623 protein-coding genes, 2 pseudogenes and 2 riboswitches (1 of these 627 only partly in view) are annotated in these 712,899 nt (G+C 67.5%); of the genes and pseudogenes, 317 read left to right on the top strand and 308 right to left on the bottom strand.

The annotated features are described in order from the left end of the window. The 4 genes from pgaA to HWX87_RS00290 all read right to left on the bottom strand — a co-directional run. Nucleotides 1-1,426 carry the 5' portion of a poly-beta-1,6 N-acetyl-D-glucosamine export porin PgaA gene (pgaA, locus tag HWX87_RS00275; protein ID WP_176045108.1) on the bottom strand. 1,334 nt of this gene lie to the left of the window's left edge, so 1,426 of the gene's 2,760 nt are visible here — the first part of the coding sequence; its start codon is at nt 1,424-1,426; its stop codon lies beyond the left edge, outside the window. Between the two features lie 104 nt (nt 1,427-1,530). Then, nucleotides 1,531-2,340 (bottom strand): hypothetical protein, encoded by an 810-nt coding sequence (locus HWX87_RS00280; protein ID WP_176045109.1) that lies wholly within the window; start codon nt 2,338-2,340, stop codon nt 1,531-1,533. Between the two features lie 63 nt (nt 2,341-2,403). After that, on the bottom strand, nt 2,404-2,814 hold the full coding sequence (locus HWX87_RS00285; RefSeq protein WP_176045700.1) for a hypothetical protein: 411 nt from the start codon (nt 2,812-2,814) through the stop codon (nt 2,404-2,406). A 646-nt stretch (nt 2,815-3,460) separates the two neighbouring features. Next, nucleotides 3,461-4,456 (bottom strand): LysR substrate-binding domain-containing protein, encoded by a 996-nt coding sequence (locus HWX87_RS00290; protein ID WP_176045110.1) that lies wholly within the window; start codon nt 4,454-4,456, stop codon nt 3,461-3,463. A gap of 589 nt (nt 4,457-5,045) precedes the next feature. Here HWX87_RS00290 and HWX87_RS00295 point away from each other — a divergent pair. The 7 genes from HWX87_RS00295 (at nt 5,046) to HWX87_RS00325 (ending at nt 16,272) form a co-directional block, all read left to right on the top strand. After that, complete coding sequence (locus HWX87_RS00295; RefSeq protein WP_176045111.1) at nt 5,046-6,461, top strand: circularly permuted type 2 ATP-grasp protein; 1,416 nt, start codon at nt 5,046-5,048, stop codon at nt 6,459-6,461. 64 nt (nt 6,462-6,525) lie between these two features. After that, on the top strand, nt 6,526-7,467 hold the full coding sequence (locus tag HWX87_RS00300; RefSeq protein WP_176045112.1) for an alpha-E domain-containing protein: 942 nt from the start codon (nt 6,526-6,528) through the stop codon (nt 7,465-7,467). Between the two features lie 8 nt (nt 7,468-7,475). Beyond that, the gene (locus HWX87_RS00305; RefSeq protein WP_176045113.1) at nt 7,476-8,453 is read left to right on the top strand and encodes a transglutaminase family protein; all 978 of its coding nucleotides are present in this window, start codon (nt 7,476-7,478) and stop codon (nt 8,451-8,453) included. Nucleotides 8,454-8,546: 93 nt separating this feature from the next. Next, the gene (locus HWX87_RS00310; protein WP_176045114.1) at nt 8,547-11,975 is read left to right on the top strand and encodes a transglutaminase family protein; all 3,429 of its coding nucleotides are present in this window, start codon (nt 8,547-8,549) and stop codon (nt 11,973-11,975) included. 202 nt (nt 11,976-12,177) lie between these two features. Beyond that, on the top strand, nt 12,178-14,784 hold the full coding sequence (locus HWX87_RS00315) for a circularly permuted type 2 ATP-grasp protein (RefSeq protein WP_176045701.1): 2,607 nt from the start codon (nt 12,178-12,180) through the stop codon (nt 14,782-14,784). Beyond that, entirely contained in the window at nt 14,778-15,821 is a 1,044-nt protein-coding gene (locus tag HWX87_RS00320; RefSeq protein ID WP_176045115.1) for a transglutaminase family protein, read from the top strand. The genes HWX87_RS00315 and HWX87_RS00320 overlap by 7 nt, the downstream gene beginning before the upstream one ends. Nucleotides 15,822-15,999: 178 nt before the next feature. Next, a complete protein-coding gene (locus HWX87_RS00325; protein WP_176045116.1) occupies nt 16,000-16,272 on the top strand; it encodes a hypothetical protein in 273 nt (90 codons plus the stop codon). A 57-nt stretch (nt 16,273-16,329) separates the two neighbouring features. Here the strand turns inward: HWX87_RS00325 and pip are convergent, their stop codons facing one another. Then, nucleotides 16,330-17,262, bottom strand: coding sequence for a prolyl aminopeptidase (gene pip, locus HWX87_RS00330; protein ID WP_176045117.1), 933 nt, complete (start codon nt 17,260-17,262; stop codon nt 16,330-16,332). A gap of 321 nt (nt 17,263-17,583) precedes the next feature. Between pip and HWX87_RS00335 the strand changes: the two genes are divergently transcribed. Then, the gene (locus HWX87_RS00335; RefSeq protein WP_176045118.1) at nt 17,584-18,735 is read left to right on the top strand and encodes an acyltransferase; all 1,152 of its coding nucleotides are present in this window, start codon (nt 17,584-17,586) and stop codon (nt 18,733-18,735) included. Between the two features lie 18 nt (nt 18,736-18,753). On the opposite strand, the gene HWX87_RS00340 is transcribed toward HWX87_RS00335, so the two are convergent. The 9 genes from HWX87_RS00340 to HWX87_RS00380 form a co-directional block, all read right to left on the bottom strand. Beyond that, nucleotides 18,754-19,572 carry a multidrug ABC transporter ATPase gene (locus HWX87_RS00340; RefSeq protein WP_176045119.1) on the bottom strand — a complete coding sequence of 273 codons (819 nt, stop codon included), beginning with the start codon at nt 19,570-19,572 and terminating at the stop codon, nt 18,754-18,756. Nucleotides 19,573-21,276: 1,704 nt separating this feature from the next. Beyond that, entirely contained in the window at nt 21,277-22,488 is a 1,212-nt protein-coding gene (locus HWX87_RS00345; protein WP_176045120.1) for a hypothetical protein, read from the bottom strand. 330 nt (nt 22,489-22,818) lie between these two features. Beyond that, a complete protein-coding gene (locus HWX87_RS00350) occupies nt 22,819-23,883 on the bottom strand; it encodes a 2-aminoethylphosphonate aminotransferase (protein ID WP_176045121.1) in 1,065 nt (354 codons plus the stop codon). After that, nucleotides 23,883-25,064 carry a phosphonopyruvate decarboxylase gene (gene aepY, locus HWX87_RS00355; protein WP_176045122.1) on the bottom strand — a complete coding sequence of 394 codons (1,182 nt, stop codon included), beginning with the start codon at nt 25,062-25,064 and terminating at the stop codon, nt 23,883-23,885. Before aepY ends, HWX87_RS00350 begins: the two co-directional genes overlap by 1 nt. After that, nucleotides 25,061-26,746 (bottom strand): phosphoenolpyruvate mutase, encoded by a 1,686-nt coding sequence (gene aepX, locus HWX87_RS00360; protein WP_176045123.1) that lies wholly within the window; start codon nt 26,744-26,746, stop codon nt 25,061-25,063. The genes aepY and aepX overlap by 4 nt, the downstream gene beginning before the upstream one ends. After that, nucleotides 26,743-27,510 carry a phosphocholine cytidylyltransferase family protein gene (locus HWX87_RS00365; RefSeq protein WP_176045124.1) on the bottom strand — a complete coding sequence of 256 codons (768 nt, stop codon included), beginning with the start codon at nt 27,508-27,510 and terminating at the stop codon, nt 26,743-26,745. The genes aepX and HWX87_RS00365 overlap by 4 nt, the downstream gene beginning before the upstream one ends. A 35-nt stretch (nt 27,511-27,545) precedes the next feature. Next, a complete protein-coding gene (locus HWX87_RS00370) occupies nt 27,546-28,547 on the bottom strand; it encodes an HpnL family protein (protein WP_175842100.1) in 1,002 nt (333 codons plus the stop codon). Then, nucleotides 28,544-29,353: a 2OG-Fe(II) oxygenase gene (locus HWX87_RS00375; RefSeq protein ID WP_176045125.1), complete on the bottom strand. Its 810-nt coding sequence runs from the start codon at nt 29,351-29,353 to the stop codon at nt 28,544-28,546. Before HWX87_RS00375 ends, HWX87_RS00370 begins: the two co-directional genes overlap by 4 nt. After that, the gene (locus HWX87_RS00380) at nt 29,350-30,030 is read right to left on the bottom strand and encodes a CDP-alcohol phosphatidyltransferase family protein (protein WP_176045126.1); all 681 of its coding nucleotides are present in this window, start codon (nt 30,028-30,030) and stop codon (nt 29,350-29,352) included. The genes HWX87_RS00375 and HWX87_RS00380 overlap by 4 nt, the downstream gene beginning before the upstream one ends. Nucleotides 30,031-30,695: 665 nt before the next feature. Between HWX87_RS00380 and HWX87_RS00385 the strand changes: the two genes are divergently transcribed. Next, nucleotides 30,696-32,210: an acetyl-CoA hydrolase/transferase family protein gene (locus HWX87_RS00385; protein WP_176045127.1), complete on the top strand. Its 1,515-nt coding sequence runs from the start codon at nt 30,696-30,698 to the stop codon at nt 32,208-32,210. A 37-nt stretch (nt 32,211-32,247) separates the two neighbouring features. Here the strand turns inward: HWX87_RS00385 and HWX87_RS00390 are convergent, their stop codons facing one another. Further along, nucleotides 32,248-33,777, bottom strand: coding sequence for a DHA2 family efflux MFS transporter permease subunit (locus tag HWX87_RS00390; protein ID WP_176045128.1), 1,530 nt, complete (start codon nt 33,775-33,777; stop codon nt 32,248-32,250). A 135-nt stretch (nt 33,778-33,912) separates the two neighbouring features. Between HWX87_RS00390 and HWX87_RS00395 the strand changes: the two genes are divergently transcribed. Both HWX87_RS00395 and HWX87_RS00400 read left to right on the top strand, forming a co-directional pair. Further along, entirely contained in the window at nt 33,913-34,353 is a 441-nt protein-coding gene (locus HWX87_RS00395; RefSeq protein ID WP_176045129.1) for a MarR family transcriptional regulator, read from the top strand. 56 nt (nt 34,354-34,409) lie between these two features. Next, nucleotides 34,410-35,480 carry a tetratricopeptide repeat protein gene (locus HWX87_RS00400; protein ID WP_176045130.1) on the top strand — a complete coding sequence of 357 codons (1,071 nt, stop codon included), beginning with the start codon at nt 34,410-34,412 and terminating at the stop codon, nt 35,478-35,480. A 6-nt stretch (nt 35,481-35,486) separates the two neighbouring features. Here HWX87_RS00400 and HWX87_RS00405 read toward each other — a convergent pair whose 3' ends face one another. Next, nucleotides 35,487-35,984 carry a DUF2938 domain-containing protein gene (locus HWX87_RS00405; protein WP_176045131.1) on the bottom strand — a complete coding sequence of 166 codons (498 nt, stop codon included), beginning with the start codon at nt 35,982-35,984 and terminating at the stop codon, nt 35,487-35,489. A 137-nt stretch (nt 35,985-36,121) separates the two neighbouring features. Here HWX87_RS00405 and HWX87_RS00410 point away from each other — a divergent pair, with 137 nt between their 5' ends. Together HWX87_RS00410 and HWX87_RS00415 are read left to right on the top strand one after the other, a co-directional pair. Continuing rightward, entirely contained in the window at nt 36,122-36,547 is a 426-nt protein-coding gene (locus tag HWX87_RS00410) for a helix-turn-helix domain-containing protein (RefSeq protein ID WP_176045132.1), read from the top strand. Nucleotides 36,548-36,639: 92 nt separating this feature from the next. Then, on the top strand, nt 36,640-37,449 hold the full coding sequence (locus HWX87_RS00415) for a hypothetical protein (protein ID WP_176045133.1): 810 nt from the start codon (nt 36,640-36,642) through the stop codon (nt 37,447-37,449). Nucleotide 37,450: 1 nt separating this feature from the next. Here HWX87_RS00415 and HWX87_RS00420 read toward each other — a convergent pair whose 3' ends face one another. Together HWX87_RS00420 and HWX87_RS00425 are read right to left on the bottom strand one after the other, a co-directional pair. Continuing rightward, nucleotides 37,451-38,335 (bottom strand): helix-hairpin-helix domain-containing protein, encoded by an 885-nt coding sequence (locus tag HWX87_RS00420; RefSeq protein WP_176045134.1) that lies wholly within the window; start codon nt 38,333-38,335, stop codon nt 37,451-37,453. Nucleotides 38,336-38,515: 180 nt separating this feature from the next. Next, the gene (locus tag HWX87_RS00425; protein ID WP_176045135.1) at nt 38,516-40,051 is read right to left on the bottom strand and encodes a sigma-70 family RNA polymerase sigma factor; all 1,536 of its coding nucleotides are present in this window, start codon (nt 40,049-40,051) and stop codon (nt 38,516-38,518) included. 298 nt (nt 40,052-40,349) lie between these two features. Between HWX87_RS00425 and HWX87_RS00430 the strand changes: the two genes are divergently transcribed. Next, nucleotides 40,350-40,772: a hypothetical protein gene (locus HWX87_RS00430; protein ID WP_176045136.1), complete on the top strand. Its 423-nt coding sequence runs from the start codon at nt 40,350-40,352 to the stop codon at nt 40,770-40,772. A gap of 53 nt (nt 40,773-40,825) precedes the next feature. Continuing rightward, complete coding sequence (locus HWX87_RS00435; protein ID WP_176045137.1) at nt 40,826-41,629, top strand: peptide-binding protein; 804 nt, start codon at nt 40,826-40,828, stop codon at nt 41,627-41,629. Between the two features lie 125 nt (nt 41,630-41,754). Here HWX87_RS00435 and ilvD read toward each other — a convergent pair whose 3' ends face one another. The 5 genes from ilvD to HWX87_RS00460 form a co-directional block, all read right to left on the bottom strand. Further along, on the bottom strand, nt 41,755-43,614 hold the full coding sequence (ilvD, locus tag HWX87_RS00440) for a dihydroxy-acid dehydratase (protein WP_176045138.1): 1,860 nt from the start codon (nt 43,612-43,614) through the stop codon (nt 41,755-41,757). A 271-nt stretch (nt 43,615-43,885) separates the two neighbouring features. After that, on the bottom strand, nt 43,886-44,908 hold the full coding sequence (locus tag HWX87_RS00445) for an Ldh family oxidoreductase (RefSeq protein ID WP_176045139.1): 1,023 nt from the start codon (nt 44,906-44,908) through the stop codon (nt 43,886-43,888). Continuing rightward, nucleotides 44,901-46,493 (bottom strand): aldehyde dehydrogenase (NADP(+)), encoded by a 1,593-nt coding sequence (locus HWX87_RS00450; RefSeq protein WP_176045140.1) that lies wholly within the window; start codon nt 46,491-46,493, stop codon nt 44,901-44,903. The genes HWX87_RS00445 and HWX87_RS00450 overlap by 8 nt, the downstream gene beginning before the upstream one ends. Before the next feature lie 76 nt (nt 46,494-46,569). Then, on the bottom strand, nt 46,570-48,195 hold the full coding sequence (locus HWX87_RS00455) for an APC family permease (RefSeq protein WP_176045141.1): 1,626 nt from the start codon (nt 48,193-48,195) through the stop codon (nt 46,570-46,572). A 227-nt stretch (nt 48,196-48,422) separates the two neighbouring features. Next, the gene (locus HWX87_RS00460) at nt 48,423-49,343 is read right to left on the bottom strand and encodes a dihydrodipicolinate synthase family protein (RefSeq protein ID WP_011547925.1); all 921 of its coding nucleotides are present in this window, start codon (nt 49,341-49,343) and stop codon (nt 48,423-48,425) included. 251 nt (nt 49,344-49,594) lie between these two features. Here HWX87_RS00460 and HWX87_RS00465 point away from each other — a divergent pair, with 251 nt between their 5' ends. From HWX87_RS00465 to HWX87_RS00480, 4 genes are read left to right on the top strand one after another with little or no spacing between them, the layout of a single operon-like run. Further along, the gene (locus HWX87_RS00465; RefSeq protein ID WP_176045702.1) at nt 49,595-50,527 is read left to right on the top strand and encodes a 4-hydroxyproline epimerase; all 933 of its coding nucleotides are present in this window, start codon (nt 49,595-49,597) and stop codon (nt 50,525-50,527) included. Next, on the top strand, nt 50,524-51,651 hold the full coding sequence (locus HWX87_RS00470; RefSeq protein WP_176045142.1) for an FAD-dependent oxidoreductase: 1,128 nt from the start codon (nt 50,524-50,526) through the stop codon (nt 51,649-51,651). The genes HWX87_RS00465 and HWX87_RS00470 overlap by 4 nt, the downstream gene beginning before the upstream one ends. Next, nucleotides 51,648-51,881, top strand: coding sequence for a 2Fe-2S iron-sulfur cluster-binding protein (locus HWX87_RS00475; protein WP_040139619.1), 234 nt, complete (start codon nt 51,648-51,650; stop codon nt 51,879-51,881). The genes HWX87_RS00470 and HWX87_RS00475 overlap by 4 nt, the downstream gene beginning before the upstream one ends. Next, nucleotides 51,878-53,146, top strand: a complete 1,269-nt coding sequence (locus tag HWX87_RS00480) for an FAD/NAD(P)-binding oxidoreductase (RefSeq protein WP_176045143.1) — start codon at nt 51,878-51,880, stop codon at nt 53,144-53,146. Before HWX87_RS00475 ends, HWX87_RS00480 begins: the two co-directional genes overlap by 4 nt. Before the next feature lie 43 nt (nt 53,147-53,189). On the opposite strand, the gene HWX87_RS00485 is transcribed toward HWX87_RS00480, so the two are convergent. Further along, the gene (locus HWX87_RS00485; RefSeq protein WP_176045144.1) at nt 53,190-54,134 is read right to left on the bottom strand and encodes a LysR substrate-binding domain-containing protein; all 945 of its coding nucleotides are present in this window, start codon (nt 54,132-54,134) and stop codon (nt 53,190-53,192) included. Between the two features lie 168 nt (nt 54,135-54,302). On the opposite strand from HWX87_RS00485, the gene gtdA reads away from it, so the two are divergent. From gtdA to HWX87_RS00525, 8 genes are all read left to right on the top strand, one after another. Then, the gene (gtdA, locus tag HWX87_RS00490; protein ID WP_176045145.1) at nt 54,303-55,346 is read left to right on the top strand and encodes a gentisate 1,2-dioxygenase; all 1,044 of its coding nucleotides are present in this window, start codon (nt 54,303-54,305) and stop codon (nt 55,344-55,346) included. A gap of 81 nt (nt 55,347-55,427) precedes the next feature. Further along, nucleotides 55,428-56,126, top strand: a complete 699-nt coding sequence (locus HWX87_RS00495) for a fumarylacetoacetate hydrolase family protein (protein WP_176045146.1) — start codon at nt 55,428-55,430, stop codon at nt 56,124-56,126. A 24-nt stretch (nt 56,127-56,150) separates the two neighbouring features. After that, nucleotides 56,151-56,792 (top strand): maleylacetoacetate isomerase, encoded by a 642-nt coding sequence (gene maiA / locus HWX87_RS00500; protein ID WP_176045147.1) that lies wholly within the window; start codon nt 56,151-56,153, stop codon nt 56,790-56,792. A gap of 21 nt (nt 56,793-56,813) precedes the next feature. After that, nucleotides 56,814-58,022, top strand: a complete 1,209-nt coding sequence (locus HWX87_RS00505) for a 3-hydroxybenzoate 6-monooxygenase (RefSeq protein ID WP_176045148.1) — start codon at nt 56,814-56,816, stop codon at nt 58,020-58,022. A gap of 81 nt (nt 58,023-58,103) precedes the next feature. Beyond that, nucleotides 58,104-59,465 (top strand): aromatic acid/H+ symport family MFS transporter, encoded by a 1,362-nt coding sequence (locus HWX87_RS00510; protein ID WP_176045149.1) that lies wholly within the window; start codon nt 58,104-58,106, stop codon nt 59,463-59,465. A gap of 97 nt (nt 59,466-59,562) precedes the next feature. Next, nucleotides 59,563-59,913 (top strand): metalloregulator ArsR/SmtB family transcription factor, encoded by a 351-nt coding sequence (locus tag HWX87_RS00515; protein ID WP_176045150.1) that lies wholly within the window; start codon nt 59,563-59,565, stop codon nt 59,911-59,913. Next, entirely contained in the window at nt 59,903-60,337 is a 435-nt protein-coding gene (locus HWX87_RS00520) for a YeeE/YedE family protein (protein WP_176045151.1), read from the top strand. The genes HWX87_RS00515 and HWX87_RS00520 overlap by 11 nt, the downstream gene beginning before the upstream one ends. 1 nt (nt 60,338) lies before the next feature. Further along, nucleotides 60,339-60,761 carry a DUF6691 family protein gene (locus tag HWX87_RS00525; RefSeq protein WP_176045152.1) on the top strand — a complete coding sequence of 141 codons (423 nt, stop codon included), beginning with the start codon at nt 60,339-60,341 and terminating at the stop codon, nt 60,759-60,761. Nucleotides 60,762-60,890: 129 nt separating this feature from the next. Here the strand turns inward: HWX87_RS00525 and HWX87_RS00530 are convergent, their stop codons facing one another. Beyond that, the gene (locus HWX87_RS00530; protein ID WP_176045153.1) at nt 60,891-61,241 is read right to left on the bottom strand and encodes a hypothetical protein; all 351 of its coding nucleotides are present in this window, start codon (nt 61,239-61,241) and stop codon (nt 60,891-60,893) included. A 202-nt stretch (nt 61,242-61,443) separates the two neighbouring features. Between HWX87_RS00530 and HWX87_RS00535 the strand changes: the two genes are divergently transcribed. Next, entirely contained in the window at nt 61,444-62,928 is a 1,485-nt protein-coding gene (locus HWX87_RS00535; protein WP_176045154.1) for a PLP-dependent aminotransferase family protein, read from the top strand. 81 nt (nt 62,929-63,009) lie between these two features. Here the strand turns inward: HWX87_RS00535 and HWX87_RS00540 are convergent, their stop codons facing one another. The 3 genes from HWX87_RS00540 to HWX87_RS00550 all read right to left on the bottom strand — a co-directional run bounded on the left by HWX87_RS00540 (nt 63,010) and on the right by HWX87_RS00550 (nt 66,237). Further along, nucleotides 63,010-63,285, bottom strand: coding sequence for a hypothetical protein (locus tag HWX87_RS00540; RefSeq protein WP_176045155.1), 276 nt, complete (start codon nt 63,283-63,285; stop codon nt 63,010-63,012). A 97-nt stretch (nt 63,286-63,382) separates the two neighbouring features. Beyond that, nucleotides 63,383-64,777, bottom strand: coding sequence for a cytochrome c peroxidase (locus tag HWX87_RS00545; RefSeq protein WP_176045156.1), 1,395 nt, complete (start codon nt 64,775-64,777; stop codon nt 63,383-63,385). Continuing rightward, nucleotides 64,774-66,237 carry a metallophosphoesterase gene (locus tag HWX87_RS00550; protein WP_176045157.1) on the bottom strand — a complete coding sequence of 488 codons (1,464 nt, stop codon included), beginning with the start codon at nt 66,235-66,237 and terminating at the stop codon, nt 64,774-64,776. The genes HWX87_RS00545 and HWX87_RS00550 overlap by 4 nt, the downstream gene beginning before the upstream one ends. A 173-nt stretch (nt 66,238-66,410) precedes the next feature. Here HWX87_RS00550 and HWX87_RS00555 point away from each other — a divergent pair, with 173 nt between their 5' ends. Then, complete coding sequence (locus tag HWX87_RS00555) at nt 66,411-67,259, top strand: class I SAM-dependent methyltransferase (protein ID WP_176045158.1); 849 nt, start codon at nt 66,411-66,413, stop codon at nt 67,257-67,259. 95 nt (nt 67,260-67,354) lie between these two features. Here the strand turns inward: HWX87_RS00555 and HWX87_RS00560 are convergent, their stop codons facing one another. From HWX87_RS00560 to HWX87_RS00580, 5 genes are all read right to left on the bottom strand, one after another. Beyond that, nucleotides 67,355-67,666, bottom strand: coding sequence for a hypothetical protein (locus tag HWX87_RS00560; protein ID WP_176045159.1), 312 nt, complete (start codon nt 67,664-67,666; stop codon nt 67,355-67,357). 61 nt (nt 67,667-67,727) lie between these two features. Next, entirely contained in the window at nt 67,728-69,749 is a 2,022-nt protein-coding gene (locus HWX87_RS00565; protein WP_176045160.1) for a BCCT family transporter, read from the bottom strand. Nucleotides 69,750-70,057: 308 nt separating this feature from the next. Continuing rightward, on the bottom strand, nt 70,058-71,245 hold the full coding sequence (locus HWX87_RS00570; protein ID WP_176045161.1) for a porin: 1,188 nt from the start codon (nt 71,243-71,245) through the stop codon (nt 70,058-70,060). A gap of 107 nt (nt 71,246-71,352) precedes the next feature. Beyond that, nucleotides 71,353-73,773, bottom strand: a complete 2,421-nt coding sequence (locus tag HWX87_RS00575) for a glycoside hydrolase family 31 protein (RefSeq protein WP_176045162.1) — start codon at nt 73,771-73,773, stop codon at nt 71,353-71,355. Nucleotides 73,774-73,800: 27 nt separating this feature from the next. Continuing rightward, entirely contained in the window at nt 73,801-75,072 is a 1,272-nt protein-coding gene (locus HWX87_RS00580; RefSeq protein WP_176045163.1) for an MFS transporter, read from the bottom strand. Nucleotides 75,073-75,541: 469 nt separating this feature from the next. Here HWX87_RS00580 and HWX87_RS00585 point away from each other — a divergent pair, with 469 nt between their 5' ends. The 8 genes from HWX87_RS00585 (at nt 75,542) to HWX87_RS00620 (ending at nt 84,891) form a co-directional block, all read left to right on the top strand. After that, nucleotides 75,542-76,486: a MurR/RpiR family transcriptional regulator gene (locus tag HWX87_RS00585; protein WP_176045164.1), complete on the top strand. Its 945-nt coding sequence runs from the start codon at nt 75,542-75,544 to the stop codon at nt 76,484-76,486. Further along, nucleotides 76,483-77,469, top strand: coding sequence for an isoaspartyl peptidase/L-asparaginase (locus tag HWX87_RS00590; protein ID WP_176045165.1), 987 nt, complete (start codon nt 76,483-76,485; stop codon nt 77,467-77,469). Before HWX87_RS00585 ends, HWX87_RS00590 begins: the two co-directional genes overlap by 4 nt. Before the next feature lie 27 nt (nt 77,470-77,496). Beyond that, complete coding sequence (locus HWX87_RS00595; protein WP_176045166.1) at nt 77,497-79,404, top strand: dipeptide ABC transporter ATP-binding protein; 1,908 nt, start codon at nt 77,497-77,499, stop codon at nt 79,402-79,404. Between the two features lie 129 nt (nt 79,405-79,533). Then, nucleotides 79,534-81,096 carry a glutathione ABC transporter substrate-binding protein GsiB gene (gene gsiB / locus HWX87_RS00600; protein ID WP_176045167.1) on the top strand — a complete coding sequence of 521 codons (1,563 nt, stop codon included), beginning with the start codon at nt 79,534-79,536 and terminating at the stop codon, nt 81,094-81,096. Nucleotides 81,097-81,163: 67 nt separating this feature from the next. Further along, complete coding sequence (gene gsiC / locus HWX87_RS00605; RefSeq protein WP_176045168.1) at nt 81,164-82,084, top strand: glutathione ABC transporter permease GsiC; 921 nt, start codon at nt 81,164-81,166, stop codon at nt 82,082-82,084. Between the two features lie 7 nt (nt 82,085-82,091). Further along, the gene (gsiD, locus tag HWX87_RS00610; protein ID WP_124448022.1) at nt 82,092-82,985 is read left to right on the top strand and encodes a glutathione ABC transporter permease GsiD; all 894 of its coding nucleotides are present in this window, start codon (nt 82,092-82,094) and stop codon (nt 82,983-82,985) included. Then, entirely contained in the window at nt 82,985-84,067 is a 1,083-nt protein-coding gene (locus HWX87_RS00615) for a P1 family peptidase (protein ID WP_176045169.1), read from the top strand. Before gsiD ends, HWX87_RS00615 begins: the two co-directional genes overlap by 1 nt. Beyond that, nucleotides 84,064-84,891, top strand: coding sequence for a M55 family metallopeptidase (locus HWX87_RS00620; RefSeq protein WP_176045170.1), 828 nt, complete (start codon nt 84,064-84,066; stop codon nt 84,889-84,891). Before HWX87_RS00615 ends, HWX87_RS00620 begins: the two co-directional genes overlap by 4 nt. A gap of 35 nt (nt 84,892-84,926) precedes the next feature. Here HWX87_RS00620 and HWX87_RS00625 read toward each other — a convergent pair whose 3' ends face one another. After that, the gene (locus tag HWX87_RS00625) at nt 84,927-85,706 is read right to left on the bottom strand and encodes an alpha/beta hydrolase (protein ID WP_176045171.1); all 780 of its coding nucleotides are present in this window, start codon (nt 85,704-85,706) and stop codon (nt 84,927-84,929) included. Between the two features lie 142 nt (nt 85,707-85,848). Between HWX87_RS00625 and HWX87_RS00630 the strand changes: the two genes are divergently transcribed. Continuing rightward, the gene (locus HWX87_RS00630; RefSeq protein WP_176045172.1) at nt 85,849-86,628 is read left to right on the top strand and encodes a helix-turn-helix transcriptional regulator; all 780 of its coding nucleotides are present in this window, start codon (nt 85,849-85,851) and stop codon (nt 86,626-86,628) included. Between the two features lie 428 nt (nt 86,629-87,056). On the opposite strand, the gene pcaG is transcribed toward HWX87_RS00630, so the two are convergent. From pcaG to HWX87_RS00645, 3 genes are all read right to left on the bottom strand, one after another. Next, nucleotides 87,057-87,650: a protocatechuate 3,4-dioxygenase subunit alpha gene (gene pcaG, locus HWX87_RS00635; RefSeq protein ID WP_176045173.1), complete on the bottom strand. Its 594-nt coding sequence runs from the start codon at nt 87,648-87,650 to the stop codon at nt 87,057-87,059. A gap of 3 nt (nt 87,651-87,653) precedes the next feature. Next, nucleotides 87,654-88,361, bottom strand: coding sequence for a protocatechuate 3,4-dioxygenase subunit beta (pcaH, locus tag HWX87_RS00640; RefSeq protein WP_175015586.1), 708 nt, complete (start codon nt 88,359-88,361; stop codon nt 87,654-87,656). Nucleotides 88,362-88,638: 277 nt separating this feature from the next. After that, entirely contained in the window at nt 88,639-89,205 is a 567-nt protein-coding gene (locus tag HWX87_RS00645; RefSeq protein ID WP_176045174.1) for a YiiX/YebB-like N1pC/P60 family cysteine hydrolase, read from the bottom strand. Nucleotides 89,206-89,325: 120 nt separating this feature from the next. On the opposite strand from HWX87_RS00645, the gene HWX87_RS00650 reads away from it, so the two are divergent. From HWX87_RS00650 to HWX87_RS00665, 4 genes are all read left to right on the top strand, one after another. Then, nucleotides 89,326-90,063, top strand: coding sequence for a helix-turn-helix transcriptional regulator (locus HWX87_RS00650; protein WP_176045175.1), 738 nt, complete (start codon nt 89,326-89,328; stop codon nt 90,061-90,063). Nucleotides 90,064-90,140: 77 nt separating this feature from the next. Next, nucleotides 90,141-91,127, top strand: a complete 987-nt coding sequence (gene pcaQ / locus HWX87_RS00655; protein WP_176045176.1) for a pca operon transcription factor PcaQ — start codon at nt 90,141-90,143, stop codon at nt 91,125-91,127. Nucleotides 91,128-91,254: 127 nt separating this feature from the next. After that, a complete protein-coding gene (locus HWX87_RS00660; RefSeq protein ID WP_176045177.1) occupies nt 91,255-91,614 on the top strand; it encodes a type II toxin-antitoxin system RelE/ParE family toxin in 360 nt (119 codons plus the stop codon). A gap of 72 nt (nt 91,615-91,686) precedes the next feature. Continuing rightward, on the top strand, nt 91,687-91,983 hold the full coding sequence (locus tag HWX87_RS00665; RefSeq protein ID WP_176045178.1) for an XRE family transcriptional regulator: 297 nt from the start codon (nt 91,687-91,689) through the stop codon (nt 91,981-91,983). A 132-nt stretch (nt 91,984-92,115) separates the two neighbouring features. Here HWX87_RS00665 and HWX87_RS00670 read toward each other — a convergent pair whose 3' ends face one another. From HWX87_RS00670 to HWX87_RS00680, 3 genes are all read right to left on the bottom strand, one after another. After that, nucleotides 92,116-93,390 (bottom strand): amino acid permease, encoded by a 1,275-nt coding sequence (locus HWX87_RS00670; RefSeq protein WP_176045179.1) that lies wholly within the window; start codon nt 93,388-93,390, stop codon nt 92,116-92,118. A gap of 139 nt (nt 93,391-93,529) precedes the next feature. Continuing rightward, nucleotides 93,530-98,056 carry a DEAD/DEAH box helicase gene (locus tag HWX87_RS00675; RefSeq protein ID WP_176045180.1) on the bottom strand — a complete coding sequence of 1,509 codons (4,527 nt, stop codon included), beginning with the start codon at nt 98,054-98,056 and terminating at the stop codon, nt 93,530-93,532. A 201-nt stretch (nt 98,057-98,257) separates the two neighbouring features. Further along, nucleotides 98,258-98,782, bottom strand: a complete 525-nt coding sequence (locus HWX87_RS00680) for a metal-dependent hydrolase (protein ID WP_176045181.1) — start codon at nt 98,780-98,782, stop codon at nt 98,258-98,260. Nucleotides 98,783-99,181: 399 nt separating this feature from the next. Here HWX87_RS00680 and ggt point away from each other — a divergent pair, with 399 nt between their 5' ends. After that, nucleotides 99,182-100,903 carry a gamma-glutamyltransferase gene (ggt, locus tag HWX87_RS00685; protein WP_176045182.1) on the top strand — a complete coding sequence of 574 codons (1,722 nt, stop codon included), beginning with the start codon at nt 99,182-99,184 and terminating at the stop codon, nt 100,901-100,903. 83 nt (nt 100,904-100,986) lie between these two features. Here ggt and HWX87_RS00690 read toward each other — a convergent pair whose 3' ends face one another. Then, nucleotides 100,987-101,910, bottom strand: a complete 924-nt coding sequence (locus tag HWX87_RS00690; RefSeq protein WP_176045183.1) for an alpha/beta fold hydrolase — start codon at nt 101,908-101,910, stop codon at nt 100,987-100,989. Between the two features lie 358 nt (nt 101,911-102,268). Between HWX87_RS00690 and HWX87_RS00695 the strand changes: the two genes are divergently transcribed. Beyond that, nucleotides 102,269-102,718, top strand: coding sequence for a helix-turn-helix domain-containing protein (locus tag HWX87_RS00695; protein ID WP_176045184.1), 450 nt, complete (start codon nt 102,269-102,271; stop codon nt 102,716-102,718). A 21-nt stretch (nt 102,719-102,739) separates the two neighbouring features. Here HWX87_RS00695 and HWX87_RS00700 read toward each other — a convergent pair whose 3' ends face one another. The 7 genes from HWX87_RS00700 to HWX87_RS00730 form a co-directional block, all read right to left on the bottom strand. Continuing rightward, nucleotides 102,740-103,351, bottom strand: a complete 612-nt coding sequence (locus HWX87_RS00700; protein ID WP_174991845.1) for an ANTAR domain-containing protein — start codon at nt 103,349-103,351, stop codon at nt 102,740-102,742. Between the two features lie 6 nt (nt 103,352-103,357). After that, nucleotides 103,358-104,500 (bottom strand): transporter substrate-binding domain-containing protein, encoded by a 1,143-nt coding sequence (locus tag HWX87_RS00705; RefSeq protein ID WP_176045185.1) that lies wholly within the window; start codon nt 104,498-104,500, stop codon nt 103,358-103,360. Between the two features lie 31 nt (nt 104,501-104,531). Further along, nucleotides 104,532-106,088, bottom strand: a complete 1,557-nt coding sequence (locus HWX87_RS00710) for a nitric oxide reductase activation protein (RefSeq protein ID WP_176045186.1) — start codon at nt 106,086-106,088, stop codon at nt 104,532-104,534. Continuing rightward, complete coding sequence (locus HWX87_RS00715; RefSeq protein ID WP_176045187.1) at nt 106,085-106,924, bottom strand: CbbQ/NirQ/NorQ/GpvN family protein; 840 nt, start codon at nt 106,922-106,924, stop codon at nt 106,085-106,087. The genes HWX87_RS00710 and HWX87_RS00715 overlap by 4 nt, the downstream gene beginning before the upstream one ends. Beyond that, on the bottom strand, nt 106,924-107,406 hold the full coding sequence (locus HWX87_RS00720; protein WP_176045188.1) for an AmiS/UreI family transporter: 483 nt from the start codon (nt 107,404-107,406) through the stop codon (nt 106,924-106,926). Before HWX87_RS00720 ends, HWX87_RS00715 begins: the two co-directional genes overlap by 1 nt. Before the next feature lie 68 nt (nt 107,407-107,474). Next, the gene (locus HWX87_RS00725; protein WP_059236988.1) at nt 107,475-108,512 is read right to left on the bottom strand and encodes an aliphatic amidase; all 1,038 of its coding nucleotides are present in this window, start codon (nt 108,510-108,512) and stop codon (nt 107,475-107,477) included. Between the two features lie 455 nt (nt 108,513-108,967). After that, a complete protein-coding gene (locus tag HWX87_RS00730) occupies nt 108,968-110,383 on the bottom strand; it encodes a TolC family protein (RefSeq protein ID WP_176045189.1) in 1,416 nt (471 codons plus the stop codon). Nucleotides 110,384-110,661: 278 nt separating this feature from the next. On the opposite strand from HWX87_RS00730, the gene HWX87_RS00735 reads away from it, so the two are divergent. From HWX87_RS00735 to ppk2, 7 genes are all read left to right on the top strand, one after another. Continuing rightward, entirely contained in the window at nt 110,662-110,838 is a 177-nt protein-coding gene (locus HWX87_RS00735) for a hypothetical protein (RefSeq protein WP_006479216.1), read from the top strand. Nucleotides 110,839-111,063: 225 nt separating this feature from the next. Beyond that, complete coding sequence (locus HWX87_RS00740; RefSeq protein ID WP_166953149.1) at nt 111,064-111,249, top strand: hypothetical protein; 186 nt, start codon at nt 111,064-111,066, stop codon at nt 111,247-111,249. A gap of 144 nt (nt 111,250-111,393) precedes the next feature. Beyond that, nucleotides 111,394-113,514 carry a peptidase domain-containing ABC transporter gene (locus tag HWX87_RS00745; protein ID WP_176045190.1) on the top strand — a complete coding sequence of 707 codons (2,121 nt, stop codon included), beginning with the start codon at nt 111,394-111,396 and terminating at the stop codon, nt 113,512-113,514. Further along, nucleotides 113,511-114,515 carry a hypothetical protein gene (locus HWX87_RS00750; protein ID WP_176045704.1) on the top strand — a complete coding sequence of 335 codons (1,005 nt, stop codon included), beginning with the start codon at nt 113,511-113,513 and terminating at the stop codon, nt 114,513-114,515. The genes HWX87_RS00745 and HWX87_RS00750 overlap by 4 nt, the downstream gene beginning before the upstream one ends. 11 nt (nt 114,516-114,526) lie before the next feature. Further along, the gene (locus HWX87_RS00755) at nt 114,527-115,822 is read left to right on the top strand and encodes an HlyD family efflux transporter periplasmic adaptor subunit (RefSeq protein ID WP_176045191.1); all 1,296 of its coding nucleotides are present in this window, start codon (nt 114,527-114,529) and stop codon (nt 115,820-115,822) included. 4 nt (nt 115,823-115,826) lie between these two features. Beyond that, the gene (locus tag HWX87_RS00760) at nt 115,827-117,221 is read left to right on the top strand and encodes an OmpW family protein (protein WP_176045192.1); all 1,395 of its coding nucleotides are present in this window, start codon (nt 115,827-115,829) and stop codon (nt 117,219-117,221) included. A gap of 87 nt (nt 117,222-117,308) precedes the next feature. Beyond that, the gene (gene ppk2, locus HWX87_RS00765) at nt 117,309-118,259 is read left to right on the top strand and encodes a polyphosphate kinase 2 (protein WP_176045193.1); all 951 of its coding nucleotides are present in this window, start codon (nt 117,309-117,311) and stop codon (nt 118,257-118,259) included. Between the two features lie 278 nt (nt 118,260-118,537). Here ppk2 and HWX87_RS00770 read toward each other — a convergent pair whose 3' ends face one another. The 3 genes from HWX87_RS00770 to HWX87_RS00780 form a co-directional block, all read right to left on the bottom strand. Next, nucleotides 118,538-119,125, bottom strand: coding sequence for a YigZ family protein (locus tag HWX87_RS00770; protein ID WP_176045194.1), 588 nt, complete (start codon nt 119,123-119,125; stop codon nt 118,538-118,540). Nucleotides 119,126-119,323: 198 nt separating this feature from the next. Then, nucleotides 119,324-119,974 carry a DUF2625 family protein gene (locus HWX87_RS00775; RefSeq protein ID WP_176045195.1) on the bottom strand — a complete coding sequence of 217 codons (651 nt, stop codon included), beginning with the start codon at nt 119,972-119,974 and terminating at the stop codon, nt 119,324-119,326. A 75-nt stretch (nt 119,975-120,049) separates the two neighbouring features. After that, nucleotides 120,050-120,907, bottom strand: a complete 858-nt coding sequence (locus HWX87_RS00780) for a LysR family transcriptional regulator (RefSeq protein WP_176045196.1) — start codon at nt 120,905-120,907, stop codon at nt 120,050-120,052. Nucleotides 120,908-121,036: 129 nt separating this feature from the next. Between HWX87_RS00780 and HWX87_RS00785 the strand changes: the two genes are divergently transcribed. Then, nucleotides 121,037-121,615, top strand: a complete 579-nt coding sequence (locus tag HWX87_RS00785) for a DUF4865 family protein (protein WP_176045197.1) — start codon at nt 121,037-121,039, stop codon at nt 121,613-121,615. Continuing rightward, nucleotides 121,615-121,737: a hypothetical protein gene (locus HWX87_RS38205; RefSeq protein ID WP_279612946.1), complete on the top strand. Its 123-nt coding sequence runs from the start codon at nt 121,615-121,617 to the stop codon at nt 121,735-121,737. The genes HWX87_RS00785 and HWX87_RS38205 overlap by 1 nt, the downstream gene beginning before the upstream one ends. A 66-nt stretch (nt 121,738-121,803) precedes the next feature. Here the strand turns inward: HWX87_RS38205 and HWX87_RS00790 are convergent, their stop codons facing one another. Further along, nucleotides 121,804-124,005 carry a glycoside hydrolase family 3 C-terminal domain-containing protein gene (locus HWX87_RS00790; RefSeq protein ID WP_176045198.1) on the bottom strand — a complete coding sequence of 734 codons (2,202 nt, stop codon included), beginning with the start codon at nt 124,003-124,005 and terminating at the stop codon, nt 121,804-121,806. Nucleotides 124,006-124,591: 586 nt separating this feature from the next. Here HWX87_RS00790 and HWX87_RS00795 point away from each other — a divergent pair. The 4 genes from HWX87_RS00795 to HWX87_RS00810 all read left to right on the top strand — a co-directional run bounded on the left by HWX87_RS00795 (nt 124,592) and on the right by HWX87_RS00810 (nt 132,801). Further along, complete coding sequence (locus tag HWX87_RS00795) at nt 124,592-127,021, top strand: right-handed parallel beta-helix repeat-containing protein (RefSeq protein WP_176045199.1); 2,430 nt, start codon at nt 124,592-124,594, stop codon at nt 127,019-127,021. 1,159 nt (nt 127,022-128,180) lie between these two features. After that, nucleotides 128,181-129,956 carry an alpha/beta hydrolase gene (locus HWX87_RS00800; protein ID WP_176045200.1) on the top strand — a complete coding sequence of 592 codons (1,776 nt, stop codon included), beginning with the start codon at nt 128,181-128,183 and terminating at the stop codon, nt 129,954-129,956. Between the two features lie 362 nt (nt 129,957-130,318). Continuing rightward, a complete protein-coding gene (locus tag HWX87_RS00805; RefSeq protein ID WP_176045706.1) occupies nt 130,319-131,509 on the top strand; it encodes a glycosyltransferase in 1,191 nt (396 codons plus the stop codon). 38 nt (nt 131,510-131,547) lie between these two features. Then, a complete protein-coding gene (locus HWX87_RS00810; protein WP_176045201.1) occupies nt 131,548-132,801 on the top strand; it encodes an oligosaccharide flippase family protein in 1,254 nt (417 codons plus the stop codon). Nucleotides 132,802-132,931: 130 nt separating this feature from the next. On the opposite strand, the gene HWX87_RS00815 is transcribed toward HWX87_RS00810, so the two are convergent. Further along, entirely contained in the window at nt 132,932-134,113 is a 1,182-nt protein-coding gene (locus HWX87_RS00815; RefSeq protein ID WP_176045202.1) for a polysaccharide biosynthesis/export family protein, read from the bottom strand. Between the two features lie 467 nt (nt 134,114-134,580). Here HWX87_RS00815 and HWX87_RS00820 point away from each other — a divergent pair, with 467 nt between their 5' ends. The 4 genes from HWX87_RS00820 (at nt 134,581) to HWX87_RS00835 (ending at nt 141,051) form a co-directional block, all read left to right on the top strand. Next, the gene (locus HWX87_RS00820) at nt 134,581-136,896 is read left to right on the top strand and encodes a GNVR domain-containing protein (protein WP_176045203.1); all 2,316 of its coding nucleotides are present in this window, start codon (nt 134,581-134,583) and stop codon (nt 136,894-136,896) included. Between the two features lie 218 nt (nt 136,897-137,114). Beyond that, nucleotides 137,115-138,539: a DUF6418 domain-containing protein gene (locus HWX87_RS00825; RefSeq protein ID WP_176045708.1), complete on the top strand. Its 1,425-nt coding sequence runs from the start codon at nt 137,115-137,117 to the stop codon at nt 138,537-138,539. A 21-nt stretch (nt 138,540-138,560) separates the two neighbouring features. Beyond that, nucleotides 138,561-139,706 carry an acyltransferase gene (locus HWX87_RS00830; RefSeq protein ID WP_176045204.1) on the top strand — a complete coding sequence of 382 codons (1,146 nt, stop codon included), beginning with the start codon at nt 138,561-138,563 and terminating at the stop codon, nt 139,704-139,706. Nucleotides 139,707-139,788: 82 nt separating this feature from the next. Further along, complete coding sequence (locus HWX87_RS00835; RefSeq protein ID WP_176045205.1) at nt 139,789-141,051, top strand: right-handed parallel beta-helix repeat-containing protein; 1,263 nt, start codon at nt 139,789-139,791, stop codon at nt 141,049-141,051. A gap of 36 nt (nt 141,052-141,087) precedes the next feature. On the opposite strand, the gene HWX87_RS00840 is transcribed toward HWX87_RS00835, so the two are convergent. Both HWX87_RS00840 and HWX87_RS00845 read right to left on the bottom strand, forming a co-directional pair. Beyond that, nucleotides 141,088-142,668: a mannose-1-phosphate guanylyltransferase/mannose-6-phosphate isomerase gene (locus tag HWX87_RS00840; RefSeq protein WP_176045206.1), complete on the bottom strand. Its 1,581-nt coding sequence runs from the start codon at nt 142,666-142,668 to the stop codon at nt 141,088-141,090. Beyond that, nucleotides 142,665-143,330 (bottom strand): drug:proton antiporter, encoded by a 666-nt coding sequence (locus HWX87_RS00845; protein ID WP_176045207.1) that lies wholly within the window; start codon nt 143,328-143,330, stop codon nt 142,665-142,667. The genes HWX87_RS00840 and HWX87_RS00845 overlap by 4 nt, the downstream gene beginning before the upstream one ends. A 213-nt stretch (nt 143,331-143,543) precedes the next feature. On the opposite strand from HWX87_RS00845, the gene HWX87_RS00850 reads away from it, so the two are divergent. Beyond that, the gene (locus tag HWX87_RS00850; RefSeq protein WP_176045208.1) at nt 143,544-144,767 is read left to right on the top strand and encodes a glycosyltransferase family 4 protein; all 1,224 of its coding nucleotides are present in this window, start codon (nt 143,544-143,546) and stop codon (nt 144,765-144,767) included. Nucleotides 144,768-145,457: 690 nt separating this feature from the next. Next, nucleotides 145,458-146,849 carry a sigma-54 dependent transcriptional regulator gene (locus HWX87_RS00855; RefSeq protein ID WP_034191559.1) on the top strand — a complete coding sequence of 464 codons (1,392 nt, stop codon included), beginning with the start codon at nt 145,458-145,460 and terminating at the stop codon, nt 146,847-146,849. A 60-nt stretch (nt 146,850-146,909) separates the two neighbouring features. Here the strand turns inward: HWX87_RS00855 and HWX87_RS00860 are convergent, their stop codons facing one another. From HWX87_RS00860 to HWX87_RS00885, 6 genes are all read right to left on the bottom strand, one after another. After that, nucleotides 146,910-149,396 (bottom strand): glycoside hydrolase family 2 protein, encoded by a 2,487-nt coding sequence (locus HWX87_RS00860; protein ID WP_176045209.1) that lies wholly within the window; start codon nt 149,394-149,396, stop codon nt 146,910-146,912. Continuing rightward, nucleotides 149,393-150,448, bottom strand: a complete 1,056-nt coding sequence (locus HWX87_RS00865) for a DUF1839 family protein (RefSeq protein WP_176045210.1) — start codon at nt 150,446-150,448, stop codon at nt 149,393-149,395. Before HWX87_RS00865 ends, HWX87_RS00860 begins: the two co-directional genes overlap by 4 nt. Beyond that, entirely contained in the window at nt 150,445-151,419 is a 975-nt protein-coding gene (locus HWX87_RS00870) for an amino acid--[acyl-carrier-protein] ligase (RefSeq protein ID WP_176045211.1), read from the bottom strand. The genes HWX87_RS00865 and HWX87_RS00870 overlap by 4 nt, the downstream gene beginning before the upstream one ends. Further along, complete coding sequence (locus HWX87_RS00875; protein WP_176045212.1) at nt 151,416-152,612, bottom strand: acyl-CoA dehydrogenase family protein; 1,197 nt, start codon at nt 152,610-152,612, stop codon at nt 151,416-151,418. Before HWX87_RS00875 ends, HWX87_RS00870 begins: the two co-directional genes overlap by 4 nt. Then, the gene (locus HWX87_RS00880; RefSeq protein WP_006490451.1) at nt 152,609-152,860 is read right to left on the bottom strand and encodes an acyl carrier protein; all 252 of its coding nucleotides are present in this window, start codon (nt 152,858-152,860) and stop codon (nt 152,609-152,611) included. The genes HWX87_RS00875 and HWX87_RS00880 overlap by 4 nt, the downstream gene beginning before the upstream one ends. Nucleotides 152,861-153,040: 180 nt before the next feature. Continuing rightward, the gene (locus HWX87_RS00885) at nt 153,041-153,823 is read right to left on the bottom strand and encodes a Crp/Fnr family transcriptional regulator (RefSeq protein WP_176045213.1); all 783 of its coding nucleotides are present in this window, start codon (nt 153,821-153,823) and stop codon (nt 153,041-153,043) included. A 919-nt stretch (nt 153,824-154,742) separates the two neighbouring features. Between HWX87_RS00885 and HWX87_RS00890 the strand changes: the two genes are divergently transcribed. From HWX87_RS00890 to polX, 5 genes are all read left to right on the top strand, one after another. Further along, complete coding sequence (locus HWX87_RS00890; protein WP_176045214.1) at nt 154,743-155,525, top strand: Crp/Fnr family transcriptional regulator; 783 nt, start codon at nt 154,743-154,745, stop codon at nt 155,523-155,525. Between the two features lie 11 nt (nt 155,526-155,536). Continuing rightward, nucleotides 155,537-156,943, top strand: coding sequence for an undecaprenyl-phosphate glucose phosphotransferase (locus tag HWX87_RS00895; RefSeq protein ID WP_176045215.1), 1,407 nt, complete (start codon nt 155,537-155,539; stop codon nt 156,941-156,943). 153 nt (nt 156,944-157,096) lie between these two features. Then, the gene (locus HWX87_RS00900) at nt 157,097-158,269 is read left to right on the top strand and encodes a glycosyltransferase family 1 protein (protein ID WP_176045216.1); all 1,173 of its coding nucleotides are present in this window, start codon (nt 157,097-157,099) and stop codon (nt 158,267-158,269) included. Between the two features lie 301 nt (nt 158,270-158,570). After that, a complete protein-coding gene (locus HWX87_RS00905; RefSeq protein WP_176045217.1) occupies nt 158,571-158,963 on the top strand; it encodes a TraR/DksA family transcriptional regulator in 393 nt (130 codons plus the stop codon). Nucleotides 158,964-159,112: 149 nt separating this feature from the next. Further along, nucleotides 159,113-160,879, top strand: coding sequence for a DNA polymerase/3'-5' exonuclease PolX (gene polX, locus HWX87_RS00910; protein WP_176045218.1), 1,767 nt, complete (start codon nt 159,113-159,115; stop codon nt 160,877-160,879). Nucleotides 160,880-160,932: 53 nt separating this feature from the next. On the opposite strand, the gene ald is transcribed toward polX, so the two are convergent. After that, complete coding sequence (gene ald / locus HWX87_RS00915) at nt 160,933-162,048, bottom strand: alanine dehydrogenase (RefSeq protein WP_176045219.1); 1,116 nt, start codon at nt 162,046-162,048, stop codon at nt 160,933-160,935. Nucleotides 162,049-162,335: 287 nt separating this feature from the next. On the opposite strand from ald, the gene HWX87_RS00920 reads away from it, so the two are divergent. Beyond that, entirely contained in the window at nt 162,336-162,752 is a 417-nt protein-coding gene (locus tag HWX87_RS00920) for a DUF3995 domain-containing protein (protein WP_176045220.1), read from the top strand. 46 nt (nt 162,753-162,798) lie between these two features. Here HWX87_RS00920 and HWX87_RS00925 read toward each other — a convergent pair whose 3' ends face one another. Continuing rightward, nucleotides 162,799-163,083 carry a hypothetical protein gene (locus tag HWX87_RS00925; protein WP_176045221.1) on the bottom strand — a complete coding sequence of 95 codons (285 nt, stop codon included), beginning with the start codon at nt 163,081-163,083 and terminating at the stop codon, nt 162,799-162,801. A 401-nt stretch (nt 163,084-163,484) separates the two neighbouring features. On the opposite strand from HWX87_RS00925, the gene HWX87_RS00930 reads away from it, so the two are divergent. The 4 genes from HWX87_RS00930 to HWX87_RS00945 all read left to right on the top strand — a co-directional run bounded on the left by HWX87_RS00930 (nt 163,485) and on the right by HWX87_RS00945 (nt 169,336). Continuing rightward, the gene (locus HWX87_RS00930; protein ID WP_176045222.1) at nt 163,485-164,225 is read left to right on the top strand and encodes a gluconate 2-dehydrogenase subunit 3 family protein; all 741 of its coding nucleotides are present in this window, start codon (nt 163,485-163,487) and stop codon (nt 164,223-164,225) included. Further along, the gene (locus HWX87_RS00935) at nt 164,225-166,003 is read left to right on the top strand and encodes a GMC family oxidoreductase (protein ID WP_039356901.1); all 1,779 of its coding nucleotides are present in this window, start codon (nt 164,225-164,227) and stop codon (nt 166,001-166,003) included. Before HWX87_RS00930 ends, HWX87_RS00935 begins: the two co-directional genes overlap by 1 nt. After that, nucleotides 166,000-167,412, top strand: a complete 1,413-nt coding sequence (locus HWX87_RS00940; RefSeq protein ID WP_176045223.1) for a cytochrome c — start codon at nt 166,000-166,002, stop codon at nt 167,410-167,412. Before HWX87_RS00935 ends, HWX87_RS00940 begins: the two co-directional genes overlap by 4 nt. A 208-nt stretch (nt 167,413-167,620) precedes the next feature. After that, nucleotides 167,621-169,336, top strand: a complete 1,716-nt coding sequence (locus HWX87_RS00945) for a cation:proton antiporter (RefSeq protein ID WP_176045224.1) — start codon at nt 167,621-167,623, stop codon at nt 169,334-169,336. An 82-nt stretch (nt 169,337-169,418) separates the two neighbouring features. On the opposite strand, the gene HWX87_RS00950 is transcribed toward HWX87_RS00945, so the two are convergent. From HWX87_RS00950 to HWX87_RS00965, 4 genes are all read right to left on the bottom strand, one after another. Continuing rightward, nucleotides 169,419-170,183 (bottom strand): SDR family oxidoreductase, encoded by a 765-nt coding sequence (locus HWX87_RS00950; RefSeq protein ID WP_176045225.1) that lies wholly within the window; start codon nt 170,181-170,183, stop codon nt 169,419-169,421. A gap of 19 nt (nt 170,184-170,202) precedes the next feature. Next, on the bottom strand, nt 170,203-171,198 hold the full coding sequence (locus tag HWX87_RS00955) for an arabinose ABC transporter substrate-binding protein (protein WP_176045226.1): 996 nt from the start codon (nt 171,196-171,198) through the stop codon (nt 170,203-170,205). 169 nt (nt 171,199-171,367) lie between these two features. Next, a complete protein-coding gene (locus HWX87_RS00960) occupies nt 171,368-173,263 on the bottom strand; it encodes a penicillin-binding protein 2 (protein ID WP_176045227.1) in 1,896 nt (631 codons plus the stop codon). Nucleotides 173,264-173,665: 402 nt separating this feature from the next. Further along, complete coding sequence (locus HWX87_RS00965; RefSeq protein WP_176045228.1) at nt 173,666-174,010, bottom strand: DUF3564 family protein; 345 nt, start codon at nt 174,008-174,010, stop codon at nt 173,666-173,668. A gap of 651 nt (nt 174,011-174,661) precedes the next feature. Here HWX87_RS00965 and HWX87_RS00970 point away from each other — a divergent pair. Beyond that, the gene (locus HWX87_RS00970) at nt 174,662-175,873 is read left to right on the top strand and encodes an SDR family oxidoreductase (RefSeq protein WP_176045229.1); all 1,212 of its coding nucleotides are present in this window, start codon (nt 174,662-174,664) and stop codon (nt 175,871-175,873) included. 55 nt (nt 175,874-175,928) lie between these two features. Here the strand turns inward: HWX87_RS00970 and hpaR are convergent, their stop codons facing one another. Continuing rightward, nucleotides 175,929-176,369: a homoprotocatechuate degradation operon regulator HpaR gene (gene hpaR / locus HWX87_RS00975; protein WP_048245409.1), complete on the bottom strand. Its 441-nt coding sequence runs from the start codon at nt 176,367-176,369 to the stop codon at nt 175,929-175,931. Between the two features lie 152 nt (nt 176,370-176,521). Here hpaR and HWX87_RS00980 point away from each other — a divergent pair, with 152 nt between their 5' ends. From HWX87_RS00980 to HWX87_RS01015, 8 genes are all read left to right on the top strand, one after another. Beyond that, nucleotides 176,522-177,211 carry a fumarylacetoacetate hydrolase family protein gene (locus HWX87_RS00980; protein ID WP_176045230.1) on the top strand — a complete coding sequence of 230 codons (690 nt, stop codon included), beginning with the start codon at nt 176,522-176,524 and terminating at the stop codon, nt 177,209-177,211. Beyond that, nucleotides 177,208-177,972, top strand: coding sequence for a fumarylacetoacetate hydrolase family protein (locus tag HWX87_RS00985; RefSeq protein WP_176045231.1), 765 nt, complete (start codon nt 177,208-177,210; stop codon nt 177,970-177,972). Before HWX87_RS00980 ends, HWX87_RS00985 begins: the two co-directional genes overlap by 4 nt. 22 nt (nt 177,973-177,994) lie before the next feature. After that, the gene (gene hpaE, locus HWX87_RS00990; protein WP_176045232.1) at nt 177,995-179,458 is read left to right on the top strand and encodes a 5-carboxymethyl-2-hydroxymuconate semialdehyde dehydrogenase; all 1,464 of its coding nucleotides are present in this window, start codon (nt 177,995-177,997) and stop codon (nt 179,456-179,458) included. Nucleotides 179,459-179,505: 47 nt separating this feature from the next. Next, nucleotides 179,506-180,354 (top strand): 3,4-dihydroxyphenylacetate 2,3-dioxygenase, encoded by an 849-nt coding sequence (gene hpaD, locus HWX87_RS00995; RefSeq protein WP_176045233.1) that lies wholly within the window; start codon nt 179,506-179,508, stop codon nt 180,352-180,354. A gap of 93 nt (nt 180,355-180,447) precedes the next feature. Continuing rightward, the gene (locus HWX87_RS01000; RefSeq protein WP_176045234.1) at nt 180,448-180,840 is read left to right on the top strand and encodes a 5-carboxymethyl-2-hydroxymuconate Delta-isomerase; all 393 of its coding nucleotides are present in this window, start codon (nt 180,448-180,450) and stop codon (nt 180,838-180,840) included. A gap of 20 nt (nt 180,841-180,860) precedes the next feature. Then, on the top strand, nt 180,861-181,664 hold the full coding sequence (gene hpaH, locus HWX87_RS01005; RefSeq protein WP_176045235.1) for a 2-oxo-hept-4-ene-1,7-dioate hydratase: 804 nt from the start codon (nt 180,861-180,863) through the stop codon (nt 181,662-181,664). Nucleotides 181,665-181,676: 12 nt separating this feature from the next. Then, nucleotides 181,677-182,483: a 4-hydroxy-2-oxoheptanedioate aldolase gene (gene hpaI, locus HWX87_RS01010; protein WP_176045236.1), complete on the top strand. Its 807-nt coding sequence runs from the start codon at nt 181,677-181,679 to the stop codon at nt 182,481-182,483. Next, complete coding sequence (locus HWX87_RS01015; RefSeq protein WP_176045237.1) at nt 182,464-182,658, top strand: hypothetical protein; 195 nt, start codon at nt 182,464-182,466, stop codon at nt 182,656-182,658. Before hpaI ends, HWX87_RS01015 begins: the two co-directional genes overlap by 20 nt. Here HWX87_RS01015 and HWX87_RS01020 read toward each other — a convergent pair. Then, nucleotides 182,649-183,458, bottom strand: a complete 810-nt coding sequence (locus tag HWX87_RS01020; protein ID WP_176045238.1) for a helix-turn-helix transcriptional regulator — start codon at nt 183,456-183,458, stop codon at nt 182,649-182,651. The two genes, HWX87_RS01015 and HWX87_RS01020, sit on opposite strands and share 10 nt — an antisense overlap. Before the next feature lie 95 nt (nt 183,459-183,553). Here HWX87_RS01020 and HWX87_RS01025 point away from each other — a divergent pair, with 95 nt between their 5' ends. Together HWX87_RS01025 and HWX87_RS01030 are read left to right on the top strand one after the other, a co-directional pair. Continuing rightward, nucleotides 183,554-183,805: a hypothetical protein gene (locus HWX87_RS01025; protein ID WP_176045239.1), complete on the top strand. Its 252-nt coding sequence runs from the start codon at nt 183,554-183,556 to the stop codon at nt 183,803-183,805. 46 nt (nt 183,806-183,851) lie between these two features. Further along, nucleotides 183,852-184,814, top strand: a complete 963-nt coding sequence (locus HWX87_RS01030) for a zinc-binding alcohol dehydrogenase family protein (RefSeq protein ID WP_176045240.1) — start codon at nt 183,852-183,854, stop codon at nt 184,812-184,814. A gap of 145 nt (nt 184,815-184,959) precedes the next feature. Here HWX87_RS01030 and HWX87_RS01035 read toward each other — a convergent pair whose 3' ends face one another. The 5 genes from HWX87_RS01035 to HWX87_RS01055 all read right to left on the bottom strand — a co-directional run bounded on the left by HWX87_RS01035 (nt 184,960) and on the right by HWX87_RS01055 (nt 191,943). Further along, the gene (locus HWX87_RS01035) at nt 184,960-186,051 is read right to left on the bottom strand and encodes a porin (RefSeq protein WP_176045241.1); all 1,092 of its coding nucleotides are present in this window, start codon (nt 186,049-186,051) and stop codon (nt 184,960-184,962) included. A 159-nt stretch (nt 186,052-186,210) separates the two neighbouring features. Further along, nucleotides 186,211-187,278 (bottom strand): ABC transporter ATP-binding protein, encoded by a 1,068-nt coding sequence (locus HWX87_RS01040; protein ID WP_176045242.1) that lies wholly within the window; start codon nt 187,276-187,278, stop codon nt 186,211-186,213. Then, the gene (locus tag HWX87_RS01045) at nt 187,271-189,043 is read right to left on the bottom strand and encodes an iron ABC transporter permease (protein WP_176045243.1); all 1,773 of its coding nucleotides are present in this window, start codon (nt 189,041-189,043) and stop codon (nt 187,271-187,273) included. The genes HWX87_RS01040 and HWX87_RS01045 overlap by 8 nt, the downstream gene beginning before the upstream one ends. A gap of 108 nt (nt 189,044-189,151) precedes the next feature. Then, nucleotides 189,152-190,252 (bottom strand): ABC transporter substrate-binding protein, encoded by a 1,101-nt coding sequence (locus tag HWX87_RS01050; RefSeq protein WP_176045244.1) that lies wholly within the window; start codon nt 190,250-190,252, stop codon nt 189,152-189,154. A gap of 218 nt (nt 190,253-190,470) precedes the next feature. Continuing rightward, a complete protein-coding gene (locus HWX87_RS01055; RefSeq protein WP_176045245.1) occupies nt 190,471-191,943 on the bottom strand; it encodes a PLP-dependent aminotransferase family protein in 1,473 nt (490 codons plus the stop codon). A 103-nt stretch (nt 191,944-192,046) separates the two neighbouring features. Here HWX87_RS01055 and HWX87_RS01060 point away from each other — a divergent pair, with 103 nt between their 5' ends. From HWX87_RS01060 to HWX87_RS01070, 3 genes are all read left to right on the top strand, one after another. Continuing rightward, on the top strand, nt 192,047-193,282 hold the full coding sequence (locus tag HWX87_RS01060; protein WP_176045246.1) for a multidrug effflux MFS transporter: 1,236 nt from the start codon (nt 192,047-192,049) through the stop codon (nt 193,280-193,282). Between the two features lie 146 nt (nt 193,283-193,428). Next, entirely contained in the window at nt 193,429-194,109 is a 681-nt protein-coding gene (locus HWX87_RS01065; RefSeq protein WP_176045247.1) for a response regulator, read from the top strand. 151 nt (nt 194,110-194,260) lie between these two features. Continuing rightward, complete coding sequence (locus tag HWX87_RS01070) at nt 194,261-195,682, top strand: sensor histidine kinase (protein WP_176045248.1); 1,422 nt, start codon at nt 194,261-194,263, stop codon at nt 195,680-195,682. A gap of 58 nt (nt 195,683-195,740) precedes the next feature. On the opposite strand, the gene HWX87_RS01075 is transcribed toward HWX87_RS01070, so the two are convergent. The 8 genes from HWX87_RS01075 to HWX87_RS01110 all read right to left on the bottom strand — a co-directional run bounded on the left by HWX87_RS01075 (nt 195,741) and on the right by HWX87_RS01110 (nt 203,842). Next, entirely contained in the window at nt 195,741-196,607 is an 867-nt protein-coding gene (locus tag HWX87_RS01075) for an MOSC N-terminal beta barrel domain-containing protein (RefSeq protein WP_176045249.1), read from the bottom strand. 89 nt (nt 196,608-196,696) lie between these two features. Beyond that, on the bottom strand, nt 196,697-197,650 hold the full coding sequence (locus tag HWX87_RS01080; RefSeq protein WP_176045250.1) for an ABC transporter substrate-binding protein: 954 nt from the start codon (nt 197,648-197,650) through the stop codon (nt 196,697-196,699). A gap of 33 nt (nt 197,651-197,683) precedes the next feature. After that, on the bottom strand, nt 197,684-198,865 hold the full coding sequence (locus HWX87_RS01085; RefSeq protein WP_176045251.1) for a cytochrome c: 1,182 nt from the start codon (nt 198,863-198,865) through the stop codon (nt 197,684-197,686). A 50-nt stretch (nt 198,866-198,915) separates the two neighbouring features. Continuing rightward, nucleotides 198,916-199,743: an ABC transporter ATP-binding protein gene (locus HWX87_RS01090; protein WP_176045252.1), complete on the bottom strand. Its 828-nt coding sequence runs from the start codon at nt 199,741-199,743 to the stop codon at nt 198,916-198,918. After that, nucleotides 199,737-200,828 carry an ABC transporter permease gene (locus HWX87_RS01095; protein ID WP_176045253.1) on the bottom strand — a complete coding sequence of 364 codons (1,092 nt, stop codon included), beginning with the start codon at nt 200,826-200,828 and terminating at the stop codon, nt 199,737-199,739. Before HWX87_RS01095 ends, HWX87_RS01090 begins: the two co-directional genes overlap by 7 nt. Before the next feature lie 4 nt (nt 200,829-200,832). Next, nucleotides 200,833-201,861, bottom strand: a complete 1,029-nt coding sequence (locus tag HWX87_RS01100; protein ID WP_176045254.1) for an ABC transporter substrate-binding protein — start codon at nt 201,859-201,861, stop codon at nt 200,833-200,835. A gap of 32 nt (nt 201,862-201,893) precedes the next feature. Beyond that, entirely contained in the window at nt 201,894-202,733 is an 840-nt protein-coding gene (locus tag HWX87_RS01105; protein WP_176045255.1) for a class II aldolase/adducin family protein, read from the bottom strand. A 23-nt stretch (nt 202,734-202,756) separates the two neighbouring features. Continuing rightward, nucleotides 202,757-203,842 (bottom strand): LLM class flavin-dependent oxidoreductase, encoded by a 1,086-nt coding sequence (locus tag HWX87_RS01110; RefSeq protein WP_176045256.1) that lies wholly within the window; start codon nt 203,840-203,842, stop codon nt 202,757-202,759. 309 nt (nt 203,843-204,151) lie between these two features. Between HWX87_RS01110 and HWX87_RS01115 the strand changes: the two genes are divergently transcribed. After that, nucleotides 204,152-205,486: an acyl-CoA dehydrogenase family protein gene (locus HWX87_RS01115; protein WP_176045257.1), complete on the top strand. Its 1,335-nt coding sequence runs from the start codon at nt 204,152-204,154 to the stop codon at nt 205,484-205,486. Nucleotides 205,487-205,547: 61 nt separating this feature from the next. Here the strand turns inward: HWX87_RS01115 and HWX87_RS01120 are convergent, their stop codons facing one another. After that, the gene (locus tag HWX87_RS01120) at nt 205,548-206,522 is read right to left on the bottom strand and encodes a LysR family transcriptional regulator (RefSeq protein WP_176045258.1); all 975 of its coding nucleotides are present in this window, start codon (nt 206,520-206,522) and stop codon (nt 205,548-205,550) included. Between the two features lie 17 nt (nt 206,523-206,539). Here HWX87_RS01120 and HWX87_RS01125 point away from each other — a divergent pair, with 17 nt between their 5' ends. Both HWX87_RS01125 and HWX87_RS01130 read left to right on the top strand, forming a co-directional pair. Further along, on the top strand, nt 206,540-207,106 hold the full coding sequence (locus HWX87_RS01125) for a cysteine dioxygenase (protein WP_176045259.1): 567 nt from the start codon (nt 206,540-206,542) through the stop codon (nt 207,104-207,106). Between the two features lie 105 nt (nt 207,107-207,211). After that, on the top strand, nt 207,212-208,837 hold the full coding sequence (locus HWX87_RS01130) for a rhodanese-related sulfurtransferase (RefSeq protein ID WP_176045260.1): 1,626 nt from the start codon (nt 207,212-207,214) through the stop codon (nt 208,835-208,837). A 59-nt stretch (nt 208,838-208,896) separates the two neighbouring features. Here HWX87_RS01130 and HWX87_RS01135 read toward each other — a convergent pair whose 3' ends face one another. After that, nucleotides 208,897-210,039, bottom strand: coding sequence for a glycerophosphodiester phosphodiesterase (locus HWX87_RS01135; RefSeq protein WP_176045261.1), 1,143 nt, complete (start codon nt 210,037-210,039; stop codon nt 208,897-208,899). A 374-nt stretch (nt 210,040-210,413) separates the two neighbouring features. Between HWX87_RS01135 and HWX87_RS01140 the strand changes: the two genes are divergently transcribed. Together HWX87_RS01140 and HWX87_RS01145 are read left to right on the top strand one after the other, a co-directional pair. Continuing rightward, nucleotides 210,414-211,478, top strand: coding sequence for a phytoene/squalene synthase family protein (locus HWX87_RS01140; RefSeq protein ID WP_176045262.1), 1,065 nt, complete (start codon nt 210,414-210,416; stop codon nt 211,476-211,478). Nucleotides 211,479-211,954: 476 nt separating this feature from the next. Beyond that, nucleotides 211,955-213,175: a porin gene (locus tag HWX87_RS01145; RefSeq protein ID WP_176045263.1), complete on the top strand. Its 1,221-nt coding sequence runs from the start codon at nt 211,955-211,957 to the stop codon at nt 213,173-213,175. 217 nt (nt 213,176-213,392) lie between these two features. On the opposite strand, the gene HWX87_RS01150 is transcribed toward HWX87_RS01145, so the two are convergent. The 8 genes from HWX87_RS01150 to HWX87_RS01185 all read right to left on the bottom strand — a co-directional run bounded on the left by HWX87_RS01150 (nt 213,393) and on the right by HWX87_RS01185 (nt 221,367). Beyond that, nucleotides 213,393-214,883 (bottom strand): efflux transporter outer membrane subunit, encoded by a 1,491-nt coding sequence (locus HWX87_RS01150; RefSeq protein WP_176045264.1) that lies wholly within the window; start codon nt 214,881-214,883, stop codon nt 213,393-213,395. Between the two features lie 10 nt (nt 214,884-214,893). Beyond that, nucleotides 214,894-216,048, bottom strand: a complete 1,155-nt coding sequence (locus HWX87_RS01155) for an ABC transporter permease (RefSeq protein WP_176045265.1) — start codon at nt 216,046-216,048, stop codon at nt 214,894-214,896. Then, nucleotides 216,045-216,992, bottom strand: a complete 948-nt coding sequence (locus HWX87_RS01160; protein WP_176045266.1) for an ABC transporter ATP-binding protein — start codon at nt 216,990-216,992, stop codon at nt 216,045-216,047. The genes HWX87_RS01155 and HWX87_RS01160 overlap by 4 nt, the downstream gene beginning before the upstream one ends. After that, the gene (locus HWX87_RS01165) at nt 216,989-217,954 is read right to left on the bottom strand and encodes an HlyD family efflux transporter periplasmic adaptor subunit (RefSeq protein WP_176045267.1); all 966 of its coding nucleotides are present in this window, start codon (nt 217,952-217,954) and stop codon (nt 216,989-216,991) included. The genes HWX87_RS01160 and HWX87_RS01165 overlap by 4 nt, the downstream gene beginning before the upstream one ends. Beyond that, nucleotides 217,951-218,643, bottom strand: coding sequence for a TetR/AcrR family transcriptional regulator (locus HWX87_RS01170; RefSeq protein WP_176045268.1), 693 nt, complete (start codon nt 218,641-218,643; stop codon nt 217,951-217,953). The genes HWX87_RS01165 and HWX87_RS01170 overlap by 4 nt, the downstream gene beginning before the upstream one ends. Nucleotides 218,644-218,919: 276 nt before the next feature. Continuing rightward, on the bottom strand, nt 218,920-219,339 hold the full coding sequence (locus HWX87_RS01175) for a cupin domain-containing protein (protein ID WP_176045269.1): 420 nt from the start codon (nt 219,337-219,339) through the stop codon (nt 218,920-218,922). Nucleotides 219,340-219,349: 10 nt separating this feature from the next. Then, complete coding sequence (locus HWX87_RS01180) at nt 219,350-219,787, bottom strand: carboxymuconolactone decarboxylase family protein (protein ID WP_176045270.1); 438 nt, start codon at nt 219,785-219,787, stop codon at nt 219,350-219,352. Between the two features lie 95 nt (nt 219,788-219,882). Further along, nucleotides 219,883-221,367: a PLP-dependent aminotransferase family protein gene (locus tag HWX87_RS01185; RefSeq protein WP_176045710.1), complete on the bottom strand. Its 1,485-nt coding sequence runs from the start codon at nt 221,365-221,367 to the stop codon at nt 219,883-219,885. A gap of 163 nt (nt 221,368-221,530) precedes the next feature. Between HWX87_RS01185 and HWX87_RS01190 the strand changes: the two genes are divergently transcribed. Together HWX87_RS01190 and HWX87_RS01195 are read left to right on the top strand one after the other, a co-directional pair. Beyond that, nucleotides 221,531-222,448, top strand: coding sequence for a LysR family transcriptional regulator (locus HWX87_RS01190; RefSeq protein ID WP_176045271.1), 918 nt, complete (start codon nt 221,531-221,533; stop codon nt 222,446-222,448). A gap of 122 nt (nt 222,449-222,570) precedes the next feature. After that, nucleotides 222,571-223,320: an SDR family oxidoreductase gene (locus HWX87_RS01195; protein ID WP_176045272.1), complete on the top strand. Its 750-nt coding sequence runs from the start codon at nt 222,571-222,573 to the stop codon at nt 223,318-223,320. Nucleotides 223,321-223,406: 86 nt separating this feature from the next. On the opposite strand, the gene HWX87_RS01200 is transcribed toward HWX87_RS01195, so the two are convergent. Both HWX87_RS01200 and HWX87_RS01205 read right to left on the bottom strand, forming a co-directional pair. Further along, the gene (locus HWX87_RS01200) at nt 223,407-225,029 is read right to left on the bottom strand and encodes a glycoside hydrolase family 32 protein (RefSeq protein ID WP_176045273.1); all 1,623 of its coding nucleotides are present in this window, start codon (nt 225,027-225,029) and stop codon (nt 223,407-223,409) included. A gap of 152 nt (nt 225,030-225,181) precedes the next feature. Continuing rightward, complete coding sequence (locus HWX87_RS01205) at nt 225,182-226,780, bottom strand: glycoside hydrolase family 68 protein (protein WP_176045274.1); 1,599 nt, start codon at nt 226,778-226,780, stop codon at nt 225,182-225,184. A 172-nt stretch (nt 226,781-226,952) separates the two neighbouring features. On the opposite strand from HWX87_RS01205, the gene HWX87_RS01210 reads away from it, so the two are divergent. The 5 genes from HWX87_RS01210 (at nt 226,953) to HWX87_RS01230 (ending at nt 232,128) form a co-directional block, all read left to right on the top strand. Further along, nucleotides 226,953-227,981: a substrate-binding domain-containing protein gene (locus tag HWX87_RS01210; RefSeq protein ID WP_176045275.1), complete on the top strand. Its 1,029-nt coding sequence runs from the start codon at nt 226,953-226,955 to the stop codon at nt 227,979-227,981. A 418-nt stretch (nt 227,982-228,399) separates the two neighbouring features. Beyond that, nucleotides 228,400-229,086: a type 1 glutamine amidotransferase domain-containing protein gene (locus HWX87_RS01215; protein WP_176045276.1), complete on the top strand. Its 687-nt coding sequence runs from the start codon at nt 228,400-228,402 to the stop codon at nt 229,084-229,086. Between the two features lie 137 nt (nt 229,087-229,223). Beyond that, a complete protein-coding gene (locus HWX87_RS01220) occupies nt 229,224-230,333 on the top strand; it encodes an NADH:flavin oxidoreductase/NADH oxidase (protein ID WP_176045277.1) in 1,110 nt (369 codons plus the stop codon). Nucleotides 230,334-230,471: 138 nt separating this feature from the next. Beyond that, nucleotides 230,472-231,542 carry an AI-2E family transporter gene (locus HWX87_RS01225; protein ID WP_176045278.1) on the top strand — a complete coding sequence of 357 codons (1,071 nt, stop codon included), beginning with the start codon at nt 230,472-230,474 and terminating at the stop codon, nt 231,540-231,542. A 211-nt stretch (nt 231,543-231,753) separates the two neighbouring features. Further along, nucleotides 231,754-232,128 (top strand): hypothetical protein, encoded by a 375-nt coding sequence (locus HWX87_RS01230; RefSeq protein WP_176045279.1) that lies wholly within the window; start codon nt 231,754-231,756, stop codon nt 232,126-232,128. A gap of 24 nt (nt 232,129-232,152) precedes the next feature. On the opposite strand, the gene HWX87_RS01235 is transcribed toward HWX87_RS01230, so the two are convergent. After that, on the bottom strand, nt 232,153-232,947 hold the full coding sequence (locus tag HWX87_RS01235; RefSeq protein ID WP_176045280.1) for an SDR family NAD(P)-dependent oxidoreductase: 795 nt from the start codon (nt 232,945-232,947) through the stop codon (nt 232,153-232,155). A 170-nt stretch (nt 232,948-233,117) separates the two neighbouring features. Between HWX87_RS01235 and HWX87_RS01240 the strand changes: the two genes are divergently transcribed. Further along, nucleotides 233,118-233,963, top strand: coding sequence for an AraC family transcriptional regulator (locus tag HWX87_RS01240; RefSeq protein ID WP_176045281.1), 846 nt, complete (start codon nt 233,118-233,120; stop codon nt 233,961-233,963). 12 nt (nt 233,964-233,975) lie between these two features. Here HWX87_RS01240 and HWX87_RS01245 read toward each other — a convergent pair whose 3' ends face one another. From HWX87_RS01245 to HWX87_RS01275, 7 genes are all read right to left on the bottom strand, one after another. Then, nucleotides 233,976-234,563: a LysE family translocator gene (locus tag HWX87_RS01245; RefSeq protein ID WP_176045282.1), complete on the bottom strand. Its 588-nt coding sequence runs from the start codon at nt 234,561-234,563 to the stop codon at nt 233,976-233,978. A gap of 99 nt (nt 234,564-234,662) precedes the next feature. After that, nucleotides 234,663-236,111 (bottom strand): heavy metal sensor histidine kinase, encoded by a 1,449-nt coding sequence (locus HWX87_RS01250; RefSeq protein ID WP_176045283.1) that lies wholly within the window; start codon nt 236,109-236,111, stop codon nt 234,663-234,665. Continuing rightward, nucleotides 236,108-236,803 carry a heavy metal response regulator transcription factor gene (locus HWX87_RS01255; protein ID WP_176045284.1) on the bottom strand — a complete coding sequence of 232 codons (696 nt, stop codon included), beginning with the start codon at nt 236,801-236,803 and terminating at the stop codon, nt 236,108-236,110. Before HWX87_RS01255 ends, HWX87_RS01250 begins: the two co-directional genes overlap by 4 nt. Nucleotides 236,804-236,825: 22 nt before the next feature. Continuing rightward, on the bottom strand, nt 236,826-238,328 hold the full coding sequence (locus HWX87_RS01260) for an efflux transporter outer membrane subunit (RefSeq protein WP_176045712.1): 1,503 nt from the start codon (nt 238,326-238,328) through the stop codon (nt 236,826-236,828). A 5-nt stretch (nt 238,329-238,333) separates the two neighbouring features. Beyond that, nucleotides 238,334-239,572, bottom strand: coding sequence for an efflux RND transporter periplasmic adaptor subunit (locus HWX87_RS01265; protein WP_176045285.1), 1,239 nt, complete (start codon nt 239,570-239,572; stop codon nt 238,334-238,336). A gap of 36 nt (nt 239,573-239,608) precedes the next feature. After that, nucleotides 239,609-242,776: an efflux RND transporter permease subunit gene (locus tag HWX87_RS01270; protein ID WP_176045286.1), complete on the bottom strand. Its 3,168-nt coding sequence runs from the start codon at nt 242,774-242,776 to the stop codon at nt 239,609-239,611. A gap of 186 nt (nt 242,777-242,962) precedes the next feature. Then, a complete protein-coding gene (locus HWX87_RS01275; protein ID WP_176045287.1) occupies nt 242,963-243,718 on the bottom strand; it encodes a Crp/Fnr family transcriptional regulator in 756 nt (251 codons plus the stop codon). A gap of 168 nt (nt 243,719-243,886) precedes the next feature. On the opposite strand from HWX87_RS01275, the gene HWX87_RS01280 reads away from it, so the two are divergent. Further along, nucleotides 243,887-245,539: an acyl-CoA synthetase gene (locus tag HWX87_RS01280; RefSeq protein WP_176045288.1), complete on the top strand. Its 1,653-nt coding sequence runs from the start codon at nt 243,887-243,889 to the stop codon at nt 245,537-245,539. A gap of 37 nt (nt 245,540-245,576) precedes the next feature. Here the strand turns inward: HWX87_RS01280 and HWX87_RS01285 are convergent, their stop codons facing one another. The 4 genes from HWX87_RS01285 to HWX87_RS01300 form a co-directional block, all read right to left on the bottom strand. Then, nucleotides 245,577-247,559: a methyl-accepting chemotaxis protein gene (locus HWX87_RS01285; protein WP_176045289.1), complete on the bottom strand. Its 1,983-nt coding sequence runs from the start codon at nt 247,557-247,559 to the stop codon at nt 245,577-245,579. Between the two features lie 161 nt (nt 247,560-247,720). Further along, nucleotides 247,721-248,152 (bottom strand): YqaA family protein, encoded by a 432-nt coding sequence (locus tag HWX87_RS01290; protein ID WP_176045290.1) that lies wholly within the window; start codon nt 248,150-248,152, stop codon nt 247,721-247,723. Between the two features lie 61 nt (nt 248,153-248,213). Continuing rightward, on the bottom strand, nt 248,214-249,407 hold the full coding sequence (kch, locus tag HWX87_RS01295; protein ID WP_176045291.1) for a voltage-gated potassium channel protein: 1,194 nt from the start codon (nt 249,405-249,407) through the stop codon (nt 248,214-248,216). Between the two features lie 120 nt (nt 249,408-249,527). Continuing rightward, complete coding sequence (locus HWX87_RS01300; protein WP_176045292.1) at nt 249,528-250,178, bottom strand: LysE family translocator; 651 nt, start codon at nt 250,176-250,178, stop codon at nt 249,528-249,530. 285 nt (nt 250,179-250,463) lie between these two features. Between HWX87_RS01300 and HWX87_RS01305 the strand changes: the two genes are divergently transcribed. Beyond that, nucleotides 250,464-250,946 (top strand): Lrp/AsnC family transcriptional regulator, encoded by a 483-nt coding sequence (locus HWX87_RS01305; RefSeq protein WP_059240672.1) that lies wholly within the window; start codon nt 250,464-250,466, stop codon nt 250,944-250,946. Between the two features lie 383 nt (nt 250,947-251,329). Here the strand turns inward: HWX87_RS01305 and HWX87_RS01310 are convergent, their stop codons facing one another. Continuing rightward, nucleotides 251,330-251,473 carry a hypothetical protein gene (locus HWX87_RS01310; protein WP_176045293.1) on the bottom strand — a complete coding sequence of 48 codons (144 nt, stop codon included), beginning with the start codon at nt 251,471-251,473 and terminating at the stop codon, nt 251,330-251,332. 231 nt (nt 251,474-251,704) lie between these two features. Next, nucleotides 251,705-253,363, bottom strand: a complete 1,659-nt coding sequence (locus HWX87_RS01315) for an IclR family transcriptional regulator C-terminal domain-containing protein (RefSeq protein WP_176045294.1) — start codon at nt 253,361-253,363, stop codon at nt 251,705-251,707. Nucleotides 253,364-253,540: 177 nt separating this feature from the next. Between HWX87_RS01315 and HWX87_RS01320 the strand changes: the two genes are divergently transcribed. From HWX87_RS01320 to HWX87_RS01330, 3 genes are all read left to right on the top strand, one after another. After that, a complete protein-coding gene (locus HWX87_RS01320) occupies nt 253,541-254,500 on the top strand; it encodes an MBL fold metallo-hydrolase (protein ID WP_048245347.1) in 960 nt (319 codons plus the stop codon). A 182-nt stretch (nt 254,501-254,682) separates the two neighbouring features. Further along, nucleotides 254,683-256,035, top strand: coding sequence for an MFS transporter (locus HWX87_RS01325; RefSeq protein WP_176045295.1), 1,353 nt, complete (start codon nt 254,683-254,685; stop codon nt 256,033-256,035). Between the two features lie 86 nt (nt 256,036-256,121). Further along, entirely contained in the window at nt 256,122-257,483 is a 1,362-nt protein-coding gene (locus HWX87_RS01330) for an MFS transporter (RefSeq protein ID WP_176045296.1), read from the top strand. A gap of 70 nt (nt 257,484-257,553) precedes the next feature. Here HWX87_RS01330 and HWX87_RS01335 read toward each other — a convergent pair whose 3' ends face one another. Together HWX87_RS01335 and HWX87_RS01340 are read right to left on the bottom strand one after the other, a co-directional pair. Next, a complete protein-coding gene (locus HWX87_RS01335; RefSeq protein ID WP_244137578.1) occupies nt 257,554-259,350 on the bottom strand; it encodes a sensor domain-containing diguanylate cyclase in 1,797 nt (598 codons plus the stop codon). Nucleotides 259,351-259,683: 333 nt separating this feature from the next. Next, nucleotides 259,684-260,478, bottom strand: coding sequence for an SDR family oxidoreductase (locus HWX87_RS01340; protein WP_176045297.1), 795 nt, complete (start codon nt 260,476-260,478; stop codon nt 259,684-259,686). A 136-nt stretch (nt 260,479-260,614) separates the two neighbouring features. Here HWX87_RS01340 and HWX87_RS01345 point away from each other — a divergent pair, with 136 nt between their 5' ends. Then, complete coding sequence (locus tag HWX87_RS01345; protein WP_176045298.1) at nt 260,615-261,562, top strand: GlxA family transcriptional regulator; 948 nt, start codon at nt 260,615-260,617, stop codon at nt 261,560-261,562. A 76-nt stretch (nt 261,563-261,638) separates the two neighbouring features. Next, a complete protein-coding gene (locus HWX87_RS01350) occupies nt 261,639-262,787 on the top strand; it encodes an epoxide hydrolase family protein (protein ID WP_176045299.1) in 1,149 nt (382 codons plus the stop codon). A gap of 99 nt (nt 262,788-262,886) precedes the next feature. Here HWX87_RS01350 and HWX87_RS01355 read toward each other — a convergent pair whose 3' ends face one another. Continuing rightward, entirely contained in the window at nt 262,887-263,378 is a 492-nt protein-coding gene (locus HWX87_RS01355) for a 2,4'-dihydroxyacetophenone dioxygenase family protein (protein WP_176045300.1), read from the bottom strand. A 167-nt stretch (nt 263,379-263,545) separates the two neighbouring features. On the opposite strand from HWX87_RS01355, the gene HWX87_RS01360 reads away from it, so the two are divergent. Genes HWX87_RS01360 through HWX87_RS01370 form a run of 3 tightly spaced genes read left to right on the top strand, consistent with a single transcriptional unit; the run spans nt 263,546 to nt 265,642 of the window. After that, nucleotides 263,546-264,016 carry a MarR family transcriptional regulator gene (locus HWX87_RS01360; RefSeq protein ID WP_176045301.1) on the top strand — a complete coding sequence of 157 codons (471 nt, stop codon included), beginning with the start codon at nt 263,546-263,548 and terminating at the stop codon, nt 264,014-264,016. Between the two features lie 37 nt (nt 264,017-264,053). Then, the gene (locus HWX87_RS01365) at nt 264,054-264,389 is read left to right on the top strand and encodes a hypothetical protein (RefSeq protein WP_176045302.1); all 336 of its coding nucleotides are present in this window, start codon (nt 264,054-264,056) and stop codon (nt 264,387-264,389) included. Next, nucleotides 264,386-265,642, top strand: coding sequence for an MFS transporter (locus HWX87_RS01370; RefSeq protein WP_176045303.1), 1,257 nt, complete (start codon nt 264,386-264,388; stop codon nt 265,640-265,642). The genes HWX87_RS01365 and HWX87_RS01370 overlap by 4 nt, the downstream gene beginning before the upstream one ends. Before the next feature lie 178 nt (nt 265,643-265,820). On the opposite strand, the gene HWX87_RS01375 is transcribed toward HWX87_RS01370, so the two are convergent. Continuing rightward, entirely contained in the window at nt 265,821-266,774 is a 954-nt protein-coding gene (locus tag HWX87_RS01375; RefSeq protein ID WP_176045304.1) for a LysR family transcriptional regulator, read from the bottom strand. A gap of 105 nt (nt 266,775-266,879) precedes the next feature. Between HWX87_RS01375 and HWX87_RS01380 the strand changes: the two genes are divergently transcribed. After that, a complete protein-coding gene (locus HWX87_RS01380) occupies nt 266,880-268,235 on the top strand; it encodes an aspartate aminotransferase family protein (protein WP_176045305.1) in 1,356 nt (451 codons plus the stop codon). Between the two features lie 48 nt (nt 268,236-268,283). Further along, complete coding sequence (locus HWX87_RS01385; protein WP_176045306.1) at nt 268,284-269,801, top strand: CoA-acylating methylmalonate-semialdehyde dehydrogenase; 1,518 nt, start codon at nt 268,284-268,286, stop codon at nt 269,799-269,801. A 146-nt stretch (nt 269,802-269,947) separates the two neighbouring features. Here the strand turns inward: HWX87_RS01385 and HWX87_RS01390 are convergent, their stop codons facing one another. The 4 genes from HWX87_RS01390 to HWX87_RS01405 form a co-directional block, all read right to left on the bottom strand. After that, nucleotides 269,948-270,322, bottom strand: coding sequence for a hypothetical protein (locus tag HWX87_RS01390; protein ID WP_176045307.1), 375 nt, complete (start codon nt 270,320-270,322; stop codon nt 269,948-269,950). Nucleotides 270,323-270,613: 291 nt separating this feature from the next. Continuing rightward, entirely contained in the window at nt 270,614-271,549 is a 936-nt protein-coding gene (locus HWX87_RS01395; protein WP_176045308.1) for a DMT family transporter, read from the bottom strand. Nucleotides 271,550-271,678: 129 nt separating this feature from the next. Then, entirely contained in the window at nt 271,679-272,611 is a 933-nt protein-coding gene (locus HWX87_RS01400; RefSeq protein WP_176045309.1) for an AEC family transporter, read from the bottom strand. A 152-nt stretch (nt 272,612-272,763) separates the two neighbouring features. Further along, nucleotides 272,764-273,648 carry a LysR family transcriptional regulator gene (locus HWX87_RS01405; protein ID WP_176045310.1) on the bottom strand — a complete coding sequence of 295 codons (885 nt, stop codon included), beginning with the start codon at nt 273,646-273,648 and terminating at the stop codon, nt 272,764-272,766. Nucleotides 273,649-273,940: 292 nt separating this feature from the next. Between HWX87_RS01405 and HWX87_RS01410 the strand changes: the two genes are divergently transcribed. Beyond that, the gene (locus HWX87_RS01410) at nt 273,941-274,318 is read left to right on the top strand and encodes a nuclear transport factor 2 family protein (protein WP_176045311.1); all 378 of its coding nucleotides are present in this window, start codon (nt 273,941-273,943) and stop codon (nt 274,316-274,318) included. Nucleotides 274,319-274,325: 7 nt separating this feature from the next. Here HWX87_RS01410 and HWX87_RS01415 read toward each other — a convergent pair whose 3' ends face one another. Beyond that, nucleotides 274,326-275,261: an AraC family transcriptional regulator gene (locus HWX87_RS01415; protein ID WP_176045312.1), complete on the bottom strand. Its 936-nt coding sequence runs from the start codon at nt 275,259-275,261 to the stop codon at nt 274,326-274,328. Nucleotides 275,262-275,348: 87 nt separating this feature from the next. On the opposite strand from HWX87_RS01415, the gene HWX87_RS01420 reads away from it, so the two are divergent. Continuing rightward, nucleotides 275,349-276,788, top strand: coding sequence for a cytochrome P450 (locus tag HWX87_RS01420; protein WP_176045313.1), 1,440 nt, complete (start codon nt 275,349-275,351; stop codon nt 276,786-276,788). 188 nt (nt 276,789-276,976) lie between these two features. Next, the gene (locus HWX87_RS01425; protein ID WP_176045314.1) at nt 276,977-277,282 is read left to right on the top strand and encodes a panthothenate synthetase; all 306 of its coding nucleotides are present in this window, start codon (nt 276,977-276,979) and stop codon (nt 277,280-277,282) included. Nucleotides 277,283-277,354: 72 nt separating this feature from the next. Here HWX87_RS01425 and HWX87_RS01430 read toward each other — a convergent pair whose 3' ends face one another. Both HWX87_RS01430 and HWX87_RS01435 read right to left on the bottom strand, forming a co-directional pair. Further along, on the bottom strand, nt 277,355-277,738 hold the full coding sequence (locus HWX87_RS01430; RefSeq protein WP_176045315.1) for a hypothetical protein: 384 nt from the start codon (nt 277,736-277,738) through the stop codon (nt 277,355-277,357). Between the two features lie 138 nt (nt 277,739-277,876). Next, nucleotides 277,877-278,677 carry a helix-turn-helix transcriptional regulator gene (locus HWX87_RS01435; RefSeq protein ID WP_176045316.1) on the bottom strand — a complete coding sequence of 267 codons (801 nt, stop codon included), beginning with the start codon at nt 278,675-278,677 and terminating at the stop codon, nt 277,877-277,879. Between the two features lie 132 nt (nt 278,678-278,809). Between HWX87_RS01435 and HWX87_RS01440 the strand changes: the two genes are divergently transcribed. Together HWX87_RS01440 and HWX87_RS01445 are read left to right on the top strand one after the other, a co-directional pair. Next, a complete protein-coding gene (locus tag HWX87_RS01440; RefSeq protein ID WP_176045317.1) occupies nt 278,810-280,216 on the top strand; it encodes an APC family permease in 1,407 nt (468 codons plus the stop codon). A gap of 64 nt (nt 280,217-280,280) precedes the next feature. Beyond that, entirely contained in the window at nt 280,281-281,390 is a 1,110-nt protein-coding gene (locus tag HWX87_RS01445) for a P1 family peptidase (protein ID WP_176045318.1), read from the top strand. A 168-nt stretch (nt 281,391-281,558) separates the two neighbouring features. On the opposite strand, the gene HWX87_RS01450 is transcribed toward HWX87_RS01445, so the two are convergent. Together HWX87_RS01450 and HWX87_RS01455 are read right to left on the bottom strand one after the other, a co-directional pair. Then, nucleotides 281,559-281,771, bottom strand: a complete 213-nt coding sequence (locus tag HWX87_RS01450; protein ID WP_034191451.1) for a hypothetical protein — start codon at nt 281,769-281,771, stop codon at nt 281,559-281,561. Nucleotides 281,772-281,908: 137 nt separating this feature from the next. Continuing rightward, entirely contained in the window at nt 281,909-284,092 is a 2,184-nt protein-coding gene (locus tag HWX87_RS01455; protein ID WP_176045319.1) for an FUSC family protein, read from the bottom strand. Nucleotides 284,093-284,293: 201 nt separating this feature from the next. Here HWX87_RS01455 and HWX87_RS01460 point away from each other — a divergent pair, with 201 nt between their 5' ends. After that, a complete protein-coding gene (locus tag HWX87_RS01460) occupies nt 284,294-285,241 on the top strand; it encodes a LysR family transcriptional regulator (RefSeq protein WP_176045320.1) in 948 nt (315 codons plus the stop codon). A 100-nt stretch (nt 285,242-285,341) separates the two neighbouring features. On the opposite strand, the gene HWX87_RS01465 is transcribed toward HWX87_RS01460, so the two are convergent. Both HWX87_RS01465 and HWX87_RS01470 read right to left on the bottom strand, forming a co-directional pair. After that, the gene (locus HWX87_RS01465; RefSeq protein WP_176045321.1) at nt 285,342-285,644 is read right to left on the bottom strand and encodes a DUF4148 domain-containing protein; all 303 of its coding nucleotides are present in this window, start codon (nt 285,642-285,644) and stop codon (nt 285,342-285,344) included. A 213-nt stretch (nt 285,645-285,857) separates the two neighbouring features. Next, nucleotides 285,858-287,000: a porin gene (locus HWX87_RS01470; protein ID WP_176045322.1), complete on the bottom strand. Its 1,143-nt coding sequence runs from the start codon at nt 286,998-287,000 to the stop codon at nt 285,858-285,860. A 338-nt stretch (nt 287,001-287,338) separates the two neighbouring features. On the opposite strand from HWX87_RS01470, the gene codA reads away from it, so the two are divergent. The 5 genes from codA (at nt 287,339) to HWX87_RS01495 (ending at nt 292,819) form a co-directional block, all read left to right on the top strand. After that, complete coding sequence (gene codA, locus HWX87_RS01475) at nt 287,339-288,580, top strand: cytosine deaminase (RefSeq protein WP_176045323.1); 1,242 nt, start codon at nt 287,339-287,341, stop codon at nt 288,578-288,580. A 167-nt stretch (nt 288,581-288,747) separates the two neighbouring features. Then, nucleotides 288,748-290,082, top strand: a complete 1,335-nt coding sequence (locus HWX87_RS01480; RefSeq protein WP_176045324.1) for a chloride channel protein — start codon at nt 288,748-288,750, stop codon at nt 290,080-290,082. 298 nt (nt 290,083-290,380) lie between these two features. Continuing rightward, nucleotides 290,381-290,818, top strand: coding sequence for an STM2901 family protein (locus HWX87_RS01485; protein ID WP_176045325.1), 438 nt, complete (start codon nt 290,381-290,383; stop codon nt 290,816-290,818). Next, nucleotides 290,811-291,158, top strand: coding sequence for a DUF1493 family protein (locus HWX87_RS01490; protein WP_176045326.1), 348 nt, complete (start codon nt 290,811-290,813; stop codon nt 291,156-291,158). The genes HWX87_RS01485 and HWX87_RS01490 overlap by 8 nt, the downstream gene beginning before the upstream one ends. A 338-nt stretch (nt 291,159-291,496) precedes the next feature. After that, nucleotides 291,497-292,819 carry a TIGR00366 family protein gene (locus HWX87_RS01495; protein ID WP_176045327.1) on the top strand — a complete coding sequence of 441 codons (1,323 nt, stop codon included), beginning with the start codon at nt 291,497-291,499 and terminating at the stop codon, nt 292,817-292,819. A gap of 65 nt (nt 292,820-292,884) precedes the next feature. Here HWX87_RS01495 and HWX87_RS01500 read toward each other — a convergent pair whose 3' ends face one another. The 4 genes from HWX87_RS01500 to HWX87_RS01515 form a co-directional block, all read right to left on the bottom strand. Next, complete coding sequence (locus HWX87_RS01500) at nt 292,885-294,213, bottom strand: MFS transporter (protein ID WP_176045328.1); 1,329 nt, start codon at nt 294,211-294,213, stop codon at nt 292,885-292,887. A gap of 223 nt (nt 294,214-294,436) precedes the next feature. Next, nucleotides 294,437-295,369, bottom strand: a complete 933-nt coding sequence (locus tag HWX87_RS01505) for a 3-keto-5-aminohexanoate cleavage protein (protein ID WP_048251972.1) — start codon at nt 295,367-295,369, stop codon at nt 294,437-294,439. A gap of 35 nt (nt 295,370-295,404) precedes the next feature. Continuing rightward, the gene (locus HWX87_RS01510) at nt 295,405-296,211 is read right to left on the bottom strand and encodes an SDR family oxidoreductase (protein ID WP_176045329.1); all 807 of its coding nucleotides are present in this window, start codon (nt 296,209-296,211) and stop codon (nt 295,405-295,407) included. Between the two features lie 72 nt (nt 296,212-296,283). Beyond that, nucleotides 296,284-296,994, bottom strand: a complete 711-nt coding sequence (locus tag HWX87_RS01515; RefSeq protein WP_176045330.1) for a GntR family transcriptional regulator — start codon at nt 296,992-296,994, stop codon at nt 296,284-296,286. Nucleotides 296,995-297,289: 295 nt separating this feature from the next. Between HWX87_RS01515 and HWX87_RS01520 the strand changes: the two genes are divergently transcribed. The 3 genes from HWX87_RS01520 (at nt 297,290) to HWX87_RS01530 (ending at nt 299,212) form a co-directional block, all read left to right on the top strand. Then, entirely contained in the window at nt 297,290-297,790 is a 501-nt protein-coding gene (locus HWX87_RS01520) for a type VI secretion system amidase effector protein Tae4 (RefSeq protein WP_176045331.1), read from the top strand. Beyond that, the gene (locus HWX87_RS01525; RefSeq protein WP_176045332.1) at nt 297,787-298,239 is read left to right on the top strand and encodes a type VI secretion system amidase immunity protein Tai4; all 453 of its coding nucleotides are present in this window, start codon (nt 297,787-297,789) and stop codon (nt 298,237-298,239) included. Before HWX87_RS01520 ends, HWX87_RS01525 begins: the two co-directional genes overlap by 4 nt. 241 nt (nt 298,240-298,480) lie before the next feature. Then, entirely contained in the window at nt 298,481-299,212 is a 732-nt protein-coding gene (locus HWX87_RS01530) for a class I SAM-dependent methyltransferase (RefSeq protein WP_176045333.1), read from the top strand. 24 nt (nt 299,213-299,236) lie between these two features. Here the strand turns inward: HWX87_RS01530 and HWX87_RS01535 are convergent, their stop codons facing one another. Together HWX87_RS01535 and HWX87_RS01540 are read right to left on the bottom strand one after the other, a co-directional pair. Further along, nucleotides 299,237-300,658: a cytochrome c peroxidase gene (locus HWX87_RS01535; protein ID WP_176045334.1), complete on the bottom strand. Its 1,422-nt coding sequence runs from the start codon at nt 300,656-300,658 to the stop codon at nt 299,237-299,239. 95 nt (nt 300,659-300,753) lie between these two features. Beyond that, the gene (locus HWX87_RS01540) at nt 300,754-302,427 is read right to left on the bottom strand and encodes an alkaline phosphatase family protein (protein WP_176045335.1); all 1,674 of its coding nucleotides are present in this window, start codon (nt 302,425-302,427) and stop codon (nt 300,754-300,756) included. Nucleotides 302,428-302,828: 401 nt separating this feature from the next. Between HWX87_RS01540 and HWX87_RS01545 the strand changes: the two genes are divergently transcribed. Further along, nucleotides 302,829-303,686: an EamA family transporter gene (locus HWX87_RS01545; RefSeq protein WP_176045336.1), complete on the top strand. Its 858-nt coding sequence runs from the start codon at nt 302,829-302,831 to the stop codon at nt 303,684-303,686. A gap of 39 nt (nt 303,687-303,725) precedes the next feature. Here the strand turns inward: HWX87_RS01545 and HWX87_RS01550 are convergent, their stop codons facing one another. Next, nucleotides 303,726-304,199 carry an Lrp/AsnC family transcriptional regulator gene (locus tag HWX87_RS01550; protein WP_059853705.1) on the bottom strand — a complete coding sequence of 158 codons (474 nt, stop codon included), beginning with the start codon at nt 304,197-304,199 and terminating at the stop codon, nt 303,726-303,728. 320 nt (nt 304,200-304,519) lie between these two features. On the opposite strand from HWX87_RS01550, the gene HWX87_RS01555 reads away from it, so the two are divergent. From HWX87_RS01555 to HWX87_RS01580, 6 genes are all read left to right on the top strand, one after another. Then, nucleotides 304,520-305,905 carry an amino acid permease gene (locus HWX87_RS01555; protein WP_176045337.1) on the top strand — a complete coding sequence of 462 codons (1,386 nt, stop codon included), beginning with the start codon at nt 304,520-304,522 and terminating at the stop codon, nt 305,903-305,905. Nucleotides 305,906-305,950: 45 nt separating this feature from the next. Next, nucleotides 305,951-307,153, top strand: a complete 1,203-nt coding sequence (locus HWX87_RS01560) for an amino acid aminotransferase (RefSeq protein ID WP_176045338.1) — start codon at nt 305,951-305,953, stop codon at nt 307,151-307,153. Nucleotides 307,154-307,321: 168 nt separating this feature from the next. Further along, the gene (locus tag HWX87_RS01565) at nt 307,322-307,720 is read left to right on the top strand and encodes a DUF488 family protein (protein ID WP_176045339.1); all 399 of its coding nucleotides are present in this window, start codon (nt 307,322-307,324) and stop codon (nt 307,718-307,720) included. A gap of 111 nt (nt 307,721-307,831) precedes the next feature. Further along, nucleotides 307,832-308,122, top strand: coding sequence for a DUF1488 domain-containing protein (locus HWX87_RS01570; protein WP_176045340.1), 291 nt, complete (start codon nt 307,832-307,834; stop codon nt 308,120-308,122). A gap of 16 nt (nt 308,123-308,138) precedes the next feature. After that, complete coding sequence (locus HWX87_RS01575) at nt 308,139-308,378, top strand: hypothetical protein (RefSeq protein WP_034191426.1); 240 nt, start codon at nt 308,139-308,141, stop codon at nt 308,376-308,378. 155 nt (nt 308,379-308,533) lie between these two features. Continuing rightward, complete coding sequence (locus tag HWX87_RS01580) at nt 308,534-308,860, top strand: metal ABC transporter ATPase (RefSeq protein WP_176045722.1); 327 nt, start codon at nt 308,534-308,536, stop codon at nt 308,858-308,860. A gap of 14 nt (nt 308,861-308,874) precedes the next feature. On the opposite strand, the gene HWX87_RS01585 is transcribed toward HWX87_RS01580, so the two are convergent. The 3 genes from HWX87_RS01585 to lhpI all read right to left on the bottom strand — a co-directional run bounded on the left by HWX87_RS01585 (nt 308,875) and on the right by lhpI (nt 311,179). After that, nucleotides 308,875-309,654, bottom strand: a complete 780-nt coding sequence (locus tag HWX87_RS01585) for a helix-turn-helix domain-containing protein (RefSeq protein WP_176045341.1) — start codon at nt 309,652-309,654, stop codon at nt 308,875-308,877. Nucleotides 309,655-309,670: 16 nt separating this feature from the next. Continuing rightward, nucleotides 309,671-310,075, bottom strand: coding sequence for a response regulator transcription factor (locus HWX87_RS01590; protein WP_176045342.1), 405 nt, complete (start codon nt 310,073-310,075; stop codon nt 309,671-309,673). A gap of 168 nt (nt 310,076-310,243) precedes the next feature. Next, on the bottom strand, nt 310,244-311,179 hold the full coding sequence (gene lhpI / locus HWX87_RS01595) for a bifunctional Delta(1)-pyrroline-2-carboxylate/Delta(1)-piperideine-2-carboxylate reductase (RefSeq protein WP_176045343.1): 936 nt from the start codon (nt 311,177-311,179) through the stop codon (nt 310,244-310,246). Nucleotides 311,180-311,441: 262 nt separating this feature from the next. Between lhpI and HWX87_RS01600 the strand changes: the two genes are divergently transcribed. The 6 genes from HWX87_RS01600 to HWX87_RS01625 all read left to right on the top strand — a co-directional run bounded on the left by HWX87_RS01600 (nt 311,442) and on the right by HWX87_RS01625 (nt 318,748). Beyond that, the gene (locus tag HWX87_RS01600) at nt 311,442-312,179 is read left to right on the top strand and encodes a GntR family transcriptional regulator (RefSeq protein WP_176045344.1); all 738 of its coding nucleotides are present in this window, start codon (nt 311,442-311,444) and stop codon (nt 312,177-312,179) included. 121 nt (nt 312,180-312,300) lie between these two features. Further along, nucleotides 312,301-313,422, top strand: a complete 1,122-nt coding sequence (locus HWX87_RS01605) for a branched-chain amino acid ABC transporter substrate-binding protein (RefSeq protein WP_176045345.1) — start codon at nt 312,301-312,303, stop codon at nt 313,420-313,422. A gap of 69 nt (nt 313,423-313,491) precedes the next feature. Further along, nucleotides 313,492-314,499, top strand: a complete 1,008-nt coding sequence (lhpH, locus tag HWX87_RS01610; RefSeq protein ID WP_176045346.1) for a trans-3-hydroxy-L-proline dehydratase — start codon at nt 313,492-313,494, stop codon at nt 314,497-314,499. Between the two features lie 174 nt (nt 314,500-314,673). After that, a complete protein-coding gene (locus HWX87_RS01615) occupies nt 314,674-317,250 on the top strand; it encodes a transglycosylase domain-containing protein (protein WP_176045347.1) in 2,577 nt (858 codons plus the stop codon). 79 nt (nt 317,251-317,329) lie between these two features. Then, the gene (locus HWX87_RS01620; RefSeq protein ID WP_176045348.1) at nt 317,330-318,205 is read left to right on the top strand and encodes a PilZ domain-containing protein; all 876 of its coding nucleotides are present in this window, start codon (nt 317,330-317,332) and stop codon (nt 318,203-318,205) included. A 213-nt stretch (nt 318,206-318,418) separates the two neighbouring features. Further along, nucleotides 318,419-318,748, top strand: coding sequence for a DUF4148 domain-containing protein (locus tag HWX87_RS01625; RefSeq protein ID WP_176045349.1), 330 nt, complete (start codon nt 318,419-318,421; stop codon nt 318,746-318,748). Nucleotides 318,749-318,848: 100 nt separating this feature from the next. On the opposite strand, the gene HWX87_RS01630 is transcribed toward HWX87_RS01625, so the two are convergent. From HWX87_RS01630 to HWX87_RS01640, 3 genes are read right to left on the bottom strand one after another with little or no spacing between them, the layout of a single operon-like run. Then, the gene (locus HWX87_RS01630; protein ID WP_176045350.1) at nt 318,849-319,742 is read right to left on the bottom strand and encodes a DMT family transporter; all 894 of its coding nucleotides are present in this window, start codon (nt 319,740-319,742) and stop codon (nt 318,849-318,851) included. An 8-nt stretch (nt 319,743-319,750) separates the two neighbouring features. Further along, nucleotides 319,751-320,539: a DUF2182 domain-containing protein gene (locus tag HWX87_RS01635; RefSeq protein ID WP_176045351.1), complete on the bottom strand. Its 789-nt coding sequence runs from the start codon at nt 320,537-320,539 to the stop codon at nt 319,751-319,753. A gap of 23 nt (nt 320,540-320,562) precedes the next feature. Further along, the gene (locus HWX87_RS01640; RefSeq protein ID WP_176045352.1) at nt 320,563-321,165 is read right to left on the bottom strand and encodes a DUF1326 domain-containing protein; all 603 of its coding nucleotides are present in this window, start codon (nt 321,163-321,165) and stop codon (nt 320,563-320,565) included. Nucleotides 321,166-321,490: 325 nt separating this feature from the next. Here HWX87_RS01640 and HWX87_RS01645 point away from each other — a divergent pair, with 325 nt between their 5' ends. Beyond that, the gene (locus tag HWX87_RS01645) at nt 321,491-321,895 is read left to right on the top strand and encodes a lysozyme inhibitor LprI family protein (RefSeq protein ID WP_176045353.1); all 405 of its coding nucleotides are present in this window, start codon (nt 321,491-321,493) and stop codon (nt 321,893-321,895) included. Nucleotides 321,896-321,956: 61 nt separating this feature from the next. Here the strand turns inward: HWX87_RS01645 and HWX87_RS01650 are convergent, their stop codons facing one another. Beyond that, nucleotides 321,957-322,604 (bottom strand): response regulator transcription factor, encoded by a 648-nt coding sequence (locus HWX87_RS01650; RefSeq protein ID WP_176045354.1) that lies wholly within the window; start codon nt 322,602-322,604, stop codon nt 321,957-321,959. Continuing rightward, the gene (locus HWX87_RS01655) at nt 322,601-324,715 is read right to left on the bottom strand and encodes a PAS domain S-box protein (RefSeq protein WP_176045355.1); all 2,115 of its coding nucleotides are present in this window, start codon (nt 324,713-324,715) and stop codon (nt 322,601-322,603) included. Before HWX87_RS01655 ends, HWX87_RS01650 begins: the two co-directional genes overlap by 4 nt. A gap of 320 nt (nt 324,716-325,035) precedes the next feature. On the opposite strand from HWX87_RS01655, the gene HWX87_RS01660 reads away from it, so the two are divergent. The 5 genes from HWX87_RS01660 to HWX87_RS01680 all read left to right on the top strand — a co-directional run bounded on the left by HWX87_RS01660 (nt 325,036) and on the right by HWX87_RS01680 (nt 330,572). Further along, nucleotides 325,036-325,506 (top strand): universal stress protein, encoded by a 471-nt coding sequence (locus HWX87_RS01660; protein WP_176045356.1) that lies wholly within the window; start codon nt 325,036-325,038, stop codon nt 325,504-325,506. Between the two features lie 375 nt (nt 325,507-325,881). Further along, entirely contained in the window at nt 325,882-326,388 is a 507-nt protein-coding gene (locus HWX87_RS01665; protein ID WP_176045357.1) for a cupin domain-containing protein, read from the top strand. A gap of 187 nt (nt 326,389-326,575) precedes the next feature. Next, on the top strand, nt 326,576-327,601 hold the full coding sequence (locus HWX87_RS01670) for a DedA family protein/thiosulfate sulfurtransferase GlpE (protein ID WP_059240600.1): 1,026 nt from the start codon (nt 326,576-326,578) through the stop codon (nt 327,599-327,601). A gap of 442 nt (nt 327,602-328,043) precedes the next feature. Then, nucleotides 328,044-329,426, top strand: a complete 1,383-nt coding sequence (locus tag HWX87_RS01675; RefSeq protein WP_176045358.1) for an amino acid permease — start codon at nt 328,044-328,046, stop codon at nt 329,424-329,426. Nucleotides 329,427-329,636: 210 nt separating this feature from the next. Beyond that, nucleotides 329,637-330,572 (top strand): universal stress protein, encoded by a 936-nt coding sequence (locus HWX87_RS01680; RefSeq protein WP_176045359.1) that lies wholly within the window; start codon nt 329,637-329,639, stop codon nt 330,570-330,572. Between the two features lie 544 nt (nt 330,573-331,116). On the opposite strand, the gene HWX87_RS01685 is transcribed toward HWX87_RS01680, so the two are convergent. Both HWX87_RS01685 and HWX87_RS01690 read right to left on the bottom strand, forming a co-directional pair. After that, entirely contained in the window at nt 331,117-331,551 is a 435-nt protein-coding gene (locus HWX87_RS01685; RefSeq protein ID WP_176045360.1) for a hypothetical protein, read from the bottom strand. A 406-nt stretch (nt 331,552-331,957) separates the two neighbouring features. Further along, nucleotides 331,958-332,125: a hypothetical protein gene (locus tag HWX87_RS01690; RefSeq protein WP_176045361.1), complete on the bottom strand. Its 168-nt coding sequence runs from the start codon at nt 332,123-332,125 to the stop codon at nt 331,958-331,960. Between HWX87_RS01690 and HWX87_RS01695 the strand changes: the two genes are divergently transcribed. Both HWX87_RS01695 and HWX87_RS01700 read left to right on the top strand, forming a co-directional pair. Continuing rightward, complete coding sequence (locus HWX87_RS01695) at nt 332,118-332,372, top strand: DUF3562 domain-containing protein (RefSeq protein WP_176045362.1); 255 nt, start codon at nt 332,118-332,120, stop codon at nt 332,370-332,372. The two genes, HWX87_RS01690 and HWX87_RS01695, sit on opposite strands and share 8 nt — an antisense overlap. 246 nt (nt 332,373-332,618) lie before the next feature. After that, a complete protein-coding gene (locus HWX87_RS01700; RefSeq protein WP_176045363.1) occupies nt 332,619-334,418 on the top strand; it encodes a methyl-accepting chemotaxis protein in 1,800 nt (599 codons plus the stop codon). Nucleotides 334,419-334,447: 29 nt separating this feature from the next. On the opposite strand, the gene HWX87_RS01705 is transcribed toward HWX87_RS01700, so the two are convergent. Next, nucleotides 334,448-335,485: a sigma-54 dependent transcriptional regulator gene (locus HWX87_RS01705; protein WP_176045364.1), complete on the bottom strand. Its 1,038-nt coding sequence runs from the start codon at nt 335,483-335,485 to the stop codon at nt 334,448-334,450. 403 nt (nt 335,486-335,888) lie between these two features. Between HWX87_RS01705 and HWX87_RS01710 the strand changes: the two genes are divergently transcribed. Further along, on the top strand, nt 335,889-337,877 hold the full coding sequence (locus HWX87_RS01710; RefSeq protein ID WP_176045365.1) for an ATP-binding protein: 1,989 nt from the start codon (nt 335,889-335,891) through the stop codon (nt 337,875-337,877). Nucleotides 337,878-337,967: 90 nt separating this feature from the next. Here the strand turns inward: HWX87_RS01710 and HWX87_RS01715 are convergent, their stop codons facing one another. Next, the gene (locus HWX87_RS01715) at nt 337,968-338,216 is read right to left on the bottom strand and encodes a hypothetical protein (protein ID WP_176045366.1); all 249 of its coding nucleotides are present in this window, start codon (nt 338,214-338,216) and stop codon (nt 337,968-337,970) included. A 143-nt stretch (nt 338,217-338,359) separates the two neighbouring features. Between HWX87_RS01715 and HWX87_RS01720 the strand changes: the two genes are divergently transcribed. From HWX87_RS01720 to HWX87_RS01745, 6 genes are all read left to right on the top strand, one after another. Next, nucleotides 338,360-338,683, top strand: coding sequence for a hypothetical protein (locus tag HWX87_RS01720; RefSeq protein WP_176045367.1), 324 nt, complete (start codon nt 338,360-338,362; stop codon nt 338,681-338,683). Between the two features lie 96 nt (nt 338,684-338,779). Next, complete coding sequence (locus HWX87_RS01725) at nt 338,780-338,977, top strand: hypothetical protein (RefSeq protein WP_176045368.1); 198 nt, start codon at nt 338,780-338,782, stop codon at nt 338,975-338,977. 14 nt (nt 338,978-338,991) lie between these two features. Beyond that, the gene (locus tag HWX87_RS01730) at nt 338,992-339,303 is read left to right on the top strand and encodes a hypothetical protein (protein ID WP_176045369.1); all 312 of its coding nucleotides are present in this window, start codon (nt 338,992-338,994) and stop codon (nt 339,301-339,303) included. Nucleotides 339,304-339,508: 205 nt separating this feature from the next. Next, nucleotides 339,509-340,387 (top strand): MipA/OmpV family protein, encoded by an 879-nt coding sequence (locus HWX87_RS01735; protein WP_176045370.1) that lies wholly within the window; start codon nt 339,509-339,511, stop codon nt 340,385-340,387. Nucleotides 340,388-340,483: 96 nt separating this feature from the next. Then, on the top strand, nt 340,484-342,178 hold the full coding sequence (locus tag HWX87_RS01740) for a VRR-NUC domain-containing protein (RefSeq protein ID WP_176045371.1): 1,695 nt from the start codon (nt 340,484-340,486) through the stop codon (nt 342,176-342,178). Then, entirely contained in the window at nt 342,175-344,475 is a 2,301-nt protein-coding gene (locus HWX87_RS01745) for an ATP-dependent DNA helicase (protein WP_176045372.1), read from the top strand. The genes HWX87_RS01740 and HWX87_RS01745 overlap by 4 nt, the downstream gene beginning before the upstream one ends. Before the next feature lie 18 nt (nt 344,476-344,493). Here HWX87_RS01745 and HWX87_RS01750 read toward each other — a convergent pair whose 3' ends face one another. Then, nucleotides 344,494-345,264 (bottom strand): IclR family transcriptional regulator C-terminal domain-containing protein, encoded by a 771-nt coding sequence (locus HWX87_RS01750; protein WP_176045373.1) that lies wholly within the window; start codon nt 345,262-345,264, stop codon nt 344,494-344,496. Nucleotides 345,265-345,385: 121 nt separating this feature from the next. Here HWX87_RS01750 and HWX87_RS01755 point away from each other — a divergent pair, with 121 nt between their 5' ends. Continuing rightward, nucleotides 345,386-346,003: a hypothetical protein gene (locus HWX87_RS01755; RefSeq protein WP_176045374.1), complete on the top strand. Its 618-nt coding sequence runs from the start codon at nt 345,386-345,388 to the stop codon at nt 346,001-346,003. Nucleotides 346,004-346,099: 96 nt separating this feature from the next. Here the strand turns inward: HWX87_RS01755 and HWX87_RS01760 are convergent, their stop codons facing one another. Both HWX87_RS01760 and shiA read right to left on the bottom strand, forming a co-directional pair. Then, nucleotides 346,100-347,401, bottom strand: coding sequence for a UDP-N-acetylglucosamine 1-carboxyvinyltransferase (locus tag HWX87_RS01760; RefSeq protein ID WP_175842561.1), 1,302 nt, complete (start codon nt 347,399-347,401; stop codon nt 346,100-346,102). A gap of 203 nt (nt 347,402-347,604) precedes the next feature. Beyond that, on the bottom strand, nt 347,605-348,912 hold the full coding sequence (gene shiA / locus HWX87_RS01765; protein ID WP_176045375.1) for a shikimate transporter: 1,308 nt from the start codon (nt 348,910-348,912) through the stop codon (nt 347,605-347,607). 357 nt (nt 348,913-349,269) lie between these two features. Between shiA and HWX87_RS01770 the strand changes: the two genes are divergently transcribed. Continuing rightward, complete coding sequence (locus tag HWX87_RS01770; protein WP_176045376.1) at nt 349,270-350,397, top strand: VOC family protein; 1,128 nt, start codon at nt 349,270-349,272, stop codon at nt 350,395-350,397. A gap of 39 nt (nt 350,398-350,436) precedes the next feature. Here the strand turns inward: HWX87_RS01770 and HWX87_RS01775 are convergent, their stop codons facing one another. The 5 genes from HWX87_RS01775 to HWX87_RS01795 form a co-directional block, all read right to left on the bottom strand. Continuing rightward, the gene (locus HWX87_RS01775) at nt 350,437-351,672 is read right to left on the bottom strand and encodes an NADH:flavin oxidoreductase (protein ID WP_176045377.1); all 1,236 of its coding nucleotides are present in this window, start codon (nt 351,670-351,672) and stop codon (nt 350,437-350,439) included. A gap of 165 nt (nt 351,673-351,837) precedes the next feature. Beyond that, on the bottom strand, nt 351,838-353,169 hold the full coding sequence (locus HWX87_RS01780) for a type II toxin-antitoxin system HipA family toxin (RefSeq protein ID WP_176045378.1): 1,332 nt from the start codon (nt 353,167-353,169) through the stop codon (nt 351,838-351,840). 2 nt (nt 353,170-353,171) lie between these two features. Next, nucleotides 353,172-353,600, bottom strand: coding sequence for a helix-turn-helix transcriptional regulator (locus HWX87_RS01785; protein WP_176045379.1), 429 nt, complete (start codon nt 353,598-353,600; stop codon nt 353,172-353,174). A gap of 171 nt (nt 353,601-353,771) precedes the next feature. Beyond that, nucleotides 353,772-354,896 carry a bifunctional 3,4-dihydroxy-2-butanone-4-phosphate synthase/GTP cyclohydrolase II gene (ribBA, locus tag HWX87_RS01790; protein ID WP_176045380.1) on the bottom strand — a complete coding sequence of 375 codons (1,125 nt, stop codon included), beginning with the start codon at nt 354,894-354,896 and terminating at the stop codon, nt 353,772-353,774. Beyond that, nucleotides 354,893-355,831: an alpha/beta hydrolase gene (locus HWX87_RS01795; RefSeq protein WP_176045381.1), complete on the bottom strand. Its 939-nt coding sequence runs from the start codon at nt 355,829-355,831 to the stop codon at nt 354,893-354,895. The genes ribBA and HWX87_RS01795 overlap by 4 nt, the downstream gene beginning before the upstream one ends. A gap of 280 nt (nt 355,832-356,111) precedes the next feature. Between HWX87_RS01795 and HWX87_RS01800 the strand changes: the two genes are divergently transcribed. Continuing rightward, a complete protein-coding gene (locus HWX87_RS01800; RefSeq protein ID WP_176045382.1) occupies nt 356,112-357,302 on the top strand; it encodes a helix-turn-helix transcriptional regulator in 1,191 nt (396 codons plus the stop codon). A 182-nt stretch (nt 357,303-357,484) separates the two neighbouring features. On the opposite strand, the gene HWX87_RS01805 is transcribed toward HWX87_RS01800, so the two are convergent. Together HWX87_RS01805 and HWX87_RS01810 are read right to left on the bottom strand one after the other, a co-directional pair. Then, nucleotides 357,485-358,150, bottom strand: coding sequence for a cation diffusion facilitator family transporter (locus tag HWX87_RS01805; protein WP_176045383.1), 666 nt, complete (start codon nt 358,148-358,150; stop codon nt 357,485-357,487). Between the two features lie 328 nt (nt 358,151-358,478). Continuing rightward, nucleotides 358,479-359,132: a hypothetical protein gene (locus tag HWX87_RS01810; RefSeq protein ID WP_176045384.1), complete on the bottom strand. Its 654-nt coding sequence runs from the start codon at nt 359,130-359,132 to the stop codon at nt 358,479-358,481. On the opposite strand from HWX87_RS01810, the gene HWX87_RS01815 reads away from it, so the two are divergent. The 6 genes from HWX87_RS01815 to bamE all read left to right on the top strand — a co-directional run bounded on the left by HWX87_RS01815 (nt 359,131) and on the right by bamE (nt 366,354). Continuing rightward, complete coding sequence (locus HWX87_RS01815; protein WP_176045385.1) at nt 359,131-361,257, top strand: hypothetical protein; 2,127 nt, start codon at nt 359,131-359,133, stop codon at nt 361,255-361,257. The two genes, HWX87_RS01810 and HWX87_RS01815, sit on opposite strands and share 2 nt — an antisense overlap. 237 nt (nt 361,258-361,494) lie before the next feature. Beyond that, nucleotides 361,495-362,592 (top strand): hypothetical protein, encoded by a 1,098-nt coding sequence (locus HWX87_RS01820; RefSeq protein ID WP_176045386.1) that lies wholly within the window; start codon nt 361,495-361,497, stop codon nt 362,590-362,592. A 102-nt stretch (nt 362,593-362,694) separates the two neighbouring features. Further along, a complete protein-coding gene (locus HWX87_RS01825; RefSeq protein WP_176045387.1) occupies nt 362,695-363,168 on the top strand; it encodes a GNAT family protein in 474 nt (157 codons plus the stop codon). Nucleotides 363,169-363,679: 511 nt separating this feature from the next. Further along, entirely contained in the window at nt 363,680-364,477 is a 798-nt protein-coding gene (locus HWX87_RS01830; protein ID WP_176045388.1) for a response regulator transcription factor, read from the top strand. Nucleotides 364,478-364,583: 106 nt separating this feature from the next. Further along, a complete protein-coding gene (locus HWX87_RS01835; protein WP_176045389.1) occupies nt 364,584-365,864 on the top strand; it encodes a hypothetical protein in 1,281 nt (426 codons plus the stop codon). Between the two features lie 49 nt (nt 365,865-365,913). After that, nucleotides 365,914-366,354 carry an outer membrane protein assembly factor BamE gene (bamE, locus tag HWX87_RS01840; protein WP_176045390.1) on the top strand — a complete coding sequence of 147 codons (441 nt, stop codon included), beginning with the start codon at nt 365,914-365,916 and terminating at the stop codon, nt 366,352-366,354. Between the two features lie 37 nt (nt 366,355-366,391). Here the strand turns inward: bamE and HWX87_RS01845 are convergent, their stop codons facing one another. After that, the gene (locus HWX87_RS01845) at nt 366,392-367,021 is read right to left on the bottom strand and encodes a GNAT family N-acetyltransferase (RefSeq protein WP_176045391.1); all 630 of its coding nucleotides are present in this window, start codon (nt 367,019-367,021) and stop codon (nt 366,392-366,394) included. 232 nt (nt 367,022-367,253) lie between these two features. Here HWX87_RS01845 and HWX87_RS01850 point away from each other — a divergent pair, with 232 nt between their 5' ends. Beyond that, complete coding sequence (locus HWX87_RS01850; protein WP_176045392.1) at nt 367,254-368,108, top strand: formyltransferase family protein; 855 nt, start codon at nt 367,254-367,256, stop codon at nt 368,106-368,108. Between the two features lie 49 nt (nt 368,109-368,157). Here the strand turns inward: HWX87_RS01850 and HWX87_RS01855 are convergent, their stop codons facing one another. The 11 genes from HWX87_RS01855 to sctU form a co-directional block, all read right to left on the bottom strand. Continuing rightward, nucleotides 368,158-368,613, bottom strand: a complete 456-nt coding sequence (locus HWX87_RS01855) for a CesT family type III secretion system chaperone (RefSeq protein ID WP_046547806.1) — start codon at nt 368,611-368,613, stop codon at nt 368,158-368,160. Between the two features lie 135 nt (nt 368,614-368,748). Continuing rightward, on the bottom strand, nt 368,749-368,952 hold the full coding sequence (locus HWX87_RS01860; protein WP_176045393.1) for a hypothetical protein: 204 nt from the start codon (nt 368,950-368,952) through the stop codon (nt 368,749-368,751). A 93-nt stretch (nt 368,953-369,045) separates the two neighbouring features. After that, nucleotides 369,046-369,276, bottom strand: coding sequence for a type III secretion protein (locus HWX87_RS01865; protein WP_176045394.1), 231 nt, complete (start codon nt 369,274-369,276; stop codon nt 369,046-369,048). 30 nt (nt 369,277-369,306) lie between these two features. Further along, complete coding sequence (locus tag HWX87_RS01870; RefSeq protein WP_176045395.1) at nt 369,307-370,416, bottom strand: secretion protein; 1,110 nt, start codon at nt 370,414-370,416, stop codon at nt 369,307-369,309. A gap of 168 nt (nt 370,417-370,584) precedes the next feature. Beyond that, the gene (locus tag HWX87_RS01875) at nt 370,585-371,415 is read right to left on the bottom strand and encodes a hypothetical protein (protein WP_176045396.1); all 831 of its coding nucleotides are present in this window, start codon (nt 371,413-371,415) and stop codon (nt 370,585-370,587) included. A 12-nt stretch (nt 371,416-371,427) separates the two neighbouring features. Continuing rightward, the gene (gene sctS, locus HWX87_RS01880; RefSeq protein WP_046547810.1) at nt 371,428-371,691 is read right to left on the bottom strand and encodes a type III secretion system export apparatus subunit SctS; all 264 of its coding nucleotides are present in this window, start codon (nt 371,689-371,691) and stop codon (nt 371,428-371,430) included. A gap of 11 nt (nt 371,692-371,702) precedes the next feature. Beyond that, nucleotides 371,703-372,353, bottom strand: coding sequence for a type III secretion system export apparatus subunit SctR (sctR, locus tag HWX87_RS01885; RefSeq protein WP_176045397.1), 651 nt, complete (start codon nt 372,351-372,353; stop codon nt 371,703-371,705). After that, on the bottom strand, nt 372,337-373,503 hold the full coding sequence (gene sctQ / locus HWX87_RS01890) for a type III secretion system cytoplasmic ring protein SctQ (protein ID WP_176045398.1): 1,167 nt from the start codon (nt 373,501-373,503) through the stop codon (nt 372,337-372,339). The genes sctR and sctQ overlap by 17 nt, the downstream gene beginning before the upstream one ends. 80 nt (nt 373,504-373,583) lie before the next feature. Further along, nucleotides 373,584-374,234 carry a type III secretion system protein SctP gene (gene sctP, locus HWX87_RS01895; protein ID WP_176045399.1) on the bottom strand — a complete coding sequence of 217 codons (651 nt, stop codon included), beginning with the start codon at nt 374,232-374,234 and terminating at the stop codon, nt 373,584-373,586. Between the two features lie 9 nt (nt 374,235-374,243). Next, complete coding sequence (gene sctV / locus HWX87_RS01900; RefSeq protein ID WP_176045400.1) at nt 374,244-376,337, bottom strand: type III secretion system export apparatus subunit SctV; 2,094 nt, start codon at nt 376,335-376,337, stop codon at nt 374,244-374,246. Between the two features lie 8 nt (nt 376,338-376,345). Continuing rightward, entirely contained in the window at nt 376,346-377,407 is a 1,062-nt protein-coding gene (gene sctU / locus HWX87_RS01905) for a type III secretion system export apparatus subunit SctU (RefSeq protein ID WP_176045401.1), read from the bottom strand. A gap of 312 nt (nt 377,408-377,719) precedes the next feature. On the opposite strand from sctU, the gene HWX87_RS01910 reads away from it, so the two are divergent. The 10 genes from HWX87_RS01910 to sctC all read left to right on the top strand — a co-directional run bounded on the left by HWX87_RS01910 (nt 377,720) and on the right by sctC (nt 387,230). Then, nucleotides 377,720-378,292, top strand: a complete 573-nt coding sequence (locus tag HWX87_RS01910) for an HrpB1 family type III secretion system apparatus protein (protein ID WP_176045402.1) — start codon at nt 377,720-377,722, stop codon at nt 378,290-378,292. A gap of 15 nt (nt 378,293-378,307) precedes the next feature. Continuing rightward, nucleotides 378,308-378,700 (top strand): type III secretion protein HrpB2, encoded by a 393-nt coding sequence (locus tag HWX87_RS01915; RefSeq protein ID WP_176045403.1) that lies wholly within the window; start codon nt 378,308-378,310, stop codon nt 378,698-378,700. A 71-nt stretch (nt 378,701-378,771) separates the two neighbouring features. Beyond that, entirely contained in the window at nt 378,772-379,554 is a 783-nt protein-coding gene (gene sctJ, locus HWX87_RS01920; protein ID WP_176045404.1) for a type III secretion inner membrane ring lipoprotein SctJ, read from the top strand. A 3-nt stretch (nt 379,555-379,557) separates the two neighbouring features. Then, the gene (locus HWX87_RS01925; protein ID WP_176045405.1) at nt 379,558-380,328 is read left to right on the top strand and encodes a type III secretion protein HrpB4; all 771 of its coding nucleotides are present in this window, start codon (nt 379,558-379,560) and stop codon (nt 380,326-380,328) included. Beyond that, nucleotides 380,313-381,116 carry a type III secretion system stator protein SctL gene (gene sctL, locus HWX87_RS01930; RefSeq protein ID WP_176045406.1) on the top strand — a complete coding sequence of 268 codons (804 nt, stop codon included), beginning with the start codon at nt 380,313-380,315 and terminating at the stop codon, nt 381,114-381,116. The genes HWX87_RS01925 and sctL overlap by 16 nt, the downstream gene beginning before the upstream one ends. Then, a complete protein-coding gene (gene sctN / locus HWX87_RS01935) occupies nt 381,113-382,459 on the top strand; it encodes a type III secretion system ATPase SctN (protein ID WP_176045407.1) in 1,347 nt (448 codons plus the stop codon). Before sctL ends, sctN begins: the two co-directional genes overlap by 4 nt. After that, nucleotides 382,459-382,974 (top strand): type III secretion protein SctO, encoded by a 516-nt coding sequence (locus HWX87_RS01940; RefSeq protein WP_176045408.1) that lies wholly within the window; start codon nt 382,459-382,461, stop codon nt 382,972-382,974. Before sctN ends, HWX87_RS01940 begins: the two co-directional genes overlap by 1 nt. A 6-nt stretch (nt 382,975-382,980) precedes the next feature. Beyond that, entirely contained in the window at nt 382,981-383,808 is an 828-nt protein-coding gene (sctT, locus tag HWX87_RS01945; protein WP_176045409.1) for a type III secretion system export apparatus subunit SctT, read from the top strand. A 134-nt stretch (nt 383,809-383,942) separates the two neighbouring features. Next, nucleotides 383,943-385,406 carry a helix-turn-helix transcriptional regulator gene (locus HWX87_RS01950; RefSeq protein WP_176045410.1) on the top strand — a complete coding sequence of 488 codons (1,464 nt, stop codon included), beginning with the start codon at nt 383,943-383,945 and terminating at the stop codon, nt 385,404-385,406. A gap of 39 nt (nt 385,407-385,445) precedes the next feature. Beyond that, entirely contained in the window at nt 385,446-387,230 is a 1,785-nt protein-coding gene (gene sctC, locus HWX87_RS01955) for a type III secretion system outer membrane ring subunit SctC (protein WP_176045411.1), read from the top strand. Nucleotides 387,231-387,294: 64 nt separating this feature from the next. Here sctC and HWX87_RS01960 read toward each other — a convergent pair whose 3' ends face one another. Beyond that, nucleotides 387,295-388,200 carry a hypothetical protein gene (locus HWX87_RS01960; protein ID WP_176045412.1) on the bottom strand — a complete coding sequence of 302 codons (906 nt, stop codon included), beginning with the start codon at nt 388,198-388,200 and terminating at the stop codon, nt 387,295-387,297. A 357-nt stretch (nt 388,201-388,557) separates the two neighbouring features. Here HWX87_RS01960 and HWX87_RS01965 point away from each other — a divergent pair, with 357 nt between their 5' ends. Both HWX87_RS01965 and HWX87_RS01970 read left to right on the top strand, forming a co-directional pair. After that, nucleotides 388,558-389,391 (top strand): phage tail tip lysozyme, encoded by an 834-nt coding sequence (locus HWX87_RS01965; protein WP_176045413.1) that lies wholly within the window; start codon nt 388,558-388,560, stop codon nt 389,389-389,391. 614 nt (nt 389,392-390,005) lie between these two features. After that, nucleotides 390,006-391,025, top strand: coding sequence for a DNA-binding protein (locus HWX87_RS01970; RefSeq protein ID WP_176045414.1), 1,020 nt, complete (start codon nt 390,006-390,008; stop codon nt 391,023-391,025). Between the two features lie 68 nt (nt 391,026-391,093). Here the strand turns inward: HWX87_RS01970 and HWX87_RS01975 are convergent, their stop codons facing one another. Beyond that, nucleotides 391,094-392,665: a hypothetical protein gene (locus HWX87_RS01975; protein WP_176045415.1), complete on the bottom strand. Its 1,572-nt coding sequence runs from the start codon at nt 392,663-392,665 to the stop codon at nt 391,094-391,096. Between the two features lie 297 nt (nt 392,666-392,962). On the opposite strand from HWX87_RS01975, the gene HWX87_RS01980 reads away from it, so the two are divergent. The 7 genes from HWX87_RS01980 to HWX87_RS02010 all read left to right on the top strand — a co-directional run bounded on the left by HWX87_RS01980 (nt 392,963) and on the right by HWX87_RS02010 (nt 400,990). Then, nucleotides 392,963-393,583 (top strand): TetR/AcrR family transcriptional regulator, encoded by a 621-nt coding sequence (locus HWX87_RS01980; protein WP_176045416.1) that lies wholly within the window; start codon nt 392,963-392,965, stop codon nt 393,581-393,583. A gap of 234 nt (nt 393,584-393,817) precedes the next feature. Next, a complete protein-coding gene (locus HWX87_RS01985) occupies nt 393,818-394,876 on the top strand; it encodes an NADP-dependent oxidoreductase (protein ID WP_176045417.1) in 1,059 nt (352 codons plus the stop codon). 93 nt (nt 394,877-394,969) lie between these two features. Beyond that, nucleotides 394,970-395,269 (top strand): putative quinol monooxygenase, encoded by a 300-nt coding sequence (locus HWX87_RS01990; RefSeq protein WP_176045418.1) that lies wholly within the window; start codon nt 394,970-394,972, stop codon nt 395,267-395,269. A 133-nt stretch (nt 395,270-395,402) separates the two neighbouring features. Continuing rightward, a complete protein-coding gene (locus HWX87_RS01995) occupies nt 395,403-395,858 on the top strand; it encodes a (2Fe-2S)-binding protein (protein ID WP_021162722.1) in 456 nt (151 codons plus the stop codon). A gap of 1 nt (nt 395,859) precedes the next feature. Beyond that, nucleotides 395,860-398,079 carry a xanthine dehydrogenase family protein molybdopterin-binding subunit gene (locus tag HWX87_RS02000; RefSeq protein ID WP_176045419.1) on the top strand — a complete coding sequence of 740 codons (2,220 nt, stop codon included), beginning with the start codon at nt 395,860-395,862 and terminating at the stop codon, nt 398,077-398,079. A 13-nt stretch (nt 398,080-398,092) separates the two neighbouring features. Continuing rightward, complete coding sequence (locus tag HWX87_RS02005; protein WP_176045420.1) at nt 398,093-399,391, top strand: cytochrome c; 1,299 nt, start codon at nt 398,093-398,095, stop codon at nt 399,389-399,391. Between the two features lie 153 nt (nt 399,392-399,544). Continuing rightward, nucleotides 399,545-400,990: an NAD-dependent succinate-semialdehyde dehydrogenase gene (locus HWX87_RS02010; protein ID WP_176045421.1), complete on the top strand. Its 1,446-nt coding sequence runs from the start codon at nt 399,545-399,547 to the stop codon at nt 400,988-400,990. 129 nt (nt 400,991-401,119) lie between these two features. Here HWX87_RS02010 and HWX87_RS02015 read toward each other — a convergent pair whose 3' ends face one another. The 3 genes from HWX87_RS02015 to HWX87_RS02025 all read right to left on the bottom strand — a co-directional run bounded on the left by HWX87_RS02015 (nt 401,120) and on the right by HWX87_RS02025 (nt 404,299). Further along, nucleotides 401,120-402,349 carry an aminoglycoside phosphotransferase family protein gene (locus HWX87_RS02015; protein ID WP_176045422.1) on the bottom strand — a complete coding sequence of 410 codons (1,230 nt, stop codon included), beginning with the start codon at nt 402,347-402,349 and terminating at the stop codon, nt 401,120-401,122. A gap of 87 nt (nt 402,350-402,436) precedes the next feature. Beyond that, nucleotides 402,437-403,861 (bottom strand): type VI secretion system-associated FHA domain protein TagH, encoded by a 1,425-nt coding sequence (tagH, locus tag HWX87_RS02020; protein ID WP_176045423.1) that lies wholly within the window; start codon nt 403,859-403,861, stop codon nt 402,437-402,439. A 48-nt stretch (nt 403,862-403,909) separates the two neighbouring features. After that, nucleotides 403,910-404,299, bottom strand: a complete 390-nt coding sequence (locus tag HWX87_RS02025) for a TssQ family T6SS-associated lipoprotein (protein ID WP_176045424.1) — start codon at nt 404,297-404,299, stop codon at nt 403,910-403,912. Between the two features lie 629 nt (nt 404,300-404,928). Here HWX87_RS02025 and tssJ point away from each other — a divergent pair. The 18 genes from tssJ to HWX87_RS02115 all read left to right on the top strand — a co-directional run bounded on the left by tssJ (nt 404,929) and on the right by HWX87_RS02115 (nt 433,385). Continuing rightward, nucleotides 404,929-405,444 carry a type VI secretion system lipoprotein TssJ gene (gene tssJ, locus HWX87_RS02030; protein WP_176045425.1) on the top strand — a complete coding sequence of 172 codons (516 nt, stop codon included), beginning with the start codon at nt 404,929-404,931 and terminating at the stop codon, nt 405,442-405,444. Beyond that, nucleotides 405,441-406,835 (top strand): type VI secretion system baseplate subunit TssK, encoded by a 1,395-nt coding sequence (gene tssK / locus HWX87_RS02035; protein WP_176045426.1) that lies wholly within the window; start codon nt 405,441-405,443, stop codon nt 406,833-406,835. Before tssJ ends, tssK begins: the two co-directional genes overlap by 4 nt. 15 nt (nt 406,836-406,850) lie before the next feature. After that, complete coding sequence (locus HWX87_RS02040) at nt 406,851-408,170, top strand: DotU family type VI secretion system protein (protein WP_176045427.1); 1,320 nt, start codon at nt 406,851-406,853, stop codon at nt 408,168-408,170. A gap of 1 nt (nt 408,171) precedes the next feature. After that, nucleotides 408,172-411,798 carry a type VI secretion system membrane subunit TssM gene (tssM, locus tag HWX87_RS02045; protein ID WP_176045428.1) on the top strand — a complete coding sequence of 1,209 codons (3,627 nt, stop codon included), beginning with the start codon at nt 408,172-408,174 and terminating at the stop codon, nt 411,796-411,798. Further along, nucleotides 411,780-412,478 carry a type VI secretion system-associated protein TagF gene (tagF, locus tag HWX87_RS02050; RefSeq protein WP_176045429.1) on the top strand — a complete coding sequence of 233 codons (699 nt, stop codon included), beginning with the start codon at nt 411,780-411,782 and terminating at the stop codon, nt 412,476-412,478. Before tssM ends, tagF begins: the two co-directional genes overlap by 19 nt. Nucleotides 412,479-412,550: 72 nt before the next feature. Continuing rightward, nucleotides 412,551-414,884, top strand: a complete 2,334-nt coding sequence (locus HWX87_RS02055) for a serine/threonine-protein kinase (protein ID WP_176045430.1) — start codon at nt 412,551-412,553, stop codon at nt 414,882-414,884. Next, complete coding sequence (tssA, locus tag HWX87_RS02060) at nt 414,871-415,983, top strand: type VI secretion system protein TssA (protein WP_176045431.1); 1,113 nt, start codon at nt 414,871-414,873, stop codon at nt 415,981-415,983. Before HWX87_RS02055 ends, tssA begins: the two co-directional genes overlap by 14 nt. Before the next feature lie 73 nt (nt 415,984-416,056). Next, nucleotides 416,057-416,611 carry a type VI secretion system contractile sheath small subunit gene (tssB, locus tag HWX87_RS02065; RefSeq protein WP_176045432.1) on the top strand — a complete coding sequence of 185 codons (555 nt, stop codon included), beginning with the start codon at nt 416,057-416,059 and terminating at the stop codon, nt 416,609-416,611. Then, nucleotides 416,604-418,112: a type VI secretion system contractile sheath large subunit gene (tssC, locus tag HWX87_RS02070; RefSeq protein ID WP_176045433.1), complete on the top strand. Its 1,509-nt coding sequence runs from the start codon at nt 416,604-416,606 to the stop codon at nt 418,110-418,112. Before tssB ends, tssC begins: the two co-directional genes overlap by 8 nt. A 71-nt stretch (nt 418,113-418,183) precedes the next feature. Next, nucleotides 418,184-418,675, top strand: a complete 492-nt coding sequence (locus HWX87_RS02075; protein WP_027791618.1) for a type VI secretion system tube protein Hcp — start codon at nt 418,184-418,186, stop codon at nt 418,673-418,675. A gap of 28 nt (nt 418,676-418,703) precedes the next feature. Next, the gene (gene tssE / locus HWX87_RS02080; protein WP_176045434.1) at nt 418,704-419,252 is read left to right on the top strand and encodes a type VI secretion system baseplate subunit TssE; all 549 of its coding nucleotides are present in this window, start codon (nt 418,704-418,706) and stop codon (nt 419,250-419,252) included. 4 nt (nt 419,253-419,256) lie between these two features. Beyond that, entirely contained in the window at nt 419,257-421,128 is a 1,872-nt protein-coding gene (gene tssF / locus HWX87_RS02085) for a type VI secretion system baseplate subunit TssF (RefSeq protein ID WP_176045435.1), read from the top strand. Further along, on the top strand, nt 421,125-422,216 hold the full coding sequence (gene tssG, locus HWX87_RS02090) for a type VI secretion system baseplate subunit TssG (protein ID WP_176045436.1): 1,092 nt from the start codon (nt 421,125-421,127) through the stop codon (nt 422,214-422,216). The genes tssF and tssG overlap by 4 nt, the downstream gene beginning before the upstream one ends. Before the next feature lie 12 nt (nt 422,217-422,228). After that, entirely contained in the window at nt 422,229-424,889 is a 2,661-nt protein-coding gene (gene tssH, locus HWX87_RS02095) for a type VI secretion system ATPase TssH (protein ID WP_176045437.1), read from the top strand. After that, nucleotides 424,886-427,090 carry a type VI secretion system tip protein VgrG gene (tssI, locus tag HWX87_RS02100; protein ID WP_176045438.1) on the top strand — a complete coding sequence of 735 codons (2,205 nt, stop codon included), beginning with the start codon at nt 424,886-424,888 and terminating at the stop codon, nt 427,088-427,090. Before tssH ends, tssI begins: the two co-directional genes overlap by 4 nt. A gap of 15 nt (nt 427,091-427,105) precedes the next feature. After that, on the top strand, nt 427,106-428,371 hold the full coding sequence (locus HWX87_RS02105; RefSeq protein ID WP_176045439.1) for a hypothetical protein: 1,266 nt from the start codon (nt 427,106-427,108) through the stop codon (nt 428,369-428,371). A 15-nt stretch (nt 428,372-428,386) separates the two neighbouring features. Beyond that, on the top strand, nt 428,387-433,057 hold the full coding sequence (locus tag HWX87_RS02110; protein WP_244137579.1) for an RHS repeat-associated core domain-containing protein: 4,671 nt from the start codon (nt 428,387-428,389) through the stop codon (nt 433,055-433,057). Nucleotides 433,058-433,061: 4 nt separating this feature from the next. Beyond that, the gene (locus tag HWX87_RS02115; RefSeq protein ID WP_176045440.1) at nt 433,062-433,385 is read left to right on the top strand and encodes a hypothetical protein; all 324 of its coding nucleotides are present in this window, start codon (nt 433,062-433,064) and stop codon (nt 433,383-433,385) included. Between the two features lie 306 nt (nt 433,386-433,691). Here the strand turns inward: HWX87_RS02115 and HWX87_RS02120 are convergent, their stop codons facing one another. Next, nucleotides 433,692-434,489 (bottom strand): hypothetical protein, encoded by a 798-nt coding sequence (locus tag HWX87_RS02120; protein WP_176045441.1) that lies wholly within the window; start codon nt 434,487-434,489, stop codon nt 433,692-433,694. 174 nt (nt 434,490-434,663) lie between these two features. Continuing rightward, complete coding sequence (locus HWX87_RS02125; protein WP_176045442.1) at nt 434,664-435,065, bottom strand: LWXIA domain-containing protein; 402 nt, start codon at nt 435,063-435,065, stop codon at nt 434,664-434,666. Here HWX87_RS02125 and HWX87_RS02130 point away from each other — a divergent pair. From HWX87_RS02130 to HWX87_RS02155, 5 genes are all read left to right on the top strand, one after another. Then, the gene (locus HWX87_RS02130; RefSeq protein WP_176045443.1) at nt 435,064-435,510 is read left to right on the top strand and encodes a VOC family protein; all 447 of its coding nucleotides are present in this window, start codon (nt 435,064-435,066) and stop codon (nt 435,508-435,510) included. The genes HWX87_RS02125 and HWX87_RS02130 overlap by 2 nt on opposite strands. Before the next feature lie 38 nt (nt 435,511-435,548). Continuing rightward, on the top strand, nt 435,549-436,127 hold the full coding sequence (locus tag HWX87_RS02135) for a hypothetical protein (RefSeq protein ID WP_176045444.1): 579 nt from the start codon (nt 435,549-435,551) through the stop codon (nt 436,125-436,127). A 240-nt stretch (nt 436,128-436,367) separates the two neighbouring features. Continuing rightward, nucleotides 436,368-437,579 (top strand): porin, encoded by a 1,212-nt coding sequence (locus HWX87_RS02140; protein ID WP_176045445.1) that lies wholly within the window; start codon nt 436,368-436,370, stop codon nt 437,577-437,579. 356 nt (nt 437,580-437,935) lie between these two features. After that, nucleotides 437,936-438,427: a peptidoglycan-associated lipoprotein Pal gene (gene pal / locus HWX87_RS02145; RefSeq protein WP_176045446.1), complete on the top strand. Its 492-nt coding sequence runs from the start codon at nt 437,936-437,938 to the stop codon at nt 438,425-438,427. A 445-nt stretch (nt 438,428-438,872) separates the two neighbouring features. Continuing rightward, nucleotides 438,873-439,040 (top strand): hypothetical protein, encoded by a 168-nt coding sequence (locus HWX87_RS02155; RefSeq protein ID WP_176045447.1) that lies wholly within the window; start codon nt 438,873-438,875, stop codon nt 439,038-439,040. Between the two features lie 89 nt (nt 439,041-439,129). Here HWX87_RS02155 and HWX87_RS02160 read toward each other — a convergent pair whose 3' ends face one another. From HWX87_RS02160 to HWX87_RS02170, 3 genes are read right to left on the bottom strand one after another with little or no spacing between them, the layout of a single operon-like run. After that, nucleotides 439,130-440,389, bottom strand: a complete 1,260-nt coding sequence (locus HWX87_RS02160; RefSeq protein ID WP_176045448.1) for a cytochrome c — start codon at nt 440,387-440,389, stop codon at nt 439,130-439,132. Continuing rightward, entirely contained in the window at nt 440,386-441,090 is a 705-nt protein-coding gene (locus tag HWX87_RS02165; protein ID WP_176045449.1) for a (2Fe-2S)-binding protein, read from the bottom strand. Before HWX87_RS02165 ends, HWX87_RS02160 begins: the two co-directional genes overlap by 4 nt. After that, a complete protein-coding gene (locus tag HWX87_RS02170; protein WP_176045450.1) occupies nt 441,087-443,966 on the bottom strand; it encodes a molybdopterin cofactor-binding domain-containing protein in 2,880 nt (959 codons plus the stop codon). Before HWX87_RS02170 ends, HWX87_RS02165 begins: the two co-directional genes overlap by 4 nt. 500 nt (nt 443,967-444,466) lie before the next feature. Here HWX87_RS02170 and HWX87_RS02175 point away from each other — a divergent pair, with 500 nt between their 5' ends. From HWX87_RS02175 to HWX87_RS02195, 5 genes and pseudogenes are all read left to right on the top strand, one after another. Further along, on the top strand, nt 444,467-446,014 hold the full coding sequence (locus tag HWX87_RS02175; RefSeq protein ID WP_176045451.1) for a sensor domain-containing diguanylate cyclase: 1,548 nt from the start codon (nt 444,467-444,469) through the stop codon (nt 446,012-446,014). Nucleotides 446,015-446,277: 263 nt separating this feature from the next. Continuing rightward, nucleotides 446,278-446,553, top strand: a complete 276-nt coding sequence (locus HWX87_RS02180) for a hypothetical protein (RefSeq protein ID WP_176045452.1) — start codon at nt 446,278-446,280, stop codon at nt 446,551-446,553. A gap of 283 nt (nt 446,554-446,836) precedes the next feature. Next, nucleotides 446,837-446,941, top strand: a pseudogene (locus HWX87_RS02185) (LysR family transcriptional regulator); the annotation flags it as partial. A 95-nt stretch (nt 446,942-447,036) separates the two neighbouring features. Beyond that, a complete protein-coding gene (locus tag HWX87_RS02190; protein ID WP_176045453.1) occupies nt 447,037-448,071 on the top strand; it encodes a succinylglutamate desuccinylase/aspartoacylase family protein in 1,035 nt (344 codons plus the stop codon). A gap of 149 nt (nt 448,072-448,220) precedes the next feature. Then, nucleotides 448,221-449,144, top strand: a complete 924-nt coding sequence (locus tag HWX87_RS02195; RefSeq protein WP_176045454.1) for a recombination-associated protein RdgC — start codon at nt 448,221-448,223, stop codon at nt 449,142-449,144. A gap of 138 nt (nt 449,145-449,282) precedes the next feature. Here HWX87_RS02195 and HWX87_RS02200 read toward each other — a convergent pair whose 3' ends face one another. After that, on the bottom strand, nt 449,283-450,350 hold the full coding sequence (locus HWX87_RS02200) for a hypothetical protein (RefSeq protein ID WP_176045725.1): 1,068 nt from the start codon (nt 450,348-450,350) through the stop codon (nt 449,283-449,285). Between the two features lie 534 nt (nt 450,351-450,884). On the opposite strand from HWX87_RS02200, the gene HWX87_RS02205 reads away from it, so the two are divergent. From HWX87_RS02205 to HWX87_RS02230, 6 genes are all read left to right on the top strand, one after another. After that, nucleotides 450,885-451,445 (top strand): GNAT family N-acetyltransferase, encoded by a 561-nt coding sequence (locus tag HWX87_RS02205; RefSeq protein WP_176045455.1) that lies wholly within the window; start codon nt 450,885-450,887, stop codon nt 451,443-451,445. Between the two features lie 58 nt (nt 451,446-451,503). Continuing rightward, a complete protein-coding gene (locus HWX87_RS02210; RefSeq protein WP_176045456.1) occupies nt 451,504-452,451 on the top strand; it encodes an ABC transporter substrate-binding protein in 948 nt (315 codons plus the stop codon). A gap of 63 nt (nt 452,452-452,514) precedes the next feature. After that, nucleotides 452,515-453,564, top strand: coding sequence for an LLM class flavin-dependent oxidoreductase (locus HWX87_RS02215; RefSeq protein WP_176045457.1), 1,050 nt, complete (start codon nt 452,515-452,517; stop codon nt 453,562-453,564). A 7-nt stretch (nt 453,565-453,571) separates the two neighbouring features. Next, nucleotides 453,572-454,924: an LLM class flavin-dependent oxidoreductase gene (locus HWX87_RS02220; RefSeq protein WP_176045458.1), complete on the top strand. Its 1,353-nt coding sequence runs from the start codon at nt 453,572-453,574 to the stop codon at nt 454,922-454,924. Nucleotides 454,925-454,984: 60 nt separating this feature from the next. Continuing rightward, nucleotides 454,985-456,781: an amino acid ABC transporter permease/ATP-binding protein gene (locus tag HWX87_RS02225; RefSeq protein ID WP_176045459.1), complete on the top strand. Its 1,797-nt coding sequence runs from the start codon at nt 454,985-454,987 to the stop codon at nt 456,779-456,781. Nucleotides 456,782-456,815: 34 nt separating this feature from the next. Beyond that, nucleotides 456,816-457,748, top strand: coding sequence for an ABC transporter substrate-binding protein (locus tag HWX87_RS02230; protein ID WP_176045460.1), 933 nt, complete (start codon nt 456,816-456,818; stop codon nt 457,746-457,748). 70 nt (nt 457,749-457,818) lie between these two features. Here HWX87_RS02230 and HWX87_RS02235 read toward each other — a convergent pair whose 3' ends face one another. Together HWX87_RS02235 and HWX87_RS02240 are read right to left on the bottom strand one after the other, a co-directional pair. Beyond that, nucleotides 457,819-458,913, bottom strand: a complete 1,095-nt coding sequence (locus tag HWX87_RS02235; RefSeq protein ID WP_176045461.1) for an LLM class flavin-dependent oxidoreductase — start codon at nt 458,911-458,913, stop codon at nt 457,819-457,821. A gap of 61 nt (nt 458,914-458,974) precedes the next feature. Continuing rightward, a complete protein-coding gene (locus tag HWX87_RS02240) occupies nt 458,975-459,943 on the bottom strand; it encodes an ABC transporter substrate-binding protein (RefSeq protein ID WP_176045462.1) in 969 nt (322 codons plus the stop codon). 297 nt (nt 459,944-460,240) lie between these two features. Here HWX87_RS02240 and HWX87_RS02245 point away from each other — a divergent pair, with 297 nt between their 5' ends. The 3 genes from HWX87_RS02245 (at nt 460,241) to HWX87_RS02255 (ending at nt 463,487) form a co-directional block, all read left to right on the top strand. After that, nucleotides 460,241-461,158 carry an alpha/beta hydrolase gene (locus tag HWX87_RS02245; RefSeq protein ID WP_176045463.1) on the top strand — a complete coding sequence of 306 codons (918 nt, stop codon included), beginning with the start codon at nt 460,241-460,243 and terminating at the stop codon, nt 461,156-461,158. Beyond that, complete coding sequence (locus tag HWX87_RS02250) at nt 461,155-461,586, top strand: MarR family transcriptional regulator (RefSeq protein WP_176045464.1); 432 nt, start codon at nt 461,155-461,157, stop codon at nt 461,584-461,586. Before HWX87_RS02245 ends, HWX87_RS02250 begins: the two co-directional genes overlap by 4 nt. Before the next feature lie 455 nt (nt 461,587-462,041). Next, entirely contained in the window at nt 462,042-463,487 is a 1,446-nt protein-coding gene (locus tag HWX87_RS02255) for a sialidase family protein (RefSeq protein WP_176045465.1), read from the top strand. Between the two features lie 68 nt (nt 463,488-463,555). Here HWX87_RS02255 and HWX87_RS02260 read toward each other — a convergent pair whose 3' ends face one another. After that, entirely contained in the window at nt 463,556-464,062 is a 507-nt protein-coding gene (locus HWX87_RS02260) for a 6,7-dimethyl-8-ribityllumazine synthase (protein WP_176045466.1), read from the bottom strand. Between the two features lie 66 nt (nt 464,063-464,128). After that, a riboswitch (FMN riboswitch) is annotated at nt 464,129-464,285 on the bottom strand. Nucleotides 464,286-464,702: 417 nt separating this feature from the next. On the opposite strand from HWX87_RS02260, the gene HWX87_RS02265 reads away from it, so the two are divergent. The 3 genes from HWX87_RS02265 (at nt 464,703) to otsA (ending at nt 470,749) form a co-directional block, all read left to right on the top strand. Then, nucleotides 464,703-466,733, top strand: coding sequence for a TonB-dependent receptor (locus tag HWX87_RS02265; protein ID WP_176045467.1), 2,031 nt, complete (start codon nt 464,703-464,705; stop codon nt 466,731-466,733). A 466-nt stretch (nt 466,734-467,199) separates the two neighbouring features. Then, nucleotides 467,200-468,819 (top strand): methyl-accepting chemotaxis protein, encoded by a 1,620-nt coding sequence (locus HWX87_RS02270; protein ID WP_176045468.1) that lies wholly within the window; start codon nt 467,200-467,202, stop codon nt 468,817-468,819. Between the two features lie 523 nt (nt 468,820-469,342). Further along, complete coding sequence (otsA, locus tag HWX87_RS02275) at nt 469,343-470,749, top strand: alpha,alpha-trehalose-phosphate synthase (UDP-forming) (protein WP_176045469.1); 1,407 nt, start codon at nt 469,343-469,345, stop codon at nt 470,747-470,749. Nucleotides 470,750-470,971: 222 nt separating this feature from the next. Here otsA and ftsH read toward each other — a convergent pair whose 3' ends face one another. Continuing rightward, complete coding sequence (gene ftsH / locus HWX87_RS02280; protein WP_176045470.1) at nt 470,972-472,951, bottom strand: ATP-dependent zinc metalloprotease FtsH; 1,980 nt, start codon at nt 472,949-472,951, stop codon at nt 470,972-470,974. Nucleotides 472,952-473,422: 471 nt separating this feature from the next. On the opposite strand from ftsH, the gene HWX87_RS02285 reads away from it, so the two are divergent. Next, on the top strand, nt 473,423-475,087 hold the full coding sequence (locus tag HWX87_RS02285) for an acid phosphatase (RefSeq protein ID WP_176045471.1): 1,665 nt from the start codon (nt 473,423-473,425) through the stop codon (nt 475,085-475,087). A 77-nt stretch (nt 475,088-475,164) separates the two neighbouring features. Here the strand turns inward: HWX87_RS02285 and HWX87_RS02290 are convergent, their stop codons facing one another. Both HWX87_RS02290 and HWX87_RS02295 read right to left on the bottom strand, forming a co-directional pair. After that, nucleotides 475,165-476,676, bottom strand: coding sequence for an FAD-dependent oxidoreductase (locus HWX87_RS02290; protein WP_176045472.1), 1,512 nt, complete (start codon nt 476,674-476,676; stop codon nt 475,165-475,167). Between the two features lie 222 nt (nt 476,677-476,898). Further along, nucleotides 476,899-477,108 carry a hypothetical protein gene (locus tag HWX87_RS02295; protein WP_176045473.1) on the bottom strand — a complete coding sequence of 70 codons (210 nt, stop codon included), beginning with the start codon at nt 477,106-477,108 and terminating at the stop codon, nt 476,899-476,901. 460 nt (nt 477,109-477,568) lie between these two features. Here HWX87_RS02295 and HWX87_RS02300 point away from each other — a divergent pair, with 460 nt between their 5' ends. From HWX87_RS02300 to HWX87_RS02320, 5 genes are all read left to right on the top strand, one after another. Further along, the gene (locus HWX87_RS02300) at nt 477,569-477,985 is read left to right on the top strand and encodes a nuclear transport factor 2 family protein (protein ID WP_176045474.1); all 417 of its coding nucleotides are present in this window, start codon (nt 477,569-477,571) and stop codon (nt 477,983-477,985) included. Between the two features lie 3 nt (nt 477,986-477,988). After that, entirely contained in the window at nt 477,989-478,846 is an 858-nt protein-coding gene (locus HWX87_RS02305; RefSeq protein ID WP_176045475.1) for an SDR family oxidoreductase, read from the top strand. A 40-nt stretch (nt 478,847-478,886) separates the two neighbouring features. Then, entirely contained in the window at nt 478,887-479,645 is a 759-nt protein-coding gene (locus tag HWX87_RS02310; RefSeq protein WP_047903207.1) for an SDR family oxidoreductase, read from the top strand. Nucleotides 479,646-479,685: 40 nt separating this feature from the next. Further along, a complete protein-coding gene (locus HWX87_RS02315) occupies nt 479,686-480,519 on the top strand; it encodes an SDR family NAD(P)-dependent oxidoreductase (protein ID WP_208456515.1) in 834 nt (277 codons plus the stop codon). Between the two features lie 74 nt (nt 480,520-480,593). Next, nucleotides 480,594-481,502, top strand: coding sequence for an NAD(P)-dependent oxidoreductase (locus HWX87_RS02320; protein ID WP_176045477.1), 909 nt, complete (start codon nt 480,594-480,596; stop codon nt 481,500-481,502). 82 nt (nt 481,503-481,584) lie between these two features. Here the strand turns inward: HWX87_RS02320 and HWX87_RS02325 are convergent, their stop codons facing one another. The 5 genes from HWX87_RS02325 to HWX87_RS02345 all read right to left on the bottom strand — a co-directional run bounded on the left by HWX87_RS02325 (nt 481,585) and on the right by HWX87_RS02345 (nt 487,027). Further along, nucleotides 481,585-483,450 carry a phosphoenolpyruvate carboxykinase (GTP) gene (locus tag HWX87_RS02325; RefSeq protein ID WP_176045478.1) on the bottom strand — a complete coding sequence of 622 codons (1,866 nt, stop codon included), beginning with the start codon at nt 483,448-483,450 and terminating at the stop codon, nt 481,585-481,587. A gap of 526 nt (nt 483,451-483,976) precedes the next feature. Beyond that, a complete protein-coding gene (locus HWX87_RS02330; RefSeq protein ID WP_176045479.1) occupies nt 483,977-484,753 on the bottom strand; it encodes a glucose 1-dehydrogenase in 777 nt (258 codons plus the stop codon). A gap of 90 nt (nt 484,754-484,843) precedes the next feature. Next, nucleotides 484,844-485,599 carry an SDR family oxidoreductase gene (locus HWX87_RS02335; RefSeq protein ID WP_176045480.1) on the bottom strand — a complete coding sequence of 252 codons (756 nt, stop codon included), beginning with the start codon at nt 485,597-485,599 and terminating at the stop codon, nt 484,844-484,846. Nucleotides 485,600-485,608: 9 nt separating this feature from the next. Further along, nucleotides 485,609-486,475, bottom strand: a complete 867-nt coding sequence (locus HWX87_RS02340; protein WP_176045481.1) for an SDR family NAD(P)-dependent oxidoreductase — start codon at nt 486,473-486,475, stop codon at nt 485,609-485,611. Nucleotides 486,476-486,526: 51 nt separating this feature from the next. Continuing rightward, a complete protein-coding gene (locus HWX87_RS02345) occupies nt 486,527-487,027 on the bottom strand; it encodes a nuclear transport factor 2 family protein (RefSeq protein ID WP_176045482.1) in 501 nt (166 codons plus the stop codon). Nucleotides 487,028-487,216: 189 nt separating this feature from the next. Here HWX87_RS02345 and HWX87_RS02350 point away from each other — a divergent pair, with 189 nt between their 5' ends. Beyond that, nucleotides 487,217-487,729 (top strand): nuclear transport factor 2 family protein, encoded by a 513-nt coding sequence (locus HWX87_RS02350; protein WP_176045483.1) that lies wholly within the window; start codon nt 487,217-487,219, stop codon nt 487,727-487,729. Between the two features lie 51 nt (nt 487,730-487,780). Further along, the gene (locus HWX87_RS02355) at nt 487,781-488,497 is read left to right on the top strand and encodes an EthD domain-containing protein (RefSeq protein ID WP_176045484.1); all 717 of its coding nucleotides are present in this window, start codon (nt 487,781-487,783) and stop codon (nt 488,495-488,497) included. A 73-nt stretch (nt 488,498-488,570) separates the two neighbouring features. Here HWX87_RS02355 and HWX87_RS02360 read toward each other — a convergent pair whose 3' ends face one another. After that, nucleotides 488,571-490,154, bottom strand: a complete 1,584-nt coding sequence (locus HWX87_RS02360; RefSeq protein WP_176045485.1) for an isocitrate lyase — start codon at nt 490,152-490,154, stop codon at nt 488,571-488,573. Between the two features lie 404 nt (nt 490,155-490,558). Here HWX87_RS02360 and HWX87_RS02365 point away from each other — a divergent pair, with 404 nt between their 5' ends. The 4 genes from HWX87_RS02365 to HWX87_RS02380 all read left to right on the top strand — a co-directional run bounded on the left by HWX87_RS02365 (nt 490,559) and on the right by HWX87_RS02380 (nt 493,107). Further along, nucleotides 490,559-491,080, top strand: a complete 522-nt coding sequence (locus HWX87_RS02365; RefSeq protein ID WP_176045486.1) for a YbaK/prolyl-tRNA synthetase associated domain-containing protein — start codon at nt 490,559-490,561, stop codon at nt 491,078-491,080. Next, nucleotides 491,077-491,715 (top strand): helix-turn-helix transcriptional regulator, encoded by a 639-nt coding sequence (locus HWX87_RS02370; protein WP_176045487.1) that lies wholly within the window; start codon nt 491,077-491,079, stop codon nt 491,713-491,715. Before HWX87_RS02365 ends, HWX87_RS02370 begins: the two co-directional genes overlap by 4 nt. Before the next feature lie 51 nt (nt 491,716-491,766). Then, a complete protein-coding gene (locus HWX87_RS02375; RefSeq protein ID WP_176045488.1) occupies nt 491,767-492,741 on the top strand; it encodes a threo-3-hydroxy-L-aspartate ammonia-lyase in 975 nt (324 codons plus the stop codon). Between the two features lie 117 nt (nt 492,742-492,858). Further along, complete coding sequence (locus HWX87_RS02380) at nt 492,859-493,107, top strand: hypothetical protein (protein WP_176045489.1); 249 nt, start codon at nt 492,859-492,861, stop codon at nt 493,105-493,107. A 44-nt stretch (nt 493,108-493,151) separates the two neighbouring features. On the opposite strand, the gene HWX87_RS02385 is transcribed toward HWX87_RS02380, so the two are convergent. From HWX87_RS02385 to HWX87_RS02405, 5 genes are read right to left on the bottom strand one after another with little or no spacing between them, the layout of a single operon-like run. After that, nucleotides 493,152-493,976 (bottom strand): SDR family NAD(P)-dependent oxidoreductase, encoded by an 825-nt coding sequence (locus HWX87_RS02385; protein ID WP_176045490.1) that lies wholly within the window; start codon nt 493,974-493,976, stop codon nt 493,152-493,154. A 5-nt stretch (nt 493,977-493,981) separates the two neighbouring features. Next, nucleotides 493,982-494,857, bottom strand: a complete 876-nt coding sequence (locus HWX87_RS02390; protein ID WP_176045491.1) for an SDR family NAD(P)-dependent oxidoreductase — start codon at nt 494,855-494,857, stop codon at nt 493,982-493,984. A gap of 30 nt (nt 494,858-494,887) precedes the next feature. After that, on the bottom strand, nt 494,888-495,880 hold the full coding sequence (locus HWX87_RS02395) for an NADP-dependent oxidoreductase (RefSeq protein WP_176045492.1): 993 nt from the start codon (nt 495,878-495,880) through the stop codon (nt 494,888-494,890). A 44-nt stretch (nt 495,881-495,924) separates the two neighbouring features. Further along, the gene (locus HWX87_RS02400; RefSeq protein ID WP_176045493.1) at nt 495,925-496,557 is read right to left on the bottom strand and encodes a Dabb family protein; all 633 of its coding nucleotides are present in this window, start codon (nt 496,555-496,557) and stop codon (nt 495,925-495,927) included. After that, entirely contained in the window at nt 496,547-496,891 is a 345-nt protein-coding gene (locus tag HWX87_RS02405) for a hypothetical protein (protein ID WP_176045494.1), read from the bottom strand. Before HWX87_RS02405 ends, HWX87_RS02400 begins: the two co-directional genes overlap by 11 nt. Before the next feature lie 166 nt (nt 496,892-497,057). Between HWX87_RS02405 and HWX87_RS02410 the strand changes: the two genes are divergently transcribed. The 4 genes from HWX87_RS02410 (at nt 497,058) to HWX87_RS02425 (ending at nt 502,300) form a co-directional block, all read left to right on the top strand. Then, nucleotides 497,058-498,116 carry an AraC family transcriptional regulator gene (locus HWX87_RS02410; protein WP_176045495.1) on the top strand — a complete coding sequence of 353 codons (1,059 nt, stop codon included), beginning with the start codon at nt 497,058-497,060 and terminating at the stop codon, nt 498,114-498,116. A gap of 88 nt (nt 498,117-498,204) precedes the next feature. Continuing rightward, nucleotides 498,205-498,398: riboswitch (cobalamin riboswitch) on the top strand. Between the two features lie 214 nt (nt 498,399-498,612). Continuing rightward, on the top strand, nt 498,613-500,538 hold the full coding sequence (locus HWX87_RS02415) for a TonB-dependent receptor (protein ID WP_176045496.1): 1,926 nt from the start codon (nt 498,613-498,615) through the stop codon (nt 500,536-500,538). 129 nt (nt 500,539-500,667) lie between these two features. Continuing rightward, the gene (locus HWX87_RS02420) at nt 500,668-501,240 is read left to right on the top strand and encodes a TetR-like C-terminal domain-containing protein (protein ID WP_176045497.1); all 573 of its coding nucleotides are present in this window, start codon (nt 500,668-500,670) and stop codon (nt 501,238-501,240) included. A gap of 22 nt (nt 501,241-501,262) precedes the next feature. Further along, nucleotides 501,263-502,300, top strand: coding sequence for an alpha/beta hydrolase (locus HWX87_RS02425; protein WP_176045498.1), 1,038 nt, complete (start codon nt 501,263-501,265; stop codon nt 502,298-502,300). Between the two features lie 14 nt (nt 502,301-502,314). On the opposite strand, the gene HWX87_RS02430 is transcribed toward HWX87_RS02425, so the two are convergent. Further along, a complete protein-coding gene (locus HWX87_RS02430; RefSeq protein ID WP_176045499.1) occupies nt 502,315-502,947 on the bottom strand; it encodes a LysE family transporter in 633 nt (210 codons plus the stop codon). Nucleotides 502,948-503,063: 116 nt separating this feature from the next. Between HWX87_RS02430 and HWX87_RS02435 the strand changes: the two genes are divergently transcribed. Next, the gene (locus HWX87_RS02435; protein ID WP_176045500.1) at nt 503,064-503,513 is read left to right on the top strand and encodes an Lrp/AsnC family transcriptional regulator; all 450 of its coding nucleotides are present in this window, start codon (nt 503,064-503,066) and stop codon (nt 503,511-503,513) included. 90 nt (nt 503,514-503,603) lie between these two features. Here HWX87_RS02435 and HWX87_RS38290 read toward each other — a convergent pair whose 3' ends face one another. Further along, nucleotides 503,604-504,422, bottom strand: coding sequence for a collagen-like triple helix repeat-containing protein (locus HWX87_RS38290; RefSeq protein WP_347880170.1), 819 nt, complete (start codon nt 504,420-504,422; stop codon nt 503,604-503,606). Nucleotides 504,423-504,447: 25 nt separating this feature from the next. Here HWX87_RS38290 and HWX87_RS38295 point away from each other — a divergent pair, with 25 nt between their 5' ends. Both HWX87_RS38295 and HWX87_RS02445 read left to right on the top strand, forming a co-directional pair. Next, nucleotides 504,448-504,945, top strand: a complete 498-nt coding sequence (locus tag HWX87_RS38295; protein WP_347880171.1) for a hypothetical protein — start codon at nt 504,448-504,450, stop codon at nt 504,943-504,945. A gap of 354 nt (nt 504,946-505,299) precedes the next feature. Then, nucleotides 505,300-505,755 (top strand): cupin domain-containing protein, encoded by a 456-nt coding sequence (locus HWX87_RS02445; protein WP_176045502.1) that lies wholly within the window; start codon nt 505,300-505,302, stop codon nt 505,753-505,755. A 9-nt stretch (nt 505,756-505,764) separates the two neighbouring features. On the opposite strand, the gene HWX87_RS02450 is transcribed toward HWX87_RS02445, so the two are convergent. From HWX87_RS02450 to HWX87_RS02495, 10 genes are all read right to left on the bottom strand, one after another. After that, nucleotides 505,765-506,112 carry a copper-binding protein gene (locus HWX87_RS02450; protein ID WP_176045503.1) on the bottom strand — a complete coding sequence of 116 codons (348 nt, stop codon included), beginning with the start codon at nt 506,110-506,112 and terminating at the stop codon, nt 505,765-505,767. 53 nt (nt 506,113-506,165) lie between these two features. Further along, entirely contained in the window at nt 506,166-506,957 is a 792-nt protein-coding gene (locus HWX87_RS02455; protein WP_176045504.1) for a DUF2182 domain-containing protein, read from the bottom strand. Then, nucleotides 506,954-507,598: a DUF1326 domain-containing protein gene (locus tag HWX87_RS02460; RefSeq protein WP_176045505.1), complete on the bottom strand. Its 645-nt coding sequence runs from the start codon at nt 507,596-507,598 to the stop codon at nt 506,954-506,956. The genes HWX87_RS02455 and HWX87_RS02460 overlap by 4 nt, the downstream gene beginning before the upstream one ends. Before the next feature lie 168 nt (nt 507,599-507,766). Further along, nucleotides 507,767-508,066 (bottom strand): hypothetical protein, encoded by a 300-nt coding sequence (locus HWX87_RS02465; protein ID WP_176045506.1) that lies wholly within the window; start codon nt 508,064-508,066, stop codon nt 507,767-507,769. A gap of 217 nt (nt 508,067-508,283) precedes the next feature. Beyond that, nucleotides 508,284-508,532: a hypothetical protein gene (locus HWX87_RS02470; RefSeq protein ID WP_176045507.1), complete on the bottom strand. Its 249-nt coding sequence runs from the start codon at nt 508,530-508,532 to the stop codon at nt 508,284-508,286. A gap of 115 nt (nt 508,533-508,647) precedes the next feature. Continuing rightward, nucleotides 508,648-509,175 (bottom strand): transferase hexapeptide repeat family protein, encoded by a 528-nt coding sequence (locus tag HWX87_RS02475; protein WP_176045508.1) that lies wholly within the window; start codon nt 509,173-509,175, stop codon nt 508,648-508,650. Between the two features lie 2 nt (nt 509,176-509,177). Continuing rightward, nucleotides 509,178-510,122, bottom strand: a complete 945-nt coding sequence (locus tag HWX87_RS02480; RefSeq protein ID WP_176045509.1) for an FAD-binding protein — start codon at nt 510,120-510,122, stop codon at nt 509,178-509,180. A 16-nt stretch (nt 510,123-510,138) separates the two neighbouring features. After that, a complete protein-coding gene (locus HWX87_RS02485) occupies nt 510,139-510,888 on the bottom strand; it encodes an electron transfer flavoprotein subunit beta/FixA family protein (RefSeq protein ID WP_176045510.1) in 750 nt (249 codons plus the stop codon). 32 nt (nt 510,889-510,920) lie between these two features. Next, a complete protein-coding gene (locus HWX87_RS02490; RefSeq protein ID WP_176045511.1) occupies nt 510,921-511,709 on the bottom strand; it encodes a glucose 1-dehydrogenase in 789 nt (262 codons plus the stop codon). Between the two features lie 62 nt (nt 511,710-511,771). After that, complete coding sequence (locus HWX87_RS02495) at nt 511,772-512,608, bottom strand: alpha/beta hydrolase (RefSeq protein ID WP_176045512.1); 837 nt, start codon at nt 512,606-512,608, stop codon at nt 511,772-511,774. Between the two features lie 137 nt (nt 512,609-512,745). Here HWX87_RS02495 and HWX87_RS02500 point away from each other — a divergent pair, with 137 nt between their 5' ends. From HWX87_RS02500 to dmpG, 6 genes are all read left to right on the top strand, one after another. Beyond that, a complete protein-coding gene (locus tag HWX87_RS02500) occupies nt 512,746-513,525 on the top strand; it encodes an SDR family oxidoreductase (RefSeq protein WP_176045513.1) in 780 nt (259 codons plus the stop codon). A gap of 155 nt (nt 513,526-513,680) precedes the next feature. Continuing rightward, nucleotides 513,681-515,246 carry a DUF1302 family protein gene (locus tag HWX87_RS02505; protein WP_176045514.1) on the top strand — a complete coding sequence of 522 codons (1,566 nt, stop codon included), beginning with the start codon at nt 513,681-513,683 and terminating at the stop codon, nt 515,244-515,246. Between the two features lie 40 nt (nt 515,247-515,286). Further along, nucleotides 515,287-516,669 (top strand): DUF1329 domain-containing protein, encoded by a 1,383-nt coding sequence (locus HWX87_RS02510; protein ID WP_176045515.1) that lies wholly within the window; start codon nt 515,287-515,289, stop codon nt 516,667-516,669. 102 nt (nt 516,670-516,771) lie between these two features. After that, the gene (dmpE, locus tag HWX87_RS02515; protein WP_176045516.1) at nt 516,772-517,554 is read left to right on the top strand and encodes a 2-oxopent-4-enoate hydratase; all 783 of its coding nucleotides are present in this window, start codon (nt 516,772-516,774) and stop codon (nt 517,552-517,554) included. Nucleotides 517,555-517,567: 13 nt separating this feature from the next. Further along, nucleotides 517,568-518,467, top strand: a complete 900-nt coding sequence (locus HWX87_RS02520; protein ID WP_176045517.1) for an acetaldehyde dehydrogenase (acetylating) — start codon at nt 517,568-517,570, stop codon at nt 518,465-518,467. Nucleotides 518,468-518,483: 16 nt separating this feature from the next. Then, the gene (gene dmpG, locus HWX87_RS02525) at nt 518,484-519,515 is read left to right on the top strand and encodes a 4-hydroxy-2-oxovalerate aldolase (protein WP_175032380.1); all 1,032 of its coding nucleotides are present in this window, start codon (nt 518,484-518,486) and stop codon (nt 519,513-519,515) included. Nucleotides 519,516-519,581: 66 nt separating this feature from the next. On the opposite strand, the gene HWX87_RS02530 is transcribed toward dmpG, so the two are convergent. Both HWX87_RS02530 and HWX87_RS02535 read right to left on the bottom strand, forming a co-directional pair. Then, on the bottom strand, nt 519,582-521,027 hold the full coding sequence (locus HWX87_RS02530; RefSeq protein ID WP_176045518.1) for a DUF1254 domain-containing protein: 1,446 nt from the start codon (nt 521,025-521,027) through the stop codon (nt 519,582-519,584). Nucleotides 521,028-521,192: 165 nt separating this feature from the next. Then, a complete protein-coding gene (locus tag HWX87_RS02535) occupies nt 521,193-521,492 on the bottom strand; it encodes an HU family DNA-binding protein (RefSeq protein ID WP_279612948.1) in 300 nt (99 codons plus the stop codon). A gap of 648 nt (nt 521,493-522,140) precedes the next feature. On the opposite strand from HWX87_RS02535, the gene HWX87_RS02540 reads away from it, so the two are divergent. Further along, nucleotides 522,141-523,217 carry a porin gene (locus HWX87_RS02540; RefSeq protein WP_176045520.1) on the top strand — a complete coding sequence of 359 codons (1,077 nt, stop codon included), beginning with the start codon at nt 522,141-522,143 and terminating at the stop codon, nt 523,215-523,217. Between the two features lie 72 nt (nt 523,218-523,289). Next, entirely contained in the window at nt 523,290-523,463 is a 174-nt protein-coding gene (locus tag HWX87_RS02545) for a hypothetical protein (RefSeq protein ID WP_244137580.1), read from the top strand. A gap of 43 nt (nt 523,464-523,506) precedes the next feature. Here the strand turns inward: HWX87_RS02545 and HWX87_RS02550 are convergent, their stop codons facing one another. From HWX87_RS02550 to HWX87_RS02560, 3 genes are all read right to left on the bottom strand, one after another. Beyond that, nucleotides 523,507-523,749: a hypothetical protein gene (locus tag HWX87_RS02550; protein ID WP_059240443.1), complete on the bottom strand. Its 243-nt coding sequence runs from the start codon at nt 523,747-523,749 to the stop codon at nt 523,507-523,509. Next, entirely contained in the window at nt 523,746-524,993 is a 1,248-nt protein-coding gene (locus HWX87_RS02555; RefSeq protein ID WP_176045521.1) for an alkaline phosphatase family protein, read from the bottom strand. The genes HWX87_RS02550 and HWX87_RS02555 overlap by 4 nt, the downstream gene beginning before the upstream one ends. Nucleotides 524,994-525,161: 168 nt before the next feature. After that, nucleotides 525,162-526,061, bottom strand: coding sequence for an AraC family transcriptional regulator (locus HWX87_RS02560; protein ID WP_176045522.1), 900 nt, complete (start codon nt 526,059-526,061; stop codon nt 525,162-525,164). Between the two features lie 167 nt (nt 526,062-526,228). On the opposite strand from HWX87_RS02560, the gene HWX87_RS02565 reads away from it, so the two are divergent. Next, nucleotides 526,229-527,008: an SDR family oxidoreductase gene (locus tag HWX87_RS02565; protein WP_176045523.1), complete on the top strand. Its 780-nt coding sequence runs from the start codon at nt 526,229-526,231 to the stop codon at nt 527,006-527,008. Nucleotides 527,009-527,121: 113 nt separating this feature from the next. Further along, nucleotides 527,122-527,931, top strand: coding sequence for an alpha/beta hydrolase (locus HWX87_RS02570; RefSeq protein ID WP_176045524.1), 810 nt, complete (start codon nt 527,122-527,124; stop codon nt 527,929-527,931). Nucleotides 527,932-528,102: 171 nt separating this feature from the next. Here HWX87_RS02570 and infA read toward each other — a convergent pair whose 3' ends face one another. The 23 genes from infA to HWX87_RS02685 all read right to left on the bottom strand — a co-directional run bounded on the left by infA (nt 528,103) and on the right by HWX87_RS02685 (nt 550,787). Beyond that, entirely contained in the window at nt 528,103-528,366 is a 264-nt protein-coding gene (gene infA / locus HWX87_RS02575; protein WP_048251091.1) for a translation initiation factor IF-1, read from the bottom strand. 458 nt (nt 528,367-528,824) lie between these two features. Next, nucleotides 528,825-529,028: a cold-shock protein gene (locus tag HWX87_RS02580; RefSeq protein WP_006483056.1), complete on the bottom strand. Its 204-nt coding sequence runs from the start codon at nt 529,026-529,028 to the stop codon at nt 528,825-528,827. A 281-nt stretch (nt 529,029-529,309) separates the two neighbouring features. Continuing rightward, a complete protein-coding gene (locus HWX87_RS02585; protein WP_176045525.1) occupies nt 529,310-530,389 on the bottom strand; it encodes a Rieske 2Fe-2S domain-containing protein in 1,080 nt (359 codons plus the stop codon). A gap of 69 nt (nt 530,390-530,458) precedes the next feature. Continuing rightward, nucleotides 530,459-532,921 (bottom strand): MMPL family transporter, encoded by a 2,463-nt coding sequence (locus HWX87_RS02590; protein WP_176045526.1) that lies wholly within the window; start codon nt 532,919-532,921, stop codon nt 530,459-530,461. Between the two features lie 94 nt (nt 532,922-533,015). After that, on the bottom strand, nt 533,016-533,978 hold the full coding sequence (locus tag HWX87_RS02595) for a YCF48-related protein (RefSeq protein ID WP_176045527.1): 963 nt from the start codon (nt 533,976-533,978) through the stop codon (nt 533,016-533,018). A gap of 150 nt (nt 533,979-534,128) precedes the next feature. Then, nucleotides 534,129-535,334 carry an acetyl-CoA C-acyltransferase gene (locus HWX87_RS02600; RefSeq protein ID WP_176045528.1) on the bottom strand — a complete coding sequence of 402 codons (1,206 nt, stop codon included), beginning with the start codon at nt 535,332-535,334 and terminating at the stop codon, nt 534,129-534,131. 12 nt (nt 535,335-535,346) lie between these two features. Beyond that, complete coding sequence (locus tag HWX87_RS02605; protein WP_176045727.1) at nt 535,347-535,832, bottom strand: MaoC family dehydratase; 486 nt, start codon at nt 535,830-535,832, stop codon at nt 535,347-535,349. Next, nucleotides 535,832-536,632, bottom strand: coding sequence for an SDR family oxidoreductase (locus HWX87_RS02610; RefSeq protein WP_176045529.1), 801 nt, complete (start codon nt 536,630-536,632; stop codon nt 535,832-535,834). Before HWX87_RS02610 ends, HWX87_RS02605 begins: the two co-directional genes overlap by 1 nt. After that, a complete protein-coding gene (locus tag HWX87_RS02615) occupies nt 536,629-537,825 on the bottom strand; it encodes an acyl-CoA dehydrogenase family protein (RefSeq protein WP_176045530.1) in 1,197 nt (398 codons plus the stop codon). The genes HWX87_RS02610 and HWX87_RS02615 overlap by 4 nt, the downstream gene beginning before the upstream one ends. Beyond that, the gene (locus HWX87_RS02620; RefSeq protein WP_176045531.1) at nt 537,822-539,054 is read right to left on the bottom strand and encodes an acyl-CoA dehydrogenase family protein; all 1,233 of its coding nucleotides are present in this window, start codon (nt 539,052-539,054) and stop codon (nt 537,822-537,824) included. The genes HWX87_RS02615 and HWX87_RS02620 overlap by 4 nt, the downstream gene beginning before the upstream one ends. Nucleotides 539,055-539,057: 3 nt before the next feature. Next, a complete protein-coding gene (locus HWX87_RS02625) occupies nt 539,058-539,948 on the bottom strand; it encodes an SDR family oxidoreductase (protein ID WP_176045532.1) in 891 nt (296 codons plus the stop codon). A 33-nt stretch (nt 539,949-539,981) separates the two neighbouring features. Next, nucleotides 539,982-541,133: an acetyl-CoA C-acetyltransferase gene (locus HWX87_RS02630; RefSeq protein ID WP_176045533.1), complete on the bottom strand. Its 1,152-nt coding sequence runs from the start codon at nt 541,131-541,133 to the stop codon at nt 539,982-539,984. Beyond that, nucleotides 541,133-542,200 carry an acyl-CoA dehydrogenase family protein gene (locus HWX87_RS02635; RefSeq protein ID WP_176045534.1) on the bottom strand — a complete coding sequence of 356 codons (1,068 nt, stop codon included), beginning with the start codon at nt 542,198-542,200 and terminating at the stop codon, nt 541,133-541,135. The genes HWX87_RS02630 and HWX87_RS02635 overlap by 1 nt, the downstream gene beginning before the upstream one ends. A 35-nt stretch (nt 542,201-542,235) precedes the next feature. Further along, on the bottom strand, nt 542,236-543,405 hold the full coding sequence (locus tag HWX87_RS02640; RefSeq protein ID WP_176045535.1) for an acyl-CoA dehydrogenase family protein: 1,170 nt from the start codon (nt 543,403-543,405) through the stop codon (nt 542,236-542,238). Continuing rightward, complete coding sequence (locus tag HWX87_RS02645) at nt 543,402-544,217, bottom strand: enoyl-CoA hydratase family protein (RefSeq protein ID WP_176045536.1); 816 nt, start codon at nt 544,215-544,217, stop codon at nt 543,402-543,404. The genes HWX87_RS02640 and HWX87_RS02645 overlap by 4 nt, the downstream gene beginning before the upstream one ends. 19 nt (nt 544,218-544,236) lie before the next feature. Further along, nucleotides 544,237-545,337, bottom strand: coding sequence for a nitronate monooxygenase (locus tag HWX87_RS02650; RefSeq protein ID WP_176045537.1), 1,101 nt, complete (start codon nt 545,335-545,337; stop codon nt 544,237-544,239). Further along, a complete protein-coding gene (locus HWX87_RS02655) occupies nt 545,334-546,260 on the bottom strand; it encodes an enoyl-CoA hydratase (protein WP_176045538.1) in 927 nt (308 codons plus the stop codon). Before HWX87_RS02655 ends, HWX87_RS02650 begins: the two co-directional genes overlap by 4 nt. Before the next feature lie 8 nt (nt 546,261-546,268). After that, complete coding sequence (locus tag HWX87_RS02660) at nt 546,269-547,066, bottom strand: ketoacid CoA transferase (RefSeq protein WP_124577100.1); 798 nt, start codon at nt 547,064-547,066, stop codon at nt 546,269-546,271. Between the two features lie 10 nt (nt 547,067-547,076). Continuing rightward, a complete protein-coding gene (locus HWX87_RS02665) occupies nt 547,077-547,970 on the bottom strand; it encodes a CoA transferase subunit A (RefSeq protein ID WP_176045539.1) in 894 nt (297 codons plus the stop codon). A 9-nt stretch (nt 547,971-547,979) separates the two neighbouring features. Next, nucleotides 547,980-548,876, bottom strand: coding sequence for a VOC family protein (locus tag HWX87_RS02670; RefSeq protein WP_124577104.1), 897 nt, complete (start codon nt 548,874-548,876; stop codon nt 547,980-547,982). 199 nt (nt 548,877-549,075) lie between these two features. Continuing rightward, a complete protein-coding gene (locus tag HWX87_RS02675) occupies nt 549,076-549,492 on the bottom strand; it encodes a type II toxin-antitoxin system VapC family toxin (RefSeq protein ID WP_176045540.1) in 417 nt (138 codons plus the stop codon). Further along, complete coding sequence (locus tag HWX87_RS02680; RefSeq protein WP_176045541.1) at nt 549,479-549,715, bottom strand: DNA-binding protein; 237 nt, start codon at nt 549,713-549,715, stop codon at nt 549,479-549,481. Before HWX87_RS02680 ends, HWX87_RS02675 begins: the two co-directional genes overlap by 14 nt. 394 nt (nt 549,716-550,109) lie before the next feature. Next, nucleotides 550,110-550,787 carry a hypothetical protein gene (locus tag HWX87_RS02685; RefSeq protein WP_176045542.1) on the bottom strand — a complete coding sequence of 226 codons (678 nt, stop codon included), beginning with the start codon at nt 550,785-550,787 and terminating at the stop codon, nt 550,110-550,112. Nucleotides 550,788-550,908: 121 nt separating this feature from the next. On the opposite strand from HWX87_RS02685, the gene HWX87_RS02690 reads away from it, so the two are divergent. After that, on the top strand, nt 550,909-551,331 hold the full coding sequence (locus tag HWX87_RS02690; protein WP_176045543.1) for a hypothetical protein: 423 nt from the start codon (nt 550,909-550,911) through the stop codon (nt 551,329-551,331). 232 nt (nt 551,332-551,563) lie between these two features. Here the strand turns inward: HWX87_RS02690 and HWX87_RS02695 are convergent, their stop codons facing one another. The 7 genes from HWX87_RS02695 to HWX87_RS02725 form a co-directional block, all read right to left on the bottom strand. Beyond that, nucleotides 551,564-552,337 carry an SDR family oxidoreductase gene (locus tag HWX87_RS02695; protein WP_176045544.1) on the bottom strand — a complete coding sequence of 258 codons (774 nt, stop codon included), beginning with the start codon at nt 552,335-552,337 and terminating at the stop codon, nt 551,564-551,566. Between the two features lie 32 nt (nt 552,338-552,369). Then, nucleotides 552,370-553,956 (bottom strand): FadD3 family acyl-CoA ligase, encoded by a 1,587-nt coding sequence (locus HWX87_RS02700; protein ID WP_279612947.1) that lies wholly within the window; start codon nt 553,954-553,956, stop codon nt 552,370-552,372. A gap of 39 nt (nt 553,957-553,995) precedes the next feature. Then, nucleotides 553,996-555,039 carry a ferredoxin--NADP reductase gene (locus tag HWX87_RS02705; protein ID WP_176045546.1) on the bottom strand — a complete coding sequence of 348 codons (1,044 nt, stop codon included), beginning with the start codon at nt 555,037-555,039 and terminating at the stop codon, nt 553,996-553,998. Between the two features lie 15 nt (nt 555,040-555,054). Continuing rightward, nucleotides 555,055-555,573: a flavin reductase family protein gene (locus HWX87_RS02710; protein ID WP_176045547.1), complete on the bottom strand. Its 519-nt coding sequence runs from the start codon at nt 555,571-555,573 to the stop codon at nt 555,055-555,057. Further along, nucleotides 555,570-557,330 (bottom strand): FAD-dependent oxidoreductase, encoded by a 1,761-nt coding sequence (locus HWX87_RS02715; RefSeq protein WP_176045548.1) that lies wholly within the window; start codon nt 557,328-557,330, stop codon nt 555,570-555,572. The genes HWX87_RS02710 and HWX87_RS02715 overlap by 4 nt, the downstream gene beginning before the upstream one ends. 10 nt (nt 557,331-557,340) lie before the next feature. Next, on the bottom strand, nt 557,341-558,534 hold the full coding sequence (locus HWX87_RS02720; protein ID WP_176045549.1) for an acyl-CoA dehydrogenase family protein: 1,194 nt from the start codon (nt 558,532-558,534) through the stop codon (nt 557,341-557,343). A gap of 168 nt (nt 558,535-558,702) precedes the next feature. Continuing rightward, on the bottom strand, nt 558,703-559,842 hold the full coding sequence (locus HWX87_RS02725) for an LLM class flavin-dependent oxidoreductase (protein WP_011355016.1): 1,140 nt from the start codon (nt 559,840-559,842) through the stop codon (nt 558,703-558,705). Nucleotides 559,843-560,102: 260 nt separating this feature from the next. On the opposite strand from HWX87_RS02725, the gene HWX87_RS02730 reads away from it, so the two are divergent. Continuing rightward, a complete protein-coding gene (locus HWX87_RS02730) occupies nt 560,103-560,453 on the top strand; it encodes a VOC family protein (protein ID WP_176045550.1) in 351 nt (116 codons plus the stop codon). 66 nt (nt 560,454-560,519) lie between these two features. Here HWX87_RS02730 and HWX87_RS02735 read toward each other — a convergent pair whose 3' ends face one another. Beyond that, nucleotides 560,520-561,380: a LysR family transcriptional regulator gene (locus HWX87_RS02735; RefSeq protein WP_176045551.1), complete on the bottom strand. Its 861-nt coding sequence runs from the start codon at nt 561,378-561,380 to the stop codon at nt 560,520-560,522. Between the two features lie 158 nt (nt 561,381-561,538). On the opposite strand from HWX87_RS02735, the gene HWX87_RS02740 reads away from it, so the two are divergent. Beyond that, nucleotides 561,539-562,927, top strand: coding sequence for a DHA2 family efflux MFS transporter permease subunit (locus tag HWX87_RS02740; RefSeq protein WP_176045552.1), 1,389 nt, complete (start codon nt 561,539-561,541; stop codon nt 562,925-562,927). A 9-nt stretch (nt 562,928-562,936) separates the two neighbouring features. On the opposite strand, the gene HWX87_RS02745 is transcribed toward HWX87_RS02740, so the two are convergent. Then, complete coding sequence (locus tag HWX87_RS02745; RefSeq protein ID WP_176045553.1) at nt 562,937-563,317, bottom strand: DUF4377 domain-containing protein; 381 nt, start codon at nt 563,315-563,317, stop codon at nt 562,937-562,939. Between the two features lie 224 nt (nt 563,318-563,541). On the opposite strand from HWX87_RS02745, the gene HWX87_RS02750 reads away from it, so the two are divergent. The 3 genes from HWX87_RS02750 to HWX87_RS02760 all read left to right on the top strand — a co-directional run bounded on the left by HWX87_RS02750 (nt 563,542) and on the right by HWX87_RS02760 (nt 566,758). Continuing rightward, nucleotides 563,542-564,717, top strand: coding sequence for a LuxR C-terminal-related transcriptional regulator (locus tag HWX87_RS02750; protein WP_176045554.1), 1,176 nt, complete (start codon nt 563,542-563,544; stop codon nt 564,715-564,717). A 194-nt stretch (nt 564,718-564,911) separates the two neighbouring features. Continuing rightward, the gene (locus HWX87_RS02755) at nt 564,912-565,382 is read left to right on the top strand and encodes a hypothetical protein (protein ID WP_176045555.1); all 471 of its coding nucleotides are present in this window, start codon (nt 564,912-564,914) and stop codon (nt 565,380-565,382) included. Nucleotides 565,383-565,564: 182 nt separating this feature from the next. Continuing rightward, a complete protein-coding gene (locus HWX87_RS02760; protein WP_176045556.1) occupies nt 565,565-566,758 on the top strand; it encodes a tyrosine-type recombinase/integrase in 1,194 nt (397 codons plus the stop codon). Nucleotides 566,759-566,853: 95 nt separating this feature from the next. Here the strand turns inward: HWX87_RS02760 and HWX87_RS02765 are convergent, their stop codons facing one another. The 8 genes from HWX87_RS02765 to HWX87_RS02800 all read right to left on the bottom strand — a co-directional run bounded on the left by HWX87_RS02765 (nt 566,854) and on the right by HWX87_RS02800 (nt 572,743). Then, nucleotides 566,854-567,252: a lysozyme inhibitor LprI family protein gene (locus tag HWX87_RS02765; RefSeq protein WP_176045557.1), complete on the bottom strand. Its 399-nt coding sequence runs from the start codon at nt 567,250-567,252 to the stop codon at nt 566,854-566,856. A gap of 183 nt (nt 567,253-567,435) precedes the next feature. After that, complete coding sequence (locus HWX87_RS02770) at nt 567,436-567,654, bottom strand: YXWGXW repeat-containing protein (RefSeq protein ID WP_176045729.1); 219 nt, start codon at nt 567,652-567,654, stop codon at nt 567,436-567,438. Between the two features lie 60 nt (nt 567,655-567,714). Then, entirely contained in the window at nt 567,715-568,878 is a 1,164-nt protein-coding gene (locus tag HWX87_RS02775; protein WP_176045558.1) for a DUF1501 domain-containing protein, read from the bottom strand. Then, a complete protein-coding gene (locus tag HWX87_RS02780) occupies nt 568,875-570,269 on the bottom strand; it encodes a DUF1800 domain-containing protein (RefSeq protein ID WP_176045559.1) in 1,395 nt (464 codons plus the stop codon). Before HWX87_RS02780 ends, HWX87_RS02775 begins: the two co-directional genes overlap by 4 nt. A gap of 246 nt (nt 570,270-570,515) precedes the next feature. Beyond that, nucleotides 570,516-571,019 carry a periplasmic heavy metal sensor gene (locus HWX87_RS02785; protein ID WP_176045560.1) on the bottom strand — a complete coding sequence of 168 codons (504 nt, stop codon included), beginning with the start codon at nt 571,017-571,019 and terminating at the stop codon, nt 570,516-570,518. Next, nucleotides 571,016-571,435 (bottom strand): hypothetical protein, encoded by a 420-nt coding sequence (locus HWX87_RS02790; RefSeq protein ID WP_176045561.1) that lies wholly within the window; start codon nt 571,433-571,435, stop codon nt 571,016-571,018. The genes HWX87_RS02785 and HWX87_RS02790 overlap by 4 nt, the downstream gene beginning before the upstream one ends. Then, nucleotides 571,432-572,217: an RNA polymerase sigma factor gene (locus tag HWX87_RS02795; protein WP_176045562.1), complete on the bottom strand. Its 786-nt coding sequence runs from the start codon at nt 572,215-572,217 to the stop codon at nt 571,432-571,434. The genes HWX87_RS02790 and HWX87_RS02795 overlap by 4 nt, the downstream gene beginning before the upstream one ends. Nucleotides 572,218-572,443: 226 nt before the next feature. Beyond that, nucleotides 572,444-572,743, bottom strand: a complete 300-nt coding sequence (locus tag HWX87_RS02800; RefSeq protein ID WP_176045563.1) for a YXWGXW repeat-containing protein — start codon at nt 572,741-572,743, stop codon at nt 572,444-572,446. Between the two features lie 323 nt (nt 572,744-573,066). On the opposite strand from HWX87_RS02800, the gene HWX87_RS02805 reads away from it, so the two are divergent. The 8 genes from HWX87_RS02805 to yddG all read left to right on the top strand — a co-directional run bounded on the left by HWX87_RS02805 (nt 573,067) and on the right by yddG (nt 582,553). Further along, nucleotides 573,067-574,752 (top strand): metallophosphoesterase family protein, encoded by a 1,686-nt coding sequence (locus HWX87_RS02805; RefSeq protein WP_176045564.1) that lies wholly within the window; start codon nt 573,067-573,069, stop codon nt 574,750-574,752. Between the two features lie 103 nt (nt 574,753-574,855). Beyond that, nucleotides 574,856-575,137 carry a hypothetical protein gene (locus HWX87_RS02810; RefSeq protein WP_176045565.1) on the top strand — a complete coding sequence of 94 codons (282 nt, stop codon included), beginning with the start codon at nt 574,856-574,858 and terminating at the stop codon, nt 575,135-575,137. Between the two features lie 234 nt (nt 575,138-575,371). Beyond that, on the top strand, nt 575,372-576,103 hold the full coding sequence (locus HWX87_RS02815) for a GntR family transcriptional regulator (RefSeq protein ID WP_176045731.1): 732 nt from the start codon (nt 575,372-575,374) through the stop codon (nt 576,101-576,103). An 85-nt stretch (nt 576,104-576,188) separates the two neighbouring features. Beyond that, entirely contained in the window at nt 576,189-577,508 is a 1,320-nt protein-coding gene (locus tag HWX87_RS02820; protein ID WP_176045566.1) for an FAD-binding oxidoreductase, read from the top strand. 135 nt (nt 577,509-577,643) lie between these two features. Beyond that, complete coding sequence (locus tag HWX87_RS02825) at nt 577,644-578,975, top strand: MFS transporter (protein ID WP_176045567.1); 1,332 nt, start codon at nt 577,644-577,646, stop codon at nt 578,973-578,975. Nucleotides 578,976-579,057: 82 nt separating this feature from the next. Beyond that, nucleotides 579,058-579,966: a dihydrodipicolinate synthase family protein gene (locus HWX87_RS02830; protein WP_176045568.1), complete on the top strand. Its 909-nt coding sequence runs from the start codon at nt 579,058-579,060 to the stop codon at nt 579,964-579,966. Then, on the top strand, nt 579,966-581,468 hold the full coding sequence (locus tag HWX87_RS02835; RefSeq protein ID WP_176045569.1) for an aldehyde dehydrogenase: 1,503 nt from the start codon (nt 579,966-579,968) through the stop codon (nt 581,466-581,468). The genes HWX87_RS02830 and HWX87_RS02835 overlap by 1 nt, the downstream gene beginning before the upstream one ends. Before the next feature lie 140 nt (nt 581,469-581,608). Continuing rightward, nucleotides 581,609-582,553 carry an aromatic amino acid DMT transporter YddG gene (gene yddG / locus HWX87_RS02840; protein WP_176045570.1) on the top strand — a complete coding sequence of 315 codons (945 nt, stop codon included), beginning with the start codon at nt 581,609-581,611 and terminating at the stop codon, nt 582,551-582,553. A gap of 70 nt (nt 582,554-582,623) precedes the next feature. Here the strand turns inward: yddG and HWX87_RS02845 are convergent, their stop codons facing one another. Then, entirely contained in the window at nt 582,624-583,256 is a 633-nt protein-coding gene (locus HWX87_RS02845) for a LysE family translocator (RefSeq protein WP_176045571.1), read from the bottom strand. Between the two features lie 117 nt (nt 583,257-583,373). Then, nucleotides 583,374-584,270, bottom strand: coding sequence for a LysR family transcriptional regulator (locus tag HWX87_RS02850; RefSeq protein WP_176045572.1), 897 nt, complete (start codon nt 584,268-584,270; stop codon nt 583,374-583,376). 414 nt (nt 584,271-584,684) lie between these two features. Between HWX87_RS02850 and HWX87_RS02855 the strand changes: the two genes are divergently transcribed. Then, nucleotides 584,685-585,569: a sulfite exporter TauE/SafE family protein gene (locus tag HWX87_RS02855; RefSeq protein WP_176045573.1), complete on the top strand. Its 885-nt coding sequence runs from the start codon at nt 584,685-584,687 to the stop codon at nt 585,567-585,569. A 330-nt stretch (nt 585,570-585,899) separates the two neighbouring features. Here HWX87_RS02855 and HWX87_RS02860 read toward each other — a convergent pair whose 3' ends face one another. Next, nucleotides 585,900-586,790, bottom strand: coding sequence for a LysR substrate-binding domain-containing protein (locus HWX87_RS02860; RefSeq protein WP_244137582.1), 891 nt, complete (start codon nt 586,788-586,790; stop codon nt 585,900-585,902). Nucleotides 586,791-586,959: 169 nt separating this feature from the next. Between HWX87_RS02860 and HWX87_RS02865 the strand changes: the two genes are divergently transcribed. The 3 genes from HWX87_RS02865 (at nt 586,960) to HWX87_RS02875 (ending at nt 589,166) form a co-directional block, all read left to right on the top strand. Further along, nucleotides 586,960-588,279 (top strand): D-serine ammonia-lyase, encoded by a 1,320-nt coding sequence (locus HWX87_RS02865; RefSeq protein WP_176045732.1) that lies wholly within the window; start codon nt 586,960-586,962, stop codon nt 588,277-588,279. A 52-nt stretch (nt 588,280-588,331) separates the two neighbouring features. Beyond that, nucleotides 588,332-588,586 (top strand): hypothetical protein, encoded by a 255-nt coding sequence (locus HWX87_RS02870; protein WP_027791787.1) that lies wholly within the window; start codon nt 588,332-588,334, stop codon nt 588,584-588,586. Nucleotides 588,587-588,866: 280 nt separating this feature from the next. Beyond that, nucleotides 588,867-589,166 (top strand): DUF4148 domain-containing protein, encoded by a 300-nt coding sequence (locus HWX87_RS02875; protein WP_175903883.1) that lies wholly within the window; start codon nt 588,867-588,869, stop codon nt 589,164-589,166. 97 nt (nt 589,167-589,263) lie between these two features. Here HWX87_RS02875 and HWX87_RS02880 read toward each other — a convergent pair whose 3' ends face one another. From HWX87_RS02880 to HWX87_RS02890, 3 genes are all read right to left on the bottom strand, one after another. Further along, a complete protein-coding gene (locus tag HWX87_RS02880; protein ID WP_176045575.1) occupies nt 589,264-591,039 on the bottom strand; it encodes a GGDEF domain-containing protein in 1,776 nt (591 codons plus the stop codon). Further along, entirely contained in the window at nt 591,036-592,166 is a 1,131-nt protein-coding gene (locus HWX87_RS02885) for an extracellular solute-binding protein (RefSeq protein ID WP_176045576.1), read from the bottom strand. Before HWX87_RS02885 ends, HWX87_RS02880 begins: the two co-directional genes overlap by 4 nt. 161 nt (nt 592,167-592,327) lie before the next feature. Further along, the gene (locus tag HWX87_RS02890) at nt 592,328-593,050 is read right to left on the bottom strand and encodes a FadR/GntR family transcriptional regulator (protein WP_176045577.1); all 723 of its coding nucleotides are present in this window, start codon (nt 593,048-593,050) and stop codon (nt 592,328-592,330) included. Between the two features lie 267 nt (nt 593,051-593,317). Between HWX87_RS02890 and uxuA the strand changes: the two genes are divergently transcribed. The 6 genes from uxuA (at nt 593,318) to HWX87_RS02920 (ending at nt 600,243) form a co-directional block, all read left to right on the top strand. Next, on the top strand, nt 593,318-594,379 hold the full coding sequence (gene uxuA, locus HWX87_RS02895; protein WP_176045578.1) for a mannonate dehydratase: 1,062 nt from the start codon (nt 593,318-593,320) through the stop codon (nt 594,377-594,379). A 71-nt stretch (nt 594,380-594,450) separates the two neighbouring features. Next, on the top strand, nt 594,451-595,761 hold the full coding sequence (locus HWX87_RS02900; RefSeq protein WP_176045579.1) for an MFS transporter: 1,311 nt from the start codon (nt 594,451-594,453) through the stop codon (nt 595,759-595,761). Between the two features lie 127 nt (nt 595,762-595,888). Further along, complete coding sequence (locus HWX87_RS02905) at nt 595,889-597,322, top strand: PLP-dependent aminotransferase family protein (RefSeq protein WP_176045580.1); 1,434 nt, start codon at nt 595,889-595,891, stop codon at nt 597,320-597,322. A gap of 101 nt (nt 597,323-597,423) precedes the next feature. Continuing rightward, nucleotides 597,424-597,819, top strand: coding sequence for a hypothetical protein (locus HWX87_RS02910; RefSeq protein ID WP_176045581.1), 396 nt, complete (start codon nt 597,424-597,426; stop codon nt 597,817-597,819). A 205-nt stretch (nt 597,820-598,024) separates the two neighbouring features. Next, the gene (locus HWX87_RS02915; protein ID WP_176045582.1) at nt 598,025-599,809 is read left to right on the top strand and encodes a nitrite/sulfite reductase; all 1,785 of its coding nucleotides are present in this window, start codon (nt 598,025-598,027) and stop codon (nt 599,807-599,809) included. Further along, on the top strand, nt 599,806-600,243 hold the full coding sequence (locus tag HWX87_RS02920) for a DUF934 domain-containing protein (RefSeq protein WP_176045583.1): 438 nt from the start codon (nt 599,806-599,808) through the stop codon (nt 600,241-600,243). Before HWX87_RS02915 ends, HWX87_RS02920 begins: the two co-directional genes overlap by 4 nt. Before the next feature lie 79 nt (nt 600,244-600,322). Here HWX87_RS02920 and HWX87_RS02925 read toward each other — a convergent pair whose 3' ends face one another. The 4 genes from HWX87_RS02925 to HWX87_RS02940 form a co-directional block, all read right to left on the bottom strand. Next, nucleotides 600,323-601,603 (bottom strand): virulence factor family protein, encoded by a 1,281-nt coding sequence (locus HWX87_RS02925; RefSeq protein ID WP_176045584.1) that lies wholly within the window; start codon nt 601,601-601,603, stop codon nt 600,323-600,325. Beyond that, nucleotides 601,600-604,194: a bifunctional lysylphosphatidylglycerol flippase/synthetase MprF gene (gene mprF, locus HWX87_RS02930; RefSeq protein ID WP_176045585.1), complete on the bottom strand. Its 2,595-nt coding sequence runs from the start codon at nt 604,192-604,194 to the stop codon at nt 601,600-601,602. Before mprF ends, HWX87_RS02925 begins: the two co-directional genes overlap by 4 nt. Before the next feature lie 429 nt (nt 604,195-604,623). After that, nucleotides 604,624-605,058, bottom strand: a complete 435-nt coding sequence (locus HWX87_RS02935) for a hypothetical protein (RefSeq protein ID WP_176045586.1) — start codon at nt 605,056-605,058, stop codon at nt 604,624-604,626. 80 nt (nt 605,059-605,138) lie between these two features. Continuing rightward, nucleotides 605,139-606,053, bottom strand: coding sequence for a LysR substrate-binding domain-containing protein (locus tag HWX87_RS02940; RefSeq protein ID WP_176045734.1), 915 nt, complete (start codon nt 606,051-606,053; stop codon nt 605,139-605,141). A gap of 96 nt (nt 606,054-606,149) precedes the next feature. On the opposite strand from HWX87_RS02940, the gene HWX87_RS02945 reads away from it, so the two are divergent. After that, the gene (locus HWX87_RS02945) at nt 606,150-606,593 is read left to right on the top strand and encodes a heme-binding protein (RefSeq protein WP_176045587.1); all 444 of its coding nucleotides are present in this window, start codon (nt 606,150-606,152) and stop codon (nt 606,591-606,593) included. Between the two features lie 4 nt (nt 606,594-606,597). After that, on the top strand, nt 606,598-607,374 hold the full coding sequence (locus HWX87_RS02950; protein ID WP_176045588.1) for an SDR family oxidoreductase: 777 nt from the start codon (nt 606,598-606,600) through the stop codon (nt 607,372-607,374). Nucleotides 607,375-607,549: 175 nt separating this feature from the next. Here HWX87_RS02950 and HWX87_RS02955 read toward each other — a convergent pair whose 3' ends face one another. Genes HWX87_RS02955 through HWX87_RS02970 form a run of 4 tightly spaced genes read right to left on the bottom strand, consistent with a single transcriptional unit; the run spans nt 607,550 to nt 616,084 of the window. Beyond that, a complete protein-coding gene (locus HWX87_RS02955; protein ID WP_176045589.1) occupies nt 607,550-611,737 on the bottom strand; it encodes a bifunctional nitrate reductase/sulfite reductase flavoprotein subunit alpha in 4,188 nt (1,395 codons plus the stop codon). A 16-nt stretch (nt 611,738-611,753) separates the two neighbouring features. Next, nucleotides 611,754-612,101, bottom strand: coding sequence for a nitrite reductase small subunit NirD (nirD, locus tag HWX87_RS02960; RefSeq protein WP_176045590.1), 348 nt, complete (start codon nt 612,099-612,101; stop codon nt 611,754-611,756). Between the two features lie 38 nt (nt 612,102-612,139). Further along, nucleotides 612,140-614,737 (bottom strand): nitrite reductase large subunit NirB, encoded by a 2,598-nt coding sequence (gene nirB / locus HWX87_RS02965; protein WP_176045591.1) that lies wholly within the window; start codon nt 614,735-614,737, stop codon nt 612,140-612,142. A 21-nt stretch (nt 614,738-614,758) separates the two neighbouring features. Further along, the gene (locus HWX87_RS02970) at nt 614,759-616,084 is read right to left on the bottom strand and encodes an MFS transporter (RefSeq protein WP_176045592.1); all 1,326 of its coding nucleotides are present in this window, start codon (nt 616,082-616,084) and stop codon (nt 614,759-614,761) included. A 669-nt stretch (nt 616,085-616,753) separates the two neighbouring features. Here HWX87_RS02970 and cobA point away from each other — a divergent pair. The 7 genes from cobA (at nt 616,754) to HWX87_RS03005 (ending at nt 622,786) form a co-directional block, all read left to right on the top strand. Next, complete coding sequence (gene cobA / locus HWX87_RS02975) at nt 616,754-617,533, top strand: uroporphyrinogen-III C-methyltransferase (protein WP_176045593.1); 780 nt, start codon at nt 616,754-616,756, stop codon at nt 617,531-617,533. A 165-nt stretch (nt 617,534-617,698) separates the two neighbouring features. Next, entirely contained in the window at nt 617,699-618,295 is a 597-nt protein-coding gene (locus HWX87_RS02980; RefSeq protein WP_176045594.1) for an ANTAR domain-containing protein, read from the top strand. A 5-nt stretch (nt 618,296-618,300) separates the two neighbouring features. Further along, nucleotides 618,301-619,353: a CmpA/NrtA family ABC transporter substrate-binding protein gene (locus HWX87_RS02985; protein WP_176045736.1), complete on the top strand. Its 1,053-nt coding sequence runs from the start codon at nt 618,301-618,303 to the stop codon at nt 619,351-619,353. Between the two features lie 125 nt (nt 619,354-619,478). Continuing rightward, complete coding sequence (locus HWX87_RS02990) at nt 619,479-620,078, top strand: uracil-DNA glycosylase family protein (RefSeq protein ID WP_176045595.1); 600 nt, start codon at nt 619,479-619,481, stop codon at nt 620,076-620,078. Nucleotides 620,079-620,139: 61 nt separating this feature from the next. Continuing rightward, nucleotides 620,140-620,928 (top strand): YkgJ family cysteine cluster protein, encoded by a 789-nt coding sequence (locus HWX87_RS02995; protein ID WP_176045596.1) that lies wholly within the window; start codon nt 620,140-620,142, stop codon nt 620,926-620,928. A gap of 91 nt (nt 620,929-621,019) precedes the next feature. Beyond that, a complete protein-coding gene (locus HWX87_RS03000) occupies nt 621,020-621,961 on the top strand; it encodes a helix-turn-helix transcriptional regulator (RefSeq protein ID WP_176045597.1) in 942 nt (313 codons plus the stop codon). Between the two features lie 126 nt (nt 621,962-622,087). Further along, nucleotides 622,088-622,786 carry a fumarylacetoacetate hydrolase family protein gene (locus HWX87_RS03005; protein WP_034191239.1) on the top strand — a complete coding sequence of 233 codons (699 nt, stop codon included), beginning with the start codon at nt 622,088-622,090 and terminating at the stop codon, nt 622,784-622,786. 55 nt (nt 622,787-622,841) lie between these two features. Here the strand turns inward: HWX87_RS03005 and HWX87_RS03010 are convergent, their stop codons facing one another. The 18 genes and pseudogenes from HWX87_RS03010 to HWX87_RS03095 form a co-directional block, all read right to left on the bottom strand. Next, a complete protein-coding gene (locus HWX87_RS03010; RefSeq protein WP_176045598.1) occupies nt 622,842-623,387 on the bottom strand; it encodes a DUF4303 domain-containing protein in 546 nt (181 codons plus the stop codon). Between the two features lie 126 nt (nt 623,388-623,513). Continuing rightward, nucleotides 623,514-624,725 (bottom strand): MFS transporter, encoded by a 1,212-nt coding sequence (locus tag HWX87_RS03015; RefSeq protein ID WP_176045599.1) that lies wholly within the window; start codon nt 624,723-624,725, stop codon nt 623,514-623,516. A 227-nt stretch (nt 624,726-624,952) separates the two neighbouring features. Further along, complete coding sequence (locus tag HWX87_RS03020; RefSeq protein WP_176045737.1) at nt 624,953-626,545, bottom strand: trypsin-like peptidase domain-containing protein; 1,593 nt, start codon at nt 626,543-626,545, stop codon at nt 624,953-624,955. A gap of 314 nt (nt 626,546-626,859) precedes the next feature. Continuing rightward, nucleotides 626,860-627,061: pseudogene (locus HWX87_RS38300) on the bottom strand (hypothetical protein); the annotation flags it as partial. Between the two features lie 21 nt (nt 627,062-627,082). Continuing rightward, nucleotides 627,083-627,682 carry a LysE family translocator gene (locus HWX87_RS03030; RefSeq protein ID WP_176045601.1) on the bottom strand — a complete coding sequence of 200 codons (600 nt, stop codon included), beginning with the start codon at nt 627,680-627,682 and terminating at the stop codon, nt 627,083-627,085. Nucleotides 627,683-627,709: 27 nt separating this feature from the next. After that, a complete protein-coding gene (gene ilvA / locus HWX87_RS03035) occupies nt 627,710-629,248 on the bottom strand; it encodes a threonine ammonia-lyase, biosynthetic (RefSeq protein WP_244137583.1) in 1,539 nt (512 codons plus the stop codon). Between the two features lie 19 nt (nt 629,249-629,267). Next, on the bottom strand, nt 629,268-630,842 hold the full coding sequence (locus tag HWX87_RS03040) for a gamma-glutamyltransferase (protein ID WP_176045602.1): 1,575 nt from the start codon (nt 630,840-630,842) through the stop codon (nt 629,268-629,270). Continuing rightward, nucleotides 630,839-631,666 (bottom strand): alpha/beta fold hydrolase, encoded by an 828-nt coding sequence (locus HWX87_RS03045; protein ID WP_176045603.1) that lies wholly within the window; start codon nt 631,664-631,666, stop codon nt 630,839-630,841. Before HWX87_RS03045 ends, HWX87_RS03040 begins: the two co-directional genes overlap by 4 nt. Nucleotides 631,667-631,687: 21 nt before the next feature. Next, nucleotides 631,688-632,311: a LysE family translocator gene (locus HWX87_RS03050; RefSeq protein WP_176045604.1), complete on the bottom strand. Its 624-nt coding sequence runs from the start codon at nt 632,309-632,311 to the stop codon at nt 631,688-631,690. A 65-nt stretch (nt 632,312-632,376) separates the two neighbouring features. Continuing rightward, nucleotides 632,377-632,955, bottom strand: a complete 579-nt coding sequence (locus tag HWX87_RS03055; protein WP_176045605.1) for a GNAT family protein — start codon at nt 632,953-632,955, stop codon at nt 632,377-632,379. Next, nucleotides 632,952-633,857: an alpha/beta hydrolase gene (locus HWX87_RS03060; protein ID WP_176045606.1), complete on the bottom strand. Its 906-nt coding sequence runs from the start codon at nt 633,855-633,857 to the stop codon at nt 632,952-632,954. Before HWX87_RS03060 ends, HWX87_RS03055 begins: the two co-directional genes overlap by 4 nt. Then, nucleotides 633,854-634,090, bottom strand: coding sequence for a phosphopantetheine-binding protein (locus tag HWX87_RS03065; RefSeq protein WP_176045741.1), 237 nt, complete (start codon nt 634,088-634,090; stop codon nt 633,854-633,856). The genes HWX87_RS03060 and HWX87_RS03065 overlap by 4 nt, the downstream gene beginning before the upstream one ends. An 83-nt stretch (nt 634,091-634,173) precedes the next feature. Then, entirely contained in the window at nt 634,174-635,097 is a 924-nt protein-coding gene (locus tag HWX87_RS03070; protein ID WP_176045607.1) for a chlorinating enzyme, read from the bottom strand. Nucleotides 635,098-635,126: 29 nt separating this feature from the next. Then, a complete protein-coding gene (locus HWX87_RS03075; RefSeq protein ID WP_176045608.1) occupies nt 635,127-635,384 on the bottom strand; it encodes an acyl carrier protein in 258 nt (85 codons plus the stop codon). Then, entirely contained in the window at nt 635,326-636,918 is a 1,593-nt protein-coding gene (locus HWX87_RS03080) for an amino acid adenylation domain-containing protein (protein ID WP_176045609.1), read from the bottom strand. The genes HWX87_RS03075 and HWX87_RS03080 overlap by 59 nt, the downstream gene beginning before the upstream one ends. Before the next feature lie 82 nt (nt 636,919-637,000). After that, complete coding sequence (locus tag HWX87_RS03085) at nt 637,001-637,837, bottom strand: alpha/beta hydrolase (protein WP_176045610.1); 837 nt, start codon at nt 637,835-637,837, stop codon at nt 637,001-637,003. 71 nt (nt 637,838-637,908) lie between these two features. Next, nucleotides 637,909-638,718, bottom strand: coding sequence for a hypothetical protein (locus HWX87_RS03090; protein ID WP_176045611.1), 810 nt, complete (start codon nt 638,716-638,718; stop codon nt 637,909-637,911). After that, nucleotides 638,681-639,082 carry a hypothetical protein gene (locus tag HWX87_RS03095; protein WP_208456514.1) on the bottom strand — a complete coding sequence of 134 codons (402 nt, stop codon included), beginning with the start codon at nt 639,080-639,082 and terminating at the stop codon, nt 638,681-638,683. The genes HWX87_RS03090 and HWX87_RS03095 overlap by 38 nt, the downstream gene beginning before the upstream one ends. A gap of 248 nt (nt 639,083-639,330) precedes the next feature. Between HWX87_RS03095 and HWX87_RS03100 the strand changes: the two genes are divergently transcribed. Genes HWX87_RS03100 through HWX87_RS03125 form a run of 6 tightly spaced genes read left to right on the top strand, consistent with a single transcriptional unit; the run spans nt 639,331 to nt 646,232 of the window. Beyond that, a complete protein-coding gene (locus HWX87_RS03100) occupies nt 639,331-640,233 on the top strand; it encodes a GHMP kinase (protein WP_176045613.1) in 903 nt (300 codons plus the stop codon). 9 nt (nt 640,234-640,242) lie between these two features. After that, on the top strand, nt 640,243-641,247 hold the full coding sequence (locus HWX87_RS03105) for a pyridoxal-phosphate dependent enzyme (RefSeq protein WP_176045614.1): 1,005 nt from the start codon (nt 640,243-640,245) through the stop codon (nt 641,245-641,247). Between the two features lie 3 nt (nt 641,248-641,250). Then, nucleotides 641,251-643,821 (top strand): lyase family protein, encoded by a 2,571-nt coding sequence (locus tag HWX87_RS03110; protein ID WP_176045615.1) that lies wholly within the window; start codon nt 641,251-641,253, stop codon nt 643,819-643,821. Further along, nucleotides 643,818-644,636 carry a formyl transferase gene (locus tag HWX87_RS03115; protein WP_176045616.1) on the top strand — a complete coding sequence of 273 codons (819 nt, stop codon included), beginning with the start codon at nt 643,818-643,820 and terminating at the stop codon, nt 644,634-644,636. The genes HWX87_RS03110 and HWX87_RS03115 overlap by 4 nt, the downstream gene beginning before the upstream one ends. Next, entirely contained in the window at nt 644,633-645,235 is a 603-nt protein-coding gene (locus HWX87_RS03120; protein WP_176045617.1) for a LysE family translocator, read from the top strand. The genes HWX87_RS03115 and HWX87_RS03120 overlap by 4 nt, the downstream gene beginning before the upstream one ends. Nucleotides 645,236-645,275: 40 nt before the next feature. Continuing rightward, entirely contained in the window at nt 645,276-646,232 is a 957-nt protein-coding gene (locus HWX87_RS03125) for a D-aminoacyl-tRNA deacylase (RefSeq protein WP_176045618.1), read from the top strand. On the opposite strand, the gene HWX87_RS03130 is transcribed toward HWX87_RS03125, so the two are convergent. From HWX87_RS03130 to HWX87_RS03140, 3 genes are all read right to left on the bottom strand, one after another. Further along, entirely contained in the window at nt 646,185-647,084 is a 900-nt protein-coding gene (locus tag HWX87_RS03130; RefSeq protein WP_244137584.1) for a helix-turn-helix transcriptional regulator, read from the bottom strand. The two genes, HWX87_RS03125 and HWX87_RS03130, sit on opposite strands and share 48 nt — an antisense overlap. Nucleotides 647,085-648,164: 1,080 nt before the next feature. Further along, complete coding sequence (locus HWX87_RS03135; RefSeq protein WP_176045061.1) at nt 648,165-648,341, bottom strand: hypothetical protein; 177 nt, start codon at nt 648,339-648,341, stop codon at nt 648,165-648,167. A gap of 4 nt (nt 648,342-648,345) precedes the next feature. After that, a complete protein-coding gene (locus HWX87_RS03140; protein ID WP_176045620.1) occupies nt 648,346-649,824 on the bottom strand; it encodes a PLP-dependent aminotransferase family protein in 1,479 nt (492 codons plus the stop codon). A 188-nt stretch (nt 649,825-650,012) separates the two neighbouring features. On the opposite strand from HWX87_RS03140, the gene HWX87_RS03145 reads away from it, so the two are divergent. After that, nucleotides 650,013-651,215, top strand: coding sequence for a GNAT family N-acetyltransferase (locus HWX87_RS03145; protein ID WP_244137585.1), 1,203 nt, complete (start codon nt 650,013-650,015; stop codon nt 651,213-651,215). 28 nt (nt 651,216-651,243) lie between these two features. On the opposite strand, the gene HWX87_RS03150 is transcribed toward HWX87_RS03145, so the two are convergent. Further along, a complete protein-coding gene (locus tag HWX87_RS03150) occupies nt 651,244-651,726 on the bottom strand; it encodes a DUF3331 domain-containing protein (RefSeq protein ID WP_176045622.1) in 483 nt (160 codons plus the stop codon). Between the two features lie 41 nt (nt 651,727-651,767). After that, a complete protein-coding gene (locus tag HWX87_RS03155) occupies nt 651,768-652,979 on the bottom strand; it encodes an MFS transporter (RefSeq protein WP_176045623.1) in 1,212 nt (403 codons plus the stop codon). A 212-nt stretch (nt 652,980-653,191) separates the two neighbouring features. Between HWX87_RS03155 and HWX87_RS03160 the strand changes: the two genes are divergently transcribed. From HWX87_RS03160 to HWX87_RS03180, 5 genes are all read left to right on the top strand, one after another. Further along, nucleotides 653,192-653,932, top strand: coding sequence for a GNAT family N-acetyltransferase (locus HWX87_RS03160; RefSeq protein ID WP_176045624.1), 741 nt, complete (start codon nt 653,192-653,194; stop codon nt 653,930-653,932). Between the two features lie 347 nt (nt 653,933-654,279). Further along, nucleotides 654,280-655,347, top strand: coding sequence for a 2,3-butanediol dehydrogenase (locus HWX87_RS03165; RefSeq protein ID WP_176045743.1), 1,068 nt, complete (start codon nt 654,280-654,282; stop codon nt 655,345-655,347). Nucleotides 655,348-655,737: 390 nt separating this feature from the next. After that, on the top strand, nt 655,738-657,669 hold the full coding sequence (locus HWX87_RS03170) for a HAMP domain-containing sensor histidine kinase (RefSeq protein WP_176045625.1): 1,932 nt from the start codon (nt 655,738-655,740) through the stop codon (nt 657,667-657,669). A 142-nt stretch (nt 657,670-657,811) separates the two neighbouring features. Further along, nucleotides 657,812-658,468, top strand: a complete 657-nt coding sequence (locus HWX87_RS03175) for a VC0807 family protein (protein ID WP_176045626.1) — start codon at nt 657,812-657,814, stop codon at nt 658,466-658,468. A 104-nt stretch (nt 658,469-658,572) separates the two neighbouring features. Further along, nucleotides 658,573-659,439 (top strand): CPBP family intramembrane glutamic endopeptidase, encoded by an 867-nt coding sequence (locus HWX87_RS03180; protein WP_176045628.1) that lies wholly within the window; start codon nt 658,573-658,575, stop codon nt 659,437-659,439. A 31-nt stretch (nt 659,440-659,470) separates the two neighbouring features. Here HWX87_RS03180 and HWX87_RS03185 read toward each other — a convergent pair whose 3' ends face one another. The 5 genes from HWX87_RS03185 to HWX87_RS03205 form a co-directional block, all read right to left on the bottom strand. Further along, on the bottom strand, nt 659,471-660,451 hold the full coding sequence (locus tag HWX87_RS03185) for an aldo/keto reductase (RefSeq protein WP_176045630.1): 981 nt from the start codon (nt 660,449-660,451) through the stop codon (nt 659,471-659,473). A gap of 145 nt (nt 660,452-660,596) precedes the next feature. After that, nucleotides 660,597-661,268, bottom strand: coding sequence for a MarC family protein (locus HWX87_RS03190; protein ID WP_059240354.1), 672 nt, complete (start codon nt 661,266-661,268; stop codon nt 660,597-660,599). A 121-nt stretch (nt 661,269-661,389) separates the two neighbouring features. Continuing rightward, complete coding sequence (locus HWX87_RS03195) at nt 661,390-662,190, bottom strand: enoyl-CoA hydratase-related protein (protein ID WP_176045632.1); 801 nt, start codon at nt 662,188-662,190, stop codon at nt 661,390-661,392. 38 nt (nt 662,191-662,228) lie between these two features. Further along, nucleotides 662,229-663,551 carry a phenylacetate--CoA ligase PaaK gene (gene paaK, locus HWX87_RS03200; RefSeq protein WP_176045634.1) on the bottom strand — a complete coding sequence of 441 codons (1,323 nt, stop codon included), beginning with the start codon at nt 663,549-663,551 and terminating at the stop codon, nt 662,229-662,231. Nucleotides 663,552-663,618: 67 nt separating this feature from the next. Next, on the bottom strand, nt 663,619-665,175 hold the full coding sequence (locus HWX87_RS03205) for a 3-hydroxyacyl-CoA dehydrogenase (protein WP_176045636.1): 1,557 nt from the start codon (nt 665,173-665,175) through the stop codon (nt 663,619-663,621). Nucleotides 665,176-665,726: 551 nt separating this feature from the next. Here HWX87_RS03205 and HWX87_RS03210 point away from each other — a divergent pair. Further along, nucleotides 665,727-666,815 (top strand): ionic transporter y4hA, encoded by a 1,089-nt coding sequence (locus HWX87_RS03210; RefSeq protein ID WP_176045638.1) that lies wholly within the window; start codon nt 665,727-665,729, stop codon nt 666,813-666,815. 94 nt (nt 666,816-666,909) lie between these two features. Here HWX87_RS03210 and HWX87_RS03215 read toward each other — a convergent pair whose 3' ends face one another. The 3 genes from HWX87_RS03215 to HWX87_RS03225 all read right to left on the bottom strand — a co-directional run bounded on the left by HWX87_RS03215 (nt 666,910) and on the right by HWX87_RS03225 (nt 670,432). After that, nucleotides 666,910-668,043 (bottom strand): transporter substrate-binding domain-containing protein, encoded by a 1,134-nt coding sequence (locus tag HWX87_RS03215; RefSeq protein ID WP_176045640.1) that lies wholly within the window; start codon nt 668,041-668,043, stop codon nt 666,910-666,912. 20 nt (nt 668,044-668,063) lie between these two features. Beyond that, complete coding sequence (locus HWX87_RS03220; RefSeq protein WP_176045642.1) at nt 668,064-668,834, bottom strand: hypothetical protein; 771 nt, start codon at nt 668,832-668,834, stop codon at nt 668,064-668,066. 689 nt (nt 668,835-669,523) lie between these two features. Beyond that, nucleotides 669,524-670,432, bottom strand: a complete 909-nt coding sequence (locus HWX87_RS03225) for a LysR substrate-binding domain-containing protein (RefSeq protein WP_176045644.1) — start codon at nt 670,430-670,432, stop codon at nt 669,524-669,526. 113 nt (nt 670,433-670,545) lie between these two features. Here HWX87_RS03225 and HWX87_RS03230 point away from each other — a divergent pair, with 113 nt between their 5' ends. Continuing rightward, the gene (locus HWX87_RS03230; RefSeq protein WP_176045646.1) at nt 670,546-671,484 is read left to right on the top strand and encodes a 2-hydroxyacid dehydrogenase; all 939 of its coding nucleotides are present in this window, start codon (nt 670,546-670,548) and stop codon (nt 671,482-671,484) included. Between the two features lie 72 nt (nt 671,485-671,556). After that, nucleotides 671,557-672,921, top strand: a complete 1,365-nt coding sequence (locus HWX87_RS03235) for an MFS transporter (protein WP_176045648.1) — start codon at nt 671,557-671,559, stop codon at nt 672,919-672,921. 27 nt (nt 672,922-672,948) lie between these two features. Here HWX87_RS03235 and HWX87_RS03240 read toward each other — a convergent pair whose 3' ends face one another. Next, entirely contained in the window at nt 672,949-673,917 is a 969-nt protein-coding gene (locus HWX87_RS03240; RefSeq protein WP_176045650.1) for a LysR family transcriptional regulator, read from the bottom strand. A gap of 365 nt (nt 673,918-674,282) precedes the next feature. Between HWX87_RS03240 and HWX87_RS03245 the strand changes: the two genes are divergently transcribed. The 4 genes from HWX87_RS03245 to HWX87_RS03260 all read left to right on the top strand — a co-directional run bounded on the left by HWX87_RS03245 (nt 674,283) and on the right by HWX87_RS03260 (nt 678,637). Beyond that, a complete protein-coding gene (locus tag HWX87_RS03245) occupies nt 674,283-675,458 on the top strand; it encodes an HPP family protein (RefSeq protein WP_176045651.1) in 1,176 nt (391 codons plus the stop codon). A gap of 134 nt (nt 675,459-675,592) precedes the next feature. Then, entirely contained in the window at nt 675,593-676,006 is a 414-nt protein-coding gene (locus tag HWX87_RS03250; RefSeq protein WP_085037382.1) for a helix-turn-helix domain-containing protein, read from the top strand. 20 nt (nt 676,007-676,026) lie between these two features. Next, nucleotides 676,027-677,814: a chloride channel protein gene (locus HWX87_RS03255; RefSeq protein WP_176045653.1), complete on the top strand. Its 1,788-nt coding sequence runs from the start codon at nt 676,027-676,029 to the stop codon at nt 677,812-677,814. Nucleotides 677,815-678,301: 487 nt separating this feature from the next. Then, nucleotides 678,302-678,637 carry a hypothetical protein gene (locus HWX87_RS03260; RefSeq protein WP_059240325.1) on the top strand — a complete coding sequence of 112 codons (336 nt, stop codon included), beginning with the start codon at nt 678,302-678,304 and terminating at the stop codon, nt 678,635-678,637. 88 nt (nt 678,638-678,725) lie between these two features. Here HWX87_RS03260 and HWX87_RS03265 read toward each other — a convergent pair whose 3' ends face one another. Beyond that, a complete protein-coding gene (locus HWX87_RS03265; protein WP_006478890.1) occupies nt 678,726-679,046 on the bottom strand; it encodes a pyrimidine/purine nucleoside phosphorylase in 321 nt (106 codons plus the stop codon). A gap of 174 nt (nt 679,047-679,220) precedes the next feature. Further along, on the bottom strand, nt 679,221-680,123 hold the full coding sequence (locus HWX87_RS03270; protein WP_176045655.1) for a LysR substrate-binding domain-containing protein: 903 nt from the start codon (nt 680,121-680,123) through the stop codon (nt 679,221-679,223). A gap of 182 nt (nt 680,124-680,305) precedes the next feature. Between HWX87_RS03270 and HWX87_RS03275 the strand changes: the two genes are divergently transcribed. Next, nucleotides 680,306-681,490, top strand: coding sequence for a M20 aminoacylase family protein (locus HWX87_RS03275; RefSeq protein WP_176045656.1), 1,185 nt, complete (start codon nt 680,306-680,308; stop codon nt 681,488-681,490). A gap of 42 nt (nt 681,491-681,532) precedes the next feature. Further along, nucleotides 681,533-682,852 (top strand): MFS transporter, encoded by a 1,320-nt coding sequence (locus HWX87_RS03280; RefSeq protein ID WP_176045658.1) that lies wholly within the window; start codon nt 681,533-681,535, stop codon nt 682,850-682,852. Nucleotides 682,853-682,939: 87 nt separating this feature from the next. On the opposite strand, the gene HWX87_RS03285 is transcribed toward HWX87_RS03280, so the two are convergent. From HWX87_RS03285 to HWX87_RS03305, 5 genes are all read right to left on the bottom strand, one after another. Then, nucleotides 682,940-684,043, bottom strand: coding sequence for a porin (locus tag HWX87_RS03285; protein ID WP_176045659.1), 1,104 nt, complete (start codon nt 684,041-684,043; stop codon nt 682,940-682,942). Nucleotides 684,044-684,106: 63 nt separating this feature from the next. Then, nucleotides 684,107-684,526, bottom strand: a complete 420-nt coding sequence (locus tag HWX87_RS03290; protein ID WP_176045660.1) for a DoxX family protein — start codon at nt 684,524-684,526, stop codon at nt 684,107-684,109. 172 nt (nt 684,527-684,698) lie between these two features. Then, complete coding sequence (locus HWX87_RS03295) at nt 684,699-685,976, bottom strand: cytochrome c (protein ID WP_176045662.1); 1,278 nt, start codon at nt 685,974-685,976, stop codon at nt 684,699-684,701. A gap of 2 nt (nt 685,977-685,978) precedes the next feature. Beyond that, nucleotides 685,979-687,598 carry a GMC family oxidoreductase gene (locus HWX87_RS03300; protein ID WP_059240313.1) on the bottom strand — a complete coding sequence of 540 codons (1,620 nt, stop codon included), beginning with the start codon at nt 687,596-687,598 and terminating at the stop codon, nt 685,979-685,981. Then, complete coding sequence (locus HWX87_RS03305) at nt 687,598-688,104, bottom strand: sugar dehydrogenase complex small subunit (RefSeq protein ID WP_049028374.1); 507 nt, start codon at nt 688,102-688,104, stop codon at nt 687,598-687,600. The genes HWX87_RS03300 and HWX87_RS03305 overlap by 1 nt, the downstream gene beginning before the upstream one ends. A 304-nt stretch (nt 688,105-688,408) precedes the next feature. Between HWX87_RS03305 and HWX87_RS03310 the strand changes: the two genes are divergently transcribed. The 3 genes from HWX87_RS03310 (at nt 688,409) to HWX87_RS03320 (ending at nt 697,571) form a co-directional block, all read left to right on the top strand. Next, a complete protein-coding gene (locus HWX87_RS03310; protein ID WP_176045664.1) occupies nt 688,409-694,450 on the top strand; it encodes an MG2 domain-containing protein in 6,042 nt (2,013 codons plus the stop codon). A gap of 10 nt (nt 694,451-694,460) precedes the next feature. Beyond that, on the top strand, nt 694,461-696,722 hold the full coding sequence (gene pbpC / locus HWX87_RS03315) for a penicillin-binding protein 1C (protein ID WP_176045666.1): 2,262 nt from the start codon (nt 694,461-694,463) through the stop codon (nt 696,720-696,722). A gap of 159 nt (nt 696,723-696,881) precedes the next feature. Further along, complete coding sequence (locus HWX87_RS03320; protein WP_176045668.1) at nt 696,882-697,571, top strand: hypothetical protein; 690 nt, start codon at nt 696,882-696,884, stop codon at nt 697,569-697,571. A 27-nt stretch (nt 697,572-697,598) separates the two neighbouring features. Here HWX87_RS03320 and HWX87_RS03325 read toward each other — a convergent pair whose 3' ends face one another. The 3 genes from HWX87_RS03325 to HWX87_RS03335 form a co-directional block, all read right to left on the bottom strand. Continuing rightward, nucleotides 697,599-698,120, bottom strand: coding sequence for a GNAT family protein (locus HWX87_RS03325; protein ID WP_176045670.1), 522 nt, complete (start codon nt 698,118-698,120; stop codon nt 697,599-697,601). Nucleotides 698,121-698,141: 21 nt separating this feature from the next. Next, complete coding sequence (locus HWX87_RS03330; protein ID WP_176045672.1) at nt 698,142-699,389, bottom strand: multidrug effflux MFS transporter; 1,248 nt, start codon at nt 699,387-699,389, stop codon at nt 698,142-698,144. Nucleotides 699,390-699,689: 300 nt separating this feature from the next. Further along, nucleotides 699,690-700,586 (bottom strand): glutamate/aspartate ABC transporter substrate-binding protein, encoded by an 897-nt coding sequence (locus tag HWX87_RS03335; RefSeq protein WP_176045673.1) that lies wholly within the window; start codon nt 700,584-700,586, stop codon nt 699,690-699,692. Between the two features lie 423 nt (nt 700,587-701,009). Between HWX87_RS03335 and HWX87_RS03340 the strand changes: the two genes are divergently transcribed. Beyond that, nucleotides 701,010-702,656: a S8 family peptidase gene (locus HWX87_RS03340; protein ID WP_176045675.1), complete on the top strand. Its 1,647-nt coding sequence runs from the start codon at nt 701,010-701,012 to the stop codon at nt 702,654-702,656. Nucleotides 702,657-703,371: 715 nt separating this feature from the next. Next, entirely contained in the window at nt 703,372-706,137 is a 2,766-nt protein-coding gene (gene mgtA, locus HWX87_RS03345; RefSeq protein WP_176045676.1) for a magnesium-translocating P-type ATPase, read from the top strand. Nucleotides 706,138-706,332: 195 nt separating this feature from the next. On the opposite strand, the gene HWX87_RS03350 is transcribed toward mgtA, so the two are convergent. Further along, a complete protein-coding gene (locus HWX87_RS03350) occupies nt 706,333-706,614 on the bottom strand; it encodes a transcriptional regulator (protein ID WP_176045678.1) in 282 nt (93 codons plus the stop codon). 73 nt (nt 706,615-706,687) lie between these two features. Next, a complete protein-coding gene (locus tag HWX87_RS03355; RefSeq protein WP_176045680.1) occupies nt 706,688-707,563 on the bottom strand; it encodes a LysR substrate-binding domain-containing protein in 876 nt (291 codons plus the stop codon). Between the two features lie 51 nt (nt 707,564-707,614). On the opposite strand from HWX87_RS03355, the gene HWX87_RS03360 reads away from it, so the two are divergent. The 6 genes from HWX87_RS03360 to HWX87_RS03385 all read left to right on the top strand — a co-directional run bounded on the left by HWX87_RS03360 (nt 707,615) and on the right by HWX87_RS03385 (nt 712,061). Continuing rightward, nucleotides 707,615-707,893 (top strand): hypothetical protein, encoded by a 279-nt coding sequence (locus HWX87_RS03360; protein WP_176045682.1) that lies wholly within the window; start codon nt 707,615-707,617, stop codon nt 707,891-707,893. 197 nt (nt 707,894-708,090) lie between these two features. Further along, nucleotides 708,091-709,173, top strand: coding sequence for a serine hydrolase (locus HWX87_RS03365; RefSeq protein ID WP_176045684.1), 1,083 nt, complete (start codon nt 708,091-708,093; stop codon nt 709,171-709,173). Between the two features lie 42 nt (nt 709,174-709,215). Further along, nucleotides 709,216-709,449, top strand: a complete 234-nt coding sequence (locus tag HWX87_RS03370; RefSeq protein ID WP_176045686.1) for a hypothetical protein — start codon at nt 709,216-709,218, stop codon at nt 709,447-709,449. Between the two features lie 73 nt (nt 709,450-709,522). Continuing rightward, nucleotides 709,523-709,978, top strand: a complete 456-nt coding sequence (locus tag HWX87_RS03375) for a MarR family transcriptional regulator (RefSeq protein ID WP_176045688.1) — start codon at nt 709,523-709,525, stop codon at nt 709,976-709,978. A 68-nt stretch (nt 709,979-710,046) separates the two neighbouring features. Then, nucleotides 710,047-710,610 carry an isochorismatase family protein gene (locus HWX87_RS03380; protein ID WP_176045690.1) on the top strand — a complete coding sequence of 188 codons (564 nt, stop codon included), beginning with the start codon at nt 710,047-710,049 and terminating at the stop codon, nt 710,608-710,610. Further along, the gene (locus tag HWX87_RS03385; protein WP_176045692.1) at nt 710,607-712,061 is read left to right on the top strand and encodes a DHA2 family efflux MFS transporter permease subunit; all 1,455 of its coding nucleotides are present in this window, start codon (nt 710,607-710,609) and stop codon (nt 712,059-712,061) included. The genes HWX87_RS03380 and HWX87_RS03385 overlap by 4 nt, the downstream gene beginning before the upstream one ends. 30 nt (nt 712,062-712,091) lie before the next feature. On the opposite strand, the gene HWX87_RS03390 is transcribed toward HWX87_RS03385, so the two are convergent. Next, nucleotides 712,092-712,691 (bottom strand): LysE family transporter, encoded by a 600-nt coding sequence (locus HWX87_RS03390; RefSeq protein ID WP_176045694.1) that lies wholly within the window; start codon nt 712,689-712,691, stop codon nt 712,092-712,094. Nucleotides 712,692-712,899 lie beyond the last annotated feature (208 nt).

The raw sequence follows: 712,899 nt of genomic DNA on the forward strand, positions 1-712,899 counted from the left end.
ACAGCCCCTCGCGCAGTTCGATCGGCCGCGTGCGGGCGCCGTACTGGAAGCCTCGGGTCGCGCGGTCGGTCGGCGACGCGGTGGCCTGTTGCAGCGCGCGCTGGTACACGGCGTTTGCCTTCGCCGGTTCGCTGAGGTACAGGTAGGCGTCGCCGACGGCCGCGAGCGCGTCGATCGAGATTTCCGCGTTGGAGGGAATCGTCTCGAATGTCGTGACGGCCGTCTTCATGTCGCCGCGCGCCGCGTAGGCGACCGTGCGGTCGCCCGCGAGCGCCGTCCTGACCGGCGTGTACTCCGGCGTGGCCGGCATCCGCTTGTCGAGGTCGTCGGCCGCGCGTAGCGCGGTGTCGAGACCGTCGAAGCGGTCCGAACTCGTCATTGATCGCGACTTGTCGCGGCCGCCGCGCACTTGCTGGCGAATCGACAGTTCTTCCAGTTGCGCGATGTCGACCGCGGAGAATGCATCGGGCCGGGCCTTCGCTTCGTCGAGCGCCTTGATGGCGCCGCCGCTCGCCGCGAGGCCGAACACGTCGTTGCGCACCGTCGCGACATCGGCGGTACGGAGATTCGGCGCTTGCGGATTCAGCGTTTCGACGTCCGGTCCTTGCGATCGCTGGATCGGTTCGCCGGGGAGCTGGGCGCCGGGCGTCTCCGAATTTGGCGCCTGGGGCGACGGCGGTTGCGAGCCGGGCGTTTGCGCGACGGCGGCCGGCGAGTTCGGCATCGGGGTGCCGGATGCCTGCGCGGTCAGCGTCGCTGTGGCGGGCGGTGCGGCTTGCGGCGGGGTGCCCGACGTGTGCGCGACCGGTGCTGGCGTATTCGGCTGCGCAGTACCGGATGCTTGCGCAAGCTGCATCGGGGCATTCGACGTGCGCGCGTGCGATGCCGACGGATTCAGAGGCGCGGTGTCGAATGCCTGGGCAAGCTGCATCGTGGCATTCGAAGTGCGCGCGTGCGATGCCGACGGATTCGGAGGCGCGGTGTCGAATGCCTGGGCAAGCTGTATCGGCGCGTTCGACGCCTGCGCGACCGGGGCCGGCGTAGTCGGCGATGTCGCGCTGGGCCCCGGATCACCCGGCGGCGGGGCGTCCGGGTCCACCACGACCGTGGTCGGCATGGCCGGGTTCGGTGCCTGCGCGATCTGCATCGACGCATCCGATGCCTGTGCGATCGGCGTCGGCGCATGAGGCGGCAGCGTGCCCGAATCCTCGGCGATCTGTATCGACGTCACGCTCGCTTGCCGGGCGGGCGCAAGCGCATCCGGTGCGGATCCGGCGATTTCGCTCGCGCCACGCGGTTTCGCGTCGCCTTCGGCGGAGAAGCAGGGGCCCGACGCGACGAGCAGCAACACCAGCGGCGCATGCAGGAGGATCCGCCGGTTGGACGGAGCGACGGTCGTGCATGGTTGTTTCCGATTGTTGTCCACGGTGACTCCTCACTCTGAAGCAATCACATCGGTTGCACGCCCAACGACGCGCGTCGCCGGCCGCCGCGCCACCGGGCGGCGAGGCCCGGCGGCGTCCGACCGGTTCACAGGTGATTGCGGATCGCTTGCCCGAGCAGCGCACGCGATTCACGGTTCGTCGGGTCGATCGCGAGCGCGCGGCTCGCGTTTTGCTCCACACAGTTCCATTCGTCGATCACCGCGCACGAGCGCGCCTTCGCCAGCGCACGTGCGCCTTCCAGTTCCGCATGCGTGACGCTTGCCGTCTGCATGCGCGCCGTGTCGGTGCCGTACGAGCGCGGCTTCGGCGCGTAGTCCAGGCGTTTTCTCGTACCCGCCAGCGTTTCGGTTCGCGGCGGGTGATGCACGACGCCGTGCCGTGCGACGGCGCGACCGGAGGCCGGCGCGACATGTGTATTGGCTGCCAGTGCCATGGGCGCTGCATGGGACGGTGGCCGGCGTTTTGCAACGGCGCCTGATGTCGTTTGCGGGGCGGCTTCCGGGTCGACCGCGGCCGTGACGGACGGCACCGTCGACACCTGGCGTGCCGTCGTAGCCGGCGGCTGCGGAATCGGTGCGGACGGCGTGACTTGTCGTGCAATCGTCGATGCGGGTGCGGTCACGGCGGCGACCGCGACCGTCGTGCCGGAAGCCCCGGTTGCGCGGGAAGTCGCGGCGACGATCGCCTTGCGGTATTTCCCGACGGCGGTGGTGATCACGCGGGAGATGTCGTGCGCGATGCTCGCGTGGCCGACCACCGAGTCCCGTTCGGCATACGCGAAGAGGCCGAAGATCGCGGCGAACGCGACGAAGCTGAGTGCCGCGTTCTTTCCAGGGCCCCACGAGGGCTTCGGCTGGCTGGCGGGTGAGTCGTCCGGTCGTTCTGCACGAGTCATTCAATGCTCCTCGATTCGATACGCTGCGGTGAATGTCGCGGTCGGGGCGGATTCAGGCGGCGTTCACCATCGCAACTGCGTGGTGAGCGCGCCCGTTTCGACGATCGCGAACTGTGTGGCGCCTTGATAGGTCCCTTCGACCCGGTAGCTGGCATCCGGCACGCTGAACAGGCAGCGCGACCCCGATGCGTTGAATTCGACGAGCACGCGGCCATGTCGCCGCAGGCGCACCTGCACGTTGGCCAGCGGCTGCCCGGTACTGGCGGAGGCAAACGACACGCCCAGGTTGTAGGGCCGGCCGTCCGGGGGAAGCGGTGCGGTCCCGTCGATCCGTGCGTCGCCGCAGATATACGAAATCACGTAGCGATTCGCGCCGAGACCGGACGCGGGGGCCTGGGCCATCGCATTCATGCAGAGCGCGGAGATGAAGGCGCTCAGGAAAGGGCGAGCATGCTGTCGAAACGAGGAAGACATTGCAACCTCCCGTCCGGAATCAATGACAGGCATTTATTCCGAGTCAGATTTGCCAGCGTTCTTTTTGCGACACGCTATTGATACACGATGGTTTTTGAACCAACAACCGCATGTGGGCGGAATCTGACGGGGCGAAATATCTTATTTAAATAGGATAACGACGGATTCGTCTGACTCACTTGGCGCTGAAGAAAGTCGATATTGCCGAATATGATTATTGCTCGTCGGTAGCGATGATCGAGCACGCATTGAATCACGTCGGAGGTATCGACGTTCGTGCCGAACAGTAACGACTGATAAAAGAAGTTTTTGCGGCTGTGTTCGAGACGAATCAATGAAGGTTCGGATACAGGTTGCGCATCATGAAAAGAGGGTGCGACGTTTTTGTTATTTTGGATTGTTACAGGTAAACAGAAACTTTTAATTTGTTCTGTAACAGGGTATTTCTGCCCGAAAAATCAGGCTGAATATTCGGACGTAATACCGCAACCGTAAAAAATGCGATATCGAAACGCAAACGTTTGCGTTTCGTCTGATGTCGATTGCGGGCCCGGCACAGGGATTTCACGGACTGCGGCGGGATTGCAGATTGCTGTTTCGAGAAAGGGCATTCACGCCGTGAACCTGCACGACGCGAATGCAAGGATCAGCGGCTGCCGCCGGCGATTCGCCGCGTGGTGCGTATCGGCGGCGCGGCGGCCTGCTCCGCAGCGGCCGAACCTTCGACCGCCGTGCGCGGCCGGTTCATGATGTAGGTCCACAGCTGCTCGGCCGCGAGCCCGCGCTTGCGTGCCGATCGATACAGGCGGATTTCGAGTTCGGTGATCCAGTCCCCGGTGCCCGCGCACACGAGCGTGCCGTCCGCGAGCTCCTTCGCGACGCAGCTCTCCGGCAGCCAGCCGATCCCGTGCCCGGCCACGACCATGCCTTTCAATGCCTCGGACATGTGCGTCTCGAAGCAGCGGTGCAGTACATACGGCTCCGTCGCATTCAGCAGCAGCATCTCGACGATGTTGCCGAGGAACGCGCCCGACGAATACGCGAGCAGCGGCAGCGGGGCGTCGGGCGTGCCCGGCAGCTGGAACACCGGCTTGCCGCGCGCATCGGGTGTCGACACAGGCAGGATCCGCTCGACGCCGAGGCTGACGAACGGGAAGTGATTCGGGTCGAGCACGATCGGCAGTTGCGGATGGTGATAGCCGAGCAGCAGGTCGCATTCGCCTTCGACGAGCTGCTGCACGCCTTCCGGCACGTTCACCGCGTTCACGCGCGCGGTCACGTGGCCGACCTCGCCGTTGAGCTGCTTGAGCCATTCGGGAAACAGCGTGAAGACGAGCGTATGCGCGACGGCGAAACGCACGACCTGGTCGCTGGCCGCGAACTGGTCGTAGCCGTTCACGAGATTGCGCGCCGCATACATGCTGCGCAGGATGTCCGCGGCGAGCCCGCGGAACATCTGGCCGGCGGGCGTCAGCGTGATCGGGTTGATGCTCCGGTCGACCAGCTTCGCATCCATCCAGGTTTCGAGCGCGGCAATTCGTCTGCTGAATGCCGACTGCGTGAGGTGCCGGTTACGTGCTGCCCGGGAGAAGCTCTTGGTATCCGCAAGGCTCAGGAAATCTTCCAGCCACTTTGCTTCCATTTCGATCGTCGCTTTTTATAGTCGGGCGCCTGAGGGCGGCGGCACCGTGTGCTGCACCAATTTTCTAGCGTACCGCGCCTCGCGTGGATCGGCCCGATGTTTTTTTTCGATCGGTGTCAGTCGAAATATGCATGGGCGTTGTCGGCGGGATTACGGCTACATAGCGTTGAGGTGCCGGACCCGGCTAACCGGACAGTTCACAGCGTCGAACTGCCGGCGCGCCGCAGACGGTACTTCCCCCAGGGCCGGTTGCGCCGTGCGCGTGCCGGCCCGCCTCCATTGCGGCTGCCCGGTGCCCGGTCGCGCCGCTTTTTTTGTGCAGTGCAGATTGCACAATCGTGACACGCGGGGGAACTATGTTCGAAAGACGCGGCGCAGCATCGACCGTGCGCACTCGCGGCGCACGCGGACGCACGTTGCGTCGGGCGCTGCACCGTTGTGGTGCGCAATGCCGCGCGGGCGTGCCTGGCGTGGCGCAAAAACGGGGGGATATCGAGGAGATTGCACAAGGCACGTTCCTTGCACAGCATTGATTACGCCGGTCCGGCATGCGCAATGCCGGGGAAAACGATCGATGGAGAAAAGATCGATGAAGCCATTCGATGAAATGCTGCAATCCGGCGACATGGTAAGGGCGCCTTACGCGCGCCTGAAGCGGTGGCTCGACACGCAGAATCCCGCGAGCCTCGCCCAGAAAGCCCACGACGCGGAAGGTGTGTTCCGCAAGACGGGCATCACGTTCGCCGTTTACGGCGACGCAGAGGCCGCCGAGCGGTTGATCCCGTTCGATATCGTCCCGCGCATCATCTCGGGCGCGGAATGGAGCCGGCTATCGCTCGGGATCGAGCAGCGCGTGATGGCGCTCAATGCGTTCCTCGACGACATTTATCACCGGCAGGAGATCGTGCGCGCGGGCATCGTGCCGAAGCACCTGATCGCGCACAACGAAGCATTCGTGCCGGAGATGATCGACTTCCGGCCGCCCGGAAACGTTTACACGCACATCATCGGCGTCGACATCGTCCGTACCGGCGAGAACGAGTTCTACGTGCTGGAGGACAACGCGCGTACGCCGTCCGGCGTGTCGTACATGCTGGAAAACCGCGAGACGATGATGCAGCTCTTCCCCGAGCTGTTCCAGCAGGTGAAGGTGCGCCCGGTCGAAACCTATCCGCAGTTGCTGCGCCAGTCGCTCGCGGCCGTGTGCCCGCCGGGCGGCAACGCCGACAACCCGACCATCGCCGTGCTCACGCCCGGCATCCACAATTCCGCGTACTACGAACATTCGTTCCTCGCCGACCAGATGGGCGTGCACCTCGTCGAGGGCAGCGACCTGCAGGTGATCGACGGTCGCGTCGCGATGCGCACGACCGAAGGGTTCCGCCCGATCGACGTGCTGTACCGCCGCGTCGACGACGCGTTCCTCGACCCGCTCACGTTCCGCCCCGATTCGGTGCTCGGCGTCGCGGGGATCATGGACGTGTACCGCGCCGGCAACATCACGATCGCGAATGCGCCCGGCACGGGCATCGCCGACGACAAGGCGATCTACTCGTACATGCCGGAGATCGTCGAGTTCTACACGGGCCGCAAGGCGCTGCTGGAGAACGTGCCGACCTGGCGCTGCGGCGAGGCCGACAGCCTGAAGTACGTGCTCGAGCATCTCGACGAACTGGTCGTGAAGGAGGTGCACGGCTCGGGCGGCTACGGGATGCTGGTCGGGCCGTGCGCGTCGAAGGCCGAGCTGGAGGCGTTTTCCGCGAAGCTGCGCGCGCGCCCCGCGAACTACATCGCGCAACCGACGCTCGCGCTGTCCACGACGCCGATCCTGACCGACGCCGGCCTCGCGCCGCGCCACGTCGACCTGCGGCCGTTCGTGCTGGTGTCGGACCGGATCCGCATCACGCCGGGCGGGCTCACGCGCGTCGCGCTGAAGGAGGGATCGCTCGTCGTCAACTCGAGCCAGGGCGGCGGCACCAAGGACACCTGGGTGCTGGCCGACTGAGCCGGACGCGACCGCGCGCGCCGCGACCGGCGCGCCAACCGAATGAAGACGGAGTGGACACGAGATGCTTCTGGGACGTACTGCAAGCGGTCTCTACTGGATGTACCGCTATATCGAGCGCGCGGAGAACATCGCGCGCATCGTCGATGCCGGGCTGCGGATGGCGCTCACGCGCACGTCCGACGCGCCGGCCGAATGGTCGTCGGTGCTCGTCAGCTCGGGCACGGACGACGGCTACCGGCAGAAATACGATGCGTATGCGGCCGATACCGTGACCGACTACCTGCTGCGCGACCGCGACAACCCGTCGAGCGTGCTGGCGTGCATCGAGGCCGCGCGCTCGAACGCGCGGATGGTGCGCACGGCGCTGACGCGCGAAGCGTGGGAGAGCGTGAACGGCGCGTGGCTCTCGTTGCGCCGCGCGCTTGCGGAGCCGGTGCCGGAGAGCGAGCTGCCGGCCGTGCTCGACCAGGTGAAGCGCGAAACCGCGCTGATCCTCGGCAGCTTCTACAGCACGATGCTGCGCAACGAGATCTTCGATTTCGCGCAAATCGGCGCATTCATCGAGCGCGCGGACAACACCGCACGGATCATCGACGTGAAGTACCACCTGCTGCTGCCGTCCGTGTCGCACGTCGGCACGATCCTCGACAACTACCAGTGGGAGACGATCCTGCGCTGCGTCGCCGCGCACCGTTCGTACCGCTGGGTGTACGACGTGCAGTACAAGCCGATGAACATCGCCGACTACCTGATCCTGAACGGCCGCATGCCGCGTTCGCTGCGTTATTGCTACGGGCGCGTCGTGTCGAGCCTGAACCTGCTCGCGAAGGATTACGGCGTGACACACCCGTGTCACGACACGGCCACGAAGATTCTGCAGATGCTGTCCGATACCTCGGTCGAGCGGATCTTCAAGAGCGGCCTGCACGAGTTCCTGACCGACTTCATCGGCCGCAACAACAGCCTCGGGATCGAAATCGCCCAGGCTTACAACTTCGACTGAGACTTGCCATGCGACTCGCCATTCGACACATCTCGCGTTATCGGTTCGACGATCAAGCCACCCATGCGTTGCAACGGCTGCGGCTGCGCCCGCAGTCGGGCCCCGGGCAGACGGTGCGCGCGTGGCAGGTCACGATCGACGGCGTCGAGCCGTCGCTGTCGTACGCCGACGGCCTCGGCAACCGGATCGACCTCGTGCGTCACGACCGCGGCGCGAAGGCCGAGATCGTCGTCATCGCGGCCGGCGTCGTCGAGACGCAGGACCGCGCGGGCATTCTCGGGAATCCCGAGGGTTATGCGCCGCCGTGGATCTTCGAGCGCGAGACCGCGCTCACGAAGGCCGGCGACACCGTGCGCGAGCTCACGGAAGCGCTGCCCATCGATCCGCGCGGCCTCGACGCATTGCACTGGCTGATGACGGAAGTGCACGGCCGCATCGCGTATGCGCCGAACCTGGCCGCCGACGCGCCCGTCGACGCGGAAACCGCGCTGCAAAGCGGCGAGGGCACGAGCCGCGACCATGCGCATGCGTTCATCGCGGCCGCGCGCGTCCTGAAGATTCCCGCGCGCTATATCTCGGGCTACGTGCTCGCCGACAGCGCGATGCAACGCATCGCCGATGCGAAGCAGAACGCCGGCGACGCCGAAGAGGAGGAAGCGCTCGCGCTGCAGAGCGGCGAGGGCATGCAGCAGGTGCTCGGCGCGTCGCACGCCGCGCAATCGCAGGGGCTGCCGCAACCGGCGCTCGGCGCACAGCCGCTGGCCGCCGCGTTGATGCAGCAGCCGGCCGGCCATGCATGGGCCGAAGCCTATGTGGAAGGGCTCGGCTGGGTCGGGTTCGATCCGTTCATGAACCGCTGCCCGGACGAGCGCTACGTGCGCATCGCGGTCGGCCTCGACTATCGCGACGCGCAGCCGGTGACGGGGCTCGGCGCGACGGCCGTCGGCGTCGAGATCAGCGTCGTGCAGACGCCCGAGCTCGTCTGAGCCGACGCACGCTTTCGCCGAATCCGCCATGCCGGGCCGCCGCGTCGAGTGCGACGCGGCGTGCGCGGCCGGCCCAACCCGAACCGAGCTCCCATGTCCATCCACGTCGCGCTGCATCACACCACCCGCTATCGCTACGACCAGCTCGTCAACCTCGGCCCGCAGGTCGTGCGGCTGCGTCCCGCGCCGCATTGCCGGACGCCGATCCTCGCGTATTCGATGACGGTCGAGCCCGCGCAGCACTTCATCAACTGGCAGCAGGATCCGTTCTCGAACTATCTCGCGCGGCTCGTGTTTCCGGAGCGCACCGAGCATTTCGAGATCACGATCGATCTCGTCGCCGAGATGTCGGTGTACAACCCGTTCGACTTCTTCCTCGAAGCGAGCGCCGAACAATACCCGTTCAGCTACGACGACGCGCTGAAGACCGAGCTTGCACCGTACCTCGTGTGCGACCCGCGGACGAGCGCTTCGCCGCTGTTCCGCACGTATCTCGACGGCGTCGATCTCACGCCGGCCGGCACCGTGAACTTCCTCGTCGCGCTGAACCAGCAGCTTCAGCGCGACATCGGCTATCTCGTGCGGATGGAGCCCGGTGTGCAGACGCCCGAGCAGACGCTCGAACTCGCGTCCGGCTCGTGCCGCGACAGCGCGTGGCTGCTCGTGCAGCTGTGCCGTCATCTCGGCATCGCCGCGCGTTTCGTATCGGGCTACCTGATCCAGCTCACACCCGACGTGAAATCGCTCGACGGCCCGAGCGGCACGTCGGTCGACTTCACCGACCTGCACGCGTGGTGCGAGGTCTACCTGCCGGGCGCCGGGTGGATCGGCTTCGACCCGACGTCGGGCCTGCTCGCCGGCGAAGGGCATATCCCGCTCGCATGCACGCCGCAGCCGACGAGCGCCGCGCCGGTCGAAGGGCTGATCGACGAGTGCGAGGTGTCGTTCGAGCACGAGATGACCGTGACGCGCGTGTACGAATCGCCGCGCGTGACGAAACCGTATACGGAATCGCAATGGGACGCCGTGCTGGCGCTCGGTACGCAGGTCGACGGCGCGCTGGCGGCCGGCGACGTGCGGCTCACGCAGGGCGGCGAGCCGACTTTCGTGTCGATCGACGATCGCGACGGCGCCGAATGGAACACCGACGCGCTCGGCCCGACCAAGCGCGGCTATGCGACCGAACTCGTGCAGCGGCTGCGCGCCGAATATGGCGACGGCGGCTTCCTGCACTTCGGGCAGGGCAAGTGGTATCCGGGCGAGCAATTGCCGCGCTGGGCGCTGTCGATCTTCTGGCGTGCCGACGGCCAGCCCGTGTGGCACGATCCGTCGCTGTTCGCCGACGAGCGCGAGCCGTCCGCGTATACGACCGACGACGCGAAGCGCTTCATCGATGCGCTCGCCGCGCGGCTGAACCTGACCGACGAATTCATCCGGCCCGGTTATGAGGACGTCTGGTACTACCTGTGGCGCGAGCGCCGGCTGCCGGTCAACGTCGATCCGTTCGACTCGCGACTCGACGACGAGCTCGAGCGTGCGCGGCTGCGCAAGGTGTTCGATCAGCAGCTCGACAGCGTGGTCGGCTACGTGCTGCCGGTCAAGCGCACGGACGATCAGCCGGGCCGCGATCGGTCGGGCCTCGACGGGCCGCGCTGGCAGACGGGCCCGTGGTTCTTCCGCGACGAGCGGATGTACCTCGTGCCCGGCGATTCGCCGATGGGTTATCGGCTGCCGCTCGATTCGCTGCCGTGGGCCAGCCGCGCCGACCATCCGTATCTCGTCGAGCGCGATCCGTTCGCGCCGCGCGCCGCGCTGCCGGAAGCCGCCGCGATCCGCGCGCGCTACGCGGGCCCGGCCGATGCGCCGCGCTACCTGTCCGGCGTGCATCGCGAAGCGTCCGCGCAGACGGTCATGCAGTGGCGCAACGACGGCACGGCCGCGGACGGACGCACCGCGGCGCACGATCCGCAGCGCCGGCCCGAGCGCTTCGAATCGGCCGCGTGGATCACGCGCACCGCGCTGTGCGTCGAAGTGCGCAAAGGCATCCTGTACCTGTTCATGCCGCCGCTCGCCGCGCTCGAGGATTATCTCGAACTGCTCGGCGCGATCGAGCTGACCGCGCACGCGCTTGGTGTAAAGCTCGTGCTCGAGGGCTACCCGCCGCCGCGCGATGCGCGGCTGAAGATGCTGCAAGTGACGCCCGATCCCGGCGTGATCGAAGTGAACATCCATCCGGCCGCGAGCTTCGACGAGCTCGTCGACCACACCGAATTCCTGTACGACGCCGCATGGCAGTCGCGGATGTGCAGCGAGAAGTTCATGGTCGACGGCCGCCACGTCGGCACGGGCGGCGGCAACCACTTCGTGCTCGGCGGCGCGACGCCGGCCGACAGCCCGTTCCTGCGCCGTCCGGACCTGCTCGCGAGCCTGATTGCGTACTGGCACAACCACCCGTCGCTGTCGTACCTGTTCTCCGGGCTCTTCATCGGGCCGACGAGCCAGGCGCCGCGTGTCGACGAGGCGCGCAACGACCAGCTCTACGAACTCGACATCGCGTTCGCCGAGATCCAGCGCAACAAGCTGTTGTTCGGGCAGGACATGCCGCCGTGGCTCGTCGACCGCGTGCTGCGCAACCTGCTGATCGACGTGACGGGCAATACGCACCGCAGCGAGTTCTGTATCGACAAGCTGTATTCGCCCGATTCGTCGACCGGCCGGCTCGGCCTGCTCGAACTGCGCGCGTTCGAGATGCCGCCGCATGCGCGGATGAGCATCGTGCAGCAACTGCTGCTGCGCGCGCTGGTCGCGCGTTTCTGGGCCGCGCCGTACACGACGCCGCTCACGCGCTGGGGCACCGCGCTGCACGACCGCTTCATGCTGCCCGGGTTTCTTCAGATGGATTTCGACGATGTGCTGGCCGAACTTCGCGATGCCGGTTTCGCGTTCGATCCGGCGTGGTTCGCGCCGCACTTCGAATTCCGCTTCCCGCTGTTCGGCCAGATCGCGGTGAATGGCATGCAGCTGTCGCTGCGCGGCGCGCTGGAGCCGTGGCACGTGATGGGCGAGGAGGGGGCGCCCGGCGGCACGGTGCGCTACGTCGATTCGTCGGTCGAGCGGCTCGAAGTGCGCGTGACGGGGCTGAACGACAACCGGCACGTCGTAACCGTCAACGGCCGCGCGTTGCCGCTGCAGCCGACCGGCACCGTCGGCGAGTACGTCGCGGGCGTCCGGTACAAGGCATGGGCGCCGCCGTCCGCGCTGCATCCGACCATCGGCGTGCACGCGCCGCTCACGTTCGACATCGTCGATACGTGGCTGCACCGCTCGCTGGGCGGCTGCCGCTATCACGTCGCGCATCCGGGCGGCCGAAACTACGCGACGTTCCCGGTCAATGCATACGAAGCCGAGAGCCGCCGGCTCGCACGCTTCGTCGAGATGGGGCATACGCCGGGGCGGATGGAGGTCGCGGCTGCCGCGCCGAGCCGCGAATTCCCGTTCACGCTCGACTTGCGGCGGCCGTGATCCAGCGATGACGGGGCGGATGACGATACGCGGCTCGCGACCTCCCGGCGGGCTCGCCGGAATGCTAGGATGCGGGCAGATTGCGGCCGCGCGCCGCCGCAGCTTGCCGCTGGTGCGGCGGCGCGCACGCGCGGTTGCACCCTGAAGACGGAACGACATCGTGCCGCCCATTGACACCGATCATCTCGCCGCCCCCGACGCGATGCCCACGCTTTTTGATTCCGGCGCGCAGCCGGATGCCGCCGAACTGGCCGCCGCGCTCGCGGCGCCCGCGGCGGCCGGCCGTTACGACGAACTGCGCGGCAGCGCGGCCGGCCTGAACGCGCCTGCGCTCGCGCCCGCGTGGCGCAGTTTCTTCACATCGATCGGCAGCGACGGCGTGGCCGACCTCGATCGTCGCGCCGACGCACTGCACCGGCGCATGTGCGAGAACGGCCTGTTCTACCAACTGCACGAGCAGCGCGCCGGCGACGGCGCGGTCGGCCCGTGGTCGCTCGACCTGCTGCCGCTGATCGTCACGCCCGAGGACTGGGTCGCGATCGAGCGCGGCGTGCTGCAGCGCGTGCGGCTGCTCAACGCGACGCTGGCCGACCTGTACGGCCCTCAGATGATCCTGCAGCGCGGGTTGCTGCCGCCGGCGCTCGTCACCGGCCATCCCGGCTATCTGCGCGCGATGCGCGGCGCACGCGTGCCGGGCGACACCTGGCTGCATGTCGTCGCGTTCGATCTCGCGCGCGGCCCCGACGGGCAGTGGCGGATCGTCGCGCAGCACACGCAGGGCGCGGCCGGACTCGGCTACCTGCTCGAAAACCGCCTGATCGTGTCGCGGCTCTTTCCGCGCGGGTTTCGCGGGCTGCGCGTGCAGCGGCTCGCGTCCGCGTACCGCGCATTGCTGCAGAGCATGCAGTCGCTCAGCCCGGCCCGCAAGAACTCGCGGATCGTGTTGCTGACGCCGGGGCCGCACAGCGCGACATATTTCGAGCACGCGTATCTTGCGCGCTACCTCGGCCTCACGCTCGTCGAAGGCGGCGACCTGACCGCCCGCGACAACCGCGTATTCCTGAAGACGCTACGCGGGCTCGAGCCGGTGCACGGCATCCTGCGCCGCGTCGACGACGCGTGGCTCGATCCGCTCGAACTGCGCCCCGATTCGATGCTCGGCGTGCCGGGGCTGTTGCAGGCCGTGCGCGCGGGCAACGTGCTGCTCGCGAACGCGCCGGGCTCGGGCTTCCTCGAATCGCCGGCGATGCTCGGCTTCATGCCGCGCCTCGCCGAAGGGCTGCTCGGCGAAACGCTGACGCTGCCGGCCGTGCATTCGTGGTGGTGCGGCGAGGAGGCTGCCTGTGCCGACGCGCTGCCGCATCTCGCGCGCAGTATCGTCAAGGCATCCTATCCACCCGAGGGGCAGGCCGGCGGCGCGTTCGAACCGGTGATCGGCGCGCGGCTCACGCAGGCGCAGCTGGCCGAATGGCGCGCACGAATCCTCGCGCAGCCCGAACACTACACGGTGCAGGCCGACCTGCCGCTGTCGCAGGCGCCGACCTGGCCGCGGCCCGACGCGCCCGACGGCAACGGCAGCGCACGCATCGTGCCGAAGCCGCTGCTGATGCGCGTCTTCGCGCTCGCCGACGGCGCGCAGCGCTGGCGGCTCCTGCCGGGCGGGTTGTCGCGGGTCGGCACGCGCGACACGCTGTTCAATGCGCCGATGCCGCGCGGCGGCAGCACCGTCGATACGTGGGTGATGACCGAAGGCATCGTCGATTCGACGACGCTGCTGCAGACGCACCTCGGTCCTGACGACCTCGTCGAACGGCCGCGCGCGATCGCGAGCCGGGCGGCCGAGAACCTGTTCTGGCTCGGCCGTTACACCGAGCGGGCGACCAACCTGATGCGACTGGCGCGCGCCGCGCTCGAAAGGCTGCGCGGCGAAGACGACGTCGACAGTCCCGCGCATCTGGAGCTGATCGACACGCTGTGCCGCGATACGGGCCTGATCGCGGCCGACGCGCCGAATGCCGTCGATGCGCCGCGCGCGTTCCAGCATGCGCTCGCGACCTCGCTGACGCGCGGCGCGGATCGCACGTCGGGCATCGCGTCGTGCCTGTTCGGGATGCGCGGCGCGGCCGCCGCGATCCGCGAACGGCTGTCGAGCGATCAATGGCGCCTGATCGACGACGCGACACAATTGTTCGCGGACAGTGCCGGCCTGCCCGAGGCCGAAGAACAGATCGGCAACGAAGCGCTGCTGCTGCTGGAGCGCCTCGGCCTGCTGCTCGGCGCGATCACCGGCGCGCAGACCGACAACATGACGCGCGACGACGGCTGGCGCCTGCTGTCGATCGGCCGGCAGATCGACCGGCTGGACTTCCTGTGCAGCGTGCTGAAGTTCGCGTTCGACGAAGGCGCGGTGCATCGGCAGGACGGTTTCGAACTCGTGCTGGAGCTGTTCGACAGCACGATCACGTTCCGCTCGCGGTTCCAGCGCGGCTTTGATGTCGCGCCGCTGCTGTCGCTCGTGCTGCTCGATACCGACAACCCGCGCTCGCTCGGCTGGGTCGTGCAGGCGCTGCGCGGCCGGTTGACGAAAGTCGAGCGCAGCGAAGGTTATGCACTGTCCGAGCTGGCCGAGACGATTCCGGACGTGCCCGCGTGGTCGCTGCACGAGCTTTGCGAAACCGCCGAGGGCGGCCGGCACGACAAGCTGCTCGCCGCGCTCGACACGACGGTGAAGGCGGTGTGGGAACTGTCGAACCGGATCGGCGAACGCTATTTCAGCCACGTGCGCGAGGCGGGCAGGACGCTATGGTGACGACGAAAGGCGCGGTAAAGGCGCCGTCTGGCGCGGGCAATGCACGACCCGCAGCGACACCGAGCGCACCGGTCGCACCGGCCGCCGTTGCACCGGGCCGGTTGCTGCGCGTCACGCACGATACCGAATACCGGTATGCGGCGCGTGTCGAATCCGCGCAGCACCAGGCGCGCCTGCAACCGCTCGTGACGCCGCGCCAGCAAGTGCTGTCGTTCTCGCTCGACATCGAGCCCGCTCCGGAATCCGTCGGCACGGAGATCGACGCATTCGGCAATGCGCGCGCGTCGTTCGCGCTGAACCAGCCGCACGACGCGCTGCTCGTGCGCAGCCGCAGCACGGTGCGCGTGACGCCGCCCGTGTGGTCGCTCGGCGCGCGCGGCGAGCCGCCGCCTGCGATCGCAAATCCCGATGCAAAACGTGCGACCGCGTGGGAAGCCGTGCGTGACCGCTTGCGGTTCCGCGCGGGGCAGCCGTACGACGCGGCGAGCGAATTCGTGTTCGCGTCGCCGCACGTCGCGTGCGATCCCGAACTCGCCGCGTATGCGGCCGCGAGCTTCACGCCGCAACGTCCGCTCGTGCAGGCCGCCTGGGACCTGATGCGGCGCGTGCACGCCGATTTCGCGTACACGCCGAACAGCACCGACATCACGACGTCGGCGCTCGATGCGCTGCGGTTGCGCAAGGGTGTCTGCCAGGATTTCGCGCACGTGATGATCGGCGCGTTGCGCTCGCTCGGGCTGGCCGCGCGTTACGTGAGCGGCTATCTGCTCACGCAGCCGCCGCCCGGTCAGCCGCGGCTGATCGGCGCCGATGCGTCGCATGCGTGGGTCGAGGTGTACGACCCGGCATGGCCCGAGGACAACGGCTGGCTGCAGCTCGATCCGACCAACGATCGCGCGCCGGGCGACGACTACGTGATGCTGTCGATCGGCCGCGACTATGCCGATGTGACGCCGCTGCGCGGCGTGATCCGCGGCGGCGGCGCGGATCAGGAGCTGAAGGTCGGGGTGACGGTCGAGCCGCTCGACGTGCCGTAACGCGTGACGCCCATGCGGGCGATTTCCCGTTTAAGTCTTCGTTAATACTGCACGCCTAGCATGGTGATGCCGGCGAATGGTCCGGACCATTGTCCGGCGCCGGCGGCACGCGCGGGTGCGTCGACGTTACGGCGCCGCGCCGTCACGCGTCGCCATTCCCCTGCAACGGCGACAGATCATGATCAAGAACTTCGACTACACGCTCGGCAGCGAGACGATTGCGCTCTGCGCGAGCTTCGGCGCGGGGCCGGCGTGGCGCCGTGTGCTCGTGAGCCGCGCGGATTCGATGGAGACGCTGGTGGTGCTCGACGCGCGCGGGCTGTCGGGCTTGCTGAAGGTGGCGACCGAAGAGCCGGAAGGGCTGCTCGACGACGCGATCCGCAAGGTCGGCGACGAGCAGCTCGTCGAGCGGGCGATCAGCGGCAGGACGATCGTCGAAACCGCGCTTTGATCGGGCGGCGCGTGTGCGTGCCGGCAGCACGCGCCGCGTTGCATTGCACTGCGTGGACTACGCAGCGAACCGGTCCGTCGCCGCGATCAACGCTTCCAGGATCCCCGGCTCGTTATAAGCGTGCCCGGCGCCGGGCGCGATCTCGAACGTCGCCTCCGGCCACGCCTTCGACAGTTCCCACGCGGTGCGTGCGGGCGTCGCGACGTCATAGCGGCCTTGCACGATCACGCCCGGAATGCCGGCGAGGCGATGGGCGTCGCGCAGCAGCTGGCCTTCCTCGACGAAACCCTTGTTTACGAAGTAGTGGTTCTCGATCCGCGCGAACGCGAGCGCGTAGTGGCCGTCGGCGAAATGCGCGGCGAGCGCGGGATCGGGCAGCAGCGTGATCGTGCGGCCTTCCCAGATGCTCCATGCGCGCGCGGCTTCGAGCCTCGCGGCTTCGTCGTTGCCGGTCAGCCGGCGATGGTAGGCGGCCATCAGGTCACCGCGCTCGGCTTCCGGAATCGGCGCGAGGAAGTCTTCCCACAGGTCGGGGAACAGCCACGAAGCACCTTCCTGGTAGTACCACAGCAGTTCCGCGCGGCGCATCGTGAAGATGCCGCGCACGATCAACGCGCTCACGCGTTCGGGGTGGGTCTCCGCATAGGCAATCGACAGCGCGCTGCCCCACGATCCGCCGAATACGAGCCATTGCTCGGCGCCGACCATCTCGCGCAGGCGTTCGATATCGGCGACCAGATGCCAGGTCGTGTTGTTCTCGAGGCTCGCATGCGGCGTCGAGCGCCCGCAGCCGCGCTGGTCGAACAGCAGGATGTCGTAGCGCTCCGGGTCGAACAGGCGACGATGGTCGGGGCTGCAGCCGGCACCGGGGCCGCCGTGCAGGAACACGGCGGGTTTGCCGGCCGGGTTGCCGCAGCGCTCCCAGTAGATGCGATGGCCGTCGCCGGTGTCGAGGTGGCCGTGGGCGTAGGGTTCGATCGGTGGGTACACAGACAGGCTCCGGGTGAAGGTCGACAGGAGGCGGACGAGGCGCGGGCCGGTGTGCGGGCGGGGTACTCGGGTGTTGCTGCGCCGCAAAAATCGTTGCGTGGGCATCGGACCGGCCGCCGCCGGACAAGGCTTGTCATTATGCCCATTCGCCGCGCTCGACGTCGGCTCGCTGGGGCGTGTGCGACCGCCACTGTCGGCCCGGGGATTTTTGAAGCAATTTCATTCCGATATTTTTCATACAAAATCCCGGCGGCATATCGGCGTGCCAGTCGGGGCGCCGGCCATCTCCTGCTCCTTTACCGTGCCAACGGGAACCAGCCGATGAACCAACGCGTCACGCAGTTGACCGGGTTGCGCGCCGTCGCGGTCGCGATGGTGGTGGTCGGACACGCCGAACATGTGCTGCCGGGCGGCTACACGGGCTGGTACGCGCCGTTGCGGCTGATCGCCGACGGCCGGCTCGGCGTGCTGATCTTCTTCGTCCTGAGCGGCTTCCTGATCACCAACGTGCTGCGCGCCGAGTTCGCGCGCACCGGCGGCATCGCGCTGACGTCGTTCTACGTGCGCCGCGCGCTGCGGATCTGGCCGGCCTGCTATGTCTATCTCGCGGCCGTTGCGATCGCCGCGTTCGCCGGCTGGTTCGACGTCGACCGCCGGCAGTGGCTGTATGCCGCGCTGCATCTGTGGAATTACTCGGCGTGGTTCGGGCTGACCGCCGACAACACGCTGCATCCGGACGGCGCGTGGTACCTCGGCCATTTCTGGTCGCTCGCGCTCGAGGAACAGTTCTACTGGTTCTGGCCGCTGCTGTTCGTATTCGGCATGCGGCGCGCCGGTACGCGCTGGCTGGCCGCGCTGATCCTGATCGTGCCGCTGGTGCGCGCCGTCACGTATTTCGTCGCGCCAGCGCTGCGCGGACAGCTCGGGATGATGCTACACACCGGTGTCGACCCGATCCTGATCGGCTGCTATGCATCGCTCAACCGTGAACGGCTCGAAGCGTGGATCGGTTCGTGGCGCGGTGAGGCGCGTATCGTGACGGCAATCGTCTTCGTCGTGCTGCTCGGCATGCCGCTCGCCGAACACCGGCTCGGCGGCTTCTGGAATGCGACGTACGGCGTGACGCTCGAAGCCGCGCTGATCGCGATCGTGATCGTCGTGCTGAATTTCCGCGACGAGTTCTGGTGCGCGCGCTGGCTGCGCGCGCGGCCGGTCGTGTTCATCGGCACGATCTCGTTCAGCCTGTATCTGTGGCAGCAGCCGTTCGCGAACCCGGATCTGCCGGTTGCGCACGCGTTTCCGCTTGGGATCGTGTGGGCGCTGATGGCCGCGACGGCCAGTTACTTCCTCGTCGAGAAACCGTTCCTGAGATTGAAGGATCGGTATACGGCGCGTGAGGCGCGACGCATGCGGGACGATGCGTTGCGGATGCCCGCGTCGAGCGATGCGATCGGGGCGAAGGTGGTGGAGTAGGGGCGTTACGCCCCGGCCTTACTTGAAGCGCTTCATCGAAGCGGGGGAATACCAGAAGTTTCGGAACATATCGATGCCGTATGACTTGCCGTCGTAGCGGACGATCATGCGTGCGGTGCGCTTGCCCGTATCCGAGTATTCGTTGTCCTTGCGTTGGTTTTTCGTGATGCGTGCAGTGATCGACAGGTCTGCGAAGCCGTGGCTGGAGGTCTTTTCGACGGCGATCGTCATGTGGGCGTCTTCGCTGGTCGCGTCACCCAAGCTGGCGCCGCAGGCCTCACCTTCAACACTGACCCAGCCGTAGAGATTGGTGCCGAACACCGGACGGATACGGTTGCCTTCGCGCACCCACAGCGTCAATTCTTCGCTTGCGTCGGCATCGGGACAACTCGGTCCCCGCGCGCTGCTCGTGAACACGACGCCGAATGCGCGCACTTCGGGCGACAGCCGGTAGGGTGCGGTGTCGATCCGGTAACTGTTCTCGCCGATCTCCGTCGCCGCATCTTCCTGAATCACCGACCGGTCGGCGGCCACGACCTTGCCGCCTTCGACGAGCGCGACGACCTGCAGCTTTTTGCTTTCGTCCGGGTTCTTGCTTTTCGGCAGCGAATCGAACGCGACAGCCGCGATCGTCGTTGCTGGCGCGTTCGGCATGATCTTGCATGACGATGCGACGACGAGCCGGTCCGCATCGCGCGTGGCGATGCGTGCGCTGGCGATGCCGGCCCAGCGGGCGACGGCGGTGACGGTTTCTTCGCCGCAAGGCTGGCTGTCTGCGGCGTGCACGGCGGGAGCAGCGGCAAGCGCCAGTAAAGGAACGAAGCGACGGGTTTTCATGGTCTCGATGGGAAAAGGGAGGGCTTTGCAGATTTGCTGCGAACGCGGGGTAGAGCGTCGGCGTTTGGCTGCGGACTCACTCCATCGATGCAACACACTTGACGCTGCGTGAGCAGTGGAGGTGTTGCAAATGAAACAAAGACGGCAGATTTACTACACAGACTGCCAGAAGGCGTTGATGTGGGAAGGGTGGCGCTAAGCGGCCTCGCCACCAGGTCAGGAGCAGTAGCCTAAGGCGATCGACTCTCTGGCGAAGCCACACTGAGTCCGCCAACGCTGTCGCGAACTACGTACACATGGTGCGGGTCAGGTAAATCGGGAAGTAAGACGGGATTGTCGTTCCAGTAATCGTCTTTCGAAAATGTCGGAGACGAGAAGTCAAAGCGAAAATTTCTGGAAATATCAAATCTTGCTTCTCCAAGGCCCGGGGTTATGGATATGCCCCACACATCCAGGCGCGCCCCTTCTCGTTGAGACATATCATGCTTGCTCCAGAACTCGGGGATCTTGGTTCGAGAGTAATCCTCGGCAATCGCGACAGCGCGGGGCATGGCGACCCATATGCCGGACAACATCTTATCGACCTGGCCAACGCACGCCAGGCATCCGCGACAATGCCGGCATCTTACCCAGACCAGTCTGGTGCCGATTTGATATTCAGACCTGAAAGAGCCGTCACGGTCGGCATAGATGCCCAGTGGCTTGTCTTCGTTTAGCGATGGGTACATGTGCCGGTCGATCGCGTGGAGTCTTTAAGGCCATACTACCAGCGACGATAGCCGTGCTCACTGTTGGGTGATGGTCTTTGACAATTCCGAAGGTTGGTTCAGGGGCCGGTGGAGTCCATCGCTGATGGTCTCCACGCGACCAGGAGGGGGACTCGACATGCGGGACGGGATTGCTGACAATTCCACCAAGCTCGAGGGAACCACCAATCTGGAGATCATGAGTGTCTTTGCATCACGTTGTGTCGCTTCCATTCACGTTAATGAGTCACGGTCAGCTTGGCGCCGCGTGCGTGCTTTTCTTCTTCTCCGCGGTCATCCGCATCTGTATCGCCAGAGCATTGTTCGAGATTGCCAACTTTGCCGGAGTGAAGACACAGACCGGGAGTGCTCAGATCATAGCAAAGCGATTTGTGCCCGCTCATTGGGAGTGGCAAACCCGTGGACGCTATTTTTACGCGCGCATATGTGGAGGAGTACGAGGTACTGGAATTAATTATCAATGGCCGAGAGATGACGTATCGACCGATTCCGTGGATTATGGGGCGAACGACAGCAAATACGACGGAACCAGTCCAGTTCAAAGCTGCACGATTTAACAGCAAAGTACAGATCACAAAGTTCAAGTACCTTTAGCTGGGTAGAACATCCCATCAAGATGGCGGCCGCCCCGCATACTTACTTACTTACTTACTTACTTACGAGTTTAGACACATCTCCCAACGAGCGCCCTCGAGAACACTGAAGTTCGGCTCCGGGGCGATCGGCGCCGGTCGCGCGTCACAGGGCGGTGGCCGGCTGCGTTCGGCCACGAAGGGACCTTCGCCCATCTCGTCACTCGGACACTCAAAAGGCCACTTCATCTTGCAAACGGTCAATCGATCGCTAGGAGCCGGTGTCGTGTCGTCGTTAGCACTATCGAGTGCAACGAGACACGCCCAAGCTCTAGCTCAACGTGCATGGAGGATCCCACTCTAGATTAATCGTTAGTGGTTTGCATGCTGACCGTAATGCCATCACGCTGCATTGAGTCATTGGCCCCTCGTTCATTAGACCGCTCCAAATACGAGTCCTCAAGCTCTCTCGACAAGGCGTGTACGCGGACCATATCGATCGAATCGACCGCATATGTTTTCTGTACCAGTCCCAAAAGATCCAAGGTCGCAGCTTCTACGGTGACGGTCGCATTTGTTACTCCTCGTCGGTCGCGGCGTTCAGGTAATTTAACTCTCATTGGGGGGCGTTGGTTTTGGTAATCTGGACGCCGCGTATAGATCTCCATTCTCGAATAAAGCTCTTCGGCTGCTTCGTCGCGTAGTATCGTAAAAATGTCGGCCGCTGTCGTTTGACTCGGGCCAGTTCTCAGGCGTGTAGCAAGTGCTATGGCGTCCGCGTTCTTATAGAGGCCAAGGTTCTGGCAGAAGCCATGCAAATGTGCTGCAATAACTTCGAACTCCACCGTGTTCGTGTCTCGATTAAGAACTGTCTTCTCGGAATTCCATGCGCGAATCTGCAGACGCCGCGTTGTGTCACGAGATGCATTCGGCGAAACCCGTGTTGCGATAACGATGTGGCGTGATATATGGACTGGAGTCGCTGCAGTAGCGCCGGACGTTACCATCGAGACTTTCGCGTTACGCACTTGATCGGACCACGGACGCGGTGCGGTAGTCATTGATTTTAAAGATCGGTTGGTACCCTTGGCTTCGGCCAATGCCCAATTGAAGCTACCACCTGAGGTCGCTGGGCGCAGTGCAATATAGTCAGGCCGCAATTTTGATGTATTTCTCGGGTCAGTCGCGACACGTAGGCGGCTCGAAGGATAGCTGGGATGCCAGCCATGGGTACTCACCGGCACAACTTTGTTCGGGTAAAAGGCGCTCACGGGCGCGATCCACTGGTATCCCTCTTCGTCAAGAATTTTTCTAGCCGAAGCCACGCCTAGCATCCATGATACGAATCCTTTCCACTGTCGCTCACAATTGCGCAGCTCGGGAACCAAGGTCAGTTCGTTGGTCAATCCTGCTACGGTTAGCAGGTACTGTGGCCACCCCATTAAGTCTGTGGCGGTAACAGATGGAATATTGGACACCCAATCTGACACAAGGTATCCCGCGAGTTCAGATGCCGTCAAAGCAAGTGGGGATGATGTGGACTGTCCTACAGCCCAGTATTGACCGACTGTGGTCATGTTCTTTCCTTTCCTTGGGAAATTCGTGATCCAAAAGGGGATATTGCTGTATTTTTTATCTTGTCAGTTACTTTGACGAAAGTATTTAGGTAGCGAACAACTGTTTCCGTTGTCATTCCGGTAATTCATCGTCATCACATCGACTATTCGTATAGGCCGATGAATTACCATTCGTTGTCGAGAATCAAATGGCCACTGCACCTTGGAAACTGCCGCCCACGCCGCGCCGAGCCGACGGGCCCAAATGGGTCGACAAGCGACACCCACAGAAATCCGCGAAGAACAAAAAAGGCCCTTGCGGGCCTTAGGTCGACGAGAGAGGGCAGCCGCTTACCGCGTCAACGCCGTAAACCCTTCCAGCAACCGCTCAACATCAGCCGCCTGAATCGCGCCCATCGTCGAAATCCGGAACAGTTCCTTCGACAACCCGCCTTGCCCCGCGTAGATCACAAAGCCGCGGGCCTTCAGCCCGTCGTGCAGCGTTTCGTACGTAACGCCTTGCGGCAACCGATACGCACGCAGCACGACCGACGATTCACCTTCCGGCAGCACCAGCGGCATCCCACGCGCCGCAAGCCCCGCCTGCGCCTGATCCGCGAGCGCCTTGTAATGCGCATGCCGCGCACGCCAGCCGCCAGCCTCATCAAACTCGCGCAGCGCTTCGACGAGCGCATAGTACGCATGCACAGAAGGCGTAAACGGCGTATTCCGCTGATCCTGCAGCTTCGCGAGACGACCGAGATCGAGGTAGTAAGTACGGCTCGCAGCCTTCACGAGTGCGCTGCGACGCACGATCACGAACGCCGCGCCCGGCACGCCATGCAGGCACTTGTTCGCCGTCGCGGCCACCGCATCGATATCACCGCCAGCAAAATCGATCGCTTCCGCGCCGAAGCTGCTGACACCGTCGACGAGCATCTTCACGCCACGCGAACGGCAGACTTCGGCGATCGCGCCGAGATCATTCAGCCGGCCCGTCGTCGTTTCGTGATGAATCACCGCGACGTGCGTGTACCCACCCGCATCAAGACGCGCAGCGATCTGCGCGAGATCGGGCGCCTGCATCCACTCATGCTTGAGCACATCATGCGCGATTCCGTACTGCGTCGCGATCTGCGTGATCCGCTCGCCGTACACGCCGTTCTCGATCACGAGCAGCTTGCCGTCCTGCGGCACGAGCGCGGCGATCATGCTTTCAACGGCAGCGGTACCCGAGCCCGTCATCAGCACGGCCGTCCACTCAGCCGGATCGAGCTCGTACGCGGCGACGAGGCGCGCACGCGCCTCATCCTGCAGGTCGAAGAATTCGCTTTCGCGATGGCACAGATCAGGTTGCAGCAGGCTGCGGCGCACGCGTTCCGTGAGCGTGACCGGGCCGGGGTTCAGCAGCAGCATCAATGGGCTCCTTCAACGTAGGCTTCGGTCTGCGCGGCGCCGATGTGCCGCATCAGACGGGTCTTGACCTCGACCGGCGTGACGGTCGGGCGGGGCAGGCCATCGGGCACGCCCGTGCGGATCGCGATGCGCACGAACTGCGCACCATCGCCCGGCGCGGCAAGCGTCGCATCGAGCACGTCGAGCGTATCGCCTTCGACGGCCGACGCGTACCCGCACGCGGCAGCGACACCCGCGAACGACACATGCTGCGACACCGTTGCCTGGCCGCCGGTCGATTCGTGCGCGCCGTTGTCGAGCAGCACGTGCGTGAGGTTGGCCGGGCCGTAGGTGCCGAGCGTCGCGAACACGCCCATGCGCATCAGCGCGGCGCCGTCGCCGTCGACGGCCACCACGCGCAGGTCGGGCCGCGCGAGCGCGAGGCCGAGCGCGAGCGGCGTCACGCAGCCCATCGAGCCGACCATGTACAGCTGGTTCGGGCGATCGTCGAGCGCGTAGAGTTCGCGGCCGCAGAAGCCGGTCGACGCGAGCACGACGGTCGAGTCGACCGGCGTGTGCGCGATCACGCGCTGCAGCGCGTCATGGCGGGTCGGCCACGCATCGGCCGATGCGGCACGCGACGACGCTTGCGCGGCGACGTGCGCGCGCGGCTGCGCGGCCGGGTTGGCCTTCAGCTCATACGGTGCGACGCTGCCTTTCTGCATCACGAGCGCATACGGGCGGCCCGTCGCGTCCATGTGCGCGATCGCGCGGTCGAGTGCCGGGCCGACCTGTTCGGGGTCGGTCGGGAACGTCTCCCACGGGATCTCCATCGTGTCGAGCATCGCGGGCGTGATCGGGCCCATCAGCGCGTGCTGCGGCTCGTCGGATACGCCCGGCTGGCCGCGCCACGTGACGATCAGCAGTTGCGGCAGGCGGAACGTCCAAGTCAGCGACGTGAGCGGGCTCACCGCGTTGCCGAGCCCCGAGTTCTGCATCATCGCGATCCCGCGCTTGCCGCCGAGCGTTGCGCCCGCGATCAGCGCGACCGCGTCGCCTTCGTTCGCGGCCGACACGTAGTTCAGCGTCGGGTCCTGCAGCACGTAGTTGATGAACGGCGTCAGGTACGAGCAGGGCACGCCCGCGTACCAGTCGAAGCCGCGTTCGCGCGCGGCCTCGACGAACTGGGCCGCTTCGATCATTGCGCGCCCCCGTTGCCGGCGCCCGGTTCGGACAGCGGCGTCTGGCCGTGCGCGAAGTCGCCCGCGCGGCGGAAGTCCTCGAGATCGTTCACACCGCGCCAGTGGCCGTGCACGTACTGCACCTCGATCTTCTCGCCGGCGGCGATCAGTTCGTTGAGGAGCATGGGGATGTCGAGCGTGTCGAAATCGTCACGTGCCTGCAGCGTCGCGAGCATCGCCTTCAGGCGCTCGACACCGGCGCCGCGCACGTTCAGCAGGCCGATCCAGCGGCCGTGCGGCGTGCCTGCGGCGACGTCGCTCGACACGCGTTGCAGGTAGGTCTTCTGGCCGAACAGGCCGCGATCGTCGGCAGCCGAGCAGAGCGCGAAATCGCGCACGCTCTGGTTGGTTTCCGTCAGCGACGAATCGACCACCACGCTGAACTCGGCCTCGCTCTCCGCGAGGTCGCGCACGATGTAGCTGCGGAACAGCAGGTCGCCGTACGAGATCACGGTGTCGCCGGTCAGGCGTTCGGCCGCGCAAGCGAGCGACGCGAGTTCGCCCGTCTGCGCATGGCGTTCGTTGACCACGAGCTTGATGCCCGACGTGTCGATCGCGTCGGCGCGATAGCCGCCGACCACGGTGATGTCGTTCACGCCGTGCGTCTTGAAGCCGTCGACGAGCCAGCGCAGCAGCGGCTTGCCGGCGACCGGCAGCATGACCTTGGGCTTGTCTTCGGTGACGGCTTCGAGGCCCTTGCCGCGGCTCGCGGCGAGCACGATCGCGGCGTTCGACGCGCGCGACGACGACGACAGGTAGATACGCTCGGCGGCCGAGTACTCGTCGGCATCCTGCAGGCGGAAGATCTCGTTGACCGATGCAACGCGGTCCTCGACGTTGATCAGCGTTTCGCTCTCGTGGATCTCGCGCGCGGTCGCCTGCATCGCGGAGGCCGACGCACGGATCAGGTGGTTCGCCCAGATCACGGTGCTGATGCCGGCCTGGCGGAACACGTCGGTCGGCGTGCTGTAGTACTTGGTCGGCACGATCACGAGCGGCGCCTTGCCGCTCCATTCGCGCGCGAACTGCAGGATCTCGTCCGGGCGCGACAGCTTGCTGTGGATCAGGATCGCATCGGCGCCGGCTTCCGCATACGCGTTCGCGCGGCGCAGCGCCTCGTCCATCCCCCAGCCCGCGATCAGCGCTTCGACGCGCGCGACGATCGAGAAGTCGGGATCCGTCTGCGAATCCTTGCCGGCCTTGATTTTGCCGCAGAACTCGTCGATTTCCGCGAGCGGCTGGCGCTCGCCGCCGATGAAGCTGTTGGTCTTCGGAAACTGCTTGTCCTCGATACAGACGCCCGCGATGCCGCGCTGTTCGAGCTTCTTCACGAGGCGGCGCACGTTGTTGAAGTTGCCGTAGCCGGTGTCGCCGTCGAGCAGGATCGGCAGGTCGCTCGCGTCGGCCATGAATTCGAGCACGTCGACGACCTGCGTCCAGCTCGCTTCGTTGTTGTCGCGCACGCCGAACTGCGCGGAGATCGCGAGGCCCGATGCCCAGATGCCCTTGAAGCCGGCTTCGCGGACGATCCGTGCGGACAGGCCGTTGTGCGCTTCCATCAGGAATTCGAGGTCGCTGCTGACGAGCATGCGGCGCAGGCGTGCGCTGCGCGATTCGGTGAAGTTGGGTTCGCGTGCGTTCATCGTGCGGCTCCTGCGGTGGTGCGTTGAATCAGGGGGAGGATCTCTTGCGTGGCGCGAGCGACGTCGTTCGGGAAGTCGATCTCGATCCACGGCGAGCCGGTGACGTCGGCCACGTCGAACGAGTGACCGCCTTCGAGCAGCAGGTCGCGCACGGCTTCCTCGTGCGGCATGTTCGCGCGGCCGCTGTCGACGTAACCCGCGACGATCGTCGCGAGGCGGCGCGCGGTGCCTTCGGTGAAGCGGAAGAAGCCGACCGATTCGCCGATCGTGTCGTAGTCGAGATCGACCGCGAGCTGCTTGCGCAGTTCGACCGGTACGCCGTTCTTCAGGCACAGCTTGACGGGCTCGTCGCCGGCCTCGAAGTCGCGGTCGATCAGCAGGCGGTCGACTGCCTTGTCGGAATCGGCCACCAGCGCGTGCAGGATGTTCTCGTCGTACAGCACGTCCGCGTCCATCAGCAGCACGTCGCCGCCGCGCGTCATCGCATCGGCGACGGTATGCACGGTCAGCACGCTGCCGAGGTCGTAGCGGTCGTTGATCACGATCTCGGCCTGGCGGCCGAGGCGCTTCAGTTCCTGCTCGACCGTCTCGTGCTGAAAGCCGAGCCCGAGCACGATCTCGTCGACGCCGGCGGCGTCGAGTACGCGCAGATGGCGCTCGAGCAGCGAAACGTCGTCAAAGCGCAGCAGGCACTTCGGGAACTGCGCTTCGGGCGGTTGTTGCAGGCGCAAGCCGAGGCCTGCCGCAAGAATGATGGCTCGCATGGGTTCTCCAACCAAAAAGCCGGCGATCTGAACGATCAGTCGGCGAGCGGCTGCGGCGCACGGCGCCGCTGCCAGTTTCTTTCACTGAAATGCAGATAGAGCAGGCCGGGCAGGCCGAGCGCGAGTTCGCGCGCACGCTTCGCGAGCGACAGCGCGAGCGCCGCGTCGGGCGGCAGTCCGACCAGCGGGGCGAGCAGCAGGTAGCCGCCTTCCTGCGCGCCGAGCGAGCCCGGAATCGCGAAGGCCGCGCCGCGGATCGCTTGACCGACGCTTTCCAGCAGGAGCGCATCGAGCCAGCTCACCGGGTGCCCGAGGAAGTGCAGCGCGAGCCACACTTCCGCGGTGCCGACGATCCAGCCGACGAGGCTCAACGCGAATGTTTTCGCGACCTTCGCGCGATCGCGGTACAGCGCGCCGACCGCGTCGTCGATCGCATCGGCACGCGTCGCCAGCGACGACCAGTCGCGCGGGCCGAGCAGCTTCGACGCGAGGCGCAGGCCGCGGCCGAACAGCCCGCGCCGCTGCGCGGCATAGAACAGCAACGCAAGCGCGCCGAGCACGCCGGTCGCGATCAGCGCGGGCGTGCGCAGGTGCGCGACCGACTCGTGCGTCGCGTACAGGCTGAATGCGGCGATGCCGATCAACGCGAACGCCATCTGCGCGAGCGCCTGCATCGTCGTGCTGACGGTCACGGCGGCGGCCGCGTCGGCCATCCGCGTGCCGCGCTGCGCGAGGTGGCGCACCATCAGCACGGGGCCGCCGATCTGCCCGGCGGGCAGCAGGCTGTTCACCGATTCGCCGACCCAGCGCGCGCGCAGCGCGTTGCCGAGCTCGGCGCCCGGCTGGCCGCGGCGGAACATCACGGAGATCGCGATGGCGTCGATCACGAGCGGCACGACGTGGAACGCCGCGACGAGCGCGAGGCCCCAGCCGGCCGCGAGGAACGTGGACGCGACCGCGCCGACGCCCTGCCAGGCAAGGAGTGCGATGAAGAGTGCCGTCCCGAGGGACAGCAGGATGAGGCCCGCGCGCGTCATGACCCGGTCGTGCGCCGCGTGGCCAGTTGCTTGAACACCTGGCGGAAACCGAAATACGCGATCGCGTCCTTCATGTTCGAGATGAAGCGCTTCCACGGCCGCATGCCGGGGTTCGTCACGTATTCGAAAGTGAGCGACACGCGCATCTCGTTCTGGCCGAGCGGCGTGATGCGGTGACGCAGCTTGTCGCCGTCGAACAGCACGATGCCGCCGTCGGCGATCTGCACCGAGCCCGGTTCGTCGGCCACGTCCGGGTTGCGCGTGTGCAGCTCGTAGTCGAGCCGGCACGACGATTCGTCGATCACGCCGATCAGCAGCGTATAGCGGCGGCCGTCGTAGTAGGACGTGTCGTAATGCCAGCCGATGTGGTCGCCGGGCTTCGTGTAGTAATACAGCGCGTAGGCGTGCGGATCGTCGTCCGGCGACAGCATCAGCTTGTCGCCCGTGACTTTCTCGAGGAAGGAGATGAGTGCCTTCGAGCGATACAGTTCGGCGATGTACGGCGCCTGCTCGTCGATCGTATGGCGGCTCACGCTGCCGCCCTGCTTGTGGCCGGGCAGGTAATTGCGGTTCAGGCCGGCCTGCATCGCGCGGGCCGCCGCCGCGAGCTTCGCGTGCGCGTCGGCCGGCAGGAATGCGTCGAGGTACAGGAACGAGCCCTGGCGCGTGTAGTCGCCGCGCAGGCGGTCGAGGTCGAGCTGGCCGACGCTGTCGGCCACGGTGCGATCGGGGTCGGCCGCGGCCGCGCGCACGGGCGCGGGGCGTGCCGGGCTCAGCACGGAGTCGTCGCGCGTGCTAGGAGTCATTTGGAAGCCTGGATTTCAGTAGGGTTCTGCGGGGTGTTGCCACGGCGGACGATACGCCACCAGTCGATCACGACCCATGCGGCGAACAGCGGGGCGCCGATGGACGCCGCGAGCAGGAACGGCTCGACGCCGTCGACGAGCGTCACGATCGGCAGCAGGTACAGCACGTCTTCGGTTTCGAAGCCGCCGGCGAACGCCTGCTTGGTGCCGGCCTTGCCGGCGATCGATTCGATCCGCATGCGCAGGAAGAAGATCAGCGCGACGGCCGCGCCGGCCACCGCGCCGAGCAGCACCGGCGACGCGGCCATCTGGCCGCCCTGGGCGACGATGCCGAGGCCCATGCTGACGAACAGCGCGACCGTCACGAGCGCATCGGCCGCGAGGTCGTAAAAATGCCCGATCTTGCTGGACTTGCCGCTGATGCGCGCGAGTTCGCCGTCGGTGTGGTCGACGAAGTTCGACAGCACGATCAGGAACGCGCCCGCATTGCTCCAGCCGAAGCCGCCGTGCGCAAGGCACCAGGCGCCGGCGAGGCCGATCAGCAGACGAAGGGTGGTGAGGTGATTCGGGGTGACCGGCGTATCGACGAGCGGTCGGACAAGCGAGCGCGCGAGCCGCGCATCCCAGGTGCGTGGCAGGGGGGGCTCGGCGCGTGTGGCGGTTTTTCTTTGGTCCATCGGCGAAATATATACGGAATTGTAATTTGTTGCTTTTTATTCGATCAATGTCCTGACATACGGGAGTGTTACCGCGTCTTGCGCATATCGGCCGGTCGAAACCGGATGCGCGAAAAGGCGGGCGATCGGGACGGCAAACGGCGCGGCCGGGCCCGTCTTCCAGTGTGGTTCGCGTCACGCGGCTGTCAAGGACGGACGGGCCTCGCAGGCCGATGCGGCGAAGATTTTCGAGCGACGCGGCGGGCCGTGCGCAGCGCATGCGACGTTGATGTCGGTCAGGTCCGGCAAAGCCGCATCGGGCGACAATTGGCCGCGTCGCACCGTGATCGACCATTGCCGATCGCCGAGCGGCAAATTTCAATGAAAATCCGCCGATTGATTCGCGAGGGTTGGCGATCCGGGGCCGGTCAATCGTTCCGATGCTTTCGTGCACCTTTCGTGTGCAACCGGGCGCGTGCGGATCGCCTGTCACAGAACGGTCGTTCGATACCCGGCATATTCGGTAAGGATCTTTTGCATCCAGCGGACATTTCGCGGCGATGGCCTCTGCGATACTCCGACCATGCCTGTGGTGCCGGCCGCCCCGCGCGGCCCCAAGGGCTTCATGTCGCTCAGGAGACACCCCCCGCGACGTCAACGACCGACCCAAGCGTCAGAAACCAGCCATGTCTTCATCACGCATCCTCGCTCCCGCCCTGCGTTCGCTCGTCCGCACCGCCGACGAAGCCGCCGCGCTGATCCGTCCCGGCATGACCGTCGCCATGAGCGGCTTCACCGGTTCGGGCTATCCGAAGGCCGTACCGGCCGCGCTTGCCACCCATATCGACGCGGCGCACGCGCGCGGCGAGGACTTCCGGATCAACGTGCTGACCGGCGCGTCGACCGCGCCGGAACTCGACGGCGCGCTCGCCCGCACCAACGGCATCTCGATGCGGCTGCCGTACCAGTCCGACCCGACGCTGCGCGACAAGATCAACAGCGGCGAAGTCGATTACCAGGACGTCCACCTGAGCCACGTCGCGCAGTACGCGTGGTTCGGGCTGTACGGCGATCTCGACGTCGCGATCGTCGAAGTCGCGGGCATCCGCGAGGACGGGCTGCTGATCCCGTCCGCGTCGATCGGCAACAACAAGACCTGGCTCGAACGCGCGAAGCACGTGATCCTCGAAGTGAATGCGCGCCAGCCGCTCGGCCTCGACGGGATGCACGACATCTATTACGGCACCGCGCTGCCGCCGCACCGCAAGCCGATTCCGCTGACGAAGAGCGACGACCGGATCGGCGAGCCGTACCTGCGCTGCCCGGCCGACAAGATCGTCGCGATCGTCGAGACCGACGCGCCGGACCGCAGCAACGCGTTCTCCGCGCCGGACGAGACGTCGAAGCAGATCGCGCTGCAGCTGATCGACTTCCTGCGCCACGAAGTGAAGCGCGGCCGCCTGCCGGAAAACCTGCTGCCGTTGCAGTCGGGCGTCGGCAACATCACGAACGCGGTGCTCGCGGAACTCAGCTCGGCCGGCTTCTCGAACCTGACGGCCTACACCGAAGTGATCCAGGACGCCATGCTCGACCTGCTCGACGACGGCACGCTGAGCTTCGCGTCGGCCACCGCGCTGTCGCTGAGCCCGGCCGCCGTGCAGCGCTTCGCCGACGAAATCGCGACGTTCCGCGAGAAGATCGTGCTGCGCCCGCAGGAGATCAGTAACCATCCGGAGCTCGTGCGCCGCCTCGGCTGCATCGCGATGAACGGCATGATCGAGGCCGACATCTACGGCAACGTGAACTCGACGCACGTGATGGGCACGAAGATCCAGAACGGCATCGGCGGCTCGGGCGACTTCGCGCGCAACGGCTACCTGTCGTGCTTCATGTCGGCGAGCACCGCGAAGGGCGGCGCGATCTCGCGGATCGTGCCGATGGCGAGCCACGTCGACCATACCGAGCACGACGTCGCGGTCGTCGTCACCGAGCAGGGCCTGGCCGACCTGCGCGGCCTGTCGCCGAAGCAGCGCGCACGCAAGGTCATCGCGACCTGCGCGCATCCCGACTACCGGCCGATGCTCGAGGACTACTTCGAGCGCGCGTCGCACGAGAGCTTCGGCAAGCACACGCCGCACCTGCTCGCCGAAGCGCTGTCGTGGCACGAGCGCTACGTGCGGACCGGCACGATGAAGGTCTGACGTTTCGGCTTGCGACGGGCGTGCGCCCGTCGCGTCGTCAATCCATCGCCGCGTGCGCGACGTCGACGCTCGCCGCTTTCTGCGGCGGGCGGATCAGCAGCAACAGCGGAATCATCAGCAGCGTCGCGACGAACATCAGCTTGAAGTCGTTCAGGTACGCGATCATCGTCGCCTGCTGGTTGATCGTGCGGTCGAGCAGCGCGATGTCGAGGCGGCTGCCGGCCATCGCCTGCACGGCCGGGTTGAACGGCGTGATGTGGGTCGCTAGATCGGCGTGCGCGACCTGCGTATTGCGCGTCATCAGCGTCTGCACGATCGAGATGCCGATACTGCTGCCGATGTTGCGCATCAGGCTGTAGGTGGCCGTGCCGTCCGCGCGCAGGTCGGGCGGCAGCGTCGAGAACGACAGTGCGCTCAACGGCACGAACACGAGCCCCAGCCCGAAGCCCTGGACCACGCCCGGCCACACGATGTCCGATTCCGACAGCACGACCGTGTACTGCATCATCTGCCACAGCGCCAGCGCGGAAATCGACAGCCCGGCGAGCAGCAGCATCCGCGCATCGACGTATTTCAGCAGCCTGCCGACGAACAGCATCGCGATCATCGTGCCGGCGCCGCTCGGCGCGGTGACGAGGCCCGTCGTCGCGACCGGGTAGCCCATCAGGTTCTGCAGCATCGGCGGCAGCAGCGCGCGTGTCGCGTACAGCACCGCGCCGACGACGAAGATGAACAGCGTGCCCGTCGCGAAGTTCGGGTCGCGCAGCAGTTCCGACTTGAAGAACGACGCCTTGCCGACGGTCGCCGTATGCACGAGGAAGAACGCGAAGCTGAGCGCTGCGAGAAGCGCTTCGATACGGATTTCGTACGACCCGAACCAGTCGAGCTGTTCGCCGCGGTCGAGCATCGCCTGGAACGCGCCGATCGCGAGCGCCAGCGTCGCGAAGCCGAACGCATCGAATTTCACGTGCGGGCGCGGCGCGCGCGCCGGCAGGAAGGTCATCACGCCCGCGAGCGCGAACGCGCCGATCGGCACGTTGATGAAGAACACCCAGCGCCAGTTGTAGCTGTCGGTGAGCCAGCCGCCGAGCGTCGGGCCGAGGATCGGGCCGACCATCACGCCCATCCCCCAGATCGCCATCGCCTGGCCTTGTTTCTCGCGCGGGTTGATGTCGAGCAGGATCGACTGCGACAGCGGCACCAGCGCGGCGCCGAATACGCCCTGCAGCAGCCGCGCGCCGACGATCTGCACGAGCGTCTCGGACAGCCCGCACAGCGCCGACGCGACCGTGAAGCCCGCGATCGACACGATCAGCAGCCGCTTGACGCTCAGCCGGTCGGACAGCCAGCCGGTGAGCGGCGTCGCGATCGCCGCGGCGACGATATAGGAGGTCAGCACCCACGTGATTTCGTCCTGCGACGCGGACAGCGTGCCCTGCATGTGGGGCAGTGCGACGTTCGCGATCGTGCTGTCGAGGGTCTGGATCAGCGTGGCGAGCATGATCGACAGGGTCAGCATCGGCCGGTTCAGGGCGGGCGAGGCGGGGGCGTCGGCGGCGGGGTTCAAGCAGGTGTCTCCGTGGGGCGGTCGCCGTGGGCGGCGATCCGGTATGGCTCAAATTATAAGCACGCTTATTATATAGCCGCTTATCGCCGGGGCGCGAGCCGCGGCCCGCTGGCGGCTTGACCCTATAATCGGCTGATGGACAAGACCTACGAGAACCGGATCGGCTACCTGATCGCCGACGTGGCCCGCCTGAACGGACGCCTGTTCGACCGGCGCGCGAAGCGCATCGGGCTGACGCGGGCGCAAAGCCGCGTGCTCGCGTACCTGACGTGGAAGGGCGAGATGAACCAGGCGCGCCTGGCCGAATGGCTCGAGATCACGCCGATCTCGCTGACGCGCCTGCTCGACCGGATGGAAGGCTATGGCTGGATCGAACGCATCGCGAACGACGACGACCGGCGCGCGTTCGTGATCCGCCTGACCGACAAGGCGCGCGAGATCTTTCCGCAGATGCTGGAAGTGGGCGATACCGTCGCCGACGACGGGCTGCGCGGCTTCACGCCCGACGAGCGCGATACGCTGGTGCGGCTGCTCGGGCGGGTGCGCCACAACCTGATCGACTGCGGCGGCGAGTGACGCGGGCGACCGTTCGGGCGCACCGTTTGCAACCATAAAAAAGAGAACGCTGAGAGATGACCCAGGCACGACGAATCGGCCGGAAGACCCGCATTGCGATCCTCATCGCGCTCGCACTGATACTGATCCTCGGGAGCGGCGTTGTCTGGCTCGCGCACGACGATGCACCCGAGACGTTCGACGCAGCGATGGCAAAGGCGCAGCGCGGCGACGTGGACGGCGAATTCAACGTGGGGCTCAGGTACGAGCACGGCGACGGCGTCGAGCGGAATCCCGTCGAAGCCGCGAAGTGGTACAGGCGGGCCGCCGATCACGGCGATGCATCTTCGCAGAACAATCTCGGCACGCTTTACGAAACCGGCGTCGGCGTGACGCAAAGCCGTTCGGAGGCCTTGAACTGGTACCGGCGCGCGGCCGCGCAAGGCAATGCGAATGCATGGTGCAATCTCGGCCGCGCGTACGAGGACGGCGAAGGCGTGCCGCGGGATCGTACGGAAGCGGTGCGGCTCTACCGGCTTGCGGCCGACCAGGGGCTGGCCAGGGGGCAGCTGTACCTGGCGATGATGTACGACGCCGGCACCGGCGTGCCGCAGGATTTCGCGGAAGCCGCCAAATGGTACCGGCGCTCGGCGGACCAGGGCGATCCGCAGGCGCAGAACAGCCTCGGCTACCTGTACGACACCGGGCATGGCGTGAAGCAGAGCGACACCGAGGCGTTCAAGTGGTATCGGCTCGCCGCGGAACAGGGCAACGCGAACGCGCAGAACAATCTCGGCCTGATGTATGAAAACGGGCAGGGTGTGCACGAGGACGACGCCGAAGCGGCGAGCTGGTACCGGCTCGCGGCGGCGGGGGGCGTCGGGAGCTCGCTGTTCCGGCTGGGCATGCTGTACTACGTGGGCAGCGGCGTCGACCGCGATCCGATCGCCGCGAATGCGCTTTTCGGTCTGGCTGTCGCAGCCGGCAACACGCGCGCACAGGCCTATCTCGATCAGGGCGCGAAGCTTACGGCGCCGGCCGATATCGAGAAAGCCGCGCGGCTGCGGGCCGCGATGAGCCAGCCGGGCAAACTGCTCGACGCGCTCGACCATTACGAGGCAACCGCGCAACGAAGCGATGACGGCTGATGCCCGTCAACGGCCCAGCGCCGCAAGCGTGAACGCGGCGAGATAGAGCCCCACGCCATACGACAGATGCGTGACGAGACTGCGCCGGCGCGCGACGCCCGGATGCGGCGTGCGCGACGCGGCGATGCCGAAGCCGAACGCCGGCTGCATCACGAAGAACGGGGCGACCACGCTGGCAAGGCCGGCGACGAGGGCAGGAAGCGGCGTCGGCGTGGCGATCCATGCGGTGCCCGCGATCATGACCGGCAGCGCCGCGAACGCGATGCCGATTGCGTAGTGTGCGATCCAGCCGACAGGACGCTCGCCCGGCACGGGCGGCGCGGCGACGATCGACGCGTGCCGGAACCGGCCTTGCAGCATGTGGCCGAGCCAGCGGCCGACCAGTGCGTAGTCGAGCGACGGCGTGCCGAACGCACGCCGCCGGAACAGCGTCCACAGGTCCAGCAAGAGCGTGGCGCCCGTGCCGATCAGCAGCACGTCGAGCACGATAGCGGGCATGTTCATCGCACACCTCCGAAGCGGACGGCGGCTGCGCGGTGCGGCGCAATACGGGATGGTTTCAGCGGTTTCATGGCGTTTCAGGCTTGTGTTCGTGAAGTCGAGCGACTATCTTGCAACTTCAAGTTCACTTGAGGTCAAGCATGAGCCGTCTGGACATTGCGGACGTGGCGCGGCGCTCGGGATTGCCCGCGTCGACGCTGCGCTACTACGAGGAAAAGGGGCTGATCGTCGCGAATGGCCGGCACGGGTTGCGGCGGCAATACGACGAGTCGGTGCTGGAGCGGCTGGCGCTGATCGCGCTTGGCCGCGAGGCCGGTTTTTCGCTCGACGACATCCTCGCGATGGTCGGCGCGGACGGCCAGCCCGCGATCGATCGCGCGAAGCTCGACGGCAAGGCCGACGAACTCGACCGCACGATCCGCCGGCTCGGCGCCGTGCGCGATATGCTGCGGCACGCGGCCGTGTGCCCGGCGCCAAGCCATCTCGAATGTCCGTCGTTCCAGAAGCTGCTGCGCATCGCCGCGCATCGTCGTCCGGCGCGTCGCACGAAGGCGGACGGTGCGTAGGCCACCCGCGCGATGCGCGTGCGGCACGGTGGCGGTGCGGCCGGCCCCGGCCGGAAGTCGAAAACGAAAACGGAAAACAACGGGGTTGCCGCGTGTCGATATTGCTTGCGCCATTGCTGGTGCTTTATGTGCTTCCGGCCGCGTATGCGGCATCGAAGGTCGGGCCGCATTACGGGTTTCTCGCGGGGTGCGCGACGATGGCCGCCGTGCTGGCGGCGCAGACCACCCTGCTGACGTGGGGAACCGCATGGGTAAAGCGGCGGCGTGGCGGCGCCGGGCAGGCCGGTACGGCCGCGCCGGCCGTACCGGCAGATAGTCCGGACGACGAACCGGATGACGACGCCGGCGACGCGCCCGATGTGCCGCTTCGATACGGCGAGCATGCAAGATTCAAGCAACTGGTTCTGATTGCCGATAACGCGCAGCCCGACGTCGCACGCTATTTCTACGACAACGCGAAGCGGACGATCGAAGCGTTCGTGGACGTCGAAACCGGGCGCGACGATTCGGGCGCGTTGATGGTGTCGATGGCCGAACTTGCCGCCGAAGGTGGGGTGCCGGCCGCGCCACCTGACCAAACGCTGACCGTGTTCGTGTCGAACGACGGCGCATGGTCGGGGTTCCGCGTCGGCGGCGACAGCTTCCGGTTTCGCCACGGCGCGATCACGAAATTGCGGCTCACGCAGGTGATACCGATACGCTGGAAGGGCGGCTACACGGTGTCGTTGTGGTTCGACGTGCCGAAACGGAAAAGCGCCGCCGATTATGTGTCGTATTCGACCTGGTTCGATCTCGCGGTGGAATATTCAGGTCGCCGCTCACGCGCGCTCACCCATGCATGTCGCGAAATCGCGTCCGTGCTCGATGTGGCGTTCGATGTCGACGAAACCTCCGACGACTGACTCATCCCGCGTAATACACGCGGCATTCCATCTCGCGTCCGCGCACGATGCGCTTGCCGACGAGCGAGCCGTACGTTTCGGTGAAAACGGTGCGCTGGTTTTCGCACTGTACGGCGTCGTAGAAATAGAGCGAGACCCAGTCCGTCGGACGGCCGGCTTCCGGCGTGCGCATCGCGGCATGCAGGCTCAGTGCCGTGAAATGCCAGCCGCCTTTGGTCATGTGCATCACCACGGGCGGCGGCACATAGCCGTCCGCGTTCAGGCGCCGTTGCGCGAGCGTCGGCAGCACGCCGGCGGCCGCCTTGTTGCGGTACTGGCGGTCGATGTAGAGCAGCAGCTCGACGGGCGGCTCCGTGCCGGGCCCGGCGTGTTGCACGTGACCCTGCCAGCGCCGGCGGCGGCTCAGCACGTCGTCGAGCGCGGTGCGGATGCCCGCGGCGCGGCGCGGGCCGACGCCCGAGATCGTTTCGAGCTGGCCGTTGCGGGCCGCGCGTTCGAGTTCCTCGAGCGAATCGATGTGCAGCAGGTCGTGAATGCGCAGCGCGAGCGCGTGGCCGATGCCCGGCACGGCTTCGAACGCGGACGTGCGTTGGGCGTCGCCGCACAGCCGGTCGAGCTGGCGCCAGCGGCCCGTCACCAGCAACTCGGCAATCGCCTGCGCGACGCCCGTGCCGATCTCGGGCAGCGCACCGAGCGCGTCGATGCCGCCGGATTCGAACACGGTGCGGAGATCACGGTCGAGCGCATCGACCGTCTCGGCCGACGCGCGGTAGGCGGCGACCCGGTAAGGATTCGCGCCCTGGTCGGCCAGCCGCTGCGCGGCCTCGCGCAGGCAGGTCGCGATGTGCCGGTTTTCCTCGAACGTTTGGCTGGCGGTCGTCTGCATGGCGAGGGACCTGGGGAAGCTCAAACGGAATGGACACGGCGAACGATGCGCCGGTCGGCGTTTCACCATTGTCGCGACACGCGACGAAGAAAACTTGATGCACGTCAATGGCAAACGTAGCACATGCGCGAAGCGCACGGTCGTGCCGGTTGGCGGCACGACCGTGCGTCGCGTGTGCGCTTACGCGTCGAGGAACGACTGGGCGTTCTCGGCCTCGGCAGCCGTGCGCAGTGCGGCGAGCGCCCGTTTCTCGATCTGCCGCACGCGTTCGCGTGACATGCCCGCGTCCAGTGCGATGGCGTCGTACGTATCGGGCTCGGCGCCGCCAAGGCCGAACCGCCGGCTCAGCACGTCGGCCTCGGCCGGCGTGACCGACCGGAGCAGTGACCGCACACAGTCGCGCATGCGCGTGTCGGCCAGTTGCTCGAACGGACTGGCCGAGGCGTGATCCTCGATCAGTTCCACGAGCCCGGTGTCCGCATCGGGCAGCGGCGTGTCGAGCGAGAGGGGCTCGGCCGGCAGCGCGAGCACCGCGCGCACCTTGTCCTCGGCGAGGCCGGTTTCGGCCGCGAGCTCGGCCGGCGTCGCCCGGCGGCCCGTGCGCTGGCGAAAGCGCAGCGCATGCCGCTGTACGCGCTGGTACTGGTCGCCGACGTGCACGGGCACGCGGATCGTGCGAGCGCGATCGGCGACCGCACGCGTGATCGCCTGACGGATCCACCAGGTCGCATAGGTCGAGAACTTGAACCCGCGCCGGTATTCGAACTTCTCGATCGCGCGCATCAGGCCGAGGCAACCGTCCTGCACGAGATCGGACAGGTCGACGCCGCGGTTCATGTACTTGCGCGCGATCGACAGCACGAGCCGCAGGTTCGCCTCGAGCATCGCGCGCGTCGCGTCGCGCACTTTCTGCTGGCCATCACTCAGCGCAGCCGCGAGAGCCCGCCGCGCGACCGCGTCGAAACGGGCGGCTTCGCCCGTCGCAGCGTCATGCGGTGCGGTTGCGAGCGCGCGCACGATGCGGCTGGCGTCGTCGACGGCCGGTGCAACCCACGCAAGCGAACCGAGCAGGGCGGCCACGGCGTTGCGCGCGTCGCGGTATGCGTCCGAGCGGACGCCGTGCGCATGCAATGCGTCGCGCAGCGTCGACACAGCGGCCTGCAGATCGTCGTAGCGGGCGGGGGCGCGCGTGTCGCCTTGGTCTTCATCGGCCGTGCCGGTTGCGCCGGTCGCACCCGTTGCACCGTGACGCGCAAGCAGCGCGTCGACGGCCGCCGGATACCCGGCGAGCGCGTGCAGCACCTGATGGCGACCCGTCTCGATTTCGCGGGCGAGCACGATTTCGCCTTCGCGCGTAAGCAGTGGCACGGCCTGGATGCGGCGCATGTAGAGCGCGAGCGGATCGGTCGATGCACTCGTGCCGCGTGCGAGGTCGCCGAGCATGGCCCGGCCCTCGTCGAGCGTGTCGCGATCGACGTCGACCGGCGCCGCGCCGGCGAACGGCGCAGGCACGGCCGGCTCGTCGAGCACGGCAATGCCGATGTCGGCGAGCGCGGCGCGTACGACGTCGAGCGCATCGGGGCTGTCGCTTTCGGGCGGCAGCGCGTCGACGAGGTCGGCGTGTGTCAGATAACCCTGTTCGCCGGCAAGCGCCAGCAACTGGATGATCGGATCGAGCGGTGTGTCCGCCCGGGGAGTGGGGCGTGGCGTAGTCATGTCGATGGCGGCGCGAGCCGCGTTCCTGTCTGGGCGGGCCGAAGTCCGCCGGTGGGCGGCCGCCGGTCGTTCGCGAACACCTGTCCGCGCCGGTCAGCCTGACATCGTTCAAGTTGAGGGCATTTGCGCCAACTTCAACGCGGGCGCCGCGGACGGGCGAGCACACCGCATGCCCGCCTGCACCGTCAGGGGCAGGAAACAAAAAGTAACCGATCATACGCGCGGAAATCTGCAGGGGACGTAAGCTAGAGTCAGGCGCGCGCCCGGCGGCGGCGCGCGGATTCTGCCGGAGCACGAGATGAACCCGATTTCCGCCGCGAGGCCCGCCGTCATCGCGCTGGCCGCGCTGACGCTCGGCGGCTGCTACTACACGAGCCCGTATGGTTATGCACCTTATTACGCACCGGTGCCCGCCACGGTGACGCAGCGCGAAGTTCCGGTTGCACCGGCCACGCGCGGTCCGGCCCCTTCCACGGCGCCTGCCACGCCGGACTACGTCGATGCGCCGGCGCCGGTGTATGTCGCACCGGCCTATGTGCCGCCGCCGTATCCGTACTACTACCCCGCGTATTACTCGGGCTGGTACGGGCCGCCCGTCACGATCGGCTTCTGGGGCCGTTGGGGCGGCGGATACTGGGGCGGGCGAGGCGGCTACTGGCATCGTCCGTGGGGCGGCGGGCATTGGGGTGGCGGCCACTGGGGCGGCGGCCATCGGCACTGATAGGCACTGATCGGCATTGACCGGCGCGCGGCGGCACCGCGCGGGAGAGCATCATGAGCAACACGTTTGTCCGAAGTCTGTGCGTCGTCCTGGCCGGCCTCGCGGCCGCGCCGGGCATTGCCGACGCGCAGAGCAGCGCTTACACGAACTCGCCGGCCGAGCTGTTTGCCGGGCCGGCGCCCGATTATCCGGTGGTGGCGCAGATCCCGCCCGATACCGCGCTGGACGTATTCGGCTGCCTGAGCGACTACTCGTGGTGCGACGTCGCGCTGCCGGGCGTGCGCGGCTGGATTGACGCGCAGTTGCTCGAGTATCCGTACCAGGGCAGCTACGTGCCGTTGCTCGAATACGGCGCGATCATCGGGGTCCCGGTGACGGGATTCGCGATCGCCGCGTACTGGGATCGTTATTACCGGCACCGCCCGTGGTACCACGACCGCGATCGCTGGGCGCATCGCCCGGAACCGAGGCTCGGCCCCGGAGGCATGCCGCCGGGACAAGGCCGTCCGCAACCGGGCGGGCCGATGCAGGTTGCACCGGGCGGCCCGCCCGTGCACGACGCGCGGCCGTCGGCTGCACGCGGCGGCTGGAACGGCGCGATCCGCACACCGCCGCCGGCAGCACCGGCGCCTTCACCGATGCCGGGCGGGGCGGGCAACGCGCGTCCGGCAGGCCCGCCGCCGGCCGTGATGCGCCCGGCGCCCGCGCAAGGCGGCGAAGCGCGTCCGATGCCACCGCCGGTGCGCCAGGGCGGCGGGGGCGGTTATGCGCGGCCGCAAGGTGGCGGAAATGGTGGCGGCAACCACGGAGGTGGTGGAGGCGGGGGAGGTGGAGGCCCCGAAGATTTCCGTCACTGATGCCGCCGGCGCCGTGGATTCCCCTGGCGCCGGACGAAAAAAAGCCGCTCCGGAGAGCGGCTTTTGAATCGGGCGAGCGGTCGGCTGCGTGGCCCGCAACTGACCGCCGGCAGTAGCCCGTTGCGTCAGTCGTCCAGCAGCGACAGGTCGCGCACGGCGCCCTTGTCGGCCGACATGACCAGCTTCGCGTAGGCCTTCAGCGCGGCCGACACCTTGCGCGGACGCGGCAGCGCCGGCTTCCAGCCCTTCGCGTTCTGCTCTTCGCGGCGGCGCGCCAGTTCCTCGTCCGACACCAGCACGTCGATCGTGCGGTTCGGGATGTCGATGCGGATCTTGTCGCCGTCGCGCACGAGGCCGATCGCGCCGCCTGCTGCCGCTTCCGGCGAGCAGTGACCGATCGACAGGCCCGACGTACCGCCCGAGAAGCGGCCGTCCGTCAGCAGCGCGCAGGCCTTGCCGAGCCCCTTCGACTTGATGTAGCTGGTCGGGTAGAGCATTTCCTGCATGCCGGGGCCGCCCTTCGGGCCTTCGTAGCGAACGATCACCACGTCGCCGGCCTTGACCTTGTCGTTCAGGATGTTTTCAACGGCTTCATCCTGCGATTCGGTCACATGCGCCGAGCCTTCGAACACGAGGATGCTTTCGTCGACGCCGGCCGTCTTCACCACGCAGCCGTCGAGCGCGATGTTGCCCGTCAGCACCGCGAGGCCGCCTTCCTTCGAGAACGCATGCTCGTACGAGCGGATGCAGCCTTCGGCGCGATCGAGGTCGAGGCTCGGCCAGCGCGTGTCCTGGCTGAACGCAACCTGCGTCGGGATGCCGGCCGGGCCGGCCATGTAGAACGTGCGGACCGCTTCGTCCTGCGTGCGGACGATGTCCCACTGGTCCAGCGCATCCTTCAGCGTCGGTGCGTGGATGGTCGGCACGTCGGTATGCAGCTTGCCGGCGCGCTCGAGCTCACCGAGGATCGCCATGATGCCGCCTGCGCGGTGTACGTCCTCGATGTGGTACTTGTTCGTGTTCGGCGCGACCTTGCACAGCTGCGGCACCGAGCGCGACAGGCGGTCGATGTCCTTCATCGTGAAGTCGATGCCGGCTTCCTGCGCGATCGCCAGCAGGTGCAGGATCGTGTTGGTCGAGCCACCCATCGCGATGTCGAGCGTTATCGCGTTCTCGAACGCGGCGAAGCCGACCGAGCGCGGCAGCACGCGTTCGTCGTCCTGCTCGTAGTGCTGGCGCGTCAGTTCGACGATGCGGCGGCCGGCGCGCTTGAACAGCTGTTCGCGATCGGCGTGCGTGGCGACCACCGTGCCGTTGCCGGGCAGCGACAGGCCGAGCGCTTCGGTCAGGCAGTTCATCGAGTTCGCGGTGAACATGCCCGAGCACGAACCGCAGGTCGGGCAGGCCGAGCGTTCGACTTCGGCGACTTCGGCGTCCGAATACGACGGATCGACCGCGATCACCATCGCGTCGACGAGGTCGAGCTTCTTCACTTCGATGGCCTTGGTGACCGGGTTCGCGAGGCGCGTCTTGCCGGCCTCCATCGGGCCGCCCGACACGAAGATCACCGGGATGTTGAGGCGCATCGCGGCCATCAGCATCCCCGGCGTGATCTTGTCGCAGTTCGAGATGCAGACCATCGCGTCCGCGCAGTGCGCGTTCACCATGTATTCGACCGAGTCGGCGATGATGTCGCGGCTCGGCAGCGAATACAGCATGCCGTCATGGCCCATCGCGATGCCGTCGTCGACCGCGATCGTGTTGAATTCCTTCGCGACGCCGCCGGCGGCTTCGATCTCGCGCGCGACGAGCTGGCCGAGATCCTTCAGGTGCACGTGCCCGGGCACGAACTGCGTGAACGAGTTGACGACCGCGATGATCGGCTTCGAGAAATCGTCGTCTTTCATGCCGGTGGCGCGCCACAGCGAGCGCGCACCTGCCATGTTGCGGCCGGCGGTGGAGGTTTTGGAACGGTAAGTGGGCATTGTGATTGCTGAAGAAAGATCGCGGAAAAGGGTGGAGGCACGGGGAATAAAGGCCTCTCTCGCGCCCGTGCGAACAACCTCTTGAGCTGCGCCCAGGGCAAACCGGGCGATTATCCCACAGCCGCCGCGGGCGTGGCGCCCATGGGGCCGGCGACGGGCATGGGCCGCGTGACGGGCGTGGCGGCTGCGAGCTGCCGGCCCGGCCGGTTCGGGCGGCGGCGGAGTCGCCTTCTCGTCGATGACGAAGGCGCGCCGCCCCCGCGCCCGGGCGTCAGTCGAGCAGCGTCAGGATTTCGTCGTACAGCGCCTTCGGAACCCGCACGCCGTTCGCGATGCTGCGCGCGCGGGCGTCGAAGCGCCGTTGCGACGGCAGCCGCGCACCCTGCGCGACGATCGATTCGAACATCCGTTCGCCGCGCGCGAGGCCCGCGTCGAGATCGTCGCCGAGGAACACCTTCGGATCGAACGCGATCACGAGCTCGCCGTGGCACGGCGTCGCGCCGACGCCTTCGTCGAAGTCCATCGATTCGCGGCTCGTCATGTCGCCGATCAGCGCGCCGCCGAGCAATTCGACCATCGCCGCGAGCGCCGAGCCCTTGTGGCCGCCGAACGTACGCATTGCGCCCTGCAGCGCGGCCTTCGGGTCGGTGGTCGGCTGGCCGTGGGCATCGATCGCCCAGTGCGATGGAATCGCCTTGCCTTGCTTCGCGTGCAGCTCGATGTCGCCGCGCGCGATCGCGCTCGTCGCGAAATCGAACACGAACGGCTCGCCGCCGGGGCGCGGCCATGCGAACGCGATCGGGTTCGTGCCGAACACGGGCTCGCGGCCGCCTTCCGGTGCGACCCAGCTATGGCTCGGGTTCATCGCGATGCCGACCAGCCCTTCGGCGGCAATCGCCTCGACCTCGGGCCACAGCGCCGAGAAGTGGTAGCAGTGATTGATCGTCATCGCGGCGATGCCGTGCTGCTTCGCCATCTCGACGAGCACGGGCAGCCCGGTTTCGAAGCTCAGCAGCGAAAAGCCGCGATGCGCATCGACCGCGACGATCGACGACGACAGCTTGCGTAGCGTCGGCACTGCTTGCGGATCGACCTTGCCCTTCTTCAGCGAACGCACGCAGACGAGCAGCCGGTACACGCCGTGCGAATGGCATTCATCGCGCTGGCCCTGCGTGATCACGTGGGCGATGGCCCGTGCATGCGCGTCGGACATCCCGTGGTGCGTCAGCACGCGCAGCGCGAGCGCGTGGACTTCATCGAGCGACAGGACGACTTCGGCGGTTTGCTCAGTCATGATTCACCTCGCGCGGCGCGGGCACGCCGTCGATGCGTTGCGGCACGTGCAGCGGATTGCCGTTGCGGATCGCGTCCGGCAGCAGCGCATCCGGCAGGTCCTGATATGACACGGGGCGCAGGAAGCGCTCGATCGCGCGTGCGCCGACGGACGTCGTGCGCGTGTCGGAAGTCGCCGGGAACGGGCCGCCGTGCACCATCGCGTGACCGACCTCGACACCCGTGCCGAAGCCGTTGACGAGAATGCGGCCGGCCTTGCGTTCGAGCGTCGGGCGCAGCGCGGCGAACAGCGCCGCGTCGCCGTCGGCGAGATGCGCGGCGATCGTCAACTGGCCTTCGAGCGATTTCAGCACGCGATGCAGCGTATCGGTATCCGGGCAGCGGACGATCAGCGATGCGGGGCCGAATACTTCGTCGCGCAGCTCCGGGCGCGCGATGAACGCGTCGGCCGAGGTCGCGAACAGCGCCGCGCGGGCCTGATGGCGGCCGCCTTCCGCGCCTTGCGCCAGCAGCTCGACCGCATCGTGACCGCGCAGTGCCGCGACGCCTTGCGCATAGCTCGCGTGGATATGCGGCGTCAGCATCGTCTGCGCGGCCGCCGCGCGCACCGCATCGGCCGACGCGGCTTCGAACGCGCGCAGCGCCGGGCCGTCGACGGCGAGCACCAGGCCGGGGTTCGTGCAGAACTGGCCGGCGCCGAGCGTGAGCGACGCGACGAACTGCGGCGCGATGGTGTCGTGGCGGGAATCGAGCGCGGCGGGAAACAGCAGCACGGGATTGATCGAGCTCATTTCCGCATAGACGGGAATCGGCTCGGGGCGCGCGGCCGCAATATGCATCAGCGCGACGCCGCCGCGACGCGACCCGGTGAAGCCGACGGCCTTGATGCGCGGATCGGCGACGAGCGCCTGGCCGATCTCGCGCGACGCGTCGAACAGCAGCGAGAACACGCCGGCCGGCATCCCGCATTCGCGCGCGGCCTGCTGGATCGCGCGGCCGACGAGTTCCGACGTGCCCGGGTGCGCGGAATGCGCCTTGACGATCACCGGGCAGCCGGCTGCCAGCGCCGATGCCGTGTCGCCGCCGGCGACCGAGAACGCGAGCGGGAAATTCGACGCGCCGAACACGGCGACGGGCCCGACCGCGACGTTGCGCAGGCGCAGGTCGACGCGCGGCAGCGGCTTGCGCTCGGGGCGCGCCGGATCGATCCGTGCGTCGAGAAAGCCGCCGTCGCGCACGAGCGAAGCGAACAGCGCGAGCTGGCCGACCGTGCGGCCGCGTTCGCCTTCGATGCGTGCGCGCGGCAGCCCCGTTTCGATCACGCAGCGCTCGATCAGGTCGTCGCCGAGCGCCATGATGTGGCGGCCGATCGCGTCGAGAAACGCGGCGCGCGCTTCGAGCGGCGTTTCGCGATAGAGGTCGAACGCGTCGTCGGCGAGCGCGCAGGCCGTCTCCAGGTCGTGCAGGCTCGCGCCGCCGAAAGCGGGTTCGATCGGTTCGCCGGTGGCGGCGGCGATCGCGTGGAGGGTGCCGTTCTGTCCGGCGACGGCGGACTGGCCGATCAGCAGTTGACCTGTGAGTTGCATGGTTTTCCTCGGAAAAAAGCAGGGGCCGGGCGTGGTGCGCCCGGCCGCAGGGATCATGGGAAATGGCGGGAGGGCGTCAGTCCTCGTCGTCGTCGAGCTGCAGCTTGTCGGCGCGCACGCCGGTGTTGGCGCCCCAGTAGTAGATGGCGAGTGCGACGGCCGCGACGACGACCGTGTCGTACGGATGCGCGAGCTGGCCCGTGCCGCCGAAGCCGCCGAGATACGACAGCACGATCATCGCGGCATAGAACGCGATCAGCCACGCGGACGAGCGCACCTGTTCGGCGAGGCTCAGGTGCGCGGTCGGCACCCAGCGGCGGCATGCGAGATAGATGACGAACATCACGATCTGCAGGCCCAGCAGCCAGGACACGGTGCTCCAGCCCGACCAGTAGACGATCAGCGCGGCGATCACGAACGATGCAGGGCCGGTGATGCCGAATGCCACCGCACGGAACGGCCGCGGCAGGTCGGGAGCGGTGCGGCGCAGCGCGGCGACCGAGACCGGCGCGACCGCATAGCTCAGCACGAGCGCGGCCGACACGATGTTGATCAGCGCTTCCCACGACGGGAACGGCAGCGTCCAGAAGATTGCGAGGCCGAACGTGAGCCACAGGCCCGCGCGCGGGATGCCCGATGCTTCGTCGACACGCGTGAACACCTTGAAGAACGTGCCCGTCTTCGCCCAGCCGTAGACGACGCGCGGCGTCGCGTTCATGTAGATGTTGCCGCAGCCGCTCGGCGAGATCATCGCGTCGGCGACGACCATCACCGCGAGCCAGCCGACGCCGAGCGCGAGCGCGATGTCGCGGTACGGCAGCGAGAACGCCTTGCTGACGTCGTGCCAGCCGGCGGCGAGCATGGCGGTCGGGATGCTGCCGATGAACGCGAGCTGCAGCAGCACGTAGATCAGCGTCGACAGCAGGATCGACAGGATTAGCGCGATCGGGATCGTGCGCTGCGGATTGCGCACTTCGCTCGCGACCGACACGATCGGCGTGAGCCCGAGATACGCGAAGATGATGCCGCCCGCGGACACGGCCATCTCGATGCCCGGCATGCCGAACGGTGCGAAGCCGTGGACGGTCAGGTTCGCGGGCTTGAAGAACGTGAACAGCACGCCGATCACGGCGAGCGGCACGATGAACTTGAAGATGCTGATGATGTTGTTCGCTTTCGCGAACGTCTTCACGCTCGAATAGTTCAGGTAAAAGAAGAAGCAAAGCAACGCGGCCTGCACGAGCCAGCCGAGCGTCGTCGGGTCGCTCGATCCTTCGGCCGTCAGGCCAGGAAACCACGCGGCCGCGTACTGGCGCGCGGCGACGACTTCGATCGCGATCAGGCTCGAAAAGGCGATCAGCGTGATGAAGCCCATCAGGTAGCCGAGCAGCGGGCCGTGCGAGAACACCGGATAGCGCACGACGCCACCGGCACGCGGCAGCGCGGCGCCGAGTTCGCAGTAGACGATGCCGAGCAGCAGCACCGCGAAGCCGCCGAGCAGCCACGAGAAGATGCCGGCCGGGCCCGCGATCGTCGACACGTGACTCGCGGCGAACAGCCACCCCGAACCGAAGATGGCACCGAGACCGATGAACGTGAGATCGGTCAGCGACAGCTGTTTCTTGAACTTGCCGTGACCCGCGTCGGGGTGCGCGGAACGGGAAAGCGGGACAGACGGTTGAGCGTTGCCTTGGCCTGGCATGGGCTTGTCTCCTGGGGAATGGCGGTACAGGCGTGAGCTGCGCGCGCTCCGACGGAGCAGCGCGCGCGCCTGCCGGCCGGCGTCGCCCGGTTCGAACGACCGGGGCGGGACGCGGCCCGTTCACGCGCGGCGCGGGCTGGCGCCGGTGGAAACGGGCCCGCGGGCCAATGCCGGACCGGAGACGGCGGCGAGCAGGGGAAGCCTGCGCGCCGCCGCAGGGGAGTCGATCAGAGACCGACGTCGGGCAGTGCCGGGCGCGTTTCGAGCGCCTTCGCGACGATCGCCTTCACTTCCGCGAGCGTGTCGCCCTGCAGCGCGAGGCGCGGCGGACGCGTGATCGCGCTGCCGCGGCCGACCAGCTCTTCGCACAGCTTGATGCACTGCACGAGGTCGGGGCGGGCATCGAGGTGCAGCAGCGGCATGAACCAGCGGTACAGCGCGAGCGCTTCGTCGAAGCGCTTCTGCTTCGCGAGGCGGAACAGCGTCTCGCCTTCCTTCGGGAACGCGTTCGACATGCCCGACACCCAGCCTTCGGCGCCGACCGCGATGCTCTCGACCACGACGTCGTCGAGGCCCGCGAACAGCACGAAACGATCGCCGACCGCGTTGCGCAGGTCGATGAAGCGGCGCGTATCGCCCGACGAATCCTTGAAGCAGACGATGTTCTCGCAATCCTGCAGCGCGATCAGCACGTCGGGCGTCACGTCGTTCTTGTAGATCGGCGGGTTGTTGTAGACCATCACCGGCAGGTCGGTGCTCGTCGCGACCGCGCGGAAGTGCGCAGCGGTTTCATGCGGCTTCGCCGAGTACACGAGCGCGGGCATCACCATCACGCCGTCGACACCGACGCGCTGCGCTTCACGCACCGTGTTGCGCGCGAATTCGGTCGTGAATTCGGCGATGCCGGCGATCACCGGAATCTTGCCGCCGGCCGCGTCGCGCGCGGCTTCGATCACCTGGAGTTTCTCGCTCGTCGACAGCGACGTGTTTTCGCCGACCGTGCCGCAGACCACGAGGCCCGACACGCCGTCGTTCACCAGGTTCTTCACTACGCGGTGCGTGGCGTCGATGTCGAGGGAAAAGTCCGGCTTGAACTGGGTGCTGACGGCCGGGAAAACCCCGGTCCATTGAATGGCTTTGCGGCTCACTGAAATCTCCTACGTTCGTATCGGTCGGCCGACAGGTGTGTCGGTGTGGCAACCAGTATCGCCGCGCAAATGCCCATCACGCTTGAGTCGTATCGCGGAGCAAAATGACGAAATCGGCACAGCGGCCGGCAGGGGCGCGACGGGCGCGTCGCACTATGCCGATTTCGTCGTCGTCCTCATCGAAAAGCCACAAGCGGACGGACGCGCGACGGAGGAAGCTATGCTCCTTTCCCCACTTCGGACGGCTCATGATGAAGCGCATCCAGATCATCGATTCGCACACGGGCGGCGAACCCACTCGGCTCGTCGTGTCCGGATTTCCGTCGCTCGGCAGCGGCACGATGGCCGAGCGCCGCGACGTGCTCGCGCGCGAGCACGACCGTTACCGCACCGCGTGCATCCTCGAGCCGCGCGGCAGCGACGTGCTGGTCGGCGCGCTGCTGTGCGAACCCGTATCGCCCGACGCGGCGGCCGGCGTGATCTTCTTCAACAATAGCGGTTATCTCGGGATGTGCGGGCACGGCACGATCGGCGTCGTGCGCACGCTGCATCACATGGGCCGCATCGCACCCGGCGTGCACCGGATCGAAACGCCCGTCGGCACCGTCGAGGCGACGCTGCACGACGACCTGTCGGTCAGCGTGCGCAACGTGCCCGCGTATCGCCATGCGCAGGGCGTCGCCGTCGACGTGCCGGGATACGGCCCCGTGAAGGGCGACATCGCGTGGGGCGGCAACTGGTTCTTCCTGATCAGCGACCACGGGCAGCGCGTGACCGGCGACAACGTCGCGGCGCTCACCGCGTATGCGTCGGCCGTGCGCGAAGGGCTCGAACGCGCGGGCATCACCGGCGCGAACGGCGGCGAGATCGACCACATCGAGCTGTTCGCCGACGACACCGAACACGACAGCCGCAGCTTCGTGCTGTGCCCGGGCCTCGCGTACGACCGTTCGCCGTGCGGCACCGGCACGAGCGCGAAGCTCGCGTGTCTCGCGGCCGACGGCAAGCTTGCACCGGGCGTCGTGTGGCGGCAGGCGAGCGTGATCGGCAGCGTGTTCCAGGCGAGCTACGAGCAGGCCGACGGCGGCATCGTGCCGACGATCCGCGGCAGCGCGCACCTGAGCGCGGAAGCGACGCTGCTGATCGAGGAAGACGATCCCTTCGGCTGGGGCATCGGGTCGTGAGCGAAACGAAGACCGACGTCGTCGTGATCGGCGCCGGCATCGTCGGCGCGGCGTGCGCGCACGAACTCGCGCAGCGCGGGCTGCGTGTGCTCGTCGTCGACGACGCGAGCGGCGGCGCGACCGGCGCGGGGATGGGCCACCTCGTCGCGATGGACGACAACGCGGCCGAGCTGGCACTCAGCCATTACTCGATTGAACTGTGGCGCGCGCTGAGCGGCGAAATGCCGGAAGGCTGCGCGTACCGCAACTGCGGCACGCTGTGGCTCGCGGCCGATGCGCACGAGATGGATCTGGCGCGCGCCAAGCAGGCGACGCTTGCCGCGCACGGCGTGGCCGGCGAGCTGATCGACGCGGCGGCGCTTGCACGACTGGAGCCGATGCTGCGAACGGGGCTCGGCGGGGCGCTGAAGATTCCCGGCGACGCGATTCTCTATGCGCCCGTCACCGCGAACTGGCTGCTGCAGCGCGTACCGCGCATCACGTTGCGCCGCGACCGGGCCGTCGCTGTCGATGGACCGGGCGTGACGCTCGCAAGCGGCGACACGCTGCGCGCGGAGCGCGTCGTCGTCGCGAATGGCGTTGCAGCGCGCACGCTGCTGCCCGAATTGCCGCTGCGCCCGAAAAAGGGTCACCTGCTGATCACGGATCGTTATCCGGGTCAGGTGTCGCACCAGCTCGTCGAGCTGGGGTATGCGGCGAGCGCGCATGCGAGCGACGGCACGTCGGTCGCGTTCAACGTGCAGCCGCGGCCGACCGGCCAGTTGCTGATCGGCTCGTCGCGCCAGTTCGACACCGAGGATGCGCGTGTCGAGCCGCCCGTGCTGGCCCGCATGCTGCGCCGCGCGGTGGGCTACCTGCCGGATCTGGCCGACCTGAACGGCATCCGCTCATGGACCGGATTCCGCTCCGCGAGCCCCGACGGCCTGCCGCTGCTCGGCGAGCACCCGGCGCGGCCGGGCGTGTGGCTCGCGGTCGGGCACGAAGGGCTCGGCGTGACGACGGCGCCGGGCAGCGCGCGGCTCGTCGCCGCACTGATGGCCGGCGAGCGCCCGCCGATCGATATCGAACCGTATTTGCCGGGACGCTTCCTGACCGCGTCCCCCGTAGCCGGAGCGCTGACATGATCATTCATCTGGACGGCCGCGCGCTGACGGTGGCCGACGGCGCGACCGTCGCGGCCGCCATTGCGGCGAGCGGCGACGACACGACGCGGGTGTCGTGCACGGGCGCGGCGCGTGCGCCGTTTTGCGGGATGGGCGTCTGCCAGGAATGCCGGATGACGATCGACGGCCGGCGCCGGCTGGCGTGCCAGACGCTGTGCCGCGACGGGATGCAGGTGGAGCGTACGCGATGAAACAGGAACGATTGAGCGTCGACGTCGCGATCGTCGGCGCGGGTCCGGCCGGGCTGTCGGCCGCGCGGGCAGCAGTGAAGGGCGGCGCGACGGTCGCGATCATTGACGACAACCCGCGTGCGGGCGGGCAGATCTGGCGGCAAGGCGCGGCGGCCAAGCCCGCGCCGGTCGCCGCCGAACGCCTCGCCGTGCTGCGTCAGCCGAACGTCACGCATCTCGCGGCGACGCGCATCGTCGCCGAAACGCAGCCGGGTACGCTGCTGCTCGAGGATGACGAACGCGGGCTGCTGCTCGATTTCCGGACGCTGATTCTCTGCTGCGGCGCCCGTGAGTTGCTGCTGCCGTTTCCGGGCTGGACGCTGCCGGGCGTCACCGGGGCGGGCGGCCTGCAGGCGCTGATCAAGTATGGCCTCGACGTGCACGGGCAACGCACGGTGATCGCCGGCAGCGGGCCGCTGCTGCTGGCGAGCGCAGCGACGGCCCGTCAGGCCGGCGCGCGCGTGTCGCATGTGCTCGAACAGGCCGCATGGGGCGACGTCGCCGGTTTCGGCGCGGGATTGTGGCGCTGGCCGTCGAAGCTCGCGCAGGCCGCGAAGCTCGCCACGGCCGCTTACCGGCCCGATGCGCATGTCGTCGAGGCATTCGGTGACAAGCGACTCGAACGCGTTCGGATCCGCCAGGGCGATCGCGAGTTCGATGTCGATTGCGACCGGCTCGCGTGCGGCTTCGGCCTCGTGCCGAACACCGTGCTGCCGAGCCATCTCGGCTGCCGGATCGAGAACGGCGCGGTGGCGGTCGACGCGCACCAGCGTACGAGCCGCGAAGGGGTGTTGGCGGCCGGCGAGTGTACGGGCGTCGGCGGCAGCGAGCTGGCGATGGTCGAAGGCGAGATCGCCGGTCATGTGGCGACCGGGCAGACGGCGCAGTTGGCCGCGCTGATTGCGCAGCGCGCGCACTGGCAGGCGTTTGCGGATGCCGTGCGTGGGCGTTTCGCGATCCGCGAGCCGATCCGCCGGCTTGCGCGGCCCGATACGCTGCTATGCCGCTGCGAAGACGTGCGTTTCGATGCAGTCGCGCAAGCGCCGGGCTGGACGGCCGCGAAACTGCAGTCTCGTTGCGGGATGGGCGCATGCCAGGGCCGCGTATGCGGCGCGGCCGCGCAGGCATTGTTCGGCTGGACGCCGCCGGTGCCGCGCACACCGCTCGTGCCCGCGCGGGTCGGCACGCTGATGCTGGACGGCGCGGCATCCTGCGACGGCGCGTGACGCGTCGCGTCCAAGCGGCCCGGTTGACGCCGGGCCGCGCCATTCATTCCACCTTCACTTTCTCCCATCCGCCGACCTGCGGCGCCGCGCAGGCGCGCAGGCACTCGATCGTCGCGGCCACCGCCGCGCGGTTCGCGCTGTCGGGGTGCCAGTACATCGACACCGCGCCCTGGCCTTCGAGCTGCATCGGCAGGATCCGGATCGCGTTCAACTGCGCAAAGCGCTGCGCAGCACGATGCGACGCGACGCCGAGCAGGTCGGTGTTGTTCAGCAGCGTGAGGTTGAGGATCGACGAATTCGATTCGACGCAGTGCGGCGGCCGCACGCGGCCGGCGGCCGTCAGCGCGGCCTCCAGCGCGTTGTGCACGGGCGTGCCCGACGGCCACACGATCCACGAATAGGCGAGCACGTCGTCCCAGCCGACCGACGCCGCACCGGCCAGCGCGTGGCCGGGCCGCGCGACGAACACGACCGGATCGACATACAACGCTTCGGCGCGCAGCAGCGGATCGACGGAGGTCGAGCCCGAACGGCCGACGACGATATCGAGTTCGCTGCGTGCGAGCTGCGGCATCAGCTGGTTCATCGTGCTTTCGGTGAGCCGTACCTGCGCGCGCGGCATCTGCTTCAGCAGCTGCGACACCGCGAGCGGCACCGTATCGGCCGCCGCGACGCCCGATGTGCCGATCGTCACGAGGCCGCTGCCGCCTTCGCGCAGCGCGGCCATGTCGTCGCGCGCGACGTCGAGCTGCGCTTCCACGCGGCGCGCGTGCTCGATCAGCGCTTCGCCGTAGGGCGTCGGCCGCAGGCCGCGCGCATGCCGTTCGAACAGCGGCAGCCCGACATCTTCTTCCAGCTCCTTCAGCCATTTCGACAGCGCGGGCTGCGTGGTCGCGAGCGCGACCGCCGACTGGCTCAGGTTGCCGGTGCCGGCGAGGCTCAGCAGTACCTGCAGATGCCGCAGTCGCAGCCGGTGGGTCCAGTCCATCGCATGCCTCGTCGCAAGAAGGTATATCCAGAAATACATGGATCAGATGTTTTGATCATTTTACCGGGTATGGCTGCGTCGAATATAAATCCACTCACGGACTGCTGCACGGTCCCCGACCAGACAGACCTGGCGCCGACGCCGATCGGCCGCCTTCAAGGAGACATCATGACGACCCAACCGGACGCGTCGCGCGCCGCCTACTACGCACGGATCGCCGAGCAGCGCCTGGCGCCGCTGTGGGAATCGCTGCACAACCTCGTGCCGAAATCCCCGCAGCCGGCCGCGCAAGCCGCGATCTGGAAATATGCGCAGGTGCGCGACCTCGTGATGCAGGCCGGCAGCGTGATCAGCGCGGAAGAAGCCGTGCGCCGTGTGCTGGTGCTGGAGAACCCGGGGCTGCCCGGCAAGTCGAGCATGACGCCGAGCCTGTATGCGGGGCTGCAGTTGATCCTGCCGGGCGAGATCGCGCCGAGCCATCGGCATACGCAGTCGGCGCTGCGCTTCATCGTCGAAGGGCGCGGCGCATGGACGGCCGTGAACGGCGAGCGCACGACGATGCATCCGGGTGACTTCATCATCACGCCGTCGTGGGCGTGGCATGACCACGGCAATCCGTCGGTGGACGAGGGCGGCGAGCCGGTCGTATGGCTCGACGGGCTCGACATTCCGCTCGTCGCGAACCTCGACGCGGGCTTCGCGGAGAACTACCCGGAAGCCGTGCAGCCCGTGAATCGCGCGGAAGGCGACAGCCTCGCGCGCTTCGGTCACAACATGGTGCCGGTGCGGCATCGCGTGAGCGATCCGACGTCGCCGGTGTTCAGCTATCCGTATGCCCGCACCCGCGAGGCGCTCGACGCGCTGTACCGGAACGGCGAGCTCGATGCGTGGGACGGCGTGAAGCTGCGCTACGTGAACCCCGCGACGGGCGGCTGGCCGATGCCCACCATCGCGACCTTCATGCAGTTCCTGCCTGCCGGCTTCGACGGCCGCACGTATCGCAGCACCGACGCGACGATCTACTGCGTCGTCGAAGGTTCCGGCACCGCATTTGTCGGCGGCAACGCATTCGCGTTCGAGCCGCACGACATCTTCGTCGCGCCGTCGTGGGCGCCGGTGCGGCTGTCGGCGTCGTCCGACAGCGTGCTGTTCAGCTATTCCGACCGGCCCGTGCTGTCCGCGCTGAACCTGCTGCGCGAAGCGCGCGACTGACGCCGGCGCGTTCAACGATCCGTTTTCCGTGCGCCGCCGTGGCGGCGCACCCCTTCATTCATGCCTACGCTGGAGCCGTTCATGACTTTCGTTTTCCTGCCCGAAGCGCCCGTGGCGCTGCCCGTCGCCGGCAGCGACGCCCGATTTGCAGTCCGCCGCGTCTATTGCGTCGGCCGCAACTACGCGGCCCATGCACGCGAAATGGGCTTCGATCCCGATCGCGAGCCGCCGTTCTTCTTCTGTAAGCCGGCCGATTCGATCGTGCCGGTCGCGTACGGCGAAACGCTCGATCTCGCGTATCCGTCGCAGACGCAGAACTATCACTACGAAGCCGAACTCGTCGCGGTGATCGGCAAGGGTGGGTCGGACATTCCGCTCGAGCACGCACTCGACCATGTGTGGGGCTATGCAGTCGGCCTCGACATGACGCGCCGCGACCTGCAGATGAAGATGCGCGAAATGGGCCGGCCGTGGGAGATCGGCAAGGCGTTCGACCGCTCGGCGCCGATCGGGCCCGTGCATCCGGCAAGCGACGCCGGTCATTTCGAGCAGGGCGGCCTGTGGCTGACCGTCAACGGCGCGACGAAGCAGAAGAGCGACGTGTCGCACCTGATCTGGTCGGTTGCGGAAACGGTGGCCGACCTGTCGAAGTTCTTCCGCCTCGAACCGGGCGACGTGATCTTCACGGGTACGCCGGAGGGCGTTGGCGCGGTGGTGGCGGGCGACGTGATGAAGGTCGGCGTCGAGCGTCTCGGCGAACTGACCGTGCGCGTGGTCTGACGCATTTTCCCGAAAGGTTACATCGTGCAACTGCATAGCTTCTTCAACAGTTCGACATCCTACCGGGTGCGTATCGCGCTCGCGCTGAAAGGGCTGCCGTACGACACGCTGCCCGTGAACATCCGCACCGGCGAGCATCGCGACGCCGCTTACGTCGCGCAGGTGAACCCGTCGGCGGCGGTGCCGGCGCTGGTCGACGGCGATTTCCGTCTCGGCCAGTCGCTCGCGATCCTCGATTACCTCGACCAGATTCATCCGGAACCGCGGCTGATTCCGCTCGAGCCGCGCCGTCGGGCGCGCGTACTGGAACTGGCCGCGTTGGTCGCGTGCGACATCCATCCGGTCAACAACCTGCGCGTGCTGCGCTATCTCGACAGCGAGCTGAAGGTCACGCCGCAGCAGAAGACCGCGTGGTACCGGCACTGGATCGCGGAAGGGATGGCCGGCGTCGAGCGGCTGCTCGCCCGTGCGGACGCGGGCCCGTGGTGCTTCGGCGACACGCCGACGCTCGCCGACGTGTGCCTCGTGCCGCAGGTCGCGAACGCGTTGCGGATGGGGTGTGACCTGAGCGCGTATCCGCGCAGCCTCGCGGTGGCCGAACACGCACGGCACGAGCCGGCTTTCGAGACCGCGCAACCGCATCGGCAACCGGATTACGTCGCGTAACACGAAGCAGGAGACAGAGAGATGAGCGAGACACACAACAACGGCCGACGCGTACTCGTGATCGGCGGCGGTATCGGCGGGCTCGCGGCGGCGCTGGCGCTCGCGCGCCAGGGCATCCGCGTGAAGCTGCTCGAACAGGCCGAGCAGATCGGCGAGATCGGTGCGGGAATCCAGCTCGCGGCGAACGCATTCAACGCGCTCGACGCGCTGGGTGTCGGCGAGGCGGCACGCGGCCGCGCAGTATTCACCGACTGGCTGCAACTGATGGATGCGATCGATGCGCGTGCGGTTGCGCGCATCGATACGGGTGCCGCGTACCGCGAGCGCTTCGGCAATCCGTATGCGGTGATCCATCGCGCGGACATCCATCTTTCGATCTACGAGGCGGTCAAGGATCATCCGCTGATCGAGTTCCGGACGAGCACGCAGGTGTGCGGTTTCGAGCAGGACGGCAACGGCGTAACCGTGATCGACCAGCATGGCGAACGCTATCGCGCCGATGCGGTGATCGGCTGCGACGGCGTGAAGTCCGCGATCCGTCACGCGCTGATCGGCGATGCGCATCGCGTGACAGGCCACGTCGTGTATCGCGCGGTGGTCGACGTCGACAACATGCCGAAGGATCTGCAGATCAATGCGCCCGTCGTGTGGGCCGGCCCGCATTGCCATCTCGTTCACTATCCGCTGCGCGGCGGGCGGCAGTACAACCTCGTCGTCACGTTCCACAGCCGCGAGCAGGAGACGTGGGGCGTGCGCGAGGGCAGCAAGGAAGAAGTGCTGTCGTACTTCGACGGCATTCATCCGCTGCCGAAGCAGATGCTCGACCGGCCGACGTCGTGGAAGCGCTGGGCGACCGCCGACCGCGATCCGGTCGAACGCTGGAGCGCGGGTCGTGCGACGGTGCTCGGCGACGCCGCGCATCCGATGACGCAATACATCGCGCAGGGCGCATGCCAGGCGCTCGAGGACGCGGTGACGCTCGGCGCTGCCGTCGCACAGGCCGACGGCGATTTCGAGGCCGCGTTCGCGCTCTACGAGCGCGTGCGGATTCCGCGTACTGCGCGGGTGCTGTATTCGGCGCGGGAAATGGGGCGGATCTATCACGCGAAAGGCGTCGAGCGGCAGGTGCGCAACGGGCTCTGGGTCGGCCGCACGCAGGCGCAGTTCTACGACGCGCTCGACTGGCTGCACGGCTGGCGCGCGGAGGATTGCCTGAAGACGGTCGCATAACGCATCCGTTCAGCCCGAATCCGGCGGCGCGCATTTCAACGACAGACGACGCGCGACCGCCTTCCTGGAGGAGACACCATCATGGCCGATACGCTGTCCATCGACGTCAGCGAATGGATCGACCGGCATTGCGTGGCGCCGTTTCAGGCCGCGATCGTCGTTCTGTGCTTTCTGATCGTCGCGATCGACGGGTTCGATACCGCATCGATCGGTTTCGTCGCACCCGTCATCCGCGCGGAATGGGGCTTGTCACCGGTGCAGCTGGCGCCGGTGTTCGGCGCGGGGCTTGCCGGGCTGATGGCCGGCGCGCTCGTGTTCGGGCCGTTCGGCGACCGGTTCGGCCGCAAGCGCCTGCTGCTCGCGTGCGTGGCGTGCTTCGGCATCGCGAGCGCCGCGTCGGCGAGCGCGGGCGGCCCGACCGCGCTGATCGTGTGGCGCTTCGTGACCGGGCTCGGGCTCGGCGGCGCGATGCCGAACGCGATCACGCTGACGTCCGAGTACTGTCCGGCGCGCCGCCGCTCGCTGCTGGTGACGACGATGTTCTGCGGCTTCACGATCGGTTCCGCGCTCGGCGGGCTCGCCGCCGCGTCGCTGATCGAGCATCACGGCTGGCGCTCGGTGCTCGTGGTCGGCGGCGCCGCGCCGCTGCTGCTCCTGCCGGTGCTCGCGTGGCGGCTGCCGGAATCGGTGCGCTATCTCGTCAGCCGGAACGCGCCTTCCGCGCGGATCGCGGCGATGCTCGGCCGCATTGCACCGGATCCGCACCTCGCGCACGCGTCGTTCGTCGCGCAGGGCGGCAAACCGGCCGGGTCGCCGCTCGGCCGGCTGTTCGATGCCGACCTGCTGCGCGGCACGCTGCTGCTGTGGCTGACGTTCTTCATGAGCCTGCTCGTCATCTACCTGCTGTCGAGCTGGCTGCCGACGCTGTTGCGCACGACCGGCGCGACGCTGCAGACGGCCGCGCGCGTGACCGCGATGTTCCAGGTCGGCGGCACGCTCGGCGCGATTGTCCTCGGCTGGCTGATGGACCGCTTCGACCCGCATCGCGTACTGGCCTGCAGCTACGCGGCGGCCGGCATCTTCGTCGCGGCGATCGGCGTGTTGGCCACGTCGCCGTGGGGCGCCGCGCTTGCCGTGTTCGCGGCCGGTTTCTGCGTATCGGGTTCGCAGGTTGGCGCGAATGCGCTGTCGGCCGCGTTCTATCCGACCGCATGCCGGACCACGGGCGTGAGTTGGGCGAACGGGATCGGCCGTGGCGGTTCGGTCGTCGGATCGATGGCAGGCGGCGCGATGCTGGCGATGGGCGTGCCGCTGTCGACCGCGTTTGCCGTCGTGGCGGCGCCATGCGTGATTGCGGCGATCGCGGTGCTGGTGCTCGGCATGGTGCGCGCCGAAGCGGCGCGGGTGTCGGGCGTCGACGGGGTTGCGGGCGAGCAGGCCTGAGCGAAGGCGGGCGGCAAGGGCGTCGGTGCGCGCGCGACGGGATGCAACATTATATTCATTGATATAATATTGTTTCTTTAATCGAAGCCATGCCCTGATGAACGACGCTCTTCCCGCCGGGCTACCCGAGCCCGATCAGATGCGCGCCGCCGTCGAATCGGCTTGCGCGCTCCTCAAGGTGTTGTCGAATCCCGACCGGCTGCTGCTGCTGTGCGAACTGTCGCAGGGCGAGCGCTGCGTCAGCGATCTCGAAACACGGCTGGACATCCGCCAGCCGACACTGTCGCAGCAGCTCGGCGTGTTGCGGGACAACGCGCTGGTCCGCACGCGTCGCGACGGCAAGAACATCCACTATTCGCTCGACAGCCCGGCCGCGATCGCGGTGATGGGTGTGCTGTATGAACAGTTCTGCGGCCCGGCCGCGAAGGGGAAGCGCGATGCAGCTTGATGCGCTTCATTTCACGCCGTGGCTGTCGCTGGCCGGCGGCGTGCTGATCGGGCTCGCGGCCGCGTGGCTCGTCGCGTTCAACGGCCGGATTGCCGGCATCAGCGGCATCGTCGGCGGGCTGTTGACGGCAGGGGCGGGCGAGCGCGACTGGCGCATCGCGTTCGTCGGCGGAATGATCGCTGCGCCGGTCGTGATGCGCGTCGCCGGAACCGGTCTGACGCCGCAGGTCGACGCGAGCTGGCTCGAATTGCTGGCGGCCGGCCTGCTGGTCGGGATCGGCACGCGGTACGCGGGCGGCTGCACAAGCGGCCACGGCGTGTGCGGGATGTCGCGCGGTGCGCTGCGTTCGGTGGTCGCGACGGCGACCTTCATGGTCGCGGGCTTCGTGACCGTCTTCGTCCGGTTGCACGTGCTGGGAGGCTGACATGCAGGCAGGATTCGCGTTTCTGGCCGGGCTGCTGTTCGGCGTCGGCCTCATCGTGTCCGGCATGGCCGATCCGCAGAAGGTGCTCGGCTTTCTCGACCTGGCCGGCCGCTGGGATCCGTCGCTCGCATTCGTGATGGCCGGCGCGACGGGCGTGGCCGCGTTCGCGTTCGCGTGGGCGAAGCGCCGGACGCGGTCGTGGCTCGGCCTGCCGATCCGGTTGCCGGCGTTGCGGGCGATCACCGTGCGCCTGGTCGCAGGCAGTGCGGTGTTCGGCATCGGCTGGGGGATTGCCGGGTTCTGTCCGGGGCCCGCGATCGTGTCGATCGGCTTCGGGTCGGTCAAGGGGATCGCGTTCGTCGTCGCGATGCTGGCCGGGATGGCGATTTTCGAATGGGTCGAGCGTCGCCGGAACGCGCCGTGATGTGGCGGCCGCCGCATGCCCGGCAGGTTGCGGCGGTCGTAAGGATGCCCGGAGCCGAGCGCGTCCGTCAGCCGGCTGCGATGATGGGCGGCCTGCCAGGCGCGTGTCGCGACGTGGCAAGTTGCGATATCAGGAGTGCTCGCGCACGTGACGGCCACCGCGCACCCGCCCGGACAGCCGGCGCAGGATTCCACGCCACGCCGCGAGCAGACCTCGCCGGCTCGAAGGCTCCACGACCGTCGTACTGACCGCGCCAGCCCCGTCGGCCGACAACGCCACGTGGCCGGCCGTGTCGAACGTCAGACACTCGCCTTCGTCGAGCACGCGACGAATGTATTGCGGTGCATCGGGCAGCCAGTCGAGCCCGCCGTGACGCAACGTGACCGCGAGCGCACCGTCCAGCACGATCACCTGGCAGCCCTTGTCGAACCACGCAAAGTGACTTTGCCCGGCGTCGAGCCGGATGTGTTGCGTCCGCATGGCGATTCCTTTTCCCGGTTGCGCGGCCTCGCGATGGCGAGGCGATTACGTGCAGTCAGGTTAGGGAAACAGGTGCGGGCACGACAGATTCAGGGGACGGGAATCTGTTGCGATGCAGGCGACGATTTCGGATTGCTGTATCGGTGGGTTTTCCCCGGATCTGTATCTGGCGTGCGCTGGGCCGCGCGGGCACGATCGTCCGATGACGCCTTTCATCGACGGACCCCGCACGCCATTGCCGCTGGACGGCGAGCCGCTTTACGAGCGGCTCGCCGAGCATTACCGCCGCATCATCGCGGCCGGCACGCTGTCGCCCGGCGACCGGATGCCGTCGGTGCGTGCGTTCATGGCGCAGCACGGTGTGAGCCTGTCGACCGCAACGCAGACGTTCCGGCGGCTCGAGGATACGGGCTGGTGCGAGGCGAAGCCGCGTTCGGGCTACTTCGTGCGGCGCCGTGCGGCGGCCGCGCTCGCCACGCTGCCGGAAAGCGACGGGCCGCCGTTGCGCGTCGAGCCGCCGTTCGCGGGCCTGCATGAACGCGTGTCGCGCGTGATCGATCGCGCGAACGCAGTGATTGACGCGTTGAATCTCGGCGGCGCGTCTGCACTCGCCACGCTGTACCCGGCCGAGCGCCTGCAGGCGCTGGCGATCCGGCTGCTGCGGCGCAAGCCCACTTTGCTGACCGATGCGGGGCCTGTCGGCGGTTCGCCTGAATTCCGGCAGACGATGGCCAAACGCGCGCTGTCATATGGCGTGACGGTGACGCCGGACGACGTGATGTCGACGAGCGGCGGCGTCGATGCCGTGAATCTCGCATTGCGCGCGGTGGCGCGCCCCGGCGACACGATCGCGATCGAATCGCCGGCTTTCTTCGGCCTGATCCAGTTGCTCGAAAGCCTTGGCCTGCGTGCGCTCGAAATCCCGGCGAGCCCGACGACCGGGCTATCGATCGAGGCGCTCGAAGTGGCGCTGACCGCGTATCCGGACATTCGGGCCGTGGTCGTCGTGCCGAACCTGCAGAACCCGCTCGGCTGCGTGATGCCCGACGATCGCAAGGCCGCGCTCGTCGCGCTGTGCTCGCGCCACGGCGTGGCCGTGATCGAGGACGAGCCGTATCGCGAGCTCGTCGAAGGGCCGCTGACGGTCAAGCCGGTCAAGGCGTGGGACCGCGACGGCACGGTGATCTACTGTCCGTCGTTCAACAAGGTGCTGGCTCCCGGAATGCGGCTCGGCTGGATGAGTGCGGGGCGCTGGCATGCGCGCGTGAGGATGCTGAAGTTCGCGCACAGCCGACACAACGCCGCGCTGTTGCAGGCCGTGGCGGCCGAATTCGTCGGCTCGGGTGCGTTCGACCGTCATCTGCATCGGTTTCGTGAGCAATTGCGCGTGCAGCGTGACGTGACGATCGACGCGATCGCGCGACATTTCCCGGCCGGCACGCGGATGAACCAGCCATCGGGCGGAATGCTGCTGTGGATCGCGTTGCCGGATGGCGTGCGCTCCGAAGCGCTGTTCGATGCCGCGCTGGCGCAGCGGATCAGGATCGCGCCCGGTTCGATCTTCTCGAATACCGACCGCTTCGACGGCTATATCCGGCTGGCCTGCACGCGCGTGTTCGATGCGGCGCACGAAGCGGCGTTCGAAACGCTCGGCCGCCTCGTACGGGAAGCCACGGCGGCAGCGTAAGCGCAGCGGCAGCTGGCCGGACTGGCGAATACGCGAGCGCGCCGGCTTGCCCAGACGCCGCAGTGGCAAGCCGCCGCCATTTCATCGGCTGGCCGAGCACGTGGCGAGGTGCTGGCGGATCAGCGACAGGTAACGATCACCCACCGAGAAATCGCGTGCGGCGCGCGGCCGGTCGGCCTGGCGCAGCGTGGCCGGTGCGCTCATGCCCAGGTACCGGCATACGGCGGACGGGAAGGGCTTGCGCGTATGCCCGAGCTGGCGAGCCGCACGCTCGACGCGGGCATCGCCGACCTGGGCGCGAAGCCACGCCAGCACTTGGCGATCGGCTTCGTTGACGATACGGACCAGATGTTCCATCGCGCACCTCACTGTTCATAAATACAGTACTGTAAATATAACCAGTGTTTGCGGCGACCGCAAGCGGGTGCGCGTGCGATTGGCCATCCGGCCAGGGTCAAGGCGCCGGCGCGGCGGTTCGCGTGATCCGGGCAGCGGGGGCAACGGGCGCCGCGGGCGCTGCGACCCCCGTATAGCGCGCGTCGGTCAGCGTGCCGAGGAACGCGACGATGTCGTCGATTTCCGCGTCGGTCAGCGCGGGCGGCGTACCGGGCCGGCGATTCATCGGCGTCGAGTTGACGTTGATGTTGCCGCGGTAGGCGGCCGGCACGTCGTCGAACGTCTTCGCGCCGTGATACCAGAAGCCGGGATCGGTCGAGCGCGTGTTGTAGAACGCGACCGCGTCGCGCAGCGTCGAGAACACGCCGTTGTGCATGAACGTCTGCTTGAGCGCGACGTTGCGCAGCCCCGGCGTGCGCAGGTAGCCGCACCATTGCGTCGGCTCGGGCCAGCGCAGCCGACGCGCGGTGTCGCACAACCCGTTGTCGAAATGGCGCGGATCGCGGTTCGCCGGCAGCGCGCGGTTGCGCGGCACCGCGATCGCGTCGTAGCCGAAATCGGTGAACAGCGAGCGCTCCGGACGGCTCGATGTGTCCGACAGCGTATGGCAGGTCATGCAGTTGCCCTTGTCCGGATTCCGGAACAGCGCGAGGCCGCGCATCTCGGCCGGCGCCAGCGGCTTGCGTGTACGCAGGAACGCGTCGAAGCGCGACGTGAACGGCGCCATCTCGTCGCTTTGCAGATAGGCCTCGACGGCCGAACCCAGCGCGCGCACCAGTTGCTCCGGATCGCGCCGCACCGGCGCGCCGAAGCGCGCGGCGAGATCGGGCGCGAGTTCGGTCGCGTTGACCTTGCGCAGCAGTGCGGCCGGCGACCGGTTGTTCATCTCGTTCGGATCGAACAGCGGCCCGCGAATCTGCTCTGCGAGCGTATCCGCGCGGCCGTCGCTGAACAGACCGCCGAACGGCGACGGCGCCGGCGCGTCGTCGTCCTGGTAGAAATGGCGGCGAGGCACGTAGCGCACATAGAGCAGCGACGGTGCGTTGCGCTGGCTGAAGCGCCCGGGCCGGCTGCCCTCCGGCACGCCGGGGCCGGCGAGCGAGGCGGCCGACAACGTCGGCGCGAATGCGCGGCCCGGATCGTGGCAGCCCGCGCACGACATGCCGCGCGGCTCGGACAGCCGCGGGTCGAAGAAGATCCGGCGGCCGAGCGCGACGAGCGTCGGATCGGGCGCGAAGCGTGCGGTGGCCGCATCGATCTTGCCCGTCACTTGCGGCGTGCCGTTGCCGATCGAGTCGACGACGCGCGACGGCGGCGCACCGGGGAGCAGCACCGTTTCGGCCGGCGCGGCGTGGGCCGCGAGCGTCACGCCGGCAAGCAGGGTGACGGCAAGCGTGTGCAGCGTTTGCCGGCCGCGCAACCCGCGGCCGTCACATCGGACTTCTTCACTCACGGCGCGATGAACCCCGTCTTGTCGCAGGCGAGCGTCGTGCCCGACTGGTCACACGACGCGAGCAGCTTGCCTGCCGCCGAATACGCATGGAACACCCAGCCCGTCGCGGGTGCTGCGCGGCGCTCCATGATCAGGAAACCGAAGCTGTTGTTGTGCGACAGCCGCTCGATCACGGCGCCCGGCGCGGGCGTCAGGCCGGCCGGGAACGGGTCGGGCAGCGCGACGTCGAGGTTGTCGCCGCCGTTGCCGGACACGATCGTCGCCGGGTGTCCGGACGAGAAGTTGATCGCCTGGAAGTCGTGGACGTGGCCGTGCAGCGCGACGTGCACGCCCGGCGGGTAGTACGCCTGCGCGTTGAGGCTCGACATCACCGACTGCAGCGCGAGGTTGCCGGGCGCGGGCGTGCTGCCGGCGATCGGCGCGAACGCGAGGATCGGGTGGTGGTTCGTGAAGATCGTCGTCGTCATGCCGGCCTTCGACGCGAGCGATGCGACCGTCTGGAACTGCTTCTGGTAGATGCCGAATTGCGCGTCGGTCGTCTTGAGCGGCGTACGGCCGACCTTCGCGGTATCGAACACGATCACCTGCGAGCCGCCGCCGAGCGACACCGCATAGGGTTCCGAATAGTTCGCGTTGTTGTCGTTGGCCGGATCGTCGCACGAGCGCGCCGCCGAATACGGACGCGGATCGAGGAAGCGGAACCAGCCCTGGCCCGCGCGCGCGCATTCCTCGTGGTTGCCGCGCACGACGACCCACGGCGCCTTCGCGAGCAACGGCGCGGCCGGGCGGAACAGGTCGGCCTGCCACGTGTCCCAGCCGTAGCCCCACGGGCTGTCCTTGCAGCCGGCGATGTCGGGCGGGCACGCGTTCTCGCGATAGTGGTAGTCGCCGATGTGCAGCACCAGATCGGGCGACAGTTTCGCGACGCTGGCCGCGATCGTGTCGAGCGGCCAGACCGTCGCGTCGTTGCACGCCTGCCACGCGTTGTCGGCCTTTTTCATCCGGCAACCGGTGTCGGCGATGATCGCGATGCGCTGCGGCTGCGCTTTCGGCAGCGGCAGCGTGCGGCCTGCGACGCTCGCGGCCTGCGCGCCCGCCGGCAGCGTCGTTTCGCAGACGGAGACCGGAAAGCTCGACGGTTTCGAATCGGCCGGATCGCTGGCGGTCGGCCGCTGGGCCAGCGTCGCGGCGCCCGCGCGCAGCGCCATGCGCGACACCTTGCCGTCGACGGTCAGCTGCGGGCACAGCGGGTCGCTGGCCGACGCGGGCGTGTAGTTCGTGATCACGCGCGCGATCGCCTGGTTCGTATCGCCGATCTCGACCCATGCGGCCTGGACGTTGACCGACGCGCTGGCCGGATCGTCCGGCGTATCGATGTGATTCGAGCACGCGGACAACGCGGCGAGGGCAAGCAAGGGGGCGCAGCGTACGAGCAGGGCGCGCGTGAGGAGTCGTCGCATGGGAGGCACCGTAGGAAAGTCGTCAACGATACGCAGCGCGAATGTAAGAAATGTGAAAAAAACGGGGCGCGACGAGGTGCTCGCTTGTCGGCGGGCGCCGGAGGGCTTGACCTCAAGCCGGCTTGAAGCGGCACAGTCCGGTTCATCATCCATGAATCAGAAGGGGATCGCCAATGGAAACCAACCGGCCCAACGAAGCGCAGTCCGCGCTGTGGAATGGTCCGTCGGGGCGCGCGTGGGTCGATGCGCAGGCGCCGATGGACCGGATGTTCGAACCGTTCGAGACGCTGCTCGCCGACGCGGCGGCCGAGTCGTCCGCGCGCAGCGTGCTCGACGTCGGCTGCGGCACCGGCGCGGTCACGCTCGCGATCGCGCGGCGGCTCGGCGCGAACGGGCACTGCACGGGCATCGATATTTCGGCGCGCATGATCGACGCCGCGCGGGCACGTGCCGAACGCAGTGGCGTGCAGGCCGGATTCGTGCGCGCGGACGTACAGACGCATGCGTTCGAGCCCGCGAGCGTCGACCTGATCGTGTCGCGTCTCGGCGTGATGTTTTTCGACGATCCGGTCCGGGCGTTCACGAACCTGCGGCGTGCGGCGCGGCCGGACGCGCAGATGCGGTTCGTCGCGTGGCGCAGTGCGGCCGACAACCCGTTCATGACGACGGCCGAGCGGGCTGTCGCGCCATTGCTGCCGAACTTGCCCGCCCGGCAGCCCGGCGCGCCGGGCCAGTTCGCGTTCGGCGACCGGCAGCGGATCGTGTCGGTGTTGTCTGGCAGCGGCTGGGCCGACATTGCGATCGAGCCGGTCGACAAACCGTGCGTGCTGCCCGAGCCCGCGCTGGAGGACTACATCGCGCGGCTGGGCCCGGTCGGGCTTGCGCTGCTGGAGACGGATGACGCGACGCGGCGGCGCGTGGTCGACACGGCGCGTGCCGCGTTCGAGCGTTACGTGCACGGCGCCGAGGTGCGCTTCGATGCAGCGTGCTGGCTCGTGACGGCGCGCGCGCCGTCCGTGTAATAGGGTGACGATAAAACGGCGCATCGGCGCCGGCGTGGTCCGCTTGCGCGGCGTTGTTCACACCCGGGGAAACCGCGCCGCGTGATGCAAGCGCGTCAGTGTTTCCTCGCGCGCAGCATCAGCCACGCGCAACCGCCGGCCACCAGGGCGAGGCCGAGCAGGACGGCCTCGACGCCAAGCGCGAAACCGGGCGGCATTTCACCGGTGTCCGGCACGGGCGACAGGTTGCCGCCCATTGCGATTGCGCCGCCCGACAGCAGCGCCATGCAGACGATCCAGTAGATCTTGCCGCGCGGCGCCGCGGCGCGGATCCGCCACAGCGCGATGCCGGCGCCGCCGAGATACAGCAGCGCGAGTGTGCCGAGCGCGACGAGATCGGCGGAGCGGCTTTGCAGGAGCGCATTCATCGCGACGCTCCGTCAGGCGTGGCGGACGGGTGTGGTGCAACGACGCGTGCCGCGTACGTGCTCATTCGGCCTCCGTTGCATGTCCCGGTGCGCGGCTCAGCAGATGGGTCCGTTTGTCGGCCGCGAGCGACACGTAGCGTTCGTACTGGCGCAGCACGTCGGCGATTACCTCGTCGCCGCGCAGGTATTCGACGTCGTAGCCGAGCCGGCCGTCTTCGAAGAACGTGACGATCCCGTACACGTGCTCGCGCGCCGCATCGGGCTCGGCCGCCTCGCGCACGAGGAACGCAGCCGCGGATTTCGCCGTCACGCGCACGCCGTACACGAAATCGCGATGCTCGGCGGTCGGCACGGTGAGCCGCACCGCATCGTCGCTGTCGCGCTGCACGAGCGCATCGACACCGCTCGCGCGCAATTCGCCGCTAACCTTGCGCAGCGCCGGCTCGACGGTCTCCGCAACGAACTGGCGCGCCTCGGCCTCGGTCGTCTGCCGCAGGATGTGCGTCAGGCGGTGGCGCCAGTGCTGGCCGGTCCAGAAGCTCGTCGCGGGTGCGACGTCCTGCGAATAGTGCGCGCGGTCGGCCGCCAGTCCGCGCCATAGCCCGTAGCACAGCGCGAGCATGATGATCGCGACCGGCAGCGCGGCGATCAGCGTCATCGCCTGCAGCGCGCCGAGCCCGCCTGCGACGAGCAGCACCGCGGCCGTCACGCCGAGCAGCGCGGCCCAGAACAGCCGCTGCCACACGGGCGAGTGCGCGTTGCCGCGCGTCGCGATCTGGTCGATCACGAACGCGCCCGAATCGGCGGACGTGACGAAGAACACCGCGATCAGCACGATCGCGACGATCGACAGCAGTTGCGAAAACGGCAGGAAATCGAAGAAGCGGAACAGCAGCGCGTCGACATTGGTGGCGGTCTGCGCGAGCGCGCCGGCCGCGCCATGCGTATCGAGCCAGATCGCGCTGTTGCCGAATACGGTCATCCACACGAGGTTGAACGCGGTCGGCACGAGCAGCACGCCGATCACGAACTGTCGGATCGTGCGGCCGCGCGAAATGCGCGCGATGAACATGCCGACGAACGGCGACCACGATACCCACCACGCCCAGTAAAGGATCGTCCAGCCGCCGAACCAGCCTTCCTCGCGCGGCGGCGCATACGCATAGGTGCGGAACGACAGCTCGACGAGATGCGACAGATACTGGCCGATGTTGTCGCCGAGCGCGCGGAACAGGAACAGCGTCGGGCCGGCGACGACCACGAAGGCGAGCAGCAGGAACGCGAGCAGCAGGTTCAGCTCGGACAGCCGGCGCACGCCCTTGTCGAGGCCGGTCGCGGCCGACACGCCCGCGAGGATCACGACGACCGCGACGAGCCCGATGCGGAACACGTTGCTGCCGGTGTCCCAGCCGCCGACCGTATGCAGGCCCGCGCTCAGCTGCATCACGCCGTAGCCGAGCGTCGTCGCGATGCCGGCGACCGTGCCGACCAGCGCGAACGCGTCGACGGTGTGGCCGATCCAGCCGTTGATGCGCTCGCGCAGCACCGGATACAGCCCCGAGCGCAGTGTCAGCGGCAGGTTGTAGCGAAAGCCGAAGTACGCGAGCACGAGCCCCATCAGCCCGTAGATCGCCCACGCATGGAAGCCCCAGTGGAAGAAGGTCATCAGCATCGCTTCGCGCGCGGCGGCGGGCGTGCCGGGGTCGACGGTCGGCGGCTTCAGGAAATGCTGCATCGGCTCGCCGACGCCGAAGTACATGAGGCCGATGCCCATGCCGGCCGCGAACAGCATGGCCGTCCACGATACGAAGCTGAATTCGGGTTCGGCGTCGTCGGGGCCGAGGCGGATGTTGCCGAAGTCGCTGGCGGCGATCAGCACGAGAAACACGAGGAAGCCGGTGACGGCGAGCACGTAGAACCAGTCGAAGCGTGCGATGACCCATTGCTGGCCGGCGGAGAACAGCGCGCCGGCTTCGCTCGGGCGCAGCGCGCACACGACGAGCAGCGCGCCGATCACGGCGAGCGCCGGCAGGACGACCTGCGGCTTGAACGTCGTGCGGGGCGAGGGACGGGAATCTGGCATGGCGGGCATCCAGTTGTGGGCGCAACGAGGCGCAACGCCGCCCGGCGCGCACGTCGCGCGTCGGACCCTGATACGGCGTGCGTCGAGTGTACCGCGGTGTCAGGACTGCAAGAAGGGGCATGCAGAAGGGATGAACCTGACGAATTGTAAGGTATCGGAGCGATCGGGCAAACCCGCGCGGTTCGCGCGGCAGGCGGACGGGACAGAGAGAACGGCGCGGCGACAGCCCATCGGGCGCCCGGACGGCGCATGCGGAACGCGCATCGTCCGGGGCGGCGGCAGCGCGCCGAAGGCGCTGCCGGGGAGGTTCAGAACGTGACGGCGATGCCGGCCATGCCGACGAACTGGCCGTGCGTGGTCGACGGCGTGAGCTGCTGCGAATCGCCGACGATCGGCGCCGCGTCGACGATGTGGCCGGCGCCTTGCGCGCCGAGCGTCTGGCCGCTCGAATGCGTGTAGGCCTGCAGCGCATAGAGCGTCGTCCGTTTCGACAGGCTGTACGACTCTTTCAGCGAGTACTGCTGGTAGCGGGCCGCGTTCGCGACGCCGTTCGCCTTCGACGCGAGCGTGTACGCGAACGCGCCGGCCACCGAGAACGTCGGCGTGAAGCGGTACGCGGCGAGTGCGCCGTAGGTATTGAACACGGCCGTATCGGTGAACGCGGAGCCGTTGCCGGGCAGGTACTTCACGTTCGAGTAGTTGACGCCCATCGTCAGGTCGCCGAGCGTGTAGTTGCCGGCCGCCGCGACCTGCTCGACGGCCTTCGCGGTCAGGTAGCCCTGGTTCAGCACGGACACCGCGAAGCTGCCCGACGATGCGGTGGCCGGGTTCAGGAAGCCGGCGGACGAACCCGAGCTGTTGATCCGCAGGTAGCCGGCCGCGATCCCGATCGGCCCGTTCGCGTAGCGCAGCGCGGCGCTGAACGTGTTGCCCTTGCCGGTCGCGCCGGCGATGCCGCCGAATGCGTACATCGCGCTCGCGGTCAGCCCCGCGAAGGTCGGCGACGTATAGGTGACCGAGTTGTTCACGCGGATCGTCGTGTCGAGGCCGTCGATGTCGCCCGGATGCGCGCCGGTCGCGCCGGTCAGCCAACTGCTCGATGCATACGGGCCGACGAACAGGAAGTAGGGCGTGTACTGGCGGCCGGCCGTCAACGTGCCGTAGTGATCGTTGCGCAGGCCGACGAACGCCTGGCGGTTGAAGATCGTGCCGGCGGCGGCCTGCGCGCCGGTATTCAGGTTGAAGCCGGACTGCAGGTCGAAGATCGCGTGCGTGCCGCCGCCGAGATCCTCGTCGCCGCGCAGCCCGAATTTCGACGCATACAGGTTGCCGTCGCGCATGTAGATGTTCGAGTGACCCTGCTGGTTGTTCACGTACGCGATCGAATCGTCGACGACGCCGTACAGCGTCACGCTGCTCTGCGCGTGGGCGGCGGTCGAGCCGAGCGAGGCGGCCGATAAAATCAGGATTGCATAACGGTTGACGGGTGCTTTCATTGTCGATCTCCAGATCTCTTCATCTTTTCAACGGGGGCGGGAGGCTGGGGCGCCTCCTCTGTGGCGGGCGGCGGGCCGCGCGAACGGCCCGCCCGATCGGGCTTGCTTCAGTGGTCGAGCGCGACGACGATGCGGCGCCATGCACCGTCCGGCGCGTCCTGCTCGATGCGCGCGCCGCGCACGGCGACCGCGCCTTGCAGCGATGCGGGCAGCAGGATCTCGACGCGCTCGGCCGGGCGGCCCGGGCGGCCGTCCCAGCGGACCGACACGCCGAGCACGCCCGACGCCTCGCGGCTGGTTTCGATGCGCCACAGTCCGTATTCGCCGTCGCGCCACGCTTCCGTTTCGCCGTCGTCCTCGACGCATTCGCCGTACGCGACGCCGTCCTCGATGCGCGGCGCGACGAGGAAGCCGCGCGTGTCGGCGCGCGCGCCGAAATGCTGTGCCGCGACGTTCAGCGGCAGCACGCGACCTTCGCGCAGCAGCATCACCGGCGTGTCGAGCGGTGCGGGCAGCGTCACGCTTGCGCCGCCGGCGAACGCCTGCGCGCTCGCGCAGCACATCCAGCGCGCGCCCGCGGGCAGATAGACCGGGCGCTCCGTCTGGCCGGGATCGACGACCGGCGCGACCAGCAGCGCGTCGCCGAGCATCATGTCGTCGCATGCGTCGTAGCAGCGCGCATCGCCGGGGAAATCGGCGAAGGTCGGCCGCAGCACGGGCTCGTAGCGCGTCGTCGACAGCCACAGCAGGTGGTAGAGGTAAGGCAGCAGCCGGTAGCGCTGCTTGATCAGCGACGCGATCTGCGCGGTGATCTCCGGATACATCCACGGCTCGTTGACGGTGCCGTCGTCGTTCCACGAATGGATGCTGAAGCGCGGCATGAAGATGCCGAACTGCACCCAGCGCAGCAGCAGCTCGGGCGACGGCGCGGGGCCGGAGAAGCCGCCGATGTCGTGGCCGATGTTCGACACGCCCGACAGCGCGAGCCCGAGCCCCATCTTCAGGTTGTAGCGCAGCGTTTCCCACGACGTATAGTTGTCGCCGGACCAGGTCTGCACGTAACGCTGCATGCCGGCGCCGCCGGAGCGCGACACGAGGAACGGCCGCTGCGCCGGCGCATGCGCGCGCTGCGCTTCGCGCGACGCGCGCATCATTAGCATCGTCTGCAGCACCTTCGCCTCGCGCGCCGGGAACGGCTGGCCGAAGCCGTGTGCGATCGCGTCGGGCGACCAGATCTCGTATTCGTTGTTGTCGTTCCAGGTCGATTCGATTCCGTAGTCGAGCAGCGCCGACGTGACCTGCTCGCGCCACCAGCGGTACGCGTCCGGCTGCGTGAAGTCGAGGTACGCGCCGACCTCGTCCCAGAACTGTACCCACGCGGGTTCGCCGGACGCCGAGCGGATCAGCAGGCCGCGCTGCGCGGCATCGTCGAACGCGGGATGATCGCGCAGCAGGCACGGCTTGATGTTCGCGCACAGGCGGATGCCGTGATCGCGGTAGTGCCGCGCGAAGCCCTTCGCGTCGGGGAACTTGTCGCGGTTCCAGTTGAACACGTAGCGCTTCGCGCCGATCGACGTATAGCCCGACGACAGGTGGAACGAATCGCACAGGATGTCGTGCGCGTCGCACTGCTCGACGAACCGGTTCATCTGCTGCTGTGCGTCCGGCGCGTCGGTATAGCTCATCGTCGAGCCCGAATAGCCGAGCCCCCATTTCGGCGTGCGCGCGGGGCGCCCGGTGAGCCACGTGAAGCGCCGCGCGGCCGCGAGCGGCGTGTCGGGCGATGCGATGAAGTAGTAGTCGAGATCGCCGTGCTCGGCGACGAAATAGCGATACGGGCCGTGATAGTTGTCGAGTTCGCGGCCCATGTCGAACGAGCAGTCCGACAGCGTGTCGTAGAACAGCCCGAAGCCCTGGCACGTGTCGGGCGACCACGTGATGTAGAACGGGATGTGCTTGTACAGCGGGTCGGTATGTTTCGCGCTGTAGCCCATCGCGTCGATATTGCGCATCTCGAAGCGCGCGCCCGTGCGGTCGAGTTCGCCCGCGCGTTCGCCGAGGCCGAACACCTTGTCGCCGCGCTCGCGGGCAACGTAGTGATAGGCGCGGTCATCCCACCAGCCGAAGTTGTATGCCTGCGTCGAGCGGTCGGCGAGCGCGACGCGCCACGCACCGTTCGCGCCGCGCATCGACCACGTGCAATGGCCGCCTTGCCAGCGCACGGCGAGCCGGATCTGCCCGGTTTCGATGTGCAGGCCGTCGTCGTCTTCGGCGAGTGAAAAGGCGGGCAGCGCGAAGCCGTCGAGGTCGAGGCGGTCGCGCCCGTCGAGCGGCACGTCGTCGAGGCCCGGCGCGATCGTCCACGTGCGCGGGTTGCGCGCCGTCGCGTCGGGCAGCACGCGAACGCGCACGATGTCGTCCTCGAGCACGAAGATCTCGATGGTGGCGCCGGCATCGGACGCGAGCAGCACGCGGTTCGCGTGCTTGCCGGCAACGTGGAACACGGGCGGATGAAGAAGCGAAGTCATGGATGCGATTCCTGGTGAAGGCAGTTGTCAGGCGTGCCGTGCGAGCAGGCGTTCCTGCTTCGACTGCCCGCGGATCAGCACCGCGAGCAGCGTGACGCCGATGATGTCGAACAGGCCGAGGCACGCGAACAGCGGCGCATAGCCGATCTTGTCGGCGAGTGCGCCGACCAGCAGCGAGAAACCGAGGCCGCCGATCCACGCGGCCATCCCGGCGAAGCCGCTCGCCGTGCCGACTTCCTCGGGATCGAACACGTCGGCCGACAGCGTGTTGACGAGCGCGGAGATCATCTGGTGCGCGAAGCCGCCGACGCAGAACAGCGCGATGGCCGTGTACGGCGACGACACGAGGCCGATCATCGCGGGCCCGAGCATCAGCACCGCGCCGAGCGCGACGCCGGCGACGCGCGACCACACCAGCGGCAGCTTGTAGCGTTTCGCGAGATACGGCGACAGGTAGCCGCCCGCGATGCCGCCGGCATCGGCCGCCAGAAACGGCATCCACGCGAAGATCGCGATCTGCGTGAGCGGCATGTGCCGCTCGGTCGCGAGGTACAGCGGAATCCAGAAGCTGAAGGTTTGCCACGCGGGCTCCGCGAAGAAGCGCGGCAGCGCGATGGCCCAGAAGCGCCGCGCGGTGACGACGTCGCGGATGCGGCGCTTCGACACGGGCGGCATCGTGGCCTGGCCGTCGCGGATCAGCGCGCGCTCCTGCGGCGTGATGCGCGGATGATCGGCCGGCGACCGGTATTGCGTGTACCAGAGCGCGGCCCACACGAAGCCGAGTGCGCCGGTGGCCATGAACGCGGCCTGCCAGCCGAACCGCATCGACAGGAACACGACGAGCGGCGGCGCGATTGCGGCACCGAGCGACGTGCCTGCGTTGAAGTAGCCGACCGCGACGGACTTCTCGCGATCGGGGAACCATTCGGCGACGGCCTTCATCCCCGACGGAATCGCGGCGGCCTCGAACAGCCCGAGAAAACCGCGCAGGACGCCGAGCGACAGCCAGCCCGACGCGAAGCCGTGCGCGACGCCGACCACCGACCACAGCATCGCGAACAGCGCGAACCCGAGCCGCAGCCCGATCAGGTCGACGACGAACCCGCACACCGGCTGCATGATCGTGTAGCCGATCTGGAACGCGCCGACGATGTACGAATACTGCTGCGTCGAGATCGAGAACACCTGCTTCAGCTCGGGCGCGAGCACCGCGAGGGAATTCCGTGCGAGGTAGTTGAGGATCGTGCCGAGACACACGAGCACGATGATCCACCAGCGCAACGCCTTGACTGTCTTCACTGCTGTCTCCTGTCAGGCAGGGCAGGCGTGCGGCGCCTGCCCGATCCATGAGGGCCATCCGTCGGGATGGCTCGTTTGGTTGTATTCGTACGATGTCCGATCTTGATGTGCGCCGGTTTTCCCGGTTTATATCGAAATCACGGCGTTCGAGCGAACATTCCGTCGTCATTAAATCGCTATGTTATCTGACGACTGATCATTTTCGAACATCCTATGTTCGAATTCGAATCCGGTCAACGTGAATCTGCATTCGAACGAACTTGCTCGGGGTTTTCCCGATGGGCGGGTGATGGGGTATCGGCGGCGAGCGCCGGCGGTCGCGTGCCAAAGGCCCGTGCGGCGGGCCTGAGCGATCGTTGCGCGGCGCCCGGACCCGGAAGAGGGCGTGACAACCCTGATGAAAATTTATTTCTTTCCGGGATACAGATTGTGTAAATTGATTTTCATCATCCTTGCAACGACCCTTCGCATGACGCCTCTCGTTCCGTACGACGCCAGTCACGACGAACCCGCGATCGCCGAGCGGATTGCGTCGGCGATGCCGTTGATGACGCCGATCCACCGGCGCATGGGCGAATTCGTGCTCGCCAATCCGTTTCGCGCGGCGACGATGCGGATCGACGAACTCGCGCAGGCCGTGAATGCGTCGATCGCGACCGCGAACCGCTTCGCGAAGGCGCTCGGCTTCGACGGCTATCCGGCGATGCGCGCGGCGCTCGTGCGCGGCTTCGAGGCGACGCTCGGGCCGGTCGAACGGCTGCGCTCCGCGCAGGAGCTGGAGCCCGGCGTGCGCGGCGCGGCCTGGATCGACGCGGTATTCGACCAGGCTGCCGCCAACATCGCGAGCACGCGCGCGCAACTGGATGCGGCCGATGTCGAGGCCGCGGTCGAGGCGATCGTCGGCGCGCGGCGCGTGCTGATCCTCGGCGCGGGATCGAGCGCGTTTCTGACCGGACTGATGGAGCACGGGCTGTCGGTGTGCCACGACAACGTGCAGTCGCTCGCGCTGCTCGGCGGCCCGTCGCATGCGGCGCGGCGCCTGTATACGGCCGATTCGCGCGATCTCGTGATCGCGCTCGCGTTTCCGCGCTACGTGAAGGACACGATCGAGCTGGCCCGCCGGGCGGCGGCGCGCGGCGCGCGTGTGCTCGGCATCTCCGACGGCCCGCAGTCGCCGCTGGCGCCGATCGCGTCGCTGAACCTGTACGTCAAGGCCGAACGGCGTTTCGCGGCCACCTCGGAAGCCGCCGTGCTCACGATGATCGAGGCGCTGATCGACGCGGTCGCGCTGCGCACGCACCGGTCCGCGAAGTCCGCGGCCGAGATGACCGAATTCCTGTTGCCGTGGCTCGTGCAGCCGCAGGCGGCGTTGCCGGCCACCAACCCTTCTTCCTCACGTCCGAAAAAATCATGACTTCAACCGCGATCGTTGCGATTCACGGCGGCGCAGGCACGATCCTGCGCGATGCGATGGATACCGACACCGAACATCGGTACCGTGCCGAACTGACCGCGATCCTGCAGGCCGCGCAGCAGGTGCTGGCCGATGGCGGCAGCGCGCTCGACGCCGTTACCGTCGCGGTGCGGATGCTCGAGGACTGTCCGCTGTTCAACGCCGGGCGCGGCGCGGTCTACACGGCCGAGGGCAAGCACGAACTCGACGCGGCGGTCATGGACGGCGCGACGCTCGGCGCCGGCGCGATCTGCTGCGCGACGCGTGTGCGCAATCCCGTGCTCGCCGCGCGGCGCGTGATGGAGGCGAGCGAACACGTGCTGTTCGCCGGCGCGGGCGCCGATGCGTTCGCGGCCGCACAGGGGCTCGAGCTCGCGGAACCCGGCTACTTCGACACCGACGCGCGGCATGCGCAGTGGCTCAAGGCGCGCGCGGCGGCCGGCACGATGCTCGATCACGATGCGGCGGCGTTCGCGTTCGGCAAGTCGCAGCCGGCCGAGCCGCTCGATCCGGACCGCAAGCTCGGCACGGTCGGCGCGGTCGCGTGCGACCTGCACGGTCACATCGCGGCGGCGACGTCGACGGGCGGCATCACGAACAAGCAGCCGGGGCGGGTGGGCGATTCGCCGATCATCGGCGCGGGCTGCTACGCGGACGACGCGACCTGCGCGGTCTCGACGACGGGCACCGGCGAAATGTTCATCCGCCTCGCGACCGCGCATGACCTCGCCGCGCAGATCGCGTATCGCGGCGCGTCGCTCGCCGACGCCGCGCACGACGTCGTGATGAACAAGCTGGCGCGCCTCGCCGGCCGCGGCGGGCTCGTCGCGGTCGATGCGCACGGCAACGTCGCGATGCCGTTCAACACCGAAGGGATGTACCGCGGCTACGCGCGCGTCGGTGAAGCGCCGGTCGTCGGCATCTACCGCGACGATGCGGCCTGAATCCGGATCGCACGAGGAGAACCCCGCATGACTTCGAGCCGAACCCCATCCGGCCTCGTGCTGCCCGAACAGCGCGTGGTGGCCGTCGACGACCTGTCGGTCACGTTCCGCCGCGAAGGCGCGACGTTCGACGCGGTGCGCAACGTGTCGTTTCACGTCGACCGCGGCGAGACGCTCGCGATCGTCGGCGAATCGGGCTCCGGCAAGTCGGTCACGTCGCTCGCGCTGATGCGGCTCGTCGAGCACGGCGGCGGCGCGATCACGGGCGGCCGGATCGCGTTCCGGCGCCGCGGCGGCGCGCTGGTCGATCTGGCGCAGGCGAGCGCCGCGACGATGCGCGGCATCCGCGGCGCGGACATCGCGATGATCTTCCAGGAACCGATGACGTCGCTGAACCCGGTGTTCACGGTCGGCGACCAGATCAGCGAGGCGATCGCGCTGCACCAGTCGAAGGGCGCGGTCGAGGCGCGCGCGGAAACGCTGCGGCTGCTCGATCTCGTGCGGATCCCGGAAGCGCGCCGCGTGTTCGCGCGCTATCCGCATCAGCTGTCGGGCGGGATGCGGCAGCGCGTGATGATCGCGATGGCGCTGTCGTGCCGGCCCGCGCTGCTGATCGCCGACGAGCCGACGACCGCGCTCGACGTGACGATCCAGGCGCAGATCCTGCAACTCGTGCGCGGGCTGCAGGACGATATGAACATGGGCGTGATCTTCATCACGCACGACATGGGCGTGGTGGCCGAGGTGGCCGACCGCGTGCTCGTGATGTATCGCGGCGAGAAGGTCGAGGAGGGCGAGTCGGACCGCATCTTCGCGGCGCCCGCGCATCGCTACACGCGCGCGCTGCTTGCGGCCGTGCCGCGGCTCGGCTCGATGGAAGGCACCGACACGCCCGAGAAATTCCCGCTGCTGAAAGTGGACGACGCGACGGCGCCGAACGCGGCTCCGGCCGCCGCGTCTGCCGCGCACGACGAGGGTCAGCCGCCCGTCGATCACGCTGCGCCGCCGATCCTGCGCGTGAGCGATCTCGTCACGCGCTTTCCGGTGAAAAGCGGCGTGTTCGGCCGCGTGTCGCAGTACGTGCATGCGGTCGAGCGCGTGAGCTTCGAGCTGCGCGCGGGCGAGACGCTTGCGCTCGTCGGCGAATCGGGCTGCGGCAAGTCGACCACCGGCCGTTCGCTGCTGCGCCTCGTCGAATCGCAGAGCGGGTCGATCGAGTTCGACGGCCGCGACATCAGCGCGATGAAGGGGCATGACCTGCAGGCGCTGCGCCGCAACATCCAGTTCATCTTCCAGGATCCGTTCGCGTCGCTGAATCCGCGCCTGACCGTCGGCTTCTCGATCATGGAGCCGCTGCTCGTGCACGGCGTCGCGAGCGGCAGCGCGGCGCAGGCGCGCGTCGACTGGCTGCTCGACAAGGTCGGCCTGCCGCCCGAGGCCGCGCGACGCTATCCGCACGAATTCTCGGGCGGCCAGCGCCAGCGGATCGCGATCGCGCGTGCGCTCGCACTGAACCCGAAGGTCGTGATCGCCGACGAATCGGTGTCGGCGCTCGATGTGTCGGTGCAGGCGCAGATCGTCAACCTGATGCTCGACCTGCAGCGCGAGCTCGGCGTCGCGTACCTGTTCATCTCGCACGACATGGCCGTGGTCGAGCGCATCAGCCATCGCGTCGCGGTGATGTATCTCGGCCAGATCGTCGAGATCGGCCCGCGCCGCGCGGTGTTCGAGGCGCCGCAGCATCCGTACACGAAGAAGCTGATGAGCGCGGTGCCGGTGGCCGACCCCGCGCGCCGGCACGCGCCGCGCCAGCTCGCCGCGGACGAAATCCCGAGCCCGATCCGCGCGATCGGCGACGAGCCGGTCGTCGCGCCGCTCGTCGCGGTCGGCCCCGATCATTACGTCGCGACGCATCGCGTCGGCGGCGCGTATTGAGTGCGTGACGGTGCGCATATGGACCGCAGCTGCGCACGCGCCAGGCAACGGCGTCTTTATCCCGAGCGGGGGCAGTCACGCCGCGATTTCCACCACGCGTTACCGAATCATCCACAGGAGCCCAACAAGATGAACAAGCCGTATTCGTTCCCGATGTTCCGTCCGCGCGCGCTGTTCGCGGCGGGGGCAGGCGCGCTCGCGCTGTCGGTCGCGGCGCCCGCGTTCGCGCAGCAGAACGTCGTGGTCGCCGTGTACTCGACGTTCACGACGATGGACCCGTACGACGCGAACGACACGGTGTCGCAGGCCGTCGTCAAGTCGTTCTACGAGGGGCTGTTCGGTTTCGACAAGAACATGAAGCTCGTCAACGTCCTGGCGACCAGCTACACGGCGTCGCCGGACGCGAAGGTGTACACGGTCAAGCTGCGTGAGGGCGTGAAATTCCACGACGGCACCGATTTCAACGCGGCTGCGGTGAAGGCGAACTTCGACCGCGTGACCGATCCCGCGAACAAGCTGAAGCGTTACGGCCTGTTCCGCGTGATCGAGAAGACCGAAGTGGTCGATCCGAACACGGTGCGGTTCACGTTGCGCGAGCCGTTCTCGGCGTTCATCAATACGCTCGCGCACCCGTCGGCGGTGATGATCTCGCCGGCCTCGCTGAAGAAGTGGGGGCGTGACGTGTCGCTGCATCCGGTCGGCACCGGGCCGTTCGAATTCGTCGAATGGAAGCAGACCGACGACATGAAGGTGAAGAAGTTCGCCGGCTACTGGAAGAAGGGTTATCCGAAGGTCGACACCATCGACTGGAAACCGGTGGTCGACAACAACACGCGCGCGGCGCTGATCAAGACGGGCGAGGCGGATTTCGCGTTCACGATTCCGTTCGAGCAGGCGAACGACCTCAAGAGCAACCCGAAGGTCGAACTGATCGAGTCGCCGTCGATCATCCAGCGCTACATTTCGCTGAACACGCAGCAAAAGCCGTTCGACAACCCGAAGGTGCGTGAAGCGCTGAACTACGCGGTCAACAAGGAAGCGCTCGCGAAGGTCGTGTTCGCCGGTTACGCGACACCCCAGACCGGGGTTGCGCCGATGGGCGTCGACTATGCGACGAAGCTCGGGCCCTGGCCGTACGACCCGGCGAAGGCGCGTGCGCTGCTGAAGGAAGCCGGCTATCCGAACGGATTCGAATCGACGCTCTGGTCCGCGTACAACCATTCGACGGCGCAGAAGCTGATCCAGTTCGTCCAGCAGCAGCTCGCGCAGGTCGGCGTGAAGGTGAAGGTGCAGGCGCTCGAGGCCGGCGAGCGGGTCGCGAAGGTCGAGAGCGCCCAGGATCCGGCAACGGCGCCGGTGCGGATGTACTACAGCGGCTGGTCGGCCTCGACGGGCGAAGCGAACTGGGCGCTGACGCCGCTGCTCGCGTCGGCTTCGGCGCCGCCGAAGCTCTACAACACGGCGTACTACAAGAGCGCTGCCGTCGACGACGATCTCGCGAAGGCGCTCGAGACGACCGATCGTGCGAAGAAGGCCACGCTTTACGCCGACGCGCAGAAGCAGGTGTGGACCGACGCGCCGTGGATTTTCCTGGTGCAGGAGAAGATCGTCTACGCGCGCAACAAGCGACTGCACGGCATGTACGTGATGCCGGACGGCTCGTTCAACTTCGACGAAATCTCGGTGAAATGACGGCGGCTTGCCTGCCTCGCGGTGCCGGCGGTGCAGGCCGCCGGCACGCTGATTCGATCGGTGCCCCATGCTGAATTTTCTCGTCAAACGCCTGTTCGGCCTGCTGCCCACGCTCGCGATCGTCGCAGTGCTGGTGTTCCTGTTCGTGCACCTGCTGCCGGGCGACCCGGCGCGGCTCGCGGCAGGGCCCGAAGCCGACGATGCGACGGTCGCGCTCGTGCGTGCCGATCTCGGGCTCGACCGGCCGCTGCCCGCGCAGTTCGTGAATTTCTTCACGAAGATCGCGCACGGCGATTTCGGCATGTCGACGCGCAGCAAGCGGCCGGTTTCGACCGAAATCGGCGAGCGATTCATGCCGACGCTGCTGCTGACGCTCGTCAGCATGGTGTGGGCGACGGCCTTCGGCATGGCGATCGGGATCGCGTCGGCGGTGTGGCGCAATCGCTGGCCCGACCGTCTCGGCATGACGATCGCGGTGTCGGGCATCTCGTTTCCCGCGTTCGCGCTCGGCATGCTGCTGATGGAGATTTTCTCGGTGAAGCTCGGCTGGCTGCCGGTCGTGCCGGACGGTTCGTGGCGGAGCTACGTGCTGCCGTCGCTGACGCTGGGCGCCGCGGTCGCGGCCGTGATGGCGCGCTTCACGCGAGCGTCGTTCGTCGAGGTGCTGAACGAGGATTTCGTGCGCACCGCGCGTGCAAAGGGCGTGCACGAGCCGATGGTCGTGCTCAAGCATTGCCTGCGCAACGCGATGATCCCGGTCGTCACGATGATGGGGCTGCAGTTCGGCTTCCTGCTCGGCGGCTCGATCGTCGTCGAGGTCGTGTTCAACTGGCCGGGGCTCGGGCGCCTGCTGGTCGACGCGGTGACGATGCGCGACTACCCCGTGATCCAGGCGATCGTGCTGCTGTTCTCGCTCGAATTCATCCTGATCAACCTGACCGTCGACGTGCTGTACGCGGTCATCAACCCGACCATCCGGTTCAAGTGAGGTGCGCATGAACGCGACTGTCCAGCCCGCGGCGCCGGCCGCACCGACCGCGATCCGCACGCCGTGGCGCGAATTCTGGCGCAAGTTCCGCAAGCAGACCGTCGCGCTCGTCGCGGGCGGCTTCGTGCTGGCGCTCGTCGTGCTGGCCTTCGTCGGCCCGCACATCGTGCCGTTCGATCCGGAGAACTACTTCGACTACGATGCGCTGAACGCGGGGCCGTCGGCCGTGCACTGGTTCGGCGTCGATTCGCTCGGCCGCGACATCTTCAGCCGGATCGTCGTCGGCACGCGCATCTCGCTCGCGGCCGGTTTCTTCTCGGTCGCGCTCGGCGCGGTGATCGGCACGTTCTTCGGGCTGCTCGCCGGCTACTACGAAGGCTGGTGGGACCGCATCACGATGCGCATCGCCGACGTGCTGTTCGCGTTTCCCGGCATCCTGCTCGCGATCGGCGTGGTCGCGATCCTCGGCAACGGGATGATCAACGTGATCTGCGCGGTCGCGATCTTCAGCATCCCGGCGTTCGCGCGGCTCGTGCGCGGCAACACGCTGATGCTCAAGCACATGACCTACGTCGAGGCTGCGCGCAGCATCGGCGCGTCGGACTGGACGATCATCATGCGGCACATCCTGCCGGGCACCGTGTCGTCGGTCGTCGTCTACTTCACGATGCGGATCGGCACGTCGATCATCACGGCCGCGAGCCTGTCGTTCCTCGGGCTCGGCGCGCAGCCGCCCACGCCGGAGTGGGGCGCGATGCTCAACGAGGCGCGCGCGGACATGGTGACGGCGCCGCACATCGCCATCTTCCCGAGCCTTGCGATCTTCCTGACCGTGCTCGCGTTCAACCTGCTCGGCGACGGGCTGCGCGACGCGCTCGATCCGAAGCTGGAGCGCCGCTGATGGGGGGTGCACCGATGTGGGCCGCGACGCTGCCGGCCGGAGCGCGCGGCACGATCGCCGACGTGCCGGGCGTGACGGTCGGTCATTGCACGCTCGATGCCGGCGGCGTGCAGACGGGGGTGACCGTCGTGAAGCCGCACGCGGGCGACGTGTACCGCAGCAAGGTGCCGGCGGGCGTCGCCGTGATCAACGGCTTCGGCAAGAGCGTCGGGCTCGTGCAGGTCGACGAGCTCGGCATGCTCGACACGCCGATCGCGCTGACCAATACGTTCGGCGTCGGCGCGGTCGCCCAGGCGCAGATTCGCGCGGCGATCGCGGCGAATCCGCAGATCGGCCGCGACTGGCCGACCGTCAACCCGCTCGTATTCGAGTGCAACGACGGTTATCTGAACGATATCCAGGCGTTCGCGGTCACGGCCGCGCATTACGACGAAGCGTGCCGCATCGCGTCGCGCGACATCGAACGCGGCGCGGTGGGCGCCGGGCGCGGGATGTCGTGTTTCGACCTGAAGGGCGGGATCGGCTCCGCATCGCGCGTCGCCGTCGCGGCCGGCCGGCCTTATACGGTCGGCGCGCTCGTGCTCGCGAATTTCGGCCGGCTGCCGATGCTGACGCTCGGCGGCGTGCCGCTCGGGCGCATCGTCGCGCAGCGGCGCGCGGCCGAAGCCGCGCATGCGGCACCGCCCGAGCAGGGCTCGATCATCCTGTTGCTCGCCACCGATGCACCGCTCGACGCGCGGCAGTTGTCGCGGCTCGCGCGCCGCGCGGGCGCGGGGCTGGCGCGCACGGGGTCCGTCTACGGGCACGGCAGCGGCGACATCGCGCTTGCGTTCTCGACCGCCTACACGATCGCGCACGATGCATCGACGATCGCGCTGCCGGCTCTCGTGGCCGATGCGGCGCTCGATCCGCTGTTCATGGCCGCGGCCGAAAGCGTCGAGCACGCGATCGCCGACGCGTTGCTGCGGGCCGTGACGGTCGCCGGGCGCGACGGCCACGTGCGGCAATCGCTGCGCGACGCGGTGCCCGATCTCGACCGGTTGTTCAACGAAGATAACGAAGGGCATTCGACCCAGTCATGAAGATCCTGATCTCGACCGACATCGAGGGTGTCGCCGGCGTATTCGCCACCGAGCAGACGCGCGCCGGCAATCCGGAGTACGAACGGGCGCGCCGCTGGATGACCGCCGAGGCGAACGCGGCGATCGAAGGTGCGTTCGCGGGCGGCGCGCAGGCCGTGTGGGTCAACGATTCGCACGGCGGCTTTCGCAACCTGTTGCCCGACGGGCTCGATGCGCGCGCGCGCGTCGTGCTCGGCAAGCCGCGCATGCTCGGGATGATGGCGGGCCTTGAACAGCAGCCCGATCTCGTGTTCATGATCGGCTATCACGCGAAATCGCAGACGCGCGGCGTGCTCGCGCACACGATCAACAGCTTCGCGTTCACGCAGGTGTGGCTGAACGGCGTCGAGCTGGGCGAAGCCGGACTGTACGGCGCGCTGGCGCACGAATATGGCGCGCAAGTCGCGCTTGCCACGGGCGACGACGTGTTCGCCGAGGAAACGCAGCCGCTGTTTCCGGACGCACGTTTCGAGACGATCAAGACCGCCGGTGGCACATCGAGCGGCGACACGCTCACGCCAGCCGCGTCGTGTGCGCGAATCGCAACCGCCGCGCGCGATACGGTGGCGCAGGCGCTGTCGGCTGGCGTGCGTGCCGGTGCTCACCGGCCCGCGCCGGCGGCCTGCACGCTACGCGTGCAGACGGCCGCGCTGGCCGACTTGTTCTGCGTGCTGCCGTCGCTCGAGCGTGTCGATGCGGTGACGCTGCGCTTCGACGGGCCGTCGGTCGAGCACGTGGTGCGCACGCTGAACAGCCTGTCGGCGATGTCGTTCATGCTGCGGTGATGCGCGCCGCAACGAAGTCGCAGGCGTGCGACCGGTCAATTCGCGGCGGCAGGGCGCGCCGTCACGGCGAGCAGGAACGCTTCCATCGCCGCGACCAGCGCGAGCGGCGTCTCGTTCATCGGGTAGTGGCCCGCATTGCGCAGCACGTCGACGGTGGCGAACGGATAGCGCCGCAGGTAGGTTCGGGCCATCAGCGCCGCGTCGAATGCAGGATCGTGTTCGCCGATCAGCACTTTGACCGGGTGCGTACCGGCGATCTCGTCACTGAAATCCGTATCGGCCCACGCGCGGAAGTACGCGCCGAATGCCTGCGCCGACGAACAGGCTGCCGAATACGCGGCTTTCCACTCGATCCAGGCGGCCGGCAGTCGGCCGCCGGTGCTGCGGTCGATGATGGTCCGGCGATCGGCGGGATGGTCGGCGGCGCGTTCGAATAGCGTGCGTCGCGCGGCGTCGAACGGCAGGCCGCCGCATGGTACGGGCGCGATCGGCACCAGCGCGCGCACGCGGTCGGGCGCGAGGGCGGCGACCTTCTCGATCGCCATGCCGCCCATTGAATGGCCGACGAGGCTGAAGGTCGGGAAGCCGAGCGCGTCGGCGAGCGCGAGCGTGTCGGCGGCGATCTCGTCGATCGTGTAGTCGCCGCGTGCGTCGCGCATGCGGCCGTAACCGCGGTAGTCCATGAATACATAGCTGAAGCGCTCGCGCGACAGCCACGCTTCGACGGGTTCGAACGCGCGGGCGTCGCCGAACCAGCCGTGCAGCACGAGAACAGGGTGGGGGCCGTCCCCCACGCGATGAAACGTATTCGGCATGTCCGCTCCGATGAGGTTGCAATCCGGCCGATCAGGCCGGCGGGTCTTGCGACCGTGAGGTCGCGCAACGGTGGAGCGGATCGTAGATCGATCGAGGGCGACCCGCCTTCGATATCGGGTCATTAATGATGGAATTCGGGCCGTGAGAAATACGCTGCTAGATCCCTACGAACACATTCCGCGGAACGTGGTCGTGACCGCCAACGACTATTCGGCCGGCACGACGTTTCCGGAGCACGCGCACGGGCGCGGGCAATTCGCGTTCGCGTCGCGCGGTACGATCAGCGTGTCGACGCCGCACGGGCGCTGGCTGGTGCCGCCGCAGCGCGCGTGCTGGGTGCCGGCCGGCGTGCGGCACGAAATGACGATGACCGGGCCGGTCACGATGCTCAATACGTTCGTGTCCGGCGACGCCGCGCAGGCGGCCGGCCTGCCCGGGCAGTGCGGCGTGTATGGCGTGTCGCCGCTGCTGCGGCAACTGATCGACGATGCGATCGGCCTGCCGGCCATGTACGACGTCGACGGGCGTGCGGGCAAGCTGATGGATCTGCTGGTCGCGGAAATCGCGACGATGCCGCGCCTCTCGCTGCATGCGCCGCTGCCGGCCGATGCACGGCTGGCGAAGGTGTGCCGGCACCTGTTCGCGTCGCCGTCGATCGCGGCCGATCTCGACCAGGTCGCGGCCGATGCGGGCGTGAGCCGGCGGACGTTCACGCGGCAGTTCCGCGCGCAGACGGGCGTGAGTTTTGCCGCGTGGCGCCAGCAGGTGTGCATGCTCGCGGCGATTGCCCGCCTGACCGACGGGCAGCCGGTGACGCGCGTCGCGCTCGATCTCGGGTACGCGAGCGCAAGCGCGTTCACGTCGGCGTTTCGCCGAATCCTGGGCGACACGCCGAGCCGGTATCTGGAGATCCGGCGCTAGCCGGCCGCAGCTGCAAAAAAATACGCGCCCGCCAAATTCGGTCGGACGCGTTTAAAGGCACTCGGTCAGAAAAAATGCGCGAACAGCCTGCCGGGCGGTGTCGCGCATTACATGCGTAATTATTTTCGATGCTGATTTAATCTCGCTTGGGCGTTGCGGATAACGAAGGATACGCCGCATAACGCGCAAACGATATCCCGCTGGCCCGACGTTTCATGTGCGCTCGCAGCATGCGTTTCAATCGAACGTTTGATATCTGGGCGGGAAGCCTCGGATAACAGGCATCAGCAGCCTCAACTCGCCACGATGCGACGCATCATCGAATGATGGCGACGGCCCACGAAAAACGCCGCGTGGTGCGATGCCTGTCGGTATCGCGCCACGCGGCGTGCGGTTGCGTGCGAAGCCGGCGTGCGCCGGCGCATGCGTCAAACGTCGAAGAACACCGTTTCGTCCGGCCCCTGCATGCGGATGTCGAAGCGGTAGACGACCGGGCGGCCCGGCTGCGCGTCGCGTTTCGCGACGAGCGTCGCGCGGCGCTCGGCCGGTACCGCATTCAGCACGGGGTCGGTCGCGTTCGCCGCGGCTTCGTCGTCGAAGTACACGCGCGTGAACGCATGGGTGAGGATCCCGCGCATCATCACGGTCACGTTGATGTGCGGCGCCTCGTCGGCGGCGATGCGGCCGGGCTTCACCGTCTCGACGACGAAGCGCTGCTGCGCGTCGGTGCCCGTGCCGACCCGTGCGAAGCCCGTGAAGCCGGATTTCGCGATGTCGTCGCGCGAGGCCGGGTAGCGGCCCGCGCCGTCCACCTGCGTGAATTCGAGCACCGCGTCGCCGACCACGTTGCCGTCGCCGTCGAACACCTGGCCGACCAGCAGCACGTGCTCGCCTTCGGCGTGCGCTGCGGCGATCGTCGGCGTGAACAGGCTTTTCAGGTCGTAGTCGTATTGCTGCGGGCAGAGGCCGTACGCGAAGTACGGGCCGACCGTCTGCGAAGGGGTTTGCTTCAGCGTCGTCATGATTCAGCGCTCCATCGGGGTAGCGTCGCGGCCGCGCAGCACGATGTCGAATTCGTAGCCGAGCGCATAGCCTTCTTCGGTGATGTCCATCGAGAAGCGCGAGATCAGGCGATCGCGCGCGGCTTCGGGCGTGCCCTGGAAGATCGGGTCGTACGCGAGCAGCGGGTCGCCGGGGAAGTACATCTGCGTGACGAGACGCGAGCCGAAGTAATCGCCGAACAGCGAGAAGTGGATGTGATTCGGGCGCCACGCGTTCGGATGGTTGCCCCACGGATACGCGCCGGGCTTGATCGTCAGGAAGCGGTAGCGGCCTTCGTCGTCGGTCAGGCAGCGGCCCGCGCCGAGGAAGTTCGGGTCGAGCGGCGCGTCGTGCTGGTCGATCTTGTGCACGTAGCGGCCGGCCGCGTTCGCCTGCCACACCTCGACCAGCGTGTTGCGCACGGGCTTGCCGCCTTCGTCGAGCACGCGGCCCGTGACGACCATGCGCTCGCCGAGCGGCTCGCCGTTCTTCACGGCGTTCTTCGTCAGGTCGTGGTCGAGCGCGCCGAGATCTTCCGCGCCGTAGACGGGCGCGTACTGGTCGCGCAGCTTCTCTTTCAGCGGGATCAGCGGGCGGGTCGGGCCGCGCTTCACGGACGAGCGGTACTCGGGGTGGACATAGGCCGGATGCGACGGCCAGTCGCGCGGCGTGAGGATCGTGGGGGAATCCATCGGGCGTCTCCTGATAGGTATTTCGCGTAGGGGATGGCAGGACTTTAGCCAATCCGGAAAGTTATGCAAAATGACCTTTTTTCGCGAGACGCATAACCGTTCGTTATGTTCGGTGCGCCAATGAAAAATCCGCCGGACAGGATGCCTGTCCGGCGGATGAAAGCGATCGGGCTTCGCGTCGTCGGTGACGACCCCGTGCACGGCCCTCCAGCCAGCCCGTCGCTATTTTTTGTCTTTTGTTCTTGTTGTTATCCGGCCTCCCTGGGCGCGCCCGTTGTCATTGGCAGCCGGGATCGAACACGATCCCGTCGAATTCGACCGACAGCGTGCTGCTGCGCAGCAGTGCGGCCGGCGTCGGCGCCTGGTCGGCACCGATCACGTCGCTCACGTACTGCGCGCAGAACCCGCGCCGCACCCGCAGGTTGAAGCGGTTGCCGAGCAATGCGTCGATCCGCTGTTCGGCCGTTGCATGCAACCGGCGCTGTTCGTTGGCGGTCGATGCCGCAATGCGGCGTGCCAGCGCGATGCGTCCGCCGTCGGTATGGGCGACGAAGCGCGACAGCGGCGTGAGCTTCGTCCATGCCAGCGCGGCGGATTCGGCGATCACCGGTTCGTCGCCCGACGTATCGACCACGATGCCGAAGCGGTTGGCCCATGCGCCCGTCGTGCCTGCCGCGTCGCGCGGCGAGCCGGCCGGCACGCGGATGAACACGAGATCGCCGACATGCGCGCTGGCGGCCAGCGTGCGGACCGTGGCGAGCGGCATCGTGCGATCCGTGTCGCGTGCATCGCGCGGTGCGGTGTGCTGCGGTTCGTAAGCGGCGGTTTCGGTGCGAGTGGCCATTTCGGCTCCGTCGTTGAGTGACAGGACGGAGCCGATTATGCAGACAAGTATCCAAAAGTGTTCATCTGTACGCGCAGGTAGCCTAATATCCGACCTGGAGCATCATTTTTCGATACTAAAATGACCGAAACCGCCCAACTCATCGAAACGCTGAAGCGCCAGTTGAAGGCGCAGGGAATGACCTACCGCGATGTCGCGCGCGCACTCGACGTCTCCGAGACGAGCGTGAAGCGGCTGTTCGCGAGCGGCCGCTTCACGCTGGAGCGCGTTGCGGAGATCGCGCAGTTGCTCGGCTATACGCTGGCCGAGCTCGTGCAGGAGGCATCGGCGTCGGCGCCGAGGCTGCACATGCTGACCGAGCAGCAGGAGGCGCTGCTCGTGTCGGACGAGAAACTGCTGCTCGTCGCCGTGTGCGCGATCAATTACTGGACCGTGGAGGACATCGTGTCGGCCTATCGCGTAACGAAGGCCGAATGCGTGAAATACCTGTTGATGCTCGACCGGATGAACGTCGTCGCGCTGTTGCCGGGCGACCGGATTCGCGTGCGCGTCGCGCGCGATTTCGACTGGCTGCCGGGCGGGCCGATCCGCCGTTATTTCCATGCACACGCCCTTGGCGATTTCCTCGACAGCCGCTTCGACGGCGCGGGCGAGACGATGACGTTTTCGCAAGGGATGCTGACGGAGGCGGCCGCCGCGGAGCTCGAACTGGAATTGCGCCGGCTGCGCAGCAAGGCGGCCGCGCTGCATGCGGAGTCGGCGTCCGCGCCGCTCGGGCAGAAGCACGGCACGGGCCTGCTGATCGCGACGCGGATCTGGGAGCCGACCGGCTTCCACGCGCTGCGGCGTGACGCGTGACGTTTCACCTAGCGCTTGGGCTTATCCGGAAAGTTATGCAAAATGGCATTTCATTGCCATTCGCATAACCACCCGTTATGAATAACCGTATCGCCGACGGCCGCGTCAAGTTCCGGCACCTGCAGTGTTTTCTTGCGGTCGCGCAGTTGGGCGGCGTGCAGAAGGCGGCCGAAAGCCTGTCGATCACGCAGCCTGCCGTGTCGAAGACGATCGCTGAACTGGAGGCGATCCTCGGTGTGAAGCTGTTCGAGCGCGGCCGGCAGGGTGCGCAGCCGACCCGCGAAGCGCAGTTGTTCATGCCGCATGCGAACGCGTGCGTGCTGGCGCTGCGGCAGGGCGTCGGACTGCTCGCGCGCGAGGGCGGGGCCGCCGCCGCGACGCTGGAAATCGGCATGCTGCCGACCGTCGCGGCATCGCTTGCGCCCGCGTTGATGAAGGCGCTGGCCGAGCGCTGGCCGCGCATCGTCGTGCGGATCGCGACGGCCGCGAACGCCGATCTGTTGGAGCGGCTGAAGTCCGGTGCGATCGAATGCGCGATTGGGCGACTGTCGGAGCCGGAGCGGATGATCGGGCTCGCGTTCGAGCAGTTGTACAACGAGCCGCTCGTCGCGGTCGTGCGCGCCGGGCATCCGCTGCTGTCGAGCGGGGCGCCCGCCACCGAGCTCGCGCGCTATCCGGTCGTGCTGCCGCCGTTCGGCACGCTGATTCGCCAGTCGGCCGAACAACTGCTTGGCGCATGCGGCGCGCCGCCGCTGGATTCGTTCATCGAGGTGCTGTCGGTATCGGTCGCTCGCGCGCTGGCGCTCGAGAACGACGCGGTCTGGTTCGTGCCGCTCTATGCGGCCGAATACGATCTGTCGGCCGGTGCGCTGGCGCGCCTGCCGCTACCGTCCGCGGGTACCGACGAGCCGGTCGGGCTCATTTTGCGCACCGATGCGCAGCCGACGCCGGTCGCACGGACGCTGATCGATGCCGTGCGCGACATCGCACGGTCGCGGTTCGGCGACAAGCATTCGCACCGGCCGCCACGCGCCACGCGCAAGCCGGCTCGCGGCGATCGCTGATCCTTCGGGCCGCGCGGCAAGCGCGGCTCAGTCCCTTTCTCCGTTGCCGGATTGGCTATCCGGCCAGTAGCCGTCGTCGTGGCGCTTGGCATATCGTATCGTTTTTGATACGATTGGTGACAAGACGATGGCGAGACAGCAGATCCAGGTCACGCTCGGCGTGCGGTTCTTTTGCACGGCCCGAGGCAACGAGCCGGTGCGCGAATGGCTCAAGGCGCTCGGGCAAGAGGAGCGAAGGGCGATCGGCGAAGAGATCAAGACCGTTCAACTCGGCTGGCCGCTCGGCATGCCGCTGGTCCGGAAGATGGCGAAGGATCTGTGGGAGATCCGCGTGATGCTGCCGGGGCGGAACGCCCGCGTGCTGTTCACGGTCGTCGGCGACACGATGGTCTTGCTGCACGGCTTCTTCAAGCAATCACGGGCCACGCCGTCGGACGAGCCAGACGTCACCGTCGCGCGCCTGAAGGCGCTGACGCACGCCATCTGAATTCCCGGTTGCGCCGGAACCCGCCGTCTCCGACGGCCGGGCAGCCGGCAATGCCATGCATTGGAGTACGACATGACGACCACGAACAACCCGCATATCGGCAGCGACTTCGATACCTTCCTCGAAGAGGACGGTAATCTCGAAGCGGCCACCGCCACCGCGATCAAGCGCGTGATCGCGTGGCAGATCGGGCAGGAAATGAAGGCGCAGCACATCACGAAAACCGCGATGGCCGCGCGGATGAAAACCAGCCGTGCCGCGCTCAACCGGCTGCTCGACGAAACCGACACGAGCCTCACGCTGGCGACGCTCGCGAGCGCGGCCGCCGCGCTCGGCAAGCGGCTCAGCTTCGAGCTGGTATCGGCCTGACAGGCGCGATGCGCGCGGCAATCCGGCCGACGATCCGGGTGGCGGTCCGGGTGGCGGTCCGGGTGGCGGTCCGGCTGGCGATTCGCCGGCGCGCCGCCTCAGGCGGGCGGGCGTCAGCGCGCGCACCGCGCATCATTTGCGCGATCCGGTCACCTGCAGATAAAGCAGCGCGCCGCCCGCGAGCAGCAGCGGGCACAGGAAATACCAGCCGGTCGTCAGGAACAGCCCGGCAACCGCAACCAGCGATATCCACGCGCAGCGGTAAGCGATGCCGCCGCGCGGCAGCAACTTCAGCGCGGCGGCCGCACCGAGTCCGTACACCATGACGAAACACCCGGACGTCACGAGTACGAGCGGTTTCGGCCCGACGTCCGAGATCGTCGTCGCGGCCAGCGCCACGGCCGCGAGCACAGCGATCACACCGAGGCTGCGGCGCGGGACGCCGCCGACCTGGCTGCCTTGCGCGAGCCACGCGGGTAACGCGCCGTCACGCCCGAGCGCCGCGCCGAGCTTGGCCGCGCCCGCGAAATACGCGTTCATCGTGCCGAGCGTGAGCAGCAGCGCGGCCGCGGCCGCGAGCACCTGCGCATGGCCGCCGATGCCGCCCGCGATGAGTTCTGCGAGCGGCGCGCCCGATGCGCCGGCCGATGGCCCGAGCACCATCACGCTCGCGGCGGCGACCGACAGATACAGGAACCCGACGACCACGACCGCGATGCCGGCCGAGCGCGGCATGTCGTGCGCGGGCCGGCGGAATTCGGCCGCGAGATGCGTGATCGCTTCCCAGCCGGCGAAGCTCCACACGAGAAGCGCGGCGGCCTGGCCGACCGCGAGCCAGCCGTGAGGTGCGAACGGCTGCAGGTTCGCGGTGCGCGCATGTGGCGCGGACGCCAGCACCGCGGCGAGCAGCAGCGTGACGAGCAGCGCCGACAACACGAGCTGCATGCGGCCCGATACGGTGACGCCGAATGCATTTGCGGCCGACACGGTCGCGATCAGCGCGGCAGCCGTGACGATGACGGTCGTGTGCCCGCCGCCCGTGACGGCCGCGACGTACGCGCCGCCGAACATCGCGGCGGCCGGTGCGCCGGCCGGCACGGCAAAGTAAAAGCACCAGCCGACGATGGCTGCGGCCTTCGGTCCGAATGCACGCCGTGCGTAGGTCGAGACACCGCCCGAGTCGGGATAGCGTGCGCCGAGTGCGGCGAAGGTGGCCGCGAGCGGCCCGGACAGCACGACGAGCGCAGCCCACGCGAGCAGCGACGCCGGGCCGGCGACCTCGGCGGCCAGCGCAGGCAACGCGATCACGCCGGTGCCGAGCACCGCGCCGATATACAACGCGGCACCCTGGAAAATCGTCAACGAGCCCGCGTGATGAGCGGCGGGCGAGTCGGCATGCGAAGTCATGAGCGGCAGTCTCCGGAAGTCTTGTTTTGTCTGGGCGACGCGCGGGAGCCCGCGCGGGCAATCGTTCGATGCTACCCGAACGATTGCGGCAGCGCGGCCCGGCGATCAGTAGTCCGTGCCGCGCGCGGGTCAGCCGATGTCAGCAGTAACGCGCGAGGCGCAGACGCGCATCCTCGCGTGCGGCAGGCGACAGTTCAGGCGCGTAGTGGAATGTGCCCGACACCAGCGACGCGACGGGTACACCGTCACGGAACAGCACGCGATTGCCGGCAAGCGCCGGCACCTTGTCGCCGGGCAGCAGCGTGCCGGCGAGGTTCAGCGGGTCGGCGCCCGTCACGCACACATACTGTCCGTCGCCCGGTTGCCGCCGGAGTTCGCGCAGGATCGGGATGGCCTCGGGCAGCGCGAACTGCTCGCCCGCGAGCCCGGCAACGAAGCGTCCGCCGCGAATCTCTCCACGTGCTTCGAGCCGTTGCAGCACGCGCACGAGTTCACGCCAGCTTGGCAGCCAGTCGGCCTCGCGTTCGAGCAGCCGCCAGAACACGACGCCGTAGCGGCGCAGCAGCGTCCAAACGATGTGTTCGAGCGCGTCGGGATCGGTCGCGGCCAGGCCGCGTTTCGGCGCGGCCGCATCGCCTGGCGGCGCGTGACGCTGCACGAGCGCCCAGCGGCCCGCGTCGTCCATTCCGCCGATCAACGCGCCGCCGCGTCGCGTGCGCGGCGCATAGGTCGCGCTGCGCTTGACGACCGGTTTCAGCAGCGCGCGCAGGCCAGCGTAGCTGTCCGCGTTCACGAGGCCGGCCGACACGAGTTCGCCAAGCGCCTGCTCGAGTTCGACGGGCAACATGTGCAGGTCGTCGAGCAGCGCATCGAAGAACATCGCGCCGTGCGCGGCGAGCGCATCGCGTACCTGCGTGGCGCGCGCGGAAAGCGCCGGTTGCGCATCGGGATCGCGCAGCGCCTGCCATGCGGAAAGATGGCGGCGCGGCAGCAGCACGATCGGCGTCGTTTTCACGGGCGTGCCGGCCGCACGCGCGGGCGCGCCGATGCGCGCCCAGACCAGCTTGCCCGAGCGGCACAGCTCGTCGAGGCCGCCGGCCATGTAGTCGGTGAGCCGCGCGGGCAGCAGCGCGTCTTCCCATGCACTCGCCGCGGCCTCGTAGCCTTCGAGCTGTTCGACCACGGCCGCGAGTGCGTCGCGGCCGGTGCCGCGCGTGTCGGGTGTCAGGTGCTGCCAGTGGAACAGGAAGCGCATGAAATCGGCGCGCTCGACCGGTTCGATCTCGCGGCGCAGCCGCTTCACCGTATAGCGATGAATGCGCGCGAGCAGGTGGCGTTCGCACCATTCGTCGGTCGCCGCGCCCGGTGTGAAGCGGCCGCGCATCACGTAGCCTTCGCGCTCCAGTGCCGCGAGGGCCGTCGCGATCGACGTCGGCGGCAGGCCGAGCGGTGTCGCGATCGCGTCGAGCGTGAGCGGCCCGAAGCCGGTGAGCCGCGCGCGGATCACGTCGACGAGCGCGGCATCCGCCTCCCACGGCTGAGCGCACGCGGCCGGCACCTTGAGCGCGGGTGTCACGCGTGCGTCGGGGTGGAGGGCGCGTAGGCAAACGAGCCGTTCGACCGGCACCCACAGCGCGGCGCCGCCCGGCGCGACGAGTTTCGTGGCGCGGCGGCGGTCCGCGAGTTCCGCGAGCTGCTCGGGCCAACCTGCGTGCGCCCGGGCTTCGCTGTCGGCGATGCAGGCGAGCGTGAGCAGCGCGTCGTGCATTTCGTCGGCGTCGCGCACGAGCGGCCAGGCTTCGTCGCGCACGGCGTCGATCGCATCGGCGTCGAGCGCGCCGAGATCGTCGGCCGATTCGGGGTCGCTCCAGCGGCGCGACTGCACGGCCTGCGTGCGACGCTCTTCAAGCGGCGCATCGTCGAGGAACGCGTAGGGTTTCGCGTTCAGGATCTCGGCCGCGAGCGGCGATGGCGCGGGCAGGTCGCGCGCGACGAGTTCGATCGCGCCGCTTTCGATCCGGCGCAGCAGCGCGAGCCAGCCGTCGGTATCCATCGCGTCGTGCAGGCAATCGTCGAGCGTCTGGTCGACGAGCGGATGGTGCGGGATCTCGCGTTCGCCGACGATGTTCTCGAGGCACGCGACCTGATCCGGAAACACGGTCGCGAGCAGATCCTCGCTCTTCATCCGCTGCAGTTGCGGCGCGGTGCGCTTGCCGCCGGTGAAGCGCGGCAGCGCGAGCGCGGTCGTCGCGTTCCAGCGCCAGCGCACGCCGAACATCGGTGCGTCGAGCAGTGCCTGGACCAGCACGTGCTCGGCGCTGGCCGAACGCAGGTAGCGCCACACTTCGTCGAGCGCGAAGCTGTGCGCGAGCGACAGCGACAGGATGATCGCGTCGTCGGTCGCGGCGGCCTGCAGCTCGAAGTTGAAATTGCGGCAGAAGCGCTTGCGCAGCGCGAGCCCCCATGCGCGATTGATGCGGCTGCCGAACGGCGAATGGATCACGAGCTGCGTGCCGCCCGATTCGTCGAAGAACCGCTCCATCACGAGCGTGTCCTGCGTCGGCAGCGCACCGAGCGCGGCGCGCGTGCGGGCGAGGTAGTCGGCGATCTGGCGCGCGGCGTCCGGCGACAGGCGGAGCTCGTCGACGAGCCAGCGCAATGCGGGCGCGAGGCGGCTTTCGGCGGTGCCGGCGGCAACGGTATCGTGTCGCAAGTCGATCGACGCGTCGGTATCGCCGTTGGTCCCGGTCCTTGATTTCGCATTCGCGCGGGCTTTGACGTCGGTCCGGCGCGTGGACTTCCCGCCAGTCCCTTCATCTATGCGCTCGCGGCTCCCGCCCTGTGCCGCCTGCCGGTCGCCGTCGGCGAACAGCCCGTCGAGCCGCGCGCGCAGCCGGCCGACCGCCGCCGACAGCTCGTCGCTGCGCCCCGGTGCCTCGCCGAGCCAGAACGGGATGTTCGGCGACTGGCCTTGCGCATCCTCGACGCGCACGCGGCCCGTTTCCACGCGAATGATCCGGTATGACTGGTTGCCGAGCTGGAACACGTCGCCGGCCAGGCTCTCGATCGCGAAATCCTCGTTGACGGTACCGACCTGGATGCCCTGCGGTTCGAGCAGCACCGCGTAGTCGGCCATGTCGGGGATCGTGCCGCCCGAGGTGGTCGCGGTCATCATCGCGTTGCGGCGCCCGCGCACGGTGCCGCCGACCACGTCGCGATGCAGGTATGCGCCGCGCACGCCGCGCCGGCTCGTGAAGCCATCGGCGAGCATCTTCATCACTTCGTCGAAGCGTTCGCGTGTGAGCCGCGCGTACGGCGCCGCGTGCGTGAAGCGCGCATACAGCGCGTCTTCCTGCCATTCCGTGCACGCGACTTCGGCGACGATCTGCTGCGCGAGCACGTCGAGCGGCGCTTCGGGAATCCGCAGCGCGTCGAGCTCGCCGCGTTGCACGCAATCGAGCAGCGCCGCGCATTCGACGAGTTCGTCGCGCGACAGCGGGAAGAGGCGCCCCTTCGGCACGCCGCCGACATGGTGCCCCGAGCGGCCGACGCGCTGCAGGAACGGCGCGATGCCGCGCGGCGAGCCGACCTGGCAGACGAGATCGACATCGCCGATGTCGATGCCGAGTTCGAGCGATGCGGTGGCGACGAGCAGCTTCAGTTCGCCGCGCTTCAGGCGCTGCTCGGCGTCGAAGCGGTGTTCTTTCGCGAGACTGCCGTGATGCGCGGCGATCGCTTCCTTGCCGAGCCGGTCGGCGAGATGGCGCGCCATGCGCTCGGCGGTGCGCCGCGTGTTGACGAACACGAGCGTCGTGCGATGCGCGGCCGCGAGCCCCGCGATGCGGTCGTACACCTGTTCCCACACGTCGGTGGCCATCACGGGTTCGAGCGGCACGTTCGGCAGTTCGAGCGCAAGGTCGCGCTCGCGAGTGTGGCCGGTGTCGACGATCGTGCAGTCGCGCGGCGCATCGGCCGGGCCGCCGACCAGGAAGCGCGCGACCGCGTCGATCGGCTTTTGCGTGGCCGACAGCCCGATGCGCGGCAATGCGTGGCCGGCCAGCGCGTCGAGGCGTTCGAGCGACAGCGCGAGATGACTGCCGCGCTTGGACGACGCGAGCGCATGGATTTCGTCGACGATGACCGAGCGCACGTTCGACAGCATCTGCCGCCCCGACGTGGACGACAGCAGCACGTACAGCGACTCGGGCGTCGTGACGAGGATGTGCGGCGCGCGTTTGCGCAGCGCGGCGCGCTCCGCTTGCGTGGTGTCGCCGGTGCGCACGGCCGTGCGGATCGCCGGTACCGGCAGGCCGAGTTGCGCGAGCGATTCGGCGATGCCGGCGAGCGGCGCGTCGAGGTTCACGTGGATGTCGTTCGACAGCGCCTTCAGCGGCGACACGTAGACGACCAGCGTCGCGTCGGGCAGCGTGCCGTCGTGCGCCAGCGCATCGCGCACCAGATCGTCGAGCGCGCACAGGAACGCGGTGAGCGTCTTGCCGGAGCCGGTCGGCGCGGCGACGAGCGTCGACCGGCCGGCCTTGATGTGCGGCCACGCGAGCGCCTGCGCGCCGGTCGGCGCGGCGAACGTGCGGCGGAACCACGCGGCGACGGCCGGGTGGAACACGTCGAGCGCACTGGCTGCAGGGCGGGTAGCGGTGACGTCCATCGGAGCGTTGAAATGGGGTGCGAGTGCGCGGATGAACCGCGCATGAATCGAAGCGTCAGTGTGCCAGACGTCGCGTGTGCGTGCCGGGCAGGGATGTCGACGAATCCGATTCAGATGGGGGTTCGCGCCGCACTTTCAATGAACCGAAAGTTGCGTGCAATTCGGCGTGACGACATCGCGCCAAATTGCGCCGAATTGCAACTAGACGCGATGCAGCCAGCCGAGCCAGTGTTCGAGCAGCGGCGCGCGCGACCACAGCGACTGCGCGAGCCACAGCGTGCCGCCCCATGCGGCCGCCACGACGATCAGGTCGCAATGCCCGCTGTTCCACAGGTTGAGCGAATGGCGCCGCCAGATCCACGGCACGCCGAGCGGGTTCGGCCAGTCGGCCAGCAGGTGCATCACGCCGCCGCAGGCGAAGCCGAACAGCGGCGCGGCCCATAGCGGATGCGGATGATGGATGAGCCCGTGCCACCCGAGCGCGAGCAAGGCGATCCAGCCGATGCCCCAGTGCGTGACGGTGCGATGCGTGATCCACAGGCGGCGCTTGCGGCTCCACCAGGCGACTTCGAGCCAGTCGGGCGCGGTGCCGCCCGCGACGCCTGCCGCGAACGCGGCGAGCATGCCGATGTGCCACGGGCCGGTTGCACCGGTTTGAGCGACGAGGACGGCGGCGGCGACGCCGGCTGCGAAGCCGGACGCGTGATGCGCATTGTGTGATGCCATACGGAGCGAGACGAAGAAACGTGAAGCGGCACGTGAACGAAACAGCGATGCCGTGCGAAAGCGGGGCGCTATCTTCTCAGATCGACCTGCGCAGCGGGAGGGGCGTTTGCAGATTTTTTTGCGCGTGCTGCGCGGCATGCCGCGAGGTTCGCAACTTTCGGTTTTTGTGCGTTGCGTGATGACGCGCATCGCATGCCATTTCGGTCGATTCGCTTGCACGTCGCGGCGCTGCAACGTGACCGGGCGCACACAATCGATATGCTTTCGTTGCATGCCACGTGTTCGACCCTTTTTGTCCCCCTATACTACGAAGCCGGCATATGGCCGTCGGCGCGCCAGCGGCCATCCACGGATCAGGTGCTTGTCGTGCCTGAAGGAGATCCACATGGGGGACATGCAATGACTACGCTGAATCGCTTCAAATCATCCGCTGTCGTGCTTGCGACGGTGGCCGGCATCGGGTTCCTGCCAAATGCGCCCGCGTATGCGAAAGGGCCGCAACCGGCGGTCCTGACGAGCTCGGCAGTGGCGGTGGCCGACAAGTACAGCGCGGATGCCGCGGAGCGGATCTTCAAGGAAGGCGGCAACGCGATCGACGCGGCCGTCGCGATCGCGTTCACGCTTGCCGTCACGTATCCGGAAGCCGGCAACATCGGCGGCGGCGGCTTCATGACGATCTACAAGGACGGCAAGCCGTACTTCATCGACTACCGCGAGCGCGCGCCGCTCGCCGCGACGAAGGACATGTACCTCGACAAGGACGGCAACGTCGTCAAGGGCATGAGCCTGTACGGCCCGCGCGCGGTCGGCGTGCCGGGCACGGTCGCGGGCATGTGGGAAGCGCAGAAGCGCTTCGGCAAGCTGAAGTGGAAGCAGGTGCTGGCGCCGGCGATCCACTATGCGCGCGACGGCTTCGTCGTCGACGAACAGCTCGCGCAGCGCGGCGTCGACGCATCGAAGGAGTTCGGCGGCAAGACCAATTTCGACAAGTACTTCTCCGGGCTGAAGGCCGGCGCGAACTTCAAGCAGCCGGATCTCGCCGACGTGCTCACGCGGATCGCGAACGACGGCGCGGAGGGGTTCTACAAGGGCAAGACGGCCGAGCTGATCGCCGCGTCGATGAAGACCGGCGACGGCAACGGGTTGATTACGACCGAGGATCTCGCGCAGTACCGTGCGGTGTGGCGCCAGCCGGTGCAGGCGAAGTGGAACGGCTATGACGTGATCACCGCGCCGCCTCCGAGCTCGGGCGGCATCGGCCTCGTGCAACTGCTGAAGATGAAGGCCGACCTCAAGCAGGACTTCGAGGGCGTGAAGCTCAATTCGCCGCAGTACGTCCACCTCGTCGCGGAGATCGAGAAGCGCGTGTTTGCGGACCGTGCGCAGTATCTCGGCGACCCGGACTTCTACAAGGTGCCGATCGCGCAGTTGACCAACGACGCGTACATCGCGAAGCGCGCGGCCGAGGTCAACCCGAAGGAGCCGTCGGACACGAAGAGCGTGCAGCCGGGTCTCGGCACGACGATGCCGGAGAAGGCCGAAACGACGCACTTCTCGGTGGTCGACAAGTGGGGCAACGCGGTGTCGAACACGTACACGATCAACGGCTATTTCGGCTCGGGCGTGATCGCCGACGGCACGGGCATCGTGCTGAACGACGAGATGGACGACTTCTCCGCGAAGCCGGGCGTCGCGAACATGTTCGGCGTGGTCGGCAGCGACGCGAACGCGATCGAACCGAAGAAGCGCCCGCTGTCGTCGATGTCGCCGACGATCATGACGAAGGACGGCAAGGTGTCGCTCGTGATCGGCACGCCGGGCGGCTCGCGCATCTTCACGTCGATCTTCCAGGTGATCAACAACATCTACGACTTCAAGATGCCGTTGAAGGAAGCCGTCGGCGCGATGCGCTTCCATCACCAGCTGCTGCCGCCGAACACGATCTTCTGGGAGCCGTACCACCCGATCGAAGGCGAACTCGCGAAGCAGATCGAGGCGCGCGGCTACACGCTGAAGGGGCAGGATTTCAGCGGCGACATCCAGGTCATCAAGATCGACGGCAAGACGCCGGAAGCGATGGCCGATCCGCGCGGGCGCGGCGTGACGCGGGTGATTCACTGACGTGAAGCGATGCGTGCGCGCTTGCGAAAGCGGTGCGCACGTCGGTCGGCAGCCGGGAGTATCGATCCGGCTGCCGATTTTTTTTAGCCGGTCGTCCGGATGAAGCCGGCGATCCGTTCCGCGATGACATCGGGCGCATCCTCGAAGCAGTAGTGCCCGACGCCCGCCAGCCGCTCGACGGGCGCGGACGGGAACAGCGCGGTAAAGAGCGGCAGGAGGTGTTCGGCGCCGAGCGTTCGGTCGGCGTCTCCCCAGAGCGCGAGCGCGGGTGTGTCGCGGATCGCGCGCAGTGCCGCCGCATCGGGTGCCTCGAACCGATGCGCATCGGCCGCAAAGCCGCGTGCCCATCCGATCGCGCCGAGACAGTCGGCCGGTTGCGCGAACGGCGCGCCATACGCGTCGATCCACGTGTCGGTGATGACTGCGTGGTTCTCGAAACCGTTCAGCTTCAGCGTGCTCAGGATGTTGAAGCCGAGCTGGCCGAGTACCGTTTCGAGCGTGCCGTCGGCCGCTGCGCGCATGATCCACTGGAACCAGGGCGAATCGCGGCCGTTCGCGGTCAGCCGCTCGACCAGGTCGGGCTGGCCGAATGCCGTCGGCCCGTTCGCCGATACGATGCGCCGGATCCGGTCCGGATGCCGTGCGGCGAGCCCCATGCCGACCGGGCCGCCGAAATCGTGCATCACGAGCGTGATGCGATCGAGGCCGCGCGCGAGCACGAAACGCTCGAGGTTGTCGATGTGATCCTGCAGCCAGTAGCTGCGGTCCTGCGGCGTCGCGCTTTTGCCGAATCCCATGTGATCGGGCACGACGACGCGGTGCATCGGACTCAGCGCCGTCACCAGGTGGCGGAACAGGTAACCCCAGGTGGGCTCGCCGTGCAGGCACAGGACGGTTTCGCCGTCGCGCGGACCTTCGTCCACGTAGTGCATCCGGAAGCCGGATGCGTCGTCGAAATGCGGGGCGAAGGGAAAGGTGCCGTCGAACGTGGCATCGGACCGGATCATCGAACGCTCCTTCAGGTAGTCGGATAGTTTGGTTTCAAGTTGAAACCGAATGGAAGCGTAGGACATGAGGTTTCAAGTTGCAACCGGAAAATTGATCCGGCCGATTGCGAGCGGGCGGCGTGACTCATGCGTGCGAAGCGGTTGAAAGGACTGATGGCGCAATTTATCGTCAAAACTGGACGAATGAAAGGCTAATCCGGGCTGAAACATCCGCGCAGTTCGTCGACCGCGAACAGTCGGGCGCTCATCATTGATCTTTTGTCAGTCAGGTTTTATATTGCAACCATTCATTTCAACGGAAACGACGGCCGTTCAGCCTGCGCACCGGGCACGGGGAACGGCATCGCCGTATGCATCGATGAACCGACGAACCACGCACGAAGATTCCCCCTGCGGCGTCGCCCGCCCGCTGGACGCGATCGGCGACTGGTGGTCGCTGCTGATCGTGCGCGACGCGTTCGACGGGCTGCGCCGCTTCGGCGAATTCCAGAAGAGCCTCGGCCTCGCGAAGAACATCCTGGCCGCCCGCCTGCGCAACCTGGTCGCGCACGGGATCATGGACATCGTGCCGGCCGCCGACGGCGGCGCGCATCACGAATACGTGCTGACCGAGAAGGGGCGCGGGCTGTTTCCGCTGCTGGTCGCGCTGCGGCAGTGGGGCGAGGATTTCTTCTTCGAACCGGAAGAGGCGCACGTGCTGCTCGTCGACCGGAAGACCGGGTTGCCGGTCAGGAAGCTCGAGCTGCGTTCGCAGGACGGGCGCGTGCTCGGGCCGGAAGACACGGTCGTGCTGCCGCCGCCCGACTGACGCGCGGCGGGCGGGCCGGCGTCACCGCTTCAGCAGCGCATGCGCCTGCACGATCTGCTCGGCGAGCTGGTTGATCGAGATGCGCCGCTCCATCGCCTGCGAACGGATCTGCTGGTAGGCCTCTTCCTCGCTGATTGCGTTGTGCTGCATCAGCAGCGCCTTCGCTTCCTGCAGCGTGCGCACGGACATCGCGCGCTGTTCGAGCTGCGCGATGCGGCGCCGGTATTCGTCGTGCCGGCGGCTCTGGTGGCACGCGAGCGCCATCGCGCTCAGCAAGCCGAACGAGCGCACGGGTGTCGTCACTGCGCTCTGCGCATCGATGCGCAGCATCAGTTCGAGAATGGTCGGGCTTTCGTAGGTCGTGACGGCGATCAGCGGCGGCCGCGCGTCGTCCTCGAGCCACGGGATCGACAGGTGCAGCAGGTCGGGCCGGACCGCGAGAATCACGAGATCGACGCTCTCCGGCAACGCAGCAGGCGGCGGCCAGCGCTGTTCGGTCGGGCAGCCGATGCGCGACAGCTGCTCGACGAGCAGCAGGCCGTTGTCGTCGTCCGGGTAGTACACCATCACGCGGAGCGAACGCAGTTCGGCGAGCAGGCGCGGCGTCGAGCGGATCGGGGTGCGGGCGCGCATCGTCGGTTACGCCTTCAGCTCGTCGGGCGTGTGCACGCGGTCGCCGAGCGAGTGCGTGACGAGGTACGGATCGGGATGCACGCGGCGCGTCGCTTCGCGCACGATCGTGAAATTGCCGTCGGCCGTCGCGCAGCCGATGCGCGGATACAGGCACGTATGCTGCGTGAGCCGGTCGATCTTCACGCGTCCCTGCGGCGCGTCGAATTCCGCATCCGCGAGATGTTCGACGAGCCGGTCGCGCTGGTCGGTGCCGGCGCGCGCGAGCGCATTGGCGAACAGGTGGACCTGGAAATACGCGGCTTCCCACGGCGCGGACGCGCTTGCGTCGTCGCCGAAGCGCGCCTTGAGCTGCGCGATGCAGCGCCGGTTCACGTCGGAATCGATGGTCTGGAAATAGGGCGACGACGTGTAGTGGCCGGCCGCGGCTGCACCCATCTGGCCGAGTTCGATCTCGGACGTCGTCAGGCTCGCGATCGGCATCTTGCGCGCATCGAGGCCGGCTTGCGCGTAGGCGCGGTAGAACGCGGCCGTGCTGTCGCCGACCAGCGTGCTGAACACGAAGTCGGGCGCCTTCGCGCGGATATCCTCGACGACCGCCGCGAAATCCTGCTCGGACGCGACGAGCGGCATGTACACCTCGCCGAGGATCTGGCCGTCCGGATGCTGCGTGACGAGGTCGATCATGATGCGGTTCGACTCGTACGGATAAATGTAGTCGGACCCGACCAGGTACACGCGCGCGCCGAACTGCGCGGTCATGAACGCGGCGAGCTGCACGCTGTTCTGGTTCGGCGCGGCGCCCGTGTAGATCACGTTCGGCGAGAACTCGAAGCCTTCGTAGAGGGTCGGGTAGAACAGCAGCTTGTCCCACTTCTCGACGATCGGAATCAGCGCCTTGCGGCTGCTCGACATGTATCCGCCGAACAGCACGTTCACGCGCTCGGTGGCGATCAGCTCCTCGGCGAGCCGCGCGTAGACGGCCGGGTCCGAGCACGCGTCGCGCACGACGGGCACGATCTCAGAGCCGTTCGCGCCGCCCGCTTCGTTGATTTCGGCGATCGCCTGCAGCGTGCCGCGCAACTGGCTTTGGCCGAGGTGCGACGTGCATCCGCTCTGCGAGAACAACACGCCAACCTTCACACTGTTCATTCGTCCGTCCTGATTCTTGCGGGTAGGACCGTCACGCGGTCAGCCGCCCGGCCGCGTGCGCGACGACGGCGGGCAGGGCGTCGCCGTTCGCCGCATGCAGGCAGCTCGGGCCGACGCCAAGTATTGTAGACAACCCGGGCGGCGCGCCGAACGACAAGCCGGCGATCGCGACGCCGCGCTGCCGGCCCTGGCGTGCCGCGTGACGGGCATCCTCGACGAGGTAGCGCGGGTCGAACACGTCGATGTCGGCGGCTTCGCCGTCGCCGATCATCAGCACGGCGGCGCGCGTGCAGGACGCTTCGCGCCGCAGCAACGTCAGCGCATGGCGCAGCGCCGCACCGGTGCGCGTGCTCATCCCGGCGTCGGCCGCGAGTAGCGCCGCGCGGCGGCCGGGGTCGAACGCCTCGCCGAAATTCTTGAAGCGCGCGTAGTACACGCGATGGCGGCCGTCCGACGTGTAGCCGTGAACGGCCCAGCGCCGTCGCTGCCGGTCGAACAGGTCGCCGAGCACGAAGGCGGCGCGTTTCTCGAGTGCGGCGACTTGCGCGGCCGTCGACGCCGACAGGTCGAGCAGGATCAGCACGGGCCCGCGCGCATCGTGGGGCACGCGGCGGCGGAACACGCGCGGATCGGGCGCATGCCCGGTGCGGCGCGAGATTCGTGCGGCGATCGCCGCATCGAGGTCGAGCGCATCGCCGTCGAGCTGGCGGCCGATGCGACGCATCGGTTCCGTCGCACGCGCGGATGGCATCCGCTTCGCCGCGCGCCGATCGGCGTCGATCAGTGCGGCAAGCGCTGGCGACGGCGCCGACGTGACGGGCGCGCGTTCGATGACGGTCGTCCAGTCGCGGCGCTCGCGCTGGGTGTGGCAATTCCATTCGGGGTAGCGCGGCGCATCGGGTGCCGGTGGCGGTTCGTCGTCGGGCTCGTCGCTTTGGCCGCCGGTCGCGGCCGACGTCTCGACGCCTTCGTTGCCGGCCTGTTCCGACGCAGCGGCGGGGTGCGCCCACAGCCACGCGTTGTCATCGCGATAAGGCAGCCATGCGCCGTCGTCGGGTGCGAAGCGCACGCGCATCTGGCCGAGATCGTTCGCGAGCCGCGACGCGATCGTGCGGAACGCGCGGTAGTCGTCGAGCGTGTCGCGTTTTTCGTTGAACAGCTGCGCGCCCTTGTCGACCCACGGGTTGCCGTCGCGATACGTCGGATCGAACAGCGCCTTCGCGAGCCGTGCGCACAGGTGGCCGAACGCAAGCCCTTCGCGGTCGATCGGTGCGAACGCCGGTGCCCAGAAGGTCGCCAGCCCGGGCCAGGCGCGTGCGAGCAGCGTTTCGACGCGCGCATCCTCGATCAGGCCGGCAACGGCGATGCCGATCGGCGTCAGTGTGTCGGCCGGTTCGCCGGACGGCGAATGCAGCCAGTGCGCGAGTGCGTGCGCGGCCGCCGCGACGCGCGCGGCGGGCGACAATGCGCCCGGCACGCGCAACGCGGCGTGACCGAGCGTCGCGCGCAGCGCCGCATCGTCGAGCCGCACGTCGGTCTCGTGCGCGGTCATCCCTTGCAGGAAGCGGGCGAGGTGCAGTGCACTCATGTCGCGAAGTGCGCGGCGGCCATCGTCTGCAACGCGGCGCGCGTGTCGTCGTCGTCGGTCGCCGCGTCGCTGATCGCGATCCGGCACGCGTCGAGCGGCGCGAGACCCGCGACGATCAGCCGGGCCGCATGCACGAGCAGGCGCGTCGACGCACCTTCGTCGAGCCCGTTGCCGGCCTGTGCGAGCGCACGCGTGCGCTGTGCGAGATCGACGAGCCGGCGCGCCATGTCGCGGTCGGCGCCGCTTTCGCGCACGACGACGTCGGCTTCGTGCGCGGCATCCGGATAGCCGAAGTCGATCGCGACGAAGCGCTGCCGCGTCGACGGCTTCAGCCGCCGGTGTTCGCCGTGATAGCCGGGGTTGTACGAGATCACCAGATGGAAATCCGGATGCGCATGCACGACCTCGCCGAGCCGGTCGAGCGGCAGCACGCGCCGCGAGTCGGTCAGCGGGTGGATCACGACCGTTGCGTCGGGGCGCGCTTCGACGATCTCGTCGAGATAGCAGATCGCGCCATGCCGCGCCGCGAGCGTGAGCGGCCCGTCGGCCCAATAGGTGCCGTCGGCGTCGAGCAGGTGGCGGCCCGTCAGGTCGGCCGCCGACGTGTCGTCGTTGCACGCGACCTGGATCAGCGGCAGGCCCATGCGCCACGCCATGTATTCGACGAAGCGCGTCTTGCCGCAGCCGGTCGGCCCTTTCAGCAGGACCGGCAGGTGATGGCGGCAGGCCGTCTCGAACCAGTCGGCCTCGGCGCCGGCCGGCTGGTAGAACGGCGCATCGGCGATGCGGTGCCCGGCGAGCGGATCGGTGGCCAGCGGCGTATCGCGTGCGCTCATTACCACCTCCCCGTCATCATCAGCATGCCGGGCAACCAGCAGGTGCCGACGCCGATCGCGATCGTGTAGCCGGGCAGGAAGCGCACGGTCCGCTTCAGCCCGAGCGCGACGAAGAACAGGAACCACAGGCTCGACCACAGCAGCCACATCGCTCCGAAACGCACGTCGTTCGACGTACCGGCATAGACGAGCGCGCTGATCGCGACGAACAGGCAGTACCAGCCGAGGCCGGCGCCTTGCAGCCCGCGCCACTGGACGGCGGCGAGGTAGAGGTACGTGAACGCGAACAGCAGCCCGCCCGCGCTCGAAAAAAACTGCGGCGGCGCCGATGCCTGCACGAGGCCGGCGAGGTTGATCAGCAGTGCGAGCAGCCCGACGAGCAGGTTCAGGCCGGCCGCGTCGCGCGGTTCGATGCGGCCGGTGAGCGCGACGCCGTTGACGACCAGCACCGCGCCGATGAAGAAGAGAGCGACACCGAGCATGATGAAGGCTCCAGAGTGAGACGGCGCCGTTCGCGCGGGCAGCGCGAACGGCCGGGCGGGGCGCGGGTTCAGCGATGCGCGGGCGCTTCGGACGGAATGCCTTCGATCGGGCATTCGGGCGTGCCGGGTGTCGCGCGCGTCAGGCGCTCGACGGCCTGGCGCGTGCCGTCCGGATCGTTTACCCAGTTCGCGTAGAACTCGAACGGGCATTGCGCGACGCCGTTCGGCGATTCGCCGGAACCGATCTTGCCCGTGTAGCCGCGGTGCAGCAGCTTGTACAGGTGGTTCTGCGACTGCATGTTGCGTCGCGCGTCGCGGATCAGGCTCACCGACAGCTCCGCATACTGCACGCCGTTTTCTTCCTCGCCGCATTCTCCGAGCGTGCGGCCGTCGAAGCCGACGATCGCCGAGTGGCCGAAATACGAATACACGCCGTCGAACCCGGCCGCGTTCGCGACCGCGACGTAGCAGTTGTTCATGAACGCCATCGCCTTCGACACGAGCACCTGCTGATCCTTCGCCGGGTACATGTAGCCCTGGCAGCGCACGACGAGCTCGGCGCCGCGCATCACGCAGTCGCGCCAGATCTCCGGATAGTTGCCGTCGTCGCAGATGATCAGGCTGATCTTGAGCCCCTTCGGCCCGTCGGCCACATACGTGCAGTCGCCCGGATACCAGCCTTCGACGGGCACCCACGGCATGATCTTGCGGTACTTCTGCACGATCTCGCCCTGGTTGTTGATCAGCACGAGCGTGTTGTACGGCGCCTTGTCCGGGTGTTCCTCGTGGCGCTCGCCGGTCAGCGAGAACACGCCCCACACGTTCGCCTTGCGGCATGCGGCGGCGAAGATGTCGGTCTCCTCGCCGGGGATCGTCGATGCCGTGTCGTACATCTCCTTCGCGTCGTACATGATCCCGTGCGTCGAGTATTCGGGAAACACGATGAGATCCATGCCGGGCAGGCCGCGCTTGATGCCGACCACGCGCTCCGCGATTTCGCGGGCGTTCGCGATCACGTCGGCGCGCGTGTGCAGGCGCGGCATCTTGTACTGGACGACGGCGACGCCGACGGCGTCGTTGCTGCTGGAAATATCGCCATGACGCATGGTGTGCTCCTGGTTCAGGTGAAGACGTGCGTTTTCGAAAGGCAAAAAAAAGCCCTTGCCTCGACGAGCGAGGCAAGGGCTTCTTTGCCGGTCCGTTCATCCGACAACGCTGTCGGATAACGGGAATGCGGATGGGTGGCCGGATATGCGGCCGGCGAAACGCGGGCTATCGGGCTCGCGCTGCGCACGATCGTGGGACGTCTTTGTCCGCCGGATCGATGGGAAGCACTCTATGCAAAGTTTTTTTCTGATGCAACATCGCGTATACCCCTGCACGTCGTGAAGGGGCAGCGGCCGATGTCTTGTGCGGCCGGAACCGGACATTGCGCGGCACGAACGTGCAGGGTCGGACGCACGTTTGCGGGAAGCGGCGAGATGGCATCGCGATGCGCCGGCACATCGGCACGCGGAATAATGTTGCGCGTACAACCTTTTATTCGAGTGCCGGTGCGCGCTCAGCCCCGGTCGTTCGCCGCGTTGCTTTCAAGGAAGCTGTCCACCGCCACCAGCGATTGTTCGTCGAGCGTGCCGAGCACGCTTTTCAGCTTCAGCTGCAGCTTCAGCGCATCGAGATAGCTGTCGAACAGCTTCTGCCGGATACCCGAGATGTCGCGCCGCAGGTTCAGCGTTTCGTACGTCGTGCTGTAGCCGACCTGATGCGCCTTCATCGACGAGTCGTACGCGAGCCGCGCGGCCTGGAGCGACTGCTGCAGCGCGCGGATGCGCTTGCCGACCGATTCGAGCGCGGACAGCGCCTCGCGGTGATCGGTGCCCAGCTGCTCCTCGACCTCGCGCAGCCGGTTGCGGTATTGCTCGGTCACGTGCTCGGCTTCCACCTGCCGGTAGTACACGCTGCCGCCGGAGAAGATCGGGATCGTCACCTGCACGCCGAACGCGCTTTGATGGAAGTCCGAGCGATCGGTGAGCCCGCGCAGGTTCGGGTTGAGCCCGCGCGAATACGACGCGAACAGGTCGACGGTCGGCAAGTGCTCGGCGCTGACGCGTTTCGCCGCGAGCCGCGCGACCTGGACGTCGCGATACGCCTGACGGTACGCGGGGTTGTCCTGCGGCGCGTAGTCGCCGGACGGAATGCGCGGCGACGTGCCGCGCATCGCGAGCCGGGGCCAGCGCGAGAAATCGATCGTCGAGCCGAGCAGCGTCTCGTAGCGCGCGCGACGCGCATCGACGTCGGTCTGTGCAAGTGCCTCGTCGGATTCCGCGAGGCTGCGGCGCGCCTCGATCTCGGCCGTGTCGCCGATCGTCTTCATCCCGAGCTGGGCCATGCGTCGCGTGTCGCTTTCGAGCCGCGTGAGCGCGCTCACTTCGTCGTCGGCCGACTGCAGTTTCTCGCGCGCGCTCAGCAGGTCGAAGCACGCGTTCGCGACGCGCAGGATCAGGTCCTGCTTCGCGACCTCGAGCTTTTGCTTCGCCGATTCCTCGTATTCGGTCGCGCGCCGCATGTCGTACAGATAGGGCACGTTGAACAGCGCTTGAGTGACTTGCGCGGAACCGTATGCGGCATTGCTCGACCCGCTGACGTCGATGCCGAACAGGTTCGCGTGCGTGCCGTAGCGCCCCCATTCGAGTTGCGCGGCGGCCTGCGGCAGCATCTGCGCGCGTGCTTCGGGGAATTTCTGGCGGGCCGCATCGTATTCGCTGCGCGCCTGGAGGTAGCGCGGATCGTGCACGGACGCGTACTGGTAGGCCGTGTCGAGGCAGAACGCATGCGCGTTTGCCGATACGCCGACCACTGTTACAGCGAACGCTGTCACGGTTGCAAGTCGGGGATTCCACCTAGTCGAAAATCTTGATAGGGAAATACCCGCATTCCGCGTCGCCGATCCTCGATTCGCGTGCCTCGTTTCAAACATGGCCGTCTCCGTCTCCTGCCCGTGCCGCAATGCGTTGCGGCGGGATTTAAACGTTTTGAAATTGAAATTCAAACAGCATGAATGCCTGCTACCCGTCACACATCGGAAAATGCACCTGTAAGAGTGTGTCCTCCATTGAATTCCGATGCGACCGCATGATAGCCTGATTTCGGCTCGTAATCGCAGTGATTATTAGATTAACAAGTCGCTCGGGATTAAAAGCCGTTTGTCTTTCAATGATGGTTCTTTGCATCATCTTTATTTTTTACGAGGAGAGAATGATGAAGGTCATGACGACGGAACAGGTCAGGAATGTGCATGGCGGCGGTGCGATCAGCTCGCTGGGTAGCCTCGCCGTTGACGCCGCGCCGGTGGTGACCGCGCTCGGCCAGTTCCTGCCGAGCCTCGGCAATTACCTGCAGAACCCGAAGACGTTCAATAACACCGGCAAGTAACCGCCGTGCGCGGGGAGGCGCCCCCCGCGCGAAATGCTGCGAAACAGAAGGAAAAGAATCGATCGCCGCAGTGGCAATAAAGCGACTCCGGAATGCATTATTTCGGATTCGGGCGATTATCAGGAGGCAGGAGTGCCGGATTATCCCCGTAATAAAGTTAACGGCCATTGATATTTCAATTGGCTGACGGTGGCGGGCATTCCGACAATATAAAGGCCACAACAAATGCGAGACATCACGGAAGAACAGGCCCGCCAGATTCGCGGCGGCGCGTCGCTTTACTCCAATTCAGCCGCCTATACGGTCGATCTCGTCAATCAGTCGATCGGGACCACGATCCAGGGCCTGATGACCCAGTACCAGACCCACGCCGTCGAACAGTTCCGGATGTCGCTCGGCTCGTCGCGCTGAGCGGCCCGCCGGGCGGCCGGTAACACCGATCTTCCGTCGTAGCCGGCAGCGTGCCGGCTACGCCCATGCGTATCGCGCACGACCCGCCACGGGCCCGCACCGGCAGGCCCGGGCGGCGCGTCGTCGCGCCCCGGATGTCCGACCATGCTCTTCAATACGCGTAAAGTCCGTCCGGTCCTGCAGGACGAGGTGACGGAGTGCGGCCTGGCCTGCCTCGCGATGATCGCCTCGTGGCACGGGCGCGAGACGACGTTGCGGACGCTGCGCAACCGCTATCCGGTCCGGATCGATTCCGGGCTGTCGTTTTTCGACCTGATGGAGATCTCGAACGATCTCGGCCTGCGTGCACGCGGGCTGCAGTTCGACGCGGGCGAGCTCGACGCGCTCAAGACGCCGTGCATCCTGCACTGGGGGATGAACCACTATGTCGTGCTGACGAAGGTCGGCTACGGCAGCGTGCACATCGTCGATCCCGCGCTCGGCGAGACGAAGCTGCCGCTCGCGCAGGCGCTCACGCACATCACCGGCTATGCGCTCGAACTGAATCCGGACATCGGCTTCACGCGGGCGGGGCAGGCCGACCGGATCCGGCTGCGCGACTACCTCGAAGGTCTGACGGGCATCCGCAAGAGCCTCGCGATCGGCATCGCGGGCGGTGTCGCGGCGCAGCTCCTGCTGCTGCTCGGCCCGTCGTACGTGCAACTGACGATCGACGAGGCGCTGAAGAAGACCGACGTCGACATCCTGTACCTGCTGACGATCCTGTTCGCGATCGTGTTCCTGTTCGACACGCTGTACGCGAACCTCGTCGGCAACATCAAGAGCTACCTGCGCAACATCGTGTCGCAGCAGCTGTCGGCGAACATGGTCGGGCATCTCGCGCGGCTGCCGATCGGCTATTTCCTGTTCCACAACACCGGCGATTCGATCTCGCGCGTGTCGTCGGTGTCGGAGGTCGGGCGGTTTCTCGTCGACGGGCTGGTCGGCGGGCTGCTGAATATCGTGACCTGCACGCTGACGCTCGTGCTGATGCTGTACTACAGCCCCGTGCTGGCCGGCATCAGCCTGGCCGGGATGGTGCTGTTCGCGCTGAGCCGGCTCGCGATCCAGCCGCAGTTGCAGGACGCGATGTCGCAGATCCTCACGCGCGGCGCCGAGGCCGATGCGCTGCTGATCGAGAACATCCGCTCCGCGCATTCGATCAAGCTGCTGTCGGCCGAGACCGCGCGCAGCAGCCTGTGGGTCAACGCGTTCACGCAGAAGCTGCAGGCGATGCGCCAGCAGGAGCGGCTGCAGTTGCTGTTCGATGCCATCTCGAAGGGGATCGTGCATGTCGAGCAGCTGGTGATCGTCACGTACGGCGCGTGGCTCGTGATGCACGGCCAGAGCACGATCGGCGTGATCTACGCGTTCATCCAGTACAAGAACCTGTTCGCGGACAAGTTCATCGATTCGATCCAGCTCTATGTGCGCCGCAAGGTGCTGCAGGTTCACATGGACCGCGTCGCCGACGTGCTGCAGACCGAGACCGAGGAGCCCGCGCCGGACGCGGTCGTGCGGCCGGTCGACGGATTCGACGGCGCGCTGTCGATCCGTGCGCTGTCGTACACGCCGAAGGGCGGCAACCGCCCGATCCTGCGCGACATCGCGCTCGACGTGCCGGCCGGCGGCAAGATCGCGATCGTCGGCCGCACCGGCAGCGGCAAGACGACGCTGCTGAACCTGATCTGCGGGCTCGTGCGGCCGGACCCCGGCACGCTGTTCGTCGGCGGCGTCGATCTCGCGGAAGTGAACCTGCGGCAGTACCGCAAGCATCTCGCGGCCGTCACGCAGTCCGACCAGCTGTTTCGCGGGACGATCCGCGACAACATCACGAACTTCGCGCCCGCGCCGCGGATCGGCGCGATGTTCGACGCGGCGAAGCTCGCGTGCATCCACGACGAGATCGAGCGGCTCGACCATCGCTACGACACGCCGCTCGGCGATACGCAGAAATTCCTGTCGGCCGGCCAGATGCAGCGGCTGCTGATCGCGCGGGCGCTGTATTGCGAGCCGCGCCTGCTGATCCTCGACGAGTTTTCGTCGAACCTCGACCAGGCGACGACGCACGAGATCTGCCGCAACGTGCTGACGCTGCCGTGCACGATCGTGCTCGTCACGCACGACGCGTCGATCCTGTCGATGGTCGACCGCATCTACCAGATGCACGACGGCGTACTGATCGACGCGACCGACGCATGGCGCACGAACGAGGAGGCACGGTGATGCTCGGGCGCCTCTTTCTGCTGAATCCGTTCTCGTATGCGTTCCTGGTGCGCCGCGCGGTGCGTGCGGTCGCGCTGCGCACGTCGCCCGCGCGTGGGCTGCGGCTGATGCGCTGGTGCTCGGGCGCATGCCTGCGCTGTTTTCCGTGCATTCGCGAATCGATCGAGCGCGCGGTGGCGTACATGCTGAGCGCGCACCTGAACGACGATCCGCGGCGCGTGCGGGAAGTGTCGGCCGCGATCGTGCGCGAGCTGTTCGAGGCCGAGTTTGCTGGGCTCAAGCTGCGCACGCACAGCCTCGAATCGATGAAGTCGATGGTCGACGGGATGGCGTGCGAAGGCGAGGACCAACTGCGCACGGCGCTCGCGCGCGGCGGCCCGCTGATGCTCGCGGGGCTGCACTTCGGCAACCTGATGCTGTTCGTCACGAAGCTGCGCTTCATGATTCCCGACGATCGCAAGCTGATGGTGATCCTGCATCGCGATGCGCCCGGCGCGTTCTTCGACGACGCGCTGCGGCTCGTCGCCGAATACGGCGCCGGCGAAGTCGAGTTCATCGACATCGACGAGCGCGTGCACCTGCGGCGGCTGATCACGAGCCTGCGGCGCGAGGCGCCGGTGTTCCTGCTGTTCTCCGACCTGCACGGCAAGTTCGGCAAGACCAACCGCTGCCGGCTCGGCGGGCGCTGGGTGCGGATGGCCGGCGGCGGCGTGAAGCTCGCGGTCGAGCAGGGGATCCCGCTGCTCGTCGCGTATGCGACGGGCGTGCCGTTCCGCGATCGCTGCGCGGTGCATTTCACCGAGCTCGCGGCCAGCCCGCTCGCGCCGATGCTCGGCGCGGACGACGATGCGTCGCCGGTGCGCGCGACGCACCAGCGCATCGTCGACCGGCTCGAGCAGGCACTCGTGCGCCAGCCCGAGCAATGGCATTTCTGGGAACACTTCACGCCTTACCTGATGCCGACGCCGCTGCTCGATGCGGCCGCGCGGCGTCGCTCCTGACGAGCCTGCCCATGCCGAACTGGAACGCTGCCCTCCGAGAACAGAAACCGTCGCGCAAGCTCGCGCGCGGCACGACCTTCGGCACCGTGATCCACGGCGTCGTCGACGTGCCGGTGTCGATGCGGTTCTTCTGCTACCTGTCGCTGGCGATGTTCGCGATGTTCGTGACGGCGCTCGTCGAACTGAGCTACGCGAATACAGAGAGCGTGTCGGGGATGCTGACGCCGCGCTCGGGGCTGATCGGCGTCAGCGCGCCGCCGGGCTGGGCCGTGCGCGACGTCTACGTCGGCAAGGACCAGCAGGTGAAGGCCGGCCAGCGGCTGCTGGCGGTGACGCGCGACACGAGCTTCGTGAGCCAGGCGAACAACGTGCAGGGGATGCGCGCGGCGCTCGACCGGCAGCGTGTCGAGGTCACGCAGCAGATCGATGCGGCGCGGCTCGAATACAAGTCGTCGGTGCAGCAGATCAACCAGCAGATCGCCGCGCAGGGCGAGAGCCGCGGGCTGATCGACCGGCAGATCCAGGACCAGAAGCGCATTGTCGACGAGTACGGCGAACGGCGCGCACGCGTGAAGCAACTGCTCGACGAACAGGTCGTGACGCTCGAACAGTACAACCAGGTCAACACGCAGTACCTGCAGGCCGGGCAGGCATACCAGGACCTGCTGCTGCGCCGCGCCGAGCTCGCGAAGAACGCGATGAAGCTGCGCGGCGATCTCGACACGATGCAGAGCAAGTACGACGGCGCGAACGCGGAACTGAAGATCAAGCAGGAGGAGCTGAACGCGAAGGAATACAACATCGACGAGAACGTGAACCAGGTGCTGTACGCGCCGGCCGACGGGCAGATCGTGCGGCTCGACGTCGTGCAGGGCGGCGTGATCGACCCGCCGGGCACGCGCGTCGTCGAGATCCTGCCCGCGAAGGCCGACGGGCTGATCGCCGAGGTCTACATTCCGTCGTCGAAGGCCGGCTTCGTGAAGAAGGGGCAGGAAGTGAAGGTTGCGTACGCAAGCTATCCGGTCGAGAAGTTCGGCACCTATCGCGGCAAGGTGCTGTCGATCTCGCCCGTTGCGTTCTCGGCGAAGGAGCTGAACCTGCCGGGCGATGCGGCCGCGCCGCAGACCTACTTCAAGACCTGGGTCGAACTGGCTGATCGTACGCCGTCGTTCGAAGGGCGGCCGCTGTCGCTACGGGCCGGGATGATGCTGAAGGCCGACGTCGTGCTGGAGCGGCGCAGCCTGCTCGAATGGCTGTTCGAGCCGCTGTACCGGATCCGCCAGCGCCTGTTCGGCGTGCCGGCCTGAGCCGATGACGAATCGCGAGACAACCCGCCGCCGCGCGCGGCCGGGCGCCGCGCGTCCGCTGTCGCGCTGGCTCGGCGCGACGCTGTTCGCGTGCGCGGCCGCCGCGCACGGCGCGCCGCAGCCGGACGGCGATGCGGAGCCGCGCTGGCAGGCCGGCGCCGACGGGATCGGCTTCTGGCCGGGCGGCGATGCGGACGGGTTCGATGCGCGCGCGTGGGCGACCGATACAGGGCCGGTGCGTGGCGGGCGCGAGGGTGTGTCGGTCGACATGCCGCCACCCGACGCCGTTCCGCTGACCGCACGCAAGATCACGCTCGGGCAGCGAACCGGCGGAGCGGGGCGCGTGTGCGCGGCGGCGCGCGACGATGGCACGGACGGTATCGGCTTCGACGGCAACGGTGCGGCCGGCGGCTGCGATCCGGCCGCGACGCACGATGCAACGGCGGATGACGCACCGGCCGGCGGCGTCGTCCACGCGGACCGGATGCCGTACGAGCTGCATCCGGTCGATCCGTCGAGCCTGCCCGATCTGCCGGCCGCACAGGCGCCGCCGTTGCTCGAGCAGCTGATGGGCGACGACCGCAACATGGTCGGCCTCGGCTGGCACTTCATCGCGACCACCGGCCGGTCGACGCCCGTGACGACGCACACCGACGCGCTCGGGCTGAACAGCTTCCAGAACCAGGGTTCGAGCCTGTCGCTGAGCAATACGAACACGCTGGCGTTCACCTTCACGCACTTTTTCTCGGAGAACTGGGCGGCCGAACTCGGGGCCGGCATTCCGCCGGTGCTGACGTTGCGCGGTCGCGGCAGCATCGCGTTGCCGCTCGATCGTATTTTTGCCGGCGTCCCGGGGCGCTTTCCGCTGATCGATCTCGCGAACACGCAAAGCAACCCGCTCGCGACCACGCGCGCGTGGCTCGGGTCCGTCGTGTTCAAGTACTACCTCGGCGAGCGCGACGATCGCTTTCGCCCGTTTGCGGGCATCGGCCTCAGCTATACGCGCTTCACGAACACGAACCTGAACCCCGTGTTCCAGCGCAAGCTGGCGTCGCTCGGCGGGCTGCTCGCGGCGGGCGCTGACATCGGCAGCCTGCAGTCGCTGCTGCTCGATCCGGCGTTGTTCCAGCGGATCTGGGATGCCGGCGGCGACCTGCTGCTGTCGGGCCGGACCAACGTGTCGGCGAAGGTGAAGAGCGTGTGGGAACCGGTGTTTACCGTCGGCGCGAGCTACCAGATCACGCGCCAGCTCTGGATCACCGGAATGGTCACCTACATCCCGTTGCGGACGAAGATCACGCTCGACATCAGCCAGCCGAACCGGACGCTTGCATCGAACACGTTCGACATTTCGGCGAACCCGGTGCTGGCCAGTGTGCTGCTGAACTTCCGCTTCTGACGGGTGTGGCGCCAATTTTCATGAATTTGACGCGCGACACTGGGATAATGGCGGCGTTTGGCTGCGTCAATGATGGAAGGAGGCCCCATGGGCGACAACGATACCCGCACCGAGACCGACAACCTCGCCGATACGAACTCGATGGAAGCGCGCCAGCGTCGTTTCGAGGAGGATCTGGTCGACGCGTACGACGAAGAACTCGAGATGGAACTCGACGACCGGCGCTTCGACGACGGCGAAGAGTTGCTGTTTTCGCAAGAGCGTCGCGAGGCGCGCAAGGAATATTTCCGCGAGCTGTTCCGGCTGCAGGGCGAGCTCGTGAAGCTGCAGGACTGGGTCGTGAGCACGGGGCACCGGCTCGTCGTCATTTTCGAAGGGCGCGACGCGGCCGGCAAGGGCGGCGCGATCAAGCGCATCACGCAGCGCCTGAACCCGCGTGTGTGTCGCGTCGCCGCGCTGCCCGCACCGAGCAACCGCGAGCGCACGCAATGGTACTTCCAGCGCTACGTCGCGCATCTGCCGGCCGGCGGCGAGATCGTGCTGTTCGACCGCAGCTGGTACAACCGCGCGGGCGTCGAGCGCGTGATGAATTTCTGTACGGACGAAGAGTACGAGGAGTTCTTCCGGTCGGTGCCCGAGTTCGAGAAGATGCTCGTGCGCAGCGGGATCCAGATCGTCAAGTACTGGTTCTCGATCACCGATCACGAGCAGGAAGTGCGCTTCCAGGCCCGGATCGAGGATCCGCTGAAGCAGTGGAAGCTGAGCCCGATGGACCTCGAAAGCCGCCGCCGCTGGGAGGCCTACACGGCCGCGAAGGAAGAGATGCTGCAGCGCACGCATATTCCCGAAGCGCCGTGGTGGGTCGTGCAGGCCGTCGACAAGAAGCGCGCGCGGCTGAACTGCATCCACCACCTGCTGACCCAGGTGCCGTATCACGAGGTGCCGCACGCGTCGATCGACCTGCCGCCGCGCGAGCATCACGAGGATTACATCCGCCGGCCGACGCCGGACAACATGATCGTGCCGGATACTTACTGACCTGGTTCATCCAGGCCGGTTTTGACGGGAAGAAGCGCACCGCGTCATGCGGTGCGCTTTTTTTCGTCTTCGCCGGGACGGGTTTTACAGTCTTTCATGATGTCGAATTGACAGCGTCGAAAGCGTGCCGTAATGTGCGCATCGATGAGCGTCGTCAACGTCGAATCGAGCCGTTCAGACGCGCCAAGCATACGACCGCGCCGAGAGCCCATGCGGCAGCCAGAACCTGAGAGCCTGAATAAAAATGAATCCAACCGAGCGTGGCCGAGTGTCGACGCTCAAAGCACCGGGAAACCCGCGCGTCCCTGCGTCAGGTCGAACAGTTCGGCTCGCGCGGCGGCCTCGGCGGTTTCCGGCAGCTTGATCACGAGCTTCACCGTCATCCCGTACGCGCTGTCCACCAGTTCATAGCCGGCCTGTTCGATCCAGCGGCGCACGCGCGCCTCCTCGGGGTAGCCGATCTCGATCGCGAGCCGCGTGTGGCGAACGCGCTCGATGCGCTCGGCATCGAGCAGCGCCGACGCGATTGCGTCCGTGTATGCGCGTACCAGTCCGCCCGCGCCGAGCTTCACGCCGCCGTAGTAACGCACGACTGCGCCGAGCACACCGTCGAGATCGTGATGGCGCAGCACTTCGAGAATGGGCCGGCCCGCAGTGCCCGACGGCTCGCCGTCGTCCGACATGCCCGACTGGCCGCCCGCCAGCAGCGCCCAGCACACATGAGTGGCCGTTGGATGCTCGTCGCGCAGGCGCTGCAGCGCCTGCATCGCGGCGTCGCGGTCCTCGACGGGGATCGCGAGCCCGATGAAGCGGCTCTTGCGGATCTCGAGTTCGCGGGTGTAGGTGGTGGCGAGCGAGTAACTCATGCGCCGCGAGATGAAAAGTGCAAGGAAATCAACGCGATGATGGTTTTGATGTTGACCCGGGCAGGCATGGGTGGCCTGCATGGGCGGGTGACATGAACGGGGAATTTTACCGTGGCGTGGATCGAAGCACGTCGCTGCGGTCAAAACGCGACCCGGCGGCGGCGACATCGCCGCGGATCGCGGCGTCCGGATACCCGGTCAGGGTTGCCCTGATGCCACGGGCCCGGCGCCGATCTGGAGCGCGTACAGCTCGGAAACGTCGACCGTCCGACGGCTGCTGTGTTCGACCGATCCTTCTTTCGTCCACAGGAACGGATAGAAGCTGAAGCATTGGTCCGTCGCCAGGCCCTGAACCTCGGCTTGCCAGCCGGGCCAGCGCATGCTCGCGTAGAAGTCGTGCAGATTGTCGCCGAGGGACCATCGCACGAAGTCGCCGTACCTGATCTCAAGGGGCTCCCATCTCAGCGTGTCCGGCGCAAAGTAGTACATCGAACCCGTGTCTTCCCCGAGTGCGCCCCCGTTCAGCGCGAAGAATCCGCCGACGGCATCGTCCGCGACCAGCAGAAAGCCGGAAGACCGTCCGTCATTCCAGTCGACGATGTCCCGGCGCATCTTGTAATGGCCCGAGCCGAGCAGGCGGAGGTAGCCGCCGTCCACGAGCACGCCGCCCGTCGAATAGGCGATGACCCCCAAGGTCGAGCGCGTGGTGACCTGAAGGGCGGAGAGAATCGCGCCATTGCGATCCGAGGGCGGCAGTATTTCGCAACGATGGCCCGCTGCTGCCGCCCACTCGATCAGTGACGGCAGGGCGGACTCGCGTTCGTCGACCAGTTCTTCCAGCGGACGCATGTTGGTTCTCTCCGGGAGGGGCGGTTCGGAATCGGCCAGACGTGAGCGATACGACCCACACCCGCGCGTGCGACCTCAACGCATGCCGACCGACGACCTGAGCGCCGCGCCCAGCGTGCGCAATGCCTGCCGCGCACGCGCATCGGTCAGGTTCGAATGAAGCACCACGTCGCGCGTCGGCAACGGCGGCAGCCCGTATCGCGTGCCCACGTCGACCGTGCCGGCAGGCGCCACGCGATGCCCGAGCGCCGCGACGGCCAGCCCCGCCGACACCGCCGCGCCGATCGTTGCGACACCGCCGCCGACAAAGACTTCCGTCCAGGCGACACCGGCTTCGTCGAGCGCGCCGACCGCCATGCGGCGCACGCTGCACGGCTCGGCCTGGGTGGCCAGCCGCAGCGGTTGCGGCGGATGGTACTCGAAATCCGGTGCCGCCATCCAGCCGAACGACTCCGACAGGATGGTTTCGCCGTCGAGCCGCCGGCTGTCGTGCTGCAGCGCGACGGCCGCGTCGAGCTGGCCGCGATCGAACGCATCGAGCACGTCGCGTGACGCCGCGACACGGATCTCGAGCACGAGCGCCGGTTCCGCTTCGCTCATGCGCCGCAGCAGCATCGGCAGATCGGCGCCGACGACATGATGGCTGACACCGATCACCAGCCGCCGCTGCCCGGTGCCGAATGCGCCGACCGCGCCGTGGTGCGCGGCCACCAGTTCGCGCGCGGGCTCCAGGAACGCCATGCCGTCGGCCGACAGGCGCACCTGCCGCGGCGTGCGCTCCAGCAGGCGGCGGCCGAGACCGTCCTCGAGCCGCTTGATCTTCAGGCTCACCGCCGACTGCGTCGTGTCCATGGCCTCGGCGGCCCGTGTGAAGCTCTTGAGGTCGGCAGTCAGCACGAACGCCTGCACGGCTTCGATGTCGAGTGTTTTCATCGCGCACTCATCCATTTGAAAAGCGAATCATTGAAATATTCTGCCATCGCCTTTTCAAATAACTCAAGCTCTTCTACGCTGTTTCCAGGCCGTCGCGAATTCCCCCATTTCTTTCGTCAGGAGTCGATCATGCTGACCGCGTACTACGTGCACCGCCTGCCGGCGGACTACGACCTCGACATCATCCGCAATCGTGTCCGCGAGCGGGGCAGGCTGTGGGACGACACGCCGGAACTGCTGTTCAAGGGATTCCTGCTCCGCGAGGCCGGCCGCTTCGGTGCGACGGAAAACGGCTATGCGTCGTTCTATCTGTGGCGCAACGAACAGGCGTTCGCCGGATTCGTGACCGACGGTCGCTATCGGGTCGTGACGGACAGCTTCGGGCGCGCGCCGATCGACACGCAGGTTGCGCTCGACGCGCGCAAGGGCAGTGCGTCGACGGGGCGCTTTGCCCGTCTGGAAACCATCGATATTCCGGCGGATGCCGACCTCGGCACGACGCTTGCACGGGAGGTCGCACGCAATCGCGAAGTGGCGGCACGGCAGGGTGTGGTTGCGGCGGCCGTGAGTCTCGACCCGCTACGCTGGCGGCTGACGCGCGCGCTCGTCACCGAACACGAGCCGGACGAAGGCGGGGCCGGCACGGTGTACCAGGTTCTGCATCTGGCGCGGCCGCTGCTCGACACGCTGGAAGCGGGCGGTGCGTGATGGCCGGCATCGCGTCGCGCTTGCCGGCCGGCCTGGTGATAGCCGCGCATCTGGCCGGCATGGTGGCGGCAATCGTCGCGATGGCCGCGCTCGCGACGGTGCTCGCGCTGTTGCTCAGGTAACGCCTTTCGGATGATCGGCAAACACCGGGGAGCCGGGCGAGCGGCTCCCCGTTGGTTCAGCGGCGATCAGTTGCCTTGAAGCCGGATATCGCGCGACGACGCACCGACATACACCGTCCCGCCCGATACGACCCGCCAGCCGTTACGCGACGTATCCCACACGCTTTGCATGCGCGGCGATACGGTCACGCGCACATGCCGCGCCTCGCCCGGATTCAGACGGATCTTCTCCCAGCCGACCAGCCGCTTCGGCGGTTCGTCCTTGTACGGCACGCCGAGATAGACCTGCGGCGTTTCCGCGCCGGCGACACGCCCGTCGTTGCGCACGGTGAAGGCGACGCTCAGCGAGCCGTCCCATTGCTTCGACACCGACAGCCCCGAATACGCGAAGTGCGTATAGGACAGCCCGTAGCCGAACTCGAACATCGGCTTGATGTTGCGCGCGTCATACCAGCGATAGCCCATGTTCAGCTTTTCGGCGTAGACGGGATCGTTGTCGAACGTGCCGTTTTGCCCCCAGGTCGGCGAATCCTGGTCGCGCGCCGGGAACGTGACGGGCAGCTTGCCGGACGGATTGACCGCGCCGAACAGCACGTTCGCGATCGCCTTGCCGCCGGCTTCGCCCGGATACCACGCCTCGACGATGGCGGACACGTTGTTTTTCCACGGCATCAGCACCGGATTGCCGCTCTGGACGACGACGATCGTGTGCGGATTCGCACGCGCGACGGCTTCGACGAGCGCATCCTGGTTCGACGGGTTCGCGAGGCTCAGGCTCTGCAGGTCGCCGAAATCCTCGCCGGCCGGCTGCGCGACCACGACGATCGCGACGTCCGAGCGGCCTGCGAGCGCCGCGGCCTGGTCGATTTCCTGTTGCGTGTACGCGCGGAACGGCGACTGCTGGTCGCTGTTGCCCGCGTACGTGACCTGCGCGGCCGGCGCGAGCGCGCGGATCGCCGCGACGATCGGCACGTCGACCTTCAGCCACGGATTGCGCCACCAGCTGCAGCCCGTCGACGACCCGAACGTCAGGCCGCCGCAGCCCGCGAACGAACCCGAGACCGGATCGCGCGTGTTGCCGGAGCCGCCGCCGGACAGCACGGCCGCGTCCGCATGGCCGCCGATCACGGCGATGCGCGACAGCGCCGCTGCGGCCAGCGGCAACTCGTTGCCGTCGTTCTTCAGCAGCACGATCGATTGCTCGGAGGCCGACTGCGCGAACCGGTTCGCGGCCGCGAAATCGATCGTGCCGCCGCCCTTGGCCGGATCGTCCATCACACCGACGCGTATCATCACGGCGAGCTTGCGGCGCACCATGTCGTCGAGGCGCGCGGTCGACACCGAGCCGTTCGCGATCGCCTGCTTGACGGCTGCCGGCGTCAGGTACACGGTCGTCCCGACGTCTTCTTCCTCGTCGAGCCCCGCGTTGATCGCGGCCGCGGTGCTGTGCGTGGCGCCCCAGTCGGACTGCACCTGGCCCTGGAAGCCCCATTCATTCTTCAGCACGTCGTTCAGCAGGTGATTGTTTTCGCACGCATACGCGCCGTTCAAGCGGTTGTAGCTGCACATCACGCTGCCGGGGCGACCGCGCTTCGCGGCGATCTCGAACGGCAGCAGGTAAAGCTCGCGCAGCGTGCGTTCGTCGATCTGCGTGTTGCCGCCCATCCGGCCGTGCTCCTGTTCGTTGCCGGCGTAGTGCTTGATCGTCGCGATGACTTTCTGCCGCTGCGTGGCGAGCGTGCGTTCGGCGAGCAGGTCGCCGGCGAGCAGCGGATCTTCGCCGAGATACTCGAACAGGCGGCCGCCGCGCGGCTCGCGCGCGAGATTGGTGCCGCCGCCGAGACCCATGCCGAACCCTTGCGCGCGCAACTGGATCGCGACCTGCTTGCCGTAGTCGTAGGACAGCCGTCGATCCCAGCTCGCGGCGACGGCGATCGTTGCCGGGAACGTCGTGCTGGCCTGCGACGTGCTGCCGGAACCGGTCGACGAATCGGCCATGTTGAGATCGGGAATGCCGAGCCGCGGCACGCCCTGGATGTAACCGGCACCGCCGCCCGGCACCTTGGACATTTCGTATTGCGAATGAATGAACTGAAGCTTCTCGTCGAGCGTCATCTTGCGCACGAGCAGGTCGGCGCGTCGTTGCGCGGCGGCCGACGCGAATGCATCGGTCGCCGCGCCCTGCGAATTGAAATCGGCGTCGCCTGCGTAGGCGGTGGTGCAGAGGGTCGCTGCCAGCACGACGGCCGGCCAGAGTTTGTCCCGCATGTTGTTCTCCATGATCGAATTGCCGTTTTTTCGGATGATGTCTGGAGCTGCGCACGTCCGGTGGATTCACACAGGACGCATTCGGCTGGCGATGCGGGGTGGTTGCGCGTCGGCATGCCAGGCCAGGCGGGGAATCGTTACGGCCGGTTGGGCCCGATCGAACATCGAGGACGGCGACGCGGACCGTCGGACACTGTCGAATCGGATGTAGCGATTCTCTGCAGCGACCAATCGTACGAATGTAGTTTGACTACAGCATCGGTGTTTCTACCGATATGTACGATCTTTTTTCGACGCCGTGGATCGGCAGGGTGAAAAGGTGGTCAACGTTCCCGATGGCGGGGGAGCGGTTGGGTAAGAAGTACCTGGGTGCAAGCGCTTTTGCGGGGCAATACGACGATGCATGCGTTCGGGTTCGTTGTGTGCGCATCGAACCGGTTGGGTCATTTCACGCACTGTTTGCCGGGAATGCCGCTTCTATTCTGGAATGGGCGCGTACGAACGATCGCGCTCATCCATTCCCATCGGATTCCCCATTTTTACTTCTTTGCGTTGCGATTGAATCGCGACAATGCGGAGCGCTTGAATGACAGCAGAATTCCCGGCTACATACGTTGTGGGTAACGCGACGGGCCTGACGGCCCGCCCGCTACTGCAGGAACTGGTCGATCTCCCGATGAGCGTGAGGCGGTTCGGGGTAAAGGGGGACGGCGTGACCGACGATACGGCGGCACTCCAGGTGGCGCTCAACGCAGGGATCCCGCTGTATTTTCCACCGGGCACTTATCTATATGGCGCGACGCTGACTGCAACGGCGTCGATCATCGGCGCCGGGTGGGATTCGATCCTGCAGTGCACGACATCGCAGGGCCAGAATTCGGTGATTTACTGGAATACCGTCAGTAATTTCAAAATCCGGGATCTGCAGTTCTTTTCGAAGAATGCGACCGCCTATTATCCGGACGAGAACGCAGGTTCGATCAACCTGCTGGATTGCAGCCAGTTCGAGATTTCGGGATGCAAGTTCAACAACTCGGCCGGCGGCGGCGCGTTGATGCGCAGTTGCGTCAACGGCAAGGTGTTCGGCAATACCCTGCTCGATGTCTGGCATGACGGCATTCATGTTACGAAGGCAAGCTCGGACATCACCATCACGAACAACGAAGTGATCAACGGCGGCGATGACGCGTTTGCGGTGGTGGGTTATTTCAACGAGGGCGTCCGGCCACGCCGTGTCACGATCGCGAACAACCGCGTCGTCGGAACCAAATATGCGCGTGGCATAGCGATAGTCGGGGCGCAAGACATCACGGTGACCGACAATCAGATCTACAACCCGATGGCGGCCGGCATTTATGTCGCGTCGGAGTTGACGAGCGTGTACCAGTCGTACGGCAACGACAATGTGACGGTCGCCAACAACGTTCTGGATACGTGCGGGGTTCAATCCAGCATCGGTGCAATCGTCAATTCGCCAAATGGCCCGATCGGCTATGGGGCATTGGTCGTGACCGCGACGGCCGGATTCAACAACTCGCACATCACGATCGTCAACAACACGATCAAGAACGCCGCGGGAACGCCGATCGGACTGTGGCAACCGGCCGGAAGCAACATCCACGTCAACATTTCGCAGAACACGATCAGCAATGCATGGGATCCCAACAACAAGAACGGATTCCCGTTGACGACGATCGCTGCGGCGTCGGCATCGATGACGCTGAGCTTCGCCAATACGCCGGGCGTCGCGGTCGGCATGACCGCATGGTATTTCAACGGCTCGACGAGCATCCAGATCGGCACGGTCGTATCTGCGGACACGTCGACGGTCACGTTGGACCGGACGGCGACCGTTCCTGGTGGCGGGACCGTGATCTTTTCGGGCGTCGGCCTGTTCGGCGCGACGATCCCGACGACGGCTTCGGCCGCGAGCGGCGCCACCGCGCTCACGTTTGCCACGACGACGGGCGTGACCTGCAACGATCTCTACGGTTTCGGATCGCCGGGCGACGAGACGACCGGCGTGTCGATCGGGCAGACCGTCAGTGGTCCAAACATCGCGGCCGGAACCTTCGTGACCGGTGTGGCGGCGAAGTCGGTGACGCTCAGCAAGGGCGTGACGGGCACCGTCTCGAATGGTGCCGCCATCGTTTTCACACCGATGGTCTGCATGACGTCGCAGACCATCGTGACCTCGGCTGCGTCGGCGGCAGGGACCAACACGCTGACGTTTACGCCTTATCCGTCGGCGCGCGGCTGTGCAGTCGGTCAGGGGGTGTCCGGAACGAACATCCCGACCGGCACGTACGTAACCGCGGTGTCGGGCAATGGTAACGGTCCGACGGTCACGCTGTCGAACAACATCGCCGGCACCGGAATTGCAAACGGCGCGTCCATCACATTCACGGGGACGGGGGGATTGAGTGCGGTGTCCGGAATCGCGCTGTACAACACCCGCAATTGCATCGTTTCGAAAAACCAGCTGTCAGGCATATCGAAAGACGGGATCTACGTGGATGGCTCCTGCGCGAATGTCACGGAGCTCAGCGACAACGTGGGAGAAAACATCGGCTGCTGCAACGGACTCGCCCGTTTCATCACGATCGGTACGCTTGCCGCCGGCGCATCACTCAAGGTTCGCGGCAATTACATGGCCCAGCCCGTCAATTATCCGCGGGCGATCGACGCGCTGATTTCCTCGAGTTCGTGGAGTGCCACGGCGTGGGGCGAGGACAACATCGCTCAAAACGGGTTTGTCGGTCTTGGGGTGCAACTGAACCCGGTCGCGCAGACGGTCGGTTCTTCGCCATGGACCTTCACGAACCGCAACCTCAGCGGTGTCAGCCTGTCCGTTGCCGGCGGTACCGTCTCGTCGATCGCCGTGTCGCGAAACGGGCAGACGGCCTATGGCGCCGGCTTGACGAATGGCCTTGTCGATCTGAAGCCTGGTGATGCGATGACGGTCACCTATAGCGTGGCCCCAACGGTCACGATGATTCCGAGATTGGGGCAATAGCGGTTGTGCGGCGTACGGCGCGGCGGGCCTCGCTTTGCATGACGAGTTGAGTGAGGTCGCTCACATACGTACCGTGCCGGACGGTGTTCAATCGTGTCATGACGTACACGTTGTCCCGCCGGAGCACGACCGGCTCGGCGGCGCAACGGCGACCGTGCCGGCCGGCACGGCCCGGTCGGTCGTTCCGCTCGACGGGTGTCAGCCAGTCTGAAGTGCCAGGGCGGGCGCGGCCGGAGAGGCGATCAGCACGCACGACGCGCGCTGGCCACCCACCGAACAGTCATGCGCGGTAGTGACGATATCGCGTGCCGATGACGCTGCGATGGGCAATCGATCGGGCAGGCTCGCGACCGAGGCGCTGGAGCGTGTCCATGCGCCACGCGAGGTGAAGGTGATCGTGCCCGGCGACGTGCCCCGTCCGGCGACGCGTACCTTGACCGTCGGGCGGTGAATCCTGGCGAAGCGCGTGGACACATGGGCGGCATCGGACGCACGGCGGATCGGCGCGCCGCGCCGCGGGCCCGGCAGCCGGACGCAGGCGCGCCCGTCGGCGGACGGGCGTCGGCATCGTTTGTCCCTGCGGAACGGTCGGTGGGGCGACCGTGCGCGCATCGGCGATGCGAACCTTGCGTGGACGTGGCGCCGAAAGTCCGGGAACGCATGTTGTGAAAATGTAATGTGGCGCACGGAATGTGTCGGGATTCAGTGGCCTAATCGTCAGCATTCGAGCGGGCCGCCGTGTCCGGCCCGTCAAGCCGATCCGGGGGTACAGAACGGAAATGTAACGTTATCCGAACTAAAAAATCACCAAGACCAATCTCAATCCAGAGGCGCTTGCAGGTCAGGCGATCCTCGACAGGCACTCGCCGGACCCGTCGGGCACGCGGGTGTTTTCACATACAGGCATTTCCGTGGGAACCCAAATCGATACGCAAGGACGGAGCCGGTTACGGGGAGCCGGCTCGCATCGTCGCCATGTCAGTCGTTCCCGATTCGGTTTGTTCGGCCAGGCGTACATGCAGTCTCGTTCCGGCCGCGAGTCGACGCTCACCCGGACGCAAGTGCAGTCGTTTCCGGTACCCGGATGCCTGCTTCCGGGCATCCGGCAGACATCCAGCGGAGCGGCGGACCATCAGGCGTACAGCGCAAGGACCGGATCATGACACCCATTCAGTTCAACGGATGTGTCGGCTGGTTTCACGGGGGCCATCGCCCGCATGGCATCGTGATTTGCGAGCCGCTCGGTCACGAGGCGCTCTGGCTTCACAAACTCGTGCGCGCGCTCGCCGAGCATCTCGCCGAGCGCGGCTTTCCGGTGCTGCGATTCCACTATCCAGCGAGTGGTGACTCGCTGGGCGACGAACACGATGCCGACCGCTTCGACCACATGCTCGCGAGCGTTCGACATGCTGTCGATGCGTTGCGGGAACGTGTCGCATCGGACACGCTGACGCTCGTCGGCGTACGCGCGGGTGCCGCATTGGCGCTTCTCGCCGCGGACGGCATCCCCGGATTCAAGCGCTTCGTCGCGCTGGCGCCGGTGGTGCGCGGCCGCGGCTACCTGCGCGAGCTTTCTCTCGTCGCGCAACGCTGGCTCGACAACGTGCCGCCGGCCGTCCGGGAGGCGGTTCGGGACGAGCGGCCTCTCCATGTGCTCGGGCACGCGTATCCCGATGATCTCGTCGCGGCGCTCCGGAGCATCAACCTGGGCGAGTCCATCGGACAGCTCCAGGCTTTGCCGGCGCGTGCGTTGCTCGTCGATACGCCGTACGGCGACGGTCCCGCGCTGTCGGACGCGCTCCAGGCGCGCGGTGTTTCGGTCGATCTGCAGGCCTGCCCGGATTGGGGCAGCCTCATGCGGGAACCGGTCTGGTCGCGGCTACCCGACGGATTGCTCGACACGATCGCGAACTGGATCGACGACGGTTCCGATGCGGCCGTTCGCGTTTCCGTGCGGGGCACCGAGTCTGCCGTGTCGCTGGCGGGAGAGGGCAGTATCGAACGTATGGTCTCCGTGGGACCAGGGCGCTTGGTCGGCGTACTGTGCGAACCGGCCGGCAGCATCCGGCGCGCTGCCGCACCGACCCTGCTGATCACCAATACGGCGGCCAATCCGCATGTCGCCGACGGCCGGTTTGCCGTTCGACTCGCTCGGTCGCTCGCGGCATCGGGCATCAGCAGCCTGCGTATCGATTCGAGCGGCATCGGCGACAGCGGCTTGCGTGCGAGAGACGATCAGTCGGACATTCCGTATTCGGACCAGGTGATCGACGATATCGCATCCGCAGCCGAGTGGCTGAAGGAGCAGGGGCATCGCGAGATCGTCGCGTTCGGGATTTGCTCCGGGGCGTACGCATCGCTTCATGCCGCCGCGCGCGAGCATTTCGCCGGCGTGATCGCGGTCAACCTTCCGGTTTTCATCTGGCCGCGCGGAGAAACGCTTGCGAACGCCGTCAGCAACCAGACCAATTCGATGCGCGGCTATTGGGCGTCGCTGCGCAGCCGCCACAAGCTGCGCAGGCTGATGCACGAAGGGCGCGATCCGCGGCCGGTCCTGCGTGCCCTGTTCCGTTTCGTCACGGGCGTCATGACGGTGCCCGTCAAGCGTGTCGGCGAGCATTTAGGCTGGCGTCCGGGTAACGAGACACCTCGGGGATTGCTGCGTGACATGTCGGCTCGTGGCATCCGGACCCATCTCGTCTACGGTACGTTCGACGCGGGCGTCGACGCGCTCGTCCGGCATTTCGGTCCCGCATCCGGCGCGTTCGCGCATTTGCCGAACGTATCCGTCGACCTGCAGGATGCGCTCGACCATTCGCTGCACGGCAACGCCGCTGCGCAGTACGTCGCCGCCCGTTGCGCCGCGTTGCTTGCCGGCTGGTACGCGCCGGCCGAATTCCCGGTATCCGCGCAACCGGAGCATGCGCCTTCATGACGTTCGTACCGATGTCCCGCTCCGGGGAACGGGACATCGGCGGTTTGGCCAAAGTCTCCCGCTAACGTAACCGGACGAACAGATCCGCCGCTTCTATCGCCTTATCCTGACCGTGTCGAATTTTCATGGGGTTGCCTTTTCGCAAGCGCCATCGCGACCCGTTCAGGAATGACAATGAAGCAAGAGTGCCGGGAATATCGGAAGTGGAATCTGCGTCACCTCGAACGGGCAACGCACGATCTGGTGCATGCGACACGGGACGACACCGGTTCGCGAAACGCGCGCGCAACAATCGGGCCCGGTCGCGCCGGCGATGAGGCGGTATCGCGCTCGCGACATTGCGTTCACCGAGGCCGACCGTGATGCGTGTGCTGGTGATCAACGACTTCGCTCGCAAGGGCGGTGCCGAGGAAGTGTACCGGGTGTCCGTCGACGTACTGCGTGCCCAGGACGGCGTTGTAGTCGAAACCTTCGACGAGCGTGCACTCAACGATGTCGAGGGCGGCGGGCGTGCACGCGCATGGTCGCCTGCCGCCGCACGTGCGCTCGTTGCGCTGCTCGATCGGTTTCGGCCGCAACGAATCCTCGTACACAACTATCACAACCGGCTGTCGAGCGCGATCCTGCCCGTGCTCGCGCGCTACAAGCGACACTCGGGATGCGGTTTGTTCATGACCGCGCACGATTACCATCTGTTGTTCTACAACCCGAGCCTGCTTGTTTATCCTCGCGGACGCGCGCAACCGGTGTCGATCGACCAGCTGTATCGCAGCCGGCGCGTCGCGCTGAGGGCGAGCCCGCGCGGCATGCTTCACGACGTCGCGAAGAAGTTGCATTGGCATGCGGTCAATACGCTTTTCGATCCGCTTGGCCTGTTCGACGAAATTCTCTGTCCGAGCCCATTCATGCGGGACCTCATGGCACGGAGCGGTCGGGCCACCGCCACACTTTTGCCGAACCCGATCGACTCGACGCTGGTTCCCAGTCCGCCAAAACCCGTCCGGGGCGATCGCCTCGATCTGGCGTTCGTCGGACGTGTGGATGCGGACAAGGGGCTCGGCCGGTTTCTCGCGCTCATGAGCGAACCGGCCGGCGATGCGATTGCGTCGCTTACCGTCTACGGCGACGGGGCGGAGCGGGCCGACCTGGCGAAACATTACGCGACGCTGGTCGAGTCGGGGAGGCTGCGCTTTGCCGGGCGCCTCGATCATGCCGCGTTGTTCGCCGCGCTTCCAACGCACGATGCGCTCGTGTTGCCGTCGATCTGGGTGGAAAACGCTCCCCTCGTGATCGTCGAGGCGGCAATGCTCGGCCTGCCGGCGCTCGTGCACGACATCGGAAGCCTGTCTACCTTTGGTGACGAGATCGGCAACAAGATCCTCTACCGGAGCACGTCCGAAGGCTTCGCGCACGCACTCACCGAACTGCGCGCGCATCTCGATAGCGAAAATCGTCACTACGACTGGTCGCGTTACTCGGTCGAATGCTACGCGTCGTCGCTGTGTGCCGTACTTGGCATTGGCACGGATGTACCGCGAACGTGGGCACATTGACAGTCGGCACACTGTTTACCCTCAGCCCATAAAGCACGATGACCGCTGTCCGAAAAAATTTTGCCTTGTTGTTCGCGTTGCAAATCTCGACGTACGTCGTTCCGCTCGTCACGTTGCCTCTGCTGACGCGCGTGCTCGGCCCCCTGCAATACGGGCGGTTGTCGTTCGTGCTGGCGGTGACGACGTATTTCATCAATCTGGCCAATTACAGCTTCGACCTGACGGCGACACCGCGTGTCGCGCTGGCGGACGGCAGGGTGGAGCGATCGCGGATTTTCTGGGCAACGGTGAGCGCCCAATGGGCGATCACGGCTGCCGGATTCGTCGTACTTGTCGCGCTGACTCTGCTCATTCCGCATTTCGCGGCGGAACGCACGGCCCTGCTGATCGGGTTCGGGATGGCGGTCGGTGCCGCGCTGACGCCAGGCTGGTATTTTCAGGGAATCCAGAAGTTGAGCGTCTACAGCGTCACGGTGGTCGTATACCGTGCATGCAGTGTCGTTGCCTTCTTCATGTGGGTGCGCACGCCGGACGATCTCCTGCACGCGGTGGCCATCAATGCAGCGGTGCCGTTGCTTTGCGGCGTGACGTTGCTGGCCTACCTGTTCTTCCGTCGCGAGATAGAAGGCGTTCGCGTGCGGTTCGCGGACATCGCCGCCGCCCTGAAAGGCGGCTCGCAGGTCTTTCTCGCATCGACGTCGATCTCGTTCTACGCATCGACCAATACCATCCTGCTCAGTATCGTCTCGGGGAGCGTCGCCGCCGGCTATTTCGCCGCGGGTGACAAGTTGATCCGGGCCGCGGTCGGTCTGCTGCAACCGCTGAGAGCCGCGACCTATCCGCACGTCACGTATCTGATGCATCACGCGCGCGACGACGCGTTTGCGTTCCTGCGAAAGCTGATCGTGCTGCAGGGCGCGTTGGTGCTTGGCATGTCGGCAACGATCTACGTATGCGCGCCGTTCGTCGTCCAGATCCTATACGGCAGCTCGTTTGCGCCGACGGTCGGCGTGCTGCGTTGCCTGGCGCTGGTGCCGTTCATGGCCTGCATGACGGATCTGTTCGGCGTTCAAACCATGTTGCCGATGGGCATGAAGCGCGCGTTCAGCATCATCCTGATCTCGTCCGGCGTGTTGAACGTGACACTGCTGCCGCCGCTTGCCATGCTGTTCGCGGAGCGCGGAGCGGCTATCGCGGTGCTGATCGCCGAGACGGCCGTCGCCGTCGCGCTCGCGTATGTGCTCTGTCGTGAACGGGTCGGTCTGATCAGTCTGTCGGCGCGTTCGGGGTAACGCGAGTCGCGCGCCGGCGGCTCGGCGGCGGTGGCAGCGTGACGCGTCGGATTCGTCATCCCTCCACACCGCCGCCATCGTGCGACGCGAGTCGACACGCGTCGCCGTTGTCGCCGGTCCCGCCGGCCGATTACTTGGTGATGAGCGCGCCGGTCAACCCCGCGCTGATCGCCGGCAGCAGCAGGTTCAGCACGCGGCTCGCGCGGACCAGCCCGGTATTGTCGACGTACACGATGTCCTTCGACGCGAGCGGGAATTGATTCGCGAGCAGCATCGAGACAGGAGACTCCATGTCAAGGTGATAGATGACCGGCTCGCTGTCGGCGGCCTTGCGCAGCACGAAAACCTGTTTGGCGTTCGACGTCTGCTGGTTGAGCTGGCCGGCCTCCGAAAGCGCCGCACTCAACGTGAGCGAGCCATCGCGCAGGGGCGGCACGGCCGCCGGCTTGTTCACTTCGCCCATGACATAGACGGGATTGTCGTCGCGAGCACTCACGTGCAACAGGTCGCCTGGCTGCAGCATGATGGTGGCGGGGCTCTTGCCGGTCTTCATCAACTGCGCGACGTTCACCGGATAGATCTCGCCGTTGCGCGTGATCGTCACGCGGCTCTGGTCCGCGCTCGGCGCAAAGCCGCCTGCACGGTTGACCGCTTCGACCAGTGTCATCGGAATGTCGTTGATCGTCTGCGAACCGGGGGTGCGCACTTCGCCGTCGACATACACTTGCTCGGCGCGGAACGATGCCACGCGCACGGTCACTTGCGGTTTGATGAACACTTTCCTGAGTTCGGCGTCGAGCTCCCGCTGGACCTGCACCGCCGTTTTTCCGGCTGCGCGGATCGGTCGCGTCACGTACGGAAACTGCACGTTACCGTCGCTGTCGACGACGAAACCGGGTGCTGCGTCGGACGATTTCGTGTTCTGCGTCGGCTGGCCGGCGGCGGCGGCGAATTCGGGGTGATCCCAAACCGTGATTTGCAGCACGTCACCCGGGCCGAGCTTGTACGCCCCCGGCTTACCGAGCAGATTGCCCGGAATCGGCCGCGCGGTATCGTGCTTCTGCTCCGCGTGCATCTGGTTGATCAGCGTCAGGTCGATCTGCTTGACCGGGACTTTCATGTCACGGGTCACCTCGCCGTTGTCGGCGGTCGTGACCGGCAATGCGGCCGGCCCTGCCATGTGCTGGCCGGGCGCAAGCGCGCACGCCGACAGGAGCGTGGAAATCGCCAGGGAGAGCGTAGCGCGCATTCGACGCACAGCATGGTCGTTCTTTTTCGGTGCGAGCGTATCGAATAGCGGGTGCTTGTTCATGTCGTCATTCAGCATAGTGAACCGGCCAGATATGACCCGGATTTAAAAACAATTTGAATCAATTTAATACTTGCCATACCTTCAGAGTTTCTGAGGTTTTTCATCTCGACACCCGGATATCGATGATCGTGGGTCACGTCGTTTGACAAGAATTGTCAAAGCAGCGGGCGACGAGTCACTTAACATAGCACGAGACCGGTTGGCAACCGAGTGATTCACGCCGTCAGTGTCTATTAATGTAAGCCATCGCACTTAGCGCGCCGGGCATTTATCGCATAGTGGCCAGCACATACAGAATCATTGGTGTACCTGTGGCGAGGGTTCAATGGCATTTTTTGCCGACCTGAGGCCTGATGTGGGGCAGGCGCCCGGGATGGCGCGACCTGCAACACGTCACGCGGCATGCGTGACCAAGCGCACGCGCTGCCACGGGACGCCAGTCAAGGTGGCAATTTGGGAGTTCATGCATGGCTTTGGATAGACATTCGTCTAATGAGTATCGAGACGGAGCGGGAAATATTTCTCGCGACGCGTCCAGGTTCACGCTGACCGAATTGCTGGAGAATGTATTTGAATATCGAAAGGTGTTCATTTCCATTTTTATGGGGTGTCTGCTGTTGGCATTGGTGTATGCCATTTCAGCGACGCCGATTTATTCCGTTGATACGCTGATACAAGTCCAGGAAAACAAGCACAGTGCGCTGGGCTCGCTTTCGGAGATTTCGAATGCGCTGGATATTCAGAATTCTGCCGTGGTCGGCGAAATCGATATCGCCCGCTCGCGCACGGTCGTCACCCAGGCGATCGACGAAACCGTCGCGCAGGCAGAAGTTTCAGTCAGTAACCGGATTCCGCTCGTGAGTGGTTTGCTTGGTTCGATCCTGTCGAAAGACGGGAATGGTCTGGTCATTCCGTTGTTCAATACCCCGTTCTGGGCGTGGGGTGGTGAACGCATCGAATTCAGCAAATTCGATGTCCCGGACGAACAGATCGGCAAAAAGCTGGAGTTCGATTATCTGGACGGCAATCGCTTCGTGTTGAAGGACCGCGACGGTCAAGAGGTGTTGAAGGGGGTAATCGGCGAGCCGAGCGAAGGTAATGGTTATCGCGTGGATGTGTCGCGGATCGTGGCGCGTGCCGGTACGGAGTTCCGCGTCCGGCGGGTTGCCACGCCCGTGCGACTCGACGCCATCCTGACCAAATTGGCCGGGGCTGAAACGAAACGCCAGTCGGGCATCATGCAGCTCAGTCTCGAGGATCCCGATCCGGTATTTGCGGCGCGACTACTCAACGCCATTGCAGCGGCCTATCTGGATGTCAACGCAAGACGGCGTTCGGAGGATGCCGAGCGCAGCCTGTCGTTCCTCGAAGCGCAACTGCCGGCCGTAAAGGCGCGGCTGGAGCAGGCGGAGCAGGCGCTGAACACGTTTCGAAACTCGCAAGGGTCGATCGATTCGCAAGGCGACGTCAGGCTGCTCATCGACCAATTGGCGCTGGTAGACAAGTCGCGGCTCGAGGCCAAGCTCGAGTATCAGGACTTGTCGTCCAAATACGTTGCCGGACAGCCCCAGCTCGCGGCCGTGGCCAACAAGCTGAAGACGCTCGATCAGCAGTCGGCCGAACTGAAAAGCAAAGTCGCGCATTTGCCGTCGCAGCAACAGACCTATTTGCGTCTGGCGCGAGACGTCGAAGTCAACAACCAGCTGTATGTCGGTTTGCTGAACAACACGCAGCAGCTGCAGATCGCGAAAGCAGGCACGGTCGGCAATGCGTCCATCATCGACAAGGCCGATGCGAACGACAAGCCGATTCGGCCGAAGCGCATGCTCGTGATCGTGCTGGGTGCGGTGGTCGGGCTGATACTGGGTGTTGCCGTGGCCCAAGGCCTGGCGTTGTTCTTCAGGCACGTTCGTGATCCGAAGCATCTGGAAGCGATGGCCGGCGTCCCGATGCTTGGCGTACTCCCGTCGTCGGCACAACAGATCGAGGCCGACCTGAGCGGCAGGTCGGCTTTCATGGCCGTGAGAGAGCACCCCGATACGCCGCTCGCCGAAGCGATGGCGAATCTGGCCATGCTGTTGCGTTGCAAGATGACCAAGGAGCGCGGCAACGCAACGACCGTCCTGATGACGTCGTCCGAACCGGGGCAGGGCAAGTCGATGATCTCCGCCAATCTCGCCTGTCTGTTTGCGGAAAGCGGCTTCAAGACCTTGCTTGTGCGTGCCGATACGGGCCAAGGGAGCATTGAGCGATGCTTGCCGGTGAAACACGAGAAGGGCTTGTCGGATGTGCTGAGAGGCTCGCTCGATCTCAGGAAGGCGATCGCTCGCGTGCAAGAAAATCTCGACATGCTGCCTGCCGGAAAACAGGTCAAGCCGGTGCGGAATCTGTACGGCACCGAGAAGCTGGAGGCGCTGCTCGCGTCGCTGCGAGGCGAATATGACGTGATCGTCGTGGATGCGCCGTCGGCCCGTCCGGCAGCACACGTCGCCATGTTGTCGAGGTTCGCCGACATCACGTTGATGGTGGCTCGGCAAGGTTCGGTCAGCTACGCCGATGTGGCGGGCGCGATCGAGAATCTGAACAAGGTCGGCGCGAACGTGGATGGCCTCGTGTTCAATGGCTTCGAGCTTTCACCGTTTCGCCACGGTTATTACGCGAACGCGAGTCGACACACGGAGGAAACCCGGGCGCAGGCAGATCCTCGCGGCGCCGCATCCGATGCGTTGTGGTTCAGGGCATGGACGCGAGTAAGAAAGGAACTGCTCAGAAACGTTGCGTGACGTCGAGCAGCGCGGAGCGCGGCGAATGAGTCATCGGACTGTGGCGGAAAGAAAACCTCGAGTCGATACGGATGCGGCACGCGCAAGGTCGTTCGCCGGGTCGTGGTTGATCCCGGGTTCCCGGACGGCGTTCGCCATGGTCCCGAGCGCCCGCGATCGGCTCACCGCTGCATGGTGCGGGTGCGTGAAGGATGGAACGAATTTCGGGTTGCGGCGCGATGGATAGAACGACGGGAGCATTAGGCGGCAACGGAGGCTTTGTCTCCGCAACAGGCGTGATCGGATTGACGCTGTTCACGCTCGCATTGCTGTTCAACGCGGTGATGCCGGCGCTCGGAATGAAGGAATCGAGCGCCTTGTGCACGTTGCTGTTGGCAACACTGGGGCTCGTCGGCCTGGTCAAATCGCGTCCGGTGTTTGCCATTTCGATGCTTTACGTTCTGGCGATCGGCATGACCGCATTCCTTGCGGGCGTGGGATTGGAGGACGGCGGCTATCTGACGGAAACCGACGTCATCGGTGACGCGACAGGGGCGTTCAGCCGGCTCCTTTCGTTCTATCTGGTTTTCGTCGTCTGTGCGCTCGTTGCCTTCGATCGGTTTCTGGACGAACGCCCGGCGCGCGAGCCGATCAAGGCGCGGATCACGTTGCAGCCGATCAGCATTGCGATCGGGTTCGGGCTCGCGGCCACGATCATCGCGATCGGTGTGATCGCGGGTCTGACGTCGGGGTTCTCGCTGTTTTCCGGCATCAATCGATATGCGCTGCGGAATGATTCGTCGAACGGGACGATGTTCAACCTGTTCCTGAACAATCAGTCCTTCATGGGTTTTCTGCTGGGCACCATTGCCACCAGTCCCGACAAGCGCATCCGCGTGGCGGCAATCCTGACGATGGCCGTCGACCTGGCGCTCAACGTGATGCATGGCGAACAGTTCATGGCCGTGCTGCACATCGGCCTGTGCTCGCTGGCCCCGTTCATTTCGATTCACGCGATGAACGGCAAGCCGGTTGTCCGCTATCTGGGTATCGGTGCCGGATTGGCGCTATTGCTCGGTTCCGTATCCATTGTGTACTCCTACCGTGGGCAGGGGCTCGAGGTTACCGACATGCTTTCGTCGCGCTTCCTGCTGCAAGGCCAGCCATGGTACGTGGTCGACAACGATGCACACCTGTTCACGGCGCCGAGGCTCGGCGGCACGGACGCGTTCTGGCGCTTCGTGAACTCGCTCGGTTCCTGGACCATGCCAACCTTTTTCGACGAATCCGAACCGAGCGGCCTGCGCGACTTGATGAAGTCGTACACCGAGCCGAGCGTGCTCAGGGCCTACATGTTCGACGACGTGACCTTCACGATGGGGAACATGGCCGTGCCCGTGTACTGGTTCGGCTATGCCGGGGGCGCGCTCTTCGTCGCGATGACCGGCCTGGTGTACGGCGCGCTCGGTGCGCTGCAGATCGTGGTTGCGATGCGCGGCGGGGTCGTGATGCTGTGGCTCATGGCGAAGGTCTTTTCCTATGCAACCTTCGCCGTTCAGCAAGGCGAGTACTGGATGATGTTCGGCTCGCGTACGGCTTTTTATGCGCTTCTCGCACTCGTCTGGTGGTATTGGGTCGATGCGAAGCATTCGAACCTCAAATGAACCGGGCCCGGCAATCCTGACATGTCAAAAACCATGAGTTCGGACCGGTTTCACCATATCGACGCCATGCGCGCCGTAGCGGTGATACTCGTCATATGGACGCACTATGCTGAACGGTTCGTCCCCCTTGCCGGTTCACAGCATGTGCTGGACACCCTGCAGCGCTCGGTGAATTTCGGAAGAATCGGGGTGGTCCTTTTCTTCGCGATCAGCGGCATGTTGATTCCAACCAGCCTGCACGGCGAGACCGGCCCGGGCACGAAGCGGTTCCTCGTGCGACGATTCCTTCGACTGTATCCTGCCTATTGGCTGGCGCTTCCTGCCGGGTATTTTGTTCATTGGTATTTGTTCGACAAGACAATGGACCTACGCGGCATTCTGGCCAATGTGACCATGATTCCGGTTGCGTTTGGGGAAAGCCTGATCCTGCCACATGGCTGGACGCTGGAAACGGAGTTGTATTTCTACGGGGTATGCCTGATTTTGTTCTGGTGCGGGGCGCTTCACCGGATGCTCCATTTGTGTCTGGTCACGATCGGGTTATGCGGACTGTTCGTGTTGACGCTGAAACTGCACCTGTTCCCGGCCGATCTTCTCAGCCAGTACAAGACCATGCCCTATCACCTTGGCATCATGTTCTGGGGTGCGTGCTTTCGCCAGGCGTACGACAACCCGTCGCAATTGCTGCATGTCGGATTGGCCAGAAGCGGTGCGCTGTCCCGGCTCTCCCTGACTTACCGGGCGGCGCTCGCCTGGGTGACGCTACCGGTCGTCGGCATCGCGCTTGCGGGAGCCATCGACGACTGGCGCCATCACAACATGTTTCACCTTCCGATTTCGCTCGCCTACATGATCGGCATCGCGACATTCGCGATACTGTCTACCGTGCTGAAGCTTCGTATCCGTTTGCTTTCATGGATCGGCAAGATCAGTTACTCGGTCTACTTGTTGCACAGTCTTCCGCTCTTCGTGGCGTACTGGCTGTGCCAGCGTTTCAACATCGTTGGATGGCCGCTCGGCCTTTACATGATCGTACCGATCGTGCCGCTGATTCCATTGTCGTGGGTTGGCTACCGACTGTGTGAGGCACCGTTCGTGAAGCTCGCGCGTACGCTCACGTCGAATCGGGGCAGGGGTGTGTTCGCGTCGGGTGATGCGACCGGCTGATGCGTTCGCCGGGCGGATGGCCGGCTGCGGTTCGGGCTTGGTCCTGCCGAGTGCGCAGGTTGTTCCATTGAAACGATTCGATATGCGCAGATCGCCATGCCTGTCCCGCGTATGCACCGGTATCGCCGGCCTGATGATGGCGAGTGGGCTGGCGTGGCCGGGAGGGGCCGAAGCTGTATCCGGCGTTCCCGCACCGGTTGCGATTCACTCGAACCTACCAGACGCATACGTTCATCCCGTCCCGGACGCTGCCGATCAGGCTGACGAACTGCAACGCGCGCTGGACCGGCTGCAGTCGGGACAGCGCCTGGTGTTCATGCCTGGGCGGTATGTCGTTGGCCGCTCGTTGGTCGTGCGGCAGCCGCATGTCGTGCTGTCGGGTTTCGGCGCGACGTTGATCGCGACGGCCCCTGATGATCAGACGATCGAGATGCGCGGCGACGATACGACGCTCGTCGGATTCAAGCTGACGGGAACCGGCACGGCGCGTCTCGCGACGCCGGAATCGACCAAAGTCGAGATTACCGGGCACGGCGTGCAAGTACTCGACAACGTCATCGACGGCGGCGCCAGCGCGGGCATTTTCGTGTTTGGCGGAACGGATGTCGCGATCGTCGGCAACGAAGTGCTCGCGACACTCGCGGACGGCATCCACATCACGCATGGTGCGCGCAACGTGCTCGTGCGCGGAAACGTCGTACGCGGCACCGGCGACGACATGATCGCGGTGGTGAGCTATCAGGGCGACGGCATACTCAGCCGCAACGTGCTGATCGCCGACAACTCGCTCGAAGGTAACGCATGGGGGCGCGGCATCACGGTGGTCGGCGGTGCCGACGTGACGATCGCGAACAACGTCGTGCGCAACGTACAGGTGAGTGCGGGCATTCTCGTCGCACAGGAGGACAGCTTCCGGACCTACGGCGCGTCCGGCGTGCTGGTCGAGAACAACGAGATTTCGGATATCCAGACCGCGGCCGCGCGTACCGATCCGCGCCCGCTGACGCAGCAGGCCGCGATCGACGTCAGTACCTGGTCGGGCTCGGTGACGCGCGTGGCCGTGATCGGCAACCGCGTGTCGCGCGCACGGTTCGCCGGCATTCGCGTATGGGGCAACGTATCGCAGTACCGGATCGCGGACAACCGGTTGTTCGCGATCGGCGGGATGCCGGTGCAGGTGGGTGGGGGCGGAGGCTGTGCGCCGGGCGGCGCGAAGGCCGTGCAGTGCAAGGCATCGGTCGCGCAGCTGGCGTCGATCGACAAGGTCGGGGCGGACACGTCGGCGTTGCCGCACGTGCGTGAAGCGCTCAGGCAGGCGCGAGCGTCGCAGCGCGGCATCGATTGACGATTCGATGCGCGCGCCGGCGTGCATGGCCCGCGATTACCGCACGACGTCTCCCTCCACCACCTGCACCTGCGGTTCCCGCGCGGCGAGCGGCACCGCATGCCTTTCCGGCGGCGTGTCGACGACGGGGCGTCCGTACTGGTCGTCGAAGCGCACGATATCGTCTTCGCCGAGATAGTTGCCCGATTGCACCTCGATGATCTCCAGCGGAATCCGGCCGGGATTCTCGAGACGATGGACTTCGCCGACGGCGATGTACGTCGATTCGTTCTCGCTGAGCAGGTAGGTCTCGTTGCCGCGCGTCACCTTCGCGGTGCCGCGCACGACGATCCAGTGCTCGGCGCGGTGATAGTGCATCTGCAGCGACAGCCGCTTGCCCGGTTCGACGACGATCCGCTTCACCTGGAACCGCTCGCCGAGATCGATCGAATCGTAATGCCCCCACGGACGCTGCACCTTGCGGTGTTCGCTCGCCTGCGGGCGCCGGTCGCTCTTCAGGCGCGTGACGATGTTCTTCACGCGCTGCACGTCGTGCTTGTTCGCGACGAGCACCGCGTCGGGCGTTTCGATCACGACGACATCCTTCATCCCGACGCACGCGATGAGACGGCCTTCCGATCGCACGAGGCTGTCCTGCGTGTCCTCGAACACGATCGGGCCGCGCGCGACGTTGCCGTGATCGTCCTTCGGCATGATTTCCCAGATCGCATCCCACGTGCCGACGTCCGACCAGCCGGCCGACAGCGGCACCACGATGCCTTCGATGCCGAGATCGCTGCTGTCGGCGAGGCGCTCCATGACCGCGTAGTCGATCGAGTCGGACGGGCAGGCGTCGAAGGCCTCCGCGTCGATCCGGAAGAACGGATCCTCGGCGACGCCCGCGCGCCATGCCGACTCGCAGGCCGCATGGATCTCGGGCGCCAGTGCGCGTATCGCCTTGAGCCAGACCGATGCGCGCATGACGAAAATCCCGCTGTTCCACCAGTAGTCGCCGGATTGCAGGTAGCGCTCGGCGAGCGCCGCGTCGGGTTTCTCGACGAAGCGTCCGATCGAATAGCCGCCTTGTCCGCCGTGGCGGCTCGTACGCGGCTCGCCGACCCGGATATAGCCGTAGCCCGTTTCCGCGCGGCGCGGCAGCACGCCGAGCGTGACGATCGCGCCTTCCTGCGCGTAACGTGCCGCGCGAGCGATCGCATCCTGGAACGCGCCGACATCGGCGATCACGTGATCGGCCGGCATCACCGCGAGCACGGGATCGTCCTCGAGCGCGCTGGCGTCGAGTGCGGCAAGCGTGAGCGCGGGCGCCGTGTTGCGCGCGGCCGGTTCGAGCAGGATGCGCGCGGGCGCCGCACGGTCGACCACTTGCGCGGCGCTCATGATGCGATGCTGTTCGCCGCACACCAGCAACAGCGTGTCGCCCAGCGCGGCGTTCGCGATGCCGTTCAGGCGGCGCGCGGTCGCCGACAGCGGCGATTCGTTCGACGTCAGTTCGATCAGCTGCTTCGGAAACTGTTCGCGCGACAGCGGCCAGAGGCGCGTGCCGGAACCGCCGGCGAGGATGACCGGCAGGATGCGGGGCAGATCGGGTTCGGGAACCGGGCGTAGGGTGCGGGTCATCGGTTGGCTCCGGTATCGGCGGGCAGCCGGTTGAGTACGCGCCCGTCGGCGCGTGCGTCTTCGGTTCGGGGCCGGGCGGTCGAAACGGCCCGGGACAGCAACTGGCGCAGCGCGCCGGCGGCGCGGTCGGCCGGCCGGATCATGCCGACGAACGGCGCGCCCTGTTCGAGATACGGTCCGTATGCCTTGCGGAATCCGAAACGTTTGTAGAATGCCTGGCGCGGTGCGGGGACGTGCATGCGCAGCGCGGCGTCCGGCCACGCGGCCAGCGCGGCGGTCAGTGCGCGTTCGAGCAGGTGCTCGAGCGTATCGCCGTCTCGGCACGCTTCGCTCGTCAGTACCTTGTCGATCACGACGTCCGGGTCGATGTCGTCGCCGGGCAGGATGCGCGCGTAGGCCGCGACTTCCGCTATGTCGCCGTTGCGCACGGTTGCATAGACGTGCAATGCGCCCGCGTCCTTGCCGTCGATGTCGAGATGGGTATGCGCATCCTCGACGACCAGCACGGCGTTGCGCGCGCGCAGGATTGCATAGAGATCGACGGCGCTCAGATGTTCGAATTCACAACAATGCCATTCCATGATGCGGTCCTCGTGTGAAACCTTCAGCACGCCGTGCCGCACGGACGCGTTTGTCCAGTGCGGTGCGGCGATGATCATCATGCGGATACCGCGCGCGCCGGTCTGTTCGAAAGCGCACTCACGTTCCGGTTTGTCTGCTGCCGTGCGGTACGGCGGTCCCGGCGTACCGACAACAGCGCAATGTGCGGTAGCACACACCGGTCGTGGCGGTGCTTTCCGATAATTGGCACGGCATGGCGGCCGCGTTGCGCGGCTCGTCCATATCGAACGTCAATGAAGAATCGGGAGCGGTACTTGAAGATTGCGATCGTTCACGACTGGCTGGTCGTGCCTGGCGGCGCCGAACGCGTGCTGGCGCACATGATCGACTGCTTTCCGCAGGCCGATGTCTACAGCCTCGTCGATTTCCTCGAGGATCGTGACTGCCTGCGCGGCCGCGCGGTGCGCACGTCCTTCATCCAGAAGCTGCCATTCGCGCGCACGCGCTACCGCAGCTACCTGCCGTTGTTTCCGCTGGCCATCGAGCAGTTCGACCTGTCGGCATACGACGTCGTGCTGTCGAGCTCGTATGCGGTCGCGAAAGGCGTGCTGAGCGGCCCGGACCAGTTCCACGCCAGCTACGTGCATTCGCCGGTGCGTTATGCATGGGACCTGCAGCACCAGTACCTGAACGAGGCCGGGCTCGCACGCGGGCCGAAATCGGCGATCGCGCGGGCGCTGCTGCATTACATCCGCAACTGGGATGCGCGCTCGGCGAACGGCGTCGATCGCGTGGCCGCGAATTCGAACTTCATCGCACGCCGCATCCGCAAGACCTACCGGCGCGATGCGACGGTGATCTATCCGCCGGTCGACGTCGACCACCTGTCGCTGCGTGCGGACAAGGACGCGTTCTACCTGACCGCGTCACGGCTCGTGCCGTACAAGCGGATCGACCTGATCGTCGACGCGTTTTCGCGTACGCCGGAACGCCGCCTCGTCGTGATCGGCGATGGGCCGGAGATGGCGAAGATCCGCGCGCTCGCGGGGCCGAACGTCACGCTGCTCGGCTACCAGCCGTTCGACGTGCTGCACGACCACCTGCAGCGTGCGCGCGCATTCGTGTTCGCGGCGGAAGAGGACTTCGGCATTTCGCCGGTCGAGGCACAGGCCTGCGGCACGCCCGTGATTGCGTACGGCAAGGGCGGCGTGCGCGAATCGGTGCGCGCGTGGCCGGGCGCCGGCGCAACGGGCCTGTTCTACCGTGCACAGACGGTCGATGCGCTGCTCGACGCGGTTGCCCGTTTCGAAGCGCTGCCGCGCGGGTCGATCGATCCGCATGCGTGTCGGGCGAATGCCGAATTCTTCGGCTCGGCGCGCTTTCGGGACGAGCTCACACGCTTCGTGATGGACGGCTATGCTGCGTTGCAGGAGGAGATGGCCGGTCCGGCCGGTTTCACGCCGGAAAACGAGGCTCCGAGCGAGGACGGCTTGCGCGATCGGCCGGCCCGGCATGACGAGACGGCGCTGCGAACCTGAGCGGCGACCGCGCCGGCAGATTACGGCATGTAACGGCTGCACGCACTGCACGCCGTCTCGAGACGGCGCGGCCGGCCGGCGGTGCGCGCGATTATGCGGTGCATGGCATGCGGTGCCGGTCTTTTTCGCGGATTTCGGTGAAAATCGCGCGCAATCATTCGTGGTTATCTTGCTGAAAAGTAGTATTTGCCACTGATTGACGGGAATGCTCATAGATAATCAAATCTCAGTGGCCAAAGGTGTGTCGCGCGGGGCGACCGGCTGCGTAACCGGCTGATTCAGGATTATCTTTTGGTAACAAGACCATCGCGAAACGGGGTGTAAATTCACGAACGGATGAAGTGCGGCGGTCACTCCGCGAGCGGGTTGGCCGCCATCCGGTTCGGCATCGGGCGCGACTGTCGTGTACGACGCGACGCACATGCGGATGGAAGTTACGTTTGCCGACGTGCCCCGCCTGACGGCGGGTCGCTTCAAAGCCGGAATGTCGTGGCTCCCGCAGCCGCGCGTTCCGTTCGAGTTCGATGACAACGAGGCCGGATGACATCCGGCTCGACCTCCGGGGGTTCTCGCCGTGTGCAGTTTCGATCTTCGCCAAGGCTGCGGAAACGCAGCGCGGAAAGGCGGCCATGCGCCGCCGGCCGCAGCGCACGCGAACGGGTCGCGGAGTGGAGAAAGTGATGGTTCGTTATGAATATGCCAATAACGCGCGATAAGAGCGCCGGCGCGGGGAGCGGTAACGGGCAGCGTCCGCTGATCTACTGGACGCAGTCGCCGTCCGTGATGCTGCGAAAGGAACTGTCGCGCCGCGACTGGAAAGTGTCGGTCGTCGCACATGCGAACGAGTTGCGCGACACGTCCGGCGAAATCACCTGCGGCATCCTCGATCTCAGCGGCGGTCATGCCGATGCGATCGGCAGCATCGCGTCGACCTGCGCGTCGATGCGCGACGTCGTGTGGGTCGCGCTCGTCGACGTCGGCCAGACCGCATCACCGAACGTGCGCGCGCTGTTGCGCGACTATTGCTTCGACTACGTCACGCTGCCGGCGTCGCATCAGCGGATCGCCGATACGGTCGGCCATGCGTACGGCATGGAGTGCCTGTTCGCGCGCGACCGCGAACAGCTCGAATCGGAGGAGAAGGGTATCGTCGGCACCTGCAGCGCGATGCTGCGGCTGTTCGATACGGTGCGGCGTTTCGCGCGCACCGACGCGCCGGTGTTCGTGTTCGGCGAAACGGGCACCGGCAAGGAACTGACGGCCGTCGCGATCCATCGCCATTCGGAACGGCGCAACGGCCCGTTCGTCGCGGTCAACTGCGGCGCGATTCCGCCGCATCTGCTGCAATCCGAATTGTTCGGCTATGAGCGTGGCGCGTTTACCGGCGCGAACGCGCGCAAGATCGGCTATGTCGAAGCCGCGAACGGCGGCACGCTGCTGCTCGACGAAATCGGCGACTTGCCGCACGAGAGCCAGGCGAGCCTGTTGCGCTTTTTGCAGGAGCGTTCGATTCATCGCCTCGGCGGCAGCGATCCGGTGCCGGTCGATGTCCGGATCGTGTCGGCCACGCACGTCGACCTGCGCGACGCGATGGAGGAAGGGCGCTTTCGCGCCGACCTGTTCCACCGCCTGTGCGTGATGCGCATCGACCAGCCGCCGCTGCGCGCACGCGGCAAGGACATCGAACTGCTCGCGCATCACATGCTCGAACGTTTCCGCGGCGATGCGCGCCATCGCGTGCGCGGGTTCTCGACCGATGCGATCACCGCGCTGTACAAGCACGACTGGCCGGGCAATGTCCGCGAACTGATCAACCGGGTGCGCCGTGCGGTCGTGATGACGGAAGGGCGCCTGATCACCGCGCGCGATCTCGAACTCGAATACTGTCTCGATGCGGCGTCGCCGTCGGTGGCCGATATCCGCAAGTCGATCGAGCGCGAGGCGATCGAAACCGCGTTGCTGCGCACGCGCGGCCGCGTCGCGGCTTCCGCGCGCGAGCTCGGCGTGTCGCGCGCGACGTTGTATCGCTGGATGGAGGCATACGGCATCGAGCGGCCGCGCGGTACGGGTTCGTCCGACTGAGCGGCTGGATCGATACGGGATGGAACACGCTCGCGGCACGAAGCGGCCGCGAGCGTTGCGTCAACCGGCCTGTGTGGCGCGCACCGCCCGCGCGGCATTCACTGCACGAATTTCCACTACGGGCGGCACATTGTCCTCGGTCGCCGGGGTGTTCCCGGCGGTGCGCAGCGGAACGAGCGCGACACGCGCCGGCGTGCCGGGCGCGAGGTGGAACCAGTCGTCGCGCGGCATGAAGCCCGGTGCGCCGATCTGCACGTGGCGCGCGACGTGCCGCGTGTCGATGTCGACGTGCCACGTGTCGTCCGTGCGCGACACGCACGCCTCGATCCCGAGTTCGCGGCGCGCCAGCACGGCCGGATGCGTACGGGACGGGAAATGGAATGCCTGCGACAACAGCGTGCCGTCGTCGGCGCGCAATGTCGCGACGACGGTATCGTGTTCGCAGGGCCCGAAGCGGTACGCATAGGTCCAGTCGAAGAAGCGGCCGAGCAGGTCGGCCGAGCCGATCCGCATGGTGTCGTGCGCGGCGATCCGCACCGGGCCGCCGGCCCGCGCGACCGGCGTGCGGCCGTCGCGCAGTGCTACCAGCTCGATCGCCGCCGACAGCGGCGCCGGGCGCTCGTTGACCACGTGCACGTCGAGCCCGTTCAAGCCTTCGTCGACGAGCAGCACCTGGACCGGCTGCAGCACCTGCCGCAGCGCATACCACGCCGATTTGGGCCGGTGCGCGGCGTCGATCACGCCCCATCCGGCACCGGGCATCACATCCTGGAACTGCCACACGAGCGCGCCGGCGCAGCGTGAGCCGGTGCGCCGCCACTCGGAGAACGTCTCGCGCATCAGGTCCGCGATCACCGCACGCGACAGCTCGAAGTAGCGGGCCGGATCCTCGCGCCGCAGCCGGTCGGGCGCGACGTCGTACAGCGTCTGCAGATAGTGGTCGCGGATATCCTCGAAATCCCAAGACGTGCCGGGGTCGCGCGGCACGGCCGCTTTCCAGCCCGGCTCATGCACGCCGGGCCAGCCAAGCTCCGCGAGCGTCGCATCGCACGGCACGTTCGAGAACGCGAGGCATTCGCTTGCGAAGCGCACGTCCGCGCGACGCGCGTCGTCCAGCGGGCGCAGGTAGGCGCCGACGCCGTAGTAGTGCGACACGCGTTCGCGCGGCGTGAACGGCAGCACGCCGCCATCGGGCGAATCGGGCACGTACGGGACGTCGGGGCGTCGCGCGGCCGCATGGCCGGCCAGCCGGTCGGCCGTCAGCTCGAGGAAGCGCTGCTTCGGTCCGAGCCCCGACATCGCGGCCTGTTGTGCGATCTCGCTACCGCCGCACAGCACCGCAAGCGACGGTGAGGCGCCGCGGCGCGCGAGAAATTGATCGGCCTCGCGGTCGATGTTGTCCGCGAACGCGGGGTCGTCGAGCGCGTAGTCGAAGTTCGCGAACATGAAGTCCTGCCAGACCAGCAGCCCGAGCCGGTCGCACCAGGCGTGGAATGCGTCGGCCTCGTAGGTCATCGTGCCGCCGACGCGGATCATGTTGAAGCCGGCGTCGCGTGCGAGCCCGAGCAGGCGGCCGTAGGCCGCGTCGTCCGCGTGCAGCGCGAGCGGGGCGGCGCTACTCCAGCACGCGCCGCGCGCGAACACCGGCACGCCGTTGATGCGCAGCCCGAAACCCTTGCCGTCGGCGCCGCCGTCGATCTCGATCGTGCGGAAACCGGTCGCGCCAAGCGGTCGCCGTTCGTCGCCGATATGCAGCGTGATCTCGTAGAGTGCGGGCTCGCCATGCGTATGCGGCCACCAGCGGCGCACGTTGGGGATGGCCACGCTTGCGCGCAGCCGGTCGGCGCCGGCGCGCTCGAGCGTCGCTTGATGTTCGCCGCACGACAGCCGCGCCGCGACGCTGTCGGGCAGCGGCGCGGCGAACGTCAGTTCCGCGTCGAGCCAACCCGTGTCGCCTTCGATGCGCGCCTGCAGGCTGGTATCGACCAGAGCGGGGCCGTCGGCCGGATCGAGTACGTCGACGGGCCGCCACGGGCCGGCCGGTACAACCGCCGGGAACCAGCCCGGCATGTGTCCGAACAGCGACGTGCGGACCGTGCGCAGCGCGGCCGGCTCGGCGAGCCGTGTGCGCCAGCGCGCACGGCGCGTCGCGCGCACGTCGCGCAGGTGTGGCGCGAGTGCACGGAAGCAGAGTGTCAGCCGGTGCGTGCCGTCGAGCGATACGGGCACGTCGTGCGCGACGAACATGCTGTCGGAGCGGAGGATCGGCGTGTCGTCGAGCCAGGCTTGCGCGAGCGTGGCGAGGCCGTGGAAGCGCAGCACGCGCGGCCCGTGTCCGCGCAGTTCGATCCGGTACCAGTGATCGCGCTCGTCGAGCGACCGCGTGTCGTCGGGCCGGCCGGCCAGCGTGAGCGCCTGCGCAACCGTGCCGGGTACGGGCGCCGCGATCCAGTCGCCGTCGTCGCCAGGCAGGTCGCGCGGTTCCTGCATGGCGCCCGCGGCCGCCGCGAGCATCGACCACGCGGGCTGGCTACGCGTGCGCGTCACCGCATGACCGGCACGGGCGCCGCGTCGCTGCGCACGGGCGCGACATGCCGCAGCGGCGAGCCGATCTGGCGCGCGCACGCGACGAGGTCGGCGTACGCGGCCTCGATCGCCTCGAGCGTCGAATCGCCGCGTTCTTCCTTGCCGCGCGCGCAGGCGCGCGCGAGCCGGAATTCCAGCACCATCGCTTCGGACGCGATGCGGTCACACGCCGCGCGGATCTCGGCGAACGGTCCGACGCAGCCGCTGGCCTGCAGCCAGCGCGCGTAATGGCCGAACAGTTCGAAATTCGCGCCGAGCTGCCGCACCGAATTGAACGAGTACGCATGGAAGTGCTCGAGCGGCGAATCGGCGAGGGTGCGTGCGTCGGTCTGCAACTGCCGCCGGAACGCGGCGATCGGATTGATGACCGGCAGGCGCCGCAGGTGACGCTGCAGCGCGGCGAGCGATGCGTCGCAGAGTTCGCGCTCGCCGAGCGGCGTAAAGCGCCGTTTCGCGCATTCGACGTACGGCGGCAGCGTCATCGGCGAGCTGCCGCCGACGAGCCCGTTGTAGTCGAAATCCTCGGCCACGTAGTAGCCGCTGTTGTGGAAATAGCCGATCTGGCGCTTCACGCGGTCGATGGCGTCGATGCCGATCGTCGTCTTCGTGTGTTGCGTGCGGTAGCTGCTGCCGCGCGTGTCGGGCAGGAACCACGCGTCGACCTCGACGATCATCAGGTGGCCGCGTGCGACCTGCGTCTCGATGTGCTGGTCGAGCGGCTCGTAGATCGAGTGCTCCTGCACGACGATCCCGTAGAGCCGCTCCAGTTCGTCGTGCGGAAACTTGAAGAACGTGAACTGGTCGCCCTCGAAATCGAGCGCGATCGTAAACGGCAGCGCCGCGTACGGATTCAGGCCCCACCACCGGAGCACCTCGAGCCACATGTCGACGTAGCAGTTGGTCTGCTTCCAGACCATCTCCTGACTATGCAGCGGGTGCGGCCGGTAGTGACGTGCGCGATGGCGTACATCCTCGAACGACGCGTCTTCGCCGTCGCGGGAAACGAACCTCATCGCGCGCCCCACAGTACGTCGCGCACGTCGCCCGGCCATGCCTCGATGTCGAAGCCGTGGTGGCGGAACAGCGCGAGCGTGAGCCGCTCGAGGCCGAAGCCGACGCAGCCCGTGTGCGCGACGTCGTCCGTCGCGGTGCGGATGTTCCACAGCAGGCCGAAATGGTCCATGTGGTAGTTGAAGCTGAGGCATGCGGTCTGGCGGTCGTCGTGCTCGATCGGGATCAGCAGCTCGAACTTCAGGTTCTGCTCGCGCTGGCTGTTCGCGACGATCTTGCCGCCGCGCCCGAAGAACGGATCGTTCGCGAGATCGATCGCGTTCGGCAGGCGCAGCGCCTCGATCATCCGCGTACCGCGCTCGATCCACGTTTCGCGGAACGCGACGATCTGTTCGGGCGTACCGATCCGCACGTATTCGCGCATCCGGAACAACTGCATGCGGGTCGGGTCGAGCGACGGCTCATGCCGGAAGCAGTACGAGAACACATCGACGATCCGGCCGTCGGCGGGCAGCGCGCCCGCACGCGCGACGACGGGGTAGACCGGGTAGCACGCGGCCGGCGTCATCACGACGTAGGTCGGCTTCTGGTTTTCGGTCCAGTCGTCGCCGCGATCGAGACACTGCAACAGGCGCTGGTGCTGATGCTCGTCGCCGCAGAACGCATGCACGCTGCCCGCGAGCTGCGGGAAGCTCTTCATGTATTCGCTGCGCTCGAACTCGAGGCGGCTCATCGCCGGCGGGAAGCGCAGCACTTCGGCCTGCTGGTCGGCGCCGATACGCGTGACGAATGCATCGAGCGCTTCGACGACGCGCTCGAATCGTTCGCTGCGGCCGAACAGGCCCTGGATGCCGGTCGAGACGAGCAGGCCCGCGTCGATCAGTTCGTCGCGCAGCGGATTGACGCCTGCGCGGTCGAGCGGTGCGTCGGCGGGCGTGGCGGCGGTGGAAGGTACGGCGAGGCGGTCGTTCACGTATGTTTCTCCAGCGTCGCGGGACGCAGCGCGAGCAGCAGGCTCGCAGTATTGGCGGCAATGCGGTCGTTGCTGATCATCAGCGGCGCCGCGAGCAGGTCGCGAATGTGGCGGCCGATGCTGAACGGCGTGCCTTGCTTGTAGCCGGCCATCCCGCAGATCATCATCGCCTGGTGCGCGACTTCGAGCGCGGTCGTCGACACGTAGGTCTTCAGCGTGTTGATCTCGGCGGCCCGGGCCATGCCGGCCGACCACGAGCCCGACGACGCGTTCGCATGGAGGCGCAGCACGGCATCGACGCGGGCCTGCATCGCCTGCATCAGCGCGAGCGATTCGGCGATGCGTCGCGCCGCGGGCGACGGCGCGCCGTCGGTCTGGCGCGCCTGTGCGCGGAAAAACTGGTGTGCGCGATGGAACGCGTCGCCGGCCACGCCGATCCATACCGCGGCCCACAGGATGTGCGAGACCGGCACCATCGTTTCTTCGGCGATCTTCGCGAACGGGATCGGCAGGCACTGCACGGCGGCGCCTTGCGCATCGAGCACGAAGCCGTTGCTGCAGGTGCCGCGCATTCCGAGCGTGTCCCATTCGCCGCGGCGCGTGAGCGTATAGCCGTCGCGCAGCAGCGTGACGAGCACCTGCTCGGACGCCGGTGCATCGGCGTCGCGTCGCGCGGTCGCGAGGATGCCGTCCGCGTAGTCGCCGTACGAGATCGTCGGCGCGGATTTGTGCAGCCGGAAGCCGCCGCCGTCGGTTTCGAGCGCGCACTGGCTCGCGCGCAGGTTGCCGCCGACGCCGTCTTCCGACGTGGCCGACGCGAGCAGCCACTGGTGGCGCACGAGCTGCTGCAGGAACAGCTTGTGCCAGCCCTGGTCGGCGGCATGATCGACGATGCACGCAACCTGGATCTGGTGCATCGCGAACACCATCGCCGACGACGCGCAGGCCTGGCCGAGAATCGAGCAGGCCGACGCGATGTCTTCCAGCGACGCGCCCGCGCCACCGAGATGGGACGGCACCATCGCGCCGAGCAACCGGCGCGCGCGCATCGCCTCGATCGCCTCGACGGGGCAGCGCGCGTCGCGATCGACCGCATCCGCATGTTGCGCGGCGATCTGTGCGACGGCGTGCGCGGCCTCGTCGAGCCGATGCGATTCGCTGTCGGCCGCGAGTTCCGGAAGCAGCGCGCTCATGCCGAATGCTCGGTGCGTTGAAGTGTGGCGATCGTGTCCGCGAGTGCGTCGATGCTGCGGAACAGGTTGCGGTTCAGCATCTCGTCGGGTATCTCGATGTTGAACTGCTTCTCGATCGCGAGCATCAGCTGGATCGTGTCGAGCGAGGAGAGGCCCGCTTCGTAGAGGTCGTCCCCGTCGCCGATCGAATCGATGGCGGCTTCAAGGTGGGCGACGTGCTTGAGGATGGTTCTGATTTCGTTTTTCACGTGCTGCTCCGGCGTGCGTGGTGTCGTCCGCTCGGGCAGACGCGCGATGTGCGCTGACGTCCCCCCGGCAGTCCGGCATCAGTAGACCATTGGCAGGCACGGCGTTCTGTTCGCCACCCTACAAACAGCTGACCCGGCGGGCTTGCAGTGCCGGAGCACCACGCCGCGCCCGGCCGTCGATCACGCGCGCGATGCAGCCGGCACGCCCGAATCGGCCGACAGGATGCGCTTCATTTCGTCGCGCACGATCGCGCGGCAGCCGCACGACATCTTTTCGAGGCCGTCGAGGTCGGCGAGCTCGATCGAGCTGCGGTACTGGCGGATCAGGCCGAGCTTCTGGATCTCGCCCGCGGCATCCGTGACGGTTTCGCGCCGCACGCCGAGCATCTGCGCGAGCATGCTGTGCGTCACCTGGATCTCGATGCTGCGCGTGCGGTCGTACGCGAGCAGGAACCATCGGCATAACTGATGTTTCAGCACGTGATGGCGGCTGCAGAACGTGATCTGCGACACCTGCGCCATCAGCAGCCGCACGCAGACGAACACGAGATGGCGGATCACCGGCGATGTGTCGAATGCGGTGGCGAATACGCGCCGGTCGAGCCGGTAGACGAAGCCGTCGCGGCAGGCCACCGCACGGCAGGGCATCCGGCCGCTGCCGCCGATCACGTCGTCGCAAACCACGCTCTCGCTGCCGATCTCCGCGACTTCCAGCGTCATCCCGCCGGACGACACGTACTGCAGCGAGATCGCCGTCGTGACGGGCAGGTACACCGCGGTGAGCATTTCACCGGGTTCGCACAGCACTTGCCCCGATTTCAGGTGGACGAGCTGAAGGTGGGGCGCCAGCGTGGCGAGTTCGTCGCGGTCGATGGCCGCGAGAAACCGGTTGGCATCGAAGCTGTGGGAAAGCTCGATTATGCCGTTCGCATGGGCGACGGCGTCGTGGGCCTGGAGAGTCACGGCACATCCTCGTAGGGTGGCGGTCGCGCGTCGTCGTGGCGGTCCCGGAGAAACGGGAATTAGCACGATCGTGCGGACTTGTGTTCATTGAAAATCGAATGAAGACGCTGCGAAAAGGCTAGCACGCGATTGAAATCGATCAATTGCACATTACGTCATTTCACAAAGTTTGACGATTTTGTCTGGGCGGAAACGTCATGCGGATTTAATGATTCATATCCGTTGAATTAATCATCCCGAAATGGAATGCGATGAGGGTAGGGCATTCAATGTGGATCGGGAATCAATCGGATCACGGTGCGCAGCGTACGTGAAAATCATCGGGCATACATTGAACATTATTTGACAAATAAGCGGGGCGCGCAAAAATGTCCAGCAGGATCAATGGTTTGTGTGCGAAGTGTGCGATGGATGACAGAGCGCGGAATGCGTGTGCCGATTCAGTTTTGAGACAGTTTCAAACGAGCGTGTGAAGCGTGGCGACGCTGGAAAGTGCCGTCCCGGACGTCACGGAAACAATTGAAAATCGGCTGTAAGTATATGAACGACAAGCCTCGCGGTCCGATCCGGTTGCCCTCGTTCGATGCGTGCGAATTGATCAGTCAAATCACTTGCTGTGTCCATCGCGGGAAGAGTGTCCGGAAATGAGACGTTTTTTATGGTGCGAGGCCGGATATTCCGGCGATCTAAATCAGGCGTGATTCATATATTAAGGATGGGCGGGTATTGGCACGTAAATCGCTTATTCGAATTCGCGTGACGAAACGGGACGGCCGACTCAATCCGGCGGTAACAAGTCGATGGTCGGTCGGAATCAGGGTTGTGGGCCGCAACCGCTGTCAACGTCCGGGCGCGCATCGCGATAACGAGTTCCGTGCATGCGGCTGCAGGCGGCACGGACAATAAAAGGGATACAGACATGCTTCATCTTCACTCGAGCTACACGGCGAACGCCATCCTCGATGCACTCCCGGAGGACAGCATCCGCACCATCGCACCGCATCTGGAACTGGTCAGGATCAAGGCCGGGATGCTTGACCGGGTTGGCGAGCCGATGCGCCATCTGCATTTTCCGACGACGTCGATGATGTCGGTGCAGCACCTGATGGAGGACGGTGCGATGGTCGAAGTGGCGGTGGTCGGCCGTGAAGGCGTGGTCGGCCTCGGGACGCTGGTCGGTGGCGTCGCGGCGTCGAGCCGGGTCGAGGTGCGCATCGGCGGGATGGCGTATCGCGTGCCGAGCTGCGTGATGCGTGCCGAATTCGAGCGATCGCCGGAGACGTACCGGCTGCTGCTCAACTACTGTCAGGCGGCGATGGCGCAGATCTCGCGCAGCGCGTTGTGCAACCGGCATCACTCGGTCAGCGAGCAGTTGAGCCGCTGGCTGCTGCTCGCGCACGACCGGATCGACGGCGACGAGCTGGCCGTCACGCAGCAGACGATCGCGAACATGCTCGGCGTGCGGCGCGAAGGCGTGACGGAGGCGGCCGGCAACCTGCAGGAAGCCGGGCTGATCCGGCAGCGCCGCGGCCGCATCACGGTGCTCGACCGCGGCGGTCTCGAACATCACGCGTGTGAATGCTACGACCTGATTCGCGCCGACTATCGCCGGTTGCTCGGGTCGCGCGGGAATGCGAGGCAGGCGCCGGTTCGCCCGCGCATGCCGGAGGTGCGTTGCGGATTCCCGGCGCATGGTGCGTAACGATGCAGTCGATGTCCGGTGGAACGAATACGTTGCGGCGTGCCGCGATCGCGGCGCTCGACGTCGTGCTCGTGCTGGCGGGGGCGCTTGCGGCGCAGGTCGCGTCCGGCCTGGCGTGGCACGGGCTGTCCGATGCGCAGCGTGGCGCGATCGCGCTGCTGTGCGTGCTGACGGTGGCGCTGCTGCCGCGCTACCTGCGCACCGTGCGCGGCGGCGTGACGGTGCAGGGCGGCGCGCACGTGCTGACGCAGACGCTGGTGGCGGTCATCTGCGCGAGCGTGCTGACGGTGGCCGGCACGATGTGGATCATGAATCGCGGCGGCACGGTCACGACACGCTGGATCGTGCACACGGTGCTGGCCGGCGGCGCGGCATTGCTGCTTGGCCGCGCCGCGCTGCTGGCATTCGTGCTGACGCGCAACGACCCACGTGCGCGGCAACGCCGCGTCGCCGTGGTCGGCGCAACGGCGTACGGGCGCGTGGCGATCGAGCGGATGCAGCTCGCGCCGAGCGGCCCTTTCGTGGCGGCGTGCGTCTTCGATGACGACGCGCCGGCTACCGCGGGCGACATCGGCGGCGTGCCGGTGATCGACGACTGGACCACGCTGCGCGACATGATCCGCAGCGGCCAGATCGACGAAGTGTGGCTGACGCTGCCGATGTCGCACGAATGGCGGATCCAGCGCATCGTGCGCGAGTTGCGCGACGAATTCGTCGAACTGCGGCTGTTGCCCGACGTGCGGCAGATGGCGGTCGTCGATCGCTCGGCGACCGATGTGCTCGGCATGCCGGCGATCAATCTCGCGACCACGCCGAGCTCCGCGCCGGAGCTGTGGGCGAAGTTCGCGTTCGACCGGCTGTTCGCGTTCGGCGTGCTGATTCCGTTGCTGCCGCTGCTGTCGATGCTGGCCGTCGCGGTCAAGCTGTCGTCGCCGGGGCCCGTGCTGTTCAGGCAGCGCCGCAAGGGCGTGGACGGCCGCGAGTTCGACATCCTGAAGTTCCGGACGATGCGCGTGCATCGTGCGCAACCGGGCGTCTTGCGGCAGGCGTCGCGCAACGATGCGCGCATCACGCGCGTCGGCGCATTCCTGCGGCGCACGTCGCTCGACGAACTGCCGCAGTTCTTCAATGTGCTGTTCGGGCAGATGTCGGTCGTCGGGCCGCGTCCGCACGCGATCGAACACGACGACCTCTATCGTCAACTGATCGACTGCTACATGTACCGCTATCGCGTGCGTCCGGGCATCACCGGATGGGCGCAGGTGAACGGCTATCGTGGCGAGACGCGCAAGGTCGAGGCGATGGCGGCGCGCGTGAAGTTCGATCTCTTCTACATGCAGAACTGGAGCTTCTGGTTCGACATGAAGATCATCCTGTTGACCGTCGTGCGCGGCTTCATCGGGCGCAACGCTTTCTGAGGATGGCGAAGCATCGGTAAAGCCGTGCGTTGTGCGGTCGAACGTACCGACCGGAGCGACGGAGGCGGACACACTGACGGCACAGCAGCATTCCGCGCCGCGGAGTGTCCGGCGGCGCCTCGTCGCGTCGCAGCCATCGGAACAGTCACGATCATGTCAACGTCGATTCGGGAGCGTAGCGCACCGGTACTGCAGGACGCGCGCGCGGAACGGGGCGTCGGCACAGCCGCGCACGCCGCGCGGTTGCGCCGCCTCGCAATCAACGGGAAATTCACCGCGCAGCGCATGACGGGCGTTCAGCGCGTCGCATACGAGCTGACGGCCGAACTCGCGCGCATCGCGAGCGCCGGCGACGAACCGTCGCTCGTCGTGCCGGCCGATCACGATCCGGCGGCCATGCCGGCCGGTGCGCGGTCGCAGGCCTCCGGGCGCCGGCGCGGTGCGCTGTGGGAACAATGGACGCTACCGCGTGCGACGCGCGGCCGGACCCTGCTGAGCCTGTGCAACATCGGCCCGCTCGCAAAGCGCGATCAGCTGCTGATGATTCACGACGCGGCGATCTTCGATCTGCCGGCCGGTTATTCGCTTGCGTTCCGTCTGTGGTACCGCTTTGCATTCTCCATCCTGAAACGGCGCGCGCGCCATATCGTGACGGTGTCGCATTTTTCGCGCGCGCGGCTGGCCGCGCGGCTGGGTGTGCCGCCGGCACGCCTGTCCGTCGTGCCGGGCGCGGTCGATCATATCGACCGGATCGATGCCGATCCCGGCGTGCTGTCGCGCCTGAGTCTCGAGACGGACGGCTACGTGCTGTTCGTCGGGTCGCTCGCGCCCGGCAAGAATCTCGGGCGCGCGCTGGCCGCGATAGCGTTGATGCGCACGTCGCACCCGACGTTGCGCTTCGTGATCGCGGGCGGCGCGAATGCGAAGATATTCGGTGTACGCGAGGCCGGCCTGCGCGAAGACGATCCGTACGTCACGTGGGCCGGCTACGTGACCGACGGCGAACTGAAGGCGCTGTACGAACACGCAGGATGCTTCGTTTTTCCATCGTTGTACGAAGGATTTGGGCTGCCGCCGCTCGAGGCGATGCGATGCGGGTGCCCCGTCATCGTGTCGCACGAGGGTTCGCTGCCGGAAGTCTGCAGTGGGGGCGCGCTGTTCTGCGATGCCTATTCGCCGCCGGGCATCGCGGCCGCCATCGCTCGCGTGATGGACGATCCCGAACTGCGCACGCGGCTGCGCGCGATGGGTCGCGAACATGCGCAGCAGTACAGCTGGCAGCGCTCGGCGCGCGCGTTGCTCGACATCGTCCGTGCCGATGCCTGACGCGCGGTGACGCAGTCCCGCGCAACAGATGGATCGATGCCGGCTGCGCCTGCGTCAGACGAATCCGGCGATGTCGCGTTTTCGCGTCCGTCCCCGATTTTCGGCCGAGCGCCTGCACGCTGATTCCGGTCAACACACGCGTGTTCAATGGGTTTATCCTGCGTCGAATGCGTCCCGCGCTTCGTGCTGCCGGGCGCACACCCGGACGCACGGCAATGGCGGTGACGCCGCTTCGCCGCGCACCGGCGCGACACCGCGCGCCGCACTTTTTCGCGCGGAACCCGGAACAGGAGAGACGGCCATGGCGCTCGACCAACAACAACGGCAGACGCTGAAACAGCGGCTGAACGAGAGCGAGCAGACGCTGCGTGCGGAGATCCGCACGAGTGAAGACCAGCGCGCGTCGGAATCCTACGCGGACCTTGCCGGCGCGGCGCCGGACGAGGGCGACGAGGCGAACGCGGATCTGTTCGTCGACGTCGATCATGCCTTGATCGGCATGAGGCTGACCGAACTGCGTGCGGTCGGCCGCGCCCAGCAGCGGATGCGCGACGGCAGCTATGGCGAATGCATCGATTGCGATGGCGCGGTGGGCTACGAGCGCCTGCTGGCGCGACCGACCGCCGAGCGCTGCACGCATTGCCAGTCGATCTACGAGCGGCGTTACGCCACGACTCCGCGCGCCTCCCTCTGACGTCGCGGCCGCAACGGCGCTGCACGCGATGCGTAGCGGGCGTACGATGAAGGCCGGGCGCCCGGCAGCGTCGACATGCGATGCCGGGCGGGCAGACGCCGTCGCGCCAGCGCGCGGCGCCATCCACGTGGAAGGGAGCCACGCCGATCATGCCGATCCACAATGCCGAGTGCGCGGCCGTGTTCGCCGAGATCGCCGACATGCTCGAGATCCAGGGCGCCAATCCGTTTCGTGTGCGGGCCTACCGCAATGCCGCACGGACGATCGCCGACTACGGTCGCGATATCCCGGCGATGATCGCGAACGGCGACGATCTCGGCAAGATTCCGTCGATCGGGCCGGATCTCGCGTCGAAGCTGCGCGAGATCGCCGCGACCGGCACCTGCGAGTTGCAGCAAACACTGCGTCATGCGCTGCCGGGCGCGATCGTCGAGTTGCTCGACGTGCCGGGGCTGGGCGCGAAACGCGTGAAGGCGCTGCATGATGCGCTGCACGTCGATTCGCTCGAACAGCTGCGCGCGGAAGCGAAGAACGGGCACGTGCGTGAACTGCCGGGCTTCGGCGCGAGAACCGAAGCCCATCTGCTCGAAGCGATCGACGATCGCCTGCAGCGCGAGCCGCAACGCTTCCTGCTGCCCGATGCCGCGCAATCGCTGATGCCGTTGCTCGACCGCCTGCGCGCGGTCGCGGGCGTCCGCAAAGCCGTGCCGGCCGGCAGTTTCCGTCGCCGCCGCGAAACCGTCGGCGATCTCGACATCCTCGTCACCGCAAGCGACCCGGTCGCCGTCGCCGATGCGTTCGTCGGCTACGCCGACGTGGCGCGTGTGCTCGCGCACGGCAAGACGAAGTCGAGCGTCGTGCTCGCCAGCGGGTTGCAGGTCGACTTGCGGGTCGTCGATGCCGATGCGCTCGGCGCGGCGCTCGTCTACTTCACGGGATCGAAGGCGCACAACATCGCGCTGCGCAGGATCGCCCAGGCCGGCGGCCTGAAGATCAACGAATACGGCGTGTTTCGCGGCGACGAGCGGATTGCCGGCGACACGGAGGCATCGGTCTACGCCGCGATCGGGCTGCACGAGGTGCCGCCCGAGCTGCGCGAGGATCGCGGCGAGATCGACGCGTCGCGGGCCGGCACGCTGCCGGCCTTGGTCGAACGCAAGCATCTCCACGGTGATCTGCATGCGCATACCGACGCGTCGGCCGGCCGCGACAGCCTGCGCGCGATGGCGGATGCGGCCCGTACGCGCGGGCTCGCGTACCTGGCCGTGACCGACCGCGCACCGCATGCCGGCCGCGGCCGTCACGACTTTGACTGGCTCGCGCGGCAGCTCGACGAGATCGATCGCGTCAATGCGTCGTTCGACAATTTCGTGCTGCTCAAGGGGGTGGAAGCCGGCATTCGCGAGGACGGCAGCCTCGACGTGCCCGATACGATGCTCTGCCGGCTCGATCTCGTGGTCGGCGCGGTACGCGACGGCTTCGACCTGTCGCGCGACGCGCAGACCGATCGCATGCTGCGCGCGATGGACCATCCGCATTTCACGATGCTCGCGCACCCGACCGGCCGCGTGCTCGGCGAACGCGAAGCATGCGAACTCGACGTGCCGCGCGTGATCGCGCATGCCGCGGCACGCGGTTGCTTCGTCGAACTCGATGCGCAGCCGCGGCGGCTCGATCTGCCCGACATCTGGTGCCGGGAGGCCGCGAAGGCCGGCGTGCCGGTCGCGATCGGCTCGGATGCGTGCAGCGCGGACGAACTCGACAACCTCGCGTACGGCGTCGATCAGGCACGGCGCGGCTGGCTGACGCGGCCCGACGTGCTGAACACGCGCACGCTCACGCAGCTGCGGCCGCTGCTGGCACGGACGATGGGCGAGGGCAGCGCGACGAAGCGGAGCCGGTCGAAGGGCGCGTGAACGCGACGGGCGGCGCGTGCCGCCCGCCGGGCGTTCACGTCATGCCGGCACGGTCATGCGAGCACGCCGGCCGCCGGCACATAGGGCAGGCCGAGCGCCAGCGCGACTGCTTCGTATGTGATGTGCCCGTCGCAGACGTTCAGGCCCGCGCGCAGATGCGGATCGTCGGTCATGGCCTGCTTCCAGCCCTTGTCGGCGAGCGCGAGCGCATGCCCGAGCGTCGCGTTGTTCAACGCGAAGGTCGACGTGCGCGCGACCGCGCCGGGCATGTTCGCGACGCAGTAGTGCACGACACCGTCGACGACGAAGGTCGGGTCGGCATGCGTCGTCGCATGCGAGGTCTCGAAGCAGCCGCCCTGGTCGATCGCGACGTCGACGACGACCGCACCCGTGCGCATCGTCGCGATCATGCCGCGCGTGACGAGCCGCGGCGCCGATGCGCCCGGCACGAGCACCGCGCCGATCACGACGTCGGCGTCGCGCACGGCTTCGTCGACCGTATGCGCATTCGAGCAGACGGTCGAGATCCGGTTGGCGAACACGAGGTCGAGCTGGCGCAGCCGGTTCACGTTGTTGTCGAGCACGGTGACGCGCGCGCCGAGGCCGACCGCCATCTGCAGCGCGCCGGTGCCCACGACACCCGCGCCGAGCACGACGACGTGCGCGGCCGGCACGCCGGGCACGCCGGCCATCAGCAGGCCGCGGCCGCCGCGCGGGCTTTCGAGATGGGTTGCCGCGACCTGGATGGACATGCGTCCGGCCACCTCGCTCATCGGGGCGAGCAGCGGCAAGCCGCCGCCGGGACCCGTCACGGTTTCGTACGCGATGCAGACCGCGCCGGATTTCACGAGCGCGGCCGCCTGGTCGGGATCGGGCGCGAGATGCAGGTACGTATAGAGGATCTGGCCGCGCCGCAGCATCGCGCATTCGGCCGGCTGCGGCTCCTTGACCTTGATGATCATGTCGGCGCGCGCGAAGACTTCGTCGGCGCCGTCGCAGAGCGATGCGCCGGCGGCCGTGTAGTCGTCGTCGAGCAGGCCGATCGCGGTGCCCGCGCCGCGCTGCACGAGCACGCGATGGCCGTGCCGCGTGAGTTCGTGTGCGCCGGCCGGCGTGAGGCCGACGCGATATTCGTGGTTCTTGATCTCCTTCGGCACACCGATCAGCATGAGTCGCCTCCATGGCCTTCGTTATCGTTGTCGTGCGGGCGGCGCGATCGTGCAGCGGCATGCCGACCGCAGTACTGGAATAACAGGGTAATGGCGCGCCAACGGAAGTCAAGCGGCCGCCTCGTGCGACGGTCACGCGCACTGCATCGCACCACGCGCTGCCGCGGGTTGCGACCGGAGGTCGCAATGCACGCGTTGCCGGGTTTCGGTATCGTCATGCGTGGCGCGGGCCGGGGCCGCGTGCCGGAACCATTCCGGCAGAACAACGAGACAAGGACACTACCGACATGACCGGTGCGTATTTCAGCGTGCCGACGCTTTGCGCGATCGCGCTCGTTCACGTCTACTGGGCGTTGGGCGGACGGCGCGGCAAGCGGGCGGCGATTCCGGAACAGGATGGCGTGTCGCTGCTGCAGCCGACCGCCATCGGCACGCTTGCCGTCGCGGCTGCGCTGCTGGGCGGCGCATGCGTGGTGGCGATGCGCGCCGGCTGGCTGGGGCGCAACGCGTATCCCGGCACGATCGCATTCGCGGTCGTTGCGTTCGCACTGATCTTCGCGGTGCGCGCCGTCGGCGATTTCCGCTACGTCGGCTTCTTCAAGCGTATTCGCGGGTCGCGTTTCGCACGAATGGACACGCTGTATTACTCGCCGCTGTGCGCGGCGCTGGCGCTGTCCATCGCGTCGATGTTCTGGCCGTGGTGAGCGGCGCGCTGGTCAACTCGTTGGCGTGCCGAGCCGGGTAAGGCAATCAGCTGGCACGGCATCGATCAGCCGGACGCCGTTTCCGACGAAGAACGTATTCCCGTGACAGGCGGGCGACACCGGCGATCCGTTGGCCGATGCCGGCCGGACCTTCCGGGCCTTCCGGGCCGACGGCCTGCCGTGCGTGGCTGGAAAGCCACAGCCATTGGCCGCGCACGCCGCAGCACAATCGTCTGCGCCACGCATGCATCGGCTTGCCATCGCGCCATCCTTGCGCATTCCAGCTTCCGGATTTTTCAATTGTTGCGATTTTCGATGCATTGAATTGCATCGAACCCCCTCGTAATGGAACCGGTTCCATATATAATTCGCGGCACTCGTCGCCGGGCCCGAAAGAGGGTCGTGCACGTCGCGCTTGCCGTCGGCAAACGCGGCGTCTAAGTTGAATCAGGGTCATGGCGATGGCGGGCAGATGCCGGTCGAAAGACGGGTATTTGTCTGACGATAAGACCCGATAAGAGGTCGATCCGTGCAGCGCCGCCTGAACCGGCGCGTCGCGCGGCTGCATGAAGGCGCCGCTGCGCATTGCGCGGCCGCTGCCCGCATCGAGGTTGTTCGCAACACACGAAAGAACAGGACGGCCGGCCGCGTGCGGCATGGCTGCCGTACCGGATACGACGCATGCGGAGTGCGCGCGTCCGGACCCCGATCCCCAACGATCAACACCCGACCATGTCCACGCCACCTGACAAACCCAACTCGCGCCGCCGTTTCCTGCGCACGTCGGTCGCGCTCGTGCCGATCGCGTCGGTCGCCGGCTGCGACCTGCGCTCGTCGTCGCCGTCCGCGACGACGGCCGGTAACGCACCTGCCGCCTCGTCCAGCGCCGAACGCGCCCCGTACAAGCCGACCTTCTTCGATGCGAAGGAGTGGGCGTTCGTCCAGGCCGCCGTCGACCGGCTGATCCCGGCCGACGCCGAGGGCCCCGGCGCGCTCGAATCGGGCGTGCCCGAATTCATCGATCGCCAGATGGAGACGCCGTATGCGCACGGCGCGACGTGGTACATGCAGGGGCCGTTCCAGGAGGGCGTGCCCGAACTCGGCTACCAGCTGAAGCTGGTGCCGCGCGACATCTACCGGCTCGGCATCGCGGCCGTTAACCGCTATTGCGAAAAGACGCACGGCAAGGCGTTCGCGGATCTCGATGCGCCGACGCGCGACACCGTGCTCGGCGCGCTCGAGAAGGGCGGCGCGCAGATCGACGACGTGCCGCCCGGCCTGTTCTTCGGCCAGTTGCTGCAGAACACGCGCGAAGGCTATTTCTGCGATCCGGTGCACGGCGGCAATCACGACATGGCCGCGTGGAAGATGATCGGCTTTCCGGGCGCGCGTGCGGACTTCATGGATTTCGTCAACCAGAGCGGCAAGCCCTATCCGTACGGCCCCGTCTCGATCAACGGGGAGCGCAGCTGATGGCCGCAGAGAAAAAGCCGCATGTCGATGCGGTGATCGTCGGCTTCGGCTGGACCGGCGCGATTCTCGCGAAGGAACTGACCGAAGCGGGCCTGAACGTGGTCGCACTCGAGCGCGGCGAATATCGCGATACCTATCCGGACGGCGCGTATCCGAACACGATCGACGAGCTGACCTACAACATCCGCAAGAAGCTGTTCCTCGACCTGTCGAAGACGACCGTGTCGATCCGCCACGGCCTGCAGGACACCGCGCTGCCGTACCGGCAGCTCGCCGCGTTCCTGCCGGGCGAAGGCGTCGGCGGCGCGGGGCTGCACTGGTCGGGCGTGCATTTCCGGATCACGCCGGAAGAGCTGCGCCTGCGCAGCCACTATGAAGAGCGCTACGGCAGGAAGTTCATCCCCGAAGGGATGACGATCCAGGATACGGGCGTGACCTACGAGGAGCTCGAGCCGCATTTCGACTTCGCCGAGAAGGTGTTCGGCACGTCGGGTCAGGCGTACAAGGTCGGCGGCAAGGTGGTCGGCGACGGCAACGTGTTCGAAGCGAACCGCAGCGACAACTTCCCGCTGCCCGCGCAGCTCAATACGTATTCGGCGCAGCGCTTCTCCGATGCCGCGAAGTCGCTCGGCCTGCATCCGTACCGGCTGCCGTCGGCGAACACGTCGGGCCCGTACACGAACCCGTACGGCGTGCAGATGGGCCCGTGCAACTTCTGCGGTTACTGCAGCGGCTATGCGTGCTACATGTACTCGAAGGCGTCGCCGAACCTGAACATCCTGCCCGCGCTGAAGCAGGCGCCGAACTTCGAGCTGCGCTCGAAGTGCCATGTGCTGCGCGTCGATCTCGACGACACGAAGAAGCGCGCGACGGGCGTGACCTACGTCGACCCGGCCGGGCGCGAAGTGCACCAGCCGGCCGATCTCGTGATCGTGGCCGCGTTCCAGTACCACAACGTGCACCTGCTGCTGCTGTCGGGCATCGGCAAGCCGTACGACCCGATCTCGGGCGAGGGCGTCGTGGGCCGCAATTTCGCGTACCAGAACCTGTCGACGATCAAGGCGTTCTTCGACAAGGACACCTACACGAACCCGTTCATCGGCGCGGGCGGCAACGGCGTCGCGGTGGACGATTTCAACGCGGACAACTTCGACCACGGCCCGCTCGGCTTCGTCGGCGGCTCGCCGCTGTGGGTGAACCAGGCCGGCGTGAAGCCGATCAGCGGCATCGCGACGCCGCCCGGTACGCCGCAGTGGGGTTCCGCGTGGAAGAAGGCCGTGAAGGACAACTACGCGCACACGATCTCGATGGACGCGCACGGCACCAACATGTCGTACCGCGACGTGTACCTCGACCTCGATCCGACCTATCGCGATTCGTACGGCCAGCCGCTGCTGCGGATGACGTTCGACTGGAAGGACAACGACATCAAGATGGCGCAATACGTGACCGGGCAGATGAAGAAGATCGCGGAAGCGATGGGGCCGAAGGCGATCAGCGTGTCGACGCGCGAGTTCGGCAAGCACTTCGATTCGCGCGCGTACCAGACGACCCACCTCGTCGGCGGCGCGATCATGGGCACCGACCCGAAGACGAGCGTGCTGAACCGCTACCTGCAGTGCTGGGACGTGCACAACGTGTTCGTGATGGGTGCGTCGGCGCTGCCGCAGGGCATCGGCTACAACCCGACCGGGATCATCGCGGCGCTGGCCTACTGGTCGGCACGCGCGATCCGCGAGCAATACCTGAAAAATCCCGCCCCGCTGGTGACCGTATGAAGAGGACGATGAACCACAACGTCGCGCGCCGGATGTCGCGCGCGCTGGCGGCCGGTGCGGCCTGGGCCGCGCTCGGCTTCGCGGGCCCGATGGCGTTTGCGCAGCCGGCCGCGCCCGCAGCGGCTTCCGGCCCGGCGGCCGCACCCGCAGCCCGGTCCGCCGACGCGAACCTGATCAAGCGCGGCGAATACCTCGCGCGCGCCGGCGACTGTATCGCGTGCCATACCGCGAGCGGCGGCAAGCCGTTCGCGGGCGGGCTGAAGTTCGACACGCCGATCGGCGGTATCTACTCGACGAACATCACGCCGGACCCGAAGACGGGCCTCGGCGGCTGGACTTACGAAGACTTCACGCGCGCGGTGCGCGAAGGCGTGCGCAAGAACGGCGACACGATGTATCCGGCGATGCCGTTCCCGTCGTATGCGCGCCTGACCGACGACGACATGAAGGCGCTGTACGCGTACTTCATGCATGGCGTCGCGCCCGTCGAGCACGAGAACCGTGCGGTCGACATCGTGTGGCCGCTGTCGATGCGCTGGCCGCTGGGGATCTGGCGCAAGATGTTCGCGCCGACGCCGAAGCCGTTCGATGCGGCGCCGTACACCGATCCGGTGGTCGCGCGCGGCGCGTATCTCGTGCAGGGTCTCGGCCACTGCGGCGCATGCCACACGCCGCGCGCGCCGACCATGCAGGAGCGCGGGCTGACCGATTCGGACGGCCTGGACTTCCTGGCCGGCGGCGCGGCGATCGACGGCTGGGTGCCGACGAGCCTGCGCGGCGAGCCGCGCACGGGCCTCGGCACCTGGAACGAAACCGAGATCGTGCAGTTCCTGAAGACGGGCCGCACGCTGCGCACGGCTGCATTCGGCGGGATGACGGACGTGGTCGGCCACAGCATGCAGCACATGACCGACGATGACCTGAACGCGATCGCGCGCTACCTGAAGACGCTGCCGCCGCGCGTGCAGGGCGAGCAGCCGCACGTGTACGACGCGGCTGCCGCGAAGGCGCTGCAGGCCGGCGACGCGAGCAAGCCGGGCGCGGCCGTCTATCGCGACAACTGCATGGCCTGCCACCGCAGCGACGGCCACGGCTACACGCGCGTGTTCCCGGCGCTTGCCGGCAACCCGGTCGTGCAGGGCGACGATCCGACCTCGCTGATCCACGTCGTGCTGGAAGGCAGCGCGCTGGAGGGGACGCGCACCGCGCCGTCGACCTTCACGATGCCGCCGTTCGGCTGGCGCCTGTCGGACCAGGAAGTCGCGGACGTGTCGAATTTCGTGCGCACGAGCTGGGGCAACACGGGCGCGCCGGTGACGGCCGCGCAGGTCGCGAAGGTGCGCAAGAGCGTGCCGTCGACGCGGCCCGAACCGCCGCCGGGCGCGCGGTTCCCGCAAGCGTCGCGCTGACGCGGGCGGCGGGGCGCCGGCCCCGCCTGTCCAACCTGTTTCAGGGCGCCGGCCAGGTCGGGCGGCGCCGGTCGTTGTGCCGGGGTTGCACCCCGCAAAGGCGCGCCGCCGCGTGAAATTTTCGCGGCCGCGCGCCATTCTTCCGCCTCATCCCTTATCCTTCCATTCTTGAACCTTACTAAATAGTTACAAGAACTTGGGAGGGGGGATGCCTCATGACGTCAGCCTGATTGCGTTGCTCGCGGCCGGTTTCGGTCTCGCGATGATCTTCGGTTACCTCGCGTCACTGCTGAAAATGCCGCCGCTCGTCGGCTATCTGCTTGCCGGGATCGTGATCGGCCCCGGCACGCCCGGTTTCGTCGGCGACCTGTCGCTCGCGCAGCAGCTCGCGGAAGTGGGCGTGATGCTGCTGATGTTCGGCGTCGGCCTGCATTTTTCACTCGGCGATCTGCTCGCGGTGCGCAAGATCGCGCTGCCGGGCGCCGTCGTCCAGATTACCGTCGCGACACTGCTCGGCGGCGGGCTCGCGCTGACGTGGGGCTGGAGCCTCGGCGCGGCGCTCGTGTTCGGGCTCGCGCTGTCGGTCGCGAGTACCGTCGTGCTGCTACGCGCGCTCGAAGGGCGCGGGCTCGTCGAGACGGTCAACGGGCGCATCGCGGTCGGCTGGCTGGTCGTCGAGGATCTCGTGATGGTGCTCGTGCTGGTGCTGCTGCCGCCCGTCGCGGGGCTGCTCGGCGGCACGCCGCCCGGCGACGCACACGCGGCCGGCGGCAGCGTGTGGGGCACGCTCGGCGTCACGATGCTGAAGGTCGCCGCGTTCATCGCGCTGATGCTGGTGGTCGGCAAGCGCGTGTTCCCGCGCATTCTGTGGCTCGTCGCGCGCACCGGTTCGCGCGAGCTGTTCACGCTGTGCATGATCGCGGCCGCGGTTGGCATCGCGTTCGGCGCGGCGAAGCTGTTCGACGTGTCGTTCGCGCTCGGGGCGTTCTTCGCCGGGATGATGATGCGCGAGTCGGAATTCAGCCGGCGCGCGGCCGACGAGACGCTGCCGCTGCGCGACGCGTTCTCGGTGCTGTTTTTCATCTCGGTCGGGATGCTGTTCGACCCGAAGGTGCTGATTGAAGAACCGCTGCACGTGATCGAGGTCGCGGCGATCGTGCTGGTCGGCAAGACACTCGCGGCCGTCGCGCTCGTGATCGCGTTCCGCTATCCGTTGAACACCGCGCTGACGGTCGGCGCGGGCCTCGCGCAGATCGGCGAATTCTCGTTCATCCTTGCGGGGCTCGGCCGGGCGCTCGGGCTGCTGTCGGCCGAGGGGCAGAGCCTGATCCTGGCCGTCGCGCTGATCTCGATCGCGATGAATACGCTGCTGTTCGCGATGATCGATCCGGCGCTCGCGTGGATCCGCAAGCATTCGGCATTCGCGCGCAAGCTCGAGGCGCGTGACGATCCGCTCGCCGCGCTGCCGATGTCGACGCCGCAGACACACCTGACCGGGCAGGTCGTGATCGTCGGCTACGGCAAGGTCGGCACGCGGATCGCCCATGCGCTGGACGAGCGCGGGATCGCGTATGTCGTCGTCGAGCAGAACCGCGAACTCGTCGAGAAGCTGCGCGCGGACGGCATCGCGGCCGTGTCGGGCGACGCGATCGAGCCGATCGTGCTCGTGCAGGCGCATATCGCGCGCGCCGGGATGCTGGTCGTCACGCTGCCGGACGTGTTCGACGTGCGGCAGATCGTCGAGATTTCGCGCACGCTCAACCCGACGCTCGAGGTCGTGCTGTGCACGAACAGCGGCGACGAGGCCGCGCTGTTGTCGCATGAAGGGATCGGCACCGTGTTCATGGGCGAGACCGAACTCGCACGCGGGATGACCGAGCACGTGCTCGGCCGGATGGTGAAGCCGGTCGCGGCCGCGCATTGACGGCGCGCGGCATCGCGCCGCGCACCGGGCAGGGCGCGGCGGCCCGGGCGGCCGCCGGCCCCACGGGTTTCGTCACGATCGATCAGTAGAACGTCTCGAGCGTGAGTTCCTGCGCCATCACGCGATTGCCGGCCAGCAGGCCGCCATCCACCGGCAGCGCGACGCCGGTGATGATCCGCGCGGCCGGCGAGCACAGGAACAATGCAGCCTGCGCGACGTCGTCGGGTGTAGCGAAATCATCGAGCGGATACCACTTCCTCAATTGCTCGAACACCTGCGGGTTGCGCTGCACGCGCGCTTCCCACGCGGGTGTCTTCACCGTGCCCGGCAGCACGATGTTCGCGCGTACGCCGTCGCGGCCGTACTCGATCGCGAGCGATTTCGTGTAGCTGATCAGCCCGGCCTTCGCCGCGCTGTAGGCCGGATGCCCGAGCGCGTGCACGCCGTTCACCGAACCGATGATCGCGATCGCGCCGCGCCGGCTCGCGCGCATGCCGGGCAGTACGGCTTCGACGCTCACGTAGGTGGCCGTCAGGTTTGCATCGAGATCGGTGCGCCAGCTGGCGGGCGTCGTGTCGCGCAGCGTGGTCGATGCGGCCGTGCCCGCGTTCGCGACGAGCACGTCGACCGGCGGATGCGCCTCGAGCATCGAGCGCAGTTGTTCGGCGTCGGTCAGGTCGTCGACGACCGCCGTCGCGCGTGCGTCACCGAGCGTATCGATGAAGCGGTCGAGCGACGCGCGGTCGCGATCGAGTGCGAGCACGCGGTCGCCGGCCGCAAGGAAGGTACGGCATAGCGCCTGGCCGATGCCGCCGGCGGCGCCCGTCACGAGGGTGGTGCGTGTCATGTCGGCTCCTGGGGCAGGCTCACAGGCCGAGCGCGGCGCGCGCCTGCTTCTCGTTGTCGCGCGTGATCAGCGTTCCGGACGTCAGCACGAGCGGCGGCGGCGCCTGGTTCTTCGTGATCCAGTCGTACATGTTGAGGCTCGTCTGGTAGCCGTGCTGGCGCGGATTCAGCAGGATCGATCCGTAGAAGCCGGTCGGCTTCGGCTTCGCGAATTCGTTGAGCGCGACCTGGCTGCCGTTGATGCCGACCGCGACCATCGCGTCCGCGCCGATGCCGCGCCCCTCGGCGGCGCGTACCGCGCCGACCGTCGTATCGTCGTTCGAGCCGAACGCGACCCAGCGCTTGAAATTCGCATGCTTGGTGAGCGCGATGTTCGCCGCGTTGAACGCGCCTTCGGTGTCGGCCGTCATCTCGGGCGCGTCGATCACGTTCGCGGCCGGGAAGCCGGCGGCCTTCAGCGCATCGACCGCGCCGGTCGTGCGTTCGCGCGCGGTCGGCAACTGGTCGTAGGCGATCCGGATGATGCCGACCTCGGCCGGATTCCAGCCACGCCGCTTCGTTTCGTCCGCGATCGCCTGGCCCACCTGCTGGCCGATCTTGTACGCGGAGATGCCCATGTGCGGCACGCCCGGGAGCGGCGCGCCGTGGCCGTCGACGAGCTGGTCGTCGACCGACATCAGCTTGATCCCCGCGCGCTTCGCCTTCGCCGCGATGCCGGGGCCGAGCTTCACGTCGGGCGCGCAGACGATCACGCCTTGCGCCTTCTGCGCGGCGAGGCTGTCGAGCGCGGTCGACACCTTTTCGCCGCTCGGCGTCGCGATCTTGATCAGCGTGAAGTGCTTTTCCTTCGCGGCCTGCTCGGCGAAGCGCCATTCGTCCTGGAACCACGGATCGTCCGGCTGTTTGACGAGGAAGCCGATTTTCACGTCGGCGGCATCGGCGGCCCGGGCCGGGGCGCCGCCCAGCAGCGTGACGCTCGCGGTGGCCAGCACGAGCGTTTTCCAGTGGAATCGCATGCGTCTCTCTCCGTTGTTGTAGTCCGGCGCGCAGGCAAGGCCGCCTGCGGCGCGCGAAAATTGTAGGAGGACGCGGCGGGAACGCTCAAATAATGCGGAGCGTTCCTAGAGAGTGGGATAAAAGCGGGGGAATGGGCGATGCGCATGCGGCATCGCCCGTACGGCGTCGTCAGTTCGCAGCGGCCCTCGCCGGCGCGGACGTGCCGGACTGCGCGGCCGTCTCGAGCGGTGCCGACGGTTTCTGCGAGGCGGCCGTTCTGGCCGGGGCCGCGGACTTCGGCGCTGCGACCGTCTTCTGCGGCGCAACCGCCTTCGGCGGCGCATTCTTCTCGGGCTCGACCGGCGCATCGGGCGGCACGCCGAGCAGCTGCAGCGAGCCGCTCGTGACCGACGCGAACACCGGGCCGGCCACCGTGCCGCCGTAGTAGCCCTTGCCGCGCGGCTCGTCGATCATCACGGCGACGATCAGGCGCGGATTGCTCATCGGCGCCATCCCCGCGAACAGCGCACGGTACTTGCCCTTCGCATAGGTCGCGCCGACCTGCTTGCGCGCGGTGCCGGTCTTGCCGCCGATCCGGTAGCCGTCGACGCGCGCGCGGCGCCCCGTGCCGCCTTCGCCCACCGCCATCTCGAGCATCGAGCGGATCGCCGCGGCCGTTTGCGGCGACGTCACGCGGTGGCCGCGATGCGCGTCGATCGTCTGCTGGTCGGTGCCGTTCTTCAGCAGCGACACCGGGTGCAGCGTGCCGTCGCCTGCATAGGCCGTGTAGGTCTGCGCGATCTGCAGCAGCGACATCGACAGGCCGTAGCCGTACGCCATCGTCGCCTGCTCGATCGGCCGCCAGCGCTTGTAGCCGCGCAGCCGGCCCGACGCGACACCCGGGAACGTCAGTTCCGGCGCGCGGCCGATCCCGTACTCCTGGTATTTGTTCCAGATCGTTTCGGCGGGCAGGTTCAGCGCCAGCTTCGCGAGCGCGACGTTGCTCGACTTCTGCAGCGCCTGCGAGACGGTCAGCGACCCGTGGTTCGACGTGTCGTGAATCACGGCCGGGCCGATCTTGTAGGTGCCCGGCGACGTGTTGATGATCGTGTTCGGGGTGACCTTGCGTTCGTCGATCGACAGCGCGACCACGAGCGGCTTGATCGTCGAGCCCGGTTCGAACGTGTCGATCACCGCGCGGTTGCGCAACTGCTGGCCGGTGAGGCGGGCGCGGTCGTTCGGGTCGAAGGTCGGGTAGTTCGCGAGCGCGAGGATCTCGCCGTTCTGCGCGTCGAGCACCACGACGCTGCCGGCCACCGCGTTGTTCTCGACCACGGCTGCCTTGAGCTGGCTGAACGCGAGCTGCTGGATCCGGCGGTCGATCGTCAGTTCGATCGTCGCGCCATGCTGCGCCGGGACGAGCGGGCGCGTATCCGACACGATGCGGCCGAGCCGGTCGCGGATGACCTCGCGCTGCCCGGACGTGCCCACCAGGCGCGCGTTCGCCGCGAGCTCGACGCCTTCCTGCCCCTTGTCCTCGACGTTCGTGAAGCCGACCACGTGCGCGGCCGATTCGCCTTCCGGGTAGAAGCGCTTCGAATCGGCGATCTGCGTGACGCCGTCGATCGCGAGCTTGTCGAGCCTGCCCGCGGTGTCGGCGTCGACCTGCCGCTTGAGCAGCACGAACGTCTTGTCGTTGCCGAGGCGCCGCTTGACCTCGACGAGCGGCATGTCGAGCAGTTTCGAGATCTGCGGGTAGTCGGTGTCGGCGACCTGCTTCGGGTTCGCCCAGATTTCATAGGTCGACAGGCTGACGGCGAGCATCGCGCCGTTTCGGTCGACGATGCGCCCGCGCGTCGCGTCGAGCTCGATCGTGCGCTGGTAGCGTTTCTGGCCCTGGCCGACGTAGAACTCCTTGTTCGCGACCTGCACCCAGAAGGCGCGGCCGATCAGCGCGGCGAATGCAAGGAACACGATGATCACGATGAACCGCGAGCGCCACATCGGCAGACGCGACGCAAGCATCGGATTCTTGGTCGCGGCCGAGTATGGATCGGCGGGGTGGGTCTTCTTTTTCACGCTCATGCAATGGCCGGTTCGGGCCGCCCGACGGCGGCAAATCAGTCTGGATAATGCGATTGTAATAAACGAGTAAACACCGTGTGGGGAAAGTGTGTTCCGGCCCCGTGAAAAAACGTCAAACGGCGAGTCGGCCGCATGCGGAAACAGGGGAGGAAGTACGCGGCCGAAGCGGGGGGGAGCGGTCAGTCTTGAGACGAGGGCGAGCGCTCGGCCACGCGTCGCTCCAGGGCCGGTCGATCGCGGCCGTCGACGCGGCGTGATCAATTGCCCGGACCTCGATTATTTCTTTATGCCGGAAAATGAAAAACGCCCCGAAAAGGGGCGTCGTTAATACTGAATATCGAAATGAATATCACCGATGCTGGAATAAACCCGAAAACCGCAGACGATTTACGTCAATGAATGCTAGCGGGCGACGGAAATGAATTCCCGGTATTCCGGCTGGGTCGTGCAGCGATCGACTTCCTGCAGCCGCCATGCACCGGCGTGATCGCCGGCGAGTACGGCGGGGCCCTGTTCGCGCTGCATCGCATCGAACGACAGTCCCTTCAACTGGCAGACGGCATTCCCGCTATCGGCCGCGCAGAGCGCCATCGCGCCCTCGACGTCGCGGACCTTGCCCCAGGTCGGAAGATCGATGCCCTGATGTGCCTCGCGCGACCACAGCCCCTCGTCGGTATCGACCCACAGAACCGCGAAGGCATGCCGGGTTGCCGATTCGCTGCCATTAATCCGAATGGTGAGGCGCATTGTGATCGTCTCCTAAAAAAATGACACATTCGACCGTTTTGACTTGATCAGTCTAGATAGACTGGTGTGAAACGCAAGTGTTAATCCGCAATAAATCCGTATTGAGTCTATTGCGGTTTCAGATGAAACGACGTCTGACGATTCGTGGTCATTCCGGAGCGCCACGCAATAGCGGGCGTCACCGGCGATTGCCGTGCCGGCGCACGCGTCGATGACGTTCGAGACATGGGATGACATGGCACCAGGGCGCGTCGATCTGTCGCGCGCGATCGGCCATCCGAGGCTACGCCGGCGGATGCGACATGACCCAGTCCGAGCGCCGGCCAGCGGGATGTTTCAGCGTGTTGACGGCGCGGCCGGCACGACACACTCCGACAATCGCGTACAAATCGGCACACTTTCACGAAACTTTCGGAACAGACTTGCATTCGGTCGGGCCCCACACTGGGAACATCCCGATCCCGTGCCGTGGACGCCCGTCCGCGGCGGCTGCCTCCGCCTCGTGCCAGAGACGCGATCGACGTGATCGCAGGCCGCATGCCCGATCGGGACTGCCAGGGCGCGCGTCAGCCCCGGCCCGGCCGGCGAGCCGTGCGCAGTCCGCAACCGCGGGCGCCGCGCCGCCCGGCCGATTCTTCGAAGGAGACTATCGTGCTGATCTGGAAAACCGCGTTGTCGCTCAACTGGCGCACGAGCCTCGTGTCGCCGGCCAGCGCACCGGTCGCGGCGGCGAACGTCGGACGGCTGGTGTTGACCGGCGCGACCGGCTTCATCGGCAGTACCGTGCTGACGGCGCTCGTCAATGCAGGGCTGCTCGAACGCATCGTGTGCGTCGTGCGTGCGCAGGATCGCGGCCACGCCGTCGCGCGGCTGCGCGAAGCGGCGCTGCGCGCGGGGCTCGCCCCGTACTGGGCGTCGCGCCTGACCGAGGCGAACGTGATCGTCGGCGCGCTCGGCGACGTGTGGCACGGCGCCGATGCACCGCGCCTCGCCGGCGCGACGCACGTGATTCACTGCGCCGGCCATGCATCGCCGGCCGACGGCGCGCACCTGCGGGCCGACATCGCCGATGCCGTGCATTTCGCCGAACGCTTCGCGCGCGCGCCGCGCCTGCAGCGCTTCGTGTACGTCGGCACCGCCTATGCGCATGCGGGCCGCGGCGGGATCGTGCAGGAACAGGCGGCGGGCGAGGTGGCGAACGACACGGCGCCCGACGACGAAGGCCTGCCGGGCGCGGTACTCGCGGCCGGCTACCTGCACGCGAAGGCCGAAACCGAACAGCGCCTGCGCGCGCTCGGACTGCCGCTCGTGGTCGTGCGGCCGTCGCATGTGGTCGGCCACACGGTGCTCGGCACGCGGCCCGCGCCGAATTCGTTCTGGATGTTCCGGCTCGCGCACGCCGCGCGCCGCTTCACCGCTCGGCCGATGACGCGTATCGACATCGTGTCGGTGGACGACGTGGCGCGCGCGACGATGCTGCTGGCCGTGAAGCCGACGCTCGCGCACGACGTCTATCACGTGTCGGCCGGCGACGAGGCGCCGCAGGTGGCGCAGATCGTGCGCGCGATGGACGAGGCGGCGGGGATGACCGGGGCGCCGCGCTACGCGGCGTGCGCGCCGGCCGAACTGCCGCTCGTGGTGCGCGACGTGCTCGGACGCCCCGATCCGGCACTCGAGCGCGTGATCGGCCGGGCGCTGCAGCGCTGCGGGGAATTCGCGACGGTCGATCGTGTGTTCGACAACCGCCGCGTGCGCGACGAAATCGATTTCGAACCGTTGCCGTTCATCGATTACGTCGAAGAGTGCATGCGCACGTCGCGCGGCGTGGCCGTGACCGAGCTGATGCGCGGCGTGCTGCACTGATCGCCCGCGCTGCACCGGCGCCCGTTCCCGCGGCTGGCGGGAGCGGGCGCCGTGTTCACGTGTTGCCGCCGAGCTCGATGAGCCGGTCGAGCGCGCGGTAGATGTCTTCGAGGCCGTCCTGGCCGAAGCGCGACTCGAGCTGCCGGTACTGCTCGTCGATGCGCGGACCGATTTCCGTCACCAGTTTCCTGCTTTGCGGCGTCAGGCTGACCAGCAGCCGGCGCTGATCTTCCTGCGCGCGCGTGCGCGTGATCAGGCCGTCGCGCTCCATCCGTTCCAGCACGCCCGTGAGGCTCGGGCTCAGGATGCAGCAGCGCCTGGCGATCTGTCCCGCTTCGAGCGCATGCGCCGGTTCGCCGTCGAGCACGCGGATGATCCGCCATTGCTGTTCGGTCAGCGCGAATTCCTTGAGAATGGGCCGAAACAGACCCATCAGCGTTTCGCGGGCCTCGAGCAGCAGCATGGCCAGGTTGCGATGGTCGAGCGTACGGTTCATCGGGGAGGGTAAAGGACGGGGACGCATCAATCTTAACAGCCGAAGGTGATGAATTTCGCATCTCAGGGTAATCGAGGTTGCCAGCGCTCGATTGTTTACTTAAGATATTAACTATTGACGATGCGCCGCGACGCGCGGCAGGGGAATGACGCATGGAGCTGTCTTGCACGACCGCCGCGGCGCCGCCGTTGCCGGTCGCCATCGGTACCGTCTACGGCGCGCTGCTCAACGAGCGCGCGGCGCTCGACGCGCTCGGCGATGCCGTGAACGCACCGCCTTACGGCCGCCCGCCGCAGGCGCCGATCCTTTATATCAAGCCCGCCAACACGCATGCGGCCGACGGCGCGGCCGTCATCGTGCCGGCCGGTGTCGATGCGCTGGAGATCGGCGCATCGGTGGCCGTCGTGTTCGCCCGGCGCGCGACGCGCGTACCGGCCGCGCAGGCGCTCGACTACGTGCACGGCTTCACGCTCGCGAGCGACGTGTCGGTCCCGCATCCCGATTACTACCGTCCGGCCGTGCGCTTCAAGTGCCGTGACGGCTTCTGCCCGCTGGGTCCGGCGATCGTGCCGGCTGCCGCGCTTGGCGACGTCGACGCGATCGGCCTGACCGTGCGGATCGACGGCGAGGCGGCGGTGACCGCGTCGACCGCCACGCTGATTCGCCCGGTGCGCGAACTGATCGCTGACGTGACGGCTTTCATGTCGTTCGACGCGGGCGACGTGCTGTTGCTCGGCGTCGCGGGCGGCGCACCGCGCGCCCGTGCGGGCAGCACGATCGAGATTTCGGCCGCCGGCATCGGCACGTTGCGGCATACGCTGATTGCGGAGGAAGCACGATGAAGACGGCGCGCGTGATCTACAACGGTGCACTGCATGCGGCCGAACCGGCCGGCGACGGCATGATCCGCCTCGATACGGGGCGCGTGGTCGCCGAGGACGTGGTGTCGTGGCTGCCGCCCGTCGCGCCGCGCACGACGTTCGCACTCGGCCTGAACTACGCCGACCACGCGAAGGAACTCGCATTCAAGGCGCCGAGCGAGCCGCTGATCTTCCTGAAGGGGCCGAATACGTTCGTCGGCCACCGGTCGCGCACCGTGCGTCCGGCGGATGCGACGCACATGCACTACGAGTGCGAACTGGCCGTCGTGATCGGCCGGCCCGCGCGCAACGTGAGCCGCGCGCAGGCGCTCGACTACGTGGCCGGCTACACGGTCGCGAACGACTACGCGATCCGCGACTATCTCGAGAACTACTACCGCCCGAACCTGCGCGTGAAGAACCGCGACACCTGCACGCCGCTCGGGCCGTGGTTCGTCAGCCGTGACGAGATCGGCGATGCGGGCAACCTGATGCTGCGCACGACCGTGAACGGCCAGGAGACGCAGCGCGGCAGCACGCGCGACATGATTTTCGACGTGCCGGCGCTGATCGAGCACATCAGCGGCTTCATGACGCTCTCGCCGGGCGACCTGATCCTGACCGGCACGCCCGAGGGGCTGGCGGACACGAAGCCGGGCGACGAGGTCGTGACCGAGATCGAAGGGATTGGCCGGCTCGTGAACACGATCGTCGGCGAAGCAGACTACTATCGCGCCGGCTGAGCCCGTCGCCCAAGGAGAGCACATGACCATCAAGCACTGGATCGGCGGCCGCGAAGTCGAGAGCCGCGAGACCTTCACGACGCTGAACCCCGCGACGGGCGATGTCATCACCGACGTCGCGTCGGGCGGCGAGGCCGAGGTCGACGCGGCCGTGCGCGCGGCGAAGGAAGCGTTCCCGAAATGGGCGAACACGCCTGCGAAGGAGCGCGCCAAACTGATGCGCAGGCTCGGCGAGCTGATCGAGAAGAACGTACCGATGCTCGCGGCGCTGGAGACGCAGGACACCGGCCTGCCGATCGCGCAGACGAGCAAGCAGCTGGTTCCGCGGGCGTCCGAAAACTTCAACTTCTTCGCGGAAGTGTGCGTGCAGATGAACGGTCGCACATATCCGGTCGACGACCAGATGCTGAACTACACGCTGTACCAGCCGGTCGGCGTGTGCGCACTGGTGTCGCCGTGGAACGTGCCGTTCATGACGGCCACGTGGAAAACGGCGCCGTGTCTCGCGCTCGGCAACACGGCCGTGCTGAAGATGTCGGAGCTGTCGCCGCTGACGGCCGACCAGCTCGGCCGGCTCGCGCTCGAAGCCGGCATCCCGCCCGGCGTGCTGAACGTCGTGCAGGGCTACGGCGCAACGGCCGGCGACGCGCTCGTGCGTCACCCGGACGTGCGTGCGGTGTCGTTCACCGGCGGCACCGTCACCGGCAAGCGGATCATGGAGCGTGCCGGTCTCAAGAAGTATTCGATGGAGCTCGGCGGCAAGTCGCCGGTGCTGGTGTTCGACGACGCCGATTTCGATCGCGCGCTCGACGCGTCGCTGTTTACGATCTTCTCGATCAACGGCGAACGCTGTACCGCCGGTTCGCGGATCTTCGTGCAGCGCACGATCTACGACCGCTTCGTGCAGGAATTCGCGCGTCGCGCGAACAACCTGGTGGTCGGCGATCCGGCCGATCCGGCCACCAATCTCGGCGCGATGATCACGCGCCAGCACTGGGAGAAGGTGACGGGTTATATCCGCATCGGCGAGCAGGAAGGCGCGCGCGTGGTCGCGGGCGGCGCGGACAAGCCGGCCGGGTTGCCCGACCATCTGCGCAACGGCAACTTCGTGCGCCCGACCGTGTTCGCCGACGTCGACAACCGGATGCGCATCGCGCAGGAGGAAATCTTCGGGCCGGTCGCCTGCATCATCCCGTTCGAGGACGAAGACGAAGGGCTGCGGCTCGCGAACGACACGGCGTACGGACTCGCGTCGTACATCTGGACGCAGGATGTCGGCAAGGTGCATCGTCTGGCACGCGGGATCGAGGCCGGGATGGTGTTCGTGAACAGCCAGAACGTGCGCGACCTGCGCCAGCCGTTCGGCGGCGTGAAGGAATCGGGTACCGGGCGCGAGGGCGGCGAGTACAGTTTCGAGGTGTTCGCGGAGATCAAGAACGTGTGCATCTCGATGGGTTTGCATCACATCCCGCGCTGGGGCGTGTGACGGGCGCGGGGCGCCTCGCCACTCGAAAGAATCATGGAGACTTAACGATGGGCAAACTGTCCCTCGCCGCGAAGATCACGCACGTGCCGTCGATGTACCTGTCGGAATTGCCCGGCAGGCATCACGGCTGCCGTGAAGCGGCGATCCGCGGCCACCAGCTGATCGGCGAGCGCTGCCGCGCGCTCGGCGTCGACACGATCGTCGTGTCGGACGTGCACTGGCTCGTCAATGCCGGTTATCACGTGAACTGCAATGCGCGGTTCTCGGGCACCTACACGAGCAACGAGCTGCCGCATTTCATCCGCGACATGGAGTACGCGTATCCGGGCAACCCGGCGCTCGGCCGGCTGATCGCCGAGACGGCCAGCGCGCGTGGCGTCGCGACGCGCGCGCACGAGATCGACAGCCTCGAACTCGAATACGGCACGCTCGTGCCGATGCGCTACATGAACGGCGACCAGCATTTCAAGGTCGTGTCGATCGCCGGCTGGTGCATGTGGCATCAGCTCGACGAGAGCCGCCGCTTCGGCGAGGCGCTGCTCGAAGCGATCGAGAAGAGCGATTCGAACGTCGCGTTCCTGGCGAGCGGTTCGCTGTCGCACCGCTTCAACGACAACGGCAGCCCCGAGGAATCGATCCACCAGATCAGCCGCGAATTCTTCCGGCAGGTCGACCTGCGCGTGGTCGAGCTGTGGAAGCAGGGCGATTTCAAGACCTTCTGCGCGATGCTGCCCGAGTACAACACGCACTGCCACGGCGAGGGCGGCATGCACGACACGGCGATGCTGCTCGGGCTGCTCGGCTGGGACCGCTACGACAAGCCGGTCGAGATCGTCACCGACTATTTCGCGAGTTCGGGCACCGGGCAGATCAACGCGATCTTCCCGCTGGCCTGAGTGCCGCGGGCCGCCCCGCACTCGAATCCGACTGCCATGCATGGGGCCCGAGTAAGCGCCAAAGCGCGAACTCGGGTCGACAGGAGAATAGCTATGCCTCACATCGTCGTCGAATACACCGCGAACATCCGCGACGACGCGCGCATTCCCGCGCTGCTGCGCACGATCAACGCGACGCTGATCGCTCAGGACGGCGTGTTCCCGACCGGCGGCATCCGTTCGCGCGCGATCGAGCTGCAGGACTACTGTGTCGCCGACGGCGCGGAGGACGACGCATTCGTCCACGTGATGCTGAAGATCGGCTCGGGCCGCACCGACGCGCAGAAGAAGGCCGCGTGCGACGCGCTGTTCGACGCGATCAAGGCGCATTTCGCCGAGCTTTACGCGAAACGCTACCTCGCGCTGTCGATGGAACTGACCGAGTTCAGCGAAAGCGGCTCGTACAAGCACAACAACATCCACGCCCGCTACAAGCGGGCCGGCTGAACCCCATTCCCGATCCGACCATGCTCGAACCCGCCATCATCGACCAGCTCGCGCAGCGTCTGCACGACGCCGAGCGCGAACGCAAGCAGATCCGCCAGATCTCGCTCGACCATCCCGACATCACGATCGACGACGCGTATGCGATCCAGCGCGCGTGGGTGACCCTCAAGCTCGAGGAAGGCCGCACGCTGAAAGGACACAAGATCGGCCTCACGTCGAAAGCGATGCAGAACTCGTCGCAGATCGACGAGCCCGACTACGGCGCGCTGCTCGACGACATGTTCTTCGCGGACGGCGGCACGATCCCGACCGGCCGCTTCATCGTGCCGCGCGTCGAGGTCGAGCTTGCGTTCGTGCTCGGCAAGCGGCTGTCGGGCCCGAACTGCACGATCTTCGACGTGTACGACGCGGTCGATTACGTCGTGCCGGCGCTCGAGATTATCGACGCGCGCAGCCAGTCGATCGACCCCGATACGAAGCGGCCGCGCAAGGTGTTCGACACGATCGCCGACAACGCGGCGAATGCGGGCGTCGTGATCGGCGGGCGCCCCGTGAAACCGCAGGACGTTGACCTGCGCTGGGTCGCGGCGATCATGTCGCGCAACGGCGTGGTCGAGGAAACGGGTGTCGCGGCCGGCGTGCTGAACCATCCGGCGAACGGCGTCGCGTGGCTCGCGAACCGGCTGTCGCGCTTCGACGTCGCGCTGGAACCGGGGCAGATCGTGCTCGGCGGCTCGTTCACGCGGCCGTGCGCGGCGCGGCCGGGCGACACGTTCAGCGTCGACTACGGCCCGCTCGGGACGATCCAGTGCTACTTCGAGTGAGGTGAGCGAACGATGCAGATTCCGTCGAATGTCTTCAAGGCCGCGCTGGCGCGCGGCGACGCGCAGGTCGGGCTGTGGCTCGGGCTCGCGAATCCGTACAGCGCCGAAGTCGTCGCGGGTGCCGGTTTCGACTGGCTGCTGATCGACGGCGAGCATGCGCCGAACACGGTGCCGACGATCCTCGCGCAGTTGCAGGCGATCGCGCCGTATCCGTCGCATCCGGTCGTGCGCGTGCCGTGGAACGATCCGGTGATCGTCAAGCAGGTGCTCGATCTCGGCGCGCAGACGCTGCTCGTGCCGATGGTGCAGAGCGCGGACGAAGCGCGCGCGGCCGTGGCGGCGACGCGTTACCCGCCGCACGGGATTCGCGGCGTAGGGAGTGCGCTGGCGCGCGCGTCGCGGTGGAACCGGGTGGACGACTACCTGCACCGCGCGAACGACGAGATGGCCGTGCTCGTGCAGGTCGAGACGCGCGCGGGGCTCGATGCGATCGATGCGATTGCGCGTGTCGAGGGCGTCGACGGCGTGTTCATCGGGCCGGCGGATCTCGCGGCCGATCTCGGGCATCTCGGCAATCCGGGGCATCCGGACGTGCAGGCTGCGATCGACGGTGCGATCCGTGCGATCAAGGCAGCCGGCAAGGCGCCGGGGATTCTGAGTGCGGATGAGGCGGCCGCGCGGCGCTATCTGGAAGCGGGCGCGCTGTTCGTCGCGGTCGGGGTCGATACGACGCTGCTGGCGAGGAGTGCGGAGCGGTTGGCGGCGCAATTCAAGGGGGTATCTCGACCGCAGGAAAAGAATGGCGACACGACGTATTGAGCGACGTGTGGTGACCGATATGGCAAGCAAAGCAGAAGTACTGCCCGTCGAACCGGAGCACCGGCACAAGGTTTCGCAAAGGGACCGGATGGCCTCGCTTGCGTCGAATGTCATCCCGGATGCGATGACGGAATTGAGTGCGCAGGCACAAGCCCTGCGGATGGGTTACGACTGACTTCCCATTGTTTCGGCTGACGACCTTGCCACGTCCATGTACCTTCCCGGCGTCGTTCCGAGCGCTCGCCTGAACATGTCGATAAACGCGCTCACATTGTCATACCCGAGATCGAGCGCGATCGTCGTCACCGACACGCCATCGGCGATTCTCTCCAGCGCCCGCAGCAACCTGGCCTGCTGACGCCACTGCGCGAACGTCAGCCCCGTCTCGGCGACGAAGCGACGGCTCATCGTCCGCGCGCTGATCCCGGCCCATTCGGCCCATTCCTCCAGCCGCCGGTTGTCCGCGAGATCCGCGGCCAGCGCATCGGTGATCTTCATCAGCCGCGGGTCCTGCGGCCTGACCAGCCCCAGCGCCTCGACTTCCGACGATGCGATTTCATCGAGGATCACGTCGGCGATCCGCGTCTGCGCGGCATCCAGTTCCGAATCGCCCCAACTGGCCGCGCGCTGCACGGCTTCGCGCAGCAGCGGCGTCGTGCGGATCGCGCGCGGCGCGGCGGGCAGTGCCGCGCAACGCGCTTCGGCGACGAACGCCGACCAACCGGCAATCGGCCCGAACGAACGCAGCGAATGCCGGCAATGCGGCGGAATCCAGATCGCATGAATCGCTGGCACGACCCAGTCCTGATCGTCGAGACCGATCGTCAGCAGTCCGCTCAGCGCGCCGACGAGCTGGCCGCGCGCATGCGCATGCGGCGGCGTGATGCGCGGGTCGCGTTGCGACAGCACGGCGGCGACCACGAACGGGCCATCGTCGGACGTGATGAATCGGGCGGGCAGGAGTGGATCGGACATGGCCGGATATCGGTATCAAATGGCAGTTATACCGGAGATCGGCCGGCTTCGCACGCCTACACTGCGTCCATCGATGACAACTGGAGTACGACGCGATGCGAGCCGAACAGATGCTTCCCGACCATGCCGACCAGATTGAAACCGGCGGAACGACGATCCGCAAGGGGACCGTCGGCGCGTTCCTGGTCAACGCGCGTGTGCTGACCGACCCGAACGCGGCACCGGCCGACCGGGCGCGTGCGGAGGCCGACGCGATCGACGCGTTGCCCGCGCTGCGGGCGCTCGGCCTGTTCGACGTGCTGGAAGTGCGCGATCCCGCACTGCGCGCGTGGCTCGACGCACGCTGATGTGCGCCGGAACCGTCGATCGAGATCCCCGAATCAAGGAGTCACCATGAAAGCAGCAGTCGTGACGGGCGCCGGCGAGCATCCCGTTCATATGGAATTCGATACGCCGCGCGCGATGCCGGGCCACAGCCTGATCGACGTGACGGCGTCCGCATTGAGCCGGATCGCGCAGGCGCGTGCGTCCGGCAAGCACTACTCGTCGGATGCACGCTATCCGTTCGTCGTCGGCGTCGACGGCGTTGGCCGCCTCGACGATGGTCGACGTGTCTATTTCTTCGGTGCGCTTGCGCCGTTCGGCGCGATGGCCGAGCGCACGATCGCGCCCGATACGCAGTGCGTGCTGCTCCCGGACACGCTCGACGACGTTACGGCCGCGGCGATCGCGATTCCGGGGATGTCGTCGTGGGCGGCGCTGACCGAACGCGCGCGGCTCGTCGCGGGCGAGACGGTGCTCGTCAATGGTGCGACGGGTACGTCGGGGCGGCTGGCGGTGCGGATCGCGAAGCATCTCGGCGCCGCGAAGGTGATCGCGACGGGTCGCAACGCGGCTGCGTTGCAGGCGTTGCTGAATGCCGGTGCGGATGCCGTCGTGTCTTTGCAGCAGGACGATGCGCATCTGGCGCGTGCGCTCGAACCGCATTTCCGTGAAGGCGTGGATGTCGCGCTCGACTATCTGTGGGGGGCCAGCGCACAGGCGTTGCTGGTTGCCGCCGCGAAGGCGACGCCCGATGGCCGCCGGCTGCGTTTCGTGCAGATCGGCTCGATCGGCGGCGCGGACGTGCTGCTGCCGGGCGCCGTGCTGCGGGCGACGGCAATCGAGCTGATGGGGAGTGGCATCGGCAGCGTGTCGCTGCCGCGCTTGCTGGCGTCGGTGCGTGGTGTGTTCGACGCGGCCGGGCCGGCGGGTCTGGCGATCGACACGCGCACGGTGCCGCTGTCGGATGTCGGCGAACACTGGAGCGATGCGAACAGTCTCGTGCGTCCGGTGTTCACGATGCGCGACGAGTGAGCGGCAAGCGAACCACAGCCTGCCGGACATTGCTCGATGGTCGAGCCGCGCGGCGACATTCGGTCATTCGCCGTCATGCCGCCGCGCTTGGGGTAAAAGGGCGACGCCGGGTGAAAGACGCCGGTCGCCACCCATCGCGCCAAACTCAGAACCGCTGCTGGATCCCCGCCGTGACACCGACCTGCGTGGTGCCATATCCCGCGAAATCGCGCGACACGCCGACCTTCTGGTCGTGTTTCGCGATCGCGAACGCGCCGGCCGCATACAGCACCGTGCGCTTCGACAGCGCGTAGTTCGCGCGCATCGACACCAGCGTCGGATCGGCATCGCTGCCGCCCTTGACGTTCTGGTGATAGACGGCCGCGATCAGCGAGAACGCCGGCGTGAACTGGTACGAACCGCCGAGCCAGTAGGTGTCGCTCAACTGGTTCGCCGCCGTGGTGTGGAACGTGCGCTTGTAGTTGCGATAGCCGGCCATCGTCTTCAGGTTGCCGAAGTCGTAGCTCAGGCCCGCGTGGATGCCCTGGATGTAGTTGACGGTATCGGCCGGCGTGACGCTGTCGGCCGCGCCGTTTTGCCGGTCGAACGTGACGACCGCCGCGAACGGGCCCTTCTCGTAGCCGACCGCGACGTCGTATTTCGAGCTGGTCTTGACGCTGCCCGGCACGTTGCCGAAGCCGTACATCGCGCCGAACTTGAAGCCGCTGTACTCGCCGTCGTAGCGCACCGCGTTCGACGAGCGCGTGAACATGCCGTCCTTGCGGCCGCCCGTCGCCATCGACGACGTGGCCCACGAGTAGTTCTGCGCGTAACCCATCGGGTCGAACGGCAGCATGTAGTCGTACGTGACGGTGTAGTTGCGGCCGAGCGTCAGTTCGCCCCATTTGCTTTTCAGGCCGACCGTCGCGCGGCGCGCGAAGATCGAGTCGGGGCCGTCGTCGAATGCGCCGTTCGCGAGGTCGATCCCGCTTTCGAGGCGGAACACGGCCTTCAGCCCGCCGCCGAGATCCTCGACGCCGCGCAGGCCCCAGCGCGACGTGTTCTTGTTGCCCGACTTGAGCTTGACCGAGTTGCCGCCTTCCGGCGCCGCATGGTTCGTGAATTCGATGCCGGCATCCATGATCCCGTACATCGTGACCGACGACTGCGCGTGCGCGGCGCCTGCCGCGAGGCCGGCGACGGCGGCCGATCCGGTCAGGACGGCGGCGCGAAGGGAACGTTCTGCGCGTGACTTCATTGACGGTGTCTCCTTGATTCTTGTGGGTGGGGTGAAACGGGGGCGGCGCGCAACCGGCCGCGGCGGACGCGGTTATGCGTCCGCCGGACAGGCGTGTCGTTGCATGGCGGGATGCGCGCGGAGTACAGATGCGGCGGCATGTGAGCCGCCGCGGCCGGGTCAGCCCGCTTTCGCGAACGCCCAGCAGTCGTTGGCCGGGAATTCGATCCAGTGCTTGCCGGCCGCGCGCGGCACGTGGCCGAACGCGCGCAGGCGCATCTCGCCGCAATGGAACAGGTATTCCCAGCGGTCGCCGAGATACATCGACGTGACGAGGTCGGCCTGCAGCCGGTTTGCGCCCGGGCCGTCGGTGACCTGCACGCGTTCGAGGCGGATCACGGCCTGCGCGTCCTGGCCCGGCGCGAACGTGTCGCGGGCGAGCGCCTGCAGTTCCCAGCCGTCGCCGGCGAGCGTCACGCGTTCGCCGTCGACCGCCGCGACGCGCGCGTCGATCCGGTTGTTGCTGCCCATGAACTCGGCCGTGTACAGCGAGCGCGGCGCGCCGTACAGCTCGGCCGGCGTGCCTTCCTGTTCGATGCGGCCATTGCGCAGCAGCAGGATGCGATCGGACATCGCCATCGCTTCCGTCTGGTCGTGCGTCACGCACAGGGCCGACAGCCCGAGCGACACGATCAGCTCGCGCAGCCATGCACGCGCTTCCTCGCGCAGCTTCGCGTCGAGGTTCGACAGCGGCTCGTCGAGCAGGATCACCGGCGGGTTGTAGACGAGCGCGCGTGCAATCGCGACGCGCTGCTGCTGGCCGCCCGACAACTGGTGCGGAAAGCGTTCGGCGAGATGGCCGAGGCCGAGCTGGTCGAGCGCGCTCTGCACGCGGCGCTTCTGTTCGGCCGGTGCGACGCGGCGCAGCTTCAGCCCGTAGCCGACGTTGTCGGCGACGGTGCGGTGCGGCCACAGCGCGTACGACTGGAACACGAGGCCGAGCGAGCGTTGCTCGACGGGCAGGTCGACGCGTTTCGCGCCGTCGAAGAACATGCGGTCGTCGAGCTGGATGCGGCCGTCGGACGGCTGTTCGAGGCCGGCCACCGCGCGCAGCAGCGTGGTCTTGCCGCTGCCCGACGCGCCGAGCAGGCACACGACTTCGCCGGCCTTCAGTTCGAACGACACGCCCTTGAGGATCGGATTGGCGCCGTAGCTGAGATGCAGATCGTCGACGATGAGCTTATCCATGAAGTTTCACTCCGAAGCGCAGGGCCACGCCGAGACCGGCGCCGACCATCGCGATGTTGATGACAGAAAGCGCGGCAACCTGGTCGACGGCGCCGGTCGCCCACAGCGACACGAGCAGCGCGCCGATCACTTCGGTGCCGGGCGACAGCAGGTAGACGGCCGTCGAGTATTCGCGCTCGAAGATCATGAAGATCAGGAGCCACGCGGCGAGCAGGCCGAAACGCACGAGCGGCAGCGTCACGTCGAGCGACACGCGGCTGCGCGTCGCGCCGACGCTGCGGCCGGCTTCCTCGAGCTCGGGGCCGACCTGCAGCAGCGCGCTCTGGATGAGCCGCATCCCGTACGCGAGCCACACGACCGTGTACGCGATCCAGATGCTCCACATCGAGTTCTTCAGCTCGCGCAGGCCCGGCACGAACAGGAAGATCCACAGGAACGCGAGGCCGGCGAGCAGGCCGGGCACCGCGCGCGGCAGCAGCACGAGGTAGTCGAGCAGCTTGGTCGCCCAGTCCGGGCGGCGGTGGCCGGCGAACGCGACGAGCGAGTAGAAGCCGACCGCGAGCGCACCGCCGATCACGCCGATGCCGAGCGTGTTGACGATCGCGCGCACCAGGTTGTCCTGCTCGAACAGCTCGATGAAGTTCGACAGCGTGAGCACCTCGGCGAGCGCGACGCCTTCGCCCCAGTTGGTCACGAACGCGCGCAGCACGATGCCCGAGATCGGCACGATCACGGTCAGCATCAGCCACAGCGCGACGATCGCGAGCGCGACCCAGCGCCACACGCCGAGCGGCAGCACCGTCGCGCGGCCGGCCTTGCCCTTCACGGTGACGAAGCGGTTTGCCGTCTTCAGCAGGCGGCGCTGCAGCAGCACGAGCGGGAACGTGATCGCGACGATGCACACGGCGACCGCGGCCATCAGGTGATACGACGGCACGCCGAGCTTGTTGGTCAGCTTGTACAGGTAGGTGGCGAGCACGAGGTGGCCTTCCGGATCGCCGAGCACGAGCGGCAGCCCGAACACCTCGAAGCCGAGGAAGAACACGAGCACGCCGGCGAACAGCAGCGCGGGCATCGTCATCGGCAGGCTCACGTCGAGCGCGACGCGGAACGGGCGGGCGCCGGTCACGCGCGCGGCTTCCTCGACGTCCGAGCCGAGGTTGCGCAGCGCGGCCGACGAATACAGGTACACGTGCGGCACGTGCGTGAGGCCGACGATCACCGTGATCGCGAAGATCGAGTACACGTTCCAGGGAACGTTCTGCATCCCGAACAGTTCCTTGAACCACACCGAGTAGAAGCCGACCGGGCCGGCCGCGACCACGTAGCCGAACGCGAGGACCATCGGCGACACGAATACGGGCGTGAGCAGCAGCGGTTCGAGCCAGCGGCGGCCGGGCAGGTCGGTGCGCACCATCAGGAACGCGAGGATGCCGCCGAGCGGGATCGAGATGAACAGCATCCCGCCGGCGATGATGAACGAGTTCTTCACGGCCGACCAGAAGTCGGGATCGCTGAAGATGAACCGGAAACCTTCGATGCCGAGCGTCCTGTTCGCGTCGAAGAACGGCGCGGACAGCAGGCTCTGGAACAGGATGAAGCCGAGCGGCAGTGCGACCGCGATGGTCAGTACCGCGACGACGATCCAGCGCAGCATGCCGGCGAGCGGCTGCAGGCTGTTGACCGGCAGCGCGGGAATCGCGCTGCCCTGGCCGGTAGAGGGCGGAACGGCCGGCGCCGCTCCGCGTGTACTGGTTGAAAGCATGAGTTCGCCCCTGCGGCCATCCGGATGGCCGCCTCAAGGAAGTCGGTAAGGGGAAGGGGCCGCCCGCGCGATGCGCGGCGGGCGGCCGGTGGTCAGCTGCTCAGCGGATCAGCGCTTGATCGCCTGCTGCCATTGCTTCAGGAAGGCAAGCCGCTTCGACTGGTCGAGATAGACGAGCAGGCCGGTACCGATCTGGATCGGCTTCAGCGAATCGCCGAGTTCCTTCGACAGGCTCGCGGCCGACGTTTCGCCGGTCACGTCCGAGCGGATCGCGTACAGGTTCGCCTGGTTCGCGATCAGCGTCTGGCCGCGCTTCGACAGCAGGTAGTCGACCCACAGCTTCGCGGCGTTCGGGTTCTTCGCCTTCTTCGACACGGTGGCGAGGCGGCTCACGACCTGTGTGTAGTCCTTCGGAAACACATAGCCGATCGACTTGTCCTTCTTCGCCTTCGCGTAAGCGTACGAACCGATGATGTTGTAGCCGATCAGGTTCTCGCCCGACGAGATGCGCTCCATCATCGCGCCCGTGCTCGACTGCAGCTTCGGGCCGGTCGCGCCGATCGCCTTCACGAGTTCCCACGTGACCTTCTCGTTCACGTGCGCGTCCTGCGTCAGGTAGTTGAAGCCGACGCCCGATTTCTCGATGTCGTAGGTCGTGACCTTGCCCTTGAACTTGTCGGCTTGCGTGGTGAGCAGCTTGATCAGGTCGGCGCGCGTCGTCGGCACTTCGTTCTCGGGGATCAGGCGCTTGTTGTAGACGATCGCGAGCGGCTCGAACGTCGTGCCGTACGCCTGCTTCTGGTATTGCGACCATTGCGGCAGGTTCGGGCTTTCGGGCGAATCGTAGGACGCCATCAGGCCGTCGTTGACGAGCTTGACCTGCAGGTCCATCGCCGAGCTCCACAGCACGTCGGCGCTGGTGCTGCTCGCCGCGTTCTCGCTGATGTAGCGGTTGTACAGCTCGGTGCTGTTCATGTCGTTGTACTCGACCTTCACGCCGTACAGGCTTTCGAAGTCCTTGATCAGCGGACGCACGAGGCCCGTGTCGGTCGTCGAGTAGACGATCAGCTTGCCTTCCTTCTTCGCGGCGTCGATCACGCCCTGGTAATTACCCGGATACCCGGCCGGAACCTGCGCGACGGCGCTGCCGGCGGCAGTGCCCAGGACGATCGCCAGCGCGGCGGCGAGGTGCTTCGGTGCAAACGGCATGTCTTCCTCCAGTTACGCATAGTGTTGTTCGAGTGGAGCGGATGTTAATTGCGGGGCACTTTCAGCCTGCTTTCATTTCTGTTCGCAGTCGCGCCGTTTGTGTCATGGATTTCCCGAGGTCGACGCGGCCGCGGCCGCCGGTGCCGCGGTGCGCGGCACGGTTCGAAAGGGAGGAGCGCGGTGCTCGGGCGGGCGCGCAAGCCCGTCACGACGGCGGGCTATGCGGAGGCCGCCAGCAGCTTGCCGAGGACCCGGCCGCCATGCCGCGCCTGCGCGGCGGTCAGCGCGGCATACCCGACGACGACACCCGCGTCGCACCGGGCGCTTCGACAGAATTCGCGAATCGGCTGCAACGCGATGCCGGCCGCGCGGGCCGGTGCGACACAGGCTGCGTCGTCCATCCCGGGCGGCAGCCACAGCACGAAATGAAAGCCCGCGTGTTCGCCGGACACCGTGTACCGTCCGCCGGCGTGCTTCGCCAGCTGATCGAGCACGATGTCGCGACGCTGGCGGTACGCGTGCCGCGCGGCGCGCAGATGCTTCGCAAAATCGCCGTGCGCGATGAAGCGGGCCAGCGCCAGCTGGGGCGCCACGCCGACCGAGCGTGCGGTCGCATGCCACACGGCCGACAGCGCTGGCCGCAGTTCCGCCGGCACGACCATGAAGCCGATGCGCAGCCCCGAGAACAGCGTCTTGTTGAACGAGCCGCAATAGATCACGCGATCGCGTGCGTCGAGCGATTTCAGCGCGGGCAGCGGGGCGGTCTGGTAGCTGAATTCGCCGTCGTAGTCGTCCTCGATGATCCACGTGCGACTGCGCTGCGCCCAGTCGAGCAGTTCGAGCCGGCGCGACACCGACATCGTGACGCCGAGCGGCGCCTGGTGGGCGGGCGTCACATAGGCCGCGCGCGCATCGGGATACCGGTCCAGCGACGCCGTGTCGATGCCTTCCCGATCGACCGGCACGTCGATCACGGTCGCGCCCGCGATCGTGAAGATCTGCCACGCCGACACGTAGCCGGGATCTTCCATCAGCACCGTCGAGCCGGGCGCGAGCAGCGTGCGCGCGACGAGATCGATCGAATGGCGGATGCCGGTAGTGATGAAGATGTCGCCGGCGTCGCACGGGATGCCGCGGTATTCCCGCAGGTATGCGGCGATTTCGCCACGCAGGCTGTCGACACCTTGCGCGGGCGTCGCGCCGAGGTCGTGCGCCGTCGCGGCAAGCAGGCTCGCGCCGAGCGCCTTCTTCCATTGCTGCATCGGCATCAGGCCGGGATCGGCGAGCCGCGCGACGAACGGGACGCCCGGGCGCACGCCGTGTTCGGGCTCGGCCGCCTCCGGTGCGCTTGCCGGCGCGGCGCGTGCGTCGCGGGCATGAGGCTGCGCGACCGCGCGCAGATAGCTGTCCGGCACCACCGCGCAGACCCGCGTGCCGGACCCTTGCGTGCGTGCGATGTAGCCCTCGGCGCACAGGATGTCGTAGGCCGCTTCGACGGTGCCGCGCGCGATGTCCCAGCGCGCGGCCAGCGTCCGGCTCGACGGCAGCGGGCTGTCGGCGGGCAGCAGGCGCTTCAGGATCGCGTCGCGAATCGTGTCGGCGATGCATTCCTGTTTCGACTGGGGGCTGCCGGCCGCCAGCCCGGAAGGGCGCGGCAGGTCCAGCGGAATCGCGGCTTTGCCTCGCGGCATAGTGGTCCAGTCAGCGGTCGATTTAATGGTCCTTCAGCTTATATCACTTTCCCCTTAGATTGCTGTCGACCCCCTCTCTCCGGACCGGAAACGGACTTGCCGCATGAAGACACGTTCATTGCCCCAGCGGGGCTGGTTGTTCCTGTTGATGCTCGTCGTGTGCCTGCCGCGCGTCACGATCGATGCGTACCTGCCGTCGCTGCCCGCGATGGCCGATGCGCTGCACGGTACCGATGCGCAGTTGCAGCTCACGCTGACCCTGTACATGGTCGGCTATGCGCTGTCGATGCTGGTATCCGGGCCATTGTCCGACCGCTACGGCCGCCGTCCCGTGCTGCTCGGCGGCCTGTGCGTGTACGTCGTCGCGAGCGGGGCGTGCGCGCTGTCGATCAACATCCCGGCCCTCATCGTCGCGCGCATCTTTCAGGCGCTGGGCGGTTGCATCGGCACGGTGATCGGCCGCGTCATCGTGCGCGAACGCTATCCGGCCGAGACACAGGCCAGGATGCTCGGTCATATCTCGGCCGGCATGGCGCTGTCGCCGGTGGTCGCGCCGCTGGCCGGCAGCGCGATCGCCGAGTGGCTCGGCTGGCGCGGCGTGTTCGGCTGGCTGGCGGCGGGCGGGATGGTCGCAACCGCGATGGTGCTGCGTTATCTGCCCGAGACGCGCGAACGCGATGCGCGGCCGGCGCCGGGCCCGGGGCTCCTGCGGACCTACGCCGGCCTGTTGCGCGATCGCCGTTTCCTGCGCTACTCGCTCGCGATCAGCTTCGTTTACTGCACGTACTATCCGTTCATCGCGGAATCGTCGACGCTGTTTCAGCGGCAGATCGGCGTGTCCGGCCCGGTCTATGCGGCGATCTTCGGCGTGACCGTGCTGGGCTACCTGATCGGCTCGAGCGCGTTCGCGCGGACCAGCAAGCGCTGGAAAGCCGATTCGGTCATCGCGGCGGCGGCCGTCGTCAATCTCGCCGGCGCCGCCGTGCTGTGGGTCGGCGGCGCGATCGCCCCGACGGCCGTAGTGGCCCTGGTCGTGCCGATGTTCGTCGTGATGATCGCCGTCGGGATCGCGATTCCGGCCTGCCAGTTCGCAGTGATGCAGCCGTACACGAAGATCGCCGGCACGGCGTCGGGGCTGTTCTTCTTTATCCAGATGGCGATCACGGCCGCGTGCGGCGGCGTGCTGACATCGCTGTCGGACGGTACCGCCCGCCCGATGATCGTCGTCACGGTCGGCGCGAGCGTCGCGTTCGTTGCGGTGGTGGCCGGCTTTCGCGAGCGGCGCGTGACCGGCGATACGCGCTTCGCGCCGGGTAGCCGTTCCGCTGCCGAGCGCTGAGCGCTGAGCGCTGAGCGCTGAGCGGCAGCCGGCGGGGCGGCGCGCGACGGCTTGGCGGCCCCCGCGCAACCCGTGTTTCCGCGAGGCGTCGACATGGAAAGGATCATGTAATGTAGCGGCCTGTCGCTGACCTTACCGGAATCCCCATGCGTGTGCTGCTCGTCGAAGACAATCCGAACCTGGCCCAGTCGCTGAACGACGCGCTGAGCGCCGCGCGCTTCGCGGTCGACCACATGGCGGACGGCGAGGCGGCGGACCACGTGCTGCGCACGCAGGATTACGCGCTGGTGATCCTCGATCTCGGGCTCCCCAAGCTCGACGGGCTGGAGGTGCTGCGGCGGCTGCGCGCGCGCCGCAACCCGGTGCCGGTGCTGATCCTCACCGCGCACGGGTCGGTCGAGGACCGCGTGAAGGGGCTCGATCTCGGCGCCGACGACTATCTCGCGAAGCCGTTCGAGCTGACCGAGCTGGAAGCGCGCGCCCGCGCGCTGATCCGGCGCAGCCTCGGCCACGAGCATTCGCGCGTCGAATGCGGGCCGCTTTCGTACGACAGTATCGACCGCAGCTTTCATCTCGCGGGCGAGCCGCTGTCGCTCACGCCGCGCGAGCGCTCGGTGCTCGAGGTGCTGATCCTGCGCAACGGCCGCGCGATCAACAAGGACACGCTGTCGGAGAAGATCTTCGGGCTCGACGAGTCGGTCAATGCCGATGCGATCGAGATCTACGTGTACCGGTTGCGGAAGAAGCTCGAAAACACGGGTGTCGCGATCGTCACGTTGCGCGGATTGGGCTATTTGCTCGAAGCGAAGGCGGAGAACGCCGAGTGAGCGGCCCCCACGCTCACCATCGTTCGCTGCCCGCCAGGGGGGCGCATGGCGTCCATGGCCGGCCTCGCAAAACCGGCCGGCTACGCGGGCGCGGGGCGGTACGCCGCGAATTCCCCGCTGCGCCCCCTGGGGCGGCCCGGCGGGAGGCACGATGACCCGCCCGAACCTGCGCACGCAGGTCGCGTTGTGGCTGCTGCTGCCGCTGCTCGGGCTGCTCGCGCTCGACTCGTGGCTGACGTACCAGCGCGCGATGAGCGCCGCGCACGTCGCGTTCGACCGCACGCTGTCGTCGTCGCTGAAGTCGATTCGCGAAGGCGTGCGGCTCAACGACGGCGAGATCGAGGTCGACCTGCCGTATCTCGCGCTCGAAATGCTCGAATCGAGCGACGGCGGCAAGATCTACTACCTGATCCGCGAAGACAACGGCCACACGATCACCGGCTATCCGGACCTGCCGCTGCCGCAGGGGCGCGACGCGGGCGACGGCGCGCTGTTCGTCACGCGCTACTACGACGTCGTCTATCGCGGCGAGCAGTTGCGGATGGCCGCGCTGCGCATCCCGGTGCACGACGTGCCGACCGCGCAGTCGCGCATCGTGTGGGTGATGGTCGGCGAGACGATCGAGGCGCGCCAGGCGCTCGCGCGCGAGATCCTGATCGGATCGCTGCTGCAGGAAGGGCTGCTCGTCGTGCTCGCGCTCGGCATCGTGTGGCTCGGCGTCGGGCGCGGGCTGCGGCCGTTGAACCGGCTGTCGGCCACCGTCGCCGCGCGCAGCGAAGACGACACGACACCGCTCGACACCGGTGCCATGCCGAGCGAACTGGCGCCGCTCGTCGATTCGATCAACCAGTACATCGGCCGCACGCAGCGGATGCAGGTCGCGCGGCGCCGCTTCTTCGCCGATGCGGCCCATCAGCTGAAGACGCCGCTCGCGGCCGTGCAGGCCGGCGTCGAGCTTGCGTTGCGGCCCGACGAGCAGCCGCGCGCGAACGGGCATCTGCGGCGTGCGAACGGCGCGGTGCGGCAGGCCGCGAAGATCGTCCAGCAACTGCTGTCGTTGTCGCGGCTCGATTCGGACAGCGGCCATGCGGTCGCGCACAAGCCGGTCGAACTGCACCGGCTCGCGCGCAGCGTGACGCTCGACTGGTCGCCGGTCGCCCGTGCGCGCGACATCGATCTCGGCTTCGAGCACGAGGCCGACGTCGACGTGCTCGGGCAGTCCGATCTGCTCGGCGAGATGATCGGCAACCTGATCGACAACGCGATCCGTTATGCGGGCGACCATGCGGTGATCACGGTGCGCGTATCGCGCGACGGCGAGCACGCGCGGCTCGACGTGATCGACAACGGGCCGGGCATTCCGGTGGACGAACGCGACGCGGTGTTCGAGCGCTTCCATCGCGGCAGCAAGACGCAGACGGTCGAAGGGACGGGGCTCGGGCTGTCGATCGTGCGGGAGATCGCACGCGTGCATCAGGGCGGCGTGACGCTCGCCGATGCGGCCGGCGGCGGGCTGGTCGTGACGATCCGGCTGCCGGTGGCGGTGACGGAGGCGGTGCCGCGCGTCGCATGACGACGCAGCAAGCGGCCGCTTCCCGACGGTGAGGGTGACAGGGTGCCGTCAGCGCGGCTCAGTCGCCGAACCCGATCTCCGCTTCGACCGGCTGACCGATCTCCAGCCACGCACCGGCGCCTTCGACGACGATCGCATTGATGCCGAAGGTCAGCGCGTCGTCGTAGTTCGGGTTCGCGCGATAGCCCTGCATCGTGTCGGTCGGCTCGTGCGGCCAGGCGGGATCGGGCGCGCCGGTGGCCTGGTCGATCGTCGGCATCGGGCAGCGCGTGCACAGCTTCACGAGGCGCAGCCGCACGGGCGTGTCGCCGTCGGTGTCGAGGTGTTCGACGAAATCCTCTTCGTACGCGTCGAGATCCGACACGACGATGTTCGGGCGGAAGCGGTTCATCGGAATCGCCGGCGCGCCTTTCGCGGCGAGCCGCGCGTTCAGGTCGTCGAGCGACGACTGGCCGATCACGAGCAGCGGATAGCCGTCCGCGAACTGCGTATGCGTATCGATCTCGCCGGTCCATTTGCGGTTGCAGCCACGGCGTGAGCCGGACCCGAAGCGCGCGAGCTTCGTCGGCGTGCCGAGGTAGTCGGTGAGCCATGCGGCCGTTTCGGCACCCGTGTCGATCGCGTCGACGGTGTCGCGCCAGACGGTCGCGGCCATCTTCGGCGTCGCGGGCGTTGCGTCGCCGTCGAGCGGCGTGCGGAGTTCCGGCATGCCCGGCGCGTTCAGCACGAGCGCATCGCTGTCGAGCGCCGTGCGGATCAGTGCGAGGCGCGGGTGCGTGCGCTGCGTGATCATCTGCCCGTCGGGATCGGTGATCAGCCAGTGGCGGTCATACGCGAGGCCCGTTTCGAGCAGTTGCGCCCGCGTCAGCGCGATGCCGGCGCAGGATTTGATCGGATAGACGAAGAGTTCGGTGATGGCTGGCATGACGCTGGCTGAACGCGGGATGGTCGAATCGCGATTGTGCCAGATCGTGCCGAAGCCGTTCGGGCCGTTGCACGCTGCCGCGCGGCCGTTCAGGCGAGCGGGAAGCCCGTGTCGAACGTCGTGCGGACATCGAGCGGCTGGCGCAGCAGTCCGGCCTTCAGGTAGAAGTCGGCCGTGCGCTGCTGTTCGGCGATCACCGTTGCGTCGATCGGCAGCCAGCGCGTGTTGCGGCGCTCGAACTGCAGCTTCGCGGCGGCCGGCGGAATGCCGATGATGCGGGCGAGCGCCGCCGAATACGCATCGGCGTGCCGGTACGACCACGTCTGCGCGCGCACCACGCGCCGCAGGAAATCGTGCAGCACGTCGCGCTTCGATGCGATCGCCGCGTCGGTCGCCGCAAGATAGCTGAGGCCCGACCACAGCCCCCGGCCGTTGACCAGCACGCGTGCGCGGCCGCTCGTTTCGGCAAGCGCCGTGTAGGGCTCCCAGGTCGCCCAGGCATCGATCGAACCGGTTGCGAGCGCAAGCATCGTGTCGGCCGGCGGCAGGAAGCGGAACGACACCGCATCGGGCGGCAGGCCGGCCGCGTCGAGCGCCTTCAGCGTGACGAAATGGCCGATCGAGCCGCGCGTGGTGCCGATGCGCTTGCCCTTCAGGTCGGCCGCGCCTTTCAGCGTGGCGTCGGGCCGCACGAGCACGGCCGTGCCGTACGGATCGGAACGGTTCGCGCCGATCACCTTGATGCGCGCGCCCGATGCGAGCGCGAAGATCACCGGCGCGTCGCCGATCGGCCCGCAGTCGACGGCTGCCGCGTTCAGCGCTTCGGCGAGCGGGGCGGCGGCCGGAAACTCGGTCCAGGCGATGTCGTACGCGAGGCCGTTCAGTTCGCCGGCCGCCTCGAGCAGCGCGCGCAGCCCGCCTTTCTGGTCGCCGGCGCGCAGCAGCGGCCGTGTGCCCGATTGCGCGCGCAGCGTGGCAGGCGCCGCGGCGATCGTGGCGAGGGCGCTCGCTTGCGCGAGGAAATGGCGTCGGGTCGGATTCATCGTGAAGTTCGGTCGGAAGAAAGGTTCGGGAAGTCAATGCGGGAGCCCGGCCTGCACGTCGCGCACGGGTTCCGTGTCGACGCGCAGCAGCAGGGCGGTCAGCGCGTCGCTGCCGGCGGCCGGCGCGGCCGGTCGTGCAACTGCATTCGAGCGGCACAGCAGGTCGGCGTCCGACCAGCCGGCGCTGCCCGGCAACGCGCGCGCCCGCAGCCAGCCTCGGCGATCGGCGAGCAGTTGCGTGCCGCCGAGCGCATCGGGCGCGACACCCGCGATCGTCGCGAACGCGCGCCACGCATCGGGCGTCGTCGCCACGCAGTTCGCGCGCGTGCCGGTCGAGGGCGCCACGGACGCGCCGCGCTCAGTGACGAGCAAGGTTTGCCAGCGCGCGTCTTCCGGCGGCGGCGCAGCGCCCGGTGCGAGCGCGACGATGCGCACGCGCTGGCCTTCGCGCCAGCGATCGAGCGATTGCGGCGCGGCGTCGCCGCAGCGCACGTCGAGCGCCGGTAGCGGGACGGGCACCGGCCACGCGCCTTCCGCCTGCGCGCCGCTGCCTGCGGCCAGCGCCTTCAGGTAGTCGAGTACGGCCCACGTGTCCTGTGGACCGAGGGTCGCGGCGAAACCGGGCATCGTCGATGCGCCGTGTTCGTCGCGCGTGCCGTGCCGCACGCGCCAGAACAGTTCGCCGTCGAGACGACGCGCGAGCAATGCACCGGCGAAGGTCGGCGGCCAGTGCGCGAGCGTGGCCGCGAGCGGCCCTTCGCCACGGCCATCCGCACCGTGGCAGGCCGCGCAGTGTTGCGCATACAGGTGTGCGCCGCGCATCACGTCCGATACGGAAAACGGCGCGGGATCGCGCTGGAAACTCGTCGGCACGGCGGGCGCGAGCCACAGCGACGACGGCGGCCACGGGGCGAACCACGCGACGGCCAGCGCGGCGATCGCCGATGCGGTACGCCACTTGCGCGACGCGAACGCGATGCCGGCGAGCACGACGGCAAGCGCCGTCACTGCGCTGGCGAACGCGAGTTGCCGCGTCAGTCCGGCATCGATGCGCAGCGTTTCGAGCGCAATGCGGTGCGTCCACGGCCAGGCGGCCTGACCGTCGGCGTCGCCGGTCAGGCCGGCCGCGTGCAGCACGCGTGCCAGCGCGATTTGCGCGCGGTACAGCAGTTGCAGGAAGGCGATTGCCCAGTCGGCGAACGGCGGTGCGTTCATCGCAAGCGCCTGCGCCGTGAAGCAAACGGACGTCGAACGGCTCCCCGCATTTACCAGCTCGCGTCGAGCCCGAGATGCCGCAGCGCGTCGTGGCGCAATTCGGCGAGGCGCGGGTCGCCGCGATGGCGCGGGTAGGGCAGGTCGACGTGCAGTTCGGCGACGATCCGTGCCGGGCGCGGCCCGAATACGATCACGCGCTGCGCGAGGAACAACGCTTCCTCGACATCGTGCGTGACGAGCAGCGCCGAGAACCCGTCGCGTTGCCACAGCGCGGTCAGTTCGGCCTGCATCGTGAGGCGGGTCAGCGAATCGAGCTTGCCGAGCGGCTCGTCGAGGATCAGCAGGCGCGGATCGTTGACGAGCGCGCGGGCGAGCGCGACACGCTGCGCCATCCCGCCGGACAACTGATGCGGGAACACGTTCGCGAAGTCCTGCAGCCCGACGCGCGCGAGCGCATCGTCGACGCGATGCTGCGCGGTTCGCGCGACGCCGCGCGCTTCGAGGCCGAGCGCGACGTTCGCGCGCACGCGCCGCCACGGGTACAGCGTCGGGTCCTGGAACACGACGATGCGCGACGGATCGGGTCGTTCGATCGGCACGCCGTCCTGCGCGATTGCGCCTTGCCGCGCGGCATCGAGCCCCGCGACGAGGCGCAGCAGCGTCGATTTCCCGCAGCCGCTCGGGCCGAGCAGCGCGACGAATTCGCCGGCCGCGACCGACAGCGTGACGTCGTCGAGCACCGGCAGCGCACCGCCGGGGCCGTCGAACGCATGGCTCACTCGGCGGATGTCGATGCGCGCACCGCGCGGCGGCGTGAGGGCGGAAGAAGCGGCGGGTGCCGCGGCAACGGACGGTTCGAGTACGGCGGCGCTTACCATTTGACGGTTCCTTTCTGCCACGCGAGCGCACGGTCGCGCACCGCGAACAGCAGCGCGATCAAGCCGGAAAACAGCAGCGCCATCACGATCAGCGCCGCATACATGTTCACGTACGACGCCCAGCCCTGCGCCCAGCTCAGGTACCAGCCGAGCCCCGACTTGACGCCCATCATCTCGGCGACCACCAGCACGGTGAACGACGCGCTCAACCCCATGAAGATGCCGACGAACACGTGCGGCAGCGCGGCCGGAATCGCGACGCGCAGCACGAGGAAGCGCGCGTTCGCGCCGAGCGTGCGCGCGACGTCGTAGTACTGCTTGTTGACGCTCGCGACGCCCGACCACGTGAGCACCGCGACCGGGAAACCGGTGGCGAGCGCGATCAGGAACGCGGCGGCCGAATAGCTCGACGGGAAGAAGTAGAAGGTGAGCGGCAGCAGCGCGGTGGCCGGCACGGGGCCGAGCACGCGCAGCACCGGATGCACCCAGTAGCCGATCCGGCGCGACCAGCCGATCGACACGCCTACCGCGAAGCCGACCGCCACGCCGTATGCAAACCCGAGCGCGAGCAGCTTCAGGGTATTGCCGGCGCTGCCCAGCAGGCGCGGCCAGTCGTCGACGTAGACCTCGATCAGCGCCTGCGGCGGCGCGAAGAACGGCGTCGGCAGCCAGCCGGTTTTCGCGGTGACGATTTCCCACGCGGCGAGCACGAGCGGCAGCGCGACGAGCCACGGGCCGGCCGGGCGCACGCGTGCGAGCCGCGTGCGCGTCGCGGGGACGAGGTGGCCGAGTGTCGCGGCGGCGAGCAGCAGCGCCGCGATCGTCCACGCGGCCGTGCCGAACGTGTCGGTGTACGCCCAGTCGCTGAAGCCGACGATGCGGTTCGGCCACAGGTGCGTGAGCGCGCCGAGCGCGGCCCAGGCGAGCGCGGCCGCGATCCCGGTCGGCCAGTTGCGCGCGCGGCGCGCTTCGGCGGCCAGCGTGGCTTCGCACGCCGTGCAGGCGACAGGCGCGGGCGCGGCGGGTTTGCCGCCGGCAGGCGCCGAGGCGGTGCGGGCCGTGGAAGCGTGTTCGATCGTCGACATCGCGTTACCCCAGTACGTTGGCGTAGACCTGCTGCGCGAAACGCTGCGGGTCCGTGCTCTTCTTCAGCACGCTGATGCGGCGGAAATCGTCCGCATAGAACGCGATTTCCTGCTGCAGATCGACGTTGGTCGGGTGATGCGTGTAGGTGAGCGTCGCGTACAGCTTGCGCAGGTCCTCGGGGCTGATCTTCGGCGAATACTTCGCGAACACCTTCGCGGCTTCGTTCGGGTTGTCGTGCGTGTATTCGGTGGCCTGCACGATCGAGCGCGCGAGTGCGGCGGCGGCCGGCCGGTCGTTGCGGACGAGATCGCCGCGCGCGCCGATCACGCAGCACACCTTGCGCGCGTATTCGCCGGACAGGTTCGTCGCGAGTTCCGTGTACGCGCCGTTGCTGCGTTTTTCGAGCAGATAGAGATTCGGGTCGCCGTCGGCGATCGCGTGGATCTCGCCCTTGTCGACCGCGACGCCGAGCAGGTCGGCCGGATACTGCCGCCACGTGATGTCGCGCTCGGGATCGATCCCGTTCTTCGCGAGCAGGATCGAGAAGAAGTGTTTGCCGGGCGCGGCCAGATCGCTGACGCCGACCGTCTTGCCCTTCAGCGCCTGCAGCGTCGTGACGCCGGCCGCCTTCGCGCCGAGCAGCCGCACGCAGCCGCCGTGCGAGCTGCCGATGATCTTCACGTCGAAGCCGGCTTCGAGGGGCTTCAGCCAGCGGTGGATCATCCCGACCGCCGCATCGGCCTTGCCGGTCGCGATCGATTCGAGCAGCTGGTCGGTCGATCCGCTGTAATTGATCAGCTCGACCTTCAGGCCGTTTTTCTCGAAGAAGCCGCGCTCCTGCGCGACGACGATCGGTGTCAGGCAGAACGCGTTCTGGTTCCACGCGAAAGTGAGCTTCTTCAGCGGCGGCGCGGACCATGCCTTGCGGCCGAGCGTGATCGCCGGCACGGCGAGCGCGGCGGCGCCGGCCGCGCGCAGCAGCCGGCGGCGAGTGTCGTCGTGCGCGGGGGCGGGTGCGGTGGTTCGGGTCATGTGGTCTGGTCTCCGGTCATGCGGAAAGGCGCTCAGTCGAGCAGGTCGGGTTCGTCGGCGACGACGCGCGCGAACAGGCTGTCGAACGCATGCAGCGCGCCGTCGGGGCCGCCGATCTGGCCGTGCGTGTGGCGCGCCGTGGCGTGATCGATCGGCTGCGGCGTGCCGGCCGCTTCGGCCAGCAACTGCGTGTGCGCGGCGTTGTCGAGCGCGATGTACCACCACGCGGCGGCCTCGACCGTCGGGCCGGCCGTCAGGATCCCGTGGTTCTTCAGGATCACGCCCTTGTGCGTGGTGCCGTCCGGTTTCGCGAGCGCATCGGCGATCCGCGCGCCCTCGCTCGTGTCGACGACCATCCCCGTGAAGTCGTCGAACAGCGCGTGGTCTTCGTAGAACACGCAGGCGTCCTGCGTGAGCGGATCGAGCGGGCGGCCGAGCGTCGACCACGCCTTGCCGTAGGTCGAATGCGTGTGCGCGGCGGCGACGACGTGCGGATGGGCTTCGTGGATCGCCGCATGGATCGCGAACGCGGCCTTGTTCAGCGGCCGCGTGCCGATCGCGGTTTCGCCGCGCGCGTTCACGAGCAGCAGGTCGGACACCTTGATCTGCGAGAAATGCACGCCGAGCGGATTCACCCAGAAATGGTCGGGCAGCTCCGGATCGCGTGCGGTGATGTGGCCGGCGAGACCCGACGCGAAACCGAAGCGCGCGAACAGGCGGAACGCGGCCGCGAGCCGCTCCTGACGGTGGCGGCGTTCGGCGGCGATGTCGATGCGCGGCGCGGGTGCGTCGAACCAGAAATGCTGGCGCGGTGCTTCAGCGAGTTCGAGGCCCGATGCGGTGCGGACGGGCGAGGAAAGGACGGCGGACATGATGAGGTATCGCTCCGTTGGGCTCAGGCAGCGTGGCGCGCCGCATCGCGTGCGGCGACGGCGCCGCGCACGCGCGGGATCAGTTCGCGGCCGTAGTCGATCGCGTCTTCCAGCGGGTCGAAGCCGCGGATCAGGAACGTCGTCACGCCGAGGTCGTAGTAATCGAGCAGCGCGTCGGCGACCTGTTCGGGCGTACCGACGAGCGCCGTCGAGTTCGATCGCGCGCCGGTGAGCTTCGCGATCTCGGTCCACAGCCGCTTGTCGACGCGCGAGCCGCGATCGGCGGCGGCGAGCAGGCGGCGCGCGCCTTCGCTTTGCTGCGGGCCGCCGGCACCGAGGCCGGCCGCTTCGCGCAGCCGGCGCGTTTCGTCGAGGATGCGATGCGCGCGCGCCCACGCTTCGTCTTCGGTCGCGGCGAGGATCGGGCGGAACGACACGGAGAAACGCACCTGCCGGCCGTGCTTCGCGGCTTCGGCGCGCACGCGGGTCGTCAGGTCGCGCACCTGATCGAGCGATTCACCCCACAGCGCGTAGACGTCCGCGTGCCTGCCGGCCACTTCGAGCGCGGCTTCCGACGCGCCGCCGAAGTAGATCGGCACATGCGGCTGCTGGAACGGCTTCACTTCCGAAAAGCCCTGCTTGAACCGGTAGTGCGCGCCGTCGTGATCGAACGGCTGCGCCTCGGTCCAGATCCGCCGCAGGATGCCGAGGTATTCGTCGGTGCGTGCATAACGCGCGTCGTGGTCGAGGAAATCGCCGTCGCGTTGTTGCTCGCTGTCCGAGCCGCCGGAGATGAAGTGCACGGCGAGCCGGCCGCGGCTGAACTGGTCGAGCGTCGCGATCTGCCGCGCGGCGAGCGTCGGCGCGGTGAAGCCCGGGCGATGCGCGAGCATGAAGTGGATGCGCTCGGTCGCGGCGGCCGCGAACCCGATCGTCAGCGTTGCCGACGGGCCGGTCGAGTGGTGCGGCACGAGGATCCGGTCGAAGCCGGCCGTTTCGTGGGCGCGCGCGAAGTCGCGCACGTAGTCGGGATCGACCACGGGGCCGGAGGCCGGGTGGATCTCCGACTGCTTCTGGCTCTGGATCATGCCGATGAATTCGACGCTCATCTGGGTCTCCGGTGCAGGGATGTCCCGGCGCACGGCCGGGCAGGAATGGAGCGCAGGTTAACGCCGCGATCATGCGAAATGGAAATAATCAATCCCGATTTGAATATCAGATTTGCATGGTTTGGGCCCGTGTGCGCTGCGCATACGCTGTGGGCTCACGAACGATCGGGCGCGCGGGCGCCAGCGAATCCGGCGCTGCGCGTTCCGGATCGCCGGCGTTGCGAGACGCCACGCGGCGATCGATTGCCGCGCCTGCCGTCTTTCCGTCGCGCTTGCCGCCTGTCCGTATTACCCAGGGAATCCGTTTCGATGTCCGCCAGCCTTGCCGCTTCCTCGCCGTCACCGCAGCCAGCGCTGCGCCTCCTGCCTGCCGACGATGCCGACCGCGCGAACGACGCGCGCGTCGCCGCGCTGCTCGACCGTCTCGCGCCCGAACTCGCGGCGGATGCGGCCCGCAATGACGTCGACGGCCGTTTTCCGCACGAGAACTTCGCACGCCTGCATCGTGCGGGGTTGATTGCGCAGGTCGTGCCGCGCGAACATGGCGGCGGCGGTGCGACGCTCGCTCGGGCGAGCCGGATCGTGGCCGCCGTCGCGCGGGCCGATCCGGCAACGGCGCTGGTGCTGACGATGACCTACCTGCAGCATCGCGCGCTCGGCCGCGCCGACAACCGCTGGCCGGCCCAGGTGCGGCGCGCGGTGTTCGACAGCGCCGTCGCGCACGGCGCGCTGATCAACGCGTTGCGCGTCGAGCCGGCGCTCGGCTCGCCGTCACGCGGCGGCTTGCCGGCGACCATTGCACGGCGCGACGGTGACGGCTGGAAGCTGTCCGGCCACAAGCTGTACAGCACCGGCATCCCGGCGCTGCGCTGGCTGGCCGTGTGGGCGCGCACCGATGAACCGGAGCCGCGCGTCGGCGTGTTCCTCGTGCCGCGCGACCGCGATGCCGATGGCGACCGCATCCGCGTGATCGAAAGCTGGAACCACCTCGGTTTGCGTGCGTCGGGCAGTCACGAAGTCGTGTTCGACGATGTGCGGCTGCCGGCCGATCACGCGGTCGACGTGCGCGCACCCGAGGCATGGGCCGTGTCGGCCGCAACCCATGCGGATGCCGACGCGCAGGCCGACCAGCAGGCGTGGATGGTCGCGCTGCTCGGCAGCCTGTACGACGCGGTCGCGCGGGCGTCGCGAGACTGGCTGGTCGGATTCGCGACGACGCGTGCGCCGAGCGGGCTCGGTGCACCGCTCGCGACGTTGCCGCGCGTGCAGGAAGCGGTCGGCGAAATCGAGGGCTGGCTGCATGCGAACCGCGTGCTCCTCGACGATCACATCGTGCGCACCGACGCGGGCACCGCACCGCCGGTGACGACGAGCGGCCTCGTCAAGCGGACCGTGACCGAGCAGGCGATCCGCACGGTGGAGCAGGCGCTGAAGCTGTCGGGCAATCACGGGTTGAGTCGCGCCAATCCGCTCGAGCGCCACTATCGCGACGTGCTGTGCAGCCGCGTGCATACGCCGCAGGACGACGCGATCGCGGTGGCGGCGGGGCGGGCGGTGCTCGACGCGGCAAGCGCGAGCAGGATGAAGGCCGGGACTGAGGAAGCGTCACGCAGCGAGGTCGAACGCGGTCGACCCGATGCGTGAGCGCGGCCGGGTTGCCGCGCCGGGAAACCGGGCGGCGCGCTGCAGTTGCCGCCTGGTCCGGTCAGGCGGCCTTGCCGTGCGACTGTTCGGGCACTGCGAACGCCGTGCGCGCATGCGCGGCGACGGCCGCGAGCGGCGCATCTAGGCGCGCCGCATCGTGCCGGCGCAGCAGCCACAGGTCGATCTGCGGCTTGAAATCGGCGAGCGGCACGATGTCGAGCGCATCGCGCAGCGGGCTGCCTTCGACGAGCGGCAGCGGCATCAGCCCGATGCCGAAGCCGTTCGCGACGCTCTGCAGTTGCAGGTCGCGGCCGTAGGTGTCGAGCGTGACCGGCATCGGCAGGCCCTGCGCGTCGAGCGCACGCCGCAGGCCCGCGCGAAAGCCGCAGCCGTCGGGATTGAGCACCCAGCCGCGCGCGTGGCAGTCGGCGAGCCGGTAGCTGCGGCGCGGCCAGTCGCCCTTGCGGCCGACCGCGACGAGCCGCGTGGTCAGCAGCCGTTCGCCCTCGACCTGCGCCGGCAGCACCATTTCGCGTGCGAGAAACACGAGCGCCGCATCGAGTTCGCGGCGCGCGACACGCTCGACGAGCATGCCGCCCCAGGCCGTCGTGACCTGCGTCGCGAGTGCGGGCCATTGCGCGGCGAGTTCGGCGATCAGCGCGGGCAGCATCAGTTCGCCGAGCCCTTGCGTGAGCCCGATCCGGAATTCGCCGGCGGGCGGCTGCTCGCCGGCCGTCAGCTCGCGCAGCGCATCGACTTCGCGCAGGATCGCGCGACACTGCTCGAAGACCTGCCGGCCGATGTCGGTCGGGCGCGGCGGTTTCGTGTTGCGGTCGAGCAGGATCACGCCGAGCGCTTCCTCGAGATTCTGGACGCGCCGCGTGATCGCGGGCTGCGTCATCCCGAGCTCGGCCGCGGCCTGGCTCAGGGTCTGGCAGCGGACGACCGCTGCAAAAGCGTCGATATCGCTAATTTTCATGTTTGTTCTGCATGGTCTTTCGGGTGCATCATGACGATCCATCATATTCGGCATCATATTCGAGGAGACAGCCGATGAGTACGCTTTCGTTGCAGCAGACGCCGCTGCGTCCGTTCGTCGACGGCCTGGGCGCGCTGCTCGCATCCGGCGCGAACGAGGCGCGCATTCTCGACGAGGGCGGCGCGCTGCTCGCCGCGCTCGTCGAACACGACGACTGGTTGCCCGACGCGTTCGCGCAGCCCGATCCCGAGCGCTATCGGCAATACCTGCTGCATCTCGACCCGGACGAGCGGTTCTCGGTCGTCAGCTTCGTGTGGGGGCCCGGCCAGGCGACGCCGATCCACAACCACACGGTGTGGGGGCTGATCGGGATGCTGCGCGGCGGCGAGTTCTCGCAGCCGTACCGGTTCGACGCAGCGGGCAAGCCGGTGGCGGCGGGCGACGCCGTGCGGCTGGCGCCGGGCGAGGTCGAGGCCGTGTCGCCGCGCATCGGCGACGTCCATCGCGTGACCAACGCGTTTGCCGACCAGGTGTCGATCAGCATCCACGTGTACGGCGCGAACATCGGCAAGGTCGAACGCGCGGTGTTCCTGGACGACGGCACCGTGAAGCCTTTCGTGTCAGGCTATTCGAATGCCTGACGCAACGCCCGTCGGCGTAGCCCGTTGCGGGTGCGCGCCGGCAGGCTCAAGACCGATCCGTTTCGCTTTCTTCACCGACTTCAACGTATTCAACACAGAGACATCGTGACGCAATCCGCCGATTCCCTTTCCCGTTTTCCCGTCGCGTCGTACCAGGACGTACGCGCACGCCTGCTGGCCCGCGACGAGCTCGCGCTGATCGACGTACGCGAGGAAGATCCGTACGCGCAAGGCCATCCGCTGTGGGCCGCCAACTTTCCGCTGTCGAAGCTCGAACTCGACGCGTGGACGCGTATTCCGCGCCGCGACACGCCGATCGTCGTGTTCGGCGAAGCGCTCGGCGAGGATCTCGCGCCGCGCGCGGCCGAGAAGCTCGCGCAGCTCGGCTATACCGACGTGCGGTTGCTCGACGGCGGTCTCGCCGGCTGGCAGGCCGCGGGCGGCGAACTGTTCATCGACGTGAACGTGCCGAGCAAGTCGTTCGGCGAATGGGTCGAGGCCGAGCGCCATACGCCGTCGCTGTCCGCGCAGGAGGTGCAGGCGCTGATCGATGCGAAGGCCGATGTCGTGATCGTCGACGCGCGCCGGTTCGACGAATACCAGACGATGAACATCCCGACCTCGACGAGCGTGCCGGGCGCGGAACTCGTGCTGCGCGTGCGCGCGCTCGCGCCGAATCCGCAAACGCAGGTGGTCGTCAACTGCGCGGGCCGCACGCGCAGCATCATCGGCACGCAGTCGCTCGTCAACGCGGGGCTGCCGAATCCGGTCGCGGCACTGCGCAACGGCACGATCGGCTGGACGCTCGCGGGTCAGGCGCTCGAGCGCGGCGCCGCACGCCGTTTTCCGGACGAGATCGACGCGGCGCAGCGCGCGGACGCGCGTCAGGCCGCGCGCGCGGTGGCCGAACGCGCCGGCGTGCCGCGTATCGCGCTGGCCGACGTCGCCGCGCTCGACGAACCGGGCCGCACGCTGTACCGCTTCGACGTGCGTACGCCGGAGGAATACGAAGCCGGCCACCTGCCGGGTTTCCTGAGCACGCCGGGCGGCCAGCTCGTGCAGGAAACCGATCATCACGCGGCCGTGCGCGGCGCACGGATCGTGCTCGCCGACGACGACGGCGTGCGCGCGGACATGACCGCCTCATGGCTCGCGCAGATGGGCTGGGACGTGCGCGTCGTGGCGCCGGCCGGCGAGGCTGCGTCCGGCGAGCGCGGCCAGCCGCCGCGCGACGTGCCGGTGCCGCCGCCCGCGACCGACGTGTCGCCCGCGACGCTCGCGGGCTGGCTGAAGGAGGCTGCGCCCGGCGAACTCGCGATCGTCGACGTGACGGCCAGCGCGAATTACGTGAAGCGCCATATTCCGGGCGCGTGGTTCGCCGTGCGCGCGCAGTTGCGCGATGCGCTCGCGGCGATTCCGCCCGCGAAGCGTTATGTGTTCACGTGCGGATCGAGCCTGCTGGCGCGGTTTGCGGCGGACGATGCGCGTGCGCTGCTGCCGGCGTCGGCCAGCCTCTCGGTCCTGACCGGCGGCACGGCCGCGTGGATCGACGCCGGGCTGCCGCTCGAAAGCGGCGAGACGCATCTCGCGTCCGCGCGTGTCGACCGCTACCGGCGCCCGTACGAAGGCACCGACAACGCGGCGGCCGCGATGCAGGCGTATCTCGACTGGGAATACGGGCTGGTCGATCAGCTGAAGCGGGACGGTACGCACCACTTCAACGTGATCTGACCGAGTCGTTGCAACCGGGCGCGACGCGCGCGTCGTGCGCGGCGCCCGGTTCGCGCATGTCAGCGCTTGAACGTATCGACGGCCGTGCGGCCGACGGCCGGATCGTCGGTGAAGAAGCCGTCGATGCCCGCGCGCAGGTAGGCCTGGATCTCGCGCACCGAGCCGGCCGTGTTGCGCGTGGCCGGCGTGCCGCCGTCCTTCAGCGACGCGGGCAGGAAATTGTTCTCCGGGCGGAACGTGTACGGATGCACGACGAGGCCGGCCTCGTGCGCATAGCGCACGTACGGCGTCGGCTGCTGCAGCGTGCCGTCCGCGGCGACCGCGATGATCGACGTCTTGTACGGGCCGACGCCGTTCGCATAGGTCGCGATCTCGCGCATGCCGTCGCGCGTCGACAGGTCGCCGTAGGTGCGCTTGTCGTTCGCCTTCACGAAGTCGTACGGGCGCTGGCCGGCTTCGTCCATCAGCTGCACGAGCTTCCAGTTCGGCTGGCTCGACTTGATCCGGTTGCGGATCGACTTCAGGTTCGCGACCTCGAACGACTGGATGTAGACGGTCGCCGTGCGCGACGTGTACGTATCCTTCAGCAGCGCATCGACGAGGCGATCCTCGAGCGGCAGGTTGATCGACTGGAAGTAGGTCGGATGCTTGGTTTCCGGGTACAGGTGGATCGTGCGGCCGGTCTGCGCGGACATCTGCTTCGCGAGCGCGACGATCTCGTCGAACGTCGGGATCTCGAACTGGTCGTTGTACGCGGTGTTCGCGGGGCGAATCTGCGGAATGCGCTCGCGAGCCCGCAGCGTCTTCAGCTCGGCCAGCGTGAAATCCTCGGTGAACCAGCCGGTCAGCTGCGCGCCGTCGATCGTCTTGGTCGCCTTGCGGCTCGCGAATTGCGGCAGCACGGACACGTTCGTCGTGCCCGAGATCTCGTTCTCGTGGCGCGCGACCAGCACGCCATCGCTCGTCGACACGAGGTCGGGCTCGATCACGTCCGCGCCGTCCTCGATCGCCTTGCGGTACGACGCCAGCGTGTGTTCGGGGCGCAGCGCGCTCGCGCCGCGATGGCCGACCACCTGGACCTTCGCGGAAATCGGCTGCGTGGGATCGGACGCCACGTCGTCGCCGCCGCACGCGGCGAGCAGAAACGCGGCGGCACAGGCGAGAGGGACGAAGCGCGGGGAGGTCGGGCGCTTGAAGAGCATGTCGATGAACCTTCGAAACGGGAGTCGGAAAAGGGCGGTCGCTCCGGCGGCGTGGCTGTCGTGCCGTGCCGAGGGAATCGAACGGTGCGCGATCGTCGCATCGAATAATTACATATGTATTACTTCGACCTTTCCGTTGCCATTTTTCAGGGCACGATGCCCGTGGCTGGCCCCTTGACGATGGCCGGGCGGGTGCGGCAATCCGGCCGCCGCAGGCAGGCCGCACGCCGGATGCACTAAACTTGCGGGAATTTTGCATCGCTGCGCCGGGGCCGACGCCCGTCCGGCGCGACGATGCGGCGACTCGCGGGCCGGCGCGGGCGTCCGGCGCCCGTGTGCGACCGGGGCCCGCGCCGGCCGATTTTTCCCGACCCATGACGACTCGAACCGATTCCGCCTTCCTGCTCGGCGACCTGCTGAAGAACGTTTCCCGCTCCTTCTACCTGACGCTGCGCGTGCTGCCCGACGGCATGCGCGACCCGGTCGGCCTTGCGTACCTGCTCGCGCGCGCGGCCGACACGATCGCCGACACCGCGCTCGTCGCGCCCGATCGCCGCGCGGCGCTGCTGACCGACTTGCGCGACGAGATCGAGCGGCTCGGCGACGGCGTGGCGCTGTCGCGTTCGCTCGAGGACGTGACGCGGATGCAGACCGATTCGCACGAGCATGTGCTGCTCGGCTCGATGGCGCCGATGCTCGCGCTGCTGCGCGCACAGCCGGACGCCGATCGCGCGTCGATCCGCAAGGTCGTCGCGACGCTCACGTCGGGGATGGAATTCGACTTGCGCACGTTCCCCGACGAGCAGTCGGGGCAGGTCGCGTCGCTGCCGACGCGCGACGAACTCGACCGCTACACGTACCTCGTCGCCGGCTGCGTCGGCGAATTCTGGACCGACATGACCGGCGCGCACACACGCGCCGCGCGCGGCTGGGATCTGCCGGACATGCGCGAGAAGGGCATCCGTTTCGGCAAGGCGCTGCAGATGACCAACATCCTGCGCGACTGCGCGAAGGATCTGCGCATCGGCCGCTGCTATCTGCCGGACGAGGTACTGGGCGCGCATGGGCTGGCCATGGCCGATCTGATGCAACCCGGTGCGTCGGCGCGTGCGCGCGGCGTGCTGGTCGACCTGTTGCGCGTGACGCTCGACCAGTATCGCGACGCGTGCCTGTATACGCTCGCGATCCCGCGCCGCTTCGTGCGGCTGCGGCTCGCGTGCCTGTGGCCGATCATGATCGGCCTCGAAACGCTCGAACTGCTGGCCGGCCACGATGCGTGGCTCGATCCGGCGAAGCCGGCCAAGGTGCCGAGAAAGCGCATCTACCGGATCATGGCGTCGTCGCTCGCGCTGGTCGGTTCGAACGCGGCGATCCGCGCGCGCATGGCCGCGCTCGCCGATGCAGTGAGCGTGCGGCTCGCCGGCCCGGCATCACGCTGACTATCGCCGGCGCGCCGCGCCGGCATCCCCCTCGGCCCGCATTTGCCGGGCCGCCCCTGTCCGATTTCCCCCACACGAACTGAAACGTTTTCATGATTTCGTTTCACGAAACATGGGTGTCATGAATGTCAGCGATCCTGCGCGGCGGCGTGAATCGCGGTGTCAGCTGCGATCGCGCATTTGTAAGATGATTTTTGCCGAAGGCGTCTGACGACATTGGACGGTCGCGTTGCACCCGTAAAAATGTAAAGCTAGGGTTTTCACCGGGAAATGCCGGAAAGGCCCGCCGCACAAGCGTTTCAAGGTGTTATGTAACCGTTTGGTGAACCCGTGCGTTGCGTCGATCATACGATGACCGACTGCACGTATTGGGAAACAATTGGTAATCCGTCAGAATCGCGTCGGCATGTACTCGCACATGTGTCAGTCATAAAACCACACCAGAAAAGAAATCATTCTTTGAGGACGGAGAATCAATGAAAAAGCGCGTCGCTTTCGCCATGACGGCAGTGGGCCTTGCAGCCGCTACCGCCGCCCACGCCCAGAGCAGCGTGACCCTGTACGGTATCGTCGACAACGGTATCGCTTGGCAGAACAACTCGTCGGCAGTCGGCGCAACCACGGGTGGTCACTCGAAGGTGCAGATGTCCACCGGCGTGTGGGCAGGCAGCCGCTTCGGCCTGAAGGGCAGCGAAGATCTCGGCGGCGGCACGAAGGCGATTTTCCAGTTGGAAGCCGGCGTCAACACGGCTAACGGCTCGTCGCAGTGGACCAACGGCATCTTCACGCGTCAGGCATGGGTCGGTATGACCAACGCCACGTACGGTACGCTGACGGCCGGCCGCCAGTACACCGCGTACTACACGCTGCTGTCGCCGTACAGCCCGACGACCTGGCTGACCGGCTATTACGGCGCGCACCCGGGCGATATCGATTCGCTGGATACCAGCTACCGCGCGAACAACTCGCTCGTCTACATGTCGCCGAAGTTCTACGGCTTCACGGTCGGCGGTTCGTACTCGTTCGGCGGCGTCGCAGGCGCGACGAACCGCGGCTCGACGTGGAGCGCGGCGATCCAGTACCTGAACGGCCCGGCAGGCATCGCAGTCGGCTACCAGAAGGTCAACAACGCGACGCTGGGTGGCGGCGTGTGGGGCGCGAACTCGACGGTCCAGAACGGCCTGACGGCATCGGGCGACGGCAACCAGCCGGCAGTCTCGTCGATCAACAACGGCTACGCGACCGCGCAATCGCAGCAGCGTATCGCCGTGACGGCGGGCTACCAGTTCACGCCGGCATGGGACATTTCGGCGTCGTACTCGAACGTCCAGTACACGCCGGGCACGGGTTCGTTCTTCAAGAACACGGCGATCTTCAACACGGCTGGCGCCGTGCTGCACTGGAAGGCAGCCGCTCAGTGGGACTTCGCGGCAGGCTACTCGTACACGGCGGCAACGCAGTCGAACGGCATCACGAGCGCGGCCAAGTACCACCAGGTCACGCTGTCGCAGTACTACAGCCTGTCGAAGCGCACGGGCCTGTACGCGGTTGAGGCTTGGCAGCACGCGAGCGGCAACACGCTGAACGGCAAGGGCAACGGGATCATCGCGGCGACCACGTCGATCGGTGACGGCGTCGGCGCAGGTTCGAAGCAGAACCAGATCGGCGTCGGCGTCGGCATGATCCACCGCTTCTGATGTCGCGCGGCGCGCGAGCGCCGCTTACGGCATGCGGTATGAAAAACCGGCCTTCGGGCCGGTTTTTTTATGGGCGGCACGCGTTGCGCGCAGTGCAGGTTCCGTCATCGGCGGGCGTCGAATGGAAGCGGGCGGCGACGGCAGTCGAGCCTGACAGGCGCGCCGCTCATGAAGTGCATGACGCAGTGCTCAGCCGGTACCGGCGCCGGACCACCGATCACTGCGCAGCCTCATCCGTCCAGCGCCCCGCGAGCGCCTGGAACAGCGCCGCCGTATCGGCAAGCCGGTCGGCCTGCGCGCGGGTGCGGTCGAGCGACGTCTGCAACGCCTGCCGTTGCGCGTCGAGCAGGTCGAACGTGCTGATTCCGCCCGCCGCGTAACGGTCGCCGGCAATCGTATTGCTGGCCGCCGCTTCTTGGGCCGCCGTGTCCCGCGCCTGCAGGGCGGCCGCATCCTGTTCGACCGCGCGCATCGCGTCGGCCACCTGTTGCAGTGCCTGCAGCACCGTTTCCCGATAGCTCGCGAACGCGGCGTCATAGGCCGCTTCAGCCGCGCGTTTCTTCGCGCGCAGCTCGCCGCCGTGAAAGAGCGGTTGCGTGAGACCGAGACCGACATTCCACACGTTGAGCCCGCTGACGATATCCGCGATGCGCGTGCGTTCCGAACCGATCCCCGCCGAAATCGAAAAACGCGGGTACAGGTTCGCGGTGGCGACGCCGACGTTCGCGCTCGCCTGGTGCAGCACGGCTTCCGCCGCACGGATGTCGGGCCGTTCGCGCGCGAGCGTCGACGGCAACGTGACGGGCAGCGTGCGCGGCAGCGCGAGTGCATCGAGCGAGAGATCCGGCAGCTCGGCGTCGGACGGCGGCGCGCCGAGCAGGATCGCGAGCCGGTGGCCGGCTTGCGCGAGGCGGGCCGAGAGCGGCGGCAGCGACGCCTGCGTCTGCGCGAGCAGCGCGCGTTGCGCATGCACGTCGGCCTGCGATACGCCGCCCGCTGCATGGCGCGCTTCGACGATACGCAACTGCCGCGCTTGCGCGTCGACGAGCTGCCGCGTGAGCGCGACCTGTTGCGCGAGCGACGCGCGCAGGATCGCGGTGGCGACGACATTGCCCGCGAGCGTCAGCCGCGCGGCGTCGAGCGTGTACGTCTGATAGTCGACCTGCGCGCGCAGCGCTTCGAGCGCGCGCCGGTTGCCGCCGAACACGTCGAGCACGTACGACACGGTCACCGACGCGTCGTACAGCGTGAACGGCCCCGGGCTCGGTACGTTGGCCGGCAGCCCGAACGCGGTGGTGTCGACTCGCTCGCGCGTGGCGGACAGGTTCGCGTCGACGCGCGGCAGCATCGTCGCGCCGGCTTCGGCTGCATGGTTCTGTCGCGCTTCGTCGAGCCGCGCGCGCGCCTCGGCGAGCGTGGGGCTGTTCTGCCACGCGGTATCGACGAGCCGGTTCAACGGTTCGGAGCCGAACTGCGTCCACCAGCGCTGCGGCGTGTGCGTGGCCGACGAGAAAGTCTGCGCGTCGCCGGCCGGGCCGCTCGCGGCGACCGTTGTCGCAGGCGGCTCGCCGCGCGTGTATTGCTGCGTGGCCGGCGCATCCGGTGTACGGAAATCCGGCCCGACCGCGCAGCCGGCGACGAGCAGCGCGGCGGCGGCCAATGCGCAGCCGCGGGCGGCATGGGAGGCGCGGGGTGGGGCCGGTTTCATCGCGTGCCGCCTAATCGAGCGTGCGCCGGTAGAAGCGCAGCGCGACGCCCATCACGACGACGGTGAACAGCGCGACCGGCCATACGGACGGCCACAGGTCGGCCCAGCCGTTGCCTTTCAGCAGGATGCCGCGCGCGAGGCGGTTGAAGTAGGTGAGCGGCAGCAGGTTGCCGATGAACTGCGCCCACTTCGGCATCCCGGCGAACGGGAACATGAAGCCCGACAGCAGGATGTTCGGCAGGAAGTAGAACACCGCGAGCTGCATCGCCTGCAACTGGTTCTGCGCGAGCGACGACAGCGTGATGCCGACCGTCAGGTTCGCGGCGATGAACAGCAGCGCAGAGAGGTAGAGCGCGAACACGCCGCCGACGAACGGCACGTCGAACACGAACCGCGACGCGGCGACGATGATCGACACCTGGACCAACCCGATCAGCACGTACGGGACGATCTTGCCCGTCATCACCTCGAGCGGCCGCACGGGCGTCGCGAGCAGGTTCTCCATCGTGCCGCGCTCGCGTTCGCGCGTGATCGCGAGGCCCGTCATCATCACCATCGTCATCGTGAGGATCACGCCCATCAGGCCCGGCACGACGTTGTACTGCGTGATGCCTTCCGGGTTGTACAGCCGGTGCAGCACGACGTCGAACGCGGGCGGGCGGCCGTTCAGGCGCGCAAGCGGACCCGTCAGGTCCTTGTCCGCGACGGGCTGCACGAGCCCCGGCAGCGCGCCGATCGCCGACGCCGTGGCGACCGGATCGGTCGCGTCCGCTTCGACGAGCAGCGACGGACGCTCGCCGCGCAGCAGCCGCCGCGAGAAATCGGCCGGCACGCTCAGCACGAACTGCACGTCGCCGCGTGCGAGCGCATGGCGGCCGGCCGCTTCGTCGGGCAGCGTCTCGACGATGTCGAAGTACGCGGAATTGCGCATCGCGGCGATGAAGCTGCGCGTGAACGGGCTCGCATCGGCGACGATCACGGCGGTCGGCAGGTGCTTCGGATCGGTGTTGATCGCGAAGCCGAACAGCGCGAGCTGGATGATCGGCACGCCGACGATCATCGCGAACGTCACGCGGTCGCGGCGCAGCTGCAGGAATTCCTTCAGCACGATGCTCCACCAGCGCGCGACCGAGAACGATTCGCGCAGGCTTGCCCACGCGTTCATGACGACACCCCGCCGGGCGGCGCGGCCGCGCGGCCCATCATGAAGATGAAGACATCCTCGAGCCCGGTGTCGATCGGTGCGACCTGCAGCGACGTGTCGCGGGCAACCTCGTCGAGCGTCGCGTCGAGCCGCGCGCGATCGCGGCCGCTCACATGCAGCGCCGAGCCGAACACGACCGTCTGGTCGACGCCCGGCATCGCGCGCAGCCGCGCGGACAGTTCGGTCAGGCGAGCGCCGGTGATCGTGCGGGTCGACAGGTGCTGCGATGCGACGATTTCCGCCGACGTGCCCTGCGCGAGCAGTTCGCCGTACGCGATGTAGGCGAGCTTGTGGCAGCGCTCGGCTTCGTCCATGTAGTGCGTGCTGACGAGCACCGAGATGCCCTGCGCGGCGAGCCGGTGCAGTTCCTCCCAGAAGTCGCGGCGCGCGGCCGGGTCGACGCCGGCGGTCGGCTCGTCGAGCAGCAGCAGCTCGGGTTCGTGCAGCATGCACGCGGCCAGCGCGAGGCGCTGCTTCCAGCCGCCCGACAGCGCGCCGGTGAGCTGATCCGCGCGGCTGGCGAGGCCGAGCCCGTCGAGCGCGCGCGCGACGGCCGCCTTGCGGTCGCGCATCCCGTACACGCGTGCGACGAAGTCGAGGTTCTCGCGGATCGACAGGTCTTCCCAGTACGAGAAGCGCTGCGTCATGTAGCCGACGCGCCGCTTGATCTGCGCGCTGTCGCGCACGATGTCGTAGCCGAGGCAGGTGCCGCTGCCCGAGTCGGGTGTGAGCAGCCCGCACATCATCCGGATCGACGTCGTCTTGCCGCTGCCGTTCGGCCCGAGAAAGCCGAAGATCTCGCCGCGCGCGACGCGCAGCGACACGTCCTTCACGACGTGCTTGTCGCCGAACCGCTTGTTCAACCGGTCGACGTCGATCGCGTACGGTGCGGACGGCGCGTTCATGGCACGCTCACGGCGACGGGCTGGCCCGGATGCAGCTTCGGTGCGTCGGCGACGGCGGGGCGCGCCTCGATCATGAACACGAGCTTGGTCCGGCTCTCGTTGCTGTAGATCACGGGCGGCGTGTATTCGGCCTCGCTCGACACGTAGGTGATGCGCGCGGGCACGTCGGCCGCACAGCCGTCGCAATGGATCGCGACCGCGCGCCCCGGCGCGAGCGATGCGATGGCGGCTTCCGGCACGAAGAAGCGCACCTTCAGGTTTTGCGGCGGCAGCATCTGCACGACCGGATTGCCGGCCTGCACCCATTCGCCGACGCGGTACAGCGTGTCGTACACGCGCCCGGTCGCCGGCGCGGCGACGCGTTTCTGGTCGAGCTTCCATTGCGCTTCGGCCACCGCGGCCTGCGCGGCGTCGACCTGCGCGGCCTGGGCGGCGACCTGTTGCGCGCGGCCCGGCAGGCGCGCGACGTCGACCTGTTTCTGCAGTTCGCGCATCTGTGCGGCGGTGGTCTGCGCGGACGTGCGCGAATCGTCGAGCTGCTGCTTCGACAAGCCGCCGGCCGCGTACTGGCGTTCGTCGCGCGCGCGTTGCGCGGCGGCGCGCGCGGCCTGTGCGCTGGCCTGCGCGAGCTGCGCCTGCGTGACCGCGACTTCCGGCGGACGCTTGCCGGTCTGCAGGTCGGCAAGCTGCGCGCGGGCGGCCGCGAGCTGATGCTGCGCCTGCAGCAGCGCGGCCGTTTCGCTGACGGCTTCGAGCGAGAACGCCGGCGTGCCGGCGGCGACGGCCTGGCCGCGCTCGACCGACAACTGCGTCAGCGTGCCCGACTGCGACGACGACAGGTACACGAATTCGCCTTCCACATAACCCTGGTAGGTCGTGCCGTGGTCCGTCGACCGTCCGCACCCGGCGAGCAGCGCGACGGCGGCGGCCAGCGCGAGCGGCAGCGCGCGGGCCGCGTTCATGACGGCCTCCGCGGCGAGCGGGCGCGCGGCGCGGCGGTCGGCGGCTGCAGGCCGGAACCGAGCAGCGCGCGGACGTGCCGGTGCAGCACGTCGCGATCGATCGGCGGCAGGCCGCGCGCGCTTTGCCACAGCTTCGCGGTCGCGAGCGGCAGCATCACGAGCGCGATGATCGAATGGAACAGGAAGGCGGGTTCGAGCGCGGGGTTCAGCGTGCCGGCCTGCTGTGCGCCGCGGATGCGTTCGGCGAAACGCCCGACATGCTCGAGCGGAATGCGCCGGACCATCCGCTCGCGCAGCAGCCCGCCTTCGTGGATGATCTCGCGCAGCCAGATCGACGGCAGCCACGGCATGCGGCGCGTGACGTCGAAGAAGCGGTCGACGAGTTCGGCGACGAGCGCGACCGGATCGCTTTCGATCTGCGGCTCGGTCGGCCGCCACACGAACGCGATGGCCTGCGCGATCCGTTCCTCGACGATCGCGTCGAGCAGTTGTTCGCGGTTCGTGAAGTAGTAGTGGACCATCGCGGACGTGACGCCGGCGGCGGCGGCGATCTGCGCGACCGTCGTCGCGGCGATGCCGCGTTCGGCGAACAACTGCATCGCGACGTCGAGCATGTGGTCGCGCAGGTCGAAATCGCCCACCGACGGGCGGCGCCCGCGCGGCCTGGCGATGGTGGATTTCGCGTTCATGCAGTCGACGCTAATTGATGAGTTAGTTAATTTCAAGGAAGGGTTTTCGCCGCCCTTGATCGGGATCAGGCGAGCGTCGAGCGGCGGCGCGGACGGGCAGGGAAGTGACGCGACGACGGGCAGCGTGCCGGTGGTGCAGTGTAGGAAGCGATTAATGCGGAACGGCGGTGCGAAGCCGGCGGAAGGAAAGCGGCGAGGAAGCGGTGCGGAACGGCAGGGAAGCCGGTCGCGAAGCGGGGGTGCGGGCCTGATCGGGCCCGCACCCCCAAAACGTCGTCACTGATCGATCGGCGACGTGAGCGGCACGTGCTCGCCGGTCAGTCCGAACACGACGAGCTGGGCGGGTTCGGTCGCGCTCGCGTTGCGCGATACCTGGTGGCGCGAGCCGGGCGCCTCGTACCAGCCTTCGCCGGCGCGATAGCGGTGCAGCGGGCCGCCGTTCACCTGCGACAGCACTTCGCCTTTCGATACGACGGCGAACACGGAGCCGAGGTGCTGGTGCGCTTCGGAAGCCTGGCCTGGCGCATAGTCGACGGTCGCGACGACGACGAGCTTGCCGGGCGCTTCGGGCACCGCCTGTTGCATGATCGCGTGGACCTTGTCGCCGGCGTCGTGCGCATGGGCAGCGGCCGGCAGCGCGGCGCCGAGCACGAGCCCCGCACACAGGGCGGCTCGATGGAGCGTGGAGCGGATCATCGTCGCCTCCTTACTCGGGCATCTTGCGGAACGCGATCGCGAAGCGGTTCCACGTGTTGATCGTTGCGATCAGCATCGACAGGTCGAACAGCTCTTCGTCGGTGAAGTGCGGCTTCACGGCTTCCCAGACGGCGTCCGGCACGTGGTTGCCGGCCACCAGCGTCAGCGCCTCGGTCCATTCGAGCGCCGCGCGTTCGCGCTCGGTGAAGAACGGCGTTTCGCGCCACGTGACGACGGTCGCGAGACGGCGGTCGGTTTCGCCGCCCTTGCGTGCGTCGGTCGTGTGCATGTCGACGCAGAACGCGCAGCCGTTGATCTGCGACGCGCGCAGGCGGACGAGTTCGGCGAGCGGCTTCTCGATCGAGCTTTTCGCGATGAAGTCCTCGGCGTTGCGCATCACCTTGATGGCATTCGGGCTGGCGGTATAGAAGTTCAGGCGCGGTTGCATGGCAGGTCCTTTTCGGTTGGTAGCGCACGGGTGGCGCGACAGGACCCACTTTAAGACCCGGACTGGCCTGCTTGAATAACCAATTCCGGGGAAATTCAGGTGACCAGTGGCGATCCGGCGGCGACGCCCGAACCGAGCAGCCCGGCCAGTTTCGCGAGCGCCGTGTCGATGCGCAGCGCGTCGATCCCGCCATAGCCGAACAGCAGCCCCGCGCGGACCGGCACGCCGACATGGAACGTCGAGATTCCGTACAGGCCGATATCCTGCGCACGCGCCGCGCGGACCAGCGCCGCTTCGTCGATCCCCGGTTTCAGGTGCGCGGCAAGGTGGATGCCGGCCGTCGGCACGATCGCGTCGAACCACGGCGCGAGTTCGCCGCGCAGGTGCGCGATCAGCATCTTGCGGCGCGCGTCGTAGTGCTTCTGCACGCGCTTCAGGTGCCGTGCGAAATCGCCTTCGACCATGAAGCGCGCGAGCGCCGCCTGCGTCAGCGTGCAGGTGTGCCAGTCGACGATCTGCTTTGCCTTGGCCAGCGCGCCGCGCAGCGCGCGCGGCGGAATCGCGTAGCCGATCCGCAGTTCGGGAAAGATCGTCTTCGAGAACGTGCCGACGTACGCGACGAGGCCCGTGCGGTCGAGGCTCTTCAGCGATTCGACCGGCCGGCCTTCGAAGCGGAACTCGCCGTCGTAGTCGTCCTCGATGATTACCGCGCGGCGGCGCTGCGCCCATTCGAGCAGCGCGACGCGCCGGTCCAGCGTCATCGGCATCCCGAGCGGGAACTGGTGCGACGGCGTCACGTAGACGAGCCGGGCTTCGTCGGGCAGCCGTTCGGTGACGAGGCCGTGCGCATCGACCGGTACGCCGATCACGGTCGCGCCGAGCGACGCGAACGCGGCGCGCGCGGGCGGATAGCCGGGATCCTCGACCGCGACGACATCGCCGGGCCGCACGACGACGCGAGCGAGCAAATCGAGCGCCTGTTGCGCGCCTTGCGTGACGAGCACGTCGTCCCAACTGCACGCGACCGCGCGGCTGAACGCGACGTAGCGCGCGATCGCGCCGCGCAACTGCGGGTCGCCGGCCGGGTCGTGGTACTGGCCGGGGCCGCGCGCCTGCTGGCGCAGCGCATGGTGCAGGCAGCGCCGCCACGCGTCGAACGGGAACAGCGCCTTGTCGGTCACGCCGCCGCGAAAGTCGAAGCCCGGCGAATCCTGCGGCGTGGGCATCGCGAGCGCGTCGGGCAGGTCGTTCCACAGCGCGCGTGCGTCGACCGCGTCGATGCGCGGCGTATCGGCGACGATCGACGGTGCCGACATCGCCGCGGCGTGCGGCACACGCGCGAGGCCGTCGGCGACGAACGTGCCGTTGCCCGCGCGCGTATTCAGATAACCCTCGGCGACGAGGCGCTCGAACGCGTCGAGCGTGGTCTTGCGCGACACGCCGAGCTGTTTCGCGAGATCGCGCGTCGACGGCAGCCGCGCGCCGCCTTCGAGGCGCCCGTCGACGATCGCGGTGCGCAACTGCCGGAAGATCTGTCCCGTCAGGTCGTGACGGCCTTCGATACGGATCGCGATGTCCATCGCAGTGGTTACCTCGATCATGGTGATTCGACGCCAGTCAGGATACCGGAAGTCGGCGGGCCGATCGGCGGCTTGCTGGCGTGAGCGCCGCCTTCGTCGCCCGATTGGACCGCAGCCCGCCGCTGCCTTACGATCCACGACAACCTCATACCGGAGCGACCTCATGCTGTCCGAAGACGAACTGGCGCTGCTCGACGCGATCCGTGCCACCGGCAGCCTGTCGCGTGCGGCCGCGCGGCTCGGCAAGGCGCCGTCGACGGTGTCGCACGCGGCGCGCCAGCTCGAAACGCGGTTCGACGCGCTGCTGTTCGACCGGCGCGGCTACCGGCTGCAACTCACGCAGGCTGGACAGTTGCTGACCGACGAGGCGGCCCGGCTGGCGTTGGACGTCGCGCGGCTCACGCAGCGCGTGCGGCAGGTCGCGAGCGGCTGGGAGGACCGCCTGTCGATCGTCAGCGACGAGGTGCTGGAGTTCGATACGCTGCTGCCGGTCGTCCGCGCGTTCGACGCGCTCGATTCGGGTGTGTCGCTGCGCTTCACGCACGAAGTGCTCGGCGGCACCTGGGAAGCGTTGCGCGACGGCCGCGCGGACCTGGTGGTCGGCGCGACCAACGAGCCGCCGGCGATTCCCGGCTTCAAATGGTTCGAGCTTGGCGCGATGGAGTGGGTGTTCGCGGTGTCGCCGCGCCATCCGCTGGCCGCCGTGGACGGCGCGCTGACGCGGGATGCGATCGGCGCGCATCGCGCGGTCGTCGTCGCCGATTCGTCGCGGCGCGCGGCCGGCCGTGCCTATGGGCTGCTCGGCGGGCAAGCCGTGCTCGCGGTGCCGTCGATGCGCGCGAAGATCCTCGCGCAGCGCGACGCGCTCGGCGTCGGCTGGGTGCCGCGCCGGCGCGTGACTTCGCTGCTGGCGCGCGGCGAACTGGTCGAGAAACAGACGGCCGGTCCGCGCGAGCCGAACCTGCTTTACGTCGCGTGGCATGGCGACCGCGACGGCCGCGCGCTGCAATGGTGGCTGGAGCAACTGCGCGAGCCGCGCCTCGCGCAGCGGCTGCTCGACGGGATCGACGTGACCGGCTGAAAGCGGCCGTCCGAACATGTTCGATGTTTTCGAACGTGTTCGTCACGCCCGTCGTACGGCAAGGCCGCGCGCCGCGCGCATCCTGTGTTCACGGTCAACTTACCGGTTCACAGGAGAACGTCATGCAACGCTTCGAAGGAAAAACGGTCCTCGTCACGGGCGGCAACAGCGGCATCGGCCTGGCGGCCGCCAGGGCATTCGCGGCCGAAGGCGCGCGAGTCATCATCACCGGGCGCGACGTCGAGACACTGGAAGCCGCCCGGCAATCGCTCGGCGAAGGCGCGCTGGCGATCCGCAACGAGGCCGGCAGCGTCGCGTCGGCCCGCGCGCTGGCGGACGCGATCGCGACGGCCGGCGCAAGGCTCGACGCCGTGTTCATCAACGCGGGCGTCGCGAAGCTCGCGCCGTTCGCCGACAGCGACGAGGCCATGTGGGACCTCGTGTTCAACACCAACGTGAAGGGCGCGTATTTCCAGATCCAGTCGCTGGTGCCGCTGCTGAACCGCAGTGCGTCGATCGTGATCAACGGCTCGATCAACGCGCACATCGGGATGCCCGGCTCGTCGGTGTACGCGGCGAGCAAGGCGGCCGTCAATTCGTTCGCGAAGACGCTGTCGACGGAACTGCTGCCGCACGGCGTGCGCGTGAACGTCGTGAGCCCGGGGCCGGTGCAGACGCCGCTGTACGGCAAGCTCGGGCTCGACGCCGCGACGCTCGACGAGACGGCCGGCAAGATCAAGGGCCTCGTCCCGGTCGGCCGCTTCGGTACGCCGGAAGAAATCGCGTCGACGGTGCTGCACCTGAGCGCGGCGGAATCGGCGTTCATCGTCGGCGCGGAAATCATCGCGTCGGGCGGGATGGGCTTGCTCTGAGCCGCGACAGGCGGGGACCGCACCGTGCGACGCAACGCCGGGCGGACGGTCCCCGCCACCAGCGGGACGGAGCAGCCGAACCGTGCCTATCGGGACGCACAGGCGCCGGCTTCGAGCTGGGTCACCGTGAGCCCGGAGAATGTCGCGCGGCCACGCTCGGCGAACACGGCGACGCGGTCCGCGCCGGGCGGCGGAAAGATCAGGTCGGTCAGCGCGACGCGGCCGCCGTTCGCGAACACCTCGACCGATCCGCGATCGACGACGATCTCGAGCCGCAATTGCCCGCGCTCGAGCGGCAGGTTCACGATGTGCTCGCGGCTGAACGTGCCGGCGAAATTCGTTTCGCCGGAGCGGGAACGGTCGAGCGTCAGCGTGCGCTTCGCCGTGTCATAGACGATCCGCGTGCCGGTCGATCCGTCCGCCGAACCTCTGACGATCAGGCCGGCCCGCGCCGCTTGCCGAGGCGAGATCGTCACCGTGATCCGCTGGACCACGCCGCGCGTCGCGGCCGACAGCGCACGCGTCGCGGAGTCGACCGTCAGGTCGCCTTCGTGCACGGCGGGCCGGCTGTCCGCCCACGCGTCGAATGCGGCGGCCGGCGCGACGACGAGCGTCGGCTCGCCGTCGATCGTCTTCAGCGACAGCGCGCGCGGCAGGGTGGTCGCGCCACGCCACGGCGAGGTCGGCGCTTTCGCCGCGTAATCCCAGTTGCTCATCCACGCGATCGCGACGGGCCGTGCGCCAGGCGCGCCCGAGAACGTGCCGGCCGCGTAGAAGTCCGCGCCGTGGTCGACCCAGCGGAATTGCGCGGGATCGGAGCCGGCGGGCGCGACGCGATCGGGCACAAAGGTGCGGCCGTCGAAGTTGCCGACGAAATACATCGCACCGGAACCGCCCGCGATCGACCACGGGTTGACGTTGACGATCATGACCCACCTGATGCGTGTCGGATCGTCGTCGAGCGGCAGCGGCACGAGGTCCGGCATTTCCCACAGCGCGCCGTCGTGCGGCACGCCCGGCCGCGTGAAGTCGCTCAGGAAATTCCAGTGGATCAGGTCGTCGGAGCGATAGAGCTTCACGACATGCGCGTCGGCGACGACCGTCGTCATCAGCCAGTAGCCGCCCGGCGCATACCACGACACTTTCGGGTCGCGAAATTCCTTCGATTCGGGATCGAGCGTGAGCACCGGGTTGTGCGCATACGGCTGCCAGGTCGTGCCCTGGTCGAGGCTGTAGGCAAGCGACTGGGCCTGTATGCCCGGTGCGTGACCCGAGCCGGGCTTGTAGACGCTCGTATATAGCGCGACGAGCGGCGTGCGGCCCGGTTTGCCGAGGCCGGACGTGTTCAGCGTGTCGGCGACGATCGAGCCCGAGAAGATTTCCTCGCTGGCGTTCGCGCGCATGGCAACCGGCTGCTCTTGCCAGTGGACGAGATCGCTGCTCGTCGCATGGCCCCAGGACATGTTGCCCCAGTCGTTGCCGAGCGGATTGTATTGATAGAACAGGTGATAACGACCGTTGTCGTAGACGAGGCCGTTCGGATCGTTCATCCAGTTGCGCTGCGGCGTGTAGTGGAGCGCGGGCCGCCATTGCGGCGTGCCGTCGTTGGCCGGTGCGTTGCACGGTGCGGCGGCGACCGGTGCGCACGCCAGGCAGGCGAGCAGCAACCGGGCGATCCGGAAGGTAAGGCGGAAAGACGTCGAATTCATGCGCGGTCCGGTGCTTCGTCGGGCGAAGCGGGCAAGGAGGGCGCATGCCGCTTGCAACGGCGGCATGCGCGATGGTCGAAAGAAAAAAGGGAGGCGCACACGCGACACGCGCGATGCGCGCCTCCTCAACCCCGTGCCTTTACCTGCTCTCGTTATTGTTGGTTATCCTGATTGCCCTGGCTGTTGCCGCCGTTGTGGCCGGCCCCGGTTGCGGGCAGGTTCGCCGGAATGTCGCCGTAGCCGCCGAGCCCGCCGCGTCCATAGGCGCGGTCGACCGCCGTCGACGTGCCGTTGATGCGCACCTTCACCGTCGGCGCGAGCGTGCCGCCTCGGCGCGGGCCGATCGCATCGATGAACGACTCGACGAGCCCGCCCGGCATCACGTAGTGCGAATACGACTGGAATTCGCGCGGATTCTGGTTCGGATCCTGCGAATACGGCGCGCCGGCCGGCGCGGAGAAGTCGGTCGGGTTGCCGAGCACGAGGCCGCTGCCGCCGTTCAGCGGCAGGAAGTCGCTGCGGATGCCATTGCCGACGAAGCCGTACACGCCGTCCGGGCCGTCGACGCCGGCCGCCATCGTCGTGCGGTGGCTGATCGTGAACAGGTAGTACTTGCCGTCCTTCAGGTAGATCTGCGGGCGCTCGGTCTGGTCGTCGACGCAGTTCGCCGACAGGATGGGCGGCAGGAACTTCCACTCGGTCAGTTGCGGGTTCGTGGCGATCGCGAGGCCGACATTGGCCTTTTGATACACTGCGCCCGAATTCATCACCGCGTTGAGATCTTCCTTGTACGGATCGTTCGCCGCGTAGCCGAGGTCGGCGTCGGTGCAGGTGCGTGCGCCGCGCGGGCCGCCCGTGTTGCCTTCGAAGACCATGTAGGTCTTGCCCGGGTGCGCGGGGTCGGTGAACACGAACGGGTCGCGGAACGAGAAGTAGGTGTTCTGCTGGCCGGTCTGGTAGTACTTGCCGTCCGGTTCCAGCAGCGCCTTGTGATCGTCGAAGCCGCTGAACCACACATGCTTGTCGTCGGCGTGGATGTGGCCGTCGGCGCGCGTGATGATCGCCTGCGGCGGCGTGATGTCGGCGCCGCCGGGCGCCGAGCGGTTGAACGACGTCGCGGTGTAGTAGAGGTTGACGTTGTCGCCGTGCGTGAGGCGGGCCGAGCCCGACCATTCGGCGTTGTTGGTCATCGGCGCGGTGCCGAACACCTTGGCGCTCGCGCCGTCCGGGAACAGGTGGCCGCCCCAGGTCCAACCGCCGTTCGCGGGGCGTTGCGACGCGGGGATGCCCGCGCGGCGGTAGAAGAAGCCGATGCGCGCATGGACGTGACGGTCGTCGAACGTGTAGCCCGCGTGCGGATCGGCGGTGAGCGAAAAGATCACCTCCCAGCCCTTGTAGCTGAGCTGGTTCGCGCGCAGGTCGGCCAGCGGCCAGGTGTCCCACACCCACACGTTCGAGTTGATCAGCGGAAAATCCTGCGGGATGTCCGGCATGGTCAGCGCTTGCGGCAGCGAGTTCTTGTCGGCGCCGGCGGTGTGCGATTGCGCGACGATCTGGCGGATGTCCGCGCGCGTCCAGCGCATCGTGAAGTTGCCTTCGGGATCGTAGGCTTGCTGGGAGTGAGGAGTGGGCATGGGCGCGCCCGTGCCGCCGGACTGCGCGTGCGCGACGGACGCGAAGGCGGCGAGTGCGCCGCCAGCGAGGAGCAAACGCCGGGTCGTCGCCGGGCGGAAAAAGGGAAAGTATGTCATCTCGTCGTCGTTTCCTGGAAAAGTGAAAGTGAACGGCTGAGTGGGCATCGATGTCCAAACCGGTTTGGATGCTATTTCAAACCGGTTTGGAAATCAAAAGATAATTATTTGACGGTAATCGCTACCGAGCGGAAACAATTGCCGCCAATCGGCATGCCGTGCGGCACATGGAGTGCGAGGAACGACGGTGAAGGTGAATCTGAAGGCGCTATCGGACGCGCTCGGGCTGTCGCGGACGACGGTCAGTCGCGCGTTGAACGGTTACGACGACGTCAGCGAGGCAACGCGCGAACGCGTCGCGCGGGCGGCGCGGGAAATGGGCTATGTGGCCGATCCGACCGCGCGGCGGCTGGCGACCGGCCGGGCCGACATGATCGGGATCGTCTATCCGTTCGGCGCGGGCGATCTCGGCGATCCGCGCTTCGGCGAGGTTGTCGCGGGCATCACCGAGCGGCTCGCCGAGCGCAATCTCGATTTCATCATTGCGTCCGCGCGACCGGACGCGGAGCTGGACACCTATCGGCGGATCGTCGACGGCAAGCTCGTCGACGGGCTGATCGTCGCGCGCACGCTGGTCGACGATCCGCGCATCGCGTACCTGCAATCGAGCGCGTTTCCGTACGTCGCGTATGGCCGCACACAGGCGGCCGAACCGTACGCGTGGTTCGATTTCGACAACGAAGCCGGCGCGCGCGACGCGGTGCGCAGGCTGACCGGCTTCGGGCATCGGCGCATCGCGATGATCGGCGCGCCGCTGGCGCTGAATTTCGCGGCTCAGCGGCGAGCCGGTTATCTGTCGGCGTTGCGCGAAGCCGGTATCGAGCCCGATCCGGCGCTGCTCGTCGAGTGTCCGTTTACGCACGACGGCGGGCAGCAGGCGATGCGGGCATTGCTCGCGCGTGACGAGCGGCCGACGGCGCTGCTGGTCGACAACAACATCGCGGGCGGCGGGGCGTTCCGCGCGCTCGTGGAAAGCGGGCTGCGCCTGGGTGAAGACATGTCGCTGATCGTCTATGACGGCGTGCCGGCGGACATCGCCCATCCGTATCGCGTCACGGCCGTCGTGCAGCCGACCGGGCATGCGTCGGGGCGCGCGCTGGCGGAACTGATGCTGCGGCTGCTGAGCGATGGCGTGCGCGAGCACCGGCTCGAGGCGCCGGCCATCGAGGCCGGCGACACGGACGGCCCGCTGCGCGGCTAGGCAGCGCGGGAGCGGGGCGGGACGCGATCGGCGCGGGCGTTGTCGGGCCGTATCCCGCGTTCCGCGCCGGGTCGACGAAAAGGCCATGACGTCGGCAGGGACGAATGCCCGTTTTTCTAGACGACCGGTCTAATCCGGCGCTATCATCCGTCCTCATGAATGCGACGACGTATTCGGGCCCGGACAACCAAGACGCGAAAATGCCATTTCTCGCTGCGATGCTGTCCAGGCAGCGAGACGCCGTCGTTTTATTTGGCCCGTTTCTAGACGACTGGTCTAATAGGTGCGTGCGGCATTTGGCGCAATGAATCGCACGTTGATGCGCCAACGCTGACTAACCGACAGGCGTGCCGCGCCGACCGGCTAGCCCGGTTGCGCGGCGCCGTTTCCCCGTTCATTTTCGAAGGAGTGTCCGATCATGAAGATTCTGGTTGTCCTGACCTCGCACGACACGCTCGGCGACACCGGCAAGAAAACCGGCTTCTGGCTCGAGGAACTGGCCGCGCCGTACTACGCGTTCAAGGATGCCGGCGTCGAGCTGACGCTCGCATCGCCGAAGGGCGGCCAGCCGCCGCTCGATCCGAAAAGCAGCGATCCGGCCGCGCAGACCGACGCGACGCGCCGCTTCGAGGCGGATGCGGCGGCCAAGGCCGAACTCGCGTCGACGCGCAAGCTGACCGACGTATCGGTGGACGACTACGACGCCGTGTTCTACCCGGGCGGCCACGGCCCGCTGTGGGATCTCGCCGAGGATCTGCATTCGATCGGCCTGATCGAGCGCGCGCTCGCCGCCGGCAAGCCGGTCGCGGCCGTCTGCCACGCGCCGGGCGTGCTGCGCCACGTGAAGAACCCGCAGACCGGCGAATCGGTCGTGCGCGGCAAGCGTGCGACGGGCTTCACCAACAGCGAGGAAGCGGCCGTCGAACTGACGGAAGTCGTGCCGTTCCTCGTCGAGGACATGTTGAAGACCAACGGCGCGGAATTCGAGCGCAGCGCCGACTGGGCGCCGCATGTCGTCACCGACGGGCTGCTGATCACGGGGCAGAACCCCGCGTCGTCGGAGCCGGCTGCCGAGGCATTGCTCGCGAAGCTCGGCCATCTGTAATCGCATGGCGCCGGCCCGCTCCGGCGCCGTTCCCGCTCCGTCGCCGGGCATCGCCGGCGACGGTCCCGATCGTTCCGCCGCGCGCATCGCGCGGCGAGTTCCCAGTCGTTTTGCAGAACCAAGCAAAGGAGTCGTGGATGTCTGCCCTGTTCGAACCGTTCAAACTCAAGGATGTCACGCTGCGCAACCGCATCGCGGTGCCGCCGATGTGCCAGTACGTCGCGGAAGACGGCGTCGTCAACGACTGGCATCACGTGCATCTGGCCGGCATCGCGCGCGGCGGTGCGGGCCTCGTGATCGCGGAGGCGACGGCCGTGTCGCCGGAAGGGCGCATCACGCCGGGCTGTGCCGGGCTGTGGAACGATGCCCAGGCCGAAGCGTTCGCGCCGTCGGTCGCAGCGATCAAGACGGCCGGCGCGGTGCCCGGCATCCAGATCGCGCACGCAGGCCGCAAGGCGAGCGCGAACCGTCCGTGGGAAGGCGACGACCATATCGCCGACGGCAATCCGCACGGCTGGCAGACCATCGCACCGTCGGCCGTGCCGTTCGGCGCGCACCTGCCGAAAGTGCCGCATGAAATGACGCACGACGACATCGCCCGCGTGCAGGCCGATTTCGTCGCGTCGGCGAAGCGCGCACGCGACCTCGGCTTCGAATGGCTCGAACTGCACTTCGCGCACGGCTACCTCGGCCAGAGCTTCTTCTCGGTGCATTCGAACCACCGCACCGACGAATACGGCGGCTCGGCCGAGAATCGCGGCCGCTTCCTCGTCGATACGCTCGCGGCCGTCCGCAAGGTCTGGCCCGAGCACCTGCCGCTGACCGCGCGCCTCGGCGTGATCGAATACGACGGCCGCGACGAAGAGACGCTCGCCGAGTCGATCGCGCTCACGCAGCGGATGAAGCAGGAAGGACTCGACATGCTGAGCGTGTCGGTCGGCTTCTCGACGCCCACCGCACAGATTCCGTGGGGCCCGGCGTTCCTCGCGCCGATCGCCGAGCGCGTGCGCCGCGAGGCCGGGCTGCCGGTGTCGTCCGCGTGGGGGATCGACACCCCGCAACTGGCGAACCGCGTGGTGGCCGAAGAGCAGCTGGATCTCGTGATGGTCGGCCGCGCGCATCTGGCCGATCCGCACTGGCCGTACTACGCAGCCAAGCAGTTGGGCGTCGAGCGTCCGTCGTGGACGCTGCCCGCGCCGTACGCGCACTGGCTCGAGCGTTACCGGATCGCCGACAAGGTGGCCTGAGCGGCCGTGGCGGCACGGCGCGCCGGCGCGGCCCGTGCATGATGCGCGCCGCCGATCCGGCGCCGATGGATAGAATGGCGGTTCGCGCAGGCCGGTTGCCGGCGCGAACCGCCATTTTTTCATTTCGACAGAGGTGCCATGGGCGCACATGACCCGTCGTCTCACGACTCCGTCGCACGGCCGCGCGCGCAGCAGATTGCCCGCATCGTGCTGTATGCGGCGCTGCTGGTGCTCGCGCTGTGGGTGATCCGCGACTTCATTCCCGCCATCGCATGGGCCTGCGTGATCGCCATCGCGATGTGGCCGCTGCTCAAATGCTTCGAATCGCACCGGCTGTTCCGTGACCGGCCGACGCTCATCGCGACCGTCATCACGGCCGGGATCTCGCTGCTCGTCGTGCTGCCGATCGCCGTCGCGGCGACCCAGGCGATCGGGCAGGCGCACGACCTGCGCGAATGGCTGAGGACGGTCCAGGAGAACGGCATTCCGTTGCCGGACGTCGTCGGCCGGCTGCCTTACGGATCGGCGCAGATCACCGAATGGTGGCAGGCCAATCTCGGTCATCCGCTGCATGCGTCCAGCGCGATGCACGGCGTCAACAGCGAGAAATTCCTTGCGTTCGGCCGGCAGTTCGGCACGAAACTCGCGCATGCGCTGCTCGAATTCGGCTTCATGCTCGTCACGCTGTTCGTGATCCTGCGCGCGGGCCACAAGCTGTCGGGCGCGTTGCTGCAGGGCGCGCGGCGCGCGTTCGGGCACAACGGCGCGGAACTGATCGACCGGATGGTCAAGGCCGTGTACGGCACGGTGACGGGGCTCGTCGTCGTCGGGCTCGGCGAGGGCGCGCTGCTCGGCATCGCGTATGCGTTGGCCGGCGTCCCGCATGCGGCGCTGCTCGGCCTCGTCACGGCGATCGCCGCGATGCTGCCGTTCTGCGCGCCGATCGTGTTCTGCGGTGCGGCGCTCTGGCTGTTCGTGCAGGGCGCGACGATGTGGGCCGTCGTGGTGGCCGTGCTGGGTTTCATCGTCGTGTTCGTCGCCGAGCATTTCGTGCGGCCGGTGCTGATCGGCAGCTCGGCGCGGCTGCCGTTCCTGCTCGTGCTGTTCGGCATCCTCGGCGGCGCCGAGACGTTCGGCCTGATCGGACTGTTCGTCGGTCCCGCGCTGATGACGGTGCTGACGATGCTGTGGGCCGAGTGGATCGCGTGACGAGGCGCGCCGCTGCGCCGATTCGAGGCGGCGGCGCAGCGGTATCGATGCGCATGCAAGCATGCGCCGGCCGCACGATCCGGCTTGCGCGCGGGCATGCCATGCAGGGATTCGTATAAAGATCTCTACATTTCTTTTCGATCCGGACCCAAAGGTCTAGTAGCATGGGGCTTTCGATCACGCCGGCACGGCGCAGCAGATTTTCCCAAGCATGCGATTGATTTCGATGTCCCGACCCGCCGCGACGCTGTCCCTGGCCGCGAGTTGCCTGATGTTGCACGGCTGCGCGTGGTTCGACTCGTGGTTGCCATTCTCGTATTCACGCACGCCGCTCGCGCGCGCCGCATCGCGGCATGGCGCGACGCGCGCCGACGTCGTCCGCGCCGGCGGCAACCCGCGCAGCGTATGGATGGTGCGCAACGGCAGCGGCGTCTGCTACAACTACTTCATCGAGCACGGCAACGATCATCGCGAGTATTTCGTGGTGTTCGACAGGGCCGGCGTCGTCACGCAATACGGCTTCGATTCCTGCATGGACGCCGACCGCAAGGGCACGCTCCAGCCGGGCAAGGCCGCTTCGCGCTAGCGCGGCGGCCTTGCCCGCCCGTCGTTACGCGATCGTGTCGACCACGCCGCCGTCCACCCGCAACGCGGCGCCCGTCGTCGCCGAAGCGAGTGGCGAGCACACGTAGACGACCAGGTTCGCCACTTCCTCGGGCGTCGCGGGCCGCTGGATGATCGAGCTCGAGCGATGGTTGCGCACGAAATCCACGGCTACGTCCTCCACGCTACGGCCGGTCTCGTCGGCCGTTTCCTTCAGCAGCGCCCGCACGCCCTCCGACATCGTCGGCCCCGGCAGCACCGAGTTGACGGTCACGCGCGTGCCGGCCGCGAGCTTCGCGAGGCCGCGCGCGATCGACAGCTGCGCGGTTTTCGTGAACCCGTAATGAATCATGTCGACCGGGATGTTCAGGCCCGATTCCGACGAAATGAACACGATGCGCCCGGCATTGCGTTCGATCATTCCCTTCAGGTAATGCCGCGCCAGCCGCACGCCGGACATCACGTTCATCTGGAAGTAATGTTCCCACTCGGCGTCGTCGATCTCGAAGAACGCCTTCAGCCCGTAGATGCCCGCATTGTTGACGAGGATGTCGGCCTGCGGCGTGTGCTGCGTGATGCGCGCGACGCCGGCCGCGTCGGACAGGTCGGCGGCGACGCCGTCGAAGCTCGCGCCGGGCACGGTGGCGCGCAGTTGCGCGAGCGCCGACTGCACCGACGTGTCGCTGCGGCCGTTGACGACGACGCGCGCACCGGCGCGCGCGAGCCCTTCGGCGATCGCGAGCCCGATGCCGGCGGTGGAGGCGGTGACGACCGCGGTCTTGCCTTTCAGATCGATGTGCATGAGCGTGACGGGAGAGGAGTGAACGGGAACCGCCGCGCGTGCCGCGGCGGCCGGAACTCAAAGCTTAGGCGAAACGGCGCGATCCGGCGTCGAAGCGGGGAGCGCCGGTTGCGCGCCGCCTCACAGTCTTGTACGGTGAGCGTTCGCCGTCCGAACCGGGAGCCCGCCGCGTGAGCCGTACCGCCAACCGATCCATCGATCCGTCGCCGTTCTGGCGCGACGCCGCGCTGCCGTTCATCGAGGCGCGTACCGTCGACGACGGACGCGAGATCTGCTACGCGAAGCACACGCACGATACGTTTTCGGTGGGCGCGATCGTCGGTGGCACGAGCACCTACGTGAACGGTGCGACGAACGCACACGTCGGGCGCGGCGTGCTCGTGATCATCGATCCGGAACAGGTGCATGCCTGCAATCCGTACGGCCCAGATGCGTGGGCGTACCGGATGGTCTATGTCGAGGTGCCGTGGCTCGCGCGGCTGCAGCATTCGCTGGGCCGCGATCCGAACGGTGATTTTCACGGTTTTTCGCCGAAATTGACGGAACGGGGCGACCTGTTTGCGCAATTTGGCGGGTTCTATCGCACGCTCGTGTCGCCATCGGTCGATCTGCTCGGCAAGGAAAGCGCGGCGGTCGAATTCTTCACGCAACTGCATGGCGCACTCGATCGCGAACCGCCCGACCCGCGGCCGGGCGACGACAACGCGAAGCTCGCGCGCGCGGCCGACTACATCGCCGCACATTGTCGCGAGGGCGTGACGCTCGATGCGATCTGCGCGGCGGCCGACCTGTCGCCGTCGTATCTGATCCGCACCTTCAACGCGCGCTACGGGATGACGCCGCATGCATTCCTGATCGATCGTCGCGTGCAGTACGGCCGCACCGAGCTGCGCCGCGGCCGGCCGATCGCCGAAGTCGCGCTCGACGCGGGCTTTGCCGACCAGGCCCATTTCCAGCGCGCATTCCGGCGCATCGCGGCCGCGACGCCCGGACAGTACCGCAGCGCGATGCGCTGACCGGCAGCGCGGCTACACGTCGAGCAGGAACAACGCGCTGCCTGCCAGCAGCAGCGCCATCAGCCGGTTGAACACGCGCATGCGCCGCGCGTTCGCGAGCCGATGCCGCAGCGACGCGCCCGCATACGCCCAGCACGCGATCGACGCGAAGCAGATCACCAGATACAGCGCGGCGAATAACCAGACCTGTGTGCGGTCGCCGTCGGCCGCATAGGCGCCCATCGCGGCCACGCACGCGAGCCATGCCTTCGGATTGAGCCACTGCATCGCCGCGCCGGCCGCCGCCGACGGGCCGGCCACGTCCGGGTCGGCCGACAGCCGGCCGTCGTCGAGCGCGAGCCGCAGCGCCATGTAAAGCAGGAACGCGATCCCCGACCATTGCGTGGCCGTCGTCAGCACGGGCCAGCGCGCGAGCGCCGCGTGCAGGCCGAGGCCGATCAGCAGAAAGAGCGCGACGAAGCCGAGCGTCGCGCCGGCCGCGTAGCGCAAGCTAGCGCCAAGGCCGTGACGGGCGCCCGCGCTGAGCGCGACGATGTTGACGGGACCGGGGGTGATCGACGAGGCCAGCGCGAATGCGGCCATCGAAATGAGCATGCTCATCAGGTGTCTCCATGCGAAATGTCGAAAGTCGCATCGAGACTACGGGAGCCGTTTCGGCCGGTATTGAAGAAAACTGCCCTCGGCGGCGCGCGGCCGCCGTCAGTGCAGCGCGCGCGGCGCGTGGTCCGGCTGGGACTCGGCCGGGGCGGTTACGTCGGCCGCGCGCAGCGGTCCGCCCGCGCAGGGTTCCGTCGACACCGAGAAGCCGAACGTATTGACGCCGCCCGAACACGCGACGAACACGCCGCCGCCGTGCATCTCGGCCACGGCCTTGACGATCGACAGCCCGAGCCCGTGGTTTTCCTTGCTGTTCGCACGCGCTTCCTCGAGCCGGTAGAAGCGCTCGAACACGTGCGGGCGCTGCACCGGATCGATCGGCTCGCCGGGGTTCGACACGGCCATGTCGACGAGCGTGTCGCGGCGCGTGATCGTCACGTTCACCGTCGCGCCGGGCGCCGAATGCTGGATCGCGTTGATCAGCAGGTTCGTCATCGCGCGGCGGAACAGCGACGGATCGACGGCCGCGCGTGCGTCGCCGTGCAGTTCGGCATGCAGTTGCGCCTCGTCGAGCGGGATTTCGAGGAAATCGAGCATGCGCCGCACCTCGTCGGCAAGCGACACGTCCTTCAGGTCGGTCGCGCGCTCGCCGCGATCGCTGCGCGACAGGAACAGCATGTCGTTGATGATCACGCGCAGCCGCTCGAATTCCTCGAGGTTCGATTGCAGCGTCTGGCGCATCCGGTCGACCGACTGGTCGCGGCTCGTCAGCGCGACCTGGGTCTGGCCGATCAGGATGCTGATCGGCGTGCGCAGCTCGTGCGCGACGTCCGCGTTGAACGCTTCGAGCCGTGCGTAGGTCTGCTGGATCCGTTCGAGCGCGCCGTTGAACGACGTCGCGAGGTCGCGCAGCTCGGTCGGCAGTGCATCGGTCTGCAGCCGCTGGCGGCGGTTGGTCGCGCTCACGCTCGCCGCGTCCTGCGACAGCCGGTCGAGCGGCGCGAGCCCGAAGCGCGCGACCGCGCGGCTCAGCAGCAGCGTGATGACGGTGGCCGTCGCGATCAGCGCGGCGAGCGTCCAGCCGAAGCGGCGCAGCATCCGCTGCGTGCGCTCGCACGACGTCGCGACCACCAGCTGCAGCGTCGGCCGTTCGCCGGCGCCGGCCAGCGTGACGGTCTTCGTCATCACCGCGTAGCTGCTGTCGTTGAGCTCGTAGCGCTGGTACGCGCCGAACGGCGGGTCGAGCGGCACGCCGTTGACGGGGCTGCCGAAGCGGAACGCCGGGTTGTCGCTGACGACCTGATAGTGCGTCGAGCCGTCGGGCGGTTCGAGATCGGCGAGCTTTTCCTGCATCAGGCGGCCGCGTGCGGCCGTGGTCGCATGCGACACGATCATCTCGGCCACCTTCGCGCGCGTGTCGATCGTCGCGCGCAACTCGGCGAACAGCTGGCGCTCCATCATCACGAACAGCCCGCAGCCGACCAGCGTGAACACGAGCAGCGACACGATGCCGAACATCGCCGACAGCCGCAGGACGATCGAGCGTTTCATGCCGTCCTCTCGGTGTCGCCGTCCTCGCGCGCCTCGAGCACGTAGCCCATCCCGCGGATCGTGTGCAGCAGCTTGTCCGCGAACGGGCCGTCGAGTTTGGCGCGCAGCCGCTTGATCGCCGTCTCGACGACGTTCGCGTTGCTGTCGAAGTTCACGTCCCACACGAGTTCGGCGATCGTCGTCTTCGACAGCACTTCGCCGCTGCGCCGGGCCAGCACGCCGAGCAGCTGGAATTCCTGCGCGGTGAGGTCGAGCCGCGTGCCGTCGCGCGTCGCGCGGCGGCCGATCAGGTCGACGCGCAGGTCGCCGATCGAGATCAGCGTCGATTCCTGCACGCGCGCGCGGCGCGTCAGCGCGCGCAGCCGCTCGATCAGTTCGAGGAACGAGAAGGGCTTGGTCAGGTAGTCGTCGGCGCCGCCGCGCAGCCCGCGCACGCGATCGTCGACGCGGTCGCGCGCGGTCAGCATGATGACGGGCGTCTGCTTCTGCGCGCGCAACGCACGCAGCACGCCGAAGCCGTCGAGCTTCGGCAGCATCACGTCGAGCACGACCACGTCGTAGTCGAATTCGACGGCCTTCCACGCGCCGTCCTCGCCGTCGAGCGCGGTGTCGACGACCCAGCCTTCCTCGGTCAGGCCGCTCTTCAGGTATTCGACGACTTTCGGTTCGTCTTCGACGATCAGCACTTTCATGTTCGTATTCCGCGTAACCGGGTTAAGGGCCGACGCCCGCGGTGCGCTGCGGGCCCGCCGCCGCGACGTCGGAGGGCGCGGCGCCGTTCGCCGTGGCGCCGTCCCAGCCGCCGCCGAGCGCCTTCGCGAGAAACACGACGAGCGCCGCGCGCTGGCCCTGGATCTGCACGGCCTGGCGCTCGCTCGTCAACAGTTGCTGCTGCGCCGTCAGGACGTCGATGAACGGCGTCAGGCCGCCCGCGTAGCGGTCCTGCGCGAGCGACACGAGCTTGCGCGCGTCGTCGACGGCCGCCGATGCCTGCTGCGCGGCGTCGGCGAGGACCGACAGGCCCGTGACCGCATTTTGCACCTCCTGGAACGCGGTGAGCACGGTCTGCCGGTAGCTGGCCTGCGCGGCGACGTAGCCGGCCTGCGCGAAATCGACGCCGGCCTTCAGCCTGCCGCCTTCGAACAGCGGCTGGCTGAGCGACCCGCCGACCGACCACAGCAGCGCCGGCACGCTGAACAGACCCGCAAAGCGCGTTGCATCCCAGCCGATGTCCGGCGACAGCGTGATGCGCGGAAAATACGCGGCGCGCGCGACGCCGATCTGCGCGTTCGCGGCCGCCATCGCGCGCTCGGCCGATGCGACGTCGGGGCGCCGCTGCAGCAGGTCGCTCGGCATGCCGGTCGGCAGCGCGGGCGCGTTGATCGGCACCACGCGCGGCGGCAGCGAGAATTCGGGGGCCGGCGTGCCGACCAGCGTCGCGATCGCGGTTTCGACCTGCGCGCGCTGCTGGAGCAGCAACTGGGCCTGCGTGCGCGTCGCGTCGAGCTGCGAGCGCTGCTGCAGCAGGTCGAGGCCCGACACCGCGCCGAGGTCGTGGCGCGCGCTCACGTAGTCGAGCGCCTTCTGCTGCAGGTCGATCGAACGTTTGACGACATCGATCTCGGTATCGAGCTCGCGCAGCGCGAAATAGCTCGACGCGAGGTCGGCCGTCAGCACGAGGCGAGCGTTCGCGAAATCGTCGCGCGCCTGCTCGGTGGTCGCCTGGGCCGATTCGACGCTGCGCCGCACGCGGCCGAACAGGTCGAGCTCGTAGCTGACGGCCGCACCGACCTGGACGTCGTTCTGCACGGTCGACATGCTTTGTGTCGCGTAGTTGGTCTGCGGCCGGTCGGCGGAGATCTTGAAGCGCTGGCCGCTCGCGGTCAGGCCGACCGCCGGATATTGCGCGGATGCGACGGACGCGAGCGTCGCCTTCGCCTGGTCGTAGCGCGCGGCCACGGCCTTCAGGTTCTGGTTGTTGCGCAGCGCGTCGGTTTCCAGTGCATCGAGTTGCGGATCGCCGAACGCGGTCCACCACGCGGGATCGAGCGGCGCGCGGGCCGGCGCGGCCGGATGCCAGTACGCGTCGGCCGGGTCGAGCCGCCATGCGGCCGGCGTGTCGACGGCCGGGCGCTGGTAGTCCGGGCCGACGGCGCAGCCGGCGAGGGCGGCTGCCGCGACGGCGGCGAGCGCGACGGGCCGCGCGCGGACACGCATCGCGGTCACGACTTCGCTCCCGAGGCGGCCGATGCGGCCGATGCCGGTTGCGCGGCCGGTGCCTGCACGACGACCTTGTCGCCGTTCGCAAGCGCGTCGCTCGGGTTCGCGACGAGGCGGTCGTTCGGCGTGAGGGGGCCGTCGACTTCGAGCGTCTGGCCGATCGTGCGCACGACCGTCACCTGCTTCAGATGGACCTGGCCGTTCGCATCGACGGTCGCGACCGTCGGGCCTTCGCCGCGGAACAGCAGCGTATTGGCCGGGACCTGCAGGCGGCCGACCGGCGTCATCGGTAGCGTGGCCTGCACGTAGGCGCCGGGCAGCAGCCGGCCGTCCGGGTTCGGCAGCGTGATCTCGATCTGCAGCGAGCGCGTCGCGACGTCGATCGCCTCGGACGTGCGCGTGATCGTGCCGTCGAAGGTCTTGCCCGGCAGTTCGGCCTGCGCGACGCTCACGTGCTGGCCGACCTTCACCTGCTGCGCGTAGGCCTGCGGCACCTGAACGTAGAGGCGCAGCCGGTCGGCCTGCACGACCGTGAACAGCGAGCGGCCCGCGTTGCCCGAGTTGACGAGATCGCCGACGTCGACGTTGCGCTGCGTGACGATCCCGTCGATCGGCGCGACGATCCGCTGGAAACCCTTCAGCTCGGTGAGCCGGCGCATGTTCGCATCGGCCGCGGCGAGGTTCGCGGTGCCCTGGTTGAACGCGCCTTGCCGGTCGTCGAGTTCCTGCTGCGACACGGCATCGCGCTGGCGCAGCTGCTGCGCGCGGTCGAACGACGTCTTCGCGAGCGCGAGCGCGGCCTGCGCCTGCTGGCGTTGCGCGGTGGCCTGCGCGAGTTCCTGGTTCAGCTCGGGGGTGTCGAGTTCGGCGAGCGTCTGCCCTTGCTTCACGTGCGCGCCGATGTCGGCCTGCCAGCGCAGCACGTAGCCGCTTGCCCGCGCGTAGATCGGTGCCTCGACGAAGCCGCGCAGCGTGCCGGGCAGCGTCAGCTTGCCGCCGGTGGCCGCGTCGGCCGGATGCACGACGTTCACGTACTGGCGCGTGTTCTGCTCGGCGACCGCATCGAGCCGGTTGCGGTTCAGCACGTTGACGACGATCGTGCGCGCGGCGCCGGCGGCCAGCAGCACGCCGATCACGATCAGGACGATGCGCCCGCGCCGCGATACCGACGTGCGCGTCGGCAGGTGCATGCCGTGTTCGTCCACCTGGATGCCGACGGAGCTGTGATGTTTCTCTTCCATGAATTCAACCAATTCAACCGGGTAGTGGGGCGAAAGTCAGTGTCCGGCCTGGCGCGCGCGCCGGCGGGCCAGCCGTGCATGCACGCCGCCGAACACGAGCGGCACGAACAGCAACGTCGAAACGGTCGCGAACAGCAGCCCGCCGATCACCGCGCGGCCGAGCGGCGCATTCTGCTCGGCGCCTTCGCCGAGACCGAGCGCCATCGGCACCATCCCGATGATCATCGCGAGCGCCGTCATCAATACCGGCCGGATCCGCGTCGCGCCGGCCTCCAGCGCGGCCGTGAGCGGCGGCGCGCCGGCCGCGAGGCGCTGGCGCGCGAACGACACGACCAGAATGCTGTTCGCGGTCGCGACGCCCACCGTCATGATCGCGCCCGTCAGCGCGGGCACGCTCAGGTGCGTGCCGGTGATGAACAGCATCCACGCGATGCCGGCGAGCGCGGCCGGCATCGCGCTGATGATGATCAGCGGGTCGAGCCACGACTGGAAATTGACGACGATCAGCAGGTAGACGAGCACGATCGCCATCGCGACACCCGCGCCGAGGCCGATATACGACGTGCGCATCGTCTCGACCTGGCCGCGCACCGTCAGGTCGGTGCCGCGCGGCAGCGTCGCGCGCGCGTCGGACACGATGCGGTCGATCTCGCCCGCGACCGAGCCGAGGTCGCGGCCTTCGACGCTCACGTACACGTCGATCGCCGGGCGGATGTTGTAGTGCGTGATCACGGCCGGGTTCGCGGTGCTGCGCACCTGCACGAGGTTGCCGAGCAGTTGCAGCGGCATGCCCGTGCGGCCGCTCGCCGAGATCGGCGTGCCGAGCAGGTCGTCGACCGACGCGATGCTGTATTGCGGGGTCTGGATCTGCAGCGGGTACTGCACGCCGGTGCGCGGGTTGATCCAGAACGACGGCGTCGTCTGCGAACTGCCGGACAGCGAGATCAGCATGTTCTGCGCGACGTTCTGCGCGGAGAGGTTGAGCTGCTGCATGCGCGTACGATCCATGTCGGCCAGCAGGGTCGGCTCGTCGTTGCGTTGCAGCACGTGCACGTCGACGGCGCCGGGGATTTGCCTGAACTTTTTCATCAGGCTGCTCGCGATAGTCATGTTACTCGCGAGATCGTTGCCGAGCACCTGCACGTCGATCGCGGCCGGCTGACCGAAGTTGAGGATCTGCGTGATGATGTCCGACGGCTGGAAGAAGAACTCGACGCCCGGGAAGCGCTCGGGCAGCAGCGTGCGCAGCGTCTGCACGTAGTGCTGGGTCGCGCGGTGGCCGGGTTTCAGCGCGATCAGCAGCTCGCCGTCGAGCGTGCCGATCGTGCCGGCGTTGCTGTACGACAGGTTGATGCCGCTCACCGGCAGGCCGAGGTTGTCGACGATCGCACCGAGCTCGTCGGGCGGCACGGTTTCGCGGATCACGCGCTCGACCTGGTCGGCGAGGCGCGCGGTTTCCTCGATCCGGTAACCGGTGGGCGCACGCATGTGCAGCCGGATGTTGCCGGAATCGGCGTTCGGGAAGAAGTCGCGGCCGAGCACGAATACGAGGCCCGTCGACAGCACGCAGAAGCCGAGGAAGCACATCGCGTAAAAGCGTCGGCGCACGAGCAGGATGCTCAGCAGCACGATGTACCACGCACGCAGCCGTTCGAACGCGTGGTTGAACGCGTGATGGATGCGCGCGAAGCGCGACGTCGACTGGTCGGGGCCGGTGCTGGCCTGCTGCGGGCGGAACAGCAGCATCGCGAGCGTCGGCACCAGCGTGCGCGACAGCACGTACGACGCGAGCATCGCGAACACGACGGCTTCCGCGAGCGGCACGAACAGGAAGCGCGCGACGCCCGTCAGGAAGAACATCGGCACGAACACGATGCAGATGCACAGCGTCGACACGAACGCGGGCACCGCGATTTCGCCCGCACCTTCGAGGATCGCGTCGTGCAGGTTGGTGCCGAGATGCAGGTGCCGCTCGATGTTCTCGATCGTGACGGTCGCGTCGTCGACCAGGATCCCGACCGCGAGCGCGAGCCCGCCGAGCGTCATGATGTTGATGGTCTCGCCGAGCGCGGACAGCGCGATCAGCGACGTGAAGATCGACAGCGGGATCGAGATCGCGATGATCAGCGTGCTGCGCCAGTTGCCGAGGAACAGCAGGATCATCATCGCGGTCAGCACGGCGGCGATCAGCGCCTCGTGGATCACGCCCTGGACGGCCGCGTTGACGAACACCGACTGGTCGAACAACGGCGTGATCGTGAGCCCTTCGGGCAGCGTCGGGATCACCTTCGGCAGCAGCGACTTCAGGTCCGACACGACCTTGAGCGTCGACGCATCGCCGCTTTTCAGGATCGAGATCAGCACGCCGCGCTGGCCGTTCTGCCGGACGACGTTGGTCTGCGGCGCGAAGCCGTCGCGCACCGCCGCCACTTCGCGCAGGTAGGTCGTCGCGCCGTTGACGGTCTGGACCGGCAGGTTGTTGATGTCGGCGACGGTATCGGCCGACGCGTTCGTGTCGATCCGGTATTCGGTCTGGCCCATCTTCGCGGTGCCGGTCGGCAGCACGAGGTTCTGCGCGTTGACCGCGTTGACGATGTCGGCCGGCGTGAGGCCCTTCGCGAGCAGCGCCTGCGGATCGAGGTCGATCGCGACCACGCGCGTGCGGCCGCCGTACGGGAACGGGATCTGCACGCCCGGCACCGTGATCAGCTGCGGGCGCAGGAAGTTGAGTGCGATGTCGGCGAGCGACTGTTCGCTGAGCGTCTTGCTCGACAGCCCGAGCTGGATCACCGGGATGCTCGATGCCGAATAGGTGATCACGAGCGGCGGCGTCGCGCCCTGCGGCATCTGCCGCACGATCGCCTGCGCGGAGGAGACCGTCTGCGCGATCGCCGTCTGCACGTTCGCGCCCGGTTGCAGGAACACCTTCACGACGGCGATGCCGGGCAGCGACGTCGATTCGACGTGCTGGATGTTGTTGACGGTCGTCGTCAGGATCCGTTCATGGACGGAGGTGATCCGGTTGGTCATCTCCGTCGCGGAGAAGCCGCTGTAATTCCAGATCACGCTGATGACGGGGATGTTGATCGCGGGCAGCACGTCGACCGGTGTGCGCATCAGCGCAAGCGGGGTGGCCAGCACGATCATGATGGCCATGACGATGAACGTGTAGGGGCGCTTGAGCGCGAGATTGACGATCCACATGGAGGCAGCGGGACAGGCGGTGATCAGGCGTCGGTGATGGGAACCCGAATGATAGGCGTCGGCGTGGAACGGGTTACTGTCGCGAAACTGGCGGAACTGTCAGTTTGGGGCGCGCGGGTCGTCCGCCGATTCCGCAGACGGAATGCCTGCGTCGCGATGGCTGCGATTGCGCCGATCGCGCCGCGCTCACAGCTGCTCCATCCCGAAGCGCGCGAGCGCATGCAGATCGACGACCTCGATCTGGTTGTACGCGAGTCGCAACGCGCCGAGCTTCTCGAGTTGCTGCAGCGCCTGGTTGATCCGCTGCCGCGACACGCCGACGAGCATTCCCAGTTCCTCCTGCGAAATCGACAGCGACGGGCCGGTATCCGGGTACAGGTCGGGGTTGAAGAGCTGCGCGAGCGCCTGCGCGACGCGTGCGTCGACGTCGAGCAGCCGGCTGTTCTGGATCGACGCGATGAATTCGCCCATCCGGTTGTTCAACTGATGGATCACGAAGCGCGTAAACGGCAGGCTGGTATCGAGCAGCGCATGGAAGGTGTCGACCGGCACGAACAGCACGGTCGAGCGCTGGATCGCGACGACTTCGTACTTGCGCAGCTCGCGCTTGATCACGCTGCCTTCGCCGAACCAGCCGCCCGACGGCACGCCGGAAAACGTGCAGCCGCGCCCGGACACGTTGAAGATCGCGAGCTTCAGCAACCCCTGGTGCACGCCGATCCAGTACTCGGACGGCGCGAGCCGGTGCGCGATCACGTCGCCGGCCTCGCACTGCTCGACGCGCGACTGCGCGAGCACGAGCGCCTGATGCTCGGGCGCCAGCGTGCGGAACCACGCGCACTGGCCGAACAGCGTCGACAGGGCGGGCAGCGGGCCCGGTTCGGGAGGCTGGTCGGCCGGGCGGGCGGCCGCGTCGGACGGCGCAACGGAATGGTCGTGCATGGGTGCGGGTTTGCGAGGATAGGGATAACGCGCAGCGCTCGAAAGGCACTCTGTCGTTTCGATGACAGACGGCTCACAATAGCGCCCGTTAAGCTGTCGGCAATTGAACCACATCAAAACGATCCGGGGTGCATGCACGCCGGTCGACAGAACACGGGAGACAGGATCATGACGCAGATGTTCGAGGCCGGACTCGGCCGCCGCGACGCCAATTACGTGCCGCTCACCCCGATCGATTTCCTGGTCCGGACGGCCGAAGTCTACGGCGAGCGCCTTGCGATCGTGCACGGCGACGTGCGGCGCACGTGGGGCGAGACCTACACGCGTGCCAAGCAGCTGGCGAGCGCGCTCGTGCAGGCCGGCGTCGAGCGCGGCGACACGGTCGCGGCGATGCTGCCGAACATCCCGGCGATGGTCGAGGCGCACTTCGGCGTGCCGATGGCCGGCGCGGTGCTGAACACGATCAACACGCGGCTCGACGTGTCGTCGGTGCTGTTCATGCTGCGTCACGGCGAGGCGAAGGTGCTGATCGTCGACACCGAGTACGCGGAGTTCGCGCATCGCGCGGCGCTCGAGGTGCCCGGACTGAAGATCGTCAGCGTGGCCGACGCGATGCCGGCGGACCCCGACCGTTTCGCGGGCGCGACCGATTACGAGGCGTTCGTGGCCGGCGGCGACGCCGACTACGCGTGGACGCCGCCCGCCGACGAATGGGATGCGATCGCGCTGAACTACACGTCCGGCACGACCGGCGACCCGAAGGGCGTCGTCTACCATCATCGCGGCGCGTACCTCGCGGCGATCAGCAACCTCCTCGAATGGGACATGCCGAAGCACGCGGTGTATCTGTGGACGCTGCCGATGTTCCACTGCAACGGCTGGTGCTTCCCGTGGGCCGTCGCGGCGCGCGCGGGCGTGAACGTGTGCCTGCGCAAGTTCGACGCGAAGACCGTGTTCGACCTGATCCGCCGCGAGCGCATCACGCACTACTGCGGCGCGCCGATCGTGCAGAGCGCGATCGCGAATGCACCGGCGGAATTCCGTGAAGGGATCGACCAGACGGTGCACGCGATGGTCGCGGGCGCGGCGCCCGCGCCGGCCGTGATCGCGAAGATGAAGGAGATCGGCTTCGACCTGCTGCACGTGTACGGGCTGACCGAGGTGTATGGCCCGGCGACCGTGTGCGCGAAGCAGTCGCACTGGGAAGAACTGTCCGACGAGGAGCGTGCGCGGCTCAATGCGCGCCAGGGCGTGCGCTACCACCTCGAAGCGGGCGCGACGGTGCTCGATCCCGACACGATGGCCCCGGTGCCCGCCGACGGCGAGACGCTCGGCGAGATCATGTTCCGCGGCAACATCTGCATGAAGGGCTACCTGAAGAACCCGAAGGCGACCGACGAAGCGTTCCACGGCGGCTGGTTCCATACCGGCGATCTCGCGGTGCTGATGCCGGACGGCTATATCCGGATCAAGGATCGCAAGAAGGACATCATCATCTCGGGCGGCGAGAACATCTCGAGCATCGAGGTCGAGGACGCGCTGTATCGTCATCCGGCCGTCGCCGTCGCGGCCGTCGTCGCGATGCCCGACCCGAAATGGGGCGAAGTGCCGTGCGCGTTCGTCGAGCTGCGCGAAGGCGCGAGCGCGACCGAGGAGGAGATCGTCGCGCACTGCCGGCAACTGCTCGCGGGCTTCAAGGTGCCGAAGGCCGTGCGCTTCGGCGAGTTGCCGAAGACGTCGACCGGCAAGATCCAGAAGTTCCAGCTGCGCAATGCGGTCGGCTCGGACAAGGCGATCGACCTGGCGGGCGACAAGAAGTAGGCGGCGCGCCCGGCCGTGGCCGATCATCCGGCGTCCGTCACGCGTCGCGTTCGAGCCGGAACACGCTGACCGCGTCCGACAGTTGCGCGGCCTGGTCGCGCAGCGCGACGGCCGCGCGTTCCGCATCCGCGATCAGCATCGCATTCTGCTGCGTCGCGTCGCCGATCTGCGTGACGGCCAGGTTCACCTGCTCGATGCCCGTCGATTGTTCGCGCGACGCGGCGCTGATCTCGCCGATCAGCGTGCTGACCTGGTCGACCCGCGCGACGATGTCGCGCATCGTGCCGCGCGCGGCGTCCGCGATCCGGTAACCCTGTTCGACGGTCGTCGACGATTCGGCGCTCAGCGCATCGATCTCCTTGACGGCGGCCGCGCTGCGCTGCGCGAGCGCGCGCACCTCGGCCGCGACCACCGCGAAGCCCTTGCCATGCTCGCCCGCGCGCGCGGCCTCGACGGCGGCGTTCAGCGCGAGGATGTTGGTCTGGAACGCGATGCCTTCGATCACGCCCGTGATCTCGGCGATCCGGCGCGTCGCGCGGCCGATGTCGTCCATCGTCGCGGCCACGCGCTGCACCGCGGCGTCGCCGTTCGTCGCGGCGGCCGATGCGTGGGCGACCAGCGCGTTGGCTTGCGCCGCGTGCTCGGCGCTCTGCTGCACGGCGGCGGTGATCTGTTCCATGCTCGCGGCCGTCTGTTCGACGCTGCTCGCCTGCGTCGCGATCCGCGCGGCGATGTCGCCGCTGCCGGCCGCGATGCCGACCGTGCCGTGCGCGATGTCGGCCGAGCTGTTGCGCACCTGCGCGACGATCCGCGCGAGGCCGTCGCCGATTCCGTCGACCGCCTGCACGAGCCGGCCGATTTCGTCGGTGCCCGCGCTGTTTCGAGCGGCCGCGCCGTCGCGGATGCGCACGCTGAGATCGCCCGCCGCAAAGCGCTCGGACGCGCGTGCGGCGGCTTCCAGCGGCCGGCTCACGACGCGCCGCACGACGATGACGAACAGCGTCGCGAACGCCGCGACGAGCACGGCGCCGATCATCAGGAAGCGGTTGCGGGTGGCGCGCATGGTCGCGAGCAGCTCGTCGTCGAGCGCGATGCCGCCGACGAGCCATTGCCACTGCGGAATCGTCGTGAACGATACGAACTTCGCGGTCGGCCCGCCGTCGTGCGCGGCCGGGTCGGTCGACGTATACGCGAGCCGGCCCTGGCCGGCCGCGAGCATTTGCGCATAGGGCGCGCGTGCATTGTCGGCGGGTTGGCCGGCCGCATCGGGATGCACGACGAAGGTGCCGCGCGACGGGCCCTGCGACGCATCGAGCACGAAGTAGTAGCCGTTGTCGCCGATCTTCAGCGAGCGGATGCCGTCTTCGACGAGCTTGAGTTCGGCGCCGATGTCGAGGCCGACGAACAGCGCGCCGATCACGCGGCCGGTCGCATCGGTCACCGGCTTGTACTGCGTGATGTACGGCCGGCCGAACAGCTTGGCGAGGCCCGTGTAGCTGCGCCCGGCGACGAGCGGCGCATACGCGGGGCCGGCGCGATCGAGCCGGGTGCCGACGGCACGCGCGCCGTCCTGCTTCTTCAGCGACGTCGTGATGCGGACGAAATCGTCGCCGTCACGCGCGAAGATCGTCGCGATCGCGCCGCTTTTCTTCAGGAACTGGTCGGGAATCGCGTAGTCGAGGTCGAGCGGCTGGCCGCCCGCGAAGAGGGTCGGCGCGGCCACGCCGCCGATGTCGACGGTGCGCGCCGGGTCGAGCGTGAAATCGGCCGGCAGGAAACTCGCGAACAGCGACATCGAGCGGTTGGCTTCGGCGGTCAGCGCCTTGTCGAACAGGTCGATCATCGCGCGGATCGACTGCTCCTTGTCGACGATCCGCCCATGCGCTTCTTCAGCAAGCTGCTGGCCGGCGAAATGGGCGAGCGTCCACGCGAACACGGTAAACAGCAGGGCGACGAGCGCGCACGCCAGCGCGGCCAGACGCGCGCCGACGCTCACCCGGCCCAATTGGGTCAATCTCATGAAACATCCTGAGTGGGGAGGGAGAGGGGGCGGAACGCACGCGTCACCGCATATCCGTAAGGAAAACGGCAGATTCGGCGAAATCTTTAGCGGTGCGAAGCCGGCGGCGCCGCGAACGGGCGCTGCCGGAGGACGGTGACGCGCGTCGGCAGGTCAGCGGGTCAGTGCGTCACGAGCCACGCGACGGCCAGATAGCGGCCGACCTTCGCGAGCGTCACGATGACGAGAAAGGTCGGCAGCGGTTCGCGCAGCACGCCGGCGATCATCGTCAGCGGATCGCCGATGACCGGCGCCCAACTGAGCAGCAGCGACCAGCGGCCGTAGCGCCGATACCAGCGCTCGGCGCGCGCGAGCGCGGATGGCTTGACCGGAAACCAGCGGCGGTCGCGGAAGTGCTCGATGCCGCGCCCGAGCGCCCAGTTGATCGCCGAGCCGGCGACGTTGCCGATGCTCGCGACGAGCACCAGCGCCCACACGGGTTCGCGCCCGGCGAGCAGCAGGCCGGCGAGCACGGCTTCGGACTGGAGCGGAAACAGGGTCGCGGCGACCATCGACACGGCGAACAGGCCGCCGTAAGTGAGCAATTCGGACATCGCGCGATTGTACCGGCCGCACGCCGGCCGGCCCGGGTCATGTGGTTACAGGCTCGCGATGCTAGGGCGTGAACACGCCCTGGGTGGCGTCGGCCGTGCCGAACAGCAGGTGCGAGATCACCGACTTGTCGACGGGTTCGTCGTTGAGCGTGCTGGCGAGCAGTTCGCCCGCGAGCTGCTGCGGCGAGAACACCATGTCGGGTTTCAGCAGGCGCAGCCGTTCGAGGTTGCGCTGCTGGTTCACGAGCGCGACCGTGCGCACCGCCGGCGCGATCTCGCGGATCGCGAGGATGATGAACGCGTTTTCGGCGTCGTCGGAGCGCAGCGCCAGCACGGCACGCGCGGTCGCCGCGCCGGCGCTTTCCAGCACCGCGTGGTCGGTCGCGTCGCCGACGATCAGGTCGGTTGCGGTCGCATAGTTGTGCTCGACACCGGCCGGCACGATGACGGTCACCGCGTAGCCGCGCTTGCGCAGCCCGTCGTGTACCGCGTGCGCCACCGGCGTCGCACCGACGATCAGGAAATGATGCTTGCGGATCACGTTCGAAAGGCCTCCCTTGACGATCCGTTTCAGATTCCCGCCGATCACGGGGCCGACGACCGCGCTGATCGACGTCGCGAATACCGTGATGCCGAGGACGATCACCGAAGCGGTGAACAGGCGTGCGGTCGGCGCGTGCGGAACGATGTCGCCGTAGCCGACCGTCGACATCGACACGATCGAGAAATAGACGGCGGTGGCGAGGTCGTGGACGGGTGGCGTGAATTCGTCGCCGAGGTACAGCACGCCGAAGGTCGCGTAGATCAGCAGCGACACGATGCTCAGCAGCGCGAACAGGCTGCTCGCGGCGACGCTCGCGCGGTCGAAGTGCCGCCAGTAGTACAGCAGCGCAACCACCAGCACGGCCGTGTAGACGAACACGGCGTGGCTTTGATAACCGCCGAGCACGCTGATCGCGGCGGCCGCGACCAGCAGCACGATCGACAGCACCCATGCGACGCGGGCGCGCAGCACGATGCCGATGGCCATCGTCGCGAGGCCGGCCGCGACGACGACCTGCGGCAGCACGACGAGCCCCGCGTTGTCGACGAGGTTCAGCGCATCGGCGAGCCACGCGTGATGCAGGCCGAGCCTGGCATGCTCGACGACGGGGCGCAGCACCATGAGCGCATCGAGCGCGAGGAGGAGGGCGAGATACCAGTGCAGGCCGATCGGCGCGAACAGGCGCCGCAGGCGGGTAGTGACGTGCTTCATTCAGTCGCCCGGCGGGCCGGGCATGTCCAACGAACCAGCCGCTACCCTAAAGCATTCCGCGATCGGCTGCTTTTTCGCGGGGCCTGATGGCGGCCGTGACGAAGCCGGCAGCCCGGTCCTTCAGTTCCAGCCGACCATGATCGCGCCCATTCCGACGAGCAGCCCGCCCGTCACGCGATTCATCGCGCGCATCCGCGCCGGCCGCTGCAGCGCGCGGCTCAGCCGGTGCGAGAACAGCGCCATCGACGCGACGCCGCCCGCGAACAGCAACGCGAACGTCGTCGCGAGCAGCAGGAATTGAAGGTTCAGGCTCCAGTCGGCATTCGGGCTGATGAACTGCGGAAAGAACGACGGAAAGAACAGCAGCGTCTTCGGATTCAGGCCGGAGGTCGCGACGCCGCGCCAGAACAGCGCGCGGTCGCTGTCCTGCCGGGCGAGTTCCGTTCCGGTTGCGGCATCGGTTGCGGCAGCCGGTGCGTTCGCCGGCGCGCGGCTGAGCCATTGCTTGGCGCCGAGCCACACGAGATACGCGGCGCCGGCCCAGCGCAGTACGGTCAACGCGTGCTCGTTGAGATGCACCAGTGAATTCAGGCACAGCGCGGTCAGCGCGAGTTGCAGCAGCACGGCGAGCGTGCCGCCCCAGACGCACGGCAGCGCGCGTCGCCAGCCGGCGCGCAGCGCCTGGTTCATCGTGAGCAGGTTGACGGGACCGGGGGCGTAGATCAGGACGACGGAAGCAGCGAGGAACGACAGATAAAGCTTGAACGACATGACGGGAGTGCAGGAACAGGGCCGCAGGCACCGGCCCCGCACGCGGTCGGATAGGCGTGCGGGCGGCGGGGAATCGCATGTCTGCCGCCCGGCACCGCAACTTGTGATTGCGGCCGTGCGTCCCGGTGCGAAGGGGTTGTCGCGGGGAGCGTGCCGGGCAGCAGGCATGGAGAAAATGTATCAAGCGGCCCGGTTAAAAGGCTTCCTGTTTTCCGGTAAAACGGGCCTGAAACCGGAATCCTGTTCAGATAGAATGCCGATTTTCAGTAGAAGATTCTTCTCATCATGGCTACCCGCGAACGCACGCCGAAAACGCTCGACAATCAGGACCGCAAGATCCTTGGTGCATTGCAGAAAAATGCGCGCCTGTCGAACGCCGAACTCGCCGAACAGATCGGCATGTCGACCACCGCATGCTGGAACCGCACGCGGCAACTCGAACTCGACGGTTACATCGACGGTTACGTCGCGCTGGTCAACCAGCGCATGCTCGGCTACGCGGACATCGTGATCCTCGAAGTGACGCTCGATCGCCACGAGGACGACGCGCTCGCGCGTTTCGGCTCTGAACTGGCGGCGCTGCCCGAAGTGCTCGAGGCATATCTGGTGTCGGGCGAGTACGACTACTGGATCAAGGTCGCGGTGGATGGCACGGCCGGCTACGAACGCTTCCTGCGCGAAAAGCTGTACCGGATTTCGAGCATCCGTCACAGCCGCTCGATGTTCGCGCTGCGCTGCATGAAGGATGTGCCTTCGATCCAGGTGTGACGGGAGGCGGAGATGGCGTGCGGCCGTCGTTGAAACGACGGCGCGTGCGGCTGCGCGTGGATGCGGCAAAAGCCGCCAAACAGCCGACAGGGAAGGCTCGCCGGGCATGACGGCAAGCGGGCACGGAAAACGGATGAATCTTCCGTTGGCGGCGGGGGCGACGTTGGCTCGTGCCCGGTAACGGCGCTTGACGTGGCCGTAAAACGACCTTGAAACGCTCCCGACGCGGTTAGCGCATTCATCAGCCGGGACGCGCCCGGCATGTTTCCACGTCGGTCAGCACCACCGCATTCCGATGCCCGACGCAGCGGCCACAGGCGGCGCGCGTCCGGGCAAGCGGATCAGGCGGAGGGGTTGCCGCTGGTTGGCGGCCGGCGTCCCGCTCAGCGCGGCAGGCGCGCGTGTGCTTCAGCGATGACTTCGCAGTTCTCGAGGTGGAGCGCCCACGCTTCTGCAAGCAGCTCGCTCACACGTGCGAGCCAGCCAGTGGATTCGGTGGAACGGTTGGAGACATTGGACGTTTGCATGACGAAGCCCCATATAGGTGGCGAGTTAGGGATAACCCTAATCATAGCGAAACACCACCGCCTTGTGAAATGCGATTTCGTTATATGAGAATTCCTGGCACTTTATGTTGCTGCCATGCAACATGAATAACGGCTGCCTTTACGTGACGCGCGGGCGTGCCGAGGCCGTGCCGGCGCGGCCTCGCGGGAACAGAGCAAGGGGGATTCGAGCGTCGGGGAAAAGGGGCGGGATTACCGTCCGATCCACCCGAACCGCCAGGACAGTCGCCGCGTAGCGGCGAGCAGCGTCTGCGCGAGGTCGCTGTCCGGCCCGCGCGGGAAGCCGCGCGATGAGCCGATGATCGCGATCACGAGCCGGATGCTGCCGGTGTGATCGAACACGGGCGCGGCGACCGTGCCGATGCCCGGCACCGGCGCGTCGAACGCGAAATCGAGTTCGTCCGCGCGGATCGCCGCGAGCCGTGCGCGGAATACGGCGTCGTCCGGCGCGGTGCGGCTGCCCGCGAGACGCACGGGCTCGTTGGCGAGCAGGTCTGCCAGCACGTCGTCGGACATGCCGGACGCGAAGATCCGGCCGATCGCCGTATTGACGAGCGACATCACGGTGCCGACCTGCAGGCTCACGTGCTGCGGCCGCGCCGATTCTTCGAGACGGATCACGGTCGGGCCGAGCGGGCCGAGCGTCGCGGCGGCGACGCTCATGTCGGTCGCGGCGGCCAGCGCGATGATCTCGGCTTCCGCGTCGCGCGTCGGCGACACGCGCTGCATCGCGATCAGGCCGAGCGCCTGCGCGAGCGGGCCGCCGTCGAAGCAGCCGGCGTCGTCGCGGCCGAGCAGGCCGATCTTCTGCAGGCTGACCAGATGCGGAAACGCCTTCGCGGCCGGCATCCCGGCCGCCGCCGCGAGATCGCGCAGCGGCAGCGCACGGCCGGCCGACACCAGCGCGAGAAGCAGTTCGCCGGTGCTGTCGAGCGCATTGATCCCGCGCTGCGCCTTCGCGTCGTCGCCCAATGCCGGCGGCACGCGAGTCGCGCCAGCCGCCGGCGCGGGCGGCGGTTCAGCCTGGTTCGAGCTTGCCGCGCCGAGCGACGCGGTGGCCTGCCGTGCCGCTGCGCGCAACGCCGTCGCGATCGGTCCGTCCCAGTCGACATCGATCGACCCGCTCGAACCGATCACCGTCAACGCAAGCTGCAGACGGCCGTGCGCGTCGAATACGGGCACGCACATCGCGCTGACGCCGGGGCTCGGCCGGTCGATGCTGCGTTCGATACCGCGCGTACGAATCGCTTCGCGCTCGGCTTGCTGCGCGTCGGCGTCAGGTGCGTGTTGCTCGTCTTCGGCGCCCGCGAGCGAATCGCCCGCGCCGGCCTGGCTGGCCGCCATCGCGTCGAGCTGCGCGGTGTCGCCGAACGTGCGGAACACACGGCCGGTGGCCGTCGTATCGAGCGACATCACCGAGCCGACGTGCAGGTTCACGTGCAACGGATAGCCGCCGTGCTCGATGCGCACGATCGTCGGGCCGAGCGCGCCCGGCACCGACAGCGCGACGCTCAGGCCGACGGCTTCGGCGAGCTGCACCGCGTGCGGCAGCGCCGCGCGGTAGGCCGGCTGGCGCTCGATCGACATCAGCCCGAGCCGCAGCGACAGCGGGCCCGGCTCGTAGTTGCCGGTGATCGCATCGCGCTTCACGAGCGCGAGCCGCGTCAGGCTGACCAGATAGGTATGCGCCTGCGCGCTCGACAGGTCGGCCGCCGCAGCCAGCTCCGACAGCCCGAGCGGCTTGCGCCGGCGCGTGAGCGCGTCGAGCAGCCGGCCGCCGACCTCGACACTCTGGATCCCGCGCTGCGCCTTGGGCGGCGCGTCGTCTGCGCTGACTTCGTGGTTCTGCACGCGATGATTCTTCCGTTGACGAAACCCCGCATGGTATCCGACGCCATTTATCGCGCCAGCCCGCAGGTTTACCCGTATTAGACAATAGCAAGCGACTTTGTCATTGACAAATAATCGGCGCGGGAAGATGATCCGCTCACTCCCCTCAACACATGGCTCGCAGCCACGGAACGCAACATGGCCAAAGCATTCGCCTCCCAAGCCGATCTGGAAGAGAAGAAAGTCACCTGGACGAAGCTGTCCGAGAACGCGTACGCGTACACCGCCGAAGGCGACCCGAACTCGGGCGTGATCATCGGCGACGACAGCGTGCTGATCGTCGACACGACCGCGACGCCCGCGATGGCGCAGGACCTGATCGCGAAGATCCGCAGCGTGACCGACAAGCCGATCAAGCACGTGGTGCTGTCGCACTACCACGCGGTGCGCGTGCTCGGCGCGTCCGCGTATTTCGACGAAGGCGCGCAGCACGTGATCGCGAGCCGCGGCACGTACGAGATGATCGTCGAGCGCGGCGAGGCCGACATGAAGTCGGAGATCGAACGCTTCCCGCGCCTGTTCGCCGGCGTCGAGACGGTGCCGGGCCTGACCTGGCCGACGCTCGTGTTCGAGCGCGAGATCACGCTGTTCCTCGGCAAGCTCGAAGTGAAGATCATGCACGTCGGCTCGGGCCACACGAAGGGCGACACGATCGTGTGGCTGCCGTCGCAGAAGGTGCTGTTCTCGGGCGACCTCGTCGAATACGACGCCGCGTGCTATTGCGGCGACGCGCAGCTCGAACAATGGCCGGCCACGCTCGAGGCGCTGCGTGCGCTCGGCGCGGAGAAGCTCGTGCCGGGCCGCGGCCCCGCGCTGCTGAATCCGGCCGAAGTCGACAAGGGCCTCGACTACACGAAGGATTTCGTGACGACGCTGCTCGCGCAGGGCCGCAAGGCCGTCGAGCGCAATCTCGACCTGAAGGCGTCGATGGCGCTCACGCGCGAAGCGATGGACCCGAAGTTCGGCCACGTGTTCATCTACGAACACTGTTTGCCGTTCGACGTGTCGCGCGCGTTCGACGAGGCGAGCGGCATCACGCATCCGCGCATCTGGACCGCGCAGCGCGACAAGGACATGTGGGCCGCGCTGCAGGACTGAGCGGCACGCGGCGGCGGGGCGTCGACATGAACGCTTCGCCGTTTCCCTGAGGGCTGCGGCATCCGCGGCGGCACTGCGCCGCGGCGCCGGCAGCCGTATCCGGTCTCACAAGAAAGCAGGGCGCATGCACGCCCTCGGAGACTGCTGCGCGCTCGAATCGCGCGGCCCGTTTGGAGAGAGACATGCCCCAATCGCTTCCCGCCGAAGCGACGCTCGCGCACGCGAGTGCCTCGGCGCCGACTTCCGTATCCGAATTCAGCGACGCGCAGCTGTTCCGCAAGATCGCGTGGCGGATCGTCCCGTTCCTGTTCCTTTGCTACGTCGTGTCGTTTCTCGACCGCATCAACATCGGCTTCGCGCAGTTGCAGATGAAGCACGATCTCGGTTTCAGCGATGCGATGTACGGCCTCGGCGCCGCGGTGTTCTACGTCGGCTACGTGTTCTGCGAAGTGCCGAGCAACATGCTGCTCGCGCGGTTCGGCGCGCGCCGCACGTTTACGCGGATCATGCTGCTGTGGGGCATTGCGTCGACCGGCATGATGTTCGTGTCGCAGCCGTCGCATTTCTACGTGCTGCGGTTCCTGCTCGGCGTGTTCGAGGCCGGTTTCTTTCCCGGCATCGTGCTGTACCTGACCTACTGGTTCCCCGCGAACCGGCGCGCGGCGGCGATCTCGGTGTTCTTCGCGGGCGTCGCGGTGGCCGGCGTGCTCGGCGGCCTGATGTCCGGCTGGATCATGCGCGACATGAGCGGCGTGCTCGGGCTGCACGGCTGGCAATGGATGTTCGCGATCGAAGGCGCGCCGGCGATCCTGCTCGCGTTCGCTGCGTTCACGTTCCTCGTCGACCGGCCGCAGGACGCCGCGTGGCTCACGTCCGACGAAAAGGCGCGCGTCGCCGCGCTGTGTGCCGACGGCCGTGGGCACGGCAGCGCGCACGACGGGCGCAGCGTGATGGCCGCGCTCGCGAATCCGCGCGTGTACCTGTTCGCGTTCATCTATTTCTCGCTGACCTGCGCGTCGCTGACGCTCAACTTCTGGATGCCGCTGATGATCCGCGACTTCGGCGTGACCGACGTCGTGGCCGTGAGCCTGTACACGGTCGTGCCGAACGCGGTCGGCGCGGTGGGGTTGATCCTGATCGCGCGCCGCTCGGACCGCACCGGCGAGCGCCGCAAGCACTTCGCGTGCTGCACGATCGGCGGCGGGCTCGCGCTCGCGGCGCTGACGCTGCACCTGCATAGCTTCGCGGCGATGCTCGCGTGCCTGTCGATCGCGGCGACGCTGATCTTTGCCGCGCTGCCGATCTTCTGGGCCGTGCCGACCCGTTACCTGTCGGGCAACGCGGCCGCCGCCGGGATCGCGCTGATCAGCAGCATCGGGATCACGAGCGGCATCGTCAGCCCGTGGGTGATCGGGATGATCCGCACGCGCACGGGCAGCATGGATCTCGCCGTGTACCTGCTGGCCGCGCTGCTGGTGGTGAGCGGCGCCGCGCTGATGCTCGGCGTGAAGGGCGAAAGCGCGCAGCGCAGCTGAGCGAACCAGGGCCGGTTGCTGCCCGCGGGCAGCGGCGACCGGCGCTTCATCCCCGTCCGCACCCGAATCCATCGAGGAGACGTTCGATGTCAGCCCCTCTTCAAGCGCACGCCGCACCGGCCGTCGCATCCGGCGCCGGTTCAACGGACGCGGCCGGCGACGACGCGCTGTACCGCCGCATCGGCATGCGGATCATCCCGTTCCTGTTCATCTGCTACATCGTGTCGATCCTCGATCGCAGCAACATCGGCTTCGCGCAGTTGCAGATGCGGCAGGATCTCGGCCTGACCGACGCGATGTACAGCCTCGGCGCGGTGCTGTTCTTCGTCGGCTACGTGCTGTTCGAGGTGCCGAGCAACGCGCTGCTGCGCCGCTTCGGCGCGCGCCGCACGTTCGCGCGGATCATGTTCCTGTGGGGCGCGGTGTCGGTCGCGATGATTACCGTCGACAGCGCGAAGCACTTCTACGTGCTGCGCTTCCTGCTCGGGCTGTTCGAGGCCGGGTTCTTCCCGGGCGTGGTGTTCTACCTGACCTACTGGTACCCGGCGCGGCGGCGTGCTTCGGTGCTGTCGATCTTCTACGCGGGCGTCGCGGTGGCCGGGATGGTCGGCGGGCTGCTGTCGGGCTGGCTCATGCGCGGGATGTTCGGCGTGATGGGGCTGCACGGCTGGCAATGGATGTTCGCGATCGAAGGCGCGCCCGCGATCGTGCTCGGCGTGATCGCGTGGTTCTGGCTGTGCGATCGCCCCGAGCACGCGCGCTGGCTGTCCGACGCCGACCGTCAGCGGCTCGCGGCCGACCTGGCCGCCGATCGCGCCGGCTCGGGCGCACAGGCGCCGCATTCGCTGCGGCAGGTGCTGGCCGAACCGCGCACGTACCTGTTCGCGTTCATCTATTTCTCGCTGACCACCGCGCTGCTGATGCTGCTGTTCTGGATGCCGCTCATGATCCGCGAATTCGGCATCCGCGACGTGGTGCAGATCAGCCTGCTGTCGGTCGTGCCGAACGCGATCGGCGCGGCCGGCCTGATCGTGATCGCGCGACGCTCGGACCGCAAGCGCGAACGGCGCCGGCACTTCGCCGCGTGCGCGTTCGGCGGTGCAGTGGCGCTCGCGCTGCTGACGCTGCACCTGCCGAGCATCGTCGCGATGATGGCACTGCTGTCGATCGCGGCGATGCTGATCTTCGCCGCGCATCCGGTGTTCTGGGCCGTGCCGTCCGCGTATTTCTCGGGCGCCGGCGCGGCGGGCGGGATCGCGCTGATCAGCAGCATCGGCGTGTCGAGCGGGATGATCACGCCCTGGCTCGTCGGGTTGATCCGCACGCGAACCGGCAGCATGGATCCGGCGATGCTGATGATCGCGGCGCTGCTGGCCGCGTGCGCGGTCGCGATGCTGCTGGGCGTGCGGCGCGGCGAGGCCGGCGCACGGGCGGAAGCCGCGCATTGACGGCAATGGCGCGCGAGCGGGCGGTGGCGCGATGCCGTCGTTCCGTTCGCGGAGGAAGCGGGCGCCGCGGCTAGGCCCGATACACCTCGATCCGGTTGCGGCCGCGTTCCTTCGCGAGATAGAGCGCCTTGTCGGCGCGCGACAGCGACTGGTAGGCGCCGAAGTCCGATTCGCGCATCGCGTCGATGCCGATGCTGACGGTCACCACGACCTGCTCGTCCTCGTGCGTGAGCTGCGTCTGCAGCGCGCGCTGCTGCACGCGCCGCGCGAAGGCCAGCGCTGTATCGAGATCCGATCCCGGCAGCACGATCGCGAACTCCTCGCCGCCGACCCGGCCGACGATGCTGTCCGGCCCGGTTTCCGCGAGCAGCAGCCGCGCGAAATGACGGAGCGCGCGATCGCCGAGCGGGTGGCCCCAGCGGTCGTTCAGCGCCTTGAAATGATCGAGATCGAGCATCAGCACGGCGGCGGCCCGCCCGGTCGCGCGCACGCCACGCAGCGCCGCTTCGCTTTGCCGCATGAACGCATGCCGGTTCGACAGTTGCGTCAGGTGGTCGGTCGTCGCCATCCGGTGCAGTTCGGCCTCGATGTGCTTGCGGTCGGTCGCATCGGTGATGAAGCCGTGCCATACGGTGCCGCCGTCGGCCGTGCGCTGCGGGCGCGCATCGCCTTCGCGCCAGCGCAGGCCCTGGCCGGGCAGCAGCACGCGATACTCGAGGCGCCACGGTGTCAGGTGCACCGACGATTCCTGCAGCGACTGCCGATAGGCGACCAGGTCGGCCGGATGGATCCGCATTTCGACCGTTTCCGCGTGGCGGGCGAGCTGCTCGGGCGTCAGTTCGTAGATGTCGCGCACACCGGCGCTCGCATACGAGAAGAAGCGGCACCCGCCGGCGGTCTGCCGAAGCTGAAATACGAGCCCCGGCACCTGGTCGGTGAGATCCGTGACGAGCGCGGCCGAGTCGCGCAACCGCGCGGCGAGTTCGCGCAGCGCGGTGATGTCGGTGGTCGTGCCGACCATCCGCAGCGCACGGCCATGGCAGTCGCGAGTGATCACCTTGCCGCGGCTGCGAATCCACCGGTACGTGCCGTCCTTGCAGCGGATGCGGTGCTCGACTTCGTAGCTGTCGGTCCGGCTTTCGAAATGCGCGAGCATCGCGGCTTTCACGCCGTCGACGTCGTCCGGATGCAGGCGTTCGTACGCATCCTCGATCCGGCTGCTCAGTTCGTGCGGCGCATAGCCGAGCATTGCCTTCCACGCCGGCGAGTAACGGATCTCGCCGTTCTCCACGTTGCGGTCCCACACGCCGGTGCCGCTTTCGGTCAGTGCAAGCGACGTCAGCGTGCTGTGCTCCTCGACGCGCGCGAGCCGGTTGCGCAACGCAGCTTCCGCGATGGCGCGGGCCAGCACGCGCTCGGCCACGACCGCGAGGTCGAGCAGCAGCGCGCATTGCGTGGCGTCGAGCATCAGGCGGGTGTCGTTGACGATGCACAGCGTGCCGAGTGTCGTGCCGTCGGGCGCGGCCAGCTCACAGGCCGCGACGATCTGCGGCGCAAAAAGCAGGGCGTCGTCGCGTTGTGGGTCGTGTACGACGTATCGTCTGCCGGCAGACGGATCGCGTTCGACGTGCGGCGGAAGGCAGTCGGCGGGAAGCGGATCGGGCAAGGTGCCGTCGGCGGCGAGCACGTGTTGCGTGCCGGCCTCGGCGCGCGCGACGAATGCGCCGGCCGTGCGTGCCTGCGCACGCGCAATGCGGCAAACGGCGACGAGTTCGGGCAGCGGCGGAAGCGCCGGCTGGCCGTCGGCGGAATCGCGCGCAGAGGCCGGCGCGTCGCCGGTCTCGGTGATGAACATACGGAACCGCATGGTCGAATTCCGCAACGGACGATTGCCCTCGTAATCGGACGAATGCCGATCGAACGAGGCTGCTTGGGGGACTGCAATCGCAGAGCTTACTGTCGCGCGGAATGCGTGGCAAGCGAGTCGAAATCGGTCGCTGGCGTCGGTCATTTGTGCCGGCGGAGAACGGATCCGGAGCGCGTTCCCGCAGACCAATCGAGCGTTCGGCGCGCGCCCGGAAACGTGCCGCCGAACGCCGGATGACCGTCGGCCGATTCGCCGTGCGGCCCCGTTTTCCGCGCCGCGTCCGGGGGGCGATGCGATGACCGGCCCCGATCGGCACGGGGCCGGCGCGATCGATCAGCTCGCGTAGCGCGGCGCGGGCGTATCGGCCGACAGGTGCGGTGCCATCGTGCGACGTGCGGTCTCGTAAGCGTCCCATTCGTCGCCCGCATGCAGCGACGGGATCGTCACGAGTTCGCCGCGCTCGAAGCCGACGAGCGCCGCATCGACCATGTCGGGCGCGGTCATCACGATTTCCTTCGGCAGGTGCTCGAGCGGCAGGCCGCCCGTTTGCCAGAAATCGGTGGCGGTTGCGCCGGGCAGTACGGCCTGCACCTGTACGCCCTTGCCGGCGAGTTCGTGATGCAGCGACTGGCTGAACGCGAGCACGAACGCCTTGCTGCCGCCGTACACGCCGTTCAGCGTTTCCGGCGAGATCGCGACGATCGACGAAATGTTGATCACCGCGCCGCCGCCGCGTGCGACGAAGCCGGGCACGGCCGCATAGGTCAGGCGCGTGAGCGCGGTCACGTTCAGGTCGATCATGCGCGTCATCGCGTCGACGTCGCTGTCGAGCAGCGGCGCATGCGTGCCGATGCCCGCGTTGTTCACGAGCAGCGTGATGCTCGCGTCCTGTTTCAGCTTCGCCTCGACGGCGGCCAGCGCCGCGCGGTCGTTGAGGTCCGCGTCGACGATCTCGACGCTGCGCTGCGTGTCGTTCGTGATGCGTTCGGCAAGGGCGCTCAGCCGGTCGCGATTGCGCGCGACCAGGATCAGGTCGTAGCCGCGGCGTGCGAGGCGGTCTGCGTAGACGGCGCCGATGCCCGACGATGCGCCGGTAATGAGGGCGGTACCGCGATGTGCTTGCGTCATGATGTGCTCCGTTTCGGTGGGGTTGGCCGGATGGCGTGAAGCCATTCTGGCTCCGAAGCGTCGCGACACAAATGACGTAGATGGGTATGATTCAGGACATCGGGCCGACCACCGCGCCCGGGACCGGAGACCCCTCATGCACCGAATCGGCTTTCTGATCACCGACGGCTTCCAGATCATGGCGCTCGCCGCGCAGTCGGTGTTCGAGTACGCGAACATGGGCATGCGCGAGCCGTTCTACGTGATGGACAACTATTCGGTCGACGGCGGCGACGTGCGCTCGTCGCTCGGGCTGTCGGTCGCGACGCGCGCGCTGCGCGGGCGGATCGACGTCGATACGTGGATCGTCGCGGGCGTCAACGATCCGCTCGCCGCGCCGGCGCCGGCCGGCGTCGTCACCTACCTGCGGCGTGCGAATGCGCGTGCGCGCCGGATCGCCGGCATCTGCACCGGTGCATTCGTGCTGGCCGAGGCCGGTCTGCTCGCGCAACGCCGCGCAACCACGCACTGGGCGTTCGGCCGCGACATGCAGCGGCAGTACCCGGAGATTCGCGTCGAGGAAGACCGGATCTACATCGTCGACGGTCCGATCTGGACCTCGGCCGGGATGACGGCCGGGCTGGACCTTGCGCTCGCGATGGTGGAAAAGGATCTGGGCGCCGATGCCGCGCGCTCGGTCGCGCACAAGCTCGTGATGCATCAGCGCCGCGCCGGCGGCCAGTCGCAGCATTCGGAAATGCTCGATCTCGCGCCGAAATCCGACCGGATCCAGAACGCGCTGAACTATGCGCGGCAGAACCTCGGCCGCGTGCTGACCGTCGAGGATCTGGCCGAAGCCGTTCACTTGAGCCCGCGCCAGTTCAGCCGCGTGTTCACGCTCGAAACGGGGCAGTCGCCGGCGAAGGCGATCGAGCGGCTGCGGCTCGAATCCGCGCGGCTGATGATCGAGCAGAGCCGCCATCCGCTCGACGTGATCGCGAAGGAGAACGGTTTTCGCGACCGCCGGCACATGCGCGAGGCGTTCGTGCGCGGGTTCGGCGTGCCGCCGCAGGCGATGCGGCGCGACGCGCGGGAGCCGGCCTGAGCGCGGATGCGAGGCGTTCGGTGCGGTTTGAAGAAAACGCGCAGAATCTCGTCGATATTATTCGTGAGGAGACACGATGCACGCCGCCCCGTTCGACATTGCGATTCCCGATCACGCGCTCGATGACCTGCGCCGACGCCTGCGAGACACGCGCGCACCGATGCTGACACCGGCCGGGGCGTGGCAGCAGGGTGTCGACGGTGCGTGGCTGCGCGAGCTGACCGCATACTGGGCCGAACGCTTCGACTGGCGTGCGGCGGAGCGCGCGCTGAACCGGCTGCCGCAATTCGTCGCCGACGCCGGCGGACAGCGCGTGCATTTCATCCATCGACGCGGCGTCGGGCCGAGGCCGTATCCGCTCGTCATCACGCACGGCTGGCCGGGTTCCGTCTTCGAATTCGAGGCGCTGATCGATCGCCTCTGCGACCCGGGGGCGTTCGGCGGCGATCCGGACGACGCGTTCGACGTCGTCGTGCCGTCACTGCCGGGCTTCCTGTTCTCGCCGGCGCCCGAGGCGCCCGGCATGGCGGCATTTCAGGTCGCCGACCGCTGGGCGGCGCTGATGTCCGGTCTCGGTTATCGCCGCTTCGGTGCGCAAGGCGGGGACCTCGGCGCAGGCGTGTCGATTGCGCTCGGCGCGCGACATGCCGACGTGGTGGATGCGATTCACCTGAACTATCTGCCCGGCAGCTACGAACCGCCGACCGACGCGGCTGCGCCGCTGACCGAGGACGAACGGGCCTTCGCGACGCAGCGCGGCGAATGGGCCGCGCTGGAAGGCGGATACGCGCATGTGCACATGACGAAGCCGCAGACGCTGGCCGTCGCGCTCAACGATTCGCCGGCCGGGCTGGCCGCGTGGATCGCGGAGAAATTCCGCGCGTGGAGCGATTGCGACGGCGACGTCGCGCGGCGGTTTTCGCACGACACGCTGCTGACCGGAATCTCGCTCTACTGGTTCACCGGCTGCATCGGTTCGTCCATGCAGATGTATTGGGAAAACCGGCTGCAGCCCATGCGCTTCGCGGCCGGGCAGCGCGTGGCGGTGCCCGTCGCGTTTGCGCGTTTTCCGAAGGAAATCAGCTGCCCGCCGCGCAGCTGGCTCGAACGGGTGTTCGACGTCGCGCAGTGGACCGACATGCCGCGCGGTGGCCATTTTGCTGCGCTGGAGGAGCCGGAACTGCTGGCCAACGATATTCGGCGTTTTTTCCGGCGTTTTCGGTAACGCGCGGGTCGATCCGGGAGGCCGGCGAAGTCCGCCGGCGGCCAACCGGGCATCGACGGGAGCCGGCACCTTGCGGATCGCGCCGCGCGGCCTCCTGTCCTATCGCGTGACGAACGGCGCGGCGTCGTCCGGCGCGGTGCGCGCATGCTTGCGCTGGCGCAGCAGCGCGACGCGGCAGTTCTCGCGCGCGGTCTCGTTACCATCGTCGTCGAGCAGCACGAGATCGCCGCGCATCACGTTCAGCGTGATCACGTCCTCACCCGGCGCGCCGAGCGTTTCCGGCGTGTGCACAGAGCCGGCCGGTTCGAGCACCGTCGAGCCGGCGTGCGCGACCCAGTCGTACTCCAGATAGCGCCACGCGCCCTGCAGCGTATGGACGAACACCTCGCCGTCGTGACGGTGGCGCGGCAGCGTGCCGCCGGCCGGCATCTTCAATAGCGCGGTGAGCGTGTCCTCGGCCGCATTGATGTGCAGGTACTTGATCGCGAGCCCCGGCAGGTCGGCGCTCATCGGCAGCCACGGCAGCGCGTCGCCGGGCAGGCACGAGATCGGCGGCAGGTCGGTGGAGAGCGGGGCGGACAGCTGCGTCATGGCGGGAGGCGGAGGGAACTGGGGAGCCCGCATTATCGCAGAGCCGGATCGCACGGCTGTACGCGGCCGTTCTCATCGATGCAGACGCAGCCGAACGCGCGATCCTTACAGCCTGAAATGTGCAGTCAAACTGTACAGTTAAACTGTCGATGTGCTATCTTTGCGCCATGAACACGTCATCGTCCCCCTCCGACGCGCTCCCGCTTGCCGGTCTCGCCGGCGAACTCCGCATCTCGGTCAGCAAGCTGATGCGGCGCATGCGGGAGCAGGCCCATCCGAACGACCTCACTTCGTCGCAGAAATCGGTGCTGTTGCGGCTCGACCGCGACGGCCCGGCGACGGTGTCGGCGCTGGCCCGTGCCGAAAGCGTGCGCCCGCAGTCGATGCGCGTGACGGTCGCGACGCTCGAGGCGCTCGGCGCCGTCAGCGGCGCGCCCGATCCGACCGACGGCCGCCAGACGCTGATCGCGCTCACGCCCGGTTTCCGCAAGGTGCTGCAGGCCAACCGTGCGGCCAAGGACGACTGGCTGTTCCGTGCGCTGCACGCGCAGTTGTCGGAAGCGGAGCAGGCCGAGCTTGCGGCGGCCGTGAAGCTGCTGCAGCGGCTTGCCGAATTCCAGGATCCCGCCCGCCCGTGAACCGCATCGACCCGCACGCCGAAAGGACCGCCTGACCATGAACCTCCCGCATCTCGTGTCGTACTTCTTCGGCGGCGCATTTCTCGCGAACGTCGTGCCGCATCTCGTCAGCGGGTTGCGCGGTGAGCCGTTCCAGACGCCGTTCGCGAATCCGCCCGGACGCGGGTTGTCGTCGTCCACCGTGAATGTCGTGTGGGGCGTCGCGAACCTCGTGATGGCTTACGTGCTGGTGTGCCGGGTCGGGGATTTCGACCTCCGGGTCACGGCCGATGCGGCGGCGCTCGGTCTCGGCATCCTCGCGCTCGGCCTGTTCCTCGCGCGGCGCTTCGGCGAGCTGCACGGCGGCAACGAGCCCGACCGGGAGCGGCCATGAGCGTACCGGCGGCAGGCGTGTTTCGTTCCCTTCGCAGTTTCAACTATCGCGTGTGGGCAATCGGTTCGTTGGTGTCGAACATCGGCACCTGGGTCCAGCGCACCGCGCAGGACTGGCTCGTGCTCACGCAGCTCACGCACCACGACGCATCGGCCGTCGGCACCGTGATGGCGCTGCAGTTCGGGCCGCAGCTGCTGCTGTTGCCGTGGACCGGCTACGCAGCCGACCGCTTCGACCAGCGCAAGCTGCTGATGACGACGCAGGCGCTGATGGGCGTGCTGGCGCTGGCGCTCGGCGCGCTGACGGTCGCGGGCGTCGCGCGGCTCGAGCATGTCTACGTGTTCGCGTTCCTGTTCGGCTGCGCGGCAGCGTTCGACGCACCCGTGCGGCAGACCTTCGTCGCGGAACTGGTCGGCGATCGCGAACTCGCGAATGCCGTCGCGCTCAATTCGACGTCGTTCAACGCCGCGCGGATGATCGGCCCGGCGGCGGCGGGTTTCATGATCGCGTCGGTCGGCACCGGCTGGGCGTTCGTCGCCAACGGGCTCAGTTTCTTCGCGGTGCTGGTGTCGCTGTTGCTGCTCCGGGAGGACGAACTGCGCGCGAACCTGCGGGCGGGCCGCTCGCGCGGTGGCCTGCTCGACGGCTTCCGCTACGTGTGGCGGCGCGAGGACCTGAAGGCGATCCTCGTGATGCTGTTCCTGATCGGCACGTTCGGGCTCAATTTCCAGCTGTTCATCTCGACGATGGCCGCCAGCGTGTTTCACGTCGATGCGCGCGGGTTCGGTTTCCTGTCGTCGATGATGGCCGTCGGCACGGTGTCGGGCGCGCTGCTTGCGGCCCGCCGCGAGCAGCCGCGCTTCCGGCATCTGTGGTTCGGCGCGGCGCTGTTCGGGCTCGGCTGCACGTTCGCCGCGCTGGCGCCGAGCTACTGGCTGTTCGCCGCCGCGCTCGTGCTGACCGGGATCGCCGCGATCACCTTCATGAATTCGACCAACAGCCTGATGCAACTGTCCACCGAGCCGGCGATGCGCGGCCGCGTGATGGCGCTGCGCCTCGCGGTCGCGCTCGGCGGCACGCCGATCGGCGCGCCGGTGGCCGGCTGGGTCGCGAACCATCTCGGCCCGCGCTGGGCGCTCGGCGTCGGCGCGGCGTCCGGTTTTGCCGCGGCGCTCGTCGCCACGCATTTCGTGAAGCGCAGCCGCGCGCAAGCGCAAGCCGACGGCGCGCTCGACCGATACGACGGCGTGTGAGCGGGTGACCGGGCGGGGCGCTGATACAGCCGCCGAGCTTGTCCGTCCCGCAACCGCTTGCATGCTGCGGCACCGCGCACCGCACACCGCACACCGCACACCGCACACCGCACACCGCACACCGCACACCGCACACCGCACACCGCACACCGGGAGCCGGATGCTTCGCGAGCGGCGGCTACCCAGCCGGCCGCGCCGCCGTCGCATGCGCGGCTTCCAGACACGACTGGAACAGCAGCGCGGCCCGCGACGGCCGCGGCGAGCGCCGCAGCAGGCTCACGAACCGGCACCGGTAATTGAACCGGTGCGGCGCGATCGGCTGCATCAGCCCCTTGTTTTCGAAACTTTCCGCGTAGTGATCGGGCAGGAAGCCGAGATAGCGGCCGGACAGGATCAGCGTCGCGATCGACTCCTGGTCCGACGCGGTCGCGCTGCGCGTGAGCTTCGCGCGGTGGCTCAACTCCATGTTCGGCGAATGGAAGCCGAGCCCGGCGAACGCGTGGTTGCGGATCGTCGTCCACGTGAGCTTGCCGTGCGGCGCATCGAAGAGCGGATGCTGGCGGCCGCAGTAGAGCAGCATCCGTTCGTCGAACAGCTCCGAATACTCGAGGCTGCCCGAGTTGCGGTGCGCGGGAATGATCCCGACCTGATAACTGCCGTCGATGATTCCGCGCTCGACCTCGTTGATCGACGCGACGTGCAGGTTCAGCGCGACGTCCGGCGCTTCGTCGGCGAACTGGCGGATCGCGTCGCCGAGCCGCGCATGCGCGTTGGTGGCCGTCTTGTCGAACACTGCGATGTGCAGTTCTCCGCCCATTTTGTCGTGAATGCCGTCGATCCTGCTGCGAAACGCTTCCATCGACGCGAGCAGGCGCAGCGTTTCCTCATAGACCGTCTGGCCTTCCGGCGTCAGCGTGAAGCCCGCGCGGCCGCGCCGGCACAGCACGAGGCCGAGGCGCGTTTCGAGATCCTTCACGTGCCGGCTGATCGTCGAGATGCCGATATTCAGTTCCAGTTCGGCCGCCGCCATCCCTCCGCACTGCACGACACCCTTGAAGACCCGCAGCAGGCGGAGATCCATGTCGCTGAGCTGCCCGAGCAACGCACGGCTCTTCGGTTTCTTTGCTTGCATGGTTGAGCAAGTGAACATTGATATTGCGATATTCAAAAGACTAATTGGCGTCCCGACAATGTGCAACATCAACACAAGGAGGAGGGGCGCGCCGCGCCGACCGACATGACCGACATCACCACCGCCCAGCAGGACGATACGAACCTCCGCACCGACGCCGCGTGGCTCGACGCGCACTGGATGCCGTTCACGGCCAACCGCCAGTTCAAGGCCGATCCGCGCATGATCGTGTCGGGCAAGGGCGCGTATTACACGGATGGCGAAGGCCGCAAGATTTTCGACGGCCTGTCGGGCCTCTGGTGCACGGGCCTCGGTCACGGCCGCACGGAAATCGTCGAAGCCGTGAGCCGCCAGGTCGCGCAGCTCGACTACGCGCCGGCATTCCAGTTCGGCCACCCGAAATCGTTCGAACTCGCGAACAGGATCAAGGACCTGACGCCGGCCGGCCTCGACTACGTGTTCTTCACGGGATCGGGTTCGGAAGCGGCCGATACGTCGCTGAAGCTGGCCCGCGCGTACTGGCGTGCGAAGGGCAAGGGCACGAAGACGCGCCTGATCGGCCGCGAGAAGGGTTATCACGGCGTGAACTTCGGCGGCATCTCGGTCGGCGGGATCGGGCCGAATCGCAAGCTGTTCGGCCAGGGTCTCGACGCCGATTTCCTGCCGCACACCCAACTCGCCGAGAACAAGTTCTCGCGCGGGATGCCCGAGCACGGCGCCGAGCTGGCCGACCGCCTGCTCGAACTGATCGCGCTGCACGACGCGTCGAACATCGCGGCCGTGATCGTCGAGCCGTTCTCCGGCTCGGCGGGCGTGGTCGTGCCGCCGAAGGGCTATCTGAAGCGCCTGCGCGACATCTGTACCGCGCACGACATCCTGCTGATTTTCGACGAGGTCATCACGGGCTTCGGCCGTGCCGGCGCGATGACGGGCGCCGATGCGTTCGGCGTGGTGCCGGACATCATGAACTTCGCGAAGCAGGTGACGAACGGCGTGCAGCCGCTCGGCGGCGTGATCGCGACGAAGGAGATCTACGAGACGTTCATGGCCGCGGGCGGCCCCGAGTACATGCTCGAGTTCCCGCACGGCTACACGTATTCGGCGCACCCGGTCGCGTGCGCGGCCGGCGTCGCGGCGCTCGACCTGCTGGTGAAGGAAGACGCGGTGGGCCGCGTGCGCGATCTCGCGCCGCATTTCGAGGCGGCCGTGCACGGGCTGAAGGGCCAGCGCCACATTACCGACATCCGCAACTACGGGCTGGCTGCCGGCCTGACGATCGCGGCGCTGCCGGGCGAGCCCGCACGGCGCCCGTACGAGATCGCGATGCGCTGCTGGGCGAAGGGTTTCTACGTGCGCTATGGCGGCGACACGATCCAGCTCGCGCCCCCGTTCATCTCGGAGAAGCGCGAGATCGACAACCTGGTCAACGCGCTGTCCGACGCGCTGAACGAAGTGGACTGAGCCGCCGCTCGTCCCCGCGATAACCGAATTCACGAAAGAGCCTCAACGATGAAACACGACAGCAATGTGACCTCCACCATCGGCCACCTGATCGACGGCAAGCGCGTCGACGGCGGCAGCCGCGTCCAGCCGGTGTTCGACCCGGCCACCGGCGAATCGAACAAGAGCGTCGCGCTCGCCGACAAGCTGACCGTCGAAGCCGCGATCGCGTCCGCGCAGGCCGCGTTCCCGGCGTGGCGCAACACGCCGCCGCTGAAGCGCGCCCGCGTGATGAGCCGCTTCAAGACGCTGCTCGAAGAGCACGCCGACGAGCTGTGCGCGCTGATCACGGCCGAGCACGGCAAGGTGCTCGCCGATGCGATGGGCGAACTGCAGCGCGGGATCGAGAACGTCGAATACGCGACCTACGTGCCCGAGCTGCTGAAGGGCGAGCACAGCAAGAACGTCGGCCCCGCGATCGATTCGTGGAGCGAGTTCCAGGCGCTCGGCGTCGCCGCCGGCATCACGCCGTTCAACTTCCCGGTGATGGTGCCGCTGTGGATGTGGCCGATGGCCGTCGCCTGCGGCAACACGTTCGTGCTGAAGCCGTCCGAGCGCACGCCGTCGTCGACGCTGCGCATGGCCGAGCTTGCGCTCGAAGCCGGCCTGCCGCCGGGCGTGCTGAACGTCGTGAACGGCGACAAGGAAGCGGTCGACACGATCCTGACCGATCCGCGCGTGAAGGCCGTGAGCTTCGTCGGCTCGACGCCGATCGCCGAATACATCTATTCGACCGGCTGCGCGCACGGCAAGCGCGTGCAGGCGCTCGGCGGCGCGAAGAACTTCGCGGTCGTGATGCCGGACGCCGATATCGGCAATGCGGTGAACGCGCTGATGGGCGCCGCGTACGGCTCGTGCGGCGAGCGCTGCATGGCGATTCCGCTGGTCGTCGCGATCGGTGACGAGACGGGCGACAAGGTCGTCGCGGGGCTGAAGGCCGAGATCGAGAAGATGAAGGTCGGCCCGGGCAACGGCGCAGGCGTCGACATGGGCCCGCTCGTCACGCAGCAGCATTTCGAGAAGGTGACGGGTTTCGTCGAAGCCGGCGTGGAAGCCGGTGCGACGCTCGTCGTCGACGGCCGCAGCGTGAAAGTCGACGGCCACGACGGCGGCTACTACCTCGGCCCGTGCCTGTTCGACAACGTGAAGCCCGGCATGCCGATCTACCAGCACGAGATCTTCGGGCCCGTGCTCGGCGTGATCCGCCTGAAGTCGCTCGACGAAGCGATGGCGCTGATCGACGCGCACGAGTACGGCAACGGCACGTGCCTGTTCACGCGCGACGGCGAGGCCGCACGCTACTTCGGCGACAACATCCAGATCGGCATGGTCGGCATCAATGTGCCGCTGCCGGTGCCGGTTGCGTACCACTCGTTCGGCGGCTGGAAGCGTTCGCTGTTCGGCGACCTGCACGCGTACGGCCCGGACGCCGTGCGGTTCTACACGAAGCGCAAGACGATCACGCAGCGCTGGCCGTCGGCCGGCGTGCGTGAAGGGACGGTGTTCAGCTTCCCGTCGAGCCGCTGACGCGCTGCCTGGCTGCATGCGTCGCCCGCCAGGCGGCGGACGATGCAACGCGGCCGGCGAGATTGCGAACAGGCCCGCCCGGATCGACGATCCGGGCGGGCTTTTTCATGTCCGCGCGGCGGACGCCGAGGACGGTGGAACGATGCTTACGGCGTGACCACGTGCCACATGTCCTTGAAGTTGTCGCCGTTGCGATCGCCCTGTTTCATGTCCTTCGAGAAGAAGTACAGCGGCTTGCCCTTGTACGCCCATTGCGGGCTTCCGTCGTCGCGCTTGACGATCGTGTAGGGCCCGACCGGAACGTCGGTCGCACTGGCCTTGTAGGGTGGCCAGAAGGATTCGCACTGGCCCGAGCACGCGCTGGTGCCGGCGTTGGCCTTGTCCTTGTCGAACGTATAGACGGTCATCCCGTTCGCGGCGACGAGCGCACCGTTTTCGACTTTCGTGATCGAGCCTTGAGCCGACGCCGTAGCGGATGCAATGGCGAGCAGGGTGGAGCTGACGAGCAGCGCGGCTTTCATGAGGGCCTCCTGTAATCCGGTGGGCGGCCGCGATCGCGCACGGGCGAGCGTGCGCCAGGATCGCGATGAATGGTGCCGGAACGCGGTGCCGTCGCCGCCGGTGCGAGCGACGCAGGGTCGAATGGCGGCGAACGGAGCGCTCCATTCACGATAGGCGGTTTTTGGCGGGGCTGCGAGAACATCGGGGGCGCATCGGCCGCGTCTGCGTCACGCAATAGGGGGCGATCGCCGCCATGCTCCGCTTCGGTAATCGACATCCGTCCCCGCTTGTGCGCCGCGCGTGCCCGTGCGTCAGCGCCTCGCGCGATTGGTCAGCGCGACGCCTGCGATCACGAGTGCGCCGCCGGCCAGCATCGACGGCGACAGCGGTTCGCCGAGCAGTGCGACCGACAGCAGCACGCCGAACACGGGCACCAGGTTGGTGAACACGGCCGCGCGGGCCGGCCCGAGTTCGCGGATCCCCTGCGAATACCAGACGAATGCGACCACCGTGCCGATCGCGCCGAGATAGAGCATCGACGCGATGGCCTGCCACGTCAGTGGCGTGCCGCCGCTCGCAGACGAGCCGAACAGGTGCGCGACGATCAGCAGTGCGAGGCCCCACAGCGCCGCATACGTCGTGGCCGCGAGCGGCGACAGCCCATTGAGCGCGCGCCGGCCGATCACCGTATAGGCGGCCCAGCTCAGCACCGCGCACAGCATGAAGCGTTCGCCGGCGCCGAACGTGTTGCCGAGATCGGTCAGCACGCGCAGCAGGTCGCCGCGGCTGATCACGACGAGCGCACCGAACAGCGCGACGGCGATGCCGGCCCAGCGCGACAGCGACAGGCGTTCCCCGCGCACGACGATCGACAGCAGCACGGCGGTGGCGACCGGATTCAGCGCGACGAACAGCGCGGTGCGTCCGGCCGGCATTCGCGCGAGCGCCGCGAAAAAGCACACGTTGTACAGGAAGATGCCGGTCGCGCCGAGGCCGAAGGTCGTCACGATCTGGCGGCCGCTCAGTTTCGGCAGGCCGCCTTCGATCCTCCACGTCAGCACGACCAGCATCAGCGCGGCGATCGCGAAGCGGCCGGTGGCCGCCGAGGTCGCGGACATCGTCGCGGCGAGGATCCGGCCTGCGATGAACGTCCCGCCCCAGAACAGCGCGACGAGCGTGAGCTTCACGTAGATGGCCGCGTGCGGCCGGGTGGCGACGATGGCGGCGGGTGGGGCGGGAGCGTTCATGTGAGGTGGGTTCTCGAAAGGAAAGCGCGTGCGGCCATGCGTGCGCAACCGCGCGCGGCTGGCAATGCCGGGCCGACAGAAGGCCGGGCTGCAGGCTGATTCAGCGGGATGGGACCGGGCGCGGCGCCGTCAGCGAAACGCGGGCGCCGACGCGAGCGCGGTCAGCACGACCGGCATCGCGAGTGCCGCGGCGATCGTCTGGAACGCGGTGATGCCGGCCATCAGCGGCGCATCGCCGCCGAGCTGGCGCGCCATGATGTACGACGCCGACGACGTCGGCAGCGCCTGGAACAGCAGCGCGACCGTCAGCGCCGCGTCGCCGAGCCCGACTGCGCGACCGGCCGCGAGCGTGAGGAGCGGCATCGCCAGGAACTTGAACGCCGACGCGACGCACACGGGCCGCAGCCACGCCCGCGCCGCATCGAATTTCAGCGCCGCGCCGACGCACAGCAGGCCGAGCGGCATCGACGCAGCGCCGAGCGCGCGCACGGCCGGCTCGACGGCCGCCGGGAACGCGACGCCGCCGGCCTGCATCGCGATCCCGAGTACGCACGCGACGACGAGCGGGTTCGACAGGATCTGCCGGGCGAGCGCGCCCGCGCCGAGCCGCATGTCGCCATAGCGCGCGAATACCAGCACGCACATCAGGTTGACGGTCGGAACGATCGCCGCGACGCACACGGCCGCGAGCGCGATGCCTTTTGCGCCGAACAGCCCGGCGGCCAGCGCGGTGCCGACATAGTTGTTGAAGCGCACGGCGCCCTGGAACACCGACGTGAAGCCGGCGCCGTCGACCCGCACGAACGGGCGGACCAGCAGGAGAAGCGCCGCGGCGAGTGCGGTCGAACCGACCAGCGCTGCCGCGAGCGGTAAAACGGGCAGCGATTGCAGCCGCGCGTTCGCGAGGCCGTCCGCGAACAGCGCGGGCAGCAGCACGTAGTAGCACAGCCGCTCGGCCTGCGGCCAGAACGCGTCGGCGATGAAGCCCGTGCGCCGCAGGCCGTGACCGAACGCGACCAGCAGCGCGACCGGCGCCAGCGCGAGCAGGATCGGGCCGATCATCGGCGCGCCTTCGCGCGGGTTACGCGGGAACGGTGGCGAAGCGAGGCGGGAATCCATCCGGCGGGCAACATGGCGACACGCAATCGAAAGAGTGACGATGCCGCCAAGTTAACACGCACAAGCAACAGGAATAATTGTTAATTATCGGGTGTTCAATGAGAAATTCTCATCGATGACGCCGTGACTTCGGCGGCCAGCGCACGCGCGAAACGTTCGGCCGGGCGCGACTGGTGTTCGAGCAGCACGACCGCGCGGCCCATCTGCGGCTGGCCGAACGGCAAGCGCGTGACGGGCGGCAAGCGCGCGAGCGTCGAATCGGGGAGCGCGACGATCGCCGCGCCGAGCCCGCGCGCCACCATGCGCGCGATCGTCTCCGCGCTGTCCAGCACCATCTCTTCACGGACGCGCACGCCGATGCGGCGCAGCTCGGCGGCGATCATGCGGCCGGCCCACGCCTGCGCATCGAAGCGGATGAACGGCAGCGCGTCGAGCAGCGCGCCCGCGTCGCGTTCCGCATGGTCGGGCGGCGCGAGCAGCCAGAAACGGTCCTCGTACAGCGTGGTCCACGTCAATTCGGCCGGATGCGGACGCACGGGGCGCGTCGTGATCGCCGCATCGAGTTCGCCGGCCGCGACGCGGTTCGCCAACTCGGCCGACATGCCGGCCGATACGTGCACACGCAACGACGGATGCGCGGCGCGCAGCGCGAGCAGCGCGTCGGGCAGCGGGCCGGACAGCGCGGTCTGGATCGCGCCGATCCGCAGGCGGCCGACGAGCTTCTTCTCGTCGCTGAGCGCATCGGGAATCCGGTCGACCATCGCGAGCACCTGCTCGGCCTGCGCGAGCAGGATATTGCCGGCTTCGGTCAGCACCGGCTGCCGGCGCGACCGATCGAACAGCTGCACGTTGTATTCGCTTTCGAGCGTCTTGATCTGCAGGCTCACCGCCGATTGCGTGAGGCCGATGGCTTCGCCGGCGCGCACGAAGGTCCGGTATCGGGCGATGGCGACCAGTGTTCTGAAGGCGCGTAGTGACATGGGCGGAGTGGCGTGAGCGGCAGGGCCGGCATGCGGGTTGCTCGCGTGACGGGCCGCAGGAAGGCGGTGAACCCGGCGGGATGCGCAAGCGGGCAATCCAACCGGCAAGTTCGCGGACATCATGCCCGTGGCCGCCGAATCGGGCAACCGTGGCAGCGCCGGCGTGCCACGGCACGCGCGGGGGTTGCCCGCGGTGACGCTCGTCGGGGTGGTTGCCGCCGGGCGTGTTCCGCCGCACTATCCGAAGCGACGCGAGCGACGCTTGCGCCGATCGTTGAAGGAGGGCCCGACGATGCTGCCGAATCCCGGCGACGTGGCGCGTGCGTGCTACCGCGCATACGCCGACAAGGACCGCGACGCGATTGAAGCGCTGATTGCGCCGGATTTTCATTTCACGAGCCCGCTCGACAACCGGCTCGACCGCGACACCTATTTCGCGCGCTGCTGGCCGAACAGCGCGATGCTCATGCGCTTCGACTTCATCGACGTCGTCGCGCACGGCGATCACGTATTCGTCGTGTACGAGGCCGAAACGCGTGACGGCAAGCAGTTCCGGAATGCGGAGCGGTTGCGTGTCCGCGATGGACGGATCGTCGAGGCCGAGGTGTATTTCGGCTGGAATGTGCCGCACGATGCGCGTGACGGCGAGTGCGTCGAACCGCGCGGTTGAGCGCGGACTACACCCACAGCCGGTACATCCAGAACGATTCGTCGTCGATGAAGCGCTGCGTGAATTCGCTCGGCGAGAATCCCGTGATGCGCTTGACCTCGCGGCTCAGGTGGGCCTGGTCGGCGAATCCTTCGTCCAGCGCCAGCGTGGCCCAGTTGAACGCGGCGCCGGCTTCGAACCGGTCGCGCGCCGCGAAGAACGCGCTTTCCGTCCTGACGAGCGCCTGCCATTCGCGCAGCGACCGGCCGCTGTAGGTCTTGATACGCCGTTCGACCTGACGCGGGCTGTGCGTGCCGCGCCACTCGCGCGCCTGCAGCGCGAGGCGCTCGACCCAGCTGCGCCCCGCGTTGCGGAGCGACGACAGCGCCGTCGCGGGCCGCAGCGCCTGCCAGCGAGGCGCCAGATGGCGATCGATCGCGGCCAGCACGTCGGCGTCGCGATCCGCGCCGATCAGTGCATCGAGCAGCGGATGCCAGTCGCGGCCGAGGCACGCGTGCGCGTCGAGCACGCGGTCGTGGATCTCCGGCAGCGCGATGCCGAACAACGTTCGCGCGGCATCGGCGGTGAAACAGATCATGCCGATCAGCCCGCCCGTCGGCGCCCACGCGACGGTGGGCGCCGAATGGCTGCCCGACAGCGTCGCCGTCGCGCCGAAGGGGCGCCATTGCGGGCCGTCGGGCGAGGGTTCGATGAAGCCGACGTCGAGATCCCGGTACCACGACACGCAGACGAGCGGCGTGGCCGGAAAGTGCGAAAGCCGTTGCGCGTCGCTCAATGCGACGCCGCGCGTGTCGCACAGGACGATCGCGACCACCGCGCCTTGCAGCGCGGCCGGTGCGGGATGCAATCGCGCATGCGGCGACCGCACGCCACCCGCGACGCGGGGCGCGCGGGCAAGCGGATCGGGACAGGACGGCGGAATCGATGGCGGGCCGGAGAACATGACGCCGCAGTATAGGGACCGCTCCGACGCGTGTCGATGTCGTTTGCGTTCAAGACCGCTCGCGCGCCGATGCGGAGAATCCGGCGCATGAACACACGATCCTCTTCCCAATGTCCCTTCCACGCGGGCGCCGCTGCGCCGGCGCCCGTGCTTCACCCGCCCGGCGTATGGCCGCCGGGGCCGCCCGCCGGCCTGACGGGTTGGGGGTTGCTTCGCACGATGTCGCGCGACCTGATCGGCACGCTTGGCGGCTGGCAGCGCACCTACGGCGATGTCGTGCACTTGCGCGTGTGGCCCGAGCATGCCGTGGCCGTGACCGATCCGGCGCTCGTGCGCGAGCTGCTGGTCACGCATCACGATGCGCTCGGGCGCTGGGAGCGCGCCACCCGCGTGTTCGCGCAGGTCCACGGCCACAGCGTGCTGGTCGCGGAAGGCGACGCGTGGCGCGACAAGCGGCAGGCGCTGCAGCCGAATTTCATGCCGAAGCCGGTTCAGGCGTTCGTTCCGGCGATCGCGGCGACGGCCGGTCATGCCCTCGCGCAATGGCCCGCGCGCGATCCGGACTGGCCGATCGAAAGCGCGCTGACGTCGCTGGCGATGGACGTGATCATGCGCACGATGTTCTCCGATACGATCGGCGACGATGCGCGCGCAGCCGAGGAGGCCGTGCGCGTGGTGAGCGCCGCGGCCAACGCGGCGTTCTACCAGCCGGTGAACACGCCGAACTGGGTGCCGTGGAAGCACCGCACGGCACGCGCGATGGCGGTGCTGAAAGGGCTGATCGACCGGCAACTGCATACGCGCCTGGACCGGCCCGAGCATGCCTGGCCCGACGATCTGCTGTCGCGCCTGTTGCGGCTGCATCGGACGGATGCGCGGAAATGGCCGCTGCAGGCCGTGCACGACGAATGCGTGACGGCGTTCCTGGCCGGTCACGAGACGACCGCCGGGGCGCTGACCTGGTGGGCCTGGTGCATGGCCGCGAACCCGGCCGTGCAAGCCGCCGCGCGCGACGAAGTGTCCCGCGTGCTGGGCGGTCGCGCGCCGTCCGCGGAGACGCGCTCGTCGTTGCGCTACCTGTCGCAGACACTCGACGAAACGCTGCGCCTGTATCCGTCCGCGCCGATCCTGATCAGCCGTCGCGCATCGCGGCCGATCGCGCTGGGCGCGTGGCAGTTTCCCGCGCGCACGCTGTTCATGCTGCCGCTGCAACTGATGCAGCGCGATCCGCGATGGTTCCCGGAGCCCGATACGTTCCGCCCGGAGCGCTTCGCCGACGATGCGCCGGCACTGCCGCGCGGCGCGTACATGCCGTTCGGCACCGGCCCGCGCGTGTGTCTCGGGCAGCATCTGGCGATGACGGAGATGACGGTTGTGGCTGCAATGGTGCTGCAGCGCTACGTGTTGTCGGTGCCGCCCGGCATGACGCCGCCGCGCGAGGTGCTGAACGTCACGCTGCGGCCGCAGCAGGCGTTGCATCTGGCGATCGCGCCGACGGGGCTGGCGGCCGATGCGGGCTCCGAATGATGGAGGCATGAACGGTCGATTCGGCCCGGCCTGCATCGCGCGAACGATTGCCGTTCGCGCGATGCGGTGTCATCGAATCGTCGGAATGTGACTGCGTGCCGGCAAATGCCTTCGGCGCCACTGGCGCGGCATCGCGCAGCACCTATGCTTGAAGGGCCCAAGCCGGGCGGAGCCCAAGGAGGATGGTCATGCGCATGCTTCTCAACATACGAATCCCTCACGAGCCGTTCAACACGCTGGTGCGCGACGGCAGCGTCGGCGACGTGATCGCGCGAATACTCGAAGCGGTCAAGCCGGAGGCCGTGTATTTCACGGAGCAGAACGGCGGGCGCGGGGCGGTCGTGATCGTCAATCTGGATGATCCGTCGCAGATCCCGGCGCTCGCGGAGCCGTGGTTCCTGATGTTGAATGCAGACTGCGAGTTCCGCGTGGTGATGTTGCCGGACGATCTCCGCAACGCCGGGCTCGCGCAAATCGGCGCGAAGTGGAAGTAGCGGGAAGCAGCGCATGTCCGTGCTCCCGCTCGACGACCGGGCGGGACGCATGGTGCGGCGCTCGCGCGCCGACTATCGCGCAGGCTGCGACGGCTCGATGTTTTCCGCTTGAGGGCTTTTCGGTCGCAATATCAACAACAGCCCGCTCAGTGCCGCCGCGACGACGAACACGAAAAAGAACCGCTCGTTCCATTGATACTCGCTGGCGGACGCCGTGCCACCGTGATTCCCGGCCGTGGCAGCGATTTCCAGCAGGAACGTGAAGACCGCCGGCACCGGCGCGGAGCCCAGGTAGGCCAGGAACGCGAACTGCAGGCGGCCGCGGGTCAGGATCGACCAGATGTCCTTGCCCATCAGGCAGGCGATCAGCACCACCGGCGGCACGAGCACGAGCGATGCGGCGCTGATCGCGCATAGAACCAGCCAGCCAATTCCAATGATCGGAATGAGTGACATGAGTCGGGATTCCTGTTCTGGGGCAATCGTGTGGTCGATCGGGCGTCCGCATCGGCGTCAGCAAACGACCCAGGCATGCGGCACTTGACGGATAGTGCCCGATTCCGCGCCTGTTGCCATCCGTGCCGATCGAGGCGATCACCCGGCTGCGTCTTCCCCCAGCGCCTGGATGAATCGCGAAAACAGCTCGGGCTGCGACGAAATCCCGAGCTTCGCGTACAGATGGCGCCGATGCACCTTCACCGTTTCGGGTGAGATGGCCAGCCGCTCGGCGATCGCCTTCGACGAATTGCCGCGCAGCACCATTCTCGCGATCGACATCTCGCGGTCGGTCAGCACACCCGCGCCGAAACGTGCGAGCGCCTGCTCGACGCGCGCGCCGAGATCGGCATCGGGCGTCGCGCGTGCGGCGTCGCCTACCAGCCGCCAGTGCTGCCGCATCGCCGCGAGCACCCACGGCATCGCGGCCGTCAGCTTGCCGAGCGGCTCGACGTCGAAGCGCGCGGTCGCGCCGAGCGACAGCGACAGCAGCGTGTCGGCGCTCGGCCGCACGAGGATCTGGATCTCGTCGTCGCCGACCGCATCGCGGAAGTAGCTGAGGAAATATTCGCTTTGCCGGAACAGGTCGGGCGCGACTTCCTCGAGCCGGTAGCAGCCGTCGGCGAGCCCGTCGTGCGCGGCCTGCAGGAACGGGTCGAGCAGATACACGCCGTTCAGGTAGAGCGGCACGGGCGACGCTGCGTCGGTGCCGCCCGCGTCGTATTCGTCGAGCACGAGCGGCACGCCGTCGCGGCCGACCGCGGTCGCGAGCGCGTTGTCGAACGGCACCATTTCATTGAGCAGCAGCACCAGGAACCGCCAGAAGCGCGGCTGGCCGAGATGATCGATTGCGCGGCCAAGCGCCTGGTGCATCGCGATTTCGGAAAAGAGACGATCCATACCACCACCGGAAGGGCGTAACACGAAGGGGGAATAGCGGTCCTGAAATTGGCTTCCTAGACTGCCAGGCAATCAATCGGGCCCGAGTATGGGTGTTCAAAAAAGAGCAGCAAAGGAGCACAGGAGAACGAAATGGCGATGATGTCGGAATCGACGGGCACCGTGCAAGCGGTACCTGCCACGGAGGACGCGCCGCGCGCGCTGTCGCAGACGCTCAGCGTGCGCGACGTGGTGATGATCACCGTATCGGGTGTGACACCAGCAAGCTCGATCTTCGTGATCGCGCCGTTCGCGATCCAGCAGGCGGGCAGCGGCGCCGTGCTGTCGTTCGTGCTCGGCGGCGTGCTTGCGCTCGCATTTGCGCTTTGCTACGCGGAGCTCAGCGCCGCACACCGCAGCGCGGGCGGCGAGTACGTGATGGCCAAACGCGTGTTCGGCACGCTGCCCGGCTATCTCACCTTCATCACGGTGCTGTCCGTCAGCGTGTTCATTCCGGCCGTGCTCGCGAGCGGCGCCGCGCCATACCTGAATAACGCGCTCGGCACGCACTTCAGCAACCAGTCGGTCGCGCTGACGATCGTGCTGCTCAGCTATCTGCTCGGCATGCTGAACATCAAGACGAACGCGTGGATCACCGGCGCGTTCCTGGTCGTCGAGATCGGCGTGCTGATGCTGATTGCAGGGCTCGGCTTCGGTTCGCCGCATCGCGGCGCCGACGTGCTGATCGCGCCGGTCGTCGCGAGCGGCAACGCGCTCGTGCCGGCGACGCTCGCGGCCATCGTGCCGGCGATCGGCACCGCGATCTTCTGCTACAACGGCTTCGGCTCGGCCGCGTATCTCGCGGAAGACCTGCGCGGCGGCAACCGCAATGTCGCGAAGGCGGTGATCTATTCGCTGCTCGTGATCCTCGTCGTCGAACTGGTGCCGCTCACCGCGATCGTGCTCGGCGCGCCGTCGCTGACGGAACTGACGAAGAGTGCCGACCCGATCGGCTATGTGGTGCGCTCGCTGAGCAACCCGGCGGTGTCGCGCGTGGTCAGCGGCGGGATCTTCCTGTCGGTGTTCAATGCGATCATCGCGATCGTGATCACGATGGGCCGCCTGTTGTACAGCAGCGGCCGGCATGCGCTCTGGTCGCGCACCTGCAACCGCGCGTTCTCGACGATCCATCCGCGTCTCGAATCGCCGTGGCTTGCGACGATCGCGCTGGCGGTGCCGTCGGCGGGGCTCGTGTTCGTGTCGAGCCTCGACGAGCTGACCGCGTTCACGGTCGACCTGCTGCTGCTGATCTACCTGGTCGTCGGGCTGGCCGCGCTCGCGAGCCGGTTCGTGCGCCGCGACGTCGAGCATCATTACCGGATGCCGCTGTGGCCCGTGACGCCGCTCGTCGCGGTGGTGGGCGCGGCCTACACGCTGTACACGACGCTGGCGACGGCAACGAAATCGACGGACCTCGTCATCATCGCGGGGCTGCTGGTCGCGGCACTCGTGATGTACGGGGTGTGGGCACGCCACAGCGAAGCGTTCCGTGCGCTCTGAGCGCCGGATCGACACCTTGCAACATCGACATACCGAACCACTGAAAGACTGGAGGAACTGCATCATGCGCACGAGGGATCTCGGCATCCGCATCGGACTCGGCACGCCGGGCCGCTTCAACGCGATCACGGACGTACCGGGCGTGCGGGTCGGACATTGCACGCTGAACGTCGAGAACGGCGACGCATCGATCCGCACCGGCGTGACCGTCATCGAGCCGCGCGCGGGCGCCGCGCACGATTCGCCGTGCTTCGCGGGCGTGCACGTGCTGAACGGCAACGGCGACGCGACCGGGTTTGAATGGATCCGCGAGGCCGGCCTGCTGACGACGCCGATCGCCTATACGAACACGCACAGCGTCGGTGCGGTGCGCGACGCGCTCGTCGCGAACGAGCGCGAAGCGGCGGCCGGCCGCGTTTACTGGTGCATGCCGGTCGTGATGGAAACTTACGACGGGCTGCTGAACGACATCTGGGGGCAGCATGTGAGCGCCGCGCATGTGCAGCGCGCGCTGGCCGCCGCGCAGTCGGGGCCGGTTGCGGAAGGCGGCGTGGGCGGCGGCACCGGGATGATCTGCCACGAGTTCAAGGGCGGCATCGGCACCGCGTCGCGCGTGCTCGCGGCCGACGCGGGCGGCTGGACCGTCGGCGCACTCGTCCAGGCGAACTACGGTGTGCGCGAGATGCTGCGCGTCGCCGGCTACCCGGTCGGCGAAGTGCTGGGGCATGTGCATTCGCCGTTCCGCGCGCCTGACGCGAAGGGCGAGGCCGGCATGGGCTCGATCGTCGTGACGATCGCGACCGATGCGCCGCTTCTGCCGCATCAATGCACGCGCCTCGCGCAGCGCGCGAGCGTCGGGCTCGCACGCGTTGGTGGCGGCACCGAGGATTCGAGCGGCGACATCTTCCTGGCGTTTGCAACGGGCAACGACGGCCTGCCGGCGGCGAACTACGGCAGCAAGGGCGCACCGACCACCGGCGTGCAGATGGTCAACAACGACCATATTTCCGCGCTGTTCGTCGCGGCGGCGGAAGCGGTGGAGGAGGCGATCGTGAATGCGCTGGTCGCGGGCGGCGACGTCGAATCGCGCGGTGCGCGGGTCGAAGGGCTCGGGCAGGCGCGCTTGCTGGATGCGTTGCGCGAAGTGGGATGGCGGCCGGGGCGCGGCGCCTGAAACGGCAAGCGCCGCTTCAAATGAAGCGGCGTGGAACGGGGCGGCGATGCGGGGATCGGTCGGGCCGCGATCGGTCGGGCCGCGATCGACCGGTCCGCCGTCCGCCCGCGCATGCGATGCATGCAATGCGGGCGATGCGGGCCTGGCCGTAACGACGCGGCGTCATGCTCAGCTGCCGAAGTAGATGTTGCAGAAGCTGACCGGGCCGACACAGGCGTTCGGGTCTTCCTGCTTCGATTGCGAACGATCGACACGGCCCGCGGCCTTGACGGCTTCGGCGCGGTTCGCCTGTTGCGGTGCGGCGTCTGCCGGTGCCGGCTGTGCGTGGGCGACAGCAGCGGTGAGCGACAGGGCAACGAGGGCGAGGTGAAGCGGCTTCATTTTGGTTTCTCCTGGGTGAGTGCCAGTCTCGCTGGCAGTGAGGAAACTATAGGCTCGCACTGCTTAAAGATTAATCACCGGGGCTGTAGAGCTTATTTCCATCCGGAACAAGGATCCCGTTGCGCCCGCACCGATTCTCAATGGCGGTGCCGGTTGAACGGCGCATCCTTGTCCAGCAGCGCGCTGCGCATGAAATGCAGGCAGCCGACGATCCGCTGCATGCTCCGGCGCGCATCGGGCACCGCGTACCACGCCTGCAGCGTGTGCTGCGCCGCGCGGATCGCGAGATTCACCGATTTCAGCGTGCGGGCGTGATGGCCGGGCGTCGGATCGTCGAAGAAGCGCGGCAACTCTTTCAGCACCGCATCGATCGACGCGGTCCAGCGCAGCGTCTGCGGCGGTTTCGATGCACTGAACGCCTCCAGTTCGTCGCGCAGGTCGATCACCGCATGGCCGACCTCGAGTGTCGACAGCATCCAGCGCATGGCGTCGCGGTGCTGCCGTGTCCGCCGCACGAGCAGCGTGCGCAGTTGCGCCATCAAGTCGTGCGTACTCGACTGGAAACGCTGCGCGAGACCGTCCGGCGCGCCTTCGCACGCGAGCGTGACCTGGCGGCGCAGGTCGTGCGCGATGCGGCCCGTGAGCCATGGCATGTGAGTGGGGAATACGACCGCGAACACGAGCGAGCACGCGAGCATCGCGATGACGATCGCCAGCCCGTTGTTGATCAGCACTTCGGGCGTATACGCGATCGCGTTGTCGGGGCCTGCGAGCAGGCAGAAGAACACCGCGAAGCCGATCCCGTAGCCGGACAGGCCGGGCCGCATGGCAAGGAAGGCACCGAGGCCGAGTACCGGCGCGAGCGTCGCGCACAGCAGCGGGAAGCCGTCGATGTTCGGATACACGTAGCACAGGAACCCGTAGCCGACGGCCGTCGCGAACGCCGCGCCGACGCTCATCTGCGCGACGAACTTCGGTGCGCGCGGCGACGTCGAGCTGAGTGCGCACGCGATCGCGGTGGCGATCACGGCGAGCGGGCCGCTCGGCCATTCCGACGCGATCCAGAACGCGCTCATCGCGCCGACGGCGACGATCGTGCGCAGGAACGCGAAGCCGACGAAGAACGAATTGGTCTTCACCGCGTAATGCGTGACGGAGCGCTCGAACGCATGATCGTCCTGGTCGAGCGACGCGTACGTATCGGCGTAGCCGAGGTACTCGCCGATGAAGCGGTACAGCAGTTCGATCGCGGTGTCGAAGTCGAGCAGGCCGCCGGCCGCATGCGCTTCGATGGTGCGCCGCGACGCACGGGCGGCTTTCGGCAACGCGCTGTGGAAACGGCGCAGTTCGAGCAGCGCGCCGGTGGCCGGCGTGACGCCGTGCTGCCGCTCGTCGCGCAGTGCCGCGAATCGCAGCGCGAGCGCGTCGACATGCGGCGCGAGCGCATCGAGCACCGCGTCCGAATGGTTCGCGCGCAGGCGTTTGACGAGCTGGTGCAGCGCATGGAGCCGCGTGCACGCATTCATGAACTCGCTGTTCAGCCGTGCGAGCCGGCGGCTGCGCGCGCGAATGTGAGGATCCTCGAACGACGCGAACGCACGATTGGCCTCGAAGCCGACGATGTCGTCGACGAAATCGGCGAAGCGCCGCTCGAAATCGCCGCGCGCGACGTCGCCCGCGAGCGCACCGGCCGTGAACGTCGCGAACGTTGCATGGCGGATGCCCAGCGAGCGCATCAGCGCCTTCGCGGAGCTGAGCGGCAGGATCAGCGCGCTGACCGCGCCCGAGCACGCGATGCCGAGCGCGACTTCCGCGGCGCGCGTGAGCGCGGACTGGAACAGCGTCTGCGGCGTCATCACGGCCGGCAAGCCGATCAGCGCAGCCGTATAGCCGGCGAGCACGAAGCCGTACCAGCGGAAATGGCGGTTGCGCACCGCGAGCGCGATGCAGCCGCCGATCCACAGCGTGATACCGGCCATGTACAGCTCGGGCTGCTGCGCGAACAACCCGCCGAGCGCGAGCGCGGCGACGAGGCCGGCCGCCGTGCCGAGCACGCGGTAGAAACTCTTCGCGAACACCATCCCCGACAGCGGCTGCATCAGCACGAACACGGTCGTCATCGCCGTGCGCGGCTGCGACATCTCGAGACGCATCGCGATGCCCATCGCGAGCAGCGCCGCGAGCACGGTTTTCGCGAGGTGCAGCCAGATCAGCCCGTCGCTCGCGGCCCAGTCGCGCGCCGCGTCGCCGAGCGGATCGAGCCATGTCCTCCATCGTGCCGGTTCGATGGAAGGTTGCTCGATCGCAGGTTGTGGCTTCATGAAAAGAGGGGGCCGGTACGGGGCCGGGCACGGTGCCGCGGCACATCCGAACGGGTCCGTTCGACTGGTGAGGCGCCGATTGTAGGAGCGCGGCGCCCGTGCATTAACGCAGCTGCGGGGAAACGATAGTTGCAGCCGGAGTAACAATCTGTCGCATCCAGTGGAGGAAAATAGCGGTTCCGCTACAGGTTGCTCACAGGAATGGATACCCTACAAAACATGCGGGTGTTTTCGCGCGTCGTCGAGACGGGCAGCTTCACTGCCGCTGCGCAATCGCTGAATTCGACGACGGGCGCGATGTCACGCGCGGTGTCGGAACTCGAGGCGCGACTGCGCACCCGTCTGATGAATCGCTCGACCCGCCGTCTCGCGCTCACGTCGGCCGGCGAAAGCTATCTGCGGCGCTGCCGCCAGATCCTCGCCGACGTCGACCGCGCGGAAGAAGAGGCGAGTTGCGCGCACGAACGGCCGGCCGGCGTGTTGCGCATGCACAGTTTCGCGAGCGTCGGGCATCACTACGTGTTGCCCGCGCTGACGCGCTATCACGCGCAGTTCCCGGACGTGTCGATCGAGCTGTCGCTGTCGCAGCGCATGCCCGACCTGTTCGACGGCACGAGCGACATGGCCGTCGTGACCGCGTCGTCGCTGCCCGATTCGGAACTCGTGTCGCACCTGCTGGGCTCGACGTTCAGCATCCTGTGCGCGTCGCCCGACTATGTGAAACGGCACGGCGTGCCGGCCCGTCCGCAGGATCTCGCCGCGCACGCGTGCCTGACGCTGTGTACGCCCGCGTTTCCGACGCACGAGTGGGTGCTCGAAGGGCCCGAGGGCGTCGAGCAGATCCACGTCGCGGGGCCGGTGCAGACCAATACGGCCGAATCGCTCGCGCTCGCGATCCGCGACGGCATCGGGATCGGCATGCTGCCGCTGTACTCCGCGATCGACGCGTTGCGCGACGGCACGCTCGTTCGCGTGCTGCCCGCGCACATCCTGCAGAAGATGAACGTGTACGCGCTGTATCCGTCGCGTCGCTTCGTCGATGCGAAGGTGCGGACCTGGGTCGAGATGCTGCGTGCCCAGGTGCCGGGAATGATCGCGCGCGACGTCGAGATGCTGAACGCGATCGATCGCGAACCGCAGGCCGCCTGAACGCCGGGCGCTGCCTGGCGCGTCGTTTCTTTCCGGCTTCTTCACGCACGAGCGATACATGCCTTGCCCGCGGACGCGGGCGAGGCGCTTCGTCACGCCATCACGGCGCGGGCTTCGCGGTCGCGCCCGATTCGGTTGCCGGCTGGCCGGCCGGGCCGTACGCGGCCTGCGCCGCCTTGTGCTCGGCGAGACGCTTCGCCTGCAACCGTTGCTGCGCGGCCATGATGTCCTCCGGATAGTTGTCGGCTTCACCGCGCGCCGGGTTGTAGCCGACCGACTCCAGATCGATCAGTTCCTGCAGCACCTGCGCGCGCGTGACGGGCGACGTGGCCGACTGGGCGAACGACAGGGCCGGTGCGGCAAGCAGGACGGCAGCCGCGGCGGTAACGACGAGCGATTTCACGAGGTTCTCCTGAATACGGGGTGGGTGGCCGGATCGATGCGCGATGCAAGACCCGAGCTTCGACGCCAGTCTACGTAGCGGCTGCACGCACAAAAACCCCGATTCCCGGCAGGCTGCCTTCCAGATGGAACAACATTGGCGCGTCGCCCGCGGCGAACGAACGCGTGGGCGAATACACGTTCGTGGCGGGCGGGCGACGCGGCATCGCACAGGTCAGAAGCGCGTGCGCATGCCGATCGTGCCGACGACCTGGTTCGCCGTGCTCGATGCGCCGCCCGACGTGTTGATGAACGCCTGATAGCCGCGGCCGGACGCATGCTGAACCATCGCTTCCGCGTACAGGTCGGTGCGGCGCGACAGCTTGTACACGGCCTGCAGGTCGACCTGGTGCCACTTCGGATCGGTACCGTGCTTGCTGTCGGGATTCGACACGCTGGCGTCCGTGTACACGTAGGCGGCGCCAAGGCTGACGGCCGGCGTGACCGCATAGCGCACGTTCACGTCGTAGTTGTTGAACGCGACCTGGCCGGTGGAGCCGAACGAGCCCGTGTTGTCATACTGCGAGCGCGTATAGACGAAGCCGACCGTCGCCGGGCCGAACACGTAGCTGACGCCGCCGCCGTACGTGCGCATGCGGTCCGAGCCGATCGACCAGCCGCCCTGGCTCACGCTCTTCGCTTCGGCCGAATCGGTTGCGCCGGGGCTCGCGCTCGTCGAGCCCTTGGTGCCGTTCATCTGCAGGTAGGCGCCGGCCAGCTTCAGCGGGCCGTTGGTATAGCTCGCCGCGACGCTGTATGCGCGGTTGGCGCTGAAGCTCGTCGAGTTGGAGAACGCGTACATCGCGCCGACCTTGAAGCCCGCGAGCGACTCGCTCGTGTACTTGACCGCGTTGTTGATGCGCAGCGAGTGATTCAGGTTGTCGTTGTCGAACGGATGCGCGAAGCCCGCGTCGCCGAAATCGCCGGCCGTCGCGGACAGCGGCGCGACGAAGTCGACCATCGTGTCGTACTGGCGGCCGAGCGTCAGCGTGCCGTAGCCGGCCTGGCTGAGGCCGATGTATGCGTGGCGGCCGAACAGCTTGCCGTCCTGGCCGAGACCGCCGTTGTTGACGTTGAAGCCGTTTTCGAGCACGAACAGTGCCTTCAGGCCGCCGCCGAGATCCTCGGTGCCGCGCACGCCGAAGCGGCTGCCGTTGACCGTGCCGCTGGCCATGCGCCACTGCGACGCGCCGTTCACGTTGTTGGTGTACGCGATGCCGGCGTCGATCAGGCCGTACAGCGTGACCGAGCTTTGCGCATGGGCGAGCGGCGCGAACAGGGTGGCGGTGCATGCGCCGGCGATCAGGGTTTTTTTCATGGTGAGGCTCCTGCGTGTGGGACGGGAATCAAAAGTTCGGCGCAAGTATAGGAATGCCCTGCGCGTGCGAGGCCGCCGGCGCGGCGAGCGCACCTTTCCGGATCCGGCAAGAGTCCTTCACAAAACTGACATGTCGCGCCGCGTGCACCCGAGGCAGGCGGTTTTCGCGTGATGGCCGACACGCGGCTTCCGTTCGGCGCGGCCCGGTTGTCGTGTCGATGCAACATGCGCGGCGCGTGCGCGCATCGATGCTTTTCATCCATACTGGTCACCCGGATCGCACGGCCGCCGACGCAGATCGCGCGGCGGTCGACATGCATACAACAAGGGGCCTCCACATGAATCTGTTCAACGTACGCCTGCGTGGCCGCGACGGCCTGTTCACGATCGGCATCGACGGCGGCACGATCGCGCGGGTCGATGCGCAATCCGCGCCGCTCGCGCCGGCGAATCCCGGCGATATCGACGGCGGCGGCCGTCTCGCGATTCCGCCGCTCGTCGAGCCGCATATCCACCTCGACGCGGTGCTGACGGCCGGCGAGCCGGCATGGAACATGAGCGGCACGCTGTTCGAAGGGATCGAGCGCTGGGCCGAACGCAAGGCGACGATCACGCACGAGGACACCAAGACGCGCGCGCATGCGGCGATCGGCATGCTGCGCGACCACGGGATCCAGCACGTGCGCACGCACGTCGACGTGACCGATCCGACGCTCGCCGCGCTGAAGGCGATGCTGGAAGTGAAGGACGAGGCGCGTGGGCTGATCGACCTGCAGATCGTCGCGTTTCCGCAGGAAGGCATCGAGTCGTACGACGGCGGGCGCGCGCTGATGGAGCAGGCGATCGACCTCGGCGCGGACGTCGTCGGCGGGATTCCGCATTTCGAGAACACGCGCGAGCAGGGCGTCAGCTCGATCGGCTTCCTGATGGATCTCGCGGAGCGCACCGGCTGCCTCGTCGATGTGCATTGCGACGAGACCGACGACCCGCATTCGCGCTTTCTCGAAGTGCTCGCCGAAGCGGCGCGCGTGCGCGGGATGGGCGCGCGCGTGACCGCGAGCCACACGACCGCGATGGGCTCGTACGACAACGCGTACTGCTCGAAGCTGTTCCGGCTGCTGAAGCGCGCGGGCCTGAACTTCATCTCGTGCCCGACCGAGAGCATCCACCTGCAAGGCCGCTTCGACACGTTCCCGAAGCGGCGTGGCGTCACGCGCGTCGCGGAGCTTGACCGCGCCGGGCTCAACGTGTGCTTCGGGCAGGATTCGATCAAGGATCCGTGGTATCCGCTCGGCAACGGCAACATCCTGCGTGTGCTCGATGCCGGCCTCCATATCTGCCACATGATGGGTTACGAGGATCTGCAGCGCTGCCTCGACTTCGTGACCGACCACAGCGCGACGGCGATGCATCTCGGCGACGGCTACGGCATCGCGGTCGGGCGTCCGGCGAATCTCGTCGTGCTCGACGCGGAAAGCGACTACGAAGCCGTGCGGCGGCAAGCGAAGGCCACGCTGTCGGTCCGCCATGGGAAGGTGATCATGCGGCGCGAACCGGAGCGCGTGACGTATCCGGATTGACGCGGAACGCGGGGGCTCACGGCGCCCGGTCGATTTCATGTATTCGTGAAATGCATGAGTCGATTCTAAAAATACGTTTGTCTCATGATCGGCGCAGGCCTACGATGCGGTCCTGACGACGGTGCGCATGTTGCGCGCCGTCTTTTCGATCCCCGTTCGCCGACCTCATGCGCCTCGATCTCCCGTCCGCTCCCGCATCCTCTTCGCTGCCCGCCAGCCCGTTCGCGCGCATGGCCGTCGTCACGGTCCTGACCGGTGTCGGAGCGGGCGTCGGCGGCATGCTGCTCGCGCTGCTGCTGCATGCGATCCAGCATATTGCGTACGGCTACAGCGTCGCGCACGTGATCGGTTCCGAGAGCTTTCTCAGCGGCGTGACCGGTGCCGATCCGCTGCGCCGGGTGGTGGTGCTGATCGTCTGCGGGGTCGTCGCCGGTGGCGGCTGGTGGGCGCTTTACCGGTATGGCCGGCCGCTGGTCAGCATCCGCCGCGCCGTGCGTGCGGCCGATCCGCGGATGCCGTTTGTCAGCACGACGGTTCATGCGCTGCTGCAGATCGTCACCGTTGCACTCGGCTCGCCGCTCGGCCGCGAAGTCGCGCCGCGCGAGATCGGTTCGCTGCTCGCCGGGCGGCTGGCCCATGCCGCGGGGCTTTCACCCGACGACTGCCGGCTGATGGTCGCGTGCGGCGCCGGCGCGGGCCTTGCGGCGGTCTACAACGTGCCGCTCGGCGGCGCGATCTTCGTGCTCGAAGTGCTGCTCGGCACGTTCGAACTGCGGGCGCTGGTGGTGGCAGTCGTGACATCGGCGATCGCGGCCGTCGTCGCGTGGGTTGGGCTCGGCAACGAGCACCAGTACACGGTGCCGCCGTTCGTGCTGAGCACGCCGCTCGTTGCATGGTCGATCGTCTGCGGGCCGCTGTTCGGTTTCGCTGCGTATGGCTTCGTGCGGCTCACGACCCGCGCGCGGGCGAACGCGCCGAAAGACTGGCGGCTGCCCGTGTTTTCGCTGGTCAATTTCGCGGTGATCGGTGTGCTCGCGATGCGGTTTCCTCAACTGCTCGGCAACGGCAAGGGGCCGGCATCGCTGGGTTTCGACGGCACGCTGACGATCGGCCTCGCGGCGGCGCTGCTCGTGCTGAAGGTGCTGATCGAGGCCGCCAGCCTGCGGGCCGGCGCGGAGGGCGGGCTGCTGACGCCGGGCCTCGCGAACGGTGCGCTCCTCGGCGTCGTGCTCGGCGGGCTGTGGAGCCTCGTTTGGCCGGGCGCATCGATCGGCGGATGTGCGCTGATCGGCGCGACCGCGTTCCTGGCCGCGTCGATGCAGATGCCGATCACGGCCGTCGTGCTGCTGCTCGAATTCACGCGTGCGAATCACGACAGCCTCGTGCCGATACTGCTGGCCGTGGCCGGTTCGCTTGTCGCGTACCGGTTTGCTCAGCGCTTGGCGGAACAAAGGGCGGGTGCGGTTGCGGCCGTGAGCGTGCCCGCGACGACGGCGCGCTGACGCTCACGAGTGGCTCGGGCGGGCGAACTTGGTACATTCGTCGCCTGCGTGCCGCTGGAAATTGACAATCCGCATCTATTCAAATCAATGCCGTTGCCGTGGCGCATTCGCGTGGAACGATGTCGCTGTAACAGCCGTAAGTACAAGCCGTAAGGCACTGCGTAGGAACCGCAGGAGATCGATCGATTGCGTCCGGACATGACTCCTGCTGCAGCGATCGCCACGGCGGTGCTTTGTCCGCTCCGCACCATACAGATAGCCTTGCCCTCGGGTTTCAATTCAAACGATCCGAGGGAAAATGGCGAATACGTACAAGTACGGCATTCATGAACGGTTGAGCCGTGAAGAATTGTTCTTCCTGATTTTCATTGAAGAGACCGGCAAAGCGCTGGGTGTCGAGGATGCAGTTGGTATCGCGATGGTCTTGCTGGGACAGCGTTTTATCCGGACGAGAGGGAAGTTCGCGGACGCCGTGAAGGGTACCTCCATCGCGTCCGTCGTTTCCCGACGGATGCTGCCGTATGAGCTGAAGCACCGGATTTTGCCGACCGCTACCTCATTCACCAGCCTTATCATGTTGCGCATCAAATTCACACGGAATATCGGTGCATTCGTCGGGCGGGCGATTCCCGGAGTAGGTTGGGTGGTCCTGGCGACGGATGTCTCGTTGATCACGTGTCGTACGATTGGCGCATACAACAGCATGGTGAAGCCCGAGGATCGTTTATATGGCTGACACGTGGAAACGTCTCGAAGCGTTTTTCGCGGCCGATATTGCAAACCTTGCTATCGATCGCAGCGAACTGTCGCGGGACACGGATCTCCATCATGATCTCGACCTCGAGCCGCACGACATCGACGGAATCGTCCGGCAATGGGCCGAGACGTTCGGCATCGATCTGTCCGCGTTTGACATCCACTATTACTATCCGTCCGCGAAGCTCGGCATCGGTTCGTTTCTCGCGACGGTCGTCAAGTCCCCGTTCAGCGCCGAGGCGCGCGAAACGTTGGGCGGCCGGTCACTGACACTCGGCATGATGGAGGAGGCGATGGAGCGCGGACGCTGGGAGCCTTGAGTCGCCAGTCCATCGAGATTCTGGACACACGTGACGAGGGGAAAATCGCCTCATGAAACGCCCGTCTGATTTGTCATCAGTCGGGCGTTTGTGCGTTCGCACTTCTTTCCTGTGTTTCTTGTCCGCAGCACGCTTCCTTACGGTTCATCGATCGGTCCACGGTTTCCGGATCCGGCGGCGGCCGTATGGCGGATTCGATCTCCTGAAATCGGCCGCACCGATTCCCGGCAGGGACATCAAGGCAAGCTATTCGGTTCTGTGCAAGAATCCGCGCGTTTCCGCGCCTCAACCAACAACGACACGCGCGGACGTCCCTATCAGGAAACGAGGAGCTCAAGTTGATACAGCGCATTTCCCGCTTCTTCACGCAGGTGGTTCACCGCGTGCTGCCCGACCCGTTGATTTTCGCGATCCTGCTGACGATCGTCACGTTCGCGCTTGCGTTCGGCCTCACGCCGAATACGCCGGCGCAACTCACGATGATGTGGGGTTCGGGTTTCTGGAATCTGCTCGCGTTCTCGATGCAGATGGTCATGATTCTCGTCACCGGCCATGCGCTCGCGAGTTCGCCGCCCGTGCGGCGCATGCTCGTCGCGCTCGCGAGCACCGCGCGTACGCCCGGTCAGGGCGTGATGCTCGTCGCGTTCGTCGGCGCGCTGGCCTGCGCGATCAACTGGGGCTTCGGCCTCGTGCTCGGTGCGATGCTCGCACGCGAAGTGGCGCGCCGCGTGCCCGGCAGCGACTACCGGCTGCTCGTCGCATCGGCCTACATGGGCTTCCTGAGCTGGCATGGCGGGCTGTCGGGCTCGGTCCCGCTCGTCGCGGCCACGAAGGGCAATCCGATGGAAAAGACCATCGGGCTGATTCCCGTGTCGGATACGATCTTCACCGGCTACAACGCGTTCATCACGATCGGCCTGATCGTGATGCTGCCGTTTCTCGCGCGGATGATGATGCCGAAGCCGGGCGACGTCGTCAGCGTCGATCCGGCGCTGCTCGCCGAGCCGCCGAGCGTCGAGCGTCAGCTCGGGCCCGATGCGACGTTCGCGGAACGGCTGGAGGAGAGCCGCGTGCTGTCCGTCTTCGTCGCGGCGCTGTGCGCGGCGTTCCTCGTGCTGCGTTTCGTGCAAAAGGGCTTCGCGCTCGACATCGATACGGTAAACCTCGCATTCCTCGCGGCCGGCATCCTGCTGCACCGGACGCCGATGGCCTATGCGCGTGCCGTGGCCGGCGCGGCGCGCGGCGCGTCGGGGATCATGATCCAGTTCCCGTTCTACGCGGGCATCCAGGCGCTGATGGATCACTCGGGGCTCGCGGGCGTGATCACGAAGTGGTTCGTCGATATCGCGAACGTGCACACCTTCCCGCTGCTCGCCTTCCTGAGCTCGGCCGTGATCAATTTCGCGGTGCCGTCGGGCGGCGGCCACTGGGTCGTGCAGGGGCCGTTCGTGATGCCGGCCGCACAGGCGCTCGGCGCCGATCTCGGCAAGGCCGCGATGGCGATCGCGTACGGCGAGGCATGGACCAACATGGCGCAGCCGTTCTGGGCGCTGCCGGCGCTGGCGATCGCGGGACTCGGCGTGCGCGACATCATGGGGTATTGCGTGACGACGCTGCTGTTTTCCGGCGTGGTGTTCGTGGCGGGGATGTATCTGTTCTGACAGGGCGAGGCGAGATGCGGGCGGCGTTCGCGTCCGCATCTCGCCATCCTGAATCCGGCCTGTCGTCAGCCGCGCGACCGTGCGTCCGGCCGCTCGTGCCCGTGACGCAAGGCGAGGCTGGCGAACGCCGCGATGACGAGGGCGGCCGCAAGCAGCGTCAGCCCGTTCTTCGCGTTGCCGGTGGCCTGTTCGATCGCGCCGACGACGGTCGGCCCGACGAAGCCGCCGAGCAACCCGCATGTATTCACGAGCCCGAGCCCGCCGGCCAGTGCGTTGCCGGCAAGCCGCGACGCGGGAAACGTGAACACGATCGACTGCACGACGAAGAACATCGACGCGGCCACGCACACGGACAACAGCCCCGCGACAGGCGACGCAACCGCTGCGCCGACCATCCCGGCTGCCATCACGACGAGCCCCGCACACAGCATCCGGCGTGAATGCCGTGACTCGCGCGCAAAGCGCGGCAGCGTTGCGGCGCCGCACGCGGCGGCGAGCCAGGGCAGCGCGGTCAACAAGCCGACCGCGAACGGCGAGAAGCGCCCCGATGCACCGATGATGCCCGGCAGGAAGAAAATCACCGTGTAGACGGTCAGCTGGTGGCAGAAGTACACGAAGATCGCGAGCCAGATCTGCGGGTCGCGCAGCGCGGTGCCGAACGAATGGCCGCCGTGCGTGCCGACGCCCGCGTCCTGCTCGGCGGCCAGCGTGCGTTCGAGTGCACGTCCGGTTTCCGGAGAGAGCCACGGCGCGGTGCCCGGACGATCGGGTAGCCGCGTCCACACGACGAACGCGAGCAGGATCGCCGGAATGCCTTCGACGACGAACAGCCATTGCCAGCCGTGGAAGCCGAGCGTGCCGTCGAGTTCGATCAGCGCGCCGGCCAGCGGCCCGCCGACGATGTTCGCGATGCACACACCAAGCAGGAAATATCCGGTTGCGCGCGCACGCTCCTCGCGGCCGAACCAGTACGTCAGGTACAGCATCACGCCGGGGAACAGCCCGGCTTCGGCGGCCCCGAGCAGCAGGCGCATCACGTAAAACGACGTCTCGCCGCTGACGAACGCCATGGCGACCGACAGTACGCCCCACGTGATCATGATCCGCGTGATCCAGAAGCGCGCGCCGACGCGATGCATGATCAGGTTGCTCGGGATTTCGAAGAACGCGTAGGTCAGGAAGAAGAGCCCTGCGCCGAGTCCATACGCGGCCGATGAAATGCCGAGATCGACCCCCATCGAATGTTTGGCGAACGCGATGTTGGTGCGGTCGAGAAAGCTGATCACGTACGCGGCGATCAGCAGCGGCATGAGTTTGCGGAACAGCAGCCGGTTCAGCGACGCGCTCGCGTCGCCGGCGGCGGAAGGCAAGGCCTGGGCGGGATGAGTGGACATGCGGACGACTCCGGTAAGGGCGAACCGGCGCGCACGGCAAGCACGGTGCGCCGCGTTCGGCAGATGCCGCTGCGATACATGCAGCGGATGGGCAGACGACGGAGCCGCGCCGGCGGCGCTCGAACGGAGCGGGGCGATGATGGGCGTCCTGGCGCCGGCCGGCTCGGGCCGGCGCCTTGTCACTGCGCTTGCGGATCCTGGTGTTGCGGGGGCGACCCGGCGATCAGAAATTCACCGCGTCGCCGCCCTTGAGTGCGAGCATCGCGCGTGCCTCGGCCGGTGTCGCGATCTCGAGCGACAGGCCTTCGAGCACCTGCCGCATTTTCAGCACCTGCGCGGCGCTCGATTCCGCGAGCTTGCCTGGTGCGATCCACAGCGAATCCTCGAGCCCGACGCGCACGTTCGCGCCTTGCGCAGCGCCGATCGTCGCGAGCGGAATCTGGTTGCGGCCGGCGCCGAGGATCGACCACACGTAATCGCCGCCGAACAGGCGGTCGGCCGTGCGGCGCATGTGCATCAGGTCTTCCGGGTGCGCACCGATCCCGCCGAGCAGGCCGAACACGCTTTGCACGAAGAACGGCGGCTTCGCGAGCCCGCGGTCGACGAAATGCGCGAGGTTGTACAGATGCGAGATGTCGTAGCACTCGAATTCGAAACGCGTGCCGTTCGCCCCGCAACGCGTGAGGATCGTCTCGATGTCGGCGAACGTGTTCTTGAACACGAGATCGCGGCTCTTCTCGAGATGTTCGCGTTCCCACGGATGCTTCAGTTCGCGGAAGCGCTCGAGCATCGGGTACAGCCCGAAGTTCATCGAGCCCATGTTCAACGATGCGACCTCGGGCTGGAAATGCAGCGCGGGCTGCAGTCGTTCGTCGACCGTCATGTGCGGACTGCCGCCCGACGTGAGGTTGATCACCGCGTCGGTTTGTGCCTTGATGCGCGGCAGGAATTCGGCGAACACGGCCGGATCCTGGGTCGGCTTGCCGTCGGACGGATTGCGTGCGTGGAGGTGCAGGATCGCCGCGCCGGCCTGCGCGGCCGCGACGGCGGCCGTCTCGATTTCGTGCGGCGTCACCGGCAGGTACGGCGACATCGACGGCGTATGGATCGCGCCGGTCGGCGCACAAGTGATGATGACTTTGCGAGCGTTTGCCACGGATGGATTCCTTTCGGTGAGCGATGCAGGGAGCGTCACAGCACTTCGACGTTGCCGCAGACGGAGATGGCCTGCCCCGTGATCCCGTGCCCGCCCGGCGAGCACAGGAACAGCGCGGTCGCGGCGATCTCGGCCGGATCGGTCATGCGCCGGAGCGAGATCTTCTCGAGATAGCGCTTCTCCATTTCGTCGTAACCGATGCCGAGCTGCTGCGCGCGCGCTTCGATCACGCGGCGCATCCGCGGGCCGCGCACGATGCCGGGCTGAATGGCGTTCACGCGAATGCCGAGCGGCCCGAGCTCGATCGCGAGGCTCTTCACGAGGCCGACCACGGCCCATTTGGTGGCCGCATACGGCGTGCGGAACGCGTAACCGAGCCGGCCGGCGACCGACGACAGCGCGATGATCGCGCCGCCGTGTTTGGCGTTGCGCAGCAGTGGCACCGCGTGGCGCGCGAACTGGAATTGCGCGGTCAGGTTGATCGCGACGGTTTGTTCCCACTGCACGGGCTCGATTTCGTCGATGCCGCCGGTCGGGCCGGCGATGCCGGCGTTGTTGACGAGCACGTCGAGGCCGCCGAGCCGGGCCGATACGTCGGCGAACACGCGTTCGACGGCGGCCGGATCGGAGACGTCGGCCAGCGTCGCACTGATCGCACCGGCCCCGGCGCGCGGCGGCCGGTCGGCGAGCGCTGCAATCGCGGCTTGCGATGCATCGCATACATGCACGTGCGCGCCGCATTCCGCGAACGCGTCTGCGATTTCGAGACCGATGCCCGATGCGCCGCCCGTCACGAGGACGCGCAGGCCGTCATAGGGTTTCAGCAGGTCGGAAGCTGTCATGCCGGGTTGTCTCCATCGTTGGTGTTGTGGGATTGCAGCCGCTCGCGCTCGGGCGCCCGCGGCAGGTGGGCGCTACGGCTTCGCGTTCACGGTCCGCGGTGTCTGTTCGGCCCGCAGCGTCTCGGCGAGATCGTGTGCCGCGCCGCCGATGTCGAGCGCGATGCCGGCTCGCACGCCTGCGCCGTCGCGCCGTTCGAGCGCATCGACGATGGCGCGGTGCGCGTCCATCGAGCGCCGCATGTGCGGGATGTCGAGCGCGACCATGTTGAGGAAGGGGCCGACGCGCATCCACAGGTTCTCGACGATTGCGAGCGTGCTTTCGCTTGCGCCGTGTGCGTAGATCGCGCTGTGGAACGCGAAATTGCTTTGCAGGTAAGCGCGCGAGCGGCCGGCCTCGACGTGCGCCTGCATCGTCTCGCAGGTCTTGCGCACGGCCGCGATCTGCGCGTCGGTCATCCGTCCGCACGCGCGCTCGGCGATGCAGCCTTCGAGTGCGATCCGCACGTCGCGCAGCTCGTCGAGCATGTCGAGCGTCATCGGCGGCACGACGAGCGCGCGATTCGGGCCGTCGACCAGCGCGCGCTCGGCGCGCAGCCGCGTGAGTGCGGCGCGCACCGGCATCGTCGACGAGCCGACCGCCTCGGCGACACTGCGCAGGCTCAACGCCTGGCCGGGCGCGAAACGACCGCTCATCAGCGCTTCGCGCAGTTGCTGGTAGACCTTGTCGGCCATCGTTTCCTGTTCGATGGCTTTCAGTGCGGGCGGGACGATACGTGGCGCCAAGACGGGGTTCTCCGAGGTTTGATCTGCGATCTGTGATCACACTTGCGATGTGCGAAGTGTTGACGATCGGAGGAGTCGAGTCAAGTCGAACGGGGTTGGGGAAAACGAGGGGGAGAGGCAGGCCAAGGGCTGACTGGGTGGTGCCACGGATGAATGATGTATTACAAATACATTTCAATTCATGCATGATGACGACCGGGTTCGAGGGCCCTGAAGGAAATCCGAAAACTCGAGTAGTCGGGATTTTTCAATGTGTTTCCTCCAGTCGAATTCATTCCAACAACAAGGAGTCGAGGTGAAACGACCGTCGTTTACCGTCGCATGGGCGGCATCCCAGCGAATCTACGATCCGGCAAATTCCGGCGAGCGCGTGGCAAAAGTGATCGGTGGATATGTCGAGAAGAACGTGAACAATCCGAGCCCGACAGAGCGATGGAGCAATACGTGTGCAGTGAGGATGAGCTATATCCTCGGTGAAGCCGGCACGGTCATTCCTCGAATTCCGGGACAAACAGTATCGGGCGGAGACAATCGACAATACTTTTTCCGCGTCAGGGACTTGATTCGATTTCTCGAACAGCGATGGGGAAAGGCAGAGCGCGTGACATACCCACCTTCGAACGGAGGCCCATTGGCAGGCCGACAGGGCGTCATCCTGTTCGAAGTGTCCGGGTGGAGCGATGCGCAGGGTCACGCCACGCTGTTCAACGGGCGTACCTGCTACGACCACTGCTATTTCAACGAACCGGGCGCGCGGTATCGTACGGAGCGCGCAAATTTCTGGAGTCTGTCATGAGGGGAGTCTGGATCATGGCCGTGCTGGCGTGCGTTGCACTTCAACCCGCAGCGGTTGCAGCGAAGGACGCGGCACAAGCCTCGCCGGAGTCCGGCTCACGGACATACCTCCAGAACTTCAAGGACATGGTGCTCGCGGAGTGCCTCGCAACCGCATACAAGCAGGCGCCCGGCGTGAGCAAGGATATCGGCAGCAGCACCAGCGCGTTGCGCGACTGGAGCTACTACGACATGGAGCGTGCTCCGGATGTCATTCATGCGCTGGTAGCGAAGTATCTTGCTCGCGACTACCGGAATCCGGTTGTCGAATCGGAGGTCAGCGACGTGCGGTTCGACTTCCTGAAGTGCGTTGACCTGTATCACGGCAAGGAACTGGACGCTGTCGCGAAGCAGCTCGTGTTGCACCCGAACCGGACTTATCGGAGCGAGGCTTCGCGGAAGCCGCAGTAGCGATCAAGCGCCGTTGCGCACCGCCTTCTGCTCCACGAACACTGCTCGAGCGTCCGGATCGAGTGACTGATGTCGCGCCGTCAGATTCCGTTTGACGGGCTGCAGCGCTTCTATATCGCGGCCGGCGTGGCCTGGTATCAGCTGCTCGACAGCCTGTCGTGACGCGGGCGAGCAGCCGGATCGCCATCCTGCATCCGATCGGGCAGAATCGACATTCCCAGTTCCCGCCGACCGATGCCCCATGACCGCTCCGAACGAACCGCCCGGCCACCGCGCCTATGCGAGCTTCGCGCAACGCTACGCGGCGATCGCGCCGACGAAGGCGCACAACGCGCTGTACGAACGGCCGGCGACGATGGCGCTGCTCGGCGACGTCGACGGCCTGACGGTGCTCGACGCCGGCTGCGGACCCGGCATCTGCAGCGAGCACCTCGCGCGCCGCGGCGCGTCCGTGCATGCATTCGACGTCACGCCGGAGATGATCGCGCTTGCGCGAACGCGCTGCGACGGCCTTGCGGTCGACGTCGTGGAAGGCGACCTGGAGGCGCCGCTTGCGTGGCTGCCGGATCATGCGGTCGACAAGGTGCTGTGCTCGCTCGCGCTCGACTACGTGCGCGATCTCGCGCCGACGCTGCGCGAATTCAGGCGCGTGGCGCGCCCCGGTGCGACGCTCGTGTTCTCGATGGCGCATCCGATGCGCGACTGGATGGACGAGCGCACGCGCGGGGACGGCACGTATTTCGACACGTCACGCTTCGGGCTCCACTGGTCGGGATTCGGCGAGCCGAGGCCCTTTGTCGAAGCCTGGCGGCGGCCGCTCGCCGATATCCTGAATGCGGTCGCCGACGGCGGCTGGCGGCTCGACCGGTTCGTCGAACCCAAGCCGCTGCCGGAGATGAAGGCCGTGTCGGAACGACTCCATGCGGAGCTGTCGCTGGCGCCGGCCTTCCTGTGCGTCCGCGCGCGCCGCTGACGCGGCACGGCGTCCAACCGGCGCTCAGTGCTGCGCCGGCTCGTCGTTCAGCGTGCCGAGGAATGCTTCGATGTCCTTGATGTCCTGCGCCGTCATCGCGGGCGTGTCGCCCGGCTTGCGGTCGAACGGCGCATCGGTCACGTCGACGTTCGCGCGATATTTCGGCGGGATGTCGTCGTACTCGTCGACCTTGCCGTCCGCGCCGCGCGAATAGAACTTCTGCGGCGAGATGCTGCGCTCGTTGTAGAACGCCATCACCTGATCGAGCGTATGGAATACGCCGTTGTGGAAGAACACGTGGCGCGTCGCCGAGTTGCGCAGCGTGGGCGTCAGGAACATCGCGCAGTACTGCGTCTGGTCCTTCAGATCGTCGCGGAACGGTCCGCACACGCCGAGATCGTAGAACGCCGGGTTGCGGTTCTGCGCGAGCGCCTTGTTGCGCGGCGCACCGAGCGCCTCGTACTGGTAATCGGTAAACATCGGCGGCAGCCCATCCTTGCCGGGCTTCGACAAGTGGCAGCCCGCGCAATTCGCCTTGTCCGGATCGTTGAACAGGCGCAGTCCGCGCAGTTCGGCCTGCGTGAGACGCGCACGGCCTTCCAGCCAGCGGTCGTACTTGCTGTTGTACGGATGGAACGACGGATCCTCGACCTGGTAGCGCGCGATCGCGAACATCGCCTCCGACACCGCGAGCTGCGGGCTGTCGAACACGCGCGCGCCGAACAGTTTCTCGAACTGCACGCGGTGCGACGACTGCGCGAGCTTGTGCGCCACGTCTTCGATGCTCGAGTTCGCCATCTCGACCGGATTCAGCAGCGGGCCGAACGCCTGCTGCTGCAGCGTGTCGGCGCGGCCGTCCCAGAACATCCCGCCCTGCGGGACGAGTTGCGGCGCGGCCGACGTGCCTGCCACCTTCTGCGCCTTCACCACGCCGGCCGCCGATGCGGCCTGCTGCGCGACGCTCGGCGCGGCGTCGTTTTCACCGGCGTCGGGGCCGATGCTGAAGTTCGGCTGGCGGTACAGGTACATCAGCGACGGCGGCGGGCGATAGCCCTGCTGCGTCATCGCGAGGCCGCCGGGCTGCACGTCGAGCGCATTCGGCGGGCCGTACGCATGATCGGGGCTGTGGCACGACGCGCACGACTGCTTGCCCGACGCGGACAGCGACGGATCGTGGAACAGCGCGCGCCCGAGTTGCGCGACCGCCGACAGCGGCTGCGCGGCAGGCCGCTGCAGCACGACCGGATGCGGATTCGCGCCCGTCCAGTCGGCGACGACGGTGCCGATCGCCGCCGGCACCTGCGCGGGAAACGCGATCGCGAACGCGCCGTAACCGAGCACGGCCGCGCCGAGCACGAACGCCGCGCGGCGCAGCAGGCGGGAAGGGGCGCGCGGCGCGGAGGAGCCGGAGGCGTCGGGAGACGGGAACGCGGGGCGAGCTGTCATGCTGTCGGTCGGAAATCGGGCGCCGCACGAAGCGTGCGCGTTAAATGGAAACGGCCGGCGCGTGAAGCGCCGGCCATGCGGTCATGCAATACGCGTCAGATCGCCGGGGCGGCGCTCAGTGCGGTGCCGAGCGTCGGGTCGAGGTACAGCGGCGTCGTGTTCGGCTTCGACGCGAAGTCGAACAGGTTGCGCAGGTCGCCGGCCGTCGCGTCGAACGAACCGCCGCCGATACGCTGGCCGCCGAGCCAGTTGTCCTCGATGAAGCGCACGACGGACGACTGGTCGAGCATCGTGTGGTCGACATAGTTCTGCTTCGCATACGGCGAGATCACGATCAGCGGAATGCGCACGCCCGGGCCGCAGCGGCCGTTCACGGTCGCGCCGTTCACGCCGGTGGTGCCGCCCGTGCCGCACTTGCCGGCGCCGTTGACCTGGTCGACCGGGTCCGACGACGCGCGCGTCGGCGCCGTGTACACGTGGTCGTACCAGCCGTCCGAGTCGTCATAGGTGACGATCACGGCCGTGTTCTGCCAGTCAGGCTGCTGCTGCAGGAAGTTGACGACCTTCGTCACGAACGCCTGCTCGTCGAGCGGATCCGAATAACCCGCGTGCGCATCCTGTGCGGCCGGCGCCTTCAGGTAGCTGACCGACGGGAAGTTGCCGGCCTTCACGGCGGCGAAGAAGTCGTCCGTGTCGTACTGGTGGTTCGCGGGCTCGGCGGTCTTGCCGTCGGCCTGAAGGCTCGAACCGATCGCCGCGACCGAGCTCGGGCGCGTGTGCTGCGGGTTCGACGTCGACGCGTAGTACTGGAACCAGTTGTGGTGCGGGATGTAGTCCGACGTCGCGGCGTTCACGGCGGTGGCGACCGTGCTGCGCGCGCAGCCCGTCGTGCCGTTGCCGTTGGTCGTCGACAGGTTGAAGCCGCCCATGAAGCCGCCCCACGTGATCTTCGCGCCGTTCAGCAGGTCGCCGATGTTCTTGCCGCTCATCAACGCCTGGTCGGTCGTGCTCGAGCAGACGTCGTTGCCGGGGTCGACGTCGTTGATCATCGTCAGGCCGCCCGCGCCGTCATTGATGTAGTACGAGCTCTTCGCGAGCGTCGACGGTTGCGCGGACGTCTTGACGATCTGCATCCCGTTGGTCTGGCCCGACACGACGTTCAGCGCGCCCGGCGTCGACGGGCCGTACGACGTCGTGTACATGTTGTCGCTCATTGCGAAGCGCTGCGCGTAGTTCCACAGTGCCGTCACGGTGTTGCCGTCGAAGTAGCCCATCACCTGGCCCTTCGTGCCGAACGCGCCGGCGCCGCCGGACGAGCCCTTGCCCGTGTACTTCGGGAACAGGTCGGCGAGACCGTTGTCCTCGGCCTGCTGCTCGGCCGTGTACGCGTGGTTCTGGTCGGCGGTGGCCGCCTGCGTGCGGTCGAGGCGGAACGGGTTCGCCGCGTCGGTGCCGTTGGCCGTGTTCGTGAAGTTGGGGTTCGCGGTGAGCAGCGTGCCCGTCAGCCCGTTCGGCGTCGGCGTGCCGGACTTCGCGCTGAACGCCGGTTCGCCCGACGGGTTCGTCGCGTTCGGGTAGGTGCCGAAGTAGTGGTCGAACGAGATGTTTTCGCCATAGATCACGACGACGTGCTTGATCGGCGTGGCGGTCTGCAGCGCATCCTGCGACGACACGGCAGGCGTCGACGTGGGATCGTCGCTGCCGCCGCAGGCGAACAGCGCCAGCGCTGCGGCTGCGCAGGCAGTGACGAGCAAGGCTTGACGGAACATCGGGAAACTCCAGGTAAGGTCTTCGATGGTGGAGAACGGCCCCGTCGCCGTGTCGGTTCGGCGCGGAGCTCGTGAGAGAGCACGCGCATTGAAACAGTCGCGTATGAAGATATGGGGACGGAGTGATTTCGCGAGGGTTGCGCTGCGGTATCGATTTCATTACGGCGCGACGCGACACGAAAGAGAACGGAAAGGGGCAGACCGCGTGCCACCCCGGCGTCACATTCGGCGGCGTGCGGGTGGCTGCCCCGGGAGCCAGGCAGGGCAGGCGAAAGGGCGTGGCCGGCCCATTCGTCTACGCAACGCGGTGCGACGCTTTTTTGACAATCCGGTTACGCATTCATACGATGAACGCCTGTCGCGCGCATCGCGTGATTTCCCACCGTCAGTGAGGCTTCAGCGTGCCGATCCCCGTTCTGTTTGCCGTTCTGTGCGCGGCGTTCCTGCATGCGTCATGGAATGCGCTCGTCCGCAGCAGCGGCGACCGGTTGCGCTCGGCCACGGTGCTGCAGATCGCGATCGGGGTGTTCGCGCTGCTGTTCCTGCCGGCCGCCGCGCCGATCACACCGGCGAGCTGGCTCTGCGTGGTCGCGTCGGCCGCGATCCACGTCGTCTATACGTTGCTGCTCGTGCGCGCGTACGAGCATGGCGACCTGACCGTCGCGTACCCGGTTGCGCGCGGCACCGCGCCGCTGCTCGTCACGCTCGGCGCGGCGGCGTTCGCGGGCGAGCACCTGAACGTCGGCGCGCAATGCGGGCTCGTGCTGATCTGCGCGGGCATCATGGCGATCGGGCTGGAGCGCGGGCGCGACGCGACGCACCGGATGAGGCAGGTGCTGCCGACGGCGTTCGCGACCGGCGTGTCGATCGCGGCGTACAGCGTGGTCGACGGAATCGGCGTGCGCGAGAGCGGCAACACGGTCGGCTATACCGCGTGGATGTTCGTGCTGACGGGCGCGATGATGGCCGCGTACTACCGGCTGCGCGCGGGGCCGCTGCGGCTCACGCAGGACGTAGGCGAGACGGCGAAGGCCGCGTGCGGCGGCGTGTTCGCGGCGCTCGCGTACGGCATCGTGATCTGGGCGATGGATCGTGCGCCGATGGGCCCGGTATCGGCGCTGCGCGAAACGAGCGTGGTGTTCGCGGCGCTGATTGCGCGCGTGTATCTCGGCGAGCGGCTGACGCCGCGCCGGGCGACGGGGTGCGCGGTGATCGCGGCGGGGGCGTTGCTGATCAGTGCGTTCGAAGCGGTGCGGTGAACGCGTTGGCCCGATGTGCCGGGCGTGTCGCCCGCCGCATCAGCTTTCCACCGGCATCGCACTCGTGCACTTGATCTCGTCGAGGCACACGCTGGAATGCACGCCGCTCACGCCGGGAATCCGCATCAGCGTTTCGAGCAGGAAAGTGGACAGCCCCTTCAGGTCGCGCGCGACGACCTTCAACACGTAGTCGATATCGCCCGTCACCGAGAAACATTCCTGGATCTGCGCGAGATCCGACACGAGTTTCTGGAACTTCGACAGGTCGCGGATATGCCCGCGCTCCATCGTCACGTGCACGAAAGCGGTGACGCCAAAGCCGAGCGTGTCGGGGCACAGCCGGGTTTCATAGCGGCGGATCGCGCCGATCTCCTCCAGCCGCCGGTGGCGGCGCAGTGTCTGCGCGGGCGACAGGCCGACGGCCTTCGCCAGATCGAGGTTCGACGCGCGGCCGTTCTCCTGCAGGATCGCGAGCAAGTGGCGATCGAGGCGATCCAGAACCGGTTCATGCATTTTTATTTCCTCATCCGTCTCCTGGATGCAATCTTATCTCATAATGTAGGGTTTGCATGAACGGGTTACGAAACCCGATTTCGCCGTCGCGACGCTAAACTGACGCCGGATTTTCGTGTGCGGCCGCAGCAATGCGGATGCGGCGAGGTCGGCGGCCGGTCTGGCGGGCACGCCGACGCGAATCGGGCGCCGCCACGCGAGGATTGCAGTCCCCCCAACCCGGCGGCTCCACGAACGGCCCCGGCACAGCAAAACAGCGCCCGGCACACCGAGGCGCGCCGCACCCCGCTGCAGGCGGAGGCGGACAGAGTGGAGAAGACATGGTTTCTGGAAACGAGAGCGACGGCCTGAAGCGCGGGCTGAAGAACCGGCACATCCAGCTGATTGCGCTCGGCGGCGCGCTCGGCACGGGGCTGTTCCTCGGCATCGCGCAGACGATCAAGATGGCGGGCCCGTCCGTGCTGCTCGGCTACGCGGTGGCCGGCATCGTCGCGTTCTTCATCATGCGCCAGCTCGGCGAGATGGTCGTCGACGAGCCCGTCGCCGGCTCGTTCAGCTACTTCGCCAACAAGTACGTCGGCCACTTCACCGGCTTCCTGTCGGGCTGGAACTACTGGGTGCTGTACATCCTCGTCAGCATGGCCGAGCTGTCGGCCGTCGGGATCTACGTGCAGTACTGGTGGCCCGGCGTGCCGACCTGGGTGTCGGCGCTGGTGTTCTTCGTCGCGATCAACCTGCTCAACCTGGCCAGCGTGAAGTCGTACGGCGAGACGGAATTCTGGTTCTCGATCATCAAGGTCGCCGCGATCGTCGGGATGATCGGCTTCGGCGGCTGGCTGCTCGCGAGCGGCCATGCGGGGCCGGAGGCGAGCGTCCGGAACCTCTGGCAGCACGGCGGCTTCTTCCCGAACGGCGTGTCGGGGCTCGTGATGTCGATGGCCGCCATCATGTTCTCGTTCGGCGGGCTGGAGCTGATCGGCATCACCGCGGCCGAGGCCGACGATCCGACGCGCAGCATTCCGCGCGCGACCAATCAGGTGATCTACCGGATCCTGATTTTCTACATCGGCGCGCTCGCGGTCCTGCTGTCGCTGTATCCGTGGGAAAAGGTCGTGACCGGCGGCAGCCCGTTCGTGCTGATCTTCCACGCGCTGAGCAGCAACGTGGTGGCCAACGTGCTGAACGTGGTCGTGCTGACGGCCGCGCTGTCGGTCTACAACAGCGGCGTGTACAGCAACAGCCGGATGCTGTTCGGCCTCGCGCGGCAGGGCAACGCGCCGAAGGTGCTGTGCTCGGTGAACAAGCGCGGCATTCCGCTCGCGGCGCTCGGCGCGTCGGCGCTCGCGACCGGCGCGTGCGTGCTGGTCAACTACTTCATGCCCGGCAAGGCGTTCGAGGTGCTGATGGGCCTCGTCGTGTCGGCGCTGATCATCAACTGGGCGATGATCACCCTGATCCACCTGAAGTTCCGCCAGGCGAAGCGCGCGGCCGGGGAGGAGACTTCCTTCCGCAGTCTGGGCTATCCTTTCACGAATTACCTGTGCCTGGCATTCATGGCCGGCATTCTCGTCGTGATGTACCTGACGCCGGATCTCCGCCTGTCGGTGTACCTGATCCCGGTATGGCTCGCGGTGCTCGCGGTCGGGTATCGCTTCCGTCAGAAGAATGCAGGCTATGCGGTGCGCGACGGCGCATCCGCACGCTGACGCAGGCCACGACCGATCACTCTTCCAAACGAGACCGACATAGCCATGTTCGAACACATCGACGCGTATCCGGGCGACCCGATCCTGACGCTGAACGAGAATTTCCAGAAAGATCCGCGCGACCAGAAGGTCAACCTGAGCATCGGGATCTATTTCGACGCCGAAGGCCGGATCCCGGTGATGGGCGCCGTGCGCGAAGCCGAAACCACGCTGCAGCGCGACAGCGGCCCGAAGCCGTACCTGCCGATGGTCGGCCTGGCCGCGTATCGCGACGCCGTGCAATCGCTCGTGTTCGGCGCCGATCACCCGGCCCGCGCGGCCGGCCGCATCGCGACGCTGCAGACGCTCGGCGGCTCGGGCGCGCTGAAGGTCGGCGCCGATTTCCTGAAGCGCTATTTCCCGGATGCGCAGGTGTGGCTCAGCGATCCGAGCTGGGAAAACCACCGCTTCATCTTCGAGCGTGCCGGCTTCACGGTGAACACGTACCCGTACTACGACGAGGCGACGGGCGGCCTGAAGTTCGACGCGATGCTCGCGGCGATCGACGCGCTGCCGGCGCGCAGCATCGTGCTGCTGCATGCGTGCTGCCATAACCCGACCGGGGTCGACCTCGACGAAGGCCAGTGGGAGAAGCTGATCGACGTGATCGAGGCGCGCGGGCTGCTGCCGTTCGTCGACATGGCGTACCAGGGCTTCGGCGCGGGCCTCGACGCGGACGCATTCGCGGTGCGCGAACTGGCCCGCCGCGGTGTGCCGGCACTGGTCGCGAACTCGTTCTCGAAAAACTTTTCGCTGTATGGCGAGCGCGTGGGCGGCCTGAGCGTCGTCTGCGAGGATGCGGCCGCGGCCGATCGCGTGCTCGGCCAGCTGGCCGGCGCCGTGCGCTCGAACTACAGCAACCCGCAGACCTACGGTGCGAAGGTCGTCGCGGCCGTGCTCGGCACGCCGGCGCTGCGCAAGCAGTGGGAAGAGGAACTGTCGGCGATGTGCCGCCGCATCGCGCGGATGCGCCAGTCGATCCATGACGGCCTGCGCGACCACGTCAGCGGCGAGGCGCTCACGCGCTACGTGAAGCAGCGCGGGATGTTCACGTACACGGGCCTGACCGAATCGCAGGTCGACGCGCTGCGCGAAGTGCACGGCGTGTATATCCTGCGCTCGGGCCGGATGTGCGTGGCGGGCCTGAATGATTCGAACGTCGGCATCGTCGCGGATGCGATCGGCAAGGTGCTGAAGAGCGGCGTCTGAGCGACGCGCGCCCCGGCGCGCACCGAACGATGCTGGATGAACCGGCTGTTTCCCGTCGCGGGAGCAGCCGGTTTTTTCTTGCGCGGCGGCAACGTGCGTTGGCCGACAGACACGCGTGCGCTTGCGGCGGTACGATCACGGCATCCGACGCAACACGAAAGGAGCGACATGGGCATCCGGATCATCCAGCTCGGCACGCCGCGCGCGGCCGGCGAGGGCCTGCGGATCGGCACGGTGCGGCGGCCGCCGCGTGGCGTACCGAAGGCGGAATTCGCGTCGCGCAACTACTATGATGTATGGTTGCCGACGCTGTCGCCGAGCGCCGAACTCGTTGCCCAGGCACAGGCCGCCAAAACCGACGCCGAATGGAATGCGTTCAAGCGCCACTTCCGCGCGGAGATGGCGCATGGCGATCCGGCGAAAGTGCTGGACCTGCTGGCGGCGCTGTCGGCCACCACGACGTTCTCGATCGGCTGCTATTGCGACGACGAGCGCCATTGCCACCGCAGCGTGCTGCGCGAGCTGCTCGCGGAGCGCGGTGCGGCGATCGAGCCCGACGCGGGCTGAAGCCGCGTCGTGCGGCAGCGTCATGATCGTGCGGTGCAGCGAACCGCTTGACGTGGGTCAAGCGCGCGGCCGCGCGCGCCACTATGCTCTCGTCATGGAGCCATCACGACGATGACAGGCCGACCGATGCACATTACCTTTCCGCCCGAGCCGCCCGAATATTGCGCGCGCGATCTGGTCGTCGCGTTTTCGGCGCTGGTCGACGGGCGTTGCGTACAGTGCGCGGTCACGGCCGAGGCGCTGGAAGACCATTTCGGCGCGCGGTCGCTGCTCGAACGCGACCTGCTGGCCGCATTCGATGGGCACCGGTCGGCGATCGAGGCGATGGCGCGACGGATGCTCGAGGAAATCGGCGGCCGGCCGGTGCTGCTGCACAGCGGTCACTTCCGGCTCGAAGACTGATATCGCAGGAGGGTGCATGACACTGCAGGGCAACATTCACGAACGCGACTGGTCGGTCGAAGTCGAGACGCGCCCGTGCGAATCGGGCGAGTTCCGCTGCCGCGTGTCCGTCGAGCACGGCGCCGGCGCCGCGCGGTTTCATCATACGTTCGAGCACAGCCATGCGTATCCGACCGAGCGCGAGGCCATGATCGAAGGGCTGCGCGCCGGCATGACCTGGATCGAGATGAAGACGTCGCAGGTCTTCAACGTATGAACGGCCCCGCGCCCGGCACGGCGCGGGAGGATGGTCGGCCGGGCAGCGAACGAAGCGTCGCGCCGCGCCACGGGAAACGCATGCCGCCGCATCGTGATGCGGGCGGCGCAAGCAAGGCGGTCGACGAGCGGGCGGCGCCGTCAGGAGAGTCGGACATGGGCGTGGGCATGCAGATCGCCTGCCGTGGATTTACGGGGACCGCAGCGGTCGAAGCCGAGGCCGGCGCGCAGCTGGTGCGGCTGGAACGGTTCCGCGCGCTGATCGACGGCTGCCACCTCGCGATCGAATCGCGCGCGGCGACCGATGGCGGGTGGCTGTACGACGTGCGGCTCGAGCTGGTGATGCACGACGCGGCGCTCAGGCCGCTGCCGCCGTGCGTCGGCAATGACGTCGACGATGCGCTGCGCCGCGCCTTCGCACAGGCCGAACAGGCGCTGATCGCGTGGCAGGCGAGCGGCGCAAGGGTGGCGCTGCGCGGGTGATCCGGCAGCGCGCGTCAGACACGCGCGAGCGCTTGTGCGTCGATGATGCGGACGCGCTTGCCGCGCGTTTCGACCAGCGCTTCGCGATGGAACCGCGAGAACATCCGGCTGACGGTTTCGAGCTTCATCCCGAGATAGCAGCCGATTTCCTCGCGCGTCATCCTCAGGTTGAATTCGGTCGCCGAATAGCCGCGCGCCTCGAAACGGGACGACAGGTTCAGCAGGAAATGCGCGACGCGCTGTTCGGCCGACATCGTGCCGAGCAGCAGCATCTGGCTCGATTCGCGGACGATCTCGCTGCTCAGCATCTGGTAGAGGAAGTGCTGCATCGGCTTCATCTCGCGGCACGCCGCTTCGAGCGCGCCGAACGGGATGATGCACACGACGCTGTCTTCCAGCGCGATCGCGTCGCAGCAATGCTGTCCGCCGCCGATGCCGTCCATGCCGAGCGTTTCGCCGGCGATCTGGAATCCCGTCACGTGCTCGCGGCCGTCGCGATGCATCATCACCGTCTTGAACGACCCCGCGCGCACCGCATAGATGCTCTGGAACGGATCGTCGATGCGGAACAGCGCGTCACCCTGGCGAACGTGCCGGGTCGTGCAGATGATCGCGTCGAGACGGCCGTATTCGGCGGCCGTCAGGTGCGGCGGCAGGCACATCGAGCGCATCGCGCAGGCCGAGCAGCGTGCGGCCGGATGTTTGGCGGCATCGGCGCGCGCGACCGCGCGCAGCGGAATCGTTGGCCGGGGTACGACGGAGACGTCGGCGGCGCAGGCGGTGGCTGTGGACATAAGTCACTCCGGCTCGTCAGGGGCGGTGCACGCGAGCGTGCACCAGGGATTCGATGACACGGCATGCAGCGTCGAATTCGACGGTCTTGTCGAAGAAGTAGTCGGCTCCCGCCGTCGCGCATGCCTCTCTGAATGCCGGCGCCGAATGATTCGTCAGCACGATCGTGACGATGCGCGGCGCGAGCCTGGACAGCATCCCGATCAGGTCGAGGCCGCTGCCGTCCGCGAGCCGCACGTCGACGATCACGACATCCGCCTGGCTGCTGCGGATATGCGTCCACGCGTCCTGGCCGTCTTCCGCTTCGCCCACGACGGCGACGCCGCGGATCGCGCCGACGAGCAGCGCGATCCGCTGCCGGACGGCGACGGCGTGATCGACGAGAAACACCCTGAGCGCGGCGGGTGACAGGCTGGCATTCATGCCGGCAGTATCGTGTTGCGCCGCCGAAATTGAAATCGGCCGAATTGGAAGTTTGTGTAGGCCGCTTCGACGCGTTGTAGGGCGTTTCCTACAACGCGTACGGGAAACCGCCGGAGCGGCTCCGATGTTGCGGTGCCGCGTGCGCGGCTGAAGGGCTTCGGCGCCGGGTCAGCCGGCCTTGCGCGCCGCGAGCGTATCGCGCGCCGTGCGGCAGGCGGCGAGATCCCACGCGGCACAGCCGACACTCTTGAACAGCAGCGGCCCGCCGCGCGTGAAGGTGCCGTTCAGCACGTCGGCGAGCGACGCGACGTGCTGCCAGTCGACCTGCGCGACGATCAGGTCGCCGGCCTCGTGGCGCGCGCCGGCCGGATCGTCGACGACGAGCCGGCTGCCGTGCACCGTGTTCGCGTCGATTTCGGCGGCATCGGCGGTAAACGCCCCGACGCCGACCACGAGCCGGCCTTCGCGCGCGGCTTCCCGGTAAACAGGCGTGCGGCTCGTCGTCAGCGTGACGACGACATCGATCGCGTCGGGAATCGCGTCGCCTTCGAGCGGCACGAGCCGCGGCGCCTGCGCGCGGTTCGCCGCGCAGAAGGCGGCCGCGCTGTCGGCGTTCGTGCCGCGCACGTGAAGGCGCGCGTCGGGGAAGATCGCCGCGAGCGCTTCCGCGTGATTGGCCGCCTGCTTGCCGGTGCCGATCAGCAGGATGTCGTGCGGTGCGGCGCCATGCAGCGCCCGGATGCCGAGCGCGGTGATGGCCGCCGTGCGGCGCCCGGTGACCGTCGGGCCGTCGAGCACGAAGCGCATCTCGCCCGTGTTCGCGTCGTACGCGGTGACCTGGCCGAGAATCGTCGGCAGTCCGCGCGCGCCGTTGCCGGGGCACACGTTCACGAGCTTGTGGCTCGCGAGGTCGCGCGCGCTCGACGGCATCGACAGCATCACGCCGCCGCCCTGCAGCGGCACGACCAGGCGCTCGGGGCTGACGATCTCGCCCGCCGCATACTCGGCGACGGCTTGTCTGAGCGTGGCGAGCAGCGCCGGGTAGTCGAGCAGCGCGGCCGTGTCGGCCGCATCGAAAACGGGAATCGGGGAAGGGGAAGTCATCGTGTGCGTCGTATGCGTCGTGAGCGTGGACGGCGGGCGCATGCCGCGCCCGCCACAGGGTTGCCGGATACCGTGACACAGGGCAGCGTGGATCGAATCTATACCACTTTCTGGCGCACCCGCAACCCAGAAAATAAAGCACGTCGCCGGTTTTGGTTCTAATATCTGTCCAGAAGGCCCCCCGCAGCCTCGATGCCGGCGCGCTCCGGTATAGTGCGAACCCATTCCAGATTCACGCCCGCGACCGGGCAGGAGCCACACGATGATGTCCGCGCGTCCCGACTTACTCGAAGGCGGTTTCAAACCGCTGCAGATCTACGAGCAGGTGGCCGAGAAGATTCGCGACGAGATCCGCGCGGGGCGCTATGCCGCCGAGTCGCGGCTGCCGTCCGAGCGCGAGCTCGCGGGGCTGTTCCAGGTCGGCCGGCCGGCCGTGCGCGAAGCGCTCGGCGCGCTGCAGAACGAGGGGCTCGTGTTCACGAAGCGCAATTCGGGCACCTACGTCGTCGCGTCGCCGCTCGACGTGCTCGCCGAGCGCGGCGACACGCACAACGCGTCCGAAGCCGATTTCAGCCCGACGTCGACCCTCGACGTGCGGTTGATCCTCGAGCCCGCGATCGCGCGTCTCGCGGCCGGGCAGGGCCGGCCCGATCCCGGCGCCGAACGCTATCTGGCACAAATGGAAACCATCACCGACGTCGACGATCCGCATCAGCGCGCGCTGTGGAACGAGAGCGACCGGCTGTTCCACCGGCAGCTCGCGCTGATGACCGGCGATGCGCTGATCGTGAAGATCGCAGACGAAGTCGCGAAGACGATGGACCAGCCGCTGTGGAAACGCCTGAAGGACGACGGCATCTACGACGCGGGCCGGATCCGGCTCTACGTGTCCGAGCACCGGTTGATTTACGAGGCGATCGTGTCGGGCGACGCCGACGCGGCGGCGTTCTATGTCGAGCAGCACATCCGCCGTGTGCGGCGCGACATCACGCCGAAGTGACCGCGCCAGCGTCGTTCTGGTCTGAAAATTGACCAGAATCGAAGATTTTATTTTGAAATTGCTTGCATGGTGACCACGCGTGTCCTACATTGGTTTCACACAAAACCAATCAGGAGACATCATGCGACACCTCGTTACCGCGCTTTCGGTGGCCATCGCCGCCGGTGCGCTGACTTCCGCCCACGCGCAGGAAGTCGTGATGATCGGCCATTCGGCGCCGCTGACGGGCCCGCAGGCCGCGAACGGCAAGGACAATGAAAACGGCGCGCGCCTCGCCGTCGACGAACTCAACAAGGCCGGCATCAAGGTCGCCGGCAAGACCGTCACGTTCAAACTGGTTTCCGACGACGACCAGGCCGACCCGAAGGCCGGCGTACAGGTCGCGCAGAACCTCGTCGACAAGGGCGTCGTCGCGGTGCTCGGGCCGTACAACTCGGGCGTCGCGATTCCCGCGTCGCGCGTGTATTCGACTGCCGGCGTGCCGATCCTGCCGGTCGCGTCGAACCCGGCGCTGACGAAGCAGGGCTTCAAGAACATCTTCCGGATCGGCGCGAGCGACGAACAGCTCGGCGGCACGATGGCCACGTTTGCCGCGAAGACGCTGAATGCGAAGACCGCCGCCGTGATCGACGATCGCACCGCGTACGGGCAGGGCGTCGCCGAGCAGTTCATGAGCGTCGCGAAGGCGAACGGAATCAAGATCGTCGACCAGGAATACACAAGCTCGTCGGCCACCGATTTCCTCGGCATTCTCACCAAGATCAAGGCCAGCAACCCCGACGTGATCTTCCTCGGCGGCTATGCGGCGCAAGGCGCGCCGATGGCCAAGCAGATGAAGCAGCGCGGTCTGCGCGCGAAGCTGCTCGGCGGCGACGGCATCTGCTCGGCCGACATGGGCAAGGTCGCGGGCGACGCGGCATCGATCGTCTACTGCGCGCAGGGCGGCGTCGCGCTCGAGAAGACGGCGGCCGGCCGCGAGTTCCTGAAGAAGTACCACGACACGTATCACACCGATCCGCAGGTCTACGGCGTCAACTACTACGACGGGATGAAGCTGCTCGCCGACGCGATGGTCAAGGCCGGCACGACCACCGACAAGGCGAAGCTGATCGCGCAGCTCGCGAAGTCGAACTACGCGGGCGTCGCGGGCACCTATTCGTTCGATGCGAACGGCGACCTGAAGGGCGCGCCGACGACCGTCTACGTGATCCGCAACGGCCTGCCGGAGCCGTATTCGAAGTAATCGCCACACCAGCCTGTCACCGGACGGCGGCGCGACCGCCGTCCTTCGTTTCCAAGCATCCGATTCGACATGAAAATTTCCCGATCCCTTTCCACCGTCGAAGTCCATACGGGCGGCGAAGCGTTCCGCATCGTCACGAGCGGGCTGCCGCGCCTGCCAGGCGACACGATCGTCCAGCGCCGCGCGTGGCTCAAGGAGAACGCCGACGAGATTCGCCGCGCGCTGATGTTCGAACCGCGCGGCCACGCCGACATGTACGGCGGCTACCTGACCGAGCCGGTCTCGCCGAATGCCGATTTCGGCGTGATCTTCGTGCACAACGAAGGCTACAGCGACCATTGCGGGCATGGCGTGATCGCGCTGTCGACCGCTGCGGTCGAACTCGGCTGGGTGCAGCGTACGGTGCCGGAAACGCGGGTCGGTATCGACGCGCCGTGCGGCTTCATCGAGGCGTTCGTCAAGTGGGACGGCGAGCATGCGGGACCCGTGCGCTTCGTCAACGTGCCGTCGTTCATCTGGCAGCGCGACGTGTCGGTCGAGACGCCGTCGTTCGGCACCGTGACCGGCGACATCGCGTACGGCGGCGCGTTTTATTTCTACGTCGACGGCGCGCCGTTCGACCTGCCGGTGCGCGAGTCGGCCGTCGAGAAGCTGATCCGTTTCGGCGCGGAAGTGAAGGCCGCCGCGAACGCGAAGTACCCGGTCGTGCATCCGGAGATTCCGGAAATCAACCATATCTACGGCACGATCATCGCGAATGCGCCGCGCCATCCGGGCTCGACGCAGGCGAACTGCTGCGTGTTCGCGGATCGCGAGGTCGACCGCTCGCCCACGGGCTCCGGCACCGGCGGGCGCGTCGCGCAGCTGTACCAGCGCGGGCTGCTCGCGGCCGGCGACACGCTCGTCAACGAATCGATCGTCGGCACGGTCTTCAAGGGGCGCGTGCTGCGCGAAACGACGGTCGGCGACATTCCGGCCGTGATTCCGGAAGTGGAAGGCAGCGCGCATATCTGCGGGTTCGCGAACTGGATCGTCGACGAACGCGATCCGCTCACCTATGGATTCCTCGTCCGCTGAGCAGCGGCGCCGATCGGCCGCCCTCGCGCGGTTTCCCGGTTGTAGTACCAGGTTTGGCGCGTCGTTCCCGTTACGGGGCACGCGCCTTTTTTGCGTGCGAAACGCGGGTACGGCCATGCGGTGCATGCCGGCGCGACGCCGCCGCGGGCCGGCGGGCCGCGCGAGTTTGGTACGATGCACCCTTTTCAGTCGAGCTCCACCCGCGTGAATCGCCGAAACGTGTCGTCAGTGCGTGCCTTCTGTGCCAGATGGGTCGCGCGCGCCCAACCCGTCGCGGCTGCCGCCGTCGCGCGGGTCAAGCCTCTCGCCGCCACCGCGTGGCGCCATGTCCGTCACCCGACGCGCCGCGGCGTGCTGCTCACGGCTGCCGCCGTGCCGGCGCTGTTCCTGGTGTACGTGGTCGTGCTGATTCCGTTCACGCCGGGCATCGGCGACATCCGCAAGGCGCGCGTCGACCAGCCCGCACAAGTGCTGTCCGCCGACGGCAAGCTGCTGGCCGAATTCAAGCCGTCGAACCGCGAGTGGGTGCCGCTCAAGCAGATCTCGCCGCACATGGTCGACGCGCTGATCGCGACCGAGGATCACCGCTTCTACGAGCATCACGGCCTCGACTGGAAGCGCACGGCGTCGGCCGCGCTCCATACCTTCTCGGGCAGCCGCCAGGGCGGCTCGACGATCACGCAACAGCTCGCCCGCAACCTGTATCCGGACGAGATCGGCCGCGCGCCGACGCTCACGCGCAAGGTGAAGGAGGCGATCACCGCGCTGAAGATCGAGGCGGTCTACAGCAAGGACCAGATCCTCGAGACCTACCTGAACACGGTGCCGTTCCTGTACAACGCGTACGGCGTCGAGATGGCCGCGCGCACCTATTTCGACAAGTCGGCCGACGAGCTCGACGTGCTCGACAGCGCGACGCTCGTCGGGATGCTGAAGGGCAACAGCTATTACAACCCGGTGCTGAACCCCGAGCGCGCGCTGCAGCGGCGCAACACGGTGCTCGGCCAGATGGTGAAGTACGGCAAGCTGTCGCCCGCGCAGTTCGCGCAATTGCAGCGCCGGCCGCTGCGCATCGACTTCGAGCGCCAGAAGGAGCCGCCGGGGCCGGCGCCGCATTTTGCGCAGCAGCTGCGCAAATGGCTGATCGCATGGGCCGACCGCAACGACTACAACATCTATTCGGACGGGCTGATCGTGCGCACGACGATCGACTCGCGGCTGCAGCAGATGGCGACGCAGGCGCTCACGTTGCAGGGCAACCAGCTGCAGGGCATCGCGAATAACGCATGGAGCGGCCGCGACGGCTGCGGCACCGACAACGAGGTGTTCCGCACCTTCATGCGCGAGTCGCCCGAGTACAAGGCCGCGCAGGACGCCGGCAAGGACGACGCGGCCGCGATGAAGCTGCTCGCGGGCGACCGCGGCTTCATGCGTGCGCTGTGCAAGGCGAAGACCGACGTGCAGGCCGGCTTCCTCGCCATCGACCCGCGCGACGGGCAGATCCGTGCGTGGGTCGGCAGCCGCGATTTCACCAGCGAGCCGTTCGACCACGTCGCGCAGGCGCGACGCCAGCCGGGCTCGACGTTCAAGCCGTTCGTCTATGGCGTCGCGTTCGCGAACGGGATGAAGCCGGACGACACGTTCATCGACCAGCCGGTCGAGATCCCGCTGAAGGGCGGCGAGATCTGGCGGCCGAACGACGACGTGCCGCCGACCGGCAAGCCGATGACGCTGCGCGACGCGATCGCGCTGTCGCGCAACCGGATCACCGCGCAAGTGATGGAGAAGGTCGGGCCGGCCGCCGTCGCACGGCTCGCACGCGACATGGGCGTGCGCGAAAGTCCGCTCGAACGCGTGCCGTCGCTCGCGCTCGGCACGAGTCCCGTCACGCTGAAGGAAATGGTCGCGTCGTACGCGACGATCGCGAACGGCGGGCTGTACGTCGAGCCGCAGATGGTCACGCGCATCGAGAACCGCCAGGGCGAGGTGCTCGCCGAATACGCGCCGGCGCCGCCCGAGCGCGCACTCGACGCCGAAACCGACAAGACCCTGCTCGGTGTGATGCGCGACGTCGTCACGCGCGGCACCGGCGGCAGCATCCGCACGCGCTTCGGGATCCGCGGCGACGTGGCCGGCAAGACCGGCACGACGCAAGACAACGCGGACGGCTGGTTCATCCTGATGCAGCCGGGCCTCGTTGCCGGCGCGTGGGTCGGCTTCGACGACGGCCGCGTGACGCTGCGCAGCGATTACTGGGGGCAGGGCGCGCACAGCGCGCTGCCGATCGTCGGCGATTTCTTCCAGCGCGCGCAACGTGCCCGGATCGTCGACGCGAAGGCGAAATTCGATACCGAGCCGTCACCCGGCTGGTTCGCCTCGCTGCGCGAGCGCGTGACGGACCTGTTCGACACGTGGTTCCCGCCCGAACCGAAGAAGGCGCCCGCGCCCGGCAGGGCGCAGCGAATCGAGCGTCCGCCCGAAGCCGACGAAGGCGCGGCATCGGACGCGTCGGCGGCGTCGGCGCCCGAAGCCGCGTCCGGCGGTGTCGTCGAGGAGTGGGTGCCGGCATCCGAAGTGGCCGCATCGGCCGCTGCCTTGTCGGCGGGCGCCTCGCAACCGCAGCCCGCGCAGCCGCCGGCGAGCGCCAGCATGACAAGCGGCAGCAGCGCGGGCATCGGCGCAGCGTCGCCCGCCGCACCGGTCCAGCCTCCCGCGCCGTCCGCTCCCGACGCGACCGGCGCGTCGCAGTAACGAAGCCGTTCAGATTTCGCGCGATGCTGCCGTAATCAAGTTGTCACGACAGCTCGCGCGGTCGCTCCGCGCCTTTCCGATGCGGCTTCCCACCGACTACGTCGCGCTCGCGCGCGACGATCTCACCGCCGGCGTTCCGCTCGGCTTCGATCTCTACGATGCCGACGGCGCGGCGCTGCTGCCGGCCGGCACGACACTGCGCGACGCCGCGCAGCATGCGTTCCTGTTCGATCATTTCCGGCCCGTGCGCCGGCGCGATGACGCCGAAGCCGAGCCGCACGCGCCAGACGCGGTGCCGCACGCCACGCGGATGGGATTGTCGGCGGGCGCCGCGATCGGCATTCGCCGCCGGGTCGGCACGACCCGCGCGTTGCAGCGCTGCCGGCTGATCGGCGTCGCTGCGTCGGGCGCGCTGTTCGTCGAACCGAAGCCCGCGGCCGTACTCGAATTCGCGCGCGGCGACGACATCGAGGCGGTCGCGATCGGCCGCGCCGCGGTGTCCCGTTTCGGCGCGACGGTCGAGGCGGTGCAGGCATCGGGCGCCACACCGTTCATGATCCTGTCGCCGCCCGGCTTCGTCGACCGGCTGCGCACGCGCGCGGAACCGCGCGTACCGGTGCGGATCGCGGCCTGCTGCGCCGGTGGCGCCGAGGGGGTGGAAGGCATCGGGATGGTGCACGACATCAGCCTGAGCGGGCTGTCGATTGCCGTCGACCGGCCGATCGCGGCAACCGGCGAGCCGTTGCGCGTGTTGCTTCCGTTCGAAACGGGCGGACGCGTCGAGTTGCTGGCGCTGGACGGCACCGTGCGCGCCGTGCATGCCGATCCGTCTGCGCCGGCGCTGACGCTGCATCACGCGGCATTCGGCGAAACCGCCGATGGCGATCTGGTCCGCCTGAAGGCGCTGCTGTTCGACCGGCTGATGGCATCGGTGGATACCGACCACCTGCGCTGACACGTAGCGGGGTCCGCAACGAGGTATTCGGTGCGCGAACGCCGATAATCGTCTGATGATTCGGCTTATTCCCGCGAGATTGTACGGTTTCCGTCAACAGTGAATTTGCGATTTAAGTATTTACCCTGATAGCCGCGCCTCCTAGACTTCTACTCATGCGCAACGACCTCGAGTCCGAAGCGCCTGACAAAACAATCCTGGAGGTAACGCATCATGAAATCGCTGATCAAGGCAGTTGCACTGGCCGCCCTGGTGGCCGCACCGGTCGTCTCGTTCGCCCAATCGAACCAGCAGCCGCTGACGCGCGCGCAAGTGCGCGCCGAGCTGGTCCAGCTCGAAAAGGCCGGCTACAACCCGAACGACTGGATGAACTACCCGGAAAACATCCAGGCCGCGCAGGCCAAGATCGCCGCCGCGCAGAACACCGGCGCGCAAGCCGACGCCACGGGCTACGGTGCGAATGCCGCCGCCACGTCGCAGTCGGGCCAGCGCGTGGCCGTGCCGGCCGCCGCCGATCGCTCGTCGGTGTACTTCGGCCACTAAGCCGGCAAGCACCCGCGAGGGTGCCCGGCTCGTCGCTTCCCCTGAACCCGCGCACGGTAGCCGCCGTGCGCGGGTTTTGCATTTCCGGGGCCGGTCGGCATCACGATCCGGCCTCGGCGTGGCGGGCGCGGCTAGCCAGCACGGCGGCGACACCGCCGAGGATGGCGGCCGACGCGAGCGCGAGCCGCCAGGTCGGCTGTTCCGACAAAAACAGCACCGCGCCGACTGCGGCGATCGGCGGCACCGACAACTGGACCGCCGCGGCGCGCATCGCGGTCAGGTACCGCAGCGCGGCATACCAGATCACGTAGCCGATCCCGGATGTCAGTGCGCCGGACAGCACGGCGAGCACGATGCCGGCCGGCGTCAGGTGAATGCGGGCGGCAAGGGCGGCGCTCAGCGCGAGCGCCAGCGGCGCGGCCCGCATGAAATTGCCGGCCGTCGCCGCAACCGGGTCGGACGTTCGACGGCCGCGTATCGAATAGATGCCCCACGCAATGCCGGCGACCGTCATCAGCGCGGCGCCGGTCGGCGTCGGTGCGGCCAGCCCCGGTGAGACGAGATACAGCAACCCGGCCAGCGCCGCGCCGAACCCGGCCCAGCCGGCGGGAGCAAACCGTTCGCCGGCGCGCCATCCGGCCGCGAACATCGTCAGCTGCACCGCGCCGAACAGGATCAGCGCGCCGGTGGCTGCGCTGACGGTCAGGTACGCGAACGAGAAGCACGCGACATACGCGAACAACATGACTGCCGCGGGCCAGTCCGCAGGCTGGGCGGACCGCCGCGCACCCGCGCGTGCGACGATCGCGAGCATCAGCGCGCCCGACACGAGGCGCACGCTGCCGAAGCTGGCCGCGTCGATCCGGCCGGCTTGCAGCGCGAGGCGGCACAGCAGCGAGTTCGATGCGAACGCAAGCATTGCGACCGACGTCAGCGCGGCGACGCGCGCGCCCGGCCGGACATGCGACGCGAGGGCGGAAGCAGGCGGGCGCATGGCGGGCCTCACGCGTGACCGGCGACGATCAGCACGGCCGCGCCGAACAGCGCGGCACCGAGCGGCGCGGTGAGCAGCCGCCCCCACACGGCATTCTTTTCGATGGCCATCAGCGCGGCGAGCGCCAGCATCCAGCCGAGGCTGCCTGCGCCGACGACGAACATCAGCAGCATCAGCGCCCAGCAGCACCCGACGCAGAACAGCCCGTGGCTGGCGCCCAGCGCGAACGCGTGTCGCAGCGGCGCGCGTCCGCGCCAATGCCCGATCACGAAACCGAGCGGGGTGCGGCAACGCTCGAGGCAGCGTGCCTTCAATCCACTGAACTGAAACGCGCCGGCAAGCGCGAACACGGCCGCGCCGATCAGCCAGCCGCGCCACGCAAGCGCCGGCACGTGCGCGACGCCCGTCAGCAGCAGCGCGTGCAGTCCGTGCGCGACCAGACCGAAGCCGCCCCATGCCGCGACGTAGCCGAGACCGACGAGGGCGAGCAGCCACGCGCGGTCGGGGCGGTCCGACACGACGCGCGCGAACGTGTCGAACAGCGTCAGCGTCGTCGGCAGCATCATCGCGAGGATCATCAGCGTCCAGGCTGCCGCATCGAACGCGGCCGGCAACCACAGTGCGCCACCCGGCAGCGCGCGGCACAGCGTGCTGAACGGCAAGGACGCCGCGTCGTCGCCGTGCTCGAGATAACGCCCGTACGGGCTGCGCGTCCACGCCCACAGCGTGACCCACGCGAACCCGACGAGACTCGCGAGCACGAACGGAAACAGGCGCCGGTGCAACCGCGCGGCCATGGTCGTTTACGTGCGGCCGCGATTCATGCGTCGAACAGGAACGTGCTCTGCAACGCGTTGTGGTCCTTCAGGTCGACGTCGATGCCGATCGCCGCGTTCTTCGACCGGTAGACCGGCGCCTTGCCGACGAATACGGGAGCGCCGGGCACCGTCGAGAACACGGTGTCGGCCAGCGTCGTCTGCGCGCCGCTCGGGCCGAGGTATGGTTCGAGTTCCGCATGGTAATCGGTGCCGATCGACAGCGTGCCGCGGGCGCCGACGACATCGAACCTGATCGGCGCACGTTCGACCGACACGACCTTGCCGATCAGTTTCGCGAGCTCGGCGATCGGGCCGCCGGCCTGGCCCGTATAGACCTTGAGCAGCGCCTGCTCCTGCGCCTCCGACGCCGTGTCGCTGACGTAGATCGCGGCCGTCCAGTTGCCTTGCAGGATGTTGCCCGGTACGCGGCACACCGCGGCGATCGTGTTGCCGCCGACGTCGATGCCGTCGACGGTGCCCTTGTCGACATGCCACGCGACGATGGTGTCGCAGACGCCGAAATCCGGATCCTCGCCGATCCAGCACGGGCACAGTACGCGACAGTTGCAGACCTCGAGCAGACGGCCTTCAAGGTGATAGCTCATGATTTCCTCCAGGTGAGCGACGGCGCTTGCGCGTTGTGCTGGGCGGAGGAAACCGGCTGACGAAACGTCATGCCCGCTCGGCGTCGCGAACGCGAAATGCGCTGAGGAATGCGGCGGAAGCGAAGACGGGATGGATGCGATAGCGCGGCCTGAAACGGCGTATCGATTTTCAAGTGTAGGCGTGCGGGGACGATATGCAAGGCGCCTGCTGACAAGCGTCCGCGCGTGCGCTAGCATCGCGGACGGTGTCGCCGCGCGCCGAGGCGCGGCAGGGCAACCGGCCCGGCACCGGGTTCCGCATTTCAACGAACAACAAGGAGCATCCATGCGTGTCTCGACCGGTCTGCTGTGCTCGCTGGCGCTGCTGGCGAACGTCGCCCATGCGCAGGCGAATTGCGCGGACGCGACGGATCAGGCGGCGATGACGGCATGTGCCGATCGCGCGTACAAGAAATCCGACGGGGAGCTGAACCGCACCTACCAGGCCGTCACCGCGCGTCTGCACGATGCGCGGCCGCTGGCCGACAAGCTCGTGAACGCGCAGCGTGCATGGATCGCGTACCGCGATGCCGAATGCGGTTTCTCGAGCGCGAATGCCGAGGGCGGCAGTGCGTACCCGATGGTCGTCTCGACCTGCCTCGACGATCTGACGAAAGTGCGCACCGAAACGCTGAAGGGCTATCTGTCCTGCGAGGAAGGCGACCTGGCGTGCCCGGTGCCAGGCAAGTAAAACGTCACGCGCCATTCAACCGGCCGCGCGTCACGCGGCCGGCGAGGCACGCCATCCGCGGCTAGACGTCGTCCGTTTCGTCGAGCAGCTTGTGCCGCATCGCGTACCGCACCAGCGCGGCCTCGTGCGGCATCTGCATCTTTTCCAGGATCCGCGTCTTGTAGGTGCTGACGGTCTTTGCGCTCACGCACAGCGCATTCGCGATCTCGGTCAGCGTCTGGCCGGCTGCGATGCGCCGGAACACGTCGAATTCGCGATCGGACAGCCGCTGGTGCGGCAGCGTCTCGGCCGGCTCGTTCAGGCTCTGCGCGAACTGCTCGGCCATCGCAAGGCTCACGTAGACGCCGCCCGACGCGACCTTCGTCACCGCGCCGACCAGCTCGGCACTCGCGCTTTCCTTCGTCAGATAGCCGGACGCGCCCGCGCGGAACGCACGCACCGCGTATTGCTGCTCCGCGTGCATCGTCAGCACGAGCACGCGCAGCGCGGGCTTCTCGTCCTTGATCTGCTTGATCAGTTCGACGCCGTTGCGGCCCGGCATCGACAGGTCGAGCACGAGCACCTGCGCGGGTGTCGAGCGCACGAGCGCGATCGTCGACGGGCCGTCGCAGGCTTCGCCGGCCACCTCGAATCCGGTGGCGTTCTGGAGGATGTGCCGCAGACCGTCGCGTACGAGCGTATGGTCGTCGGCGATGAGCACCTTGATCATGTGATGAGCGTTTCCTGTTGAACGGTACTGAGCGGGAATGCAACGGTAATCGAGAAGCCGCGCGCGAGCGCAGTGTCGATCGTCACGGTGCCGCCGAGCATGTGTGCGCGTTCGCGAATGCCGATCAGGCCGAACGATTTGTCCTCGTGGGCCGGACCGCCGGGCGCCGCGCCGCGGCCGTTGTCCGCGACGCGCAGCACGCAGAAGCCTTCCTCGATGTCGAGCCGCAGCGCGACGCGCGTCGCATCCGCATGGCGCGCGACGTTCGTCAGCGCTTCCTGGACGATGCGGAACAGCGTGGTCGCGCCCGCACTGGTGAACGAGAGGCCGCCCGTTTCGATGTGGCGCTCGACATCGATCCCGTAGCGGTTCGTGAAATCGTTCGCGAGCCATTCGATCGCGGGCACGAGGCCGAGATCGTCGAGCATCACCGGGCGCAGGTCGGCCGCGATGCGCCGCACCGACGCGACCGTCGCATCGATCAGCCGCCGCATGCCCTGCAGGTGCGTCTGCACGTCCTCGTCGGGCTGCGCGCGACCGGGCACGCGCAACTGCTGGTCGACGACCGACAGGTCCATCTTCAGCGCGGTGAGCTGCTGGCCGAGGTCGTCGTGCAGTTCGCGCGCGATCCGCGTCTTTTCTTCTTCGCGCACGTTCTGCAGGTTCGCCGACAGTTCGCGCAATTCCTCGCGCGACTGCTTCAGCGCGTTCTCGGCGCGCAACCGCTCGGTGATGTCGCGCAGCATCACGGTGTAGAGCTTGCCCGACGCGTCGCGGATCTGCGAGATCGACGCCTCGATCGGGAATTCCTCGCCGTTGGCGCGCAGACCGAACAGTACGCGCTGACGGCCCATCTGCCGTTCGGACACGCCCGTCACGCCGAACTGGTCGACGTGCTTCGCGTGCGCGGCGCGGAACCGCTCGGGGATGAAGCGCGACAGCGGCGCGCCGATCGCCTCCATCGCGGACACGCCGAACACCTGCTCGGCCATCGGATTGAAGATCACCACCGTCTGCTTCTCGTCGATCGTGATGATCGCTTCCATCGACGAACGGATGATGCCCATCATCCGCGCCTCGTTGAGGATGCCGCGGCTGCTCGCGCCGGCATCGGCAGTCGCGCCGGACCGGCGGCGCTGCAGCGCATGGACGAGCGCCGCGAACGCGAACGACGCGATCAGCCCCGCGGCGAGCACGGTGCCGGCCGCGCGCTGCGCGCCGGTCGCGCTCGGGCGGCCGTCCGCGGAATAGGCGAGGGTCAGCGCGGTACCGCCGAAATTCAGCACGTCGGTGCGTCGCATCAGGTCGGGCGATGCCGACGCTTCGTCGGTCGTCGACTCGACGCTGACGATCGCGCGCGGATCGCCGCCGGCCGTCAGCCAAAGGTCGATTCCGCGTTCCGCGTCGAGCGCGCGCTCAACCAGGCGCCGCGGGCTCAGCGCCGCGAACAGCACCCCGTCGACGCCGGCTTCGCGCGTGCCGGACGGCGTGACGGCCGCGTGCGGCGACATGGTCACGGGCAGGAACAGCGTCAGCGTGCGGGCGTCGCGGGAGGTGTCGTCGTCGGCCGGGTGGACGCCGAGCGCGATGTCGCCGGTCTGCAGCGCGCGCGTCAGCGGCGCCGCGTCGGATACGCCGAAGCGGACGACCGGCGAGTTCGAGACGGGCGCGCTGAGCGCCGCGGTCGCGAGCGGACCGGCCGGCAGCGGCTTCGCGCCGGCGAGCCCGCCGCGTACGGCCGGCGACAGCGGCGCATAGCCGATCTGCCGGACCGGCGAGCGGGCGCTGTCGAGATCGAGCGTCTCCGCATACCGGCGCCATTGTTCGGGCGTCATGTCCGGGACGAGCCCGAACGCGCCGCGCGCGCCTTCGAGCACGGCAACGCCGGTCTGCAACTCGTGGCGCAGCATCGCGGTCACGTGTGTCGTGCGGCGTTCGAAGCGCGTATGGACGGCGCCTTGCCACTGCTCGCGCACGAGCAGCGCGACGCCGAGCGACAGCACGGCGCCGGCGCACAGCGCAACGACGCCAGCCGCGAGCGGCTGGCGTAACATGGTCTGGAGGCGCGTGGGCCCTCGGGCGTCACGCGTCGGGGTTCCACTGGCGGTCATTCAATGGCCATTCTGTTGGTCGGGCTGCCCGGGGCACTCGGGCAGCGCGGCAAAACCGGGGAAAACTCGCACCGGCTGCGTGCAACGTCTATTTTCAAGATGAAATTGTGCGCGTTTTACACGTTTTTTGTAATAGGGTCACCTGAAATTGCGGCAAACGGCGTGAAGCAGCGGGCACGCCGGCCGCGTTTGACGCGCGTCAAGAGGCGCGTCGGCACGTGGGGCAGACTGTTCGGCAGGCAAGCCGGCACCGGGCCGGCTTGCGATGACGGGCCGCCGTGGCGCGATGCGCGACGCGTGCCCGGTCGGAGGGACGGACCATGTACAAGCGGATTTTCGTCGGGCTCGACGGTAGCCCGAGCGCGCGTCTCGCGCTGAACGAGGCGATCCGGATCGCGGCGGCGTCCGGCGGTGAAGTCACCTGCGCGTATGTCGTCGAGCACCGGCCGCAGCTCGTCGACGTCGACGCGGGCTTCGCGGCCGAGCGCGACGGCGATGCGGCCGCGACCGATGCCGTGACGCCGGTGCTCGACGACGCGAAAGCGGTGCTCGCGCAGCAGCATGTGACGGGCACCGTGCGCGCGCTCGACGCATACGGCGAGGATGTCGCCGCCGTGCTGATGCGCACGGCGGCCGAAGCCGACGCGGACCTGATCGTGATGGGCACGAGCGGCCGGCACGGCCTGCGCCGGCTGCTGCTCGGCAGCGTCGCGGAATCGCTGCTGCGTGCGGCCGACCGGCCCGTGCTGCTGGTGCGGCACAACGAACCCGGTACGCCGGCCGCTGCGTAGCACGCGGTGCGGCGCAGAAGCAGGTGCTGCCGCGAGCAGGATGCAGCAGCGCACATACGCCGGCAGTCTGCCCGATGAAACGCGCGACGCGCTGGCCGGCGCATCGCGCGCAGGCGCGTCCGTCGCCCCGTCATCCTGTCGTCGCAGGTTCGGCGAGCCGGCAGCGGGCGCCCGTGACGCACCGGCGTGCCCGCGATTGCACACACGGTTGCATCCCGACACGCAGTTCTGGCAGCATCGACCGGTGTCCGCTTGTTCGCCGCGCGCATGGCCGCGGCGATCGACGCAGGGGCATCCGGCTGGAACCGGTCGCACGGGTGATGAACCTGGCTGGCCGCCGGATGCCGGTTACCTACCTTACCGACGTCATCCGCCATGCCGATCTCCGCGCCCGACCTGATTCGCCAGTTCAACCTGCAACCTCATCCTGAAGGCGGCTATTTCCGCGAAACCTACCGAGCGACCGATTCGGTCGTGCGTCCGGCCGACGGTGCGCCACGCGCCGCGTCGACCGCGATCTACTACCTGCTATGCGACGGCGCGTATTCGTCGTGGCACCGGATCCGTTCCGACGAAGTCTGGCATTTCTACGCGGGCGACCCGATCGAAGTGTGGGCGCTCGACGAGCACGACGGGCTGACGATCCACCGGCTCGGCAACCCGCTCACGCATCCTGGCACGGTGTTCCAGGCGGTCGTGCCGGCCGGGAGCTGGTTCGGCGCGCGCTGCGCGTCGCCCGAGCATGTCGCGCTCGTGGGCTGCACGGTGGCGCCGGGGTTTGAGTTTTCGGAATTCGAGCTGGCGGATGCGGCCACGCTGGCCGCCGCGTTCCCCGACTACGCGGAACACGTCGCCCGGCTCGCGCAGCGCTCCGACGCGTGACGGTCACGGCATTGCCATCATTGGCGCGAAGCCCGCGCCGACGGCGTGTGTTCCGCGCGATCGCGGCCAAACCCGTTTAGAATGCCCGTGATGCACATGGTCGGCCGCGGACGCGCCGCGGCGGCCGTTGCACTGCCGGTCCGACGGCCCCCGTCGCACGGGCCGCATGTCTTCCAGGAGCGCCGCCGTGTGGCACTTTCCCATCGCTATTCCATCGTCGCTCGGCCCGTGGGCCGTGTTCGCGAGCGTGTTGATCACGCAGCTCGGCGTGCCGGTGCCGGCCGTGCCGATGCTGATTCTCGGCGGCACGATGGCGGCAATGGGGCAGGCGTCGTGGGTCAGCATGTTCGCGGCGGCGATCGGCGCGACGATGCTCGCCGATTCGCTGTGGTTCTTCATGGGCCGTACGCGCGGCCGGCGCCTGCTGAACGGCCTCGTCCGCTTCTCGCTGTCGCTCGACACGACGCTTCGCTTTGCCCGTAACGTATTCGAAAGATACGGCGCGCCGTTGCTCGTGTTGTCCAAGTTCCTGCCGGGCCTCGGCCTCGTGTCGGCGCCGCTGCTCGGCACGACCGCGATCGGCGTCGGCGTGTTCCTGTTCTGGGATCTGGCCGGCGCGTCGCTGTGGGCCGCGTTCTGGCTGGTCGGCGGCGCGGCCATTCATGACCAGATCGTCCAGTTCGTGCTGTGGGTGCGCGCGAGCGGCGGCACGATTCTCGACGCGTTCCTCGCGATCTTCATCACGTTCCTGCTGTACCGCTGGGTGCGCCGCGTGCAGTTCCGCCGGTATCTCGCGCAGGTGCGCATCTCGCCGCCGCAGCTCGTCGAGATGATGACGTCGGACGAGCCGCCGCTGATCTTCGATGCACGGCCGAAGGCGATCCGCGAGCGCGAGCCGTACCGGATCGCCGGCGCGGTGCCGGTCGATCTCGATTCGCCTGACCTGCTCGACCCGGAACTGCTGAAACGGCCGATCGTCGTCTATTGCGTGTGCCCGAACGAGGCAACGGCCAAGCGCCTGATCGCGAAGATGCAGCGCAAGAAGATGATCCACAACATCCGCGCGCTGAAGGGCGGCCTCGATGCGTGGGAAAAGCACGGTTTCCCGGTCGAGCCGATGCCGGCCGATCTCGACGCGTCGCGTTATTTCGTGCGGCCTGATCACGGTGCGCTCGAAGGCGAATATACGGTGCGCGCGACACTGTCCAAATAAATGCGCGCGCGATATCGCGCGCATTCGAATTCCGCTTCCGGTTTCACGCATGGCGATTTCGTGAAAATCGGCTGGCGTAAAACCTCTGATCCTCCATATAATCCCGCCTGCATATTGCGTGCGCCTGATCGCGCACCTTCGACGCGTGTTCGTTCACGCCGAAAGCGATTGATCCCGCTGTCGTCCGTCACGCGCACAGCCGCGTCAGACGGGCCGCACGGGCGTATTCCGTGAAAGGCCCGAGCCGTTTTCCGGATTGTTCCGGGAAGGACTGATAATCCGCGGCGATTCCCATCGGATTGACGCAGCATCCGCGTCGTTTCTCATTCAGAAAACGGCAGCGGGGATTATTTCGTTTTCGGTTGCCGAAATTGGCATGAACGGTCGCGCATTGACATCGACACAATGACGGCGGCCCGCTCGCGGCTGCCAGGAGACGGACTTGAAACAACCAGAAGACCAGCTGCACCGCGGGCTGGAAGAACGGCACATCAACCTGATGGCGCTCGGCGCGACGATCGGCGTCGGCCTGTTCCTCGGCTCGGCCACCGCGATCCGCACGGCCGGCCCGGCCATCCTGCTGACCTACCTGCTGGGCGGCATCGCGATCTTCCTGATCATGCGCGCACTCGGCGAAATGGCGATCACCAATCCGGTCGCCGGCGCCTTCAGCCGCTACGCACGCGACTACCTCGGGCCGCTCGCCGGCTACCTGACCGGCTGGACCTACTGGTTCGTGTGGATCGTCACCTGCATGGCGGAAATCACGGCGGTCGGCGTCTACATGCACATGTGGTTCCCCGGCGTGCCGAACTGGATCTGGGCGCTCGCGGCGCTCATGGCAATGGGCTCGGTGAACTTCATCGCGGTCAAGCTGTACGGCGAATTCGAGTTCTGGTTCGCGCTGATCAAGATCGTCACGATCGTGCTGATGATCATCGGCGGCGGGCTGATGATCGCGTTCGGCATCGGCAACGGCGGTGTCGCGACCGGCATCTCGAACCTGTGGTCGCACGGCGGCTTCATGCCGAACGGGATCAACGGCGTGATCGCCGCGCTGCCGATCGTGATGTTCGCGTACCTCGGCGTCGAGATGCTCGGCCTCACGGCCGGCGAAGCGCGCAACCCGGAGAAGTCGCTGACGAAGGCCGTGAACTCGGTGTTCTGGCGCGTGCTGATTTTCTACATCGGCGCGCTGTTCGTGATCATGTCGCTCTATCCGTGGGACCAGATCGGCACGCAGGGCAGCCCGTTCGTGATGACGTTCTCGCGGCTCGGCATTCCGGCCGCCGCCGGCATCATCAACTTCGTCGTGCTGACCGCGGCGCTGTCGTCGTGCAACAGCGGCCTGTTCAGCACCGCGCGGATGCTCTACAACCTCGCGCAACAGGGCCAGGCGCCGGCCATGCTCGGCCGCGTGAACCGCAGCGGCGTGCCGGTGTACGGCGTGATCGTGTCGGTCGCGCTGCTGCTGATCGGCGTGCTGCTCAACTATCTCGCGCCGCAACACGTGTTCACGTGGCTCACGTCGGTATCGACGTTCGGCGCGATCTGGACGTGGTGCGTGATCCTGATCGCGCAGATGCGTTTTCGCCGCACGCTGTCGGCCGACAAGATCGCGCGCCTGCCGATCCGCGTGCCGTTCTATCCGCTCGGCTCCTTCGTCGCGCTCGGCTTTCTCGCGCTGGTCGTCGTGCTGATGGCGTTCACGCCCGATACGCGCGTCGCGCTCGTGATCGGGCCCGTGTGGATCGTGCTGCTCGGCATCGCGTATGCGCTGTTCTACGCGAACCGTCCGGCCGCCTCGGCACCGACGAAGTCGTAAGCGGGCCAGGACAGGGAGCCACGCGATCGTTGATCGCGATCATGCGCGGGCAAGCAGGACGACCTATGCTGAACGAATCGCTTGTCCGCGCTTCGCGTGGCTACCCGCCGATCCCTGCGACCGCGGCGGCTGCCCGGCCGCCGCGCGCCGCTTCCACGCGAGGCTCCCGCCGTCGTTCCGCGACGGCGCGCACGCACGGAGGCTTTCGCCATGCAGCCTGCCCATTCCATCCCGACGCTCGCGCGGATCGCGCTGGCGGTCGATCCAACACCCGAATCGCTGTCCGCGGCACGCTACGCCCGCACGCTGCTGCGTCCCGGCATGCGATTGCGCATCGTCTGCGCAATCGACAACCCGCGCCTCGTCCTGCCCGATATCCCTCGCATCGACGCGCTGCTGACGTCGGCGCGCGAGGACATGACGGGCGAAGCGCACGCCATCAACGCGCGGATCGCCGCACTGTTTGCGGACAGCGGCATCGAGGTCGAGCAGGTCGTCGTCGACACGTCGGTCACGGGCGGCACGGTCGCCGATGCGCTGGTGAACGACACGTCGGCATGGGAGGCGGACGCGCTGGTGGTCGGCGCGAATCCGCATCACGGGCTGCTGCGGCTCGTCGAAGGCGCGATGTCGGACACGCTGTCGAAGCGCGCGCGCTGCGCGCTGCTGATCGTGCCGGCCGCCTATGCGCGGCCGTCGGACGGCGCGCTGCAGCGGCTGATGTTCGCGGTCGACGGCAGCGAGCCGTCGCTGCACGCGGCGCGTGTCGGGCTCGGCTTCGCGGCGCCGACGACGTTGCTGTACGCCGCATACGTGATCGATCGCGCGGTTCGTCTGACCGATATCGTGCCGGTGCGTGCGCTCGAGGATGCGTACCGTGCGGAGGGCGACGATGCGCTCGCGAAGATCGCGCCGCTGTTTCATGCGACCGGGAATCCGACCAAGCGCGGTATCGTCGAAACGCGTCCGACCAGCGACGACGTGGCCCATGCGCTGATGCGCGATGCCGTGCACTGGCGTGCGGAACTGCTGGTGGTCGGCACGCATGGCCGGCGCGGTATCGCGGCCTGGCTGATCGGCAGCGTCGCGCGCCGCGTGGCGCACCTCGCTCAAGTGCCCGTGCTGCTCGTGCGCGGCGCGGCGTGAATGGCGCGGCATCGCGCACGAAGCCGGTGTCGATTGACCTGCATCAGAAACGGCATGCGCATCGCGTGAGACAGTAACGGAACATCCGGCGATGGCGATGGTCTGTCGTGCATGTGCGACGACAACCGCGCGTGCACGCAAGCATCGAAACCGCCGATCCGGCAGGTCGCGATCGAACGCGCGCACAAGCCGGCACATCGATTTCAGGAGCCGCGCCATCGATTGCATGGCGTGTCATCCACCGAGAACTCTCTGGCACGAGGGTAGGCAGCCGACGGCTGCCTTGGAGGACGGGCGGGGTGCACGCACCCCGTCCGCTTTCCGCCTGGCTGGCCCCGTCGGATCACTTTCCCCGCAGGTATTGTTTTGCATGCGGCCGTTCGGAACGGCGCGTATGAGCGCGCGGTCGCATCGAGGCGAACCGCGGCGAAGGTCGAGGCAGGCACGGCGCCGCCGCATTCACGCGACATCGGCAGTCACGGCGAACGCATCACGGCGCGCAGCCATCGCACGGCCCCGTGCCGTGCGTCGGCTGCGTGCGTGTTCAGGTGGTCCGAAGAATCGAGCAGAGGTCGTGCCGGCGGACGACGCCGCGCCGCACACGCGAGCGCGGGCGCACGACGTGCATCGGCCCGCATGCGCTGCACGTGCGGCTGCGCAGCCGGTTCGCATGCGGCCAGCCGGGGCGTGCCTTGCGGCGCGGCTCCGACCCGGCCGGCTCGGCGCGCGCCTGTCGCGCGCCGAGGGCCGCGGCGAACCGCTGCAGCGCGAGGATCGACCCCGCGACGCTCTGGTACTTCTCGCGGCCGATCTGCCCGTCGAGCGTGACGAGCAGCCCGGCTTCGCGGGCGAGCGCGAGCAGGGTGTCGAGATCGTCGGACGGACGATTGCCGGCCGATGCGGTCCGGGCGGGCAGGGCGCGCGCGTTGCCCGCCGCGCGCCGCTGGCCGTCCCGGCCCGGAAAGTTGCGATGTGCCATGGTTGGTCTCCTGCGCCAGACCCCGCGCGCCTTGCTCGATGGCAGGCTGGGCGATGATCCGGTATGAACGCGTTGTTCATGGCATCAGTATCGTGTGGCGGCGGCAGGCTGCCAAGCGGCGCGCGCTGAACTCGCTGTCAGGTATTGCGCGGCGCCTATCGGAATCCGCTGACACGCGCCGCGGCGAATTGGCCGGTCGTCCGGGCCGCAGGCGTTCCGGCGGGTTCGTTCCGACGAATGAACCGGGGGCGCGGAGCGTCGCTTGACGCATGATTTCGGCCGGTCTAAGTTCCCCACTGCATCGGCGTTGCGCGGCGGTTCCACCGCCCGCCAGTCGGCCGGTGCCGCGCCCCGGGGTGGCGTGGCAGGGCTTCCAGTCTCGTTCGCGGGCAGTTTGCGCCGCGAATCAAGCGCGGCCGGTTCGGGGACGGATCGGCACGGCGGCACGCAACGTGCCGTTGATCGCGCGCAAATACGTGCCGGCGCATCGCACGCCGCGCGGCCGACCAGTCTTTAAGCTTCCAGTGCCGTCGTTTTTTTCTTCCTCGACCGTCAGGAGTCCGTCGATGTCCAAGGACAATTTGCTCGATTCACTCAAGGAAGCCGCCGAACAGCGCGCGATTGGCGCGGATCAGCTGCGTGCGATGCTCGACGATGAAGTGCGTGTGCTGTCGTCCGGCGCACGCGTGCATGACTACATCCACGTGTTCGCGATCCGGAACCTGCGCGAACGGATGCGCCAGCGGGACGATTTCGACGCCGACACGCAGGCCGGTGCGGCGCCGGCGGAATCCGATCCGCGCCCGAGCGTCCGCCTTTGACAGGCGCTTGCCGCGGCTGACATGGCAGGTCGCCGGTCGCGGCCACATCACGATTGACCCTCTTGCCAGCGGCGTCTGCCGCTTCGGTTCGCCTGCGTGCGACCTGACGATTCGCCGACAGCCGTCGGCGTCTTTCGTCATATGTTTCATTGAATTGTCACAACGACCTCAAGTAAGCGCCGCGATTGCCGTTTACCCGGTGAATTCGTCCACCGGGCGTTCGCGCTCCCTTACCGAGTCGTTGCCATGCTCTCGTCCATCCGCGCCCGCATCCTCGCCGCGTGCGTCGCCATCGTCGTATTCGCGCTCGTCGCCACCACGCTGATCAACTATTTCATCGCGCACTCGTACAACGACGACGCGATCGACCGCAACCTGACTTCCGTCGCGAGCGGCCATGTGGTCGGGATCGCCGACTGGGTCGCCACCCGCAGCCGGATGATCGCGTCGCTCCAGGATGCGGCGCTCGCGCCCGATCCGCTGCCGGTGTTCAAGCAGATGGCCACGGCCGGCGGCTTCACCAACGTGTACGCGGGCTACGCCGACAAGGCGTTCCGCTTCTCCGACCCGACCGGCATCCCGCCCGACTACGATCCGACCGGCCGCCCGTGGTACAAGCAGGCCGCGCAGGCCGGCAAGCCGGTCGTCACGCCGCCTTACGTCGATGCCGGCACCGGCAACCTCGTCGTCACGTTCGCGGTGCCGATCCTGCGTGACGGCGCGCTGAAGGGCGTCGTCGCCGCGGACGTCGCGATGGACAGCGTGATCGCCAACGTGAAGTCGATCCGCCCGACGCCCGCGAGCTTCGGGATGCTGATCGACAGCAGCGGCCACGTCGTCGCGCATCCGGACCCGAAGCTCACGCTGAAGCCGGTCGCCGACGTGTCGCCCGAACTCGGCGCGACGAGCGCCGCGACGATCGCGGCCGCAACGGCACCCGTCGAGGTGAGCGTCGGCGGCAACGCGAAGCTGGTGCGTGCGCGGCCGGTGCCGGGCACCGACTGGTACGCGCTGGTGCTGCTCGACAAGACCGAAGCGACGGCCGGCATGCGCTCGCTGCTGACCGCGTCGCTGATCACGCTGGTCGTGATCGTCGGTGTCGCGTCGCTGATCATCGGCGCGATCACCGCGACCGCGTTCCGTCGCCTGTCGCAGGTGCGCCAGGCGATGGCCGCGATCGGCTCGGGCGCCGGCGACCTGACGCAGCGCCTGCCGGCCGACGGCCGCGACGAAGTCGCCGACATCGCGCGCTCGTTCAACAGCTTCGTCGACAAGCTGAACGACGTGATGCGCGAGATCCGCGACGCGAGCGAATCGGTGCGCACGGCCGCGAACGAGATCGCGGCGGGCAACCAGGACCTGTCGTCGCGTACCGAATCGGCCGCGGCGAGCCTCGAGGAAACGGCTGCGTCGATGGAAGAGATCACCGCGACCGTCGGCCAGTCGGCGGCAGCAGCCGGCCAGGCCGACGAGCGCGCGGCGGCCGCATCGCGGATCGCATCGCACGGCGGGGCGGTCGTGTCGGACGTCGTCGCGACGATGGAGAAGATCGAGGAAGCATCGGGCCGGATCGGCGACATCATCGGCGTGATCGACGGGATCGCATTCCAGACCAACATCCTCGCGCTGAACGCGGCCGTCGAAGCGGCGCGTGCGGGCGAGCAGGGCCGCGGCTTCGCGGTCGTCGCGCAGGAAGTGCGCAGCCTCGCGCAACGCAGCGCGCAGGCCGCACGGGAAGTGAAGGTGCTGGTCGAATCGACGGTCGCGAGCGTGTCGGCCGGCTCCGGGCAGGTGCGCCAGGCCGGCGACACGATGCGCGAGATCGTATCCAACGTGTCGAACGTGACGACCATCATCTCCGAGATCACGCATGCGGCGAACGAGCAGACGCGCGGCATCCAGGAAGTGAACCGCGCGGTCACGCAGCTCGATGAAATGGTCCAGCAGAACGCGGCGCTCGTCGAACAGTCGACCGCCGCGGCGACCGCACTGCAGTCGCAGGCGAATGCGCTGGCGACGACGGTCGGGCGGTTCAAGGTCGCGTAACCGCAGCCTGGCGACGCGGCCGCACTGCCTCAGGAGCGGCCGCCGTCGCGCATCAGCGCGAGCCGGTTGTAGAGCGTTTTCAGGCTGATGCCGAGCGCCTTGGCTGCGCGCGGCTTGTTGCCGTCGAAGTAACGCAGCGTCGCCGCGATGAAGCGTTGCTGCGCGTGGTGGAGTGTCGCGCCGAGCGGCAGCGCCATCGCGCTGTCCGACGTACGGTCGGGCGGCATCGGCTGCTTCGGCAGCGCGACGTCGATGCCTTCGTCCGACAGGATGTACGCGCGCTCGATCGTGTTGTGCAGCTCGCGCACGTTGCCGGGCCACGAGTACGCGCGGAGCGCCGCGATCGCCGCGTCGGTCAGCCGCTTGTGCGAGCGGTGCCGCGCGTTCAGCGTGTCGACGAATTCCCGCGCGATCGTCTCGACGTCATCGTCGCGCTGGCGCAGCGGCGGCACGTACAGCGCGAACGCGGCGAGCCGGTAGAACAGATCCTCGCGCAGCCGGCCGTCGCGCACGGCGTCGGCCGGGTTGTGGCGCGTGGCCGACACGATGCGCACGTCGAGCGGAATCGGCTCGGTGCCGCCCACGCGCACGATCGCATTCGACTCGATCGCCCGCAGCAGCTTCACCTGCAGCGCCGCGGGCATTTCGGCGATCTCGTCGAGCAGCAGCGTGCCGCCGCGCGCGGCCTCGAAGAAGCCTTCGCGCTGCGCGATCGCGCCGGTGAAACTGCCTTTCTCGTGCCCGAACAGTTGCGACTCCGCGATATCGGGCGGGATCGCGCCGCAATTCACGGGCACGAACGGGCCGTCGCGCCGCGCACTGAGATCGTGCAGCCGGCGCGCGACGATATCCTTGCCGACCCCGCTTTCGCCGGCAATCATCACGCTGGCGCGGGTCGGTGCGATCTTCTCGATGCGGCCGAGCAGCGTGCGCATCGCAGAGGACCGGCCGGACAGCCGGCGGCCGTCTGCGCGCTGCTTCGACCGGTTTGCGGTTTCACCCATCGTCGTTAGCGGGCCGTTTTGAAAATCGGCATCACGCGGTCCGTTCATTGCAATATTTATCATCGACAGCGAAACGGCCACGAAGGTGCCGCCGAATAGTAATTTCCAATGTCCGCGACGGGGACAGAAGGATTCGACCATCGGTCTTTCGGCTGGCCGGGTACGGCCGCGCGATCCAGGGTCGGACCAGCGCTTTTTTACAGGACGCCGATGAAAAAGCCGGTCGCTAGCGCTTTCGGCCGACAGCAGCGGCCAGCCTCGATCGCCGCCGGTTCGCCGCCGCCACGGCACGCGGCCGGCACGATGCACCGTCCCGCCATCCGCCGACGGAACGCCGTGTCACGCCCGTCCCGGGCATATCGCTTGCTGACACCTCCACGCCCACCCGGCACGCTCGACGGCATCGCGGATCGCCGAACGGAGGCACGACGCCGCACGACGGGAGCCGGCGCGAGGCAAGGATGCAATGAAGACCCTGACCCATGAGCTGTTGCGGCAGGGTGCATGGGTCGTGCTGGCCGTCGGGCTGGCGTCCGCGCTGCAGGCGTGGGCGATTCACGCCGTCGGCGAGCACGCACCGTTTGCGCCGCTGCCTTTCTATGCGGGCGTCGCGGCCGTCGCATGGCTGACGTCGTTCGGCGGCGGCCTCGCCGCGACTGTCGCGAGCGTGGCCGCGATCGGCACGCTGTGGTGGCGCGATGCGCCGCCGGCTACGTTGCTCGCGCAGGCCGGTGCGTTCGTCGCGATCAGCTTCGTCGAGTGCGTGCTCGTGATGGCCGTGAAGCCGCTGATCGCGAACGATCGCCTGCACGCCGTCGACGACGATGGCGACGCGGACGCCGCCACACGCACGCCGCATCGCGAGCCGGCGCCCGCCGCCCGCATGCCCGACGACGGCCTGCTGCGCCGGGTGGTCGACGCGTCGCCCGATGCGATCGTCGGTGTCGACACCGGGCGCCGGATCACAAGCTGGAATCCGGCCGCGCGCCGGATCTTCGGGATCGACGCCGCGCAGGCAAGCGGGCGCGACGTCGCCGCGATGATTGCGCCGCGCTGGCTGCGGCGGCATCCGGTGCCCGCCACGTTCGCGAACCTGGACACGACGGTCGGGCCGCTCGACGTGCTGTGCGTGCGCCGCGACGGCGGCCGCTTTCGCGCGACCTTCGCCGCGTCGCCGATCGTCGATGCGCAGGGCAACTGCACGGGCCTGTCGATGACGCTGCGCGAAGCGCGCGAGCACCGCCGCCGCGAGCAGCGCAACCTGCGTGCGCTGCGCGGCGCACGCGATGCACGCGCGCAGGCCGACACGTCGAACCGGCTGAAGGACGCGTGGCTGGCCACGGTGTCGCACGAACTGCGCACGCCGCTGAACGTGATCTACGGGTGGGTCGAGGTGCTGCGCAACGTCGACGGGCACGGGCTCGCGGAACAGGCGGTCGACGCGATCGATCGCAGCGCGCGATCGCTGTCGCACATGGTCGGCGACCTGCTCGACGCGTCGTCGCTCGCAACGGGCCGGCTGCGTCTCGAACGCGTGCCGGTCGACCTCGTGCGCGTCGTGCGCGACGCCGCGCGCGAGCTCGATGCGACCGCGCAGGCGAACGGGCTCGAGCTGTCGACGGCGTACGCGATGCCGACCTGCGTGATTCCGGCGGACGGCGAGCGCGTGCGCCAGGTGCTGTCGAACCTGTTGTCGAACGCGATCAAGTTCACGCCGCCGGGCGGGCGCATCGACGTGTCGCTGACGCGAGCGGGCGAACGCGTCCGGCTGTCGGTCGCCGATACGGGGCAAGGGATTGCACCGGAATGCCTGCCGCATCTGTTCGAGACCTTCAGCCGGCCCGAAGGTGCGCTCGCGTCGCCGAAGCTCGGCCTCGGGCTCGGCCTGTCGATCGTGCGCAACATCGCGCAGCTGCACGGCGGCGACGTCGTCGCGACGAGCGACGGACCGGGACGCGGGACAACCGTGACGGTCACGCTGCCGGCCGGCTGGGATGGCGACGATCCGGCCGAGCGCCTGACGCGCCCGGCAGACGCGTCGGACTCGGTGGCGCTCGACGGCCAGCGCGTGCTCGTCGTCGATGACGACGCAACCTCGCGCGCGAGCCTCGCCGCGGCGCTCGAAACGATGGGCGCGCAGGTGTCGACCGCGCAGTCGGGGCACGACGCGCTCGACGCGGTGGAGCGGCATCTGCCGAGCGTCGTGCTGTCGGATCTCGCGATGCCGGACGGCGACGGCTTCTGGCTGCTCGACCGGATCCGTCATTTGCCGGGCGGCAGCGGGCATTTGCCGGTCGTGGCGGTCACCGCGCACGCCGGCAAGGCCGACCGCCACCGCGTGCTGGCCGCCGGCTTCGATGCGTACCTGTGCAAGCCGGTCGACATGCCGACGCTCGCGAGCGTGATCGTCGACGTCACGCCGGACGATGCGCACGGCGGGAAAGGGCGCGGCTGAGCGTCCGGTCAAACGGGAACACGACGGGCTCGATGGCTGCAACGAAAACCATACGATGCGCCGCCGCGCATGGCGAGCCGGGTGCCGCCGTCAGCCGTGATCGCGGGGCGGGGAAGGGTCGTGCGGCGCGCGACGTTCATGCTCGCCGGTCGGCTTGGCGGGGTCGATGCGGGTCGCGCCACCGACGGCGGGTGGATCGCTGGCCGGAAACGTTTCTTCGAGCCCTTCGTCGATGCGCTCTTCCGTCTTGTCTTCGGACGGCGGGCGCGACGTGGCGAGACGGAACAGCCCGGCAGCCGGTGACACGGTGTCGTGGCGGCCGGTGGCGTAAGCGGTCATGGTCGAACCTCCTTGCTGGTTGATGCACGCGCAAGCGCCGTGCCCGAGACGTGCCGACGGCACGACGCTTGCGCGCCGGAGAAGCCGGACGGGCATGCGGGAAATGAGCCGCGCGCCGTCCGCGTGGACAAGAGGACATCGTGATGAATGCATCCACGGAAAGAATACGTTACGACGCGAATGCATGCGGCGGCGAATTCGCCAGCGTGCGCGCGCGATTCGACGCGTGGAAACGCGAATCGCGGGTCTGTCGGCCCGAGGGGCGCATGTTCGACGGCAAGGAGGAGATTCGCGCGCTGAACGACATCGTCTGCGACGGGCCCGAGCGTGCGCAGCAGGCGCTCGTCGCGCAATGCGCGCCGTCCGATCCGCTCGCGCTCACGCTCACGCTCACGCTCACGCTCGCGGCGCGGCTGACCACGAAAGGACGCACGATGTGGCTGGTGATGGCGACCTGCGACGACTGACCGTGTTGCGAGCGCGCGAGCGGAACGGGAGCGGGCACGCCGCTTGCGCGCGATCGCAGCGCCATCGAGAGGCGCGCGCCGTCGCGCAGGAGTGACATGAAGACGCCATCCATGCTGCACCGCCCCGAACCGACGATCCCCGACGTCGACCCGGACCCGGTACCACCCGGACACGACGATCCGGTCGATCCGCCCGTGCCCGAGGGGCTGCCGCAGGGCGACCCGCCGTCGCATCCGCCGCCGATGCGGATGCCCGGCGGAGTGGTGCGCTACCACCGGCCGCGCGAATACTGACAAGGAGGACGCTCATGGACATCCACGTTCAATCACCCGACAAGCGCGCGATCGCTCAGGTGCTGGGCCGCTATTTCGAATCGCGCTCGCTGCGCTATCACATCGAGGAATTGCCGGGCGGCGTGCTGCAGATCGGCTTTCGCGCGAGCGGCCACCCGGTCGCCGTCACGGTGTCGTTCGACGATGCGGCGTACGACACCTATACGCACTGGGACGCCAGCCAGAAGCAGCTCGCGCTCGGGCGGCTCGCCGACGGTTTCTCGCGGATGATGTCGTCGCGCAGCCCGGCCGCGCTGGCCGGCGACTATCACGTCGAGCGTTTCTGATCCGGCAACGCTTCACCCATTCCTTCCGGAGGGCGGCAAAGTGCCCGCGCGCAGCGGGCGCTTTGCGGCTGCGTGCGCGTCGCGTAGGATGTCCGTTAATTCAGCGCACGCTACGTTCGCGCCACCGGCTGCCGGCCGCTGCAGCCGAAGCGGCGCGACGCGCTTTCCTTCAGGTTCGTTTCGCGCAACCGACGGAGACGCCTTGATGACTGTTGCTCGCCCGTTGCTGTCACCCGGCGCACGCCGGTTCGTTTCCGGCCTGTCGGCCTGCGCGGCGCTCACGGCGGCCGGCGCCCGCGACGCGTCGGCCCAGACGCCTTCGCCGCTCGGCGAGTGGCAATACTCGGCGGGCGTGCCGCTCGAAAAACTGTACGACCCGAACATTTCCACCTGGGATATCAGCGTGGGCGCCGCGATGACGCTGCAGCCGCGCTATGCGGGCTCCGACCGTTATCGCGTGCTGGGCGGCCCGAACCTGGATATCCGCTATCGCGACCTGTTCTTCCTGTCGACGGGCGAGGGGCTCGGCGCGAACGTGCTGCGCGGGCCGAACTGGCGCGTGAGCCTGTCCGTCGGCTACGACCTCGGGCGTCGTTCGGCCGACGATACCGAGCACCTGAACGGCCTCGACAACATCAATGCGGCACCCGTGATGAAACTGGCGGCCGATTACGTGATCTCGAAGGAATTTCCGCTCGTGCTGCGCGCGGATATCCGGCGCAGCATCGGCGGCTCGAACGGCTGGGTCGGCGATTTCTCCGCGTACATGCCGCTGCCGGGCAGCAACGAGCATTTCTTCTGGTTCGCGGGGCCGACCGTGTCGTTTGCCGATTCGCGCTACATGAACAGCTGGTTCGGCGTGAGCCCGGGCGCCGCCGCGCGCTCGGGGCTGCCGGCCTATTCGTCGGGGGCCGGGATCAAGTCGTTCGGCGCAGGGGTGACGATGGCCTGGTTCGTGAACAAGCACTGGTTCGTCACGATCGACGGCGCCATCGAGCAGCTCGTCGGCCGCGCCGCGCGCAGCCCGATCACGCAGCAGTCGACCAACGGCGTGTTCGACATGTCGGTGAATTACCAGTTCTGACCGCGGCCGGGCAGCGGCGGGCAGATGCCGCTCGCGGCATGTGCCGTCACATTTGATATGATTCCGACCTGTACAAACGTACAGTGATCGATCTCCGTGACGCCTGCTTCGCCGACGCCCCCGGCGTTTTACTACCTGACCAATTTCGAACGCGCGCTGGCCTGGCTCGGCGAGCGTTACGACGACCTGTTCGACGCGCACGAGCACGCGTTCGTCCGGCAGTTCGCGACGCTGCCGCAGCCGTCGCGCGCGCTGCTCGTGCGGATGCTGATGCGCAGCGGGTCCGATTTCCGCGCAAGCAAGCTCGTGTACGACGAAATCGGCAGCACGCTCGACGCGGTCGCGCCGCTCGTCGAACTCGGCTGGGTCGATCCGGCGCCCGCGCTCACGCTCGACGAGCTGTTCGCGTTGTCGACCAAGGCCGATCTGCTGCACATCTTCCCGTCGCTCGCCGCGCATGCCGGCGAGCGCAAGCCCGAATGGCTCGAACGGCTGCGCCCCGCGCATGACACCGCGCAGCCGCTCGACGCGTGGTGCGCGCAGGCCGGCGACCGCGTGTTGCGCGTGACGGTCGGCGCGCTGTGCGACCGGCTGCGGCTGATGTTCTTCGGCAATCTCCATCAGGACTGGAGCGAATTCGTGCTCGCCGATCTCGGCGTGCTCCAGTACGAAAGCGTGCCGATCGCACCGTCGTCGCGCGCGTTCCAGCAGCGCGGCGACGTCGATGCGTATCTCGCGCTTCAGATGTGTCGCGACGCGCTCGATGCGTGGCCCGACGACTTGCCGTTCGACGACCTGATGCGCGCGATCGACGCTGTGGGCTGCGGTCAGCCATGGCTCGCGACGCGTCGCGCGAAGCTGCTGTTCGCGCTCGGCCAGACCTGCGAGCGCCGCGCCGACTGGGATGCCGCGCTCGACGCATACGTGCGCAGTGCGTGGCCCGGCAGCCGCTACCGGCGCATCCGCGTGCTCGAGCGCGGCGGGCGCGACGACGACGCGCTCGTGCTGGCGCTCGACGCGCGCGGCGGCTTCGAGAGCGACGAGGAACGCCAGCGCGTCGAGCGCATGCTGCCGCGCCTGCAGCGACGCGCCGGCCAGCGCGTCGAACGTTCGGCCGCAGCGGCCGGCGCGCCGCGCGAAACACTCGTGCTCACGCGTCCGGACGCATTCGTCAGCGTCGAATTCGCGGTGCGCGACCATCTCGCGCAACCGGCGTCGCCGGTCCATTACGTCGAAAACACGCTGATCAATTCGCTGTTCGGCCTGTTGTGCTGGGAGCCCGTGTTCGCAGCGGTGCCCGGCGCGTTCTTCCACCCGTTCCAGCGCGGGCCGGCCGACCTGCACGCACCCGATTTCGCCGCGCGCCGCGCCGCCGCATTCGACGCCTGTTTCGCGCAGCTCGATTCGGGCGCGTACCGCGACACGATCCGCCGGCATTTCGCGACGAAGGCCGGGCTGCAGTCGCCGTTCGTGTTCTGGGGCGTGCTGACCGACGCGCTGCTCGACGAAGCGCTCGCGTGCCTGCCGCCCGAGCACCTGCGGCTGTGGTTCACGCGCCTGCTCGCGGATATCCGCAGCAACCGTTCGGGGCTGCCCGATCTCGTCCGCTTCTGGCCCGATGAACGCCGTTACGAGTTGATCGAGGTAAAAGGCCCCGGCGACCGGCTGCAGGACAACCAGACGCGCTGGCTCGCATACTGCGTCGCGCACGGCATACCGGTGCGCGTCGTCGACGTCGAATGGGCCGCTGACGGCGCGGCGCACGCCGAAGCGGCGGGGTTGTCCGCATGAGCTATGTCGTCGCGGTGCGGGCAATGTGCGAATTCACCGCGCGGCGCGGCGATCTCGACCTGCGCTTCACGCCCGCGCCGACCGCACTCGAAGGCATCGCCGGCCACGGTGCGGTCACGTCGAAACGCGGCGCACGCTACGAAACCGAGATCGCGCTGACGGGCACCTGGGGCACGCTCACCGTGCGCGGCCGCGCGGACGGCTACGATCCCGTGGCGAACCGCGTCGAAGAAATCAAGACCTATCGCGGCAGCCTCGATGCGATGCCGGCCAATCATCGCGCGCTGCACTGGGCGCAGGCGAAGGTCTATGCGCACCTGATGTGCGACGCGCGCGGCCTCAAGGAAATCGACGTCGCGCTCGTGTATTTCGACATCGTGTCCGAACGCGAGACCGTGCTGACGGAAACGCTGGATGCGGACACGCTCGCGACGTTCTTCGCCGAGCAGTGCGCGTGCTTCGTCGGCTGGGCCGAGCGCGAAACGGCCCATCGCGCGGCGCGCGACGCGGCGCTGCGCGCGCTCGCATTTCCGCACGGGCAGTTCCGCAGCGGCCAGCGCGAGCTGGCGGTCTCGGTCTATCGCGCGGCGCGCGACGAGCACTGCTTGATGGCGCAGGCGCCGACCGGCATCGGCAAGACGCTCGGGACCGTGTTTCCGTTGCTGAAGGCATGCGGCGAGGGCGAACTCGACCACGTTTTCTTCCTGACCGCGAAAACGCCCGGCCGTGCGCTCGCGCTCGAAGCGGCGACGACGCTCGGCGCCGGCACGCCGGCGCTGCCGCTGCGCGTGCTGGAACTCGTCGCGCGCGACAAGGCGTGCGAGCATCCGGACAGCGCGTGCCACGGCGAATCATGCCCGCTCGCGAAAGGCTTCTACGACCGGCTGCCGGCCGCGCGCGACGCGGCGATCGAGGCCGGTCTGCTCGATCGCGCTACCGTGCGCACGGCCGCGCTCGCGCACGATGTCTGTCCGTACTACCTGTCGCAGGAACTCGCGCGCTGGTCGGACATGATGATCGGCGACTACAACTATTACTACGACGGCAGCGCGATGCTGCACACGCTCGCGCAGCAGAACCAGTGGCGCGTCGGCGTGCTCGTCGACGAAGCGCACAACCTGCTCGACCGCGCGCGCAAGATGTACAGCGCATCGCTCGATCCGTTCGCGTTCGCGGCCGCGCGCGAAGCCGCGCCGGCGGCGCTGCGCAAGGCATTCGACCGGCTCGGCCGCGCGTGGGGCACGGTCAATCGCGCGCAGGCCGAGCGCTATGCCGCGTACCCCGACGTGCCGGGCCCGATCGTGTCGGCCGTGCAGAACCTCGTCGCGGCGATCGGCGAACACCTGACCGATGCGCCGCGCGCAAATGGCGACGCGCTGCTGCGGTTTCATTTCGAGGCGATCCAGTTCGGCATGCTCGCCGAAGCCTTCGACAGCGCATCGATCTTCGACGCGACCCTCCACGGCGAACCGATGCCGCGCCAGCCGGCGCTCGACGGTGTCGCGTCGGCGAGCCGCCGGCGCCGCATCCAGTCGACGCTGTGCGTGCGCAACGTGATTCCGGCCGGCTTTCTCGCGCCGCGTTACGAAGCGGCACGCGCGACCGTGCTGTTCTCGGGCACGCTGAGCCCGTTCCATTTCTATCGCGACACGCTCGGGCTGCCCGGCGATACGGGCTGGCTCGACGTCGACGGGCCGTTCCGCGCCGAGCAACTGACCGTGCGCGTCGCGAGTCACGTGTCGACACGCTGGCGCGACCGCGACCGGTCGCTCGAACCGATCGCCGACCTGATCGCCGCGCAATACGCGACGCGGCCCGGCAACTATCTCGGCTTCCTGAGCAGCTTCGACTATCTCGGGCGCGTGGTCGCGCTGATGCAGGCGCGGCACCCGGACGTGCCCGTCTGGGCGCAGGCGCCCGGCATGGCCGAAAGCGAGCGCGACGCGTTTCTCGCGCGCTTCGACGCGGGCGGGCGCGGGGTTGGCTTCGCGGTGCTGGGCGGGGCGTTTTCGGAAGGCGTGGACCTGGTCGGCGAGCGGCTGATCGGCGCCTTCATCGCGACGCTCGGGCTGCCGCAGGTCAACGACGTCAACGAGCAGATGCGGCGCGCGATGGAGGCGCGTTTCGGCAACGGCTACGACTACATGTACCTGTATCCGGGCTTGCAGAAGGTCGTGCAGGCGGCCGGGCGCGTGATCCGCACCGAGCACGACGAAGGCGTCGTGCACCTGATCGACGACCGTTATCGCCGGCGCGAAGTGCGCGACTTGCTGCCGCGTTGGTGGCGGATCGGGTGAGGGTGACGCTGCCTCGCGCTACAGCACGTTGAGCATCGCGAGCGCGGCTTCCTGCAAGTGCGGCAGCACGCGCCGCACGGCCGCGTCCGCCGTCTCCGCGCCGATCGGCATGTTCGTGCTCAGCGCGGCGACTACCTCGCCCTGACGGTTCTTCAGCGGCACCGCGATCCCGCGTACGCCGACCTGCAATTGCTGTTCGATCGCGGCAAAACCGGCGTCGCGCGCATGGTCGACCTGTTCGAGCAGCCGCGCCTTGTTGGTGATCGTGTGCGGCGTGAACGGCGGCAGCTCGGTTTCGTCGAGCCACGCGCGCACGGCTTCGCGATCGGGGTGATGGGCGAGCAGCACGACACCCGGCGAAGTCAGCGGCGCCGGCACGCGTGCGCCGAGCACGAAGCCGGTCGTCATCGCGCGCGACACGCCGTTGCGCGCGATGAACACCAGCTCCCAGCCGTCGAGCACGCTGACGTACGCCGATTCATTCAGCGACGCGCTCAGTTGCTGCAGATAGGGCTGGACCGTGCGCGGCAGACGCGCCGAATCGAAGTACGACCAGCCGACCCGCAGCACGCGCGGCGTGAGGCCGTACAGCTTGCCGTCGGTGTACACGTAGCCGAGCGATTCGAGCGTCAGCAGGTAGCGCCGCGCGGCCGTGCGCGTGAGGCCCGTACGCGCGGCGGCCTGCGTGGGCGTCATGCGCGCGTGCTGACTGTCGAAGGCTTCGAGGATCATCAGGCCTTTTTCGAGGCCGGCAATCCAGTCGCGTCGGTCGAGTTCGGGCTTTTTCATCGTCGGATAGCGGAAGGCGGGGGTGCGGTGAGCGCGCAGAATTGAGCGATTATCGCGCAGACCGGCCGCGCTGGCGAAGCCGCGCTCGCGCTAGAATCGCCGCTCCGACTGGAACAGAACAATGACACTCCGAGAATCCGTCTTGGCCGTGCTCGTCGCGGCCATGCCGCTGCTTGCCGCGGCGAATCCTGCGATCACCGCCGCAACCCTCCCTAAACCGGCCGTCGATATCCGTGCATGGCCGCGCATGACGTCGCCGAAATTCGGCTGCTACGTCGAAACGACGTTCGGCTACCGCGACAAGCGCTTCAATTGCTCGCTGAAGAAGTACCGGAACACCGGCGACGCGTGCAAGAACACGAAGGCGTACTACGAAGGCCCGGCGTTCCCCGACCGGCTCGCGGCCAGCGTGCATCCGCTCGCGACGAAGGTCGACCTGGACTGGGAGCATGGCGAGCTGCAGATGGTCACGGTCACGCTGAAGGGAACGTGGAACGCGGCGGAGGTGCGCAAGGCATTCGGGCTGCCGCGCGCGGAGGGGAGCAAGCTGACCGAGGCGGAACTACGGTCGCAGCCGGGCAACGTGATGGATACGAGCGTCCAGTATCCGTCGGACGCGCTCGACGAACGCCTCGCGACGCGCCCGAGCAACCCCGCGCGTGGTACGACGGCCGTGATGCTCTACGGCTTCGACCACATGGGCGCCGGCGATGCCGATTGCGGCGGCGGTGGCGAATAATGCGGGAGGGGTAACAGGAAGCGGCCGGCGGCCTGTCAAAACGAACCGCCGGTCGAACGCGGCGCCCGTGCCACGCGCGCCGCGTCCTTCAGTGCCTTACTCGCTGCTCGTCCATTCGACGTTCGCGCCGACCGAGCGCAGATTCTCGACGAAATGCGGATGCGCGCGGCGGATCGGCAGCGCGTTCATGATTTCCGAGCGGCCTTCGATGCTCGCGGCGACCATCAGCAGTGCAATCGCGACACGAATGATGTACGGGCTCTCGACGCGAGCCGGCGTCAGTTGCAGCCCGCCGAACGTGATCAGCCGGTGCGGATCGGACAGCAGCACGTGCGCGCCGAACTTCGACAGTTCGCCGGACCAGCCGAGCGCGCCGTCGTAGACCTTGTTCCAGAACATCGCGCTGCCTTCCGCGCGCACGCCGAGCGCGATGAAGATCGGCAGCAGGTCGACCGGCAGGTACGGCCACGGGGCGGCTTCGACCTTGGTCAGGATGTTCTGCGTGAACGGCCGGCGCACGCGCAGCGGGCCGTCGCGTTCCGCGCGCGACCAGCCGTCGCGGTGCGTGACGTTGACGCCGAACTTGGCGAACGTGCGGTCGATCAGCGGAAAATGTTCGGGCGACGAGTTGCGCACCGTGATGTCGCCGCCGGTGATCGCGCCGAGCGCGAGGAACGTCGCGATCTCGTGGAAATCCTCGGCGAAGCGGAACTCGCCGCCGCCGAGCTTGCCGCCGCCCGTCACGCACAGCCGCGACGTGCCGATACCTTCGATCGTGACGCCGATCATCGCGAGGAACTGGCAGAACTCCTGCACGTGCGGCTCGGACGCCGCGTTCATCAGCGTCGACGTGCCGCTCGCGGTCGTCGCGCACAGCGCGAAGTTCTCGGTGGTCGTCACCGACGCGTAGTCGAACCAGTGATCGTTGGCCGTCAGCGGGCCGTCGGTGCGAACGATCAGCGAATCGGGCGTGCGCTCGATGTGCGCGCCGAAGCGCTCGAACACCTCGACGTGCGGGTCGATTTCGCGCACGCCGAGCGTGCAGCCTTTCACGTCGTTCTCGAGGCGCGCGACGCCGAAGCGCGCGAGCAGCGGCGGAATCAGCATGATCGACGAGCGCATCGCCTCGGGCAGCCGGTGGACGGCCGGATCGAACTTCGTGTTGCGATGGTGGAGTTCGAGCAGGCCCGTCGTGAAGTCGACCGACACGTCGCTGCCGAGCGTGCGGAAGATGTCGAGGATCTTGCGCACGTCGGTGATGTCCGGCACGCCGACGAGACGCAGCGGCTGATCGGTCAACAGGGTGGCGCACAGAATCGGCAGGACGGCGTTCTTGTTCGCGGACGGCTTGATGTCCCCGCGCAGCGGAGTGCCGCCGTGGACGATGAGATTCGACATGATATGGGGGCGTATCGGTGACTGACGTAGGCCCATATGATGCCATTGGTCGGCCGGCGGCGTGGAATGTTCAGAGGGGAAAAGGGGGATCGGGGCGTGCGATTGACGGTGTTTGACGTTGCGCCTGCGCTACGGCAGGTCGATTGCCTGCCGGCGTGGGGAAATGGCCGGCCACGAGTCGCGCCGGCCACGCACTCATTCCGTCACTGCGCGGCCCGCATCCGCGCGGCGACCACCAGCGAGATCAGGCAGCCCACCGCGAGATAACCGGCGACGAGGTGCCACGACCCGCCGGCCAGGCTGACGAGGCCGACCGCGATGAACGGCGTGAACCCGCCGCCGACGACGCTCGCGAACTGGTAGCCGACGCCCGCGCCGCTGTAGCGGTATTCGGCGCCGAACAACTCGGTGAACAGCGGCTGCTGGACGCTCACGACCATGTCGTGCGCGGCGTTCGCCAGCAGGATCGAGAAGATCACGATCCACGCGATCGACCGCGCTTCCAGCGCGACGAAGAACGGGACGGCGGACGCCAGGCCGATCACCGCGCCGATCAGGTAGATGCGGCGCAGGCCGTAGCGGTCGGCCAGCCACGCGAAGCAAGGGATCGTCACGCAGCTCACCGCGCCGACCAGCAGGCCGATGTTCAGGAACAGGTCGCGCGACATGCCGAGGTTCGTCGTCGAATAGCTGAGCGCGAACGCGGTGACGATATACATCGTGAACAGTTCGGCGAGCCGCAGCGCGATGATCAGCAGGAACGCCTTCGGATGGCGCGTCAGCGCTTCCAGCACCGGCAGGCGCAGCTTGCGGTTGCCATGCTCGACCTTCTCGACGAACTCCTGCGACTCGTCCATGTTCTTGCGCACCCACAACCCGATCAGCACCAGCACGATGCTGAACACGAACGGCAGGCGCCAGCCCCATGACTTGAACGCGGCCTCGCCGAGCGTGTGGCTCAGGATCGACACGATGCCCGTGGCCAGCACGAGGCCGACGCCGTAGCCGACCTGCACGCCGCTGCTGTAGAACGCCTTCTTCTGCTTCGGTGCGCTCTCGACGGCCATCAGCGCCGCGCCGCCCCATTCGCCGCCGACCGCGAAACCCTGGATCGCACGCATCAGCACCAGCAGCACGGGCGCCCACCAGCCGATCGTCGAGAACGCAGGCAGCAGGCCGATCGCGACCGTCGACAGACCCATCAGCATCACGGTCAGCACGAGCATCCGCTTGCGCCCGAGCCGGTCGCCGTAGTGGCCGAACACGACGCCGCCGAGCGGCCGGAACAGGAAACCGACGCCGAACGTCGCGAACGCCGCGAGCGTGCCCATGGTCGGGCTGACTTTCGGGAAGAACTCGGAATTGAATACCAGCGCGGCGACGATCCCGTACAGCAGGAAGTCGTACCAGTCGACGACGGCGCCGACGAAGCTGCCGATCGCGGCCTTGCGGGCCTGGCTGCGCGCACGGGCGCCAGCGGCGGCGTCGAGGGTGTCGAAGGTTGGGGTCATGGCGGTGTCTCCTGGCACGGCGCATCGTGGAATCGTGGCGGCGCCGCGTCCGATGCTGCATTGAAGTCGATGGGTGAACGGAGAATAGGGCGCGCGCCGCATGGCGGCAATTGGCCAATCGGATAAAGTGCGCGATTATCGTTCAAGTCCGTGCGATTATCGAACGCTTTTCGGGTTTGCACTAAGCGGCGTGACGATATCCCGTTCGGCCAGGGTGTGCCGCCGTGAACGATCTGGTTAAAATCTGCAGCATCGACAATTCGCCCGTTCGGGGCGGATGCGCGGCCGCCCCATCGGCCGCGCATGCCGCACGCAACGGGCGCCATCCCCATCGACCGCATGCCCCCGGAGACTGGAATGCCCGGCAATTCCCACCCGCTGTCCAGCGATACGCCGCCCGTTGCCGATCCGGCCGCCAATCCGCTCGGGATGGCCGGCCTCGAATTCGTCGAATTCGCGGCGCCCGTGCCGGAGGCGCTCGCGCAGCGCTTCGAGCAGCTCGGGTTCAAGGCGATCGCACGCCACGTCAGCAAGAACGTCACGTTGTACCGGCAGGGGCAGATGCATTTCCTGATCAATGCCGAGCCCGATTCGTTCGCTGCGCGCTATGCGGAGGAATACGGGATGGGCGTCTGCGCGATCGGGCTGCGCGTAGCGAGCGCCCGGCGCGCGTTCGAGCGGGCGATCGAGCTCGGCGCATGGGCGTTCGAGGGCGAAAAGGTGGGTGTCGGCGAACTGAAGATCCCGGCGATCCAGGGCATCGGCGATTCGCACCTGTATTTCATCGACCGCTGGCGCGGGCGGGACGGCCAGCGCGGCGGCGTCGGCGACATCTCGATCTTCGACATCGATTTCCGGCCGATCGACATCGCCACCGCGCACACCGATCTCGAATGCGCAGGCGTCGGGCTGCAGCAGGTCGACCATTTCACGCAAACCGTCGGCGCGGGGCGCATGCGGGAGTGGCTGGATTTCTACCATGACCTGCTGCATTTTCGCGAGATCCACGAAATCGATGCGCACTGGCATGTGTCGGAGGAATCGCGCGTGATGGTGTCGCCGTGCGGCGCGGTGCGGATTCCGGTTTACGAGGAAGGCACGCGGCGCACCGAGCTGATGCACGCGTATCTGCCCGACCATCCGGGCGAGGGCGTGCAGCATGTCGCGCTGGCCACCGACGACATCCTGTCGTGCGTCGATGCGTTGCGTGCGAACGGCGTCGAATTCATCGAGCCACCCGCGCGCTATTACGACGACGTCGATGCACGGCTGCCCGGGCACGGCGTCGATCTCGACGCGCTGCGCCGCCGCGCGGTGCTGGTCGACGGCGAGATCGGCAGCGACGGTGTGCCGAAGCTGTTCTTCCAGACCTTCGTGAAGCGCCGGCCCGGCGAGATCTTCTTCGAGATCGTGCAGCGCAAGGGGCACCACGGGTTCGGCGAGGGGAACCTCGCGGCACTCGCCCGCGCGCGCGACGCGGGCTGAGCGGCCCGCGCACCGGCGTCACGGGTCACGGGTCAAGTTTCACGCGGCCGCGGCCGGCACGCGGTTCGGCGCGGGGTCGTTCGGCTCGCCCAGCACGCACGCCGTGCCGCCCGGCGTGTACATCGACACGACGCAGCGGTTGCACGACGTGCAGCCCGATTGCGTCAGCCGGCCGTCGCGCAGCCCGTTCACGAATCCCGGTTCGAACACGAGCGCCCGGGCGAGCGCGACCGCGTCGAACCCTTCGCGCATCGCCTGCTCGACGTTTTCCCGCGAACGCACGCCGCCGAGATAGGCGAGCGGCATCCTGACGGCCGCGCGCACCTGCTTCGAATGCTCGAGGAAATACATCTCGCGAAACGCGCCCATCTTCGGTTCGGTGAGCTTTTGCAGCGTCATCGCGGTACGCACGATCGCGTTGTCGGCGTTCGCACGCGCTTCGCCCGGCAGCGGGCTGCCGAATAGCTGCCACACCGATTCGACGTTCATCCCGCCGCTCAGCACCAGCAGGTGCGCGCCTTCGGCTTCCAGCCGGCGCGCGATCTCGCATGCGTCGTCGGCGGTGCCGCCGCCGCGCACGCCCTCGGTCACGCCGATCTTGCAGACGACGGCGAGATCCCGGCCGACCGCATCGAGCACGCGGCGCAGCACCTCGACCGGGAACGCCGCGCGGCGCGCCGCGTCGCCGCCGTATGCATCGCGGCGGCGGTTGTACAGCGGCGACAGGAACTGGCTCAGCAGATAGCCGTGCCCCATGTGGATTTCGACCGCGTCGAAACCGGCGTCGCGCGCGTGCCGCGCCGCCCGCGCGAATTCGTCGGCGATCGCCGACATCTGGTCGCGTGTCATCGCCTGCTTCAGGAAGCGGCCGCTCATCACGCCGACCTTGTTGAAACCGCCCGACGCGCTCAACGGGCGTTTCGTCGACAACGACGGCAGGAACGTGAAGCACCCGCCGTGCGTGATCTGCGCGGACGCGGCCGCGCCGTGGCGATGGACGGCGTCGGTCAGCGCGCGGAATTGCCGGACTGTCGGCACGTCGAGTTGTGCCTGGTCGACGAACGTGCGGCCGTCGTCGCTGATCGCGCAGTACGCGACGGTCGTCAGCGCGGCGCCGCCTTCGGCAATGCGCTCGTGGAAGCCGACGAGCGCACGCGACGGCAAGCCGTTCGGCGTCATGCCCTCGTTGGTGGCGGATTTGATCAGGCGGTTGCGCAGCGTCAGCGGGCCGATCTGCAGCGGGCTGAACGCGGTCGTGAGGTCGGCGGATTCCATGGGGGCGAGCGTGTCGGGAATGGGCACGGCGACCATTGTGCTGCGATGGCGCGGGCGTGCATCGTCCGGGTGGACGAGCCCTTCGCCCGGACCGGCCTGAAATGCCCGCAAGCTTCACCGCTCGCCGGGATGAGCCGTCGACACCCTCCGATGCGGTGCGCGTGATCACGCACCCGCAAGCTTGCGGCTCTGGCGGCGCATGCCGCCGAAGATCGCGTCCGCCACGTCCGCCGGAAAATCCGCCGGGATCTGCGCGGCGACTTCGGCAATCGCGGGCTCCGTGCGCGCGGCGACGGCCGCCATCGCGGCGTGCACGTCGTCTTCGGTCAGGCCGACGCGACGGCCCTGCGCGATCCAGTGACGCGGCTGGATCTCGCCGATCACGTAGTGCCGGTTCTTCCCGCACACGGCCATCGCGAGCCGCGCACGGCGCGGCGGGAGCTGATTGCGGCGCGTGCCGATGATCGGATGCGCGGACAGCACGTCGTACAGCGGCGTGCTACGGTACGTGTTGCCGGGCAAGTGCGCGATGCTGAAGTTCTTCGCGTGGCCGTCGATCGCCGCCAGCACCCAGAACACGAGTTGCGCGACGAAGAAATTCGTCCTGTCGGGCGCGGCGTCGGCCGAATTCGCGAGGATGCCCATGATCGTCTCGATGCCGGGGCCGCCGTCGGATTCGTATTTCGCGCCCGACGGCGTGCCGGTCGCCTGGCACATGTCCTCCTGCGGCAGCCGCAGGATCCACGTGCCGTCGCGCGAAGGACGCCGGTCGAAGCGCTCCACGATCAGTGCCTTCTGGTCGTCGAACCTGCCGATCTCGCACGGCGCGACCGGCAGGCCATATGCGGCGACCAGCTTCGAGCACAGCCATTCGTTCTCGACGGACGTCCGCATGTCGGCCTGCATGTTCCCGACGCGCCCGAGCGGCAGCTTGAAGATGTGCGTCGTCGGCGTGCTGCCCGACGGCCGCAACCAGCGGTTTCGCTGACGCAGCAGCGCGGTCTTTTCCTGCGCGCCGGCGATCGACAGGCGCAGGTCGACGTCCGGCTCCGCGCGGCCGGGCAGTGGCGCGGCGGTCGCGTGACGCAGCACGTCGGCGACGGCTGCGTCGTCGAGCGTTACGCCGTCGATCGACTCGAGGTCAACCGGCGTCTCGCCGGGCGGCAGCATCTGGATCGCGCCGACGCAATCGCGGCCGACCGACGCGAGCAGTTCGAACGGCGCCGTCGATCCGAGCCGGTAACGCTGCGCGATGCGGCGGCGGATCGGCTCGCTGTCGGGCAGCAGGTTGTCGAAGTAGTCGGCGACGATCGCGCCCTGATGTGGCTGGTTGCCGGGCGTGAAGGGCAGCGACAGCGACAGCGGCCGCCCCTGGGCATCGTCGAGCCAGCCCGGCAGGTAGACGAGGCGCTCGACGCCGCGCCGGACTTCCCAGTAGCCGACCGGAATGCCGTTCATCCACAGGTCGAGCCGGTCGTGACGGGTACGCGCAGCCATCGTCACCAGTCCTCCCGTTTCGAGACGCGCGGCTTGTCCGGCGCTGCCGGTGCGGACCGCTTGCGCGCGGCGCCGGTCGTGGTTCCGGTTCGGGCTTTTGCTGTTGCGGCACCGCGCGTGGCATCCGGCGTACGTGTGTTCGCGGCCGGCTTGCGAGGCGCCGGCCGGGCATCGGTACCGGTATCGGTATCGGCGGGCCCCGCCAATTCGTCCGGCGCTCCCAAGTCGAGCGTCATCCGAACGCCGAGCGCGTTCAGCACCTTGAAGAGCCGCTCGATGCTGACCGCCGACGGATTGGCTTCGAGCTGCGCGTAGGATTGCTGCGTGACGCCCAGGCGGGCGGCCAATTGCGCCTGTGTCAGCCCCGCGGATTTCCGGAAGCCGACAAGTATCGGGCGCAACTGGGGCAGGGTCTGGACAGGAAAGGCCATCGGGCGCTCCGCTGAATGACAGGCGATCGTTTGTAATCGGAAAATACAGTCTATGGCATGTATTGCTAAAATACAAACCCAAGACTGTATTTAACAAAAACAAACGATAGCCTGTTACCCGCAAAACCGGCCGGCCATCCCGCATCAGGCGTCGCGCACGACGCCCGCGCATCAAGCAGCCCGAAGCGGATTCGCGTGCGCGCCCCGTGTGCTTTCCGGATCGTCGTCCCCGAGCGGGATGAACGCCATGATCTCCAGATCGTGCCCCGACAGCGCCGGCAGCCGGAACGGACTCGACAGCACGTTCAGCCGCCGTACGCCGACGTCGCGCAGGATCTGCGACCCGATCCCGGTCACGCGCCCGTCGCGGCGTGCGTTGCCGGCCGGCATCCGCATCGCGTCGCCGCGCATGTCGCAATCGAGCAGCACCGCCACGCCGCAACCGGCCGCGTCGATCCGCTGCAGCGCGGCGTGCAACGGCCACGAATGCGCGGACGGCTCCGCGTCGAGCAGGTCGAGCAGCGAATGGCATTCGTGCACGCGCGTCAGCACGGGGGTCGCGGGATCGGGCTCGCCGCGCACGAGCGCGAGATGCGGCGCGCCATGCACCGCGTCGCGATACTCGATCGCGCGGAACCGCCCCCACGGTGTATGCAGCGGCCGCTCGCCGACGCGTTCGACCAGCGATTCGTGCTCGCGACGGTAGTGGATCAGGTCGGCGATCGTGCCGATCTTCAGCCCGTGATGCGCGGCGAACGTCTTCAGCTCCGGCAGGCGCGCCATCGTGCCGTCGTCGTTCATCACCTCGCAGATCACCGACGCCGGCGTGAGCCCGGCAAGCGCCGCGAGATCGCAGCCGGCCTCGGTATGCCCCGCGCGCACGAGCACACCGCCCGGACGAGCGGCGATCGGGAATACGTGGCCGGGCTGCACGAGATCGTCGGGGCGCGCGCCTGCCCGCACCGCCGCACGGATCGTATGCGCGCGATCGGCCGCCGAAATGCCGGTGGTCACGCCTTCGGCCGCTTCGATGCTGACGGTAAACGCGGTGCCGAACGGCGTGCCGTTATGGTCGGCCATCGGCGGCAACCGCAGTTGCGCGCAGCGCTCGGCGGTCAGCGTCAGGCAAATCAGGCCGCGCCCGAAGCGCGCCATGAAATTGATCGCGTCGGGCGTCACGTGATCGGCGGCGATCACGAGATCGCCTTCGTTCTCGCGATCCTCTTCGTCGACGAGCAGAACCATCCGGCCCGCACGAAGCTCGTCGACGATTTCCAGCGTGCTGGCGAGCGTCATTGCGCCTCCGTGGCGTCGAACGCGCGGCGCAGCGCGGCGGCGCCGAACGTCAACACGCGGTCGGCCGCGTCGACGGCGCCGAGCATGCTCGCGAAACCGTGCAGCTGGCCCGGCCAGCGCACGAGCGTGACCGGCGTGCCGGCTTGCGCGAGACGCAGCGCATAGGCTTCGGCCTCGTCGCGCAGCGGATCGAATTCGGCGCTGACGATCGTCGCCGGTGCAACGCCCGCGACGTCGGGCGCGGCGAGCGGGCTGGCAAGCGGCGACGCGCGATCGGCGCCGCCGTCGAAATAGTGATGCTTGAACCAGCGCATCATGTCGGCCGTCAGGAAATAGCCGTCGCCGAGCGATTCATACGACGGATGCTCGGTCGCGCAATCGACGACCGGATACAGCAGCAACTGATGCGCGATCGCGATCCCCGAGCCGCGCAACTGCAACGCGGCGACCGCCGCAAGATTGCCGCCCGCGCTGTCGCCGGCCACGGCCACCGCGCCCGCGCGCGCGCCGAGATCGCGTGCGCTGGCCGCCGCCCAGCGCACGGCGTCGCATGCGTCGTGCGCGGCAGCCGGGAAGCGCGCCTCGGGCGCGAGCCGGTAGTCGACCGACAGCACGAGCGTGCGGGCCCGCTGCGCGAGGCTGCGGCACAGGTTCGCGTGCGAGTCGATGCCGCACGACACGAAGCCGCCGCCATGGAAGAACACGGTCAGCGGCAGCGGCCCGTCGGCGTCGGGCCGATACAGCCGTGCGGACAACGGGCGGTCCGATGCGGGAATCTGCCAGTCCTCCTCGGCGGCGACGGCATCGCCGGATGCGAAGGCGCCGCCCGCGGCGAGGCTCGCACGGTAGGCGGGAACGGTGAGCTGGGCGAAATCGATCGCGGGGGCTTGGGCGAATGCGGCAAGCAGCGCCTGCGCCTGAGGGTCGAGCGGCATGGGAACTCCTGTCTGAATCGAATGCGGTCTGAATCAGGTAAACCCGTGTCGCGGTTTTCCCTGAGTCCGCACCGGACGCTTGCCGGTACGGCCTGACGGGCATTCCAGCGCAGCGGGCAGGGCGCCACATCATCCGATTGGACGATGGTTCGCAAGCGCAGATAGCCAATTCTCACCATTCAGTGAATCTCCCGATGACGCCTGAATTTAGACGCGTCTTAATCATGGCGGCGCGGGTGGTCGCACCGGAAACATGTCGTATGGAGGATGGAGCGTGCTGATGGAGACGAGATGGGCTCCGCAAGAGAGCCAGGCAACAAGTGACGAGGCCGATATCGGCGTCGCGGATTTCAGCGAGCTGATGGCGCGCATCTACCAGGGGCCGCTGGAGACGCCGCCGTGGGCCGGTGCGCTCGAACTCGTCCGTCGCTGGCTGCAGGCGAACTACGTGACGCTGATCCTGCGCGCGGCCGCGAGCGATCGCCGCGCGCCGCTGTCGGTGCACGCGTCGGAGTTCGGCCCGGTCGTCCCGGGCGAGGGCCAGGCGGCCTACAACGATTACTACTATTCCCTCGACCCGTTCGTCGGCCTGCCGGCCGATCGCGTCGTCACGGTCGACGACGTGTTCGGCGACACCGGCTGGCTGTCGAGCGAGCTGTACAAGCAGTTCCTGAAGCCGCAGGACGTGCGTTATATCCTCGGCGCGGACCTGCGCACGCCGTCGGGCGTCGAGTGCCGGTTCCGCGTGTGCCGCAACCATGCGTCGAAGCAGTTCTCCGCGCGCGACAAGGCGATCTGCGCGCTGCTGCTGCCGCACCTGAAGCGCGCGATCGAACTGCATTCGCGGCTCGACTCGGCTGAGGTCGAACGCTCGATCTACGCGAACGCGATCGACCGCATGCAGGTCGGCACGATCGCGCTCGACGAGAACGGCACGATCATCGACATGAACAGCGTCGCCGACGAGATCCTCAAGCAGAACAACGGTCTGACGATTGCGCGCGGCACGATCGAGGCGACCGACGCGCAGGAAAACCGCACGCTGAAGCGGCTGATCCGCCACGCGGTGATGGGCCACCACGGCACGGCCACGGCGACCGTCGAGGCGATGCCGATCACGCGCAGCTTCGACAAGCCGCGCCTCGGGCTGCTGGTACGCACGGTGCTGCTGTCCGACTGGTCGGAGGACAACAAGCGGCGGCCGGCCGTCACGCTGTTCCTGCGCGACCCCGACCGCAAGCCGCAGGGTGCGCAGGAAATCATCCGCAAGCTGTTCGACCTGACGCCGGCCGAGACGTCGCTCGCACTGCTGCTGACGAACGGGCTGACGCTCGAGGAAGCGGCGGAGGAATCGGGGATCAGCAAGAACACGGCGCGCACGCACCTGCGCGCGATCTTCTCGAAGACGGGTGTCACACGGCAGGCGACGCTCGTGCGGATCCTGCTCGGGAGCGTCGTGCCGCTCGGCTAGGCGGATGCCGATGCCGACCCATCGGCAGCGGACGCAATCGTCTGGCGCTACATCGGCATCGATCGACACATCGTGTGTTGTGCGGTGTCGACGGCGTCACGCAAAAGAGGCTCGCACGGTGCGAGCCTCTTCTTCATTCGAGCCGATGGCACGTATCGGACGTTCGGCGATACCCGCCGCGTTCACGACCCGCGGGTCGAGCGATTCGCCCACTCGGCCAGCGCCGGCCACTGCGCACGGCCGCGCCGGATGAACCCGGCGCCCGTGCGGATCACGAGCGCGCCGATCGCGAGCGCGGCCACGTCGTCGAGGCGGCCGAAGCCGGCCAGTGCCGCGCTCATCGCAAGCGCCGCGAGCAACGACGACAGCGCATCGGTACGCACATGCCAGCCGCTCGCCTCGAGCAACGCGGAACCCGTCTCGCGCGCCTTGCGCAACATCCAGGACGACAGCACGGCCTTGCCGGCGAGCGTGACGGCGACGAGCGCGAGCGTCGCCGCACCCGGCTGCACGACGGGCGGCGTATCGAACCGGTTCATCGCGTGCCAGATCATCTGCGCGCCGGTCGCGACGAGCAGCGCGCCGAGGCCCGCGAGCGCGAGCGGTTCGTAGGTCGGGCGCCGCTCCGGCGGCAAGCGTGCGTCAAGCCGGCACGCGACGAGGATCAGCGCATCGGCCGCGAGGTCGATCGCCGCATGCGCGACGTCCGCGAGCAGCCCCGACGAATGCGCGGACCACGCCGCGACCGTCTCGGCCGCGAGCAGCAGCAGGTTGATCGCGAGGCTGACGGCGAGGGCGCGGGACGTGGCCGCATAAACGTGGGGCGTGGCGCGCGACGTGCGCTGCATGGCGGATTCGTCTGTCGATAGCGTGGGTCAGCCCCGAACGCTACCGGTCAACGGTGGCAGATCAGTGACAGCGGCGGCATGGCCCGACCGGCCGGGTGTCGCGCTGTGTCAGGCGCGCCGCCTTCGGGCCCATGCCTTCCTCCACGCTGCCGGGCCCGATCAGGCGAGGCGCCGGTTGCCGGTGCGCCGCTGACTTGTCGTACCCGGTGTGGATTTTCGACGCGCGCCGTCGCTGAAGGAATCGCCGAAGCGCCTGCTTGTTGCGGACCGACGTCGTCGCGTTGATTTGACGATCGCCGAACATGCCGGAGCGAGTGTAGTGGATGCGTCACGCCGGAAATCGCGACGGATTCGGTGCCCCGCACATCTTTTCGCATTCGCCGCGCAACGCGGCGCTGTTGTACGCATCCGTTCGAGGACGAGCACGAACGGCCTTCGTGAAAATGGTGCTCGCTTCGTGTCGTGGCCGGATCCGCGCGCGCACTATGCCAACGTAGCGCGCAGTACGATCCTGCCGCGAGACCTCCATGTTCCGAAAGATCAGCAATGCCTTGCTCGAGCGGCGGCAGCCCGAGCCCTCGACGACGTCCGGCGAACGCAAGGCGCCGGAAACCGGCAAGCACAAGGCGCCGCCAGGCGCGACGCCGCCACCGCAGCTCGCCGGGCTGGATACGCGCTCGCCCAGGAAATCGGCGGAGAAGTCGAGGGAATCACTGTCCGACTGGGGCGCGGAAACGCTGAAGGCGCTGGATGGCGTCGCGCAGCACGGCGCGCCGCCGGGTAGCGAGCGCACGACGGGCTTTACCGTCAGGAAATCGCCGCCGCCACGCTCGAGCGCATCGCTCGCGTCGTTGAAATCGAAGAGCCGGCCCGCGTCGATCACGGACAAGACGAGCGAGGTCGAGACGGCCGAGCCCCGGCACGTGCCGGCCGTCGTCGCCGCCACGCTGCACGAGACGGAGACCGAGACGACATCGGTCATGAAAACCGCCAAGACCGCCAAGGCTGACGAGACCACCGACCCGCCCGCGACGGGCGACCACGTGGCGCGCCTCGGTCGCGTATTCGACACGTTTTTCGGCGAAACCGCCGACCTCGACACGCCGGCCCGCACACCGCCGTCCGTCAAACCGTCGTCCGGCAAGGACAAGCACACGCCGGTCGTCGCCGATGTGCCGCAGGCGGCGCGCAACGCGCAACTCGAAGCAACCCGCTCGTCCAACGCGCGCTTCGAGCAGTCGCTGGCCGGACAGGACATGCAGCCGATCCGCAACAGCGGCCGCGACAACAACTGCTCGATTTACTCGCTCGTGCAGTGCGCGAAGCCGGACCTCGACGGTCCGGCGCTCGACGAGGCGGTGAGCGAGATCCGCACTGCCTTCGACGCACAGCACCCGAACGAGAAGGGCAGGATGCTGCTGCTGGATACCAACGAAGGCGGGCACGGCGCGGCAATCGTCTCGCTCGTGAACGATAAGTTCGGCGTCGACATGCAGGTCGGTGTCGTGCAGGCGGGCATCGACGACGCGCATCCGGTCACGACGATCGGCCAGTTCCACGGCAGCCAGCGCCAAGCGGGGCAGGCGCCGACACATCGTGTCGTCGTCTGGGACCAGCACGGCCATTTCGAGGCGATCACCAGCACGTCGGACAAGGCCGCCGGCAGCGGGATCGACGCGACGAAGCCGAAGCCGCCGTCGGAATCGACGACGCCGCTGACCGCGCCCGTCACGACCAAGCCGCCGGGCGACCTGGCCACGCGCAAAAGCGGCGAAGTGCCGCCGGACAAGAAAGCGGAAGGAACGACGAGCACCGGGAAGCAGGAAGCGGCGCCGCGCCCGCATGGCGAAGCGCTGGGCCAGCTCGTGCCGAACGCATCCGTCGGCGCGAAGGCACTGCGCAGATTCGGGCGATGGATCAAGGTCGACAACGAGAACGCGCTGCCCCAGTTGCTGAACAAGACGAAACCGGAAGGCGGGATCGTGCAGGGTCTGACGAAGGCGCACCTGACCTCGTCGCCGGCGTCCGCGCTGGCCCTGGCGCACGAAGGCGTGAATACGGTCTACGCGGCGCAGGAACTCGGCTCGTCCGCGATGCGCAAGAGCCGCTACCAGAAGCAGCTGGGCAACTGGCCGGCCTCCGGCGACGCCCCGAAGATCAAGACGGGCGGCCACGAGGTGTCGCTGTCGGAAATCGCGGGAAAGACCGACTTCCAGTCCCGCTACGACCTCAAGGTGGCGATCCTGAGCCAGCCCGAGGGCCCCCAGCGGGAGCAGATGCTCGACGTGCTGACCGGACGCTACATCGCCGAAGTCCAGGGCAAGAACCGCGTGATCCGGTCCGCGATCAAGACGACGATGTCGGCGGTGGGGATCGGGGCCGGCGTTGGCCTTGCGGTCGGCACGCACGGCGTCGCGCCCGCGGCGATCGCCGGTGGCGCGATCCTGTCCGGGCGCGACCTGCTCGACAATCGCAAGGCGGCCCATTCGCTCAAGCAGCACTATCGCGACAAGAAGATGGCGGCCATCGCCGATGGCGCGATGCGCAACCGGCTGGAGAAACAGCTCGACGGCGAGCCGGATGCGACGGAAAAGGGCGACTGGGCCGGCATTCGCGATACCGTCAACCAGCAGCGCATCGGGCGCCTCCTGCCGATCAAGTTCGACAAGTTCAACGAGAACAAGTCGACCGACAACAAGAAGCAGGAAGTCGATCTCGTGAAGAAGCATGCGGCCGCGCGCGTGGTCGGCATGCTCGAAGAGAGCCATGGCCGGCACTCGCTGGCGCCCGCTTATCTGCAGGCGAGCAGCCGCGTGCGCCACAAGGACCTGAAGCAGTTCTACCGGAAGGCGGTCGACGACGACCGGCGGTCCGACGGCGGCAGCGACATCGCGTCGGCGTTGCAACTGATGCGCGATCTCGGGATGTCGAAGATGGAGGCGATCGCGCATCTGCGAACCGCGGCCGGCGGTGTCGCGCAGAAGCCGCTCGACGAGGACAAGGCGAAGCAGATGAAGGACGATCCCGATCCGGTCGTCAGGCATATGGCGCAATCGCCGACCGACCGTCTCGAATCGGCGCTCGGTTCGGCAATGGGGCGGCGCTAGGGTCGCGGCAATGGCCGACGATCGACGAAGAAACAGGCGATTGCAGGAAGGGCAGTCATTTTTTCATGATTATGTGTATTAGCCAGGTAATTATGACGCACCTTAATCGATATTTCGCTTCGTATTTATGCGCGTCGATACGCACCGCTTCCCGTATCGCGTCAGTCACTCACCTATATTGACCGCACGAAACGCAAGCCGGGTAAATACTTCCAATCAAAGACAGGAGTGTCCGATATGGCCGCGAATATCACGATTACCGTCAGTCCGTCGACGACCACGCCGACCGATTTCGGCAATTCCGGCGCCAATGGTGGATCGTCCGCGAATCAGCCGGTGAACTTCACGCTGGACGCCGGTTCGCTGGCCGCGCTCCTGAAGCCGCCGGCCGGCGGCAACGGTGGCGCGAACGGCCTGGGTGGCGCAGGCCAGGGGCTGCACAACGTCAAGCTGAGCACGGACAAGGGTACCGTGCAGGTGCAGATGGACAGCCAGGGCAACATCTACGACAAGAGCGGCAAGAGCATCGGCAAGCAGAACCAGGACGGTTCGTTCACGTTCGACAGCGGCAAGAGCCCCGAGGCCGAAATCCTGAACACCGGCTCGGCGAACGGCAAGCACCAGCCGCAAGGCCGCGAAACGATGGATGCGTCCGACGTCAGCGTATCGGCGGGCGACCTGCGCGGCCCGAACGGCAACGGCAGCGGCGGAACCGGCGGCACGGACGCCGGTTCGACGATTCCGGTGAGCTACCCGCAGAACAACGGCTCGTCCAGCGCGAATGGCGCCAACGGCGTGCCCGGCGGCCAGAACGTCAACATCGGCATGGGCAATTCGCCGACCGGCGGCCAGACCATCACGATCACGCTCGGCGACGGCTCGTCGCCGACCGGCACCGTGCCGCAATCGGGCAACTCGCCGTCTGCGAACGGCGGGCTCCCGCTCGGCCTGGGCGGCTCCGGGCAAGCCGGCCAGGGGCTGCACAACGTGAAGCTGAGCACGGACAAGGGCACGGTGCAGGTGCAGATGGACGATCAGGGCAACATCTACGACAAGAGCGGCAAGAGCATCGGCAAGCAGAACCCGGACGGCTCGGTCACGTTCGACAGCGGCAAGAGCACGGCAGCCGAGATCCTGAATACCGGCTCGACGAACGGCAAGCACCAGCCGCAGGGCCGCGAAACGATCGATGCGTCCGACGTCAGCGTATCGGCGGGCGACCTGCGCGGCAGCCAGGGCGAAGCGCAGGATGCGGCGACCGGCAAGGAAGTCGAAAAGCTCAGCCAGCTCGGGCTCGGGCCGGTGGATCCGCAGGGGCAGACGGTCACCGTCTGACGTGGCGGGCGCGACCGGACCGGCCGCGGCCACCCGCGGCCCGGACAAGACTGACGACGCGGCAGGCGCGATGCGCCTCGCCGCATGGCATTCGCAATTGGCATGAGACGGCTCATTCTGGATCGAAGCGAGGACGTGATGCAGTTCGTCGCGTCCTTGACGGGGGAAGCGCGTTACCCCAACTACGACGACGCGATCGGCCTCGAGAAGGACGGCCGGCTCGTGGCGGGCGTGGTGTACCAGGCCTACAACGGCCCCAGCGTGGCGATGCATTTCGCGGTGGCCGGCTCGCCGCACGTGATCACGCCCGGGTTCGTCTGCGCGGCGTTCCGTTTTCCGTTCATCCTGTTGCGCTGCAACCGGATCAGCGGCTATGTCCGCGCCGACAACCTGGCCGCGCAGCAGCTCGACGAAAATCTCGGCTTCCGGCGCGAAGGCGTGATCCGCGAGGGGGCGTCCGACCGGACCGACTTCATCCTCTACGGCATGCTGAAACACGAGTGCCGCTTCCTCGACGGCCGCTATCTCGCGGCGATGAACCGCGACCTGGCGCAGCCGGAGTGCGCGGAGGCGTGATGTGATGCGCGCGGGGCGAACGACATCGCGGCGAGCCGAATGCGTCTGTCCGGCGAGCAGTGCCGATGCGGTTCATGAAAGAGTCAGCATAAATCCATATAATCGTTTTCATCGCGACTTATAGGGTCGGCTTAAACGGCTTTATCGAATCGATATTCATTTGTTTACGTATTAAAGATAAACAAATCGAATCCTTTCCGGAGGAATTCATTCATTGGTATCCAATACCGATGATCGTTGCATGCATGACGAATTCAAGGCGACGCGATATATCCATATTCGCTGCATATTTCGCCGATTGGCCAGACACTCTCCACTCACGATCCGGATTATCGAACCGGAGCTGTACGTTGCATCCATCGCATCCGCCGTCGCCGACGCAGCCTGTCGCGACAGCCGGGGCGTCCAGTTGCCGCAGTCGGAACCATGGCATCGCTCCTCGCATGACGCCGCTCGCCGGCCGGCATGGACGACGCATTTCCTGCCTGCTCATCCAGGGAACGAGCTGATAATGAATCTTGCGGTTTTCTCCAAAGACATGACGCGGCGCGATGCAATCTGCAGCCATCTCGCCGCGAACGGCATCGCCGTCGACCGGTTCGACGACGAAACGACCTTCGCCCGCGCGCTCACGCGTCGCGAGTTCGACGCGATCCTGATCAGCATGGAGGCGGGCATCGATCCGCAGCATCCCGTGCTCGTTCATCGCGCGTGCCACGGTGTCCAGCGCGCGCCGCTGATCCTGATCTGCTCGTCGAACGACAGCATGGAGGCCGTGGACCTGCTGGACTACGAAACGGACGAGATCGTGCTCGCGCCGATCAGCCTGCCGGAGCTTTTGCTGCGTCTGCGCCTCACCAGCCGCCGCCTCCAGTGCACGCGCGGCAGCGCGGACCGCGAGCGGCTGACGTGCGGCCCGTACCGGCTGGATCGCCACGCGTCGACGGTCAGCGTGGCCGGCGACGTGATCCGGCTTACGTCGCGCGAGTTCGCGATCGCGTGGATGCTGTTCTCGCAATTCGACAAGTACGTCGCCCGCGGCGAGATCGCGCGGGCGGTGTGGGGCAGCCCCGAGGACGTCGTCAGCCGTTCGCTCGAACAGCACATCTACAAGCTGCGCAAGAAGCTCAGCCTGAACGGCGAGCATGGCGTCTACCTGCGCACGATGTATGCCGTCGGCTACCGCATCTTCATCCAGACGCGCGAACACCGCGTCGCGCCGGCGCGGCAACGCACGACGATGCCGGTGCCCGCCTATGCCGACGACTTCGATGCACCGGTCGCGCGGCACGCGGCCAATGGGCGCTGACGCATGACACGGGCACGCGCGACGATCGATCGAGCCGGGGCGCGCTGCTTGCCGCGGCGTCGGCGCATGGCCGTGCGTGCCATCCTGTTCACCCCGGTTCGCCGCCATGTCTTCGCACATTCCATCGCACCGCGCGGCAACTGACACCACCCGGGCCGACGACGCACGCGGGCCCGACGGCGCGCAGTCAGATGGCGTGCGCGATGCGGTACAGCTCGACGGCGACGTCGTGCTGAGCCTGCTCGCGCTGATCGGCGGCGGGGGCGCGGAACTGAAGGACGCGGCCGGTGGCGGGCAGCCGCAGGGCCAGCCCGCCGGCACGGCGCCCGGGACGGCGCGTAACGGCGCTCTGTGGCCGCGCACGGCGTCCGGTGCGTCCGGTGCGCCCGGCATGCGAGGCGGCGCGGCAGGGCCGGTGGCGCCCGGCACGGGCCTGGCCACGCAGACGGGCATCCTGCCCGCGCTCACCGGGAACGCGCAGGCCGGTAACGATGCCGCGTCGGGCATCGTGCCGGATGACGGCGGCGACGCGGAGCAGCGGCAGGCGCCGGATCTGGCGGCGTCCGAAGGCGCACTGCCGTTTCCGTCGGCACCGGGGGGCGACTTGCTTCATCAGCCTGGCGCCGAAAATGCATGGCCGTCGGCGGCCGATGCACAGCCGATGTCGCGTACGGCAAGCCAGTACGACGTCGCCCCGCACGCCGGCGGCGAAGTCGGCGAAGCTGGCGACACGATGGGTGCGCCCGGCGAAGCGATGGCCTTCGCCGGAAAGGCAGCGCCGCTCGCACTCCCACCGCATACCGGACCCGACGCACCCGCCGCGCAGACAGAGCAACGCTCCGTGGCCGCCGGTCACGCGCTGCCCGATGCCGAACGCCGGGTATCCACGCCGCCCGCAACAGCCCCGTCGCAGATGCCGACCTCACAGCGCGACGAAGCGGCGCCACCGGCCCGTTCCGCACGTGACGCGATGGCTGACGCCGCCGGCACGGCCGGCCGCTACGCGAGTGCGACGGTGCGCCGCGCTGGCACGCTCGCGGCCGCCACGGGGCGTTCGCTGGCCGCGCACGGCGCGGCGCTGCCCGGTGTGCGGGCACTGGAGGCCAGTCTCGTCGAACGCGGGTGGATGCCCCGTCATGCACGGCCATCCGCGTCATCCGACGAGGCCGGCGTCGGTACCGGAACCGGCGCGGATGCAGGCGATCCGTCGTCCGTCGCATCGGGCAACGAAGCCGCGGGCGTGGTGAACGTCGTGCGGTACGTGGCGCAGGCGCGCGAATGGCTGGACGAGCGACGCCCGCGCGCGCCGACAGGCAACTGTCCGCATCGCCGCAGCCTGCGTTGCCGCTGGTACTGCCGCGCGGGATGCACGCGGCGCGGCGCATGAACGCGGATCGCTTTCTTCCTTTTCAACTTTCGGGATTTCCGGCTTCGACATGAGAATCGACACGATGCAGGGCGCCGCGATCGCGTGGCTGGGCGGCATGCTGCTAGCGGGTTGCAGCGCGACCTCGCCATCCGCGGCGAACGGCGCGCCGGTGTTTCCCGATCCGGGCACGGCCTGGGTGGCCGGCGGCAAGCAAGTCAGCACGCGCGACCTGCGGAAAGTCGTGCCCGGGATCACCGGGAACCAGGTGTACCTGCTGATTCACGAACCGCATTTCAGCGAAGGCACCTACGGCGTCCGCGTGTGGAACTATCTCTTCAAACTGCGAACCGGCCGCCCCGGCGAATACGCGACGTGCCAGTACCAGGTGCAATTCGATACGCACCAGCTGGTTCAGGCAACTTACTGGAAAGACCCGGCGTGCGCGCAATACGTCGCGCCCGGCGCGAGCACGACGCCGGGCACGTCGGACGCGGCGGACGCGTCGTAGCGCGGCGCAGGCCGCTCGGCGGGCGGCCCCGCGCGCATCACAGCCGCGCGCGGCCGCCGGACGAATCGCGCAGCAGCTCGCGCAGCCAGGTGCCGGCATCGGGCGCCGGCACGGCCGGACACGCGTGCCGGGTCAACACGTAAAGCAGGCAGTCCGCCGCGTCCAGGTCGCGATTCGGCTGCGGCTCGTGGCGCTTCAGCACCGCTTCGCACCGGAACCCCAGGCGTTCGATGCAGTGACCGGCCGGACCGCCGGCCACGCAGTGCGCATAGATCCGCTGCACGCCGCGCTGGCCGAGCAGCCAGCCGAGCAGCTCCTGCAGCGCCATCAGGCATGCGCGCCGGCGTCGCGTGCCGCCGCGTTTCGCGATCATCACCGACAGACGCACGCACGGCAGGTCCGGCGTGAGCTCGATCACGCCCGCGAGCTGCCCGGTCGCGCGGCACTCGCAGGCATAGCGGATCAGCGTCCGGTCACGCCAGCCGCGTCGGGCCTCGGCGATATACGCGTGGGTTTGCGCGAGATCGCCGTGACGCCCGATCGGCAGATACTTCATCGTTTCGGGATCGCTCAGCATCTGCTCGAAGAGCGCGGGCGCATCGCCGGGCACCAGCGGTCGGAGTATCAGCCATTCGGTTTCGAGGTGGGTCAACGGGGGGAGTCGCATGATGATCGCTCGTCATCGATCGGTCGTATCAGTGTTGCGCAATGGCGTGCGCCGTGGCGCGAACGCGCGAACCGGCATGTGCGTCACGGAATGTCTTCGCGCAGGTGGCGCCGGGTTCGCCGCGCGGCACGGATGACGCGGCACGCCATGACATGCTGGCGGACGCGCGGCGCCGCATGACCGGCAGCGCGGGTGGCGGCGATCGCCGCCGTTCCTCCGATGGAGATATCGCATGCGCTTTGCACTCGCAGGATTCGATCTGTTTCACGGTGTACTCGAGACGTTCGTGAGCGCCGGATGGACACCCGTATCGCTGTTCAGCTTCGTGACCGACGACCGCGTGAATTCGAATGCGGAGATCGTGTCGCATGCGACGCGCCACGGCCTGCCGTTGCACCTGTCGCGAATCGACGAGGCGGCGCTGCGCACGTTGCGCGATCTCGACTGCGACGTGCTGGTCGTCGCCGGATACGGCTGGCGGATTCCGGACTGGACGCCGTACGTCCGGCACGCGATCAACTTCCATCCTTCGCCGCTGCCGGACGCGCGCGGCCCGTATCCGCTGATGCGCGCGATCCTGGACGGTCATCGCGAATGGGGCGTGACCTGTCACCGGATCGCGCCGGCATTCGACACCGGCGAAATCCTTGCGCAGGAGCGCTTCGCGCTCGCCGCCGACGAATGCCACGAAAGCCTGCAGCTCAAGGTGCAGATGGCCGGCTGCCGGCTCGCGCGGCAGGTCGCCCACCACTTCGACGCGCTGTGGGCCGCGCGCTCGCCGCAGGCGGGCGGCAGCCATTGGCCGATGCCGTCGGATGCCGACCGCACCCTCGATTTCACGCAGCCGGTGGATCGCGTGATGACGCAGGTCCGCGCCAACGGGCTGCACGAATGCATCGCACACGTCGGCGGCAGCGTGCTGTACGTGCGGCGCGCCGTCGGCTGGCACGAACGGCATGCATGCGAGCCGGGTGCGATCGCGCACGTCAGCCGTCGCTGGACCGTGATCGCGGTACCCGACGGCTTCGTCGCACTGCTCGAATGGAGCGCGCTGAGCCTGGCCCGGCGCGCGGACGTCGGGCCGTGATCCGCTGCGCGCGGCGCGTACGGGCGGCGCGAGTCGGCCGGTCACGGGGTCACGCCCGCAGCCAGAAGAATTCGCCGGACGCGATGCCTTCGAACATCTCGTCGCTCGACTCGATGATGTTCTGCCGCCAGTAGCGGCCGTGGTCGGCATAGTGAACGAGCAGGTCCGCGAGATCCGCGCCGCTGAAATCGGGATCGAAGGGCAGCCGCAGGATCAGGACGATCGAGCCCGTGTCGGCGTCGATGCCGAGCTGCGCCTGGTCCTGCGCGTAGATCAGCAGGTTGGCTTCCAGCATCAGCCGGAAAATGTGCAGCGTGCGGCCGGCCGTGACGGTGCCGAAATGAAAGTTCGCGTAGATCGCCTCCTGGTCGCGCTCGACGTGCTCGAGGCGCACCTCGAACCCTTCGACCTCGACCGAGCCGGTTTCCTGCACGTAGTCGACGTCGTGAAGGCCGACGACCGCGCAGAACTGGGCCACGAGTTCGAGATAGCGGGGATCGTTCATGAGCGGGCAGACGCGGCGAAAGCGGGAGAGGGAGGAGGCCGGCGCGGCGCAGCCCGCCGGATGAGCGGGTCGGGCTGGCCTGTCGCGCCGGCGGGGGCGCCGCGGTGCGGCGTGCGAATGGGCGTGAGAATCGCGTTACTGGTTCTTCGCGATGTCCTTGAGCGAACCCGTTGCCGAATTGGTGGCGTTGGCGGTTGCCGTCGCGGCATTCAGCTGGGCGTTGTTCGAGGCCTGGGTAATGGCAGCCGCCGAGCTCGCTTTCGTGATCGCGGTCTGTGCTGCCGTTGATTCGGCGATGCTGCTGACTGCTTCGCCTGCACCTGCTAATGCACCTGCCATGTTGATTCTCCTGGTGAAGTGACGACGGTTACTACGGATAAACCGTTCTCGAGCGGCATCGGCCGCAGCGGAACAGAACGGAAGTGGAGCGCGCTACGCGTGCCGGATCTGCTGAATCACGCGCGATGCCGCCAGCAGGCCGCGGTAAAGCGTCGCGCGATTCCTGTTGTCGATGTCGGCGCCGGGCGTGGCGTTGTTCACGTTCTCCGCGATCTCGGCGAGCGCGCGCTGGATCCCGTCGATCGTCGGCGCGGCGTTCGGATCCCTGGCGATCGCGGAAAGGTTGTCGAACTGCTTGGCGTAGGGCGTAATCGGCTCGTACATGTCGCGTGTCCTGTCGAGGTCGGTGGAAAGTCAGGAGTCCGGCGCAGCCGGGTGGGGCGCAGCGCGCACCTGCTCCGCGCTGCGCGTGATCGTGCTGCTGTCGACGGACGGTGCCGCCGGTCCGGAGGCGACCGGCACGCCGGATGCCGGCGCCGGATCGGCCGGCGCATCCGTCACGTAGATGTGTTTGACGCCGTCGGGCGTCTGCGTGTACTGCACCGTGTCCGATGACACGATCTCCGAATACTGTCCGGTCACGGGCGCGGCGTGGCCGGGATTCTCGACCGCCTGCACGACGAGCCGCCGGATGTTCGAATCGAGGTCGGCGCGCACGCGCGTGACGGCCTTGTCGAGCGCGTCCTTGCTGTCGACCGTGCCGGTGATCGCGAATTCGCCGTTGCCCAGGTACTTGACGCGCACGCCCGCGATGCCGAGCGAATCCTCGATGCCATGTATCGCGTTCTGCGCGACGTCGTAGCTGCGCACGACGTCCTTCGACGCGATCTTCGCGAGCGTCGAGCGGACGAGCTGGTCGTCGGCCAGGTTGGCGACCATGCCCGTCACGACGCTCGTGTTCCCGACCGTGCGCACCTGCAGCTCGGTCATGTGCGCGGCCGCGAGCGCGTCCTGGATGCGGGTGGTCCGGTAGTCGGCGCCATGCCGCAGCGCGGCCTCGCTGTCGGGCGCGGTAGTCAGCAGCACGGCGGTGCCCGCGACGATGCCGATCGCGATGCACGCGACGAGCGCGCCGTAGTAGCGGCGGCGCTTGCGCCGTTCGGCATCGACCCGCGCGTCGGCCGGCCGGGTCAGCAGCGTCGACAGCAGGTCGAGATCCGACGGCCACGGCACGTCGTCGGGGCCGATGCACAGGATCGTCTCGCCGAACCGCATCGGCACGAAGTCGGCCAGGATCACCGTTTCCGGTTCGGCCGCGGCGTCCGCGGGCTCGCCGTCCGGCGCATCGACACGCGTGATCGCGCGCACGACGCCGGTCTGATCGACGTCGAGCGTCACGTCCGCGCCGGTCCAGTCCGTCAGACGGATATCCGCATCGGCGCCGCCATGAACCCGATGCTGACCCGGCGCGAGCTGCAACATCGCGCCCGCATGGAATCCCGTCAGTATCCGTAGCTGTTTCATGAGCGAAGCGTTCAATCGATATCAGGTCCGTATGCCGAATCGGCGGCGCCGTGCACGACGGGCGCGAATCGTCCGTCTCGCTGTGAATGTAGAGGCTAAAAGCGGCGCTGCCGGCCGCGGATGCGAAGACTTCGCGTGTCGAACGAAGTTGCGGGTGACGCCGCCGCGCTACGGCAGGCGTCGCAGCGCGCGCAACGTATCGAGCGCGTCCGCGCATTGGCGTGGCGTGCGCGGGCGGTCGAACTGTCGCAGCAGCAGGCCGGCCAGCAGGTTGAAATCGCGCGCCGCGTCCGGCAGCGGCGCGGCGCCGGTTGCTGCGTCCCGCCTCGGCGGCTGCGTGCGCAACATCTCCAGATCGGCCGCGGGCAGCGCGACGCCGGACTGCTGCACGCGCAGCCAGCGCGTGGACCACGCGTGCACCTGCGCGGCGACGCCGGCGCCGGGCTGCGCGGCCGACTCGCGTTGCAGCGCCAGCAGGTCGCGGGCGCACGCGTCGCGCAGCGCGTGTGGATCGAGGCCGGGCGTAGGGGCGGGCGGCGATTGCGCCGGATGCGCCAACGCGACCGGCCCGGCCGGGCGGCGGCCTGTCCTGAACGTGGCCGTGGCGACCCGTTCCGTTTCGTTCGCGTCGTCCTGATCGTCGCCCTGGTTGCCGCGCCCGCCACCGTGTCCGCCCTGGCGTTCAGGCTCGTCGCCGGACACCTCGAGTTCCGGCGGTTCGCCGGCGGCGTCGGCGCCATCCGCACCGTCGCTCGCCCCGGCGCCGCGCTTGCCGCGCGCGGCGCGCCGGCGGCGCGCAAGCCGCGCGGCCATTTTCTTCGCGCGCTGCGCCTGCACCGCATTCTGCTGGGCCTGCATGCCGCCGTGCGCGAAACGGGTGCCGCGATACAGCGTCGCGAATTGCCCGCCCGGCTTCGCGCGCGACGGTTTCGCCGACTTCTTGTGCGCGGCCGCCGCTTGCTCGGCGAGTGCGGCGGAGTGGGGGCCGATACGTGTCATCCGGGCCTCGCGTCAGTTGGGAAACGCCGTACGCATCATCTCGTTCGCGAAATGCAGGATCGCCGCACAGGACAGCGGCGCGGCGATCACCAGCACGATCGTCACGGCGATCAGCTTGACCGCGAACGGCAGCGCCTGGTCCTGCAGCGACGTGATCGCCTGGACGAACGACACGGCAAGCCCGACCGCGGCGGCCGCGATCACGAACGGCAACGAAACCGTCAGGCACAGCAGCATGCCCTGGGTGGCGGCGTGAACCAGCGAATCGACGTCCATGGCGGCTCCGGTCACTTGTAGGTCAGCACGAGCCCGTGGATCAGCGCCGACCATCCATCCATCACGACGAACAGCAGCAGCTTGAACGGGATTGCCACGTTGGTCGGCGACACCTGGTTGAGCCCCATCGACAGCAGCACGTTCGCGATGATCAGGTCGATCACGATGAAGGTCACATACAGCAGGAAGCCGATCTTGAACGCATCGGTGAGCTCGGTCAGCGTGAAGGCCGGCGCGAGCACGATCAGGTCGGTTTCCTTCAGCGCCTGCGCTTCCTCCTGCGGCCACACGATCGACGCCGAGCGGATGAAGAAGCGCTTCTCGCGCTCCTGCGTGTGCTTGATGAGGAACTGCCGGAACGGCTCGCGCGCCGCGTCGGCCGCCTGGATCACGGCCTGCGACGATTGCGGCGAGATCGTCTGGCTGCTCAGCGTCTTCGCCGCCATCATGCCGATGGGCGCCATCACGTACACCGACACGAGGATGGCGATGCCGTTGAGCACCATGTTGGGCGGCACCTGCTGCACGCCGAGCGCGTTGCGCAGCAGGCCGAGCACGACGACCACCTTCGCGTACGACGTCACGACCATCGCGACGAACGGCAACAGGCCGATCGCGACGACGATCAGCAGCAGGCCGGACAGGTCACTGTACTGAACCATGCTCGTGCGCCATGCGGAGAATGCGGATGCCGACGTGTTCGCCGATCCCGACCAGCTCGCCGAAGCCGATCACCTGGCCGTGCGCGACGAGCTTGAGCGTCAAATCGGTGATCGCGGTCGGCAGCTCGATCACGTAGCCGGGTGCGAGCGACGACACCTCGTCGATCGTCAACGCAACGGTATCGGCGACGAACTGTACCGGCAGCTCGAGTTCGCCCACGTCGACGGCGCGTTCGCCATCGGGCGCATCGAGCCCGGCTTCCGGCGTGTCCAGGACGGTGGTTTCCGTCATCACGGGTTCCTTCAACAAAGTGATCGTTCGGGGTTGCACGGCCACCGCGGCCCGGCCATGCGCGAGGCCCGCGCTGCCCCAGGTCGCGAAGGCAACGGGATGCGGCGCGGTGTCCGCACGTGCGCCGGCGCCATGCAGCCACGCGGCGTCGAGCGACGGATCGACCACGCGCAGCAGGATGTCGCCGCTGCGCAGACGCTGCAGCGTGTCGACCGACAGCGCCTTCACGCCGAGCACGAGACTGCCCGGCACGCGCAGCGACGCGTCGAACCATCCGGCGCGCGCGGTGCGCGCCAGGCACGTATCCAGCCACTCGATGCAGCGGCCCGGCAACTGCACGCGCGCGTCGTGCCGCTGGCCGTGCAGCGTGAACGACAGCGCGACGCTCACGCCGTGCGGACGCGGCGCCGGCCACGCGCCGCGCCGGACCGCGACGACCTGCGCGCCGGTCAGGCCGAGCGTGTCGAGACAGCCCAGCAGCGGCCCGCACAACACGTTCGCGACGGCGTTGCGCAGCGTCAGTTCGGGGCTCGTGCGCCGTTCGGCGGCCTGGGCCTCGGACCACGCGCAGACCGACAGCGCGGGGTAGCGTTCGAGATCGATCAACAGGTGCGCGCTCACCGGGCCGGCCGGCGTGTCGATCCGCAGCTCCGCGATCGCCGGGTCGGCGCAGTCCGGCGCACCGGTCGCGAAGCCGCAATGAAAATCGCGCACGCCGAGCGTGTCGCGCAGGAACGCCGGCAGGCGCGCGTCGAACAGCCGGCGCGACGCGTGCGCGCTCGCCACGTCGAGCGGTGGCGGGACGAGCGGCGCGAACGATGCGCCGCCGGGAATGATCGAATGCCGAATCAGTTTCATCCGTTGCCGGAAAATGCCGCCGTTGGCCCGCGCAGGCCGCCCGCCGGGCGCCGCGCTCGAGGCAATTCACGCGGGGCCGGCTACCACACCGTGAGACGGACGGTCCGCGGCTGCCCCCATGCCCGCAGCATCGTGTCGAGCTCCTGCTCGAGCGCGACGCTGTGCGCCAAGAGTAACTGTCGTGCTTCGCGATCCTGCGTATCGAACCGAAGCTGCAGGTCGAAATGCGAAAGCGACACGTGCAGCTCGGTGGCCGTCAGGATCCGGTCGTTCAGCACGACATGGGCTTCCCATTGCCCGCCGGCCGCGACGGCGGGATCGCCGCAGAACGCCGCGATCTCGCGCGACAGCACGCCGAGCAGCCCAAGGTGATCGCGCTGCTCCTGCAGCGTGACCGTCGCGATCGGCGCGGCGGCGCTCGCGATGCGCGCGGCGATGGCCCGGCATTCGGCCAGCTCGGCGGGTGTCGGTGCGGGATCGGACGCAGGGGAGTCGCGCTCGTTCGAGATCAGCGGAAAATGCTCCGCACGCCCGGACGACGGATCGGATTCCTCGGACGGATCGTCCTGCTGGAGCGACGCGGGCGGGGCATCGGACACCGGGCGCACCACGGTGCGGCGCGCGGCCAGCAGCGCTGCGTAGTCGAACCTGCGCGGGCCACGCGCGGGCCGCGGGCTCGCGTCGTCCGGAGGCGGCAGCGCTTGCGCGTCGCGGCTGTCGATGCGGGGCACGGCGCGGCGTCAGACGGTGATGCGGCCGATCGGGCGCAGATCGACGTGCTCGCCCAGTTCCTGGTACGAGTACACGGGCAGCCATCCGAGCTTCGCCTCGATCATCCGGCGCACGTAACGGCGGATGTCCATCGACGTGACGAGCGCGACGCCGTCGGCCGGCTGCGGTCCGACGACCGCCTGGATCTTGTCGATCAGCAGGCCGATCTCGTCCGGCGCGAGTGCCAGGAAATTGCCCGTCGGCGTCTGCTTGATCGCCTGCCGGATATGCTGTTCGATCGGCAAGTCGAGCAGCACGGCGGGCAGCGTGCGCTGGCCGCGCGTCGCGCGATGCGCGAGGAAGCGCGACAGGTCGCCGCGCACGTACTCGGTCAGCATCAGCATGTCCTTTTCCTTCGGCCCCCACGCGATCAGGCTTTCCATGATGGTCCGCACGTTGCGGATCGAAATCTGTTCCTCGAGCAGGCGCCGCAGCACGTCGGCGATCCGCTGCGGCGGCAGCACCTTCTGGACTTCCGCGACGAGCCCCGGGTGATCCTCGCCGAGCTGCTCCAGGATCCACTGCACTTCCTGGATGCCGAGGAACTGCGTCGCATGGTGGCGCATCAGCGCGACCGACGCGTGCGCGACGACCTGCTCGGGGCCCCACGCCGGAATGCGCGCCGGGGCCTCGCGCGCGTCGACCCAGTGGGTCGGCCGGCCGCCGGGATCGATCGGCGGCCGCGGTTCGCCCTTCGCGACCAGCGCGTCGCGCTGCTGCAGGTCCTCGGCCGACAGCGCGGCACCCGTCGCGACGCGCTCGGGCTCCGGCAGCATGACCATGCCGGCCGGCAGCTCGACCAGCAGATGCGGCACATCGTGGATCAGGATTTCCGCGTGCATCGCCGGCAGGCCCGCGTGGGTCCACATCGTGATGCCGGGAAACGGCAGCCCCAGTTCTTCCTGCAGCCGCGCGCGCTCCGCGCCGAACGACTTGTCGAGCACGGGCAGCACCAGCCGCTGCATCAGGTCGGGGGCGACACGCACGCCGATCGGGCAGGCGAACTGCGGCGCGCGCGTCATGATCGCGGGCGTGTCGGCCTTCGCCCCCGAACGCTGCATCGCCTGCAATCCGTCCTGGGCCGGCGCGTGCTCCGACTGCCTGTCGTTCAGCTTGTACGCGATGAACGCGAGGATCCCGGACAGCAGCAGGAACAGCACGACGGGGAAGCCGGGCACCAGCGCGAAGCCGAGCAGCAGCAGCGCGGCGAAATACAGCGCGCGCGAACTCGAGCCGAGCTGACGGCCGATTTCCTCGCCGAGCGAACGCGGTTTGTGGCTGCGCTCGTCCGCGACCCGCGTGATCATCACGCCGGCCGCGACCGACAGCAGCAGCGACGGGATCTGCGACACCATCGCATCGCCGACCGACAGCACCGAGAAGCGGTTCGCCGCCTCGCCCGCGCTCATCCCGTGATAGGCGACACCGACCGCGATGCCCGCGACGATGTTGATGGTCGTGATCAGGAGGCCGGCGATCGCATCGCCTTTCACGAATTTCATCGCGCCATCCATCCCGCCGTGCAACTGGCTCTCGATGGCCAGCGTCGCGCGCCGGTGGCGCGCTTCTTCCGGGCTCAGCAGGTTCGCGCGCAGGTCGGCGTCGATGCTCATCTGCTTGCCCGGCATCGCATCGAGCGTGAAGCGCGCGCCGACCTCGGCCACGCGCTCCGAGCCCTTCGCGATCACGATGAACTGCACGGTCGTGATGATGATGAACACGACCAGCCCGACGACGAGGTTGCCGCCCACCACCAGCTTGCCGAAGCTGTCAATGATGTTGCCGGCCTCGGCATGCAGCAGGATCGACTTGGTCGACGCGATGTTCAGCGAGAGCCGGTAGAGCGTCGTGAACAGCAGCAGCGACGGAAAGGCGGACAGCGACACGATGTCCGGCACGTACATCGTGACCATCAGCAGCGTGACGCTGATCGTGATGTTGATCGCGAGCAGGATGTCGATCAGCTCGGGCGGCAGCGGCAGGATCATCAGCGAGATGATCGCGGTCACCAGCAGCGCGATGCCGATTTCGCCGCCTGCCGGGAACTTGAGGGCCTTGAACATCGGAACGCTCAGTGAAGGGGTGGGGTGGAGGGCGAACCGATCGCGTCGACCCAGCGCAGGATCGCGGCGACCGTCTCGAACAGCTCTTCCGGGATCGGCTGGTTCAGCGTGACCTTGTACAGCGCGCGCGCGACGGGCGGGTTGCCGATGATCGGCACGCCGGCGTCGCGCGCCGCGCGCCGCAGCGAGGCCGCGTCCGCATCCATGCCTTTCGCGATCACGACGGGCAGCGGGTGTTCGTCGGGCGCATAACGCACCGCGACCGCGAAGTGGGTCGGATTGACGACCAGCACGTTGGCCAGGCCCACGCGCGGCTTCGGCGGCGTGCTCGCCAGCTCGCGCGCGAGGCGGCGGCGCTCGCCCTTGAGTTCGGGGCTGCCTTCCTGCTCCTTGTGCTCGCGCTTCACTTCGTCCTTGCTCATCTTCATCTTCTTGATGAACAGGAAGCGCTGCAGCTTGATGTCGACGGAGCCGACCAGCAGGAAAATGCCGACGGAAATCGCGCCGAGCTTCGCCAGCATGTCCCAGAACATCAGCGACAGCCCGCCGAGCGGCTGGTAGATCGATCCGACCACGAGCGGGAACAGCCACTTGATCGACTGCCACATCACCCAGCCGAGGATGATCGCCTTGACGACCATCTTTGCGCAGTCGATCAGGCTCTTCGCGGAAAAGATCCGCTTGATGCCGCTCGCCGGATTCACCGTCTGCATGTTCGGCGTGACCGGCTTGGTCGCGATGCGGAAACCGGCCTGCGCGACGGAGCCGGCCGTCGACGCCAGCGCGGCGGCGAACACGCACGGCACGACCAGCTTCAGCGCGGTGCCGCCGAGCCGGAACAGGTCGGCGTGCATGCGCTCCAGCGTGCGGTCCTGTGCGACGAACGACAGCGGGATCGACACGAGCTCGTGCAGCCCGTCGCGAAACAGCGGCACCGTCGCGACCAGCGCGATCAGCGCACCGGCCATCGACAGCGCGTCGGAGAAATCGGTACTGCGCGAGACCTCGCCGTCCTTGCGCGCGTCCTCGAGTTTCTTGTCGGTGGGCTGTTCGGTCTTTTCGTCGCTCATGGATAGGCCCGCGGCGCATCTCGGCCGGATCGGATCAAAAAGGGGCGCGCATTCGCGCCGCTGCGACGACCTTAGCGCCCGCCGCACGCGGCGGGCGGGTGCGATGCGAAGCGGCGCGGCGCATGCCGAAGCGAGCGGCCGGCCGACGCGGCCCGCCGGGCGCGCTTCGCCTCGTGCGCGCTGGCTTCGCATGCGCGGCGGCGGGCCCGGACGGAATTGCTATGTTGGCAGGCGTCGGCATGCATCCGACGGCGCGCCGCCCGCCGCACGACCGGCCGGCCCGTTTCCCTCTCATCGCAGGAGTGCGTTGCCATGACCGTAGACACGCCCGAATACCTGAACTGCAGCCCGGAATTCATCGGCGGGCTGATCGAGACCGTCTCCGTGGCGCTGCTGGACAATTTTCCGAACACGCCCGTCGACCTGTTCGACATCGAACAGGTGATCGACGCGCTGCGGCTGCTGCGCCCGCGCGTGGTCGAGATCGATGCGCTCGACGGCCTCCTTCGCATGGCGAAGGGACAGTGGCAGGAAGCGAACCAGGTCCTGCTGCGGGTGATCGAGATGCGTCCGCAGTTCGGCTATGCGAAGGCGCTGCTCGCCTTCTCGCTGTCGTCGATGGGCGATCCGTCGTGGCGGCAGATCGCAACCGAGGCGCTCGCGGACGATCCGGACAACAAGGACACGCGAGCACTGGTGCGGGCGCTCGAAGTGAAGGACGAGGTCGATCGCGCGATCCGCGAGCATCGTCCGGGCCAGCCGTTCGTCGCCCCGGCTTCGCTCGAGGAAGCCGGTGCAAGCGCCGACGAACCGGAGCACACTGCGCAGCACGACCCCGCACCGGCGGCCGAGATGTTCCACGGCGGCGCATTCCTGCGCGCGTAACCCGGAGACGCCGACATGTCCATCGATCCCGTCAGCCAGCTCGCACCGGCCGCCCTCGACGCAGCAGCGTCAACACCCTCGGCCGCATCCCCCGCGACGGCCGAACTCGGCGACAAGTTCAGTACGCTGATGGCGCGCGCGCCGATGGCGCCGCCCGAGCACGCAGGCAGCCATCTGTCGTCGTCGGTATCGAAAGCCATCGAGGCGCAGGACGTGCAGTTCCGGCACACGATCGAGGATGTCGGCAAGCTGACGGCCGACCTGCCGGGCATGTCGATGACGGAGATGACCCAGCGCACCATCCAGATGATGTACGAGATGACCAGCATGCAGATGAACATGCAGGTCAAGATGAGCCTGGCTGAATCGTCGAAATCGTCGGTGCAGACGCTGATGAAGAACCAATGAGTCCCGTGGTCCGCCGGCGTGCGGAGCGGAACGTCGCGAACGGCAGTGCCCGAAGGGCGGGTGGCAATCCCATGAAGTCGAATCGTCCCGTGGCGCGCATTGCGGTCGTCGCGCTGTGCATCGTGCTGCTCGGCGGATGCAAGAAGGAACTGTACGGCAATCTCACCGAGCAGGACGCGAACGAGATGCTGGTCGCGCTGCTGGAGCAGGGCGTGTCCGCGAGCAAGGACAGCCCGGACGGCGGCAAGAACTGGATGCTCAACGTCGACGACGCGCAGGTCGTGCGCGCGATGGAGGTGCTGCGCGCGCGCGGGCTGCCGCACAGCAAGTTCAACGACCTCGGCGAGCTGTTCAAGAAGGACGGCCTCGTGTCGACGCCGACCGAGGAGCGCGTGCGCTTCGTGTACGGCATCTCGCAGGAACTGTCGTCGACGCTGTCGAAGATCGACGGCGTGCTGGTCGCGCGCGTGCAGATCGTGCTGCCGAACAACGACCCGCTCGCGCAGGAGATCAAGCCGTCGTCCGCCGCCGTGTTCATCAAGTACCGGCCGGACGCGGACATCAACACGCTGATCCCGCAGATCAAGACGCTCGTGATGCACAGCGTCGAAGGGCTGACCTACGACCACGTGAGCGTCACGACGGTCGCCGCCGATCCGGTCGAGCTGTCGAAATACACGCCGCCCGCGTCGAACCCGTGGTGGATGGTCGCGCTCGGCGCAGCCGTCGCGGCGCTCCTCGCGGGCGCCGGCTTCGCCGCGTACCGGTTCGGTGCGAAACGCGGCGCGCCGTCGCTGCAGGGCTGGCTCGACGCGTTCGCCGGGCGTTTCCGGCCGGCCCGCAAGGAGCCGTAGGCGATGGCGGGATTCGCAGCGCCCGCCGGGCTCGACGCCGGCGTACCGGCCGTGCGCGTCGCAACGGCGCTCGACCGCTATCGCGACAACGTCGATTGCGTCGCCGACTGGGTCCACCCGTCCTGGATCGCGGCCTCGCTCGGCGTGCCCGAGGCACGGCTGCAGGACTGGCGCGCGCTGCTCGCGGGCGCGCCGGCCGGCGCCGCCGTCCGGTGCTCGCGCGCGCTGGTGCGCGCGCTGGGCGTGACGCCGCCGGGGTTCGCCGACTTGTCGCAGGGCGGTTTCGCCCGCATCGGCGCGGCCGTCGCGCCGCAGCCGAATGCGTGCCTGCTGGACGTCGCGCCCGTGCCGCTGACGCTGCGGATCTGGCGGATGCGCGCGCTCCTGCTGCGCCGCGGCGAGGTGCGGCGGTTGATCGACCGGCATGCGCAACGGCGCCTCGCCGACTGGACGGGGCTCGACGTGGACGTGCTGATGAGCGGCCCGAACACCGACAGCGCGAACGACGCGGCCCGTCTTGCCGCCGTATCGATGCCGCCGCTCGCGTCGCTGGATGCGCAGGCGCTCGCGATCGAAGGGATGCTGCTGGTGCTGCGCGACCTGAAAGGCGCAGCCGGACTGCCGTTTCCGCTGTCGCGGCTCGCGTTGCCGCGCATGATCGACGTACCGGCATGGCTCGACGCGTTGCCGACGCAGCACGACGAAGCGGGCACGGCCCGGCTGTTTCGTCGGCTGCCTGAATTGCTTCGGGAGTGGGCATGGTTATTTGGCTGAACAGCAGCCGGCTGACGGCCGGCACCGACGACGAGGGCGAGGGCGGCCCGGCGGTACGGTTCGGCGTGCACGGCGACGTGGTCCGGCGCGAGACGTTCGGCCACCTGCTGTCGATCGCGGACGCCTACGCGCAGCTCGACGCCGATCGGGCGCGGGTGCTCGAGGATGCGCAGGCCGAGGCCGCCGCGATCGTCGCGGCGGGCGAGGAACAGGCCGAACTGCTGCTCGACGCCGCGCGCGATACCTACGACACGGCTGAACAGCGCGGCTACCGCGAAGGCTCGAACCGCGCGCTGTCGGAATGGATGGAGCGGCTCGCCGACGCGACCGATGCGCAGAGCCGCCTGCAGGTCCGCATGCGCGAACGGCTGGCCGACATCATCGCATCGGCGGTCGAGAGCATCGTACGGAGCATGGATCGCGAAGCGCTGTTCGAGCGCGCGCTGTCGACCGTCGACCGGATCATCGACAACTCCACCTACCTGCGCGTCGCGGTGAATCCGCAGGATTACGAAGCGGCGCGCGCCGCGTTCGACCAGCTCGCGGCGAAATGGCGCGATCTCGGCCGGCCGATTCCGGTGTCGATCGTGGCCGACCGGCAGCTCGAGCCGGGCGCATGCGTCTGCGAGACCGATTTCGGCTCGGTCGACGCCAGCCTGAACACCCAGTTGCGGGCCATGCGCAGCGCCGTCGCCCGTGCGCTGAAGCGTTCGATCTACCTCGACCAGGCCGGCACGGACGACGAAGCGGAAAACGGCGATGCCGCGACGGCCGAGGTGTCGGGATGAAGGACGGCTGGTTCGACCGAACGCTCGGCTTCGAGCGCCTGACCGACGAGATCGAGCGCGAGATCCTCGCGCAGCCGGGCGTGCTGCGCACCGGCAAGGTGATCGAGGTGATCGGCACGCTCGTCAAGGTCGGCGGCCTCGACGTGTCGCTGGGCGAGCTGTGCGAGCTGCGCACGCCGGCCGGCGTGCTGCTGCAGCACGCTGAAGTGATCGGCTTCACGCGCGATTGCGCGCTGCTGTCGCCGTTCTCGCGACTGACGGACATCTCGCGCTCGACACAGGTCGTCGGGCTCGGCCGGTCGCTCGCCGTCAAGGTCGGCGACATGCTGCTCGGGCGCGTGATCGACAGTCTCGGCAATCCCGTCGACGGCGGCCCCGACATCGAATCCGATACGCTGCAGCCGGTGTTCGCGTCGCCGCCCGAGCCGATGAGCCGGCGGATGATCGAGACGCCGATGGCAACCGGCGTGCGTGTCGTCGACGGCATGATGACGCTCGCGGAAGGGCAGCGGATGGGCATCTTCGCGCCGGCGGGCGTCGGCAAGAGTACATTGCTCGGCATGTTCGCGCGCGGCACCGACTGCGACATCAACGTGATCGCGCTGATCGGCGAACGCGGCCGCGAGGTGCGCGAATTCGTCGAGCTGATTCTCGGGCCGGCCGGCATGGCGCGATCGGTCGTCGTCTGCGCGACGTCGGACCGTTCGTCGATGGAGCGCGCGAAGGCGGCCTACGTGGCGACGGCGATCGCCGAATACTTCCGCGACCGCGGGCTGCGCGTGCTGCTGATGATGGATTCGCTCACGCGCTTCGCGCGCGCCGGGCGCGAAATCGGGCTGGCCGCCGGCGAGCCGCCGGCCCGGCGCGGCTTCCCGCCGTCGATCTTCGCGGAGCTGCCGCGCCTGCTCGAACGCGCCGGGATGGGCGCGACCGGCTCGATCACGGCGCTCTACACGGTGCTCGCGGAAGACGAAAGCGGCAGCGATCCGATCGCGGAGGAAGTACGCGGGATTCTCGACGGGCACATGATCCTGTCGCGCGACATCGCCGCGCGCAACCAGTATCCGGCCATCGACGTGCTGGGCAGCCTGTCGCGCGTGATGTCGCAGGTGATGCCCGCGCCGTACGTCGACGCGGCCGCGCGCGTGCGCGCCTTGATGGCGAAGTATCGCGAGATCGAGATGCTGCTGCAGATCGGCGAATACAAGCCGGGCGCGAATGCGCTCGCCGACGAGGCGATTGCGCGGCACGACGCGATCAAGGCGTTCCTCTCGCAGCGCACCGACGAAATCGTCGCGCTGGCCGACACCGAGGCGCGGCTGCATGCGCTGACCGCTGCCTGATGGCGGACGCGAACCGTCATCGCATCGCCGCGCTCATGCACGCGAACGCGCGCCGCACGCGCGAGATCGACGCCTGGCGCGGCGAGCTCGCCGCGCGCCACGACGAACGCGCGGGTTTGCTCGCCCGCCGCGCGGCGAAGGTCGAGCAGATCGATGGCGAAACCCGAGTGATCGACGGCTACCAGGCGCGCGTCGCACGGATGACGGGCGGCAGCGAAGGCTTTTCGATCGACACGTTCAACCAGTGCGTGCGGTACATCGGCGTCGTGACCGATCGCAGGCGCGCGATGGCCGCGGAACTGTCGCAGCTCGACGGCCTGATCGACGGTGTCGATAGCGAGATCGCACGGATCCAGCGCGACATCGCACGCAATACGCAGCGGATCGACCAGTGCAGCGAACGGATCGCGGCCATCCGGCAGGCGATCGACCTCGCGCGCGAGGACGCGCAGGACGAAGAAAACGAGGAAATCGCCACGTCCCGGTTCATCCGGGCACATGCCGCCCAGGGATGACACCGGATGATCCAGACGCTCGAACCGCTCGTCGGCCTGCATGGCCTCTTCATCGGCTACCTGACGGTAACCGGCGTCTGCTCGCTGCGGCTCTTCGTGCTGATGTTCGTGTTTCCGCCGACCGCGGACGGCGTGATCCAGGGCACGGTGCGCAACGCGATCGCGATCGTGTTCAGCGCGTACGTCGCGATGGGCCAGCCGATCGCGTTCATCGAATCGCTGCACGGCCTGTTCCTCGCCGAAGTGATGCTGCGCGAGGCGGCCATCGGGCTGGTGCTCGGCTATGCGGCGTCGACCGTGTTCTGGGTCGCGGAAAGCGTGGGCGTCTACATCGACGACCTGACCGGACACAACAACATCCAGATCACCAATCCGGCCAGCCAGGAGCAGAGCACGCCGGTCGGCACGTTGCTGCAGCAGGTCGCGATCATGGCGTTCTGGGCGCTCGGCGGGATGACGTTCCTGCTCGGCACGCTGTACGAATCGTATGGCTGGTGGCCGGTAGCGAAAGGGGCGCCGATCGCCGGCGACATCGTGGAGTCTTTCGTGCTCCGGCAGACGGATACGCTGATGCAGTCGATCGCGAAGCTCGCCGCGCCGCTGCTGTTCATCCTGGTGCTGGTCGACATTGCGTTCGGCTTCGTGTCGAAATCGGCGTCGAAGCTCGATATTTCCAGCCTGAGCCAGCCGGTGAAGGCCGCGGTCGCGATCGCGATGCTGGCGATCTTCATCGGATTGTTCGTCGACCAGGTACATGGGCAACTGGCCCTGAATTCCCTCGAAGCGCAGTGGAATGGAATTTTCTCAAATCATGGGAATGCAGATAAACATTAGTTTACTAATTCATTTCAAACTCAATCTTTCTCAAAACCCCGCGAAAGATTAGATTAATTGAGTTTCTTCATATTTCATTCCGTTACGCTGTTCTCCAAGGCGGCCTGACAAGCCGGCACGCACTGGAGTCAGCTATGTTTTCGACACTTTATTTCCCGCTTGCCGCGTATCTGGGAACCCCGGATTTCGCCGCAGGGCGGGACCGTTTTGGCGCCATGCTGTTCAACGGCGACATTGGCGTCGCACGCCAGTTGGCAAGCCGCTGGGCGGACGAGGCCGATGCGCTGCGCAATCCGCCGCATGCGCTGCAACTGCACGCGGACATGCAGTTGCTGACCGGCGGCGACGTGGAAGCGGAGGAGGCCTATCGGGCCGCGCAACGCCTCAGCAACGCATCGCGCCAGGCGCTGCGCGCGGAGTCCTGCCGCAACACCGCGTGGCAGGCGTTCTTCCGCTACCGGCTCAACACCGCGCTGGCCTGCTTCGGCCGTGCGGCGGACGAGGACGACATCCCGATCGATCGCGTGCTCGAAGTCCGCGTCGGCATCGTCTGCGTGCTCCATGAACTGGGTCGCGTGAGCGAAGCGCTCGGCGAACTGGACGAATTGCGCGAACTGGCCCGCGAGGCGCCGGAATCGACCATGCCGGCGTGGCAGGAGCTGCTCGCGGCGCTGAAGCTCGACATCGCGATGCAGTGCACGCTGCGCTCGTCGGTATCGCTGCAGGATCACGTCTACTGGCAGTCGGGCTCGATGCAGGGCCGCTCCGCGCGGGCGTCGCTGCACGAGTACCTCGACAGCGCGCAAAGCAGGATCGATCTCGCGAGCGTGCATCTTCCCGTGCTGCGTGCACGCGTCGACTACCTGTGCCAGTTGCGCGACGCGACCGGTGCCGACCGGAATGCGGTCGACGGGTTGCTGAAGCATGTGAACTGGGCGCGCGACCACAACCTGCGCGACTACCAGCGCACGCTGCGGCTCGAGATCGCGCTCGCGATGCTCGCGTGCGACGCCGCACAGGTCGCCGACATGATCCTCGAGCCGCTGTACGGCGCCGCACAGTCCGGCGTGGCCGGACACCGGCAGATCGAATACCTGTACTGCGTGGCCAAGACCCGCCAGGCGCAGGGACGGCTGAAGGACGCGCAGCAGTTCTACAGTCGTTATGCGCTGACCTCGATGGAGTGCCTGCGCGAAGCGCTGTCGGCCCGCGTGCCGTTCCTCGAACGCAAGATCCGCGAGACGTCGCAGCTCGACGACATCGGCGCGCGCCTGCCGGCCCGCTATCGGCGCGCGTACAGCTTTTTGCTCGAGAACCTCGAGCACGCCGATCTGTCCGTGCGCGACATCGCCGCGGAAGTCGGCGTGACCGAGCGGGCGCTGCAAAGCGCGTTCAAGAAATTCCTGAACATGTCGCCGACCGAGCTGATCCGCCGCCAGCGGATGGAGCGCATTCGCTCCGAGCTCGTGGACGGCTCGGCGTCCGACGGCGGCGTGCTGGCCACCGCCAGCCGCTGGGGCGTGCAGAACCGCTCGACGCTGATCAACGGCTATCGAAAGCAGTTCGACGAAGCGCCGTCGCACACGCTCGAACGATAACGAACCGATTTTTCCTTCCGTAACGGGTGTGCGACAGCGATGAGATCGAAGGCGATATTTTGCGCGGCGTGGGCCGTGTGGGTAATCTGCATGGGTGCGACGGCGGCAGCGCACGCGGACGCGGTGCGCTGGCGCAGCAGCGTCGCCCACGTGACGGCCGAAGGCAAGGACCTGAAGGACGTGCTGCGTGACCTGCTCGCGAGCCAGGGCGTGACGGCCTCGATCGCCGACAACGTCCAGGGCACCGTGACCGGTCGCTTCGACATGCCGCCGCAACGGATCCTCGACACGCTTGCCGCGACGTTCGGCTTCGTCTGGTTCTACGACGGCAGCGTCATGTCGATCAGTAATGCGAACGACGTCACGCGGCAGATCGTCCGGCTCGACAATGCCTCGATCACCGATCTAAACGCCACGCTGCGCGGCATGCGGCTCGACGACAAGCGCTATCCGCTGACCTACGACAACAGCGCGCGCACCGTGATCATCAGCGGGCCGCCGCAGTACGTGCAGATGGTGGCCGGCGTCGCGAAGCATCTCGACGAGAACATGCAGCGCTCGAACGGCACGGTGGTGCGCGCGTTCAAGCTGAGCAGCGCGTGGGCCGCCGACCACAAGGTGCAGCTCGACGGCAAGAACGTGGTCGTGCCGGGCGTCGCGACGGTCGTGTCGAATCTCTATCATTCGAAGCAGTCCGGCGCGGGCGGCAGCAATGCCGCGCCGGCGATCGGCGGCCTGGAGCGGCTGTCGCCGATGACCGATGCGAGCGGCGGCACGACGGGCGGCTCGCCGGTGCCGCCGCTGCCGCCGGGCATGGCGGGCGGCGACGCGTCGCGCAGCCTGGTGAGCGGCCTGCTCGGCGGCGGCCAGGCCGGCGGCGCCAGGAATGGCGCGGTGACGGACGCGTCGCAGGGCGGGGCGGGCAGCGCGACGGCGTACGATGCGGGGCCGGGCGACCGGAGCCTGCCGGTGGTGGAAGCCGATCCGACCACCAACTCGGTGCTGATCCGCGATACGCCGCAACGCATCGGGCTTTATGCGCCGCTGATCGAGAAGCTCGACGCGCGCCCGAACCTGATCGAGATCGAGGCGCACATCATCGAGATCGACGACGACCTGCTGCGGCAGATCGGCGTGGACTGGCGCGCGCACAACAGCCACGTCGACCTTCAGACCGGCTCGGGCACGATGCAGCAGAACGGCTACAACGGCAACATCAACCCGAACTTCGGCGTGACGACGCTGGCCGACGGCACCACGTCCGTCGCGGCCACGCCCGTCGGCGGCGCGATCACCGCGGTGCTCGGCAATGCCGGGCGCTATCTGCTCGCGCGGATCACCGCGCTGGAATCGACGTCGGAGGCGAGGATCGATTCGAGCCCGAAGGTCGCGACGCTCGACAACGTCGAGGCCGTGATGGACAACAAGACGCGCTTTTTCGTGCGCGTGCAGGGCTATACGTCCGGCGATCTGTATTCGGTGTCGACCGGCACGTCGCTGCGCGTGCTGCCGATGGTCGTGCAGGACAACGGCGCGACGCGCATCAAGCTCGACGTGCATATCGAGGACGGTCAGCTCACAGGCGACCTCGTCGATACGCTACCGGTGATCACGAGCAGCGAGATCAACACGCAGGCGTTCGTCGGCGAAGGGGAGAGCCTGCTGATTGCCGGCTACAGCACCGACAAGGATTCGAACGGCGTCGCCCGGGTGCCGTGGGTGTCGAAGATCCCGCTGCTCGGCGCGCTGTTCCGGAATACCGACCGGTCGCACAAGCACATGGAACGCGTGTTCCTGCTGACGCCGCGGATCATTCACTTCTGACCCGACGGGGCGTACGCTCGCGCGGCGCCGTCGATTCAGGCGCCGCCGCTTGGGTGGATGCCCGTCATGCCTTGTTCCGGTCGGACATCACGATATTGACCGTCTTGCTCGGGTCGCCCGCGAGGCCCATCGCGGCCGCATCGTCGGTCGAGTACAGGTACGGACGGATCGCGTCGCCGTCGCCGGCGGTGCGCCCGTTGGACAGCGTCACGGTCATGTTCTCGTCGTTGCCGGCGAAATCCTTGTCGCCGTCGACCTTGCTCACGTCCGGATTGCCCGCGCTGGACGCCTGACCGTTGTCGGCCCCGCCGTCTTCGTACAGCACCTCGTCCGGATGCGTATTGCCGCTCGCATCGGACGGCGAGATCCGCACGCCGATGTCGTGCGAACCGCCGACGAAGGTGCCGGTCTGGCCTGGCGCGAGCGTGAGGGTCGCCTTGTTCTGGCCTTGCACGGAGTACGTGAACGACTCGGGCCGGTTCGTGTTGTTGGTGACGTTGAAGGTCTTGTCGTTGCCCGTGCCGGTGTTGACGGTTTGCGTCGACGCCGGGTCGATGCCTTCTATCGCACCGGCCTGCGCCACGCCGCCGGTGTTGGTCGACAGTTTTGCGGGGCTTCCGGAAAGCGGCCCGCCAGTCGGCCGGATCTGGTCGTGCCGGGTGTTCTGTGTGTTCTGCGTGTTCGGATCGATCGGCGCATTCGGGCCGTTCTGACGCGATGTCTGCGGTGATGTCTGCGGCAAGGCATCGTAGTTGGCCAGCGGCGGGGCGGACCGGCTCGTGCCGCCCACCGCCGGCGGCGATGACGAATCGTCACCGTTCTGCCCCGACAACAGGCTCTTGAGCGCCGCCATCAGCTCCTGGATGATCTGCGCGACCTGTTGCGAACCGGGGTTGTCCGCCGATCCGGCATCGGGCGCGGAATCGCCCCGGGAAATCGGGGCGTTGCCCTGGAGGGTGATGGTGATCATGATCGCCGTTCTCCGCGAGGAGTAGACAGGGTAGGCGCGCGTCACGCATTCGCACCGGCCGGCACCGTTGGCCGGCGGCATGCGAGGCAGGCCGTTCGACTGTATGCCTCGGCGCGGCGCCCGGGCAGCCCGACACGAAACGCCGGCGCATGGTGCGAAGCGCCGGAACGACGCGGAGCGGCCGATCGGCCGCGACTTCGCCCGACGGCGCCAACCGCGCGCCATGCCTCGTTCCGATCTCGTTCCGATTCGCAAACCCGTCGCCTGCTTCGCACCGGCCGCGCGTGTCGCTCGCCGCGCGGCCTATAGTCCGTCGAAGTGGCTCGTCATGCGATTCCCGGAATGAAGGAGGCAGTCATGTCCTTGTCAGTGAGTGTGAATTCCACCGGGTCGACGAATTTCGACCCTTCGCAGGATTCCGGTTCGAACCAGGCGCAGATCACGCAGGTGCTGGCCCAGCTCGAGCAGATCCTGCAGGCGGTGTTCGCCGCGCTCAAGCAAGCGTCGGCCGCCGACGGAACGCAGCCTGCCGGCGGCGGAAGCGGGGGCGGGAGCCCGCCGATACGGCTGGCGAGTGACGACGGCGGTGGAGGCGGCAGCAACGGCACGCCGCTTTCGTTCTCGCTGAACGGGCCATCGTCGAACAACGCGCCGCCGGCAAATACCGGCGTACCGCAAGGCGGCCAGAGCGACGGGCAGGCGCACGGCCAGACCACGTCGACGCTGCCCACGAACACCGGCGGCAGTGCGGCGAACGCGATCGCGGACGACTTGCGCAGCCGCTACGGGCTGAACGACACGCAGATCGCCGGCGTGCTCGGCAACCTGCAGCAGGAAAGCGGGCTGAAGCCGAACGTCAACCAGGGCGGCGCCGAAGGTGCGCCGTCGGGCAACTTCGCGGACGACAACGGGAACGGCTGGGGGCTCGCGCAATGGGGCGGTGCCCGCAAGCAGGGCGAGATCGCGTATGCGCAGCAGCACAACCTCGATCCGGGCAGCCTCGACGCGAATATCGGCTACATGAACCAGGAACTCGACGGTCCGTACAGCAAGACGATCTCCGACCTGAAAAACACGACGAACGTATCGCAGGCCGCCCAGGTCTGGGACACCGACTATGAGCAGGCGACCGATCCGCAGATGGACAACCGGCTCCAGTACGCGCAGAACTTCCTGAACGAAGGCCTTTGAACCGTATTCGCCGTTCAGGGCAGGCGGTCCGCTTGTCCGCCTGACTCGACTCATCCCGCACCTGCGGCGGCACACCCGCTGCATTCGTGACAGGCAACGTGCTTCGCCGTTCAGGGCAGGCGGTCCATTTGTCAGCCTGACTCGACTCGTCCCGTACCTGCGGCGGACACCCGCTGCATTCGTGACCGGCAACGTGCCCGGTCAGCCTGAGACGCGGTGCTCAACTACGCCGCGCCGGACATCTTCCGCATCGTCTGATGGAGCGACGGCGGTCAGCCGGACCACGAGAGGCGCATGACACGCGCCCGTTCAACGGCGACAAGACGAATACTCGTCGCAGCGGTGCCATCCGGTGATTCGACGGGGCCCCGGCTGTCACATCGGCCGACATTTCTCCTTGCACCTTGTTCGACATGCCTTTCGCCAAAGCAAAGGCCATCTCTCACATGAGCCTGTCCTTGCCGAGCCGATATCGCTCACGAAAAACACCGGGCGAGGCCGAGAGCGCCTCTCTGCTCAACATTATAGAAATAATGTCAAATTAATAGGCATGGACGATTGGATATTTAACGGTTTACGTTATATTATTTACGAAATTCCCGACGAAACCCGCCATGTCCGATCTCGCTGCCGACGAACCCCGCCTGACCGCCGAAATCGAGCGCCTCAAGGCCGACTTCCCGAAAACCCGCGAGCTGTACCGTGAAGCCTGCGCGCTGCTGTTCTTCCGCTTCGGCATCACGCCCACGGCAAACCGGCTGTATCAGCTCGTCCGCAAGGGCAGCATGAGCACGCCGACGGCCGTCCTCGGCGAGTTCTGGGCCGAGTTGCGGGAAAAGAGCCGCGTCCGCATCGAGCATCCCGACCTGCCGGCCGATCTGCAGGCGGCAGCCGGCGAACTGGTCGCCGCGCTGTGGAACCGGTCAAGCAACGACGCGGCGGCCGCGCTCGATGCGCTGCGCGCGGAAGTCGAAGCGGAACGCGTCGCGGCGAAAACGGAAGTCGCGACGCTGCAGGCCGAGCTGGCCCGCACCGAAACCGCGCTGGAGCAACGCACGACTGCGCTGCTGGCCGCGCAGGTGCGCATTCAGGAACTGGAGCAGGCGAGGGCGGCCGACGAAGCATTGCGGCACGCGCTGCAAGCGGATATCGAGCGCCTGAAGGCCGACAACGCGGAAGGCGACCGCGCACTCGCGCAGGCGCGCGCGGATTTCACGACCCAGCTCGACCGGCTGCGCGACGACGCGGGCCGCGCCGAGGAGCGCTTGCGCGCGTCGGAAAAACGGGCGCTTCACGAGATCGATCGTGAGCGGCTCACGGCCGCGCGTTTGCAAAAGGAACTCGACGCGACGGCAACGCGCACGGAACAACGCGATGCGCAACACCGGAAGGACATCGCCGATCTGCAGGCGCAACTCGGCGACGCGCTACACCGATGCGGCGTGCTTCAGGGGCAGCTGGACGGCGCGCAGGCGACCGAGGCGGCACGTGGCAAGGAACTCGACGCATTGAGGCGCGAGATCACGGTTCTCGCCCGCCGGACGCCGCTGCGCGGCGTCAAGACGGCGCCGGCCGCGCAGCGGGAAGCGCGCAAGGCCCGCACGAGAACGCGCGCCGACGAAGCGCCGCGCTGACGATGAAACCGCCAGCGCGTGCCGATCGATAGCGGCGCACGCCGCAAGGCGAGCCTGCCCGATTCAACTCAACTCGCCACGTATCGCGACGGCAGCGGCGGCGCGTCCGCCGGAATCGTCACGAGCGACGTATTCAGCCAGCCCTGCGGCGTGCCGTTCGACTGCGCATAGGCGCCAACGTACGGCATCATCCGCGTCGTCTGGTAGACCTGCGGCGTCCAGCCGGCCGGCGCGAGGAAGATCGACGTCGCGCGCTTCTCGCTGTACGCGGACGCGCCGTACGTCGAGATGTTCCACAGCGTCTGTTGATACGTCGTGTAGTCCGCGTTGTGACGCGAACCGCCGGCCTGCCACCCTTCGAGCTGGATGAACGTGTTGTACGTGCCGGCGCCCGCGAGCAGGTTGTTCACCGTGCGCCCGTACAGGAACGACAGGATCAGCCCGCAGTTCGCCGGCGCGAAATCGCTGCCGACGCTCAGGTAGTAGCGGCCCGTCGTGTTCAGGACCGACGCGTAGTGCGAGTTGCCGATATCCGTCGACGTCGTCAGTCCGCTCGCGCCCATGAAGCTGTCGAACGCCTGCATCGTGACGCCCGCCGGCAGGTCGCTCGTTGCGCTGATCGCGACGAGGTGCGAACCGGCCGCCAGCAACGTCAGGAACGCGGACAACGTCGCCGCGATCCAGTTGCCTTGCGCGTCGACGAACGGAAAGGCGCGATAGCCCGTCAACGCGAAGACCGCCGGGTCCGTACCGGCCTGCCATGCGATCTGCGGCACCCACATCGTCAGCGGGCCGGCATTCGACGCGCTCGACACGTACTGCTTCAGCGCATCGATCAGCTGCGCATCGGCGGCGGGCAGCACGGTGTATGACGCGCCGTTCTGCCAGCGCTGCACCCATTGCGCGACGAAGCCCGCGAGCTGGCCGCCGGTGAAGTCGGCGGGCGGCACGTAGCCGAGCGACCCGGTGCCCTGGTACGCGGACTGGATGGCCGCGGCCGTGCGCACGTTGCTGCCGAACATGCTGTTCGCGAAATCCTGGCAGTTGTTGGCCGGCGGCGTCGCGAGCTGTGCGAGCGGGACGACCCATGCGCCGTTCGCGGTCGCGACGCCGCGATACAGGTTGAGATTCGCGACCGAGTCGTGACCGGGAAACGTCGCGGCGTCGGCGCCCGACACGTAGCCGGCCGACGGCGTGACGCCGACCGTGGTCGGCTGCGAGCCGAACGGATGCGTGTACGTGATCGCGAACGATGCGTCGCCGCCGGCGAGGCTGAACGACCCCGTGCAATCGCCCCAGCTGTTCGATGCGCTGACGGCCGTCGATTGCCCGGTTGCGACCCGCGCCTGCGATGCCTGCGGCGTCGAGCCGCTCTGGCTCGCCGCATTGCCGAACGCGAGCGTCGTCGACGGAATCGCGTTGGTGACGTTGATCGTGATCGAGCGATCGGCGATGCCGTAGCTGCGCGCGGACGCATTCGCGGCACCGGCCGCGGCAAGCGACGACGCGGATGTCGGATTGCCGTCGCCGCCGCAAGCGGCCAGCGTGCCGACGAGCGGCGACAGGGTCAGCGCGGCGCCGCGCTGGATGAAGCGTCGACGGTTCGGCGCGGGCGGACGGGCGGGTTTCGAGGCGGTCATGGGGCGTTCCTGGTCACGGGTTCGAGAGGAGGCAACGACGGTCCGGCGCATTGCACACGTGTGCAACGCCGGCTGCTCGTTCACGACCGCCGGCATACGCGCCGCGCATATTTAAGCGGGAGATCGATGAAACGCCCGCGACGAAACCGAGTCGCTCGTGTGACGGCGTGCACGCGGCGGTGCAGGGGAACGCCCGCCAGGCATTGGGCGCCCGGCGGGGATCAGGTAAAGTGCCGCTCAACATGCCGGTTCGACGTTACTAGACGACCGGTCTAATCGTTGCTACCATACGCCATCATGAATGCATCTTCAGGCGCGGAAGTCCGCCAGCACATCCTGAATATCGCGAAGCCGATCATGCTCCACAAGGGGTTTTCGGCGGTCGGTCTGAACGAGATTCTCGCTGCGGCGGGCATCCCGAAGGGCTCGTTCTACCATTACTTCGGCTCGAAAGAGTCATTCGGCGAAGCGCTGCTCGAATCGTATTTCGAAGGCTATCTCGCGCATCTCGACAACCTGCTCAAGCATCAGGCCGGCACCGGCGCCGAACGCCTGATGACGTACTGGGGCAACTGGCTGCACACGCAATGCGCGGACGATCCGGAAGGCAAGTGCCTTGCGGTGAAGCTCGGCGCGGAAGTGTCGGACCTGTCGGAAGCGATGCGCGCGGTGCTTCGACGCGGCACGAGCCAGATCATCGAGCGGCTTGCGGGCGGCATCGAGGCCGGGCTGGCCGACGGCTCGCTGCGGGCGGTCGACGATCCGCCGCACACGGCCGCGATCCTCTACGAGCTGTGGCTGGGCGCGACGCTGCTGGAAAAGATTCATCGCAACCGCCAGCCGCTCGAAAGGGCGATGGCCGAAACGCTGCGCATGCTGAACCTGACGCCGGCCGCGCAGGGCGGTGCGCAGTCGTAATCCGGGCGCGCTTCGGCGCGCCTTGTTTTCGCCCCGATTCTAGACGACTGGTCTACTCAAACACGCATGACGAACGCTTCACGCCGCGTTACGCTGTCCCGATTGATCCAACCGCACGCATGCGACCGCGATGGCCCCAATGCCGACGCGGCTGCGGGCGTGCATCTTCCGCTGGTCCATCCCTGATCCGATCGTGCCCACGAAGCACGCTTATTCCTGTTGACGGAGGCTCACATGCCGCAAAGCAAGACCGCAAACCGCCAGATCATCCTGACTTCGCGCCCGGTCGGCGCACCGACGCCCGACAACTTCCGCCCGGAAACCGGTGACGTGCCGACGCCCGGCGCCGGCCAGGTGCTGCTGCGCACGGTCTGGTTGTCGCTCGATCCGTACATGCGCGGCCGGATGAGCGACGCGCCGTCCTATGCGCCGCCGGCCGAACTCGGCCAGCCGATGGTCGGCGGCACGGTCAGCCGCGTCGTCGCATCGAACCTGCCGGCATTCCGCGAAGGCGATCTCGTCGTCGCCGGGGCCGGCTGGCAAGACTATGCGCTGTCCGACGGCCGCGACCTGATTCCGCTCGGCCGCGACTTCGCGCATCCGTCGTACGCGCTCGGCGTGCTCGGCATGCCGGGCTTCACCGCGTACACGGGGCTGCTGAAGATCGGCGAACCGAAGGCCGGCGAAACCGTGGTCGTCGCGGCTGCAAGCGGCGCGGTCGGCGCGGTGGTCGGCCAGATCGCGAAGCTGAAGGGCTGCCGCGTGGTCGGCGTCGCAGGCGGCGCCGACAAGTGCGCCTACGTGACCGATTCGCTCGGCTTCGACGCCTGCGTCGACCATCGCGATCCGGCATTCGCGGCGAAGCTGAAGGAAGCGTGTCCGAACGGCATCGACGTTTATTTCGAGAACGTCGGCGGCGCCGTGTTCGACGCGGTGTGGCCGCTGTTGAACGATCATGCGCGCGTGCCCGTCTGCGGGATCATTGCGCATTACAACGACTCGGCATACGACGACAAGGCCGTGTCGACCGGCCGCGATCGCGTGCCGGCGCTGATGGGCACGATCCTGCGCAAGCGCATCCGGATGCAGGGTTTCATCATCCTCGACCACTATGCGACCGGTTATGCGACGTTCCTGAAGGAAATGAGCGAATGGGTCGCGCAGGGCAAGGTGAAGACGCTCGAGGACGTCGTCCCCGACCTGGCCGATGCACCGGAAGCACTGATCGGCTTGCTCGCCGGCAAGAACTTCGGCAAGGTCGTCGTGCGCGTGGGCCCGGACGAACTGGCCTGACATCGCGGCACGGCAACACATGACGGTTGCACGCTGGCGTCGCGCGACGCCAGCTTGTGGCATGCTCGATTTCGATTCAAAAGGAGTGACAAGATGGCGCTTCACGTGATTGCTTCCCTGTTCCTGAAACCCGAACACGCGCAGACCGCCGAGGCCGAACTGCGCAGCATGGTCGCGAAGACGCGCACCGAGCCGGGCAACCGCCGCTACGACCTGTTCCGCGAGCAGGACGGCTCGCCGAACCTGCACCTGTACGAGATCTACGACGACCAGGCCGCATTCGACGCGCACCTCGCAAGCCCGTATTTCGGCGAATTCCGCACGAAGTCGGCCGACTGGTTCACGGCGCCGCCCGTCATCAAGGTGCTGTCGGGCATCGACGTGGCCGAGTAACACCCGCTTCACCGCCGCGGCTCGCCCCCACCCGGGCCGCGCGGCACCCGTCGTGCACGGCGCGACGGCAATGACGACACCGCACGGCGCAGCGTTCGCGCCGCTTCCCCAATACACCGGCCCCGGAGGCTGAATGGTCACCCTCAACATCAACGGCGAAACCCGCACGGTCGACGCTCCCGACGACATGCCCTTGCTCTGGGTGCTGCGCGACGTCGTCGGCCTCACCGGCACCAAGTTCGGCTGCGGAATCGCGCAATGCGGCGCGTGCACCGTGCATCTCGACGGCGTCGCCGCGCGTTCGTGCGTGCTGCCGGTCGCGGCCGTCGCAGGCCGCAAGATCACGACGATCGAAGCCGTCGGCGCGACGCCGGCCGGGCACAAGGTCCAGCAGGCCTGGCGCGAGCTCGACGTCGTCCAGTGCGGCTACTGCCAGTCGGGGCAGGTGATGGCCGCCACCGCGCTGATTGCGTCCAACCCGAACCCGAGCGACGCCGACATCGACGCGGCGATGGCCGGCAACATCTGCCGCTGCGGCACCTACAACCGGATTCGCGCGGCCGTGAAGCAAGCCGCGAAGGAGGCATGACATGTCACGCGGACTGATCGAAGCAGGTCGGGCCGGCGCGGGCGTGTCGCGCCGGTCGTTTCTGAAACTCGGCATGTCGCTCGGCGCGGCGGCCGGCGGCGGCTTGCTGCTCGGCTTCAGCCTGCCGGCGGCGGGCGACGACGCGCGGCGCTCGGTGATCGGCGGCGATGCGGCCGAACCCGCGCAGCCGGGCGTATTCGCGCCGAACGCGTTCGTGCAGATCGACCGCGCCGGCAAGGTCACGCTGGTGATGCCGAAGGTCGAGATGGGGCAGGGTGTCTATACGTCGCTGCCGATGCTGATCGCCGAGGAGCTCGAAGTGCCGCTGTCGAGCGTGACGCTCGATCACGCGCCGCCGAACGAGAAACTGTTCATGGATCCGCTGCTCGGCGGCCAGCTCACCGGCGGCTCGACGTCGGTGCGCTATGCGTGGGAACCGATGCGCCGTGCGGGCGCGACGGCGCGCACGCTGCTGGTCGCGGCGGCCGCGAAGCAATGGAACGTCGATCCGGCCAGCTGCCGCGCGGCGAACGGCGAAGTGCAGCATCCGCCGAGCGGCCGCCGTGCGTCGTACGGCCAGCTGGCCGACGCCGCGGCGAAGCTGCCGGTGCCGAAGGACGTCGCGCTGAAGAAGCCTGAGGATTTCAAGCTGATCGGCACGCCCGCGAAGCGCCTCGATTCGCCGGAGAAGGTCGACGGCACCGCGCAGTTCGGGCTCGACGTACGCCTGCCCGGCATGCTGTACGCGGTGATCGTGAACAGCCCGGTGTTCGGCGGCACCGTCGCGAGCGTGGATGACACGGCCGCGAAGAAGATTCCCGGCGTGCGCCAGGTCGTGCGCGTCGACAACGCGGTCGCGGTGGTCGGCGATCACACGTGGGCCGCGAAGCGCGGCGCATCGGCGCTCGTCGTGAAGTGGAACGAAGGCGCGGGCGCGAAGGTATCGACGAAGGATCTGTTCGCGGATCTCGCGCAGGTGGCGGCGAACGGCAAGGGCGCGGTCGCACGCAAGGAAGGCGACGTCGGCAAGGCCTTCGCGAACGCGAAGACGCGCGTCGACGCCGTCTACGAACAGCCGCTGCTCGCGCACGCGACGATGGAGCCCGTGAACTGCACGGTGCACGTGCGCAGCGACGGCTGCGAGATCTGGGTCGGCACGCAGGTGCCGACGCGGGCGCGCGATACCGTGCAGCAGCTCACCAGCTTTCCGCCGGACAAGATCGTCGTGCACAACCACCTGCTCGGCGGCGGCTTCGGCCGGCGGCTCGAAACGGACATGATCGGCCAGGCCGTGAAGGTCGGCAAACAGGTCAACGCGCCGGTGAAGGTGATCTGGACGCGCGAGGAAGACGTTCAGCACGACATGTACCGGCCGTGCTACTACGACAAGATCTCGGCCGGCCTCGACGCGAACGGCAAGCCGGTCGCGTGGCAGCACCGGATCGTCGGCTCGTCGATCATGGCGCGCTTCGCGCCGCCCGCGTTCCAGAACGGCGTCGATCCCGATGCGGTCGAGGTCGCGGCCGAGCTGCCGTACGACCTGCCGAACCAGCTCGTCGACTACGTGCGCCAGGAGCCGCGCCACGTGCCGACCGCGTTCTGGCGCGGCGTCGGCCCGACCCGCGGCACGTTCGTCGTCGAGAGCTTCATCGACGAACTGGCCGCGCAGACCAAGACCGACCCGGTGCAATACCGCCGCGCGCTGCTCGACAAGACGCCGCGCGCCCGCAACGTGCTCGACGTCGCAACGAAGGCGGCCGGCTGGGGCGCGTCGCTGCCGAAGGGGCAAGGGCGCGGCGTCTCGGTGATGCACGCGTTCGGCAGCTTCTTCTCGATCGTCATCGACGTCGCGGTGGACGGCGGCGAGGTGCAGGTCAAGCGCGTCGTATGCGCGGTCGATTGCGGCATGTTCGTCAATCCGAACACGATCGAGGCGCAGGTGCAGGGCGGCATCATCTTCGGGATCACGGGCGCGCTGTACGGCGAGATCACGATCGAGGACGGCCGCGTCGTGCAGGGCAACTTCACCGACTACCGGATGATGCGAATCAACGAGACGCCGCCGATCGAGGTTCATCTGGTGAAGAGCGGCGAAGCGCCGGGCGGAATCGGCGAGCCCGGCACGGCCGCGACGGCGGCGGCGCTGTCGAACGCGATCTTCGCGGCGACCGGCACGCGGCTGCGCAAGCTGCCGGTCGGCAACCAGCTGAAGACGGCTTGAGGGAGACACGATCATGCGAAACCTCACGCTGAACACGCTCCGCGCGTCGCTGCTCGCATTGTCCGCGCTGCTGGCCGGCACGGCGGCACACGCGGCGGAAACGGCGGCGGCCGACAGCGCGCTCGTCGCGCGCGGCGCCTACCTCGCGAAAGCCGGCGACTGCATCGCGTGCCATACCGCGCCGCGCGGCACGCCGTTCGCGGGCGGCCTGAAGATGGTCACGCCGATGGGCGCGATCTACACGACCAACATCACGCCCGATCCGGAGACGGGCATCGGTGGCTATACGGAAGCCGAGTTCGCCGGCGCGCTGCGCAAGGGCGTCGCGAAGGACGGCCACAACCTGTATCCGGCGATGCCGTATCCGTCGTACGCGAAGCTGAAGGACGACGACGTGAAGGCGCTGTACGCGTACTTCATGCACGGCGTCGAACCGGTGAAGCAGGCGAACCGGCCGTCCGACATCCCGTGGCCGCTCAACATGCGCTGGCCGCTCGCGTTGTGGAACCTGGTGTTCCTCGACACGACGCCGTATGCCGACAAAGCGGACAAGGACGCGATGTGGAACCGTGGCGCGTATCTCGTGCAGGGGCTCGGGCACTGCGGGTCGTGCCACACGCCGCGCGGCGTCGGCTTCCAGGAGAAAGCGCTCGACGAAGGCGGCGCGGCGTTCCTGTCGGGCGCGCCGATCGACAACTGGTTCGCGTCGAACCTGACCGGCGAGCACAACACGGGGCTCGGCCGCTGGAACGAGGCCGAGGTCGCGCAGTTCCTGAAGACCGGCGCGAACCGGCACGCGACCGCGTTCGGCTCGATGGTGAGCGTGATCAACCACAGCACGCAAGCCTTGAGCGACGACGATCTGGCCGCGATGTCCCGATACTTGAAATCGCTGCCGGCCGCAGGCGGCACGGGCGCGCCGCCGTACAGTTATGATCCGAAGGCGACGCAGGTCGCGCTGGGCCGGCCGGCAGCCGATCCGGGCGCGAAGGTGTATAACGCTTACTGCCTGCATTGCCACGGCGCGGACGGGCGCGGTTACGCGCCGCTGCTCGCGCCGCTCGCCGGCAATCCGAACGTGCTCGAGGCCGATGCATCGTCACTGATCAACGTGACGCTGAACGGCAGCGACACGCTCGTGATCGGCGGTGTGCCGTCCGCGTATCCGATGCCGGCGTTCTCGAACCAGCTGAACGACCAGCAGATCGCCGACGTGCTGACGTTCATGCGCGCCGGCTGGAGCAACGGCGCGCCGGCCGTGCAGGCGGCGGACGTCGCGAAACTCCGCAAGGCGACGGCGGCCGCGCGCTGAGCGCGGCGCGATGCGGAACGATGGCGGGCCGGCGTGCCTGCCGTCGACGCCACCGGGTGCGTGCCCGCCCCGGCGGCCTCGCTTTTTCTGTCAACCGGCGCGCGGCCGTTCGCGGCAGCGCGCGTTTTATCGACGCAATGTAGGGGTGTCTGGATGGCTAACGTGACTTATACGGATACGCAACTGCTGATCGACGGCGAGTGGGTCGACGCCGCGAGCGGCAAGACGATCGACGTCGTGAACCCGGCGACCGGCAAGCCGATCGGCAAGGTGGCCCACGCGGGCATCGCCGATCTCGACCGTGCGCTCGCCGCCGCGCAACGCGGCTTCGAAGCGTGGCGCAAGGTGCCCGCGCACGAGCGCGCGGCGACGATGCGCAAGGCAGCCGCGCTGGTGCGCGAACGTGCCGAAGCGATCGCACAGCTGATGACGCAGGAACAGGGCAAGCCGCTCACCGAAGCACGCGTCGAAGTGCTGTCGGCAGCCGACATCATCGAATGGTTCGCGGACGAAGGCCGTCGCGTGTACGGCCGGATCGTGCCGCCGCGCAACCTCGGCGCGCAGCAGACGGTCGTGAAGGAGCCGGTCGGCCCGGTCGCGGCGTTCACGCCGTGGAATTTCCCGGTCAACCAGGTCGTGCGCAAGCTGAGCGCAGCCCTCGCGACCGGCTGCTCGTTCCTCGTGAAGGCGCCGGAGGAAACCCCCGCGTCGCCGGCCGCGCTGCTGCGCGCGTTCGTCGACGCAGGCGTGCCGGCCGGCGTGATCGGCCTCGTGTATGGCGATCCGGCTGAAATTTCGTCGTACCTGATCCCGCATCCGGTGATCCGCAAGGTCACGTTCACGGGTTCGACGCCGGTCGGCAAGCAGCTCGCCGCGATGGCCGGCCTGCACATGAAGCGCGCGACGATGGAGCTGGGCGGCCACGCGCCGGTGATCGTCGCCGAGGATGCCGACGTCGCGCTCGCGGTGAAAGCCGCCGGCGGCGCGAAGTTCCGCAACGCGGGTCAGGTCTGCATTTCGCCGACGCGCTTCCTCGTGCACAACAGCATCCGCGACGAATTCACGCGCGCGCTGGTCAAGCATGCGGAAGGGCTGAAGGTCGGCAACGGCCTCGAGGAAGGCACGGCGCTCGGCGCGCTCGCGAACCCGCGCCGCCTCACCGCGATGGCGTCGGTCGTCGACAACGCACGCAAGGTCGGTGCGCGCATCGAAACCGGCGGCGAGCGGATCGGCTCGGAAGGCAACTTCTTCGCGCCGACCGTGATCGCGGACGTGCCGCTCGAAGCGGACGTGTTCAACAACGAGCCGTTCGGCCCGGTCGCGGCGATCCGCGGCTTCGACAAGCTCGAGGATGCCATCGCGGAAGCGAACCGTCTGCCGTTCGGTCTGGCCGGCTATGCGTTCACGCGTTCGTTCGCGAACGTGCACCTGCTCACGCAGCGCATGGAAGTCGGGATGCTGTGGATCAACCAGCCGGCGACGCCGTGGCCTGAAATGCCGTTCGGCGGCGTGAAGGATTCGGGCTACGGCTCGGAAGGCGGGCCGGAAGCGCTCGAGCCGTACCTCGTCACCAAGTCGGTCACGGTGATGGCTGTCTGACGGCCGGTTGACCGTGCGCGCGCCGCCGCCGGTGCGGCGCGCACGAACGAACGGCGCAGGCCGGGCGTCATGCCCGGCCCGCGCCGTTTTTCGTTGAATTTCACGATACAGGGCAGGACGACCCCGCCTTCAGTCGGGTGTCGTCACCAGCGCCGCGGTCTGGCCCAGCCAGTCGGCCGGATCGCCGCGATGGTAGATCTGCTCGGACGGCTCGATGTTGTCGATGAAGCGCTGGTAGATCACCGCGCGCCGGGCCGTGGCGATCGGCGCGAGGAGGGCGGCGGCGCGCACCGGGTCGCAGCCGGGCACCCGCGCCAGCCATTCGCGATTCCAGTGCGTCTTGATCGCCGCCGCGTATTCCCGCGGCACCGCGTCGAGAAACGCCGACTGGTCGAGCAGCGGGTGGCCGATTCCGCTGTCGCCCCAGTCGAGCAGCGTGAGCGCCGATCGCGTGCCGCGAAAATTGCCGGGATGGCAGTCGCCGTGCACCAGCGTAGTCGGCAGTCCGCACGCGTCGATCGCGGCGAGCCGCGCCGCCAGCCCGTTCACGAAACGAAGCAGCGACGCACGTTCGTCGCCCGACAGTGCGTCGCCGTTGCGTTCGACGACATCGGAGATCTCCTCGGACAGATCCGCGCGACTCCAGTCGGGCAAGCGCATCGTACGCAGTTCGTCGACGCGGTCGATCCATGCAGCCTGCAGGTCGACCAGCAACGTCACCATGTCGAACAGTTGCGGCAGCGCGGCATCGTACTGGTCGTCACCGGGAATGTCCGCGAGCAGGATGCGCCCGCATTCGTCATGACCGAGCAGCGTCGGCACGCGCCGGCCGGCCAATGCCGTGATGACGCGGCCCTCGTGCCCCAGAAACGGCGGCACCACCTTCAGCCAGGCCGACTGGCCGCCGATCGGGATCCGCCACACGCTGGACAGGTTCCAGGTTCGCACCTGCACGGGCCGGGCGCTCGCCGACAGGCCGCGATCGGCCAGCACGCGCGCCGCCCAGCCGAGATCGGCCGCGGGGCCGCCCGGCAGCGCGTAGCGTTGGCGCAATGCATGGGGCTCGATGTTCCCGGCCCAGCATTCGGCCGGAACCGGCGACGCGATCTCGGCCAGGTAGGTGACTTCGCCGCCAGGGGCGCGATCGCGAGCGGTTTCCAACAAACGCAGGATCGTCACGTCGACGCGATGGCGTTCGCGCGCGGCACGCACGACCGACTCCACCTCCTGCCACCACGGGATCGCGACCGGCATCGGCGGCAGGCAACCGACCACCGCGCCGTCGGGCGTCACCAGCACGAGCCGCGCCATGCGTGCCGGCGGTACGGCCGGATCGAAGGTCTCCGTTATCGTGCTCATGTCGCTCCCGACAGCATTCATTGACTGTGCAGGACGAGCTTATCCCGATTCGCGCATGCCTGGCCGGGCAGTGGCCGCTCGCGCGGCTCAATGCCGGCTGCTGCCGCGATAGCTTTCCACTTCGGCGTCGTATGCGGCGAGGAACGCCTTGCCGAACACCGACGCGAAATCGTCCTCGATCGCGAACACCGTATCGCGATGGGTCGCCGCGTAGCGATCCCACATCCGCGCCTTGTACAGCGCCGGCACGCGCTTCTCGTACCAGCGCATCGCGTCGTCGCGTTCGCGCAGCCGTTGCGGCGAAAAGCGCGTCAGCAGGTCCATCAGCGCGGCGCGCATGCCCGCGACCATGCCGATCTGGTGCGCATGCAGATCCTGGAACGCATCGCTGACCGCGCTCTGCGGCGACATGAAGCCCGGCAGCGGCAACCCGAACATCTGCCGCAGCACGGCGCCGCCGTCCGGCAGCAGCTTCAGCGGGTTGTTCTCGCGATCGAGCAGCATCGTCATGTGCGCCTTCACCTCGCGCTTCAGGATGCTGCGCGACGACAGCAGCTCGACGGTGCCGTTCGCGAACAGCGCCAGCAGCTGACCCGCGATGTACAGCTGTTCGGCCGACCACTGGTGCGACTCGGCGGCCACGTCGAGCCCCGCGCCTTCGAAGAACGCGTTCAACAGCTCGTCGGGCGTCGGCGGCGCCGGCGTCGCGCGCGCGGCGTGTGGTGCCGGCTCGTCGGCCGGCCGAGTGTCGGCACGCATGGCCGCCGGCTGAACGCGCACGTGCTGCGTCCACTCGGGCGCATGGTCGGCCTGCGTCGCGTGCACCGTGTCGCGATCCGCGTTGCCGCGATCGGCGGGCGACGCCGTGCCCGACGCGCCAGGATCGCCCGACGACTGCGCGAACAGGTCGAGCGGATCGATCGACAACTGGTTCAGGTCGCGCTGCGACGGCGCGGCGCGGTGCGCGGGCCGCGGCGCATCCGGGCGGGCGGGACCACCGGGCCGCGTGCCGGCATCCGCCGCCTTGCCGCGGGGCGCGAGGCGATCCTGGAGCAGCCCCCACAGCCGGTTGCCGGCCACCTTCGGCAAGGGCGAGGGGGGCGCCGCGGCCGCCTCGGGGGCATCGCGCGTGCCGATCGGTTCACCAGTATCGAGGGCCATGTCGATGACCGGCGCGCCGTCGTCAGCGTTGCCGTCGTCGCGCTCGGCCCGCAACACGTACGGCCCGATGCGGATGATGTCGCCGGTATTGAGCGGCCGCTCCTGCGCATAGCCGACCGGTTCACGGTTCACCTCGATCGTCGACACGCTGCTCAGGTTCTTCAGCAGGCACGCGTCGTCGCCGACCTGCAGCAGCGCCTGCAGCCGCGAAACCTGCCGGGTGTCGTCGCGCAGCACCAGATGGTTGTCGGTCGCGCGGCCGATGGTGCCGCCCGGCGGATGAAACACGACGGCGTCGTAGGAGTCGTTTTCGACCGGCTCGCCGGCATGTTCGATCACGATCAGTTGCATGTCATACGTCGCTCGGTGGATGAAGCGCTCGCGTGGAAACCGGTTCGTTCAGGATGCCGACGCATGTCTGCGGCGCGCGAATTCGAACGCGGGCCCCCAGACCGGATGCCCCTTCTCGGCGGGGGACAAGTCGAAGCGCGGGTTGAGGTCGAGAATCTTCGAGAACTCCGCGCGACATTGCGCGACGCGGTTCGTCACGCAGTAGCTGAACGCGAGGAGCTTGTGCGCGGCGACCTGCGTATCGACGTCGGCGCCGTCGATCTCCTTCGCATGGTTCAGCAGCGCGATCGTGCGCCCGTAGTCGCCGGCGGCGTACGCGGTGCGCGCGCTGTCGAGCGTCGCATGCGCGGCCGACTGCGTCGGGGACGACGTGCTGCACCCGCCGGCCCCCAGCAACAGCGCGCCGAGGAAAAGAACGATCGATGAACGACCTTTCATTATTGAAATAAAAATTGTGGTTTTGGAATGTGGCACACAAACGCTGTTGGATTCTAGTGCCAATCATCGGCGCCGATATCGCTGTTACGTTTTGTTTCAACTGGCCGATCCGATTCCATTTCAGATTGAAAATAGACTACGAATTTCAGCGCTTGTTAAACCGGGAAAACGATCTATAGTTCGCTGTGTTTTTTGGATTCGTCAGTTGTTTTGTCAGGGCTCGTCAATGCACGAAAAAATGGACCGTCCATTCGGGCGGAACGAATAGCCCGGCACACCGTCAGCGTCGCGAGCGCCCCTTGCTCGGCGGCCGGCCGGCTTATGCCCCGTGCCCATCCGACAGGTGTCCAAGCAATAGAACCGGGCCGCCCAGGCGAACCGGTCGGATTAACTTTTTCCGTCAAATGCCAATCTCGACTCAATTGCCTGTCATCTAGCAAAATCGATTTTTACGAATTCCGGATGATTCGACCCGGCTTTTTACCAGAACAATCTGCCGGAATAAATTGCAATGGAAGGATATGCGAATTACACAATTACCGACTAATTGATTGTCCCTTTTTTTGATCCGATCACCCGGTTTCGCAGTTGAAAACCGGCGCATGGCTATTGGGTGGCGAGGGTGGAATATGCAATGGCGGTCGAGCCGTTTCATCGTATGGGGATGCGTGTTGCTGCTGCCGGGGTGCGGCGCGACGGAGCACGCGGCCGCGGTGCCGTATGCGATCACGGTCGACGTTGCGCCCGACGTCAACCCTGACATGAACCGCAAGCCGTCGCCGATCGTGCTGAAGGTGTTCCAGCTGCGTGCGGCGTCGGCCTTCGACAGCGCGGATTTCTTCTCGCTGCAGGACAAGCCCGAGAACGTGCTCGGCGCGGACCTGCTCGGCACCGACCGCGTGATCCTGCGGCCCGGCGAGTCGCGCACGCTGCACTATCGCGGCAACGTCGAGGCCGGCGCGATCGGCGTCGTCGCCGAATACCGGATGCTCGAAAAGAACCGCTGGCGGCTGACGGTGCCGTTGCCGCGCGCGAAGCAGCTCAACCTCTACAAGTTCTGGCAGACATCGCCGGGCGAATTGAAGCTGTCGATCGCGGTCCGGAACGGCGGCGTCGCGCTGAACAATCCGCAGGGGCGCCCATGACCGAACCGACGATGTCCGCGACGCCGGTCGCGGCGCTCCGCCAGCGCGTAGTGTGGACCGAGGGCATGTTCCTGCGCCCGCAGCATTTCCAGCAGCTCGAACGGCACTGGGAGCGCTATGTCGCGTTGCGCTGCCTGCCGCTGCAAGGCTTCTACTGGGGCTTCGACGCGCTCGAGATCGATCGCGAACAACTGGCGCTCGGCAAGGTCGCGCTGCGCGCCGCGTCGGGCGTGATGCGCGACGGTACGCCGTTCGACCTGTCGCATCCGGACGATCTCCCCGAGCCGCTCGACGTACCGGCCGACGCGAAGGACCAGCTCGTCGTGCTCGCGCTGCCGCTGTGGCGCGGCGGCGGCGAGGAGGTGTCGTTCGGCGCGGGCGCGGGCGCGGCCAACGGCGGCGACGGCAACGCGGATGTCGCGCGCTACGTCGTGCGCGAATACGAAGTGGCCGATGCGAACGCGGTCGCGCTCGGCCCCGCGCTGCTGCAGACGGGCCGCCTGAACGTCCGGCTGATGCTCGAAGCCGAGCTGACCGGCGACTGGCACGCGCTCGGCGTCGCGCGGATCGTCGAGCGGCGCACCGATGCACGGCTGCTGGTCGACGACGGCTACATTCCGCCGCGGCTCGTCGCGCAGCGCGATGCGGTGTTGCTCGCCTATGCGCGCGAACTGCACGGGCTGCTCACGCAGCGCAGCGAGGCGCTTGGCGAACGGCTGTCGGAACCGGGGCGGGGCGGCGTGTCGGAAGTCGCGGATTTCCTGCTGCTGCAACTCGTGAACCGCTATCTCGCGCTGACCTGGCATGCGCAGCAGCACGTGTCGACGCATCCGGAAACGCTGTTCTGCGACTGGCTGAAGCTCGCGTGCGACCTGAGCACGTTCACGGCGGCCGGCCGGCGCCCGCAGTCGCTCGCGGTCTACGTGCACGACGACCTGCGGACGAGCTTCGCGGAACTGATCGCGGAACTGCGGCGGTCGCTGTCGACGGTGCTCGAGCAAAACGCGATCCAGATCGAGCTGCGCGATGCAGGCAACGGCATCCGCGTCGCGACGCTGGCCGACCCCGCGTTGCGCGACACGGCCGGTTTCGTGCTCGCGGTGCGCGCGGACTTGCCGGCCGACAGCCTGCGCACGCGCTTTCCCGCGCAGGCCAAGCTCGGGCCCGTCGAGCGGATCCGCGATCTCGTGCAGTTGCAGCTGCCGGGCATCACGATGCGCCAGTTGCCGGTCGCGCCGCGCCAGATCCCGTATCACGCGGGCCATACGTACTTCGAGATCGACAAGGGCAGCGACCTGTGGAAGCAGCTGGCGCGCTCCGGCGGTCTCGCCTTTCATTTCGCCGGCGAATTCCCCGGACTCTCGATGGAGTTCTGGGCGATACGCGGGTGACGGCGGGGCGACGCGATGAATTCTTCTTCCGATCCGATCTCCGCCGGCGCCGGCGGATTCGTGCCGCCGAATCCGGGCGGCATGCATCCGGCTGCCGCGGCGGGCACGGCCGGGCCGACGGCCACGCAGCCGCGGCCGGGCCGCTGGAGCGCGAGCGGCACGAACCCGCTCGTCGCCGCCGCGAACCCGCTGCTCAACCTCGTGCCGCAGATCCGCTCGACCGTCCACCATCCGAATCCGGCGTGGCTGCGCGAGCATCTCGTCGTCGAGATCCGGCAGTTCGAGGCGCGCGCGCAGGAAGCCGGCGTGCCGTCCGAGGCGATCATCGGCGCGCGCTACTGCCTGTGCACGGCGCTCGACGAGGCGGCCGCGCTGACGCCGTGGGGCGGCAGCGTGTGGTCGTCGCACAGCCTGCTCGTGTCGTTCCACAACGAGACCTGGGGCGGCGAGAAATTCTTCCACCTGCTCGAACGGCTGTCGCAGCAGCCCCGCCAGCATCTCGACCTGCTCGAGCTGCTGTATTTCTGTCTCGCGCTCGGCTTCGAGGGCCGCTATCGCGTGCTCGACAACGGTCACGCGCAGCTCGACGCGCTACGCCACCAGCTCGCGCTGACGATCCGTTCGGTGCGCGGCGAATTCGAGCCCGCGCTGTCGCCGCACTGGCGCGACGTCGTCACGCGCGATGTCGCCCGCCGGTTCGTCGTCCCGCTGTGGGTGTGCGTGGCGCTCGCGCTGCTGATCGGTTTCGGCCTGTTCGTCGGGCTGCGCATCGCGCTCGCCGGGCACTCGGACCGGCTGTTCGCGTCGATCGACGCACTGCACGTGCCGAAGCTGCAGCCCGCGCAGGCGCCGCCGCGCCCGGCGCCGGCGCCGCGCATCGCGAAGTTCCTTGCGCCCGAGATCGCGGCCGGCCTCGTGTCGGTGCGCGACGATGCCGATCGCAGCGTGATCGTGCTGCGCGGCGACGGGCTGTTCAAATCCGGCTCGACGTCGGTGATCGACCGTTACGTGCCGGTGCTCGCACGCGTCGCCGATGCGCTGAACAAGGTGCCCGGCAACGTGCGCGTGACCGGCTATACCGACGACACGCCGGTGCATACGGCGCGCTTCGCGTCGAACTGGGATCTGTCGCGCGAACGCGCGGAAGCCGTGCGCAGCATGATCGCCGCGCGGCTCGATCATCCGGAGCGGCTGGCGGCGGAAGGGCGCGGCACGCTCGATCCGGTCGCGCCGAACGATTCGCCCGCGAACCGCGCGCTGAACCGGCGCGTCGAGATCACGCTGCTGCCGGCGCCCGGCAGTGCCGCCGTCGGCGCGACGCAGGGGGCCAACTAACATGAACCAGGCTGTCGCGCGTTTCGTCCGGCCGTTGCCGTCGCGGGAAATCTGGACCTTCGCCGGTCTCGTCGTGCTCGCATGCTTCGTGTGGCTCGCGGGCCCGCTGTTCGCGTTTGCCGAGGTCCGGCCGCTCGAAAGCGGCTGGGCGCGCGGGCTGACGATCGCGGTGCTGTTCATCGCGTGGGGCGTGCGCGTCGCGTGGCGCAGCTGGCGCGCCGGCCGCCTCAACGCGCAGTTGTTGAACCAGCTGCGCGAGGCCGCGCCGGGGCCGGCCATCGCCGACGATCCGGCGAAGGCGCAGCTCGACGAGTTGCGCAGCCGCTTCGACGAAGCCGCGACGCTGCTGAAGAAGGTCCGCTTCGGGCAGGCCGATACCGTGCGCAAGGGCCTGCCGCGCTGGTTCGACCGGATGTCGCGCCAGTATCTGTACCAGTTGCCGTGGTACGTGTTCATCGGTGCGCCGGGTTCGGGCAAGACCACCGCGCTCGTCAATTCCGGGCTCAGTTTCCCGCTCGCCGAACAGTTCGGCCGTGCGGCGATTCGCGGCGTGGGCGGCACACGGCATTGCGACTGGTGGTTCACGAACGATGCCGTGCTGATCGACACGGCCGGCCGCTACACGACGCACGAAGGCAACCGTGCGCTCGACGAAGCCGAGTGGAAAGGCTTCGTCGACCTGCTGAAGAAATACCGCACGCGCCAGCCGCTGAACGGCGCGATGCTGACGATCAGCGTCGCCGACCTGCTTGGCGCATCGGAAGCCGAGCGCACGCAGCACGCGATGGTGCTGCGCAAGCGGCTGCTCGAACTGCGCGCGCAGCTCGGCATCCGCTTTCCCGTGTACCTGCTCGTGACGAAGGCCGACCTGCTGGCCGGGTTCGCCGAATACTTCGGTGCCTACGGCCGCGCGGAATGCGCGCAGGTGTGGGGCTTCACGTTCCCGCTCGCGCAGAGCGAAGCGCCGGGCTTCGACCTGCGCGCGGCGTTCGACCGCGAATACCGGCTGCTGCACCAGCGGCTGAACGACGGGCTGCCCGAACTGCTCGCCGCGCAGACCGACGCGCGCCAGCGCGAGATGACGTACCTGCTGCCGCAGCAGATCGCCGACCTGCAGGACATGCTCGGCCAGTTCGTCGCCGAGGTGTTTTCGGTGTCGAGCTACGAGCCGATGCCGATGCTGCGCGGCGTCTACCTGACGAGCGGCACGCAGGAGGGCACCGCGTTCGATCGCGTGATGAGCGGCATCAAGCGCTTCCTGAAGATCGAGGGTGTGCCGCCGGTCGCTCAGGTCGGGTCGACCGGGCGCAGCTTCTTCCTGAAATCGCTGTTGCAGGAACACATCTTCCGCGAAGCCGCGCTGGCCGGCAGCGACCTGCGCTGGCACCAGAAGCGGCGCGTGCTGCAGTTCGCCGGCTACGTGCTGCTCGCGCTGGTGTGCGTGGCCGTGCTGGCCGCGTGGCTGCGCAGCTATGCGAACAACCGCGCGTATCTCGACCAGATCGCCGCACGCGTGCCGGCGGTCGATTCGCAGATCGCCGGCGCGAAATTCTCCGATGCGTCCGACATCGCGCGGCTGCTGCCCGTGCTCGACGCGCTCGGCGGGCTCGCGAATGCGGGCGGTGTCGACCTGCAGCATCCGCCGCTTGCGTACCGGTGGGGGCTGTTCCAGGGCGAGAAGATCGACGAGGCCGTCGACGCCGTGTACCGGCGCGCGCTCGAGGACGTCCTGCTGCCGATCGCCGCGAGCCGGATGGAAGCCGCGCTGCGCGATGCGCGCCCCGATGAAACCGAATACGCGTATGCGGCGCTGAAGGCGTACCTGATGCTGTACGACAGCGCGCACTACGATCCCGCGTTCGTGCAGGCCGTCGTCGACCTCGAAATGGAACGCTCGCTGCCGCCGGATTTCTCGCCGGCCGAACGCGCGGCGCTGCGCGCGCATCTCGCCGCGCTGTTCGGCAGCCGTGTCGCCGTGTCGCCGTATCCGATGAACGAGCGGCTCGTGGCCGACGTGCGCGACCGGCTGCGGCAGGTGCCGTTCTCGCAGCGGCTGTACCGGCAGCTCACGCGCACGCTGCGGCCGGCAACGTCGGCGTTCGACTTCAGCGTCGCGCGCGCGGTCGGCCCCGACGCGTCGCTGGTGTTCCGCCGCCAAGGCGGCAAGCCGTTGTCGGAAGGCGTGCCGGGCTTCTATACGCGCAACGGCTATCGCAACGTGTTCGCGCCGCGCCTGGCCGGCGAGGTCGACGCGTACGGGCGCGAGGAGGTGTGGGTGCTGAACCTCGGCCTGTCCGAGATCCCCGGGCCCAACGACGCGGCCGCATGGGCTCGCGACATCCGCCAGCTTTACCTCAACGACTACCTGAAGATCTGGGACGACTATCTCGCCGACATCAAGCTGCAGCGCACGGCGACGCTCGCGCAGAGCATCCAGGTCGCACGTGCGCTGTCGTCGGCCGATTCGCCGCTCACGCGGCTGATGGTGGCACTGGCACGCGATACGGCGCTCGGCGACGCGCCGGGCGGCGCACGCAATCTGGCGTCGCGTGCGCAGGACAAGGTCGACGAGGCGCGCAGCTCGCTGTCGCAGATCTTCGCGGGGCAGGCCAGCGACGCGAATCCGTCGGCGGCGGCGCCCGCGAGCCCCGAACAGGTGGTCGACAGCCATTTCGCCGGGCTGCGTGCATTCGCGCCGGGCAGCGGCGACCAGGCGCAGGCATTCGACGCGGTGCTGAAGTCGATCGACGCGCTGTACACGTACCTGACCGCCACCGACGACGCGCTGAGGAGCGGCGCGCAACCGCCGCCGTCAGACGCCCCCGCACGGCTGCGCGCGCAGGCCGGCCGCCTGCCGACACCGTTCCGCGAAGTGCTCGACGACCTGTCGAACGTCGCCAACGGCAGCGTCGCGACGGTCGAGCAGCGCAGTGTCGCGCAGCGTGCCGGCGCGAACGTCGGCGACTTCTGCCGGCAGGCGATCGCGGGCCGCTATCCGTTCGCGCGCGGTGCGTCGCGCGACGTCGCGCCGGCCGATTTCGCGCAGATGTTCGCGCCGGGCGGCCTGATGGACGACTTCTTCCAGAAGAACCTGCAGTCGATCGTCGATACGACGTCCCACCCGTGGCGCTTCGCGAACCGCAATGCCGATGCCGATCCGTCGGCCGCGGCGATGCTCGCGTCGTTCGAGAAGGCCGCGGTGATCCGCGACGTCTATTTCGGCGGCGGCGCACGCACGGCGCAGTTGAAGGTGCAGGTCCAGCCGCTCGAAATGGACCCGTCGATCAGCGAGATGGTGCTCGACGTGGACGGGCAGATCGTCCGCTACGCGCACGGCCCGCTCGTGCAGAGCGCGGTCGACTGGCCGGGCCCGCGCGGCAGCAACCAGGTGCGGCTGCAGGTGTCGGGCCAGGCCGGCGCGACCGACGGCTTCTCGACCGACGGGCCGTGGGCGCTGCACCGGCTGTTCGACCGCGCGGCCGTGTCGGCCGGGCGCGGTTCGGACCAGATGATTGCGCGCTTCACGGTCGACGGCAAACCGATCGTGCTGCAGGTGAATGCGGGCAGTGTCCGCAACCCGTTCCGGCTGCCCCAGATGGAGTCCTTTACATGCCCTCCGAAGCCATGAGCCCGACACCGCCGCTCGCGCGCGCCGACGGCGACGCGCCGGCCTGGTACGGGAAGATTCCCGGCGCCGGCGACTTCGTGAACAGCCGGCTGCCGCATGCGCTCGCGCTGTGGTGGGAACGCTGGCTGCAGCAGGGGATGGCCGCGATGCGCCAGCGCGGCACGGACGAGATCGAGCGCCACTACACGGTCGCGCCGGTCTGGAATTTCCTGATCCCGGCCGGTGCCGGCGCGTCGTACGTGCAGTCGGGCTGCCTCGCGCCGAGCTGCGATCGCGTCGGGCGCTATTACCCGGTGATCGTCACGCTGCCGATGCGCGCGGCCGACTACTGGAACGGGCTGCCGGACGCCGCCGACGCGTTCTACTGGCAGGTCGGCCATGCGCTGCTCGACGCGATCCGCCATGCGCGCGCACCGGGCGACCTCGAGCAGACGCTCGAACGCGTGCGGCTCGCGCCGGCCGCCGGTCGCGACGCGGCGCACCTCGTCGACGGCATGCCGGCGGCGCTGCCGGAGCAGCCGGCGCCGCCGGCATGGCCGGGGCTGTCCGGCTATTTCGATCCGCACGGCGGCACCAGCTTCTGGTGGACCAACCGCGCCGACGGATCGCCGCTGCGCACGCATGCGCACACCGGCACGCCCGACAACGCGCTGTTCCTGACGCTGTTCGGCGGCGGCTAGCGGCCTGGGCGACGGTCGGCGGGCCGCCGCGCGCGGCAGGCGGAAAGGATGCGGTTTCGAGAGGTGGTGGAGATGAAGGACACTGGAGCGAGAGACAACGAGCACGACACGGCGACACGCGGCGACGCATCCGAATTCACGGTGCGGCCGCTGCCGCTCGGCCATCGCCTTGGCGAGCTGCAGCTCGACGAGGTGCTGGGCATCGGCGGTTTCGGCATCGTCTATCGCGCGTTCGACCGCACGTTGCGGCGTGCAGTCGCGATCAAGGAGTACATGCCGTCGATGCTCGCGACGCGCGGCGGCGACTACACGGTGTCGCTGCGTTCGGAGCGGTTCGCGCAGGCGTTCGATGCGGGACGCGGCGCGTTCCTCAACGAGGCGCGCCTGCTCGCACAGTTCGATCATCCGGGGCTCGTCAAGGTCCTGCACTTCTGGGAAAGCCACGGCACCGCGTACATGGTGATGCCGTTCTACGAGGGGCGCACGCTCAAGCAGCTGCTCGACAGCGGGATGCGGATCAGCGAGACGCAGTTGCGCAATATCGTCGGCGCGCTGCTCGGCGCGCTCGACACGCTGCATCGCGCGCAATGCTTCCATCGCGACGTCGCGCTCGACAACGTGCTGATCCGCCCGAACGGCAGCGCGATCCTGCTCGACTTCGGCGCGGCGCGCAAACGGATCGGCGACATGGTCGACGACGGCGCGATGATGATCAAGCCGGGCTACGCGCCGATCGAGCAGTACACCGACGATCCCGCGTTCAGCCAGGGGCCGTGGACCGACCTCTATGCGCTCGGCGCGGTGATGCACGCGATGATCACCGGCGAATTGCCGCCCGCGGCCGTCGTGCGCAGCATCAAGGATACGTACCGGCCGCTCGCGTCGCGCGAACTGCCGGCCGGCGAGGTGTACAGCCCGGCGTTTCTCGCGGCGGTCGATCATGCGCTGCAGTTGCGGATTCAGGACCGGCCGGAATCGGTCGCGGCGTTCGCGGCGGAACTCGGGTTGCGGGATGTCGACCGGACGGGGAGCGGGTATGGCGCGGCGGTCGTGCCGCCGGTGGGGGATGCAGGCAAAGGCGGGGAAGGGAAGGCCGATGCGTCGGCGGCTTCCGCTGCTTCGGCGATCGGTGAGGGCGGGACGGCTTCGGGCAAGGCCGAAACGGTTGTGCCACCGTCGAAGTCAGCGCGTCCGGACGAAGTGTCGACGCCGTCGGAAACCGCCTCCGCGTCGTCAGCCGTGTCCGGCACGAAGCCGGAGCCGGAGCCGGAAGGATCTTCCACGTCGAAGGCGGCTGCGCAAGGCGTCGCGACGGGCGCTGCGGGAACGCTCGCGGCTTCGGCGGCAGCGCATGCGGCAAAGCCTGCCGAATCCGGTGCGCCGGACGGAAATGCCGAACGTGCGATGGAACCGCCGGCAGCGAGCCGTGCAGCGCACGACGATCCCGGCACGCGAGCGCCAGGTGTCGACACCGCTATCGGCAAGCGTGACACGGCGCCAGAAGCGGGAAACACCAACAGCAATGCCGACCCGCTTGCCGGAGCCGCAGGTGCGACTGCGTCGCGGCCTGCCGCACCGGCCGCGTCGTCCGGCGGCACATCACCGCCGACCGGCACCGCGCATGCGGCGGCGGCGGCCGGATCACGCAGCCGTCGCGTGCCCGTCTATGTCGGTGGCGCAGTCGTTGCGCTGATCGCCGTCGGCCTCGCCGCAACCTATCTGTCGCGTCCGGCCCGTGTCGTCGACGACACCACGCCCGCCGCAAGCCAGCCGCTGGCCGGTGCGTCACCTCCCGCCAGCACGCCAGCCGCCACGCTGGCCCAGCAGGGGCCGACACCGACCGTCGTGCCGCCGTCGAGCCTGCCGGCCGGATCGTCCGCGGATGTTCCGCCGCCGCTCGTCGCCGCCGCGCCGGCCAGCGCGCCTGCCGTCGAGGCCGCCGCGCCCGCGCCGCAGGTCGCGACGACCGTTACGACTCCGCCCCCGGCGCGAGCCGGCGCGAGTTCGACCATCGCACCGGCCGGCAGCCTCGACGCGTCGGAGCGGGTCGTCAACGTGCCGCCGTCGGAAGCGGCGGCAGCACCGGCGACAACGCCGACACCTGTGCCGAAGCCGCCGCCGGAAACCGAAACGGCCGTCGCCGCCGTGAACGCGCCAGCGGCGGAATCGCCACCACGTCCACCGAAGACGCAGGAGACCGTCCAGGTGCGTTTCAACGTGCGGCCGTGGGGCGATGTCTACGTGAACGGCGCACGGCGCGGCGCGAGCCCGCCGCTGCGCTCGGTGTCGCTGACGCCGGGCGTCTACGTGATCGAGATCCGCAACGGCACGCTGCCGCCGTTGCACCGCACCGTCGCGATCGACTTCGGCAGCAAACCGGTCAACATCGACTATGCATTCGAATGACGTCAGCCAGGCGGCGCTGGCCGCCGCCGAATATTCCGCGGCATCGCCCGGCGTGCCGGCATCGCCGCGCGCCGACCTGATCGGCCGGCTGCTCGCGGACGTCGCGCCCGATGCGCCATGCGGCGCCAACCTCGAATACGACGCCGAGTTCCTGCAACTGCAGGAGCGCGCGACGCCGCGCGCCGAGCAGCAGTACGGCGACACCGTGATCCCGGCCGAGGCGCCCGATTGGCGTACGGTCGAACGGCTGGCGCTCGCGTTGTCCACCCGCACGAAAGACCTGCGCGTCGTCGCATGTCTCGCACGCAGCTGGACCGAGCAGCACGGTATTCCCGGTTATGCGGATGCACTCGCGGTCGTCGCGACACTGCTCGAACACCGCTGGGACGACCTGCATCCGCGGCTCGACGCGGACGGTGAGCCGGACCCGACACCGCGGACCAACGCACTCGCCGACGTGGCCGGCGCGCACGATTGCGCACGCGCGGCGCGGCGCCAGCCGCTGTTCGACGGCGGGCCGACCGTGCGCGACGCCGAACGGCTGCTCGACGGCCGCGACGAAACGGGCGCCGCCGCGACCGGCAGCCGCGAAAGCCTGATCGCCGCGCTGTCGGCCGCACGCGACGACGGCACGACACCGCTCGACGCCGCGCGTACCGCATTGCAATCGCTCGATGCGATCCGCGCGTGCGTCGCGGACAAGCTCGGCCGCGAATGGGCGCCCGATGAGGGCGATGCCGAAAAAGCGTTGCGCCGGATCGTGCAGGAAGTGCCGCTGCCCGAGCCGTCACGACACCCACCGGACGGCGCGATGCCTGCCCGGCAGGCCGCACCCGTCGGCACCGCGCCGGCCGCGCAGGCGGCCATGCCGAATGCCGACGCCTGGCGCGATGCCGACGTCACGAGCCGCGACGACGTCCGCCTCGGCCTCGACAAGATGTGCCGCTATTTCGAGCTGCACGAGCCGAGCCATCCCGCGCCGCTGCTGCTGCGGCGCGCCCAGCGGCTGCTCGCGCTCGACTTCTACGAAATCATCCGCGATCTCGCGCCGGAGAGCCTGCCGAAGCTGGACCTGCTGAGCGGCGAACGGAGCGAATGAACCGAACGATGGAAGCCGCCACGCGGGCGGCGGCAACGACTCGCGCAACCTGATCGAAGTGAAGGAGTGGACGATGACGGACAGAACCAAGGCAGCGGGCAGCGGACAGAAGTTCATCGCGCGCAATCGGGCGCCGCGCGTGCAGATCGAGTACGACGTCGAGACCTACGGCGCCGAACGCAAGGTGCAGCTGCCGTTCGTGATGGGCGTGATTTCGGACCTGGCCGGCAAGCGCGCCGAGCCGCTGCCGGATTTGCCGGAGCGCAAGTTTCTCGAAATCGACGTCGACAACTTCGACGAGCGGATGAAGTCGGTCGCGCCGCGCGTCGCGTTCCAGGTGCCGAACACGCTGACCGGCGAAGGCATGCTCAACGTCGACATGACGTTCGAGCAGATCGACGATTTCTCGCCGGCCGCGATCGCGCGCAACGTCGACGCGCTGCGCCGGCTGCTGGAGGCGCGCACCGAGCTGTCGAACCTGCTGTCGTACATGGACGGCAAGCACGGCGCCGAACAGCTGATCGAGCGCGCGATCAACGATCCCGACCTGCTGAAGACGCTCGTGCGCGAACCACGCGAACCCGCGCAGGGCGGCGACGCGACCCGACCGGAGGCCCGCGATGAATGATCCCGTCCAGTCCCGCGCCGACACGCGCCAGGCCGCCCAGCCGGCCGTCGCGCACGACGAGTTCGCGGCGCTGCTGCAGAAGGAGTTCAAGCCGAAGACGGCCGAGGCGCGCGAGTCGGTCGAACGCGCGGTGCGCACGCTCGCACAGCAGGCGCTCGAACATACGGTCGGCATGACGACCGACGCGTACGGCAGCGTGAAGCAGATCATCGCGGAGATCGACCGGAAGCTGTCCGAGCAGATCAACCAGATCCTGCATCACAACGAGTTCCAGACGCTCGAAGGCGCGTGGCGCGGGCTGCATTACCTCGTCACGCACACCGAGACCGACGAGTTGCTGAAGATCAAGGCGCTGCCGGCGTCGCGCAACGAGGTCGCGCGGATGCTCAAGCGCTACAAGGGCGTCGCGTGGGACCAGAGCCCGCTGTTCCGCAAGATCTACGAAGAGGAATACGGTCAGTTCGGCGGCGAGCCGTTCGGCTGCCTCGTCGGCGACTTCCATTTCAATCACAGCCCGCCGGACGTCGAAATGCTCGGCGAACTGTCGAAGATCGCGGCGGCCGCGCATGCGCCGTTCATCGCCGGCGCGTCGCCCGAGCTGATGCAGATGGATTCCTGGCAGGAGCTGTCGAACCCGCGCGACCTGACGAAGATCTTCCAGAACACCGAATACGCGGCGTGGCGCAGCCTGCGGCAGTCGGAGGACTCGCGCTACGTCGGCCTCGCGATGCCGCGCTTTCTCGCGCGGCTGCCGTACGGCGCGCGCACCAATCCCGTCGACGAATTCGACTTCGAGGAAGACACCGACGCCGCGAACCACGACCGCTACACGTGGGCGAATTCGGCGTACGCGATGGCCGCGAACATCAACCGCTCGTTCAAGCAGTACGGCTGGTGCTCGTCGATCCGCGGCGTCGAATCGGGCGGGGCCGTCGAAGGGCTGCCGAGCCACACGTTCCCGACCGACGACGGCGGCGTCGACCAGAAATGCCCGACCGAGATCGCGATCAGCGACCGCCGTGAAGCCGAACTCGCGAAGAACGGTTTCATGCCGTTCGTCCACCGGAAAAACTCCGATTTCGCGGCGTTCATCGGCGCGCAGTCGCTGTATCAGCCGGCCGAGTACCACGACCCCGACGCAACCGCGAACGCGCGGCTGTCCGGCCGCCTGCCGTACCTGTTCGCATGCTGCCGCTTCGCGCATTACCTGAAGTGCATCGTGCGCGACAAGATCGGCTCGTTCCGCGAACGCGACGACATGGAGCGCTGGCTGAACGACTGGATCATGAACTACGTCGACGGCGACCCCGTGAACTCGTCGCAGGAAACCAAGGCGCGCAAGCCGCTCGCGGCCGCGCAGGTGGTCGTCGACGAGGTCGAGGACAACCCCGGCTACTACACGTCGAAATTCTTCCTGCGGCCGCACTACCAGCTCGAAGGGCTCACCGTGTCGTTGCGGCTCATCTCGCGGCTGCCGACCGCGAAGGCGGCGAACGAGTGAGCGGCGCGGCAGGCAACGATCGGCATTCAACGCGGCATTCATCCTGACATCGCACTGAAACGGAGACGGTTATGGGCGTGGCAATGTTTATGAAGGTGGACGGCGTGACCGGCGAATCGGCGGACGCGCAGCACAAGGGCTGGACCGACATCCAGTCGTTCACGTGGGGCGCAAGCCAGCCGGGCGCGATGGCGAGCGGCAGCGGCGGCAACGCGGGGAAGGCGAGCTTCAACGATCTCGTCGTCGCCGCGTACATGGACAAGGGCGCGCCCGCGATCATCAAGAACTGCGCGAACGGCAAGCATCTGTCGTCGGTCGAGATTTCCGCGTGCAAGACGGGCGGCACGCAGGTCGAATTCATGCGCGTGACGCTGCAGGAAGTGCTCGTCACGTCCGCGCAGGTCGCGGGCATCGATCCGGGCGACGTCGCCGACCGGCTGATGATGCATTACGGCTTCCAGGCCGCGAAGGTGAAGAAGCAGTACTGGCAGCAGAACGACAACGGCGGCAAGGGCGCCGAGGTGACGGTCGGCTGGAACATCAAGGAAAACACCGAGATGTGACGGGGCGAGCAGAGGCACGGAGACGACCATGGACGACCCGCGATCCCGCGACGGCCGGGAGGGCAGCCTGCGCGACCGGCTGCAGCCGGCATTGCTCGACCGGCTCACCGACGACGCACCGCAACGCGCCGCCGAGGCGCCCGGCGCGTTATGGATCGGCACCGAACGCCTGCGTGCGGCCGTGCTGCGCGATCTCGCGTGGCTGCTCAACACGCGCAACGCCGAGGACGGCTTCGTCGACTGGTCGGCGTTCGCGCATGCGCAGGCGTCGGTGCTCAACTACGGGATGCGGCCGCTCGTCGGCAAGCCGATGTCGGGCGTCGAGCGGATGTCGGTCGAGGCGTCGATCCGCGACGCGATCGTCCGCTTCGAGCCGCGCATCGCACCCGACAGCATCGATGTCCGCAGCGTGATCGACGCGCCCGGCGGCCGCGCCGGCGAACGGCGTCACAACGTGCTGCTGTTCGAGATCCGCGGCACGCTGTGGTCGATCCCGCATCCGCTCGAATTCGTGCTGCGTTCCGGCCTCGATCTCGAGACGGGCGCGATGTCGCTGCAATCCGTGACGGGAGCCTGACGCGATGGACACGCGCCTGCTCGACTACTACAACCGCGAACTCGCGTACCTGCGCGAGCTCGGCGGCGAATTCGCGCAGCAGTTCCCGAAGGTCGCCGCACGGCTGCGGCTCAATGAGTCGGGGCCGCCCGACCCGTACGTCGAGCGGCTGCTCGAAGGCTTCAGCTTCCTCACCGCGCGCGTCCAGCTGAAGATGGATGCCGAATTCCCGCGCTTCACGCACGCGCTGCTCGATGCCGTGTACCCCGGCTATATCGCGCCGCTGCCGTCGATGGCGATCGTGCGGTTCGCGCCGCTGCTGAACGAAGGCAGTCTCGCGCAGGGCTGGCACCTGCCGGCCGGCACCGCGCTGCGCGCGCGGCCGGCCGCGTCCGAGCAGACCGCGTGCGAATTCCGCACCGCGCACGACCTGACGCTGTGGCCGCTCGAACTGATCGACGCGACCGTCACCGGCGCGCCGTCGTGGCTGCCGCGCGGCGCCGTCGCCGCGCGTCAGGACGTGCGCGGCGCGCTGCGCATCCGGCTGAAGGCGCGCGGCGGCGCCAAGCTCTCGCAGTTGCCGCTCGATCGGCTCACCTTCCATCTCGCGGGCCCCGAGCGCGATGCGCTGCATCTGCTCGAACTGATCGCCGCACATGCGCTCGGCGTCGTGTGCCACGACCCGGGGCAGCCGCCGCGCTGGTTACACGTGCTCGACGCCGATGCGATCGTCCACGAAGGCTTCGATCCTGCGCAGGCGATCCTGCCCGACGACGGCCGCAGCTTCCACGGCTACCGGCTGCTGCGCGAGTATTTCGCGTTTCCCGCGCGCTTCCTGTTCTTCAGCATCGGCGGGTTGCGCGCCGCGCTCGCGCGTGCGACCGGCGACGAGTGCGAGCTGACCGTGCTGTTCGACCGACACGACGCGACGCTCGAAGCGGCCGTCGACGCGCGCCATCTCGCGCTGAACTGCACGCCGGCCGTGAACCTGTTCGCACGCCGCGCCGACCGCATTCCGCTGCAACCGGGCGCGCGCGAACACCATGTCGTCGTCGATCGCAGCCGGCCGCTCGACTACGAGGTCTATGCGGTGCAGCGGCTCGCCAGCGAACAGCGCGACGACGGCCAGTCGCGCGAATTCCGGCCGTTTCACGCGTCCTTCTCCGGCGACGACGGCAACTACGGCGCGTACTACACGGTGCGGCGCGAGCCGCGGCTGGTGTCCGCGCAGGCACGCTCGAACGGCACGCGCACCGGTTACGTGGGCAGCGAGACCTACGTGTCGCTCGTCGACAGCCAGTGCGCGCCGTACGACGAGACGATGCGCTACCTCGCAGCCGACACGCTGTGCACGAACCGCGATCTCGTGCTGCTGCAGCCGCCCGGCGATGCGAACACGTTCACGCTGCGCGTGTCGGCCCCGGTCGAGCGCATCGTCGCCATCCGCGGCCCGTCGCGGCCGCGCCCGCCGATCGCGGATGCGCAAACCGCGTGGCGCCTGATCCGCCATCTCGGGCTGGCGCGTCACACGCTGACCGATCTCGACGACGAAGAGGGCGCGCATGCGCTGCGCGAACTGCTCGGCCTGCATGCCGACCCGGCCGACGCCGCGATGCGCCGGCAGATCGACGGCGTGCAGCGCGTCGCGTTCTCGCCCGTGTTCCGCCGGCTGCCGGCGTCCGGGCCGTTGATGTTCGGGCGCGGCGTGCAGGTCGACGTGACCGTCGACGACCATGCGTTTTCCGGCGACAGTCCGTTCCTGCTCGGCTCGGTGCTCGAACAGTTCTTCGCGCGCCACGTATCGATCAACGCGTTCGCCGAATGCGTGCTGACCAGCGCGCAACGCGGCACGCTCGCACGCTGGCCGGCGCGTATCGGCAGGCGGCCGGCGATATGAAGCGCGAACCGTCATCCGGCGTTCAGCCGGCCGCCGAAGCCGCGCGCCGCGATGCGTGGTGGGCGCGGCTGCGTGCCGCGCCGCACGGTTACGACCTGTTCCAGGCGCTGCGCTGGCTCGACGCGCTGTCGCCCGGACGCCCGCCGCTCGGGCGCGCCACCCGGCCGCGTGACGAACCGGTGCGGCTCGGGCAGCAGCCGTCGCTCGCGTTCGCCGCGTCGATGCTGGCCGGCATCCACGACGACGACGGCGCCATGCCGCCGCGCATCGCGATCCACGGTTTCGGATTGTTCGGCCCGAACGGGCCGCTGCCGACGCACCTGACCGAATACGCACACGAACGCGCGGCGCAGCACGACGACCCGACGTTTGCCGCATTCGCCGACCTGTTCCATCACCGGCTGATCCTGCTGTTCTACCGCGCGTGGGCCGATGCACAGCCGACGGTCAGCCTCGATCGGCCCGGCCGCGCACGGTTCGATGGCTATATCGCGAGCCTGATCGGGCGCGTGGCGCACGGCGACAAGCCGAACGCGCCGGCCGACGCGGACACGCTCGCGCCGCATGCACGCTATTTCCATGCGGGCCATCTCGTGCGGCACACGCGCAACCCGGAAGGGCTCGCGCAGATCCTGCGCCGGCACTTCGGTATCGAGGCCCGCATCGTCGAGCACGTGCCGCAGTGGGTCGCGATCGAGCACTCGGAGCGCTGCACGATCCGGGCGACGCGGCCCACGTTGCGCGTCGGCGTCGTCGCGCTTGGCATCGCGGTGCGCGACGCGCAATCGCGTTTCCGGATCGTCCTCGGCCCGCTGACGCTCGATGCGTATCGCCGCTTCCTGCCGGGCGGCCCGCATGCGCGGCAGCTCGCGCAGTGGGTACGCGAGTACGTCGGCATCGAATTCGACTGGGACGTGCAGCTGGAACTGGCGGCCGACGCGGTGCCGGCGATCGCGCTCGGCGCGCCGCAGGGCATCGGCCGCACCGCGTGGCTCGGGCAGCGGCTCGAACCGGGCCCTGCGCGCGACCTCGTCGTCCGCTACGACGTGCGGCGCGGCGGCATGCCCCTTCATCGCGAAACCGCCTAACCGGGAATCGTCATGTCCGATATCGGCCGCGTCAACCTGTTCGGAAAACTGAATCCGTTCCTCTACGAGACGCTCGAGCAGGCGACCGGGTTCTGCCGGCTGCGCGGCAATCCGTACGTCGAACTCGCGCACTGGTTCAAGCAGATGCTGCAGCGGCCCGACGGCGACCTGCAGCGCGTGCTGCGCCGCTTCGAGATCGACGAGGCCGCGCTCGATCGCAGCCTCGTCGCCGCGCTCGACAAGTTGCCGCGCGGCGCGGGATCGGTGTCGGACCTGTCGATGCATATCGACGACGCGGTCGAGCGCGCGTGGGTCTATGCGACGCTGAAGTACGACGCGACGCGCATTCGCGGCGCGGTGCTGCTGCTCGCGATCCTGAAGACGCCGCAGTTGCGCAACGTGCTGGTGGCGATCACGCGCGAATTCGAGCGCATCGTGCCCGACGTGCTCGCCGACGCGCTCGAATCGATCGTAGATGGGTCGCCGGAGGCGCCACCGGCCGGGCAGGCTGCGCCGGGCGGCGACACGGCGATGCGCGGCGCGACCACCGCTGCCGACGGCTCGGCACTTGCGCGCTTCGCCGTCGACCTGACCGCCCGCGCGCGGGCCGGGGAAATCGATCCGGTGATCGGGCGCGATCCGGAGATCCGCCAGATCGTCGACATCCTGCTGCGGCGCCGGCAGAACAACCCGCTGCTGGTCGGTGAGGCCGGCGTCGGCAAGACGGCCGTCGCGGAAGGTTTCGCGTTGCGGATCGCCGCCGGCGACGTGCCGCCGTCACTGCGCGACGTCGCGCTGTACCTGCTCGATATCGGGCTGCTGCAGGCCGGCGCGAGCGTGAAGGGCGAGTTCGAGAGCCGGTTGCGCGGCGTGATCGACGAGGCGATGTCGTCCGAGCGGCCGGCGATCCTGTTCATCGACGAAGTGCACACGCTCGTCGGCGCGGGCGGGGCGGCCGGCACCGGCGACGCCGCGAACCTGCTGAAACCGGCGCTCGCGCGCGGCCTCCTGCGCACGATCGGCGCGACCACGTGGTCCGAGTACAAGCAGTACATCGAGAAGGATCCCGCGCTGACACGGCGCTTCCAGCTCGTCCACGTGCACGAACCGGAAGAAGCGGCCGCGCTGACGATGCTGCGCGGCCTGGCCGCGAAGCTCGAGGCCCATCACCGCGTGCTCGTGCTCGACGACGCGCTGCAGGCCGCCGTCACGCTGTCGCACCGGTACATTCCGGCCCGCCAGTTGCCGGACAAGGCGATCAGCCTGCTCGACACGGCCTGCGCGCGCGTCGCCGTCAGCCAGCACGCCGTGCCCGCGCCGATCGAGGACGCGCGCCGCCGCATCGACGCCCTGCGCGTCGAGCAGGAGCGGATCGGGCGCGAGTGCGCGCTCGGCACCGGCGATGCCGCGCGGCGCGACGCGATCGACACCGAGATTTCAGCGGCACAGGCGGAACTCGACCGGCTCGACACACGCTGGCAAACCGAACGCGACGCGTTGGCGGCGATCGTCGAATCGCGCGCCTTGTTGCTCGACGATGATCCGTCGCACGCGCTCGATCCAGACGCCCGCGCCGCCGCGCAGGCGCGCCTCGCCGCCGCCCAGCAGGCGCTGGCCGACCTGCAGGGCGATGCGCCGCTCGTGCTGCCCGCGGTCGACACGCATGCAGTGGCGGCCGTCGTCGCCGACTGGACCGGCATTCCGCTTGGCCGGATGGTGCGCGACGAGACGCAGGCCGTGCTGAAGCTCGCCGATACGCTCGGCGAACGCGTCGTGGGCCAGCGGCATGCGGTCGAACTGATCGCCGAGCGGATCCAGACCGCACGCGCGAAGCTCGACGACCCGACCAAGCCGCATGGCGTGTTCCTGCTGTGCGGCCCGTCCGGCGTCGGCAAGACCGAAACCGCGCTCGCGCTCGCCGACACGCTGTACGGCGGCGAGCACAACACGATCACGATCAACATGAGCGAGTTCCAGGAGGCGCACACCGTATCGACCCTGAAGGGCGCACCGCCCGGCTATGTCGGCTACGGGCAGGGCGGGGTGCTGACCGAGGCCGTGCGCCGCCGGCCGTACAGCGTCGTGCTGCTCGACGAGATCGAGAAGGCGCACCGCGACGTGCACGAGATTTTCTTCCAGGTGTTCGACAAGGGCTGGATGGAGGACGGCGAAGGGCGCGACATCGATTTCCGCCATACCGTGATCTTGCTGACGTCGAACGTCGGCGCCGATCGTGTGATGGCGCTATGCCGCGACCCCGAGCGCCTGCCCGACGCGCACACGCTCGCCGATGCGCTGCGCGCGCCGCTGCTCGACGTGTTTCCGGCCGCGCTGCTCGGCCGGCTCACTGTCGTGCCGTATTACCCGCTGACCGACGCGACACTCGCACGGATCGTCGCGCTGCAGTTGCGGCGCATCGAGAAACGGATCGACGCGCATCACGGCATCCGGCTGCACTGCACCGACGCGGCGACCGCGCTGATCGTCGAACGCTGCCGGACCATCGAATCCGGCGGCCGCATGGTCGACGCGATCCTCACGCATACCGTGATGCCGCGCATCAGCCGCGCGATCCTGCAGGCCACGCTCGAAGGGCGCGCGCTGGCGTCGATCGAGGTGAGCGCGGCCGACGGCGAATTCGCTTACCGGTTCGACGAGGAGGAAACGACTTGAATCGCGTATTCACACTCGACAGCCCGCACGGCGACGACCTCAAGTTCCATACGCTCGACGGCAGCGACGAACTCGGCCGGCTGTTCGAATTCCGGATCGAGGCGCTCGCCGACAGCCACAGCCTGTCGCTGAAGGACATGCTCGGCAAGCCCGTGACGGTTCACATCGAACAGCAGGATCAGTCGACGCGCTACCTGAACGGGATCGTTGCGCGCGCAACGCTCGGCGGGCGTCGCGCCGAGCGGTATTACGGCTACGAGCTGATCGTGCGCCCGTGGCTGTGGCTCGCGACGCGCCGTTCCGATTGCCGGATCTTCCAGAACAAGACCGTGCCCGAGATCGTGCAGGAAGTGCTGTCCATATACGGCTTTCCGATCGAGAACCACCTCGCGGAAACGTACGTGCCGCGCGAGTACTGCGTGCAATACAACGAGACCGATGCCGCGTTCGTGTCGCGGTTGATGGAGTTCGAGGGCATCTATTACTGGTTCCGGCATGCGGAGGACTCGCATACGCTGATGCTCAGCGACGCGATGTCGTCGCATACCGCGCTGCCCGGCTACGAGACGATTCCGTACATCGCGCGTGACCGCACCGCGATCGCCGACGAGGAGCATATCGACGGCTGGCTGCCCGCGCAGGAGGTGAGCGTCGGCAAGCACCAGACCACCGACTACGACTACACAAAGCCGCGCGCCGATCTGTCGTCGCAGAAGGTCGATCCGCGTGGTCATGATCACGATAGCTTCGCGTCGTTTGAGTGGCCGGGCGGTTATCGCGACGATGCGCCCGGCGCGCATTACAGCCGCGTGAGGCTCGAGGAGCAGCAGGCTGAGCATGAGCGGGCGAGTGCGGATACCGACGTGCGCGGTGCTGCGCCGGGTTACCTGTTCACGTTGGCGCATTGTCCGCGTGCGGACCAGAACCGCGAGTATTTGATCGTGCGGTGCCAGTACCGGTTTCAGGAAAACGCGTATGCGAGCGATCAGGGCGCGGAGGCAGTCGTGCATCAGACGATGATGCTCGTGCAGCCGTCGAGCCTGCCTTACCGGTCATCACGCGAAACACCACGGCCGCGTACGAACGGGCCGCAGACGGCCACTGTGGTCGGGCCGCCGGGTGAGGAAATCTGGACCGATCAGTACGGGCGCGTGAAGCTGCAGTTTCGCTGGGACCGGTACGGGCAGAGCAATCAGGATTCGTCGTGCTGGGTGCGGGTGTCGAGTCCCTGGGCCGGGGGTGGGTTCGGGGGCGTGCAGATTCCGCGGGTGGGCGATGAGGTTGTCGTGGATTTTCTCAACGGAGATCCGGATGAGCCGATCGTGACGGGGCGGGTTTTCAACGGCGAGAAGATGCCGCCGTGGGGGCTGCCGGGAAGTGCGACGCAGAGCGGGTTGCTGTCACGATCGTCTCCGGGCGGGACGACCGACCATGCGAATGCGTTCCGGTTCGAGGACAAGAAGGGCGCGGAGCAGCTGTGGATGCATGCGGAACGTAATTTCGATGCGGAGACGGAGGCCGATCACACACTGTCGGTGGGGAACAACCATACGCATACGGTTGGGAACGACGAAACGATGCAGGTGAAGAACAACCGGCAACGGAGTGTGGGGCAGAACGAGACGGTGAATATCGGCAAGAGCCGGGTCGCGCAGATTGGCGTGGATGAGACGCACGGGGTGGGCGGGAACCGGACGCGAACGGTCGGGAAGAAGGAGACCGTGACGATCGCGTCGGATCGCGAGGCGACGATCGGCGGCAGCCACACGGAAACGGTCACACATGGCAAGACCGAAACGATCGGCGAAGCCAAGACGCTGAACGTCGGACAGATGTATCAGACGACGTCGCAGGACATGAAGACGCTGGTTGCGTCGGCGCATACCGAAGAGATCGGCACACGAACGTCAACGATCGCCAAAGCCCATACGCACACGGTCGGCGGCGAACACACCGTCAACGTCGGGGCGAACCATACGACGAACGTACAGCATCAGGTGACCGTCAACGCCGGCGATCAGCTTTCGCTCGTCTGCGGGAATTCGAGCATCGTGATGAAGAGCGACGGCACGATCACGATCCAGGGTGTCGACGTCAGGTCGACCGGCACGAATACCCATAGCGTGAACGGCAAGACGGTGACGTCGTCTGCGACCGCGGAACACACGGTCGAAGGCGCTGTCCTGAAACTGAATCCGTAACGGAGGCCCGCACGAATGCAGAACTGGCAGCCGACCAATCCGGTGGAGCGCAGGTTCATGGATGCGCATTCGGACTGGATGAGTTTCGCGAAAGAGCGAGACGCGCGATTGATGATCTGGCAGACCGACGAGACCGATGCGGAGCTCGTGCGGTTGTATTTCCAGGTTCAGGACGAGACGTCGTGCGCGGTCAGGACGATGCGGGCGTCGTTCGTCAATGAAGCGGGTTATGCAAAGGCGTTGACGGATGAACTCATTGCGTTCTACGACAGCCGGCGAGAGGGGTCCGCTGCACAGGGCGTACGGGCAAACTGGCAGCCGCCGTATGACGACGGCAAGAATCCCGTGCTGTATCTGTTCGCGGTTACCGACAGCCTGATGCAGCACCATCCGGATGTTTTTCCAGCGATGGTGTTTGCGCTGGAGCCAGCGAAAGTGAGGGATGACGCGGCATGGGTGCGATGGATGGACGATTTGCTGTCGATCATCGCAGTCGCGCCGCAGCTTGCCGAGCGCGTGCGCTTTGTCGTACCTCGGATCGATATCGCGCCGTTTGCTGCGTTGATGCAACGGCATCGCGCGGCCGTGCGCGTCGTGCACGGCAAATATTCGATGGCGAGCGTGCCGCGTGAGTTGCTGGCGGAATCGGGCGAGCGCGGGCCAAGCGGGGAGTTTCGACGGCATTTCGTGATGCTGACCGAGATGATCGAAGGCGGAAACCCTGCTCGGCTGGAGGAACTCCGCGTAGCGGCGCTGAAGGTGGCGGAGCATGAGCAGTGGTTCGATCAGTGCGTGGTCGTGCATCTGATTGCGGGGGCCGCGTATCTGAAGTGGCGTGATCGGGAGAAGGCGATCGACGCGTATCGGAGCGCGGCCAGCAGCGGTACGCGGGCGGTTGAAGCCGGGCACCCGGCAGGGCACAAGCTCGTTGCGAACGGGTTGTTCGGCGAGGCGAGCGTGCATTTGACGCACAAGGATTATGCACACTCGGCTTATTGCTACGAGCGCGCGGCGGCGTCGACTACCGCGGCGAAGGACGGGTTGATGACAGTCGAGGCGTGGCGGATGAGCGCAGTGTGCTGGGAGCGGGCAGGGGAGCGCGAGCATGCGCTGGAGGCCGGGTTCAATGCGCTCGATGCGGGGTTGATGGTCGACGAACCGATGCGGGCGAACAGCAATCTGCCGATGGTGATCGAGTGGATGGTGTCGCAGTTGGGGGGGCAGGACCGGCGGCGTAACGCGCTCAGCGAGAAGGTCGCGGCGTTGCGTAGCGGGCGTTGAGCGGGGGCCGACAACGTGGCACTTCTAGCTGTTAAGCATCTCGATCCCGTGGTTGGCGTAGACGTTCATTCTGTACTGGTCACGCCCGGTACGCCGCCGGTGTTCCTGCCGCATCCTCATGTCGGGTTCATGCTAGACAAGCGCGAGTACATTCAGGCCGCAAAGGCCGTGGTCGGCTGCATTGCAACGATGATCGCGCAGGAGAAGCTGACTCAATACATCGAAGATCATCCCGAAGACGTGAAGAAGCTGGAACACCTCGCCGAAGAAGCGAACCAGCAGGTCAATGAATTGATGGGCGGCGGCAAGTTGCCTGACACGGTCGTGGAGGGGATCAAGCTCGCGAACGAGGCCAACAAGATCAAGAACCGCATCAGTGACGATCTTGGCTCGAACGTCGGGGCAGGTGGCAGCAGCGGCAGGCCGATTTTCGTGAACGGGATGATGCGGGCTACCGCAGGGACGCATGCGTATCACGTTCCGGGGTTGCATTTTCCGCTTGGGGAGTCGTTTGCGCCGCCGCCTGAGGAGGTTGAACCGTCGAACGACGGGGAATCGTTCATGGGCAGCAAGACGGTGCTCGCCAACAACGATCCGATGTCTTACATGGCGCTGGAGGCGTTGAGCTGCTGGTCGATCGGGATGGAGCCTCCGCCGCATAACAGCGCGCACACGGATCGGACTTATCCGTCGATGCCAAGCTCGGTGATGCTGCCGATTCCGGCTGGACGGCCGGTGTTGGTGGGCGGGCCGCCGATCATGAACATGGCGGCCGCGGCAAAGGGGTTGTTCAAGGCGTTTCGGGGATCGAAGTGGGCGAGGGCGCTGGCGGACAAGCTGAATTTGAAGCCTGGATTTTTGCGGTGCAATGTTTTACAGGCAGAGCCGGTCGATTCGATCACCGGTGAGGTGATTGTGCAACAGCATGATTTTACCGTCATGGGTCGCCTACCGCTCGAATGGGATCGCTCCTATGCAAGTCACGACAAGCGAAAAGGAGCGATCGGCGTAGGCTGGCAAACCCCCGCGGATATACGGCTCGAACTGGTTCCACATAATAACGTCGTGGGAGTCATCTCGTTTTTCCCGGATCATGCGACAGCGTTCGAAGTAATGCCTCGAAAAATTGGATGGGAGGCACGCCAGTATGACTGGCAAAATGGGTATGCACTCTATCGACGGGTTAATCTATTAATTCTGCGCACACACGCCGGAGTTGAGTATGAATTCTCGCTGCCATCAAACTGGGAAAACGAAATAAACAAAGGCATTGAAGGCATGGCATTAACATTGCCGGTTCGGCGAATTTCAGATCTACACAAAAACGCCTGGGCCTTTGAGCGAAATGCTGGACAAGGGCTGGAGCGAATTATTGAATTCAAAGGGGAGGATGCTACCGGCCGCGCAATTATCGTCGAAACACATCTATCCAGCAGGAACGAAAGACAAACCAATTTCATAACAGAACTGGTACTAACCGATAGTGTCGGCGGCGTTCACTCCCTTGTAGGTTACGAGTGTGATCAAAATGGAAATCTGACGGTCGCGTTGGACGCGATGACCCAGCCACATGAATTTGAATATGACACCGGTCATCGCATGATACGTCACACGAGTGCAAGGGGAGTGTCATTTTACTATAGCTATCTTCAAAGTGATGCCGAATCGTGGAAAGTTGATCGCGCATGGGGTGATGGCGGATTATTTGATTATCACTTTACATACGATGTCAAGCATCACGAAATTCGGATTATTGATTCCCAGGGAGATATAACAACATTACAAACTAATGAGCGTGGCTTCCCGGTAAGCTTGATCAATCCTCTCGGTGGCGTGACACATTATCGCTACGATGAACAAGGGCGCACCTGCGCCGAAGTCGATCCTGGCGGATTCACTACCACATGGGAGTACGATGCATACGGAAATATAATCAAACGCACGCTTGCGGATGGAAGCTTCACAAAAACGGAGTACGACAACAACTGTAGACCAACGCGCGTGACGGCTCCCGGTAATCGGCAGTGGCATTACATTTGGGATGATCGTGGCAAACTGCTTGAACAAACCCTGCCCACGAACGCTCATATGCGTTACGAATACGACTGCCATGGCCAACTTGCTATCCATACGGGGCCGCGCGGTGCAATTACGCGATTCTCCTACGACTCCAATGGGAATCTGGAAGAGATAATAAACGCGGCTGGCGCCAGCACACGATACACCTGTGATGCGAGGGCCAATGTTATCAAAATTGTTAACGCACTCGGGCAAGTGTCCAGATATGATTACGATCGCAACGACAACTTGATTCGAGCAATCGAGCCTGGTGAACGAGAAACATCCTGCAGCTATGATCCTGAAGGCAACCTCGTCCGCTATCGCGACCCCAAAGGTCAAGTTACACAGTTCGAATATTCGGCCCTTGGTCAGGTAACAAAACGAACAATGCCTGATGGCGGGGTGGTGTCATATCGATATGATACTGAGGATCAACTGGTTTCCATAATTAACGAATGCGGCGAAATTTATCGCCTGAATCGAGATAAGCTGGGAAGGATTGTTGAAGAAATTGATTACTGGGGGCAAACTCGCCGCTACGAATACGGTGTAAGAGGTGAGTTGACGCGGAGCATCGATCCACTCGGTCAGGCGATCGATTACAAAGTGGATCGACTCGGGCGTATAGTACAAAAACGTGTGCCGGATCCACGCCGATTGGACGGGATTCGCACTGAAACGTTCTCATATGATTGCCGTGGCAACCTGGTAGCGGCGGAGCATCCGGATAGCCAGGTCGTGCTGACGTATGACGCCGCCAACCGTCTCGTTGAGGAAAGGCAAGGTGATACCTTTACAATCGACCGCGACTATGATGCTGCCGGGAACTGCATTGGTCGCCGAACCAGATTCCAATCGGAAAATGACATCGTCGTACATAGGATTCGCTACGAGTATGACTTTCTCGATGCGGTCACTTCGATTCAGATCGATGACGCCGTGCCGATCATATTTGAGCGTGACGCGCTCGGGCGAACCAAAACAGAGCAATTAACCGATGCGATGCGACGCGAATTATCGTATACATCTGAAGGATTTCTCGCGAAACAGGAGCTATTCTCCGGTACTGGCTCACTATTTTCAAGCGAATACTCCTATAGTGCGAACGATGAGATTATCAGCAAATCAGATTCACGTCTTGGGTTTGAAAGTTATCAGTACGACCCGGTTGGTCGACTGACCGGACATCTCAATCCAATCCGCAAATTACTTGGTTTATCGTACGACCCGGCGGGGAATCTTCTGACAACGCGAATTCCCTCCAGTCCGAGTCGCAACGATACATGGACTAGAGATGGTGAATATGACGATTGCCACTATGCTTTTGATCGAATCGGAAATCTGATCCACAAGCGAGATCGGGAGCAGGATCTGATTTTGCGTTGGGATGGCGACGGCTTGTTGATTGAGACATTGGCTGTACGCCGGGGATCAAATAATGATGGACTTTGCATCGACAAAACCCTACACCTTCGAACTTGTTACGAATACGATGCCTTCCATCGGCGTACGAAAAAGACTACCCATGTCCAACATGCTTCCGATGGAATGGAAACGGCTTCATTACAATCTCAGACCACTTCCTTTTTCTGGGATACCGATGTACTCGCAAGCGAGATTAAATATCCGGAGAAGGGTAGTTACGGTGTCGCGCAGGAGTGGATCTACTATTCCGATAGTTTTGTTCCATTAGCAGGTATTCAGTGGCTGCACAAAAGCGAAGCTCCAGTTTCTATGGCTGGCAGCGAACGGATCACAGAGTACGAAACGGGCGATGCGCGGAGAGGAGGAGGGCAAGCAAGGTATGGAGATGGAGAGGATCAAAATTCGATTTTCCCGACGTCGAGCCAGACCACGGCACATTATTTCCACGTAGACCCCAATGGCGCTCCAACAAGAATTACTGATTCGGAAGGTGGTATTATTTGGGAAATTGAACATGTTGCCTGGGGTGGCATCGCCAACATCGAAAGAAAGTTCGAAAGCAACCATCCTCTTCGGCTTCAGGGGCAATATTACGACGAAGAAACCGGCCTTCATTACAATCGATACCGATATTTCGATTCAAAAAGTGCCGCATTTATATCTCAAGACCCGATCGGGCTTGACGGCGGACTCAATCTCTACCAGTTCGCACCAAACCCAATTACCTGGGTCGACCCGCTTGGCCTTGCATGCGGGCCGGCAGTAAGGCAGAATTCAAGGGGGCAATGGATCGATGCCCGCGGTCGGTTTGCAGTCACGCCAGTCATTTCCTTACTCCCGAAACTGAAAGGAAAAACCGTAAAAGGCGTTGAAGGAATTCTCCGAAGGGCAGGCTTCACAAGAACAAACCCCTCAAACCCGAAAAATCAACGCTGGAAACATCCCGACGGATCAGAAGTTCAGGTGCATGCGTATGGAAACACAAATACATCACAATATAAAGCGAGCAACAACGCACACGCTCATAAGTCGCTTGGAAAACACGGAAACGTACCAGGCCCCAATAGCACCACTCCGCCCACTGTGGAGCTTGCAGACGATGGAAGAACTGCAGTACATCAACTCTCTGCTGCCGCACATATCGGAATAAAAAATCCAGCCGACTTTCCCGCTGTATCCGGAAGAAACCATGGGGACTAGAAAGATGGCCGCCGAATTTATTTTATCTTTCAATGATGGCAATTGGTACTCGACAAATCGTGATCTGATTGATGAAAAAATTCAATCACTTACGACATTTTCCAAAAGAATCGATGAGGAATATTGGCTCCTGGGAATTGAGGAAAGAGGAGTTCCTGGCAGATGGGAATTTGATGTTCGACTCTTTCTGAGGAAAAGTGAAATATTCATCGAGATCAGCTCGCACCCCAGGACGATCGAGCTTGACTTGATTTCATTGTTTTCATGGATCCGCGAGAAAACTCAAATCACGATCCAGGACGAAGATGGAGAACCGACTGATTGGTGACTAACGCAAAGTGGAACTACGCCCAATAATGTCTAGTCATGCAAAGGCTGTACTGACTTCGCAAGATGCTGGGACAGGGACCTTCTTCAAGAAGGCTCCTTGATTAGTCTCGCTCAGGGCGTTTCTTTATTTGACATAACGTGAATTATCGACATTTTCGGTTGTAGAGGCTACATAGAAATGTCCGCTTTCGCGCCGCGTAAGCTGTCCGGCCGCCGGGTGTCCGGCGCCGGAGGCTGCGATGGCTGCAACGAAACGAACCACGATAACGATGCGAGAACACTTCGTCCCATCAATCACAGCGCCTCAACAAGGAACCCGCCCGCCAACCCCATTACCCATCATCGTGCACCAGCGCTGCGTCTCCACCTGCGGCTGCGGATACGGCAACCCGGTCCGCGGATCGATCGAGTCAAGCGGATTCGGCCCTGGCGGATGGTTTGCCGCGTGCATCGCGGCGTTCTCCGCCATCTGTTTCGCGTTCGCCGCACGCTGCTGCGCGAGGTCCGCCTTCTGCGCGTCGTCCACTTTCTTCGTCTTGGTCACGAGCCGCGCGAATCGGGGATCGCGAATATCTTGCAGCGGCGGCAACGGCGGCGCCACCGGCATGAAAAGCAGCGGCCCGTTGTATTTCGGGACCGCCAGTTTTGACGGCTTGCCGAAATTCGCGGCCATGCTGATATCCCACATGCCGGCGTTCATGTCGAGTGCCTGCTCATAGTGCCGGTTCACGTCCGACAGACTGGGCGGCCCGGACGGCGCCGGCAATGGCTGAAGGGATGGCGGAAGCGTTTGCCGGGCGGCCGGATAGATCGTGCGAACCCAGCTCACTGCAGCGATCGAGTATTGATAAAGAAGCGCGTCGTACTGCTCCAGCACCTGCGCCCGACCATAGCTGCCGGGGTTCTCGAAAACGGGCTTGTACGCGGCCAGGCTATTGAGGTACTTCATGTTGGCATTTCGCTGCTCGGTCACGAACTGTTGCTCGGGATCGACCGGCGCGGATGAAGTCATCGCAGCGCATGCTGAGAGCACGCTGACGACGAATGCGACGCCTGCCGTCGTACGCAGTGCGGACGGGAATGGACGCAAGAGCTTGAGCATCGGGAACGCCGTGAAGACTGGGTGGATTGTCACGAATCGGCGATTTGCCGGGCACAACCCGACATTCGCCCCGCATCCCATTCTGCCCCGCCCCCGCGCCGTTCCCGGTGGATTTGCGTCTTATCCTGGTGGATCTCCATTCAGGACGACAATCCAACCCGCCAACATGACCTGTCATCCGACAGTCGCCTGCGGCCTGGCTCGATCTCGCCCGGATAGTTCGCCCGGATTCCGGTTGAGCTGCAGTATCTCGTTGAGCTCGACGTCAATCCCCTGCTCGCTCGACATTCGCTGCTGTTCGTCGGCCGGCTCGCAGGCCGTGGCAAACAGCGATCCTTCGCTACGTTCGGCGATCGTCCACAACGATTCGCCCGCGGCCACGGCCACCCTTGCCGGCGTGGCCCTCGCACGCAATCTGCTCCAGCTGCACACGGGCCGGCGCCGCGCGAACGGCAAATCTTTCCCGTTGCCGCAACCATGCCGCCATTCCATACTCATTGGTCTGGCGAAATCCGCGGCGCCTGCCGTGTACGCCCGTACGATGCACATCCCCGCACTGCAACCGGAGGACATCATGGCGATTCTCGAAGTCTTTCCCTATCTGCGCGTCAAGCGCGCGGCCGACGCCATCGCGTTCTACGCGAAGGCATTCGGCGCACGGGAGAAATTCCGTCTCGTCGAACCGTCGGGGCGCGTCGGTCACGCGGAATTGCAGCTCGGCCCGTGTACGCTGATGCTCTCGGACGAGTTTCCCGAATACGATCTGCTCGCGCTCGCCCCGGACGGCACGGCGTCGATCCTGCTGCACCTGCACGTCGACGATGCCGACGCGACGATCGCCGCGGCCATCGCGGCCGGCGCCAGCCTGACGCGCGCGATCCAGGACCAGTTCTACGGCGAGCGTTCCGGCAAGATTCGCGATCCGTTCGGGTACGACTGGGCGATCGGGCATACGATCGAAACGCTCGAACCCGACGAAATGCAACGACGTTACACGGCGCTGCTGTCCGGCGATCAGTAGCCAGTTTGCTCCGGGCCACCACCACCACGACATTCTCGATGCACTACCACCCCGACGACATCAGGCGGCTTTTCCTGTTCGTGCCGACGCTGTACTTGAACCGCCCGGCGCCGGCCGAATCGTTCCTGGCTGCCGCGGTCGATACCGGCATCGAACTCGAGCATGTGCTGCGCGACTACCCGCAGGTCCGCTACCAACCGCTCGACTTCCACTACGTGTGCCAGCAAAGCCTGTCCGTGCTCGACGACACGCTGCTGGCCGACCTGACAGGCGACATGCCGCTCGGATGGCGCGGCGCGCACTGGGCCGCGTTGCTGATCGCGCTGTCGGGCGACGCGCGCTATCTGCCGCATCTCGACGAAGCCAGGCGCCATCGCGGTGTCGAATGGGCGGCCGAGCTTGCCGAGGCCGCCTCGGGCCCCGATGCGCAATCGTCGACCTTCCGTTGCTGCCGATCGATCGTGCAGTTGCGCAACCAGCTCGCCGCGTTGCCGTGCGTCTCCGTCCGGTTGCGACGCTGGCTCACGCCCGACGCGCTCGAAGCCCGGGCGGGCGCCGTTCGTGCCGCGTATCGAAGCGGCGGCCTCGACACCGCGCTGCCGGTTGCCCGCCGTTAAGCGTTCGACAGACGATCACGCGATCTCGGCGCGAACCACCTGACGCCGCGACACACTTCCCGCTCCCACCCGAATCCCCGCAATCGCCCTCCTCGATTCCGTTCGATTTCGCAGAGGACCTTTCCTGTGCAACGCCTTAATCGACGGCCGCACGATCTCCAATAATGGCCGCTCGATCCGTCGGCCAGTACGCCGACGCGACCCGCCGGCCATCGTGCCGGGCCACCGATAAAAAATCCTATGCATTCCTACCAGATGAACAAGCATGCCGGCGCACGTGTCGCGGGGACCGTCATTGCCGCATGCCTGACCGGCATCGCACCGGGCATCGCGCACGCACAGAGCAGCGTGACACTGTACGGCCTGATCGATACGTCGATCACCTACGCGACGAACCAGCGCACGCAGGGCGCGGGCTCGCCCGGCGGCGGCGCCGTCGCACTGACGAGCGGCGCACTGAACGCGTCGCGCTGGGGGCTGCGCGGCCGCGAGGATCTCGGCGGCGGGATGGCCGCGGTGTTCGCACTCGAGAACGGCTTCTCGGGCACGAACGGCAAGCTGTCGCAGAAAGGCGTCGACATGTTCGGCCGTCAGGCATGGGTCGGCGTGAGCTCGAAGACGGCCGGCACGCTCACCTTCGGCCGCCAGTACGACCTGATCCTCGACTTCGTGACGCCGCTCGGCGCGTCCGGCCCCGGCTGGGGCGGCAACCTCGCGGTCCATCCGTACGACAACGACGATTCGAACCGCAACATCCGCATCAACAATGCGGTGAAGTACACGAGCCCGACGTATCACGGGCTGACGTTCGGCGCGATGTACGGCTTCTCGAACGCGGCCGGCCAGTTCGCGAACAACGCTGCGTGGAGCGCGGGGGTGTCGTATGCGAACGGGCCGCTGAAGCTCGGCGCCGGCTATCTGAAGATCAGCCGCGACCGCAATTCGCCGAACCCGGACGGTGCATTGAGCACGGTCGACGGTTCGGCGACGATCACGGGCGGCAACCAGCAGATCTGGGCCATGGCCGGTCGTTACGCGTTCGGGCCGCATTCGGTCGGCGCCGCGTGGTCGCATTCGACCACCGACGGCGTGACGGGTGTGCTCCAGGGCGGCAACATCGCGCCGCTGAAGGGCGAATCGCTGGTGTTCGACAACTTCACGGTCGACGGTCGCTACTTCGTCACGCGTGCGCTGAGCGTCGCCGCCGCGTACACGTACACGATGGGCCGCTTCGACACACGCACGGGCCAGACACGCCCGAAATGGAACCAGGTCGTCGCGCAGGCCGACTATGCGCTGTCGAAGCGCACGGACGCGTATCTCGAAGGCGTCTACCAGAGCGTGAGCGGCGGCAACGGCAATCCGGCGTTCAACGCCACCGTCTGGACGCTGACGCCGTCGGCGAACAGCAATCAGGTGGTCGTCGCGCTCGGGCTGCGGCACAAGTTCTGACGACGCGTAGTTCGATCGTCGCCACTCGCCCCCATAAGGCCGCGCCCGAGCGCGGCCTTTTCGCTGTGGCCGCCCGTACCGCACACCGCGGGCGGGAGCAAGAATGTCTACCCGGTTGTCGCGTCTGCGCAAAAAATGCGAAGAAACTGGTCACGATGTGACATTTTTCCTAATCTGTTTGCAGCGACGCCGTATTTCGGCGCTCCGGACGCAACACTCTTTCATATGGCGCACCGCCGGCTTACGAATCCACATCGCGCCGACGGAGCCGGATCTTTCGCGCCATTGCGGCCGGATACGTGCATGCGGATGGCATGCGCGACGCTTTCAACGCAGTCCACCGCTGGAGACGAACGATGAGCAAAATGAACCGATTTGCGGTCCTGGCAACCTTCGTACTACTGGCCGGTTGCCATAACGCGGCGAAAACGCCCGAGAATGCCGGCACGCCGCCGACGCCGTCGAGCGAAGCCGTCGCAACGGTGTCGGCCGACGATCTCGACAATCCGAACAGCCCGCTCGCGAAGCGCAGCATCTACTTCGATTTCGACCAGTACACCGTGAAGCCCGAATTCCAGTCGCTGCTGCAGGCGCACGCCGACTACCTGCGCAGCCATCCGTCGCGGCGCGTGCTGATCCAGGGCAACACCGACGAACGCGGAACGTCCGAATACAACCTCGCGCTCGGCCAGCGCCGTTCGCAGGCGGTGAACAGCGCGCTCCAGACGCTCGGCGTGCCGGCGACGCAACTCGAAGCCGTCAGCCTCGGCAAGGAAAAACCGGTCGCACTCGGCCACGACGAGGATTCGTGGGCGCAGAACCGTCGCGCCGACCTCGTCTATCGTTGATCCGACGCCGCCGCAACGGCGGCGTCCGTGCACGGGAAAGCCACGCAGGCCGCTGACCTCGGTCGCGGCCGCGGGTGCGATTCGACGTGTCCGGATTCGTGCGCGTCGTCGGTCGCGTGCGTGATCACGGTTCGCCGCGTTCCAGCCGCCGACGCAGCCAGCGCGACATCACGGCGGAGGTCACGATCGTATCTCGAGTATCGCGATCACGTTGATGCCGCCAGCAGCCGGTTCAGCAGCAGCCCGATCACCATGCCGGTGCCCACGACGATCCCCAGCAACACGAACCAGCGTCGCGCCATGCGTCGGATCCGGCCCCTTCGTGCACGGCAATACGCAAAAAGCATGGAATAAACGCCCCGCCCGACGCGTTTCGTCATCGCGCAGACGCGCGGTTCACGCGAGCCTGCCTTTCCGGTGGCCTGCGCGCTGCAAGGAGACTGCAATGAAATCGGCAAGGTTGGCCGCGGCGCTGATCGCGGCACTGGTGCTCGTGCTGTCGGCGGGATGTACGTCGTCCGGCAGCGGCATGTCGCAAGGGCCGGGCATGAGCCGGTACGGCGGCGGCGCGGGAGGCAGCGGAGGCGGTGGCGGAGGGGGCGGCGGCTACTGAGGCGCCGCTGAAGAAAACGGGGCGGCGCATCGCGCGCAGGCACCGGAAACCGGCTGCCTCGCGCGCGACGCCCTGCCCCGCGGCACGACTTAACGCATCGCCTTCACGTCGGCCGGCGTGACGTTCGCGGGCTGGCCGCCCCACGTCGCGCGCAGGTAGTTCGACAGCTGTGCAAGCTCGTCGTCGCTCAGCGTGTGCGCGAAACCCGGCATCGGTTGCAGGTTCTCGAACCCGGCGAACTTCTGCTCGCCGATGCCGTCGAGCATCGCGACCAGCAGGTTACGCGGATCGCCCTGACGCACCGTCGAGTTGCCGTTCATCGGCACCGCCACGTGCGGCTTGCCTTCGCCGTTGAAGCCGTGACAGCCCGCGCAGACCGCAAGATACACCGAGCGGCCGGCCGCGAGCTGCGCGGCATCGGCCGATACCGGCTTCACCGGTTGCGGCGCGGGCGGCGTGTCGCCGAGCAGGTACACCGACAGCGCGCGCAGGTCGTCCTTGGTCATGTATTGCGTGCTCAGGTGCACGACCGGATACATCTCGCCGAACGCCGAGCCTTGCGGCGCGATGCCGACGCCGAAGAACGTCTGCAGGTCGGCGCCCGTCCAGCCGCGCGCGGCGAGGCCGGCCGGCGTGATGTCGGGCGCGGCCACGCGGCCGAGTGCGGCACCGGCGAACGGCTTCGCGCTGTCAAGCTGGCCCGTCAACGCGCGCGGCGTATGGCATTCCGCGCAGTGGCCGAGCGCACCCGCCAGATAGCGGCCGCGCTGCCAGTCGGCGGACTGACCGGCCGACGCATCGGGCAGGCTGTCCTTCAGGAACACCATGTCCCAGAAAACCATCCCGAAACGCAGGTTGTACGGGAACTTCAGCTCGTGCTCGCGGTTTTCCTGCGCGACCGGCTTGACGGTCTTCAGGTACGCGTACATCGCATCGGAATCGGCGCGCGTGAGCTGCCGGTACGACGTATACGGCATCGACGGATACAGGCGCTTGCCGGGCGCCTTGCCGTCATGCAGCGCGGCGTAGAAGTCGTCCGCGCTCCAGCTGCCGATCCCGTGATCCTTGTCGGGCGTGATGTTCGAACCGTAGAACGTGCCGAACGGCGATTCGAGGGGCGCGCCACCGGCGAACGGCGCGCCGTCCTTCGCGGTGTGGCACGCCGCGCAGTCGGCGGCCTTGACGAGATAGCGGCCGCGCGCGACCGGGTCGGCGCCGGGCGCGCCGGAAGCCGCGTTCGAGGCCGGCGCGTCGTGGCCGCCGCACGCGGCGAGCAGCAGCGCGCAGGCCGCTGCGAGCGCGGGCAGGCCCGCAGCCCGCGCGACACGATGAGCGAATGTGCGTTTCATGCGGCGTCCTTCACGAGTCCCGGCGTCGTCAGCACCACGTCCTTGACGGCTTCGTAGTAGCGGACATAGCCCGTGCAGCGGCAGAGGTGCGCGTCGAGCGCCTCGGTGATCGTGCGTTCGACGTCGGCCTTCGCAACCGGCTCGCGCTTCAGGCGTTCGATCAGCACGGTCGCCGCATTGACGAAGCCCGGCGTGCAGTAGCCGCACTGGAAGCTGAAGTGCTCCAGGAATTTCTGCTGGATCGGCGACAGCTCGACCACTTCGCCGGCTTCGTTGCGCTTCGCGTGGCCTTCGATCGTGCGGATCGAACGGCCGTGGAAGAAGTGCGCGCCGGTGATGCAGGTGCGCATTTCCTCGCTGGTGCCGTCCGGCTGGTCGACGATCACGACGCAGGCGTGGCAGATGCCCTGCCCGCAGCCGAGCCGCGAACCGGTGAGGCCTGCATACTCGTGCAGGAACTCGATCATCATCAGCCCTTCGGGCACCTGCATCGGGCCGACGGACTTGCCGTTGATCTTCACCGACAGCGGCTTCTGCTGGAACCGGACGAGCGGACGCTCGACAGCAGCGGGCGCCGATGCCGGCGCAGCCGGCGCGGCGGGAACGGATGCCGGTGCGGCCGAAGCTGCCGCCGGTGCGGAAGCGCCGGTCGCAGCCGCGCTGGCGCTCGCGGCCGAAGCCGCGGTTTGGGCGGTCGTCATGCGAGCACCTCCTGAATCTTTTGCGGGGTCACCGGCAGGTCGGTGAAACGATGGCCGATCGCGTGCGCGATGCCGTTCACGATCGCGCCGACGACGGGAATCATCACCACTTCGGCGACGCCCTTCGGCGGATCGGTCTCGGACAGCGGCGGCAGCACGTCGCCCGTCTGCGTCCACACGGCGACATCCGACGCGCGCGGCAGCTGGTAACGGTTGAAGTTCCACGTGCCGTTGCCGGGGCCGTCTTCATAGAGCGGCAGGTACTCGTGCAGCGCATGCCCGATGCCCATCGCGAGGCCGCCCTGCAACTGGCCCGACACGAGCTGCGGCGAAATCTGGTTGCCGCATTCCATGATCGAGTGGTGCGTGAGCAGCTCGACCTTGCCGGTCGCTTCATGCACGGCCAGCTCGACGAGCGTGCCGACGGCCGTGTAGTACGTCACGGCCGCGTTGTTGCGGCTCGTCGGCGGAATGAACACGCGCTTGCGGTCCAGTACGCGGTAGCCGTTCGCGGTCGGCGCCAGCGTGCCGCGCATCGCGGTCGAGCCGGCCGGTGCAGCGGTGCCCGGCACCGGGCCGTTGTCGGCGCCCGTCTTCGGCGTGCCGACGCGCAGCGACAGCCCGTCGACCGGCAAGCGATCAACCGCGCCGCCCACTTCGAACTCGGCGTCGGTCCACTGCCAGCGGTTGAACACGTGCACGACGGCGCCGGTCGGCAGGCCGAGCGCATGCGCCTGTTTCGCGAGCTGTTCGAACGTCAGCGGCTCGAGGCCGTCGGCGGTCAGCTTGCCGTCGACCCAGCGCGCATCCTCGATACGGATCGTGTACGGCGCCGCCTGGCCGCCGCCGAGACCGCGCGTCCAGATCGACATCGCGGCCGGCCACAAGCCATAGCGGAACACCGCACGTGCGGCTTCGCGCGTGCTGTGCGTGAAGTAGTACGCGGAGTTCGTCGCGCTCGACGGCGACGCATAACCGGGCGACCAGCGCGGGTTCGCGCTCAGTCGATCCTGGTCGGCCTGCGACATCAGGTACGGATCGCCGCTCGTCTCGACCGGCAGGTCCGGCCATTCGGTCACGGCGACACGCACGTCCGTCGCCGGACGGCCGAGCCACTTCGCGACCGCGACGGCCTGCGACGTCGACATCCCGGTGCCGATCTCGGCCGCCGTGTGCTGCAGCGACACCTTGCCGTTCTCGTCGAACTCGACCTTCGCGAACGACGCTTCCGCGCCCGTGCCGAAATCCTTCTGCACGCACGCGAAGCCGACGCCGTAGCGCTTGCCCGGGTTCGCGGTCTCGAATTCGGCCTTGCGCGCGGCACGGCGCGTCCACAGCGGATGCTGCTTCGCGCGCTCCAGCACCTCGTCGACGCGCAGCGCGCCGGCGGGAATCGCACCCTGCGTGTTCTTCATCCCCGAACGCAGCGCGTTGCGCAGACGGAAATCGATCGGGTCGATGTTCAGTTGAGCGGCGATCTCGTCGACGGCCATCTCGGTCGCGGCCATGCTCTGCAGCGTGCCGTAGCCGCGTGCGGAACCGGCATCGATCGCGCGCGACGCGATCGCGACCGCGGCCAGGTCGCTCTTCGGGAAGTAGTAGATCGATTGCGCGGCCGTCGCGCCGACCATCGCGACCGACGGCGAGAAGTTCGACCGTCCGCCGCCGTTCGCCTCGAAGTCGCCCTTGAACGACTGCAGCAGGCCCGTGTTGCGGTCGACCGCGATCCGGTAGTGCATCTTGAACGCGTGACGCTTCAGCGACGTCTGGAACTGCTCGTAGCGGTCGTTCGCGAAACGCACCGGACGGCCTTCCGCGTACAGCGCGCAGACGAGGCCGTAGAACGGCACGTTGAAGTGATCCTTCGAACCGTAGCCGACCGTGTAGCACGGATGCACGAACAGCTTCTTCACCGGGAAGCGGCATTTCGCGACCATCGCGGCCGCGTTCTCGCACACTTCGAGCGGCGACTGCGTCGGCACGACGAGGTGCAGCGATTGCGTCGCGGCGTCGTACCAGCAGTTCGCGTTGTCGGGTTCGAGCGCGGCCGTATCGACCGACTGCGTGTTGTATTCGCGATCGAACACGAGCCAGTCGGCCGACGGATGGTCGAGCTCGCCGGCGATCTGCCCGGCCAGGAACATGCCCTGCTCGTCGAGCTTGCCGTGCTCCTTGCCGTCCGGCCAGACCGGCAGGTGCTTGCGCATCATGCTCGGGAAGATCGGCGCGTCTTTCAGGCTCGAATAGACATCGTCGTCATAGGCCGTCTTGCCGCCCACGCGCACGTAGCGGAAGGTACCCCACGGGTCGCGCTCGAGCGGGCCCGTGACCGCGCCGTAGCGGATCACGTCGTCGCGGAACTTGAGCGCGTTCTTCGCGAAGCGGAAGCGCGCGAAGTCGTGATAGATCAGGATCGCGACCGCATGGCCGAGATACGCGGGCGTCTTGCCGGCCGGCAACAGCATGTCGTCGCCGTAGAACGTCGGGAACGCGACGCCGTCGCGCGCGAGATCGTCGGCCGTGACCACGCGGTCCGGCTTCAGGTCGTCGCCGAGCAGCGACAGGTCGAAGCCTTCGTACGTGCGATCGGCCTGCGTGACGCGCAGGATCAGCGCATGCGACTGCTGCTGCGGCCAGTGCGGCATGTCGGCGGCGCGCACGTCGCGGGCGAACACTTTCGAGCCCGTGACCTTTGCGATGCCGTCGATGCGGAATTGGGGGATGCCGGTGACGCTATCCCATTTGACGGGGGTGAGGAGTTTTTCTTCGAAGAGCGCCGCGAATGCGCGGCTGCCCAGGGGCGCGACATACACTGCGACGCCCGCCAGCACGCTGGCTTTCAGAAAACCCCGCCGTGACAGGCCGTGGTTTTTCATTGGGGGAACCTCCTGATGCGGCTCGGACGGCGATCGGGTGTCGCGACGTTCGGAGCGGCGCGCATTCTGGCATTGTTTTAGATATATCGCCTATAGTATTTCTCGCATGAAATACTTATTGAAATCCTTATAACGGGATTCAGCCGGGCTGCGGCGGGCGGTCGCGGGGAGCAAATTCGTCTGCGTTTACCCCGGTTCGCTCCGGCCCTGGCCATCTCGACGGCATGCGGCCAGCACGCGTGCCACGCATCGTGGCCGGTCTCCGATCGGCGCCGTGCGTCTTCCCGTTCGCAACGATGCTGCCCCCGCGCCAACGAATGCGCAAGACTTTCGCAGACGTGGTTTACGACTAGCGGCCGGCTCGGCGTGGGGTCCTCCCGCCCTGCCGCGCGGCCTGTTTTTCATGGTAATGTCGTGCGCATCCGGCTGGGCCGGTGCTTCCGCCACGTGCCGTGCGGGCGCCGCCAGCCATCGCGACATCGTGTCGAGGTAAAAAGACCATGGCAGTCAGGACATCTCTCCTGAACTCCGTTCTCGCCACTCCCCCCTCCGGCAATCACCGCGTGACGGCCGCGCTGCGCCCGTCGATGCTCGTGACGCTGTTCGAGGACGTGCGCCCGATGGCGCTGTCCGGACTCGCGAGCAGCTTCGTCGCGGCCGTTGCGCTGATCCGGCTGCAGCAGCTCTGGTGTCTCGCGTGGCTCATCGTCGACTTCGGCCTGCTCGTCGCGAGGCTCGCGATCGCGCGCGCGTACGCCGTGCGTCGCAATGCCGGCGACGACCGCGCCGAATACTGGGCGATGCGCTATGCGCCCGTTTCGCTCGTTGCGTGCTTCGTGCTCGGTCTCGGCGTGATGGGCTGCGTACAAGCCGTCGACGTCGAACTCGGCACGCTGTCGGTGATGGTCGCCGGTGGCGTATTCGGCGGGATCGCGTCGCGCAATTCGGCGCTGCCGCGGCTCGCGATGACGCAGGTCACGCTCGGCGTGCTGCCGATCGGTGTCGGCGCGCTGCTCGCTCACCGGTCGGGCGCGTGGCTGCTGCTGCCGCCGCTCGCGATCTACCTCGCGGCGATGCGCACGGTCGTCCAGCGCCACTATCGCGTGCTCGTCGCGCTGATCGCCGCGCGCCAGCGCAACGCCGAACTTGTCGCGCGCTTCGACGCCGCACTCACCTACATGCCGCACGGCCTGTGCATGATCGACGGCGACAGCCGCGTGATCGTCGCGAACCGGCGCACCGCGCAGCTGTTCGGCTCGCCGCGCGAGATCATGCTCGATACGCCGCTGCCCGACGTCGTCGCCGCGCTCGGCGCGAACGCGGTGACCGGTCCCGGCGACGGTCTCGCCGCGCAGTGCGACGCATGGCTGCGTCGCGTCGAACCGGGGCCGTTCGACATCGCACTCGCCGACGGCCGCCAGCTCGAACTGACGCGCCATCGCGTGCCGGACGGCAATGCGGTGATCATCGTCGAGGACGTCACCACGCGCCGCCAGACCGAGCAGCACATCCGGCACCTCGCGCGGCACGACGCGCTGACGGGTTTGCCGAACCGTCACGAACTGCATGCCGAGCTCAAGCGGATGCTCGCACGCCGGCCGCGCCTGCCGAGTCCCGCATTCGCCGTCATGTATCTCGACCTCGACGGCTTCAAGGCGATCAACGACCGCTTCGGTCACCAGGCCGGCGACGAAGTGCTCACGCAGGTCGCCGAGCGGCTCGGCAAGACGCTGCCGCCCGGGGAACTCGCGGCGCGCATCGGCGGTGACGAGTTCATCGTCGCGATCGACGACACGACGATGCAGGCGTGCTCGATTCTCGCCGCACGGATCATCCGGCAGATCTCGGCGCCGTACGCGCTGTCGATCGGCGAGACCGTCTGCATCGGCATCAGCATCGGCATCGCGCTCGACGACGGGCACGGCTCGCCCGACGAACTCATCCGGCAGGCCGACAGCGCGCTGTACGACGCGAAGTCCGCCGGCAAGGGCATCTACTGCTTCTATTCGAGCGGCAGCCGCCGCGTGGCGCCGGTCACCGCGAGCTGATCCGGCGACGCCCGCACGGCACGCTGCCTCTCCGTCTTTTCCCTGCCTGCCGCATCCTCCCGACGATTCAATTCCGAAACGCTTTGCGGGTTCGCACGTGGCGTCGCGCATGCGCGTGTCACGTGACGTGTTCCGTAACATCGCGGTTTGCCGCGCATCACGTTGACCGCAGAAGCCGGCACGATCGACGCAGCGCAAGGCTTCTCACGGTTGGCACTCTTATTGCTCTCTGTCAGGGAAACAGGTTGTCAGGGAGACCCAACATGAATACCGTCGAAGTCCTCAGCCGCAGCGAAACCATCGACGAACTGGATGTGATCGACGGCGCATCGCTGATCCGCCGGCTCGTGTCCGAACGCCGCATGCCGGTTACGCGCGAGTCCGCCTGCGTCGACAATCCGCCGCTGACGCTGTACGGCGCGTTTCGCCAGGGCGTCGCCGATCACGGCACGCGACGCGCGAATCCGTATCGCGCCGGCAGCCGTTTCTGGGCACTGTGGGAAGAAGGACGTCTCGAAGCTGAAACATCGGGCCGCTAAGCCGGTGGCGCGCGCGGGCCCTGTCGCGGCAAGGGCCCGGCGCTGAATCCGGCATGCGAATGCAGCCGGCCCGCGCGCCGGCATGCGTTCATCGCTGCAACATCCGCGTGGTTTCGCGTGTCGTCCTCGTCGATCAAGACGAAGCTGTCATCGTTGGCGAAGCATGGAGGTCACTTCGCCAGCCGCGGTCGGCCGGGCGATGCGAAACCCCCGACTGTCACCGTCATGATTCTCCGGGCGCGTGTTCCAACCCGGATGGGTTGGCACCACGTGACCTCGGACGCCGCTCGCCGCGTCGCTCGTCGTCGCCCATCGGCGCAATCTCTCGCCGCGCGTGCGAGCGTTCATGGACTGGATCGAACCGGTGTTGGCGCCGTATTTCGATTGAGGGCGTGCGGACGTCCGGCGTTGCGCGCGCCCGCGCGCCGCGCGGCGGCCGTTTCCCGATAAGATGGCAGATTCCGTTCATCGAACGACGCTGCCATGACCGCCTCCTCTTCACACCGAAATCCCATTCACTGCGAAATCGATCTCGACGCGCAAGGCAAGCACGCGGGCTACCTGCGCCTGCCGCACTCCGTGCACCGCTCGGCATACGGCTGGCTGCCGATCCCGATCGCGTCGATCCGCAACGGCGACGGCCCGGTCGCGCTCGTGATGGCCGGCAACCACGGCGATGAATACGAAGGCCAGATCATCGTGTCGCAACTGATGCGCGAGATCGAGCCCGAGATGGTCACCGGACAGTTGATCCTGCTGCCGATGGCGAACTTCCCGGCGGCGGACGCGGGCCTGCGCGTGTCGCCGCTCGACGAAGGCAACCTGAACCGCAGTTTCCCCGGCGACCCGGCCGGCACGCCGACGCAGATGATCGCCCATTACATCGAGCACGCGCTGCTGTCGCGCGCGCAGTATCTGGTCGACCTGCACTCGGGCGGCAGCTCGCTGCTGTACCAGGGCGGCAACATGCTCGCGATCGATCCGCTCGACGCCGACGAAGCCGCGAAGCTCAACGGGCTGCTGGTCGCGTTCGGGTTGCAGAATGCGCTGCTGCATGCGCCGAATCCGGTGCATTCGGCGTCGGCCGCGCGTCGGCAAGGCGCGATCTCGATCGTGACCGAACTCGGCGGCGCCGGCATGGCCGATCCGTCGCTGATCCGTCTCGGCCGCCACGGGCTGCTGCATTACCTCGGGTATATCGGCCTGCTGCACGGCGCGCTCGTGCCCGACGCGCCGCCGACCGTCACGCGCTTCATGCGCGTCGACGGCGATCGCCATTTCGTCTATGCGTACGAGCGCGGGCTGTATGAACCGCTCGTCGAACTCGGCGACCAGGTGAAGGCCGGGCAACCGGCCGCGTGGGTGCATTTCCCCGATACGCCGTTGCGCGAACCGGTGCTGCACCGGTTCAAGGGCGATGGCGAGGTGGTGTGCAAACGCGTGCCCGCGCAGGTGCAGCGTGGGGATTGCATGTTTCAGCTGGCGGAGTTGTCAACGCCGCCGCGTGTCATCGCGTGACGCGCGCCACTGATTCATTCAGGAAGTCGCGTGGCTGAAATGCCCTGCCCGCGGCAGGGCCGAACCGACTCGCGACACACGCGATCTTCCGTACGCTTTTCGGCGTGAATCCATCGTCGTATAGAATGACGCGCTTTGCCCGTACTCCCATGTGGTTCAAAAATCTTCAGCTTCATCGTCTTCCCGCACCTTGGGCCGTCACTCCCGATCAGATGGAAAAATGGCTGGCGCCCCACGCGTTTCAGCCGGGCAACAGCTTCGAGATGCAGAGCCACGGCTGGGCGTCACCGCGTGATGACGGCGCGCTCGTGTATTCGATCAACCGGCAGATGCTGCTGGTGTTTCGCGCCGAAAAGAAGCTGCTCCCGGCGTCCGTCGTCACCCAGGTGACCAAGGCCCGGGCGCTTGAAGTCGAGGAACAGCAAGGCTTCAAGGTAGGGCGAAAACAGATGCGCGAACTCAAGGAGCAGGTCACCGACGAACTGCTGCCCCGCGCGTTCACCATTCGCCGCGATACCCGCGTGTGGATCGATACGGCGAACGGCTGGCTCGTCATCGATGCGGCTTCACAGACGCTTGCCGACGACATTCTCGGCCTGCTCGTCAAATCGATCGATCAGTTGCCGCTCGCCGGCGTTCAGGTGGCGCATTCGCCGGTCGCCGCGATGACGGACTGGCTGCTGTCCGGCGAGGCGCCGGGCGGATTCACCGTGGACCAGGACGCCGAGTTGCGCTCCAGCGGCGAAGGCGGCGCCACGGTGCGATACGTCGGCCACGCGCTGGAAGCGAACGACATGCGCCGGCACATCGAGGCCGGCAAACAATGCATGCGCCTCGCGATGACCTGGAACGACCGGATCTCCTTCGTGCTGACGCCGTCGCTGACGATCAAGCGTGTCACGCCGCTCGACGTGATCAAGGAGGCGGCGGATCCCACCGCGCAGAACGACGATGAACGTTTCGACTCGGATGTCACGCTGATGACGGGTGAACTGGCGCGGATGTTGACCGATCTTGTCGAGATCCTGGGTGGCGATCAGCAGGACGCGATTCAAAAGGCCGCAGCGGCCTGAATCCCGGCGCTGTCAACGATCGTCGCCCTCGTGGCGGGTCGCGGCCAGGCGCTCGCGGCCCGCAATGGGCATCGACAACGTACCGAAGCGGCCGCGAGCCGGTGCCGGCGCGATTGCGGGTTGCTCACACGCCCGCCGTCAACCGGATGACGCCGGCGCCTCGTTTCCCTGCGGCGCACCGCATTGATGGCAATGCGGGAAGAAGTAGAAATTCCGGCCGCCGCATCCGCATACGTTGAAGAGCCTCAATCCGCAATGCACGCAGAACGTGGAGTCGTCGCCGCCGAGATTCCATTGCTTGTCGCATGACGGGCAGCGCTTTTTCTCGAGTGAGCGAACGGCCTTTTCGTATCCGATCGTCCGTGCGCGTTCCCCCTGATCCTGCTGCAATTCGAGCCGCTTGCGTTCGGCATAACGCTGAAAGGCCTTCATCATGTAGAGGCCGGCGAATACCGTGAGCGCAATGCCGACCAGGACCCGGACATAACCGCCGAAATTCGGCAGGTACGGGACCAGTTCGATGAAAAACGCGCTCAGTGCAAACAGGCCGAAGCCATAGACGAAAGGCCAGTAGCGCGCCTTGCGGTAGCGGATGAACAACCAGGTCGCAATCAGCAGTATCGGCAGCGTCAGCGCAAGCCGCAGCCCGAATACCTGCAACTCGTAATGCCGGGTCGCCGCGTCGAAGCGCTTTTCGGCTGCGGCGTCCGCGTCGGCGGTCTGCGTGTCGACTTGAGCCTGCTGCGATGCCAGTGCCCGTTGCTGATCGCCGATCGCGTCGATCTGATGCTGCCAGTCGACCACCACTGCCTGGAGCGTATCGAGCTTGCGGGTTCTCGCCAGAAGGTCCGGGTCCCGCGCACTGTCCCCCGTCACCGAGCGGGTTGCCAGCCAGTTGCGGAAACTTTCCTTCTCGGCCGCGTACTCCTTCGCGGCGCGTCCATGCGCCACCTCCATCGCGCCGGCCTTCTCGGCGAGCGCGTCGTGCCGGGCCTGCAGGTCGCGCCGCGCCGCGTCCAGTCGCGCCTTGGTCGGTGCGTCGGCGAATTGCTCGATGACGGGCGGCCCGCCGCTCGGGGCAAACGCCATGTCGCGAATCACGAGACTGCCGAGCATGTTCAGAAATACGGCGAAGACGATCGCAATCACCCATGAGGCGAGTCGCAGCAACCGCGCCGGACTGGTCAGGCCATCGCTGGAAGTCATCATTGTTTTGCCTTTGTTGGAATGGTCATGACCGGATTCGAGCCGGCCCTGTTTCGTCGCTCCGGTATTGCCGCCACGTTTCGCACCGGGACGGACGGCACACTTATCGGCAAATCATCGCGAGCGCCGGCCATTGAAGGATATCGCAACTTCAAGTGGCCCCCGCCGCCGCCTGCGCTGCCCTTGAACGCCTTCCGGACCGGCGCGGCGACCGGGCCCTTCCGACGTTCTCCTGCTGCGCCTGGCGAAAGACCGCGCCTGCCCGATTTCAGCCGGCGTCGCCCCAACCCCACCCCACGCTCCCTGCAAGCCTTCTGACACATCCCGCGAAATCCTTATCGAAATTGCTTCGTTCGCCTTTGCCGGCCGCGCCGCTAACGTGTTCGAAACGGCGGCGGCGCGCCACCGGCATCGCACGATGCGCAGCGGCCGCCGCCATCACGACAACTGCGTCGCGATAACGGAACAGACCGGACGGGCCGCGTGCCCGCACCCCGCCAGGTACGTCCGCGTCGCGCGCTTTCCGCGATGCCCATGGCCACGAACGACCGCATCATCGACACGACGCCGCTCGACGTCCGCGCGCAACCGCTGATCGACGCGCTGATCGATGAGTATTCGACCCGTTACGACGCATACCGCCCCGACAGCCGCGCGTCCGCCCGCGACGAACTCGCACGCTACCCGGCCGAACTGTTCGCGCCGCCCGAAGGCGCGTTCGTGCTGCTGCTGCGCGACGGCGAAACGATCGGCGGCGGCGCGTTCAAGCGCTACGACGCGCAGACCGCCGAACTCAAGCGCATCTGGACGCATGCCGACCTGCGTCGCCAGGGCCTCGCGCGGCTGATCGTCGAAGCACTCGAACTGCGCGCCGCGCAGCAAGGCTACCGCCGCCTCTACCTGACCACCGGCTTTCGCCAGCCCGAAGCATGGGCGCTGTACGACCGCACCGGCTATACGCGGCTGTTCGATTCGTCGATCGACCCCGAAGCGTATTTCCACCTGCGCTTCGGCAAGGATCTCGTCGATCCGGCGCGCACGTCGACGCTGGCCGACCTGTGGGCACCGCTGCCGGAACCGGTGCTGCCGCGCTGACGGCACGACGCCCCGCCTTTCACACCGCACCTTCCGCTTTCCACGACAGGACGTTTTCATGCACCGAGCCGTACCGCTTTCTTCCCGTACCGTGCGCACGCTGGCCGCCGCGCTGATCGGCCTGACCGCCTTCGCCGCCGCAGCAGCGGCCGCGACCTTCGACCTCAGCCCCGAGCAGCGCGGCCGTCCGCGCGGCGCGGCCGACGCGGCGGTCGAGCGCGCGGTGCCCGCATCGTTCAAGTTCGCCGAGCCCGGCACGTTGACGATCGGCATCGCGCCGAGCCTGCCGCCGATCAGCTCGTATGCGACCGACGCGCGCACGGTGATCGGCTTCGACGCCGACATCGGCCAGCTCGTGTCCGACAGCCTCGGCCGCAAGCTGAAGATCGTCGCGCTCGCATGGGCCGACTGGCCGCTCGCGCTCGAATCGGGGAAAGTCGACGCGGTGATCTCGAACGTCACCGTCACCGAGGAGCGCAAGCAGAAGCTCGATTTCTCGACCTACCGCAAGGACCAGGTCGGCTTCTACGTGCGCAACGACAGCAAGATCCAGGCGATCCGCGAGCCGAAGGACGTCGCGGGGCTGCGCATCGTGACCGACGCCGGCACCAACCAGGAAAAGATCCTGCTCGCGTGGGACCGCGAGAACGTCGCGCACGGGCTGAAACCCGTGCAGATCCAGTACTACGACGACCAGGCGATGCGCATCGTCGCGGTGCAGTCGGGCCGCGCCGATGCGGTGTTCAGCGTGAACTCGGTGCTCGCCTATCAGAGCGCGCAGCAAGGCAAGACACGGCTCGTCGGCGCGATCAGCGGCGGCTGGCCGCGCACGGCCGACATCGCGATCGCAACGCGCCGCGGCAGCGGGCTCGCCGATCCGCTGACCGTCGCGCTGAACGGGCTGATCAAGACCGGCCGCTACCAGCAGGTGCTCGACCGCTGGAACCTCGCGTCCGAAGCGATCGACCAGTCGCGCACGAATCCGCCCGGGCTGCCGAAGAGCTGAGCGCCGCGCCGGCCCGCCGTCCAGTCACGCTCATTTCACTCCTACGCAGGAACGCTGCCCATCATGTCTTATTCGCTTTCGCTGCTGGACAAGAGTCCGATCGCCGACGGCGCGACCGCCGCCGACGCACTGCGCTTCACGACGACGCTCGCGCAGCGCGCCGAACAACTCGGCTACGAGCGCTTCTGGGTCGCCGAGCATCACGGCACGCCGGGCTTCGCGAGCTCGGCGCCGGAAGTCGTCGTCGCGCACCTGCTCGCGCATACGTCGCGGATCCGCGTCGGCTCGGGCGGCGTGATGCTGCAGCACTACAGCCCGTTCAAGGTCGCCGAGACGTTCAAGCTGCTGGCCGCGCTCGCACCGGGCCGGGTCGACCTCGGTATCGGCAAGGCGCCCGGCGGGCTGCCGCTGACCACGCGCGCGCTGCAGTGGTTTCACGACAAGGCGCGCAAGCCTGACTTCGCCGGCCAGCTCGCGGAGCTCGACGCGTTTCTCGGCTGGGGCGTTGCCGAAGATCATCCGCTGGCCGGCGCGGTCGCGATGCCGGTGCCGCCGCAGCTGCCCGAACGCATCCTGCTCGGCGGCTCGCCGGACAGCGGCGCGCTCGCCGCGCGCAACGGCTGGCGCTTCTGCTACGCGGGGCATTTCAACGGCGACGACGCCAATCTCGAACGTTCGCTCGATGCCTATCGCAGCGCGGGCGGCGCGAAGCCGCTCGTCGCGCTGTACGCGGTCGCCGCGCCGACGCGTGACGCGGCCGAGCAACTGATCGGGCCGCTGAAGATCTTCAAGCTGCAGTTCGCGGGCGGCCAGAGCTTCAACCTCGCCAGCGCGCAAGCGGCCGCCGAATTCGCACGGCAAAGCGGCGCGTCCGATTACCGGATCGACGAGTTGCGCCCGACCGTGCTGGCCGATACGCCCGAGCGCATCCACCGCGCGCTGGACGCATTGAGCCGGCGGCTCGACGTCGATGCCTTCGTGATCGACTCGCCGGTAACCGACTACGCGGCGCGGCTCGCGTCGGCCGAATGGCTCGGCGGCGCACTGTCCGCCACGCCGTTGCAGGCGGCCCTGGCGGCCGACCGCTCCTTCTCCCCTGACCAGAACGCGTGACGCTCCCATGACCACCCAACGATCGATCCCCTTCGGCCTGATGCTGCAAGGCGCAGGCAGCCACATGAACGCCTGGCGGCACCCGAGCAACCCGCCGGACGCCAGCATCAACCTCGACTTCGCGATCGGTGTCGCCCGCAAGGCGGAAGCCGCCGGCATCGCGTTCGCGTTCGTCGCGGACGGCCTCTTCATCAACGAGAAGTCGATCCCGCACTTCCTGAACCGCTTCGAGCCGCTGACCGTGCTGTCGGCGCTCGCGGTCGCGACGAAGAAGATCGGGCTCGCCGGCACGATCTCGACGTCGTACAGCGAGCCGTTCACGGTTGCGCGCCAGCTGGCATCGCTCGACGTGATCAGCGGCGGCCGCGCGGGCTGGAACGTCGTGACGACGCCGCTCGAAGGCACCGCGAAGAACTTCGGCAAGGCGCATCCCGATCACGAATTGCGCTACGAGATCGCCGACGAATACCTCGACGTCGTGCAGGGCCTGTGGGACAGCTGGGACGACGACGCGTTCGTGCGCGACCGTGCGACCGGCCGCTTCTTCGATCGCGACAAGCTCCACACGCTCGATCACCACGGCCGTTTCTTCCAGGTCGCGGGGCCGCTGAACATCCAGCGCTCGCCGCAAGGGCAGCCGGTGATCTTCCAGGCCGGCTCGTCCGACACCGGGATCGGCCTCGCGGGCAAGTACGCCGATGCCGTGTTCACGCATTCGCCGTCGATCGAGGAAACGGCCGCGTTCACACGGCGCGTGAAGCAGAGCGCGATCGAGCACGGCCGGCAAGCCGGCGACGTGAAGATCTTCCCCGGCGTCGGGCCGATCGTCGGCCGCACGGCCGCCGAAGCGGAAGCGAAATACCAGGCAATCCGCGACCTGCTGACGATCGACGAGGCGCTCGCGTACCTCGGCCGCTATTTCGACCACCACGATTTCACGCAGTACGCGCTCGACGCGCCGCTCCCCGAACTCGGCGAACTTGGCCGCAACAGCTTCCGTTCGACCACCGACCGGATCAAGGCCGACGCGAAGCAGAAAGGCCTGTCGCTGCGCGAAACGGCGCTGGCGGTCGCCACGCCGCGCCCGAACTTCATCGGCACGGCCGAGCACGTGGCCGACGAGCTGATCCGCTGGCACGACGCGGGCGCCGGCGACGGTTTCATCCTCGGCTTTCCGGTACAGGCGCAAGGCGTCGACGATTTCGTCGAACTCGTGATTCCGGCGCTCGAGGCGCGCGGCCGCTACAGCCGGGACCTGCCCGGCGCGACGCTGCGCGACCACCTCGGCCTGCCGCGCAAGGCGAGCCGCCACGCGGCGCCCGGCGCGCCGCACGAAACGGCGGCCGAAGCGCACGCCTGACGCCACCGCGCCGCCCGTGGGCGGCGCGCCCGCCCGACAGATTCGAGGATGTCCAACGACATGAGCGACACGACCCATCTCGGCGGCGCACTGCCGCCGCTCTCTTCCCCCGCCGCGCGCGACGCCGGCACGCGTTTCCGGATCGTGCCCGCGCGCCACCGGTCGCGCACGGCCGGCACCGTGCTCGCGCTCGTGCTGATCGCGATCACGCTGCATTCGATCCTCGGCAACCCGCAATGGGGCTGGCCGGTATTCGCCGAATGGTTCCTGTCGCCGCCGGTGCTGTCGGGGCTCGCGCGCACGCTGGTGCTGACGCTGCTCGGTGCGGTGTTCGGCTTCGCGCTGGGCGCATTCGTCGCGCTGGCGCGGCTGTCGCGTTCGCGCCTGCTGTCCGCCAGCGCATGGACCTTCGTGTGGCTGTTCCGCTCGATTCCGCTGATCGTGCTGCTGCTGATCCTGAACAACCTCGGCTACCTGTACGAACACGTGCGGCTCGGCGTGCCGTTTACCGACATCGTGTGGTTCGAGGCGCCGACCACCGAGCTGATCAGTCCGTTCCTCGCCGCCGTGCTCGGCCTCACGCTGAACCACGCGGCGTTTTCCTCGGAAGTGATCCGCGGCGGCATTCTCGCGGTCGACCAGGGCCAGCTCGAAGCAGCGGCCGCGCTCGGGCTGCCGCGCGGCCGCCAGACCACGCGGATCGTGCTGCCGCAGGCGATGCGCGCGATCCTGCCGACCGCGTTCAACGACCTGATCACGCTCGCGAAAGGCACGTCGATGGTCTACGTGCTCGCGATGCCCGAGCTGTTCTACACGGTGCAGGTGATCTATCGGCGCAACCTCGAAGTGATTCCGCTGCTGATGGTCGCGACCGTCTGGTACCTGATCATCCTGACCGTGCTGTCGGCGATCCAGGTGCAGGTCGAGCGGCACTATGCACGCGGTGCGCTGCGCAATCCGCCGCCGTCCGTGCTCACCTTTGCGCTCGCGCGCATCGGTGCGCTGTGGCGGCGTGCCACGTCGCGCCGCGCGGCATCGATCGCGCGGGCCGCCGGCGATGCCCGCGCCGATACCGCCGCTGCCGCCGCGCCGCGCACCGGCGGCGAGGTAGCCGTGCACGGCGTGTCGAAGCAGTTCGGCATGCAGCGCGTGCTCGACAACGTCTCGTTCGTCGCGCCGCGCGGCAGCGTGACCGTGATCGTCGGGCCGTCGGGCTCCGGCAAGTCGACGCTGCTGCGCACGATCAACCATCTCGAACGCGTCGACGACGGCTACATCGACATCGACGGCGAACTGATCGGCTATCGCCGCGACGGCGACGTGCTCCACGAGCTGAAGGAACGCGACGTGCTGAAGCGGCGCACCGCCGTCGGCATGGTGTTCCAGAACTTCAACCTGTTCCCGCACCTGACGGTGCTCGAGAACCTGATCGAAGCGCCGATCGCGGTCGGCGGCGTGACGCGCGATGCGGCCGAACGCACCGCACGCACGCTGCTCGCGCGTGTCGGCCTCGCGGACAAGGCCGATGCGTACCCGCGCCAGTTGTCGGGCGGCCAGCAGCAGCGCGTCGCGATTGCGCGGGCGCTCGCGCTGCGACCGAAGGTGCTGCTGTTCGACGAACCGACGTCGGCGCTCGATCCAGAACTCGTCAACGAAGTGCTCGACGTGATCAAGGAACTCGCGCGCTCGGGCACGACGCTCGTGATCGTCACGCACGAGATCGGCTTCGCACGCGAAGTCGCGGACAACGTGCTGTTCATGGAGCGCGGGCGCGTCGTCGAGGCCGGGCCGCCGGCCGTGGTGCTCGACGCGCCGTCGCATCCGCGCACGCGCGCGTTCCTGTCGCGGGTGCTGTGATGCGCGCCGCTTCCGACCTGCGAGGAACCGCGCAATGACCGACCGGCGCCAGTTCATCTCGGCCGCGCTGGCCGCGGCAACCGTCCTGCCATGGCAGGCCGCGCACGCGGCGGCGGCAACCGCCGATCTCGACCCGCGTCAGGCCGGCCGCCTGCGCGCGGATCGCGACGACGCGGCGATCCGTGCGGCAGCCGCCTACCGCTGGGTGCGCGACGGCGCGTTCACGGTCGCGATTTCGCCGCATGCGCCGCCCGTGTCGACGTACGCGACCGACGCGCGCACCGTGGTCGGCGCCGATCCCGACTATGCGCAACTCGTCGCCGATGCGCTCGGCCGCACGCTCGTGCTGGTGCCGATCGCATGGGCCGACTGGCCGCTCGGGCTCGCGTCCGGCAAGTACGACGCGGTGATCTCGAACGTCGGCGTGACCGAGAAACGCAAGGAGAAATACGACTTCACGACCTACCGGCTCGGGCTGCACGGCTTCTATGTGCGTACCGGCAGCCCGATCACGAAGATCGCCGAGCCGAAGGACATCGCGGGCCTGCGGCTCATCACCGGCGCCGGCACGAGCCAGGAGCGCATCCTGCTCGAATGGAGCAAGCGCAATGTCGCACAGGGGCTGAAGCCGGCCGAGCTGCTCTATTTCGACGACGATGCAACGGCGCGCGTCGCGCTGCTGTCGGGCCGCGCCGACGCGGAGTTGAACCCGAATGCGTCGCTCGCGTACGAGGCCGCGCGCAGCGGCAAGATCCGCCGGGTCGGCGTCGTCAATGCGGGCTGGCCGGCCAATGCCGATGTCGCGATCGCGACGCGGCGTGGCAGCGGGCTCGCACCGGCGCTGACGCTCGCGACGAACGCGCTGATCGGCAACGGCCGCTACGGGCAGGCGCTGGCGCGTTGGGGTTTGCAGAGCGAGGCGATCGCGCATGCGGAGACCAATCCGCCGGGGCTGCCGTCGTTCTGACGACCGAAGACAATCACCCCGGCATGCCGCGAAGGACATGCCGGGGCGATTCAACTCGCACGCTGTTGGTCTACGCCGGCACGGCCGCCTGATACCGGTCGAGTTCAGCGACCTGCGCATGAATCGCCGGAATCAGGTCGCGCCCGTAAGCCAGCGCATCGTCGAGCGGATCGAACCCGCGAATCAGGAACGTCGATACGCCGAGCCGGTAATACGCGCCGAGCGCCCGTGCGACCTGCTCCGGCGTGCCGACCAGCGCGGTCGAATTCCAGCGCGCGCCGGTCAGGTTCGCGACACCCATCCACAACCGCTCGTCGAGCACGTCGCCCTGCGCCGCGGCCGCCATCAGCCGCTGCGAGCCCGCATTCTGCGGTGCATGACCGGCGATCGGCTGGCCGTTCGCGACCCGCGCCGCGCGCACGCGTTCACGGATCGCCTCGGCCTTCTCCCATGCGGCCGCCTCGGTGTCGGCGACGATCGGCCGGAACGACACGCTGATGCGCGGCGCACGCCCGAACGGCACGGCGGCAGCCCGCACGCGGGCGATCTGCTCGCGCACCGCGTCGAGCGGCTCGCCCCATGTCATGTAGACGTCCGCATGCTCGCCCGCGACCGCCAGCGCGGCCGGCGACGACCCGCCGAAATAGATCGGCACGTGGGGCCGCTGCGCGCCTTTCACGAGCGGTGATGCGCCGCGCAGGCGATAGAACGCGCCGTCGTGATCGACCGGCGCATCGGCCGCCCAGATCCGCTTGAGCACGTCGAGATATTCGCCGGTGCGGCGGTAGCGGGCATCGTGCGGCACGAAATCGCCGTCGCGCTGCAGATCCTCATCGTCGCCGCCCGACACGACGTTCAGCGCGAGCCGGCCGCCGCTGAACACGTCGAGCGTCGCGATCTGCCGCGCGGCGGCCGACGGCACGATCACGCCCGGCCGGTGCGCAAGCAGGATGCGGATGCGCTCGGTCGCGGCGGCCGCGAACGACGCGACGATGAAGCCGTCCGCCGCGTTGCTGAAATGGCCGACCAGGACCTGGTCGAAGCCGGCCGCCTCGTGCGCCTGCGCGAAGCGGCGCACGTAGTCGGGCTGGACGGCCGCGCCGCCCGGTACGTCGACCTCCGCGCCGGGTGTCGCGGTGATCATGCCGATGATGTCGACTGGCATGGCGGGGTGTCCTCGTGTGACGCGATCGGGAATCGGGAGAATCGGGGGAATGGACGCACGGTCACTGCGCGGCGGCCGTCTTCTGCGCAGGCACGGCGAATGCGCCCGCATACGAGCGGTCGAGCAGCTTCGACGTGTCGTACGCGGCCGGAATCACGCCGGCCTTGTGCAGAAAGTCGGCCGTGTTCTGCGCGTCCTTCGCTGCCGTGTCGTCGACCGGGCCGACGCGCTGCTTCGCGTGGTTGAGCCAGCGGTACGCAACGTCCGGTTCGAGCTTCGCGCGCTTCGCCCACAGGTCCGCATACTCGCGCGGATGGCTGTCGACCCACTGACGCGCGGCCACCACGCGCCGCAGGAAATCGGTGATCTCGGCGCGCTTGCCCGACGCGGCCGCCTCGTTCGCGGCGACGAAACTCAGCGCGGGCATCAGCCCCTGCGCGGTCGTCACGGGCCGCGCGCCCTGCCGCAACGCCAGCGTGCTGACGAACGGCTCCCACAGCGACACGGCGTCGACCGAGCCGTTCGCGAAGGCGTTGGTCGCATCGATCGGCATCAGGTACGCATACTTGACCGAATCGGCGCGCAAGCCCGCGTGTTCGAGCGCGCGCAGCACGAGTTGCTGACTCCACGCGCCGCGCCATACGGCGATGGTCTTGCCCTGCAGATCGGCCACGGTGCGCACGGGTGAGTTCTTCGGCACGAGGATCGCGACGCCGTCGAGGCTCTGCCGCGATACCGCGACGACCTTGACCGGCGCGCCGCGCGCGGCCAGCGTCAGCAGTGCGGAATCGCCGAGGAAGCCGACGTCGATCGCGTTGCCGTTCAGGCTTTCGGCAACGGGGGCGGCGGCCTGGAAGTGCTTCCACTCGATCGTGTAAGGCAGGTCCTTCAGCACGCCGGACGCCTCCATCGACGCCTGGATGTTGAAGTAATTCTGCTCACCGACGCGCAGCGTGACGGTGTCCTTGGCAATGCCCGGCTGCGCGGCAAGCGCCAGCAAGAGCGCCGTGACGATTCGGCTCGACAACATGATCTCCCGGAAGGTTGGCAGGCTGCCGCGCGATGGCGGCGCCGCGTGGTCCACCGTGCGCGACGGCCGGCGGACCGGATGGAACCGGTGAAGATACGTCGATCGGCTTCATGAGACAAACGTAATATTCTGCTATGCAAAGATGCAAATATTTTATGAAGCGAGCGCACTCTCACCGTGCTCGCGATCGGCCTCCGCCGTCTGCCGTTCGAATGATTCCTCGATAGATATTTCGCGCACGAAATAAATCACGGACTATATTTCGCATACGAAATAACTACCCGAGCGAGGACGGCCATGACCTCCCAACCCATCGAGTTTTCCGCCGCCGACGGCTACACGCTGCACGGCACGCTGTGGTCGCCGGACGCCGCGCCGCGCGCGCTGGTGCTGATCCATCCGGCGACGGCCGTGCCCGAGCGGCTGTATGCGGGCTTCGCGCGCTTCCTGACCGAACGCGGCTTCGCGGCACTGACCTACAACTATCGCGGCATCGGCGCATCGCGGCCTTCGCGCCTAGCCGCGCTGAAGTCGCGCATGCGTGACTGGATGGAACTCGACGTGGGCGCCGCGACCGCATGGGCACGGCACGCGTACGAAGGGCTGCCGCTGCTGGCCGTCGGCCACAGTGTCGGCGGGCATGCGATCGGGCTGTCCGCCGCCACGCCGCACCTGCGCGCGGCCGTGCTCGTCGCCGCGCATGCGGGCAGCACGCGGCTGATCGCGCAGGCGGCCGAACGCCTGAAGGTTCGGCTGATCCTGCGCGTGCTCGGCCCGCTGATGTCCACGCTGCTCGGCTATGTACCCGGCAAGCGGCTCGGGCTCGGCGAAGATCTGCCGGCCGGCGTGTTCCGCGAATGGAGCCGCTGGACGACGCTGCCGCACTATTTCTTCGACGATCCCACGCTCGGCGCGGCCGAGCGCTTCTCGAAACAGCAGCTGCCGATCCTCGCGCTCGGTTTCGACGACGATCCATGGGCGAACCCGGCTGCGATCGGGCTGCTGGTAAGCTATCTGACCCGCGCGAAGGTCGAACGCCGCCAGATCGATCCGCGCGCGGCGGGCAGCGGCCCGGTCGGGCACATGGGCTTCTTTCGCAGCCGGCCCGGCACCGTGCTGTGGCCCGACGTGGCCGACTGGCTCGCGCAGGCGCTCGACACGCCACGCAACGCGAGCCGTCCCTCCCTTTCCATTGCAGCCGGGAACCCAGCTTGAGCGAAGACCGACGACTGTTTTTCATGTTGAACATCGGCCAGCGGCGCGTGCAGCGCTGGATCGACCGCAAGGCCGAAACCGAGACGCGTGCGAGCGCCGCGCAGGCCGGCGCGCTGTTCTGTCTCGCCAGGCAGGATGGCGCGCTGATCGGCGAAGTCGGCGCCGCGCTGCAGCTCGCGCCGTCCGCGATGACAGGGCTCGCCGACCGGATGGCAAAGGCCGGTCTCATCACGCGTCATGCCGATTCGGACGACGGCCGCGCAACACGGCTGTACCTGACCGACGAGGGCCACGCGGCGCTCAAGCGCGCACGCGTGCTGCTGCGCGAACTGAACGGCAAGCTGTGCGACGGGTTTTCCGACGACGAACTCGATGTCGTCGCGCGCTGGCTGCACGCGTTGCAGGACCGGTTTCCGGCGGAGCGCTGAGCGGCACGTTCCCGCTCCGCAACCGGCTCGCGCCGGCATCAATAGAAAGCGGTCGCGATTCGCGTTTTCGAGTCGATTTTCATGTCGCCCCTACGGCAAATTTTGCGTTGCCGACACACGCTGCCGGCAACGCTTTCCGGCTACTGACTGTTACAAAAAACTGCCTGTCGGGCGGCATTCGAATCGCCTACATTGCAATCCACTTCGACACATTCGTCGCATGCCCGGACTGGCCTTTCCGTCGGGTCGACATCGCAGGCACACCCGACAAGCAATGAAAATGAAGAGGAGTCTTAACCGACGTGCTGGCGGCTTCCAGCGCACGCGGATTGCGATGACCGAAGCGGCATCCTGAACGGCACGCGGCGACGGGCGCGGCATGATTCGCCATGCCCCGGCTCGCGTGGCCGTGCCGTGCCGTGCCTTCGCAGCCGCACGTCAACGAGGAGCAGTCCATGCGACGCACGATCGTGTCCCCTTCGCTTGTCATCCGCCTTTCCGCAGCGATGGCGATGGCCGCCGCTGCGACCGCGCACGCCGAGCCTGTCGTCGTGTCCGGCCCGAGCCCGTTCGCCGCGTGCACCATCGGCGGCCCCGGCACCAACTACGTGAACGCCGAAGTGGAACCGTGGCTCGCGGTCAACCCGGCGAACCCGACGAACATGATCGGCGTGTGGCAGCAGGACCGCTGGTCGAACGGCGGCGCGCACGGGCTCGTCGCCGGCTACACGTTCGACGGCGGTGCGACCTGGGCTCGCACGCCGCAGCCGTTCAGCGCATGCGCGCCGGGCGGGCTGAAGTACGAGCGCGCATCCGATCCGTGGGTATCGTTCGGGCCGGACGGCACCGCATATTCGGTGTCGATCTCGTTCAACCAGTCGAACAACGGCAACGCGGTAGCCGCGTCCGTATCGACCGACGGCGGACAGACGTGGAGCCGTCCCGCCGTGCTGATCGCGAACGACGAACCGACGACGCAGTTCTTCAACGACAAGGAATCGGTGACGGCAAGCCCCGTGAAGGCCGGCACCGCCTATGCGGTATGGGATCGTCTCGAGTTGCCGAACGGCAATCCGTACGCGAACCTGCATACGCAGGCGTTTCGCGGGCCGACGCTGTTCTCGAAGACGACCGACGGCGGCAAGACGTGGAGCGCCGCGAAAGTCATCGTCAACGTCCCGTCGCGCCAGCAGACGATCGGCAACCAGATCGTCGTCGATCCGAAGAGCGGCACGCTCTACGATTTCTTCGACCTGATCCAGCCGCCGTTCAGCAAGGCAGCCGGAAAGGTCGCGTTCATCAAGTCGACGGACGACGGCGCGACGTGGACGAAGCCGCAGGTGATCGCGCGGCTGCAGACGGTCGGCGTGACCGATCCGAACACCGGCGAACCGGTGCGCACCGGCGACATCATTCCGGAGCCCGCGATCGATCCCGCGTCCGGGCAACTCTACGTGGTGTGGCAGGACAGCCGCTTCAACGGCGGCAAGTACGACGAGATTGCGGTATCGACGTCGAAGGACGGCGGCGCGACGTGGAGCACGCCGCAGCAGTTGAACACGCCGACCGGGCGCCCCGCGTTCAATCCGTCGGTGCGCGTCGACAACACGGGCGCCGTGATGGTCACCTACTACGACTTCCGCGACCTGCAGGCCGGCAACACGACGACGCTGCCGACCGGCTTCTGGCGCAAGATCTCGCTCGACGGCGGCACGACGTTCGCCACCGAGCGGCGCGTGGGCGGCCCGTTCGACATGAAGCTCGCGCCCAACGCCGAAGGATTCTTCATCGGCGACTACCAGGGGCTCGACGTGCGCCCGTCGTCGTCGTTCCACCCGTTCTTCATCCAGACCAACGCGGGCAACCTGACGAACCGCACGGACGTGTTCTTCGCACCGTGATGCGACACTGACCGCCACGCCGCCGCGCAACACCATTCATCGCGCGGCGGCAGGCACACCGCAAGGCGTCAGGCAGCCTGCGCAATCGCGGCGGCCACGGGTTCCGCTTTCAGCGCAGCGACCTTGCCGATCGTATCGACGCACGCATGCGCGAGTTCCGCGCCCTTCACGAGGAAGTGCTCGTGGAAGTACGCGACATGCTCGGCACCGTGGAAATGATGCGGCGTCAGCACCGCCGACAGCACCACCACGCCGGTTTCGAGCTGCACCTGCATGAGACCGGAGATCACCGCTTGCGCGACGAAGTCATGGCGATAGATGCCGCCGTCGACCACCAGGCCGGCGCACGCGATGGCCGCGTACTTGCCGGTTTTCGCGAGCAATTTGGCATGCAGCGGAATCTCGAAAGCGCCTGCCACTTCGAAGAAGTCGCAATCCGCCTGGCTCAGGTTCGCATTGGCGAGCCCGTCGACGAACGCGTTCCGGCACTGGTCGACGATCTCCTTGTGCCAGCACGACTGGACAAAAGCGATACGCGGCGCAGCGGTTTGGGAGGGGGAAGCAAGTTGGGTCATCGATAGGTCCTGTGTGAGTTGAATGGGCGCACAGGGACAAGCCGCGTACCTTGCGTACGCAACGAACCCCGCTCTCTCTCATCCGGACTTTAACCGTCGGCCCCGGAATCAAACCGGGTCTGCTGACCTTGCCGTGCACATGCGTGCCGGCAAGCGCTCGCGGGCTACGCGCAATCGCGCGATTACCGCCGGTGGGGAATTTCACCCCGCCCTGAGAACGTTCGCGGCACATTGGCCGCGGCGGAAATCTATCACAGTCTCGTCGTGCCGGTCTTCTACTGTCCGCTCGCCTCGTGCGCCCGACGCGCTCCCCCGGTCCGGCTCCCGTGATCGGCCCTCCGCTCCAACCGCACTTTTCACCGATCCGACAGAAACCCGACGGGAACCTGCCAGCCGGCTTGGAATTTGAAATGATATAACATATCATTTCAGGTGCTCGTCCGCCTGACGCCGTTCCACTGTGGGTGGCCAAGCCTCGCCGAGCCATGTTCCATCGGGTCACTGCGCGTCATTGACGCAACAATATATCGTATCCAGCGGTGACCCGCATCGCTCGTTATCCGATCCGATTCCAACCGATTCACCGACCATGCGCGACCTCCCTCGTTTACCGCTTCGCCCACTCTCGTCCCTTTCGCTGATGCTGTTCGCCGCCGTCGCCCACGCGCAAGCCGATACGCCCGCGTCGTCGAGCCCGGCACCGGCCGGCACGCCGCTCGCGCCGATCTTCGTGACCGCGAACCCGCTCGGCGACACCGAACTGATCGCGCCGACCGTGCAGCTCTCCGGCGATGCGCTGACGCGCCGCCAGGCCGATTCGCTCGGCGAAACGCTCAACGGGCTGCCCGGTGTGTCGACCACGACCTACGGGCCGATGGTCGGCCGCCCGATCATCCGCGGGATGGATGGCGACCGGATCCGGCTGCTGCAGAACGGCGTCGCGGCCTACGACGCGTCGTCGCTGTCGTACGACCACGCGGTGCCGCAGGATCCGCTGTCGATCGAACGCGTCGAAATCGTGCGCGGCCCGGCCGCGCTGCTGTACGGCGGCAACGCGGTGGGCGGCGTCGTCAACACGATCGACAACCGGATTCCGCGCGAAGCGATCCAGGGCGTGACGGGGGCGCTCGACGCGCGCTACGGTGGCGCGAATTCCGTGCGCGCCGGTGCTGCGCAGGTCGAAGGCGGCAACGGCCGCTTCGCGTTCCACGTCGACGCGTTCGACCGCGAAACGAGCAAGCTGCGGATTCCCGGCTACGCGCGCAGCAGCCAGCAACGCGCGATCGACGGCCCCGACACGCCGCAGCCGGAAGGCAACGTGCCGAACAGCGATGGCCGTGTGCACGGCGGCGCGGTCGGCGCGTCGTATACATGGGCCGACGGCTTCGCGGGCCTGTCGTACAGCGGCTACGAATCGAACTACGGTTCGGTTGCCGAAAGCGACGTGCGGCTGCGGATGCGACAGGAGCGCCTCGCATTCGCATCCGAGGTGCGCAACCTGAGCGGGCCGTTCACGAAGCTGAAATTCGATTTCGCGTACACCGACTACCGTCACAAGGAAGTCGACAACGGTGAGACGGCGACCACCTTCCGCAATCGTGGCTACGAAGCGCGCATCGAGGCACGGCACCGCAAGATCGGCCCGTTCGAAGGCGCGATCGGCGTGCAGTTCGGCCAGAACACGTTCTCCGCGCTCGGCGACGAACTGCTCGTGCCGTCCACGCGCACGAACAGCGTCGCGCTGTTCGGTCTCGAGGAATGGCAGGTCGTCCCCGCGCTGAAGCTGAGCCTCGGCGGCCGATTCGAACACGTGAAAGTCGACCCCGACCCGGCCGGCGTCGAGAAATTCGCGGGCGCACAGCCGCGCGACTTCAACGCGGGCAGCCTGTCCGCCGGCGCGCTGTTTTCGCTGACACCGGTATGGTCGGTCGCGGCGAACGTCGCGTACACCGAACGCGCGCCGACCTTCTACGAGCTGTATTCGAACGGCCCGCACGATGCGACCGGCCAGTTCCTGATCGGCAACCCGAACGCATCGAAGGAGAAAGCCGTGTCGACCGACCTGTCGCTGCGCTATGCGAGCGGCCCGAATCGCGGCAGCGTCGGCGTGTTCTACAACCGCTTCTCGAACTACCTGACCGAGTACAACACGGGCCGCGTCGTGGACGACGATGGCGACCCCGTCGCCCCCGGCACCGACGGCTCGCTGAACGAGGCGATCTATCGCGGCGTGCGCGCCGAGTTCTACGGCGTCGAGCTGGACGGCAAATGGCGCGCGTTCTCGCGGCGCGGGCACACGGTCGACCTCGAGCTGACGGCCGACTACACGCATGCGCGCAACGTCGACACGGGCCAGCCGCTGCCGCGCATCGCGCCGTTGCGCGCAACGCTCGCGGCCGACTATGGCTACGGCCCGTTCGGCGCACGCGCACAGGTCACGCACGCCTGGTCGCAGCATCGCGTGCCCGACAACGATTTCTCGACGGACGGCTACACGTCGCTCGGCGTGATGCTGACCTACAAGTTCCGGGTCGGCCCGACGCACTGGCTCGCCTACCTGCGCGGCGACAACCTGACGAACCAGGAGATCCGCTATTCGACGTCGGTCGTGCGCGGCTTCGCGCCCGAAGGCGGCCGCAGCGTGATGGCCGGGTTGCGCACCACGTTCTGACCCTTGCACGGCTCGCGGCGCCCGCCGCAGGCTTGTCCGGCGCGCCGACGGGGCGCGCCCGTTTCCGTTCATGCGCCCATCGCGCCACTCGAGCGGCGCACGCCGAGCATCCGTATCGGCGCCCTCCCCGGATTCGCAGAAAACCAGATTCCGTCATTCACCCATAAATCAAAACAAAATCATCAGACGATTATTAGCAAAAAGACGATTTTTGTTTCATCAATAAAACCGGTTTCAAATTTCACGTATAAACCCTTGAATCACGGGCGACCTGCCGATTTTTGATCAGGATCAAGAACGCCCGCCTGGCAACGCTTTCAGCGCTAAAAAAACTAATATCAGGGTTTGCGAAGGGTAAAGAATCATCCCGAATACCCGTTAATGCCGGCACGAGCCCGTATCTGGTCGAACAATAAATTCCATTTGCCAACCACTCGCGCAGAGGCACAACGTGAAAATCGCCAGAATGAGCATCAAAACAAAACTCCTTGGCGGCTTCGGCCTGCTCGCCGCGGTCGTCGTGATCGTGTCGGGCATGGCCCTCAAGGCACTGTCCGATACGAATGCCGAGTTTTCACGCTACATGAACGGCATCAACGCGCGGGCAAACCTGTCCGCGCAAATCCGCACCGCAGTCGACCGTCGCGCGATCGCCGCGCGCAACCTCGTGCTCGTGACGAAACCGGCCGACGTCGAGGTCGAACTCGCCGAAGTGAATCAGGCGCACAAGGACGTGCAGACGCATCTCGCGAAGCTCAAGGAGATGATGGCGAACGCGACCGACACCTCCGATCGCGCGCGCGAGCTGGTGGGCGACATCGTGCGCATCGAAGGCAATTACGGGCCCGTCGCGCTGCGCATCGTCGGGCTCGCACAGGCCGGCAAGAAGGACGAGGCGACCACCGACATCGACGACAATTGCCGCCCGCTGCTCGCGCAGCTGGTGCGCGCGACCGACGCGTACGCGACCTATACGCATGAACGCGAGCTCGCGATCGCGCAGCAATTCGCGGACCGCTACGCGATGGAGCGCAACCTGCTGGCCGGCATCTGCCTGATCGCGGTCGTCGTCGCCGTCGCCGGCGGCCTGTGGCTGACGCGCAAGATCACGGTGCCGATCGGCTCGGCCGTGGACGTCGCGCGCACGGTGGCGAACGGCGATCTCGGCAGCCGCATCGAGGTCAGCGGCAATGACGAAACGCGCGACCTGCTCGAAGCGCTGCGGACGATGAACGAGCGGCTGATCGGCATCGTCGGACGTGTGCGCGATTCGTCGAACAGCATCGCGCACGCGGTGAGCGAAATCGCGTCGGGCAACCTCGATCTGAGCCAGCGCACCGAGGAACAGGCCGCGTCGCTGCAGGAAACCGCCGCGACGATGGAACAATTCACGTCGACGGTGCGACTGAACGCGGAGAACGCGCAGCAGGCGAGCACGCTCGCCGCGAATGCATCGGATGTCGCGCAGCGCGGCAGTTCGGTGGTCGGCCGCGTGGTCGACACGATGACGGAAATCGGCCAAAGCTCCTCGAAGATCGCCGACATCACGGGCATCATCGAAGGCATCGCATTCCAGACCAACATCCTCGCGCTGAACGCGGCCGTCGAAGCCGCACGCGCGGGCGAACAGGGCCGCGGCTTCGCGGTCGTCGCGAGCGAGGTGCGCAGTCTCGCGCAGCGCTCGTCGACGGCAGCGAAGGAAATCAAGGAGCTGATCTCCGCATCGGTGCAGACGATCCAGGACGGTTCGGCGCTCGCGGGCGAAGCCGGAAAGACGATGTCCGACGTCACGCAGGCCGTCGCGCGCGTGACCGACATCATGGGCGAGATCGCGGCCGCATCGGCCGAGCAGAGCCGCGGCATCGACCAGGTGAACCTGACGGTCACGCAGATGGACGAGACGACGCAGCAGAACGCGGCACTCGTCGAGCAGGCTGCGGCCGCATCGAAGTCGCTCGAGGCGCAGGGTCGCGAGCTGTCCGAAACGGTTGCGGCATTCCGGATGCCGTCCGGTACGCACGCGACGTCGCCGGGTGCGCATGCGCACGAGGCCGGCACGCATCACTGGCAGCCGGCCGCCGTGTAACCGGCACGGCCAGGAGACGACGATGCGCACGCTGTTTCGCTTGCCTGCCTGCGTTCCGCATGCGCGCACCGCGCGATGCGCGGCCGCGCGTGGCACGCGATGCAGCTGCGTATCGTCGTCGTCCGGCACGCCCCGCATGCACGCGCGACGTCGCGCGTCGCCGATTCGCGCCGTGCATTCACGGCACGCGTACGTGTAGCTTCTCCGCACGCCATCGCGCACACTGCGTTTGCCGCGTCGCGCAAGTTTCGATCCCGCCCGTGTATCGCGCGTTGCCATATCGCCGTCATGGAAATCGCGCTGCATTCGCACCCGCACCGCTCGCCGATACAGTCTTTTAAAACGAACGAATGACGAGTATGCTTAAAAAAGCACTCCCCGTTCGGACGGCGAATCGCATGCCCTGACTCCCGTCCGTTCGCATTGCGGCCCCATCGCAACGCGCACCGCGCGCCGATGGCGGCGTCTGCTTCTCGCGCCTTGGCCGCACGAACCTTTCCCCCAACAATCGTCAGGAGAGCTGGTGAGCCGACTCGTCGTCGTATCCAATCGCATCGCAGATCCCCGTAAAGCCGCGGCCGGCGGCCTCGCGGTCGCCGTGAAGGACAGCCTGCAGGAAACCGGCGGCGTATGGTTCGGCTGGAGCGGCAGGCTGCGCGGCGGCGACGATCAGCCCACGCATGGCGACGAGGTGCAGATCCAGAACGTCGGCGGCATCCAGCTTGCGACGATCGATCTCGATCCGCAGGATTACGACGCGTACTACCTCGGTTATTCGAACAACGTGCTGTGGCCGGTGTTTCACTACCGGCTCGATCTCGCGCAATTCGACCGGCGTTTTGCCGACGGCTACCGGCGCGTGAACCAGTTGTTCGCGCGCAAGCTGCGCACGCTGCTGCGGCCCGACGACACCATCTGGGTCCACGACTACCAGCTGATTCCGCTCGCGGCAGAGTTGCGCGCGATGGGCTGCACGAATCCGATCGGCTTCTTCCTGCACATCCCGATGCCGCCGCCGCCGATCATGGCCGCGATCCCGGAACACGAATGGCTGATGCGCTCGCTGTTCGCGTACGACCTCGTCGGCTTCCAGACCGAATCGGATCTGCTCCACTTCGAGCACTACGTCGAAGCGGAAGCCGGCGCCGCGCGGCTGCCGGACGGCCGCCTGCATGCGTTCGGCCGCACGCTGTCGGCCGGTGCGTTCCCGATCGGCATCAACGTCGACGAATTCGAGTCGCTCGCGCGCGACCGCGACGGCATCGAGATGTTCGAACGGATGCGCGATGAATATTCGCGCCGCCAGTTGCTCGTCGGCGTCGACCGGCTCGACTACACGAAGGGGCTGCCGCAGCGCGTGCATGCGTTCCGCCAGCTGCTCGAGCAATATCCGGAGAACCGCGATCGCGCGACGCTGATCCAGATCGCCGCACCGAGCCGCGAGGATCTCGGCGCATACGACGACCTGCGGCGCGAGATGGACAGCCTGTGCGGCGCGATCAACGGCGACTACGGCGAACTCGAATGGATGCCGATGCGCTACATCCACCGCACCGTTGCACGCAAGCGCCTGCCGGGCCTCTATCGCGCGAGCCGCGTCGCGCTCGTCACGCCGCTGCGCGACGGGATGAACCTCGTCGCGAAAGAATTCCTCGCCGCGCAGGACGCAGCCGATCCGGGCGTACTCGTGCTGTCGCGTTTCGCGGGTGCGGCCGAACAATTGAAGTCGGCGCTGCTCGTCAATCCGTACGACACGCAAGGCACCGCGCAGGCAATCCAGCGCGCGCTCGCGATGCCGCTCGAAGAGCGCCGCCAGCGTCACTCTGCGCTGATGGCGATCGTGCGCAAGACCGACGTGCACTGGTGGCGCACGCGCTTTCTCAACGCACTTGCCGAAGCGGCCGAAGTCGCGGCCGCGGCCGAGTCATGATGCGCTGACGCAGCGTCACGCATCCGTCGCCGCGAATTCCAGCGTCGCACCGTTCACACCCCACACGTCGACCGCAACCGGAATGCCCGCGCCCATTGCCGAGCGGTGGCCGTTCGTCGATGAGCACCGGCGACAGCGTCGTGCCGGCAAACGTGACTTCGAAGCACAAGCGCACCGCATCGACACGTCGACGCACGCCGGTCACCGATTGGCGCGGCGCGTTCAGCGATCGGGTTCGCGCGGCCGCCCGTACGCGACGAAATCGCGCTCGACCGCGGACGCCTGTTCCGTTTCGATCGCCCCGCCACGCACGCCGGCTTCGTCGCCGGACACGGGAGCCGACTCGGTGGACGACGCTTCGACGCGCCCGTCGATCAGTGCCTGCAGCGCGTCGCGTTCGAGCACCTCGCATTGCAGCAGCCGTCGCGCGATGCGTTCGAGCGCATCGCGGCGCTCGCCGAGCGTCGCGGCAACCCGCGCATGCGCATCCGCGAGCAGCGTACGCACTTCGTCGTCGATCATCCGCGCCGTGTGCTCGCTGCAACGGCCGTCGCCCGGATGCCATGCGCCGGGCATGCCCTGGCGCGCATCGCCGTCGTCGAACGTCGCGAGCCCGATCTTCTCGCTCATCCCGTACTGCATGACCATGTGGCGCGCCATCGCGGTCGCGCGTTCGAGATCGTTCTGCGCGCCGGTCGATACATCGCCGAACACGAGTTCTTCCGCGACGCGCCCGCCGAGCAGCGCATCGATCCGGTCGAGCAGTTCGCTCCTGCGCAGCACGTAGCGATCCTCGGTCGGCACCTGTTGCGTATAGCCGAGCGCCGCGACGCCGCGCGGAATGATCGACACCTTCTTCACCGGGTCGCAATGCGCACGGCTTTCCGCGACGAGCGCATGACCGGCTTCGTGATACGCGATGGTCAGCTTCTCCTGCTCGTTCATCACGCGGCTCTTGCGCTCGAGCCCCGTCAGCGCGCGGTCGATCGCCTCGTCGAAATCGGCCATGCCGATCGCCGGCTTGCCGAGTTCGGCCGCATGCAGCGCGGCCTCGTTGACGACGTTCGCAAGATCGGCGCCGACGAAGCCCGGCGTGCGCGACGCGAGCTCGCCGAGGTCGACCTCGGCCGCGAGCTTCACGCGCTTCACGTGCACGCCGAGAATCTGCCGGCGGCCGTTCACGTCAGGCCGGTCGATCGCGATGTGGCGATCGAAGCGGCCCGGCCGCAGCAGCGCGGGATCGAGGATTTCGGGGCGGTTCGTCGCGGCCATGATGATCACGCCCGAGCCGGCCTGGAAGCCGTCCATCTCGACGAGCAGCTGGTTGAGCGTCTGCTCGCGTTCGTCGTTGCCCGACATCGGGCCGACGCCGCGCACCTTGCCGAGCGCATCGAGCTCGTCGACGAACACGATGCACGGCGCCTTCTGCTGCGCCTGCTCGAACAGGTCGCGCACGCGCGCCGCGCCCACCCCGACGAACATCTCGACGAACGCCGAGCCGCTGATCGAAAAGAACGGCACGGCCGCCTCGCCGGCCACCGCGCGCGCGAGCAGCGTCTTGCCGGTACCCGGCGCGCCGACCACGAGCACGCCCTTCGGAATCTTGCCGCCGAGCCGCTGGTAGCGGTCGGGATTGCGCAGGAACGCGACGAGCTGCTGCAGTTCCGCCTTTGCCTCGTCGATGCCCGCGATGTCGTCGAAGGTGATGCCGGTTTCCTGCTGCACGTACACGCGCGCGCGGCTCTTGCCCATCCCGGTGAAGTCCTGCAGCCCGCCGCGCTTGCGCAGCATCATGTTCCACACGAACACGAACAGCACGAGCGGCAGCAGCCACGACGCGAGCGCGGCGATCCAGCCGGTGTCGGGCGTGCCGTGATAGCGGATGCCGGCGGCGGTCAGCGTGTCGGTCAGGTGCTCGTCGGTCACGCGGTTGGTCGTGAAGCGCCACGGTGCGCCTGCCTGCTGCACGGCCGCGGCTTCGGATGCCGGCAGCATCGTGCCGGCCTGCGGCATCTTCAGCGTGCCCGAGATCGACGCGGGACCGACCTCGAGATCGTCGACGAGCCGCGCGGCGACGAGCTTGTGGAAATCGCTGTACGCGATCGACGCCGACGTCGGGTGCAGCATCAGCAACTGCGCGGCGAACAACACGAAGAAGCCCGCCGCGATCAGCAATCCCGGGTAGTCGAATTTCCTGTCCATGGCATCGGGCCGGCCTCGTGCTGCGCTGCGTGCGCTCACGCGGGCACGCGTGCGCAACCGGCACGCGGCATCGGCGGCCATGCGAAAACGGCATCCATCCGCGCCATCGTCGCCTCGCTGTGTCGCCTTGTTGCATCGCATCGACGACGCCGCGGCGACGCCGTCAGCCGGCGCCGCCGGGCGATCGTCGCCCGGGCGGCACGCCGCGACGCGCCGCCCCTGAATTCAGTCTAGTTCGCGCGCGCGCGTCCCGCATCGCCCGCCGCGCGAGTCGAATCGTCCGACAAACGGCTTTCATTCGCGGCACTCGCCGCGTTATAGTCGCGTTCGTGACATTTTTATGACAATTCGGCCGCCCGCACTTTCCGCGCGACGCCCGGCATTGCATTCCGTCACGCATCGCGGCAGCCTGAGCGACGCCGCCGCGCATCGAACGACACCGCCCACCTGCCCATTCGAGGAGCCCACGACGTGACCGACACCCCCGATCGCCCCGACGACCTTCCCGCCGACCCCGACCGCCGCCGCGTACTCGGCGGCCTCGCCGCCATCGGTGCCGGTGTTGCGCTCAGCGGTTGCGAAACCACCGCGGGCAGCGCGCCGCGTTCGGCCGACGACCAGCGCATCGACGAAGCGTTGCGCCAGCGCGTGCGCCACATCGTCGTGATCTACGCGGAAAACCGCAGCTTTGCGAACCTGTACGGCGATTTCCCCGGCGTGCAGCATCCGCTCGGCGAAGTGCGGCCCGAACACGCGCAGCAGCTCGATCGCGACGGCAAGACGCCGCTGCCCGTGCTGCCGAAGATCTGGGGCGGGCTCGTGCCGCAGGCGCAGGAAGTGGACGGCAAGCGCTATGCGATCGCCGAGCGCGACATCGACAAGCTGCCGAACGCGCCGTTCCGGATCGCCGACGCGCAGGGCAAGCCGCTGCCGAACGGCGTGATCACGCGCGACCTGTGGCACCGCTTCTACCAGAACCAGATGCAGATCGCGGCCGGCCGCAACAACCAGTTCGCGGCGTGGGCCGATTCGGGCGGCCTCGTGATGGGCCATTACCGCAACTCAGCCGATTCGCTGCGGCTGTGGAACCTCGCGCGGCAATACACGCTGTGCGACAACTTCTTCATGGCGGCCTTCGGCGGTTCGTGGATGAACCACATGTTCCTGATCTCCGCGCAGCCGCCGCTGTATCCGGACGCGCACAAGCATCCGCATGCGGCGAAACTGCTGTCGAAGGTCGAAGGCGACGATCCGGCCGGCACGCGCCTGAAGCTGGCCGACGATTCGCCCGCGTCCGCGCTCGACGGTCCGCCGAAGTTCGCGGCCGACGGCCCGCTGACGCCGGACGGCTATGGCGTGAACACGATGGCGCCGCCGTACCAGCCGAGCTACGTGCCGCCGCCCGACCCGGGCAACGCCGCGTATGCGGATCCGGACGACCATCGCGTGATGCCGCCGCAAGGCTATGCGACGATCGGCGACCGTCTGTCGGAGAAGAACGTCGACTGGGCGTGGTACAGCGGCGCGTGGCAGTACGCGCTCGAGCATCGCGATACGGGCACCGTGCCCGATTTCCAGTACCACCACCAGCCGTTCAACTACTTCGTGAACTACGCGCCGGGCACGGAAGCCCGCCGCCGGCACCTGCGCGACGCGGGGCTCGGCGACGAGCCGTCGACCAATCGCTTGATCGCCGACATCGATGCCGGCCGTCTGCCGGCCGTCACGTTCTACAAGCCGCAGGGCAACCTGAACATGCATGCGGGCTACGCGGACATCGAATCGGGCGACCGTCACATTGCGACCGTGATCGACCATATCCGGCGCGGTCCCCAATGGGAAAACACCGTGATCGTGATGACGCACGACGAGAACGGCGGCTGGTGGGACCACGTCGCGCCGCCGGTCGGCGACCGCTGGGGCCCCGGTTCGCGGATTCCCGCGCTCGTGATCTCGCCGTTCGCGAAGAAGGGCTTCGTCGATCACACGCTGTACGACACGAACTCGATCCTGCGCTTCATCAGCCGCGTGCACGGGCTCGCGCCGCTCGACGGCGTGGTCGTGCGCAACAAGGCGTTCGCCGCGCGCGGCGCGACGCCGCCGGGCGACCTGACGAACGCACTCGATCTCGGCTGACGGCCGGGCGATCGCTTGATCGCCCGAAACGACGACGCCCCGGGCAATGCGATGGCTTGCCCGGGGCGTCGTCCGTTTCAGGCCCGGCGGCGCCAGGCGGCGCTTCGCAATGCGTCGCGCCCCGCCTGCGCGGCATGACGGCCGGCCTGCCGGCCGAAGAAGGTCGAGTCGGCGAGCGACAGCCCCGAGCTGTATCCGGCGCCCCAGCGCGGCAGCCCGCAGGTCGTGCGGCCGGCTGCGTAGAGGCCCGGCACCGGCGCGCGCGCCGCGTCGAGCACCTGCCCGGTCGGCAGCGTGTCGAGTCCGCCGAGCGTGAAATGCGGGTAGAACGCGTAGTCGATCCGGCAATCGAGCGCGACGAACGGCGGCTCGATCAGCGGCTGCAGCCATTTCTTCGCCTTGTGGAACAGCGGATCGGCGCCTTCGGCCGCATGGCGGTTGTACACGTCGACGGTCGCCGTCAGCGTGCCGGCCGGCATCTGCAGATCGCGTTCGACTTCCTCCCACGTTTCGCCGGCCGCCGCGATGCCGATCCGCGCGATCGCGGGCGGCTCCTGGTACGTCGCCTGGTCGACCAGCAGGTAGATGCGATCGCCGGCCTGGTGAAACGCGTGATGGCCCGTGCGGCCGTGATAGCCGTCCTCGTTGATGAAGCGCTGGCCGCGCGCGTTCACGAAGATCCCCTTGATCAGCGATTCGGGGGCGTAGAACGGCAGACTGACGAAACCCTGATCCATGTGGATCGCCGCGCCGCCCGCACTCTGGCCGAGCAGGATGCCCGAGCCGTCGTCGCCGGGGCTGCCGATCGGCTCGTCCGAACGCAGGAATTGCGGCGCGTGCCGGCGCACCATGTCGCGGTTCATCGCGAAGCCGCCCGCGCACAGAATCACCGCGCCGCGCGCCCGCACGAACACCGTCTCGCCATAGGCACGCAGCACGACGCCGCACACCGCGCCGCCGTCGTCGACGATCAGCGCGAGCGCGCGCGTGTCGTAGCGCGTCGCGACACCGAGCGCCGCCACGCGTTCGGCCAGCACGCGCATCAGCATCTGCCCGCCGCCCCAGCCCGGCCATTGCGGCGTGTGGCCGCGCGGGCACGGCTTCGCGGCCTCGCTGAACGGCCAGGCTTCCTCGCTGCCCGACCAGATCAGGCAGTCGTCGGTGTCCGGTTCGACGATCCGCTCGGCGATGAACGTGTTCTTGTAGGTCAGGCCCTGCGCGACGAGCCAGTCGTGGTGCGCGAGGCTCTCGTTCGCGTAGAGGCGCACCTTCGCCTCGTCGGCGTCGCGGCCGCCTGCGAGCATCAGGTAACGATAGAGATCCTCCGTGTCGTCGGTGAAGCCGGCCTGCCGCTGCGCGGGCGTACCGCCACCGCCGCCGAGGTAGATCTCGCCGCCCGACAGCGCGCTCGTGCCGCCGTAGCTCGATGCGCGTTCGACGATCAGCGTGTCGGCGCCGGCGCTCGCGGCTTCGATCGCCGCGCACGCGCCGGCCGCGCCGAAGCCGACGATCACGACGTCGTGTTCGGCATCCCAGCGATGCACGTCGCGAAGGTTCAGGGGGCGAGTCAGGGAATAGTCGGAGGACATGAGGATTGGGTCAGCGTGAAGGGAATCTGCGGAAAGCGGTGAGCGCGGCGGCGGGCTGCCGGGCACGCGGCCGTGCGAACGCATGCCGCGTGCGATGTCCTGCTCGGGGGAAGTCAAACGATGTGAAGCCGAACCGGCGGCGCGATCCGGCGCCGCACGCAACGACGGCGCCCCGGGCTCGGCGACGGCGCCCGTCCTGCGCGGCGCACGGCCGCGCCCGCATCACATGCCGCGCAACGCAGCGAAACCGAAGTGCACCGGATCGATCGGCACGCACCCGGTCGGCAAACCATTCGGATCGACCGAGCGGCACTGCAGGATGCCGGCCGCGTACGGCGGCGACGGGACCTCGTCGGCACCGTATCGCGCCATCGCCATGGCAGCGAACGTGCCCATCGCCAGTACGCACAGTTTGCGAGTCGTCAGTCTCATGATCGTCGTCCCCTCCGGTTGCCCGCTGGTGCGGTTCGTGTCCGGCACGCATCGCTTGCGGCACCGGATGACTGCACGGTAGCCAGCGCCCGGCCGCCAGCCATCGTCCATTTCGACTAGGGGCAAACGCTGAGCGGAAGTTGCGCGTCGTGCGGCGGCGCAGCATCGTCGTAACCGAATTCGCCTGCAGCGAGCAACCGCGACATGTCGGGGGCCTTTGCCGGCCCGCCACGCCAATCGTCAGACGCATGTCGCACTTCGGACGCTGCGCCGCACCATCGCGGCCGCATCGCGTTGCGCACGGTCGCCGACCCCGGTGTTTTCCCCGACCCTCGTTCTGCTCCGTATGGGTGATGAGTCGCCATCGGTCCGATGCGAACCTGCGCATCGACGTCGCAATGCCGCCGCGTCCGCACTCGCGACGCGACCGACTCTTTCCGTTCTGCCACGGGAGTACTGCATGACCGATTCGAATCCCCGCCACGCGCTGTACGAACTTGCGTGCCGCTACGCGCAAGCCGTCGACCGGCGCGACTGGCCGCGTCTCACTGCCCTTTTCACCGCCGATGCCACACTGGCCGGCCCCGGCTTTCGCTTCGACGACCGCGACGCGATCGTCGCCGGCATGCGCGTGATCGAGCGCTACGACGTGACCCAGCATCACGTGCACAACCAGCTCGTCACGCTCGACGGTGGCGAGGCCGATGTCGAGACCTACTGCGTCGCGTGCCACGTCTACGTGCGCGACGGCGTGAAGCGCAAACTCGACTGGGGCGTGCGCTATCGCGACCGCTGCGTGCTCGACGGCGGCACGTGGCGCTTCGCCGCGCGCACACTGCATCTCGACTGGTCGCAGGACCTGCCGCTGGAGGGCTGAACCATGCACACGTCCCTCCCCCTCATCGGCCGCACCGCGCTCGTCACCGGCGGCGCCGGCGGCATCGGCGCGGCCTGCGCGCATGCGCTCGTCGCCGACGGCGCGGCCGTCGTGCTGATGGGCCGCCGGCGCGACGCGCTCGAGCGCGCACAACGGCAACTGACCGACGCCGTGCCCGGCAGCCGCGTCGCGATCCATGCAGGCGATGCATGCGACGAAGGCGACCTGCAGGCCGCGCTCGACTGCGCATGGGCGCTGGACCACCGCCTCGACATCGTCGTGCCGACGGTCGGCGGCGCCGGCTTCCGGCCGCTGCTGCTGCACGATGCCGACAGCTTCCGCGCGGAAATCGACCTGAACCTGCACAGCGCGTTCGCCGCGATCCGTCATGCGGCGCCGCGGCTCGCCGACAGCGGCGGCGGCGCGATCGTCTGCATCTCGTCGACGGCCGCGCAGATCAATTTCCGCTGGCTGTCCGCGTACTGCACCGCCAAGGCCGCGCTCGAAGCGCTCGTGCGCGGCGCGGCCGAGGAGCTGGCCGGCGCGAAGATCCGCGTGAATGCGGTGCGCCCGGGTCTCACGCGTTCCGAAGCCACGGCGCCGATGTTCGACAACCCGGCGCTCGTCGACAGCTTTCTCGAACAGATCCCGCTCGGCACGCTCGGCGAACCGGAAGCGATCGCGCATGCGGTGCGCTATCTCGCGGGCCCCGAGTCGGGCTGGGTGACCGGCCAGAGCTTCGCGGTCGACGGCGGCCACGAACTGCGCACCAACCCGCGCGTCGACGATACGATCGCGCAGATCTACGGCGCGGCCGCGCTCGACGCGATCAAGGCCGGCCGTGCGCCTGGCGCCGCATGAATACCCGTCTTCCCTCACTCACAAAGGACATCGACCGACCATGAATCGAGTCGCAAACAAGGTCGCGCTGGTCACCGGCGCGGCAAGCGGCGTCGGCCGCGCGGATGCGCTGCTGCTGGCCGCCGAAGGCGCGCGCGTCGTATTGACCGACATCGACGAAGACGCGGGCCGCGCGCTCGCCCGCGAGATCGGCGACGCGGCGCTGTTCGTGCGCCACGACATCGCCGACGAAGACGGCTGGCGGCACGCGATCGCGTCGACGCTCGACCGCTTCGGCCGCCTCGACGTGCTCGTCAACAACGCGGCGATCTGCCCGGTCGGCTCGATCGAGGACACGAGCCTCGACACGTGGCGGCGCGTGATGCGCACCAACGCGGATGGCTATTTCCTCGGTTGCAAGTATGCGATCGGCGCGATGAAGGGCAACGACACGCCGGGCTCGATCGTGATGATGTCGTCGGTCGCCGCGCTCGGCGGGCTGCCGATGATGTGCGCGTACACCGGCTCGAAAGGCGCGGTGACGGCGCTCGCGCGCAGCGTCGCCGTGCACTGCAAGCGCAGCGGCTACCGGATCCGCTGCAACTCGATCCATCCGGACGGGATCTGGACGCCGATGACGCAGGCGCTGATGCCCGACCTCGACCCGGCTGCGCTCGGCATCGGCAGCGATCCGATGGCGCGCATGTGCGACCCGCAGGACGTCGCGAATCTCGTGCTGTTCCTGGCATCCGACGAATCGCGTTTCGTCAACGGCGCGGAACTGCGGATCGACAACGCACAACTGGTGTCGTCGCTGTAACGCGGCCCGACGCCTTTCCATTCAAAGGACTCCCAAGATGATTTCATTCACCGACAAGACGGTACTGGTCACCGGCGGCGGCGCGGGCATCGGCCGCGCCTGTGCGGAAGCGTTCGGCGCGGCCGGCGCGCGCGTGGCCGTGGCCGAGATCGACGCGGCGCGCGCGCAGGACGTGCGGGCGGCGCTCGAAGCGGCCGGCGTCGACGCACTCGTCGGCACCGTGGACGTCACGCGCCGCGACGAGGTCGACGCGTTCGCGCGGACCATCGACGCGCGCTTCGGCGGCCTCGACGTGCTCGTCAACAACGTCGGCGATTTCCTGCAGATCGCGAAGCCGTTCGACGCCTGCACCGACGACGATATCGACCGGCTGTTCGACGTGAACCTGCGCCAGGTGTTCACGGTCACGCGCGCGATGCTGCCGTTGCTGCGCAAGCGCGGCGCGGGCAGCAGCATCGTCGGCGTATCGTCGATCGAAGGCTTCCGCGCGATCCCCAACTGCACCGTGTATGCATCGTTCAAGGCCGCGCTGACCGGCTTCACGAAAAGCCTCGCGCTCGAACTCGGGCCGGCCGGCATCCGCGTGAACCAGATCGCGCCGGAAACCACCGAGACGCCGCAGGTGCCCGTCAGCGCGATGGTCGCGGCCGAGCACCACAGCCATATCCCGCGCTGGATTCCGCTCGGGCGCTTCGGCGCGGCCGGCGATATCGCGGGCGCCGCGCTGTACCTCGCAAGCCCGCTCGCCGCCTGGGTCACCGGCACGACGCTGCACGTCGACGGCGGCGCGCTCGCGGCGGCCGGCTGGTATCGCGACCCGAACGGCTTCTGGACCAACATGCCCGTCGTCACGGGCAACGGCTTCAATTTCTGAGCGGCGCGACGCACGCACGCGCCACTTCACCCGTTCATTTCACGCGGCGCATTCGCGCCGCCATCGGAGACTCCATGAAGATCCTGATCGTCGGCGGTACCGGCCTCATCGGCGGCCATGCCGCGCTGCACCTGCACGCGCAGGGCAACCAGATCACGCTCGCCGCGCGCAAGCCGCCCGCGGCCGGCAGCGCGCTCGCGCAGTTCGACGTGCTGCAACGCGACTACGTGGCCGGCAACTTCACGCGCGACGATCTCGCGCCGTTCGACGCGGTCGTGTTCGCGGCCGGCAACGACATCCGCCACCTGCCGCCCGGCACCGACGAAGCCGCGCACTGGGAACGCGCGAACGTCGACGCGGTGCCACGCTTCTTCGCGCTGGCCCGCGACGCGGGCGTGAAACGCGCGGTGCTGGTCGGCAGCTTCTACCCGCAGGTCGCACCGGCGCTCGTCGACACGGTGCCGTACGTGCGCTCGCGCCATCTCGCCGACGAACGCGTGCGGGCGCTCGCGACGCCGTCGTTCGCGGTGTGCAGCGTGAATGCGCCGTTCGTCGTCGGGTCGGTGCCGGGGCTGCGCAACGAGATGTTCGCCGCATACACGGGCTATGCGCTCGGCCAGTTCGCGGGGCTGCCCGTGTACGGGCCGGCCGGCGGCAGCAACTTCATCTCGACGCAATCGCTGTCGGAAGCGATCTGGGGTGCGCTGCAGCGCGGTGAAGCGGGCAAGGCCTATCTCGTCGGCGACGAGAACCTCAGCTTCGCCGACTACTTCGCGGCGTTCTTCCGCGCGGCCGGCAACCCGCAGGACGTGCCGTCGCTCGACCAGGAGCATCCGCTGCTGCCCGACATGGCGATCTACACGGGGCGCGGCAACGTCGTGTCGTACGAGCCCGATGCAGCGGACCTCGCGCTGCTGCGCTACCGGCGCGGCGACGTGCAACGCGCGGTCGACGAAGTCGTCGCGCATTGCAGCGCGCAGTAAGCGGCGCGGATGCAAAAACGTCCCGCCGCCGGCAAGCGCTGCCGGCGGCGGGACGTCAAGGGCGATGCGTCGATCCGGATCGTCAGGCGCCGATGCGCTGTTCGATCTTCTTCATCGTGTCGGTCATTTCAGCCGGCAAACGCAGCTTCAGCATGTCAAACAGCGCCGCATGCAGCTTCAGCTCCTCGCGCCATTCGTCCGCGTTCATCGACGTCACCGCGTCGAACTGGTCGCGCGTGAAATCGAGGCCGTCCCAGTGCAGGTCTTCATACGCCGGCGACACGCCGAACGCATGTTCGCCGCCGCCGCCCGTGCCTTCGAGACGATCGAGCATCCACTTCAGCACGCGCATGTTCTCGCCGAAGCCCGGCCACACGAACTTGCCGTTCGCATCCTTGCGGAACCAGTTCACGCAGTAGATCTTCGGCAGCGTCGCGCCGGTTGCTTCGAGCTGCTTGCCGAGTTTGAGCCAGTGCGCGAAATAATCGCTGACGTTGTAGCCACAGAACGGCAGCATCGCGAACGGATCGCGGCGCACGATGCCCTGCTGGCCGACCGCGGCGGCTGTCGTCTCCGAGCCCATCGTCGCCGCCATGTACACGCCTTCGACCCAATCACGCGCCTCGGTCACGAGCGGCACCGTCGTCGAGCGGCGGCCGCCGAAGATGAACGCGTCGATCGGCACGCCGGCCGGGTTCTCCCAGTCGCCGTCGATCGACGGGCACTGCGCGGCCGGCGCGGTGAAGCGCGAATTCGGATGCGCGGCCTTGCGGCCGGTTTCCTTGGCCGTTTCCGGCGTCCACGGGTTGCCCTGCCAGTCCGTCAGCTTCGCGGGCGGCGTGTCGGTCAGCCCTTCCCACCACACGTCGCCGTCTTCCGTCAGCGCGACGTTCGTGAAGATCACGTTCTTCGTCAGCGTCGCGATCGCGTTCGGGTTGGTCTTCTCGCCGGTGCCCGGCGCCACGCCGAAGAAGCCGGCTTCCGGATTGATCGCATACAGGCGGCCGTCGCGGCCGGGTTTCAGCCACGCGATGTCGTCGCCGATCGTCGTGACCTTCCAGCCGTTGAAGCCCTCCGGCGGGATCAGCATCGCGAAGTTGGTCTTGCCGCACGCGGACGGGAACGCGGCCGCGACGTGATACTTCTTGCCGGCCGGCGACGTCACGCCGAGGATCAGCATGTGTTCCGCGAGCCAGCCCTGGTCGCGGCCCATCGTCGACGCGATGCGCAGTGCGAAGCACTTCTTGCCGAGCAGTGCGTTGCCGCCGTAGCCCGAGCCGAAGCTCCAGATTTCCCGCGTCTCGGGGAAATGCACGATGTACTTGACCGGGTTGCACGGCCACGGCACGTCCTGCTGGCCGGCTTCGAGCGGATGGCCGACGCTGTGCACGCACGGCACGAACTCGCCGTCCTCGCCGAGCACGTCGTACACGTCGCGGCCCATGCGCGTCATGATCCGCATGTTCACCGCGACGTACGGGCTGTCGGACAGTTCGACGCCGACGTGCGCAATCGGCGAGCCGAGCGGCCCCATCGAGAACGGCACGACGTACAGCGTGCGGCCGCGCATCGAGCCGCGGAACAGCCCGTTGAGCGTCTCGCGCATTTCGGCCGGCTCGATCCAGTTGTTGGTCGGGCCGACGTCGTCGCGCGATGCAGCGCAGATGAACGTGCGATCCTCGACGCGCGCGACGTCCGATGGATCGGATTGCGCAAGATACGAGTTCGGCCGCTTCGCCGGATTCAGGCGCGTCAGCGTGCCCTGGTCGACCATCGCCTGGCACAGCGCATCGTTTTCTTCCTGCGAACCGTCACACCACACGACGCGCTCGGGCTCCGTCAGTGCCGCGATGCGCGACACCCAGTCGATCAGCTTGCGATGTTTGACGAAAGCCGGTGGAGCGATCAGCGGGCCGTGCGTTGCTTCGGCCATGGTGTTTTGCGACATGGGAATGTCTCCAGATTATTGGGCGGGGATGGGGGATGCGGGACGCGCCCGCGAGATGGGGTATGCGATTGGAGCGCAGGAGGGAGCAGCGCGCAGGACGGGACGCGCGAGCGGAGCGCGCGTCGATGCCGCGATGCGTGCGAGAGAAGGTGACGTCTCGTTAGAAGGTGCGAACGCGAGTTTCGCCATGCAAGCAACCTGCCATACAACTCCATTCCGGCCAGCATACCATCGCCGTTATTGGACGGGCGTTGCGTTGCAACAAGAAACAACTGTGACGGCGGACCGGCACGCGCGTTGCGGGCAGGTCCTTTTTTGCCGCGTCATCGCGCGCGCTTTGGGGACGAAACAGCCGGGATGGCCGCCGGCTATGGGTTTCACGGGCGCGGCAATTTCGGTGTGCCGCGCCCGCGTGATGCAAACGCGAATGCGCGCCGGGCGAATTCACGTTTTCGCTACTCAGGCAAACCCTGAATTAGGTTGCGTACACAAACATCCTGATCGAATGCCCGATACGCGCCCACGCTCAAAACGGCGCGCCGGGCAATCCGGGGTAATACGCGCCCGCCGCCATCCCGCCGTCGACGGCCAGTTCGGCGCCGTTGCAATACGACGCTTCGTCGCTCGCGAGGAACAGCGTCGCGCGCGCGATTTCGTCAGGCAAGCCGACCCGCTGCAGCGGGACGTTCGCATAGTGCTTGTTGATCTCCTCGAGCGGCGCGCCGGTCGGATTCGACATCGCGGTGTTCACGCCGCCCGGATGGATCGAATTCACGCGCACGCCCTGGTGGCCGAGTTCGAGCGCCGCGACCTTCGTCAGCCCGCGCACGCCCCATTTGCTCGACACGTACGCGGCCAGCGCGTTCACGCCGCGCAGCCCGTCCACCGACGAAATGTTGACGATCGACCCGCTCTTCTGCGCGATCATGTGCGGCGCGATCGTACGGATGCCGACGAACGTGCCGACCAGATTGATCGACACCGCGCGTTCGAAATCGCGTTTCGACAGCTCGGTGATGCCGCCGAACGTGAGCACGGCCGCGTTGTTGACGAGTACGTCGATGCGGCCGAACTGCTCGACGGTCGCCTCCGTCACGCGCACCCAGCTCGCTTCGTCGGCCACGTCCAGCCGCATGAAGCGCGCCGCATCGCCCAGTTCGCGCGCGAGCGCTTCGCCTTCCGCATCGAGCACGTCGCCGATCACGACGCGCGCGCCCGCGTCGACGAACAGCCTGCACGTCGCCGCACCCATGCCACGCGCGCCGCCCGTGACGATCGCTACCTTTCCATCCAGTCGACCCATGTCGTCCTCGCTTCGATTCCGGTTTGCCGGCCACCACGCGCATGCATGCGCGCGGCCGCCGAATTCATGATTGACACACGCCGTGCGCCGTCAGCCCCAGTACGCCTGCCCGCCGTCGAGCGGCAGCGTCGCGCCCGTCAGGTACGCAGCGTCGCGGCTCGCGAGAAACACGATCGCGCGCCCGATGTCCTGCTCGCAGTCGCCGACACGGCCGAGCGGAATCGTGCGGAAGAACGCAGCGGCTTCCCGCGGATTCGCATCGACCCAGCCCTTCAGGCCCGGCGACAGCGCATGCGGCGCGACCGCGTTCACGCGGATGCCGTCCGCGCCCCATTCGCATGCGGCCGCGCGCGTCAGCGCACGAATCGCTTCCTTGGTGGCCGCGTATGCGCCGTAACCCGACGCATCCCAGCGCACCGCGGCCGACGACGCGAAGTTGACGATCACGCCGTCGCCCTTCAGGTGCGGATGGCATGCGCGCATCATCCGCAGCGTCGCGATCGGCCCCGATTCGAGCCCCGCCATAAAATCCGCGTCGGTCACGTCGAGCAGGCGGCCGAGCGGCACGACCTGCGCGTTGTTGACCAGGATCTGCACGCCGCCGTACCGTTCGACGACAGCATCGACGCACTGCACGATCTGTGCGGCGTCCATCACGTCGCACACGAACGGCTCCGCCACGCCGCCGCGTGCGCGAATGGCTTCGCAGGTCGCGAGCAGCTTGTCGCGCGTGCGGCCGACCACCGCGACGTGCGCGCCCTCGGCCGCGAGCGCATGCGCGACGCCCTGGCCGACGCCCTGCCCCGCGCCCGTCACGAGCGCGACCTTGCCCTTCAGGATGCCCATCTGCGCTCCTCAGGCGACGATTGCCGGATGGGCCTGCACGGGCCCGCCGAGCAGTTCGCGATACGACGGCGGCTGCTTGCCGTCGAGATCGGCGATCCCGTACTGCAATGCGGCTTCCGCGCCGACGAGCACCTGCCCCGACAGCGCCATCCGCTGCGGATCGCCGTGAATCGCGTGAATCACGCGGCCGGTGAACTCCGGGCTTTCGGCGACGAGCGAGAACTCCTTGTAGAGATCCGGGTGCGCTTCCCACACACGCGTCGTGCGCTCGGTGCGCAGCGGGCCCATCCAGATCGACACGGTCGCGACATCGAACGGCTTCAGGTCGACGGCCATGTCCTTCGCGAACTTGTCGACGCCGGATTTCTGCGCGCCGTACGCCGCGCCGTGCATGTAGCAGCTCGCGCCGAACGACGACGTGAACGCGATCAGCCCGCTGCGGCGCTTCGCCATCAGCTGTGCCGCATGCCAGCTCGCGACATACGCCGAGCGCAGCCCGACGTCGAGGATGTTCACGAGGTCGAGCGACTTCTCCCAGAACGGACCCGGCAGGATCAGCTGGTCGTGCAGGTAAGTCGCGTTGTTGACGAGAATGTCGAGCCGCCCGCATTCGCGCTCGACGCGCTCGAACAGCGCCTTCACCTGGGCGTCGTCCGCGTGATCGCAGGCCACCGCGATCCCGCGGCCGCCGAGCGCGTCGATCTCGCGCGCGGTCTCGTGGATCGTGCCGGGCAGCGGCGCATCACCTTCGTTCTGCGAACGGCCCGTCACATAGACGGTCATGCCGGCCGCACCGAGTGCGCGCGCGATGCCCTTGCCCGCGCCGCGCGATGCGCCAGTCACGACGGCGACCGGCGCATCGTGGTTCTGTGTCATGTTCGATGTCTCCTGTGAAATATCCGCCACGACCGTGGCGTTTCGCGTGCGTCAGGCGGCCGGCGGCTGCGCGCCGGCGAACAGCACGCCCGGTGCGTCGCCTTCGTAGCGGGCCGACAGCGTCGACGTGACGACGCAGCGCGTGGCCGCGATCTTCCATTCGCCGTCGACCTTCCGGTAAGCGTCGTCGTAATACGCGCCGAGCTGCGTGAGCGTGCGCGCGTTCGTGTCGATCATCTGGTAGTGCAGGCCCCACGTGCCGCGTGCATGCGTGTCGTCGAGCACGGCGATGTCGGGATTCACGCCGTGATGCATCTCGACGATGTGCGGATGGCAGCCGAGCTGCTCGAACACGTCGACGAGCGCATCGCGCGTGTCGAACGTGCCGATCCGGCCGTAGTCGATCTGCACGGGGCCGGCCACGAAGCAGTCGCGCATGCCCTGCGGATCCTTGCGATCGCAGCACGTGAAGTAGCGCGCCTTCAGCCGGCGGATCGCGTCGGCGTCTTCCAGCCGGCGCACGCGCGTTTCCAGCGATTCGATGAGGGTCATCCCGTCTCCTTGTTCGGTGCTGGCGCGGTTCGAAGGCCGCGTCGACGCCACGTTACCGCCGCGCGACGCGCCGGCCATCACCCGTTCGGATTAACCGGCGGTTCATGCATGAGGGTTTCGTCCGAACAGACGATGTGATGCAGGCGGCTTCGTTCCTACCATCGAACGACACCACCACGAGACACGGCGATGGACGACACGACCCGCACGCTCCACGAGTACGAGCAGATCCGACAGTTGAAGTACCGGTATTTCCGCGCGGTCGATACGCACGACTGGGCATTGCTCGCGGATTGCCTGACCGAGGATTGCGAGGCGCGGCTGTATGGCGGCCGCTATGCGTACGACGGCCGCGATGCGTTCGTGTCGAGCCTGCGCGACCTGATCGGCAAGCCGACCTTCCTGACGATGCATCACGGCCATCACCCGGAACTCACGCTGGTGTCCGCCGATCACGCGTGCGGCGTGTGGTTTCTCGAGGACCACGCGATCAATCTCGAGGACAACTACCTGCTGCACGGCACCGCGTTCTACGACGACCAGTACGTGAAGCGCGACGGCGTGTGGCGCATTCACGCGACGCGCCACGAGCGGCTGTTCGAAACCGTCACGTCGCCGATCCCGCCGTCGTTCACGCTGACCGCGAACCGGTTCGCGCCGGGCGCGCATCACGCGGCCGGATTGCCCGAAACCACTTCCTGAACCCCGGCGGCCACGCCGCCGATCCCGTCATTCCCCTCTGGAGCCGGAGCAATGGAGAAAGTCATTTACGTGTTGTGGCGCGATGCGCAGGCCGCGCCCGACCAGTGGAGCCGCACGGTGCGCGCGCGGCTCGCCGACACACTGCTGTCGCTCGGTGCGCACGGCGTGCAGGTGAACGTCGTCGATGAAGATGTCGCGCCGGCCGCCGGCCTGAAGCAGACCAACACGCACCCGGGCATCGACGGGATCGTCGCGGTGTGGATGGACAGCGCGAACGCGATATTCCGCCAGCCGTTCGACGAGGCCGTGCGCGCGGCGGTCCCGCACATGGCCGCGTATCTCGTCACCGAGTCGCAGCCGATTCCGAACACGCGCTTCCCCGCGTGGCCCGGCGAACGCACGACCGGCTTCTCGCAGCTCGCCTTTCTCAAGCGGCCGCCACGGCTCACGCACGAAGCGTGGCTCGACGTGTGGCACGGTCATCACACGCGCGTCGCGATCGATACGCAGGACAATTTCCTGTATGTGCAGAACGTCGTCGTGCGCGCGCTCACGCATGCGGCGCCCGTCTACGACGCGATCGTCGAGGAGTGCTTCCCGGCTGCGGCAATGACCGATCCGCATGCGTTCTTCGATGCGGTCGGCGATGAGGAAAAGTTCCAGCGCAACGTGGCTGAAATGATGGACAGCTGCGGACGCTTCATCGATTTCGACAAGATCGATGTCGTGCCGACGAGCCAGTACGTCGTAAAGGCCGTGCGCGGATAACGCGCCAGGATCGAGCGGATAAAAAAAACGCCAGCCCCGAGGGGCTGGCGTCGTGCTTCGGGTCCGGCGATGATCAGAACTGGTTCATCGTGTTGTCCTTGCCCGCCGCCTTCAGCGCTGCTTCGCCGCTGAAGTATTCCTTGTGGTCGTCGCCGATGTCCGAACCCGACATGTTCTGGTGCTTCACGCAGGCGATGCCCTGACGGATTTCCTTGCGCTGCACGCCTGCCACGTAGCCCAGCATGCCCTGGTCGCCGAAGTATTCCTTGGCCAGGTTGTCGGTCGACAGCGCAGCCGTGTGGTACGTCGGCAGCGTGATCAGGTGGTGGAAGATCCCTGCTTCACGCGATGCGTCGGCCTGGAACGTGCGGATCTTTTCGTCCGCCAGCGCGGCCAGTTCCGTCTGGTCGTACTCGACGCTCATCAGCTGCGCACGGTCGTAGGCCGACACGTCCTTGCCTTCGGCCTTCATCGCGTCGAACACCTGCTGGCGGAAATTCAGCGTCCAGTTGAACGACGGGCTGTTGTTGTACACCAGCTTCGCGTTCGGGATCACCTTGCGGATCTCGCTGACCATGCCGCCGATCTGCGCGATATGCGGTTTTTCGGTTTCGATCCACAGCAGGTCGGCGCCGTTCTGCAGCGACGTGATGCAGTCGAGCACGCAACGCGCTTCGCCCGTGCCGGCGCGGAACTGGAACAGGTTGCTCGGCAGGCGCTTCGGACGCAGCAGCTTGCCTTCGCGCTTGATGACGACGTCACCGTTGCCCAGCTGGTCGGCCGACAGCTCTTCGCAATCGAGGAACGCGTTGTACTGGTCGCCCAGGTCGCCCGCCGTGGTCGTCACGGCGATCTGCTTGGTCAGGCCGGCGCCCAGCGAGTCGGTACGGGCAACGATGATGCCGTCGTCCACGCCCAGCTCCAGGAACGCGTAGCGGATCGCGCGGATCTTCGCGAGGAAGTCCTCATGCGGCACCGTGACCTTGCCGTCCTGGTGGCCGCACTGCTTCTCGTCCGACACCTGGTTTTCGATCTGGATGCAGCAGGCGCCCGCTTCGATGAACTGCTTGGCCAGCAGGTAGGTCGCTTCCGCGTTGCCGAAGCCCGCGTCGATGTCGGCAATGATCGGCACGACGTGCGTGACGTGGTTGTCGATCTTTTCCTGGATCGCCGCCTTGGCGGTCGCGTCCTTCGCCGCATCCAGCTCGCGGAACAGGCCGCCCAGTTCACGGGCGTCGGCCTGGCGCAGGAACGTGTACAGCTCGCGGATCAGCGCGCTGACCGACGTCTTTTCGTGCATCGACTGGTCCGGCAGCGGGCCGAACTCCGAGCGCAGCGCGGCGACCATCCAGCCGGACAGGTACAGGTAGCGGCGTTCGGTGCTGTTGAAGTGCTTCTTGATGGAGATCATCTTCTGCTGGCCGATGAAGCCGTGCCAGCAACCCAGCGACTGCGTGTACTTGGCCGGATCGGCGTCGTACGCGGCCATGTCGGCGCGCATGATCTTCGCGGTGTACTTCGCGATGTCCAGGCCCGTCTTGAACTTGTTCTGGGCACGCATGCGAGCGGCGTACTCGGGGCTGATGGCATTCCACGCACTGCCGTGGTTTTCCTTCAAGCCAGCCACTGCCTTGATGTCGTCTTGGTACTGGGACATGTCAATCTCCTGGGAACGAAGCGCATTTGAGTAAAGGGTTCAGCGTGCCCGCTTCATGTGACGAAGCGAACTGCATGGACTCAATATTAATCCTGTCCGGCGCGCTTTCGGCCAAGTCTTATATAAGACATAAGATATAAATTTTCCTTGTTTTTCAATGAGATAGCCAAGCGATTTTGCGATGCAAAACAAGTTTTCAAGCGGCGGAAAGGCGACGCGACCGGAATTCCGCTTAGATTTCGCAATATGAAAAGGTCTTTCGCAGTTGGAAAGCGGCCGGGTGCGGCAGCACCTGCGTTTGCCACATCCCATGACAAAACGTCTATACTTGGACAATTCATCGACAGCGAGCCGTGTGCTCGCTCCCCGTGCACCGCGCTGCGCCCTCTCCCGCCCGGAGCGACATGAACGACTCTCCCGTTTTCGACACGCTTTGCGACCTGCTGAATACGTCCGGTGCGCGTTTCCGCGTGCTGGCGCATCCGGCGGAAGGTAAATCCGACGTGATCGCCGCGATCCGCGGCACGCGCCCCGAACAGGGTGCGAAGGCGATGCTCTGCACCTTCAAGGACGGCGGCGACAGCACCGCACTCGCCGTGATTCCCGGTCACCTGAAGATCGATTTCCGCAAGGTCGCCGATGCCGTCGGCCGCCGCAAGGCGACGCTCGCATCGCCCGACGTCGCGGCCGCCGTCACGCGCTGCGTGATGGGCGCCGTGCCGCCGTTCGTGTTCGACGCGAACGTCACGCTCGTCGTCGATCCCGCACTGGTCGAACGCAACGCCGAGATCGCCTTCAACGCGGGCCGCCTCGACCGCTCGGTCGTGCTCGACTCGGCCGACTATGTGCGGATCGCCCGGCCTCTGCTGGCCGACATCACGCGGCCGGAAACGACCGACGCAACGTCGCCCCGGGAAAACGCATGACCACGCACCGCACACCACCGCTGTCCGAGCAGGCGTCGCTGATCGAGCAGGTGCAGCGCATCGCCGAAGGGCTCGGCGCGATGTTCGCGCCGTTCACCGAGGTCGTCGTGCATGACCTGCGCACGCCGGAGCACGCGATCCTCGCGATCCACAACAATCTGTCCGGGCGCGCGGTCGGCGATCCGGCGACCGAACTCGGCCTCGCCCGCATCGCCGACGACGATTTCCCGCAGGTGCTCGCGAACTACCCGAACCGCTTCGCCGACGGCCGCACCGCGAAAAGCACGTCGATCGGCATCAAGGATTCGACCGGGCGCTACGTGGCCGCGCTGTGCCTGAATGCCGACGTCACGCTGTTCCGCGGCTTCCAGGGCATGCTGAACCAGTTTTGCCGCACGGACGGCGAGACCGTCGCCGAGACGCTCGACCCGGCCGGCGCCGACGCGATCCGGCAGCGCATCGACGCGTTCGCGACGCGCCTCGCGACGACGCCGCGCGACCTGAAGACCGACCAGCGCCGCGAACTGCTGCAGACGCTGAAGGCCGACGGCTTCCTCGAGGTGCGCCGCGCGATGGAAATCGTGTCGCAGCATCTCGGCGTCTCGCGCGCGACCGTCTACAACGATGCGAAGTAAATCGGGCGCGCCGTTTTCCAGTTGACTGACCTTTCCGACTCTCGAGCAACCATGAACTCTCCGACTCTCCCCACGTACGACGACGTCGCCGCGGCTGCGGCCCGGCTCGAAGGCCATGCGCACCGCACGCCGGTGATGACGTCGCGAACGGTCGACGCAGCGCTCGGCGCGCAGGTGTTCTTCAAGTGCGAGAACCTGCAGCGCATGGGCGCATTCAAGTTCCGCGGCGCATTCAACGCGCTGTCGCGTTTCAACGCCGAACAGCGCCGCCACGGCGTCGTCGCGTTCTCGTCGGGCAACCACGCGCAGGCGATCGCGCTGTCGGCACGCATCCTCGGCATTCCCGCGACGATCGTGATGCCGCAGGATGCGCCGGCCGCGAAGATGGCCGCGACGCGCGGCTACGGCGGCAACGTCGTGACCTACGACCGCTACACCGAGGACCGCGAGCAGATCGGCCGCGATCTCGCGGAGCAACACGGGCTCACGCTGATCCCGCCCTACGACCACGCGGACGTGATCGCCGGCCAGGGTACGGCGGCCAAGGAGCTGTTCGACGAAGTCGGCCCGCTCGACGCGGTGTTCGCGCCGCTCGGCGGCGGCGGGCTGCTGTCGGGCACCGCGCTGTCCACGCGCGCGCTGTCGCCGCACGCGACGTTGTACGGTGTCGAGCCCGAAGCCGGCAACGACGGCCAGCAATCGTTCCGCTCCGGCGCGATCGTCCGGATCGACACGCCGCGCACGATCGCCGACGGCGCGCAGACGCAATACCTCGGCAACCTGACGTTCCCGATCATCCGCCGCGACGTCGACGACATCCTGACCGCGACCGACGCGGAACTGGTCGACTGCATGCGCTTCTTCGCCACCCGTATGAAGATTGTCGTCGAGCCGACCGGCTGCCTGTCGTTCGCTGCCGTGCGACGGATGAAGGACGCGCTGCAGGGCAAGCGCGTCGGCGTCGTGATCAGCGGCGGCAACGTCGATCTCGAGAACTTCTGCGCGCTGGTGTCGACGCCGGCCTGAGCGTCGCGGCGCACATGAACATCCTGTCATCCGTGCGCCGTAGCGCCTTCACGACGCGTTAAGTTTCGCGCCCTAGACTGATTACGTTGTCCCGTAGTCAGTCGTGAAGGAGCCATCATGAACACGCACGCGATCGTCGCCGCCGCCCTGGCGGCCGCCTCCCTTTCGGCGTTCGCTCAACCGGGCGCGACGTCATCCGGTTTCCCGGCCGCATCGCCGCACGACGCCGTCGCGCAGGCGCTGCACCGCTCGCCCGGCGCGTTGCCGCACGCCGGCTTCGTGCTCGCGAAGATCGATCAGAACAATACGCCGCCCGATCGCGGCGGCGACCCGAGCGGCCGCACGCACGCCGGCACGCACATGTAACGGCGCGCACCGGGCGCCGCTGCCGCGCCCGGCCCCGCCGGCATTCAGAACGACGGCAGCGACGGATCGCGTGCGGCGAGGATGTCGTCGGTGCGACGCTGCAGCGCGCCGTCGATCGTCTCCGGTTGCGGAATCAGCCAGTAGCGCCCTGCGCGAATGCCGTCGAACACCCGCTCGGCAAACGCGTCGGGCGTGAGGCCGTGCGCGTTCAGCATCGAGCGCATCGTGTCGACGAAGCCCTGCACCTCGGGCCGGTCGTGCGCGGCGCCGAACGGATCGTTGAAGATCCCCGACTGCACGGGGCCCGGCGCGAGCAGCGACACGCCGACCGGCGCACCGAGCATCTTCAGTTCTCCATACAGCGATTCGGTCAGCGCGACCACCGCGAACTTCGTCGCCGAATACGGCGACATCAGCGGGCTCGGCAGGAAGCCGCCGACCGACGCGGTGTTCACGATCCGCGCCGGCACGTTGCGTTCGAGCATCCGCGGTACAAAACTGCGGATCCCGTTCAGCACGCCGTGCACGTTGATCGCGAAGCTGCGCTCGAAGCGTTCCGGCGTGATTTCCCAGCTGAAGCCCGTCGCCATCACGCCCGCGTTGTTGAACAGCAGGTCGACGCCGCCGAAGCGCTGCCATGCGGCTTCGGCCAGCGCGTCGACGGCCTCCGGGCGACTCACGTCGGTCGGCACGCACAGCACTTCGGTATCGAGCGTCGCGGCAAAGGCGTCGAGCTTTGCCGGATCGAGATCGGCCAGCACGACGCGCATGCCGAGCGCGGCCGCGTGGCGCGCAAGCCCGCTGCCGATGCCGCTGGCCGCGCCGGTGATCACGGCGGTGCCGCCGTCGAAGCGAATCGAATTCGTCATGTCAGTCAAAGTCCTGTTGGGTCGATGAGAGGATGCGCGTACGCGGGAATCACCGGCGGCGGCAGCGGCGTGCGGCCGTCGAGCGAACGCACCGCGAGTTGCTGCGCGAGCGGGAAATGCAGGCTGTGCGTGACGAGGCCCGTGCGTTCGCGCGCCGGCAGGCTGCACAGCGCAAGCGCGGTTTCGGCGAGATACGCGACGTCCTCGGTTGGATAGCCTTCGGGGATGTAGCGCGCGGCGCCCGGCGTGCGGATCGCCGTGCTCGGCGCGACGAGATTCACCGCGATGCCGTCGGCTTCGAGTTCGGCCGCGAGCCCCTGCGTGAAGCGCGACAGCGCGGCTTTCACCGCCGCATAGACGGTCGCGCCGCCCGCGCGCGAAAAATCGTCGAACGGCCGCAGCGGCGGCAGCGCCGTCGCGGAGCCGACGTTGACGATCCAGCCGGCGCCGCGAGCGCGCATCAGCGGGATCGCGGCCTGCGCCAGCGCGAACGGGATGCGCAGATAGTGTTCGATCGTCGTGTCGAACATCGTCATCGGCATCGCGTCGACGCATGCGTAATCGGCCACGCCCGCGTTGTTCACGAGGATGTCGAGGCCGCCGGCGGCTTGCGCCGCGCGCCCGACGAGCGCGTCGCGCTCAGCCGCGTTCGACAGGTCGGCCGCGAGCGCGAGCGCGCGGCCGCCGGCCTGTTCGATCAGCGCGACCGTTTCGGCGAGCGTACCAGCGGTGGTCGCCGATTGCGTGAGGCTGCGCGCGGTCACGACGACGGTCGCGCCTTCGGACGCGAGACGCTGCGCGATCGCACGGCCGATGCCGCGGCTCGCGCCCGTCACGAGCGCGCACTTGCCGGCCAGGATCCGGGATGGGGTGTCGGTCATGATGTCTCCAGTCTTTTCGATGCGTGTCGTTCAGCCCGCGATATCCGCAACGTGCAGCACGAGCTTGGTTTTCGCCTCGCCCGTTTGAACGAGATCGAGTGCGCGGGCCGCCTGTTCGAGCGGGAAACTGTCGAAGCGCGGCACGCGCAACGCGCGCCGGCCGAGCCGTTCGGCGATCGACGCGAGCGTGTTGCCGCTCGGCATCCGGCTGTAGGTCAGCGCGACATGCAGCCCGCGATGCGCGGCTTCGGCGCCGACAGCGGCCAGCCGCTCGGCATCGCCGGCCGCGAGCGTCAAGATGTTCACGAGCGTGCCGCCCGGCGCGAGCAGGTCGAGCGCATCCGGCAGCGTGTCGCCGCCGACCGCGTCGAGCACCAGGTCGACGCCACCGGGCGCCCAGGCGCGCAGCGCTGCAGCGATGTCCTGGGCGCGGTAGTCGATGGCGATCTCCGCCCCCAGCGATTCGACGGTGTCGCGATTGCGCGCCGAACACGTCGCCGCGACGCGCGCGCCGGCCTCGGCGGCCAGCTGGATCGCGAACGTGCCGACCGCGCCCGCGCCGCCGTGCACCAGCACGGTCTGCCCCGCGCGCAACCCGCCGTCATCGAACAGGCCGGCCCATGCGGCCAGCGCAGGCGTCGGCGTCGCGGCCGCTTCCGCAAAACTCACCGCGTCGGGCAACCGCACGACCGAGTCGTGACGCACCGCGACGTATTCCGCATACGCGCCCCAGCGCCCCGCACCGACGTCGGTCTGCGCGAACACGCGCATGCCCGGTTCGAAGCCGTCGACGCCGTCGCCGACCGCCGCGACGACGCCCGCCGCGTCGAAGCCGATCACGAACGGGAACGTGTACTGCATGAATGCGCCGAGGTAGCCTTCGCGGCATTTCCAGTCGGCGGGATTGACGCCCGCGTACGCGACGCGGATCAGCACGTCGCCGGGGCCCGGTTTCGGCGCCGGCACGTCGGCCAGCCGTAAGGCGTCGGAATGACCGACGCGGTCGATCAGAAGCGCTCGCATCTTCGTGTCTCCAGAGGTGTTGTCGGTTGGGTGTGCGCGGCGTGTCACGCCGCCGAGTCGGCCAGCAGGCTCGACGCGAGCGGGCAGAACGCATGCGAGATCGCATCGACCGTCCAGTCGGGGCTTTCGGCGTCGAACCGGCGGTCGACCCAACCCCAGTGATACGGATGCAACAGGTATTCGCCGAGCAGATCGCCGACCTGCGCGAATTCCTGTTGCCACACGTGCGTCCATGCGCCGGGGGTTTCGATCCGGTTCAGGCGCCAGTTGCGGATGCCCGGCATGAACGCGGGCATCCGCAGCAACTCGTGCTCGAGCAAGGCGACCTGTGCTTCGCTTGCCTGCGGACGTACACGCAACATCAGCGTGCGCCAGATGCCGTCGCGCAACGCGGGCTCGCGCAGGCCGCCGCCGATCGGGCGGCATGCTGCACCGTCGAGGCGCGCGATGCCGGGCAGTTGCGCCAGTGCGGCGAAATCCGCCGAGGAATCGACAAACCGTTCATCGCGCAGCACGTCGAGCGTGTAGTCGCCCGCGCCCCAGCAGCCTTCCAGATTGCGCGCGAGCGCCACGCGTTTCGCGCCCGGCAGCGCGTGCGCGGCTTCGCGCAATGCGTGCTCGATCGCTTCCGCATCGCGATCGGCCGAAACGAATACCTGTGCCGAGTCATGCCGCATGGTCGACCTCCGTCAGCGCGGGCAGCGGCAAGTCGGCGTCCGTCATCACGTGGCGGCGGCGCGCATCGCACAGCCCGTCGACGGCCATCCAGAACGCAACCACGTCGCCGTCGGTCAATGCGCGCATCCGGTAATAGGAATACGCATCGTCGACCTGCCACGTCAGCCACAGCGTGCTCGGCTGCCCCGGCACCGCGACGGGCGGCGACACCCAGCGGCCGGCCGCCGTCAGTCCGCGCACCGCATGGCCGGGCAGGTAGCGCTCGCGCAGCAGCGCGAGCACGTCGGGAATGCGCTCGGGCGCGAGCGTGATTTCGTCTACGATCTGGATCATTCGCGTATCGTCCGTGGTCGTTCGGGTCGGGATGCATGGCCGGCCTACGCCGTTCCGGCGAGGCCGAAGGCGGCCGGCGTGGATAGCATTCTTGCGTGGGGGCTGCTCGCGAACCCCTACCGGCCCGCTCACCGGCCCCTGTCGCAACGATCAGATCGGGAGACTCATGAAACAGCGTGTATTGCCGGCGAGCGGACGCGTGCTGCCAGGTCTCGGCGCACGCCTGCTGAACGAACTCACTCGCAGCGGCGCGCCACTGGCCGACCACACGGCACACGCGCCGCAAGCGGCGATGACATCGGGCGGCTTCGTCGCGCTGTACCGCGACGCAATCGAGCGGCTCGAGGCGCAGGTCGCGCGCGGCAACGGCCATCCGCCGATGCGCAAGCAGGAAGTCGACCTGATGTGCCGGTGCCTGCTGAGCTGCGCGACGCTCGCCGACGCGATCCGCTGCGCGCGCGACTTCTGCGAGATGTTGACGCCGCGCGCCGGCGGGCTGTCGCTCGCGGTACGCGACGGGCGTGCGACGTTCCGGATGGATTCGCTGCGCCGCGCGCGCAGCCCGGCCGCGTGCCTCGTCGACGTGACCGGGCTGTTCTGCTATCTGCAGCTGTTCGGCTGGCTGATCGGGCAGCCGCTGCAGCCGACCGACGTGTGGCTCGGCCATCCGCGCCGCGACGACGCGGTGCCGCTGCTCGGGCTGTTCAACGCGCCGGTCGACGTCGGCCGGAAAACCTATGGCTTCGCGTTCGATGCGACGCGGCTCGATTGCCGCGTGATCCGGCAGCCGGGCGAACTCGACGCGTTTCTCGTCGACTTCCCGTTTCGTCTGATCGATGCGCCGCCGGCCGTCGTGTCATGGGCGCAGCAAGTGCGCGGTTTTCTCGATGCGGCGCTCGCGCGGGAACAGGCGTTGCCGGCGCTTGCGGAGCTGGCCGCGTGGCTCGGCGTCAGCGAGGCGACGTTGCGCCGGCGGCTGGCGGCGGAAGGCAGCGGCTATCACGTGCTGCGCGAACAATGCGTGGCCGATGCGGCCCGACGATGCCTGCATGAGACGGACTGGCCGATTACACGCGTGGCCGCGTATCTCGGTTTCGGCGGCGAAGAGGCGTTCCGGCGCGCGTTCGTGCGCTGGACCGGCGTCGCGCCGAGCCGGTTCAGGCGCGACCGCATGACGCCCGGCCACCCCGTTTCTTCAGACAAGACACGCGGCACCGGCGCATAAGCGCAAGGATTCGGAAAGCGAACGCCGGGTAATGACGTTTTTTCGCACCCAGCGCGGCGCGGTAATTGACGCGCCCGAGCGCACGCCATTACCCTTGCGCGCTGATGGTTCCCAGGGATGGGATCAAAAGGGAACGCAGGAGGGGCAACGCCTCGAATCTGCGGCTGCCCCCGCAACTGTGAGCGGCGAATCCGTGCCACTGCATGCCACTGGGAAACCGGGAAGGCCTGCACGGATGACGACCCGCGAGCCAGGAGACCTGCCATCGACCCGAGGTCCAGCAGCCGCACCGGGCGGGGTGTCCCGATGTGCAAGCACCGCCGTTGGCGGCCGCCCGTTGCATGGACGAACCGACCTCAGGATCCGTCAGATGTCCTTCGTTCCCGAATCCGCTTCCTTGCCGGAAGCGTCGCACCGACACGCCGCCGGCACGCGCAACCTGCCCGCCGTCCGCTCACGATCGCCGTACGCGCAACGCGCTTTCTCTCGCCGTCTCATGAACATTCGTTACCTGCTCGCCACGTCCGCCGCCTCCGCGCTGCTCGCCCCGATCGCCCATGCCGGCGACACCGCGCTCCAGCCGCCCGCCCAGCCGGCGGAAAGTGTCGACTTGCCGACGATCAGCGTGACCGACACGCGTCGCCTGCCCGAATCGTTTGACGGCCGCTATGCGTCGACCCAGGTACTCACGAGAACGGATCTCGACCGGCTGTCGCCGAGCGAGCCGAGCATCACGCAGGCGCTTGCGATGCTGCCCGGCGTGACCGTTTCGCAGACCGGTGGCCCCGGCTCGTCCGCATCGGTCAGCATCCGCGGCTCGTCGGCGAGCCAGGTTGCCGTGTTCATCGACGGTATCCGGATCGGCTCGCCGACCACCGGCATCGCACCGTGGGCCGACCTGCCGACCGAAGCGTTCGAACGTGTCGAGGTGATTTCGGGGCCGGCCGCCGCGTCGTTCGGCGCCAACGCGATGGGCGGTGTCGTGCAACTGTTCACGCGCCGCTCGTCGAACCAGCCGAACCAGACCACCGTGTCGGTCGGCGGCGGATCGAACAAGACGTTCGACACGCAGCTGCGCACGTCGGGTACGGTGCCGTCGACCGGGCCGCTCGCCGCGCTTGGCGGGCTCACCTACTCGCTTGGCCTGCACTCGTACAACACCGCCGGCATCGATTCGACGCGACCCGTCTTGCCGTATCACGAGGACGGCCGCAATCCGTATCACGCGCAGGATCTCGATGCGCGCCTCGGCTACGCGCGCGACAACTGGTCGATCTCGACCTTCGCGCTGTATCACCGCTCCGACCTGTCCTACGACAACAGCGGCTATGCGAACCGCCAGCTCGATCACCAGCTGACGACCGGTCTCGCGTTCCATCTCGACATCACGCCCGATACGCAGTTCGACCAGTCGTTCGGTTATGCGAACGATCGCCAGTTCCTCTACGCGAGCGATCCGTCCATCCCGACCGACCAGATCAATTCGCAGCGCATCAGCACGTCGACGTCCCTGACCCATCAGGAGCGCGGATTCCATCTGTTCGGCCTGCCGCTGTCGGGCGAGAGCAAGCTCGCGTACGACTTCACGCGCGAACAGGCATTCCTGCCGATCGACGCACCCGGCGGCATACCGACGCGCAACGACTCCGCGTTCTCGCTGCATCAGTCGGCCACGCTCGGCAGCGTCACGATGTTCCTCGCGGGGCGTCGCGAGATCATCGCCGGACAAGGCGTGAACACCGGCAATGCCGCGCTGTCGTGGGCGATCACGCCGGTCTACACGGCGCGTGTGTCGTACGGCAATGCGTTCCGCCTGCCGAGTTTCAACGACCTGTACTACCCCGGCTACGGCAATCCGAACCTCAGCCCGGAACGCAGCACGTCGGTCGAGGCCGCGCTCGACGCGAACACGTCGTACGGCACGTTCTCCGCCGCGATCTACGACACGCGCGTCAACAACCTGATCGCGTACAACCCCGCGACGTACTCGCCGATCAACATCGGCCGCGCGCATATTCGCGGGATCGACCTGTCGTACAAGGGGACGATCGGCCGCTACACGCCGGTGAGCGTCGCGATCGGCATCCTGAATCCGCAGGACGAGACCAATGACAGCTGGCTGAACCGCCGGCCACGCCAGACGGTCAGCCTGAACGTGGACCACTCGTGGGACGAACTGCACCTGCACGCGCTCACCACGGGGGCGTCGCTGAACTACGGCGGTACGACGTTCGACGATCCGGCCAACACGACGTACCTGCCGTCGTACCTGAGCGTGAACCTGCGCGCGTCGTACCGGATCAATTCGCACCTGACGGTGTCGGCCACGCTGTCGAACCTGTTCGACCGGCAATACATGACCGCGTACGGCTACAACACGCTCGGGCGGACTGCGTTCGGGAAGGTCAGTTATACGTTCTGATGGCCCATCACATCGGCGCCTACGTCGCAGGCGCCGGGGCGGACCAGCACGCTCGGCACGCACGAAAAATTGACATCGCAGCAAAACCTAATAGAATTAGTTTTTTGACTAACCTGCATAGCATCCGTCATGGCACGTGCCGGCATTACCGTGGACAAGCTGGTCGAAGCCGGCGCGCAGCTCGCCGATGAAACCGGCTTCGAGCAGCTCACCGGCGCGGCGCTCGCGCGACACTTCGACGTCAAGCTAGCCAGCCTGTACTCCCATGTCCCGAGTTTCGACGACCTCAAGAGCCGGATCGCGCTGTTCGCGCTGAAGGAACTCGCCGATCGTGCGACCGACGCGCTGGCCGGCCGCACCGGCAAGGACGCGCTGGCCGCGCTCGCGAACGTCTATCGCGACTATGCGCGCGCGCATCCCGGCCGCTTTGCGGCCGCGCGCCATCCGGTGAACGCAGAGCGCGCCGCCGAGAGCGCGGGCGGCCGGCTCGTCAGGATGACCTCGGCCGTGCTGCGCAGCTACGACTTGCCGGAAGCCGAACAGGCCCATGCGATCCGCCTGCTCGGCGGCTTCTTCATGGGCTATGTGACGCTCGAAGGCGCCGGCGGTTTCTCGCACAGCGCGCCGGATTCCGACGTGTCGTGGTCGCGCAGCCTCGATGCGCTGGACGTGATGCTGCGCCACTGGCCTTCGGCCGCATGACGCACCGGATGGAATTCAAGCGATGAAAGACAAACCTGACGGCGTCCTGCTGCCGAGCCGTGTCGTGCCCTTCCCGGTTTCGATCAGCGACGAAGCACGAACCGCGTTGCAACGACTGGTCGGCGACGACGGCGTGCCGCTGAATGCGCTGCACGTGATGCCGGCGCCGGACGACGTCGACGCGTGGATGCGTGTGAAAGCGGCCGCCGACGAGCATTACGCGGCCGCCGTCGAGAAGCTCGCCGGGTATCTGCGTTCGAGCGTCGAGACGATCCAGGCCGGCCACGCGGACGTGCACGTCGCGACGCCCGAAACAACGGTGTCCGATGAGTGCGCGTACATCGACCTGCACGGCGGCGCGCTGATCGTCGGCGGCGGTGCCGCTTGCCGCGCCGGCGCGCAGATGCAGGCCGACCGGCTCGGCATGCGCTGCTACGGCGTCGACTACCGCATGCCACCCGACCATCCGTATCCGGCCGCGCTCGACGATTGCATCGCCGCCTATGCGTTCGTGCTGGAACGCCATGCGCCGGAGAACATCGTCGTCGGCGGCCGCTCGGCCGGCGGCAATCTCGCGGCCGCGATGGTGCTGCGCGCCCGCGACGAAGGCTTACCGCTGCCGGCCGCACTCGTCCTGTTGTCGCCGGAAGCCGACCTGACCGAATCCGGAGACAGCTTCGAGACCAACCGGCTCGTCGACGTCGTGCTGCCGGCTTCGCTGATGGCGAACAACCTGCTCTACGCGAACGGCGCCGAGCTCGCGCATCCGTATCTGTCGCCGCTGTTCGGCGATTTCTCGGCCGGCTTCCCGCCGACGTTCCTCCAGAGCGGTACGCGCGACCTGTTCCTGTCGAACGCGGTCCGCCTGCATCGCGCGTTGCGGCGCGCGCAGGTGCCGACCGAGTTGCACGTGTTCGAAGGGATGCCGCACGGCGGGTTCATGGGCGCGCCGGAAGACATCGAACTGAGCCAAGAGATCACGCGCTTCGTGCAGGCGCATGCGCGGGCGTTGCAAGCGGTCGAAGGCGTTCGACCGAACGGCAGCCCGCTTCGGGCCTAGGGCCTGTTCACGCCCTAGGCCAGGCCGCGCATACCCGCGACCAGCTGGATCGCGCCGAACACCGCGATGACGGCGGCCGATACGCGCGACAACCCGTGCATGAACGCGAACGACATCCTCGTGCGCAGCGCGGCCGTCGCGCCGCTCAGGCACAGCCACCAGGTTGCCGAACCGACGAACACGCCGGCGACCATCCACTCGACGGCCGGCCGCATCGCGCCTTCGTGCGTGCCTGATAGCGGGCCGAGTGCCGCGAAAATCCCGACGAACGACAGGATCGTCATCGGGTTCGACAGCGTCAGGCCGAACGTCGTCAGGAAATCGCGCAGAACGGTCGTGCGCGGCAAGTCGCGTTGCAGCGCGGCCGCGGCCGGCGGCTGGCGCGCGATGGACCACGCGAGCCACACGAGAAACACGCCGCCGCCGATCTTGAGGGCGACGGTCAGCATCGGGAATGCGGTGACGATGCCCGCGATGCCCAGCGCGCCCATCAGGCCGTAGATCGCATCGGCGCACGCGGCGCCGATACCCGTCGCGAACCCTGCCTGAAAACCGCGGCTCAGGCTGCGCTGAATGCACAGCATGCCGATCGGGCCGACCGGCACCGCGATCGACAGCCCCATCACGACGGACTTGATGAACAACATTGCCTGCTCCTTGCGACATGCAACGGGTCGAACAGGCATCGTAGGGAAAGTCCGGTCACCGCTGAATGCGGTTTTTAAGGAAAAATAGGCGCTCTACCTTAAAAAATCCCGCCGCGATGGATGATCTGGACTGGAAGGTATTGGCGCTGCTTCAGGCCAACGGCCGCATCAGCTATACCGAACTCGCGCGCCAGGTTCACCTGTCGGTGCCGGCGGTGACGGAGCGCGTGAAGCGCCTCGAGGCGTCCGGTGTCGTCGAGGGCTACACGGCGCGAATCAACCCGGTCGCGGCCGGCTACCCGGTGAGCGCGCTGATCGGCATCACGGTGCCGCAGCCGGCCAAGGCAAAATTCCTCAAGTTGCTGGAGTCGATTCCCGAAGTCGTCGAATGCCGTCACGTGACCGGCGAGGATTCGTACGTGATGCGGTTCGTCGCAACCAGCATGACCCATCTCGAACAGCTGATCGAACGCATCAACCTGTACGGCGAAACGCGCACGTCGATCGTGATGTCGACGCCAGTGCCGGTGCGCGGGCTGGCGCGGCCGCCGTCGAAGCTCGGATGATGCGTCGATCGGCGCCAGCCGGCCCGTCGACGACAAGCCGCCAATTGGCTGCCGGCCCGCCAGTCCGCCGCGGCGATCGACGCACGCCGGTTATTTGCCGGCCAGGCCGCCGAGCAGGCCCCCCACCAACGACGTCACCGGCGCAAGCGGATTGGCGAGACCGCCCAGCGGCGTGCCGCCGCCCGTGCCGGTCGCGGGACCGTTGTGCACGGTCGCCGGAGTACCGCCGACCACGCTCGTCACCAGACCGGAGATCGGCACCGCGCCGTTCGCGCCGCCTGGATTCACGAGGCCGCCCACATTCGTGACCGTGTTGCCGACTGCCTGGACGAGGTTGCCGACACCGCCGACGAGCGGCTGAGACGACGCGGAGGCCACCTTCGATCCGGCCGACGTGATCGCCGCGCCGACCTGCCCGAGCAGGCCGGCGACCGGCTGTCCGAGGCCGGTGGCGGTGCCGACCTGCTGCGTGAGCTGGCCCGCCGTCGTCACGAGCGGCGTGATCGCCGTGCTGATCGCCTGCGTCGTCTGCTGGACCGGGCCCGACGACAACGCCGCGCCGAGCGTCGCGCCGCCCGTGCGCAGCCCGCCGGCCACCGTGTCGAGCAGCCCGCTGACCGGTGTCGTGAGCGGCGCCAGCGGCGACAGCGGGCCGGAGCCGAGCGCCTTGACGGTTTCGCTGAGGCCGCTGACAGGGTTGCTGGTCGACGCGACGATGTTGCCGAGGCCGCCGATCGTCGTGCCGACCGGGTTCGGTACGGTGCCGATCTGGCCGAGGCCGGCACTCACGGCATTCGACGTCGCGCTGATGATCGTGCCGACGCCGGTCACCGTGTCGGCCGGCCCGACGGTGACGCCCCTGCTGACGCCGGGGAGGGTGACGCCGGCGAGCGTGGTGCCCGCATCCATCACGATCCCGCCGACGGAGCTGACGATGCCGTTCGTGCCCGGCGCGCCGCTGGTGCCCCAGCCGCTTGTGTTACCGCTGCTGGAGCCACTGCTGCTCGACCCGCTGCTGCTCGTGCCACTGCTGCTTGTGCCGCTGCTGCTCGTGCCACTGCTGCTCGTGCCGCTGCTGCTTGTGCCGCTGCTGCTCGTGCCGCTGCTGCTTGTGCCGCTGCTGCTCGTGCCGCTGCTACTTGTGCCGCTGCTGCTTGTGCCGCTGCTGCTTGTGCCGCTGCTGCTTGTGCCGCTGCTGCTCGTGCCGCTGCTGCTCGTGCCACTGCTGCTCGCGCCACTGCTGCTCGTGCCGCTGCTACTCGTGCCACTGCTGCTCGTACCGCTGCTGCCACTCGTGCCACTGGTCCCGCTCGTGCTCGTCGCGATGTTGTTGCCCGGCAGTGTCGGCGCCGAAATATCGCCGCCGCCGCACGCCGCCAGCGCGCACGCCGCAGCGATGGCGGCAAGCGCGCCATTCGCCTTGATGAAATGATTGTGCATGGAAGTCCCCGTCAGCTATTCAACGTCGTGCTTCCAGCAAGCATCTACCGTGCCATCGCCATCAGGACCGCTGACGATCCGGCCATCGCATCGGATCGCGCCGTCCGGCGGGCCTTGCGTGGACGATCCACGGCGCGGTTGCCCAATCTTTCGTCGTGCGCGTACCTTACGTTCCAGTAACGCTTCCGTAACACGAATCCGATGTTACGTAGCACCGCGCGACAAATGACGACGCATCGCGTCGCCGCCCTCCTTCGAGCGTACTCAACGGTGCTATCGTCGAAACCTGCCCCGACATCTCCCCTATCCGCGCCATCGGCGCTCCGATCCCCGGACCAGACAAACGATGAACAACCCGCAAGCAATCCTGACCGCCGCCGATATCGCGGCGATGGAACCGGAGCATTCCGTCCATCCGTTGAACGCGAATGCCGTCCGCCTGAAGCGATCGCTGGGTGACGCCACCGGGCTCACGCAACTGGGCTTCCATCTGATGACGTTGATGCCGGGGCACGAATCGACCGAATATCACCGGCACCTGTACGGCGAGGAATGCCTTTACGTGCTGTCCGGATTCGGCGAGGCAACCATCGACGGCCAGACCTGTCCGGTCGGCCCGGGGGACTTCATGGGATTCCCGCGCGGCGGCCCCGCGCACACGATGGTCAATACCGGCGACCTGCCGCTCGTCTACATCGTCGCCGGCGATCGGCCGGAACACGACGTGTGCGACTATCCGAAACTCGGCAAGCGTCTGTACAAGGCGGGCGCCAACAAGGTGTTCGTGGATCACGACGAATAGCGTCACCCGTCACGGCCGCTTAACAAGCTTCACGATCGTAAGCGTGCCGTGGACGTTTTCAACCCGAACCCTCACCCTGTCGCCCGCATGCAGCGGCGCGATCATGCCCGCCTCGCCGACCTTGAACGCCATCGTCATCGGCGGCATCCCGACGTTGTCGAGCGCACCGTGCTTCAGCGTCACCAGCCCGCGCCCGGCGTCGATCGCCTTGACCTCGGCGTCGGTCAGCTTCGCATCCGGCGCCGACATCGTCGTGTCGCCCATGTTCATGCCGGACATGTCGCCGCCCGCGAACACCGGCAGCGCGACGACGGCCATCGCGCACCACGCGGCGACGCCATGCAAGCAGCACTTCATCGATAGACTCCCGCCGGGCCCCGCACGATTCCGCTGCACCGTGGTGCCGCCCGTCACACGATCAACGTCACACCGGCCCACGCGATCAGCACGATGCCGAGCGCGCGGCCGATACGTTCGCCGCCCGGCAGGACTTTTTCCGCGAACACGAGGAGCGACAGTGCGGCAATCCACACGACGTTCATCACGCCGCCGACGAACAGCAGCGCCATCAGCAGCCAGCAGCACCCCACGCAGTACGCGCCGTGACGCACGCCGAGCAGGAAACTGCCCGCAACGCCCGGACGCCAGTGCGCGACCAGGAACGCGGCCGGCGCACGGCATTGCCGCAGGCACGCGCGCTTCAGCGGCGAGAATTGATAGAGTCCGGCCAGCGCCAGCACGACCGCGGAAAGGATGGCGCTCTTCGACCACAGCATCATCGCTGAGATCAATCCGGCCGGCTGCAGCATCGCCTGAAGCAGCGCCGCGCCGATCGAGAACGCGAGCCATGTCGTCAGATAGCCGGCCAGCAGCGACACCGACGTGAACGCCGAGCCCGACGCCATCTCGCCGCGATGCCGCAGCACGCGCCGGTACAGCATCACGAGCGGCGCCGCACCGGGCGTCATCATCGCGACCATCATCACCCACCACATCGCGATCACGGTCGGCAGCGACGGATCCATGCTGCCCATGTCGTCCGCGAGACGGTGCGGAAAGAGCGCGAACGTCGTCATGTCCAGCGCCGACATGCCGGTGCCCGCCCCGGTCCACAGGTAGAACCAGCACACGCCGACGAGTGCGGCCATCGCGAGCAGCGTGATGACGCGCTCGCGACCGAGCCAGGAGTCGAGCGGAGTCATGCCGCGACGCGATGCCGGATCAAGCCGTGGTTGTTCAAGTGCAGCCGCGCGAACTGCGCATAGGTGCCGTCGAGATTCAACGCGATGTTGCCGTGCGAGCGCCCCGTGCCCGAGCCGATTTCCGCCAGTTCGTATTCGAAACCGTTCGGCAGGTCGATCCGCACGCGGTGCTCGGCGCCCGTCACCGGGTTGCGGATCGGCTCGCCGGCCGCGTCGAACACGCCGTCGACGTGAATCCGGCCGCGCCGCGCATCGACATCGACGTCGAAATCGATCTTCGTGAAGATCGGATCGAACGCGTGCTCGAGCGTCGACGCGTACACCGAGAACATCGTCGCGAATGGATCGGTATCCTGACCGGTCATGATCTTCAGCACGGCATCGCGCTGCTCGGGGCTGGCCCGCTCGTCGACGATCGGCTGGCACTTGCCGCGGCCCTCGTGAACGGCGCCCGGCCACTGGAACACGACCGCGATCCTGACGCCGTCGAGCACCACGTCGCCGTAGTGGCCGCTGTCGATCGACAGCGCGCCCATCGCTTCGCAATTGCCGTTGGTCGGCAACGCATTGAACTGGCACGGACAACCGTATGAGCAATTGCAACTGATCATTTCGGTGCCCTGAATCTCCCACGGCGTCATGACTCCACCTCGCGCTCGGTGACATGTAAACGCTTCGAATCTAGTGCACGGTACCGGGGAAATCAAAGCAGGGATCACCCACCTGCAAACGGTGTTTTCGCGGCTTACATATGACCTATCGAACCGCATGCGCATCGAGGTGCCGGCCGCTGTCTCCGCCCCGTCGTCTCAGACGAGCAACGATGCGACGATCGCACACCACACCGCGCTCGCGCCGCACAGAAACGCGCGCCGCGCGACGAACATCCGCGACTCGTCATCGGGTGTCTTCATCGGCGAGGTTGCGAGAAACGGCACGCTGGCGAGACACGCGAAGCCCGCCAGCGCGAGCATCACGACGACATAGTCGCCGAACCGCCAGGGCAGCGGTTCGTGCAATCCCCAGTAACCGAGAAACAGCATGCCCATCGAGAACATCGTCGCGGCGGCCGAGCTGAGCGCGACCACCGATCCCGTCGGAAATTGCATGGGAACCTCCCCTCGCGCAACGCGCGATGCAACGCATCTCGCCAAGGACCGTCACGATCGTGCCGGCCGCCGACCGGTTCACGGATTCATGACTGACTCGAATGGATGAAGAGCGCCCCCGCCGCCGCTCGACGAATACGCGTTGTCACGGATTGACAGATTCAGCCAGATAACGCGGCATTTCGTGCCCGTCCAATCCGGCACGTGCGTCACGCCGCTACTCCGGCTTCTTCGCGACCTGCGCGAACGTCATCCATCCGACCACCGCGGTGGCGACCCAGCAACATGTGACCAGCAGGTCGAGATTCATCCAGCCTTCGAAATTCGCGCTGTTTTCGAAACTGCAGCGCTGACGGCCCCTGACCCACATGCAGCCGCTGATCAGTTGGTCGATGTGCATGTAGATGCTGAATGCCGCAACGGCAGAGGCGATGACGGCGACCCGCAGGCTCATGCTCTTTTTCATTGGTGCTGGACGCGTGTGGTGAACTCCTGCCGATCTTAAGCCAATGGTGACGTGTCACGCAATTGATCGGGTATCGTCCCGATTGACCGGCGTGCGTGAAAGATGCACCTTCCGCTCACCCTTCGATCTGCCTGATCGTCCTCAGGCAATCCGCCGCCAGTTGTTGATAGATCCGCGTGCCGTTCGCCTTCGCTTCGATCTCCGCGTCGCTCAGCCGCCGTACGACGCGCCCCGGCATGCCCGCGAGCAGCACGCCGCCCGGCACGTCGTAACCGGCCTTCACGAACGCGCATGCCGCGACGATCGTCGTCGCACCGATCGTCGCGCCGTCCATCACGACCGCGTTCATCCCGATCATCGTGTCGGGTTCGAGGGTCGCGCCATGCACGATCGCGCCATGGCCGATGTGGCTGTTCACGCCGAGCCGGCACGTCTCGCCGATCCCGACGTGCAGCACGCAGCCGTCCTGCACGTTGCTGCCGTCCTCCACGACGATCGCGCCGAAGTCGCCGCGCAGGCACGCATGCGGACCGATGTAGCAGCGCGCGCCGATCGTCACGTCGCCGATCACGACCGCGGTCGGATCGACATACGCGGACGGATCGATGCGCGGACGCATCCCGTTGAATTCGAACAGCGGCATCGTCAGAGCGCCGCGACCGCTTTCGGCACGAGCGCGAACAGGTCGCCGACGACACCATAGTCGGCCACGCTGAAGATCGGCGCCTCCGGATCCTTGTTGATCGCGACGATCACCTTCGAATCCTTCATGCCCGCCAAGTGCTGGATCGCGCCGGAAATGCCGACCGCGATGTACAGCTGCGGTGCGACGATCTTGCCGGTCTGGCCGACCTGATAGTCGTTCGGCACGTAGCCGGCGTCGACCGCTGCGCGCGATGCGCCGAGTGCGGCCTGCAGCTTGTCGGCCAGTGGCTCGAGCACCTTCGTGTAGTTCTCGCCGCTGCCCAAGCCACGGCCGCCCGACACGATGATGTTCGCGCTGGTGAGTTCCGGCCGGTCCAGCTTCGTCACTTCACGGCTCACGAACCGCGACTGGCCTGCATCTGCGGCTACCTCGATCTTCTCGACCGTCGCGTTGCCGCCTTCGGCCGCCACCGGATCGAACCCCGTCGCACGCACCGTGACGACCTTGATCGCGTCGCCCGACTGAACCGTCGCGATCGCGTTGCCCGCGTAGATCGGCCGCTCGAACGTATCGGCCGAAACCACGCCCGTGATCTCGGAGATCTGTGCGACGTCCAGCTTTGCGGCGATACGCGGCGCGATGTTCTTGCCGTAGGCAGTTGCCGGCGCGAGGATGTGCGAATAGTCCTTCGCGATGTTCATCACGGTCGCTTCGACGTTCTCGGCCAGACCGTCTGCCAGGTGCGGCGCGTCGGCCAGCAGCACCTTCGACACACCGGCGATCTTCGCCGCCGCGTCCGCAGCCGCTTGCGCGTCGTGGCCCGCGACCAGAACATGCACGTCGCCACCGCCCGCTGCGCCGAGCGCCTGCGCTGCCGCCACCGCATTGAGCGTCGCAGCCTTGATCGATGCGTTGTCGTGTTCCGCAATTACCAGAATCGTCATTTCGTTGCGTTCCCTGTTACAGCACCTTGGCTTCGGTCTTCAGCTTCGCGACCAGCGTCTGCACGTCCGGCACCTTCACGCCGGCCGCGCGCTTCGGCGGCTCGCTCACGTTGAGCATCTTCAAACGCGGCGTCACATCCACGCCAAGGTCGCCGGGCTGCACGACCTCGAGCGGCTTCTTCTTCGCCTTCATGATGTTCGGCAACGTCACGTAGCGCGGCTCGTTCAGGCGCAGGTCCGTCGTCACGACCGCGGGCAGTTGCAGCGACAGCGTTTCCGCGCCGCCGTCGACTTCGCGCGCGACCGTCGCACGGCCGTCGGCAATCACCACCTTCGACGCGAACGTCGCCTGCGGCAACCCCGCGAGCGCGGCCAGCATCTGGCCGGTCTGGTTCGAATCGTCGTCGATCGCCTGCTTGCCGAGGATCACCAGCTGCGGCTGCTCCTTGTCGACCAGCGCCTTCAGCACCTTCGCGACGCCCAGCGGCTCGACGCCGGCATTCGATTCGACGAGGATCGCGCGGTCCGCGCCGATCGCGAGCGCCGTGCGCAGCGTTTCCTGCGCTTGCGCCACGCCGACCGATATGGCGACCACCTCCGTCGCGACGCCGGCTTCCTTTAACCGCACGGCCTCTTCCACCGCGATCTCGTCGAACGGGTTCATCGACATCTTCACGTTCGCGATGTCGACGCCGGTCCGGTCGGATTTCACGCCGACCTTCACGTTCGCGTCGACCACGCGCTTCACTGCCACGAGCACTTTCAACTGTGCGTCTCCCTTGTTGTGCGAAAGCCGCGTCAGCGCGCGGTATAACCGCCGTCGATCACGAGCTCCGCGCCCGTCACGTAACGGCCAGCCGGCGACACGAGATACAGGATGCCGGCCGCGATGTCGCGCGGGCTGCCGATCTTCGCCATCGGCACGTGTGTTTGCAGATAACCGAACACGTTGTCGGGGTCCTGCCCCATCTGGCGGAACGCGTCCTCGAGCATCGGCGTGCGGATATAGCCGGGATGCACCGAGTTCGCGCGGATGTTCTTCGCCGCGTACAGCATCGCGTCGACCTTCGCCATCATCCGCACCGCAGCCTTCGATGCGTGATACGCGGGCACGTCGGGGCCGCCGACGATCCCGTACATCGACGACAGGTTCACGATCGAGCCGCCGCCGGCCGCATCGATATGCGGAATCGCCGCTCGCGTGCACAGGAACACGCCGTTCACGTTCACGTCCTGCACGCGCTGCCACTGCGCGAGCGTGAGCTCGTGCGTCGGCACGTTGTGGCCTTCGATGCCCGCGTTGTTCACGAGCACGTCGAGGCGCCCGAAGCGCGCGACGATCTCGCCGAACACGCGCCCCACGTCGGCTTCCTGCGTCACGTCGAGCGACCAGAACGCGGCCTGGCCGCCTTGCGCGCGAATTTCCTCGACCAGCGCTTCGGCCGGTTGCGACAGCACGTCGAGAATGGCCACGCTCGCGCCGGCCGCGGCCAGCGTACGCGCCGTCTCCGCGCCGATGCCGCGCGCGCCGCCGGTGATCGCGGCCACCTTGCCGCGCAGGTCGAACAGTTCTTCGATGAGTTTCATGTTGTCTCCGTATTTTCAGAGGGGCCGCCCGCGTGCGCGGCGGCCTTCGAGGGCATCCGGCGTTATCGCGTATTCCGCGTCGCAAGAAAATCGAGGCATTCCCGATTGAAATAATCGGCGTGTTCCACCATCACCCAGTGGCCGCACCGGTTCATCAGCACGAAGCGCGCATCGCGACAGTGTTCGAGGAACTTCAGCGCGCCGCCGACCGGATTGAAGCGATCGTCCGTGCCCCAGAAGCCGAGTATCGGGCAGCGCAGGTCGCCGAGCGCCCCGGTCAGGTTCGGCACGCTCATCGTCGACAGCACTTCGGTCGGCTGCTCGACGCACACCTTCATCCGCTCGGCGACGAGCGCGTCGGTGACGATCGCCGGATCGTGCACGAGCAACGTCAGCAGTTCGCGCATCGTGTCGTCATTCATCTGGCGATTGGTGAACAGCTTCACCATCCGCTGGATCCCTTCCATCCGGAAATAGGTGTCGCGATCCTCGACGCCGCCCGGCGCCATCATGATCAGCCCGTCGACTTCATCCGGGAAGTCGAGCGCGTATTTCAGCGCGATCGCGCCGCCAAGCGAGTTGCCGAGCAGCACGGCCGGGCCGATCCCGAGCGCGGCCAGCTGCGCATGCAGCGCGCCGACGAAGAAATCGAGCGTATAGGCGACATCGGACGGCTTCGACGACTGCCCGTAGCCCGGCAGGTCGACGACGATCGCGCGATAGCCGGCCGCCGCGAACGCCGGGACGTTGTGCTTGAAGTTGCTGAAGCCGCTGGCGCCCGGGCCGCTGCCGTGGATGAACACCACGGGCCGGCCCTCGCCTGCCTCGAAATGGTGCAGGCGCATGCCGCCCGGTACGTCGGTGAAGATGCCGGCGGGCTGCGTCGTGAGGGTCGTCATCGCGGGTTGTCTCCTTCGTCGTTCGATGGATGTCTGCCACGATGATTGCGCCGCCGGCGCCGGCCGGCATCATCCTTTCAGACTACGAAGCCGCGCGCGCTTCTTCCTATCATCGGCCCACCGAAACGGAGGCAACGATGAACGGATTCGACTACAGCGGCAAGACGGTGCTCGTGACGGGCGGCACCAAGGGCATCGGGCGGCGCATCGCCGAACGGTTTCTCGCGGCAGGCGCGCGCGTGTTCGTCTGCGGGCGCAGCGCGCCCGACACGCCGCCGTCGGCCGATGGCCGCACGGCGGCCTTCGTCGCGGCCGACCTGCGCGACATCGAGCAGGTGGACGCGATGCTCGCGACGATCCGCGACACGGCCGGCGGCCTCGACGTGCTCGTCAACAACGCGGGCGGCTCGCCGTTCGCACTCGCGGCCGATGCATCGCCGCGCTTCACCGAATCGATCGTGCGGCTGAACCTGATCGCGCCGCTGCAGCTCGCGCAGCGCGTGAACGCGATCATGCAGCCGCAGCCCGAGGGCGGCGTGATGCTGTTCATCGCGAGTGTCAGCGCGTCGCGGCCGTCGCCCGGCACGGCCGCGTACGGCGCCGCGAAAGCGGGCCTCGTCAACGCAGTCACGTCGCTCGCGGTCGAGTGGGCGCCGCGCGTGCGTGTGTGCGCGATCAGCCCGAGCCTCGTGCAGACGGAATCGGCCACCGAAGGCCACTACGGCGACGACGCCGCGCTCGACGCGATCCGCGCGACGATTCCCGCCGGACGGCTCGCGACGCCCGACGACGTTGCATCGGCATGCCTGTTTCTCGCGTCGCCCGGTGCTTCGTACGCGTCGGGCGCGAACCTGCGGCTCGACGGCGGCGGCGAGCGGCCGGCGTTCCTGTCGGCCGCGCAGGCCGACGCGCGCTGAACACGCAATGCAAGCGGTGCAGGGCCATTCGTTTTCAGTCCTAGGGAAGTCATCTAGTTCATTTTGACGATTCCCTGCTACCGCGATCTCCCTACTCTGCCTCTCACGACAACACACACAGTCGACCGTCGTCGATACCCCCAAGAGGAGACACCATGCATCAACGGATTTCGCGCCGTACCGACAAGCGGGCAACCGCCACGCTGTCGACGCTGGCCGCCGCGCTGCTGACGTGCGCCGTTCCCAGCGCGCACGCCGGCAGCACGATCGAGCTTGGCGCCGACACGACGCTGGACTACACGTTCACGCTCAGTTACGGCCTCGGCATGCGCACCCGCGCACCGAGCGGCAATCTGCTGACGCCGGCGAACATCAACGGCGACGACGGCGACCGCAACTTCGCGAAGAACAAGCTGATCGAGAACCAGGTCAGCCTGCTCGGCGAAGTGAACCTGAAGCACGACGACTGGGGCGTGTTCGTCCGCGCGGACACGTTCTACGACCAGGCCTATCGCCGCCCGAACTACAACGACTCGCCGGGCACCGTGAACCATTCGGGCCAGTACAACGACTTCACGAGCGATGCGCGCTACTGGTCGGGCGGCCACACGACGCTGCTCGCCGCGTATGCGTACAACACCTTCCACATCGGTTCGACGAGCCTGAACGTGAAGGTCGGCGACCAGGTGGTCGCATGGGGCGAAAGCCTGTTCTTCCCGAACATCGCGGGCGCACAGGGGCCGTCCGACGCGACCAAGTCGTACATGGCCGGCGCCGAGGTGAAGGACATCCTGCTGCCGGTGCCGCAGATCTCGACGCAGTGGCAGATCACGCCGAACTTCAGCCTGCTCGGCTACTACCAGTTCTCGTACCAGCAGAACCGGCTGACCGCGCCCGGCACATACTGGAGCTACTCCGACGTCACGGGCCCCGGTGCGCAGTACATCATCGGCCCGGGCGGCATGATCATTCCGCGCGGCCCCGACGACAAGCCGAGCGCGCGCAACCAGTGGGGTATCGGCGCCCGCTTCCGCGTACTCGGCGACACCGAGCTCGGGCTGTACCACCTGCATTACAACGACATGAACCCGAGCGTCGTCACGACGTACTTCCCGACGCTCCAGTACCAGCAGACCTATTTCAGCAACATCAAGCTGACCGGCGCGAGCTTCTCGACGCAGGTCGGCCCCGTGAACGTCGCGGGCGAAATCTCGTATCGCCAGGGCGCGGCCGTGCTCGTGAATACGCCGACGGGCCCGCAGTCGACGCGCGCGAACGTGCTGCAGACCAACCTGTCCGGCATCTACTCGATCGGGCCGAGCTTCCTCGCGAACTCGCAGTCGCTGATCGGCGAACTCACGTACGTGCACGCCGGCAGCATCTCGGAGCTCGACGGCTCGACCACGCTCGCGAATTCGCGCAACGCGCTCGCGATGGAGATCGCGTGGACGCTCAGCTACAAGAACGTGTTCAACGGCTGGGATCTCGACGTGCCGCTGACCTACACGCACGACCTGACGGGCACGTCGCCGCTCGCCGGCGCGCTCGGCTCGCTGACGGGCCAGGGCGACCATCGCGTGACGGCCGGCGTGACGTTCACGCGCCTGAGCAACCTGCAGCTGTCGCTCGTCTACGCAAAGTTCCTCGGTTCGCCGAACCCGGCCACGCGCCCGCTCGCGGATCGCGACTACGTGCTGGCCACGGCGACCTACCACTTCTGAGCGGCCCGGCCGCTCGTCATTCAGCACTATGAGGATCGATATGAAACGCATTCATCTCCCCCTCCTGCGCGCGTCGGTGATGGCCGCGTGCGCGGTCGTCGCAACGGCGTCGTTCCCGAAGGTCACGCCGGATGACCTGAAAGCGCTCGACGGCACGCTGACGCCGATGGGCGCCGTGCGCGCCGCGAGCAAGGACAGCGGCGTGCCCGAGTGGACGGGCAAATGGCTCGGCACGCCGCCCGACGTGCAGTACAAGCGCGGCAGCCGCTACCCCGATCCGTTCGCGAACGAGAAGCCGGTCGCGACGATCACCGCGGAGAACATGGCGCAGTATGCCGAGCACCTGACCGACGGCCAGAAGGCGATGTTCAAGCGCTACCCGGCCACGTTCAAGATCAACGTCTATCCGAGCCATCGCGACTTCCGCTACGCGGATTCCGTGTACAAGGACATCCGCGCGTTCGCGCCCGACTCGACGATGACGTCCGATGCGAACGGCCTCACGAACGCGCCGCCGACGGTGCCGTACCCGATTCCGAAGACGGCCGCCGAACTGCTGTGGAACCAGCGTTTCTCGTCGGCGATCGGCGCCGAGCAGGCGACCTACGACCAGGCCGTCGTGTACTCGGACGGCAACATCGCGTGGGGCAAGGTGCGCTACGACATCTACTCGCCGCGCAACTCCGGCAAGTTCGACGTGAAGAGCGACCTGAACAACCGCACGTACTACCGCAACGCGACGGAGCTGCCGCTGTCCGACCGCGGCTCGCTGATCGTCGGCTTCACGAACTGGGACAAGGCCGGCGCGGACAACTCGTCGCGCACGTGGATGTACAACCCCGGCACGCGGCGCGTGCGCCAGGCGCCCGAGTACGGCTACGACCAGCCGCAGGGCCCGGGCGGATTCCGCACCGTCGACGACGACCGCCTGTATAACGGCCCCGGCGACCGCTACGACTGGAAGATCGTCGGCAAGCGCGAGATCTACGTGCCGTACGACAACTACAAGGCGATGGACAGCTCGGTGAAATACGCCGACCTGCTGACCAAGGGCCACGAGAACCCGTCGTACATCCGCTACGAGCTGCATCGCGTGTGGGTGCTGCAGGCGACGCTGAAGAACAACTATCGCCACCAGTATGCGAAGCGCGTGCTGTACATCGACGAGGATTCGTGGATGACGCTGCTCGCCGACAACTACGATGCGCGCGGCCAGCTGTGGCGCACCAACGTCGCGACGACGCTGTACGCGTATGACGCGAAGGTGTTCTACCCGGGCGTCGTGTTCTACCACGACCTGATCTCGGGTGCATACATGTCCGACCGCCTGACGAACGAAGGCCCGATGCCGAAGCTCGACAACAGTCCGCAGTTCAACGAGGCGTACTTCTCGCCGGACGCGATCCGCAGTTCGGGCAACTGATCGATCCACCGACGCGGTACGCCCGCGCCTCACGCGCCGGAGCCTCGCTCCGGCGCACGACGCCGCCCGCGACGGCGGCCTTTTCCATTCGAGGGCCCTTTCATGTCTTCCCGCCTGCATACGACGCTCGGCGACGAACTGTACGCCGCGTGGCACGCGCGCGCGCCGGTCGCGCCGCTGTCGAACCGTCCGCGCCGGCTGTCGCTCGACGACGCCTACCGCATCCAGCAACGCTTCATCGAGCGTCGCGTCGAACAGGGCGAAGCGGTCGTCGGCAAGAAGATCGGCGTGACGAGCCAGGCCGTGCAGGACATGCTGAACGTGCGCCAGCCCGATTTCGGCATCCTGCTGTCCGGCATGCACTACGCGGCCGGCGAGGCGATTGCCGCCGATTCGCTGATCGCGCCGCGCGCCGAAGGCGAGATCGCGTTCATCCTCGCGCACGACCTGCGCGGCCCCGGCATCGACCGCACCGACGTGATCGCCGCGACGGCCGCCGTCGCGCCCTGCTTCGAGATCGTCGATTCGCGCATCCGCGACTGGGCGATCCGCATCGAGGACACCGTCGCCGACAACGCGTCGTGCGGCGTGTACGTGCTCGGCGATGCGCGCGTCGACCCGCGCACGCTCGATCTCGCCGCGTGCGAGATGACGATCGACAAGAACGGCGAGCGCGTCGCGCAAGGACGCGGCGACGCGGCGCTCGGCCACCCTGCCGACGCCGTCGCGTGGCTCGCGAACACGCTCGCCGCGTACGACGTGCCGCTGCTGGCCGGCGAGATCGTGCTGTCCGGCTCGCTCGCGAAACTGATTCCGGTCACGGCCGGCGACACGCTGTCGATGCACATCTCCGGCATCGGCAGTTGCGACGTCCGCTTTATCTAAAGGAAAAATCCTGATGAAGACAATCAAATGCGCACTGATCGGGCCCGGCAACATCGGCACCGACCTGCTGTACAAGCTGCGCCGCTCGACGGTGCTCGAACCGGTGTGGATGGTCGGCGTCGATCCGGCGTCCGACGGGCTCGCCCGCGCGCGCGAGTTCGGCCTGAAGACCACCGACAAGGGCGTCGACGGGCTGCTGCCGCACGTGGCCGACGACGACATCCGCATCGCATTCGACGCGACGTCGGCGTACGTCCATCGCGACAACTCCGACAAGCTCACCGCGCTCGGCGTGAAGATGATCGACCTGACGCCCGCCGCGATCGGGCCGTACTGCGTCCCGCCGGTGAATCTCGACGCGCATCTCGACAGCGCGCAGATGAACGTGAACATGGTGACCTGCGGCGGCCAGGCGACGATCCCGATGGTGTATGCGGTGTCGCGCGTGCAGCCGGTCGCGTACGGCGAGATCGTCGCGACGGTGTCGTCGAAGTCGGTCGGCCCCGGCACACGCAAGAACATCGACGAATTCACGCGCACGACGTCCGGCGCGATCGAACAGGTCGGCGGCGCACGCAAGGGCAAGGCGATCATCGTGATCAATCCGGCCGAGCCGCCGCTGATCATGCGCGACACGATCCACTGCCTGACCGACGGGCCGCCCGACGTCGACGCGATCACCGCGTCCGTGCATGCGATGGTCAAGGAAGTACAGCGCTACGTGCCCGGCTACACGTTGAAGAACGGGCCGGTGTTCGACGGCAATCGTGTGTCGGTGTTCATGGAAGTCGAAGGGCTCGGCGATTACCTGCCGAAGTACGCGGGCAACCTCGACATCATGACCGCCGCCGCGGCCGCCACGGCCGAGCGTTTCGCCGAACAGATGCTGGCCGCAACGGCCGCCACCGCTTGAGTCGAGGAGTCACACGATGTCACTTGCAGGCAAGAAGATCACCGTCCACGACATGTCGCTGCGCGACGGGATGCACCCGAAGCGCCACCAGATCACGCTCGACCAGATGCGCAACATCGCGCGCGGGCTCGACGCGGCCGGCGTGCCGCTGATCGAGGTCACGCACGGCGACGGCCTCGGCGGCGCATCGGTCAACTACGGGTTCCCCGCGCATACCGACGAGGCGTACCTGAGCGCCGTGATTCCGGAGCTGAAGCAGGCGAAGGTGTCGGCACTGCTGCTGCCCGGCATCGGCACCGTCGAGCACCTGCGCATGGCTCACGAACTCGGCGTCGGCACGATCCGCGTCGCGACGCACTGCACCGAGGCCGACGTGTCGGAACAGCATATCGGCCTCGCGCGCACGCTCGGGCTCGATACGGTCGGCTTCCTGATGATGGCGCACATGTCGTCGCCGGAGCAGCTCGTCGTGCAGGCGAAGCTGATGGAATCGTACGGCGCGAACTGCATCTACATCACCGATTCGGCCGGCCACATGCTGCCCGACGACGTGACCGCGCGGATCGGCCAGGTGCGCGACGCGCTGAAGCCGGAGACGGAGCTCGGCTTCCACGGCCACCACAATCTCGCGATGGGTGTCGCGAACTCGGTCGCGGCCGTTGCGGCCGGCGCGAACCGGATCGATGCGGCCGCGGCCGGCCTCGGCGCCGGCGCGGGCAACACGCCGATGGAGGTGTTCGTCGCGGTGTGCGACCGGATGGGGATCGAGACGGGCGTCGACGTGTTCGCGATCTCGGATGTCGCCGAGGATCTCGTCGTGCCGATCATGGACGCTCCGATTCGCCTCGACCGCGATGCGCTGACGCTCGGCTATGCGGGCGTCTATTCGTCGTTCCTGCTGTTCGCGAAGCGCGCGGAGGCGAAGTACGGGATTCCGGCGCGCGACATTCTCGTCGAGCTGGGCCGGCAACGGCTCGTCGGCGGCCAGGAAGACATGATCGAGGATGCGGCGCTGACGATGGTGCGGGCACGGGAAGTGGCGGCGTAATCACGCTGTCGTATCGCCGGTCGCACGGGACGGGGCACATGCCCCGTCTTTTTCATGGGCGTGAAGTTATTGCACCGGCTCGGCCGACGGCATCGCGAACGTCCCCTGCAGCACGCTGCCGGTCGGTTCGTAAGCGCGTGCGAACAGCGTGAACGGCCGGCCGTCCGCCGGTGTCGGCAGCCAGTTCGATGCCGCCGCGCCGTCAGGACGTTCGGCCTGCAGCACGATGTCGATGCTGCCGTCCGGATTCACCGCGAGGCCGCGCGTGCGGCTGCTGATCTGATAGCGGCCGATCGGATTCGCATTCAGGAACTGGCCGTCCGGGTCGACCGCATACAGCGACACCGACCAGAATGCCTTCGACGGAATGCCGCCCGGCGGCAGTCGCAACCGGTAACGCCGGCTGCCGCGCAGCGGCTGCGCTTGCGCGTCGCGGAAGGTGATCCAGTAATTCGCTTCGTCGCGGCTCACGCCGAGGATCCCCATTCCCATCGCGAGGGCCAGCGCGCGCAATGGATAGTCGCGTTGGTCCGTCGTGCCGAGCTTCGAGCCCGGCGGGTTGTAGTTGATCCAGCCATGCGACGCGGCCGCCGCGAGATAGGTCTTCACGAACTGCCGCTCGAGCGCCGGATAGGCGGCCGTCCACGATGCACGGACATCGTCGGGCAGCCGGTCCCACGAACACCCGGCACCGCAAATACCGATGCGGCGATAACGCTCGATCAGCGTGCGGTCATACGCGGGCGGCGGATCAAGCGCCAGCATCTGGTTCGCGATCGCGACGAAGTTCGCCGCATCGTCGGTTCGCGGCCGGATGCGTGCCGGGGCGTTCGCGTTCACCTCCGCGGCCGCAGCGACCGGCGTGATGCGAAAACCGTCCTGCACGGCATTGGCGGCCGAGAGATCGGCCGGCCCGTCGACCGCGACGCGCAAATTGACGTAGACGTCGTTGGACGGCGCACGGATCAGCGTGACGCCTTCCGGTACGCTGCCCTGCCAGCCGGGCCCCGCCAGCAGGTAGTGCTGCCGCCCGGTGCCGGTCGTGCGGTGGCCCGCGTAGAAGAACGTGTTCGAGTAGAAGTCGATCAGCGTCAGCACCGTATAGCGCGCCGCCGTATCGGGCGTATCGATCGTCACCGGGCCGCGCGCGAGATCGATCCACGCGGTCGAATACAACGCGTCGACGATCGGTGAATTGGCCCAGCGGTCCTCGGGCGTCGCGATCTCGCGCGCGTGCGCGAACCGGTTCAGCGTCGTGCTGGTGCGCGCGCCGGCGGTTTCGAGTGCCGTCCAGCGGTACTGCGACAACTTGAAGAGCGGGAATGCGTAATCGTACGCTTCGCGGATCAGCGCGCCGGTTGCGGGCTCGTCCGCATGCGCCTGCGCGACAGGCACGGCCAGCGCGACGAGCGCCGCGAAACGGGTGACGCCCTGCACGAGCGCGCGGCGGGTGAACGGAACATGGCGGGCAAACCGCGCCAGGCCTGATGGCTTGCGGGCAGACAGTGTCATACGGATCCTCTGTCGGTGGCGGAGAGTGGCGCACCAGGCGCCGTCACCGAGCGTATCGGCGCCGCGCCGATACGGGATCGTCCGATCGTATGACTGCAGCGTTGCACGTGGATCGTGCCCGCTGCACCGGCAGGCGACCGACTCCCGCCACCGGTCGCGAGACGCTTACTTTCTTATCGCATTCACGGCACTCTTGAATGCCGTACCCGGCGTGAACTTGACCGTCTTCACCGCGGCAATCTCGATGGCGTCACCGGTCGACGGATTCCTGCCGATCCGGGCCGCACGCTTTCCTTGCCTGAACGAGCCGAAACCGATCAACTGAACGGTCCCGCCAGCCGCAACCGTGCTCGTAATCGTGTTGATTACCACGTCCACTGCCTCGGTAGCGGCGACCCTGCTCAAGCCAGTAGAAAAGACCACGGCTTCGACCAACTCTTGTTTATTCATCTGTGGCTCCTGCATTAATGGAAATGCCGATATTCGATTACCGGACTTGTTGTATCGGCGATGTCTCGTTAAAGCACGCGCCATGATTGCCTGCGACCGCCTCATCGACGATGTGTCGTTCGAGACGCACGGATCGCCGCCGAAAGCGGTCATTGGCAAGCTTGCAAGGCTGGACCGGAACGTCGCACGACGCGTCGTCCAAGCGGACCATATTGCGTCAATGGAAATCGGTACGCGACCCACCGTGCAGGCTGGTTCGCGACGGAGTTATCGCGCCCTTCCCCGTTCGCCAAAGGCATTGCACGATTTTTCCGGATCCGGAAAATACTAGTGCTTTACGCATCACGCCATCGTGTGAAATCCTCCCCATAAATGGCGTTGCATGAGCGTATACACGAATATCGACAAGCGTCTTGACGCTCGATTCCACGTTATACATCGTCTCGTATACGCATGATGCTTCTTGTCCAATGGCTCGCCGGAAGCAACGAATCTACGATTCAACACCATTATCACGAAGCCATTCAGAACGATGAAATCGCGCGAAGGTATTCAATCCCGCTCGCGCCCGGCTTCGCCTTCCAATCGAATCCCGCTTCTCACCCTCGGGTCACGCATCATTCGACGTCCGTCGGCCCGTCATCAATCAATAATGGAGACCCCATGAAGTCATTCGCTCGCCGTGCGTCGCGCACGTCCGTCAAGCTGATCGCCGCGGCCGCCTGCGTGGCGGCTACGACTCCCGCCCATGCACAGTCGAGCGTATCGCTCTACGGTCAGGTCGACGAATGGGTCGGCGCGACCAAGTTCCCCGGCAGCGATCGTGCGTGGAACGTGAGCGGCGGCGGGATGTCGACGTCGTACTGGGGCCTGCACGGCGCCGAGGATCTCGGCGGCGGCTACAAGGCGATCTTCACGCTGGAAAGCTTCTTCCGCGCGCAGAACGGCCAGTTCGGCCGCTTCCAGGGCGACACGTTCTTCGCGCGCAACGCATACGTCGGCATCGATTCGCCGTACGGCACGGTGACGGCAGGCCGCCTGACGACGCACCTGTTCCTGTCGACGATCCTGTTCAACCCGTTCTACGACTCGTACACCTTCTCGCCGATGGTGTATCACGTGTTCCTCGGCCTCGGCACGTTCCCGACCTACCCAAGCGATCAGGGTGCGGTGGGTGATTCGGGCTGGAACAACGCGGTGTCGTACGCGTCGCCTTCGTTCGGTGGCCTGAACTTCGGCGCGATGTACGCGTTCGGCAACCAGGCCGGCGACAACGGTTCGAAGAAGTGGAGCGCGCAGTTCAACTACGCGAACGGCCCGTTCGCGGCAACGGCCACGTATCAGTACGTGAACTTCAACAACGGCCCGCGTGACCTCAGCGCACTGGTGGCCGGCATGAAGAGCCAGGGCATCGCGCTGGTCGGTGCGACCTACGACCTGAAGCTCGTGAAGCTGTTCGGCCAGTACATGTACACGAAGAATGACCAGGTCGCGGGAAGCTGGCACGTGAACACCGCGCAAGGCGGCGTGTCGGTACCGCTCGGCGCGGGTAACGCGATGGCGTCGTATGCATACTCGCGCGACGCGGGCGGCCTCGACCAGACGCGCCAGACCTGGGCCGTCGGCTACGACTATCCGCTGTCCAAGCGCACGGACGTCTACGCTGCGTACATGAACGACCGCATCAGCGGCCTGTCGAACGGCAACACGTTCGGCGCGGGCATTCGTGCGAAGTTCTGATCGCAGCAATGTTCCGAACGTCCGGAACCGGGGATCGCACGTGTTGCGTCATCCCGGTTCCGGGCATGCCGAATGCAAGCCCGGCAATCTCGCCGCGCTTCTTGTCTCGGGATCGCGGTGCCCGGCACGCTGTTCGCGGCTGCACGCGGCGGTGCGGCAGGCTCGCGCGCGGCGAGGTTCGTCGGCGCGGCGATTCAATTGACGGGCGCGGTGGTGTCGGCGATCAGCGTGCGGCAGGCAGCGTGACGCATCGCGTTCCTGCTACGCGCGACGGCGCCGCTCCACCGGCTCAGTGATGCTTCCCGCCATGCTTGCGCGCCCGATGCTCGGCGCGCTTCTGCAGCAGCGCCGGCATCAGCTCCTCGATGTACTGCCGCGCCTGCCCGCGCGTCACGATCTCGCTGAAGCGCTGGTGCGCCTTGTCCTGGCCGACCAGCGCCGCATGCGCTTTCCTCAGGATGTGCAGATACGCAATCAGGCTCGTGCCGTCGCGCACGGGCAGCGCGTCGCGCGGGTCCGGGGTCGTACTCATGTTCCGATCCTTTGCGGACAATCCGTCCGGCACGTAGTCGTCACGAGCGCCAGCAGGTCGTTGGCGAGGCGGTCGCGATCGGTCAGCGGCGCAACGCCGAACAGCCGCTCGAGCGTCGCGGCGACCGATGCATGGTCGTACGGCGTGTGGTCAACCTGCCCGGCCGCGACCCATGGCGAGATCACGATCGCCGGCACGCGCACGCCGTACACGTCGAAGCCGAAGCCGCTCGCGTTCAGCGTCGCGGCCGCGCCGTCGTTCGGCGGCGGCGCGGCGCCCGGCTTGACCGAATCGTAGAAGCCGCCGTGCTCGTCGTAGACGATCACGAACAGGCTGCTGTTCCACACCGGCGAATTGCGGATCGCGTTGTACACGCGCGCGGCGAGCTGGTCACCGCCGGCCAGCCCGTCCATCGGATGCTGCGAGCTGCCGTTCTGATAGGTGCCGTGCACGATGTCGCCGTAGCCGGGCTCGATGAACGTGTAGCGCGCCGTGTAGCCGGCCGCGAGATCGGCTTCGAAATGCGCGAGATCGTCGACGTCGAAGAAGCTGATGCCCTTCAGCGATGCGACCTGCGGCACATGGCCGAGCGGATCGCCGGTCTGGTCCTGGTAGATGCGCCAGTTGTCGTCGCCGAGCGCGCCGAAGATCGAGCCCTTCGGATAGGGAAAGCCGTCGAATGCGTCCCACCCGGCCATTTCTTCCTTGGTCGGCGAATGGTCAAGCCCGGCCGACGACGCGCCGTGCAGGAAGAAGCGGTTCGGCCAGGTCGGCCCCGGCATCGACGCATGCCACGCGTCGCACAGCACGAACGCATTCGCGAGCGCGTACAGCGACGGCGCCTGCGTCGCGACGTCGACACCCTGCATGATCTTGCCCGCGTCTGCCGGCTGCGGCGGCGTGCCTTCCGAATGTGACGTCGCGTAATTCGACACGAAGCCGGAATTGGCGACCGGCGGATAGGCCTGCCCTTTCACGAACGGCACGCCCGCGCCGCAGAGCTGCTCGAGCACGTCGGTGAATTCGTGGCACGGGTCGGTCGGCATCCGGTCGGGCGCTCCGCCGCCGAACGGATAGACCGCGCCGCCATACGCGTTGCTGTTGCCCGGCGACGCGGCGACGATGTCGGGGTAACCCGACAGCGCGAACAGGTGATCGAAGGAGCGGTTCTCGAGCATCAGCACGAACACGTGCTGGATGCGGTCCTGAACGGACGGGGATGCGGGGGCTGCGTCTGCACTCATGGCGCCTCCTGGCGTCGGGCGACGAATGTCCGGCGGGCACGATCGTTAGCGCGCTGAATGCGACTGAAGGGATTGAAAGCCGCGCGCGGGCCGCGAATTGCCGACGAGTGTACGACCGCGCCGCCCCGCGCGTAAAGCGTCGTACGAGCCGCGTCGCGGCATGCCCGTTCAGCCGTCGGCCGCTGCGGTTTGCAGCGTGACGACATCGCGCCGCGGCGGCGCGCCGAACATCCGCGCGTATTCGCGGCTGAATTGCGACGCGCTTTCGTAGCCGACGCGATACGCGGCCGATTCCGCGTTCGCCGCGCCCGTCACCATCAGGTGCCGCGCTTCGAGCAGGCGCAACTGCTTCTGGTACTGCAGCGGCGTCATCGACGTCAGCGCCTTGAATTGCCGGTGAAACGCGGACGGGCTCATTTGCGCGACGGCGGCGAGTTCCTCGACGCGGACGGCCTCGGCGAACTGGCCGCGCAGCGCATGGATCGCGGCGACGACGCGCTGGGCGTGACCGTTGGCGAACACGACGCGCGAGACTTCGCCGCCGTGCGGGCCCGCGAGCAGCCAGTAGCAGATCTCGCGCATCACGAGCGGCGCAACGACCGGAATCGCGGCCGGCGTATCGAGCAGCCGCATCATCCGCAGCACGCAATCGGCGAGCGGCCCGCCGAAATCGGTCACGCAGACGCCATGCCCGATCGGGCCGGCCGCCTGCGCCGGCGCTGTGTCGAGCCGCTCGAGCACGTCGCGCATCATCGCCAGGTCGAATTCGAGCACGATGCCGAGGAACGGTTCGGTCTCGCTGGCCTTCACGATGCGGCTCGTCGCCGGCATCTCGACGCTGACGACGAGCGCGCGGCCGGGCCCGTAGTCGTAGCGCCGGCCGCCGAACGTCGTCCACTTCGCGCCCTGCACGACGACGCACAGCGCCGGCTTCATGATCAGCGGCGCGGGCAGCCGTTCGCGGTTGGAACGCAGCAGGATCAACCCGTCGATCGCTGTCGCGAACCGGCGTTCGTCGCCCTGGTCGCCGGTCAGTCGTGCGACGCGTTCGACCAGTTCGTCCGACATGGTGCAGCCCTCCGTATCCCGATGTGCGGATGGTACACGCGGCGCCGCGCGCTTCGGGGCGGCCGGGCAGGATCAGGCAAGAACGCAGCCGGTTCCGGCATTCAGCGGGCGCGTCGGCCGCCGTACGCTTGCGGCTGTCCGACACCGACCTCGACCAGGAGCACAGCATGACTGCAGCACATTCCCCCGGTTCCGCCCCGAAAATCGCCATTGTCACCGGCGGCAGCCGCGGACTCGGCCGCAATACGGTGCTTCACCTCGCGCAGCGCGGCGTGCGAACGATCTTCACATACCGCGCGAATCGCGCGGAAGCCGATCGCGTCGTCACACTGACCGCCGAAGCCGGGCAACCGGCGCTCGCACTGCCGCTCGACACCGGGGAACCCGCCACGTTCGGCCGCTTCGCCGAACAGCTCCGCGACGCGCTTTCAGGCTGGGGCGCCGACCGTTTCGACTTCCTCGTCAACAATGCGGGCACCTCGCATCACGCGCCGATCGCCGAGACGACCGAAGCCGATCTCGACGCGCTCTATCACGTGCACTTCAAGGGGGTGTTCTTCCTCACGCAGACGCTGCTGCCGCTGATCCGCGACGGCGGCCGCATCGTGAACGTGTCGTCGGGCCTCACGCGCGTCGCGTTGCCCGGCAGTGCGGCCTACGGATCGATGAAAGGCGCGGTCGAGGTGCTGACGCGCTATCTGGCGAAGGAGCTGGGGCCGCGCCGCATCGCGGTGAACGTCGTCGCGCCGGGCGCGGTGGCGACCGACTTCAGCGGCGGGATGGTGCGCGACAATCCGGAGGTCAACCGGCGCGTCGCGGAATGGACCGCGCTCGGCCGCGTGGGCGAACCCGACGACATCGGGCCGATGATCGCGTCGCTGCTGTCGGACGACAACCGCTGGGTCAATGCGCAACGCATCGAGGTGTCGGGCGGGATGGCGCTCTGAGCGTTGACTTTCGCCGATCGGCCCGATACGATCGATGCACTTTCAAGACGCCCTCCCGGTCCGCCGGGAGGGCGTTTCGTTTTGGTTCCCCAACCAGACGGAAACGACTTGAAATGAACCCGATCGACATCTCTCCCGCCGCCAGACCGGCCGGCAACCACGACGGCCTCGGCTACCTGCGGCACGGCACGGGCCCCGAACGCGTGATGGTCCTGCACGACTGGCTCGGCGACGCGACGAACTACGCGGCGGCGCTGCCGTATCTCGACGAAACGGCCTTCACGTACGTGTTCGTCGACCTGCGCGGCTACGGCGCCTCCCGGCATCTGAGCGGCACGTACACGATCGACGAAATCTCGGCCGACTGCCTCGCACTCGCGGATCGTCTCGGCTGGCAGCGCTTCCACGTGATCGGCCATTCGATGACCGGCATGGCGACGCAGCGGATCGCGGCCGATGCGCCGTCGCGCATCAAGAGCGCGATCGCCGTGTGCCCGGTGTCGGCGGCCGGCAACCGCCTGGGCGACGACGCGCGCGCATTCTTCGCGAGCACGACGGTCGACGACGACGCGTTTCGGCGGCTCGTGCGATTCGTGACGGGGGGATTGTCGGCGCGCTGGGCCGACCTGAAGCTGCGGCAGAACCGCGAACGCGTGGCGCAGGGTTGCCGGCTCGCGTATCTCGACATGCTGACGGGCACGGATTTCGTCGACGACATCCGCGGGCTCGACACGCGCTTTCTGGTGATCGTCGGCGACAAGGATCCGGGGCTCGACGCGGCGGCGATGCGGGCGACGTTTCTCGCCTGGCATCCGGACGCCCGACTCGTGAGGATACCGAATTGCGGGCATTACCCGATGCAGGAATGTCCGCCGTACTTCGCGATGATCGTCGAGGATTTCCTGCGGGACGCGGCCGCCTGAGCGTTGCGCACGCGCGGCGGCCGGTAAAGGCGGGGTTGGCCGCCGCGGCATGACAGCGCCGCCGGCGACCGGCGAACGGCATGCAACGTGCCGTTCATCCGGTTCGTCCGGCCGCGTGGCCGGACGGGTTTCGACCAGGTGCGCGATGTGCCGCGCACCGATCGTGGCCGCTTAACGGCGCGGCTGCCCGGTTCGCGGCGGACGCGGGGAATTCGCGTCCTTGTGCCGGAAGTTGATACGGCCCTTGGTCAGGTCGTACATCGACAGTTCCAGCGTCACACGGTCACCCGCGAGAATGCGGATGTGGTTCTTGCGCATGCGGCCCGACGCATACGCGCCAACCACCACGCCGTTTTCCAGCGTGACGCGATATTTGCTGTCCGGCAGCACTTCGTCGACGATCCCGTCGAGTTCCAGCAGTTCTTCTTTTGCCAAACCAATTCCTCCAGACAAGGTGATAGACCGCGGCCGCGGCGATCTGCCCGGCGCCGTATCCCGTAGCGGGACGGCCGCCGGCAGGCTGCCGGGGATCGGTTCGTTCAGACGGGCCTCGGGCCTGTCTTGCGATCGGAGCCCGGCGCGTTGCGGCGTTCGGGCGGTCGGTGGCGGCGGCGGGATGAGCGCCGCGCAAGTCGGGACCGCGCCGGCTACGACATGGCAGCGGTCTGCTCAGGTTGATGCGGTGATGCGCTCGCGAAGCGGCGAGCGCTTTACGAGGACGTTGCGTCGCACGCCGTTCAGGCATGCGGGAGGGAGGCGTCACGACCGATGCATCGTGAATGTCGCGATGCATCGGTCGTGCGCATCGGAACGCGCTGGCGCCGCCAGAGCGGCGCCTCGCGCGAAACTCCATCCGGCAGCGGCCACCGACTGGCGGCCGATGCCGATGCGGCTTACTGCGGCGTGATGTTCGACGCTTGCAGACCCTTCGGGCCGCGCTTCACTTCGAAGCTGACCTTCTGGCCTTCGGCCAGGGTCTTGAAGCCCGTGCCGCGAATTTCCGAGAAATGGGCGAACAGATCGTCGCCGCCGTTGTCCGGGGAGATGAAACCAAAGCCCTTGGTTTCGTTGAACCACTTGACGGTACCGGTATCCACAAAAACTTCCTTAATACAAATAATTGAACATGCGCCCGTGACGGGCACAGAAAGAATCAAAGAGGGAGAGACCAACGACTGCCGCACGGAGTGCGGCCAATGATGAGCAATCGAACTTCTTGAACACTTCGACCGTAGACACTACGCCGTCGCAACCGTTTCGTCAAGCCCTTTCGATGCAGCGCAACATGCGATCCCCGCGAGCGCCTTACGCGGCGGGCGTGACCGGCCGACGGGACATATTTCGATGCATCCCCGTTTTCGGCCGGCCTGCCCGCTTTTTACTGCGGCTCGAACACGTGATGCAGCGCCGGCGGCTCGCTGCCGTCGCGAATCCGCATCTCGAACGCCTTGCGCGCGACGCTCGTCGGCCGCACGTCGGCCACGTCCAGGTAGAACTGCGAATACCAGTCGCGCATCTGGTACAGCGGCCCGTCGCCCTCGCACAGCAGCGGGTTGTCGATCCGCGTCTTGCTGTGCCAGATGTCGACGTCCTCGTAGAACGCGCGCTGCGCTTCCTTCACGTACGCGTTCGCGATCTCCATGTTCTGCTCGTCGGTCAGCCCGGCCACCTTCTTCACGATCACGCCGTAGCGCAGCTCGAAGCTGTTCATGTCGATCGGCACGTGGCAGTTCAGCAGCACCGAATGGATCGGCTGCCCGCCGCTCTGCCCCGTCATCTGCGTGATGTGCACGGCCGGCCCGAAGTAGGTCGACAGCGCGGTCAGGGCGTCGCCGCCGAGCTTCTCGCTGCGGCCGACCATCAGCTGCGTCGCCTTGTGGTCCTCGAACAGGTTCGCGAAATAGTCGATCGGCGCATGGTGCACGGTCGCGAAGTGCGCGACATCCGAGATGTTGTCGACCAGTTCGCGGCAGTTGGCCTGGATCACCATCTTGTCGACGACCCAGTCCGACCATTCGTCTGAGAAGCACACGTCGAGGCGCGGAATCGCGACATCGGCCGGCGGCGCGTTGCCTTCCGGGTCGTTCCACACGAACAGCAGGTTGTTTTCCTCGCAGGTCGGCCACGCGCCGATGCGCGCCTTCGGCGGAATCCGCTTGCAGTACGGGATCGACGCGCACTGCCCTTCGCCGCTCCACGCCCAGCCGTGGAACGGGCATACGAGGTTGTCGCCTTCGACCGTGCCGAGGCTCAGGTCGGCGCCCATGTGCGGACAGTACGCATCGACGATGTTGACCTTGCCGGTCGAATCGGCGAACGCGGCGAGCTTTCGGCCGAAGACGTTCAGCGTGTGCGGCTTGCCGTCCTTGTAGTCGCGGGCGAGCCCGAGGCAGTGCCAGCCGCGCGCATAGCGCTGCGCGAGCGGCTGGGCTTCGATCTTGTAAGGGCGTGCGGACATGTGGGTTGACTCCTTCTGTGGGAGAGCGCGCGGCGGCCCGCCGCGCGCGGGGGAAATGGGGCGCGCCGTTCAGCGCATCGGATTGCCGGGTTCGAGCGCGGGCGACGGCTTCAGCGGCACGGGGGCCGCCGGCGACGGCTGCTGCTGTTGCGACACGCGGCGCTCGGCACGCTCGACGCCGAGCCACGCGGCGAGCGCGGGCAGCAGGAACACCGCGCCGAACAGGTTCACGAGGAACATGAACGCGAGCAGCACGCCCATGTCGACCTGGAACTTCAGCGCGGAGAATGCCCACGTACCCACGCCGATGAACATCGTGACGGCCGTGAACAGCGCCGCCGTGCCGCGCTGGCGCATCGCGTCGGCGAATGCGTCCGGCAGCGTCGCGCCGTGGCGGAGGTCGTGCTGCAGGCGCTCGTACAGGTAGATCCCGTAGTCGACGCCCACGCCCACGCCGAGCGTGATCACCGGCAGCGTCGCGACCTTCAGCCCGATGCCGAGGCGCGCCATCACCGCGTTGCACAGGATCGACACGAGCGTGAGCGGCACGATGATGCACAGCACCGCGCGCCACGAGCGGAACGTCACCGCGCAGAGCAGCGCGATCGCGCCGAAGATCGACAGCAGCATCGCGATCTCCGCGTCGCCGACAGCCTCGTTGGTCGCGGCCATCACGCCGACGTTGCCGCCTGCAAGCCGGAACGCGACGTTCGGCGTCGGGTTCTCGGCCGCGAAGCGCTTGATCTCGTCGACGATGTGCGCGATGGTCGTGCCCTCGTGGTTCTTCGTGTAGATCAGCACCTGGATCGCCTTGCAGTTCGCGGTGTTCATCCCGTTGTCGGGGTCGAACGCGTTGGAACCCTGCGTGAGCCCGTCGCTGGAGCGCGGCAGCGCGGCCCAGCGCGGGTTGCCTTCGTTGAAGGCGGCGATGAACACCTTGCCCTGCGACGACACGCTCGTCACCGACTGCACGCCGGCCACGCCGCGCATGTTCATCTCGAACTTCTCGATCGCGCTCATCACCGGGTAACGCAGGCACGCGTCGTCGAAGCCGGTCGTCTCGACGATCACCGACAGCACGTCGACGCCGATGTTGTACTGGTGCGTGATCGCCGCGTTGTCGATGTTGTAGCGCGAGTTCGCACGCAATTCCGGCGCGCCCGTGCCGATGTCGCCGATCTCCAGCTTGCGCGATTCGAGCGTGCCATAGGCGAGCAGCGCGAGCGCCACCGCGAACACGCCGAGCGCCGGCGCCGGCCGCGCGAACACCGCGAAGCGCGACCACATCCGGCTGCCGCCGGCCGCCGCCGTGCGCTGTGCGCGCGCCAGCGTGCCGCGTTCGAGGCGCGTATAAGACAGCAGGATCGGCAGGAACACCTTGTTCGTCACGATCATCAGCAGCACGCCGAGGCACGCGGTGATGCCGAGCTCGCGCACGATGTCGATCTTGATCCGCATGATCACCATGAAGCCGAGCGCGTTGGTCAGCAGCGCGACGGTGCCCGGCACGAACAGCTTGCGGAACGCGTCGCGCGCGGCGTCGACCGACGACGCGCCGCGCACCAGCGCCTGCTTCCACGCGTTGGTCATCTGCACCGCGTGCGACACGCCGATCGAGAAAATCAGGAACGGCACGAGGATCGACATCGGGTCGATGCCGAGCCCGAGCAACGGCAGCGAACCGAGCAGCCAGACGACCGGCAGCAGCGCGACGACGAGCGCGAGCACGGTGGTCTTCAGCGAGCGCGTATAGGCGAACAGCAGCGCAGCCGTCACGAGGAACGCGAGCGCGAAGAACGCCATCACGCCCGCGATGCCGTTCTCGACGTCGCCGACCAGCTTCGCGAAGCCGATGATGCTCACGTCGATGCCCTGCTTCGCGTACTTCGCGCGGATCTCCTCGAGCTGGCGCGCGACCGCGCTGTAGTCGAGCCGCTTGCCGGTGGTCGGATCGGTCTCGCGCAGCTCCGCGCGGATCAGCGCCGACTTCAGGTCGTTGCCGACGAGGCGGCCGATTTGCCCCGAGCGCGCGACGTTGCGGCGCACCTTCGCGAGATCGTCCGGGTTCGCGCTCGAGAACTGGCCGGGCACGACGACGTCGCCGCGGAAGCCGGCCTCGGTCACCTCGGTGTAGTGGACGTTCGGCGTGAACAGCGAGAACACGCGCGAGCGGTTCACGCCGGGGATGAAGAACACGTCGTCGGTCGCATGGCGCAGCGCGTCCATGAACGTCTGGTTGTAGATGTCGCCGTCGCCCTTCCAGCGCAGGCTCACGAGGATCGTGTTCGCGCCGGGGAACGCCCCCGCATAACGCTCGAACACCTGCATGTACGGGTGCTGCATCGGGATCATCTTGTTGAAGCCCGGATCGAGCTTCAGGCGCGTCGCGGACAGTCCGAGCGCCAGCGTCACCGCGACGCACAGCAGCATCAGCAGCTTGCGTTGGCGGATGATCGTATTGGCGCAGCGCTCGACGAACGTCGCGAGGCGCGACGCGGGAGCGGCTTCAGGGGGGCGTGACAGGTCGTTCATGGATTTCTCGTGTCGGTACTGGCTGGCGATGCGAAACGAACGGAAGCGTGCGGAACCCGGCGGTCGCGTCTGTCGCGGCCGCCGGGGCCGGGCGTCAGGACGGCGACGCGGCGAGCGGCGCGACACCCGCTTCGCCGCCGAGCAGCAGCGCACCGTGGCCCATGTCGAGCACGGCCGCGAGGCTCTGCACGCCGCCGAGCTTGCGCACGTCGAAGGTCAGCCCGCCGTCGCGCGACGCGACGATCGCACCACCCTGGCCGACCAGCACGAGTTCGCCGTCGGCAAGCTGGGTCGCACCGAAATACGACACCGGCACATGGCTGTCGACGTGCGTCCAGGTCGTGCCGTGATCGGTGCTGCGCACCACGTTGCCGCGCATCCCGTATGCGACCCAGTCGCCGTTGGCGAGCATCAGCGCGCCGAACAGCGAACCCGCGTACGGCGACGCCAGCTTGTCCCACGTGACGCCGTTGTCGGTCGAGCGCAGCAGCGTGCCGCTTTCGCCCGCGATCAGCAGGTTGCCGTGGCCGTCGCCGACGATCGCGTTCAGGTGGCGGTCGCCGGCCGGCGTCTTCACCGTCTGCCAGTTGACGCCGCCGTCGTTCGAGCGCAGCAGCTGGCCGAAGCTGCCGGCCGCGAACAGCGGGCCGTCAGCGGTGCCCCATACGGACAGCAGCGGATCGGAATGTTCGTGGTCCATGTGGACCTCGCGCCAGTGCACGCCGCCATCGTCGCTGCGCACGATCCGGCCGTCGTGACCGACCGCGATCCCGAGCGTCGGCGTGATGAAGCGCACCTGCGTGAGCGTCGACGCCTGGTCATGCGCGATCGACGCCGGCCGCCAATGGGCGCCCGCGTCGTCGCTCAGCAGGATCACGCCGCGCTCGCCGACCGCGACGATGCGCGTCGTGCCGGCGCGGGCGAGCCCGTTGATCTGCAGCCGGTCCGCGTGGATCGCGGTGACCGGGAACGCCGGCAGCGGGCGCGGCGAAAACGCGAACAGCGCGGCGCCGAGCACCAGCGCCGACATCGCGAGTCCGGGCAAAGTTCGTTTCATCGCTTGTCTCCTGTTTCTGCGTTCGACGGCGGCGCGCGCCGAAGCGCCCGCCACCGTCGGCTGCAAGTCTCCGGGCCGTCGGTCGTTGCCGCGGCCTCGAATGGTCCTGACTGGATGGCCGCGTGTGCGGTGCGGCCTGTCCGCGTACCGCTAGGCGCCGACTTCGAACAGCGCAGCGGCACCCATCCCGCCGCCGATGCACATCGTCACGACCGCGTGCCGCACGCCGCGCCGCGCGCCTTCGAGCAACGCGTGCATCGTCATACGCGTACCCGACATCCCGAACGGATGGCCGAGCGCGATCGCGCCGCCGTCGACGTTCAGCCGGTCGCCGGGGATGCCGAGCGTGTCGCGGCAGTACAGCGCCTGGCACGCGAACGCTTCGTTCAGTTCCCACAACCCGACGTCGCCCACCGTCATCCCGAAGCGCGCCAGCAGCTTCGGAATCGCGAACACCGGGCCGATGCCCATCTCGTCCGGCTCGCAGCCGGCCACCGCGAGGCCACGGAACGCGCCGAGCGGCGTCAGCCCGCGGCGCAGGGCCTCGCTGCGCGACATCACGACCACGGCCGCCGCGCCGTCCGACAGTTGCGACGCATTGCCGGCCGTCACGAACTCCCCTTGCTCGACGACCTTGCCGCCGCTCCACGACGGCTTCAGCCCCGCGAGCCGCTCGGCCGTCGTGTCGGCGCGCACGCCTTCGTCGCGGGCGGCGTTCACGTCCTCGTGACCGGCCGGGTTGCCTTCCTTGTCGAACAGCGCGCGCCGCACGTCGAGCGGCGCGATTTCGGCATCGAAACGACCGGCCGCCTGGGCGGCGGCCGTGCGCTGGTGGCTCTGCAGCGCGAATTCATCCTGTGCGGCGCGCGAGATCCCGTAGCGGCGCGACACGATCTCGGCCGTTTCCATCATCGCCATGTACGCAGCCGGCTGGTGGTCGAGCACGGCCTGCGAACGCGCGCGATACGCGTTCTTGTGCTTGTTCTGCGTGAGCGAGATCGACTCGACGCCACCCGCGACGACGATCCGCGTGTCGCCCGCGCCGATGCTGCGCGCGGCGCTCGCGATCGACATCAGGCCCGACGAGCACATGCGGTCGATCGCCATGCCGGGCACCGACGCCGGCAACCCGGCCGCCGCCGCCGACAGGCGGCCGATGTTGTAGCCCTGCGTACCCTGCTGCGCGGCGCAGCCGATCAGCACGTCGTCGACGTCGGCCGGCGCGACGCCCGCGCGTTCGAGCGCGGTGCGCACGACGTGGCCGCCCAGCGCGGGCGCCTCGGTGTCGTTGAAGATGCCGCGAAACGCCTTGCCGATCGGCGTGCGTGCGACGGAAACGATGACTGCGTCTTCCATGTTTCTGACTCTCTAGAAGTAATAGCGGCTGATCGTGTCGGCGACGCAGCCGGGCTTCGCTTCGCCCTCGATCTCGACGGTCACGCGAATCCATGCCTGCACACCGCCTTCGAGCGGCTCGACGCGCAGCAGCTCGCCGACGCCGCGCACGCGCGCGCCGACCTTCACCGGCGCCGGGAAGCGGATCTTGTCGCAGCCGTAGTTGACGCCGAGCCGCGCGCCGTCGATACGCACGATCTGCGGCAGGAAGTAATTGACGAGCGACAACGTCAGGTAGCCGTGCGCGATGCACGCGCCGAACGGGCCGTCCTTCGCGCGCACCGGATCGACGTGCACCCACTGGTGATCGCCCGTCGCATCGGCAAAGCCGTCGATGCGGATCTGGTCGATCGCGAGCCACGCGCTCGCGCCGAGCGTGTCGCCGACGGCCGCGACGAGTTCGCCGGGATGCGCGAACACGCGGGGCGTCGAATGCACCGGGTCGAGGGACGTGTCCATCATGCGTGCTGGCTGCTGACCGACAGCACTTCGCCCGTCATGTACGACGCGTAATCGCTTGCAAGGAACACCATCACGTTCGCGACCTCCCAGACTTCGGCGGCGCGCCCGAAGGCTTCGCGCGACGCCAGTTGATTCAGCAGGTCGGCCGGAGCCGACTTCTTCAAAAAATCGTGCATCGCAATGCTCGGTGCGACCGCGTTGATGCGCACGCCGTATGGCGACGCCTCGAGCGCCGCGCAGCGCGTGAGCGCCATCACGCCCGCTTTCGCGGCCGCGTAGTGCGCTTGTTCCGCCTGCGCGCGCCAGCCGAGCACCGATGCGTTGTTGACGATCGCGCCGCGGCCTCGGGCCTGCATGTGCGGCAGCATCGCGCGCGTCATCCGGAACGTCCCGGTAAGGCTAATGTCGATCACGCGCGACCATTCGGCATCGTCCATATCGACGATGCGGGTCGACCCGCCGAGCCCGGCGTTGTTGATCAGCACGTCGACGCCGTCGAGCTTGTCCTGTGCCTGCGCGACCAGCGCCTGCACGTCGGCCTCGACCGCAACGTTGCACAGGCGGCCGTAGATCTGTTGCAGCCCCGTTTCCGCCCGCAGCGTCTCGACGGCCTGTTCGAGACGCTTTTCGTGGATATCGGAGATGAACAGCGCGCGGCAGCCTTCCTCCGCGCAGCGGCGCGCGGCCGCGAAGCCGATGCCGGCGCCGGCGGCGGCCGTGATCAGCACCGATTTGCCGGCGAGCAGCTGGTGGCCCGGCACGTACGCCGGTGCTTTCTGGATCTGGGGTTCGGTCATGCTGTGCCTCGTGGTTCTCTGGGCATGCCGAGCCCGCGCTCGGCCATGATGTTGAGCTGGATTTCGTTGGTGCCCGCGTAGATCGTGTCCGCACGGGAGAACAGGAATACGCGCTGCAGGTGGGTGAGTTTTTCGTCGGCCGGATCGATCACGTTCGCGCGGGGCCCAAGCGCGTCCATCGCGAGCTGGCCGAGGTCGCGGTGCCAGTTCGACCAGAAGTACTTGTAGATCAATGCCTCGCGGCGCAGCGGCGCGCTCGCATCGTTATCGTCGGCGCCGGACAGCATCCGCAGCGCGTTGTAGCGCATCACGCGCAGCCCGGCCCATGCGCGGCCGATCCGCTGGCGCAGCATGGGATCGCGATCCGCGCCCGATTCGCGCGCGGCGTCGATCACCCATTCGAGTTCGCGAACGAACTGCATCTGCTGGCCGAGCGTCGACATCCCGCGCTCGAAGCCGAGCAGCGTCATCGCGATTCGCCAGCCGTCGCCCGGCGCGCCGACGAGGTCGCGCGCTTCCGCGCGAGCGCCGTCGAAGAACACTTCGTTGAATTCCGCGCCGCCGTTGAGCTGCTTGATCGGACGGATCTCGATGCCCGGCTGGTCGAGCGGCATCAGCAGGAACGACAGCCCCTTGTTGCCCTTCGACTCGGGATCGGTGCGCGCGAGCACGAAGATCCAGTCGGAATCGTGCGCGAGCGACGTCCACACCTTCTGGCCGTACACACGCCACGTGCCGTCCGCGTCCTGTTCGGCGCGCGTGCGCACGTTCGCGAGGTCGGAACCGGCGCCCGGCTCCGAATAGCCCTGGCACCAGAACTGCGTACCGGCCAGGATGCCGGGCAGGAAGCGCGCGCGCTGGTCGTCGGTGCCGCACGCGACGAGCGTCGGCCCGAGCAGCCCTTCGCCGATATGGCCCATCCGCCCGGGGCCGCCCGCGCGTGCATATTCCTCGTGGAAGATCACCTGTTCGGCCACCGAGAAGCCGCGCCCGCCTGCGGCGGTCGGCCAGCCGAGGCCTGTCCACCCTCCCTTCGCGAGCGCCTGTTCCCACGCCTTGCGCAGTTCCGGCCACGCTTCCTCGTCGCCGGGGCCGCCGCGGTACTTCAGGCATGCGAATTCGCCGGTCAGGTGCGATTGCACCCAGTCGGCCACTTCGTGCCGCAATTGCTGTTCGCGCGTTTCGCTGTTCATTGGAGTGCTCCTGCGCGCGCGGCCGACGGGCGTGATGCGGCTGCGGCCGATGGCTCGAACGCGTCGTCACGCTGCAATGCGCCGCCGTCGATCGCATGACGTGCAATCCATTCGAGCAGTTGCGGCGTGCTGCCGAACTGCGCGCCCGACGCCTGTGCGCGCTTGAAATAGAGATGCGGGTCGTATTCCCACGTGAAACCGACGCCGCCGTGCAACTGGATCGCTTCCTGAGCGCAGAACGCATACGCGTCGTTCGCGGCGGCCTTGGCGGCCGCGATGTCGGCGCGCAGCGCGGTGTCCGGCGTCGCACCGGCTTGCGCATCCCACGCATGTGCGGCGCCCAGCACGGCCGAGCGCGCCGATTCGATCAGCACCATCATCTGTGCGCAGCGATGCTTGACGGCCTGGAACGATGCGATCGCGCGGCCGAACTGCACGCGCTGGCTCGTATAGTCGAGCGTCAGGTCGAGGCACTGCTGCGCGCCGCCGAGCTGTTCGGCTGCCAGCGCGAGCGCCGCGAACCAGCCGGCGCGCTCGAGCACCTGTGCAACGGTAGCGCCGCTGGCGAACAGCGCGTCGCGGCTTACGCGCGTGTCGTCCAACGCCACACGCGCGATCGGCCGCGTCGCGTCGAGCGTGTCGAGCGCCACGACGGTCAGGCCCGACGCCGTTGCGACATCGATCGCAAACAGCCCGATCGACTGCCCTTCGTTCGCGATCCGCGCGGGAATCAGCAGCAGGTCCGCGCGTGCGCCGTCGATGACCTGCCCGATCTCGCCGGACAGCGCATAGCCGCCGGCCGCTCCTTCCGCGACGACCGGCAGTTGCCGCCCGCCGGCCGGCAGGTCGAGCGGCAGCGCCAGCGTCGCGCTGCACGCGCCTTCGGCGATCTTCGCAAGCCAGTCGCTGGCCATCGGCGTGTCGCAGCCGGCCAGCGCGGTCGCCGCGAGGCAAGCGGTCGGGAAATACGGCACGCACGCCACGCGCCGGCCAAGCTGTTCCATCAGCACCGTTTGCTCGACCGCGCCGAGCCCGAGCCCGCCTGCCGATTCCGGCAGCGCGAGCGCGTTCCAGCCGAGCTCGCCCGCGAGCGTGGCCCACAGCCCGTCGTCGCGGCCGGCCGACTGTTCGAGCGCACGGCGCACGTCGGCCGACGCGCTGCGTTCGGCGAGCACGCCGGCCGCCGCGTCGCGGATCATCGCCTGTTCGTCGGTGAGCGCCAGATCCATCGCTCAGCTCCCGTACACGCGCTGCGCGGGCCGCGCATCGGCGAGCAGCTGCGCGACCGCCGGGCCGACCTCGGCGGCCGCCCAGCGCGCGCCGCGATCGACGCTCGGGCCCGTCCGCCAGCCTTCGGCGACCGCGATCATCCCGCCCGCGACCTCGAACACCTGGCCCGTCACGTCGGCCGACAACGTGCTGCCGAGCCACACGACGAGCGGCGCGACGTTGGCCGGGTCGAAATAATCGAAGCCGCCGTCTTCGGGCTTCTTCATCATGTCGGCGAACACGCCTTCGGTCATCGACGTGCGCGCGGCCGGCGCAAGTGCATTCACGCGCACGCCGTAACGCTGCAGCTCGACCGCCTGCATCAGCGTGAGCGCGGCGATGCCGGCCTTGGCCGCGCCGTAGTTCGACTGGCCGATCGAGCCTTGCAGGCCGGCGCCGGAACTCGTGTTGATGATGCGTGCGTCGACCGGGTTGCCGGCCTTCGCCGCGTCGCGCCACACGCGCGCCAGCACGCTCGACAGACAGAAGTGGCCGCGCAGGTGCACGCGCATCACGTCGTCCCAGTCGGTTTCGGTCATGCTCGTGAACATCTTGTCGCGGCAGATGCCCGCGTTGTTGACGAGCACGTGCACGTCGCCGAACGCTTCACGTGCCGCGTCGACGATCCGCTGCGCGGTGTCGGTCTTCGTGATGTCGTCCGCATTCGCGAGCGCGCGGCCGCCGCCGCTGCCGCTTCGTTCGGCGATCTCGTCGCACACGGCCTGCGCGGCCTCGTGCCGGATGTCGTTGACGACGACCGACGCGCCTTCGGCCGCGAACGCCAGCGCGTATTCGCGCCCGAGCCCGCCGCCCGCGCCGGTGATGATGACGGTGCGTCCGTTACAGATTCCCATGCTTGTGCCTCGTGGATCGTGAAAGTGACGCGCTCACAGGCGCTCGATGATCGTGACGTTCGCGAGGCCGCCGCCCTCGCACATCGTCTGCAGCCCGTAGCGGCCGCCGGTGCGCTCCAGCTCGTGCAGCAGCGTCGTCATCAGCCGCGCGCCAGTCGCGCCGAGCGGATGGCCGAGCGCGATGCCGCCGCCGTTCGGGTTGGTCTTTTCGTGCGGGAAGCGCGTGTCGGCCAGCCATGCCTGCGCGACTGACGCGAACGCCTCGTTCATCTCGACGACGTCGATCTGCGACCAGTCGAGCCCGCTCTTCGCCAACGCGGCCTTGGTCGCCGGGATCGGTGCGGTCAGCATCCACAGCGGATCGTCGCCGAGCACGCTCAGGTGGTGAATGCGCGCACGCGGCGTCAGGCCGTAGCGCTTCAGCGCGTCTTCCGAAACGATCAGCAATGCGGCGGCCGCATCGCAGGTCTGGCTCGCGACGGCGGCCGTCAGCGAGCCGCCCGGCGTCAGCGGCTCGAGCGTCGCCATCTTTTCCAGCGACGTGTCGGGGCGCGGCGTCTCGTCGTGCATCACGCCTTCGAACGGCACGATTTCCCGTTTGAAATGGCCGGCCTCGATCGCGGCGACCGCACGGCGGTGGCTTTCCAGCGCATAACGCTCCATCGCGTCGCGCGACAGGTTCCAGTGATCGGCGATTCGCTGCGCGGCGACGAACTGCGACACCGGCGCATCGCCGAAGCGCGCGCGCCAGCCGGTGCTGCCCGAGAACGGATCGGTGAAGCCGAGCGGCGCCGCGCAGGTCATCGCGGACGAGATCGGGATCTGCGTCATCGTTTGCACGCCACCTGCGACGACGACGTCCTGCACGCCGCTCATCACGGCCTGCGCGGCGAAGTGCACGGCTTGCTGCGACGACCCGCACTGGCGATCGACGGTCACGCCAGGCACTTGCAACGGCAGGCCGGCCGCGAGCCAGCAGGTGCGCGCGATGTTGCCCGCGAGCGGGCCGATCGTGTCGACGCAGCCGAACACCACGTCGTCGTATTCATCGGCCGGAATCGCATTGCGTTCGACGAGCGTCTTCAGCACGAAGCCGCCGAGGTCCGCCCCATGCACGTGCGCGAGCCCGCCCTTGCGGCGACCGGTCGGCGTGCGCAGCGCGTCGACGATATAGGCTTGTTTCATCAGTTGGATTCCTCGAGGTCGAAGGTCTGCGCGGGGCCGATCGGCAACGCGTCGCCGAGGATCGCGTCGGCCACGCGGGCCTTGTGGAACGCGCTGTCGCCCCAGCTTCCGGAGAGCGCCCAGATGCGCTTCATGAAGATCTGCAGGTCGAGTTCCCACGTGTAGCCGATCGCGCCGTGCACCTGCATCGAGTGGCGCGCGGCGAGCTGCGCGGCCGACGTCGCCGCGAGCTTCGCGTGCGACACGAACACCGCGCGCTGCGGGTGATCGTCGGCAATCGCCTGCGCGGCGCGCGCGACCACCGGCCGCGCGAACTCGTAGCGGATCGCGACATCGGCGAGCAGGTGCTTGAGCGCCTGGTACGAACCGATTGCCTTGCCGAACTGCTTGCGCTGCGCGCTGTAGTCGATCGCGACGTCGAGCACGCGCTGCGTGAGGCCGAGCAACTGCGCGGCGACCGCGAACGCGCCGTGGTCGAGCGCGCGGTTCAGCAGCGGCGCGGCTTCGTCGGCGCTCGCGATGCGGGTGGCCGCCGACGGCTCCCAGTCGAGCGTGAACAGGCGTCGCGACGGATCGACGCTGTCGACCGCGCGCCACGCGCACTGCGCGGGATCGACGCGGTGCAGCTCGCCGCGGTGTTCGCACAGCAGCGTGTTCGCAACGTGCACGTCGGCCGCATACGGGTTCACCGGATGCACGAGCGCGACGCGCGCGCGCCCTTCGGCGATGTCGCGCAGCAGCGCGTCTCGCCAGTCGCTCGCGGGCAGCCGCGCCAGCACGCCGGCCGACACGAGCGCCGTATCGAGCAGCGGCTCGGGGCTGCCGAAATAGCCGTAGGTCTGCGCGAGCAGCGCCCATTCGGCTTCGGTCAGGCCGAGGCCGCCGTGCGCTTCGGGCACCGACACGGCGGTCAGCCCCTGCGACGCGAAGAGCGCCCACAGGTCATCCGAGCGCCCGGTCGGCGTCGCCCAGAGCTCGCGGATCAGCTCGGGCGTCATCTCGGTCATCAGCAGGCGCTTCACGCTGTCCGCGAGCGCTTCCTGGTCTTCATCGAATACGAAATCCATACGATGTCCGTTCTGTGAGGGTGGCGCCGGCGCCGTTACGCGCGCGGCATGCCGAGCATCCGTTCGGCGACGATGTTGCGCTGGATCTCGTTGGTGCCCGCGTAGATCGTGCCGGCCTGTGCGAACAGGAAGCCGTCGAGCCAGTGGCCGAGCGTCGCCTGTTGCGCGGCCGTCTGCGGGACGACTTCGCCATGCGCGCCGAGAATGTCGAGCGCGGTCTGGTGCATGCGCAGATCGAGCTCCGACCAGAACACCTTGTTGGTGCTCGACTCCGCGCCGATATGGCCGCCCTTCAGCAGCCGGCTCGCGGTCGCGTAGGTCGACAGCGCATAGGCCTGCGCATCCATCCATGCGGACACCACGCGTTCGCGCAGCGTCGGGTCGCGGTCCGCGCTGTCGCGGTGCGCGAGATACAGGTCGCGCAGCGCCTGCGCGGTGCGCTGGAAGCGCGCGGGCGAACGCAGCATCAGCCCGCGCTCGAACCCGGCCGTCGCCATCGCGACCTGCCAGCCCGCGCCGTCGGCTGCCAGCCGGTTCTCGACCGGCACGCGCACGTCGTCGAAGAAGATTTCCGCGAAGCCGGTCTGCCCGTTGAGCTGCCGGATCGGCCGCACCGTGATGCCCGGCGCGGACAGCGGCACCATCAGGAACGTCAGCCCGTGGTGGCGCGACGATTCGGGATCGCTGCGGAACAGCCCGAACAGCCAGTCGGCCCACACCGCGCGCGTCGACCAGATCTTCTGGCCGTTCAGCACGTATTCGTCGCCGATGCGGGCGGCCGTCGTGCGGATCGCGGCCATGTCGGAACCGGCATTCGGCTCCGACCAGCCCTGCGCCCACACGTGCTCGCCGGCCGCCATCGCGGGCAGGAAGCGCGCCTTCTGCGCGTCGGTGCCGAAATCCATCAGCGTCGGGCCGAGCAGGAAGATGCCGTTCTGGTTCACGCGCATCGGCGCGTCGGCACGCCAGTACTCTTCCTCGAAGATCAGCCACTCGATCAGGTCGCAGCCGCGCCCGCCCAGCTCGCGCGGCCACGTGACCATGCTCCAGCGGCCCGAGTGCAGCGTGCGCTCCCATTCGCGGTGCGCGGCGAAGCCTTCCTCGGTGTCGAAGCTCGGCAGCCGCTCGCGCGGCACGTGCTCGGCGAGCCATTCGCGGATTTCCGCGCGGAACGCCTGCTGTTGCGGCGTATAGGTCAGCTTCATGCGCGTGCCTCCTCGGCGATTGCCTGCGCGTCGAAGCGCGCGTCGCGCTTCTCGACGAACGCGGCGCGCGCTTCCGTCGAGTCGTTCGTCATGTACGCCTGCAGCGTGAAGCCCTGCTCCCAGCGGTACTTGTCCTCGAGATCGCCGTCCTCGACGCCGTTCAGCGCCTCCTTCGCGAGCCGCACCATCGCCGGGCTCTTCTCCGCGATCTTGCGGGCGAGCGCGAGCGCCGCGTCGCGCAGCGTGTCGCGCGTGACGACCTGCTCGACCGCGCCGAGCCGGTACGCTTCGGCCGCGTCGATCATCTCGCCCGTGAAATACATCATGCGAACCTTCTGCACACCGAACAGCCGCTGCAGGTGCGCGCCGCCGCCCATCGCGCCGCGGTCGATCTCGGGCACGCCGAAGCGCGCGCAATCGGCCGCGACCACGATGTCCGCCGCGCCGCAAATGCCGATCCCGCCGCCGAGCACGAAGCCGTGCACGGCCGCGATCACGGGCTTCGGGTTGCGGTGCACGGCGCGAAACGTCTCGTAGTTGCCCGCGTTGACCGCCACGATCCGCTCCGGATGCGCGGCCAGCTCCTTGATGTCGACGCCCGCGCAGAAGCCGCGGCCTTCGCCGCGCACGACGATCACGCGCACGTCGTCGTCCTCGCCGAGCGCGTCGAGCGCGTGCGAGAGCGCGTGCCAGCCCTGCGCGTCGAGCGCGTTCACGGGCGGATGGGCGATCACCAGTTCGGCGATGCCGTCTGCGCGATCGATCCGGAACGGCATCGCGCCGGCCGGTTGATTGGATGCTGTCATCTCCATTGCCTCCCTGTGATGGTGTTCATGCGGCCTGCGCCGCTGCCGCGCCGCGCAACGCGGCCAGTGCGTCGAGCCGCTCGCCGGCTTCCGCGACGATCCGTGCGATCAGCGCGTCGCACGATTCGATCGCGCCGATCATCGCGGCTGCCTGGCCGCTCGGCAGCACGCCTTCGTCGGGACGGCCCTCGACGATCGCGCGCTGGATCAGGAACGGCGCGTTCGCCGCCATCAGCGTCTGGCTGGCCGTGTAGTCGTGCGAGCGCAGCGCCTTGATCGCGAGGCCGAGCATGTCGCCCGTGCTCAGGCCGTTCTGGCGGCGCCACGCTTCGGCCGTCTTCAGTGCGAACCACGTGCGGCGCAGCGGGCCGAAGCGTTCGAGCTTCAGCAGGTACGGGTTGTCGATCATCCGTTGCGGCAGCCCGTCGAGTGCGTCCGATACGCGGATGCGCGCCGGATCGCCGACCGCGACGTAGCGCTCGAGCGTCTCGCGCGGCACCGGCGATTCGGCGCTCATCAGGAAGCGCGTGCCCATCGCGATACCGGACGCGCCGTACGCGAGCGCGGCAGCCAGCCCGCGCCCGTCGAAGAACCCGCCGGCCGCGACCACCGGCACGCGCACCGCGTCGAGCACCTTCGGCAGCAGCAGCGTGGTCGGCACCGAGCCCGTGTGGCCGCCGCCTTCCGCGCCCTGCACCGTCACGATGTCCGCGCCGAGTTCGACGGCCTTCGCGGCATGCTTCGGCGCGCCGACCGTCGGCATGCAGACGACGCCGGCGTCCTTGAAGCGTCGGATCGTCTTCGCGTCGGGCCCGCGGCCGTAGCTGACCGCGCGCAACCGGTGCTTGATCGCGAGATCGACCACCTGCGCGGCGTTCTTCTGGAACATGTGGAAGTTGATGCCGAACGGCTTGTCGGTCAGCGACTTCACCTTCAGGATCTCGGCCTCGACCTGCTCAGGCTCGAGCGTCGCGCCGGCCAGGAAGCCGAAACCGCCGGCGTTCGCGGTCGCCGCGACGAGCCGCGCATCGGCCACCCAGCCCATCGCGGTCTGCACGATCGGATAGCGGCAACCGAGCAGTTCGCACAGCGGCGTATGCAGCGGGCTTTGCAGCGTCGTGCTCATGCGGCGGCTCCGTTGACGGCGACCGGGGCCGGCGTCTGCGCGTCGCTACGGTCTGCTCCGTTCGGCTGACGCTGCGAGCTGGCCATGCTGCGCGCGTCATAGCCGCCGAGACGATCGCCGCTGACGAGTTCGTTGTGCGCATGCGCGAAGTGATGCCATGCGAACGCCGCATCCATCGCCGCGCGCTTGCCCTGCAGTTCCTCGACGTGGTTCAGCGCCTGCTTGGTCAGCGTGAGCCCGAGGCGCGGCATCGTCGCGATCTTCGCGGCGATCGCGTAAGTCGCGTCGCGCAGCCGCTCGCGCGGCACCACACGGTTGACCATCCCCATCTGGTACGCGCGTTCGGCCGGCATCCGTTCGCCGAGGAACAGGAATTCCTTCGCGATGCGCGGGTTCAGTTCGTAGGCATGCGCGAAATACTCGACGCCCGGAATTCCCATCCGCACGACCGGATCGGCGAAGAACGCATCCTCCGACGCGACGATCAGGTCGCACACCCACGCGAGCATCAGCCCGCCCGCGATGCATGCGCCCTGCACCATCGCGATCGTCGGCTTCGGCAGATCGCGCCAGCGCCGGCACATCCCGAGGTACACCTCCTGCTCGCGCGCATACAGGAATTCGCCGCCTTCCTTGTCGACGTGGTCGTACCACAGCGACGCACGATCGAACGACTCGTGGATATCGCGGCCCGGCGTGCCGATGTCATGGCCCGCCGAGAAATGCTTGCCGGCGCCCGCGAGCACGATCGCCTTCACCGCGTCGTCGTGCGCCGCGCGCCGGAACGCCGCGTCGAGCGCATACGTCATCTTCGAGTTCTGCGCGTTGTGATACTCGGGGCGGTTCATCGTGATCGTCGCGATGCCGCCGTCGACCGCGTAGTCGACGACACCGTCGCCGAACGTCATCTGGGTCGCTTCCATGTCGGACCTCATCCCCGGCGCGGCGCCGGATTGTTGCGCACGATCGTCGCGCGCAGGTTGTGCGGGTCGAGCGCGCGCACGATGCGCAGGTCTTCCGCGTTCGGCGGGGCCGTCGTGCCGAGGTCGGGCGCCGCGATCAGCGGAAAGCCGGTCGCGTCCTGCACTTCGTCGAAGCTCACGCCCGGGTGCAGCGAACGCACGCGGATCGCGTGGTCCGGGCCGCCGAAATCCATCACGCACAGGTCGGTGACGATGCTGCGCAGGTCGACGAAGGTCTTCATCCCCGGCAGCCGGCGCGCCGGGTTGTAGCCGACCGTGCACACCATGTCGACTTCGCTTTCGACGAACGTGCGCTTGCCGTGGCCGCTGACGAAGAACGAGTTCGCGTGGTTCGTCGTGTTGCCGGGGAAGCCGCGGGCACCGAGCAGCTGGGTTTTCGGGCGGGCGTAGTCGTCGCCGAGCCACGAGATGTTGGCCTGGCCGAAACGGTCGATCTGGGTCGGCATCACGAGCGCGTGGCGGCGGCCGTGCCACAGACAGTCGAACACGCGTTCGTAGGTCATCCAGCCGCTCGCCTTCACGCGATAGCCGTCGGGGCGCGGGCCGAGCGGCACCGGCTCCTCGACGAGATACGCTTCGCCGTCGGTCAGCATCAGTCCGTTGTTGTACGCGAGCCGCGCGAGGCCGGCCGCGAGCCGCGGGCCCGTGCCGATGCCGGTCGCCAGCACTTCGCCGTCGTCGCGCCAGAGTCGCGCGGACGCGACGATCATCAGTTCCGCGAGGGAATGGTCGAGAGATTCGCTCACAGGCGCTCCTTTACAGAATCGGCAACGGCAGCGTCGTCACATGCGACAGGCCGCCGACACCTTCGAGGTACTGGCGTTCGTCCTGGCCGACCACGTCGCGCAGGTACGCCGCCGTTTTCGCGTCGTCTTCCGCGCTGGCGCAGTACGCGCGCAGGTGCGGCAGGTCCCAGCCGTAGGCGGGCCCGCACGACGTCGGGTGCGCGCCGCCCGGCGCGTGCACGACGCCCGTGACGAGCGAGCGCTCGAACGGATTGCGTTTTGCGGCGTCGAGGTCTTCCGTCGCGATCGATGCGTCGACCGTTTCCGCCGACACGTAGCAGCGCTGCGCGGCGCGCGCCATCCATGCATCGAAGAACGGATCGGGGCCGTCGATGCGCGTGTTGCCCATCCGGTCGGCCGCGTTCACGTGCAACAGCGCGACGTCGAGTTCGATCGCGGGCATCGCGAGCAGCGTTTCGCCGTCGTCGTACGGCGATTGCACGGTGCGCAGTTCCGGCGCGTGATCGAGCAGCGCGGTACCGAGCCCGGCGCGCGTCGGCAGGAACGGCAGGCGCGCGGCGGCCGCGCGCAGGCCGAGCTGCAGCATCCCTTCGTCGAGTTCGAGCACGTCGATGCGGCCCTGTTCACGCGCCCGGCGGAATTGCGGCTCGAGCGGGATCACGTCGAGCGACACGAAGCCGAACACCACCTTGCGTACCTTTCCGGCCGCGCAAAGCAGGCCGACATCGGCGCCGCCGTAGGCGACGATCGTCAGGTCCTTCAGGTTCGAGCGCGCGATCTCGCGCACCAGCGCCATCGGCTTGCGCCGCGGCCCCCATCCGCCGATGCCGATCGTCATGCCGTCGGCGAGTTGCGCGACCACGTCGCGCGCGGACATCGTTTTGTCGAGAGGTTTCATCGTCATCGTGCTGGCTTACCGGTATCCGATGCTGAAATCGTGGCCCCACTGGCTCACCTTGGTGGCCTCGAACACCGCGTGCTTCGACCAGTCGACCGTGAGGCCGCCGAAGCCGTATTCGAGATCGAAGCCGCCGGGGGTCTTCATGTAGAAAGAGATCATCTGGTCGTTGCAGTGACGGCCGAGCGTCGCGGACATCTTCACGTCGTGCGCGGCAACGCGATCCAGCGCGCGGCCCACTTCGTCCATCGAATCGACTTCGGCCATCACGTGCACGCAGCCCGACGGCACGGCCATCTCGAACAGCGCGAGGCTGTGATGGCGCGCGTTGCGGCAGTGCATGAAATGGATGCGTTTTTCGGGTTCGGCCGGATCGGGCGTGAACTTCACGCGGTAGATGTCGGACAGCTCGAAGCCGAGCACGCCGCGCACGAATGCGTCGGTCGCGTCGAACTGCGGCGCGGGCAGCACCGCGTGGCCGAGCCCCATGTCGCCGGTGACGAAATGTGCGACGCCCAGTGGCGACACGAAACGGCGGAAGTCGCAGCGTGCGCCCCAGTACAGCTCGTGGCGGTTGCCGGACGGGTCGGTGCACCACGCCATCGCCTGCACGCGGCGCAGCGCGGCTTCGTCGCGGGTCGCGCGCACGGGCTCGACGCCCGCCCGCTGCAGTGCCGCCAGCGCGGCGTCGAACGCGGCGCCGTCGGGCAGTTCCCAGCCCGACGCGAAATAGCGGTCGGTCGAGCCGGGGACGATCACGTAGCGGAAATCGCGCTCGTCCATCTTCAGGTACAACGCGCCGTCGGGCGCGTCGAGCGCCTGCATGCCCAGCACGTCTTCCGCGTAGCGGCGCCACGCATCGACGCGCGTCGCCTCGACGACGACATAGCCAAGCGCACGGACATCGATCATGTCGGCCTCCTCCTGGTTCAGAATCCGTTGTTCGTGTAAGGATTCTGGCCGGTCGGGGGTGGCGTTACATCGTCTGTTGGGACGAGAGGCGGCGGGGAATTGGAGCGGCGCGGACGCGCGCGGAAGCCCGGCGGAACGGGCCATGCATGCGGGAGGAGACGGGAAGCAGGTGCGGGTTGCCGCGGCGCGGCAACCCGGATCAGTCGAACGGGTTCAGCAACCTGACGCCCGTGCGGGCAAAATCCGCGACGTTGCGCGTGACCACGGTGAGATCGTTGATCAGCGCGGTGGCCGCGATCAGCTTGTCGAGTTCGTGCGTCGGATCGGGCACGCGCAAATGCCCCCACATCTGGCTGACCTCGATGTCGACCGGCAGGATGTTCGGTGCATAGCCGGCCAGGATCGTCGCCATCCATGCCTCGAGCGCCGACGCCTGCGGGTGATCGCCGCGATGACGGATCAGATCGACGCCGCGGCGAAGTTCAGCAACCGTCACGACGGACAGGTAAAGCGGGCTGGCGTCGGCCGCGGCCTGCCTGAAGAATGCCCGCACGCCACGGTTGGTTCGCTTGCCCTTCCTGATTTCACTGATGACGTTCGTATCAATCAAATACACGCCTGGCCTCGCCGGAATCCTGAACACGTTGGAAATCCGTGTCTTCGCCAACCTCGGGCATGCTCATCAGCACTTGCGCAAATGTCTTTCGCTTCGGCCGGCCAAGCGCATCGGCCAGAATGGCCCGATGTTCGGCCTCGGCACTCCTGCCATTTGCCGCAGCCTGCTCGCGCAGGCTCTGAACGATACTGTCATCCACGTTACGCACCAGTAGATTTGCCATGGTTCCCTCCTTCCAGATTGATATCAATGATAGCGCCATGAGCGCAAATTGCAATCATTGCTATCATCGCCAATGACGGAAGGAGGACGGTGGTTGGGGTCAGCGAACGACAACGGACCGCATGAATCCTTTCGGCATGCGCCGCTCGCCCGACACGTCGAACTGCTGTTTGAAAGGTAAGCCGGATCGGAACGGCAGCAAAGTCGGCCGATCGGCTATTGCGGCTGAATGGCCTGCGCGGGCGCGCACCGATCGGCGCGGGATGGCTGCATTCACCGATTCCGCGCGGTGCTCGCGACGGTCGTCAGCCCACTTGCCAACACGCGTGTGCCCGCCCGTATCGACGACACCGGCAATCCCCCGCCCGGCACACGCAACGGCCTGACTCGACCGCTCAGAATCGATACGAAATCCCGATCTGCAACACCGGGTACCACCGGTATCGAGACATCACCTGCCGCAGCGAATCCAGCCCGCTCGCGGCCAGGATCTGGCTCTTCGCCGGCCCCGCCGCGGCCGCCAGTTCCGGCGACAGCGTGTACGAACACTTCGGGATCCCGTATGCGACGCCGAGATCGGCGACGAATCCCAGCCCTTTCGACGCCGGCCGGTGCCCGTAGCCGATCCCGAAGTACGGCATCACGGTCGGATAACGCGCTTCGGCGACCGCGTACATCCCCGGCAGCGCCGGGTAACGCTTGCCGCCGAACACGTAGGTGCCATTGGTCGGCTGCGACACGCCGCGAAGCTCGTCGTCGTTGAAGCGTAGTCCGAGCGTCGCGCGGAAGCCGCTGCCTCGCCACGGAAAGATGTCCGCGTACAAGCCGCCCTGGCGCAGCTTCAGGTCGTCCTGATAGCGGTTGCCGGCCACCGTGAAGTCGTGCGAAAGATCGATCGCATTGAAATCCGCGTGCGCGCCGAGCATCGAATTGAAGCTCACGGCCGCACCGATACCGACGCCCTGCGTACCGCCCTGCAGGTAGATTTCCTGCGCGTGCGCACTCGCGGCAAACACCACCGCGACAAATGCCCATTGATTCACTGTCGTTTTCACGGGCGCCTCCCCCGACATGTGCCGGGCGCGCCTCGCCAACGCATGCGACCTGTGTCGCCCTGCGTGATGCGAACCCCGGCACGACACCTTGCAAGCAAGCTTGCTGTTCGACGGATCGGGGGCGCGTTGCGCCGTGCGCATGACCGATACGACATGCGCGACGCATGCGCCGCAACACGCGACGCCCGCGACCCGATCCGCTCCCCGGTTTGTTTCGATGTCGTTACACGTCGCCGATGTGCTGATCGTTCTGGCGAATCCGTCTGCACCGGCGGCATCGGGTCAACCGCAAGGCACGTGCCATGCGGCGCAAACCGAAGCGGGACAAGCGGGTCCGCCTCGCAAGGGCGGCAACGCGAGTCGCAATGGTGGGGAAATGTTTCAGGAACGTATCCGTATTCGGCGCGCCGAGCCGGAATACGCGATTGGAAGAATCGCGCGTCGATCGCGCAACGTCTGTGGAACGCGGCCGGACGGCCGTCAACGCACGCGCGTCGTCATGACGATCAATCGTGTGCAGAGGAATACGCGTGAAAAGCGTTGCAAAAGTGTGACCTCGTAACGAGCACACGCAATGCCGATGCGCGATCGTGCGTGCCGAGGCAGGGTGAATACCGATGCGTGCGCATGCATCTTGTCGGTGTCCGGCACAGATGCGATACGCGAGCCGATCGGTATGGCGGCTCGCGTCGTCGATGATTTTCAAAAGGGATGACGGCGCGTGATATCCACGCGCAAAACTACCGACCGCTCAAATACGGTTGTCCGAATGGGGTAGCCACTTCAGCATACCGTCACAGCCCATACCCACCCGACACATTCAACTGCTGCCCCGTCACATAATCAGCCCGATCCGACGCCAGAAACACCGCCGCCCGCCCGACGTCGTGCGCCTTCCCCCAGCGCTTGAGCGCGAGCATCTTCTGCGTCTCGTCGATCCACGCCTGGTCGAACTGCCCCTGCTCGAGCAGCACCGGAAACATCCCGGCCTCGATCACGCCGACCAGGATCGAATTCGCGCGAATGTTGTAGCGCCCTTCCTCGCGCGCCAGCCCTTTCACCAGTGCCTCGTTCGCCGCCTTCGGCGCGACCGACAGCCCGTCGCGGTCGGGCCAGCGCAGGTGCCCGGCCGACCCGAGCGTCACGAACGACCCACCGCCCGATGCACGGAAATGCGGCAGCGCGGCCTTCGCGGCCACGAAGAAGCCGATCGTCTCGACGTCGATCGCGCGGCGCCAGTCGTCGTGCGTCATGTCGCCGATATGGCGCTGGTTCACGAACGGCCCGGCCGCCCACACGACCGTGTGCACGCGGCCATGCGCGTCGATCGCGGCCGCGAGCGCCGCGTCGACCTGTGCGGGATTGGTCACGTCCACGCAGTGCGTGGTGGCCGCGACGCCTTCGCCGCGAATGTCGCGCGCAACGCGCTCGGCCACCTCGGCCTTGCTGCGGTAGCCCACCGCGACCGGCACGCCGGCATGCGCGAACTCGAGCGCGACACCCTGCCCGATCCCGCCGCTGCCGCCGAACACGAGCACCGCGCCCTGCGGAAATCCGTTGTCGTTCATGCGTTCATCCCGTTCGTCAGTCGTGTCGTCGATCAGGCCGTCGCCTCGGCCGCCGCGCGCAACCGGTACTTCAGCACCTTCCCCGCCGCGCTCGTCGGCAGTTGCTCGACGAACGTGAAAAATCGCGGCACCTTGTAGTTCGCCATGTTGCTGCGCGCCCAGTCGTTCAGTTCGCCGGCGTCAACATGCGCGCCCGGACGCAGCACGACATACGCGTGACCGACCTCGCCGAGCCGCGTATCGGGCACACCGACCAGCGCGACCTGCGCGATCGCCGGGTGCGCGGCGAGCAGCCGCTCGATCTCCGCCGGATAGCAGTTGAAGCCGCCGACGATGAACATGTCCTTGATGCGGTCGGTGATCTTCAGGTTGCCGTCCGGATCGACGCAGCCGAGGTCCCCCGTATGCAGCCAGCCGTCCGCATCGACGGTCTCGCGCGTCGCGTCCGGCTGGTTGAAGTAGCCGCGCATCACGTTGTAGCCGCGCACCCAGATCTCGCCGGTCTCGTCCGGCCCGAGCGGTTTGCCGCCCGGCCCCGCGATGCGCAGCTCGACGTCCGGCATCGGCCGGCCCGACGTATAGGCAACCGTCTGCGCATCGTCGCCTTGACGGCACAGCGTCGCGAAGCCGCACGATTCGGTCAGCCCGTAACCGGTCAACACCGTCTCGAAGCCAAGCTCCGCACGCATCCGCTCGATCAGGCTCGGCGCGATCGCCGCCGCGCCCGTCACCGCGATCCGCAGCGACGACAGGTCTCGCGCCGCGCGATCGGGCGCGTCGAGCAACGCGTAGTACAGCGTCGGCGGGCCGGGCAGCACCGACACGCGATCGTCGGCGACACGCCGCAGCACGTCGGCCGGCTGGAACACGAGATGCGGCAGCACGGTCGCGCCGCTCGACAGCGCGGCGAGCCAGCCGGCCTTGTAGCCGAACGTATGGAAGAACGGATTGACGATCAGGTAGCGGTCGTCCTGGCGTACGCCCGCGATCGCCGCCCACGCCTGCGCGGCGCGCAGGTTCTGGCCGTGCGCGGTCATCACGCCCTTCGGTCGGCCCGTCGTGCCGGACGTGAACATCAGGTCCATCACGGTGTCGGGCGTCACCTGTGCCTCACGTTCGCGCACGGCGGCAAGCGGCACCGCCGCGCCGCGCGCGAGGAACGCGTTCCAGGTCTCGTCGCGGGCGCCGGACGGCGGTTCGCCGTCGAACACGACGACACGCTCGAGCGTCGCGGGCCGGTGCGGCGCGAGCATCGCCGGATACGATTCGCCGAGGAAGGTGCCGCAGCAAAACAGCAGCCGCGCGCCGCCGTCGTGCAGGATGCCGCCCACCTCCATCCCCTTCATCCGCGTATTGACCGGCACCAGGATCGCGCCGACGGTGTGGATCGCCAGCGCCGCGACGATCCATTGCGGCAGGTTCGGCGCCCAGACCGCGATGCGGTCGCCGGCCTCGATGCCGCTCGCGAGCAGCGCACGGGCCGCGTCGAGACGCGCGGCGTCGAGTTCCGCGTAGGTCAGCCGGCCGTGCTCCGACTCGATCGCCGGATGCGCGCCGTGGCGCGCGGCTGCCCGCGCGATCAGCGCGGGCGTCGTCAGGATTTCATTGTCCATCGTCATAGATCAGGATGGCCGTGCGCGCCGCCGGCGCGGCACGGCTCAGTCGGGAAACACCACGCGCAGCGCGTCGCTCGCGGGCCGGGCGCAGCAGGCGAGCGTCCAGCCGGCCGCGATCTCGTCTTCATCCAGCACATGGTTGCTGTCGAGCGCAACCTCGCCGCGCTCGATCCGGCACATGCATGCGCCGCATTGCCCCATCCGGCAGGAATTCGGCGCCGGCACGCCCGCGCGCAGCATCGCGTCGAGCAGCGTTTCGCCCGGCGCGCTGTCGAATGCGAACGCGTCGCCGTCGAGCACCGTCTCGATCGCCGCGCCGTCGCCGGACGCCGCCGTTGCCGCGGCCTGCGCTGCGGTGTCAGCCTGCGCCGGTGCATCGGGCAACGACGCGAACCGCTCGACATGCACGCGCGCACGCGGCAGCCCGAGGCCGAGCATCGCGGCCAGCGCGTTCTCCATGAACAGCGCGGGCCCGCAGATGAATGTCTCCTGCTGGCTGAACGGCCGCGCGAGTTCCTCGAGATGGCGCTGCTGCGGGATGCCCTGCACGCTGTCGAGCCAGTGGATCACGCGCACGCGGCCCGGATGGCGCTGTGCGAGCTGTTGCAGCTCGTCGCGGAAAATCACCGAACGCTCGTCGCGGTTCGCATAGATCAGCGTCAACATCCCGCGCCCGTGCACGAGCGCCGATTTCAGGATCGACAGCACGGGCGTGATGCCGCTGCCGCCCGCGAACAGCAGCAGGTCGCCGTCAAGCGCACGCGGCGTGAATACGCCAGCCGGCGGCAGCACGTCGAGCGCGTCGCCGGCCTTCACGCGGTCGCACAGCCAGTTCGACGCACGGCCGTCGCGCACGCGCTTGACGGTGATCTTCGGCGCGGCGTCGATGCCGGGCGCGCTCGACAGCGAATAGCAGCGCGCGACGGTCGCGTCCGTGCACGGCACGTTCAGCGTCAGGAACTGCCCGGGCCGGTACGCGAACGCGTCGCGCAGCGCGGCCGGTACGTCGAAGACGAACGAGCACGCGTCGTCGCTTTCGGCTATCACTTCGGCCACGGTCAGCCGGTGGAAGCGTGGATCGCTCATCGCCGGTTCCTTGCGTCACGCGGCCGCACGGGCCGCCGGCGCGCCGGGCGTCGTGTACGCGCCGTCGAGATAGACGAGCGGATCGACGTCGCCGCTCATCAGCACCTCGCGGATGCGCCCGATGAACACCGTATGCGTGCCGTATTCGAAGCGGCCGTCCTGCTCGCACACGAGGCTCGCCTGCGAGTCGCGCAGATACGGCACGCCGTGCGGCGATGTGTGCCAGTCGCCGGTCGTGAAGCGTGCCTCGCCCTTCAGGCGGCCGCTGCAATCGATCGCGACGCCTTCGTGGCGCGCGGACAGCACGTTCACGCAGAACGGCGCGCCCGCATCGAGCGGCGGATACAGCGACGCGGTGCGGTTGATGCAGATCAGCAGCGAAGGCGGATCGGTCGACAGCGAGTCGACCGCCGTCGCGGACATCGAGTAGCGCCGGCCGTCGTGCGCGCTGCTGATGACCGTGACGGAGCGCGCGAGGCGGCGCATCGCGAGCAGCATGTCGGTGCGCAGCGGATGGTTGGTGAGATCGCTCATGTTCGGACTCCGTCAAGTTCAGTCGTGGATGGCCGGGCTGGCCGGCCTCCGGCGTCGGCTGCGCGAGCAGCCAGGTGGTCGGCGGCGAGATACCCGAAGGTCATCGCCGGACCGAGCGTCGAGCCCGCGCCGGGGTAGCTCGCGCCCATCATCGATGCGCTGGTGTTGCCGATTGCATAGAGGCCGTCGATCGGCTCGCCGTCGGCGCGCAGCACGCGGGCGTGCACGTCGGTGACGAGGCCGCCCTTCGTGCCGATGTCGCCCGCATCGATTCGCACTGCGTAGAACGGCGCCTGGTCGACCGGCCCGAGGCACGGGTTCGGCGTGTTCCGCGGATCGCCGTAGTACGTGTCGAACGCGTTGTCGCCCTTGCCGAACGCTTCGTCGATGCCGGTGACCGCATAGCGCGCCATGTCGCGCAGCGTGTCGCGCAACCCGGCCGCATCGACGCCGATCCGCGCGGCCAGCGCGTCGACCGTGTCGGCCTTCACGAGCACGTCGCGGAACGCTTCCGGAATCCGCGCATCGGGCATCATCGACGCCGGCATGATCGGCCCGCACGGATACTTGCGGCGAAAGCGCGCGTCGAACACCATCCACGCCGGTACGCACGCACCGGTGCGTGCATGGTCGCGATACATCGCGGGCACGAATTCGGAATACGGCGCGGCCTCGTTGACGAAGCGCTTGCCGAGGCTGTTTACGATCACGCAGCCCGGCAGGTTGCGTTCGACGAACAGCGCGCGCTGCTTCTCCTCGCCCGCGACGCCGACCGTCGGCGCGCCCCACACGTGCTCCATCAGCGCCAGCGCGCCGCCGAGCCGGTGGCCCTCGGCGATCGCGTCGCCGGTGTTGGACGGCGGCGTCGCGCTCCATTGCGCCTGCGTCGGCTGCGGCAGGTAGCGCTCGCGCATCGGCTGGTTGCGCTCGAAGCCGCCCGCGCCGAGGATCACGCCGCGCCGCGCGGCGATCGTCACCGGCTGCCCGTAGCGCTGCGCGCGCACGCCCGTCACACGGCCGTCCACCTCGAGCAGGTCGCGCATCGGCGTATCGAGCCACACGGGCACGTTTCGGTCGAGCAGCGCGCGACGCAGCCCGCCGATCAACGCGTTGCCGAGCGTCAGGCGGCGGTCGCGCCGCGTGCGGCGGCGCATGCCGATATCGAGCCAGTAACGGCCGAACTGCGCGATCGCGAGCTTCATGAAACCGGGCCCGCGCGAGAACAGCGTATGGGCCTCCTTCGACGTCACCGCGACGCGCCCGCCGATCAGCGTACCGGGCGACGGCGGCCGCAACCGGTCGAATTCGTCGCCGAGCAACCCGCCGTCGAACGGCAGCGGATCGAGCGCGCGATAGCCCGGCATCGCACCCGGCAGCTTCTGGAAATAGTCCGCGTACTTCGGCAGCGCCTGATAGCGCACCGGCGTCTTCGATTCCAGGTAGCGCAGCATCTCCGGCGCGCGGTCGAGATACGTGTCGAGCTTGTCGGGCGTCGATGCGCCGGCCACGCACGCGTCGAGGTAGCGGTGTGCGGCCTCGCGCGTGTCGGTCGCGCCGAGATCGGCGATGTGGTGGTTGCACGGGATCCAGATGCCGCCGCCCGATACAGCCGACGTGCCGCCGTACAGCGCCGTCTTCTCGATCACGACGACGGACAGCCCGCGATCGGCCGCACGGCACGCGGCGAGCAGCGCGCCCGCGCCCGAGCCGACGACGACCACGTCGAACGTGTATTGCTGTGCTTGCGTGTCGCTCATCACGGCCTCGTCAGATGAAGAAGTCCGTGTTTTCGCGGCCGAGCATCACGGCGCCGAGGTTCTGGCCGAAGCGGTCCACGTTGTTCGCGTAGTGCGCGCGGGCCGCATGCAGATCGAGGAAACGCCGCACCAGCGGATTGCGGTGATAGATGCCGTTGCCGCCCGCGTAGCGCAACAGCGTATTCGCAGCCTGCGCGCAGCGCTCGGCGACCTGCGCGGACTGGTAGCGGAAATGCACGCGACGCTCGATCGACACGGCCGGCCCGCCGGTGACCGACGCCATCAGTTCAGCGAAATTGCGCTTGAGCAGCACCTTCATCTCGTCGATCGCGACGGCCGCGTTCGCGCACGCGTTCTGCGCACCCGGATCGTCGGTCGTCTTCGCGCCGCTGTTCGCGGACACGCGCGTCGCCGCATAGCCGGTGAAATCGTCGAGCGCGCCCTGCAGCGCGCCGATGCACGACGTGCACACCGCGCGCACGAAGATCTGCGCGAACGGCAGCTTGAACAGCGGCGCATCGTTGATTGCGAGGCCGGGGCTCGTGCCCATCATCCCGTCGATCGCCTTGTGCGTGCGGTACGCGGGCACGAACACGTCGTCGACGACGATATCGTGGCTGCCCGTCGCGCGCAGGCCGAGCACGTCCCAGTCCTGCTGGATCCGGTAGTCGGATTTCGGCAGCAGGAAGGTCCGGTATTCCGGCGGCTGGCCGGCAACGGCCGGCGGCACCAGCGCGCCGAGGAACACCCATTCGCACAGTTCGCTGCCGCTCGAGAATTTCCAGTGGCCCGACAGGCGGAAGCCGCCGTCGACCGGCGTCACGCGGCCGACCGGCATGTAGGTCGACGCGATCAGCGTGGCCGGGTCGTTGCCCCACACGTCCTGCTGCGCGCGTTCGTCGAACAGCGCGAGTTGCCAGTTGTGCACGCCGACGACGCCGTACACCCACGCGGTCGACATGCAGCCGCGCGCGAGCGCCATCTGGATGTCGAAGAAGGCCTGCGGATCGAGCTCGTAGCCGCCGTAGCGCTTCGGCTGCAGCACCTTGAAGAAGCCGGCGGCCTGCATGTCGGCGATCGTCTCCGCCGGGATGCGGCCCTGCGCTTCCGCCTGCGCGGCGCGGCCGGCCAGCGTCGGCGCCAGTGCCTCGGCCCGGGCGATCAGCGTGGCGGCCAATGCGTTCGAATCGTTGTCGCGATGCACGAATGTCTCCTGTGGAACGGGGGCGGCGCCGCGGCGCCCGCCCCGCTCTCGTTCAAAATTGTTCGGCGCGGCCTGGCCGCGGGCGATGCTCGCCACCACCGATGGTCGGCTTCGCGCGACCGCGCCGCATCGTCCGACCGGACGGGACGACGGACGCGGCCCCGTGCATCACGCGCAGGCGCGTTCCTTCTCCTTGTTGAAGAACGGGATCACGTGCTCGCCGATGTTGCGGATGGTCTCCATCTGCGCTTCGTGCGGCACCGTGCCCATCTGGCACAGGAACAGCACTTCGTCGACGCCGGCTTCCTGCAGGCGGCCGACATAGCCGATGCAGTCGTCCACCGTGCCGTACGCGTGGTTTGGGTTCATCATCGCGAGCGCCGGGTCGGCGAAGTTCACGACGACCTCCTCCGACGCGAAGCGCGAGCGGATCACCATCTCGCCGGTGTCGGCCTGCACGAGGTCGTCGCCCCACTTCGCCGGGTCCGGACGCTCGCCGCCCGTGTACCAGTAAGCGAGCGATTCCATGAAGTAGCGCTGGCCGCGGATGCCGATCTTGCGGGCAGCCTGGCCGTCGGCCATCACGACCGTCGGGCACAGCGCCGCGAGGTGCTGGGTCGGGCGGAAGCCGACCTGGTCTTCCGGCTTGCGGTTCGCCCACGCTTCGCGGTACACGGCGTTCTTCTTCGCGACTTCGTCCGGACCGCCGAAGCCGAGCACCAGCGCGCCCATCCCGCGCTGGCCGGCGCGCAGCAGCGCGTCGGTGTTCGTACAGGCGAGGTACATCGGCGGGTGCGGATCCTGGAACGGCTTCGGGTGGATCGGGCGCTTCGGGATCTTGATGTACTTGCCGTCGTGCTCGATCTCGTCCTGCACGAACATCTTCGGCACGAGATACATCGATTCGTCGATCATCGGCTGCAGTTCGTTGAGGTCGTAGCCGAACGCGCCCGCTTCCTGCTGGCTGCCGCCCTTGCCGACGCCGAAATGCACGCGGCCGCCCGACAGGATGTCGAGCAGCGCGACGCGCTCGGCGACCTTGATCGGGTGGTTCATCGCCGGCGGCAGGCACACGACGCCGTGGCCGAGGCCGATGCGCGTCGTGCGGCCGGCCAGGTAGGCAAGGAAGGTTTCCGGCGCGCTCATGTGCGCATAGTTGGTCAGCGACGTGTGCTCCACGCACCAGATCGTGTCGAAACCGACCTGCTCGGCGAGCAGCGCCTGCTCGACCGTTTCCTTGAACACCCGGTGGTCGCCCTCGCGCGATGCGTCGGTGGTCTGGGCTTCGTAGATGAGGGAAAACTTCATTGCGTACGTCTCCATGTATGTTGGACGAGTCGGGGTCGCGCAGGCCGCCCGCACGATACGGACGAATAGCGACGGTCCACGAATGGGAGTGTCGGCGCGCCGGCTGGCGCGGGCATCATCTGTTCGGAGTAGCTGCACGCCTGCGGGGACAGAGGGGTTTCACCGTCATCCGATCGGACTGCGTGACGGCGCGAGCGACGCGCTAGCATCGACCGGCGGCGCATTGCACGCCGCCCACATCAAGACAAGGGAGAACCGGAATGAAGGTATCGATGCTGCTGTATCCGGTCGACGACATCGACACGGCGCTGCCGCTGTTCGTCGACGGGCTGGGCCTGAACGTGAAGTTCCGCGACGGCGACCGCTATTGCGCGCTCGACGGCGGGCCGCTGACGATCGCGCTGGTGGCGGGCGACGAGCAGATCGTCGAGCGCGCGGCGCTCACGCTGCGCGTCGACGAGGGCGACGACCTGTATGCGGCGATGGCGCGGGTCGTGAAGGCCGGCGCATCGGTGCGCGTGCCCGTGCAGGCCGGGCCGCACGAATACCGCGCGGTGCTGGAGGACAAGAACGGCGCGCTGCTCGTGATTTCGCAAAAGCGGTCCGCCTGACGATGCGCGGCGCCGCGCGGGCGCCGGATGCCGGCGCATTGCGTGCATCTGCCGGCATGAGCGGCATCAGGCGTCCGTGCCCGACGCTCGCAGGTCGCTGGTTTCCAGCAGCTCGAGCAGCGTGCCGGCCGGCTGGCTGAGCCGCTTCGCGGCGAGCGCGATGAATTCGACGTCCGGCAGCACGGGCAGCCCGTCGCCGTTCACCGGCGGCGCCAGGCCGCGCGCGGACAGGTATTGCGACGTCGCGGTCAGCCCGAGCCCCGCACGCGCGGCCGCGATGCAGCCCGGCTGGCTGCTGCTCGAACACACGACTTCCCAGCCGATCCCTTTTTCCGCGAGCGCGTTCAGCACGACCGCCCGCGTGACGCTCGGCTCGGCCACCAGCACGAGCGGCAGCGGCCGTTCCAGGTCGACGACGGTGCCGGGCCGCGCAACCCATTCGAGCCGCGCGCGCAGCAGCGGCGCGCCGCGCCGCTCGCCCAGCCGCCGCTTGCCGACCATCAGGTCGAGCGCGCCGGCGTCCATCAGTTCGTAGAGCCGGCTCGTCATCCCGGTCGTGATTTCCAGCGCGACGTCCGGATGCGCGGCGCGGAACGCGGCAAGCACGTCCGGCAGCGCGACGAGCGCGAGATCGTCCGACGCGCCGAGCCGCACGCGCCCGTGCAGCCGCGGCTTGCGAAACTGCGATTCCGCGCGATTGAGCGCCTGCAGGATCACGTTCGCATGCACGAGCAGCGCCTCGCCGTCGGCCGTCATCGCGATCGAATGCGTATCGCGCACGAACAGCCGCCGGCCGACGCTCTCTTCGAGACGACGGATGTGTTCGCTGACGCTCGACTGGTTGAGCCCGAGCTGCCGGCCCGCTTCGGTGAAGCTGCGGCAGTTCGTGACGGTCGCGAACGTCTTGAGCCAGACGGGATTGAGCATCCCGCATTGTCATCGGCATTTTCGATGACAGTCAATGCCTTCAGGCAGCTTCCCGATGACCAGCGGAATCGGTACCATCGAGCGCTTGAAGTCCGGCAGGCGCCGCGCGACCGCGCACGGGCGCACCCGCACCGGACCGTCGCACCATCGATTTCGCCATGTCCCGGGAACCCACACACTCCGCGCTGCTCTGGATCGTCGCCGCTGCGTTCTTCATGCAGTCGCTCGACACGACGATCGTCAACACCGCGCTGCCTTCGATCGCCCAAAGCCTGCATGCGTCGCCGCTCGCGATGCAGCCCGTCGTGGTCGCCTACACGCTGATGATGGCGATGCTCACGCCGGCGTCCGGCTGGCTCGCCGACCGGTTCGGCACGCGCCGCGTGTTCTCGGTCGCGATCCTCGTGTTCGTGCTCGCGTCGATCGGCTGCGCGGCGTCGCATACGCTCGGCCAGCTCGTCATTGCGCGTGCCGTGCAGGGCATCGGCGGCTCGATGCTGCTGCCGATCGGGCGGCTGGCCGTGCTGCGCCGCGTGCCGGGCGAACAGTACGTCGCGGCGATCGCGTTCGTGTCGATCGCCGGCCAGCTCGGCCCGATCGTCGGGCCGACGCTCGGCGGCTGGCTCACGCAGGCGATTTCGTGGCACTGGGTGTTCATCGTCAACGTGCCGGTCGGCGTGGTCGGCTTCATTGCTGTGCAGCGCTACCTGCCGCACGACCAGGCGACCCAGCCGCCGCCGTTCGACTTCATCGGCTGTGCGCTGCTGTCGGTTGCGATGATCGCGCTGTCGCTCGCGATCGACCCGCCGATGCCTGCGCATCGCGCCGCCTGGGCGGCCGCGCTCGCCGTGGCCGGCCTCGCGAGCGCGCTCGCGTACCTGCCGCATGCGCGGCGGCGTGCGCAGCCGCTGTTCCGGCTCGGGCTGTTCCGCGAGCCGAACTTCGGTTCCGGGCTGCTCGGCAACCTGCTGTGCCGGATCGGCACGAGTTCGGTGCCGTTCATGCTGCCGCTGCTGATGCAGGTGCAGCTCGGCTATACGCCACTGCAGTCGGGGCTGATGATGCTGCCGGCCGCGATCGCCGGCGTGATCGCGAAACGCTGGATCGCGCCGCTCGTGAAGCGCTTCGGCTACGCCACGTTTCTGGTCGTGAATACGGGAATCGTCGGCTGCGCGATCGCGGGGTTCGCGCTGGTGTCGGCGCGGCCGGCGCCGGTGCTGGAGGGAGTGCTGCTGATCGTGTTCGGCGCCGCGAATTCGATGCAGTTCGCGGCGATGAACGGCGTGACGCTCAAGGGGCTGTCGCATGCCGACGCCGGCAGCGGCAACAGCCTGTTCACGATGATGCAGATGCTCGCGATGGGCCTGGGCGTGTCGATCGGCGGCGGGCTCGTGAACCTGTTCGCCGCCTATCAGGGCTCGATGGCGCACGGATTCATGCTGTCGTTCGCGTGCATGGGGGTCGTCACGTTGCTGTCGTCCGCCGTGTTCCGGCGGATCGATACGGCAGCGCCGCCAACGAACGCGGCGGCGCGACCGTCCGCGTAAGCGCGGCCGTCAGTTCGCCTGCCGCCGCTCGACCACCCGCTTGAGCACCCAGCGGATCGACGAACCGTCGGCCGGCGGCTGCGCGACGTGGTATTCGTCGATTTCAAGCGTGTACAGGTATCCGGGCTGATAGGCGAACCCTTCGATGCCGGCGTACCACAGGCTCCACGGCTCGCTCGGGCTGCTGCGCACCTGCAGGCACTCCATCGGCGCGACGCCCGTGCAGCGCGCGGACTGCGGCGCGACGTAGACAGTCTTGGTCACGGGCTTGCCGTCGGCCGGGCGGGCCGCATTCGGCGCCGTGGCGGCCGCGTCGGTCTGGCATCCGGCGAGGAGCGCGCTGCCGGCAATCACGGCCGCGCCGAGCAACGTTCGGGTCTTGTGAATCATCTGATGTTCCTCTGGAAGCGTTGGAGGGCCGATTAGACGACCGGCGCGACGAGAAAGTTCACAAATACCTTACAGAACGCACTCGACCACCCTCATTCATGGGATGTCGCGCGCGAACCGATACGTTACCGTGTTCCGGTTACGCCACGCGCATCGCCGCCGGCGGTCCGAACGTGCACGCCAGGCGCGCTGCGACCCGGCGGCCGCAACAGGAGACATCCCGAATGACCACGGCGCCCCCGGCCCCGCCGCCGAACCTTGCCCAATCGAAACTGACGCTCGAGCAGTTCGACGCCCTGCTCACGACCATCTACGAAGGCCCGCTCGAAGACGTGCCGTGGGGCGCCGCGCTCGAGCAGATCCGCGTGCACCTGCACGCGAACTACGTGACGATGATCCTGCGCTGGCCGGCCAGCGGGCAGACGGGGCTGATGATCAACGCGTCCGAGGCGAGTGCGCCGCTGACGGGCGTCGCGTCGTACAACACCTACTACTACGCACTCGATCCGTTCGTGAACCTGCCGGCCGATCGCGTCGTCACCGTCGACGAATTGCTCGGCGTCGGCGTCTGGCGCAACAGCGCGATGTATGCCGAATTCCTGCAGCCGTTCGACGTCGGCTATCTGATGGGCGCCGACCTGCGCACGCACGACGGCGTCGAGTGCCGCTTTCGCGTCTGCCGTCCGCATCGTGGCCATGCGTTCTCGGCGGCCGACAAGGCCGTCTGCAACGCGCTGCTGCCGCACCTGAAGCGCGCGGTGCGGCTGCACGCGAAGTTCGGGATGGTCGAATCCGAGCGCACGCTGTATGCGAGCACGATCGACCGTATGCTCGTCGGCACCGCGATTCTCGACGAGCGCGGCACGATCATGCGGACCAACTCCGTCGCCGACGAGATCTTCGCCGAATGCGACGGCCTGCGCGTGCGCGGCGGCACGCTCGAAGCGTCGTATCCGCTGGAGGACCGCAAGCTGCAGAAGCTGATCCGCCAGGTGCTCGCGGAACGCACGGGCGTCACGCCGTCGGTCGCGCACGCGATCGCGGTGCCGCGCCCGTCCGGCAAGCCGCGGCTCGGCGTGCTGATCCGTGCGGTACCGTTGAGCGAGTGGTCGGAGGACAATCCGCGCCGGCCGGCGTGCGCGATCTTCATCCGCGATGCCGAGCGCAAGTCGCAGGCGTCGCACGACATCGTGCGCAAGCTGTTCGACCTCACGCCGGCCGAGACCGCGCTGGCACTCGCGCTCGTCAACGGGCAGACGCTCGAGGAAGCGGCCGACGAACTCGCGATCAGCAAGAACACCGCGCGTTCGCACCTGCGTGCGATTTTCTCGAAAACGGGCGTCACGCGGCAGGCCACGCTGGTGCGGATGTTGCTGAACAGTGTGCTGTCGCTGGGGTGAGGGGTGCGGCATGGACTGGCGGCGGAGCCGGTTGCGGCGTTCGCGCGAAACGCTCGACGTCGCGGCGCACCAAGCCCTCGCGCACGGCTTGCGCCGATTACATTACGATGACGGCACCCATAACAACATGACCCTCGACAATGGCCGATAAACGATCCGGGATTCCGACACGCAAGCGCCGCCTTGCCACCGCGATGACGAGCCTGCTCGTCTGCGCCGCGGCGTTGACCGCAAGCTGGCGCGTGCAAGCGGAACAACACAACGATTTCATGAAATTCCTCACCGGGCCGACGTACGACGGCCCGGTCGCCGAACCGAAACTGCGCACGGCGCAGGACCGCGAGTTCGCCAGGAATATTCGCGACGGCGCCTCCACCAATGAAGTGACATTCGCGAGTCGTTACATCCTGTGGACCTTTGATTGCGGACACAGTGACAATTGCATGCGGGTATTCGCGCTCGACGCGAAAACGGGCGACGTGTACTGGTTTCCGTACATCGTGCGCGAGCTGACCATCGCGGACGACACCACACCGACGGACTTCCGCTCGGACAGCCGCCTGCTCGTCGTGAACGGCAAGCCCGACGGTCAACCGCGCGGCCAATACCGCTACCTGTTCGAGAACGGCAAGTTCCGGTTGCTGGACAAGCACGCGGACCGCTGACGCCACGGCACGTGGCCGCGGGAATCATGCGGTCGTGACAGCGGCCCGCCCGGCGAGCGTCGTCGACGACCGCTTCACCGCGCATCGATCGTGTACCATCGACGCTTCCCGATACGCTTTCACGCGCTGCCTGCGTCCGCCCGGCCACGCCCGCGCGGTTCGCGCAGCGCGCCCTCCCTCGCATGCCCCCACCCGTTCCGTCCGATACCGCACTGCGCCCGCTGCCGATCGATTCGCTGACCGTGCCGGCCGCGCTCGACGGACGCGCGGGCACCAACCGCTCGGGCAGCGCGCATCCGCAGATCGCCGCGGCCAACGATCTCGACGCCGTGCGCGCATGGCTCGCGCGCTTCGTCGATACGCCGACCACGTTCCAGAACTACCGCAAGGAAGCCGAACGCCTGCTGCTGTGGGCCGTGATCGCGTGCGGCAAGCCGCTGTCGTCGCTCACGCACGAGGATCTCGTCGTCTACCGGCAGTTCCTGCTCGCGCCCGCGCCGGCCGACCTGTGGTGCGCAAACGGCGGCCGCAAGCATCCGCGCGACGATCCGCGCTGGCGGCCGTTCTACGGGCCGCTGTCGGCGGCCAGCCAGCGGCAGGCGCTGGTGATCCTGAACGTGATGTTCTCGTGGCTCGTGCAGGCCGGCTATCTGGCCGGCAACCCGCTCGCGTTGTCGCGGCAGCGGCAGCGCCGGCCCGCACCGCGCGTCACGCGCCATCTCGGACAGCCATTGTGGCAGTCGGTCAAGGACGCGATCGCCGCGATGCCGCGCGACGATGCGCGCGCAAGCTTCCATGCGGATCGCGCGCGCTGGCTGTTCACGCTGCTGTATCTCGGCGGGCTGCGCATCACCGAAGCGGCCGACACGACGATGGGCCAGTTCTTCTGCCGGCGCGACGCGAACGGGCACGATCGCTGGTGGCTCGACGTGACGGGCAAAGGCGGCCGGCAGCGGCTCGTGCCGGCCACCGCCGAGATGATGGCCGAGCTGTCGCGTTACCGTCGCGCGCATGGCCTGCCCGCGCTGCCGTCGGACGGCGAGCCCACGCCACTCGTGCTGCCGGTCGGCCAGACGCGCAAACCGCTCACGCGCGCGGCGCTGCACCGGATCGTGAAGCAGGTGTTCCGGCACGCGGCCGACCAGCTGCGGGCGAACGGCGAAGCCGGCGACCAGCAGGCGCGCGTGCTCGAACAGGCGTCCGCGCACTGGCTGCGCCACAGCGCGGGCTCGCACATGGCCGACGGCCGTGTCGACCTGCGGCTCGTGCGCGACAACCTCGGCCATGTGTCACTCACGACGACGAGCCAGTACCTGCACGCGGACGACGACTGGCGTCATCAAGAAACGGAGGAGAAGCACCGGATTGGTTGGTAGGCAGCAGGCGGTCGGTAGCAGACGCGCTGCGTGCTGTGCGCGAGTACGTGCCGCCGAACTCGATGTCGACACCGGCCGGTGTTTCGCCCTCGCGCTCAGTGGTCGAGTTCGAGTCCGCCGAGGCCGCCGTTGCTGCGGCACTTCGCACGGTCGCTTTCCGCCGGCACGTCGATCTGGCCGCACAACGCGTCGATCCGCTTGCGGTAACTGTCGATCAGGCACTGCGCCGTCGTGCAGCGGTTGCGCGCCTTCAGCCACACCTTCTGACTCGCGACGAACTGGTGATATTCAGGTGGATCCTCGACCGGATAGTTGGCGAAATCGTCCACGACGCGCTTGTAATCTGCGTTGAGCGCATCGTCGAGATGCGACAACGCCGGATTGCCGCAGATTTCGCGCTCCACGAACGTGGACGCCTTCGCGCAATCGAACGACGCAGCCTGTGCGCCGGTCATGCCGGCCGCGACGGTCAGCGCAACGAGCCATGCCTTCATGTGGGTGCCGTAGAAAAAACGGCGGCCGTGCATCGGGTCGCCGTGGCGGACGAACGGGAATGCCCGTCGCCGGAAGCCCGTCGCCGGAAGCCCGTCGCCGGGATCCGGAAGCTTAGGCCAATGCGCATCGCGGTTCAATACGCCGCCCCGCCTCCCGGCATCCGCACGGCCCGTCACGCCCGGTCAGTACACGGCCACCCAATGCCCGGGCACCCACGCCCAGTGATTGCCGGCCCAGCGGTAATGCCCCTTCGCCCAGTGATAGCCGGGCGCCGGCGGCGGCGGCGCCACCTCGACGAGCGGCGCCGGCTGCGGCGGCCGCACGGGTTCGACCACGCAGGCGGACATCAGCGCCGCACTGGCCGCTACCAGCACGGTGAGCGAAACGGATCGGATCTTCATCATCTTGCATTCTCCCTTTTGTGTATGAATGGATCGGCACGGAAGCGGCAACGCACCGCGTCACGCAGCGCCGCGAATCAGGCCGGTCATGGGCCGCGTCGCGCCGCTTTCCGCGAACAATGCGGACGCGGTTCGACGAGGGTCGAGCCGCAGGCTTTCGGCGGCCGCACCCGAGATCAGCGCGTCGAGCGACGCGGTCGGCTTCAGGTCGCGCCCTTCATACAGGTCGCCCGGCCGCAGCCCCGGCCAGTCGGCGATCACGCGGCCGCCGGCCACCGCGCCGCCCGCGAGCATCGCGACCGACGCCTGCCCGTGATCGGTGCCGCCCGTGCCGTTCACGGCCGCCGTGCGGCCGAACTCGGTCGCGACCAGCACCGTGGTCTGCTGCCAGGCGGGCCCGAGACCGTCGCGCAGCGCGGCGAGCATCGTGTCGAGCGCTTTCAGCTGGTTCGCGAGCCGCGCGTTCTGCGCGCTGTGCGTATCCCAGCCGCCCGTCTCGATCATGGCGATCCGCGGGCCGTCGTCGCGCGCGAGGAACGTCGCCGCGAGCTTGCCGACGCCGGCCGGATCCTGCCGCGCATGCGCGTCGCCGGCGAGGCCGCGTGCGTCCATCGCCGACTGCCACAGCGGGCCGAGCTGCGCGTCGGCCTCGTAGAGCGACGACACGCGCGCAAGCAGGTCGTCCGGCGCGGCCGGCAGACCGGATGGCGCATACGACGCGGCCTGTACGGTGCCGCGCAACGCGAGCGGCACGGTCGGCGCGAACGCGATTGCGTTCTCACGCGTCGCCGGCAGCAGCGCGGCGAGCCGGTTCAGCCAGCCGTCCTTTACCTGGTACGGCGCACGTCCGCCCGTTTCGAGCACGTTCTGGCCGTCGAAATGCGAGCGGTCGCGATACGGCGACGCAATCGCATGGACGAACAGCGCCTGCCCGTCGCGGTACAACTGCGCGGTCTGCGCAAGCGACGGATGCAGCGCGAACGTGCCGTCGAGCCGCGTCGCGGCCGCCGTGTCGATCGCGAGCGGGCCGCGCAGCGTCGCATACGCGGGTTCCGCATACGGGACGACGATGTTCAGGCCATCGGCCGCGCCGCGCTGGATCACGAACACGAAGCGCCGGTCGGTCGCGACATTCGCGAACACGATCCGCGGCGCGACGAGGATCGCGCCTGCGCCGGCGGCGGCAACGCTCAGGAATTGTCGGCGTGACAGGGCCATGGTCATCTCCGTTGGAAATCGGGCGAGACGAGCAGCAAAGCAAGCGACGTCGTCGCGCTTTCCGCGCGCGACAGTGCGGTCGCGGTCGGCGTGCTCATCGAACCGGCAAGCAGCGTGTTGCCGAGCGTGCGCGGATCAAGCCGGTCGCCCGTGCGCGCGGCCAGCCGCTGGGCAATCTCGACGCGGCGCACGAGCGCGTCGGGCGCGGCCCAGCTCGCGGCAACGTCGTCGTAGCCGGCCGGCGAACCCGGCCGCCACACCGGCTGGCCGAGCTGCGCGAGCAGCGGCGCGGCCTTCAGGTCGCCCGTGTCGCGCCAGCCGAGCCCGCGCAGCGACGACACCGCCCACTCCCACGGCGTCTTGAACTTGCGGTTGACCGGCGACCACGCGTCGGGCGCATCGACGAGCGCGCGATAGACGGTCGGCAGGTCGCCGCCGCTCGCGTCGAACGCGCGGGCCAGCCGCTCGGTCAGCGCGGGCGGCGGATTGTCGGCGACGAAATGACGGGCGAGCTGGAACGCGATGTGCCGGCCCGTCGCCTCCGAGCGCGCGAGGTCGTGCAGGATCGCGCGCGCCTGCGCTTCGCCCGGCTGGTCGTAGGTGCGTCCCATCACCGTGCGCGTGCCCGGTTCGTGCAGCTTCGGGCGGAACACGAACGCACCGGGTGCGGCATCGCCCGGCTGCGGCCCGCGCCCGCCGGCGATGCTCCAGCCGGTCAGCGCACGCGCGAATTCCGTCACGTCGGCTTGCGTGTAACCGGTGCGTACGCCGAGCGTATGCAGTTCCATGATTTCGCGCGCGAGGTTCTCGTTGAGGCCGCGCTTCGCCGAGGGATTGCGTGCTTCGGCGCGCAACGCAGCCGGGCTGTCGGGGCCGACCGAGCGCGCCTGGTCGAGGAACACCTGCATCGCGGGATGCTGTTCGACGGCGACGAGCATGTCCTCGAAGCGGCCGAGCACGTGCGGGCGGATCGCGTCGCGTTCGAATGCACCCGCATACGCGGCCACCTGCCCCTTGTCGACCGACACCGCGAAATGGTTCGCCCAGAAATGCACGAGATGTTCGACGAACGGTGCGGACGTGTTCAACGCACTGTTCATGCGTGCGGTAACCGCACTGCGATAGGCATCGTAGCCATCGCGCCGGATCGATTGCGCGGTCGCGCGTTTCGCTGCCGCGTCGTCGCCCGTCATCGCGTTGCGCGCGTTCGCGAAGCGTGTCGCGAGCGCGACCGCGTCGGGCTCGCCGGCCCACGCGGCGGGCCGCGCGTCGTAACGGTCGAATTGCGCGACGAGCGCCGCCTTCGGGTCGGCAGGCGGCGCTTCGTCGGCCCGCGCGCCGAGACCGAAGCGGTTCAGCGCAATCGCGGCCGGCGTGATGTCGTTCGGGTGGTCCATGACGGGCTCTCTCGCGGTGCGTACCCACGTTCAACGCGGATGCGCCCGGAAATCCGTCGCGGAAATCGCAAATAAATTTCGAGCGGGGAAACGCGAGGCGGAGTGACCGGTGGAAGCCTCGTCACGCGGCCGCGCACGTCATGAACGAAAACGACGATGCAATCGACCGGAAACGGCGCACGCATGGCACGTGACCGAAAGCGCACGACGGCGACACGCAGATCGCGTGCCGCCGTCCGGCAGGTGTTACTGACTCGCCGGCGTGTCCGGCTTCTTCTGCAGCTTCGGCGGCAAACGCCAGTTGCCGCTGTGCTGCAATCCGTCGACGAACTTCGTGCGCTCGTCGGGTGTCAGTGTCGCCGCGAAATCGACGACGCTGCGCTCGACCTGGGCACGCAGCGCCGTATCGGCCGCGCGCGTGCGATCGAGCGCGGCATCGATCGCCGCGCGATCGAGTTGCGGCGCGGCGAGCAGGTCCAGCACGGTGATCCGGCCGTCGCGCCCTTCCCGCGCGAAATCACGCCCGTCCTTGCGCGCGGCCTTCAGCGCGGCGGCGAATTCGCGCTGCCGCGCATCGGGCAATTCGTCCGCCGCGAAACGCAACGCGGTGCGCGAAGCAGGTGCGCCTGCCGCATGCAGGTCGCGATGCGTCGAGAACCACTGATACGCGCCGCCGCCGATCGCGCCGAGCACGAACACGTTCAGCACGACCGAGCCGACGAGGATGAATTTCCAGCCACGCTCAGTCATTCGTCGCTCCAGTCCGCGCTCGGGCCGCCGAACGTCGTCGTCAGATAGCCCGGTTCATGCTGCGACGCCGGCACGCTGCCGAGCATCAGCATCGACACGGCCACCGCGCCCGCGAGCGCACCGGCCAGGCCGACGCCCGCGAACGCCGCGCCCGACCACCACACGTTGCCACGCCTGCGTGCGCGCTGCGGCGCGGGCGCCGTCGCGACGATGCGCTCGACCAGCGACGGCGCGGGCGGCGCAATCATGTCGTTCGAGAGCCAGGCATCGAGGTCGGCCGCGTCGTCCAGTGCGAGCAATGCTTCGCGCGGGTTCGCTTGCGCCCACGCCTCGGCAGCCGCGCGCTCGCCGGCCGGCCAGCGCCGCGCGTCCGAGCCGTACGCGGCGACGATGGTACGAAATCGTTCGGGTGTCATCGCTTGTCCTCGCTAGGTGGGTCGCCGGCCAGCTGCGCGCGCAGGTTGCGCCTCGCGCGGGCGAGCAGGCTTTCCAGCGCATCGACGGTGATGCCCATCAGGTTGGCCGCTTCCACATTCGACATTTCCTGATAGTACTGGAGCACGAGCGCTTCCCGCTGCCTCGGCGGCAATGCGGCCAGCGCCTGCCGCACGCGCGTATCGCGCGAACGCAGCTCCGCCTGCGCGGCCGGCTCCGGTTGCGTGTCGGGCACGTCGGGCAGCGTATCGACGGGCTCCTCGCGGCGGCCGCGCAACCGGTCGTAGCACAGGTTCAGTACGACGCGATGCAGCCACGTATCGAAGCGCGCCTCGCCTTCGCGCCAGCGCGGCGCCTGATTCCAGATTCGCAAGAACGTCTCCTGCGCGACGTCCTCGGCTTCGTTCCGGTCGCCGAGCATGCGCGTCGCCAATGCGAGCAGCCGCGGCAGCTTGCGTGCGACGAGCACGCGCACTGCCGACGAATCGCGCGCGCCGACGCGCGCGACGAGTTCCGCGTCCGGATCGCGGTCGCCGCGATCGTTCAACGCCGCCTGCTCCGTCGCGCGGCGCGTCGGCACCGCACTGTCACGGCAGGGCACCCCGCCGCCCGGCTGAAGCTCATCGTCGTGCTCTCCTTGCGTGCGTCGGGCCATCACCGGACGGCGCCACACCGACTGTTCGGCGCCACCACGCGCATCGCGCGCCGCGTCGCACACGGCGTCGGCCATGCCCGTTTCATCGACATCCGGTTCGCGCGGCATATCGATCCTGTCTGCCGGCCACGCGACCGGCGGCCGGCGCGCTCAATATACGACGACCGGCGCGGGCCGGTAATACACCGGACGGGCCGGCACCACGACGCAGCCGGCCAGCACGATGGCTGCGGCCGCCAGTATCACGATGGTTCGGAAAGGCATGGCTTCGACTCATGATGTTGCATGAAGGATCCGCCGCGCGGGCACCGTGTGCCGCGCGACGGCGCACGCGTCACGCCCAGTGACCGGGTACCCATCGCCAGGCCGGCCCGCGCGCGGCCCAATGACCGGGCACCCAGTGGTAACCGACGCGCACCACTTGCCAGTGGCCCGGAATCCAGACGTAACGGCCCTGCTGCCAGTGCCAGTGCCCCTGATCCCAGACGTAGCCCGCGCGCGGCGCCGGCAGCACTTCGACGCGCGGCGGCGGCGGCGCGTAAGGCGCAACGATCACGGCCTGCGCGAACGACGCGGATGCCGCCAGCGCGGCCACGCATGCCGTGGCAAATCGCAATGGAACAGAAAGTTTCATGAAAGACTCCGAAGTAACGGGCATCGACCGGTTGCGGTCGTTCATGCGTTAAACGGCGCGGGCGAAACAATTCCGTCGCGGAGTCTGCAAATAAATTTCGGGGAGACCGGCGCGGCTGCGGCGCGTGCCGGATACCGCGCGGCGTGATCCCGCCTATCGGCCGCCACCCACGCCGGGTTGCGGTGCTGTCACAACGCGGCAAAACTGCCCTTCGACAATGCATGCGACCGGGATCCCGCTCGTTTCCGGCCCACGCCCCGGCCGCGCTCGCGCATGGCCGCGCGGTTCCACGTCTCGCGTCCCCACCAACGAAAACACCGACCATGTCGAACCAGGACACTCTCCCTGATCAGCCGAACGAGCCGGCCGCCTCGGTATCGCGTCGCGGCTTCCTGAAACTTGCCGGCGTCTCCGGCCTCGCCACCGCTGCCGGCGGTCTCGCAGCCACGCGCGCCGCCGCGTCGAATCCGGACGGCACGCCCGAACAGGTTCACCTGACGTGGGGCAACGACCCGACGTCCGAGGTCGTGATCTCGTGGGCGTCGCTCGCGCCGGCCGTCAATCCGCGCGCGCGCATCATCGCCGACGGCGAGGCTGCGCATACGGTGCACGGCGTCCAGCGCCTGTACACCGACGGCCTGAACGGCGAAACCGTGTTCGCGTACCACGCGCGGGTGCACGGGCTGAAGCCCGATACGCGCTACCGCTACGAGATCACCGCCGACAACGACAGCAACGCCGCGCAGCCGTTTTCCGCGAATTTCTCGACCGCGCCGCGCGGCCGGGCGCCGTTCCGCTTCACGAGCTACGGCGATCTCGCGACGCCGAACGGCGCGTGGGTGCTGTCGTCGCCGCAGAGCCGCTTCGCGGTGCAGGCGGTCGAGCAGTTCCAGCCGCTGTTCCACCTGCTGAACGGCGACCTCTGCTACGCGAACCTGAACCCCGCGCACCAGCCCGAGGTGTGGCGCGATTTCGGCAACAACAACCAGACGTCGGCCGCGAATCGCCCGTGGATGCCGTGCCCCGGCAATCACGAGATCGAGTTCAACAACGGCCCGCAGGGGCTCGACTCGTATCTCGCGCGCTATACGCTGCCGGAGAACGGCACGCACTTCCCCGGCCGCTGGTACAGCTTCCGCGTGAGCTCGGTGCTGTTCGTGTCGCTCGACGCAGACGATGTCGTGTACCAGGATGCCGCCGCGTTCGTCGGCGGCCCGGCGCCGCTCGTGCCGGCCGCCAGCACGGGCCGCCCGCCGATCGAACCCGGCACGTCGTTCTACGTGCGCGGCTACAGCAATGGCGAGCAGACGCGCTGGCTCGAACGCACGCTCCGTCATGCCGCCCATGACGACGACATCGACTGGATCGTCGTGCAGATGCACCAGGACGCGCTCAGCTCGTCGAAGACGGGCAACGGTTCAGACAAGGGTATTCGCGAAGCCTGGCTGCCGCTGTTCGACCGTTACGGCGTCGACCTCGTGTTATGCGGCCACGATCACGACTACGAGCGCAGCTACCCGGTGCGCGGCTGCAATCACCGCGCGGGCGTCGATGCGACGACCGGCGAAGTGGTCGAGACGCTGCAGCCGCGCCCGGTCGGCTCGAACGACCCGGACCGCATGAAGTTCGACACGAGCCACGGCACGATCCACCTGATCCTCGGCGGCGGCGGCACCAGCGCGCCGCTCGACGTGTACGGCGAGAACCCGTCGACCGGTTTTGCGCGCGCGAAGGTGTTCACGAAGCCGAACCGGCCGGTGCCGGGCACGGCGCCGAACACGTTCGTGCGCCAGCCGGCCGATGCGCTCGAGGATGCGATCTGGTCCGCGCGCCGCGACACGGGCACCGGCTACGGGATTGCGGTGTTCGACCACGACCCGGGCAAGCCGGGCGGTCACACGACGATCACGATGCGCTACTACCACGCGCCGGGCGCCGACCAGCAGCCGACCGCGCAGTACGAGCTGTTCGAGACGATCGAGCTGAGCAAGAAGCGGCACGAGCGGTGATCGTGCGGGCGCCCGCCGCGGCGGGCGCCGATTGCACTGCCATCGTGGGGCGGGATGTCGTGGCACGCGTTAGACTGCCCGGCTCGCACACCGGCCCACGACGATGAGTTTCGAATACCGCATCCACACGCTCCCGTCGGCCGACGCATTCGATGCCATCGCGAATGCACTGCGGCAAGCGCATGGCGGCATCGACATCGATCGCGGCCGACGACAGCTCGAGGTCCGCGATGACGAAGGCGGCTGGCCGCTGATCGGACTGACGACCGATGACGATGGCTTCTTCCTCGTTACGACGCTCGGGCCGACGCGGAACGCCATGCTCGACTCGATCGGGCACGCGTTGTCGGCAATCGGCGCGGCGTGGCGTATCGACGACGCGTGATCGGCTCCGCCTTCCAACGCGTCGCCTGAATCGGGCGCACACGCCGGTTTGCTGCCCCATCGACACTTGCCATTCGGCCCTCCCCGCTCCGCCCCTTTAAGCTACGCATATCCGGGCGAAACGCACCCTGCCGGCACCCGGCCCTCCCACGCCACGAGATGAGGTGTAAACCCTTATTTTTGCTTGGTCTATTCTCAATCTAAACTGTGTCTACAGTTTGTAGACAATGAAATCATGTCGAGACAGAAGCTTCAGACTGCCGCGCCGGATACCGAATCCGGCGGTTCGGCGGATCGCAAGAACGTAATGGCGGAGACGCTGCGGCGACGTATCGTGAGCATGGAGCTCGCGCCCGGCGCCGTGGTCGACGAGCTCGCGCTCAGCGAGGAGTTCGGGCTCTCCCGCCCGCCGGTGCGCGAACTGATGCGCCAGATGGCGGCGGAAGGCTATCTCGAGCTGGAGCCGAACCGGCCGGCCCGCGTGTCGCCGATGGGTTATCAGTCGCTGCGCAGCTTCTTCCTGGCTGCGCCGCTGATCTACGTTGCGACGACGCAGTTGGCCGCAAGCCACGCGACGGCGGAAGAAGTCGAACGGCTGAAGGCGATCCAGGCGCAGTTTCGCGCGGCGATCGAGCAGAACGATCTTCAGGCACGCGTGCTGCAGAACGACGCGTTCCACTTCGAGATCGGCCGGATCGCACGGAACGCCTACCTGATGCCGAGCCTGCGCCGCGTGCTGATCGATCACGCGCGCCTCGGCAAGATTTTCTACCGCTCGCCGACGACGAGCGACATGCAGCAGGACCTGGAAAAAGCGGTGGAGCAGCACGACGAGATCATCGAAGCGATTGCGCAGCGCGACGCGCAGCGCGCCGGTGAACTGGTCCGCAGCCACATGGAGCTGTCGCGCCGCCGCATGGCCGAGTACGTGATTCCCGAAGGCCTCGACGTACCCATCCAGTTCTGACCGCCGCACAAGACGGTGCACGCTCGATCGTGTGCCGCTTCTTCGCGATCACGATTAGTACTCTTTATCGATATCGGATTTAGGAATGCATAAGGTTACATCGCTCCCCGCCGACGACAGCATGTGCGGCTGGTATCACACCAGCCGGCAACGCCAGCCCAGGCCGTCGCACCGCGGGGAATCCGGCGCGCGCTGGGCCGTCGTCGGCGCGGGGTTCACCGGCCTCGCGGCAGCCCGGCAACTGGCGCTGAATTTCCCGGATGACGAGATCGTCCTCGTCGATGCACAGGAAGTCGGCTTCGGCACGTCGGGGCGCAACGCCGGTTTCGCGATCGACCTGCCGCACGACATCGGCGCCGAAGACTACATCGGCGACATCCCGACGGCCCGCACCACGCTGAAACTGAACGTGCTCGGCCAGACGATCCTGCGCCGGCTCGTCGCCGAGCACGGCATCGACTGCGCGATGAGCGCGTCCGGCAAATACCAGGCAGCCGTCGAAGCGCGCGGCATCGCCGTGCTCGATGCGTATCGTCGCGGCCTCGACAAGCTCGGGCAACCGTATGAAATGATCGAAGGCAAGGATTTGCCCGACCACATCGGCACGTCGTTCTACCGGAAGGCGCTGTTCACGCCCGGCACCGTGCTGATCCAGCCATCGGCGCTCGTGAAAGGGCTGGCCGACTGCCTTCCGCCGAATGTGACGCTGTACGAACACACGCCGATCACCGACGTCGAGTACGGCGACAGGATCGTGCTCGCGCATCGCAACGGCCGGATCACGGTCGACAAGCTGGTGCTCGCGAACAACGCGTTCGGCACACGCTTCGGCTTTCTGCAGCACACGATGCTGCCCGTATTTCTGTACGCGAGCCTGACACGCCCGCTGACCGGCGCCGAACAGGCGCAACTGGGCGGCAAGCCGTTCTGGGGCGTGATTCCGGCCGACCCGTTCGGCAGCACGCTGCGCCGCACGCACGACAACCGCATCCTGGTGCGCAACAGCTTCAGCTTCAACCCGGACGGACGGCCGCGGGAACAGTACCTGCCGCGCTTCGCCGATCGGCATCGGCTGTCGTTCGAACGCCGCTTCCCGATGCTGCCGGACGTCGAGTTCGAATACACGTGGAGCGGCTCCCTCGCGCTGTCTCGGAACCATAAGGGTTTCTTCGGCCAGCTTGCACCGAACGTCTACGGCGCGCTGTGCTGCAACGGCCTCGGCATCACGCGCGGCACCGTGACGGGCACGCTGCTCGCCGACTGGCTGGCCGGCAAGCGCGGCGACCTGATCGATTTCCTGCTGGAAACGTCGGGACCGAACCGTACCCCGCCACAACCGTTCCTGTCGGTCGGCGTCAACGCGACCCTCTGGTGGGGCCAACGCAAGGCGGGGCTCGAAAGCTGACCCGGCTGCGACGAACGTAGCGCCGGCAGGAAGCAACCGAAAAACCGATACGGATTCACGCATTACGCTTAGTAGACCATATCAATAGATCGAGCGATCGCATTCCGCGCTCAATTTCATGGAAGGAGACAGGCAATGTCAACGAATCGCAACTCCATCGAGGATGTCCCGCTCAATGGATTCCACCAGTTGCTCACGATCCGCTCGGGTGGCGGCTGGCTCATGGACGGCTACGTGTTGAGCATCATCGGCGTCGCGATGGTGCAGTTTTCGGCCGCGCTCAGCCTGACCAACTTCTGGCAAGGCATGGTCGCCGCGTCCGCGCTGATCGGCATCTTCTTCGGCGGTTTCATCGGTGGCTGGCTGAGCGATCGCCTCGGGCGGCAAAAGCCCTACTTCTTCGGCCCCGTCATCTTCTTCGTCTGCTCGCTCGCGCAGCTCTGGGTCCAGTCGGGTGAAGCACTGTTCGTGCTGCGCTTCCTGATCGGCATCGGCGTGGGCATCGAATACCCGGTCGCAGGCTCGCTGCTCGTCGAATTCATGCCGCGCAAGTATCGTGGGCCACGCCTCGCGATGCTGACGATCATCTGGTTCTTCGGCGCGGCGCTCGCCTATATTGTCGGCAACATCATCCTCGGGAGCGGCGGCCCCGACGCGTGGCGCTGGGTCCTGGCCAGCCCGGCCGTGATCGGCCTCGCCCTGTTCGCCGTGCGCATCGGCACGCCCGAATCGCCGCGCTGGCTGCTCAGCAAGGGCCGCACCGCCGAGGCCGACGAGGTCATCCGGAAAGTCTACGGCCCGTCGTTCTCGGTGAAGAACCTGCCGGAAGAACAAACCGGGAAGAAGATCTCGCTATGGGCGCTGCTGCACTCGGGCTACGGCAAACGGATGCTGTTCGTGTCGGTGTTCTGGAGCTGCTCCGTGATTCCCGTGTTCGCCGTCTACTCGTTTGCGCCGCGCGTACTCGAAGCGCTGCACCTGACCGGCAAGTGGGAATCCTATGGCTCCGTCGCGATCACACTGCTGTTCGTGGTCGGCTGCATCATCGCGACGCGGATCATCAACGAACTCGGCCGCCGCGCGATGGTGATCCACAGCTTCCTGTGGTCAGGCCTCGCGCTGCTGGGCCTCGGCGCATGCGCCGGCGGCTCGGCCGTGCTGATCCTCGTGCTGTTCGGCGCGTACGCGGTGTTGATCGGCGGCGCGCAGGTGCTGCAGCTCGTGTACCCGAACGAAATCTTCCCGACCGACATCCGCGCATTCGCCGTCGGCATGGGCGCGTCGCTGTCACGCATCGGCGCAGCCATCGGCACCTGGCTCGTGCCGATCGCGCTGCAGACAGTCGGCATCGGCAACACCATGTACGCAGCGGCCGCCGTCTCGTTCGTCGGGCTGGCCGCCTCGCTCGCACTGGCACCCGAGACGCGCTCGCTCAGCCTGCAGGAAGCCGGGTCGCTCAACCACTGAACCCCGTCACCGGTACGCCGCCGCGCTCGCGGCGGCGCGCCTTTCGTCAACCCGACCGTTTCCATTTCCGAGGAAGAACACCATGAATTTCGAAGGCATCTATACCCCGGCCATCACGCCCCTGAACGACGCCGGCCAGATCGACAAGACCGCTTTCGCCGACGTGATCGAATCGCTGATCGCAGCAGGCGTGCACGGCATCATCATCGGCGGCTCGACCGGCGAGTACTATGCGCATACCGCGCAGGAACGCTTCGACCTCGGCGCATGGGCGCGTGAAGTGATCGGCTCGCGCGTGCCGCTCGTCATCGGCACCGGCGCGGTGCGCACCGAGGATTCCGTCGAGTACGCGAAGGCGGCGAAGGCCGTGCGCGCCGATGCGATCCTGGTCGGCTCGCCGCCCTACGCGCTGCCCACGCAGCAGGAAAATGCGGCGCACGCGCTGGAGATCGATCGCGCGGCCAACCTGCCGATCATGCTGTACAACTACCCGGGCCGGATGAGCGTGTCGATGGACCGCGAGTTCTTCCGCACCGTCTGCGACGCGTCGAAGAACATCGTCGCGATCAAGGAAAGCTCGGGCCAGACCGGCCAGTTGCACATGCTGGTGCGCGAGTTCCCGAACATCGGCGTGTCGTGCGGCTGGGACGACCAGGCACTCGAATTCTTTGCATGGGGCGCGCGCAGCTGGGTGTGCGCCGGCTCGAACTTCCTGCCGGCCGAACACATCGCGCTGTACCGCGCGTGTGCGATCGAAAAGGATTTCGACAAGGGTCGCCGGATCATGTCCGCGATGCTGCCGCTGATGGACTTCCTCGAAGGCGGCAAGTTCGTCCAGTCGATCAAGTACGGCTGCGAACTCGCGGGGCTGCGTGCAGGTGGCGTACGCGCACCGCTGCGCGCGCTCGACGAGCAGGACAAGCAGGCGCTGGCGGCGATCGTTGCCGGCATCAAGCGTGAAGTCGCTGCCATCACCGGAGGCAACGCCTGATGGCCGACCTGCTCAGCGCGTCCGAATACACGGCGCTGGCCGCGGAACTGCGGTTCCCGGCCGGGCCGTTCATCGATGGCGCATTCCGCACGGCCAGCTCCGGCGACACGTTCGCGACCGTCAATCCGGCCACCGACGCCGTGCTCACGCACATTGGCGCATGCAATGCCACGGACGTCGACATCGCAGTCGCCAATGCGAAGCAGGCGTTCGACGACGGCCGCTGGCGCAAGCTGGCGCCTTCGCACCGCAAGGCCGTCCTGCTGAAATTCGCCGGCCTGCTCGAGCAACATGCGCACGAACTCGCGACGATGGAAAGCCTCGACAGCGGCAAGCCGATCCGCGAATGCCAGAACACCGATGTGCCCGAGACGATCCATACGATCCGCTGGCACGCCGAGCTGATCGACAAGATCTACGACAACACGGCGCCGGTCGGCAGCCACGCGCTGGCGCTGGTCGTGCGCGAACCGATCGGTGTCGTCGGCCTCGTGCTGCCGTGGAATTTCCCGCTGCTGATGCTCGCGTGGAAGATCGGCCCGTCGCTCGCGGCCGGCTGCTCGGTCGTCGTGAAACCGGCGAAGGAAACCACGCTCACCGCGCTGCGTGTCGCGGAACTCGCGCACGAAGCCGGCGTGCCGGCCGGCGTCTTCAACGTACTGCCGGGCGGCGGCAAGGAAGTCGGCGAGCCGCTGGGCCGGCACGCGGACGTCGACATGGTGAGCTTCACCGGGTCGACGGACACCGGGCGGAAGTTTCTCAAGTACTCGGCCGAATCCAACCTGAAGCGCATCGTGCTAGAGTGCGGCGGCAAGAATCCGGCGGTCGTGCTGCCCGATGCGCCCGATCTCGATGCGGTCGCGCAGCACATCGTCAACGGCGCGTTCTGGAACATGGGCGAGAACTGTTCGGCGTCGTCGCGGCTAATCGTCCATGCCGACGTCAAGGACGACCTGCTGCAGCGTATCGGCGTGCATTTGCAAGACTGGAAGATGGGCAACCCGCTCGACCCGGCGCATCGCATCGGTGCAATGGTCAGCAAGGCCCACTTCGAGAAAGTGCGGTCGTATCTCGTACAGGCCGAAGCGGAGCGCTTGCACGTCGCGTTCGGCGGCCGGACCGATGACGGGATTTTCGTCGAGCCGACGGTGATGGATGGCGTCGGTCGGCACAGCCGGCTGTTCCGCGAAGAAATCTTCGGTCCCGTGCTGTCGGTGACGACGTTTACCGACATCGCCGACGCAATCGCACTCGCCAACGACTCGGTCTACGGGCTCGCCGCATCGGTCTACACCGGTAACCTGAACCACGCGATCCGGCTGTCGCGCGAGATCCGCGCGGGCGTCGTGACCGTCAACTGCTTCGGCGAAGGCGACGTGACGACGCCGTTCGGCGGCTACAAGGAATCCGGCTTCGGCGGCCGTGACAAGTCGGTCTGGGCGCACGACCAGTACACCGAGATCAAGACCATCTGGATCGACGTCCCCGCGGATCCCGCATAAGCGCGCCGCATTGCATGGCCGGTTGCGACCGCCACCTCGTGTGGGGATCGCAACCGGATTTTTCCGCTCGCGACGACGGCACGCACGAGCGGCCCCGTATCATCCGAAATCGAATTGGCATGTTGAAACAGGCAGGAAGCATGAAACGCAAGAACAAGGCAACGCTCGCCGGGCTCGGCGCGGTGGTGTTGTGGGCCTCGGTGGTCGCGCTCGTCCGCGGCGTCAGTGAAAGTCTCGGCGCGACCGGCGGCGCCGCGATGATCTATACGGTGGCGTCCGTGCTTCTGCTGTTTTCGGTCGGCTTCCCCGATCTAAGCAAGTTCCCGAAAAGCTATCTGCTCTGGGGCGGGCTGCTGTTCGTCTCGTACGAGCTGTGCCTCGCGCTGTCGATCGGCTATGCGAGCAACGGGCAGCAGGCGATCGAAGTCGCGATGGTCAACTATCTGTGGCCGAGCCTCACGCTGGTCGCGGCCATCGTATTCAACAAGCAGCGTGCGAACCTGCTGGTCGTGCCGGGCGTCCTGCTGTCGATGCTCGGCATCTGCTGGGTGCTCGGCGGCGACCGCGGCCTCGATCCGTCCGGCATGCTGCGCAACGTCGCGGACAATCCGCTGAGCTATGGCCTTGCATTCATCGGCGCGCTGATCTGGGCCGGCTATTGCACGGTGACGGCACGCCTCGCCGACGGCAAGAACGGCGTCACGCCGTTCTTCATGCTGGTTGCCGCGGTGCTCTGGATCAAGTTCGCGATGGAAGGCGGCGGCGGCATGACGTTCAGCTTTCACGCGGTCCTGTATCTCGTGCTGGCAGCGTCCGCGCTGGGATTCGGCTATGCGGCCTGGAATACCGGCATCATGCACGGCAACGTGACGGTCATCGTCGGCGCGTCGTACTTCACGCCGGTGCTCGCCGCCGCGTTCGCCGCGACGCTGCTGCATGCGCCGCTGTCGGTCGAATTCTGGCAAGGCGCGTTGATGGTGTGCGGCGGGTCGATCCTGTGCTGGCTCTCGACGCGCAGCCGACGCAAGGACAATGCCGCGCCCGTTCGCGTCGGCAAAGTGGCCGAAGGCGATTGCCACGGATGACACTGCCTGGCGTAATCGGCGCAAGGCTGGCTTGCAGCCAGCCGTTCCCCCAAGCGTCGGCCATCGCGCCCTAGCTTCGCGACTCCAGCGCGATCCGTACGGCCAGTCCGGCCAGCACGGTGCCCATCAACCAGCGCTGGGCCGACGCCCAGAGCGGCCGCCCCGCGAGAAAGCCCGCGATCGAACCGGCCGTGCACGCGATCAGCGCATTCACGCTGACGCTCACCGCGATTTGCACGCAGCCCAACACCAGCGATTGCGCCAGCACGCTGCCGTGGCCCGGCGAGATGAATTGCGGCAACAGCGACAGATACATCACCGCGATCTTCGGGTTCGCCAGGTTCGTGACGAAACCCATCGTGAACAGCCTCGCACGGCTGTCATGCGGCAATTGCCGGACCTGGAACGCCGAGTGGCCACCGGGTTTCAGCGCCTGCCACGCCAGGTAGGCGAGATACAGCGCGCCGGCAAGGCGCAGCGCGTCGTACGCATACGGCACGGTCATCACCAGCGCGGTAATGCCGAATGCCGCGCATACCATGTAGAACACGAACCCAAGCGCGACGCCGCCGAGCGACACGAGCCCGGCACGGCGGCCCTGGCAGATCGCGCGCGACACCAGGTAGATCATGTTCGGTCCGGGCGTCAGCACCATGCCGAGCGACACGAGTCCGAACGCAAACAGGGTGGGCAAGGCCGGCACGGCAATCTCCTTCAGGGCAACGGGGCGAGGTCCGATCAATATATTGCATGCCGACAATTGTCGGCATGAATAAACTGCAAGCCGCCCATGAACCCCGTTCATCGCGCCGCCCTCCCTCTACCCTCTCCTTTTCGTGCGTGCGTGGATCGCCTTCCCCGCCTTCGCCCGTTGCGCGTCGACGAGCCTCACGAATTCATCGGTCACCGCGTTGCCGGCCGTGTTCCACGCCAACCGCACGGAACGATGCAGCCGCGGCGACAGGTCCAGCACGCGGCCGCCGAACGGCGTGTACGTGAGCGTGATGCGCGGCACGATCGACACGCCCATCCCGGCCTCCGCCATCGACAGGATGGTACGCATCTCCACCACGTTGAACGCGGCCTGCAGCGGCGCGCCGCCGCGCGCGAAATAATCCGCGATCACCGGCCCGCACCCGGCCTTCGAAAAAATGAACGGCGCCGCGGACAACTGCCTGGCCGACACGCTCTTGCGGCCGGCGAACATCCCGTCGGCCGCCACCGCGACGAAATCCTCGTCGAGCAGCGGCAGGTTGTGCGCGAAACTCTTCGTGCCGGCCACCACGCCGACGTCGGCCGTCCCGTCGTCGATCCATCCTTCGACTTCACTGTCCGTGCCTTCGAGCAGCACCGCCGATACGCCCTCGTGCTGCTCCTTCAACGCCTCGAGCGCGGGGGCGACGAACGCCAGCGACACGCTCGGCAACGACGCGACCACCAGCCGCCCTTCGAGCTTGCCGCGCGACAGGCTGAACTGCTGGCGCAACATCTGTGCTTCACGGACGACGCTCTGGACGTACGGCCACAGGCGTTCGCCCGCGGCCGTCAGGACGACGGGCTGCCGGTCGCGCCAGAGCAGCTTGACCTGCGTGATGTCCTCCAGCTCGGTCAGCGCATGGCTGATCGCGGACTGGCTGCGGCTGAGCCGGTCGGCGGCGGCCGTGAGCGAACCGAGTTCGACTACGGCCGCCAGGGCCTGCAACTGGGCAAGCGTCATCGGATTTCCTTGTTTCGATGGCATGTATTCGCCGCATGATGCGGCAAACCATCATGAATTATATTGAATCGGCGCCATCGCACGGAACGCCGCGCCCGCACCACGCCGGGGTCGAGCCGGACATCGTCGGCAGCGCTCAGGTAAGATGCACGCTCGATCCGCCGCGCCCTTGCCTGCGCACCGGCCGGCGGTCGATTAGCCAGGTTGAACCACGCCACCGCGTTGCCCATGCTTGCCGGCACGACCTGCCGGCCTGGACCGGAGCCGCGCGCCCGCCGGCCGCACACGAGGCGGCGCCATGCGATCGCATGACCGGTTCAAGCCAGACAAAAACGAACGCGTGCGAAACGCACGCGACCGCAACGGGCTCCGTCGACAGCGCTCGCTGCCGGATATGCCGCGACATGCCATTCCATGATTCATTTCAATCTGACTGAAGGTGTGCTGGTTTCCAGCCTGCAGGCGCTCACCGTGCTCGACCTGGCCGGCATCGCCATTGCGCTGCTGCTGGGCGGCATGGCCAAGGGCATCACGGGGATCGGCGTGCCGCTGATCGCGATGCCGATCCTCAGCCAGTTCCTGCCGATCCGGCATGCGGTGCTGCTGCTGTCGATGCCGATCATCCTCGGCAACATTCCGCAGGCGCTGGAAGGCGGCCAGGTGCTGGCGACGGCCCGGAAAATCGCCGCGCCGATCGCAGGCACGGTGATCGGCAATATCGTCGGCGTCGCGATCCTGCTGTCGCTCAATCCGGGGCACGCGCAGGCGGCCTCCGGTGCGCTCCTGATCGTGGCCGCGGCGCTGATGCTCGCCGCGCCGAAACTCAACCTGCCGGAAGCGTGGCAGAAGCCGGTCGGGTTCGCGCTCGGCTTCGGCGCGGCGCTGATGGAAAGCATCGCGTCGGTTCCCGGGCCGCTGCTCGCGACCTACCTGATTTCATCCGGCGCGACCGGCCGTGTGTTCACGAAGCAGATCGCGATCATCCTCGTGGTGTCGATCGTCACGCTGATCACGACGTTCAGCGGCGCCGCGCATGCAAGCGCCGCCGATCTGGCGATCTCGGCGGCGGCCAGCCTGCCGGCCATCGCCGGCATGTGGCTGGTTCGCCCGCTGCGGGACAAGATGTCGCCGAAAATCTTCCGGATGGTGGTCCTGCTGTTCGTGCTCGTCGCGGCGTCGCAAATGATCTGGAAATCGGGCGTGTTGCGGCACGGCAGCCCGCACGTCGCGCAGGGCGACAGCGCACACGCGGTCCGGAACCAGCAAGCGGCGCCATCACCGGTCGCGCATGCGTTCTGAAAGCTGCAACGCGTAGTATTCGCGGACCCGGCGTATCGCTCCGGCCTGCGACGCCGACGATACGCTGCCGACTGTGCTGTTCGCACGCTGATGCCGACATCGGCGCTGCCACGTTTTCAGAGACACGAAATGGAAACCTATGTGTTGCTGGGCTGCGGGTTCGGCCTTGGCCTGTTGATCGCGATCTGGGGCATCTGGTCGCTCAGATAAGGCGACCGGCCCCGTCCATGCGCAAGCAATCCGTATGGCGATGGACGGGAAACTGTAGTTTGCCGCCATGCCTTCAGCCACATTGCTTCGCACTCCGATCCAGCCATCCGGCAGCATCGGTCATGCGTGCCGCTCCGCCTTCGACGGCACGCGCGACCGGGCTTCACGGAAGCGCACGCACTCGGCCTTGAGCCAGTCCGAAAAGGCGGCGGTCCGCGGGTCGTCCGGGTTGCGTGACAGCAGCACGTAGCGCGCCGGCGCACGCACGTGTGCGCCGAACACATCGACGAGCCGTCCGCTCTGAATCTCGTCATGCACGAGCGCCGCGCGCGCAATCGCGACACCCTGATGGTTCAACGCGGCCGTGATCGCCAGGCTGGAAAAATTGAACTGAGGCCCGTCCAGATGCGCGATCCACGCCGGCCGGACGGCCTCCAGCCACGTACGCCACTCGACGAACTCGGGTGCGCCGTCCCACGGCGCGGCATCGTGCAGCAACACGACGCCGTCCGGCGACTCCCCGCTGGCGAACGCCGGATGCTGCGCCAGATACGCCGGCGTGGCGACCGGGAACAGGATCTCGTCGAGAATGACCTCGGCATGCAGTCGACCGTATTGCACGGGGTCATAGCGCACGGCCACGTCGATGTCGCCGGTCTCCATCGCCTCGCGGTCCAGCACCTGGAATTCGGCCTGCACACGCACCGACACGGCCGGCTGCTGCCGGTGAAACCCGGTCAGGCGCGGCATCAGCCACTGCAATGCAAGCGATGGCAGACAACTGACCTGCAGCGGCGCATCCGACATGCCGAGCGCCTGAAGCGTGCGATGAATATCGCCGATTGCGCCCGACATCGTCCCGAGCAGGATCGCGCCCTTCTCCGTCAGCCTCAACCCGCGCGCCTGGCGCACGAACAGCGGATAACCCAGCCGGTCCTCCAGATTCCGGATCTGCTGGCTCACGGCGCTTTGCGTCAGGTTGAACGCCTGCGCCGTCTTCGTGAAGCTCAACAGCCGGCCGGCCGTTTCAAAGCAGAGCAACGCACCGAGGATCGAACCGTCCAGTCTCATCTATATAAGTCAGGCTAATGTATGGATTAGAAATCGGCGCTTTTGCGCAGTCGCCTTGAATCGTAGCATTTCAGCCTGGTATCCCGCTCAACGAACACGAGGCTGCTCCGTGACCGCACCGCTTCAACCCGCCGATCTATTAGCCAGACTGCAATCCCGCCAACCGCTGCTGTGGCTGAACCCGGACACCGGCCGCCCGTTGCCGCAGGGCGCGCCTTCGCTCGACGCGATCGCGGCGGCCGAAGCGAGACTGGCGCGCTGCGAGCCGCTGATGGCCGAACTGTTTCCGGAACTCGCGGCCACCGCCGGAAAAATCGAATCGCCGCTGATGCCGGCGGACGACTTGCAGCACGCGTTGTCGCCCACGGGCGACGCGCACGGCGCCTGGTTCATCAAGCGCGACGACGCATTGCCGATCGCCGGTTCGATCAAGGCGCGCGGCGGCTTTCACGAAGTGCTCGCGCTCGCCGAGTCGATTGCGATCGAACACGGGCTGCTCGCCCCGGCGGGCGACCGGCGGATCCTCGCGTCGGCCGCTGCGCGCGCGTTGTTCGCCACGCATACCGTCGTCGTGGGCAGCACCGGCAATCTCGGCTTGAGCATCGGCGTGATGGCCGCCGCGCTGGGGTTCGAATCGGTCGTCCACATGTCGACCGACGCGAAGCCGTGGAAGAAGGCGCGCCTGCGAAACCGTGGTGTCCGCGTGGTCGAGCACGACGGCGATTACGCGCAAGCGGTCGCCGCCGGTCGATCGCAGGCTCGCGATCAACCGCGCTGCCATTTCGTCGACGACGAAGGCTCGCCGATGCTGTTCCTCGGCTACGCCGCGAGCGCCCGGCATCTCGCCGCGCAGCTTGCCGAATCGGGCCGCCGCGTGGACGCCGCGCATCCGCTCTTCGTTCATCTCCCGTGCGGAGTCGGCGGCGCGCCGGGCGGCATCACGTATGGCCTCAAGGCGCTGTTCGGCGAGCACGTGCATTGCTTTTTCGCCGAGCCTGTCGCGGCGCCATGCATGCTCGTCCAGCTCGCCGCCGGCGCAGGCAGGCCGGTGTCGGTCTACGACATCGGCCTCGACAACCGGACTGAAGCCGATGGCCTGGCGGTCGCACAGGCCTCACATCTGGTCAGCCCGCTGATGGCGTCGCAGTTGTCGGGCGTCTTCACGGTCAGCGACGCACAGCTCTACGCGCAGTTGCTCGCGGTTCAACGCGCCACGGGAGTGGAACTGGAGCCGTCGGCCGCAGCCGCCGTCGGCGGGCCGGGCTGGTTGGCCCAATCACCGGCCGGCAGGGACTACCTGCGCCGCCACGCGATCGACATGCGCGCGTCCACGCACGTTATCTGGGCAACCGGCGGCTCGCTCGTTCCGCCGGAAGAACATCGTCGCTTCCAGTCTCACGCGAAGGCGCTCGCCGTGCCCGGCGCCTGACGCGTACCGCCGGCGCTCTGCCCCGTTCCCGAAGACCGGTTAGACTGTCCGGATGGAACAATGCCGTTATTGCCAGAGAATCCGCGATGAATGGGATTGCCACGGGGACGAATGCCGCCGGGCAATCGCCAAGGCGCTGCGCCGGCAGCGTGCGGGCCTGCCGATGGTGCCCGATCGCATCCGCAACGAACTGCCGTCCGGCGCGCCGACCCAGCAGGTGATCGCCGTCCTGTCGCGGCAGCGCCTGCGCGCGCGCCGCGGCAACGAGGAACGCCGGGAGCGCAAGGAAATCGACGACGACGTCTGATCCGGCCCCCCCGCCACCCGCCTGCATCCATCTCCGCTTTCCGCAACCGCCGGGCGCCCGCCCGTGCACGCCGTCCGCGCCGCGCCCCCATCGCCGTTCCATTACAGATCCGGCAATATCCAATGGGGACCGAAGAGATTTATCGCGGAATTATTACTCCACGGGCAACGATCTTTCACCAAAACTCACGTTTACCCTAGGTCAGCCGACGCCTACGATGTAATCAACCGCTTACGACATGGTGTCGAACGCGGAAAGCCAACAAACATCGGAGGTCATCATGAAATCGCTCGTTTCCGCAGTCGTTGCAGCCGTTGCCCTGTCCGCTTCGTTCGGCGCATTCGCCCAAAGCACCGTGACCCGCGCCCAGGTGCGCAACGAACTGGTCCAGCTCGAAAACGCCGGCTACAAGCCGGGCCTGTCGAGCCCGTACTACCCGGCCGACATCCAGGCTGCCCAAGCCCGCGTACGCGGCGCCGACAACAGCGGCTACGGCGCACAACCAGCCGCAACCGTCCAGGGTGGTGCACCGGCCGTCAAGCCGCAAAGCGCGCACGACTCGGTCTACTTCGGCCACTAAGCCTGCCGCTGCGCGCATCGCGCGCAGTCCGGCGATGCAACGAGCCCGTCCATGACGGGCTCGTTGCGTTTGCAGCGCATGTTTTGCCGACCGATGATCAGCGGCTGCCGCCCGATGCGACCCGGTCGCCTTCATCCCTCGCGACACCACCGCGGACCAGATCCTGATAACGCACGCATGCGCACTGCGCGGACGCCTTCGCGGCGTACATCGCCGCGTCGGCCTTGACGAGCAGTTCCTCGGCCGACGCGCCGTCGGCCGGAAACTCGCTGACGCCGATGCTTGCGCCGACCGCCACACGCCGATCGCCGAACTCCAGTTCCTCGGCCAACACGATCTGGATGCGCGACGCGACATCGCCGATTACCGCAGGCGAACGTACGTCCGCGATCAACACGATGAATTCGTCGCCGCCGAGTCGCGCGACCATGTCGCCGTTGCGCAGCACGAGGCTCAGCCGCTTCGCGACCGCGACGAGCGTGCGATCGCCGGCCGAGTGGCCGTGCTGGTCGTTGATCTGCTTGAAGCGGTCGAGGTCGACGAACATCACGGCCAGCCCTTCGCGCACGGCCGCCGCATGCCGGATTGCGGCATCGAGATGCTCCATGAACAACAGGCGGTTCGGCAGCGCGGTCAGCGGGTCATGGCCGGCGAGGTGCGCAAGCTCCTGCTGCTTCGCACGCAGCATCGCGACCTGCGTGCGGATCTCGACACGCATGCTGTCGAAACAGCGCGCGAGCACGCCGATCTCGTCGGCACGCGCGATCGGCAGTTGCTCGGCGGCCGAATCGTCGAACACGTGCGTCGCGGCACGCGCCAGCGTCTGCAGCGGCCGCGTGATCGCACGCGCGAACAGGATCGCGAGGATCACCGCCAGCAGGCTCGACACGAGCACCATCCGGACGATCCGCTCGCCGAGCACGCCGGCCGGCGCCAGCACGTCCGCGAGCGGACGCGCCATGCCGAGCACGACGAAGCGGTTGCCCTCGTCGTGCCCGAACGGCGTGTGCGTGAACGCGTACATCTGGCCCGGCGCCTCGTCGGGCTGAGCGAGGCCATTGAACGTCACGTTCGCTTGCGCGTTGTCGAACAACGCGCGCGTGGCGGTGAAGCGGTCCTGCATCAGCACGCGCCGGCCGCGATCGAAACCGAACGTCTGCGCCGGATCGGGATGCACGAGAAAATCGCCCCACTCGTTCGCGAGATAGACCGCATAGTCTTCCGGCAAGTCACGCTCGAGCCGGTCGAACACGCGCGAAAGCTCGACGTCGACGACGAGCGCGCCGACCGTCCGCCCCGACGTATCGACGACCGGCGTGCCCACCCGCAGGATCGGCAGTCCTTCGGCCGCGTGCGATCCCGTCTCGTGGTTGATCACGATCGGCGACAGGTAGATGTGGCCGGGCGCGGTCGCGAGCGTATCGAATACATAGGAAAACTGCCCTTTCTCCTGGAATGCGTTTTCGGGCAGCACGACGATGCCGCGCGCATCGCGATCGACACGGATGCGTTCGATCCCGAAATGCCCGCTCGCGATCAGGCGGATCTGCAGGTATTCCGGATGGTTTCTCATGAAGCTGTAATACACCTGCTCGAGTCGCGTGCGTCGTGCGATGTCCGGCTCGTCGGCACCGGCAACGAACGCGGACGACGGCAACTGCGCGAGCACGAGCGCATCGTCGGCGACGTCCGCCAGCGCGGTCGTGAAGCGTTGCCCGAGCAGTTGCGTCGACATCAGCAGGCTGTGCTGCGCTTCCTGCACGAGCATCGCGCGGTTGGCGCGATACGCGTAGTAGCCGGTCGTGCCGGACGCGATCACGCCGATGCAGGCGAACAGCACCGACAGCTTCGACGTGAGGCCGAGGCGGATCATTTTCCGAACCGCTCCGGCCGGTCGCCCGACACGATGCGGCTCCACAACGATTCGCGGCGCGCGATGTTCTCGACGGGCTGGAGCCACACGAGATGCTGGTGCCCGGTGTCGAGGCCCGACGGCGGCTCGAGCGTATTCGCGAGCCCCTGGCGCTCGGTCAGCAGCGTGCCGATTGCCGGCTCGAGCATGTAGTTGATCCACGCGAACGCGAGCTCGGGGCGTTGCGCGCCGCGCGTGACGGCCCAGCAGTCGAGCCACGCGAGCGCGCCCTCTTCCGGGATCACGTAGCCGACGTCCGCACCCGCGCGCCGCAGCAGTTCGACCTGCTGCGTGCCGTAGTTGCCGAACATCAGCGCCGCGCGATGCTGGACGAACAGCGCAGTCGCCTCTTCGGGAAGCGTGTAATACGTCAGCAGGTTGCGGCGCAGGTCGATCAGCTTGCGCGCGACCGCGAGCGTCTGCGTGGACGACAGCCGAAACGGATCGGAATAACCGAGCGCGAGCGCGGTGAACGAGAAATTGTGCTGCGCGCTGTTGAAGTCGAGCACCTTGCCGCGGTAGCGCGGATTCCACAGCTCGCGCATCGAGCGCGGCGCGGCCGGTACCTGCTTGCGGTCGTAGATCAGCCCCATCGACGAATACGTGAACGGGATCGCGTAGGTCTCGCCGTCCTGCACGAGCCCGCCGATCGTCGCGAGCTGCTGGAAGTTCGGCAACTGTCGCCGCCGGTTCGGGATGCGCGCCAGGTCGATCGGCGCGAGCAGCCGATCATGTGCATAGCGCTGGATCTCGGCCGTATTCGCGGCCAGCACGTCGTACGGCGGCGGCGACGCGCTGTGCATCCGCGACCACAGCGCTTCGTCGGAATCGACGAACGTCACTTCGACGCGCGCGTGGAACTGGGCCTCGAACGCACTGACGACGTCGCTGTCCGCATAGCCGGGCCACGCGAGCACGCGCAGCACGTTGTCGTTGACGGTTTCGGGAGAAGCGGCGAAAGCCGGCGGCACGGGCGCAAGCAAGCCCGCTGTCAATATGATGAGCAGCCCGAGCACGGCACCGCGTGCGCGCATGCGCGCACCGATTCCCCTGATCAATCGGACCCCGTGTGAATCCCCCGGCTGCATTCGACTGTCCTTTTTCGAGTCGATGCGATATCACGCAACGAGACCATAAATCGTACGGTCGCGCAATTGGAAGAAGCCGTACGCGGCATGCACCTTCGCCGGCGCCGGCGACGGAATGCGACGCAGTTACCCCGGCCTGCTTCGGGCCGTGAACACGAACGTCAGCGCCACGCCTGCGTGAACTCGGCGATCACGCGCGACAGGTGCGCACGCATCGCTTCACGTGCGCCGCTTGCGTCGCGCGCCATGATCGCCGCGAAGATCCGCTGGTGATCCTCCTGCGACGCCTCGCGCAGCGCGGTCGAGTGGAAATGCTCCTCGATCTTGTCCCACAGCGGATCGCTGCGCGCGCAGTCCCACATCGCAGTGACCATGTGCAGCAGCACCGTGTTGCCGGTCGATTCGGCAATCCGCAGATGAAACTGGCGATCGGCTGCGTCGTACGCGGCCTTGTCGTCCATCTGCTCGCGCATCGTCGTCAGCGAGAAAAACAGGCGGTCGAGATCGGCGTCCTTGCGTTCGGTCGCCGCGAGCGCCGCGACTTCCGCCTCGATCAGACCGCGCGCGCGCAGCGTCTCGATCGGCCCCGGGCCGCGCGGCACCTCGAACGTCACCGGCCGCGCGGCATCGGCCGCCGACACATAGATGCCCGAGCCGATCCGCACTTCGACGATCCCCTGCACCTCGAGCGCGATGATCGCCTCGCGCACCTGCGTGCGGCTCACGCCGAACTGGTCGGCCAGGCTGCGCTCCGACGGCAACCGCGCGCCGGCTTCGAACGCGCCAGCGGCCACCATCGCGTGAATCTGCCGCGCAAGGCCGATATAGGAGCGGTCCGCGGCGTCGGTGTCACGGCTGGCGGGCAGGCTGGAAAGATCGGTCATCGAAAGGCTCGCAACGGGCTGGCTGGCGCCGTCGCGGCACCGGATCGCCAAAATGGTACACCAATTTCGGCCAGCAACCGGATTGGCCTTTCGGCCAATGTTGCAGGGCATCGCCGGAAGCGTTACACCGGCCAGCGCCTGTGCGGACAACTGGTAAACCACTATCCCTCGAAACTGGCATACCAATCATAATCGGCACACCGACGACGGGCCGGCATGCTGCCGCCCGGTCGTCCGTGCATGAACCGCCAGCCAGGAGCCGCTCCAGTGAAGATGTCTTTCCGTTGGTACGGCGAGTCCGATCCGGTCTCGCTGCAATACATCCGCCAGATCCCGGGCGTCACGCATATCGTGTCCGCGATCTACGACGAACCGGTGGGCGAGGTCTGGCCCGCGCACAAGATCGATGCGCTGAAAGCGTCGATCGAGCACGCCGGCCTGCAATTCGAAGTCGTCGAATCGGTACCCGTCCACGAGGACATCAAGCTCGGCAAGCCGGGCCGCGACCGCCTGATCGACCACTACCGTCAGACGATCCGCCACCTCGGCGCGGCCGGCATCCGCGTCATCTGCTACAACTTCATGCCGGTGTTCGACTGGACCCGCACCGAGCTGTCGAAGACGCTCGACGACGGCTCGACCTGCCTCGCGTTCAGCACCGACGCGGTCGACCGGATCGATCCGAACGACGGCATCGCGCTGCCCGGCTGGGATTCGAGCTACCGGCCCGAACAGCTGCGGGCGCTGCTCGCCGAGTATCGCGACGTCGACGAGGCCGCGCTGTGGGCGAACCTCGAATATTTCCTGAAGGCGATCATCCCCGTCGCCGAGGAAGCCGGCGTGAAGATGGCGATCCACCCCGACGATCCGCCGCGCCCGATCTTCGGGCTGCCGCGCATCGTGAAGAACCGCGACGATCTCGCGCGGATCCTGCGCATCGTCGACACGCCCGCGAACGGGCTGACGCTGTGCTCGGGCTCGCTCGGCGCGGGCCCGCAGAACGACGTCGAAGCGCTGGTGCGCGAATTCGGCGCGATGGGCCGCATCCACTTCGCGCACATCCGCAACGTGAAGGTCGACGCGAACGGCAATTTCGAGGAAACCGCGCACCTGTCGAACTGCGGCTCCCTCGACATCGCCGCGATCGTGAAGGCGTACCACGACACCGGCTTCACCGGCTACGTGCGCCCCGACCACGGCCGCATGATCTGGGGCGAAACGGGCAAGCCCGGCTATGGCCTGTACGACCGCGCGCTCGGCGCGGTCTACCTGAACGGCCTGTGGGAAGCGCTCGCGAAGTTCGGCACCACACCGCACGCAGCACGGTAATCCGCCCATCGAGGCGGCCGGCGCAGCGGATCGCCGGTCGCCCGTCACGACATTCCGCACGGAGACACCGCATGCCACGCATCCGATGGGCCATGATCCTGATGTGCTTCCTGGCCAACGTCATCAACTTCATCGACCGCGCGAACCTCGCGATCGCGGCGCCCAGCATCCGCGCCGACCTCGGCCTCGACGCGGTCGGCATGGGGCTCGTGCTGAGCGCGTTCTTCTGGACCTACGCGTTCCTGCAACTGCCGGCCGGCTGGTTCATCGACAAGGTCGGCGTGCGCGTGAGCCTCGCGCTGGCCGTCGGCTGGTGGTCGGTGTTCACCGTCGCGACGGGCGCCGCGCGCGGCCTCGCGCAACTCGTCGGCGTGCGGTTGATGCTCGGCGTCGGCGAAGCGGCCGCGATCCCGTCGTTCGCGAAGGTGGCGTTCAACTGGTTCCCGCGCAGCGAACGCGGGCTCGCGAGCAGCATCTTCGACAGCGGCTCGCGCGTCGGCTCCGCGCTGTCGCTGCCGCTCGTTGCGTGGCTGATCTCGATCGTCGGCTGGCGCGGGTCGTTCGTGATCACGGGCGGCATCGGCATCGTGTGGGCACTGGCGTGGTGGTTCGTCTATCGCGACCCGGAACGCTACCGCGCGATCGCGCCCGATGCCGTCGATGCGCTGCTCGCGCAACGCGCCGCACCGGCCGTTGCGGCCGCAACCGACGGCCCGAAGGTGTCGTGGCTCGACCTGTTCCGCTACCGCACCGTGTGGGGGATGATGATCGGCCTGTTCTGCCTGAACTTCGCGATCTACTTCTTCATCACGTGGTTCCCGAGCTACCTGCTGCAGTCGCGCGGCTTCTCGCTCGCGTCGCTCGGCACGTGGGGCATGCTGCCCGCGCTGCTCGCGATTCCGGGCGGCTGGCTCGGCGGCTATGTGTCGGACAGCCTGTTCCGCCGCGGCTGGAGCGCGACCGCCGCGCGCAAGACCTGCCTCGTGCTCGGGATGCTGCTGTCGTCGTCGATCGCGCTGTCGGCGTTCGTCGAAAACGTGTGGGCGTGCCTCGGGCTGTTCGCGCTCGCGTATGCCAGCCTGTCTTTCGCCGGCGCCAACGTGTGGACGCTCGTCGGCGAAGTCGCGCCGACACCGGCACACGTCGCGTCGCTCGGCGGCATCCAGAACTTCGCGGGCAATCTCGCGGGAATCTTCATCACGACGTTCACGGGCGTGATGCTGTCGATCACGAAAGGCTCGTTCGTCGTACCGCTCGCGGCGGCCGGCGCGCTGTGCGTCGTCGGCGCGCTGTCGTACCTGTTCATCGTCGGCAAGGTCGAGCCGCTGCCGCCGCTGCGTGGCGGCGCAAACGGGCGGAATCCGGAGCCGAGCGCGGCCTGACGCCTCGGGAAAGCGCGGCCGGCACCGCGCGCTTTCCTTTTCTTCGCGCCCGTCGGACAATGACCCGCGCCTGCCGGCGCGGCGCCACTTCGGCCCGTGCGCGGCGACGGCGCGCTCCGCCCAGCCGATGAAACGCTACGAAACCCTCGCCCATACGATCGCCGACGACATCCGCAACGGCAACCTTGCCGTCGGCACGCGCCTGCCGTCGCTGCGGCAGATCATCGCGCAGCATGGCGTGAGCCAGTCGACGGTGTTCCGCGCGTATTACCTGCTCGAACAGTGGGGATTGATTCGTGCACGCGAACGCTCGGGCTACTACGTCGCGCCGGGCGCCAAGCCGGAGCCGGCCCCCGCCGCGAAGCGCCGCTCGAGTCGCGCCGGCGCCACGCGCAAGGTCGACATCAGCAGCCTCGTGTTCTCCGTTCTCGATGCAGCCACCCAGCCCGGCATCGTGCCGCTCGGTTCCGCATTCCCCGCGCCGCAACTGTTTCCGCTGCCGCGTCTGGCGAAATCGCTCGCGCAGGCCACGCGGCTCGTGAGCCCGTGGAGCACGGTCGTCGACCTACCGCCCGGCAACGAGGCGCTGCGCCAGCAGATCGCGCGACGTTACCTCGCCACCGGCATCTCGCAGCCGATCGACGAGATCGTCGTCACGAACGGCGCGCTCGAAGCGCTGAACCTGTGCCTGATGGCCGTCACGCGGCCCGGTGACGTCGTCGCGGTCGAAGCGCCCGGCTTCTATGCGGCACTGCAGGCGATCGAACGGCTCGACCTGCGCGCCGTCGAGATTCCCGTCGATCCGCGTACGGGCCTCGATCTCGATGCGCTCGCCAACGCACTCGACCGGCACGACATCCGTGCGTGCTGGTTCATGACCAATTTCCAGAATCCGACCGGCGTCACGTTATCCGCCGACAAGAAACGCGCACTCGTCGACATGCTCGCGGCGCGCGAGGTGCCGCTGATCGAGGACGACGTGTACGGCGAACTGCATTTCGGCCCCGACTATCCGCTGCCGGCACGCGCGTTCGATCGACACGGCCTCGTGATGCACTGCAGTTCGTTCTCGAAGACGCTTGCGCCCGGCTACCGGATCGGCTGGGCCGCCGCCGGCCGCTTCGCGGAGAAGGTGCAGCGGCTCAAGCTGATGACGACGCTGTCGGCGAGCATTCCCGCGCAGGCCGGCATCGCGAATTATCTCGAGCATGGCGGCTACGACCGGCACTTGCGCAAGCTGCGCGGCGCGCTGCACACGCAGCTCGACCGGATGGACGACGCGCTGCGGCGCTGGCTGCCGCCCGGCGCCGAGTGGGTGCGGCCCGACGGCGGCTATTTTCTGTGGCTCGCGTTTCCCGACGCGATCGATGCGATGGAGCTGCATCGGCAGGCGATCGCACGCGGAATCAGCTTCGCGCCGGGGCCGCTGTTTTCGGCTGCGCACGGCTTCGAGCGCTGCGTGCGCGTGAACTTCGGCCATCCGTGGAGCCGCGACATCGAGCAGGCGATACGCGTGCTCGGCGAACTGGTCGCGCAGCCTTCGGTCCGCAAGGCGGGCTGACCGTTCACGGCAGGTGCGGTGCGCGCCGCCCGCGTCGCTGCCATGCAGGCAATCCGCGCGCGGGTTACATTGCTGTTCCCGCCGCTCCTTCACGATTTTCCATGAGCCAACTGCCTTACCTCGATCACGACGCACTGTTGAAACTGACGGCCGAAGCGGCGCACATCACGCAGTCGTGCACGTGCACGAAGACTTCGCTCGCCGGATGGACGACCCTGCCGCTGTCGCTGCAGGATGCGCAACTGACCGAAGTCGCCACGCTCGCGCCGCCCGGCGACGCCGAGCCGACCTACGCGGAACATCATCCGGCCGGCACGCGCTACGCGTCGGACGACGCGCCGATCGCGCTGCGCCATTTCCCGTACAACCGCTGCACCGTCAGCCGCTGCCGCACGTGCGGTCGTTTGTTCCTGCGCTACCAGGAAGGCGGCGGTTACTTCATCGACCAGCGCATCCGCGCGCTCGATCCCGCGCTCGTCGTCGACGCCAGCGTCTGACCGCGCCACGGGCATGGTCGCATGCCCGGTCTCCCCCGCCGACGCCTGCATGCCGCCGGCCATCTGCTGCGCCTTTTTCGTCCCGATCTGCTGCTTGTCCCGCCGCACCGCGTTCCCTACGCTGTCTTCCGTTGCCTGACACCCGTCGCAACGTCTGTCCGAGCCGCGCGCAATCCGCGTCGCGGCGCTACCCGCGTATCACGTCATGTATCGATATACCGATTTCGACCGGGCGCTCGTGCACAGCCGCGCCGCCCAGTTCCGCGACCAGCTCGAACGCTGGCAGCACGGCACGCTGAGCGAAGACGCGTTCCGGCCGCTGCGGCTGCAGAACGGCTGGTATGTGCAACGCCACGCTCCGATGCTGCGCGTCGCCGTGCCGTACGGCGAGCTGTCGAGCGCGCAGCTGCGCGTGCTCGCGCGGATCGCGCGCGACTACGACGTGCCCGACGACGCCACCTACCGCGCCGCGCGCGACGCACAGGCGCTGCTCGGCACGTTGCGCCTGCCGACCCGCAGCGCGCACTTCACGACACGCACCAACGTGCAGTTCAACTGGATTCCGCTCGCGAAAGCGGCCGACGTGATGGACCTGCTCGCGACCGTCGACATGCACGGCATCCAGACGAGCGGCAACTGCATCCGCAATATCTCGTGCGACGAGCGCGCCGGCGTCGCGCCGGACGAAATCGCCGATCCGCGCCCGTTCGCCGAGGTGATGCGCCAGTGGACAACGCTGCACCCTGAATTCGCATTCCTGCCGCGCAAGTTCAAGATCGCGATCACCGGCGCCACGGAAGACCGCGCGGCGACCGACTGGCACGACGTCGGGCTGCAGCTCGTGCGCGACGACACGGGTGCGCTCGGTTTTCGCGTGAGCGTCGGCGGCGGGATGGGCCGCACGCCGATGATCGCGACGCTGCTGCGCGCGTTCCTGCCGTGGCAGCACGTGATGAACTACATCGAGGCGATCGTCCGCGTGTACAACCGCTACGGGCGCCGCGACAACAAGTACAAGGCGCGCATCAAGATCCTCGTGAAGACCGAGGGGCAGCGCTACCTCGACGACGTCGAGGAGGAGTTCCGCCAGATCGTCGTCCTCGACGGCGGCCCGCACACGATCCCGCAGGCCGAGTTCGATCGCGTCGCCGCGTCGTTCGTCCCGCCGCGGCTCAAGCCGCGCACGCTCGACCTGTCCGACGCGAATGCGCGCGTGTCCGCGCAGGCGGCCCGTCATCCGGCATTCGCACGCTGGCTCGCCCGCAACGTCGCCGAGCATCGCGATCCGGCGCTGCGCATCGTCACGCTGTCGTTCAAGCGCCGCCTGCAGGCGCCTGGCGACGCATCGCCCGATCAGCTCGACGCGCTCGCCGATCTCGCCGACCGCTTCTCGGCCGGCGAGGCGCGCGTCACGCACACGCAGAACGTCGTGCTGCCGTGGGTGCACGTCGACGACCTGTTCCTGCTGTGGGAGAACGCGCGTGCGATCGGGCTCGCGAGCGCGAACGTCGGGCTGCTGACCGACATGATCGCGTGCCCCGGCGGCGATTTCTGCGCGCTCGCGAACGCGCGCTCGATTCCGATCGCCGACGCGATCACCGAGCGTTTCCAGGATCTCGACCTGCTGCACGACATCGGCGACATCGACCTGCACATCAGCGGCTGCATCAATTCGTGCGGCCATCATCACAGCGGCCACCTCGGCATCCTCGGCGTCGACAAGGACGGCGCGGAGTGGTACCAGGTGACGCTCGGCGGATCGGACGGCTCGGCCGCGAGCGGCCCCGCACGGCCGGGCAAGGTGATCGGCCCGTCGTTCTCGGCGGACGAGATCGTCGATGTCGTCGATGCGATCGTCAACGCTTACCTCGACGCGCGGATCGACACGAACGGCCGCAGCGAACGATTCATCGACACGGTGCGCCGCATCGGCGCGGAACCCTTCAAGGCCGCCGCGAACGACGCGCGCCAGCAGGCGGAGCACGCATGAACCAGGAAATTTCGAACGCACACGCGCGCATCCGCCTGCTGACGCCGGCCGAACACGCCGGCGACACCCGGCCACACGACCACGCGACGCTGACGATCGGCAACGACGAGGAATTGCCGCCGCTCGCCGCGCAAATCGCACGAGCCACGCGCATCGACCTGCAGTTTCCATCGTTCACCGACGGCCGCGCGTACAGCCAGGCGTATCTGCTGCGCAAGCGATACGCCTTCACGGGCGACCTGCGCGCGACCGGCGAAGTGCTGGTCGACCAGTTGCTGCTGATGGAACGCACCGGGTTTTCGAGCGCCGTGCTCGGCGACGACACCGATATCGTGGCCGCACGGCGGCAACTCGACCGGTTTCCGGGTTTCTATCAGCGCGATGCGAGAACGGCACTGCCGCCGCAGGGCGCGGCAGCGCAGGCCGGAAAATGAAACGGGCGGCACACTGGCCGCCCGTACGAAGAACCGGAAGCAATCCGGCCGGTGCCCGCCGTGACGCCGGCGCCGGCGTTCAGCGCGCCGCCACCGGCTTGCCGAACGCACCGAGAATCTTCTTCTCGAGCGCGAGGTAGTCACGGCCGAAGTGGTGATCGCCCTGCGTCTTGATCACGTCGGCGCCCGTGTTCACCAGCGCCGGGCACATCGTGTCCTTCTCTTCCGCGCCGTAGAAGCACTGCACGAGCTGCGGCGGCACCTTCGCGATTTCCGGCGCGACCTTCAGCGCCTTGTCGCTCGCGGGCATGCCGAGCCAGCCCGTCACGCGGATCTGGAAATCGGCGGACGGCGCGAAGCCGAGCAGCGACATCACGGCGACCTTGTCGCGCAAGTCGGCCGGCAGCCGGTTGTACGCGAACGGCATCACGTCGGCGCCGAACGAGTAACCGACCAGCGCCACGCGGTTCGCATGCCAGCGCGCCGTGTACGTGCGCATCACGCGTGCGAGATCGCGGCTCACTTGCGCAGGCGGCTTCTCGCTCCAGAAATAGCGCAGGCTGTCGATGCCGACCACCGACACGCCGTCGCGCTGCAGCGCTTCCGCGATCGTCTTGTCGAGATCGCGCCAGCCGCCGTCGCCCGAGATCACGATCGCGAGGCGGTCGCTACCGCCCTTGGCCGGCAGCTCGACGAGCGGCAGATCCGACACGTCGAGTTCGTCGCCGCTGCTGGTGTCGCGCAGGTGCGACGTGACGAGCGACACGAGCTTTGCGGAATCGCCCGCAGCCGCCGTTTCGACGAAGCCCGGCATCGCGCGGCGCACGATCGTCGGATCGGGCGGGCACGGCTTGAAGCGCGAATCGAGCTTCGCGGCCGGGTCGACCGAGACGACGCCGGCAATCGTGTTCTCCGGCGCCATCGACAGGATCTGCTTCGCGATCGCGCCGCCCTGGCCCACGCCCGCGACGATCGGCGTGAAATAACGCGACGACTGCGCGAGACGTTCGAGCTGGTGGCTGACCGCCTCGGCGTCGCCGTCGAGGTGGTGGCAGGTCTCCTGCTTCGCGGCGAGATTCATCGCATAACGCTCGGAATCGACGCCGACCGTCATCGCGCCGGCTTTCGCGAGCGCGTCGGCCCCCTGCTGATCGGCGGCATTCCAGCCGCCCTCACGCGAGAACAGCACGACGAAGCCGCGCAGCGGCCCGCTCGGCTTGCTCACGGTGACGGGCCCATAACGACCGCCCGACACGGTTTCGGCTTTCACGGCGGCCGGCTGCGTGGCGCACGCGGCGCCGGCCAGCATCATTCCCGCACAGGCGGCTGCCGCCCGCGCGATTCCCTTCTTCAAACTCATGAGCGCCGACCTCCAGCCAGCAATGACAGATCCGCAAGCGTGACGAACACGCCGACCGAGCCCGAGGCCGCGAGATAACGCGGCTCCCAATGCGGTTCGAACTTGCTCTTGAAAGCGCGCAAGCCGCGGAAGTTGTAGAAGCGGCCGCCGAAGCGCCAGACCATCAGGCCGAGCCGGTGCCACGGCGACGGCATCTTCGCCGCCCCCATCCCCGAGAACGGCGCGATGCCCAGGCTCAGCTTGCGGAAACCCGCTTCCTTCAGATGCAGCGCGAGCTGCGTGAACAGATACTCCATCGCGTACGGCGACGCGTCCGGCAGATGGCGCATCACGCCGACCGTCGCCTCGGTGTTGAGGTCGGTCGTCATGAACGTGACGAACGCGATCGGCTTGTCGGCCTGCCGCACGAGCATCACCGACTGCGTCGCGAGATAGCCGTCGTGGAACGCGGCCACCGAGAAGCTCTTCTCGCGCGCATCGCGGCTGTCGAGCCAGCCGTCGGAGATGTCGCGCAGTGCCGGCAGCGCGGCCGGCACGTCGCCCGGCGCGATCACCTCGACCGCCAGCGCGTCCTTGTCGCCGCGGCGCAGCGCGTAGCGCAGGTGCGACCGGTTCGAGCCCTTCAGGTCGAACCGGTCGAGTGCGATATGCGCTTCCTCGCCGAGCTTCATCAGCGTGAGGCCCGCGTCGAGATACAGCGGCAGCGCGTTCGCGCGCACCTGGTAGAACGCCGCGCGACCGCTGTGCGCGTGCGCGAGCGCGATGAACTTGCTGATCAGCGCCGGCCATTCCTCGCGCGGCCCGACCGGGTCGTGCAGCGCGGCCCACGTGCGGCCGTTCTTGGCATACATCAGGAACGCCTGGCGCGATTCCGAAAACAGGAACGACTTGTCGCCCATCAGCGCGAGGCCCGCATCGCTGCACTCCTGCGCGCGGATGATCCGTTCGGCGTCGAACAGGTCCTGCGGCACGGGTTTCACGAACCGGCCGGGCGCCGGGCGCAGCAATTGCCACAGCGCGAACAGCGCAACGAATACGCCGGATGCAAGCGTCGCACGCAGCGCACGCGGCGCGCGCGCATCGAACGAGAAATGCGACCACAGCTCGCGCGTGTACGGCACGTCGCGGAACGCGAAGAACAGCACCCACACGGCCAGCATCAGCACCATCGTCACCGACACGAACCAGCTCACCGTAAAGCGCTCGGCGAGCAGCGACGAATGGCGGTTGAAGCGGCGGCGGCTGACGAGCAGCAGCACGAGCAGCGTGCCGAGCACGCCGGCCTCGACGAACGCGAGGCCTTTCGCGAGCGACAGCGCGAGGCTCGCGAGCGTCAACGCGAAGGTCATCCACCACGCGCCGTCGAGCCGCCGCAGCAGCCCGCGCGCGACGAACAGCAGCGCGACGCCGAGCACGCTGCAGATCACCTGCGAGCCTTCGAGCACCCACAACGGCACGATATGGCGCAGGATCGCGATCCGGTGCCAGAACGCTGGCGTCGCGCTCGAGATCACCAGCATCCCGCCGACCGCGAACGTCACGAGGCTCAGGAACACCGGTGCGAGTTGCGACACGCGCACGGCCTGCCGCGTGACGAGCCGGCGCCGCAGCGCGCGGCCCTCGAAACCGGCCAGCAGGCCGGCCGACAGCACGAGCGGCACGCCGAAATAGATGGCGCGATACGCGATCAGCGCGGCGACCATTGCGTGCGCGGGCACTTCGCGGCCGAGCGTGAAGACCATCGCGGCTTCGAACACGCCGATCCCGCCCGGCGTATGGCCGATCATCCCGAGCAGCAGCGCGGCTGCGTATACCGTGATGAAGGTCGGAAAGCCGACCGGCGCGGCCGGCAGCAGCACCCACAGCGTCAGGCCCGCCGCGACGACGTCGAGTACCGCATAGACGACCTGCGCGACGAGATCACGCCGCGCCGGCACGTCGAACGACAGCCACTTGAAGCGCGTGACGACCGGGCGCGCCGTATTGCCGCACATCACGACCATCGCGGCCAGCACTACCAGCAGCGCTGCGCCGGTCCACGTCAGCACGCCGGGCACGACGTGCAGCATCCCGGCGAGCGCCTCCGGCACGCAAACCATGCCGACCGCCGTCATCAACACCATGGCGAGCGCCAGCGTGCCGCTCGTGAACACCGTCATCCGGCCGATCTGCGCGGGCGTGACGCCCGACACACCGTACACGCGTGCACGCACTGCGCCGCCCGTCAATGCGCCGAAGCCAGTCGCATTACCGAGCGCGGAACCGGCGATCGCGCCGATCCACAACGCGACGCGCGGCACCTTCGCGGCGACATAACGCAGGCCGACCGCGTCGCGGGCGACGAGCGCGAGATAACTGAGGGCCGTCGCGGCCAGCGACGCGCCCCATTCGCCGACGGACATGTGACGCAACTGGCGGATCACCGACCGGTAGTCGACGGATTCCGACAGATGCTGGAAAACCACGATCAGCAGCAGGCCGATGCCGAGCGCAAGCAGCGGCGACAGCACGCGCTCGTTTCGGATCAGCGCCCGGGCACGGGCGATCACCGCCGCGGCACGGCCGGGCGAACCTGAGTGACGGGAAGACATAAGTTGTTCAGTGGTGGTGCATAGCGTGTCGCGGCGCAAGAGAGCCAGGCGGCGACGAATCTGGTTGTTCTGCGTGGGCGGTCAGCCGGAAGAAAAGGCAGGGAGCGCCTGAATCAGAACTTACAAGTATACGGGTCTTATATTACAAAATGTTTCTGGTTCGCATTGTGCGGTTTTGTGGCTGGCCGTCGTGTCAACTTCACATAAAAATCGTGCGGCCGACAAACGCAAGGTGCGCATCATACCGGGAACGCAGGCGGTTTTTTCATCGGATGAATGACTTGTGATGCATTTGGGAGAAATCTGCCGGAAGGGGTGCGGCGGGCGAGGACGAAAACGTGATGGCGCGGGGCGTTTCGGGAATGGGGACGGGTTGATTCGGGGCGCCTGCCCCCGCGCTTCGTCGTCGCCGGAATGCACGGCTGCGCGTCACTTCCCCCGCTCACGCTCCCCCAACGCGATCGCCTTGTAGTCGTAAGTCGGATAGAACTCCGTCTGGTACGCTCCCCACGCCGTATCCTCGAGCACCCGATTGACTTCACGCAGCCGCGACGCCGGCAACCGCAGCACGACGATCTGCCCGATCCCCATCGTCACGGTCCAGCTCACCACTTCGACGCCCTGCGGCGGAAACGCCTTGTAGAAGCCCTGCTTCGCAAGCTGCGCATTCAGCTCGGCAAGTGGGCGCGACTGGTCGTGTTTCAGGAAAACCGTCAGCAATATCGCGTTGTCAGGCGTCGCAGTGGCCGAGCCGGCCGGCACGGTCGACGTCTGGCCGATGGCTGGCGCGCCCCAGGTCGCGGCGGCCGCCAGCGCCGCGGCAATCACAAGGGTTCGAATCGGGAAATACGGAGATGCCGTCATGACGCGACTCCATGGCTTGGTGGCTGGAGCCGCCATCATGCGCCGCCACTGCCGTCGCTGCAGTCAGCCGGACGATGCGATCACGTCACATCCGCGCCATTGCGCTCGCGCAGCACGTCGATGAACGCGCGCAGCTTGGCCGGCACGTGCTTGCGATTCACGTAATAGAGCCACATCGGCGGCAGCGTGCGGCACGCGCCCGGCAGCACCTCGACGAGCGTGCCGTCGCGCAAGTCCTGCTCGATCCGCTCGCGCATGAACGCAAACGCAATGCCGACACCCGCGCGCGCCGCATCGATCACCGCGTCGGCATCGTTCGTCACGAACACGCCGTCCGGATCCAGATCGACATCGCGCTGCCCGTCGCGCAGCAGCCACTTGTGCAACCGCCCGCTCTCCGAGAACCGGAAACGGACGCACGCATGCCGCTCGAGCGCCGCGATCGACGCCGGCGCGCCATGCTTCTCCAGATAACCCGGCGACGCAACGAGCGCACACGACAGCGCCGGCGCGATCCGCACGCCGATCATGCCCGGCTGCAACCGGTCGGCCAGCCGGATCCCCGCGTCGAACCCGTCCTTCGCGATGTCGACCAGTTCGTTCTCGTAGCGGATCTCGAGCCGCACTTTCGGATAGCGCTCGCGGAATACGGCCAGCACCGGCGCGATCACGAGCGCACGCGCCAGCGGCAGCGCGGTGACGCGCAGCACGCCGCTCGGCTCGCTGCGCGCATCCTTCAGCTCGTCGCGCGCCTGCATGACCTGCCGATACGCGGGCTCCGTCTGCCGCCAATAGCGTTGCCCGGCTTCCGTCAGGCTCACGCCGCGCGTGCTGCGATTGAACAGCTTCACGTTCAGCTCGCCCTCGAGCTGCCCGATCGCGAGGCTGACGGCAGCCGGCGTCAGGCCGAGCGCGGCGGCCGCCCGCGTGAAGTTGCCGGCCGTCGCGACCGTCATGAACACGTGCAGCCCGGCCATCGGATCGCGTCGGCTCATCATTAGAAAAACTTGAAACTCTTTCGAGCGGAATGCGGATTCTCCCATATACCGCGGCTGCCTACACTAGGCCCTGTCGTCCCACCGGAGCCTCGCATGGACCCGCTCACCGCCGCACTGCCACTCGCAGCCGCCCGTCGCACGATCGATGCCGCCCTCGCGCATGCGGCGTCGCTGCAAGTCGCCGGCGTCGCCATCGCGATCGTCGATGCCGGCGCGAACCTGCTCGCGTTCGTGCGCACCGACGATTGCTTCCTCGGGGCGATCGATCTCGCGCAGCGCAAGGCGCTGACGGCCGTCCGCTTCCGCGCATCGACCGGCGCACTCGGCGCGATGTCGGGCGACGGCCCGCTGCGCGGGATCGAGCACAGCCACGGCGGGCTCGTCACGTTCGGCGGCGGCGAACCGCTCGTCGACGGCAACGGGCGCTGCGTGGGCGCGATCGGTGTCTCGGGCGGCAGCGTCGACGAAGACACCGCGATCGCGCAGCACGGCCGCGACCGCTTTCCGGCAATGCTCCACCTCCAAACCACAGGGTAAGCACATGACACAGAAACGCATCCTCATCACCGGTGCAGGCACCGGCTTCGGCCGCGAAGTCGCTTTACGGCTCGCCGAGCGCGGTCACGACGTGACGGCCGGCGTGCGCGTCACCGTCGAGATCGATGCACTGACGGACGCCGCCGCGCAACGCGGCACCGCACTGCGCGCGATCAAGCTCGACGTCACGTCGGCACACGATCGCGCCCGTGCGGCCGAACTCGACTTCGACGTGCTCGTGAACAACGCGGGCGTCGGCGAAGCCGGCGCGCTCGTCGACCTGCCGGTCGAGATCGTCCGCGAGCTGTTCGACGTCAACGTGTTCGGTCCGCTCGAACTCACGCAGCAGATCGCGCGCGGCATGCTCGCGCGCCGGCACGGCAAGATCGTGTTCGTGTCGTCGATCGCGGGCCTGATCACGGGGCCGTTCACGGGCGCCTATTGCGCGTCGAAGCACGCGGTCGAAGCGGTAGCCGAGGCGATGCACGCGGAACTGGCGCCGCACGGGATCCGTGTCGCGACCGTGAACCCCGGCCCGTACAGCACGGGCTTCAACGACCGGATGATGGAGACGACGCGGCGCTGGCACGATCCTGCCGTCCATACCGTGACGCCCGAGCGGCTGACGTTCCCGCTCGAACAGCACGATCCGGAAGAGATGATCGCGAAGATGGTCGACGTGATCGAAAGCGACGGCGGCGCATTCCGCAACCTGCTGCCGCAGTCGTCGGAAGCGTTCGTCCGTGCCGAACAGGCTCGCGCGTGGGACCGTCAACAGTAATGGATACGGGCGGCGCCCGGCGGTTCACGCAGGAACGCGATGCCCGCCGCCCGGCCTGTCGCGTGCCGCGTTCGCCGCCGCCAGCCGTCCCGACGGCCCGAACCGCCGCAGGCCCACTCGTCGCCGAAGCCGGGCCCGCATGCCGGCGGGCCGCGTCAAGCCGCGCCATCCGCGATCAGTACACGTCGCGCATGTAGCGCCGCGCCTTTGAAAGCCGCGCGACGTAGTCGTTCGCAGCTTCGTCCGACATCCCGCCGTGCTCGGCGACAACCGCCTTCAGCGCGGTATCGACGTCCTTCGCCATCCGCGCGGCGTCGCCGCACACGTAGAAATGCGCGCCCTCCTCCAGCCACGCGAACAGTTCGGCCCCCTGCTCGCGCATCCGGTCCTGCACGTAGATCTTGTCGGCCTGGTCGCGCGAGAACGCGAGATCGAGCCGCGTCAGGAAGCCGCTGTCGCGCATCTCGGCCAGCTCGTCTCCGTAGTAGAAATCGGTCTGCGCGTGCTGCTCGCCGAAGAACAGCCAGTTGCGCCCGCGCGCGCCGCGCGCCTGCCGCTCGTGCAGGAAGCCGCGGAACGGCGCGACGCCGGTGCCGGGGCCGACCATCACGATCGGCACGTCGCCGTTCACCGGCGGCCGGAAATGCGCGGACTTCTGCACGAACACCGGCACGCGGCCGTCGTCCGCGCGATCGGCGAGGAACGTCGACGCGACGCCTTTGCGCGCGCGCCGGCCGTTGTGATAACGCACGGCCGACACGGTCAGGTGAATCTCGCCCTCGTGCGCGCTCGGGCTCGACGCGATCGAATACAGGCGCGGCTGCATGCGCTTCAGCATCCCGACGAGTTCCGCGCCCGACAGCTCGACCGGAAACTCGTGCAGCACGTCCGCGAGCTGCTGCCCCCACAGCCATTGCTTCAGGTCGCCCTTGCGATCGTCGCCGAGCAGCGACTTCAGCGCGCCGTTCGCGCTGCGCGACGCGATGAACGCGAGCGTGTCCGGATGCGGGCGCGTGATGTCGAAATGGCGCGCGAGTGCGTCGCCGAGGCGCACGTCGCCAACGCCCGCGATCGACACCGGCGCATCGGCCTTCAGCGCCGTGACCGACAGCAGTTCGTCGACCAGTTCCGGGCAGTTGGTCGGCCACACGCCGAGCGCGTCGCCGGTTTCGTATTCGAGGTTCGCGCCTTCGGTCGACAGCGACACGCAGCGTGTGTCCTTTGCCGCGCCCGGACGGTTGAGCCGCAGGTTCGCGACGAGCTTCGACGGCGCCGGATGCGCCTTGGTCGGCAGCAGCCCCGACGGACTCATCCCGCCGGACGGCACCGCGTGCAGCGCGGCATCGGCCTCCTTGATCCGCGCGACGACACGTTCGAGCCACTGGTCGGCATCGCGCTGGAATTCGACGTCACAATCGACGCGCGCACACAGGCGCGCCGCGCCGAGTTCCGCGAGCCGCGCGTCGAGACGCCGGCCGTGGCCGCAAAACTGGTCGTAGTTCCGATCGCCGAACGCGAGGACCGCGAAGTGCACGCCGTCGAGGCGCGCAGCACTGCCGGCCTGCAGCGCGTCCCAGAACTCGGTGCCGTTGTCGGGCGCATCGCCGTCGCCGAACGTGCTCGTCATCAGCAGCACGTATTGCGCACCGGCGAGCGATGCAACCGGATAGTCGGACATGCATGCGGTGCGGATCTCGAAGCCCGCGTTCATCAACTGCGTCGCGTAATCCTCGGTCAACGACTCGATGTTGCCGGTCTGCGACGCCCACAGCAGCACGACCTTCGGCCGCGTGCGCACGATCCGCACGCCGCCGGACGCGGCGGCATCGGCCGGCAGCGCGGCCGTCGCGGCCGCCGGCGAATGCGCGGGCAGCGAACGGCTGAACAGACCCGCGAGCATGCCGTCGAGCCAGAACCGCACCGGCGGCGTCAACGGCGCCGCGGCCGGCAGCACGGGCACGCCGCCCTCGCGCCGGCCGGCGCTTGCCTTCAACCCGCTCACGAGCCCGGCCACGTACAGCCGTTCGGTGTCCGTCAGCGGCGGCGGCGCGAGGTCGGTCACGCCGAGCGCGGCCGCGAAAGTGTCGATGTCTGCCATGTCGGATTCCTGTGAAGCAGTGGCCTGCGCCGTCGCCGGCGCGGGCCGCGCGTCGTCGGCGCGTGCCTCGGGTTGCGCCGTCTCGTCGTCCGCGGACGCGAACGCATCGGTCTCGACGCGCCGCAATGCGACCGCGCAGTATTTCAGTTCGGGTTGCTGCGATTCGGGATCGATCGCGTCGTTCGTCACCGCGTTGATGCACAGGTCGTCGCCGTACACGTCGTTCCAGTGCATCGGCGCGAAGCAGTTGCCGCGCTGCACGCGCTCGGTCACGACGGCCGGCAGCACCGCGCGGCCGCGCGCCGAGCGGATTTCGACGCTGTCCTTCGCGGCAATGCCGAGCGCGCTTGCATCGTCAGGATGCAATTCGACGAACGGGCGCGGGTTGAGCTTGTTCAGCATCGCGACCTTGCCCGTCTTCGTCATCGTGTGCCATTGATGCTGCAGCCGCCCGGTGTTCAGCACGATCGGGAACGTGTCGTCGGGCAGTTCGGCCGGATCGACGTGCGGCCGTGCGAAGAAACGCGCCTTGCCCGACGGCATCGGGAACGCGATGTGCGGCGCGTCGTTGCCGTCGGCGGCCGCGCGCAGCGTCTGGCTCACGCCGTCGTTCAGGTAGCGGATCGGGTGCCGCTCGCGCGCGGTGCCCGGCGCGACGGGCCACTGCACCGGCCCGTCGCGCAGCGCCGCGTGGCTCGCGCCGCGCAGGTCGTAGCCCGTCGCCGGATTCGAGAAGCGCACGATCTCGTCGAACACGTCGGCCGCCGACGCATAGTCGAACGCATCGCCGAAGCCCATCGCGCGCGCGACCTCCGCGACGATGCGCCAGTCGGGCAGCGCGTCGCCCGGCGGCGCGACCGCCGCGCGCATCAGCGTCATGTTGCGCTCGGAGTTGACCATCACGCCGTCGCCTTCGGCCCACAGCGCGCCGGGCAGCAGGATGTCCGCGTAGCGGTTGGTTTCGGTATCGAGGAATGCGTCCTGTGCGATCACGAGTTCCGCGGCCTGCAATCCGGCGATCACGTTCTGCCGGTTCGGCACCGTCGCGACCGGGTTCGTGCAGACGATCCAGCACGCCTTGATGTCGCCGGCCGCCATTCGTTCGAACAGGTCGACCGTGCCCTTGCCGACGTCCTTGCGCAACGTGCCGGCCGGCACGCGCCACAGGTGCTCGACGAAGCGGCGATCGTCGTCGGACAGCACCGAGCGCTGGCCCGGCAAGCCCGGCCCCATGTAGCCCATCTCGCGCCCGCCCATCGCGTTCGGCTGGCCGGTCAGCGAAAATGGCCCGCTGCCGGGCCGGCAAATCTTGCCCGTCGCAAGATGCAGGTTGCAGATCGCGTTGGTGTTCCACACGCCGTGCGTGCTCTGGTTGAGCCCCATGGTCCAGCAGCTCATCCACTCCTGCGCATCGCCGATCCATTGCGCGGCCGTGCGGAGATCGGCTTCCGCGAGCCCCGTGATCGCCGCGACGCGCTCGGGCGTGTAGTCGGCGAGGAATGCGGGCATCGCGTCCCAGCCTTCCGTGTACGCGTCGATGAACGCGGCGTCGGTGCGGCCGTTCGCATGCAGCAGGTGCAGCAGCCCGTTGGTCAGCGCGAGATCCGTGCCCGGCCGGATCTGCAGGAACAGGTCGGCCTTGTCGGCCGTGCCGGTGCGGCGCGGATCGACGACGATCAGCTTCGCGCCGGCCTTCACGCGATCCATCATCCGCAGGAACAGGATCGGATGGCAGTCGGCCATGTTCGCGCCGATCACGAAGAACAGGTTCGCGCGATCGAAGTCCTGGTACGACCCGGGCGGGCCGTCCGCGCCGAGCGACTGCTTGTAGCCGGTGCTCGCGCTCGCCATGCAGAGGCGCGAGTTCGACTCGATGTTGTTGGTGCCGACGAAACCCTTCGCGAGCTTGTTGGCGAGGTATTGCGCCTCGATCGACATCTGCCCCGACACGTAGAACGACAGCGCGTCCGGCCCGTGCGTATCGAGCACCGCGCGCAGGCGACGCGCGGTTTCGGCGATCGCGTCGCGCGCCGGCAGCGGCACGAGGTCGTCCTCGCGCGCGCGGCGCACGAACGCACGGTCGAGCCGCCCCGAGCGGCGCAGCGCGACGTGTGCCGACGAGCCCTTCGTGCACAGCCGCCCGAAGTTGGTCGGATGGTCGGAGTCGCCGGACACCTTGACGACTTCACCATCCTCGACGTGCAGCACCATCCCGCAGCCGACGCCGCAGTACGGGCACACGCTCTTGACGGGGGTGGCGGTCATGCGTGCTCCGGGGTGGTCAGGCCGCGATCCACACGAAGCCGTCCTCGACCCGCGACGGATACGCGCTCACCGACTTGTCAGGCGCTTCCAGGCATTCGCCGGTGCGCAGGTCGAAATGCTGCTTGTACAGCGGCGACGCGACGACGACGCGCTCGCCGAGGCTGCCGATCAGCCCGCGCGACATCACGGCCGCCTGCGACACGGGGTCGACGTTGTCGATCGCGAACACGCCGCCTTCCTCGGCATGCGCGACGTGAAAGACCGCGACCTGCTCGCCGTTGACGAGCGCACACACGCCGGTGTTCGGCACGATCTCGTCGAGCGGGCACACGCGGGTCCAGGACAGCGGAAGACGATCGTTCATGATGGGCTCCTTCGAAAAGATGCGGGTGTCGGTCAGGGTCAAGCGGTTGCGGGTTCGGTGGCGGCTTGCGTCACGCTTTCGGCGACGACGGGAATCGACACGGGCTTGCCGCCCGCGCGTTCGCCGGGTGTCGCGGGCCGGATCTGGCCGCGCGTCTCGACGAATTCGATGGTCGTGTCCGGTGCGTCGCTGTTCACGAAGTGGCGGAAGCGCTTGCGCGTGTCGGGATCGGTCACGGCCTTCTTCCATTCGCACTCGTAGGTGTCGACCACATGCTGCATGTCGGCTTCGAGTTCCGCGCCGATCCCGAGCTTGTCGTGCACGACGACGTCGATCAGGTAGTCGAGGCCGCCTTCGAGGTTGTCGCGCCACACGCTCGTGCGCTGCAGCCGGTCGGCGGTGCGCACGTAGAACATCAGGAAGCGGTCGATGTAGCGCATCAGCGTCGCGCGGTCGAGATCGGACGCGAGCAGTTCGGCGTGGCGCGGTTTCATCCCGCCGTTGCCGCACACGTACAGGTTCCAGCCCTTCTCGGTCGCGATGATCCCGACGTCCTTGCCCTGCGCTTCCGCGCACTCGCGCGTGCAGCCGGACACGCCGAACTTGATCTTGTGCGGCGCGCGCAGCCCCTTGTAACGATTCTCGAAGTCGATCGCGAGGCCGACCGAATCGTCGACGCCGTAACGGCACCACGTCGAACCGACGCACGACTTCACGGTGCGCAGCGCCTTGCCGTACGCATGCCCCGACTCGAAGCCGGCCGCGATCAGCTCTTCCCAGATCGACGGCAGCTGCTCGACGCGCGCGCCGAACAGGTCGACGCGCTGGCCGCCCGTGATCTTCGTGTAGAGCCCGTACTTCTGCGCGACCTGGCCGACGGCGATCAGCCCTTCCGGCGTGACTTCGCCGCCCGGCATGCGCGGCACGACCGAGTACGTGCCGTCGCGCTGAATGTTCGCGAGGTAGTAGTCGTTCGAATCCTGCAGGCTCGCGTGCTCCTTCTTCAGCACGAATTCGTTGAAGCACGACGCGAGGATGCCCGCCACCGCCGGCTTGCACACGTCGCAGCCGAGCCCGTGGCCGTGCTTCGCGAGCAGTGCGTCGAACGTCGTGATGCGCTCGACGCGAATCAGGTGGAACAGCTCCTGGCGCGAGTGCGGGAAGTGTTCGCAGATATGGTTGTTGACCGCGAGGCCCTGCTTCTTCATCTCGGCCTTCATGATCTGCGTGACGAGCGGCACGCAGCCGCCGCACGACGTGCCCGCGCCCGTGCACGTCTTCAGCGCGCCGAGGCTCGTCGCGCCGTCGGCGACCGCCGTGCAGATCTGCGACTTCGACACGTTGTTGCACGAGCAGATCTGGGCGGCCGCAGGCAGTGCTTCGACACCGATCGCCGGTTTCGCGACGCCGTCCGACGACGGCAGGATCAGGAACTCCGGCGACTCCGGCAGCTCGATGCGGTTCAGCATCATCTGCAGCAGCGTGCCGTATTCGGCCGCGTCGCCGACCATCACCGCGCCGTGCAGGAACTTGCCGCAGTCGGACACCACGAGCTTCTTGTAGACCTGGCGGCGCTCGTCCGCGTACTGGTACGTGCGGCTGCCGGCCGTCGTGCCGTGCGCGTCGCCGATGCTCGCGACGTCGACGCCCATCAGCTTCAGCTTCGTGCTCATGTCGGCGCCCGCGAATGCAGCCGCGCCCGTGCCGTCAGCGCTGCCTGCAAGCTGCTTCGCCACCACGCGCGCCATGTCGTAGCCGGGCGCGACGAGGCCGTACACCATGCCGTTCCACGCCGCGCATTCGCCGATCGCGTAGATGTCGGCATCGCTCGTGCGGCATGCGTCGTCGATCGCGATGCCACCGCGCGCGCCGGTGTCGAGCCCGCATGCACGCGCCAGTTCGTCGCGGGCGCGGATGCCGGCCGAAAACACGATCATGTCGGCGTCGAGATGCGAGCCGTCGGCGAATGCCATCCGGTGCGTGCCTTCCTCGCCATCGACGATTTCCAGCGTGTTCTTGCCCGTATGCACGGTTACGCCGAGCGCCTCGATCTTCGCGCGCAGCATCCGGCCGCCGCCGTCGTCGACCTGCACGGCCATCAGCCGCGGGGCGAATTCGACGACGTGCGTGTCGAGCCCCATGTCGCGCAGCGCCTTCGCGCATTCAAGGCCCAGCAGCCCCCCGCCGATCACGACGCCGCGCTTCGCGTGCGCGCCGCACGCCTGCATCGCTTCGAGATCCTCGATCGTCCGGTACACGAAGCAGCCTGCGCGATCGCGCCCCGGCACCGGCGGCACGAACGGGCGCGAGCCCGTGGCGAGCACCAGCTTGTCGTACGCGAGCGTTTCGCCCGATACGAGCGTGACCGTATGCGCGGCGCGGTCGATCGACGCGACCTGCGCGTTCAGGCGCAGGTCGAACTGCGGATGACGCTCGAAGAAGCCCGGTTCGACGAGCGACAGGTCGTCCGCCGACTTGCCCGCAAAGAACTCGGACAGGTGCACGCGATCGTAGGCCGGGCGCGGCTCCTCGCCGAGCACGGTGACCTGCAGCGCGCCCGCCGTGCCGGCTTCCGCCGCGACGCATTCGAGGAGCTTGTGGCCGACCATGCCGTGGCCGATGACGATGAGTTTCATGGTGACGGTTCCTTCGGTCGATCAGTTCGAGGCCGTGGCGGCGGCCAGCGCGCGGTCGCGCAGTTCGGCTTCGCGTGCCTTGTGCTCTTCGCTGAAGCGCACGGCCATCGCGCACAGCGCGGTCGCGGTGACGGCAAGGCCGAGCAGGCTCAGCGTCTGCTGCACGTCGCCCACGCCCTTCAACAGGAAGGCCGCGGCGACCGCGCCGACGTTGCCGCCCGCACCGACGATCCCCGCGACGCCGCCGAGCGCCTTGCGGTCGATGAACGGCACCAGCGCGTAGGTCGCGCCGCACGCCATATGCGTGAACAGGCCGAAGGTCAGCATCGCGACGAGCGCGACGCCGATGCTTTGCGCATGCGAAAACCAGATCAGCCCGAGCCCTTCGCCGACGATCAGCGCGCACAGCAGCGCAGCGCGCACGTCGAGGCTGCGACGCGCGGCGATCTTGTCGGACAGCCAGCCGCCGAGCGCACGGGCGAACAGCGCGAGCAGCCCGAACAGGCCGACCGCGAAACCGGCGTCCTTCAGCGACAGGCTGAAGTGATTGACGTAGTACAGCGCGGCAATGTTGTGGATGAACACTTCGACGCCGAAGCATGCGCCGTACGTGACGAACAGCATCCACACGCGATAGTTCGCGCATGCGGCGAAGAAGCTCGCCCAGCCACCCTTCTTGCCGCTGTCGACCGTCACGCCTTCCTTGCGCAGCGCGAGGATGTCGCCTTGCGGGCAGTCCTGCGTGAAACGCCAGTACGCCCAGGCCATCACGAGCATCGCGACGCCCGGCACGACCAGCGCGATGCGCCACGACGAGTCCTCGCCGAAGCCGAGCATCAGGCCGGCGGCGACGAGCAGCGGCATCAGCGCCTGCGTCGCGCCGGCCCCTGCGTTGCCCCAGCCGGCCGTCGTCGCGTTTGCGGTGCCGACGACGTTCGGCGCGAACATCACCGACGTGTGGTACTGCGTGATCACGAAACCCGCTCCGATCGCGCCGATGCCGAGCCGGCAGATCAGGAACGACAGGTAGTCGTGCGTGAACGACACGGCGAACACCGGAATCGCGCCGAGCAGCAGCAGGCCGACATACACGCGGCGCGGGCCGAAGCGGTCGCACAGCGGGCCGACGAGCAGCCGCACGGCGATCGTCGCGGCCACCGCGGCGATGTTGATGTTGGCGACCTGGGCCGCCGTCAGGTGGAACTCGCGTGCAATGAGCGGCATCAGCGGCGCGCATGCAAACCACGCGAAGAAGCACACGAAGAACGCCATCCACGTCATGTGGAACGCGCGCATCGGCGCGGTGCGGAAGCTGAAGAGATCGATACGGGTAGCTTTGTCGGTCATGTCATCCGCCAAACGAAAAACGGCGTCCTGCGCACCCGGTCTCGTCGAGACCCGATGCGTAGGACGCCGTTGCCCATGAAGCCCGTTGCCGGGCGCGTCTAGTAATCGGTACTGCGGACGAATCGCCATTGATCCGCCCGAATCAGCTTACGCAAACGCCGTGCCATGTCGCCGCCGATCGGGCCCTCGGCCCCGCCGCACAAGGCTCGCCGGCCGGTGTGCGGCGCCCGGCGACACGCTCCGCACGATACGCGATGAGGCAGCGAGGCACAGATGTGGTGCGCTGCAGCACTGTCGCCGTGCGACATCGCGGTGCGCACTGGCGGGGCACGATGCACGCCGATGCGGCATTGCGGCTGCCGGCGGGCGGCGGCCGCCGGCACGCGTGCGCCCGTCGGTGCGCCCGTCACACGGTGCATCGCGTGCTGCGCGTGACGGGCCGTGCGCCGCTTGGCCCGGATATTGCTCGATCTCGTGCATCACACCGGCAACGGCGCCGGTGGGCAGTCCCCGCAAACCCTGCCCGCCCTTCACGGCGGGCCCGTCAGGACAACGGCGTCCCTCCGTGCGCGGCACGGCCGGATGCCGGTGCGTTTCGACCGCCCGCCGCCGCCGCGCAGACCACCCGTTATCGACGCCGCACACACGCATGCGGCAATGGAACACGACATGACGACTGGCAAAGTCACGCTGCTGGGCGCCGGCCCCGGCGATCCCGATCTCCTCACGCTGAAGGCCGTGAAGGCACTGGCTGCCGCCGACGTGCTGCTGCTCGACGATCTCGTCGCGCCCGGCATCGTCGAACTCGCGCCGCAGGCGCATGTGATCCGTGTCGGCAAGCGCGGCGGCTGCCGCTCCACGCCGCAGGCATTCATCGAGAAGCTGATGCGCCGCTACGCGCTGCGCGGTGCGCACGTGGTGCGCGTGAAAGGCGGCGACGCGCTGCTGTTCGGCCGCGCGGGCGAGGAACTCGCGACGCTGCGCGCCGCCGCGATTCCGGTCGAGATCGTCAACGGCATCTCGTCGGGGTTCGCGGCCGCCGCGAGCCTCGGCATCTCGCTCACGCACCGCGAGCACTGCCATGGCGTCACGTTCGTCACGGCCCACCGCCAGGATCATGGCGAACCCGACTGGGCACGGCTCGCGGCGACCGGTACCACGCTCGCGATCTACATGGGCATGAGCCGCGTCGACAGCATCGCGGCCGGCCTGCTCGCCGCGCTGCCTTCGTCGACGCCGGCCGCCGCCGTGCAATGGGCCGGCACGCCCGACGAGCGCCGCTGGACCGGCACGCTCGGCACGCTCGCGCACGGTGTCGAGGCCGCGCGACTCGGCAGCCCGGCCGTGATCCTCGTCGGCGGGGCGATCGGCGAAGCCGCCGTGCAGGATGTGCCGGGCGCGGGCGCAGCGCTGGCCGCAACCGAAACGGCCTTGTCGCGGGCCGCGTAGCATGCGCGACACCGCGCGGCACCGGCCGCCCACCTATCATGAAGACAGCGGCACCGTGCGCGTCGGCCGCCGGGTCGCCGCGGACGGCACCCGCACGATGCACGCACGTAGCCGCCGCCTCCGATCCGCACATCGCGCCACGGTTTCGCCGCCGCCGTTCGCATCATGAGTACGCCTGCTTCTCCCGCCCGCCTGCGCGTGCTGCTCGTCACCGACACCGACAAGCCGATCGGCGAGCTCGGCGACGCACTCGCGCGCCTCGGCTACGAGATGCTGAACGACGTCGCGACACCCGCGCGCCTGCCGGCAGCCGTCGAGGAGCAGCGTCCCGACGTCGTGATCATCGATACCGATTCGCCGTCGCGCGACACGCTCGAACAGCTCGCGGTGATGCACGTGACCGCGCCGCGCCCCGTGCTGATGTTCAGCCACGACGCCGACCAGGAACTGATCCGTGCGGCGGTCGGCGCGGGCGTCAGCGCGTATCTCGTCGAAGGGCTGTCGGCCGAGCGTCTCGCCCCGATTCTCGAAGTCGCGCTCGCGCGCTTCTCGCACGACGATGCGCTGCGCCGCCGGCTGGCCGACGTCGAGCGCGAACTCGCGGAGCGCAAGCTGATCGATCGCGCGAAACGCGCGCTGATGGACCAGCGCAAGCTGTCCGAGCACGATGCGTATGCGGCGCTGCGCAAGCGCGCGATGGACCAGGGCCTGCGCATCGTCGACGTCGCGCGGCAATTGCTCGACGGATCACCCCAGTCATGACTGCCATGGATACTTCCCCTCCCGCCGCGCCGGAACGCGCGCATCTTCGCCTCGGCTTCGTCGCGCTGAGCGACGCGGCCCCGCTGATCGTCGCGCAGCGCCTGAACCTCGGTGCGCGGCACGGCCTCACGCTCGAACCGAGCCGCCAGCCGTCCTGGGCTGCCGTGCGCGACAAGCTGCTGAGCGGCGAGCTCGACGCCGCGCATGCGCTGTACGGCCTCGTCAGCGGGCTGCAGCTCGGCATCGGCGGCCCGCAGGCCGACATGGCCGCGCTGATGGTGCTGAACCGCAACGGCCAGGCGATCACGTTGTCGCGCGGCCTGGCCGACGCCTGTCGCGAAAGCGGCAGCGTGCGCGACGCGTTCGCGACGCTCGGCCGCAAGCCGCTGCTCGCACAGACGTTCCCGACCGGCACGCACGCGATGTGGCTGAACCATTGGCTCGCGTCGCACGGCGTCGATCCGCTGCGCGACGTGCGCAGCGTCGTGATCCCGCCGCCCGAGATGGTCGCCGCGCTCGCCAGCAGCGAACTCGACGGCTTCTGTTCCGGCGAGCCATGGCACGCGGTGGCCGACGCGTGCGGCGCGGGCCGGACCGTCGCGGTCACGAGCGAGATCTGGCCCGATCATCCGGAGAAGGTGCTGGCCGCCCGGCGCGACTTCGTCGCGCTGTATCCGGCCACCGCGCGCGCATTGATCCGCACGCTCGTCGATGCGTGTGCGTGGCTCGACAGTGCCGCGCACCGCCGCGAAGCGGCCGACTGGCTCGCGTCGCCCGACGCGCTCGGCGTGCCGGCCCGGCTGATCGCGCCACGCCTGCTCGGCGACTACGGCGCGGGGCCGTTCGCCGCACCGCCGCTGCCGATCCGCTTCCACGACGGCGGCGCCGTGAACCGGCCCGATCCACACGAAGGGCGCTGGTTCCTGTCCCAATACCGGCGCTGGGGAATGCTCGACGGTCCGCACGACGATGCGGCCATCGCCGCGGCAATCGCGCAGACTGCGTTGTATGATGCTGCGGTCGCCGAAGGCGGCGCATCGGGTCCGTCGCACGCGTAATGCGTGCCGCATGAAGCCCTGGGTGCGCGCCAGGGCCGCGCCACGCCGATCCGGGCCACCCGGCGGCATCCGGCACGCACCGCCCGGGCGACACTGCACGACCACTCCGTCCCCGATCCGAATCGATGCCGAAACGAACGCACGCGCCGCTCGACGTGCTGCTCACCGAAATCCGTGCGTGCCGCGCCTGCGAAGCCGACCTGCCGCTCGGCCCGCGCCCCGTCGTGCGCGCCCATCGTGACGCACGCATCCTGATCGTCGGGCAAGCGCCGGGCGCACGCGTCCATGCGAGCGGCATCCCGTGGGACGACGCGAGCGGCAAGCGGCTGCGCGGCTGGCTCGACGTCGACGCCGACACCTTCTACGACGAAACGCGCTTCGCGATCGTGCCGATGGGGTTCTGCTATCCGGGCCGCGGCGCGAGCGGCGACAACCCGCCGCGCCCCGAATGCGCACCACTGTGGATCGACCGGCTGCTGGCCGAACTGCCGTCGATCCGCCTGACGCTGCTGATCGGCCAGTACGCGCAGCGGCATTTCCTGCGCGACACGCGCAAGGCGACACTCACCGACACCGTGCGCGCGTGGCGCGACTACGGCCCGGGCGTGCTGCCGCTGCCGCACCCGTCGCCGCGCAACCAGGCGTGGTTCAAGCACCATCCGTGGTTCGACGCCGACGTCGTGCCCGAACTCCGCCGCCGGGTGGCCCCGCTGCTCGACCGATGAACACCATCACCGGCGGCATCTCGATGCTTCGCGTCCCGCCCGATGTTTCCGCATCACCGTCATGAATACAACCTCGACCGACCTCGACATCGACTTTGCCTGCACCGGATGCGGCGCATGCTGCCGCGACCTGCGCATTCCTCTCACGCTCGACGAAGCGATCGCGTGGCTGCAGCGCGGCGGCCACGTGGAATTGCTGTGCGACGCGATGCCGTGGCCCGTCGAACCCGAGCCTGGCGACGCGTTCGCTGCGTACAAGCGCGCGCGTTCGACGCCCGCGATGAGCGGTTCGCTGCCCGTGCGCATCACGGCCGTGCTCACCGCGGCCCATGCCGGCCCGTGTCCGAACCTGCGCGACGACCTGCGCTGCGGGATCTACGACGAGCGCCCGCTCGTGTGCCGGATCTATCCGGCCGAAGTCAATCCGTTCGTGCCGCTGATGCCCGGCGGCAAGCAATGCCCGCCCGACGCCTGGCAGCACGCGCCGCTCGTCCGTGGCGGCATGCTCGTCGACGCGGCGACGCGCGAGAACATCGCCCGCTCGCGCGCGGCGAGCGAGGCCGAGACGCCGTTGCGCGCGCGGCTGTGCGCGGCGCTGGGCATCGACACGGCGGCCGTCGCCAATGAAGGATTCGTGGTCCATGCGCCGCCCGCCGCCACCTTGCTCGCCGCATTGACGGACCTGCGCGCCCCGTCGCCCGCGGCCGCCGGCGATGCGACCGAATGGAAGCTGGTGTCGAACCGCGCGCCCACGGTGGAAACGCTCGTGTCGGTCGGGGCATCGAGCGCGCTTGCCGGCAACGGCGCGGGCCCGCACGCACGCTATCTCGGCTTCCATCCGGACGCCTGATCGCCACGCCGCGGCGCGCCCGCACGTTCCGGCCGCGTCCGGTTCGCTGTACCATCGCGGCTCCACCGCGTCACCAACAGCAGAATCCTTCATGCCCTCCACCGCCCCGCCGCGCCTGTACGGGATGCCCGAACGCAGCGACCGGCTCGACTTCTACATCCGCGACCAGGCGTCGCGCCAGGCGATCACCGAGCCGCACCGGCACGCGTATTTCCAGATCCAGTTCAATCTCGGCGGCGACACCGAGCAGCGGATCGGCGGCGTCACGCGGCCGTTTCCGCGCGGCGCGCTCGCGTTCGTGCTGCCGCACCGCGAACACCTGATCCCGCATCCGGAAGGCGCGCATTTCATCGTGATCAACTTCAGCCAGGCGTTCCTGCGCGCCGATCTCGACGTCGATCCGCTCGACCTCGAGGACGTGCCTGCGCACCGCTTCCCCGAGCTGACACCGTTCCGCTTCCAGGAACATCTCGACTTCATCCTGACCGGCGACACGTACGAGGAAGCACGTCGCCTCGCGCTGTGCATGCTCGACACCGATCGCGTGCGCACGTTCGGCTCGACCACGTTGCTGCGCGGCTACCTGCTGCAACTGATCGGGCTCGTCTGCACGCAGTACGCGGGTGCGCTCGACAAGCTCGCGCAGCGCGGGGCCCAGCGCGCGGGCCGGCGCGACGCGCTCGCGCGCGTGATGCGGCACGTCCGCGCGAACCTGACCCGCGAGGACCTGACGCTTGCCGCGACTGCCGAGGCCGCGTTCCTGTCGCCCAACTACCTCGCGCACCTGGTGCGCAAGGAAACCGGCAGCACCTTCACCGATCTCGTGACCGAGCGCCGGATCGCGCTCGCGCAATCGCTGCTGGCCCACACGAGCCGCCGCATCGCGGACATCGCACGCTCCGTCGGCTTCCGCGACGAAGGGTATTTCGCGCGGCGCTTCCGTGCGCGCGTCGGCGTGTCGCCGAAGGCGTACCGCGACGCGAACGCCGCGCTGCCGGACAGCGACGACGTGCCGCCGGCCGCCGACGCGTAGTTTTGTCCCGGTAAAACGCAGTTGCGTCGCATCCGGCCGTATGCGCGTCGGGTATCGTTGCATGCATGCCGGCCCGTGCGCCGCACGGGCGCCGGCATCCGTCTTCCTACCGAACGAGGCCATCCGATGTCCGCTTATGTCATCGACGCTGCCGAGCGTCCTTCCGTCGAAGTCGAACAGTCGTCCGCACGCTTTCCGGTGCGCCGCGTATTCTGCGTCGGCCGCAACTACGCCGACCACGCCCGCGAAATGGGCGCCGATCCCGACCGTGAACCGCCGTTCTTCTTCACGAAGCCGGCCGACGCGATCGTTCCGGCCAGCGGCACCGTCGCCTATCCGCCGCTGACGAACGATCTCCATCATGAAATCGAGCTGGTGGTCGCCATCGGCAAGGACGGCCGGTCGATCGACCCGGCCGACGCGCTGTCGCACGTGTGGGGCTATGGCGTCGGCGTCGACCTCACGCGCCGCGACCTGCAGGCCGAAGCGAAGAAGCTGAGCCGTCCGTGGGACTGGGCGAAGGGTTTCGACGCGTCGGGCCCCGTGACCGCGCTGCGCGCGGCGTCGGCCACCGGGCACCCGGCGACGGGCCGCATCTGGCTCGCGGTGAACGGCGACACGCGCCAGCAAGGCGACCTGGCCGACATGATCTGGGCCGTGCCCGACGTCATCGCGTATGTGTCGCGCTCGGTCGAGCTGAAGGCCGGCGACCTGATCTTCACCGGCACGCCGGCCGGCGTCGGCGCGCTGCAGCCGGGCGACCGCGTGACGGGCGGCGTCGACGGCGTCGCGACGTTCGAATTCGTGGTGGGCGCGAAGCCGTAATGCAGCACGCACGGCGGCCGCCCGCCGAGGCCGCCGTGCGGTATCCCGATGCCGGTCAGCCGAAACGACGCAGGAACGCGTCGGCGACGACCGGCGGATTCAGCGTTTTCGCCGATGCGTTTTCCAGCGCCCTGGCTGCGTCGTCGTCGCTGATCGACACGAACAGCGTGATGGCCGCCCGTTCCTCGCCCGTGCCGAACAGGCCCTCGCGGTCGAGCAGCCGCAATGCCTCGATCATGTCGGCCTGCAGTTGCCGCGAGAATTCCGCGAATCGCGACGGAACGAACTGCGGACTCAGCACTTCGTCCGCCAGCCTGCCGCAGATCGCGTTGAACGGCGACGCCTCCGCCGCCTCGTACGCCCATTCGGCAGAACCCCATGCGTACCACGGCGCCGGATCGTCGTCCGCGATCGCCCGTTGCGCACGGATCCGGCTCAGCCCTTCGATCGAATTGGCGGCCGGCACCACCGTCATCGCGCCGCTGTCCGTATAGAGCGCGAACGCGTAGAAATGCTCGTCCGGGTGCAACGCCCGCAGTGCCTTGAAGGTCGCCCTCGCGGCATCGGCGATGTCCCGCTGGAAATCTGAAAAATCGCTCATCGCATCCTCGTCCAGTCACCCTTCGCGCGCGTCGGGGAATACGGCTCGCGGCGGGTGCGTCGTCGCCCGGTATTCGACGGATTGTCCGCCAATCGGCCGCACCACGGTACCGGGCCGCACCCGCGGTCACGGCGCGGCATCCCGCGCATCGAACACCCGCACGCAGACGGCGGCCACCAGCGCGATCGACGCCGACATCAGCATCATCGCGAGCGGTGCATAACCCGCGTTGCCGGCGGTCAGCACCGCGCCCGTCAGCGACGACAGCGCGGCGCCACCGGCGATCGTCATCGCACCGGCCAGCCCCGACGCGCTGCCCGCCAGCTCCGGGCGCACCGACACGGCGCCGGCATGCGCGCCAGGATTGGTCAGCCCGTTGCCGATGCCGACCAGCACGCACGGCCCGAACCATGCGAGCGCATGCGTCGCGCCGCCGAACACCAGCCCGAGCGCGATCGACGGCCCCGCACATGCGACGACGCGCCCGTACAGAATCGTCGTGGCCAATGTGTAGCGGCCCGCAATACGCGCAGCCAGAAAGCTGCCGCCGACGAAACCGGCCGTGATCGTCCCCATGTAAAAACCGATCTCCGCCGGCGCAATGCCGAACCGCGTTTTCGCGGCGAGCGGCGCGCCGGCCAGGAACGCGTAGAACGAGCCCGTCGAAAACGCCATGCAAAGCGCATGGGCCCAGAAACGACGCGCGCGGAGCAGCGCCGGATACGCGCGAAGCTGCTGCCGGAAGCTTGACGACCGGTTCGTATGGGTTTCGACGAAATCGGATGCGCACCAGCCGAACAGGGCGATGCCGAGCGCGCCGAGCAGCCAGAAGCTCGCCCGCCAGCCGACCGTCTGGTCGAGTGCGCCGCCGAGCGTCGGGCCGAGCATCGGCGCGAACGCGGCCGCCATCGCCGCATAGCCGATCCGGCTCGCCGCACGCGAGCCTCCACCGGTATCGCGGATCGTCGCCATCGACACCGGATAGACCGACGTGATCGCCGCCTGCATCAGCCGGCATGCGAGAAACACGCGGATATCGGTCGCCATCGCGCAGCCGAGCGAACCGAGCGCGAACACGCCGACGCTCGTCAGCACGACCGGCCGCCGCCCGAACCGGTCCGACAGCGGCCCCATCACGAACTCGAGCGACGCGGCCACCGCCGCGTAACCGCCGAGCGACAGTACGACGAGTGCGTAGTCGGCATGCAGGTCGCGTGCGATCGTCGGCAACGACGGCAGGAACAGGCTCAGCGGCAGCACCGAGAGCGCGCACAGCAGGATCAGCGTCACGTGTCGCGGCGACGCCGGGGCGGAATCGATCGGCAGGTTCGATTGCAAGCGGATACCCTCCGCGCACCGACCGGACGGCCGCGCGCAACGCAAAAAAAAGCCCCCGAACGAGTCGGGGGCGCATGGGTGCCGGCGCGGTGCCGCTACCGGACCCTGCGCCTGTGGACTACTACGATGAAGCAAGCCGTTTTCATGCCGAATGGCTCCTGAATGCCGGGCTGACTGCCCGCGATATCGAACGATGTTAGGCGGGCGACACCCGCCGCGTCAACGCCCTAACGCGCGCGCACCGACACGAACTTCCGCGCGTTGTTGCGCTGGATCAGCACGGCGATCACGTTGCCGCCGCTCGCTTCGAGCGAGGGCACGTCGTCCGGCGTCTCGAGCAGCGTGTCGTTGAGTTCCAGGACGACGTCGCCCGGCTGGATGCCCGCCGTCGCGGCCGGGCCGTGCACCGCGTCCACCATCATTCCGACCGCGAGCCCCGTCGAACGACGCTCGTCGTCGCTCAGCGCGTGCATCGTCAGCCCCAGGCGGTCGCCTCGGTCGCCCGCGCCGGGGCCTGGTCGTGCGGCCGCCTTCGGCGCGGCCATGGCCGCTGTCGCAGCCGGTGCATTCCCGGCCGCTTCGTCGGCGCCCGTGATCGTCAGCATCACCGGCGCGCGGTTGCGGATCACACGCAGCGGCGCCTTCTCGCCGGGTGGTAAGGCGGCAGCCAGGTCGTTCAGTTCTGCCGAGCGGCCGATCGCCTTGTCGCCGAGTTTCACGATCACGTCGCCGGGCTTCAAGCCGGCCGCGGCGGCCGGCGAACCCGGCGCGACGCCGTTGACGAGCGCACCCGCCGGACGCGACAGCCCGAATGCCGCGGCCAGCCCGACGCCGACGTCCTGCACGTCGACGCCGAACGCGTTGCCGGACGGCGCACCGGGCGCTGGTGCCTGAGCCTGTTGCGCCTGCATCTGTGCCTGCTGTTGCGCCTGCAACTGCGCGCGCACCTTTGCCGCGAATGCGATCGGGATCGCGAACGTCATGCTCGCGTAGCGATCGTTGCCGGTGTAGACCTGCACCGCGATGCCGATCACGTCGCCCGCGCGATTGAACACGGGGCCGCCCGAGTTGTCGGGATTCGGCGCGATGTCGGTTTCGAAGAACGGGAATGCGCTGCCGTCCGGCAACCGGTGCGACGTCGCGCTGACGATGCCGGCCGTCACCGTGTTACCCGATCCGTCCGGCGCGCCGATCGTCATCACCGGTTCGCCCGCGCGGACCTTCGACGAATCGCCGACGCGCACGAACGGCAGTTTCGTCGCGTTGACGCGCAGCACGGCGACGTCGCTTTGCGGATCGACGGCCAGCACGGTCGCCTTGAATTCGCGGCGGTCGGTCAGCCGCACCGTCACGTCGGTCGCCTCGTCGACCACATGGGCCGACGTGAGGATCAGGCCGTCGGCGCTGATGATGAAGCCCGAGCCGCTACCCGATACCGCGCGCGGCGCCGAGTCGGGCGCCGGCGCCTGTGGCGCCTGTGGTCCTTGTGCTTGCCCCTGCGCCGGCGGCGGCGCGTCGTGCCGGAAGAATGCGGCGAGCGGATCGTCGGGATCGAGGATCGCGAAGGACGGGCCGCCGGATTGCTGGTCGGGCGCAGTTGCCATGATGGTCACGACCGCCGGACCGTAGCGGTCGACGATCGCCGGAAAATCGACCGGCATCGCGTAAGGCGCGGCGGGCGCCCTCTGCTTCAGGGCACGCGGCGCGGCGGGCGGCGCGACGGTGGCGGCATTGGCAGCCGGCGGCGGCAAAAAAACGGCGAACACGCCCCCGATCAACGCGGTGCGAAGCACGGCGCGAGCAAGCGTCTGGCGAACCACGGTGCACCTCCCCCGGCAGTCGCGGCGACGCCCTGCGCGAGACGCGCAGGCGCCCGACAAGCACCGGTACACGCATCCATTTATAGTCCACGCGGCCTGTTCGAACATACGAATCGAAACCCGTATGCCGGAGAACAGGGCACGTGCGAAGCCGCGACGGCGGCCGTTTCGAACAAGGCGAGCCGCTCGTCAATCCGAATATTTACGGACACGTTCAATTCTGTTTTTCTTTTTTAATCAGATGTTTATATCATGCGATCCCGCAAAAGCACCTCGGCATGAAGCACAACCTGTTTGATGTCGACGCGCCCTACGGGCGCGCGTTCAAGCGATTTTCCGCATTGCTCGTCACGCGTTTGCGGGGTCGCTATACCCTTGACCGCCGCCTTCGGGATCTGGTGCGCATGGTCGCGCCGCTGCCGGTCGCAGTGTGGCGGCCAAGGCTTCCCACTGCACAAGGGCCGGTTCCATATTGCGAATGAACAAATCAGCCGGACAAACGTTGCGTGATCGCATGGCGGACATGGTCATGGACGGTCACTTGACGGCTGAATACAGCAGAGTCCCGGAAAACAAGACCAGCAGCAACGATGCAGAACGAAGCAGAGCCGTGATTTGGCTCGGTCCCGATGCCAGGATCCCTGTCACGCGCCCCAGGCTCGCCCAGCCTGCCCCGACGGGCACGAGGATCAGCAGAAACGTACCGAACGCGGCGACTCCGTGATTGGCATCATGAAACGCCTGGAGTGGAAATGCCGTGCTTGCAAGCAGAAAAGCCTTCGGATTCAACAGGGTCGCGACAAACATGTCTCGTCTCGTCACGGCCTTCGGACGTTGATCATCTTCCAATCGGCCTCGCGTCCACATTTTCGCAGCCAGCAACAGCAGGTACGACGAACACGCAATCTTGATCGCGCTCAAGACCTGAGGATGCTGTACGGCGAGCGCCAGCAACGACATGCCCCAAACAGAGATCGCGGTGACATAGCCTGCCGCCTCTGCGAGCACGAGTGGCAGCGTCCTTGCCAGTCCCACACTGATTCCCGATGAAAACAGCAGCGTGTTGGTTGGCCCTGGAACGATCAGCACGAGGACCGTATAAAAACCCATCGTCACCAATTGATGAATATCCAACATAGCCTCGACCAAGGTGATGATCAGTCTTCAGCGCCGCTCGTCATGCAGCGATGCCAGATACGGCGACGCATCGGTTTGTTCGCTGAACTCGAACCGCGTCGCTTCCAGCGCGCTGTACAGCCGCGCGGAATCAGCGCGGTCGCATCGAATACCGATCAGGACGCGGCCATAGTCAAACCCTTCGTTCCGGTAGTGAAACAAACTGATATCCCACTCGTCCCCGAACTTCCGCAGAAATTCCAGCAATGCACCTCGGCGCTCCGGAAACATCACCTCGAAGAGTTTTTCCCTCTCGACGTCGAATGTATCCGTGCCGACGAGTTGATGGCCATGCGTTCGCCATAACGTACTCCCGCCAAGGTCCGTCGCCCGATACCCGGCCGCCCCAAGGTCCTCGACGATCTTTCGCGCACTTTCGGCACCATACGTCTGCACGCCCACGAAAACCTGCGCCGCGTTCCCTGTCGTGCGGCGGTAGTCGAATGCGGTCACGACATACTCACCGAGTCGCTCCATGAGTGAGCGAAAGCTCCCGGGATGCTCGGCAATCGAGACGGCGAAACGCGCCTCACGGTTTTCGCCGATCGTCGAGCGCTCCGCGATATAGCGCAATTGATCGAAATTCATGTTGGCCCCGGATGCAATTGCAACCAGCGTCGCGCCCTTCTGCTCGCGTTGTCGCCAGGCCTTCAATCCGGCGAGCGCCAATGCGCCGGATGGCTCGAGAATCGAGCGCGTATCAACAAAAACATCCTTGATCGCCGCGCACACTTCATCGTTGTTGACCCGCACGATGCCGTCGAGATACTGCTCGCACAATTTGTAGCTGTACGCCCCGACCTGACGGACCGCGACACCATCGCAAAAGCGACCGACATGCGCAAGCCGAACCGGTGCGCCACCCGCGAGCGCCTGGGACATGCTATCGGCGTCGCTCGGCTCCACGCCGAAAATCTTGATCTGCGGCTTGACGCGCTTGACGTAGGCGCAAATGCCGGCGGCCAGCCCGCCGCCGCCGATCGGCACGAATATCGCATCAAGCTGAGTCGTCTGCTGGAGGATTTCCATCCCGACCGTACCTTGACCTGCAATCACGTGAGGATGATCGAAAGGCGGCACGAACGTACTGCCTTTCTCCCTGGCGTCCGCCAACGCGGCATCGCAGGCGTCGTCAAAATTGTCGCCGCACAGCACCACCTCGGCGCCGTACCGCTTGACGGCCTGCACCTTGATCTCCGGCGTTGTGTGAGGCATGAACACCCGTGCCTTGCAGCCGAGTGTGTGCGCGGCAAGTGCCACGCCTTGCGCATGATTGCCCGCGGATGCAGTCACCACCCCGCGGGCCAGCTCGTCGCCGGACAGTCTCACCATCAGCGTATAGGCACCCCGAACCTTGAAGCTGAAGCTCGGCTGCATATCCTCACGCTTGAGCAATATGCGGCTGCCAAAGCGCTCGGAGAGCCGGGACAGGGTATCGAGCGGCGTCTTGACCGCTACGTCATAGACCGGGGCGTTCAGAATACTGATCAGATAGTTGAAATCTTCTGGCATGGTGTGGTCGATCATGAACTGGATAACAGCAGCCTTAACGTGCGTCGCGTTCCGCCACTGCGGTTGACCAGGGAGACGAAACGAACGCGCCTCCGGTCAACTGTCGGGTTCCTGCGTTTCGCATGACAACATTTGGACAACCAAACAAATTCGGAGCAATCAGGTTAGCGGCCCGCCTGACTTCGTGAGTTTTGCCAATGGCATCCGAAACGGACATATCCATGCGATCGTCGACCGTGACCCACGGGTCGCCGCTCACATCCAGACGCGGAAAATGAATCGCATCCTCGATCGACATGCCGCAATCGATCAGATACGTAATGAGCTGCATGACGGCCGGCATGATCCGTCGGCCGCCCGATGCACCGAGCGCGAGCACATCCCCTGTTGCGCGCTTGACCACCGTGGGACACATGTTGGACAGCGGCACTGCACCAGGCACGATCGAGTTGGCCTTTCCGGGCCGGGGATCGAACCACATGACGGCGTTGTTCATGACGATACCCGTATGCGGCAAGGTCACTTTCGAGCCAAACATCGACAATAACGTTTGTGTCAATGCAACCGCGTTGCCATGTCGATCGACAACACTGATGTGCGTCGTACACGTACCGCGTCGTGCGTCATCTGCCGGCGCCGCACCGCCGATACGCTCCGCATAGGTTCGCGTCAGTGCGTCGGAAATCCGCGACAAGAACTGCGCATCCGGGTGGGCAATCCCGCCATCGGTGGATTGCTGCTCGAACAGCGCCAGCGCACGTGTCAGCGCCGGCCCTGCCGTGAGCGCCGATGAGGTCATGATGGCCGCATCACGATAGTGCAGCGCATCGATCTGACTGATTTCTGCGTTGTAAGCGGCGAGATCGTCGAGGCTCAGACGCGATTCCACGGTCGTGAAATCGGTAGCGATCCGGCGGGCAAGCGCGCCGCGGTAAAAATCGTCGCCTCCCCGCTCGGCAAGCGCCTCCAGCGTAACGGCCTGATTCTCGAGCGTGATGGGCGATGCCACCCCCGACCAGTCCGACGCAGGCACATGCCCATCTCGCAAATAGCACGCCTTGCTGGCCGGATAACGGGCGAGCCCTGCAGCGGCGGCTGCGATCTTCAAGGTCAGATACCAATCTATTTCAAGTCCGTCCCGCGCGCAACGAACCGCCGGCTCCACGAGCCGGCGCCAGGGCAGCGAGCCAAACTCACGGTGTGCCAGTGTCATGCCGGCAACCTGCCCCGGCACACCGATTGAAAACGGACCTTCGAGATTTCGGTCATCGACGACCGCGGGCCACCCGAACATGCCCCGCGCCGGCTCTCCGGTCAGGCGATAATCGTCCGGTTCGAGCGCCAATGGCGCCCTGGCCGCAAAGTCGATACTGAATGCAGCGCCGTCGGCAGGCGCGACGACCATATGCCCCACGCCGCCCAAACCACTTTGCCAAGGTTCAAGCACACCGATCGCAAAGCTCGCGGCTATCGCAGCATCAATGGCATTGCCCCCCTCCTCCAGCACCACCGCTCCGATGCTTGACGCCTTGTAGTGCTGGCTGACGACGATGCCGCCCGATGCCGAAATCGCGGGCTTCCGAACCTGCCAATTTTCAAAATGAGTCACGTCGTGCCTCTATCGTTGTCCGGCGCGCACGTGCTGTGTGCCATCGACACCGGGTTGCCATGATGCAGTTCCAGCGAACGCTCGACGATCGCGGCGAGGTAATCCAGTACGGCCTGCTTTGCCGAATGGATAAAGAAATGGCCGCCGTCGAAGCGTCGTATCGAAAATTCCGCCGACGTGAACACATGCCATTCCAGCGCGTCCGCTTCCGATACCAGCCTGTCGTCCGTACCGGTCAGCACGTGAATCGGAATACCCAGGTCGCGCGGCGTGCTGCGCCAGGTTTCCCTGCACTGCAGGTCGGCGCGAATGGTCGGCATGAACGTGTCGATGAAGTCCCGTCTCTCGCGTGCGATGGCCGGCAATCCGTCGAGACGTATCAACGCATCGATCAATGCATCGCGTGGAAGAAGATGCAAGACGTGATCGCGTCGGATGGGCAAGTGCGGTGCGGCGCATGCCGACGCGACAAGTGCGATCGGACGACACCCCAGGTCGACGAGCCGACGCGCCAGTTCCACCGCGATGACAGCGCCCATGCTATGCCCGAACAATGCGAAAGGAACCCGAGGGCAATCGCCCACGATGCGCGACAGTTCGTCGACCACGGCATTCATGTGCGTCAGCGCAGCTTCGGAAAATCGGCTGCCGCGTCCCGGCAATTCGATCGCGCACACGTCGATGTTCGCCGGCAGCGCATGCTGCCAGCCGGCGAAGATCGACGCACTGCCGCCCGCATAGGGCAGGCAAAAGATCCGCGCATCCGGATGCCTGTTGGCGGAGAAAGACACGAGACCGCGGGGAAGTTTGGCGCTGTCTGACATGGCGGCAATACTCGCTCGCGCTTACTTCCAGAACAGCAACGGAACGCATGCCAGCAGCAGCAACGCCATCGTGCGGTTGTAGATCACGCGCGCGCGCTCGGTTTGCAGCATGGTCTGCATACCGACGCCGAGCACCGCCCACACCGACACGGCCGGAAAATTGATCACCACCATCAATATGCAGATGCCGATCACCGATGAAATGAAGCCCTCACCGTCAACCGAAAACAGAACGATCAGATTCGCGGCCATCAGCCAGGTCTTCGGATTGACGAACTGAAACATCGCGGCCTGCACGAACGAGAACGGCTTCGTTTCCGCATCTTTGGCAGCAGGCCGCCCCGCGTTCGCAATCTTGAAGGCGAGGTACGCGAGATACAGCGCGCCAATCACGAACAAGGCCAGTCTCGCCGCCGGATATTCGATGAACACGACCCCGAGACCGGTCGCGCTCAATACCACCAGCGTGGTTGCACCTATCGTAATGCCGAACAGATGGGGCAACGTGCGCAAGAATCCGAAATTGGCCCCCGATGCAGCAAGCATGACGTTGTTAGGGCCCGGCGTAATCGACAGCGCGAGAATGTATGCGGCAACCGCCAGCGGTTTGAATTGGTCAATTCCTGATGAAAGAGCGAACGACATGACGCCTCCTTGGCAGATATCATTGCAACGGCATTGAAAAGACAAATGCGGCCCACGAATTGCGCTCAGCCAGCCGTCGACCTGACGAATCGTTCGATGCTGTCCAGTTCGTGGCGTAGCACGCGATAGCTGACCGTTTTCACGGGATGACGAAGCATCGGCATGTCAATGACGCCCTCTCCGTACGGCTCGATCCCGAGCTTGCGCTTGACGCTTTGCGCCGAAGCATTACTGGCCGGGGTTTCGAAACGAATGCTTTGCAAATCGAATCGATCGAAGAAGATGCGCATGGCCGCCAGATAGGAAACCGGGCCGATGCCAATGCCGCGATACCGGGCGTACCAGATGTGGGCATGCATGACCGCGCTGCATTCCGCGTCGAGGTGCGTCAGCTCATGCACACCGATCGCGTCATCCATGTGCCGGATCGTCAAGATCGGCACAGGTGCCATGCCGCTGCATCCGCGCAGCACCAGAATCGTCAACAACTCTTGCATCCGCCGCTCACTCGGTAGCTTTTCGACGTCGATATTCATCGACTCCATGAGAGCCGGCGGCGACCGATACCAGTAGTTCAGACAAGGAACGATGTCTCGCTCAGCGAAATCGTCCACGTGAATATCCGACAAACGAATCGGGTTCATGATCGCGCCAGAATGAAATCAACAATCGCTCGATTCACCTCGGCGGCCTTTTCGAGGTGAAGGAAGTGCCCCGTCCCCTCGACGACCTCACGCGTAAGCGCTGCCGAGAAATACTCGGGCACGCCGTCGCCGACAAAGGCGTCGAGTCGCCCTTCACGATCGTGGGTGCCATGCATCAGCAGCGTCGGCACGGTTACCGGTCCGGCCGCAATGCGTGCCTGCTGGTCGCGACGCTCCGGGTCGCGCAGTTCGACATGACGACACCGATATTGAGCAAGCGCCGCCTCAAGTACGCCTGGTCGACGAAACGTGGCCTTGATCGACTCGATCGTTTCCCGCGGCACGTCCCAGTTTCGAGACGCATCGCGCCACCATGCTTCGATGAAGGCGAAATCGTCATGGGCCAGTACCCGCTCGGCCGACGGCGATTGAAAGAAGAACGTATGCCAGATTCCCTTCAGGTAATCGTAGTGCAGTCGCTGGGCCGCGTCGGGACGGCTCCATCCGAGCGCGACAAGCTTTGTGATGCGCTCCGGAAACAGAATGGCCGCTGCGATCGACGCTTGCGCCCCCCAATCGTGTCCGACCAGAATCGCGTTGTCGAAACCCAGCGCATCCATCAACGCGCTCAGGTCATGCGCCATATAGCAGGTATGGTACTGATCCGACGGAGCGGAACTGGATGGCGCATACCCACGCAAGTACGGTGCTACTGCGGTGAAACCTGCTTCCGCCAGTTCAGTTGCCAACGGCAGGAAACTGTCCGCGTGGTCGGGAAAACCATGCGAGCATATGACCAACGGGCCACTGCCTTGCCTAAGGTAGTGAATTTCGATGCCGTTCGCGTCGAACGCGCCGCGCATCACTTCCGTTGTGGTGGACCGGCCGGCGGCGTGGCTCATGCGACGTCACTCAGGCGTTGCTCAACAATATCGGCGAAGCCGTCGACCGTCGAATGGTTCATGAAGTCCATCAGCGATACTTCGATGCCGCACGCCTGCTCGAGCTTCGTCACCAGCACCGCTGCCGCCAGAGATCCACCTCCGAGCACGAAAAAATCCGCATCGGACGCGACGTGCTCGACGCTGAGCGCTTCGGAAAAAAGCCGTTTCACGAGTGCCCGGGTTGTTTGCATGTTCACTCCATCGCATGGACCGGATCGCCACCGTCCTCGTCGTGCGCAGGACATGACGATCCGGATATCAGTCGTGCAGACCCTCAACCGCGGTCGCCGAAGGCAAACGCCCGCCCTCTCGCATTGGCATGGACACGCCTGTTGTGCCCGTAATTGTCCTGCCCCGAAACCAGCACGACGCCATACTTGTCGAGAGAGATCGAACTGCCGTATTCCTCGACGACGTTCGTATCCGGATAGACCCTCACGCCGGTCGGAACATAACGGCTGGCGTATCCCAGTCGCGTCGTGTCGGTCGTCGAATTCGGAAACGACGAGTGCATGAGCGTGGACCAGAAGATCACGCATTCACCTGCCTGCATCGTAATGGACACGGCTTGAGACTCCTCCGGCTTCCACGACGGATCCTTTTGCAGGGAACGGTAGTCGTAACCGAAAAATCCTCGCTTGATCCCGTCCTTCTCCTGGGCGTTGATCTTCGACGCGTCGTAGGCCATCTTCTTCGACTCGTCGTAGAACATCTCCTCGTGCGTACCGGGAATGAAGCGGAGGCAGCCGTTCTGCTCGGTCGCGTCGGTAAACGCGGTCCACGCGGTAATCGCACCGCCAAACCGGCTTTCGCCCGGCCAAATGATCTGCGGCGCCCCCGACGCATGTGCGAACGTGTCGGCTTGGTGCCAGTCCGTGCCCTCGTCGCCGGGATACTTCGGAAACATCTCCGATCGCCAGCACAACAGGTCCGGGCCCAGCATGCTCGCAACGCGCTCGACGATCTCGCGCCGGCCGATATGCTCGCTGAGCAGGTTGACGTCGAGGTGACGATCGTAATTGGCGATCGGGCTCGTCGCCGGCAGGTCATAGATTGCGTGCTCCCGGTCAAACAGCTCGGCCCGGATGGCCTTGTAGCGTTCGCGTGCCTCCTCGGGCGAGTACACACGAAATGGTCCGAAGAAGCCCTGAGCACGGAATCGTGCGAGTTCATCCGGATTCAATGAGAACTGCGTCATGGTGATCCTCACAGTTGAATGACTTTTCGCTATTTCTCTACGACGGCTGCAGCAACGGCTGCCGCTCGATAAAGCTCGGTCCAGCCAGCCAGCGTCGGCTCCCGCATCAGCTTGGCCGTCGGAACGGTCACCCCAAAATCCTCCTCGATCTTGACCTGCAGTTCGACGATCGATAGCGAACTGGCACCCAGGTCGAAGAAATCGTCGTCGTCACCGATCTCACGATCCTTAAACAGCCCTGCCAGTCGTTTCCGAATGGGTTCCTTGAATTGCAACGATTCGCTCATGTTCATCTCCAGTGTTGCGGTTCTCCTGCGAACTCATCAGGCTCTTTCTGTTGACCTTGCCATTCGCGGTCAACGGCAGCGTCACTTGCACTTCGATCACGTCGGGGATCATGTAACCCGGAAGATGCTGCCCAAGGTACTGTCGGACAGTCGCTCTGACCCCGGCAGCCTCCTGAGACGACTGAACGAACGCGACGAGGCGCTTCTCCCCCAGCTCGTCGCGGCCGACCTCGACGATCGCGTCCTCGACTCCATCGGCCATCGCCAGAACCTGCTGCACCTGCTCGACCGAGATGCGATAGCCGCGGATCTTCACTTGCCTGTCTACGCGGCCAATGAACTCGTAAGTACCGTCATCGCATTCCCGCACGAGATCCCCTGTCCGATAAAGCCTGCGATCGCTGCAATGAGGATCGTCGACAAAGGCGGCCCTGGTTCTCTCCGCATCGTTCAGATAGCCGAGTGCAAGGCCGGCCCCCCCCGTATGGAGTTCGCCTGCCGATCCCCGGCGGACGGGCTTCCCGCTCCCGTCGAGGACACATACCGTCGTACCCGTGATCGGCTTGCCGATGGGTACCGTTGCCTCCGGCGGTGTCGCTGCCGTCATCACGTGGCAGCAGGTAAACGTCGTGTTTTCGGTCGGCCCATATCCGTTGATCACGGTCAAAGACGGAAACGCGGCAAGCACACGCCTGACGGCCTCCGGCTGGAGCACATCGCCTCCCGCCAGCAGCACTCGAAGCCCCGACATCAATGCGAGCCGGTTGCGAACGACGAGATGGAAAAGCGCGGCCGTCAACCACATGACGGTGACGCGTTCGTCCTGCAAGAGACGGCCCACGGCGTTCAGATCCAGCACCGGCGATTCCTCGACCACCAGGGTTGCGCCATTAAGGAGCGCCCCCCATATTTCGAACGTCGATGCATCGAACGTGATCGGCGCCATCTGCAGGACGCGATCGTTCGAATTCAGTGCGATGTAGTTGGTGTCGATGACCAGGCGCCGAATTGCCCGGTGTGGCACCAGCACGCCTTTCGGCTTGCCCGTACTGCCTGAGGTGAACATTGCGTAGGCCGGCGCGTCCGGCGCCGCCGCCTGCACGCGAGTGACCCTTTCGTCACTGCCCCCCCCGGCCGGCAAGACCCCGTCCCGGCCGATCCCGACCAGCGCGATATCGTCGAGATCAGAATCGAGCTTCAAATGCGCAACGTGCTCGGGCAAGGTCAGCGCAACGCGTGCGCCAAGCTCCCGCAGATGCGCGTTCAACACCGTGGCCGGACTGGTCGGGTCAACCGGAACGTAGTAGGCGCCTGCCTTCAGCGCGCCGATCATCGCGATCACGGCGCCGGGCGAGCGCGGCAGCAGCAGCGCGACCGGCGAACCTGCGAACACGCCGGATCTGGCAAGGCGTGCTGCCACCCGATCAGAAGTCTCGTCAAGCTCGGAGTACGTGTATCGCGCGCTGTCCGCGGCCAGCGCGGTGTGCGTAGCGTGACGCTCGACCACCTGCCCGAATCGCTCGAGTATGCTCATCTTCAATCCTGCTGGAACACTGCAAAACCGACACTCGTCTCCGGACGGCAAGATTGCCCGGAGCGAACCAACACACACGCGGTCATGCCGCGCCCCCGCTGCCGAGGAACTCCATGATTGAATCGTTGACTGCGTTCTTTCCTCGCAAAATCTCGTAGTGGTCCCCCGGCACCACGACATGTCGCTCGGTATTGCGCAACAACGCGGCAATGACTTGCGAACTGGCCGCACTGACCTGCTCATCGCGATCGGTCGAAATCAGACGCGTTCGATGCGGTACGCCACTGGCCAGCGCCATGAAGTCCGTGGCGCGATATGACAGGTAGTTCAGCCCGTGGCGGTGCAGGCGATCGGCCGACGAAAACGGCACGATGACTTCCTCGTCGAATTCGGTCCGGGAACGCTCGCGTACACGGCTCGCCGTGAGCTTCTCGCACAGGGCGGCCGCATATTCGAGGCTTTCCGCCGCCAGCGGCAACAGGCTGTCGACTTCCCGCTGAAAATTCGATTGCGGGCAGACCGCGGGGCTGAGCATGTATTCCCCGCAAACCAGTGCAAGACGATCGACTCGATGTCCTGCAAGGGTCGCGGCGACCAGCGCGATGCCGGCGCCCGAGCAGAATCCCACTACATTCGTCCTTCGTATCCCGAACGCGTCCAGCACCGAGCACATGTCCTGAACATGCACATCGGGCGTCATGCCGTGCTCATGCGTGGCGAGTGGCTGATCGCACAGCGAACGCCCTTGCCAGGTAATCAGGTTGAACTCGCTTGCCAACAGCGCACAAAGCGTTCTTGCAGCATCGAGGCGAAGCCCGAACGGAAGAATCAGCGTCAGGAAAGGCTCGGTTTCACGCCAGTTGCCATGAAATACTCGCAGCTTCTTTCCATCAGACGCCGTGACGCACGATTCGTACATTTAAAGTCTTTTAGAAAGAGACGGGATGATTCCTCGGGCCAGTAATCAGATCGAGCCATGCGTGACCTGGATTAGTGCAGCAGTTTCCAGCCAGCCTCGTGATACACCAGGAATGTTCCGATCGTGCGACGCATCGACGAGCATCGTTCGACCGCATGAAGATTGCGGCTATTGAAGACACACAGCTGGCCGCTCTTCGGGCGAACGGTCAACGCATCGACGCCTTCGAGAACACCGAGCGTCTTGCTCCTCGCGTATTCTTCGGCCCACTGGTCGAGCTGCCGACGCGATTCCGGGCGGATGTCCCACAGAACGAAGCCCGCTTCGTTTTCGGCCTTCTGTATTGTGATGAACGCCCCCAACTGCTCGAGGTTGAGTCGAAACGGCCATCTCTCGACGTCGCGCCCGAAGTCGATGCAGTCGCAATGCGGCGCAAAGCTGAACGGATCGCCTTCGAACGGAGGATATTCCCGCTTCGTGGCCAACATGAATTGACTCCAGTTGCCGAATTGAAGGGTCTCCGCACCAAGCTCCTTCGTGAACAACTGAATGAAACGGGTCTCACGCATGTGGATGTTCGCCACGCCCGCATGACCAAAGTATTCGGCGGTATTTGCCATCAACGCGTCGGGCTTCGAACGTTGAAGCTGACCCAGCGTTATACCCGTTGCGTTCAGGGCGTGATGGTATTGGTGATTACGCATATCGGGAAAACCGCGATCGTTCCACCATGCGTCGATTTCGAGAGGCGCCACCACATCGAGCAATGCCACGGCTACTTCCCGATCCCGCACACACTCGGCGGCATCACGCAGTGTCATGTTCCTGCTGACGTCCTGTCCGTCAAAGGTCATAAACCGGCCAGCGAATACCGTTTCCATTTAACATTTCCAGAATAGTTAAATTGATTTTTTTACTCGCAAACGCAAAATCGCAAACCGAAGAGATCAACTCGCCGATTAATAAGCAAATACCATAAAATCGATACCGGATTTTATTTAATCCAGATACCACAAATACAAGACCTGACATCGAATCGCCCTCGATCGATTGCCACGTCGCATTCGCCGAAACTGGAGCGATGATGGAGCCGCGCCCGCTCCCCATTGGATTATTGGAAGGCGCGTTTTCGTCGTTCTGGAAATACTCTATCTCGGGCCGGTTGCGTGCGTAAAGTGCGAGGCACTCGATCGAATGCGCAACTCGAAAGACATCGCCGCTCGACGGCAGGCCATCGACAGGCACGCCCCCCCGATGCCTCGCTCGGCCGCAAACCCTTATACGACAAGAATCCGGCGCCTTTCCCCCCGCGTTTTGACAGCTGGCATCCAATCGAATCCACGCCGTTTTCCAGCCAATCCGGCTCACGTTAGCCACCTGCGGCTGAGCAACATTTCGATACTAGTGCGCAATTTTCATAAAGAAACCGACGGGCGGCCGTCGCTATGCTTTCAGCTCGACACTGCGACCTGCCTTCATATCGAGTGGGAAAAATGGACGTTCTCTCAGAGCAAGCCGATGCGCTACGAAACGACGAATTCCTGTCACCATTTCCCAGAGGCGAATGCCGCGGAACATTTGGCGAGCTGGTACAAGGCATCCTGCCGGACAATCGGCACTTCCTGGTCACATTGCCGATCAACCTGAAGAGCATCGTCGAGTTCGAGATCACGGGCTTCGACCATGTCGCCGCCGATGTCGGATTCAAGACCAAGGCATGTCGTGCGGTTCAGGATTATCTGCGTCTTCACAACCTGCCGCCGGGCGGCATGCTGCATTTCAAGTCGATGATCGCCGTCGGCAAGGGGCTGGCGAGTTCATCGGCGGACATGGTTGCGGCGGTTCGTGCGGTTGCGTACGCATACGGTCGCACGCCAACGCCCGAGACGATCGAGTCGATCCTTCGTTTCATCGAACCGACGGACGGCGTGATGTACGACGGCATCGTCTCGTTCTACCACCGCGAGGTCAAACTCGACGAGCGACTCGGCAAGACGCCCGCCCTCGTGATCGTCAGCGCAGATCGCGGTGGCGAATGCGACACGATCGAATTCAACCGGAAGAAACGCGACCCGCCTGCGGACGTACGGGACGAGTACCGCGGCATGCTGGCGCGCATGAAAACGGCGGTTCGCGCACTGGATTTACGCGAACTCGGTGAGATCGCAACGCGAAGCTGCGAGTTGTCACAGATTTTCAACCCACACCCGCACATCGCCATCCTGCGCACGCTGCACGACGAGACCGGCGCGCTCGGGCTCGTCGCGACCCATTCGGGAACATGCGTCGGATTGCTCTACGACGCGAACGCCCCCGAGACGGCAGCATCGGCCGCTTATGCACAAGCGCGACTGCACAGACTTCGAATCGAATCAGTTCAATACACAACGGTATAGGAATCGTACATGCTTCAATACGAATCATCGCTTGATGCAATGCAGGATGCGGTACTGTTTCCGATCGAGCGCGCGCTGCACATGGTGTCATTCAAGGCCATGAAGATCGTGCCCGCCAATTACATCATCAGCAAGGCACGCGCTCGCGGCGAACTGCTGCCGGGCAAGACAGTTGTGGAAACCTCCAGCGGCAACTTCGCGCTCGGGATGGCCATCGTATGCAACCGCCTGAACCACCCGTTCGTCGCGATCGGCGATCCCGTGATTGATCCAGCATTCAAGCGCCAGCTCGAGATGCTCGGCGGTCGGGTGGAAATCGTCACCGACAAAAAAGGCAGCCAGGGCTACCAGAAGGCGCGACTGGACCGGCTGCATGAGATTCTCGCGGCCGAACAAGGGGCGTTCTGGTGTCGCCAGTACGACAACGAGAACAACGCGCTCGCCTATGCGAACATCGCACACGAACTGCTCGAGACCGTCGGCCCTCGTCTGATTCTCGTTGCACCGGTCGGCTCCGGTGGATCAAGCTGCGGCATCGCGACATCGCTGCGCGTGGCGGGTGCCGACTGTACGCTCGTCGGTGTCGACACGTTCAACAGCGTCCTGTTCGGCCAGGTAGACGGTCCTCGCAAGCTGCGCGGTCTCGGCAACACGATCATGCCAGGTAACCTGAAGCATGCCCTGTTCGACGACGTGCATTGGGTCAGTGCGGAACTTGCCGATCATTTCACGCGCAAGCTCTACATGGCCACCGGACATTTTCGCGGGCCCACGACCGGCGCCGCGTTTGCCGTCGTCCGATTCGTGCGCAACAGATATCCGGATTCGCCTATCGTCTTCCTGAGCCCGGACGACGGCTCCCGCTATGTCGATACGACGTTCACGAGCCCACTGGACAGCGCGGCATACGATCAGCTTCGCCCGGTCCAGATCGCGCACCCGACCGCTTACGACGCGGATACTGAATGGGCATGGATGAATTGGAATCGCTCGGACATTCACCGGTTTCAATGAATCATGGCGATCGTCTACATCGAATCAAACACCACGGGGTTCGGGCAGGCATTGCTCGATGCGTCGCTGCATTACGACGAAACCTACTTTCTCGTGCGTGACCGCGCGCGCTATGCGTTTCTCGACCGGGTATCGCCCAACGTTAAGATGATCGATTGCGACACCCAGTCGGTGGACGCACTCAAGCGTGTCGTCGGCGAGATCGCCGACATACGCTATGTCGCGTCAACGAGCGATGCGTTTATCGAGAACGCCGCCCGCTTGTCCGAACATCTCGGCTTGCCCGGCAATCCGGCGGCGGCCGTCGCATTGTGTCGAGACAAGTTACGACTTCAGGACGCGTTCCGCGACCGTGGTGTCCCGTACCCGTATACCGCGGCAATCGATTCGGCGAATGCCGCGCGCGATCTGACCTATCCGGTCATCGTGAAACCGAGACAGGGAACGGGCAGCATCGGCGTGCGCCTCGTCGAACGAGAACAGGCGTTTCCGGACGTCGCCGGGGGCACGTTTATTTGCCAGCGCTTCATTCCAGGCACGGAATTCTCCGTCGAAACGTTTAGCGATGCCGACGGCCATCATGTGCTCGCGGTGACGCGCAAGTTCGTGACCCGCCCTCCGCATTTTCTGGAACTGGCACACGTTCTGCCAGCGGACCTCGATGCGGCCACCCATGCCCGCATCGTCGATACGGTGCGTCGCGCGCTCGATGCGGTCGGCTATACGTTCGGTCCTGCGCACACGGAACTGAAGGTTCATGGCGACACGACCGCCATCATCGAAATCAACGCGCGTCTTGCTGGCGGAATGATTCCACGTTTGATGGAGCGCGCTTACGGATGGTCGATCGCGGATCTCTACGTGCGCAGCCATCTCGCGCACCGCAGTCAGTTCGTCGTGCCGGCGCACGCGTTGTATAGCGCCGTCGCATTCGTCGTGCCGGAGGTGGAGCGCCGCTATGTCGGCATCGATTTTCCCGACGATTGCGCCGACGCCGGCCTGTTTCACGACGAAGGCGTCAATACCGGCAAGTTCGACTTTTCAGATCGAGCCGGCTATGTGATTGCTGTCGGACGGCGTGCCTCGTCGGCGCTCAGGACAGCACTGTCGCTTCGGATGCGATCACGCGTGCTGTACGACGATCCGGTCCAGTCGGTTCCGGACCGCGACACGATTCACGACATCGTCTACGAACGCTCGCCTCCATGCTTTGGCAAGCTCACGGTCAATCTTCTCGCGATCGAGAAAGCCCATCTGATCATGTTGCGCGAACAATCGATCCTGACCGCCGAGCAGTTCCACGCTCTGCGCGAAGCGGTAACGGCGCTGGAAGCAGATCCGGCGCTGTTGCGAGAGCACGTGTCCGGTCGCGGAGATTACTTCGACTACGAACAATATGTGATCAACCGCTGTGGACGAGACACGGGCGGCATGATCCAGGCGGCACGCTCACGCAACGACATCAACAGCACGCACCTTCTACTGACCATTCGCCAGGCGCTGTCGCAAGTCACGGACCGGGTCATCGACCTCGGCACGACGCTCACGCGACGTGCGGCAGAATCGGCCGACGTGCTGCTGCCGATCTACAGCCAATATCAGACGGCGATGCCCGGGTCGGCAGGCCATTACCTCAGCGCGCAGTGCGAAATCCTGCTTGGCACGCTCGACGCGCTGTCCGCGCTACGCGACGGACTCACGTCCTCTCCGCTCGGCGCGTGCGCGGGCGCGGGCACGACGTTCACCACCGCCCCGGAACGCACCGCGACCCTTCTGGGTTTTTCGACGGGACCGCTCAATTCGCTGAGCGCGATTACCGACAAGAATCCGGCCCTGCGCTGCGCCTGCCTGCTGACCGAGTTGAGCAGCAATCTGAACCGTATTGCAACTGATCTGCAACTTTGGTCGATGCGCGAGATCGGGATCGTCACGATGCCCGACGGCATGTACGGCGGGTCGTCCAACATGCCGCAAAAGCGCAATCCGTATCTGCTTGAGTGGTTGCGTCTGGGACACGACCGCATCGTCGGACATTGCGTGTCGGCCCTGTCGTCGCTATCGCATTTGCCCACCGGCAATTCCTATCAGGCAAGCCGCACCGCGGTGGAAACAGTCAGCGAAATGAGTGGACTGGTCATCGATATGTTGAAGGTGTTCATCTATTCGATGAACGAGATCCAGTTCAACGCCGATGCCGCGCGCCGCGCCATCCGAATGGGCAATGCGGGCGCGACGCTCGTCGCGGAATCGCTCGTGCAGCAACACCTGGCATCGTTCAGGGACGCTCATGCGGCGGTCGGCCGCGTGCTGTCGAACCTGCCAGACGCAACGCCCAACGCACTCGATATCGCTGCGGCCGCGATGCTCGACGACCTGCAGATCGAACCGGAAAGCACAAACGGGTTCGAACGACTCGACGGCGGTGGTGGACCGTCGACGCAAAACACACGCACGGCGGTGGCGGTACTCGCCACTCGCTTGCTGCATCAACGCCGACGTCAGCGATCGTGCGAGTCGCTCGCGGCTGCAGCAAAACGAGCGCGCGATCGGCTCTTCATGAGTATGCCGGCATGACCAACATCACGCTGCTCTGTTCCGACGGGCCGCATCATCTGTATCTTGCCGCAGAAATCCTCAACGCGTTCGGACACGTTCGTGTCATCGTCGAGCCCGGGCGCGAACAGGCATCGCGCCTGCTCCGCAACGGCCATTATCGTGCGTATCTGTGGGCACGCTACCACGAATGGCGGCGCAAGATATTTGGCTACGACGCGTACCGCCGACGCTACTTTCTTCGCGACGACGAGTTACGAACATGGGACACGCTTCGACGTCATGCCGGCGTACAGTATCTGGAAACGCCGTGGATCAACGACGCAATCGTTCTCGATGCACTGCGCGAAGAAATTTCGGACGTCTATATCGTGATGGGCACCAAGAAGATCGGCGAGGCATTGCTTTCTCTGGTGCCGTCCGATCGCATCATCAACATCCACGGCGGTCACCTACCGCACTACCGGGGCAATCACTGCTTCTTTTTCGCGCTTCATCACGGTGAACTCGACAAGCTAAGCACGACGATCCATCGCGTGTCCGCGGGACTCGACACGGGCGCCCTCATCAGCCGCCATTCGGTCCGATTCTCGTCTGTCGACAATTCGGAAACGCTATATTCGCGCGCCGAGCGAGTCGCGGTGGACAGCCTTGTCGCCCGCATCAAGCAGGACGCCGACATCACCGCGTGGAGCAGCGAACCGCAACCGGGAATCGGTTCGACCTATCGCATGCGCGACCGCGGCCCGCTCGTCGAACTCGCGCATCACCTCGGCGCAATCCGCCGGCGTCGCGCAGCGGCAAAAGCGACTCACTGCAGGGAGACGACCCGATGAACATCGACGACGCACTTGTCGGCAAACTGCTCCAGATCGTGCTGTTCTCGGTTCCGCTGATTATCTCTCCAGGGCCGAACAACTTGATGACGACCGCAAACTGCGCGCAGTTCGGATATCGGTGCACACTTCCGTCACTGACCGGCATCTCGTTCGGCGTGTTCGTCTTGTTCATGGTTATCGCGCTTGGGCTGTTCGGCGTGATGAACCGCTACCCGTTGCTGCATCCTGCGTTGAAGGTGGCTGGATCCGTGTACATCCTGTACCTGACTTACAAGCTCTATGCATCGCCGCCGCCAAACGCCGAGAATCGGTCGATCGAGCGGCCGATTACGTTCGCTGAGGCCGCGTTGCTGCAGGTCGTGAATCCGAAAATCTGGCTGCTCGGAGCCAGCACGGCGTCGACGTTCCTGCCGTTGACGGGCCACGTCTACATCGACGCGCTGCTCCTGTCGCTCACACTCGGGATCGTTTTCTTCCCGTGCAATTCGATGTGGGCCGTATGCGGCCTCGTGATGTGTCGAGTCCTGCGCGGCAAGACGCTCCAGCGCATCCTGGCGCTACTGTCCGCCTCGTCGATCGCGCTCCTGCTGCTCTGAACACGATCGCGGCCCCCCCCCGTTTCGGAGACGCCAACCCGTGAAACACATCGTTCTGGCCTTCTGCATCGATCTCAACAAGGACCCGGTTTCGGCGCACGTGCTCGAGAGACTTCTCTCATCCGGCGTCGAATGGCAAGTCGCAGGCACCTTTGACGGACGTCCGATACTGCAGACGCGATCCGGAGGCGTACGTTATGACCTGTTACAGCTCGACGAGGTGCTCAGCCACCACTATCGACACTACGCTCCGCTGCTGAACGAGGCCTTTGGTGACGCCGACGCGATCGTGATCGTCAACTGGCACGAAGGGAAAAATGCCCCTGACCGCATCTTCACGATCCAGACGACCGGCGACATGGAAAGCGGAACGTTCAGCCCGGTCGATCCCGCCATAACACGCAGCCTGTTTCTGACCGTCGAACACGAGCGCCAGAAAGCGTGTCTCGATTCGTATTCAACGTGGATGGAGGCCACGCACTGGTCTGGCCCGCTCTACGGTGCACAGTCCGGCAGCTTCGTCTCAATGGTCAGGCCGTCGGTCATTGATCTCGAAATCGGCAGCACGGCGAACGCATGGGCGTGTCCGGATGCGGCCAACGTAATCGCACGCGCGTTGTTGACCGTGGGCGAACGGATCGTTGAACCGGCGATCTCGCTGCTCTGCATCGGCGGAACCCACTTCGAACCCGGCTTCACACAGCTGCTGCGCGACTATGGCGACACGCAAGGACTCGCACTATCGCACGTGCTCCCCAATCACTGGCTCGTCGCGCACGGCTACGACTCGCCCGAACGGCTGGCGGACCTCGTCACATGCGCCAGATCGATCAAGGACGGTATCGATGCGGTCGCATTTCACGACAACCTGAAGGGTGCCCACAAGCAGCAGGTACGCAACCTTGCGAGCGAACTTCGAGTTCCCGCCCTCTCGCATCGCAAGTTAAGGTCATCCGATCTGGCCGGCTTGATCCGGAATACCCACACCGCCCCCTGATCTGAGCGAGGTCGATTTCCCGCGCAGCGCACCGGGAGAGTAGCCGTAGTGTCGCTTGAATGCGGTAGAGAACCGGCTGTGCTGCGCGTAGCCACACTCGAGCGCAATGCTCATGATCTTCTGATTGGTGTGTTTCAGCAGGTCATGCGCGTGGCGCATTCGCAGCTCGGTCAAAAACGCATGCGGAGACTGATCGAACGTGTTCTTGAATTTGCGCAGGAAGTGATAGCGGCTGAGATTCACGAGATCCGCCAGATGTTCGAGCCGCACGATCTCGCCGAGATTGGCGTTGCAATACTCGCGAATCTGGTCGGCCTGCTTCGCCGACAGGCGGCCACGCGCATCCACGCGTTCCAGGTCGGCCGCCGCGAAGTCACGGATCGCATTGAGCAGAATCCAGCTCATCAAGCTATCGATACCAAGCGACAGCGTGCCGTCGGTCCAGTCCGCCTGCGCGATGCTGTTCGCCGCCGCGCTGATGACAGGGGACGGCTCCTGGAATACCTCGCGGAACTGGTAAGTCTCCAGCGGCTGGCGCAAGGACCGAATCATGCTGGGTTCGAAATTGGGAAAATCGAAGTATATGTGCAGAAAATTGAGGCGCTCGCTAATCCGCCACTGCGATTCGCCTTCGCCAACCGGAAACAGACAAACCGCGCTTTCAAAGCCTCGGCGAACGACGTGCCGTCCATCGACCTGAGCGCAATTTTCACCGCCCGACAAATAGACACTCAGCACATTCTCCGCCGAGCTCTCATATTCTGTCAGCGTATTACGACCTGTCCATTCTGACAGGATTATGCCCGACGGCAGTTGCGTCGATCGAACAACTTCTGCTCCTGCCGAATTCAACGCACCTCGGACTGTAATCGAGTTTGAGCAAGACATGTGTCGCAATCACCGGTTGTTAATGTGGCACGGAAAGACGGCTTTCCTCTTGGGGGATACTGCACACGCTTTTGGGAGTAGGTCGCACCACTTTGGGGAAACGTCGGACATCACACGTTGAAACCATGCTGTCTTTTTGGACCGTGGTCAGCCTCGTTAGCTTACCTTAAGTCCGGCGGAAGCGGCCGGACACCTCGTCTGGATTTCCGGCTCAAGTACCTGAGGGCCTCACCCACACTCGCCGCGGCCTTTCTCTGATGGCGGCCATTCTCGTCGATCGACACCCTATACGCCGCGAACCGTCTTTCCGAAAATGGGAGTTACTCGCAAATCGTGGCGAAAACTCGTCGGGTCAGCATCGTTTTTTCCGAGTCGATGCCATTTTAGTCTCGGCGAATCGAGGCGCGAGTCAAGCGACTCACACGAGCAAGAACGATAACCTCGTCCATCGCTTCAACAATATGCAATCGCCCGTGATAAAGCGGCACGGCAAATATGAGCCCGTTCGGGAGCACGCACGCGATGCTGACAATCGCCATCGTTTGAAGCCCCGCGCTTCGCGCCGATCGACCAGATGATCGAACTCGTCTAGTACTCGACCCTGTTCAATACGGCGACGATAAAAAATGCTTGCTGCAGGTTCGGGAAGCAATAGTGACTTGAATCGGGTTTCATCAGACTCAATACGATTTCGCCGACGGCATACTCAACGAGCGCGCTCTTGGTTGCCTGCGACCAATCTAGTATCGACCGGCATTGATATTTCTTCGGGCCTACGGCCAACGCGACTCGTCCCGGCTTACCACCCGGTCATCGCCCTCCGATACCCATCGATCGCGAAAAGCAACCGCTTGTTGCCGCTATTGATCGGCGCTCATCGCACTCATCGTGACAAGCGCCATCGAGCATTTTTGACGATCGAAAGGACCGCGATTCAGATTCGGACAGCGAAGCCAGAATCGCCGATTTTGTGCCATCACCCTGTCTTTTAACATATTTAATACGCCAGGTCGGCACAGCCATTCACCGCTTTTGAAGCACCGGTTACTTGACGCACCGGCAGCGCGCCGCGAATTCCTTGCTGATCGTCACCGAGACCATCCCGTAAGCGCCGCGCGGCGGCTTGCCGTCCGTGCATGCGGCGCTGTCCGACACCCGGTACACGATATTGCCGCGCTTGAACGACCAGTCGGTGCTCACGCACGGGAATGGCGGAACCATACCGTCACGCGTTACTCGCGTCCACCCGCTCCGCAATCGCCGACAACATCCGCAACATCGGCTCGAACGCGTCGGCCGACGTATTGCCGAAACCGAGCACGAGCCCGTTGCCCGCCCGCGCCGCATCGATCGAAAAACCCGACAGCGGAAACGGTCCGATGCCGTACGCGCGCGCCGCCTCGACGATCGCACGATCGCGATAACGCGCCGGCATCCGCAACGCGAGATGCAGCCCGCACGGCCCGCCCTCGACCTGGTGCGGCACGCGCAGGCTGCTGTCGAGCGCGGCGAGCAGCAAGCGCCGCCGGTCGCGATACAGCCGGCGCATCCGCCCGAGATGCCGGCCGTACTCGCCCGTCTCGATGAAATCGGCCAGCGCGAGCTGCACATGACGCGTCCCGCCGCGCAGCATCTCCGGCAGCACCGGCCGCACGGCGGCCAGCAACGCCTCGGGCAGCACGAGAAAACCGATCCGCAGCGCCGGAAACATCGTCTTGCTGAACGAACCGAGATAGACGACCGGCGAATCGGGCGCGAGCCCGTGCATCGCGCCGATCGGCTCGCCGGTGTGACGGAATTCGCTGTCGTAATCGTCCTCGATGATCCACGCGCGATGCCGGCGCGCCGCGTCGATCAGCGCGAGCCGGCGCGAAATCGACAGCACGGCGCCGGTCGGGAACTGGTTCGACGGCGTCGTATAGACGAGGCGCGGCGTCCGATCACGCCAGTCGTCCTCTTCCGCGTGCAGCCCCTCCGCGTCGACCGGCATCGGCACGACCTCGAGATCGGCCGCCTGCATCGCCGTGCGTGCGCCGCGATAGCCGGGCTCCTCGACCCACACCGTATCGCCCGGGTTCGTCAGCAGTTGCGCGCACAGCGCAATCGCGCCCTGCGCGCCTTCCGTGATCACGATCTGCTCGGGATCGCAGCGTACGCCGCGTGTCACGGCCAGGTGGCGCGCGATCGATTCGCGCAGCGCTCGCTCGCCGAGCGGATCGCCGTACGCCAGCAGATCGCGGCCGGCGCGGCGCAGCGCGCGGTCGATCGCGTGCCGCCATGCGTCCACCGGGAAATGCGACAGCGCGGGCACGCCCGGCCGGAAGCCCTCCGACTCGCCGGTGCCGACGAGGCTCGGGCGAATCCGGCCGAGCCGCTGCGCGACGGCCGGCGGCGCCGCTCGCCGGCGCGGCGGCGCCGGCCGCGACAGCCCGACCACACGCGTGCCGCGACGGTCGGACTGCAGGAAGCCTTCGGCGACGAGCTGCTCGTAGACGGCAGCCGTCGTGTTGCGCGACACGCCGAGCGTCTCGGCCAGCGCGCGCGTACCGGGCAGCCGCGTGCCGGCCGGCATCGCGCCGCCAAGAATCGCGTCGCGCACGCGGCGCAGCAACTGGCGCTGCAGCGAAGGCGCGCCCGGCGCGCGCGTCAGCGGGGCGTCGAGCGGCAGCAACGGCGCGTCGCCGGAAGGAAAGGCAGTCGTCATCGGAACATCGCGGCGTGAAAGTGTCGGAACGTGGGATCCAGATGATGGCACCCGATCGTGGCCCGATCGTGTCCCAATCGTGGCACCATAAATTTGCCAATCTCTGGCGCTTCTCATGGTACCTCGCGAGGACTACGATCGTCTGCATGCCGGCATGTCGCCGGCCGCCAACCGAAGCGAGATCGACCTTGTCCATGCTCACCAACGCCTTCCAGCAATCCATCGGCCACCCCGTTCCCGACTGGTCCACGCGCCCGCGCCCGGAGCGCATCGCGATCGAAGGCCGCTACTGCCGGCTCGAACCGCTCGACGCCGACCGCCATGCGGCCGACCTGTTCGCGGCCTACTCGCAAGCGCCCGACGGCAGCGACTGGACCTATCTCGCACACGGCCCGTACGCCGACGAATCGAGCTACCGCGACTACGCACGCACCGCGCAGGCAAGCCCTGACCCGCTGCACTACACGGTGATCGATCGCGCCACCGGCCGCGCGGTCGGCACGCTCGCGCTGATGCGCATCGATCCGGCCAACGGCGTGATCGAAGTCGGCTCCGTCACGTTCTCGCCGCTGCTCAAGCGCACGCCGATCTCGACCGAAGCGCAGTACCTGCTGATGAAGTACGCGTTCGACACGCTCGGCTACCGGCGCTACGAATGGAAGTGCGACGACCTCAACGAACCGTCGCGCAAGGCGGCCGCGCGGCTGGGCTTCCGTTACGAAGGTACGTTCCGGCAGGCGATCATCTACCGCGGCCGCAATCGCGACACCGCGTGGTTCTCGATCATCGACGGCGAGTGGCCGGACGTGCGCACTGCGTTCGACGCGTGGCTCGCGCCGGAGAACTTCGACGCGCAGGGCAATCAGCGCCAGTCGCTCACCGCGATCCGCCACGCGCAGGCCGGCGCGCGCGACGCGGCGGCCCGCGCGAACGACGCCACGCGCGTCACGGTGCGCCCGCTCGTCGCCGCCGACGAAGCCGCATGGCGCCCGCTGTGGCAGGGCTATCAGAAGTTCTACAACACCGCACTGAGCGACACGGTGTTCGCGACGACGTGGGCGCGCCTGATGGATCCGGCCGAACCGATGTTCGTGCTGGGCGCATTCGACGCGTCGGGCGCGCTGGTCGGGATCGTGCATTCGATCTACCACCGCTCGTGCTGGACCGAAGGGCCGTACTGCTACCTGCAGGACCTGTACACGGCGCCCGACGCTCGCGGGCAAGGCGCAGGCGGCGCGCTGATCGAAGCCGTGTACGAACGCGCGCGCGACGCCGGCGCGAGCCGCGTGTACTGGCTCACGCACGAGACCAACACGACCGCACGCGCGCTGTACGACAAGCTCGCGAACAACGCGGGGTTCATCCAGTACCGGCACGATCTGAAGAAGTAAGCCGATCCGCGGCCGGCCGGCGTTCCGTTCAGTCGAACACGTCGGCCGGATCGTGCGCGTCGTCGTGCTCCGGCGCCGCCTCCCGCATCGCGTCGGCCGCACCCGGCACCGCCGCCGGGCAGATCATCTCGTCGCCATTGGCCGGCACGGGCCGCCGCACCGGCCGGAACACCGGCTCGCCCGGCTCGATCGGCCGCCCCGACAGCGCACAGCGGCCCGGCTGCAGCGCGACGCGCAAGCGCCAGCGTTGCTCGCCGTAATGGCACCGGCCGCTCTCGACCCATCGAATCAGCAGCCCGTCGTCACCGGCCTCCAGCACCGTGACGAACAGTTGCCGACGCAACGGCGAAACCGCTGCCGCAGCGTGCTCCGGGATCGCTGCACGGCCGATCGTCACGAGCGGATGCGCGACAACACCATCTTGCGGCGGCCGCTCTTCGTGCTCGCCACCGGCAGGCGCATCGCACGACACGTCTTCTTCGCAGAACGGGCTTTCCATGGTGTTGAGCATGCTTGACGAGTTTCCATGCAGATTGAACGGCACCGGCGCACTCAGCGCCGGCCCATCGGTTCGCGCAGCAGCAACAGGCCGATCGCCGCACCGGCCACGGCGGCCGTGAGCATCAGCCCGATGCCGCCCGACCAGCCGAACGCACCGACGATCGCGCCGATCGTCAGCGGCCCGATCACCTGGCCGAGATAGTTGCCCTGCACGACCCAGCCGATGCTGAGCGGCGCCAGCGACGGCGAAGGCGCAGAGCCCGGCGCGCACGCGAGAATCGTCGCGGGCAGCATTCCTGCCATCGCCGAGAATGCAAACCCCAGCGCGACCGCGAGCGGCGCGGGCGTCGCCGCACTGAACAGCCCTGCGCCGGCCGCGCCGATCGCAATCGACGTCGCGGCCATCACGACGCCCGGCCGCGCGCCGCGCGACAGCAGCCAGCCGGCCGTCAGGTTGCCGATCACACACGCAGCGACGATCGCCGCGCTGATCAGCCCCGCCGCGCCGACCGCGACACCGAGGCGCTGCATCAGGAACACCGGCAGGAACGTCATCACCGCAAAGAACTGCACGTTGTAGGTCGCGAAGCCCAGCGCCAGCAGCGTGGTCGAACGCGACGCGAGCACGTCGCGCAGCGCCGGCCCGATGCGTGTCGCCGCGGCGTGCCGCGACGGGACGTCGGCCGACGTCGTCACGGGTACCGCGGCCGCCGCGACGAGCGTCAGCGCCGCGGCGGCGAGCCAGCCGTTGCGCCAGCCGCCGAGCAGCGGCCCGACGAGCATCGACAGCGCCATGCCGGCCGGCATGAACGTGCTCCACAGGCCGAACGCGAAATTGCGCCGCTCGGGCGGCGTCACGCGATTCAGCACGGCCGGCGCGGCGACGACCACGATCACGAAACCGAGCCCTTCGGCAAAACGCGTGGCCAGCAGCAGTGCGAAGCTGCCCGCCCACGCGCCGGCGACGCTCGACAGCCCGAGGATGACGAGGCCCGTCATCAGCAACAGCCGGTCGCCCCAGCGCCGCACCAGCAGGCCGGCGGCGATCCCGCCGAACACGCCGACGAACGGAAACACCGACATGATCCCGCTCAACGACGCGAGCGAGCCGCCGAACTCGTGCTGCAGCGACGGCAACGCGATCGTCGCCTTGCCGACGTGCAACGCCGATACGATGCTCGCCAGCACGACGTTCGCGACGGCGGCCCGGTAACTGCGCGACGGCAGCGTGGCGGCATCGGCCGCGACAGGCGATTCGGTCATCTGCACCTCCGTTGAAGCGGCCACGTGCAACGGGATGTCTCACGCGGCCGCAATCGGACTCGCGCACATGATACAAATTGAAGTTCACTTCAAGTAAAGGGGTAACGTGCACAACGATGCGTTTCGGCGATCGAGGCAATCGGTCCGCACGACAGCTGCGGCATCCTGATCTATGCTGTCGGCTTCGCCCCGACGACGTGGTGCACCGACGCATGCCGACCGCTTCCCCCGCTCCTGCCGCCCTGTTCCCGCTCGCCGAAGCCTGGTCGGCGTTCCCCCGCCGCAAGGCTGCCGTGCACGTCTTCATCGCCGGGTACTGCGCCGCGCGCGACCGTCGCGATGCACCGCTGCACGACAGCCCGGACGGCCAGGTCGTGCAGTTCGACGGCGGCATGGGCCGGCCTTTCGAGCATTTCGTGATCGAGGGCGCGCCCGCTCCCGGCGCCGGCCCGTTTGCGGTCGGCGCGTGGATCACGCGCTACGGCGCCGTGCCGCTGCCGCCCGCGCTGCACGGCAGGACGCGCAGGCTGTCGGACGAAACCTTCATGGCCGCCGATATCGACGTGTTGTCCGGCGACGACGCGCTCGCGCACGCGCTTGCCTGCCACACGCCGACCGACATCGACGCGTTCAACGCCAGCGACGCCTTCCCGCCGTTCCAGCCGAATCCGGCCACATTCCTGTTCGCGCACCGCTTCGACGGACGGATCGCCGCCACCGCGCGCTACGGCTTCGCGTCGCCGCGCGATATCGTCGTCGACCGCGTCGGGACGGCGGACGCATACCGGCGCCGCGGCCTCGCGATGCAACTGCTGGCCGCCATCGTCGCGCACGCACGGCAACGTGGCGCGCAGCGCGTGTGGCTCGTGTCGACCGAGGCCGGTCAGCCGCTGTACCGTGCCGTCGGCTTCACGCCGCTCGCGCCGGTCACGGTGGACGAAGTCGTCGCCTGAGCACGCATCGAATCGCGCCACGCGCTGCCATTCGTCTCGCGATTCGTCTCATTGCGTTGAGACGAATGTCCCGGCGTCTCACTCGACCACCGTTTCGCACGCGCAGCAAATTCCACGCGCCTCGCTCGCAAAATCACAACCGGTCGGCGCAAGGAAGCATGCTGCGCCGCACACGTCTACGTCCACCCAGTCACCGTAACCGGCACCGATTCACGCTGGCCCCGTTCCTGCATACCGGTCGAGCGCGCAATCGCGCGACGGGCGCCCCGGCAGCCCTGCCACCCGCCCGACGACACCCTGACGGAGACAGCAACGTGAGTACACCGGCACCGATCACCGCCCGCAGCATGAAAGCCGCCGTCTGGCGCGGCCGCCATGACATCCGCGTCGAAGAAGTTCCCGTTCCGGAGCGCCCGCCGGCAGGCTGGGTCACGATTCGCGTGCACTGGTGCGGCATCTGCGGCTCCGATCTGCACGAATACGTCGCGGGGCCCGTGTTCATCCCGGTCGATGCGCCGCATCCGCTGACGGGCCTGAAGGGCCAGTGCATCCTCGGCCATGAATTCAGCGGCGAGATCGCCGAACTCGGCGCGGGCGTATCCGGCTTCGCGGTCGGCGACCGCGTGACGGCCGATGCGTGCCAGCACTGCGGTACCTGCTGGTATTGCAGGCACGGGCTGTACAACATCTGCGAGAACCTCGCGTTCACCGGGCTGATGAACAACGGCGCGTTCGCCGAATTCGTCAACGTGCCGGCCGAGTTGCTGTACAAGCTGCCCGACAACTTCCCGACCGAGGCCGGCGCGCTGATCGAGCCGCTCGCGGTCGGGCTGCATGCGGTGAAGAAGGCCGGCAACATCGTCGGGCAGACCGTCGTCGTGGTCGGCGCGGGCACGATCGGCCTGTGCACGATCATGTGTGCAAAGGCCGCGGGCGCCGGGCGCGTGATCGCGCTGGAGATGTCGGCCGCGCGCAAGCGGAAGGCGCTGGAAGTCGGCGCGAGCGTCGTTATCGATCCGAAGACGGCCGACGCGATCGCGGAAGTCAAGGCGCTGACGGGCGGTTACGGCGCCGACGTGTCGTTCGAGTGCATCGGGCACACGGCCACCGCGAAGCTCGCGATCGACGTGATCCGCAAGGCCGGCAAGTCGGTGATGGTCGGCATCTTCGAGGAGCCGACACCGTTCAACTTCTTCGACATCGTGTCGACCGAGAAGGAAGTGATCGGCTCGCTCGCCTACAACGGCGAATTCGCGGACGTGATCCGCTTCATCGCGGACGGCCGTATCGACGTGCAGCCGCTCATCACCGGACGCATCGCGCTCGGCGACATCGTCGCGCACGGGTTCGAGGAACTGGTCAACCACAAGGACCGGAACGTGAAGATCATCGTTCAGCCTGCCGTTTCCCGATAGCGCGCGTATCGCCTTTCACTGCTGAGCGTCGCCCGATGTCCGGGCGACGCAACCGATTGCCGCCTCCTGCTTTCTCCCCGCCGTCAACCGAACCGAACCACATCCCACCTCCCCCTGACACGCCGTTAAAGAACTTTCGCAATCCAAACAATTGGGCAGGACACATTACCCGCCTGACACGTGATCAGGGTTTCTCCCGACCGAGCACGTTTCGTCCGATGTCGACAGGACCGTGACGCAAGGCGATCCTGTGCATCGCGCGATCCGGGTTCCCGGCCGCGATCGGTGCCGCCGCGTGACGGCGGGAAACCTGTTGAACCTCACGGTGCAACGGCGCCGACAGGCCGAGAATACGGGCCTACCCGGGATAGCTTGCAAACATGGTGTGTCATGGCCCTCTCGTTCCATCGGGATCACGCGAACAACGTTCGAACGCTGACGATCCAGCAGAAGACCCATATCGGCTTCGCGCTCGTCACCACGCTGCTGGCCGTGCTGTGCAGCACGATCATCTGGGGAAGTTTCCGGCAATACCGGCAGGAAAACGCCGACCTGCAAAGCTTCGAATTCATCCACGGCGCGATGGTCGCCGCCAACATGCTCTCGGCCGAGCGCGGCCCGACGAACGACCTGCTGGTGCGCCTGCGGGATGACGACGCGACCGAAGTGCTCAACCTGCGCGCCGCCCGCGACCGTTCGGACCAGGCGCTCGCGCGCTTTCGCGCCGGCATCGGGCAGGCAACCGCGCTCGACAACCGCGAGCGCAGCAACCTGCTGCACGCGCTCGATGCCATCCGGATCACGCTTGCCGATGCGCGCGCGGAAGTCGATGCGCTCGACGCCAAGCCGCTCGCGTCACGCACCGTTCACGCCATCCAGCACGCGCAGGCGCGCCTGTTCCGCGTCGTCGACACCGTGTCGCTGCTGATCGACGGCGCGATGACCGATACGGCGATGCGCGACCCGCACACGTCGGGGGCGATCCTGCTGGCACGGCTCCTGAGCGATCTCCGGGAATACGCGGGCCGCACGGGCTCGCTGCTCATTGCGCCGATGTTCAAGCGGCAGGCGCTCGACCGCGCGCAGTTCGCGGACATCATGCTGATGCGCGGACGCATCGAGCAATTGCGCGCCCTGATCGACGGTGCAATCGGCGCGCAGCTCGACGACGCCGACGTGGCCCGCGAGTACGCGCAGCTCAACGCGGCGTTCGACACGCACCTGCTCCCGCTCGTCGACACGATCGTCGCGAACGGCCAGACCGGCGCCTACTCGATGAGTGCCGCCGATTTTTCGAGGACGATCGTCCCGTATTTCCGGCCGTGCGAACTGCTGCGCGACCGCGTCATCGACGTTGCCCGGCATCACGCCATTTCGGACCGCAACACGGCCCGGGTCAAGGTCGCGATATCGGCGTTCGCGACCGCGCTCAGCGTCGCGATCCTGATCTCGCTCGCGCGCGGCACGCAGCGGCTGCTGTCGAAGCCGCTCGACGTGCTCGGCCGCCGGATCATTGCGCTCAGCGACGGCGATACGGCGCACGTCGCGATGCCGCGCGGCATCGGGCCCGAGATCGCACGCATCCATGACGCGCTGGAGACATTGCGCAACGCGTACGTCCGCCGCGACATGCTCGAGCGCCAGCGCAACGACATGCTGACGCTGTTCTCGCACGACATGCGCGCACCGCTGACGTCGCTGATCATCCTGATCGACGCGCAGGAACACCAGGCGAACGATGCCGGGACGAAGCGGCCGTTCGCGAGAATCGCCAGGCTCGCGCGGCACACGCTGGCGATGGCCGACGGTTTCGCGCAGCTGTCGCGTGCGGAGGCCAGCGAATACGAGCACGTGCCGGTCAATCTCGCCGACCTGATGAACGAGGCCCGCGACGCGGTGTGGCCGCTCGCGCACCGGAAGCACATGTCGATCGACGACGTGCCGCGACGCGACGACACGATCGTGCTGGGCGACCCGGCCCTGCTGTCGCGTGCGCTGATCAACCTGCTGGACAACGCGATCAAGTACAGCGCGTCGCTGACGAGCGTCGAGTGCCGGGTCGAGCCGAGCGCCGACGGCAACGCAATACGCTGCACGATTCGCGACAGCGGATGCGGGATCAGCAGCGCGGACCAGACGCGGCTGTTCGAGCGCTACCGGCGCTTCCGCACCGCCGGACAACCGGAAACCAGCGGCGTCGGGCTCGGCATGGCGTTCGTCAAGGCGGTCGTCGAGCGGCACGGCGGGAAGATCGAGGTGCGGAGCGCCGTGTTGCAAGGCACCACGGTCACGATCACGCTGCCGGCGGCCGCCAACGCGTGACGAAACCGGTCGCGGCAAACGGCGATTGCGACGCCGCAGCCGCGCGCGATTCTTCGATATACTGGACCGAACCCTTTTCGGGGCAACCGGAGGCCACCACGTCCTTCGAGCATTCGCCCCAGCCTGCGTGGAATTGCGCACCGTGAAACCGCGAGCCGGACTGATCCTCGAACTCTTCGTCAACCTCGTGCTGCCGTGGGTGGCCTACCGGGTCGCGCAACCGCATTTCGGCGAAACCGGCGCGCTGTACGCGTCGGCGGTGCCGCCGATCATCTGGTCGATCGTCGAATTCGTTCGCTCGCGCCGCGTCGACGCGGTGGCGGCCATCGTGCTGCTCGGCATCGCGCTGTCGATCATCGGGATGGCGCTCGGCGGCAGCCCGCGCACGCTGCTGATGCGCGAATCGCTCGCATCGGGCACGATCGGCGTCGTGTTCCTGCTGTCGCTGTTCCGCGAACGCCCGTTGATCTTCTATCTCGCTCGCGCGACCGTGGCCCGCGAGATGGACGGCGGCGCGGCGCACTTCGAAGCGGTCTGGGCCGCGCAGCCGGGGTTGCGGCAGATGCTGCGGCGGATGACGTTCGTGTGGGGCGGCTTCATGACGCTGGAAATGCTGCTGCGCTGCTGGATGGTGATGACCTGGCCGGTCGAACGCGTGCTCGTCGTGTCGCCGATCGTCGGCTACACCGTGTTCGGCTGTCTGCTGGCGTGGACCTTCTGGTACCGGCGGCGGATGCGCGTGCGCAATAGCGTCGACATCCCGGGCCGCAACGGCGTCACCGAAACCGCCGGCCGCTGACGCCCGGCCGGCTGCCCGCCCCCCCGTTCATCGACGGCCCGGCGGCAGCCACGGTGGCTGCTGTATGATGCGCGGCGTCTCGTCCGACCCAAGCCTTGCCCATCATGTCCCTTTCGCTCCTTCCGTGCGCCACGATCTGGCTCGCCCTGTTCGCGGCCGCCGCATTCGCGTGGCATCGCCCGCTGCACGGCCTGAGCATCATCCTCGCCGTGTTCGGCTATGCCGTCGCGCTGGCGTTCGGCAAGCTCGGGGCAGTCGCACTGGCGCCGCTCGCGCTGCTGGCCGCGGCCGCATGGGGCGTGTTGCCCGCGCGCCCGCTCGCGGTGCGGATCGCCGCGCACGCCGTGTTTGCCGCGCTTGCGGTCGCGCTGAGCCTGCATTTGATCCCCGGATTCCACAATCCGCTCGTAATCGGCCCGACGCGCTTCACGCCGGACGCCGTGCCGTTCACGATGTACCTGAATCTCGACAAGCCGCTGGTCGGCCTGTGGCTGCTGTGGGCATTGCCGTGGGTCGCCCCCGAAGTCGCGCTGTCGCGCGCGCTGCGCACCGGTGCGGTAGCGGCCGTCGCGACGGCCGCCGCGTGCCTGGCTGGCGCGCTCGCGTCCGGAATGGTCGGCTGGGCGCCCAAGTGGCCCGCGTCGGGCTGGCTGTGGCTCGTGAACAACCTGTTGCTCGTGACGCTTGCCGAGGAAGCGCTGTTCCGCGGCTACGTCCAGGGCGGGCTGACGCGCGCGCTCCGCGCATTCTCATGGGGCCCGTGGGTCGCGCTCGCGACCGGCGCGGTGCTGTTCGGCGCCGCGCACGCGGCCGGCGGCTGGTTATGGATCGTGCTGGGCACGGTGGCCGGCGCCGGCTACGGGCTCGCGTGGCGGCGCGGCGGATTGCTCGCGTCCGCGCTCGCGCATGCCGGGCTGAACGTCGTCCACTTCGGCCTGTTCACCTACCCGATGCTCGCCGCCGCACGCTGAACGCGGTGCGCGGCGGCGCCTGCGATGCCGCTCAGTTGAACCCGGCAATCGCGTGCGGCACGTACGGGCGTTCGAGCGTCGCGATTTCGTCGTCGGTCAGCGTCAGCGCGAGCGCGCCGAGCGCATCGTCCAGTTGCTGCGGCTTCGAGATGCCGACGATCGGCGCGGTCACACCGTGCTTCCGGGCCACCCACGCCAGCGCAACCTGCGCCCGCGGCACGTTGCGCGCGGCGGCGATCGCCGCAACCGCCTCGACGACCGCCTTGTCCGCATCGACCGTTGCGTCGTACAGCCGCTGGCCGACGTCGTCCTTCTGCTGCCGTTCCGACGATTCGTCCCAGCTGCGCGTCAGGCGGCCGCGTGCGAGCGGGCTCCACGGAATCACCGCGATGCCTTCGTCTTCGCAAAGCGGCAGCATTTCGCGCTCTTCTTCCCGATACAGCAGGTTCAGGTGGTTCTGCATGCTGACGAAGCGGGTCCAGCCGTTCTGTTTTGAAATGTGCAACGCCTTCGCGAACTGCCACGCGAACATCGACGACGCGCCGATATAGCGCGCCTTGCCGGCCTTCACGACGTCGTGCAGCGCCTCGAGCGTCTCCTCGATCGGCGTGCCGTAGTCCCAGCGGTGGATCTGGTAGAGGTCGACGTAGTCGGTACCGAGCCGCTTCAGGCTCTGGTCGATGTCGGTCATGATCGCCTTGCGCGACAGGCCCGCGCCGTTCGGGCCCGGCCGCATCCGGTAGAACACCTTGGTCGCGATCACGACGTCGTCGCGCTTCGTGAAATCGCGCAGCGCGCGGCCGACGATCTCCTCCGACGTGCCATCCGAATACATGTTCGCGGTATCGAAGAAGTTGATGCCGGCTTCGACCGCCCGCTGGATGATCGGGCGGCTTTCCGCTTCCGGCAGCGTCCACGGATGCGTGCCGCGCAACGGCTCGCCGAACGTCATGCAGCCCAGCACCAGCTTCGACACGTCCAGCCCGGTCGACCCGAATTTCACGTATTCCATTGCACGCCTCGCCACTCAAGTTGGGATTGCGGCCACATGCGCGTCGCGCATCCGCCGGACGTCGCATGGTATCCCGCACCGCGCGAACGCGTACGGCACGCGCACGCGTGCAGGCTGTGTGAAAGGATGAACCGGGACGACCCGGTTACTTGGCCTGGTCGGCGATCGGCTGCAGGAACGCGGAGAAACCGGTCAGCATGATCTGCACGCCGATGCACAGCAGCAGGAACGCCGACACGCGCTTCGCGACCTTGGTCCCTTCGCTGCCGAGGTAGCGCGCGAGCAGCGCGGAGCGGCTGTAGACCTGCCAGATCACGACCGCCACGAGCACGGAGACGGCGATCGACACGATGCTCGACAGCATGAACTCCGACAGCTTGTGCGTGCGGTTCGCGTTCAGCGCGATCGCGGTGGCGATCGAGCCGGGGCCGACCGTGAGCGGCACGGTCAGCGGGAAGAACGCGCGCGTCATGATCGCGTTCGCGTCGATCGGCTTGACCGGCGTGTCGCCGCCGCCGGGCCCGTCGGGCTCGTTCAGCATCTGCCAGCCGGCCACGGCAACCGCGAAGCCGCCGCCGATCCGCAGCGCCTCCATCGAGATCCCGAAGAAATGCAGCACCGGCGTGCCGGCGAAGAACGCGACCAGCAGCACGACGAACGAGTTGAACGCGACCTTCCTCGCGAGCAGGTCCCGCTCATGCTCGGTGAGTGCCTCGGTCCGTTCGAGAAACAGGAACGCGATGCCGATCGGATTGATGATGCCGATCAGGCCGGTGAAGCCGAACAGGATCTCGGAGATAAGGCGGTTGACGATCATCGGGCGAAGCATCGGTCAGGGCTGGGCCGGCAACGCGCCGGAGGTCACGCATTGTAGAGCAAGCGCCCGCGACACAAAATGCGGGCGCGCCCGCGGCGGCGCCGATCGTCGTCGCGGGCGCTTACTCGGCGCCCGCCTCCCAGGCCGGCGGCCGCTTCGCGAAGAACGCGGCGAAGCCTTCCTTCGCTTCCGGCGTCGCCCGCACGCGGGAGATCGTCTGCGCGGTGAATGCCGCGCGCTCGTCCGACGGCGGATACTCGCCGATCGCGTCGAAGAAGCGCTTGATCTCCATCAACGCGGTCGGGCCGTTACGCCCCAGCTCGGCAAGCGTCCGCTCGAGCGTTGCGTCGAGCGCATCGAGCGGCACGGCCTGGTGGATCAGGCCGATCGCGACGGCCTCGGCGGCGGCAAGCTGCGTCGCGGTCAGCGCGAGCCGGCGCGCCTGGCGCTGGCCGACCGCCTCGACCAGATACGGGCCGATCACGGCCGGCAGGATCCCGAAGCGCGCTTCGCTGACCGAAAAGCGCGCGAGGTCGCTCGCGATCACGATGTCGCAGGCCGCGCACAGGCCGACACCGCCACCGAACGCGTGGCCCTGCACGCGGGCGACCGTCGGTTTCGGGCACTGCCGGATCGCGCGCATCATCGCGGCGAACCGCTCGGCGTCGCGCAGGTTCGCGGCCGCGTCGTTCGTGCTCGCGCGCTGCATCCACTGCAGGTCGGCCCCCGCGCAGAACGCGCGACCGTCCGAGCGCAGCACGATCGCGCGGACGTCGTCGCGCCGGCCGAGCGCCGTGAACGCGTCGGTCAGCTCGGCGATCATCGTCTCGTCGAACGCGTTGAGCACATCGCCGCGCTGCAGCGCGACGGTCGCGATGCCGCGCGCATCGACCGCGACGGCCAGGGTCTTCAATCCATCCATCGAACAGGTTTCCTCGGGTAGAACGGCCAATATCGGAATCAGGCAGCCTGGCGGCGGTCGATCACGCGCCGCGCCTTGCCGGTCGCGGTCGCGGGAATGCCGCCGGCCGCGAGCACGGTCACGCCGGACGACACGCCGACCATCGTCTTGATCCGGTGCTGCAGCTCGCGCGCAAGCGCCGCGCGATCGCCGTCGGTGACGGACGCGGCCACCTCGGAGCGCAGCTCGACCGCGAGGTCGAGCTTGTCCATGTGACCGTCGCGCGACAACGTGATCTGGAACTGGCCCGACAGCTGCGGCAGCGCGACCACGATCTCCTCGATCTGGCTCGGAAACACGTTCACGCCACGCACGATCAGCATGTCGTCGGAGCGGCCCGTGATCTTCGCGAGGCGGCGCATCGCGCGCGCGGTGGGCGGCAGCAGCGCGGTGAGGTCGCGCGTGCGATAGCGGATCACCGGCATCGCTTCCTTCGTCAACGACGTGAACACGAGCTCGCCCTGGCTGCCGTCGGGCAGCACTTCTCCCGTGACGGGATCGATGATCTCCGGGTAGAAATGGTCCTCCCAGATCACCGGACCGTCCTTCGTCTCGACGCATTCGCACGCGACGCCCGGGCCCATCACTTCCGACAGCCCGTAGATGTCGAGCGCGTCGATGCCCACCCGCGTCTCGACTTCCTCGCGCAGCGCCTGCGTCCACGGCTCCGCGCCGAAGATGCCGATCTTCAGCGACGACTCGGCCGGATCCATCCCCTGCCGCACCATCTCGTCGATCAGGTTCAGCATGTACGACGGCGTGACGAGGATGATCTTCGGCTCGAAATCGCGGATCAGCTGCACCTGCTTCTCCGTCTGCCCGCCCGACATCGGCACGACCATGCAGCCGAGCCGCTCCGCGCCGTAGTGAATCCCGAGGCCGCCCGTGAACAGGCCATAGCCGAACGCGTTGTGCAGCGTGTCACCCGGGCGGCCGCCGGCCGCGCGGATCGAGCGCGCGGTCACGTTCGCCCAGGTATCGATGTCGCGCGCGGTGTAGCCGACCACGGTCGGCTTGCCGGTCGTGCCGCTCGACGCATGCACGCGCACGACCTGCTCGCGCGGCACCGCGAACAGCCCGAACGGATAGTTGTCGCGCAGGTCGTTCTTCGTCGAGAACGGGAATTTCGCGAGATCGGCGAGCGACTTCAGGTCGTCCGGATGGACGCCGGCCGCGTCGAACGTGCGGCGATAGTGCGGGACGTTGTCGTACGCGTGGCGCAGCGACCACTTCATGCGCTCGAGCTGCAGCGCCTGCAGTTCGTCGCGGCTGGCGGTCTCGATCGGCTCGAGGGCGGCGGCGGGATGCGTCGGGTGAGTCATCGGGGTGCTCCTCCAATGGAGTGATGTCGTTTTCGTGTTCGTATTCGTATTCGGTGCGACCGGGCGGTTACGACCGGAACGTGCGGCCGGCCGCATGCAGCGCGGCGATGCGCGGCGACACGCGATAGCGGTCCTCGCCGTAGCTCGCCGCCAGGTTCGACAGCACGCGATGCACGCGGCCGATGCCGATCGCATCGGCCCACGCGAGCGGGCCGCACGGGTAGTTCACGCCCTTCTCCATCGCGAGATCGAGATCGGCGGGCGAACACACGCCCTGGTTCACCGTGTCGGCCGCCTCGTTCGCAAGCATCGCGACGGTACGCATCGCGACCATCCCCGGCACGTCGGCGACGCCGACGACACGGAAACCCGCCTGCTGGAACAGGCCGACCGCGTCTGCATAGGCCGCGTCGCTGCACTGGAGTGCGCGCGTCAGCGCAACGAGCCCGGCCTGCGCGTAGTCGCGGGCAAGATCGACGAGCACGAGATCGGCCACGCCCGTCTGCGCGGCGCGTGCGGTGGCGGTGCGGCCATCGGTGAGCGCGATCGATGCGCGGCCGGCCGTCGCGAGCAGATCGTCCGGCTGCGCGCCGGCCTGCCGGGCACCCGCGATGCGTTCGGCCAATCGTGCATGCAGCGCGGCGGCCGGGCCGTCCTGGGCGTACAGCACGACGTCGGCCGGCGCGTCGCGCGACGGTTCGAGATCGGGCGCGGGCGGCGTCGCGCCGTCCGCATACGAATAGAAGCCGCGCCCCGACTTGCGCCCGAGGAAGCCGCCGTTCACGAGCTCCTGCTGGAGCAGCGACGGCGTGTAGCGCGGATCGTTGAAATACGCGCGGAACACCGATTCGGTGACCGCGAAGTTCACGTCGTGGCCGATCAGGTCCATCAGTTCGAACGGCCCCATCCGGAAGCCGCCGGCTTCGCGCATCACCGCGTCGATCGAGGCCGGCGCGCCGCCTTGCTCGTTGAGCACGCGCAGCGCCTCCGCGTAGTACGGCCGTGCGACGCGGTTCACGATGAAGCCCGGCGTCGATTTCGCCATCACGGGTTTCTTGCCCCACGCGGCGGCGGTTGCATAAAGCACTTGCGCGACGTCCGACGCGGTCGCGAGCCCGCTGACCACCTCGACGAGCGCCATCAGCGGCGCCGGGTTGAAGAAATGCAGGCCGGCGACGCGCTGCGGCACGCGCAGCCCGGCCGCAATAGACGTGATCGAGATGGACGACGTGTTGGTCGCCAGCAGGCACGCGTCATCGACATGCCGTTCGAGCGTCGCGAAGATCTCGCGCTTCACGTCGAGCCGCTCGGCCGCCGCCTCGACGACCAGCGCGGCGCCCACGAAGTCGGCCAGCGCACGCACCGCGCGGATCCGGTTGCCGGCCGCGTCGGCCTGTGCCGGTTCGAGCCGGCCTTTCTCCGCGAGTCGCGCGAACTGGGCACGGATGCCTGCCAGCGCCCTGTCGCAGGCCGCTTCGCTCAGGTCGTACAGCAGCACCGTGTGGCCGGCCGCGGCTGCGACCTGCGCAATGCCCGCGCCCATCGCGCCGGCACCGATCACGCCGACGACGGCCGACGGCGCCAGCGCGCCCGAGTTCACCGATTGTGCAGAGGAAACAGCCATCGCTTGCGATCCGTCATGAAGTGGAGGTGCGAGCGATTATAAACCGACCGGTCGGTAGATTTATGTCAGGGCGTGCCCGAATTTGTCGTGCAAGAGACCGTTACGGAGACTGCAAAGGTAAAAAAATTGAAAGATCAGGGCACTTTTTGTAAACCGAAAGGTCAACGTAAGTGTTCGAATATGAGATAGTGACCCCCGAACGCCTGATAAAATTCGACAAACCGCCGGATTTCAGGGGGAAACCGCGTGTCACGTCGCCACCGCCGTCCATTGCTGGCCGCCCTGTCGGGGTCGGAACCGAGCCCCCGGCCCGCGCGTCGTCACGTGTACTCGCCTCGCCGTCCGCGGCCAGCCACATCGAACCGTTTCATCCAGCGACGGGCTTCGGCCCGCCCGCGCCCCTCGCCGCCTCATCGTGGCGAACGCAAGGCAGCACCGTTGCACACTGCCACCCTTCGGTTTCATCATCCTCGTTCGGCGGATAGTACGGCCGGGCTTCGTCAACCCGTGACGGTGCGTCGCGCGCCGCCACTCGCATAAGGAAACCCTCCATGCCGCTCTCGTCCAACCAGCTCCCGCGCTGGACCCTCGTGGCCCCGCTTGCCGCATGGCTGGTACTCGCGCTGTCGCGCGCCGTGCCGGCCGAAGGCCTCGTCATCGCGGTGTTCGCCGCCGCGCTCGCCGGCGCCGTGTTCGCCGCCGTCCACCATGCGGAAGTCGTCGCGCACCGCGTCGGCGAGCCGTTCGGCACGCTCGTGCTCGCGGTCGCCGTAACCGTCATCGAAGTCGCGCTGATCGTGTCGGTGATGCTCGGCGCGGGCCCCGAGAAATCGGGCCTCGCGCGCGACACCGTATTCGCCGCCGTGATGATCATCTGCAACGGCATCGTCGGCATCTGCCTGCTGGTCGGCGCGTGGAAGCACGGCGAGCAGGACTTCCAGGGGCGCGGCGCCAGCAAGGCGCTCGCGGTGCTGGCTTCGCTGTCCGTGCTGTCGCTCGTGATGCCGAACTACCTGAGCGCCGCGCCGGGCCCGTTCTTTTCGAAATCGCAGCTCGCGTTTGCCGGCGTATCGTCGCTCGTGCTGTACGGCGCGTTCGTGTTCGTGCAGACCGTGCGCCACCGCGACTACTTCCTCGCCGCGCACGACAGTGCAAACGAGTCGGTGCACGCGGCGGCGCCGAGCACGCGTACCGCCATCATCAGCATGGTCCTGCTGTTCGTGAGCCTCGTCGCGGTCGTGCTGCTCGCGAAGCTGCTGTCGCCGGCCGTCGAGCACGCCGTGCTGAAGCTTGGCGCGCCCGAAGCCGCGGTCGGTATCGTGATCGCCGCGCTCGTGCTGCTGCCGGAAGGGCTCGCGGCCGTTACCGCCGCGCGTGCGAACCGCCTGCAGACCAGCATGAACCTCGCGCTCGGTTCCGCGCTCGCGAGCATCGGGCTCACGATCCCGACCGTCGCGGCCGTGTTCATCTGGGTCGGCCAGCCGCTCACGCTCGGCATCGGGCCAATGGAAACCGTGCTGCTGGCGCTCACCTTGCTGGTCAGCACGCTGACGCTCAGCCAGGGCCGCACGACGGTGCTGCACGGCGTCGTGCACCTGTCGCTGTTCGCCGCGTACCTGTTCCTGTCGATCACCCACTGACGTCCGAATGCACGCGGCCCGGCGGTTCTTCTCCGCCGGGCCGCGCGCCGTCTTTCACGTCCCTTCACCTTCCTTCATTCACACCACGCCGCCGTCACCGGACCGGAATCACGAGATGCTGGCCTGCCAGGATCAGGTTCGGGTTCGCGAGGTTGTTGCGGCGCTGGATCTCGCGATAACGCTGGCCGCTGCCGAGCTTGCTCGCCGCGATCAGGTTCAGCGTGTCGCCCGCCTTCACCACGTACGTGTGTTCGCCCGATGCGGCCGCGGTTGTCACCGCCTGGTCGCTGACGAAGTACTTGCGCAGCAGGTCGAGATACTGCGGCGACTGCTTGAGCTTTGCGATCGCGGCGTTCAGGTAGATCAGCAGGTCCTGGTCGTCCGCGCGCACGCCGATCTTGTACGCAATGTTCGAGCCGTCGAGCTTGGTCACCGCGAATTTCAGGTCGGTATTCTTGATCGAACTGACCGCGAACGGATAGTCGTAGATGAACGCGTCGACCGTGCGGCCGTCGATGCTCTTCGCGATGAACGCCGGATCGGAATCGTCGACCTCGACGAAGTGCACGTTCGGATACTGGCGGGTGACGAACGCGCGCACGTCGGGATCGCCCTTCAGGATCCCGACCGTCTTGCCGGCGAGATCGTCGGTCGAGCGGATCGCCGAGCCCTGCCGCACGATCAGCGAATAGCCGAAATCGTCGACGTACGGCACCGAATAGACGACGCCGGCCGGCGAGTTGTCCGGGAACGTCAGCCCGTCCATCGCGACGTCGACCACGTGGTTCCCCTTCGCGTCCGTATCGAGCAGTTGCTTCGGCACGCCCGGGTACGTGTCGACCTCGTGACGCGTATCGACGACGACCGGCTTGCCGCCGTGCGAGAACGACGGATCCGCGAACAGCAGCCGCGCGAATTCGACGTTGAAGCCGTGCGGTGCGCCCTTGTCCTCGCCGAAGAACGGTTCGCTCGGATTCTGCACCGAGATCCGCACGATGCCGTTTTCCGCAATCGATTTCAGCGAACTGGCCTGCGGCGTGAAGCCGGCCGGCAGGACATTGGCCGACGGCGGCGTCTGCGCGGGCTGGCCGGTGTCCACATTTTGTGCGGATGTCGACGACGGCGCCGCGTCATGCGCGGGAATCAGCGTCGACAGGCCGCCCTGATGCACGATCCATACGCCGACGAGCACGACCAGAAACGCGATTGCGCCAAGAAGTTTTTTCATGGTTGAAGGCCTGCAGGAAGTTATTGTTGTTTCGACGGCAACTGCGCGGGGTTCGCCGCATCGAGCCCGGGCGCGCGGCCGCCGTTCAACACCGCCTGCTGCTGCGCCTGCTTGACCTCGGGGTTATCCAGCAGCGACGTCTCCATCTCGGAGAACGCCTTGTTGACCGAGCGCATCACCGAATCGACGGCCACGTCGGTCTTGATCTGCTCGAACGTATCGGACGCCTGCCGGCCCGCGAGCTTGTTCATCTGCTGCGCCGCCTGCGACATGTCCCACATCGCCTTCGCGCGGTCGATCGCCGACGCGAAATTCTTCAGTTCGACCTGCACCTGCTTGTAGCGGCCCTCGCGAAACGCCAGCAGCTGCTTCATCGTGTCGAGCTGCGCCCGGAAGCGTGGCGCGTCGTCCGGGTACTGCTTCTCGAACAGCTCCGTCTTGCTCTCGAAGTTTTTCACCTCGGTACGGAACGCGGTGATGCTGTCCGCGAACTTCTGCGCGTCCTGGCGCTTTTCCGCGAGCTGGTTGATCAGCGTCTCGATCGGATTCGCCTGCGCCTCCGCGACGATCATCTTCACCTTCTGGTTCGCGAGCTTCATCGCGACGACCGGCGCCAGATAGATCGCGCCGAGACCGATCACGCCCGCCGCGACCAGCGCGATCACCCCCTTCAGGATGAACAGCGCGGCCGGTGCCGCGATCGCGACGCCGGCGACGATGATCGCCCACTTGATCAGCTTGACCTTGCCACTCCCCGAACTGCCGTTTGCTTCATTTGAAGGCTGCGACATGAGTTTTTCTCCTTGAACCTCGAACCGAACTGCGTACGTTTGCTTTTTCAAGCGCAATCGAAATGCTTCGGACTCCGGTGCCGCCCGGCAATCAGGAAAGCCGGTGGCGCAATACAAGGACGGGCGCGAGCGGACGTCACGAGACGCCGGTATAGGCGCCGTTCGGGATGCGGTGAGCGGGGGCTGCGTGCGGTGGGGCGATGCGGCGGGCCGGCCCGGCGCCGTTCATCGTCGCGGCCGTCGCGCGAACGGGAAAGTGTACCGACGCGCGGTACGAAACGGGATGACGGATACGTGACGCGGCGGGCGTCGGGTGAAGTGTCGTTGCGGCGTGCGGACGGATGCGGCGCCGGTATTCCGGTACGAGGGCGTAAAGGCTCATCGTTGTTCTTTTGCGTGTCGCGGGTGCAGGAACCGCGCGGCCGGCGCGTCCCGCTCCAAATGCACGGACGTATCGTGCGCCGACCGGCATGCAGCGTCAAGCGGTCGGCATGGAGCCCTTCGTCGGGCCGACAGGCCGCTGTCGTTCATGCCGCTCCGCCGTGAAACGCACGCACGGCGACATGCTTTCGAAATTGCAAGGATTCCTGCCATCGACGCCTTTCAGGCTCGCTCAGGATTGCTTGCCATTGCAGCGCAGCAAGCTTCCGGATTGAAAGCTTGTGACGCAACGCGAACGCGCGATGCCGTTACGCTGCCGCGCCACCCTGTTCCTGCGCGAGAAACCGCTCGACCATCGCGTTGAACACCGGCAGCGCGGGATTGTCGTTGTCGGCTCGCCACGCGAGATACAGCTCGGCCGCCACGTTGACGCCCGCCAGCGGCCGGAACACCACACCATCGACATGAAGCTCGCGCGCCGAGGCCGGCACCAGCGCCGCGCCGAGCCCCGCGCGCACGAGGCCGAGAATCGTATGCGTCTGCCCGACGTAGTGAAGGTAGTTCGGCAGCCGCCCGGCACCCGCGAACATCCCCGAGATCATGTCGTGGAAGTACTTCCCCTCGTTCGGCGAATACGCGATGAACGGCTGCCGGTCGAGTTCGTCGGGGCCGATCTGCTCGTAGCCGGCCAGCGGCGCGCCTTGCGCAACCGCGACGAGCATCGGCTCGCGCTGCACGAGACGGTATTCGAGCGGCTGGCGCGCGGCGCGCTGGCGTACGAAACCCGCGTCGAGCATCCGCGACGCGAGCGCGTCGATCTGCACGGTCGACACCATCTCGCGCAATTCGACGTCGACGTCCGGCAGCGCATGCGCCGCGTGCGCGAGCAGCACCGGAATCATCCGGTATGCGCTGACGGCCGTGAAGCCGAGCGTGATGCGGCCGGCCCCGCCGTGCGCGACGCGCTGCGCGGCCTGCTCGGCCCGTGCGGAGAATTCGAGGATGTGCCGCGCGTCGCGCAGGAAGCGCTCGCCGGCCGCGGTCAGGCTGACCTGCCGGCTGCTGCGCTCGAGCAGCGCGATGCCGAGCGCGTGCTCGAGCAGCTGGATCTGCCGGCTCAGCGGCGGCTGGGTCATGAAGAGCCGTCTGGCCGCGCGGCCGAAATGCAGTTCCTCGGCCACCGCAACGAAGCAGCGAAGCTGGTGCAGTTCAATCATCCAATTCTTGAATCAATCGATAGTCTTTTGATGTTAGACCGATATCGATGCGATTTCTATACTCGGTTCCACCTGATGCACGGCCTGCGCCGCGCACGACGACCGAGACCTTCATGACCATCGACATCCTGCTGACCCAGCCGCTCCCCGACACGATCGACGCCGAACTGTCCGCCCGTTACGCGGTGCACCGCCTGTACGCGGACGCGCAACCGGACGCGCTGCTCGATCGTGTGGCATCGCGCATTCGCGGTGTCGTGACCGGCGGTGCGAACGGCCTGTCCGCCGCGCTGATGGACCGGCTGAGCGCGCTCGAGATCGTCGCGATCAGCGGCATCGGCACCGATGCGGTCGATCTCGACCGCGCTCGCGCACGCAGCATCCACGTGACGACGACGCCCGACGTGCTGACCGACGACGTCGCCGACATGGCGCTGGGACTGATCCTGACGACGCTGCGCGACCTCGGCGCCGGCGAGCGGATCGTGCGCGCCGGCCGCTGGGGCAAGACGGCCCAGCCGCTCGCAACGCAGGTCACCGGCAAGCGGCTCGGCATCGTCGGGCTCGGCCGTGTCGGCCGCGCGATCGCGCAGCGCGCGCAGGCGTTCCGGATGCCCGTCAGCTACTTCGGCCCGCGCGAGCATCGCGACAGCGGCTACCGCTTCGTGCCCGACCTCGTTGCCCTCGCGCGCGACAGCGACGTGCTCGTGATCGCGGCATCGGCCGATCACGGCAACGTGCTCGTGACGGCCGACGTGCTCGCCGCACTCGGCCCCAAAGGATTCCTAATCAATGTCGCACGCGGCAAGCTGGTCGACGAAACCGCGCTCGTGCGCGCGCTCGCCGACGGCACGATCGCCGGCGCCGGCCTCGACGTGTTCGCAAACGAGCCGCACGTGCCGGCCGCGCTGCTCGAACTCGACCGCGTCGTCGTGCAGCCGCACCGTGCGAGCGCAACGCACGAAACGCGCGAAGAGATGGGCCGGATCGTGCTCGCCAACCTCGCCGCGTGCTTCGCTGGCCAGCGCCCGCCGACCAGCGTCACGAGCTGACCTCCGCACGCCGCACGGCGGCCCCCGTTACGACACCAGACGCCTCCGCCCGACGGAGGCCAGGAGACACGCATGCCCAATCGATCCAGCGGCGCCGCCCTCGCCGCATCGCCTGCCGCTTCGCGCACGATCGGCCGCGTCCGCTACGCGGTCCTCGCGCTGATCTTCGCGGTCACCGTCATCAACTACGCGGACCGCGCGACGATGTCGATCGCCGGCACCGGCGTCGCGCACGATCTCGGCCTGACGCCCGTGCAGCTCGGCATCGTCTTTTCAGCGTTCGCGTGGGCCTATGCGATAGGCCAGATCCCGGGCGGCTGGCTGCTCGACCGCTTCGGCGCGCGGCGTGTGTACGGCCTGAGCCTGCTGCTGTGGTCGGCATTCACGATGCTGCAGGGCACGGTCGGCTGGCTCGCCGTGCAGGGTGCGGCCGCGACGCTCGCGCTGTTCGTCATGCGCTTCATGCTCGGCCTCGTCGAATCGCCGGCCTTCCCGGCCAATTCGCGGATCGTCGCCTGCTGGTTCCCGACCGCCGAACGCGGCACCGCGTCGGCCCTGTTCAATTCCGCGCAGTACATGGCCGTCGTGCTGTTTACGCCGGCGATGGCCTGGCTCACGCATGCGCTCGGCTGGGAGCATGTGTTCCTGTGGATGGGGATGCTCGGCATCGCGCTCGCCGCGCTGTGGTTCGCGTGGTATCGCGAGCCGCACGGCCACCCGCGCGTGACCGACGCGGAGCGCGACTACCTGCGCGCGCATGGCGCGCTCGTCGATCTCGAGGCGAACCGTGTGCGCCAGCGGCCGCGCGTGTCGTGGCACGACGTGTCGCAACTGTTCCGCCACCGGAACCTGTGGGCGATCTATATCGGTCAGTACTGCATCACGGCGCTCACCTACTTCTTCATCACGTGGTTTCCGATCTACCTGATCAAGGGGCGCGGGATGACGATCATGGAAGCCGGCTGGGTTGCCGCGCTGCCGGCAATCTGCGGGTTCACCGGCGGCGTGCTCGGCGGCGTGCTGTCGGACGGGTTGATCCGGCGCGGCATGCATCCGTCGAAAGCACGCAAGACACCGTTCGTCGCGGGAATGGCGATGGCGACGCTGCTCGTGCTCGCGAACGGCGCGTCGTCGAACGCGGTCGTGATCGCGCTGATGACGATCGCGTTCTTCGGCAAGGGGCTTGCGGCGGTCGGCTGGGCCGTGCTCGCCGATACGGCGCCGGAAGGAATGGTCGGACTGAGCGGCGGCGTGTTCAACGGCCTCGGCAACATCGCCGGCATCGTCACGCCGCTCGTGATCGGCTACTTCGTCGCCAGCACGGGCTCGTTCGCCGGCGCGTTGTGGTTCGTCGCCGCGCACGGGCTGATCGGCATCGCCGCGTACGCGTGGCTCGCGGGGCGCTTCGAGCGGATCCGCATCACGCCGGCCGCGTGAACATCGCAGCGGCACGCATGCGCGCCGTCACGCGCGCTTGCGGCCGCCCGGCGTCTGCTCGGTCGTCAGCCGGTCGAGTTCGCGCAGGTCGTTCTCGAGCGCGGGCGTGAGCGTCGTGCGCAGGTGGTCGAGGAACGTGCGGATCTTCGCGTCGAGATAACGACGCGTCGCATAGACGGCGTACACGCTCACCGTTTGCAGCCGGTACTCCGGCAGCACGCGGATCAGCCGCCCTTCGCGGATGTCGTCGAGCACCGTATACAGCGCGACGCACGCGATCCCGCGTCCGGCACGCACCGCGACGCACAGCGCATCCGGCACGTTGACCTGGAACGGCGCCGGCTGCAGTTCGTAGACGGCTTCCTCGCCGTCGTTGCGCTCGAGGCGCCATTCGCTGGCCGGCGATGCGGGCGTGTCGAGACGCAGGCACACGTGGTTCGGCAATTCGTCGGGCGTCTGCGGCGTGCCGTGCCGCGCCAGGTATTCGCGCGACGCGACGAGCACGCTGCAGCTCGTGCCGCAGGTCTGCGCGACATAGCCCGAATCGGGCAGCTGCGACGCCGTCACGATCGACACGTCGTAGCCCTCCTCGACGAGATTCGGCATCCGCTGCGCGAGCGTCAGTTCGACCGACACGTCGGGGTTGTCCTCCTGGTAGCGGACGATCGACGACACGACATGACTCTGCCCGAGCCCCGTCATCGCATGGATGCGCATCTTGCCGCTCGGCCGCAGCAGCGCGTTGCGCGCCTCCGCGTTCGCGTAGTCGATTTCCGCGAGGATCGATTTCGCACGCTCGAAATAGCGTTCGCCGCTTTCGGTCAGGCCGAGGTGGCGCGTCGTGCGATGCAGCAGGCGCGTCTGTACGTGCGCTTCGAGGTTCGAGACCGCACGCGACACCTGCGCGGTGGTCGCGTCGATTTCCTTCGCGACCGCAGTAAAGCTGCCGGCTTCGACAACGCGCACGAACAGGCGCATGTTTTCGAGCATGTCCATTGGATTGGCTTGGGGAGAGTCAGTGGGGAGGCGTCGGCGGCGCTCGCGTCAGATGGGGAACGGAACGCGGCCGCGAACCACGTCGTATCGATCGCCGGGCCGGAGAAAAGGCGGGAGAGCGGGCATCGCGTACGTGGTTCTGGCATGACGGGGGATTCAGTGGCCCGAATTGTACGCCGCTGCAGACAAATTTGCGCGGTTGCCCGCCCCCGAAGCTTTCATCGGATGAAAGGTTTTCGCAAGGCTCGCGCGTCGCACGCGCGCAACGGCTTGATGCAGCGCGACAATTTGTATCACAACACGATATAATTGCGCTCTTGTCGCCGCGCGCGCCCCGCGCTGTCATTTTTACCGCTTACCCGTCCATGTCGTCAGGCTCATCTCCGTCGCGCCGCACGTTGCGGCAATGGCTGCACAGCTTCCTTCCCCATCCGATGTCGCTTGGCTGGCGCGAGCGCCTGCGTTCGTCCACGGGTGCGCTCGTCGGAATCGCGACGGTCGGCGTCACGATGCGGCTGCTACCCGGCGTGCCGGGCCTCGTGCCGCTGCTCGTCGCGCCGATGGGCGCATCGGCGGTGCTGCTGTTCGCGGTGCCGGCAAGCCCGCTCGCGCAGCCGTGGTCGATCATCGGCGGCAATCTCGTCGCGGCGACGGTCGGCGTTGCCTGCGCGCAATGGATCGCCGATCCGATCACGGCCGCCGCGGTCGCGATCGCGTGCGCGATCGGCGGCATGTTCGCGCTGCGCTGCGTGCACCCGCCGTCGGGCGCCGTCGCGCTCACGGCCGTGGTCGGCGGCCCGGCGATCCACTCGCTCGGCTTCAGTTTCGTGCTGGAGCCGATCGCGCTGCAATCGGCGATCCTGCTGTCGGCCGCGCTCGCGTATCACGCGCTGACCGGGCACCGCTACCCGCACGGCGGCGTGCGCCCCGAAGCGAAACCGCAGGCGGGCAGCGCCGCACCCGCGCGCGGCGGCTTCACGCGCAGCGACCTCGACGCGGTGCTGAAGCGCCGCGGCGAATGGCTCGACGTCGATCCGGACGATCTCGAATCGCTGCTGCGCGAAACTGAAATGCAGGCCTATGCGCGCACGTTCGGCCAGCTCACCTGCGCCGACCTGATGACGAAGAATGCGATCGAGGCCGCACCGTCGACGTCGGTGACGGCCGCGCTGACGCTGCTCGACCGTCACCGCGTGAAGGCGCTGCCGGTGGTCGATGGCGAAGGCCGCCTGACCGGCATCGTCACGCGCGCCGACCTCACGCGCCAGTTGCGCCGCCCGACCCCGCTGTGGCAACGCCTGTCCGCGCGGCTGCCGCAATCGCTCGGCGGCCAGCCTGCGAGCGTCGCCACCGTGATGACGCGCGACGTCGCATGCGTGCCGGAAACGATGCCGATCACCGCGCTCGTGCCGCTGTTCACGCATTCGGGCCACCACCACATTCCGGTCGTCGATGCGTCGCACCGGCTCGTCGGGATCATTACGCAGACGGATCTCGTGACGGGCCTTTATCGGCAAACCCAAATGCTCGAGGCCGCGTAACGCACGTAAGGCGCACGTCATGCCACGGAACGGCTGACACATCGTGAAATACATCCATTCCGCCGAAGTTCGGCCATTTATATCATGTTGTGATATATTTGACGCCACCCAAACTGACTGCACGACCGACCTCGATGAACGATACCCGACGCGCGCTGGCGAAAAGCGACTTCCAGCAACTGTCCGAGTTCCGCTACCAGATGCGCCGCTTCGAGCGCTTCTCCGAACGCGCCGCGCAAAGCGAAGGCGTGACGCCGCTGCAATACCTGCTGCTGCTGCACATCAAGGGTTATCCGCATCGCGAATGGGCAACCATCGGCGAGCTCGCGGAACGCCTGCAGGCGCAGCATCACGGCGTCGTTGCGCTGGTGACGCGCTGTGAAGCGCTCGGGCTCGTGAAGCGCAAGACGAGCGAAGCCGATCGCCGGCAGGTCGAAGTCCACCTCGAGCCCGCCGGCGAGACGCTGCTCGCCCGCCTCGCGGCCATGCATCGCGCCGAGCTGAAGTCGCTCAAGGACGCGTTCCAGGTTCCCCAGATCGATTACTGACCCTTGCTCTTTCCACTCCGATGAACGCACCACACAAACGCGATTTCGCGACCAACGACCGCTTGCCCAGGATCGCGTTGCTCGCCGCCGGGATCGGCCTGCTCAGCACGCTTGCCGCATTCGTGCTGCTGAGCCTGATCCACCTGTTCACGAACCTGTTCTTCTTCCAGCAGTTCTCGTTCACCGACCGCTCCCCGGCGAACAACACGCTCGGCGCATGGGTGATCGTGATCCCGGTGATCGGCGGGCTGATCGTCGGGATGATGGCGCGCTTCGGTTCGGAAAAGATCCGCGGCCACGGCATTCCCGAAGCGATCGAGGCGATCCTGTTCGGCAAGAGCCGCATGTCGCCGAAGGTCGCGATCCTCAAGCCGCTGTCGTCCGGCGTCGTGATCGGCAGCGGCGGCCCGTTCGGCGCCGAAGGCCCGATCATCATGACGGGCGGCGCACTCGGCTCGCTGATCGCGCAATGCGTGCACGTGACCGCCGCCGAGCGCAAGACGCTGCTCGTCGCCGGTGCGGCCGCCGGCATGACGGCCGTGTTCGGCACGCCGGTCGCCGCCGTGCTGCTCGCGGTCGAACTGCTGCTGTTCGAATGGCGTCCGCGCAGTTTCCTGCCGGTCGCGCTTGCGTGCGCGGTGGCCGGGTTCGCACGCGCGGTGTTCTTCGGCGTCGATCCGCTGTTTCCGCTGACGACGGCCGCGCCGACACCTGTCGCGCTGCTGTCGTGCATCGTCGCGGGCCTGCTGTCGGGCATGCTCGCATGCGGCCTGTCGGCGGCGCTTTACCGCGTCGAGGACACCTTCGCGAAGCTGCCCGTGCACTGGATGTGGTGGCCCGCGCTCGGCGCGATCGTGATCGGGATCGGCGGCTGGCTCGAACCGCGCGCGCTCGGCGTCGGCTACGACGTGATCGGCGACCTGCTTCATCAGCACATCGCGCTGAAGATCGCGCTCGCGCTGCTGATCGTGAAGGCCGTGATGTGGGTGATCGCGCTCGGCTCGGGCACGTCGGGCGGTGTGCTCGCCCCGCTGCTGATGCTCGGCGCCGGCCTCGGCACGGTGCTGTCGCCGATGCTGCCGGGCGGCGATCCGGCGCTGTGGCCGCTCGTCTGCATGGCCGCGACGCTCGGCGCGACGCTCGGCGCCCCGCTGACCGCGATCGTGTTCGCGTTCGGCCTCACGCACGACGCGAACGCGCTGCTGCCGCTGCTCGCGGCGACGCTCGTCGCGCACGGTTTCTCGACCATCGTGATGAAGCGCTCGATCATGACGGAAAAGATCGCACGTCGCGGCTATCACATCTATCGCGAATACGGCGTCGATCCGCTCGAGCGACATGACATCGGCGAAGTGATGACGTCGGCCGACCGGCTCGTCGCGATCGACGGCGCAGCGACGCTCGATACCGTCGAGTCGCAGTACTTCGGCGCGAAGCAGGCGCATCGCGCGTACCCGGTCGTGCAGAACGGCCGCCTGCTCGGCCTGGTCGATCGCGCGACGCTCGACGCGCAGCGCGCACAGGCCGGCGCCGATACACCGATCTCCGGCGCATTCGCGAACCGCGCGCCGTCCGTCGCGCTGGCGCACGAAACGTGCCGCGTCGTCGCATCGCGCCTCGCGATGCTGGGCCTCGAGCGCCTGCCGGTCGTCGACGACGCGCAATCGTTGCGCATCACCGGCATCGTGTCGCGCAGCGACCTGATCAAGCCCGCGCTCCAGCACTTCGACGACGAACAGAAGCGCGAACGCTTCCGCCCGATCGTCCCGGTCAACCTGCGCGACGCCGGCACGCGCAAGGCCGGCTGACGCCGCCCGCGTGCGCGGCATACCGGCCGCGCACCGCCTCCTCGTCCCGCTTCATGTCGCTACCCGATGCCGCGCGCCCTTCGCGCGCGGCATCGCATTCCCCCGCGTTCCGCGTTTAAAGTTGGTTAACAATTCGGCTGACGAAAGTTTGTCATCATGGTAGCCATGCGACGGGGCCATCAATCAGCCATTCCACTTCGCCATCAGATAAAGAGTCGCGGCACGGCATGCACGCACATGCCGATTGCCGTGGCCGTCACGACACCACACGACCGGACAGCGCGCCGACCGAGCAACGCATGACGTCGAGTCGCACACGACGCATGCCGCATCGCAGCAACGCCGCACAGCACCGGAGCCTCCGTTTGGCAAGCGCGTTAACAACTTGTTTCGGAATCACCGGAACCGTGCTTGCCCGATGCGATCTCATTAGCACGCAGTACTGCTGCGCATCCCACTCAATCAATCACGACTCGAGGGAGATAACGTGAACGCAAAATACTTACCGCTCATCGCATTGACCGTGGCATTTTCTGCTCATGCAGCCGATTCTGCCCTGCAGAACGTGGGACAAAGCCAAAAGCCCGCCGACCAGGTGGCGCAGTGCATCGCCAAGACGTGGGCCGACAAGTCGCAACAACAAGTGACGTCGCAGTACGAACTGGCGAACGGCCTCGCCATGGCCGTCTATGCGCCGGGCCAGCAGCCGCCGAACGGCGCCGCCGCCGTGGTGCGCCCGGCCAACGCCGGCAACGCGAAGACCTGGGTCGGTTTCCGCGGCGGCGATGCATCGTCGGCCGGCGACATCAACGCCTGCCTGTAACGAGAACAGGCGCTCCGGATGGCCTTGCGCCATCCGCTTGCGACAAGCCCCGCTCCGGCGGGGCTTTTTCTTTTGCTGGCGCCTGCGCTTACAGGTAGCTGCAGACGTAATCGAGCGTCTCGAGCACTTCGATGTCGAAGCGGCTCTTGCCCGGCACCGAGAACGACTCGCCTGCGCCGTAGGTCTGCCATTCGCTGCTGCCGTCGAGCTTCACGCGGCACTTGCCGGCCTGCACTTCCATCAATTCGGGAGCGTCCGTGCCGAAGTTGAGCGCGCACGGCAGGATCACGCCGAGCGTCTTGCGCGTGCCGTCCGGGAAGAGCACGGTATGCGACACGCACTTGCCGTCGAAATAGACGTTCGCGCGCTTGACGACCGATACGTTGTCGAATTGGGTTGCACTGGTCATGTGATGCCTCTGATTGCTGGATGCCGGATGGCGATGTGGTTGGCGGCCGGCCGGAGCGGCGGGCCGGCCGATATCATACCGGCTCGCGCCGCATGCGCCGGGAATGGCGTGCCTCCGGCACGGATCGAGCCGACCATCATCAGGATGACTACATGATTATCGGGTGGCGCCGGTTCACCGCAACCCCTTGCGCCGCGCGGAATCGCGCAGGCAGTCGAGCAGCATCGCCGCGGCCGGCGTCAGCGGGCTGTCGCGGCGCGTGACGACCTGCACCGAGACGCCCGGCAGGCGCTCGCGGATCGGCAGCACCGCGAGCTGGTCGCGCGCCCACTCACCCTGCAGCAATTGTTCGGGCATCGATGCGATCAGGTCGCAACCGGTCATCAGGCTGTGTGCAAGCCCGAAGCTCGGGCATTCGACGACGCGCGCCGGCACCGGCAGCCCGTACGCGACAAACGAATTGAACAGTACCTGTGTGGAGCTTTCCGGCGACGGGTTCATCAGCCAGTCGGCCTCGACGAGATCGGCGAGCGATGTGGCCGACGCGAGCGGATGCCCCTTGCGCGCGACGATCAGCGAGCGGCTCGCGTAAAGCTCCGCATGATCGAACTCGGCCGCCAGCAGCTCGGGCACGACGACGGCGATCGCGAAATCGAGCGAACCGTCGTGCAGGCGCGGCAGCGCGACACCCGGAAACCCTTCGATCAGATTGACGCGCGCCACCGGAAAGCGGCGCCGGAATGCACGAAACGCGTCGGGCAGGATCGTCACCGCGGCCGCCGGCGTGATCGCCGCCGCGACGGAACCCGTCATCGCGCCCTGCGCCTGCTCGATGTCGTCGCGGGCGCGCTGCATTTCGGCGACGATCAGCCGCGCGCGTACCTGCAGTTGCTGGCCGAACGCAGTGAGTTGCACGCCGCGCGCGGTACGCACGACGAGCGACACGCCGAGTGCGATCTCGAGTTCCTTGACCGCCTTCGTCAGCGCCGCCGGCGACACGTTCAGACGCCGCGCGGCCGCGCGAATGCTGCCTTCTTCGGCGACGGTGACGAACGCTTTCAGCTGATGGTATTTCATGGCGGCGATGCGTGATCCGTGGAAACCCTGTACCCGGCCGTGCGCGCCTGTTCAGGGTATTCCCGAGCGGCAACCGGCGGTGTGCACCAAAGCAATTTATCAGCTTCTGGTAAGCAAAAGAAATTTATATGCTTGCTCGTCATATACGCGTCAAACGCCCCTTCGGCCCCACTGGAGACACCATGCTGCAAGCCGTGAACCCTGTCATCCCCGGCATCGCCGCGATCGCGCCCGAACTGGTCGAGGTGCGCCGCCGCATCCATGCTCATCCCGAACTCGCGTTCGAAGAGACGCTCACGAGCGATCTCGTCGCCGAGCTGCTCACCGGCTGGGGCTATGAAGTACATCGCGGTATCGGCAAGACAGGCGTCGTCGGCGTGCTGCGCGAAGGGCAAGGCACGCGCACGGTCGGGCTGCGCGCCGACATGGACGCGCTGCCGCTCGCGGAAGCCACGGGCCTGCCGTACGCGAGCCGCCATGCGAACAAGATGCATGCGTGCGGCCACGACGGCCACACGGCGATGCTGCTGTGCGCGGCGCGCCACCTCGCGGCAACGCGCCAGTTCTCCGGCACGCTGAACCTGATCTTCCAGCCGGCCGAGGAAAACTTCGGCGGCGCGAAGTCCATGATGGACGACGGCCTGTTCGACCGCTTCCCGTGCGACGCGATCTTCGCGATCCACAACATGCCGGGCCGCGCGGCCGGCGACATGGCGTTCCGCACCGGCGCCGCGATGGCGTCGGCCGACCGCGTGACGATCACGCTGCGCGGCGTCGGCGGCCACGGCGCGATGCCGCATTTCGCGCGCGATCCGATGTCGGCCGCGGGCAGCATCATGGTCGCGCTGCAGACGATCGTCGCGCGCGAGGTCGATGCGCAGCATGCGGCCGTGATCACGGTCGGCAGCGTGCAGGCCGGCGAGACGTTCAACATCATTCCCGAAACCGTCGTGATGAAGCTGTCGGTGCGCGCGCTGAACGCCGACGTGCGCGCGCTGCTCGCGCGCCGCATCGAAGCGCTCGCGAAAGGCCAGGCGGAAAGCTTCGGCGTCACGGCGGAAGTCGACTACGACTACGGCTACCCGGTGCTCGTGAATCACGCGGAACCGACCGCGTTCGCGGCCGACATCGCGCGCCAGATGCTCGGCGCCGACCGCGTCGAAACCGACTCCGCGCCGCTGATGGGCAGCGAGGATTTCGCGTTCATGCTCGAGGCGCGCCCCGGCTGCTACGCATTCATCGGCAACGGGATCGGCAGCAAGGGCGGCTGCATGGTGCACAACCCCGGCTACGACTTCAACGACGACATTCTCGCGATCGGCGCGAGCTACTGGGTTCGCGTCGCCGAAGCCTGGCTCGCGGCCTGACGGCCCTTCACCACGCAGTTTCGCGCTTACCGGGGGAACCCCATGGAAACGTCCGCCCTTCCGTTCGCCGGCACGCCGGCCGATGCCCGCGCCGCCGCGAAGAAACGCCGGCTGATCGCTGCCGCCGCTGTCGGCAACGCGCTCGAGTTCTACGACTTCACGGTCTACAGCTTCTTCGCGATCCTGATCGGCAAGCTGTTCTTCCCGGTGCATTCGCCGTTCGGGCAGTTGATGCTCGCGGTCGCGAGCTTCGGCGTCGGCTTCGTCACGCGGCCGCTCGGTGGGCTCGTGATCGGCATGTATGCCGACCGTGCCGGCCGCAAGAAGGCGATGATCCTCACGCTGCTGCTGATGGCGCTCGGCACCGCGACGATCGCGGTCGCTCCGACCTTCGCGCAGATCGGCATCGCCGCACCGGTGCTGCTCGTGCTCGCGCGCCTGCTGCAGGGGTTCGCGTCGGGCGGCGAAGTCGGCGCGTCGACGACGTTGCTGCTCGAACAGGCGCCGCAGCACCGTCGCGGCTTCTACGCATCGTTCCAGTTCTCGAGCCAGGGGCTCGCCGCGCTCGCGGGCGCGCTCACCGGCGTTGCGCTGACGTCGACACTGACCGCCGCGCAACTCGAAAGCTGGGGCTGGCGTGTGCCGTTCATCATCGGCACGCTGTTCGTGCCGATCGGCTACTGGCTGCGCCGTACCGTCGAGGAAGTGCCGGCAGCCGCGCCCGCCGCCACGCACGACGAACCGGTTGCCTCGCTGCCGCTCGCCGATGTCCTGCGCCATCACGGCAAGGCCGTGTTCGCGGGCCTTGGCGTGACGATCGGCGGCACGTCGATCCACTACATCATCGTGTTCTACATGGCGATCTACGGCGTGCAGGTGCTGCACCTGCCGACGTGGCTGTCGATGACGGCCGGCTGCGTCGCCGGCGCGATCCTGATGCTCGTGACGCCGATCGGCGGCCACCTGTCCGACGTGTACGGGCGCAACCGGATCGTCTGGTGGACCCGCATCGTGCTGATGGCCGCGATCTACCCGGCCTTCATCGCGCTGAACCGCTGGCCGGGCGCGACGTCGCTGCTGTCGATCATCGCCGCGCTGTCGATCGTGCACGCGATCAACATCGGTGCGACGGGCGCGATGCTCGGCGAACTGTTCCCGCGTGCGGTGCGCGCAACCGGCGGCGCGCTCGTGTACAGCGTCGGCGTCGCGATCTTCGGCGGCTTCGCGCAATTCTTCGTCACGTGGCTGATCGCGGCGACCGGCAATCCGAACGCGCCCGCGTGGTATGCGATCGGCTGCGGCGTGTTCACGCTGCTCGCGATACGCTGCATGGATGAAAAGGCGGGGAAGTCGCTCGACTGAGCAGCGGCCGCAGCGGCCGCATGCCGCAAATGAAGAAAGGCACGGGTTCGACGACCCGTGCCTTTTGTGTATCTGGCGTTGCCCCGCTCAGAACGTATGCATCATCCCGACGTACGCCCCCGTCTGCGACTCGCCTGCGAGCGGACTCGTGCCCGACGTCGCGTCGCGCGGCGTCGCCAGCAGCGAGAAGTTCGAGTTGCCGCCGTTGCGCACATAGGCGACCGTACCGTACAGAAACGTGCGCTTCGACAAGTTGTACGTGGTGCCGAGCACGTACATCATCGCGTGGCCCGACGGATCGTGCGATGCGTCGCTGCCGCCGTCGCCCACCTTCACGTAATAACCACCGGCCGTCACGGCCCATTGCGGATTCGCCGCATAGGTCGCGCCGAGCCAGTAGTGATCGGCGCGATCGGCGACGCCGGCCGGGCTGTCCGGCGCCTGGTAGTGCGTATACGCGCCCTGGATCTTGAACTTCGACACCTTCACGTTCGCGCCGACGAAGTACTCGCGCGATGCCGTGAAGATGTTGCTGAACTTGCCGTTGTTGTCGCGCAGCTCGTCGTAGATGCCGCGCATGTCGAACACCGGCGAGTGGTACGAGATCATGATCCCGTCCGAGCGGCCGAAATCGTCGGCCGCACCGTAGTTGAAGCCGCGCGACTGGTTGCCGAACGCATATTGCGCCTGCACGTCGAAGCCGCCGATCACCGGGCTGTGATATTCGATGTTGTTGCTGCTCTGCTGCCAGTTGCGGCCACGCACGAGCGACGCGGACGAAAACGCCTGCTGGACGAACGGATCGAATTCCCACACGCCGTCGCTGTCGATGAACAGGTTGCGGCCGGCCTGCAGCTGGCCCCACGTGTCGCTCTTCAGCCCGACATACGCGCGCCGCGACCACATGCGCCCGCCGCCCGTCGTGCCGTTCATCACCTGGAATGCGGTCTCCAGGTTGAAGACCGTCGACAACCCGCCGCCGAGATCCTCGAAGCCCTTCAGGCCGAACATGCTGGTGCCCCAGTCGCCGCCCTCCGCGCTCCAGCGCGACTTGCTGCCGCTGGGCGTCGCGATGTGGTTCAGGTATTCGATGCCGCCGTCGATCCGGCCGTACAGCATCACGCTCGTCTGTGCAAAGGCGGCCGCCGGCGTGGCGGCTGCGATCAGCCATGCGAAATGTTTAAGTCGCAAAATGATGCCCCCTCGGAGTCTCGACCTTCCCGCGCGCGCCCCATGCGCGCGCCCAGGGTCTGCTTATCCGCGATCGATCGAATATCGACCGGGGCCCGCCGCGCACAGTGCAAGCAGGCCACCCGCGATCGCGATGTTCTTGTAGAAATGAATCATGTTGTCGATCTGCTCGCCGCCCGTCATCGTCCAGTAGTGGTGGCCGATGATGCCGGTGCCGATCGTATACAGCGCCAGCAACAGGGCAAGCGCCCGGGTCTGGAAGCCGACGAGGATCGCGATTCCGGCGAACAGCTCCATCACGACCGAGATCGCCGCGGAAATGATCGGCGCGGGCGCGCCTTCGGAGCCCATGAACGCGATGGTACCGGGGAAGTCGACGATCTTCTTCCAGCCGAACATCACGAACAGGATCACGAGCAGGATCCGGGACAGCAGCAGCAGCACATCACGCTGGGACGCGAGAAACGGTTGATTCGGTGTCATGGTCTCGACCAACGAAAACGATGCGCGGCCTACGCGCACCGGATTGCCAACGAACCAGGACGGGCGGCCGCCTGCGCCGCCCGCCCCGCTCTGCAACAACCGGCATCGGGCCCGCCCGATGTGCTGTGCGCCTCCTCTTGTCCGCTGTCGCCCTGCTTCGTTGCGCGCCGCATCAGCGCAGCTTCGCGACGTCCTGCTCGGTCACCTTCGCGGCCGGATTGCCGAACTGCCCGGTCACGTAGTTCGTCAGCGCGGCGATCTGCGCATCCGACAGTTCGTGGCGGAACGCCGGCATCCCGACATCCTCGCTACCGGCCTTGCGCTGCACGCCGTTCAGGATCACCTGCACGAGGTTGGTCGGATTCGGTGCGCCGACCGTCGAGTTGTGGAACAGCGGCGGGTAATAGCCGTCCGGCGTGCCCTTGCCCTGCATCTGGTGGCAGGTCGCGCAGTTGCCGAGATACAGCCGCGCCGGATCGATGCCCGACGACGCGAGCGCGACGCCGCGCAGCTTCAGGCCATCCTCGGCCGGCTTGCCCCACGACGAGCGCGACTGCTTCGCGTCGCCGCTGGCAACCGCCGGCACCGTGCGGATGTACGTCGAGATCGCGCCGATGTCGGCTTCGGTCATCTTCGAGAAGCTGTGCTCGATCGCCTCGGCCATCGGGCCGGCCGCCTGCGCGAGACCCGGCACGCTGCCGGTGCGCAGGTACTGGACGAGCTGCTGCTGCGTCCATCCGCCGATCCCCGCGTTCGGGTCGGACGTGATGTTGTAGCCGTCCCAGCCCGCGAGCACCGAACCCGACAGGAAGCTGCCGCCGGTTTCGTCGAGCGACTTCTCCTGCATCGCGATGCCGCGCGGCGTGTGGCACGTGCTGCAGTGCGCGAGGCCCTGCACCAGATACGCGCCACGGTTCCACTCGGCGCTCTGCGCCGGCTTCGGCTCGTACGCGCCGTCCTTCAGGAACAGCCAGTTCCAGATCTTCAGCGGCCAGCGCATGCTCAGCAGCGCGGGGATCTCGTTCTTCGGCGGCGCCTGCTTGACCGGCTCGACGCCGTGCATGAAGTACGCGTACAGCGCCTGCATGTCGTCGTCGTTGATCTTCGCGTACGACACGTACGGCATCGCCGGATACAGGTTGTCGCCGTTCTTCGACACCCCGTGACGCACCGCGCGCTCGAAGTCCTCGGCCGTCCAGTTGCCGATGCCCGTCTCGGGATCGGGCGTGATATTGCTCGTGTAGATCTTGCCGAGCATCGGGATCGGCATGCCGAGACCGCCCGCGAACGGCTTGCTGCCCTTCGCGGTGTGGCATGCCATGCAGTCGCCCGCGACCGCGAGGTATTCGCCGCGCTTGACCAGCGCCGGATCGGCCGCATCGGCCGCACGGACGAGCCCCGGCAGCGCGAGGCAGCCGGCGAGGAGGAAGGTGAGAGTAGATTTCCGCACGGTCAGACTTCCTTCTTCAGCGTGTCCGACATCCGCAGCGCGAGCGCCGCGATCGTCAGCGTCACGTTCACCGTACCGACGGTCGGCATCGTCGAGCTGCTCGAGATGAACAGGTTCGGATGGTCGAACGTTCGGCAGTCCTTGTCGACGACCGAGTCGCGTGCATCCGCGCCCATGATCGTCGCGCCCGTGATGTGGTTGTTCGGCGCGAACTCGTCGTTGAAGACGACTTCGGTGCCGCCGAGCACCTTCGCGGCCGTCGCGTAGACCTCGCGCGTGTGCACGGCGCCGCGCTTCACGTAATCGTCGATCGCATACGTGATCTCGGGGCGCGGGATGCCGACCGCGTCCGTGGCCGTCTTGCTCGGCACGATGCGGTTCTCGGGCTGCGGCAGGATTTCGTGGAAGCAGTCGAACTGCACGTAGCGCGCGGAACGGTCGCGGATCTGCGCGTCGAGTTCCGCGGGCTTCATCAGCTTGCCGCCCTTGAAGATCTTCTGCGTCTCCTGGTTGATGCGCGACATGTTCGACAGGTGGATCTTCTTCGCGGCTTCGGTCGCGCGGAACGGGCCGTCGCGGAAACCGATCAGCGACGTCATCTCCTGCGGGCCGCGGCCCGGCCACAGCTTCTCGTTCGCGTAGAACGACACGCCGGTGCCCGGATGGTCCATCAGGTTGCGGCCGACCATGTCGGAGCTGTTCGCGACGCCGTTCGGGAAATCGCGGTTCGCCGACATCAGCAGGATCTTCGGCGTCTCGATACCGTTCGCGGCGATCACGAAGTACTTGCCCTCGACGCGATGGTCGGCGCCGGTCTTGTCCTTGTAGATCGCTGCGACGATGCGCTTGTCCGGCCCGGTCTCGAGCTTGTAGACGACCGCGCTGTCGATCAGCTTCGCGCCGGCCTGCTCGGCCTTCTCGACGTGCACGATGCCGTTGTACATCGCGCCGATCGGGCAGATCGGCATGCAGTTGTTGTTCCCGCAACAGGTTGGCCGACCGTCGTACGGGCGGCTGTTGCGCGCGACCGGCTCGGTCACCACGTGGAACTTCGGGTCATAGCCGTTGAGCGCGCTCTTGATCGTCTGCTCGTTGAACGACAACGGCAGCGGCGGCATCGGGTACGGCTCCTTGCGCGGCGAGTACAGATCTTCCTCGGGGCCCGGGCCCCACACGCCGAGCTCTTCCTCGGCGCGCTGGTAGTAATGCTCGATGTCGTCGTACTGGATCGGCCAGTCGCGGCCGACGCCGTACACCGTCTTCATCTTGAAGTCGTTCGGGATGAAGCGCCACGCCGACGCGGCCCAGTGCCACGTCGTGCCGCCCACCGCGCGGATGTACTGCGAGTTGAACTTGTGCTCGCCCTTCAGGATCAGGTAGTCGTTCGGCGGGCCGTATTCCGGATGCGGCGCCCATGCGCTCGACGGGTAAGGCGCCATGAAATCGGTCTTGTCGACCTGGTTGCGAAAGCGCTCGACGATTTCCCAACGCGGCATGCGCGGGCCGGCTTCCAGCAGGATCACGGACTTCCCGGCCATCGCGAGCTGATGGGCAACGATCGCGCCTGCGACACCCGATCCGACGACGACGACGTCGGCCTTTTGCGTATCGGTATCGGCCATCAGGCTTGCCTCTCGATCGGTTTTTCGGCCCAGAAGCCGGGTTTGTTGGGGCAATACGAGGGAATCACGAGCGTGTCGGATACGACGCTGAACATTAATGCTTCTTCGTAGGTAATCACGACGTTGTCGACGATGCCGAGATACCACGCTTCAAGAATCTTCAGCGCGAGCGCTTCCTGATCGGGATTCAGCGAACCGGACGCGAGTGCGCCGGCGAGTTGCGGCAGGCTGTCGGCCGTCTTGAACGAGCCTTTCTGCAAGGCCTGCAGGAAGCGTTCGCCGAGCACGCGGCTCAGCCCCTTCTTGCCGGTCAATGCTTCGGAGAGCGTCATGAACGTATCGAGCGGCGCAGTGCCGGGATCGTCGGCCAGGGCCCGCAACGCCAGCGAGCCCGTGAGGCCCGCCGCCGTCAGCGCCAGTGCGCCCTGCAGCCATTGACGCCGCGTGATGCCGCTTGCGGTTGCGTCGCTTTCGCGACGCGAGTGGGGAGTGTTGTCGTTGTGCATGTTTCCTTCTCTCGAACACCGGATTCGGGAAAACCACGCTTGATATTTCTCAAACATTGGCGCGGACCTGAAATGTACGCGCACAAATCGGATCGAACAATCTTTTTATAGTCCATTAAATGCTCCGCAATCCGAGACAATCGACATTTCGCTGCATTTTTGTGTCGTTGACGCGACAAATCTGCGGCACCGACACCAGTGTCGCATGCCGACGACACACCGCGCACCGCGATGCGCGTACATGACGGTCGGTTAGAATCGCGTGCAATCAAACAGAAAGCTTCCCTCCGAGGGCAATCGAGCGATGAAGCAGCACGACAAACACAACAACGCGAATCGAACCAACCACACCACCCGGCTGCTCTGGCGCATCGGCGCCGTCGCGGTGCTCGGCGGCGCAGCGGCGCTGTCGCTGCACGCGGGCGCGGCGCGCACGGTGAGCGTGTCGCCGCAAGGCACCGTCACCGAGGTCCGGCAGAGCGTCGTCAAGTTCGACGAACCGATGGTCGCGTTCGGCTCGGCCTCCGCGCCGAATCCCGCGCGCGTCACCTGCAACGATTCCACCGCCGCGCGCGGCCAGGGTCACTGGCTCGACGACAAGACCTGGGTTTACGATTTCGAAAACGACCTGCCGCCCGGCGTGCGCTGCTCGGTCGCGCTCAACGACACGCTGCGCTCGGTCGCCGGCAATGCGGCGAGCGGCCCGCGCCGCTTCACGTTCCAGACGGGCGGCCCGTTCCCGGTGTCGGTACGCCCCGGCTCGCGCGAGATCGAGGAACGGCAGATCTTCGTGATGAAGCTGAACGGCCCGGCAGAGCCGCGTTCGGCGCTCGCGAACATCTGGTGCGAAGCGGCCGGCATCGGCAACCGCATTCCGGTCACGGCCGCCGACGACGATGCGCGCAACGCCCTGCTCGATCATTTCGGTCTGAAGAAGGACGCCGCGCGCGTGCTGACGCTGTCATGCTCGCAGGCGCTGCCGGCGAGCGCGAAGATGCAGCTCGTGTACGGCAAGGGTGTCGCGAGCCCGAGCGGCATCGCGAACGAAACCGAACGACGCTTCGATTTCACCGTACGCGCACCGTTCGCCGCGAGCTTCTCGTGCGAACGCGAGAACGCGAAGGCGCCCTGCACGCCGCTGCGCCCGCTCACGCTGTCGTTCAATGCACCGGTCTCGCGCAAGAACGCCGAAGCGATCAAGCTGCGCGGCCCCGATGGCTCGCTGAACCCGACCTTCGCGGCCGACGACAAGAGCGAGGAAGTCACCACCGTCACGTTCAACCCGCCGCTGCCCGCGCAGGCCGGCCTGACGATCGAACTGCCGTCGGGCCTGCGCGACGTGACCGATCGACCGCTGTCCAATGCCGACCTGTTCCCGCTGGCGACGCGCACCGCGCCGATGCCGCCGCTCGCGAAATTCTCGTCGGGCACGTTCGGGATCGTCGAGCGCTTCGCCGAACCCGATACGCCCGCGCTCGTGCCCGTCACGCTGCGCAACGTCGAGGCCGACCTGCATATCGCGGGCCTCAACGCGGGCGGCGCGCAATTCGCGAACCTGAAGGTCGAGAACGACACGGCGATCCGCCAGTGGATGCGCACCGTCGACCGCTTCGACAACTGGTCGATGACGGCCGGCTCGATCGACGACCAGATTCCCGGCCTGCTCGACCGCAAGGGCCAGCACCCCGTCTACGTGCCGCTCGAAGCCGGCGAAAAGCAGCCCGCGCCGAAGAATCGCCGCATCGACGTGCGCTCGCTGTCGCTGCTCAAGGGCGAGCCCGGCGCGCAGACGCTGACGCTGCCGCCCGCCGACCCGAAAACGCTGCGCCCGTTCGAAGTGGTCGGCGTGCCGATCGACAAGCCCGGCTTCTACGTGCTCGAACTCGCGTCGCCCGCACTCGGTCGCTCGCTGCTCGCGAAGCCGTCGAGCATGTACGTGCGCACCACCGTGCTCGTCACGAACCTCGGCGTGCACCTGAAACAGGGCCGCGAGAACAACCTCGTGTGGGTCACGACGCTCGACAAGGGCAAGCCGGTGCCGAACGCGCAGATCCGCGTGTCGGACTGCAACGGCGATGAAATTGCGGCCGGCACGACCGACGCACAAGGTCTGCTGAAGATCGACGGGCCGTTCGAGCCGAAGCGCGCGTGCAGTTCGTCGGAGCAGCGCTTTGACGACTACTTCGTGTCGGCCCGCGTCAACGATCCGAAGACCGGCCCCGACATGGCGTTCGTCAGCTCGGGCTGGAACCGCGGAATCGAATCGTGGCGCTTCAACGTGCCGACCGACACCGACAGCGCACCAACCGTGCGTGCGCATACGGTATTCGACCGCACACTGCTGCGCGCCGGCGAAACCGTGTCGATGAAGCATTTCATCCGCACCGAAACACTGCAGAGCCTCGCGTTCCCGTCGCAGTACCCGACGCGCGTGACGATCCGCCATCTCGGCACCGGCCAGACGTACAAGCTGCCGCTCACGTGGGCGGCCGACCACAGCGCGGACACGCAGTTCACGCTGCCGGCCGCCGCGAAGCTCGGCGAATACAGCGTCGAGCTGGAAGGCGGCCCGGAAGACGCGCCGACGGCCACCTACTACAGCGGCAGCTTCCGCGTCGAGGCATTCCGCCTGCCGGTGCTGAAAGGCTCGATCGGCGCGCGCGACGCGCAGAAGAGCCCGCTCGTCGCCGTGAAGGAAGCGCCGCTCGCGGTGCAGATCGACTACGTGTCGGGCGGCGGCGCATCGAACCTGCCCGTGCAGGTGTCGGCGCTGATGAAGTGGGCATCGCCGCCGTTCGCGGATCGCTTCGAGGACTTCAGCTTCACGCCGTATCGCCCCGACAAGGGCGACGGCAATGCCGACGACGATTCGCAAGACGGCGACAACGCATCGGCGTCGAACAACGATCCCGACGCGACGAAGCTGATCGCCGACAAGCTGCCGCTGACGCTCGACCGCAACGGCGCGGGCTCGGTCACGCTCAAGGGCCTGCCCGACGTCGACGCGCCGAAGCGCATCGCGCTCGAAGCAACCTTCGCCGACCCGAACGGCGAAGTGCAGACGATCCGCGGCGACACGATCCTGTGGCCGGCCGCGGTGGTGGCCGGCGTCAAGGCGGGCCGCTGGGTGTCGGTCGGCCAGCGCGTGCCGGTGCAGGCACTGGCGGTCGATCTGCAGGGCAAGCCGCGTGCCTCGGTGCCGATCGAGATCAAGGGCGTCGCGCGCATCACGACGTCGTCGCGCAAGCGGATGGTCGGCGGCTTCTATGCGTACGACAACAAGAGCGACACGCGCGACCTCGGCGTGCTGTGCTCGGGCAAGACCGACGACAAGGGCCGCATGGCCTGCGACGCGACGCTCGAGCAGGCCGGCAACGTGCAGCTGATCGCGGTCGCGAAGGACGGCGACGGCCGTACGTCGAATGCATCGACATCGGTGTGGGTCACGCGCGAGGACGAACTCTGGTTCGGCGGCGACAACACCGACCGGATCGACGTGATTCCGGAGAAAACGTCGTACGAACCGGGCGAAACGGCCCGCTTCCAGGTGCGGATGCCGTTCCGCTATGCAACGGCACTCGTCGCGGTCGAACGCGGCGGCGTGATGGAAACGCACATCGTCGAGCTGAACGGCAAGAATCCGACCGTCGACCTGAAGGTCGACGAATCGTGGGGGCCGAACGTGTACGTGTCGGTGCTCGCGCTGCGCGGCCGGATTCGCGAGGTGCCGTGGTACTCGTTCTTCACGTGGGGCTGGAAAGCGCCCGTCGAATGGGCGCGCGCGTTCTGGCGCGAAGGTCGCCACTATGAGGCGCCGACCGCGTTCGTCGACCTGTCGAAGCCCGCGTTCCGCTATGGCCTGGGCGAGATCAAGGTCGGCACGGGCGTCCACCGTCTCGGCGTGACGGTGACGACCGATGCGACGCGCTACACGGTGCGCAGCAAGGCGCAGGCGCACGTGAAGGTCACGCTGCCGAACGGCCAGCCCGCGCCGGCCGGCACGCAGATCGCGGTCGCGGCCGTCGACGAGGCGCTGCTCGAACTGATGCCGAACAACAGCTGGGACCTGCTCGACGCGATGCTGCGCCGGCGTGCGTACGGTGTCGAAACGGCCACCGCGCAGATGGAGATCGTCGGCCGCCGCCACTTCGGCCGCAAGGCCGTGCCGGCCGGCGGCGGGGGCGGCAGCGCGCCGACGCGCGAGCTGTTCGACACGTTGCTGCTGTGGAATCCGCGCGTGACGCTCGATGCAAACGGCAGTGCGACGGTCGAGGTGCCGCTGAACGACGCGCTCACGCGCTTCCGGATCGTCGCGATCGCGGCGGTCGGCCCCGACCGCTTCGGCACGGGCAGCACGTCGATCCGCAGCACGCAGGATCTGCAGCTGATCTCCGGCCTGCCGCCGCTCGTGCGCGAAGGCGACGCGTTCCGCGCGCAGGTCACGCTGCGCAACACGACCGACCGCGCGATGCAGGTTGTCGTGACGCCGCGCGTGACGGGCCTCGAGGTCGCGCCGCAAACCGTGTCGCTCGCGGCCAATACGGCGACCGAGGTCGCGTGGACGATCACCGTGCCCGAACAGGCGCTCGACGCGGCCGGTGCGCTGAACTGGCGCATCGAAGCGGCCGAGCAAGGCGGCAAGCGCGCGTCCGACGCGCTGGCGGTCGCGCAGAAGGTGGTGCCCGCGCTGCCGGTCACGGTGCAGCAGGCGACGCTCGCGCAAGTGGACGGCACGCTGACGGTGCCGGTGGCCTCCCCGGCCGGCGCCGCGAACAACGCGCAAGGCTTGCCGCGCGGCGGCATCGCCGTGTCGTTGCAGTCGAAGCTCGCCGACGGGCTGCCCGGCGTGAAGCGCTGGTTCGAACGCTATCCGTACCGCTGCCTCGAACAGCAGACGTCGCGCGCGATCGGCCTGCGCGACCCGGCGCAATGGCAGGCGCTGGTCGCCCGCATGCCCGTCTACCTCGACGGTGACGGGCTCGCGAGCTACTTCCCGCCGTCGTCCGACGATTCGCACCACGGCAGCCCGACGCTGTCGTCATACCTGCTCGTGGTGTCGGACGAAGCCGGCCGCCTCGACCCGCGCTTCGCGCTGCCGGAAGACCTGCGCACGCAGCTCGAGGCCGGGCTCGCGCGCTTCGTCGACGGCCGCATCGAGCGCAACGCGTGGGCGCCGCGCCAGGACCGCGACCTGCGCAAGCTCGCCGCGATCGAGGCGCTGTCGCGCTTCGGCGCCGCACAAGGCCGCATGCTCGGCTCGATTGAGATCGCGCCGAACCAGTGGCCGACGTCGGCCGTGATCGACTATCACGCGATCCTGACGCGCGTGAAGGACATCCCGCAACGCGACGAGAAACGCGCGCAGGTCGAACAGATCCTGCGTGCGCGCCTGACGTACCAGGGCACGCAGCTCGTGTTCTCGACCGCACGCGACGACGACCTGTGGTGGCTGATGACCAGCAACGAGACCAACGCTGCGCGTCTCGCGCTGGAATTCGCGGGCGACCCGGCGTGGAAGGACGAGATGCCGCGCGTGACGGCCGGCCTGCTCGCCCTGCAGCGCCAGGGCGCATGGCAGACGACGACGTCGAATGCACTCGGCCTGCTCGCGGTCGAGCGCTTCTCGCGCACCTACGAGAGCACGCCGGTCGCCGGCGCGACGAAGGTCGCGCTGGGCAGCGACGAGCGCTCGATCTCGTGGTCGCAGGCGCCGGCAGCCGCGCCCGCCGACACGGCTGCGTCGGCCACCCCGGCCACCCGTGCCGCCGCGGCCCGCAGCGTGATGCTGCCGTGGCCGCGCGCGTCGCAGGCCCCGGCCACGCTGTCCGTCACGCAGGACGGCACGGGCCGCCCGTGGGCGACGGTCGAGAGCCTCGCGGCCGTGCCGCTGCGCTCGCCGTTCGCGGCCGGCTACCGGATCACGAAGACCGTCACGCCCGTGTCGCCGGCCGTCAAGGGCGTGCTGACGCGCGGCGACGTCGTGCGCGTGCATCTCGACATCGACGCGCAGAGCGACATGACGTGGGTTGCGGTCAACGACCCGATTCCGGCCGGCGCAACGATCCTCGGTTCGGGCCTCGGCCGCGATTCCGAGGCGGCGACGCAGGGCGAGAAGACGCCCGACGGCGCGTGGCCGGCGTTCATCGAGCGCGACTTCGACGGCTACCGCGCGTACTACGACTATCTGCCGAAGGGCAAATTCTCGGTCGAGTACACGGTGCGCCTGAACAACGTCGGCACGTTCGGGCTGCCGCCGACGCGCGTCGAGGCGCTGTACGCACCGTCCGTGTACGGCCTGTGGCCGAACCCGCCGATGACCGTGAAGCCGGCCGACGCGGGCAAGTAACGAGCAAGCGATGATCGATCAGGTAATGCCGCGGCCGGCGCGTTTCGCCGGCCGCGTATTCGTTGCCGTCGTGCTGGCCGTGCCACTCGTCGCGCATGCGCTGCCGAGCTACGACGAAGTGCGCCGCAACTGGCGCAGCTCCGACTGGGTGCTGCTCGCGCGCGACGGCACGCCGCTGCAGCGCACGCGCGTCGACCTCACCGAACGGCGCGGCGACTGGGTGTCGCTGGCGGACGTGTCGCCCGCGTTTCGCGAAGCGATCGTCGTGTCCGAGGACAAGCGCTTCTACGAACACAGCGGCGTCGACTGGCGCGGGATCGCCGGCGCCGCATGGGGCAACCTGTCGAATGAGCGCACGCGCGGCGCGTCGACCGTCACGATGCAGCTCGCCGGGCTGCTCAGCGATTCGCCGCGCCGGTCGGGCCAGCGCTCGCTGCCGCAGAAGGCCTCGCAGGCCGTCAACGCGCTGCTGCTCGAACGCGGCTGGCGCAAGGACCAGGTGCTCGAGGCCTACCTGAACCTGGTGCCGTTCCGCGGCGAGACGGTCGGACTCGGCGCGCTGTCACAGGTGCTGTTCGGCAAGGCGCCGTCGGGCCTCGACGCGCGCGAAGCCGCGATCGCGGCCGCGCTCGTGCGCGCGCCCAACGCGGCGCCCGCGAAGATCGCCGAGCGTGCATGCCGGATCCTGCGCGACATGCATGCCGAGCAGGCGTGCGCATCGCTCGACGGTTACGTGCAGCTCGTCGTTGCGCGCCCGGCCAACGCAGTGCGCGACGACGGCGCCGCCCTCGCCCCGCACTTCGCGCGGCGCATCGCGGCCGAAGTCAAACCGGCGGCCGGCGCGCAGGTGCGCACGACGCTCGATGCGCCGCTGCAGCGCTTCGCGCGCGACACGCTGGTGCGCGCGCTGACCGAACTCAACGCGCCCGCGCACCGGCGCAACGTGCAGGACGGCGCGGTCGTCGTGATCGACAACGCGACCGGCGAGATTCGCGCATGGGTCGGGTCGTCGGGTGCGCTGTCGAGCGCGCGCGACGTCGATGCCGTGCTCGCGCCGCGCCAGGCCGGCTCGACGCTAAAGCCGTTCCTCTACGCGCAGGCGCTCGACGAAAAGCGGCTGACGGCCGCGTCACTGCTCGACGACGCGCCGATCAACCTCGCCGCCGGCGGCGGCCTGTACATTCCGCAGAACTACGACAAGGATTTCAAGGGCTGGGTAAGCGTGCGCAGCGCGCTCGGCGGCTCGCTGAACGTGCCGGCCGTGCGCACGCTCGTGCTCGTCACGCCGCACCGCTTCGCGCGCACGCTGACCGCGCTCGGCCTGCCGCTCGCGCAGGAAGGCGACTACTACGGCTTCAGCCTTGCGCTCGGCAGTGCGGACGTCACGCTGCTGTCGCTGACCAATGCGTATCGCGCGCTCGCGAACGGCGGCGTCGCGCGCAAGGTCGTCGACCTGCCGGCCGCCGTTCCGGCACCGGCACCGGCATCGGCATCGGCGTCCGGCACGGCGGCGCCTGCGCGTGCGGACAACGGCACGCGCGTGTTCAGCGAGGCGGCCAGTTTCGTCATCACCGACATCCTGTCCGACAACAACGCGCGCGTCCGCACGTTCGGCTTCGACAACCCGCTCGCGACGCGCTTCTTCTCGGCCGTCAAGACCGGCACGAGCAAGGACATGCGCGACAACTGGACCGTCGGCTACACGTCGCGCCATACGGTCGGCGTGTGGGTCGGCAATGCGGACGGCTCGCCGATGTGGGACGTGTCGGGCGTCACGGGTGCGTCGCCCGTGTGGTCGGCCGTCGTCGGCTACCTGCACCGCGACCTGCCGAGCCGTGCGCCGCGCGCGCCGGCCGGCGTCGAGACGCGCCGCATCGCGTTCGAACGCGATATCGAGCCGGCACGCAACGAGTGGTTCCTGTCCGGGACGGCGGTCGACACGATCCGGCTCGCCGCACCCGTCACGCCGGGCAAGGACGGCGCGCGTGCGCCGCTGACGATCGGCGCGCCGACCGACGGCACGATCTTCGCGATCGACCCCGACATTCCGCCGAAGAACCAGCGCATCTGGTTCGAGCGCTCGGCCGGGCACGCGGCGAAGTTCGCGTGGCGGCTCGACGACAAGGTGATCGGGCATGCCGACCGTATCGCGTGGCTGCCGTGGCCGGGACGGCACCGGCTCGAACTCGTCGACGCACGCGGCAACGTCGCGGATGCGATCAGCTTCGAGGTGCGCGGCGCGTTCGCGAAGACGGCCGCGCGCAAGCCCTGAACGGGTGAGGCGGCCAGCCCCGACGCGGACGCATTTGCGTCGATGTCGTCGCGACCGGGTCAAACGGGCAAGCAGCACGCCGATCCGGGACCTAGAATGAGAACAGCGCCGCATTCCCGACGCTCGCCGGTTGCCCCATTCTCCCGATTGCCCGCGACCATGAACATTCGCCACGAACGCTTCACCCGCCCCGCGCTGGGCGTCTTGTGCGTTGCAACGCTCGCAGCCCTCCAGGCGTGCAACGGCGACGCCTGCTTCGGCGTCGATGTCTGCTTCAACAACAACACGCAAACCGTCGCGCTGTCCGGCACGGCCGCGACGGGCGACGCGCTCGCGAGCGCGCAGGTGACGGTCAGTTGCGCGGCCGGCTCGGCGACGACGCTGACGGACGGCGGCGGCAACTACCGCGTGACGGTCAACGCCACGCTGCCGTGCGTCATCACCGTGGCATCGGGCGGTACGAGCCTGCATTCGCTCGCGTATGCGGGCGGCACCTTCAATACGACGCCCGAGACCGAGCTGATGCTCGTGTATCTCGCGGCCCAGCTCGGCACGAACACGGCCGGGCTGATCGGCAATTTCCAGGGCAGCCTGCACTATCAGCAGGTGATGAACGACCCGAATGCGGTGCAGGCCGCGCAATCGGCCGTGGTGTCGAACCTGCAGCAGCGCTACGCAGTCACGCTCGCGGCGCCTGCGTTCCTGACGACATCGTTCGTGGTCGGGCAACCGGGCGTCGACAGCGACCTCGTCGCGCTGGCCAAGGCCGGCGCGATCGATTCGAACGGACAGCCCGATCCGGCCGCCGTTTCGTCATTGGCACAGGCTGGCGCCGCGCATCCGCTGTAAGCAGCCGACACCGGACAGGAGCGGACGTCACGCGCCCGCTTCGCTCTCGCTGTCGGCCAGCAACGCCCACCGTTCGTGGTCGCGCCATGCGCCGCCAATGCGCAGATAGCGCGGCGAATAGCCCTCTTTCGTAAAGCCGAGCCGCCGCACCAGCGCGATCGACGCATGGTTGCCGGGCTGGATGTTCGCTTCGAGCCGATGCAGACCCAGCTCGTCGAATGCGATGGCGATCGCCGCGCGCAGCGCATCCGTCATCAGCCCCTTGCGGCTGAAATCCGCCATCCCGTAGTACCCGAGATACGCGCTCTGAAACACGCCACCGACGATCTCGTTCAGATTCACGACGCCGACCACCGCGCCGGAAGCCTGCTCGCGCGCGACGAGGCCGACGTTCGGCCCCGTCAGGCAGCGGGCGAACCACTGGTCGAATCCTGCCTGGTCGACGAACGAGTCGACCCACGGCAGGTGGTGACTCCGGCTCGCACGGTTGGCGGCGATCAGGTCGGCGGCGTCGGATCGGGCGACGCGGTTCAGGAGGATCCGGTTCATGGGGTGGTCGGCAGACAGCGCTTACGCGGCCTCCCCGCTCCCGCACACCACGGGCGCGGCCTGTTGCTGCGACAGGTAGCGCAGCAGCTTCGTCACCATCCATACGACGATGAACGACAGCGCGACGAAGAATACGGCAAGCGGCGTCAGCACATGGATCGACACGAAACCGGCCAGCCCCATCATCGCGGACGACACGAGCAGCAGCGCGCAGCCGAGGATCGCGCTCGTCAGCCCGGCGATATGCGGAAACAGCGAATTGCCCTTGGCCATCAGCGTCGGATACATCGCACCCGCGCAGAAGCCCATCACGAGCACCGGCGTCGCGAGCGTCCACACGCGCAGGCCGACGGTCAGCGCGAGCACCAGCATCGCGACCGATGCGCCGGCCATCACGCGCGCGCCGATGCGCAGCCGTTGCTCGGCGCTCGGCAGCCCGCGGCCGTGAATCCGGTTCGACAGACCACCGAGGAAATACATCAGGCCGATCCCGAGCGCGAGGTAGCCGAAGAAGGTCGGCGGCTTGTGCAGCGTGGTCTGCACCATGAACGGCCCGACGATGTTGAACACGAGCAGGATGCTGTAGCACAGACCCTGCGCAAGGAAGCAGCTCTGGAACACCGGGCTCGCCAGGACCTTGCCCGCATTCGTCATCAGCGTGCGCGGCTCGAGATGCACCGGCTTCGGCAAGGTTTCACGGTAGTGCCACAGCAGCGCCCACATCGCCAGCGAGTACACCAGCAGGAACACGAGACACGCGCGCCAGCCGAACCATTCCTGCAGGTGCGCGCCGATCACCGGCGCGATGATCGGTGCGAGCCCCCACGCGATCGACATGTACGTGAACGCATGCATCAGCGCCTGGCCCGAGAACGAATCGGTGATGATCGCCTTCGCGAGCAGGTTGGTGGTCGCGATCCCGAATCCTTGCAGGCAGCGCGCCAGGATGAACGTCTCGAGGTTCGTCGCGCCGAGCGACAGCAGGCAGCCGATCGTGTAGATCACGAGCCCGAACGCGAGCACGCGCTTGCGCCCGTACGCGTCGGCGATCGGGCCGAAGATCAGCTGGCCGAGCGCATAGGCCGCCATGTAGCCGGACACGCTCGACTGGATCGCCTGCGGCGTGGTCGCGAACGACCGTGCCATGTCGGGCAGCGCGGGTACGTAGATATCGATGGCGAGTTGGCCGGCGGACGAAAACAGGCAGATCAGGAACAGCAGGAAGCGCGGCGAATTCGACTCGCGCGCGGAGTTGAGCGTGGCGTTCATGACGACTGGGAAGAATCTCGGGCAGCAGTGACGCGCCGCAAATGTTCGAATTGCGAACATGCGTGCGATCGTGGCGAATCCCGTATTGTGCCTGTTGTTGCATCGGGCGACAGGATTCCCATGGCGCAGGCGCGGTTGAATGTCGATTGCGGCACATCCTGAAATGCGTGCTCCAGGATGGTTCCGTCATCGTGACGGCCCGCCCCCACGCGTGTCCGTCTTCAACTCGACATCCGGCGCGTTTCGCCTCGCTCCCGAACCGCCGGCCCCCGCCGGCGGCTTTTCATTGCGACGACCGGATCAATACTGTGCCTGGTCCGTCGGATTCTTGAACAGCTGCTTCATCTCCGCCGACAGCGGGTAGTCGAGGCTCACGCCCTTCGGCGGAATCGGTTGCGTGAACCATTGGTTGTAGAGCTTCTCGGCGGCGCCCGACGTCTGCATCTTCGCGATCACGCCGTCGACGACATGCTTGAACGCCGGATCGTCCTTGCGCATCATGCACGCGTAGTTCTCGTGGACGAGCGGCGTGCCTGTCACCGTATACGCCCCCGGGTTGCGATCCTTCGCGATCTCGCCGTACAGCAGCGGCTCGTCCATCACGAACGCCACCGCACGCCCGGTCGTGACGTTCATGAACGCTTCGGCGTGATCCTTCGCGCTGATGATCGTCATGTTCATCGCCTTCTCTTCGTTGAGCTTGCGCAACAGGCGCTCGTCCGACGTACCGGCCGTTGTCGCGACCGTCTTGCCGGCCAGGTCCGTGAAGTCCTTCACGCCCGAATCCTTGCGCGTGCTGAAGCGGATGCCGTACAAGAAGATGCTGTTCGAAAATGCGGCCTGCTTCTGCCGTTCGAGCGTGTTCGTCGTCGAGCCGCATTCGAAATCGATCGTCCCGTTCTGCAGCAGCGGAATCCGGTTCTGCGACGTGATCGGAATTTCCTTTACCGTGAGGTTCGGCGCGTTCAGCTCCGTCTTCAACTGGTCGATGATGCGCGACGCGATATCCCGCGAGTAGCCAATGTTCTTCTGCTGGTTGTCCGAATACGAGAACGGCACCGACGATTCGCGAATGCCCAGCGACACGACGCCCGTGTCCTTGATCTTCTTCAGCGTACCGGTGAGGGCCTGCGCGTGCGCGGCGCCCGCCAGCGCACAGGACAGCGCGACAGCCAGCAAACGGAAGCGGCGATCCATGCTTTTCTCCTGATGAAACGTTGATCGAATCGCGATCCTACGCCCGACAATATTCGCGTCGCATCAGGGAAAGCGTAAACAACCTTCCACCCCGGCCGCGCCGTGAAAGACGTTTTCCGTGCCGCGCCAATCGCGTCCGCGCCGCAGGTCTGGCTGACCGGCCGCGCGCGGACTCGCCCCCATCCTCTGTGTCACGCGTTCCAAACGCGCGTTCATGCCGCAAGGCAGCAACGTAATCGTTTGCGGCAACCCCGGTTTTTCTCGTGAAACGTACTCAAGAAGCCGCCGCGCAGGCCGTTACCCAGTGCATGGCGCGTCGCAGCAACCTTGCTGCAACCGTCAGACAAAAAAAGACAAGGTCCGGGTCAGCCGGACCAGCGCCACCGCCGGCACGACGGTTATCCACGAGGATCGAGTTTCAACATGAGAGCCAAACGTTTCAATTCTGCGCTGGCGCGCTCCGCACACGCGCGCATGCTCGCCGGCATGCTGTCCGCCGCCGCCCTGCTACCCCTCGCCGGTTGCGGCGGAGGCGGCGGCGACGGCAGCAACCCTTCCTCCTCCAACGCTGCACCGGCCCCGACGCCGTCCCCCACGCCGACCACCCCCACGACCCCACCCGCCACCACCGGCAGCAATGCGTGCGCCACGCAGCAGGCCGCCGTGCAGGTGGCCGCGCAGACGGCACCGGTCGAGCCGCCCGTCGATCACCTGATCGTCAAGCTGAAGACGCTGACGGCCACGCGTGCGATGGCCGCCATCGACAACGGGACGCGGCTCGACGCGGTCATCCAGCGCTCGATGACGCGCTGGACGGCACCGGTGACCGGCAGCGCGCGCGCCTATGCGAGCACGGTCGCGCAAGCGCCGGTGAACGTGCAGGTCGAGCGGACGATCTCGAACGGCGCAGCCGTGCTGTCGCTCGGCCAGCGCATGGCGGCGACCGACGCCGCCGCGCTCGCGCAGGCATTCGCGGCCGACAGCGATGTCGACTACGCGGAACCGGATCACCCGATGCAGGTGCGCGACACGCCGAGCGACCCGCTCTACAGCCAGCAGTGGTACCTGTCCGATCCGACGGCCGGGATCGACCTGCCGCCCGCCTGGAACGTGACCAAGGGTTCGCCGACCGTCGTCACGGCCGTGCTCGACACGGGCTACCGGCCGCACGCCGACATCGTCGGCAACCTGCTGTCCGGCTACAGCTTCATCAGCAACGTCAACACCAGCAACAACGGCCTGACGCGCAGCCCTGACGCCACCGATCCGGGCGACTGGGTCACGCAGCAGGAACTCGACAACGCAAACGGCCCGTACTATCACTGCGCAAGCCAGCCAAGCGACAGCAGCTGGCACGGCACGCGCGTGATGGGCGTGATCGGTGCGACCGCCAACAACGGCACCGGTATCGCCGGCGTGTCGTGGCTCGGCCAGATCCTGCCGGTACGCGTACTCGGCAAGTGCGGCGGCGTGACGAGCGACATCGCGGACGGGATGCGCTGGGCAGCCGGCATCGCCGTCAACGGCGTCCCGACCAACCCGCGGCCCGCGAAGGTCATCAACCTGAGCCTCGGCGGCGTCGGCGCATGCAGCGCGACGTTCCAGCAGGCGATCGACGACGTGACGGCGAAGGGCGTGACCGTCGTCGTCGCGGCCGGCAACGACGGCCTGTCGACCGGGCTCGACCAGCCCGCGAACTGCCGCGGCGTGATCAGCGTCGGCGCGACCGACGCGACGGGCCGACGCGCATCGTTCAGCAACTTCGGCGCCGATGTCGCGCTGAGCGCGCCGGGCGTCAACATCCTGTCGACGTCGAACACCGGCACGACGACCCCTGGCTCGGACACCTACGGCCTCGCGAACGGCACCAGCCTCGCGACGCCGCAAGTGACGGGCGTCGCCGCACTGATGCTGTCGGTGAACGGCAACCTGACGCCCGCGCAGATCCAGCAGAAGCTGCAAGGCGGCACGCGCGCGGCGAAGCTGGCAGCCGGCACGTCGTGCACCGCGATGCCGGCAGGCTCGGGCATCCTCGATGCAGGGGCCGCCGTCGCGTCGGCAAACCTGTAACCGGCACCCGGTTCGACGCGGCCGCGCGCACGCCACCATGACGTGCGCGCGGCCGTTTCGTTATCGGCCTTCCCGCGATTCCGTGCGCCCGCATGCCCCGGTTACGCATCTCGAAATAACGCCTGACAAAAGGGTTGACGCTTCGCACAGCGAGCCATTACCATCGCTCCCGTCTAATTACATGGAGTGTTCTGTGAACACCGATGCGAGTTGTAGTTGGTGCTTGACCAACTTGACTGCTGCCTGAGGAAAACGCGCAGAGCCTCGTCTTCTGCCGCATCCCGGGAAGCAGGATGCGGCGTCCTTCCGGCCAGACTACGGGCCCGATCTCCCGCCGAATTTTTCGATGTTGTCGAATGCACGCGACGCGCCGTCGCGCGTGTGCGTTCGCGTTGCGCGCGGCGCCAGCCGCGTGCGCCCTCCGTTCGCGTGCCGTCCGGCCGCGCGCCCTCGTGCGTGCGCGGCTTCCGATCGCCCGTGCCGACTATCCGCAACCGACAGGAGTGCAGATGAACTCAGACGACAGTAGTCGATTACCGCTCGCCGGTGCGACGCTGCGCATCCACACGCCGACCGCATCACGCGCGCCGGCGAGCGTTCCCGCCTTTACCGATCCACAGCCGATCGCGCCTGACGCGACGCGGCGGGGAGCGCTCGTGCGTCGATAACGTCACGGTCGCTCCCCGCCCGCCGCCTCGTGCGCAAGGAGCGACACATGACAACACGACACAACACCTCGCAGAAGAAACAGCGCGGCTTCATCAAGACCGGCGCCGGCAAGCAGAACGAGCCGCTCACCATGCGCGCCGCGCAGGAAGCGGCCCGGCCGCTCGAAGACACGCTGAAGGCGCTGCACACCAGCACGCGCGGCCTCACCTACGACCAGGCCGCCGACCGCCTGCAGCACTACGGCCCGAACGAGATCGCGCACGACAAGCCGCCGCACTGGACCCGCCAGTTGCTGCTCTCGTTCCACAACCCGTTCGTCTACGTGCTGCTGGTGCTGGCCGCGATCAGCTTCTGCACCGACGTCTGGTTCGCGGCGCCCGACGATCGCGACTATGTCGGCATGACGATCCTGCTGACGATGGTCACGATCAGCGCGCTGCTGCGCTTCGTGCAGGAATTCCGCTCGCTGCGCGCGGCCGAGAAGCTGAAGGCGATGGTCCGCACGACCGCGACCGTGCAGCGCGCGGTGACCGACACGTCCGAGCCGGCCCGCCGCGAGGTGCCGATGCGCGAGGTCGTGACCGGCGACATCGTGCACCTGTCGGCCGGCGACATGATTCCGGCGGACGTGCGCCTGCTCGCGTCGCGCGACCTGTTCATCAGCCAGGCCGTGCTGACCGGCGAGGCGCTGCCGGTCGAGAAATACGACACGCTCGGCGCGGTGGCAGGCAAATCCGCCGGCACGCGCACGACCGGTGCGGCGACCGATACGTCGGCATCGTTGCTCGATCTCGAGAACGTCTGCTTCATGGGCACCAACGTCGTCAGCGGCACCGCGACGGCCGTCGTCGTCGCGACCGGCGAGGACACCTACTTCGGCTCGCTCGCGCGCAACGTCGTGAGCCACAAGCGCATCGAGACGAGCTTCGACCGCGGCGTCGCCAGCGTGAGCTGGCTGCTGATCAAGTTCATGTTCGTGATGGTGCCGATCGTGTTCATGATCAACGGGCTGACCAAGGGCGACTGGCTGAGCGCGCTCACGTTCGCGCTCGCGGTGGCCGTCGGGCTGACGCCCGAGATGCTGCCGATGATCGTCAGCGCGAACCTCGCGCGCGGCGCGGTCGCGATGGCGCGCCGCAAGGTCGTCGTCAAGCGACTGAACTCGGTGCAGAACTTCGGTGCGATGGACGTGCTGTGTACCGACAAGACCGGCACGCTCACGCAGGACAAGATCATCCTCGAACACCACCTCGACCTGTCCGGTCACAAGAACGAGGAAATCCTGCGGCTCGGCTGGCTGAACAGCTTCCACCAGAGCGGCCAGAAGAACCTGATCGACATCGCGGTCGTCGCGCGCGCCGACGAGATCGGCGAACGCGTCAAGCCGCAAGGCTACAAGAAGATCGACGAACTGCCGTTCGACTTCGTGCGGCGCCGCCTGTCGGTCGTCGTCGAGGACCGGCATGGCACGCACCTGCTGATCTGCAAGGGCGCGGTCGAGGAAATGCTGGCCGTCTCCACGCACGTTCAGGATGAAGACGGCGTGCGCCCGCTCGACTTCGTCGCGCGCAAACGACTGCTCGAACAGGCCACTGCCTACAACGAGGACGGCTTCCGCGTGCTCGTGCTCGCGACGCGCACGATCGCACGCGGCGACGAGCGTGCGCAGTACCGCACCGCCGACGAACACGATCTCGTCGTGCGCGGCTTCCTGACCTTCCTCGATCCGCCGAAGGAATCGGCCGCACCGGCGCTCGCCGCGCTACGCGAAAACGGCGTCGCGGTGAAGGTGCTGACGGGCGACAACCCGACCGTCACGATGAAGGTCTGCCGCCAGGTCGGCCTCGAACCCGGCAAGCCGATGCTCGGCGCGGAAATCGAGGCGCTGGACGACGAAACGCTCGCGCTGGTCGTCGAACGCACGACCGTGTTCGCGAAGCTCACGCCGCTGCAGAAGGCGCGCATCGTCAAGGCGCTGCAGGCGAACGGCCACACGGTCGGCTTCCTCGGCGACGGCATCAACGATGCGCCCGCGCTGCGCGACGCCGACGTCGGCATCTCGGTCGACAGCGGCGCCGACATCGCGAAGGAAACCGCCGACATCATCCTGCTCGAAAAGAGCCTGATGGTGCTCGAGGAAGGCGTGATCAAGGGCCGCGAGACGTTCGGCAACATCCTGAAGTACCTGAACATGACCGCCAGCTCCAACTTCGGCAACGTGTTCTCGGTGCTCGTCGCCAGCGCGTTCCTGCCGTGGGAGCCGATGCTCGCGACCCAGCTGCTCGTGCTGAACCTGATCTACGACACGTCGCAGATGCTGCTGCCGTGGGACAAGATGGATCCCGAGTTCCTGAAGAAGCCGCGCAAGTGGGAAGCCGGCAACATCAGCCGCTTCATGCTGTGGGTCGGGCCGACGTCGTCGGTATTCGACATCACGACCTACATCCTGATGTGGACCGTGTTCGGCGCGGGCGCGTTGTACCACCTGAACGGCGGTACCGGCGGCCAGATCGTGATGAACTCGGGCTGGTTCATCGAGAGTCTCGTGTCGCAAACGCTCGTCGTGCACCTGCTGCGCACGCAGAAGATCCCGTTCCTGCAGAGCACGGCGTCGCTGCCGGTACTGCTGTCGACCTTCACTGCGATCGCGATCGGCTGCTGGCTGCCGTTCTCGCCGTTCGCGGAAGCGATCGGCTTCATGCACCTGCCGAACACCTACTGGCTGTGGCTCGCCGCGACGATGGTCGGCTACATCGTGCTCGCGCAGATCGTCAAGACGATCTACGTGCGCCGCTACAAGCAGTGGTTCTGATTCCGTCCTGAAGCCGTACCGATTCCGTCCGGAGGACGACGTGCCGGCCCGCGCCATGCCGCGGGCCGGCACGCTCACGACACGCTACGGATAATGTGACGGCAAAGCGTCCTTCCACTCGTCAGCGACGACACGGCGCGATGCATGCGCCGAGCCACGACACGACGGGCCGCATCAGCGGCCCGCCTTCATTCGTCAAGCATCGTTCGCGCCGAACAGTTGTGCGCACACCGCGCGCCCTTCGTCGGTCAGCGCAGCGCTGCCGGTACCGTCTTCGTTCAGCGTCGTCGCGCTCAGGCCCGCGGCGTCGAGCTGCGTCAATACGCGGCGCAGCGTACTCATCGGCAGTTGCGTGCGCTTCGCGATCTTCGGCAGCGACCACGTCTTGCCGGCCGGATCGTTCGCGGCCTCGTTCAGCGTCGCGAGCGTCGCAACGAGTGCGGGATCGAGCGGGGAGTCGTCGGATTCTGAAGTCATCGGTTCGGGTTCGTCGGCCGGCGCCGGGCCGGCATTCATTCGGAAAAGGCAATCGCGGACACTATACGCCGCGTCACGCGCCCTTGAGCGCGGTGCGCATGAACGACACGAAATGCTTCGTGACGGGATCGTCGCGATCGGACAACCATGCGAGCCCCACGCGCCACTTCGCGTCGCGGCCGTCGAGCGGCAGCACCGTGGCATCGCGCAGCAGAAACCGCGCGCTCGACGGGATGAACGCGACGCCGACGCCAGCCGCGACGGATGTCAGCACCGACTGCACGTCCTCCGCCTGCTGCGTCACGTGCGGCACGAAGCGGCGCTCGACGCACCACCGGTCGATCTGCGCGGCGAGCCCCGCGCCGCGCGCACGCTGCAGCGCGATGAAGCCGATTTCGTTGAGCACGTCGAGGTCGGCCGGCACGCGCTTGAAGCCGAGATGCGGCGGCACCGCGAGCGCGAGCGCTTCGTCGATCACCTTGAACGACGACAATCCTTCATCGGCAGGCAGACGCAGGAAACCCGCGTCGAGCTTGCCTGCGCGCAACCGGCGCGTCTGCTCGGACGACGACAGGTCGCTCAGCGTGACCGCAATGCCCGGATTGCGACGCCGGAACTCGGCGATGAGTTTCGGCACGAGCGTCAGCACGGACAGGCAGATGCCGAGCCGCAGATGCCCGCGTTGCCCGCTGGTCGCTTCCCGTGCGCGCGTGAGGATCTCGTCGGCGTCGCGCACGAGCGCCTGCGCATCGGGCAGGAAGCGTTCGCCGAACGGCGTCAGCTCCGCGCCGTGCCGGCCGCGCTCGAACAGCTTGCCGCCGAGGCTCGCCTCGAGCGCGCCGATCTGCTTGCTCAGCGCCGGCTGGCTCATGTGCAGCGCATCGGCCGCGCGGCTGAAATGACACAGCTCGGTGACCGTCAGGAACGTGCGCAGCAGTTTCAGTTCCATTCTTGAAAGGAATCGTTTCGATCGAAATATTCATTTTACTGATCGAACGGGGTGACGTTCAATACGGGCATGCCCTTCCCGGAGTTCACTGCCATGTCTTTCGATCAAGCCGTTGATTGTGTGGTCGAGCCGTCATGCGATGGCGCGGACGCAAACGAACACGCAGCCGCACCCGATGCGCGCGCACCGAAACGCCGTGCCGAACGCGCCGACGGACGCAGCCGCCGGTTCCGCTTCGGCGATGCGATCGAAGCCCCGCCGCCGCGGGCCGTGACAGGCTCGATCGCGATCAGTTTTGCGGTCGTGTCGCGGCGAAACTGGCCGCGCTGAACGGCACGCGCACCCGGCCTTCACCGCGCGCGCACCGCCGGCAGGCAGGACGAAAACGCTCCGAATCCTCCCGCATCACGCGTCATTGCGACTCATCCCATCGTCATCGCCACGCGATCGACCGTATAATTTCCCGCACCCGCTGACCGCCCATGCATTCCGCGCAGCCGCATCGCGCGTGAAAAGGAGACTTTCGCTTGACCGGCCTCATCGCGCGCCTGCCTCGCGCCCGGACCACCCTCATCCTCGCCCTCTCGTTCCTGCTGCTCGCGTTTGCCGCGAATGCTTCCGCGCAACGCGTGCAACCGCATCGCACCGCACACGCCCAGCCGCATGCGCACTCGAAGGCCGTCAAGAAGAAGCCCCATCGCAAGAAAAAAGCCGTCAAGCATCGCCGCCCGCGCGTGAAGCATCAAGCCGTCAAACGTCATGCCGCACCCGCGCCGCAGCAGCGGCGCGCGAAGCGCACGACCGCCGTGCACCCACGCCCGGCCGCGAAACCGAAGCTGCTCGCCAGTTGCGGCTACACGCCGCGTGCGGCCGGGTCGCTGCATTCACGCGCGGCCTACGTGCTCGACGTCGATTCCGGCACGCCGCTGCTGGCCCGCAACGCCCGCACCGTGCGGCCGATCGCGTCGATCTCGAAGCTGATGACGGCCGTCGTCGCGCGCGACGCCGATCGTCCGCTGAACGGCGTGCTGCGCGTCACCGCGCACGATCGCGACACGATCAAGTTCACCGGCTCGCGCCTGCAGGTCGGCTCGGAGCTGTCGCGCCGCGACATGTTCCATATCGCGCTGATGTCGTCGGAGAACCGCGCGGCCGCCGCGCTGAGCCGCGACTATCCGGGCGGTCGCGCCGCGTTCGTCAAGGCGATGAACCGCGAAGCGCGCCGGCTCGGCATGCGCCATACGCACTTCCGCGAGCCGACCGGCCTGTCGCCGCACAACGTGTCGACGGCGGAAGATCTCGCGCGGCTCGTCGGCGCGGCCGCGCAGGATCCGCTGATCCGCTATTTCTCGACGGACACGTCGACCACCGTGCGCCCCGGCGACGGCGAACTCGTGTACGTGAATTCCGACCCGCTCGTCCGCTACCGTCGCCTGCCGATCCGGCTGCAGAAAACCGGCTTCATCAACGAATCGGGGCACGGCGTCGTGATGCGGATGCGCGTAAACGGCCGCCGCGAGACGGTCGTGCTGCTCGGCGCGCCGACGCGTGGGGGCGTATCGAGCGACGCGCTCAAGATCCACCGCTGGCTGTCCTGCTCGATCCAGTAAGCACGCGCAGGCGGACGGCACATTCCCGACGGGAGCGATGCCATGCAGGACGAATACCGCTTCAACGCCTTCGGAAGGCTGCTCGCCGTCGTGCGCGCGAACGGCCGCTGGGCCGTGTTCGATCTCGGTGTCGAAGGCAAGCGGCGCCCGGCCAACCTGCAGATTCCGTCCGCGCTCGCCGCGGACGAACTCGCGCAATACCTCGGCGACCTGCTGCACGAGGACGCGACCCCGAAATACAGCGAAGTCGTCCCGGTCGCCCCGCGCCGCGCGTAATCGCACGCCGGGCCACGCTACGATCCGGCGGAAAATTACACAGTTAAACTTGCAAGTTTAACTGTCGTATCCTATGATCCGCCGCATGAACCCGCCACGCAAACCCGGCGTTTCCGCCGACACCGTCGCCGCCGACCTGACCCTCGCAGTCGGCCAGTTGATCCGCCGGCTGCGCTCCGAGATCGAATCCGAAGGGCTCGGCATGTCGCAGACCAGCGCGCTCGCGCGGCTCGAGCAGCAAGGGCCGATGACGACCGCCGACCTCGCGCGCGCCGAGGCCATGAAGCCGCAGTCGATGAAGACGATTCTCGCGAGCCTCGAAGAGGAAGGCCTCGTCGAACGCGAGCCGCATCCGACCGACGGCCGCCAGATCCTGTTCCAGCTGACCGCGGTCGGCCTCGACGCGCGTCGCAAGCGCCATATCGCGAAGCACCAGTGGCTCGGTGCCGCGATCGAAAGGCTCGATCCCGAAGAAATCCGCACGCTCGCCGCGGCGATCCCGCTGATCCGCCGCATCGGCGAGCAATGAATCCGGCCGGCGCGCCACGCGGCATCCGCGCGCCCGGCTTTCCCTGCCCTTTTTCACGGAGCCCCATCATGAGCGCAACCCGTCTCGACACGAACACGGCACTCGTCGTCATCGATCTGCAGAAAGGCATCGCCGCCCTCCCCACCGCCCACCCGGTCGCGCCGGTGATCGCGCACGCCCGCACGCTGCTCGACGCATTCCGCAGCCGCGGCCTGCCGGTCGTGCTCGTCAACGTCGCCGGCGGTGCACCGGGCCGCACGCAGCAACAGGTGCGCCTGGACGCGCTGCCGGCCGACTGGGCCGAACTCGTGCCCGAACTGGACCGCCAGCCGAACGACCATGTCGTGACGAAAAAGACCTGGGGCGCATTTACCGGCACCGATCTCGACGCGCACCTGAAGGCGGCCGGCGTCACGCAGATCGTGCTGACCGGCATCGCGACGAGCATCGGCGTCGAATCGACCGCACGGCAGGCCCACGAACTCGGCTACAACGTGACGCTCGCCGTCGACGCGATGACCGACCTCAACGCGGACGCGCACGCGAACAGCATCGAGCGCCTGTTCCCGCGCCTCGGCGAGACCGGCACGACGCAGGACATCGTCGCGCTGCTCGACCAGCGCGGCGCGTGAGCGACAAACGCACGCAGCCGGCGCCGGGCCTGGCGGCCGGCCGGGTCGATCCGTCGATCTGGAAGGTCAGCGCGGTCGCGACGCTCGGCTCGCTGCTGTCGCAGCTCGACGCGACGATCGTCAACGTGTCGCTGTCGAGCCTCGCGACCGACCTGCACGCCAGCCTGTCGACGATCCAGTGGGTGACGAGCGGCTACCTGCTCGCGCTCACGCTGGTGCTGCCCCTGAACGGCTGGCTGGTTGACCGCATCGGCGCGAAAGCACTGTATCTGTGGTGTTTCTCGGCGTTCACGCTCACGTCGGCGCTGTGCGGGCTCGCGTGGTCCGCGCCGTCGCTGATCGCGTTCCGCGTACTGCAAGGCGTGAGCGGCGGGTTGCTCGCGCCGATGGCGCAGATGATGATCGCGCGTGTCGCCGGCCAGCAGATGGCGCGCGTGATCGGCTACGCGGCGGTGCCCGTGCTGCTTGCGCCGATCCTCGGCCCGGTGGTCGCCGGCGCGATCCTGCAGCATGCGTCGTGGCGCTGGCTGTTTCTCGTGAACCTGCCCGTCGGCGCGCTCGCCCTCGCGCTGGCCGCGCGCTTCCTGCCCGGCGACCGCGACGATGCGCAGCGCCGTGAACTCGACTGGGTCGGCCTCGCGCTGCTGTCGCCCGCCCTCGTGCTGTTCCTGTACGGCGCCGAACGAATCGGCTCGGCGCTCGGCGTCGCCGCGGTCGCATGCTCGGCGTTGCTGCTCGCTGCGTTCCTGCGCTTCGAGCGACGCAAGGGCGAACATGCGCTGATCGATCTCGCGCTGTTTCGCTCGCGCGTGTTCGGCGCGGCGGCCGGCACGCAGTTCCTGTCGAACGGCGCGATGTATGCGGGCCAGATGCTGATCCCCGTATTCCTGATCCAGGCGTGCGGACGTTCGCCGGGCGAGATGGGCTGGCTGCTCGCGCCGCTCGGGCTCGGCATGCTCGTCACCTATCCGTCGATGGGCGCGTTGACGAGCCGGTTCGGCGTGCGCCGGCTGGCCGCGGCCGGCGCGTTGCTCGCGCTCGTCGCGACGCTGCCGTTCGTGTTCCTCGCGCTGACCGGCTTCGACCCGGTCGTGCTCGTACCGGCGCTGTTCCTGCGCGGCATGGGCCAGAGCGCGATCGGCGCGCCGTCGATCACCGCCGCGTATGCGTCAGTGGAACGCCGCAACCTGCCGATGGCGACGACATCGCTCAATATCGTGCAGCGCCTCGGCGGCCCGACGTTCACGACGATGTGCACGCTGTTCCTCGCGTGGCGGCTGCATGCCGAATCGGTGTCGGCCGGCGGCTCGCAGGCTGTCGCGTATGCGTGGGCCTTCGGCCTGCTGTGCGCACTGCATGCGGCGAGCTTCGTCACGACGCTGTGGCTGCCGCTATGGTCGAGCGGCGCAGGTGGCCGACCGGCCGGCGCTGCGCGGGCCGGTTCGCGCTGAACAGGGGGCGCGCCGCGCGCGGCCGCCCCGCTACGGCAGCCACATCGGCACGATCGAAATCACGAGCAGCAGCCCAAGCCCCGCATTCAGGCAGCGCCACTGCCGCTCGGTGCGCAACACGCGCGCGAACAGGAGCCCGGCAAAACACCACAATGACAGCGACGCCATCGCGGCCACGCCGAACGCGAGCCCGAGCAACACGCCGAGCCGTGCCGGACCGGACGCAAGCGCGGCGAACGACGCGGCCGCGCCGAGCGTCATCGCCCAGCCCTTCGGGTTGTGCCACAGCATCCACACGCCGCTGACGAACCCTTGCGGCCGGTGTACGGCGGCATCGAGCCGCGGCTTGCCGCCGCGCCCGATGCGCACGGCCAGCCATACGAGGTACAACGAGCCGGCCGCCTTCATCGCGAGCTGCAATGCCGGCAGTGCGAGCAGCACGCCGCCGAGCCCGGCCGCCGCCGCGGCCGCCATCGACGCCAGACCGGCCGCGATGCCCGTCATCATCGGCAGCGAACGCCGGTAGCCGAAATGCGCACCCGACGCGGTCGCGAGCGTCGTCGCGCCGCCCGGCGTCACGGTGGATACCATCACGAACAGCATCAGCGGCAGGTAGTCGTGAAGCGGCACGGCGGCTCCCGGTTGTCGTCATCGAAGCCCCGTTTTACCTTCGCTTTTTCCATTACAACAGCGAAAGATTTTTATGCCTGCCATTAGGCAGTATGACTTCGCGTGAGGTAGAGGGCTGGCCTGCGGCGAGGAAGCAAACGCGGGTTAGCATTGCAGCCAGAGCCGCACGGTGTGGACGGTGCCACACCCGGCACTTTCTCGCACGGAG

It is taken from the genome of Burkholderia sp. BCC1644 (assembly GCF_902833225.1).
GTDB lineage: Bacteria > Pseudomonadota > Gammaproteobacteria > Burkholderiales > Burkholderiaceae > Burkholderia.

What these genes read in the sequence shown, in the direction of transcription:
- HWX87_RS00430 (WP_176045136.1), top strand. Translation starts at nt 40,350, where the DNA reads ATGAACCCGATTTCCGCCGCGAGGCCCGCCGTCATCGCGCTGGCCGCG.
- HWX87_RS01425 (WP_176045314.1), top strand. Translation starts at nt 276,977, where the DNA reads ATGCGCATGCTTCTCAACATACGAATCCCTCACGAGCCGTTCAACACG.
- HWX87_RS02545 (WP_244137580.1), top strand. Translation starts at nt 523,290, where the DNA reads ATGCAAGCCCGGCAATCTCGCCGCGCTTCTTGTCTCGGGATCGCGGTG.
- HWX87_RS02120 (WP_176045441.1), bottom strand. Translation starts at nt 434,489, where the DNA reads ATGCTCAAGCTCTTGCGTCCATTCCCGTCCGCACTGCGTACGACGGCA.
- HWX87_RS01100 (WP_176045254.1), bottom strand. Translation starts at nt 201,861, where the DNA reads ATGACCCGAACCACCGCACCCGCCCCCGCGCACGACGACACTCGCCGC.
- HWX87_RS02350 (WP_176045483.1), top strand. Translation starts at nt 487,217, where the DNA reads ATGGACGACACGACCCGCACGCTCCACGAGTACGAGCAGATCCGACAG.
- HWX87_RS01915 (WP_176045403.1), top strand. Translation starts at nt 378,308, where the DNA reads ATGTCCATCGATCCCGTCAGCCAGCTCGCACCGGCCGCCCTCGACGCA.
- HWX87_RS00485 (WP_176045144.1), bottom strand. Translation starts at nt 54,134, where the DNA reads ATGGACTGGACCCACCGGCTGCGACTGCGGCATCTGCAGGTACTGCTG.
- HWX87_RS02810 (WP_176045565.1), top strand. Translation starts at nt 574,856, where the DNA reads ATGAGTTTCGAATACCGCATCCACACGCTCCCGTCGGCCGACGCATTC.
- HWX87_RS02260 (WP_176045466.1), bottom strand. Translation starts at nt 464,062, where the DNA reads ATGACCCAACTTGCTTCCCCCTCCCAAACCGCTGCGCCGCGTATCGCT.
- HWX87_RS02805 (WP_176045564.1), top strand. Translation starts at nt 573,067, where the DNA reads ATGTCGAACCAGGACACTCTCCCTGATCAGCCGAACGAGCCGGCCGCC.
- HWX87_RS02355 (WP_176045484.1), top strand. Translation starts at nt 487,781, where the DNA reads ATGGAGAAAGTCATTTACGTGTTGTGGCGCGATGCGCAGGCCGCGCCC.
- HWX87_RS00770 (WP_176045194.1), bottom strand. Translation starts at nt 119,125, where the DNA reads ATGAGTTACTCGCTCGCCACCACCTACACCCGCGAACTCGAGATCCGC.
- HWX87_RS01990 (WP_176045418.1), top strand. Translation starts at nt 394,970, where the DNA reads ATGGCGCTTCACGTGATTGCTTCCCTGTTCCTGAAACCCGAACACGCG.
- HWX87_RS01575 (WP_034191426.1), top strand. Translation starts at nt 308,139, where the DNA reads ATGACACTGCAGGGCAACATTCACGAACGCGACTGGTCGGTCGAAGTC.
- HWX87_RS02295 (WP_176045473.1), bottom strand. Translation starts at nt 477,108, where the DNA reads ATGAGACTGACGACTCGCAAACTGTGCGTACTGGCGATGGGCACGTTC.
- HWX87_RS01805 (WP_176045383.1), bottom strand. Translation starts at nt 358,150, where the DNA reads ATGCAGCGCACGTCGCGCGCCACGCCCCACGTTTATGCGGCCACGTCC.
- HWX87_RS00530 (WP_176045153.1), bottom strand. Translation starts at nt 61,241, where the DNA reads ATGCGGACGCAACACATCCGGCTCGACGCCGGGCAAAGTCACTTTGCG.
- HWX87_RS02335 (WP_176045480.1), bottom strand. Translation starts at nt 485,599, where the DNA reads ATGGGCATCCTGAAGGGCAAGGTCGCGCTCGTGACGGGCGCGGGGCAG.
- HWX87_RS00620 (WP_176045170.1), top strand. Translation starts at nt 84,064, where the DNA reads ATGAAGATCCTGATCTCGACCGACATCGAGGGTGTCGCCGGCGTATTC.
- HWX87_RS00420 (WP_176045134.1), bottom strand. Translation starts at nt 38,335, where the DNA reads ATGCAGACGACCGCCAGCCAAACGTTCGAGGAAAACCGGCACATCGCG.
- HWX87_RS02325 (WP_176045478.1), bottom strand. Translation starts at nt 483,450, where the DNA reads ATGTCGCAAAACACCATGGCCGAAGCAACGCACGGCCCGCTGATCGCT.
- HWX87_RS03230 (WP_176045646.1), top strand. Translation starts at nt 670,546, where the DNA reads ATGACCATCGACATCCTGCTGACCCAGCCGCTCCCCGACACGATCGAC.
- gsiC (WP_176045168.1), top strand. Translation starts at nt 81,164, where the DNA reads ATGCTGAATTTTCTCGTCAAACGCCTGTTCGGCCTGCTGCCCACGCTC.
- HWX87_RS02365 (WP_176045486.1), top strand. Translation starts at nt 490,559, where the DNA reads ATGAACGACTCTCCCGTTTTCGACACGCTTTGCGACCTGCTGAATACG.
- HWX87_RS00825 (WP_176045708.1), top strand. Translation starts at nt 137,115, where the DNA reads ATGGATAGAACGACGGGAGCATTAGGCGGCAACGGAGGCTTTGTCTCC.
- HWX87_RS00445 (WP_176045139.1), bottom strand. Translation starts at nt 44,908, where the DNA reads ATGACTGAGCAAACCGCCGAAGTCGTCCTGTCGCTCGATGAAGTCCAC.
- HWX87_RS02750 (WP_176045554.1), top strand. Translation starts at nt 563,542, where the DNA reads ATGACCACGGCGCCCCCGGCCCCGCCGCCGAACCTTGCCCAATCGAAA.
- HWX87_RS02885 (WP_176045576.1), bottom strand. Translation starts at nt 592,166, where the DNA reads ATGCAGCCGGGGGATTCACACGGGGTCCGATTGATCAGGGGAATCGGT.
- HWX87_RS01560 (WP_176045338.1), top strand. Translation starts at nt 305,951, where the DNA reads ATGTTCGAACACATCGACGCGTATCCGGGCGACCCGATCCTGACGCTG.
- HWX87_RS00505 (WP_176045148.1), top strand. Translation starts at nt 56,814, where the DNA reads ATGAGCGAGACACACAACAACGGCCGACGCGTACTCGTGATCGGCGGC.
- HWX87_RS01280 (WP_176045288.1), top strand. Translation starts at nt 243,887, where the DNA reads ATGACGCAGATGTTCGAGGCCGGACTCGGCCGCCGCGACGCCAATTAC.
- HWX87_RS02765 (WP_176045557.1), bottom strand. Translation starts at nt 567,252, where the DNA reads ATGAAGGCATGGCTCGTTGCGCTGACCGTCGCGGCCGGCATGACCGGC.
- HWX87_RS03305 (WP_049028374.1), bottom strand. Translation starts at nt 688,104, where the DNA reads ATGCACAACGACAACACTCCCCACTCGCGTCGCGAAAGCGACGCAACC.
- HWX87_RS02175 (WP_176045451.1), top strand. Translation starts at nt 444,467, where the DNA reads ATGGCAGTCAGGACATCTCTCCTGAACTCCGTTCTCGCCACTCCCCCC.
- HWX87_RS01655 (WP_176045355.1), bottom strand. Translation starts at nt 324,715, where the DNA reads ATGACCGCCAGTGGAACCCCGACGCGTGACGCCCGAGGGCCCACGCGC.
- HWX87_RS01775 (WP_176045377.1), bottom strand. Translation starts at nt 351,672, where the DNA reads ATGGAATCCGCCGACCTCACGACCGCGTTCAGCCCGCTGCAGATCGGC.
- HWX87_RS00565 (WP_176045160.1), bottom strand. Translation starts at nt 69,749, where the DNA reads ATGCCAGATTCCCGTCCCTCGCCCCGCACGACGTTCAAGCCGCAGGTC.
- HWX87_RS00520 (WP_176045151.1), top strand. Translation starts at nt 59,903, where the DNA reads ATGCAGCTTGATGCGCTTCATTTCACGCCGTGGCTGTCGCTGGCCGGC.
- HWX87_RS01050 (WP_176045244.1), bottom strand. Translation starts at nt 190,252, where the DNA reads ATGCCGTTTGCACCGAAGCACCTCGCCGCCGCGCTGGCGATCGTCCTG.
- HWX87_RS02190 (WP_176045453.1), top strand. Translation starts at nt 447,037, where the DNA reads ATGACCGCCTCCTCTTCACACCGAAATCCCATTCACTGCGAAATCGAT.
- HWX87_RS03180 (WP_176045628.1), top strand. Translation starts at nt 658,573, where the DNA reads ATGTCCCTTTCGCTCCTTCCGTGCGCCACGATCTGGCTCGCCCTGTTC.
- HWX87_RS02655 (WP_176045538.1), bottom strand. Translation starts at nt 546,260, where the DNA reads ATGGAAGCGACCCAGATGACGTTCGGCGACGGTGTCGTCGACTACGCG.
- HWX87_RS01330 (WP_176045296.1), top strand. Translation starts at nt 256,122, where the DNA reads ATGTCAGCCCCTCTTCAAGCGCACGCCGCACCGGCCGTCGCATCCGGC.
- HWX87_RS01180 (WP_176045270.1), bottom strand. Translation starts at nt 219,787, where the DNA reads ATGCAACCGCGCCTGAACTTCTATACCGCCAGCCCGAATGCCATCAAG.
- HWX87_RS01735 (WP_176045370.1), top strand. Translation starts at nt 339,509, where the DNA reads ATGACTGTTGCTCGCCCGTTGCTGTCACCCGGCGCACGCCGGTTCGTT.
- HWX87_RS01980 (WP_176045416.1), top strand. Translation starts at nt 392,963, where the DNA reads ATGAATGCATCTTCAGGCGCGGAAGTCCGCCAGCACATCCTGAATATC.
- HWX87_RS01660 (WP_176045356.1), top strand. Translation starts at nt 325,036, where the DNA reads ATGTACAAGCGGATTTTCGTCGGGCTCGACGGTAGCCCGAGCGCGCGT.
- HWX87_RS02270 (WP_176045468.1), top strand. Translation starts at nt 467,200, where the DNA reads ATGAGCATCAAAACAAAACTCCTTGGCGGCTTCGGCCTGCTCGCCGCG.
- HWX87_RS01145 (WP_176045263.1), top strand. Translation starts at nt 211,955, where the DNA reads ATGAAAAAGCGCGTCGCTTTCGCCATGACGGCAGTGGGCCTTGCAGCC.
- HWX87_RS03375 (WP_176045688.1), top strand. Translation starts at nt 709,523, where the DNA reads ATGATCCGCCGCATGAACCCGCCACGCAAACCCGGCGTTTCCGCCGAC.
- tssK (WP_176045426.1), top strand. Translation starts at nt 405,441, where the DNA reads ATGACCGAACCGACGATGTCCGCGACGCCGGTCGCGGCGCTCCGCCAG.
- HWX87_RS01170 (WP_176045268.1), bottom strand. Translation starts at nt 218,643, where the DNA reads ATGAACGCGAAATCCACCATCGCCAGGCCGCGCGGGCGCCGCCCGTCG.
- HWX87_RS01570 (WP_176045340.1), top strand. Translation starts at nt 307,832, where the DNA reads ATGACAGGCCGACCGATGCACATTACCTTTCCGCCCGAGCCGCCCGAA.
- HWX87_RS01275 (WP_176045287.1), bottom strand. Translation starts at nt 243,718, where the DNA reads ATGCACGACCATTCCGTTGCGCCGTCCGACGCGGCCGCCCGCCCGGCC.
- HWX87_RS02430 (WP_176045499.1), bottom strand. Translation starts at nt 502,947, where the DNA reads ATGTTGTTCATCAAGTCCGTCGTGATGGGGCTGTCGATCGCGGTGCCG.
- HWX87_RS01470 (WP_176045322.1), bottom strand. Translation starts at nt 287,000, where the DNA reads ATGAAAAAAACCCTGATCGCCGGCGCATGCACCGCCACCCTGTTCGCG.
- pcaH (WP_175015586.1), bottom strand. Translation starts at nt 88,361, where the DNA reads ATGGATTCCCCCACGATCCTCACGCCGCGCGACTGGCCGTCGCATCCG.
- HWX87_RS00410 (WP_176045132.1), top strand. Translation starts at nt 36,122, where the DNA reads ATGAGCCGTCTGGACATTGCGGACGTGGCGCGGCGCTCGGGATTGCCC.
- kch (WP_176045291.1), bottom strand. Translation starts at nt 249,407, where the DNA reads ATGAAGCACGTCACTACCCGCCTGCGGCGCCTGTTCGCGCCGATCGGC.
- HWX87_RS00455 (WP_176045141.1), bottom strand. Translation starts at nt 48,195, where the DNA reads ATGCCAGGCCAAGGCAACGCTCAACCGTCTGTCCCGCTTTCCCGTTCC.
- HWX87_RS01270 (WP_176045286.1), bottom strand. Translation starts at nt 242,776, where the DNA reads ATGTGGATCGTCAATCTCGCGCTCAAGCGCCCCTACACGTTCATCGTC.
- HWX87_RS01360 (WP_176045301.1), top strand. Translation starts at nt 263,546, where the DNA reads ATGAACACGTCATCGTCCCCCTCCGACGCGCTCCCGCTTGCCGGTCTC.
- HWX87_RS00400 (WP_176045130.1), top strand. Translation starts at nt 34,410, where the DNA reads ATGACCCAGGCACGACGAATCGGCCGGAAGACCCGCATTGCGATCCTC.
- HWX87_RS00835 (WP_176045205.1), top strand. Translation starts at nt 139,789, where the DNA reads ATGCGCAGATCGCCATGCCTGTCCCGCGTATGCACCGGTATCGCCGGC.
- HWX87_RS02700 (WP_279612947.1), bottom strand. Translation starts at nt 553,956, where the DNA reads ATGACGATGGACAATGAAATCCTGACGACGCCCGCGCTGATCGCGCGG.
- HWX87_RS03300 (WP_059240313.1), bottom strand. Translation starts at nt 687,598, where the DNA reads ATGGCCGATACCGATACGCAAAAGGCCGACGTCGTCGTCGTCGGATCG.
- HWX87_RS01395 (WP_176045308.1), bottom strand. Translation starts at nt 271,549, where the DNA reads ATGAACGCTCCCGCCCCACCCGCCGCCATCGTCGCCACCCGGCCGCAC.
- HWX87_RS02200 (WP_176045725.1), bottom strand. Translation starts at nt 450,350, where the DNA reads ATGACTTCCAGCGATGGCCTGACCAGTCCGGCGCGGTTGCTGCGACTC.
- HWX87_RS01925 (WP_176045405.1), top strand. Translation starts at nt 379,558, where the DNA reads ATGGCGGGATTCGCAGCGCCCGCCGGGCTCGACGCCGGCGTACCGGCC.
- ribBA (WP_176045380.1), bottom strand. Translation starts at nt 354,896, where the DNA reads ATGACGCTCGCCAGCACGCTGGAAATCGTCGACGAGCTTCGTGCGGGC.
- HWX87_RS01850 (WP_176045392.1), top strand. Translation starts at nt 367,254, where the DNA reads ATGCGCTTTGCACTCGCAGGATTCGATCTGTTTCACGGTGTACTCGAG.
- HWX87_RS02125 (WP_176045442.1), bottom strand. Translation starts at nt 435,065, where the DNA reads ATGATGTCCTCCGGTTGCAGTGCGGGGATGTGCATCGTACGGGCGTAC.
- HWX87_RS01340 (WP_176045297.1), bottom strand. Translation starts at nt 260,478, where the DNA reads ATGACGCAAGCACATCGCGGTACCGCCCTCATTACCGGCGCATCGTCG.
- HWX87_RS02215 (WP_176045457.1), top strand. Translation starts at nt 452,515, where the DNA reads ATGTCTTATTCGCTTTCGCTGCTGGACAAGAGTCCGATCGCCGACGGC.
- HWX87_RS01115 (WP_176045257.1), top strand. Translation starts at nt 204,152, where the DNA reads ATGTCCGCCAGCCTTGCCGCTTCCTCGCCGTCACCGCAGCCAGCGCTG.
- HWX87_RS02195 (WP_176045454.1), top strand. Translation starts at nt 448,221, where the DNA reads ATGTGGTTCAAAAATCTTCAGCTTCATCGTCTTCCCGCACCTTGGGCC.
- HWX87_RS02770 (WP_176045729.1), bottom strand. Translation starts at nt 567,654, where the DNA reads ATGAAGATCCGATCCGTTTCGCTCACCGTGCTGGTAGCGGCCAGTGCG.
- HWX87_RS01480 (WP_176045324.1), top strand. Translation starts at nt 288,748, where the DNA reads ATGCGCCTCGATCTCCCGTCCGCTCCCGCATCCTCTTCGCTGCCCGCC.
- HWX87_RS02075 (WP_027791618.1), top strand. Translation starts at nt 418,184, where the DNA reads ATGGGCGTGGCAATGTTTATGAAGGTGGACGGCGTGACCGGCGAATCG.
- HWX87_RS02180 (WP_176045452.1), top strand. Translation starts at nt 446,278, where the DNA reads ATGAATACCGTCGAAGTCCTCAGCCGCAGCGAAACCATCGACGAACTG.
- HWX87_RS01215 (WP_176045276.1), top strand. Translation starts at nt 228,400, where the DNA reads ATGAAGATTCTGGTTGTCCTGACCTCGCACGACACGCTCGGCGACACC.
- HWX87_RS02115 (WP_176045440.1), top strand. Translation starts at nt 433,062, where the DNA reads ATGGCCGCCGAATTTATTTTATCTTTCAATGATGGCAATTGGTACTCG.
- HWX87_RS00705 (WP_176045185.1), bottom strand. Translation starts at nt 104,500, where the DNA reads ATGAACAGTGTGAAGGTTGGCGTGTTGTTCTCGCAGAGCGGATGCACG.
- bamE (WP_176045390.1), top strand. Translation starts at nt 365,914, where the DNA reads ATGAGAATCGACACGATGCAGGGCGCCGCGATCGCGTGGCTGGGCGGC.
- HWX87_RS00680 (WP_176045181.1), bottom strand. Translation starts at nt 98,782, where the DNA reads ATGGCATCACACAATGCGCATCACGCGTCCGGCTTCGCAGCCGGCGTC.
- sctC (WP_176045411.1), top strand. Translation starts at nt 385,446, where the DNA reads ATGAGATCGAAGGCGATATTTTGCGCGGCGTGGGCCGTGTGGGTAATC.
- HWX87_RS01725 (WP_176045368.1), top strand. Translation starts at nt 338,780, where the DNA reads ATGAAGACGCCATCCATGCTGCACCGCCCCGAACCGACGATCCCCGAC.
- tssG (WP_176045436.1), top strand. Translation starts at nt 421,125, where the DNA reads ATGAAGCGCGAACCGTCATCCGGCGTTCAGCCGGCCGCCGAAGCCGCG.
- HWX87_RS00575 (WP_176045162.1), bottom strand. Translation starts at nt 73,773, where the DNA reads ATGACTTCGCTTCTTCATCCGCCCGTGTTCCACGTTGCCGGCAAGCAC.
- HWX87_RS02510 (WP_176045515.1), top strand. Translation starts at nt 515,287, where the DNA reads ATGAAACGCATTCATCTCCCCCTCCTGCGCGCGTCGGTGATGGCCGCG.
- HWX87_RS01300 (WP_176045292.1), bottom strand. Translation starts at nt 250,178, where the DNA reads ATGTCGTTCAAGCTTTATCTGTCGTTCCTCGCTGCTTCCGTCGTCCTG.
- HWX87_RS01530 (WP_176045333.1), top strand. Translation starts at nt 298,481, where the DNA reads ATGACCGCTCCGAACGAACCGCCCGGCCACCGCGCCTATGCGAGCTTC.
- HWX87_RS02245 (WP_176045463.1), top strand. Translation starts at nt 460,241, where the DNA reads ATGACCTCCCAACCCATCGAGTTTTCCGCCGCCGACGGCTACACGCTG.
- HWX87_RS03265 (WP_006478890.1), bottom strand. Translation starts at nt 679,046, where the DNA reads ATGACCAGTGCAACCCAATTCGACAACGTATCGGTCGTCAAGCGCGCG.
- HWX87_RS01105 (WP_176045255.1), bottom strand. Translation starts at nt 202,733, where the DNA reads ATGTCCGCCGTCCTTTCCTCGCCCGTCCGCACCGCATCGGGCCTCGAA.
- HWX87_RS01875 (WP_176045396.1), bottom strand. Translation starts at nt 371,415, where the DNA reads ATGACACGTATCGGCCCCCACTCCGCCGCACTCGCCGAGCAAGCGGCG.
- HWX87_RS00625 (WP_176045171.1), bottom strand. Translation starts at nt 85,706, where the DNA reads ATGCCGAATACGTTTCATCGCGTGGGGGACGGCCCCCACCCTGTTCTC.
- sctU (WP_176045401.1), bottom strand. Translation starts at nt 377,407, where the DNA reads ATGAGCGACGAAAAGACCGAACAGCCCACCGACAAGAAACTCGAGGAC.
- HWX87_RS01110 (WP_176045256.1), bottom strand. Translation starts at nt 203,842, where the DNA reads ATGAGCGTCGAATTCATCGGCATGATCCAGAGCCAGAAGCAGTCGGAG.
- HWX87_RS02995 (WP_176045596.1), top strand. Translation starts at nt 620,140, where the DNA reads ATGAATACAACCTCGACCGACCTCGACATCGACTTTGCCTGCACCGGA.
- HWX87_RS02600 (WP_176045528.1), bottom strand. Translation starts at nt 535,334, where the DNA reads ATGGAAGACGCAGTCATCGTTTCCGTCGCACGCACGCCGATCGGCAAG.
- HWX87_RS02210 (WP_176045456.1), top strand. Translation starts at nt 451,504, where the DNA reads ATGCACCGAGCCGTACCGCTTTCTTCCCGTACCGTGCGCACGCTGGCC.
- HWX87_RS02290 (WP_176045472.1), bottom strand. Translation starts at nt 476,676, where the DNA reads ATGTCCTCCGACTATTCCCTGACTCGCCCCCTGAACCTTCGCGACGTG.
- HWX87_RS01830 (WP_176045388.1), top strand. Translation starts at nt 363,680, where the DNA reads ATGAATCTTGCGGTTTTCTCCAAAGACATGACGCGGCGCGATGCAATC.
- HWX87_RS00895 (WP_176045215.1), top strand. Translation starts at nt 155,537, where the DNA reads ATGTCCGGTGGAACGAATACGTTGCGGCGTGCCGCGATCGCGGCGCTC.
- HWX87_RS02665 (WP_176045539.1), bottom strand. Translation starts at nt 547,970, where the DNA reads ATGACGATGAAACCTCTCGACAAAACGATGTCCGCGCGCGACGTGGTC.
- HWX87_RS00560 (WP_176045159.1), bottom strand. Translation starts at nt 67,666, where the DNA reads ATGAATGCGCTCCTGCAAAGCCGCTCCGCCGATCTCGTCGCGCTCGGC.
- HWX87_RS38295 (WP_347880171.1), top strand. Translation starts at nt 504,448, where the DNA reads ATGCCGTTCGTGCCCGGCGCGCCGCTGGTGCCCCAGCCGCTTGTGTTA.
- HWX87_RS01680 (WP_176045359.1), top strand. Translation starts at nt 329,637, where the DNA reads ATGCAGCCTGCCCATTCCATCCCGACGCTCGCGCGGATCGCGCTGGCG.
- HWX87_RS03255 (WP_176045653.1), top strand. Translation starts at nt 676,027, where the DNA reads ATGAACGCACCACACAAACGCGATTTCGCGACCAACGACCGCTTGCCC.
- HWX87_RS03340 (WP_176045675.1), top strand. Translation starts at nt 701,010, where the DNA reads ATGAGAGCCAAACGTTTCAATTCTGCGCTGGCGCGCTCCGCACACGCG.
- HWX87_RS02890 (WP_176045577.1), bottom strand. Translation starts at nt 593,050, where the DNA reads ATGACCGATCTTTCCAGCCTGCCCGCCAGCCGTGACACCGACGCCGCG.
- HWX87_RS00320 (WP_176045115.1), top strand. Translation starts at nt 14,778, where the DNA reads ATGGTGACGACGAAAGGCGCGGTAAAGGCGCCGTCTGGCGCGGGCAAT.
- HWX87_RS02105 (WP_176045439.1), top strand. Translation starts at nt 427,106, where the DNA reads ATGCAGAACTGGCAGCCGACCAATCCGGTGGAGCGCAGGTTCATGGAT.
- HWX87_RS01195 (WP_176045272.1), top strand. Translation starts at nt 222,571, where the DNA reads ATGCAACGCTTCGAAGGAAAAACGGTCCTCGTCACGGGCGGCAACAGC.
- sctL (WP_176045406.1), top strand. Translation starts at nt 380,313, where the DNA reads ATGGTTATTTGGCTGAACAGCAGCCGGCTGACGGCCGGCACCGACGAC.
- HWX87_RS02585 (WP_176045525.1), bottom strand. Translation starts at nt 530,389, where the DNA reads ATGTCCGCACGCCCTTACAAGATCGAAGCCCAGCCGCTCGCGCAGCGC.
- HWX87_RS01745 (WP_176045372.1), top strand. Translation starts at nt 342,175, where the DNA reads ATGAGCTATGTCGTCGCGGTGCGGGCAATGTGCGAATTCACCGCGCGG.
- HWX87_RS01030 (WP_176045240.1), top strand. Translation starts at nt 183,852, where the DNA reads ATGAAAGCAGCAGTCGTGACGGGCGCCGGCGAGCATCCCGTTCATATG.
- HWX87_RS02640 (WP_176045535.1), bottom strand. Translation starts at nt 543,405, where the DNA reads ATGAAGCTGACCTATACGCCGCAACAGCAGGCGTTCCGCGCGGAAATC.
- HWX87_RS02495 (WP_176045512.1), bottom strand. Translation starts at nt 512,608, where the DNA reads ATGACGACCCTCACGACGCAGCCCGCCGGCATCTTCACCGACGTACCG.
- HWX87_RS03205 (WP_176045636.1), bottom strand. Translation starts at nt 665,175, where the DNA reads ATGGCTGTTTCCTCTGCACAATCGGTGAACTCGGGCGCGCTGGCGCCG.
- HWX87_RS03355 (WP_176045680.1), bottom strand. Translation starts at nt 707,563, where the DNA reads ATGGAACTGAAACTGCTGCGCACGTTCCTGACGGTCACCGAGCTGTGT.
- HWX87_RS01795 (WP_176045381.1), bottom strand. Translation starts at nt 355,831, where the DNA reads ATGCCGCTCGACCCTCAGGCGCAGGCGCTGCTTGCCGCATTCGCCCAA.
- HWX87_RS02980 (WP_176045594.1), top strand. Translation starts at nt 617,699, where the DNA reads ATGAGTACGCCTGCTTCTCCCGCCCGCCTGCGCGTGCTGCTCGTCACC.
- tssC (WP_176045433.1), top strand. Translation starts at nt 416,604, where the DNA reads ATGAATGATCCCGTCCAGTCCCGCGCCGACACGCGCCAGGCCGCCCAG.
- HWX87_RS01155 (WP_176045265.1), bottom strand. Translation starts at nt 216,048, where the DNA reads ATGAACGCGTGGGCAAGCCTGCGCGAATCGTTCTCGGTCGCGCGCTGG.
- sctQ (WP_176045398.1), bottom strand. Translation starts at nt 373,503, where the DNA reads ATGAAACTGATTCGGCATTCGATCATTCCCGGCGGCGCATCGTTCGCG.
- HWX87_RS02605 (WP_176045727.1), bottom strand. Translation starts at nt 535,832, where the DNA reads ATGGACACGTCCCTCGACCCGGTGCATTCGACGCCCCGCGTGTTCGCG.
- HWX87_RS00960 (WP_176045227.1), bottom strand. Translation starts at nt 173,263, where the DNA reads ATGAGCGTGAAAAAGAAGACCCACCCCGCCGATCCATACTCGGCCGCG.
- HWX87_RS03195 (WP_176045632.1), bottom strand. Translation starts at nt 662,190, where the DNA reads ATGGATGGATTGAAGACCCTGGCCGTCGCGGTCGATGCGCGCGGCATC.
- HWX87_RS01460 (WP_176045320.1), top strand. Translation starts at nt 284,294, where the DNA reads ATGGATACCCTACAAAACATGCGGGTGTTTTCGCGCGTCGTCGAGACG.
- HWX87_RS01310 (WP_176045293.1), bottom strand. Translation starts at nt 251,473, where the DNA reads ATGCAAACGTCCAATGTCTCCAACCGTTCCACCGAATCCACTGGCTGG.
- HWX87_RS01985 (WP_176045417.1), top strand. Translation starts at nt 393,818, where the DNA reads ATGCCGCAAAGCAAGACCGCAAACCGCCAGATCATCCTGACTTCGCGC.
- HWX87_RS03075 (WP_176045608.1), bottom strand. Translation starts at nt 635,384, where the DNA reads ATGAGCGAATCGTTGCAATTCAAGGAACCCATTCGGAAACGACTGGCA.
- HWX87_RS01200 (WP_176045273.1), bottom strand. Translation starts at nt 225,029, where the DNA reads ATGAATTCGACGTCTTTCCGCCTTACCTTCCGGATCGCCCGGTTGCTG.
- HWX87_RS00365 (WP_176045124.1), bottom strand. Translation starts at nt 27,510, where the DNA reads ATGCGAGCCATCATTCTTGCGGCAGGCCTCGGCTTGCGCCTGCAACAA.
- HWX87_RS01695 (WP_176045362.1), top strand. Translation starts at nt 332,118, where the DNA reads ATGTCCAAGGACAATTTGCTCGATTCACTCAAGGAAGCCGCCGAACAG.
- HWX87_RS00405 (WP_176045131.1), bottom strand. Translation starts at nt 35,984, where the DNA reads ATGAACATGCCCGCTATCGTGCTCGACGTGCTGCTGATCGGCACGGGC.
- HWX87_RS02390 (WP_176045491.1), bottom strand. Translation starts at nt 494,857, where the DNA reads ATGACCGACACCCCATCCCGGATCCTGGCCGGCAAGTGCGCGCTCGTG.
- HWX87_RS01700 (WP_176045363.1), top strand. Translation starts at nt 332,619, where the DNA reads ATGCTCTCGTCCATCCGCGCCCGCATCCTCGCCGCGTGCGTCGCCATC.
- HWX87_RS00805 (WP_176045706.1), top strand. Translation starts at nt 130,319, where the DNA reads ATGCGTGTGCTGGTGATCAACGACTTCGCTCGCAAGGGCGGTGCCGAG.
- HWX87_RS03065 (WP_176045741.1), bottom strand. Translation starts at nt 634,090, where the DNA reads ATGCAAACAACCCGGGCACTCGTGAAACGGCTTTTTTCCGAAGCGCTC.
- HWX87_RS01045 (WP_176045243.1), bottom strand. Translation starts at nt 189,043, where the DNA reads ATGCTTTCAACCAGTACACGCGGAGCGGCGCCGGCCGTTCCGCCCTCT.
- tssA (WP_176045431.1), top strand. Translation starts at nt 414,871, where the DNA reads ATGCATTCGAATGACGTCAGCCAGGCGGCGCTGGCCGCCGCCGAATAT.
- HWX87_RS01380 (WP_176045305.1), top strand. Translation starts at nt 266,880, where the DNA reads ATGACCGACATCACCACCGCCCAGCAGGACGATACGAACCTCCGCACC.
- HWX87_RS01235 (WP_176045280.1), bottom strand. Translation starts at nt 232,947, where the DNA reads ATGCACATCGATCTGAAAGGCAAGACCGCGGTCGTCACCGCCTCCACC.
- HWX87_RS00395 (WP_176045129.1), top strand. Translation starts at nt 33,913, where the DNA reads ATGGACAAGACCTACGAGAACCGGATCGGCTACCTGATCGCCGACGTG.
- HWX87_RS03140 (WP_176045620.1), bottom strand. Translation starts at nt 649,824, where the DNA reads ATGACGACTGCCTTTCCTTCCGGCGACGCGCCGTTGCTGCCGCTCGAC.
- HWX87_RS01075 (WP_176045249.1), bottom strand. Translation starts at nt 196,607, where the DNA reads ATGCCAGCCATCACCGAACTCTTCGTCTATCCGATCAAATCCTGCGCC.
- HWX87_RS02445 (WP_176045502.1), top strand. Translation starts at nt 505,300, where the DNA reads ATGAACAACCCGCAAGCAATCCTGACCGCCGCCGATATCGCGGCGATG.
- HWX87_RS00925 (WP_176045221.1), bottom strand. Translation starts at nt 163,083, where the DNA reads ATGCAATTCAATGCATCGAAAATCGCAACAATTGAAAAATCCGGAAGC.
- HWX87_RS00540 (WP_176045155.1), bottom strand. Translation starts at nt 63,285, where the DNA reads ATGGAACATCTGGTCCGTATCGTCAACGAAGCCGATCGCCAAGTGCTG.
- HWX87_RS02915 (WP_176045582.1), top strand. Translation starts at nt 598,025, where the DNA reads ATGTATCGATATACCGATTTCGACCGGGCGCTCGTGCACAGCCGCGCC.
- sctJ (WP_176045404.1), top strand. Translation starts at nt 378,772, where the DNA reads ATGAAGTCGAATCGTCCCGTGGCGCGCATTGCGGTCGTCGCGCTGTGC.
- HWX87_RS01685 (WP_176045360.1), bottom strand. Translation starts at nt 331,551, where the DNA reads ATGGCACATCGCAACTTTCCGGGCCGGGACGGCCAGCGGCGCGCGGCG.
- HWX87_RS01780 (WP_176045378.1), bottom strand. Translation starts at nt 353,169, where the DNA reads ATGGCTGCGCGTACCCGTCACGACCGGCTCGACCTGTGGATGAACGGC.
- HWX87_RS02910 (WP_176045581.1), top strand. Translation starts at nt 597,424, where the DNA reads ATGAGCCAACTGCCTTACCTCGATCACGACGCACTGTTGAAACTGACG.
- HWX87_RS02550 (WP_059240443.1), bottom strand. Translation starts at nt 523,749, where the DNA reads ATGAGTACGACCCCGGACCCGCGCGACGCGCTGCCCGTGCGCGACGGC.
- HWX87_RS01615 (WP_176045347.1), top strand. Translation starts at nt 314,674, where the DNA reads ATGCACCCTTTTCAGTCGAGCTCCACCCGCGTGAATCGCCGAAACGTG.
- HWX87_RS00340 (WP_176045119.1), bottom strand. Translation starts at nt 19,572, where the DNA reads ATGAAAACCCGTCGCTTCGTTCCTTTACTGGCGCTTGCCGCTGCTCCC.
- HWX87_RS01485 (WP_176045325.1), top strand. Translation starts at nt 290,381, where the DNA reads ATGGCGAATACGTACAAGTACGGCATTCATGAACGGTTGAGCCGTGAA.
- HWX87_RS02595 (WP_176045527.1), bottom strand. Translation starts at nt 533,978, where the DNA reads ATGAAACGAACTTTGCCCGGACTCGCGATGTCGGCGCTGGTGCTCGGC.
- HWX87_RS00800 (WP_176045200.1), top strand. Translation starts at nt 128,181, where the DNA reads ATGACACCCATTCAGTTCAACGGATGTGTCGGCTGGTTTCACGGGGGC.
- HWX87_RS01440 (WP_176045317.1), top strand. Translation starts at nt 278,810, where the DNA reads ATGGCGATGATGTCGGAATCGACGGGCACCGTGCAAGCGGTACCTGCC.
- HWX87_RS02155 (WP_176045447.1), top strand. Translation starts at nt 438,873, where the DNA reads ATGAAATCGGCAAGGTTGGCCGCGGCGCTGATCGCGGCACTGGTGCTC.
- HWX87_RS00900 (WP_176045216.1), top strand. Translation starts at nt 157,097, where the DNA reads ATGTCAACGTCGATTCGGGAGCGTAGCGCACCGGTACTGCAGGACGCG.
- HWX87_RS01650 (WP_176045354.1), bottom strand. Translation starts at nt 322,604, where the DNA reads ATGATCAAGGTGCTCATCGCCGACGACCATACGCTCGTACGCGACGGT.
- HWX87_RS02410 (WP_176045495.1), top strand. Translation starts at nt 497,058, where the DNA reads ATGAAACAGCGTGTATTGCCGGCGAGCGGACGCGTGCTGCCAGGTCTC.
- HWX87_RS01445 (WP_176045318.1), top strand. Translation starts at nt 280,281, where the DNA reads ATGCGCACGAGGGATCTCGGCATCCGCATCGGACTCGGCACGCCGGGC.
- HWX87_RS00985 (WP_176045231.1), top strand. Translation starts at nt 177,208, where the DNA reads ATGAAGACGGCGCGCGTGATCTACAACGGTGCACTGCATGCGGCCGAA.
- HWX87_RS02225 (WP_176045459.1), top strand. Translation starts at nt 454,985, where the DNA reads ATGAGCGACACGACCCATCTCGGCGGCGCACTGCCGCCGCTCTCTTCC.
- HWX87_RS02455 (WP_176045504.1), bottom strand. Translation starts at nt 506,957, where the DNA reads ATGACTCCGCTCGACTCCTGGCTCGGTCGCGAGCGCGTCATCACGCTG.
- HWX87_RS00535 (WP_176045154.1), top strand. Translation starts at nt 61,444, where the DNA reads ATGACGCCTTTCATCGACGGACCCCGCACGCCATTGCCGCTGGACGGC.
- HWX87_RS02950 (WP_176045588.1), top strand. Translation starts at nt 606,598, where the DNA reads ATGACACAGAAACGCATCCTCATCACCGGTGCAGGCACCGGCTTCGGC.
- HWX87_RS01860 (WP_176045393.1), bottom strand. Translation starts at nt 368,952, where the DNA reads ATGGCAGGTGCATTAGCAGGTGCAGGCGAAGCAGTCAGCAGCATCGCC.
- HWX87_RS01305 (WP_059240672.1), top strand. Translation starts at nt 250,464, where the DNA reads ATGGCTACCCGCGAACGCACGCCGAAAACGCTCGACAATCAGGACCGC.
- HWX87_RS01190 (WP_176045271.1), top strand. Translation starts at nt 221,531, where the DNA reads ATGCTGTCCGAAGACGAACTGGCGCTGCTCGACGCGATCCGTGCCACC.
- hpaH (WP_176045235.1), top strand. Translation starts at nt 180,861, where the DNA reads ATGCTCGAACCCGCCATCATCGACCAGCTCGCGCAGCGTCTGCACGAC.
- HWX87_RS00660 (WP_176045177.1), top strand. Translation starts at nt 91,255, where the DNA reads ATGGCGAGACAGCAGATCCAGGTCACGCTCGGCGTGCGGTTCTTTTGC.
- lhpI (WP_176045343.1), bottom strand. Translation starts at nt 311,179, where the DNA reads ATGACTTCCCCTTCCCCGATTCCCGTTTTCGATGCGGCCGACACGGCC.
- HWX87_RS02615 (WP_176045530.1), bottom strand. Translation starts at nt 537,825, where the DNA reads ATGAACAGCGAAACGCGCGAACAGCAATTGCGGCACGAAGTGGCCGAC.
- HWX87_RS00650 (WP_176045175.1), top strand. Translation starts at nt 89,326, where the DNA reads ATGACCGAAACCGCCCAACTCATCGAAACGCTGAAGCGCCAGTTGAAG.
- HWX87_RS01665 (WP_176045357.1), top strand. Translation starts at nt 325,882, where the DNA reads ATGCCGATCTCCGCGCCCGACCTGATTCGCCAGTTCAACCTGCAACCT.
- HWX87_RS02010 (WP_176045421.1), top strand. Translation starts at nt 399,545, where the DNA reads ATGGCTAACGTGACTTATACGGATACGCAACTGCTGATCGACGGCGAG.
- HWX87_RS03235 (WP_176045648.1), top strand. Translation starts at nt 671,557, where the DNA reads ATGCCCAATCGATCCAGCGGCGCCGCCCTCGCCGCATCGCCTGCCGCT.
- HWX87_RS01160 (WP_176045266.1), bottom strand. Translation starts at nt 216,992, where the DNA reads ATGAACGCGCCGTCCGCACCGTACGCGATCGACGTCGACCGGTTGAAC.
- HWX87_RS00285 (WP_176045700.1), bottom strand. Translation starts at nt 2,814, where the DNA reads ATGTCTTCCTCGTTTCGACAGCATGCTCGCCCTTTCCTGAGCGCCTTC.
- HWX87_RS00795 (WP_176045199.1), top strand. Translation starts at nt 124,592, where the DNA reads ATGACAGCAGAATTCCCGGCTACATACGTTGTGGGTAACGCGACGGGC.
- HWX87_RS01060 (WP_176045246.1), top strand. Translation starts at nt 192,047, where the DNA reads ATGAAGACACGTTCATTGCCCCAGCGGGGCTGGTTGTTCCTGTTGATG.
- HWX87_RS03220 (WP_176045642.1), bottom strand. Translation starts at nt 668,834, where the DNA reads ATGTCGCAGCCTTCAAATGAAGCAAACGGCAGTTCGGGGAGTGGCAAG.
- HWX87_RS02415 (WP_176045496.1), top strand. Translation starts at nt 498,613, where the DNA reads ATGAACATTCGTTACCTGCTCGCCACGTCCGCCGCCTCCGCGCTGCTC.
- HWX87_RS02460 (WP_176045505.1), bottom strand. Translation starts at nt 507,598, where the DNA reads ATGACGCCGTGGGAGATTCAGGGCACCGAAATGATCAGTTGCAATTGC.
- ilvD (WP_176045138.1), bottom strand. Translation starts at nt 43,614, where the DNA reads ATGCCCACTTACCGTTCCAAAACCTCCACCGCCGGCCGCAACATGGCA.
- HWX87_RS03030 (WP_176045601.1), bottom strand. Translation starts at nt 627,682, where the DNA reads ATGTTGGATATTCATCAATTGGTGACGATGGGTTTTTATACGGTCCTC.
- HWX87_RS00855 (WP_034191559.1), top strand. Translation starts at nt 145,458, where the DNA reads ATGAATATGCCAATAACGCGCGATAAGAGCGCCGGCGCGGGGAGCGGT.
- HWX87_RS02380 (WP_176045489.1), top strand. Translation starts at nt 492,859, where the DNA reads ATGAACACGCACGCGATCGTCGCCGCCGCCCTGGCGGCCGCCTCCCTT.
- HWX87_RS01135 (WP_176045261.1), bottom strand. Translation starts at nt 210,039, where the DNA reads ATGCTCTTCAAGCGCCCGACCTCCCCGCGCTTCGTCCCTCTCGCCTGT.
- HWX87_RS03080 (WP_176045609.1), bottom strand. Translation starts at nt 636,918, where the DNA reads ATGAGCATACTCGAGCGATTCGGGCAGGTGGTCGAGCGTCACGCTACG.
- HWX87_RS01630 (WP_176045350.1), bottom strand. Translation starts at nt 319,742, where the DNA reads ATGCGCCCGCCTGCTTCCGCCCTCGCGTCGCATGTCCGGCCGGGCGCG.
- tssE (WP_176045434.1), top strand. Translation starts at nt 418,704, where the DNA reads ATGGACGACCCGCGATCCCGCGACGGCCGGGAGGGCAGCCTGCGCGAC.
- HWX87_RS01125 (WP_176045259.1), top strand. Translation starts at nt 206,540, where the DNA reads ATGAGTACGCTTTCGTTGCAGCAGACGCCGCTGCGTCCGTTCGTCGAC.
- HWX87_RS02130 (WP_176045443.1), top strand. Translation starts at nt 435,064, where the DNA reads ATGGCGATTCTCGAAGTCTTTCCCTATCTGCGCGTCAAGCGCGCGGCC.
- HWX87_RS01770 (WP_176045376.1), top strand. Translation starts at nt 349,270, where the DNA reads ATGCCCGGCAATTCCCACCCGCTGTCCAGCGATACGCCGCCCGTTGCC.
- HWX87_RS02645 (WP_176045536.1), bottom strand. Translation starts at nt 544,217, where the DNA reads ATGGAGATGACAGCATCCAATCAACCGGCCGGCGCGATGCCGTTCCGG.
- HWX87_RS00615 (WP_176045169.1), top strand. Translation starts at nt 82,985, where the DNA reads ATGGGGGGTGCACCGATGTGGGCCGCGACGCTGCCGGCCGGAGCGCGC.
- HWX87_RS02945 (WP_176045587.1), top strand. Translation starts at nt 606,150, where the DNA reads ATGGACCCGCTCACCGCCGCACTGCCACTCGCAGCCGCCCGTCGCACG.
- HWX87_RS01070 (WP_176045248.1), top strand. Translation starts at nt 194,261, where the DNA reads ATGACCCGCCCGAACCTGCGCACGCAGGTCGCGTTGTGGCTGCTGCTG.
- HWX87_RS02555 (WP_176045521.1), bottom strand. Translation starts at nt 524,993, where the DNA reads ATGAGTGCAGACGCAGCCCCCGCATCCCCGTCCGTTCAGGACCGCATC.
- HWX87_RS02785 (WP_176045560.1), bottom strand. Translation starts at nt 571,019, where the DNA reads ATGACTGAGCGTGGCTGGAAATTCATCCTCGTCGGCTCGGTCGTGCTG.
- aepX (WP_176045123.1), bottom strand. Translation starts at nt 26,746, where the DNA reads ATGAACGCACGCGAACCCAACTTCACCGAATCGCGCAGCGCACGCCTG.
- HWX87_RS02500 (WP_176045513.1), top strand. Translation starts at nt 512,746, where the DNA reads ATGAACGGATTCGACTACAGCGGCAAGACGGTGCTCGTGACGGGCGGC.
- HWX87_RS01290 (WP_176045290.1), bottom strand. Translation starts at nt 248,152, where the DNA reads ATGTCCGAATTGCTCACTTACGGCGGCCTGTTCGCCGTGTCGATGGTC.
- paaK (WP_176045634.1), bottom strand. Translation starts at nt 663,551, where the DNA reads ATGACTCACCCGACGCATCCCGCCGCCGCCCTCGAGCCGATCGAGACC.
- HWX87_RS03215 (WP_176045640.1), bottom strand. Translation starts at nt 668,043, where the DNA reads ATGAAAAAACTTCTTGGCGCAATCGCGTTTCTGGTCGTGCTCGTCGGC.
- dmpG (WP_175032380.1), top strand. Translation starts at nt 518,484, where the DNA reads ATGTCACTTGCAGGCAAGAAGATCACCGTCCACGACATGTCGCTGCGC.
- HWX87_RS00345 (WP_176045120.1), bottom strand. Translation starts at nt 22,488, where the DNA reads ATGACCACAGTCGGTCAATACTGGGCTGTAGGACAGTCCACATCATCC.
- HWX87_RS00375 (WP_176045125.1), bottom strand. Translation starts at nt 29,353, where the DNA reads ATGACTCCTAGCACGCGCGACGACTCCGTGCTGAGCCCGGCACGCCCC.
- pal (WP_176045446.1), top strand. Translation starts at nt 437,936, where the DNA reads ATGAGCAAAATGAACCGATTTGCGGTCCTGGCAACCTTCGTACTACTG.
- HWX87_RS02800 (WP_176045563.1), bottom strand. Translation starts at nt 572,743, where the DNA reads ATGAAACTTTCTGTTCCATTGCGATTTGCCACGGCATGCGTGGCCGCG.
- HWX87_RS02235 (WP_176045461.1), bottom strand. Translation starts at nt 458,913, where the DNA reads ATGCCAGTCGACATCATCGGCATGATCACCGCGACACCCGGCGCGGAG.
- HWX87_RS02970 (WP_176045592.1), bottom strand. Translation starts at nt 616,084, where the DNA reads ATGACCGACAAAGCTACCCGTATCGATCTCTTCAGCTTCCGCACCGCG.
- HWX87_RS02900 (WP_176045579.1), top strand. Translation starts at nt 594,451, where the DNA reads ATGCCACGCATCCGATGGGCCATGATCCTGATGTGCTTCCTGGCCAAC.
- HWX87_RS02230 (WP_176045460.1), top strand. Translation starts at nt 456,816, where the DNA reads ATGACCGACCGGCGCCAGTTCATCTCGGCCGCGCTGGCCGCGGCAACC.
- gsiD (WP_124448022.1), top strand. Translation starts at nt 82,092, where the DNA reads ATGAACGCGACTGTCCAGCCCGCGGCGCCGGCCGCACCGACCGCGATC.
- HWX87_RS02265 (WP_176045467.1), top strand. Translation starts at nt 464,703, where the DNA reads ATGCTGTTCGCCGCCGTCGCCCACGCGCAAGCCGATACGCCCGCGTCG.
- gtdA (WP_176045145.1), top strand. Translation starts at nt 54,303, where the DNA reads ATGACGACCCAACCGGACGCGTCGCGCGCCGCCTACTACGCACGGATC.
- HWX87_RS01370 (WP_176045303.1), top strand. Translation starts at nt 264,386, where the DNA reads ATGAGCGTACCGGCGGCAGGCGTGTTTCGTTCCCTTCGCAGTTTCAAC.
- HWX87_RS01140 (WP_176045262.1), top strand. Translation starts at nt 210,414, where the DNA reads ATGACGACTCGAACCGATTCCGCCTTCCTGCTCGGCGACCTGCTGAAG.
- HWX87_RS01345 (WP_176045298.1), top strand. Translation starts at nt 260,615, where the DNA reads ATGCACCGAATCGGCTTTCTGATCACCGACGGCTTCCAGATCATGGCG.
- tssB (WP_176045432.1), top strand. Translation starts at nt 416,057, where the DNA reads ATGACGGACAGAACCAAGGCAGCGGGCAGCGGACAGAAGTTCATCGCG.
- HWX87_RS02570 (WP_176045524.1), top strand. Translation starts at nt 527,122, where the DNA reads ATGAACCCGATCGACATCTCTCCCGCCGCCAGACCGGCCGGCAACCAC.
- HWX87_RS02340 (WP_176045481.1), bottom strand. Translation starts at nt 486,475, where the DNA reads ATGACACAGAACCACGATGCGCCGGTCGCCGTCGTGACTGGCGCATCG.
- HWX87_RS02300 (WP_176045474.1), top strand. Translation starts at nt 477,569, where the DNA reads ATGACCGATTCGAATCCCCGCCACGCGCTGTACGAACTTGCGTGCCGC.
- HWX87_RS02505 (WP_176045514.1), top strand. Translation starts at nt 513,681, where the DNA reads ATGCATCAACGGATTTCGCGCCGTACCGACAAGCGGGCAACCGCCACG.
- mgtA (WP_176045676.1), top strand. Translation starts at nt 703,372, where the DNA reads ATGACAACACGACACAACACCTCGCAGAAGAAACAGCGCGGCTTCATC.
- HWX87_RS00715 (WP_176045187.1), bottom strand. Translation starts at nt 106,924, where the DNA reads ATGAGCGCACGCGATACGCCGCTGGCCACCGATCCGCTCGCCGGGCAC.
- HWX87_RS00665 (WP_176045178.1), top strand. Translation starts at nt 91,687, where the DNA reads ATGACGACCACGAACAACCCGCATATCGGCAGCGACTTCGATACCTTC.
- HWX87_RS00965 (WP_176045228.1), bottom strand. Translation starts at nt 174,010, where the DNA reads ATGCGCCTCACCATTCGGATTAATGGCAGCGAATCGGCAACCCGGCAT.
- HWX87_RS01625 (WP_176045349.1), top strand. Translation starts at nt 318,419, where the DNA reads ATGAAATCGCTGATCAAGGCAGTTGCACTGGCCGCCCTGGTGGCCGCA.
- HWX87_RS00780 (WP_176045196.1), bottom strand. Translation starts at nt 120,907, where the DNA reads ATGAAAACACTCGACATCGAAGCCGTGCAGGCGTTCGTGCTGACTGCC.
- HWX87_RS02835 (WP_176045569.1), top strand. Translation starts at nt 579,966, where the DNA reads ATGGCCGACCTGCTCAGCGCGTCCGAATACACGGCGCTGGCCGCGGAA.
- HWX87_RS01040 (WP_176045242.1), bottom strand. Translation starts at nt 187,278, where the DNA reads ATGGATAAGCTCATCGTCGACGATCTGCATCTCAGCTACGGCGCCAAT.
- HWX87_RS00300 (WP_176045112.1), top strand. Translation starts at nt 6,526, where the DNA reads ATGCTTCTGGGACGTACTGCAAGCGGTCTCTACTGGATGTACCGCTAT.
- HWX87_RS01620 (WP_176045348.1), top strand. Translation starts at nt 317,330, where the DNA reads ATGCGGCTTCCCACCGACTACGTCGCGCTCGCGCGCGACGATCTCACC.
- HWX87_RS01950 (WP_176045410.1), top strand. Translation starts at nt 383,943, where the DNA reads ATGTTTTCGACACTTTATTTCCCGCTTGCCGCGTATCTGGGAACCCCG.
- HWX87_RS01065 (WP_176045247.1), top strand. Translation starts at nt 193,429, where the DNA reads ATGCGTGTGCTGCTCGTCGAAGACAATCCGAACCTGGCCCAGTCGCTG.
- HWX87_RS02420 (WP_176045497.1), top strand. Translation starts at nt 500,668, where the DNA reads ATGGCACGTGCCGGCATTACCGTGGACAAGCTGGTCGAAGCCGGCGCG.
- HWX87_RS02905 (WP_176045580.1), top strand. Translation starts at nt 595,889, where the DNA reads ATGAAACGCTACGAAACCCTCGCCCATACGATCGCCGACGACATCCGC.
- HWX87_RS01755 (WP_176045374.1), top strand. Translation starts at nt 345,386, where the DNA reads ATGACACTCCGAGAATCCGTCTTGGCCGTGCTCGTCGCGGCCATGCCG.
- HWX87_RS02170 (WP_176045450.1), bottom strand. Translation starts at nt 443,966, where the DNA reads ATGAAAAACCACGGCCTGTCACGGCGGGGTTTTCTGAAAGCCAGCGTG.
- HWX87_RS02990 (WP_176045595.1), top strand. Translation starts at nt 619,479, where the DNA reads ATGCCGAAACGAACGCACGCGCCGCTCGACGTGCTGCTCACCGAAATC.
- HWX87_RS03275 (WP_176045656.1), top strand. Translation starts at nt 680,306, where the DNA reads ATGCTGCAAGCCGTGAACCCTGTCATCCCCGGCATCGCCGCGATCGCG.
- HWX87_RS01150 (WP_176045264.1), bottom strand. Translation starts at nt 214,883, where the DNA reads ATGAAACCGGCCCCACCCCGCGCCTCCCATGCCGCCCGCGGCTGCGCA.
- HWX87_RS00290 (WP_176045110.1), bottom strand. Translation starts at nt 4,456, where the DNA reads ATGGAAGCAAAGTGGCTGGAAGATTTCCTGAGCCTTGCGGATACCAAG.
- nirB (WP_176045591.1), bottom strand. Translation starts at nt 614,737, where the DNA reads ATGAAACTCATCGTCATCGGCCACGGCATGGTCGGCCACAAGCTCCTC.
- sctT (WP_176045409.1), top strand. Translation starts at nt 382,981, where the DNA reads ATGATCCAGACGCTCGAACCGCTCGTCGGCCTGCATGGCCTCTTCATC.
- HWX87_RS03090 (WP_176045611.1), bottom strand. Translation starts at nt 638,718, where the DNA reads ATGGAAACGGTATTCGCTGGCCGGTTTATGACCTTTGACGGACAGGAC.
- HWX87_RS01025 (WP_176045239.1), top strand. Translation starts at nt 183,554, where the DNA reads ATGCGAGCCGAACAGATGCTTCCCGACCATGCCGACCAGATTGAAACC.
- HWX87_RS01525 (WP_176045332.1), top strand. Translation starts at nt 297,787, where the DNA reads ATGAGGGGAGTCTGGATCATGGCCGTGCTGGCGTGCGTTGCACTTCAA.
- HWX87_RS01120 (WP_176045258.1), bottom strand. Translation starts at nt 206,522, where the DNA reads ATGATGCCGAATATGATGGATCGTCATGATGCACCCGAAAGACCATGC.
- HWX87_RS00920 (WP_176045220.1), top strand. Translation starts at nt 162,336, where the DNA reads ATGACCGGTGCGTATTTCAGCGTGCCGACGCTTTGCGCGATCGCGCTC.
- HWX87_RS03325 (WP_176045670.1), bottom strand. Translation starts at nt 698,120, where the DNA reads ATGAACCGGATCCTCCTGAACCGCGTCGCCCGATCCGACGCCGCCGAC.
- HWX87_RS00570 (WP_176045161.1), bottom strand. Translation starts at nt 71,245, where the DNA reads ATGAAAGCACCCGTCAACCGTTATGCAATCCTGATTTTATCGGCCGCC.
- HWX87_RS01815 (WP_176045385.1), top strand. Translation starts at nt 359,131, where the DNA reads ATGAAAACCGCCAAGACCGCCAAGGCTGACGAGACCACCGACCCGCCC.
- HWX87_RS01760 (WP_175842561.1), bottom strand. Translation starts at nt 347,401, where the DNA reads ATGTCGAATCTCATCGTCCACGGCGGCACTCCGCTGCGCGGGGACATC.
- HWX87_RS03055 (WP_176045605.1), bottom strand. Translation starts at nt 632,955, where the DNA reads ATGAACCCGATTCGTTTGTCGGATATTCACGTGGACGATTTCGCTGAG.
- HWX87_RS02685 (WP_176045542.1), bottom strand. Translation starts at nt 550,787, where the DNA reads ATGTCGGGGGAGGCGCCCGTGAAAACGACAGTGAATCAATGGGCATTT.
- HWX87_RS01035 (WP_176045241.1), bottom strand. Translation starts at nt 186,051, where the DNA reads ATGAAGTCACGCGCAGAACGTTCCCTTCGCGCCGCCGTCCTGACCGGA.
- HWX87_RS02955 (WP_176045589.1), bottom strand. Translation starts at nt 611,737, where the DNA reads ATGACCGCCACCCCCGTCAAGAGCGTGTGCCCGTACTGCGGCGTCGGC.
- HWX87_RS03270 (WP_176045655.1), bottom strand. Translation starts at nt 680,123, where the DNA reads ATGAAATACCATCAGCTGAAAGCGTTCGTCACCGTCGCCGAAGAAGGC.
- HWX87_RS01640 (WP_176045352.1), bottom strand. Translation starts at nt 321,165, where the DNA reads ATGAGCTATCACCTTGAAGGCCGTCTGCTCGAGGTCTGCAACTGTCGC.
- HWX87_RS01000 (WP_176045234.1), top strand. Translation starts at nt 180,448, where the DNA reads ATGCCTCACATCGTCGTCGAATACACCGCGAACATCCGCGACGACGCG.
- sctR (WP_176045397.1), bottom strand. Translation starts at nt 372,353, where the DNA reads ATGGTTCAGTACAGTGACCTGTCCGGCCTGCTGCTGATCGTCGTCGCG.
- HWX87_RS01165 (WP_176045267.1), bottom strand. Translation starts at nt 217,954, where the DNA reads ATGAACGCGGCCCGCGCGCTGCCGCTCGCGCTGGCCGCCGCCGTCGCG.
- HWX87_RS03250 (WP_085037382.1), top strand. Translation starts at nt 675,593, where the DNA reads ATGAACGATACCCGACGCGCGCTGGCGAAAAGCGACTTCCAGCAACTG.
- gsiB (WP_176045167.1), top strand. Translation starts at nt 79,534, where the DNA reads ATGAACAAGCCGTATTCGTTCCCGATGTTCCGTCCGCGCGCGCTGTTC.
- HWX87_RS03240 (WP_176045650.1), bottom strand. Translation starts at nt 673,917, where the DNA reads ATGGACATGCTCGAAAACATGCGCCTGTTCGTGCGCGTTGTCGAAGCC.
- HWX87_RS02620 (WP_176045531.1), bottom strand. Translation starts at nt 539,054, where the DNA reads ATGGATCTGGCGCTCACCGACGAACAGGCGATGATCCGCGACGCGGCG.
- hpaR (WP_048245409.1), bottom strand. Translation starts at nt 176,369, where the DNA reads ATGAACCGTACGCTCGACCATCGCAACCTGGCCATGCTGCTGCTCGAG.
- HWX87_RS03280 (WP_176045658.1), top strand. Translation starts at nt 681,533, where the DNA reads ATGGAAACGTCCGCCCTTCCGTTCGCCGGCACGCCGGCCGATGCCCGC.
- HWX87_RS00950 (WP_176045225.1), bottom strand. Translation starts at nt 170,183, where the DNA reads ATGACACGCACCACCCTCGTGACGGGCGCCGCCGGCGGCATCGGCCAG.
- HWX87_RS02490 (WP_176045511.1), bottom strand. Translation starts at nt 511,709, where the DNA reads ATGAAACTCATCGAAGAACTGTTCGACCTGCGCGGCAAGGTGGCCGCG.
- HWX87_RS00830 (WP_176045204.1), top strand. Translation starts at nt 138,561, where the DNA reads ATGTCAAAAACCATGAGTTCGGACCGGTTTCACCATATCGACGCCATG.
- HWX87_RS00725 (WP_059236988.1), bottom strand. Translation starts at nt 108,512, where the DNA reads ATGCGTCATGGCGATATTTCCAGCAGCAACGACGCCGTCGGCGTCGCC.
- HWX87_RS01705 (WP_176045364.1), bottom strand. Translation starts at nt 335,485, where the DNA reads ATGATAAATATTGCAATGAACGGACCGCGTGATGCCGATTTTCAAAAC.
- HWX87_RS01085 (WP_176045251.1), bottom strand. Translation starts at nt 198,865, where the DNA reads ATGAACGCACCGCCGTTCGCCGACTGGGCAATCGCCTTCCTGCAACTG.
- yddG (WP_176045570.1), top strand. Translation starts at nt 581,609, where the DNA reads ATGAAACGCAAGAACAAGGCAACGCTCGCCGGGCTCGGCGCGGTGGTG.
- HWX87_RS00385 (WP_176045127.1), top strand. Translation starts at nt 30,696, where the DNA reads ATGTCTTCATCACGCATCCTCGCTCCCGCCCTGCGTTCGCTCGTCCGC.
- HWX87_RS01020 (WP_176045238.1), bottom strand. Translation starts at nt 183,458, where the DNA reads ATGTCCGATCCACTCCTGCCCGCCCGATTCATCACGTCCGACGATGGC.
- HWX87_RS02520 (WP_176045517.1), top strand. Translation starts at nt 517,568, where the DNA reads ATGAAGACAATCAAATGCGCACTGATCGGGCCCGGCAACATCGGCACC.
- HWX87_RS02625 (WP_176045532.1), bottom strand. Translation starts at nt 539,948, where the DNA reads ATGGGAATCTGTAACGGACGCACCGTCATCATCACCGGCGCGGGCGGC.
- sctS (WP_046547810.1), bottom strand. Translation starts at nt 371,691, where the DNA reads ATGGACGTCGATTCGCTGGTTCACGCCGCCACCCAGGGCATGCTGCTG.
- HWX87_RS01550 (WP_059853705.1), bottom strand. Translation starts at nt 304,199, where the DNA reads ATGCATGAACCGGTTCTGGATCGCCTCGATCGCCACTTGCTCGCGATC.
- HWX87_RS03120 (WP_176045617.1), top strand. Translation starts at nt 644,633, where the DNA reads ATGAACATCGACGACGCACTTGTCGGCAAACTGCTCCAGATCGTGCTG.
- HWX87_RS02780 (WP_176045559.1), bottom strand. Translation starts at nt 570,269, where the DNA reads ATGGACCACCCGAACGACATCACGCCGGCCGCGATTGCGCTGAACCGC.
- HWX87_RS00515 (WP_176045150.1), top strand. Translation starts at nt 59,563, where the DNA reads ATGAACGACGCTCTTCCCGCCGGGCTACCCGAGCCCGATCAGATGCGC.
- HWX87_RS01965 (WP_176045413.1), top strand. Translation starts at nt 388,558, where the DNA reads ATGTCCTTGTCAGTGAGTGTGAATTCCACCGGGTCGACGAATTTCGAC.
- HWX87_RS02000 (WP_176045419.1), top strand. Translation starts at nt 395,860, where the DNA reads ATGTCACGCGGACTGATCGAAGCAGGTCGGGCCGGCGCGGGCGTGTCG.
- HWX87_RS01255 (WP_176045284.1), bottom strand. Translation starts at nt 236,803, where the DNA reads ATGAAAGTGCTGATCGTCGAAGACGAACCGAAAGTCGTCGAATACCTG.
- dmpE (WP_176045516.1), top strand. Translation starts at nt 516,772, where the DNA reads ATGTCTTCCCGCCTGCATACGACGCTCGGCGACGAACTGTACGCCGCG.
- HWX87_RS02985 (WP_176045736.1), top strand. Translation starts at nt 618,301, where the DNA reads ATGGATACTTCCCCTCCCGCCGCGCCGGAACGCGCGCATCTTCGCCTC.
- HWX87_RS01355 (WP_176045300.1), bottom strand. Translation starts at nt 263,378, where the DNA reads ATGACGCAGCTGTCCGCCCCGCTCTCCACCGACCTGCCGCCGATCTCG.
- HWX87_RS02650 (WP_176045537.1), bottom strand. Translation starts at nt 545,337, where the DNA reads ATGAGCACGACGCTGCAAAGCCCGCTGCATACGCCGCTGTGCGAACTG.
- HWX87_RS00325 (WP_176045116.1), top strand. Translation starts at nt 16,000, where the DNA reads ATGATCAAGAACTTCGACTACACGCTCGGCAGCGAGACGATTGCGCTC.
- HWX87_RS02635 (WP_176045534.1), bottom strand. Translation starts at nt 542,200, where the DNA reads ATGGATTTCGTATTCGATGAAGACCAGGAAGCGCTCGCGGACAGCGTG.
- HWX87_RS02565 (WP_176045523.1), top strand. Translation starts at nt 526,229, where the DNA reads ATGACTGCAGCACATTCCCCCGGTTCCGCCCCGAAAATCGCCATTGTC.
- mprF (WP_176045585.1), bottom strand. Translation starts at nt 604,194, where the DNA reads ATGTCTTCCCGTCACTCAGGTTCGCCCGGCCGTGCCGCGGCGGTGATC.
- HWX87_RS02695 (WP_176045544.1), bottom strand. Translation starts at nt 552,337, where the DNA reads ATGAACGACAACGGATTTCCGCAGGGCGCGGTGCTCGTGTTCGGCGGC.
- HWX87_RS01635 (WP_176045351.1), bottom strand. Translation starts at nt 320,539, where the DNA reads ATGGCCGCGCGGTTGCACCGGCGCCTGTTTCCGTTCGTGCTCGCGAGT.
- HWX87_RS01995 (WP_021162722.1), top strand. Translation starts at nt 395,403, where the DNA reads ATGGTCACCCTCAACATCAACGGCGAAACCCGCACGGTCGACGCTCCC.
- HWX87_RS03105 (WP_176045614.1), top strand. Translation starts at nt 640,243, where the DNA reads ATGCTTCAATACGAATCATCGCTTGATGCAATGCAGGATGCGGTACTG.
- HWX87_RS01975 (WP_176045415.1), bottom strand. Translation starts at nt 392,665, where the DNA reads ATGACCGCCTCGAAACCCGCCCGTCCGCCCGCGCCGAACCGTCGACGC.
- HWX87_RS01715 (WP_176045366.1), bottom strand. Translation starts at nt 338,216, where the DNA reads ATGACCGCTTACGCCACCGGCCGCCACGACACCGTGTCACCGGCTGCC.
- HWX87_RS01405 (WP_176045310.1), bottom strand. Translation starts at nt 273,648, where the DNA reads ATGTCACTACGCGCCTTCAGAACACTGGTCGCCATCGCCCGATACCGG.
- HWX87_RS00810 (WP_176045201.1), top strand. Translation starts at nt 131,548, where the DNA reads ATGACCGCTGTCCGAAAAAATTTTGCCTTGTTGTTCGCGTTGCAAATC.
- hpaD (WP_176045233.1), top strand. Translation starts at nt 179,506, where the DNA reads ATGGGCAAACTGTCCCTCGCCGCGAAGATCACGCACGTGCCGTCGATG.
- HWX87_RS02820 (WP_176045566.1), top strand. Translation starts at nt 576,189, where the DNA reads ATGCATAAGGTTACATCGCTCCCCGCCGACGACAGCATGTGCGGCTGG.
- HWX87_RS02405 (WP_176045494.1), bottom strand. Translation starts at nt 496,891, where the DNA reads ATGATCCAGATCGTAGACGAAATCACGCTCGCGCCCGAGCGCATTCCC.
- hpaI (WP_176045236.1), top strand. Translation starts at nt 181,677, where the DNA reads ATGCAGATTCCGTCGAATGTCTTCAAGGCCGCGCTGGCGCGCGGCGAC.
- HWX87_RS02590 (WP_176045526.1), bottom strand. Translation starts at nt 532,921, where the DNA reads ATGAACGACCTGTCACGCCCCCCTGAAGCCGCTCCCGCGTCGCGCCTC.
- ilvA (WP_244137583.1), bottom strand. Translation starts at nt 629,248, where the DNA reads ATGATCGACCACACCATGCCAGAAGATTTCAACTATCTGATCAGTATT.
- HWX87_RS01835 (WP_176045389.1), top strand. Translation starts at nt 364,584, where the DNA reads ATGTCTTCGCACATTCCATCGCACCGCGCGGCAACTGACACCACCCGG.
- HWX87_RS01250 (WP_176045283.1), bottom strand. Translation starts at nt 236,111, where the DNA reads ATGAAACGCTCGATCGTCCTGCGGCTGTCGGCGATGTTCGGCATCGTG.
- HWX87_RS01490 (WP_176045326.1), top strand. Translation starts at nt 290,811, where the DNA reads ATGGCTGACACGTGGAAACGTCTCGAAGCGTTTTTCGCGGCCGATATT.
- HWX87_RS01095 (WP_176045253.1), bottom strand. Translation starts at nt 200,828, where the DNA reads ATGTCGACGATCGAACACGCTTCCACGGCCCGCACCGCCTCGGCGCCT.
- HWX87_RS01820 (WP_176045386.1), top strand. Translation starts at nt 361,495, where the DNA reads ATGGCCGCGAATATCACGATTACCGTCAGTCCGTCGACGACCACGCCG.
- HWX87_RS01385 (WP_176045306.1), top strand. Translation starts at nt 268,284, where the DNA reads ATGAAACACGACAGCAATGTGACCTCCACCATCGGCCACCTGATCGAC.
- tagH (WP_176045423.1), bottom strand. Translation starts at nt 403,861, where the DNA reads ATGCAACTGATCGTGATCGAACATGCCGGCGAGCCGGTCGAAAACGAC.
- HWX87_RS00890 (WP_176045214.1), top strand. Translation starts at nt 154,743, where the DNA reads ATGCTTCATCTTCACTCGAGCTACACGGCGAACGCCATCCTCGATGCA.
- HWX87_RS02690 (WP_176045543.1), top strand. Translation starts at nt 550,909, where the DNA reads ATGACCGATACGACATGCGCGACGCATGCGCCGCAACACGCGACGCCC.
- HWX87_RS03225 (WP_176045644.1), bottom strand. Translation starts at nt 670,432, where the DNA reads ATGATTGAACTGCACCAGCTTCGCTGCTTCGTTGCGGTGGCCGAGGAA.
- HWX87_RS01410 (WP_176045311.1), top strand. Translation starts at nt 273,941, where the DNA reads ATGCTGCCGAATCCCGGCGACGTGGCGCGTGCGTGCTACCGCGCATAC.
- HWX87_RS01510 (WP_176045329.1), bottom strand. Translation starts at nt 296,211, where the DNA reads ATGACAGCTTCCGACCTGCTGAAACCCTATGACGGCCTGCGCGTCCTC.
- HWX87_RS01540 (WP_176045335.1), bottom strand. Translation starts at nt 302,427, where the DNA reads ATGTTCCGTCAAGCCTTGCTCGTCACTGCCTGCGCAGCCGCAGCGCTG.
- HWX87_RS01800 (WP_176045382.1), top strand. Translation starts at nt 356,112, where the DNA reads ATGGAGACGAGATGGGCTCCGCAAGAGAGCCAGGCAACAAGTGACGAG.
- tssF (WP_176045435.1), top strand. Translation starts at nt 419,257, where the DNA reads ATGGACACGCGCCTGCTCGACTACTACAACCGCGAACTCGCGTACCTG.
- HWX87_RS02465 (WP_176045506.1), bottom strand. Translation starts at nt 508,066, where the DNA reads ATGCAATTTCCGACGGGATCGGTGGTCGCGCTCAGCTCGGCCGCCGCG.
- HWX87_RS00775 (WP_176045195.1), bottom strand. Translation starts at nt 119,974, where the DNA reads ATGCGTCCGCTGGAAGAACTGGTCGACGAACGCGAGTCCGCCCTGCCG.
- HWX87_RS03290 (WP_176045660.1), bottom strand. Translation starts at nt 684,526, where the DNA reads ATGACACCGAATCAACCGTTTCTCGCGTCCCAGCGTGATGTGCTGCTG.
- HWX87_RS01600 (WP_176045344.1), top strand. Translation starts at nt 311,442, where the DNA reads ATGATGTCCGCGCGTCCCGACTTACTCGAAGGCGGTTTCAAACCGCTG.
- HWX87_RS02725 (WP_011355016.1), bottom strand. Translation starts at nt 559,842, where the DNA reads ATGAAGTTTTCCCTCATCTACGAAGCCCAGACCACCGACGCATCGCGC.
- HWX87_RS03070 (WP_176045607.1), bottom strand. Translation starts at nt 635,097, where the DNA reads ATGACGCAGTTCTCATTGAATCCGGATGAACTCGCACGATTCCGTGCT.
- HWX87_RS03320 (WP_176045668.1), top strand. Translation starts at nt 696,882, where the DNA reads ATGAACATTCGCCACGAACGCTTCACCCGCCCCGCGCTGGGCGTCTTG.
- HWX87_RS02790 (WP_176045561.1), bottom strand. Translation starts at nt 571,435, where the DNA reads ATGACACCCGAACGATTTCGTACCATCGTCGCCGCGTACGGCTCGGAC.
- HWX87_RS01450 (WP_034191451.1), bottom strand. Translation starts at nt 281,771, where the DNA reads ATGAAGCCGCTTCACCTCGCCCTCGTTGCCCTGTCGCTCACCGCTGCT.
- HWX87_RS00310 (WP_176045114.1), top strand. Translation starts at nt 8,547, where the DNA reads ATGTCCATCCACGTCGCGCTGCATCACACCACCCGCTATCGCTACGAC.
- HWX87_RS01225 (WP_176045278.1), top strand. Translation starts at nt 230,472, where the DNA reads ATGGGCGCACATGACCCGTCGTCTCACGACTCCGTCGCACGGCCGCGC.
- HWX87_RS02480 (WP_176045509.1), bottom strand. Translation starts at nt 510,122, where the DNA reads ATGACGATTCTGGTAATTGCGGAACACGACAACGCATCGATCAAGGCT.
- HWX87_RS00840 (WP_176045206.1), bottom strand. Translation starts at nt 142,668, where the DNA reads ATGACCCGCACCCTACGCCCGGTTCCCGAACCCGATCTGCCCCGCATC.
- HWX87_RS02135 (WP_176045444.1), top strand. Translation starts at nt 435,549, where the DNA reads ATGCACTACCACCCCGACGACATCAGGCGGCTTTTCCTGTTCGTGCCG.
- HWX87_RS02205 (WP_176045455.1), top strand. Translation starts at nt 450,885, where the DNA reads ATGGCCACGAACGACCGCATCATCGACACGACGCCGCTCGACGTCCGC.
- HWX87_RS38290 (WP_347880170.1), bottom strand. Translation starts at nt 504,422, where the DNA reads ATGGATGCGGGCACCACGCTCGCCGGCGTCACCCTCCCCGGCGTCAGC.
- HWX87_RS01535 (WP_176045334.1), bottom strand. Translation starts at nt 300,658, where the DNA reads ATGACAGCTCGCCCCGCGTTCCCGTCTCCCGACGCCTCCGGCTCCTCC.
- HWX87_RS02475 (WP_176045508.1), bottom strand. Translation starts at nt 509,175, where the DNA reads ATGCCGCTGTTCGAATTCAACGGGATGCGTCCGCGCATCGATCCGTCC.
- HWX87_RS01365 (WP_176045302.1), top strand. Translation starts at nt 264,054, where the DNA reads ATGAACCTCCCGCATCTCGTGTCGTACTTCTTCGGCGGCGCATTTCTC.
- HWX87_RS01335 (WP_244137578.1), bottom strand. Translation starts at nt 259,350, where the DNA reads ATGCGGTTCCGTATGTTCATCACCGAGACCGGCGACGCGCCGGCCTCT.
- HWX87_RS03210 (WP_176045638.1), top strand. Translation starts at nt 665,727, where the DNA reads ATGCCGCTCTCGTCCAACCAGCTCCCGCGCTGGACCCTCGTGGCCCCG.
- HWX87_RS02670 (WP_124577104.1), bottom strand. Translation starts at nt 548,876, where the DNA reads ATGATCGATGTCCGTGCGCTTGGCTATGTCGTCGTCGAGGCGACGCGC.
- HWX87_RS00450 (WP_176045140.1), bottom strand. Translation starts at nt 46,493, where the DNA reads ATGCAACTCACAGGTCAACTGCTGATCGGCCAGTCCGCCGTCGCCGGA.
- HWX87_RS02055 (WP_176045430.1), top strand. Translation starts at nt 412,551, where the DNA reads ATGAAGGACACTGGAGCGAGAGACAACGAGCACGACACGGCGACACGC.
- pbpC (WP_176045666.1), top strand. Translation starts at nt 694,461, where the DNA reads ATGATCGATCAGGTAATGCCGCGGCCGGCGCGTTTCGCCGGCCGCGTA.
- HWX87_RS00935 (WP_039356901.1), top strand. Translation starts at nt 164,225, where the DNA reads ATGGCCGCAGAGAAAAAGCCGCATGTCGATGCGGTGATCGTCGGCTTC.
- HWX87_RS00585 (WP_176045164.1), top strand. Translation starts at nt 75,542, where the DNA reads ATGACGCCTCTCGTTCCGTACGACGCCAGTCACGACGAACCCGCGATC.
- HWX87_RS02850 (WP_176045572.1), bottom strand. Translation starts at nt 584,270, where the DNA reads ATGACGCTTGCCCAGTTGCAGGCCCTGGCGGCCGTAGTCGAACTCGGT.
- HWX87_RS02025 (WP_176045424.1), bottom strand. Translation starts at nt 404,299, where the DNA reads ATGAAAGGTCGTTCATCGATCGTTCTTTTCCTCGGCGCGCTGTTGCTG.
- ftsH (WP_176045470.1), bottom strand. Translation starts at nt 472,951, where the DNA reads ATGGACAGGAAATTCGACTACCCGGGATTGCTGATCGCGGCGGGCTTC.
- HWX87_RS00645 (WP_176045174.1), bottom strand. Translation starts at nt 89,205, where the DNA reads ATGGCCACTCGCACCGAAACCGCCGCTTACGAACCGCAGCACACCGCA.
- HWX87_RS01090 (WP_176045252.1), bottom strand. Translation starts at nt 199,743, where the DNA reads ATGGTAAGCGCCGCCGTACTCGAACCGTCCGTTGCCGCGGCACCCGCC.
- HWX87_RS01730 (WP_176045369.1), top strand. Translation starts at nt 338,992, where the DNA reads ATGGACATCCACGTTCAATCACCCGACAAGCGCGCGATCGCTCAGGTG.
- HWX87_RS00435 (WP_176045137.1), top strand. Translation starts at nt 40,826, where the DNA reads ATGAGCAACACGTTTGTCCGAAGTCTGTGCGTCGTCCTGGCCGGCCTC.
- HWX87_RS02830 (WP_176045568.1), top strand. Translation starts at nt 579,058, where the DNA reads ATGAATTTCGAAGGCATCTATACCCCGGCCATCACGCCCCTGAACGAC.
- HWX87_RS03165 (WP_176045743.1), top strand. Translation starts at nt 654,280, where the DNA reads ATGAAAGCCGCCGTCTGGCGCGGCCGCCATGACATCCGCGTCGAAGAA.
- tssH (WP_176045437.1), top strand. Translation starts at nt 422,229, where the DNA reads ATGTCCGATATCGGCCGCGTCAACCTGTTCGGAAAACTGAATCCGTTC.
- HWX87_RS01580 (WP_176045722.1), top strand. Translation starts at nt 308,534, where the DNA reads ATGGGCGTGGGCATGCAGATCGCCTGCCGTGGATTTACGGGGACCGCA.
- HWX87_RS00525 (WP_176045152.1), top strand. Translation starts at nt 60,339, where the DNA reads ATGCAGGCAGGATTCGCGTTTCTGGCCGGGCTGCTGTTCGGCGTCGGC.
- HWX87_RS00940 (WP_176045223.1), top strand. Translation starts at nt 166,000, where the DNA reads ATGAAGAGGACGATGAACCACAACGTCGCGCGCCGGATGTCGCGCGCG.
- HWX87_RS00595 (WP_176045166.1), top strand. Translation starts at nt 77,497, where the DNA reads ATGACTTCGAGCCGAACCCCATCCGGCCTCGTGCTGCCCGAACAGCGC.
- HWX87_RS01015 (WP_176045237.1), top strand. Translation starts at nt 182,464, where the DNA reads ATGGCGACACGACGTATTGAGCGACGTGTGGTGACCGATATGGCAAGC.
- shiA (WP_176045375.1), bottom strand. Translation starts at nt 348,912, where the DNA reads ATGACCCCAACCTTCGACACCCTCGACGCCGCCGCTGGCGCCCGTGCG.
- HWX87_RS01325 (WP_176045295.1), top strand. Translation starts at nt 254,683, where the DNA reads ATGCCCCAATCGCTTCCCGCCGAAGCGACGCTCGCGCACGCGAGTGCC.
- HWX87_RS00760 (WP_176045192.1), top strand. Translation starts at nt 115,827, where the DNA reads ATGACGAATCGCGAGACAACCCGCCGCCGCGCGCGGCCGGGCGCCGCG.
- HWX87_RS02240 (WP_176045462.1), bottom strand. Translation starts at nt 459,943, where the DNA reads ATGTTGTCGAGCCGAATCGTCACGGCGCTCTTGCTGGCGCTTGCCGCG.
- HWX87_RS01750 (WP_176045373.1), bottom strand. Translation starts at nt 345,264, where the DNA reads ATGAAAAAGCCCGAACTCGACCGACGCGACTGGATTGCCGGCCTCGAA.
- HWX87_RS01855 (WP_046547806.1), bottom strand. Translation starts at nt 368,613, where the DNA reads ATGAACGATCCCCGCTATCTCGAACTCGTGGCCCAGTTCTGCGCGGTC.
- HWX87_RS01080 (WP_176045250.1), bottom strand. Translation starts at nt 197,650, where the DNA reads ATGAATCCGACCCGACGCCATTTCCTCGCGCAAGCGAGCGCCCTCGCC.
- HWX87_RS02755 (WP_176045555.1), top strand. Translation starts at nt 564,912, where the DNA reads ATGACGAGCCTGCTCGTCTGCGCCGCGGCGTTGACCGCAAGCTGGCGC.
- HWX87_RS02875 (WP_175903883.1), top strand. Translation starts at nt 588,867, where the DNA reads ATGAAATCGCTCGTTTCCGCAGTCGTTGCAGCCGTTGCCCTGTCCGCT.
- HWX87_RS02745 (WP_176045553.1), bottom strand. Translation starts at nt 563,317, where the DNA reads ATGATTCACAAGACCCGAACGTTGCTCGGCGCGGCCGTGATTGCCGGC.
- pcaQ (WP_176045176.1), top strand. Translation starts at nt 90,141, where the DNA reads ATGAATAACCGTATCGCCGACGGCCGCGTCAAGTTCCGGCACCTGCAG.
- HWX87_RS00720 (WP_176045188.1), bottom strand. Translation starts at nt 107,406, where the DNA reads ATGCTCGGTGTCGCTCTCTTCTTCATCGGCGCGGTGCTGGTCGTCAAC.
- HWX87_RS02880 (WP_176045575.1), bottom strand. Translation starts at nt 591,039, where the DNA reads ATGATCCGCCTCGGCCTCACGTCGAAGCTGTCGGTGCTGTTCGCCTGC.
- tagF (WP_176045429.1), top strand. Translation starts at nt 411,780, where the DNA reads ATGCCCTCCGAAGCCATGAGCCCGACACCGCCGCTCGCGCGCGCCGAC.
- HWX87_RS03135 (WP_176045061.1), bottom strand. Translation starts at nt 648,341, where the DNA reads ATGGTTCCGCCATTCCCGTGCGTGAGCACCGACTGGTCGTTCAAGCGC.
- HWX87_RS01500 (WP_176045328.1), bottom strand. Translation starts at nt 294,213, where the DNA reads ATGTCCACTCATCCCGCCCAGGCCTTGCCTTCCGCCGCCGGCGACGCG.
- HWX87_RS01785 (WP_176045379.1), bottom strand. Translation starts at nt 353,600, where the DNA reads ATGGCCTTTCCTGTCCAGACCCTGCCCCAGTTGCGCCCGATACTTGTC.
- HWX87_RS00495 (WP_176045146.1), top strand. Translation starts at nt 55,428, where the DNA reads ATGACTTTCGTTTTCCTGCCCGAAGCGCCCGTGGCGCTGCCCGTCGCC.
- HWX87_RS02735 (WP_176045551.1), bottom strand. Translation starts at nt 561,380, where the DNA reads ATGCTCAATCCCGTCTGGCTCAAGACGTTCGCGACCGTCACGAACTGC.
- HWX87_RS03005 (WP_034191239.1), top strand. Translation starts at nt 622,088, where the DNA reads ATGTCCGCTTATGTCATCGACGCTGCCGAGCGTCCTTCCGTCGAAGTC.
- HWX87_RS01430 (WP_176045315.1), bottom strand. Translation starts at nt 277,738, where the DNA reads ATGTCACTCATTCCGATCATTGGAATTGGCTGGCTGGTTCTATGCGCG.
- HWX87_RS00350 (WP_176045121.1), bottom strand. Translation starts at nt 23,883, where the DNA reads ATGCTGCTGCTGAACCCCGGCCCGGTCACGCTCACGGAACGCGTGCGC.
- HWX87_RS01590 (WP_176045342.1), bottom strand. Translation starts at nt 310,075, where the DNA reads ATGAATGCCAGCCTGTCACCCGCCGCGCTCAGGGTGTTTCTCGTCGAT.
- HWX87_RS00590 (WP_176045165.1), top strand. Translation starts at nt 76,483, where the DNA reads ATGACTTCAACCGCGATCGTTGCGATTCACGGCGGCGCAGGCACGATC.
- HWX87_RS02015 (WP_176045422.1), bottom strand. Translation starts at nt 402,349, where the DNA reads ATGAGCACGATAACGGAGACCTTCGATCCGGCCGTACCGCCGGCACGC.
- HWX87_RS03060 (WP_176045606.1), bottom strand. Translation starts at nt 633,857, where the DNA reads ATGAGCCACGCCGCCGGCCGGTCCACCACAACGGAAGTGATGCGCGGC.
- HWX87_RS02310 (WP_047903207.1), top strand. Translation starts at nt 478,887, where the DNA reads ATGAATCGAGTCGCAAACAAGGTCGCGCTGGTCACCGGCGCGGCAAGC.
- HWX87_RS02425 (WP_176045498.1), top strand. Translation starts at nt 501,263, where the DNA reads ATGAAAGACAAACCTGACGGCGTCCTGCTGCCGAGCCGTGTCGTGCCC.
- HWX87_RS03185 (WP_176045630.1), bottom strand. Translation starts at nt 660,451, where the DNA reads ATGGAATACGTGAAATTCGGGTCGACCGGGCTGGACGTGTCGAAGCTG.
- HWX87_RS01420 (WP_176045313.1), top strand. Translation starts at nt 275,349, where the DNA reads ATGAACACACGATCCTCTTCCCAATGTCCCTTCCACGCGGGCGCCGCT.
- HWX87_RS00335 (WP_176045118.1), top strand. Translation starts at nt 17,584, where the DNA reads ATGAACCAACGCGTCACGCAGTTGACCGGGTTGCGCGCCGTCGCGGTC.
- HWX87_RS02715 (WP_176045548.1), bottom strand. Translation starts at nt 557,330, where the DNA reads ATGAGCGACACGCAAGCACAGCAATACACGTTCGACGTGGTCGTCGTC.
- HWX87_RS00370 (WP_175842100.1), bottom strand. Translation starts at nt 28,547, where the DNA reads ATGACGCGCGCGGGCCTCATCCTGCTGTCCCTCGGGACGGCACTCTTC.
- HWX87_RS02140 (WP_176045445.1), top strand. Translation starts at nt 436,368, where the DNA reads ATGCATTCCTACCAGATGAACAAGCATGCCGGCGCACGTGTCGCGGGG.
- HWX87_RS02530 (WP_176045518.1), bottom strand. Translation starts at nt 521,027, where the DNA reads ATGACACTGTCTGCCCGCAAGCCATCAGGCCTGGCGCGGTTTGCCCGC.
- HWX87_RS02815 (WP_176045731.1), top strand. Translation starts at nt 575,372, where the DNA reads ATGTCGAGACAGAAGCTTCAGACTGCCGCGCCGGATACCGAATCCGGC.
- HWX87_RS00295 (WP_176045111.1), top strand. Translation starts at nt 5,046, where the DNA reads ATGAAGCCATTCGATGAAATGCTGCAATCCGGCGACATGGTAAGGGCG.
- HWX87_RS00480 (WP_176045143.1), top strand. Translation starts at nt 51,878, where the DNA reads ATGAAACAGGAACGATTGAGCGTCGACGTCGCGATCGTCGGCGCGGGT.
- ald (WP_176045219.1), bottom strand. Translation starts at nt 162,048, where the DNA reads ATGCTGATCGGTGTGCCGAAGGAGATCAAGAACCACGAATATCGCGTC.
- HWX87_RS01960 (WP_176045412.1), bottom strand. Translation starts at nt 388,200, where the DNA reads ATGATCACCATCACCCTCCAGGGCAACGCCCCGATTTCCCGGGGCGAT.
- HWX87_RS02160 (WP_176045448.1), bottom strand. Translation starts at nt 440,389, where the DNA reads ATGAAACGCACATTCGCTCATCGTGTCGCGCGGGCTGCGGGCCTGCCC.
- sctV (WP_176045400.1), bottom strand. Translation starts at nt 376,337, where the DNA reads ATGTTCAAGGCCCTCAAGTTCCCGGCAGGCGGCGAAATCGGCATCGCG.
- HWX87_RS00670 (WP_176045179.1), bottom strand. Translation starts at nt 93,390, where the DNA reads ATGACTTCGCATGCCGACTCGCCCGCCGCTCATCACGCGGGCTCGTTG.
- HWX87_RS02360 (WP_176045485.1), bottom strand. Translation starts at nt 490,154, where the DNA reads ATGTCCCAGTACCAAGACGACATCAAGGCAGTGGCTGGCTTGAAGGAA.
- ggt (WP_176045182.1), top strand. Translation starts at nt 99,182, where the DNA reads ATGACTACGCTGAATCGCTTCAAATCATCCGCTGTCGTGCTTGCGACG.
- HWX87_RS01645 (WP_176045353.1), top strand. Translation starts at nt 321,491, where the DNA reads ATGCGTGTCTCGACCGGTCTGCTGTGCTCGCTGGCGCTGCTGGCGAAC.
- HWX87_RS03245 (WP_176045651.1), top strand. Translation starts at nt 674,283, where the DNA reads ATGTCGTCAGGCTCATCTCCGTCGCGCCGCACGTTGCGGCAATGGCTG.
- HWX87_RS01565 (WP_176045339.1), top strand. Translation starts at nt 307,322, where the DNA reads ATGGGCATCCGGATCATCCAGCTCGGCACGCCGCGCGCGGCCGGCGAG.
- HWX87_RS00315 (WP_176045701.1), top strand. Translation starts at nt 12,178, where the DNA reads ATGCCCACGCTTTTTGATTCCGGCGCGCAGCCGGATGCCGCCGAACTG.
- HWX87_RS00865 (WP_176045210.1), bottom strand. Translation starts at nt 150,448, where the DNA reads ATGAGGTTCGTTTCCCGCGACGGCGAAGACGCGTCGTTCGAGGATGTA.
- HWX87_RS02305 (WP_176045475.1), top strand. Translation starts at nt 477,989, where the DNA reads ATGCACACGTCCCTCCCCCTCATCGGCCGCACCGCGCTCGTCACCGGC.
- HWX87_RS00755 (WP_176045191.1), top strand. Translation starts at nt 114,527, where the DNA reads ATGCCGAACTGGAACGCTGCCCTCCGAGAACAGAAACCGTCGCGCAAG.
- HWX87_RS02165 (WP_176045449.1), bottom strand. Translation starts at nt 441,090, where the DNA reads ATGACGACCGCCCAAACCGCGGCTTCGGCCGCGAGCGCCAGCGCGGCT.
- HWX87_RS01870 (WP_176045395.1), bottom strand. Translation starts at nt 370,416, where the DNA reads ATGAAACAGCTACGGATACTGACGGGATTCCATGCGGGCGCGATGTTG.
- polX (WP_176045218.1), top strand. Translation starts at nt 159,113, where the DNA reads ATGCCGATCCACAATGCCGAGTGCGCGGCCGTGTTCGCCGAGATCGCC.
- HWX87_RS00555 (WP_176045158.1), top strand. Translation starts at nt 66,411, where the DNA reads ATGGAAACCAACCGGCCCAACGAAGCGCAGTCCGCGCTGTGGAATGGT.
- cobA (WP_176045593.1), top strand. Translation starts at nt 616,754, where the DNA reads ATGACGACTGGCAAAGTCACGCTGCTGGGCGCCGGCCCCGGCGATCCC.
- HWX87_RS00710 (WP_176045186.1), bottom strand. Translation starts at nt 106,088, where the DNA reads ATGAGTGCACTGCACCTCGCCCGCTTCCTGCAAGGGATGACCGCGCAC.
- HWX87_RS03335 (WP_176045673.1), bottom strand. Translation starts at nt 700,586, where the DNA reads ATGGATCGCCGCTTCCGTTTGCTGGCTGTCGCGCTGTCCTGTGCGCTG.
- HWX87_RS03150 (WP_176045622.1), bottom strand. Translation starts at nt 651,726, where the DNA reads ATGCTCAACACCATGGAAAGCCCGTTCTGCGAAGAAGACGTGTCGTGC.
- HWX87_RS01845 (WP_176045391.1), bottom strand. Translation starts at nt 367,021, where the DNA reads ATGCGACTCCCCCCGTTGACCCACCTCGAAACCGAATGGCTGATACTC.
- HWX87_RS00785 (WP_176045197.1), top strand. Translation starts at nt 121,037, where the DNA reads ATGCTGACCGCGTACTACGTGCACCGCCTGCCGGCGGACTACGACCTC.
- HWX87_RS01940 (WP_176045408.1), top strand. Translation starts at nt 382,459, where the DNA reads ATGGCGGACGCGAACCGTCATCGCATCGCCGCGCTCATGCACGCGAAC.
- HWX87_RS01455 (WP_176045319.1), bottom strand. Translation starts at nt 284,092, where the DNA reads ATGAAGCCACAACCTGCGATCGAGCAACCTTCCATCGAACCGGCACGA.
- HWX87_RS00945 (WP_176045224.1), top strand. Translation starts at nt 167,621, where the DNA reads ATGCCTCATGACGTCAGCCTGATTGCGTTGCTCGCGGCCGGTTTCGGT.
- HWX87_RS01375 (WP_176045304.1), bottom strand. Translation starts at nt 266,774, where the DNA reads ATGCAAGCAAAGAAACCGAAGAGCCGTGCGTTGCTCGGGCAGCTCAGC.
- tssJ (WP_176045425.1), top strand. Translation starts at nt 404,929, where the DNA reads ATGCAATGGCGGTCGAGCCGTTTCATCGTATGGGGATGCGTGTTGCTG.
- HWX87_RS03045 (WP_176045603.1), bottom strand. Translation starts at nt 631,666, where the DNA reads ATGTCAGACAGCGCCAAACTTCCCCGCGGTCTCGTGTCTTTCTCCGCC.
- HWX87_RS02470 (WP_176045507.1), bottom strand. Translation starts at nt 508,532, where the DNA reads ATGAAAAAGAGCATGAGCCTGCGGGTCGCCGTCATCGCCTCTGCCGTT.
- HWX87_RS00980 (WP_176045230.1), top strand. Translation starts at nt 176,522, where the DNA reads ATGGAGCTGTCTTGCACGACCGCCGCGGCGCCGCCGTTGCCGGTCGCC.
- HWX87_RS02630 (WP_176045533.1), bottom strand. Translation starts at nt 541,133, where the DNA reads ATGAAACAAGCCTATATCGTCGACGCGCTGCGCACGCCGACCGGTCGC.
- HWX87_RS01825 (WP_176045387.1), top strand. Translation starts at nt 362,695, where the DNA reads ATGAGACGGCTCATTCTGGATCGAAGCGAGGACGTGATGCAGTTCGTC.
- HWX87_RS02775 (WP_176045558.1), bottom strand. Translation starts at nt 568,878, where the DNA reads ATGACCATGGCCCTGTCACGCCGACAATTCCTGAGCGTTGCCGCCGCC.
- HWX87_RS02345 (WP_176045482.1), bottom strand. Translation starts at nt 487,027, where the DNA reads ATGACCCTCATCGAATCGCTGGAAACGCGCGTGCGCCGGCTGGAAGAC.
- HWX87_RS01810 (WP_176045384.1), bottom strand. Translation starts at nt 359,132, where the DNA reads ATGACCGATGTCGTCTCGGTCTCCGTCTCGTGCAGCGTGGCGGCGACG.
- pcaG (WP_176045173.1), bottom strand. Translation starts at nt 87,650, where the DNA reads ATGACGACGCTGAAGCAAACCCCTTCGCAGACGGTCGGCCCGTACTTC.
- HWX87_RS01350 (WP_176045299.1), top strand. Translation starts at nt 261,639, where the DNA reads ATGCACGCCGCCCCGTTCGACATTGCGATTCCCGATCACGCGCTCGAT.
- HWX87_RS02450 (WP_176045503.1), bottom strand. Translation starts at nt 506,112, where the DNA reads ATGAAGTGCTGCTTGCATGGCGTCGCCGCGTGGTGCGCGATGGCCGTC.
- HWX87_RS03160 (WP_176045624.1), top strand. Translation starts at nt 653,192, where the DNA reads ATGCCGACCGCTTCCCCCGCTCCTGCCGCCCTGTTCCCGCTCGCCGAA.
- HWX87_RS03100 (WP_176045613.1), top strand. Translation starts at nt 639,331, where the DNA reads ATGGACGTTCTCTCAGAGCAAGCCGATGCGCTACGAAACGACGAATTC.
- HWX87_RS02855 (WP_176045573.1), top strand. Translation starts at nt 584,685, where the DNA reads ATGATTCATTTCAATCTGACTGAAGGTGTGCTGGTTTCCAGCCTGCAG.
- HWX87_RS03370 (WP_176045686.1), top strand. Translation starts at nt 709,216, where the DNA reads ATGCAGGACGAATACCGCTTCAACGCCTTCGGAAGGCTGCTCGCCGTC.
- HWX87_RS01585 (WP_176045341.1), bottom strand. Translation starts at nt 309,654, where the DNA reads ATGTCCACAGCCACCGCCTGCGCCGCCGACGTCTCCGTCGTACCCCGG.
- HWX87_RS02825 (WP_176045567.1), top strand. Translation starts at nt 577,644, where the DNA reads ATGTCAACGAATCGCAACTCCATCGAGGATGTCCCGCTCAATGGATTC.
- HWX87_RS02435 (WP_176045500.1), top strand. Translation starts at nt 503,064, where the DNA reads ATGGATGATCTGGACTGGAAGGTATTGGCGCTGCTTCAGGCCAACGGC.
- HWX87_RS03115 (WP_176045616.1), top strand. Translation starts at nt 643,818, where the DNA reads ATGACCAACATCACGCTGCTCTGTTCCGACGGGCCGCATCATCTGTAT.
- HWX87_RS00700 (WP_174991845.1), bottom strand. Translation starts at nt 103,351, where the DNA reads ATGCGCGCCCGCACCCCGATCCGCTCGACGCCGCGCCTGCTCGCCGAA.
- HWX87_RS03190 (WP_059240354.1), bottom strand. Translation starts at nt 661,268, where the DNA reads ATGATCGTCAACCGCCTTATCTCCGAGATCCTGTTCGGCTTCACCGGC.
- HWX87_RS00930 (WP_176045222.1), top strand. Translation starts at nt 163,485, where the DNA reads ATGTCCACGCCACCTGACAAACCCAACTCGCGCCGCCGTTTCCTGCGC.
- HWX87_RS00735 (WP_006479216.1), top strand. Translation starts at nt 110,662, where the DNA reads ATGATGAAGGTCATGACGACGGAACAGGTCAGGAATGTGCATGGCGGC.
- HWX87_RS00955 (WP_176045226.1), bottom strand. Translation starts at nt 171,198, where the DNA reads ATGCGATTCCACTGGAAAACGCTCGTGCTGGCCACCGCGAGCGTCACG.
- HWX87_RS02385 (WP_176045490.1), bottom strand. Translation starts at nt 493,976, where the DNA reads ATGACGAATTCGATTCGCTTCGACGGCGGCACCGCCGTGATCACCGGC.
- HWX87_RS03380 (WP_176045690.1), top strand. Translation starts at nt 710,047, where the DNA reads ATGAGCGCAACCCGTCTCGACACGAACACGGCACTCGTCGTCATCGAT.
- HWX87_RS02610 (WP_176045529.1), bottom strand. Translation starts at nt 536,632, where the DNA reads ATGACCGAACCCCAGATCCAGAAAGCACCGGCGTACGTGCCGGGCCAC.
- HWX87_RS01910 (WP_176045402.1), top strand. Translation starts at nt 377,720, where the DNA reads ATGACCGTAGACACGCCCGAATACCTGAACTGCAGCCCGGAATTCATC.
- HWX87_RS02330 (WP_176045479.1), bottom strand. Translation starts at nt 484,753, where the DNA reads ATGGGTCGACTGGATGGAAAGGTAGCGATCGTCACGGGCGGCGCGCGT.
- HWX87_RS03310 (WP_176045664.1), top strand. Translation starts at nt 688,409, where the DNA reads ATGAAGCAGCACGACAAACACAACAACGCGAATCGAACCAACCACACC.
- HWX87_RS00510 (WP_176045149.1), top strand. Translation starts at nt 58,104, where the DNA reads ATGGCCGATACGCTGTCCATCGACGTCAGCGAATGGATCGACCGGCAT.
- HWX87_RS00740 (WP_166953149.1), top strand. Translation starts at nt 111,064, where the DNA reads ATGCGAGACATCACGGAAGAACAGGCCCGCCAGATTCGCGGCGGCGCG.
- HWX87_RS02395 (WP_176045492.1), bottom strand. Translation starts at nt 495,880, where the DNA reads ATGCGAGCGCTTCTGATCGACCGCGTCGGTCATTCCGACGCCTTACGG.
- HWX87_RS03050 (WP_176045604.1), bottom strand. Translation starts at nt 632,311, where the DNA reads ATGTCGTTCGCTCTTTCATCAGGAATTGACCAATTCAAACCGCTGGCG.
- HWX87_RS02220 (WP_176045458.1), top strand. Translation starts at nt 453,572, where the DNA reads ATGACCACCCAACGATCGATCCCCTTCGGCCTGATGCTGCAAGGCGCA.
- HWX87_RS02935 (WP_176045586.1), bottom strand. Translation starts at nt 605,058, where the DNA reads ATGACGGCATCTCCGTATTTCCCGATTCGAACCCTTGTGATTGCCGCG.
- HWX87_RS02760 (WP_176045556.1), top strand. Translation starts at nt 565,565, where the DNA reads ATGCCCCCACCCGTTCCGTCCGATACCGCACTGCGCCCGCTGCCGATC.
- HWX87_RS00305 (WP_176045113.1), top strand. Translation starts at nt 7,476, where the DNA reads ATGCGACTCGCCATTCGACACATCTCGCGTTATCGGTTCGACGATCAA.
- lhpH (WP_176045346.1), top strand. Translation starts at nt 313,492, where the DNA reads ATGAAAATTTCCCGATCCCTTTCCACCGTCGAAGTCCATACGGGCGGC.
- HWX87_RS00815 (WP_176045202.1), bottom strand. Translation starts at nt 134,113, where the DNA reads ATGAACAAGCACCCGCTATTCGATACGCTCGCACCGAAAAAGAACGAC.
- ppk2 (WP_176045193.1), top strand. Translation starts at nt 117,309, where the DNA reads ATGGGCGACAACGATACCCGCACCGAGACCGACAACCTCGCCGATACG.
- HWX87_RS00690 (WP_176045183.1), bottom strand. Translation starts at nt 101,910, where the DNA reads ATGATCCGGTCCGATGCCACGTTCGACGGCACCTTTCCCTTCGCCCCG.
- HWX87_RS02740 (WP_176045552.1), top strand. Translation starts at nt 561,539, where the DNA reads ATGTCCCGGGAACCCACACACTCCGCGCTGCTCTGGATCGTCGCCGCT.
- HWX87_RS02870 (WP_027791787.1), top strand. Translation starts at nt 588,332, where the DNA reads ATGGAACAATGCCGTTATTGCCAGAGAATCCGCGATGAATGGGATTGC.
- HWX87_RS01185 (WP_176045710.1), bottom strand. Translation starts at nt 221,367, where the DNA reads ATGGACATCGCGATCCGTATCGAAGGCCGTCACGACCTGACGGGACAG.
- HWX87_RS01285 (WP_176045289.1), bottom strand. Translation starts at nt 247,559, where the DNA reads ATGAGATTGACCCAATTGGGCCGGGTGAGCGTCGGCGCGCGTCTGGCC.
- HWX87_RS00905 (WP_176045217.1), top strand. Translation starts at nt 158,571, where the DNA reads ATGGCGCTCGACCAACAACAACGGCAGACGCTGAAACAGCGGCTGAAC.
- HWX87_RS01220 (WP_176045277.1), top strand. Translation starts at nt 229,224, where the DNA reads ATGTCTGCCCTGTTCGAACCGTTCAAACTCAAGGATGTCACGCTGCGC.
- HWX87_RS01390 (WP_176045307.1), bottom strand. Translation starts at nt 270,322, where the DNA reads ATGAAAGCCGCGCTGCTCGTCAGCTCCACCCTGCTCGCCATTGCATCC.
- HWX87_RS00675 (WP_176045180.1), bottom strand. Translation starts at nt 98,056, where the DNA reads ATGGACGTCACCGCTACCCGCCCTGCAGCCAGTGCGCTCGACGTGTTC.
- HWX87_RS00550 (WP_176045157.1), bottom strand. Translation starts at nt 66,237, where the DNA reads ATGCGACGACTCCTCACGCGCGCCCTGCTCGTACGCTGCGCCCCCTTG.
- HWX87_RS03330 (WP_176045672.1), bottom strand. Translation starts at nt 699,389, where the DNA reads ATGAACGCCACGCTCAACTCCGCGCGCGAGTCGAATTCGCCGCGCTTC.
- HWX87_RS02400 (WP_176045493.1), bottom strand. Translation starts at nt 496,557, where the DNA reads ATGCGGCATGACTCGGCACAGGTATTCGTTTCGGCCGATCGCGATGCG.
- HWX87_RS01230 (WP_176045279.1), top strand. Translation starts at nt 231,754, where the DNA reads ATGCGATTGATTTCGATGTCCCGACCCGCCGCGACGCTGTCCCTGGCC.
- HWX87_RS01970 (WP_176045414.1), top strand. Translation starts at nt 390,006, where the DNA reads ATGTCCGATCTCGCTGCCGACGAACCCCGCCTGACCGCCGAAATCGAG.
- HWX87_RS01175 (WP_176045269.1), bottom strand. Translation starts at nt 219,339, where the DNA reads ATGATCCGCTCCACGCTCCATCGAGCCGCCCTGTGTGCGGGGCTCGTG.
- HWX87_RS02680 (WP_176045541.1), bottom strand. Translation starts at nt 549,715, where the DNA reads ATGGCAAATCTACTGGTGCGTAACGTGGATGACAGTATCGTTCAGAGC.
- HWX87_RS01605 (WP_176045345.1), top strand. Translation starts at nt 312,301, where the DNA reads ATGCGACACCTCGTTACCGCGCTTTCGGTGGCCATCGCCGCCGGTGCG.
- HWX87_RS02795 (WP_176045562.1), bottom strand. Translation starts at nt 572,217, where the DNA reads ATGCCGCGCGAACCGGATGTCGATGAAACGGGCATGGCCGACGCCGTG.
- HWX87_RS01865 (WP_176045394.1), bottom strand. Translation starts at nt 369,276, where the DNA reads ATGTACGAGCCGATTACGCCCTACGCCAAGCAGTTCGACAACCTTTCC.
- HWX87_RS02255 (WP_176045465.1), top strand. Translation starts at nt 462,042, where the DNA reads ATGCGACGCACGATCGTGTCCCCTTCGCTTGTCATCCGCCTTTCCGCA.
- HWX87_RS02730 (WP_176045550.1), top strand. Translation starts at nt 560,103, where the DNA reads ATGAAGGTATCGATGCTGCTGTATCCGGTCGACGACATCGACACGGCG.
- HWX87_RS02005 (WP_176045420.1), top strand. Translation starts at nt 398,093, where the DNA reads ATGCGAAACCTCACGCTGAACACGCTCCGCGCGTCGCTGCTCGCATTG.
- HWX87_RS02705 (WP_176045546.1), bottom strand. Translation starts at nt 555,039, where the DNA reads ATGAGCGATCCACGCTTCCACCGGCTGACCGTGGCCGAAGTGATAGCC.
- HWX87_RS01055 (WP_176045245.1), bottom strand. Translation starts at nt 191,943, where the DNA reads ATGCCGCGAGGCAAAGCCGCGATTCCGCTGGACCTGCCGCGCCCTTCC.
- HWX87_RS00875 (WP_176045212.1), bottom strand. Translation starts at nt 152,612, where the DNA reads ATGAGCGCGCTGCTTCCGGAACTCGCGGCCGACAGCGAATCGCATCGG.
- HWX87_RS00380 (WP_176045126.1), bottom strand. Translation starts at nt 30,030, where the DNA reads ATGGACCAAAGAAAAACCGCCACACGCGCCGAGCCCCCCCTGCCACGC.
- codA (WP_176045323.1), top strand. Translation starts at nt 287,339, where the DNA reads ATGAATCTGTTCAACGTACGCCTGCGTGGCCGCGACGGCCTGTTCACG.
- HWX87_RS01710 (WP_176045365.1), top strand. Translation starts at nt 335,889, where the DNA reads ATGAAGACCCTGACCCATGAGCTGTTGCGGCAGGGTGCATGGGTCGTG.
- HWX87_RS03155 (WP_176045623.1), bottom strand. Translation starts at nt 652,979, where the DNA reads ATGACCGAATCGCCTGTCGCGGCCGATGCCGCCACGCTGCCGTCGCGC.
- HWX87_RS01415 (WP_176045312.1), bottom strand. Translation starts at nt 275,261, where the DNA reads ATGTTCTCCGGCCCGCCATCGATTCCGCCGTCCTGTCCCGATCCGCTT.
- HWX87_RS01265 (WP_176045285.1), bottom strand. Translation starts at nt 239,572, where the DNA reads ATGGAAGAGAAACATCACAGCTCCGTCGGCATCCAGGTGGACGAACAC.
- HWX87_RS01205 (WP_176045274.1), bottom strand. Translation starts at nt 226,780, where the DNA reads ATGACATACTTTCCCTTTTTCCGCCCGGCGACGACCCGGCGTTTGCTC.
- HWX87_RS02710 (WP_176045547.1), bottom strand. Translation starts at nt 555,573, where the DNA reads ATGAGCGATCTCACCAACCATCCGCTGCGCACCGACATGCTGCTCGCG.
- HWX87_RS02040 (WP_176045427.1), top strand. Translation starts at nt 406,851, where the DNA reads ATGAATTCTTCTTCCGATCCGATCTCCGCCGGCGCCGGCGGATTCGTG.
- tssM (WP_176045428.1), top strand. Translation starts at nt 408,172, where the DNA reads ATGAACCAGGCTGTCGCGCGTTTCGTCCGGCCGTTGCCGTCGCGGGAA.
- HWX87_RS03010 (WP_176045598.1), bottom strand. Translation starts at nt 623,387, where the DNA reads ATGAGCGATTTTTCAGATTTCCAGCGGGACATCGCCGATGCCGCGAGG.
- HWX87_RS02920 (WP_176045583.1), top strand. Translation starts at nt 599,806, where the DNA reads ATGAACCAGGAAATTTCGAACGCACACGCGCGCATCCGCCTGCTGACG.
- HWX87_RS03085 (WP_176045610.1), bottom strand. Translation starts at nt 637,837, where the DNA reads ATGTACGAATCGTGCGTCACGGCGTCTGATGGAAAGAAGCTGCGAGTA.
- HWX87_RS01260 (WP_176045712.1), bottom strand. Translation starts at nt 238,328, where the DNA reads ATGCGTGTCCGCGCGCGGCCCGTCGCGCTCGCCGCCGTCGCGGCAGCC.
- HWX87_RS02940 (WP_176045734.1), bottom strand. Translation starts at nt 606,053, where the DNA reads ATGAGCCGACGCGATCCGATGGCCGGGCTGCACGTGTTCATGACGGTC.
- aepY (WP_176045122.1), bottom strand. Translation starts at nt 25,064, where the DNA reads ATGATCGAAGCGGCCCAGTTCGTCGAGGCCGCGCGCGAACGCGGCTTC.
- HWX87_RS02925 (WP_176045584.1), bottom strand. Translation starts at nt 601,603, where the DNA reads ATGAGTTTGAAGAAGGGAATCGCGCGGGCGGCAGCCGCCTGTGCGGGA.
- HWX87_RS00465 (WP_176045702.1), top strand. Translation starts at nt 49,595, where the DNA reads ATGAAGCGCATCCAGATCATCGATTCGCACACGGGCGGCGAACCCACT.
- HWX87_RS01720 (WP_176045367.1), top strand. Translation starts at nt 338,360, where the DNA reads ATGAATGCATCCACGGAAAGAATACGTTACGACGCGAATGCATGCGGC.
- HWX87_RS03350 (WP_176045678.1), bottom strand. Translation starts at nt 706,614, where the DNA reads ATGACTTCAGAATCCGACGACTCCCCGCTCGATCCCGCACTCGTTGCG.
- HWX87_RS00790 (WP_176045198.1), bottom strand. Translation starts at nt 124,005, where the DNA reads ATGCGGGACAAACTCTGGCCGGCCGTCGTGCTGGCAGCGACCCTCTGC.
- HWX87_RS03000 (WP_176045597.1), top strand. Translation starts at nt 621,020, where the DNA reads ATGCCCTCCACCGCCCCGCCGCGCCTGTACGGGATGCCCGAACGCAGC.
- HWX87_RS01555 (WP_176045337.1), top strand. Translation starts at nt 304,520, where the DNA reads ATGGTTTCTGGAAACGAGAGCGACGGCCTGAAGCGCGGGCTGAAGAAC.
- HWX87_RS00745 (WP_176045190.1), top strand. Translation starts at nt 111,394, where the DNA reads ATGCTCTTCAATACGCGTAAAGTCCGTCCGGTCCTGCAGGACGAGGTG.
- HWX87_RS00730 (WP_176045189.1), bottom strand. Translation starts at nt 110,383, where the DNA reads ATGTTTGAAACGAGGCACGCGAATCGAGGATCGGCGACGCGGAATGCG.
- hpaE (WP_176045232.1), top strand. Translation starts at nt 177,995, where the DNA reads ATGACCATCAAGCACTGGATCGGCGGCCGCGAAGTCGAGAGCCGCGAG.
- nirD (WP_176045590.1), bottom strand. Translation starts at nt 612,101, where the DNA reads ATGAACGATCGTCTTCCGCTGTCCTGGACCCGCGTGTGCCCGCTCGAC.
- HWX87_RS00820 (WP_176045203.1), top strand. Translation starts at nt 134,581, where the DNA reads ATGGCTTTGGATAGACATTCGTCTAATGAGTATCGAGACGGAGCGGGA.
- HWX87_RS02320 (WP_176045477.1), top strand. Translation starts at nt 480,594, where the DNA reads ATGAAGATCCTGATCGTCGGCGGTACCGGCCTCATCGGCGGCCATGCC.
- sctN (WP_176045407.1), top strand. Translation starts at nt 381,113, where the DNA reads ATGAAGGACGGCTGGTTCGACCGAACGCTCGGCTTCGAGCGCCTGACC.
- HWX87_RS00695 (WP_176045184.1), top strand. Translation starts at nt 102,269, where the DNA reads ATGAACCGACGAACCACGCACGAAGATTCCCCCTGCGGCGTCGCCCGC.
- HWX87_RS00845 (WP_176045207.1), bottom strand. Translation starts at nt 143,330, where the DNA reads ATGATGATCATCGCCGCACCGCACTGGACAAACGCGTCCGTGCGGCAC.
- HWX87_RS03110 (WP_176045615.1), top strand. Translation starts at nt 641,251, where the DNA reads ATGGCGATCGTCTACATCGAATCAAACACCACGGGGTTCGGGCAGGCA.
- HWX87_RS03170 (WP_176045625.1), top strand. Translation starts at nt 655,738, where the DNA reads ATGGCCCTCTCGTTCCATCGGGATCACGCGAACAACGTTCGAACGCTG.
- HWX87_RS02560 (WP_176045522.1), bottom strand. Translation starts at nt 526,061, where the DNA reads ATGTCGGACGAACTGGTCGAACGCGTCGCACGACTGACCGGCGACCAG.
- HWX87_RS00425 (WP_176045135.1), bottom strand. Translation starts at nt 40,051, where the DNA reads ATGACTACGCCACGCCCCACTCCCCGGGCGGACACACCGCTCGATCCG.
- HWX87_RS01400 (WP_176045309.1), bottom strand. Translation starts at nt 272,611, where the DNA reads ATGATCGGCCCGATCCTGCTCGCGCTGGCGCCGGTCGCGCTGCTGGTC.
- HWX87_RS01435 (WP_176045316.1), bottom strand. Translation starts at nt 278,677, where the DNA reads ATGGATCGTCTCTTTTCCGAAATCGCGATGCACCAGGCGCTTGGCCGC.
- HWX87_RS02540 (WP_176045520.1), top strand. Translation starts at nt 522,141, where the DNA reads ATGAAGTCATTCGCTCGCCGTGCGTCGCGCACGTCCGTCAAGCTGATC.
- HWX87_RS02375 (WP_176045488.1), top strand. Translation starts at nt 491,767, where the DNA reads ATGAACTCTCCGACTCTCCCCACGTACGACGACGTCGCCGCGGCTGCG.
- HWX87_RS01245 (WP_176045282.1), bottom strand. Translation starts at nt 234,563, where the DNA reads ATGAGCATGCTCATTTCGATGGCCGCATTCGCGCTGGCCTCGTCGATC.
- HWX87_RS00280 (WP_176045109.1), bottom strand. Translation starts at nt 2,340, where the DNA reads ATGACTCGTGCAGAACGACCGGACGACTCACCCGCCAGCCAGCCGAAG.
- HWX87_RS38205 (WP_279612946.1), top strand. Translation starts at nt 121,615, where the DNA reads ATGGCCGGCATCGCGTCGCGCTTGCCGGCCGGCCTGGTGATAGCCGCG.
- HWX87_RS01320 (WP_048245347.1), top strand. Translation starts at nt 253,541, where the DNA reads ATGGCCAAAGCATTCGCCTCCCAAGCCGATCTGGAAGAGAAGAAAGTC.
- HWX87_RS02535 (WP_279612948.1), bottom strand. Translation starts at nt 521,492, where the DNA reads ATGCAGGAGCCACAGATGAATAAACAAGAGTTGGTCGAAGCCGTGGTC.
- HWX87_RS00475 (WP_040139619.1), top strand. Translation starts at nt 51,648, where the DNA reads ATGATCATTCATCTGGACGGCCGCGCGCTGACGGTGGCCGACGGCGCG.
- HWX87_RS02370 (WP_176045487.1), top strand. Translation starts at nt 491,077, where the DNA reads ATGACCACGCACCGCACACCACCGCTGTCCGAGCAGGCGTCGCTGATC.